Annotated in this window: 888 protein-coding genes, 5 tRNA genes, 14 pseudogenes and 1 riboswitch (2 of these 908 running past the window's edge); of the genes and pseudogenes, 426 read left to right on the plus strand and 481 right to left on the minus strand. The window is 63.9% G+C overall.

Annotated elements, in window-relative coordinates:
• A protein-coding gene (locus QAZ22_RS24510) for a cation:proton antiporter (RefSeq protein ID WP_278203306.1) crosses the window boundary here: on the minus strand, positions 1-719 show its beginning. The gene continues 1,561 nt to the left of window position 1, outside the view; 719 of the gene's 2,280 nt are visible here — the first part of the coding sequence; it begins with the start codon at positions 717-719; its stop codon lies off the left edge, out of view.
• Between the two features lie 192 nt (positions 720-911).
• Here QAZ22_RS24510 and QAZ22_RS24515 point away from each other — a divergent pair, with 192 nt between their 5' ends.
• On the plus strand, positions 912-1,100 hold the full coding sequence (locus QAZ22_RS24515; protein WP_278203307.1) for a hypothetical protein: 189 nt from the start codon (positions 912-914) through the stop codon (positions 1,098-1,100).
• Between the two features lie 124 nt (positions 1,101-1,224).
• Positions 1,225-1,956, plus strand: coding sequence for a DUF2270 domain-containing protein (locus QAZ22_RS24520; RefSeq protein ID WP_278203308.1), 732 nt, complete (start codon positions 1,225-1,227; stop codon positions 1,954-1,956).
• 69 nt (positions 1,957-2,025) lie between these two features.
• Here the strand turns inward: QAZ22_RS24520 and QAZ22_RS24525 are convergent, their stop codons facing one another.
• The 3 genes from QAZ22_RS24525 to QAZ22_RS24535 all read right to left on the minus strand — a co-directional run bounded on the left by QAZ22_RS24525 (position 2,026) and on the right by QAZ22_RS24535 (position 3,927).
• Positions 2,026-2,250 carry a hypothetical protein gene (locus QAZ22_RS24525; RefSeq protein ID WP_278203309.1) on the minus strand — a complete coding sequence of 75 codons (225 nt, stop codon included), beginning with the start codon at positions 2,248-2,250 and terminating at the stop codon, positions 2,026-2,028.
• Between the two features lie 128 nt (positions 2,251-2,378).
• Positions 2,379-2,981 carry a sulfotransferase family protein gene (locus QAZ22_RS24530; protein WP_278203310.1) on the minus strand — a complete coding sequence of 201 codons (603 nt, stop codon included), beginning with the start codon at positions 2,979-2,981 and terminating at the stop codon, positions 2,379-2,381.
• A gap of 46 nt (positions 2,982-3,027) precedes the next feature.
• Positions 3,028-3,927 (minus strand): VOC family protein, encoded by a 900-nt coding sequence (locus tag QAZ22_RS24535; RefSeq protein WP_278203311.1) that lies wholly within the window; start codon positions 3,925-3,927, stop codon positions 3,028-3,030.
• Between the two features lie 185 nt (positions 3,928-4,112).
• Between QAZ22_RS24535 and QAZ22_RS24540 the strand changes: the two genes are divergently transcribed.
• Positions 4,113-4,412, plus strand: coding sequence for a hypothetical protein (locus QAZ22_RS24540; protein WP_278075662.1), 300 nt, complete (start codon positions 4,113-4,115; stop codon positions 4,410-4,412).
• Between the two features lie 164 nt (positions 4,413-4,576).
• Here QAZ22_RS24540 and QAZ22_RS24545 read toward each other — a convergent pair whose 3' ends face one another.
• On the minus strand, positions 4,577-5,407 hold the full coding sequence (locus tag QAZ22_RS24545; RefSeq protein WP_278203312.1) for an aldo/keto reductase: 831 nt from the start codon (positions 5,405-5,407) through the stop codon (positions 4,577-4,579).
• 201 nt (positions 5,408-5,608) lie between these two features.
• Between QAZ22_RS24545 and QAZ22_RS24550 the strand changes: the two genes are divergently transcribed.
• From QAZ22_RS24550 to QAZ22_RS24560, 3 genes are read left to right on the plus strand one after another with little or no spacing between them, the layout of a single operon-like run.
• Positions 5,609-6,703: a chemotaxis protein CheB gene (locus QAZ22_RS24550; RefSeq protein WP_278203313.1), complete on the plus strand. Its 1,095-nt coding sequence runs from the start codon at positions 5,609-5,611 to the stop codon at positions 6,701-6,703.
• A gap of 40 nt (positions 6,704-6,743) precedes the next feature.
• A complete protein-coding gene (locus QAZ22_RS24555) occupies positions 6,744-10,232 on the plus strand; it encodes a CheR family methyltransferase (protein WP_278203314.1) in 3,489 nt (1,162 codons plus the stop codon).
• Positions 10,229-10,609 (plus strand): response regulator, encoded by a 381-nt coding sequence (locus QAZ22_RS24560; protein WP_278203315.1) that lies wholly within the window; start codon positions 10,229-10,231, stop codon positions 10,607-10,609. The genes QAZ22_RS24555 and QAZ22_RS24560 overlap by 4 nt, the downstream gene beginning before the upstream one ends.
• Before the next feature lie 39 nt (positions 10,610-10,648).
• On the opposite strand, the gene QAZ22_RS24565 is transcribed toward QAZ22_RS24560, so the two are convergent.
• Positions 10,649-11,260 carry a TetR/AcrR family transcriptional regulator gene (locus tag QAZ22_RS24565; RefSeq protein ID WP_278203316.1) on the minus strand — a complete coding sequence of 204 codons (612 nt, stop codon included), beginning with the start codon at positions 11,258-11,260 and terminating at the stop codon, positions 10,649-10,651.
• A gap of 556 nt (positions 11,261-11,816) precedes the next feature.
• Here QAZ22_RS24565 and QAZ22_RS24570 point away from each other — a divergent pair.
• The 3 genes from QAZ22_RS24570 to QAZ22_RS24580 are packed head-to-tail and all read left to right on the plus strand — an operon-like array spanning position 11,817 to position 15,636.
• Positions 11,817-12,365 (plus strand): (2Fe-2S)-binding protein, encoded by a 549-nt coding sequence (locus QAZ22_RS24570; RefSeq protein WP_278203317.1) that lies wholly within the window; start codon positions 11,817-11,819, stop codon positions 12,363-12,365.
• Positions 12,362-13,345, plus strand: coding sequence for a xanthine dehydrogenase family protein subunit M (locus QAZ22_RS24575; RefSeq protein ID WP_278203318.1), 984 nt, complete (start codon positions 12,362-12,364; stop codon positions 13,343-13,345). Before QAZ22_RS24570 ends, QAZ22_RS24575 begins: the two co-directional genes overlap by 4 nt.
• On the plus strand, positions 13,342-15,636 hold the full coding sequence (locus QAZ22_RS24580; RefSeq protein WP_278203319.1) for a xanthine dehydrogenase family protein molybdopterin-binding subunit: 2,295 nt from the start codon (positions 13,342-13,344) through the stop codon (positions 15,634-15,636). The genes QAZ22_RS24575 and QAZ22_RS24580 overlap by 4 nt, the downstream gene beginning before the upstream one ends.
• A 426-nt stretch (positions 15,637-16,062) precedes the next feature.
• Here the strand turns inward: QAZ22_RS24580 and QAZ22_RS24585 are convergent, their stop codons facing one another.
• Entirely contained in the window at positions 16,063-17,073 is a 1,011-nt protein-coding gene (locus QAZ22_RS24585; RefSeq protein ID WP_278203320.1) for an NAD(P)-dependent alcohol dehydrogenase, read from the minus strand.
• A 99-nt stretch (positions 17,074-17,172) separates the two neighbouring features.
• On the opposite strand from QAZ22_RS24585, the gene QAZ22_RS24590 reads away from it, so the two are divergent.
• Both QAZ22_RS24590 and QAZ22_RS24595 read left to right on the plus strand, forming a co-directional pair.
• Positions 17,173-18,126, plus strand: coding sequence for a LysR family transcriptional regulator (locus QAZ22_RS24590; RefSeq protein ID WP_278203321.1), 954 nt, complete (start codon positions 17,173-17,175; stop codon positions 18,124-18,126).
• Positions 18,127-18,195: 69 nt separating this feature from the next.
• On the plus strand, positions 18,196-18,681 hold the full coding sequence (locus QAZ22_RS24595) for a hypothetical protein (protein ID WP_278203322.1): 486 nt from the start codon (positions 18,196-18,198) through the stop codon (positions 18,679-18,681).
• On the opposite strand, the gene QAZ22_RS24600 is transcribed toward QAZ22_RS24595, so the two are convergent.
• From QAZ22_RS24600 to QAZ22_RS24610, 3 genes are all read right to left on the minus strand, one after another.
• On the minus strand, positions 18,678-19,466 hold the full coding sequence (locus QAZ22_RS24600) for a slipin family protein (protein ID WP_278203323.1): 789 nt from the start codon (positions 19,464-19,466) through the stop codon (positions 18,678-18,680). The two genes, QAZ22_RS24595 and QAZ22_RS24600, sit on opposite strands and share 4 nt — an antisense overlap.
• On the minus strand, positions 19,463-20,845 hold the full coding sequence (locus tag QAZ22_RS24605) for a nodulation protein NfeD (RefSeq protein WP_278203324.1): 1,383 nt from the start codon (positions 20,843-20,845) through the stop codon (positions 19,463-19,465). The genes QAZ22_RS24600 and QAZ22_RS24605 overlap by 4 nt, the downstream gene beginning before the upstream one ends.
• Before the next feature lie 128 nt (positions 20,846-20,973).
• On the minus strand, positions 20,974-22,080 hold the full coding sequence (locus tag QAZ22_RS24610; RefSeq protein WP_278207931.1) for an IS481 family transposase: 1,107 nt from the start codon (positions 22,078-22,080) through the stop codon (positions 20,974-20,976).
• A gap of 390 nt (positions 22,081-22,470) precedes the next feature.
• On the opposite strand from QAZ22_RS24610, the gene QAZ22_RS24615 reads away from it, so the two are divergent.
• Positions 22,471-22,707, plus strand: coding sequence for a DUF1127 domain-containing protein (locus QAZ22_RS24615; protein ID WP_278203325.1), 237 nt, complete (start codon positions 22,471-22,473; stop codon positions 22,705-22,707).
• Positions 22,708-22,746: 39 nt separating this feature from the next.
• On the opposite strand, the gene QAZ22_RS24620 is transcribed toward QAZ22_RS24615, so the two are convergent.
• Positions 22,747-22,998 carry a hypothetical protein gene (locus QAZ22_RS24620; protein WP_278203326.1) on the minus strand — a complete coding sequence of 84 codons (252 nt, stop codon included), beginning with the start codon at positions 22,996-22,998 and terminating at the stop codon, positions 22,747-22,749.
• On the opposite strand from QAZ22_RS24620, the gene QAZ22_RS24625 reads away from it, so the two are divergent.
• The 5 genes from QAZ22_RS24625 (at position 22,993) to QAZ22_RS24645 (ending at position 27,910) form a co-directional block, all read left to right on the plus strand.
• Positions 22,993-23,571: an OsmC family protein gene (locus QAZ22_RS24625; protein ID WP_278203327.1), complete on the plus strand. Its 579-nt coding sequence runs from the start codon at positions 22,993-22,995 to the stop codon at positions 23,569-23,571. The two genes, QAZ22_RS24620 and QAZ22_RS24625, sit on opposite strands and share 6 nt — an antisense overlap.
• 75 nt (positions 23,572-23,646) lie before the next feature.
• Complete coding sequence (locus tag QAZ22_RS24630; RefSeq protein WP_278203328.1) at positions 23,647-24,873, plus strand: NAD(P)/FAD-dependent oxidoreductase; 1,227 nt, start codon at positions 23,647-23,649, stop codon at positions 24,871-24,873.
• Between the two features lie 11 nt (positions 24,874-24,884).
• Positions 24,885-26,189, plus strand: a complete 1,305-nt coding sequence (locus QAZ22_RS24635; RefSeq protein WP_278203329.1) for an NAD(P)/FAD-dependent oxidoreductase — start codon at positions 24,885-24,887, stop codon at positions 26,187-26,189.
• Positions 26,186-26,641 carry a MaoC family dehydratase gene (locus QAZ22_RS24640; RefSeq protein WP_278203330.1) on the plus strand — a complete coding sequence of 152 codons (456 nt, stop codon included), beginning with the start codon at positions 26,186-26,188 and terminating at the stop codon, positions 26,639-26,641. The genes QAZ22_RS24635 and QAZ22_RS24640 overlap by 4 nt, the downstream gene beginning before the upstream one ends.
• A 9-nt stretch (positions 26,642-26,650) precedes the next feature.
• Complete coding sequence (locus QAZ22_RS24645) at positions 26,651-27,910, plus strand: MFS transporter (protein ID WP_278203331.1); 1,260 nt, start codon at positions 26,651-26,653, stop codon at positions 27,908-27,910.
• A 359-nt stretch (positions 27,911-28,269) separates the two neighbouring features.
• On the opposite strand, the gene QAZ22_RS24650 is transcribed toward QAZ22_RS24645, so the two are convergent.
• The 3 genes from QAZ22_RS24650 to QAZ22_RS24660 form a co-directional block, all read right to left on the minus strand.
• Positions 28,270-28,713, minus strand: a complete 444-nt coding sequence (locus QAZ22_RS24650) for a helix-turn-helix domain-containing protein (RefSeq protein WP_278203332.1) — start codon at positions 28,711-28,713, stop codon at positions 28,270-28,272.
• Between the two features lie 131 nt (positions 28,714-28,844).
• The gene (locus QAZ22_RS24655) at positions 28,845-30,413 is read right to left on the minus strand and encodes an alpha/beta fold hydrolase (protein ID WP_278203333.1); all 1,569 of its coding nucleotides are present in this window, start codon (positions 30,411-30,413) and stop codon (positions 28,845-28,847) included.
• Positions 30,414-30,663: 250 nt separating this feature from the next.
• The gene (locus QAZ22_RS24660) at positions 30,664-32,133 is read right to left on the minus strand and encodes an MFS transporter (RefSeq protein ID WP_278203334.1); all 1,470 of its coding nucleotides are present in this window, start codon (positions 32,131-32,133) and stop codon (positions 30,664-30,666) included.
• 134 nt (positions 32,134-32,267) lie between these two features.
• Between QAZ22_RS24660 and QAZ22_RS24665 the strand changes: the two genes are divergently transcribed.
• Positions 32,268-33,161: a LysR family transcriptional regulator gene (locus QAZ22_RS24665; RefSeq protein ID WP_278207932.1), complete on the plus strand. Its 894-nt coding sequence runs from the start codon at positions 32,268-32,270 to the stop codon at positions 33,159-33,161.
• Positions 33,162-33,406: 245 nt separating this feature from the next.
• Positions 33,407-34,510 (plus strand): GSU2403 family nucleotidyltransferase fold protein, encoded by a 1,104-nt coding sequence (locus QAZ22_RS24670; protein WP_278203335.1) that lies wholly within the window; start codon positions 33,407-33,409, stop codon positions 34,508-34,510.
• A gap of 3 nt (positions 34,511-34,513) precedes the next feature.
• On the opposite strand, the gene QAZ22_RS24675 is transcribed toward QAZ22_RS24670, so the two are convergent.
• Both QAZ22_RS24675 and QAZ22_RS24680 read right to left on the minus strand, forming a co-directional pair.
• Positions 34,514-36,874 (minus strand): endonuclease/exonuclease/phosphatase family protein, encoded by a 2,361-nt coding sequence (locus tag QAZ22_RS24675; protein ID WP_278203336.1) that lies wholly within the window; start codon positions 36,872-36,874, stop codon positions 34,514-34,516.
• Between the two features lie 977 nt (positions 36,875-37,851).
• A complete protein-coding gene (locus QAZ22_RS24680; protein WP_278203337.1) occupies positions 37,852-38,784 on the minus strand; it encodes a hypothetical protein in 933 nt (310 codons plus the stop codon).
• Between the two features lie 420 nt (positions 38,785-39,204).
• Here QAZ22_RS24680 and QAZ22_RS24685 point away from each other — a divergent pair, with 420 nt between their 5' ends.
• The 3 genes from QAZ22_RS24685 (at position 39,205) to QAZ22_RS24695 (ending at position 40,548) form a co-directional block, all read left to right on the plus strand.
• A complete protein-coding gene (locus QAZ22_RS24685) occupies positions 39,205-39,417 on the plus strand; it encodes a hypothetical protein (protein ID WP_278203338.1) in 213 nt (70 codons plus the stop codon).
• Positions 39,418-39,771: 354 nt separating this feature from the next.
• Positions 39,772-40,266 (plus strand): RidA family protein, encoded by a 495-nt coding sequence (locus tag QAZ22_RS24690; RefSeq protein ID WP_278203339.1) that lies wholly within the window; start codon positions 39,772-39,774, stop codon positions 40,264-40,266.
• A 60-nt stretch (positions 40,267-40,326) separates the two neighbouring features.
• Entirely contained in the window at positions 40,327-40,548 is a 222-nt protein-coding gene (locus tag QAZ22_RS24695) for an alkylphosphonate utilization protein (RefSeq protein WP_278203340.1), read from the plus strand.
• A 177-nt stretch (positions 40,549-40,725) separates the two neighbouring features.
• On the opposite strand, the gene QAZ22_RS24700 is transcribed toward QAZ22_RS24695, so the two are convergent.
• Positions 40,726-41,013 carry a GIY-YIG nuclease family protein gene (locus QAZ22_RS24700; RefSeq protein WP_278203341.1) on the minus strand — a complete coding sequence of 96 codons (288 nt, stop codon included), beginning with the start codon at positions 41,011-41,013 and terminating at the stop codon, positions 40,726-40,728.
• Between the two features lie 377 nt (positions 41,014-41,390).
• On the opposite strand from QAZ22_RS24700, the gene QAZ22_RS24705 reads away from it, so the two are divergent.
• The 6 genes from QAZ22_RS24705 (at position 41,391) to QAZ22_RS24730 (ending at position 47,120) form a co-directional block, all read left to right on the plus strand.
• The gene (locus QAZ22_RS24705) at positions 41,391-43,403 is read left to right on the plus strand and encodes an acyltransferase family protein (RefSeq protein WP_278203342.1); all 2,013 of its coding nucleotides are present in this window, start codon (positions 41,391-41,393) and stop codon (positions 43,401-43,403) included.
• A 252-nt stretch (positions 43,404-43,655) separates the two neighbouring features.
• Entirely contained in the window at positions 43,656-43,961 is a 306-nt protein-coding gene (locus QAZ22_RS24710) for a hypothetical protein (RefSeq protein ID WP_278203343.1), read from the plus strand.
• A 258-nt stretch (positions 43,962-44,219) separates the two neighbouring features.
• Entirely contained in the window at positions 44,220-44,558 is a 339-nt protein-coding gene (locus QAZ22_RS24715; RefSeq protein ID WP_278203344.1) for a hypothetical protein, read from the plus strand.
• A gap of 158 nt (positions 44,559-44,716) precedes the next feature.
• The gene (locus QAZ22_RS24720; RefSeq protein WP_278203345.1) at positions 44,717-45,040 is read left to right on the plus strand and encodes a hypothetical protein; all 324 of its coding nucleotides are present in this window, start codon (positions 44,717-44,719) and stop codon (positions 45,038-45,040) included.
• 238 nt (positions 45,041-45,278) lie between these two features.
• A complete protein-coding gene (locus QAZ22_RS24725) occupies positions 45,279-45,605 on the plus strand; it encodes a hypothetical protein (protein ID WP_278203346.1) in 327 nt (108 codons plus the stop codon).
• Between the two features lie 249 nt (positions 45,606-45,854).
• Positions 45,855-47,120, plus strand: coding sequence for a DUF763 domain-containing protein (locus QAZ22_RS24730; RefSeq protein ID WP_278203347.1), 1,266 nt, complete (start codon positions 45,855-45,857; stop codon positions 47,118-47,120).
• A 313-nt stretch (positions 47,121-47,433) separates the two neighbouring features.
• Here the strand turns inward: QAZ22_RS24730 and QAZ22_RS24735 are convergent, their stop codons facing one another.
• Together QAZ22_RS24735 and QAZ22_RS24740 are read right to left on the minus strand one after the other, a co-directional pair.
• On the minus strand, positions 47,434-48,030 hold the full coding sequence (locus tag QAZ22_RS24735; RefSeq protein ID WP_278207933.1) for a DUF6456 domain-containing protein: 597 nt from the start codon (positions 48,028-48,030) through the stop codon (positions 47,434-47,436).
• Between the two features lie 48 nt (positions 48,031-48,078).
• Positions 48,079-48,234: pseudogene (locus tag QAZ22_RS24740) on the minus strand (riboflavin biosynthesis protein RibD); the annotation flags it as partial.
• Positions 48,235-48,353: 119 nt separating this feature from the next.
• Here QAZ22_RS24740 and QAZ22_RS24745 point away from each other — a divergent pair.
• The gene (locus QAZ22_RS24745) at positions 48,354-49,550 is read left to right on the plus strand and encodes an IS256 family transposase (RefSeq protein WP_278203348.1); all 1,197 of its coding nucleotides are present in this window, start codon (positions 48,354-48,356) and stop codon (positions 49,548-49,550) included.
• A 53-nt stretch (positions 49,551-49,603) separates the two neighbouring features.
• Here QAZ22_RS24745 and QAZ22_RS24750 read toward each other — a convergent pair whose 3' ends face one another.
• The 5 genes from QAZ22_RS24750 to QAZ22_RS24770 all read right to left on the minus strand — a co-directional run bounded on the left by QAZ22_RS24750 (position 49,604) and on the right by QAZ22_RS24770 (position 52,246).
• Positions 49,604-49,957 carry a hypothetical protein gene (locus QAZ22_RS24750; protein WP_278203349.1) on the minus strand — a complete coding sequence of 118 codons (354 nt, stop codon included), beginning with the start codon at positions 49,955-49,957 and terminating at the stop codon, positions 49,604-49,606.
• Positions 49,878-50,570 (minus strand): hypothetical protein, encoded by a 693-nt coding sequence (locus tag QAZ22_RS24755; protein WP_278203350.1) that lies wholly within the window; start codon positions 50,568-50,570, stop codon positions 49,878-49,880. The genes QAZ22_RS24750 and QAZ22_RS24755 overlap by 80 nt, the downstream gene beginning before the upstream one ends.
• 199 nt (positions 50,571-50,769) lie before the next feature.
• Positions 50,770-51,495 (minus strand): GcrA cell cycle regulator, encoded by a 726-nt coding sequence (locus tag QAZ22_RS24760; protein WP_278203351.1) that lies wholly within the window; start codon positions 51,493-51,495, stop codon positions 50,770-50,772.
• A gap of 110 nt (positions 51,496-51,605) precedes the next feature.
• A complete protein-coding gene (locus QAZ22_RS24765; RefSeq protein WP_278203352.1) occupies positions 51,606-51,929 on the minus strand; it encodes a hypothetical protein in 324 nt (107 codons plus the stop codon).
• A complete protein-coding gene (locus QAZ22_RS24770; protein ID WP_278203353.1) occupies positions 51,926-52,246 on the minus strand; it encodes a hypothetical protein in 321 nt (106 codons plus the stop codon). Before QAZ22_RS24770 ends, QAZ22_RS24765 begins: the two co-directional genes overlap by 4 nt.
• An 80-nt stretch (positions 52,247-52,326) precedes the next feature.
• On the opposite strand from QAZ22_RS24770, the gene QAZ22_RS24775 reads away from it, so the two are divergent.
• The 5 genes from QAZ22_RS24775 (at position 52,327) to QAZ22_RS24795 (ending at position 55,985) form a co-directional block, all read left to right on the plus strand.
• Complete coding sequence (locus QAZ22_RS24775) at positions 52,327-52,971, plus strand: S24 family peptidase (protein WP_278203354.1); 645 nt, start codon at positions 52,327-52,329, stop codon at positions 52,969-52,971.
• Between the two features lie 153 nt (positions 52,972-53,124).
• The gene (locus QAZ22_RS24780) at positions 53,125-53,997 is read left to right on the plus strand and encodes a DUF2167 domain-containing protein (protein ID WP_278203355.1); all 873 of its coding nucleotides are present in this window, start codon (positions 53,125-53,127) and stop codon (positions 53,995-53,997) included.
• Complete coding sequence (locus tag QAZ22_RS24785; protein WP_278203356.1) at positions 53,994-54,854, plus strand: tetratricopeptide repeat protein; 861 nt, start codon at positions 53,994-53,996, stop codon at positions 54,852-54,854. Before QAZ22_RS24780 ends, QAZ22_RS24785 begins: the two co-directional genes overlap by 4 nt.
• Positions 54,855-55,020: 166 nt before the next feature.
• Complete coding sequence (locus QAZ22_RS24790; protein ID WP_278203357.1) at positions 55,021-55,368, plus strand: hypothetical protein; 348 nt, start codon at positions 55,021-55,023, stop codon at positions 55,366-55,368.
• Between the two features lie 407 nt (positions 55,369-55,775).
• The gene (locus QAZ22_RS24795) at positions 55,776-55,985 is read left to right on the plus strand and encodes a hypothetical protein (protein WP_278203358.1); all 210 of its coding nucleotides are present in this window, start codon (positions 55,776-55,778) and stop codon (positions 55,983-55,985) included.
• 226 nt (positions 55,986-56,211) lie between these two features.
• On the opposite strand, the gene QAZ22_RS24800 is transcribed toward QAZ22_RS24795, so the two are convergent.
• The 3 genes from QAZ22_RS24800 to QAZ22_RS24810 form a co-directional block, all read right to left on the minus strand.
• Positions 56,212-56,469 (minus strand): DUF2934 domain-containing protein, encoded by a 258-nt coding sequence (locus QAZ22_RS24800; protein WP_278203359.1) that lies wholly within the window; start codon positions 56,467-56,469, stop codon positions 56,212-56,214.
• 102 nt (positions 56,470-56,571) lie between these two features.
• A complete protein-coding gene (locus QAZ22_RS24805) occupies positions 56,572-56,781 on the minus strand; it encodes a hypothetical protein (RefSeq protein WP_278075617.1) in 210 nt (69 codons plus the stop codon).
• Between the two features lie 77 nt (positions 56,782-56,858).
• A complete protein-coding gene (locus QAZ22_RS24810) occupies positions 56,859-57,158 on the minus strand; it encodes a DUF1236 domain-containing protein (protein ID WP_278207934.1) in 300 nt (99 codons plus the stop codon).
• Between the two features lie 219 nt (positions 57,159-57,377).
• Here QAZ22_RS24810 and QAZ22_RS24815 point away from each other — a divergent pair, with 219 nt between their 5' ends.
• Positions 57,378-57,737, plus strand: a complete 360-nt coding sequence (locus QAZ22_RS24815) for a DUF982 domain-containing protein (protein ID WP_278203360.1) — start codon at positions 57,378-57,380, stop codon at positions 57,735-57,737.
• A 110-nt stretch (positions 57,738-57,847) separates the two neighbouring features.
• Here the strand turns inward: QAZ22_RS24815 and QAZ22_RS24820 are convergent, their stop codons facing one another.
• Positions 57,848-58,069, minus strand: coding sequence for a hypothetical protein (locus QAZ22_RS24820; RefSeq protein WP_278207935.1), 222 nt, complete (start codon positions 58,067-58,069; stop codon positions 57,848-57,850).
• Positions 58,070-58,312: 243 nt separating this feature from the next.
• On the minus strand, positions 58,313-58,612 hold the full coding sequence (locus QAZ22_RS24825; RefSeq protein WP_278203361.1) for a DUF1236 domain-containing protein: 300 nt from the start codon (positions 58,610-58,612) through the stop codon (positions 58,313-58,315).
• A 228-nt stretch (positions 58,613-58,840) separates the two neighbouring features.
• Between QAZ22_RS24825 and QAZ22_RS24830 the strand changes: the two genes are divergently transcribed.
• From QAZ22_RS24830 to QAZ22_RS24845, 4 genes are all read left to right on the plus strand, one after another.
• The gene (locus QAZ22_RS24830; protein WP_278203362.1) at positions 58,841-59,776 is read left to right on the plus strand and encodes a DUF1236 domain-containing protein; all 936 of its coding nucleotides are present in this window, start codon (positions 58,841-58,843) and stop codon (positions 59,774-59,776) included.
• 786 nt (positions 59,777-60,562) lie between these two features.
• Positions 60,563-60,859 carry a hypothetical protein gene (locus QAZ22_RS24835; RefSeq protein ID WP_278203363.1) on the plus strand — a complete coding sequence of 99 codons (297 nt, stop codon included), beginning with the start codon at positions 60,563-60,565 and terminating at the stop codon, positions 60,857-60,859.
• 244 nt (positions 60,860-61,103) lie between these two features.
• Positions 61,104-61,289 (plus strand): hypothetical protein, encoded by a 186-nt coding sequence (locus QAZ22_RS24840; protein WP_278203364.1) that lies wholly within the window; start codon positions 61,104-61,106, stop codon positions 61,287-61,289.
• A 468-nt stretch (positions 61,290-61,757) separates the two neighbouring features.
• A complete protein-coding gene (locus QAZ22_RS24845; protein ID WP_278203365.1) occupies positions 61,758-64,259 on the plus strand; it encodes an EAL domain-containing protein in 2,502 nt (833 codons plus the stop codon).
• Between the two features lie 286 nt (positions 64,260-64,545).
• On the opposite strand, the gene QAZ22_RS24850 is transcribed toward QAZ22_RS24845, so the two are convergent.
• From QAZ22_RS24850 to QAZ22_RS24885, 8 genes are all read right to left on the minus strand, one after another.
• Positions 64,546-64,953, minus strand: coding sequence for a hypothetical protein (locus QAZ22_RS24850; protein ID WP_278203366.1), 408 nt, complete (start codon positions 64,951-64,953; stop codon positions 64,546-64,548).
• Positions 64,954-65,200: 247 nt separating this feature from the next.
• Positions 65,201-65,494, minus strand: coding sequence for a hypothetical protein (locus QAZ22_RS24855; RefSeq protein WP_278203367.1), 294 nt, complete (start codon positions 65,492-65,494; stop codon positions 65,201-65,203).
• A 154-nt stretch (positions 65,495-65,648) separates the two neighbouring features.
• Positions 65,649-67,190, minus strand: a complete 1,542-nt coding sequence (locus QAZ22_RS24860; RefSeq protein WP_278203368.1) for a winged helix-turn-helix domain-containing protein — start codon at positions 67,188-67,190, stop codon at positions 65,649-65,651.
• 80 nt (positions 67,191-67,270) lie between these two features.
• Positions 67,271-68,023, minus strand: coding sequence for a class I SAM-dependent methyltransferase (locus QAZ22_RS24865; RefSeq protein ID WP_278203369.1), 753 nt, complete (start codon positions 68,021-68,023; stop codon positions 67,271-67,273).
• Between the two features lie 539 nt (positions 68,024-68,562).
• A complete protein-coding gene (locus QAZ22_RS24870) occupies positions 68,563-69,327 on the minus strand; it encodes a hypothetical protein (RefSeq protein WP_278203370.1) in 765 nt (254 codons plus the stop codon).
• Positions 69,328-69,793: 466 nt separating this feature from the next.
• Entirely contained in the window at positions 69,794-70,204 is a 411-nt protein-coding gene (locus tag QAZ22_RS24875) for a TadE/TadG family type IV pilus assembly protein (RefSeq protein ID WP_278203371.1), read from the minus strand.
• Complete coding sequence (locus QAZ22_RS24880) at positions 70,194-70,634, minus strand: TadE/TadG family type IV pilus assembly protein (protein WP_278203372.1); 441 nt, start codon at positions 70,632-70,634, stop codon at positions 70,194-70,196. Before QAZ22_RS24880 ends, QAZ22_RS24875 begins: the two co-directional genes overlap by 11 nt.
• A 4-nt stretch (positions 70,635-70,638) precedes the next feature.
• Positions 70,639-71,877: a pilus assembly protein TadG-related protein gene (locus tag QAZ22_RS24885; RefSeq protein ID WP_278203373.1), complete on the minus strand. Its 1,239-nt coding sequence runs from the start codon at positions 71,875-71,877 to the stop codon at positions 70,639-70,641.
• Between the two features lie 279 nt (positions 71,878-72,156).
• Here QAZ22_RS24885 and QAZ22_RS24890 point away from each other — a divergent pair, with 279 nt between their 5' ends.
• Positions 72,157-73,374 (plus strand): TadE/TadG family type IV pilus assembly protein, encoded by a 1,218-nt coding sequence (locus QAZ22_RS24890; protein ID WP_278203374.1) that lies wholly within the window; start codon positions 72,157-72,159, stop codon positions 73,372-73,374.
• Here QAZ22_RS24890 and QAZ22_RS24895 read toward each other — a convergent pair.
• The 3 genes from QAZ22_RS24895 to QAZ22_RS24905 form a co-directional block, all read right to left on the minus strand.
• A complete protein-coding gene (locus tag QAZ22_RS24895; RefSeq protein ID WP_278203375.1) occupies positions 73,358-74,197 on the minus strand; it encodes an FkbM family methyltransferase in 840 nt (279 codons plus the stop codon). The genes QAZ22_RS24890 and QAZ22_RS24895 overlap by 17 nt on opposite strands.
• A gap of 362 nt (positions 74,198-74,559) precedes the next feature.
• Positions 74,560-74,796 carry a hypothetical protein gene (locus QAZ22_RS24900; protein ID WP_278203376.1) on the minus strand — a complete coding sequence of 79 codons (237 nt, stop codon included), beginning with the start codon at positions 74,794-74,796 and terminating at the stop codon, positions 74,560-74,562.
• An 80-nt stretch (positions 74,797-74,876) separates the two neighbouring features.
• Positions 74,877-75,116, minus strand: coding sequence for a polymerase (locus QAZ22_RS24905; protein ID WP_278203377.1), 240 nt, complete (start codon positions 75,114-75,116; stop codon positions 74,877-74,879).
• A 414-nt stretch (positions 75,117-75,530) separates the two neighbouring features.
• On the opposite strand from QAZ22_RS24905, the gene QAZ22_RS24910 reads away from it, so the two are divergent.
• Both QAZ22_RS24910 and dinB read left to right on the plus strand, forming a co-directional pair.
• Positions 75,531-75,911, plus strand: coding sequence for a cupin domain-containing protein (locus tag QAZ22_RS24910; RefSeq protein WP_278203378.1), 381 nt, complete (start codon positions 75,531-75,533; stop codon positions 75,909-75,911).
• Between the two features lie 1,408 nt (positions 75,912-77,319).
• On the plus strand, positions 77,320-78,582 hold the full coding sequence (gene dinB / locus QAZ22_RS24915; protein ID WP_278203379.1) for a DNA polymerase IV: 1,263 nt from the start codon (positions 77,320-77,322) through the stop codon (positions 78,580-78,582).
• A gap of 221 nt (positions 78,583-78,803) precedes the next feature.
• Here the strand turns inward: dinB and QAZ22_RS24920 are convergent.
• Both QAZ22_RS24920 and QAZ22_RS24925 read right to left on the minus strand, forming a co-directional pair.
• Positions 78,804-79,090 (minus strand): annotated as a pseudogene (locus tag QAZ22_RS24920) (GIY-YIG nuclease family protein).
• A 282-nt stretch (positions 79,091-79,372) separates the two neighbouring features.
• A complete protein-coding gene (locus QAZ22_RS24925) occupies positions 79,373-80,236 on the minus strand; it encodes an aldose 1-epimerase (protein ID WP_278203380.1) in 864 nt (287 codons plus the stop codon).
• Positions 80,237-80,401: 165 nt separating this feature from the next.
• Here QAZ22_RS24925 and QAZ22_RS24930 point away from each other — a divergent pair, with 165 nt between their 5' ends.
• On the plus strand, positions 80,402-80,845 hold the full coding sequence (locus tag QAZ22_RS24930) for an SRPBCC family protein (protein WP_278203381.1): 444 nt from the start codon (positions 80,402-80,404) through the stop codon (positions 80,843-80,845).
• Positions 80,846-81,283: 438 nt separating this feature from the next.
• Here QAZ22_RS24930 and QAZ22_RS24935 read toward each other — a convergent pair whose 3' ends face one another.
• Positions 81,284-83,359, minus strand: coding sequence for a phospholipase D-like domain-containing protein (locus tag QAZ22_RS24935; RefSeq protein WP_278203382.1), 2,076 nt, complete (start codon positions 83,357-83,359; stop codon positions 81,284-81,286).
• Positions 83,360-83,713: 354 nt separating this feature from the next.
• Between QAZ22_RS24935 and QAZ22_RS24940 the strand changes: the two genes are divergently transcribed.
• The 11 genes from QAZ22_RS24940 (at position 83,714) to QAZ22_RS24990 (ending at position 96,166) form a co-directional block, all read left to right on the plus strand.
• Positions 83,714-84,955: a patatin-like phospholipase family protein gene (locus tag QAZ22_RS24940; RefSeq protein ID WP_278203383.1), complete on the plus strand. Its 1,242-nt coding sequence runs from the start codon at positions 83,714-83,716 to the stop codon at positions 84,953-84,955.
• A gap of 287 nt (positions 84,956-85,242) precedes the next feature.
• On the plus strand, positions 85,243-85,944 hold the full coding sequence (locus QAZ22_RS24945; RefSeq protein ID WP_278203384.1) for an SDR family oxidoreductase: 702 nt from the start codon (positions 85,243-85,245) through the stop codon (positions 85,942-85,944).
• 71 nt (positions 85,945-86,015) lie between these two features.
• Entirely contained in the window at positions 86,016-86,477 is a 462-nt protein-coding gene (locus tag QAZ22_RS24950) for a hypothetical protein (protein ID WP_278203385.1), read from the plus strand.
• A 269-nt stretch (positions 86,478-86,746) separates the two neighbouring features.
• Positions 86,747-88,243 (plus strand): family 16 glycosylhydrolase, encoded by a 1,497-nt coding sequence (locus tag QAZ22_RS24955; RefSeq protein WP_278203386.1) that lies wholly within the window; start codon positions 86,747-86,749, stop codon positions 88,241-88,243.
• Positions 88,244-88,278: 35 nt separating this feature from the next.
• Positions 88,279-90,036, plus strand: a complete 1,758-nt coding sequence (locus QAZ22_RS24960; protein WP_278203387.1) for a type I secretion system permease/ATPase — start codon at positions 88,279-88,281, stop codon at positions 90,034-90,036.
• A 3-nt stretch (positions 90,037-90,039) separates the two neighbouring features.
• Positions 90,040-91,359 carry an HlyD family type I secretion periplasmic adaptor subunit gene (locus QAZ22_RS24965; protein ID WP_278203388.1) on the plus strand — a complete coding sequence of 440 codons (1,320 nt, stop codon included), beginning with the start codon at positions 90,040-90,042 and terminating at the stop codon, positions 91,357-91,359.
• A 120-nt stretch (positions 91,360-91,479) separates the two neighbouring features.
• Positions 91,480-91,911, plus strand: a complete 432-nt coding sequence (locus tag QAZ22_RS24970; protein ID WP_278203389.1) for a hypothetical protein — start codon at positions 91,480-91,482, stop codon at positions 91,909-91,911.
• 227 nt (positions 91,912-92,138) lie between these two features.
• On the plus strand, positions 92,139-93,017 hold the full coding sequence (locus QAZ22_RS24975) for an ABC transporter permease (protein WP_278203390.1): 879 nt from the start codon (positions 92,139-92,141) through the stop codon (positions 93,015-93,017).
• 14 nt (positions 93,018-93,031) lie between these two features.
• Positions 93,032-93,874: an ABC transporter permease gene (locus QAZ22_RS24980; RefSeq protein WP_278203391.1), complete on the plus strand. Its 843-nt coding sequence runs from the start codon at positions 93,032-93,034 to the stop codon at positions 93,872-93,874.
• Complete coding sequence (locus QAZ22_RS24985) at positions 93,871-95,013, plus strand: extracellular solute-binding protein (protein ID WP_278076749.1); 1,143 nt, start codon at positions 93,871-93,873, stop codon at positions 95,011-95,013. The genes QAZ22_RS24980 and QAZ22_RS24985 overlap by 4 nt, the downstream gene beginning before the upstream one ends.
• Positions 95,006-96,166: an ABC transporter ATP-binding protein gene (locus QAZ22_RS24990; RefSeq protein ID WP_278203392.1), complete on the plus strand. Its 1,161-nt coding sequence runs from the start codon at positions 95,006-95,008 to the stop codon at positions 96,164-96,166. The genes QAZ22_RS24985 and QAZ22_RS24990 overlap by 8 nt, the downstream gene beginning before the upstream one ends.
• 85 nt (positions 96,167-96,251) lie before the next feature.
• On the opposite strand, the gene QAZ22_RS24995 is transcribed toward QAZ22_RS24990, so the two are convergent.
• The gene (locus QAZ22_RS24995) at positions 96,252-97,229 is read right to left on the minus strand and encodes a GlxA family transcriptional regulator (protein ID WP_278203393.1); all 978 of its coding nucleotides are present in this window, start codon (positions 97,227-97,229) and stop codon (positions 96,252-96,254) included.
• 121 nt (positions 97,230-97,350) lie between these two features.
• Between QAZ22_RS24995 and QAZ22_RS32225 the strand changes: the two genes are divergently transcribed.
• A complete protein-coding gene (locus QAZ22_RS32225; protein WP_347566922.1) occupies positions 97,351-97,557 on the plus strand; it encodes a DUF1629 domain-containing protein in 207 nt (68 codons plus the stop codon).
• Positions 97,558-97,588: 31 nt separating this feature from the next.
• Here QAZ22_RS32225 and QAZ22_RS25000 read toward each other — a convergent pair whose 3' ends face one another.
• The 4 genes from QAZ22_RS25000 to QAZ22_RS25015 form a co-directional block, all read right to left on the minus strand.
• Positions 97,589-98,548, minus strand: coding sequence for a DMT family transporter (locus QAZ22_RS25000; RefSeq protein ID WP_278203394.1), 960 nt, complete (start codon positions 98,546-98,548; stop codon positions 97,589-97,591).
• A gap of 134 nt (positions 98,549-98,682) precedes the next feature.
• Positions 98,683-99,747, minus strand: a complete 1,065-nt coding sequence (locus tag QAZ22_RS25005) for an FAD-binding oxidoreductase (RefSeq protein ID WP_278203395.1) — start codon at positions 99,745-99,747, stop codon at positions 98,683-98,685.
• Between the two features lie 108 nt (positions 99,748-99,855).
• Positions 99,856-101,175 carry an aspartate aminotransferase family protein gene (locus QAZ22_RS25010; RefSeq protein ID WP_278203396.1) on the minus strand — a complete coding sequence of 440 codons (1,320 nt, stop codon included), beginning with the start codon at positions 101,173-101,175 and terminating at the stop codon, positions 99,856-99,858.
• A 460-nt stretch (positions 101,176-101,635) separates the two neighbouring features.
• Positions 101,636-103,180: a winged helix-turn-helix domain-containing protein gene (locus tag QAZ22_RS25015; RefSeq protein WP_278203397.1), complete on the minus strand. Its 1,545-nt coding sequence runs from the start codon at positions 103,178-103,180 to the stop codon at positions 101,636-101,638.
• 122 nt (positions 103,181-103,302) lie between these two features.
• Here QAZ22_RS25015 and QAZ22_RS25020 point away from each other — a divergent pair, with 122 nt between their 5' ends.
• Both QAZ22_RS25020 and QAZ22_RS25025 read left to right on the plus strand, forming a co-directional pair.
• Entirely contained in the window at positions 103,303-104,022 is a 720-nt protein-coding gene (locus QAZ22_RS25020; RefSeq protein ID WP_278203398.1) for a class I SAM-dependent methyltransferase, read from the plus strand.
• Between the two features lie 224 nt (positions 104,023-104,246).
• A complete protein-coding gene (locus QAZ22_RS25025; protein WP_278203399.1) occupies positions 104,247-105,395 on the plus strand; it encodes an amidohydrolase in 1,149 nt (382 codons plus the stop codon).
• Between the two features lie 21 nt (positions 105,396-105,416).
• Here QAZ22_RS25025 and QAZ22_RS25030 read toward each other — a convergent pair whose 3' ends face one another.
• On the minus strand, positions 105,417-105,710 hold the full coding sequence (locus QAZ22_RS25030; protein WP_278203400.1) for a DUF982 domain-containing protein: 294 nt from the start codon (positions 105,708-105,710) through the stop codon (positions 105,417-105,419).
• A gap of 600 nt (positions 105,711-106,310) precedes the next feature.
• Between QAZ22_RS25030 and QAZ22_RS25035 the strand changes: the two genes are divergently transcribed.
• Together QAZ22_RS25035 and QAZ22_RS25040 are read left to right on the plus strand one after the other, a co-directional pair.
• Positions 106,311-106,712, plus strand: a complete 402-nt coding sequence (locus tag QAZ22_RS25035; RefSeq protein WP_278203401.1) for a VanZ family protein — start codon at positions 106,311-106,313, stop codon at positions 106,710-106,712.
• 97 nt (positions 106,713-106,809) lie between these two features.
• Positions 106,810-107,379, plus strand: a complete 570-nt coding sequence (locus QAZ22_RS25040) for a DNA-3-methyladenine glycosylase (RefSeq protein ID WP_278203402.1) — start codon at positions 106,810-106,812, stop codon at positions 107,377-107,379.
• A gap of 132 nt (positions 107,380-107,511) precedes the next feature.
• Here the strand turns inward: QAZ22_RS25040 and QAZ22_RS25045 are convergent, their stop codons facing one another.
• From QAZ22_RS25045 to QAZ22_RS25070, 5 genes are all read right to left on the minus strand, one after another.
• Positions 107,512-107,838, minus strand: coding sequence for a hypothetical protein (locus tag QAZ22_RS25045; RefSeq protein WP_278203403.1), 327 nt, complete (start codon positions 107,836-107,838; stop codon positions 107,512-107,514).
• Between the two features lie 58 nt (positions 107,839-107,896).
• Positions 107,897-109,480 carry an alpha/beta hydrolase gene (locus tag QAZ22_RS25050; RefSeq protein ID WP_278203404.1) on the minus strand — a complete coding sequence of 528 codons (1,584 nt, stop codon included), beginning with the start codon at positions 109,478-109,480 and terminating at the stop codon, positions 107,897-107,899.
• 439 nt (positions 109,481-109,919) lie between these two features.
• Positions 109,920-110,348 carry an ATP-binding protein gene (locus QAZ22_RS25060; protein WP_347566923.1) on the minus strand — a complete coding sequence of 143 codons (429 nt, stop codon included), beginning with the start codon at positions 110,346-110,348 and terminating at the stop codon, positions 109,920-109,922.
• 101 nt (positions 110,349-110,449) lie between these two features.
• Positions 110,450-111,928, minus strand: coding sequence for a winged helix-turn-helix domain-containing protein (locus tag QAZ22_RS25065; RefSeq protein ID WP_278203405.1), 1,479 nt, complete (start codon positions 111,926-111,928; stop codon positions 110,450-110,452).
• A complete protein-coding gene (locus QAZ22_RS25070; protein ID WP_278203406.1) occupies positions 111,903-112,187 on the minus strand; it encodes a hypothetical protein in 285 nt (94 codons plus the stop codon). Before QAZ22_RS25070 ends, QAZ22_RS25065 begins: the two co-directional genes overlap by 26 nt.
• A gap of 784 nt (positions 112,188-112,971) precedes the next feature.
• On the opposite strand from QAZ22_RS25070, the gene QAZ22_RS25075 reads away from it, so the two are divergent.
• From QAZ22_RS25075 to rpsU, 3 genes are all read left to right on the plus strand, one after another.
• Positions 112,972-113,289, plus strand: a complete 318-nt coding sequence (locus tag QAZ22_RS25075; protein ID WP_278203407.1) for a hypothetical protein — start codon at positions 112,972-112,974, stop codon at positions 113,287-113,289.
• 230 nt (positions 113,290-113,519) lie between these two features.
• Complete coding sequence (locus QAZ22_RS25080) at positions 113,520-113,789, plus strand: DUF1488 family protein (RefSeq protein ID WP_278203408.1); 270 nt, start codon at positions 113,520-113,522, stop codon at positions 113,787-113,789.
• A 159-nt stretch (positions 113,790-113,948) separates the two neighbouring features.
• Positions 113,949-114,209 carry a 30S ribosomal protein S21 gene (rpsU, locus tag QAZ22_RS25085; RefSeq protein ID WP_347566924.1) on the plus strand — a complete coding sequence of 87 codons (261 nt, stop codon included), beginning with the start codon at positions 113,949-113,951 and terminating at the stop codon, positions 114,207-114,209.
• 341 nt (positions 114,210-114,550) lie between these two features.
• Here the strand turns inward: rpsU and QAZ22_RS25090 are convergent, their stop codons facing one another.
• Both QAZ22_RS25090 and QAZ22_RS25095 read right to left on the minus strand, forming a co-directional pair.
• Positions 114,551-114,748, minus strand: coding sequence for a hypothetical protein (locus QAZ22_RS25090; RefSeq protein ID WP_278203410.1), 198 nt, complete (start codon positions 114,746-114,748; stop codon positions 114,551-114,553).
• 11 nt (positions 114,749-114,759) lie between these two features.
• The gene (locus tag QAZ22_RS25095; RefSeq protein ID WP_278203411.1) at positions 114,760-115,098 is read right to left on the minus strand and encodes a hypothetical protein; all 339 of its coding nucleotides are present in this window, start codon (positions 115,096-115,098) and stop codon (positions 114,760-114,762) included.
• 217 nt (positions 115,099-115,315) lie between these two features.
• Between QAZ22_RS25095 and QAZ22_RS25100 the strand changes: the two genes are divergently transcribed.
• Positions 115,316-115,675: a hypothetical protein gene (locus tag QAZ22_RS25100; RefSeq protein WP_278207936.1), complete on the plus strand. Its 360-nt coding sequence runs from the start codon at positions 115,316-115,318 to the stop codon at positions 115,673-115,675.
• Positions 115,676-115,715: 40 nt separating this feature from the next.
• Here QAZ22_RS25100 and QAZ22_RS25105 read toward each other — a convergent pair whose 3' ends face one another.
• Together QAZ22_RS25105 and QAZ22_RS25110 are read right to left on the minus strand one after the other, a co-directional pair.
• The gene (locus QAZ22_RS25105; RefSeq protein ID WP_278203412.1) at positions 115,716-116,264 is read right to left on the minus strand and encodes a cupin; all 549 of its coding nucleotides are present in this window, start codon (positions 116,262-116,264) and stop codon (positions 115,716-115,718) included.
• 605 nt (positions 116,265-116,869) lie between these two features.
• On the minus strand, positions 116,870-117,232 hold the full coding sequence (locus QAZ22_RS25110; RefSeq protein ID WP_278203413.1) for a hypothetical protein: 363 nt from the start codon (positions 117,230-117,232) through the stop codon (positions 116,870-116,872).
• Positions 117,233-117,440: 208 nt separating this feature from the next.
• Between QAZ22_RS25110 and QAZ22_RS25115 the strand changes: the two genes are divergently transcribed.
• From QAZ22_RS25115 to QAZ22_RS25125, 3 genes are read left to right on the plus strand one after another with little or no spacing between them, the layout of a single operon-like run.
• Positions 117,441-118,019, plus strand: coding sequence for a TetR/AcrR family transcriptional regulator (locus QAZ22_RS25115; RefSeq protein WP_278207937.1), 579 nt, complete (start codon positions 117,441-117,443; stop codon positions 118,017-118,019).
• A 39-nt stretch (positions 118,020-118,058) separates the two neighbouring features.
• Positions 118,059-119,402, plus strand: coding sequence for a beta-ketoacyl-ACP synthase II (gene fabF, locus QAZ22_RS25120; RefSeq protein WP_278203414.1), 1,344 nt, complete (start codon positions 118,059-118,061; stop codon positions 119,400-119,402).
• A gap of 5 nt (positions 119,403-119,407) precedes the next feature.
• Positions 119,408-120,223, plus strand: a complete 816-nt coding sequence (locus QAZ22_RS25125) for an oxidoreductase (protein WP_278203415.1) — start codon at positions 119,408-119,410, stop codon at positions 120,221-120,223.
• A 117-nt stretch (positions 120,224-120,340) separates the two neighbouring features.
• Here QAZ22_RS25125 and QAZ22_RS25130 read toward each other — a convergent pair whose 3' ends face one another.
• Positions 120,341-122,278, minus strand: coding sequence for a GGDEF domain-containing phosphodiesterase (locus QAZ22_RS25130; RefSeq protein ID WP_278203416.1), 1,938 nt, complete (start codon positions 122,276-122,278; stop codon positions 120,341-120,343).
• Positions 122,279-123,115: 837 nt separating this feature from the next.
• On the opposite strand from QAZ22_RS25130, the gene QAZ22_RS25135 reads away from it, so the two are divergent.
• Positions 123,116-123,778 (plus strand): glycosyltransferase, encoded by a 663-nt coding sequence (locus QAZ22_RS25135; protein ID WP_278203417.1) that lies wholly within the window; start codon positions 123,116-123,118, stop codon positions 123,776-123,778.
• Positions 123,779-123,857: 79 nt separating this feature from the next.
• Positions 123,858-124,601 (plus strand): glycosyltransferase family 25 protein, encoded by a 744-nt coding sequence (locus tag QAZ22_RS25140; protein WP_278203418.1) that lies wholly within the window; start codon positions 123,858-123,860, stop codon positions 124,599-124,601.
• 14 nt (positions 124,602-124,615) lie between these two features.
• Here the strand turns inward: QAZ22_RS25140 and QAZ22_RS25145 are convergent, their stop codons facing one another.
• The 4 genes from QAZ22_RS25145 to QAZ22_RS25160 all read right to left on the minus strand — a co-directional run bounded on the left by QAZ22_RS25145 (position 124,616) and on the right by QAZ22_RS25160 (position 127,909).
• Positions 124,616-125,986, minus strand: a complete 1,371-nt coding sequence (locus tag QAZ22_RS25145) for a Mur ligase family protein (protein WP_278203419.1) — start codon at positions 125,984-125,986, stop codon at positions 124,616-124,618.
• Positions 125,987-126,224: 238 nt separating this feature from the next.
• Positions 126,225-126,557: a hypothetical protein gene (locus QAZ22_RS25150; protein WP_278203420.1), complete on the minus strand. Its 333-nt coding sequence runs from the start codon at positions 126,555-126,557 to the stop codon at positions 126,225-126,227.
• A 106-nt stretch (positions 126,558-126,663) separates the two neighbouring features.
• Positions 126,664-127,395, minus strand: a complete 732-nt coding sequence (locus QAZ22_RS25155) for an SDR family oxidoreductase (RefSeq protein ID WP_278203421.1) — start codon at positions 127,393-127,395, stop codon at positions 126,664-126,666.
• 34 nt (positions 127,396-127,429) lie between these two features.
• Entirely contained in the window at positions 127,430-127,909 is a 480-nt protein-coding gene (locus QAZ22_RS25160; protein ID WP_278203422.1) for a VOC family protein, read from the minus strand.
• A gap of 136 nt (positions 127,910-128,045) precedes the next feature.
• On the opposite strand from QAZ22_RS25160, the gene QAZ22_RS25165 reads away from it, so the two are divergent.
• The 10 genes from QAZ22_RS25165 to QAZ22_RS25210 all read left to right on the plus strand — a co-directional run bounded on the left by QAZ22_RS25165 (position 128,046) and on the right by QAZ22_RS25210 (position 136,819).
• On the plus strand, positions 128,046-128,933 hold the full coding sequence (locus QAZ22_RS25165) for a transcriptional regulator GcvA (protein WP_278203423.1): 888 nt from the start codon (positions 128,046-128,048) through the stop codon (positions 128,931-128,933).
• A 54-nt stretch (positions 128,934-128,987) separates the two neighbouring features.
• Complete coding sequence (locus tag QAZ22_RS25170; protein ID WP_278203424.1) at positions 128,988-129,236, plus strand: hypothetical protein; 249 nt, start codon at positions 128,988-128,990, stop codon at positions 129,234-129,236.
• Between the two features lie 89 nt (positions 129,237-129,325).
• Positions 129,326-129,493, plus strand: coding sequence for a hypothetical protein (locus QAZ22_RS25175; RefSeq protein ID WP_278203425.1), 168 nt, complete (start codon positions 129,326-129,328; stop codon positions 129,491-129,493).
• Positions 129,494-129,649: 156 nt separating this feature from the next.
• A complete protein-coding gene (locus QAZ22_RS25180; RefSeq protein WP_278203426.1) occupies positions 129,650-129,952 on the plus strand; it encodes a DUF982 domain-containing protein in 303 nt (100 codons plus the stop codon).
• 28 nt (positions 129,953-129,980) lie between these two features.
• On the plus strand, positions 129,981-130,265 hold the full coding sequence (locus QAZ22_RS25185) for a DUF982 domain-containing protein (protein WP_278203427.1): 285 nt from the start codon (positions 129,981-129,983) through the stop codon (positions 130,263-130,265).
• Positions 130,266-130,605: 340 nt separating this feature from the next.
• Positions 130,606-131,604: a L,D-transpeptidase gene (locus tag QAZ22_RS25190; protein ID WP_278203428.1), complete on the plus strand. Its 999-nt coding sequence runs from the start codon at positions 130,606-130,608 to the stop codon at positions 131,602-131,604.
• A gap of 151 nt (positions 131,605-131,755) precedes the next feature.
• The gene (locus QAZ22_RS25195; protein ID WP_278203429.1) at positions 131,756-134,194 is read left to right on the plus strand and encodes an FAD-dependent oxidoreductase; all 2,439 of its coding nucleotides are present in this window, start codon (positions 131,756-131,758) and stop codon (positions 134,192-134,194) included.
• Positions 134,194-135,303: a mandelate racemase/muconate lactonizing enzyme family protein gene (locus QAZ22_RS25200; protein WP_278203430.1), complete on the plus strand. Its 1,110-nt coding sequence runs from the start codon at positions 134,194-134,196 to the stop codon at positions 135,301-135,303. Before QAZ22_RS25195 ends, QAZ22_RS25200 begins: the two co-directional genes overlap by 1 nt.
• A 107-nt stretch (positions 135,304-135,410) precedes the next feature.
• Positions 135,411-135,734 (plus strand): DUF2934 domain-containing protein, encoded by a 324-nt coding sequence (locus QAZ22_RS25205; protein WP_278203431.1) that lies wholly within the window; start codon positions 135,411-135,413, stop codon positions 135,732-135,734.
• A 146-nt stretch (positions 135,735-135,880) separates the two neighbouring features.
• A complete protein-coding gene (locus QAZ22_RS25210; protein WP_278203432.1) occupies positions 135,881-136,819 on the plus strand; it encodes a S1/P1 nuclease in 939 nt (312 codons plus the stop codon).
• A gap of 6 nt (positions 136,820-136,825) precedes the next feature.
• Here QAZ22_RS25210 and QAZ22_RS25215 read toward each other — a convergent pair whose 3' ends face one another.
• Positions 136,826-138,019: an MFS transporter gene (locus QAZ22_RS25215; protein ID WP_278203433.1), complete on the minus strand. Its 1,194-nt coding sequence runs from the start codon at positions 138,017-138,019 to the stop codon at positions 136,826-136,828.
• A gap of 46 nt (positions 138,020-138,065) precedes the next feature.
• Here QAZ22_RS25215 and QAZ22_RS25220 point away from each other — a divergent pair, with 46 nt between their 5' ends.
• Positions 138,066-138,584, plus strand: coding sequence for a GNAT family N-acetyltransferase (locus QAZ22_RS25220; protein ID WP_278203434.1), 519 nt, complete (start codon positions 138,066-138,068; stop codon positions 138,582-138,584).
• Between the two features lie 168 nt (positions 138,585-138,752).
• Here QAZ22_RS25220 and arsC read toward each other — a convergent pair whose 3' ends face one another.
• Genes arsC through QAZ22_RS25235 form a run of 3 tightly spaced genes read right to left on the minus strand, consistent with a single transcriptional unit; the run spans position 138,753 to position 140,241 of the window.
• Positions 138,753-139,199 (minus strand): arsenate reductase (glutaredoxin), encoded by a 447-nt coding sequence (gene arsC, locus QAZ22_RS25225; RefSeq protein ID WP_278203435.1) that lies wholly within the window; start codon positions 139,197-139,199, stop codon positions 138,753-138,755.
• Positions 139,196-139,894, minus strand: coding sequence for an MIP/aquaporin family protein (locus tag QAZ22_RS25230; RefSeq protein ID WP_278203436.1), 699 nt, complete (start codon positions 139,892-139,894; stop codon positions 139,196-139,198). The genes arsC and QAZ22_RS25230 overlap by 4 nt, the downstream gene beginning before the upstream one ends.
• Positions 139,891-140,241 (minus strand): metalloregulator ArsR/SmtB family transcription factor, encoded by a 351-nt coding sequence (locus QAZ22_RS25235; RefSeq protein WP_278203437.1) that lies wholly within the window; start codon positions 140,239-140,241, stop codon positions 139,891-139,893. The genes QAZ22_RS25230 and QAZ22_RS25235 overlap by 4 nt, the downstream gene beginning before the upstream one ends.
• 42 nt (positions 140,242-140,283) lie before the next feature.
• Between QAZ22_RS25235 and QAZ22_RS25240 the strand changes: the two genes are divergently transcribed.
• From QAZ22_RS25240 to QAZ22_RS25250, 3 genes are all read left to right on the plus strand, one after another.
• Entirely contained in the window at positions 140,284-140,811 is a 528-nt protein-coding gene (locus QAZ22_RS25240; RefSeq protein WP_278203438.1) for a DUF6428 family protein, read from the plus strand.
• Positions 140,812-141,023: 212 nt separating this feature from the next.
• Entirely contained in the window at positions 141,024-141,197 is a 174-nt protein-coding gene (locus tag QAZ22_RS25245; protein WP_278203439.1) for a hypothetical protein, read from the plus strand.
• A gap of 158 nt (positions 141,198-141,355) precedes the next feature.
• Positions 141,356-141,823 carry an isoprenylcysteine carboxylmethyltransferase family protein gene (locus QAZ22_RS25250; RefSeq protein WP_278203440.1) on the plus strand — a complete coding sequence of 156 codons (468 nt, stop codon included), beginning with the start codon at positions 141,356-141,358 and terminating at the stop codon, positions 141,821-141,823.
• Between the two features lie 79 nt (positions 141,824-141,902).
• Here the strand turns inward: QAZ22_RS25250 and QAZ22_RS25255 are convergent, their stop codons facing one another.
• From QAZ22_RS25255 to QAZ22_RS25270, 4 genes are all read right to left on the minus strand, one after another.
• A complete protein-coding gene (locus QAZ22_RS25255) occupies positions 141,903-142,175 on the minus strand; it encodes a PilZ domain-containing protein (RefSeq protein WP_278076812.1) in 273 nt (90 codons plus the stop codon).
• A gap of 186 nt (positions 142,176-142,361) precedes the next feature.
• On the minus strand, positions 142,362-143,687 hold the full coding sequence (locus tag QAZ22_RS25260) for a cation diffusion facilitator family transporter (protein WP_278203441.1): 1,326 nt from the start codon (positions 143,685-143,687) through the stop codon (positions 142,362-142,364).
• 7 nt (positions 143,688-143,694) lie between these two features.
• Positions 143,695-143,952, minus strand: a complete 258-nt coding sequence (locus tag QAZ22_RS25265) for a metal-sensing transcriptional repressor (protein WP_071036188.1) — start codon at positions 143,950-143,952, stop codon at positions 143,695-143,697.
• 82 nt (positions 143,953-144,034) lie between these two features.
• Positions 144,035-144,184, minus strand: a complete 150-nt coding sequence (locus QAZ22_RS25270; protein ID WP_278203442.1) for a hypothetical protein — start codon at positions 144,182-144,184, stop codon at positions 144,035-144,037.
• A gap of 210 nt (positions 144,185-144,394) precedes the next feature.
• On the opposite strand from QAZ22_RS25270, the gene QAZ22_RS25275 reads away from it, so the two are divergent.
• Positions 144,395-144,577, plus strand: coding sequence for a hypothetical protein (locus tag QAZ22_RS25275; protein ID WP_210324999.1), 183 nt, complete (start codon positions 144,395-144,397; stop codon positions 144,575-144,577).
• A gap of 3 nt (positions 144,578-144,580) precedes the next feature.
• On the opposite strand, the gene QAZ22_RS25280 is transcribed toward QAZ22_RS25275, so the two are convergent.
• Positions 144,581-144,790, minus strand: a complete 210-nt coding sequence (locus tag QAZ22_RS25280) for a hypothetical protein (protein ID WP_278076816.1) — start codon at positions 144,788-144,790, stop codon at positions 144,581-144,583.
• Positions 144,791-144,910: 120 nt separating this feature from the next.
• On the opposite strand from QAZ22_RS25280, the gene QAZ22_RS25285 reads away from it, so the two are divergent.
• The 4 genes and pseudogenes from QAZ22_RS25285 to QAZ22_RS25300 all read left to right on the plus strand — a co-directional run bounded on the left by QAZ22_RS25285 (position 144,911) and on the right by QAZ22_RS25300 (position 147,271).
• The gene (locus QAZ22_RS25285) at positions 144,911-145,222 is read left to right on the plus strand and encodes a PadR family transcriptional regulator (protein WP_278076817.1); all 312 of its coding nucleotides are present in this window, start codon (positions 144,911-144,913) and stop codon (positions 145,220-145,222) included.
• Between the two features lie 46 nt (positions 145,223-145,268).
• Positions 145,269-146,426 (plus strand): chromate efflux transporter, encoded by a 1,158-nt coding sequence (gene chrA, locus QAZ22_RS25290; RefSeq protein ID WP_278207938.1) that lies wholly within the window; start codon positions 145,269-145,271, stop codon positions 146,424-146,426.
• A gap of 13 nt (positions 146,427-146,439) precedes the next feature.
• Positions 146,440-146,822, plus strand: a pseudogene (locus QAZ22_RS25295) (VOC family protein).
• A gap of 290 nt (positions 146,823-147,112) precedes the next feature.
• The gene (locus QAZ22_RS25300) at positions 147,113-147,271 is read left to right on the plus strand and encodes a hypothetical protein (RefSeq protein WP_278203443.1); all 159 of its coding nucleotides are present in this window, start codon (positions 147,113-147,115) and stop codon (positions 147,269-147,271) included.
• 95 nt (positions 147,272-147,366) lie between these two features.
• Here the strand turns inward: QAZ22_RS25300 and QAZ22_RS25305 are convergent, their stop codons facing one another.
• Both QAZ22_RS25305 and QAZ22_RS25310 read right to left on the minus strand, forming a co-directional pair.
• Positions 147,367-148,107 (minus strand): class I SAM-dependent methyltransferase, encoded by a 741-nt coding sequence (locus QAZ22_RS25305; protein WP_278203444.1) that lies wholly within the window; start codon positions 148,105-148,107, stop codon positions 147,367-147,369.
• Between the two features lie 112 nt (positions 148,108-148,219).
• Positions 148,220-149,158 carry a 2-dehydropantoate 2-reductase gene (locus QAZ22_RS25310; RefSeq protein WP_278203445.1) on the minus strand — a complete coding sequence of 313 codons (939 nt, stop codon included), beginning with the start codon at positions 149,156-149,158 and terminating at the stop codon, positions 148,220-148,222.
• Positions 149,159-149,365: 207 nt separating this feature from the next.
• On the opposite strand from QAZ22_RS25310, the gene QAZ22_RS25315 reads away from it, so the two are divergent.
• Positions 149,366-150,763, plus strand: a complete 1,398-nt coding sequence (locus QAZ22_RS25315; RefSeq protein ID WP_278207939.1) for a sensor histidine kinase — start codon at positions 149,366-149,368, stop codon at positions 150,761-150,763.
• A complete protein-coding gene (locus QAZ22_RS25320; protein WP_278203446.1) occupies positions 150,760-151,401 on the plus strand; it encodes a response regulator transcription factor in 642 nt (213 codons plus the stop codon). The genes QAZ22_RS25315 and QAZ22_RS25320 overlap by 4 nt, the downstream gene beginning before the upstream one ends.
• Positions 151,402-151,641: 240 nt before the next feature.
• On the opposite strand, the gene QAZ22_RS25325 is transcribed toward QAZ22_RS25320, so the two are convergent.
• The 3 genes from QAZ22_RS25325 to QAZ22_RS25335 all read right to left on the minus strand — a co-directional run bounded on the left by QAZ22_RS25325 (position 151,642) and on the right by QAZ22_RS25335 (position 154,571).
• The gene (locus QAZ22_RS25325; protein ID WP_278203447.1) at positions 151,642-152,124 is read right to left on the minus strand and encodes a hypothetical protein; all 483 of its coding nucleotides are present in this window, start codon (positions 152,122-152,124) and stop codon (positions 151,642-151,644) included.
• Positions 152,125-152,718: 594 nt separating this feature from the next.
• Positions 152,719-153,324 carry a hypothetical protein gene (locus QAZ22_RS25330; protein WP_278203448.1) on the minus strand — a complete coding sequence of 202 codons (606 nt, stop codon included), beginning with the start codon at positions 153,322-153,324 and terminating at the stop codon, positions 152,719-152,721.
• 341 nt (positions 153,325-153,665) lie between these two features.
• Positions 153,666-154,571, minus strand: coding sequence for a DMT family transporter (locus QAZ22_RS25335; protein WP_278203449.1), 906 nt, complete (start codon positions 154,569-154,571; stop codon positions 153,666-153,668).
• A 601-nt stretch (positions 154,572-155,172) separates the two neighbouring features.
• Here QAZ22_RS25335 and QAZ22_RS25340 point away from each other — a divergent pair.
• From QAZ22_RS25340 to QAZ22_RS25355, 4 genes are all read left to right on the plus strand, one after another.
• Positions 155,173-156,318 (plus strand): acyltransferase, encoded by a 1,146-nt coding sequence (locus tag QAZ22_RS25340; RefSeq protein WP_278203450.1) that lies wholly within the window; start codon positions 155,173-155,175, stop codon positions 156,316-156,318.
• Entirely contained in the window at positions 156,318-157,430 is a 1,113-nt protein-coding gene (locus QAZ22_RS25345) for a glycosyltransferase family A protein (RefSeq protein WP_278203451.1), read from the plus strand. The genes QAZ22_RS25340 and QAZ22_RS25345 overlap by 1 nt, the downstream gene beginning before the upstream one ends.
• Positions 157,431-157,679: 249 nt before the next feature.
• Positions 157,680-158,705 (plus strand): glycosyltransferase, encoded by a 1,026-nt coding sequence (locus QAZ22_RS25350; RefSeq protein WP_278203452.1) that lies wholly within the window; start codon positions 157,680-157,682, stop codon positions 158,703-158,705.
• Positions 158,702-160,495: an ABC transporter ATP-binding protein gene (locus QAZ22_RS25355; RefSeq protein WP_278203453.1), complete on the plus strand. Its 1,794-nt coding sequence runs from the start codon at positions 158,702-158,704 to the stop codon at positions 160,493-160,495. Before QAZ22_RS25350 ends, QAZ22_RS25355 begins: the two co-directional genes overlap by 4 nt.
• Before the next feature lie 175 nt (positions 160,496-160,670).
• Here the strand turns inward: QAZ22_RS25355 and minE are convergent, their stop codons facing one another.
• The 3 genes from minE to minC all read right to left on the minus strand — a co-directional run bounded on the left by minE (position 160,671) and on the right by minC (position 162,727).
• Positions 160,671-160,943: a cell division topological specificity factor MinE gene (minE, locus tag QAZ22_RS25360; protein WP_040973218.1), complete on the minus strand. Its 273-nt coding sequence runs from the start codon at positions 160,941-160,943 to the stop codon at positions 160,671-160,673.
• Positions 160,940-161,755: a septum site-determining protein MinD gene (minD, locus tag QAZ22_RS25365; protein ID WP_278203454.1), complete on the minus strand. Its 816-nt coding sequence runs from the start codon at positions 161,753-161,755 to the stop codon at positions 160,940-160,942. The genes minE and minD overlap by 4 nt, the downstream gene beginning before the upstream one ends.
• Before the next feature lie 108 nt (positions 161,756-161,863).
• On the minus strand, positions 161,864-162,727 hold the full coding sequence (gene minC / locus QAZ22_RS25370; protein WP_278076838.1) for a septum site-determining protein MinC: 864 nt from the start codon (positions 162,725-162,727) through the stop codon (positions 161,864-161,866).
• A 258-nt stretch (positions 162,728-162,985) separates the two neighbouring features.
• On the opposite strand from minC, the gene QAZ22_RS25375 reads away from it, so the two are divergent.
• From QAZ22_RS25375 to QAZ22_RS25385, 3 genes are all read left to right on the plus strand, one after another.
• On the plus strand, positions 162,986-163,465 hold the full coding sequence (locus tag QAZ22_RS25375; RefSeq protein WP_278203455.1) for a hypothetical protein: 480 nt from the start codon (positions 162,986-162,988) through the stop codon (positions 163,463-163,465).
• A 342-nt stretch (positions 163,466-163,807) separates the two neighbouring features.
• Positions 163,808-164,017 carry a cold-shock protein gene (locus tag QAZ22_RS25380; protein ID WP_278076840.1) on the plus strand — a complete coding sequence of 70 codons (210 nt, stop codon included), beginning with the start codon at positions 163,808-163,810 and terminating at the stop codon, positions 164,015-164,017.
• Positions 164,018-164,180: 163 nt separating this feature from the next.
• Positions 164,181-164,369, plus strand: a complete 189-nt coding sequence (locus tag QAZ22_RS25385) for a hypothetical protein (protein WP_278203456.1) — start codon at positions 164,181-164,183, stop codon at positions 164,367-164,369.
• Between the two features lie 159 nt (positions 164,370-164,528).
• Here the strand turns inward: QAZ22_RS25385 and QAZ22_RS25390 are convergent, their stop codons facing one another.
• The 3 genes from QAZ22_RS25390 to QAZ22_RS25400 form a co-directional block, all read right to left on the minus strand.
• Complete coding sequence (locus tag QAZ22_RS25390) at positions 164,529-164,765, minus strand: hypothetical protein (RefSeq protein WP_278203457.1); 237 nt, start codon at positions 164,763-164,765, stop codon at positions 164,529-164,531.
• The gene (locus QAZ22_RS25395; RefSeq protein ID WP_278203458.1) at positions 164,752-166,641 is read right to left on the minus strand and encodes an acyltransferase family protein; all 1,890 of its coding nucleotides are present in this window, start codon (positions 166,639-166,641) and stop codon (positions 164,752-164,754) included. The genes QAZ22_RS25390 and QAZ22_RS25395 overlap by 14 nt, the downstream gene beginning before the upstream one ends.
• A 273-nt stretch (positions 166,642-166,914) precedes the next feature.
• Complete coding sequence (locus tag QAZ22_RS25400; RefSeq protein WP_278203459.1) at positions 166,915-167,391, minus strand: AraC family transcriptional regulator; 477 nt, start codon at positions 167,389-167,391, stop codon at positions 166,915-166,917.
• A gap of 179 nt (positions 167,392-167,570) precedes the next feature.
• On the opposite strand from QAZ22_RS25400, the gene QAZ22_RS25405 reads away from it, so the two are divergent.
• A complete protein-coding gene (locus tag QAZ22_RS25405) occupies positions 167,571-168,575 on the plus strand; it encodes a hypothetical protein (protein ID WP_278203460.1) in 1,005 nt (334 codons plus the stop codon).
• A gap of 436 nt (positions 168,576-169,011) precedes the next feature.
• On the opposite strand, the gene QAZ22_RS25410 is transcribed toward QAZ22_RS25405, so the two are convergent.
• Positions 169,012-169,836 (minus strand): BA14K family protein, encoded by an 825-nt coding sequence (locus QAZ22_RS25410; RefSeq protein WP_278203461.1) that lies wholly within the window; start codon positions 169,834-169,836, stop codon positions 169,012-169,014.
• A 279-nt stretch (positions 169,837-170,115) separates the two neighbouring features.
• Positions 170,116-171,222 (minus strand): KamA family radical SAM protein, encoded by a 1,107-nt coding sequence (locus QAZ22_RS25415; protein ID WP_278203462.1) that lies wholly within the window; start codon positions 171,220-171,222, stop codon positions 170,116-170,118.
• A gap of 169 nt (positions 171,223-171,391) precedes the next feature.
• Between QAZ22_RS25415 and QAZ22_RS25420 the strand changes: the two genes are divergently transcribed.
• On the plus strand, positions 171,392-172,327 hold the full coding sequence (locus tag QAZ22_RS25420) for a hypothetical protein (protein ID WP_278203463.1): 936 nt from the start codon (positions 171,392-171,394) through the stop codon (positions 172,325-172,327).
• Between the two features lie 9 nt (positions 172,328-172,336).
• Here QAZ22_RS25420 and QAZ22_RS25425 read toward each other — a convergent pair whose 3' ends face one another.
• Entirely contained in the window at positions 172,337-173,887 is a 1,551-nt protein-coding gene (locus tag QAZ22_RS25425) for a serine hydrolase (RefSeq protein ID WP_278203464.1), read from the minus strand.
• A gap of 128 nt (positions 173,888-174,015) precedes the next feature.
• Positions 174,016-174,405 carry a VOC family protein gene (locus QAZ22_RS25430; RefSeq protein ID WP_278203465.1) on the minus strand — a complete coding sequence of 130 codons (390 nt, stop codon included), beginning with the start codon at positions 174,403-174,405 and terminating at the stop codon, positions 174,016-174,018.
• Positions 174,406-174,544: 139 nt separating this feature from the next.
• On the opposite strand from QAZ22_RS25430, the gene QAZ22_RS25435 reads away from it, so the two are divergent.
• The 3 genes from QAZ22_RS25435 to QAZ22_RS25445 all read left to right on the plus strand — a co-directional run bounded on the left by QAZ22_RS25435 (position 174,545) and on the right by QAZ22_RS25445 (position 178,526).
• On the plus strand, positions 174,545-175,351 hold the full coding sequence (locus QAZ22_RS25435) for a helix-turn-helix transcriptional regulator (RefSeq protein WP_278203466.1): 807 nt from the start codon (positions 174,545-174,547) through the stop codon (positions 175,349-175,351).
• 369 nt (positions 175,352-175,720) lie between these two features.
• Positions 175,721-177,379: an acyl-CoA synthetase gene (locus QAZ22_RS25440; RefSeq protein ID WP_278203467.1), complete on the plus strand. Its 1,659-nt coding sequence runs from the start codon at positions 175,721-175,723 to the stop codon at positions 177,377-177,379.
• Positions 177,380-177,632: 253 nt separating this feature from the next.
• A complete protein-coding gene (locus tag QAZ22_RS25445) occupies positions 177,633-178,526 on the plus strand; it encodes a hypothetical protein (protein WP_278203468.1) in 894 nt (297 codons plus the stop codon).
• Between the two features lie 14 nt (positions 178,527-178,540).
• Here QAZ22_RS25445 and QAZ22_RS25450 read toward each other — a convergent pair whose 3' ends face one another.
• From QAZ22_RS25450 to QAZ22_RS25465, 4 genes are all read right to left on the minus strand, one after another.
• Positions 178,541-179,959: a hypothetical protein gene (locus QAZ22_RS25450; protein WP_278203469.1), complete on the minus strand. Its 1,419-nt coding sequence runs from the start codon at positions 179,957-179,959 to the stop codon at positions 178,541-178,543.
• A gap of 346 nt (positions 179,960-180,305) precedes the next feature.
• Positions 180,306-180,815, minus strand: coding sequence for an Hsp20/alpha crystallin family protein (locus tag QAZ22_RS25455; RefSeq protein ID WP_278203470.1), 510 nt, complete (start codon positions 180,813-180,815; stop codon positions 180,306-180,308).
• Between the two features lie 91 nt (positions 180,816-180,906).
• Positions 180,907-181,380, minus strand: a complete 474-nt coding sequence (locus QAZ22_RS25460) for an Hsp20 family protein (RefSeq protein WP_278203471.1) — start codon at positions 181,378-181,380, stop codon at positions 180,907-180,909.
• Positions 181,381-181,672: 292 nt separating this feature from the next.
• The gene (locus QAZ22_RS25465; protein WP_278203472.1) at positions 181,673-182,014 is read right to left on the minus strand and encodes a hypothetical protein; all 342 of its coding nucleotides are present in this window, start codon (positions 182,012-182,014) and stop codon (positions 181,673-181,675) included.
• Positions 182,015-182,333: 319 nt separating this feature from the next.
• On the opposite strand from QAZ22_RS25465, the gene groES reads away from it, so the two are divergent.
• The 7 genes from groES (at position 182,334) to QAZ22_RS25500 (ending at position 188,699) form a co-directional block, all read left to right on the plus strand.
• A complete protein-coding gene (gene groES / locus QAZ22_RS25470; protein ID WP_278076853.1) occupies positions 182,334-182,648 on the plus strand; it encodes a co-chaperone GroES in 315 nt (104 codons plus the stop codon).
• 53 nt (positions 182,649-182,701) lie between these two features.
• Entirely contained in the window at positions 182,702-184,330 is a 1,629-nt protein-coding gene (gene groL / locus QAZ22_RS25475; protein ID WP_278203473.1) for a chaperonin GroEL, read from the plus strand.
• 66 nt (positions 184,331-184,396) lie between these two features.
• On the plus strand, positions 184,397-184,615 hold the full coding sequence (locus QAZ22_RS25480; RefSeq protein ID WP_278203474.1) for a hypothetical protein: 219 nt from the start codon (positions 184,397-184,399) through the stop codon (positions 184,613-184,615).
• Between the two features lie 57 nt (positions 184,616-184,672).
• Positions 184,673-185,107, plus strand: coding sequence for a hypothetical protein (locus tag QAZ22_RS25485; RefSeq protein ID WP_278203475.1), 435 nt, complete (start codon positions 184,673-184,675; stop codon positions 185,105-185,107).
• A complete protein-coding gene (locus QAZ22_RS25490) occupies positions 185,088-185,393 on the plus strand; it encodes a DUF982 domain-containing protein (protein ID WP_278203476.1) in 306 nt (101 codons plus the stop codon). The genes QAZ22_RS25485 and QAZ22_RS25490 overlap by 20 nt, the downstream gene beginning before the upstream one ends.
• A 61-nt stretch (positions 185,394-185,454) precedes the next feature.
• On the plus strand, positions 185,455-187,347 hold the full coding sequence (gene htpG / locus QAZ22_RS25495; protein WP_278203477.1) for a molecular chaperone HtpG: 1,893 nt from the start codon (positions 185,455-185,457) through the stop codon (positions 187,345-187,347).
• Between the two features lie 248 nt (positions 187,348-187,595).
• On the plus strand, positions 187,596-188,699 hold the full coding sequence (locus tag QAZ22_RS25500) for an IS4 family transposase (protein WP_278203250.1): 1,104 nt from the start codon (positions 187,596-187,598) through the stop codon (positions 188,697-188,699).
• A gap of 251 nt (positions 188,700-188,950) precedes the next feature.
• Here the strand turns inward: QAZ22_RS25500 and QAZ22_RS25505 are convergent, their stop codons facing one another.
• The 5 genes from QAZ22_RS25505 to QAZ22_RS25525 all read right to left on the minus strand — a co-directional run bounded on the left by QAZ22_RS25505 (position 188,951) and on the right by QAZ22_RS25525 (position 194,634).
• Positions 188,951-190,573, minus strand: coding sequence for an ABC-F family ATP-binding cassette domain-containing protein (locus QAZ22_RS25505; RefSeq protein WP_278203478.1), 1,623 nt, complete (start codon positions 190,571-190,573; stop codon positions 188,951-188,953).
• 275 nt (positions 190,574-190,848) lie between these two features.
• Complete coding sequence (locus tag QAZ22_RS25510; protein ID WP_278203479.1) at positions 190,849-191,592, minus strand: 2OG-Fe(II) oxygenase; 744 nt, start codon at positions 191,590-191,592, stop codon at positions 190,849-190,851.
• Between the two features lie 196 nt (positions 191,593-191,788).
• A complete protein-coding gene (locus QAZ22_RS25515; RefSeq protein ID WP_278203480.1) occupies positions 191,789-192,367 on the minus strand; it encodes a hypothetical protein in 579 nt (192 codons plus the stop codon).
• A 5-nt stretch (positions 192,368-192,372) separates the two neighbouring features.
• Positions 192,373-192,795 (minus strand): OsmC family protein, encoded by a 423-nt coding sequence (locus QAZ22_RS25520; RefSeq protein WP_278203481.1) that lies wholly within the window; start codon positions 192,793-192,795, stop codon positions 192,373-192,375.
• A 306-nt stretch (positions 192,796-193,101) separates the two neighbouring features.
• Positions 193,102-194,634, minus strand: coding sequence for an acid phosphatase (locus tag QAZ22_RS25525; RefSeq protein ID WP_278203482.1), 1,533 nt, complete (start codon positions 194,632-194,634; stop codon positions 193,102-193,104).
• A gap of 240 nt (positions 194,635-194,874) precedes the next feature.
• On the opposite strand from QAZ22_RS25525, the gene QAZ22_RS25530 reads away from it, so the two are divergent.
• Both QAZ22_RS25530 and QAZ22_RS25535 read left to right on the plus strand, forming a co-directional pair.
• A complete protein-coding gene (locus QAZ22_RS25530) occupies positions 194,875-196,119 on the plus strand; it encodes a cytochrome-c peroxidase (RefSeq protein WP_278203483.1) in 1,245 nt (414 codons plus the stop codon).
• 158 nt (positions 196,120-196,277) lie between these two features.
• Entirely contained in the window at positions 196,278-196,472 is a 195-nt protein-coding gene (locus tag QAZ22_RS25535) for a hypothetical protein (RefSeq protein WP_278203484.1), read from the plus strand.
• Positions 196,473-196,578: 106 nt separating this feature from the next.
• Here the strand turns inward: QAZ22_RS25535 and QAZ22_RS25540 are convergent, their stop codons facing one another.
• Entirely contained in the window at positions 196,579-197,166 is a 588-nt protein-coding gene (locus QAZ22_RS25540) for a dihydrofolate reductase family protein (RefSeq protein WP_278203485.1), read from the minus strand.
• 102 nt (positions 197,167-197,268) lie between these two features.
• Here QAZ22_RS25540 and QAZ22_RS25545 point away from each other — a divergent pair, with 102 nt between their 5' ends.
• The 5 genes and pseudogenes from QAZ22_RS25545 (at position 197,269) to QAZ22_RS25565 (ending at position 203,819) form a co-directional block, all read left to right on the plus strand.
• Positions 197,269-197,685, plus strand: a complete 417-nt coding sequence (locus QAZ22_RS25545; RefSeq protein WP_278076871.1) for a helix-turn-helix domain-containing protein — start codon at positions 197,269-197,271, stop codon at positions 197,683-197,685.
• A gap of 130 nt (positions 197,686-197,815) precedes the next feature.
• Positions 197,816-199,936, plus strand: coding sequence for a TonB-dependent siderophore receptor (locus QAZ22_RS25550; protein WP_278203486.1), 2,121 nt, complete (start codon positions 197,816-197,818; stop codon positions 199,934-199,936).
• Positions 199,937-199,956: 20 nt separating this feature from the next.
• Complete coding sequence (locus QAZ22_RS25555) at positions 199,957-200,847, plus strand: iron-siderophore ABC transporter substrate-binding protein (RefSeq protein ID WP_278203487.1); 891 nt, start codon at positions 199,957-199,959, stop codon at positions 200,845-200,847.
• Positions 200,837-202,786 (plus strand): Fe(3+)-hydroxamate ABC transporter permease FhuB, encoded by a 1,950-nt coding sequence (gene fhuB / locus QAZ22_RS25560; RefSeq protein WP_278203488.1) that lies wholly within the window; start codon positions 200,837-200,839, stop codon positions 202,784-202,786. Before QAZ22_RS25555 ends, fhuB begins: the two co-directional genes overlap by 11 nt.
• A 311-nt stretch (positions 202,787-203,097) precedes the next feature.
• Positions 203,098-203,819, plus strand: a pseudogene (locus QAZ22_RS25565) (3-keto-5-aminohexanoate cleavage protein).
• A gap of 392 nt (positions 203,820-204,211) precedes the next feature.
• Here QAZ22_RS25565 and QAZ22_RS25570 read toward each other — a convergent pair.
• Together QAZ22_RS25570 and QAZ22_RS25575 are read right to left on the minus strand one after the other, a co-directional pair.
• The gene (locus QAZ22_RS25570) at positions 204,212-205,270 is read right to left on the minus strand and encodes a Gfo/Idh/MocA family oxidoreductase (protein WP_278203489.1); all 1,059 of its coding nucleotides are present in this window, start codon (positions 205,268-205,270) and stop codon (positions 204,212-204,214) included.
• An 88-nt stretch (positions 205,271-205,358) separates the two neighbouring features.
• A complete protein-coding gene (locus QAZ22_RS25575) occupies positions 205,359-206,144 on the minus strand; it encodes a ThuA domain-containing protein (protein ID WP_278203490.1) in 786 nt (261 codons plus the stop codon).
• 344 nt (positions 206,145-206,488) lie between these two features.
• Here QAZ22_RS25575 and QAZ22_RS25580 point away from each other — a divergent pair, with 344 nt between their 5' ends.
• Positions 206,489-207,244, plus strand: coding sequence for a DUF4239 domain-containing protein (locus QAZ22_RS25580; RefSeq protein ID WP_278203491.1), 756 nt, complete (start codon positions 206,489-206,491; stop codon positions 207,242-207,244).
• Between the two features lie 2 nt (positions 207,245-207,246).
• On the opposite strand, the gene QAZ22_RS25585 is transcribed toward QAZ22_RS25580, so the two are convergent.
• The 4 genes from QAZ22_RS25585 to QAZ22_RS25600 form a co-directional block, all read right to left on the minus strand.
• Positions 207,247-208,488, minus strand: coding sequence for a glycosyltransferase (locus QAZ22_RS25585; protein ID WP_278203492.1), 1,242 nt, complete (start codon positions 208,486-208,488; stop codon positions 207,247-207,249).
• A 608-nt stretch (positions 208,489-209,096) separates the two neighbouring features.
• Positions 209,097-210,731: a tlde1 domain-containing protein gene (locus QAZ22_RS25590; protein ID WP_278203493.1), complete on the minus strand. Its 1,635-nt coding sequence runs from the start codon at positions 210,729-210,731 to the stop codon at positions 209,097-209,099.
• Between the two features lie 535 nt (positions 210,732-211,266).
• A complete protein-coding gene (locus QAZ22_RS25595; RefSeq protein WP_278203494.1) occupies positions 211,267-211,485 on the minus strand; it encodes an RNA-binding protein in 219 nt (72 codons plus the stop codon).
• 262 nt (positions 211,486-211,747) lie between these two features.
• The gene (locus QAZ22_RS25600; protein ID WP_278203495.1) at positions 211,748-212,227 is read right to left on the minus strand and encodes a DUF2231 domain-containing protein; all 480 of its coding nucleotides are present in this window, start codon (positions 212,225-212,227) and stop codon (positions 211,748-211,750) included.
• A 234-nt stretch (positions 212,228-212,461) separates the two neighbouring features.
• Here QAZ22_RS25600 and QAZ22_RS25605 point away from each other — a divergent pair, with 234 nt between their 5' ends.
• On the plus strand, positions 212,462-213,274 hold the full coding sequence (locus tag QAZ22_RS25605) for a class I SAM-dependent methyltransferase (RefSeq protein ID WP_278207940.1): 813 nt from the start codon (positions 212,462-212,464) through the stop codon (positions 213,272-213,274).
• A gap of 6 nt (positions 213,275-213,280) precedes the next feature.
• On the opposite strand, the gene QAZ22_RS25610 is transcribed toward QAZ22_RS25605, so the two are convergent.
• The 5 genes from QAZ22_RS25610 to QAZ22_RS25630 form a co-directional block, all read right to left on the minus strand.
• The gene (locus tag QAZ22_RS25610) at positions 213,281-214,531 is read right to left on the minus strand and encodes an FAD-dependent oxidoreductase (protein ID WP_278203496.1); all 1,251 of its coding nucleotides are present in this window, start codon (positions 214,529-214,531) and stop codon (positions 213,281-213,283) included.
• Positions 214,528-215,265, minus strand: a complete 738-nt coding sequence (locus tag QAZ22_RS25615) for a methyltransferase domain-containing protein (protein WP_278203497.1) — start codon at positions 215,263-215,265, stop codon at positions 214,528-214,530. The genes QAZ22_RS25610 and QAZ22_RS25615 overlap by 4 nt, the downstream gene beginning before the upstream one ends.
• On the minus strand, positions 215,262-216,329 hold the full coding sequence (locus QAZ22_RS25620) for a type III polyketide synthase (RefSeq protein ID WP_278203498.1): 1,068 nt from the start codon (positions 216,327-216,329) through the stop codon (positions 215,262-215,264). The genes QAZ22_RS25615 and QAZ22_RS25620 overlap by 4 nt, the downstream gene beginning before the upstream one ends.
• Before the next feature lie 261 nt (positions 216,330-216,590).
• On the minus strand, positions 216,591-216,749 hold the full coding sequence (locus QAZ22_RS25625; protein ID WP_278203499.1) for a hypothetical protein: 159 nt from the start codon (positions 216,747-216,749) through the stop codon (positions 216,591-216,593).
• A 100-nt stretch (positions 216,750-216,849) separates the two neighbouring features.
• Complete coding sequence (locus tag QAZ22_RS25630) at positions 216,850-218,775, minus strand: DUF4396 domain-containing protein (RefSeq protein WP_278203500.1); 1,926 nt, start codon at positions 218,773-218,775, stop codon at positions 216,850-216,852.
• 202 nt (positions 218,776-218,977) lie between these two features.
• Here QAZ22_RS25630 and QAZ22_RS25635 point away from each other — a divergent pair, with 202 nt between their 5' ends.
• The 7 genes from QAZ22_RS25635 (at position 218,978) to QAZ22_RS25665 (ending at position 223,612) form a co-directional block, all read left to right on the plus strand.
• Positions 218,978-220,498, plus strand: a complete 1,521-nt coding sequence (locus QAZ22_RS25635; RefSeq protein WP_278203501.1) for a multicopper oxidase family protein — start codon at positions 218,978-218,980, stop codon at positions 220,496-220,498.
• The gene (locus QAZ22_RS25640) at positions 220,495-221,061 is read left to right on the plus strand and encodes a cytochrome c (RefSeq protein ID WP_278203502.1); all 567 of its coding nucleotides are present in this window, start codon (positions 220,495-220,497) and stop codon (positions 221,059-221,061) included. The genes QAZ22_RS25635 and QAZ22_RS25640 overlap by 4 nt, the downstream gene beginning before the upstream one ends.
• A 117-nt stretch (positions 221,062-221,178) precedes the next feature.
• Entirely contained in the window at positions 221,179-221,601 is a 423-nt protein-coding gene (locus tag QAZ22_RS25645; protein WP_278203503.1) for a hypothetical protein, read from the plus strand.
• A gap of 248 nt (positions 221,602-221,849) precedes the next feature.
• On the plus strand, positions 221,850-222,083 hold the full coding sequence (locus QAZ22_RS25650) for a hypothetical protein (RefSeq protein WP_278203504.1): 234 nt from the start codon (positions 221,850-221,852) through the stop codon (positions 222,081-222,083).
• A 102-nt stretch (positions 222,084-222,185) separates the two neighbouring features.
• Entirely contained in the window at positions 222,186-222,332 is a 147-nt protein-coding gene (locus tag QAZ22_RS25655; protein ID WP_278203505.1) for a hypothetical protein, read from the plus strand.
• Positions 222,333-222,422: 90 nt separating this feature from the next.
• Positions 222,423-222,974 carry a dihydrofolate reductase family protein gene (locus tag QAZ22_RS25660; protein WP_278203506.1) on the plus strand — a complete coding sequence of 184 codons (552 nt, stop codon included), beginning with the start codon at positions 222,423-222,425 and terminating at the stop codon, positions 222,972-222,974.
• A 395-nt stretch (positions 222,975-223,369) separates the two neighbouring features.
• Positions 223,370-223,612, plus strand: a complete 243-nt coding sequence (locus tag QAZ22_RS25665; protein ID WP_278203507.1) for a hypothetical protein — start codon at positions 223,370-223,372, stop codon at positions 223,610-223,612.
• Between the two features lie 230 nt (positions 223,613-223,842).
• Here the strand turns inward: QAZ22_RS25665 and QAZ22_RS25670 are convergent, their stop codons facing one another.
• Both QAZ22_RS25670 and QAZ22_RS25675 read right to left on the minus strand, forming a co-directional pair.
• A complete protein-coding gene (locus tag QAZ22_RS25670; RefSeq protein WP_278203508.1) occupies positions 223,843-224,775 on the minus strand; it encodes a dimethylarginine dimethylaminohydrolase family protein in 933 nt (310 codons plus the stop codon).
• Between the two features lie 25 nt (positions 224,776-224,800).
• A complete protein-coding gene (locus QAZ22_RS25675; protein WP_278203509.1) occupies positions 224,801-226,390 on the minus strand; it encodes an amidohydrolase in 1,590 nt (529 codons plus the stop codon).
• An 82-nt stretch (positions 226,391-226,472) separates the two neighbouring features.
• Here QAZ22_RS25675 and QAZ22_RS25680 point away from each other — a divergent pair, with 82 nt between their 5' ends.
• From QAZ22_RS25680 to QAZ22_RS25705, 6 genes are all read left to right on the plus strand, one after another.
• Positions 226,473-227,360, plus strand: a complete 888-nt coding sequence (locus tag QAZ22_RS25680) for a LysR substrate-binding domain-containing protein (RefSeq protein WP_278203510.1) — start codon at positions 226,473-226,475, stop codon at positions 227,358-227,360.
• 421 nt (positions 227,361-227,781) lie between these two features.
• Positions 227,782-228,876, plus strand: a complete 1,095-nt coding sequence (locus QAZ22_RS25685; protein WP_278203511.1) for an ABC transporter ATP-binding protein — start codon at positions 227,782-227,784, stop codon at positions 228,874-228,876.
• Positions 228,877-228,944: 68 nt separating this feature from the next.
• Positions 228,945-230,057, plus strand: coding sequence for an ABC transporter substrate-binding protein (locus tag QAZ22_RS25690; RefSeq protein ID WP_278203512.1), 1,113 nt, complete (start codon positions 228,945-228,947; stop codon positions 230,055-230,057).
• Positions 230,058-230,081: 24 nt separating this feature from the next.
• On the plus strand, positions 230,082-230,915 hold the full coding sequence (locus tag QAZ22_RS25695; protein ID WP_278203513.1) for an ABC transporter permease: 834 nt from the start codon (positions 230,082-230,084) through the stop codon (positions 230,913-230,915).
• Positions 230,916-230,919: 4 nt separating this feature from the next.
• Complete coding sequence (locus QAZ22_RS25700; RefSeq protein ID WP_278203514.1) at positions 230,920-231,726, plus strand: ABC transporter permease; 807 nt, start codon at positions 230,920-230,922, stop codon at positions 231,724-231,726.
• A 181-nt stretch (positions 231,727-231,907) separates the two neighbouring features.
• Positions 231,908-232,243 (plus strand): hypothetical protein, encoded by a 336-nt coding sequence (locus tag QAZ22_RS25705; RefSeq protein ID WP_278203515.1) that lies wholly within the window; start codon positions 231,908-231,910, stop codon positions 232,241-232,243.
• On the opposite strand, the gene QAZ22_RS25710 is transcribed toward QAZ22_RS25705, so the two are convergent.
• Both QAZ22_RS25710 and QAZ22_RS25715 read right to left on the minus strand, forming a co-directional pair.
• Positions 232,240-232,935, minus strand: coding sequence for a cytochrome b (locus QAZ22_RS25710; RefSeq protein ID WP_278203516.1), 696 nt, complete (start codon positions 232,933-232,935; stop codon positions 232,240-232,242). The genes QAZ22_RS25705 and QAZ22_RS25710 overlap by 4 nt on opposite strands.
• Positions 232,936-233,000: 65 nt before the next feature.
• Positions 233,001-233,360, minus strand: coding sequence for a metalloregulator ArsR/SmtB family transcription factor (locus QAZ22_RS25715; protein ID WP_278076578.1), 360 nt, complete (start codon positions 233,358-233,360; stop codon positions 233,001-233,003).
• Between the two features lie 448 nt (positions 233,361-233,808).
• Here QAZ22_RS25715 and QAZ22_RS25720 point away from each other — a divergent pair, with 448 nt between their 5' ends.
• Complete coding sequence (locus tag QAZ22_RS25720; RefSeq protein WP_347566925.1) at positions 233,809-234,006, plus strand: hypothetical protein; 198 nt, start codon at positions 233,809-233,811, stop codon at positions 234,004-234,006.
• A gap of 117 nt (positions 234,007-234,123) precedes the next feature.
• On the plus strand, positions 234,124-234,369 hold the full coding sequence (locus QAZ22_RS25725; protein WP_278203517.1) for a DUF982 domain-containing protein: 246 nt from the start codon (positions 234,124-234,126) through the stop codon (positions 234,367-234,369).
• 378 nt (positions 234,370-234,747) lie between these two features.
• Here the strand turns inward: QAZ22_RS25725 and QAZ22_RS25730 are convergent, their stop codons facing one another.
• Positions 234,748-234,933, minus strand: a complete 186-nt coding sequence (locus tag QAZ22_RS25730) for a hypothetical protein (protein ID WP_278203518.1) — start codon at positions 234,931-234,933, stop codon at positions 234,748-234,750.
• A 314-nt stretch (positions 234,934-235,247) separates the two neighbouring features.
• Here QAZ22_RS25730 and QAZ22_RS25735 point away from each other — a divergent pair, with 314 nt between their 5' ends.
• Positions 235,248-235,490 carry a DUF982 domain-containing protein gene (locus tag QAZ22_RS25735; RefSeq protein ID WP_126084872.1) on the plus strand — a complete coding sequence of 81 codons (243 nt, stop codon included), beginning with the start codon at positions 235,248-235,250 and terminating at the stop codon, positions 235,488-235,490.
• Positions 235,491-235,871: 381 nt separating this feature from the next.
• Positions 235,872-237,068, plus strand: coding sequence for an IS256 family transposase (locus QAZ22_RS25740; protein WP_278203348.1), 1,197 nt, complete (start codon positions 235,872-235,874; stop codon positions 237,066-237,068).
• Between the two features lie 273 nt (positions 237,069-237,341).
• Here the strand turns inward: QAZ22_RS25740 and QAZ22_RS25745 are convergent, their stop codons facing one another.
• The 3 genes from QAZ22_RS25745 to QAZ22_RS25755 all read right to left on the minus strand — a co-directional run bounded on the left by QAZ22_RS25745 (position 237,342) and on the right by QAZ22_RS25755 (position 239,218).
• Positions 237,342-238,307 (minus strand): glycosyltransferase, encoded by a 966-nt coding sequence (locus QAZ22_RS25745; RefSeq protein ID WP_278203519.1) that lies wholly within the window; start codon positions 238,305-238,307, stop codon positions 237,342-237,344.
• Complete coding sequence (locus tag QAZ22_RS25750) at positions 238,304-238,909, minus strand: CatB-related O-acetyltransferase (protein WP_278203520.1); 606 nt, start codon at positions 238,907-238,909, stop codon at positions 238,304-238,306. The genes QAZ22_RS25745 and QAZ22_RS25750 overlap by 4 nt, the downstream gene beginning before the upstream one ends.
• A gap of 81 nt (positions 238,910-238,990) precedes the next feature.
• Complete coding sequence (locus QAZ22_RS25755) at positions 238,991-239,218, minus strand: hypothetical protein (protein WP_278203521.1); 228 nt, start codon at positions 239,216-239,218, stop codon at positions 238,991-238,993.
• Between the two features lie 652 nt (positions 239,219-239,870).
• Here QAZ22_RS25755 and QAZ22_RS25760 point away from each other — a divergent pair.
• Positions 239,871-240,077 (plus strand): hypothetical protein, encoded by a 207-nt coding sequence (locus QAZ22_RS25760; protein WP_278203522.1) that lies wholly within the window; start codon positions 239,871-239,873, stop codon positions 240,075-240,077.
• 548 nt (positions 240,078-240,625) lie between these two features.
• The gene (locus QAZ22_RS25765; protein ID WP_278203523.1) at positions 240,626-240,805 is read left to right on the plus strand and encodes a Flp family type IVb pilin; all 180 of its coding nucleotides are present in this window, start codon (positions 240,626-240,628) and stop codon (positions 240,803-240,805) included.
• 251 nt (positions 240,806-241,056) lie between these two features.
• On the opposite strand, the gene QAZ22_RS25770 is transcribed toward QAZ22_RS25765, so the two are convergent.
• The 4 genes from QAZ22_RS25770 to QAZ22_RS25785 all read right to left on the minus strand — a co-directional run bounded on the left by QAZ22_RS25770 (position 241,057) and on the right by QAZ22_RS25785 (position 242,215).
• Entirely contained in the window at positions 241,057-241,365 is a 309-nt protein-coding gene (locus QAZ22_RS25770) for a HigA family addiction module antitoxin (protein WP_040972222.1), read from the minus strand.
• A gap of 26 nt (positions 241,366-241,391) precedes the next feature.
• Positions 241,392-241,670, minus strand: coding sequence for a type II toxin-antitoxin system RelE/ParE family toxin (locus tag QAZ22_RS25775; RefSeq protein ID WP_278203524.1), 279 nt, complete (start codon positions 241,668-241,670; stop codon positions 241,392-241,394).
• A gap of 106 nt (positions 241,671-241,776) precedes the next feature.
• Positions 241,777-241,853 (minus strand) — tRNA-Arg (locus QAZ22_RS25780).
• Between the two features lie 56 nt (positions 241,854-241,909).
• Positions 241,910-242,215 (minus strand): ETC complex I subunit, encoded by a 306-nt coding sequence (locus QAZ22_RS25785; RefSeq protein WP_126084876.1) that lies wholly within the window; start codon positions 242,213-242,215, stop codon positions 241,910-241,912.
• Positions 242,216-242,530: 315 nt separating this feature from the next.
• Here QAZ22_RS25785 and QAZ22_RS25790 point away from each other — a divergent pair, with 315 nt between their 5' ends.
• From QAZ22_RS25790 to QAZ22_RS25805, 4 genes are all read left to right on the plus strand, one after another.
• Positions 242,531-243,511 (plus strand): NAD(P)H-dependent oxidoreductase, encoded by a 981-nt coding sequence (locus tag QAZ22_RS25790; protein WP_278203525.1) that lies wholly within the window; start codon positions 242,531-242,533, stop codon positions 243,509-243,511.
• A gap of 236 nt (positions 243,512-243,747) precedes the next feature.
• Entirely contained in the window at positions 243,748-244,917 is a 1,170-nt protein-coding gene (locus QAZ22_RS25795; RefSeq protein WP_278203526.1) for an NAD(P)/FAD-dependent oxidoreductase, read from the plus strand.
• A 75-nt stretch (positions 244,918-244,992) separates the two neighbouring features.
• A tRNA-Pro gene (locus tag QAZ22_RS25800) sits at positions 244,993-245,069 on the plus strand.
• A gap of 68 nt (positions 245,070-245,137) precedes the next feature.
• On the plus strand, positions 245,138-245,275 hold the full coding sequence (locus tag QAZ22_RS25805) for a hypothetical protein (protein ID WP_278203527.1): 138 nt from the start codon (positions 245,138-245,140) through the stop codon (positions 245,273-245,275).
• Positions 245,276-245,285: 10 nt separating this feature from the next.
• Here the strand turns inward: QAZ22_RS25805 and QAZ22_RS25810 are convergent, their stop codons facing one another.
• From QAZ22_RS25810 to QAZ22_RS25840, 7 genes are all read right to left on the minus strand, one after another.
• The gene (locus QAZ22_RS25810) at positions 245,286-245,669 is read right to left on the minus strand and encodes a type II toxin-antitoxin system VapC family toxin (protein WP_278203528.1); all 384 of its coding nucleotides are present in this window, start codon (positions 245,667-245,669) and stop codon (positions 245,286-245,288) included.
• A complete protein-coding gene (locus QAZ22_RS25815; RefSeq protein ID WP_278203529.1) occupies positions 245,666-245,923 on the minus strand; it encodes a type II toxin-antitoxin system prevent-host-death family antitoxin in 258 nt (85 codons plus the stop codon). Before QAZ22_RS25815 ends, QAZ22_RS25810 begins: the two co-directional genes overlap by 4 nt.
• A 223-nt stretch (positions 245,924-246,146) precedes the next feature.
• Positions 246,147-246,569, minus strand: coding sequence for a type II toxin-antitoxin system VapC family toxin (locus QAZ22_RS25820; protein WP_278203530.1), 423 nt, complete (start codon positions 246,567-246,569; stop codon positions 246,147-246,149).
• A complete protein-coding gene (locus tag QAZ22_RS25825; RefSeq protein ID WP_278203531.1) occupies positions 246,566-246,820 on the minus strand; it encodes an Arc family DNA-binding protein in 255 nt (84 codons plus the stop codon). Before QAZ22_RS25825 ends, QAZ22_RS25820 begins: the two co-directional genes overlap by 4 nt.
• 75 nt (positions 246,821-246,895) lie before the next feature.
• Complete coding sequence (gene hdaA, locus QAZ22_RS25830) at positions 246,896-247,600, minus strand: DnaA regulatory inactivator HdaA (RefSeq protein WP_278203532.1); 705 nt, start codon at positions 247,598-247,600, stop codon at positions 246,896-246,898.
• A gap of 1 nt (position 247,601) precedes the next feature.
• A complete protein-coding gene (locus QAZ22_RS25835; RefSeq protein ID WP_278203533.1) occupies positions 247,602-248,780 on the minus strand; it encodes an AI-2E family transporter in 1,179 nt (392 codons plus the stop codon).
• Entirely contained in the window at positions 248,752-249,309 is a 558-nt protein-coding gene (locus QAZ22_RS25840; RefSeq protein ID WP_278203534.1) for a CDP-alcohol phosphatidyltransferase family protein, read from the minus strand. Before QAZ22_RS25840 ends, QAZ22_RS25835 begins: the two co-directional genes overlap by 29 nt.
• 295 nt (positions 249,310-249,604) lie before the next feature.
• On the opposite strand from QAZ22_RS25840, the gene purM reads away from it, so the two are divergent.
• Genes purM through QAZ22_RS25870 form a run of 6 tightly spaced genes read left to right on the plus strand, consistent with a single transcriptional unit; the run spans position 249,605 to position 252,878 of the window.
• The gene (gene purM / locus QAZ22_RS25845) at positions 249,605-250,684 is read left to right on the plus strand and encodes a phosphoribosylformylglycinamidine cyclo-ligase (protein ID WP_278203535.1); all 1,080 of its coding nucleotides are present in this window, start codon (positions 249,605-249,607) and stop codon (positions 250,682-250,684) included.
• On the plus strand, positions 250,681-251,388 hold the full coding sequence (purN, locus tag QAZ22_RS25850; RefSeq protein WP_278203536.1) for a phosphoribosylglycinamide formyltransferase: 708 nt from the start codon (positions 250,681-250,683) through the stop codon (positions 251,386-251,388). Before purM ends, purN begins: the two co-directional genes overlap by 4 nt.
• A gap of 54 nt (positions 251,389-251,442) precedes the next feature.
• Positions 251,443-251,718, plus strand: a complete 276-nt coding sequence (locus tag QAZ22_RS25855) for a type II toxin-antitoxin system ParD family antitoxin (RefSeq protein WP_278076556.1) — start codon at positions 251,443-251,445, stop codon at positions 251,716-251,718.
• A 3-nt stretch (positions 251,719-251,721) separates the two neighbouring features.
• Positions 251,722-252,015 carry a type II toxin-antitoxin system RelE/ParE family toxin gene (locus tag QAZ22_RS25860; RefSeq protein ID WP_278203537.1) on the plus strand — a complete coding sequence of 98 codons (294 nt, stop codon included), beginning with the start codon at positions 251,722-251,724 and terminating at the stop codon, positions 252,013-252,015.
• A gap of 11 nt (positions 252,016-252,026) precedes the next feature.
• Entirely contained in the window at positions 252,027-252,356 is a 330-nt protein-coding gene (locus QAZ22_RS25865; RefSeq protein WP_278203538.1) for a hypothetical protein, read from the plus strand.
• A gap of 9 nt (positions 252,357-252,365) precedes the next feature.
• Positions 252,366-252,878, plus strand: coding sequence for a histidine phosphatase family protein (locus QAZ22_RS25870; RefSeq protein WP_278203539.1), 513 nt, complete (start codon positions 252,366-252,368; stop codon positions 252,876-252,878).
• Between the two features lie 165 nt (positions 252,879-253,043).
• Here QAZ22_RS25870 and QAZ22_RS25875 read toward each other — a convergent pair whose 3' ends face one another.
• The 3 genes from QAZ22_RS25875 to QAZ22_RS25885 form a co-directional block, all read right to left on the minus strand.
• Positions 253,044-253,286 carry a DUF680 domain-containing protein gene (locus QAZ22_RS25875; protein ID WP_278203540.1) on the minus strand — a complete coding sequence of 81 codons (243 nt, stop codon included), beginning with the start codon at positions 253,284-253,286 and terminating at the stop codon, positions 253,044-253,046.
• Positions 253,287-253,556: 270 nt separating this feature from the next.
• Positions 253,557-253,763 (minus strand): DUF680 domain-containing protein, encoded by a 207-nt coding sequence (locus QAZ22_RS25880; RefSeq protein WP_278203541.1) that lies wholly within the window; start codon positions 253,761-253,763, stop codon positions 253,557-253,559.
• A gap of 54 nt (positions 253,764-253,817) precedes the next feature.
• Complete coding sequence (locus QAZ22_RS25885) at positions 253,818-254,090, minus strand: DUF680 domain-containing protein (RefSeq protein ID WP_278203542.1); 273 nt, start codon at positions 254,088-254,090, stop codon at positions 253,818-253,820.
• A gap of 471 nt (positions 254,091-254,561) precedes the next feature.
• On the opposite strand from QAZ22_RS25885, the gene QAZ22_RS25890 reads away from it, so the two are divergent.
• Both QAZ22_RS25890 and QAZ22_RS25895 read left to right on the plus strand, forming a co-directional pair.
• Positions 254,562-255,239: a response regulator gene (locus QAZ22_RS25890; RefSeq protein WP_278203543.1), complete on the plus strand. Its 678-nt coding sequence runs from the start codon at positions 254,562-254,564 to the stop codon at positions 255,237-255,239.
• Positions 255,240-255,251: 12 nt separating this feature from the next.
• Entirely contained in the window at positions 255,252-256,640 is a 1,389-nt protein-coding gene (locus tag QAZ22_RS25895) for a sensor histidine kinase (RefSeq protein ID WP_278203544.1), read from the plus strand.
• On the opposite strand, the gene QAZ22_RS25900 is transcribed toward QAZ22_RS25895, so the two are convergent.
• From QAZ22_RS25900 to QAZ22_RS25925, 6 genes are all read right to left on the minus strand, one after another.
• Positions 256,621-257,496: an ABC transporter permease gene (locus QAZ22_RS25900; protein ID WP_278203545.1), complete on the minus strand. Its 876-nt coding sequence runs from the start codon at positions 257,494-257,496 to the stop codon at positions 256,621-256,623. The genes QAZ22_RS25895 and QAZ22_RS25900 overlap by 20 nt on opposite strands.
• 99 nt (positions 257,497-257,595) lie before the next feature.
• Positions 257,596-258,450 (minus strand): ABC transporter ATP-binding protein, encoded by an 855-nt coding sequence (locus QAZ22_RS25905; RefSeq protein WP_278203546.1) that lies wholly within the window; start codon positions 258,448-258,450, stop codon positions 257,596-257,598.
• Between the two features lie 165 nt (positions 258,451-258,615).
• Positions 258,616-259,602, minus strand: a complete 987-nt coding sequence (locus QAZ22_RS25910; RefSeq protein ID WP_278207942.1) for an ABC transporter substrate-binding protein — start codon at positions 259,600-259,602, stop codon at positions 258,616-258,618.
• A gap of 204 nt (positions 259,603-259,806) precedes the next feature.
• Positions 259,807-260,580 (minus strand): 4-hydroxy-tetrahydrodipicolinate reductase, encoded by a 774-nt coding sequence (gene dapB, locus QAZ22_RS25915; RefSeq protein ID WP_278203547.1) that lies wholly within the window; start codon positions 260,578-260,580, stop codon positions 259,807-259,809.
• A gap of 63 nt (positions 260,581-260,643) precedes the next feature.
• A complete protein-coding gene (locus QAZ22_RS25920) occupies positions 260,644-262,752 on the minus strand; it encodes a molybdopterin oxidoreductase family protein (protein WP_278203548.1) in 2,109 nt (702 codons plus the stop codon).
• A gap of 208 nt (positions 262,753-262,960) precedes the next feature.
• Positions 262,961-264,838: an ABC-F family ATP-binding cassette domain-containing protein gene (locus tag QAZ22_RS25925; RefSeq protein WP_278203549.1), complete on the minus strand. Its 1,878-nt coding sequence runs from the start codon at positions 264,836-264,838 to the stop codon at positions 262,961-262,963.
• A gap of 138 nt (positions 264,839-264,976) precedes the next feature.
• On the opposite strand from QAZ22_RS25925, the gene QAZ22_RS25930 reads away from it, so the two are divergent.
• The 3 genes from QAZ22_RS25930 (at position 264,977) to QAZ22_RS25940 (ending at position 266,622) form a co-directional block, all read left to right on the plus strand.
• A complete protein-coding gene (locus QAZ22_RS25930) occupies positions 264,977-265,213 on the plus strand; it encodes a hypothetical protein (protein WP_278203550.1) in 237 nt (78 codons plus the stop codon).
• A gap of 221 nt (positions 265,214-265,434) precedes the next feature.
• Entirely contained in the window at positions 265,435-266,118 is a 684-nt protein-coding gene (locus tag QAZ22_RS25935; RefSeq protein ID WP_278203551.1) for a lysozyme inhibitor LprI family protein, read from the plus strand.
• A gap of 312 nt (positions 266,119-266,430) precedes the next feature.
• Complete coding sequence (locus tag QAZ22_RS25940) at positions 266,431-266,622, plus strand: hypothetical protein (protein ID WP_278203552.1); 192 nt, start codon at positions 266,431-266,433, stop codon at positions 266,620-266,622.
• 113 nt (positions 266,623-266,735) lie between these two features.
• On the opposite strand, the gene QAZ22_RS25945 is transcribed toward QAZ22_RS25940, so the two are convergent.
• The 4 genes from QAZ22_RS25945 to QAZ22_RS25960 all read right to left on the minus strand — a co-directional run bounded on the left by QAZ22_RS25945 (position 266,736) and on the right by QAZ22_RS25960 (position 269,657).
• Positions 266,736-267,176 carry a MucR family transcriptional regulator gene (locus QAZ22_RS25945; RefSeq protein WP_278203553.1) on the minus strand — a complete coding sequence of 147 codons (441 nt, stop codon included), beginning with the start codon at positions 267,174-267,176 and terminating at the stop codon, positions 266,736-266,738.
• Between the two features lie 347 nt (positions 267,177-267,523).
• A complete protein-coding gene (locus QAZ22_RS25950) occupies positions 267,524-267,727 on the minus strand; it encodes a hypothetical protein (RefSeq protein ID WP_347566956.1) in 204 nt (67 codons plus the stop codon).
• Positions 267,728-267,756: 29 nt separating this feature from the next.
• Positions 267,757-268,770, minus strand: a complete 1,014-nt coding sequence (locus QAZ22_RS25955) for a DMT family transporter (RefSeq protein WP_278207943.1) — start codon at positions 268,768-268,770, stop codon at positions 267,757-267,759.
• Between the two features lie 53 nt (positions 268,771-268,823).
• The gene (locus QAZ22_RS25960) at positions 268,824-269,657 is read right to left on the minus strand and encodes a hypothetical protein (RefSeq protein WP_278203555.1); all 834 of its coding nucleotides are present in this window, start codon (positions 269,655-269,657) and stop codon (positions 268,824-268,826) included.
• Between the two features lie 112 nt (positions 269,658-269,769).
• Here QAZ22_RS25960 and QAZ22_RS25965 point away from each other — a divergent pair, with 112 nt between their 5' ends.
• A complete protein-coding gene (locus tag QAZ22_RS25965; protein ID WP_278203556.1) occupies positions 269,770-270,738 on the plus strand; it encodes a LysR substrate-binding domain-containing protein in 969 nt (322 codons plus the stop codon).
• A 352-nt stretch (positions 270,739-271,090) separates the two neighbouring features.
• Here QAZ22_RS25965 and QAZ22_RS25970 read toward each other — a convergent pair whose 3' ends face one another.
• Positions 271,091-271,264 carry a hypothetical protein gene (locus QAZ22_RS25970; protein ID WP_278203557.1) on the minus strand — a complete coding sequence of 58 codons (174 nt, stop codon included), beginning with the start codon at positions 271,262-271,264 and terminating at the stop codon, positions 271,091-271,093.
• Positions 271,265-271,495: 231 nt separating this feature from the next.
• On the opposite strand from QAZ22_RS25970, the gene QAZ22_RS25975 reads away from it, so the two are divergent.
• The 6 genes from QAZ22_RS25975 to QAZ22_RS26000 all read left to right on the plus strand — a co-directional run bounded on the left by QAZ22_RS25975 (position 271,496) and on the right by QAZ22_RS26000 (position 275,831).
• Positions 271,496-271,651, plus strand: coding sequence for a hypothetical protein (locus QAZ22_RS25975; protein WP_278203558.1), 156 nt, complete (start codon positions 271,496-271,498; stop codon positions 271,649-271,651).
• Positions 271,652-271,770: 119 nt separating this feature from the next.
• The gene (locus tag QAZ22_RS25980; protein ID WP_278203559.1) at positions 271,771-273,852 is read left to right on the plus strand and encodes an ATP-dependent helicase; all 2,082 of its coding nucleotides are present in this window, start codon (positions 271,771-271,773) and stop codon (positions 273,850-273,852) included.
• A gap of 239 nt (positions 273,853-274,091) precedes the next feature.
• Positions 274,092-274,403, plus strand: a complete 312-nt coding sequence (locus tag QAZ22_RS25985; RefSeq protein ID WP_278203560.1) for a hypothetical protein — start codon at positions 274,092-274,094, stop codon at positions 274,401-274,403.
• A 64-nt stretch (positions 274,404-274,467) separates the two neighbouring features.
• The gene (locus QAZ22_RS25990) at positions 274,468-274,653 is read left to right on the plus strand and encodes a hypothetical protein (protein ID WP_278203561.1); all 186 of its coding nucleotides are present in this window, start codon (positions 274,468-274,470) and stop codon (positions 274,651-274,653) included.
• 135 nt (positions 274,654-274,788) lie between these two features.
• Positions 274,789-275,091: a DUF982 domain-containing protein gene (locus QAZ22_RS25995; RefSeq protein ID WP_278203562.1), complete on the plus strand. Its 303-nt coding sequence runs from the start codon at positions 274,789-274,791 to the stop codon at positions 275,089-275,091.
• Positions 275,092-275,420: 329 nt separating this feature from the next.
• Entirely contained in the window at positions 275,421-275,831 is a 411-nt protein-coding gene (locus QAZ22_RS26000; protein ID WP_278203563.1) for a hypothetical protein, read from the plus strand.
• A gap of 31 nt (positions 275,832-275,862) precedes the next feature.
• Here QAZ22_RS26000 and QAZ22_RS26005 read toward each other — a convergent pair whose 3' ends face one another.
• From QAZ22_RS26005 to QAZ22_RS26020, 4 genes are all read right to left on the minus strand, one after another.
• Entirely contained in the window at positions 275,863-276,648 is a 786-nt protein-coding gene (locus QAZ22_RS26005) for a GGDEF domain-containing protein (RefSeq protein WP_278203564.1), read from the minus strand.
• 263 nt (positions 276,649-276,911) lie between these two features.
• Positions 276,912-277,370, minus strand: a complete 459-nt coding sequence (locus QAZ22_RS26010; protein WP_278203565.1) for a hypothetical protein — start codon at positions 277,368-277,370, stop codon at positions 276,912-276,914.
• 387 nt (positions 277,371-277,757) lie between these two features.
• Positions 277,758-278,330, minus strand: a complete 573-nt coding sequence (locus tag QAZ22_RS26015) for a hypothetical protein (protein ID WP_278203566.1) — start codon at positions 278,328-278,330, stop codon at positions 277,758-277,760.
• A 338-nt stretch (positions 278,331-278,668) separates the two neighbouring features.
• Positions 278,669-279,178, minus strand: coding sequence for a DinB family protein (locus tag QAZ22_RS26020; RefSeq protein ID WP_278203567.1), 510 nt, complete (start codon positions 279,176-279,178; stop codon positions 278,669-278,671).
• Positions 279,179-279,232: 54 nt separating this feature from the next.
• Between QAZ22_RS26020 and QAZ22_RS26025 the strand changes: the two genes are divergently transcribed.
• On the plus strand, positions 279,233-279,925 hold the full coding sequence (locus tag QAZ22_RS26025) for a glutathione S-transferase family protein (protein WP_278203568.1): 693 nt from the start codon (positions 279,233-279,235) through the stop codon (positions 279,923-279,925).
• Between the two features lie 148 nt (positions 279,926-280,073).
• Here the strand turns inward: QAZ22_RS26025 and QAZ22_RS26030 are convergent, their stop codons facing one another.
• The gene (locus QAZ22_RS26030; RefSeq protein ID WP_278203569.1) at positions 280,074-280,286 is read right to left on the minus strand and encodes a hypothetical protein; all 213 of its coding nucleotides are present in this window, start codon (positions 280,284-280,286) and stop codon (positions 280,074-280,076) included.
• A 278-nt stretch (positions 280,287-280,564) separates the two neighbouring features.
• Here QAZ22_RS26030 and ndk point away from each other — a divergent pair, with 278 nt between their 5' ends.
• Positions 280,565-280,987 (plus strand): nucleoside-diphosphate kinase, encoded by a 423-nt coding sequence (ndk, locus tag QAZ22_RS26035; protein ID WP_278203570.1) that lies wholly within the window; start codon positions 280,565-280,567, stop codon positions 280,985-280,987.
• A 227-nt stretch (positions 280,988-281,214) separates the two neighbouring features.
• Positions 281,215-281,364 (plus strand): hypothetical protein, encoded by a 150-nt coding sequence (locus tag QAZ22_RS26040; protein ID WP_278203571.1) that lies wholly within the window; start codon positions 281,215-281,217, stop codon positions 281,362-281,364.
• An 18-nt stretch (positions 281,365-281,382) separates the two neighbouring features.
• Here QAZ22_RS26040 and QAZ22_RS26045 read toward each other — a convergent pair whose 3' ends face one another.
• The 10 genes from QAZ22_RS26045 to QAZ22_RS26090 form a co-directional block, all read right to left on the minus strand.
• Positions 281,383-281,721 carry a DUF190 domain-containing protein gene (locus QAZ22_RS26045; protein ID WP_278203572.1) on the minus strand — a complete coding sequence of 113 codons (339 nt, stop codon included), beginning with the start codon at positions 281,719-281,721 and terminating at the stop codon, positions 281,383-281,385.
• 14 nt (positions 281,722-281,735) lie between these two features.
• Complete coding sequence (gene crcB, locus QAZ22_RS26050; RefSeq protein ID WP_278203573.1) at positions 281,736-282,164, minus strand: fluoride efflux transporter CrcB; 429 nt, start codon at positions 282,162-282,164, stop codon at positions 281,736-281,738.
• 6 nt (positions 282,165-282,170) lie between these two features.
• Positions 282,171-282,563: a fluoride efflux transporter CrcB gene (crcB, locus tag QAZ22_RS26055; RefSeq protein WP_278203574.1), complete on the minus strand. Its 393-nt coding sequence runs from the start codon at positions 282,561-282,563 to the stop codon at positions 282,171-282,173.
• A gap of 190 nt (positions 282,564-282,753) precedes the next feature.
• The gene (locus QAZ22_RS26060) at positions 282,754-283,023 is read right to left on the minus strand and encodes a hypothetical protein (RefSeq protein ID WP_278203575.1); all 270 of its coding nucleotides are present in this window, start codon (positions 283,021-283,023) and stop codon (positions 282,754-282,756) included.
• Between the two features lie 285 nt (positions 283,024-283,308).
• Positions 283,309-283,725 (minus strand): YbaY family lipoprotein, encoded by a 417-nt coding sequence (locus QAZ22_RS26065; RefSeq protein ID WP_278203577.1) that lies wholly within the window; start codon positions 283,723-283,725, stop codon positions 283,309-283,311.
• A gap of 78 nt (positions 283,726-283,803) precedes the next feature.
• Complete coding sequence (locus QAZ22_RS26070) at positions 283,804-284,283, minus strand: molybdenum cofactor biosynthesis protein MoaE (RefSeq protein ID WP_278203579.1); 480 nt, start codon at positions 284,281-284,283, stop codon at positions 283,804-283,806.
• Position 284,284: 1 nt separating this feature from the next.
• Positions 284,285-284,542: a molybdopterin converting factor subunit 1 gene (gene moaD, locus QAZ22_RS26075; protein WP_127861528.1), complete on the minus strand. Its 258-nt coding sequence runs from the start codon at positions 284,540-284,542 to the stop codon at positions 284,285-284,287.
• 1 nt (position 284,543) lies between these two features.
• Complete coding sequence (gene pgsA / locus QAZ22_RS26080) at positions 284,544-285,140, minus strand: CDP-diacylglycerol--glycerol-3-phosphate 3-phosphatidyltransferase (RefSeq protein WP_128257719.1); 597 nt, start codon at positions 285,138-285,140, stop codon at positions 284,544-284,546.
• A 105-nt stretch (positions 285,141-285,245) separates the two neighbouring features.
• Positions 285,246-287,342, minus strand: a complete 2,097-nt coding sequence (uvrC, locus tag QAZ22_RS26085; protein ID WP_278203581.1) for an excinuclease ABC subunit UvrC — start codon at positions 287,340-287,342, stop codon at positions 285,246-285,248.
• A complete protein-coding gene (locus QAZ22_RS26090; RefSeq protein WP_278203582.1) occupies positions 287,339-288,103 on the minus strand; it encodes an SDR family oxidoreductase in 765 nt (254 codons plus the stop codon). Before QAZ22_RS26090 ends, uvrC begins: the two co-directional genes overlap by 4 nt.
• Before the next feature lie 412 nt (positions 288,104-288,515).
• On the opposite strand from QAZ22_RS26090, the gene QAZ22_RS26095 reads away from it, so the two are divergent.
• Positions 288,516-289,172, plus strand: a complete 657-nt coding sequence (locus QAZ22_RS26095; RefSeq protein WP_278203583.1) for an outer membrane protein — start codon at positions 288,516-288,518, stop codon at positions 289,170-289,172.
• Positions 289,173-289,241: 69 nt separating this feature from the next.
• Here QAZ22_RS26095 and QAZ22_RS26100 read toward each other — a convergent pair whose 3' ends face one another.
• From QAZ22_RS26100 to QAZ22_RS26120, 5 genes are all read right to left on the minus strand, one after another.
• On the minus strand, positions 289,242-289,658 hold the full coding sequence (locus QAZ22_RS26100; protein ID WP_278203584.1) for a GFA family protein: 417 nt from the start codon (positions 289,656-289,658) through the stop codon (positions 289,242-289,244).
• Positions 289,659-289,743: 85 nt separating this feature from the next.
• Entirely contained in the window at positions 289,744-290,121 is a 378-nt protein-coding gene (locus tag QAZ22_RS26105) for a TfoX/Sxy family protein (protein ID WP_278203585.1), read from the minus strand.
• A gap of 222 nt (positions 290,122-290,343) precedes the next feature.
• Positions 290,344-290,940 carry a glutathione S-transferase family protein gene (locus tag QAZ22_RS26110; RefSeq protein ID WP_278203587.1) on the minus strand — a complete coding sequence of 199 codons (597 nt, stop codon included), beginning with the start codon at positions 290,938-290,940 and terminating at the stop codon, positions 290,344-290,346.
• Positions 290,941-291,219: 279 nt separating this feature from the next.
• Positions 291,220-291,603, minus strand: coding sequence for a hypothetical protein (locus QAZ22_RS26115; protein WP_278203588.1), 384 nt, complete (start codon positions 291,601-291,603; stop codon positions 291,220-291,222).
• A gap of 404 nt (positions 291,604-292,007) precedes the next feature.
• Positions 292,008-292,556 (minus strand): DinB family protein, encoded by a 549-nt coding sequence (locus QAZ22_RS26120; protein WP_278203590.1) that lies wholly within the window; start codon positions 292,554-292,556, stop codon positions 292,008-292,010.
• A 104-nt stretch (positions 292,557-292,660) separates the two neighbouring features.
• On the opposite strand from QAZ22_RS26120, the gene QAZ22_RS26125 reads away from it, so the two are divergent.
• Positions 292,661-293,254 carry a TetR/AcrR family transcriptional regulator gene (locus QAZ22_RS26125; RefSeq protein ID WP_278207944.1) on the plus strand — a complete coding sequence of 198 codons (594 nt, stop codon included), beginning with the start codon at positions 292,661-292,663 and terminating at the stop codon, positions 293,252-293,254.
• Between the two features lie 157 nt (positions 293,255-293,411).
• On the opposite strand, the gene QAZ22_RS26130 is transcribed toward QAZ22_RS26125, so the two are convergent.
• From QAZ22_RS26130 to QAZ22_RS26145, 4 genes are all read right to left on the minus strand, one after another.
• A complete protein-coding gene (locus QAZ22_RS26130) occupies positions 293,412-294,956 on the minus strand; it encodes an FAD-dependent monooxygenase (RefSeq protein ID WP_278203591.1) in 1,545 nt (514 codons plus the stop codon).
• 278 nt (positions 294,957-295,234) lie between these two features.
• Positions 295,235-295,687, minus strand: a complete 453-nt coding sequence (locus QAZ22_RS26135) for a hypothetical protein (protein WP_278203592.1) — start codon at positions 295,685-295,687, stop codon at positions 295,235-295,237.
• A 108-nt stretch (positions 295,688-295,795) separates the two neighbouring features.
• The gene (locus QAZ22_RS26140) at positions 295,796-296,158 is read right to left on the minus strand and encodes a DoxX family protein (protein ID WP_278203593.1); all 363 of its coding nucleotides are present in this window, start codon (positions 296,156-296,158) and stop codon (positions 295,796-295,798) included.
• Positions 296,159-296,329: 171 nt separating this feature from the next.
• Complete coding sequence (locus QAZ22_RS26145) at positions 296,330-296,752, minus strand: VOC family protein (RefSeq protein WP_278203594.1); 423 nt, start codon at positions 296,750-296,752, stop codon at positions 296,330-296,332.
• A gap of 181 nt (positions 296,753-296,933) precedes the next feature.
• Here QAZ22_RS26145 and QAZ22_RS26150 point away from each other — a divergent pair, with 181 nt between their 5' ends.
• Positions 296,934-297,689, plus strand: a complete 756-nt coding sequence (locus tag QAZ22_RS26150; protein WP_278203596.1) for a helix-turn-helix domain-containing protein — start codon at positions 296,934-296,936, stop codon at positions 297,687-297,689.
• 24 nt (positions 297,690-297,713) lie between these two features.
• Here the strand turns inward: QAZ22_RS26150 and QAZ22_RS26155 are convergent, their stop codons facing one another.
• From QAZ22_RS26155 to QAZ22_RS26165, 3 genes are read right to left on the minus strand one after another with little or no spacing between them, the layout of a single operon-like run.
• Entirely contained in the window at positions 297,714-298,562 is an 849-nt protein-coding gene (locus QAZ22_RS26155; RefSeq protein WP_278203597.1) for a 23S rRNA (adenine(2030)-N(6))-methyltransferase RlmJ, read from the minus strand.
• A gap of 6 nt (positions 298,563-298,568) precedes the next feature.
• Positions 298,569-299,192 (minus strand): hypothetical protein, encoded by a 624-nt coding sequence (locus QAZ22_RS26160; RefSeq protein ID WP_278203598.1) that lies wholly within the window; start codon positions 299,190-299,192, stop codon positions 298,569-298,571.
• Between the two features lie 19 nt (positions 299,193-299,211).
• Positions 299,212-299,820, minus strand: a complete 609-nt coding sequence (locus QAZ22_RS26165; protein ID WP_278203599.1) for a TetR/AcrR family transcriptional regulator — start codon at positions 299,818-299,820, stop codon at positions 299,212-299,214.
• Between the two features lie 136 nt (positions 299,821-299,956).
• Between QAZ22_RS26165 and QAZ22_RS26170 the strand changes: the two genes are divergently transcribed.
• The 8 genes from QAZ22_RS26170 to QAZ22_RS26205 all read left to right on the plus strand — a co-directional run bounded on the left by QAZ22_RS26170 (position 299,957) and on the right by QAZ22_RS26205 (position 308,895).
• Positions 299,957-300,430, plus strand: a complete 474-nt coding sequence (locus QAZ22_RS26170) for a carboxymuconolactone decarboxylase family protein (protein WP_278076488.1) — start codon at positions 299,957-299,959, stop codon at positions 300,428-300,430.
• Positions 300,431-300,659: 229 nt separating this feature from the next.
• Positions 300,660-301,853, plus strand: a complete 1,194-nt coding sequence (locus tag QAZ22_RS26175; protein ID WP_278203600.1) for a hypothetical protein — start codon at positions 300,660-300,662, stop codon at positions 301,851-301,853.
• A gap of 418 nt (positions 301,854-302,271) precedes the next feature.
• Positions 302,272-302,628 carry a hypothetical protein gene (locus QAZ22_RS26180; RefSeq protein ID WP_278203601.1) on the plus strand — a complete coding sequence of 119 codons (357 nt, stop codon included), beginning with the start codon at positions 302,272-302,274 and terminating at the stop codon, positions 302,626-302,628.
• A 524-nt stretch (positions 302,629-303,152) separates the two neighbouring features.
• Complete coding sequence (locus QAZ22_RS26185; RefSeq protein WP_278203602.1) at positions 303,153-304,217, plus strand: UDP-glucuronic acid decarboxylase family protein; 1,065 nt, start codon at positions 303,153-303,155, stop codon at positions 304,215-304,217.
• A complete protein-coding gene (gene galE / locus QAZ22_RS26190) occupies positions 304,214-305,338 on the plus strand; it encodes a UDP-glucose 4-epimerase GalE (protein WP_278203603.1) in 1,125 nt (374 codons plus the stop codon). Before QAZ22_RS26185 ends, galE begins: the two co-directional genes overlap by 4 nt.
• A 524-nt stretch (positions 305,339-305,862) precedes the next feature.
• Positions 305,863-306,780 carry a lysylphosphatidylglycerol synthase domain-containing protein gene (locus QAZ22_RS26195; protein ID WP_278203604.1) on the plus strand — a complete coding sequence of 306 codons (918 nt, stop codon included), beginning with the start codon at positions 305,863-305,865 and terminating at the stop codon, positions 306,778-306,780.
• 5 nt (positions 306,781-306,785) lie between these two features.
• Positions 306,786-307,862 carry a glycosyltransferase family 2 protein gene (locus QAZ22_RS26200; RefSeq protein ID WP_278203605.1) on the plus strand — a complete coding sequence of 359 codons (1,077 nt, stop codon included), beginning with the start codon at positions 306,786-306,788 and terminating at the stop codon, positions 307,860-307,862.
• Positions 307,863-307,893: 31 nt separating this feature from the next.
• The gene (locus tag QAZ22_RS26205) at positions 307,894-308,895 is read left to right on the plus strand and encodes an NAD-dependent epimerase/dehydratase family protein (RefSeq protein ID WP_278203606.1); all 1,002 of its coding nucleotides are present in this window, start codon (positions 307,894-307,896) and stop codon (positions 308,893-308,895) included.
• Positions 308,896-308,977: 82 nt separating this feature from the next.
• Here the strand turns inward: QAZ22_RS26205 and QAZ22_RS26210 are convergent, their stop codons facing one another.
• Positions 308,978-309,352 carry a hypothetical protein gene (locus tag QAZ22_RS26210; RefSeq protein WP_278203608.1) on the minus strand — a complete coding sequence of 125 codons (375 nt, stop codon included), beginning with the start codon at positions 309,350-309,352 and terminating at the stop codon, positions 308,978-308,980.
• A 249-nt stretch (positions 309,353-309,601) separates the two neighbouring features.
• Positions 309,602-311,482, minus strand: a complete 1,881-nt coding sequence (locus QAZ22_RS26215) for a glycosyltransferase family 2 protein (RefSeq protein ID WP_278203609.1) — start codon at positions 311,480-311,482, stop codon at positions 309,602-309,604.
• Positions 311,483-312,148: 666 nt separating this feature from the next.
• Between QAZ22_RS26215 and QAZ22_RS26220 the strand changes: the two genes are divergently transcribed.
• Positions 312,149-312,967, plus strand: coding sequence for a glycoside hydrolase family 26 protein (locus QAZ22_RS26220; protein ID WP_278207945.1), 819 nt, complete (start codon positions 312,149-312,151; stop codon positions 312,965-312,967).
• Between the two features lie 168 nt (positions 312,968-313,135).
• Entirely contained in the window at positions 313,136-313,603 is a 468-nt protein-coding gene (locus tag QAZ22_RS26225) for a DUF995 domain-containing protein (RefSeq protein ID WP_278203610.1), read from the plus strand.
• Between the two features lie 21 nt (positions 313,604-313,624).
• Here the strand turns inward: QAZ22_RS26225 and QAZ22_RS26230 are convergent, their stop codons facing one another.
• Positions 313,625-314,518, minus strand: a complete 894-nt coding sequence (locus tag QAZ22_RS26230) for an AraC family transcriptional regulator (RefSeq protein WP_278203612.1) — start codon at positions 314,516-314,518, stop codon at positions 313,625-313,627.
• 36 nt (positions 314,519-314,554) lie between these two features.
• Here QAZ22_RS26230 and QAZ22_RS26235 point away from each other — a divergent pair, with 36 nt between their 5' ends.
• A complete protein-coding gene (locus tag QAZ22_RS26235) occupies positions 314,555-315,733 on the plus strand; it encodes an amidohydrolase (RefSeq protein ID WP_278203613.1) in 1,179 nt (392 codons plus the stop codon).
• 124 nt (positions 315,734-315,857) lie between these two features.
• The gene (locus QAZ22_RS26240) at positions 315,858-317,018 is read left to right on the plus strand and encodes a hypothetical protein (RefSeq protein WP_278203615.1); all 1,161 of its coding nucleotides are present in this window, start codon (positions 315,858-315,860) and stop codon (positions 317,016-317,018) included.
• 236 nt (positions 317,019-317,254) lie between these two features.
• Here QAZ22_RS26240 and QAZ22_RS32230 read toward each other — a convergent pair whose 3' ends face one another.
• The 8 genes from QAZ22_RS32230 to QAZ22_RS26280 form a co-directional block, all read right to left on the minus strand.
• Positions 317,255-317,443, minus strand: coding sequence for a putative addiction module antidote protein (locus tag QAZ22_RS32230; protein WP_347566926.1), 189 nt, complete (start codon positions 317,441-317,443; stop codon positions 317,255-317,257).
• Positions 317,444-317,576: 133 nt separating this feature from the next.
• Entirely contained in the window at positions 317,577-318,578 is a 1,002-nt protein-coding gene (locus tag QAZ22_RS26250) for a Rieske 2Fe-2S domain-containing protein (protein WP_278203616.1), read from the minus strand.
• Positions 318,575-319,720 carry a GNAT family N-acetyltransferase gene (locus QAZ22_RS26255; protein ID WP_278203617.1) on the minus strand — a complete coding sequence of 382 codons (1,146 nt, stop codon included), beginning with the start codon at positions 319,718-319,720 and terminating at the stop codon, positions 318,575-318,577. The genes QAZ22_RS26250 and QAZ22_RS26255 overlap by 4 nt, the downstream gene beginning before the upstream one ends.
• On the minus strand, positions 319,717-320,973 hold the full coding sequence (locus QAZ22_RS26260) for a F390 synthetase-related protein (protein WP_278203619.1): 1,257 nt from the start codon (positions 320,971-320,973) through the stop codon (positions 319,717-319,719). The genes QAZ22_RS26255 and QAZ22_RS26260 overlap by 4 nt, the downstream gene beginning before the upstream one ends.
• Positions 320,970-321,803, minus strand: a complete 834-nt coding sequence (locus QAZ22_RS26265) for an MBL fold metallo-hydrolase (RefSeq protein ID WP_278203620.1) — start codon at positions 321,801-321,803, stop codon at positions 320,970-320,972. Before QAZ22_RS26265 ends, QAZ22_RS26260 begins: the two co-directional genes overlap by 4 nt.
• Entirely contained in the window at positions 321,800-322,783 is a 984-nt protein-coding gene (locus tag QAZ22_RS26270; RefSeq protein WP_278203622.1) for an NAD-dependent epimerase/dehydratase family protein, read from the minus strand. Before QAZ22_RS26270 ends, QAZ22_RS26265 begins: the two co-directional genes overlap by 4 nt.
• Before the next feature lie 2 nt (positions 322,784-322,785).
• Positions 322,786-323,775, minus strand: coding sequence for a 3-oxoacyl-[acyl-carrier-protein] synthase III C-terminal domain-containing protein (locus QAZ22_RS26275; protein ID WP_278203623.1), 990 nt, complete (start codon positions 323,773-323,775; stop codon positions 322,786-322,788).
• Between the two features lie 143 nt (positions 323,776-323,918).
• Positions 323,919-324,716: an alpha/beta fold hydrolase gene (locus tag QAZ22_RS26280; protein WP_278203624.1), complete on the minus strand. Its 798-nt coding sequence runs from the start codon at positions 324,714-324,716 to the stop codon at positions 323,919-323,921.
• 121 nt (positions 324,717-324,837) lie between these two features.
• On the opposite strand from QAZ22_RS26280, the gene QAZ22_RS26285 reads away from it, so the two are divergent.
• On the plus strand, positions 324,838-325,758 hold the full coding sequence (locus tag QAZ22_RS26285) for a LysR family transcriptional regulator (RefSeq protein ID WP_278203625.1): 921 nt from the start codon (positions 324,838-324,840) through the stop codon (positions 325,756-325,758).
• Here QAZ22_RS26285 and QAZ22_RS26290 read toward each other — a convergent pair.
• Complete coding sequence (locus QAZ22_RS26290) at positions 325,755-326,204, minus strand: DNA polymerase III subunit chi (protein WP_278203626.1); 450 nt, start codon at positions 326,202-326,204, stop codon at positions 325,755-325,757. The two genes, QAZ22_RS26285 and QAZ22_RS26290, sit on opposite strands and share 4 nt — an antisense overlap.
• Positions 326,205-326,213: 9 nt before the next feature.
• Positions 326,214-327,725 carry a leucyl aminopeptidase gene (locus QAZ22_RS26295; RefSeq protein ID WP_278203627.1) on the minus strand — a complete coding sequence of 504 codons (1,512 nt, stop codon included), beginning with the start codon at positions 327,723-327,725 and terminating at the stop codon, positions 326,214-326,216.
• A gap of 350 nt (positions 327,726-328,075) precedes the next feature.
• On the opposite strand from QAZ22_RS26295, the gene lptF reads away from it, so the two are divergent.
• The 8 genes and pseudogenes from lptF to QAZ22_RS26335 form a co-directional block, all read left to right on the plus strand.
• Positions 328,076-329,275, plus strand: a complete 1,200-nt coding sequence (gene lptF / locus QAZ22_RS26300) for an LPS export ABC transporter permease LptF (RefSeq protein ID WP_278203628.1) — start codon at positions 328,076-328,078, stop codon at positions 329,273-329,275.
• Positions 329,276-329,277: 2 nt separating this feature from the next.
• On the plus strand, positions 329,278-330,360 hold the full coding sequence (gene lptG, locus QAZ22_RS26305) for an LPS export ABC transporter permease LptG (protein ID WP_278203629.1): 1,083 nt from the start codon (positions 329,278-329,280) through the stop codon (positions 330,358-330,360).
• Complete coding sequence (locus QAZ22_RS26310) at positions 330,360-332,777, plus strand: LPS-assembly protein LptD (protein ID WP_278203630.1); 2,418 nt, start codon at positions 330,360-330,362, stop codon at positions 332,775-332,777. Before lptG ends, QAZ22_RS26310 begins: the two co-directional genes overlap by 1 nt.
• Before the next feature lie 220 nt (positions 332,778-332,997).
• Positions 332,998-333,921 (plus strand): peptidylprolyl isomerase, encoded by a 924-nt coding sequence (locus tag QAZ22_RS26315; protein ID WP_278203631.1) that lies wholly within the window; start codon positions 332,998-333,000, stop codon positions 333,919-333,921.
• An 84-nt stretch (positions 333,922-334,005) separates the two neighbouring features.
• Positions 334,006-335,034 carry a 4-hydroxythreonine-4-phosphate dehydrogenase PdxA gene (gene pdxA, locus QAZ22_RS26320; RefSeq protein ID WP_278207946.1) on the plus strand — a complete coding sequence of 343 codons (1,029 nt, stop codon included), beginning with the start codon at positions 334,006-334,008 and terminating at the stop codon, positions 335,032-335,034.
• Positions 335,035-335,042: 8 nt separating this feature from the next.
• Entirely contained in the window at positions 335,043-335,891 is an 849-nt protein-coding gene (gene rsmA / locus QAZ22_RS26325) for a 16S rRNA (adenine(1518)-N(6)/adenine(1519)-N(6))-dimethyltransferase RsmA (RefSeq protein ID WP_278203632.1), read from the plus strand.
• 71 nt (positions 335,892-335,962) lie between these two features.
• Positions 335,963-336,256: a DUF1330 domain-containing protein gene (locus QAZ22_RS26330; RefSeq protein WP_278203634.1), complete on the plus strand. Its 294-nt coding sequence runs from the start codon at positions 335,963-335,965 to the stop codon at positions 336,254-336,256.
• Between the two features lie 223 nt (positions 336,257-336,479).
• Positions 336,480-336,617: pseudogene (locus QAZ22_RS26335) on the plus strand (type II toxin-antitoxin system RelB/DinJ family antitoxin); the annotation flags it as partial.
• 31 nt (positions 336,618-336,648) lie between these two features.
• On the opposite strand, the gene gmk reads toward QAZ22_RS26335, so the two are convergent.
• The 6 genes and pseudogenes from gmk to QAZ22_RS26365 form a co-directional block, all read right to left on the minus strand.
• Positions 336,649-337,323, minus strand: a complete 675-nt coding sequence (gmk, locus tag QAZ22_RS26340; RefSeq protein ID WP_278207947.1) for a guanylate kinase — start codon at positions 337,321-337,323, stop codon at positions 336,649-336,651.
• A 5-nt stretch (positions 337,324-337,328) separates the two neighbouring features.
• Complete coding sequence (locus tag QAZ22_RS26345; RefSeq protein ID WP_278203635.1) at positions 337,329-338,219, minus strand: YicC/YloC family endoribonuclease; 891 nt, start codon at positions 338,217-338,219, stop codon at positions 337,329-337,331.
• Between the two features lie 155 nt (positions 338,220-338,374).
• Positions 338,375-339,607, minus strand: a complete 1,233-nt coding sequence (gene mltG / locus QAZ22_RS26350; protein WP_278203637.1) for an endolytic transglycosylase MltG — start codon at positions 339,605-339,607, stop codon at positions 338,375-338,377.
• Between the two features lie 166 nt (positions 339,608-339,773).
• The gene (fabF, locus tag QAZ22_RS26355; protein WP_278203638.1) at positions 339,774-341,036 is read right to left on the minus strand and encodes a beta-ketoacyl-ACP synthase II; all 1,263 of its coding nucleotides are present in this window, start codon (positions 341,034-341,036) and stop codon (positions 339,774-339,776) included.
• A 34-nt stretch (positions 341,037-341,070) separates the two neighbouring features.
• Positions 341,071-341,307 carry an acyl carrier protein gene (locus QAZ22_RS26360; protein WP_006203723.1) on the minus strand — a complete coding sequence of 79 codons (237 nt, stop codon included), beginning with the start codon at positions 341,305-341,307 and terminating at the stop codon, positions 341,071-341,073.
• Between the two features lie 248 nt (positions 341,308-341,555).
• A pseudogene (locus QAZ22_RS26365) lies at positions 341,556-341,750 on the minus strand (SDR family oxidoreductase); the annotation flags it as partial.
• Between the two features lie 226 nt (positions 341,751-341,976).
• Here QAZ22_RS26365 and QAZ22_RS26370 point away from each other — a divergent pair.
• Genes QAZ22_RS26370 through QAZ22_RS26385 form a run of 4 tightly spaced genes read left to right on the plus strand, consistent with a single transcriptional unit; the run spans position 341,977 to position 346,553 of the window.
• A complete protein-coding gene (locus QAZ22_RS26370; protein WP_278203653.1) occupies positions 341,977-342,474 on the plus strand; it encodes a spore coat U domain-containing protein in 498 nt (165 codons plus the stop codon).
• A 21-nt stretch (positions 342,475-342,495) separates the two neighbouring features.
• Positions 342,496-343,212: a molecular chaperone gene (locus tag QAZ22_RS26375; protein WP_278203654.1), complete on the plus strand. Its 717-nt coding sequence runs from the start codon at positions 342,496-342,498 to the stop codon at positions 343,210-343,212.
• Positions 343,184-345,598, plus strand: a complete 2,415-nt coding sequence (locus tag QAZ22_RS26380) for a fimbria/pilus outer membrane usher protein (RefSeq protein WP_278203655.1) — start codon at positions 343,184-343,186, stop codon at positions 345,596-345,598. Before QAZ22_RS26375 ends, QAZ22_RS26380 begins: the two co-directional genes overlap by 29 nt.
• Before the next feature lie 10 nt (positions 345,599-345,608).
• Positions 345,609-346,553 (plus strand): spore coat protein U domain-containing protein, encoded by a 945-nt coding sequence (locus QAZ22_RS26385; RefSeq protein ID WP_278203656.1) that lies wholly within the window; start codon positions 345,609-345,611, stop codon positions 346,551-346,553.
• Between the two features lie 48 nt (positions 346,554-346,601).
• On the opposite strand, the gene fabG is transcribed toward QAZ22_RS26385, so the two are convergent.
• Both fabG and fabD read right to left on the minus strand, forming a co-directional pair.
• Positions 346,602-347,339 (minus strand): 3-oxoacyl-[acyl-carrier-protein] reductase, encoded by a 738-nt coding sequence (gene fabG, locus QAZ22_RS26390; RefSeq protein ID WP_278203657.1) that lies wholly within the window; start codon positions 347,337-347,339, stop codon positions 346,602-346,604.
• Between the two features lie 302 nt (positions 347,340-347,641).
• Entirely contained in the window at positions 347,642-348,583 is a 942-nt protein-coding gene (gene fabD, locus QAZ22_RS26395; RefSeq protein ID WP_278203658.1) for an ACP S-malonyltransferase, read from the minus strand.
• A gap of 297 nt (positions 348,584-348,880) precedes the next feature.
• Between fabD and QAZ22_RS26400 the strand changes: the two genes are divergently transcribed.
• From QAZ22_RS26400 to QAZ22_RS26465, 14 genes are all read left to right on the plus strand, one after another.
• Entirely contained in the window at positions 348,881-350,809 is a 1,929-nt protein-coding gene (locus QAZ22_RS26400) for an LTA synthase family protein (protein ID WP_278203659.1), read from the plus strand.
• Positions 350,810-351,134: 325 nt separating this feature from the next.
• Complete coding sequence (gene rpsF, locus QAZ22_RS26405) at positions 351,135-351,617, plus strand: 30S ribosomal protein S6 (RefSeq protein WP_278203661.1); 483 nt, start codon at positions 351,135-351,137, stop codon at positions 351,615-351,617.
• On the plus strand, positions 351,617-351,865 hold the full coding sequence (gene rpsR / locus QAZ22_RS26410; RefSeq protein ID WP_006203718.1) for a 30S ribosomal protein S18: 249 nt from the start codon (positions 351,617-351,619) through the stop codon (positions 351,863-351,865). The genes rpsF and rpsR overlap by 1 nt, the downstream gene beginning before the upstream one ends.
• Positions 351,866-352,079: 214 nt before the next feature.
• A complete protein-coding gene (gene rplI / locus QAZ22_RS26415) occupies positions 352,080-352,664 on the plus strand; it encodes a 50S ribosomal protein L9 (RefSeq protein ID WP_278076438.1) in 585 nt (194 codons plus the stop codon).
• 280 nt (positions 352,665-352,944) lie between these two features.
• Positions 352,945-354,231, plus strand: coding sequence for a cyclopropane-fatty-acyl-phospholipid synthase family protein (locus tag QAZ22_RS26420; protein ID WP_278203663.1), 1,287 nt, complete (start codon positions 352,945-352,947; stop codon positions 354,229-354,231).
• 67 nt (positions 354,232-354,298) lie between these two features.
• Complete coding sequence (locus tag QAZ22_RS26425) at positions 354,299-354,619, plus strand: YnfA family protein (protein WP_278203665.1); 321 nt, start codon at positions 354,299-354,301, stop codon at positions 354,617-354,619.
• Positions 354,620-354,688: 69 nt separating this feature from the next.
• A complete protein-coding gene (locus QAZ22_RS26430; protein WP_278203666.1) occupies positions 354,689-355,654 on the plus strand; it encodes a small ribosomal subunit Rsm22 family protein in 966 nt (321 codons plus the stop codon).
• Positions 355,655-356,248: 594 nt separating this feature from the next.
• Positions 356,249-357,739, plus strand: a complete 1,491-nt coding sequence (locus QAZ22_RS26435; protein ID WP_278203668.1) for a replicative DNA helicase — start codon at positions 356,249-356,251, stop codon at positions 357,737-357,739.
• 249 nt (positions 357,740-357,988) lie between these two features.
• Positions 357,989-359,407 (plus strand): DNA repair protein RadA, encoded by a 1,419-nt coding sequence (radA, locus tag QAZ22_RS26440; RefSeq protein WP_278203670.1) that lies wholly within the window; start codon positions 357,989-357,991, stop codon positions 359,405-359,407.
• A 27-nt stretch (positions 359,408-359,434) separates the two neighbouring features.
• Entirely contained in the window at positions 359,435-360,118 is a 684-nt protein-coding gene (locus QAZ22_RS26445) for a CvpA family protein (protein ID WP_278203671.1), read from the plus strand.
• 108 nt (positions 360,119-360,226) lie between these two features.
• Positions 360,227-361,708 carry an amidophosphoribosyltransferase gene (purF, locus tag QAZ22_RS26450; RefSeq protein WP_278203673.1) on the plus strand — a complete coding sequence of 494 codons (1,482 nt, stop codon included), beginning with the start codon at positions 360,227-360,229 and terminating at the stop codon, positions 361,706-361,708.
• Between the two features lie 220 nt (positions 361,709-361,928).
• The gene (locus tag QAZ22_RS26455) at positions 361,929-362,672 is read left to right on the plus strand and encodes an SDR family NAD(P)-dependent oxidoreductase (protein ID WP_278203674.1); all 744 of its coding nucleotides are present in this window, start codon (positions 361,929-361,931) and stop codon (positions 362,670-362,672) included.
• A gap of 166 nt (positions 362,673-362,838) precedes the next feature.
• Positions 362,839-363,063 carry a hypothetical protein gene (locus tag QAZ22_RS26460; protein ID WP_278203676.1) on the plus strand — a complete coding sequence of 75 codons (225 nt, stop codon included), beginning with the start codon at positions 362,839-362,841 and terminating at the stop codon, positions 363,061-363,063.
• 285 nt (positions 363,064-363,348) lie between these two features.
• Positions 363,349-364,452, plus strand: coding sequence for an IS4 family transposase (locus QAZ22_RS26465; protein WP_278203250.1), 1,104 nt, complete (start codon positions 363,349-363,351; stop codon positions 364,450-364,452).
• A 309-nt stretch (positions 364,453-364,761) separates the two neighbouring features.
• Here the strand turns inward: QAZ22_RS26465 and QAZ22_RS26470 are convergent, their stop codons facing one another.
• Positions 364,762-365,268: an OsmC family protein gene (locus QAZ22_RS26470; protein WP_278203678.1), complete on the minus strand. Its 507-nt coding sequence runs from the start codon at positions 365,266-365,268 to the stop codon at positions 364,762-364,764.
• A gap of 187 nt (positions 365,269-365,455) precedes the next feature.
• On the opposite strand from QAZ22_RS26470, the gene QAZ22_RS26475 reads away from it, so the two are divergent.
• From QAZ22_RS26475 to QAZ22_RS26490, 4 genes are all read left to right on the plus strand, one after another.
• Entirely contained in the window at positions 365,456-365,953 is a 498-nt protein-coding gene (locus QAZ22_RS26475) for a VOC family protein (RefSeq protein ID WP_278207948.1), read from the plus strand.
• A 228-nt stretch (positions 365,954-366,181) separates the two neighbouring features.
• The gene (locus QAZ22_RS26480) at positions 366,182-367,684 is read left to right on the plus strand and encodes a peptidase S10 (RefSeq protein ID WP_278203679.1); all 1,503 of its coding nucleotides are present in this window, start codon (positions 366,182-366,184) and stop codon (positions 367,682-367,684) included.
• A gap of 280 nt (positions 367,685-367,964) precedes the next feature.
• Positions 367,965-368,852, plus strand: a complete 888-nt coding sequence (locus QAZ22_RS26485; RefSeq protein WP_278203681.1) for a DMT family transporter — start codon at positions 367,965-367,967, stop codon at positions 368,850-368,852.
• A gap of 64 nt (positions 368,853-368,916) precedes the next feature.
• On the plus strand, positions 368,917-369,819 hold the full coding sequence (locus tag QAZ22_RS26490) for a DMT family transporter (RefSeq protein ID WP_278207949.1): 903 nt from the start codon (positions 368,917-368,919) through the stop codon (positions 369,817-369,819).
• Between the two features lie 151 nt (positions 369,820-369,970).
• Here the strand turns inward: QAZ22_RS26490 and QAZ22_RS26495 are convergent, their stop codons facing one another.
• On the minus strand, positions 369,971-370,825 hold the full coding sequence (locus QAZ22_RS26495) for a LysR substrate-binding domain-containing protein (protein WP_278203683.1): 855 nt from the start codon (positions 370,823-370,825) through the stop codon (positions 369,971-369,973).
• A gap of 111 nt (positions 370,826-370,936) precedes the next feature.
• On the opposite strand from QAZ22_RS26495, the gene QAZ22_RS26500 reads away from it, so the two are divergent.
• Entirely contained in the window at positions 370,937-371,344 is a 408-nt protein-coding gene (locus tag QAZ22_RS26500; RefSeq protein ID WP_278203685.1) for a 4-oxalocrotonate tautomerase family protein, read from the plus strand.
• A gap of 304 nt (positions 371,345-371,648) precedes the next feature.
• Positions 371,649-373,871 carry an AMP-binding protein gene (locus QAZ22_RS26505; protein ID WP_278203687.1) on the plus strand — a complete coding sequence of 741 codons (2,223 nt, stop codon included), beginning with the start codon at positions 371,649-371,651 and terminating at the stop codon, positions 373,869-373,871.
• 69 nt (positions 373,872-373,940) lie between these two features.
• Here the strand turns inward: QAZ22_RS26505 and QAZ22_RS26510 are convergent, their stop codons facing one another.
• Positions 373,941-374,684: a phosphatidylcholine/phosphatidylserine synthase gene (locus tag QAZ22_RS26510; RefSeq protein WP_278207950.1), complete on the minus strand. Its 744-nt coding sequence runs from the start codon at positions 374,682-374,684 to the stop codon at positions 373,941-373,943.
• Positions 374,685-374,759: 75 nt separating this feature from the next.
• Positions 374,760-375,458, minus strand: coding sequence for a phosphatidylserine decarboxylase (locus QAZ22_RS26515; RefSeq protein WP_278203688.1), 699 nt, complete (start codon positions 375,456-375,458; stop codon positions 374,760-374,762).
• Between the two features lie 188 nt (positions 375,459-375,646).
• Between QAZ22_RS26515 and QAZ22_RS26520 the strand changes: the two genes are divergently transcribed.
• A complete protein-coding gene (locus tag QAZ22_RS26520; protein WP_278203690.1) occupies positions 375,647-376,540 on the plus strand; it encodes an SMP-30/gluconolactonase/LRE family protein in 894 nt (297 codons plus the stop codon).
• On the opposite strand, the gene QAZ22_RS26525 is transcribed toward QAZ22_RS26520, so the two are convergent.
• The 4 genes from QAZ22_RS26525 to QAZ22_RS26540 form a co-directional block, all read right to left on the minus strand.
• Positions 376,519-376,860 (minus strand): antibiotic biosynthesis monooxygenase, encoded by a 342-nt coding sequence (locus QAZ22_RS26525; protein WP_278076417.1) that lies wholly within the window; start codon positions 376,858-376,860, stop codon positions 376,519-376,521. The two genes, QAZ22_RS26520 and QAZ22_RS26525, sit on opposite strands and share 22 nt — an antisense overlap.
• Positions 376,861-377,121: 261 nt before the next feature.
• Positions 377,122-379,005 carry an ABC transporter ATP-binding protein/permease gene (locus tag QAZ22_RS26530; RefSeq protein WP_278203692.1) on the minus strand — a complete coding sequence of 628 codons (1,884 nt, stop codon included), beginning with the start codon at positions 379,003-379,005 and terminating at the stop codon, positions 377,122-377,124.
• A 25-nt stretch (positions 379,006-379,030) separates the two neighbouring features.
• Entirely contained in the window at positions 379,031-379,351 is a 321-nt protein-coding gene (locus QAZ22_RS26535) for a metalloregulator ArsR/SmtB family transcription factor (protein WP_278203693.1), read from the minus strand.
• Positions 379,352-379,571: 220 nt separating this feature from the next.
• Entirely contained in the window at positions 379,572-381,023 is a 1,452-nt protein-coding gene (locus QAZ22_RS26540; RefSeq protein WP_278203694.1) for a LysM peptidoglycan-binding domain-containing protein, read from the minus strand.
• Between the two features lie 119 nt (positions 381,024-381,142).
• Between QAZ22_RS26540 and QAZ22_RS26545 the strand changes: the two genes are divergently transcribed.
• Positions 381,143-381,754 carry a TIGR00730 family Rossman fold protein gene (locus QAZ22_RS26545; RefSeq protein WP_278203695.1) on the plus strand — a complete coding sequence of 204 codons (612 nt, stop codon included), beginning with the start codon at positions 381,143-381,145 and terminating at the stop codon, positions 381,752-381,754.
• A gap of 103 nt (positions 381,755-381,857) precedes the next feature.
• Here the strand turns inward: QAZ22_RS26545 and QAZ22_RS26550 are convergent, their stop codons facing one another.
• Positions 381,858-382,742 (minus strand): LysR substrate-binding domain-containing protein, encoded by an 885-nt coding sequence (locus QAZ22_RS26550; protein WP_278203696.1) that lies wholly within the window; start codon positions 382,740-382,742, stop codon positions 381,858-381,860.
• A 118-nt stretch (positions 382,743-382,860) separates the two neighbouring features.
• On the opposite strand from QAZ22_RS26550, the gene QAZ22_RS26555 reads away from it, so the two are divergent.
• Positions 382,861-383,151 carry a muconolactone Delta-isomerase family protein gene (locus tag QAZ22_RS26555; protein WP_278203698.1) on the plus strand — a complete coding sequence of 97 codons (291 nt, stop codon included), beginning with the start codon at positions 382,861-382,863 and terminating at the stop codon, positions 383,149-383,151.
• A 41-nt stretch (positions 383,152-383,192) separates the two neighbouring features.
• On the opposite strand, the gene QAZ22_RS26560 is transcribed toward QAZ22_RS26555, so the two are convergent.
• Both QAZ22_RS26560 and QAZ22_RS26565 read right to left on the minus strand, forming a co-directional pair.
• Complete coding sequence (locus QAZ22_RS26560; protein ID WP_278203699.1) at positions 383,193-383,954, minus strand: hypothetical protein; 762 nt, start codon at positions 383,952-383,954, stop codon at positions 383,193-383,195.
• Positions 383,955-384,272: 318 nt separating this feature from the next.
• Entirely contained in the window at positions 384,273-384,455 is a 183-nt protein-coding gene (locus tag QAZ22_RS26565; protein WP_278203701.1) for a hypothetical protein, read from the minus strand.
• Positions 384,456-384,512: 57 nt separating this feature from the next.
• Here QAZ22_RS26565 and QAZ22_RS26570 point away from each other — a divergent pair.
• Positions 384,513-384,671, plus strand: a pseudogene (locus QAZ22_RS26570) (SDR family oxidoreductase); the annotation flags it as partial.
• Here the strand turns inward: QAZ22_RS26570 and QAZ22_RS26575 are convergent.
• Entirely contained in the window at positions 384,655-385,110 is a 456-nt protein-coding gene (locus QAZ22_RS26575; RefSeq protein WP_278203702.1) for a DoxX family protein, read from the minus strand. The pseudogene QAZ22_RS26570 and the gene QAZ22_RS26575 overlap by 17 nt on opposite strands.
• Positions 385,111-385,548: 438 nt before the next feature.
• Here QAZ22_RS26575 and QAZ22_RS26580 point away from each other — a divergent pair, with 438 nt between their 5' ends.
• Positions 385,549-386,745, plus strand: coding sequence for an IS256 family transposase (locus QAZ22_RS26580; protein ID WP_278203704.1), 1,197 nt, complete (start codon positions 385,549-385,551; stop codon positions 386,743-386,745).
• Between the two features lie 67 nt (positions 386,746-386,812).
• On the opposite strand, the gene QAZ22_RS26585 is transcribed toward QAZ22_RS26580, so the two are convergent.
• Both QAZ22_RS26585 and QAZ22_RS26590 read right to left on the minus strand, forming a co-directional pair.
• Positions 386,813-387,274: a tetratricopeptide repeat protein gene (locus QAZ22_RS26585; RefSeq protein WP_278203706.1), complete on the minus strand. Its 462-nt coding sequence runs from the start codon at positions 387,272-387,274 to the stop codon at positions 386,813-386,815.
• Between the two features lie 31 nt (positions 387,275-387,305).
• Positions 387,306-388,277: an MBL fold metallo-hydrolase gene (locus QAZ22_RS26590; RefSeq protein ID WP_278203707.1), complete on the minus strand. Its 972-nt coding sequence runs from the start codon at positions 388,275-388,277 to the stop codon at positions 387,306-387,308.
• Between the two features lie 293 nt (positions 388,278-388,570).
• Between QAZ22_RS26590 and QAZ22_RS26595 the strand changes: the two genes are divergently transcribed.
• Complete coding sequence (locus QAZ22_RS26595) at positions 388,571-389,566, plus strand: transporter (protein WP_278203709.1); 996 nt, start codon at positions 388,571-388,573, stop codon at positions 389,564-389,566.
• Between the two features lie 11 nt (positions 389,567-389,577).
• On the opposite strand, the gene rarD is transcribed toward QAZ22_RS26595, so the two are convergent.
• The 8 genes from rarD to cysS form a co-directional block, all read right to left on the minus strand.
• A complete protein-coding gene (rarD, locus tag QAZ22_RS26600) occupies positions 389,578-390,507 on the minus strand; it encodes an EamA family transporter RarD (RefSeq protein ID WP_278203711.1) in 930 nt (309 codons plus the stop codon).
• A gap of 462 nt (positions 390,508-390,969) precedes the next feature.
• The gene (gene cimA, locus QAZ22_RS26605) at positions 390,970-392,586 is read right to left on the minus strand and encodes a citramalate synthase (protein ID WP_278203712.1); all 1,617 of its coding nucleotides are present in this window, start codon (positions 392,584-392,586) and stop codon (positions 390,970-390,972) included.
• Between the two features lie 211 nt (positions 392,587-392,797).
• A complete protein-coding gene (gene pip, locus QAZ22_RS26610; RefSeq protein WP_278203713.1) occupies positions 392,798-393,763 on the minus strand; it encodes a prolyl aminopeptidase in 966 nt (321 codons plus the stop codon).
• Positions 393,760-394,236 carry a GFA family protein gene (locus QAZ22_RS26615; protein ID WP_278077929.1) on the minus strand — a complete coding sequence of 159 codons (477 nt, stop codon included), beginning with the start codon at positions 394,234-394,236 and terminating at the stop codon, positions 393,760-393,762. Before QAZ22_RS26615 ends, pip begins: the two co-directional genes overlap by 4 nt.
• Complete coding sequence (locus tag QAZ22_RS26620; RefSeq protein ID WP_278203714.1) at positions 394,233-394,724, minus strand: GFA family protein; 492 nt, start codon at positions 394,722-394,724, stop codon at positions 394,233-394,235. Before QAZ22_RS26620 ends, QAZ22_RS26615 begins: the two co-directional genes overlap by 4 nt.
• Before the next feature lie 33 nt (positions 394,725-394,757).
• Complete coding sequence (locus QAZ22_RS26625) at positions 394,758-395,144, minus strand: VOC family protein (protein WP_278203716.1); 387 nt, start codon at positions 395,142-395,144, stop codon at positions 394,758-394,760.
• A complete protein-coding gene (locus QAZ22_RS26630; RefSeq protein WP_278203718.1) occupies positions 395,141-395,545 on the minus strand; it encodes a DUF559 domain-containing protein in 405 nt (134 codons plus the stop codon). Before QAZ22_RS26630 ends, QAZ22_RS26625 begins: the two co-directional genes overlap by 4 nt.
• A gap of 207 nt (positions 395,546-395,752) precedes the next feature.
• A complete protein-coding gene (gene cysS / locus QAZ22_RS26635) occupies positions 395,753-397,204 on the minus strand; it encodes a cysteine--tRNA ligase (protein WP_278203720.1) in 1,452 nt (483 codons plus the stop codon).
• Positions 397,205-397,647: 443 nt separating this feature from the next.
• Here cysS and QAZ22_RS26640 point away from each other — a divergent pair, with 443 nt between their 5' ends.
• Complete coding sequence (locus QAZ22_RS26640) at positions 397,648-397,803, plus strand: hypothetical protein (protein WP_278077924.1); 156 nt, start codon at positions 397,648-397,650, stop codon at positions 397,801-397,803.
• A 124-nt stretch (positions 397,804-397,927) separates the two neighbouring features.
• On the opposite strand, the gene QAZ22_RS26645 is transcribed toward QAZ22_RS26640, so the two are convergent.
• The gene (locus tag QAZ22_RS26645; protein ID WP_278203722.1) at positions 397,928-398,689 is read right to left on the minus strand and encodes an SOS response-associated peptidase; all 762 of its coding nucleotides are present in this window, start codon (positions 398,687-398,689) and stop codon (positions 397,928-397,930) included.
• Between the two features lie 119 nt (positions 398,690-398,808).
• On the opposite strand from QAZ22_RS26645, the gene QAZ22_RS26650 reads away from it, so the two are divergent.
• The 3 genes from QAZ22_RS26650 (at position 398,809) to QAZ22_RS26660 (ending at position 400,298) form a co-directional block, all read left to right on the plus strand.
• A complete protein-coding gene (locus QAZ22_RS26650; RefSeq protein ID WP_278203724.1) occupies positions 398,809-399,234 on the plus strand; it encodes an NUDIX domain-containing protein in 426 nt (141 codons plus the stop codon).
• A 71-nt stretch (positions 399,235-399,305) separates the two neighbouring features.
• Positions 399,306-399,683, plus strand: a complete 378-nt coding sequence (locus QAZ22_RS26655) for a TIGR02301 family protein (RefSeq protein WP_278203725.1) — start codon at positions 399,306-399,308, stop codon at positions 399,681-399,683.
• A 357-nt stretch (positions 399,684-400,040) separates the two neighbouring features.
• Positions 400,041-400,298 carry a hypothetical protein gene (locus tag QAZ22_RS26660; protein WP_278077934.1) on the plus strand — a complete coding sequence of 86 codons (258 nt, stop codon included), beginning with the start codon at positions 400,041-400,043 and terminating at the stop codon, positions 400,296-400,298.
• A 120-nt stretch (positions 400,299-400,418) separates the two neighbouring features.
• Here the strand turns inward: QAZ22_RS26660 and QAZ22_RS26665 are convergent.
• A protein-coding gene (locus tag QAZ22_RS26665; protein WP_278203726.1) for an IS5 family transposase occupies positions 400,419-401,179 on the minus strand; the annotation gives its coding sequence in 2 pieces (ribosomal slippage) (positions 400,419-400,852 and positions 400,852-401,179; 762 coding nt in all).
• Between the two features lie 449 nt (positions 401,180-401,628).
• Here QAZ22_RS26665 and QAZ22_RS26670 point away from each other — a divergent pair.
• On the plus strand, positions 401,629-402,381 hold the full coding sequence (locus QAZ22_RS26670; RefSeq protein WP_278207951.1) for a hypothetical protein: 753 nt from the start codon (positions 401,629-401,631) through the stop codon (positions 402,379-402,381).
• A 225-nt stretch (positions 402,382-402,606) separates the two neighbouring features.
• Here the strand turns inward: QAZ22_RS26670 and QAZ22_RS26675 are convergent, their stop codons facing one another.
• Complete coding sequence (locus QAZ22_RS26675) at positions 402,607-402,831, minus strand: hypothetical protein (protein WP_278203727.1); 225 nt, start codon at positions 402,829-402,831, stop codon at positions 402,607-402,609.
• A gap of 47 nt (positions 402,832-402,878) precedes the next feature.
• Positions 402,879-404,210, minus strand: a complete 1,332-nt coding sequence (locus QAZ22_RS26680) for a dihydroorotase (RefSeq protein ID WP_278203729.1) — start codon at positions 404,208-404,210, stop codon at positions 402,879-402,881.
• A 77-nt stretch (positions 404,211-404,287) separates the two neighbouring features.
• Here QAZ22_RS26680 and QAZ22_RS26685 point away from each other — a divergent pair, with 77 nt between their 5' ends.
• From QAZ22_RS26685 to QAZ22_RS26695, 3 genes are all read left to right on the plus strand, one after another.
• A complete protein-coding gene (locus QAZ22_RS26685; RefSeq protein ID WP_278203731.1) occupies positions 404,288-405,151 on the plus strand; it encodes a folate-binding protein YgfZ in 864 nt (287 codons plus the stop codon).
• Positions 405,151-405,789, plus strand: a complete 639-nt coding sequence (locus tag QAZ22_RS26690) for an HD family hydrolase (protein WP_278203733.1) — start codon at positions 405,151-405,153, stop codon at positions 405,787-405,789. The genes QAZ22_RS26685 and QAZ22_RS26690 overlap by 1 nt, the downstream gene beginning before the upstream one ends.
• A gap of 65 nt (positions 405,790-405,854) precedes the next feature.
• Entirely contained in the window at positions 405,855-407,993 is a 2,139-nt protein-coding gene (locus QAZ22_RS26695; RefSeq protein WP_278203734.1) for an EAL domain-containing protein, read from the plus strand.
• A 20-nt stretch (positions 407,994-408,013) separates the two neighbouring features.
• Here QAZ22_RS26695 and QAZ22_RS26700 read toward each other — a convergent pair whose 3' ends face one another.
• Positions 408,014-408,904: a fatty acid desaturase family protein gene (locus QAZ22_RS26700; RefSeq protein WP_347566957.1), complete on the minus strand. Its 891-nt coding sequence runs from the start codon at positions 408,902-408,904 to the stop codon at positions 408,014-408,016.
• A gap of 112 nt (positions 408,905-409,016) precedes the next feature.
• Here QAZ22_RS26700 and QAZ22_RS26705 point away from each other — a divergent pair, with 112 nt between their 5' ends.
• On the plus strand, positions 409,017-409,931 hold the full coding sequence (locus tag QAZ22_RS26705; RefSeq protein WP_278203738.1) for a LysR substrate-binding domain-containing protein: 915 nt from the start codon (positions 409,017-409,019) through the stop codon (positions 409,929-409,931).
• A gap of 4 nt (positions 409,932-409,935) precedes the next feature.
• Here QAZ22_RS26705 and QAZ22_RS26710 read toward each other — a convergent pair whose 3' ends face one another.
• From QAZ22_RS26710 to QAZ22_RS26730, 5 genes are all read right to left on the minus strand, one after another.
• Complete coding sequence (locus tag QAZ22_RS26710) at positions 409,936-410,208, minus strand: DUF3303 family protein (RefSeq protein ID WP_278203740.1); 273 nt, start codon at positions 410,206-410,208, stop codon at positions 409,936-409,938.
• Positions 410,209-410,238: 30 nt separating this feature from the next.
• Positions 410,239-411,702 (minus strand): RimK family protein, encoded by a 1,464-nt coding sequence (locus tag QAZ22_RS26715; RefSeq protein ID WP_278203741.1) that lies wholly within the window; start codon positions 411,700-411,702, stop codon positions 410,239-410,241.
• A gap of 4 nt (positions 411,703-411,706) precedes the next feature.
• On the minus strand, positions 411,707-412,804 hold the full coding sequence (locus QAZ22_RS26720) for a GNAT family N-acetyltransferase/peptidase C39 family protein (RefSeq protein ID WP_278203742.1): 1,098 nt from the start codon (positions 412,802-412,804) through the stop codon (positions 411,707-411,709).
• Positions 412,805-413,012: 208 nt separating this feature from the next.
• Positions 413,013-413,807: an anti-sigma factor gene (locus QAZ22_RS26725; protein WP_278203744.1), complete on the minus strand. Its 795-nt coding sequence runs from the start codon at positions 413,805-413,807 to the stop codon at positions 413,013-413,015.
• A complete protein-coding gene (locus QAZ22_RS26730) occupies positions 413,804-414,322 on the minus strand; it encodes an RNA polymerase sigma factor (protein ID WP_126085039.1) in 519 nt (172 codons plus the stop codon). The genes QAZ22_RS26725 and QAZ22_RS26730 overlap by 4 nt, the downstream gene beginning before the upstream one ends.
• 246 nt (positions 414,323-414,568) lie before the next feature.
• On the opposite strand from QAZ22_RS26730, the gene QAZ22_RS26735 reads away from it, so the two are divergent.
• Together QAZ22_RS26735 and QAZ22_RS26740 are read left to right on the plus strand one after the other, a co-directional pair.
• Complete coding sequence (locus tag QAZ22_RS26735; protein WP_278203746.1) at positions 414,569-414,814, plus strand: type II toxin-antitoxin system VapB family antitoxin; 246 nt, start codon at positions 414,569-414,571, stop codon at positions 414,812-414,814.
• Positions 414,814-415,242: a type II toxin-antitoxin system VapC family toxin gene (locus QAZ22_RS26740; protein ID WP_278203748.1), complete on the plus strand. Its 429-nt coding sequence runs from the start codon at positions 414,814-414,816 to the stop codon at positions 415,240-415,242. Before QAZ22_RS26735 ends, QAZ22_RS26740 begins: the two co-directional genes overlap by 1 nt.
• 2 nt (positions 415,243-415,244) lie before the next feature.
• Here the strand turns inward: QAZ22_RS26740 and QAZ22_RS26745 are convergent, their stop codons facing one another.
• Positions 415,245-417,971, minus strand: coding sequence for a DUF2339 domain-containing protein (locus tag QAZ22_RS26745; RefSeq protein ID WP_278203750.1), 2,727 nt, complete (start codon positions 417,969-417,971; stop codon positions 415,245-415,247).
• Between the two features lie 248 nt (positions 417,972-418,219).
• Here QAZ22_RS26745 and QAZ22_RS26750 point away from each other — a divergent pair, with 248 nt between their 5' ends.
• The gene (locus tag QAZ22_RS26750) at positions 418,220-418,684 is read left to right on the plus strand and encodes an NUDIX domain-containing protein (RefSeq protein WP_278203751.1); all 465 of its coding nucleotides are present in this window, start codon (positions 418,220-418,222) and stop codon (positions 418,682-418,684) included.
• An 8-nt stretch (positions 418,685-418,692) separates the two neighbouring features.
• Here the strand turns inward: QAZ22_RS26750 and recO are convergent, their stop codons facing one another.
• Positions 418,693-419,445 (minus strand): DNA repair protein RecO, encoded by a 753-nt coding sequence (recO, locus tag QAZ22_RS26755; RefSeq protein ID WP_278203753.1) that lies wholly within the window; start codon positions 419,443-419,445, stop codon positions 418,693-418,695.
• Between the two features lie 100 nt (positions 419,446-419,545).
• Between recO and QAZ22_RS26760 the strand changes: the two genes are divergently transcribed.
• From QAZ22_RS26760 to QAZ22_RS26770, 3 genes are all read left to right on the plus strand, one after another.
• Complete coding sequence (locus QAZ22_RS26760; protein ID WP_278203755.1) at positions 419,546-422,128, plus strand: mechanosensitive ion channel domain-containing protein; 2,583 nt, start codon at positions 419,546-419,548, stop codon at positions 422,126-422,128.
• Between the two features lie 160 nt (positions 422,129-422,288).
• Positions 422,289-422,567 (plus strand): DUF1778 domain-containing protein, encoded by a 279-nt coding sequence (locus tag QAZ22_RS26765; RefSeq protein ID WP_278203757.1) that lies wholly within the window; start codon positions 422,289-422,291, stop codon positions 422,565-422,567.
• The gene (locus QAZ22_RS26770; RefSeq protein ID WP_278203759.1) at positions 422,564-423,091 is read left to right on the plus strand and encodes a GNAT family N-acetyltransferase; all 528 of its coding nucleotides are present in this window, start codon (positions 422,564-422,566) and stop codon (positions 423,089-423,091) included. Before QAZ22_RS26765 ends, QAZ22_RS26770 begins: the two co-directional genes overlap by 4 nt.
• 6 nt (positions 423,092-423,097) lie before the next feature.
• Here the strand turns inward: QAZ22_RS26770 and QAZ22_RS26775 are convergent, their stop codons facing one another.
• The 6 genes from QAZ22_RS26775 to QAZ22_RS26800 form a co-directional block, all read right to left on the minus strand.
• The gene (locus QAZ22_RS26775; RefSeq protein ID WP_278203761.1) at positions 423,098-423,991 is read right to left on the minus strand and encodes an aminoglycoside phosphotransferase family protein; all 894 of its coding nucleotides are present in this window, start codon (positions 423,989-423,991) and stop codon (positions 423,098-423,100) included.
• A gap of 102 nt (positions 423,992-424,093) precedes the next feature.
• Complete coding sequence (gene era, locus QAZ22_RS26780; RefSeq protein WP_278203763.1) at positions 424,094-425,026, minus strand: GTPase Era; 933 nt, start codon at positions 425,024-425,026, stop codon at positions 424,094-424,096.
• Entirely contained in the window at positions 425,011-425,727 is a 717-nt protein-coding gene (gene rnc / locus QAZ22_RS26785) for a ribonuclease III (RefSeq protein WP_278077900.1), read from the minus strand. The genes era and rnc overlap by 16 nt, the downstream gene beginning before the upstream one ends.
• Positions 425,728-425,731: 4 nt before the next feature.
• Entirely contained in the window at positions 425,732-426,481 is a 750-nt protein-coding gene (gene lepB, locus QAZ22_RS26790; protein ID WP_278077899.1) for a signal peptidase I, read from the minus strand.
• 80 nt (positions 426,482-426,561) lie between these two features.
• Positions 426,562-426,975: a holo-ACP synthase gene (gene acpS, locus QAZ22_RS26795; RefSeq protein ID WP_278077898.1), complete on the minus strand. Its 414-nt coding sequence runs from the start codon at positions 426,973-426,975 to the stop codon at positions 426,562-426,564.
• Positions 426,972-427,559 carry a DUF2062 domain-containing protein gene (locus tag QAZ22_RS26800; RefSeq protein ID WP_278203766.1) on the minus strand — a complete coding sequence of 196 codons (588 nt, stop codon included), beginning with the start codon at positions 427,557-427,559 and terminating at the stop codon, positions 426,972-426,974. Before QAZ22_RS26800 ends, acpS begins: the two co-directional genes overlap by 4 nt.
• A 210-nt stretch (positions 427,560-427,769) precedes the next feature.
• Between QAZ22_RS26800 and QAZ22_RS26805 the strand changes: the two genes are divergently transcribed.
• Positions 427,770-428,306, plus strand: a complete 537-nt coding sequence (locus tag QAZ22_RS26805) for a GNAT family N-acetyltransferase (RefSeq protein ID WP_278203767.1) — start codon at positions 427,770-427,772, stop codon at positions 428,304-428,306.
• Here QAZ22_RS26805 and QAZ22_RS26810 read toward each other — a convergent pair.
• The 4 genes from QAZ22_RS26810 to rpoZ all read right to left on the minus strand — a co-directional run bounded on the left by QAZ22_RS26810 (position 428,287) and on the right by rpoZ (position 432,115).
• Positions 428,287-428,667: a VOC family protein gene (locus QAZ22_RS26810; RefSeq protein WP_278203768.1), complete on the minus strand. Its 381-nt coding sequence runs from the start codon at positions 428,665-428,667 to the stop codon at positions 428,287-428,289. The genes QAZ22_RS26805 and QAZ22_RS26810 overlap by 20 nt on opposite strands.
• Before the next feature lie 12 nt (positions 428,668-428,679).
• A complete protein-coding gene (pyrE, locus tag QAZ22_RS26815) occupies positions 428,680-429,258 on the minus strand; it encodes an orotate phosphoribosyltransferase (RefSeq protein WP_278203769.1) in 579 nt (192 codons plus the stop codon).
• Positions 429,259-429,358: 100 nt separating this feature from the next.
• Entirely contained in the window at positions 429,359-431,587 is a 2,229-nt protein-coding gene (locus tag QAZ22_RS26820; protein WP_278203770.1) for a bifunctional (p)ppGpp synthetase/guanosine-3',5'-bis(diphosphate) 3'-pyrophosphohydrolase, read from the minus strand.
• 126 nt (positions 431,588-431,713) lie between these two features.
• Positions 431,714-432,115 (minus strand): DNA-directed RNA polymerase subunit omega, encoded by a 402-nt coding sequence (gene rpoZ, locus QAZ22_RS26825; protein ID WP_040972027.1) that lies wholly within the window; start codon positions 432,113-432,115, stop codon positions 431,714-431,716.
• A 295-nt stretch (positions 432,116-432,410) separates the two neighbouring features.
• Between rpoZ and QAZ22_RS26830 the strand changes: the two genes are divergently transcribed.
• Together QAZ22_RS26830 and QAZ22_RS26835 are read left to right on the plus strand one after the other, a co-directional pair.
• Positions 432,411-432,992 (plus strand): NYN domain-containing protein, encoded by a 582-nt coding sequence (locus QAZ22_RS26830; protein ID WP_066997475.1) that lies wholly within the window; start codon positions 432,411-432,413, stop codon positions 432,990-432,992.
• Entirely contained in the window at positions 432,989-433,660 is a 672-nt protein-coding gene (locus QAZ22_RS26835) for a uracil-DNA glycosylase (protein WP_278203774.1), read from the plus strand. Before QAZ22_RS26830 ends, QAZ22_RS26835 begins: the two co-directional genes overlap by 4 nt.
• On the opposite strand, the gene QAZ22_RS26840 is transcribed toward QAZ22_RS26835, so the two are convergent.
• From QAZ22_RS26840 to dapA, 3 genes are all read right to left on the minus strand, one after another.
• Positions 433,629-434,348 carry a GH25 family lysozyme gene (locus tag QAZ22_RS26840; RefSeq protein ID WP_278207952.1) on the minus strand — a complete coding sequence of 240 codons (720 nt, stop codon included), beginning with the start codon at positions 434,346-434,348 and terminating at the stop codon, positions 433,629-433,631. The two genes, QAZ22_RS26835 and QAZ22_RS26840, sit on opposite strands and share 32 nt — an antisense overlap.
• A gap of 84 nt (positions 434,349-434,432) precedes the next feature.
• Positions 434,433-434,912, minus strand: coding sequence for an SsrA-binding protein SmpB (smpB, locus tag QAZ22_RS26845; protein ID WP_041002108.1), 480 nt, complete (start codon positions 434,910-434,912; stop codon positions 434,433-434,435).
• Between the two features lie 25 nt (positions 434,913-434,937).
• On the minus strand, positions 434,938-435,819 hold the full coding sequence (gene dapA / locus QAZ22_RS26850; protein ID WP_278077890.1) for a 4-hydroxy-tetrahydrodipicolinate synthase: 882 nt from the start codon (positions 435,817-435,819) through the stop codon (positions 434,938-434,940).
• Between the two features lie 407 nt (positions 435,820-436,226).
• On the opposite strand from dapA, the gene QAZ22_RS26855 reads away from it, so the two are divergent.
• Both QAZ22_RS26855 and QAZ22_RS26860 read left to right on the plus strand, forming a co-directional pair.
• Positions 436,227-438,269 (plus strand): lytic transglycosylase domain-containing protein, encoded by a 2,043-nt coding sequence (locus QAZ22_RS26855; RefSeq protein ID WP_278203778.1) that lies wholly within the window; start codon positions 436,227-436,229, stop codon positions 438,267-438,269.
• Positions 438,270-438,527: 258 nt separating this feature from the next.
• Positions 438,528-439,421 (plus strand): alpha/beta hydrolase, encoded by an 894-nt coding sequence (locus QAZ22_RS26860; protein ID WP_278203780.1) that lies wholly within the window; start codon positions 438,528-438,530, stop codon positions 439,419-439,421.
• 225 nt (positions 439,422-439,646) lie between these two features.
• On the opposite strand, the gene QAZ22_RS26865 is transcribed toward QAZ22_RS26860, so the two are convergent.
• The 3 genes from QAZ22_RS26865 to QAZ22_RS26875 form a co-directional block, all read right to left on the minus strand.
• The gene (locus tag QAZ22_RS26865; RefSeq protein WP_278203782.1) at positions 439,647-440,720 is read right to left on the minus strand and encodes a site-specific integrase; all 1,074 of its coding nucleotides are present in this window, start codon (positions 440,718-440,720) and stop codon (positions 439,647-439,649) included.
• A 240-nt stretch (positions 440,721-440,960) separates the two neighbouring features.
• Entirely contained in the window at positions 440,961-442,115 is a 1,155-nt protein-coding gene (locus QAZ22_RS26870; protein WP_278203784.1) for a porin, read from the minus strand.
• Positions 442,116-442,648: 533 nt separating this feature from the next.
• Positions 442,649-442,739 (minus strand) — tRNA-Ser (locus QAZ22_RS26875).
• A gap of 442 nt (positions 442,740-443,181) precedes the next feature.
• On the opposite strand from QAZ22_RS26875, the gene QAZ22_RS26880 reads away from it, so the two are divergent.
• Positions 443,182-444,351, plus strand: coding sequence for a porin (locus QAZ22_RS26880; protein ID WP_278203786.1), 1,170 nt, complete (start codon positions 443,182-443,184; stop codon positions 444,349-444,351).
• A gap of 540 nt (positions 444,352-444,891) precedes the next feature.
• On the opposite strand, the gene QAZ22_RS26885 is transcribed toward QAZ22_RS26880, so the two are convergent.
• A complete protein-coding gene (locus tag QAZ22_RS26885; protein WP_278203787.1) occupies positions 444,892-446,568 on the minus strand; it encodes a tetratricopeptide repeat-containing sulfotransferase family protein in 1,677 nt (558 codons plus the stop codon).
• Between the two features lie 161 nt (positions 446,569-446,729).
• On the opposite strand from QAZ22_RS26885, the gene QAZ22_RS26890 reads away from it, so the two are divergent.
• The gene (locus tag QAZ22_RS26890) at positions 446,730-447,842 is read left to right on the plus strand and encodes a pyridoxal phosphate-dependent aminotransferase (protein WP_278203788.1); all 1,113 of its coding nucleotides are present in this window, start codon (positions 446,730-446,732) and stop codon (positions 447,840-447,842) included.
• 268 nt (positions 447,843-448,110) lie between these two features.
• Here the strand turns inward: QAZ22_RS26890 and QAZ22_RS26895 are convergent, their stop codons facing one another.
• Complete coding sequence (locus tag QAZ22_RS26895) at positions 448,111-449,478, minus strand: IS66 family transposase (RefSeq protein WP_278203789.1); 1,368 nt, start codon at positions 449,476-449,478, stop codon at positions 448,111-448,113.
• A 31-nt stretch (positions 449,479-449,509) separates the two neighbouring features.
• Positions 449,510-449,848, minus strand: a complete 339-nt coding sequence (locus QAZ22_RS26900; protein ID WP_278203791.1) for a hypothetical protein — start codon at positions 449,846-449,848, stop codon at positions 449,510-449,512.
• Between the two features lie 154 nt (positions 449,849-450,002).
• On the opposite strand from QAZ22_RS26900, the gene QAZ22_RS26905 reads away from it, so the two are divergent.
• The 3 genes from QAZ22_RS26905 to QAZ22_RS26915 all read left to right on the plus strand — a co-directional run bounded on the left by QAZ22_RS26905 (position 450,003) and on the right by QAZ22_RS26915 (position 452,348).
• The gene (locus tag QAZ22_RS26905) at positions 450,003-450,284 is read left to right on the plus strand and encodes an acylphosphatase (protein WP_278203792.1); all 282 of its coding nucleotides are present in this window, start codon (positions 450,003-450,005) and stop codon (positions 450,282-450,284) included.
• A 202-nt stretch (positions 450,285-450,486) separates the two neighbouring features.
• Positions 450,487-451,134 (plus strand): TetR/AcrR family transcriptional regulator, encoded by a 648-nt coding sequence (locus QAZ22_RS26910; protein WP_278203793.1) that lies wholly within the window; start codon positions 450,487-450,489, stop codon positions 451,132-451,134.
• A gap of 50 nt (positions 451,135-451,184) precedes the next feature.
• Positions 451,185-452,348: an isovaleryl-CoA dehydrogenase gene (locus tag QAZ22_RS26915; protein ID WP_278203794.1), complete on the plus strand. Its 1,164-nt coding sequence runs from the start codon at positions 451,185-451,187 to the stop codon at positions 452,346-452,348.
• On the opposite strand, the gene QAZ22_RS26920 is transcribed toward QAZ22_RS26915, so the two are convergent.
• Both QAZ22_RS26920 and QAZ22_RS26925 read right to left on the minus strand, forming a co-directional pair.
• The gene (locus tag QAZ22_RS26920; protein ID WP_278203795.1) at positions 452,345-452,713 is read right to left on the minus strand and encodes a type II toxin-antitoxin system HicB family antitoxin; all 369 of its coding nucleotides are present in this window, start codon (positions 452,711-452,713) and stop codon (positions 452,345-452,347) included. The genes QAZ22_RS26915 and QAZ22_RS26920 overlap by 4 nt on opposite strands.
• A complete protein-coding gene (locus tag QAZ22_RS26925) occupies positions 452,710-452,964 on the minus strand; it encodes a type II toxin-antitoxin system HicA family toxin (protein WP_278203796.1) in 255 nt (84 codons plus the stop codon). Before QAZ22_RS26925 ends, QAZ22_RS26920 begins: the two co-directional genes overlap by 4 nt.
• Positions 452,965-453,069: 105 nt before the next feature.
• Here QAZ22_RS26925 and QAZ22_RS26930 point away from each other — a divergent pair, with 105 nt between their 5' ends.
• The 3 genes from QAZ22_RS26930 (at position 453,070) to QAZ22_RS26940 (ending at position 457,478) form a co-directional block, all read left to right on the plus strand.
• Entirely contained in the window at positions 453,070-454,677 is a 1,608-nt protein-coding gene (locus tag QAZ22_RS26930) for a carboxyl transferase domain-containing protein (RefSeq protein ID WP_278203797.1), read from the plus strand.
• A gap of 2 nt (positions 454,678-454,679) precedes the next feature.
• A complete protein-coding gene (locus QAZ22_RS26935; protein ID WP_278203799.1) occupies positions 454,680-455,210 on the plus strand; it encodes an O-acetyl-ADP-ribose deacetylase in 531 nt (176 codons plus the stop codon).
• A 303-nt stretch (positions 455,211-455,513) separates the two neighbouring features.
• Positions 455,514-457,478, plus strand: coding sequence for an acetyl/propionyl/methylcrotonyl-CoA carboxylase subunit alpha (locus QAZ22_RS26940; RefSeq protein ID WP_278203801.1), 1,965 nt, complete (start codon positions 455,514-455,516; stop codon positions 457,476-457,478).
• 101 nt (positions 457,479-457,579) lie between these two features.
• On the opposite strand, the gene QAZ22_RS26945 is transcribed toward QAZ22_RS26940, so the two are convergent.
• Positions 457,580-458,701, minus strand: a complete 1,122-nt coding sequence (locus tag QAZ22_RS26945; RefSeq protein WP_278203803.1) for an ABC transporter substrate-binding protein — start codon at positions 458,699-458,701, stop codon at positions 457,580-457,582.
• Positions 458,702-459,071: 370 nt separating this feature from the next.
• Entirely contained in the window at positions 459,072-459,338 is a 267-nt protein-coding gene (locus QAZ22_RS26950; RefSeq protein WP_278203805.1) for a sel1 repeat family protein, read from the minus strand.
• Between the two features lie 437 nt (positions 459,339-459,775).
• Between QAZ22_RS26950 and QAZ22_RS26955 the strand changes: the two genes are divergently transcribed.
• The 5 genes from QAZ22_RS26955 (at position 459,776) to QAZ22_RS26975 (ending at position 463,639) form a co-directional block, all read left to right on the plus strand.
• On the plus strand, positions 459,776-460,117 hold the full coding sequence (locus QAZ22_RS26955) for a DUF2147 domain-containing protein (RefSeq protein WP_278203807.1): 342 nt from the start codon (positions 459,776-459,778) through the stop codon (positions 460,115-460,117).
• A gap of 253 nt (positions 460,118-460,370) precedes the next feature.
• Entirely contained in the window at positions 460,371-460,523 is a 153-nt protein-coding gene (locus QAZ22_RS26960) for a hypothetical protein (protein ID WP_278073062.1), read from the plus strand.
• A gap of 32 nt (positions 460,524-460,555) precedes the next feature.
• Complete coding sequence (locus QAZ22_RS26965) at positions 460,556-460,750, plus strand: hypothetical protein (RefSeq protein ID WP_278203809.1); 195 nt, start codon at positions 460,556-460,558, stop codon at positions 460,748-460,750.
• A gap of 127 nt (positions 460,751-460,877) precedes the next feature.
• Positions 460,878-462,338: an AMP nucleosidase gene (locus tag QAZ22_RS26970; RefSeq protein ID WP_278203810.1), complete on the plus strand. Its 1,461-nt coding sequence runs from the start codon at positions 460,878-460,880 to the stop codon at positions 462,336-462,338.
• 290 nt (positions 462,339-462,628) lie between these two features.
• Positions 462,629-463,639: an endonuclease/exonuclease/phosphatase family protein gene (locus QAZ22_RS26975; protein ID WP_278207953.1), complete on the plus strand. Its 1,011-nt coding sequence runs from the start codon at positions 462,629-462,631 to the stop codon at positions 463,637-463,639.
• Positions 463,640-463,806: 167 nt separating this feature from the next.
• Here QAZ22_RS26975 and QAZ22_RS26980 read toward each other — a convergent pair whose 3' ends face one another.
• A complete protein-coding gene (locus QAZ22_RS26980) occupies positions 463,807-464,397 on the minus strand; it encodes a DUF922 domain-containing protein (protein ID WP_278203812.1) in 591 nt (196 codons plus the stop codon).
• Between the two features lie 164 nt (positions 464,398-464,561).
• A complete protein-coding gene (locus QAZ22_RS26985; RefSeq protein ID WP_278203814.1) occupies positions 464,562-466,241 on the minus strand; it encodes an electron transfer flavoprotein-ubiquinone oxidoreductase in 1,680 nt (559 codons plus the stop codon).
• 251 nt (positions 466,242-466,492) lie between these two features.
• On the opposite strand from QAZ22_RS26985, the gene QAZ22_RS26990 reads away from it, so the two are divergent.
• The 3 genes from QAZ22_RS26990 to QAZ22_RS27000 all read left to right on the plus strand — a co-directional run bounded on the left by QAZ22_RS26990 (position 466,493) and on the right by QAZ22_RS27000 (position 469,143).
• Positions 466,493-467,131 carry a hypothetical protein gene (locus QAZ22_RS26990; RefSeq protein WP_278203816.1) on the plus strand — a complete coding sequence of 213 codons (639 nt, stop codon included), beginning with the start codon at positions 466,493-466,495 and terminating at the stop codon, positions 467,129-467,131.
• 38 nt (positions 467,132-467,169) lie between these two features.
• Positions 467,170-468,093, plus strand: a complete 924-nt coding sequence (locus QAZ22_RS26995; protein ID WP_278203818.1) for a uracil-DNA glycosylase family protein — start codon at positions 467,170-467,172, stop codon at positions 468,091-468,093.
• A 243-nt stretch (positions 468,094-468,336) separates the two neighbouring features.
• Positions 468,337-469,143: a helix-turn-helix transcriptional regulator gene (locus tag QAZ22_RS27000; protein WP_278203820.1), complete on the plus strand. Its 807-nt coding sequence runs from the start codon at positions 468,337-468,339 to the stop codon at positions 469,141-469,143.
• A gap of 76 nt (positions 469,144-469,219) precedes the next feature.
• Here the strand turns inward: QAZ22_RS27000 and QAZ22_RS27005 are convergent, their stop codons facing one another.
• Positions 469,220-470,167, minus strand: a complete 948-nt coding sequence (locus tag QAZ22_RS27005; protein ID WP_278203821.1) for a DMT family transporter — start codon at positions 470,165-470,167, stop codon at positions 469,220-469,222.
• Positions 470,168-470,318: 151 nt separating this feature from the next.
• On the opposite strand from QAZ22_RS27005, the gene pepN reads away from it, so the two are divergent.
• From pepN to QAZ22_RS27025, 4 genes are all read left to right on the plus strand, one after another.
• Positions 470,319-472,964 (plus strand): aminopeptidase N, encoded by a 2,646-nt coding sequence (gene pepN / locus QAZ22_RS27010; RefSeq protein WP_278203822.1) that lies wholly within the window; start codon positions 470,319-470,321, stop codon positions 472,962-472,964.
• 299 nt (positions 472,965-473,263) lie between these two features.
• The gene (locus QAZ22_RS27015) at positions 473,264-475,585 is read left to right on the plus strand and encodes a PAS domain-containing sensor histidine kinase (protein WP_278203823.1); all 2,322 of its coding nucleotides are present in this window, start codon (positions 473,264-473,266) and stop codon (positions 475,583-475,585) included.
• Between the two features lie 88 nt (positions 475,586-475,673).
• Positions 475,674-475,937, plus strand: coding sequence for a type II toxin-antitoxin system prevent-host-death family antitoxin (locus QAZ22_RS27020; RefSeq protein ID WP_278203825.1), 264 nt, complete (start codon positions 475,674-475,676; stop codon positions 475,935-475,937).
• Positions 475,934-476,371 (plus strand): hypothetical protein, encoded by a 438-nt coding sequence (locus QAZ22_RS27025; RefSeq protein ID WP_278203826.1) that lies wholly within the window; start codon positions 475,934-475,936, stop codon positions 476,369-476,371. Before QAZ22_RS27020 ends, QAZ22_RS27025 begins: the two co-directional genes overlap by 4 nt.
• Here QAZ22_RS27025 and QAZ22_RS27030 read toward each other — a convergent pair.
• The 4 genes from QAZ22_RS27030 to QAZ22_RS27045 form a co-directional block, all read right to left on the minus strand.
• Positions 476,356-479,352: a bifunctional [glutamine synthetase] adenylyltransferase/[glutamine synthetase]-adenylyl-L-tyrosine phosphorylase gene (locus tag QAZ22_RS27030; RefSeq protein ID WP_278203827.1), complete on the minus strand. Its 2,997-nt coding sequence runs from the start codon at positions 479,350-479,352 to the stop codon at positions 476,356-476,358. The two genes, QAZ22_RS27025 and QAZ22_RS27030, sit on opposite strands and share 16 nt — an antisense overlap.
• Before the next feature lie 11 nt (positions 479,353-479,363).
• Complete coding sequence (locus QAZ22_RS27035; RefSeq protein WP_278203828.1) at positions 479,364-480,833, minus strand: HAMP domain-containing sensor histidine kinase; 1,470 nt, start codon at positions 480,831-480,833, stop codon at positions 479,364-479,366.
• Positions 480,834-480,841: 8 nt separating this feature from the next.
• Entirely contained in the window at positions 480,842-481,516 is a 675-nt protein-coding gene (locus QAZ22_RS27040; RefSeq protein WP_278203829.1) for a response regulator transcription factor, read from the minus strand.
• 312 nt (positions 481,517-481,828) lie between these two features.
• Positions 481,829-483,373 carry a Do family serine endopeptidase gene (locus tag QAZ22_RS27045; protein WP_278203830.1) on the minus strand — a complete coding sequence of 515 codons (1,545 nt, stop codon included), beginning with the start codon at positions 483,371-483,373 and terminating at the stop codon, positions 481,829-481,831.
• A gap of 195 nt (positions 483,374-483,568) precedes the next feature.
• On the opposite strand from QAZ22_RS27045, the gene QAZ22_RS27050 reads away from it, so the two are divergent.
• Together QAZ22_RS27050 and QAZ22_RS27055 are read left to right on the plus strand one after the other, a co-directional pair.
• Positions 483,569-483,838, plus strand: coding sequence for a CopG family ribbon-helix-helix protein (locus QAZ22_RS27050; protein ID WP_278203831.1), 270 nt, complete (start codon positions 483,569-483,571; stop codon positions 483,836-483,838).
• Positions 483,835-484,143, plus strand: coding sequence for a type II toxin-antitoxin system RelE/ParE family toxin (locus QAZ22_RS27055; RefSeq protein WP_278203832.1), 309 nt, complete (start codon positions 483,835-483,837; stop codon positions 484,141-484,143). The genes QAZ22_RS27050 and QAZ22_RS27055 overlap by 4 nt, the downstream gene beginning before the upstream one ends.
• On the opposite strand, the gene QAZ22_RS27060 is transcribed toward QAZ22_RS27055, so the two are convergent.
• The 8 genes from QAZ22_RS27060 to QAZ22_RS27095 form a co-directional block, all read right to left on the minus strand.
• The gene (locus QAZ22_RS27060) at positions 484,140-484,601 is read right to left on the minus strand and encodes a cytochrome c-type biogenesis protein (protein WP_278203834.1); all 462 of its coding nucleotides are present in this window, start codon (positions 484,599-484,601) and stop codon (positions 484,140-484,142) included. The genes QAZ22_RS27055 and QAZ22_RS27060 overlap by 4 nt on opposite strands.
• Positions 484,598-486,589 (minus strand): heme lyase CcmF/NrfE family subunit, encoded by a 1,992-nt coding sequence (locus QAZ22_RS27065; protein WP_278203835.1) that lies wholly within the window; start codon positions 486,587-486,589, stop codon positions 484,598-484,600. The genes QAZ22_RS27060 and QAZ22_RS27065 overlap by 4 nt, the downstream gene beginning before the upstream one ends.
• Before the next feature lie 5 nt (positions 486,590-486,594).
• Positions 486,595-487,038, minus strand: a complete 444-nt coding sequence (ccmE, locus tag QAZ22_RS27070; RefSeq protein WP_278073079.1) for a cytochrome c maturation protein CcmE — start codon at positions 487,036-487,038, stop codon at positions 486,595-486,597.
• A gap of 3 nt (positions 487,039-487,041) precedes the next feature.
• Positions 487,042-488,172, minus strand: a complete 1,131-nt coding sequence (ccmI, locus tag QAZ22_RS27075; RefSeq protein ID WP_278203836.1) for a c-type cytochrome biogenesis protein CcmI — start codon at positions 488,170-488,172, stop codon at positions 487,042-487,044.
• A gap of 117 nt (positions 488,173-488,289) precedes the next feature.
• A complete protein-coding gene (locus QAZ22_RS27080; protein WP_278203837.1) occupies positions 488,290-488,727 on the minus strand; it encodes a hypothetical protein in 438 nt (145 codons plus the stop codon).
• A 146-nt stretch (positions 488,728-488,873) separates the two neighbouring features.
• Positions 488,874-490,262, minus strand: a complete 1,389-nt coding sequence (locus tag QAZ22_RS27085; protein ID WP_278203838.1) for an ATP-binding protein — start codon at positions 490,260-490,262, stop codon at positions 488,874-488,876.
• 22 nt (positions 490,263-490,284) lie between these two features.
• A complete protein-coding gene (locus QAZ22_RS27090; RefSeq protein WP_041002188.1) occupies positions 490,285-490,950 on the minus strand; it encodes a response regulator transcription factor in 666 nt (221 codons plus the stop codon).
• Between the two features lie 81 nt (positions 490,951-491,031).
• On the minus strand, positions 491,032-491,331 hold the full coding sequence (locus QAZ22_RS27095) for a hypothetical protein (protein WP_278203840.1): 300 nt from the start codon (positions 491,329-491,331) through the stop codon (positions 491,032-491,034).
• A gap of 239 nt (positions 491,332-491,570) precedes the next feature.
• On the opposite strand from QAZ22_RS27095, the gene QAZ22_RS27100 reads away from it, so the two are divergent.
• Positions 491,571-491,957, plus strand: a complete 387-nt coding sequence (locus QAZ22_RS27100; protein ID WP_278203841.1) for an ester cyclase — start codon at positions 491,571-491,573, stop codon at positions 491,955-491,957.
• Positions 491,958-491,971: 14 nt separating this feature from the next.
• Here QAZ22_RS27100 and QAZ22_RS27105 read toward each other — a convergent pair whose 3' ends face one another.
• Together QAZ22_RS27105 and QAZ22_RS27110 are read right to left on the minus strand one after the other, a co-directional pair.
• Positions 491,972-492,379: a DUF3168 domain-containing protein gene (locus QAZ22_RS27105; RefSeq protein WP_278203842.1), complete on the minus strand. Its 408-nt coding sequence runs from the start codon at positions 492,377-492,379 to the stop codon at positions 491,972-491,974.
• 69 nt (positions 492,380-492,448) lie between these two features.
• The gene (locus QAZ22_RS27110) at positions 492,449-493,390 is read right to left on the minus strand and encodes a LysR substrate-binding domain-containing protein (protein WP_278203843.1); all 942 of its coding nucleotides are present in this window, start codon (positions 493,388-493,390) and stop codon (positions 492,449-492,451) included.
• A 134-nt stretch (positions 493,391-493,524) separates the two neighbouring features.
• Here QAZ22_RS27110 and QAZ22_RS27115 point away from each other — a divergent pair, with 134 nt between their 5' ends.
• Positions 493,525-494,418: a class I SAM-dependent methyltransferase gene (locus QAZ22_RS27115; protein ID WP_278203844.1), complete on the plus strand. Its 894-nt coding sequence runs from the start codon at positions 493,525-493,527 to the stop codon at positions 494,416-494,418.
• Positions 494,419-494,438: 20 nt separating this feature from the next.
• Complete coding sequence (locus QAZ22_RS27120) at positions 494,439-495,071, plus strand: NAD(P)H-binding protein (protein WP_278203845.1); 633 nt, start codon at positions 494,439-494,441, stop codon at positions 495,069-495,071.
• A 3-nt stretch (positions 495,072-495,074) separates the two neighbouring features.
• Here QAZ22_RS27120 and QAZ22_RS27125 read toward each other — a convergent pair whose 3' ends face one another.
• Complete coding sequence (locus tag QAZ22_RS27125; RefSeq protein ID WP_278203846.1) at positions 495,075-496,628, minus strand: trimethylamine methyltransferase family protein; 1,554 nt, start codon at positions 496,626-496,628, stop codon at positions 495,075-495,077.
• An 11-nt stretch (positions 496,629-496,639) separates the two neighbouring features.
• On the minus strand, positions 496,640-499,051 hold the full coding sequence (locus tag QAZ22_RS27130) for an FAD-dependent oxidoreductase (RefSeq protein ID WP_278203847.1): 2,412 nt from the start codon (positions 499,049-499,051) through the stop codon (positions 496,640-496,642).
• A gap of 111 nt (positions 499,052-499,162) precedes the next feature.
• Here QAZ22_RS27130 and QAZ22_RS27135 point away from each other — a divergent pair, with 111 nt between their 5' ends.
• Both QAZ22_RS27135 and QAZ22_RS27140 read left to right on the plus strand, forming a co-directional pair.
• Positions 499,163-499,801, plus strand: coding sequence for a TetR/AcrR family transcriptional regulator (locus QAZ22_RS27135; protein WP_278203849.1), 639 nt, complete (start codon positions 499,163-499,165; stop codon positions 499,799-499,801).
• Between the two features lie 158 nt (positions 499,802-499,959).
• Complete coding sequence (locus QAZ22_RS27140; protein ID WP_278203850.1) at positions 499,960-502,116, plus strand: penicillin-binding protein 1A; 2,157 nt, start codon at positions 499,960-499,962, stop codon at positions 502,114-502,116.
• A 116-nt stretch (positions 502,117-502,232) separates the two neighbouring features.
• Here the strand turns inward: QAZ22_RS27140 and QAZ22_RS27145 are convergent, their stop codons facing one another.
• Positions 502,233-503,348, minus strand: coding sequence for a DUF930 domain-containing protein (locus QAZ22_RS27145; RefSeq protein ID WP_278207954.1), 1,116 nt, complete (start codon positions 503,346-503,348; stop codon positions 502,233-502,235).
• 195 nt (positions 503,349-503,543) lie between these two features.
• Between QAZ22_RS27145 and QAZ22_RS27150 the strand changes: the two genes are divergently transcribed.
• Entirely contained in the window at positions 503,544-504,128 is a 585-nt protein-coding gene (locus tag QAZ22_RS27150; protein WP_278203852.1) for a DUF1214 domain-containing protein, read from the plus strand.
• On the plus strand, positions 504,121-504,669 hold the full coding sequence (locus QAZ22_RS27155) for a DUF1254 domain-containing protein (protein ID WP_278203854.1): 549 nt from the start codon (positions 504,121-504,123) through the stop codon (positions 504,667-504,669). Before QAZ22_RS27150 ends, QAZ22_RS27155 begins: the two co-directional genes overlap by 8 nt.
• Before the next feature lie 13 nt (positions 504,670-504,682).
• On the opposite strand, the gene QAZ22_RS27160 is transcribed toward QAZ22_RS27155, so the two are convergent.
• Complete coding sequence (locus tag QAZ22_RS27160) at positions 504,683-504,871, minus strand: hypothetical protein (protein WP_278203856.1); 189 nt, start codon at positions 504,869-504,871, stop codon at positions 504,683-504,685.
• Between the two features lie 189 nt (positions 504,872-505,060).
• On the opposite strand from QAZ22_RS27160, the gene QAZ22_RS27165 reads away from it, so the two are divergent.
• Entirely contained in the window at positions 505,061-506,068 is a 1,008-nt protein-coding gene (locus QAZ22_RS27165; RefSeq protein WP_278203858.1) for a DUF2336 domain-containing protein, read from the plus strand.
• 13 nt (positions 506,069-506,081) lie between these two features.
• Here the strand turns inward: QAZ22_RS27165 and QAZ22_RS27170 are convergent, their stop codons facing one another.
• Entirely contained in the window at positions 506,082-506,429 is a 348-nt protein-coding gene (locus QAZ22_RS27170; RefSeq protein ID WP_278203859.1) for a DUF1491 family protein, read from the minus strand.
• A gap of 121 nt (positions 506,430-506,550) precedes the next feature.
• Between QAZ22_RS27170 and QAZ22_RS27175 the strand changes: the two genes are divergently transcribed.
• Positions 506,551-506,826, plus strand: coding sequence for a type II toxin-antitoxin system ParD family antitoxin (locus tag QAZ22_RS27175; protein WP_278203861.1), 276 nt, complete (start codon positions 506,551-506,553; stop codon positions 506,824-506,826).
• Positions 506,819-507,109: a type II toxin-antitoxin system RelE/ParE family toxin gene (locus QAZ22_RS27180; protein ID WP_278203862.1), complete on the plus strand. Its 291-nt coding sequence runs from the start codon at positions 506,819-506,821 to the stop codon at positions 507,107-507,109. The genes QAZ22_RS27175 and QAZ22_RS27180 overlap by 8 nt, the downstream gene beginning before the upstream one ends.
• A gap of 24 nt (positions 507,110-507,133) precedes the next feature.
• Here QAZ22_RS27180 and QAZ22_RS27185 read toward each other — a convergent pair whose 3' ends face one another.
• Together QAZ22_RS27185 and QAZ22_RS27190 are read right to left on the minus strand one after the other, a co-directional pair.
• Positions 507,134-507,922 carry a peptidoglycan-binding protein gene (locus tag QAZ22_RS27185; RefSeq protein WP_278203864.1) on the minus strand — a complete coding sequence of 263 codons (789 nt, stop codon included), beginning with the start codon at positions 507,920-507,922 and terminating at the stop codon, positions 507,134-507,136.
• The gene (locus QAZ22_RS27190) at positions 507,897-509,639 is read right to left on the minus strand and encodes a PAS domain-containing sensor histidine kinase (RefSeq protein ID WP_278207955.1); all 1,743 of its coding nucleotides are present in this window, start codon (positions 509,637-509,639) and stop codon (positions 507,897-507,899) included. The genes QAZ22_RS27185 and QAZ22_RS27190 overlap by 26 nt, the downstream gene beginning before the upstream one ends.
• Before the next feature lie 531 nt (positions 509,640-510,170).
• On the opposite strand from QAZ22_RS27190, the gene QAZ22_RS27195 reads away from it, so the two are divergent.
• The gene (locus QAZ22_RS27195) at positions 510,171-510,554 is read left to right on the plus strand and encodes a DUF5330 domain-containing protein (protein ID WP_278203866.1); all 384 of its coding nucleotides are present in this window, start codon (positions 510,171-510,173) and stop codon (positions 510,552-510,554) included.
• 176 nt (positions 510,555-510,730) lie between these two features.
• The gene (locus QAZ22_RS27200) at positions 510,731-511,159 is read left to right on the plus strand and encodes a SufE family protein (protein WP_278203868.1); all 429 of its coding nucleotides are present in this window, start codon (positions 510,731-510,733) and stop codon (positions 511,157-511,159) included.
• A gap of 184 nt (positions 511,160-511,343) precedes the next feature.
• Here the strand turns inward: QAZ22_RS27200 and QAZ22_RS27205 are convergent, their stop codons facing one another.
• Both QAZ22_RS27205 and QAZ22_RS27210 read right to left on the minus strand, forming a co-directional pair.
• Positions 511,344-511,769: a MucR family transcriptional regulator gene (locus tag QAZ22_RS27205; RefSeq protein ID WP_278073102.1), complete on the minus strand. Its 426-nt coding sequence runs from the start codon at positions 511,767-511,769 to the stop codon at positions 511,344-511,346.
• A gap of 414 nt (positions 511,770-512,183) precedes the next feature.
• Positions 512,184-512,552 (minus strand): SH3 domain-containing protein, encoded by a 369-nt coding sequence (locus QAZ22_RS27210; protein WP_278203870.1) that lies wholly within the window; start codon positions 512,550-512,552, stop codon positions 512,184-512,186.
• A gap of 105 nt (positions 512,553-512,657) precedes the next feature.
• Here QAZ22_RS27210 and QAZ22_RS27215 point away from each other — a divergent pair, with 105 nt between their 5' ends.
• From QAZ22_RS27215 to QAZ22_RS27225, 3 genes are all read left to right on the plus strand, one after another.
• Positions 512,658-514,769, plus strand: a complete 2,112-nt coding sequence (locus QAZ22_RS27215) for a S9 family peptidase (protein ID WP_278203871.1) — start codon at positions 512,658-512,660, stop codon at positions 514,767-514,769.
• Between the two features lie 99 nt (positions 514,770-514,868).
• Complete coding sequence (locus QAZ22_RS27220; RefSeq protein ID WP_278203872.1) at positions 514,869-515,258, plus strand: SET domain-containing protein-lysine N-methyltransferase; 390 nt, start codon at positions 514,869-514,871, stop codon at positions 515,256-515,258.
• A 205-nt stretch (positions 515,259-515,463) separates the two neighbouring features.
• Complete coding sequence (locus tag QAZ22_RS27225; RefSeq protein WP_278203873.1) at positions 515,464-516,291, plus strand: LON peptidase substrate-binding domain-containing protein; 828 nt, start codon at positions 515,464-515,466, stop codon at positions 516,289-516,291.
• Positions 516,292-516,322: 31 nt separating this feature from the next.
• Here QAZ22_RS27225 and QAZ22_RS27230 read toward each other — a convergent pair whose 3' ends face one another.
• The 5 genes from QAZ22_RS27230 to QAZ22_RS27250 all read right to left on the minus strand — a co-directional run bounded on the left by QAZ22_RS27230 (position 516,323) and on the right by QAZ22_RS27250 (position 519,555).
• Positions 516,323-517,267: a cytochrome c gene (locus QAZ22_RS27230; protein WP_278203874.1), complete on the minus strand. Its 945-nt coding sequence runs from the start codon at positions 517,265-517,267 to the stop codon at positions 516,323-516,325.
• Positions 517,268-517,276: 9 nt separating this feature from the next.
• Positions 517,277-517,714: a cytochrome c gene (locus tag QAZ22_RS27235; RefSeq protein WP_278203875.1), complete on the minus strand. Its 438-nt coding sequence runs from the start codon at positions 517,712-517,714 to the stop codon at positions 517,277-517,279.
• Complete coding sequence (locus tag QAZ22_RS27240; RefSeq protein ID WP_278203876.1) at positions 517,711-517,944, minus strand: hypothetical protein; 234 nt, start codon at positions 517,942-517,944, stop codon at positions 517,711-517,713. Before QAZ22_RS27240 ends, QAZ22_RS27235 begins: the two co-directional genes overlap by 4 nt.
• Positions 517,945-517,966: 22 nt before the next feature.
• The gene (locus QAZ22_RS27245; protein ID WP_278073107.1) at positions 517,967-518,569 is read right to left on the minus strand and encodes a superoxide dismutase; all 603 of its coding nucleotides are present in this window, start codon (positions 518,567-518,569) and stop codon (positions 517,967-517,969) included.
• Between the two features lie 107 nt (positions 518,570-518,676).
• Positions 518,677-519,555, minus strand: coding sequence for a branched-chain amino acid aminotransferase (locus QAZ22_RS27250; protein WP_278203877.1), 879 nt, complete (start codon positions 519,553-519,555; stop codon positions 518,677-518,679).
• A gap of 153 nt (positions 519,556-519,708) precedes the next feature.
• Between QAZ22_RS27250 and QAZ22_RS27255 the strand changes: the two genes are divergently transcribed.
• A complete protein-coding gene (locus QAZ22_RS27255) occupies positions 519,709-520,371 on the plus strand; it encodes a haloacid dehalogenase type II (RefSeq protein ID WP_278207956.1) in 663 nt (220 codons plus the stop codon).
• Between the two features lie 172 nt (positions 520,372-520,543).
• A complete protein-coding gene (locus tag QAZ22_RS27260; RefSeq protein ID WP_278203878.1) occupies positions 520,544-521,365 on the plus strand; it encodes a L,D-transpeptidase in 822 nt (273 codons plus the stop codon).
• Between the two features lie 44 nt (positions 521,366-521,409).
• Here the strand turns inward: QAZ22_RS27260 and QAZ22_RS27265 are convergent, their stop codons facing one another.
• Complete coding sequence (locus QAZ22_RS27265; protein ID WP_278203879.1) at positions 521,410-522,837, minus strand: PLP-dependent aminotransferase family protein; 1,428 nt, start codon at positions 522,835-522,837, stop codon at positions 521,410-521,412.
• 77 nt (positions 522,838-522,914) lie between these two features.
• Between QAZ22_RS27265 and QAZ22_RS27270 the strand changes: the two genes are divergently transcribed.
• The 6 genes from QAZ22_RS27270 (at position 522,915) to QAZ22_RS27295 (ending at position 529,011) form a co-directional block, all read left to right on the plus strand.
• Positions 522,915-523,538, plus strand: coding sequence for an FMN-binding negative transcriptional regulator (locus tag QAZ22_RS27270; RefSeq protein WP_278203880.1), 624 nt, complete (start codon positions 522,915-522,917; stop codon positions 523,536-523,538).
• A gap of 36 nt (positions 523,539-523,574) precedes the next feature.
• Positions 523,575-524,225: a LysE family translocator gene (locus QAZ22_RS27275; protein ID WP_278203881.1), complete on the plus strand. Its 651-nt coding sequence runs from the start codon at positions 523,575-523,577 to the stop codon at positions 524,223-524,225.
• A 339-nt stretch (positions 524,226-524,564) separates the two neighbouring features.
• On the plus strand, positions 524,565-525,515 hold the full coding sequence (locus QAZ22_RS27280) for a lysylphosphatidylglycerol synthase transmembrane domain-containing protein (protein ID WP_278203883.1): 951 nt from the start codon (positions 524,565-524,567) through the stop codon (positions 525,513-525,515).
• Positions 525,481-526,950 carry a UbiA family prenyltransferase gene (locus QAZ22_RS27285; RefSeq protein ID WP_278203884.1) on the plus strand — a complete coding sequence of 490 codons (1,470 nt, stop codon included), beginning with the start codon at positions 525,481-525,483 and terminating at the stop codon, positions 526,948-526,950. Before QAZ22_RS27280 ends, QAZ22_RS27285 begins: the two co-directional genes overlap by 35 nt.
• A complete protein-coding gene (locus QAZ22_RS27290; RefSeq protein ID WP_278203886.1) occupies positions 526,950-528,281 on the plus strand; it encodes an FAD-binding oxidoreductase in 1,332 nt (443 codons plus the stop codon). Before QAZ22_RS27285 ends, QAZ22_RS27290 begins: the two co-directional genes overlap by 1 nt.
• Complete coding sequence (locus QAZ22_RS27295) at positions 528,274-529,011, plus strand: SDR family oxidoreductase (RefSeq protein WP_278203887.1); 738 nt, start codon at positions 528,274-528,276, stop codon at positions 529,009-529,011. The genes QAZ22_RS27290 and QAZ22_RS27295 overlap by 8 nt, the downstream gene beginning before the upstream one ends.
• 20 nt (positions 529,012-529,031) lie before the next feature.
• Here the strand turns inward: QAZ22_RS27295 and QAZ22_RS27300 are convergent, their stop codons facing one another.
• The 5 genes from QAZ22_RS27300 to QAZ22_RS27320 all read right to left on the minus strand — a co-directional run bounded on the left by QAZ22_RS27300 (position 529,032) and on the right by QAZ22_RS27320 (position 533,964).
• Positions 529,032-530,363, minus strand: coding sequence for an arylsulfotransferase family protein (locus QAZ22_RS27300; protein WP_278203889.1), 1,332 nt, complete (start codon positions 530,361-530,363; stop codon positions 529,032-529,034).
• A 15-nt stretch (positions 530,364-530,378) separates the two neighbouring features.
• Complete coding sequence (locus tag QAZ22_RS27305) at positions 530,379-531,464, minus strand: sulfotransferase (RefSeq protein ID WP_278203891.1); 1,086 nt, start codon at positions 531,462-531,464, stop codon at positions 530,379-530,381.
• Positions 531,465-531,499: 35 nt separating this feature from the next.
• Entirely contained in the window at positions 531,500-532,204 is a 705-nt protein-coding gene (locus QAZ22_RS27310) for a hypothetical protein (protein ID WP_278203892.1), read from the minus strand.
• 24 nt (positions 532,205-532,228) lie between these two features.
• Positions 532,229-532,498, minus strand: a complete 270-nt coding sequence (locus tag QAZ22_RS27315; RefSeq protein WP_278203894.1) for a hypothetical protein — start codon at positions 532,496-532,498, stop codon at positions 532,229-532,231.
• 425 nt (positions 532,499-532,923) lie between these two features.
• On the minus strand, positions 532,924-533,964 hold the full coding sequence (locus QAZ22_RS27320; protein ID WP_278203895.1) for a DUF4185 domain-containing protein: 1,041 nt from the start codon (positions 533,962-533,964) through the stop codon (positions 532,924-532,926).
• A gap of 424 nt (positions 533,965-534,388) precedes the next feature.
• Between QAZ22_RS27320 and QAZ22_RS27325 the strand changes: the two genes are divergently transcribed.
• Complete coding sequence (locus QAZ22_RS27325) at positions 534,389-535,615, plus strand: hypothetical protein (RefSeq protein ID WP_278203897.1); 1,227 nt, start codon at positions 534,389-534,391, stop codon at positions 535,613-535,615.
• A 61-nt stretch (positions 535,616-535,676) separates the two neighbouring features.
• Here the strand turns inward: QAZ22_RS27325 and QAZ22_RS27330 are convergent, their stop codons facing one another.
• The 7 genes from QAZ22_RS27330 to QAZ22_RS27360 form a co-directional block, all read right to left on the minus strand.
• A complete protein-coding gene (locus QAZ22_RS27330; RefSeq protein WP_278203898.1) occupies positions 535,677-536,150 on the minus strand; it encodes a DUF4189 domain-containing protein in 474 nt (157 codons plus the stop codon).
• Positions 536,151-536,201: 51 nt separating this feature from the next.
• Entirely contained in the window at positions 536,202-536,912 is a 711-nt protein-coding gene (locus QAZ22_RS27335; RefSeq protein WP_278203900.1) for a hypothetical protein, read from the minus strand.
• 45 nt (positions 536,913-536,957) lie between these two features.
• Positions 536,958-537,533, minus strand: a complete 576-nt coding sequence (locus QAZ22_RS27340; RefSeq protein ID WP_278203901.1) for an invasion associated locus B family protein — start codon at positions 537,531-537,533, stop codon at positions 536,958-536,960.
• A gap of 64 nt (positions 537,534-537,597) precedes the next feature.
• The gene (locus QAZ22_RS27345; RefSeq protein ID WP_347566927.1) at positions 537,598-541,368 is read right to left on the minus strand and encodes a YadA-like family protein; all 3,771 of its coding nucleotides are present in this window, start codon (positions 541,366-541,368) and stop codon (positions 537,598-537,600) included.
• Positions 541,365-541,820, minus strand: coding sequence for a hypothetical protein (locus QAZ22_RS27350; RefSeq protein ID WP_278203905.1), 456 nt, complete (start codon positions 541,818-541,820; stop codon positions 541,365-541,367). The genes QAZ22_RS27345 and QAZ22_RS27350 overlap by 4 nt, the downstream gene beginning before the upstream one ends.
• A 196-nt stretch (positions 541,821-542,016) precedes the next feature.
• Complete coding sequence (locus QAZ22_RS27355) at positions 542,017-542,607, minus strand: AraC family transcriptional regulator (RefSeq protein WP_278203906.1); 591 nt, start codon at positions 542,605-542,607, stop codon at positions 542,017-542,019.
• Positions 542,608-542,899: 292 nt separating this feature from the next.
• Positions 542,900-544,423, minus strand: a complete 1,524-nt coding sequence (locus QAZ22_RS27360; RefSeq protein WP_278203907.1) for a helicase HerA-like C-terminal domain-containing protein — start codon at positions 544,421-544,423, stop codon at positions 542,900-542,902.
• 359 nt (positions 544,424-544,782) lie between these two features.
• Here QAZ22_RS27360 and QAZ22_RS27365 point away from each other — a divergent pair, with 359 nt between their 5' ends.
• From QAZ22_RS27365 to QAZ22_RS27375, 3 genes are read left to right on the plus strand one after another with little or no spacing between them, the layout of a single operon-like run.
• Positions 544,783-546,225, plus strand: coding sequence for a methylmalonyl-CoA mutase family protein (locus QAZ22_RS27365; RefSeq protein WP_278203908.1), 1,443 nt, complete (start codon positions 544,783-544,785; stop codon positions 546,223-546,225).
• Positions 546,222-548,345 (plus strand): methylmalonyl-CoA mutase, encoded by a 2,124-nt coding sequence (scpA, locus tag QAZ22_RS27370; RefSeq protein WP_278203909.1) that lies wholly within the window; start codon positions 546,222-546,224, stop codon positions 548,343-548,345. Before QAZ22_RS27365 ends, scpA begins: the two co-directional genes overlap by 4 nt.
• Positions 548,346-548,404: 59 nt before the next feature.
• A complete protein-coding gene (locus QAZ22_RS27375; protein ID WP_278203910.1) occupies positions 548,405-548,632 on the plus strand; it encodes an AbrB/MazE/SpoVT family DNA-binding domain-containing protein in 228 nt (75 codons plus the stop codon).
• Between the two features lie 393 nt (positions 548,633-549,025).
• Here the strand turns inward: QAZ22_RS27375 and greA are convergent, their stop codons facing one another.
• Complete coding sequence (greA, locus tag QAZ22_RS27380; RefSeq protein ID WP_278203911.1) at positions 549,026-549,508, minus strand: transcription elongation factor GreA; 483 nt, start codon at positions 549,506-549,508, stop codon at positions 549,026-549,028.
• A gap of 106 nt (positions 549,509-549,614) precedes the next feature.
• Between greA and QAZ22_RS27385 the strand changes: the two genes are divergently transcribed.
• Positions 549,615-550,991, plus strand: coding sequence for a TIGR03808 family TAT-translocated repetitive protein (locus QAZ22_RS27385; RefSeq protein ID WP_278203912.1), 1,377 nt, complete (start codon positions 549,615-549,617; stop codon positions 550,989-550,991).
• An 88-nt stretch (positions 550,992-551,079) separates the two neighbouring features.
• The gene (locus QAZ22_RS27390; RefSeq protein WP_278203913.1) at positions 551,080-551,361 is read left to right on the plus strand and encodes a DUF1778 domain-containing protein; all 282 of its coding nucleotides are present in this window, start codon (positions 551,080-551,082) and stop codon (positions 551,359-551,361) included.
• Between the two features lie 76 nt (positions 551,362-551,437).
• On the opposite strand, the gene QAZ22_RS27395 is transcribed toward QAZ22_RS27390, so the two are convergent.
• Both QAZ22_RS27395 and QAZ22_RS27400 read right to left on the minus strand, forming a co-directional pair.
• Positions 551,438-552,442, minus strand: a complete 1,005-nt coding sequence (locus tag QAZ22_RS27395) for an asparaginase (protein ID WP_278203914.1) — start codon at positions 552,440-552,442, stop codon at positions 551,438-551,440.
• A 51-nt stretch (positions 552,443-552,493) separates the two neighbouring features.
• Positions 552,494-553,660 (minus strand): acetyl-CoA acetyltransferase, encoded by a 1,167-nt coding sequence (locus QAZ22_RS27400; RefSeq protein ID WP_278203915.1) that lies wholly within the window; start codon positions 553,658-553,660, stop codon positions 552,494-552,496.
• Positions 553,661-553,849: 189 nt separating this feature from the next.
• Here QAZ22_RS27400 and betI point away from each other — a divergent pair, with 189 nt between their 5' ends.
• Genes betI through betB form a run of 5 tightly spaced genes read left to right on the plus strand, consistent with a single transcriptional unit; the run spans position 553,850 to position 560,146 of the window.
• On the plus strand, positions 553,850-554,440 hold the full coding sequence (gene betI / locus QAZ22_RS27405) for a transcriptional regulator BetI (RefSeq protein WP_278203916.1): 591 nt from the start codon (positions 553,850-553,852) through the stop codon (positions 554,438-554,440).
• Positions 554,437-555,966, plus strand: a complete 1,530-nt coding sequence (betC, locus tag QAZ22_RS27410; protein WP_278203917.1) for a choline-sulfatase — start codon at positions 554,437-554,439, stop codon at positions 555,964-555,966. The genes betI and betC overlap by 4 nt, the downstream gene beginning before the upstream one ends.
• Complete coding sequence (locus QAZ22_RS27415; RefSeq protein ID WP_278203918.1) at positions 555,966-556,973, plus strand: threonine/serine dehydratase; 1,008 nt, start codon at positions 555,966-555,968, stop codon at positions 556,971-556,973. The genes betC and QAZ22_RS27415 overlap by 1 nt, the downstream gene beginning before the upstream one ends.
• Before the next feature lie 3 nt (positions 556,974-556,976).
• Complete coding sequence (gene betA, locus QAZ22_RS27420; RefSeq protein ID WP_278203919.1) at positions 556,977-558,629, plus strand: choline dehydrogenase; 1,653 nt, start codon at positions 556,977-556,979, stop codon at positions 558,627-558,629.
• A gap of 53 nt (positions 558,630-558,682) precedes the next feature.
• A complete protein-coding gene (betB, locus tag QAZ22_RS27425; RefSeq protein WP_278203920.1) occupies positions 558,683-560,146 on the plus strand; it encodes a betaine-aldehyde dehydrogenase in 1,464 nt (487 codons plus the stop codon).
• Positions 560,147-560,336: 190 nt separating this feature from the next.
• Here betB and QAZ22_RS27430 read toward each other — a convergent pair whose 3' ends face one another.
• Positions 560,337-562,574, minus strand: a complete 2,238-nt coding sequence (locus QAZ22_RS27430; RefSeq protein WP_278203922.1) for an AGE family epimerase/isomerase — start codon at positions 562,572-562,574, stop codon at positions 560,337-560,339.
• A gap of 46 nt (positions 562,575-562,620) precedes the next feature.
• Positions 562,621-563,520 (minus strand): LysR family transcriptional regulator, encoded by a 900-nt coding sequence (locus tag QAZ22_RS27435; protein ID WP_278203924.1) that lies wholly within the window; start codon positions 563,518-563,520, stop codon positions 562,621-562,623.
• 98 nt (positions 563,521-563,618) lie between these two features.
• Here QAZ22_RS27435 and QAZ22_RS27440 point away from each other — a divergent pair, with 98 nt between their 5' ends.
• On the plus strand, positions 563,619-564,506 hold the full coding sequence (locus QAZ22_RS27440; RefSeq protein ID WP_278203925.1) for an NmrA/HSCARG family protein: 888 nt from the start codon (positions 563,619-563,621) through the stop codon (positions 564,504-564,506).
• 16 nt (positions 564,507-564,522) lie between these two features.
• Here the strand turns inward: QAZ22_RS27440 and QAZ22_RS27445 are convergent, their stop codons facing one another.
• The gene (locus QAZ22_RS27445; RefSeq protein ID WP_278203926.1) at positions 564,523-566,040 is read right to left on the minus strand and encodes a phosphomannomutase/phosphoglucomutase; all 1,518 of its coding nucleotides are present in this window, start codon (positions 566,038-566,040) and stop codon (positions 564,523-564,525) included.
• A 198-nt stretch (positions 566,041-566,238) separates the two neighbouring features.
• On the opposite strand from QAZ22_RS27445, the gene QAZ22_RS27450 reads away from it, so the two are divergent.
• Together QAZ22_RS27450 and QAZ22_RS27455 are read left to right on the plus strand one after the other, a co-directional pair.
• Positions 566,239-566,315: transfer RNA gene (locus QAZ22_RS27450), tRNA-Pro, on the plus strand.
• An 858-nt stretch (positions 566,316-567,173) separates the two neighbouring features.
• Positions 567,174-569,471 carry an FdhF/YdeP family oxidoreductase gene (locus QAZ22_RS27455; protein WP_278203927.1) on the plus strand — a complete coding sequence of 766 codons (2,298 nt, stop codon included), beginning with the start codon at positions 567,174-567,176 and terminating at the stop codon, positions 569,469-569,471.
• 3 nt (positions 569,472-569,474) lie between these two features.
• On the opposite strand, the gene QAZ22_RS27460 is transcribed toward QAZ22_RS27455, so the two are convergent.
• Positions 569,475-570,083: a cysteine hydrolase gene (locus tag QAZ22_RS27460; protein ID WP_278203929.1), complete on the minus strand. Its 609-nt coding sequence runs from the start codon at positions 570,081-570,083 to the stop codon at positions 569,475-569,477.
• A gap of 156 nt (positions 570,084-570,239) precedes the next feature.
• Here QAZ22_RS27460 and QAZ22_RS27465 point away from each other — a divergent pair.
• A pseudogene (locus QAZ22_RS27465) lies at positions 570,240-571,270 on the plus strand (ATP-dependent DNA ligase).
• A gap of 23 nt (positions 571,271-571,293) precedes the next feature.
• Here the strand turns inward: QAZ22_RS27465 and QAZ22_RS27470 are convergent.
• The 7 genes from QAZ22_RS27470 to QAZ22_RS27500 form a co-directional block, all read right to left on the minus strand.
• Positions 571,294-572,118: a Ku protein gene (locus QAZ22_RS27470; RefSeq protein ID WP_278203930.1), complete on the minus strand. Its 825-nt coding sequence runs from the start codon at positions 572,116-572,118 to the stop codon at positions 571,294-571,296.
• A gap of 5 nt (positions 572,119-572,123) precedes the next feature.
• Entirely contained in the window at positions 572,124-572,303 is a 180-nt protein-coding gene (locus tag QAZ22_RS27475; RefSeq protein WP_278203931.1) for a hypothetical protein, read from the minus strand.
• An 85-nt stretch (positions 572,304-572,388) separates the two neighbouring features.
• Positions 572,389-573,135: a metallophosphoesterase gene (locus tag QAZ22_RS27480; protein WP_278203933.1), complete on the minus strand. Its 747-nt coding sequence runs from the start codon at positions 573,133-573,135 to the stop codon at positions 572,389-572,391.
• Positions 573,128-573,934 carry a hypothetical protein gene (locus QAZ22_RS27485; protein WP_278203935.1) on the minus strand — a complete coding sequence of 269 codons (807 nt, stop codon included), beginning with the start codon at positions 573,932-573,934 and terminating at the stop codon, positions 573,128-573,130. Before QAZ22_RS27485 ends, QAZ22_RS27480 begins: the two co-directional genes overlap by 8 nt.
• Before the next feature lie 191 nt (positions 573,935-574,125).
• Positions 574,126-574,287 carry a hypothetical protein gene (locus QAZ22_RS27490; protein ID WP_278203936.1) on the minus strand — a complete coding sequence of 54 codons (162 nt, stop codon included), beginning with the start codon at positions 574,285-574,287 and terminating at the stop codon, positions 574,126-574,128.
• A gap of 139 nt (positions 574,288-574,426) precedes the next feature.
• The gene (locus QAZ22_RS27495; protein WP_278203937.1) at positions 574,427-575,116 is read right to left on the minus strand and encodes a hypothetical protein; all 690 of its coding nucleotides are present in this window, start codon (positions 575,114-575,116) and stop codon (positions 574,427-574,429) included.
• Positions 575,117-575,295: 179 nt separating this feature from the next.
• Entirely contained in the window at positions 575,296-577,020 is a 1,725-nt protein-coding gene (locus QAZ22_RS27500; protein ID WP_278203939.1) for an acetolactate synthase catalytic subunit, read from the minus strand.
• 201 nt (positions 577,021-577,221) lie between these two features.
• Between QAZ22_RS27500 and QAZ22_RS27505 the strand changes: the two genes are divergently transcribed.
• Together QAZ22_RS27505 and QAZ22_RS27510 are read left to right on the plus strand one after the other, a co-directional pair.
• Positions 577,222-578,253 (plus strand): DUF4142 domain-containing protein, encoded by a 1,032-nt coding sequence (locus QAZ22_RS27505; protein WP_347566928.1) that lies wholly within the window; start codon positions 577,222-577,224, stop codon positions 578,251-578,253.
• Between the two features lie 20 nt (positions 578,254-578,273).
• A complete protein-coding gene (locus QAZ22_RS27510; protein ID WP_278203940.1) occupies positions 578,274-578,834 on the plus strand; it encodes a hypothetical protein in 561 nt (186 codons plus the stop codon).
• Between the two features lie 263 nt (positions 578,835-579,097).
• Here the strand turns inward: QAZ22_RS27510 and QAZ22_RS27515 are convergent, their stop codons facing one another.
• Entirely contained in the window at positions 579,098-579,361 is a 264-nt protein-coding gene (locus tag QAZ22_RS27515) for a hypothetical protein (RefSeq protein ID WP_278203948.1), read from the minus strand.
• Positions 579,362-579,569: 208 nt separating this feature from the next.
• Positions 579,570-580,463 (minus strand): alpha/beta hydrolase, encoded by an 894-nt coding sequence (locus tag QAZ22_RS27520; protein ID WP_278203950.1) that lies wholly within the window; start codon positions 580,461-580,463, stop codon positions 579,570-579,572.
• 158 nt (positions 580,464-580,621) lie between these two features.
• Between QAZ22_RS27520 and QAZ22_RS27525 the strand changes: the two genes are divergently transcribed.
• Positions 580,622-582,382, plus strand: a complete 1,761-nt coding sequence (locus tag QAZ22_RS27525; RefSeq protein WP_278203952.1) for a thiamine pyrophosphate-dependent enzyme — start codon at positions 580,622-580,624, stop codon at positions 582,380-582,382.
• Positions 582,383-582,577: 195 nt separating this feature from the next.
• Positions 582,578-582,781 carry a hypothetical protein gene (locus tag QAZ22_RS27530; RefSeq protein ID WP_278207958.1) on the plus strand — a complete coding sequence of 68 codons (204 nt, stop codon included), beginning with the start codon at positions 582,578-582,580 and terminating at the stop codon, positions 582,779-582,781.
• Between the two features lie 15 nt (positions 582,782-582,796).
• Here QAZ22_RS27530 and QAZ22_RS27535 read toward each other — a convergent pair whose 3' ends face one another.
• Positions 582,797-583,114, minus strand: a complete 318-nt coding sequence (locus QAZ22_RS27535) for a hypothetical protein (RefSeq protein WP_278203953.1) — start codon at positions 583,112-583,114, stop codon at positions 582,797-582,799.
• A gap of 153 nt (positions 583,115-583,267) precedes the next feature.
• Between QAZ22_RS27535 and QAZ22_RS27540 the strand changes: the two genes are divergently transcribed.
• Positions 583,268-583,465 (plus strand): DUF2934 domain-containing protein, encoded by a 198-nt coding sequence (locus tag QAZ22_RS27540; RefSeq protein WP_278203954.1) that lies wholly within the window; start codon positions 583,268-583,270, stop codon positions 583,463-583,465.
• A gap of 191 nt (positions 583,466-583,656) precedes the next feature.
• Here QAZ22_RS27540 and QAZ22_RS27545 read toward each other — a convergent pair whose 3' ends face one another.
• The 4 genes from QAZ22_RS27545 to QAZ22_RS27560 form a co-directional block, all read right to left on the minus strand.
• On the minus strand, positions 583,657-584,259 hold the full coding sequence (locus QAZ22_RS27545) for a diguanylate cyclase (protein WP_278203955.1): 603 nt from the start codon (positions 584,257-584,259) through the stop codon (positions 583,657-583,659).
• 289 nt (positions 584,260-584,548) lie between these two features.
• Complete coding sequence (locus tag QAZ22_RS27550; protein ID WP_278203956.1) at positions 584,549-584,980, minus strand: hypothetical protein; 432 nt, start codon at positions 584,978-584,980, stop codon at positions 584,549-584,551.
• A gap of 229 nt (positions 584,981-585,209) precedes the next feature.
• Complete coding sequence (locus tag QAZ22_RS27555; protein ID WP_278203958.1) at positions 585,210-585,572, minus strand: response regulator; 363 nt, start codon at positions 585,570-585,572, stop codon at positions 585,210-585,212.
• A 395-nt stretch (positions 585,573-585,967) separates the two neighbouring features.
• The gene (locus QAZ22_RS27560; protein ID WP_278203960.1) at positions 585,968-586,414 is read right to left on the minus strand and encodes a hypothetical protein; all 447 of its coding nucleotides are present in this window, start codon (positions 586,412-586,414) and stop codon (positions 585,968-585,970) included.
• Between the two features lie 242 nt (positions 586,415-586,656).
• Between QAZ22_RS27560 and QAZ22_RS27565 the strand changes: the two genes are divergently transcribed.
• Positions 586,657-586,971, plus strand: a complete 315-nt coding sequence (locus QAZ22_RS27565) for a hypothetical protein (protein ID WP_278203961.1) — start codon at positions 586,657-586,659, stop codon at positions 586,969-586,971.
• 899 nt (positions 586,972-587,870) lie between these two features.
• On the opposite strand, the gene QAZ22_RS27570 is transcribed toward QAZ22_RS27565, so the two are convergent.
• On the minus strand, positions 587,871-588,143 hold the full coding sequence (locus tag QAZ22_RS27570; RefSeq protein WP_278203963.1) for a hypothetical protein: 273 nt from the start codon (positions 588,141-588,143) through the stop codon (positions 587,871-587,873).
• A 176-nt stretch (positions 588,144-588,319) separates the two neighbouring features.
• Between QAZ22_RS27570 and QAZ22_RS27575 the strand changes: the two genes are divergently transcribed.
• The 9 genes and pseudogenes from QAZ22_RS27575 to QAZ22_RS27615 all read left to right on the plus strand — a co-directional run bounded on the left by QAZ22_RS27575 (position 588,320) and on the right by QAZ22_RS27615 (position 597,768).
• Positions 588,320-589,426 carry an SDR family NAD(P)-dependent oxidoreductase gene (locus QAZ22_RS27575; RefSeq protein WP_278207959.1) on the plus strand — a complete coding sequence of 369 codons (1,107 nt, stop codon included), beginning with the start codon at positions 588,320-588,322 and terminating at the stop codon, positions 589,424-589,426.
• Positions 589,423-590,490, plus strand: a complete 1,068-nt coding sequence (locus tag QAZ22_RS27580) for an NAD-dependent epimerase/dehydratase family protein (protein ID WP_278203965.1) — start codon at positions 589,423-589,425, stop codon at positions 590,488-590,490. The genes QAZ22_RS27575 and QAZ22_RS27580 overlap by 4 nt, the downstream gene beginning before the upstream one ends.
• A complete protein-coding gene (locus QAZ22_RS27585) occupies positions 590,487-591,779 on the plus strand; it encodes a TIGR04295 family B12-binding domain-containing radical SAM protein (protein WP_278207960.1) in 1,293 nt (430 codons plus the stop codon). Before QAZ22_RS27580 ends, QAZ22_RS27585 begins: the two co-directional genes overlap by 4 nt.
• Before the next feature lie 23 nt (positions 591,780-591,802).
• Positions 591,803-592,864, plus strand: coding sequence for a glycosyltransferase family 4 protein (locus QAZ22_RS27590; RefSeq protein ID WP_278203966.1), 1,062 nt, complete (start codon positions 591,803-591,805; stop codon positions 592,862-592,864).
• 2 nt (positions 592,865-592,866) lie between these two features.
• On the plus strand, positions 592,867-593,997 hold the full coding sequence (locus QAZ22_RS27595) for a glycosyltransferase (protein WP_278207961.1): 1,131 nt from the start codon (positions 592,867-592,869) through the stop codon (positions 593,995-593,997).
• Positions 593,994-595,088: a glycosyltransferase gene (locus QAZ22_RS27600; protein WP_278207962.1), complete on the plus strand. Its 1,095-nt coding sequence runs from the start codon at positions 593,994-593,996 to the stop codon at positions 595,086-595,088. The genes QAZ22_RS27595 and QAZ22_RS27600 overlap by 4 nt, the downstream gene beginning before the upstream one ends.
• Complete coding sequence (locus QAZ22_RS27605; protein ID WP_278203967.1) at positions 595,085-596,194, plus strand: glycosyltransferase; 1,110 nt, start codon at positions 595,085-595,087, stop codon at positions 596,192-596,194. Before QAZ22_RS27600 ends, QAZ22_RS27605 begins: the two co-directional genes overlap by 4 nt.
• Before the next feature lie 23 nt (positions 596,195-596,217).
• Positions 596,218-597,171 (plus strand): annotated as a pseudogene (locus tag QAZ22_RS27610) (UDP-glucuronic acid decarboxylase family protein); the annotation flags it as partial.
• A gap of 438 nt (positions 597,172-597,609) precedes the next feature.
• On the plus strand, positions 597,610-597,768 hold the full coding sequence (locus QAZ22_RS27615) for a DUF3309 family protein (RefSeq protein ID WP_278203968.1): 159 nt from the start codon (positions 597,610-597,612) through the stop codon (positions 597,766-597,768).
• A gap of 89 nt (positions 597,769-597,857) precedes the next feature.
• Here the strand turns inward: QAZ22_RS27615 and QAZ22_RS27620 are convergent, their stop codons facing one another.
• From QAZ22_RS27620 to QAZ22_RS27645, 6 genes are all read right to left on the minus strand, one after another.
• Positions 597,858-598,742, minus strand: a complete 885-nt coding sequence (locus tag QAZ22_RS27620; protein ID WP_278203970.1) for a cytochrome c oxidase assembly protein — start codon at positions 598,740-598,742, stop codon at positions 597,858-597,860.
• 62 nt (positions 598,743-598,804) lie between these two features.
• A complete protein-coding gene (locus tag QAZ22_RS27625; protein ID WP_278203972.1) occupies positions 598,805-599,401 on the minus strand; it encodes a cytochrome c oxidase subunit 3 in 597 nt (198 codons plus the stop codon).
• Complete coding sequence (gene ctaD / locus QAZ22_RS27630) at positions 599,402-601,315, minus strand: cytochrome c oxidase subunit I (RefSeq protein ID WP_278203973.1); 1,914 nt, start codon at positions 601,313-601,315, stop codon at positions 599,402-599,404.
• Entirely contained in the window at positions 601,312-602,394 is a 1,083-nt protein-coding gene (gene coxB / locus QAZ22_RS27635) for a cytochrome c oxidase subunit II (RefSeq protein ID WP_278203975.1), read from the minus strand. The genes ctaD (QAZ22_RS27630) and coxB (QAZ22_RS27635) overlap by 4 nt, the downstream gene beginning before the upstream one ends.
• A gap of 169 nt (positions 602,395-602,563) precedes the next feature.
• A complete protein-coding gene (locus QAZ22_RS27640; protein WP_278203977.1) occupies positions 602,564-603,637 on the minus strand; it encodes a c-type cytochrome in 1,074 nt (357 codons plus the stop codon).
• Between the two features lie 89 nt (positions 603,638-603,726).
• Complete coding sequence (locus QAZ22_RS27645) at positions 603,727-604,179, minus strand: c-type cytochrome (RefSeq protein WP_278203978.1); 453 nt, start codon at positions 604,177-604,179, stop codon at positions 603,727-603,729.
• A 210-nt stretch (positions 604,180-604,389) separates the two neighbouring features.
• On the opposite strand from QAZ22_RS27645, the gene QAZ22_RS27650 reads away from it, so the two are divergent.
• From QAZ22_RS27650 to QAZ22_RS27705, 12 genes are all read left to right on the plus strand, one after another.
• Positions 604,390-605,493, plus strand: coding sequence for an inositol-3-phosphate synthase (locus QAZ22_RS27650; RefSeq protein ID WP_278203980.1), 1,104 nt, complete (start codon positions 604,390-604,392; stop codon positions 605,491-605,493).
• Positions 605,490-606,086 (plus strand): histidine phosphatase family protein, encoded by a 597-nt coding sequence (locus QAZ22_RS27655; RefSeq protein ID WP_278203982.1) that lies wholly within the window; start codon positions 605,490-605,492, stop codon positions 606,084-606,086. Before QAZ22_RS27650 ends, QAZ22_RS27655 begins: the two co-directional genes overlap by 4 nt.
• 13 nt (positions 606,087-606,099) lie before the next feature.
• Positions 606,100-607,200, plus strand: a complete 1,101-nt coding sequence (locus QAZ22_RS27660; protein ID WP_278203984.1) for a glycosyltransferase — start codon at positions 606,100-606,102, stop codon at positions 607,198-607,200.
• Positions 607,200-608,000: a nucleotidyltransferase family protein gene (locus QAZ22_RS27665; RefSeq protein WP_278203986.1), complete on the plus strand. Its 801-nt coding sequence runs from the start codon at positions 607,200-607,202 to the stop codon at positions 607,998-608,000. Before QAZ22_RS27660 ends, QAZ22_RS27665 begins: the two co-directional genes overlap by 1 nt.
• A 2-nt stretch (positions 608,001-608,002) precedes the next feature.
• Positions 608,003-608,764 carry a TIGR04290 family methyltransferase gene (locus QAZ22_RS27670; protein ID WP_278203988.1) on the plus strand — a complete coding sequence of 254 codons (762 nt, stop codon included), beginning with the start codon at positions 608,003-608,005 and terminating at the stop codon, positions 608,762-608,764.
• Complete coding sequence (locus QAZ22_RS27675) at positions 608,757-609,689, plus strand: beta-xylosidase (protein ID WP_278203990.1); 933 nt, start codon at positions 608,757-608,759, stop codon at positions 609,687-609,689. The genes QAZ22_RS27670 and QAZ22_RS27675 overlap by 8 nt, the downstream gene beginning before the upstream one ends.
• 7 nt (positions 609,690-609,696) lie before the next feature.
• A complete protein-coding gene (locus QAZ22_RS27680) occupies positions 609,697-610,542 on the plus strand; it encodes a PIG-L deacetylase family protein (protein ID WP_278203991.1) in 846 nt (281 codons plus the stop codon).
• Positions 610,539-611,603 carry a glycosyltransferase gene (locus tag QAZ22_RS27685; protein WP_278203993.1) on the plus strand — a complete coding sequence of 355 codons (1,065 nt, stop codon included), beginning with the start codon at positions 610,539-610,541 and terminating at the stop codon, positions 611,601-611,603. Before QAZ22_RS27680 ends, QAZ22_RS27685 begins: the two co-directional genes overlap by 4 nt.
• Entirely contained in the window at positions 611,600-612,586 is a 987-nt protein-coding gene (locus QAZ22_RS27690; RefSeq protein WP_278203995.1) for a GNAT family N-acetyltransferase, read from the plus strand. Before QAZ22_RS27685 ends, QAZ22_RS27690 begins: the two co-directional genes overlap by 4 nt.
• A complete protein-coding gene (locus tag QAZ22_RS27695) occupies positions 612,544-613,494 on the plus strand; it encodes a class I SAM-dependent methyltransferase (protein WP_278203997.1) in 951 nt (316 codons plus the stop codon). Before QAZ22_RS27690 ends, QAZ22_RS27695 begins: the two co-directional genes overlap by 43 nt.
• A 63-nt stretch (positions 613,495-613,557) precedes the next feature.
• Entirely contained in the window at positions 613,558-613,776 is a 219-nt protein-coding gene (locus QAZ22_RS27700) for a hypothetical protein (RefSeq protein ID WP_278203999.1), read from the plus strand.
• 181 nt (positions 613,777-613,957) lie between these two features.
• Positions 613,958-614,128 carry a hypothetical protein gene (locus QAZ22_RS27705; protein ID WP_278204001.1) on the plus strand — a complete coding sequence of 57 codons (171 nt, stop codon included), beginning with the start codon at positions 613,958-613,960 and terminating at the stop codon, positions 614,126-614,128.
• A 9-nt stretch (positions 614,129-614,137) separates the two neighbouring features.
• Here QAZ22_RS27705 and QAZ22_RS27710 read toward each other — a convergent pair whose 3' ends face one another.
• The 4 genes from QAZ22_RS27710 to QAZ22_RS27725 form a co-directional block, all read right to left on the minus strand.
• Complete coding sequence (locus QAZ22_RS27710) at positions 614,138-614,722, minus strand: sigma-70 family RNA polymerase sigma factor (protein WP_278204002.1); 585 nt, start codon at positions 614,720-614,722, stop codon at positions 614,138-614,140.
• Positions 614,723-614,831: 109 nt separating this feature from the next.
• The gene (locus tag QAZ22_RS27715) at positions 614,832-616,118 is read right to left on the minus strand and encodes an Nramp family divalent metal transporter (protein ID WP_278204003.1); all 1,287 of its coding nucleotides are present in this window, start codon (positions 616,116-616,118) and stop codon (positions 614,832-614,834) included.
• 345 nt (positions 616,119-616,463) lie between these two features.
• Positions 616,464-617,375 carry a hypothetical protein gene (locus QAZ22_RS27720; RefSeq protein WP_278204004.1) on the minus strand — a complete coding sequence of 304 codons (912 nt, stop codon included), beginning with the start codon at positions 617,373-617,375 and terminating at the stop codon, positions 616,464-616,466.
• 605 nt (positions 617,376-617,980) lie between these two features.
• Entirely contained in the window at positions 617,981-618,970 is a 990-nt protein-coding gene (locus QAZ22_RS27725; protein WP_278207963.1) for an SDR family oxidoreductase, read from the minus strand.
• 90 nt (positions 618,971-619,060) lie between these two features.
• On the opposite strand from QAZ22_RS27725, the gene QAZ22_RS27730 reads away from it, so the two are divergent.
• The 4 genes from QAZ22_RS27730 to QAZ22_RS27745 all read left to right on the plus strand — a co-directional run bounded on the left by QAZ22_RS27730 (position 619,061) and on the right by QAZ22_RS27745 (position 620,872).
• On the plus strand, positions 619,061-619,300 hold the full coding sequence (locus QAZ22_RS27730) for a hypothetical protein (protein ID WP_278204005.1): 240 nt from the start codon (positions 619,061-619,063) through the stop codon (positions 619,298-619,300).
• A complete protein-coding gene (locus tag QAZ22_RS27735) occupies positions 619,297-619,599 on the plus strand; it encodes a DUF982 domain-containing protein (protein WP_278204006.1) in 303 nt (100 codons plus the stop codon). Before QAZ22_RS27730 ends, QAZ22_RS27735 begins: the two co-directional genes overlap by 4 nt.
• Before the next feature lie 191 nt (positions 619,600-619,790).
• Positions 619,791-620,312: a ferritin-like domain-containing protein gene (locus QAZ22_RS27740; RefSeq protein WP_278204007.1), complete on the plus strand. Its 522-nt coding sequence runs from the start codon at positions 619,791-619,793 to the stop codon at positions 620,310-620,312.
• A 185-nt stretch (positions 620,313-620,497) separates the two neighbouring features.
• On the plus strand, positions 620,498-620,872 hold the full coding sequence (locus tag QAZ22_RS27745) for a low affinity iron permease family protein (RefSeq protein WP_278204008.1): 375 nt from the start codon (positions 620,498-620,500) through the stop codon (positions 620,870-620,872).
• 90 nt (positions 620,873-620,962) lie between these two features.
• Here QAZ22_RS27745 and QAZ22_RS27750 read toward each other — a convergent pair whose 3' ends face one another.
• From QAZ22_RS27750 to QAZ22_RS27820, 15 genes are all read right to left on the minus strand, one after another.
• Complete coding sequence (locus QAZ22_RS27750; RefSeq protein WP_278204009.1) at positions 620,963-621,202, minus strand: hypothetical protein; 240 nt, start codon at positions 621,200-621,202, stop codon at positions 620,963-620,965.
• A gap of 265 nt (positions 621,203-621,467) precedes the next feature.
• Positions 621,468-621,833 carry a PRC-barrel domain-containing protein gene (locus QAZ22_RS27755; RefSeq protein WP_278204011.1) on the minus strand — a complete coding sequence of 122 codons (366 nt, stop codon included), beginning with the start codon at positions 621,831-621,833 and terminating at the stop codon, positions 621,468-621,470.
• Between the two features lie 124 nt (positions 621,834-621,957).
• The gene (locus QAZ22_RS27760) at positions 621,958-622,932 is read right to left on the minus strand and encodes a cation diffusion facilitator family transporter (RefSeq protein WP_278204012.1); all 975 of its coding nucleotides are present in this window, start codon (positions 622,930-622,932) and stop codon (positions 621,958-621,960) included.
• 228 nt (positions 622,933-623,160) lie between these two features.
• Positions 623,161-624,027 (minus strand): DUF3618 domain-containing protein, encoded by an 867-nt coding sequence (locus QAZ22_RS27765; RefSeq protein WP_278204013.1) that lies wholly within the window; start codon positions 624,025-624,027, stop codon positions 623,161-623,163.
• On the minus strand, positions 624,024-624,416 hold the full coding sequence (locus QAZ22_RS27770) for a phage holin family protein (RefSeq protein ID WP_278204015.1): 393 nt from the start codon (positions 624,414-624,416) through the stop codon (positions 624,024-624,026). The genes QAZ22_RS27765 and QAZ22_RS27770 overlap by 4 nt, the downstream gene beginning before the upstream one ends.
• Positions 624,413-625,015 carry a hypothetical protein gene (locus QAZ22_RS27775; protein ID WP_278204017.1) on the minus strand — a complete coding sequence of 201 codons (603 nt, stop codon included), beginning with the start codon at positions 625,013-625,015 and terminating at the stop codon, positions 624,413-624,415. The genes QAZ22_RS27770 and QAZ22_RS27775 overlap by 4 nt, the downstream gene beginning before the upstream one ends.
• A 161-nt stretch (positions 625,016-625,176) precedes the next feature.
• Positions 625,177-625,506 carry a hypothetical protein gene (locus QAZ22_RS27780; protein WP_278204019.1) on the minus strand — a complete coding sequence of 110 codons (330 nt, stop codon included), beginning with the start codon at positions 625,504-625,506 and terminating at the stop codon, positions 625,177-625,179.
• 2 nt (positions 625,507-625,508) lie between these two features.
• Positions 625,509-625,868: a hypothetical protein gene (locus QAZ22_RS27785; protein WP_278204020.1), complete on the minus strand. Its 360-nt coding sequence runs from the start codon at positions 625,866-625,868 to the stop codon at positions 625,509-625,511.
• Positions 625,868-627,088, minus strand: coding sequence for a divalent metal cation transporter (locus QAZ22_RS27790; RefSeq protein ID WP_278204021.1), 1,221 nt, complete (start codon positions 627,086-627,088; stop codon positions 625,868-625,870). The genes QAZ22_RS27785 and QAZ22_RS27790 overlap by 1 nt, the downstream gene beginning before the upstream one ends.
• A complete protein-coding gene (locus QAZ22_RS27795) occupies positions 627,085-627,516 on the minus strand; it encodes a hypothetical protein (protein WP_278204022.1) in 432 nt (143 codons plus the stop codon). The genes QAZ22_RS27790 and QAZ22_RS27795 overlap by 4 nt, the downstream gene beginning before the upstream one ends.
• 116 nt (positions 627,517-627,632) lie before the next feature.
• Complete coding sequence (locus QAZ22_RS27800) at positions 627,633-628,607, minus strand: alpha/beta hydrolase (protein WP_278204023.1); 975 nt, start codon at positions 628,605-628,607, stop codon at positions 627,633-627,635.
• Between the two features lie 318 nt (positions 628,608-628,925).
• A complete protein-coding gene (locus QAZ22_RS27805; protein WP_278204024.1) occupies positions 628,926-629,180 on the minus strand; it encodes a hypothetical protein in 255 nt (84 codons plus the stop codon).
• Positions 629,181-629,291: 111 nt separating this feature from the next.
• Positions 629,292-629,531 (minus strand): hypothetical protein, encoded by a 240-nt coding sequence (locus QAZ22_RS27810; protein WP_278204026.1) that lies wholly within the window; start codon positions 629,529-629,531, stop codon positions 629,292-629,294.
• 799 nt (positions 629,532-630,330) lie between these two features.
• A complete protein-coding gene (locus tag QAZ22_RS27815; RefSeq protein ID WP_278204027.1) occupies positions 630,331-630,567 on the minus strand; it encodes a hypothetical protein in 237 nt (78 codons plus the stop codon).
• Complete coding sequence (locus QAZ22_RS27820) at positions 630,567-630,734, minus strand: hypothetical protein (protein ID WP_278204028.1); 168 nt, start codon at positions 630,732-630,734, stop codon at positions 630,567-630,569. The genes QAZ22_RS27815 and QAZ22_RS27820 overlap by 1 nt, the downstream gene beginning before the upstream one ends.
• 1,253 nt (positions 630,735-631,987) lie before the next feature.
• Between QAZ22_RS27820 and QAZ22_RS27825 the strand changes: the two genes are divergently transcribed.
• Positions 631,988-632,209 (plus strand): hypothetical protein, encoded by a 222-nt coding sequence (locus QAZ22_RS27825; protein WP_278204030.1) that lies wholly within the window; start codon positions 631,988-631,990, stop codon positions 632,207-632,209.
• Positions 632,210-632,683: 474 nt separating this feature from the next.
• Complete coding sequence (locus tag QAZ22_RS27830) at positions 632,684-633,019, plus strand: hypothetical protein (protein WP_278204031.1); 336 nt, start codon at positions 632,684-632,686, stop codon at positions 633,017-633,019.
• A gap of 27 nt (positions 633,020-633,046) precedes the next feature.
• On the opposite strand, the gene QAZ22_RS27835 is transcribed toward QAZ22_RS27830, so the two are convergent.
• From QAZ22_RS27835 to QAZ22_RS27850, 4 genes are all read right to left on the minus strand, one after another.
• A complete protein-coding gene (locus tag QAZ22_RS27835; RefSeq protein WP_278204033.1) occupies positions 633,047-634,663 on the minus strand; it encodes an ABC transporter ATP-binding protein in 1,617 nt (538 codons plus the stop codon).
• 12 nt (positions 634,664-634,675) lie between these two features.
• A complete protein-coding gene (locus QAZ22_RS27840; RefSeq protein WP_278204035.1) occupies positions 634,676-635,800 on the minus strand; it encodes an ABC transporter permease subunit in 1,125 nt (374 codons plus the stop codon).
• Complete coding sequence (locus QAZ22_RS27845) at positions 635,793-636,716, minus strand: ABC transporter permease subunit (protein WP_095813150.1); 924 nt, start codon at positions 636,714-636,716, stop codon at positions 635,793-635,795. The genes QAZ22_RS27840 and QAZ22_RS27845 overlap by 8 nt, the downstream gene beginning before the upstream one ends.
• A gap of 173 nt (positions 636,717-636,889) precedes the next feature.
• Positions 636,890-638,482 (minus strand): peptide ABC transporter substrate-binding protein, encoded by a 1,593-nt coding sequence (locus QAZ22_RS27850; protein WP_278204039.1) that lies wholly within the window; start codon positions 638,480-638,482, stop codon positions 636,890-636,892.
• A 372-nt stretch (positions 638,483-638,854) separates the two neighbouring features.
• Between QAZ22_RS27850 and QAZ22_RS27855 the strand changes: the two genes are divergently transcribed.
• The gene (locus tag QAZ22_RS27855) at positions 638,855-639,220 is read left to right on the plus strand and encodes a TadE/TadG family type IV pilus assembly protein (protein ID WP_278204041.1); all 366 of its coding nucleotides are present in this window, start codon (positions 638,855-638,857) and stop codon (positions 639,218-639,220) included.
• On the plus strand, positions 639,217-640,986 hold the full coding sequence (locus tag QAZ22_RS27860) for a pilus assembly protein TadG-related protein (protein WP_278204043.1): 1,770 nt from the start codon (positions 639,217-639,219) through the stop codon (positions 640,984-640,986). Before QAZ22_RS27855 ends, QAZ22_RS27860 begins: the two co-directional genes overlap by 4 nt.
• An 8-nt stretch (positions 640,987-640,994) precedes the next feature.
• Here QAZ22_RS27860 and QAZ22_RS27865 read toward each other — a convergent pair whose 3' ends face one another.
• The 10 genes from QAZ22_RS27865 to QAZ22_RS27910 all read right to left on the minus strand — a co-directional run bounded on the left by QAZ22_RS27865 (position 640,995) and on the right by QAZ22_RS27910 (position 657,569).
• Positions 640,995-642,638, minus strand: coding sequence for an alpha-glucosidase family protein (locus tag QAZ22_RS27865; RefSeq protein WP_278207964.1), 1,644 nt, complete (start codon positions 642,636-642,638; stop codon positions 640,995-640,997).
• A complete protein-coding gene (glgX, locus tag QAZ22_RS27870) occupies positions 642,638-644,638 on the minus strand; it encodes a glycogen debranching protein GlgX (RefSeq protein WP_278204044.1) in 2,001 nt (666 codons plus the stop codon). Before glgX ends, QAZ22_RS27865 begins: the two co-directional genes overlap by 1 nt.
• 367 nt (positions 644,639-645,005) lie before the next feature.
• Positions 645,006-646,634 (minus strand): alpha-D-glucose phosphate-specific phosphoglucomutase, encoded by a 1,629-nt coding sequence (locus QAZ22_RS27875; RefSeq protein WP_278204045.1) that lies wholly within the window; start codon positions 646,632-646,634, stop codon positions 645,006-645,008.
• Positions 646,635-646,637: 3 nt separating this feature from the next.
• On the minus strand, positions 646,638-648,083 hold the full coding sequence (gene glgA, locus QAZ22_RS27880; RefSeq protein WP_278204046.1) for a glycogen synthase GlgA: 1,446 nt from the start codon (positions 648,081-648,083) through the stop codon (positions 646,638-646,640).
• Between the two features lie 47 nt (positions 648,084-648,130).
• Complete coding sequence (gene glgC, locus QAZ22_RS27885) at positions 648,131-649,396, minus strand: glucose-1-phosphate adenylyltransferase (RefSeq protein ID WP_278204048.1); 1,266 nt, start codon at positions 649,394-649,396, stop codon at positions 648,131-648,133.
• A gap of 52 nt (positions 649,397-649,448) precedes the next feature.
• A complete protein-coding gene (glgB, locus tag QAZ22_RS27890; protein WP_278204050.1) occupies positions 649,449-651,671 on the minus strand; it encodes a 1,4-alpha-glucan branching protein GlgB in 2,223 nt (740 codons plus the stop codon).
• Between the two features lie 244 nt (positions 651,672-651,915).
• A complete protein-coding gene (locus QAZ22_RS27895) occupies positions 651,916-654,378 on the minus strand; it encodes a glycogen/starch/alpha-glucan phosphorylase (RefSeq protein WP_278204052.1) in 2,463 nt (820 codons plus the stop codon).
• Between the two features lie 143 nt (positions 654,379-654,521).
• Positions 654,522-655,304 (minus strand): ATP-binding cassette domain-containing protein, encoded by a 783-nt coding sequence (locus QAZ22_RS27900; protein WP_278204054.1) that lies wholly within the window; start codon positions 655,302-655,304, stop codon positions 654,522-654,524.
• A 2-nt stretch (positions 655,305-655,306) separates the two neighbouring features.
• Entirely contained in the window at positions 655,307-656,371 is a 1,065-nt protein-coding gene (locus tag QAZ22_RS27905; protein WP_278204056.1) for an ABC transporter permease, read from the minus strand.
• A gap of 163 nt (positions 656,372-656,534) precedes the next feature.
• Positions 656,535-657,569 carry a sugar ABC transporter substrate-binding protein gene (locus QAZ22_RS27910; protein ID WP_126085170.1) on the minus strand — a complete coding sequence of 345 codons (1,035 nt, stop codon included), beginning with the start codon at positions 657,567-657,569 and terminating at the stop codon, positions 656,535-656,537.
• A gap of 211 nt (positions 657,570-657,780) precedes the next feature.
• Between QAZ22_RS27910 and QAZ22_RS27915 the strand changes: the two genes are divergently transcribed.
• The 4 genes from QAZ22_RS27915 (at position 657,781) to QAZ22_RS27930 (ending at position 661,841) form a co-directional block, all read left to right on the plus strand.
• Positions 657,781-659,007 carry an ROK family transcriptional regulator gene (locus QAZ22_RS27915; protein WP_278204059.1) on the plus strand — a complete coding sequence of 409 codons (1,227 nt, stop codon included), beginning with the start codon at positions 657,781-657,783 and terminating at the stop codon, positions 659,005-659,007.
• A gap of 2 nt (positions 659,008-659,009) precedes the next feature.
• Entirely contained in the window at positions 659,010-659,456 is a 447-nt protein-coding gene (locus tag QAZ22_RS27920; RefSeq protein ID WP_278204061.1) for an RbsD/FucU domain-containing protein, read from the plus strand.
• On the plus strand, positions 659,453-660,376 hold the full coding sequence (locus QAZ22_RS27925; RefSeq protein WP_278204063.1) for a carbohydrate kinase: 924 nt from the start codon (positions 659,453-659,455) through the stop codon (positions 660,374-660,376). Before QAZ22_RS27920 ends, QAZ22_RS27925 begins: the two co-directional genes overlap by 4 nt.
• A 295-nt stretch (positions 660,377-660,671) precedes the next feature.
• Positions 660,672-661,841, plus strand: a complete 1,170-nt coding sequence (locus tag QAZ22_RS27930) for a DegT/DnrJ/EryC1/StrS aminotransferase family protein (RefSeq protein ID WP_278204065.1) — start codon at positions 660,672-660,674, stop codon at positions 661,839-661,841.
• Positions 661,842-662,000: 159 nt separating this feature from the next.
• Here QAZ22_RS27930 and QAZ22_RS27935 read toward each other — a convergent pair whose 3' ends face one another.
• The 4 genes from QAZ22_RS27935 to cysD form a co-directional block, all read right to left on the minus strand.
• The gene (locus tag QAZ22_RS27935) at positions 662,001-663,197 is read right to left on the minus strand and encodes an IS256 family transposase (protein ID WP_278203348.1); all 1,197 of its coding nucleotides are present in this window, start codon (positions 663,195-663,197) and stop codon (positions 662,001-662,003) included.
• Positions 663,198-663,436: 239 nt separating this feature from the next.
• Positions 663,437-664,222: a 3'(2'),5'-bisphosphate nucleotidase CysQ gene (cysQ, locus tag QAZ22_RS27940; RefSeq protein ID WP_278207965.1), complete on the minus strand. Its 786-nt coding sequence runs from the start codon at positions 664,220-664,222 to the stop codon at positions 663,437-663,439.
• 10 nt (positions 664,223-664,232) lie between these two features.
• A complete protein-coding gene (gene cysN / locus QAZ22_RS27945; RefSeq protein WP_278204067.1) occupies positions 664,233-666,170 on the minus strand; it encodes a sulfate adenylyltransferase subunit CysN in 1,938 nt (645 codons plus the stop codon).
• A gap of 2 nt (positions 666,171-666,172) precedes the next feature.
• Positions 666,173-667,078, minus strand: coding sequence for a sulfate adenylyltransferase subunit CysD (gene cysD, locus QAZ22_RS27950; protein WP_278073167.1), 906 nt, complete (start codon positions 667,076-667,078; stop codon positions 666,173-666,175).
• Between the two features lie 445 nt (positions 667,079-667,523).
• On the opposite strand from cysD, the gene QAZ22_RS27955 reads away from it, so the two are divergent.
• Positions 667,524-668,816 carry an O-antigen ligase gene (locus tag QAZ22_RS27955; protein WP_278204069.1) on the plus strand — a complete coding sequence of 431 codons (1,293 nt, stop codon included), beginning with the start codon at positions 667,524-667,526 and terminating at the stop codon, positions 668,814-668,816.
• The gene (locus QAZ22_RS27960; protein ID WP_278204070.1) at positions 668,813-669,745 is read left to right on the plus strand and encodes an NAD-dependent epimerase/dehydratase family protein; all 933 of its coding nucleotides are present in this window, start codon (positions 668,813-668,815) and stop codon (positions 669,743-669,745) included. Before QAZ22_RS27955 ends, QAZ22_RS27960 begins: the two co-directional genes overlap by 4 nt.
• Here QAZ22_RS27960 and QAZ22_RS27965 read toward each other — a convergent pair.
• The 3 genes from QAZ22_RS27965 to QAZ22_RS27975 form a co-directional block, all read right to left on the minus strand.
• A complete protein-coding gene (locus tag QAZ22_RS27965) occupies positions 669,724-670,227 on the minus strand; it encodes a sugar transferase (protein ID WP_278207966.1) in 504 nt (167 codons plus the stop codon). The genes QAZ22_RS27960 and QAZ22_RS27965 overlap by 22 nt on opposite strands.
• 45 nt (positions 670,228-670,272) lie before the next feature.
• Complete coding sequence (locus QAZ22_RS27970) at positions 670,273-671,133, minus strand: glycosyltransferase family 2 protein (RefSeq protein WP_278204071.1); 861 nt, start codon at positions 671,131-671,133, stop codon at positions 670,273-670,275.
• A 137-nt stretch (positions 671,134-671,270) separates the two neighbouring features.
• Entirely contained in the window at positions 671,271-673,295 is a 2,025-nt protein-coding gene (locus tag QAZ22_RS27975; protein WP_278204073.1) for a nucleoside-diphosphate sugar epimerase/dehydratase, read from the minus strand.
• Positions 673,296-673,708: 413 nt separating this feature from the next.
• Between QAZ22_RS27975 and QAZ22_RS27980 the strand changes: the two genes are divergently transcribed.
• A complete protein-coding gene (locus QAZ22_RS27980; RefSeq protein ID WP_278204074.1) occupies positions 673,709-674,785 on the plus strand; it encodes a hypothetical protein in 1,077 nt (358 codons plus the stop codon).
• 124 nt (positions 674,786-674,909) lie between these two features.
• On the opposite strand, the gene QAZ22_RS27985 is transcribed toward QAZ22_RS27980, so the two are convergent.
• The 11 genes from QAZ22_RS27985 to QAZ22_RS28035 form a co-directional block, all read right to left on the minus strand.
• A complete protein-coding gene (locus QAZ22_RS27985; protein WP_278204076.1) occupies positions 674,910-678,626 on the minus strand; it encodes a glycosyltransferase in 3,717 nt (1,238 codons plus the stop codon).
• A gap of 61 nt (positions 678,627-678,687) precedes the next feature.
• Entirely contained in the window at positions 678,688-679,428 is a 741-nt protein-coding gene (locus QAZ22_RS27990) for an ABC transporter ATP-binding protein (RefSeq protein WP_278204077.1), read from the minus strand.
• Positions 679,425-680,240 carry an ABC transporter permease gene (locus QAZ22_RS27995; protein WP_278204079.1) on the minus strand — a complete coding sequence of 272 codons (816 nt, stop codon included), beginning with the start codon at positions 680,238-680,240 and terminating at the stop codon, positions 679,425-679,427. Before QAZ22_RS27995 ends, QAZ22_RS27990 begins: the two co-directional genes overlap by 4 nt.
• A gap of 209 nt (positions 680,241-680,449) precedes the next feature.
• Positions 680,450-681,610, minus strand: coding sequence for a glycosyltransferase family 1 protein (locus QAZ22_RS28000; RefSeq protein ID WP_278204081.1), 1,161 nt, complete (start codon positions 681,608-681,610; stop codon positions 680,450-680,452).
• 63 nt (positions 681,611-681,673) lie between these two features.
• Positions 681,674-682,171: a GNAT family N-acetyltransferase gene (locus QAZ22_RS28005; protein ID WP_278204082.1), complete on the minus strand. Its 498-nt coding sequence runs from the start codon at positions 682,169-682,171 to the stop codon at positions 681,674-681,676.
• Positions 682,168-683,295, minus strand: a complete 1,128-nt coding sequence (locus tag QAZ22_RS28010; RefSeq protein WP_278204083.1) for a DegT/DnrJ/EryC1/StrS family aminotransferase — start codon at positions 683,293-683,295, stop codon at positions 682,168-682,170. The genes QAZ22_RS28005 and QAZ22_RS28010 overlap by 4 nt, the downstream gene beginning before the upstream one ends.
• Before the next feature lie 26 nt (positions 683,296-683,321).
• On the minus strand, positions 683,322-684,230 hold the full coding sequence (rfbD, locus tag QAZ22_RS28015; protein ID WP_278204084.1) for a dTDP-4-dehydrorhamnose reductase: 909 nt from the start codon (positions 684,228-684,230) through the stop codon (positions 683,322-683,324).
• Complete coding sequence (rfbB, locus tag QAZ22_RS28020; protein WP_278204086.1) at positions 684,227-685,369, minus strand: dTDP-glucose 4,6-dehydratase; 1,143 nt, start codon at positions 685,367-685,369, stop codon at positions 684,227-684,229. Before rfbB ends, rfbD begins: the two co-directional genes overlap by 4 nt.
• Before the next feature lie 14 nt (positions 685,370-685,383).
• On the minus strand, positions 685,384-685,938 hold the full coding sequence (rfbC, locus tag QAZ22_RS28025) for a dTDP-4-dehydrorhamnose 3,5-epimerase (RefSeq protein ID WP_278204088.1): 555 nt from the start codon (positions 685,936-685,938) through the stop codon (positions 685,384-685,386).
• Positions 685,931-686,821: a glucose-1-phosphate thymidylyltransferase RfbA gene (gene rfbA / locus QAZ22_RS28030; protein WP_278204090.1), complete on the minus strand. Its 891-nt coding sequence runs from the start codon at positions 686,819-686,821 to the stop codon at positions 685,931-685,933. The genes rfbC and rfbA overlap by 8 nt, the downstream gene beginning before the upstream one ends.
• Positions 686,822-687,038: 217 nt before the next feature.
• Complete coding sequence (locus QAZ22_RS28035; RefSeq protein WP_278204092.1) at positions 687,039-687,632, minus strand: biotin transporter BioY; 594 nt, start codon at positions 687,630-687,632, stop codon at positions 687,039-687,041.
• Positions 687,633-687,833: 201 nt separating this feature from the next.
• Between QAZ22_RS28035 and QAZ22_RS28040 the strand changes: the two genes are divergently transcribed.
• Positions 687,834-688,739 (plus strand): MBL fold metallo-hydrolase, encoded by a 906-nt coding sequence (locus tag QAZ22_RS28040; protein WP_278204093.1) that lies wholly within the window; start codon positions 687,834-687,836, stop codon positions 688,737-688,739.
• A gap of 59 nt (positions 688,740-688,798) precedes the next feature.
• Here QAZ22_RS28040 and QAZ22_RS28045 read toward each other — a convergent pair whose 3' ends face one another.
• Positions 688,799-689,584 carry a DUF1499 domain-containing protein gene (locus QAZ22_RS28045; RefSeq protein ID WP_278204094.1) on the minus strand — a complete coding sequence of 262 codons (786 nt, stop codon included), beginning with the start codon at positions 689,582-689,584 and terminating at the stop codon, positions 688,799-688,801.
• 80 nt (positions 689,585-689,664) lie between these two features.
• The gene (locus QAZ22_RS28050; RefSeq protein WP_278204095.1) at positions 689,665-691,293 is read right to left on the minus strand and encodes a fatty-acid--CoA ligase; all 1,629 of its coding nucleotides are present in this window, start codon (positions 691,291-691,293) and stop codon (positions 689,665-689,667) included.
• A 194-nt stretch (positions 691,294-691,487) separates the two neighbouring features.
• Here QAZ22_RS28050 and QAZ22_RS28055 point away from each other — a divergent pair, with 194 nt between their 5' ends.
• Complete coding sequence (locus QAZ22_RS28055) at positions 691,488-691,844, plus strand: hypothetical protein (RefSeq protein ID WP_278204097.1); 357 nt, start codon at positions 691,488-691,490, stop codon at positions 691,842-691,844.
• Between the two features lie 251 nt (positions 691,845-692,095).
• Positions 692,096-692,485 carry a DUF427 domain-containing protein gene (locus QAZ22_RS28060; RefSeq protein WP_278204098.1) on the plus strand — a complete coding sequence of 130 codons (390 nt, stop codon included), beginning with the start codon at positions 692,096-692,098 and terminating at the stop codon, positions 692,483-692,485.
• Between the two features lie 163 nt (positions 692,486-692,648).
• Here the strand turns inward: QAZ22_RS28060 and QAZ22_RS28065 are convergent, their stop codons facing one another.
• The 3 genes from QAZ22_RS28065 to ppdK all read right to left on the minus strand — a co-directional run bounded on the left by QAZ22_RS28065 (position 692,649) and on the right by ppdK (position 697,417).
• The gene (locus QAZ22_RS28065) at positions 692,649-693,383 is read right to left on the minus strand and encodes a polysaccharide deacetylase family protein (RefSeq protein WP_278204100.1); all 735 of its coding nucleotides are present in this window, start codon (positions 693,381-693,383) and stop codon (positions 692,649-692,651) included.
• 123 nt (positions 693,384-693,506) lie between these two features.
• Complete coding sequence (locus QAZ22_RS28070; RefSeq protein ID WP_278204102.1) at positions 693,507-694,610, minus strand: glycosyltransferase family 9 protein; 1,104 nt, start codon at positions 694,608-694,610, stop codon at positions 693,507-693,509.
• A 122-nt stretch (positions 694,611-694,732) separates the two neighbouring features.
• Positions 694,733-697,417 (minus strand): pyruvate, phosphate dikinase, encoded by a 2,685-nt coding sequence (ppdK, locus tag QAZ22_RS28075; RefSeq protein ID WP_278204103.1) that lies wholly within the window; start codon positions 697,415-697,417, stop codon positions 694,733-694,735.
• A gap of 216 nt (positions 697,418-697,633) precedes the next feature.
• On the opposite strand from ppdK, the gene QAZ22_RS28080 reads away from it, so the two are divergent.
• The 11 genes from QAZ22_RS28080 to arcC all read left to right on the plus strand — a co-directional run bounded on the left by QAZ22_RS28080 (position 697,634) and on the right by arcC (position 707,514).
• Complete coding sequence (locus tag QAZ22_RS28080) at positions 697,634-697,978, plus strand: VOC family protein (protein WP_278204105.1); 345 nt, start codon at positions 697,634-697,636, stop codon at positions 697,976-697,978.
• A 176-nt stretch (positions 697,979-698,154) separates the two neighbouring features.
• A tRNA-Gln gene (locus QAZ22_RS28085) sits at positions 698,155-698,229 on the plus strand.
• A 442-nt stretch (positions 698,230-698,671) separates the two neighbouring features.
• Positions 698,672-699,211: an Hsp20/alpha crystallin family protein gene (locus QAZ22_RS28090; protein ID WP_278204107.1), complete on the plus strand. Its 540-nt coding sequence runs from the start codon at positions 698,672-698,674 to the stop codon at positions 699,209-699,211.
• 504 nt (positions 699,212-699,715) lie between these two features.
• Positions 699,716-700,144 carry a DUF2267 domain-containing protein gene (locus QAZ22_RS28095; protein ID WP_278204109.1) on the plus strand — a complete coding sequence of 143 codons (429 nt, stop codon included), beginning with the start codon at positions 699,716-699,718 and terminating at the stop codon, positions 700,142-700,144.
• 3 nt (positions 700,145-700,147) lie between these two features.
• Complete coding sequence (locus QAZ22_RS28100; RefSeq protein WP_278204111.1) at positions 700,148-700,873, plus strand: phosphoribosyltransferase; 726 nt, start codon at positions 700,148-700,150, stop codon at positions 700,871-700,873.
• A gap of 9 nt (positions 700,874-700,882) precedes the next feature.
• Positions 700,883-701,335: a pyridoxamine 5'-phosphate oxidase family protein gene (locus tag QAZ22_RS28105; RefSeq protein WP_278204113.1), complete on the plus strand. Its 453-nt coding sequence runs from the start codon at positions 700,883-700,885 to the stop codon at positions 701,333-701,335.
• A gap of 195 nt (positions 701,336-701,530) precedes the next feature.
• Positions 701,531-702,775, plus strand: a complete 1,245-nt coding sequence (locus tag QAZ22_RS28110; RefSeq protein ID WP_278204115.1) for an MgtC/SapB family protein — start codon at positions 701,531-701,533, stop codon at positions 702,773-702,775.
• Positions 702,776-702,900: 125 nt separating this feature from the next.
• On the plus strand, positions 702,901-704,367 hold the full coding sequence (gene arcD, locus QAZ22_RS28115) for an arginine-ornithine antiporter (protein WP_278204117.1): 1,467 nt from the start codon (positions 702,901-702,903) through the stop codon (positions 704,365-704,367).
• Positions 704,368-704,378: 11 nt separating this feature from the next.
• Positions 704,379-705,593 (plus strand): arginine deiminase, encoded by a 1,215-nt coding sequence (locus QAZ22_RS28120; protein ID WP_278204119.1) that lies wholly within the window; start codon positions 704,379-704,381, stop codon positions 705,591-705,593.
• 12 nt (positions 705,594-705,605) lie between these two features.
• Entirely contained in the window at positions 705,606-706,607 is a 1,002-nt protein-coding gene (gene argF / locus QAZ22_RS28125) for an ornithine carbamoyltransferase (RefSeq protein ID WP_278204121.1), read from the plus strand.
• 1 nt (position 706,608) lies between these two features.
• A complete protein-coding gene (gene arcC / locus QAZ22_RS28130) occupies positions 706,609-707,514 on the plus strand; it encodes a carbamate kinase (RefSeq protein ID WP_278204123.1) in 906 nt (301 codons plus the stop codon).
• Positions 707,515-707,684: 170 nt separating this feature from the next.
• Here arcC and QAZ22_RS28135 read toward each other — a convergent pair whose 3' ends face one another.
• Positions 707,685-708,047 (minus strand): SHOCT domain-containing protein, encoded by a 363-nt coding sequence (locus QAZ22_RS28135; protein ID WP_278204124.1) that lies wholly within the window; start codon positions 708,045-708,047, stop codon positions 707,685-707,687.
• A 193-nt stretch (positions 708,048-708,240) separates the two neighbouring features.
• Here QAZ22_RS28135 and QAZ22_RS28140 point away from each other — a divergent pair, with 193 nt between their 5' ends.
• On the plus strand, positions 708,241-709,491 hold the full coding sequence (locus tag QAZ22_RS28140) for an MFS transporter (RefSeq protein WP_278204126.1): 1,251 nt from the start codon (positions 708,241-708,243) through the stop codon (positions 709,489-709,491).
• Positions 709,492-709,531: 40 nt separating this feature from the next.
• Here QAZ22_RS28140 and QAZ22_RS28145 read toward each other — a convergent pair whose 3' ends face one another.
• Together QAZ22_RS28145 and QAZ22_RS28150 are read right to left on the minus strand one after the other, a co-directional pair.
• Entirely contained in the window at positions 709,532-710,494 is a 963-nt protein-coding gene (locus tag QAZ22_RS28145; RefSeq protein WP_278204128.1) for an alpha/beta hydrolase, read from the minus strand.
• Positions 710,495-710,573: 79 nt separating this feature from the next.
• Positions 710,574-711,137 (minus strand): hydrolase, encoded by a 564-nt coding sequence (locus QAZ22_RS28150; protein ID WP_278204130.1) that lies wholly within the window; start codon positions 711,135-711,137, stop codon positions 710,574-710,576.
• Between the two features lie 103 nt (positions 711,138-711,240).
• On the opposite strand from QAZ22_RS28150, the gene groL (QAZ22_RS28155) reads away from it, so the two are divergent.
• Positions 711,241-712,863: a chaperonin GroEL gene (gene groL / locus QAZ22_RS28155; protein ID WP_278204132.1), complete on the plus strand. Its 1,623-nt coding sequence runs from the start codon at positions 711,241-711,243 to the stop codon at positions 712,861-712,863.
• A gap of 26 nt (positions 712,864-712,889) precedes the next feature.
• Here groL (QAZ22_RS28155) and QAZ22_RS28160 read toward each other — a convergent pair whose 3' ends face one another.
• The 6 genes from QAZ22_RS28160 to QAZ22_RS28185 all read right to left on the minus strand — a co-directional run bounded on the left by QAZ22_RS28160 (position 712,890) and on the right by QAZ22_RS28185 (position 717,853).
• On the minus strand, positions 712,890-713,726 hold the full coding sequence (locus tag QAZ22_RS28160) for a universal stress protein (protein ID WP_278204134.1): 837 nt from the start codon (positions 713,724-713,726) through the stop codon (positions 712,890-712,892).
• 54 nt (positions 713,727-713,780) lie between these two features.
• On the minus strand, positions 713,781-714,608 hold the full coding sequence (locus QAZ22_RS28165; protein WP_278204136.1) for a universal stress protein: 828 nt from the start codon (positions 714,606-714,608) through the stop codon (positions 713,781-713,783).
• 73 nt (positions 714,609-714,681) lie between these two features.
• A complete protein-coding gene (locus QAZ22_RS28170; RefSeq protein WP_278073216.1) occupies positions 714,682-715,107 on the minus strand; it encodes a DUF3775 domain-containing protein in 426 nt (141 codons plus the stop codon).
• An 87-nt stretch (positions 715,108-715,194) separates the two neighbouring features.
• Positions 715,195-715,521: a cytochrome c gene (locus QAZ22_RS28175; protein ID WP_278073533.1), complete on the minus strand. Its 327-nt coding sequence runs from the start codon at positions 715,519-715,521 to the stop codon at positions 715,195-715,197.
• Between the two features lie 63 nt (positions 715,522-715,584).
• Entirely contained in the window at positions 715,585-717,351 is a 1,767-nt protein-coding gene (locus tag QAZ22_RS28180; protein WP_278204139.1) for an alpha/beta fold hydrolase, read from the minus strand.
• 118 nt (positions 717,352-717,469) lie between these two features.
• Positions 717,470-717,853 (minus strand): phasin family protein, encoded by a 384-nt coding sequence (locus QAZ22_RS28185; protein ID WP_278204140.1) that lies wholly within the window; start codon positions 717,851-717,853, stop codon positions 717,470-717,472.
• Between the two features lie 408 nt (positions 717,854-718,261).
• Here QAZ22_RS28185 and QAZ22_RS28190 point away from each other — a divergent pair, with 408 nt between their 5' ends.
• Together QAZ22_RS28190 and QAZ22_RS28195 are read left to right on the plus strand one after the other, a co-directional pair.
• Positions 718,262-718,795, plus strand: coding sequence for a flavin reductase family protein (locus QAZ22_RS28190; RefSeq protein WP_278204142.1), 534 nt, complete (start codon positions 718,262-718,264; stop codon positions 718,793-718,795).
• 97 nt (positions 718,796-718,892) lie between these two features.
• The gene (locus tag QAZ22_RS28195; RefSeq protein ID WP_278204144.1) at positions 718,893-719,720 is read left to right on the plus strand and encodes a universal stress protein; all 828 of its coding nucleotides are present in this window, start codon (positions 718,893-718,895) and stop codon (positions 719,718-719,720) included.
• Positions 719,721-719,877: 157 nt separating this feature from the next.
• Here QAZ22_RS28195 and ftsH read toward each other — a convergent pair whose 3' ends face one another.
• Complete coding sequence (gene ftsH / locus QAZ22_RS28200; RefSeq protein ID WP_278204146.1) at positions 719,878-721,716, minus strand: ATP-dependent zinc metalloprotease FtsH; 1,839 nt, start codon at positions 721,714-721,716, stop codon at positions 719,878-719,880.
• Between the two features lie 193 nt (positions 721,717-721,909).
• Here ftsH and QAZ22_RS28205 point away from each other — a divergent pair, with 193 nt between their 5' ends.
• The 6 genes from QAZ22_RS28205 (at position 721,910) to QAZ22_RS28230 (ending at position 726,655) form a co-directional block, all read left to right on the plus strand.
• Positions 721,910-723,214, plus strand: coding sequence for a divalent metal cation transporter (locus QAZ22_RS28205; protein WP_278204148.1), 1,305 nt, complete (start codon positions 721,910-721,912; stop codon positions 723,212-723,214).
• 153 nt (positions 723,215-723,367) lie between these two features.
• A complete protein-coding gene (locus QAZ22_RS28210) occupies positions 723,368-723,577 on the plus strand; it encodes a ChaB family protein (protein ID WP_278073223.1) in 210 nt (69 codons plus the stop codon).
• A 94-nt stretch (positions 723,578-723,671) separates the two neighbouring features.
• Positions 723,672-723,887 carry a hypothetical protein gene (locus QAZ22_RS28215; protein ID WP_278073224.1) on the plus strand — a complete coding sequence of 72 codons (216 nt, stop codon included), beginning with the start codon at positions 723,672-723,674 and terminating at the stop codon, positions 723,885-723,887.
• 104 nt (positions 723,888-723,991) lie between these two features.
• Positions 723,992-724,612, plus strand: a complete 621-nt coding sequence (locus QAZ22_RS28220) for a hypothetical protein (RefSeq protein WP_278204151.1) — start codon at positions 723,992-723,994, stop codon at positions 724,610-724,612.
• 397 nt (positions 724,613-725,009) lie between these two features.
• Positions 725,010-725,636 (plus strand): cation-transporting P-type ATPase, encoded by a 627-nt coding sequence (locus tag QAZ22_RS28225; RefSeq protein ID WP_278207967.1) that lies wholly within the window; start codon positions 725,010-725,012, stop codon positions 725,634-725,636.
• The gene (locus tag QAZ22_RS28230) at positions 725,633-726,655 is read left to right on the plus strand and encodes an ABC transporter ATP-binding protein (RefSeq protein ID WP_278204153.1); all 1,023 of its coding nucleotides are present in this window, start codon (positions 725,633-725,635) and stop codon (positions 726,653-726,655) included. Before QAZ22_RS28225 ends, QAZ22_RS28230 begins: the two co-directional genes overlap by 4 nt.
• A gap of 178 nt (positions 726,656-726,833) precedes the next feature.
• Here QAZ22_RS28230 and QAZ22_RS28235 read toward each other — a convergent pair.
• Positions 726,834-727,009: pseudogene (locus QAZ22_RS28235) on the minus strand (integrase); the annotation flags it as partial.
• Between the two features lie 293 nt (positions 727,010-727,302).
• Between QAZ22_RS28235 and QAZ22_RS28240 the strand changes: the two are divergent.
• The gene (locus QAZ22_RS28240) at positions 727,303-729,246 is read left to right on the plus strand and encodes a DUF47 family protein (RefSeq protein ID WP_278204155.1); all 1,944 of its coding nucleotides are present in this window, start codon (positions 727,303-727,305) and stop codon (positions 729,244-729,246) included.
• Positions 729,243-730,907, plus strand: coding sequence for a PEP/pyruvate-binding domain-containing protein (locus QAZ22_RS28245; protein ID WP_278204157.1), 1,665 nt, complete (start codon positions 729,243-729,245; stop codon positions 730,905-730,907). Before QAZ22_RS28240 ends, QAZ22_RS28245 begins: the two co-directional genes overlap by 4 nt.
• Positions 730,908-731,415: 508 nt before the next feature.
• On the opposite strand, the gene QAZ22_RS28250 is transcribed toward QAZ22_RS28245, so the two are convergent.
• The 8 genes from QAZ22_RS28250 to QAZ22_RS28285 all read right to left on the minus strand — a co-directional run bounded on the left by QAZ22_RS28250 (position 731,416) and on the right by QAZ22_RS28285 (position 738,159).
• The gene (locus QAZ22_RS28250; RefSeq protein ID WP_278204159.1) at positions 731,416-732,645 is read right to left on the minus strand and encodes an HlyD family efflux transporter periplasmic adaptor subunit; all 1,230 of its coding nucleotides are present in this window, start codon (positions 732,643-732,645) and stop codon (positions 731,416-731,418) included.
• 5 nt (positions 732,646-732,650) lie between these two features.
• Positions 732,651-735,014 (minus strand): ABC transporter permease, encoded by a 2,364-nt coding sequence (locus QAZ22_RS28255; RefSeq protein WP_278207968.1) that lies wholly within the window; start codon positions 735,012-735,014, stop codon positions 732,651-732,653.
• A 4-nt stretch (positions 735,015-735,018) separates the two neighbouring features.
• Entirely contained in the window at positions 735,019-735,726 is a 708-nt protein-coding gene (locus QAZ22_RS28260) for an ABC transporter ATP-binding protein (protein ID WP_278204160.1), read from the minus strand.
• A 3-nt stretch (positions 735,727-735,729) separates the two neighbouring features.
• Positions 735,730-736,194: a hypothetical protein gene (locus QAZ22_RS28265; protein WP_278204161.1), complete on the minus strand. Its 465-nt coding sequence runs from the start codon at positions 736,192-736,194 to the stop codon at positions 735,730-735,732.
• Positions 736,195-736,198: 4 nt separating this feature from the next.
• Positions 736,199-736,879, minus strand: coding sequence for an isoprenylcysteine carboxylmethyltransferase family protein (locus QAZ22_RS28270; RefSeq protein WP_278204163.1), 681 nt, complete (start codon positions 736,877-736,879; stop codon positions 736,199-736,201).
• Positions 736,876-737,133, minus strand: a complete 258-nt coding sequence (locus tag QAZ22_RS28275; RefSeq protein ID WP_278204165.1) for a DUF2933 domain-containing protein — start codon at positions 737,131-737,133, stop codon at positions 736,876-736,878. The genes QAZ22_RS28270 and QAZ22_RS28275 overlap by 4 nt, the downstream gene beginning before the upstream one ends.
• A gap of 169 nt (positions 737,134-737,302) precedes the next feature.
• Positions 737,303-737,707, minus strand: coding sequence for a host attachment protein (locus QAZ22_RS28280; protein WP_278204167.1), 405 nt, complete (start codon positions 737,705-737,707; stop codon positions 737,303-737,305).
• A 155-nt stretch (positions 737,708-737,862) separates the two neighbouring features.
• Positions 737,863-738,159: a metalloregulator ArsR/SmtB family transcription factor gene (locus tag QAZ22_RS28285; protein WP_278073240.1), complete on the minus strand. Its 297-nt coding sequence runs from the start codon at positions 738,157-738,159 to the stop codon at positions 737,863-737,865.
• A 169-nt stretch (positions 738,160-738,328) separates the two neighbouring features.
• Between QAZ22_RS28285 and QAZ22_RS28290 the strand changes: the two genes are divergently transcribed.
• The 4 genes from QAZ22_RS28290 to QAZ22_RS28305 all read left to right on the plus strand — a co-directional run bounded on the left by QAZ22_RS28290 (position 738,329) and on the right by QAZ22_RS28305 (position 744,168).
• Positions 738,329-739,621, plus strand: a complete 1,293-nt coding sequence (locus QAZ22_RS28290) for an FAD/NAD(P)-binding oxidoreductase (protein WP_278204169.1) — start codon at positions 738,329-738,331, stop codon at positions 739,619-739,621.
• 28 nt (positions 739,622-739,649) lie between these two features.
• Positions 739,650-739,853 (plus strand): DUF2892 domain-containing protein, encoded by a 204-nt coding sequence (locus QAZ22_RS28295; RefSeq protein ID WP_127248327.1) that lies wholly within the window; start codon positions 739,650-739,652, stop codon positions 739,851-739,853.
• Between the two features lie 83 nt (positions 739,854-739,936).
• A complete protein-coding gene (locus tag QAZ22_RS28300; protein WP_278204172.1) occupies positions 739,937-740,947 on the plus strand; it encodes an efflux RND transporter periplasmic adaptor subunit in 1,011 nt (336 codons plus the stop codon).
• Entirely contained in the window at positions 740,944-744,168 is a 3,225-nt protein-coding gene (locus QAZ22_RS28305; protein ID WP_278204174.1) for an efflux RND transporter permease subunit, read from the plus strand. The genes QAZ22_RS28300 and QAZ22_RS28305 overlap by 4 nt, the downstream gene beginning before the upstream one ends.
• A 168-nt stretch (positions 744,169-744,336) precedes the next feature.
• Here the strand turns inward: QAZ22_RS28305 and QAZ22_RS28310 are convergent, their stop codons facing one another.
• Genes QAZ22_RS28310 through QAZ22_RS28345 form a run of 8 tightly spaced genes read right to left on the minus strand, consistent with a single transcriptional unit; the run spans position 744,337 to position 755,802 of the window.
• Entirely contained in the window at positions 744,337-745,101 is a 765-nt protein-coding gene (locus QAZ22_RS28310) for a DUF2478 domain-containing protein (protein ID WP_278204176.1), read from the minus strand.
• Complete coding sequence (locus QAZ22_RS28315; protein ID WP_278204178.1) at positions 745,098-745,379, minus strand: hypothetical protein; 282 nt, start codon at positions 745,377-745,379, stop codon at positions 745,098-745,100. The genes QAZ22_RS28310 and QAZ22_RS28315 overlap by 4 nt, the downstream gene beginning before the upstream one ends.
• A gap of 10 nt (positions 745,380-745,389) precedes the next feature.
• A complete protein-coding gene (locus QAZ22_RS28320; protein WP_278204179.1) occupies positions 745,390-746,289 on the minus strand; it encodes a peptidylprolyl isomerase in 900 nt (299 codons plus the stop codon).
• Positions 746,290-746,292: 3 nt separating this feature from the next.
• Entirely contained in the window at positions 746,293-747,072 is a 780-nt protein-coding gene (narI, locus tag QAZ22_RS28325; RefSeq protein ID WP_278204181.1) for a respiratory nitrate reductase subunit gamma, read from the minus strand.
• 12 nt (positions 747,073-747,084) lie between these two features.
• Complete coding sequence (gene narJ, locus QAZ22_RS28330) at positions 747,085-747,786, minus strand: nitrate reductase molybdenum cofactor assembly chaperone (protein WP_278204183.1); 702 nt, start codon at positions 747,784-747,786, stop codon at positions 747,085-747,087.
• Entirely contained in the window at positions 747,786-749,312 is a 1,527-nt protein-coding gene (narH, locus tag QAZ22_RS28335) for a nitrate reductase subunit beta (RefSeq protein ID WP_278204184.1), read from the minus strand. The genes narJ and narH overlap by 1 nt, the downstream gene beginning before the upstream one ends.
• Positions 749,309-753,049: a nitrate reductase subunit alpha gene (locus QAZ22_RS28340; protein ID WP_278204186.1), complete on the minus strand. Its 3,741-nt coding sequence runs from the start codon at positions 753,047-753,049 to the stop codon at positions 749,309-749,311. The genes narH and QAZ22_RS28340 overlap by 4 nt, the downstream gene beginning before the upstream one ends.
• A gap of 14 nt (positions 753,050-753,063) precedes the next feature.
• The gene (locus QAZ22_RS28345) at positions 753,064-755,802 is read right to left on the minus strand and encodes an MFS transporter (protein WP_278204188.1); all 2,739 of its coding nucleotides are present in this window, start codon (positions 755,800-755,802) and stop codon (positions 753,064-753,066) included.
• 166 nt (positions 755,803-755,968) lie between these two features.
• On the opposite strand from QAZ22_RS28345, the gene QAZ22_RS28350 reads away from it, so the two are divergent.
• The 5 genes from QAZ22_RS28350 to QAZ22_RS28370 all read left to right on the plus strand — a co-directional run bounded on the left by QAZ22_RS28350 (position 755,969) and on the right by QAZ22_RS28370 (position 760,274).
• Complete coding sequence (locus tag QAZ22_RS28350) at positions 755,969-756,682, plus strand: helix-turn-helix domain-containing protein (RefSeq protein WP_278207969.1); 714 nt, start codon at positions 755,969-755,971, stop codon at positions 756,680-756,682.
• A gap of 263 nt (positions 756,683-756,945) precedes the next feature.
• Positions 756,946-757,491 (plus strand): iron transporter, encoded by a 546-nt coding sequence (locus tag QAZ22_RS28355; protein ID WP_278204190.1) that lies wholly within the window; start codon positions 756,946-756,948, stop codon positions 757,489-757,491.
• Between the two features lie 169 nt (positions 757,492-757,660).
• On the plus strand, positions 757,661-758,017 hold the full coding sequence (locus tag QAZ22_RS28360; protein WP_278204192.1) for a cupredoxin domain-containing protein: 357 nt from the start codon (positions 757,661-757,663) through the stop codon (positions 758,015-758,017).
• Positions 758,014-758,862 carry an FTR1 family protein gene (locus tag QAZ22_RS28365; protein ID WP_278204194.1) on the plus strand — a complete coding sequence of 283 codons (849 nt, stop codon included), beginning with the start codon at positions 758,014-758,016 and terminating at the stop codon, positions 758,860-758,862. The genes QAZ22_RS28360 and QAZ22_RS28365 overlap by 4 nt, the downstream gene beginning before the upstream one ends.
• Positions 758,859-760,274 carry a 4Fe-4S binding protein gene (locus QAZ22_RS28370; protein ID WP_278207970.1) on the plus strand — a complete coding sequence of 472 codons (1,416 nt, stop codon included), beginning with the start codon at positions 758,859-758,861 and terminating at the stop codon, positions 760,272-760,274. The genes QAZ22_RS28365 and QAZ22_RS28370 overlap by 4 nt, the downstream gene beginning before the upstream one ends.
• Position 760,275: 1 nt before the next feature.
• Here the strand turns inward: QAZ22_RS28370 and QAZ22_RS28375 are convergent, their stop codons facing one another.
• Positions 760,276-761,439: an NnrS family protein gene (locus QAZ22_RS28375; RefSeq protein ID WP_278204196.1), complete on the minus strand. Its 1,164-nt coding sequence runs from the start codon at positions 761,437-761,439 to the stop codon at positions 760,276-760,278.
• A 288-nt stretch (positions 761,440-761,727) separates the two neighbouring features.
• Between QAZ22_RS28375 and QAZ22_RS28380 the strand changes: the two genes are divergently transcribed.
• The gene (locus QAZ22_RS28380) at positions 761,728-762,105 is read left to right on the plus strand and encodes a hypothetical protein (protein ID WP_278204197.1); all 378 of its coding nucleotides are present in this window, start codon (positions 761,728-761,730) and stop codon (positions 762,103-762,105) included.
• 21 nt (positions 762,106-762,126) lie between these two features.
• On the opposite strand, the gene QAZ22_RS28385 is transcribed toward QAZ22_RS28380, so the two are convergent.
• The 3 genes from QAZ22_RS28385 to QAZ22_RS28395 are packed head-to-tail and all read right to left on the minus strand — an operon-like array spanning position 762,127 to position 764,509.
• Positions 762,127-762,399 carry a DUF2249 domain-containing protein gene (locus QAZ22_RS28385; protein ID WP_278204199.1) on the minus strand — a complete coding sequence of 91 codons (273 nt, stop codon included), beginning with the start codon at positions 762,397-762,399 and terminating at the stop codon, positions 762,127-762,129.
• Positions 762,400-762,410: 11 nt separating this feature from the next.
• The gene (locus tag QAZ22_RS28390; protein WP_278204201.1) at positions 762,411-763,004 is read right to left on the minus strand and encodes a UbiX family flavin prenyltransferase; all 594 of its coding nucleotides are present in this window, start codon (positions 763,002-763,004) and stop codon (positions 762,411-762,413) included.
• A complete protein-coding gene (locus QAZ22_RS28395) occupies positions 763,001-764,509 on the minus strand; it encodes a UbiD family decarboxylase (protein WP_278204203.1) in 1,509 nt (502 codons plus the stop codon). Before QAZ22_RS28395 ends, QAZ22_RS28390 begins: the two co-directional genes overlap by 4 nt.
• Before the next feature lie 300 nt (positions 764,510-764,809).
• Here QAZ22_RS28395 and QAZ22_RS28400 point away from each other — a divergent pair, with 300 nt between their 5' ends.
• From QAZ22_RS28400 to mog, 5 genes are read left to right on the plus strand one after another with little or no spacing between them, the layout of a single operon-like run.
• Complete coding sequence (locus QAZ22_RS28400; protein WP_278204204.1) at positions 764,810-765,103, plus strand: hypothetical protein; 294 nt, start codon at positions 764,810-764,812, stop codon at positions 765,101-765,103.
• Positions 765,104-765,152: 49 nt separating this feature from the next.
• Positions 765,153-765,698, plus strand: a complete 546-nt coding sequence (locus QAZ22_RS28405) for an SCP2 sterol-binding domain-containing protein (protein ID WP_278207971.1) — start codon at positions 765,153-765,155, stop codon at positions 765,696-765,698.
• Positions 765,695-766,693 carry a peptidase U32 family protein gene (locus tag QAZ22_RS28410; RefSeq protein WP_278204206.1) on the plus strand — a complete coding sequence of 333 codons (999 nt, stop codon included), beginning with the start codon at positions 765,695-765,697 and terminating at the stop codon, positions 766,691-766,693. Before QAZ22_RS28405 ends, QAZ22_RS28410 begins: the two co-directional genes overlap by 4 nt.
• A gap of 3 nt (positions 766,694-766,696) precedes the next feature.
• Complete coding sequence (locus QAZ22_RS28415) at positions 766,697-767,596, plus strand: U32 family peptidase (protein WP_278204208.1); 900 nt, start codon at positions 766,697-766,699, stop codon at positions 767,594-767,596.
• A gap of 5 nt (positions 767,597-767,601) precedes the next feature.
• The gene (gene mog / locus QAZ22_RS28420; RefSeq protein ID WP_278207972.1) at positions 767,602-768,099 is read left to right on the plus strand and encodes a molybdopterin adenylyltransferase; all 498 of its coding nucleotides are present in this window, start codon (positions 767,602-767,604) and stop codon (positions 768,097-768,099) included.
• A 135-nt stretch (positions 768,100-768,234) separates the two neighbouring features.
• Here mog and QAZ22_RS28425 read toward each other — a convergent pair whose 3' ends face one another.
• The 5 genes from QAZ22_RS28425 to QAZ22_RS28445 form a co-directional block, all read right to left on the minus strand.
• Positions 768,235-770,481, minus strand: coding sequence for a molybdopterin cofactor-binding domain-containing protein (locus QAZ22_RS28425; protein ID WP_278204210.1), 2,247 nt, complete (start codon positions 770,479-770,481; stop codon positions 768,235-768,237).
• Entirely contained in the window at positions 770,478-771,347 is an 870-nt protein-coding gene (locus QAZ22_RS28430) for an FAD binding domain-containing protein (RefSeq protein WP_278204211.1), read from the minus strand. The genes QAZ22_RS28425 and QAZ22_RS28430 overlap by 4 nt, the downstream gene beginning before the upstream one ends.
• Positions 771,347-771,796: a (2Fe-2S)-binding protein gene (locus QAZ22_RS28435; protein WP_278204213.1), complete on the minus strand. Its 450-nt coding sequence runs from the start codon at positions 771,794-771,796 to the stop codon at positions 771,347-771,349. Before QAZ22_RS28435 ends, QAZ22_RS28430 begins: the two co-directional genes overlap by 1 nt.
• Before the next feature lie 206 nt (positions 771,797-772,002).
• On the minus strand, positions 772,003-772,278 hold the full coding sequence (locus QAZ22_RS28440; RefSeq protein ID WP_278073270.1) for a DUF2249 domain-containing protein: 276 nt from the start codon (positions 772,276-772,278) through the stop codon (positions 772,003-772,005).
• Between the two features lie 277 nt (positions 772,279-772,555).
• The gene (locus QAZ22_RS28445) at positions 772,556-773,065 is read right to left on the minus strand and encodes an anthrone oxygenase family protein (RefSeq protein WP_278204216.1); all 510 of its coding nucleotides are present in this window, start codon (positions 773,063-773,065) and stop codon (positions 772,556-772,558) included.
• A gap of 308 nt (positions 773,066-773,373) precedes the next feature.
• Here QAZ22_RS28445 and QAZ22_RS28450 point away from each other — a divergent pair, with 308 nt between their 5' ends.
• Positions 773,374-775,086: an HAD family hydrolase gene (locus QAZ22_RS28450; RefSeq protein WP_278204218.1), complete on the plus strand. Its 1,713-nt coding sequence runs from the start codon at positions 773,374-773,376 to the stop codon at positions 775,084-775,086.
• Between the two features lie 27 nt (positions 775,087-775,113).
• Here QAZ22_RS28450 and smc read toward each other — a convergent pair whose 3' ends face one another.
• The 3 genes from smc to QAZ22_RS28465 form a co-directional block, all read right to left on the minus strand.
• A complete protein-coding gene (smc, locus tag QAZ22_RS28455) occupies positions 775,114-778,572 on the minus strand; it encodes a chromosome segregation protein SMC (RefSeq protein ID WP_278204219.1) in 3,459 nt (1,152 codons plus the stop codon).
• A gap of 60 nt (positions 778,573-778,632) precedes the next feature.
• The gene (locus QAZ22_RS28460; RefSeq protein WP_278204220.1) at positions 778,633-779,376 is read right to left on the minus strand and encodes a DsbA family protein; all 744 of its coding nucleotides are present in this window, start codon (positions 779,374-779,376) and stop codon (positions 778,633-778,635) included.
• A 197-nt stretch (positions 779,377-779,573) separates the two neighbouring features.
• The gene (locus tag QAZ22_RS28465) at positions 779,574-780,074 is read right to left on the minus strand and encodes a DUF721 domain-containing protein (RefSeq protein ID WP_278204222.1); all 501 of its coding nucleotides are present in this window, start codon (positions 780,072-780,074) and stop codon (positions 779,574-779,576) included.
• A gap of 32 nt (positions 780,075-780,106) precedes the next feature.
• On the opposite strand from QAZ22_RS28465, the gene mutY reads away from it, so the two are divergent.
• Together mutY and QAZ22_RS28475 are read left to right on the plus strand one after the other, a co-directional pair.
• Positions 780,107-781,234 carry an A/G-specific adenine glycosylase gene (gene mutY, locus QAZ22_RS28470; RefSeq protein WP_278204224.1) on the plus strand — a complete coding sequence of 376 codons (1,128 nt, stop codon included), beginning with the start codon at positions 780,107-780,109 and terminating at the stop codon, positions 781,232-781,234.
• A 10-nt stretch (positions 781,235-781,244) separates the two neighbouring features.
• Positions 781,245-781,856, plus strand: a complete 612-nt coding sequence (locus QAZ22_RS28475) for an HAD family phosphatase (RefSeq protein WP_278204226.1) — start codon at positions 781,245-781,247, stop codon at positions 781,854-781,856.
• Between the two features lie 45 nt (positions 781,857-781,901).
• On the opposite strand, the gene QAZ22_RS28480 is transcribed toward QAZ22_RS28475, so the two are convergent.
• The gene (locus QAZ22_RS28480; RefSeq protein WP_278204228.1) at positions 781,902-783,035 is read right to left on the minus strand and encodes a site-specific DNA-methyltransferase; all 1,134 of its coding nucleotides are present in this window, start codon (positions 783,033-783,035) and stop codon (positions 781,902-781,904) included.
• Positions 783,036-783,208: 173 nt separating this feature from the next.
• Between QAZ22_RS28480 and QAZ22_RS28485 the strand changes: the two genes are divergently transcribed.
• Complete coding sequence (locus QAZ22_RS28485; RefSeq protein WP_278204230.1) at positions 783,209-783,898, plus strand: HAD family phosphatase; 690 nt, start codon at positions 783,209-783,211, stop codon at positions 783,896-783,898.
• A 32-nt stretch (positions 783,899-783,930) separates the two neighbouring features.
• Here the strand turns inward: QAZ22_RS28485 and QAZ22_RS28490 are convergent, their stop codons facing one another.
• Positions 783,931-784,674: a hypothetical protein gene (locus QAZ22_RS28490; RefSeq protein ID WP_278204232.1), complete on the minus strand. Its 744-nt coding sequence runs from the start codon at positions 784,672-784,674 to the stop codon at positions 783,931-783,933.
• A 128-nt stretch (positions 784,675-784,802) separates the two neighbouring features.
• Between QAZ22_RS28490 and thrC the strand changes: the two genes are divergently transcribed.
• The 4 genes from thrC (at position 784,803) to QAZ22_RS28510 (ending at position 791,114) form a co-directional block, all read left to right on the plus strand.
• The gene (thrC, locus tag QAZ22_RS28495; RefSeq protein ID WP_278204234.1) at positions 784,803-786,200 is read left to right on the plus strand and encodes a threonine synthase; all 1,398 of its coding nucleotides are present in this window, start codon (positions 784,803-784,805) and stop codon (positions 786,198-786,200) included.
• Positions 786,201-786,214: 14 nt separating this feature from the next.
• Positions 786,215-787,507 carry a pitrilysin family protein gene (locus tag QAZ22_RS28500; protein WP_278204235.1) on the plus strand — a complete coding sequence of 431 codons (1,293 nt, stop codon included), beginning with the start codon at positions 786,215-786,217 and terminating at the stop codon, positions 787,505-787,507.
• A 118-nt stretch (positions 787,508-787,625) separates the two neighbouring features.
• Positions 787,626-788,222, plus strand: coding sequence for a GNAT family protein (locus tag QAZ22_RS28505; RefSeq protein WP_278204237.1), 597 nt, complete (start codon positions 787,626-787,628; stop codon positions 788,220-788,222).
• A gap of 3 nt (positions 788,223-788,225) precedes the next feature.
• Positions 788,226-791,114, plus strand: a complete 2,889-nt coding sequence (locus QAZ22_RS28510; RefSeq protein ID WP_278073287.1) for an EAL domain-containing protein — start codon at positions 788,226-788,228, stop codon at positions 791,112-791,114.
• 238 nt (positions 791,115-791,352) lie between these two features.
• Here the strand turns inward: QAZ22_RS28510 and QAZ22_RS28515 are convergent, their stop codons facing one another.
• On the minus strand, positions 791,353-791,961 hold the full coding sequence (locus QAZ22_RS28515) for a YqgE/AlgH family protein (RefSeq protein ID WP_278207973.1): 609 nt from the start codon (positions 791,959-791,961) through the stop codon (positions 791,353-791,355).
• Between the two features lie 127 nt (positions 791,962-792,088).
• Between QAZ22_RS28515 and QAZ22_RS28520 the strand changes: the two genes are divergently transcribed.
• The 3 genes from QAZ22_RS28520 (at position 792,089) to QAZ22_RS28530 (ending at position 793,941) form a co-directional block, all read left to right on the plus strand.
• The gene (locus tag QAZ22_RS28520; protein WP_278204240.1) at positions 792,089-792,895 is read left to right on the plus strand and encodes a protein-disulfide reductase DsbD domain-containing protein; all 807 of its coding nucleotides are present in this window, start codon (positions 792,089-792,091) and stop codon (positions 792,893-792,895) included.
• Positions 792,896-792,982: 87 nt separating this feature from the next.
• Complete coding sequence (locus tag QAZ22_RS28525) at positions 792,983-793,465, plus strand: peroxiredoxin (protein ID WP_278204242.1); 483 nt, start codon at positions 792,983-792,985, stop codon at positions 793,463-793,465.
• The gene (locus QAZ22_RS28530; protein WP_278204244.1) at positions 793,465-793,941 is read left to right on the plus strand and encodes a DUF2938 domain-containing protein; all 477 of its coding nucleotides are present in this window, start codon (positions 793,465-793,467) and stop codon (positions 793,939-793,941) included. Before QAZ22_RS28525 ends, QAZ22_RS28530 begins: the two co-directional genes overlap by 1 nt.
• Positions 793,942-793,953: 12 nt before the next feature.
• Here the strand turns inward: QAZ22_RS28530 and QAZ22_RS28535 are convergent, their stop codons facing one another.
• The 12 genes from QAZ22_RS28535 to coxB (QAZ22_RS28590) form a co-directional block, all read right to left on the minus strand.
• Complete coding sequence (locus QAZ22_RS28535) at positions 793,954-794,547, minus strand: histidine phosphatase family protein (RefSeq protein ID WP_278204246.1); 594 nt, start codon at positions 794,545-794,547, stop codon at positions 793,954-793,956.
• A gap of 33 nt (positions 794,548-794,580) precedes the next feature.
• Positions 794,581-795,111, minus strand: a complete 531-nt coding sequence (rnhA, locus tag QAZ22_RS28540; RefSeq protein ID WP_278204248.1) for a ribonuclease HI — start codon at positions 795,109-795,111, stop codon at positions 794,581-794,583.
• Positions 795,108-796,070 (minus strand): homoserine kinase, encoded by a 963-nt coding sequence (locus QAZ22_RS28545; protein ID WP_278204250.1) that lies wholly within the window; start codon positions 796,068-796,070, stop codon positions 795,108-795,110. Before QAZ22_RS28545 ends, rnhA begins: the two co-directional genes overlap by 4 nt.
• A complete protein-coding gene (gene ispH, locus QAZ22_RS28550) occupies positions 796,071-797,075 on the minus strand; it encodes a 4-hydroxy-3-methylbut-2-enyl diphosphate reductase (RefSeq protein ID WP_278204252.1) in 1,005 nt (334 codons plus the stop codon). It lies immediately after the preceding gene.
• A gap of 75 nt (positions 797,076-797,150) precedes the next feature.
• Positions 797,151-797,906: an SURF1 family protein gene (locus tag QAZ22_RS28555; protein ID WP_278204254.1), complete on the minus strand. Its 756-nt coding sequence runs from the start codon at positions 797,904-797,906 to the stop codon at positions 797,151-797,153.
• Positions 797,903-798,289, minus strand: coding sequence for a DUF983 domain-containing protein (locus tag QAZ22_RS28560; protein ID WP_278204256.1), 387 nt, complete (start codon positions 798,287-798,289; stop codon positions 797,903-797,905). Before QAZ22_RS28560 ends, QAZ22_RS28555 begins: the two co-directional genes overlap by 4 nt.
• Positions 798,290-798,374: 85 nt before the next feature.
• Positions 798,375-799,256 carry a cytochrome c oxidase subunit 3 gene (locus QAZ22_RS28565; RefSeq protein ID WP_278204257.1) on the minus strand — a complete coding sequence of 294 codons (882 nt, stop codon included), beginning with the start codon at positions 799,254-799,256 and terminating at the stop codon, positions 798,375-798,377.
• A 1-nt stretch (position 799,257) separates the two neighbouring features.
• The gene (locus QAZ22_RS28570; RefSeq protein WP_278204259.1) at positions 799,258-799,890 is read right to left on the minus strand and encodes a cytochrome c oxidase assembly protein; all 633 of its coding nucleotides are present in this window, start codon (positions 799,888-799,890) and stop codon (positions 799,258-799,260) included.
• Between the two features lie 7 nt (positions 799,891-799,897).
• Complete coding sequence (locus tag QAZ22_RS28575) at positions 799,898-800,080, minus strand: hypothetical protein (protein WP_278204261.1); 183 nt, start codon at positions 800,078-800,080, stop codon at positions 799,898-799,900.
• On the minus strand, positions 800,077-801,021 hold the full coding sequence (locus QAZ22_RS28580; RefSeq protein ID WP_278204263.1) for a heme o synthase: 945 nt from the start codon (positions 801,019-801,021) through the stop codon (positions 800,077-800,079). Before QAZ22_RS28580 ends, QAZ22_RS28575 begins: the two co-directional genes overlap by 4 nt.
• 73 nt (positions 801,022-801,094) lie before the next feature.
• Positions 801,095-802,744: a cytochrome c oxidase subunit I gene (gene ctaD, locus QAZ22_RS28585; protein ID WP_278204265.1), complete on the minus strand. Its 1,650-nt coding sequence runs from the start codon at positions 802,742-802,744 to the stop codon at positions 801,095-801,097.
• Between the two features lie 38 nt (positions 802,745-802,782).
• Positions 802,783-803,667 carry a cytochrome c oxidase subunit II gene (coxB, locus tag QAZ22_RS28590; RefSeq protein WP_278204267.1) on the minus strand — a complete coding sequence of 295 codons (885 nt, stop codon included), beginning with the start codon at positions 803,665-803,667 and terminating at the stop codon, positions 802,783-802,785.
• A gap of 328 nt (positions 803,668-803,995) precedes the next feature.
• Here coxB (QAZ22_RS28590) and QAZ22_RS28595 point away from each other — a divergent pair, with 328 nt between their 5' ends.
• The 4 genes and pseudogenes from QAZ22_RS28595 (at position 803,996) to QAZ22_RS28610 (ending at position 807,172) form a co-directional block, all read left to right on the plus strand.
• Positions 803,996-804,538 (plus strand): invasion associated locus B family protein, encoded by a 543-nt coding sequence (locus QAZ22_RS28595; protein ID WP_278073304.1) that lies wholly within the window; start codon positions 803,996-803,998, stop codon positions 804,536-804,538.
• Between the two features lie 127 nt (positions 804,539-804,665).
• Positions 804,666-806,078: a metalloprotease TldD gene (gene tldD, locus QAZ22_RS28600; protein WP_278204270.1), complete on the plus strand. Its 1,413-nt coding sequence runs from the start codon at positions 804,666-804,668 to the stop codon at positions 806,076-806,078.
• 43 nt (positions 806,079-806,121) lie between these two features.
• Positions 806,122-806,368: pseudogene (locus tag QAZ22_RS28605) on the plus strand (AbrB/MazE/SpoVT family DNA-binding domain-containing protein).
• A 243-nt stretch (positions 806,369-806,611) separates the two neighbouring features.
• Positions 806,612-807,172: a transglutaminase-like cysteine peptidase gene (locus tag QAZ22_RS28610; protein ID WP_278207974.1), complete on the plus strand. Its 561-nt coding sequence runs from the start codon at positions 806,612-806,614 to the stop codon at positions 807,170-807,172.
• Positions 807,173-807,307: 135 nt separating this feature from the next.
• Here the strand turns inward: QAZ22_RS28610 and QAZ22_RS28615 are convergent, their stop codons facing one another.
• The 3 genes from QAZ22_RS28615 to QAZ22_RS28625 form a co-directional block, all read right to left on the minus strand.
• Positions 807,308-810,001: a caspase domain-containing protein gene (locus QAZ22_RS28615; protein WP_278204272.1), complete on the minus strand. Its 2,694-nt coding sequence runs from the start codon at positions 809,999-810,001 to the stop codon at positions 807,308-807,310.
• A gap of 170 nt (positions 810,002-810,171) precedes the next feature.
• Positions 810,172-811,413 (minus strand): class I SAM-dependent RNA methyltransferase, encoded by a 1,242-nt coding sequence (locus QAZ22_RS28620; RefSeq protein ID WP_278204274.1) that lies wholly within the window; start codon positions 811,411-811,413, stop codon positions 810,172-810,174.
• Positions 811,410-812,183 (minus strand): TlyA family RNA methyltransferase, encoded by a 774-nt coding sequence (locus tag QAZ22_RS28625; RefSeq protein ID WP_278204275.1) that lies wholly within the window; start codon positions 812,181-812,183, stop codon positions 811,410-811,412. Before QAZ22_RS28625 ends, QAZ22_RS28620 begins: the two co-directional genes overlap by 4 nt.
• Before the next feature lie 114 nt (positions 812,184-812,297).
• Between QAZ22_RS28625 and QAZ22_RS28630 the strand changes: the two genes are divergently transcribed.
• The gene (locus tag QAZ22_RS28630) at positions 812,298-812,693 is read left to right on the plus strand and encodes a GFA family protein (protein ID WP_278204276.1); all 396 of its coding nucleotides are present in this window, start codon (positions 812,298-812,300) and stop codon (positions 812,691-812,693) included.
• A gap of 58 nt (positions 812,694-812,751) precedes the next feature.
• On the opposite strand, the gene QAZ22_RS28635 is transcribed toward QAZ22_RS28630, so the two are convergent.
• The 6 genes from QAZ22_RS28635 to QAZ22_RS28660 all read right to left on the minus strand — a co-directional run bounded on the left by QAZ22_RS28635 (position 812,752) and on the right by QAZ22_RS28660 (position 817,743).
• On the minus strand, positions 812,752-813,027 hold the full coding sequence (locus QAZ22_RS28635) for a hypothetical protein (protein ID WP_278204277.1): 276 nt from the start codon (positions 813,025-813,027) through the stop codon (positions 812,752-812,754).
• A gap of 150 nt (positions 813,028-813,177) precedes the next feature.
• Positions 813,178-815,091 (minus strand): 1-deoxy-D-xylulose-5-phosphate synthase, encoded by a 1,914-nt coding sequence (dxs, locus tag QAZ22_RS28640; RefSeq protein WP_278204278.1) that lies wholly within the window; start codon positions 815,089-815,091, stop codon positions 813,178-813,180.
• A gap of 231 nt (positions 815,092-815,322) precedes the next feature.
• On the minus strand, positions 815,323-816,243 hold the full coding sequence (locus QAZ22_RS28645) for a pirin family protein (protein ID WP_278204280.1): 921 nt from the start codon (positions 816,241-816,243) through the stop codon (positions 815,323-815,325).
• Positions 816,244-816,252: 9 nt separating this feature from the next.
• Positions 816,253-816,519 (minus strand): DUF2277 domain-containing protein, encoded by a 267-nt coding sequence (locus QAZ22_RS28650; RefSeq protein WP_127426349.1) that lies wholly within the window; start codon positions 816,517-816,519, stop codon positions 816,253-816,255.
• Between the two features lie 42 nt (positions 816,520-816,561).
• Positions 816,562-816,813 carry an exodeoxyribonuclease VII small subunit gene (locus tag QAZ22_RS28655; RefSeq protein WP_278204284.1) on the minus strand — a complete coding sequence of 84 codons (252 nt, stop codon included), beginning with the start codon at positions 816,811-816,813 and terminating at the stop codon, positions 816,562-816,564.
• 3 nt (positions 816,814-816,816) lie between these two features.
• Entirely contained in the window at positions 816,817-817,743 is a 927-nt protein-coding gene (locus QAZ22_RS28660) for a histone deacetylase family protein (RefSeq protein WP_278073315.1), read from the minus strand.
• Between the two features lie 115 nt (positions 817,744-817,858).
• Positions 817,859-818,038: riboswitch (cobalamin riboswitch) on the plus strand.
• 113 nt (positions 818,039-818,151) lie between these two features.
• On the opposite strand from QAZ22_RS28660, the pseudogene bluB reads away from it, so the two are divergent.
• Positions 818,152-818,664, plus strand: a pseudogene (gene bluB / locus QAZ22_RS28665) (5,6-dimethylbenzimidazole synthase); the annotation flags it as partial.
• A 179-nt stretch (positions 818,665-818,843) separates the two neighbouring features.
• Here bluB and QAZ22_RS28670 read toward each other — a convergent pair.
• The 4 genes and pseudogenes from QAZ22_RS28670 to aroC all read right to left on the minus strand — a co-directional run bounded on the left by QAZ22_RS28670 (position 818,844) and on the right by aroC (position 822,852).
• The gene (locus tag QAZ22_RS28670) at positions 818,844-819,824 is read right to left on the minus strand and encodes a hypothetical protein (protein ID WP_278204286.1); all 981 of its coding nucleotides are present in this window, start codon (positions 819,822-819,824) and stop codon (positions 818,844-818,846) included.
• Positions 819,825-820,013: 189 nt separating this feature from the next.
• Positions 820,014-820,217, minus strand: a pseudogene (locus tag QAZ22_RS28675) (hypothetical protein); the annotation flags it as partial.
• A gap of 293 nt (positions 820,218-820,510) precedes the next feature.
• Positions 820,511-821,611, minus strand: coding sequence for a 3,4-dihydroxy-2-butanone-4-phosphate synthase (gene ribB, locus QAZ22_RS28680; RefSeq protein WP_278204287.1), 1,101 nt, complete (start codon positions 821,609-821,611; stop codon positions 820,511-820,513).
• Positions 821,612-821,742: 131 nt separating this feature from the next.
• Positions 821,743-822,852: a chorismate synthase gene (gene aroC, locus QAZ22_RS28685; protein WP_278204288.1), complete on the minus strand. Its 1,110-nt coding sequence runs from the start codon at positions 822,850-822,852 to the stop codon at positions 821,743-821,745.
• Positions 822,853-823,065: 213 nt separating this feature from the next.
• Here aroC and QAZ22_RS28690 point away from each other — a divergent pair, with 213 nt between their 5' ends.
• Entirely contained in the window at positions 823,066-823,326 is a 261-nt protein-coding gene (locus QAZ22_RS28690; protein ID WP_278204289.1) for a DUF1344 domain-containing protein, read from the plus strand.
• A gap of 252 nt (positions 823,327-823,578) precedes the next feature.
• Here QAZ22_RS28690 and QAZ22_RS28695 read toward each other — a convergent pair whose 3' ends face one another.
• From QAZ22_RS28695 to QAZ22_RS28710, 4 genes are all read right to left on the minus strand, one after another.
• On the minus strand, positions 823,579-824,166 hold the full coding sequence (locus tag QAZ22_RS28695; RefSeq protein ID WP_278204290.1) for a histidine phosphatase family protein: 588 nt from the start codon (positions 824,164-824,166) through the stop codon (positions 823,579-823,581).
• A gap of 52 nt (positions 824,167-824,218) precedes the next feature.
• Positions 824,219-825,037: an enoyl-ACP reductase FabI gene (fabI, locus tag QAZ22_RS28700; RefSeq protein WP_278073325.1), complete on the minus strand. Its 819-nt coding sequence runs from the start codon at positions 825,035-825,037 to the stop codon at positions 824,219-824,221.
• Between the two features lie 108 nt (positions 825,038-825,145).
• Complete coding sequence (locus tag QAZ22_RS28705) at positions 825,146-826,075, minus strand: J domain-containing protein (RefSeq protein ID WP_278204291.1); 930 nt, start codon at positions 826,073-826,075, stop codon at positions 825,146-825,148.
• Between the two features lie 119 nt (positions 826,076-826,194).
• Positions 826,195-826,659, minus strand: a complete 465-nt coding sequence (locus QAZ22_RS28710; RefSeq protein WP_278204292.1) for an RT0821/Lpp0805 family surface protein — start codon at positions 826,657-826,659, stop codon at positions 826,195-826,197.
• A gap of 40 nt (positions 826,660-826,699) precedes the next feature.
• Between QAZ22_RS28710 and pdxH the strand changes: the two genes are divergently transcribed.
• Both pdxH and QAZ22_RS28720 read left to right on the plus strand, forming a co-directional pair.
• On the plus strand, positions 826,700-827,317 hold the full coding sequence (gene pdxH, locus QAZ22_RS28715) for a pyridoxamine 5'-phosphate oxidase (RefSeq protein ID WP_278204293.1): 618 nt from the start codon (positions 826,700-826,702) through the stop codon (positions 827,315-827,317).
• 51 nt (positions 827,318-827,368) lie between these two features.
• Complete coding sequence (locus tag QAZ22_RS28720) at positions 827,369-828,001, plus strand: LysE family translocator (RefSeq protein ID WP_278204294.1); 633 nt, start codon at positions 827,369-827,371, stop codon at positions 827,999-828,001.
• 47 nt (positions 828,002-828,048) lie between these two features.
• Here QAZ22_RS28720 and QAZ22_RS28725 read toward each other — a convergent pair whose 3' ends face one another.
• Both QAZ22_RS28725 and QAZ22_RS28730 read right to left on the minus strand, forming a co-directional pair.
• The gene (locus QAZ22_RS28725) at positions 828,049-828,798 is read right to left on the minus strand and encodes a crotonase/enoyl-CoA hydratase family protein (RefSeq protein ID WP_278204295.1); all 750 of its coding nucleotides are present in this window, start codon (positions 828,796-828,798) and stop codon (positions 828,049-828,051) included.
• 26 nt (positions 828,799-828,824) lie between these two features.
• Positions 828,825-830,594, minus strand: coding sequence for an acyl-CoA dehydrogenase family protein (locus QAZ22_RS28730; protein ID WP_278204296.1), 1,770 nt, complete (start codon positions 830,592-830,594; stop codon positions 828,825-828,827).
• 435 nt (positions 830,595-831,029) lie between these two features.
• On the opposite strand from QAZ22_RS28730, the gene QAZ22_RS28735 reads away from it, so the two are divergent.
• Together QAZ22_RS28735 and QAZ22_RS28740 are read left to right on the plus strand one after the other, a co-directional pair.
• Entirely contained in the window at positions 831,030-831,266 is a 237-nt protein-coding gene (locus QAZ22_RS28735) for a hypothetical protein (protein ID WP_278204297.1), read from the plus strand.
• A gap of 128 nt (positions 831,267-831,394) precedes the next feature.
• On the plus strand, positions 831,395-832,501 hold the full coding sequence (locus QAZ22_RS28740; protein WP_278207975.1) for a glycoside hydrolase family 25 protein: 1,107 nt from the start codon (positions 831,395-831,397) through the stop codon (positions 832,499-832,501).
• Here the strand turns inward: QAZ22_RS28740 and QAZ22_RS28745 are convergent, their stop codons facing one another.
• Positions 832,502-833,344 carry an AraC family transcriptional regulator gene (locus QAZ22_RS28745; RefSeq protein WP_278204298.1) on the minus strand — a complete coding sequence of 281 codons (843 nt, stop codon included), beginning with the start codon at positions 833,342-833,344 and terminating at the stop codon, positions 832,502-832,504.
• Positions 833,345-833,594: 250 nt separating this feature from the next.
• Between QAZ22_RS28745 and QAZ22_RS28750 the strand changes: the two genes are divergently transcribed.
• The 6 genes from QAZ22_RS28750 to QAZ22_RS28775 all read left to right on the plus strand — a co-directional run bounded on the left by QAZ22_RS28750 (position 833,595) and on the right by QAZ22_RS28775 (position 842,593).
• On the plus strand, positions 833,595-835,061 hold the full coding sequence (locus tag QAZ22_RS28750; RefSeq protein ID WP_278204299.1) for an alpha-glucosidase/alpha-galactosidase: 1,467 nt from the start codon (positions 833,595-833,597) through the stop codon (positions 835,059-835,061).
• A gap of 104 nt (positions 835,062-835,165) precedes the next feature.
• A complete protein-coding gene (locus QAZ22_RS28755; protein ID WP_278204300.1) occupies positions 835,166-837,250 on the plus strand; it encodes an ABC transporter substrate-binding protein in 2,085 nt (694 codons plus the stop codon).
• A 114-nt stretch (positions 837,251-837,364) separates the two neighbouring features.
• Positions 837,365-838,372, plus strand: coding sequence for an ABC transporter permease (locus tag QAZ22_RS28760; RefSeq protein WP_278204301.1), 1,008 nt, complete (start codon positions 837,365-837,367; stop codon positions 838,370-838,372).
• Position 838,373: 1 nt separating this feature from the next.
• Positions 838,374-839,522, plus strand: a complete 1,149-nt coding sequence (locus tag QAZ22_RS28765; protein ID WP_278204302.1) for an ABC transporter permease — start codon at positions 838,374-838,376, stop codon at positions 839,520-839,522.
• Positions 839,523-839,531: 9 nt separating this feature from the next.
• Positions 839,532-841,202, plus strand: a complete 1,671-nt coding sequence (locus QAZ22_RS28770; protein WP_278204303.1) for an ABC transporter ATP-binding protein — start codon at positions 839,532-839,534, stop codon at positions 841,200-841,202.
• A gap of 20 nt (positions 841,203-841,222) precedes the next feature.
• Entirely contained in the window at positions 841,223-842,593 is a 1,371-nt protein-coding gene (locus QAZ22_RS28775) for an alpha-glucosidase/alpha-galactosidase (protein ID WP_278204304.1), read from the plus strand.
• Between the two features lie 47 nt (positions 842,594-842,640).
• Here the strand turns inward: QAZ22_RS28775 and purD are convergent, their stop codons facing one another.
• Positions 842,641-843,921 carry a phosphoribosylamine--glycine ligase gene (gene purD, locus QAZ22_RS28780; RefSeq protein WP_278204305.1) on the minus strand — a complete coding sequence of 427 codons (1,281 nt, stop codon included), beginning with the start codon at positions 843,919-843,921 and terminating at the stop codon, positions 842,641-842,643.
• A 178-nt stretch (positions 843,922-844,099) separates the two neighbouring features.
• Positions 844,100-844,894 carry a phytanoyl-CoA dioxygenase family protein gene (locus QAZ22_RS28785; protein WP_278204306.1) on the minus strand — a complete coding sequence of 265 codons (795 nt, stop codon included), beginning with the start codon at positions 844,892-844,894 and terminating at the stop codon, positions 844,100-844,102.
• Between the two features lie 90 nt (positions 844,895-844,984).
• On the opposite strand from QAZ22_RS28785, the gene QAZ22_RS28790 reads away from it, so the two are divergent.
• Positions 844,985-845,896: a LysR family transcriptional regulator gene (locus QAZ22_RS28790; RefSeq protein ID WP_278204307.1), complete on the plus strand. Its 912-nt coding sequence runs from the start codon at positions 844,985-844,987 to the stop codon at positions 845,894-845,896.
• A gap of 51 nt (positions 845,897-845,947) precedes the next feature.
• The gene (gene ubiA, locus QAZ22_RS28795) at positions 845,948-846,931 is read left to right on the plus strand and encodes a 4-hydroxybenzoate octaprenyltransferase (protein ID WP_278204308.1); all 984 of its coding nucleotides are present in this window, start codon (positions 845,948-845,950) and stop codon (positions 846,929-846,931) included.
• Positions 846,932-847,170: 239 nt separating this feature from the next.
• On the opposite strand, the gene QAZ22_RS28800 is transcribed toward ubiA, so the two are convergent.
• From QAZ22_RS28800 to QAZ22_RS28810, 3 genes are all read right to left on the minus strand, one after another.
• Complete coding sequence (locus QAZ22_RS28800) at positions 847,171-847,737, minus strand: DUF6101 family protein (protein WP_278204309.1); 567 nt, start codon at positions 847,735-847,737, stop codon at positions 847,171-847,173.
• A gap of 184 nt (positions 847,738-847,921) precedes the next feature.
• A complete protein-coding gene (locus QAZ22_RS28805) occupies positions 847,922-849,364 on the minus strand; it encodes an FAD-binding oxidoreductase (protein ID WP_278204310.1) in 1,443 nt (480 codons plus the stop codon).
• Between the two features lie 19 nt (positions 849,365-849,383).
• Positions 849,384-850,346 (minus strand): L-threonylcarbamoyladenylate synthase, encoded by a 963-nt coding sequence (locus QAZ22_RS28810; protein ID WP_278207976.1) that lies wholly within the window; start codon positions 850,344-850,346, stop codon positions 849,384-849,386.
• A gap of 238 nt (positions 850,347-850,584) precedes the next feature.
• Between QAZ22_RS28810 and QAZ22_RS28815 the strand changes: the two genes are divergently transcribed.
• Positions 850,585-851,094 (plus strand): hypothetical protein, encoded by a 510-nt coding sequence (locus tag QAZ22_RS28815; protein WP_278204311.1) that lies wholly within the window; start codon positions 850,585-850,587, stop codon positions 851,092-851,094.
• A 93-nt stretch (positions 851,095-851,187) separates the two neighbouring features.
• Here the strand turns inward: QAZ22_RS28815 and QAZ22_RS28820 are convergent, their stop codons facing one another.
• The 4 genes from QAZ22_RS28820 to QAZ22_RS28835 all read right to left on the minus strand — a co-directional run bounded on the left by QAZ22_RS28820 (position 851,188) and on the right by QAZ22_RS28835 (position 856,206).
• Complete coding sequence (locus QAZ22_RS28820) at positions 851,188-851,529, minus strand: ATPase (RefSeq protein WP_278204312.1); 342 nt, start codon at positions 851,527-851,529, stop codon at positions 851,188-851,190.
• A 268-nt stretch (positions 851,530-851,797) separates the two neighbouring features.
• Positions 851,798-854,245 (minus strand): glycine--tRNA ligase subunit beta, encoded by a 2,448-nt coding sequence (glyS, locus tag QAZ22_RS28825; RefSeq protein ID WP_278204313.1) that lies wholly within the window; start codon positions 854,243-854,245, stop codon positions 851,798-851,800.
• Positions 854,246-854,313: 68 nt separating this feature from the next.
• Complete coding sequence (locus QAZ22_RS28830) at positions 854,314-854,715, minus strand: DUF559 domain-containing protein (RefSeq protein WP_278204314.1); 402 nt, start codon at positions 854,713-854,715, stop codon at positions 854,314-854,316.
• A 429-nt stretch (positions 854,716-855,144) separates the two neighbouring features.
• Positions 855,145-856,206: a glycine--tRNA ligase subunit alpha gene (locus QAZ22_RS28835; RefSeq protein WP_278204315.1), complete on the minus strand. Its 1,062-nt coding sequence runs from the start codon at positions 856,204-856,206 to the stop codon at positions 855,145-855,147.
• Between the two features lie 170 nt (positions 856,207-856,376).
• Here QAZ22_RS28835 and QAZ22_RS28840 point away from each other — a divergent pair, with 170 nt between their 5' ends.
• On the plus strand, positions 856,377-856,838 hold the full coding sequence (locus tag QAZ22_RS28840) for a GNAT family N-acetyltransferase (protein ID WP_278204316.1): 462 nt from the start codon (positions 856,377-856,379) through the stop codon (positions 856,836-856,838).
• A gap of 487 nt (positions 856,839-857,325) precedes the next feature.
• On the opposite strand, the gene QAZ22_RS28845 is transcribed toward QAZ22_RS28840, so the two are convergent.
• From QAZ22_RS28845 to QAZ22_RS28865, 5 genes are all read right to left on the minus strand, one after another.
• Positions 857,326-859,101 (minus strand): tetratricopeptide repeat protein, encoded by a 1,776-nt coding sequence (locus QAZ22_RS28845; RefSeq protein WP_278204317.1) that lies wholly within the window; start codon positions 859,099-859,101, stop codon positions 857,326-857,328.
• A 197-nt stretch (positions 859,102-859,298) separates the two neighbouring features.
• Complete coding sequence (locus QAZ22_RS28850) at positions 859,299-859,715, minus strand: DUF1284 domain-containing protein (RefSeq protein WP_278204318.1); 417 nt, start codon at positions 859,713-859,715, stop codon at positions 859,299-859,301.
• Between the two features lie 6 nt (positions 859,716-859,721).
• Positions 859,722-860,321 (minus strand): biotin transporter BioY, encoded by a 600-nt coding sequence (locus QAZ22_RS28855; protein WP_278204319.1) that lies wholly within the window; start codon positions 860,319-860,321, stop codon positions 859,722-859,724.
• Positions 860,322-860,518: 197 nt separating this feature from the next.
• Positions 860,519-861,184 carry a GntR family transcriptional regulator gene (locus QAZ22_RS28860; RefSeq protein WP_278204320.1) on the minus strand — a complete coding sequence of 222 codons (666 nt, stop codon included), beginning with the start codon at positions 861,182-861,184 and terminating at the stop codon, positions 860,519-860,521.
• A 108-nt stretch (positions 861,185-861,292) separates the two neighbouring features.
• Positions 861,293-862,306 (minus strand): polyprenyl synthetase family protein, encoded by a 1,014-nt coding sequence (locus QAZ22_RS28865; RefSeq protein ID WP_278073354.1) that lies wholly within the window; start codon positions 862,304-862,306, stop codon positions 861,293-861,295.
• 161 nt (positions 862,307-862,467) lie between these two features.
• On the opposite strand from QAZ22_RS28865, the gene QAZ22_RS28870 reads away from it, so the two are divergent.
• From QAZ22_RS28870 to QAZ22_RS28900, 7 genes are all read left to right on the plus strand, one after another.
• On the plus strand, positions 862,468-862,692 hold the full coding sequence (locus tag QAZ22_RS28870; protein ID WP_278073355.1) for a DUF2007 domain-containing protein: 225 nt from the start codon (positions 862,468-862,470) through the stop codon (positions 862,690-862,692).
• The gene (locus QAZ22_RS28875) at positions 862,692-863,486 is read left to right on the plus strand and encodes a methyltransferase (protein WP_278204321.1); all 795 of its coding nucleotides are present in this window, start codon (positions 862,692-862,694) and stop codon (positions 863,484-863,486) included. The genes QAZ22_RS28870 and QAZ22_RS28875 overlap by 1 nt, the downstream gene beginning before the upstream one ends.
• A 211-nt stretch (positions 863,487-863,697) precedes the next feature.
• Entirely contained in the window at positions 863,698-864,555 is an 858-nt protein-coding gene (locus QAZ22_RS28880) for a S49 family peptidase (RefSeq protein ID WP_278204322.1), read from the plus strand.
• 83 nt (positions 864,556-864,638) lie between these two features.
• On the plus strand, positions 864,639-864,824 hold the full coding sequence (locus QAZ22_RS28885; protein ID WP_027164591.1) for a membrane protein: 186 nt from the start codon (positions 864,639-864,641) through the stop codon (positions 864,822-864,824).
• A 25-nt stretch (positions 864,825-864,849) separates the two neighbouring features.
• Complete coding sequence (locus QAZ22_RS28890; protein ID WP_278207977.1) at positions 864,850-865,731, plus strand: 4-(cytidine 5'-diphospho)-2-C-methyl-D-erythritol kinase; 882 nt, start codon at positions 864,850-864,852, stop codon at positions 865,729-865,731.
• Complete coding sequence (gene moaB, locus QAZ22_RS28895) at positions 865,731-866,282, plus strand: molybdenum cofactor biosynthesis protein B (protein WP_278204323.1); 552 nt, start codon at positions 865,731-865,733, stop codon at positions 866,280-866,282. Before QAZ22_RS28890 ends, moaB begins: the two co-directional genes overlap by 1 nt.
• Before the next feature lie 122 nt (positions 866,283-866,404).
• Positions 866,405-866,830, plus strand: a complete 426-nt coding sequence (locus tag QAZ22_RS28900) for a hypothetical protein (RefSeq protein ID WP_278204324.1) — start codon at positions 866,405-866,407, stop codon at positions 866,828-866,830.
• 92 nt (positions 866,831-866,922) lie between these two features.
• On the opposite strand, the gene QAZ22_RS28905 is transcribed toward QAZ22_RS28900, so the two are convergent.
• Together QAZ22_RS28905 and QAZ22_RS28910 are read right to left on the minus strand one after the other, a co-directional pair.
• Entirely contained in the window at positions 866,923-867,897 is a 975-nt protein-coding gene (locus QAZ22_RS28905; protein ID WP_278204325.1) for a hypothetical protein, read from the minus strand.
• Positions 867,898-868,073: 176 nt separating this feature from the next.
• Positions 868,074-868,577: a glycosyltransferase gene (locus QAZ22_RS28910; RefSeq protein WP_278204326.1), complete on the minus strand. Its 504-nt coding sequence runs from the start codon at positions 868,575-868,577 to the stop codon at positions 868,074-868,076.
• A gap of 149 nt (positions 868,578-868,726) precedes the next feature.
• Here QAZ22_RS28910 and QAZ22_RS28915 point away from each other — a divergent pair, with 149 nt between their 5' ends.
• Positions 868,727-869,881: a PA0069 family radical SAM protein gene (locus QAZ22_RS28915; protein ID WP_278204327.1), complete on the plus strand. Its 1,155-nt coding sequence runs from the start codon at positions 868,727-868,729 to the stop codon at positions 869,879-869,881.
• A gap of 213 nt (positions 869,882-870,094) precedes the next feature.
• Positions 870,095-870,793: a ribonuclease HII gene (locus QAZ22_RS28920; RefSeq protein ID WP_278204328.1), complete on the plus strand. Its 699-nt coding sequence runs from the start codon at positions 870,095-870,097 to the stop codon at positions 870,791-870,793.
• A 459-nt stretch (positions 870,794-871,252) separates the two neighbouring features.
• Here QAZ22_RS28920 and QAZ22_RS28925 read toward each other — a convergent pair whose 3' ends face one another.
• From QAZ22_RS28925 to QAZ22_RS28955, 7 genes are all read right to left on the minus strand, one after another.
• Positions 871,253-871,744, minus strand: coding sequence for a F0F1 ATP synthase subunit B (locus QAZ22_RS28925; protein ID WP_278204329.1), 492 nt, complete (start codon positions 871,742-871,744; stop codon positions 871,253-871,255).
• 10 nt (positions 871,745-871,754) lie between these two features.
• Positions 871,755-872,336 carry a F0F1 ATP synthase subunit B gene (locus QAZ22_RS28930; RefSeq protein WP_278073365.1) on the minus strand — a complete coding sequence of 194 codons (582 nt, stop codon included), beginning with the start codon at positions 872,334-872,336 and terminating at the stop codon, positions 871,755-871,757.
• Between the two features lie 62 nt (positions 872,337-872,398).
• Positions 872,399-872,623, minus strand: coding sequence for a F0F1 ATP synthase subunit C (locus QAZ22_RS28935; RefSeq protein ID WP_027164582.1), 225 nt, complete (start codon positions 872,621-872,623; stop codon positions 872,399-872,401).
• Positions 872,624-872,702: 79 nt separating this feature from the next.
• On the minus strand, positions 872,703-873,461 hold the full coding sequence (locus tag QAZ22_RS28940; protein ID WP_278073366.1) for a F0F1 ATP synthase subunit A: 759 nt from the start codon (positions 873,459-873,461) through the stop codon (positions 872,703-872,705).
• Positions 873,462-873,526: 65 nt separating this feature from the next.
• The gene (locus QAZ22_RS28945; RefSeq protein WP_278204330.1) at positions 873,527-873,919 is read right to left on the minus strand and encodes an AtpZ/AtpI family protein; all 393 of its coding nucleotides are present in this window, start codon (positions 873,917-873,919) and stop codon (positions 873,527-873,529) included.
• Positions 873,920-874,185: 266 nt separating this feature from the next.
• Positions 874,186-875,367, minus strand: coding sequence for a cell wall hydrolase (locus tag QAZ22_RS28950; RefSeq protein WP_278204331.1), 1,182 nt, complete (start codon positions 875,365-875,367; stop codon positions 874,186-874,188).
• Between the two features lie 153 nt (positions 875,368-875,520).
• The gene (locus QAZ22_RS28955) at positions 875,521-876,786 is read right to left on the minus strand and encodes an MFS transporter (protein ID WP_278204332.1); all 1,266 of its coding nucleotides are present in this window, start codon (positions 876,784-876,786) and stop codon (positions 875,521-875,523) included.
• Between the two features lie 117 nt (positions 876,787-876,903).
• Between QAZ22_RS28955 and QAZ22_RS28960 the strand changes: the two genes are divergently transcribed.
• Positions 876,904-877,824 (plus strand): LysR substrate-binding domain-containing protein, encoded by a 921-nt coding sequence (locus tag QAZ22_RS28960; protein ID WP_278204333.1) that lies wholly within the window; start codon positions 876,904-876,906, stop codon positions 877,822-877,824.
• Positions 877,825-878,047: 223 nt separating this feature from the next.
• Here the strand turns inward: QAZ22_RS28960 and der are convergent, their stop codons facing one another.
• Complete coding sequence (der, locus tag QAZ22_RS28965) at positions 878,048-879,478, minus strand: ribosome biogenesis GTPase Der (protein ID WP_278204334.1); 1,431 nt, start codon at positions 879,476-879,478, stop codon at positions 878,048-878,050.
• Between the two features lie 67 nt (positions 879,479-879,545).
• Entirely contained in the window at positions 879,546-880,211 is a 666-nt protein-coding gene (locus QAZ22_RS28970) for a tetratricopeptide repeat protein (protein WP_278204335.1), read from the minus strand.
• A 204-nt stretch (positions 880,212-880,415) separates the two neighbouring features.
• On the opposite strand from QAZ22_RS28970, the gene QAZ22_RS28975 reads away from it, so the two are divergent.
• The gene (locus tag QAZ22_RS28975; RefSeq protein ID WP_278204336.1) at positions 880,416-881,432 is read left to right on the plus strand and encodes a polysaccharide deacetylase; all 1,017 of its coding nucleotides are present in this window, start codon (positions 880,416-880,418) and stop codon (positions 881,430-881,432) included.
• Positions 881,433-881,481: 49 nt separating this feature from the next.
• Here the strand turns inward: QAZ22_RS28975 and sbmA are convergent, their stop codons facing one another.
• The 3 genes from sbmA to QAZ22_RS28990 all read right to left on the minus strand — a co-directional run bounded on the left by sbmA (position 881,482) and on the right by QAZ22_RS28990 (position 884,588).
• Complete coding sequence (gene sbmA, locus QAZ22_RS28980; protein WP_278204337.1) at positions 881,482-882,741, minus strand: peptide antibiotic transporter SbmA; 1,260 nt, start codon at positions 882,739-882,741, stop codon at positions 881,482-881,484.
• Between the two features lie 122 nt (positions 882,742-882,863).
• On the minus strand, positions 882,864-884,024 hold the full coding sequence (locus QAZ22_RS28985; RefSeq protein ID WP_278204338.1) for a YbfB/YjiJ family MFS transporter: 1,161 nt from the start codon (positions 884,022-884,024) through the stop codon (positions 882,864-882,866).
• A 357-nt stretch (positions 884,025-884,381) separates the two neighbouring features.
• The gene (locus QAZ22_RS28990) at positions 884,382-884,588 is read right to left on the minus strand and encodes a hypothetical protein (protein WP_278204339.1); all 207 of its coding nucleotides are present in this window, start codon (positions 884,586-884,588) and stop codon (positions 884,382-884,384) included.
• A gap of 97 nt (positions 884,589-884,685) precedes the next feature.
• Between QAZ22_RS28990 and QAZ22_RS28995 the strand changes: the two genes are divergently transcribed.
• The 3 genes from QAZ22_RS28995 to QAZ22_RS29005 all read left to right on the plus strand — a co-directional run bounded on the left by QAZ22_RS28995 (position 884,686) and on the right by QAZ22_RS29005 (position 887,398).
• Positions 884,686-885,600, plus strand: coding sequence for a LysR substrate-binding domain-containing protein (locus tag QAZ22_RS28995; protein WP_278204340.1), 915 nt, complete (start codon positions 884,686-884,688; stop codon positions 885,598-885,600).
• Positions 885,601-885,684: 84 nt separating this feature from the next.
• On the plus strand, positions 885,685-886,941 hold the full coding sequence (locus QAZ22_RS29000) for an aminopeptidase (RefSeq protein WP_278204341.1): 1,257 nt from the start codon (positions 885,685-885,687) through the stop codon (positions 886,939-886,941).
• Positions 886,942-887,044: 103 nt separating this feature from the next.
• Positions 887,045-887,398, plus strand: a complete 354-nt coding sequence (locus tag QAZ22_RS29005; RefSeq protein ID WP_278204342.1) for a DUF488 domain-containing protein — start codon at positions 887,045-887,047, stop codon at positions 887,396-887,398.
• A gap of 205 nt (positions 887,399-887,603) precedes the next feature.
• Here the strand turns inward: QAZ22_RS29005 and QAZ22_RS29010 are convergent, their stop codons facing one another.
• Both QAZ22_RS29010 and QAZ22_RS29015 read right to left on the minus strand, forming a co-directional pair.
• On the minus strand, positions 887,604-888,707 hold the full coding sequence (locus tag QAZ22_RS29010; RefSeq protein WP_278204343.1) for an IS4 family transposase: 1,104 nt from the start codon (positions 888,705-888,707) through the stop codon (positions 887,604-887,606).
• Between the two features lie 228 nt (positions 888,708-888,935).
• Complete coding sequence (locus QAZ22_RS29015; protein WP_278204344.1) at positions 888,936-889,283, minus strand: ArsC family reductase; 348 nt, start codon at positions 889,281-889,283, stop codon at positions 888,936-888,938.
• A gap of 83 nt (positions 889,284-889,366) precedes the next feature.
• Between QAZ22_RS29015 and QAZ22_RS29020 the strand changes: the two are divergent.
• Positions 889,367-889,507: pseudogene (locus QAZ22_RS29020) on the plus strand (SRPBCC domain-containing protein); the annotation flags it as partial.
• A 95-nt stretch (positions 889,508-889,602) separates the two neighbouring features.
• On the opposite strand, the gene QAZ22_RS29025 reads toward QAZ22_RS29020, so the two are convergent.
• Positions 889,603-889,965: a nuclear transport factor 2 family protein gene (locus QAZ22_RS29025; RefSeq protein WP_278204345.1), complete on the minus strand. Its 363-nt coding sequence runs from the start codon at positions 889,963-889,965 to the stop codon at positions 889,603-889,605.
• Positions 889,966-890,261: 296 nt separating this feature from the next.
• On the opposite strand from QAZ22_RS29025, the gene QAZ22_RS29030 reads away from it, so the two are divergent.
• Positions 890,262-890,975, plus strand: a complete 714-nt coding sequence (locus tag QAZ22_RS29030) for an SOS response-associated peptidase (RefSeq protein ID WP_278204346.1) — start codon at positions 890,262-890,264, stop codon at positions 890,973-890,975.
• A gap of 618 nt (positions 890,976-891,593) precedes the next feature.
• Here the strand turns inward: QAZ22_RS29030 and QAZ22_RS29035 are convergent.
• Together QAZ22_RS29035 and QAZ22_RS29040 are read right to left on the minus strand one after the other, a co-directional pair.
• Positions 891,594-891,908 (minus strand): hypothetical protein, encoded by a 315-nt coding sequence (locus tag QAZ22_RS29035; RefSeq protein ID WP_278204347.1) that lies wholly within the window; start codon positions 891,906-891,908, stop codon positions 891,594-891,596.
• 128 nt (positions 891,909-892,036) lie between these two features.
• On the minus strand, positions 892,037-892,934 hold the 3' portion of the coding sequence (locus QAZ22_RS29040; protein ID WP_278204348.1) for a 2-dehydropantoate 2-reductase. 80 nt of this gene lie beyond the right edge of the window; only the last 898 of its 978 coding nucleotides appear in the window; its start codon lies off the right edge, out of view — the gene reads right to left on this strand; it ends in the stop codon at positions 892,037-892,039.

The raw sequence follows: 892,934 nt of genomic DNA on the forward strand, positions 1-892,934 counted from the left end.
GCGACGCCGGCCAGCGTGAAGGCCAGGCTGCCGGCCTCGATGCGGCCATGGGTGGCGATGCCGATGGTGACGGCGATGATCACCCAGCCGATCGTGTCTTCGATGATGGCCGAGGAGACGATGATCTGGCCGAGATCGCGGCGCATGAAATTCATCTCGCGCACCACCATGGCGACGATCTTGACCGAGGAGATCGACAGCGCCGTGCCGAGGAACAGGCCGGCGACGACGCGCTCGCCGCCGGCGGCGAGCAGCGTGTCCGGCATGAATTGCGCAGCGACGAAACCCAATGCGAACGGCACCGCGACGCCGGCCGCCGAAATGGAGAAGCAGGCGCGGCCGACCCGGCGCACCAGCCTCAGATCGGTCTCCATGCCGGTGAGCAGCAGGAGCATCAGGACGCCGAGCTGGGCGATGGCATTGATCATCGACTTCTGCGCGGCGTCGCCGGCAAAGACCACGCGCTCGGCCGTGGGCCACAGCCAGCCGAGCAGCGAAGGCCCGAGCATGATGCCGCCGAGCAGCTGCCCCATCACCGCCGGCTGGCCGAGTCGCTCCAGCAATTCGCCGATGCCGCGGCCGATGACGAGCAGCAGGATGACTTCGAGAACGAAGATGCCTTCGCTGGACATGCCGCTCTTCTCGGCGGCCCAGGCGACGGCCGGCATCAAAAGGAGCGCCGCCGCGGCAAGCGCGATCGTCCGGCGCCGATTGAGCATGAAGGACAATTTCTGCACCCCTCGATTATGTCCCGCCATAACGGTTTCGCGCGTGCTTCGGTTGCACAGGCGCTATCTTCCCCATCGAGGAGGAGATCGCCACAATTCTATTCAAATGCGGCTGTGGATGTTTGCGTTTGGGTAAAGCGAGTCGCGCATGGTCGAGACACGGCGGGCAATAAGGAGAAGCTAATGAAAAGCGACTTTGCCGCCGCCCACCTGCACTTGGACCGGGCCTGCCACTATTTGCGCGGCGACGATGAAACCAGCCGGACAGCGCTTGTGGCGCTGGACCTCGTGATCGAGGCGGTCGCTACCGCCCAATATGCCCGGCCCGAAGCCGAAGTGGTGCCGTTTCCGGCGGCTTCGAAGCGGGCATAGCGTCCCAGCCTACCCTGACTTATCCGCCTGAAAGGCGGGAACATTTTTGCCGGCCGCACATTGTGGTATATGGGGTGTGGCCGGCTTGCTCGGCCGGCCACGGCGGGAGGCACGTGGCAAGGGGATGTCGCAGGTTCAGACCATAAAGCCAGCCGAGGCGGCCGCCGCGCCGCGTGGCTCCGACGCGTTCGCGCTGAAGCTGACATCTTCCGAATTCGCAACCACCATGTCGCATTTCCACCGCGCCGAGATCGCGCGCATGGCCGGCTGGCGCGACCGGCTCGACCGCACCAGCAACTGGGCGATCACCGTGGTGGCGGCGATGCTTTCGGTGTCGCTGTCGACGCCATCCGCGCATCACGGCGTGCTGCTGTTCGCCATGCTTCTGATCACGCTGCTCCTGTGGATCGAGGCGCGGCGGTACCGTTTCTTCGACGTCTACCGGTCGCGGGTGCGCCAGTTCGAGCGCTATTATTTCGCGCAGATCTTCTCGCCGCAGCCGGATTTCGCCTCCAACTGGCTGGCGATCCTCGGCGAGGGCCTGCGCTCGCCACGCTTCCTCATCTCGCAGCGCTCGGCGCTGATCCGCCGGCTACGCCGCAACTACATCTTCATGTACACGATCCTGATGCTCGCCTGGGTGCTGAAGATCACCACGCCGAGCCTGTCGCGCGAAGGATCGCCGATCGGCTTCGGCGCCTCGCTCATCGACACCTTCCGGGTGGCGACGCTCGGTCCCATTCCCGGCGTCGCGGTGGTGTGCGGCGTCACGGTGTTCTATCTCGCGATGCTTGCCGCCGCCTTCCTCATACGCGCCGACGACGGCGAGCTTTCGTTCGGCGACGTGCATGTGTAAGCGACGGTGCCGCTATCCGCTCACAATCCCGGCGGCCTGACGAAACCGTCGGTCAGCCGTGCCAGCGCCTTAGCGGTGGCGCACACCGGTCAGCGGGCCAATGGCTTCGCCGCGCGCGATCGCCAGGTCGGCGGCGGCCTCCTCGTCAAGGGTGACGATGGCGTTGAGGAGCGGATTGACCCACGCGATGCGGGCAAGCCGCGCCTCCATCGCCTCGACAGCGCTGATGCGTCGTTCGCGGATCGCCGCCGCCAGTTGCGAAGCGGTAAGGAAGGTGGTGTCGGGGGGTACCATGATTGTGTTCCTTCCTGCGGGGGGCAGTAAGGGAATAGGGCAGTAAGGCAGTAGGGAAGGATCAGACTGCGTTGCCGCGTTCCCATTGCCCTACTCCCCTACTGCCCTATTCCCTTACTCCCTTCCCTTCAATTCAACGAAAGCGCCGTGCGGAACTCCTTTGTCGTGTTGCGGTTGGGATAGGGCTCGGCCGGCACCGGGACGCCGAGATGGGCGCAGAGCGGCTCCCAGCCGTCGCCGAGCTTGTGGACCAGCAGGCGCTCGGCCGGCACGATCTTCAGCACCGCCTCGACATTGGCCTCGTAAACGGCAATCGCATGCGCGCGGTCCTGCGGGCGGCCGCCGAAGACCTGCTTCGTGATCAGGGCGACGCCCAGCGACTCCTGATCCTTGCTGTCGGCAATGGCGGGCAGGATCGTCTTGGCAAAACTCTCCCACCAGCTTTCGGGCGAGCGCCAGGTGAGGATGACGCGTGCCTCAGGATAGGCTTCGATCAGCTCGCGCCAGTAATGCGCCGACGGCCAGTCGACACAGGATTTGTAACCGGCAAAGAGCCGGTCCCAGTCCGGTGCGGCGCCCTTGGCGAGCGCCCGCCAGAGCCGCTTCTGCTCCGCATGCGCCAAGACCTCATACATGTGATGGCATGGACCGAAGCCGAGCATCGTCAGCGCCTCGCGCATCGAATCGGTGCCGGTCCGGCCAAAGCCGGTCCCTATCACCCTGATCGTCATTTCCCCTCCTCCCACTTCCTCCTTGGCGAGCCCGCAGCCCGTGCGATCAGCCTCCCTGCACCACCAGCCGCAAGCGATTGCCCTCCGGATCGGCGGTCTCGACCGCGCCGCCGGCCTTTTTCGACGGCACGTTGGCGGCGTCGAGCCTTTGCGCCACCGCGGCAAGCTCCTCCGCGGACGCAAGCTCGACCGTGAAATGGTCGAGGCCGGCGGCATGCGGCGGCGGCTCGCGCAACTCGTCACGCGCCCAGATGTTGAAGGCGACCATATGCGGCCGGCGAGCGGTGCCGCAGTCGAACATGCCGAAGGTTCGGGACTGGATGTGCGGCTCGAGGCCGAGCACGCCGACATAGAATTCCATCAGCACCTCCGGCGCGCGGGCACGCAGGTGGATGTGACCGATGAAGGCGTCCGGCGCCATCCTCTGCTCGACATGGCCTGAATTGCCGAGGTCGCGCAGCAGGCCCGGAACGTCCAGCGGCTCGAGCCCGGAATGCGCGCTGCCGTCGGTGGCAATCAGCGCCACGCGGCCGTCGGCCGACACTTGCCGGCGCAGGAAGCGCTCCGGCGTATCGAAGCAGATCTCGATGCCGTTGCCCGAGGGGTCGGAGACATAGAGCGATTCCGAAATCAGGTGATCCTGGGCGCTGTATCTCAAGCCCGACGCCTTGAGGCGGGCGGCCGCGTGAGCGAGATCGCGGCGCGTCGTCACATGGATGGCGACGTGGAAGAGATCGCGCGACTTCTGCGGCAGCGGCACGCTCGCACCGGCATGGAGAACGATCAGCGTCCCGCCGCCGGCACCGAGTTCGGCGATGGCGTCGTCCTCGCCGACCAGCACGAGCCCAAGCGTGTCGCGCCAGACGGTCAAGGCCACCGGGATGTCGGTCACCTTGAGATGGACCGGCCCGAGGCGGGTGGCTTGAGACAGCAATCCTTCGTCCATTGTCGTTTTCCGATTGCGGTCGACAAACATATTAGCTGTGAATGATATGGCTGTCTCGCGCCAAGTTCGGGTTGACCCCTCCTCGGCGGGCGGCAACTATTGAGAAAGCAATTTATTTTCTCGCAATTCCGGACGAAAACCGCTGCACACTTTTTCTGGAATTGCTTTGAGCAGGAGGAACCCGCATGGACGAGACCGACCACTGGCGCAACATGGCGAGCGCGCCGCGGGACGGCAGCCGCATCCTGGTGACGGTGCGCTCGTCCGAGCAGGGACCGGCCGAGGTCGACATGGCCTACTGGTCGCGCGCCGACCAGTTCGGCGAGGAAGGCTGGCGGGCCTCCGACTCCTCGCCCGGCCGCGTGGTCGAATATGCCGAGCCGGAGCTGAGATGCTGGATGCCGCTGCCGACGGCCGGACGCGGCACGATGCCGAGCCCGTGGGAGGGTGACGACGTGCCGCTGGTGGATGGGGAAGGGATTTAGCGCCTTTCCTTCTCCCCTTGTGGGAGAAGGTGGATCGGCGCGGAGCGCCGAGACGGATGAGGGGTGTTCCAGCGGAGCGAGGCGTTGGCGTTCCCTGGAACACCCCTCATCCGTCGCCTTCGGCGACACCTTCTCCCACAAGGGGAGAAGGCGGAGCCCAATCCTCAGAACAAGAACGCCGCCGTGGCAGGGTCCGGCCCCGTCCGGCCGTCCGCGGAGTCCATGCCGCGGACGGTCTGCATGTCGTTGTCATCCAGCTCGAAATCGAAGACGTCGAAATTGGCGGCGATGCGGTCCTGGTGGATCGACTTGGGGATGACGACCAGCCCTTGCTGCAGATGCCAGCGGATGATGACCTGCGCCACCGACTTGCCGTGCTTCTTCGCGATCCCTTCAAGCGTCGGGTCGGCGAGCAGCCGGCCGCTGCCCAGCGGGCTCCAGCTTTCGATGCGGATGTCGTGCTGTTTATGGAACTCGCGCTTGTCGCGCTGCTGGAAGCGCGAGTGCAACTCGATCTGGTTGACCGCCGGCGTCACGCCGGTCTCGCCGATGATGCGCTCCAGATGGTCCTGGTTGAAGTTCGACACGCCGACCGATCTGATGCGGCCGGCTTCTCTGAGCTCGACCAGCGTCTTCCAGGCCTCGACATATTGGTTCTGGCTAGGCACCGGCCAGTGGATCAGGAAGAGGTCGATCTGATCGATGCCGAGCTTTCGCATCGTCTCGTCGAAGGAGCGGAGCGCCGCATCGCGCCGATGGCCGCCGTTGCGAAGCTTGGAGGTGATGAACAGCTCGCTTCTGGGCACGCCGGCGGCGCGGATCGCCTCGCCCACCCCTTCCTCGTTGCGGTAGCCCTCGGCGGTATCGATGAGGCGGTAGCCGGCCTCGATCCCCCAGCGCACGACTTGTGAGGTGATATCCGGATCGACCTGCCACACGCCGAGCCCGATCTGGGGAATGGTGGCGCCGTCGTTCAATGTCAGCTGTTCAGGCATGTGGATGTCCTTCTGCACGGTGGGGTTGGCCCCGCTCTATCTAGGCTGCGCTTCCATGAATGCGAGTCGATGACGTCGAAGCTGCCAATCTCCCCATCTTCCAGCGCCACACCTGCTGCTCTCAAGCCCCGCGCCCGGCCATGGAACATAGTCCCGCCTTTGCCCATTGTGGTTTGGGGGGCAAGACCACGAGCCCATTCCATGGCCGACGATCGAAACCGAATCTCACCCGCCCGCGAGACAAGCTCGCCGCAGGGAGTGGCCCGCAATCGCTTCATCATCGTCATCGGGGCGTCAGCCGGCGGGGTGGAGCCGCTGAAGCAGGTCGTGAGCGACCTGCCCGCCGATCTGCCGGCAGCCGTGTTCGTCGTGCTGCATGTCGGTCAGGTCAGCTACCTGCCGGGAATCCTCGCCCGCGTGGCAACCCTCAAAACCTCGGTGGCCAGGAACGGCGCGGGGTTCAAGGCCGGCAACATCTATGTCGCGCCGCCCGGCTTCCATCTTCTCCTGCATGGCGATCACATGATGCTGCGACGCGGACCGCGGGAGAACCTCGCCCGGCCGGCGATCGACCCTTTGTTCCGCTCGGCGGCGCTGAGCTACGGCGCGAGCGTGATCGGCGTGCTGCTTTCGGGCTCGCTTTCCGACGGCACCGCCGGCCTGAGGGCGATCAAGGCTGTCGGCGGCCTGGCGGTCGTCCAGCACCCGAAGGACACGCTGGTGCCTTCCATGGTGGAAAGCGCGCTGCACTATGTCGAGATCGACCATTGCCTGCCGGCGGCGAAGCTCGGCGGCTTGCTGGCGCAACTGGCCGCCGAGCCGGCCGGCGAAACCTTGCCGGCGCCACCGGGTGTGAGACTGGAAGCGGCCATCGCCGCGCAGGAGCATTCGACCATGGAAAATGAAGCTCGATTAGGCGAACTCTCGGTCTTTACATGCCCGGAATGCCACGGGCCGTTGTGGGAGGTCGAAGACGGTGACATGCTGCGCTATCGGTGTCATACCGGCCACGCATTTACCGCCGACGCGATGATGGAGGCGCAAGCGATCGAGGCGGACGAGATATTGTGGAGCCTGCTGCGATCGCATCAGCAGCGAGCAGCGTTTGCCCGGCGCATGGCCGAGCGGGAGAGAACGATGGATCGCTCCAAACTCGCCGCCGAATTCGGCAGGCGAGCCATGGAATACGAAGCGGATGCGGCCCTCATCGGCAGCATCCTCGAAAGCAGACGGGTTCAGGTAACAGGCAATGGCTCGGTCGACGAGGAAAGCAACCACAAGGAAGGCAAAGGCTAGTTCACGCGAAGCCGAGAAACAGCCCGCGCCCTTCCCTGTCGTGGGCATCGGCGCGTCGGCTGGTGGCATCGGGGCGCTGCAGAGATTCTTTCCGGAAGTTCCAGCCGACAGCGGCTTTGCCTATGTGGTGATCCAGCATCTCGACGCCGAGCACGAAAGCGTGCTCGCAAGCATCATCCAGCGCTGCACCACGATCGAAACGAAGACCGCGGCCGAGGGGCTGGAGATCGAGCCCGACCACATCTACGTCACCCCTCCGGGCGTCTCGGTGACAGTCGAGGGGCGGCGTTTTCACGTGGCCAAGATGACCACCATGCGCGCCAGACGAACGCCGATCGACGATTTCTTCGCCTCGCTGGCGCACGACCAGGCGGAGAATACGGCCGGGATCATTCTTTCCGGCACCGGGAGCGACGGCACGATCGGGCTGAGGGCAATCAAGGAGCGCGGCGGGCTGACGCTGGCGCAGGAAGGCGCCGAATATGACGGCATGATGCGAAGCGCCGTCCAGAGCGGCATGATCGACATGGTGCTTCCCGCGGAAGAGATGGCCGCCAAGCTGGTCGGCTATTTCAGCCAAGCCAAACGTATGGAAAGCGAGCGCGACCGCCGCAAGCGCGAGGTGGCCGAACAGCTTTCGCGCATCGCGGCGCTGCTTCGCGTGCGCACCGGCCACGATTTCAGCGGCTACAAGGACAACACCATCCTGCGGCGCATCCAGCGCCGCATGCAGGTGCTGCAGATCGACGATCCGACCGCCTTCTACGAGCGGCTGCGCGACGAGCCGCAGCAGGTCGACCTTCTGTTCCAGGACCTTCTGATCGGCGTGACCAGCTTCTTCCGCGACCCGCACGCCTTCGAAGCGCTGGAACGCTTCGTCATCCCCAAGCTTTTCGAGGACCGCAAGTCGGACGAGACGATCAGGGTCTGGGTGCCGGGATGCGCCACCGGCGAGGAAGCCTATTCGATCGCCATGCTCTTGAAGGAGAGCGCGCCGCGGGGCGCTGCCTCGCCCAACCTGCAGATCTTCGCCACCGACATCGACGAGCGCGCCCTGGAAGTGGCCCGCGCCGGCCGCTATCCGGCGACGATCGCGACCGATGTGACGCCCAAGCGCCTCAAGGAATTCTTCTCGCGCGAGGACGGCACCTATCGCGTTTCCGCCGATTTGCGCGAGATCTGCCTGTTCTCGGCGCACAATCTGTTGCGCGATCCGCCCTTTTCCAAGCTCGACCTGATCGCCTGCCGCAACCTGCTGATCTACATGGGACCGGAACTGCAGGAGAAGATCGTCCCGATCTTCCACTACGCGCTGCGCAACAACGGCTATCTCTTTCTCGGCTCCTCGGAGAACGTCACCCGCCACGGACGCCTGTTCTCGACCACCGACAAGGCGAGCCGCATCTTCCAGAAGCGAAGCGGGGTCGCCATGCAGCGGCTGCCGGAATTCCCGCTGGCGGCGGCCAGGCAGGCGCCCCCGATCGCGCGCCGGGGGACGACGGCGACAACCCTGCGGGAAGTCGCGGAGCGGGTCCTCGTCGAGCGCTATTCGCCGGTCTACGTGGTCATCAACGCCGACGGCGAACTGCTGCACAGCTCGGCAGGCACGGGCAAATATCTGGAGCTCGCCGCCGGCGCCCCCGACCACAACGTGTTTTCGATGGCGCGCCGCGGGCTTCGCATGGATTTGCGGGCGGCGCTCCACAAGGCGGTCAGCACCGGGCAGGCGGCGGTCCAGAACAAGATCAGCATCGGCACCAATGGCGGGCGCCAGACGATCAGCCTGGCCGTGCAGCCGCTGCCACCCGACGGCTCGTCCGACCCACTCTACATGTTGGTCTTCAGGGATGTGGGCGGCATCAAGCCGGAGGCCGAGGACGAACCGGTCCACCCTACCGACGATGTCGAAAGCGCCAATGTCAGCCAGCTCGAAAAGGAGCTGAGGGAAACCAGGGAGCGGCTGCAGATCACCACGGAGGAGCTCGAATCCTCCAACGAGGAGCTGAAGTCCTCCAATGAGGAACTGTCCTCGATCAACGAGGAACTGCAATCCTCCAACGAGGAGCTGGAGACCTCCAAGGAGGAACTGCAGTCGATCAACGAGGAACTGCAGACCGTGAATGCCGAGCTCAACATCCGCGTCGACGAGCTCAGCCGCGCCAACAACGACATGGCGAACCTGCTCGAAAGCACGCAGATCGCGACCGTGTTCCTCGACCGCGAGCTCTGCATCAAGAACTTCACGCCGACGGCGCGCGACCTGTTCAGGCTGGTCGAGAGCGATGTAGGGCGGCCGCTCGCGCATGTGCGCCCGCGCTTCCCCGCCGACGGTCTGCAGACCGACATGGAGCAGGTGCTGCACAGGCTCGGTACGATCGAGCGGCAGATCGGAGGCGTCGACAACGGCAAGCGCTACATGATGCGGGTGCTGCCCTATCGGACGGTCGACAATGTCATCGCCGGCGTGGTCGTCACTTTTGTCGACGTCACCAAGATCGCGCAGGCGGAAGAAAGGATCGGCGCGCTTTCGCACGACCTGCGCAACCGCGTCGAGAGCCTGGAGACGCTGCTCGACCTGGTGCCGGTGGGCATCATCATCGCCGAACAAGCCAATGGCACGATTCGCGCCAACCGTCGCGCCATGGAGCTCTCCGGCATGCCCGCCACGGATGGCAAGCTACCGGCCCTGTCGCTGATGTCGAACGGCGCCGCTGTGGAAACGGAGGACCAGCCCCTGCAGAAGGCGATGCGAACGGGCAAGCCGATCCGCGCCTACGAGGCGAGAATCGCGCGGGCGGACGGCAGCAGCATCGACGTGGCGATATCGGCCAATCCGCTGTTCGACGAGTCCGGCAAAGTTCGCGGCGCAATCTCGACCCTGGTCGACATATCGGACCACAAGGAGGCGGAGCGCAGCAAGGAAAGGCTGGTGCATGAATTGCAGCACCGCGTGAAGAACATCCTCGCCACGATCACCGCGTTGGCCTCGCGCATGATCCGCTCATCAAGCTCGATAGGCGAATTCTCGACCTCGTTCCACGAGCGATTGCACGCGATGGCGCGCACGCATGAGGTGCTGTCATCCTACAATTGGGGCAACACCGACCTCGAGCAGTTGCTCAGGGCGACGTTTTCTCCTTTCGGCAGCCGGGAAGGCCAGGCCCTCGTTATCCGGGGCCGGCCGTTCCTTCTCGACGCAGCAACGGCGGCGACGCTCGGCATGGTGTTCTTCGAGCTTGCCAGCAACGCCGCCAAATACGGAGCGCTTTCCGTCGACACCGGCCGCGTCGAAGTCTCCTGGGACGTGGTGAAGCCCGGCACGTTGTCGATCAGTTGGAAGGAAACCGGTGGCCCGGCCGTGGAAGAGCCGTCGCGCATGAATTTCGGAACAACTTTCATCCAGCAGAGTTTAGAGTACGAGCTGGCAGGGAGGGTAGCGTTGAACTTCAGGCCCACCGGCCTGGAGTGCCTGCTTGAAATTCCTCTGCCCGAGACGGAAGCCTTCGAGCTGTTGCCCAGCCACGCATGAACAAGAGCGCCCCACTATCCGGCCTGAGGATCCTCGTCGTCGAGGATACTTTCCTGGTCGCGCTCGATCTTTCCGACGAATTGACCGATGCGGGCTGCGATGTCGTCGGACCCGCGCCCTCCGTCCAAGAGGCGCTCGAGCAGATCGACGGCGTCGAGCTGGACGGGGCGGTGCTCGACGTCAACCTGCATGGCGAACGCAGCTTCCCGATCGCCGAGCATCTCGCGGCCCGCGACGTGCCTTTTGTCTTCCTCACCGGCTATGACAGCGCCACGATCTTTCCCGATCGGTTCCAGGATTCGCCGAGACTGTCGAAGCCCGTCGAAAGCCGATTGCTGATCGAGGCGGTCGCGCGGTTTGGCAACAACAAGCATTGAGGGTTCTTCCCTTCTCCCCTTTGCGGGAGAAGGGAAGCCTCACCCCCTCGCCCCGAACCTCAACCCATCCATCAAGAGCTTCACCAGCCTTCCCGACCGCTCGCGCCAGTCGGGGGTGTTGGGGGCGGAGTAGATGCCGCCGAGCGCATGCATCACATCGGAAGCGTCGACATCGGCGCGGATTTTTCCCGACGCGGCGGCCGCCTCGACCAGGGCTCGCATGGCGCCTGAGACGCGGCCCGACGTATCCGAGAACAGCGTCGAGTTGGTGGTCAGCAGGACTCGCAGGCTTGTGGCGAGCCCTCGCTTGGTGGCGATGTAGTCGACGAAGCGCTGCATCCAAAGCTCCAGCGCGACATCGGCCGGATGATCGCGGGCGAGTTCGTCGGCCGCCTGGCAGAGCCCCTCCACCTCACGGCGGTAGACCACCTCGACCAGATGCTCGCGCGTCGGGAAATGCCGGTAGAGCGTGCCGATGCCGACCCCTGCCCGCTTCGCGATCTCCTCCAGCGAAGCATCGACGCCGTCCTTAGCGAAAGCCTGCGCCGCCACCTCGACCAGCTTGTCGCGGTTGCGCTGCGCATCGGCGCGCAGCGGCTTCGGCGCCGAGCTTTCAGGCTTCTCGTCAGTCTCCGGCGGCTGGTCGGCCACTTTTTTCTCCACTCTCGCAATATGGGGGTTGAACCAAAACGGCCCAGTCCCCACGTAAATAAACGGAGGCACCTCCGTTTTAGTGGAGCACCTTTATCATATAATCAGGGGAAGCGGTATGTCACCTGTTGAGACATTGAAGACCAGAACTTCCCCTGCCCGCCGGAGAATAGGGGCGTTCGCACGTGAGGTCGTCATCCTAGGGCGGAGCAAGGAGCGAAGCGACGCGGCGCAGACCCTAGGATCCATGCCGTTACCTGCGAGCGCAGCGGCAGTGCAGAATTCTGATGCGCCGCATTCCCTCGCGATCGTCACGGCATGGATCCTCGGGTCAAGCCCTGGGTCAAGCCCGAGGATGACGAATGGAGAGGTTGGCGGGACAGCACCCGCTCTGCCCTGCTCGTCCTCCGCGGCAGTTGCGGAGGGTGGACCGGGCATCTCCCCCGCAAGGGGGAAATTGGCAGCTTCGCCGCCGGCACAATCACCGCCCTTGCCCCATCCCGCCCAAGCCCCATTTCCATCCGCCTAGCGTCCAGCAATTGGAGCCCGACGCCTCATGACCAGCCAAACCATCATCGATCCTCCCGAAGACGGCCATTTCAGGAACGGCTCAACCGCACAGCCCAGTCCGACCACGCTTTCCATCCATCTCACCATCAATGGCGAGACCCGTACGCTCGACGTCGAGCCGCGCGTCACGCTGCTCGACGCGTTGCGCGACCGGCTCTCCCTCACCGGCACCAAGAAAGGCTGCGACCAGGGCCAGTGCGGCGCCTGCACCGTCCATGTCGACGGCCAAAGGGTGTTGGCCTGCCTGACCTTGGCAGCACAAGTCGAGGGACGCTCGATCACCACCATCGAAGGGCTGGCCGACGCGGACGGCACGCTCAACGCCGTGCAGGCCGCCTTCCTCGAGCAGGACGCCTTCCAGTGCGGCTATTGCACGCCGGGACAGATCATGTCGGCTGTGGCCTGCATCCGCGAGGGCCATGCCGGCTCCGACGAGGAAATCCGCGAATATATGGCCGGCAACCTATGCCGCTGCGGCGCCTATCCGCACATCGTCGCCGCCGTTCGCCAGGCAGCCAGGGAGCTCCGCTCATGAGAGATTTCTCCTACCTTCGCGCCGACAGCGTCGAGGCCGCGCGCAACGCCGCGGCGCTGCCCGGCGCCATGCTGCTTGCCGGCGGCACGACGCTGGTCGACCTCGCCAAATGCGGCGTCGCCGAACCCTCGACCGTCATCGACATCAGCCATATCGAGGGGCTGAACGCCATCGACGTCAGCGCCGAACGCGCGGTGATCGGCGCGCTGGCGAAGATGAGCCATGTCGCCGACAATCCGCAAGTGAAGAGCCACTTTCCGGCCGTGTCGGAAGCGCTCTGGCAGGCGGCCTCCGCACAGCTTCGCAACATGGCGACCATAGGCGGCAACCTGATGCAGCGCACGCGCTGCCCCTATTTCCGCGATCCGCAAAACTTCCCGGCCTGCAACAAGCGCGCGCCGGGCAGCGGCTGCTCGGCGATCGGCGGCGTGACGCGCGGCCATGCGGTGCTCGGCGTGAGCGAATCCTGCATCGCCACCTATCCGGGCGACCTCGCCATCGCGCTCGTCGCCTTCGACGCCGAGGTCGATCTCGGCGAGCGGAAGCTGAAGGTCGAGGACTTCTTCCTCGCCCCCGGCGCCACCGCCGAGCGAGAGCACGACATCCGTCCCGGCGAGGTGATCACGGCAATAGAGATCCCAGGCTCGGCCGCAGCCAGGCGCTCGACCTACATCAAGGTGCGCGATCGCCAGTCCTATGAATTCGCGGCGGCAAGCGCTGCCGTCGGGCTGGAACTCGAAGCCGACGGCCGCACCATCCGCGACATCCGCGTCGCGCTCGGCGGCGTCGCGACCAAGCCGTGGCGGGTGCGCGCCGTCGAAGAGGCGCTGAAGGGCAAGCCGCTCGACGACGCGACCGTGCGCAAGATGAGCGAGCTCGCCATGGAGGGCGCCGTCGACCATGGCGCCAACCACTACAAAATAGCGCTCGCGCCGCGCGTGATCGCGCGCGCCATCCTCAAATTGGGAGAGACGGCATGACCGTTCACGACATGAAACACGCGGCGTCGGACAGCGCGCGGCTCGAAGCGGTCGGCGGACGCCTGTCGCGCGTCGACGGCCCGGCCAAGATCACCGGCGCCGCCCACTACGCCGTCGAGCAGCAGCTCGAAGGGCTGACGCATGCGGTGCTGGTCGGCGCGACGATTGCCGCCGGCAAGGTGACCGCGATCGACACGCGCGCCGCGGAGACGGCGCCTGGCGTGCTCGCCGTGCTGACGCCCGACACCATCATGGAGCTGAAGGGCGCTTCCGACTGGTTCGGCAACCCGCCATCGCAACCGACCTATTGCCCCCTCGCCCGCGAGGTCACCTTTTCCGGCCAGCATATCGCGGCCGTGGTGGCCGAGACATTCGAGCAGGCGGTGGCGGCGGCCGCGCTGGTCAAGGTCTGGTATGACGAGATTCCGGCGGTCGTCGACTTGAGCGACGGCAAGGCCGGCGACGGCATCCCGATCGAGGCCATGACCAAGGAATGGGGCGACGCCGAAGCCGCCTTCGCCGAAGCGCCGGTGCGCGTCTGCGCCGCCTACAACACGCCGCGCGAGTTCCAGGCGGCGATGGAGCCGCACGGGCTGATCGCGCGCTGGGAAGGCGACGAGCTCACCATCTGGGAGCCGAGCCAGTGGCTGGACGGCATGGCGCGCACCTATGCCGAATGGTTCGGCGTGCCGTTCGAGAATGTGCGGCTGGTCTCGCCCTATATCGGCGGCGGCTTCGGCTCGAAGGCTCTGGCGCTTGCGCACAGCGCGGTGGCCGCCGCGGCGGCAAGGATGCTGGGAAGGCCGGTGAAGCTGGTGCTCAACCGCCCGCAGAATTTCACCTCCTATGGCGGCCGCGCCGCGACGCGGCAGACCGTGGCGATAGGCGCCGACAAGCAAGGCCGCATCCAGTCGATCGTGCATCGCGGCGTCAACGAGACGGCCGTCGACGGCATGTGGGTCGAGCCGCTCGGCTCGGTCACATCGATCATGTACGCCACGCCCAATTTCTCCTCTAAGCAGAATGTGGTGCGCGTGAACACGGTGGTGCCGGGGGCAAAACGCGCGCCAGGCGAGAACCCGAGCGCCTTCGGCATCGAATGCGCCATCGACGAGCTTGCATACGAGCTCGGCATCGATCCGCTGGAGATGCGGCTGATCAACTACGCCGAACAGGATCCGCACGCGAAGAAGGCGTGGTCGACGAGGCAATTGCGCGAAGCCTTCGCCGTCGGCGCGGAAGCCTTCGGCTGGGCGAAGCGTTCACCCGCGCCGCGCTCGATGCGCGACGGCCACCAGCTCATCGGCTGGGGCGTGGCGGCCGGCACCTACCCGGTGCGGCGCGCGCACGGCGAGGCGGTGGTGAAGATACTCGCCGACGGTTCGGTCGAGGTCGAAAGCTCCTCCATCGACATGGGCCAGGGCACCTACACGATCCTGGCGCAGACCGCCGCCGAGACACTCGGCGTGCCGGTGGAGCAGGTTTCGGTGAAGCTCGGCGACTCGCGCCTTGCGCGGGCCGGCGTCACCGGCGGGTCACGGCTTGCCGGCGTCATGACCGGCGCCGTCTACAAGGCGGCCGGCCAGGCGCTCGACGAGATGATCGGCCTGGCGCTCTCCGATCCGCGCTCGCCCTTCCATGGGCTGCAGGCGAACACGCTGGCGGTGCGGGACGGCCGCATCGCCTCGCCACGCGGCGATGGGCCGGAGCTGTCGATCGCCGAATTCCTGTCGGCCGTCGGCCGCGAGCGGATCGAGGCCAAGGGCGACACCGTTCCGGCCAGCTTCACGCCGGAACAGCGCTACAACAACTACACGACAATTGCCATGGCGCTGCCGCACACCGAAGGCGACTATTCGCGCCATTCCTGGTGCGCGCATTTCGTCGAGGTGCGCGTCGACGAGGATTTCGGCACGGTGCGCGTGTCGCGCGTGGTGTCGGCGCTGGATTCCGGCCGGCTCTACAACCCCAAGCTGGCGGAGAGCCAGTGGAAGGGCGGCATCATCATGGGCATCGGCCAGGCGCTGCTCGAAGAAGGCATCGTCGACCGCCGCCACGGCCGCATCGTCAACGGCAACCTCGCCGACTACATGCTGCCGACCAATGCCGACATCCCGGACATCCAGACGATCTCGGTCGGCATCCCCGACCCGCACTCCTCCGCCCTCGGCGGCAAGGGCGTGGGGGAACTCGGCATCGTCGGCGTGGCGCCGGCGATCGCCAACGCGGTGTTCCACGCGACGGGGAAGCGGGTGCGCGATCTGCCGATCACGCTGGAGAAGTTGATCTGAGGGTGGAAGTTGGGCGCCGGCGCTGACGCTGCCGATCTCCCCCCAAGCGGCCAGGGGATGCATACATTTCGAAGGGGCTGGGCTTTGGCGATAGCGTGCATGGCAGATTGGCGCATGCATTGTCTAATGTAGCGCTGGTCGACCCCCACTCCGTCTCGGCTTCGCCGAGCCACCTCTCCCCCGATCGACGGGGTAGAGGAAAAGCGCCAAGCTTTTTGCCGTCAACGCTCGTCCAGCGAGGCTCCCTTCCTTTCCCTCCGGAGGGGGAAAGGTGGCGCTGCGAAGCAGCGACGGATTGGGGGAACCACGTGGCAATCAAGCCTCAGGTCGATCAGTCAATCACAGAAGATGTGTGCATAGCGTAGCCCCGAGCGGGGGAGATCGGCCGCACCACGGCTTTCGCTAATTTCCAGCGTCGGCCATCCCTTACCAATCCAGCCCGAACACCAGTTTGCCGAAATGCAGGCCGCCGGCGGCCATGTGGGTGTAGGCTTCGGTCGCCTCTTCTTGCGAAAACACCTTGTCGACGACCGGCTCGATGCCGGCGGCGGCGACGGCCCTGGCGGCGTCGCGCAGGTCGGATACCGATCCGGTGTTGTTGCCCACCACTTTCAGCGCCTTGATGATGATCGGCAGCAGGTTGACAGTGGCCTCGGCGCCGGTGACGAAGCCGATGGTGAACAGCGTGCCACCGGGCGCGGTGGCATTGACGGCGCGCGCGAAGGTTGCGGTGCCGCCGGTCTCGACGACGAGGTCGGCGCCGAGGCCATCGGTCAACTCCAGCACCTTGCCGTCCCAGTCCGGTGTCGCGCGGTAGTTGATGAGATGATCGGCGCCGAGCGCCTTGGCCCGCTCCAGCTTCTCGTCCGAAGACGAGGTGATGATCACGGTGGCGCCGGCCGCCTTGGCAAGCTGAAGCGTGAAGATCGAGACGCCACCGGTGCCGAGCAGCACGACGACCGAGCCAGGCCCGACATCGGCGGCGCGGATCGCGTTCCAGGCGGTGGTGCCGGCGATGGGGAGCGTCGAGGCCGCCTCGAAGGAAAGATGCGCCGGCACCGGCACGATCGAATTGGCCGGCAGCGCCACATATTCGGCGAGCGATCCGGGCAGCGAGATGCCGCGCATCTGCGTCATCTCGTAAGGACGCGGCCGGCCGCCGATCCAGCGCGGCTTGGCGTGAGCGACGACGCGGTCGCCGATGGCGAACCTTGTCACGCCCTCGCCGAGCGCGACGATCTCGCCGGCGCCGTCGGCGACGGGTATGAGCGGGAAAACCGGTCCGGGATAGTTGCCGCTCGCCACAGCGACATCGACGAAATTCAGGCTCGCCGCGCGCTGGCGGATCAGCACCTCGCCGCGTTGCGGTTCGGGCGTGGCGACGCTGGCGGCACGGAAGGCGTCAAGTCTGGGCTGGTTGAGTTCGATGGCTTTCATGGGTTCACTCCGTGGGTGGTCGATTGACGGGTTGAGTGAACCTATCTGCTGCGCTATTCCTCGATAATTGCCGAGCTTTGCATTTGAGTATTGCAAATCATGCAGCAATCCCATGAGCCCTCCGCTCTTGCCGAGATGGCGGCTTTCGCCGCCGTCGCCGAGGCGCGCTCCTTCACCAGGGCAGCGGCGCGGGTCGGACGCGACGCCACCATCCTGTCGCGCCGCCTGCAGTCGCTGGAGGAGCGGCTTGGGGTCCGGCTGCTCCACCGCACGACGCGCAGCGTCTCGCTGACCGAGGCGGGCGCGGAATTCCTGGTGCGCGTGCGCGCCATCCTCGCCTCGGTCGACGAGGCGGAAGCCGCCGCCTCCGCCCATGCCGGCGGCCGGCCGCGCGGGTTGCTGCGGCTGGCGCTGCCCGGCACCTTCGGGCGCATGTGGGTCGGGCCGTTCCTGCCACAGTTCCTCGCCGAGTTCCCGGATGTGCGGATCGAAGCCGAATTCTCCAACCGTTTCGCTGATCTCGTCGCCGAGAATTTCGACGTCGCCGTCCGGCTGGGCAGCCTCGAGGATTCGCGCCTGGTGGCGCGCAAGGTGGCGACGCGGCGCCGGCTGCTCTGCGCCGCGCCCTCCTACCTTGCGCGAAGGGGCCGGCCGGAAACGCCGCAGGCGCTGCTCGAACATTCCTGCCTCGGCTTCACCGGCTTCCAGACATTTCCGGCCTGGGAGATGACCGACCGCGAGGGCCGACGCGTGCGCGTCGAGGTTTCGGGACCGCTCACCAGCGACGACGCCGAGGTGCTGGTCGAGGCCGCCGTGCAAGGCGTCGGCCTGATGATGAGCACCGACTGGCTGGTCGGGCGCGAGCTCGCCGACGGGCGGTTGGTGCCGATCCTGGAGGACTGGACGCTGGCCGACGAGGGCGCGGTCTATGTCGTCATGCCCTCGGCCAAGGGCCAAGCCGCCAAGACCCGCGCCTTCGCCGACTGGATCGGCAAGCGATTTTCGCCAGAACCGCCCTGGCGGCAGTGCAAAGGTGCCGATCTCCCCGCTTGAAGGGGAGATTAGCCACTCGCCCGCTTTCGCCAACTCCAATATGATCCGGCCACCACGGGGGAAAGCATCATGAAAAGCGTATTGGCAACCGTCATCCTGGCGCTACTCACCACCCTCCCCGCCCATGCCGCATCCTGCGCCTGGTCCGCCAAGATGGAGGAGGACGAAGGCGGCAGTGTGCTGATGGCCTCTGTCTGCGGCGGATCGAAGGGCGATGCGCATCTGATGCTGGCCTGCTTCGGCAAGCCGGTGCTGAGCTATGATCTCGGCGCCGCAGGCGGGCAGCTCGAGCCTGGCATCAGCGCGGAATTCACGTTCAAGGCCGGCGGCAAGAGCCTGACCAAGAAGCTCGATCTCGAGGCAATGTACAACTACTTCACGGCGGAACTCTCCGGTCCTTCCGATCCGCTGCTCGCCCTGCTGCGCGGCAAGGGGGAGGTGACGGTTGCCTCCGGCAAATACGGCGCGGCGAGCTTTCCGCTGAAAGGCTCCGGCGCCGCGATCGGCAAGGTGCTGGCCGAGTGCGGGAAAGGTTCAGGCGGCGAGGCGGATTAATCTCCCTCCTTGAGGGGGAGATTACCCGCTCCCTCCCCCGGCTTCAGGAACTGCCGCAGCAAATCCACCGGCAGCGGGAAGACCACCGTGGAGGAGCGTTCGCCGGCGATGTCGTGCAGGGCCTCGAAATAGCGCAGCTGCATGGCCTGCGGCTCCTCGGCCAGCATCTTGCCGGCCTCGACGAGCTTCGCCGCGGCCTGCTGCTCGCCGTCGGCGTTGATCACCTTGGCGCGCCGCAGCCGTTCCGCCTCGGCCTGCTTGGCGATGGCGCGGATCATGCTCTCGTTCAGGTCGACATGCTTGATCTCGACATTGGAGACCTTGATGCCCCAGGCGTCGGTGCGCTGGTCGAGGATCTCCTGGATGTCGCTGTTGAGCCTGTCGCGCTCGGCCAGCATCTCGTCGAGCTCGTGCTTGCCGAGCACCGAGCGCAGCGTGGTTTGTGCAAGCTGGTTGGTGGCGGTCATGAAATCCTCGACCTGGATGATCGCCCGCTCGGCGTCGACGATGCGGAAATAGAGCACCGCGTTGACCTTCACCGAGACGTTGTCGCGCGAGATGACGTCCTGCGGCGGCACGTCCTGCACGACCACGCGCAGGTCCACCCTGACCATCTGCTGGATGAAGGGAACGAGGATGATGAGGCCCGGTCCCTTGACGCCGGTGAAGCGGCCAAGCGTGAAGACCACGCCGCGCTCGTATTCCCTGAGGATGCGGATGGCCGCCGACAGGAACATGATCACCAGCAGCGCGAGGATCAGATAGGCGACATAACCGACTGTCATTGTTTTGCTCCGTCGTTTCCCGGCCCGTTGCTTCCTGCACCACGCCGCCGCACCGTCAGCACGAGATCGCTGACGCCAGTCACCTCCGCGCGATCTCCCGGCGCGATCGGCTCGTCGGCTTTCGCCCGCCAGCGTTCGCCGAGCGCCAGCACATGGCCCTCGCCGCCTTCCCAGTCGAGAATCTGCACGGGCAGGCCGCGCATCGCCTCGCCGCCGATGCGCGGCGGATTGCGCCGCGCCGCCCAGAGATAGCTCCCGGCCAGCAGCGCGAGCCCGAGCGTCAGCGCGGCGGCGGGACCGATGATCGCCCAGGATATGGCGAAGCCCGGCCCCTCGACCTTGAGCAGCATGGCCGCGCCGAGCAGGAAGGCGGCCGCGCCTCCGACCCCGAGCACCACCGTCGGATTGAAAGCCTCGACGATGAGGAAGCCGACGCCGAGCAGCATCAGGGCGAGCCCGGCATAGTTGATCGGCAAGAGATCGAGCGCGTAGAGGGCGAGCACGAGGCAGGTGGCGCCGATGACGCCGGGCGCCACCGCGCCGGGGCTCGTCACCTCGAAGACGAGGCCATAGAAGCCGAGCAGCATCAGGATGACGGCGACGTTCGGGTCGGTGATGACGGCGAGAAGCCGGATGAACCAGCCTGGATCCAGGACCTCGACGGCCAGCCCCTTCGTCGCCAGCACCTGCTTCTTGCCGGCCACCTCGACGGTGCGACCGTCGGCCAGCTGCAAGAGCTCGGCCGTGTCGCGGGCGACGAAGTCGATGACATGTTCCTGCAGCGCAGCGCTCGCCGAAAGGCTCGCCGCCTGGCGCACGGCCTTCTCGCCCCAGTCGCCATTGCGGTTGCGCAGCTCGGCGAGCGAGCGGGTCAGCGCCACCGCGTCATTGGTCACCTTGGCCATCATCGGGTCGCCGGATGGCTGCCCGGTGCCCTTGTCGTCCTTCTCGCCGCCCGGAAGCGAAGGCAGCCCGCCGATCTCGACCGGCGTCGCCGCGCCCAGATTGGTGCCGGGCGCCATCGCCGCGACATGGGTGGCGTAGAGGATGTAGGTTCCGGCGCTCGCCGCGTGGCCGCCGGCCGGCGCGACGTAACCGATGACGGGAACGGGAGAGGCCAGGATATCGGCGATCATCTCGCGCATCGAGGTGACCAGGCCGCCCGGAGTGTCGAGCTGAAGGATGAGAACCGCGGCGTTGCGCGCGGCAGCGGCCTTGAGCGCTTCCTTCAACTGGCGGGCGCTCGCCGGACCGATGGCGCCGTCGATCGAGATGCTGAGAGCAACCCTCGCCGCCGCCATTCCGGCCGAGGAGAAGGGGAAAAGGACCGCGGCAGCCACGAAGGCCGCTGCCAAAAGGGCCACCCGCGCGAGTCTCACGCTCAAAGCTCCTTGGATTCAATATGGGGTTGTAGCGGGCCAAGTCCAATGAGCCGCTGATCTCCCCCCTGTATGGACTGGGGACATCGCGAACAGGTGTGCGAAGACATCGCGAACAGTTTCCCATGCTAGCGCTGGAACTGGTTGAGGTCGATGGTTTGGATCTTCTGGTGTCGGAAGAAGACATCGAAGACGCCGTCGATTTCGGTCGGCCTGAAGGCGACGACCTTGCCGGCGACGGCGTTGCAGATCTTGAAGGCACGCCCGAACAGCGAGGTCGCTCCCTTCTGCTGGATTTTGCGCAGGAGGTCGCCGGCGGCGTAGTCGAAGGGCGCCACGGTCTCGCAGAAGTCGCGGCCGGAGGGCCGGTAGCGGTCGAGCGGCACAGCGCCGGCAAGGCCGTCGTGCGGGCGCTTGGTGTTGTAGAGATGGCGCCAGCTGTCGAAGGCGCTCTGGGCGTGCTGGAGGCTCTCGAAGGGCGGCCCCTGCAGCGCCTCGGCCTTGAGGGAGCGGTGGAAGCGCTCGTCCTTGCCCAGCGTCTGGGGATGGTAGGGCCGGGAATGACTGATGGCCACGCCCACCTCGATCAGCCAGACGCCGAGCACGGTGAGGTTGTTGCGGCCGCCGTCGCCCCAGGGCGGGCCGTTGTCGATGGCGATGCGCCACGGCAGGCCATAGCGCCGGAACGCCGTGATCAGCCGCGCCTTGACGGTCTCGGTCGTCTCGTCGGAGCAGGCCTCCAGGGCCAGCGAGAAGCGCGAATGGTCGTCGAGCACGGTGAGCGGATGCAGCCGTCCCTGGCGCAGTGGCACATGGCCCTTGAAGTCCATCTGCCACAGATCGTTGGGGGCTTCGTGCTCGAAGCGGATGAAGGGCTGAGCGCCGCCGCCCAACGCACCCAGCTCGACGCCGTTGCGCCGCAAGATGCCGCTCACCGTCGAAGGAGCAATGGCGCCGATGCCGTCGCGCTCGAGCACGCCAGCGATCTTGCGCCCACCCCAGGCCGGGCATTCCTTCCGCAGCGACACAACCGCTGCTTCCAGCGACGGCGGGCTGCGCCGCGGGCTCGACTTTGGCCGCCGCGAACGCTCCGCCAGCCCGGCTACGCCTTCCGCACCAAACCGCGCGATCAATTTGTGCCCGCAGGTTCGTCCGATCCCGAAGCGACGGCACAGCGCGCTCACATTCGCCCCTGGCGCCAGCGCCAGTCTTACAAACTCTTCCTTCTGGCTCATCACGCTCCTGGCCTCGAATGGCACCACGAACCTCCCCGCGCAAAACGCACGAAACTGTTCGCGATGTCTTCGCACACCTGTTCGCGATGTCCCCAGTCCATACACCCCCAAGGGGGGGAGATGTCGCCGAAGGCGACAGAGGGGGTCGCCGCGCGTGGAGCGCCAACCTCTTCTTGCGTTCGCAACGCGTCGGCGCTTGATGTGAGACGACCCCCTCTGGCCTGCCGGCCATCTCCCCCTCGAGGGGGGAGATTGCGCGCTCGCCCGCCTTCGCGCCCCAACGATTCCACGGCAATTTCGACGCAGGCTCCAACGCTGGCTCCCTCGCCCATCCTGCATTGTCCCCGTCGACCGCGCGAACGAACGCGCCCGCAACCCATGGAGACGACAATGACGGCTTTGGACCGAGCCACCATCGAAACCGGCCGGGCGGGCTTCGGCCTGTCCGGCTTTGCCCGACGCACACTCAGCCTGGCCTATCGCGCCATCAAGATGCGCAATGAACGTGCCGCGCTGCAGGCGATGCCGGATTTCCTGCTGAAGGACATCGGCATCAGCCGCTCGCAGATCGAGTATTATACCTGCGTGCGCCTTGCGCCCTCCGATACGGATAGGATGGACCGCTGAAGCATCGCCGCTTCGGCGGCCGGAATGCTTGAAGGCCCTTCAAAAACCCTCTTCAAAAACCCTGGCGTCGCCGGGGTTTTCGCGTTTGGCCATGCCCCTGGCGACCGGCGTCTCCGGCGTTGGGATCGTGCGGCGGGCGCGCGTCCCAAATGAAACGCCCAATGCAATTTCCACGGTGGGCGTATCAAAAATTCCACGCTCGCACCCACTCTCGCTCAAACGCTCGACCGCCAAAGGAATGCCGTCACGGCAACCAAGCCGCAAACAACCTTCGGAGTAGAAAAGATGCAACCCAACACCAAGCCTGCACGACTTCCGCTCAACGGCGTCGACACGCCCAACCTGATCGCGACGATCAATTTCGTGGCGGACCAGCCGGAGCTGGCGAAGTTCCAGTTCCGCGCCCACAACGAGTGGATCGAGGGCACGCACAGCAAGAGCGTCATGCACGGCTTCTACGGCGCCGGCCAGGAGCAGAAGCACGAGAAGCCCTATTATGCCGACAGCGACCATCCGGCGATCCTGTGCGGCGCCGACAATGCGCCGACCCCGGTCGAATGGGTGCTGCATGCGCTGGCGAGCTGCCTGATGTCGGGCGTCGCCAACATCGCGGCCGCGCGCGGCATCAAGCTCACCCGGGTCAAGTGCTCGGTCGACGGCGACATCGACCTGCGCGGCATCCTCGGCATCTCCGACGAGGTGCGCAACGGCTTCCAGAACATCCAGGTATCGTTCGAGGTCGAAGGCAACGCGCCGGCCGAGAAGCTGACCCAGCTCGTCGAACAGGCCCGCGCCCGCTCGGCGGTCTACGACGTGCTGACCAAGGGCGTGCCGGTCACGGTCGGGATCAAGACCATCCAGTGATCCCGACAATCCAATGACCCGCCGGGGAGACGGTTTGCACACGGCCGTCTCCCTCAAAGCCAACGGACAGGAACCATGAAACGGGCTGACGTCGTCATCGTCGGCGCGGGCCAGGCCGGCCTTGCGCTCAGCCATTGCCTCGGCCGGATCGGCATCGAGCATGCGGTTCTGGAGCGCGGCCGCATCGGCGAACGCTGGCGCTCGCAGAGCTGGCGCACGCTCAGGCTCTTGACACCCAACTGGCTGAACGCGTTGCCCGGCTTGCCCTATGAAGGCGCCGATCCCGACGGCTTCATGGACAAAAGCGCCTTCGTGGCTAGCCTGGAGGCCTATGCAGGACGCTGGCAGGCGCCGGTCGAATGCTGCGTCGAGGTTCTCTCGTCAAGGCGGATCGGCGGCGGCTTCGTGCTCGACACCAGCACCGGCGCCTGGTCGGCCAAGGCCGTCGTGGTGGCCACCGGCCATTGCGACCGACCGGCGATCCCCTTTGTGTCCGAGACCAGGGGCCGACCGCTGACCATCCACGCTTCGCAGTATCGCTCTACCGGCGAGTTGCCCCCTGGCGGGGTGCTGATCGTCGGCGCGTCATCCTCCGGCGTGCAGATCGCCGACGAGCTTGCCCGCGCCGGCCGGCGCGTGACGCTGTCCGTCGGCAAGCACACGCGCCTGCCGAGGCGCTGGCGCGGCAAGGACATCTTCTTCTGGCTCTGCCGGATGGGTTTCATGGCGCAACCGCTCGACGCACTCGCCAACCCCGAAAGCGCCAGGCGCCAACCGTCGCTGCAGCTCGCCGGGCGGCCGGACAAGGCCGATGTCGATCTCGCCACGCTACAGGCGCTGGGCGTCGAGCTGACCGGGCGGGTGCGCGGCCTTGCCGATCGCGAGATCGTCTTCGCCGACGATCTCGCCGCGCAGATCGCGGCGGCGGAGGCGAAACAGGCTCGTTTGCTGGCCGAGATCGACCGCTTCGCCGGCGATCCGCGAGCAAGCCGGCGCGAACCGGTGACGGTGCCTTCGACCAGCCCTGAGCGGCTTTCGCTGACGGACGGATCGATCCGGACGATCATCTGGGCGACCGGCTATTCCCGCTCCTTCGGCTGGCTGGAGCCGCTCGCGCTCGGCGCCGATGGCGAGATCGCGCATCAGGGCGGCGTCACAAGCGTTCCCGGCCTCTACGCGCTCGGTTTCCGCTTCCTGCGCAAGCGCGATTCCAACTTCATCGGCGGCGTCGGCGCGGACGCGCAGGCGATCGCCGCCGAGATCTCCCTCTATCTCGGCCGCGACGGCCGCCAAGCCGCCTGAGGACAATGTCGATGCCGACAACCCCGATCCGTTCGCTTCCGCCCGTGCCCAGGCGCGGCCATTACGACGCCATCATCGTCGGCGCGCGCTGCGCCGGCGCCTCGACGGCCCTGCTGCTTGCCCGCGCCGGCCTGAAAGTGCTGGCGATCGAACGCAGGTCGTACGGCTCCGACACGCTGTCGACGCATGCGCTGATGCGGCCCGCCGTGCTGCAGCTGTCGCGCTGGGGCCTGCTCCAGCCGCTGCGCAAGGCCGGCACGCCGCTGATCGAGGCGACGACGTTCCACTATGGCGATGACGAGATCACCATCCCGCTCAATGCCGGGCCCGACCTTCCCGGGCTGATCGCGCCACGGCGCACCGTGCTCGACCGCACCCTCGTCGGCGCCGCGCGCAAGGCCGGCGCCGAGTTCCTGCACGACATGGCGGTCGGCGACCTGTTTGCCGACACACGCGGGCGCGTGCGCGGCGTCGAGATCCGCGGCGCCGGCCGCGCCGCCCTGCGGGTGAGCGCCGACATCGTCATCGGCGCCGACGGCATCGGCTCGCTGGTGGCCAAATGCTGCGGCGCGCAGATGCTCAGAAGCGGCACGGTTTCGGCCGCCCATGTCTATGGCTACGCGCCCGTCGAGCCAGGCGCCGGCTACCATTGGTATTTTCGCGACGGGGTCGCCGGATCCCTTATTCCCACCAATAACGGGCTTGCCTGCATCGTCGCCTCGGTGCCGACACGTATCTTCGACCAGCGCTTCCGCGTCGGCCATGGCCGCGCCCGCATGGAGGTGCTGGAGGCGCTTTCGCCGGCGCTGGCCGAACAGGCGAGCCGGGCGCCGAAGGACGTCCGCCTGCAGGCCTTCCGCGGCGTGCCGGGCTACATCCGCCAGGCCCATGGCCCGGGCTGGGCGCTGGTCGGCGACGCCGGCTTCTTCCGCGACCCGATCACCTCGCACGGCATTGCCGACGCCCTGCGCGATGCCGAGACCCTTGCGCGGGCGATCCTCGACGGATCGGAAGCAGCCTTCGCGGCCTGGCAGCAGGAGCGCGACCGCTTCGCCCACCAGATCCTCGACACCACGGACGCCATTGCCGGTTTCGACTGGTCGCTGGCCGATCTCGGCGAGCGGCATCGCCGCTTCAGCGCCGTGCTCAAGGCCGAGGTCCAGGCGCTGGCCGGACAGGCGACGCCGGTTCACCGCCCCAGGCCGGTCGCTTGCCAGCCGACGAGCCATCCGGCGCCGGCGAACCAGGACGAGCCACACCCCGGCGCCACCAGCGCCTCGAGCCTCTATCGCAACCGAACCGGAGCAAGACCATGACTGTGCATCTGATGAGGGACGGCTGGATCGGCGTCATCAACGGGCGGCCGCAAGTGGGCGCCGTCGCCGAGCGCTCGCGGCGCACGCGGCCCGAGGATATCGACGCGTTCGCCGACATGACCGGCGACCGCAACCCGCTGCACTATGACAAGCGGCTCGCCGAGGCTTCGGTGTTCGGCAAGCTGATCGTTCAGGGCGGCGTCACCTCGGGCATCCTCAACGCGGTGGTGGCGGAGGACCTTCCCGGCCCGGGTTCGGTGTTCCTCGAGGTCTCGTGGAAATTCGTCAAGGCGGTCGGCGTCGGCGAATTGATCACCGGCCGCGTCGAGGTCAAGGACGTGCGCGCCGACAAGCCGATCACGAAGCTGGAGACATCGGTGCGCAACGAGGCGGGCGACGTCTGCCTCACCGGCACCGCGACGGTGTTCACCGTGCCGCTCGCCAATGGCTGAGCCTTTGCGATGACACTCTGGGCAACGACGCTCCGGCGCACCGAGATCGCATCGGCCGACATTCCCGAGGATATGCGCCGCTGGAGGGTGCTCGGACTGCTTTGCCTGGCCGTCGTGCTGTCGCTGACCACCTGGTTCTCGGCGACGGCGATCACGGCCGAGCTCAAGGCGGCATGGCGCCTGTCCGGACCGATCGACATCTGGCTGACCAACGGCGTGCAGATCGGCTTCGTCGCCGGCGCGCTGGCCGCCGGCCTGGTCAACTTGCCCGACATCGTCAGGCTCAACCGGCTGATGGCGATCTCGGCGCTCGTGGCGGCGATGGCCAATGCCGTGCTCCTCTTGCAGCCGGCGCCGGGCGGCGTCGTTGCCGCACGCATCGTGACCGGCATCGCGCTGGCCGGCGTCTATCCGCCGGCCTTGAAGCTCGTGTCCACGTGGTTCGTGCGCGGCCGAGGGCTGGCGCTCGGCGCGCTGATCGGCGCGCTGACGCTCGGCTCCTCGCTGCCGCATCTGTTCCGGGCGCTCGCCGGCTCGCTCGACTGGCAGCTCGTGGTGCTGGGCGCGACCGTGGCCGCCCTGATCGGTTCGATGCTGTTCTGGTTCGCCGGTGAAGGGCCCCATCCTTTCGGCAAGGCCGTCTTCGAGCCGCGCCGGATCGGCGCGATCTTCCGCGACCGGGCGCTGATGCTGGCCAATATCGGCTATCTCGGCCACATGTGGGAGCTCTACGCCATGTGGGCCTGGCTGATCGCCTATGTGCGCGCCGCGCTCGAGGCGCAGCAGCGCCCTTCCCCGGCGCTCGCCTCGCTGCTGACATTCCTCGCCATCGCCGCCGGCGCCGGCGGCTGCCTGGTTGGCGGCGCGCTTTCCGATCGCATCGGGCGCAGCCTCACTACCGCCGGCATGATGATGGTGTCCGGCCTCTGCGCGCTGACGATCGGCTTCGTCTTCGACGGACCGCTCTGGCTGTTGGGGCTGGTGATCTTCGTCTGGGGTATTTCTGTGATCGGCGATTCCGCGCAATTCTCGGCCGCGGTCACCGAGCTTGCCGACAGCCGTTTCGTCGGCACGGCGCTATCGGTGCAACTTGGGCTGGGTTTCGGACTGACGGTGTTGGCGATCTGGCTGCTGCCGCATGCGGCGGACCTGCTCGGCTGGCGCTGGGCATTCCTCATGCTGGCGCCTGGCCCACTCATCGGCGCGATCTCGATGCTTTCGCTCCGGCGCCTGGCCGATGCGGCGAAGATGGCGGGCGGCAAACGGTGAACATGAGAGTATCGAGCCTCAGCCCGGCTCACCGCTCATTGCGGGGAGCCGGGCTGGAGACTGTGCATGGCAGGCGTCGCTTTCGGCAGCTTGCCGAGAATGAGGCCGGCGCCGCAGTGGGTGGGGGGCGTTGGGGTAGCTGAGGCACCGGCCGAAGGCGGAATGGGCACCGCCACCGTCAAAGATAGGCTTCGCGCGTCGCGAGGAAAATTGCGTGATCGCGGAAGGACAAATGCTTGCCGCCAAGCTCTCCTGCCTGGACTAGATTACTCCAGCATAGGCGCGCAGATGGCCAACCGTTTTCGGCAGAGGCCGGATAAAGAACGCAGGCGTCCAAAACCGCGGTGTGGGAAGAGGTCTTAATAGCCCATCCCCAATTCCTGGGCCTGGGCGGCCAGCTCCTCCATAACCTTCTTGCGCTCTTCCTCCTCGCTGTTTCGATATGCCGCCAGATCGGAGAACTTCACGCGCCGATGCGTTCCAACCATGGTGAAAGGCAGCCTGCCCTCCTCCAGCAGTCGGATGAGATACGGGCGCGATACATTGAGGTAGTCCGCCGCCTCCTGAGTCGTAAGCTCGGCATGGATCGGGATCACCGTCACCGCGTTTCCCTGGCCCATTTCGGTCAGAAGACGGTAAAGCAGGTCGCCCACGCTCTTTGGCAGGCGCAAAGTTTCCTTACCCACTTGAACCTTCAATTCGGCACCGTCGCGCTTGGTGCGCGAAAGCATCCGGCTGGCCTGGGCAGCGAGTTCGGCATCGTCCACCGATGGCATGATCGGTCGTCCGAGCAGCTTGGTCATTGATCCATGTCCTTATCGGCGTCGGATAGTTTTGTGCCATTATCCGCAATATCCGAAATAAACGCAATAAGTGAACGCCCGCTGATTAGTATGGTTCCATGAGCGGCGGCTGGACAACTACCCCAGGGGCCTTACGATCCAGCTGTCTCGGCGACAAAAGCGCGGACGTGGCCGATGAACTGGTCGAAGGCCGGCTCGCCCTCGAGCAGGATGTGGTTCTGGCTTTCCAGCTCGAAGAAGCGCGCGCCGGGAATGCCCGCCGCCATGGTGCGCCCGGATTCGACCGGGGCGACATTGTCTTCCCGCGCGTGCAGCACCAGCGTCGGCACCCGCACTTTTTCCAGGAGGTCGCTGACATCGACCACCGAGAAGGCGCTCTGCAGGCGCCAGGCGTCGTCCGGCGACACGGTGCGGAGCATCAGATCGTCCATCCAGGCGAAATGCTCGTGCGTGGCGCCGGGGATGAACATGGAGCAGAAGGCCTGGCGGAACATCGGATTCGACTTGCCCCAGCTCTCGCGCATCAGCGTCGCCACGGCCTCGCGCGTGGCGATCTCGCCGGCGTCGCCGCGCGCCCGCCAGCCTTTGACATAGCCGCCGTAGAGGATCATGCCCGAGACCTTCTCGGGGTGGCGTATGGCATAGGCGATCGAAACCGCGCAGCTTTGCGAGAGGCCGAGAAGCGTGAAGCGACCCAACCCCGCCGCCTCGACCACGCATTCGAGATCCGACACCATGGTTTCGAACGAGACGTCGACCACGTGGCGCTGCGACAGGCCGTTGCAGCGCTCGTCGTAGCGCACCAGCTGGTTCTCGCGCGACAGTTCCTTCATCCAGTGCCGCCAGATCGGGCTGTCCCAGTCGAAGGTGAGATGCGACATCCAATGCGCGGCGCGAAGGATGGGCGGGCCGCTGCCGGTCTTGGCGAAAGCAAGCCTCGTGCCGTCGACAGCGCGGCAGAAATGGACGGCGCGGCCGGGATCCTGCGCGGCCGCCGCGCTTTTTCCGGGCGAAGCCGATTGCGGCGGTGCGGCATTCGCGCTGGGTTCGGCAGAGCGTGCCGTCGGCTGGGCGGCCGCCGCCCTCACCTTCTCCTCCAGCGCCTCGATCTCTTCGGCCAGGCCGACATCCTCCGGCAGCAGCCGCGCCAAGCGCCGGGCAAGCGGCAGCGCCCGCCTCGGCTCGCCGGCCAGACGCCCGACCAGTTCGCGCAAAATACCGAGCTCGGCGATCTCGACCTCGCTGGCGACGCCGGCGCGCCAGGCCTCGTATTCGAAGCAGCGATCGAGCGAGAGATCGGCGAGGAAATCGCCACGGATCGAGCCGGCGACAGCCTCGAGCTCCTCCGTCGACGCCAGGGAAAGATCGCCCTTCACCAGCGGCAGCAGCCGGGCATAATCCGTCGCGACCTTCAGCGCGACGCTGTTGCGGTCGGCGACCAAAGCGCATTCGTCCTCGCCCAGCACCTGGCGGATCTTGGACAGGCTCCAGCGCAAGGCGCCGCGCGGATCGTCGGGAATGTCCCAGAAGATTTCGCAAAGCCGCTCGCGCTGGTGCGCCTTGCCGGTGACGGCGAGATAGGCGAGCAAGGCCCTCGTCTTGCGCGAGGGCGGCAGGTCGAGCAGCGCGCCCTCGCGGGTCACCTGGAAATCGCCGAGCACGCACAGGTTCAGCGGCCCGCTATGCGGACCGACAGTCATGCGGCCGGGCACCCTTCCACTGCCATTTACCCCCTGGCTTCCCGCGGCGGGAGAAGACCACACCGCAATATCAAAATCGGCTAATTTACGGAAGCCGATACGGCAAGACGGGCGCGGGGAATGTGGGATGGGTTACATTGGCGGGGCACTAATCTCCCCCCTCGAGGGGGAGATGTCGCCGAAGGCGACAGAGGGGGTCGCTTCGCGTGGAGCGCCGGCGCCCTTCGCGACGCCGGCCGGCGTTGGTGCTCTACGTGAGACGACCCCCTCTGGCCTGCCGGCCATCTCCCCCTCGAGGGGGGAGATTACGCGCACCACCCACCGCAATTACCACCGCCACCACAACCAACACCGCCGCGACGGCGAACGTAACCCTCATCCCGCCAGCGACCGCTTCCGGCGCCGCAACGGCCATGTCCCTCGTCCCTACCGCGAAGGCGAACAGCGCGCCCATCACCGCCGTGCCGGTGACCAAGCCGAGATTGCGCGACAGGCTGAGCATGCCCGACACCACGCCGCGCTCGTTGCCGTCGACATCGGCCATGACGGCGGTGTTGTTCGCTGCCTGGAAGAGCTGATAGCCGGGCGTCAGCACGACGATCGCCGCTGCGTAGCCGGCGACGCCGAACAACCCGGGCAGCACGGCGAGCGCGACGCAGCCGGCGGCCATCAGCGCCAGCCCGGCGACGACCATGGCGGATGCGCCGAGGCGATCGACGGCGCGGCCGGCGACCACGCCGCACAGCGCCGAGACGACCGGGCCGATCGACAGCACAGCGCCGGTCACCGCTTCGCTCAGGCCCAATCCGCGCGACAGAAAGAAGGGCCCGACGACAAGCGTGGCCATCATGACGGTGGAGACCAGCACGTTCATGGCGAGGCTCGGCGCCAGCACCGGGTCGCGGAACAGCGCGAGCTTCACCAGAGGCGAAGCCACCTTGCCCTCGGCATAGAGGAACAGGCCGGCGCCGAGAACGGCAGCGGCGAGCAGCGCGACGTTCAGGCCGCCGAAATGGCCGCGCCCGGTGGTCATCGCCAAAGCGTAGGCGGCAAGCGTCAGCGCAAGCAGGATCGTGCCGACCGTATCGAAGCGTGCGCCTTCCCCCCTCGCGCCTCGATCTTCCGTCACCCCGCCCATGGGCAGGAAGCGTTGGGCGGCAAGCATGGCCGCGACGCCAAGCGCCGCGCTGACGAGGAAGATCGCGCGCCAGCCCACCGAGGCGATCAGCACGCCGCCGAGCGACGGCCCGAGCGCCGTGCCGATCGCCGACATGGTGCCGAGCAGGCCCATGGCGCTGCCGGTGCGCTCCTTCGGCACCGTCTCGCCGACAAAGGCAATGGTTAGCGCCATCATCACCGCTGCACCCAGGCCTTGCACGGCGCGGGCGGCGATCAGCAGCGGCAGGGTCGGCGCGAGCGCCGCGGCAAGCGAGGCGGCGCTGAACAGGCCGAGGCCGGCGATCAGCAGCAGCCGGCGGCCGACGAGATCGCCCAGCCGCCCGACGCTGACGATGAGCGCGGTGATGGCAAGCAGATAAGCGAGCACCACCCACTGCACTGCCGGGAAGGAGGCAGCGAAGGCCGTGCTCAGCGTCGGCAGCGCGACATTGGCGATCGAGGTGCTGAGCGAGGACAAGAGCATGGCCAGTGACAGGCTGGCCAGCGCGCCGGTCGTCGAACGGCTTCTAGGTACGGCGCGCGAATCGGCGATGTCGGTCATGGTTCTTCTCTGGCTCAGGTGGAACTTGCCGGGAAGATAGGCGCGCGGCCGATATGGCGGAATGCGCATCATTTGCACTCGAACAGTGCATGCGACGCCATGTCATCGCGCCGCAACCATGCTATGGTCGCGCCATGTCGCGACCCGATCTCAACCTCATCGTCACGCTGGATGTGCTGCTTGCCGAAGGCAGCGTCGCGAAAGCCGCGCGCCGGCTGAGGCTCAGCCCTTCGGCAATGAGCCGGGCGCTGGCCAGACTGCGCGAGGCGACGGGCGATCCGCTTCTGGTGCGCGCCGGGCGCGGCCTAGCGCCGACGCCGCGCGCCATCGAGCTCGGCGCGGATGTCGGCCGGCTGGTGAAGGAAGCGGAAGCGGTGCTGCGTCCAGCCGAGAAGCTCGACCTCAAGCGGCTTGCGCGCAGCTTCACGCTGCGCAACAGCGACGGTTTCGTGGAGAATTTCGGCCCGGCGCTGATTGCCCGGGTGGCGGAAGAAGCGCCGGGCGTGCAGCTGCGCTTCGTGCCGAAGCCGGACAAGGACAGCGCGCCGATGCGCGAGGGCAGCGTCGATCTGGAGACCGGCGTGGTCGGCGGCTCGACCGGCCCGGAAGTGCGGGCACAGGCGCTATTCCGCGACCGTTTCGTCGGCGTGGCGCGGATGGGCCATCCTTTGAGCGAAGGCAAGATCACCGCCGCCCGTTTCGCCGCCGGCCGCCACATATTGATCTCGAGGCGCGGCCTCGACCGCGGGCCGGTGGACGATGCGCTGGAGCTCGCCGGGCTGACGCGCACGATCGCGACCGTGGTCGGCGGCTTTGCGGAAGCGCTGGCGCTGGCGCGCGGCTCCGACCTCATCGCCACCGTGCCCGAGCGCTATACGGGCAAGCTGCGCGAAGGCCTGTTCACCTTCACGCTGCCGGTGAAGCTCGCCGAACTCACCATCTCGCTCCTGTGGCACCCGCGCCTCGACGCCGACCCCGCGCATCGCTGGCTGCGGGGACTGGTGCGTGAGGTGTGCGGCGGGCGATAGGAAGGCGAGGCGGTGGAACCGCCAATTCCCGTTTGTTGGGAGATGTCCGGTCCACGCTCCGCGGCAGCTGCGGAGGACGGGCAGGACCGCGCTGGTGCGCTTGCACACGGTTATTACCGCATTCGCAAAAACGGTAACAAGCGGGACGCGCACGCCGCGCCGACTGAGACGGGCGTTCCGGGTCGCGCATTATAGCAATCGTAACCAACCCATGTTATTACCGTTTCCGCGAAAGCGGTAATAACATGCAACAGATACCCCATCCCTACCAGACGCTCTATTCCGAGCTCGCGCAACGGTCTCTGGATGCATCCTTCTCCAGCGAGTTCAGCGTCGGCGGTCGCTTTGTCGCTGCCGAAGTCAAGGGGCGGCGTTACTGGTATCTCGACCTGCCGGATGCCAATGGCGGCAAGACACGCACCTATATCGGCCCCGTCGACGATCCCGAGATCACCAAACGGGTCGAAAACTTCAAGGATCTGAAGGCCGATATAAGGGAACGCCGCAAGCTGGTCTCGACGCTGGTTCGCGAAGCCCACCTGCCGCGGCCGGAGGGCAAGACCGGCGACATCATCCAGGCGCTGGCCGAAGCCGGCTTCTTCCGGCTTCGTGGCGTCCTGGTCGGCACCGTCGCCTATCAATGCTATCCGGCCGTTCTTGGCATCCGCCTGCCCAGCACGTCCATGGTGACGAGCGACGCCGATTTTGCGCAATTTCACTCAATCTCGGTAGCGGTCGACGACAAGATGCCGCCTGTGCTCGATACGTTGAAGAGCGTCGATCCGACGTTCCGCGAGGTTCCGCACCCCGCCGACGGTCGTCTCTCCACGCAATTTTCGTCCCGTTCCGGATACAGGGTCGAGTTCCTCACGCCCAATACCGGTTCGGCCGATTATGAGGGGCACCCTGCTCCTATGCCCGCGCTTGGCGGCGCTTCCGCGCAACCGCTGCGGTTTCTCGATTTCCTGATCTACAATCCGATCCGCGCCGTTCTGCTTCATGGGGCCGGCGTGCCGGTGACCGTGCCTTCGCCGGAACGGTTTGCCACCCACAAGCTCATCGTCGCCAGCCGCCGTCGAACGGACAATGACGGCACGGCCAAAAGCCGCAAGGACAAGGCGCAGGCCGCCGCCATCATGCAAGCCATGATCGAGCAGCGGCAGTCCGAAGACCTCGCCGATGCGTTCATGGAGGCCTATGAGCGCGGCCCCGCCTGGAAGGAAGCCATCCGCAGGAGCCTGTCGGAGGTCGATGAACGCGCCCGCGAAATCATCGAACCGGCGCTGGCGCGCGCCATCGTGAAGCTGGAACGAGATCCAGCGGAGTTCGGCCTCGAAGGTAAGGCCTGAACATCACGGCGCCGGCTTCACCGACTTGTTCTGGCGCATCCGAAGCTCGTAGTTCAGCCGGTAACGGCCGCCCTCGAAATTCCAGATCAGGGGGGTCCTGACGCCATCGATCGAAGTCACTCCCATGGGGAGATCGGGGAAGTCGCGGAGGCGGCTGGGGTCGTCGGGGCTGGAATCGTCCTCTTCTATGACCTTCATCCCCGCATGACTGACGAAGGTGAGGTTTCGCGGGCCGAAATACGCCTCCCAGTCCTTGTGGTCGGCGGAGTCGTCGCAGTCGAATTCGCGCTCGCCGGAGGCAGGGAAGCGCAGGGACCGGCTGTCGATCGAAAGCTCGGTGTAGATGTCGTCCGAGCCGAGTTCCGGGTTGGTCTCGTCCTCGCAGATCAGCGCCTTGAGCTCGAGGTTGCGCACGCTGGTTTCCATGAAGGCCCAGACCGGCACGTCGGCTCCGCCCGGCGTGCCCTGACGGATGACGATATAGCCGGTCGAGCCGTCGCCCATGGCGTCGCTCAGCTTGCGCTCGGTGCCTTTTTCCTCGAATGCGGGAGCAGCGCTGCCGTTGGTGTTGGTGAAGTCTTCCAGTTCGGCCTTGTAGTTGCCGGCATCGGGCAGGCCCTCGGCGAACAGCTTGACCGTCTGGTCGGCGCCGCTGTCGGCCTGGCCGACGACGTCGAAGGCGAACCAGGCCTCGTTTTGCGTGCCGAACAGGCCGCCGGCTTTGGAAAGCGTCGCGCCTTGCGGCGCCTCGCCCGGCTGCAACAAGCAGGCCTCTTCCTTCGTCGCGCAGGTGTGGCGACGCACGAGCAACGCATAGTCGCCGGTATAGGCGCGGTCCTTGCCGGTGGCGCGGATGTAGAACTCCCTGGGCAGCGCATAGGTGTGGACGTACATGGTGCGCTCGCGGTCGACGATCTTGCTGGTCTTGCCATAGTAGCTCGCGATCGGCGTCGTCATGTTGTCGGGCAGGAAGATGTCGATCTTGACGTCCTCGGTGCTGGGACCGATCGAATAGGTGCCGGCGTCGCTCCTCACGACGTGGAACCACTGCATCGAGCCCGGATAGCGGATCTGGGTCACGTCCTGGCCGTCCTGCCAATCGATGACCTCCTCCTCGCGCGGCTTGCCGCCGACGCCGACCTTGGTCATGTTGACCTTGTAGGCGATGCCCGGATGGCAGAAGAAATTGCCGAGGTTGAGATCCGCGGCGACCAGGTTGTGGTCGCTTTCGAGGTCGACGAAATCGACCGGAATGGTGACGTGCTGGACGCAGATCGGCCCCTCGATGCCGCCGCTTCGGTAAGGCTGGGGCGAAGCCAGGATATAGTCGTAGCGCTCGCCGTCGATGTAGTTGGAGATGCCGGGATCGGCCGGATTGGTCACGGCCCACGAGTCGTAATAGCCGTCGGTCCAGTAGGTGCCCGACGTGGCGAAGCGCCCGGTCCATTCGGTCGGGGTTCCGTGGAAGATCGGGATGTTGAGGTCGCCCATGACGAGCACGCGCTCGCGCCTGCGCTGCGCGTCCGACAGCGGCGACAACGTCGTCTCGATCAGCTTCTCGATCTGCGCGAACTGTGCCTCGCGGGCGTCGGCATGGCGCTCGGGCGGGTTCTTGTCGAAATAGTCGGCCTGCATGTGGGTGAAGACCACGGTGTATTTGCTCTGCGACGGCTTGTGCAGCAACCGCACGATCGCCGCGCCCTTGGCCGACAGGCAGTCGACGCCGCCGCAATGTTCGTACAGCGTGAAGCCGACCTCGCCGGTCGCATCGAGCGTCTCGCCGTCGCCGCTGCCCCATTTGAAGCTGTCGTCCGGCAGCGGCAGGAACTCGAAATCCTTCTTGGCGAACAACATCAGTCCGCTGTCCTCGCCGTCGATCTTCTCGATCGGCTGGCCATAGATGGCTACCGCCGCGGCGGGGTCGAGGCTGGTAATGGCGTCGCGGATCGCCTGCGGCCGCAGCTTGACCAGAGGCGCGTCGATCTTGCCGACATAGTTCGGATAGTCATGCGAGAGCTTGCCGATGAGGATCTGCTTGGCGTCCTCGTCCCAGGCCTCGTTGATGGCGATGATGTCGAAGCGGGAGGTGTCCGCCAGGATGGTGTCGGCGAGGTGCTCGGCCTGCTTCTCGGTCTCGCCGGGGATCTGCAGCAGGCAATCGGCGAATTGCGCATTGGCGCATTTGAAGATCGGCGACAGCAGATAGGCGTTGAAGGTCGCCACCCTGACTGTCTCGACCTCCTGCGCGCTGGCGCCGCCCATGAGACCGGCAATCAGCGTCGCGAGAAAAACGAGCAGCCCCAGCCCCAGCCTGTCCAGCCAGGACTTGCGCCTGGCAAGCATTTCGAGCAGCTGATCGCCCATCTCACCCTCCCCACTCGATGACGCATTTCTAGCATGCCTGCATGAGGGGATCATGAAGCGGTTCACACAGGATGGCGTCTCCCTCGTCGAGGGCGAGATTCGGCGCCGATGTTGCGCCGATGTTGCGTTGCAGAAATGCCCCCAAAAAAAGTCAGGGGTAAAAGGGGAACCCCGAACCGCCTCGACTGGTGAAAAACAAGCCTATTCAACTGCATAGGGGCAAACGGCAGCGTCGCCTTCCGCAAGGCCGAAAAGCCCGGAAATCCGCCATTTCCGGGACTTGCGGCAACCGCAATGGCGCGATCGCGGCAGCGCGGTTTCGGCTCTGCACAACGGGAAAAGCGCCCTTGCGAGGGTGCCCCGGCCGGCGTTGACAGCAAGGCCCGCCAATGGCACTTCGCAAGCACTGGTCACACGCCATGACCGTTGCTGTTGGGGACGGACGGGGTTTCAGCAGCTTGGCGGCGGCGCCGGACGGGCGGACACCTGCGCAGTGTACCGCCCGCTCCTGGCCAGCTGGACCAGCCCAGGCACATCAATGAAACTAAGCGCCCATCCTTGCCTTCGCCGCCGCAGGGCGAAGCGCCACCCTTCCCTGACGACGATCAGCGCCGCTTCACCCAGCGGCCTCAGAACGAGAAGCCGGATGACGGCGCGACGGCTGTCGCGGCCGAGAGCCTGTCGCGCTTTTGCAGCCTGGGCTTCTCGTAGGTCTTCTTCATCGTCCATTCCTGCGCGGGTCAACGACCGGCGCAGGTGAGCGCGATGCGGCCGGCCTGTCAAGTTCGCCTCGCCGCCTGTATCGTCGCCGTCCTGCTCTTCGCCGTCATGTTCCGGCGCGAAGCCGGGGCGCAGGTTTTGATTTTGCGCACGTCTTTGTCCCGAAACCGGTTTCCACTTTCGGGAGACATGCTTCAGCTTTTGATCTTACGCATGTCTTTGTCCCGAAACCGGTTTGCACTTTCGGGAGACATGCGTTAGCCCGCGTGCTGCAGCCAGTGGCGGTCGAACACGTCGACGATGGCCCGGAAATCGGCAGGCGGGATCTGGTTGGCGCCCCCGCCCGCGTCGGCGCCGAGGAACTGCTCGAGTTGCCGGTCGACCGTTTCCGGATGCTCCACGGCGATGCCGATGGCCGCCAGGTCGCCGGCGATCGAGCCGCCGGCCGGCAGATATCCGCCCCATGTTTCGGCTCCGGGCGCGGTATCGCGCAGACGCACGAGGATGATCCTCGTGATCGACGGCTGCGCCTCGGGCCCGATGATGGCGGCGCCGCACATATAGCCGCCGAGCACGCTGACAGGCTGCGTGTGCGGGAACAGGCAGAGGAAGAACTGGGTGTCGCCGCCGACGTCCTTCAGATGCAGATAGAGGCCGCGCTTTGCCGGGTTGACCGGGCCGCCGAGCTGCAACTGACCGGTCGGCAATATCTCGCGATAGATGGCCGTCAGCCCATGCGCTCCCGGCCCCGGCTCGATCGACAGGCGGCCCTTGATGAGCTGGCCGCGATAATAGGGCGACCAGGCGCTGGAATAACAGGCATAGGTTCCGGCAAGCCCGGAGCCGAGGCCGCGCTCGTCATGCATCGAGGCCTCGAACTGCATGCTGGCCCGACGCTCCAGCTCGGCGCCGTCGATGCCGTGGCGGGCCGCGATCGCGGCGGTGAAGGCCGGCAGCTCGCTCTCGGCGATCCAGGCGCCGGGCTGTTCCAGCCCGAGCAGCTTCGCCCAGTCGTCATAGACGCTCGTCTGGCGCGGCCGCGCGCGGCCCTGCAGCCATTTGTCGGCACGGCCGAGATCGAACGCCGTCTTCGGGTTGACGGCGCGGAATGCCGCCGCAAGGTCCTTGCGGGTCACCGTTCCCAGCAAGGCCGAAGTCAGCCTCAGTTTTTGCGCGATGTGCTGCGCCATGCCACAAGCCCCTCGATGCTTCGCCGCTTCAGATCCCTGTTTCGATGCATGTCGTTCTCGCAAAACCGCTGCGCACTTTTGGGCGACATACACCTGTTTCGATGCATGTCGTTCTCCCAAAACCGCTGCGCACTTTTGGGCGACATGCACCTGTTTTGATGCATGTCGTTCTCCCAAAACCGCTTCGCACTTTTGGGCGACATGCATCTGAGCATTTCGGCGTTTGGCGGGAATCGCCGAGCTGCCCTATCGATGTGGTTTAGCACGCCGGCAGACAGTCTCCATTCCCGGCCAGGCCGATTTTCCATGGCCTAATATTCCAGGAAATCCAGAGAATTCCACAGCGTTCCGCGCGCGCCACCTTTGCGGCCTGGCGGCCAACGCTAGGTTCGCCTCGGGGTGGGTGCAGGGGAAGCTGTCATGAAGATCGTTCTATCCGCGCTCGTTGTGGCGCTCGCGCTATCGCAAGCCGCTGAAGCCAAAACGAAAATCCTGGCGACCGAGACAAAGACCAGCACCGAGAAAGCCCGGCCGCTCGATGGGACAGCCACCGGCGGCATCGCGCCTTCGGCCGATACGATGGCGAAGGAACCGGGCCAGGCCTATCCGCCGCCGCTGGACCTGCATTTCTAGAAGCGAACCGGAAGGTGCTCAGCGGTTTTTCGTTCGGAATTGCGCAAAACAAAAAGGGAGCCGTTGCCGGATGACCGCGTGGCGGTCGCCGGTCGACCGGCGAGGAAAAACGATCGGCCGGGCAAAGAGCCGAATCGAACAGCCACCCGGCCAGCCTGAGCGTTGGGGGCTTGGCGCCGCCGCGGGGGCAGGCGCCCGCCCGCGCGGACCGCAGCTTTGCGATCCGCGCGGGCCATTCCAATCCGGTCAATTCCTGCGGTCTTGACGAAAGGACGGCGAACCGGAAAGCTCGGCATGGTCGCGGCCGGGCGCTGCAATGGCGCCGTGCGACGAGGCTCCGAGGGAGGCCATGCCATGCCGGGTGCCGACGAAAAGCTTGCCGCGCTCGGCATCGTGCTGCCGCCGCCGCTGAAACTGCCGCCGGTCATGGTGCTGCCCTTTCCCTGGGTGAACGTGCGCGGCGACCGCGCCTATATCTCCGGCCACGGACCGCAGGAGCCGGACGGTTCGCTCGCCGGCCCGTTCGGCATCGTCGGCGAGAGCGTGTCGCCGGAAGAAGCGCGGGCCTCCGCCCGCAAGGTCGGGCTGTCGATGCTCGCCAGCCTGAAGCGCGAGCTCGGCAGCCTCGACCGGATCACCGGCTGGTGCCGCGTGCACGGCATGGTCAATTCGGCGCCAGGCTTTACCCAGACGCCGGCGGTGATGAACGGCTTTTCCGATCTCATCCTCGAGGTCTTCGGGCCGGAGATCGGCCGCCACGCTCGCACCGCCATCGGTGTCGCGGCGCTACCCTTCGATCTCCCGGTCGAGATCGAGGCGGAGGTGACGATCAATGAGCGAATGGCTTGACCAGGTTGTCGTCGGCGCGATAGGCGGACGCACCGCCACCCAACCGATGAAAGACCCGCCATGACAGACGCCATCGTAAAGGACAGCAACGGCACGCCGCTGAAGGATGGCGACTCCGTCACCCTGACCAAGGACCTCAAGGTCAAGGGCACGTCCGAGACGATCAAGCGCGGGACACTGGTGAAGAACATCCGCCTCAACGGCAATCCCGGCGAGATCGAATGCAACACCAAGCAGGTGAAGGGCCTGGTGCTGAAGACGGAGTTTTTGAAGAAGGCGTGAGTGCGGGCGGGCGCCGCGCCCAGTCTCCCCTCAAGGCCTTGTAGGGAGGATGTCCGGCAGGACAAAGGGGCACTCCAACCCCTTCCTTCGTCCCAGGGCGAAGCAGGAGCGAAGCTCCGTCGCGGAGACCCTGGGATCCATGCCGTTACCTGCAAGCGCCGCAGCGGTGCAGAACGCTCACCAGCCGGTTCCGCGAAAGAGTTCAATCCATTCTGGGTTCGTCTTTTCGATCAAGTGAATCTTCCATTGGCGCGGACAGCGCTTCAGTGTCTTCTCGCGCTGGATGGCCTCGGCGATGTCGAAGTATTCCTCATACCAGACCAATCGCTGAACGCCGTAGCGGCTGGTGAAGCGCGAGCCCTGACCGGACTTGTGCTCAGGCATGCGACGGCCAAGGTCATTGGTGACGCCGATGTAGATCGTGCCGCCTTTCTGGCTTGCGGTCATGTAGACATAGCCGGTCATGGATCGATGTTAGCTGGCATTGCTGCAAGCGACCATTCTGCACCGTTGCATTCTATGGCCAACGTCACGGCATGGATCCTAGGGTCTGCGCGCGTCGCTTCGCTCCTTGCTCCGCCCTAGGATGACGAAGACGAGATAGGCGGCGCCCTTAAGCCCTCGGTCCTGCCCGTCCTCCGCTGCAGCTGCGGAGGGTGGACCGGACATCTCCCCACAAGGAGGAGATCGGCAGCTTTGGCGCTGCGCTGCCCCTCCTTTTCGTCTTCTTCTCCCTCCCCTTATGTTGCACTGCGTTAGATTTGTTGCATTGCGATATAGGCCCGTAGGCGCGAGGCTTGACCCCAGGCGGGATACGAACGACCGTTGCGAGGTTCGTCTTCGTGTCAGCACCATCGCCGGATTTCCGGCCAGACATCGAGGGGTTGCGAGCGCTTGCCGTGGCGGGCGTCGTCGCCTTCCATTTCGGCCTCGCCGCGCTGCCCGGCGGCTTTGCCGGCGTCGACATCTTCTTCGTCATCTCCGGCTATCTGATCACCCGCCATCTGACCACCGAGATTTCGCAGACCGGCCGGCTCGACTTCCTGCGCTTCTATGCCCGGCGCGCGCGCAGGCTGCTGCCGGTTGCGCTCTTCGTCATCGCCGCGACGCTTGCCGCGGGCGCGATCATCCTGTCGCCGGAGGAGCAGGCGCTTTATTCCAAAGGCGCGATGTGGGCCTCGGCCTATATCATCAACCTGTGGCTGATCCGCTGGTCGTTCGACTATTTCGCCAATGACGCCGCCAACAATCCTTTCATCCACTACTGGTCGCTGTCGGTGGAGGAGCAATTCTATCTCGCCTGGCCGGCGCTGTTGATGCTGGCGGCCTGGCTGAGACCGGGCAAGCGGACGATCATGCTTGCAATCGGCATTGCCGGCCTCGTCTCCTTCGCGGTCTGCGCGTGGCTGACGACCGTGTCGCAGCCCTGGGCCTTCTACTTCTCGCCGCTGCGCGCCTGGGAGTTCGCCGCCGGCGGGCTGGCCTCGATGGCGCCCGCATGGCTGCTCCAGAAGCGCCCGCGGCTCGCCCTGGCGTTCAGCCTGGCCGGGCTGGCGCTGATCGCTTTCGCATACCTCACCTTCAGCGAGGAGGCTCCCTTCCCCGGTCTCCTGGCACTGGTGCCGGTGGCCGGCACCGTCCTTCTTCTGCTGGCGGGAGCGGCAGGCGTCAGGGATGGCATTTTTTCACGCAATTCCGAACGGAAAACCGCGGGGCACTTTTCCTGGAGTTGCGTCAATGCCGCCCTGGCGCTGCCACCCTTGCAGTGGGTCGGAAAACTTTCCTATTCGCTCTATCTCTGGCACTGGCCGGTCATCGTCTATGCCGGCATGCTGGTGGAGGAGCTGACGCTCGCCCAACGCCTCGCCTGCCTCGGGCTGACGTTGGCGCTCTCGGCGCTGAGCTACCATTTCATCGAGAATCCGATCCGTCGCAACGGCTGGCTTATGGCCAATGCGGCGCGGGCGCTGGTGCCGGCCCTCCTCCTGACCGGCACCGGCGTCGCAGCCGCCTACGGCAATGCAGCACTTGCGGTGCGCCACCAGAACCCCGAGCAGCGCAGCATCGCGGCAAGTGCGGCCGAACCCGCCACCGCGCGCGCCAAGGCCTGCGTGGAGGGCTACGACACGGTGACGCCGAAACCCTGCGTGTTCGGCAATGGCCAGCGCATGATCGCGCTGTTCGGCGATTCCCATGCCGATCACTGGTCGACGCCGCTGATCGAGGCGGGAAAGAAGAACGGCTACCGCGTCGAAACCTGGCTGAAGAGCTCGTGCCGTCCCTCGCGCTACTCCTACTTCGTCACGAAGCTCAACCGCGACTACCGCGAATGCGACCAATGGCGCGAGCAGGCGATCAAGGAGATCATCGCCGCGAAGCCTTCGCTGGTGGTGATCTCGGAGCTGGCGCTGACCTCCTCACGCAAGATGGCGGCCGGCAAGGGCCAGCCGGACACGCCGGACGCCGTGTGGCGGGCCGGCCTGCGCTCGACGCTTACGAGCCTGAGCAAGGCCGGGCTGAAGATCGCCTTCATCCGCGACGTGCCGTTCAACGACGAGAACATCGACACCTGCGTGTCGCGCGCGCTGTGGCGCGACAAGGCGCCTTCGCTCTGCGACCAGACCCGCGCCGATGCCGCCAACGACAAGATGGCAGCGGTCGAGCGCGATATCGTGACCAGCGTGCCCAACGCCTCTTACGTCGACCTCACCGACCGTTTCTGCAACGCCACCACCTGCCACGTCTTCATCGACGGCCAGCTCGCCTTCCGCGACCAGCACCATCTGGCGACGCCATTCGCGGAATCGCTGGAGCCGGAGGTGGAGAAAAGGGTGATTTCGAAGGTGGGGAGGTAGGGCGAGCCTGTCTCCCCCCTTGAGGGGGAGATGTCGCCGAAGGCGACAGAGGGGGTCGCCGCGCGTGAAGCGCCTGCGTCTTTCTTGCAGAGACAGAGGGCGTTGGCGCTCTACGTGAGACGACCCCCTCTGGCCGTTTCACGGCCATCTCCCCCTCAAGGGGGGAGATCGGCGCCACATTTTCCCGGGAACACCGCCCGTCCCGAAACCGTTTATCCGTCGAAGGGGCAACCACCGAAAGAGGAGGCAGCGATGAAAAAGCTTCTGCTTGCTTCGATGATCGCCATCGCCTCGGCGTTTGCGATCGCGCCGGCCAGCGCCGCCAGTGTCGAGTTCGGCATCGGCGTCGGTCCCGGCTACGACTATGGAGACTATTACGACGGGTATTACCCGCACCGTTATTACCGGACCGTCTATGATGACGACTACTACGCTCCCAGCGATCGTTACGTGGCTCGCTATCATCACCGGTATTATCGCGACAATTGCCGGGTCGAGTACGTAAGGCACTGGCGCCATCACCACCGCGTGATCGAGCGAGTGCGCGTTTGCGACTAACCGGCAATAGCTGATCTCCCCCTTCGCGGGGCAGATGCCGCCGAAAGCGGCAAAGGGGTCGCCGCGCGTGAAGCGCCAACGGCTTTTCTGCGACACGACGGCGATTTATGCGAGACGATCGGCCGCTTTGCGGTCATCTCCCCCTCAGAATCAATCGCCGCCCGTCTCGGGCGGCGACCCGGGCGGCGAATATTAGCGATCGGGAACATAGGCTGCCTCCGGCGCGTTTATGAGCTACCCCCAAGGAGGGAGGTAGCCATGAAAAAGCTCCTGCTTGCCTCCATCATAGCCATTGCGTCGGCGGCCGCCGTGACCGCTCCCGCCAATGCCGGCCGCATCGAGTTCGGGATCGGCATCGGCGATGGCTATTACAATGACTATTATGACGACTACGGCCCCTACTACGGCGACTATTACGGCGATCGCTACATGCATAGACCGTATTATGGCGGATATTACAGCTACAGGCCGCATTACTATTATCGCCACTACTACGTTCGGCATCACTACTACTACAGGCACCACAGGCGCTGCCATGTCGAATATGTGCGGCGGCACCACAGGTTCTACGAGGCAATTCGCGTCTGCAGGTACTGAGCCGTGCGGCCGGCTTAAAGCGCGTCGCGCCCATACGGATTCAGGCGACGGCCGCCATGGATGCGTGGCGGCGGGCTGATTTGCCGTGCAAGCGTTGCCACGGGAAGCCTTTCGGCGCCGCACGCGTTGTCATGACGAACCTTCAGGAGGAGGTCGTCATGAGAAAGCTTCTACTTGTTTCGACGATCGTCATCGCCGCGGCTGCGGCCATGGCCCCGCCGGCGGAGGCGCGCGTGTTCCTCGGCAGCGGCGGCTATTTCGGTTTTGGCTCGTTCGGCGACTTCTACGACAGCTACGGCGAATATCCGTCCTACGGTCCCTATTGGGGCGGGCCCTATTACGACTACGGCCCTCGCGCCTACAACGACTATGACGGCAGCTACGTGGCGCGCTACGCCTACGGCCGACACTGCCGGCTGGAGCGGGTGAGCCACTGGCGCCACCACCACCGCGTGGTTGAACGCGTGCGCGTATGCGGGTAATACGGCCTCCGAAAACCGGGCTTGGACAAGTTCAGCATTTGAATCGCTGAAGCGGTCCAAGTATTTGTTTCCACGCGATTTCGGCCGCGAACCCGCCAGACGGATTTCCTGGAATTCGCCTTGGCCGGCGCTGGGCCGGGCCGGTCTTCCCATGCCGCCGATTTCCGGTTGAACCGCGCGCAGGAAGCCTTTCGCAATCCTGAGCGTTATCACGGTGAACCTTCAGGAGGAGGTTGCCATGAAAAAACTCTTACTTGCATCGGCGATCGCCATCGCCTCGGCAGCGGCAACCGTCGCGCCGGCGGATGCGCACGGATTCTTCGGTTTCGGTCTCGGTTTCGGACCGTTCGGCGGCTATCCGTTCTACGGCGGCCCATTCTGCGGCGGCCCGTTCTGCGACTATGGCGGCCGCTACTACGGCCCGCGCTACTACGACGACTATTATCCCGGCTACGTGGTCCGCTATCCGCACTACTATCGGTACCATAGGTACTACTATTACAGGCACCACCACCGGTATCATCACCACTACCGGCACCACCATCGGTACTATTACAGGTATTAGATAGAAGCCGCAGCGGGCCGCTGGCGATCTCCCACCTTGAGGGGGGAGATGTCGCCGAAGGCGACAGAGGGGGTCGCCGCGCGTGAAGCGTCAACGCGTTCCGCGACAAAAGACAACGCCGGCGCCTTATGGGAGACGACCCCCTCTGGCCGCTTCGCGGCCATCTCCCCTCAAGGAGGGATTTGCGCCCAGCTTGCAAATCCCCGCCAAAATGCCATCTAGAAAGCCGGCATCCACGGAGACGGATACGTGACGCAGCGAAGCGGCAGCGCCGACCTGCCGCTGCATGGCGGGCGGGTTCCGAAATGGCTAGGCGAGCGCATGACCAGGCTCGGCGCGGTGTTGTGCGAAGCCATCATCCATCACTACGGCCGCGACGAGCTTTTGCGGCGCCTCGCCCATCCCTTCTGGTTCCAGTCCTTCGGCGCCGTGATGGGCATGGACTGGCATTCCTCCGGCATCACCACTTCGGTCATCGGCGCGCTGAAACGCGGGCTGAACCCGATGTCCGGCGAGCTCGGCATCCATGTCTGCGGCGGGCGCGGCGCGCATTCGCGCAAGACGCCGGGCGAGCTCGTCGCCATCGGCGACCGCATCGGCCTCGACGGCGAGGCGCTCGCCACCGCCAGCCGCCTCGTCGCCAAGGTGGACAGCGCCGCCGTGCAGGACGGCTACGACCTTTATCTGCACGGCTTCATCGTCACCGATGACGGGCGCTGGGTGGTGGTGCAGCAAGGCATGAACGGCGACGCCCGCCAGGCGCGCCGCTACCACTGGCTGTCGGAGGGGCTGGAAAGCTTCGTCGACCAGCCGCACTCGGCGATCGAAGGCGAAGCTCAAGGCGAAATCGTCAACCTCACCGACCATCGCGCGGAAAAAGCGCGTGGAAGCCAAATCCAGCTTTTGAAGACGATGAGTCCGGAAAAGATCCTGACCGAGCTCGCGGTGCTGGAGCCGCCGGCCGAAGCGCCCGAGCCCGCCGCGCAGCCGCTGTTGCCCAATCTCGTCATGCCCGCGCATCACGACGTGCGCGAAAGCGATATCGTCATGCGCCGCCTGCACGGCAACATCGCCTCCGCGATCGAAAGCAGCCCCAAGGATTTCCCCGAACTGCTCCTGGTGCCTGGCGTCGGCCCGCGCACCGTGCGCGCTCTGGCCATGGTCTCGGAAGTGGTGCACGGCGCGCCCTACCGCTTCTCCGACCCGGCCCGCTTTTCGCTAGCCCACGGCGGCAAGGACCGCCACCCCTTCCCCGTGCCGCTGAAAGTCTATGACGAGACGATCGCGGTGCTGAAATCGGCGGTGGCGAAGGCGAAGCTCGGCCGGGAGGAGGAACTGCAGGCGCTCAAGCGACTGGACGGGGAGTCACGCCGGATGGAGCGGTACGTGACGGGGCCGAGTTTGAAGGAGATCATCGCGGGAGAGATGGACCAGTCGCATCTGCTGGGCGGGCGAAGTGTGTTTGGGTGGGAGCCACATGACGGTGAGCCGAAGGCGCCGAAGAAAGGCGCTTGAGGCGCCGCGCTGTAACGCGCTGACAACGACCATCGGCCGGCGCTGCCCCTCATTGCCCTGCCGGGCATTTCTCCCCGTATAGTGACGGGGAGAAAGATGCTGTCATCGCCGCTTTCGCCAATTTTCAACGCTGCTATGGGCGCCGGCGTCGCGGCGAGCCCCCTTCTCCCCGTCACTATACGGGGAGAAGGTGCCGGCAGGCGGATGAGGGGCAGCGCCGGCGTAGGCAGTCTGGGGCTTCGAAGCAGCCGCGCAGCTCAGACTTTGGTTCACCGCGACGCCAAGTGGCTGATTTCGTGGTGTCGATCGACCCTCACCCCGCCTTCCTCCCCATCATCCCATAATGCACCGCCAACAAATCCAGCCCCACCTTCAGCAGCTTGACCACCACGTCGCGCCCGTCGTCGCTGCGTTCGGCGATGGCTTTCACCGACTGGCCTTCGAGACAGATTTTTCGCACCACCTCGGCCACCTCCCAATGGGCAAGCGCGGCTGCGGCCTGCGCGTGGGCGCGGCCGGCTGACAGCGCGCGGTCGGGGATGCCGCCGCCGACGCGGCCGCCGTCGACGCGCTCGCTCCAGGATTGCGGCTGCAGGCCCTCGCGGGCGGAGCGCTCGAAGTCGTCGCGGAAGCGTTGGCCGGCCTCGCGCTGCTGGCGAGAGAGCGAGGTGATGCCCACCAGCGGATCGACATTGCGCAGGCGCACGATGCCGCCGGTGGAGGTGTAGCCGCCGTTCGACACCTCGTAGACGCGGCGCGCCTCGGCCGTGCCGGGGGTGAGGCGCTGGCGGCCGAAGCGGTCTTCCTTCAGCGCGAAGTCGTGGCCGATCTCGCGGCGTATGCGCACCTGCTCGGCCTCGCCCTTGGGGAGTTTCGGGGGTTGCGGTTTTTTCGAGGGTTTGCGGGGCATGGGGAGGTCCTTGGGTTGGGTGGCAATTGGCAAGGCTGGCGGGACAGCGCCCCCCTCTGCCCTGCCGGGCATCTCCCCCACTTGGGGGGAGATTGGCTGTGTTGTTCGCCCCACCTTCTCCTGCAACGTAGGCGATTGGCGAAAGCGGTGGCGAAAGCTGATCTCCCCCCTTGAGGGGGAGATGGCCGGCAGGCCAGAGGGGGGTGCCTGGCGCCGGCGTATCGTGGTAGTGTGCTGAGAGTTCTGCAAATTCGCTGAGAGAGGGCGGTCATGGCAGGCTGGTGATTGTTCACGTCACCTGATTCCCGCGAAGGAACGCCACCATGACCAAGATCGAAGATAAATCCGCCATAGCTGCCGTCAAAGACATTCTGCTTTCGAACCCGGATGGGCTGCACGAAGTGATCCGCGCAGTGATGCAGGAGGTCCTCGAGGCCGAGATGGACGAGGCGCTGGGCGCTTCGAAGAGCGAACGGACACCGGAGCGGCTCGGCTATCGCTCTGGGTATTACGGCCGCACGCTTGTCACCCGTGTCGGCAAGCTGGAGCTGCGGGTTCCGCAGGACCGGCAGGGGCGCTTCTCCACCGAGCTGTTCGAGCGCTACCAGCGCTCCGAGCGGGCCTTGGTGGCGACGCTTGCCGAGATGTACGTGCAAGGCGTGTCGACCCGCAAGGTCAAGGCGATCACCGAGGAGCTGTGCGGGCATGCCTTCTCGGCCTCGTCGATCTCGGCCATCAACAAACGGCTGGACGAAAGCCTGAAGGCCTTTGCCGAGCGCCCGCTTCAAGAGCCCTTTGCTTACCTCGTGCTCGATGCCCGCTACGAGAAGGTGCGCGAGGCCGGCATCGTCATGAGCCAGGCGGTGCTGATCGCGGTCGGCATCGACTGGGACGGGCGGCGCCAGATCCTGGCCGTGGAGATGGCCAATCGCGAGAGCCGCTCGGCCTGGAAGGACTTCCTCGTGGCGCTCAAGGCGCGCGGTCTTAGGGGCGTCGAACTGGTCGTGTCCGACGACCATGCCGGCCTGGTCGCGGCGATCGGCGAGGTGATTCCGGAAGCGGCCTGGCAACGCTGCTACGTGCACTTCCTCAGGAACGCGCTCGATCACCTGCCGCGCAAGCACGGCGACGACTGCCTGCAGGAGCTCAGATGGCTCTACGACCGGCGCGATCTCGCCGAGGCCAAGGCCGATCTCGCCGCGTGGCTGGCCAAATGGTCGGGCCGCTATCCGCGGCTGACGACGTGGGTGGAGGAGACCATCGAGCGCACGCTGACCTTCTTTCGCCTGCCGCGCCAGCACCACAAGCACCTGAAGTCGACCAACATGCTGGAACGCCTCAACGAAGAGATCAGGCGCCGCACCTATGTCGTGCGCATCTTTCCCAACGCCGAAAGCTGCCTGCGCCTGGTCAGGGCGCTGGCCGTCGAAACCAACGAAAACTGGATGGAGGCCAACCGCTACATCAACATGGACGACCTGCGCGAGCATAAGAAGCTCGCTCTGCGCCAAGCCGCATGACCAGCCTCATGGCCGCCCCTTTTTGCAGAACTTGACGCACACAACCCGTATCGTCATTGCCGGCGGCGCTCCCCCTCTCCGTCGCGGCTGCGCCGCGCCACCTCGCCCCCGCTCCCCGGGGGCGAGGAAAGGAGCGCCCTTTTCGCCATCAACTCCCGCATCAGGCGCCTTTCCCGCACCTCGATCGAAAGCAGGGCGCTCGACGGGCAGAACTGGGCGTTGTCGACCTTCGCCTCGCCGCGAATGAAACGCTGGATGGCGGCCTGCACGTCGCAGAGCTCGGCGTCCTGCACGGCGGCCAGATAGCCGCGCAGCTGCATCTCGGCGTCAGCCAGCGCGGATTGCGGGAAGCAACTGAACATCGCGGCCAGTGCTTTCGCCGCCTGCTGCAATTCGGCTGCGGTCATTGATCTCCTCGATGATTGCGTTGGCGGCATCGACATGGGTCGTGCGGCGATGCCAGTTCTGTCCGGCTGCACGGCCCGAAGATGATTTCCCGTTCTTTTCCCGCGGAGCGGCAATCCTGGGAGAAAACGCCAGGGCGTTTTCTCCCGATGGATCTATGGCTTGTGGATTCATGGATTCTGGACTCTGGGGTTTATCCTCCCGCTTTTCCCCGGTCTTAACCCGTCGCTTATCCGACGGCGAAAAAGCCCTTTCCTTCGAGAGGCTTGGGTTGCCGCCCTTCGCGCCATTGCGGCGCGCCGCGCGGGCCTTGCGGGCGTCGGCAATCATGCGCCTGGAATAGATGCGGCCGTGGCGATCGCGCGAGAAGACGCGGTTCTGCTCGAGCTCGGCAAGCAGGAGCCCAAGCTCGGTTTCCGCGCAGCCGGCAAGGCGGGCAAGCGCCGCCTCGTCCAGCCCCTTGCCGGCGATCGCGACATAGCCGACCGGCTCGTGCGCAGCGGCAACGCACAGCATGCGCATCCACAAGCCCTGGGCTGCCAGCGAGCAGAGGCGCAGGTTCGGATCGGACTCCCAGTCCGACCAGAAGAATCTCGACCAGACCGTGCCGCTCATGAGGAGGGCCCGCAAAGGCGGCTGAGCTCGAATCTCCCCCCTCGAGGGGGAGATGGCCGGCAGGCCAGAGGGGGTCGCCGCGCATGAAGCGCCAACGTCATCTCCGTCGCCGACGAGGCTGGCGCTCCATGCGCCAGGACCCCCTCTGTCGCCTTCGGCGACATCTCCCCCTCAAGGGGGGAGATTAACAGCGCCATCATCACGTCCCCCTCCCGCGATGGCCGTGAAACCTGGCATGGTGATGCGCGCAATAGCTCCGCGTGCCCGTGGTCGGCAGCCCGCAGCACAGCATCTCCGGCCCCGGGCGCGCGCCGGGCGGATCGTCCTCGGCATCCTCGCGCAGTGCCAGGTCGATCGGCGCGCGGCAGCGGTTGAACAGGCAATCGAGGAAGCGCATGGCCGCGACATGCGGCTGGCGGCCGGGATTTACCGGGGGCGGCGGCGCGGGGAGCTTGTAGAGCTGGGCTTCGGATTTTTCGCGCGCGCCGGGGGCGAGCCAGGCGGGCGGCAAGCTGCGCGCGGGTTTTCGCGACTTGGGCTTCTTGGGTTTGGGTGGGGTGCGGGCATTCGGCGGCGTGGAGAGCTCACTTCTTGAGAGGTCGGCGGGACAGCGCCCCTCTCTGTCCTGCCGGACATCTCCCCCACGAGGGGGGAGATTGGCGGTTGCGGCGCTGGCGACCACCCTTCCCCGACGATCCGGCCGTGCGTGCTTCCTCGGCCTGCCGCCGGCGCGACCGCCTTTGGGGTTGGCGAAGCCGATGGCTCTAAGCCCGGCATTGCGATGCACGATGCCGATGATGGCGTTGCGCGAGACCGCGCTGCCGCGCAGCGCGCTGAAGCGGCCGGCGATGCGCGAGGCCGAAAGCCCCTCCCTCAGCCAGGCGGCGATCTCGTCGATTTCCTTTTCGGTGTAGGCGGCAGGCATGTCTCATTCCATTGCTTGCGAAAGGCTTGGGCTTGCGAAGCGCTTGGCTTGCGGCCACGCGCCAGGGTTCGGCCGCGAGGCCGTTGGTCAGGTCAGGGAAAGGGTTGGAATCAGGCGGCGCCGGGCGCCGCACCAAGCAGTCGAAGAAGCGCGGCTTCGGCCGCCGCGCGCGTCAGGCCCGACACCGCCCGGCCCGTCATCCGGTCGAACAGGATGACGGTGCCGTCCTCGGTGCGGATGCAGCTTGTGCCGCCCGAATTTGGGGCCGGAGAATTGGGGGCCGGAGCCGGGGGAGGAACGGCTCCGGCCGTTCCGGTGAACCGGGGTGCGGGCGGTTCGACCGGATCCGGGGCAAAAGCCCCGGAATGCGCCCGGACCGGGGAGGAGGACAGTCCGGACGATTGGAATTCGTGGATAGAGGGACGCGCGTTCATGCCGCCTCCCCTTGCATTGCGGCGGCGCGGCCGGCCAGCCACTCGTAGCTTACGCCGGCAATGCCCAGCCTGCGGCTTGCGGCCACCACATGCGGCCAGTGCTGCGGCGCGATGCGGCCACGGCGACGCATCTGGCGGGCGGCCTCGTAGCCGCAGCCGACATCGGCGGCGAAGGCGCCGATGCTCTGCCAGGAATCAATTAGCCCCGAGATACTCGTGGGCAGCCCCGAGATGCTCGTGGGCAGCCCCGAGATGCTCGTGGGCGACCGCGAGATGATCACGGGTGATGCGGAAATGCTTGCGGGATGCTCATTCATGCGCTAAGCGTACGTTATGTACGAATGGCGCGCAAGCGAAATCGTACAATTCGGACGATAATTTTCAGGCATTTTGTACGATGATGGATTCCCGGCACCGATTGCAGCAGGCGCGCGCCCAGGCCGGCTATGCCACGCCCAGCGATGCGGCCCGGGCGTTGCGCGACATCAACAAGAACACCCTGATCAGCCACGAGAACGGCAACCGGCCGCTGTCGCGCAAGGCGGCTGAGAAATACGGCCGGCTGTTCAACGTCGACCCCGGCTGGCTCCTTTTCGATGCTAGCTTGGGGGGCGACGGCGCCGAGGCCGCGCCGGTGCACCTTGCCGCCTCGCCGGTCACCATCGACGTGCCGATCGTGTCCTGGATCAGCGCCGGCGAGCTCGGCAGCCAGGACAGCGTCGTCAACCTCTCGGACTATCCGACCATCCCGACCGCCGACCTCGAGGAAGGCGAGTGGATCGCGCTGCGCGTCGACGGTCCGTCGATGAACAAGATCTCGCCGCCGGATTCGATCATCTTCGTCAACCTGCGCGACAAGCGGCTGGTGACCAATGGCTGCTACGTGATCGCCGACGAGACGGGCCGCGCCACCTACAAGCGCTACCGCCCGAACGACACCCCGCCCTTCCAGCCGGCGTCCTATCTCGACATCCCGCCGCCGGAGCTGGAGGGGGCGATCACCATCATTGGGCGGGTGAGAAGGTCGATAATCGATATGTGAGGATAATATCGATCGAGGAGGAGAAAGCGCCTCGCAGTAGCGTTGCGGCTTCGCCGAAGAACAAAAAAAGAACTTCGGACTTGTACTTGTCCTCAAAATCCCCTTAGATCACGGATGCGTGGGATTGGGGTCCCGTTTGCCGGGAGGGGGGTCATGTACAAATCGATCAGGGGAAATCTGCGTTTCATCGTGCTGGCGCAGGCCTTTGTGCTGACGGAGCCGGCCGTCCTGCATGCCGAGGACGCGGACTATCATCCGCAGAACTTCACCCAGCCGCTGAGCGTCGCCAGGGGCACGATTAACCCGGCTGGCGGCGGCGCCGTCTACCTGAAGCCGGAGGACAGGTGCAATCTGGTGGTGAAGGAGTTCGGCTGGGACCGTGACCAGTGCGGCACGATCGACCAGCTGATCTTCGGCTTCACGCCGGAGATCGACAACCTCACCGTCGAGCAGCCCGTCTCGGACGGCTATGTCAGCCTGGCCGACTGGGACAGCGCCGGCCGCGGCGAAGAGATCAGCGCCATCGAGGAGAGCTTCAAGGAATCGGTGAAGGCGCAATCCGAGCGCGTCGGACAGGAGATCCGCTTCGACGGCTGGCTGGTCTATCCGCAAATCGACAAGGCCAGGAACATCCTCTATTACGCCAACATCCTGAACTGGGGCGGCGACAGGACGATCAACATCTCCGTCTCGATCTTCGACCGGCAGGGCTATGTCCCGATGAAGATCGTGCCGGTGAACGGCAACATCGCGGCCGAGTCCGTGCTGAAGATCGTCGAAGCATCGGCCACAGCCTACAAGCCGAAGGCCGGCTCTTCCTATTTCGAACATTCCAGCGGCGACAAGGTCGCCGGCTACGGCGCGCTGGGCGTGCTGGCGGCGATGCTCGGCGTCAAATTCGGCAAGGCCGCCGGCGTCGGCCTCATCGCGCTCGCCCTGGTGGTGCTGAAGAAAGGCGCCTTCCTGCTGTTGCTTCCGCTGGTCTGGCTGAGAAAGCTGTTCAGCAGGAACAAGGCGGACAGTTGAGCTTGGGAGGCCGGCAAATAGCAGACCGGGCGGATGAAAGCAGTCTGATACAGCTGATGCGAAAATGGCGCCTGCCGTTGTTGCTGCTGCTGGCCTGCCTTGTCGCGCTCGACGTCCGCGGCGCCATGGGGATCGCCGCCAATCTCACTTACGCGGCCTGCCTCGGCAATCCGGCTGACCCAGCCCAGCGGATCGAAGCCTGCACACAAATCATCGACAACAAGGCTGAGGGTCCAGACAAGCGCGCGACGGCCTACTTCAAGCGTGCCTACGCCTGGTCAATGGAAGGCGATCTCGACCGCGCCATCTCCGATAGCGACCAGGCGATAAGCCTCAATCCCGAATACGCATCCGCTTACTACAACCGAGGCTATGACTGGGCGCTAAAGGGCGATTACGACCGGGCTATTGCCGATTATGGTCAGGCGATCGCCTTCGATCCGACGCTCGTCGGAGTCTATGAAAATCGTGGCCAGAGCTGGGGCGGCAAAGGCGACTATGACCGCGCCATTGCCGACTTCAACGTGGCAATCGGGCTCGATCCGAAAGGCGCCTACGCCTATTACGGACGGGGCTTAGCCTGGTCCTACAAGGGCGACGACGACCTTGCGATCGCGGACTACGACCGGGCCGTGGACCTCGATCCGACGCTGGCCGATGCATATTACGCGCTGGGTCTCGCTTGGGCACACAAGGGCGACCACGACCAGGCCATTGTCGACTACGGCCGGGCAATCGCGCTCAATCAGAAATCCGCCGATTTCTACAACGCCCGAAGCAAATCATGGACGGCGAAGGGGAACCGCGAACGCGCCGAGGCCGACCAGAAGATGGCGGCCGGCATCCAAGGAAAGTAGCGCGCCGCCAGGGCCTTAGAAGCGCCGGCAGATCACGGTGCGGGAGTGCGAGAGCTCGTGTTGTAAGATCTCGCGGCTTTCTGAAACCATCGTTCAAATTGTACGAATCCTGCTTGACCGTATTTCGTACATAAAGTACGATAGTCTCTCCTCCGAGGGGACGTCCTTGAACACCGCGAACCATGCCGCTTTCGCCGATCTCTCCCGCCCATTGCTCTCGCCACTGCCGCTCGCCGTGCGTGAGCGGTTGGCCGGCGCCTGGCGCATGGCCAGCCAGGACATTGCCGACGACATCCGCTTCATCCGGCAATATCTGAAGGTGATCGCCGAGAAAGACGAGCGGCTTTCGACCGGCACGCTGGTGCACGGCCGCGCCTATGTCGAGGCCTGCGCGGCCTGGCTGCCGGAAACGGTGGCGCGATATTTGCGGAACCTCAGGCTGATCAGCGAGTGCGAATGCGCGATGACCGCGGCCGGCGTGCGGTTCGCGAAGTCGAGCGATGCGTGGGAATGATGCGCCCCTTCCTTTGCTCGGCAAAGAGAAGAACAAGACCGAACGCCGGCGGGACGGCGCCCCCCTGTCCTGCCGGACGTCTCCCCCACTTGGGGGAAGATTGGCAGTTTTGGCGACGGCGCCTTTCTTGCAACGTTGGCGATTAGCGAAAGCGACCGCGACAATCCGATCTCCCCACCTGTGGGGGAGATCTCCGGCAGGACAGAGGGGGCGGCGAAGGAACGCGGCGAAGACAATTGCCGCCCCCGGAACGCGAACAATCATGGCCTCTGCAACCTTCGGCTCCGCGCCGCAAGAAATGCATCGTTTCACACAATTGCCAATTGGTGGACGCCGGCGAGCAGGCGGTAGTTAATTCGTCTCAGCGAACGAGGGTAAAGCCGTAATACCAGGGAGGAACTGGTTTGATGGACCACCAAATCGACATCGGCATACAGCCCGACGATCAGCCTTACGAAATCGCCTCATTTGCGAGGAAGCACGGCCTGACGATTCCCGTCGCGGACGCGGTCCTTTTCGCCAAGGGGCCGTCGCCGTCGCGGGCCGCCTGCGATACGGCAGCGCTGGCCCTCCTCTGCGCGGTCGCCCAATACGCCAGGAAGCAAGGGGCGCGCTAAAGCGGTCGCGATCTTTCAGATTCGCTCCCATGCGCTTTAGGCTTTTGATCTTACGCATGTCTTTGTCCCGAAACCGGTTCCCGCTTTCGGGAGACATGATCTAACCGTTCGGAGCCCTCCCTTCTCCTCTTGCAGGAGAAGGAAAGGGCGCGGCGTTCTCGCGCCCTTTCGGCTGTTGTCGGGATGGCCGGCGGCGCGTGGGCCGCCCGCTTGGGGCCGCCTGAAATCAGGCCTTGGCTTTCGGTTTGGCCGCCTTCGCGGGTTTGGCTGCCTTGGCGGGCTTTTCAGCCTTCGCCGCCTTTGGCTTGGCGGCCTTGGCGGCGGCCGCCTTCTTCGGCGCGGCCTTGGCTTTCGGCTTTGCAGCGCCGTCGATCTCGGCGGTCGCCTGGTCCCAGTGCTCCATATGCGCGCCCTCCGGCCGCCCTGCCTGTTCCCAGATCTCATGCGCCCGCCGGCGAATGCGTTCCTGCCTGTCGTCCGTCACTGTCGCCTCCATTTGGTTGGGGCCGTTCCCCGACGGAAACATTAGCCGAATTTTTCGGTGGCGTCTTGCGCATCGACGCTAGGGGGTCGGCAGCGATTTTCTTCAGTGCACGTCGGAGACGACGGCGACGCCGAGATGTGCTGCCTTTTTTGTGATCAATCCGGCCAGATCGGCATCAGAGCGCTCGGTTCCCGTGCGCTCGCGCAAGATGGCGATCGCATCCTTCATCGACAGCAGGCCCGTGCAATGTTCGGCGAGAAGCTTGTCGACGTTCTTGGCGATGTCAGGTGATTCGACATGGGGATGGTGCATGGCTGCGACTCCTTTCTAGGAGCCGGCATCCCCCCGCCGGGCATGGCGGGAGGATCGGGGCTCGTAAGCACAAAGGTTTACTCGATAACCTGTACCACTCTGCGTGTGCCAGGGTCGACAAGAACCGTGTGGTCGTTGACGACAGTATACCGGTACTGAACGTCCGGCACCGTCTGCAATTCAACCGTATCCGGCACCGTCGAGCCTATGCCGAGCTCGAGGCCCAGAACGTTGACCGAGGCAACCGGGTGCCTGTGGACATATTCCTTGACGACGGTCTGCTGCTCAGGGGTGACGATCACCTCGTCCGCAGCCGCAACGCCGATACCGGCCATCAGAGCCAGGCCGGCGACAGCAGGAATGAGGGTGGTTTTCATCATAAGTCTCCTGTTGCGTTGGCGAGCTCCACACTGCCTCCGCCAGAGCGGAAACAGCGGCAGATCGAACATGGGAGCTCGTGGAGCAAACGCCCGCGGAAGACTCTTGTTCCGTCGGCGGCGGCCAATGGTTTTCTTCTCCCGCTTGCCGGCAGGGAACCGTCGCGGCGGCTTCGCATTGTTTGCGTTGAGCGATTCCAGATGCCGAGGGCCGCCGCCATGAGCAAGCCTACCGTCACAAGCGACATGCCGCTCCGCGCCCCGGTGGCGATCGCCGTGGGCGCGGGATTCAAGCGCGAGATCGCCTCGTTGGCGGCGATGCAGAATTTCCTCAAGGAATGGCCGCAGGCGATGCGAGGCGACTGCTATGTCGCGGCGGCGCAGGCCTGCGAGGCGGCTTGGACCGGAGAGAGGAAACTCAAAGAAGCACGACAGGCTTTCCTCTGCTTCGCGGAGAAGGCCGGCATTCTGTGGACCGGCGTCGATCCGGTGACGGCGCTGCGCGAAGCCAAGATCAGGCGCGGCAAGACCAGGCGCGCAATCGCACCGCGGCAGCGCGCAAACCAACCGAGGCAGTAGGAAGAAAAAGCCCCCGCGCGAAGGGCTATGGCGCGCGAGCGACGCCGCACACTGCCGCCCATTTCCGGACGGCAGCTGGTCGACATCGGATGGCGGGGGAAGGCTTATTGTCAGTTAGGCGACGATTCGCCAAACGCCTCGGTGACGAAGGATGCGGCGATCAGGTCGTCCGCATCGATGCGTAGGGAGCCCTCGCCGCCCCCCATGATGGCCGCGACCTTCTGGAAGGTCTTCATCTCGTGTTCGGTGATCCGGGCGTCCCGCATCCTGGCTTTCAGATCGGCGACACGCATCCCGAGCGAACGGGATGTTCCGATTTCTCGTTTCGACATATTGGTCAGTCCTCCTCCCCCCAGCCCGTGCCTGTCTGTGCCTGTCTGCCGCCGCCCGAACGAATCCGCATGCTGCCGATGGCTTATGTTGCTTATGAGGCAACCGCGAACCCAGAGGCGGCAACGCGCTCCCGAACGGAAGGTTCCGTAAGCGTATGGTAACAAAATAATACTGCGCTGCGGCCCGCCGGCCGCAAGCAGGCGACGGGCCATTCGGTTTTGCCGGCCGAAATCAGCGGCCGGCTACTGCAGCACCTCGACGATCTTGCGGGTGCCGGGGTCGACGATCACGGTCTGGTTATCGACGACGACATAGCGGTATTTGACGTTCGGCACTTCGTGCAGTTCGACCGTATCTGGCAGGGTGCTGCCGACACTGAGCTTCACGCCGGGAACCTCTATCGAGGCCAGCGGCTGCTTGTGCACATATTCCTTGATGACGGTTTCCTGCTCGGGCTCGATGACAACGTCCTGCGCGGCTACGGCGCCAGCGCCGGCCAGAAGCAGAAGGCCTGCGGCGGCTGTGGTGATGTGCATTCTCATAGTCATCTCCTTTTGCGGATAAAAGACGCCTCCTCCGCTGCGCCTGCGATTTTCCACAGCCGGTCGGCACTTGGTCTAACGCCATGCGCCCACGGCTTGTTCCGGCAAAATTGCCGACCGCGTTGTTCGCGAAGAACCTCCAAAGGGTCCGCCAAAACAATTTCGGAACAATGCTTTTCAGCCCGGGTTATCCGAATGAAGGGACCCGACTTTCCGAGGAGGAATCCGATGAAACACCTGTTGATCACGAGCATGCTCGCGCTCGGCGTTTCTTGCGGCGCCGCGATGGCGCAGACCGAATCCACGCAGCCCAGCGGCGGCGACAATTGCGCCGCAGGTCAGGCCGACTGCCAGAAGGGCGGCAAGGCCCAGGGTGGGATGAAGTCGCAAACCGAGGAGAACACCCAGGGCGGGGCCAGCACCGAGCAGAAAGCCCAGGGCGGCACCAAGATGCAGACCAATGAGCAGGCTCAAGGTCAGGCCGGCACCAGCACCGAGCAGCAGGCCCAAGGCAAGGCCAAGATGAAGACCGACGAGCAGGCCCAGGGTCAGGCTGGCACCAAGACCGAGGAGCAGGCTCAGGGCACGGCCAAGTGCAAGACCGGCGAGACCAACTGCCCGAAGACGAACGAACAGGCCCAGGGCAAGGCCAAGATGAAGACCACCGAGCAGAACGCGCAGGGCAAGACTGGTACCAGCACTGAGCAGAATGCCCAGGGCACCACCAAGATGCAGACCCAGCAGAACGCCCAGGGCAAGACCGGTACCAGCACTGAGCAGAACGCCCAGGGCACCACCAAGATGCAGACCCAGCAGAATGCCCAGGGCAAGACCGGTACAACCACCGAGCAGAACGCTCAGGGCACCAACGTCCAGACCGATCAGAACAAGACGGCCTCGATCACCAATGTGACGGTCGAGCAGAAGACGCAGATCACGCAGATCATCCACGAGACCCACGTCAAGCCGGTCGCGAGTGTCGACTTCGACATCTCGGTCGGCGTCGAGATCCCGCGGCACAAGATCCGCCTGCATCGCGTGCCGGCCCGCATCGTCAAGATCGTCCCGGCCTATGAATCCTACGAGTATTTCGTGCTGGCCGACGGACGCATCGTCATCGTCGATCCGGACACCTACGAGATCGTGGCGATCCTGGAGGCTTGATCCGGACGGCGTTCCCGTCAGGAGGAGGTCCGCCGCGCCGCAAGGCCCGGCGGGCCGTTTTTGGTTCCTGCGCCAGCACGCCGTCGAAGCTTAGCAGCCTACCGAACGTGGCGGCACGCCATCGATTCCGGCGAGAGATCGGACAACATCATATTCAGAAAGAGCCGGGAACCCGGACAGCCCGACCTGCTTATCGTGATGACACAGGATTTCGCAGGCCGGGCCGTGTCCAGCAGTGAATGCCAGGCATGAAGAATTTGCATCCATCAGGCCGGACGCGCAACTCACGGTATGCGAGGGGCTGAAATCTGGTTCGCCTTACAATCCCACCGCATATCCATCGACCGGCTTCCGAGGACAGCAAAGCGGCCGCGCCGCCTTCGCAGGAAAGCAGCGGGCCGGCCCTCCCGCCGATGAAGGGACGTTCTCGGCGGTCGTGCGGGATTGCGCGATGGTTGGGGACAGGCTCAGCCGAGCAGGATTCCGGCAGCCGCGAAGGCGATGCAGAAGCCGAAAACAGGCACGAGAAGCCACCGCGCCTCATAGACGCTGCGGTCCATCAGTTCCTCCTGATTAACGTAATGAAAGGGAACAGATCCGCCTCGGCTTGGTTCCTTAGTCAGAGGTCCCGGGCCGCAGGTCCTGATCGCATCGGCCCTAAGGCCTACGGCACCGAGGCTGCCTGAAGTCTTGCGATCCCGCCGGAAAAGGTGCAAGGGTCGAGACGGGTAGAGAAAAGGGCGAGATCGCCGGAGCCGGGAGCGGTTGCGGCGCTCGGTTGGGCAAATGTATTTTCCGCAGTTCCTTGTAGGAATGACGGCAACGCTCCTGGTGGTCCTGGGCTGGACCTACGCGTCCACGGGATCGGTCTGGGCGTCGCTGGGCTGGACATTCCTGGCGGGCGTGGTGCTGCAGGCAGGCTACTTCGTGGCCGTGCTGTGGCTCGTGAACGCCGAAAGCCGGGTGACGGACGAGAGCAAGGCGACCGACGCCGGCGCACCCGCCAAGCTGCCCGGCTCGTTCGAGCGCGACGGCATCATCCACGCGCTGATCTCGCGGCTGTTCCCGAGGCTGCTGCCCTGAGCAATTCCGTCAGGAATTGCGACAAGACAAAGACAGCAATTTCAGGAAAAGTGCGCAGCGGTTTTCCGCCGGGGACGCAATATCTGGCCAGCTCGGCGTTTGTGGAGGCGCGGGAGCTCCGGCATTCGCCGGCGCCGCGGCCTTGCCGGCGCAATTGCACCCAAAAGTAGTCAAGCCGCCGGCTTGCTGACCGGAGCCGTTGCTGCATATATCGGCGTATAACCATTGCCAACGGCAACACGCGATGGATGACCCGAAACCAACAAGCAAGAAACAGCGCCGACTGTCGGCTTTCGAACTCGATTCCGTGCGGGAAGCCTTCCGGCGGTCGGTCCGCGAGAACAACGTCACGGAAGCCGACTGGGCCGAACACGCCAAGACGTTCATCCAGAACATGATCGGCAAACATGGCGGCATCAAGCAGCGCTGACTGCCCGGGGCGGGAGCGGCCCGGCGCCCTCATCAGTTTCGGGGAGTGAGAGCTACCGGGCCTAACCGGCGGGGACCGCTTACGGGGACTTCGCTACTTGGGCACACCGGCTAGCGAAGAAATATACGCTCCCGCTAATGTAATCGGAACGCATCCATAAGGACGAAGGCGGGAGTAGCTCGCCATGCCGGAACAGCTCGGCAAGGCCGATCGCCACGACCGGCTCGGCCCCTGACAGTCTCTCGCCGCTGCGCAAAGGCAGTTCTTCAATCGAAGCGGGCAAATTACGGCAAGTCCCGTTTTAAGTCAGCTTTAATACGTTTGGGTGCGAGATTGGCGGAAGCGCTCCCAATCTCTCGCGCAATTGGCGCTCGCGGGCGGGACTGGCCTCATCGGACCGGCGTTTATATGAAACGGTTGAAGGACGTTAGTGTCGGAACCAAGCTCTCTCTGGGCTTTGGATTGGCATTGCTGTGCATCGTCGGATTAGGAGTATTTGGGGTCGAGCAACTGCGATCGCTCAACAAGGTCACGAGCGAGATCACCGGCGTTTGGTTGCCGCAGGTCCAGATCGTGGAGGAGATGAAGCGCAACCTCGCGGAACACCAGCTCTATGCAACGCTGCGCATGCGCAGCGCCGATATTCGGCAGACGCCGGGTATCGATGACGAGATGGCAAAGGCAAGCGAAGAAATACTTCGAGATCGGCGCGCCTACCGCAGGAGTGCCGGATCGCCGGCCGAGCAGGACCTGTTCGATCAGTTCGTCTATCTGTGGACGGCCTATGAGGACTCCCTGACAACGATTTTCCCGCTGCTCGAAACAGGGGAGCAAGCGAAGGCCGTCAAAGAATTCGAAACGGTATCGCTGCCGACCGTGGCGGACGCGGCTCAGCGGCTGGACGGACTGCTGGCCCTCACCAATCAGCGCAGCATGTCCGCCGCAGCCATGGCGGATCGTACCTATAACGTCGCGCAGCGGCTGGCCTGGGCCGCGATCGTCTTTGCCGCCGCGTGCCTCGGCATGCTTGTCGCCTGGATCCGACACAATGTCAGCAAGCCGATCCTCACCGTGAGCGAGGCGATGCATCGGTTGACGCTGGGTGACCGCCGCTCAACCCTCGTTGCGCTGAAAAGGGACCGGCGCGACGAGGTTGGGCTCTTGTTCTCGGCTTTTGCCGGCTACCGTGCCAGCCTGGAGCGGAGCGACGCCTTGGTCCGCGAGGCCGAGCTGGAACGGCAGCATCTGGCCGCCGCCGCCGCGAACATGCCGGTGGGTCTGTGCATGTTCGATGCCGAGCGACGGCTGGTTTTCTGCAACCGGGCCTACGGCGACCTCTACCACCTGCCGGAGACGCTGACCCGCCCCGGATCGCGGTGGGTCGATCTGATGCGGTTCCGGATCGCCGCTGGGCTTTATGTAGGCCAGGACCCGGACAGGTATCTGGAAGAGCTCTCGGCGACCATCGACCGCGCCGAACGTGTGGTGAGCCTGGTGGAGCTCAGGGACGGGCGCACCATCGACCTCATTCATCAGCCGTTGCCGGGCGGCGGGTGGCTCGCCACGCATCACGACGTGACCGACTTGCGGCGCAGCGAAGCCCGCATCTCCCATATGGCGCGCCATGACGGGCTTACTGATCTTCCAAACCGCATATTGTTCCGTGAACGTGCCGAGGAAGCCTTGGCCGAGATGGAACGCAGAGATGGCAAAGCCGCCTTCCTTTGCCTCGATCTCGATCATTTCAAGATGGTCAACGACACGCTCGGACATCCGATCGGCGACGCCTTGCTGAAGGAGGTTGCCTCCAGGCTGAGGCAGGTCGTGCGTGAAGACGATACGGTGGCCAGGCTCGGCGGCGACGAGTTCGTGATCATTCAAAGGGAGGCTGGTCAGCCGGTCGAGGCCACGGCGCTTGCGCAACGGGTCATCGATGCGCTGAGCGAGCCTTACGTCGTCGATGGTCATGGGGTTGTGATCAGCGCCAGCGTCGGCATCTCGATTGCACCGAACGATAGCAGGAACGCCGACCAGCTGCTCAAGAACGGCGACATGGCGCTCTATCGGGCAAAGGCGGAGGGACGCGGGACGTACAGGTTCTTCGAGCCGGAAATGGATGCCCGCATGCAGGCGCGGCGGTTTCTCGAACTCGACCTGCGCGAGGCGCTGGTCCGAGGGCAATTCGAGATCTACTACCAGCCGCTCCTCAATCTCGGCCGCGGCGAGGTCAGCTGCTTCGAGGCGCTGCTGCGCTGGCATCATCCGACGCGCGGCATTGTCTCCCCGGCCGAGTTCATTGCCCTGGCGGAGGAGATCGGCCTGATCGTCCCGATCGGCGAATGGGTGATCAAGCAGGCCTGTCTCGACGCGGCACGCTGGCCCGATGGCATCAAGGTTGCCGTCAATCTGTCGCCGACGCAGTTTCGCAGCTCGCGCTTGCTTTCGACGATCGTCGAGGCATTGGATGTCTCGGGGCTGCCCCCGAGCCGGCTCGAGCTCGAAATCACCGAGACGGTGCTGCTGGCCAACACCCAGGCGACCCTGGCGATGCTGCAGCATATCCACATGCTGGGCGTGCACATCGCGATGGACGACTTCGGAACCGGGTATTCGAGCTTGAGCTATCTGCGCTCGTTCCCGTTCGACAAGATCAAAATCGACCAGTCCTTCGTCAAGGATGCCAATGACGTCGACAGCTCGGTCGCCATCATCCGAGCCGTCACGAGCCTTGGCAGCAGCCTCGGAATGCAGACCACAGCCGAGGGGATCGAGACAGCCGAGCAGCTCGAGCGGGTACGAACGGAAGGCTGCACCGAGGCACAGGGCTTCCTGCTCAGTCGGCCGCTGCCCGCCCGGGATATCCCCGCAATGCTGGAGCGGGTGCGTGCCGTCGCGGCCGGCGACCTCATCAGGCCTGCGCCCGAAATGACAGCAGGGCGGCGTCGCAGGAATGCAGCCGCCAGCGCTTAAAGCGCGTCGCGTTGAAACGCCTTGGCAGCCCATACCCTCCGATCGTCATCCTCGGGCTTGACCATGCCGTGATGGTGGCCGAGGAATGCGGTCGATCAAATTCTGCACCGTTGCACGGCTCAAAGGTAACGACATGGATCCTAGGGTCTGCGCTCCGCTTCGCGTCGCTCCGCCCTAGGATGACGAAGTGATGGCGTTCCGCCTCGCTGTTGGACGGACATCGAAACGCCGTGCGAACTTTCCGACTTTCCGCGCGGCGTTCGACTGCGTTTCGCTGCTGCCTCGGTCAGCGCGCGGCGGCCGGCGTGGCCGAACGCACCGTTTCCGGCGACGAGAAGACCACGAAGGCGAAGACCAGCACCGCGGCGGCAACGATCAGCGAGCCGATCGCCACGATCGGCTCGATCTGCGGATGGCCGCCCGCCAGCATCCAGTAGAGCGCCGGCAGCATGATGACGAGGCCGACCGTGTAGAGGCCGTAATGGATCATTGCGACGCGGCGCTCCGCCTTCGCGGGATTGAGCGCGTAATAGCCGCCGAAGATCGCGCTGGTGACCCAGCCGAGAAGGTTGATGTGGGCATGCGCCGGGAAGGCGCCGTGATCGCCCGAGATCGCCATCTGCAGCCCGGCCGCGATGCCGAGGATGAGAAACACGACGGCCGTCTTGAAGAAAAGTTCCGAAACCCGCGGCATTTGTTGTCCTCCCAATGCCCTGTGACTCCCTCACCCGCCAAGTCTACACGCCGCAATACATATTAGCCACGACGCATTGAGGGCGAAGGCAGGTTTGGTGTGGATTGTGGGTCGTCGTGGACATTGCGGACGCAAGGATGCGCGAATGCGAACCATCTGCGTCGGCGGGACAGCGCCCCCTCCGTCTTGCCGGACAGAGCCGGCGCGAAGGAGTGCGGCGCTCGCGTTCTACCTAGCGGCGCCACGCTCAGCATTCGCGACGGTGACGACGATCGTCGACGAAGCGTGCAAGCGCCTCGGTGGGGTCGCGGTCGACGGGCAGCGCGAGTGCGTTTTCGATGTCGAAAGCGGTGACGCCGATGTCGCGGCGCTCGCATTCGCTCATGGCGGCAAGAGCTGCGAGGTCGTTCCGCGCCTTCCAGAAGCGCGGCAGCCAGAGCAGAGCCGACGTCACGGCGGCCAGCAGCCGGAAAGGCCGCAAGGGAGAAGCATGCGACGCGCGCTCGGCTGCGAGACCGATGAAAGGAACCGTCGTTGTCATGGTGTTGTCTCCATCCTCGAACTGTCACAGCGACAGCAAGGATGAGGGTAGTCGGCGCCCGGCCGGAGATCGTGAGGTTGCGGTGAAGCTTCGGAGAAATTGCGGCGAAATCGGCAGGCGGGGGACCGGCCCCGGATCAATCGGTTCGGCTGGATCACTCCGGCAGGCCGGCCTCGCGCAGGCCGGAGGCGATGCGTTCGCTCGTGCCCGCATCGAAGGGCGAGGCGTCGCCGACCCTGGCAATGGTGAGCCCCGGGTAGTTTTCCATGAGCCTGCGGCAAACGCGCCGTGCCTCGTCCTTGCGACCGGCATGAACCAGCGCCGTGACTAGCAGGCGCAGTCCCCACCAGGCGCCTGGCTGCCGGCTAAGGCCGCGCTGCATCAGCGCCACCGCCTCGTCATAGCGCGCGGCGACGAAATGCGCCGTGCCGATGCCGATCTCGGCCATGTAGCCCATCGGGTCGCGCGGGCTCAGCCGTTCGAAATGCTCGAACTTCTCTATCGCCGCCTCGGGCCGCTCGCGATAGACGTCCAGCCAGGCGCTGCGCAGCCAGGCCCAGGCGGAATTCGGATCGAGCGCGCGCGCCCGCGCCAGATGCATGTCGGCGACATCGTAGTCGCGGGCGAAGGAATGCGCCGCGCCGAGCACGGCAAGCACCATCGGGTCGTCGCCGGAGAGCGCCGCGCCCTTCTGCGCCAGGCGCAGCCCCTCCTCCCGTGAAGCGGCCGGCGTTTCGGTCCAACGGTAGCCAGCGCGCTGCAGATGGCACCAGGCGAGCAGCGAAAGCGCCAGCGGATAGTCCGGCTCGATCGCGATCGCATGGTCAAGCAGCGTCCCTGCCTCCTCGTTCTGTGCCCGCTCGAGCGACCAGGTGAGCGGAAAGGCGCGCAGCACGTAGTCGTAGGCGGCCAAGCTTTCCGGCCGCTTGCGCCGCGAGCGCTCGATCTCGGCCGACAGGATGGAAGGCTGGATAGCGCCGACGACGCTCTCCGCAAGCCGGTCCTGCAGGTCGAACACGTCGGCCATGGTTCCGTCATAGCGGTTGGCCCAGATCGTCTTGCCGGACGACTGATCGATGAGCTGCCCCGTGAGACGGACGTGGTCGCCGGCCTTGCGGACGCTGCCGGTCAGCAGGTAGCGCACGCCGAGTTCGGCTCCGGCCCGTTTCAAGCCATCGGCCTGCCCCTTGTAGGCGAAGCTCGAATTGCGGGCGATGACAAACAGCCAACGCATGCGCGACAGCGCGGTGATGATCTCGTCGACCATGCCGTCAGCGAAATAGTCCTGCGCCGGATCGCCGCTGAGATTCTCGAAGGGCAGCACGGCGATCGACGGCGCGTCGCGGGCGCCCTGCCCCGCTTCCGTGGCCGGCGCATCGCGATCCCCCATGCGACGGACCCGGTCCTCGTCGATCACATAGCCGCGCCGCAGGACGGTGCGGATCAGACCGTCCGCGTCCGGGCCGAGAGCCTTGCGGATATCCTTCATGCACTGAGTAAGGGAATCGTCGGAGACGGCGATGTTGGGCCAGACGGCATTGACCAGCTCATCCTTGCCGACGACGCGGCCGGCGTTCTCCAGCAGATAGATGAGCAGCGAGAGCGATTTGGCGCGCAGGTCGACGTCGTGCCCGCCCCTCTGCAGCCTGCCCTTGTGCAGATCGAGCCTGTGGCCGGAGAATTCGAACGTCGTCATGTCGCCCCCAGGGAGACGTCCAGCCAGTTCGGCCGCGCGACGGAGAGCTGTCGATCAACACCCTAGCACATTCGAAGCCATCAAGCCTGTCCCGCGACATCGGGCCTCCGTCCGCTGAAGATCGCGTGGCCGGCGTAGAGCCAGGCGCAATCGACTGCGGTGAACCCGGCTTCGGCCAGCCAGGCAAGCTGCTCGGCCAACGAGGACGGTTTGTCGATCGGCTCGCCGTCGGGATTGCGGAAATAGTTCCAGCCGAGGCGGTTGAACTCGGCGAAGGCCGCCAGGTCGCCGTCGATCGCGAGCGAGCGCGAGCGCACCGCCTCGTCCCACTGCCGTGCGGCGATGGCGAGGCCCGCGGCGCTCGGCGGACGCACGATGTCGGCCACCACGAAGGCGCCGCCCGGGCGCAATGCCGCCGCGACGTCCGCAAACAGCATCTGCTTCGGTCGGCCGTCGAGGTGGTGGATGGCGAGCGAAGAGACGATCGCTTGCGGCGGCTCGGAAAAGCTCCGCCAATCGCGATCCGCCAGATCGAAGGCGGCCGTGGTCAGGCGGCTTCCATGGTCGCTGCAGGTTTTTTGCGTCTGCTCGCGCATCCGCTCCGAACCGTCGAGCGCCAGCACCCGGCAATCGGGAAACCGCTCCAGCAAGGCGCGGCTGAGCAGCCCCTCGCCGCAGCAGAGCTCGACCATCAGGCCGCCGGGTGCGGCAGGGATCAGGTCGGCGATGATGTCGATCTGGCGCTCGCGCTCGGGAACGAAGTAGCGGCCATAGTCGAGAAAGCTGCGGGAATGGTTCTCGTCCCAATGCCGATCGCCTTGCATGTCCGCCATGATGCAATCCTTCCATTTTCGCCGACCCTGCCCGAGGCTGGGCCGACCGTCGTGATGCCCGGCTGAAATTCGGCTGAAATCGGGGGGAGGAGTGAACGGCGCCTTGTAGCGCTGGTCGACCCCCACTCCGTCTCGGCTTCGCCGAGCCACCTCTCCCCCGATCGACGGGGTAGAGGAAAGGGGCCAGGCTTTTTGCCGTCAGCGGTCGTCCAGCAAGGCTCCCTTCCTTTCCCTCCGGAGGGGGGAAAGGTGGCGCTGCGAAGCAGCGACGGATTGGGGGAACCACGTGGCAATCAAGCCTCGGCCTTATCAGTCACGCCAGTCACAGAAGATGTGTGCATAGCATAGCCCAAGTGGGGAGGGGACCAAGTGGGGGAGATGGCCGGCAGGCCAGAGGGGGGCGCGAGGGATCGCGACGCATGCGGCTTGCTCCCTAACACCCACAAGGATTTTTTCAGGAACCGCCCGAACAAAATGCCGCCGGGCGAGGCCCGGCGGCATGGCAGTCCACCCTCTGGCAGATTCGCCGCTGTCGTGCCTTACGGCGTCGCCGCGGCTGCCTGGTCGATCTTGTCGGCCAGCACGCCCTTGGCCCAGTCGGTGACTTCGGCGTCGACCGGCTTGTTGGCCATGTCCTGGAGAGCGGCGTCGAGCGAGGCGTCGTCGGGGGCGGGTGTATTGGTCGCCGCGGTCTGGGCATCGGTGAGCGCGGTGTTGGCATCATTCAGCGCGGTGGTCGCGTCATCGATCTGCGCCTGCAAGGCATCGATCTCTTCTTGCGTTGCAGGCGGATTCGCCTGCTGCAGCGCGGTCATCTGGTCATTGAGCGCGTCGAGCGCGGCCTGGGCGTCGGCCACGGCCTGCTCCGCCGCCGTCACGGCGGCCTGCGCCTTCTGGGCCGCAGCCGCCTGCGTCACATAGGCCTGGATGCCCGCGAACTTCTTGCTCTTGGAGTTCATGTAGGCGTTGATGTTGCGCTGCAAGGAGTTCAGCCGGCCGAGCTTGGCATGCAGGTTCTTTTCCTTCGGCGTCGCGGCGGTGGTCGTGTCGTCCGTGGTGTCGTCGGTCGTATCGTCCTGCGACTTCGCCAGCTGACCCGGCGCCGATGCCTTGCCACGCGAGGCGCCGCTGTTGCCCTTGCCGCCGCCGTTGCCGCCACCATTGCCATTGCCGCCGCCGTGGTCGCCGCTATTGCCGTGGCCGCCGCCATTGCCGCCGCCGTTGCCGCCGGCGCCGGCAAGCGCCGGAGCAGTCGCGAGTGCCAGGACGGCAAGTGAAGCCAGAAGTGTCTTTCGGATCGTCATCGTGTTTCTCCGCAAGGTGAATCGCCACCACTGCCCAACCGCTAGGCCGCCTCATATGAGAATTCCCTAATGGCTTGGAGTAACTTTTAAGCAAAAACCGTTTCGGCAAGGGAGCAAGCCGGCCATACCGTCCCGGCACTGGCCGCGCACCTATATTAACCTACTGAAATCATTCAATAAATAAATGGTCTCGGCATGGCTCCGCCCTCTGGAACAATGAAGGCCCATGCCCCGTCGGACCATGGGCCCAACGCCATCCGGCCTGCGTCTGTCGAAGGGCTCCAGGCCCTTGTTTATGCATATGATTTCCGCACCAACGCGGCACAATTTCGGACGCCACGCAAGGGCGCTGTAAAACGGTCCGCCAGCGCGCTTCAACGGCCGGACGCCGATCGCATCCAGGACGAACACCATCATATATTTATATATATACTCGCATATACTTATATATTCTGGCCAGCCCGCCTTAGCTGTTGACCAGCGGCACGGTGACGGTCGTCGAGTAATTGATCGGGTAATCGCTGAAATAGGGGAAGTTGATGACGAAGGCGTAGCTGGCGCTGACATGCGCCATCTTGAAGCCGCCGCTTGGCGGGTCGGTGGTGATCGTGACTGTCACGTTCTGCAGGCCGAGCCCCTGCAGCTTCTGCGTCGCGATCGTCTGGATCTGAGCCTGGGTCAGCGTCTTGTCGAGTTGCAGCGAGCGGGCGGAGGCTTCCAGCGCGTAGCGCACGCTGGACTCGTTGTTCATCGACCAGCCGAAGGCGAAGATGCCGAACAAGAGCATGATAAGGAAAGGCGCGATCAGCGCGAATTCGATCGCGGCTCCGCCGGAGGCATTGCCGGCAAACGCCTTCGCTCTCCGTCTAGCGGACACGGATCACCTGCTGGTGATCGAGTGCGGTATTCTTTGGGAAGGGGCCGAAAGTGAAAGGCGGGACCCAGGTGCCCGACGCCGCGATCTGGACGAAGACCGAGGGCACCTTCGGCCCTGCGCAGATGGTCGTCGACGTCACCACGGTCGTTCCGCACTTGTAGGTGCGGGTCACCGCGACCGCCGCGTCGTCCGGCTTCTTTTCCCAGCTCGCAAGAGCAGCCGCCTGGACGGCAGTATCGTCGCTCGCGCCGGCCAGGAGCAGGTTCGCCGCCGTCTTCACGCCCGCCCGCATTGCCATCGAGCTGGTGGTATAGGACCAGCCATCGGCGACGCCGAAGAGCGCGGCGCACAGCACCGGCAGCACCAGCGCGAATTCCACCGCGGCAGCGCCGGAGCGGTTCTTGCGGAAGCGGGTTGCCAGCGTCCCCATCCCGCTACTCGACGATCGCAATCGACGGGGCCGCCGGTATGTCCTTCATCCCGAGGCTCGAGCAGTCCTGGTTGATGGTCGAACTGCCCGACCACTGGATGGTGTCGGCGACGACCTGCGTGCAGCCGTTCTTGCCGGAGAAATTGCCGAGATAGTCGACCTCCTGCCTGGGGAAGTAGATCGCGCCGGTCAGCAAGGAGTCCGCGGTGCCGTTGAAGTTGCTTTTTGCGCTGGTGCCATTCCTGTCACCATAGAACAGCACCCCCGAATAGATGCCCGAGGTCTGCGCGCTGAGCGTCACGGTGGCGTTGCCGTTCATGCTGACGGTGTTGCTGCCGGTCATGTAGATGGTAACCCCGCTGCCGGAGACGACCGCGCCCGCGTTGATCTTCAGGCTGCCCTGGACGACATAGATGCCGGGCTGCAGGGTGACGTTGCCGCTGAGGCTCATGCCGTTGCAATAGGTGCCCTGCGTGAGTATTTGCGACGTTTTGTTCGCGTTGACTTTTGAGCACGAGTTCGAGGCGGCGGGCGCCGGCAGGCTGGAGAACGGATCGGACGTAGGCAAGGCCTGGGTGATCGGGCTCTTGCAGACCATGCTCACCGGATTGTTCAGCACGACGCCGCCCGCCGAGATCAGGCAGTCGGTCTGAAGAGACGCCGAGCCCTGGACCTTGATCGCATCGCTGGCGATCGAATTGGCCATAGTGACGCAGCCGTTCTGCTTGACGGTAGTGCTGCCGGAATAGAGCACCGCCTGCGGGGCCGACTGACTGAGCGCTACGTTGCAAGCCTTGGAGGCGTCGGTGATGAGCGCCACCGCCCTCGCCTGCTCGGGCACCTTGCTCTCGCTGAAAATGGAGGTGAACACCCGGTCCAGGTTCTGGTCGAGGATCACCTCGACCGCCTTGTTGGCCGTATGAGGCCCCGAGGTCGGCGGCGTGTGGACGGTGATGGTACCGGTGCCCAACCCATTGTCAGCGGCCGACTGTGTCGCGGCCGCCGTGATCGCTGCCGTATCGGATCCGCCGATCTTTTCCAGCGCGCCGGCATAGGCAGCGGCGTCGGCCGTCGCCTGCAGCTTCAGGCTCGAATAGTACCAATAGGAGGTCTCGACGCCGAGCCCCGCCCCGCCGACGACGACCGGCAGGGCAAGCGCGAAGATGGTCGCGACGTTGCCGCCCTCGCCGCTTCGCAGGCGACGAAAGGCGAAGTGTCTGAATATCCGACTGAATGAGGCCATGGCCCAGCACGCCCAAGCTATCCCAGCCGTCAGCTTCAGCACCTGTCGATAAACGAATGGCTAATTTTATTGCTCGACTTGCGCCGGTCAGACCCCTGGACGCATTTTTCTGCACCTTGCGTGCAAGCACTAGGACCTTAGGCCCAATCCTTATGGGACCTAAGGCTAAGCATCGGAAAACCCACCAATTTTAGGACTTTCTGCATTTTAACTTTTTCGGAAATCGCTCGTAGAGACGGCCGTCGTATCTCTGTCCCATCTCCGGTGAGGGCGGCTCCGATGATTGGACGGTTCTGGGCTTCGAAGCGTGGCAATTTCGCGCTGACGACCGCGATCGCCATGGTGCCGCTGATGCTTGCCGTGGCTGGCGCCGTCGACCTGGTGGGTACCAGCGACGATGCCGCGCAGCTGCAGAACTCGCTGGACGCGGCAGGCCTTGCGATCGGCACGAAATACCAGGCGGGCATGTCGGCGAACGATGTGCGGCAGCTCGGCCAGACGTTGTTCGCGGCCAATATGAGCGCCGCCGACGCCGGGGAATATTCGGGCAGCGTCGCCGCCTTCCAGGCGACGGCGAGCGGCGATCCGAGCGCCTACTATATTTCGCTGTCGTCCGCCATCAGCCGGCCGGCCTTCGTCAGCGGCACGCCGGCCTGGCAGGCGACGCGCTCCGCCTCCGTCAAGATCAAGCCCGGGGCGCAGGCCTGCGTGCTGGCGCTCGATCCGCATGTGAGTTCCGCCGTCAGCCTGCAGGGATCCACCAATGTCGCCATGAAGGGCTGCGTGATCGCCGCCAACTCGGACGCAGCCGACGCCGTCAGCCGGGGCGGCTCGGCGATCGTCAGCGCCGGATGCGTCTCGACGGTCGGCGCGACCTCGGGCTTGACGCCACCCAACGCCACGCTTTCCTGCGGCACGCCGCAGGAAAGCCAGTACGCGTCCTTCGATCCGCTGGCCAACGTCACCCCGCCCGCCTACGGGCTCTGCCAGCCGATGCCCAACGGCAAGACGGTCACGCTCTCGCAAGGCACCTATTGCGACAAGACATGGTCGGGCAAGATCACGCTCAATCCGGGCATCTACGTCCTGCGCAACGTCACCATAAAACCCGGCGGCAACGGCAGCCTGACGGGCCTGGGCGTGACGATCTTCCTGATGGAGAACTCGCAGCTCTATATCAACGCCAACGAGACGGTGAACCTCTCGCCGACCACCAGCGGCCCCTATGCCGGCATCACCATCTTCCAGGACCACGGCAACACGCAGGCGCTGACGCTCAACGGCGGATCCGGCTCGGTGGTGAGCGGCTTCATCTACGCCCCCGACGCGGCCATCACCTATGCCGGCAATTCGGACATGAGCTCGCAAGGCAGCTGCCTGCGGCTGGTCGGGAAAACCGTCGATATAACGGGGAACTCGGCAGTGAAGTCGGACTGCGCGGCCGAGCTCGGCAACCGCGAAATGTATGCCGGCAGGATGATCACACTGGTGAAGTAGCGCCGGCCAATCCCGCTCCTCGATTGGCTTCAGCGGCAAGCATTTCAGAGTCCAGGAATATCAGGTTTTCGCCGTTCACCAGGCTGTCGATTCTCCTTCCGCTCATCGTCAACCATGAATACACATGGGTGAGGCAACCTCTGCCGGGGAACATGAAGTCGTGCGGTTCGACGATGACGCAAGGCGCACCCTTCAGGATATTGCCGTCTCGCGTTGCCTCCAGTTCGGCGCCTTCGATGTCCATTTTCAACATCAACAATTTCGCCCTGGGAAATTCGGCAAGAAGCCTCTTGAGGGTGATCGACCGAACGCCTTGTCCATCCGATACGGCCCGCGCCCAGGAAGGAGCCTCGCTGTTGACGAGTGCAACCTCACCGTCATGGCTCCAAAGCGCGCCGTGAACCGGTGCGATCCGGTCCAGATCGGCACAGTTCAATTGCAACGCTTCAAAGGTCTGACGGTCCGGTTCGACAGCTATCACGATGGCATCGGGATAGCCGTCTCGAAGGAAAATCGATGAGTAGCCGACGTTGGCGCCCGCGTCGACGATCATGGGTACGAGCCCCTCCTTCCTCCATTGAGCAGCAAGGCGGGTAAGCGCGTCGCGGCCCAGTTTTCCAATTTCGTATTCGCAATGCCCAAACACCTGGGAGACAACAAACAAGTCGCTGTCGGTCGGCCGCAGAAGCAGTTCGTGGCCCCGACAGCGAACTCTTATTGCCCGCCCGATCCCCAGGGCGCGACGGAGCAGCAGCGAGAACGTCGTTGTCCAACCGACAGCCCGCACGAGGCCGTCCAAATGATAGAGCTTGGGGTAGTCCATGGCTCAACTATTCCCATGAGGGTTGGAGTGGTCTGTGCCGACGCTCCGACCGGGGGCATGCCGTGCCATAGCCAGGTCATATGACTCTTCGAGGTAACGTTCCCCCGCCGCCAAACGGACCATGCAAGGTCCTCCATTTTTTAGCGTCAACGTGCAGCGCGGAACTGGCCGATGAAGGGCAGGAGCGAGAGCGGAAAGCAAGACAACCGAAGGAGGTAGAAGTACTTCTCAGGGTCGTGCTCCCTTAGGCGCATAGGAGCCGGCAACGGTCCATCCGCGCATGCGACGCAAGGCGCATCGAACTTACGCAGCAGCGACCAAGCCGGTGCGGTGAAGCGAACCGCTGCCGGCGATCGGCGATTTCAAGGCTCCGGCACGATATCCGCGCCCGGCTGTTCGTCGAACAGCACCGTGCAGCCGCGCTCCAGCGCGACCTGGCTCAAGGCATTCGCGGCGGCTTCGTCGGACGAGACGAAGTCGCCGGTCAGCACGCGCAGTTCCTCGACGGCTTTCGACATCGAGATGAGGCGTCCGGCCGCGCGATCGCTCGCGCAGGCGTCGACGACGCAGAGGAGATCGATGAGTTCGAAGCTATCCATGGCGGCCTCCGCCCACAGCATCCCTTCGCGGGAATCAACGGCGGGGCGGGCGGCGAGGTTCCGCCTTGAGTGTCCCCCGCTCACGAATCCGACGGCGGCCTTTGTGGTGCAAGCTTGAGATCGAAGCGGGGCGGCAGGCATGGCTCGAAGCAGACGCCGCGCACCGATCCGGTGGTCGTCGGATCGACCGGAAGCAGTGCGACCATCTGCGCCTCACGGGCGGGCCATAGCGGCCTGCCGAAAAGCAGGAAGATGCCGGTGATCAGTGCCGCCAGCAACAGCGCGGCGAATAGGTTCGCGATCATCTCGCCGAGTTGCATGGGCACCTCCTGGAGGGAACTGCCCGCCACATCGCAGGAAATGGCGGGCACTCCACTCTCAGCCGCCGATGAAGGGACTTTGTTCGACGGCCTGTGAGGCAATGAATTGCCCGCGCACTTGTTTCCAGAAATCCGGCCGTTCGGTCCTCTGCGTTGCGAGGTGCGACTTCAGTCCGACCGGCACCATGGGACCGTAGCCCCGATGCGCAACCAGTTGCCAGGAGAACACGTTGATTGGGAGGCTACTCCAGCACCTGCCCGCGTCGGAAGGCGCGGGCTCTTTTTTTCCGGGCTGCAACCGGCCCGCCCGCAATTACATTAGCAATCGCTCATCGAAAGGCGTATGAATCCGGCAGCGGTCGCCGACGATCGCGTCCAGGCTGCGCTTGCAATCCTTGGAAATGGGAGGATGCCATGGCCGAAGCTGCAATGAACGTCACCAAACTCGAATCCAAGTCGCACAACAATCCCGACGAGGTCCGCTCGCCCGCCAAGACGCGCGTCGAAATCGTGCGGCTGCCGGGCTTCACGCTCGGGCGAATGAACATGCAGCCGGGCTGGAAATGGTCCGAATGCGTGAAGCCGGTGGTCAAGACCGAAAGCTGCCAGGTCTCGCATGTCGGCTATGTCGTGTCCGGGACGATCACCGTGCGCATGACCGACGGCACGCAAAAGACCTTCGAGGCCGGCACGTCCTACACCATTCCGCCCGGCCATGACGCCTGGGTGGAAGGCAATCAGCCGTTCCAGTGCATCGAGGTGCTCAGCGCAGAACAATACGCCAAGCCGGCATAAGCGCGGCACGTCGAATTCGGGCGGCAGTCGAGGCGAAAGCCGGCACAGCTTGCTTGGCGCTGGCAGGCGGCATGGCCGCGGTGGCGGCACTTTTTCTGGCGGACGGACCATGGCCGAGCTTGCCCGGCTTCGTCCTTTTGGATGCATATCGATATCTTAGCAGGAGCGTATATTTCTCATCAGCCGGCGCCGTGTTTTTCTTCCGAGCCCCCGCCGGTTAGGCCCGGCGCATGCTGGCCTACCCCGCCAGAGCGCCGGGCCGCTCCCGCGTCGTGGTCTCCGTCGCCTCTCATCCGGAGTTTACGGCATGGTTCGTGAATTGCAGGCGTTGACGCCGCGGCCGGCGGCATGGCATTGCCGCAGAGTATCATATCAATCGATGCAGATTTGCCACACCCGACGACCGTTTAGCGACTGCTAACGTTAATTGATGCGGCCTGTCGGGCTGCTGGGGTGATATATGGTTATCACCCACGTCGGCGGGGGCTTTGGGTGAGGCCCGACCTGCAGGTGCCTTTGCGCGATCCTTCCGCGGCATGGCCTGCAAGTCGGGTCTTTTTTGTTCGGCAAGGGCCGTGCCGACGTCATATTCAAGAAACTCGCCGGGCGAGACCCAAGCTCCTCAAGCCAGCGAGCTCATCCTGGAACGCGACAGAAAGGCGGTCGGCCAGAAACAGGGGAAAACGTGCGGCCAGGGTTTGGATGCAGGGTCGCTAATATTACGATGTACCTAGCCGACTCGCACCAGTCGGTTAGGCCCGGCGGTCGGTGACCCTACCCACCCCAACGGACTGTCGGGCCGCTAGAGCTTCACCGTTTCACGGAAACGGCGAAGCGCTCTATCTCTTTGTTTTGACGCAATTCCGGACGGAAAGCCGCTCACACCTTTCCTGGAATTGCTTTGACTCTTTGTTTTGACGCAATTCCGGGCGGAAAGCCGCTCACACCTTTCCCGGAATTGCTTTAAAGGGGCGCGCCTCAAGCGCCGCGCACCGCCGAGATTTGCCAGCAAAAGCCCACCAGCCGCTGCCAATTTTGCAGCATGGGGCCATGCTCGCGCGTAAAGAGTATATGCGCAGGCGGATCATCCAAAAACCGTAGCGGAAGTTCCTACCTCTTTCCGCCAAGCACCCTAATCCAAAAGGCCGTGAACAAACTCATATTAGAAGCGGCTTCTATTTCGAACATGGGGAGAACAGAAAGGAACCGTCGCAGGGGCGCCGCGGGGCGACTTCGGGCCAGAGATCGCCGCCAGCAAACGCTCCGGTTGTGCGATACTGTGCAAGGTTGCAGATTTCAGCGTGGCGGGTTGACACAAGGCGCCTTTTGTTCTCTTTATGTTCGCCAAATCTCCCTTACGATAGACGCTGCTAATGCTGCAACGCCGCACAAATGGGGACGGAGCGCGATGCCCGCCACGAACGTCGCTTCAGCCGCCACCATCCTGCATGCCGACCTCGACGCCTTCTACGCCTCGGTCGAGCAGCTGCTCGATCCGTCGCTGCGCGGCAAGCCGATCGCGGTCGGCGGCGGCGTGGTGCTGGCCGCCTCCTATGAGGCGAAGGTTTTTGGCGTGCGCGGCGGCATGCCCGGCCGCAAGGCGCGCGAGCTTTGCCCGCAGCTGATCTTCGTCGGCGGCCGCTTCAGCGAATACCAGCGCCTCGGCGACGCCGCGATCAAGGTGCTCGACGATTTCACGCCGCTGGTCGAGCGCATCTCGATCGACGAGGCCTTTGCCGATGTGGCCGGCTGCACGCACCTGTTCGGCTCCGCGGAGGAGATTGCCAGAAGAATCCGCAGCCGCGTGAAGGCCGAGCTCGGCCTGCCGATCTCGATCGGCGTGGCGCGGACGAATCATCTCGCCAAGATCGCGTCGCAGGTGGCGAAGCCCGATGGGCTGGTGGTGGTCGAGCCCGGCACCGAACTCGCCTTCCTGCACGATCTGCCGGTGTCGCTGATGTGGGGCGTCGGCCCGGCGACCAAGGCCAGGCTCGCCGAGATCGGCGTCGAGACCATCGGCCAACTGGCGCGCACCCATGGCGGCGCGCTGGAGCGGCTGATCGGCCATGCCGCCGGCCAGAAGCTTGCGGCGCTTGCCTGGAACCGCGACCCGCGCCGGCTGGAGACGCATCGCCGCGCCCATTCCGCCGGCGCGCAGTCGGCGCTTGGCCGCAAGCCCGCGCTGCCGCGCGTCTTCGTGCCGACGCTCTTGCATCTCGCCGACCGCGTCGCCAGCCGCCTGCGCGCCAAGGACCGGCCGGGCCGCACGGTGACGGTGCGCGTGCGCTTCGCCGACCTGCGCGCGGTCACCCGCTCGGTGACGCTGGAACAGCCGATCCAGGCCACGACGATGCTCGCCGAAATCGCCGAGGAACTGGTGCGCGGCGTGCTCGCCGCCAACCGACACGAGAAGGAGATCTCGCTGCTCGCGATCTCGGTCTCGCATCTGGAAGAAAGTGCCGCGCTGCAGCTCGAACTGCCGCTCGGCCTGGCGGACGAGAAGCTGAAGCCCGGAAGCCGGCGGGGACTCGCCCGCTTCGGCGCCGACCGCGCCGTCGACAAAATCCGCCAGCGCTTCGGCAAGGAGGCTGTCGGCTACGGCGCCGCGGCGCTGGAAGCAGCACGCTCGGTGCCGGATGAATTCAGGGAACTGGCGGAGAAGGAGCTGTGAGGAGCGCTGCTCCCGCGTCTGGCGTTGCAATGTTGGAGATTGGCGAAGGCTGACGTGACGTCCAATCTCCCCCCTTGTGGGGGAGATGTCCGGCAGGACAGAGGGCTTAGGAGCGCCGCCCATCGTCTTCGTCATCCTAGGGCGGAGCAAGGAGCGAAGCGACGCGCGCAGACCCTAGGATCCATGCCGTGACCTGCGGGCGCCACAACGGTGCAGAACCCTCACCATCCGGCTCCGCGAAAGAGTTCAAACCATTCCGGATTGTTCTTCTCGATCAGTTCCACCTTCCATTGGCGTGGCCAGCGCTTCAGCGACTTCTCGCGCTGGATGGCGTCAGCGATGTCGAGTGTTCCTCATACCAGACCAGACGTTGCACGCCGTAGCGGCTGGTGAAGCGCGAGCCCTGACCGGTCTTATGCTCGGGCATGCGACGTCCGAGATCATTGGTGACACCGATATAGATCGTGCCGCCCTTCTGGCTTGCGGTCATGTAGACGTAACCGGTCATGGATCGATGTTAGCTGGCACTGCTGCAAGCGACCATTCTGCACCGTTGCATTCTATGGCCAACGTCACGGCATGGATCCTAGGGTCTGCGCGCGTCGCTTCGCTCCTTGCTCCGCCCTAGGACGAAGGAAGGGTTGGCACGCCTCTGTCCTGCCGGACATCTCCCCACTTGGGGGAGATCAGCAGCTTAGGCGCTTTCGCCAATCTCCAATGCTTCCAGAATTACGCCTTCGCCGACGGCGCCCATCCCCTCAAGGGGCAGATTACGCTCCGCCGCCAGCGCTCAGTCAGTCTCCGCAATCTGCCAGTCCAATATCATGCCGGCGCTCATCGTCTCCCCATCGTCCAGCGCCGTCAGCCCTTCGCCGTGATGCGCGTCGACCAGGTGCGAGACCGGTTCGAAGCAGAAGAAGCCGGCATCAGCTGACGGCGAATAGAGGATGTAGACGGCAAGCTCCGGCGAGGCGCTCAGCGCAATCTTGATCCCATCCTCGAGCTGCGTGATCGAGGCGCGGCGGTCCCAGCCGTCGAAAGCGTTGTTCACCCACTCCAGCGGCAGCGGAATGGGGCGCTCGAAATCCCAGTCCGGACGCTCGCTCACCGGCACGACGCCGACAGGCAAATGGCGCTCGTCCTCAAGCCAGACGCGCCTGGCCCTTGCCTGCAGCAGCGTCGTGTCGCCACGTGGGAACCAGGGATGGAAGCCGAGACCGTAAGGCAAGCGCATGCCGGCGCGGTTCTCCACCGTGAGCTTGGCCTCGAGTGACCCATCGCGCAGCGCATAGGCGACCGATGCGGCATAACGATAAGGTCCGATCGCGCCGTCTTCGAGCACCAGCTCCGCCTCGGTGTCGGTGCGGCGCGCAAGCCGCCACGGTTTCTGGAAACCGTCGCCGTGGATCGGAAAGGCTTCGCCCGGCACGTTCGGCGGGACGGCATGGAAGCGGCCGTCGAAGGTGAAGCCGCCGCCGGAAATGCGGTTCGACCACGGCACCAGGAGCTGGCAGCCGGACGCGCCGGCGCCATCGCCTGGCTTGAGCAGCGCGACCGGCGCGCTGCCGATGACCAGCGCGTCGTAGCGGGCGATCGCCGCGCCGTTTTCCGGCGCCAAGACCAGCCGGGCGCGGCCGTCATCAAGCTCCACCATGCAGGTCCTCCTCGATGGCGATGTCGCCGCTCTTCTTTATGCGAACTGCCGGATGAAGAGATGCAAAGTCCTCGACCGCTTTCAAAAATCTTCTCCATCGATGTCGGGCTGGCCAAGCCTCGTTCGTCATAGGAGCATAGACCGGCAATCAACAGGAGAAACGATATGCCCAGCACTGTCCGCCTGCATCGCGTCCTCGCTACCAAGCCCGAGAAAGTCTATCGCGCCTTCGTCGAGGCGGACGCGCTGGCGAAATGGCTTCCGCCGAACGGCTTCACCTGCACCGTCCATCATTTCGAGGGGAAGGTCGGCGGCAATTTCAAAATGTCCTTCCGCAACTTCACCACGGGCGAGAGCCATTCCTTCGGCGGCGACTATGTCGAGCTCGTCCCGGGCGAGCTCGTGCGCTACACGGACAAGTTCGACGATCCCAACCTGCCCGGCGAGATGCAGGTGACCGTGAGCCTGAAGAAGGTCTCGGTCGGCACGGAGATGGAGATCACCCAGGCCGGCATTCCGGACGCCATTCCGGCCGAAGCCTGCTATCTCGGCTGGCAGGAATCGCTCAAGAACCTGGCAAGGCTCGTCGAGCCAGAGATCAATCAGTAGAGGCCGATCGCGAGCGGTCGGCGCCGATTTTGACATTGAAGCATAAAGCGGCGGAGCGCCTAATCTCCCCCTTGTTTGGCTACGCTGTGTACACATCTTCTGTGACTGGCGTGACTGATCGACCTGAGGCTTGATTGCCACGTGGTTCCCCCAATCCGTCGCTGCTTCGCAGCGCCACCTTTCCCCCCTCCGGAGGGAAAGGAAGGGAGCCTTGCTGGACGAGCGTTGACGGCAAGAAGCTTGGCGCCTTTCCTCTACCCCGTCGATCGGGGGAGAGGTGGCTCGGCGAAGCCGAGACGGAGTGGGGGTCGAGCAGCGCTACATTAGACAATGCATGCGCCAAGCCGCCATGCACGCTATCGCCAAAGACCAGCCGCTTGGAAATGTGTACATCTTGTTTGGGGGAGATTGCGCTCCGCCGCCGTCGCTCACTACCCCTTACGACAGAAAATAGTCGCGGCTGGTCGGGATCGGATTCGGTTTGAACCAGCGCGCCTGCCAATCGGCGGTGGTCCTCAGGAACCCGCCCGAATTGGCGACCGGCGGCTTTCCCGTCTCAAGCAACGACTTGCGCAGCCTGTCCGAGAGTTTCGCCCGCATCAGATAGTGATCGTAGACATCCAGGACATGGACCGCATAGGCGATCGCAAGCGGCTGGTTGCCACGAATGACAAGCAGGTTCTCGTCGTTCTGGTAGGAGGCCTTGTAGCCGAAGTTGTGGCTGCCGGTGATCACCGTGCAGCGCTCGGCGTCCAGCGGATCTATGACGATGATCTTGTCATGGATGATGGCATGGCCGGCCGATAGCAGCTCCGGCCGCAAGTCCCCGGTCTGCATTGTGACAGCGGCGGCGCGGATGACCGCGATGCGGCTGGCATCGCCTCCCGGCCACCAGACGGCCGGCTGCGGCAGTTTCTTCGTCGTTCCATCGGGCGCTGTGTAGGTTGTGGGCTCGCCGGCCCTGGCCCGCGGCGGCAGGGCCTTCGGGTCGCTCACCGCCCCCTGGACCAGGAGTTCCGGGCGCTCGGCGGCAAGCTTCGCCGCCTCACCGATGATGTTCTGGACGCCGTTGTAGCCGGGCAGGAAAGCCAGGAACAGGATCGCGTGGTTGGCGTGCTCCATCAGCGAATAGACCCGGCTGAGATCGACGGGCGTCGGTGAATCGGCGTTCTTCGTCTTCGCCTTGGTGTTCGGCGAGAACAGGACTTCTACGCTGGCGCCGCCGGCGAGAGTAGCTGGTTTGGCGGGCGTTGCGTTCGCCGCGCGGAGCGCGGCTCCCTGCACGCCGTTGTTCTTTTCGAAGCCCGTCAGCGGCTTTTTCTTGTAGGTGATGGTGAGCTCCTGGCCGGCCGGTTGCGGATCTTCGAGCAGGCGCTTCCAATAGGCCAGATATTGTGCGGCTACCTGCTTGTCGTCGATGATGATGGCGTTGTTGGACTGCGTGCACAGGCCGGTTTCGGTCCAGTTCGTGCTGCCGGTCAGGACGGATTTCGCAACGCCGTTCTCCACATAGACGGCGAATTTGTTGTGACCGATATGCGCCGTGTTGTTGAAGAGCCTGTCCTGCACATTGGCGGCCGAGGCCCCGTGCAGGCCGGCGCGCGCCGCATGGTTCTCGGTATCCCAGACGACAGGCTGCTTCTGCTCGGGCGGCGTCTTCGGCGGGTTCGGGTCAGTGGAGCCCGCCGTCGACAGGATAACATGTGCCTTGCCTGCCTTGGTCAGCTTCGTCAGGCGCTCGATGAGTTCCGGATCATGCAACTCATAAAGAGCCATGTAGAGTTCGGCGCCCCTTTTCTTTTCGGCGCGATCGATCATCGACAGGAGGAACCCCAGCACATCGGCGGTGAGAAAGGTTCTGATCTCGTCGTCCTTGATCGGGATGTGCTTCAGCAGCGTCTTCAACAGGCCGGGCGTGATCTTGGTGGTCGGGCCGGCGGCAACGTTCTTGGGCTTGTTTCCCTGGACCGCCTCCAGCTGCTGCAGGAGATTTTGGGTGGACAGTATGCCGTTCGTGTAGGTGGCACGCACGCCGGCGTAGTCATGCGTGACGTCGATTGACAGCGTGTCGATGGGATCACCGACCTTGGCCAATGGATGCTGCGGCCCCTGATAACGAGGTTTGCCCTTGTCGTCGAGAAAGGGCGCGGTCGGCGACGCCGGAAGCGCAGGGCGCCCCGGGCCCGCCAGGCCCACGGGCGTGATCTCGTAGTGGACCCTGAAGTCGATGGGGCGCACCTTGGCCGTGTCGCGCGAACGCCGCAGCGTCAGGTCGCGCCATTCATATTGCTGGATCGGCCAGACCGAGCTGTCCTGGTCCAGCCAATCCGGATTGGATTGGTCGGTAAAACCGATCCACGTGGGCAGTATTCGGCGCTGCCCGGCGTCCGGACCCGTCTCATGTACGCGCGTTATCATGAAACCAACGCAATCGGCGATCGGCCCGTCGGCCTGCCACGACAGATAGGCGACCTCGCCGTTGCACCAAGCACGCGCCTTGATCAGCTTCCCCATGCCTCACCCCTCCGACGGCAAGCAAACGATACTTCTCTACTTACCTTGCGCTCTCTTCGAACATACAACTATTTCGCCGGCAAACGGCCAAAGCGCCTAATTCAACCTCATTTCGGTATGTAATACTTTGGTTTATTATGCTCGCAGATTTTCAAGACAACAACATGTGATCTATTTCACAGTTCCCTAATGAAATTTCGGCACCTTCGGCCTCTGCCCGTTTGCGCTCGATGGCCGGCCGGGTATGCTCGTCGCCTACGACACGCCGGACGGGCGCCGGCGCTCGGGCACCAAGGTGACCGTCGACTGGTTCGCATAAGCTCGCCGGACGGCGGGGAGGCAGGGGGGACTACAATGGGCCCGGATACGGTCGAGGTCTTATCCGCGAACGGGGAGACGGCAACCCGCCAGGGCCTCGGCCTCTGCCTCTCGGGCGGCGGCTACCGCGCCATGCTCTTCCATGCCGGCGTGCTCGCGCGGCTCAGCGAGGCCGGGCTGCTCGGCAAGCTCGACATGGTGAGCTCGGTCTCCGGAGGATCGATCGCCGCCGGCCTGCTCGCCGTCATGTGGCCGAGGCTGGGCGTCGGCGACGACGGTGTCGCGGCCAATTTCGACGTCTATCTCAACAAGATCCTCGCCTTCTCGGAAGTCTTCCTCGATTTCCCCTCGACCCTCAAGGGCATCCTCAATCCGTTTTCCAGCGCGGCACACGAAGTTGCCGCCTGCTACGAGCGGCATCTGTTCGATGGCTCGAGGCCGATGCTGAAGAGCCTGGTCGACCGTCCATGGTTCGTATTCTGCTCCAGCAATCTCGGCACCGGCTCGCTGTTTCGCATGTCGAACCGATACATCGCCGACTACCGGATCGGCATGGCCGAGGATGCCGATCTTCCGGTCGCGACGGCGATCGCGGCGTCCTCGGCCTTTCCGCCGTTCCTGTCGCCGCTGAGACTGGGCCTCGTTCCATCCCAATGGAAAGACAAGAAGCTGGACCCCACGGTAGGACCGCGGATCGGCAAGGCGCGCCGCGCCGTGCTCACCGATGGCGGCGTCTACGACAATCACGGCATCGAGCCGGCGCTAAAACGCTGCCGCTGGCTTTTGGTCAGCGACGCCGGCGCGCCGTGGAGCGAATCCAGACGCGGCTACTGGAACTGGTTCTCGCAGTTGAAGCGCGTGCTCGACACCACCGACAACCAGGTCCGCTCGCTCAGGCGGCGCGATCTCAGCGCCCGTTTCCAGGCGGCGAAGGACGCCGACGAAAAGGCCTCGCCCAACGATCGCACAAGGCTCGAGAACGCGGCCACCCGCGGCGTCTACTGGTCTATCGCCAGCAAGCCGGACGCGACCGAACCGACCTTCGTGCGGAGTGCGGCTACTGCGCCCGCCGATATCGGCACCTCGCTGCATTTCCTCGGGGCCAAGGAAACGGTCGACCTCGTCAACTGGGGCTATTGCGCCAGCGACCAGGCCCTGCGCGCCTGGTACGAGCCGGCGGTGGTCGCCGGCAAGGGCGTGCCGCTGGAAGCAGGCGCGGTGAAGCCCGGCCGGTGCGCGGTGGTGTCGAAGACGCTGATGAGTGCCTTCAAGGTGTGAGGGGTGGAACTGCTAATCTCCCCCCTTGTGGGGGAGATGTCGCCGAAGGCGACAGAGGGGGTCGTCTCACGTAGAGCGCCAGCCTGTCCTGCAACTTCAAGAAGACGCTGGCGCTTCACGCGCGGCGACCCCCTCTGGCCGCTTTGCGGCCATCTCCCCCTCAAGGGGGGAGATAACGCGCTCCGCCCTTGGCGCAATCCAAACCGGTTCGTGCTTTCCCGGCTCCATGCTAACAGGGGCGCCTTCATCAACAGGCGGCCTCCCCGCCTCAACGAATGGATAGAGAGATGGCGGACAAAGTAGCTCTGGTGACGGCGGGCGGCAGCGGCATGGGGGCGGCGGCGGCGAAGCGGCTGGCGGCGGATGGCTTCAAGGTCGGCGTGCTGTCCTCCTCCGGCAAGGGCGAGGCGCTGGGCAACGAACTCGGTGGCTTCGGCGTCACCGGCTCCAACCAGTCGAAGGAGGATTTGAGGCGTCTTACCGACGGCGCGCTCGAACGCTGGGGCCGCATCGACGTCCTGGTCAACAGCGCCGGGCACGGGCCGCGCGCGCAGATCATCGAGATCAGCGACGAGGACTGGCACAAGGGCATCGACACCTATTTCCTCAACGTCGTGCGCCCGACCCGGCTGGTGACGCCGGTGATGCAAAAACAGAAGTCGGGCGCCATCATCAACATCTCGACCGCCTGGGCGTTCGAGCCGAGCGTCGCCTTCCCGACCTCGGCGGTGGCGCGCGCCGGGCTCGCCGCCTTCACCAAGATCTTCGCCGACACCTATGCGCCCGACAACATCCGCATAAACAACGTGCTGCCCGGCTGGATCGACAGCCTGCCCGCCGTGGAAGAGCGCCGCCAGAGCGTGCCGATGAAGCGCTACGGCACATCGGAGGAAGTGGCGGCGACGATTTCCTTCCTCGCTTCCGACGGCGCGGCCTACATCACCGGCGAGAACATCCGCGTCGACGGCGGATTGATGCGGGGGTATTGAGCGCTTGAATGGAGCCTTGCCTCCGTTCGCAATTGCCCGTTTGATTTCAAATGCGGCCCTGGAGAGGCCAAATGGATGAGAGGGTCGAACAGCTTCGAAGCGCTGAGCGAGCCAGGATTGCTGGAGAGGCGATTGTCGCCCACCTTCTGGATGCTGCGTTTGCAGTTGTTTCTTACAATGATTTCCATCGGCGGTTCGGCCCGCTTCCTCATCCGCCTCCGATAGATTTAGATATCCTGAGGCACCGTTACTCCTGGGGCGAAATCAGCGAAGCATGCCGCAAGGCAAGGGCTCTTTTGCAGGATGCCTACCAAGTCGGCGACGATCTACTATCAGGGCGATCTACGCGTGCTGAGGCCGCCCGCAAGCTGCGGCAGAGTCATCCCGGCTTCTCCGAGAAGTGTTACGAGGACACCATCGGCCAAGGATGCTTCATGGCCGCTGACACCGGCTGTTTGCGCCCTCTTCCCAAGAGGGTGACTCCCTCCGCTCATTCGAACCGTCGCTCGGATGAGACCGCCGAGCCGCGATAAATGCATTCATCCGCGCCGGCCTGCCCAATCTTTCGGCAGGGGTTTCTTGCAATATTGAGTAAAATTTACTAAGGCTCGCGCTTAGATTGCATTAGAACTCCCTTATTCTATCCTGCTTAAAGAATTGATCGCTGAAATGTATTTTTTGTCTGTACTATAGGACGAATCCTTGGAACGATAACCTGAATTACAAGTTGATCCACAGCGATCGGTCGAAAACGCGCATCGGCCGGTTCAAGTGAGATGACGCTCCACGGAGGGTTCGGACTATGACCACCATCGTCAACGCGGTAGGCGTTCCTCTTGCCTATAGCGGCACGTCCACCCATTGGTTCTCGGCATCAGGGTCCGGGCCGGATTTGTGGGGCACCTCCGGCAATGACACCTTCTATGGAGCCTCCGGCGTCAACGTCACCATGCATGGCAGCTATGGCGATGACATCTATTACCTCTATGCCGCGGGCAACAAGGTGGCCGAGGGCTATGGGGCAGGCATCGACACGATCAGCACATGGATGAGCTACAAGCTCCCCGCCAATGTCGAGAACCTCATCGTCACCAACGCCAAGAACTTCGCCTTCGGAAACGACCTGGACAACATCATCACCGCCAAGGCCGGCCATCAGACGCTGGACGGCGGCAAGGGCAATGACGTGCTGATCGACGGCGGCGGCGGTTACGACACCTTCATCATCGCAAAGGGCAATGGAAGCGACCTGATCGCCAATTTTGCCGCGACCGACACCGTCCGCCTCGATGGCTATGGGTTCACTTCCTTCGATGCCATTCACTCGAACATGGTCCAGGCGGGATCGAACGTGATCCTGAACCTCGGATCGGGCGAGATCCTCGAGTTCAAGGACACCACCGTCGACAAATTCCTGCCCAGCCAGTTCGAGCTGCCGATCGACAAGTCCGGAATGACGCTGTCCTTCAGCGACGAGTTCAACACGCTGAACCTGCACAACAGCCAAGGCGGCACCTGGGACACCAACTTCTGGTGGGGCGCGCCGAATGGCAGCACGCTCACCCGGAACAACGAGCTGCAGTGGTATATCGACGCCAATTACGCGCCGACGAGCTCGGTCCATCCGTTCAGCGTCAACAACGGCGTTCTCACCATCACCGCGGCGCAGGCGCCGGCGGATATCAAGCCGCTGATTAACAATTACGAATACACCTCCGGCATCCTGACCACGCACGACACCTTCTCGCAGACCTACGGCTATTTCGAAATGCGCGCCGATCTGCCGGAGAACGCCGGCGCCTGGCCGGCCTTCTGGCTGCTGCCCGAGGACGGCTCGTGGCCGCCGGAGCTGGACGTCGTGGAGATGTACGGCCAGAGCCCGAATTCACTGCTGATGACCGCGCATACGCTTCAGACCGGGACGCACACCACGGTCGGGTCCACGGTGAATGTCATGGATACCGCAGGTTTCCACACCTATGGCCTGCTGTGGACGCCGGACAAGCTGGTGTGGACCTATGACGGCGTGCAGGTCGCGGAGGCGGCGACGCCGTCCGACATGAACAAGCCGATGTACATGCTGGTCGATCTCGCGGTCGGCGGTCAGGCCGGCGCGCCGCCGGACCATCTGGCGACGCCGGCTCAGATGAAGATCGACTACATCCACGCCTACACGCTGGACAGCGCGCCGGCGACCGCGCTGAGCGTCGCCAGCAGCAGCACCACCACGCAGAGCGTAGCCACGCACAGTATCGCCGTCAGCACGCACGGCGGTTCCGAGTTCGGGGGCCACTCATAAGGTCCCGGGATCATGCAGCAGCGGGGAATGGGCGAATGACTGGACCGTCGAGCCTGCGGCCGGTCTTCCTGCGCGCCGTCACCGATGTCGGCGTCTTCTCGTTGCTGATCAACATCCTGCTGCTGGTGATCCCACTCTACCTGCTGCAGGTCTATGACCGCGTGCTGCCGTCCTCGAGCGTCGAGACGCTCCTTTACCTCTCGCTCATCGCGGTTCTGGCGCTCGCCTTCCTCGGCTTCCTCGACGCGGTGCGCGCCGTCTACACGCAGCGCGTCGCTGCGACCGTCGACCGTAAGCTGGGCGCCAAAACGTTCGCCCTTTCGCTTGCCGCCAAACAAGCCGGCGGCCTGTCGCCGCTGCACGACCTCGCCTCGGTCTGCGCCTTCATCCGCTCGCGCGGCGTGGCGGTGCTGTTCGACCTGCCCTTCGCGCCCGTCTTCCTCGCTCTGCTCTACCTCATCCATCCGGTCCTGTTCTGGGTGACGCTCGCCGGCACCGTGCTGCTCGTCGCGCTGGTCGTCGCAAACCAGCTTGCCATCGGCAGGAACGATGCCTTGTCCGCGGAACGTTCGGCATTGGCTGCCCAAGCGGAACAGGTCTTTGCCCGCAACGCCGAAACGCTGCGCGCCATGGGCATGGTCGGGAACGCCGCGCGGGTCTGGGGACGGCATGTCGGCGATGCGCTCGTCCTGCACGACCGCTCAGCGAGCGCCAATGCGATCTTCAGCGGCACTTCCAGGGCGCTGCGCATGATGCTGCAGCTCGCGATCCTCGGCGCCGGCGCGTGGCTGGTGCTCGAGGGGCAGATGACGGCCGGAATGATCTTCGCCTCCTCGCTGGTGTCGTCGCGCGCGATGCAGCCGCTCGACCAGCTGATCGGCGCCTGGCGGCAGATCGTCGAGGCCAGGCGAGCCTGGAAGCGGCTGGATACGGCGCTTGCGGCGCATCCGGCCGAAGTGCGGAAACTGACCCTGCCCGATCCGTCCGGCGCGATCGCCGTGCAGGACGTCTTCTTCATGGCGCCGAATGCTCGGCCCGGCACCGAGCCGATCCTCAAGCGGCTGAACTTCCAGATCGGCGCCGGCGAGGCGGTGGCGATCGTCGGCCCGAGCGGCGCCGGCAAATCCACTTTGGCGCGGCTGCTTGTCGGCGCTGCCCAGCCGACCGGCGGCGCGGTCAGGATCGACAGCGCCGATCTCCGAACCTGGGACGAAGACCAGCTCGGAAAATACATCGGCTATCTCGCGCAGGAGGTGGAGCTTTTCCCCGGATCGATCGGCGAAAACGTCGCCCGCTTCGACGCGCAGGCGGATGACGCCGCGATCATCGAGGCGGCACGGCGTGCCCAGGCGCATGAGGTGATCCTGGCGCTGCGCGACGGCTACCAGACCAAGGTCGGCCCGTCGGACAGAACGCTGTCGGGCGGCGAGCGCCAGCGGATCGGGCTGGCGCGCGCCTTCTACGGCAATCCGCGCATCCTGGTGCTCGACGAGCCCAGCACCCATCTCGACGGCAGCGGCGAAGCGGCGCTCGAAACGGTGCTTGCCGCCGCGCGGATCGCAGGCGTCACGACCATCGTCATCACGCATCGCCCTTCGATCGCCGCCGCCTGCAACCGCGTGATGCTTTTGCGCGGCGGCGTCATCGAAGCCTTCGGCCCGAGCGCCGAGGTGCTGCGGCAGTCAATTGCCGACAAAGGCGCCGGCAAGACCGCCGCCGCGCAGCAGGGCACGGTGGTGACGGGCTCGTTCGCCCCGACGATCCGCGCGCACGGCGTCCGGCTGGGATCGTAGACGATGACGATTGAGAGCCTCGCCTGGGACAGCCGGCCACGCACCGACTTCCGGCGCGTGGCCTTCGCCGGATATGCCGCAGTCGCACTCTTCGTCGGCTGCTTCGGCTATTGGGGAGCAAGCGCGCCGCTGTCCGGCGCGGTGATCACGCAGGGCACGATCTCGGCGACCGGCGGCAATATCCTCATCCAGCAGCCAGAGGGCGGCATCATCCAGCAACTGCTCGTCCATGAAGGGGACCGCGTGGAGCAAGGCCAGGACCTGATCCTCCTCGACCGGACGGCGGCGCAGGCGGACCTCAACCGGCTGACCAGGCAGTCGATCGCGCTCAAGGCGAGCGCGGCGCGGCTGGAGGCCGAACGCGACGGGCTGGACAGGCTGGCGCCGATCACCGACGCGGCACCGGCGCCGTTCCAGCAGGACTTCCAGAATCTCATCCGCGAGCAGCAGAAGGAGTTCGACGCCAGGCTTGCCCGCTTCCGCTCTGAACAGTCGATCATGGCGCAGCGGATCGCCATGCATCGCGAGTCGGTCGTCGGCCTGAATGCCCAGAAGCTCGCCATCGAGCAGCAGTCCGAAGTGGTGAAGAAGGAGCTCGGCATCAAGACCGGCCTCTTGGACAAGGGGCTCACCAACCGCACCGAGTACTCCCAGCTTTTGCGCTCGGAGGCCGATCTCGTCGGGCAGGCCGGCGCGCTGGAGGCAAACCTCGCCGCGGCCAACAGCCAGATCGTCGAAGCCCAGGTGCAGGTCGAGCGCCTGACCACGCAACGGGTAGAAGAGGCACTGGGCAAGCTCGATGAGGTCCGCACCAACCTCGCCGACATCGGGGAACAGATGCGGGCGGCCGAGGCGGTGCTTCGGCGCACGACGATCAAGGCGCCGGCGGCGGGCATCGTAGTGTCGTCGACCTATAATTCGAAAGGCAGCGTGATCGCCCCCGGCGAGAAGATCATGGAGATCCTGCCCACCGCATCTGGCCTCAACGTCGATGCCAAGCTGCGGCCGAAGGACGTCGACCAAGTGCGCGTCGGCCAGCTGGCGAAACTCAGACTTTCGGCGCTGAACATGCGCCTGACGCCCGAAGTGTCGGCAACGGTCACGCAGATCTCCGCCGACCGGCTGGTCGACCAGGTCACGCACGAACCCTATTTCCGCGCCAAGCTGAAGATCGCCGATACCCTGCCGCCCGGCGTGAAGGCCGAGCAGCTTTATCCCGGGACGCCGGTCGAAGCCTTCATCAGCACCGGCGACCGGACCTTCTTCCAGTATCTCGCCCGGCCGATGATGGATTCCTTCGCGCGGGCGTTCGCGGAGCGGTAGCAGACAAGCGTACCCCGCGGCTCGCGAGCCCTGGAACCAAAGACGTGCGAGACTGTTCAGCTATAGCTGACGCCGACGTGCCCGCCGGTTGGGCAAGCGGCGATCTCGAGGAGTCTCATCATGTCCAGATTTCGTTCAGTCGCGGTTGCGGTCATCGCGGCCGCAGGAATTAGCTTTGCCAGTGCCGCGCACGCCGACACCGGTTCGATCCGCTTCTCCGTCTACAAGGCTGCCTTCTTCATCGGCGGCGCCGGCGGCGAAGGCACGCTGACCTTCCATGGTCGCCGCTATCCCATCTCGATCGGCGGCATCTCGGGCGGCCTCGCCTTCGGCGCCTCCAAGACCTATTTCCAAGGCACCGTGCGCCATATTCGCCGCGCCCGGGACGTAACGGGGGTGTACGGCGCGGCAGGCGGCGGCGGCGCGCTCGGCAGGGGAGCCCAGGTCATCGTCATGACCAACGACAAGGGCGCCGAACTCCAACTCACGGGCCGGCAGGTGGGCCTGCAGGTCAACGCCGATCTCAGCGGCATGAGCATAGGGCTGAGGTAAGGGCGGTCACCCCGCTCGCCGTTCCTGGACGGGCCTGATTTGCCAGGGCGAGCCGCTGGCGGCACGACCGCCCTCAGCTCCCCTGCACTGCCTTTGGCGCAATCGCGAGCACCGGTCTGGCAGAATGGAATTTGGACCGCCGCCTGTGGACATGGCGGCGGCAATGAAACAATCTTCACTGCGGGAACAAGAAGCGCTTCGAAGAAAGCGCGGACCTTCGGGTGTGCATGAAAAATCGATGGACCTTGTATGATCCACGGCTGGCCTGGATGCTGATCGCGCCGGTGCTGTTGCTGCTGATCTTCTTCCTGGTGCTGCCGATCGCAGTGATGGCGGCCTACACCTTCTTCACCTTCGTCACCGCCGGCGTGGAGACCAGCCAGCTCACGAGCGCCAACTGGCACGAATTCCTCACCGACAGCTACTATCACGGCTTCCTCTTGAAGACGCTGAGGGTCGGCGCCATCACCGCCCTGCTCTGCGGCGTGCTCGGTTATTTTCCGGCCTATTTCATCTGGGCCACCAGCTTCAAGCACAAGTGGCTGCTTTTGCTTCTGCTGATCGTGCCGTTCTGGATCAGCTTCACCATCCGCACCTTTTCCTGGATCAACATCCTGGGCGAACAGGGCGTCATCAACGTCGCGCTCATGAAAATGGGCATCATCAGCGAGCCGCTGCCGATGCTCTACACCGAGGGGGCGGTGATCATGGGGCTGCTGCACTTCCTGCTGCCCTACATGATCCTCAACGTCTATGTCAGCCTGGAAAGCATCGACCGCACGCTGATTTCGGCGGCCCGCTCGATGGGCTGCACCAGCGCGCAGGCGTTCCGCGAGGTCACGCTGCCGCTCTCCCTGCCAGGCCTAGCGGCAGGCCTGCTGCTCTGCTTCGTGCTGGCCGCCGGCAGCTACGTGACGCCGCAGCTTCTGGGATCGGGGCGCGACGCGCTGTTCGGCAATCTGATCTACGACACCATCATGGGCGAGCTGAACTGGCCGATGGGCGCCACGCTTTCCATCGTGCTGTTCGTCGTGCTCGGCTTCTTCGCCGCCATCTACACCCGCTACATGGGCATGTCGCAGATCGTGAAAGGCCTTGGAGGATGACGGGGATTGGGCGGATGAAAGCGGCACGGCCGAACCAGGAAGGCAAATGGGCCTGGCGGCTGACCGGCTTCGTCACCTTGTGCGTCTACATCTTCATGTTCGCGCCGATCGCGGCAACCGTGATCCTATCGTTCAACGCCTCGATGTTCGGCGGCTTCCCGATGACCGGCTTTTCCCTGCAATGGTACGGCAAGCTGATGGCCAACGAGGCGGTGCTGGCCGCGTTCCGCACCTCGCTGTGGATCGCCTTGGTCACGGCGGTCGCCACCACGGCGATCGGCGTCGTCACCTCGTTCGCGCTGGTGCGCTTCGACTTCCCCGGCAAGCAGATGCTGAGCACGCTGGTGATCCTGCCGGCGCTGGTGCCGGAAACCATCCTGGGCGTCGGCCTGCTGGTGCTGATCAAGGCGGTCGACCAGCCGCGGACGTTGCTGCTCCTGGTGCTCGGCCACATCCTGCTTGCCGTGCCCTACGTGGTGCTGATCACCCAGGCGCGCATGGTCGGCATCCGGCGCGTCTTTGAGGAGGCGGCGCTTTCGCTCGGCGCCTCGCGCTTCTCGTCCTTCCGCGAGATCACGCTGCCGCTGCTCATCCCGGCGGTCGTGGCGGGCGCGCTGCTCGCCTTCACCATCTCGTTCGACAACACCTCGGCCAGCCTGTTCTGGCGGCCGGCGGGGATCGAGACGATGCCGACGCAGATACTGTCGATGCTGAAAATCTCGATCAGCCCCGAGATCAACGCGCTCGGCACGGTCATGATCCTGGTGACCGTCGGCATCCCGCTGATCGGCGGCGTGCTGATGCAAAGCCTGAGCAGATTGAAAAGACGCGGCGAACCAAAGGAGGAAGCACGATGAAACTATCCACCACCAAGCGGCTGGAACGGCTGCACGATAGATATGTCAACGGCGATCTCAGCCGCCGCACTTTCCTGAGCCTGACCGCCGCCGCCGCGGCTTCGGCGGGCCTCTCCATGCCGTGGATGAGCCGGGCGCTCGCCGCGGTCGAACAGGTCCGCTTCGACGGCTGGGGCGGGACGGTGCAGGACGCGATCGACAAATACGCCTTCCAGCCCTACACGGCCAAGACCAAGATCAAGGTGGTCCAGGGCACGTTCGGCGACGAGAACGAGATCATCACCAAGATCAAGACGGCGAAGCCCGGCGACTTCCAGATCGTGCATTCGTCCGGCGTCAACTACTACATCAAATACATCAACGCCGGCATGAACTCGGAGATCAACGAAGCCAACATTCCCAACATGGCGAATGTGCTGCAGCCGATGATCGAGCCGTTCCGCAAGCTGACGCCAAAACTCTCTGCCGTGCCTTACGACTACGGCACCACCGGCATCGCCTACAACACCAAGGTGATCTCGCCGGAGGAGGCGAAGGAGAAGGGTGCTGCCCTGCTGCTCGACAAGAAATATGCCGGCAAGGTCGGCGGCTATGCCGACATGACCACGCGCGTCTGGTACGCGGCCCTGGCCACCGGGCAGGACCCCAACAACATCAAGGACATGGACACGATCTGGGCCAAGGTGCGCGAGACGCGCGACCTCGCCAAGAAGTTCTGGAGCTCCGGCGCGGAGCTGATGGACCTGCTCTCCAAGGGCGAGATCGTGGTGACCGATGCCTGGTCGGGCCGCGTTGCCGCGCTGCAGGATCAGGGCCATCCGATCGGCTATCTCGATCCGGCCGGCTCCTACGCCTGGATGGAGGACATGCTGATCCTGAAAGGCTCGCCGATGGCCGAGTGCGAGGAACTGATCAACTTCATGCTCGATCCGGCGACCTCGATCGCGGTTGCCGAGGGCCAGAGCTATCCGCCCTCGCTCGACCCGACCAAGGTCAAGCTCACCGAGAAGATCGAGAAGCTGCCGGCCTTCGACAAGACCGGCTCGATGAAGGCGCTGACCTTCGCCGATCCGGTCTACTGGGCGACCAACGAGGACGCCTGGACCAAGCAGTGGGACAGGATCGCGAAAGGTGCCTGACAGAAGCGAAGCGTCAACCAGTCCCCGGCCGGCCTCGGCCGGGGCACCCTCCCCCAGCACGGCTTCCGGTACGGGCGCGGACAAGCCGGCGGTCGAGTTCCGCGACATCGACATCGCCTATGGCAAGTTCGTCGCGGTGCGCGATTTCTCGCTGTCGATCCGCAAAGGCAGCTTCGTCACGCTGCTCGGGCCGTCGGGCTGCGGCAAGACGACCATCCTGCGCTCCATCGCCGGGCTGGTCGACATTTCGGGCGGCCAGATCATGATCGGCGGGCGACGCGTTGACGACGTGCCGATCTACAAGCGCAATATCGGGCTGGTGTTCCAGAGCTACGCGCTGTTCCCGCACAAGACCGTGTTCGACAATGTCGCCTTCGGCCTGAAATACCGCAACGTGCCGAAGCCGGAAATCGCGCGCAAGGTGGGCCAGGCGCTCGACATGGTGCGGCTGCCGGGCAGCGAGAAGAAGCTGCCCTCGCAATTGTCGGGCGGCCAGCAGCAGCGCATCGCGCTGGCACGGGCCATCGTCTTCGAGCCGCAGGTGCTCTTGCTCGACGAGCCGCTGTCGGCGCTCGACGCCAACATGCGCGAGGAGATGCGCGTCGAGATCAAGAAGATCCAGAAGGCGACCGGCATCACCGCCATCTTCGTCACGCACGACCAGGAAGAAGCGCTCTCCATGTCGGACCGCATCGTGGTGATGAACGCCGGTTCGGTGGAACAGATCGGCACGCCGGAAGAAGTCTATGAGACGCCCGCCACCGCCTTCGTCGCCGATTTCCTCGGCAAGGCCAACATGCTTGCCGGCACCGTCAGCAAATCCGATCGCACGACGGCTGTCACGCTTGCCGCCGGCCAGACGGTCGACGTGACGTCGCCCAGGCTGCTGGTGCCCGGCAGCAAGGTCACCGTCGTGGTCCGGCCGCAGACGCTGTCGGTTGGCGCAGGCGCCAACCGGCTGTCCGGCCGCGTCGTGTCGACCTCCTATCTCGGCGGCAGCGCCATCTACGAGATCGACATTGGCGGCAAGACTACCGTGCGGGCCAATGCGGCGATCAATGGCCGCATTGTCCGCGAGGGCGAGACGATCGAGGTCGGCTTCGATCCGGGCGGCTGCGTTCTGCTCGACGAGAGCGGACAGCGGATCTCGTAGGGCGTGTTGATATTCAGGTGACGCCGGCCTGACCTGAATCTCGACACACCCTGGGACGCCGCGCGTCGCGTCGCTTGCAGAAGCATCATTTCGCCGCTTGAGCAGCCAAGCGGTTGGGATGCCTGACATGGGTCGGCGTGATGCCGGTGTGCTGGCGGAACACCCGGCTGAAATGCCCGGCATTTTCGAAGCCGCATCTGTAGGCGATGTCCCCGACTGCCAAGTCGCTGCCTTCCAGCAGCGACTTGGCGTAATGCACCCGCAGCGCCAGATAGGCGGCCATCGGGCTGGTGCCCAGTTCGGTCGCGAAAAGACGCTCGAGCTGGCGCCGCGAGCAATTCAGGCGGCTGGCGATCTCGGTGACCGACACCTTCTCCTGGAGGTTGCTTTCCATCAAGAGCAAGGCCCGCTTGACCGCGCGGCTCGCGGCCTCGGGAAACAGGTCGCCCACGGGCTGCACGTCCGTGATGTTGCGGATGCGATCCAGCACCAGGATCTTGGCGGCCTTCTCTGCCGCCTTCTGGCCGATGAACTGCGACACGAAATAGCCGGCGAGGTCCGCCGCGCCCGTGCCGCCGGCGCATGTCGCGCGACCGCGGTCGACGGAAAACAAACTGTCCGCATGCGCGTTCACGTCGGGGAACTGGGCGCGAAAATCCTTGATGTGGAACCAGCTGACGGCGGCGCTGTAGCCGTCCAGCAAGCCGTAGCGGGCCAGCACGAAGCTTCCCGTGCACAGCGCGGTTATGGGCACGCCCTTTTCGGCTGCCCGCAAAAGGAAGGCCTCCTTTTCGGCGCTCAGATTGCGGTTGGTGTCGAGCAGGCCGCCGACCACGACGACGTTGTCGAAATCCTCCGGATTGCCGACCGCCCTAGTCGGCAGCAATTCGACGCCGCAGCTCGCCCTGATCGGCAGGCCGCGCTCGCCGACGATCTGCCAGTCGAACTCCACCCTGCGGCTGCGATCGCCCTCATCGCCAGCCAGGCGCAGCGTGTCGATGAAAAGCGACAGCGGCGACAAGGTGAAGTCGCGCACCAGGAGAAACGCAAACTTCTTGGCCATTGGTTTCCGGGACCGTCACATGTTTTATCCGGCGCTTATTCCGCGAGGACACTATCCTCGAGCGCTGGTCGACGCATTTATCAAAAGCGGCACTGGATTTCTCCGAATATTTTGATCGTCGTTGCGGGTCCTCGCGATCCAGCGCTACGCGTTCGCCGCGGACAAGGTCCGTACCGCCGAGGTATTCAAGCTGCCGATGCGGGCGTCGCCGGTGTTCGTCAATGATGCGTTCGTCGATCGGGTTCGGGACGCTGGGCTGCGGGCGGTGTCGTTCAAGCCCAGATGGACATCGGACGGAAGCATCGGGGATGAACGACCCTCGGCATAAGCCCCCCGCGCCGCTGTCGGAGAACCGCGGCCTAAGCGACGCGAGCAGGGTTCGGCTTGGGCTTGACTGCCGTGGCGAGCACGATGCCCACGACAATGAAGGCGGCGCCGAGCAGGTCGTAGTCGTGCAGGCTCTCGCCGAGCAGCAGATAGGCGAGGATGGCGACGAACAGCGTCTGCAGGTAGAGCAGCATGCTCGCCCGGCTGGCGCCGAGCGTCTCGACGCTGCGGTTGTAGAGATAGTACATCAAGGCGCCGCCGGGGCCGGCCAGATAGGCGAGCGCGAGCCAGCCATGAAGGTTCAAGGCGGAGCGTTCGTCGTTGAACAGTTCCCACAGATGGAAAGGCAGGGCGACCAGCGCGCCGGCGCCGAGCAGGAGCACGACCAGCGGCAGCAATTCGATGCCGAATTTGGACCGGCGCACCAGCACGGTGTAGAGCGCCCAGCAGAAGGCGCTGCCGACGATCCACAATTCGCCGAGGTTGAACTCGAGCTGCACCAGCGCCGTCAGGTCGCCATGCGCGACGATCACCAGCATGCCGGCGAGCGCCGCCAGCGCGCCGAGCGCCTGCCACAACCCCAGCGGCTCGCCGAGCACGAAACGCGCGAGGACCATCGTCATGACCGGAGACAGCGCCATGATGATGCCGGCCGTGGTCGCGTCTGTGTCGGCGAGGCCGCGATAGATCATGCCCTGGCAGAACGTGAGCCCAATCGCGCCCACGGCGACGATCTCCAGCGGCCGGGATTTCAGAAGCGCCAGCATCGCGCCATGGTGCCGGTGCACGATCGGCAGCAAGATGGCGCAGGCGAGCGCAAGCCGCCAGAAGCAGAGCCCCCAGGGCGGCATTTCCGGCGCCACCCATTTGGCCGCGATATAGACGCCGGCCGACAGAAGCCAGCACAGCACGGCGGCCGGATAGCCGGAGAGCGAAGGTATCGACGCGATCGCGGGCTGTTCCGCCGGATGAGCTATCGGCACTGCCTGCATGTCATCCCCCCGTCGATGAATGTCTGCCCAAGGACGCGGCCGAAGTATAGCATCAGGCGTGGCGGCACGAAGGCTCGCATCTTAAGCGTCGGCGCAGCAGGCCCAGCGCGCGTCCGGCGCACCAGACGCGTCCGTCAATTGACAGCGATGTTGCGTCCTGCCGACGGCAGCAGGCTCTCCGTGCCGGGCGCGGAAACCGGAGCGCCGTGAAGAACCCAGTCGGCCGCGATCTGCCCGATCACCGGGGCAAGTTGGATACCATAGCCGCCGGCGCCCGCGGCGGTCACCAGGCTTGGCTCGGACGCATCGATCGGGCCGACGAAAGGGCGATGGTCGGCGGTCACCGGGTAAAGCCCCGCCCAGCCGCGGCCAAGCCGCGCGCCGGGCAAATCGGGCAGCCGCTCGAGCAGGAGTTCCGCCAGTCTGATCTTCGACTGTTCCTCGCACTGGTCGTTGTAATTGTCGGGGTCCTCCGGCGCGGCCGAGTCCACCTTGTGGATCTCGGCGATCAGCTCGGTGCGCTTCTCGTGGCGGAAATTGAGGCCGCTTCCCTCGCCGTTCACGAGATCCATGACCATCGGCATCGTGTAATCGAGCGGCTCGTCGAGATGGACGACGACCGCCTCGTGACGCTCGGGCCAAATGTGCAGGCGCTGGCCGAAGAGTTCGGCGACCTGGGGCGCCCAGGCGCCGCCTGCATTGACCACGACATCGCAATCGATCGGATCGCCACTGGTCTCCAGCGTGTAGCCGCCTGACCGCCGCTTTGCCCCGAGCAGCTTGCGATACTGGCGTATTTCGCCGCCCTGGGCGCGGACCATCCGCGCCAGGAAATCGCACATCTCGTGAGGATCGAGGAAGCCATTGTCGGGTCCGAACAGCCCACCTTCCAGCCCATCCGGGCTGATATGAGGAACCAGTTGCTTGAGTTCGTCCGCACGATAGAGGCGCGACCGCAGGCCGGCCTCTTCCTGGATTTCCGCCGACTTCGCAAACAGCTCCATCTGCTTTTGCGTCCTTGCAAGCCGCAGATAGCCGATATGGTTGAAGCCAAGCCCCTGGCTCTCCCATTGACGGAAGCGGCGCAGCGAATGAACGCGAAGCATGATCTCGAACGGATCGGTGAATTGCGATCCGACCACGCCGACCGCCCTGCCACTCGACCCGGAAGCGATCGACTGGCCTTCAAGCACCGTCACGCGCCCTGTTCGACCAGGTGGAGCGCCGAGCACAAACCCAACGTGCCCGCGCCGATCACCACGACATGAGGAGAAGCTGTCATCCCATGGTCCTCCTGGCGGTTCGTCTCAGGACTGCCGGGCGATGTCGCCAAGGATCTCGTCGATCGCCTGCAGAATGGCTCGAGTGTCCTCCTCGGTCATGGGCGTCGACAGGGCGAACAGGCCATAGCTGGCGGACAGGACGCCGCGGCCGAGCAGGCCCTTGTGAAAGGCATCGAGCTTCCGGCGCTCGGCCTGGCCGGGATAGACGGACCTGTAATCCGTGACGGGATGGGCCGTGAAATGGACCTTGAACAGCGAGCCCAGGCCGACGCATTGGCCGGCAAGACCATGCTTGTCGAATGAGGCGGCGACCCCGTCGCGCAGCAGCGTCCCGAGACGATCGAGATGGGCGAAGCTTTCCCTGGTCAGCGCCTGCATGGCGGCCAGCCCGGCGCGCATCGTCACCGGGTTGGCGGTGAATGTGCCGCCATGCGGAAGCGCGGGCTTGCCCCGGGTCGGATCGAACACCGCCATGATGTCGGCCCGGCCGCCGACGGCGCCCACCGGGAAGCCACCGCCGATGATCTTGCCGAGCGCGGTCAGGTCGGGCGTGATGTCCCACAAGCCTTGCGCGCCCGACCAGCCGAGGCGGAACGAGATCACCTCGTCGAAGATGACCAGGGCGCCCGCCGCGTGGGCGATCTCGACCATGGCGCGCAGATAGTCCTGCCGCGCCGGGATCAGCCCGGCGCGGTTCGGCATGGGATCGATCAGCACGCCGGCAATCGTATCGCCCTGAGCGGCGAAGACCGCGCGCAAGGCCTCCGTGTCGTTGAAGGGCACGGCGATCACGTCGTCCAGCACCCCGCGCGGCGTGCCCCTCGCATAGGGCGTCGAATTCGGCAGGTCGCCCCAGTTGGCGGGAGAACTGTCCAGGCTGACTTCAGCGAAGTCGTAGGAGCCGTGATAGGCGCCCTCGATCTTGACGATCCTGGGTCGCCCGGTGAAGGCGCGAGCGGCCTTGATGGCCATCATCACGCCCTCGGTTCCCGAGTTGGCGAAGCGGATCTGGTCGACCGAGGGCAGCCGTTCGACCAAGAGTTCGGCAAGCTCGATCTCGCTGACCGTCGGCGCGCCGAAGGCCGTGCCGAACGGCAGCTGATCAACCACCGCCGCCGCTACATCCGGCTGCGTGTAGCCATGGATCATGGCCGTGAAATTGTTGATGCAGTCGTAGTACACGTTGCCGTCCACGTCCCAGACCCTGCACCCCTCGCCTCTCGCGGCATAGATCGGAAAGGGATCGACGAAGACCGTCGTGCGCGTGTTGCCGCCCGGCATCACCTTTTTGGCGCGCTCGAACAGGCTCTTCGATAGGGGCATGTCGTTTGGATAGTGCGGCATGGCTCGATCGTATGGCTTCGTTGGCGCAGTGTGCAATCGGCCACGGAAGACATGCAACGTGACCACACTCACCTGTCTTCGCAAGATCGAGCGCCAAGGCGCGACATGACTTCCACGCCTATCATTTTAGTAAATTATGATATAAAGCTTCCCGACGTAGAGTGGAGAGTAAAGCGTATGGGTGAGAAGTCAGGGTTCACAGACAAGGAAGTCGAAGAGCATCTTAGAACACGCCGCCAGGTGGCCTTTCACCGTGATGGCGGTTCCGTTTCCAAGGTCGAATGCATTCATTGCGGCCAGCCCTTCGACCCTATACTCGCAACTGCAAGCCATCTTGGTCTTTGCAACTATTGTTTCGACAAAGACTAGTCTGTCGCCGGCCTGATCCGGTGCAATTTGGTCGCGAAACAACCCATGATCAGCGCTGCGCCGCCGGATTTTGCCCCGGCTGAAACGAGCACTACGACAGCCCGGCCGCGCGAAGGCCGCCGATGTAAAGCGCGCGCTTCTCCGGCTTCACGATCGGATGGTGTTCCTCCACCCACGCAACCGAAAGGTTCGGCTGCAGGCGCAGCGCTTCCTGAAGGGCGGCCGCGGCAGTGGCGGTGTCTCCAGCCAGGGCGGCGGTTGCAGCATAGGTGCGCCACGCCGTGCCGAAAGTCGGCCTGAGCTGAATTGCCCTGCGCTCCAGATCGGCGGCCACGTCGAACCGCCCGGCAGTGAAATGGCATATGCCCATGGTGGAAAAGATCGCCGCCTGGATAAAGTCGCGCGGGCTGAGGCGCGCGGCAATTCCCAGATGATGCAGGCCGTCCTCGGCCATGTCGCCATAGCCGTAAGTTGAGCCCAGAATGCAGTGCGCCAGCGACAGGCCGGGATTGCGCTCGATCGCTTCCAGCAACTCGTCGACGGCAGAGCGGAAATTGCGCGACACCATATGGACATAGCCGGCCGACAGGTGTGCCCAGGGATCGTCCTGGTCGCGCACGATAGCCGCCTGGGCCCTCGCCAGCGCCGAGGCCAGCAGTTCGCGGGGCGTGGGCGTCAGCCCGAGCGCCGCCCGCGCGCCAGTCGTCCAGGCAAGCAGGCTGTTGGCGCGAGCATAGTCGGGATCGATCTCGAGGGCCTTGACGAGCAGATCCTCGGCGAGGTCGAGGTCTTTTTGCGATCCCCACGTCCAGACATGCGGCATCGCCTTCATCACAAAGCCCCAGGCATCGAGCTTCTCGGCAGGACGGCTGTACAGGCGCAGCCGCTCGGCCTCGTAAAGCTGGGGCTCGATCGAGGCCATCACCTTGTGGGTGATCTGGTCCTGCAGCGCCAGGAATTCGCCGCTCTCGACATCGAAGCGTTCCGCCCACACCTGCGTACCCGCGCTGGCGTCGCTTAGCGTCGCCGTGATCCTCAGAGCCTGACCGGACTGGCGCACGCTGCCTTGGAGCACGTAGCGAACCTTCAACTCGCGGCGCAACCGATCGAGCTCGATACGCTGCGGATCGTAGGCGAAGGAAGAGCTGCGGTCGCGCACATGCAGGCCGCGCAACCGCGACAGGCCGGTGATGATGTCCTCGGATAGCCCGTCGGCGAAATAGGCCTTGTCGGGATCATCGCCGATCAAGCGAAAGCGGGTCACCGCAATGGACGGCCCCTCCTCGGGTTCGGCCGCGCCGTTCCGCGCATCGCTTGCGTCAAGCCGCACCTCGCCGGTCAGCCGGTAGCCCACGCGCGCCACGGACACGATGGAGTGCGAACTGTCTGGCCCCTCGTCCAGGACCTTGCGCAAGGCTGCGATCTGCACCGACAGGTTGCCTTCCTCGACCGCCAGCCCATTCCAGGCTGCATCGAGCAGTTCATCCTTGCCGACCACGGTTCCGGCCGATCGCAACAGGCGCTCGAGAAGCAGCATGGCCCGATACGGCACCGAGATCGGCACACCGCGCCGGTAAAGCGTTCCCGCTCCCACGTCGAGCAGGAAGGGACCGAAAGTGTAACGCTGCTCCTGCATCACCGAACGCTAATGCAATGAGGGACATTTTGGAAGGTTTCGGAAGCTTTAGGAGCGCTCTTCGCTACTTTTAGCGGCCAGGATTTCAAACTGATCGCACCTGAGCCGAGAGGAGCGATGCGATGAACGCCGCCACCAGAATCCAAGTTGCCGTAAGCCCTTCCGCTGGCCTGTTCCAGGACATGTGGGGAATCTACCGCAAGATCGTGGACAACAATTACCTCAATCACCGCGAGGCATACTCGGCGCTGCGCCAGCGGTTGCAGGACCAGCGGCCCGGCTTCACGTTCCTGGATATTGCTTGCGGTGACGCCTCATTCAGCGCAGCGGCCCTGGCAGGGCTGCCGCTCGGCCGCTACGTCGGCATCGACCTGTCCCAGCCAGCGCTCGACGCCGCCGCCGCCAACGTCGCCGGCCTGCCATGCACGACCGAACTGCGGCATGGTGACTTTAGCGAGTGGCTGACTGCCTTTGAGGAACCTGTCGATGTCGCCTGGATCGGCCTATCACTACACCATCTGCCGTTCGACAAGAAGCTTGATGTCATGCATCATCTGCGGCGCCTCGTGGTCCCATCGGGCACGCTTATGATCTACGAGAATACCCGTAGGAAATTGGAGAGTCGGGCTGGCTGGATGAAACGCTGGGGGCGGCAGCGGAACCATTTTTCGAAGCTCAGCGGCGGCGAATGGCTGCTGGTCTCCACCCATGTCCAATGCATGGATTATCCCGAAACGGCGTCTGGTTGGCGGGACCTTGGCCACCGGGCCGGGTTTGGCCAGATGCGAGAGCATTATAGATCACCCGCGAACCTATTCCGACTGTTCAGCTTCCAAACATAAACGATGACGCGAAGGGCGCGTTACGCGTCATGGCCATGCGTCAGGAGTCATGCCGGTACAAGTTCTTGCCGGCACGAGCCTGTCGCTCGGCCCGTGAACGCGCGCAGGCTGACGCGGCGTTCGGGAATTCGCCCATGGACTATTTGAATTGATCGGCGTGGCACGGCACGGGCAAAACCCTATTGTGTTGGTTTGAGCTGCAATTCAAACGGAGCGCCAAACCCATGACCCTGACCAATCGAGATCTCGTCGAGCTAACGGAATGGCGCCGCAAGCTGCACCAGCAGCCGGAGATCTCCAACGAGGAGGAGAAGACGGCGCGCGAAGTCGTCGATTTCCTCGCCGATACCGGGCCGGACAAGGTGCTGACCGGGCTGGGCGGCCACGGCGTGGCGGCGGTCTATGACAGCGGTGAAGCCGGGCCGACGGTGCTGTTCCGCTCGGAGCTCGACGCGTTGCCGATCCACGAGCTTTCGGGCGTGGCGCATTCATCGCAGGTGCCGGGCAAGTCGCATATGTGCGGCCATGACGGACACACCGCGATCCTTGCCGCGCTCGGCCGCCAGCTTGGGCGCCAGAGGCCGGCGCGCGGCCGGGTCGTTTTGATGTTCCAGCCGGCGGAGGAGACCGGCAATGGTGCTGCCGGCGTCGTCGCCGATCCGCGCTTTTCCGAGATCCAGCCTGATTTCGCCTTCTCGCTGCACAATCTGCCGGGCGTGCCGTTCGGCGAGGTGCGGCTCAAAGCCGGCGTGGTGAACTGCGCCTCGCGCGGCATGCGAATCGTGCTCGAGGGCAAGACCGCGCACTCCTCCATGCCCGAAACCGGAACCTCGCCGATGCTGGCGGTGAGTGAGCTGATGCCGCAGCTTCCGGCGCTCGGACGCGGCACTTTTGCCGACGACGATTTCGGCATGGTCACCGTCACCCATTGCTCGATGGGCGAAGCGGTGTTCGGCATCGCGCCCGGCCATGCCGAGGTGTGGGCGACGCTGCGCACCCGCCGCGACGAGCGCATGACGTATTTGTGCACCGCCGCGGAGGCGCTGACGGCCAAGATCGCCGCCCAGCACGGCCTTTCCGCCCGCCACGACTATCACGAGATTTTCGTCGCCAGCGTCAACGCGCCGGACGCGGTGGAACATCTGAACCGGGCGCTGGACGAGGAAGGCGTGACACGCGGCGAGGAAGCGCTGCCGATGCGCGCCTCGGAGGATTTCGGCATCTTCGGCCACAACGCCAAGTCGGCGATGTTCTTCCTCGGCGCCGGCGAGCGCCACGCTTCGCTCCACAATCCCGACTACGATTTTCCGGACGACCTGATCCCGATCGGCTCGCGGATATTCATGCGCACGGCGCGCAATCTGCTCGGCTGATCGTCTCGAGGGAAAGGCGTATCAGTTTACGGAAAATCTGAACCGGTCCGACTGTTCGTCGCCGGTTTCCAGCGCGTCCGGCGCAAGGATGCCTTGAGCCAGGGCGAAGGCTTCGAAGGCAAGGCGCGCCGATTCCACATCGGTTTTGCCAGCCAGGGCGGACCGGCAGGCAGCGGATGTGGCTGCATGGATCGAGGTGCGGCTGCCCGACCACTCGTCCAGGACCTGACAGGCTTCCATCACGGACGATATCTCGTATGGGAAGCCAAGCCCGACAAACACGTGAATTGGATGGGAAAAGGATCCGACCTTCATCGCTAACCCTGCCGTTGTGGACGCGAGACTTGTCTTGGCAAGCCAAAGCGTGTCGCGCGGAAACGGATTCACGCGCCGCGCTTAAGTTTTGTTCGATGCATGTCGTTCTCCCAAAACCGCTGCGCACTTTTGGGCGACATGCATTGTTCACCGGGAGGCCCGACTGCCTGGAGGCCAGAAATAAAGCCGAGCAGTCGGGCCGAGGACCATTGCTGGCCCTCAGAAAATGCCTCACGTCAAATCTACTCTTCAAGTCAGCCAATCGGCGGTCGGATATAACCGAACGAGGTGTGAGCCACGCTTGCGGCTCAACCCCGGGAGAAATTGCGCAATGAAAATGCCCGCCGGCCGGAGCCGGCGGGCATTGCCCCCTACCCCAAGAATAGGTCGCCTTGTACCAGGCTTCCGCCGGATGGTCCGCCCAATGGATGATCCAGCATTCCTATGCCGTGAAGACTACGCCTGTTGGGGGAAAAGCGCTGTAACCCCTCGGCAACAGCACGGGGGATTCGCAGGCTCCGCGTTGCGATTCAGCGCGTCACGCGCCGCCCCCTCGCGCACCTATATTGTTATGTCGGCTTACCGCCTGTATGAGCGGGGATGATTTCGATCTCCCGCCTTGCCGCGCTCGTCCTGCTCGCGGCGATCACGTTCGCCACGCTTTCGCCGATCCAGATGCGGCCGCACCTGGGCGACGCGAACGTTGAACGCGCCCTGGCCTATATCCTGTTCGGCCTTGCCCTGACCTTCGGCTTCCCCTCCCGCCTTGTGCAGACGATGCTGTTCGTCTGCGCTGTGGCAGGCGTGCTGGAGCTGCTTCAGGTGATCGATCCCGGCCGGCATGCCCGGCTGCAAGACGGCCTCCTGAAAGCAGCGGCCGGTCTCATTGGGATAGCGATGGGAAGGCTCATCCTTGCAGCCGCGAAGAGGGCCGCCGCACGCCGCAATCCAGGCAACCGCGATCGCCCTCTAAGCCCCACTCGATCGGGAAACCCCACTTGATCGAGATGATTGTCGGCCGTGTTCAGTGTTTCCGGCGAGCGGGCGATCGACCGGTGCCGCAGGATGATCATGGCCTGTCCGACCAGCGTTGATCGCCATGCCGCCTAGAGCCGGTTCCGATGCGCTACGCGACTTCTTTGCCCGCGATGCAACCTTGGTGGCGCGTGCATTGATCGGCGCGCGGCTCGGGCTCGCCGGCGTCGGCGGCATCATCGTCGAGACCGAGGCCTATCGGCCCGACGATCCGGCCTCGCACAGTTATCGCGGCCGCACGCCGCGCAACGCGCCGATGTATGGCGCTCCCGGCAGCGCCTATGTCTACCGCTCCTACGGCCTGCACTGGTGCCTGAACGCGGTGTGCCTGCCCGGCAGCGCGGTGCTGATCCGCGCGATCCAGCCGCAATCCGGCATCGCAGCCATGCGCGAAAGGCGAGGAACCGACGACGACCGTCTGCTTTGCTCCGGTCCGGGCAAGCTCTGCCAGGCGCTCGGCATCGACGGCTCGCATAACGGGCTGTTGCTCACCGCACCGCCTTTCGAACTTGCCCGCTCCGAGACCACAGCGGCGGCGATCGTCACGGGGCGCAGGATCGGAATTTCGAGAGGCGTGGAAGCGCTATGGCGTTTCGGGCTCGCGGTTTCCCCCTATCTCAGCCGGAAATTTTGAGGCATCGGGCAGAGGCGACGCAACCGAAAGCATGCCGCGCTGAAATGGATTCAAACTTCTGGCGACAGGCAATAGAGTGTGGGAAACCCGACACGACTTGGTTTGCGCGACCGCTGCGCTTACTCATGGTTTTTACCCATGGTTTTGCACGAACTTTCGGCAAGCGGGCGATAATTGTTCGATCCTCCCCGCAAGGTCGCACTTTCCCATCGGTATCGTGGGGCAAAGCCGTGCGTAGTCGCGACGACATGCCTTGCCTTCGAAAAGTTTGAAGGTTCTTACCTGCTTCGGGTTAGTTCCGCTGACTGAACTGGGCACCAGCCCCGTACCGATGTCCATCGCTCCATCGCGGCCGGCGCCTTTGCCGCCTCCTCCTTTCGCGCATGCAGCACCGCCAAAGGCGGCGGAAACAAAACTTGCACCCAACATGGAAAGCAAAGCACGGCGTGACATAAACATTGTCCGATCTCCCCTCCACTAGCACGCTATGAACTGCCGTTTGCAGCAGCTCCCGAAACTACTCGGGCGAAACGGAACCGACGTGCCCTAGCCGGAACGGCAGCCTCATCTGCTTGGACGACATCGCCGACAAAGCCCGTCGCGACGAGCCCCCCGACCACTGCTTGTCTGCCGAGCTCATGAACTGGGGAGGCGTCATCCGGTCGACGCATGCGGTCGTCAACTTGCGTGTGGGATTTGCCAGGAAATCGGCAACCACCTCAGACCCGCAAGGATCGGAATCGATTACATCGTGCCCAATTCCGCGAAAGACGACCACTTGCCCGAGAGCAAGCGCCTCGGCCGCGCGGTTTGCCCACTCGGTCGGAGTCGCCGGATCGTACTCACCCGACAACAAAAGAGTGGGTATGTCGGTACGGCGCGGCCGGATTTGAGGCGTCGATCCGTTGATATCTTTCCAAATGGGGCACCCCCACGAATATTCATCCGACTGAGCCCATTTCACCCAGTATTTGCTACTTTCTTTGCTCCAATCCGGGCGACCATTATCTGAACATGTCACAGAATAATCCATCCCCTGTGAAATCTCCAGATCCTCTGGTTCAAATGCCAACTCAGCCAGCGGTTCGTAATCCTGCTTATATGTCCTCTCGATCAACTCCGGCAACATTAAGATATCTTCACGGTCATATAGCATTCCAAAAATAAGCTCCAGGAAATCCACTCCGGAAAAGTACTTGTATCGATATTTCTTTTCTTTGCTTCGCAACAACAACGGCTGCCTGTCTAACTGAGTAGAAATCAACTGAACCGCTTTTGATATGTTTTCCATGCACATATCTTGCTTCCGACAATCTCTCTCAAGTACTTTTAGCGACTTTTCAAGACTTTCACCGTCTTCTGCTATATAATTAATGTCTAATGGAACAACAGAATCGAGTATGCTTGCCGAAATCCCTTCCGGGTGCCGATTCATCACTTCCAGTGCAAGTCTGGTTCCGTAGGAAACACCGTAGAGAACCCATTTCTCTATGCCGAGAGCGCTTCGAAGGTCATTGATGTCCTCGGCATTTTCCCCGGTATTGTAGGAATCGAGATCAACCCCCCTGGCGATCAGCGCGGTCTTACACGCGATAAGCTCTTTCTGCCGGAAGGTGTCAAAACCGGCATCGGCAGCGACATCCGAAAGAATGGAGTTCCAATGGTCAGGCTCGAAATATCGAGTGCAACCCAGATTTGGGGCAGACCTGCCAATTCCACGCTGATCGACGACGACGACCCGGCGTCCAATCATCCAGCTTTGGGTGCTGATGAATTCCCACCAGTCATCGATGTCTTCCCTATCTGCAATATCGGTGGGTTGGCCCGGACCGCCTGTAAGAAAGACAACAGGCTCATGCCGTTCGCGGTCCGGATCGAAAATCACAATCGATAGTACAATCTGATTGCCGCTCGGTTTCTTACGGTTTTCCGGGACACTCAGCGTCCCGCACGTCATCGCGCGGTCCTGCGGTATTTCGAACCAGCAGTCAGTCTTCTTGAACTCTCTGGCAAAAAGCGGCCGGCAGTAAAGAACAAGCGCAATGGATGCGATGGCAAGGAAGAGCAACTTATCAGACTTTAAGATGTATCGAATAAGCATTCTGCCATTCGTCAACATATGTCGCCCCAGAAGTGCGCAGCGGTTCTACGCACAGCGCCCAACGAAAGCACTGCGGGCGCATTGCTACACCCGACCAATGCTTTCAAGATCGAATTACCGATCAATGTCGTCAGGCACAGCCGCTAAAGTTGTGGTCGAATTCCCTAGATTCTTGAGGTTTGTTAACGCCCCTCATTCGGTTTACCCAAGCTATTAAATATTAGTGTATTCTAACGCTCAAAGCAAGCCGGATGAGGTTGTCGCGGCGATCTTTGCGGCCCGACGCTCTCGCGTCAAACATCGCGGCGCCCGCTCCGAGACCCATCCGGCCGCGATCGTCTCGGAGCGCAGGATCGGCCTTACCAAGGGCGTGGAGGCGGAGTGGCGCTTCGGCCTCGGGGGATCGCCTTATCTCAGCCGCAGGTTCTGAGCGCGGCGCTCAATCCATATGAACGAAGACATTGAATCCCTCCGCCGGACCAGGAGGAACGAAATAGCTTGAAAACAAATCGTATTCCGCTTCGCTCACCTGAAATTGGTGTGTGCGACCCGCATTCCGCTCCTGGAGCCGCTGCCGGCAGATAGCGTCGGGAATATCCAGATAGTGAAGCTCATGGAGCACGCCGGCGCTGTCAGCCAGCGAACGCATCCAACGCCGGTATGCGACAGTATTGGCAGGGAAGTCGAGAACGACCGAAAGCCCGTGCCGAAGGATGTCGACGACATGAGGACCCATCGCCGTGCGAAGACGCGCGGAACACTCAGCGTAGTCGTCGATCGTCTTCAGGGCCTCGGCAAACAGCGCCGAGGTCCAGTGATCTTCGCTGATGAGGAGGGTCGCCGGCCGGGCCGCCAGGCGGGGTGGCAAGGGTGGACTTTCCTGCGGCAATTTTCCCGCAGAGCAGATATAGCGTCGTCATCCGAACTTCCAAAATCTCGGTTTGATCAAGTGGGCCGAGAAACCGTCTCTCATTCAGCCATCGCGGCGACGATTTCGAAACCCTCGACGAGATGTTCGGTGTCTTCCGGCTTTTCGAATTCGTAACCCGAGCGCAGGTGGCTTACCGGCGAGAAGTCGGGGTCCGATTTGCGGATCTGCTTGGCGCATTCCTGCGCGCCGGCTACGTCGCCCCCGCGCGCCAGCGCGGCGGCGAGCAGCGACCAACGCCGAGGCCCGTAAGGCAGGCGCTGTAGCGCCGTCGCAGCGGCGCCATAGTCATGGGCGGCATAGAGCGCGATGCCTCGGTCGCAATGGTACCATTCGGCATGGAGAGGATTTACCGCGATTGCCCTGTCCATCAGTTCCAGTCCGTCGCGATGCCGTCCGCGCATGGACAGCACGTGGCCCATCTGGAACATCGTGTCGGCATCATAGGGATTGATGTCGAGTGCGCGCCGCATGTGATGCTCGGCCGCCTCGTGGTCGCGCGCGGCAAGCCGCGCGTGCGCCATGATGCGATGGCAGCGGGGCTCGTCCGGCGCCAGCGTCAGGGCAAGCGATGCACGCTCGATACAGCTTGCGACGACTTGGTCCGGCGCTGCTCCGAAACCAGCGATGGTGAGTTCCACCAGCGCGACATAGGCGTGGGCGAGCCCATAATCTGGATCGCGTGAAATGGCCGCCTTGAAGAGGTTCAAGGCTTCAATGTTGTCGTCAGGACGATAACCGCGGAAGCGCACGATCGCCCGCGTCACCAGCTCATAGGCCGCGAGGTCCTGCGTCGGCTTGCCGGCGGTTCGCCGCAACGCGGCCGCCTCAAGGTTTGAAACCAGCCGGTTCACGACACGATAGGCAATCTCATCCTGAACCACGAACAGGTCCGGGCCGGCCGCCGTGTAGCTCTCGCCCCAGAGCAGCGTTCCGGCTCGAGCGTCGACCAGCTTGGCGCTGATCTTCAACTGGTCGCCGCTGCGGATGACGGACCCTCGCACGAAATAATCCGGCCGCACCGCGACCGGCGGGCCGCTGCCCTGCGCCTGACGAAATGCGGCGAGCGCCGTTTCCCGGTTCAGGATCGTCAATGTGTGGAAGCGTGCGAGCCTGTCCGCCACGTCCTCCGCGAAGGTGCTGCTTACGGGATCCGACGTCCCGTCGAGCGCCCGGCCATCCTCGAACGGCACGACCGCGACGACCGGCTGTGATGCCGGCGAAGGCTTGCGACAGGGAGGCGAAAGCACATAGCCGCGCTTGGGGACGGCCTTCAGAATCGCTTGGTCGCCGTCGTCGAGCGCCTTCCGTATGTCGCGCACCGCCTGGGTGAGGGAATCCTCGGTGACGGCTATGTTCCCCCAGACCGCGGAAATCAGGTCCGACTTGGTGACGACCTTGCCGTCGTTTCGGGCCAGATATGAAAGCAGGCTGAACGCCTTCGAGCGTAGCGGCACCGTTGCCCCATCCCGCAGCAGCAGGCCGCGCTCCAGGTCAAGCTGGCAGTCGCCGAGTTGCAAGACTCCCTGCGATGCGGATTCCGCCATGGAACAGCGCCCTGCCCTTGCGCAACATCCAGTAGCCTATTCGCCTACCATTCCGCGCCGGGGTCAAGATGTCCGTTGGACTGGGGGCGCGGTCGGCCTTCAGGTCCATCGCCGCGATCTCGAGCATTTCGATGAGCGCGCCGGGCGGCGCATAGCCGGGATTGACCATTCCGCCGACGACAATCTCGAAGAGTTCCTGGCGTGCAAGGGCGCGGGCTTGATCGTCGAGCATGGCTGCCTCCGTCTATTGGAGCAGCATGCCCGACATCGCCCGCGCCGTACCGACGGAGTTCTGAAATTCTGCTGAAATGCGAACGGTCTGCATTGCAATTGGCGAGTATTGCGGCGGGCTCGGCAACGAGCGCGTTGATCGAGGCCGTGTCACCTGTTCGCCTTTCGGCCACCGCCGCCTGACGCAAAACCGAGATGGCCAACAGGCCGGAATCCGTCAGAGCTTGTTTTCCGAGAACGGCAAGTAGACCGTTACGAGAGATAGCGGGTTTAGACGTCGATGTTGCGTGGCTATCGACTGACCAGCGATAAGAAGTTCTGCGACGGGCGGAAAATAAAAGCGGACGGAAGTCTTGTTTAATCGGCAATTCGGGTCTAGATGTAAAATTCGTTGATTTGGCCGATTTGGCTTTAGCGGTGTCAGAGACCCGCCATTTTACTCCGAATTTTCGACGATAGCGCGTTGCCGGGCCGGCACAACCGCTCGCACGTCCCGACCTCGGAACAATCGCTGCTGACCACGGATGTACTGGCAGCAGATATGTCGCTCCGAAGGTCGGGGCGGAACACTTCGGCGCACTTTCCGGCTTTCGGGAGGATCATGCGCACGAATATCCGCACCGCACAGAGGCTGGCCCACGGCGCCAGAGACGCCGCTATTTCGGGGCGCTACCTCGGCAAGAACGCCTCGTCGATTGCGACCAGCCGAGCGAATTGGCTCAAGGCTGATTGACCGATCGATCCGCCTTCTCGAAGGCCCAGTGCAGCAGGAGGAGTAAACAATCATGATCTCGACACACCCTGAGAGGCTCAATAGCCGCTTGACCCGCCGCGAGGCTGCAACCCATCGCTACTCCCTGGGGCAAAGTGTCCGGCTGAAGAGCAGCTTCAACACGGTTCAGGATTCGCGCGAAATCTATCAGATCACCGCAAGGCTGCCGGCTCGGGGAGACTCCCTCCAGTATCGCATCCGAAGTGAGGCCGAGCGCCACGAGCGCATGGCGACAGAGGACAGCCTCGAACCCGTGCGCGCGTCGCGGGATGATGAAGGTGCAGCTCTTCTCAAAAGGACATTCGGCAATGGCCAAGGGACAAAGGCGTAGCAATCGCGAAATCCGAAAACCGAAACAGGCCAAGGCATTCCCGAAGGCCCGCCGGTTTGGCAACCCGGTCAAGATTGCGTCGCCGGCTACAGAGCAGTGATCGCCTAAAGCGCATCGCGCTGAAACGGACCCAGGCGACGCGCTTTAGGTCTTTGTTTTTATGCATGTCGTTTTCGCAAAACCGCTGCACACTTTCTGCGCGACATGCATTAAGCCGATGGAGAGTGACCATGCCGCTCGAATTTCCCAATCCAAGTCGAAGTTTCGACGAAGTGCGCAATGCGGTCCGTTTCATCGGCCACGACGGCATGTTTGCGGTGCCATTCTTCATCGAAGCCGGTGCGTTGGGCGCAACCGGCCGTAAGGGGCCGGAAACGGCGGAAGCCGCATGCCTGGCGGCCTTCGACGCGGCGCGGCATTCCATCCATATCAGCGCACGGAAGCTCTACTCGGGTGGGAAGCGGACCACCTATACCATAACCGCCGCCGATATGCGGTGACGATGAACTCACACATCCGCGACATGAGGATTGAACGTGCGGATGCCGTCTACTTAGTCGCATTTGTTGGGGACCGACCGGGCTTGGGTGGACCAGTCCCGGAAAACAGCCGCAGCCCTTGAGGCTGGCGGCAGCTGAGGAGATGAATTGCGAGTTGACGTGCGGAACAATGATGTCGATCAGGCCCTGCGGGCGCTGAAAAGGAAACTGCAGCGCGAGGGTCTTCTTCGCGAACTGAAGCGGCGCCGAGCCTACGAGAAACCCTCGGAACGGCGTATCCGGGAAAGGGACGATGCCATCCGGAGGGCGCGTAAGCTCGCCCGCAAGCAGGCGCAACGCGAAGGACTGCTTCCCGCTCCGAAGAAAAAGCTCCCGCCTGTCGCCCGTCATGGACGGAACGGTCCTGCCCGATCCGGCTGAATCGGTATCCCGTCAATCTGTCGGGCAGTTCGGTTTCGTCTATCCGAAAGCGAAAAAGCGGCGCACAGTGAAGTCTCGCTGGTGCGGCGAGGACAGTCCGGCTTTTGAGCCTCTTGCCAGCAGGCCGGGCTGTCCGGGTTCCTTCACTCGATCTCGACTGCGCGCTTTTGCAGGAACCACGCTTGCCTTCAAACTGAGATTTCCGAAAAGCTCGAAAAATCCCTTGAAAGCACCTTGCTAAAGCGCGTCGCGATCCTTCGGATTCGCTCCATGCGCTTTAGGCTTTTGATTTTGCGCATGTCTTTGTCCCGAAACCGGTTCCCACTTTCGGGAGACATGCTTTAAGCCTCCGAGGTCCGTCCTCCGCCGGTGGCGATCCTGCGGAAGTTTCTGCTCTCGACATCGATAATGGCCCCGCAGCCCTGGCATTCCACCTGCGTATGCGCGCGCAGCCAACCGACGCTCTTGCGCGTCTCATAGGCGCAGTCCGCACAGACGACGCCTATCTCGTCGTCTTCGAGCGATCTGTCGGTCTCCACGGATTTGCCGCTTAGATCAACCGGTGACGCGCCGCCGTCTCGCGGTCGCGCCGTCGCATTCCACATGTGTCGTTGTCGATCCAGCGCCGCGCCTCGGTTCGCGGTTCTGTTCCGATAGCGCCGCCATCACTTTTCCATTGAGCGAGGGCGTCCTGGTGCGAGTCCAAGCGTTTCACGTATGCGTTGAGGATCGTGCGCAAATGCGTTTTCGATTCGCCATCGAAGCGTTCGACAAGAAAGCGTGCGGCAGCCGTTCGACGGCGGCTGCCCTGGATCAACGCTGGGCGAAACTCGGCGAGAATTTTCTCGATCGCCGTCATTTGCTCGGTTGTCGGATAGGTGGAAGACACGGCGCCCTCCTTCCCGTTGGGGCTAGGGCACTCTGGTCGCCCTCGGTCGGCATCGCCCGTTGCAGAAGCTGCCGACAAACGACGATACGCCTGTTGCGGATGAATAGCGATGACCAATCGGGAAATAGTCAGCGGAGTCGGCATGCCGGTCCAGCCGTCTCCTTGCCCGAAGAAGCGTTCTGTGTTTTCTCCCGCGCACATTAGGAAAGGCTTGCGGATGCGAATTGCAATGGTCGCCGCGTTTTGCGCGGCGGTGGCTGGATGTGTGACGTCTCCGGTCGACTACGAAGCGAGGCTTTCGCAGCAGGACCCGAAATGGGCGTCGCCGGAATGCCAGCAGGCCCGCATGGCGGCCGCGGACTATGCCCGGCGCGAGAAGGACCACCCCGGCTGGGGGTTTGGCGTGCTGCTCGGGCCCTACAGCATGGGGATGGTGGCGGCGGTGAAAGAGCATGAGCAGCAGCAGCGAAGGCTTCTGGCCCGCCAGGTGCATCTGCAATGCTCCAGCCAGCCGCTGCCGAAGGAGCTGGATTTCGACCCGGCGATCTACGCACCAAAGAAGGCGCGGTACCCGTAGACGCAGCCCACTCCTTTCAAACCAAGCGGAGGCGAGGCCTTCAGCCTTGCTCCCATTCGGCCAGCAGAGGGCCTTCGCTGCCATAGACCGGGTCCTTCTCTGGACGGCCGACATTGGGAATCGTGCGCAGCGCCTCGGCGTGCTGTTCGGCGCATGTGCACAGATCGTAGGTGCCGAAGGGCGGATAGGCGCCGACGACGAGCAAATCGGCCGACGAGGACAGGCGGTGGTGGCCGGTGCCGGCCGGCAGGATCGCCACGTCGCCGGCCTTGACCGTCAGCACCTCACCCCTCTCGCCGCCGAAGCGTACCTTGGCGTTGCCGCGCGCGATGCCCAGCACTTCGTGGATGCGCGAATGGTAATGGACGTAGTCATAGATGCCGTTCCGCCAGCCGTCGCCCCAGCCATTCGTGCTGAAGAGATCCTCGAAGACGGCCGCCGGATTGAGATCGTCCGGCAGCGTCACGGCCCCAGGGTAGACGATCATCGGCCAGCGCGGGTGGTTTGGCACAAGGCCGTCGTCCTCGAAGCGGAGGGTGAGCGGTTCCCGCCGCTCGACAAGTTCCGCAAGTTTCGCTGCTCCTGGCATGGCGTGACCTTTCCGCCGCTTTCCCGCTCAAGGCACCAGTGCCTCCTGATGAACCCGCAAAGCGCGGCCGCTCGATTGCTGACCGTTCTCAACCGGCGGCGGCGCGCTTTGTTCCCGGCGCGCCTTGCGGCGGAGCGCGTAGTCTCCCCCCACGTGGGCTACGGCATGCACACATTTCCAAGCGGCTGGTCTTTGGCGATAGCGTGCATGGTAGCTTGGCGCATGCATTGTCTAATGTAGCGCTGGTCGACCCCCACTCCGTCTCGGCTTCGCCGAGCCACCGCTCCCCCGATCGACGGGGTAGAGGAAAAGCGCCAAGCTTTTTGCCGTCAACGCTCGTCCAGCGACGCTCCCTTTCTTTCCCTCCGGAGGGGGGAAGGAAGGGCTGCGAAGCAGCGACGGATTGGGGGAACCACGTGGCAATCAAGCCTCAGCCCGATCAGTCACGCCAGTCACAGAAGATGTCTGCATGCCGTAGCCCACGTGGGGAGAGATTGCCAGCAGCCTCGACCTCGAGCATGACCTTGATGGCGCGGCGCTCGTTCATGGCGCGGCGCTCGTCGAGGCGCTGCGGCTTCGGGGCTGATGCCGGACACGGATCAGGGTCAGTCCGGTAGCGCGTCGACGCGCTGACGCATGCCGGTCTCGGTCGAGACGGTCACCTTCTCGCCGGACCTCGAGAACGTGTAGAGCGAGCCCCGGTTGCCCGGCATGGAGAAGGCCACGGAGTCGCGGTCGGCGAGGCCCATGACGACTCGCTGCGGATCGCCTCCGCCCTTCGGCGCAAAGGTGGCGGTGACCTCCAGGAGGTCGCCTTTGACCGGGACGTAATAGACCACCATGTCGAGGCGTCCCTCGTGCAGGCTGCCTGCTTCGATGGGGCGTCCGACGTGGGTTTCCTCGGCAAAGACCGGCGTCGCCACCAACAGCGTGGCCAGGAGCGATGCGCCCAGGGTTCTGCGGATCATCTTCGTATCTCCTCTTGTTAGATTTCGATCGAACTCTATACCATATAGATGTCGGGTGCAATCTAAAAAAGGAGAGGCTTTCAGTCCGCGGCAAGCCGACGCACCGATCACGCGGCGAGCCGTCTGTTTCGCACCCCTCTTGATAGATTGCGTTCGGTCTCTAATTGAGATATAGATTTAGTACGCAATCTAAATATGGAGATTGATGATGCGCGTGAGCCGCATTCAGGCCGAGAAGAACCGACAAACCGTGATCGACGTGGCCAGCCGCCTTTTTCGGGAGCACGGCTTCGACGGTATCGGCCTCAAGGATCTGATGAAGGGCGCCGGGCTGACCCAAGGCGCCTTCTACAAGCAGTTCGCGTCGAAGGAGGATTTGGCTGCCCAGGCATCCAGGCGGGCGATGGAGAGCGCTGCCGACCGATGGGCGGCGGCGACCGCAGCGAATCCTGGCGATCCGCTTGGGGCGGTCATCGCATTCTACCTCAGCATGGACCATCGCGAGGAAAGGATGGACGGCTGCCCGGTCGCGGCGCTCGGCTCGGATGCCGCCAGGCAAGGGACCGACGTGAAGGCGTCGTTCGAAGCCGGCATCAAGGGGTATCTCGAAATCATCGGCCGTTTGATTGGCGAGACCGACGGCGAGAAGCCCAATGGCAAGGCCATGGCCGTCCTCTCGACGATGGTCGGTGCGGTGGTCCTCTCGCGCGTCGTCAACGACCCCGACCTCGCTCAGGCCCTTTTGGATGCAGCGACCGAACAGGTGCGCGACACCGTCGCCGCTTGAACGGCGCCGGGCCGGCGCTTCAGATTGATAGGAGCATAGATGCGACGGATAGTCGTAACAGGCATGGGCGCGGTCACGCCCCTGGCCGCGGATGTCGAGACTTCGTGGTCGCGCCTCCTGGCCGGTCGCTCCGGCATTCGCAGGCTTGCTGACGATGTGGTGGCAGATTTGCCCGCCAAGATCGGCGGCGTGGTTCCCTCCCTGGAGGAAGACCCCGAAGCCGGCCTCGATGCGACTTCCTTCCTGGCTCCGAAGGATCAGCGCAAGATCGATCGCTTCATTCTCTTCGCGCTGGCGGCGGCGGAAGAGGCGCTTGCCCAGGCAAGATGGAAGCCGGCCTCGGAAGATGAACGGATCCGTACCGCGACGATCATCGCTTCAGGCGTCGGCGGGTTCCCTGCGATAACCGAGGCGGTGCGGACGGTCGACCAGCGCGGCGTTCGGCGTCTTTCGCCGTTCACGGTGCCGTCTTTCCTGGTGAATCTCGCGGCGGGCCACGTCTCGATCCGCCACGGCTTCAAAGGCCACATCGGCGCACCGGTGACGGCGTGCGCCGCCGGCATCCAGGCGATCGGCGATGCGGCTCGCATCATCCGCGCCGATGAAGCCGATATCGCCGTGTGCGGCGGCACCGAAGCATGCATGAACGTCGTCAGTCTGGGCGGCTTTGCCGCGGCTCGCTCGCTTTCAACCTCTTACAATCACCGTCCCGACCAGGCCTCCCGTCCGTTCGACGTATCGCGGGACGGCTTCATCATGGGCGAAGGCGCCGGCATCCTGGTCATCGAGGAATTGAACCATGCGCTGGCGCGCGGCGCCAAACCGCTCGCCGAGGTGGTCGGCTACGGCACCACGGCGGATGCGCATCATGTCACGTCCGGTCCCGAGGACGGGGATGGCGCGCGCCGTGCCATGGAGATCGCGATTGCCCAGGCCGGCATCTCACCACGTGAGATCAGCCACCTCAACGCGCACGCGACCTCCACGCCGGTGGGCGACCTGGGCGAAATCGAAGCGATCAAAAGCGTCTTCGGCGCGGATTTCTCGATAGCCGTCAGCGGAACGAAGTCGGCGACCGGACACCTGCTCGGGGCCGCCGGCGGGCTTGGCGCGATTTTCACGATCCTGGCGCTCAGGGATCAGGTGGCGCCGCCGACCCTCAATCTGAGCGCCCCCGATCCGGCAGCCGACGGAATAGACTTCGTGGCCAACCGCGCCCGGCCGATGGAGATGGATTACGCGATCGCCAACGGTTTCGGCTTCGGGGGCGTGAACGCCAGCGCCCTGTTTCGCCGCTGGGATGGACACGGCGAGCAGCTCCCGACTGACGCTCGTCGCTCAGGCCTTCGTGTTTCCCACTCCAATCCAAACCAAAGAAAGTGACCTCCATGAACAAGACCAATCCTGGGGTCGCCATCGTCACTGGGGCATCCTCCGGCATCGGGCATGCAACGGCCAAGGCCCTGCAGAACGCGGGTTTTCGCGTGTTCGGAACCAGCCGTCGCGCGGCACCGGCAAGATCCGACGGCGTCACCATGCTGACCTGCGATGTGACCGACGACGCGTCCGTGGCGAAGCTGGTCGACGAGGTGCTGGCCGAGGCGGGGCGCATCGACTTGCTCGTCAACAATGCCGGCACGGGCCTGCTTGGCGGCGCCGAGGAATCCTCGACCGCGCAGGCTCGGGCTTTGTTCGACGTGAATGTCTTCGGCGTCATCCGGATGACCCACGCGGTGCTGCCGACCATGCGACGGCAAGGAAAGGGCAGAATCGTGAATTTGAGCTCGGTGCAGGGATTCATCCCGGCTCCGTATTTCGCCCTCTATTCGTCGACCAAGCACGCCGTAGAAGGCTATTCCGAATCGCTTGACCACGAACTGCGGCCGTTCGGAATTCGCGTCGCTTTGGTCGAGCCGGCCTATACCCGCACCTCCTTCGAAGACAATCTCGCCAGGCCGGACCAGTTGCTCGATATCTATGACGCCGCGCGCGCCGGCATGACCACAGCCGTGCAGAAGGCGATCGAAAAAGGCGATGTGCCCGAAGTGGTCGCCAACACCGTTTTGGCGGCCGCGACCGATCCCGTTCCGAAGCGGCGCTATGCGGCGGGAAAAATGGCGCGCCAGGTCAGTCTCCTGCGCCGCTTCGTGCCCGCGTCAGCATTCGACAAGAGCCTGCGAAAGCAGCTCGGGCTGCCGGCCTGATATCCGAGCCGGCGGCAGCTCTTCCGGGCGATGAGGGTCGTCATCGACGCGCCTCGGCGTCGTGGTTGAGCAGTTGAGTCGGATCGATGGCCGTTGAGCCATCGCGACGCTCGCCGCTCAGGCAGCGCTGCCGGTTCGGCGTGACGGTATGGGATCGAGCGAGGCTTTGGCCGAGTCGTCGAAATGCCTCGGTTCGAAGGCAAGCGCGTCATACATGGGCAGTGCTGCCGAGAAGAGGAAGCCCTGCACGATCGTGCAATCGAGCGAGCGCAGGATCAGGCGATCGGCGTCGGTTTCCACGCCCTCCGCCATCACCTCTATGCCCAGCGTTCGCCCGAGATCGATGACGGCCTTGACGAGAGCCTGGTCTTCCACGGACCTGGCCAGATCGCGAACGAAGTCCTTGTCGATCTTGATCTTGCGGATGCGGCTGTCCTTCAGTGAAACCAGGGTCGAGAAGCCGGTGCCGAAATCGTCGAGCACGATCGATATGCCCGCGTCGGCCAGGCGCTCCAGCTTTTCGTCGACCCTGTCGCGATCCACGGGTGCCTCTTCCGTGATCTCCAGCTCGAGCATCGCCGCCGGGACATTCATTGCCTGGAGGCCGCCCAGTATCATATCGTCGACATTGCCTGCCTCGAGTTCGCGCGGCGAAAGATTCATCGCGACGCGCACATCCCGGCGCCCGTTCCTCGCCAGCTCCTCGATCATGGAGCAGCAATTGAGAAACACCGTCTCCGTCAACAGGGAAAGCAGGCCGGTTTCGCGCGCCGCGGTGACGATCTCGGGCGGGGCAATGGCCCCGTGAAGCGGGTGCCGCCACCGCAGCAGCGCTTCGAAGCCGACCACTGCGTGGGTATCCAGCCGCACGATGGGCTGGAACCATGAGCAAAGCGTGCCCGCTTCGATGGCTCCGCGCAGGTCGCGCTCGATGCACTGCTTGCGTTCGAGCCCGTGGTCGAGCTCGGCATCGAAGAGGCAGTATTCGTTCCTGCCGGCGCGCTTGGCCGCATAAAGCGCGAAATCCGCGCGCAGCAGCATCTCCGTCAATTGCGGTTTCTCCGACACGTAGATGCCAATCGACGCGCCGACGCGCACCGAATTCAACACCGGATCCGGATCCGCGATGGCGGCGATGATCGCTGATGCAAGTCCGTCGACCGAATGCCGGGACATCGAGGCGGGAAAGAGCAGCACGAACTCGTCGCCGCCGATGCGCGCAATCGTTGCCTCCGGCGGGGCATGGTTCTCGATCCTGCGAGCGACCCTGACCAAAAGGTCGTCCCCGATATTGTGACCATAGGTGTCGTTGACCGATTTGAAGCCGTCGAGGTCGATCAGCATGGCCACGAACGGACCGTCGGAACGCCCCAGTTGGGAGATAGCCTGTTCCAGCCCATACCTGTTGAGCAAATTCGTCAGCGGATCCCGCCTGGAGTTTTGTTCCATCCGGGCGGCGAATGCCCTCGCCTCGTATTTGAGACGGCTCGTCTCCCGGAAGCGGGCCTGCCCGAGTAGCGAGCTTCTGATCATTCCCGCGAGAAAAAGCAGGATGGTGAAACCGAGGACGTAGTTCTCGATATTGCCTTTCGCCAGCACGCACGCAGCGCTGACCAGCAGCGGCAGCGTCATGAAGTTGATCGAAGCCGGCGCGTATGATGCTCCATAGGTGACCGAACCGGCCGACAGACCCGCAAGAACGATCAGATAGAGCGGCGCCTGGGACGTGGTGTACCCGTCCGACAGCACGGCCAGAAAAGACCACGCGATGCCGGATGCCAGAGCCAACAGCCCGTAAAGCGAAAGCCGGGCGGCGACCGGCTTCAACCCGCCATCGGGCCAACTATCGGGAACATCCGCCCGGGCGAGGGCAAGCCCTATGCGGGCGCCATTTATGACGCTGACGGCCGCGAACCACAGCAGTGCCGTAAGGCCGACGCCCGAGAGCATCAGCACGGCCAGGATCAGGGCCGACAGCACCGTGCCGATGGGCATCGAAATGAAGAGCCCCATCCTGAGATCGGCGAGTTGGTCCCTCAGGATTCCCGCTTCCACGGTTTCGCTTTGCCCCTCGGGGGCGGAACCTGGGCCAGGCTGCTCGGAATCGCTCATATGCCAGGTGGCTAAACCAGTGGCATGAAAATCGCGTTAAGGATTTCAGCGGCTTACGCTCACATCTAGCCTGACGGGCCCGGTGCGAACGGCAAAATTGGTCGCAAGCGGACCTCGAACGCGATCTCCTGCCGTGCTCGGTCAGATCAGTCCACGGTCGTTCCAGATCCAGGCGCACCCCATCGCTGCCGTGAGCCAAAACAGGCAGGCCTTGGCGACAGTTCCGGTTCTTCGGTTGACTGCAGCTGCTGTCGGCAATATTGATCTACCGGGGACTTAATGCGGGTGGTGTCAAAGCAAATGCTTGTGGGGGCGGATCGTGCCGTTTTTTGGCGCGATGCAATACAATTTTTCGATTTGGCGAAGGTTGTGGCGTTTTTCGTGCGCCTTCCCTCGCATCGACTGTCGGACTATCGCTCATTCATTTGGCAGCGCATAAAGGGTTGCAGTCGCGCGCGCTGGAAAGCCGATGCACCCGTGGCTTGGGGCTTTGACGAAACATTTGTCGAGTGGGGCACGCAGGATGCGAACTTCCGTCTTCCGCCTGCATGACAAGGATATCATCCGGCGACCCGGCGCCAGAGCGGCGGAGGTGCTGCCCGTTCGGCACGAACCTGCCGATCGCAGCCGCACCGCCGCGAATGAAAGGATCGTGCTTGGCAAAATAGCGGCCGCTCACACCCGCAAAAGCGCAGGTCAGACGGCGAGCATTGTCCCATGAATATACCCAGGAATCTCGGTCACATCTGGATTGGGCCCAAGGTTGCTCCGACAGCGTGGATGCGGACGTGGATCGACAGGCATCCCAGCTGGGACTACACGCTTTACGACAATGATTTCCTGGGCGGCGGAGAGTTCAGGACCGGGCCCCAGATCAACGAGTACATGAAGCGGGGATGGTATGCCGGCGCCGCCGATTTGCTGCGCTACGAAATACTGTACAGGCATGGCGGCTACATCGCCGGCGCAGACAGTATTTGCGTCAACCCCATCGATGATCTGTTCGACGACGGAGGCGAGCTCTACACCGTCTATGAGAACGAGTTTCTCAGGGGGCAACTGGTTGCCCCCATCGTGGCGTCAGCGCCAAACCATCCTTTCCTGAAGGAAATCATCGACCGCCTGTCGAGAATACCGCCGCAGCAGCTTGATCATCCTTGGCGTCAAACAGGCAATCTCTTTGTTGCCGAGCTCATAGAAGAACTCCGCCCCGAGATTGTCATCTGGCCGTCTCACACCCTTATCCCGGAGCACTTCCTCGGCCGGAAATATATCGGGCCGGGAAAAATCTATGCCCATCAGAAATTCGGAGAGACGACAGGCGCGTACAAATTCGGATCGCTGCTTGACAAAATTCGCGAAATTCCCCGCTCGCTCTATGCGTCTTCCGCGAGGAAAAGGCTGAGGGCACTGAAGGCGTCGGCGGCCAAAGACCATGGATAGCTCTTCCTCTCGAGCAATCGAATTTCCGAAGTTGGGCGTATTCGTCCTGACTGTGGAGCCGGCGGGCGGAGCCCGCAGGATGCACGCCGCCAACGAACTAGGCCGCGTCGGCCTTTCCTTCGATTTCGTCCAGGGCGTCGATCAAAACAGCGCCGAGATCGATCGCGCCTACTCACGCCTTCTGAATTGGACCCTTCACAAGCGCTCGCTTACGAGGGGCGAGATTTCCGTATATCTCGGGCACCGGAAGATCTGGCAAGAAGTGATGCGCAAAGGGATGGATTTTGCGTTGGTTTTTGAGGACGATTTCAAAATCCGCAATGACGAGCAATTCATCCAGGCGATAAACGACGCCATTTCTAACCGAGGCATTTGGAGTATCGTAAAGTTCTTCGATTTCAACCATAAGAAAGTTGTAGAGACGATTAAGATTGGGGCCACGCATCTGGTCGGATACAAGTACCCGGCCTCGGGCGCGGTAGCCTATCTGATCAACAGGCAGGCGGCTCAATCGCTTCTGCGTCGCCGTCATTTGTTCAGGCCTATCGATGAGGACTTTTCCCATCCGTGGGAGTTTGCCATCCGCGTGTGGTCGACTTCTCCCAATCTGGTCGACGAAGTAAGCCTCCAGCTCGGTGGATCCATTCTGGAAAGTGAACGGAGCGATCTGAGAAGCAAGAGGATTGTGGTTCGGTCCGTATGGGGGAATTTCCTGCAGGCGAGGAAATTCCTGCGGTCGCTTTGGTATCGCCGAGCGCGTGCGGCCAACGCGCCGGAGACTGTAAAAACGCAGGCGGCCGCGGACGACCCGGCCAACCTGTAAAGACGCCTGATTGATTATGGCGGGTTCATACCCCGGAACAGCCTGAAAGGCGCGGCGACCAGACGCCTGATCTTTTCCCTGCGCCGACGGCGTTTCTCACGACGCCGAATTCGGCCATGTTCGTGGAAAGGGTGTGTGTAGAGCCCGCAACTTACACAGCCGATGGTGAAACCACATCGCTTTTCCCAGCATTTGACATCGCTGGTCCAGGCAAGCGCAACTCTCTCCAGATGCAGGCTGCCCGAACTTTTCAACAGGATGAGGTCGCCTTCGACAGCCGTTTTCTTGAAGTAGGAGTAGACCTCGTGGACGTCGCGGAATCGGTGGAACCGTCCCGACGCGATGTCCTCTTCCGTAGCGCGAACCTTGTGTGCATTGTCTCCCACCGCGATAACCTCGTCGGCAACCGCCCGCGCCCGCTGATAGGCCTTCGTGTATTTGGAATAAGGATTTCCCGCATAGTCGGAGATCTGCCCGATGACGACTTTGCGGCGTCTGTCGGTGGCGTCGCTCATAACATCGAAGGCGAGGTCTATCGTCCCAAAGGGCGCCTTGGCTGCATCGACGATGAAGGTGGGGCCGTGAGGCACCTCCATGATCTGGCAGCGATTGGGAACGCCACCAAAGCCGGCTATCCGTTCCTTGATCTGTTCGGGCGAAACACCGAGTTCGACGGCCGCCGCAAAAGCAGCCGTGACCGCGAGCCAAAAGTGCTTCCCTGGAAGGGGAGAAACGACGGTCTCCTCATTGCCCTTCCAGGCGATGCGAACGCGCAACGGACCTGGGAAGGAGAACTCGGCTGACAGGACGCGGAAGTCGGCCCCCTCGTCCCGGCCATAGGTAACGATGCGCTCGCGCGTACGGCGACGCATGGCGAGCACGTGTTCGTCATCGGCGTTGAGAAGCGCAAAGCCTCCGGGTCGGACCGCATTCACCAGCCAGCCCTTTTCGTCGGCCACCGCTTCGAGGCTGCGAAACACACTATAGTGTTCCAGGTCGACGATGGTGACGATCGCGACATCGGGCTCTATCAAACGAGCGGATCGAGCCACCGATCCCTTTTTCGAAGCGCCGATTTCCAGAACGACGAACTCGCTGTTTCGAGATGCGGATGCCACCGCCGGCGCGATGTCAACGGCGGTGTTGTAGATCGCTTGGGTGGTGGTTGGCGCATATGCCTCGAGCACGTGTCCCAGCAGGCTGGCGGTGGTTGTCTTGCCCGAACTTCCCGTGATGCCGATGAACGTCGCCGGGTGGCCACGTCGATTGGAGCGCGCTCTCGATGCCTCAAGTTTTCGCCGAATGGCGTTTGGCAACTCGCGCCGGATTGGCCGCGACACGGAGCGCAGCCAACCTTCTCTTGCAAATGGATTCAAGGATATCATGACCGCCCGCCCCCGGGGCATAATGGCGAAACAGGGCCATATCTGCAATGAGTGCCGCGCCGGACGCCTGCCAGGTCCGCATGGCTTGATCGCCAGCCGGGAAGACTGGTCAAATGGACTTTCCGCGCAAGCTGCCGCCTTGCTCGGCGACCCGTGGCAGCAAGCCATGCGTGCGGGTTCGCCGCAGTCGCGCACGCCTTGCCGATCCCGGATCTCGCTGCGAGGCAGCGGTATCCTCTCAACGCGGGAGCAGTCGAGAAATCTCGACCCGGGGCGCGAAAAAGCAGCGCAAATAGGGCTGGTTGGTTATGACGTAGTTATTCTCGCAGATATGATATTGGCCGTCCGGCGATTCCTGCACCCGGTCTCGCGGGATGTTGAAACCGTCGGGCAGATAGACGTAGCCCCCGTCGACCCTGGACTGAACCGAAGACTGCGGTATGGCGCGGCAGTCATGACCGCCGCAGCACTTGAACTTTGTTACCGGGTCAACCTTGTTTTCGTACCAGTCATGGGCATTGGCGCCTGTGGCGGCGGCAATGCACATGGCCGTGAAGACGAACTTTCGCATGGCATTCCTCTTATGCGGAGGCGCTGCTCATCGAACGTCATGTATATTGGCGTTCCGCTGAAAATGCCATTGGTCCGAATGCCCGGCAAGGTCCAAGCAGGCCCGCTCAGACCAGCCGCTGCCCGCCGTCGATGTGGATGGTCTCGCCGGTCATGAACGCGTTCTGCATCAGATAGAGATAGGCCGGCGCCACGTCGGCAGGCGTCGCGATCCTGCCCACGGGAATGCGCGCGCCCATCTGGTCGAAATAGCCGGCCTTGGCCGCGCCGACGATCTCGTCCCACATCTCGGTATCCACCCAGCCGGGCGAGACGATGTTGACGCGTGTCGGTGCAAGTTCCAGCGCCAGCGCGCGGGCGAAATAGCTGAAGGAGCCGGCGATCGCCGAGACGACCGAACCGCCGGGGACGGGCGGCCGGTCCTTGTTGATGCCGGAGGTGAAGGTCATGGAGCCGCCCTTCCTCAGCGTGCGCACCGCGTGTTTGGCCAACATGACCGCGCCGATCAGCTTGCCGTCGACGAACTGGCGCACGAACGCCATGTCGGCTTCGCCGATCGGATAATTGGGCGGCGGCGTGCCGGCGGTCGCCACCAGATGATCGAAGGCGCCGACTTCGTCGAACAGCCGGGCGACATCCGCCTCGTTGGCCATGTCGGCCGCAACGCCCGTCACGCGCCCTGCCCCGGCGAGCCTCTTTTCCGCGGCCTTCAGCTTCTCCGCCGAGCGGCCGACGATCACCACCTCCGCGCCGTTTTCCAGCGCGGCCGCCGCAACGCCGAAGCCGATGCCGGAGCTGCCTCCGACGACAATGATCTTCTTTCCCGTGAGCTTGGTCATGGGTTCCTCCATCTTCCAGCGGTGATTTGTCGAGTTAGGCGCGGCCGGCGTGGGCCGCTTCGATATCGGCGAGGATGATCTTGCTCATCTTGTACATCGCCTGACGTGCCCGGTCGGCTTTGTCGCGATCCGGGTCGTTCATCAGGCGCAGCGCCGGCTCCGGGATGACCTGCCAGTAGACGCCGAACTTGTCCCGCAGCCAGCCGCAGGGCTTTTCCGACCCGCCGCCCGCCGTCAGCGCGTTCCAGTAATAGTCGGTCTCGGCCTGGTCCCTGGTCTCGACGTAGAGCGAGATCCTTTCGTTGAAGGGCGGCACCCCGCCGGCATTGAGCGCCGTGAAGCGCTGGCCTTCGAGCTCGAAGTCGAAGATCGCGTGCGGCGTGTCGGTGCCGGCGACATTGTCGGTGAGGGTGATCGTCTCCAGCGCCCGACCGTTCTTGAACACCGAGAGATAGAAGTCGCGCGCCTGTTCGGCGTCGAGATTGAACCAGAGGAAAGGATGAACGGTAGCCATTTTGTCCTCGCAGCGTTTTGCTCTGAAGTGAGCGCTAATCACAGATGCTGTGAGGATTTTTGACTGGAAAACTCTCGACAGACAAACCAAAGTTTGGCAAGTATTTGTTACTTATGCTCACAAATAGATTTGCGCCATGGCCCGCAGACTGCCGCCGCTCAACGCATTGCCCGCCTTCGAGGCCGCCGCTCGCCACCTGAATTTCTCCAAGGCGGCGGACGAGCTCAACCTCACGCATGGCGCCATCAGCCGGGCGGTGAAGCATCTGGAGGACCAGCTCGGCGTGCAGCTCTTCGAGCGCGCGACGCGCTCGGTGCGGCTGACCGCCGTCGGCGAGCCCTATGCGCGTGCGGTGCGCGAGGCGCTCGACCAGCTATCGGTCGCCACCGAGACGGCGACCTCGCGCCTTTCGAACTCGACCCTGAACGTCAGCACGTCCGACGGCTTTGCGGGGAAATGGCTGGTGCCCAGGCTTTACCGTTTCCACCGCGCGCACGGAGATATCGACGTGCGGGTTTCGACCACGGGCAGGCTCACCAATTTCCGCGGCGACGGCATCGATGTCGCCATCCGCTACGGCAGCGGCGAGTATCCGGGACTGACCTCCGAATTCCTCACCGGCGAGGAGGTGTTTCCGGTCTGCAGCCCGAGGCTCTTGGAGGGGTCGCACCCGCTCAGGTCTCCGCAAGACCTCAAGCACCACACGCTGATCCGCGACGGATACAGGATCGACTGGGCGGCGTGGCTGGCCAGCGCCGGCGTCGAGGGCGTCGACCCGAACAGCGGGCTCACCTTCGATTCAGCCACCTTCGCGGTGGAATCCGCCGTGCAGGGCGAAGGCGTGGTGCTCGGCCGCACCATGCTCGTCTCGGCCGACCTTGCCACCGGCAGGCTGATCCGACCTTTCGACCATGCGCTGAAGGCCGTCTCCAGCTTCTATCTCGTCTACCCGCCGGAAGCGATCCGCCAGCGCAAGGTCAAGGCCTTTCGGGATTGGCTGTTTTCCGAGATCGGGCCGCTTTGAAGCAGGAAGTTCGTCGACACCTTCCTCGGCTTGCGCAGGTATGCCGATTGGGCGATGCTGCGCATTATGGTCGGCATGGTCGGCGAGTACCTGAACCACAAATTGGAATGCCCGTTCTGCGGGGTCATCCGTTTGCAGATTCCAGCCGATGCCCAGCCCACAACTCCGGTCCGTTGCGCCGAGTGCGGCAAATATCTAGGCACATGGGACGAGCTTCAGACCGATTTCGAGAGCCAGGGCGGCACGGATGGAGTGTTCCGTTTGGATAAGGGACGTATCCGGAAGCTCAAATCCAGTCGATGAGGCCTCCGTTGGGCGAGGTTGTTGTCCGGGCCGGCGGATTGTCGGAACAAATCCCTTAGTTGAACGTTGCGCGCCAACAGGGGACTCCCATGGCGCTCAAATCTGAAAACCAGTTACAGGAAACCATTGTTCAACGGCTTGTCCGGGAGGTCGGCGTTACCGAGGCGCAGGCTTTGGAGCTCATTTCTTTCCTGGGGTTGAACTGGGGTTCGCTCGTTCGCGAAGCGAAGGCGCTCTCGAGCAAGTCGCCGTCCTAGGTGGAGCTTCTCGGTCCAACTTCGCTATTGATCTCGACCTACCGCGCCCCGATCTTGACGGCCCAAAACCACAAACCCATATCGCAGACGGGCGCGGACCGCTGTGGGTCCCGGCCTATCCCAAACTCAAATTGTTCGTTCGACTTGGAGGATCCTATGAACGATCGGATGTTTGACAGCCCGGTTTTCGTGAAGAACGGGAACAACCTCATCCAGGAAATCGCATGCCTCGAGGACGCCCTGGAATTTCTCTACGAATGGCCCAAGAACAGACGCGGCACCATCTATGAGACCACCCTGCGTGCCTGCCAGCGAGCATTCGACAGCAGCTTTCCGCTGACGGCCGCCAGAGATGCGTTTTGCGGTTTCGCAAAGTCGGTCAAAATCCACGAGGACGTGAGCGTCACCTTGCCTTGGATGGCCGGCAGGGGCAATCGCGGCGGCGGAGTGGTCGCGTAGAATCGTCGCGGAACGAGGCGGTTTCGCAATGCTCGCCGAACCATTCGAAAAGCCCATCCGCATCTGGGTCGGACTGGGATTCCCGCGTCAATTGAACACCGTCGCGGACGCCTATCAATTTGTCATCGACTGGTGTGGCAACAGCCCCGAGCAGAAGGCGGCGATCCGCGCTTGCAGGGCCGCGCTGGCCGGAGACATCGATGCAGAAACGGCCAGAGGTGTCTTCGCTGCCTTTGCCCGCAGGAAGGACATCCTTATCGAGGATGGAGCAATTCCTCCCGCGACAGGAAAAGTCCAGTCGAAGCATCCTTGATGTGACTGAGGCGGCGACCGGCGCCGCCTCGTCCAACTGGCGGGTTGGCCGACTGGCTCTGCAGGTCCTGGGTCACGAACGGGCAACCGACGGCATGGGCGGGGGGCGTTGGGGAGCCGTCGGTCACCAGGGACAGGGGGCCATGGAATCAGAAAATGCATAGGCCCTTATATAAGCATGACATCAATTTGCGTTCTTGGGAACTGCTTCCAGCTTAAAATTCAACCGCATATGGCCAAGAGTGCACGTTCGCGATGATCTTCGCGCGAGCCGGCAGGAACCAGATCGGCCGTCCCGCGTCATAGAGACAGGTACTTGGCGCGGTCCCGGAGTGACGTCGATGGTCAGGCTCCTTCCAGTCGTCGCGGTAGCGCTTGCCCTTGCATGCGGCGGGACCCAGGCGGCCAGGCTGGACCTCGAGGCGGTCAATCAAGCGCAATTCAGCGACAGCGAGCCGAAAGACGTCGACCCTATGCTGGTCAAAGCGCAGATCCTTCTCGATCGCGCCCACTTCTCGCCCGGTTTGATCGACGGCCGGCTTTCCGACAATTTTGCCAAGGCCGTCGCGGCCTTCCAGGCGGCGAACGGATTGCCCTCCGACGGCAAGCTGACGCGGGAGACATGGGACAGACTGACGGCGACTTTCGCCGGCCCGGTGCTGACAAGTTACGAGGTCACTGCCAAGGATGTGCGCGGCCCCTTCACCAGGCGTATCCCGGCGCGCATGGAGCACATGGCGCACCTCAGACGCCTCGGCTATCGCAACGCGCGGGAGAGGCTGGCGGAGCGTTTCCACGTCAGCGAGCAATTGCTGCGGATACTCAATCCCAAAACTGGCTTCAGGAAGGCCGACACGACCCTGGTGGTGCCCGATGTCGGCCGCGCCCCTCCCCCGGCGGCGGTCGCGAGCGTCGAGGTCGACAAGGCGTCCCGCCAGGTGCGCGCGCTCGATCCGTCCGGCAAACCGATTGCGGTCTATCCCGCCTCGATCGGCAGCGAGGAGAAGCCGGCGCCGAGCGGCGCGGCGGAGGTCAGGCGCGTGGTGCACGATCCGACCTATCGCTACGATCCGAAATTCGCCTTCAAGGGGGTCAGGAGCAAGCGGCCCTTCACCATCGCCAAGGGGCCGAACAATCCGGTCGGATCTGTCTGGATCGACCTGTCGATCGAAAGCTATGGCATCCACGGCTCGCCCGATCCCGGCAAGATCGGCGCGACCTACTCGCATGGCTGCATCCGCTTGACCAATTGGGATGCCGAAGACCTTGCCGCCATGGTCAAGCCCGGCACGAAAGTCGACTTCAAGGACGAGACGGCGCAGGACGGGCAAGCGCAGTGAGAATGCGGGCCAATTTGCCAGCCTGCCCGGCGGACCAGTGCATAAGCCAAATTTATCACAACCCCTAGTTTTTCAGAACGTTACACGGCCTTTTGCCGCCTGTAGCTTCGACGGCGCTCTTTTCGAAAAACGGTCCGGAATTGGTGGTTCGATGCAAGCACATGCGAGAGTGGTGATCGTCGGCGGAGGATGCGTCGGGGCAGGCATCCTCTATGGCCTGGCAAAGCGCGGCTGGACCGACGTGGCGCTGCTCGAGCGCACCCAGTTGACGGCCGGCTCGACCTGGCATGCCGCGGGCCTGATCCCATCCTATGCCCGCAACATCAATGTCGGGCGGATGATCAAGAAAACCATCGAGATCTACGAAGGGCTGGAGGCCGAGACCGGACAGCCGGTCGGCTGGCACAAATGCGGCCAGTTGCGCATCGCCAATTCCAGGGACCGGCTCGACGAATTCAAGAGCTATATGAGCGTCGCCGATGTCCAGGGCATGCGTGCGCACTTGCTGACGCCGGCCGAGGCCAGGGAGCTCTGCCCGCTGCTTCACAACGACCACATGCTCGGCGCGCTTTATCATCCCGATGACGGCCATATTGCGCCGGCCGACGTGACGCACGCCATGGCCAAAGGCGCGCGGGATCTGGGTGCCAAGGTCTACTTGAATACCGAGGTGACCGGCTTCAGGCGGGTGCCCAGCGGCGAGTGGCTGGTTGAGACGAACAAGGGCGACATCACCTGCGAGCACGTCATCTCAGCCACCGGCAATTACGCGCGCCAGACCGGCGCGCTGCTCGGCCTCGAAATCCCGGCGATCCCGATCCTGCATCAGTACTGGATCACCGAAGCCGTGCCGGAGATCGTGGAGCGGAAAAGGCAGGGACGGCCGGAGATGCCGATCCTGCGCGACGAAGGTTTCGAGGGCTATCTGCGCGAAGAAGGCGACGGGCTGATGTTCGGCCCTTACGAGCGCACCGCGAACCTCAAGCTGTTTGCCGAGAACGGCGTCCCCGCCTGGTTCGGCGCCGATCTCGTCGAAGAAGATTTCGAGGCGGTGTCGTGGAACTGGGAGCAAGCGCTGCAGCTGGTGCCGGCGCTGGGACGCGTGGGCATCAAAGCCAATGTGCGCGGCCCCTTCCAGATGACGGCGGACGAGCTGCCGCTGATGGGACCGGCCTGGGGCCCGCCCAATGTATGGCTGGCCGAGGGCGTGCCGGGCGGCATCCTGTGGGGCGGCGCGATCGGCTACTATCTGTCGGAGCGGATCGTCGAGGGCGGCAACAGCCTCGACACGTCCGATCTCGACCCGCGCCGCTTCGGCGACTACGCCAACAAGGCCTGGACGCGCGAGAAAGTCCGCGAGGCCTGGGGAACGCATGCCGAGCAGAAATATCCGGGGCAGGACATGCCCGCCTCCCGCCCGCAGAAGACCGCGCCGTCCTATGACAGGCTGACCGAGCTCGGCGCCGTCTGGGGCGTGCTCAACGGCTGGGAAATGCCCAACTGGTTCGCGCGCGACGGCGTCGAGGCCAAGGACCAGTATAGCTGGCGCTGGACGCCAAAGGGGAACCTCGTCGCCGAGGAAGTGCTGGCGGTGCGCAACGCCGTCGGCCTGGTCGAGATGACGCCGATGACCAAGTTCGAGGTGTCTGGGCCGAACGCCGCCGCCTGGCTGGACAGGATCCTGGCCAACCGGCTGCCCGCGGTCGGCAAGGTGACCTTGGCGCACCACCTCACCGCCGGCGGCGGCGTGCAGGCGGAATACATGGTTGCGCGCCTCGGCGAAGAGAGCTTCTACCTGATCTCGACGCCGCGCGCGGAACGCTGGAATTTCGACGATCTCTCAAGGCTGTTGCCCGCCGACGGCAGAGTATCCTTGAGGAACGTCACCAACGATCGCGGCTGCTTCACCGTGGTTGGACCGAACGCGCGGGAGGTGCTGCAACCTCTCACCGAGATCGATCTTTCGAACGCTCAATTCCCATGGTTCGGCGTCAGGACCGGCAGCGTCGCCCTGGCCAGCGACGTGCGGCTGCTGCGCGTCAACTACGAAGGCGAGCTAGGATGGGAACTCTACCATCCGCTGCCCTACCAGCGGCAATTGCTGGATGCGATCCTGAACGAAGGCGAGAAGCACGGCATGCGCCTCGTCGGGCTGCATGCGCTGGAGTCGCTGAGGCTGGAGAAATCCTACCGTGCGATGTACCGCGACATGAACCCGGAGCTCAATGCGCTGGAGAGCGGGCTCGAGCGTTTCATCCGCCTGGACAAGGGCGATTTCGTCGGGCGCGACGCGGTGTTGGAATACAAGGCGAGGAACGACCAGCGCCAGTCGGTGACGCTCAAGATCGAAACCGACGGCGCCAGCGCGCTCGCCTCCGAAGGACTCTATGTCAACGGCGAGCTGGTCGGGCGCATCACGTCGGGCGGATACGGCTATACGCTCGGACATGACGTGGCGCTGGCCCTCTTGCCGGAGCGTTTTTCCAAACCCGGCACGAAGCTCGACGTCGCGATCCTGGGGGAATGGAAGATCGCCGAGGTGATCGCGGATTCGCCTTACGATCCGACGTCGGCCAGGGCGCGGATGTGATGCGCATCGACCGGATCAACGTCTACTCGGCGCAGCTGCCGGTGAAGGGTGGCGCCTACCGGATGGCCAGCGCCGACGTCGAGGCGCTGGACTCGACGCTGGTCGAGATCGTGACGGATGACGGGCTGGTGGGTTGGGGCGAGACCTGCCCGATCGGCCCGGTCTACCAGCCGCATCATGCGCTGGGCGCCCGCGCCGCGATCGCCGAAATCGCTCCGGGGCTGGTCGGCGCGGAGATCGCCTCGATCAGGCTGCTGGCCAAACAGATGGACGAGCGGCTCAACGGACACGGCTACGCCAAGGCCGCCTTCGACATGGCTTTTCTCGACCTGCTTGGCCAGAAGCTCGGCGTGCCGGTCTCGACGCTGCTCGGCGGCGCGCTGACCGACCGCGTGCCGACCTATTATTCGCTGATCGTCGGCCCGCCGGACGAAACGGCCAGGATCGCGGCCGACAAGGTGAAAGCCGGCTATCCGCGCCTGCAGGTCAAGATCGGCGGGCGCGACCTGGAAGAGGACGTCGCCGTCGTGCACAAGGTGTGGGAAGCGGTCGGCCACAAGGCGCGGCTGGCGGTCGACGGCAACAGGGGCCTGACGGTCGCGGCCGCCATCCATCTCGACCGGCTCTGCCAGGCGATCCCCTTCGTGTTCGAGCAGCCCTGCAACACCATGGACGAGGTCGCGACGCTCAAGGGTCGCGTCACGCATCCGGTCTATCTCGACGAAAGCACCGAGGACCAGAACGCGGTGCTGCGAGCAATCTCGTTCGGCATCGCGGACGGCTTCGGCTTCAAGGTGACGCGCCTCGGCGGGCTGACCAAGATGACGACGGTGCGCGACCTTTGCGCCATCCGCTCGCTGCCGCACAGCTGCGACGATGCCTGGGGCGGCGACATCATCGCGGCCGCCTGCGTGCATCTGGCCGCGACCGTCGAGCCGCGGCGCATGGAAGGCGCCTGGATCGCCCAGGAATATATCGACGGACACTTCGACACGAAGAATCCGGTCGTCATCCGCAACGGGCACATCGCCGTACCACAACGGCCGGGACTGGGCGTGAAACCGGAACCCGGCATGTTCGGCAATCCGGTGGCGATTTACGGACCCTGACGCTACGCCGGCCAGCCCGGTCCAAGCCGTGCCGCCGATCACTTCTCGAACAGCGCGGATCGTTCCGCCTCGCCCTGCGTTGAAGACGACGCACGGAGGAAAAGGCGATGAACGACGATCGGACCGAGAAGATCAGGCAGCGTGCCTATGAGATCTGGCAGCGCGAAGGCGGCATCCATGGCGACCACGAGCGCCACTGGCACCAGGCCGAGATGGAGATCGACCGCGAGGCCGCCCTGCCGCTCACGGCGGACGATGCGCTGCCTGAAACGCGCGAGGTCGACAGCTCGGATGTGCTGACGGTGGAGTCGCTTGCGATGCGTACCGGAATCAGCAGCGGAGAGGCGCAGGAATTGCTCGACAGGCTGGGCAACGACCGCGCCGCGATCGAACAGGCGGCGCGAGCGATCCAGGCTCGGAAAGGGCTATAAAGCCCGTCGCGATCTTTCGGATCCGCTGCATACGCTTGATCTCGCGCAAGTCTTCGCACGAGAGCGTCGTTTGGAAAACCGCTTGTTTGTGACACGCTCCTCGATTGTACTTTCCAGAACGGAACCTTGTTTGAGGAGGCAAGGCGATGAACTGGAAAGCGGCGGCAGTTTCCTGTCTGGCTAGCTTGACGATGTACGGCCACGCGCTGGCCTGGGGCCAGGAAGGCCATGCGGTGATCGCCGAGATCGCGCAGCACAGGCTGAGCCAAGGCGCCTATGACGTGATCGAGCAGCTCTTGCGTTCGCATCTCAAGCTCGAGCCGCCGGCGACGGTCTCGCTGGCCTCGGTCGCGAGCTGGCCCGACGACTATCGCGCCGAGAACCACAAGGAGACGTCGAACTGGCATTTCGTCGACATCCCGCTGGCGTCGAAGCCGGGCGACGCGAGCGCCAGCACCACCGCCTATGACCCGGCGCGCGACTGCAAGGACGACGCGACCTTCGGCTTCTGCCTGATGAAGGCGCTGCCGGCGCAGGAAAAAATCCTCGCCGATCCGAAGAAGAGCGACGAGGAGCGCTGGAAGGCGCTCGCCTTCGTCATCCATCTGGTCGGCGACCTGTCGCAGCCGCTGCATTGCGTCGAGCGCCTGGACGGCAACCAGGGCGATCAGGGCGGCAACACGCTGACCGTGACCTTCAACGTCTCGCGGCCGAAGCCGGACGGCTCCACCTATCGCGACCTAACCACCTTCCACGCGGTGTGGGATTCGAGCCTGATCCTGTTCAAATACTATGATTGGGGCAAGGTCGCGCTCGACCTCGAGACCGATGTCATCCCAAATCTCGCGCCATTGCCGGCAGCCGACCAGACGCCGGAGAAATGGCTGGCCGCGTGCCATGGAATTGCCGAGGACGCCTATCGCGCGCTGCCCAAGGGCACATCGATCAAGTCGGACAACCCGCATGCGGCAATCCTCGACCAGGCCTATTTCGACAAATTCTCGCCGGTCGCCATTCGGCAGCTCGCGCTCGGCGGTCTGCATCTGGCTGCCGTGCTCAACGAGACGCTGGCGGTGGACAAGTAGGCGCGGTCACCGACGCACGGCCGCAACCAGGCAGATACAGAGCCCCACGTTGAGCGTTGCGGCCAACGCGAGCGTCATCAGAACGAGATTCCCGCCGCCCGCGCCCAAGAGGAGCGCCCCGACCGAGGGCGCCGCCGCCTGGACGATAAGACTGGGCGTTGCGAGCCTGCCCATGAGCGCTGCGTATTGTTGCGGGTCGAACAGCACCAGCGGCAGGGCACCGCGAGCGATCGTATGGATGCCATTGCCGGCGCCATAGAGGATCAACGCCAGCGCAATGAAGGTTTGGCTGGTAAAGAGCAACCAGACCCCGGCGGCCAGCAGCGACACCGATGTCAGCATGGTCCAGATCGGATGGTGCCGATTGCGGCCGATCAGCATTTCGGCCACGCGCGCGCCGACCTGCGAAGGGCCGACCAGGGCGCCCAGCCCGACCGCGACAGCCAGGCTGACGCCGCGAAGCTGCAGAAGGGTGAGAAGGTGGACGGAGAGCATCGACGCGATCAACGCCGATACCGTCTGGATCGAGGCAAGGAGGATGAAGCGTGTTCTCGCCCGGCCCGCTGCATGCGCCTGTCCGCGTTCGCTCCTTGCCGACGCGGGCGCCGCGCCCGGAGGCGGCGGTATCACCCGGAGGTGAAGCGGCAGACAGATCAACAGGTGGATCGCCGCGTAGCAAAGGCAGGCGATGCGCCAACCTTCATGCTCGACGAGGAAGGCGCTCAGCGGCCAGCAAACCGTGCTGGCGAAGCCGCCGAAAAGCGTCAGGTTGGTGATCGCGCCACGCGCCCCTTGTCCATAGAGGCGGCCGAGCGTGGCGAAGCCGGCATCGTAAAGGCCGCTCGACATGCCTAATCCCATCAGCAGCCAGGCAAGCAGGTAGAGCGGATAGGCGTTGGCCGCCGCCATCAGCAGGTGAGCGGCGGCCAAAAGCATCGAACTCGCGGCGAGCACCGGCCGGCCGCCATGGCGCTGGATCAGCCGCCCGGTGACGGGTGACACCAGCCCGGCAAGCAAGAGCCCGCAAGAGAGTCCGGCAACGACCGAGGCCAGCGACCAGCCGGTATCGGCGGCGATCGGCGCGGCGAGCACGGCCGGCAGATAGTAGGACGATCCCCAGGCGAGGATCTGCGTGATGCCGAGCGCCGAGACGAGGACGTGGCGGCTGCGGGCGACCGGCGCTGCGACTTCCGCCTTCACGAAACGCTCAAAGCCCATTATCTGTCATGCCTAAAAGGGGCAGCGTATGCGCATCGCGGTGATCGACGAGACCGAGGCAACGGCTCAACTCGGCGCTCTTGCCGAGATCTTGATGCAGACCATCGAGGACGGCGCGCTGGTCGGCTTCGTACTGCCGTTCGGCGCCGAGCAGGCGCAGGCTTATTGGCGGGGCCTCTTCGGCTCCCTGGCGGACGGAGACCGCCTGCTCATCTGCGCCTATGTCGATGACAAGCTGGTCGGCACCGTCCAGCTCTATTTGTCGCCGGAACCGAACGCCCTGCACCGGGCGGAAGTCTACAAGCTTCTCGTGCACCGGGGCTTCCAGCGGCAAGGGATCGGTTCGGCGCTCATGGCATTCATCGAAGACGAGGCAAGGAAGAGAAAGCGCTCCCTGCTCCTTCTCGACACCGCCGAGGGCGGAGCAAGCGAGCGGCTCTATCGGCGCATGAACTGGCGGGAAGTCGGTGTCGTGCCGCATCACTTCGTCGATCCGTTCGGCAAACCACGAGCCTCGATCTACTTCATGAAGCATCTGGCGCTCTAGGGGTCTGTTGAGATTCAGGTGAGGCCGGCCTACAAATGGCGGCTTCCTGCGCTTCCGGTGCTCACGTACTTTGGGTACGCTCCGCTCCGGCCTTCGCCGGCCGAAGCCCTCAACAGTGTCTCCGCTCTTTGAAGGCTACGGCCGGCGTAGGCCGGTTCTCGGAAACCATCATTTTCGGCGCGGCCTGACCTGAATCTCAACAGACCCTGATCTAGGCATATAGGCGACCTTCTCGCCATCTTCCTTGACGAATTCGCGCACGGGATTGTCGAGCAGCGGAAGCACCGCCTCCGACGGCCGGCAGAGCCTCGTGCCCTTCGGCGTTTCGACTATGGGCCGGTTGATCAGAATCGGATGGGAGAGCATGAAATCGATCAATTGGTCGTCGCTCCATTTCGGGTCGGCGAGGCCAAGTTCCGCATAAGGCGTTCCCTTCTCCCTCAGCAGTTCGCGCGGGGTGATGCCCATCGCCGTGATCAGCTCGAGCAGCCGTTCGCGGCTCGGCGGCGTCTTCAGATATTCGATCACCACCGGCTCCTCGCCGCTGGCGCGGATCATGGCGAGCGTGTTGCGCGAGGTGCCGCAGGCGGGATTGTGATAGATCGTGACCGTCATGGTTTGGCTTTCAGTGGTTCGGATTGCTGAACGATTTCAGGCCTCAGCAGCCAGCCCATCAGCGCCGATGCGATCAAGGCGCCGAGCAGCTCGGCAACGATGAAGCCCGGCAGATCGGCCGGCCTGATGCCGGAAAAGGTGTCGGTGAGCGAGCGCGCCAGCGCGACCGCCGGATTGGCGAAAGAAGTGGAGGCGGTGAACCAATAGGCAGCGGTGATGTAGAGGCCAACCAGCCAAGGCACGGCGCGTTGTTCGAACCGGAGGCCTGAGAGAATGACCGCGACCAGCCCGAAGGTCGCGACCGCTTCGGAGAACCACTGCGCGGGTCCGGCACGGAGCTTCGTCGCGACTTCCAGAACCGGCAGGGAAAACATGAGATGCGCCGCGACGGTGCCGGCGATGCCGCCGACGACCTGCGCGGCCAGATAGGCGGCGAAATCGCGGGGCGGCAGCGTCCGGTTGAGGCAGAACACCAGCGAGACCGCCGGATTGAAATGCGCGCCGGAGATCGGCCCGAGAATGGTGATCAAGACCACCAGCATGGCGCCGGTGGCGAGCGTGTTGCCGAGCAGCGCCAGCGCCACATCACGCGTCAGCGTCTCGGCCATGATGCCGGAGCCGACCACGGTCGCGACAAGGAGACCGGTGCCCAGCGCTTCGGCGACAACCCGGCGCGGAAGATCGAAGGATATCATTGCCGGGTCCCCTCGCCCGGCAGGCAGCAGGGTGCAGCAAGCGCCGGCGCGCAGATTTCCGGCCGGCCGGAGCAGCAATCCTCCATCAGGAAGCGGATCAGGCCGGACAGCGCATCGTATTCGGCGCTGTAGACGATCGAGCGCGCGTCACGCCGCGCGCTCACCAGGCCGGCGCGCTCCAGCTCCTTGAGATGGAAGCTGACATTGGACGGCGAAACCGCGACCTGTTCGGCGAGCGAGCCGGCGGCGATGCCTTCCGGCCCCGCGACGACCAGCAATCGCAGCAGCTGCAGCCGGGTCTCCTGCGACAGCGCGCCAAAGGCGGTCAGGGCTTGACGTTCATCCATATTTCAATAATCCTTGAAATGTTGAAATGAGGAATAGCCGACATGCTCTCTCCTGACAACCGTAAAATAGCACCTGCCCTTGCCATGGACCCATCGGATCTCACCATCGGCGATCTGCTCGACGCGCTGGCCGACCACACGGAAAAACCGCTGGTGTTCCGCTATGACGGCCGGCCGGTAAAGTCGGGCTATCACGTGACCGAGGTTAAGGCGGGACAGTTCTCGGCGCTCGATTGCGGCGCCAATCCGGAAGCCTGGTCGGAGATTTTCGTGCAGCTGTGGGACGTCGACGAAGGCGGGCCGGTCCATATGGCGGCCGGCAAGTTCGTTGCCATCATCCGCAAGGTGGCCGACCATGTGGCCCTCGACCCGTCGGCCAAGTTGACCTTCGAAGTCAGCGACGGCATCCGGCCGATGGAACTTCACCGGGCGGCCCAACCGGCATTGGTTGGCGATATCGTCGAGGTCGAGCTGTCACCACGGCCGGCAAGCTGCAAGCCGCGCGACCGCTGGCTGGAAGAACAGAAAGCTGCCGGCGCGTCGTGCTGCGGCGCGAGCGGCTGTTGCTAGCGGGGCATGCCGCGTGCAGCCGGCATGTGCCTGCAAAGCGCCCGCGCCATCCAAAAACCCAGTTGGCGACGCCGATTGTCGGCGAACAGCCGACATCGGCTGACACGGATACAACCTAAGCCCGCTTGAACGGGTGAGCGGTTTGCGCGATTGTCGTCCGTCCCAGTCAACATAGGTGAACGATGAATCGCAGGGACAAGGCGCCCCCTTTCGTGCCAACCGAAATCCATGTCGGCACATTCAAGGACGAGAAGGGGCACATAGGCATCCTCTCGATCCGGACAACGGAAGGCCTGTTGGACATTGCTTTGGATCTGCAAGCCGCCGAGGCCATCGAAAAAGCCATCGGCTCGATACGATCCAAGCTGGAGACGGCTGACAGCTAGAAAAAAGCCCGGTCGAAACCGGGCAGGAGGTCTTCTGGGAGCCGATCGGATCAACGTATTCGGTGTCGCTAATATGCGGCATGAACATGACGAACGGATGAAGCTTCGTGAACCTCCGACGAAGCTCCAAATTTAGGTTCGGACCGGCGGAAATGGCCATGAACGGCGAGAAGGACAGTCCCGGCGTCGCGGTGTTCCCACCGCTGCTGTTCCTCGTGGCGCTGATCCTGATGCTGGCGCTGCGCTATGTCTGGCCGCTCGCTATCGGCGGCAGGCCGCTGACCATGGTGCTGGGCATCGTGCTGGCGGCCCTTGCGATCGCCGTCATCGCCTGGGGGCGCATGACGATGCAGCGCGGCGGCACCAATATCGATCCGACGAAACCGACGCTGGCGATCGTCACCGGCGGCCCGTTCGGCTTCAGCCGCAACCCGCTCTATGTCGGCCTGATGGGCCTGCTCCTGGGGATCGGCCTCATCTTCGACACCTGGTGGGGCGTGCTCGCTCTCGTTCCGGTGTTCCTCATCCTGCATTCCGGCGTGGTGCTGCGCGAGGAGGCCTATCTGGAGCGCAAGTTCGGCGAGCCCTACCGCACCTACAGGGCGAGCGTGCGCCGCTATTTTTGATCAGGTCCCGGGCGGAGGCGCGGGATACCTCCGGGAACATAAACCAAATCGTCCTCGGCCGAAAAATAGGAGTTGGGCGTCAGCCCTTCATCGAATTGCTGTAGACCTGCACGCCGACGCGCTCGTTGCGCCGCCAGCGCACCACGGCGCGATAGACGGCATCGTCGTCGGGAACAATGAGCGTGAAGCGGTCCGGCAGCTCCACCTGCGCGCCGACGCGCAGCTCGGCGCCATGCTCATGCTGGTTGCGGATGGAGCACCTGATGCTGGCGTCGCCGGTGACGATGGTCGCCTCCTTCAGCACGAACTCTCGCGCATAAAGGCGACGCTCGACATGGGGAAAAGTGGCCATGGTATACTCGTCCCGAAGTTCCTCGGCGGGGTTCAGCCTCCCCTGCCGCAACGTAGAACCATAGCAGCGAGGCGTTTCCGTTCCGTTAGCGTTTTCTAATCGCGACCGGCCGGCTGGTCCCGTTTCCGCACACGTTGCTGCCCGAAGTCAACGGCGACAACAGGCCGCCGAGCAGACGCCCTTTCTTCAATGCACGTGCTCGTGGTGATGACCTTCGGGCTCCACCATGGCGAAGGGCAGATCCTCGCTGTCGGCGCCGGCCGAAAGCTGCAGCCTGGCGCTGAATTCGTGCGGTTCGGCCGGGGCGGCCAGGCTCTGCAGGTAGTGGTGGTCGCCGCCGACCGGCGACAGCGGCAGGCGCTCGACCGTACCGCCCGGCCGCTCGATGGCGACGTTCGCCTGCAGGCCCTCGGCGTGGCGCGACAGGCGCAGGCGCATGCGCTCGCCCTGCGGCGTGTCGACGATCTCCAGCAGCCCGCTGGCGAGCTTGCCCGATACCAGGAACGGGTCGGGCGCGTGATGGTGGGCACCTTCGGCGCTCGACTCGGCGAAACGGACCGTGGCGACGTCGAGCGCCGGAATGTGTGCGAAAAGCTCTGCTTTCAGCAATGCGGCGATGTTGTTCGCGGCGGCGAGCAGCAGCCCGTCATTGACCGCGATCGCCACGTCGACATGCAGCTTGTGGCCGAGCCAACGGGCCTTCGCCTCGGTCACCTTCTCGATGCCCGCGACATGTTCGGCAGCGTGATGGATCTCGTCGACCAATCCGGGCTCCACCCCGTCGAGCATGCGGGTCAGCACAGAGCGCGCCGACTGCCAGACGATGCCGAAGATGGCGGCTGTGATGATGAGGCCGATGATCGGGTCCGCCAGCGGAAAGCCGAGCCAGACGCCGATCGCGCCTGCGACGACGGCGAGGCTGGTCAATCCGTCGGTGCGAGCGTGATAGCCGTCGGCGATCAGCGCGGCGCTGTTGATCTCGCGGCCGACGCGGATGCGGAACACGGCCACCGCCTCGTTGCCGAGGAAGCCTATGACGCCGGCAGCCGCGAGCCAGCCGAGGAACCGCACCGGCTGGGGATCGAGCAGGCGGTCCATCGCCTCGTATCCGGCGACAATCGCGCTCGCCAGGATGATGAGCACGATGACGATGCCGGCCAAATCCTCCACCCGGCCGAGGCCGTAGGTGAAGGTGCGGGTCGGCTTGCGGCGCGCCAGCACGAAGGCGATCCAAAGCGGGATGGCGGTGGTCGCGTCGGCGACGTTGTGGATGGTGTCGGCAAGCAGCGCCACGCTGCCCGAAAACACGACGACGACAACCTGCAAGGCGGCCGTGATCGCCAGGATGACGAACGACCATTTGATCGCCCATATGCCGCGGTCGGTGGTGGCGATCGTGGCGTCGATCACGCCGTGGGTGTGGCCGTGCGGGCCATGATGATCATGGCCGTGCCCGCCATGGTCGTGCCCATGCAGACCGAAGCCGAACCAGTCCAGAAGCTTTTCCCGCATGGCGGCCTCACAGATATTTGGTGAGCTGCTTCAGCTCCTTGAGCGTGTCCCTGGTGGGCTCGCCGCCCTCGACCAGGCAATGCTCCATGTGGTCGTGGATCAGCTCGCGCTTGGCGTTGCCGACCGCGCTTTCGACGGCATGAAGCTGTTGCGCGAGGTCGAGGCAGGAGCGTCCCTGCTCGAACATGGCGAGCACGGCGGCGAGATGGCCATGCGCGCGCTTGAGCCGGGCGATGATGTCGGGATGGGAGCTGTGTATCGTCATAACAATATCCTATCCTCCAGGGTAGGATATGGCAACGAGCGACACGCTGCCTTGCGAACTTACCTGCCGATCAGGACGGCCGCTAATGCCGCTTGAAGTACTGTACCTCGCGTTCGTGCTTCTCGGCGGCCTCGCGCGACTTGAAGGTGCCGAGGTTGCGGCGCTTGCCGGCCCTCGGATCCACCTTACGCGAATAGAGACGGTATTCGCCGGACTTCAGCTTGCGGATCATGGCGAGCTCCTCTGCGGTTTCATAGCCCTAATCCCCTGGCGCTGTCGGGGGTTCCAGCCGGGCCGAACGTGATCCATTTCACGGAAGGGATGGCCCGAATGTCGGAATCGACGTGGCAGCGACATAATTCGGTCGGATTATTTGTACTCAAATGACTTCCGCTACGTTATGGTCGCGTTGCGAGCATGCCGGACTGAGGAGGAGGGTGAGATGGTGACGGCGAAGCTTCACGGCGTCGAACTCGTCAAGGGCCAGAAGTGGACGGTGCGCGTCACCGCCTACGGCACCACGCTGACCTTCCCCTTCGAGGCCGAGCAATATGCGCGTTCCTATGCCGACGGCCAGGCCTTCCGCCTCGGCGTCGAAGTGGTCGAGCTCAAGGACTGCGCCTGAGTTTCATCGCCAAGCCGTCTCGTTCTTCTTCTCGTAGTCGCTGAACGCCTTTTTCAGCCCGCCCAGCACCTCGGCGGCGGTTTCGAACATAGCCCTCAACTGCGGCTCATCCACCTTGGCGATATCCTGGCGCAGGTGGTCCATCGTCTCCTGCAGCCGGATTTGCATGTTGTGCGTGTGGTGACGAGGGTCTTTGTCGCGTTCACTTGCCATGAGGGCGCTCCTTCCATTTGCTGATCCACCCGCCGGCCGTTCGGCGGTTGCAAACTCAACTCGCAAGGATATTATCGGTTCCCGATATCGAAACTCGATAGTGTGGAGTTGGCGGTGGCGATGCAGCACCAGGAGCTGCTGGCAGGATTCATAAGGCTTCACATCCTGCACCACGCGGCCGAAGGCGATCTCTACGGGCAATGGATGATCGAGGAACTGGCGCGCCACGGTTACCGCGTCAGTCCCGGCACACTCTATCCGATGCTGCATGCCATGGAGCGCAAGGGCTATCTCGAGTCCCGAATCGAGCGGACAGGCCGGTCGCAACGACGCCTCTACACAGCCACCCGCCACGGCCTCGAGGGCCTGGCGGCCGCGCAGGACAAGATCAGGGAGCTGTTTCGTGAAGTCGTCTCAGGACGCAGCGTCTGAACCGAGACATCGGGTCACCGCATTCCCGACCGGCGCGGCCTGGGAGGTGCTCGCGGCTTTCACCAAACTGGGCGTGAGCTCGTTCGGCGGGCCGATCGCCCATCTCGGCTATTTCCGCGACGAATTGGTGCTCCGGCGCAAATGGATCGACGAGGAAGGCTACGCCGACATCGTGGCGCTCTGCCAGTTCCTGCCTGGCCCCGCAAGCAGCCAGGTGGCGTTTGCGCTCGGAATGCTGCGCGCCGGTCCGTTGGGCGCGGCGGCCGCCTGGATCGGCTTCACGCTGCCTTCCGCCATCCTGCTCGTTCTCTTCGCCTATGGATCATCCGCTTTCGCGGGAACGGCCGAGGGCGGCCTGTTGCACGGCCTGAAGGTGGTGGCCGTTGCGGTCGTCGCGCAAGCGGTGTGGGGCATGGCGCGGAGCCTCACGCCGGATCGTGAACGGGCGGCAATCGCGCTTGCGGCAGTGCTGATCGTAACTTTCGCGGCCAGCTCCGTCGGCCAGATCGCCGCGATCGCTCTTGGAAGCCTTGCCGGATTATGGCTGTGCCGAAGCGGAAGCACACCGGCGATCGGTGAGTTGCATTTCCTTGTTTCCAAAGCGTTCGGCATGCTGGCGCTCGGTGCCTTCGCCCTGCTCTTCGCGCTGTCGATGCTGCTTGCGGGACAGGCCCAGGCCATCGCGCTCTTCGCAGCCTTCTATCGCGCGGGTTCGCTGGTCTTCGGCGGCGGGCATGTGGTTCTGCCCTTGCTGCAGGCGCAGGTCGTTGCACCCGGCTGGGTGGACAACAACGCCTTTCTCGCCGGCTATGGCGCCGCCCAGGCGGTGCCGGGTCCGCTCTTCACCTTCGCGGCCTATCTCGGAGCGGTCATGGGGTCGGCGCCGAACGGCATCGCCGGGGCGACGATCGCGCTTGTCGCGCTCTTCCTGCCCGGGCTGCTGCTGGTCGTCGGAGCGCTGCCGTTCTGGGACGACTTTCGCTCAAGGCCGACGGCCCAGGCGGCGATGCGCGGCGCGAACGCGGCCGTCGTCGGAATTCTGGGCGCCGCCCTCTACAACCCGGTCTGGACCAGCGCCATCCGCGTGCAAGGCGACTTCGCGCTGGCGCTGGCGGGCTTTCTCCTGCTCACCGTCTGGAGGGCACCCCCGTGGATCGTGGTCGTTTCGCTGGCGGCGGCGAGCATGATCCTTGCTTTGACCTGAAAGGAGCAAGACCATGGCAACAGTGAATGTCCGCTACATCGTCGACGATGTGGACGCGGCCATCGCGTTCTACACGAAAGCGCTCGGCTTCTCCGTCGTGATGCATCCGGCGCCGAGTTTCGCCATGCTGGACAAAGGCGACCTTCGACTGCTGATCAACGCAACGACCGGGCCGGGCGGCGCATCCCAGCCGATGCCCGACGGCCGCAAGCCGGCACCCGGCGGCTGGAACCGGATCCAGATCGAGGTTGCGGATATCGAGGACGAGGTCGCCCGTTTGAAGGCCTTCGGCGCCCGGTTTCGCAATGACACGTTGCCGGAATCGGCGGCAAGCAGATCCTGCTCGACGACCCAGCCGGCAATCCGATCGAGCTGTTCGAGCCGCCACGCAAGTAGCTTCGCCGTTCCGTAGCCGGCTATTTCGGACGAGCAACCGCGGATGGATCGTCGAAAGGGATATCGCTCGATCCTATCCGCCCATGCGCCGATGACGGTGCACCCTCACGCCACTCGCATTCGCCCCATATCCTGCGTACCAGCGCTCGCAGGCGATGCCGTCGTGGTCGGCGTCGTGCGTCGCTCAATTAAAATTAGCAATCCGTTGTATTCAATGAAAATCAGTATCATGCTCGACTTGTTCATGAAACCACATGCGCAGCACGCGGGTTCAAACGGAGTAAAGCGCCATGGAATTTGCTGTCTGCTACGACCACAGCGGGACAGAGCTGGCGTGGTCGATCTTCCTCCATATCACGGCGTTCCTCGTGATCCTGGCGCCCTTGGCCGCGGCGCGGCTGATCGAGATATCGCGCGCGGATTCCGTCGAGCAGCTTCAGATCGCGTAATGGCGTGAGGGTCGTTGCCGGTTAGGACGAGCCAGCTTCGGCATCTTCGCGGAAAAGCGCGTCGACCTCGAGTCGGACACTTTGGGCGACATGCATCAGTTCCAGTAGCGGAACACCCTGCCCATTCTGTTGGGCATCATGAAAATCTCCTCCGCGTGCGAAAAGCCGGCGTCCCTGCCCATCGCAAGCCATGTCGCGACGGTTTCCGGGAAATCGGCCAGAAGCATGTGCCTTTCCATCGACGCGAATTCCTCGTCGGAAACGGCCGACCATTCGTCGCGCAGCAGGGAGAAGCGCGCAAGCCAGGCGGCGCGGTCCTCTCCCTCGAAGAGAGCCGGCTCCCAGATGGCGAACAGACCCAGCCCTCCCAGGGCTCTGTGGGCGTCCCGCATCAGTCTCGCCTTGCCTTCGGTCGGCAGATGATGCAGCGACATGCCGATCCAGATCACATCGACCGGCTCCGACCATTTCGCCATCGCCTGCGCGAAATCACCGCAACGCAGCTCGACGGGACAGGGAAGGCTGTCGAGCGCCTGCGCCGCAAGCCGCAGCGACGCCTCCGACAAGTCGATGCCGACATAGTTGCCGATCGCCATGGCCCTCAGCATCGCCGCGGAGGCGCTGGCATCCCCACAGGCAATGTCGAGGAACCGGAACGACGCCGGCGCCTGCTCGACGAGCAGGCCGCGAAGAAGGCCATAGACCTCGCGATGGTACATGAGGTTCGCACCCACGACCCTGCGGTAGGTGTCGAGCTCCCTGTTGAACATGTCCTGCGAGCCGGCGACCTTCGTGTCCATGGTCACCGGCATGCTTTCGGTCGATGCGCTTGCCATGATGTCCTTCCTGGGAACCTCGATGAGCCTGGTAGAGCGGTCCGTTGGCTCACCGAATCGTCGAGCCGCTCTAACTCTTTGTTTTCACGCAATTCCGGACGGAAACCCGTTTTCATGCTTTTTCTGGAATTGCTCTAGCACCCCCACCCGATGCGTAGAGATGCAGGGCGCGGAACACCGCGGTGTGGCCGGGCGTCGCCACGCCCAGTTTCATACCCAATTCGTGCATGCGCCCGGACAGCCAGGCGACCTCGATGGGCTTGCCTCTTTCGAGGTCGTTGGCCATCGACGATTTCACATGTGGAGGGAGCACGGCCCACCTCGCGACGACACGGTCCTCGAACCCTTCGGCCAACGGATGGCCGGCAGCGGCGGCGATCGCCATCCCCTCGTCACGCAATTGCTCGATGAAGATGCGGGCTTCGGCATCGGCCAGGATCGGACCGATCCCCGAACGCATGAGCGAGGTACCGCCGGAGAAAGCCGCGAGTGTCACGAACTTTTCCCACAACACGCCGTCGATGTCGGCGACCGGCTTCAGCTCGAGCCCGACGGCTCGATCGCAAAGCGCCTGCAGCTCGTGGATGACGGGGTCGCCATGCCCGCCGACGAGGATATCCCGGTGCCCGCCAGCATGGACGATTTCTCCAGGCTTGCCGATGAAGCCGGAAAGGTAGGTGGCGCCGCCGATCACCTTGTCGCCGCGAACATGGCGGTGCAGAATCTCGATGCCGTCGATGCCGTTTTGTAACGTCACGACGCGGGTATTGCCGGCAATCAGCGGTCCCAGAGCCGCTGCGGCCGTCTCGCTGTCGTAGAGCTTGACCGCGAAGATCACGAGATCGACGGGGCCGATGTCGGCCGGAGCGGCGCTCGCGGACACGGTGGGCAGGAAGACGTCGCCGGTGTCGCTCCGAATTCGCAGGCCGTTCCGGCGCATTGCTTCAAGATGCGCACCCCGAGCAATGAAGCTGACGTCGCCCCCTGCCTCGGCGAGCCTTGCGCCGACATAGCCGCCGATGCCGCCCGCTCCCATCATTGCGATCCGCATGCCGTCCCTTTCGACGCCAGCTGCCGCTATCGCCGCGACGCCGGAACGCATCCGCGGGTCACTACAATATTAGCTGTTTCTTTATTAACTTGCCAGTCGGCGCTGCGGTCGCCCGGTTAACCTTCGCCATGGGCACGGACCAAGGTCGGTGTCACAATCGTCGCGCCTGGCCTATAATCCTTGCCGGCGGCGGGGTGATTCATGCGTATGCTCAGGGAGATCTTGAAACGACTTGTGCAAATCTGGAGCGGGCGTTCGCTGGCCTGGCAATTCGTGATTGCCGGAGGCATCGTGCTTCTGGCGGTGATGCTGGTTGTTGGCCTGTGGGTGACATCGCAGATCCGCCAAGGCGTCATGCATAATTCCGCCACCACCACCGCGCTCTATGTCGACAGCGTGATCGCGCCGCTGTTGCCTGACCTGCGCAAGAGCCAGGAGTTGGACTCCACCGTCAAGCGGGCGCTGGACGAGACGCTCGGACAGGGAGCCTTGGGAAAGCGGCTGGTGTCGTTCAAGCTGTGGCGACGCGACGGCACGATCCTCTATTCGAAGGATTCCGACCTCATCGGCAAACGGTTCAAGCCGAACCCCAACCTGATCGCCGCCTTCGCCGGCAACGTCATGGTCAAATACAACCAGTTGGAGGACGAGGAAAACGATAAGGAACGGGCGCTCGGCCTGCCGCTGCTCGAGATCTACAATCCGGTGCGCGAGCCTTGGTCCGGCGATGTCGTCGCCGTCACGGAGTTCTACGAACTGTCCGGCGATTTCGAGGAATCGCTGCGCGCCGCCCTGTTGTGGAGCTGGCTGGTGGTGGCCGCCGCCACCGCGGCCTCGCTGGCGCTTTTGTCGGGCATCGTGTTTCGCGGCAGCCGAACCATCCAGACACAGCGCGCGGCGCTGGAGGCCAAGGTCGCCGAACTGCAGACAGCGCTGGCGCAGAATTCGTCGCTGCGCCAGCGCGTGCAGCGTGCCTCGCGCCGCGCCACCGCCATCAACGAGCGGTATCTGAGACGCATCGGCGCCGACCTGCATGACGGGCCCGCGCAGCTGGTGGCGCTCGCCGCGCTTAGGATGGACAGCCCGGTGCTGGTCGATCCGTCGACGCCGAAACCGCAGCGCGAGGCCGAGATCGCCGGCATCCATAAGACGCTCGGCGAGGCGATGCGTGAGATACGCGGCATCTGCAACGGCCTGGTGCTGCCGCAGATCGAAACGCAGGCGGTGGCCGACATATTGCGGCTGGCGGTGGCCGAGCATGAGCGCCGCACCGACACCAAGGTGCTGCTCACCCTGCCGGAACGCTTGCCGGAACTCGGCACCTCGGAGAAGATCAGTATCTATCGTTTCGTGCAGGAAGGGCTGAACAACGCCTACAGGCACGGCAAGGGCAAGGGCCAGCAGGTGAGAGCCACGATGAAGGGCGGTAAGCTGCTGGTCGAGGTGCAGGACACCGGACCGGGCTTCGATCCCGCAAGGAGCGAAGGCCTCGGACTCGCCGGCCTCAGGGAGCGCATCGAAAGCATCGGCGGACAATTCGAGACGCTTTCGGGTCCTGGAGGAACGAGACTGGTAATCACATTGTCTGTCGAGGAGCAGCCGTGAACACACCCATCCGCATCGCCATTGTCGACGACCATCCGCTGTTCCGCGAGGGCGTGGCGCGCAGCCTCGGCGAGATCGGCGGCTTCGAGCTTGTAGGCGAAGGCGCCAGCGCCGAAGATGCCGAAAGGCTGGTCCGCGCCAGCGCGCCCGACATCCTGATGCTCGACATCAGCATGCCGGGCGGCGGCCTCAATGCGCTGGCCAGCATCCTTTCCGCCGTCCCCGAGCAGAAGATCGTCATGCTGACGGTTTCGGAAACCAACGCCGACGTGGCGCAGGCGCTGAAGGCGGGCGCGCGGGGCTACGTGCTGAAGGGCGTCGGCTCCAAGTCGCTGGCCGAGATCCTGCGCGACGTCGCCAACGGCCAGAGCTATGTATCGCCGACACTGTCGGCCCGGCTGCTGTCCGACCTGTTGCAGCCCACCGGTCGCAAGCCCGATCCGCTCAGCCAGCTTACCGGCCGCGAGGCCGAAATCCTGAGGCTGGTGGCCGAGGGCCTGAGCAACAAGGAAGTCGCCGCCCGGCTGTCGCTGCAGGAAAAGACGGTCAAGCACCACATGACCAGGGTGCTCGCCAAGCTCAACGTGCGCAATCGGACGGAAGCGGCGCTGCTGATGCATGAGGCGAAGGAAAGGTAACGGAATTGAGGAATTGAGGAATTGAGGAATTGAAGAACTGGAGAACAGAGGAATCGAGAAGCCTGGCCCGCCGATGCTCCAATTCCCCAATTCTTCAGTTCTCCAGTTCTTCAATTCTCCCGCTCCTCAGTTCTCCAGTTCCTCAGTTCCTCAGTTCCCCTAAACGCAAATCACCCCCGCCTCCGGAAGACGGGGGTGACATGCAAGGGTACGGGAAAAGGGGGTAGCTTCTCTCAACCCTCACAAGCTTAGCAGGCGGGCCAGATCCTCCTGTGTCGCCCGCCGTTCGACGATGGTGCGGCCTTGCGCATCGGTCATCTCGAAGCGGCCGTTCTCGATCTCCTCCTTCATGCCGTTGCGGTGGATCACCGTGATCTTGTTGCCGTCGATCTCGACGGTATCGCCGGTATTGGCATCGACATGACTTGCCTTGCCCGGGTTGGTGTTGCCTTTGCCGCTGTTGTTGCCGGGGCCGGCATTGGCATTGTTGCCACCAGCGTTGCCGTTACTCGAATTGCCCCCGCTGCTGTTGCCGCCGTTGCCGCCGCCATTGCCGCCGCCGCCGCCATTGCCTCCACCATTGCCGTTGCCGGCATAAGCGGTGGCCATGAGGAATTTGGCCGCGCTATCGGGCATGAAATGAAAAGTCGCGACAGCGAGCGCCAGCGCGGCCGTGGCGCGCAGCGTGATGCGGGCAAGCCTTCTGAAGGCGGGATCGCGCATGCTGTCCTTTTCATGCCGGTCCCGCCTCGGCCATGCCGAAGTTCCGCTCTCGGCCAAGCCAAGGCGGAACCGGTGTCTTCACCAGGAAAGGATTCACAGTTTGGTAAGGCTACGGAAGCGGCCCACGACCCATGCCATGTCCAGTCGGACTTTTTTGCGGCCGTTTGGGGACCATTGTCGCAACCACTGGGAGAACAGCTCGAAGCCGCGACTGCCGCAGCGTTAACCAAATCGCTTGGAAATTCGCCGGCAATTCACTATGACTGGGGCTTGCGAGAACCACGCGGACGCTCAAACGAACCGCGGCATCCTATGGCGCAAAGCGTCACCTGGGCGCAAAAAGGCGCTGTAACACTTTGATTGCGTATGGATTCTCCCCCGACCTGCGGGGCCATGCGCCAAGGGTCCATCTATCCGGCAACCGTGCCCAAGGGCCCAAAAAAGTACCCCCGCCAAAGGGCGGGGGCAAGGTGAGCAGCGGGAGTTCTGTCATAAGACGATCAGGACCGAAGAGACGAAGCAAAAGGTGGCAACCTGATTTTGCAGCGCTGGCCTTTGGCCCCTTAACGATCTAATCCAGATAGAACCTCGCTCTCACAAACTCTTCAGGCGACTGAGATCGGCCATTGTGGCCTTGCGCTCGACGATGGTGCGACCAAACTTGTCCTCCATCCTGAAACGGCCGTTCTCGATCCTCTCCTTCATTCCGTTCCGGTGCGTGACCTGGATGCTGTTGCCGCTGACCTCGACCTTGTCGCCGGTCGCCGCGTTCACATGATCATCGACATCGGCGGTGCTGGCGGCATTGTTGGAGGCGCTGTTCGTCGCGCCCTTGCTGTTGCCGCTGTTTCCACCGCTGTTGCTGTTACCCCCGGCGTTCCCGCTATTGCCGTTACCGTTCGAACCGCTGTTTCCGTTGCCGCTGTTGCCGCCGCTATTTCCACCGCCGTTGCTGCTGCCGCTGTTGCCGCCGGAGTTGCCGTTAGAGCCGCCGTTCCCGCTATTTCCGTTCCCGCTGCCGTTTCCGCCGCTATTTCCGCCGTTGCCGCTATTTCCACCGCCATTGCCATTGCCGCCTTTGCCGGCATAGGCCTTGGTCACGACAGAACCGTCTAAGGAGAGTTGAAGAGGCGCGACAAACAACGCCAGCGCAGTGAGCGCTCGCAAGCCAAGCCTGCAGCCCATGCGCGCTGCGCGCATCCCATTCTCCCCATACCGGCCATCCAGCCCTTCGGCCGAACTACCCCACCGGCAATGTCGCAGCATCAGCATCCCCAATCAGCGCGTCATGGGGAAGTGGCCCACGACCCTTGTCTTGTTTTCTCAGACCTTTTCCGCAAAGGCATAAGACCTAAGTCTTATCTCAACCACCGGATGTAGTCCGGCGCAGCTGCGCGCACGGCTTTTTCCTCGCCCTGCCAGCGGCTTAAAGCACGCCGCGATCGTTCTCCCAAAACCGCTGCGCACTTTCGGGCGACATGCGTCCTTGGTTTACGCATGTCGTTCTCCCAAAACCGCTGCGCACTTTTGGGCGACATGCGTCAGCCGGGCGACGGAACCGGCGCCCTCGCCGTCACGGCCGCGCCGAAAGCGGCGGCGATCACTGCGCCGATACCAGCGCATTGCAAGGCGCTCAAGCTCTCATGCAGGAAAAGAAAGCCGGTCAGCGCGCCGCCCGCAGGCTCCAGACAGACGATCATGCCATAGACTTTCGCCGGCATTCTGGCCAGCACCATCATCTCCAGCCAGAAGGGCAGCGCGCTGGAAAACAGCCCGACGACGACCGCGCCCGTCATGACATGCGGGTCGGTGAGATAGGGTTGCGCGGCGGTGAAGCCGAAGGGCAGCGCAACAAGCGCCGCGATCGCCATGCCATAGGCCGAGGTACGGGCGCCAAGGCCGGCGCCGGCCTTCTGCGCGAAGATGATGTAGAGCCCCCAGCAGCAGCCTGCGGCAAGCGCGAGCAACACGCCCGCCGGATCGAGCCCGCGGCTGACATCGGCCACATGGTCGACGTCAGCAAACGGCGAAAGCAGCACGATGCCAGCGACCGCCAGCACCACCCAGACGAGATCGAGCAGGCGCCTGGAGCCCAGCGTCGCGACGAAAAGCGGGCCGGTAAATTCAAGCGCGACGCAGACGCCCAGCGGAATGCGCTCGAGCGCGGCATAGAAGAGCAGATTCATGACCGAAACGGTGACGCCGTAGGCGGCAAGCCATGGCAAACCTTGGCGCGTCGGCAGCACCTTCCACGGCCGCAGCACCGCCGCCAGCATCAGCGCGCCGATGGCAAGCCTCAGCATCGTCGTGCCCTCCGCCCCGAGGACCGGGAACAGGCCCTTGGCGAAGGCGGCGCCCACCTGCACCGATAGAATGGCGCCAAGCAGGCCGAGGACGGGCAAGGCGCCCAGCTGCGCCTCCGGTTTTGCGATCGACGTCGGCGTCACTTCCTCTCCCCGCCAGCATGGTCGGATGCGGAGATAGGGCCTGGCGGCCGCGCTGTCGTGAGGCAGCGGGCGGCGGATGCTAGGACAGGGCGAGGCGACGACCACCGCCCTCTCCCCGAAGCCTGCTGCGCTGCACAAAGCATTGAAATCCAAAGGCTCTTTGGTAGGCAGCGACATAAGAATCAATGGTTACGCCGGAGACCTCCGTCCAGTATCAGGCGTTTCCCGCCGTGGTTGCCGGCAAACCTTCTCACCATCGTTGGCGATAAATACTTCCGTGAGGATCAGACCAACTGCCCATCAATATATGGGACCATTGGACATTTCAGATCGTAATTTGAGGGGCAACTATTCCCCCGGTTGTCGGCATCACATCTTTATTTCAGCGCTGTAAGCATTTTGTGTTGCGCTGCAACATCGACCGCGACAATCGTGGGCCGGGGGCATGCCCAGTGGAGGATGCCATTATTTTGACCCGCATGGGCATTCGGCTGGCCGGCAAGGATTGCACCCTCGGCTCGGACGGAGATTCGTCGGCAGGCAGCGGTAGGGTTTGCGCAGCCTATGCCGCCTGGCACCACGGACCTTGTGGAAGCCGCTGATGGCGAACGCGCGTGATGTCCAACTCGATTCGCTGCGGGCCGTTGCCGTGACGCTGGTGCTCTACGCGCATTTCCTTGCGCCGAACGGCACTTCCTTCCTCGGCCATCTCGGCGTGCGGCTGTTCTTCGTGCTCTCCGGCTTCCTGATCACCCGGCTTTTGCTGGACGCGCGCGATACCGACGCATTCGCCGCGGGACCGGCGCTGCGTTCCTTCTATGCCAGGCGCGCGATCCGGATCTTCCCGCCCTATTTCGCGGTGCTGGGGCTCGTCTGGCTCACCGACCTGGAGCAGTCCAGATCCTCGCTCGCCTGGCATGCGCTCTATCTCTCGAATTTCTGGTATGCGCTGCGCAACGATTGGAACCCCTGGCTGCTCTGCCATTTCTGGAGCCTCAGCATCGAGGAGCAGTTCTATCTCGCCTGGCCGCTGATCGTGCTTCTGGCGCCGCGCAAGCGCATCGAGGCGATCACCATCGGCGTCATCTGCTTCTCGCTCGCCTACCGCTTCTACTGGCCGATCGCGGCCAATCCGGCGCTGGCGCGGGACCTTTTGCCGCCGGCCTCGATGGACGCGCTCGCCTGCGGCGCCCTGCTTGCCGCGCGCCGCGCCAGGGGCGCGGACATCCCGCAATGGATGCGGCTCTCCTGGCCGGCCCAGGCGGCGGTTTTCCTGCTCGTCGTCTGGTCCGATCCGGGGCCGGCGAGCTCGACATGGGAGTGGCCGCGCTGGGTGCTGGTGCAGGTGCTGCCGCTGGTGCCGCTGGCGGCGATCGTCGCCGCCTGCTCGAACGGCCTCGGCGGCAGGCTCGGCCGGCTGGCCGAGCTGCCGCCGCTGCTCGCGCTCGGTCGCATAAGCTACGGCGTCTATCTGTACCACCCGATCCTTCTGGCCTATGCCGTCAAGGCGCAGCCATGGATCCCGCTCAACGTCTCGGAACAGGGACCGGGCCGTTTCCTGGTCGCCGGCGCCGCTACGCTGATCGCCGCCTCGCTCTCCTGGACCTTCTTCGAGAAGCCGCTCAACAGCCTCAAGCGTTATTTCCCGTATGTACGGCGCGCGCGCTCGCCGGGCGAGATCAGCTGGATCAGCCCGACGGCCGGCGGTTCAGCGCTCGACCTTCGGCACACGGAAGCGAGACGATAATGGCGAGCGCCGCTCCCCTCATCTCCGTGCTTTTGCCGGTCTACAATGCCGAGCCCTATGTCGGCGCTGCAATTGGTTCGATCCTGCGGCAGGACTACGGCCGGCTCGAAGTCATCGCCATCGACGACGGCTCGACCGACCGGTCGCTGGAGATCCTCGAGCGCTCCCGCAAAGCCGACAGCCGCGTGTCCATCATCTCGCGTGAGAACCGCGGCCTGGTCGCCAGTCTCAATGAGGGGCTGGCGGTCGCGCAGGGCGAGCTCGTCGCGCGCATGGACGCCGACGACTTCGCCTATCCGTGGCGGCTGTCGCGCCAGGCGGCGCTGTTTGCCGCGCGGCCGGAACTCGGCTTCTGCGGCGCGCTCGTCGATCCGCTGCTGCACGGCCGCATCGCTAAGGGGCGGCTCGATCCGGTGTTCCGGCTCGGCCTCCCGGTGCTGTCGAAGTTCTTCACGATCTTCATCCACCCGACCGTAGTCTACAACCGCCGGGTCATCGGCGAGGCCGATCTGCACTATGACGGCGTCTACCGGCATGCAGAGGATTTCGACCTCTTTCGGCGGCTCACCGACCTCTATCCGGCTGCCTTGATGGAGGAGAGCCTGCTGGTCTACCGCGGGCATCCCGGCAGCGTGACCAGCCGGCACACCAGCGAGATGCGGCGTACGCATCTCAGGATCGTCGGCGAGAATCTCGAGCGCGAGGGCCTGGCGGAAGACAGTGAGGATTTGCGCGCCATCGGCGATCAGGTTTCCTTCGACACCGTGGCCCGGGCGGCAGCCTTCATCCGCGCGCTGGAAGGGCGGATTGCCGCGCTGCCCGCGGCAGTGCGGCCGGGCTACGAGGCCGGGGCGCTCAACCTCTTCTATTTCCTCTATCAGCTCGTCAACGACGAGGAGCAACCGGCGTTCACGCATGAGCTTTTGACGCTGAGCGCGAAATGGAAGGCGATCCGCCGCCGCGAGCAATATGCGCTGCGCCCCGGCGCCTGGGCGCCATGGCTGAGCCAGGCCTCGATGTGGGCGGGCAAACGCGCCGACTGGGTCGCCTACCGCTTCAAATCCGCGCCGGCGGCGTCCGTGCTTGCGCCTTATCGGATGGGGGCGGCATGAGGCGAGGCGTCGCAACCGCCAATCTCCCCCCTTGTGGGGGAGATGTCCGGCAGGACAGAGGGGGGCGCTGTCCCGCCCTACTTTTCAGCCATTGGCGGCCCGACTTCGCCAGTCTGAAACCAGCCAACCATCAAAGCAGGCGTTCCTTCGCGCCCCCCTCTGGCCTGCCGGCCATCTCCCCCACAAGGGGGAGATTAGCAGCTTCGGCGCCCCGCTCGCCCCGCGACGTCACAGCGCGGAGCTCTCCCCATGAACGCCGAGCGCCGTCCATTGCCGTGGCACCCGGTCCTGCCTGCCCCTCCCTGGCCCAGGCAGCGGCCGCAGGTCTCCTTCATCGTCTGCACGCGCGACCGCGCGACGGTGCTGAAAGCCTGCATCGACTCGATCCGCGCCGCCTGCCGCGCGCACCCAGCCTTCGCCGCCGAGCTGGTGGTGGTCGACAACGGCTCGCGCGACGGCACGGCCGATTATCTTTCGCGGATCGCCGCGACCTCCGACATCGCGCTGACCGCGATCCGCGAGCCGCGTCCCGGACTGGCGGCGGCGCGCAATGCGGGGCTCGCCCGGGCGCGCGGACGGGTGCTGGTCTTCATCGACGACGATTGCAGGCTCGACCGCAACTACCTCGTCGACCTCGAGCGGCATTATGCAAGCGGCGAGAAATGGCTGATCCGCGGCGGCCGCGTCGAGATCGGCGACGCGCGCGACCTGCCCTTCACCATCAAGCGCTGCGAGGAGCGCCAGCGGCTGACGCCGGCCGTCCATCCGGGCGGCTTCGTGCTAGGCTGCAACATGACCATGCATCGCGACGTCGCCGCCCGCATCGGCCCCTTCGACGAACGTCTCGGCGCCGGCGGGGCGCTGCGCTCGGCCGAGGACACGGATTATCTGGTGCGCGCCGTGCTTGCCGGCATGGCGGTGGAATATGTGCCCGACATGACGATCTTCCATCACCATGGCCGGCGCAACCGCAAGGCGGTCGACCGGCTGCACCGCGACTATCATTTCGGCAATGGCGCGCTCTGTCTCAAGCATCTGCGCCGTGCGCCCTGGCTGCTGCGCCACTTCTACTGGGCGATGCGGTCGGCCCTGCGCGAGCTGATCGGCGGCCCGCGCTTCGACCAGGAGCTCAGGCTGTCGCACTGGCCGATCGTGCTGATGAACCTCGCTGGCGCGGCGAAATTCATGGCCCTCGTGCTGGCCAGGCGGCCGGATCGGCAGCCGCAGCCGGCCCAGGAACCCACCGAGGCCAAGGCAGAGGCCGGCGCACGATGAGCGGGCGCAAGATGAGTGGGCGCAAGATGCTGGGGCTGTCGATGCTGCGACGGGCGCTCGACCGCCGCCAGCTCGGCCTGTTGCCTGTCGTCGTCGCGCTCGGGCTTGCCGGTGCCGCGCTCGAAGGCTTCGGCATCGGGCTGATCATACCGCTGCTCGGCATCATCATGGGGCATGGCGAGGCGACCGGCATGGCGGGCCTGTCCGCCCTTCTGCAGAAGGTCGGCGCCGGGCTTGGCGAGCGCGAGCGGCTGATCGCGATTTCGGCCGCGATCCTCGGTTCGATCCTGCTGAAAAACCTGCTCGCTTTCGCCAATTCGGTGCTCACCGCGCATATCTACGGCAAGGCCGGCCAGGCGATCCGCGGCGCGCTTGCCGAGCGGCTGCTCGAGGTCGGCTATCCGTTCTTCCTGAAGGAGAGCCCAGGGCGGCTGCTCAACATCATCTCCAGCGAATCCTGGCGCGCCTCGGACGCCATCCAGGGGATGCTCGGCGCCATCGTCAGCGCCTCGGCGGCACTCATCCTGCTCGCCTTCCTGCTGCTGCTCTCCTGGCAGATGACGCTCCTGGTGATGCTCGGGCTGGCGCTCGTCCAGGCGGCGCATATGGCGCTGTCGGCGCAACTGAGGGCACCGAGCCGCAGCGTTTCGGCGCGCAACAGCGCCTTGGCCTCGCAGATGCTGCATCTGGTCCATGCCGGGCGGCTGATCCGCATCTTCGGCCAGGAGGAGCGCGAGAAGGCGGCGTTCGACAGGGCGTCCGACAGCGTGCGGCGCGCCGCCTTCCTGCTCGCCAACCGCCAGGGCGCGCTGGCACCGCTGACGGAAGTGCTGCACGCCATGCTGTTCCTGGCGGTGGTGATCGGCGCCTGGCTCGCCGGCTTGAGCTTCCCGCTGGTCGCGGCCTTCCTCATCCTGCTCTACCGCTTGCAGCCGCATGTGAGAGCCCTGCAGATGATCTGGAGCCAGTTGCAGGGGCTCTCGGGCTCGCTGGAAGAGGTGACCTGGCTGCTCGACCCCGAAGGCAAGCCCGCCCCGCCGCAAGGCAGCCGTCCGTTCACGGGCCTCGGTGAGAAGATCGCCTTCGAGGGCGTGAGCTTCAGCTACGCCAATGAGGAGCAGCGCGCGGCGGTGCTGCATGCGGCGAGCTTCGATATCGTCCGCGGCCGCTCGACGGCGCTGATCGGCCGCTCCGGCGCAGGCAAGACGACGATCGTCAACCTGCTCTGTCGCTTCGTCGAGCCGGACGGCGGCAAGATCCTCGTCGACGGCGCGCCGCTCGACGAGATCGACCCGGCAGAATGGCGGGCCCACATCGCTCTCGCCAGCCAGGAACTGGAGCTGGTGGACGGCACCATCCTCGACAACATCACCTACGGCAAGGACAGGGCCAGCGCGGAAGAGGCTGGCCGCGCGGCCATGCTTGCCGAGGCGCACGACTTCATACAAAGGCTGCCGCAGGGCTACCTGACCGTCGTCGGCTATCGCGGCGTCAATCTGTCGGCCGGGCAAAGGCAGCGCATCGCGCTCGCCCGCGCGCTACTGCGCGACCCGGATATCCTCATCCTCGACGAGGCCACCAACGCGGTGGACGGGCTGTCGGAAGCGGCGATCGTGGAAACGCTGAAATCGCGCGCCGGCCGCCGCACCACCATCGTCATCAGCCACCACCACTCGACGATCTCGTTCTGCGACGACCTGGTGATTTTGGAGCATGGCAGGGTGAAGAAGCAGGCGCCGTTCGCCGAGATGGCGGCGCGCAGCATGGACGAGCTTTATCAGCCGGAGTGAGGCTGGAATCTCCCCCTAGGGGGAGATGTCGCCGAAGGCGACAGAGGGGGTCGCCGCGCATGGAGCGCCAGCGCCTTGCGTGCCGTGAGATGAGGCCGGCGATTTACGTGAGACGACCCCTTCTGGCCTGCCGGCCATCTCCCCCTCAAGGGGGGAGATTACGCGCTCGTAAGTTTTACCCAGCCATCGCCAGCGGCACGGCGCTCTTGTTGGGGATCTGGATGTCGATCTCCAGCGTCGACATGGTCGCGCCGCGGTCCATCGAGACCTGGAGGTAGTCCTGGTCGATCTGCACGTGCTTGGCGATGACCGCCATGATCTCCTCGCGCAGGATGGAGACCAGGTCGGGCTGGCCGCGGCTCTGGCGCTCATAGGCGAGCAGCAGCTGCAGCCGCTCGCGCGCCACCGGCGCGCTGGTGCGCCGCTTGAAGAGGTCGAGGATGCTCATGCCGCCCTCCTTCCGAGAAGCCGGTCGAGGAAGCCCTTGCGTTCGAAGGGGACGACCACCGGCAGGTCCTCGCCCTCCAGGCGTCTTGCCGCTTCGAGATAGGCCTTGGCGGCGGAATTGATCGGCTCGCTGAGCGTCACCGGCGAGCCGAGGTTCGAGGCCCGCAGCACATCCTGGCTTTCCGGGATGATGCCGAGCAGCGGCGTCGACAGGATCTCCAGCACGTCGTCGATCGACAGCATCTCACCGCGCGACGCGCGCGCCGCGTCGTAGCGGGTGACCAGCACGTGCTTCTGGATCAGCTCGCCCTGCTCGGCCTTCATGGTGCGGGCGTCGAGCAGGCCGATGATGCGGTCGGAGTCGCGCACCGAGCTCACTTCCGGGTTGGTGACGATGACCGCCTCGTCGGCGAAGCGCATGGCGAGCTGGGCGCCGCGCTCGATGCCGGCCGGGCTGTCGCAGAAGACATAATCGAACACCGAACGCAGCCGGGTGATGACTTCGGCCACGCCCTCTTCGGTCAGCGCGTCCTTGTCGCGCGTCTGCGAGGCCGGCAGCAGATAGAGCGTCTCCAGCCGCTTGTCGCGGATCAGCGCCTGCGAGAGCTTCGCGGTGCCCTGGATGACGTTGACGAGGTCGAACACCACGCGCCGCTCGGCACCCATGATGAGGTCGAGGTTGCGCAAGCCGACGTCGAAATCGACCAGCGCCACCTTCTTGCCGGTCTTGGCCACGGCAGCGCCGAGCGCGGCCGTCGAGGTCGTCTTGCCGACGCCCCCCTTGCCCGAAGTGACCACGACTACCTTGCCCATATATCCAGCCTCCATTGGCGATTTTTACTCATGACCGTGCCGGGCACGGCGGATTCGTTAACAACTTTGGCACGCGAAACCGGTCCGAAGCTTGCCGCCCTAAAAAACTCAGCCGAGCGGCACCACGCACAGCGCATCGTTGTCGAGGAAGGCCTGCACGGCCTTGCCGCGCGAGACGCCTTCCATTTCCTCGGCCGTGGTGTACCAGCCGTCGACGGCGAGCAGCTCGGCCTCGTTCTTGCGGCAGAAGATGCGCGCCGAAACATTGCCCTCCGAGCCGGCGATAGCGCGGCCGCGCAGCGTGCCGTAGACATGGATCGAGCCGCCGGCGACGATCTCGGAGCCGGACGCGACCGAGCCCAGCACGATGACGTCGCCATGCGGGTGGAAGACCGACTGTCCGGAGCGGATCGGCGCCTTGATCATCAGCGTGCCGGCGGCGGGCTCGTGCCGCGCTTCCACGGTGCCCTGCCCCGACCTCGCCGGTTCGGCCTTGGTTGCTTCGGCGACTTCAGCGTTCTCCGCATCGAGCTTTGCCAGCTCATCCTGCGGTGCCCTCACCTGCCCCGGCTGCACGTCTTCCACAGCGGCCGTCTCGACCGTGATTTCTTCCGCCTTCGCCTTGCGCGCGGCCCTGCCCAGCAGCCCTTCGGCGGTCGCCTCCTTGGCGCCGGCAAGCAGCGGCGGCAAATCGGGCCCGAGATCGGCGCCCTCGAGCTCGATGGCGTAGACGCGGATGCCGCGCCGGGCGAGCGTGCCGACCAGCGCCGCGATCTCCTCCGGCCCCGGCTTCAAAGTGTTCAAATCGAGCACCACCGGGCGGCCGGCAAAATAGCCCGGCGAGTTGCCGATCCAGTGATCGAGACCCTCCAGCCAGTCGTCGATGGGAGCTTCCGGGGTGAGAGTGAAAGCGACGAACGAGCGGGCGCGGAAGCGGATGGATTTGTTGTGCAAAGGGGCGGCGAAGGTCACGGCCAGACGAATCCTTACTCAATGGTTAAAGGGTGCCGGCCGAATGGTTAACAAAAGGTTAATTTTGCGGGCGCGCGTCGTCAAGGAACTGGCACGGCTAAGTTTTGTGGCGGGGCAGCCACAATGCCTGCTCCGCGCGCTGCCGAAGACCGCGCCCGGACGAGTCGGCATGTGAAGTTCCTAATATACGAAGAGAGGTTGCACCGGCATCATTCGGCACGGTTAATTTTTCATTCCTCCAGGGCAAGGAGACGGGGCATGTGCATCAATCAGGCAGGCAGCAAGCATACGGCCAGCAAGCGGGCAGGCAGGGCAAGCGCGGCAATCGGCGCCTTGTTGCTGGCAGCCCTTGCGGGATGCTCGTCATTCCGGACAGGCGGCATGTACGCATACCAGATGAGCGGCACGGACGCATACCGGTCAAACGGCATAGACCAATGGCTGACGACGGAAAATGCCAACGAGGCCGTCAATGCGATGGCGGCGAAGGGAATGATACCGGAGACCATCGACTGCCGGTTCGCCGACACCACGCCGGGCCAGCTTTCCTACGTCTCGAAATTCACCTGGAAGCGCGCGCCGGCAAACACTCGCTACCATTGGGAAGTCGGCGATCCGGCCTACCTCGCGAGCAAGGAAGTCAAAGCCAACAGGGTTGGTCTTCGCCGCGCCTATGCGAAACTCGTCCAGGACCCCGTTACGGGGCAAAAGGTCGGGTGCTCGATCTGGACGAGTTAGGCGGCAGATTGGCTTGAGCCTCGCCGCCCAGCGTGAGCGCGGCGGTGGCTAACCGCTGCGACCTTGGCGCCATGAACGAGGCTGCGGAGATCACATCGCCGCCGATAGAGCGTGCGCTGCCATGTCCTGAAGCCGTCCGTCACAAAAGCCATTGATAATATTATTTGTCGCGCCTTGTCGTGATCTCGATCAAGCGCTATGTTTTTTCAAATCGATCTTGTGGAACGAATGTTGTTTCCGCGCCTTGGCGCCCTGACGATCTTCCCTCTCAATTTCGAAGACTGCGACGTTTGGCATGAAGCCAAGCGGCGATGATTTGCGTCGATTTGAAAGGAAAATCGTATGACTACCGGGACCGTGAAGTTTTTCAACACCACCAAAGGCTTCGGCTTCATCGAACAAGGCAATGGGCAGCCGGACGTGTTCGTCCATATCTCCGCCGTCGAGCGCGCCGGAATGCGCTCCCTGGCGGAGGGCCAGAAGGTGAGCTTCGACATCGTGAAGGACCAGCGGAACGGCAAGAGTTCCGCGGAGAATCTCCAGGCGGCCTGAGTGCATCCATGGCCTTTGACCACGGATGTACTGGCATCTGGCCTTGGAGCACTTTTGATTTCACGCATGTCTTTTCCCGAAACCGGTTCCACTTTCGGGAGACATGCTTTGGGAGAGGGTCGGGCTTGCCCGGCCTTCTTTGTTTCAAGCAGCGAGGTAGACCATGGCTGAAACTGGTTTGTTCAAGCCGAAGGGCGACGCCAAGAGCGAAGCCACCGCGAGGACGGCGCGCGCGATAATCGATGGGGAAACGGCAGCCCGGCAGGCAAAGACAGAACGGCTTCGCGCGGCCAGGCTCGCCCGCGGGCCTGTCGAAGCACCGCCAAAGAAAAAACCAGCAAGGCGGAAATAGCGGCGGCCGCTTCGGAGTTTCCTGGAATTGCACTCTTTGTTCGCGCAAATCCGGACGGAAAACCGCTACGCACTTTTCCTGGATTGCACTCTTTTGTTCACGCAATTCCGGACGGAAAACCGCTTCGCACTTTTCCTGGAATTGCTTATAGCCTGGCTCTTAGTCTGGGATCGGCAGCGGATCGTCAGCCGCCGCATTCGCCGAGCCGGCAAGGGCAGCGGCGAGGATCTTGCGAACCTCGTCAGGCATCAAAAGGCCATCCGTTCCGGTCTTACGAAGGATCTCGTCGATCAGCCTGCCAGCATCGATGCGGTTGTCGCGGAAGAACCGCCGGGAAAGGTTCGGCAGCCTTGCGCCATCGTCGCGCGGAACCTGCCTCGGCTTACGGGCGACCATAGGATGCCCCCTCGCCCGGAAATCCGAACTGCCGCATGATCCTGGCGATCTGGTCGTCATTGCCGCGCGAGGCGACGTTGGTCAGGTGCAGCGCGGTCTCCTGCGTTCCGTTCCAGGCAATGGGGGACCAGTCGCGCGGGACCTTGACGTAGGAACTGCCCGCGCGCCGGCCCATCCAAAACAGCCAGACGTCGTCGGCATTGGGACAGAGTTTCAGGAACAGGGCCTCGTCCGTCACTTCCGGGGAAAGCGAGCCGGGTGGATAGAGCACCCCGCCAACGCCGGTCGGGAACAGCAGCCGCGGGTCGGCTTCTTTGTCGAAATGCCATTTCTCGTAGGGAGCCAGATCACCATACTGGTCGAATTTGACGGCATGCGCGCGGTGGCACACGATCGTCTTGTCGCGGGCAAGGGCAACGAGGGCCTCGAGCCAGCGTCCCGAATAATAGACGTCATCATCCGCGGTGACGATGGTTGCCGTGGGGAACTCGGCGAGCGCCGGGATTATCTTCTTGTATGAGCGGATGTTCCTGCAGGTGCGGATCTCGAGACCGGCCGCCTGAAGGTCGAGCACGGCATCAGGCAGCGCATTGAAGTCCTCATGCGCGACCCACAGAATGGTCCGGTCGGCCTGGATGGATTGCGCAAGAAGGCATTTCAGCGTCAGGGCCAGGCTCGGATAGCGCTTGGGGTACGAGGTCAGCGACACGACCAGTTCCTGCGGCAAGCCGTGGGGGCGCCCCTGCCGCCTCGCCATCCAGCGGACGGAGATGGCCAGCCACGCCACGATCGGGGCGCCGCTATCCAACAGGCTCGCCTGGAAGCGAATCAGGCGCCAGGACAGGCTGTGCGCCAGCCGGTCCAGCAGCCTGGCCGGCAGGCCTCCGCCGGTTCCAAGAAACCACGGCGAGAGCTCTGGAAGGCGCTTCAGCGCCAGATAAGCGAGATAAGGAATGGTGACGCTTGCAAGAAGCAGTGCCGGCTCGTTCGAAATCCCGATATCGCGCAGCGAATATTGGATGAACTGATGCAGGAACATGATGACGAGCGAGGCTTCGCCCAGCCTGGCGAGCGGTCCGGTCATCCACGAGACCGGCTCGAAAGACCGCATGATTATCAGGACGGCCAGAGACATGGCCAAGGCGATCAGAAGCCCGAGCAGCGGCAAGCCGAAGTTTGAATATTTCATACTGAACGAGAAGTCCGCGCCGTGGCTTGCGGCAATTCCCGCCGCGAGACCGACCACCGCGATATAGGCGCAGGATGCGAGAATCCCAGGCCGCCTGCGGCCGATCAGATGCCCGAACCAGTAGCACCCTATCGCCAGCGGAACCGCAGCGATTGCCAGCGGGGAATAGTTTCCCGGCCACATGGCCTGGATGGTGTAGGCCAGCGCGACCGACAGGCCGACGAAGCCCAACATCCTGGGATCGGATGGACCCTTGGTGCGGTTGGCGGCCTCGTTGTAGATCAGCTGCGTGAAAAAGAGGCAGGTGACAAACCAGAAGACGCCGAATTCGCGCACCAGGTACATGCCGCCGCGGAGGTCATTGGCCAGCACCGCCCGAACCTGCCACAGCGCCGGGATCTTACCGGCTGCGGCATCCCGCGCGGTCACGGCCGCGGTCAACAGTGCCAGGAAGGCGACGTAGGGGACCGCAAGCGAGAGCAGTTTCTTGCGCAGCAGAGGTGCTGTTTCCGCCGGCTTATGGAGATAGCCGGACAAGATGAAGAACAGCGGCATATGGAACAGAAATGCCGCCCTGGCGAATTCGGCGTTGAAGACGCCCGGGCCCTCGCCGGCGACATGCGCCGCAACGACCAGTAGAATCCCAAAACCCCTCGCCGCATCCAACCACGCTTCGCGTCGCTGCATCCCCGAGCCCCACCTAATTTAGGCAAGGCTAACTCGCGTCTTTCGCAGGTGCAACGTAAATTTGTGCACTGCGCAATTTTTTGGTGTGGACGGCGGTCAATCTCGCATGAGCGGCACGAGGCGATGGAGGACGTGCTTTATGAGGGACTCATCAACCAGCCCGGCGGCGCTTTCACGGCCGAACATTGGGTTGGGCTCGACAAGCGCGGACGGTTGTGGGCTGAGGCGCAGGCGCCTTGTCTCCCACTTGCGAGGAGGCGCGCGTCGAAGCTCCTACGCCGTCAGCGGCATCGACGCCGCCGGCAGGACCTGCCGCATGGAGCTCGGCGCGAAGCCGAACATGCGGCGCGCGGTGCGGCTCAGATGCGCGGCGTCGGCGAAGTTGGCGGCATGCGCGGCGTCGGTCCATGAGGCTCCGGCGTAGCCGAGCTCGAGCGCCCGGTTGAGCCTGGTCCAGAGAAGATAAGCGCGGAAGGAAATGCCGGTTTCGGCGACGAACAGGTGCCTGAAGCGTCCGGCCGAGAGGCCGACGTGGCCCGCCACGGTTTCGAGGTCGAGCGGCTCGGCCAGCCGCGTGGCGATGAAGGCCGTGGCGCTGAGAACGCGCGGATCGACCCCGCCTGGCGGAACAGTTCCGGAAAGGGCGTAGAGCACTTCGAGCGCTGCGGCTTCGAGTTCTTCGTCCGCTTCGCCGTCGTCGAATTTCGAGCGCAGCGCCCGCGCGTGCGGTTCGATCTCGGCGGGCGGCACGCCGACGATGCGCTTGCTGCCGAGCGGTCGATCAGGCCGCGGCCGAGCGCCGATTCCGGCGCGCAGAACAGATGCGCGATCATCCTACCCTGCGCCTGGAAGGTGTGCGGCAGGTCCGGCGGGATGACGGCGGCTGCATAGGTCTGCCACGGCACGCTGTCGCTCGTCCGGAACTCGACATGGTCCGACAGAGCGATGCCGACCTGCACGGCGTGGTGGGCGTGCAGCTCGCTCGGTCCGAGGGCCTGCCCGATCCACAGGCTGCCGCCCGCCCAGAAGATGATCCTGCCTACGCCCACAATCCCCATCGCGACGGTATCGCACAAATCGCCAAAGCCGGCAGCCCCTACGTTCAATACGGCGAGGACGCGGGCGGATATTCGGCGCGCCACCGAAGAAACATGGAGCCAAAAATGTCGACCACGCATTTCAGCGGCGGCCTCACCGCCATCACTGCCGACCGGCGCGATGCCGCCGGCGGGCAACCTTCCAGCCAGTGGGGATGTCTGCGCCTCTCCTCCCGACTGTTGCTTGCCGGACAGATCCTCCACATCGTCGTCACGCAGTTCCACGCCGGCGGCGACGCCAACGACCATCACGCCATCTTCGCTACCTATGCCGAGAACGCGATCTGGAGCGCCGTGCATGTCGGCCAGTTCGCCGGCATGGCGATGCTGCTCGCCGGCCTGGTCGCGCTGTCCTTCGCACTGGATGGCGAGGACGAAGCGGCGCGCTGGCTGGGTCGCGTGGGCGGCGCTGCGGCGGTGGCGGCGCTGGCACTCTACGGCGCTTTGCAGGCCGTCGACGGCGTGGCGCTGAAACAGGCCGTGAACGCATGGGCGAGCGCGCCGGAGGCCGAGAAGGCGGCGCGTTTCGCCAGCGCCGAGGCGATCCGCTGGCTCGAATGGGGAATGCGCAGCCACCAGGATTTTGCGATGGGGCTCGCCTTGCTGCTCTTCGCGGCCGCGATCGCCCGCACCGCCTGGACTGCGCGGCCGGTCGGCTGGCTGATCGGCCTTTGCGGCCTCGCCTATCTGGCGCAGGGCTGGGTGGCCGGCACGCAAGGCTTCACGACCGCGCAGTCGGCCGCGATCGTACTTTCCTGGGTTCTCGGCCTGGCGTGGATGATCTGGCTGGCCGTCGGGCGGGGAAGGCGTGGTTCTGCGCGTTCCGCGGCCGCGTGACGAAGGCTGTCCGGAAATGATGGCGGGCCGAGACGGAGAGAGGAACTGCCGTACGAAGCCCCTCGCCGCCCCGCCGCACTCGGTCCCTCGCTCCGCCAAGCGAGGGACCAAAGCCAACTCAGGCCGCCAACTGCACCTCGCGGGCGGCGCGCTCCTCCGCGTTTTTTTGCCTGCGCGAGGATCATGTCCAGGCGTTTCGCGGGGATGCCGGTTGTGGAGGCTTTGTGTTTCAGGCTTGTCTCCGCGAGGTATCGGGTTCCGCTCGGTCCTTGCGTCACGCAAAGCCAACCGGAAACGAGTGGCGCGAGGCCACCCCCTCTGGTCTGCCGACCATCTCCCCCTCAAGGGGGGAGATCGCCGCGTCCGCGATGGCGCCTCCTTCACCGTGGCGATTGGCGCCTTTCAGTGTTGCTCTGCAAGAACGAGGAAAGCGCCCCTACTCGCATTGCCGGCGCGGGCCGCCGTCATAGGGCTGGTAGGTATTGTCCTGCGGATCGTAGGTGCGGTAGCGGCTGAAGCAGTAGTCGACATGGTCGCCCGACATTTGCGGGCCCAAAAGCCGATCTCTGGGGGCCGGTTCCCCAGGCGCGATCTCTTCCGGCGGGCCGCCGTAGGTGGCGGCGTAGCCGTCCCGCGTGGGGGCGTAGCCTTCCATCTCGGCCTGGTCGTCGGCCGTCGCGCCTTGATCGACTTGCCCATTCTGGCCTGCATCGGTCGAAGCGGTGCTGTCGCCACCGGGATCGAAATAAGGCGAGACGCAGGGGCGCAGTTCGCCGCTGTAGGAGCGGTAGCTGTTTTCTTCCGGACGGTAGCTTCGGTAGCGGTTGGCGCACCATTCGAGATGGGCGGCGGGCAATTGCGCCTGCTGGGCCGGAGGCTGCTCGGAAGGCTGGACGGCGGCATCGGGCTGGCCCGTCTGCGAAGCGCTCGGCGGGGTGACATCGGGCAAGGGTTGCAATTGCTGCGGCGCGGCGGTTTGCGGCGTTGGGAGAGCGGCGGTCTGCGTGCCGCTATTCGCCTTGGCGCCCTCACCGGCCTTGGCAGGCGCGCCGGCCGACTGCTGGGCCGGGATGCGTTCAAGATCCTGCTTCGCCGGATCGACCGGCTGGGCATCCTTGGTCCAAAGCTCGGAAACGCCGATCGCCGGCGTCGCCTGGCGCACCGGCTTGGCGGCCAGCAGCCAGGTGGCGAAGGCAAGCCCGCTGGCGAACACGGCCAAGGTCAGCACGAAGCCGCCGACAATTCCCAACAAAGCCTTCACGCTGCACTCCTTAAGCCCCCGCGCATAGAATGCGGGGCGCGGGACGGAAGTTCCTTGCAGAGAGCGAGGAACTGGTCCCTGAAAAGTCGGCGGGACAGCGCCCCCTCTGTCCTGTCGGACATCTCCTCCACAAGGGGGGAGATTGGCGGTTTCAGCGCTCCGCTCAATTCTGCCAAGTGGACAATTAGCGAAAGTCGCGGTGAGGTCTGATCTCCCCCCAAGTGGGGGAGATGTCCGGCAGGACAGAGGGGGGCGCGAAGGAACGCCGTGCTGATGTCGTCAAGCCACCACTTCCTTGTAGTCCCTCACCTTCCCGTCCTGCCCGCGAATCCGCCATGTCCCGCCATCGCAACCTTCGATATGGCCTGTGCCGAGCGACACCTTGCCGCCGCCATCGGGCAAATCGATGACATAGGTCGGATTGCAGACGCCGGAGAGCCGGGCGCGCAGTTCGGCGACCAGCGCCTGGCCCTCGGCAATCGTGGTGCGGCGGTGCGCCATGCCGGGCGCCAGATCGCCATGATGCAGGTAATAGGGTTTTACCCCAAGGCGATACATCAGCTCGCGGCAGAGCTCTTCCAGAACCTCGACGCGATCGTTGACGCCCTTCAAGAGAACGCTCTGGTTGAGCAGCACGAAACCGGCCTGCCGCATCGTGCGGCAGGCCGTTTCGGTGTCCGGCGTGATCTCCCGCGGATGATTGAAGTGGGTCACCACCGTCACCATCAGCCTGCCCTGCAGGGCCGCCACCATGCCGGGCGTGATGCGCGAAGGCAGCGCCACCGGCACGCGGGTGTGGACGCGCAAGAGCCGCACATGCGGGATAGCCTCAATGCGGGAGCGGATTTCGGCGAGCACCTTGTCTGGCAGCGACAGCGGATCGCCGCCGGTCAGGATCACCTCGCGGATCTCCTCATGCCCGGCGATATAGGCGAGCGCCGGCTCCAGCGCTTCCCGTGTGTAGCCGCGGCCGATCGATGTCAGCGACTCCTTCCGAAAGCAGAAGCGGCAGTAGACCGCGCATTGATAGGTGGGGAACAACAGCACGCGGTCGGCATGGCGATGCGTCAGACGCGGCACCGGGCTGAAGGCGTGGTCGCCGATCGGGTCGTCGAGCTCGCCCTCGGTGGCGACGAGTTCTCGCGGCGACGGGATCACCTGGGCTCGGATCGGGTCGTCGGGATCGTTCCAGTCGATCAGGTCGAGATAGGATTTCGGCACGCGCACCTTGTGAGCGGCCGCGGCTTCCTGCGCCGCCGCGCGCTCGGCCGGCGAGAGCGGCAGCGCCGCAAGGTCGCGCACATGGCGCACACCGGCGCGGACGTCGTCCTGCCAGGCAGCGTCGGCGTCGCGTGCGGCGGCTGGTTGTTTGAGGTCTGCGGTCATTGAGGGTCTCGGGATGATTTTGAGCGGGATATCGTCCGGATGGGCAGCAGGGTCAACCGCCAGCGTTGCCGCAGCGCCGCAGACGCTGCGTCCCGCCTCGGCCCTTCGGATAGTTGTTTCGGCGGAATGGTATATTAGTCTGCGTTATCCGGGGCTTCGGGGGACGCGAATGGATTTCAACGCAGGCCATGGCTACCTCCTCATCGGCGGGCTCATCCTGGTCGGCGCCGGGCTGCTGATCCTTTCGCTGATCGTCAATCTCTATGTGGCGCGCAGCGTGCGCGACGACATACGCCACCGCGAAAAGCTGCTGGAATATTACCGCAACATCTTTTCGCAGTTGGGCGTGATCCTGATCGGCATCGGCGTTTCGCTGTTCATCTTCTTCTTTCAGCAGAACTATCAGGACCAGCGCAAGCGCGAGACGGAGCTGCAGCAGGTCTTGGCCAGGCTCGCCGCGCGCGTTGCCCGCGGCGCCGCCGTCATCGAAACGCTCGGCGAGTTCGACGAGGTGCTGGACCAGGGCGGCGCCTATGTCGGTCCCGAACTCGGCGGAAACAACGCCGCGATCAGCGCCAAAGGAGCCGAACTCGGCAAGCAGGTCGAAAAGATCCTGCTGGTCGAACGTGACATCGATGTCCGAGATTTCGATATCCTGAACCTGTCGCGCGACCTCGAAAACACCTTCGTGGTCAACGAGCTCGATCCGACGCTGTGGTTCAACATCGTGCGCGACGAGAACGAGATCAAATACGCCACGACGCAGCTCGGCCTCGACTACAAGGACCTGCATGACGCGATCGGCGACGAGCCGGTCGAGGCGGCGGTCGCCAAGCCCGACAAGGAACAGAAGATCAAGCACGAGGTGCTGGACATATTCTATGACGCCGACCTGCTGCGCCAGCGCAGCAGGCGGTTTCTCGCCCGCGCCTGCTGGCTCTTCAGCAAGGGCAAGAGTTTCGTCGCGCTTCGACCGGCCGATGCGATCGAGGCCGACGCCAAGTCGCAGCAGGAATGGATCGACCGCGCGAAACCGGTGCTGACGCAGACAAAGTCGGGCAGCGGCGATTGTTTCAAGCTGCTCCGCTACGGCCAGGCGCGCTGACCTGCTGCGCTATTCGCCCACGCGCGGCAGCGTGCCGAGGCGATTGTCGTCGAGGAAGTCGATGGTAATCGCGGACGCCTTGCCGTCGGCGCCGACGACGAAGCTGACGCCCGCCGGTCTGTCCGGCGTTTCGGCGTCGGGATAGGTCAGGAACAGGTCGCCTTCATAGTGCCTCAGCACATAGGACCGCGCCCCGGCCGGCCCGAGTTTGAGCACAAGGCCGTCTCCCGTACCAGATACGACCGCGTCGCCGATGAAGTCGTTGGCATAGCGGCCGGCATAGGCGCTGGCCGGTGCCGCCGGCCGCGCCGGTGACGGCGGCGCGGCATATCTGGCCTTGGCCGCCTCGACCACCGGACCGAACATGCCGGCGTAGATCGCGTCCCACGCCTCGATCCAGTCCTGCTCGACTTTGCCGTCGAAGACCAGATCGGCAAAGCTGTCGGACAGCCCCTCCGGCACGCCGGTCGGGAAGGCGTTGGCAAGAATGACGATGCCGAGCTTGTCCTTCGGGAAGATCGTCACCAGGGTGCGCGCGCCGACGCTGAAGGCACCCGCGTGTCCCCAGCTCAGGCCGTGCCGGCCGAACTCGACGTTCCAGCCGAGGCCGTAGAAGGATTCGCCGCCGGAGACCGGGTTCTTGCCGCGCGTCATCAGCGGCACATGCGTCTGGTCCAGCGCATCGGCCGCAATCAGCGTCTTGCCGCCATAGACGCCGTCGCCCAGCAGCAGGCGCACCCATTGCGCGAGATCGCGCGCGGTGGAGCTGACGCCGCCGGCAGGCGCCTGCGCGTCCGGATCGCGCTTGATCTTCGCCGCCCAGGCGCCATCCACCTTGACGTGAAGCGCGGCACGATTGGCGCGCTTGATGAAATCGGCGTTCCGGGAACTGGTCGAGGCCATGCCGAGCGGACGATAGAGCTTTTCATCGGCGACCTCCTCCCAGGATTTGCCCGTCGGCCTGGCGGCGGCTACTGCGCCCTCGGTCAGCCCGAAATTGCTGTAGGAGTAGCCGGCGCGAAAGCTCGACGATGGCGGCACGAAGCGCAGGCGGTCAAGGATGGTGGCGCGGTCGTAGCCGATGTCCTCGAGGTCGTCCCCGGCGGTGCCCGGAAGCCCGCTGCGATGGGCGAACAGGTCGCGGATGGTGAGCTCGCTGGTCGGATAGGGATCGGCGAGCCGGAAGCCCGGATCGAGGTCGGCGATCCTGGAATTCCAGGACACCACCCGGTCGCTGACCAGCGCCGCCACGACCGTGGCGGAGACCGGCTTGGAAAGCGAGGCGATCTGGAACACGGTGTCGGCGTCGACGGTCTCGGATTTGCCTGCCTCGCGATGGCCGAAGCCTTTCAGGAAGACAATCTCGTCGTCGTGAACGACCGCGATGGCGAGACCGGGCACCGCGCCATCGGCGACTGCGCCTTGCGCCAGTGCCTCGAGCTTCGACAGGGCGACCGTGATCCGTTCGGGCGTGATGGCCGACGCCGCGTGGGGCCAAAGCGCCATGATGGCGATGACGGCCCAAACCCTCAAATGACAGAGATTCCAATCAGGCCGCAAGCTCGCGCCTCCCCTCCCTGCATTCACCTTACGATTGTACAGGTCGGCGCTGTAGCGGCCAAGCCCTTCGCCGGAGGGCTCACCTCTCCACGTTCCTGGAGGCGCAAGGCCTGCGCCTGCCCTGATCCCTAAATCTCCGCGTAGATCTCCAGCACGTTCCCGTCGGGATCGCGGAAGAACAGCGTGCGGTGGCCCCAGGGCTGGTCGGTCGGCTCCATCTCGATGGCGACGCCCTTCTCCCGCAGGGCCCTGGCGCATTGGTCGACATCGGCCGGCGCGACGCGGAAGGCGAGCTGCAGCGACAGCGCGCCCGCCGGCGCCGGCGCATCGTCGAACATCACGCCGCGCTTCGTCAGCGCCAGCAGGCAGGAGCCGACCTGGTAGGCGGTCCAGCCCTCGCCCAGGGTCGAATGGACGGGAAAGCCCATAATGTCCTCGTAGAAGCCGCGCATCGCTTTCATGTCGCGGGCGAAGATGACGGTGTAGTCGATGTTCCTGATGTTTTTCAGCGCATTCATTTTTGGATCCTTGGCCAGTCGGCCGCGTCGGGTGCGACCGGCGCGTTGTCAGACGCGCTGCTCCATTTATACTGGTAGCCAGGTGGTACAAGATGAGCGGCGCTGCTGGTAGCGCCGCTACCCCTTTCGAGGTACGGACATGCTGGAACGAACGGCCGAGGCCGACAGGCGCAAGGAGCTCGGCCGCTTTCTGCGCGCCATGCGCGAGCGGGTGGAACCTTCGCGGCACGGCATCAGCACCGGCACGCGCAGGCGGGCTTCCGGCCTGCTGCGCGAGGAGGTGGCGCTGCTCGCCGGCATCAGCGCCACCTGGTACACGTGGCTGGAACAGGGACGTAACGCCAATCCCTCCGCGCAGGTGCTCAATGCGCTCGCCGATGTTCTGAAGCTCCTGCCGATCGAGCGCGAGCACCTATTCAAGCTCGCGAAGCCGGAATGGCTGCCCGAGGCTTCGCCGGCGGGCAACCCCTCGACCGAGCCGTGGGCAGCCGGCCTGCTGGCGACGCTCTCGCCCAACCCGGCCTATGCGCTGAACCGCGCCTGGGATTTCATCGCCTGGAACGACGAGGCGGCAAGCCTGTTCGGCGGGTTCGACCCGGACGATCCGGCGAAGCGCAACCTGCTCAAGCGGCTTTTCCTCGATCCCGCCTGGCGCGTGCTGTTTGCCGACTGGGAGGTGGTGGCGCGCTCGGCGATCGCGCAGTTCCGCGCGGCGACGGTCGGCTACGCGGCGGCTCCCGACATCCGCGCCGTGCTCGATCCGCTCAAGGCGCTCAGCCCGGAATTCGCGCAGCAGTGGGCCGAGATGCGGGTGGAAGAGGCGCCGATCTGGTCGAAGGGGCTGGTCGGGCCGTCGGGCGAGGTCGCGACCTATGATTACTTCATGCTGACGCCCGCGGGTGTCGGCAAGGAGATGACGATCAGCCTCTACCGAAAGCGTGTGTAGACAGCTCAGACGCGGATTCCGGAATGGACGCTAACTTGCTGGTTGGGAAGGCTTTGACCGACGAAAGCTTGCGTTCCTTCGCGTCCCCCTCTGTCCTGCCGGACATCTCCCCCACTTGGGGGGAGATCGGATGTCTCGCCCGGTTTCGCCAATCTCCAACGTTGCAGGAGGATCGCCGTCAGCGGAACTGCCAATCTCCCTCCCCGTGGGGGAGATGTCCGGCAGGACAGAGGGGGGCGCCGTAGAGCGCAACGTCGCTCGCCCGCCAAAATCCCCACCTTCGCCGCAATCGACCCGCGCCGTGTTTTCGGGCAATCTCTCATCAACCCGCGCCATGGGGAGATGGCGTGCCGCCTAGGGAGGATTGCCATGACCGAAATGTCAGCAGCGCTGCCGCGCTATGAGGACGCCGTGCGGCGCTTCCGCATCGAAGACGAGATCGCAAGGCTCGACGGCGATCCGGCGAGCGGCGTCAACGCCTATGTCGAATGCTGCGGCCGCTACACAGGCGAAAACCGGCTGGCGCTGCGCGCGATCTCGGCCGGCGGCGAGCTGCGCGAATTCAGCTTCGACGATCTCGGCGACATGTCGGGCCGCGTCGGCACCGTGCTGAAGGGCCTCGGCGTGCGCCCCGGCGATGTCGTTGCCGGCATGCTGCCGCGCATCCCCGAACTGGTGGCGCTGATCCTCGGCGTGTGGCGCGTCGGCGCGGTCTACCAGCCGCTGTTCACCGCTTTCGGGCCGAAGGCCATCGAGCATCGGCTGAGCTACAGCAATGCGAAGCTGGTGGTGACCAACCCCGCAAACCGCGGCAAGCTCGACGAGGTGGAAAACCATCCGCGCATCGCCACCGTCCTCGCTCCCGGCGACGCCCTGCCCGAGGGCGATATCGATTTCCGCGCAGCAACCGCCGCCGCCTCCCCCGAGTGCGAGCCGGTGATGCGCAATGGCTTGGACCTGTTCATGATGATGTCGACCTCCGGCACGACCGGGCACCCGAAAGGCGTGCCGGTGCCGCTCCGCGCGCTGCTTGCGTTTGGCGCCTATATGCGTGACGCGATCGGGCTGCGCGCCGACGACATCTTCTGGAACATCGCCGATCCCGGCTGGGCCTATGGACTCTACTACGCCATCACCGGGCCGCTCCAGCTCGGCATCGCCACCACCTTCTACGAAGGCGCCTTCAACGCCAGAAGCACCTACGAGATCATCGAACGACTGGGGGTGACCAGTCTCGCCGGCTCGCCCACTGCCTATCGTCTGCTGATGGCGGAAGGGCCAGAGGCGGCCAGCCGCGTCAAGGGCAAGCTGCGCGTGGTGAGCAGCGCCGGCGAGCCGCTCAACCCGGAAGTGATCCGCTGGTTCGACGCCCATCTCGCCGCGCCCATCCACGACCATTACGGCCAGACCGAGAACGGCATGATGGTGAACAACCATCATGGGCTCAGCCATCCTGTCCGCGCGGGCTCGGCCGGCTTCGCCATGCCGGGCTACCGCATGGTGGTGCTGGACGAAGCCGGCAACGAGCTCGGTCCCAACCAGCCGGGCGTGCTGGCGGTCGATATCGCCAGGTCGCCGCTGCGGTGGTTCGACGGCTACCATCAGGCGGAGACGCCGGCCATCGCCGGCGGCTACTATCGCACGGGCGACACGGTGGAATACGAGCCGGACGGCTCGGTTTCCTTCATCGGCCGCGCCGACGACGTCATCACCTCGGCCGGCTACCGCATCGGACCTTTCGATGTGGAGAGCGCGCTGATCGAGCATCCGGCGGTGAACGAGGCGGCGGTGGTCGGCGTGCCCGACCCGCAGCGCACCGAGATCGTCAAGGCCTTCGTGGTGCTGGCGCCGGCCTACAAGGGCAGCGAGGCACTCGCCGAGGAGCTTGCCCAACATGTCAAGAAGCGGCTCTCGGCGCATTCCTATCCGCGCGAGGTCGAGTTCGTCGCCGAACTGCCGAAGACGCCGAGCGGCAAGATCCAGCGGTTCCTGCTGAGGAAGGCGGAGGTGGAGAAGCGGAAGGGGTGACGGGCATCGATCTCTCCCCTTGAGGGGGAGATGTCGCCGAAGGCGACAGAGGGGGTCGTCTCACATAAATCGCCAACCTCTCACCAAGGAAGGCGCCGGCGCTCCACGCGCGGCGACCCCCTCTGGCCGCTTTGCGGCCATCTCCCCCTCAAGGGGGGAGCTTCGCCGTCGGCTCCCGCCGTCTTTTTTTGGCCCGATCTTGTCTTCAAATGTGCGTCTGTCATTGGGTAGAACGCAGCGCGGGGGTTGCATCATGCGGTTGATATGGACGCTTCTGTTCGCGCTCGCTGGCGGCACGGCTTTCGCGGCCTCGCCTGAGGACGACTATATCGCCGCGCGCGACAAGGCGATTTCCGACATCGCGACACTGGAGAGCTCGAACGCTCAAGTGGAAGCGCTCGATGCCGCGAATGCCAAGGCGCAGGCCGATCTCGAAAAGCGTCTTTCGGCCATTCTCGGCCCGCTCTCGGTCAAGGATTTTCCGGCAACCGGCACCATCAATCTGGAAAGCCTGAGCGCCTCCGATATCGGCTTCGGCATGCTCGACGGGCTGCGGTACGCCCAGAGCGACGAAGGCCCGAGCATCGTGGCGACGACGCGGGGTCTCGCCGACCGCTGGCTGCAGTCCAAGGCCGACGGGGACGATGAAAGCCTCAGGCTGCCCACCAGCCTCGACGACGCGTTGAAACTCGACGGCTTCTACACCCAGGCCATCGGCGCCGATGCCGCCTTCGTGAAGACGCTCGACTTTCCGCTGAAAAAACCGGAAGGCGCCGATATCGCCGTCGCCCGGCTCGGCAGCTGGACGCAGGATGTCGGGCCCATCTACGACCAGCAGGTCGTCGTCGCGGTCGTCAAGGGCGACCGCGTGCTGATCGCCGAGGCGCCCGCATCACCGCCCGTGCCGAAGATCGCGGCCTGCGAAGCCATTTGGACCACGGCGGACGCGACCGCCCAGAAATTCCAGGAGACCTATCAGGGCTCGGACCTCAAGGACCAGCAGGCCTATGATTCCGCCAATGCCGCCTGGGAAAAAGGCGACGGCGACTATCGCGCCTGCATGGCCGCGCGCCTGCCGGGCGATCCGGCCTTCCCCGCGCTGCTTGCCGAGGCGCAGCAGCTTGCCGACCATATGGCCGGCAAGTAAGGGCTTACCGGCCTTCAGCTCGCGTTGGCACGCATGCTACGCCGGTTGTTGCGCCGCGCGGTCGGGCGCGCGGCTTCCGCGATGATGCCGTTGGTTATGGGCACGACGTCCTTGCGCGACCTGGCATCCGTCACCCTGTGCAGCCGCTCGTAGGGCAGCAACTCCTGGATGCGGGCATTGAGCGTCACGATCTCGGCGCGCAGATCCTCGCATTCCTGCTTCTGGATATCGAGCTGGATCTGCTCGGACGCCTGCTGCAGGGAAAGCTGCGAGAGGTTGGTGCTGACCACCGACAGGTTCTTCTTGTCCATTTCGCTCTCGTTCCTGAGAACCGCCAGCCGTTCCTCCGCGATCTGCCGTTCGGTCACGGCATCGTTCAACTGCGCCCTGAGCCTCGTCATCTCGGCCGCGGCTTCGGTCTTGTCGTTCGAGGCCTGCTCCAGCCGCGATTGCAGCTCCTGGATCTCGGAACGCAATCCGCGTATCTCCGCCTGGCTCCGCGCCAGCTCGGCCGCGCCATCGCTTTCGGCGATGCGGGCTGCCTCGATCGTTTCGGCAAGCTTGGCCTGGGTCGCCTCCAGCGACTTCTGCAGCCGCGCCTCCTCCTTGTCGTGGCTGCCGATCTGGGCCATCAGCTCGGCAATGCGCGCGGTTTCGTTGGCGTGGGTCGCCGAGAACTCGTCGAATTTGTGCCGGGCCTCCGCCTCGCGCTTTTGCGCCTGCTCCAGGTCGACCGAAAGCCCGACCTGCTTTTCGCGCAGCAGCTTGTTCTCGGCGGCGCGCTTGTCGGCTTCGACGGTCTTGGCCGTCAGCGTCTTGACGATCTCGCCGAACTCCGCCTCGCGCCTGGCGCTCTCGTTGCCCATCTCGACCAGTTCGAGCCGCACCGCCGCAAGCGCCTCGCGCAGCGCCTCCCGGTCCTGGACGAGGCTTGCCTCGCGCTGCTGCCAGGCCTCGGCCGCGCCATCGCGTTCGCGCTGCTTCCTGGCGGCGTCGAGCAGTTGTTCCGACATGGTCTTGTGCTCGGCGCTCAGAGCGGCGTTCGCCAGCTCCAGCTCGTTGGCGCGCAGCGCGTCGCGATGCAGGACATTCAGGATGTCGCGCGTCATCTGATGCGCGGTGGCGATTTCCGCCAGCCTCGCCTCGATCTCCTCCAGATGGCCCTGTCCGTCGCGGAAAAGCCCGGAGACCGCTTCCAGCGCGGCCAGCCGCGTCTGGGTATGCGGCGTCAGCCGCGAGGCCACCGCCTCGGGCTGGCTCTCGGTCGGAGGATCCTCGTCGCCCGGCGCCAGATCGGCGACCATGTCGTCCTCAATCGACGTCTGTTCGTCAGCCGCAAGGCATTCCTCGAAAGCTTCCGCCAGATCCGACTGAAGCTCCTGAAATTCCTTGTCTACGTTTTCGGCCCGCTTGATCAGGGATTTGAAATTCATAACGGCACACCTCTTACGCTCACACCCGCCGTATTAATTAACGAATTGCTAATCTAGCCCTTTGCATTCCGTACGGGAACCCTCTCCAAAAGACGGAAGAAATTAAGGTTATCGCGGGTTTCCAGAGGCTTGCACGATGTTCCGCCAGCGACATCTGCGCCAAGCGCGGTAAGTGGTTCCAGTGGAGCAGCGTTCGGCGGAACGACATCGACGCGCGTTGCATGGCAGTGCCAGACCGGCTCGCGTAAGAGGCAATCATCCCACGCTGTCGTCAGCACCCGCGCCAGCGTCGGCCGTTCCGTATGGCGGGGGTTGTTGCCATCAGTCCAACCCCCGCGCCGTAATATCAGCTCTTGATTTCGATACGCTTGGCCTGCGACTGCGCCTTCGCGGTCTTGGGCAGCGTAACCGTCAGCACACCGTTCTTGAAGCGAGCATCGATCTTGTCTTCTTCGATCTCATAGCCCAGCGGGATGCGACGCTCGAAGCGACCATAGACGCGCTCCGAGAACTGCCGTTCCTTGTCCAACGTCTCAGAGCGCTTTTCGCCCTTCAGCGTCAGCACGCCGTCATCGAGCAGGACCTCGATGTCCTGCTCCTCCAGGCCTGGCACTTCGGCCGCCACCCTGATCTCCTTCTCGTTGTCGGAGATCTCGACGCTCGGCCAGCCGCCACCGAGGGCCGAGACGCCGCCCAGCGACGGGATGCCGGGGCCGAAGCCGCGGAAGACGTCGTCGAACAGCCGATTCACCTCGCGATGCAGCGACAGGAACGGATCGCGTTCGCCATCACGAAAGACACTCGGTAGCTGGTTGCCATTGCTTCGGCCCCAGGGAATCAGATCACGGACACTCATTGCTTTCCTCCTTTCCGTTCGTCCGGAAGACAATGCCTCAAGCGCCGGGACACATCACCCGGCGCTCCGCACGTAGCGCCGAGAAGAGGCCTCAGGCGGCCTGTTTCTCTTCGACCTTTTTCGTCGCGGCTTTCGGCACTGCCTTGTCCGCCGCGATGTCGATCCGGCGAGGCTTCATTTCTTCCGGAATCTCGCGCTTGAGATCGATCGTGAGCAGGCCGTTGACGAGGCTGGCACCGACGACCTTGACATGGTCGGCAAGCTCGAAGCGGCGCTGAAACGCGCGGCCGGCAATGCCGCGATGCAGGTACTCACCTTTGTCTTCGCCTGCCTTCTGACCAGAAACCATGAGCATATTCTGCTCCTGGGTAATGGCCAGTTCATCCTGGCTGAAGCCCGCCACCGCCATGGTGATGCGATAGTCGTCTTCGCTTGTCTTAGCGATGTCGTAGGGTGGCCAGTTATCGGCGGTTTCGATACGGCTTGCCGTCTCGAGCGCACTCAGCATTCGATCAAAGCCGATGCTCGACCGGAACAGGGGAGAGAAGTCGAAACTGTTTCTCATAGCTACATCCTCCATTGAGCAACATAGATACGAGGAGCGCCAAGGACGCGGCGCTCCTTGACCTTGCCGGCCTATTGCAAGCGCCGGCGAAAATCGATTTGGGAATTGATTTCCCTTGCGTCAAGGGGCCTGAGCCGTTCAGCTTTGCACCAAGAACCTGCGCCCGGGACCCGCCTTCAATGCATGGCAATAGCCCATCTAAGGGTCTTACAGGGCGATGGTGGGCGGCGCGCACGAAGAAGTGCAGCGCCCTCGCAGCGCCCTCAAAGCCGCATAGTCATCGTAGAAGATGTCATGCATCCAGGCGGTCAATAATTTGCCGACGGTTACCCGTGCGCGTCGACTGCGCGGCCGCGGCGTCCAGTTGGCATAGCGCATTCATGATCTGATCGAAGGAGACCGGCAGATCGCTTCCCGGAGCCAGCCGCAACGCCGGGACGGATTCAACGGCACAGGCATCCGAAGCCCAGGACGACAGGATTGCCCGCTTTTCCTGAAGGTCAAGGGTGTCGTCCTTCACGACCTCGTCGGGGTGCTTGAAATGCCTTGCCGGCGACAGCAGCCGGTCCAACGCAAGGTCACATGTTTCGGGAACAAGAGAAGGGATTATCGGCGAGACATCCTGTCGGTTCATCTGGTCCTCCGTCTTCCAAAACTCCTTTCGACAGCTTCAGCTTCAATGCGCAGAGGGCGCTCGAATGATTTTGTTCCGCCTTCCGGAAAATTCAAGCGGAGAAGCACCGTACCCGTTCTGATTAGGCTCATGTTTTCATGGCATTAGCACTCGCATGGCGTGAGTGCTAAAAATTTTTTCGCGGCCTCTTGAAAAACCAGAAAGGGCAAAACCACATCCACATGCGCGCGATGCCGAAAGGATCGCGAGCCCTGCTCCGGTCCTTCCGGTCCGGAGTGGAGGAACCTCTCAAAATCTGTTTGTCCCGAAGGAGAACGATATGAAGTTCCATCCATTGCATGACCGTGTTCTGGTCCGCCGCGTCGAGGCAGAGGAGAAGACGGCCGGCGGCATCATCATCCCCGACACAGCCAAGGAAAAACCGCAGCAAGGCGAGATCATCGCCGTCGGTCCCGGCGCCCGCGACGAAAGCGGCAAGCTCGTCGCCCTCGACGTCAAGGTCGGCGACCGCATCCTGTTCGGTAAGTGGACCGGCACCGAGATCAAACTCGACGGCGAAGACCTGCTCATCATGAAGGAAAGCGACGTGATGGGTGTGATCGAACAGACATCCGCGCTCGGAAAAGCGGCCTGAGCCGGCCCAACTCTATCCGGTCAACGAAAGCTGCCTGCTGAAGGAGTGTTCCAATGGCTGCCAAGGAAGTGAAGTTCCATTCCGACGCCCGTGAGCGCATGCTGCGCGGCGTCAACATCCTCGCCGACGCGGTAAAGGTGACCCTCGGCCCCAAAGGTCGCAACGTCGTCATCGACAAGTCGTTCGGCGCCCCACGCATCACCAAGGACGGCGTCACCGTCGCGAAGGAAATCGAGCTCGAGGACAAGTTCGAGAACATGGGCGCGCAGATGGTGCGCGAGGTTGCATCGAAGACCAGCGACATTGCCGGCGACGGCACGACCACCGCAACCGTTCTCGCCCAGGCGATCGTCAAGGAAGGCGCCAAGGCCGTTGCCTCGGGCGTGAATCCCATGGATCTGAAACGCGGCATCGACAAAGCAGTCGAGGCTGTTGTCCAGGAGTTGAAGACCAACGCCCGCAAGGTGACCAGAAATGACGAGATCGCCCAGGTCGGCACGATTTCGGCCAATGGCGATGCCGAGATCGGCCGCTTCCTAGCCGAAGCGATGCAGAAGGTCGGCAACGAAGGCGTCATCACCGTCGAGGAAGCCAAAACCGCCGACACCGAGTTGGAAGTCGTCGAAGGCATGCAGTTCGATCGCGGCTATCTCAGCCCGTATTTCATCACCAATCAGGACAAGATGCGCGTCGAGCTGGAAGAGCCTTATGTGCTGATCCACGAGAAGAAGCTCTCAAATCTGCAGGCCCTGCTCCCGGTGCTGGAGGCGGTGGTGCAGTCCGGCAAGCCCCTGCTGATCATCGCAGAGGATGTCGAGGGCGAGGCGCTGGCGACGCTGGTGGTCAACAAGCTGCGCGGCGGCCTCAAGGTCGCGGCCGTCAAGGCTCCGGGCTTCGGTGATCGCCGCAAGGCCATGCTGGAAGACATCGCCATCCTCACGGGCGGCACCGCCATCAGCGAGGATCTTGGCATCAAACTGGAGAACGTCACGCTGGAAATGCTCGGTCGAGCCAAGAAGGTAGTGGTCGAAAAGGAGAACACCACGATCGTCGACGGCGCCGGCAAGAAGGAGGAGATCCAGGGTCGCGTTACGCAGATCAAGGCGCAAATCGAGGAGACCACCTCGGACTACGATCGCGAGAAGCTGCAGGAGCGTCTGGCCAAGCTTGCCGGTGGCGTCGCGGTGATCCGCGTCGGCGGCTCGACGGAGGTCGAGGTCAAGGAGCGCAAGGATCGCGTCGACGATGCCATGCATGCGACCCGCGCCGCGGTCGAGGAAGGCATCCTTCCGGGCGGCGGCGTGGCGCTGCTCAGGGCCGCCAAGGCGCTCGACGCGGTGGCCGTCGACAACCCTGACCAGAGATACGGCGTCGACATCGTGCGGCGCGCCATTGAGGCTCCCGCTCGCCAGATCGCCGAAAACAGCGGGGCGGAAGGCTCGATCATTGTCGGCAAGCTGCGCGAGAAGACCGACTTCGCCTATGGCTGGAACGCCCAGACCGGCCAATATGGCGATCTCTACAGCCAGGGCGTCATCGACCCTGCCAAGGTCGTGCGCACCGCGCTGCAGGACGCCGCCTCGGTCGCCGGCCTGCTCGTCACCACCGAAGCGATGGTGGCCGAGAAGCCGAAGAAGGAAGCCGCGCCCGCTATGCCCGCTGGGGCCGGCATGGACTTCTAAGACGCTGACCAAAGGCCCGCACCCAGCTTCGGGAGCGGGCCTCGTGCGACAGATTGGGAGGCCATCATGGATGCGATGAGCGGTACCGGCCCGGTCCCGGCACCGACACATAAGCCGGGCGAGTTCCTCGCCTATGAGGCGGAGTGCCGAAACGCCCTGCAGCCGCAGCTTGCTGCATTGCTCGACGCGGCCGAAGCCGCCGGCTGGAGACGCCGTACCGCCGCCTCGACGCTGATGTTCCTGGCGGCGCAGCAGGTGTCGGCGACGGCAGGCGCTAAGGGCTGAATAAGGAACTGGGCCTCGTCCCGCCAGGCGGGGTCCTTCGTCAATTGCACCGCATCGATGACCGCATTCGATACGGGCATGCTGAAGGAGGTTACTGTGATTGCGGGACGTTTGCGTGAATGCATGAAGGTGCTGAGGTGGGACGCCGTCGACCTGGCTCAGGAGCTCAACCATCCGCAAAGCGAAGTGGCACGGTGGGTCGACGGCCGTGCGCGGATACCGCTCGCCGTTGGCGCCTGGATCGAGGCGCTGGTCAAGGCCCACAAGGCGCTCCCGCCGCCGGGATTGCTCCAATCCAAAGCCGTGGCGCACACCGGGCCGGCCGCGGCGGTTCAAAGCCTCGAGGCCAATATCCTCAACCATCCGGAATCGCACGGCATCGTGCTGCTGCAGTCGCCCTATCCGCGTCGCCATGCATCCGGGGGACTTCGCCCCGGCCCGATGGCGGTGCAGTCGAAAGGAGGTTCGGACCATGGCCCACGACCACTTTGAAGAACCTGTCACCATTCTCGTCGGCATGGGCTTGCCAGTAAGGCTCGAAACCGTGATGGAGGCGCATGCCCTGCTTCAGGACTGGCCTTCGGCGAACAGGAACAGCGCGCATGAGATCGCGCTCAACGCCTGCAAAGCCGGCATTGCCGGGGAGATCGACGCGGAAACGGTCAGGGCAACCCTTGTTGCCTTCGCGCGCCGCCACGATATTCTGGTGCCGGACATAGTTTCGCAGGCGCCAGCGGCGCTGGCGGGCGGTACCCTTAGTACAAACAGCAACGGCTGAAAGATTGATGACCCTCCGCGTGCAGGCGCGGCGGATAGAAAGACTAGCGCAGGAATTCTGAATGACGACGGATACGAAGACGACGGAAACCAGGACATTCGAGGCGGACGTCTCGCGGCTGCTGCACATGATGGTGCATTCGGTCTATTCGGACCGGGACGTCTTCCTGCGCGAGCTGATCTCCAACGGCGCCGACGCCTGCGAGAAGCTGCGCTTCGAGGCGATCACCCGCCCCGAACTGCTGGGCGAGGACGCAAAGCCGCGCATCACCATTTCGGCCGATCCCGACAACAAACAGCTTGCCGTCGAGGACAACGGCATCGGCATGGGCCGCGACGAGATGGCCGAGGCGCTGGGCACCATCGCCCGCTCCGGCACGCGCGCCTTCATCGAGCGCGTCGAGGCCGGAAAGGCGAGCGAAGACTCGGCACTGATCGGCCAGTTCGGCGTCGGCTTCTACTCGGTCTTCATGGTGGCCGATCATGTCGACGTGATCAGCCGCCTGGCCGGCAGCGAGGAAGCCTGGCGCTGGTCGTCCGACGGCAAGGGCACCTACGAGATAGCTTCCGTGCCGCTTGCCGCGGCGCCGAAACGCGGCACGCGCGTCGTGCTGCATCTGATGGAGGATGCGGCCTCCTACACCACGCCCTACCGGCTGGAGGGGCTGGCCAAGTCGCACTCCGGCCACGTGCCGGTGCCGATCGCGCTTGTCGAGAAGCCGGGCGCCGAGCCGCGCGACATCGCCGACGGCACGGCGCTGTGGGTACGGCAAAAGAGCGAGATCAAGGCGGAAGAATATACCGACTTCTACCGCAGCGTCGCCGGCCAGTATGACGAGCCGGCCGCTACGATCCATTTCCGCGCCGAGGGCCGGCAGGAATACAGCGTGCTCGCCTTCGTGCCGGGTTCACGCCCGTTCGATCTTTTCGACCAGGACCGCAAGGGCCGCATGAAGCTCTATGTGCGGCGCGTCTTCATCACCGACGATGCCGACGTGCTGCCGCGTTACCTGCGCTTCGTGCGCGGCCTGGTCGATTCCGCCGACCTGCCGCTCAACGTCTCGCGCGAGATGATCCAGGAAAGCCCGCTGCTTGCCGCAATCCGCAAGGGCGTGACCAACCGCGTGCTTGGCGACCTCGCCAAAACAGCCGAGAACGATGCCGAGGCTTATAGCAAGATCTGGGAGAATTTCGGCGTCGTGCTCAAGGAAGGGCTCTACGAGGATTACGAGCGGCGCGAGCAACTGCTGAAGCTTGCCCGCTTCCGCTCCACCACCTCCGGCGAAACCCTGCGCAGCCTGGCCGACTATGTCGCGGCGATGAAGGAAGGGCAGAAGGCGATCTTCTTCATGGCCGGCGACGACCGCGCCCGGTTAGAGGCCTCGCCGCAGCTCGAAGGGTTCCGGGCGCGCGGCATCGAAGTACTGCTTTTGACTGATCCGGTCGACAGTTTCTGGACGACGATGGCGCCGGAATTCGACGGCAAGCCGTTGAAGTCGGTGACGCAGGGTGCCGCCGATCTGTCGGAGATCCCCCTGCTCGACACCGGTTCGAAGCCGGATGCCGAAATCTCGTCCGAGATCACGACCTTCCTGGCCTTCGTGAAGACGGCGCTGGGAGACGAGGTCTCGGATGTGAAGGCCTCCGATCGGCTCACCGAAAGCGCTGTCTGCCTGGTCGCGCCGGAGCACGGCCCCGACCGCCAGTTCGAGCGGCTGCTCAACGCCGCCGGCCGCCTCGACAAGGCGGCCAAGCCGGTCCTCGAGATCAACCCGCGGCACGAGCGGGTCGCGGCACTCGCCAAGCTCGGGGCCGAGGAGCGGAGCTTCAAGGAAGACGCTGCGCATCTCCTCTATGACGAGGCGCGCGTGCTCGACGGCGACAAGCCGGCGGACGCCAAGGCGTTCTCGGCGCGGCTTGCGAGGCTGATCGAGCGCGGGTTGGCGAAGGGGTGATTTGGCGGCCACGGCTCTCCCGCCAGGAAGAGTGCGCTGCCCCTCACCTTCGTCCGAGGGCGAAGCAAGGAGCGTAGCGACGCAGCGCAGACCCTAGGATCCACGCCATAGCCTGTGAGCGTTGCCGCGGTCCAGAATTCTGCCCTGCCGCATTCCTCGGCAACCGTCACGGCATGGATCCTCGGGCTCGACCCCATAGGCGCTAACTTAGGCTTGACGGTGATCGTGGTGAGTGATTCACCGTGGTTATGAGCGATTCGCTGCAAGCGTTGGATTGGGACGAGCTGGTCGGACGATTGGGCTCGGCGGAAGAGTTGGAGACCAGCGCGCGGGAGGCTGGGGCGCTGCTGCGCAAACGGCAGGTGGCTAGCGCTGCTGACCTGCTGCGGCTGTGTTTTGCCTATGTGCTGGGTCGCTTCTCGCTTCGGATGCTGGCTGGTTGGGCCGAGCAGCGGGGAGTGGCGTCGATGTCGGACGTGGCGATGCTGAAGCGTCTGAAGGCCAGTGCTGATTGGGTGGGCGGCCTGGTTTCGGAATTGCTTGCCGAGCGCTGCCCCGAAGCCTTCGCCGGCTTGTACGGAGGCCTGCGGATGATGGCGGTGGACGCCACGGTAGTTGCGCCGCCTGGTCCCAAGCGGGTTTATTGGATGGTGCACACGGTGTTCGATCTTGCAACGCTGAAGCTCTGTTCGGTGGAGGTCACGGATCGCCATGAAGCCGAGCGGCTGTCGCGCGGCGCCAGGGCCGGAGAGCTTCGGATCGCCGACCGTGCCCACGCCAAGGCCGACGATCTGGCTCGGGTAATCGAGGCAGGGGCTGATTTTCTGGTTCGTGCCCCTTCAAACTATCCACGCCTGCTGGATGGCCAAGGCCGGCTATTGGATCGCTTGGCGCTGTGCCGTGAAGCGGGCAAGAAGGGCGTGCTCGATCTTTCGGTGGGTGTCCAGGACGGCAAGTCCAGGGTCGCGATACCCGCTCGGGTGGTGATCCTGCCCATGCCGCCCGAGGCGGCTGAGAAGGCCAGACGAGCGGCGCGCCGTTTGGCGGCCAAGGCGAGATACAAACCCAGCCAGGCCGGCATCGAGATGGCCGGCTATCTGGTGCTGTTGACATCGCTGCCGCCGGATGACTGGCCGCCTGAGCGGCTCGCCTCGACCTATCGTCTGCGATGGCAGATCGAGCTGGCGTTCAAACGCATGAAGTCGCTGGTGGGTCTGGAAGATCTCCGCGCAAAGGATCCCGACCTGGCTCGCCTGTGGATCAACACCGCTCTGCTGGCCGCCCTGCTGGCCGAAGATGACCTGCCGGCCCTCGATCCCGAGGCGCCGGACTCTCTCCCCCTGGCCGCCTGAACCGATCCGCCCTGCCGATCTGGCGTCTCGTGGCCTTGGCAATCTCCAACATCTCGATGGCTGTATTACTGGGGCCTACCAGGTTGATCTCCCTCGACCTGCTGCTCCACCGCTTGCGCGAACCACCCCGACGACGACGCGCCATCGCACATCGATTGCTAAGTTAGCGCCTATGGGGTCAAGCCCGAGGATGACGACCGGATAGGCGACGACTGCCATCGGCAGAGGCCGCGTCGCTCCTAGGCCTTCCCCTACCCGCGCAGTCCCGGCGCTTCCTGGCCGGTGCGGGCGACATACTCCGTGTAGCCGCCGCCATAGGTGTGGATGCCGTCGGGCGTGAGCTCCAGCACGCGGTTCGACAGCGCGGCCAGGAAATGGCGGTCGTGCGAGACGAAGAGCATGGTGCCCTCATATTGCGCGAGCGCCTCGATCAGCATCTGCTTGGTCGCCATGTCGAGGTGGTTGGTCGGCTCGTCGAGCACCAGGAGGTTCGGCGGATCGAACAGCATCAGCGCCATCACCAGCCGCGCCTTCTCGCCGCCTGACAGCACGCGGCACTTCTTCTCGATCTCGTCGCCGGAGAAGCCGAAGCAGCCGGCAAGGGCCCGCAGCGGCGCCTGGCCGGCCTGCGGGAAATTATCCTCCAGCGTCTGGAAGACGGTGCGCTCGCCGTCGAGCAGTTCCATGGCGTGCTGGGCGAAATAGCCCATCTTGACGCTCGGCCCGCGCGCGACGGTCCCCTCGTCCGGCTCGGAAGCGCCCGCGACCAGCTTCAGCAGCGTCGACTTGCCGGCGCCGTTGACGCCCATCACGCACCAGCGCTCGCGGCGGCGGATCTGGAAGTCGAGGCCTGAATAGATCGAGCGGCTGCCATAGGATTTGTGGATGCCCTTCAGCGTCGCCACGTCCTCGCCGCAGCGCGGCGCCGGCTGGAACTCGAAGGCCACCGTCTGGCGGCGCTTCGGCGGCTCGACGCGGTCGATCTTGTCGAGCTTCTTGACCCGGCTCTGCACTTGCGCTGCATGGGAAGCGCGCGCCTTGAAACGCTCGATGAAGGCGATCTCCTTGGCGAGCATCGCCTGCTGGCGTTCGAACTGCGCCTGCAGCTGCTTGTCGGCCAGCGCCCGCTGCTCCTGATAGAATTCGTAATTGCCGGAATAGGAGGTCAGCGCACCGGCGTCGATCTCGATGATTTTGGAGACGATGCGGTTCATGAACTCGCGGTCGTGCGAGGTCATCAGCAGCGCGCCGTCATAGTCCTTCAGGAATTTCTCCAACCAGATCAGGCTTTCGAGGTCGAGATGGTTGCTCGGCTCGTCGAGCAGCATGACGTCGGGCCGCATCAGCAGGATGCGGGCGAGCGCGACGCGCATCTTCCAGCCGCCGGAAAGTTTCGCGACGTCGCCGTCCATCATTTCCTGGGAGAAGCCGAGGCCGTCGAGCACCTCGCGAGCGCGGCCGTCCAGCGCATAGCCGTCGAGCTCCTCGAAGCGGTGCTGCAACTCGCCGTAGCGCTCGATGATCTGGTCCATCTCGTCGGCGCGGTCGGGGTCGCCCATGGCGTGCTCGAGCTCGCGCATCTCGGCGGCCACCGCACTGACCGGACCGGCGCCTTCCATCGCCTCGGCGACGGCGCTCATCCCGCCCATGTCGCCGACGTCTTGGCTGAAATAGCCGATGGTGACGCCGCGATCGACCGAGACCTGGCCTTCGTCCGGCTGCTCCTCGCCGATGATCATGCGGAACAGCGTCGTCTTGCCGGCGCCGTTCGGGCCGACGAGGCCGATCTTCTCGCCCTTCTGCAAGGCGGCCGAGGCTTCGATGAAGACGATCTGTCGGCCGTTCTGCTTGCCGATGTTTTCGAGACGGATCATGGGGCGGTCCGGGTAAATGCGCTGATGTGGCGGGATTTGGCCGGGGCATACGCGAATGAGGGTGCGGAGGGAAGAGCGCAAACGCCGCAGTTGAGCTGATCTCCCCCCTTGAGGGGGAGATGGCCGGCAGGCCAGAGGGGGTCGTCTCACATAGAGCGCCGACGCCTTCGGTCTCCGCAAGAAAGACGCTGGCGCTTCACGCGCGGCGACCCCCTCTGTCGCCTTTGGCGACATCTCCCCCACAAGGGGGGAGATTGGCGCTTCGGCGCCGCACCCTACTTCGCATCGTGGAAGATAATGCCAACCGTATGCCGCTGCCCCGACCGCAAGCGGCTGACGCCGTGGCGCAGATTTACCCGATAATGTCCCTTGGTGCCCTGAACCGGACGGTTATGAACCGCGAAAATCACCGCATCGCCGCGCTTGAGCGGCACGACTTCGGCACGGCTTTGCATGCGCGGACGCTGTTCGGTGAGCACGAATTCGCCGCCGGTAAAATCCTCGCCTGGTTCGGACAGGAGGATCGCCACCTGCAGCGGAAAGGCGAGCGCGCCGTAAAGGTCCTGATGCAGGCAATTGAAGTCGCCGGGGCCGTATTGCAGCAAAAGCGGCGTCGGCTTGGTCTGGCCTTCGTCGTGGCAGCGTTTCAGGAAGGCGGCGTGGTCGGCGGGGTAGCGCAGCGCTGCGCCCATCTTCTCGTTCCAGTCGTTGGCGACGGTGGCTAGCCGCGGATAGAGCGCGGTGCGCAGGCCCTCGATCAGATCGGGGAGCGGATAGCGGAAATAGCGGTACTCGCCCTTGCCGAAGCCGTGCCTGGCCATCACCACATGGCTGCGGAAATGTTCTTCGTGCGGGTAAAGGGAGGCGATTTCGGCGCATTCTTCGGGCGAGAGCAGGCCAGGCATGACCGCGCAGCCTTGGGCATTGAGCTCGGAAACCAGAGCGCGCCAGTCCTGTGCTGCGACGCGGGATTCGGCGGAGCGGCTGGCACGCTTGGTGTTCAGGGAGTGGATGGTCATGGGTTGGCTCCATCGCTTGGTTGTCCCGAAGATGGGGCGAAGGAAATGCCGCGGCCACCCGATACTTGCTGAGCCGGGCGCCCTCTCCTTCTCCCCTTGTGGGAGAAGGTGGCCTCGCGAAGCGAGGTCGGATGAGGGGTGCTGGAAGGAGTGAGGCGGCGGCGATTTCACGCTTATCGCCAAGCTGGAACACCCCTCATCCGTCTCGGCGCGATCGCGCCGAGCCACCTTCTCCCACAAGGGGAGAAGGAGAGGGTTTGCGATACCTCTCCAACTCCTGATCCAGATCCACCTTCACTGCATTGGTGAACATGCAGGTCGCCACCATGATGCCGGCGAAGGCGACGAGGTTGACCAAGAGCGTCTCGTCGTAGCGTGCCTTGAGCGCGGCCCAGATTTCATCGGGAACGGCATTCGCGTCGGCGGCGATTGCCCGACCGAAGGCGATCAGCAGCGCCTCGTCGGCGGTCGGCTCGATCGCCTCGGGATCGACGCCGCTATCGATCAGCGCGCGGCGGAAGAAAGTGACCGGGACCTCGGCGCGCATCGTCTCGGCGATCGCCTTCGAAAACAGCCATATCGCGCGGTCGTCGAGCGCGGGCCTGAGCAGATCGCGCAGCGTGAACCATTCGGCGTAGATGCGGTGGGCGGCCGGCGAATGAAGCAGGATGCGCTTCATGTTGGTCATGCGGCCGCGCAGCGCAAGCTCGCGGTCGTGCTCGGCACGGATTTCGGCGGAAGCGGTCGCGTAGTCGATCGGGGAAAGATGCGCCATCGCCGTCACCCGAGCGTCGTGTGAAGTTGAGGCGCCCCGCGCAGCGTGTTGGAGACGGTGCAGATCGTCTCGGCATCCTGGACGATGCGCCGCTTGGTGGCCGCGTCGAGATCGCCCGCGATCTCCAGCCTGACGTTGAACGTCTCGACCCGCGAGGGTTCGTCCTTCGCCTTCTCGCCGCCGACCTCCGCCCTCACCTCGCCAAGCCGGTCGGCGACGCCGAGGCGCGTTGCGGCGATGCGGGCGCTCAGCACCATGCAGGCGGCCAGGGAGGCATAGAGCAAGTCCAGCGGGTTGAAGCCGGGCGCGCTCACCGCGGTCACCACATCGACCGCGCCGCCGGTCGGCGTCGTGACGGTTGGAAGGCCGCCGGGCGGAAGGATGGCGAGCGCGCCGACTTTTCTGGTCCTCACCTTGAGCTCGCTCATGGAATGTCCTTCGTCCAATCTGTCGAGCATCAATAGCGGACGGGAATTCATCTCTGCAATCGCCGAAGCTTGGCGCTGCCCCTCATTGTCCTGCCGGACATTTCTCCCCGTATAGTGACGGGAAGAAAGGGCTTGGCGCCGGCGGCGGCTCTTGCCTTCTCCGCGTTCACGGGGAGAAGGTGCCCGAAGGGCGGATGAGGGGCAGCGCGGCGCTGCGGAGTCGACGCCGACGCCCTACGAAAACCTCCTCTCCGTCCGCTGCGCGGCCATCTCTCCCCGCCTTTGGCGGGGTCGAGGAAAGACGCCTCACTTCGTCAGATCAAGCGCCGCCGTCAAATCCCCCATCGGCGGCTCGCCGTTGGCGGCCAGCGCCTTGTCGCGGGCGACGAGGCCGGGCAGTACCGGCAGGTCGTAGCGGGCGGTGATGAAGCGCAGGATCGAGGTCGTGTCGTACTGCGTGTGGTCGACCGTGCCCATCTTGGCATAGGGCGAGATGATGAAGGCCGGAACACGGTTGCCCGGGCCCCAGCGGTCGGCCTTGGGCGGCGCGACATGGTCCCAGAAGCCGCCATTCTCGTCATAGGTGACGACGACCAGCATATGCTGCCATTGCGGGCTCTTCTCCAGATGCGCGACGATATCGGCGAGGTGCTTGTCGCCGGACGACACGTCGGCGTAGCCGCCATGCTCGTTCAAATTGCCCTGCGGCTTGTAGAAGGTGACGGCCGGCAGCTTGCCGTCGTCGATCGCCTTGATGAACTCGGTGCCGTCGAGGCCGCCGTCCTTGAGATGTTCGGTCCGCGCGGCGGTGCCCGGCGCGTAAGCCACGAAATAGTTGAAGGGCTGGTGGTGGAACTGGAAGTTCGGCACCGGCGTCGCGTTCTTGCCGTCGAGCGCCGCCTGCCAGGCACCGGAATACCAGGCCCAGGAAATCCCCTTGAGCGAGAGCAGATCGCCGATGGTGATCTCATGCTGCGGCGGCAGCGTGGTCGGCGCCGCCGGATCGGCGAGCGCCTTGTCGCCGCCCTCGGCCGGTTTGTTGGCGCTCGGCTGGTATGGCGGCTGCAAGGTGTTGACGGCGTAGAAGTCCGGCGTGATCGCGCCGTCATTGGCGAATTTCGGCACGCCGCCAAGTGCGGAGGCGGGCGAGTTGTCGGCCACCTTCAGCGTCACGCCATCGGGCTCGACGACGGCGATCTGGCCCTTCGCCGGGCTGGTGTCGGCATGCGGGTAGGACGGCGCGCAGCCGCAGGCCAACATGAAGTGATTGAGGAAGGAGCCGCCGAAGGCGCCCTGGAAGAAATTGTCGGCGAGCACGTATTTCTTGGCGACCGCCCACATCGGCAGTACCGAGCCATCATAATGGCCCATCACCAGCGCGCCGGAATCGGCCCAGGCGACGAACTTGTCGTTCTTGCCTCCGTCGATCTGCATCTGCTCCTGATAGAAGCGGTGCCAAAGATCATGCGTGATGACGTTGGTACCCTCGTTGAAACCCTTGGGATCGTCGATGGCGAAGACGGCATTGGCGAGATGCGCGGTCTGGGCTTCCGTCACCGCCGGGGTCACGCCCTTGCCTGTCAGTCCGCCCCAGGCCGGCGGCAGCTCGGAAAGCGGCTTGCCGTCACGGTCGAGCTGGCGCGCCTGGTCGGCCGAGACGTTGGCGAGGCCATTGGCGCCGGGGAAGCCGCCATAAAGATTATCGAAGCTGCGGTTCTCGGCGTAGATAACGACGACGGTGTCGATCTTGTCATAGCCGGAAGGAGCCGCCTGGGCAGCAGCGGCGAACGACGCCAGCGCCGTCGAGGCGAGGCAAAGGGAGAGGAAGGACCGGATCATTTAGGGATGCCTCGTGGCTGGGGAATGGCTGGAGGAACCAGGCGACGCTAGGGCGGGTGCTTGTCAGCTTTGTGACAGGGGGTGGTGGAGCGCGGGGGTATTAAGCGAACCTGCTACGCTGGCGGGACAGCGCCCCCCTCTGTCCTGCCGGACAGAGGGGGGCGCGAAGGAACTCGACGCGCGCAAATGACCACGTCCCAAATGTCATCAATCCGTAGCAATCCATGCCTACGCAAAGCCATGACACGCTGGACCTCCGTCGCCTTCGCAACGCTCGCCGGCGCCATCCTCTGGCCGGCCGACAGCCTCCCGTCCGGCAGCGTCCACCCCGGCCCGATGACGCGCGCGCAGGCCTATGCGCGCGCCGAGGCGCTGACGGCGCTCGGGCGGCAGATGTTCTTCGACCCGTCGCTATCGGCCTCGGGAAAGCAGGCCTGCTCGTCTTGCCATGATCCCAACCGCGCCTTCGGCCCGGCTTCGGCCTCGCCGGTCGAGATGGGCGGACCGAAACTCGACCAGCCCGGCCTGCGCGCCGTGCCGTCGCTGCGCTACCTGCAGGCGGCGCCGGCCTTCACCGAGCATTTCTACGATTCCGAAGACGAGGGCGACGAGAGCGTCGACAACGGTCCGACCGGCGGCCTGACCTGGGATGGCCGCGCCGACCACGGCAAGGACCAGGCGAGGATCCCGCTGCTTTCGCCTTTCGAGATGGGCAACAAGGACGAGGCACAGGTGGCCGCCAGCTTGCGCAAGGCGCCCTATGCCGAGGCCTTCAAGGCGGCGTTCGGCGCCGACGTGTTCGACAGCCCGCGGGACGCCTTCGACGCCGCGGTGGAGGCGCTCGGCACTTTCGAGCAGAGCAGCGCCGACTTCTATCCCTATTCCAGCCGCTATGACGCCTTCCTCGCCGGCAAGGCGCAGTTGACGGCGCAGGAGCTGCGCGGCCGCGTGCTGTTCGAGGACGAGACCAAAGGCAATTGCGCGAGCTGCCATCTCAGCGAGCCCGCCAATGACGGCGAGCCGCCGCAATTCACCGATTACGGCCTGATCGCCATCGCCGTGCCGCGCAACCCGGCGATCCCGGCAAACGCCGACCCCAACTATTTCGACCTCGGTCTCTGCGGCCCGTTGCGCACCGATTTCAAGGGCCACGGCGAGTATTGCGGCCTGTTCAAGACGCCGACGCTGCGCAACGTGGCGCTGCGCAAGAGCTTCTTCCACAACGGCTATTTCCACACGCTGCGCGAGGCGGTGGCCTTCTACGCCAGCCGCGACAGCGACCCCGGCCGCTGGTATCCGAGGAACGCCGACGGCACGGTCGACAAATTCGACGACCTGCCAAAAGCCTACTGGGGAAACCTCAACACGGACCCGCCCTTCAACGGCAGAAAACCCGGCGACAAGCCGGCGCTGACCGACACCGAGATCGACGACATCGTCGCTTTCCTCGGCACGCTGACGGATGCGGATCAGGCGGGACAGTAAGGCGGCGAAGGCTCCGCCGCCTTGGTACAGTGCCCAGAATTTGCCGTTCAGCCTCGAATCGAGGATATCGGACTAAGGTGGGCCTCTATGTGGGCCAGATCACAGGATCAACATGAAACGCCTGTCATATTAGGCGCTCTTCATGGATGGAGTCTCGCATGAGATTCGTCGCGATACAGGAACCGACCGGCAGTTGGGCCGTGTTTGATACGGCCAATGAGGAGCCCGCCGAATTTGCCGGCCGCGTGCTCATCGGCCTGACGCCGCATGAGGCCTGGCGGCTCACGGCAGCAGCGAATGATGAAGCGGGGGGCAGGGATATCGACGCACAAGGCCCATTTCGGGACCAGTGAGGCGGAACGCCAGATATTCCCGCGTTCCATGGAAAAGCGAAAGCGAACAAGCGGTTGAAGCGGCACGCTGCGAGATCGATTCAGGCAGCGCGCCTTGAAATGCCCCTCAGCCGGCCGGCGCGTAGCGGCTTACCACCATGCCGCAGGCATAGGCTTTGGACCCGAGCAGTTTCAGCCTGGCGAAGCCGCCCTGGTCGAAGATGCGGCGGCCGGCGCCCAGCACCGCCGGATTGATGAAGAGCTGAAACTCGTCGACCAGCCCGGCGGCGATCAGCGCCGAGGCGAAACTGGCGCCGCCGAACACGGCGATGTCGCCGCCCTCGCCCGCTTTCAGCGCATTGACCTCGCGCGGCAGGTCGCCGCCGGCGACACGTGTGCGCTCCCAGCGCGAGGCCTTCAGCCTGTCGCTCAGCACCACTTTTTGCGCTTCGACGATGCGCTGGGCGAAGGCGTGGAAGCGGTCTTGCGGATACTTCCTCGCCGCATTGCTCCAGTGGCCGACATAGCCATCCTCGGCCATCTTGCGGCTGAGCAGAATGGTGTCGACGGTGTCGAAGACGGCGTTGAAGTCCGCCTTCAGCTCGTCGTCCCAGTCGCTCTCCTCGCCCCAATCCCAGAGCTGCCAGCGATGGTCTTCAACCGCGCCGACGAAGCCGTCGACCGACATCTGCATCTGCAGGATAAGCTTCTTCATCTCCGGGCCTCCTCATGTCCCAATTGATTTACTTTTGGAACTGTTTGACGCATGGGACGAATGATGTCAATAGTAAAGTGATTTAAAAATGGAACCGAATTTATGTCAACCAAGGAAAGGTCCGGCTGTCCGATCAGCCTGTCGCTCGAGCTTATCGGCGACCGCTGGACGCTGCTCATCATCCGCGACCTTGTCTTCGCCGGAAAACGGCATTTTCGCGAATTCCTGCAGTCGGACGAAGGTATCTCGTCGCGAACGCTGGCCGAGCGGCTGCAGACGCTGCAGGACGAAGGCATCCTCACCCGCAGCGACGACCCCAGCCACGGGCTGAAGGCGATCTACCGGCTGACGGAAGCGGGCATCGACCTGCTCCCGGTGCTGGCGACGCTCGGTGCCTGGGGCAGCAAATACCGCAAGGCGGACGGTGATCTCGCCCGGATCGCCAGGGAGCTCGCGGCCGGGGGCGAGCCGGCACTGGCGCGGATGAAAGAGAAACTGCGGGCGGAGCATCTGGGGTAGCGCGCCGCAACTGCCGATCTCCCTCCTCGTAGGGAGATCGTAGCCTCTTTTGCCTGACAATTAAAAGTTGACTCTTTCACTCATCTTGAATAGCGCTGCGCGCAGCTATCGGAGATGGGGATCAGGGGTGATGACGAACCGGCGCGTTCTGGCGGGGCTTTTGCTGGCAACGACTTTCCTGCGTGCGCCACATGTGCTGGCGCAGGAGAAACAGGACGTGCTGGCGCCGATCCAGATCGAGGGCGAAGCCGGCACCGGCAGCGCCGGGTTCGACGGCTACAAGGCCAAGGAGGACGCCAGCGCCAGCAAATCCGACCAGCCGCTGGAAAAGACGCCGCAAGCGGTGAGCGTGGTCGGCAGCCGACAGATCGAGGACCAGGCCGCGCGCAGCGTCGTCGAAGCGACGCGCTATTCGCCGGGTATCCGCTCAGAAACCTTCGGCAACGACACCCGCAACGACTGGTTCCTGATCCGAGGCTTCTCCTCGCAGGTCAGCAGCTACTTCCTCGACGGGCTGCAGTTGCAGTCGAGCGACAGTTTCGCCACCTGGAAGGTGAATCCTTACCTCCTCGACCGCATCGACGTCCTGCGCGGGCCGTCGTCGGCACTCTACGGCGCCTCGAATCCGGGCGGTCTCATCAACCTCGTCTCCAAGCGGCCGACGTTCCAGAACCGCGGCGAGACCGCGATCGGCGTCAACGAGTTCGGCAATGTCTGGACCGGCCTCGACGTCGAGGGCGTCAACAAGGACGGCACGCTCGCCTACCGCTTCATCGCCACAGGCAATTATGGCGGCACCCAGGTCGACTTTACCGACAACGACCAATTCGCCATCATGCCGGAAGTGACCTGGAAGCCGGACGAGGACACCAGCCTTACCGTCTATGCCAACGTCTCGAAGCTGAAGACGCGCGGCCAGAATTTCTTGCCCTATGTCGGCACCGTGGTCGACGCGCCATTTGGAAAAATCCCGCGCGACCTGTTCACCAGCGAGCCCAGCGTCGACAAGTTCGAGCGCTCGCAGCAGATGATCGGCTACGAGTTCGAGCACCGCTTCGACAATGACGTGACGGTCAGGCAGAACCTGCGCTACGGCCATCTCGAGGTCGATTTCCGCAACGTCTATGGCGAAGGCTGGGTGAGTCCGCCGACCACCACCACGGCGTTGCTCGATCGCGCCAACTTCCTGTCGAAGCCGGACCTCGGCCTGTTCACCGTCGACAACCAGGTCGAATGGAAGACGTCCACAGGCTCGATCGACCACACGCTGCTTCTCGGCCTCGACTACAAGCGCTTCGACCTGCATGACGAGTCAGGCTTCGAGGACGCGCCGCCGCTCGACGTCTTGAACCCGGTCTATAACGGCGCGCCGCCCGTCGCCTCGCGCTACGACCAGTCGAACACCTTGCAGAACCAGACCGGCCTTTATGCCCAGGACCTGATGACGATCGACCGCCTGAACCTGGTTTTCAGCGGCCGCTACGATGACGCCCAGACCACGGTCACCGACCGCCCGACCGGCGTGCGCGCCAGCTATTCCGGCGACGCTTTCAGCGGCCGCGCCGGCGCCATCTACAATTTCGACAACGGCATCTCGCCCTATGCCTCGATCTCGCGCTCGTTCCTGCTGCTGACCGGCAAGGATTCCTCCACCGGGGAGGCCTTCAAGCCCGAAACGGCGGTGCAATACGAGGTCGGCGTCAAATACCAGCCGACCTGGCTGAGCGATGTGCTGCTCACCGCTTCGCTGTTCGACCTGACGCGCCAGAATGTCGTGACCAGCGACGGCGTGCTGTTCAACCGGCAGATCGGTAAGGTGAATTCGCGCGGCGTCGAGCTCGAAGCCGTCGGCCAGCTCACGCCCGACCTGACGCTGACCGCCGCCTACACCTGGTACGACCTCAAGATCAAGGAAGGCAGTCCGGCCGAGATCGGCAAGGTGACGACCGGCACGCCGGAACAGTTCGGCTCGCTCTGGCTCGACTATGCCATTCCCTCCGACCGCCTGCCGGGCATCACCATCGGCGGCGGGGTACGCTATGTCGGGTCCTCCTTTGCCGACAGCGCCAACACGCAGAAGGTGCCCGACTATGCCGTGGTCGACGCCGCGATCCGCTACGAGAAGGACAACTTCAAGGCTGCGCTCAACGTCTCCAATCTGTTCGACAAGGTCTATGTCGCTTCCTGCAACATCACCTGCTTCTACGGAGAGAGCCGCGAGATCAGCCTGACCATGGGCTATAAATGGTGACGATTGGTAGGCACTCACTCGTGATCGCAAGGCTCTTGGCGTCGTTGCTCGCGCTGCTGCCGGTGCTGCCGGCGGTGGCCGATGAAGCCGTGCCCGCGCATGCCGAGCGGGTTGCGACCATCGACTGGGGGACGGCCGAGACACTGCTGGCGCTGGGCGTCACGCCGGTCGGGCTTGCCGAAACCGCTGGCTATCGCGACTGGGTCGGCTCGCCTGCCCTGCCCCCCGATGTCGCCGAACTCGGTCTGAGAGCCACGCCAAGCCTCGAATATCTGGCGGCGCTGAAGCCCGACGTCATCCTGTCCACACCGCAATTCACGGCGATCGAGCCGGTGCTCGGCAAGATCGCGCCGGTCATCAGCCTCGCAACCTATACCGACGACCTCGAGCCCTACCGCCATGCGCAGGAGAACACGAGGCGGCTCGGTGCGCTTCTCGGCCGCGAGCAGGCGGCGACCGATCTCGTTGCCGCCACCGATGCGCGCATCGCCAAGCTGAAGGACGCCGTCGGCGCGGCAGCGACCAGGCCGGTGCTTGTGCTCTACTTCCAGGACGACCGCCACGCCTGGGTGTTCTGCCGCGGCAGCCTGTTCGACGATGTGCTGAAGCGCGCCGGGCTGAAGAATGCCTGGACCGGCCCGGGCAATTTCTGGGGTTTTGCCAATGCCGGCGTCGACCGGCTGTTTGCAATCCGCGACGCGGTCGTGCTGGTGATCGAGCCGGTGCCGCCCGCCGTGCGCGCCAAGCTCGAGGCGCGCGACGGGCTGCTCGGCCAGTTGCCGGTGTTCGCCCCCGGCAGCCATGCGATCGTGCCCAGCGTCTGGGGTTTTGGCGGCCTGCCTTCGGCCGGCCGTTTCGCCGACCAGCTTTTGCAACACGCAGAGCTTTTCGAGCGCGGCAATGCTTCGTGACCGCCGCCGGCTGGCGATCCTTTTCGCGGGCGGCGCCTATCTGCTGCTCGCCGCCAGGTTGATCGCCACCAACATCGCCGATATCCAGGGCAGCGAAGCGGTGCGCGCGCTGCTCATCGACTATGCCTATTGGCCGCGGCTCACCGTTTCCCTGCTGGCGGGCGCGGCCCTCGGCCTGGCCGGCGTCCTGATGCAGCAGGCGCTGCAGAACCCGCTCGCCGCGCCCGAGACGCTCGGCGTCAATGCCGGCGCGCATCTGGCGCTGACCGTCGGCGTGCTTGCCGCGCCCGCCTTGCATGCCGCTCAACCCGAGCCGCTCGCGATTGCCGGCGCCCTCACGGCCTGGGGGCTGATCGCGGCGATCGGCTGGCGGCGCCGCGCCGATCCGACGACGCTGATCCTCTCAGGCTTCGTCGTCAGCTTCGCGCTCGGCTCGGTCTCCAGCCTCTTGATGCTGCTCAACCAGCAATATCTCGCCTCGATGTTCATCTGGGGCGCCGGCTCGCTGGTCGAGGACGGCTGGACCGGCGTCGAGCAACTGGCGCTGCGCGTCGCTGTCGGCGCGATCGTCACCGCCGCCCTGGCGCGACCCCTGCTGATCCTCGGTTTCGGCGAGCAGCAGGCAAAAAGCCTCGGCCTGTCGAAGCTCTCGAAGCCGCTGCTGCTTGCCACCGCCGTGCTGCTGTCGGCAAGCGTGGCGGCCGCCGTCGGCATCATCGGCTTCGTCGGGCTGGCGGCGCCGCATCTGGCGCGTGTGCTCGGCGCGGAAAAACTCGGCGAGCGACTCGTCGCCGCGCCGCTGGCCGGTGCCGGCCTGGTGCTCCTCGTCGACCAGCTCATCCAGCGCCTGCCGCCCGACCAGGCGGCGAACCTGCCCACCGGCGCCGTCACCGCGCTGATCGGCGCGCCAATGCTGATCTTCTTGCTGAGACGGGTGCCGCGCCTGATGCTGGAGACAGGCGGCAGGATCGTCACTCGTCTCGGCGGCGGCAGCGCAGGGCGGCCGATGGTCGTGCTTGCCGGCTTGGCCATCCTGCTCGCCCTTGCGCTTGCTCTTGCCTTCCTTCTTGGCCGCGCACCCGATGGCTTCGGTCTCCATCCGGAGGCGTTTGCCTGGCGCCTGCCACGCGTCGTCGCCGCCTGCGGGTCGGGGCTTGGGCTCGGCGTCGCCGGCTGCCTCGTCCAGCGCCTGTTCGCCAACCCGATGGCGAGCCCGGAAATCCTCGGCATCGGCGGCGGCGTCGCCATGGGGTTGATCGCGGTGCTGCTCATCTTTGCCGATGCCGGCGCCGGGCTGCAGCTCTTCGGCGCGACGGTCGGCGCGCTTGTCGTCACCGGCACCATACTGCTGCTCGGCCTCGACCGCGGCTTCACGCCGGAACGGCTGCTGTTGACCGGCATCGCCATCACCGCCCTGCTCGACGCTTCGAGCCTGCTGTTTCTCGCACTTGGCGATCCGCGCTCCGGCCAGGTGCTCGCCTGGCTGAGCGGCTCGACTTATTGGGTGGAACCCGACTTCGCGATCGTCGTGCTCCTGGTCGGCCTCGCCGGGCTGGCGCTCTCGGCGCTTGCCTGCCGCTGGCTGGAGATCCTGCCGCTCGGCGCCGGCGTCGCGACCGGCCTCGGCGTTCCGCTTAGCGCCGCGCGACTGGCGGTGCTGGTGCTGGCGGCGATCGCGACGGCGGCCGCGGCGCTGGTCGTCGGCCCGATGAGCTTCGTCGGGCTGCTCGCGCCGCATCTGGCCGGGCTGATGGGCCTGCGCCGCGCCGGGCCGCAATTGTTCGGCTCGGCGATAGCAGGGGCGGCGCTGGTGGTGTTCGCCGACTGGACCGGCCGCGTTGTGTTTGCTCCGACGGAGTTGCCGGCAGGGGTGCTGTCGGTGCTGATCGGAAGTTTGGCGGCGATGGGGGTTTTGCTCGGCAGGAAGGCGGCGAGCTGAGATTGCGAGACAATCTGCCTCGTCCGCGCTCTACGGCGCCCCCCTCTGTCCTGCCGGACATCTCCCCCACTTGGGGGGAGATTGGCAGTTCCCGCGACGGCGCCGCTTCTTCAACGCCGGGAGATTGGCGAAGACCTGCGTCATCCGATCTCCCCCCTTGTGGTCCCACAAGGGGGGAGATGTCCGGCAGGACAGAGGGGGCGCGAAGGATCGCGGCGCTGAAATAACCGACTCTGTCAGCAAGCTCATTATCCGCCGTTTCCGCTTCGCCCTGCCTGCGCTAGATTCGCATTTGCAACAGGATCGCCGCCATGATCGTCCAGGCCTGCATCAACGGCGCCCGCGCCGCCGATTTCCATCCTGCCCTGCCGCTCGACCCGGACGCCATGGCGCGTGACGGCGCCGCCTCGGTCGCTGCAGGCGCAGCCGAACTCCATGTCCACGCGCGCGGCGCCGACCGCCAGGAAAGCCTCGCCCCGGAAGCGATGGACCGGACGGTGGCGGCGCTGCGCCGTGCCTGTCCGGGCACGCTGATCGGCGTCTCCACCGGCGCCTGGATCGAAAAGGACGACAGGCGCACGCTCGCGGCTATCGCCGCCTGGCACGAGTTGCCCGACTATGCCTCAGTCAATCTCAGCGAGGCGGCGGCGCCCGAGGTGATGGAGGCCCTGCGCGAGCGCGGCGTCGGTATCGAGGCCGGGCTGGCCTCGATCGGCGACGCGCTCAGGCTCGCCAGCCTCGATCACGGCCGCCGGGTGCTGCGGGTGCTGATCGAGATTTCCGAGCAGACGCTGGACGAGGCCTTTGCCGTCGCCAACGGCATCGAAAAGGTGCTGCAGCGCGAGGGCATCCACCGCTCGATCCTGCTGCATGGCGAGAACGCCACCGTGTGGCCTTTTGTTCAGCGGGCGGCGCTGCGGAAATTTTCGACCCGCGTTGGGTTGGAGGATGGCAAGGAGCTGCCGGACGGCAGCGTGCCGACAGCAATGTGGCGCTGGTGGCGGCGGCGGTGGGGATTTATCGCTCGCGGTGAAGGTAGCTGGTTAGGCCAGCGGGACAGCGCCCCCCTCTGGCCTGCCGGCCATCTCCCCCACTTGGGCTACGCTATGCACATCTTCTGTGACTGGCGTGACTGATCGGGCCGAGGCTTGATTGCCACGTGGTTCCCCCAATCCGTCGCTGCTTCGCAGCGCCACCTTTCCCCCCTCCGGAGGGAAAGGAAGGGGAGCGTTGCTGGACGAGCGTTGACGGCAAAAAGCCTGGCGCCTTTCCTCTACCCCGTCGATCGGGGGAGAGGTGGCTCGGCGAAGCCGAGACGGAGTGGGGGTCGACCAGCGCTATATCAGACAATGCATGCGCCAAGCCGCCATGCACGCTATCGCCAAAGACCAGCCGCTTGGAAATGTGTGCATCCCCTGCGAAATCTCACTGCGTGTCCGCGTTGGCCCTCAGCTCGGCGCGCTTCTCGTCGGACACCACGGCGAGATCCAGCACCTTCTGCAAGCCCGCGGCGTGGCGGAAGTTCGGCTCGGTCTGCACGCCGCTGCCAACGGCATCGACGAAGCGCTGGTAGTTGGTCGGCACGGTGCCGGCATCGAGTTCTTCCCATTTGGCGTTCTCGACATTCTCGCCGACGCAGGCCTTGAGCAGCGAGCCGTTGAGATTGTGCACCACCTCGATGCCGCCCTTGTCGCCATAGGCGCGCAGCCTGAGCTCGTTCAGATGACCGGTCGCCCAGCGGCTGGCGTGCACGACGCCGAAGGCGCCGTTGGCGAAGTCGAGCGTCATGGCGAAGCTGTCATTTGCGTCGAGCTGATATTCGCCGATGCGGTTGTCCGGCGCCTTGTCGAAGGCGCGCAGCCGGCAGAAGACATGGTCGATGTCGAGCGCCGCGCCATAGCTGGCGAAATCGAGGATATGGATGCCGACGTCGCCGAGCACGCCGTTGGAGCCATGGCCGCGCGACAGCCGCCACAGCCATTTCGGATCGGTGCGCCAGTCGCCCCAGAATTTCGACACCAGCCAGCTCTGCAAATAGGACGCCTCGACATGGCGCACCGTGCCGATCTCACCCGCCTGCACCATCTTCCGCGCCTTCTGCAGCGGCGCCACGTTGCGATAGGTGAGGTTGACCATGTTGACGATGCCTGCGGCCTCCGCGGCATCGGCCATCTCGCTCGCCTTGCCGAAATTCTCGGCCAGCGGCTTTTCGCACAGCACCGGCTTGCCGGCGGCGATCAGCGCCATGGTGGTTGGGTGGTGGATGCGGTCGGGCGTGACATTGGCGACGGCGTCGAAATCGCCCCAGTCGAGCGCCGCCTCCAGCGAGGTCAGGCGCTTCGGGATGTTGTAATTGTCGGCGAATTCGCCGACGCGGGCCGGATCGACATCGACGGCGCCGACGATGTCGACGCCCTCGATGGCGCTGAAGCGGCGGGCATGTTCCTGCGCCATCCAGCCGGTACCAAGTATCAAAAGCCGCATTTTCTTGCACTCCGAGCAAATTGGTTCGATTCAAATGATGCGGCGCAATGTGGCCTAAGCCTCGTCGTCGCGCAATTCCCGAGTGCTTCTAGCGGAAACCGGCCTCGCCGGATGCGTGCAGCTTGCCGCCACGCTCGACGATCGGCTCCAGCGCCTTCTCGACCGGCACGTTCGGCGCGTCGAGGATGGCCGGCTTCGAGCTTTGCGGGTTATGCGCCCACTTCACCGCGTTGCGCAGCACCTTGTGCACGGTGGCGTCGTGATAGGTCGGATAGGTCTCGTGACCAGGCCGGAAGTAGAAGACATTGCCGGCGCCGCGCCGGTAGGTCAGGCCCGAGCGGAACACCTCGCCGCCCTGGAACCATGAGATGAAGACCGTCTCCAGCGGCTCGGGAACGGCGAACTGCTCGCCATACATCTCCTCGTTCTCGAGCTCGAAATACTCGCCGATGCCTTCGGCGATCGGATGGCTGGGGCTCGTCACCCAAAGCCGCTCGCGCTCGCCGGCCTCGCGCCATTTCAGCGTGCAGGGCGTACCCATCAGCCGCTTGAAGATTTTCGAGAAATGGCCGGAATGAAGCACGATCAGCCCCATGCCTTCAAAGACGCGGCGGGCGACGCGCTCGACCACCTCATCGGCCACCGCGCCGTGGTCCTTATGGCCCCACCAGACGAGCACGTCGGTCTCGGCAAGGCGGGATTCCGGCAGGCCGTGCTCCGGTTGCTCCAGCGTCGCGGTCGATGCGGAGATCGCCTTGTCGGCGTTAAGCGCGTTGGCGATGGTGGTGTGCATGCCTTGCGGATAGATGGAGGCTACCACCTCGTTGGTTCGCTCATGGATGTTCTCGCCCCAGACGACAGCGCGTATTGTCATGGTTTCCTCGTGCATGATTTTTGAGGGTGGAGCCGCCCCGGCGGTCATTCATAAAGGCTTAGGGCTGTATTGGAAGGGTGTTTCGAGCGCCGCGCTTGCGCCCCGGCCTCGCAAGTTCATCATTCTAGGGCGGAGCAAGGAGCGAAGCGACGCGCGCAGACCCTAGAATCCATGCCGTGACCGCTGCCGAAGAGCAGAGCGGTGCAGAACAAAGGATCGTTCTGCACCGGAGCGACGTTCATATGTAATGGCATGGATTCTAGGGTCTGCGCTCCGCTTCGCCCTAGAATGACGAATTCACACCGCCAATTGGCAAGCGGCCTTTGCCGTGCGCAATATTGGCAATGGGCGAAGTGCTTGTAGGGACAGCGATCTTTGCTTGTCTGGCCGGGGCCTCGCTGGTCAGCCTGATGGTGCACGAGCGCTTCCCCGCCCACCACCGCCAGGACGACACCAGCGCCGTGGTGCGACTTGCCGCGAACCTCTTCGTGGTGATGTCGTCGCTGGTGCTCGGCCTGATGATCAATTCGGCCAAGAACACGTTCGAGGCCATCGACGGCAATGTCCACGCCTTCGCCACCGATCTCATCCTGCTTGACCGAACGCTCCGACAGTACGGACCGGAGACGGACAGCGCCCGGCAATCGCTCACCGCCTATGTCCAGCGCGTCGTCGATACTTCCGCCGCCGACAACGACACGACCGTCGTCCCGAACAAGCTGTCGGAGCTGCTGCTCAATCAGGTCGGCGATATCCTGGCGGGCTTGACCCCCGCGGACGCCAAGCAGACCGCCGCGCAGCAGGCCGCGACACAGCAGCTGCGGAAGGTGATCGAGCAACGCTGGATGCTGGCCGAGCAGTCCGAGGGCGCCATCCCCGCGCCGCTGATCGCCTTGCTCGTCGCCTGGCTGACACTGATCTTCGCCAGCTTCGGCTTCCGGGCACCGCGCAACGCCACCGTCGTCTGCACTTGCCTCATTTCCGGGGCGTTGGTGGCCGCGGCGATCTATCTGATCATGGACATGGACACGCCCTTCTCCGGCCCGATCCAGGTCTCGCCGGCGCCGCTGCAAAGGGCGCTGGCGGAACTGACGCAGTGAAATCACCCGCCACTCAATGCTTCAATCAGCAACTTTGCCGCCACCGCCGCGCCGTCAGGGCGGATCAAGTGAGCGGCCGCGCCTGCCCGGACACGGGTCTCGGGCGCCAGCGCCGTCTCCAGCGCCTCGGACAATGACTCCGCTGTTGGCGTCGGGCCGTCATGCGCTGCGCCTATGCCGAGCTCAACCACCCGCCGCCCCCAATAGGGCTGGTCGCCGATCTGGGGCACCACCACCTGCGGCGCCCCTGCCCGCGCCGCGGCGACGGTCGTGCCGGCGCCGCCGTGATGGATGACCGCCGCCAGCCGGCCAAACAGCGCCTGCTGGTTGACATCGCCGACGGCGAAGCAATCGTCGCGCTCGTCGATCGGGCCGAGCTCTGCCCAGCCATGCGCGATGACCGTGCGCCGGCCCTTGGCGCGGATCGCCTCGATGGCCGCGCGTCCGGCTTCGCTCGCGACCGCAATGGAGCCGAAGCCGACATAGACCGGCGGCGCGCCGGCTTCGAGGAACGCCTCCAGCCCGTCGGGAAGCGGCCGTTCGTCGGCCAAGATCCAGGCGCCGGTCTGCAGGACGCCGATCAGGTCCGAGGGCAGCCAGGGCCCGAGCGTCGGGTCGCAGGCAAGCAGGACGGGATCGCCGTAGACATAGTCGCGGACGTTGTCCAACGGAGGCAGCCCGAGCGACGCGCGGTGGCTGTTGATCGCGCCGCCGAACAGCGCGTTCTTGGTCCGGATATCATGGTTCCAGAGCGCCATGTTGTCGGTCACGCCAGCAGGAAGCGGATGTCCGGGATATTCAAAGGGCCGGTTGTGCGCCGACGGGAGCCAGATCGGACAAAAGGTGCCAAGGATGTAGCGGATGCCCCGCTGCTCGGCGACCAGCCGCGCCGCGGCGCAGGAAGGAAAAAGGCCGCACGCCACCACTGCATCGCAGCCTTCGGCGGCCGCCATGAGCGTATCGTATTGCCTGGCGACGATCTCGGCCGCCTGGCCGGAGATAAGCTCGGCCCGGCCCTCGGGCGACGCCGATCTCCTGCGCCGCATCATCTCCTTTGTCCATTCACGCACCGGCGCGAAGGCCGGCGCCAGCGGCACGCCGGCGCGGGCGCACAGCGCGGCAAATTCCTTATCACCGGGGACGCTCACCCGCACCTCGGCGCCGAGCGCCTGCAGTCGCGAGCCAAGCGCCACCACCGGCTCGACGTCGCCGCGCGAGCCGTAAGTCGACAACAAAATCCGCATTCGGGAATTCCCTTTCCTAAAATTCAGGCCAAGGGCAGCGTACATACGGTATGCCCGGGGTCTTGCCGCAAGCCCGGGGTGCGCCATATCTATTTCCTGGGAGCGGCGGATATTCCTTTGCGCTCGCAATCCCCGCAAGTCGATGATCTCACTGTCGCGCGTGTTCGGTGCGCCGACCGTGGCATGGACCATTTGGCCAAGCAGAAGCAGGCGATGGCGACCAGTTCGCTAGCGCAGGATCTTGAATATTGCAGGCTTGTCGGAGGGTCAGCGCAAGCGCTGGGGATTAGCTGAAGCCTCTCAACCTCGTCATCCCAGGGCGAAGCAGGAGCGAAGCTCCGTCGCGGAGACCCTGGGATCCACGCCATTACCTTAATCGAAGGGTGCGAGCGGAACAGAATTCTGCACCGTTGCAGCGCTCGTATTTCACGGAATGGATCCTCGGGTCTGCGCCGCGTCGCTACGCTCCTTGCTCCGCCCGAGGATGACGATCGCGATGGGCGTTTCGTGATCCCGGAGCGGATCAAGGACTGACGCGACCCGGCACAGACCCTAGGATTGATGACGTTCGGGAGGCTTCAGCTGATCCAAACGTCGTGAAATCCTGATCAGCCCTGGCGCCCTTCCTGGGCGACCTGGGTGGGCGACCTGGTGAGCCGCGGGACGACGACGAGGCGCTTGATCTTGCCTTTCTTGTAGGCGGACAGGAAGCGCTGATAGTCCTTGAAGACGACGCAGCCATTGGATTCGGCGCGGCCGCCTCGCAGCATGTAGGTGTGGGCGAGCAGGCCGTTGCGGTTATATTTGTTGTTGCCGCTGGTCGGCGTCAGCCGGATCGCCTCGACGCCGTGGAAGCGCGATTCACGCATCGACAGATTGTAGGTGTCGGGCGGCGTCGGGCCGACATTCTTGCGGTTGACGAAGCGCGGCTGGTCGACCATCGAGCCATACCCGGAATGCGCCTCGAGCTTCGAGCCGTCGGGCATGTAGACCGTCGCCGCCGAGATGTCGTAGACGGCGACGCCATTGCCCGTCGAAGGCGAATTGAACAGGCTCCCGAAAGCCCTGCCGAGGCCGCCGCGCTCGGGCGTGTCCGGCTTGGCATAGGCGAGCATCTCGGAGGGCTGCGCCTTGCCGCGCTTGGCCGGCCCGGCATTGATCGGTTTCGAGCCCTGCACGCCCGGAAGCGCCTGTTCGGAACTCCTCAGCGAACGCGGTGACTGCGGGCCTTCCGCGGTATCGACAGCGGCAGGCTCCGAGCTGGCAGGCTCCGGCTTGGTAGCTTGGGGCTTTGCCGCCTGGGTTGCCTGCGGCTTGGCCGGCTCCGGCTTCCGCGCGGCATTCTGTTCGGGCGCCTCCGTTGCGCGCTCGAGCGTGGCGCGCGGCCTCAGGCCGGGCACGGCGATGCTGTCTGGCAATTCATCCTGCGGCGGCAGCGAGGCGACCTGCACTTCGCCCTGTTTTCCGGCGTCGCCCTGGTTTCCGGCGTCGTAGGGGGCGTCGGCCGTAAGGTCCGGCGCACCACCGTTGGCGAGCGCGACGGCGGTCGGCACGTCAGCCGTCTCCTCAGGCATGACATTGGCCAGCGCCAGCGCCAATTCGGACGCACGCTGGACGTCGACCTGATTTGAGCCGAAGCGTGCCTCGGCCGGGCCGCTCTCGGCCAGGTCGGGCTGGGTTGGATCGGTCCGGGCCGGGCCGGTCTCAGCCGCGCCGCCGAAGCGGTTCGCCGCCGGCAGGCTCGCAAGCAGGAAAGGCGCGCGCTCGGCGCGCTGGAAGGCATCGGCAAGTTTCTGCGGCGAAAGCCCGGCGCGCTTGACGACGCTGTCGAAACGGTCGGCGACGTCCGCGGCGGAGGCTACCTTCACGGCCTCCTCACGCGCAACTCTGAGCTTTTCAAACGCGACGCTGTCCGGCGCCGCCGGCTTCAAGCGCGCCGCCTTGCCGTCGTTAACCAGGGTGGTGGGAGTCGGGGTGGCGTGCGCGAAGCTGGTGGCGAGGCCGAGGCAGCCGGCATCGCAGCCGCCGGTGAGCGAACCCGTCTTGTAGGGGCCCGTCGCGGCCAGGCGCGGCGCCCAGGCATTGGCGAGCTTGCGGCGCTGGTCGGCGAGCGCGATGTTGCGCGGCGCAAGCAGGCTCTGCGGCAATCCGTTGGAAGCAGCGGTGAGAGAGGTGCTCACCGAGTAGAGGCCGGCCATGGTCGCCACCGACCACAGGGCAAGGGCGGCGCCGACAGCAGGCACCAGAACCCAACGATGACCACCAGATTTTTTCGAAGTTACCCCCTCTTCAGGAGTGTCACCCCGGTTCTTCAAACGCAAAAACGCCATACGACCACTCTCAATCGGCATGCCGGTTTGCGGACCTGGCACCCGTCACGATCACAGTTCGCCTGGTGCCCCCTGCACCTTCACGCGTCTGTTGCCGATTGATTCAAAAGATGGACAAAGATGGTTAACCAATCCCTCCACCAATCGCCACTGTGGCGACGGTCCATACGAAAAAAGAGCCCTCCATGGTCTCCGCCACGGTAAAAATGCTCTCCCTCGCCTGCTTTTGCTGCCCGTTTTTGCGGGCCGAGTCAAGCAAACACAAGGATTTTGCCCTTTCGGGCAATCGCCGGCTACAGATGGATTGAGGTTAAAAAGCGGCAGGAACAGCCCGGCGCGGCGAGATGCGACATCCCTTCGCGAGCGGGACGCAACGCGAGCCCGCGCTGCCGGATGGCATGTTTCGGCGCGTGCCGAAAATCAATGACAGACTACTGGCCAGGTCGCTTCACGCTCTGGCCGAGTGGCGCTTCGAAAGCGACTGCCATAACTCCGCTTCGGCGGTGAAGCCGTTCTGGAAAGCTTCTATGACTTCGCAGGCAAGCTGTTGTCTTTGGTCCCCGTCTTTAAGGGCCAGACGGCGCTCGTCGCACAACTGGTCGAATACCCTTTGAAGAAGTTCCAGCTCGATCGGCGTGAATACGCCGCTGTGTTTGGTGAAAGCCATCACGCTTCCTCCCCCGCAGATGGGCGAAAGCATGATCTACTCTTCCGTGTGCCTTGGCTCGGTGCGGACGACAAGGCATTTTACACTCTTCGCGGTGGCGTAGCGATTCCTTTGTGATCGAAGATCGAATTTCAAGCCGCCCCGCAACTTGTCAGCCGGAAGAGCCTGAGCCCGTTCAGCCTTTGAATCGCTTATCCAGCCTAACTGTTTGTTTTTACGCAGTTCCCTGGAGCAGCTTCAAACGTCGTCAGGCGTCCGGCATTCAGTGCATTTCAGCCGGTCCGTCGGCGACGCCGACGTGATGCCGGTAGACCATTCCCCAGCCCTTCCAGCCGGTGAACAGAAGGATGAGGACGACGATTAGCGACAGGACCAGTCCGACCGGCACCACCGCCGCTTCTCCGTGGACATATCGAAAGTACCAGTTGTAGAGCTCGATCAGGACGACAATCACGTTGCCGCCGGCGTGAAGCCATACATCCCGAAGATTACGGATCTGAGCGTCGCCCAGTATGTCGGTCAGGCCGGCAAGAGCGGCCAGCGCGGCCATGATCAGACCGGCCCCGAGGAGCCAGAGCGACGGCGCGACCCAGGCCGGATTGCCGGTTCGCCAGAAGACGAGGTCGCAAACGAAGGTCGCGACGAAGAAGGCGATCGGGAACGGTATCAGCATTGCATGGACGGGATGGCCGGCAATGCTTGCCGTGCTGTGCGGATTGTGGGGAATCGTATGGTCAGCCATCGTAATGCCTCCCGCAGGCGTGGCGAGCGCCGCCCTCGGGCCACATCACAACTCATCGCAGGCTTGGCGGCGAAAGCCGGATACATAGCGAACTCCGGGTGCACCGGAATGTTCCATCAACCCGCGGCAGCCGACATAGCCGCATATGCCGTTGGCCGCCTCTCGGTCGAAACCGAGCCAGAACAAACTTTGTATGCTACCCTTGCGGACCAGACGGAACTGTGGGTGACGGCAATGCTGGAAACGGACAAGGTCTTCGCCGGCTCGATCCCGGAAAACTACGACCGCCACATGGTGCCGTTGATTTTCGAGCCGTACGCCGCCGATCTTGCGCGACGGGCAGCGTCGCTATCGCCCGGTGCCGTCCTCGAAACCGCCGCGGGCACCGGGGTCGTCACCCGCGCGTTGGCGCCAAGACTGTCTCCCGGCGCCACCTATATCGTGACCGACCTCAACCAGCCGATGCTCGACCATGCCGCTTCGCGGCAAGGTCCCGACCGCCGCATCACATGGCGCCAAGCGGATGCGCTGGCGCTGCCGTTCGAGGATGCGGCCTTCGATGTCGTCTGCTGCCAGTTCGGCGCGATGTTCTTTCCCGACCGCTCGACTGCCTATCGCGAGGCAAAGCGCGTTCTCAAGCCCGGAGGGCGCTTTCTGTTCAGCGTATGGGACCGCATCGAGGAGAATATTTTCGCCGATGACGTGACGAATGCGCTCGCAAGGATCTTTCCGAACGACCCGCCGCGCTTTCTGGCACGCACGCCGCATGGCTACCACGACAAGGACTTGATCCGCAGCGAGCTGGAAGCAGCGGGTTTCTCCCAGGTGGAGATCGAGACGCGAGCAGCGCAAAGCCGCGCGTCCTCGCCGCGCGTTCCTGCCGTCGCCTATTGCCAGGGAAGCCTGCTTCGCAACGAAATCCAGGCCAGGGATCCGGCAGGACTGGAGGCAGCGACGGATTACGCCACATCCGCGATTGCGGACCGGCACGGCAGCGGCGAAGTCGCCGCCAAGATTCAGGCACATGTGATCTTGACTGTGGCCTGAGGCAGGTTATCGAGCCAGGCCTGAAACGGCCAAACCGGGGACCGTTTTCGTCTTGCCGCTTAGCCGCGCTCCCAGGGTCAGTGTCCGCGGAAAGTTACGGACGACCGCCTCCATCAGCGCGGCGCCGCCGGGGCCGAGCGCCATGCGGGCAATCGCTTCAGCGGCAAGGACACGCGTCGAGAACAGTCCTCGCCAGTCCGCTTCGTAGCGCCTCCCGGCTGCCTCTCGCCCCGCCTTCCCTCCGGCCGCCCTGCCGAGCTCCTCCGCCAGAAGCCAGCCGGACTGAAGCGCCATCGATATGCCCTCGGCGATGATCGGATGCGACTCGCCGGCGACGTTGCCGACGCGGAAGATGCCCTTTTCGTAGCCGGCGCGGATGCCTGGCCGGATCGGGCCGGCGGCAAGCCACGGACCGTCGAGGCGGGCTTGCTCCAGGGCATCCCGCGCTCCCCGGCATGTCGCCATGATGTGATGCCCGACGGCTTCGGCCGCCGAGACATGGCCGCCACGTTCGGCGGCAAGGCTGCCGCGCAGCCGGGCCAGCCTATCGCGCCTTATGCAGCAGGAGACCGACATGCGGCCATGGTCGGCAAGGACCATGCCGCCATAGCCGCCAGGGAACGTCAGCAGCGGCATCAGATCGGAGGGCAGCGACGAATTGGTGAAATGCGCCTTGAAGCCGAGCAGGTCCGAGTGGCGATTGACCTTTCCGAGCTGGCTTGGCAGCGGCCCCGGCTCCCACGAGCCGTGCGCGGCAACGACCACCGGCGCCCGCAGGATCGTCGCCTCGTCGCCGGCCTTGCCGCCTGTCGGCTGGATCCGTACGGCCTGTCCGTCGCCATCGCCTTCGATGGCGACGGCGCGGCAAGGCTGGAAGACTTCAGCGCCGGCCGAGCATGCCGCGTCGAGCAGCAAGGTGTCCAAAATGTCGCGGCCGAGCGCGCGGCCGAAGCCGTCTCTCGCCGGCCCGGATCGCGCGCCCGGCATCGGGGCCTCGATTGTGGTGTCGCCGGAAAACAGGCCGACCCGGCGGATTTCGGGACCGGCCTCGGCGCGCCAGGCATCGCCGATCTCCAGCCGGTCGAGAAGCGCGAGATTGCTTGCCGAGATGTATTCGCCGCACACCTTGCGGCGCGGAAACGGGCTCTTCTCCACGATCGCGACGGCCCATCCGCGCCGGGCGAGCGCCAACGCCGCCGAAGCGCCGGCCGGACCGCCGCCGATGACGATCGCATCATGGGTGGATGGCCGCTTCATGCCGCATTCCTGGCCGGCATCCGCGCTTCGCCGGCAAAGACGTGCGAGAAAAGCCCGGCGCGCCGCTCCTCGAGCGGGATGCCGCCGGCGGCGCTCCAGAGGTCGGAAAGCTCGCTGGCGCGGAAACCGGCGCGCACGCTCTGGGCGGCGTCGTGCCTGGTGACATCGTTGGCGCCGATTGCCGGCAGAAGGCGGGTCGCGGTCAACGCCAAGCCCGCGCGGAGCGGTTCGGTCGCCAGGATGAGCGGAGCCTTGCGTTGCAGCCGCGAAAACAGGCGCAGCAGTCCGTCGTCGTCGAAATGATGCAGGAAGAGATTGACCGTGATCGCGTCGAAGGGCCAGCCACCGGCGTTCCCCATCGGGTCCTTCTCCGCCCAATCGAAGACGTCGGCGGTGATGGTTTCGAGCCGCCATCCCAGCGCGGCAAAATCCGCCGTGAGCTCCGGCGTGACAAGGCCGACGCGATCGAGCATCGTCAGTTCCACGTCGCGCCAGTCCCTTGCCATGCGCCGCGCCACCTTCAGCATGAAGGTGCCGTCGCCGGCACCGATCTCCAGGATGCGGCCGGGCGGCCTCGGCAGAAATTTCCGCATGAGCGAAGCCATGATCGGCGCCTGGAACATCAGTGCGTTGATGCGGGCGATATCGCGGCGCGAGCGGCGCGCCCGCGCGTCGTCGGGCGGAAGCCCGTCCAGGATTTCCGGAACGAGGCTGCGCGTGGCGAGCGCACTCATGAGACGGTCCTGAACAGCATGGTCTCCGCCGTCAGCCCTGGTCCGAAGGACATGCCGCAGCCGAGCAGGCCGGCCGGCTTCTTCAACATCTCTTCCATCACGAACATGACGGTCGGCGACGACATATTGCCGTATCGGCGCAGCACCTCGCGCGAGGGCTTCAGCGCGGCAGGCTCGAGGTCGAGCGCCCTTTCGACGGCGTCGAGAACGGTGCGGCCTCCGGGATGCACGGCCCAGAGGTCGATCGCCTCCGGCGGCCGGCCGCCCAGGATGGCGTCCTGGTTACCGCGCAGCGCTTGCTGGACCGCCGCCGGCACCTTGCCGGAAAGGACCATGTCGAAGCCGTGGTCGCGGATATCCCAGGTCATCAGGTCGCGCTGCTCGTCGGCGACGGCGCAGCGGAAGGAGTCGAGCTCGATGCCGGGCGGCTCGGCGGTTATGAGCGTCGCAGCACAGCCATCACCCCACAGGCAGAAGGACAAAAGCTTCTCCAGTTCGGTGGTTTCCCTCAGATGCAGCGTGCAGAGCTCGATATTGACGAGAAGCACCCTGGCTTGCGGGTCGGAGCGGACGATGTGGCGGGCAAGCTTGAGACCGTTGACGGCCGCGTAGCAGCCCATAAATCCGATGATCGTGCGCTCGACATCGTCCGGCAGGCCGCAGCGCTGAACCAGGTCGAGGTCGATACCGGGCGCGGAGAAACCGGTGCAGGTGGTGACGATGAGGTGGGTGATGCGCGACGCCTCGTTGCCGAGATGGAGCCCGTCGACGCCGTTTTGCGCCAGAACGGGCGCGGCTTCGCCGAACATCGCCATTCTGGCGGCCGTTCCGGGAAAGGCGCCGCGCCTGAAGGTTCCGCCGAGATCGGCCGACGGCCCCTCCGGGTCGAGAGCGGGCGCAAAGCAGGAAAAGCGGTGCTCGATGCCGGCCAGGCCGGCCATGCGTTCGAATATCCTCCTGCGATCGTCGGCCAGCATCGAGGCGGCGTAGCGCAGGTAGAACCGATGGACTTCATGTTCCGGAACCGCTGTCGCGATCCGGTTGATATAGGCGTTGGCGGACATGTACTGTCTCCCTGGGCTTCGGGCGCGATGCGCGCTGTTGCCGGAGGGGTTTCTTTGCTCATGAGCGCCCTTGTAGGCGCCAGGCTCTGAGCGTTGCCTGTTCGATAAACGTTTCGGAAAACCTGTTTCTTCCCAGGCGCGCGATTCCTAACTTAGAAGGTTTGGAAGGGATGATCGGCAAAATCAAAGTGTTAAAGCCTTTTCCGTGCCTGGCAGGCAAGGACTTGGGCCGATCTCTTGGGCCGATCTCTTGGGAGCCGATCACTTGCTGCCCTGCACCGCTCCGGGCACGATCAAGGCTCCCTGGTCGCGCTCGGAATATCTGAAGCCGATAAAGAACAAGGCAATGATGACGAGGCAGACCGCCAACACGATGGCGAGGATCCTTCCCGGGTTATCGGCAGGCGGTTTGTCTTCCATGGCAGTTCGCCTCGCATAATAAACCCTGCGAGAGCGGCAAGGGTTCCGAGATCCAGGCGCGTTCGTCGGATTGGGGGGAGTGCCGAGCGCCCTGCCGCGATCACGTGACGTCGATGACCACCATCAGGCCGCCGCCGCCCTTTTCCTCGGCGTTATTGTTCGTGGTGTGATGCGGGATGTGACAGTGGATCAGCCACTTGCCGGGTCGCTGCGCCTTCCAGACGACGTCATAGCGCTGCCCTGGCCCGACATTGATGGTGTCGGCAAGGAAGCGGGCTGAGGGAGAAACCGTCTCGCCGTCGCGGGCGACGACCTCGAACGGGCCACCATGGATGTGCATCGGGTGGATGAAGCCGTTGTTCGTGCCGATGAAGCGGACCTTGAGCGTCTCGCCGACCTTCATGCGGATCGTATCGGTCGAAGGATAGGCCTTGCCGTTGATGGTGAAGAAGTTCGGCATGCCGCCGTCCATCGGCATCGAAGGATAGGTCAAGCCTTCCCGCACCAGCCATTCCTGCAGCTCGATGACATAGTCATGGTCGGCGGCGACCTCGTCGGCGGGGTTGGCGGGATCGATGATCAGCGCACCATAGAGGCCGAGCGCCTGGGTTCGGTCGGGCTTGGCGTGCGGGTGATAGAAATAGGTGCCGTGCTGGGTGGCGGTGAATTCGTAGGAATAGGTCTTTCCGGGCTCGATCGGCGGCTGCGTGATCTCGGCCGGCCCGTCCATCTGGTTGGGCAGGATCAGGCCATGCCAGTGCACTGTCGTCTCCTCCGGCAGTCCGTTGGTGACGTTGATGCGCACCCGGTCGCCCTGGCGGATATGGATGCGCGGGCCTGGAATCTGGCCATTATAGGCATAGGCGTCGACCGTCACGTCCGGCAGGATCTGCCAGCGGACCACCGACGGCCTAAGCTCGAACACCTTGACGCCGTTCTCCATGCGGAAAGGCAAATCCTTGTCGCCCTTGGCCGCGAGGCCGTAGGAAGCAGTCACCAGGCGCGGATCGGCCGCCGCCATGTCGCGCATGGTGTCGGCCGGCGTGTCGCGGTCCATGATCATGCCCTGCGGCATGATCACCCCGCCGACATCGCGGGCCGAGAGCCTGAGGTTCAGCCAGTTCGCCGGTGCCGCCATGCCGAGCGCCAGCGCCAGCGCCGACACCGCGCCGAGCGCCGCGATCTGCGGCGTGGTCGCGTCCGAGCGCATGTGATGGCCAGCGTTGCCTTTGCTCTTGTGGGAGGCGGTGTCGTGCCCTTGCTCGTGGCGGCCGTGACCGCTCGCGTCGCCCTGCTGCATCTGCATCCGCGCGTGTTCCCCCACGGCTGACAGTTGTCTATGGCCTGCTCGGGCTTTCTGCGCGCGCTCGGTCATTAGGCCATGCTTCAACTCGCGCGCGACCAGCCAGACATTGGCGGGATAGGCAAACGCGAAGCCGGCGATCACGCCGAGCGACATCACGCCCCAGAACAGAAGCTCGGTCGGCTCCATGGCGCGCATGTCGCGGCCCATCATCAGGAAGCTCATGACCGGCGCCATGCCGGCCATCATGAAGTTCATCGAGATGAATTCGGGAACGAAGCTCTTGCGGACGTTTTCCCAATAGGTGCCGCCCATCATCGATTTCATGAACAGCGACTGGAAGATGAAGAGGCCGAAGGCAAAGCCGGCAAGATATTCGACAATGAGGTCGAGCCACATCGGCAGGCCGAGCGTGGCGGTGACGACTGCGGCAAGGATGATGCCGGTGGCATCGCCGGCCACGCAATGGATGGTCGAGCCGACGCCCTGCTTCCAGAGCGGGCTGGTGAAGGCCTCGTGCTCGCCGGGGCGAGGTTCCTTGTCGGCGAGCACGTAAAGCAGCAGGCCGAGCGGGCCCATGTAGAGCGTCACCAGGATGAAGCCCCATTTCATCACCATCGGCTCGGGATTGTTGCGGTACTGGTCGAAGCCGACATAGAGCGTCGAGGCCAGCGCCAGCACGAACCATGCAACGAGGAAATAGTCGATCGGTTGGATAAGCATGACCCGGCTTCTCGGGTTGGTTTGATGAAACGGCTGGTTGTACCTGCGGGTGAACGCAGCCGAGGCCATTACGATCCACCCGCCGGAATTTCCGGCCTCAGCCGCTGGACCCCGCTTGACCTTCCAGCAACTGGAACCCTTAGTCTGTGCAAGCGGTCGCCCAGGCGGCGCGCCCTTCCCAATCACGATCGAGGAGAAAAGGATGCATCGACGCGGCTTTCTGGTGGCGGGGCTGGCAACGGCTCTCGCGGGCTCGCGCGCACTGGCGCAGATGAAGATGGACGGCATGTCGGGCATGGATTCCATGCCGGGCATGGGCGGCCATGCTGGCCACGACATGGGCGCCATGGGTCAGAGCCCGACAGCGCTGCCCGAAGGCGAGGCGCTGCGCGAATTGCCGCCGCTGGCCAACGAAGCCGGCCGGTCCGGCCTGTTCAGGGCGCGGCTGACGGCGGAGCCGGCCACGGCTCGCTTTGTTGCGGACAGGGACACGCCGATCCTTGCCTATAACGGCATGAGCCCGGGGCCGCTGATCGAGGTCTATGAAGGCGACAGAGTCGAGATCACCTTCGCCAACCGGATCGGGGACGAGCCGAGCACGATCCACTGGCACGGCATGCCGGTGCCCGCCGATCAGGACGGCAATCCGATGGACCCGGTGGCGGCGGGCGCGGACCGCGCCTACGCCTTCGAGCTGCCGGAAGGCAGCGCCGGCTCCTATTGGTACCACCCGCATCCGCACGGCCGGACGGCCGAGCAGGTCTATCGCGGCCTGGCCGGCGCCTTCGTCGTCAAGGCCAAGGCCGATCCTGTTCCGGCCGCCTATGGCGACACCGTGCTCATGTTCACCGACCTTCGCCTTGCCGCCGACGGCTCGATGCCCGACAACACCATGAACGACCTGATGAATGGCCGCGTCGGCGACCATGTGCTGGTCAACGGCCAGAAGAACCCCAAGCTGACTGTGGCGATGGGCGCGAAGCGGCGCCTGCGGCTCTACAACGCCACCAATGCGCGCTTCCTCAGGCTCGCCTTCGCCAACGCCGCGATGACGGTGATCGGCAGCGACGGCGGCCTGCTGGAGAAGCCGGTGTCGGCCGACGAGATCCTGCTCAGCCCGGCCGAGCGCGTCGAACTGGTCGTCGCCTTCGACAAGCCGGGAACCGCTTCGCTCACCACGCTTGCCTATGACCGTGGCTGGATGGGCCCAGGCCGGCCCGAGGACGCCGGGCTGACGCTGCTGACGGTCGATGTCTCGGACGCACCGGCCGATGCGATGCCGCCGCTGCCCGAGCGGCTGAGGCCGATCGCGCCGCTTGGCCAGCCGACGGTCAACCGCCGGCTTGTCTTCACCGAAACCATGGCGATGAACGCCACCGGCATGGAGATGGGTTTTCTGATCAACGGCAAGGCCTTCGACATGAAGCGCGTCGACATCGTCGCCAAAGCCGGCGAGACAGAACTGTGGGAAATCGTCAACCAGGCCGACATGGACCACCCGTTCCATCTTCACGGCACGCAGTTCCAGGTGGTCGAGCGCGAGCGCGACGGCAAGGTCTCCAAACCGCCTTATCTGGCGTGGAAGGACACGGTCAACGTGGCGCGCGGCGAGACGGTGCGGCTCGTGACGCGCCAGGAACGGCCGGGGCCGCGCATGTATCACTGCCACATCCTCGAGCATGAGCAGCTCGGCATGATGGGCATCGTCGACGTCCAGGCATGAGGTTCCGCGCCGTTCTCGGGGCGGCCATGCTTGCGCTCGCCGGCCCGCCGACCTTTGCTCCGTCGCTGGCGGCAGGTCCGGACAATCCGATCGTGGCGGCACGCCAGGCCTCGATGAAGGAGATGGCGGCCGCCGCGAAGGCGATCGCCGAGATGTTCGACGGCAAGCGCGCCTATGAGCCGGCGGCCTTCAAGGCGGCGGCGAAAACGCTCGGCGCGCGCACCGGCCCTGCCCTCATCGCCGAGTTTCCCGCCGGCTCGCTCGGCGCGCCGTCAGCCGCCAGGCCGGAGATCGACCAGGCCCGACCGGAGTTCGAGGCGCTCGCCCGCCATGTCGGCCGGCTCGCCGACGCGCTCGCCGCCAAGGCAGATCAGGCGCCGGCCGCGATCACCAGCGACATGCGCATGGGCGCCATGCTGCCGATGGACGGCGGCAGCCTGCTCGGCAAGCGCCCGGGCGCCGCCGAGACCGATCCGGCAAAGCTGCCGGCCGAGCATCTCCTGCATCTCATCCTGCAGGATTGCTCGAGCTGTCATTCGAAATTCCGGCAAAAGACGGAGTGAGGCGCGCACCGGGCGGTCCGGCCATCGGCAAACGCCTGTTCTGCACAATAAAATCAGTTTGTGCTAATATACGGAATGCCATGCTCATCCGTGCATGACAGGTTTAGGGAGGATGCGATGAAAACGATGAATCGCAGGTCTGCAATCGCTCTCGGCGTGACCGCAGCGACGGTGGCGCCCCTGTTCGCAACGGCGACATTTGCGAAAACCAAGAAGTACGGTGCGAACGAAGGCAAGGAGATCGCGCCCGGCGTCAGAGTGGTGGAAGTCGGCACCGGCAATTCCGACATTCCCGCCTATAAGAGCATTGCAATCGTCGACGTGGTGTTTCAGCCCGGAGCACACGCGCCTCAAAGCGTGATGGACAACGACATGGTGTGCACGATTACCTCCGGCGCATTCACCATCAAGAAGGTGGACAAGGAGTTCAAGCTGAAGGTTGGCGACATGTACACCTGCTCCAAGGGCAAGACCGACGAGGCGACGAACACAAGCGAGGAGGTCGGCGTCCATCGCATCGCCATGCTGATCGCGGCGTAAAAGTGATTCCTGCGCAGAAGTGATTCCTGCGCAGGAGACTGAGGCGGTTCGGCGTTAGGTAGGGTTCGCTGAACCGCCCCAATCGATTGTTTTTATGCGCTTCCGCTCCCCCAGTCGGACCATATGACGCCGCATTGCCATCGCCGTTCACGAACCGCAGCGCTGTCGCTCGGCAAGCCGCATCACAAAAGTGACGTTCTGACGGAGCTATATGCCAGGGCTCATACAGCCAACACAGGGTTCTGGTCATGGATGCCAGCGAACTGCAGACCATAGGCGACACGCTGATGCGCCTCGTCACACCCGAAATGACACCGAAGGAGCTGGTCAAGGCCGTCCGCAAGGTGCATCCCGGCGCCAAGAAGAAGGACATCGCCCGCGCCGCCTTCCACGCCATCATCGCCAATGCCGACCAGGATCTCGGCAAATCGAGGAACCTGCAGGCCTTCGCGCTCGCCGAGCGCAGCCAGCAGGCGGAATAGCGACCACCGAGGATAGCTGCAAATTGCACCGATCGAATTGTGAGAAAATTAATAAGCTGTTTCTAATATTACAGGTCGGCAACAAACCCGGCGACGGACCCCATGACAAAGAACCTCGGCAATGCCAAGCCCAACGCTCCAGCGAGAGAGATGAAACCCTCGCCACTCGGCAGGATCGCACCGGCGCTGTTCCCGCTGGTGGTCGTGGCGCTGGGCTATGTCGTCGGCAAGCAGTTCTTCGGCTTCTGATCCGAGGCTCGCCTCATTCCCGGCAAACCGATTGCAAAATGCAATCGGATGTGCATCCTTGACCTCGAACAGGTCACGAAGGAGGCGCGGATGGCCAGGATCATCTATTCCATGCTGATGTCGCTGGACGGCTATATTGCCGGGCCGGACGGGAGCATCGACCTGCCGGTGCCCGAGGAAGAACTGCACCGGCATTTCAACGAGGACATGCGGCGGACCGCGATCATGCTCTGCGGGCGCCGCCTGTACGAGATAATGCGCTTCTGGGACGATCCTGAGCGGGAGAAAGGCGGCGAGGTCGAGCGCGATTTTGCCCTGGCCTGGCGCAGAACGCCGAAGGTCGTGTTTTCGACGACGCTCCGCGAGGTTGGCGCCAATGCGCGCCTGGCGGATGGCGATGCAGTGGCGGAGGCAAGGTCACTCAAGGCTAAGACGGATGGCCAGATCGGCGTCGGCGGCGCCGAATTGGCCGGGCATCTGGCCCGTGCTGGCCTGATCGACGAGTATCGGCTCTACATGCATCCGGTCGTGCTCGGCGGCGGCAAGCCCTATTTTCGGCATGGCCAGTCGTTCACGCTGGCGCCGCTCGGCACGCAGCGCCTCTCCCAGGGCGTGACGCTGCTGCGCTACGCCCCAGCCTGAGCGCGGCAGGTTCAATGCCGGTCAGCGAAACAGGATCGGGAGGCCGCCGCTTCGGCCGTTTGCCCTCCCCTTGCTGCTTTGGTCCTAGGGCCTAGGTCGTTCTTGCCCTTGCATGAGCGCGAGCGCATCTTCGAGATAGCCGGCAGGCTCGCAAACTCCGGTCAGGCCCGGCCGCCGAACCCAATACACCCCCCCAGGCTGCCGGGCCGCCGGCGTGGCGCTTGGGTCTCGGAACCTGTGTTTTTGCGTGACGACCAGCGGTTTCTCGATATTCTTGTTTCCGTTGTCAAATCGGCGCGTTACCGGCGACTTTTCTCCTACTAAAGACCAAGGAACGGAAACCTTGCGGCAACCCTTCGGGCGTTGAATCGTATTGCTGTTCGAGGATTGAATTCTTGGGCAACGAGCTGGAGCTGCACATGGTGGCAGGCGAACCAGACAGTGTCCGCGTGAAATTCATCAACGCCCAATGGCTGGTGCGCGTCGTCGACGGCGGCAGGCTGACCCATCAGTTGTTCGACATCCACGCGGAAGCCGAAGCCTTCGCCGAGGAGGAACGCCACCGGCTGGGCCTGCCCGGTGAGCCGCCGGCCGAGGAGCCGGTCGAGACAAGGCGGCGCAGCGGGCGCGGACGCTGACATTTCCTATAAGGTTAGCGCTCTACGGCGCCCCCCTCTGTCCTGCCGGACATCTCCCCCTCAAGGGGGGAGATTGGCAGCTTCAACGCCCCGCTCAATCCTGCAACGTCGGTGATTGGCGAAAGCCGACGCGACATCCGATCTCCCCCCTTGTGGGGGAGATGGCCGGCAGGCCAGAGGGGGGCGCGAAGGAACGCGGCCTCGGCGATTGGCGATCCTTGAAACCGCCCTTACGCCTTCACGCGCTTCAGCGCCTGCGCCATGCAGTGGATGCCGCCGCCGGTCTTGGAGATCTCGCTCATGTCGACGGCCGCGACCTCGAAGCCCTGCGCCTTCAGCTTTTCGATAAGCGTCTTGCTCGACGTCGGCGCGATCACCCTGTCCTTGCCGAGCGACATGAAGTTGCAGCCGAGCGCCATCGTGTCCTGGAAGGGCACGTCGATGATCTCGTGGCCCTTGCCCTTCAGCCAGTCGACGATGCCGGGCTCGGTGCAGGCGAGGCAGACCGCGGTGAGCTTTTCGGCGATCGGCACCACCATCAGGTCGATATGGACATAGTACTCGTCGATGAAGGCCAGACGCGTCTCCCAGCCTTCCTTGTCGAACCAGGCCTGGACCTGGCGCGCGCCCTCTTCCTGGGTGCGGGCGCCGCCGCAGCCGATCAGCACCACGCCTTCCTCGATGACGTTGAAGTCGCCGCCCTCGAAGGTGCCGGCCGTCACCATGTCGTAGATCGGGATGCCGAGCTTCTCATAGGTGCGGATGGCGGCGTAATTCTCGCCGCGCCGCCACCAATTGGCCATGGCGGTGATGAAGGCGCCGTAGGGCGTCATGACGCTGGAGTCGCGCGAATAGACCTGCATCGGCAGTTCCGGCGTCGGCTCGTGCCAGTGGATGTTGACGCCGAAATGTTCGTAGGCCGCGACGAGGTCCTTGTGCTGCGCCTGCGCGATCTGGACGTTGCAGGGCGCCTCGCGCAGGTGCTTCCTCGATAGCGAGCTGGTCGACAGATGCCGCAGGAAATTGGGCGAGCCGAGCAGCACGTCGGTCAAGACATCGGTCTCGTTGGCGAAGCCCCAGGCGGTCAGCGGCTTGGTGCCACCGGCGGGGTTGCGGCGCTGCAGCGAGAAGGGTTCGGCGACGATGCGGTCATGGACGGTCATGGGGTTCTCCTCGATTTGATATTGGTCATGCGGTGGAAGCGGACGGGATCCACCAGTCGTGTCCGCGCGGCGTGGTGACATATTCCGGCCAGCGGAAGTTTGTCGGCGGTTGGTAATCGCAGAGCGGCGCGATCCAGTTCGAGCCGCCGACGCCGCCGGTGCGGGCGACGAACTCGTCCATCGCGGCGTCGCGCGCGGCCTTGTCCTCCAGCAGACGCAGCGCGGTCAGCGCGACCGTCTTGGAGGCGCAGGTCACCATCGGGTCGATGGTGGCCGGAATGCCGCCCAGCGCATTCATCACCCAGGAAGGATAGGCGTGGCCGTTGGCCGAACGCAGCGCCGGCCGGGCGACGTAAAAGCGCGCCGTCGGCGCATGCCAGCTCATGTCGGTATAGTCGTCGGAGGTCGAGTTCACCTGCGAAGGCGGCAGGTCGCGGCGCAGGATCGCCTCGGCTTCCTGCGGCGCAATCAGCCGCTCCAATTCGTCGATGAACGGATTTTCGGTCGCCTCGCCGCCGGCATTGACCTGGACCTCTCGGGCGATCGCTTTCGCTTCTTCGCTCCACCGCGGCGGGCCGACAGCGGTGAGCGCTGCGTAAGTGATTTCGGCCATGGCGTGGTTGGCGAGGCCCGGCCGCGACTTCGACACCCAATGACGCTCGTAGCGGCAGCCGCTCATCCTGGCCGCCGCTTCCGCGTTGCGGTCGAGCACGGCTGTCACCTGCTCGGCCATACGAAGCGTCGGCACGCGGATCATGTACTGGATCTCGGCAAGGCCCGCCGGCAGGTTGTCGGCGGTCGCCTGGCCAGCGGTGAGGATCGCCTCGCTGATCGACCAGCCGCCCTGGTGCGTCAGCATGGAGTCGCGCAGCGCCTTGGAAGCCATGTACATCATCATCAGCGCATCGTTGGCGCCGGGCGCGCGCACTGCCGAATGCGCCTGCGGGATCGGCGCGCCATCGCCTGCGCGCGCCCAATTTTCCGGTTCGTCGCAAATGAAGCGGTAGATCATCGCGTAAGCCGCGCCGCAATGCGTGTCCCAGCGCGCGGTGTTGCAGAGCGGCAGCATGTAGAAGGGATGGAAGGAAATCATGCCGGCAAGGCCGTCATAATAGCCTTTCGCGGCATGGATCGGCTTCGAGCCCCTCACCTTCTCGGCCGGCTCGCCGGTGAAGCGCAGAGTGCCCTTTATGCCATGCTGCTGCATCGCCGCCTTGGCGGCGAGCAGGCCGCCGAGGCTACCGATGCCGAGGCCCGAATGCGGATCGGTGTGGCCACCGGCCTCGAAGCCCAGGCCGGGCCTCGGCTGCTTCACGGTCGCGGCGTCCTGGCAATTGCCGGGCACGGCGTCGTATTCGGCATACATGCCGACTGTAGGGCCATCCCCGTTCGTCCAATGGGCGCAGAAGGCGGTCGGCATGCCGCCCGAGCCTTCCTCGACCGAGAAGCCCTCGCGCTTCAGCCGGTCGACATACCAGGCGGCCGACTGGTACTCGCGCCAAGCGGTTTCGCCGAAGTCGAAAATGGTGCGCGTCCAGGCCGACAGCAGCGGCTGGATGCCGTCGATGCAGGCGAGCGCGGTTTCCTGCGCTGAGGTCGTCACCGGTTCCTCCATGCCGTAAAGAAAGCAGTGAAGCGGCTCATCAAAAAGTGATATGTTTTCCCGGCTCGTGCAAATTCGGTTCACCTGAGGCATCTTGCGAATACCTTCCACGCAGGCGCTGCGCGCCCTCGACAGCTTCGCCCGTCACGGCAGCGTCTGGCGCGCCGCCGACGAACTCCACCTCACCCGCAGCGCCGTCTCGCATCAGCTGCGGCTGCTCGAGCGCGACCTCGGCTTCGATCTCTTGCAGCGCATCGGCAAGGGTGTGGCGCTGACGCCGCGCGGCCAACGCTACGCGGCGGATGTGCGCAAGGCGCTGACCGTGCTCGGCGACGCGGTGACACAGGGCGGCGGCACCGGCGTCGGCGGCTCCTTCGCCATCTCCTGTCCGCCGGGCTTCGCCTCGATGTTCCTGTGCACCCACATCGGCGAATTCCAGCAGATGTATCCGGACGTCGCGCTCTCGGTGCTGACGCCGCGGCGGCTCGACGACGTCAGCAATCCGGAGGCCGACGCCTTCATCGCCTTCGGCGTCGGCAACTGGCCGAACCGGGCGGTGGAACTGCTGTGCGAAGTCTCCTTCACGCCGCTCTGCAGCCCGACGCTGCTCAACAAGATCGGCGGATTTTCCAAACCCGCCGACGTGCTGCGCGCCAATCTGCTCCATCTCAGCGACACCGAGGACTGGGCGCGCTGGCTGGCGCTGTCCAAGGTGGAAAATCCCGATACCGAGGGCGGCATCTTCTTTTCCGACATGAACCTCGTCTTCTCGGCGGCGATCGCCGGCCAGGGGATCGCCCTGGGCGACGAACTGACCGGCCGCAGGGCGCTGAGCGAGGGCCGGCTGGTCAAGCCGTTCGAAGCGACTGTCCCTTCGCCGCGCGCCTATTTCCTGGTCTTCGAGCATGCCAAGGCGGGCCACCCCGTGCTCAATGCCTTCAGCGAATGGCTAAGGGCGAAGCTGTCCGAGAACAGGCTTTAGAGGGATCGAGCGAGCCGCCGACAACGCCACCGCAGGATGTGAGACGGCGCTCAAGCCTTTCGGATCGTCATCCTCGGGTTTGACCCTGGGCTTGACCCGAGCATCCATGCCGTGACGATCGCGAAAGGCACGCCCGATCAGAATTCTGCACCGTTGCAGCTCCCATAGGTCACGGCATGGATTCCAGGGTCTGCGCGCGTCGCTTCGCTCCTTGCTCCGCCCTGGAATGACGACGGCATGAACGCTTTCGCCAATCGCGAACGTCGGCGAGCGCGCCGAAAGCCCGCGTCTGTACACGCTATTGCCACCTGCCAATGTGGGCCATCCGTGAATCAAATTTGCCGATCAGGCGAAAACTATTCGGTTGCGGTGAGCCGCCGGCGTGCCTACGATTTCAGACGAGACTGAGGATAGAGGCAGGATGCAGCAACCCGGCCGGGCCGCAGAGATCAAGGCGAACGGGATCGGCAAGAGCTTCGGCTCGTTCCGGGCGCTGGACAATCTGACGCTCGATATCGGCCGCGGCGAGTTCCTGACGCTGCTTGGGCCGTCCGGTTCCGGCAAGACCACTTTCCTGATGATTTTGGCCGGCTTCGTTCAGCCGAGCGAAGGCCGCCTCTTCAGCGACGGCACCGACATCACGGACCGGCCGGCCGAGCAGCGCGCCGCGGGAATGGTGTTCCAGGGCTACGCGCTGTTCCCGCATATGAGCGTGGAGCAGAACATCGCTTTCCCGCTCAAGGTGCGCAAGAAATCGGCTTCCGAGATCAAAAGCCGCGTCGGCGAGATGATCGAGCGCGTCGGGCTGAAGGGCCACGAGAAGAAATTGCCGGCGCAGCTTTCCGGCGGCCAGCAGCAGCGCGTGGCGCTCGCCCGCGCGCTGGTGTTCGAGCCGGGCGTGCTGCTTCTCGACGAGCCGTTCTCGGCGCTGGACAAGAGCCTGCGCGGCCAGATGCAGGCCGAGATGAAGCGGCTGCACCAGGAGACCGGCACCACCTTCGTCTTCGTCACCCACGACCAGAGCGAGGCGCTGGCGCTGTCCTCGCGCGTCGCCATCTTCAACCACGGCAAGCTCCTGCAGGTGGGCCGGCCGGACGAGGTCTACGACCGGCCGGCCAACCGCTTCGTCGCCGAGTTCCTGGGCGAGATCAACATGCTGCCGGTGAAGGGCGTCAAGCCCGCCGACAATGGCGCCACCGGTGTCTGCGAGGACCGCGCGGTCAACATGCGCTGCAAGGCGGAAGCGATCAAGGGCGATGCCATCCTGGCCATCCGTCCGGAGCACATGTCGATCGCGCCCGAAGCTTCTGCCGGCGAGAACGGCATCGCCGCGACCGCCGTCGCCTCGACCTATCTGGGTGCCGCGACCAAGCTCGACCTCACCACCCGCCAGGGCGCGAAGGTCACCGTGTCGGTGCCGAACGAGGTTGCGGCCTCCGCTCTCAGCAAAGGCAATTCCGTCTGGCTGACCTGGCCGGCGGAAAAGGGTTTCCTCCTGCCGGACGGAGGACAATGAGCGCCGACGCGGCCTGAAATCGCCGCACCGGCTTCCGGACCAGATCAACGAAAACAAGGGGAACTGAAATGAACGATACCAAGAAGCAAACCATCGAATCCCTCGCCGAGAGGGCAAAACGCGGCGAAATCTCGCGCCGGCAGTTCGCGCAGCTCGCGGGCCTGGTGCTTGCCGGCACGCCGATGCTGCTGCGCTCGACCAGCTCTTTCGCCGAGACCAAAGGACTGGTGCTGGTGAACTGGGGCGGCGACGCCATCACGGCTTACGATGCCGCCTACGGCCAGGCCTTCACCAAAGACACCGGCATCCCGGTCAAAATGGACGGCTCAGGCCCGACCGAAGGCGCGATCGCCGCGCAGTTCAAGAGCGGCGCGCCGACCTGGGACCTCGTCGACGTCGATCCGTTCTCGGCGATCACGCTCGGCGGCCAGGGCATGCTCGAGCCGATCGACTACAAGATCGTCGACAAGAGCAAGATGCGGCCGGGCTTCGGCTGGGAATATGCCGCCTCGACCTACTTCTTCTCCTATGTGATCGCCTACGACTCGCAGAAATTCGGTTCCAACGCGCCGACCGGCATGGCCGATTTCTTCGACGTCAAGAAATTCCCAGGCAAGCGCTCGCTCTACAAATGGGGCGTGTCGAGCTGGGAAGCGGCGCTCCTTGCCGACGGCGTGGCGCCCGCCTCGCTCTATCCGCTCGACCTCAAGCGCGCGCATGACAAGATCGCCGCCTTCAAGGAAAACGTCGTCTCCTATTGGGGAGGCGGCGCCGAGAGCCAGAGCGTGCTGCTCAACGGCGAGGCCTCGATGGCGATCGTGTGGTCGACGCGCGCTTCGCTGATCGAGCAGGACTCGGGCGGCCAGATCAAGTTCATCTGGGACCAGGGCCTGATCTCGCCCGGCGCGCTGGCGGTGCTGAAGAACAATCCAGGCGGCAAGGAAGCGGCGATGAAGTTCATCGCCAGCACGCAGGATCCGCAGAAGGAGCTGGTGATGTTCGACAAGCTCGGCCAGGGTCCGGCGAACCCGGCGGCCGACGCGCTGATCCCGGCCGACAAGAAACGCATCAATCCCGTCGATCCGGACAACATGAAGAAGCAGATCGCGCTCGACATGGAGTGGTACGCCAAGAACTACGGCGCAGCGCTCGACGAATACACCAAGATCATCTCCGCCTGATCGGGGCGGAGATGCCGAGCTGACATGAGAGGCACCCTCTCCGACAGGATGGGCGCGGCGCTGCTGATGGCGCCGCTGCTCCTGTTCCTCGTCCTTGCCTATGCCTGGCCTTTCCTCGGCGTGGTGAAGTGGAGTTTTACACTCCCCTCGCCTGGCCTCGGCCAGTACCACGCCCTGCTCACCGATGACCTGGTGCAGTCGGTGTTCATCCGCACGCTGCGCATCGCGGCGATCGTAACGGTCGTGTCGGTGACCGCGGCCTATGCGATCACCGTTGTCTGGGTGCGCGGCAGCCCGGTGCAGCGCGTGCTTGCCGAGTTCTGCATCCTGGTGCCGTTCTGGATTTCGGTGCTGACGCGCGCTTTCGGCTGGGTGGCGCTGCTCTCCAACCGCGGCCTGATCAACACCTGGCTGCAATCGATCGGCTTCATCTCCGAGCCGCTGACCCTGGTGCGCAACGAGTTCGGCGTCATCGTCGGCATGTCGCATTTCCTCATACCTTTCGCGGTGTTTCCGCTGGCGTCCGCCATGCGCAGCCTCGACGAGCGCGTGCTGCTTGCGGCGCGAGGCCTGGGCTCCAGCCGCATGCGCACCTTCTGGACGGTATTCGTGCCGATGACGCGCTCGGGCATCATCGGCTCGGCGCTAATCACCTTCGTCTTTTCGTTGGGCTTCTTCGTGACGCCGGCGATCCTCGGCGGCGGCCGCAGCGTGATGATCGCGGAGCTGATCTACCTGCGCATCTTCCAGAGCCCGGACTGGGGGTTGGGCGCGGCGATCAGCGTCGTGCTGGTGGTGTTCGTCGGCGCGCTGATGGCGCTGCTCTTCCGCTACGTCAAACCGAGGCAATTGGTGTAGCGCTATGCCGACCTATCGCCCCGGCCCCGTCTCGCTCATCCTCGCAGTGCTCGTGGCGCTGTTTCTGCTTATGCCGTTGCTCGCCGTCATCCCCGTGTCGCTCACGCCGAGCCGCATGCTGACCATGCCGACGGGCGAATTGTCGCTGCGCCACTACCGCTCACTGATCGAGGATCCGCGCTGGCTCGATTCGATCCTGCTCTCGCTCCGGATCGGTATCGTCAGCAGCGCGCTCTCCACCGTGCTGGCGCTCACCTTCAGCCTGGGCGTGTGGATGTTCCAGCCGCGCTTCACCGCCGCCCTCGTCGGCTTCGTGCTGCTGCCGATGGTGGTGCCCCCGGTGGTCTCGGCGGTGACGCTCTATTTCCTGCTCACCTCGGTCTCCGGCATCTCGTCCTTCTTCGGCTACGACACCTGGCTGGGTGTCGCGATGGCGCATTCGGTGATGACGGTGCCTTTCGCCACCGTTCTGATCCTGGTGTCGCTCAGCCAGCTCGACCGCCGCATCGACCTTGCCGCGCGCGGCCTGGGCGCCAGCGTGTGGGAGCGCGCGACGCGTGTCATCATGCCCAACATCAAGTTCGGCATCGTCACCGCGGCACTGCTCTCCTTCGTGCTTTCCTGGGAAGAGATCGGCGTCACGCTGTTCATCACTTCGGTGAACGCCATCACCCTGCCGCGCCTAATGTGGATGGGCCTGCGCGACAACATCGATCCGGCGATCGCGGCGCTGTCGGTGATCCTGATCATCATCACCGTGCTGGTACTCGCCATGCGCAGTGTCATCACACGGCGGCGCCCGGCGGCGTGAACCGTGCTTGCCCGTGCCTCAAACGAAAGAGGCCCGCCGGGAGCGACGGGCCTCGTGAGGCGCCGAAGTGGAAGTTCGACCCGTCACGTGATCCGGGGGTATGGATCGCCAAAAGCTTAGCCAACGGAGGTCGAGCGGGCGATTTACAAATCCGTAAACTTCGGCTCCGCGAGCGAAGGTGGTGGCGACAAAAATTCTGTATTATCAATATTTTGAGCGTATGCGCCGCCGCGAGCGCGAGATCGCTTCAATCAAACGTGATGGAAAATGCCGGCGCAACGACTGCCGTTCGCGACGATACGGCGAACGGCATCGACCGGCCAGAGCATTTCACCGTTTCGCGGAAACGGCGAACCGCTCTATCTCTTGTTTTGACGCAATTCCGGACGGAAGACCGCTACGCACTTTTCCTGGAATTGCTCTGAAGCGCGTCGCGATCTTTCAGATCCGTGCGCTTCAGGTTTTTGATTTTGCGCATGTCTTTGTCCCGAAACCACTTTCGGGAGACATGTTTTAGCGATTCCCGGGAAGCATTCTGGTCAGGATCTCGTCACGGCGAACGAAGTGATGATAGAGCGCGGCAAGGGCGTGTATGCCGGCAACGATCAGTATGCCGTTCGCGCATAGCGAATGCAGCTCGCGGATGGTTCGCGCGGTCGCTCGGTCCGGAGCAAACGGCGCCGGCACGGTGAACAGGCCGAAGAAGCTCAACGCGTCGCCCCTGAACCAGGTCAACAGGATGCCGAGGACGGGAATCGCGACCAGCAGCGCGTAGAGGACGAAATGACCGACCTTCGCGGCGGCCTGCTCCGCGGCAGTCATCTCCGCCGGGAGGCTCGGCGCCCCTTTCATGCCGCGCAGGACCACCCGCCAAAAGACAAGCGCGGCGAGCAGGAGGCCGAAGGAAATGTGCAATCGCCAAATGGCGTCGACCGCCGGATCGCCACGGGGATAGAACTCTTCGCCGAAGGTTAGACCATAAAGCAGAATAACGAGGGCAAAGAGCACCCAATGCAAGAATTTCTGGCTGGACGTATAGGTGCTGATGACGGACATCACGCGGCTCCGCTGGACACACCCGTGTTTCGGGCGTGTTCCTGGCAGACTTGTGACAGCCAAATTAAGAATTGGTAAGGCTTCGACCAACTGACAGGTTGGCGCGAGCAGACGTCCCGCGTCGTAGGCAGTGCGGTTTTCACCTGCCTGCATTCCACGCCGGTCGAGCGGCGCCGCGCAAGGCGAAGGCCCCCCGGCCTCGCCTGCGTCGCAGCCGATCAGGCGGCCTGCGGCCGCCGCATCCTCTCGACGAGAGCCTGCCGGGCCGGGCCGGCAAGCGGCCTGTCCATAGTCAGCAGGCCGTCGAGCAGAGCGAGGAGCTCTCGCGCCGCGGACGACTTGCAGGAGTAGTAGACCATCTGGCGGTCGCGGCGGGTGTCGACCAGGCCAAACCTGCGCAGTTTGGCCAGATGCTGGGACAGTGCTGACTGGCTGAGTTCGACCTTGTCGGCGAGCGCGCCGACCGACAATTCGCCTTCGGCCAGGTAGTTCATGATGAGCAGACGCTTCTCGTTGCCCATCACCGCAAGAAAGGCTGCCGCGCTTTCTGCGTTGGCGGTAAGTTTCTTCGTCACCATCGATTTCCCCATGTTCATGCTCTTCCGAGGCCATGGGGGCGATGGCTTCAGAGTTCCAGAGCATTCGTGGACCTGCTCCGACATGGAATCGGAACCTGCCCTGCTTCTTTGGTCGACCAAATCCCGTCGTAACCCGGTTGCCACCACGTCGGGATATTGGCCTCGGACAGCATGCGCCACGTTGTTGCGTGACGCAAGTTGGCGCAGACTCGGAATAATTCCGCGCCGCTAATGAATATCAGTGCTTCGTTGTTTCAGCAAGGATATAGCGAGGCTGGCCCAGCATCCGGCGTGCTCGCCGGCCAGATCATGAGAGGAAAGGCCTGCAGGCCGCGGCCCCAGAAAGACGTATACCGTCACCATTTTTTTCGGAGACTCACCTCGTTTCCGAACCTGTGATAATATTAGCCGGGGAAGAAAAAGGGGGACATGGGCGGAGGAGGAAGCCATGTCCAATATGTCACGAAACACGTTCACACCGTTAGAGACGGCCCTGTTTGGGCGCGTCTTCGAAAGCGGCCGAGTCGACGGCGAGACCGAAGAGCAAAAGGAAGCGCGCGCCTCGCGCATCATTGCGAACTACATGGCCGGCATCACCGACGAGGCGGAACTCGTCGAACTGTCCCGCAAGCCGCTCGGAAGGTAGAACGGACGACGTCCGCCGCCGGCGCGCACTGCTCACATCCTGTTGAAATACCGGGATGAAACTCTCCGGGCAGTTGCGCGTTTCTGATCCGCTCACAACGCATCAGGGGGTTTCGCGATGATCCAGGGATGGTTTTCCAGGCCGGTTGAAGTCGCAGTCGGCGTGGCGGGCTCGATCCGGCACATTTCCAACGCGCAGCAGGCCGTCGAATTGCTGACGGGCCAGTGGCGCGACGCCGGCAGCGCGCAGCACAGCGCGGCGCTGCGCGCCTGCCGCCGGGCAATGACCGGCGACGTTCCGGCCGACAATGCCAGGGACGCCTTTGTCAGCGCCGCGCGCGAAGCGCATGTGCTGGTCGAATAGGCCGCTATGCACTTTGGGCGACATGTTGTTTTGATGCATGTCGTTCTCCCAAAACCGCTATGCACTTTTGGGCGACATGCACATGTTGTTTTGATGCATGTCGTTCTCCCAAAACCGCTATGCACTTTTGGGCGACATGCACATGTTGTTTTGATGCATGTCGTTCTCCCAAAACCGCTATGCACTTTTGGGCGACATGCACATGTTGTTTTGATGCATGTCGTTCTCCCAAAACCGCTATGCACTTTTGGGCGACATGCATTAGCGATAGAAGAGCCACAACAGCACCAGCACGGCGAATGCTGCCGGAGAGAGCAGGATTCCGGCCCGCAAAACACACATGACCAGGTAGAGCGGCGTGGACATGCCTGGCCGCTTTTATCGGTTGCGCAAACTGCCGTGCCGGTTGCGCGAATTGACGGGAAGCCGACGCGCCGGCCGAAACCGATGCGTGCGATCCGCCTCGGCATGCGAGCGGCTGCGCACAGCCTCCTCATAGAGCCCGAAAGCGGTCGCCATCAACGTGGCGACGGTCATGGCGGATGCAAGCACGGCGATCAGCATGATAGGTCTTCCCGCGTTTCAGCAGCCTGTCGGGTCTGATTATCGCCGCGGACTGCCGCGCAGCCAGTGACTTTGGTCACGTGTTTTTTTGGGGTCACGTGTTTTTGGGCAGCGCGTCAAGTTGTCGGGGCGGCTTGAATCCGGCCCGTATGCCGACCCGCGCGGCGCATCGCCGGTCTCAAAAATTCTTCGGAACATTATCGGCGGTGGTTGGTTAACGCGCGGGTCCGCCAATCATCCCGGACCCGCATTCCAACAGGCGCCCCGCCGGCGCCGTTGCTTGTCAAAAGACCACCATACGAACGGAGGATGTGATGAACGACGTCTGGTTTTCCGAGCCGGTCGTGATTGATTTCGAGCCAAGCGGACAACACAAGGTTTCAAGCTGCTTCGAGGCCGTCGAATGCCTCGACCAGCGCTGGCCAAGACGGGCGCGCGACGGCGCCTGGCGGTCGGCAAGCCGCGTCTGCCGCGACGCGCTCGACGGTTTGAGAAGTCCCGTCGAAGCCCGCAAAACCCTGCGCAAGGCGGCGAAGGCCGCCGGACTGCTGGCCTGAGGCGCGTCGCGCTGCCTCGGGCGTTGTCCGTAGCCGCCCGCGACCTGGGAAAAACTTCGGAACATTGCAGCCGCCGGCCTGTTCTTCCATCGTAGTCTCCTGACTACGGGTTCCAGACCCAAGCCGAGCCCGCCCTGGCTTCCCCTCGCCGGGGCGGGCTTGATTTTTACGCCCTGGAGATTGGCCGAAACGCTATCCCGTCGTCATCCTCGGGTGGAGCGGGAAGCGAAGCGTACCAAGTAGGCCCAAGGATCCAGGCCGTGCACCTTTCCTGGAATTGCTTGGTAGTGTGCTGAGAGTTCTGCAAATTCGCTGAGAGAGGGCGGTCATGGCAGGCTGGTGATTGTTCACGTCACCTGATTCCCGCGAAGGAACGCCACCATGACCAAGATCGAAGATAAATCCGCCATAGCTGCCGTCAAAGACATTCTGCTTTCGAACCCGGATGGGCTGCACGAAGTGATCCGCGCAGTGATGCAGGAGGTCCTCGAGGCCGAGATGGACGAGGCGCTGGGCGCTTCGAAGAGCGAACGGACACCGGAGCGGCTCGGCTATCGCTCTGGGTATTACGGCCGCACGCTTGTCACCCGTGTCGGCAAGCTGGAGCTGCGGGTTCCGCAGGACCGGCAGGGGCGCTTCTCCACCGAGCTGTTCGAGCGCTACCAGCGCTCCGAGCGGGCCTTGGTGGCGACGCTTGCCGAGATGTACGTGCAAGGCGTGTCGACCCGCAAGGTCAAGGCGATCACCGAGGAGCTGTGCGGGCATGCCTTCTCGGCCTCGTCGATCTCGGCCATCAACAAACGGCTGGACGAAAGCCTGAAGGCCTTTGCCGAGCGCCCGCTTCAAGAGCCCTTTGCTTACCTCGTGCTCGATGCCCGCTACGAGAAGGTGCGCGAGGCCGGCATCGTCATGAGCCAGGCGGTGCTGATCGCGGTCGGCATCGACTGGGACGGGCGGCGCCAGATCCTGGCCGTGGAGATGGCCAATCGCGAGAGCCGCTCGGCCTGGAAGGACTTCCTCGTGGCGCTCAAGGCGCGCGGTCTTAGGGGCGTCGAACTGGTCGTGTCCGACGACCATGCCGGCCTGGTCGCGGCGATCGGCGAGGTGATTCCGGAAGCGGCCTGGCAACGCTGCTACGTGCACTTCCTCAGGAACGCGCTCGATCACCTGCCGCGCAAGCACGGCGACGACTGCCTGCAGGAGCTCAGATGGCTCTACGACCGGCGCGATCTCGCCGAGGCCAAGGCCGATCTCGCCGCGTGGCTGGCCAAATGGTCGGGCCGCTATCCGCGGCTGACGACGTGGGTGGAGGAGACCATCGAGCGCACGCTGACCTTCTTTCGCCTGCCGCGCCAGCACCACAAGCACCTGAAGTCGACCAACATGCTGGAACGCCTCAACGAAGAGATCAGGCGCCGCACCTATGTCGTGCGCATCTTTCCCAACGCCGAAAGCTGCCTGCGCCTGGTCAGGGCGCTGGCCGTCGAAACCAACGAAAACTGGATGGAGGCCAACCGCTACATCAACATGGACGACCTGCGCGAGCATAAGAAGCTCGCTCTGCGCCAAGCCGCATGACCAGCCTCATGGCCGCCCCTTTTTGCAGAACTTGACGCACACAACCAATTGCTTTGGCGAAGCGGCGACCGACGTATACTCGAGAGCGTTCGGAGCGCATCCCATGGGGTACATGAAAACGTCGGCCGCCGGGCTTCAGGGGTGCCTATTGTCCAGGCCCCTTTATCTCGGCGAGTCGGCTGCCCGACAGCAACGCGAAGACCGGTTCGTGGTGAACGGGAGGTTACTATCCACAGGATGCGCCCGACCGGCGCGGATGGTTTCGGCGTTCGATCAGCCGAACCCGCCGAGCACTTCCGGAAACCGAACCGCCATGGCTCCGTCGTCCGCTTGCCTGGCGTAGATTTCATGCATCTTCCTGCCGTCGTATCTGGCGCGGCGGCGCTGGACGTCCTTGCCGAAGAGGCCTGCAACGGCGTCAAAACGCCGGAGAAAGCGCTTGATCACGCCGCGTTCGAACGGCACGCGCTGCTCGAAGGGCTTGCCCCACGGCGTGCCCTTTGCCAGATCGCGCCAGATCCCGAGCGCGTCGAGTTCCACCCCAACCTGGTTGCCCCATGGCTTGCCGCCCGCGAAATGCCGGGCATAGGCTTGGGAAAACCGAAATTCGTTCGAGCCGTTCGACATCAGATTCCAGTTCGGGTGCATCGTCTGCCACTTGCCCTCGAAGACGATGTTGAGCGCATTCTGGTCGTTCATCTGCCCTTCGACGGCGAGCCTGCGGGCCTCGCTCAACAGGTCCTGCTCGCGCACCGGCGGCATGTTGAAGACGATGATGCCGGCATTGAAATAAGGCGCGCCTGGCTGCATCGACATCTCTTTCCGGTAGCGCGGGCGGAAATACATGTAGTCGTCGTGGGCCGCCAGCAGGTGCGCATGGATTGGCTGGTCCACCAGATCGGCAATGTCGCGGTTGAACAGGACGTCGCAGTCGATATGGGCGATGCGGTCGTATGACGCGAATTCGGGGAAACGGTCGGCGAACAGCCGGATGAAGGTGGCGACGCTTCCCGGCCGAAAACGGTAGCCGGAGTCAGCCATGAAGTTCGCCACGTCCACGATCCGGATACGGTCTTTCAGCAAGCGATCGGCAATGTCGATGTCATCCTTGCTTGCCCCGACATGCATAATGAAGCCGGGCGTCATTTTGCGTGAGACGTCCAGAATTCTGCGAGCCGCCAGGCAGGCGTAGGGAAAGTATTTGGCGTCCGCTGCCAGGAAGAAACAAGAATTTGTCATTTGAAACGGCTATTGTAACCTTCTTCGTTCGCAATTCCTGAGACGCAATGCCTCTCGATGAAAGTCTCGATGGGGCCAGTTAGGGCGTCCGCCTCCCTTTTGACCTTATCGTCGTCCCACTCCCACCACCGGATCGCCAGCAGCTTCGAGATGACGTCTTGAGAAAAGCGGTATCTGATCAGCCGGGCCGGAGACCCGCCCACGATCGCATAGGACGGCACGTCCTTGGTGACCACGGCCCCGGCGCCGACGACAGCACCGTCGCCGATCGCCACCCCCGGCAATATTATGGCGCCGTGGCCTATCCAGACGTCATTGCCGATCGTGATGCCGCCCGGCCTGCCGCCATTTCCCATCGGCTCGGGCCGCTTCAGTATCCGGCTGTGGATCGGGAATGAAGTGGCGCTGCCGGTCGGATGTTGGCCGGAGCACATGAAGAGCACTTCGCCAGCGACCGAGCAGAAGGATCCGACCTTCAACGGTGCTTCCTTCGACGGGAACAGAACCTTTCGCCATGTCACGCCGTAAGTGTGGCGGCCGACGGCCACATGCTCCGGCAGTTTGGAGCGAGCATTCCTCAGCCATTGGGAAAATACGGACATTCGCACAGCCCCCACCCGTAGCCCTTCCGCAACTTAGCGGCAGATGGGCCAATCATGACTCTCGAGATTCGCAGCCTGAGATCAGCCCCAGTCGATGTTGTTGATGCCCTCTCTGCCGATGCGGTCGCGAAGCGCTGCGATCCTGTTGGACAAGTCCCGCGACAGCCTTTCGTGCGTCTCCACCAGAACATGACCGATGGACCGATAGACGCCGTCATCGAGCATGGACTCGATGCATTCGGCTTCGGCACCCTCGATGTCCATCTTGACGACGGTAGCGGGCTCCTCCAGCTCTTTCAGGAATTGCAAGGGCCGTGGGGTCCGGCTCAAAGGCGATTACCCTCATGCCGTAGCCGAGAGCATACCGGGTCACATCGCCTGCATTGGCCCCGAGGTCGATGAAAAGGCCACGGCGCGGAAGGGATTTCATCAGCCGATGAAAATCGAACTCGGCCTGCCTCTTCGGGCGCGGCGAGCGATGCCATCTGCGGTACAGATGCCAGCGTAATATAAATTCGAGATAACTTTCCTGTAACACCCCGAAGCCCCCGCTTCCTTGGCGCGGATATACTGACCACCGGGCGCGTCTTCAAGCATGGAATTCCTCGCCGAGCGCCACGCGGTGACATTCCGGTCGAGCAGCGAGGTTGGCCGAGGGCGTCAATTGAAGGGCCGCGTCAGCGATCTTGTGCTTTGGGCCAGGCGCAAAGCACCGCACGCCGATCGCACAGGCTCCTTCGCTCGTATGTGAGCAAGGTCGGACTGTTCAATTCAGACTTGGGTCGCACATGTCGCAGGACTGCAGGTCCATTTCCAAGCGCCGTGCAAGCCAAGTATTATTCAGTGGGCGAAAGTATCGGGATGCATTGACCACAAGTTCGACGGGGCAGCGGTTGGCGGATGTCCGTATCGACGGTCCAATCCGGCAGACCCGTGTCGCTGAAGCCGGGGGCTCTTGGGAATGACCTACGTCGTCAGTGTATTCGAAACGTGGTATTGGCAATCCGTCCTTGCCACGAAGGACTGGGCCGAAGCATTGGCGCTGGCCAGAGAGATCGGCGACAAAGGGCGCGTCGAGCAGAAGCCGGAACCGGATACGCCTTGGACTGGCGTGACCTCCAGGACCTCTTGCATGTCGCCAGCCAATGATCGATGGACCAAGGCCTGAGCTTCTCGACCATGGCAAGCATGTCAGGCGCTTAAAGCGCTTCGCGACGAAACAGATTCAGGCGACGCGCTTTTAAGTCTTTGTTTTGATGCATGTCGTTCTCCCAAAACCGCTGCGCACTTTGGGCGACATGCATTAGGCTCGCCTGCGGCGCAACACCCAGCCCATACAACGTCGCGTTCGGGCTCCGGACCTTGGCCTGAAGCGCGTCGCGATCCTGCGGATTCGCTCCATGCGCTTAGGCTTTGATTTTGCGCATGTGTTGTCCCGAACCGGTTTCCATTATCGGGAGACATGCGTTTGGAGCGCCCCTTTGGCCCACCCGTTCAACTGCAAGCGCAACGCGATCCTTGAGGAAGAAATGCCGTAGGCGTCTCCGCGGTCGCCATCTGCCACAAACATATATCGACACATACTTTATTATAAAAAAATAATATTAAAGGAATCTTTAACTCATCTCTTTAAGACCAAGTCAAGTAGATGTTCTTATTAAATAGCCGCTGTCACGTAGCTTACTTAAGCTACACATTAAAGAAGGGGCATCTAATATGCGTAATCTGATGAAGAAGTTCGTCGCCGATGAGTCTGGCGCCACTGCGATTGAATATGGCCTGATCGCTGCTCTTATTGCGCTTGCGATCATGGTCGGAGCGACCTCCCTCGGCACCGCTCTGAATGCCAAGTTCGTGCTCATCGCGAACAAGGTCGCCGGCGCCAAAGCGAAATAGGCGATCCAACGCTTTTCTTGCTCCGCGTTTACAGCACGGACAAGTGCTGGCCGTCCGGCTACGGGCGGCCTTTTTTTATGGAGAGAGCCGGACTCGAACCAGCCGCAGACGGCGTGAGTCGAGGCCTCCATGGCGGAGTCCAAACTTTCATGTCGTCCAGTGAGAGATGGCGATCCCGGCAGGATTCGAACCTGCGACCATCGGCTTAGAAGGCCGGTGCTCTATCCAGTCGCGGGGCGTCGGCGATATTCTCACGCAGCGTGCAGGGTCGGAATGGCGCTTACGTCCACTTCCCGCTCAGCATGCCAGGCATCATAAGCGGCCTGCATGCGAAGCCAGATGGCGGCGCCGTCGCCGAACATCTTTCCGAGCCGCGCCGCGACGGCCGGCGAAACCGGCTTCCGCTCACGGGTGATGTCGTAGAGCTGCTGCCGCGAGATCCCGAGCAGCCTGGCAATTTCCACCTTGGTCTTTCCGGTTGCCGGGATGATGTCCTCGAGCAGCGCTCCCGGGTGGGACGGGCAGCGCTCGATCGGACGCTTCGGCTTGTGCTCGCTCATAAACCGACTTCTCCAATCTGTCCGCCTCAATGATATTGCTCGAAGTCGACGCGGGCGGCGTCCTTGCCATCGAATTCGAATGTAATGCACCACGGGCCGTTCACATGGACCGTGTAGCGGGTCGCGTCGAAGCCTTTCAAAGCGTGAAAATCAAAACCCGGCAGGTTCATGTCTTCAGGCCGTTCGGAGACTTCGAGACGGTCAAGCCTGACAAGGATACACTTTTGTATCTTGGCGTCGATCTTTCCGGTTTTCCCGGTTGAGAACAGCTCCGCCAGCGCCTTGCTCTTGAATGACTTGATCATGCCGACATGTAAGCAGATAGCATACATATGTCAAGGTTTCTGTACGCGGATAGCTTACACAGCTAGCCCTAGGTCCACGACGCTACTCGAGATTTGCATACAAAAATGGCGATCCCGGCAGGATTCGAACCTGCGACCATCGGCTTAGAAGGCCGGTGCTCTATCCAGCTGAGCTACGGGACCGCTGGCCGGCCGGGGCCGGCTGATGCCACTACGCCAAGCGCCGCTCGACTCTCAGGTCAGTGCGTCCAGGGCGTCCTGCGGTCATAACGGAAATTGTCCGAATAGGAAATCTGCCGCCGCTTCGTTTCCTTCGGCTCCTCGACGCGGAAGGCGATGCCCTGCTTCTCGGCGTAGGCCACCGCCTCTTCCTTGGTGTCGAAGGTGAGCCGCACCTGGCTCAGCATGTCGCCTGAGGTGGTGTAGCCCATCAGCGGGTCGATCTTCTTGCGCTGGGCTGGATCGAACTCCAGCACCCAATGGCCGGTCTTGGCCTTGCCGGACTGCATCGCGGTTTTGGCTGGGCTGAAAATGCGCGCGGACATGACCACCTCTTTGCCGCCCGACGACCGGGCACCCCTGTTCACGGCGCAGTCCGAAAGGCCGGATCGGAGCCTCCGGGCCGCGCGCCAACCCGTCAATACTGTGCAACGGCGCCGCCCGCAAGCGGCCATGGCTTGCCGAGCGGTCACTGCCGGCAAGCGATCATGGCCGATAAGGGGGAACCACGCGCAGGCCCGGACATTAACGGAAAGTCAGGTGACCAGACCGGCCGCTCCGGCCATCGATCTCGCCCCGCGGTGCGGGCCGAGCGCCGCGAAGCGTCGCCATCCTCGTCAACAAGCCCGGGACAGTGCGCCATGACCATGACAACCGAACATCCCGTCCTGCAGCTGGCCGTGCTTGTCGGCAGCCTGCGCGCCCAATCCTTCAGCCGCAAGATCGCCAAGGCGCTGGCGGCGCGCGCGCCGGATTCGCTGCGTTGCCGCTTCATCGAGATCGGCGAACTGCCCCTCTACAACGAAGATCTGGACGGCGACACGCCGCCCGCCGCATGGTCGGCGTTCCGCGCCGCCATCAGGGAGTGCGACGCGGTGCTGTTCGTGACGCCCGAATACAACCGTTCGATCCCCGGCGGCCTGAAGAACGCGCTCGATGTCGGCTCGCGTCCCCATGGCAAGAACGTCTTCAAGGGCCTGCCCGCCGGCGTCGTCAGCGTCAGCCCGAGCAAGATCGGCGCCCTCGGTTCCAACCAGGCGCTCAGACAGACCTTCGTCTTCCTCGACATGCCGGTGATGCAGCAGCCGGAAGCCTATATCGGCAATGTCGCGGAGCTCCTCGACGACAGCGGCTCGGTGAAGAACGGCGACACCGCCGCCTTCCTGGAAAACTTCATGGGCGCGCTGGAGACATGGATCCGAACCGTGCGGCCGGGCGGCTCGTCCTTCGACACCTTCATGAAGCAGCGCGAGAAGATCGCCGAGGATTATGTCAACGGCAACGCCACGTCGCTGAAGGCGATCGTCACCCATAGCGAGCCGGCCACCTTCTTTTCGCCGCGCGGCGACCATCTCGAAGGCGCCGACGCCGTCGCCGGGCGCTACGAGCGCGACGCCGCCAGCTTCCATGAAGGCGGCAGCACCGACCTTGAGGTTCTGCAGGCCTCCGCGAGCGGCGAGCTGGCGTTCTGGACCGGACTGCAGCACGCGAAGGCGCGCATGGGCAAGAACGGCCAGCCCGCCGAGATGACGTTACGGGTGACGGAAGTCTTCCGGCTGGAGGACGGCGCCTTCAAGCTGGTGCATCGCCACGCCGATCCGGCGAACGGCCGAAACGGCTAAAGCGCGTCGCGACCTTTCAGATACGCTCCCTGCGCTTTAGGTTATTGATTTTGCGCATGTCTTTATCCCGAAGCCGGTTCCCACTTTCGGGAGACATGCTTTAACCTCCCTATCCGCGACACAATGCCGGGGCTCTTTGCAACCACGGTCTATTTCCATTGCCTTGTCGGCGGCATATGTCGGATACATGGCCGTGGCACCTGAAGGCCATGGCGACGACAAAGACAAGAATGGGCATGGAAGCGGAAATCTCGTCGGATTGGACGGACGAGCCGGCGATCCTCGAAGGCGCGATCGTGGTCGGCGCCGGCGCGGCGGGATTGGCGGTGGCGCATGCGTTGATCGAGGCCGGGATCGCCACCGAGGTGCTCGAGCGCGAGGGACGGCTGGCCGAGCCCTGGCACCATCGCCATGAGAATCTGCATCTCAACACGCATCGCGACCTCTCGACCCTGCCCGGCGTTTCCTTTCCGAAAGGCACGCCTGCCTTTCCGCACCGCAGCGCGGTGATCCGCCTCTTCAACGACTTCGCCCAGACGCACCGGCTGCCGATCGCCTTCGGCGTCATCGTCGATGAAATCGAATTCCGCGGCGACCACTGGCTGGTGAAGACCAGCACGGGACCGCGTGCGGCCCGCCACGTGGTGATCGCCACCGGGCGAGACAGGCAGCCCTTCATCCCGGCCTGGAAAGGCATGAAGGATTTTTCGGGCAAGATCATCCATTCGGCGCGTTTCGGCCGGGCGACAGACTATGCCGGGAAAAAAGTGCTGGTGGTCGGCGCCGGCAATTCCGGCTTCGACGCGCTCAACCATCTTTCCGGCGTCGAGACCGGGCAGATGTGGCTCTCGGCGCGCAACGGCCCGTCGCTCTTGCCCAAACGCATCGGTAAGATCGCCGTGCACCGCTTCTCGCCCGTCATGGCGCGCCTGCCCGCCAGGTTGGCGGATGCGGTGATGGCGGCGACGCAGCGGCTGGTCTTCGGCGACCTCAGGAAATTCGGCCTGCCCCCTGCCCCGTCGGGCGGCGCGAGCCGCCTCGGCTCGGACTATACGGCCATCGCCGCCGATGACGGAGCGGTCGATGCGATCAAGTCCGGCCGCATCATCGTCGTGCCGCAAGTCAAGGAATTCAGGCGTGACGGCGTCGTTCTCGAGAACGGCCAGACGATCGCGCCCGATATCGTCATTGCCGCCACCGGCTATCGCACCGGGCTGGAGACGATGGTCGGCAGACTCGGCGTGCTCGACGCCAAGGGTGTGCCGCTGTTCAACGGCGCGGCGAATGACCCGAAGCTGCCGGGCCTCTGGTTCACCGGCATGCGGCCGAGCATTCGCGGCTGCTTCGCCAATGCCCGCATCCAGGGCACGGCGATCGCGGCCAGAGTGGCCAAGCTCAAGCGTTGAAGCGCTATCTCCTCACAGGAAGCTTCCGTTTTTGGGTTGCCTTCCGGGCCACGGAACCCTATACGCCGCGAGCGTCGGAGTGTAGCGCAGCCTGGTAGCGCACCTGATTTGGGATCAGGGGGTCGCGTGTTCGAATCACGCCACTCCGACCAGTTTCCTGGCCCGGCTGCCCGGCGGCCTGTGCCGCGTCGGCGGCCACAACAGCGCAGTCCGGTTCAGATTGGCTTCAGCCGTGACGGCGGTGGTGGTTGCTATCCTCGACAGGGACAACTGGACAGCCAACACCGATATCATCGTGGTGGTCGATGTCGCCAGGCGCCGCCTGACATGGGTGCCGCGCGACCTGTGGCGCCGATGAGGTCGGCTTTTCAGAGCGCGCTTTCGATGTCGGTCTTCGAAAAATCGTTGCCGACATAGAGTAGCCGGCAGCCGCGGTCTTTCGCCACCTCATAGGCGAAGCAGTCACCAAAGTTGAGCGCCGCTGCGTGAATGCCCTTGCCCCATTGCGCATAGGCCTCGGCAATGCGGCGCGCGGCACCTTCCGTCACCGGCGCGATCTCGAAGCCGAGCCCGTCAATCAAGGCCGACGCTTCCTCGGCTACCCCTCGCCTCGCTGCAACGATCAGCAGTTCGGCCACGGTTCCCGCCGATATAACAAGCTCGTCTTCCACCTCGAGAGCCGCCGCGCAGGCACCAGCCTCCGGCTCGCCGAGGACAATGGCCATCAACGCGGACGTATCGACCGCGATCATTCCGGCAGGCCATCGTCGCCATAGAGGAAATCCTGGCTACGCGCGGCGGAAGGGCCGGCACTGGCCTTGGCCGCGCCTGCCGTGCGGGCGGCCTCCAGCAACGCCCGCCGCCCCTTGCGGTCCGGTGCGGGTCGTACCGGAACCAGGCGCACGGCCGCGTGGCCATGACGGGTCAGGATGATTTCGTCTCCCGCTTCGGCACGGCGCACCAGGTCGGTCAGTTGGCCCTTGGCGTCTGTCACGGATATTCGCATGATCGTCCTACTGGACCATTATCTGGTCCATTTGAAATAGACCATTTTCTGGTCCACTTCAATTGAAGAGCGAGAACGACCGTAAACCCGCCGGGCGAGTCCCCAACAACCTCGAGCCCGGCGAGCCTACAACCCGATCTGGAACGCGACCGGGGCCGGGGTCAACCGGCATCGTTGGCGTTGCAAGATGGATGCCAGCGAGATCGTCTCGGAATGAGACAGCTTACGCCGCATTGTCCCACGGATTGATGACCGGCACGCCGGCGGCGTGAAATGGCGCGGTGTCGCGCGAAGCGACTTGAAAGCCCTTCGCAGCGGCAATCGCCGCGATGTACCCATCGGGAACGGGAAACCCCTTGCCTGCAGCCCTGGCCTTCACGGCAAGACCTGCATAGCGCCGCGCTGCCTCGACATCGAGCACCAGAATGCGCTGGTCGAAAACTGCGAATATGCCCGAAAAGACTTCAGCCAAGGCGCTCTTACGGCGGCCCGCTGGCATCGCCTCTATCCCGAACAGGATTTCGGCCAGTGTCACGCTGGAGAGGTAGAGGGTTTCGGCGGCCTGATTGTCCAGCCAAGCAAGAACTGCGGGATGAGGTTCCGCTCTCATCATCTCCGAAACGACATTGGTGTCCAGAAGGATCATTCAAAGCTCAGAGGTTCGGCGGGGCGTTTGCCAAGGGCCTGCTCCAGGGCATCGACATCCTCGTTCTTCACGCCGGCCCGGCGAGCAATGTCGGACAACAGAGAGCCTAGCTTGACACGCCCCTCCGGCCGAACGGCATCTTCAAGAATGGCGCGGATTTCCGCCTCCGTGCTGCGGCCATTGATGGCCGCGCGTACACGCAGAGCACGGTGCGTCTCTTCCGGAAGATTTCTGATCGTTACAGCAGTCATTGATATCAATCCGATGTCAGCGACATCATAGATATCACAATACGGCCTTGATGTCACTCTCAGGGTGATCCAACCCTAAATATCGAACTCGCCCTGCCCTTCGTCCATGGCGCTGACGGTCTCGGCGGCGAGCGCGCGGGTGATCGGCGTCTTGCGCTCGAGCGCGGCGCGGTCGAGGCGTTCGACGACGCGCATCGCGGTCGCCAGGGAGCGCTCGATGCGCCGCACCAGATATTGCACGACATGCGGCTCGACCTCGATCTGGCGGTCGGCGAAGAGCTTCGTGATGACGCCGGCAAGCAAAAGGTCGTCCGGCTCGTGGATCTCGATCGTCGCCGCCGCCTTCAGCCGCGAGATGAGGTCGGGCAGCGTGACGCGCCAGGCGGAGGGAAAGCGCCGTGCCGTCAGAAGCAGCGTGGAGCCGGCGCCGCGCACCGTGTTGATCAGGTGGAACAGGCCTTGCTCGTCGATCGGGCCTTTGTCGATATCGTCGATGAGCGCCGGGCTGCCGCCGAGTCCGCCTATGTGCTCGCCGATCCGGCCGGCATCGACGGCAACCGCGTTCGCATGGGACAGCCATATCTGGGCGAGATGCGTCTTGCCGGACCCCGGAGGGCCGGCAAGCACCACCACCGGCGAGGGCCAGTCCGGCCAGCGGTCGACAAGCGCCGCCGCCTCCGCGTTGGTGCCGGAGACGACGAGCTCGTCGCGCGAATAGCCGGTGCCATGGCCGAGATCGAGCGGCAGCTGGCGCGGCGGATCGGTTCGTTGACCGGCCATTTCAGTCGCGCGCCGAACGATGCCCGCCGCCGCGATCCGCCGGCAGCGGCGGCGCCGGCTCGGCGGCGTGACCCTTGTAGAGCGGCGATTCGAGATAGCGCGAAATCGCGAAGCGCACCAGAACCGCGATCGCCGCCGAAGCCGGCACCGCGATCAGCAGCCCGACGAAGCCGAACAGCGCGCCAAAAGCGAACAGCGCGAACATCAGCCAGACCGGATGCAGGCCGACGCTTTTGCCCACCAGCCGTGGCTGCAGGATGTTGCCCTCGATGAACTGGCCGACGAAGAACACGCAGGCCACGGCAACCACCATGGTCCAGTCCGGCCAGAACTGGACGAAGGCGACGCCGACGGCGAGCACAAGGCCGGTCAGCGAGCCGACATAGGGGATGAAGGAGATCAGCCCGGCGAAGAGGCCGATGAGGATGGCGAAGTTCAAGCCCGTCAGCGTCAGGCCGGTGGCGTACATGGCGCCGAGCACCAGGCAGAGCGTGCCCTGCCCGCGCACGAAGCCGGCGGTGGCGGTGTTGATGTCACGGGCGAGCGCCCTGACCGTCTCGACATAGTCGCGCGGCACCCAGCTGTCGACCACCGCCACCATGCGGTCCCAGTCGAGCAGCATGTAGAAGGCGACGACCGGTGTGACGACGAAGAGGCTGACCACCGACACCAGCGCCACGCCCGAGCTCCAGATCGAGGTGAAGACTGTGGTCAAAAGGCTGAAGCCGGAGGTGAGCAGCGAGTTCAATCCGTCACGCAGGCCGGCAGCGTTGACGCCGAAGCGCTGCTCCAGCCATTTCGGATCGAAGCTGGTGATCAGCGATTGCAGCCGGGTGAGATATTCCGGCAGCTTGCGGGCGAAATCGGCCATCTGGGTGGCCAGCACCGGAACCAGGATGACGAAGGCCAGCACGACGACGACGATGAACGCAATCAGGATCACCACCGTCGCCATCAGCCGGGAAAGTCCCAGCCGCTCCAGCCGGTCGGCGACGGGATCGAGGAAATAGGCGAGCACCATGCCGGCGACGAAGGGCAACAGGATGCCCGAGAAGATGTAGAGGAACAGCGCCAGAAGCACGGCGACGATCAGCCAGAACGCGATCTGCCGGCGCAACGCGGTCGATGCCGCGGCCGTCCAGGCTTCGCTGTCAGGTGCCCGTGTCGGAGCCTTCGCCATAGCCGCTCATATGCCTTAGCCAGGCCACGAGATAGGCCGCGGCCGAAGCCACGGTCAAGACCCCGGACAGCAATATGAGCGCCGGCCGAAGCGGATCGAGATGGACGGAAAAGGCAAGCTCGCCCAGCACCAGCGCCGCCAATGCGATCTGCACTGCGGTGTTCACCTTGGACACGAAGAGCGGCTTCATCTCGACCGGATGGCTCATCAAGCTGGACAGAAGCACTGCGCAGATGATCAGCCCGTCGCGCGACACCATGGTCACCACCAGCCACAGCGGCAGCTCCCCGGCAAAGCCCATGACGACGAAAACCGAGACCAGCAAAAGCTTGTCGGCCATCGGATCGAGATAGGCCCCGAGCTGCGAGGACAACCGATAGCGGCGGGCGATGAAGCCGTCGACGCCGTCGGAGATACCGGCGACAAGGAAGCCGGCGAAGGCCCAGTCCCAACGCGCGTTCAGCATCGCCAGCACCACGGCGGGCACCAGCAGCAGACGCATGATCGTGATCAAGTTGGGGGTGGTCACGTGATGTCCCGTCGTGGCCTTGTTGGGAAATAGATGAGGGAGATGGAGGATAGGCGCAAGGGAGGAGCTGCCGATCTCCCCCTTTGAGGGAGAGATGGCCGGCAGGCCAGAGGGGTCGTCTCACATAAATCGCCGACGCCGTCCGCCGTAAGTCGCTGGCGCTCCACGCGAGGCGACCCCCTCTGTCGCCTTCGGCGACATCTCCCCCTCAAGGGGGGAGATCGGCTCTCATCATCCTTGCTCCCCGAAACCATTCATGCGAAGAGCCCGCAATGGAAACAGGGATGAGCCGACGATGAGCAAGGGCGACAAGGCCAAGCGCAAGAACGGGCTCACCTATGCCGAGGCGGGCGTCGATATCGATGCCGGCAACCTGATGGTCGAGAAGATCAAGCCGCTGGTGCGCGCGACGCGCCGGCCGGGCGCCGACGGCGAGATCGGCGGCTTTGGCGGCCTGTTCGATTTGAAGGCCGCCGGTTTCACCGATCCGGTGCTGGTCGCGGCCAATGACGGCGTCGGCACCAAGCTCAAGATCGCCATCGATTCCGGCAAGCACGACACGATCGGCATCGACCTGGTCGCCATGTGCGTCAACGACATCGTCGTGCAGGGCGCGGAGCCTTTGTTCTTCCTCGACTATTTCGCCACCGGCAAGCTCGACCCCGACCAGGGTGCTTCGATCGTCGGCGGCATCGCGCAAGGGTGCCGGCAGGCCGGCTGCGCGCTGATCGGCGGCGAGACCGCCGAGATGCCCGGCATGTATCACGACAAGGACTACGACCTGGCCGGCTTCGCCGTGGGCGCGGCCGAGCGCGGCCAGTTGCTGCCGACCGACGACATCGTCGAGGGCGACGTGCTGCTCGGCCTCGCTTCCTCGGGCCTCCACTCCAACGGCTTTTCGCTGGTGCGCCGGATCGTTGCCGCGAGCGGCCTTGGCTGGGACGACCCGGCGCCGTTCAATGAGGAGCTCAGCCTTGCCGAGGCGCTGCTCGAGCCGACGCGCATCTATGTGAAGTCGATCCTGAAGGCGATCCGCAACACGCATGGCATCAAGGCGCTCGCTCACATCACCGGCGGCGGTTTTCCGGAAAACATCCCGCGCGTGCTGCCCAAGGATTTCTCCGCCGAGCTCGACCTCGAGGCGATTGACGTGCCGCCGGTGTTCTCGTGGCTGGCCAAGACCGGCGGGGTCGCGCCGGAAGAGATGATGCGCACCTTCAACTGCGGCATCGGCATGATCCTCGCCGTCGCGTCCGGCCAGGCGGCGCAGGTGGCGGCGGTGCTGCAGGAGGCCGGCGAGACGGTGACGCCGATCGGCCGCATCGTGCCGCGCCGCGACGCCGGCGTCATCTATCGGGGCTCGATCGGCCTATGAGCAGGAAGCGCACGGTCGTCCTGATCTCGGGGCGCGGCTCCAACATGACGGCGCTGATAGCGGCCGCCGCCGATCCTGCCTACCCGGCCGAGATCGTCGGCGTCATCTCGGACCGGGCGAATGCAGCCGGCCTCGGCATCGCACAGTCGCGCGGTATCGCCACCAAGGTCATCCAGCGCGCCGACCATCCGAGCAAGGACGCGCATGACGCCGCGCTCGACGCCGCGCTCGACGGCTTCGGTGCCGAGATCGTGGCCTTGGCCGGCTATATGCGTATCCTGGGCCGCGGCCTGGTCGAGAAATGGCAGGGGCGCATGATCAACATCCACCCGGCCTTGCTGCCAGCGTTCAAGGGGCTGGACACGCATGCGCGCGCCATCCGCGCCGGCGTGCGCATCCATGGCTGCTCGGTGCATTTCGTCACGCTCGAGATGGATGACGGCCCGATCATCGCCCAGGCCGCCGTGCCGGTGATGGTCGGCGACAACGAGGATACTTTGGCCGCGCGGGTGCTGAAGGTGGAGCACCGGCTCTACCCGCTGGCGCTGGGTCTGGTCGCCGAGGGCAAGGCGCAGATGGAAAAGGGCCACACCGTGCTTGCCCATTTCGCCGACGACGCCGACAACGCCACCTCGGTGGTGATGGCGCCGGACCCGCTGCGCGAAGAGCGCGACCTCGAACAGCTGGCGCGTATCACGCCGTAGAGTCCTTGAGAATGGTGGCAACAATTGCTACCATGTTTCCAAGGAGACCGTTCTATGGCTGCAGTCGAAAAAGTAAGCGTGGCGCTTTCGCCGGAGCTTCTGGAGATGGTCAGGGACGCCGTCGAAAGCGGTCGCTATGGCTCGGCGAGCGAGGTCATTCGCGAAGCGCTGCGCGAGTGGCGCTTGCGTCAACCGCTCCGCGAAGCCGAAGTGGAGCGGTTGCGTAGGGCCTGGACAGAGGGACTGGAGAGCGGCCCATTTGTTCCTTTTGATATCGAGGACATCAAGCGAAAGGTCCGGGGCCGTCTCATCGATACTGCCAAGAAGTAGTCCATGGCAGACCTGCCGATCATCCGTAGCCCTGCTGTTGAGAATGACCTGACCGACATCTGGCTTTCTATTGCCAAGGACAGCCCGCGTGCGGCCGATCATTTCTTGGATGCGATTGCAGAACGCATCCTGCAGCTTGCCGTCTTCCCTGAATCCGGACCGAGAAGACCCGATATCGGGGCCGATGCACGCGCGCTGACCATCAGTAACTACCTCATTCTCTACCGGCTCGCCGAGGAACGGATCGAGATCGTGCGTATCGTGCATGGCGCGCGCGATGTTTCAACTCTGCTCTAAGGACGCACCGCATGGATATTTTCGACAGCGCGATCCGGACGAAAGGTGATCTCGCAGGTGTCTTCGAATATGAGGACACCGCGACACAGGAGGCCACGGCGTATTTCTACCTGCATCAGACGGAAGGCGACCAGGCTGGTTCGGTTCTCGGTGCAATCCATGTCAGATCGGGCCAATGGGCGATCACCGAAGCAGATGTTGCCGTGAGGTGGGATAGTGGTGAACACCGCGTGGGCCTGTTTGTCTTCGGTGCGCTGGTGGCGGCCTTTGATGCCACCACGGGCGCAAAATATGGTGGCGGATATGGCAAGGATTTCAACGCCGAGATTCCCTGGTCCTGAGCAATGCTGATGAGACAACTGCTTATCCTTCGCCACGGCAAGTCGAGTTGGGACGATCCCAAGCTCGAGGATTTCGACCGGCCGCTCTCTCAGCGGGGACTGAAGACGGCGCCGCTGATGGGGCGGGAGCTTTCGCGGCGCGGTTGGCTGCCGGATCTGGCGTTGGTGTCGCCGGCGCTGCGCACCCGCGACAGCTGGCGACTGGTCTCCCAGGAACTGCCGAAGCATGTGCGGGCGGAATTCGTGGAGGAGCTCTACGAGGCGGCGCCCGGCGCCATCCTGGCGCATGTGCGGCAGGCAAAGACCACCAGCGTGATCGTGATCGGCCACAATCCCGGCCTGCAGAATTTTGCGCTGCGGCTCGCCGGCGCCGGATCGGATGAAAGCGTATTCAAGAAAATCGAAGCGAAATTCCCGACGATGGCGCTTGCGCGGTTCACCGTGAAGGATGATTGGGCAAATCTTGATTTCGGTGGCGCCCGGCTGACTCATTTCGTGCGGCCAAAGGATTTGGCTGTGTAATCTCCCCTCTCGAGCGGGAGATGTCGCCGAAGGCGACAGAGGGAGTCGTCGCGCCTGGAGCGCCAGCGCTTTCTGCGACGAGAAACAACGCCGACGTTCTACGTGAGACGACCCCCTCTGGCCGCTTTGCGGCCATCTCCTCTCAAGGGGGGGAGATTTGGCGCTTCAATTTCCCCAGATGCCCTGGCCGGGATCCGGCCAGGCCTGCGACGGCGCTGCTCCGGTCGTCACCGAGGTATCGACATTGGCCGGCTTGGCGGCCTCATGCTTGCGCACCGAGGCGGTGGGGCGGCGGTCGACGCCGGCGGTCGGCTGGTTGGCGTGGTCAGCGCCATAGTGGTCGCTGCTGGCGAAGGCGGAACCCATGGCGAGAAGCATGGCGGCGGCGGTGAGAGCAATCCTGGTCATTTTGAAAAGGTCCTTGTGCTGTTGGTTCGTCGGCGGCGCCTTGGGAGGATGACCCCGCTGCCGACAAAGACCCGGGGCGGCCCCGATTTATTCCCGGGCGAGTTTTTTTCCTTGCCCGTCGCCAGTGACCTGGTCCTGAAAGCTCTTCTCGAGCAACCGGTTGGAGAATGGTGCTGCCCGACTGATTCCGGGCGACCCATGGCCGGCTCGATAAAAGCAAAGCGGCGGTACAAGCCCGCCGCTTTGAGGTCTATCGAAGACCGGAACCGGTTAGTGGTTGCCGAACAGGTCGCGGTCGGCGCCCTGGGTCAGCGGCTTCTGGACGTTCGCATCCGACTTCTTGACCGAAGCGGTGTACGAGGTATCGACCGAAGCGGCCGGCTGGTTGGCGCCGGCCGAACCGTAATTGTCGGAGCCGGCGAAAGCGGCGCCGGTGGCAACGAGAAGGGCAGCGGCGGTAAGAGCGATCTTGGTCATTTCAGGTACTCCAGATTTGAGAGTTGATGCTTTCGAGTTCGGGACGGGACCGCCTTAGCGGCCCCAGATGCCCTGGCCGGATTCCGGCTGAACCGAGTCCGGCGTCAGCTTGAACGCACGGTGTTCGACCGGCCTGCGGATCGAAGCCGTCACGCTGCGGTCGATGTTGTCGCCGACGCCGCGGTCAATATTGTCGCCGGACTGGATCACGGCGGACTGATTGGCGGTCGGCTGATTGACGTTGTCCGACCCGTAATGGTCGCTGCCGGCGAAGGCGCTGCCCGTGGCAACGAGAAGAGCCGCGGCGGTAAGAGCAATCTTGTTCATTTTAGGTACTCCAGATTTTCAAAATCCTGTCCGTCAAGTGGCGTGCCGTGATGGAAATTCGCGTCGCTCGGACCACCCCGAAATGGGTCGGACCCACTGCCGTTTCCAATCACGAAAATGTGTGAACCGAACCGTTCGGTTCGATATTGAAATCACGCCAATGGTGCAGTTGCCATATTCTTATCGTTTGATATCAAAATGTTACGACGAACGACGCGCGATGGCGCACCCAGATTCGGCGTGCAAGCGTTCACCTTGACTACACGAACCGTCAACATAAATTGAACCGAACGGTTCGGTTTTATGATCTGTCCGACCGATCGAGTGGCTCAATGGCCGCCGTGGTCGCCCTCGGGCCGGCGTTTGCCTTGCGGGCGGATCGATACTATCGGTTGACCTCAAGGACCAATTCGGACGCTGCCTGCCACATGTGGCGAAGGCCGACGCATTGGGAGGGAACAGCGACGGACGATGCGGCTCTTGCTTGTCGAAGACAATCGCGAACTGGCCGATTGGCTGAGCAAGACGCTGCGCCAGGCGAGCTACGTCGTCGACGTCGTCCACGACGGCGAGGATGTCGAGCATGCGCTTGCCGCCGGCGACCATGCGCTCATCATCCTCGACCTCGCCTTGCCGCGCATGGGCGGGATGGAGGTGCTGAAGCGGCTGAGGGCGCGCGGCAATCCCGTGCCGGTGATCGTGCTCACCGCCAACGCCAGCCTCGACGGCCGGGTCAAGGGCCTCAACGAGGGCGCCGACGACTATCTGGCAAAACCCTTCCAGATCGAGGAGCTCGAGGCGCGAATCCGCGTGCAGCTGCGCCGCGCCAACGATCGCACCGCGCCCCTCATCTCCTGCGGCGATCTCGTCTTCGACACCAATACCAGGCTGTTCTCACTCGGCGGCGAGACGCTCTCGCTGACGCCGCGCGAACATGCGGTGCTGGAGCAGCTGGTGGTCAAGGCCGGGCGAACGGTGAGCAAGGCCGCACTGTCGGCGGCGATCTACGATTTCGAAACCGACGCCGACCCCAGCGCCATCGAGATCTATGTGCATCGCCTGCGCAAGAAGCTGGAAGGCTCGCACGTCCAGATCGCCACCTTGCGCGGCCTCGGCTATCTGCTGCGCCATGAAGACCAAGCGCAATGAAGATTGGGCGCCATGCGAATTAGCAGCCTTCGCCTGCAATTGCTGGCATGGGTGGTGCTGCCGCTGGCCGCGCTGGTGACCGTCAACCTGTGGACCAGCCAGCGCAACGCGCTCACGACCGCAGACCTGGTCGCCGACCGGATGCTGGTCGGCTCGGCGCGTGCCATCGCCGAGCAGGCGGCGATGGCAGACGGCGTGCTCGACGCCACCATTCCGCCGGCGGCGATCGAGATGTTCGACACCGGCGACCGCGACAGCGTCTACTACCGCGTCGAAACCGCCAATGGCCGGCTGCTCACCGGCTATCCCGATTTGCCCGAGGCGCCGCGGGGCGGCAGCATCGAGGCTTCTTATCGCGACCATCCGTTGCGTCTGGCAACGCTCAGCCATGCGGTGATCGGCGCCGGGGCGGATTCGCCGATCAGGGTCACGGTGGGCGTTACGCTGGCCGGCCATGACGCGATGGTGAAGCGGCTATGGTTCAGCGCCTTCGCCCAGCAGCTGGCGCTGGTGGCGATTGCCGGCGTGTTCGTGCTGCTCGGCCTGCGTCGCGGGCTGGCGCCGCTGATCCGGCTGCGCGATGCGGTGCGCTCGCCCGGCCGCAGCGACCTCGACCCGGTCGAGGTGCCGGGCGCGCAAAGCGAGATTCGGCCGCTGATCGATGCGCTCAACGCCTATATGGAGCGCGTGCGGGCGCAGATGGCCGCGCAGCGCCGCTTCATCGCCAATGCCGCGCACCAGTTGCGCACGCCGCTGGCGCTCATGTCGACACAAGCAAGCTACGCGCTGCGCGAGACTGCTGCCGACCAGCGCCAGGAAGCGCTGGTCGCCTTGCAGGCAAGCTCCGGCCGGCTGGCGCGTCTGGCCGAACAGCTTTTGACCTTGTCTCGCGCAGAGCCCGGCAGCCGGCGGCCGCGCGCCGACCGCATCGATCTCACGGAGGCTGCCCGCCAGGTGCTGGAAAGCCAGGCGCCAAAGGCAGTCGAACGCAACATCGACCTCGGCCTGGAGGAAACTGGGCCTGTTGCCGTCATAGGCGACGGTACCATGCTGCGCGAGATGATCGTCAATCTCGTCGACAATGCGTTGCGCTACTCCAAACCGGGCGGCAGCGTCACCGTGAAGCTCGCCGCTTCGAATGGCACGGCGGAGCTCACCGTGACCGATGCGGGGCCTGGCATTCCGGTGGAGGAGCGGGAACATGTCTTCGAGCGCTTCTACCGCATTGCCGGTGCCGCCGAGGAAGGCAGCGGGCTCGGCCTCGCGATCGTGCGCGAGGTGGTCGAGAATGCCGGCGGCAGCGTCACGCTTGGCGACGCCGCCGGCGGCGGGCTCAAGGTCGAGGTGCGGCTGCCGCTTGCCGCACCCGATGAAAACCCGGTCAGGTCCCCTGCTCGTTGAACGGCGCCGGCCGCCACTTCACCACATAGTTCTCGAAGCGGGTGATGAGGAACTCGACCACCAGCGCCATCACCGCCAGGATGATCATGGCTGCGAAGACACCATTGGCGTTGAAGGCGCCCTGGGCGGTCGAGATCAGCAGACCCATGCCCTGCTTGGCACCGAGGAACTCGCCGACGACGGCGCCGACCAGCGCGAAGCCGAAGCTGACGTGAAGGCTGGCGAGGATCCAGCTCATCGCCGACGGGATGATGACGGTGCGGGTGATCTGGTAGGGCGAAGCGCCGAGAATCTGGGCGTTGGCGATCATCGCCCTGTCGGCCTCGCGCACGCCCTGGAAGGCATTGGCGAAGACGACGAAGAACACCATGACGACGGCCAGCGCCACCTTGGAGGCCATGCCGAGGCCGAGCGCGATGATGAAGACCGAGCCCAGCACCACGCGCGGCACCGAATTGGCGATCTTGATGTAGATTGAAAAGACATCCGCCAAGAGCTTGTTGCGGCCGAGGATGATGCCGGCGGCGATGCCGCCGACGGCGCCGATGGCGAAGCCGAGGAAGGTTTCCTCCAGCGTCACATAGATCTGCAGCCAGAGCGGCCCCTGCGAGGTGCCCTCGGTGACCCAAGACCAGATCTGCTCCCAGATGCCGGAGGGGCTGGAGAAGAAAAACGGATCGATGACGCCATTGTCGGCGCCGAGTTCCCAGAGCGCGAGGAAGACGATCAGAATGGCGAGCCGCAGGCCGACGACCAGGGCATGACGGCGGCGCAGGCGCGCCCTCGCCCGGGCTTCGGCAGCGACGATCGAGGTCGCGCGCGCGGCAGCCTGATCGGTGGGAGAGATGGCGGTCATGGCAAGTCTCCTTTCAGCGCAATTCCAGGAAAAGTGCCAAGCGGTTTTCCGTTTGGAATTGCGAAAACAAAAACCATTGGAGCGAGTCAGCGACCCGCTCTAATGGCCGGTCTGCAGGCCGCGGCTCTGGCCGAGCTGCACTTCCTCGCGCAGGTCGTTCCAGATCACCTTGGCGATCTCGATGAATTTCTGGTCGTAGCGGATGTCGGCCATGACGCGCGGGCGCGGCAGGTCGATGCGATAGACGCTTTTCACCGTGCCCGGCCCGGCGGTGAGCACATAGACCTTGTCGGCCAGCGCGACCGCCTCCTCGAGATCGTGGGTGACGAAGACGACGGAGGATTTCAGCTCCGACCATAGGCCGAGCAGCTCGTCCTGCATGGCGGTGCGGGTCTGCATGTCGAGCGCGCTGAACGGCTCGTCCATCAGCAGGATCTTCGGCTGGTTGATGAAGGTCTGGGCAAGGGCCACGCGCTTGCGCATGCCGCCCGAGAGCTGATGCGGATAGTGTTTCTCGAAGCGGGCAAGGCCGACGCGACCGATCCAGTCGCGCGCCCGCTCATGGGCTTGCGCCTTCGGCGTGCCGCGATAGAGCGGACCGGCGGCGACATTGTCGATGACGCTGCGCCACGGAAACAACGCATCCGCCTGGAAGACGAAGCCGATGTCGCGGCTGATCTCGGTGACCGGATTGCCCATGACGCGGACATTGCCGGTCGTCGGCCGCAGCAGGCCGGTGACGAGGTTCAGCGTCGTCGACTTGCCGCAGCCGGTCGGCCCGACGACGCAGGCGAACTCGCCGCGCGCCACCGTCATGGTGAAATCGCGGATCGCCGTCATCATGTGGCCGTCGGGCGTGACGAAGCGCAGCGTCACGTCGTCGATGGCGATCGCGGCATCGGCGGGCGGCGCGGCCTGAGACAGCCTTTCGGCCGCCATGGTTTGCAACTGCATGGCACACTCCTGTGGCAATGGTGCGAGGATGCCCGCGGCTCAAGCCTGTCGGCCTGCCGCGCCTCGGCATCCGGAAAGGCGCCGCTGCCGAACTGATTCAGGCAAGCGGCGCAAGTTGTTGTTCTTCAACGACCGAGCCTGACGAGCCCGGCCCGTCTACCGGCGCTACTTGGCAGCGTCGACGAACTCGGTGGTGTAGGTCTTCGACAGGTCGATCTGCTTGCCCTGCAGGCTCTTGGAGAAGGTCGACAGAACCTTCAGCACCGTCTCCGGGCCGTCGGCGGGCATGCGGCCGTCGGGCGTGAACATCGCCTTGCCGCCGGCCAACCCTTGCACATAGAGGTCCTTGCTACCGGCGTAATAGTCCTTGGGCATCTTATCGGCGATCTCCTCGGCCGAATGGCTGGCGATGAATTTCATCGTCTTGACGAAGGCATTGGCTAGTTTCTGCGCCTCGTCCTTGTGGCTCTCGATCCAGGCGGACTGGACATAGAAGGACGCCGCCGGATAGTCGCCGCCGAGCGCTTCCTTGGTCTTCTCGGGCGTGCGCATGTCGACCAATACCTTGGCCTCACCGGTCTGCAGCAACTTGGCGATGGTCGGCTCGGTGGTCATGCCGGCCTGGATCTGATCCTGCTTGACGGCAGCGATGAAGGTGTTGCCGGCGCCGACCGGCAGCAGCGTGTAGTCGCCGGGCTTCAGGCCGTTGCGCACGGCAAGATACTGCGTCAAGAAATCAGTCGAGGAACCGAGACCCGTGACGCCGAGCGTCGCGCCCTTGAAGTCGGCCGGCGACTTGATCTCCGGGTGCTTGGCCGAGACCAGCTCCACCTCGCCCGGCGCCTGGCTGAACTGAACGATCGACTGGATGTATTTGCCCTTAGATTGCAGGTCGACGGTGTGGTCGTAGAAGCCGACGACGCCCTGCACGGCGCCCGCCAGCAATTCGTTCTCGGCCTCGACGCCCGCGCGTGAGTTGACCAGCTCGACATCAAGGCCTTCGTCCTTGAAGTAGCCGAGCTGTTGGGTGAGCACGGCCGGCAGATAGATCTGCTTTTCCATGCCGCCGACGATGATGGTGATCTTGTCGGCCGCCGATGCCGCCGTCGCGCCCGTGGCGACAATGGCAAGCGAAAGCGCCGCCGAACGCAAGATGCACTTCGAGATGAAACCGGTCACGTAACTTCCTCCACCTTGGCGGCGCGCCATCCGGGCCGGGCCGCATTTCCTCCTTGCCGGCCGCTCCCAGGCCGGTCCCGTGGCGAACGCCACAAAACTGTCATGGCATGCCCAAGCTTTCAGCTGGCTTTCAGCCATTTTAGAGATGGTTGAAGTGGAATCCGGCGAAATTGCCGATCACGCGGCAAGACCGAGCACGTCGCGCATGTCGTATTCGCCTGGCCGCCGTCCGGCGACCCAGAGCGCCGCCGCAATGGCGCCGCGCGCGAACATGGAGCGATCGCCGGCGGCATGCGAAAGCGTGAGCCTCTCGCCCTCGGCGAGGAAGCTGACGGAATGCTCGCCGACGATGCTGCCGCCGCGCAGCACGGCAAAGCCGATCTCGCCGGCAGCGCGCGGGCCGGTGACGCCGCCGCGGGCGCGCTTCGCCGCATCGTCCAGCCCGACGCCACGTCCCCGCGCCGTCGCCTCCCCCAGCATCAGCGCCGTTCCGGATGGCGCGTCGACCTTGAAGCGATGATGCGCTTCGAAAATCTCGATGTCGCAGTCGTCTCCGCCGAGCGCCCGCGCCGCCTGCTCGACCAGGCCGGTCAGCAGGTTGAGCCCCAGCGAATAGCTGCCGGAGCGCACGATGGCGATTTTCCTGGCAGCGTCGGCGATCGTCTTCAGTTCGGCGGCGTCAAAGCCGGTCGAGCCGATGACCAGTGCCGGGCCGCCGCGCTCCGCGCAGGCCCTTGCCAGTTCGGCGGACGCTGCCGGCGTGGTGAAGTCGATGACGACATCGGCCAGCGCCAGCGCCTCGTCCCGCTCGACCAGCCCCTCACCCGCGCTGCCCGGCCGGTGGAAGCGGGCGGCGAGATCGAGTCGAGGGTCGGCCTCGATTGTCTCAGTCATCTGCCGGCCCATGCGGCCGAGCGCGCCGGCGACGGCTATCTTGAGCGGCAGCGGCATGGCTGGCTCCGGCTGAAAAGCGAGTCCGAACAACGACATCGTGCCGGTCTCTGGCAAGACGATTCAATCGAGGGCGCGCAGCCAGACCTTGTTGTCGTGGAAGGCGGCGCCGCCATAGGGCGCCGGCGCGTCTGCGCCGGTCAGCACGTTGATGCCCTCGCCGCGCTCGTGCGCGCCGTTCGGCCAGATGCCTTCGGCCACCACCACGCCGCGCTTCACGCCGTCGAAGAGTTTTGCATGCAGCACGAGGTCGCCGCGCCGGTTGCCGACCTCGACGCGGCTGCCATCCTCGATGCCGAGCGCCGCGGCGTCGTCGGGGTGGAGCAACAATTCCGGCCGACCTTCCTTGGCCTTCGACACCGGCGTCTCGGCAAAGGTCGAGTTGAGGAAATTGCGCGCCGGCGAGGTCGTCAGCCGGAACGGATGCTCCTCGTCCGCCACCTCGATCAGGTCGACATGGTCGGGAAATTCCGGCAGCCGTTCCACAGGCCCGAACAGGCCCATGCTTTTCGGCGGCCGGTTGGGCGCCGACTGCCCGGTCCAGTTGGCCCGGAAGTGGAATTTCTTGTCGGCATGGCCGAAGCCGCTGATGAAATGCGCGTCGTCGAAATCGGGCTGCAGGTCGACCCACTTCTGCTGCTCGAGGCTGTCGAAGCTGCCCAGCCCGCGCTTGCCGAGGATGATGTCGATATGCTCCCGCTCGGTCAGGCCGAAGCCCGGGTGGTCGCCGACGCCGAGGCGCTTGCCGAGCTCCTCATTGACATAGTGGTTGGTGCGCGGCCCTTCCGGCGGCTCGATCAGCTTGGGGCCGAGCGTGATGTGCTGGTTGCCGCCGCCCTTGTAGATGTCGTCATGCTCCAAAAACATCGTTGCCGGCAGCACGACGTCGGCGAGCTTGGCCGTATCGGTCATGAATTGCTCGTGCACGCAGGTGAACAGGTCCTCGCGCATAAAACCCTGCTTCACCAGCCGCTGCTCCGGCGCGACGTTGGCGGGGTTGGTGTTCTGGATCAGCATCGCCGTCACCGGCGGGCCGCCGTAAAGCGCGTCCTCGGCTCCGGTCAGTACCGGACCGATGCGCGAATGGTCGAGATAGCGGATGTTGGGGTCGCGCATCGCGGTGCCTTCCAGCACGTCCTGGTTCAGCTTGAAGATGCCGGAATTGGAATGGAAGGCGCCGCCGCCCTCATGCTGCCAGGCGCCGGTGACGGCGGCGATGCAGGAAGCGGCGTGCATGTTGACCGAGCCGTTGCGCTGGCGGGCAAAACCATAGCCGAGGCGGAAGTAGGTCTTCTTCGTCGTGCCGACCAGATGCGCGAAGGCTTCGATCTCGGCGACGGCGAGCCCGGTGATGGCAGCCGCCCACTCCGGCGTGCGCGACCTCAGATGCTCTTCCAGCCCGCGCGGATCGTCGGTGTATTTTTCGAGATAGGCGCGGTCGGCAAGCCCATCGCGAAACAGCACATGCATGACCGCGCAGGCGAGCGCGCCGTCGGTGCCGGGCTTGAGCACCAGGCCGAGATCGGCCTGCTTCATGGTGGCGTTGTCGTAGATGTCGATGACGACGATCTTGGCGCCGCGTTCTTTCCGCGCCCTGGTCGCATGGGTCATGACGTTGACCTGGGTGACCACGGCATTGGTGCCCCAGATCACCACGCAGTCGGACTTCGCCATCTCGCGCGGATCGGGGCCGCGCAAGGCGCCCGCCCCCATCATCCAGCCGGTCCAGGCGAGATTGGTGCAGATCGAGCTGAAGAAGCCGGAGTATTTCTTCGCATGCCGCAGCCGCTCGATGCCGTCGCGCTGCACCAGCCCCATGGTGCCGGCATAGTAATAGGGCCAGACGGCTTCGGAGCCGAATTTCTCCTCGGCTCGAATGAACTTCTCCGCCACGAGGTCGAGCGCCGCTTCCCAACTCGCTTCCTTCCAGACGCCCTCGCCCTTGGCGCCGGCGCGCACCAGCGGCTTCAGCAGGCGGTCGGGATGATGGACGCGGTCGGCATAGCGCGCGACCTTGGCGCAGACGACGCCGGCGGTGTAACTGTTCGCCTTGGCGCCATGGACGCGGCCGATGCGGTTGTTGTCGAGCAGCTCGACTTCGAGCGCGCAGGTGGAGGGGCAGTCATGCGGACAGGCCGAATGGCCGATCCTGAGCTTGGCGTGCTGGTTCATGCGAGGGTGTTTAGCGGGTTTTCGGAGAGAGGTGTAGGGCCAGATGGAGCTCCCCCTTCTCCCCTTGTGGGAGAAGGTGGATCGGCGCGAAGCGCCGAGACGGATGAGGGGTGCTCCAGCGGAGTGAGACGCTGGCGTTCCCTGGAACACCCCTCATCCGGCCGCTTCGCGGCCACCTTCTCCCGCCAGGGGAGAAGGGGGAGTCGCGCTACTCCGCAATCCCCTCCTCGTACTCCGCAGACATCGTCAGCCACTTGTCCTCGTTTTGCGCCAGCGTCTGTGCCAGCTGCGAGCGCTCCTTGGCGAGACGAGTCGCGGTCGAGGGGTCCTTTTCGTAGATGGCCGGGTTGGCGAGTTCGTCCTCGATCAGGTCGATGCGCTTGCGGATGCGATCCATCAGCGCTTCGGTGGCGCGGATTTCCTTGGCTAAAGGCTCGAGCGCCGAGCGCCGGGCAGCCGCTTCGCGGCGGCGGTCGGCCTTGGACGCCTTGTCCGCTTCCTTCTGCTCGCGGCGGTTGGACGAGACGCCGGTGACCAGCGTTTTGTAATCCTCCAGGTCGCCGTCATAGGGATTGACCGCGCCGTCCTTGACCAGCCACAGCCGATCGGCCGTCGCCTCCAGCAAATGCCGGTCGTGCGAGATCAGGATCACAGCGCCCGGAAAATCGTTGAGCGCATGGATCAGCGATTCGCGGCTGTCGATGTCGAGGTGGTTGGTCGGCTCGTCGAGGATGAAGAGGTTCGGGCCCTCGAAAGCCGACAGTCCCATCAGAAGGCGCGCCTTCTCGCCGCCGGAAAGATCCTTGGCGGCGGTGTTCATCTTTTCGGTCGACAGGCCGAACTGCGCGACGCGGGCGCGCACCTTGGCTTCCGGTGCATCCGGCATCAGCCGGCGCACATGCTCGTAGGCGCTTTCCTCGGGGCGCAGGTCATCGAGCTGGTGCTGGGCGAAAATCGCCACCTTCAGGCCCGGCGCGATCGTCATCGTGCCGGTCTCGGCCTTGAGGCGGCCGGCGAGCAGCTTGGCGAAGGTCGACTTGCCGTTGCCGTTGGCGCCGAGCAGCGCGATGCGGTCGTCGGCATCGATGCGCAGCGTCATCTTCTTCAGCACCGGATTGTTCTCGGTGTAGCCGACATTGACGCCGTTGAGCGCCACGATCGGCGAGGCGACCGTCTTCACCGGCTCGGGGAAGGAGAACGGCCGCACCGTGTCGTTCACCACCGCGGCGATCGGCTTCATCTTCTCCAGCGCCTTCAGCCGCGACTGCGCCTGCCTCGCCTTGGAGGCCTTGGCGCGAAAACGCTCGACGAAGGACTCCATATGCTTGCGCTGCGCTTCCTGCTTGGCGCGGCTCTTTTCCTGCAGCTCGCGCTGCTCGGTAAGCTGGCGTTCGAACTGGTCGTAGCCGCCGCGCCAGAAGGTGAGCTTCTTCTGGTCGAGATGGACGATGGAATTGACGGCGCGGTTGAGCAGGTCGCGGTCGTGCGAAATCAAAAGCACGGTGTGCGGATATTTGGAGACGTAGTTCTCCAGCCACAGGGTGCCTTCGAGGTCGAGATAGTTGGTCGGCTCGTCGAGGAGCAGAAGGTCGGGCTCGGAGAAGAGCACGGCGGCGAGCGCCACGCGCATGCGCCAGCCGCCCGAGAAGGACGAGGCCGGCCGCTTTTGCGCGGCGTCGTCGAAGCCGAGACCGGCAAGGATGGTGGCGGCGCGGGACTCGGCCGAATGGGCGTCGATATCGGCAAGCCGCGTGTGGATCTCGGCGATGCGGTGCGGATCGGTGGCGGTCTTTTCCTCCTCCAGCAGCGCCGCACGCTCGACATCGGCCTTGAGCACGATCTCGATCAGCGGCTCCTCGGTGCCGGGCGCTTCCTGCGCCACCTGGCCGATGCGGGTGTTCTTGGGCAGGCTGATCGAACCAGTCTCTGACGGGAAATCGCCGGTGATCGCCTTGAACAGCGTCGTCTTGCCGGTGCCGTTGCGCCCGACGAGACCGGCCTTGGTGCCGGCCGGCAGGGTCAGCGAGGCATGGTCGAGAAGCAGGCGCCCCGCCATGCGCAGCGAGAGGTCGTTGATGATAAGCATGGGCAGCGCTTTTGCACGGGACGTCGGCGCTTCGCAAGAGCCAGCCCGGAAGAGGCTCCTCGCGCGCGACTGCGGACCGTTCGACAAAAAACCTGGCCGCGACTGGAACCAGTTGCGGCCCAACGCGTTTGCAGGCCCGTGGTCCGCTATCTTGCGCTCGCCTTCATCTTCTTCCAGGTCGCCACGACAGCCGCGCTGGCGACGCAGGTGGTTCTGTTTGCGAACGATACCCCCTTGACAAGTGCGGCGCTGACACCGCCAGTCCTGCCTCCCGCGAGGGAGACGGCAGGCAGGCCGGAGGGACGCCAGATAGAGCACCTGCTGATCCAAATCGATCCGGCAAAACAATCTCAGGCGTCGCCTGTGAACGACTGAGAGGCCGATCCGGACAGCCTGTCCGCTGGCCTGCCAGTCCTCCGCAGAGGCTGCGGAGTTGGACGCTGCCTTGGCGCGAGATTGCGCGCTCCTGCGCTTCGCCGACCACGACCCGCTTACACTTTGCTTGCCACGTCACCGGTTTGACGTTGATGGCCGCTATCGTCTCAACCTATGCTGGCGCGAGCGGCTGGGGCCTATCCACGCAAAGGACATATCCGATGACGTGCAAGACCATCCTTCTTTCGGCCGCGCTGGCAATTGCGGCTGCCGCCATGCTGGCGATCCCTGCCCGGGCCGCGGATTGCGCGGCGGCGAAGACGCAGGCCGACCTCGCCACCTGCACAGCCAAGGATGCGGCCTCGTCCGACGTCGCGCTCAACGCCGTCTACAAGGCGCTGGCGGGACGCCTCTCTCCCGCCGACCTTGAGCGCCTTCGCGACGCGCAGCGCGCCTGGATCCCGTTCCGCGACAAGGAATGCGCCTTCCGCACCCAACCCTATGCCGACGGCTCGGTGTATTCGAGCCTGGTCGAAACCTGCAAGGCGGAATTGACCAAGGCGCGGCTGACGCAGTTGCAGCACCAGTTGAAATGCCCGGAAGGCGACCTTTCCTGCGTGCCGCAAACCGCCGGCGCCAAGCCTGCGACCGCTGCCCCGAGCGCTGCGCCTGCAACGGCTGGCGCCGCGCAGGCAAGCCAGAACGACACGAGGCCGTGCGTGCAATCGGCCGGCAAGGCGAAATCGGACCAATATGTCTCGCAATGCGTTCAGGTGTCGCCGTCGACACATCCGCCTTGCAACGGCCAGAACGCGTGCAGCATGATGATCGACGAGATCACGCGGGGCTGCGCCATGATCGGCAACGACAATCCGCCGGCCTTCTGTTCCGCCTACAAGAACTGAGCGGCAAGGGCGGGCAGGCCCTATTGGCCAGGCCCGCCTGCCACCCAAATACCGGCACTGACCAACCCCTGCGGAAGATCAGATCAGTCGGCCAAGACAACCCGAAGTCGCGCCTTGGCTTATATTAGCGCGATGGATGCCGAAACGACCAAAAAAAGTGCCAAATCTTTTGATCCAGCCGCTATGCTTGGCGAAAAATCGATTTCAGTTTTGCCGCAATCCTGCGAACTTATGAAAGCGTCGTGATTCGCGCGTAGGCGCCAATAAAAACCAACAATAACAACAATAACTTGACTGTGTCAGGAGCTCACGATGGGCGAGGCGGCTAACGATCTGCGCATGCTGAGATATGTCGCGGAGATCACGCGCAGGCTGGCGAAGATGCTTTCGCGCACGCGCTACCAGATGCTTGTCTATTTTCTGGAGATGACGGCTGTCGAGGCGGACAGCCTTGCGGCCGAGCAGGACCGCCGCGCGGCGGCTCGCAAGCCGCCCGGCAACTGAAGGCGGCCTGGCGGGAGGCTGGTTGGCCATCCTGCGAGGCAATGCATTGAACGTCGCCAAGCAATCGGCCGACGGCACGGCGTCGGCCGTTGCAGGCAGCATGGCCGTCGGCCTCAGCCCTTGGCTTTGCGCTTGCCCTTGCCGGAATCCGCGGCCGGCTTGCGGCCCAGGCCGGAAGACTTGGCCAGCGCCGAGCGTGTCGCCGAATAGCTCGGCGCCACCATCGGATAGTCCGCCGGCAGGCCCCATTTGGCGCGGTATTCGTCCGGCGTCAGCCCGTGGTCGGTCGACAGGTGCCGCTTCAGCGACTTGAACTTCTTTCCGTCCTCGAGGCAGACGATGTGATCGGGGAATACCGAACGCTTCGGATTGACGGCCGGCGTCAGCGGTGCGCTCTCCTTGACGGCGGCGCCGCCGGCGAGCTTGCGCACCGACGCGCTGACGCTGGCGATCAGATCAGGCAGGCCGGAAGCCGGAAGCGGATTGTTGCCTACATAGGCCGAAACAATGTCGGCGGTCAGCTCGATTGCGGTCTTGTCATCGATATTGGACAATTTTTTCACCTTCTGCTGGCTCTCAAATGACCAGCTGTTTTTAAGACTTTAGTCCAGGTATCATATTGGACCTGTCCCCCAATGGACCGTCCAGAGTCAGTAAAGGCACGAGACTCAATACCGAAGGTACGTTTTCACTATGGGTCGCGACCGCGCAAGTTAGGAATTCTAACACCTATAACAAACACTTTACAGCGCTGGAGGCCTGCACGGGTGCGTATGACGCAAAGCACTTCAATTTCTGCGAGTAATTCCTGCAAAAATCGAAATTCAGGACGAAAGCCGATACTGTCGGACAGCGTGGCGTCCGGGTTGCCGATCATGCCCGATTCGCCACGGCGAGTCGCTTATTTCGCCGCGGCTCGACGTTCCGCCCGCCTGTCGTCAGCCAGGATCTCCAGCACACGCTTCCAGCGCGCGCAGCGGCCGAAATCCTTCTGCTCGATGGCCTTTTCGGCCTTCATGGCGGCATAGAGCGGCGCCTCGGCACCGAACTCCTTGACCAGCCAGTGCGCCTCTTGCCGGGCGCGGCGTTCGTCGTCGTCAAGTATGATCCTTGGCATGCTTCCTGGCATGGTCTTCAGACCTCCGAGCGTTCGATGCCGACGGCAATGCAACTGCCGATGACGAGGACGGCACCGGCAATGGCCGTCATCGACAGGCTTTCGCCCGACAGCGCCAATAAGAGCGTTGAAGCGATCGGCGTGAGATAAGCGACGACCGCGAGCCGTCCGCCCTGGTCGAGGCTCAGCGCACGCGACCAGAAATAATAGCCGAGTCCCATCGGCCCGGCGCCGAGATAGAGACCGAGCAGCAGGTGCGTGCCGCTCAGGCCGGCGGCGCCGTCATGCAGGCTCCAGGCGAAGGTCAGCGCCACGCCGATCAGCGCCGAGGGCAGCAGAAGCCGGTCCGGCGGCACGGCGAGGCGGCCGACGGCGAGCGAATAGAGGGCCATGCAAAGCGCCGAGCCGAAGGCCGCGCAATAACCGACGAGGCTGCCTTCGAACCAGGCCTGCGCCCGCCCACCCGAGATCACCAGCGCCACGCCGGCGAAGCCGAGCGCGGCGGTGAGCCCAAGCAGCAGCGGGCGCCGCGAGCGGCCAAGCGCGATGACCGCGGCGGCGATCATCAGCGGCCAGGTGTAGGCGACCAAATTCGCCTCGATGACCGGCATCGAGGCAAAGGCGATATATTGCAGCACCATGGTGCCGACCAGCCCGATGAAGCCGACGGCGTGGGCGAGCGCAGCATTCCCCTTCTCCCCTTGTGGGAGAAGGTGGATCGGCGCGCAGCGCCGAGACGGATGAGGGGTGCTAGAAGAAACTCCAGCGTCGGCGATCCGTCCAGCACCCCTCATCCGACCTCGCTTCGCGAGGCCACCTTCCCCCACAAGGGGGGAAGGGAAGAGCCTGATCAGCGCAAAGACCAGCGCGGCGCCGCAGAACTGCAGGAACTGCACATGCGATACCGGGTGGTGGGCGAGCAACGTCTTGCCGACCAGGGCATTGGTCGCCCAGAGCGCCACGGCGCCGAAGGCAAAGGCCAGCGCCGCCGCCGAGGCGGCGCCGGACCGGGATTGCTGGCTTTCGGCCATGACCGGGACGAGGCTCGGCGACGCCGAGGACAGCCGAGCCGGGTCATCACTCGCTACCACGACTCCCTGGCTCCGCCCGAGACCGGCTCCACGGCCGGCTTCGGCATGGGATGCTCTTCCGCGTGGCGGCGATAGGCCGGCAGCTGGTTGGTCCACACATCGTCGGCCAGCTCGTTCACCCAGGCCCGGTCGTGATCGTTGTCGGCGGCAAGGTAGAACATGCGGTTGTCGTCGACATAGGGCTTCGTCGCCGAGCGCTGGTTGAGCACCAGCGTGACACGCGAGCCGAGCTGGATCGGCGCGGTTCGATGGAGCACGCCGAGGAACTGGCCAAGCGTGGCGTAGTTCATCTTGTGGTCGATGCGCATGACCTTGTTGCGCGGCAGGTCGCGGCCGGATTCGAGAATGGCGCGGCCGGTCTCGGAATCGTCGCAATAGATCTCAAGATGGCCGCCGATCAGAGGGTCGCTGATCGAGAGCGGAACGAGCTCCGTCACCGGAACGCCATCGCAATGCCATTCGACGGCGCCGTCCTTGGGGTTCATGAAGGTGACGGTCGAGCCGACGATCGACAGCGGATAGGGTTCGAGCTTGGTGCCCATCATGTCGGACAGCCGTTCCAGGCGCAGCTTGTCGTTGAGCAGCTCCTTGATCTCCGGAATGTAGCGGTCGGCGCCGGTGATGAAGGTGAGGTCGAGATGCTTGTGCACGGCATGGCTGGCCTTGAGCTTGAGCGCCGCCTCCTCGATCGCGGCGAGCAGTTGGGGGTCGTAGCCGTGAAGATACTGGGCGACGCCGAAGCTCGACACTTTCCACGCCGTATCATGACCGATGATGGCTTCACGGCTCATCGCATAGCGCAGTTCGGGGATTGTATGGGCGTTCATTCTACTTCTCCAAGGTGGGGGCAACACTTGGTAAACAGTCGATTAAGCCGCCCTCCCCTGTAAATTTAGGAATGCTGGTGCTACTTTAAGCCCAGCTAAAGGTCGAACCCCCGTGCGTCTGCTCAGTCAGGTCAACTTAAACTCGCTGAAAATCGTGGAGAGCGCCGCCCGGCACCGCAACTTCACGCGCGCCGGCGAAGAGCAGTTCATCACCGCTTCCGCCGTCAGCCAGCGGGTCAAAAGCCTGGAGGACCAGCTGCGCTTCAAGATCTTCCAGCGCGGCGGCAATGCGGTGTCGCTGACCCCGGAAGGCGAGACCTATGTGGCGCGGGTGCGCGAGGCGCTGGAGCGGATCGTGGCGGCCAGCATGGAGGCGACCGGACAATCGCAGGCGCATGTGCTGAAGATCTGCGTGCTGCCGACCTTCGCCGCGCGCTGGCTGTTTCCGCGGCTTGCCAGCTTCCAGCAGCAGTATCCGGATATCGAGATGCGGGTCTCGACCTCCTACGCCACGCATGAATTCGCGACCTCCGAATACGACTTCGAGATTCGCTATGGCGACGGCAACTTCCCCGGCCTCAAATCCGAGCTGCTGTTCAAGGAGGACCTGACGCCGGTGTGCAGCCGCAAGCTGTTCCACCAGGTGCTGGGCGACAAGCCGCTGTCCAGGGTGACGCCCGAGGACCTCAGGCACTTCACCCTGCTCCACTCCGACACCTGCACCCAGAACTGGCAGTCATGGTTGGGTTTTGCCGGCGCAAGCTTCGTGCTCGGCGAGACCAGGAGCATCTATTTCGATTCCTGCATGATGTCCTACGAGGCGGCCAATGCGGGCATGGGCTTTGCCGTTGCCAACCGCGCCTATATGGCAAGCGACATCCGCGCCGAACGGCTGGTGGCGCCCTTCGCGGTCCACCATCCCAACAGCGCCGGCTGGTATTTCGTCAGCCCCGTCAAGGCGCTCGGCGCGCGCAAGGTGGAGCTGTTCAAGCAGTGGATCATGGCCGAGGCGGCGCTGACGCAGCGCCAGCTGGACCTCGAGATCGCCGGCATGCCGCTGGCCAGGGCGGCGATGGCGTGAGGCGAGTTGCCCTGTCTTCAAGCCCTCCAGCCGATCAGACGCAGATGAAACTATGATGGGCCACATTAAATAAAAGGCATAGCCTCGTCATTGTTGTTGGTGACCTCAGCTGTTGTAGATTCCACACAATCACAAGAATTCCAGGCGGATTTCCCCAAGCCTTGAAAGCCGTGCTCCTGACCCAGCGGCAAGACTCAGCTATGGTTTGTCTTGCGGCGGGCCTGATTTCCCGCTTGGCCGGCGCTTTCCAGCTTCCTCCCAAGCAGCGCCGGCCTTCTTCTGTGGCGGCAGGATCATTTCCCGATCACCGCCCGCCCGTTCCGGCAGAGTATTCCTGCCCGCCTCGGCGCCATCACTGCTTCGGCGGCGTGCCGGGCTGGTCGCCGCCGGTGGTCGACTTCGGTACCGGGTTCTTGTCGATCTGCGGGTTCTGGTCCGCGGGCGCTTTGGTGGGCGGCACGCTATTGTCGCAGGCGGCGAGCGCGAGCCCTGCCGCAAGAGCCAGCAGCACAGGAAGCTTCATCATGACGACCTCCTCTCGTTCGCCCCTTTTCTTTGAGGCAAACGGGGCGGTGGCGGTTTGGTTGCGTGCGCCGGCGGGAACCATCCCGCCAGTCTCCGGTTGAGTTTCGGGGACTAAAGCGCGTCGCGATCTTTCAGATTCGCTCCCTGCGCTTTAGGTTTTTGATTCTACGCATGTCTTTGTCCCGAGACCGGTTCCCACTTTCGGGAGACATGCTTTAGCGAGGAGATGGTCATGATCCGTCTGCTGCTCGTCGGCCTGTTCGCCTACACCACTTACCGCGTCACGATGCGGATCATAGAGGAGATGTCCGACGATGCCGCGCCGCCGGACGAACGGCGTAGGCTGCGGCGCCAGTCGGCGGCGATGGGGGTGGAGCCGAAAAGGTAGTTACAGCCCATCCCCCCACAAGGGGGCAGATTGGCCGTCACTCCGGCCTTCGCCAATTGCGAACGCACTCGACACCTCAACCCCGTTGCGAACAAAGCGGAAACGATGCTTGATGGGCGATGAACATCGCCGCCCGTGATTCGTCCTTCGAAGCGCCCGCCTATCTTGCCCGGCTGAATGACGAGCAGCGGCTGGCGGTGGTGCATGGCGACGGCAAGGTGGCGGCACCCCTGCTGGTGATCGCCGGCGCCGGATCCGGCAAGACCAACACGCTGGCGCATCGGGTGGCGCACCTCATCGTCAAGGGCGCCGATCCTCGGCGCATCCTGCTGATGACGTTTTCTCGCCGCGCGGCGGGAGAGATGGCCAAGCGCGTCGAGCGCATCGCCGGCGAGGTGCTGGGGCGCGACGCCGCCATCATCGCCGATGCGCTCGCCTGGGCCGGCACCTTTCATGGCATCGGCGCAAGGCTGCTCCGCGACTATGCCGAGCAGATCGGCCTCGATCCCGCCTTCACCATCCACGACCGCGAAGATTCCGCCGACCTGATGAACCTCGCCCGGCATGAGCTCGGCTTTTCCAAGACCGAAAGCCGCTTTCCCACAAAAAGCACCTGCCTGCAGATCTATTCTCGGGCTGTGAACGCGCAGGCGCCGCTCGGCGAAGTGCTGGGTTCGGCCTTTCCCTGGTGCGCGGGGTGGGCAGAACAACTGAAGGAGTTGTTCGCCCGTTATGTTGAGGCCAAGCAGGCGCAGAACGTGCTCGACTACGACGACCTTTTGCTCTACTGGGCGCAGATGGCGGCCGAGCCGGAGATCGCCGCGCATCTTTCCTCTCGCTTCGACCATGTGCTGGTCGACGAATATCAGGACACCAACCGGCTGCAGTCCTCGATCCTCCTGGCGCTCAAGCCGGACGGCGCGGGGCTGACCGTAGTGGGCGACGACGCGCAGTCGATCTATTCCTTCCGCGCGGCGGAAGTGCGCAACATCCTCGACTTTCCAAAGCAGTTCGCGCAGGGCGCCGAGATCGTCATGCTGGAGCGCAACTACCGCTCGACCGAGACGATCCTTGCCGCCGCCAACAAGGTGATCGGCGAGGCGAGCGAGCGCTTCACCAAGAACCTCTGGACCGAGCGCCGGTCCTCCCACAAGCCACAACTGGTGAGCGTGCGCGACGAGGCCGAGCAGGCCAACTATGTCTGCCAGGCGATCCTTGCCGAGCGCGAGGCCGGCACGGCGCTTAAGGCGCAGGCGGTGCTCTTCCGCGCCTCGCATCACAGCGGGCCGCTGGAAGTGGAGCTCACGCGCCGCAACATCCCCTTCGTGAAGTTCGGCGGGCTGAAATTCCTCGACGCCGCTCATGTCAAGGACATGCTGGCGATGCTGCGCTTCGCGGAGAACCCGCGCGACCGCGTCGCCGGCTTCCGCGTGCTGCAGCTCATGCCGGGCATCGGGCCTTCGGCCGCCTCGCAGATCGTCGAGGCGATGGCGACCTCGCTGGACGAGACGCTGGGCCTTGCCCGCTTCCGGCCGCCGCAGCGCGCAGCTCAAGACTGGCCGGTGTTCCTCGACATCTACAGCGGGCTGCGCACCGGGCCGAAATGGCCGGCTGATCTCGAGCGGGTCAGGCTCTGGTACGAGCCGCATCTGGAGCGCATCCACGAGGATGCCATCACGCGCCGGGCCGACCTCTTGCAGCTCGAGCAGATCGCATCGGGCTATCCCTCGCGCGAGCGCTTCCTGACCGAGCTGACGCTCGACCCGCCCGACGCCACCAGCGACCAGGCCGGCCCGCCGCATCGCGACGAGGACTACCTCATCCTGTCCACCATCCATTCAGCCAAGGGGCAGGAATGGAAGAACGTCTTCGTGCTCAACACCGTCGACGGCTGCATCCCGGCCGATCTCGGCGTCGGCACCAAGGAAGACATCGAGGAGGAACGCCGGCTGCTCTATGTGGCCATGACGCGGGCCAAGGACAGCCTGCACCTGATGGTGCCGCAGCGCTTCTATCCGCACAACCAGCCGGCGCGCGGCGACCGCCATATCTATGCCTCGCGCACCCGCTTCATCCCCACCTCGATGCTTTCCGCCTTCGAGCAGACGTCGTGGGCAAGCGCCGCCATCAAGGACGACCCGCGGCAGCGTCCAGGCGTCAAGGTCGACCTCGGCGCGCGCATGCGCGGCATGTGGAAATAAAGCATGTCTCCCGAAAGTGGGAACCGGTTTCGGGACTAAGACATGCGTAAAATCAAAACCTAAAGCGTAAGGAGCGAATCTGAAAGATCGCGACGCGCTTTAGGCCGTCCGCCCAGAAATATCGCGGACGCCGCTCCGCACCAGAACGCCAAGACGGGCGATCGGCTTGCGCTTTCGTCGTGGAACTTTTCACCCGGAAAAGGGTTTCTGTTAGGAAAATCTAATGCAAGGAGGCAGCAATGAAGAACCTCATTCTAGCCGCCATGCTTGGCGTGGCCGCCATGGCGCCGACAACGGCTCCGACCCAGGCGACGAGCCTGACCATCACCACCGATGACGGCATGGGCAGGTACAATGACGACTATTACTGGCGCCGCCACCATATGCGCAGCGACGACTGGCGCTACAGAGGCCGGTACGAGATGCGCGACGGATATCGCTACGGCCACCGTCACGACTGCATGGTCAGGGAGCACAGGCGCTGGCATCACGGCCATTGGGTCGTGAAGCGTGTCTCGAGCTGCGGCCTCCACCGAGGCTGGTACCGGTAAGGCCGGGCCCATCGCTGACGTGTGACGCGGGCCTCGAAGCGGCACCGCCGAGGATAGGTGAGAAATGCGCTTAATTCCATCGGCGACGAACTGGCGGCAACGGCTGGGTGAGCTGGCCGGCCAGCTTTTCGTCAACATTGTCGCGATATTGTTCGCCGGAGTTGCGATCCTTCTGCTGGTGCTGTCGGCGCACTACCACGTGCCGCAACCCCCAGCAGAAGTGGCAATCACCGCCGGCTCCGGCCCGTGATGGCCGCTCTTTTTGGCAGGCGCGAAAAGAGATCCCTGGCCCGAGGAACCTCCTGCCGCAAGGCGCGTTGAGTGGCGTCCCACCCCAAGACCGAGGCTGGCAGCCCCGCCACCTCCGCCCATTCGAGAGGTCTAAATGCACGACAGGATGTTCTTCACCCCGGTCGCGGTCAGTGTCGGCGCCGGCCACAAGCGCATGATCGCCTCGCTGTCAGGCATGCACGAGTTCCTGACCGAATTCCCGCCGTCGCGCCGGCGGCTGAGCTACGGTGCCGCGGTGAAGGCTTGCGCGGCCGCGCGGGCCGGCGAAATCTCCGCCGAGTCGGCGCGCGACGCGCTGATCACCTTCGCGGCAACCGCCGGGATCCTGTGGCCGTCGGACCAGCCGACCGTCTCGGTGAAGCCGGTCGCGCGCGGCCAGAGTGGCTTCGCCGCCTGAGATCAGTGCCCGGTGCAGCCTATGGACGCCTAAAGCGCGTCGCGATCCTTCGGATTCGCTCCATGCGCTTTGGTTTTGATTTACGCATGTCTTTGACCCGAAACCGGTTTCCACTTTCGGGAGACATGCTTTAGACGAAACCCGCCTGATGGTTCTCGGGCGGGTTTTGTCGTTCAATCCGGCCTTCCGACATGCATGCTCGCCGCCGGATTTCGCGAAACTTTTCCGGTGTTGCGTGAAACATCGCATAGAACAGGCGGCTGCGTGAAACACCGCACAGAACGTTCGCCTCCCCCACGCAGGTTTGCGGACATGCAGCAGGGGGGCGGATGTTGCTCGATCGCGACCAGTTCAAGCCGGCAGCGGAAATGAGGTTCGGCCGGGACAAGTCGTCGATCCGGGTTGCGATAACCGACCCAGCGGCATGCGAGCTCGGCGAGGCCGTCTATGCCTGGATAACCGCCGACGGCAAGCCGGTCAGGATCGGCGCTTCGCGCGCGCCGGTCGGCAAACGGCTGCTCTCCTATCCCGGCTACCGGAGCCTGGCCGGGCATGGCGGCGCGACCGAAATGGGAAGCGCTGAAGTGGCTTGGCCTGCTCACGGCGCATGGCATGCTGACGGCAGTCGTCCACCAGCCGGAGCCGGCATTGACGGGGGCGGGCCTTGTCCGACCTATCTCGACGTCGAGCGCCAGCTGACCCGTCAGCACAGGCCGCTGCTCAACCGCAGCCACCAGTGACAGCTCCGCGGTCTCTGCAGCGCAGAGCTGATCAATGAAACGTGCCGGCGACGTCGTCCGGAAGCACGCTGCGCGGGCTTTCGAAGCTCACCTGGTCGCGTCCGTTCGACTTCGCCCTGTAGAGATGCCTGTCGGCGACCTGGAACATGGCGTGATAGGTGGTAGGCCCGCTGAAGGCGATGCCGCCGATGCTGACCGAGAGCGGGCATGGCTGGCCGCCGGGCGCGAACTCGGCCTCGCGGATGCGCAGCCTGATCGATTCCGCGACCAGGAAAGAGCGCGTCGCGTCGGCGCCCGGAAGGAAGACCGCGAATTCCTCGCCGCCGATGCGCCCGACGATGTCGGCGCCGTGGAGCTGGCCCTGGATCGTCCTGGCGATCAGCTTCAGCGCCTGGTCGCCGCAATCGTGGCCGAGACGGTCGTTGATCGACTTGAAATGGTCGGCATCGACGATCAGCAGCGCGCCGGCATCGGCGACGTCATGGCTGCGCGCCTGCTCGAGATAAGCCTCGACCAGCATCGAGAAGGCGCCGCGGTTGAAGACCGCCGTCAGGCTGTCGGTCGCGGCGACGATGCTGAGCTCCTTCTGGGCGATCGCCAGCTGGCGCATCTTCCACATCAGGAAGAAAAGGAAGGAACCGCCAAGGACAAGCGGCAGGAACAGGTCGGTGAGCTTGGCCCAGAGCAGCGCGTCGGGCGACAGTGAGGGAAAGTTGAAGGAATCGACAAAGAAGGCGACAGCAATGAAGAAGGCGGTCCCGGCGACGGTGACGGCCACGACCCTGCCCCAACTGGTGGGGGACAAATCGATGCGCATGGCATTTGCTCCCACTGCAACTGCCTTATTGTGCAGCGCGAGCGCAAACGAAGTCCTAATACATTAGCTTCAATGCGGGCTTGGTTAACCGGCAGCCAAGCTCGGTTAGATGCGGCGCGGTTCCAGAAAGCCCGCCATCGTGGCGGCGGGCTTTCCTGCTGCAAACCGCGCGGTCGGAGATCATGTCGGAGCGCTCTCCGCTTTGATGGGATTTGTTTCAAGCAGTTGCGGACGGAAAGCCGCCGGGCGCTTTCCCGATTGCTTTAGGGCGCGGTCGTGCCGCCCGAACCGCCCAAGGTACCACTACCGCTGAGGCCACCGGTTCCACCGAACATGCCGGAACCAGTGGTGGTACCCGTGGAGCCGCCGATCGAGGTGCCCGTGCCGGTGTTGAGGCTGCCGGAGCCACCCACGGTGCCGCCGACGCCACCCGTGGCGCCGAACGAAGTGCCGGCGGTCGTGCCCGTGGTGCCGCCGATCGAGATGCCCGTGCCGACGTTGAGGCCGCCGATGCTACCCACGCCGACGCCGCCGATATTGCTGCCAAAGCCCGTGCCGAGACCGCTCGAGCTCCCCGTGCCGATGGTTAAGCCGCCCGAGCTACCGGTGCCGCTGTTATCGATGCCAAAGCCGATGTCGAGACCATCAGCATGTGCCGGCACGACGAGAATGGCGATGCCGCCGACCAACATGCCGGCGATTTTCTCTACGATACCATTCATGGCATTCTCCTTCGTTGCCACAATTTTTTCCGCACCGCATCGTCGGAGCACCGTGTCCGTGCGCATGCCTGTGCGAAAGGGAACGAAGGTATTACGAACGGAACCCGTCAGGGTTCCATCCTTTCAGGGAAAAATTCGTTGTTTCAAAATGATATACGAGTTTTCCTTAATGTTTGAACCTCATCAACGATCAGGACCTGCCGCGGCAGGGCGCGACAAGCAGCGTCGCATGGCTCGCGCGCGGCAAGGCCCGCGCCTTACCGGCAAAACGCGGGCCACGGGATGGGAGCGCCTGTCCGACGCATGATCCTTGCCCGAACCGCGACCTGGAACCGAGCCACCTGTGATGCATTGCCCAAAGCAACGGCTTTGGACGAGCGCCATGCATCAACGGCGCGAGATCATCAGGCAGAGCGCCCTCAGGTCGCTGTCGTAAGTTCCTGCGCTGGACAACACCTCGGCGCAGCGCTTCTTCATCCTGGTCAGTTGCGTGCTGGACAGCTGGGCAACGGCCGTCCTCGCTCGCGGCGTCACCGATGCCCCAGGCGTACTCGGCGCGCTCAGCGCAGCGGCGGTCCCGACGCTAACGCCAACTCCGGTGTCGCCGACCCCAAGACCAAGGGTTGTGCCGGCGCCGTCGCCAACATTTGCGTCCACAGCGGCGTCGACGCCGTTGGAGCCGCCGATGGATGCCGTGGCGTCGGCGTCGATGCCGTTCGAGCCGCCCACCGATGCGATAGCGCCGGCATTCACGCCGCTCGCCCCGCCGACCGAGGCGCCGAGGCCGGCATCGATGCCTCCCCTGCCGCCGACGGACGCGCCCGCACCAGCGTTAATGCCGCCGCCGACAGACGCGCCGACACCGACGTTTATCCCATCCGCATGGGCCGGAGCGGACAAAACAGCAACAATTGTGCCGCAGGCCAGAGTTCGAGCGACTTTCTGAGCGATGCTAGGCATGACACTCTCCTCTAAAATCAGCACCACTTGCACCGCTCATGCAAGTATTGATTGCCTACAAGAGCGGAGCGCACGAATAGTTACGCGCAGGTTTTCGCTCAGTTTCGCTAACGCATTTCGATAATCGGCTGTGGTTTTCCATTTATTGACTCAATGTATCGAAGTATATTATACCTTATTTAGTATTTTTACTTTATTTTAACTTTAATCAACATAATCCCGACCCCAAATTCGGCTGCCCAGGATATGGCCGGGCCGGTCCGCAGTGACTGTTCGGGAATGCGATGCGCCGCCGTGGCAACGCTGCTCGAAGGCGGAGCTCCTCCCGGGCGAACGCCTCAAGCGTAGGCGCGGCCTTCCTCGGAGCGTTGGAACAGCATCAGGTCGAGCGGCACGGAGGGCCTGCCGAGCACGGTGAGGCACATATGCACCTGGCCGCGATGATGGGTCTGGTGGTTGAAAAGATGGCTGAGCGCCGGCGCCAGCCGCTGCGAGACGGTGCGCATGTCGGTCGTCATATAGGAAAAACGTCCGGTGAACGCTTTGTCGCTCATGCCGCTCACCCAGTCGACGATCCTCCTGTCCTCGGCCTCGCGTGCCAGACGCAAGCCCGGGAAGGCGCTGTAGAGGATCGTCGCGAGGTTTGAGGGCGCGTCCCCCTCGCCCGTAAAGCGCTTCATCCAGATGCGATCGGTGACGAGCAGATGATTGAGCGTGCCCAGCATCGAGCCGAAGAAAGCGCCGACGTCGCGGCCGAGTTCTTCCTCGTGGAGATCGGCAGCGGCATCGTAGATGCGCGCGTTGGCCCATTGATTGTAGGCCGCAAACATCATGAAATGCTGTTTCATTCTTCCATCCGGCTCGCCACGAATCCCGGCTCTTCGTAACCCGCAGGAACCGCAATGACCATTCTGTTCTATGACCTCGTCGGCCACGACACGCAACGTCCGTTCAGCCCGCATTGCTGGAAGACGAAAATGGCGCTGGCTCACAAGGGGCTCGACGCCACCAAGGTGCCGACGCGCTTCCTGGAAGTGCCCAAAGTGGAGGGCGGCGTGTCGAAGACGGTGCCGGTGATCCGCGACGGCGACCGCGTGGTGGCCGATTCCTTCGCCATCGCGCTCTATCTCGACGAGGCCTATCCGGAGCGACCGACGCTGTTTTCCGGCGAAGGCGGCAAGGCGATGGCGCGCTTCATCGAGCGCTGGTCGCAGCTCACCATCCATCCTTACGTCGCCACGGTAGCGCTCACCGACCTCAACGCCATGCAGGACGAAACGAATGCCCGCTACTTCCGCGAGAGCCGCGAGCAGAGCTACGGCAAGCGGCTGGAAGATGTGGTGGCCGGCCGTGATGCTGGGCTCGCCGGCTTCCGCGCCTCGCTGAATCCGCTGCGCTCGATGTTCAGCTACCAGCCCTTCATCGGTGGCGAGGCACCGCTGTTTGCCGACTACATCGTGTTCGGGGCGCTGCAATGGGCGCGCATCGCCTCGCCCTACCGGCTGCTCGAGGCCGACGACAGCGTCGCGCAGTGGTTCGAACGCTGCCTCGACCTGCATGGCGGGATCGGTCGGCGGGTTGCGGCGGCGGCGTGACTCTCGTGATCTGCCCCCTCGAGGGGAGATGTCGCCGAAGACGACAGAGGGGGTCGCAGCGCGTGGAGCGCCGACCTGATTTGGCGTTTGCGGAAGGCGCTGGCGCTCTATGTGAGACAACCCCTCTGGCCTGCCGGCCATCTCCCCCTCAAGGGGGGAGATTTGCTGGTGCTTTGTCGACCAGCCTGACGCAGATCGGATCGCCTTTTTCCATGCGCGCGCATTGCCATTCCGGGCCGAAGCCGAAATTCTGCTGTCCGGTTTGCGGAAAGAACAGCAGGACGAAGACGATCGCGGCAAGAACCACGGCCATCAGCAGGATGCCGGCGACATCGCCGCGTCTGAGGTATGGCCAGTTCATCGCCTCCGGCTCCGCTGCCGCGACGCCCGGACCTGCATGCGAAGCGCGCCCGCAGCCGTCTAAAGCGCAGCGCGATCCTTCAGATCGCTCCATGCGCTTTAGATTTTGATCTTACGCATGTCTTCGTCCCGAAATCGGTTCCCACTTTCGGGAGACACGCTTGAATTATCCCGCAAACAGCCTGCCTTGACCAGAAGCCGCCTCCCCTTGGCAAGGTGCGAAGCGGCCTGTATAGAGCCCGCCACTCCAATTTCCATTCCCAGAACAAGGACGAGCCAATGGCGATCGAACGCACCTTCTCCATGATCAAGCCGGATGCGACCAAGCGCAATCTGACGGGCGCCATCACCAAGATGCTGGAAGACGCGGGTCTGCGCGTCATCGCTTCGCGCCGCGTGTGGATGAGCCGCCGCGAGGCCGAAGGCTTCTACGCCGTCCACAAGGATCGCCCGTTCTTCGGCGAGCTGGTCGAGTTCATGTCGTCGGGCCCGACCGTCGTGCAGGTGCTGGAAGGCGAAAACGCCATTGCCAAGAACCGCGAAGTTATGGGCGCCACCAACCCGGCCAACGCCGCCGAGGGCACTATCCGCAAGGTGCATGCGCTGTCGATCGGCGAGAATTCGGTGCACGGCTCGGACGCGCCGGAAACCGCCGCGCAGGAGATCCGCTACTGGTTCTCCGACACCGAAATCGTCGGCTGAACGGCAAGCTTCGGCTTTGCAATGAAGGGCGGCCTCGGGCCGCCTTTTTCGTGCGGCAGGGTGGGCGACCGAACCGCGCGCCCTAGATCAAGCTGATCGGCGACAGATGACACGGGCGTCGCCGGCTGTGAGCGACCATCGCGCTTCCGCCCACGAGTAGGGAGGGAAGCATGATTAAACCCCATGTTTCCAAAAGCGGCGTTGCATATCCGGACGATCTCGTCCTGTTGAAGCGTATCTATGACCAGGTCTGCGAAGAGCGGGGCATTACCCGCGGCAGCCCCGAAGCCTCCGAGTTGGCGATCGAAGCCATGAAGCTCTTTTCCGCGGGCATTTTCGACGAAGACGCGATCGGTCGCCGCCTTCGCCATGGCTGATCGAGCGGTCGGTCGGGTTCAATCCCCGTCGCCGTAGCGGATAACCTCGACCTTCTCCCTGGTGATCAGGCAGCTGTTGGTCAGCGCCTTGATCTGAGGGATCAGCGCATCGATCTTCTCCGGCGCATCGACGATCTCGACGACGATGGGCAGGTCCTGCGACAGGCGCAGGATCTTGGCGGTGTGGAGCACGCTCGAGCGGCCGAAGCCGAGCGGCCCCCTGAGCACGGTCGCGCCGGCCATGCCTGTCTCGCGTGCCTTGATGACGATCGCCTCGTGCAGCGGCTTGCCGTCGGCCGCTTTGTCGTCCTCGCCGAAGAAGATCCTGAGCAGCACGCATTGGCTGGGAAGTTCCATGTTCTCCTCCCTGATCACCTGGTGATCGGCAAGCGGTTGAACCTGGCCGCCATGAGATAGCCGAGCCAGGCCGAAGCGAGCGACAGCACCACGACACTGACAAGATAGGTCGTGGCGAGGCTAAGGTCGCCCTCGAAAAGCAGGATGAAGGTGTCGAGGCTCATCGCCGAAAAGGTGGTGAGGCCGCCGCAGAAGCCGCCGGTGACGAACTGGCGGCTGGCCGGGCCGACCATCAGGCGCCCGTCCGGCCGGGTCAGCGTGGCGAAGAACATGATGACCCACGAGCCGACGACATTGACGAAAGCCGTTGCAAGAAGCGCGCTCAAGCCCAGCAGCGAGACGATGACGTAGCCGGACAGGAAGCGCACCAGGGAGCCCATGGCTGCGCCGCAGCCGACCGCCAGATAAAGCCGCAGGGCCGTCCGTCCGTCGTTTCCGGACATGGCGCTTTACCCTGCCATCCGCGCGACGGCCCAAAAGCCGAGCGCTACGGCAAGCACGCAGAGCGCCGCCGAGGCGACGGTGTTGAAGACGGCGAGCCGCCGCTCGCCGTCGAGCGCCAGGTTCAGCGTCTGCAGGCAGAAGGACGAAACCGTGGTGTAGCCGCCGAACAGGCCGACCACGATCAGGTCGCGCACCAGCTCGGCGGAAAAGACGCCGCCGACTGCGCGGGCCGCGCCGGCGAAGGCGCCGATGGCGAGCGCGCCGGAGACGTTGACCGCCAGCGTGCCCCAGGGAAAGGTCTCGCCGACGCTGCGGCCGACGAGGCCCGACAGGAAGAAGCGGCAAATACCGCCGAAGAACCCGCCGATCAGGACCAGGGCGCAGGCCGCAAGGGTCATCGCTTCATGCCTTTCCAAATGCGATTCCACTCAGTGAACCACGTTAACAAAGAAGGCACGATGCGAGCGGGAAAAACAAATCCTACCGTGCAAAGCAGGGCTGCCGACGAAGCTGCCAATCTTCCCCCTCATGGGGGAGATGGCCGGCAAGACAGAGCGGGGCGCTGCTCCGCCGGCATCAGAAGGTGCGTTACTTCGCCTGGCGCTCTTTCACATTCGCATGATCGTTCGCCGCGTCGGTGTCGGTGGCCGGCGTCTTGGTCTCCTCGCCGGTGAACGGACTGCCCTGTCCTGGCGCGAGGTCGCCGCTGTGGCCGGCCTTATTGGTCTGGAAGGGCTGGCTGTCGGGACTGAGACCGTGCTGCTCGGCATTGAATAGATGGTCGTCCGCCCTGGCGAAACCGGCAAGCGCTATCAACGATACGCCTGCTGCTGCAAGGATGAGCGCGTGCTTTTTCATATCTGGTCTCCTTTGAGTGGCCAGATCGAACCGCGCCTTCGGTCTGGCAGTGTCAGTGAAGGGACATGTCCCTTTTGCCTGCCCGCCATCTCGGAAGTGAACGCTTTGGGTACCTGAATTATTCCCAAAAAGCGCGTCGCGCTGAAGCGAATTCAAGCGACGCGCTTCAAGTCTTGGTTTTGATGCATGTCATTCTCCCACCACCGCTTCGCACTTTTGGGCGACATGCATCAACAATCGCCGCCGTAGGAATTCCGGCATCCCGCTGCGTCCGTCCCGCGGGCGTCAGGACGCCGCCATCTTCAGCACGATCGTCTGCGGCTTGCCGTCCAGCGGATCGACCTGGTGCCGAGTGTCGGTGACGAACAGCAGCCGGTCGTCGACGGTGATGCGGGCCTGCAGCGCATAGGTCCTGCCGGGCAGAACCGTCTTCGGATCGAAGGCGATCTCGAATCTGATCGGCACCTGGCCGGCCGGCACGATCTTGCGCTGGCCGATGATCGTCGCCGGCGCGTCGGCCAGCGAGACGTCGGCGAGCTCAACCGAAAGCACAGCATCGGGCGGCAGCGCGATGCGCTCGCGATAGGTAACTTCGCCTGTCAGCGTCTTTTCGGCGGCGCCCGAGAGTTCCGGCACGGCAAGCACGCCGACCACCAGCGGCACCAGGCCGAAGATGAAGAACTCCGCGATCCTGTCCAGCATGAGATTGCTCCGCCAAGCAAATCAAACCGATTTGCAGGGTCGGCAAGGATTGCGGTCGTTCAATGGCCGGGGCCGGATTTATTTGTCTGATTTCTTCCAGCGGCCGGCGGCCTCGTCGTCGGCTTCCTTGGCCTCGACCCAGCCGCCTTCGGAGCCGTCGGCGCGGTGCTCCTTCTTCCAGAAAGGTGCGCGCGACTTCAAATAATCCATCAAGAAATTCGCCGCCTCGAAGGCCGCTTGCCGGTGCGCGGAGGCCGCAACCACCAGCACGATGTTCTCGCCGGGCGCGATCTTTCCGTGGCGGTGGATGACGGTGAGCCCCTGCAGCGGCCAGCGCAGAACCGCCTCGGCGGCGATGCGGCCGATCTCGGCCTCGGCCATGCCTGGATAGTGCTCGAGCTCGAGCGCCGCGAGCGCGCCCTCTTCGTCGCGGCAGAGACCCGAGAACGTGACCACGGCGCCGATGTCGGCGCGGCCCTTCGTCAGGGCGGCGATCTCGGCGGCGACGTCGAAATCCTCGCGCTGGACGCGAATGGCCGGCACGATCGTGCTCGCCACCTCAGCCTCCGGTCATCGGCGGGAAAAGCGCGATCTCGCGCGCGCCCGCGATCTTCTCGCGGTGGCCGACATGTTCCTGGTTGATGGCGACGCGGATGACGTCCGGATATTGCAGGGCGTTTTCATATTCCTCGCCGCGCGACTTCAGCCAGCGCAACAGGTCGGCGACCGTCTCGATGCCGGCCGGCAGCTCGACATCTTCTTCCGGCTTGCCGATCCGCTCGCGTACCCAGGCGAAATAGATGAGTTTCGTCGACATTTCACTCGTCCATGATGTGCTTCAGGCCGGCGCGGAAATAGTCGTAGCCAGTATAGAGCGTGACGAGCGCTGCGATCCACAGCAGCACCAGGCCGATCTGGGTGGTCAGCGGAAAGATCTTGTCGCCGGCCGGGCCGACGAGAAGGAAGGCGATGGCGACCATCTGGATGGTTGTCTTCCATTTGGCGAGCTGCGTCACCGGCACCGAGACCTTCAAGGCGGCCAGGTATTCACGCAGGCCCGAGACCAGTATCTCGCGGCACAGGATGATGATCGCCGCCCAGAGCGACCAGCCGGCGATGCCGCCATGCCGGTCGGTGTCGGCGGCCAAAAGCAGCAGGCAGGTGGCGACCAGAAGCTTGTCGGCGATCGGGTCGAGCATCTTGCCTATGTTGGAGGTCTGCTGCCAGGCGCGCGCGAAGTAGCCGTCGAAATAGTCGGTGATGGAGGCGAGCAGGAAGATGACCAGCGCCGACCAGCGGGCGAAGTCGGAGGATTTCAGATGGCCCTCGAGGAAAAAGCACAGCACCACCAGCGGCACCGCGATGATGCGGGCGTAGGTGAGGATGTTCGGCAGGTTGAACGCGCGCTGGGCCATATCTGATCGGGAACTCTTCTCCGCCTGCCTACTCAAATCAGAAGCCGATGTGGGGGGTCAACAGGCGAGATTCGATTGGTCAGCCCAAAATAGGCGCAAGAATGGTCAGCTGTCATGAAAATGGTTGTAGACCAGCTTCGCCACATGCTCGGAAATGCCGTCGACCTTGACCAGGTCCTCGACCGCGGCGCGGCTGACCGCCTTGGCGGTGCCGAAATGATGGAGCAGCGCCCGCTTGCGGCCGGGACCGATGCCGGCGATCTCGTCGAGCGGGCTCTTGACCATCTCCTTCTTGCGGCGGGCGCGGTGCGAGCCGATGGCGAAGCGGTGCACCTCGTCGCGCAGGCGCTGGACGAAATAGAGCACCGGGTCGCGCACCGGCAGCATGAAGGAGTCCCTGCCCTTGACGAAGAAGCGCTCGCGGCCGGCGTCGCGGTCGGGCCCCTTGGCGATGCCGATGGCGACGACGCGGTCCTCGATGCCGAGATCGGACAAGATCTTGCGCACCGCCGTCATCTGGCCCTGGCCGCCGTCGATCAGGATGACGTCCGGCCAGGCCGGGAAGCCGCCGTCGGCTTCGACAAGGTCCTCGGCCGTATCGTCCTCGGCCTCGGCGCCCGCCGCGCCTGAAGATTTGGTGTCGCCGTGTTCCCTGAGCAGCCGCGAGAAACGCCGCTCCATCACCTCGCGCATCATGCCGAAATCGTCGCCCGGCGTGATCTCGGTCGAGCGGATGTTGAATTTCCGGTACTGGTTCTTCACAAAACCTTCCGGCCCCGCGACGACCATGGCGCCGACCGCGTTGGTGCCCATGATGTGCGAGTTGTCGTAGACCTCGATGCGCGCGGGCGGCTTTTGCAGGCCGAAGGTCTCGGCGAAACCCGTGAGCAGCCGCGCCTGGGTCGAGGTTTCCGCCAGCCGCCGCCCGAGCGCCTCGCGGGCGTTCTGCAGCGCGTGGTCGGTCAGATCCTTCTTCTCGCCGCGCTGCGGCACCGAGATCGCTATCCTGCGTCCGGCGCGGGTGGAGAGCGCTTCGGCGAGCAGCTGCTGCTCCTGCACCGCCCGGGAGAGAAGCAGCGTGCGCGCCGGCAGCTTGTCGTCATAGAACTGCGCCAGGAACGAGCCCAGCACCTCGGCGGGCTCCAGCGCCGGATCGGCCTTGGGGAAGTAAGCGCGGTTGCCCCAGTTCTGGCCGGTGCGGAAGAAGAACACCTGGATGCAGGTCTGGCCGCCTTCCTGGTGGATGGCGAAGACGTCCGCTTCCTCGACCGTCTGCGGGTTGATGCCCTGATGCGCCTGCACATGCGAGAGCGCCGCTAGGCGGTCGCGATAGATGGCGGCGCGCTCGAAATCGAGTTCTGCCGAGGCCTGCTGCATGGCGGCCGAAATCTCGGTCTTCACCTTCTGGCTGCGGCCGGAGAGAAAATCCTTCGCCTCGGCGACCAGTTCGGCATAACCCTGATGCGAGATTTCGCCGGTGCAGGGGCCGGCACAGCGCTTGATCTGGTAGAGCAGACAGGGCCGCGTGCGGTTCTCGTAAAAGGAGTCCGTGCAGCTCCGCAGCAGGAAGGCGCGCTGCAGCGAATTGATGGTGCGCCCGACCGCGCCGGCCGACGCGAAGGGGCCGAAATAGTCGCCCTTGCGCGAGCGCGCGCCGCGATGCTTGTAAATGCCGGGCGAGACATGATCGCCGGTGAGCAGGATGTAGGGAAACGACTTGTCGTCCCGCATCAAGACGTTGAAGCGGGGCCTGAGCCGCTTGATGAGGTTCGCCTCGAGCAGCAGCGCCTCGATCTCGGTGCGGGTGACGACGAACTCCATCGTCGCCGTCTCGCGCACCATGCGGCCGATGCGCGCCGTGTGGAAGCGCCCCTGCGCGTAGTTGGTGACGCGCTTCTTCAGGCTGCGCGCCTTGCCGACATAGAGCACGTCGCCGGCGGCGTTCATCATGCGGTAGACGCCGGGCTGATTGGGCAGCCGCTTGACGAAGGTCTGGATCACCTCGGCGCCGACCATGCCGTCGGCGTCGCCGGCATGCGGCGTCCAGTCTATCGCGGTGAAGGCGACGTCGGGAGCGGCCAGAACCGCTTCGGGCTCGACGATCTCCTCCGCCGCCTCGTCCTCGATGTCGATTTCGGGGTCGACATCGGGCGGCAGATCGGCGGCGCCGTTTCGTCTATGCTTGTGGTCTGCGGGACTCATTCCACCATGCCTGTCACATCGGGCGTCTGCCATGCAAGATGCTGGCCGCCGTCGAGCGCGATCATCTGGCCGGTCACCGAGCGCGCCTCCCAGAGATAGCGGATGGTGGCGCCGAATTCCGGCAATTGCGGGCCCCGCTTCAGGATCAGGCCTTCGACCTGCCTGCCGAAATCCTCGTCGTCCTGGCGCTTGTTCTTCAGCGTCGGGCCGGGGCCGATGGCGTTGACGCGAATGCGCGGCCCGAGCGCCTGCGCCAGCATCTGCGTTTGTGTCCACAGCGCCGATTTCGACAGCGCATAGGAGAAATAGCGCGGCGTCGGCCGCCAGACACGCTGATCGACGACATTGACGATCAGCCCCTCTGCGCCTTCCGGCAAGGCGCGAGCAAAATTCTGCGCCAGCAGCGCCGGCGCCTTCACATGGATGGCGAAGTGGCGGTCCCAAGCCTGCCAGTCGAAATCCTCGATCCGGTCGTCGACGAACAAGGAGGCGTTGTTGACGAGCAGCGTTACCGGGCCAAGGGCGGCTTCGGAGCGGCCGACGACATCGCCGACCGCGTCCATGTCGGTGAGATCGGCGACAACCACGGCGGCGCGGCCGCCCTTGTCCCTGATGCGGCTTGCCAGGGCCTCGGCCTCGGCTCCGGAACGGTTGGCGTGGATGGCGACGGCAAAGCCATGCGCGGCCAGATCCTCGACAATCGCCTTGCCGATCCTTCTCGCTCCCCCCGTCACCAGCGCCACGCCAGCGGCTTCATTCATGTTGTCAATCCTCAATCGGCTTCACGATTCCGGGAAGCCGGCACAATATGACGGGCCAAGAGTTAAATGCCATTTCCACCTGGGGCAGGAATGTGGCGAAGCGGCCCGTACGCACGCTTGCCGGCCCGGATTCGGGGCTTCTCATAGCGCAATATATGTCGCCGGACCCCTTGAACCAAGCGGTGTGCAGCGCAACATGATTAGCCTGCTGACATTCGCTGTTGCGAAGTTGCAACGTCACCTTTCAGCCTCATTCGCGCCAGGGAATGACCCAAGTTCAGGTTCGCTTCAGCCGTATTTCAGCACGACATTTGGAACCGTTGAGCGCCAGGCCCGTTTATCCCCCCGGACGGGCCGGGGCATTCATGAACATAAAAGCCTAGTGTCTTGTGGCTTAAGGAGTAAAACAACAATGCAAGCCAATCTCAAGTTTGCGCGGCCGCTGGCGGTTGCGCTCGGGCTCTTCGCCCTCGGCGGTACCGCTTATGCCGCGGACGTGGTCCAGGAAGAGCCGCCGGCCCCCGCCCCGGTCGCCGAACTTCCCGTCGCCTCCTGGGCCGGCCCCTACGCCGGTATCAGCCTCGGCTACGGCTTCAGCGGTCATGCCGATGCCCGGGATCAGGGCGTCAACGTGAAGACCAAGGGCTTCATCGGCGGCGTCTTCGGCGGCTATCAGTGGCAGCAGGAGAACTTCGTCTACGGCGCTGAAGCCGATCTCGGCTACAACGGCGTCAAGGGCGACAGCGCCGGCATCCATGCCAAGGGCGGCCTCGAAGGCTCGCTGCGCGCCCGCCTCGGCTACGCGGTGACCCCGGAAATCCTGCTCTATGGCACCGGCGGTCTCGCCGCCAAGAACCAGAAGATCACGGATGACCTCCTCGGCACCAACGACAGCAAGGCGATGGTCGGCTGGACGGCCGGCGTCGGCTCCGACATCAAGATCACCGACAACGTGTTCGGCCGCGTCGAGTATCGCTACACCGATTACGGCGACAAGGACTTTGGTCCAACCGGCAACGTCAAGTCGAAGGACAACCGCGTCACCTTCGGCGTCGGTATGAAGTTCTAAGTCGTCCAAGCCACGACACGGAAAAGCCGGGCCTCGCGCCCGGCTTTTTTTGTGTTCGACGCCGGAGGATCAGGCGCCTGACTGATCCGCCGGCTGTTGCTGAAAGCCATCATGGACCGGAATCGACGGCAGCCGGTCGAGCCATTTCGCGCGCGAGGGCATGAAGACCTGCGCGTCCGGCAGGTAGTCCTGCGGATTCGCCATGGTGGCGGCGTGAACGTGGATCTCGTGAGGCCATCTGTCGGAACGGAAACAGAGCCTCGTGCCGCAGGATGGGCAGAATCCGCGAAACGTATTCGGGCTGCTTTCATAGTGCCTGATGTCGCCCGTCCATCTCAGTTGCTCCGGCCTCATGCCCAGGAAGGCGGTGAAGGGAGCGGATGTCGCCCGCTGACAGTCGGCGCAGTGACAGACCAGGTTTCGCGTGGTGTCCCCGGAATAGGTCCAGGTGACCGCCCCGCACATGCAACGTCCATCGAGCGCCATTGCTTCCTCCCCTGGCCCCTGCGTTTCTCAAGGCAGCTCGACAAATACTGGCACATCACAGTCCAGAAGGTGGCGGGCCAGCGGCTTATGCGCGCTTCTTTGCGACCTTGGCGGATTTGATCTTCGGCGGCAAAGTCTCAACGAAGGCCAGCGCGAGATCGAGCCAGCGGCCGAGCTCGGCTTCGCTCGCCGTGCCCTCCGGCGCGACATGGACATAGCCTTCCATCGAGCGCCCGCCCATTTCCATCGGGCTCGCATGGGGGCGGGCGGCGGCCTCGCCATGCGCCTCCTTGCCGACACGCACCAGCAGGCCGCGCTTGGACGTGCCGATCAGCATGTTGCCGTTGATCATGAAACAGGTGCCGCCGAACATTTTCTGTTCGGTGAAGGCGCGCCGGCCGAGGGCTGCTCGCAGGCGCTCGACCATGGGGTCGGGTGCCATACTGGTGACTGACTTTGCCATGCTCAGCCCTCCGCGATTTGCCCTCCCTTCTCCCCTTGTGGGAGAAGGTGGCCGAGCGAAGCTCGGTCGGATGAGGGGTGTTGGACGGATCGCTCCCTTGACGAGGTAGCAATCAAAATCTCTCCACTTTTAACACGCCTCGTTTCTTCCAGCACCCCTCATCCGTCTCGGCGCTATCGCGCCGATCCACCTTCTCCCACAAGGGGAGAAGGAGAGGCGCTTTCACCCCGGCACGCAGCCCTTGAGCTCCGGAAACTTCTCATCGAAGCGCGCGGCCCAGCGGACCAGCCGGCCGCGACCCTTTTCCCACTGGCCGCCGAAACGCAACGCGAGATAGCCAAGGGTGGCGCGCAGCGCCATCTGGCCGGCGGTTATCTTCTTCGGCAGTTTCGGCGGGTTGGCGTTGAGGAGGTCGAGCGCGGTGGTGATCTTCGCCCATTGGCGGTCGAGCCAGGGCTGATAGACCATGGTGTCAGGGCGCGTGCGCCGCTCATAGACCATCGACAGCGCGCAGTCGCAGATGCCGTCGGCCAGCGCCTCCAGTACCTCGGCCTCGAGCCGCTTGTCGGGATTGCGCGGGAACAGCGCGTTCTTCGACAGCCGGTTGAGATGCTGGGTGATGGCGCGGCTGTCATGCACCGTGCGGCCGTCCTCCAGCACCAGCACCGGGATCTTGCCCAACGGATTGGCCGATATCAGCTGCGCCGGCTTGTCCTCCGTCTTGACCGGCACGAGGTCGACGGCGATGCCTGCATATTGAGCGGCCATACGGACCTTCGAGCTGTAGGGTGACGCGGAGGCGTAGAGCAGCTTCGGCATTATCGGGGTTCCCAATTGTTTGCGCGCACTGTTGACCGAATGGGCTCCCGAGGGCAACGGCCAGCAGTAGTAAACAAGGCGGCCAATGTGCAGGGGAAACAAAGGCGACTGGCGAGGCCAGAAAGGAAAAAGCTCCCGGAAATTTGCCAAATGGCAAAGTTCCGGGAGCTTTAGCAGGAGCGTCCGCTCCAACCTCGCCCGCTGTCACGCTAAACTGGCGAGAGGGGTACCTCGACGGCACCCGTCCTCACCTGTCGGTCCGCGAGCGAAGCTACGCGATTACTTCTTGGCAGGCGCCTTCTTTGCCGGCGCCTTCTTCACCGCTGCCGTCGACTTGGCGGCGGCGGCCTTCATCGGCGCCTTGGCGGCGGGTTTCGCCGCTGCCTTCGCGGCAGGCTTGGCGGCCGGCTTCTTGGCCGGAGCCTTGGCTGCTGCCTTGGCGGCGGGCTTAGCCGCGGCCTTCGCGGCCGGCTTCGCCGCGGCCTTCGCGGCCGGCTTTGCCGCGGCCTTCGCGGCGGGCTTTGCCGCTGCCTTGGCCGGAGCCTTGGCGGCTGCCTTCGGTGCTGCTGCCTTCTTCACTGCTGCAGGTTTCGCGGCAGCCTTCGGTGCCGCTTTCTTTGCCGGCGCTTTCGCCGCCGGCGCCTTGGTTGTCGTCTTTGCCATGCGATGCCCCTTGCGTTTTGCCAAAGGTCGTGAGTGACCCGGCGTGCTCATGCATATCTGACTCGCGACTGTCTAGCCAGCGAAGCAACACAATGATTTTCAGATATTGAATTTTGGTTACACAAGCTGTGCTGCCAAGCGCATCGACGCAAAAATCGTCAGCGAATCTTTGTTTGTCGAAGTGAAGTTCCACTGCCGAGAATTCGCCATGCTCTCTATCGCCGGTTCATCCAGACATATTCTCGTTGTGCAGAATGTCAAATGTGAGCGATCTGCTCATAATGGAAAGAGCGTGCCTAACCCCGCGCTTTATCTTGTCCAGAAGACATATCTACAGACTGGGGCACAGCAAAACGGAGCGAGAACGGCGGCATAGCTTGTCCACGGGAAAGTGAGTTTTCTGCTCACATCTTGGAGCCTGCCTCAGGCGTCGGCGGCCCGGACTGCGCCCGCAGGCGACGCGACGGTTCCGCCCGGTGCAGATGGACGGCATAAGTGTCCCAGGGCGGGGTGACCGCGATGTCGGCAAGCATGCGGCCGACCTCGCCGCGATGATAGCCGCCGTGCAGGACGACGTGGGTCAACATCTCCTGGCGGGTCATACGGCCCCTGTCACCGTCGGTGAAAGTGAAGGCGACCGGCTCCGCAAGCCATTGCTCCGAAACGGTTTCGGCATAGTCGAGATACCAGCGGTCGCTTTCCGCCATGGCGGCGCGCAGCTCGGCCGGCTCCGGCGTCTCCTCGGTGTTGTCGCTCGCATAGCGATGCGCGATACCCGTCAGGTGCGCGGCAAAAATCCGCGACACGACATGGATGTGGTTCATCAGCCTCAGCGCGGCGTGACATTCCTTAGCGTTGCGAGACGGATCCATCCCGACAAGCTTCCCCAGCAGTTCGTCATTCGCCCAGGCCTGATAGACAAGCAGGCTCTTCAGCAAGGTCCTGGCACTCATCTGTTCGGGCTCCATTTGCGTCGGAGTTAAATGTGAGTATCTTGTTTATATTCTCGGGAGACCCGGCTAGGATGTCTACTCGCGTTGCAAAGCCAGCCGCACGCATGCGCAAGGAGCCACGCCAGGCGCGCTCGGTCGCCACCGTCGAGGCGATTATCGAAGCAGGTGCTCGCGTTCTGAGCGAGACCGGCTGGGCGGGCTTCAGCACCAACAAGGTGGCCGAGGCCGCCGGTGTGAGCATCGGCTCGCTCTATCAATATTTCCCCGACAAGCTCGCCCTGGTCGACGCCATCCGTCGCCGCCACTTCGATCATGTGCTGTCGGTCATCCGCGAAGCCGCGGCCGAGGAGAAGCCGCTCAGGCAGTTCGCGCGCGAGCTGGTGCGCGGCATGATCGCCGCGCACAGCATCCACCCGACGCTGCATCAGGTGCTGCTCGACGAAGCGCCGGGCGACCGCGGCTCGCGCGCCGCGCATGCCTCTTTCCAGGCCCGCTATCTCGAGCACTATGCGGCGGCCGTGGCGCAATACCGCCGGCGCCGCAAGGATACGGAGACCATGGCGCGGGTGCTCTCCTCGGCGATCGAGGGCGTGATCCACAATGCGGCGCGCCGCAACATGCTCGACGCGCCGGAACTGCAGAAGCAGCTCGGCGAGATGATCTGCGCCTATCTTTCGGGTCAGGGCGCGCGGGCCTGACGATAGCGATGCACAATGATTGATGCGGTCAAGTCGACCAATCACGGAGAGCCGGTGCTGCTTGTCATGCCCCTGCCGTGAGCGCGCCGAGACTGTATCAGCGGACGGCGACGACCGCGACGCCGTTCTCTCCTGCCAGCCCTCGAAGATCGTGAGACTACACCTCGTCAGGGTTGCCGAACCAAAGCGACGCTGCCTTAAAAGCTTCCTCATCGTCAGCGGCGACCTCGCTGGCCCAAGCAGCGAAACCATCAGGGCGCACCAGTACTGCGGTCAAGCCCAGCCGATCCCTGGTCTCGCCCGCGACATAGGCGATCCGTCCGCGCCATCGGCTTGCAAGCGCCCGAAGCGGCGCGCGAGAGTCGAAGTCCAGTAACAGACCTTTGCCGGTACTGAGGAGGTCGCCGACCTTCGTCCCATCAGCCAGTTCGAAATCAGGAACGCTTCGGCCGACGAGCGGGTGGCCGCCGCCAAGATCATAGCGCAGCGAGACGCCCCACACGCGCTCGGCGAAATAGGTCGCGCCGTCGCGGGTGTCGATGAGATCGCGGATGATAGCTTCGAGCGCACGCGTGCTGCGGGTCGGCCGCATCAGCGCGACTTGGGCGCGGGACCAGTCGAGAACCTGCGCGCCCACCGGATGCCGCTCGCTCGCATAGGTGTCGAGCAGGTCGGCCGAAGCGTCGCCGCGGATGGTGGCGGCAAGCTTCCATCCAAGATTCATCGCGTCGCCGAGCCCGAGGTTGAGCCCCTGGCCGCCCAATGGCGAATGGATGTGCGCTGCATCGCCCGCGAGCAGGACCCGTCCATTGCGATACGTCGTCGCCTGATAGGCACGATCCGTCCAGGTGGTGCCAAGCCGAAGTTCGATCACGGTGACGTCAGTGCCGGAAACGCGGCGCAGCACCGCCTGCACGTGCTCCAGCGTGAGCGGCAGGGCTCGGTGGGACGCGCCGCCATCGAACTCGACCATCGCGATCGTCCCCGGCCGCGTATAGGTATACATGCCCGTCGGGGTGTAATGGCGGCCGTGGCGGAGCTTGTCCGGATCGGCCATCTCGACTTCGACGGAATAGCCGGTGAACTCCGGATCGGTACCGGTGAACTCGAAGCCGCCGGCCTTGCGCACCGTGCTGCGGCCGCCGTCGCAACCGACAAGCCAGCGGCCGCGGAAGGTCTCGGCACCGGCGCGAATGGCCACCTCGTTATCGGTTTGATCGAACGCCTCGACACCGAGGCCGCGCCTGATCTCGACACCCATCGCGTTTGCGCGAGCGGCCAACACGGCTTCAAGAGACTCCATCTCGACCGCCATGTTGGTGCCGGCCGGACTTGGCAGCCGATACTGCCACTTCAAGGTGTCGATGCTGTCGTGGTAGAACTGGATGCCAGCGAAATGGCCGGCTGGCCGACGCGTCTGTTGCATCCAGTGCGCGGCGGCGGCAGCACCGCCGGCGCCATCTTTCGCAAGCCGCGGCGCGGCAACGTCGTTCAGCAGCCCACGGCGGTAGAAGGCTTCGATGGTAGGCGCCGAAAGGCCGCGCATCCCGAATGGAAGCCGCTTCAGCGGCGAGCGTGGATCCTGTGCCTGCTCCAGCACCAGCACCGAGAGATCGGCTAGGCGCAGCTCACAGGCGAGAAACAGGCCGACAGGGCCGGCGCCGGCAATGACAACATCATAGAGGGAGGGGTGGTTGTGCATGAACTGCTCCTTTGTCGATGTTCGACCGGAGCGTTCCTCACTTTTGAGAACCACACGGACGAACATTTGGACGCCAGGGCGTCCGATGTTCGTCGTGGGGATCTCCTGCACGAGGCCAAAGACCAGAGCTTTCGTTACCGAAAGGACTTGGGCTTACCAAACCAAGTCTGCCTTTTCCGACACCGGCCCTATAGCGTTGCCCCGCTTGCTTCGCAACGCACACGGGTGCAACTGCGGCAATAAGGCTGTTTGTCCCAGTCTGGAAGCTTGGCCGACCTTTATCTGAGCACGCGGCAGCGGCCGTTATAGACCATCCAGCGGTCGAAGCCCGAGACGCAGAACTCGACATTGTCGCCGATCGAGGCAAAGCCCTGCCCCTCCTCGATCAGGTACCAGATGGTGCGGTCGCGGCCGTCCGACAGGCTGACGGTGGCGCCGCAATAGTGGCGGCCGATCGGCCATTCGTCGCTGGCCGGCAAATAGCGGTGCTGGTGGATGCGATGGAAGTCGGCGATCGCGACATTGGGCAGATGCGGTACGTGCTTGACCTGATAGGCGAAGCGATCGGTGATCTTGTTCAGCACCCAGGCCTCACCGCAGACGCTGCCGTCATCCTCGGTGTAGACGGAAAGATCCGCGGCATGCGCGGCCTGGATGAAGCCAAGCGACGTGCTTAGCGGCGTCAAAAGCGAAATCAGCGCGGCAAGGGCGGAATGAGCGAAGCGAGTCATGACAGCCTCTCAAGGTCGATTGCGCGCACTGTGCGGATTCGCTCGGCGGCGGTCAAGCGGTTGCGAAGACAATGGTTTCCGGAAAGCAACGGTCGCAGGGCGCGCTCGCTAACCCGCGCCGGCCAGCAGCAGCCCGCCGATGACTGCGACGTTGATCAGAAAGGCGTTGCGCAGCGCCTGCCGCTCCGGCTCCTCGGAGACCCAGAAGCGCAGCAGCATGAAGTTCGCTGCCAGCGTGAACAGGATGAGCGCGGCGGCGGCGAAAGGCACGGCAAGGCCGAACGCCAGCATCAGGCCGGCGATAATCTCGAGCGCGGAGCCGGCGGCGAGCATGAGAGCGGGAGCCGGGAATTTCCGGCTCGCCAGATAAGTGCACATCGCCTCGAATTTCACAAAATGCTCGATGCCGGCGACGACGAACACGCCACCGATAAGAAGCACGCCTATCGCCTGGATGGTTGCAATGGGCATATCGGCCTCCTGTGGGCTTTCCCGCGGCTTAGAGTCCGTTTCGAAATTCGCTCCGGTGAGCCATATGGCGGTGGTTCGAGAACCGGCCTACGGCCGGAGCGCAGCGGACATTCAGGTCCGTGAGCACCGGAAGCGCAGATGGCCACGGGAGTAGAATTTCCAAACGGTCTCTCAGCCCTTCGGTATGAAAGCGGGGTTGTAAACGACCTCCCAGAGATGATCGTCGGGGTCCTGGAAATAGCCGGCGTAGCCGCCCCAGAAGGTCTTCTGCGCCGGCTTGACCACGCGCGCGCCGGCCTTGATGGCCTCAGCCATCACAGCGTCGACCTCGGCTTCGCTCGCCACATTGTGGCCGACGGTAAGCTCGGTCGGGCTGCGGCCGCTCTGCGGCACCGTGGCGTCGTGGGCGATGCTCGAGCGCTTGAAGATGGCGAACTTCAAGCCGCCGGCGAGCTCGAAGAAGGCGACGGCGCCATGCTCGAACTCGCGGCCGATGATGCCTTCGGTCGGCAGGCCCAAGCCGTCGCGGTAGAATTTGAGCGATGCTTCCAGATCATCGACGCCAAGCGTGATGACGGTGATGCGAGCTTTCATTTCTCTCACTCCTTTCTATATTCGAGACCACATCCGGGTACGAATGCGGCCTCATGGGAGCGCCTGAAGCGCCGTGACCTTGCATTCGTTTTGCCACGGATGCGGCGGCCGGCATTGAAGATTTCGGCCAAAATGGCCGACGTCGATCAGCCGGGGAATGCCGGAGCAGATCGGAGAAGACATGGAAGCGGTACTGGCCCAGTCCACCGGCTTCTTTCAGCAAAGGCCCGCTGCCGCGGGCCTGGCCAGCGCCTTTTGCGCGGTCTGGGTCCATCGCATGGCGGAGCAGGACGTTCCGCCGATCGTCATCACGCCGGACGCGACCATCGACCTGCAATGGATCGACGGCCGCTTTCGTATCGCCGGGCCGGACAAGGAGCCGCAGATCGAGAGACCGCCGGCCGGCTCGGTGATCGTCGGCTTCCGCTTCCGGCCAGGAGCCGCCGCCGGCTGGCTCGGCGTGCCGGCCGGCGAGATCGTCGGCGGCCGGCTCGACCTCGGTGAGCTCTGGGGCACGCGCTCCAGGCAACTGTCCGACCGCATCAAGGCCGCGCCCGACCTCGCCGGCATGGTGCGGCAGCTGGAGAATATCGTCGGCGCGCATATCGAGGGGCGCGATGCGCTCGATCCGTTGATGGGCAGAGCCTTCGAGGTCATCGATGAAGGCCTGCCGCCCGAGACGCCGCTGGTTCCCTTCCTGCAGCGCCACTTGCATATGAGCGAGCGGACGCTGCGCCGACGCTTCGAGGATGCTTTCGGCTACGGGCCGAAAACGCTCGATCGCATCCTGCGCTTCCATCGCTTCCGGCGCTTGCGCGAGAAGGCCGGCGGCGCCTCGACAGCGGTGTTGGCGATCGAGGCCGGCTATGCCGACCAGGCGCACCTGATCCGCGAGAGCCGGCGGCTGACCGGCATCACGCCGGGGGCGCTGGCATAGCTCAATCTTCGTCCGGTCGCGATCTTACTCACCGGCCAGCCATTCGATCGTCCAGCGCGCGGGCTGTTCGACGGCAAGCGCTCCATGCAAGGCCGGCAGCAGCACCCGCAATTCCCCCTCCAGCGTGAAGGGTGGGTTGACAACCACCATGCCACTGCCGTCGAGGCTGGGTTCGTTCGAGGCCGGCCGGATCTCGAAGCCGATATCGAGCAGTTTCGGAATGCCGGTTTCCCGCAGCGCCGCGCGGAAGGCGGCGACCGCCTTGCGGTCCTTGATCGGATACCAGAGCGCGTAGATGCCGCCCGGCCAGCGGCGATGCGCCCGGCGCAGGTTCTCGACGAGACGGGGGAACTCGCCTTCCTCCTCGAAAGGCGGGTCGACGAGGACAAGGCCGCGCTTCTCCTTCGGCGGCAGATGCGCGCCGAGCGCCAGCCAACCGTCGAGCTCGATCACCCTTGTCTGGAAATCGCCGGCAAAGACGGCTTTGAGCCGCGCGGCGTCGTCGGGGTGCAATTCGATCGCCGTCAGCCGATCCTGGCTGCGCAGGAGGCGCCTGACGACCAGCGGCGAGCCGGGATAGCGGCGGAGGCCACCGTCGGGATTTTCCGCGCGCACCGCATCCAGATAAGGCTGGAGGAGCGCCGCCGCCCGAGGCTCGAGGGCGTGCCCGAACAACCGGCCGATACCGCCCTGCCATTCGCCGGTCTTGCCGGCCTCCACCGAGGCGAGGTCGTAGCGGCCGATGCCGGCATGCGTGTCGATGACGCGGAAAGCCTTGTCCTTCTGCTTGAGGTACTCGACCAGCCGGCTGAGCACGGCATGCTTGACGACGTCGGCGAAATTGCCGGCGTGATAGGCGTGGCGGTAGTTCATGTGCGCTTACCTTTCAGAACCGCCGCGGCCCCAGCGCGGCGGTGGCGGCTGCGAGTTCGGGTTCTGCGGCGGCTTGTTGCCACGGCCAAAGACCAGCGACAGCACCAGCCCTGCCAGCCCGATACCCATAAGCGCATAGCCTGCCGGCCGCGCCCTTTCGTCGATCGAGCCGGTGCCGGCGCGCAGGATCACATCGACGGCGCGCATGTCGATGCCGTCGGCGTCGCCCGGACCGACGGTGAAGAGGTAAGGTCCGGGTGTGACGCTCTCGATCACGCCGGCCTCGTCGCGAAAGATCTTGTCGGGCAGTTGCGGGCTCACCTGGCGCGGATTGTCGGTGTGGTTGAAGGAGAGCGTCGAGGCGAGCGCCGTGCGGCCGCCGCTTGCCGCGGTCAGCGTCAGTACGGTGCGCTGCTGCGAGGCGACGCGTTCGGCCCGCGCGGTGAGGTCGACCAGCACCCTGACGGGCGCATCGCTTGCCGCGAGTTGAACGGTGACCGGACGGAAGCGGCCGCCCTCATAGACGCGGTATGTGCCGATCGCATGGCCGGAGAAATTGCTCATCGCCCAGGGATAGAAGACGCCGAGGGCTGCACCGGCGATGAGGGCAAGAACCGAGAGGAAGCGCATTCAGAGGCAGGCCTTCGAGCTATTTCGCTTTCGCAGCGTCGCGGATGCGCTCCATCTCGTCCAGCAGCATTTCGAGGCCGAGATCGAAGGTCTTGTCGAATTCAGCAGTGCCGAAATAACGCCCTGCAGCGGCGATGTTGGGAAAGTCGCGCGCAAGCTGCTCGCTGGTCACCGTTGTGACCGCCGACGGACCTTTGGCGTAACCCGCGGTCTCGTCGAGCACCGCGCCCCCAAGATAGTAGCCGATGGCGCGGAACAGCCTTGCTGCCATCTCCTCACCGAAGCCGCCGTCATTGAACAAGCCGACGATGCCGTTGATATAGGCGAGGCAGGTGGGTGAATTCATCCGGTAGCTGAGGAAGTAGATCGCGAAGGCAGGATGCTCGCGACCGATGCGCCGATAGTCCAGAACCGCCAAGCGCATCCGTTCACGCCATGGCAAGCCCGGGTCCGGCATCTTCAGCGGCGCGATCAGCCGGTCGACCAGCGCCTCGTAGAGATGCGCCTGCGAGGGAAAGTGATGGTAGATGCTCATCGCCTCGCAGCCGAGCGCCGCGGCCAGCTTGCGCATCGAAAAGCCGGAGAGCCCTTCCCTTTCGATCACCTCGAAGGCGGCGTCCTCGATCATCTCGCGGGACAGCCTGCCGCGGGTTCGCTTTTTTTTGATCGGTGAGTCCATGGCGCCGCTTGACAACTTACACTGTAAGGTTCAAGTTTCGAAACACCTTACACCGTAAGGCTAACAAAAACCAGAGGAGAATATCATGTCCGTCATTCGCATCGTCTCGACCGTGCATTCCTGCCTTCGCTCCGCTTCGCTGCTCGCTGCCGCGGGCGTGCTTGCCACCATGCTGACCTCGGCGCCGGCCAGCGCCGACGACTACGACGCCGCCATCAAGGACATCCAGTCGACGATGGGCGGCGTGCCCGGTTTCGTGAAACAGTTCCCGAAAGCCGGTCTGCCCGGCGCCTGGGCCGAGGTCAAGGCCATCGAGCTCAGCGACAAGACGGCATTGTCGCCGAAGGTGAAGTCGCTGATCTCGCTGGCGGTCGCGGCGCAAATCCCCTGCAGCTACTGCATCTGGTCGGACACCGAGAACGCCAAGCGCGCAGGCGCCACCGACGAGGAGATCCAGGAGGCCGTCACCATGGCCGCCCTGACGCGCCACTGGAGCACCATCTTCAATGGCATGCAGGTCGATCTCGCCCAGTTCAAGAAGGACATGGGCGGGGAGTGAAATCTACGTCAAAGGTTTGCATAATTGACCAGGCTCGCCGTCCGCGGGCCTGGAATTCAAGTGAGTACCCAAAGAGAATTCAGCTCGCGGCGTGAAGCCATATTCCACAGTCACGCTCTGCTGCTCGAGTTCTTACTGCCGAGACAGTAGGACTAGCACATGCAATTTTGCCAATGTACAAAGGCGAAACTGCACGTAGGCAAACTGCTTTTCACAAAGGAGAGCGATTGTGGACGTTCACGTTCGCTTTCCCCTCAACAAACCAATCACATTGCCTGACAGCTGGCCGCTTGAAGGCCACGACGTCATTTTGGAATTTGAGTGCGAGGACGGAGAGGCCGATGCCATCCTGGTGACGTTCAAGGACCAGCCCGTGAACCTCTCACCAGCGATTACGCAGACCCCGCTGGCAAGAGAAAAGGCTAACATAGAGATACGCGGTGACTACGAGACCAAAGCTGCCGAAATTGTAAGGCGGCTCAGCGATTATATTGGACTCTATCAAAGCCTTGATGTGCGCCTTGATGATGTCGAAATATCTTACATCGGCAAGACGGCACAAGAGCGCGAGCAAATCCACGTCACAAAATTCAATATCTCTAAAACGCAGCCAAGGCGCCGCTTCGCGTTCAGCATGTTGGCCCAATCGTTCTTTGCCGGCGAAGGCGGGGACGACCCGTCTTTCGTTTCACATATGGCACAGCTAGCGCGTGAAGCCCTGATCACCCACAAGTACATTGATGCATTTCGATATGCATTCTTGCTCTGCGAAGCGCTCTATGGAAACGGGAAGTTCAAAACCGTTCAGTTGGTCCAAGCCTTACGCGAGAACGTCCAGTTTCATTCCATCGTCGAAAATACAATCTCCGATTTCAAAACTAACCCTATTCACAAGGGATCGGACGTCCAGTTACTGATCATAAAATATCCAACTGCTGCAGAGATGATCGAACATTTGGTGGCACAAAGAGGATTTTATTTTCACGGAAACCTTTCCAGGAAGGACGCTTGGCACCCCGACCATCAACAAGGTGCCAAAGGGATAGCGGAGGTCGCCGTCTATGGTCTGGTAGGCGGTATCGCCCACTCGTTTTCGGACCAAATGTTCACACCTGAAATCGCCTCTCGTTATTTCAAAAATGCTCAGAAGCAGGGAGCGATCATGGCCATCAAAGTGGAAATCAGATTCCGTGATCAGGCTGGCTTCGACCGTCAGCACATCCTCAAGCTTAATACACCCGGTACTCGCGCCACAAACTCAATGGCCTTGGACGTTCATGCCGAATTTCTAAATTGGGCAAAGGTCGAACTCAACGATTCAATCTTGATTTCGGCGATCGCAACCGACGAAAAAACAGGCAAAGAACTTTTTCGATCTCAATATCTGGACCCCTCAACCGAGCCATTGGGATCGACCTCATAGCGGCGCCATCGTGGTGTGTCAGGTCGATAGACGCGCGGCCAGCGCCGACGACTACGAAGCTGCCGTCAAGGACATCCAGTCGCCGATGGGCGGCGTGCTCGGTTTCGTGAAACAGGCCCCGAGAAAGAGATGGGCGGGGAGTGAAACTCGCCGCAGCAATATAGCCATCATAGAACATGGCGCGAGGGACCACAGGCCATGTTTCTTGCTCCACGCACGATGATTGCCTGCCACGGGCCTGACAACTGGTGGGTGTGAGCGGCCCGCGAACGCCGCTCAGGCGCCCTTGCGCCTTGCATCGAAAATACGCTCAAACAGCCATCGCTAAAATTAACCATATTTGCATAATGTCACCGAGGGTGGGTTGCCGGCCAATGATTCGGCCGTGGGGCATGTCGCGCGCTCAAGAGGACTTTTGATGATCATCATTCGCGAACAACAAAGCGGACCCTCACGAACCAAACATCTCCCCTTCGGTGGTAAATTTTTAAATAGATTTCTCGTTCTTGGAACAACCCTAGCAATCTTCGGCTGCCAATACTTTGGACCAGATCAATCTACTGATTTCAACGCATCCGAGAGCGGTAAGGCCGCCTTGATCGATTTGAAACCAGGTCCGACTGCACATACAAGAACAGCACAGGCCCCTGCCGCTGCCGTGAGCGACAACCCCCATTTCGGAAATGCCGCATATATTTGCAGTCCGAGTGGCTTCGGACAGCAATCGCATTGCTTCCCGAGAGTCACCGGACCGCTTTCAGTACAAAGTAGCTGATGTCCGATCTGGCTCTGAAATAATGGTGGATGCTCAGAGCGCCGCAGCGAAGTATCTTCTTTGTGCTCTGCTTTACAACGTCATGAGGCCAACCGACTCTCTTCATGATGCGCCGCAGCATATGCGCTGTTTCACTGCGTTTTCACGGACGACACGCCGGCAATAGTTTCAACCACCGACACGCCCAATCGCGCCGATTATGATTAACCGCCGGCAAACCGGCGGGGTTAACGAAACGCTAATTCAGTTGACTGTGCAGCGCGCAGGTATATCTTTATATGCGTTGGGTGTGCAATTTGGGCGAGCAGTCCGCGATGGTGGCAGCCATTATTCGTGGATCGCGACTCAGGGGCGAAGGGACGCTGGAGCGGCGAAGATAAGCCGTACGGCAACGGCCCCGCGAACTCAGAAAAAACACATCGGTCGTAGCGGTTCCGCGCGTGCGGACCGCCGTGATTTGACCTGGTCGGGCGACGGTGTTGCCCCGGCCCGGAAGGCTAGTGTGTTGCGAGTATGAGGACGCCATGGGCAGGGTCGTCAAGGTTCTGAAGCTCGACAGCAGGTCGGGACGCAGGCATGCAGATCGCGCTCGCGCGCTGGTTGCCGGCGGAGCGGGTTTCTTGGGCTCACATCTGTGCCAAAGGCTGCTGGCCGATGGCTATGAGGTTATCGCGCTGGACAATTTCCACACCGGCAAAAGATGCAATCTTGCCGGCATGGCCCGCGATGCCTCCTTCACCTGCATCAAGCACGACATCGTCGACGAACTGCCGGCGGATTTCGCCGTAGACGAGATCTACAACCTCGCCTGCCCCGCCTCCCCGCCGCACTACCAGGCCGATCCGATCCATACGTTCAAGACCAGCGTGCTGGGCTCGATCAATCTTTTGGAGCTCGCCCGGCGACGCAACGCCAAGATCTTCCAGGCCTCGACCTCCGAGGTCTACGGCGATCCGCTGGTGCATCCGCAGCCGGAAGGCTATTTCGGCAACGTCAACACGCATGGACCCCGCTCGTGCTACGATGAGGGCAAGCGCTCGGCCGAAACGCTGTTCTTCGATTATTCGCGGACATACGGCATCGATGTCCGCATCGCGCGCATCTTCAACACCTACGGCCCGCGCATGCGGCCCGACGATGGCCGCGTGGTGTCGAATTTCATCGTCCAGGCGCTGGGCGGCAAAGACATCACCGTCTATGGCAGCGGCACCCAGACGCGCTCCTTCTGCTTCGTCGACGACCTGATCGAGGGGTTCGTGCGCCTGATGAACGTGCCTTTGGCGCTGCAGCATCCGGTCAATCTCGGCAATCCCGTCGAGTTCACCATCATGGAATTGGCCGAGCTGGTGGTCGACTATACGAACTCCCGCTCACGCATCGTGCACCGGCCTCTGCCGGTCGACGACCCCAGGCAGCGCAAGCCCGATATCGCCTTTGCCAGGCAGTATCTCGGCTGGGAGCCAAAGGTCACGCTCAACGAAGGACTTGCCCGTACGGCAGCCTATTTTGAAGCATTGCTGGGCAACGGTCGCCCGCTCGCTGCAAAGCGGAGCAGCCGCCTGTCCCTCAGGGAGGCTACGGCGCCATGACCTCGCGCCCCGTTCTGGTCACGGGTGGCGCCGGCTTCATCGGCAGCCACACTTGCAAGCTGCTCTCGGCGGCCGACTACCTGCCCGTGGTCTACGACAACTTAAGCCGCGGCAACGAGAAGGCGGTCGCCTGGGGTCCACTGGTGGTCGGCGACATCCGCGATCGCAATGCATTGCAGCGGGCAATCGTTACGCACCGGCCGGAGGCGATCATTCATTTCGCCGCTCTTGCCTATGTCGGCGAGTCGGTCCGCGAGCCGGCGGACTATTATTCGACCAATGTCGGCGGCACGATCGCGGTGCTGGACGCGGCACGGGCAAACGGCATCGACAAGGTGATATTTTCCTCGAGCTGCGCGACCTATGGCGTGCCGCAGGCGCTGCCGGTCAACGAGACCTCGCCGCAGAAGCCGATCAGTCCCTATGGCCGCAGCAAGCTGATGGGCGAAGAGATCATCAGGGACTACGCCTCGGCCTATCACCTGAAATACGCGATCCTTCGCTACTTCAACGCTTGCGGCGCCGACCCCGAAGGCGAACTTGGCGAATGGCACACGCCCGAAACTCATCTCATTCCCAGGGCGCTGATGGCAGCGTCCGGCACGATCGGTGCGATCGAGGTCTTCGGCACCGACTACGCGACGGCGGACGGCACCTGCGTGCGTGACTACATCCATGTCAACGACCTCGCCCGCGCGCATCTCAAGGCGCTGACGCATCTGGAAGCCGGCGGCAGGAGCCTGTCGGTCAATCTTGGCACCGGCCGGGGCATTTCGGTCAGGGAGATCCTCGAAGCCGTCGGGCGGATCACATGCCGCCCGGTGCCGGTGGTCTACAAGGCGCGGCGCCCGGGCGATCCAGCCGAGCTTTACGCCGATCCGAGCCTGGCGCGGGAGAAGCTCGGCTTCGTGGCGAAATCGTCCGACATCGACACCATCATACGGACCGCCGCGCCCTTCTTCGGGCTGGGGCCGATCCTGAAGCCGAAGGCATTCAACGCGTCCGCAGCCGTTCGCGCGCAAGGCGCGCGCCGCGTGCCGGCGACGCCACGAAAAAATGCCAGCCCACAAGGGCTGGCAGTCGTCCCCGTGAGTAGTGTGTCGGGGCGCGGGGCTCGCTGAGCCGGGTCGAAGACTTGTCTCAGCGAGCCTCCTGCTTGATCCTCGAGCAGTTCCGGGAAACTCCATTTACGGGCGATGAAGTCTTCTTCGTCGCCGCCAGATTTGCCCGTCGATAGAGCCGTCAGGTCGGATTTCAGCCTAAAGCGCGTCGCGATCTTTCAGATTCGCTCCGTGCACTTTAGGTTTTTGATTTTACGCATGTCTTTGTCCCGAAACCGGTTTCCACTTTCGGGAGACATGCTTTAACTCGACCTGCCGAACCGGACCGACGGTCCCGCCCGGCAGGCCAAACCAAGTATGTGGATTTGAGCAAGCCGCTGGTCTATAGGATCAGCCGCTTATGATGGAGCAGAGACGTTGAACGGGCCGAAGATCGGCGAAGGCTCGGAATTTTGGCGACCCCGCCACGCCGTCGGAAACTGGCAAGACATGCGGCGATGTAAGCTAACACTCGGCCGCGCTGCGGATTTGGAAATCAAAGCAATTGCCCGGAACGCGGCGGTCGACGCCACTTGGAGAACTGGTTGAAGCGAGCATTCTCGATAATCGTCACCCTGGCGCTGCTGGCATGGCTTGCCGGCGACTCGCGCTGGAAGATGGTGGGCGATGCATTCGCCAGCATCACGCCCGGCGCCTTCGTGGCAGTGACGGCGGCGCTGTTCGTCACCTATGTGCTGCGCGCGCTGCGCGTCTGCGACGAGTTCCGCGACGAAGTGAACGGCCGCTTCGGTGCCTGCCTGCGCGTCATCCTGATCCACAACGCCATGATCAACGTGGTGCCGTTCCGCGGCGGCGAGACCGCCTTCCCGATCCTGTTGCGGCAGGTGTTCGGTATTTCGATCGTGCGCGCCGGCGCCTCGCTTTTGTGGTTCAGGCTGCAGGATGCCTTCGTCGTCGGCGTGCTTGCCTGCCTTGTGTGGCCGAGCCTGCATCCGGCGCTCAGGGCCGCGGGCATCGCTGCGCTGATCGCCGTCGCCTGGTACCTGCCGCGCTGGGCGCGCGCGCCGCATGACTGGGCAAGGCGCGGCAGCATCGTCTCGAGGCTCGGCAAGCTGCGCGACATCTTCACAGAGGCCACCGGGCGCTCGCGCTACGGCTGGTGGTGGACGGTCGCCAACTGGACGCTGAAGCTTGCCGTGCAGGGATGGCTGCTCGCCATGCTGCTCGGCACCTCCTTCCAGACCGCCTTTCCCGGCGCCGTCGGAGCCGAGGCCGCCGCCATCCTGCCGGTGCAGGGCGTCGCCGGTTTCGGCACCTACGAGGCGGGCGCCTCGGCGGCGCTGCTCTATTCCGGCATCGCCATGAAGGACGGCCTCAAGGCCGCGCTTGCGCTGCATCTCTTCATCCTCTGCTCGGCGGTCGCCACCGGCGCCATCGCCTGGCTGTTTCCCTCGAAATCGACGCTGCCGGAGAGCCCGGCCACGGGGCCCGCAAGGAAATGACCGCCATGAACGTGCTTCCCATTCCTGTCACGGGACTGCCCGAGGGCGCCGTCATGCCCGAGCACAAGCTGTCCATCGTCATTCCGATGTACAACGAGGCCGACAATGTCGAGCCGCTGCTGGTGCGCATTCACCAGGCGATGGAGAATTACAGCCAGCCCTGGGAAGTCGTGCTGGTGGACGACGGCAGCACCGACGCCACGCCGAACGAAATCCGCAGGCTCGCGGCCGAATACGGTCCGCACGTGCACGCCGTGGAGCTGGTGCGCAACTTCAAGCAGACCGCGGCCATGCAGGCAGGCCTCGATGCCGCCCGCGGCGACGTCATCGCGACGCTGGACGGCGACCTGCAGAACGACCCGTTCGACATACCGCGCATGGTCTATCGCCTGCTGATCGAGGACCTCGACCTCGTCGCCGGCTGGCGCAAGAACCGCCAGGAAGGTTTCTGGATGCGCCGGCTGCCGTCGCGCATCGCCAACTCGCTGATCGCGCGCGTCACCGGCGTGCGGCTGAAGGACTACGGCTGCAGCCTGAAGGTCTTCCGCGGCAGCGTCATCCGCAGCGTGCGGCTCTATGGCGAAATGCACCGCTTCATTCCCGCCTGGCTCGCGACAGTGACGACGCCGCGCCGCATCGCCCAGGAAGTGGTGACGCATCATGCCCGTATCCACGGCCAGTCCAAATACGGCATCTCGCGCACCTTCCGCGTGGTGCTCGACCTCGTCTTCATGTTCTTCTTCATGCGCTACCGCACCAGGCCCGGCCACTTCTTCGGCGGCATCGGCATCGTGCTCGGCGTGCTGGGCTCCATGGTGCTGGCTTATCTGTTTGGCCTGAAGGTGTTTTTCGGACAGGACATCGGAACGCGCCCGATGCTGTTCACCGGCTTCTTCCTGGTGATCGCCGGCCTGCAGATGGTGACGTCGGGCGTGCTCGCCGAAATGCTGTCGCGCGTCTATCTCGAAGCCAACGGCGCGCTCGCCTATGTGGCGCGCCCGCAGCCCGCGCATGGCGAAGGCGACGGCTGGCGCCGGCCGAGCCCGCCGGCAGGCGCCAAGAAAAGCCCGCGCCGGAAATGATCCCGCCCCTGCCCTCATCGGAGGTCCGCGCATGACCATCCTGGTGACCGGAGCCGCCGGCTTCATCGGCAGCCATGTCTGCCAGCGCCTGCTCGCGCGCGGCGACGCCGTTGTCGGCGTCGACAACATGAACGCCTATTACGATCTGGCGCTGAAGGCGGCGCGGCTCGGCCTGCTTTCGGATCAAAAGGGGTTCTCGTTCCACCAGCTCGACATCGCCGAGCCGGGCGCGCTGGCGGCGGCGCTGAAAGGCGAAAGGGTGAGCGGCATCGTTCATCTCGGCGCCCAGGCCGGGGTGCGCTACTCGCTCGAAAATCCACGTGCCTATATCCACGCCAACATCGTCGGCCACCTCGAGGTGCTGGAGTTCTGCCGGGCGCTGCCCGGGATCAAGCATCTGGTCTATGCCTCGTCGAGCTCGGTCTATGGCGGCAACACAAAGGTGCCGTTCGCGGAGGGCGACCGCGTCGACAATCCGGTGTCGATCTATGCGGCGACCAAGAAGGCGGACGAGCTGATCAGCTCGACCTACTCGCATCTCTACGGCTTGCCGCAGACCGGGCTGCGCTTCTTCACCGTCTACGGCCCCTGGGGACGCCCGGACATGGCGGCCTGGATCTTCACGGAGGCGATGCTCGCCGGCAAGCCGATCCGCGTCTTCAACCATGGCGAGATGTGGCGCGACTTCACCTATGTCGACGACATCGTCGACGGCGTGCTTGCGGTGCTCGACCGGCCGCCGCCGGCAAGCGGACCCAGGCATCTCATCTACAACATCGGCAACAGCCAGCCGGTGCATCTCGGCCGCTTCATCGAGACGCTGGAAAGCCTGCTCGGCGTCAAGGCGATCCGCGAAAACCTGCCCATGCAGCCCGGCGAGGTCGAGAAGACCTATGCCGACACCGGCGCGCTGGAGCACGATTTCGGCTTCAAGCCGAAAGTGTCGATCGAGGAAGGACTGGCGAAATTCGTCGACTGGTATCGGCAGGAATGGCGGCCAGAGGGCAAGAGGCAGCGCGCGCGGCCGCGCTGATCCTCTCGCCCCCGGCTCACCACGCCCCCCGGCAGCGACGCTTATTTCGGTTCAGCGCGACAGACCGCGCGCCGGTATCGATTCAGCGCGCGCGGCAGGCCGCGCGTTGGCCAAAGCCGCTCGGGCCGCAAATCCAGGGCGAGCGGCCAAGCAGCGGGCCGGCACCGCCCGGGTTGTAGGAAGCCTTTGTCGGCGCCGGCGCGCCGACACGCTGCGGCCGCACGAAGGCCGCGTAGGGCTCTTGCCTTATCCGCGTCACGCTGGTCATCTGCGTCAAAGGCTTGCGATAGAGCCGCTTCGCGGGCGCGTTCACCACGGGCTTGTTGCCGTCGATCGAGGCGGTCTTGGTCGCGTCCATGGCCTGGCAGCCAGACATCATGGAGACGAGCGCAAGCGCGGCAAAGGCGTGGGTGTATTTCTTGCCGGCCGTCGCGGCGCTTTCCACGAATTTCCTCATTGCCGCCCCCAGCCGTGAAATATAGTTCGCCAGAGAGCGGCGCTATATTTCCCTCTGCTTTTGTCCGTGTCGCGCGAACAGATTTCTCGCCGCTCGCACCATGGGATAATATTAGAGGGTACTTATTAAAATTTACGCAAACGACATGATGAGCGCCATCTTTCGGCGCTCGATGGACTTCCATTAAAATTTGAACTTTCTGGCAGATGGCGGCGAAGGGCAAGCGGAACGTCGTTCAGGCGCTTAGCCTTAGCGCCGCGCGTCCCAGCCAGGATCGAAATAGAAATTGCGCGAGCCGATGTCGCCCATGCCGGCGCCGGAAACCACATAGGCGATCCTGACAATGCGGAAGCCGCCGGCGCCCTGCTGCAGCCCATAGATGCCTTCCAGTCCGCGATCGTAGAAACTTGCCGCCGGGACGCCAAGCGCGAGCAGCGCCAGGGAGGCGTGCAACGCCAATTTCGCGGCATTGGCGCGCAGCGGGATCCGGTTTTCGAAAATGTGCCTGGCGATGATGACCACGACGAGCACGCCATAGACGAAAGCATTGAAGGCCGCGAACCAGTAGAAGCCGGTGGCGTCGAAGGGATGCTTGACGAGCAGCACCGGCAGCGCGGCGCCGATCGCCAGAACAATGTAGGGCGCGAATGCCCGCGTGGGCAAAAGATGCTTCGGGCCGCTGCCCTTCGGGGTGACGCGGAAATCGACGAAGGATTTCGTCACATGGTCACGCACCGCCGACAGCGTGCCCCACAGCACCCAGGGCCAGCGCGCGAAGAACAGGAACAATGTGCCTTCCCAGCTCAGCGTCTTCGCAGTCAGGGGGCGCGACAGACCGAAGATTTTCAGCATCATCACCAGCCCGACCAGCGCCAGCGAGTTGGGCAGGTAATGGATGACGAAGTCGGCATACATGACGTTGGCGAAGTTGCGGCCGGTGAGCAGCGCATAGATTGGCATGACATACATCATCAGCGCAAAGAGCGCGAACAGCGGATACCAGAGCTGGCAGAACAGGAACTGGAATTTCAGCCGCGGCGACAGCTTGTGGAAGTATCGCGGCGTGTATCCGAGCAGGATCGTCACCAGGCTGCGCGACCACTGGAATTCCTGCGTGACGAGATCCGCGAAGGTCTGCGGACCATCGCCATGGGCGATCGCGTCGATGGCGTGCACGCCGCGCCAGCCGGCAGCGTTGATCAGCATCGATGTGGAATGATCCTCGGCGAGTTCCGGGCCGAGACCGCCGGCCTGGCGCAAGGCCTTCGTCCTGACCGCATAGTGCGAGCCGATGCAGAGTGGCGCGCCGCCGCCGGTATGGCCGCACTGCAAGGGGCCGTGGAACATGCCTTCCGGGAACAGCCGGCCGCGCGCCGCCCAGCTTTCGGCGGCGTTGTTGTCGCATATGCTGGGCGCCGAGACATAGCCGACCGCAGGGTCGGCGAAAGGATAGAGGATTTCGCTGAGATAGGTCGGCGACGGCACATGGTCGGCATCCATCTGCGCGACGAAGTCGTAGTTGTCGTAGCCATGGTGATCGTAGAAAAAGGCGAGGTTGCCTTCCTTGCAGCGCGTCCGGCGCGGCCAGGTCTTGCGGTGGTAGTCCTCGCGGCCGCGCCGTGTCGAGACCAGCACGCCATGCGCACCGCACCAGGCAATCGTCTCGTCGGCCGGATCCTCGTCGGCCAGCCAGGTGTCGTGCGGGCAATCCTGCGCCAGCATCGCCTCCAGCGTGCGCCGGACCACGGCGAACGGCTCGGACGGCGCCTTGGTGACCACCATGGCGATACGCGAGCGCTTCGGAATGCGATGCAGTCTGGAGGATTTGCGCGAGGCATGGACGTTGAGCAGGAAATACATCGGCATCAGCGTCAGCCAGGCCAGCACGATGGTGGCGAGACCATATGGCCCGATATGCTCGATATGTTCGGGCCGCAGCCACCAGGACCAGAAGAAGCCCAGCGTGACAAACCAGAAAGCGAGGCCAAGCCGCAGGATCAATTGCTGCCGGGAAGACAGAACCGGCACGAGGTAGGGCCCCTTGCGGCCGGCGCCAGGACGAGCCCCGGCGGACCGGCTCACAGGCCCCTGTTTGCCGCCGACAAGGCCGGCATCCAACAAAACGCTCATACCCACCGCCGCCGCCTCCTTGTCGCCCTTGCGACCGGGAAGCGTTCACATCCCACGGTAGAATCAGCGCCTCCTGATGGAGAGTCAACAGAATTAAGCTTTGGTTAACCATGCTCCTTGAGAACTGGTTAACCTAACGCCCGATCTGACGGCTCTTTGCGAGACGCGGCGCGGGTCCGAGGGACTTTCGACAAACGCGAAGCCTGGCTGCCGGCGCCTCTTTGCAACTGCCGCGTTAACCATATCGGCTACTATAAGGTTAAGTAACGGTTAATTGCGCTTGACTCTTGGCAGGCATAGGATCTTATATCAGAAAGGGTTAATATCGTAACGTTGACGCGAATTTATGAGTATCGCGGCGACGCCCTCCCGGGCTTCTAGTACAGGCGCCCCGAGGGCAAAATTGATGGACGGCCTCGCGCCAAAGCGCCCCTGGCCCAGTCGCTCAGACAACCCATGGTTCACGTCGGCTGACGATCGTTCGGGTTTGTGTGCCGGTTTCCCATCGGCACGCTGTGGCGAGCTTCAAAGTCCCGGCTGGGATATCGAAGCTATGGGAGGTCGGGCATGAAATACTCCACAACCACCGCGCTTGTGTCGGCATTCATCGCCGGCGGCTGCCTAGTGCTGCCAGCGGCGGCGGGATCGCCTTCGGGAACGGACCCGATGCAGACGAGCTCCGCCGCGTCGGCATTCGGTTCCTATGATCCCTATGGCGACTTCAGCAATGACAAATCGGCCACCATCGAGGAACTCTTCCTGCCTTGGGAAGACGTCGATCTTTCGACACTGCCGCTGGCCGACGCCTACGCCCTGCAGCGCGGACGCTCGCTGCTGATCACCATCGAGCCGTGGACCTGGTCGAAGGACTGGCGCATCACGCCGCCCGAGCTGCGCAACGGCATCTTGAGTGGCAAGTACGATGCCAACATGCAGGCGATCTGCAACCTGGTCGGACAGATGAAAAGCCCGGTGACGATCCGCTGGGCGCAGGAGATGGAAGACAGCAATGGCCGCTTCACCTGGGCCAACTGGGCGCCTAAGGATTGGATCGCCGCCTACAAGCGCGAGGTCGACGTCTGCCGCAAGGCGGCGCCCGCGGCGAAATACATGTGGTCGCCCAAGGGATTGGAAGGCCTCGAGAAATACTATCCGGGCGACGACTATGTCGACGTGATCGGCCTGTCGGTGTTCGGTCTGCAGAAGAAGGACAATGACGAAGCCGGCCGCGACCGGACCTTCGCCGAGATGCTGAAGCCCGGCTACGACCGTGTCGCGAAATTCAACAAGCCGGTGGTCGTGGCCGAGCTCGGCTATGTCGGAAAGCAGGACTATGTGACGAAGTGGGCGCAGGATTCCCGCAAATCCTATGCGGAATTCCCGTCTCTGACCTCGGTCGTCTACTTCAACCAGAAGGAAGTGTGGCCGTGGCTGGGCGGCTATGGGCTGCCCGACTGGCGGGTGACCCAGCACGTCCTGCCGTAGAACCGCAGAGATCATTACCCGCCCCGGCACGCCGGGACGGGCTCCAGCTTCAGTTTCGGGAGTGACAAGCTTCAAAGCCAACGCTTTGGAGACGAGTGCAGGCGTTGCGTAAATCAGTCGGGGAGAAGGTCGTGAAACGGGTGTTCTGGAAATTCGTCGGTGCAATGCTTGGCTGCTTCGTTCTTGTCGTCGTCCTGCAGGCCGCCGCGCAGGCCAAGAGCGCGAACAGGATCGCGGATCAGGGCGTCGAAGGCCGCCATCGTCTCCGACGAGGCCATCTACCAGCTCTACAAGAACCATTCCTGGCTCTGGGGCAATCATGGCGCCGCCTATTTTGCGGTGGGAAAGCGGCAGTTCACCGCCTGGTCCACCGAGGATGGCAAGCCGAGCTATGGCGAAGGCATCTGGTTCATGCCCGGCGGCGGCAAACTGTGTTTCCGGGCAAGCTGGCACGGTTCATGGGGCGCAAAGACTTCGCTGAGCTGCTTCGAGCATCGCCAGGCCGGCAAGGTGATCTACCAACGCAAGTCGCCAGACGGCGCGTGGTATGCATTCAAGGACCGTCACGGCAAATCGGACCTGCGCAATGGCGACCACGCCAGCACGAAGGCAAAACGCTTCAAGGCGAAGCTGTAACCGGCATCCGCACGGGCGGTCTCAAGCGGCGGCGCGCCAGGCGCCGGGCGAAAGGCCTTTGATCGTCTTGAACACCCTGGTGAGATGGCTCTGATCGGCGAAGCCGGTCGCGGCGGCGATCTCGGCGAGCGGCATGTCGGTCCTGATCAGCGCCGACGCCGCACGGATGCGGCGGTCGCGCAGATATTGTCCGGGCGTCATGCCGGCGGCGCGGTGGAAATCGCGGATGACCTGGAAACGGGTGATGCCGGCCGCAGCAGCCAACCGGGCGAGATCGAAACCGGCCGAAAGATCGGCCGCGATCAGCTCGCCATAGAGGCGGAAGCGCCGTGTGGTTTCGCCGCCGTCTGAAGCGCGGTCGCAACGCTTGCCGTCACCGAAGCGGCCGACGAGCTCGCCGAGCACCATCAGCATCGCCGTTTCCTGATCGAGCGCCTGTCCCGCCAGTCGATGCGCCTGGACGAAGGCTCGTGCGAGTTCCGGTGCATGCACGATCCCTTCGCCGAACATCGGCAATCCCGGCAGCTCCAGATCGTCGGCGATTTCGGCCATCAGCGTGGCGTCTGGATAGCAGGTGCGGTATGCCCAGCCGGCGGGCGCGCCTTTCTCGCCGTCATGCGGCTCGTCCGGATTGACGATGATGATCGAGCCCGCCGGTGCCAGATGCCGGCGGCGGCCGATCCTGAGCTTTTCCACGCCGGCCACCACGACCCCGAACACCCAGGTCGGGTGCGTGTGCAGCGCATAGGCATGGTCGCGGTAGCGGGCGGCAAGCATTTCGAGGCCGCCGAGGCCCTCATGCCGCGTCAGCTTTGCTGCCTCGCATTCCCTTTGCTCGCTGGCGTCGCTCATGCCGGAAGCCTTGTCGAAACCGCCCTGCCCGTCAATCCCGTTCAAGACGCGAGCGGGGAACATCGGCAACATCGCCGCAAACGAAGCGGAGATAAGACGATGCGGGAAAACGACAGGATAGCGGCGATCGTGCCCGAGGTGATCGGCTGGCGGCAGGCGATCCACGCCAATCCCGAGCTCGGCTTCGCCGAATATGAGACGGCGGCTTTCGTCGCGGCGAAGCTGAAGGAATTCGGTCTCACCGTCCACACCGATGTCAGCGCGACGGCCGTGGTCGGGACGCTGACGAAAGGCGCGGGCGGCAGAGCGATCGCGCTGCGCGCCGAGCTCGACGCGCTGCCGATCAAGGAAGCCGCCAACGTCACTTATGCCTCGCGCAACGACGGCGTCATGCATGCCTGCGGCCATGACGGCCATACCGCCATGCTGCTCGGCGTCGCCAAGCTGCTCGCTGAAAGCGATAGCTTCGACGGCACGGTGGTGTTCGTCTTCCAGCCGGCCGAGGAGGTGCTGGGCGGCGGCAGGAGGATGATCGAGGACGGGCTGCTCAGACGCTTTCCGGTCGAGCAGGTGTTCGCCGTGCATAACTGGCCGGCTTTCCCGGAAGGCCATATCGGCGTGCGCGCCGGACCGCAGATGGCGGCGGTCGACGATTTCGAGATCATCTTTCGCGGCAGCGGCTGCCATGCCGCGATGCCGCATCTGGGCGACGATCCGCTGCTCGCCGCGGCGAGCTTCGTCACCGCGATCCAGCGGCTGGTTTCGCGCAGCGTCGATCCGCTGTCGCCGGCGGTGCTGTCGGTGACGCAGATCCATGGCGGCCGCTTCAACAATTTCGTGCCGGGCGAGGTCAGGGTCGAAGGCACCTGCCGCTTCTATGACCGCGCGATTTCCGACCATTGCGCGGCCGAGATCGAGCGCGTGGCGCAGACTTGCGCCACCATGCACGGCGCCAGCGCCGAACTTACCTACAGGCGCGGCTATCCGCCGGTGGTCAACCCGGCCGCGGGCGCGGCGCTCGCCGCCTTGGCCGGTGCGGATGCCGTCGGTGCCGAGCGTGTCGCAACCGAGTTCCTGCCGAGCATGGGCTGCGAGGATTTTGCCTTTCTGCTGCAGGGCGTCGGCGACGGCGCCTATGTCTGGATCGGCGCCGGCGATGTCGGCCCAGGCGCCGGCCTGCATGGCGACCGCTTCGTCTTCAACGACGCCATCGTGCCGATCGGTATCCGCTTCTTCCTCAACATCGTCCAGCGCGCGCTGCCTGTCGGGGGGAAGTAGCGCGATCCCAGGAAAAGTGCATGGCGGTTTTCCGTCCGGAATTGCGCAAAAACAAATACTTAAGATTGCCAAGCACGGAAACTTCGCGCAACGGTTCAAGCGACCGAAACAATCGCGAGACCTGATGCCGGGGGCCGACAAGACCGTGCTGATCACCGGGGCGCGCGCGCCGGTGGCGCTGCATCTGGCGCGCCTGCTCGACAGCGCCGGCCGCCGCGTCATCCTGGCCGACAGCCCTGCCCGGCCGATCGCCGCGGCAAGCAGGGCCTGTGCGCGTTACTATCGGCTGCCGCCGCCGCGTTTCGAGCCCGAGGCCTACGCCGAGGCGGTCGGGGCGTTGGCGCGGGCCGAGGGCATAGATCTCGTCATCCCGACCTGCGAGGAGGTGTTCTATCTCGCGCTGGCCTGGCGCGGCCGGGCGATGCCGGCCCAGTTATTCGCGGCGGATATCGAACAGCTGGCGAAGGTGCACAGCAAGCACGCCTTTATCCGGTTGGCCGAAGGCCTCGGCCTGGCGGTGCCGGAGACAACGCTCCTCAGGTCACGCGACGATCTGGAAGCGGTACGCGGCCGCTCGCGCGAGCTGGTGTTCAAGCCGGTCTGGTCGCGCTTCGCCAGCCATGTGCTGCTGCGGCCGACGCCGGATTTTCTCGACACCATCACCCCTTCGCCTGCCGTGCCGTGGGTGGCGCAGCGTTTCATCGATGGCGACGAGATCAGCGCCTATGCGGCGGCGCGCGAGGGCAGGCTCAAGGCGCTGGCGCTCTACCGCTCGCTCTATCGCGCCGGCAAGGGCGCCGGCATCTTCTTCGAACGGGTCGAGGATGAGGCGGCGCGGGAACTGGTCGAGCGCATCGTCGCCGGCACCACATGGACGGGGCAGATTTCCTTCGACCTGATACGCGAGGCGAACGGCCGCGTTCTGCCGCTGGAGTGCAACCCGCGCGCCGTCAGCGGCCTGCATTTTTTTCGCGATCCGGCGCGCTTTGCCGACGCGATGCTGGAAGACGGGCCGGAAGTGATCCCCGACGTCATCGCGCCGCAAACGGTGCGGCTTGCGATGTGGGTCTATGGGCTCCGGGCCGCTTTGCGTTCAGGCGCTCTCGCCCGCTTTCGGAAGGCGATGCGCGACGGCCAGGAACTGCTCGACTGGCCGGGCGACCCCGCGCCTGTGAAGGCACAGTGGCTGGCGCTGGCCGAGATCGCCGGCGTGGCCTGGCGCCAATGGATCAGCCTGCAAGCGGCTTCGACGCGGGACATCGAGTGGAATGGGCCGGGCGAGTAACGCTGGCGGGACAGCGCCCCCCTCTGTCCTGCCGGACATCTCCCCCACTTGGGGGGGAGATCAGCAGCTTCCGTGCCTCGCCCATTCTGCCACGTCGGTAATTGGCGAAATCGGCGATGGCAGCCAATCTCCCCACCTGTGGGGGAGATGTCCGGCAGGACAGAGGGGGGCGCGAAGGAACGCGACGCGGCCGCCGTCATCAACTCTGAGGACTGATCCGACTCTACCTGCAGCCACTACTGACCCGTCGTCTTCGCATAAAGCTGTAGGCCCAAAGCGTTAAGTACAGCCAGCAGTGTGCTGAGAGGTGGATCGCTTTCACTCAACGCCTTGTAAAGCGCCTCCGGCGTCATTCCGGCCTCTTTTGCAACGGCATTCAAGCCGATGGAGCGCGCCACACTGCTGAGAGTGTGAGTGATAATCATGGGCTCCACCATCCTCAAATGCGGCTTCGAGGACATAGGCTAAGCGCTCTTCAGGGGTCTTGAGATAATCAAGGATATCGAAACGCGTGGTCTCAAGAGGCATCGTTCTATCTCCTCGAACTTTAGCCTACACCTAAAGCTCGATCTGATGGACCCTCGGCTCACTCGCCGCAGGCGGCATTTTCCCCTCCATGATCGCCGCAATGTCGCGGCGCAGGAAATCGAGCGGGCCGATCACCGGTAGCGCCGGCGGCGCGAAGCGGGCATTGTCGCTGGCCGATTTCAGCACGCGACGGTCCTGATGCAGCGCGATGGTGAAGAGCGGCTTGAAGGCGAGCGCCTTCAGCTCGCCGAGCAGACCCTGGCGCCGGCCGATCAGCCAGCCGACGCCCTCGACGGTACGCTCATCGGCCTGACGCAGATGGAAAGTGGTTGCGAGCACCAGCCCGTTCCCGCCCCAATATTCGAGCTCGGCGATGCCGGGATGGCGGAAGCGGCCGACGGTTTTCACCCGCTCGCCTTCCAGCAGCCGGCTGATCAACCCTTGCTGGCGATCCTCGCCGGTGTAGGTCGCCTCCACCCAGCCCTCGCCGCCGGTCACCTCGACCCCCACCAGATGGCGCTTCGAGGTCAGGCCGCGCAGCAGGCCCTTATGGGTGAAGTGGGTGTGGGTGGCATCGAGGATGTTCTCGGCGACATCGATGACGGTCGACTGCGTCGATGAGCGCACTCGCCGCACGATGATGTCCTTGCCCTGCATGCAGTGGAGGTAGGGTTCGCCTTGCGGAGTGCCGGACGAGACGAAGACGACGCCGTCGCGCTCCATCGCGGCGTAGCGGCGGACCCGATAGTGCGGCATGGCGCCGACATGGCCGGGAATGGCCTTGCAGCGGCCTTCGCCGTCATAGCGCCAGCCGTGGTAGGGGCATTCGATCTCGCCGCCGACCACCTTGCCGGTCGAGAGCTCGACCAGCCGATGCGGGCAGCGGTCGAACAGGGCGGCAATGCCCCGCGCCGAGCGGAATAGCACCACAGGCCGGCCATCGAGCAGGATGCGCTTCGGCCGCCTGCCGATGTCGGCCGAGAGCGCCACCGCCTGCCAGAAATCCTTGCTGTGATCACGGCGCTCGCTCACAGTTCGAACCTCCTCAGCAGGGGAATGCCAATTCCCGCCAGCACCGTTTCCATGATGCGGATCGCGACACGCTTGCGAAGCGGAAGGTGCGCGGCGTAGACCGCGTTGTACTCGATCGCGGCAATGGCGCCGCGCAGGCGTTTGAAGCTTGCGGCGCCGGCGCTCATGTTGAAGAACAGGCCGCGCGCGCTGGCATGGTCCTGCCCCATCGCCATCACCATGCGATAAAGCCCCTCGCCGAGCGGCAGGCCGGTGTCGTAGCCGACGATGGGCTGGGTGAGCGTGCCGCCATTTTCGAACAGCCCGGTGACCGCGACCAGCTCGCCGCCCGGCCGGCGCAGGCCGGCAAGGCTGATGATGCCGCGCCGATGCATCTCGGCGATGTAGCGGGCCGTGTAGTGCGGATTGAGCGGCGTGTATTTCTCCAGATAGAGCATGTTGTAGAGCTGCTCGGCGCGCGCATAGTCGGCCTCGGTGAAATCGGCATCGCCGATCCGCTCGAAGGGCGTGGTGCCGAGCTGCTTGCGGTCGCGTTTCAGGTTCTTCGTCATGGCGGGCGCGGCGCCGCGGTCGGCGAAGATATAGATCTGCCGCGCCGCCAGCATGCGAAAGCCCTCTGCCTTCAGCGCTGCGATGCTCGCCGGATCGGCGATCTCGTTCAGCGAGCGGATGACGATGGCGCGATCGGGAAAGCGCGCGACCAGCGCCGATCTGAGTGCGGCAACAGTTTGCCGGTCGAGCAGCGGCACCGGATTGGTCGAATAGAGCCAGTTGTTGGCCTGCACCTGATAGTCGAGGCCGCTTGCCCTGACCAGTGGCGCGCAGGCGCCGATCAGGGCCTTGAGCGCGCGGCGCAGCAGCGGGTGGGTGGCGAAGTTGCGTGTCTCGTCTATCGCGTAGTCGATATAGGCGCTGGACGGACAGCAGATATAGCAGTTCGGCGCTTCACTGGCATCGTTGAGCGTCAGCGGGAACGTCCGGCCCGCGACCTCGAAGGTCTCGACCCTGGTCGTCAGGTTGGCGACGAGGTCGCTGACCGGTATCTCGTTGAACAGGTGCACGAAAGCTTCGACCTTGGCCGGATCGTTTTCGACCCGGTCAGCCTGCTGGATCAGCCTTTCCGCGACGGCCGTCCGGCTCATGACGCGCGCTCCAGGCGGCATTCGACGCGACGCAGCTTTCGGCTTGTTTCCAGCGACAACGAAGTGCGGACGAGATCGACCGTCGCATCGGCCTTTCGCGCTTCCAGCAGCACGCGCACCGCCTGATGAGCGGCGGCTGCCGCCTCGTCGGCGAGTGCCGGCGGAAGCCTGAGCTCGATCCAGTCCGGCGCAATCTGGACGAGCCGAAAATCGTCGATGCGGCGATCGGCTTTGAGCACGGCGTTGCGCAGCACGTCCGGTGTGATCAGGATCGGACCGCCTTTCGAGGACAGGCGGAAGACATCGTCCATGCGGCCGACGATCTCGTCCACGCAACGCAGCGGCGAGCCGCAGCGGCAAGGCTGACCGGAAAGCCGCAGCAGGTCGTTCATGCGGTAGCGCGCCATGATTTGGGTCCGGCGGCGGAAAGCCGTGACCAGCGGCGTCACCAGCCCCTCGCCTGCCGGCTCGAATTCGAAGAAGACGGAGTCCTCGGCAAGATGCAGGCCGCCCTGCCGGCAGGTCACGGCGAACAGACCTTCGGTCGCCATGTAGATCTGGTCGAGCGGCAACCGGAAGAAAGCTTCTATGACAGGACGGTCGACCGGATCGAGCGTCTCGGCGGCGGAGAAGATACGCTTCGGCTGGAGCCGGAAGCCTTCGATCGCGAGGTGCCGCAAGATCTTCGGCGGCGCGATGATCACGGTCGGATCGAAGGTTTCCAGCGCCGCACGCCAGTGCTCCGGCCCGAGCGTCAAGTCGAAGAAGGCGAGCTTGATCAGCCGCGACTTGCGGGCGCTGTCATAGAGCCCGGTGTTCTGCGGCAGGATGACGGCGACGCGCATGCCGCGCCAGATAAGATCGGGGGCCGCCTTGGCGAGGATCGTGCCCAGCCAGCGGTATTTTTCCGCCTCGGAGATCACGAACAGGCCGCGATTGCCAGACGTGCCTGTGCTGGCGCCGACCGTAAGCGAACCGGCGCGGCCGTCGCGCGCCAGCGCCGCCCAGGCCTCGGCGGCGGCAAGGCGATGGATATTGAAATCCTCGAACCGCGCCATCAGCAGCGCCTTGTCGGTGACCGGCAGATCGACGAGACGGGCCGGCGCCTTGCCGTAAAACGGCGCGCGCGGCAGGTCGCGATCGAGGAAGCGGCGCAAGGCGGCCGCCTGCCAGCGTTCGAAGTCGGCGCGGCTCTTGCGCGAGACCCGGCGCGTCAGGGCAAAGGAGCCAACCGCTTCCGCGAGAGCGTTCATGCCGCCTCCGGATCGCTCGATGAGAGATCGTAGGATGTCGGCGCGGGGTCATGGCAGAGCATCACCTCGCCGCCAGCGGCGAGGAAGCGGCGGAGAACGGCGCTGGTCGGCTCTATCGCCGCGGCATCCTCGGCGATCAGCGTGGCCGGGAAGCCTGGTGTGCGGTTTTCGGTCAAGGCGGCGAGCAGCCACTGCACGTCGACGGCATAGAGCAGCGGCCGATCGGGGCTGGCGAACAGCAGGCCGAACTGGCCGTCGGCATGTCCAGGAAGATCGACCGCGATCACGCTGCCGTCGCCGAAAAGGTCCGTGCCGCCGGGAATGCCGTCGCGCGCGTCGACGCCCGGCTTGGAGGACAGGCCGTCCAATCGCGCTTCGAAATCCGCCGGAAAGAGCTCGGTGAAGACGCCGTGGCGCAAGTTCTGTCGCGGCGAGCGCGCCTTGATCCGCGCCCAGGCCGCGTCGCTGGCGATGAAGCGCGCCTTGGGAAACTGCGACAGGCCGGAAATGTGGTCGGCATGGAAATGGGTGACGATGACGGTGCGGATGTCATCGGGCGACAGGCCGAAGCGCTGCAGCACCGGCAAGACCTGTTCGGTGGCGTTGAGCTGAGGTTTCAACAGCGCGCCGTAGAGACGCAGCATCCGGCCGCGCCGCTCGCCGGTGAGCGCCTCCGGCGTGTAGCCCGTATCGACCAGCACCGGCCCTGCAGCGGGATGAAAGATCAGCCCGTAGCGGACGCGCAGCCGCGCGCTCCGCCACGACCCACCGCGCAGGATCAGCCGCTCGGAGGCGCTGACCCAGGCGCTGTTGGCAAAGACGATCTTCATAGCGTGGCACTGCCGGCGAAGGTGCGATCGAGCCCTTGCTCGAAGGAAACCTTTGGCGCCCAGCCAAGCAGGCGTCTGGCCTTGGAAAGGTCGAGGCTCTGGGCATAGGCGAAGAGGCAGAGCCCGTAGCAGGTGACCGGCGGTTCGGGCCGGCCGGGCAGCCTGAGCGCCACCGCCTCCATCAAGCCGGCCGCCAGCATGGCAGGCATGAGCGGCATCGGCCGCCAGCGCGCCCCGATCCCGGCGCGGACGCAAGCCTCGTCGGCGATGCGGCGCACCGGCAGCACCTCGCCGCCGGAGATGTTGAAAATCCGGCCTTCGGCTTGCTTGGGTGCCGCGAGCGCCGCCATGACCGCATCGACGACATCGTCGACATGGGTGAGGTCGATCGCGGCCCGGCCGCCGCGAAACAGCGGCAGCGGCCGGCTCTTCGCCGCCTTGATCAGGCGCGGCAGCAGCGCGCGGTCGCCGGCGCCATAGATGCCGCGCGGCCGCAGCACCAGAGGATGGACGGCTGGCGCGGCGAGCACGATCCGCTCCGCCTCGCGCTTGGTGCGTGCATAGTGGTTGACGGGCTCCGGCAAAGCCGCGTCCTCAGCAAGATCGAGCTGGTCGCGAAAGGCAAAGCAGACGGACGGGCTGGAGATGTGGACGAAGCGGCTGACGCCTTGGCGCGTCGCGAAGTCGAGCAGGCTTCGCGTCGCCGTGACGTTCGCCGCCGCGAAATCCTGCAACCGGCCGAAAGGCGCCGAGAGCGCGGCGCAATGGATGATCCGTTCGACCTTGCCAAGCCGGGGGTCCAGTGCGCGATCGAGCGGCTGCGCAAGATCATGACGGATGATGCGATGGCCGGCGGCCTCGAGCGCGGCGCAGCGTGCCGCATCGCGGCCGAGCCCGAGCGCCAGCGTGCCGGATGCAGCCAGCCGCCGGAGCACGTGAGAGCCCAAGAAACCGCTGGCGCCGGTGACGAGCACGACCATGGTCAGGCTTCCAGCGCCATGCCGCCGAACGACACGCCGGCCGACGTGCCGAGGAAGAGCAGCTTCGTGCCCGGCGTCACGCGCCCGTCGCGGCGAGCGACATCGAGCGCGAAGGGGATGGAGGCGGCGATCTGGTTGCCGAAGCTGGCGGCAATATCGACCAATCTTTCCGGCGCGAAGCCCGTCTGGCGCGCCATATGCGCGAGCGCGAACGGGCTCGCCTGATGCGGCACGACGAGATCGACGTCGTCATGCCGCCAACCGGCACGCTCCAGCAGCGCCGAGACGAAGCCGTTGAAATGGCGGGACGTCAGGCGGAACAGCTCCTTGCCATCCATATGGAACAGGCTGTGGCGGGCGAACTCCTCCGGCTGCTTGTGGAAATCGAAGCGCGTGCCGCCGGAACCGATGCCGCAGGCCTCCCAGGCGGACGGATAGGTGCGCATCAGGCTGGCCGCCAGCCTGCCCTCGCCGGGCTCGGCCCTGCGCAGCACGGCTGCCGCCGCGCCGTCGCCGAAGAGTGCTGCAACCTCCGGCGCGTCCCGCCAAGGCAAAGCACGCGAGGCGACCTCCGACGAGAACACCAGCGCCGTCTCGCATTGCCCGGCCTCGATCATGCGGCCGGCCGTCTCGAAAGCGGTGAGGAAGCCAAGGCAGGTGCTGTTGACATCGAAGGCGGCGGCCGTGCCGTCGGCAAGGCCGAGGCGCTGCATGACCAGAGGCGCCGTCGCCGGCAGCGGCTGGTAGGGCACGCCGCTGCCGCCAATGATCAGAGCGACATCGCTTGGACCGAGCCCGGCGTCGTCGAGCGCAAGACGCGCGGCGACGCAGGCGAGATCGATCTGCGATTCGGCCGCGCAGACATAGCGCTGGACGACACCGGTGGCGCTTTCGAGCGCGCCCCGGCCGAGGCCCAGCCTCTCCTCCAGCGTACGAGTAGTGACGCACTCTGCCGGCACCGCCCTGCCGGTTCCGACGACCCTGATCCGCATCCTCCCCCCATGCGCGCACTCGCGTTTATCTAAACCAAAATGCGGTCGATAGCGATGTTCATGAGGCTCGGCTGATCACTTCAAGCAACACGAAACTTGAGGCTTTGTTGCCAATTGCCGATGTGGGCGGTCCAAGCTACGGGTCAACCTTGTCCAAGAAACCGCCTCACCGCTCCCATGAATTCCGCCGGGCGCTCGACATTGAGCAGATGAACGCCCGGGAGCAGCACGAGCTCGGCGCCGGGGATCGCCGCCGCGATCGCCTCGCTGTGGCTGGCGAGCGTCACCTTGTCGTCAACACCGCCGATCACCAGCGTGGGCGCGGTTATCAGTGAAATCGGGCGGCGCAGATCGGCGTCGCGCACGGCGGCGAAGCATCCGGCAAGTCCTTGCGGCGACATTGCCAGGATCGCGGCGTGGAATTCCTCAACGGTGTCGTTCTCGCCGGCAAGCATCGAGGCAGGGAACCAGTTGCGCATGAACATGTCCGCCGTGGCCGACAGGTCGCTTGCCGCAAGCACGTTGCGGATCTGCTCGTCGAAATAGGACGCGGGTCCCAGATGCGGCGAGGTGTTGGAGAGAATCAAGCGCTCGATGCGTTCCGGCGCATGGATGCCCAGCCACTGGCCGACGAAGCCGCCGAGCGACAGGCCGAGGAAATGCACGCGGGCAAGCCCGAGGAAATCGAGCAGTTCGAGCACGTCGCGACCCAGCCGGTCGAGCGAATAGGCGCCGGCCGGCGCGTCGGAACCGCCATGGCCGCGAAAATCGTAGCGCAGCACCCGGAAGGATTTGGCGAGCTCTGCAACCTGGCCATCCCACATGTGGAAGGTCGTGGCGATGGAATTCGACAGCACAAGCACCGGCCGGTCTTCCGGGCCGTCGAACCTGTAGGCGATGCGCGCGCCGTCGCCCGCCGTGAAATGAAGCGTTTCGGTCATTTTGGATCCTCATCTTGATCAGGCGGGAGATCGTCCCGCGTCGTTTCGATGAGGACGTTAGGTCTGGTTACTATCGAAGAAAATTACTATGATTCGACAGTCTCTGTAGGATGTTACGACAATGCACGATTTGAAGCTGCACGATCTGAGGTGCTTCGACGCCGTGGCGAGCGAGGGCAGTTTTCAGGCCGCCGCGCTTGTCCTGAGCCGGACGCATCCTTCCGTCTTCGCCGCGGTCGCACGACTGGAAGAGCAGCTCGGCCTCACCCTGCTCGACCGCAGCGGCTATCGGGTGAGCCTGACGGATGAAGGCTGGCAGTTCCAAGCGCGCGCCCGGCTGGCGCTACGCGAGCTCGAACATCTCCAGAGCTATGCGAGGCAGCTGGCGAGCGGCGAGGAAACCGTCCTGCGTGTGGTGATGGGCGACGTCTGCCCGAGGCCTAGAATACTCGGCCTGCTCAGCCGCTTCTTCGCCGAACGGACCCGCACGCGCCTGCATCTGGAATATGAGGCGATCAGCGGGCCGATCGAACGGCTGATGGACGCCGAGGCCGATCTCGTCTTCCATCGCGCCAACCCATCCGATCCGCAGCTCGAGCGGATCGATCTTTGCCAGGTGAACTTCGTGCCGGTGGTGGCACCGGGCTTTCTGCCCTTCGACAAAGAACATGACATCACCCCGGAAGCGATGCGGCCCTTCACCCAATGCGTGATACGCGATACCGCGCGGCGCCCCTCGCCAGAGAATTTCTTCGTCATCGACGGCGCGCATTCCTGCTCGGTGCCGGACCACATGATGAAGAAGGAACTGATCCTCCACGGCCTTGCCTGGGGCCATCTGCCGGAATGGCTGATCGAGGACGAACTTCGCGACGGACGGCTGATCTCCATCGCCGGCAGGCATATCCCCGGCCGCACCGAAACCGTTGCGGCAGTGCGGCGGCGCGACCGGCCGCACGGGCCGGTGGCCGAGGCGCTTTGGCTTTATCTGCAGGAGCAGGGACGCGACCAAACCCCAGAGGGTCGGGGCAGCGTTCCTTAAGCCTTGCGCTCCCAGCGCCGGTCAGGCGTCTGCTGCCAATAGGTGACGGCGTGGCCGGCTTCCTTCATCGTCTTCCAGTGGCCGCGCGCGCCTTCGAGCTGTGCCGCGTCGTGGCCGTCGAACAGGAAGACCGCCCGCTCGTAGCCGGAGAGGTCGGGCGGGGTCGCGCCATCGACGAGGAAACGGATCTGCGCGGCGTTCGGATTGTCCTTCCCCGTTGTCAGCAGGATCGGGTGCTCGGCCGGGTATGCCTCGCGGTCGGTGGCATGCGCCAGGAAGGAATCGTCGCGAAAAGTCCACAGATGCTGGTCGAGCGCGTCGCGCCGCTCCTCGGTTCCGGTCTGCACGACGGCGCGCCAGCCGCGCTCGACGCTGCGCTCGAGCAGGCCAGGCAGCGCCTCCTCGAGCGTCGATTCCGTCAGATGATAGAAGAGGATGTCGGCCACCTCGAAAGCCTATCCTTCATAGTGGTCGCGCACCAGCCTGTCGAGCAGCCGCACACCGAAGCCCGAGCCCCAGGACTGGTTGATCTCGTTCGCCGGTGCGCCCATCGCCGTGCCGGCGATGTCGAGATGGGCCCAGGGCGTGTCCTTGACGAAACGCTGCAGGAACTGCGCGGCGATGATGGCGCCGCCGTAGCGGCCGCCGATGTTCTTCATGTCGGCGTTCTTGGAATCGATCAGCTTGTCGTATTCGGCGCCGAGCGGCATGCGCCACAGCCGCTCCTGCGTCGCCTGGCCAGCGTCGGTCAGGCGGCCCGCCAGTTCATCATTGTTGGAGAACAGGCCGGCATAGTGCTGGCCGAGCGCGACCATGATGGCGCCGGTCAGCGTCGCCAAATTGACCATGAATTTCGGCTTGAAGCGGTCGTTGGCGTACCAGAGCGCATCGGCGAGCACCAGACGGCCTTCGGCGTCGGTGTTGAGCACCTCGATCGTCTGGCCCGACATCGAGGTGACGATGTCGCCCGGACGCTGGGCGTGGCCGTCGACCGCGTTCTCGACAAGGCCGATGACGCCGACGACATTGGCCTTGGCCTTGCGCGCGGCCAGCGCATGGATCAGGCCGGTGACGGCGGCGGCTCCGCCCATGTCGCCCTTCATGTCTTCCATGCCGGAGGCCGGTTTCATCGAATTGCCGCCGGTGTCGAAGGTGACGCCCTTGCCTATGAAGGCGACCGGCGCGTCCTTGGCCTTGCCGCCCTTCCATTGCATGATGGCCATGCGGGCGCCGCGCGGCGAGCCTTGCGCGACGCCAAGCAGCGAGCCCATGCCGAGCTTCTTCATTTCCTTCTCGGTCAGGATGTCGACCTCGACGCCGAGGGCTTCCAGTTGCTTTGCGCGCGCTGCGAACTCGACCGGCCCCAGCGCATTGGCCGGCTCGTTGACGAGGTCGCGGGCCAAAAGCACACCGCCGATCACCGCTTCCTCCTCGGCGAAGGCTTTTTTCGCGGCGGACGGGTCGGCGCAGTGGATGGTTATCTTGGCGGGCTTCGCCGCCTCGGCCTTTTTGGCTTCAGGCTGGCCGTTTTCCCTTTCTTTCCTGGTCTTGTATTTGTCGAATCCGTAGCTGCGCAGGAGGATGCCGGCGGCGAGGTTCGCCGCCTGCCGGCCCTCCGGCTCTAGCTCCGGCAGGTCGAGGATCACGGCAACTTCCGCAGCCTTGCGCAGCGCGGCGGCAACGGCGCCGCCGAGCTTCAGCCAGGCATAGTCATCGAGGTTCGCAACCTTGCCGGCGCCGATCGCCACCAGCCGGTCGACCGACGCCCCTTCCGGCGCCAGCACCTCGGCCGAGCTCGCGAACTTGCCGGAGAAATCGGCGACCGGAAACGCGCGCGCCAATGCGCCGGCCGGGTCGCAGGCCTTCGCGGCATCGCCAAGGCCGCCGCCGTCGGCCGCGAGCACGAAGACGCTGCCTTTTTTGGGCGCGGCGAATTTGGCGAAGGCAATCGAAGGTCTCGAAGTCATCAGATCCTGCTTTCGGGGTGAGGCGCCGCGAACCGGCTTTCAAGCGTGCGCGACATTTGGTCGTTTTCGGGCATTTGGCAAGACTTTGGCCGAAATCGCTGTCTATATCGGCGCCGAAATCAACGAAGGATTCGTCGCGGCACGACCTAAGCTTCCTGCCGCAACCTATTGTTAACCATCAATGTTTTGCATTTCTTATCGATTGACGCGGAGACTCCGCCGCGCCGGGGCGCGTGGCATGGGGGCGACGAACCAGATGAGCCGCTTGTGGACCCGGTTGTACAGGCGCCGGCGGATGACTACCTTGTCGGCGGGCATGATGCCGTTCGGCACAATCGAGAAAAGCCTTCATGAAGGTCGTTGAACGCTACATCATGCGTCGCACCGCCGCGATGTTCCTGGCGGCGCTGGTCTGGACGCTGGCGATCGTGTGGACGACGCAGGTGCTCGCCAAGATCGACCTCGTCACCGACAGCGGCCAGTCGGCGCTGACCTTCTTCGAAGTCGCGGCCCTGATCATCCCCTCGATCGTCCCGATCGTGGTGCCGTTCGCGCTGGTGGTCGCGGTGGCACAGACGCTGAGCGCCATGAACACGGATTCGGAACTGGCGGTGATCAACGCCGCGGGCGCCTCGCGCTGGACGATCGCGCGACCGATCCTTTTGCTCGCGCTGGCGGCCAGCGTCTTTTCCTTCGCCGTCGACAATGGCGTCGATCCCTATGCCAGGCAGAAGAACCGGCAGCTGGTGGCGGCCTCGCGCGCCGACCTTCTGTCGCTGATCATCCAGGAAGGCACGTTCCGCAAGATCGACGAAGGCCTGTTCCTGCAGATCGGCGAACGGCTGCCCGACAACAAGCTCGGCGGCATCTTCGTCGCCGACTCGCGCGAGGAAGGCGCCAACCTCACCTATTACGCCAAGACCGGCAGCATCGTCGAAAAGGGCGACGAGAAGGTGCTGATGATGAATGACGGCGTCATCAACCGCAAATCGGTGACCGGCGACCTCTCCGTCATCCGCTTCACCTCCTACGCCTTCGACCTGTCGGCCTTCATGTCGGCCGCGAACGAGATCACGCTGCTGCCCAAGGACCGGACGACGCCATACCTGCTCAACCCGGATCCCAACGACAGGATGTATCAGCGCCAGCCCGGCAGCTACACGGCCGAGGTCAACCAGCGTTTCTCCGAATGGTCCTATTCGCTGGTGTTCGCGCTGATCGCGCTGGCCGTCGCGGGCGACGCGCGCTCGCATCGCGAGGCGCGCATCCATCCGCTGATCACGGCGATCGCCATCGCCCTTTTCGTGCGCTGGCTCGGTTTCTTCGCCGCGGGCAAGGCCGACAAGGTCTGGTACTACGCCTATCTGGTCTATGGCGTGCCGATCGCGGCGTCGGCGATCTCCGTCTGGTTCATCGTCTCCTCGCGCAGCATGGAACTGCCCACCGCCTGGGCCGACTGGATGACAAATCTCGCCGGACGGGTCAGCGAGGGCTGGACCGCGCTCAAGCTGTGGCTCGCCCGCCGCGGCACCTCCGGCCAGGGGGCCTGACGATGGGCTGGACACTGGGCCGCTATTTCTTCTTTCGCTATGTGACGATCACCATCTGGTTCTTTCTCGGCCTGCTGGCGCTGGTGTTCCTGATCGACTTCACCGAGCTCTCGGGCCGCACGACCGGGCTGCCGGGCTTCACCTACGGCACCGCCTTCGCCATTTCGGCGCTGAGGATGCCGATGATCATGCTGCAGACGGTGCCGTTCGTCGGGTTGTTCTCGGCGATGGCGACGCTGGTGTCGCTCAACCGCCGCTACGAGCTGGTCATCGCACGCTCGGCCGGCGTTTCGGCTTGGCAGTTCCTGTTCCCGTGCTGCGTCGGCGCGCTGATGTTCGGCGTGATTTCCGTCGGCGTGCTCAATCCGATCGCCGCGCATGGGTTCTCCTGGTCCGAGCAGATGGAAAACCAGCTCAGGGCCGGCAAGTCGAACGCCGTCCCGGAGGATACGACGCCGTGGCTGAGGCAAAAGACCAGCTCCGGCGACACCATCATCGGCGCCCGCGCCATCCTCAACCAGGGGCTGGAGATGGCTGACGCGGTGTTCTTCATCCTCGACCAGACGGGCAACATCGTCGAGCGCAAGGATGCCGCGCACGCCTTCCTGCGCGACGGCTATTGGGAACTGCAGGACGTCAAGGTGTTCAAGGACGGCAACATCCGTCCCGAGGCTTCCGACCGCGTGCCCACCAACCTCAAGCCGGAATTCGTGCAGGAGCGCCTGGCGCGCCCGGAAACCATCCCGTTCTACGAGCTGCCGGCCAAGATCGAGGTTGCCCGCTCCTTCGGCCTCAAGGCAAATGCCTTCGCCATGCAGTTTGATTCGCTGGTGGCGCTGCCGTTCCTCCTCGTCGCCATGACGCTGATTGCGGCAACAGTTTCAATGCGATTTGCGCGAATGGGGCAGTCGGCGACGATGATTCTGGGTGGCGTCCTGGCCGGCTTTCTGCTTTATGTCGTTTCGGTACTGGTCAAGGCATTCGGGGTCGCCGGATTCGTGCCTACAATGGTGGCTGCATGGGTTCCGGTTGTCGTGGCTATGTTCTTCGGGGTGACTTTTCTGCTATACAAGGAAGACGGCTAGTGAGGGAGGCTGGTTTGCGCAGCCATAGTAGGCAGGCCGGTTTGGCACGCCTTTATGGGGCGACAGTCTTGGCATGTCTGTTCGCTTGCGTGGTACCGTCGGTACCGGCGCTGGCGCAGACCATCACGGCAAAGCCTGTTCCCTCCGGCACGCAGATGCTGCTGGCCGCCGATACGCTCGTCTATGACAACGACAAGCACACGGTGACCGCCGTCGGCGGCGTGCAGATCGACTATGGCGGCAACAAGCTCGTCGCCCAGCGCGTGGTGTACAACCGCGATACCAAGCGCCTCGTCGCCAGCGGCGCCGTCGAGCTGATCAACAGCGACGGCACCAAGATCAATTCCGACCATATCGACATCACCGACGATTTCGCCGACGGCTTCGTCAACGCGCTGCGCGTCGAGACGGTCGAGAAGGCTTATTTCGCCGCCGAGAGCGGCGAGCGCATGGGCGGCGTGCTGACGACGTTCCACAACGGCATCTACACCGCCTGCGAACCCTGCGAGGACAGGCCCGATTCGGCGCCGACATGGCGCGTCAAGGCGAGAAAGATCATCTGGAACGGCGAGAAGAAGACGGTTCGCTTCGAGAACGCGAATTTCGAGTTCTTCGGCTATCCGCTCGCCTATCTGCCGGCCTTCGAGATCGCCGACCCGACGGTCAAGCGCAAGAGCGGCTTCCTGATCCCGGGCATCGTCTACAACAACCATCTCGGCGTCGGCGTCAAAGTCCCCTATTATTTCGCGCTCTCGCCGACCTACGACCTGACCACCACCGGGACCGGCTACACCAAGCAGGGCTTCCTCGGCGAGGCCGAATGGCGCCAGCGCTTCAACGATGGCCAATACAGCCTGAAGATCGCCGGCATCCAGCAGCAGGATCCCGACGCGTTCATCGCCACGGGCAATCGTCATACCGTCGATTCGGGAGATCTCAACGATCCCAACAAGTTCCGCGGCATGATGGGCACCAAGGGCCAGTTCGCCATCAACGAGCGCTGGAACTTCGGCTGGGACGTGCTCCTCCAGACCGACAAGAATTTTTCACGCACTTACAACATCGACGGCTACAACGATCTCGTCCACCAGTCGTCGATCTATCTGACGGGCCTGAGCGACCGCAATTATTTCGACGTCAGGGCCATGCGCTTCGAGGTGCAGGAAGACACGCTGTCCAGCGATCCGACGGCGCGCGCGGCCAAGCAGCCCTGGGTGCTGCCGTCGTTCGACTACGCCTATATCCCCGACATGGCGGTGGCCGGCGGCCAGTTGTCGGTCAACGTCAATGCGCGGGTCATCAGCCGCGACCGGCTGGATGCGGTGCTAGCCGATAACGCCGTTCCGACCTCCATCAACAACGTGCGCGGCCTCGAGGGCCAGTCCAGCCGGCTGACGGCGGAAGCCGAATGGAAGCGCACCTTCACCACCGATGGCGGCCTGCAGTTGACGCCGCTGCTCGCGCTGCGCGGCGACACCGGCTATGTGTCGGCCACGTCCGCGTCGCTGGCCGCGGTCAACCAGATGGCAGCGAATCTCGGCGAGGACGTCGACATGCGCTCCTCGCTCGCACGTTACATGGCTACGCTCGGCCTGGAGATGCGTTGGCCGTTGCTGTTCTCGATGCCGAACTCCAGCCACATACTGGAGCCGACGGCGCAGGTCTTCGTGCGCCCGAACGAGCAATATGTCGGTGGCCTCGCCGTTCCAAACGAGGACGCGCAGAGCTTCGTCTTCGACGCCACGACGCTGTTTGAGCGCGACAAGTTCTCAGGTTACGACCGCATTGAGGGCGGCACGCGCGCCAATGTCGGCTTCCGCTATTCGGGCGCCTATGAAAATGGCTGGGGCACCAACGCCATCTTTGGCCAGTCCTACCAATTGGGCGGCGAGAACTCCTTCGACGCGCCGGACCTCGTCAATGCCGGCGCTTACTCGGGACTGCAGACCGCGAAATCCGACTATGTAGGCCTCATCGGCTTCAACAGCCCGAGCGGCTTCTCCGGCTCGCTCAGCGGCCGTTTCGACGAGCAGACCTTCGAGGTCAGGCGCGCGGAGATCAAGGCCGCCTATTCGGGCCTGCCGGTTTCGCTCAGCGCCAAATATGCCTTCATCCAGGCGCAGCCGCTCTACGGCTTCACCACGGACCGGCACGAGGTCACGCTCGGCGCCTCGACTCACCTTGCCGAGAACTGGCGCGTCTTCGGGACTGGCACTTACGATCTAGAGACAAGCGTCCTGGTCAAGGACGGCGTCGGCTTCGCTTACAATGATTCCTGCTTCACCTATGTGATGACGTTCTCTGAGAGCCGCGATACGGTCACCAAGGAAGTGTCGCAGAATATCGGCTTCAACCTGTCGTTCCGCACGCTCGGCGATTTCGGCACGTCGACCAGCGCCGTCGACACGATCCAGTAAGCGAAGGCAGGCGAGCATCGCGGCAGAGCGTCGATTTGGCGCGCGTAACGGCTGCAGAGCTTGATTTGGAGCGCATAGCTTCGAAAATGGGACCGATTCTCGGGGACATGCGCCGGCGACATCGTTTCGCCGCATAGGACGGGCAAGGGGTCGACCACGTAGCGCATGCGTTCGGAGGACGTGCGGCGCCATCGTGGCGGGCAAGAATTGGGAAGGTGAGATGAGGAAATACCTGTTTTCGGCAGGATTCGCGCTGCTGGTTGCGGCGACCTCGGTTTCGATCACGGCGATGACGCCGCCGGCGTTCGCCAGCCAGATCAAATACATCGTCAACAACATACCGATCACCACCGGCGACATCGCGCACCGCGCCGCATTCTTCAAACTGCAACGCAAGAAAGGCGATGCGGCGAAGGAAATGATCGACCAGACGCTGCGCCTTGCCGAGGCCAAGCGGCTCGGCATCCGCATAACCGACCAGCAGGTCGATGCCGCCTATGAGCGCTTTGCCTCCAACAACAAGATGCCGCTGGCGAAGCTCGACGCGATCATGTCGCAATCGGGCGTCACCAAGGAGCATTTCAAGGAATTCATCCGTGCGCAGATGGCCTGGAACCAGGCGCTCGGCGCGCGCTACCGTTCCGGCGAGGGCGGCTCGGTGACCGAGCAGGACGCGGTCCGCCGCATGCTCGACAAGGGCGGCTCCAAGCCGACCGCCATGGAATACATGCTGCAGCAGGTGATCTTCGTGGTGCCGGCGTCCGAGCGCTCGGCCACGCTCGCCAAGCGCAAACGCGAGGCCGATGCCATGCGCGCCCGCTTCAACGGCTGCAACACCACGCGCGAATTCGCCAAGGGGCTGATCGACGTCACGGTGCGCGATCTCGGCCGCGTGCTGGCGCCGCAATTGCCGTCCGACTGGGCCGACCAGATCAAGGCGACCAAGGTTGGCGGCGCGACCCCGACGCGCGAGACCGAGCGTGGCGTCGAATTCATCGGCATCTGCTCTTCGCGCGAGGTTTCCGACGACAAGGCGGCGCAGATGGTGTTCCAGGCCGAAGGCAGCAACGACAAGGACGCCGACGAGCTCAGCAAGAAATATGTCGACGAACTGCGCAAGAAGGCCACCATCGTCGAGCGCTAGGCCGTTTCGGCGCATGACAAAACAAGGCTCGATCCGCCTGCTCTGCCGCGAGGCAGGCACGGCGCCCCGCAGGACACCATGAGCATGCGCAGAACCGATGCGCCGTTGGCGCTCAGCGTCGGCGATCCCTCCGGTGTCGGACCCGAGATCGCCATCGCCGCCTGGCAGGCGGGCGACAGCGCCGGCGTGCCGCCCTTCTACCTGCTCGCCGATCCGGCCCTGATCGAGGCCCGCGCGCGCGAAGTCGGCGCAACGATAGCGATCATGGAAACCTCGCCTGGGCAAGCGGCGCATCATTTTCCGCGCGCGCTGCCCGTCGTTCCGCTCTACGCCCGCCATCTGGACAGTCCTGGAAAGCCGAATCCGGCCAATGCCGCGGGCACCATCGAAGCGATCGACCGCGCCGTCGCCGACTGCCTCGCCGGCCACGCTGCCGCGGTGGTCACTTGCCCCATCGCCAAGAAGCCGCTCTACGACGCCGGCTTCCGCTTTCCCGGCCACACCGAGTACCTGGCGCATCTGGCCTCGCGCCACACCGGCGCCGAGGTGACGCCGGTGATGCTGCTTGCCGGACCCGAACTGCGCACCGTCCCGGTCACCATCCACATCGCGCTTGCCGAGGTGCCGAAAGTCCTGACGACGGAACTGATCGTGGCCACGGGCCGCATCACCGCCGCCGATCTCAAAAGCCGCTTCGGCATCGCGCGGCCGCGGCTCGCCGTCGCGGGGCTCAATCCGCATGCCGGCGAAGGCGGTGCGATGGGCTCGGAGGACCTTTCCATCGTGCTGCCGGCCGTCGAGGCCTTTCAAGCCGAAGGCATCGATGCCGTCGGACCGCTGCCGGCCGACACCATGTTCCACCCGCGGGCGCGCGCCAGCTATGACGCGGCGCTTTGCATGTATCACGACCAGGCGCTGATCCCGGCCAAGGCGCTGGCCTTCGACGAGGCCGTCAACGTCACGCTCGGCCTGCCCTTCATCCGCACCTCGCCTGACCACGGCACGGCATTCGACATCGCCGGCAAGGGCATTGCGCGCGCCGACAGCCTGATTGCCGCGCTGAGGCTCGCGCGCCGGCTTGCCGACAGCGGCCGGCACGCCGCGGCCGCATGAGGCTCGGGTTGAGCGGGGGGCGCACGACCATCGACGGATTGCCGCCGCTGCGCGAGGTGATCGAGCGCCATGGCCTGCAGGCGAAGAAGTCGCTCGGGCAGAACTTCCTGCTCGACCTCAATTTGACCAGCAAGATCGCGCGCGCGGCCGGCGAGCTTGGCGAAGCGACGGTGATCGAGGTCGGCCCCGGCCCCGGCGGACTGACCCGGGCGCTGCTTTTCAACGGCGCCAAACGCGTGATCGCCATCGAGCGCGACGAGCGCTGCCTGGAGGCGCTTGAGGAAGTGTCCAGCCATTATCCCGGCCGGCTCGAAGTCATTCCCGGCGATGCGCTGAAGACCGATTTCGCTGCCCTGGCCGGCAAGGCAAACGGTAGCCCGGTGAAGATCGCCGCCAACCTGCCCTACAATATCGGCACAGAACTGCTGATCCGCTGGCTGACGACGGCCGAATGGCCGCCCTTCTATCAATCGATGACGCTGATGTTCCAGCGCGAGGTGGCCGAGCGCATCACCGCCGGTCCGGGCAGCGACGCCTATGGCCGGCTCGGCGTGCTGGCCGGCTGGCGCACCGAGGCAAAAATCGCCTTCGACGTGCCGCCGCAGGCTTTCACCCCGCCGCCCAAAGTCACTTCCTCGGTGGTGCATCTGGTGCCGCGCGCATCTCCCCTGCCCGCCGACGGCAAGAGGCTGGGCCGCGTCACCGAAGCCGCCTTCGGCCAGCGCCGCAAGATGCTGCGGCAAAGCGTGAAGAGCCTGGGCGGCGAAGCGCTGCTCGCCCGCGCCGGCATCGACCCGACGCGCCGCGCCGAGACGCTCAGCGTGGAAGAGTTCGTGAGGCTGACGAACGCCCTATAGGCAGTCGACGCGTCGGCTGGAATCCCGGTACCATTGCCATAGATAGGCAGGCGAGCAGCCCGGAGTGCAAAATGCCTGCCTATGTCATTTCCGATGTCACAATCCGCGACGCGGAGGCATTCGAATCCTATCGAACCCGCGCTGCGGCCTCCATCGCAGAGCACGGCGGACGCTATCTCGTACGCGGTGGCCAAGTGGAAACGCTGGAGGGCAACTGGAAGCCCGGGCCGCTGATCGTCGTCGAATTCCCCGATATCGAAACCGCACGGCGCTGGTATCGCTCTGCCGAATACGCAGCGGCACTTGAGGTTCGCGACGCTGCCCTCAGCAGGAACCTCATTCTGGTCGAGGGGATTGGCTCGTGACGCACCCACGATTGCCCGGAAATCATCGGGCATGATAATGTGATCGCATGAAAAAGAACCCTGTCCGCTCGGCCCAAAATGGTCGGTTTATCCTGACCAGCGATAGGGGCGAAAAATCAGTGCCGTTGATGGTCTGAGGTTGTCACATCGAATGGCCGCCATTCTGAGAGAAAGTCGTGCACGCGGTCTGAGCTGCGATGAACGCAGGGCGTTGATCATGGAACAAGCGTATGATGTGTGGTTCAGCGGAAAGGTGCGCGAGGCGCTGGACGACTCCCGGCCTGATATTCCTGATGATCAGGTAGAGCTGCATTTTGCCGAGCTGCGCGCGGCAGCGCGTCGTAAGGACGGTGAAACCTAATCCTGAAGATCGCCTGGCTACTTAGCCTGTCTCACTCCGTCTTCTCGTCCAGCAGCCCGGAAACGAAGTCGAACAGGCCCGGCCGCCTGTCGCGGCGAAGCCGCTCCGCCGTCACGATGGCGCGGACCTCGGCGAAGGCGCGGTCGAGATCGTCGTTGACGATGACGAAGTCGTATTCCTTCCAGTGTTCGATCTCGACGCGGGCGTTCTTCAGCCTGGTCTCGATGACCTGCTCCTGGTCCTCGGCGCGGCGCTTCAGGCGCGCCTTCAATTCCTTCATCGAAGGCGGCAGGATGAAGATCGAGACGATGTCGGCGCGCATCTTCTCCTTGAGCTGCTGGGCGCCCTGCCAGTCGATGTCGAACAGCATGTCGCGGCCTTCGGCCAGCGCCATCTCCGCCGGCTCGCGCGGTGTCGCGTAGAAATTGCCGTGCACCTCGGCCCATTCCAGCAGCGCATCGGAATCGCGCAGCCGCTCGAACTCGCGCATCGTGCGGAAATGGTAGTGAACGCCCTCGATCTCCGAGCCGCGGCGCGGCCTGGTGGTGACGGAGACTGACAGTTCCAGGCTCGAATCGCTTTCCAGAAGATTGCGCGCGATCGTCGACTTGCCGGCGCCCGACGGCGACGACAGCACCAGCATCAGCCCGCGGCGGCGGATGCGGGCTCCCATGTCCCTGGCAGCCGTCGGCTCCTTGGCAACCATCTCCGTCACTCCAGATTCTGGACCTGTTCGCGAAACTGGTCGACCACCGCCTTGAGCTCCAGCCCGATCGCGGTCACCGCGGCGGCGTTCGACTTGGAGCACAAGGTATTCGATTCGCGATTGAATTCCTGCGCCAGAAAATCGAGCTTGCGGCCGACGGCGCCGCCGCTGCCGAGCAGCACACGCGCGGAAGCGACATGCGTCTTCAGCCGGTCGATCTCCTCGCGGATGTCGGCCTTGGTGGCGAGAAAGGCCGCCTCCTGATGCAGCCGGACCGCGTCGAGATTGGCCGACGCATCCATTAGCAGACGCACCTGCTCGGCAATGCGCTCGCGGATCGCCGCCGGCTCGCGCGACGGGTCGGCCTCGGCCTTCAGCGTCAGCGCCTCGATGGTGTCGATGTGGCCCGACAACAGCGTGCGCAGCGCGGCACCCTCGCTCTGCCTTGCGTGCTCCAGTCCGGCGAGCGCCGTCTCCAGCGCGGACAGGATCGCGGCGTCGAGGGCGGCACGCTCCTCCTCGGTCTCGACGGCTTCCGGGATGTCGAGCACGCCGCGCAGCGCAAGCAGCCCGTCGGCGGTGGCGGGCTGGGTGCCGAACTGCTCCTGCAGGCGCTTGGCCAGCCCTGCCAGATCCTTCAGGAAAGCCTCGTTGACCACCGGCTGCGCCAGCTGCGCGACGGCACGGCCGACGGTCAGCGTCGCCTGGAAATTGCCGCGCGCGAAGCGCTTCTGCACGGTCTGCCGCACAGTGGGTTCCAGCCGGTCGAAGCCCTGCGGCAGTCTCAGCCTGACCTCGACGCTCTTGCCGTTGACCGATTTGACCTCCCAGGCGATCGACGTGCCGTCGCATTCAGCAACGGTTCGCGCGAAACCGGTCATGCTCTGCACGTTCATAACGCGTATTACCCCCTGTCGCATATCCGGGAGCGATTGCCCGAACATGCGCACCCTTGCAAGACGCTGACCTTCGGCCGGCGCCGGATGTTCTTCCTCAAAACATGAATACGGCCCGGCGTCAAAGGAGACGGGACGGATGCGCGGCAGGCAGCCTACTGGGCATTCTCGCCGGAATCGGTGCCGGCATTGCCGCCGTCGGCATTGTCGTCGGGAGCGGCCGGCGCCGTCGTCTGGCCGGAGACCTTGGCGGCAGCGTCCTCCTGCTTCTTCTGCAGCGCCCGGTAGCGGGCGACGTTCTGGTTGTGCTCTTCCAGCGTCGCGGCAAAGACATGGCCGCCATTGCCGTCGGCGACGAAATAGAGGTCGTCCGTCTTCGACGGATTGGCCACCGCCTCGAGCGCCGCGCGGCCCGGATTGGCGATCGGCGTCGGCGGCAGGCCCTTGATCAGATAGGTGTTGTAGGGTGTCTGCTTGTCGATGTCGGACTGGTAGATCGGCCGGTCGGCCGGTTTGCCCTTGCCCCCGAACAGCCCGTAGATGATGGTCGGGTCGGACTGCAGCCGCATGCCCTTGGCCAGCCGGTTGAGGAAGACGGCGGCAACGCGCGAACGCTCGTCGCTCCTGCCCGTCTCCTTCTCGACGATCGAGGCCAGGATGACAAAGTCTCCCATGTCGGCGACCGGCAGGTCGGGCGCGCGGTGCTCCCAGACGTCCTCGACCAGCTTCTTCTGATCGGCGACCAGCTTGTCGATCATCTGCTGCCGGGTGGCGCCGCGGGTGAAACGCAGCGTGTCGGTGGCGATGCTGCCCTCTGGCGGCAGGGTCGTCGGCATGTCGCCGGTCAGCGCCTCCTGATCGGCCACGCGCTGCAGCGCCTGCTGGACCGTCAGCCCCTCGGGAATGGTCAGCGAATACATCACCGATTTGCCGCTCTTGAACAGTTCCATGATCTCGCGCATCGAGGCGCGCGGCTTGATGGCGTATTCGCCGGCCTTCAGCGCGGCATCATTGCCGGTGGCGCGCACGCCCAGCCTGAAGATGCGCGCATCGCTGACCAGGCCGCGACGCTCCAGCTGGTCGGCGATCTCCTGCACGCCGGTGTTCGGCTTGACCATGAAGGTATCGCCATTGGCCGACGGACCTGGCTCGACGAAAGCCTGCATGCCGAAATAGAGCGCCGCGCCGGCGGCGAGAACGACCAGGATGACCACCGAGAGGAAGAAATTCAGGAACACGACGACCTGGCTGCGCGACGCGCGCGAGCGTTTCGACGGCGGCGGCGTGCCGGCCTCGGGGCGCAGCGCCTCGGCGGCTGTCTTGGGCACGATCGGGCCTTGCGTCTGACGCTGTCCGAATTCCCCGCCGCCGCCCGGATTTGTATTCATGGCGCCCTACCGTCTGATCTTGCAACGAATCCCCTAGCCGAAGCGTAGGGACAAATTTGGCAAAAATGACGGCAGGTGGCGGACCTGCCGGCTAGCTATCTGCTTCCGAGCATTCCAGGACGGATAACCGCTTCGCACTGTTCCTGGAATTGCCCTGGCTGAATGCTCAGCCATTGTAACGCTGGAAGACGAGCGAGGCGTTGGTGCCGCCGAAGCCGAAGGAGTTCGACAACGCCACATCGATCTGGCGCTGGCGCGGCTTGTTCGGCACGAGATCGATCGCCGTCTCGCGTTCCGGATTGTCGAGATTGATGGTGGCGGGGGCAATGTTGTCGCGGATGGCGAGGATCGAGAAGATCGCTTCCGCGGCGCCCGCGGCGCCCAAAAGATGGCCGATCGACGACTTGGTCGACGACATCGAAATCTTGGAAGCCGCATTGCCGACCAGCCGCTCGACGGCGCCAAGCTCGATCGTGTCGGCCATGGTCGAGGTGCCGTGCGCGTTGATGTAGTCGACGTCGGCGGCCGAGAGCTTCGCCCGGTTCAGCGCCGCCGTCATGCAGCGAAACGCGCCGTCGCCGTCCTCGGCCGGAGCGGTGATGTGATAGGCGTCGCCGGTCAGTCCGTAGCCGGTGACCTCGGCATAGATCTTGGCGCCGCGCGCCTTGGCGTGCTCCAGCTCTTCCAGGACGACGACGCCGGCGCCCTCGCCCATGACAAAGCCGTCGCGGTCGCGGTCATAGGGACGCGAAGCGGTCTCAGGCGTGTCGTTGCGTTCGGTGGAGAGCGCGCGGCACGCGGCGAAGCCTGCCATGGAGAGCCTGGTAACCGGCGCCTCGGCGCCACCGGCCACCATGACGTCGGCATCGCCCCAAATGATCAGCCGGGCGGCATCGCCGATAGCATGCGCGCCGGTCGAGCAGGCGGTGACGACCGCATGGTTCGGGCCTTTCAGTCCGTGCCGGATGGAGACCTGGCCTGAGACCAGGTTGATGATCTGTCCAGGAATGAAGAAGGGGCTGATGCGGCGCGGGCCGCGCTCCTTCAGGATCATCGCGTTCTCGGCGATGCCGTCGATGCCGCCGATGCCGGAACCGATCAGCACGCCGGTGGCGCACTGATCCTCATGCGTCTCGGGCTTCCAGCCTGAATCGGCCAGCGCCTCGTCGGCGGCCGCGATGCCGTAGAGGATGAAATCGCCAACCTTGCGCAGTTCCTTCGGCTCGAGCACGGCCTCGGGATTGAAGGTGCCGTTGGAGCCGTCACCGCGCGGAACGATGTGGGCGATCTTGCAGGCAAGATCGTCCACCTCGAATTCGGTGACGCGGCGGGCGGCGCTGCGGCCGGAAAGCAATTCCTTCCAGCTATGCTCGAAGCCCATGCCGAACGGTGAAAGCAGGCCAAGGCCCGTGACGACGACTCGCCTCATCGCAGGTCCTCCCCGGTAATTCCCGCGGAAAGCCTCAGGCCGAGGCCTTGTCGATATACTTCACGGCGTCGCCGACGGTGAGGATGGTCTCGGCCGCGTCGTCCGGAATCTCGACGCCGAACTCTTCTTCGAACGCCATGACGAGTTCGACCGTATCGAGGCTGTCCGCGCCCAGATCGTCGATGAAGCTCGCCTGCTCCGTCACTTTGTCGGCATCGACGCCGAGATGCTCGATGACGATCTTCTTGACGCGCTCTGCGGTGTCACTCATTTGGGGCCTCGTCTTATGTTGTCTTGTCTTCGTTAGCGGGCGGAATGCCGCTAATCAAGCTGAAAGATGGTCCTGCGGGAAACGCAAGCCGCAGGACCGGTTTTTGCCCGAACCGCCGGGTTGCCGGCCGCATTACACGAAAAAAGGCGGGCGTCCAAGCCGAAATGGCTGTTTTCACAGCCCGCCGGACCTTGATCGGTCGGGGCGTATCGAGATTCAGCTCGGCCTGACCTGAATCCCAACACGCCCTAGATCATCGCCATGCCGCCATTCACATGGATGGTCTGGCCGGTAACGTAAGCCGCCTCATTGGAAGCGAGGTAGGCGACGGCCGAGGCGACCTCGGCGCTGGTGCCCATGCGCCTCGTCGGGATCGCCGCCATGATCGTCTCTTTCTGCTTGTCGTTGAGCTTGCCGGTCATGGCCGATTCGATGAAGCCCGGAAAGCTTTTGGAGCTAGCCAGCATCGAATTAATATTTTCTAATGTACTTATGTTATATATACATAACGAACAAATAAAGAACAGACGACAAATCAATCCCGGAAGCATCGGTCGTCACACGGCTTGATTGAATCGAGGGATCTATTGTGGCATAGGGAAACACACTGGGCGGGTACTGGCTGTCATGCTTTCTCACAAAGAGGAAGCCCCACGACGGGAGTACCGGATGCGCATCCTATCCCTGGCTGCTTCGGCCACTATCCTAGCCCAGTCAATGTTCACTGGCCCAGCCATCGCGGCGGTTGCAACAGGCAACCTGACGGTCCGCATTACCATCACGGCCGAATGCAAGGTCCAGACCGCTAACGACTTGGATTTCGGCTCGAAAGGGGTCATCGACGCCAACGTGGATCAAACCAGCACCATCGGCGTGCAATGCACCTCCGGCCAGACATACAATGTCGGTCTGAGCGCCGGAGCCGGCGCCGGCGCGACCGTTGCGGTTCGCAAAATGACCGGGCCGGGTGCCGCGACGGTCAACTACACGCTTTACCGTGACACTGGTCGCACACAGCCCTGGGGCATGACGATCGGTACGGACACGTTGGCCGGAACAGGTAACGGCAACGTCCAGAACCTGACGGTCTATGGGCGGGTGCCGCCGCAGGCGACACCAGCCGCAGGCGTCTATACGGACACGGTTGCGATCACAGTAACCTACTGACCATTCCGACGGAGGGACGACATGCGACCCGTGTCACGCATCGGCGCCGCCGCATTCTTCTTGCTGTGTGCGAGCGTTTCACAAGCGGCCTCTCTTAGAGTAGCTCCGACCAGTCTGGAACTGATCGCCCCCGACAGCGCCGCCGTGCTCAATTTGCATAACGACGCCAAGCAGCCGATCAACGTGCAGCTTCGCGTTTTCAAATGGAGCCAGGTGCGCGGTGTAGAACGGCTGGAGCCAACTTCGGATGTGGTCGCCAGCCCGCCATCGACGCAACTCGGGCCAAATGCCGACTATGTGGTTCGTGTCGTGCGTCCAGGCAAAGTCCCCATACGCTCCGAGGAGAGTTACCGGGTGCTGGTGGACGAATTGCCCGATCCGTCCCGCAGAAAGGCTGGCACGGTCACTCTCGTGCTTCGCTATTCCGTGCCAGTTTTCTTTCGCAACCCGGGCGCAAAGTCCCCTGAGATGTCGTTCAGCCTATCGCGGGCGGGCCGCAGCCTCGTGCTGACGGCGCGCAACAATGGTGAAAGCCGCCTCAGACTTTCCAATCTCAATCTGATGCAGGGCGGCAGGAAGCTCGGCAGTCGCAGTGGTTTGGTCGGCTACGTTTTGGGTGGCGCCACCATGCAATGGCCGATCGGCAGCAGCAGATCGCTGTCCGGGAGCTCTGTCACGCTGAAGGCGCAGAGCGACTTTGGACCCTTCAATGCCCAAGTTGCAATCAAAGGGCAGTAGGATCGCGGCAGTCGTTGCAGGTATTTTTGTTCCTATCCTGCCGGCGAACGCGCAGGATTCGCAGCCGCAAATTGCCGATCCCGCCCCCGTCCAAACGGAACGCCGCGACCTCTATCTCGAGGTGTTCATCAACGATGTCTCGACGGAACTGATCGGCACCTTCACGCAGTTCCCGGACGATGGCCTGGCGGCAACCCCGGACGAGCTGACACAGGTCGGTCTGAAGCCGGTGGAGAGCGCTGCGGGCGCCGACGGCCTGATCAGACTCGATCGGCTTCCCGGCGTGTCTTTTCGCATCGATGAAGCCACCCAGCGCCTCTACGTCACAACCACGAACGAGGGGCGTGCCGCACGCATCGTCGACATCGGCGCAGACAAGAAGGGAGACCGGGTTCAACCGCAGTCGGGCTATGGCGCAGTGCTCAATTATTCGCTGTTTGCGAGCTCCAACCAATTGTTCCAGAGAGATGTCGACTTGTTCCAGGTCGTTTCCGGCGGCTTCGACGCGCGGCTGTTCGGCCCGTTCGGCACGCTCAGCCAAAATTTCATTGCCGGCTACTCGGATGGTGAATTCGGCGGCGTTACACGGCTCAACACGACATGGAGTTATTCCGATCCGGAACGGTTGATAACCTATCGGGTGGGCGACTTCATTTCCGGTGGGCTTTCCTGGACGCGACCCGTCTACCTTGGCGGCATCCAGGCTGAGCGCAACTTCGCCTTGAGACCCGATCTTGTCACGTTGCCGCTGCCCTCCTTTGGAGGGACCGCGGCCGTACCCTCGACGCTCGAAGTCTATACCCAGAACGTCCGCACCTACACCGGCAACATCCCGGCCGGCCCTTACCAGGTCACCAACCTGCCGGTGTTTGCAGGTGCCGGCGAAGCGCAGGTCGTGTTGAGGGACAGTCTCGGTCGCGAGACGACGACCAGGCTCCCCTTCTATACGTCCAGCGACATGCTGGGCCAGGGCTTGCTCGATTTCTCGGCGGAGATTGGATTTCCTCGGCGCAATTTCGGCATCGAATCCGACGATTATGACGGCCAAGCGTTTGGTGTTGCCACCGCGCGCTACGGTCTCATGAATTGGCTGACCCTCGAAGGTCATGCCGAGGGTGGCAAGGATCTGATCAATGCAGGAGTTGGTGCCGCCTTCCCCCTCGGCCCTTACGGCGCGGCATCTATTGCGGTTGCGGGCAGCAGTCATGACGGGCGCACGGGCTCCCTTGTGAACGCATCGCTGGAGATGGGCTACGACGGCTGGTCGATCCACGGCCAAATCCAACGGGCATTCGGCGACTATGAGGACATCGCCTCGGTGACAGCCGAGCCCTCTTTTTCCAATGCAGGCGACATTCCGATCTTCAGCGCCGGCGTGCCACGGGCGATCGACCAAATGACCCTGAGCATTCCGACGCCAGTCGACTTCTCCAGCCTCAACTTCTCCTATACTCACCTCGAAAGCGCCGAAGGCCAAAAGAGCCAGATCGTCGGCCTTTCCTACAGCCAGCAGATATTCAAACGAAGCAGCCTCTATGCCACGGCCTTTACCGACCTCGAGGATCGCAGCAGTTTCGGTGTGTTCGCAGGAGTATCCGTCCCGTTCGGCGACGATATCACGGCGTCCACGGGGGTCGAGCAAGGACCCGACAGCCTGAATGTGGTAGCCGACATCGCCAAGTCAGAGCGGCTGGAAGACGGCAGCATTGGCTGGCGGGTACGAACCTCGGAAGGCGACACGCCTAACCGTTCGGCCGCGGCGAGCTTCCGCTCGCCCTTCGCCCGCTTCGAGGCCGGCGTTCAACAATACGGCAAGGATGTCAGGGCGACCGCGCAAATGGACGGCGCGATTGCCATGGCAGGTAGTGGGGTGTTCGCAACGAACCGCATCGATGACGCTTTCGCCGTCGTCGAGGTCGGCGCCCCGGATGTCGACGTCCAATTCCAGAACAGGCCGGTTGGAAAGACCGATCGACAAGGGCGTATTCTGGTCCCCGGCCTCAACTCCTATGAGCCGAACACAGTCTCGATCGATCCCAAGAACCTGCCAGCCGACGCGGATGTTCCGGCCACCAAGGAAGTCGTGATGCCCGCCGATCGCAGCGGCGTGGTCGTGAAGTTCGGCGTGGCGCAAGTTCCTTCAGCGGCGCTGGTCACCCTGGTCGGCAGCAGCGGCGCGCCGCTGGAGGCCGGTCTGAAGGGTCGTGTCGAAGGTAGCTCGGAAGAATTCGTCATTGGCTATGATGGTCAGGCCTACATCCGCGGCCTCAGTGCCCAGAACGCCGTCGTGATCGACCTCCTGGACGGCACCTCATGCCGGGCCAACTTCCCCTATAAGCCCGAGCCTGGCCAGCAAGTGGCGATCAAGGACGTAGCCTGTCGCTGAAAACGGAAAAATGCTTCGCACCATCATCCTCTTGGCCATTGCCCTAATTCCTTCGCTTGCCCGAGCGCAAAGTTGCAGCTTCAGCGTTTCCAACATGAACTTCAGTTCGGTAGACACGCTGTCGGGCAGCCAGACCAACTCGACCGCCACGATCAGCATGGATTGCCTTGGCTTGGTGGGACAGCGAATCCTGATTTGCCCCAATCTCGGGGCCGGCACGGGAGGCGCATCGTCGGCCACCGCCCGTCAGATGCTGAACGGAGCCAACAGTCTGAACTATCAGCTCTATTCGGATTCGGCGCGCAGCGTGGTTTGGGGCACTTACACTTGGGCATATGCTTCCCGCGCACCGGCGTTGGCATTGACGCCGAACATATTGGGCGCAGCGTCCGGCACGGCGACCATCTACGGCACGGTATTCGGCCGTCAGGGAACGACGCCGCCCGGAAGCTATCTCTCGGCCTTTTCCGGCGCATATACCGAATTTCGCTATCGCTACAGCATCGGCAACAATTGCGATTCGGGTTTCGGTATCCTGGCCCCAAGCCCATCCTTCACGGTGAGTGCCACGGTCGCTCCCAATTGCCTCGTGTCGACCCAGAACATCGATTTCGGATCGACGGGGGTTCTCGACGCCAATGTCGACGCGACCGGCCAGATTTCGGTCACCTGCACGCCGGCGGCGGCCTATAGCGTATCTCTTAACGGCGGCACGACCAGTTCGCCTCCGACGGCGCGCAAAATGTCGAAGGGCGCGGAAACGGTAACCTACGGCCTCTACAGGGATGCCGGCCGGACACTGCCATGGGGCGACTCGTCGACGCCTGGCAGCACGGTGCCAGGAACCGGAAGCGGTGTAGCGCAGAACTTGACCGTCTATGGCCGCGTGCCGCCACAGGCAACGCCGTCGGCCGGCGTCTATACCGACACGGTCGTCGTCACCGTCACGTACTGAGGTCCGGGACGAGAGATCAGTATGCCTGGCGAATGTCGCTGACCGTCCTCAGATCATCGCCATGCCGCCATTCACATGGATGGTCTGGCCGGTAACGTAAGCCGCCTCATTGGAAGCGAGGTAGGCGACGGCCGAGGCGACCTCGGCGCTGGTGCCCATGCGCCTTATCGGAATCGCCGCCATGATCGTCTCTTTCTGCTTGTCGTTGAGCTTGCCGGTCATGGCCGATTCGATGAAGCCCGGGGCGACGCAGTTGACGGTGATGTTGCGGGTGGCGATCTCCTGCGCCAGCGACTTGGAAAAGCCGATCATACCGGCCTTGGAGGCACAGTAATTGGTCTGGCCCGGGTTGCCGGTGACGCCGACCACGGAGGTGATGTTGACGATGCGGCCATGGCGGCGGCGCATCATCGGGTGGGTGAGCTCGCGGGTGAGCCGGAACACGGCGGTGAGGTTCACCTCGAGCACGGAATCCCAGTCGGCGTCCGACATGCGCACAAACAGGCCGTCCTTGGTGATGCCTGCATTGTTGACCAGAATGTCGACGCCTTCGAGGTCGGCCTCCGCCTTCTGTCCGAGCGCCTTGACCGCGTCGCGGTTCGTCAGGTCCGCCGGAAAGAGTTTTACGCGCTCGCCGAGTTCGCTCGCCAAGGCCTCCAGCTTCTCCACACGGGTGCCGTGCAGGCCGACGATGGCGCCCTGGCTGTGCAGCACCCTGGCAATCGCCTCGCCGATGCCTCCCGATGCGCCCGTGACGAGCGCCTTGCGGCCGGTCAGTTCGAACATTTTTCCAACCTCATTTTCCAGACGGCTGCAAGCAGTCGCGTTCCGTATACGTCATATCGTCCAAGTCACGCTAGACAAGCGTCGGACATTAGCGAAGGCCTCCTTCCCGTCGTCATCCACGGGCGGAGCGGGAGCGAAGCGGACGCGTAGACCCGAGGGATCCATGCCGTGACATTGGCCGAAGGATGCAACGGAGCAGAATTCTGCACCGCGGCGGCACTTCCAAGTCACGGCATGGATTCTAGGGTCTGCGCTGCGTCGCTTCGCTCCTTGCTCCGCCCTAGAATGACGAAAGCAGGGGCTCATCCCAACGCCGCCAGCGCCGTCTCGACCTCCGCCGGCGTGCCGATGGCGCCGGTGGCGATGTCGCGGTTGATGCGTCGCGCCAGGCCCGACAGCACCTTGCCGGCGCCGACTTCGTAGAGCGTCGCAACACCGTTCTGGCCGAACCATTCCACCGTCTCGCGCCAGCGCACGCGAGCGACCACCTGCTCGACCAGGCGGCGGGCGATCTCGTCCGGGTCGTTGGTGGCCGTGACGGTGACGTTGGAGACAATCGGAACCACGGGCGCGCTCTTCGCCACGCCGGCGAGCGCCTCGCGCATGATATCCGCGGCCGGCGTCATCAGCGCCGAATGGAAGGGAGCGGAGACCTGCAGCATCAGCGCCCGCTTGGCGCCTTTCTCGGTGCAGAGCTTCGCCGCCAGCTCGACGGCCGCCTTGGCGCCGGAAATCACCAGCTGGCCGCCGCCATTGTCGTTGGCGACCTGGCAGACGGAGCCCTGCGCCGCTTCGGCGCAGGCGGCTTCGACATCGGCCTGTTCCAGCCCGATGATGGCGGCCATGGCGCCCTCGCCCGCCGGCACCGCCGCCTGCATGGCGTTGCCGCGGATGCGCAGCAGCCGCGCGGCATCGGCGACCGAGACGAAACCTGCCGCGGCAAGTGCGGAATATTCGCCGAGCGAATGGCCGGCGACGTAGGCCACCTTGTCCTTCAGCGAAAAGCCGCGCGACTCCAGCGCCCTCACCGCCGCAAGCGACACCGCCATCAGCGCCGGCTGGGCGTTGGCCGTCAGCGTCAGCGTCTCTTCAGGCCCTTCCCAGATCAGCTTCGACAGGTTTTCGCCAAGCGCCTCGTCGACTTCCTCGAACACCCGGCGCGCCTCGGGGAAGGCATCGGCGAGGTCCTTGCCCATGCCGACGGCCTGGCTGCCCTGTCCCGGAAAGGTGAATGCGACGGCCATTTTCAAGTCTCCAGCGACTGGTTTTTCCCTGCCTCTGACGCAAGGCGGACGGCCAAGTCAAGCCCGGGGCTGCCCGCCCGGAGCCCATTTCAGCCCAAAAACCCGGCCCGAGTCCCTGTTCCGAAAGGCTTTTTGGCGATCACACCTGATGAAAACCGCTCACGAATCGTTTGCTGGCTCTTCTTATTTCCGCCACAGGCGCTAGCTTTGCGTGACATTTCGATGACAGAAGCGTGACGCGTGTGGAAGACGCGAAGCGCGAACGCAAGAAGCGCGGCAAGGGCCGGGGGAAGCGACGTGGCAAGGATCAGAAAAGGCGCGGCCAAGCCCGTGCCGCAATTCTTGGAAGACGATCCGTCCACCGGCTACCTGCCGGGGCGGAGATGGCCGATCGTCCGCTACGGTCTCGCGACGCTGCTTGCCTCCGCGCTCCTGGTGTTCGCCATCGAATGGATCGTGCGCGGCGACTTCTTCGGCACGGTAGGCTTCTTCCTGCAGCCCTTCAAGCCGGGATGGACCACCATCGTCGTCTTCGCGCTGGTGCTGGTAGGGCTCGATGCCGTACTCGGCCGCAGCCATCAGAGCCTGATGATCGTCGCGCCGCTGACGCTGGCGCTGGCCTTCGTCGGCCATCAGAAATCGCATTATCTCGGCGACCCGCTCTATCCGACCGATTTCCTCTATGCCCGCCAGATCATGGCGCTGATGCCGCTCCTGGTGCGCGAGCGCCCCTGGACGGCCGCGCTGCTCGGCGTGGCGATCATCGGCAGCCTGGCGCTGCTCGTCTATGGCTGGCGGCACTGGCGCCGGCGCGTGCCGATCCTTAGCCGAAAGGGACGGCTGGCGCGGCTGACGCTGGCCGTGCCGCTGCTCGCCTTCTTCGTCTCGATCATGGATTACGCCACCTTCTCGTGGACGCGCGACAGGCTGCAGATCATCCCGATCATGTGGGACCAGAAGGAGAATTATGCCTCGAACGGTTTTGCGCTCGCCTTCGCGATGAACGTTCCGATGGCGCATGTCTCGGCGCCGCCCGGCTATTCCGAGAAGACGATGGACGCGATCGCGCGCCCCGGCGTCGCCGCCACGGTGCCGGACGAGAAGCCCGACATCATCGTGGTGATGAGCGAATCCTTCTGGGATGCGACCGAGCTTCCCGGCGTCCGCATCAAGCCCGATCCGATCCCGACCGTGCGCGCGCTGCGCTCCGGCTCGATGTTCTCGCCGGAATTCGGCGGCATGACCGCCAATATCGAGTTCGAAGCGCTGACCGGCTTCTCCAACGCCTTCCTGCCGGCGGGCTCGATCCCCTACCAGCAATATGTGCGCACGCCGACGCCGTCGCTGGCGACCTTCCTGCGAAGCGAGGGCTACCGGGCGCGCGCCATCCATCCAGGCACCAACTGGTTCTGGAACCGGGGCGCCGTCTATGCCGATTTCGGCTTCAGCGACTTCCGCTCGGAGGAGACGCTGCCGCCGATGGAAAAACGCGGACCGCTGGCTTCCGACGCGGCGATGACCGACGAGATCATCCGCGAGGCCGACACCAGCGAGGACCCGGTGTTCCTGTTCGCGGTCAGCCTGCAGAACCACGGGCCCTATGAGCCGTACCGCTATTACAATCCGACCCATGCGGTCGACGCGCCGATCAGCAGCTGGGCGCGGGAATCGCTGCTTTCCTACGCAGAAGGCTCGGCCGATGCCGATCGCGGCCTGCAGCGCCTGATCGACTGGGCGAAGAAGCGCGAGCGGCCGACCATCATCGCCTTCTTCGGCGACCATCTGCCGCCGCTCGGCCCCGTCTATGTCGAGACAGGCTTCCTCAAGGACAATGTCGCGCCGCGCAAGGAGCCGACGCCCGAGGCCGCGCTCGACCATCACGACACGCCGCTGATCATTTGGTCGAACCGCTCCGGTCCGATCGAAAACCTGGGCGCGGTGAGCCCGGCCTTCCTGCCTTACCATATCCTCACCACGGCCGGGATCACCCATCCCTACTACACCGGCTTCCTCGGCGCGCTGCGCGAGCGCTACCGGGTCGTCGACCGCAACCTTCTGCTGTCGCCCTCCGGCGAAGCGACGCCCGACTGGGCGAGGCAGAAGAAGGTCGATCCGGCGATCAACGATTTCCGGCTGATCCAGTACGACATGATGTTCGGCAAGCGCCATACCGCGCCCGACTTCTTCCCGGAGACCGTGGTCCCGCTCATCGCGCATATGAGCTGAGCCGGTCACCAATCCGCGAACGCCGGAGATTTCCGACCCTGCGGCATTCGTGGAATCGCCGATCCTGTCTGCCGCGCTTGCCTTCCTGGCGAATTGCTGTATAGACGCCGGCAATCTGCCGGTCCTTGCTGGGGGCTGAACGGAGGGCCGTGGCTTTTCAAAGGCCACGTCATGAAGCCATAAGCGCTTTTGGCCTCCCGTGTCTCCGCTCTCGACCGTCTCGCGATGCTCCTTTCTTCCCCGCTCTTCGAAGACGGGTCAGACAAGTTGCAGAGGCTTAGCCGCGAGGGCCGGTGAGAGAAACGAAGAAAGGCAGTAAAACATAATGGCTCTTTACGAACATGTGTTTCTTGCCCGGCAGGACCTGTCGCAGCAGCAGGTCGATGCGCTTGTCGAACAGTACAAGGGCGTCATCACCGCCAATGGCGGATCGGTCGGCCGGATCGAGAACTGGGGGCTGAAGTCCCTCACCTACCGGGTCAAGAAGAACCGGAAGGCTTACTACACGCTGATGGACATCACCTGCCCGCCGGCCGCGCTCAACGAAATGGAGCGGCAGATGGGCCTGTCGGAAGACGTGCTGCGCTTCCTCACCATCAAGGTCGAGGCGCATGAGGAAGGTCCCTCGGCGATGATGCAGAAGCGCGAAGAGCGCTCCGAGCGCGGCGGCTTCGGCGACCGCGACCGTGGCGACCGTCCGTCGCGCGGCTTCGGCGACCGTGATCGCGGCGATCGCGGCCCGCGCAGCTTCGATGGCGAGCGCGGTCCGCGCCGTCCGCGCGAAGCCGTTGAAGGAGGTGCAGAATAATGGTCGACATCAACCAGATCCCGACCCGGCGCCCGTTCCATCGCCGCCGCAAGACCTGCCCGTTCTCCGGCGCCAACGCCCCGAAGATCGACTACAAGGACGTGCGCCTGCTGCAGCGCTACATTTCCGAGCGCGGCAAGATCGTGCCGTCGCGCATCACCGCCGTCAGCCAGAAGAAGCAGCGCGAGCTCGCCAAGGCGATCAAGCGCGCCCGCTTCCTCGGCCTGCTGCCCTACGTGGTTCGCTAAGCTGGAAGTATTGATGCGGGCGGCTTGCCGCCCGCATCGACCCCACGGCGACGGGCGCCGCAGAGGGTAGGTTCAAAATCCCGAGTTGAGGCCATAACCTCTAACTGCCTGACAGGCAGGACAGCGACACCGGCGACGACGCCCTTTGCTTCCTGACCTGTTCCACAAGAATCCGACGTCATCCCGGATGACGCCAAACCGAAGGAACGAAACCATGGAAGTCATTCTCCTCGAGCGCATTTCCCGCCTCGGCCAGATGGGCGACACCGTCAAGGTCAGAGACGGATTCGCCCGCAACTTCCTGCTGCCGCAGGGCAAGGCGCTGCGCGCCAACGAAGCCAACAAGAAGAAGTTCGAGGGCCAGCGCGCCCAGCTCGAAGCCCGCAACCTCGAGCGCAAGTCGGAGGCCAGCCAGGTCGCCGAGAAGCTCGACGGCAAGAGCTTCATCGTCGTGCGCTCGGCCGGCGAGACCGGCCAGCTCTACGGCTCGGTGTCGACCCGCGACATCGCCGAACTCTTGACCGCCGAGGGCTTCTCCGTCAGCCGCAACCAGATCGAGCTCAACCAGCCGATCAAGACCATCGGCCTCTCCAATGTGGCGATCGCGCTGCACCCGGAAGTCGAGGTCACCGTGACGCTCAACGTCGCCCGCTCGGCCGAAGAGGCGGAGCGCCAGGCCAAGGGCGAGACGCTGACGACGGCCGAAGCCATCTATGGCGAGGACATCAACGACAACGCCCGGCCGGAGAACTTCTTCGACCCGAACGCCGAGTTCGAAGGCGGTGAAGACAACGCCTGATCGATAGGACCCGACCTACGAGCCGACAGGGCCGGAGCGTCGCTCCGGCTCGCAGGCCTCCAGAATTCTGGACTAATGCCCGGGCATGCGACCCGGGCATTTTTATGCCAAATGGAACTTTTCGAACCCCCATATCTTGAGGCAGACTACAGCGTCGCGCGTCCTTTGGACGCAGCAATGACGCCGTAGTACCTGTGACCTTCGCTCAGGCCCTTCCCGAAACCGACGCCGTTTTCGGGCCATGCGCGGAAGTCGGCCTGACCCTGAGGGACATTTGGTCATGAATATTCTACTGAAGCGCATTCTCGACCGCCTGGTGCGCACGGGCAATCTCAAGGTCACCGGGCCGAAGGGCTCGACAGTCACTTTCGGCGATGGCAGCGGCGAACCCGTGCACATGCACATCAAGACCACGCATGCCGAGCGCGCCATCAGCTTCGATCCGATGCTGGCCGTACCCGAGGCCTATATGGACGGCGAGCTCGACATCCTCGAGGGTGGGGTGCTGGGCATGATGCGCATCGCTTTCCAGAACATGGGCAGCGGCGGCATCGACGCCACGTGGTCGAAGGCGATCGAGGGTCTGCGCCACGCGTTCCGTCGCCTGCAGCAGATCAACACCGCCTCGCGCTCGCGCCGCAACGTGCAGCGCCACTACGACCTTTCCGGCGAGCTCTACAAGCTCTTCCTCGACGAGGACATGCAATATTCCTGCGCCTATTTCGAACAGCCCGACGTGACGCTGGACGAAGCGCAGGTCGCCAAGAAGCGCCACATCGCCGCCAAGCTGAGGCTTAAGCCCGGCCAGACGGTGCTCGACATCGGCTCGGGCTGGGGCGGTCTCGGACTTTATCTCGCCAAGACTTTCGACGTCGACGTGCAGGGTGTGACGCTGTCCACCGAGCAGCATGGCGTCGCCACCGACCGCGCGCATGCGCTGGGGCTGCAGGACCGGGTGCATTTCGACCTCAAGGACTATCGCGCGCTCAACGAACGTTTCGACCGCATCGTCTCGGTCGGCATGTTCGAACATGTCGGCGTCAACCATTACCGCACCTTCTTCGACAAGTCGGCGACGCTCTTGAAGCCCGACGGCGTGATGCTGCTCCACACCATCGGCCGTTCCGGCGTGCCGTGGGCGACCAGCGCCTTCATCCGCAAATACATCTTCCCGGGCGGCTACATCCCGGCACTTTCCGAGGTGATGCCGGCAATCGAGAAGTCGGGTTTGGTGGTCACCGACGTCGAGATGCTCAGGCTGCACTATGCCGAGACGCTGAAGCACTGGGGCATGCGCTTTGCCGCCAACCGCGACAAGGCCAAGGCGATCTACGACGAGCGCTTCTGCCGCATGTGGGAGTTCTACCTCGCCGCCTCGGAAGCCGCCTTCCGCTGGCAGGATCTGGTCATCTTCCAGATCCAACTCGCCAAGAAGAACGACACGCTGCCGATGACGCGCGACTACATGGCCAAATGCGAGAAGGCGCTGGAGCTGCGCGACATGGGCCACCAGGAGCCGGCGCCTGCCGCCGCCAGGAAGCCGACCCGCCGCAAGAAGGTCGAGTAGCCGCGCATTGCCGCTTGCCATCGCGGCATGACGCCACGAAAAAGGTCTCGTTCGCGAGGCCTTTTTCATGACCTATCTGATCTACATCGCAGCGGCGCTTGCCGAGATCGGCGGCTGCTTTTCGTTCTGGGCCTGGTGGCGGCTGGAAAAATCGCCGCTCTGGCTGGCGCCGGGTTTGGTATCGCTCGCGCTGTTCGGCTTCCTTTTGGCGCTGGTCGACACGAACGCCGCCGGGCGCGCCTATGCAGCCTATGGCGGCATCTACATCGCCGCCTCGCTTGCCTGGCTCTGGCTGGTCGAAGGCGTGAGGCCCGACCGCTGGGACCTTGGCGGCGCAGCACTTTGCATCGTCGGCGCCTCGGTCATCCTGCTCGCGCCCAGAGCATGATGCCGAAAAGTGTGAAGCGGTTTTCGGACGACATCATGCTCTATCTCTTTGATTCTAAGGGAGCCTGAGATGGAACTGCCCGCTCCACTCCGGCAAGGCGTCGACAGCCTGCTCGAGAAGGTGCCGCTGCCGGCGCTGAAACAGGCCGCAAGAACGCTTTCGGAACGCTATCGCGCCGAGCTGCGCGACGGCCGCCTGCACATGGGCGAAGACATGGCGGTGAAGGCCTATCTGGCGACCAGGCTGCCCGCCACCTACGCCGCCGTCCGCGCCAGCCTCGCCGCGCTGACCGATGCCCGCCCCGATTTCCAGCCGAAAAGCCTGCTTGATGTCGGCGCCGGGCCTGGCACGATGCTTTGGGCCACCGCCGACGCCTGGCCTGAGCTCGAACGGGCCGTTCTGGTCGAGGCGAGCGCCGCGGTGCGCAAGATCGGGCAATCGCTCGCGGCTGGCACGATTGCTGTCCGCGCGAACTGGGTCGCTGGCGACGCCACCATCGATCTCGACGGTTTCGAGCCCGCCGACCTCGTCAGCGCGGCCTATCTCCTGGACGAGATCGCGCCGGCCTCGCTGCCGAAGCTCGTCGACCGGCTCTGGCGATTGACCTCCGACACGCTGCTGATCGTCGAGCCAGGCACGCCGGCCGGCTGGCAGCGCATCCTCGCCGTGCGGACGCAGCTCATCGCAGCCGGCGCGCATGTCTCGGCGCCTTGCCCGCACGAGGCGCCCTGCCCGCTCGTACCGCCCGACTGGTGCCATTTTGCGCGCCGCGTCGCCCGCTCGCGCCTGCATCGGCTGACCAAGGAGGCCGACGTGCCGTGGGAGGACGAGAAGTTCATCTACCTCGCCGCCTCGCGGCAGCCGGCGCCGACGCGCGCGGCGCGGGTGATCGCGCCGCCGAAGATCGGGTCCGGCAAGGTCGTGCTCAAACTCTGCCAGGCCGACGGCAGCGCCGGCGAGCAGCTGTTCAGCAAACGCGACGGCGATGTGTTCAAAGCGGCGCGGCGGGCGGACTGGGGCGATAGGCTGGGCTGAGGGCACGTAAGGCCGGCGACATCGTGAGAGGTAACGGCGTCGATGCCTTGATAGAATCGCTACTTTGGCCATTAGCGCGAAGCGCCCGAACTTCGTCATCCACGGGCGGAGCGGGAGCGAAGCGGACGCGCAGACCTGAGGATCCATTCCGTGACGTAGCGCAAAGAATGAAGGCGGCGCAGAACAGGGCCGTTCTGGACCGCTGCAACGCTCATAGTTAACGGAATGGATCCTCGGGTCTGCGCGCGTCGCTTCGCTCCTTGCTCCGCCCGTGGATGACGAAGCTCCGACGTTTCGGCTCATCCCCAACGCCCGTGCCGCTCTGCCCAAGCGGGCATGAACGGGTCGGCCCTGAGCGTCCCCATCGGCAATCAGCCGTCGAAATTGTTCTTGCTTCGTTCCATGCCTGCCCGTAAGAATCGTCCCTTGCCGAGTCAAATGGAATCGGGCCACCGGAATACTGTCCTGTGGATGGTTTGCCGATCCTGTGAACATTGGGCATCAAGCTGGTTGAGCCGAAGAGTGTTGCAGAAAGGTCAGCACCGAATCTTCCCGTTCTGATATCGAGGAAGCGGGATCGGAATCGGGGACATCATGGCAGAAGCAGCGCGCAAAATAGGCGTCGCGGAGCAGCCGCTCTATCGCGAGGCACCGAACAACATCGAGGCCGAGCAGGCGCTGCTCGGCGCCATCCTCGTCAACAACGACGCTTTTTACCGGGTTTCGGATTTCCTCAAGCCGGCGCATTTCTATGAGCCGCTGCACCGCCGCATCTTCGAGGTCGCGGCCGAGCTGATCCGCATGGGCAAGATCGCGACGCCGATCACGCTGAAGACCTTCCTGCCGGCGGAAGAGAAGGTCGGCGACATGACGGTGGCGCAATATGTCGTGCGGCTGGCCGTCGAGGCCGTCACCGTCGTCAACGCCACCGATTACGGCCGCGCCATCTACGATCTCGCCACGCGCCGCGCGCTGATCACCGTCGGCGAGGACATGGTCAACATCGCCTATGACGCGCCGGTCGACATGTCGCCCTCCGACCAGATCGAGGACGCCGAGCGGCGCCTGTTCGAGCTGGCAGAGACCGGCCGCTACGACGGCGGCTTCGAAAGCTTCAACGATGCGGTCAAGACCGCCGTCGACATGGCCAACGCCGCCTATATGCGCGACGGCCACTTGTCGGGCATCGCCACGGGGCTGCGCGACCTCGACCGCCGCATGGGCGGCCTGCAGCCTTCCGACCTGATCGTGCTCGCGGGGCGCCCCGGCATGGGCAAGACCTCCTTGGCCACGAACATCGCCTTCAACATCGCCGAGGCTTATCAACCAGCCCAGCAGGCCGACGGCACGTTCAAGGCGGCCAACGGTGGTGTCGTCGGCTTCTTCTCGCTGGAAATGTCGTCGGAACAGCTCGCCACCCGCATCATCTCCGAGCAGACCGAAATCTCGTCATCGAAGATCCGCCGCGGCGAGATCACCGAGATGGACTTCGAGAAGCTGGTCGCCTGCTCGCAGACGATGCAGAAGATCCCGCTGTTCATCGACCAGACCGGCGGCATCTCGATCGCCCAGCTCTCCGCCCGCGCGCGGCGGCTGAAGCGCCAGCGCGGCCTCGACCTCATCGTCATCGACTATATCCAGCTGATGCAGGGCTCGAGCGCCCGCGCCTCGCAGAACCGCGTGCAGGAAATCACCGAGATCACCACGGGCTTGAAGGCTTTGGCCAAGGAGCTCGGCGTGCCGATCATCGCGCTGTCGCAGCTGTCGCGTCAGGTCGAAAGCCGCGACGACAAGCGGCCGCAGCTCTCGGACCTGCGCGAATCGGGCTCGATCGAGCAGGACGCCGACGTGGTGCTGTTCGTCTATCGCGAGGAATACTACCTCAAGAACCGCGAGCCGAAGCTCGGCACCGACGAATACATCAAGTGGGAAAACGAGATGAACGAGGCGCGCGGCAAGGCCGAGGTCATCGTGGCCAAGCAGCGCCACGGACCGACCGGCTCGGTCAGCCTCGCATTCCACGGCGAGTTCACTCGGTTTTCCGATCTGGCCGAGGAGCATCATCTGCCGGAAAGGTTTGAGTAGGCGTGTTCGTGACCGCACCGCAAATGGCGGATGATCGCGCTCTACGGCGCCCCCCTCTGTCCTGCCGGACATCTCCCCCACTTGGGGGGAGATTGGCTCTCGCTCGCGCCGGCATTCTTTTCTGCAGCGCTGAAAATTGGCAAAAGCCGTCGCGCAATCCGATCTCCCCCCTTGAGGGGGAGATGTCCGGCAGGACAGAGGGGGGCGCGAAGGATCGCGGCGCTCGCCAACTGGCGGGAAGGTAACAGCGTGGCCAAACCCCGCGTCCAGTTCATCTGCCAGAATTGCGGTTCGGTGCATCAGCGCTGGGCCGGCAAATGCGATGCCTGCGGCGAGTGGAACACGCTCGTCGAGGAAGGCACGGCCGGCGGCATCGGCTCGGGGCCGGCCAATACCCGCAACGCCCGCAAGGGCCGCGCCGTGGTGCTGACCAGCCTCGCCGGCGACATCGAGGACGCGCCGCGCATCGTCTCGGGCATCGGCGAGCTCGACCGCGCCACCGGCGGCGGCTTCGTGCGCGGCTCGGCGCTTCTGGTCGGCGGCGATCCCGGCATCGGCAAGTCGACGCTGCTGACGCAGGCGGCCGCGGCGCTCGCCTCCAAAGGCCACCGCATCGTCTATGTCTCGGGCGAGGAAGCGGTCGCGCAGATCAGGCTGAGAGCCCAGCGCCTCGGCGTCGCCTCGACGCCGGTCGAGCTCGCCGCCGAAACCAATGTCGAGGACATCCTCGCGACGATAGCCGACGGCAAGCGGCCGGACCTCGTCATCCTCGATTCCATCCAGACGCTGTGGACAGACCTTGCCGATTCGGCGCCGGGCACCGTCACCCAGGTGCGGGCGGCCGCTCAAGCCATGATCCGCTATGCGAAATCCACAGGGGCCGCGATCGTGCTCGTCGGCCATGTCACCAAGGAAGGCCAGATCGCCGGCCCTCGCGTCGTCGAGCACATGGTCGACGGCGTGCTCTATTTCGAGGGCGAAGGCAATCATCACTTCCGCATCCTGCGCACGGTGAAGAACCGCTTCGGGCCGACCGACGAGATCGGCGTCTTCGAGATGTCGGACAAGGGCCTGCGCGAAGTCTCCAATCCATCCGAGCTGTTCCTCGGCGAGCGTCACGCGAAATCGCCGGGTGCGGCGGTTTTCGCGGGAATGGAGGGCACGCGGCCCGTGCTGGTCGAGATCCAGGCGCTGGTGGCGCCCTCCTCACTCGGCACGCCGCGCCGCGCCGTCGTCGGCTGGGACGGCGCGCGGCTCTCGATGGTGCTGGCGGTGCTGGAAGCGCATTGCGGCGTCCGTTTCGGCCAGCATGATGTCTATCTCAACGTCGCCGGCGGCTATCGTATCTCGGAGCCGGCGGCCGATCTCGCGGTCGCCGCAGCACTTGTTTCCTCGCTCACCGGTCTTGCCCTTCCCGCCGATTGCGTCTATTTCGGCGAAATCAGCCTGTCGGGCGCGGTAAGGCCGGTTGCGCATGCGCAGCAGCGCCTTAAAGAGGCCGAAAAGCTGGGTTTCGGAAGCGCGGTGCTGCCTCTCGGCAGCGAGGAAGTCGTTGGCGGTAATGGGGCCGGGGGAATCGCGGCCGGCGCTTTCCAGCCCACCGAGCTTTCCGACCTCGTGGCGCGCATAGCCGGCTCACGACGCAGCCGCGCCGACGAAGGGGAGTGATGCGGCTCATGATGTGGGGCGAAAGACATGCCGATTACGCTGCTTGACGGAATTCTCGTCGGCTTCACGCTGGTCTCGGCAATGCTTGCCATGGTGCGCGGCTTTTCCCGCGAGGTGCTGTCGGTGGTGTCCTGGGCAGCGGCGGCGGCGGCCGCCTTCTTCTTCTACAAGCCGGTCCTGCCCTACGTTCAGCCCTATGTCGACAACGACAAGATTGCGATGGCCGCATCCGCCGGCATCGTCTTCGTCATCGCGCTGATCGTCGTTTCGGTGATCACGATGAAAATCGCCGACTGGATCATCGATTCGCGCATCGGCGCGCTCGACCGCACGCTCGGCTTTCTCTACGGCGCCGCGCGTGGCATCCTGGTCGTCGCGGTGGCGCTTTTGTTCTTCAACTGGCTGGCCGGCGCCAAGGCGCCCGCCTGGGTCGCCAACGCCAAGTCGCGGCCACTGCTCGAGACGATCGGCGCCAAGCTCGAAAGCGTGCTGCCCGAGAACACCGAGGAACTCGTCAACAAATACACGCATAAGGGCACGCCTCAGGCGGGGGCGCCGGCGACCAACGACCAGCCGGCAGCAGAACCGCCGGCCGCCGGCGACGACAACGCGCCGGCACCCGACGACAGCGAAGGCGAGGCGCCGGCCGACAACGAGCCGGCTCCGGCGCCTGCCCCGGCTCCCGCTCCGGCCCCGGCGCCGGCAAACTGAAATTCGGGCCAGCGCTGGCCCGAGGCATTTTATGAATGCGGCATCGCGTGCGTTGCGTTCGACGGGCGATCGCCTTATATGGCGGTTTTAGCGGAGCTTGAGCCCCCAATGGCAGACTCAACGGCAGATGCAGGCAAAGTCCTTTCCGCCGAGGCCGACGATCATTTCCACGACGAGTGCGGCGTGTTCGGCATTTTCGGCCGGCAGGATGCCGCGGCCATCGTCACACTCGGGCTTCATGCCCTGCAGCATCGCGGCCAGGAAGCGGCCGGCATCGTCTCCTATGACGGCACCCAGTTCCACGTCGAGCGCCATGTCGGCCTGATCGGCGACACCTTCACCAAGCAGCGCGTCATCGACAGCCTGCAGGGCAACCGCGCCATCGGCCACACGCGCTACGCCACCACCGGCGGCGCCGGCATACGCAACATCCAGCCCTTCTTCGCCGAACTCGCCGAAGGCGGCCTTGCCGTTGCCCATAACGGCAACCTCACCAATGCGCTGACCGTGCAGCGCGCGCTGCAAAAGCAGGGCTCGATCTTCTCCTCGACCTCCGACACTGAAACGCTTTTGCACCTGGTCGCGACCAGCAAGGAGCGCGATTTGAATTCGCGCTTCATCGATGCGGTGCGCCAGGTCGAGGGCGCCTTCTCGCTGGTGGCGATGACGGCCAAGAAGATGATCGGCTGCCGCGACCCGCTGGGCATCCGGCCGCTGGTGCTCGGCGACCTCGACGGCGCCTGGATCCTCGCTTCCGAGACCTGCGCGCTCGATATCATCGGCGCCCGCTTCGTGCGCGACATCAAGCCCGGCGAAATGGTGGTCGTCACCTCCAAGGGCATCGAGAGCCTGTTCCCGTTCGAGCCGCAGAAGACCCGCTTCTGCATTTTCGAATATGTCTATTTCGCGCGGCCGGATTCCACCGTCGAAGGCCGCAATGTCTACGAGGTGCGCAAGCGCATCGGCGCGGAACTCGCGCAGGAAAACCCCGTCGAGGCAGACATCGTGGTTCCGGTGCCGGATTCCGGCACGCCGGCCGCGATCGGCTTCAGCCAGGCCGCGGGCATTCCCTTCGAGCTCGGCATCATCCGCAACCACTATGTCGGCCGCACCTTCATCCAGCCGGGCGATTCCATCCGCCATATGGGCGTCAAGCTCAAGCACAACGCCAACCGCCGCATGATCGAGGGCAAGCGCGTGGTGCTGGTCGATGATTCCATCGTGCGCGGCACCACCAGCCAGAAGATCGTGCAGATGGTGCGCGACGCCGGCGCCAGGGAAGTGCATATGCGCATCGCCTCGCCGCCGACCAGCGCTTCCTGCTTCTATGGCGTCGACACGCCGGAGAAATCGAAGCTCTTGGCGTCGCGCATGTCGGTCGAGGAGATGGCCGAGTTCATCCGCGTCGATTCCCTCGGCTTCCTGTCGATCGACGGGCTCTACCGCGCCGTCGGCGAAGCGCACCGCGACAGCGACCAGCCGCAATTCTGCGACGCCTGCTTCACCGGCCAATATCCGACCCGCCTGCTCGACTTCGAAGGCCACGACAATGTGCGCACGCTGTCGCTGCTGGCGTCGAGCGGGGCTTAAGGTTGCCGGACTGACATTTGTCCTCGCCAAGTTACCCCCCTCTGTCCTGCCGGACATCTCCCCCTCAAGGGGGGAGATCGGCTGTCGCCGCCCCTTTCACCTATCGCGACGGGTGTAGGACGAGCGCCGGGCCCGATGCTGGTCAATCTCCCGCCTTGAGGGGGAGATACCCGGCAGGGCCGAGGGGGGTGTTTCGCGCCTGCCTTACGGAAACTTTTGCATGACCCTCGACCTTTCCGGCCGCGTGGCGGTCGTCACCGGCGCCTCGCGCGGCATCGGCTATTTCATTGCCAGGGAACTGGCAGCCGCCGGCGCGCATGTGATCGCGGTTGCCCGCACAGTGGGCGGCCTGGAAGAGCTCGACGATGCGATCAAGGCCGATGGCCGCGGACAGGCGACGCTGGTGCCGCTCGACCTTACCGACATGGCCGGCATCGACCGGCTGGGCGGCGCGATCCATGAGCGCTGGGGCAAGCTCGACATTTTGGTGGCCAACGCCGCCATCCTCGGCGTCATCTCGCCGATCGGCCATGTCGAGGCAAAGACCTTCGAGAAGGTGATGACCATCAACGTCACCGCGACCTGGCGCCTGATCCGTTCGGTCGACCCGCTGCTCAGGCTTTCCGACGCCGGCCGCGCCATCATCATGTCCGCCTCCTCCGCCCATTCGGCGCGCGCCTTCTGGGCCCCCTACGCGGCTTCAAAGGCCGCGGTCGAGACGATGATGCGCTCCTGGGCGCACGAGACCGAAAGCCTGCCGCTCCGTATCAATGCCGCCGATCCGGGCGCCACCCGTACGGCGATGCGCGCGCAGGCCATGCCCGGCGAAGATCCCGAAACGCTGCCGCATCCCTCCGAGATCGCCAAGCGCATCGTGCCGCTGGCAAGCCCGACGCTGAAGGAAACCGGGCTGATCTTCCAGGCCAGGCACAATCGGTTCGTCGCCTACCGGCAGCCGGAATAGACCTCGAGCCCAAGAACGCGTCGCGGTCGACGAGCCGCTTGGGCGAAGCCCTCTTCACGGGTCTGTGAACGCGGCGGCGGAAGCGTGTTCCGCCGCCCTGCTTTCGCCATCCGAGGGGAGTTGCTAGGATCGAGGCGACTCCCACATCCAGCAAAGAGGAATTTCCATGGCTGCCACTCCCAGCGTAGCGTTGGTCTGGTATCTGGTGATCGCCGGCCCGCAAGGCGGCATGGTGGTGCTGCCCAGCACCTTCGACACCCGCGAACAGTGCACCAACGCGATTGCCGAATATCAGAAGCAGCCGACACCGCAGGGCTGGGCCGTGCAATGCGTGCCGAGCGCTTCGCCCTTCTCCGACGAGGGGGATGCCGAAGAGCCCTCCGCGCAGTAGCGCGAGCATTAATCTCACCCCTCGAGGGGGAGATGGCCACGAAGCGGCCAGAGGGGGGCGCGAAGGAACGCCGACCTTTCCTTTCGTCATCCTAGGGCGGAGCAAGGAGCGAAGCGATGCGCGCAGACCCTAGGATCCATGCCGTGACGCTAAGGCGTTGCAAGGCTTACAGAATTCTGCACTGCTGCACTCTACGTTGACCGTCACGGCATGGATCCTCGGGTCAAGCCCCATAGGCGCTAACTTAGGCTTGACGGTGATCGTGGTGAGTGATTCACCGTGGCTATGAGCGATTCGCTGCAAGCGTTGGATTGGGACGAGCTGGTCGGACGATTGGGCTCGGCGGAAGAGTTGGAGACCAGCGCGCGGGAGGCTGGGGCGCTGCTGCGCAAACGGCAGGTGGCTAGCGCTGCTGACCTGCTGCGGCTGTGTTTTGCCTATGTGCTGGGTCGCTTCTCGCTTCGGATGCTGGCTGGTTGGGCCGAGCAGCGGGGAGTGGCGTCGATGTCCGACGTGGCGATGCTGAAGCGTCTGAAGGCCAGTGCTGATTGGGTGGGCGGCCTGGTTTCGGAATTGCTTGCCGAGCGCTGCCCCGAAGCCTTCGCCGGCTTGTACGGAGGCCTGCGGATGATGGCGGTGGACGCCACGGTAGTTGCGCCGCCTGGTCCCAAGCGGGTCTATTGGATGGTGCACACGGTGTTTGATCTTGCAACGCTGAAGCTCTGTTCGGTGGAGGTCACGGATCGCCATGAAGCCGAGCGGCTGTCGCGCGGCGCCAGGGCCGGAGAGCTTCGGATCGCCGACCGTGCCCACGCCAAGGCCGACGATCTGGCTCGGGTAATCGAGGCAGGGGCTGATTTTCTGGTTCGTGCCCCTTCAAACTATCCACGCCTGCTGGATGGCCAAGGCCGGCTATTGGATCGCTTGGCGCTGTGCCGTGAAGCGGGCAAGAAGGGCGTGCTCGATCTTTCGGTGGGCGTCCAGGACGGCAAGTCCAGGGTCGCGATACCCGCTCGGGTGGTGATCCTGCCCATGCCGCCCGAGGCGGCTGAGAAGGCCAGACGAGCGGCGCGCCGTTTGGCGGCCAAGGCGAGATACAAACCCAGCCAGGCCGGCATCGAGATGGCCGGCTATCTGGTGCTGTTGACATCGCTGCCGCCGGATGACTGGCCGCCTGAGCGGCTCGCCTCGACCTATCGTCTGCGATGGCAGATCGAGCTGGCGTTCAAACGCATGAAGTCGCTGGTGGGTCTGGAAGATCTCCGCGCAAAGGATCCCGACCTGGCTCGCCTGTGGATCAACACCGCTCTGCTGGCCGCCCTGCTGGCCGAAGATGACCTGCCGGCCCTCGATCCCGAGGCGCCGGACTCTCTCCCCCTGGCCGCCTGAACCGATCCGCCCTGCCGATCTGGCGTCTCGTGGCCTTGGCAATCTCCAACATCTCGATGGCTGTATTACTGGGGCCTACCAGGTTGATCTCCCTCGACATGCTGCTCCACCGCTTGCGCGAACCACCCCGACGACGACGCGCCATCGCACATCGATTGCTAAGTTAGCGCCTATGGGGTCAAGCCCGAGGATGACGAAGCGATGGGGCGCCTCAGAACCAAATGCCGAAACGCCAGCGGGACAGCGCCCCCTCTGCCTGCCGGGCATCTCCCCCACTTGGGAGGAGATCAGCAGCGTCAATGTCGTGCGTCAACGCCGTGCGCTCACCGACAGCACAGGCTTGCTGTTGATCGTCTGGAACACCACGCAGTAGCGCTCGGTGAGCTTCAAGAGCGACTCGATGCGCTCCTGCGGCTCGTCGGTATCGAGGTGGAATTTCAGCCGGATCTCGCGAAAGCCGACCGGCGCGTCGCGGGCGACGCCCAGCGTGCCGCGAAAATCGAGGTCGCCCTCGGCCTCGACAGTGGCGTTGCCGAGCTTGAACTCCAGCGCCGTCGCCACCGCCTTCAGCGTCACGCCGGCGCAGGCGACCAGCGCTTCGAGCAGCATGTCGCCGGAGCAGAGCTCCAGGCCCGACCCACCGGTGGCCGGATGAAGACCGGCAACCGCAAGCGCCCTGCCCGTCTCCACCTTGCAGGCGATCGACTGGTCGTCGAGGCTGCCTCGCGCCCTGAGCGTGATCAGCGCCCTGGCGGCATCTTCGCGATAGGCCTCCTTCAGCGGCGCCTGCATGGCCTTGAGTGCGGTCGCGTCCATCTTCCTGTCCTTTCAATGGTCTTTTGTTGGTTGATAGCATTGTCCGAGGGTGCATGGGCAAATCTTGGTATGCTGTCGGCAAAGGAACGAGGCGCTGGCGATCCGAGTCACCATTCGGCACGCCGCCGTCGGATCGGACGAAACTCGAACGTCCTTCGGCCGTTGTCAGACAGGAAGGAGATCCATGATGGCCAAGGTGACCTCGCATCTGTGGTTCGAAAAGGACGCGCGGCAAGCGGTGGAGTTCTATGTCTCCACCATTCCCAATTCGGCGATCGGCCGCATGACGGACGTGGCGGCCGACAATCCGAGCGGCCCCGCCGGCAGCGTCAAGATCATCGAATTCGTGCTCGACGACCAGAATTTCATCGCGCTCGAAGCCGGTCCGCTCGATCCGTTCAACCATTCCTTCTCGATCCTCGTCGAACTGGAGAGCCAGGCCGAGATCGACCGGATCTGGGACGCCTTTCTCGATGACGGCGGCAAGCCCGAGCAATGCGGCTGGCTGAAAGACCGCTGGGGCCTGTCGTGGCAGATCGTGCCGAAAATCCTCGGCGACATGGCCGCGCATCCCGACCGCGAGCGCGCCAAACGCGCCACCGAGGCGATGCTCGGGATGGTGAAGATCGATGTCGCGGCGCTGGAGAGGGCGTTTGGGGAGCCGGACTTCGCCGGCCAAAGTTAACGTCGTCAAATAGCCAAAAGGCTGGCGGGATAGCGCCTCCCGTCCTCCGCAGCAGCTGCGGAGAGTGCACCGGACATCTCCCCACTTGGGGGGAGATCAGCTGTCATGCCCGCTTTCGCCAATCTCCGGCGCCTCGGGAGTGAACGTGGCGCGAAAGCTGCCGGCAATCCCCTTTGACTTCGCCCGCTCCGGCCATACCTTTGCGGAGGTCGTTCGCGCGGAGGTCTCATGCGGTCCAAGTTGAAGCTCGTCTCCCTCGTCCTCCTCGCGCTCACAGCCTTCGCGCAGCCGGTCGCCGCCCAAACACCTGAACGGCCGGCGCCGGCCGGCGGCGTGCTGTCGCTTCTGCCGCCGCCGCAGGTGACCGAACATTCGCTCACCCTTGGCGGGCGCAAGCTCGATTACCAGGCCAAGGCCGGCACGCTGTCGCTGCTGTCCGGCAAGGGCGAGGTCACCGCCGAGATTTTCTATGTCGCCTACACGCAGCAATCGCCCGCCCCGGCGAAGGAGCGGCCGATCACATTCGTCTTCAACGGCGGGCCTGGCGCGGCTTCGGCCTATCTGCATCTCGGCGCGCTCGGCCCGCGCGTCCTCGCGACCGCCCCCGACGGCGAATTCCTGCCGCCGCCGCAAAAGCTGATCGACAATCCGGACAGCTGGCTCGACATGAGCGATCTCGTCTTCGTCGATCCGGTCGGCACCGGCTACAGCCGCGAGGCGCCGGGCCAGGACACCAAAGCGTTCTGGGGCGTCGACCAGGACGCCAGCTCAGTCGGCGCCTTCATTCGGCTCTATCTCGGGCAAAACGGCCGCACCGCTTCGCCGCTCTTCCTCGCCGGCGAGAGCTATGGCGGCTTTCGCGCAGCGCTGCTTGCCAGGACGCTGCAGGAGGATGTCGGCTTGAGCCCGAGCGGCATCGTGCTGATCTCGCCGGCCCTGGAGTTCATGCTGGTGCGGCCGGACCAGTTCGACCAGCTGCATTGGGCGCTGGAACTGCCTTCGCTTGCGGCGACCCGGCTGCGCGCCGACGGCGTCAGCGGCGAGGCGTTGCGCGACAGGCTGGCGGAGGTCGAGCACTACGCGCTTGGCGACTATCTGACGGCGCTCACCAGTGGGCTGGAGCAAGGCGGAAAGCTCGCCAGCGGGCGCGTGGCGGAGATCACCGGCCTGCCGCTCGACCTTGTGCAGCGCAATTTCGCCCGCGTCCCGACCGGCCTCTTCGCCCGCGAGTTCCAACGCGCCAAGGGCAAGGTGCTCAGCCCTTACGATGCCATGGTCGCGACCAGCGACATCGCGCCGGAAAGCGCCCACATCGCCGGCCCCGATCCGGTGCTCGACCGCAGCGTGCCGGTGCTGACCTCGGCCTTCGTCGCCTATGCGCGCGACGAACTGAACTACCGCACCGACGTCAGCTACCGGCTGCTCAACGGCGAAGTCAGCCGCAACTGGGACTACGGCAATTCGGGGCAAGGCTATGCCGGGGTGATGAACGACCTGCAGCGGGCGCGCTCGCTCAACCCTTCGCTCGGGGTCGTCATCGTCAACGGCTATACCGACCTCGTCACGCCCTATCTCGCCACGCGCTACCTGGTGAACCAGATCCCTTCGCTCACCGACGCAAAGCCGATCCGCCTCGACGTCGTCGAGGGCGGCCACATGATGTATTTCAGGCCGGATGGAAGGCGCGCGCTGAAGGAGGCCGCCTCGGAGCTCTACCAGGCGACGCAGTGAGAGACTGTTTGGAAATTCTACTCCGGCGGCCATCTGATGTCGTTTGCGCTTCCGTTGCTCACGGACCAAATGTCCGCTGCGCTACGGTTCTCGAAAACACCACCATATGACTCGCGCGAGCGAATTTCGAAACAGTCTCTGAGCGCCTGACCAGTCTACCCTGCGGACCCTGCCCCAACGCTAGCGCTCTGCTGGAGCAGCGCGGCATTTGCTTTCGCCCGTATAGCTGGCGCAGCGGTCCGTTGGGGCGGAGCCGCCTTCGTGCAAGCAACCGATACACATGGTCGATGTCGTCGTCCTCGAAAGCCGCGAAAGGGTGCTGGCCGGCATCCTGATCACTGCCGGCGCCTATTTCCTGTTTTCGGCGCAGGACGCCTCGATCAAGCTGCTCGTCGCCGGCATGACGGTGTGGCAGATCATGTTCTTCCGCTCGATCACCATCCTTGCCGCCTGCGGCGCGATCGGCGGGCGGAAGCTGTTCGCCGACACCGCAAGCTCGCCCATCGTGCGGCCGATGCTGGTGCGCAGCGCTTTCACGCTCGCCGCCTGGCTTTGCTACTACGACGCCGCGCGCTCGCTGCAGCTCGCCGAGCTCACCACCATCTATTACGCCGCGCCGATCATCGTCACCGTTTTGTCGGTGGTGATCCTGGGCGAGACCGTGCCGCTGCTGCGCTGGGTCGCGGTGTTCATCGGCTTCGCCGGCGTCTTCGTCGCCTGCGACCCGACGCGTCTCGGCCTGTCGATGCCGGTGATGCTGGTGCTGGCGGCGGCCGTCTTGTGGGGCATTGCCGTGGTGCTCCTGCGCAAGACGGCGATGCAGGAGCGCACCATGATCCAGCTGGTGCTCAACAATTTCTACTTCCTGCTGTTTTCGGCGGTGCCGGCGCTGATCTGGTGGCGCATGCCCGACGGGCTGCAGCTCGTGCTTCTCGCCAGCGTCGGCGCGCTCGGCGGCGTCGCGCAATACTTGCTCTTCGAGGGCATGAAGCGGGCACCGGTGTCGATCGTGGCGCCTTTCGAGTACACCTCGCTGGTCTGGGCCTTCGCGCTGGGTTTCGCCATCTGGGGCGACGTGCCGCGCGCGCAAGTGTTCATGGGCGCGGCCTTGATCATCGGCGCCGGGCTGGTGATCGTCGTCAACGAGCATTTCCGCAAACGCATTTAGGGCTCATGACAGAAAGCTGTCAGCAGCAACGAAATAGTCTGGTGCCATGACGGATACGCTCGACATGCCGGAAAAGCTCGCCGAGGGCGGCATCGCAGATACTGCCGCCGAGCGTACGCTCGGCATCGCGCTGGTCTCGGCGTCGGCCGTCGCCTTCGCGCTCACCGGCGTGCTGACCAAGTCGATCCACGCCGATCCGCTGACCATCACCTGCTGGCGCGGTTTCTTCGGCTCGATCCTGATCACCCTTTATGTGCTGTGGCGGCGGCGCCGCTCGGGCGGGCGCGAGAGTCTGCGGCTCGGCTGGCGCGGCTGGCTGCTGGCGGTCGAAGGCGCCGCGGCAAGCATCGCCTTCATCTCGGCCTTCAAGTTCACCTATGTCGCCAACGTGGCGGTCATCTATGCGACCTCGCCCTTCATCGCGGCACTGCTTTCTTTCCTGCTGGTGCGGGAAAAATTCCGGCTGCAGACGATGCTGGCGGCGGCCGTGTCGCTCTGCGGCGTCGCCATCATGGTGGGCGGCGGCCTCGGCAGCGGCCATCTGTTCGGCGACGGGCTGGCGCTTTTGATGACCACCGGCAGCGCGCTTTACATGATCATGGTGCGCGCCTTCCGCGATACGCCCGTCGTCTGGGCCGGCGCGGTGTCCGCCTTCCTGCTCTTCGTGCTCGGCTGGTTCGTCACCGATCCGCTTGCCGTGTCGACCCGCGACGTGGTGCTGCTCGCCACCTTCGGCTGCTCCTTCGCGTTGGCCTCGATCCTGTGGACGGAAGGCTCGCGGCTCATCCCCGCCGCCGAAGCCGGCCTGCTCGGCTCGGCGGAGGTACCCTTCGCCATCCTCTTCGCCTTGCTGTTCCTCGGCGAAATCCCGCCGATCGCCAGCATCATCGGCGGCGCCATCGTGCTTTGCGCTATCTTCGCGCATGCCGGGCGCGACTGGATGAAGGCGAAATCGGCGCGTTCCTAAAAATTATTTTCGCGGTCACGGAACCATCATCAGACTCAGGCATTGTTAGATCGACGGGTCACCCCCCAAGTCCCCCCAAACCCCTCGACCCGTCCGACTAGAAGCCGACCCGCAAAAAGGTCGGCTTTTTCTTTGGAAAGCGCAAGCGCCTTCAGGCCGGCAATGCCAGGCCGCCGGCGAGAAGCTCGGCCAGATCGCGCGCCGGCCGGTCGGCCTCCCGGCCGAGCCGGATGGCGAAGCTGGCGACCGGCACCGGCGGCAGGCCGAGCTCGCGCGGCGCCTCGACGATGCCAGAATGGGCAAAGCGCTGTGTGCGCAGGGTCAGCGCGACGCCGGCATTGACCGCGGTGCGCAGGCCGGCAAGGCTGGCGCTGCCGGCGGCGATGCGATAGCGCCGGTGGGCGGCGTCGAGCGTATTGAGCGCGGCCTCCCTGAAGCCGCAATACGGGTCGAGCAGCGCCAGCGGCACCGCCTCCTGCCGCGTCGCCAAGCCTTTTTCCGAGCAGAGCCACAGCATCGGCTCGCTGATCAACGCAACTTCATCCGGCGATGGGGCATGGCGCATGGTGATCCCGAGGTCGAGCTGGCCTGCCTGCAACGCCGACCCGAGCTCCAGGGAGCGGCCGACGCGCAGCTCGATCCTGACCCGCGGGTGGCTGGCGGCAAAGGCCCTGAGCAGCTCCGGCAAGCCGTGATCGGCAAAGTCCTGCGTCGTGCCGATGGCGATGCGGCCGCCGGCTCGCGCCCCTTTCAGCGCCAGCCAGGCCTCGGTGTGGACGGCAAGGATACGCCGCGCATGGCCGACAAGGTCTTCGCCGGCCGGCGTCAGGCCGCGCCCCCTGCCCTGCACGACGAGCAGCGGCTCGCCGACGATTTCTTCCAGTCGCTGCATCTGCGCCGTCACCGCGGACGGCGAACGGCCGACAGCGGACGCCGCCCTGGCCAGCGAGCCGCCATCGACGAAGGCGAGGAAGGTTTTGAGCAGATCGGGATCGAGCGTTTCCATACTTCGATATTACCGAAGTATATATCCAAAACAATTCGATTTTGTTGATACGTAGATAGTGGCATGGTCCTTCCATCGAATGCGCGACGCCAAAATCCGAAGGAGAGAAAAATGCCGATCATCAATGTCAGCGTCACCGGCAAGCCGGACGCAAAGCTTTCCGCCGCAATCGCGAAGGACATCACCGGGATTACGGCCACGCATCTGCGCAAGGACCCGACCATCACTGCGGTCGCGGTGAACTACATCGATCCGCAGCACTGGTTCGCCGGCGGCAGGTCGCTGGCCGAGCATGGGGCCAACAGCTTCTGGCTCGACATAAAAGTGGTAGACGGCACCAACACCAAGCTGGAGCTCGAAGCCTATCTCAAGGCGGTCTTCGACGCCTTCGGCCGCCTGCTCGGCGGCGTGCATGAGGAAAGCTACGCGCTGGTGCACGAGGTGCCGGCGGCGGGCTACGGCTTCGGCGGCAAGAGCCAAGAGTTCCGGTTCATCAGCGCGAGGCTGAAGGCGGCGTAGCGCCGGCGCTCCCCTTCTCCCCCTGTGGGAGAAGGTGGCCGAGCGAAGCTCGGTCGGATGAGGGGTGTTGGACGGAGTGAGACGTCGCAAGTTTAAATACCTAAAAGCATTGAACTTTCCGACGCCTCATTCCTTCCAAGACCCCTCATCCGTCTCGGCGCTGCGCGCCGATCCACCTTCTCCCACAAGGGGAGAAGGGGACGCCGCGCCACCTCCACATTGACCTTCCCCCCACTTCCGCTACCCTCTGTCGTCGAAGCGGTCGCCAAGAGCCGCGCCCTGGAGGACGTTGGGAGAGAGCGGCATGATCCTGACATTGGCGCTGCTTGCCGGCCTTGTCTTCGCCTGGCTTTTGATCGGCGTGATCGAGACGTTCCGGCTCGACCTGCGCTTCACCCAGGCGCTGCTCTACGTGCCGTTCAAGCTTGCTTATCGCATTGCCGACGATCGCATCCGCATCGCCCGCAATGCGCGGACGCCGGTCATCTATGTCGTCTCGCACCAGTCACGGATCGAGCCGGCGCTGATGCTGTCGCTGCTTCCGGACGACGCGCTGCACATTCTGGACGATGCCTCGGCGCGCTCGCCATGGCTGGAGCCGTGGCGCGAGCTTGGCCGCACCATCGCCTTCAACGCCGAGCATGTCTTCGTCAGCCGCCGGCTGGTGCGCGTGCTCAAAGGCAAGGGCCGGCTTGCCGTCTATCTGCCAGACACGGTCGAGCCCGACACCAAGTCGTTCCGGCTGTTCCGCGCCATCACCCGCATCGCCATGCAGGCGGACGCCCGCATCGTGCCGATCTTCGTCGCCGGTTCGCGCGATCTGCCTGTGTCGCTGACGCCGAAGGACAAGGCGCCGCGCCACTGGTTCCCGCGCCTGTCGCTCAGCGTGCTGGAACCGATGACCATCGCCGAGCTGGTGGCCCGCAATCCCGACATGGCCTCCAACACCAACGCGCTGTTCGACCGTTTCGCCGAAGCGCGGCTCTACGGCACCAATCTCGACCGCGGCTTGTTCCTCGGCATGCGCGATGCGGCGGATCGCGTCGGCGCTTCGCATCCGATCATCGAGGACGTCATCTCGGGCGCGCTCAGCTATCGCAAGATGTTCATCGGCGCGCGTGTGCTCGGCCGCCGCTTCGAGGCGGTGACGGCGCCCGGCGAGGCGGTCGGCCTGCTCTTGCCCAACGCCAATGGCGTTGTGCTGTCCTTCGTCGGTTTGGTATCGGCAGCCAGAGTCGCCGCGATGATCAACTACACCGCCGGCCCGGCGAGCGTGACGGCGGCGATCCGCACCGCGGTGATCCGTACCGTGGTCTCGTCACGCGCGTTCATCGAAAAGGCCGGCATCGACGACATCATCGCCGCCGCAGAGGCGGGCGGCGCGAAGATGCTCTGGCTCGAGGACGTGCGCGAAAGCGTGACGACATTGGACAAGGTCGCGGCGGCGCTGTTCTGGCGCGTCCCGCTGCAGCGGCAGCAGGCGTCGAAACCGGCCGTGATCCTGTTCACCTCGGGCTCGGAAGGCACGCCGAAGGCGGTGGTGCTGTCGCACCGCAATCTTTACGCCAACGCCATGCAGGCCGAGGCGCGCGTCACGATCTCGCCGTCCGACATCCTGCTCAACGTGCTGCCGGTGTTCCACTCCTTCGGGCTGACCGGCGGCACGATCCTGCCGCTGGTGACCGGGGTGAAGCTGTTCCTCTATCCCTCGCCGCTGCACTACAAGATCATTCCGGAGATCGCGCGCAAGGTGAAGCCGACCGTCATGTTCGGCACCGACACTTTCCTTGCCAACTATGCCCGCACCGCCAAGGACGGCGACTTCTCCAGCCTGCGCTTCGTGGTGGCCGGCGCCGAGGCGGTGAAGCCGGAGACGAGGCGCGTCTACCGCGACCGCTTCCAGGCTTCGATCATCGAAGGCTTCGGGCTGACCGAGGCGGCGCCTGTTGTGGCGGTGAACACCGCTATACACAATCGCGACGGCACGGTCGGGCGGCTGCTGCCGGCGATCCGCATGAAGCTCGAGCCGGTCGAGGGCATCAGCGACGCCGGCCGGCTGTGGCTCGACGGGCCGAACATGATGATGGGTTACATGACCGCCGACCGCCCCGGCGAATTACAACCACTCGAAGGCTGGCACGACACCGGCGACATCGTCTCGGTCGACCGCGACGGCTTCATCACCATTCGCGGGCGGGCAAAGCGCTTCGCCAAGATCGCCGGCGAGATGGTGTCGCTGGGCGCCGTCGAGATGCTGGTGCAGTCGCTGTGGCCTGAGGAGCGCCACGCGGCGGTGGCGGTGCCCGACAAGCGGCGCGGCGAACGCATCGTGCTGGTCACCACGGCCGATGACGCCAGCGCGGAGGAGCTGCGTCAGTTCGGCAAGAAGGCGGGCGCGGCGGAGCTGATGGTGCCGAACGACATCATCAAGGTGGAAGAAATCCCGGTGCTGGGTTCCGGCAAGACGGATTATGTTTCGGCGCGCAAGCTGGCGATCGACCGGCTGGGGTTGGGTGTGGCGGCGTAGGTTGGTTCGTCATCCTAAGGCGAAGCAAGGAGCGCAGCGACGCGCGCACACCCTAGGATGGCGAGGATGCTACCCGATGTCGGAAGGCGGAACCTTCTCGCCTTCGCGCATGGCCCGCTTCGAATAGGCGCGGACCGAGAACGGCAGGAACAGGAGATAGCCCGCGACCGACGCTGTCAGCGTGTACCAGGGATAGGCCATCAGCAGCAGGATGTAGAGCACGACGCCGAGGATCACCGGCAGCACCCTGTCGCCCGGCACCTTGACGCTCTTGCCCGAATAGACCGGCAGCCTGCTGACCAAGAGGAACGCGACGAGCACGGTGAAGCCGGTGGCGACAAAGGCCGCGGGCCGGCTAGGCTCCAGGCCGAGCCGCAGGAAATAGAGATAGAGCGGCAGCATGACGAGAACCGCCCCGGCCGGCGCCGGGACGCCGACGAAATATTCGGTCTGCCACGCCGGCTGGTCGGTGTCGTCGGCAAGCACGTTGAAGCGGGCGAGCCGCATGCCGCAGGCGATGGTGAAGAGGAGCGCCGCGATCCAGCCCGGCGAGCCGGCGCGATCGAGCAGGAAGGCATAGAGCACCAAGGCCGGCGCCACGCCGAAATTGACGATATCGGCCAGCGAATCCATCTGCGCGCCGAATTTCGAGGTCGCCTTCAACATGCGGGCGAGGCGCCCGTCGATGCCGTCGAGAAAGGCGGCGAGGAGCACCATGACCACGGCCGGCTCGAAACGGTCCTCGAAGGCGAAGCGGATGCCGGACAGGCCGGCGCAGATGGCAAGCACGGTCACCAGATTGGGCAGCACCATACGCATCGGAATCTCGCGGATGCGCGGGCCGCCGCTGGCGTGGGCTTCGAATTTCTTGAAGGGCGCGCCCACCGTTCAGGAAACCCTGACCAACGGCGTCACGGCGATGCCGCCGAATTCGGCAAGCACCGTCTCGCCACCCACCGCCGTCTGGCCGACGGCGACGCGCGGCACGGCGCTCACCGGCAGGAAGACGTCGACGCGCGAGCCGAAGCGGATCAGCCCGAAACGCTCGCCAGTGCCGATAGAGCCGCCCTGCTCGGCCCAGCAGACGATGCGGCGCGCCACCAGTCCGGCGATCTGCACCGCGGCGATCGTGCCGTTGGGGCTGTCGATGACCAGACCGTTGCGTTCGTTCTCGGAGCTTGCCTTGTCGAGCTCGGCATTGAGGAATTTGCCGGGACGATGCTCGATGCGCGTGATCCTGCCGCGCACCGGCGCGCGGTTGATGTGGCAGGAAAAGACATTCATGAACACCGAGATGCGGGTCATCTCGCTGGAACCCAGGCCAAGCTCGCTCGGCGGCACGGCCGGGCCGACCGCCGAGATCACGCCGTCGGCCGGGCTCACCACCAGCCGGTCGTCGACCGGCGTGACGCGCTCGGGATCACGGTAGAAATAGATGCACCAACCGGTGAGGATCAGCCCGACCCAGAACAGGATCGAGGAGAAATAGCCGAGGAACAGCGTGGCCGCGCCGAAGGCGGCGATGAAGGGATAGCCCTCGCGATGGATCGGAACGAACGTATTCTTGATCGTGTCGAGAAGCGTCATAGGGCTGGGGCGGTCCCTGTTTCAGGTCCGGCCTCAATAGCCGAAAGCCCCCCTCCCCGCAACGCAACAATGGGGGGAGGATGGGCGGGCGGGTGGCGCGGCTCATGGCCATGACTTTCATCGCCGGCTGTCGGAACGCGGTCCTCTCATCCGTCCTTGGCTAGACAACGTGCCCAAGGAGCCAGCCAATGCCGTCGCCGAAATCCGCCGCCGGGAAAGCAAAGGTCATCACGGAGGGCCTTGCCTTCGGCGAGTCCCCGCGCTGGCATGACGGGCGGCTCTGGCTCTGCAACTGGGGCACCGGCGAGATTGTCTCCGTCGACGAAGACGGCAAGAGCGAGGTCATGCTCACGGTGCCGGCCGTTCTGCCCTATTCGATCGACTGGCTGCCCGACGGGCGGCTGCTCGCGGTCTCCGGACGAGAGGGCGTTCTGCTTAGGCAGGAAGCAGACGGAACACTCGTCACTCATGCCGATCTCAGGCAACTGTCGAAAAATCCGTGGAACGAGATCGTCGTCGATGGGCGCGGCAATGTCTATGTCAACGGCGGCGGACCAGTTCCCGCACCGGGCGCGCATTTCGGACCGGGCACCATCGTGCTGGTCAGGCCAGACGGCGCGGTGCGGCAGGTCGCAGCGAACATCGCCTTCGCCAACGGCATGGCGGTGACGCCCGACAACAAAACGCTGATCGTCGCCGAATCCCACGCCAGGCGGCTGACTGCTTTCGATATCGGCGAGGACGGGAGCCTCTCCAACCGGCGCGTCTGGGCCGATCTCGGCAACGACTATCCGGACGGCATTTGCCTCGATGCCGAGGGCTGCGTCTGGTATGCGGACGTGCCAAACCGGCACTGCATCAGGGTGCGCGAGGGCGGTGCGAAAATCGATAGGATCGAGGTCGATCGGGGCTGCTTTGCCTGCATGCTGGGCGGTGCCGACGGCAGGACGCTGTTCATCGCCGCCGCCGAATGGCGCGGCTTCGAGAACATGGTCAGCGACGCCCGCACCGGCCAGGTGCTTGGCGTCGCCGCGTCTGCGCCCGGCGCGGGCTGGCCGTCCTACACCTCCGGCACGCGCTGATAGTTGGCGATGTCGGCCTTGACACCGAGGCGGGCGATCGTTTCCTGCGGGCTGAAGGCGATGCGCTCGTGGGCCGCCTTGACGATCGGCACCACCTTGTCGACCGCGGCCTGGCTTTCCCATTCGACCATGGTGACGATGTTGAATTCGCCCGGGCCTGAAAACTGCTCGAGCAGGAAATCCTGCACGAAGCCTTCCTGCTGGCGCAGTAGCTCGTGCGTCATGAAGACCTTGCTCAGGATTTCGTCGCGCGCCGACGCCGGGACGACGAACTTGTCGACCCGAAAGACGCTGCCATCGCGTTGATTCTTATTGCTCATTTCGATCTGTCTCCGTTCTTGGAAGGCTTGCTTCGCAGGGGCTCGGAGACGGTTTGCAAGCTCAAGCTAGGTTGAGGTCAAGGGGAATTTCTTGCGCCGACTTTCCCTTCTCCCCTTGTGGGAGAAGGTGGCCGAGCGAAGCTCGGTCGGATGAGGGGTGCTCCAGCGGAGTGAGACGCCGGTGTCCCCTGGAACACCCCTCAACCGTCTCGGCGCTGCGCGCCGATCCACCTTCTCCCACAAGGGGAGAAGGAAGAGGCGCTAGCTCACCTCCGACGTCCTCCGCCGCACCACGACCCCCAGCTCGTCGCCTTCGCGGGCGATGCGCAGGCGCTCCTCGGCTTCGGTGGCCTCGCGCTGGCGGTCCCACATCGAGGCGTAGAGGCCGTGCCTGGCGAGCAGCGCCGCATGGGTGCCGCGCTCGGCGATCTGGCCATCCTTGAGCACGATGATCTCGTCGGCCGAGATCACCGTCGACAGGCGGTGGGCGATGACGATGGTGGTGCGGCCCTTGCTGACGAGGTCGAGCGCCGCCTGGATCTCCTGCTCGGTCTGGGTGTCGAGCGCCGAGGTCGCCTCGTCGAGCATCAGGATCGGCGGGGCTTTCAGGATGGTGCGGGCGATCGCGACGCGCTGCTTCTCGCCGCCCGACAGCTTCAGGCCGCGCTCGCCGACCATCGAGCGATAACCTTCGGGCAGCTTGGCGATGAACGGCCCGATCTGGGCGAGCTCGGCGGCCTTGCGCACCTCCTCCTCGCTGGCGCCGACCCGGCCGTAGCGGATATTGTAGGCGATGGTGTCGTTGAAGAGCACCGTGTCCTGCGGCACCATGCCGAGCACGGCGCGCAGGCTTTCCTGCGTGACATCGCGGATGTCCTGGCCGTCGATCAGCACCTGGCCGCCCTGGACGTCGTAGAAACGGAAGAGCAGTCTGGAGATGGTCGACTTGCCGGCGCCCGAAGGACCGACGATCGCCACCGTCTTGCCCGCCGGCACCTCGAAGGAGACGCCTTTCAGGATCTTGCGGTTCGGATCATAGGAGAAGTGCACATCGCGGAATTCGACCTTGCCGGGGCCGACCTTAAGCGGCCTGGCGTCCGGCTTGTCGACGATCTCCTGCGGCACGTCGAGCAGGTCGAACATGTGTTCGATATCGGTCAAGCCTTGCCGGATCTCGCGGTAGATGAAACCGATGAAGTTGAGCGGGACCGAAAGCTGCATCAGCATGGTGTTGATGAAGACGAAATCGCCGACCGACTGCGTGCCCGCCTGCACCTCCAGCGCCGACATGCACATGACGATGACGGTGCCGAGACCGAAGATGAAGCCCTGGCCGAAGTTCAGCCAGCCGAGCGACGTCCAGGTCTTCGTGGCCGCAATCTCGTAGCGCGCCATCGAGCGGTCGAAGCGCTCGGCCTCCATGCGCTCGTTGGTGAAATATTTGACCGTCTCGAAATTCAGAAGCGAGTCGATCGCCTTGGTGTTGGCGTCGGTGTCGCTGTCGTTCATGTCGCGGCGGATCGAGATGCGCCAATCGCTGGCCTTGACCGTGAACCAGACATAGATCCACACGGTGACCGCCACCACGGCCACATATTTCCAGCCATAGGTGTAGGCGAAGATGCCTGCGGTGAGCGCGAATTCGAGGATGGTCGGCGCCGTGTTCAGCATGACGAAGCGCACGATCGTCTCGATGCCCTTGGTGCCGCGCTCGATGATGCGCGACAGGCCGCCGGTGCGGCGCTCGAGATGGAAGCGCAGCGACAGCTGATGCATATGCACGAAGGTGCGGAAGGCGAGCTGGCGCACCGCATATTGGCCGACGCGGGCAAACAGCGCGTCGCGCAGCTGGTTGAAGCCGAGCTGCACCAGCCTGAGCACATTGTAGGCGACGACCAGCATCACCGGCGCCAGCATGAAGGCAGGCAGCGGCGGCGGCGTCTTCGAGCCGTGGGCGAGCGCATCGGTCGCCCATTTGAAGAAATAGGGACCGGCGACCAGCGTGAGCTTGGCGACGACCAGCAGCAGCGTCGCCCAGGTGACGCGGGCTCTCAAGTCGGCGCGGTCGGCCGGCCACATATAGGGCCACAGATTGCGCAGTGTGGTGAGGGTGCCGGATTCGGCGGAGACGGTCTTGTCGGCCACTAGTCTTGCCTTTTGGGTGAGAGGGTCAGCGGCTGAAGCAGCAGGAGTTGACGAGTTGATCGAGCAAGCCGGAAACGCCGGCGAGCGCGGCGTGGTCGACCGCATAGCGCGAGCGCTGGCGGTCGGGCTCGAAGCGGACCAGCCCCGCCTCGACCAGGATCTTCAGATGTTGCGAAACGGTCGACTGTGCGAGGTCGAGATGGTCGACCACCTCGCGGCAGGAGCAGCAGCGGCTGGCCGATAGATGCCTCAGGATCTCGATGCGCGCGGGATGCGAGAGTGCGGCAAACCGCGCGGCGATGGCGCGGCTGTCGAGCGCGCGGTTTTCAGACAGGGATTCGATCATCGTTCATCGGCGATAGACGATGAGCGATGGGAGGGCAAGCTAGGCGGACGGGTAGCACCGGTAATCTCCCCCCTTGAGGGGAGATGTCGCCGAAGGCGACAGAGGGGTCGTCTCACATAGATCGCCGAGATCGCCTGTCGCAGAGGATGCCGGCGCTCCACGCGCGAGGACCCCCTCTGGCCTGCCGGCCATCTCCCCCTCGAGAGGGGAGATTGGCGCCCTACTCCGTCTTCGGCATGGTCATCTGGTCGCCCATGGCCTTCATATCGGCAGGCTCGCCTTCCTTCGACTTGCCGGGGACCTTGAAGACCTGGCCGGGCCAGATGCGATCGGGATCGCGGATCTGGTCCTGATTGGCGAGGTAGATGGTCGAGAAGCGCGTGCCGTGGCCATAGACCCGCCGCGAGATGCGCCAGAGCGTATCGTTGCGGCGGATGATGACGGAGCCGTCGGCATGCTCGAGTTTGGGCGCGACCGTCTCGGCCGCACCGGCCGAAGGTGTCGCTTCCGCGACCTTGGCCGGCGCCTCGGCGGCAGGCTTGGCCCCGGCGGGCTTGGCCTCATTGGGCGCGACGGCGGCGATCGACTCGCCTGGCTCGCGCTCGAACGGCACGGCGGCGCGGGCGACGACCTTCACGCCGTCATCGGCAAGGCCGTCGACATGGATGGTGTAGTTGCCGACGGGTATGTCGCGCTTCGCCTCGATCAGGAAATGGCCATCGGGCGAGGTCTTGGCCTCGCCGAGCAGCATGTCGTCGGCATAGGCTCGGACCTTGCGGCCGGGATCGGCCGTGCCGGCAACGTAGATCTTGCTGCCGTCGATCTCGACTGCCTCGACGGCAATCTTGGGTTCGCCCGCGGCGGCCGCGGGCGCCGGCGTTGCCGGGGCGGAAGCCTGGCCGGTGGCGGCCGGGGCCTGAGTGGCTGGCGCCGCGGTGGACGCCGCCGGCGCTGTTGCGCCACCAGCCGGCGCCTGAGCGGCAGGCTGGCCGGCGGCCGGCGCGGCCGGTTTGGCCTCCGGCTGCGGAACGGTGATCAGTTCGGACGGCTTGCCCGGCTCCTCGACCATCGCCAGCACCTGGCCGGTCGGGCTCTGCGGCACCGAGACGACGGCGGTCTGCGCCGAGGCGACGGTGACGCCGCCGGCGGTGGCGCGCAGCGTGATCGTGTAGTCGCCCGGCTTCAGCGGATCGTCGAGCACGATGGCGAAGGCGCCGTCGGGGCCGGCATCGGTCGAGCCGAGCACCGTCCCGCCGTTCAGTATCTCGACCTTGGCGTTGGGCGCGGCATTGCCGGCCACCACGATCGAGCCATCGCCTTCGACACGCACGACGTCGAAGGTCGGCAATATCGGACCGGCGGCGGGCGCCTGGGCGGCCGGCGCGGATGCCGCCGGGGCCGTCGCGTCGTTGGCCGGGGCTATTGCATTGTTGGCGGGCGCCATCTTGTTGGCCGGGGCCATCGTGTTGGCCGGCGCCTGCGGCAGGCGCGCCTCGGTGGACGTGCTGTTGGATTCCGCCGGCTTCGTGTCCGCTTGCGGAAGTGCCGCGACCTGTGCCGGCTTGTCTTTGTTGATGTAGGGGTCGAGCGCGCCCGACCCGTAGGCGACCGCCGCGACGACGGCAACGCCGCCCGCCGCGAACAAAAACGCCTTGGAAGGATTGATAGCCATAATCTTTTACTGCCCCCTTAGCCACCTAACGCCGGTCTAGCGTGTTTTCGGCAAGCTCACAAGAAAAAGCCCGTCCCTGGGCTTGACCGCGCCAACCGTCCCCATCACCAATCATTGCCATGAACACGATTCGATCCGTCTGCGTCTATTGCGGTTCGTCTCCGGGCCGCGACGAGGCCTATGTCAAGGCCGGCCATCTGCTCGGCCGCTCGCTGGCGAAATCCGGTCTGCGCCTGATCTATGGCGGCGGCACCAAGGGGATCATGGGCGCAGTCGCCGAAGGCGCGCTCAAGGCCGGCGGCAAGGTGACCGGCATCATCCCGCGCTTCCTGATCAACCGCGAGGCGACCGAGACCGCCCTCGACAAGCTCGACGAGCTTCTGATCACCGACAACATGCACGAGCGCAAGCACAGGATGTTCGAGAAATCCGATGCCTTCGTGGCGCTGCCGGGCGGCATCGGCACGGTCGAGGAGATCGTCGAGATCATGACCTGGGCACAGCTCGGGCATCACCGCAAGCCAATCGTGTTCGCCAACATCAAGGGTTTCTGGGACCCAATGCTCTCGCTCATCGAGCACATGTCGGGCGAAGGCTTCATCCACACCGCACATAGGGTCAAGCCGCTGGTGGTCAACGACCCCGAGGCCATCGTCGCCGCCATCATGGTGGCGGGTTCGTCGGTGGATGCGCCGACGGAAGGTGTGCAGGCGGTGATAGACAAGATGTAGGGGAGTAAGGCAATAGGGGAGTAAGGGAGTATGTGGGTGACCGCCGGCTGATGAGGCACCACCCTACTCCCCTACTCCCCTACTCCCCTACTCCCCTACTCCCCTACTCCCCTACTGCCTTCCTCAAATCCCCAATCACCGCCCTCCGATCATTGCGGCGCCAGGCGAGATGGATTTCAACGCTGCGCTTGAACCAGGGCATATCGCGAAAGACGATGCCGGCCGGCACCGCGTCGCGCAGGCTTTCCTGCACGGTGGCCAGGCCGAGGCCGGCACTGACAAGGCCGAGCGAAGTCAACGGATCGGCCGTCTCATAGGCGATGTCGGGCACGAAGCCGGCCTCGACGCAGGCCGCGAGAAACTGCGCGCGGTTGGTGTCGTCGGGCTGGCGCACGACGGTGATCCAGACACGGCCGTCGAGATGGCTGGGCTGGATGTCGGCTGCACCAGCAAGCGGATCGCCCTCGGGGATCGCCAGCACAAGTGGCTCGCGGCGCACCAGCACGCTCTCCAGATCCGGATCGCCCTTCGGCGCTGGCGCATAGACGAAGCCGAGGTCGAGCGCCCGGCTTCGCAGATCTTCGAATTGCTGGGCCGTGCGGCGGCTGCGCAATTGCAGATGGAAATCCGGCCGCTCGCGCCGGAATTCCCTGAGCATGACGGCGATCAGCCCGGCATGCACCGCGCCCTCGACATAACCGATGGCAAGGCTGCCCGCGGCGCCGCTGGCAAGGTTGCGGCCGAGCTCCTCCAGCCTCGCGGCATTGGCGAGCAGCGCGCGGGCCTCCGCCAGGAAAGCCCTGCCCTCGGCGTTGAGATGGACGCGCTGCTTCGCCCGCTCGAAGAGCGTGACGCCGATCCGTTCTTCGAGCTGCATGATCTGCCGGCTCAAGGGCGATTGCGAGATGTGCAGCTGCTCGGCCGCGCGGCCGACATTGCCCGCCTCGGCGACGGCGACGAAATATCTTACCTGGCGCAGGTCGAGCATTTTTTTGCCCCTTTGGCTTCAAGTCCTAACAGGTCTGAACTTTAGCCTAATCAGTCTTGGACAGTCTGACCAGCCGGCGCGATATCTCCCGCATCAATCGGCCACAAAGGAGACCGCCATGCAGTTCTTTGCCCTTCTCGCCCGCAACACCCAGAAGTTCAGCGACGCCGATTTCGCGCCGCTGCTTCCCAATGAGTCCGAGCAACGCAAGATCCTCTATGCGCAGGGCGCGGTGCGCCAGATCTGGAACCGCGGCGACATCCCCGGCAGCGGCATGATGTTCGAGGCGGCCGACGACAAGGAAGTGCGCGGCCATCTCGCCACCCTGCCGCTGGTCGAAGCCGGCATGATGGAGATCGCGGCAATCGTGCCGCTCAATCCGTATCCGGGCTTCGGGCCGAAGCGCTGAGACCGGCATGGAGATCGGTGCTGCCGCTTGCCCGGCAGCACCTACGAGCCACCGAAGAGGCGCCGAAAAAAGCCGCCTCGCCGCGCGCCGCCATAACGTTCAGGCAGAGGACGCGTGAGCAGGAACTGTTCGTGGCCCTCGACGGTCTCGGTGCCGCAATAGCTGCATTGCAGCGACCGCGCCAACGGAACGATCTCCCTCAACACCGCTCCGAAGCCCTCACCATCGATCGGCACGTTCTTCGCCATGCGCAGCTCACGCGAAAACGTCTCCAGCCCAAGGAACCGATAGCCGCGCTTTTCGAGCTCGGCGCGCAGCTTTGCGAGGGACGGTTCCGCACCCCAGAACTCGAAGCGCGTCGGCCGGATGCGGGCGTCGGCGGCGACTTCCAGGCCGAGGTCACCGATCGCCTCGGCAGGAAGAATGAGCGGCGCAACCGCTGCCAGTGAATGCTGTTCGATGGCGAGCGGGAAGGCCGAGGCCTCGGCCGCCGCGCGGGCTATCCGCTCGAAACCAGCGACATCCTCCGTTGTGAAATAGAAATCCCGGCGCCCCTCGCCATGCCGCTCTGCCAGGTAGCAGGCAGGGCAGCCGGCCGTTGCCAGATCCCCGCAAAGCCTTTCGAGGAAGGCGTAGTTCCGAACCGACCCTTTGGGGGTCAGCAGGGCGTCGCGCGGCGTCAATTCGTTTGCGCGCGGAGTGATCTTCAGGAGCAGGACCGGCAGCGAGGCGGCCGCCCGCAGGAGCGCCATGTTCAGCCGCGCATGAACGAACAGCTCACCGCCGTCGGGGCGATAGCGCACCAGGCCGCGATGCGGCTCCGCCTCGCGAATGACCTCCTCGGTTTCGTCGTTTGAGATTTGTTCGCCGGTGACATGGAACTGAAGCAACGTCATCGCCCAATCCTCGTCCGCATCAGTAGGTCAGGCCATCTTGCCAGTTCAAGGAGCCGCCGCCCAGATCTCACGGCCAGGCGTTCCGCATTGCGTTGACCGAGAGCCAGGCAATCGACGGCAACGCCAGCCGCAGCCCTGCTAAACGCGCCTCGCCATGCTCGTTCTGCTGGAATCGCCGCCAGGTCTGGAAGGCTGCCCCGAGGACAAGCAGCGCATTGCGGAGACCTAGCGGCGGCCAGGCAGCAACCGCAGGACGAAGCCCACGACGAGGCCGAGGACGAAACCGAGCGGGCCGGTGATGAAGATGCCGAGCAGCGGTCCCTGGTTTGCTTCCGGCGTTAAGATGACCGGTCCGACGAAACCGCCGAGGAAGCCGACGATGCCGAGTATAGCGCCCCACTTGAGCATTGATCCCCCATTGGCTGCCGAGCCACTGCAGCAGATTCCCGAATGCGAACCAAGCCCGAGACATTCTCGAACTGGCTCACCGGCCGCACGCCGATGCGGCGCTGGGGCGACGTGGAAGAACTCGCAGGTGCAGCGGTCTTCCTGGCGTCCGACGCGGCGAGCTTCGTGACGGGACAGACGCTCTTGGTAGATGGCCGGATCACCAGCGTGTTGTGAAGGCCCCTCGAACCGGCAGGCTTTTCCCGTATCTGGCCAGCACCCCATCCACCGACAGCCTGCCGGAACCGGCGAGCGCCAGGATGAACATGCCGCCTGCGATCGCCAAATCCTTTTCGAAATGCAGGAGCTCGTTCTGGCTGGCGAAGTTGGTGTGGAAGAGGCTTGCCGTCATCAGGCAGAACAGGCCGAGCGCTACCGCGCCGAGCCGCGCCAGGATGCCAAGCGCGACCGACAGGCCGGCGCCGAGCTGCAGAGCGATGGTGGCAAGAAGCAGCGGTGTGCCGACGCCGAGGGCTGCCATCGCCTTCTGAGCGCCCTCGAAATGGGTCGCGAGCTCAAGCCCTTCATGCACGAAGATCAGGGACAGGAGCAGGCGGCCGGCAAGCAGGACCGCGTCCTTTGCACGAAGCTTTTCGGCAAGTTCGGTCGGTGTCATGGTCGGCTCCAATAGGATTGTTCGTCAGGAGAAATTTCGAGACGTTGCCCGAGACCGTACCTTTACGGGAACAAGGCGACCGCATTGACGATTCCCCCAAGCGCAGCGCCGCCCCTCACCTGCCTGCCGGCATCCTCTCCCCGTATAGTGACGGGGAGAGGGGCGCTCTCATCGACGGTTTCGCCAATCGCCAACGTGGCAAGAAGGCGCCAAGGGCGCGCGACTGGCTCCCTTCTCCCCGTCACTATACGGGGAGAAGGTGCCGGCAGGCGGATGAGGGGCGGCGCAGGCGTTCGCCGATAGCTGCCTCACCACTTGTCCCACTTGGAGGAGCGAGGATGGTAGTGTGCTGAGAGTTCTGCAAATTCGCTGAGAGAGGGCGGTCATGGCAGGCTGGTGATTGTTCACGTCACCTGATTCCCGCGAAGGAACGCCACCATGACCAAGATCGAAGATAAATCCGCCATAGCTGCCGTCAAAGACATTCTGCTTTCGAACCCGGATGGGCTGCACGAAGTGATCCGCGCAGTGATGCAGGAGGTCCTCGAGGCCGAGATGGACGAGGCGCTGGGCGCTTCGAAGAGCGAACGGACACCGGAGCGGCTCGGCTATCGCTCTGGGTATTACGGCCGCACGCTTGTCACCCGTGTCGGCAAGCTGGAGCTGCGGGTTCCGCAGGACCGGCAGGGGCGCTTCTCCACCGAGCTGTTCGAGCGCTACCAGCGCTCCGAGCGGGCCTTGGTGGCGACGCTTGCCGAGATGTACGTGCAAGGCGTGTCGACCCGCAAGGTCAAGGCGATCACCGAGGAGCTGTGCGGGCATGCCTTCTCGGCCTCGTCGATCTCGGCCATCAACAAACGGCTGGACGAAAGCCTGAAGGCCTTTGCCGAGCGCCCGCTTCAAGAGCCCTTTGCTTACCTCGTGCTCGATGCCCGCTACGAGAAGGTGCGCGAGGCCGGCATCGTCATGAGCCAGGCGGTGCTGATCGCGGTCGGCATCGACTGGGACGGGCGGCGCCAGATCCTGGCCGTGGAGATGGCCAATCGCGAGAGCCGCTCGGCCTGGAAGGACTTCCTCGTGGCGCTCAAGGCGCGCGGTCTTAGGGGCGTCGAACTGGTCGTGTCCGACGACCATGCCGGCCTGGTCGCGGCGATCGGCGAGGTGATTCCGGAAGCGGCCTGGCAACGCTGCTACGTGCACTTCCTCAGGAACGCGCTCGATCACCTGCCGCGCAAGCACGGCGACGACTGCCTGCAGGAGCTCAGATGGCTCTACGACCGGCGCGATCTCGCCGAGGCCAAGGCCGATCTCGCCGCGTGGCTGGCCAAATGGTCGGGCCGCTATCCGCGGCTGACGACGTGGGTGGAGGAGAGCATCGAGCGCACGCTGACCTTCTTCCGCCTGCCGCGCCAGCACCACAAGCACCTGAAGTCGACCAACATGCTGGAACGCCTCAACGAAGAGATCAGGCGCCGCACCTATGTCGTGCGCATCTTTCCCAACGCCGAAAGCTGCCTGCGCCTGGTCAGGGCGCTGGCCGTCGAAACCAACGAAAACTGGATGGAGGCCAACCGCTACATCAACATGGACGACCTGCGCGAGCACAAGAAGCTCGCTCTGCGCCAAGCCGCATGACCAGCCTCATGGCCGCCCCTTTTTGCAGAACTTGACGCACACAACCGCGAGGATCAGGGCATACAGCCTACTTCGTCACCTTGGTGTCGATGGCCTGCTCAAGATCGGAAAGCTCCTCGCAGCCGGCCGGGCAGAGCTTTTGCAGCGAGGCGAGCTGCTCCTTGGCCTTGGCCATGTCGCCGGTCTCGACATAGAGCTCGCCAAGATATTCGTGCGCCGCCTTATGGTCCGGCTTAAGCTCCAGCGCCTTGGCGTAGTAGGTCAGCGAGGTCTGGTAGTCGCCGGTCTTGCGCAGCGTGAAGCCGAGCAGGTTGTAGACGTCGGCCTGCTGGGTGTCCTGGGCAAGGTCGCGCAGCTCGGCCAGCGCGCCCTTATAGTCCTTGGCGTCGATCTTGGCCTTCACTGCCGTCAGGTCCGGCGCGTCGGCACCTTCGACGTCGTCCACGGCATAGGCCGGCACGGCGATGGCGATCGGGGCCGCGGTCAGCACCGCAAGGGCGCCGAGCACCGCGAAAAGTGCATGTTTCATGGAAGTTGGCTCTTTCTGTTCAGGATCCGATTCAGATCTGGGTTGGGGTGAAGGCGTAGGCATTGCCGTCCTTGACGAAGCTGCCGGTGCCGGGGAACGGGAAGTGCGAGCCGCAGATGCGGACATTGTCGGCGATCACCTGGTCGATGACCTTGTGGCGCGTGGCGATCGCCATCGGCCCGTCCTGGTCGTAGGCGCCCTGCCATTCGGGATGCGGCGCCAGCAGCGCCGGCACGTACATGGTGTCGGCCGAGACCAGGAACTGCTCGGAGCCGGCATCGACATGGTAGACGGCGTGGCCGGGCGTGTGGCCCGGCGCCGCCATGATGCGGATGCCGGGCACCACTTCCATGCCGTCCTCGACCAGCTTCCAGTTCTTCCACTTCGGGAAGTTTTCGGCGATGCGCTTGCCCGCCGGCTTGCGGCCTTCGGGCAGCTTGGCCAGCCGGCTGGGATCGGTCCACCAATCGTATTCGGCGGCGTTGACGATCAGCTCGGCATTCGGGAACACCGGCGCGTTGGTGCCCTTCTCCATCAGGCCCCAGACATGGTCCGGGTGGAAATGCGAGATCATGATGGTGTCGATCGCCTTGTAGTCGATGCCGGCGGCCTTCATGTTGGCCGGCAAATGCGTGGCGTTGGCCTGCCACTGGCCGACGCCGGAGCCGGCATCCATCATGATGGTGCGGCCGTTCATCTTGAGCACGACGACGGTGAGCGGGATCGGCATGAAATCGGTGGTGAGCCCGGCCTTGGCGAGAGCGGCCTTGGTGTCGTCGACCGAAACGTCCTTGATGAAGGCCGGGTCGTGGGGCTTGCGCCAGATGCCGTCATAGACGGCGGTGACCTCGAGCGAGCCCACCTTGTATTTGTAGAAGCCGACCAGCGGCTCGACCGGGGTTTCGGCGTGAGCGGCCGGCGCGAATTCCAGTCTGCCGGCAATGCCGAAGGCGGCCGCGGCGGCGGCGGATCCGAGCACCATACGGCGTGTCATGTTGAACATCAGAAGTCTCCTCTAGTGACTGCGTGTAGCGGTGGTTCCCCGGGCGTGGGCATTCCTCCGAGCTGACGGCGCGAGGCCCGAGAAAGGTTCGCCTCGCTACACGGCAAGACCCGGAAGGCCCGGGCTTTATTCCCGGGGCGCGGGAGAATTTTTTGAAAAGCACGCAATCGGAAACGAGACCGCCGGAGCGCCGGCCGTCATCGAACTGTCACACGCGAGCGGGGTTGCGCATGCTAGAAACGCTGCCTGGCCGCCCCCGCGACCCGACCGCATCAAGAACCAGCGAAGCCGCCATGAACATCGCTGTCCCCAACGAAGGCACCGACCTCTCGCCCTATCTGCCCGACGAGCACGGGCTGTTCTTCATCTATCATTTCACCGCCGAGGGCTTGCGCACCAAGGACCCCGCCGAGGCGCTCTGGACGTGGCGCAGCTACCAGATCACCGACATGCGCGCCCGCCACGAGATCGCCGCCGAGCAGGCCCTGCCGGCTGCTGTGCGCGAGGCCTTCCTGTCGCCCAGCCACGGCTGTCACATCGATTTCGAGGACGACTTCCTCTACGGCGATCTGCCCGACCTCAGGCACGACTTCGCCGAGGCGCGCGGGCTCACGCATTTCCGCTTCGCCTTCAACGAGACGATGCTGATCGGCGCCCGCAAGCAGCCGCTGGAGTCGGTCGACAAGATCCGCAAGCTGGTCGAGAGCGGCACGCGCAGATTCCGCTCGCCGGCCGAGCTGATCGAGGCAGTGATGGGCCAGTCGCTCGACGGCATGTCGGGCGAGCTCGACAAGATGGGCGACACGCTGGACGGCATCGAGGACCGCATCGTCTGCGACGCCTGGCACAGCGAACGGCAAGCCCTGGTCGACGCGCGCCGACACCTGGTGATCATCCATCGGCAGATGGCGACGCTCACCAACCTCTTCCGCCATCTCGACCATTCGCACCGCGACGACCTGCCGGACCCGATCAACGACATGGCAACACGCCTGTCGCACCGCGCGCACACGCTGCATCACGACGGCGAGCAATTGCAGGCGCGAACCAGGCTCCTGCAGGACGAGCTGATGGCGAAGCTGACCGAGCAGTCGAACCAGCTGCTCTACATCCTTTCCGTGATGACGGCGGTGCTCTTGCCGATGACCATCATCTCCGGCCTGTTCGGCATGAATGTCGGCGGACTGCCGCTGGTCGACACGCCGATGGGTTTTTGGGTGGTGACGGCGATGTCGGTCGTGATCGCCGGCATCGTCTATATGATCGTGCGGCGACTGGGGCGGGTTTGAGGGCGAATGCCCTACCTCGTCGCGGGAGCCGGCTGTCGGATCTCGCGGCCCCTGAACATCGACCAGCTATACATGGCCAGCGCCGTCCAGATCAGGGCGAAGGCTACGGCCTGGATGGTGCCGAACGGTTCGTCGAAGATCAGCACGGCGATCAGGAACACCATGGTCGGCGCGATGTATTGCATGATGCCGATGGTGGAGAGGCGCAGCAGCCTGGCGCCAAAGGCAAAGAGCAGAAGCGGCACCGCCGTGATCGGGCCGCAGCCGATCAGCAGCGCGGTGTCTTTTGCGCTGCTGGAGACGAAATGGTCCTGCCCGGTGGCGATCAGATAGGCGATGTAGCAGAGCGCCGGCACCGAGAGCAGCAGCACTTCGAGCAGAAAGCCTTGGCTCGGGCCGATCGGCAGCGTCTTCCTGAAGAAGCCGTAAGCGGCGAAGGAGAAGGCGAGCGCCAGCGACACCCAGGGCAGCTTGCCGGCCTCCACGGTGAGCACCGCCACCGCGATCGCGGCCAGCGCCACCGCCGCGATCTGCAGGCGGTCGAGCCGCTCGCCGAGCAGCACGGCGCCGACGACGACGCTGACCAGCGGGTTGATGTAATAGCCGAGCGCGGTCTCGACGGTGCGGTCGACCGCGATCGCCCAGACATAGATGCCCCAGTTGATCGAGATCAGCACCGCCGTCAGCGCCGCCATGGCAATGCTCTTCGGCGTGCGGATCGCAGCCTTGAAATCGGCCGTGCGGCCGGCCCAGACCAGCACGCAGGCGGCGATCGGCACCGACCAGACGACGCGGTTGGCGATCACCTCGGCGAGCGGCAGATGCGCCACCGCCTTCATGTAGAAGGGTAAGAGCCCCCACAGGAAATAGGCGCCGAGCGCCAGAAGGAAGCCGCGGCGGGCCTTGGCATCTTGATCGAGCTGAACTGTTTCGGTGACCATGGCCCAACGCTATGGCCCAGCGGATCGCCCAAGACCATCACAAAATTATGATGGATCAATGGACTTCCGCTGATGGGTCAAGGGTTCGCGCGCTCCTCGCCCCACATAGTGGGCTACGGCATGCACACATTTGCAAGCGGCTGGCCTTTGGCGATAGCGTGCATGGCAGCTTGGCGCATGCATTGTCTAATGTAGCGCTGGTCGACCCCCACTCCGTCTCGGCTTCGCCGAGCCACCTCTCCCCCGATCGACGGGGTAGAGGAAAAGCGCCAAGCCTTTTGCCGTCAACGCTCGTCCAGCAAGGCTCCCTTCCTTTCCCTCCGGAGGGGGGAAGGTGGCGCTGCGAAGCAGCGACCGGTTGCGGGAACCACGTGGCAATCAAGCCTCAGCCTGATCAGTCGCGCCAGTCACAGAAGATGTGTGCATAGCGTAGCCACCTTCGCGGAGGCGAAGAAAGGAGTTCTACTCCGCCGCCACCAGTCCCGCCATCTCGCGGTTCTTCATCAGCTTGTAGACGATCGAATCCATCAGCGCCTGGAAGGAGGCGTCGATGATGTTTTCCGAGACGCCGACCGTCCACCAGCGGGCTCCGGTGGAATCGTGCGATTCGACCAGAACGCGGGTGATGGCCTCGGTGCCGCCGTTGAGGATACGCACCTTGAAGTCGGCGAGCTCGAGATCGACGATCTCGCTCTGGTATTTACCGAGATCCTTGCGCAGCGCGATGTCGAGCGCGTTGACCGGGCCGTGGCCCTCGGCGACCGACATCTTCTCCTCGCCGTCGACCATCACCTTCACGATCGCCTCGGACACTGTCTTCAGATTGCCGTTGGCGTCGAAGCGGCGCTCGACCATGCAGCGGAAGGAGGTGACGTTGAAGAACTCCGGCAACCCGTGCAGCATCTTGCGGGCGAGCAATTCGAAGGAGGCGTCGGCGCCCTCATAGGCGTAGCCTTCGGCCTCGCGTTCCTTGACCACCGCGATCAGCGCGTCGAGCCGGTGATCATCCTTCGGCACATCGATGCCGCGCCGCTTCAGCTCGGCCAGGAAATTGGCCTTGCCGCCCTGGTCGGAAACCATGACGCGGCGGCGGTTGCCGACGGCTTCCGGCGGTACATGCTCATAGGTCGCCGGCTCCTTGGCCAAGGCAGAAGCGTGGATGCCGGCCTTGGTGGCGAAGGCGGAGGAGCCGACATAGGGCGCCTGCGCTTCCGGCGCGCGGTTCAGCAATTCGTCGAAGGCCCTGGAGAGCCGCGAGATGCCAGTCAGCGCCGCGGCTGAGATGCCGGTCTCGAAGCGGTCGGCGAAGGCCGGCTTCAGCGAAAGCGTCGGCACGATGGAGATGAGATTCGCGTTGCCGCAGCGCTCGCCGATGCCGTTCAGCGTGCCCTGGATCTGGCGCACGCCGGCCTCGACGGCGGCAAGCGAATTCGCCACAGCCTGGCCGGTGTCGTCATGGGCATGGATGCCGAGGTGGTCGCCCGGGATGCCGCCGGCGATCACTTTCTCGACGATTGCCCGCACCTCCGAAGGCTGCGTGCCGCCATTGGTGTCGCACAGCACCACCCAGCGCGCGCCGGCATCGTAGGCGGTCCTGGCGCAGGCCAGCGCGTAATCGGGATTGGCCTTGAAGCCGTCGAAGAAATGCTCGCAGTCGACCATCGCTTCCTTGGCCGAAGCGACCGCCGTCTCGACCGAGACTTTTATCGACTCCAGGTTCTCCTCGTTGGTGCAGCCGAGCGCGACGCGCACATGGTAGTCCCAGCTCTTGGCGACGAAGCAGATGGCGTCGGATTTCGATTGCACGAGCGCCGCAAGCCCCGGGTCGTTGGAGGCCGAGACCCCTGCCCGCTTGGTCATGCCGAAGGCGACGAACTTTGCTTTGGCCGTGCGCTTCTCCTGGAAGAAGGCGGTGTCGGTCGGGTTGGCGCCCGGATAGCCGCCCTCGACATAGTCGATGCCGAACTCGTCCAGCAGTTTAGCAATCGCGATCTTGTCCTCGACGGAAAAGTCGATGCCCGGCGTCTGCTGGCCGTCGCGGAGCGTGGTGTCGAAGAGATAGAGGCGTTGCTTTGTCATGGACGTAACTCAAACGGAAGCGATCCTTCGCGCCCCCCTCTGTCCTGCCGGACATCTCCCCCACTTGGGGGGAGATTGGCAGCTTTGGCCTTGCCGCTTGTCCTGCGGCGCCGGCGATTGGCGAAAGCCGAAGCGCGGTCTGATCTCCCCCCTTGTGGGGGAGATGTCCGGCAGGACAGAGGGGGGCGCCGTGGAGCATGAACCTGCATGGTTATTTCCCCGCAAACCCATCCGTCGCCCGGATCAGCCGGTCCAAGATCCCCGGCTCCGAATAGGCATGGCCGGCGCCCTCGATCAGATGGAAATCCGCCTTCGGCCAGGCCTTGTGCAGCGCCCAGGCGTATTTCGCCGGGCACGGCATGTCGTAGCGGCCGTGGACGATGGTGCCGGGGATATCCTTGAGCTTCCAGGCGTCGCGGAGCAGCTGCCCTTCCTCCAGCCAGCCGGCATGGACGAAATAATGGTTCTCGATGCGGGCGAAGGCGATGGCGTAGTCGTCCTGGCCGAACGGCGTGCTGGTCTCAGGCTCCGGCAGCAGCGTGATCGTCTCGCCTTCCCAGATGCTCCAGGCAAGGGCCGCCTCGACCTGGGCCTTGCGATCAGAGCCGACCAGCCGCTTGCGGTAGGCCGCCATCATGTCGCCGCGCTCGGCCTCGGGGATCGGCGCGAGAAAGCGTTCCCATTTGTCGGGAAACATCTCGGAGACGCCGAACTGATAATACCATTCGAGCTCGGCGCGGGTCAGCGTATAGATGCCGCGCACGACCAGCTCGCTGACGCGCTCGGGATGCGTCTCTGAGTAGGCGAGCGCCAGCGTCGAGCCCCAGGAGCCGCCGAACACCAGCCATTTGTCGAAGCCCGCCATCTCGCGCAGGCGCTCGATGTCGGCGACGAGATGCCAGGTGGTGTTGGCTTCGAGCGAAGCGTTGGGCGTCGATTTCCCGCAGCCGCGCTGGTCGAACAGGATGACGTCGTAGAGTTTCGGGTCGAACAGCCGCCGGTGTTTCGGCGAGATGGTGCCGCCCGGACCGCCATGCAGGAACACGGCAGGCTTGGCGCCCCTTGTGCCGCAGCGCTCCCAATAGATGGTGTGGCCGTCGCCGACATCGAGCATGCCCGACTCGAACGGCTCGATTTCGGGGTAGAGCGTGCGCAAGGAACTGCTGTGGATCGTCATAGTTTCAAGCCCTGCTGCGGCCAGTTGGCCGTCTCGTGGTCGGGATGCTGGAAGGAGATGATCTGCTCCTGCCGTCGATAGAAATCTGGATCGTCGAGGATCGGCGCCTCGAAGATCTTTTCCACCCAAGGCAAGCGAACCGCGTAGTTGACCTGGATCTGCGGCGCCAGATCCGAGCGGTCGTCGAAGGCGCCGATGGCGATCTCCAGTCCACCCGGCTGGCGGTAAGTCAGCGGCGTGCCGCAGCGGGCGCAAAAGCCGCGGTCGATGTTGACCGAGGACTGGAAGTAGCTCGGCTCCTCATGGGTCCATTCGACGCCGTCCCTCGGCACCGTCACCAGCGCGCCGAAGAAATTGCCGAACTGCTTTTGGCACATGCGGCAGTGGCAGATGGACGGGCGCCCGAGCTTGCCCTTGATGCGGAAGCGCACCGCGCCGCACTGGCAACCGCCTGTTCGAACTTCATCGGTCATGATTTTTCCTCCGGCGGCCATTGGTCGGTGTCGTGGTCTGGATGCTGATAAGAGACGAGCTCGGCCAGATAAGGCGCTGACGAGACATCGCCCATCGTCTCCTCGGACGGCAGTTTCGAGATGCCGTCGACATAGGGAAGCTTCGCCTCGACACCCCACTGGATGGTGGGCGCGATGCCCGCGGGATCGTCGAAGGCGGCGATCGCAAGTGCTGTGCCATCCGGCGCCTCGAAGGTCAGCGGCGTGCCGCATTCGGCGCAGAAGCCGCGCCACACGGCGCTGGACGAGCGGAAGCGCTTCGGCTCGCCACGCGTCCAGGCGAGCCTGGCGCCGCGCACCGAGACCAGCGGCAGGTAGAAATTGCCGCTCGCCTTCTGGCACATGCGGCAGTGGCAGACGGATGCGTCGCCGAGCGCGCCCTCAACGCGGAAGCGCACGGCGCCGCACTGGCAGCCGCCCGTATAGACCGGCCGGTTGTCGAGGCTCATCGCTCGCTCCGATTCACGGGCCGATTCATGGGCTCACTCCGGGTCATGGCAGACCGCCTCGACATTGTTGCCGTCGGGATCGAAGACGAAGGCGCCGTAGTAGTTCGGGTGATAGTGAGGACGCAGTCCCGGCCCGCCATTGTCCCTGCCGCCGGCGGCAAGCGCCGCGGCATGGAAAGCGTCGACCTCGGCGCGGCTGCGCGCGGTGAAAGCGACATGTTGGTGGTCCTTCGGCTTCTCCTTGCCACCACTCAGCCAGAACACCGGCCGGTCGCGGCCATAACCGCCGACCTTGGCGCCGCCGGTATATTCCTGCGGCACCATGTAGAGCAGCGAAGCGCCCAGCGGCGCCATCGCCTTGTCGTAGAAGGCCTTGGACTTTTCGAAATCGGAAATGCTGATGCCGAGATGGTCGATCATGGAACGAGCTCCTCCGTTGGTGGCGCGGGCACTTCGGCCACGGCCAGGCCGGCCGCGATGACGATGTGCTGGCAGACATTGTCGATATCGCGGATCACGTCGTGGTTCCAGAAGCGCAGGATGGTCCAGCCGAGCGCTTCGAGCTTCGCAGTTCGCGCGGTATCAAACGCCGAGACCTCAGGTGAAGCATGCTGGGAGTCATCCACCTCAACGATCAGCTTCTTGGCGGGAAAAGCAAAGTCGACGATGCAGCCAGCTATTGGCATTTGACGTCGAAATGCCAACCCCATGAGGCGGTGTGCGCGTAGCTCGTTCCAAAGCTTCAGTTCGGCGTCTGTCATTTGCTTGCGCATCTTGCGCGCATTGCCGCGATTGACGGGAGATACAGGAAAATGGGTCATCGCGAGGCGCCCCCCTCTGTCCTGCCGGACATCTCCCCTCTAGGGGGGAGATCGGCGGCTTCGCCGACGGCGCCCAATGTTCAACGTCGGCGATTGGCGAAAGCCGAAGTGACGTCCAATCTCCCCCCTTGAGGGGGAGATGTCCGGCAGGACAGAGGGGGGTGCCTCGCGCCGTCCTCTCCAGTTTTACGTGGGGAACATCCACCCTCACCGCTTGATCTCCCACGTCGTCACGCGCTGGCCGGTAACCGGATCCTTGCCGTCTTTCAGTTGCACGCCCTGCGCCAGAAGTTCGTCGCGGATGCGGTCGGCTTCGGCCCAGTTCTTGGCGGCGATGAACTCCAGGCGTGCGGCGATCGCCTTGGCGATCGCCGCCTCGTCCACCTTGGCGGCGCCGACATCGAAACCCAGGAAGGCAAGCGCGGCCTTCAGTGAAGCGGCGGCTCCGTTCTCGCCGCTGCCGCTGAAATCGACCGCCTCGCCGGCAAGCTGCGTCAGCCGCTGGAATGCAGCGTAGGTGGCGAGATCGTCCGACAGCGCTTCCACGACGTCGGCCGGCAGATCCTTTGCCGCCGCCGGCGCCAGGTCCGCGGCGCGCTTCCATTTGCGCAGCGTGTTTTCCGCTTCCTCCAGCTTGCGCACGGAAAAGTCGATCGGCTCGCGGTAATGCGTCATCAGCATCGCCAGCCGCAGCACCTCGCCAGGCCATTTCCTACCGCCGAAGGTCTCTGTCTCCAGCAGTTCGTGGATGGAGTAGAAATTGCCGAGGCTCTTCGACATCTTCTGGCCCTCGACCTGCAGGAAGCCATTGTGCATCCACACATTGGCCATGACCTTGGTGCCATGCGCGCAGCGCGATTGGGCGATCTCGTTCTCGTGGTGCGGGAAGATCAGGTCGAGACCGCCGCCATGGATATCGAAGACCTCGCCGAGATAGGCGGCCGACATGGCCGAGCATTCGATGTGCCAGCCGGGCCGGCCCCTGCCCCAAGGGCTCTCCCAGCCGGGCTCTTCCGGGCTCGACAGCTTCCACAGCACGAAATCGCCAGGATTCTTCTTGTGCTCGTCGACGGCGATGCGCGCGCCCGCCTGCTGCTCGTCGAGATTGCGCTTCGACAGTTCGCCGTAGTCGGGCATCGAGGCGGTGTCGAACAGCACCTCGCCGCCGGCGACATAGGCATGGCCGCGCTCGATCAGCTGCGCGATCAGCGACAGCATGTCAGCCTTGCCGTCGGCGCGGGGCGCGACGAACTCGGTGGCCCGCGGCTCGTAGGTCGGCTCAAGGCAGCCGAGCGCAGCCACGTCCTTATGGTATTGATCGGCGGTCTTTTCGGTGACCTTGCGGATGGCATCGTTGAGCGACAGCTTTCCGGCCGCGATCTCGGTGCCGAAATCGCGCAGCGCCCTGGCGTTGATCTTGTCGTCGACATCCGTGATGTTGCGCACATACGTGACGTGGCTTTCGCCGTAGAGTAGGCGCAGCAAACGGAACAGCACGTCGAAGACGATCGCCGGCCGCGCGTTGCCGATATGGGCAAAGTCGTAGACGGTCGGGCCGCAGACATACATGCGCACATTTTTCGGATCGATCGGAACGAATTGTCCCTTCGTCCGCGTTAGCGTGTTGTAGAGGCTGAGGCCCTTCGATGCGTCAGACATGCGGTCCCGGTCCTTAGGTTTCTTTGTTTGAGCATGACCTTATCGAAAACCGGCTTCCGCTTTTCGGGGTCATGCTCGGGCTGAAACCTGTCTTGCGCCAAGGCGCAAATCGGGCTCCAGCCTGCTGGCCGGGGCGTTTGTCCAATCTAGGGGAAGATAAGGCGAAAACGTCCAGACCAGCGCGAGGCTAGCCAATAATGCAAATGCCACAAATGGCGAAAGACGTTTTCATGGGCGGCTTTATCGCGCCCGCCGGTGTTGCCGTCAAGTCGCTGCAGCCAGGAAAGACGCCGTCGGATCACAGGTAAAAACGGGCCGAAACATTTTATTAAACATGTCGGCACAGTGATGAAACATTCTCAGGCTAGACCGCCAAGACGTCACGATTTGGTCCGAATCGACCATCAAACGCAGACACGAAAACGTTACCAGGGAAGAGAAAAATGCCTCGAAGCAAGCAGGAACAGGACCGACCGGCGCAACAGCCGCTCACCAAGCATTACCGCGCGATCGGCCCGGCAGCCATCGTCGCAGCCCTTCTTCACACCGCCAAGAAGAAGAAGCCGGCGCAGAAGATCGTGTCGCCGCGCGCCGCCTGAAAACGGCACGACCGGCGCGGTCTTCGACCATAAGGCGCCGGTGACGAGGGCGACGCCAATGCGCGCCTCTCTTGGTTCAGCATGATCTTGCCCGAAAACCGGTTCCCACTTTTCGGGATCATGCTTAGAACAGGGTCATCTGGTTTTCGTCCGCGCCGGGCTTCTGGCGCCTGACCTTCTCGGGCTGGCGCCCGACGACGCCCCGCTCCTGAATCTCCGGCCCGGTGTTGGCGACCTTGTTGACGAGGTCGGAAACCGGAATTGCCTCGAAGAAATCGGGTTCGGCGGGCTTCAAGAGGTCGAGCACGTCGCGCGGCTCCTGCGTGCGGCAATCCAGCCAGCGAGCGAAGTCGCGCTCCTCGATCACCACCGGCATGCGGTCGTGGATATGGGCGATCCCGGCATTGGTGCGCGTCGTCAGGATCGCGCCCGTATCCATCTCGGAGCCGCCCGGCTCGGCATAGGTCTCGACCAGGCCGGCGAAGGCGACCATTCCGCCGCGCTTTGGCCGGATCCAGTAGGGCTGGCCCTTGGCGGCGCCCGACTGCTGCCATTCATAGAAGCCGGAGGCCGGCACGAGGGCGCGGCGATGGCGCATGGCGGTCTTGAACGAGACCTTCTCCAGCACGCCTTCCGAGCGGGCGTTGAAGAGCAGGGGAAATTCCTTCGTGTCCTTGACCCAGGCCGGGATCAGGCCCCAGCGCACCAGCATCGCCTGGCGGTCCGGCAGGTTGGAGCCCGGCGCACGCGGCGGACCGGCCAGCGCCATCAGCACGGGCTGCGTCGGCGCGATGTTGTAGCGGGCCGGAAACTCCTCCAGTTCCGCCAGGCCGAGAAAGGCGGCGGTCTGGTCCGGCGTGGCGGTCAAGGCAAAGCGTCCGCACATGAACTCGGCTCGTCGATCGGGATTTTCCCAAGGTGGCGATGGAACCTTGCTCATGCAACCGCTAAAAGCCGAGATCGGCCCGTCGATCCACAACAGGCTGTAGGAACGTTCGGCATTCCATGGAATCACGCCAGATAATCCCCGCCGTCTCCGTCGCCGTCGTGCGCGGCGAGACGGTGCTGCTGGTCAAGCGGGCGCGGCCGCCCTCGCAGGGGCTCTATGCCTATCCGGGCGGCAAGGTGGAAGCTGGCGAGACGCTGGTGCAAGCAGCGGGGCGCGAGCTCGCGGAGGAAACTGGGCTCGAGGCGAAGGATTACCGCCGGCTGCGCGACATCCATATCGACGGCCGTGCCGAGAATCATGCCGTCGACTATCGGCTGACCGTGTTCGGCGCGGCCTATGTCGACGGCGAGCCCGAGGCCAGCGACGATGCCGAGACGGCCGCCTTCTACACGCTGGCGGAAATGGCGGAGATGCCGCTGGCGGACGAGGTGTTTGAAGTAGCCGAGGGGCTGCTCGGACCTGAGCAAGGCGCCGAACGGTAACCACCCAGAATGGCCTTGCGGGCGACAAAATGTTTCGCCACAAAGACTTGCTCTTCCATCGCAAGGCCCTGATGACCCGCGCTTCCCCCTTCCTCGCCGCATGCCTTGCCATCAGCATGGCCGTCACGCCGCGGCCGGCGCTCAGCGCCGAGGCGCCGTTCGAACATGGGCTGATGCGGCTCGCCGAGGTGCTGGGATCGCTGCATTTCCTGCGCAATCTGTGCGGCGAGAAGGGCGACCGGTGGCGGGTCGAGATGGAAAAGCTGCTCGAATCGGAAAACCCCGATCCCGACCGGCGCGCCCGCTTCATCGCTTCCTTCAACCGCGGTTACCGCTCCTTCAGGAGCACCTACACGCAGTGCACGCCCTCGGCGACCGAGGCCATTGCCCGCTATATGAAAGAAGGCGAGACGCTGTCGCGCGATATCGCTTCCCGCTACGGAAACTGAGGATCAGCCTAAAGGCTGCGATTATCCGGCTCGCACATATTTTGGGGGAATCGACTCCAATGTGACATGCCTTATTGTGTCCGACTGCGCCTTGGTGCAATCATCTGTTGCGCTTGTGCAACAATGTTAATGAAACGTTAGTGCGCAAATGCGGAATTAACTCAAACTGAAGGTTTTGATGCCGCAAGCCGGCCTAATCGGCTAAGCTCGGCACAGATTGAACGCAGCCTTGCTCGAAATGTAGATTGCGACCGTAAAAATGTCGTATTTACAATGACTTATCCAAGGCTGCCGACGAACTGACAGGTCAAGCCCGATCCACCGCCGGATCGCCGCTTGAAGAAGGTGGACATCGCAATGGAACATGGCGTCAGCGACATCGACGCGTTGGTCAGGGAAGAAAAGCGACTGACCGCCGTGGAAAGCCACAGCGAAGCCTGGGCTGAAGGCTTGTCGGCCGGCATCGAGCCTGAAATCATCGCCGAAGCCGCACTCGAAACCGCTTTCGGCGAAATGCTGCGCGCCAATGGCGAGGTCTCCGCGCTGGCCCTGCTCGACCGCATGCGCGAAAAGGTGATCTCGGGCGCCTTCGAGCCGGAGCGGCTCAAGCACTAGAGCGTTTCACCGTTTCACGGAAACGGCGAACCGCTCTATCTCTTTGTCTTGACACAATTCCGGACGGAAAACCGTTACACACTTTTCCTGGAATTGCTCTAGGCTGTAGTGACAATTTAATCATTTGAGCCAGAGCATGATGGCCGCGAGCTTGACGAAGCCGAGGAAGTTGGCAGCGATTTTGTCATAGCGCGTTGCGATGCGCCGCCACTGCTTGAGCTTGGCGAAGAATGCCTCGATGCCCCAGCGGTTTTTGTAGGCGATCTTGTCGTAGCTGTGTTGGTATTTGCGATGGCGCCGCGGCGGGATGACTGGTTCACCGCCTTGGTCGAGGATCACATCATGCAGTCGATCGGCATCATAGGCGCGGTCGGCGATCACCTGGTGCGCTGCAATCCCTTCGACGAGACCGCAGGCCGGTGCCATGTCATTTTGCTGACCAGGGCCGATCTCGAAGCGGACCGGCAGGCCAAGTGCATCTACGACGGCATGGAGCTTGGTACCGAACCCGCCTCGTGAGCGACCGAGAGCCTGGGCTTCAGATCCCCCCTTTTACGCCGGGCTCCCGCAGCTTGGGCCTGAGCGCGGATAACGGTCGCATCGATCATCAGCCATTCCAGATCTGGATCACTGCTGATCGCTTCAAACAGCCGGTCGAACACGCCAGCCTCGATCCAGCGGTAGTAACGGCGTTTTGCCCTTTGATGCGGGCCAAATCGCTCCGGCAGATCGCGCCAGCGGGCGCCAGAGCGAGCGATCCATAAAAGCGCATCGAAGAAGCGCCGGCCATCGCTGCGTGGACCACGCTTACCCTTGCGGCCGCCCGGCACAAACGGCTTGATCTGCTCCCACTGATCGTCGCGTAGAACCTCGCCTTCCAAAGCTGACCCTCCAAAAGTCAGCCTTGAATCTGATTTGCCTCGCGATGGGAATCCCAAGCCGTTAAATTGTCACTACAGCCTAGCCCCGCTTTTCGATAGCAGCTTTTGACGGCGACGCGCCACTTGGGCATCATGCGCCAGTGCTTAACAGCGCAAGGCGCTGTCCGGCATTAAAGCGCGTCGCGCTGGGACGGACCCAGGCTACGCGCTTTAGATCTATATTTTTATGCATGTCGTTTTCGCAAAACCGCTGCACACTTTTGCGCGACATGCATGAGGGCAATTCAGCGGGTTGGTAGAATCGCCGAATTGCTCTAGCCATTGGTTCACGCAATTCCGACGGAAAGCGTCGCGCACTTCCTGGAATTGCTCTTGCGAGCCTGGGAACCATGGAGAGGCAAGGGGTGAGATTTTCGTTGGCAGGCCGGTCGCGCGCCTGGACGGTGGGCATGTGGGTCGCTGCGTCCGGCCTGGCGCTGCCGCTGGGCTTATGCCTCGCCAGCACGCCTTCCTATGCGCTGAGCGAGATCCAGCGCCAGGATCTGCCCTCGCCGGTCATGCCACCCGCCAATGACGACACGGTCGCGCCGGGGACAACCGTGCCGATGCCGGACCCACTCGGCAGCAAACCGTCCGACAACAATCAGCCGGCCGACGACACGAACAAGAGCGAACCTGAGACGCCATCCGGCAGCGGCGGCGTCACCAGCCCACGCACCGATCCGGACGCGCCGCCGCCAGCGGTCGTCTACGACCTCGACAAGCTTCCCGAACCGGTCAAGCGTATGCACGGTCTGCTCATAGAGGCCTGCAAGACCGGTGACATCGAGAAACTTCGGCCGCTGATCGGCTCGGGCGATTCCATGACGCAGCTGTCGCTTGGCGACATCGAGGGCGACCCGATCACCTTCCTCAAGGGCCTGTCCGGCGACAGCGACGGTCAGGAGATCCTCGCCATTTTGGAAGAGGTACTCAGCGCCGGCTATGTCCATGTCGACACCGGCACCCCGCAGGAGCTCTATGTCTGGCCGTATTTCTTCGCGCTGCCGCTCGACAAGCTCGACCCCAGGCAGCGCGTCGAGCTGTTCAAGCTCGTCACCGCAAGCGATTATGACGACATGAAGCAGTTCGGAGCCTATATCTTCTACCGCGTCGGCATCACGCCGACCGGCCAGTGGCTGTTCTTCGTCGCCGGGGATTGAGCGAGCCGTTGTCTCGTTGAAGTGCGCAAGGTCGGCGGGACAGCGCCCCCCTCTGTCCTGCCGGACATCTCCCCCACTTGGGGGGAGATCAGATGTCACACCGGCTTTCGCCAGTCTTCAGCCTTCGTTGCAGAAATGCGCGAGGCGCTGACGCTGCCAATCTCCCCCCTTGTGGGGGAGATGTCCGGCAGGACAGAGGGGGCGCGAAGAAACGCCACGAATGATCTATGCTTTCATCAGAACTATGCCGTGGCCGAATTCGTCAGCCAGTTTCCTTATAAGCAGCTTCTCACGCGCCGTAAGGCGCTTTTGGTCGACAAAACGCCAATTGCGCTCGTACAGCGCAAATGCTTCTTCCGCCGGGATCGGGCGCGCGCTATCGCGACTCCAGACGAGTGCCTGGAGCTGCGGGAACTCTGCGGGAACGATCGGCGCAATATTTGCGGTCATGACGCGCTCAACATAGTGCAGAGCGCTTAAGAAATCCAACGCAGGCCCTAGGTCGCCAATGCCTCGGAAAATTCCACCGCCTTGCCTTGGCCGGGCATGACGATCTCGCCTTCCCACATCACCCGGTTGCCACGCACGATGGTGCCGATCGGCCAGCCGGTGACCTCCCTGCCGTCATAGGGCGTCCAGCCGGCCCTGGAGCCTGCCTGGGCGTTGGTGATGGTCTCGCGCCGCTTGAGATCGACGACGGTGAAATCGGCATCGTAGCCGGCGGCGATGCGGCCCTTTCTCGCCATGCCGAAGATGCGCTGCGGGCCGTGGCTGGAGAGGTCGACTAAGCGCTGCAGAGTGAGCCGGCCGGCGTTCACATGGTCGAGCATGATCGGCACCAGCGTCTGCACACCGGTCATGCCCGACGGCGAGGCCGGATAGGGCTTTGCCTTCTCGGCCAGTGTATGTGGCGCATGGTCGGAGCCGAGCACATCGACAATGCCTTGCGAAATGCCGTGCCAGACGCCGTCGCGGTGACGCGCGGCCCGCACCGGCGGGTTCATCTGGATCAGCGTGCCGAGCCGCGCATAATCGTCCGCCGAGAGCGTCAGATGATGCGGCGTCGCCTCGCAAGTGGCGACATCCTTATGCTGCTCGAGGAAGAGGATCTCCTCGGCCGTCGAAATGTGGAGCACGTGGATGCGTGCGCGTGCCTGTCTCGCAATGCGCACCAGGCGCTCAGTACAACGCAACGCCGCGATCTCGTCGCGCCACACGGGATGGGACGAGGGATCGCCCTCGACACGGAGCCCAAGCCGCTCGCGCAGGCGGAACTCGTCCTCCGAGTGGAAAGCAGCTCGCCGCCGCGTGTTGCGCAGGATGGAAGCCACGCCTTCGTCGTCCTCGACCAGCAGGTCGCCGGTGGACGAGCCCATGAACACCTTGATGCCTGCCGCGCCCGGCAGCCGCTCCAGTTCGCCGACATCGCCGGCATTGTCGCGCGTGCCGCCGACCCAGAAAGCGAAGTCGCAATGCATGCGGCCGGTGGCGCGCCGCACCTTGTCGGCGAGGGCCGCTTCGCTGGTGGTGAGCGGATTGGTGTTGGGCATCTCGAAAACGGCGGTCACCCCTCCGAGCACCGCCGCGCGCGAGCCCGTCTCCAGGTCCTCCTTGTGCTCCAGCCCCGGCTCGCGGAAATGCACCTGGCTATCGACGACGCCGGGCAGGATGTGCAGGCCGCGGCAGTCGATCGACTCGCCGGCGGAGGCCTGGCCTAAATCGCCGATAGCGGCAATGCGCCCTGCCCTCACGCCGACGTCGCGCAGACCTTCGCCGTCATGGTTGACCACCGTGCCGCCTGTCAGGATGAGGTCGAAGGTGGTTGCCATGGGCAGGTCCAATCTCTTGCCGGAGGAGTGCGGCCGGCTTACGTAATGGCCAACAATTTTGCAAGATCAGGCCGCTCATGCCCTTTGCCCTGCTGAAAGACCGCTCGCTCATTTCCGTGTCAGGCCCGGATGCCGAGCATTTTTTGCAGAACATCCTGACCACCGATCTCGACGCGCTCGGGGCCGGCGAAGCGAAGCCAGGCGCGCTGCTGACCCCGCAGGGCAAGATCCTGTTCGATTTCCTGATATCGCGTGCTGGCGACAACGGCTTCCGGCTGGACTGCCGGTCGGACATCGCCGACGATTTCATGCGCCGGCTGACGCTTTACCGGCTAAGGGCCAAGGCCGAGATTGCCAAGCAGGATCAGGTGGTTGTCACGGTTGCGTGGGGCGATGATTCAACCGTCTCATTTTCTGATTCAACGGCGCTTGCCGACACTCGCTTTCGCGACGTGGCGGTCAAGCGCGCCTATGGCGACGCGGCGCAGAACGGCGGCGATGCCGGCGCCTGGCAGGCGCTGCGCATAGGCAACGGCATCGCCGAAAGCGGGTCCGATTACCAGCTCGGCGATGCCTTCCCACATGACGTGCTGCTCGACGAGACCGGCGGCATCGGCTTCAAGAAGGGCTGCTATGTCGGACAGGAAGTGGTCTCGCGCATGCAGCATCGCGGCACCGCGCGACGCCGCGTGCTGATCGCCGCTGCCGCCGGCACGCTGCCCCCGACCGGCACCGAGGTGACCGTCAATGGCCGGCCCGTCGGCACCCTGGGTTCGGTAAGCGGCGGACGCGGCCTCGCCATCGCCCGCATCGACCGCGTCAAGGCGGCGCTTGATGCCTGCGACGCGATCATGGCCGGCGAGACAGCAATCATGCTCGCCATCCCGGCCTGGGCGAAGTTCTCCTTCCCGCAGGACGCAGCCAGCGCGGAGGAGGCCTGATGGCAGCCGACAGGGCAGGCGCGCCGCCACGCGCCTGGCAACGCATGCTCTCCGGCCGGCGGCTCGACCTGCTCGACCCTTCACCGCTCGACATCGAGATTGGCGATATCGCGCATGGGCTCGCCCGCGTCGCCCGCTGGAACGGCCAGACCAGCGGCGAGCACGCCTTCTCGGTCGCCCAGCATTCGCTCGTGGTCGAAGCGCTCTTCGGTGAGCTTTCCGCTGCTGCCTCGGCCGAGGCGCGGCTGGCGGCGCTGCTGCACGACGCGCCGGAATATGTCATCGGCGACATGATCTCGCCGTTCAAGTCGGTGATGGGCGGCTCCTACAAGGACTGCGAACTGAGGCTGCAGCGCGCCATCCATCTGCGCTTTTCGCTGCCGGCGGAGCTCAGCCCGGACCTGCTCAAGGACATCAAGCGCGCCGACCAGATCGCCGCCTATTACGAGGCGACGCTACTTGCAGGCTTCTCGACGGCGGAGGCGACCGAATATTTCGGCCGGCCGCGCGGCTTTTCCGCCGACCGCTTCGACTTCACGCCACGCTCGGTGACCTGGGCGCAAACGGCATTTCTGGAGCGTTTCGCGGCGCTAGAAGCTCATCGCCAGGCTTTTCTTGCTGTGAATTCCGTCAAGTAAAAGAACGCTAAATTAACCGGCGACCACGACAGTAATGTGTTCAGTCACGGTCAGCAGGCGCGCTCATGCCCGTCGCCCATGTCAAGGCTGGTTCGGCCGCAGGCAAGCGGAAAGCAATCCGTATTGGCCCGGCTCGACGGATAGCGGAAGAACTTCGCGCCCAGAACGAGCGTTTTTCGGCCGCCGTCGAGAACATGTCGCACGGCTTGTGCATGTTCGATGCCGAAGAGCGGATGATCATCTGCAACCGCAACTACATCGACCTCTTCCGTCTCGATGCCAAGGTGATGAAGCCCGGCATCCGCTTCTTCGACATCCTGCAGCATAGCGTCGATATCGGCATCGCCTCGCAAAGCGCCGAGGAACTCTACGCCGTCCGCAAGCCCTATATCGACGGCGCGAAGCCCTCGACCTATGAGGAGACTCTGGCGGATGGGCGCATCATCGTCATCTCGCACCGGCCGCTGGCTTCCGGCGGCTGGGTGTCGATCTACGAGGACGTCACCGAGCAACGGCGCGCCGAAGAGGAGCTGAAGGAGCAGCACCGCCGCTTCGACGCCGCGCTCGGCAACATGTCGCAAGGCCTGCTGATGTATGACGCCGACGGCAAGATGATCGTGCGCAATCAGCGTTTTCTGGAGCTCTATAAGGTCACCGCGGCCGATTTCCCGTTTGGAACGACGCATCGCGACGCGCTCGAACGATTGCTGGAGCTCGGCATCTACACCAAGATCGACGTCGACAGCGAAGTCGCCAAGACCGAAGCCTGCCTGCGGGCGGGGAAGATGCAGTCGACTTATCGCTATCTTGCCGACGGCAGGACGTTTCTGGTTGTCCGCCAGCCGACGAACGGCGGCTGGGTGGTTACCTTCGACGATGTCACCGAACAGCACCGCACCGAAGAGCGCATGACGCATCTTGCGCACCACGACACGCTGACCAACCTGCCCAACCGCTCGATGTTCCGCGAGCGGCTCGACCAGGCGCTGAGCGAGCCCAAAGTCGCGCCGCTGGCGATCCTCTCGCTCGATCTCGACCGCTTCAAGGCGGTCAACGACACCTTCGGCCATCCGGCAGGCGACTGGCTGCTGAAATGCGTGGCCGAGCGCCTGCGGCGCTGCCTGCGCAGCGAGAAGGACGTGGCGGCGCGTTTCGGCGGCGACGAATTCGCCGTCATCCAATCCGACGTCAGAGGCGCGGCCGATGCCGAAAAGCTTGCCAAACGCATCGTAGAGGTGATCGGCAAGCCCTATCGCGACAAGGGCCGCGAGATGCATGTCGGCGTCAGCCTCGGCATCGCGCTCTATCCCGGCGATGGGGAGGATGCCGACACGCTGCTCACCAACGCCGACTTGGCGCTCTACCGCGGCAAGAGCGAGGGCCGCAACATCTATCGTTTCTTCGAGCCCGGCATGGACGCCATGGTGCGTGAACGACGTGCACTTGAAGCCGATCTCGAAGCCGCACTCCCGAGGCGCGAATTCGAGCTCGACTACCAGCCGATCCTGGACATCGCGTCCGGCGACATCGTCGGCGCCGAAGCGCTGATGCGCTGGCGCTCGCCGTCGCGCGGGCTGGTGCCGCCGCAAGAGTTCATCGCGGCTGCCGAGGAGACCGGGTTGATCGTGCAGCTCGGCGATTGGGCGCTGCGCAAGGCCTGCAGCGCGGCGGCGGGCTGGCCGCGGGACGTGCGCATGGCAGTCAATGTCTCGGCGGCTCAGATCAAGAGCGGCGGTTTCGCCCGCAGCGTGATCTCGGCGCTCGCTTTCTCCGGCATGCCGGCCAACCGGCTGGAACTCGAAATCACCGAAACGGTGATGATGGACGAGAGCGATACCGTGCTGAGGACGCTCGGGCAGCTGCGGGAACTCGGCGTCCGCATCGCGCTCGACGATTTCGGCACCGGCTATTCCTCGCTCGGTTATCTGCGGCGCTTCCCGGTCGACAAGATCAAGATCGACCGCTCCTTCATCCACGACCTCGACAAGCGCGACACGGCGGCGATCGTGCGGACGGTGATCGGGCTTGGGATAGAACTCGGCATCACCGTCACCGCCGAAGGCGTCGAGACCGAGGCGCAGCTCGACATGCTGCGCAAAGCCGGCTGCGGCGAGGCGCAAGGTTTTCTGATCGGCATGCCGGCCAAGGCCCCCGAGATGAGCCGGCTGCTGCGCTCACGGGAAAAACTGCGCCAATCCGGCTGACAGCCAGATGTTTCGGCCCGTCAGCGCAGCGTCTCGATGTACTTCTCGTGGAAGCTCACATAGCCGGGCTCGACGATCTTGAGATGCCGCTCGATCAGCCGGTGGAACGCCGGCAACTGGTGGAACGGCACGCCGGGATAGGCGTGATGCTCGGCATGGTAGGGCATGTTCCAGGCGAGCTTGCGGACGAACCAGTTGGTTAGTGTCGTCCTGGTGTTTTCCAGCATGTTGGCGACGAAGGGGCAGCGGCCATGCTCGGCCAGCAGATAGAGCCTGAGGAAGGGCTGCCCAAGCAGTGCCGGCACGATCCAGACATAAAGCAGCACGCTTGCCTTGAACCAGACGGCAAGCACCAGAACCACGACGTACAAGGCGATCATCGCCCGCGCCTCGGCCTGCACTTTCGGCAAGCCCTTTGGCGGCACATAGCTGTCGCGGCAGCGGCCGCTGGCATTGGCGTAGAGCGTCTTGAAATGCCCCCACCACACCGGCAGGCCCGAGACATGGACGATGTATTGCCGCAAGGTTTCCGGCTTCGGGAAAGCCAATTCCGGATCGTTCTCGGGATCCTGGGTGAAGCGGTGATGCGCGAAATGGAAGTAGCGGAACCAGTCGGCGGGCAGCGCGATCGCCAGGCTGCAGAGCCGTGCGACGGCATCGTTCAGCCATTGCGTCTCGAACGCCGTCCTGTGCACGGTCTCGTGCAGCAGCGTGAACAGGAACACGATCAGGATGCCCTGCGGCAGCATCAGAACCGGCCAGAACGGCACCTTGGTCGCGATCAGCGCGCCGAGGACGACGATGGCGCCGAGATGGATGGCGAACTGGACGAGGCCCGGCCAGTCCGACTTGCCGGTCAGCCGCCCGCGCTCCTCATTGGTCAGCGAGGCGATGAGGTCGCGGTGGTCGATGGTTTCGGTGCGGTCGATGGCGTTCATGAGGCTACCGTACTGCAGAAAGAAACCTTTCGAAAAACGAGGAATTCTGCAAAATAGATAAGTTAAACTTATCTATTTGGTCGTCATGGTCGCACTTCCTTCCCTGCGCGGACTTCAGGCCTTCGAGGCGGCGGCACGCACGGGCAGCTTCGCCGCGGCGGCGGAAGAGCTGTCGGTTTCGGCGGCAGCCGTCAGCCAGCTCATTCGCACCGTCGAGGAGCAGATGGGCCGCAAGCTGTTCCACCGCGCCAACCGCCGCGTCGTGCTCACCGAGGCCGGCGTCGAGATGCTGCCCAGGCTCACCATGGCCTTCCAGGAAATCGGCAGCGTCGCGCGCGATGTCGGCGGCGATGCGTTCCGGCCGAGGCTCGTCATCTCGGTGCCGCCTTCGATGGCGATGGGCTGGCTTTCCGAGCGTCTCGCCGGCTTCGTCGCCAGCCACGGCGCCGCGGACATTTCACTGAGAGGCGACGACGATCCGGTGCCGTTCGATCACGAGCTGATCGACATCCGGCTTTCCTACGGTCCGCACTATCGCGAGCACGCGACCGAGGAGATCGTCCAGGACGCCGTCTATCCCGTCTGTGCGCCAGGCCTTGCCGGCGCAATCAAGCCGGAAAGCCTCGCCGGCCTGCCCTTGATCCATACCGACTGGGGACCGACCGGCGCCGCCTTTCCGTCCTGGCGCAACTGGTTCGAGGCGGCGGGCGTGGGAGCAGGCCGGGCGGCGCAGCGCGGCCTTTCCGCCAATTCGTCGCGGGCAGCACTCGACCTGGCTATTTCAGGGCTGGGTGTCGCGCTGGCACAAGGGATCTACTGTGCCCAGGCGCTGGAAGACGGCCGGCTGGTCCGACCCGTGGCGCGAGCACTGGACCTGCGCCAGCCCTACTGCCTGACGATCCCCGAACGCAGCGCAAGGCGCGACGTGGTGGCGGCATTCCGCGAATGGCTGATCGAGGAATGCCGGCGCGCGGTCACGTCGCCGGCGCTGGTCGCCTAGCTGGTCAAAGATGACCGGCCAGTGCCGCGACCATGTCCTTGCTGGTCGCGACCGGAACGATCTCGAACTCCACAAGGTCGGCCCATTCGACGACCCAGCGCTGCAGCAGCGTGACGTCATCGGCTTCCACCAGCAGAAAGCAGCGGCTCATATCGCCGGCGATCCAGCTGTGGTGCACGGTAAGCTCGTCGGGCTTCAGCCGGCCTTTGTCGCGGAAGCGGCGGTAGATGTCCTTGCGGTCGCAACCGCTAAAATCCTCGATCACGAAGAACAGCATTCTTTTCCCTCAGGTTGAACGATCCGGCCGCTACTTGTCCGGCCTCTCCAGGCGCTCGAGGAACCACTGCGTCAGCCGTATCCAGAGCTCGTCCTTCTCGCCGGAATCCTCCCAGCCGTGGTCGAGATTGGGATTGTCGTTGACCTCGATGACGAAGACGCCGTCCTTGGTTTCCTTGAGGTCGACGCCGTAGAGCCCGTCGCCGATGCATTTTGCCGCCTTGACCGCCGTCTCGACGACATGCGGCGGCGTCTGCTTCAGCGTGAAGGTTTTTATCCCGCCCTGGTCAGGCTTGCCGTTGGCCTTGTGGTTGACGATCTGCCAGTGCTTCTTCGCCATCAGATAATGCACGGCAAACAGCGGCTGGCCGCCGAGCACGCCGACGCGCCAGTCATATTCGGTCGGGATGAATTTCTGCGCGATGAGAAGGTCGGAATCCTCCAGCCATTCTGTCGCAAGCTTGGTGAGCTCGGCCAAATTCTCGCATTTCTTGACGCCGCGCGAGAAGGACGAATCCGGGATCTTCAGCACCAGCGGGAAGCCCAAGGTCTGGGCAGCAAGCTCCAGATCGGAGGTGCCGGCAATCATCACCGTCGGCGGCACCGGCACCTTGTTGTAGGTCATTAATTCGTTGAGATAGACCTTGTTGGTGCAGCGGATCATCGACAGCGGATCGTCGATCACCGGCATGCCTTCCTGCTGGGCGCGGCGCGCGAAGCGGTAGGTGTGGTTGGAGATGGACGTCGTCTCGCGGATGAACAGCGCGTCATAGTTGGCGAGCTTGGCCAGGTCCTTCCTGGTGATAGGCTCGACCTCGACGCCCATCTTCTCGGCGATCCGCGCCCAGTAGCGCAACGACGAAATCTCCGACGGCGGCAGTTCCTCATGCGGATCGACCAGCGTCGCGAAGGTGTAGCGCGCCGGCGTGCGGCCCTTGGTATCGCGCCACTCGCGGTTGGTGTAGGTCTCCAGGCACTGCAGGAAGAAGGCCTCCTCCTCGTCGGTCATGCGGGCGAGCGGCAGGAAGCCGATCTTGCGGATCGAAGCCCATTCGGCGCTGTCCTTGATGTGGACCTCCAGCGCCGGCGCGCGGAACCAATCGAACAACAGCTTGGTGAACCGGTCCCACACCTTCGACGGTCCGATGCCGAAGAAGACGGCGACCTTCGAGGGAAAGGTTCCGCCGAGATCCTTGCGGCATTTGTTCAGCGCAAGCTCGAGCTCGGGCAGCGCGTGCTCGTAGAGCTTGCGCTCCGACAAATCGATCATGGTCTCGACGGTCGGGATCACCTTGTGGCCGCGCGAGCCTGCAAGCAGCGAGGCATAGTAGCCGCGGCTCTGATAGCCGTAGTTGTTCGACAGGTTGATCACCTTCGGCCGCTGGCCGCGAAACAGCGCCGGATGGGCGAGATAGTCGCGGTTGGTGATGATCTTGTGCGGAGTCGCCACCTGGTCGAGATCGTTCTGCCTGCCTGTAAGGATGACCCAGGTCATTGTTTCAGCGTTTTCCCAGAGTGATGGCGGCGCGCAAGCCGTCGCGGCCGAACTGAGCCATGTTCATGAAGATGCCATAGGGCACGGGGATGTTGGCGGCGTCGAGGATCGTTTCCTGCCTTTCGTCCTCGACCCAAGGATCATGGATCAGGATGTGGTCGCCGTCGTCGCCGATGGCGAGCACCCAATGCGGCACCTTCTTGCCGAACATCAGGAAGCCGCTGATCAGCACCAGCATCAGCTTGCCGTCGGCAAGGGCCGAGCGGATGTCGTCGATGCCGAACGAACGGTAATTCACGGGGATGCCGTAGAGTTCCGCGCGACGGCGAAAGTCGACCTGGGCGAGTTCCATCACCCGGCGCTTGTCCTCGCTGCGCACCGACTGCAGGAAAAGCGCGCCGTGGAAGGACACGAATATCTCGGCGGCAAGCCCGCTTTCATAGCCTGCAACCGCCAGGCCGAAAGGCTCGCAGCCGCCCGGCCCCGACATCATGAAAACCGTGGTCGCCTCGCGCCACAGGCGGATTTCCATGACGGGGTCGGGCACGAAGTCGCGGTCAAAATTCGCCATCGCCATCATCAGGCAGCACGGGCCGCAGGTGAATTCGCAGGTCTGCTGATAGAACGGCACCCCGGTAGCGGTCGGGACATCGCCACGCAGCGTCTTTTCGTAACGCAGCGCGGTGGCGCCATCCTCGTAGTAGTCGGGCTCGCGGCCTATCCTGCGGTAGCCTGCCTGCTCGTAAATGTGGATAGCACGCTGATTGTCCTCGCGCACCTCGAGCCGCAGCATCATACGATCGTGCTCGTAAGCCGCCTCTTCGGCCGCGGCCAGCAGCTGACGGCCGATGCCGAGGCTGCCGAAGAACGGACCGACGGCGATGGAATAGAGCCGGGCCACGCCGCTACCCTTGCGAAACAGCACCACCGCGTAGCCGGCGACATGGCCATCGTTTTGCGCCACTAGCATCTCGGCGGTGTCGCGCTCAATCAATTGGCGAAAGGAGCGACGCGACAAGCGATCGCTTGAGAAAACAGCCTTCTCGATGGCGGCGAGGTCATCGACGTCTGACGCGCGGGCCTTGCGGATCTCGGCAGGCATGCGGGCTTGGGAGAACCTCGATTGGGTTTAAGGAAATGGCCCCGGTCAACAAGCAACATCCCGGCCGAAGCGCCGGTACTCATCAAGCGCTATCGCTCCTTGATTTGGGCCGAATTGTGACAGGTTGCGCGGCGGCAAGGAAGCGCAAACTGTTTGAACAAGATCACTGTTTGGACGGGCTGCCGGCTGCGAAAAACGCAGCCGGTTTTCAGCTCGAAATACCGGCGAGAAGCTGGCCATAGGCGCTCTTGGCGACGTCCGACAGGCGCTCGCGCGGCAGCGAGCCAACGACGGCGCAACCATAGCCTTTGTCGAGCCAGTAGACCGCCTCAGGCCCGTCCGCCTCGGCCGCATAGGTGCCCTTGGCGGTCGCGGACGATTCGGCGGTGACGAAGAGCGAGATGCGCTCGCCCTTGGCGTCCTCGTAAAGCAGCATCGCGGCCTTGCCGTGCTCGCCGGAAGGCAGCAGCCGGCCGCCGACGAGCTCGAAACCTTCGGCCACCAGATCGGGCGCGACCACCTTCAGCCCGACCCGGTTGGACAGCCAGGTTTGCAGATGGTCCTTGTCGCTTGCCGGCACCTCGACCGCATGACGGTTCTCGGCGGCGTAGATGACATGGGCGGCTATCGCCTGCTCGGCGAGCTGGTCGTCGCTCTCGCCGCTTCGGCCGATGCCGCCGATGCCGGCGACATAGCCGCCGAGCCCGCCGACCATAAGCACGGCGGCTGCCGCCGCGGAAAGCCACCAGCGCGAACGCCAGACAGGCGCCCTCGCCGGCGCTTCGCCGAGCACCGCTGCCTTGAGCCTTGCCGGCACCGGCTCGTCCATCACGCCGGCCAGGGCGGCGCGGAGCGCTGCGCGGTCGGCGATGTAGCGGGCGCTCTTCGCCTTCATCTCGGGATTGGCTTCGAGCCAGGCGTCGTAAGCCATGCGCTCCTCGCCCGGCAGCTCGCCGTCGAGGGCCATGTGGATATCGCGTTCGGAGAAATCGCGCCGGGTCATCGCTCGACAATCCTTATCGAGCGGCGGCGTGAGGAGTCGTCGAGCAGACCGCGCAGTTCCTCGCGGCCGCGCGCGATGCGCGACATCAGCGTGCCGGCCGGCACGCCCAGAATGTTGGCGGCCTCGGCGTAGGAAAAGCCTTCGATGGCGACCATGACCAGTGCCGCGCGGCGATCGGGGCTGATCGCCTGCAACGCATCCATGATCTCGCGCGAGGCGACCGTCTCGACCTGATCGGCGGGCGCAGATTGGGCTTCGCCGGCTTCCAGCGGCAGCATCGCCGCCTCACCTCGCCGGTTAACCTTGCGCATCTGGTCGATGAACAAGTGATGCATGATCGTAAACAGCCACCTCCTGGGGCTTTCTCCAGTCTGCCAGTTGTCGAGCCGCACAAGCGCGCGCTCCAGGCAGTCCTGCACGAGGTCGTCGGCGGAATCGCGGTCGCGCAGCAGCGAGCGTGCGTAGCGACGCAAACGCGGTATCTCGCTCAGGATCGCTGCCTTCTTGTCGTCCATGACCGCTTGTTTCGAGGTCGTTTTCCATTCGATTGAACGCGCCTTTCCGGCGCGGCGCAAGCAGCCAGCGCGAAGCGGACCACCCGCTCCGGTACCCAAGCACCTTGATAACGCCGGCGAATGCGGATTTATTCCCGCCTTGGGCTGGAGCCCAAGCCAAGGTTGAAAACCGGCTTTGGCCGCCGTATATTCATCCTTGAATATCTTGAATATTCGTATCGGAATATACGCCGGTGGGAGTTTGCTATGTCTTTGTACATCCGCGATGACGAGGTCGACGCGTTGGCTCGTCAGTTGCAGTCCGCGATCAAAGCGCCCACGAAGACGGAAGCAGTACGAATCGCGCTCAAGCGTGAGCTCGAACGGGCGCACGCGGTCCTCCCACTAAGCGAGCGCATCAAAAAGTATCAGGACGCAGTGAGGGCGCTCGGTCCAGACAACCCGGACTTCGACATGAAGAAATTCATGGACGAAGGATGGGGTGACATCTGATGTTTCTCGATGCTTCCGCCATCATCGCGATCATTTCGGAAGAAGCAGATGCCCACCGTCTTCTCAAGAGAGTGGAAGCTGCCGAGAAACTCTATTTCTCGCCGAGTTCCTCATTCGAGGCGATCGTTGGGATAGCTCGCAGGAAATCCGTAGCAGAAAACGGCGACCAGATACCGACACCGCCGGCCCTGATCGAAGAATGTCAAACGATCGTCTTAGGCTTCCTGGCCGAACTCAAGGCCGTCGAGATTCCGCTGGACACGAAGATTCGAGAACTCGCTGTCAAGGCCGCTCGCGAGTACGGTCGATATGTCGGCCATCCCGCCAAACTGAATTTCGGCGACTGCTTCAGTTACGCATGCGCCAAAGCCTACCGCGTATCTCTGCTGTACAAGGGCAATGACTTCGCGCAGACCGATCTGGCCTGACCTTATCTGGTTTCGGACCTCGCCGCCCTTGTCAAAAGCCGCTGATAAAACAGCCCGATGCCGATCAGCACGGCGCCCAAGCCGATGAAGGACAGCGCGCGCAGCACGCCTTCCAGCTCCGACATGTCGAAGAGGAAGACTTTCAGCACCGCGACCGCGATGAGCACGGCCGAGGCGATGCGCAGCACCTGCGACCTCAGCCAGACGCCGGCGGTGAGCAGCACCACGCCGATGACCAGCCAGAGCGCCGAATAGGTGTAGGTCTCGAGCTGTCCGAGGCCGCTCCACAGGCCGATGAACTCGCCCTTGAACAGGCGCCGCACCGACAGCGTCGCATAGGCGAAGGCAAGCAGCGAGGCGAGCAGCGCCAGCATCGCCGCATACCATCTCGGGCGCTTGTCGCGGACATAAAGGGCGAGTGCTCCTGCGGCGATCGCCGGCAGCAGGTAGGCGAGGAACAACAGGTTGAAGAACAAAACGGTGCCGGTCGATTCATCCGTCGCCAGCGGGTTCAGCACCGCGAAATGCTGGATGATGATCAAGCCCGCCGAGACCACACCGGCGGCCATCGAGCCATAGCGCAGCACCGAGCTCGGCGAGCGCAGGTCGATGGCGACGAGGATCGCGCCGGCGCCGAGCGCGATCAGCGTGTAGATCGCCTGCTCGGCAAGGGTCACAGGGCCGGTATCGATGACGCCGCCATGCATGGCATGGCGAACCAGCATGGCAATGGCAAGCAGCGCGAACAGCGCCGAGGCCGCCTCCATGGCGAGGCGCGGCCGGCCGTTGGTGGTGCGCACCAGCTGCCAGGCGGCGAAGCCGAAGGCGAGCGCCGGCACGCCATAGCCCGGCAGCAACCAGTTGAAGACAGGCGTCCTCGACAGCGCCGCCGCGCCGACGATGGTCGGGTCGAAGGCGACGCGGCCGAGCACGGCGACCGCCGCGCCGACGGCGATCCAGCCCAGCACCGGATAGGAGCGCCAGCGCGTCGCCAGCGCCGGAATGATTGCGGCGGCGCCAAGCAGCACCGTCGTCCAGCCGGAGCCGAACGCCATGTGCAGCATCAAAAGGCCGGCAACGCCGGCGCCGGCGAGCGCGAAGGAGACGGCCGGGCCGCCGCCGAGCGGCGGCTCCTCGGCGCGCGCGATCCACTCGCCGCCGGCGGCAAAGACCAACACCATAAGCAGCGCCGGCAGCGCGTAGCCGAGGTCGCGGTCGATATCGCCGAAGGTCAGCCATAGCGCGGCGAGCACGACCAGCGGCGCAATCACGCCCCATGCCGCCCAAGACGCGGCGCGGATGGGTGCCGCGGCGGCAAAACGGCGCGCGGCCCAGAAGCCCGCCCCGATGAAGACCAGGGCGAGCGCGATGCCGAGGCGGAAGGTCAGCGCGTCGGATGTCGCCAGCGGTTCGGCGCCCAGGCCGACATCCAGCGCATCGGCGCCGATGGCGGCGGGCGGGATGATGCCGAGATAGATCAGCACCGTCGCCAGGCCGGCGGCGAAGACCAGTGGCAAGGCGCGCGGCCGGTAGAGCGCCACCGCCACAAGCGCTGCGAGCAGGACCGCGCCATGCAGGGCGTCACCCGCCTTGGCGAAGACCGGATCGACCGACAGCCCGAGCGCGGTCAGCGCCACGAAAAAGCCGGGCGCGACCGACGGCCAGTCGAAGCCGGGCTCCGCTTCATCACGCCGACCGAGCCAGACGAAGACGAGCACGGCGAGCGTCGCCAGGCTGATGAACAGCACCGCGGCAAGGTTCACCTCCGGCGCGTCGGTCATGTAGAGAATGGTCCAGACGCCGGTGCCCATGAACGCCGCCGCGACAAGCGCCTTCCAGTCGCGAATGCGGGCTATGGCCGCCGTGGCGGCGAGCACGACAGCCAGGTAGCCGAACAGCGCCCATGGATTGGGCGCCTGCGAGGCGACCAGTGCCGGCGTGACCATGGCGCCGACGAGGCCGATGCCAGCCAGCGCCAGGCCGTGGACCAGCGAAACGGCGATGGTGGCGACGCCGATCGCGCCGAGCAAAGTGAAGGCCAGCGCCGGGCCGATGAAGCCATAGATGCCATGCGCGGCATAGACAGTGCCGAACAGGATGAAGGCACCGGCCGCCGTCAGGATCGCCGGTATGTAAGCGCCGGCGGCGCCCTGCACCGGCACCCTGAAGCCGGTGCGGCGGATGAACTCGGCGCCGGAGATCAGCACCAGGCCGAGGATGCCGGCCATGGTGAGGCGCACGCCGGGGCCGAAAATGCCGGCCTCGATGGTGTAGCGGATCAGGAAGAGGCCACCCAGCGCCAGCGCGATGCCGCCGACCCAGACCGCCCAGCGTGTGCCGAGCGCCGTCTCGACATCGCGCGCGGCCATTGCAGGCGCAGGCAATTCGGCCGGCGTGGCAGGTTGTGCCGGTCCGGTGGGTTCGGGCGCACTCGCCTCGCCGGCTTGGGCCGGCGCTTCGGCCTTGGGTTCGTCGGGCGTTGCGGCGGCGGCTTGCGGGGCGGGTTCACTTGCCGGCCGCGCGGTCGTCGCTGCTGCCGCGGCGGGAGCTTCGTCCGACGTGCCTTCCGTCGCCTCGCCAATCTTGGGCGCGGGCTGCGGGATACCCGAAAGCACCAAGCTGCGCAGCGCGCCAAGCTCGCGCTCGATCAGCCCGATGCGGGTCTGCTGGCGTGAAATGATGACGAATAGAGCGATGACGGCGGCAATGGCGATCAGGCTGAAAAACATGGCGGTTTCCCCTCAAAACCGGACCAGTCGTGGCCGACAAATACGGCAATGAGACGGCTGCCGAGATCTGCGCCTTGCCGGCCTCACAAGATCGAGCATGTTTCGGCTTCGATTGCCAGCAACTTGACGCTTTGTCCAAAGGCGATAGGTCTAAACGGCTGAGACTCGGGCCAGAAATTACCTGCCGCTGACCGCAAAATACTCATGCTATTCTCTGACGTTCGCTGAAATTGCCTAGAGGGTGACCGATGCCGCAGCGAAGCGCGGGCCTGCTGATCTACCGGCGAACCGCCGGAGTACTGGAGTTCCTGCTGGTTCATCCCGGCGGACCGTTCTGGGCAAGGAAGGACGAAGGCGCGTGGTCGATCCCGAAAGGGCTCATCGACGACAAGGAGGACGAGCTGGACGCGGCCCGGCGCGAGGCCGAGGAGGAGCTCGGCGTCGCCATCGACGGCGACTTCCGGCCCGTCGGCAGCTACAAGCAGCCGGGCGGCAAGATCGTGATCGCCTGGAGCGTGGAAGCGGACATCGACGTGGATGCCGTCAGGAGCAACACGTTCACCATGGAATGGCCTCCGAGGTCGGGCGCCATGAAGGAATTCCCCGAGGTGGACAAAGCCGGCTGGTTTTCGCTTCCCGAAGCCGGGATCAAAATCCTGAAAGGCCAGCGCCCCATGCTGGACGATTTTCTGAGGCGGCGGGGCACCGACTAGACGCCGGTCTATTCGCCGGCGATCGGCTTCATCGCCGCCTGATGCCGGCGCAGCGCGGCGAGGAAGCCGGCGCGGGCGTCGGGCGGCTCGATGCCGCGCGGCTCATAGACATGGCGGGTGAAGAAGAAGCCGGTCAGCCGGAAGGCGTCCTCCAGCGCCGCCTGATCGGCGCGCAGGCCTGAGCCGCGCTGCAGGAAGGCAGGCAGCGCCAGCATCTTGTCGCGCCAAGGCTCGCCGGCGGCGCGCGAGACCGCGCGCCCGGATTTCGGCGAGACATAGGCGAGGTCCTGCCTCGAACCGGTCGCGGCGCATTGGCTGAGGTCGAGGCCAAAGCCGAGCTCGTCCAGAATGAGCAGCTCGAAACGCGCCACCAGCTCGCCCGCGGCATCGGCGTCGTCGAGATGGGAGATCATCACGGCAAGAGCCTCGTAGAGGCCGCCATGGGCGTCGCGCTCGGGCAGAAGCCTGAGATGCGCGGCCATGGTCTGCAGGCCGTAGACGGCGACCGCGCTGTCCATCAGCCGGGCGGCGTTCATCTCGATCGCCTCGGCCTGGAAGATGCCCAGATGCTCGTCGAGCCGCGCCCGCCACAGAAGATCGACGCGGTTGCCGGGCTGCAGCACCGGCTGCTGCTTGCGCGAACGGCCGCCGCGCACGAGCCCCAGATGGCGGCCATGCGCGCGCGTCATCACCTCGAGGATGGCGCTGGTTTCGCCATGCTTGCGGGTGCCGAGAATGATTCCCTCATCGCGCCATTCCATGGCCCGAGCTTTTCACCCGTTGGACGGTGAAATCAAGATTTGCCTGTGTCGTAGCTGACACGGAGAAACCAACCAGCGAGCGAACCGGGCGCTTCAACATGTGACGGTTCGCGCGTCGATGACCCTGTCTTTGGCCAGCCAGGCAACGATCGGCGGCAAAGTTCGTTATGGCATCCAGGGTGCGTCGCCAAGGAGGGACGAAAAGCTTGCCGCACTCGACGAAGGTACCAACTTCCACCCCAGCAGGTTCGCCCTAGATGAACTGCACCAATGCGAAGATGCGGCTGCCTGCGATCTTGCAAGAATGTCCGAGCCGGCGCCGGCAGCGCGCACCCCGATCGATAGTTTTCCGCCTGGGCCAGCAATGCGAGCTCTAATTTCTTTGTTGTTGTTTCTACTGCTCTGCGGGGCACCAAGCTTCGCCCAGCCGGCCGCACAAGGGGGCGCCAAGCCCGGCGAGCCGAGCGCGGATGTCCAAGCGCTCATTACCATACTGGAGAACGACCAGGCGCGGCACCGCCTGATCGACAAGCTGCGCGCCGCGGCCGCGGAGGGCAACCAGCCGGCGACCGAGACAGCGCCTGAAGCGACGATCGCCCAGGAGGTCGCCGCGTATACGAGGGACGCGGCAGAGAGCGCCTCCGGCCTGATCAAGACGACCGCCGCCCTCGTCGAGAGAATTGCCGGCATCTTTTCCGGAGGCGTTTCGATCGACGTGCGGAGCCTTTGGAACGCCGTCCGCAACAGCGCCCTTGTCGTGGTCCTCACCTTCGCCGTCTACATCGCATTGCGGTTCGCCTTTGGACGGTTCCAGCGCACATTCGCCAATGCGGCGACACGCGGAGGCAGGTTCGAGCGGTTCGGCTTCATCGGGTTGTCCGCGCTGGCCGACGCGCTCACCGTGCTCGCGGCCTGGGCAATCGGTTCGGTGTCTTCGCTCTCTGCATTCGTTATCGACCAGGCGGGCCAGGCGGAGATGAACCGTGCGCTGTTCCTGAACGCCTTCCTTGTCATCGAGTTCATCAAGGTCCTTGCGCGCACGCTGCTTGCCCCGAGATGGCCCGCGCTGCGGATCTGGGCATTGGGCGATACAACGGCGGCATACTGGTATTTCTGGCTGAGCCGCTTCGTCAGCGTGGTCGGCTACACGATGTTCTTCCTCGCGCCGATCGTTGCGGTCAACGTCTCGGAAGACGCCGCGCAAGTGGTCCGCGTGGTCGTGATGTTTGCCGCGCTGGTGCTTGCCCTGATCGTCATCCTGCAGAATCGCGATCAGGTACGGCGATGGCTGCTGCGCCGCAGCGAGACCCGCCGAACCGACATTCTGGGCAGGTTCCTGGCCGGTCTCGCCAGACTTTGGCACGTCGTGGTGATCGGATACCTGATTCTCGTCTTCGTTCTTTGGCTCGCGGCTCCCGCGATGGCCCTGCCGTTCGTCCTCGCGGCTACCATCCAATCGATCGTCGCGGTGGCCATAGGCGTGCTGCTGACAGGCATCATCGCGCGGGTCGCCGGAGCGGGGATAAACCTGCCCGCCGAAGTCAGCGAGCGCCTTCCGCTGCTCGAGCGGCGCCTCAATGCCTTCGTTCCCAATGTGCTCAGGGCGGTTCGCATCCTGGTCGCCGCGGTTGTGTTGCTGGTCATCGCCCAATTCTGGCGAGCGGCAGACGTCGTCGGATGGCTGTCGAGCGAGGTCGGCCAGCGCTTCGCCGTTTCAATCGTTTCCGCAATCCTGATAATGCTGGTCGGCGGCCTGATCTATCTCGCCGTCCAATCGTGGGTGGAATATCGCCTCAATCCGAATTACGGCCATGTCCCCTCCCCGCGGGAACGGACGCTTCTCTCCCTGTTCCGCAACGCCTTCGTGGTCGCGCTGGGCGTCCTCATCGTCATGCTGGTGCTGTCCGAGTTTGGCGTAAATATCGGCCCACTGCTTGCCGGCGCCGGCGTCGTCGGCCTGGCGGTCGGCTTCGGCGCGCAAAAGCTCGTACAGGACATCATCACTGGCGCCTTCATACAGTTCGAGAACGCGATGAATGAAGGCGATGTGGTAACCGCAGGCGGGGTTACCGGTACCGTCGAGCGACTGACAATCCGTTCCGTGTCGTTGCGTACTCTCGACGGCGCGTATCATCTCATCCCGTTCTCTTCCGTCGACGCCGTGACGAACTTCATGAAGAACTTCAGCTATCACGTCGCATCGATCGGCGTGGACTACGGGGCGAGCATTCCCGAGGTGAAGCAGGCGATGCACGAGGCCTTCGACAAACTGAAGGAGGCCGGGTTCGCGGGCGACATCATCGGCGACCTCGAGATGCATGGCGTGACCGAATTCGCGGACTCCGCCATTCTGGTTCGGGCCCGCATCAAGACCAAGCCCGGAAAGCATTTTGCCCTGGGTCGCGCCTATAACGAGATCATCAAGGAGGTCTTCGAGGAGCGCGGCATCGAGATACCTTTCCCTCATGTGACGTTCTACATGGGCGGCGAAGACAAAGCGGGCAAGTCACCGCCGCCGCGCATCAAGCGGCCCGGGCCAAAGCCGACGGAAAGGGCCAAGCGCAGCGCGGCGACAAACGCTGCATTGGCCAAGTCGCCCAAACGCGGGCGCAAGACCAAGGTCACCCAGGACGGTCCGTCCGATGAAGGGCACGATACGCCGGACCAGACCGAGATTTCCTAGGCGGTCCTGGCCCGAAAGGTTGAGATTTCCCCAGCAACGGAAGCGGGCCACTCGCCAACTAACCGCCCCTTCGGCGTGATCGAGCGCTTTTCATGCCACTCTTGCTCGCAACTTGTACGTATAGCGTATGTACGCTATGTTTACCCATGAGGGAGACATCATGTCCAAGCCAGCCAGCGACAGAACCGAACGCTTCAATATCCGCATACGGCCCGCGCAGAAGGCGATGATCGCCCGCGCGGCGGCGCTGTCGCACAAGGACATGACCGACTTCATCCTCGACAAGGTGCTGCCTGAGGCGGAAGCCGTCATCAAGGCGATCGAAAAGACCGAAGTCTCGGAACGCGACTTCAAACGCATCCTCGAACTGCTCGAGCATCCACCGAAGCCAAATGCGAAATTGCGGGCCGCCATTGCAGCTCTTCCCGATACGATATGACACTGCCGCGATGGCGCGAGGAGCCGATCTCGAAATCGCATGATCGCGCGTCCTTCGATTGCGGCGACGAACAGATGAACGATTTTCTGCGGCGCTTCGCCAGGCAGAGCCATGAACAGAATGCCTCGAAGACATTTTGCGGCGTCGACAACGCGAACCCAGACCGCGTTCTTGGCTTCTATACGATCGCACCCTCCGCCGTTGCTCATGAGCAAGTACCCGCTGCCCTGACGAAAGGGCTGGCCCGACATGAAGTATCCGGATTCAAGCTTGCCCGCCTGGCGACCGATCTCTCGGTGGCCGGGCAAGGGCTTGGCGGTCAGCTTCTCGCTGCGGCGGCCTTGCGGTGCCTGCGTGTCGCCGGCGAAGGTGGAGGTCTCCTGTTCATCATCGATGCCAAGAGCGAGCGCGCCGCGAACTGGTACCGTGGATATGGTGCCGAGCCGCTGTCGGGAAAACCGCTGACTCTCGTGATGCCGCTGGCGACGTTCGCTGCCGATCTCAGGGCTAAAGGCCTGTTATAATCCGCGTCACGCCCAGCGTTCGTGATCGGCGAGCACCTCGTCTATTACCCGGCGCTGCCTTTCGGCCTCGGCTTGGTTGGCGTCGTGTCCGGCAGCGGTGATCAGGGCCTTCCACAACGTCCAACCTCGGCCGCGCGCCCATGTCGCCCGATCGACGGCGATGCGGGTGCGGAAGGCCTCCCGGCTTTCACCCTCGAAGAACGTCCAGGCGATGGCCAGGTCACAAGACGGGTCGCCGACGCCGGATGTACCGAAGTCGATGACGGCGCTCAGGCGGCCGTCTTCGACCAAGAGATTGCCCGAGGCGACGTCGCCGTGGAACCAGACGGGCGAACCGTGCCAGGTGGCGGCAAGGGCGGCTTCCCAGACGGTGGTGGCGACCTGGGTATCGATCTCGCCTTCGAGCGCGGCGATGGCCTGCCTCGTCTCCCCGTCATAGACCGTCAGCGGTCCGCCGCGATAAAAATTGTGCCGGCCCGGCGCCGGGCCGCCCGCCGGATCGATCCGTTTCAGGGCGACGAGGAAATCGGCGAGCGTCACCGCGAACGCGCGAAGATCGCCGATGCGCGCGGTCCTTGCCGTCTCGCCCTCGATCCAGCGATAGACGGACCAGTGCCAGGGATAGCCCGCCGCCGGCTCGCCCATGGCCAGCGGCGCGGGGATCGGCAGCGGCAGATGCGGCGCGAGCCTTGGCAGCCAGCTATGCTCCTTCTCGACCTGCAGCGAATAGGGAGCCGCGCTTGGCAGCCTGACCGTCATCTCGTCGCCGAGATGGAAGGTGCGGTTGTCCCAGCCGCCGAACGCGACGGGCCTCACGGGCAGATGGCGCCATTCAGGGAACTGCGTCCCGACCAGGCGGCGCACGAGATCGGTGTCGATATCTACATCAGGGTTGTGCATGCCGTTGTCCCGGATCGACGGACGGCATTCCTAGCCGACATGCATGTTTGTGCTATGCATGTCGTTGTCCCAAAACCGCTTGGCACTTTTGGGCGACATGCATCAGTGGGGAAACTCCAGTCCCATCTCGCGATAGCGCTCGGGGTCGTCGCCCCAGTTCTCGCGCACCTTCACGAACAGGAAGAGGTGCACCTTCTGCTCGAGAATCTCGGCGATCTCGGCGCGCGCGGCCTGGCCGATGGCGCGGATCGTCTCGCCCTTGTGGCCGAGCACGATCTTCTTCTGACTGTCGCGCTCGACATAGATGACCTGCTCGATGCGCACCGAGCCGTCCTTCTTCTCTTCCCATTTCTCGGTCTCGATATGCGAGGAATAGGGAAGCTCCTGATGCAGCCTCAGATAGAGTTTTTCGCGGGTGATCTCGGCCGCCAGCTGGCGCATCGGCAAATCGGAGATCTGGTCTTCCGGATAATACCAGGGCCCGGCGGGCAGCGTCTCGGCGAGATAGTCGAGCAGATCCTTGCAGCCGGAGCCGGTAAGCGCCGAGACCATGAAGGTGCGCTTGAACGGCACTCTCTCGTTCGCTGCCGCGGCGAGGGCCAGAAGCGTCTCCGGCTTGACCCGGTCGACCTTGTTGAGGACAAGCAGCATCGGCTGCTGGACGTCCTTCAGCCGGTCGAGGATGGCGTCGGCATCGCCCTTGATGCCGCGCTCGGCATCGATCAGGAGGACCACGACATCGGCATCCTTGGCGCCGCCCCAGGCGGTGGTGACCATGGCCGTGTCCAACCGCCGCTTCGGCTTGAAGATGCCCGGCGTATCGACGAAGACGATCTGCGCATTGTCATGCGTGGCGATGCCGCGCACGATCGCGCGGGTGGTCTGCACCTTGTGGGTGACGATCGAAACCTGGGCGCCGACCAGCTGATTGACCAGCGTCGACTTGCCGGCATTGGGCGCGCCAATCAGCGCGACGAAGCCGGAGCGGGTCGCGGCGGCCTCAGGGCTCTCGACTTCCGTCATGCCGCGCTCCATACGCCTTCGCGCAGCAGCAGCACCGCCGCAGCGGCCTGTTCGGCCTCGCGCTTGGAACGGCCGCTGCCGATCGCCGGAGCAAAGGAGCCGACCTTGACGCTGACGGTGAACAGCGGATCGTGGTCGGGGCCCTCGCGACTATCCACCCGGTAGGCCGGAACGGCGCCAGACGCCGCCTGGTGCGCCCATTCCTGCAATTCGGTCTTGGCGTCGCGGCGGGCGGCACCTGTCGCCTGCGAGCGCGGCTGCCAGTAGCGGTGGATGAAGGCGCGCGCCGCCTCCATCCCGCCGTCGAGATAGAGCACGGCAATCAGCGACTCCAGCGCGTCGGCGCGCAGGTTGGTTCGCTTGCGGCCTTCGAGGTTGCGCACGTCGGAGCCGGCGCGGATCAGCTCCGGCAGGCCGATCTCCTCGGCGATCTCGGAGAGCGCCTCGGCGTTGACCAGCGCGTTGAGGCGCAAAGAGAGCTCGCCCTCGGCGGCTTCGGGAAAGGCCGCCAGCAGCATGTCGGCCACGACGAGGCCGAGAACGCGGTCGCCCAGGAATTCAAAGCGCTCGTAGTCGACGCCGGCATGGGTCGAGCGCGCGCTGGCATGGGTCAGCGCGCGCTGCAGGCGCTGGCGGTCGGCGAAGGCGTGGCCGGTGCGCTCGAAAAGCGCTTCGGCGAGGGCATCGGTGGTCAAACGCTTGGTGGCCGCCATGACCTTAGTGGACGAGATGGAACAGGCGTCCGGCGCGCATCAGCGACGGCCACTTCCAGATTTCCAACGGACTTGCGCCATCGGCGATCGAGAAGAAGATGACGTTGGCGCGGCCGACAAGATTCTCGGCCGGCACGAAGCCGACGGTAAAGCGACTATCGGAGGAATTGTCGCGGTTGTCGCCCATCATGAAATAGTGACCCGGCGGCACGTCGAACTCGCGCGTGTTGTCGCCGATCGAATTGGGCGTCAGGTCGAGCGTGTCATAGGTGACGCCATTGGGCAGCGTCTCGCGATAGACGTCGACGGGACGGTCGACCTCGGTGATGTCGGGATTGTCGATCTGGCCGACCTTTTCACGCGGCACGGCGGTGCCGTTGATGAAGAGCTGGCCGTCCTTGACCTGGATCTTGTCGCCAGGCAGGCCGACGACGCGCTTGATGTAGTCGACGGACGGATCCGGCGGGAACTTGAACACCACCACGTCGCCGCGCTTGGGCTCGGAGCCCCAGATACGGCCGGAGAACAGGTTCGGGCCGAAAGGCAGCGAATAGCGCGAATAGCCATAGGCCCATTTGGTGACGAAGAGATAGTCGCCTTCGAGCAGCGTCGGCCGCATCGAGCCGGACGGGATGGAGAAGGGCTGGAACAGCAGCGTGCGGATCACGAGCGCGAGCAGCAGAGCCTGGATGATGACGGAAAAGGTTTCGCCAAGCCCGCCGGATTTCTTCTGCGATTTTTCAGCCACGCTCATGTCGTCCTCGATTGTGCGTTGGTTGGTATAGAGTCTCGGCGCGCGCTGGGCAACGTCATGCCGCCCGTGGTCAGATGGAATCAATGTGGCGCTTGTTCGACGGGCACCGCCTCGATGATCACAAAGGCTTGAGCAAGCGGGAAATCGTCGGTGATGGTGAGGTGTATCAGCGCGCGATGGCCCTTGGGCAGGATTTTTTCCAGCCTGGCGGCAGCACCGCCGGTGAGCGCCATGGTCGGCGCGCCGCTGGGCAGGTTGACTACACCCATGTCGCGCCAGAACACGCCCTCGGCCATGCCGGTACCCAATGCCTTGGCGCAAGCCTCCTTGGCGGCAAAGCGCTTGGCGTAGGAGGCGGCGCGAGCCGCGCGCTTTTCCGACTTGGCCTGCTCGACCTCGGTGTAGATGCGCTGGACGAAGCGCCGGCCATGCCGCTCCAGCGACTTCTCGATGCGTCTGATGTCGATCAGGTCGCTGCCGATGCCGATGATCATTCCGCGGGCACTTCCCGTCCGCCAGCGCGCTTGGCCTTCTCGGCTCGCTCGGCCATGCGTTTCTTCCGCTGCTCACGAAACACGGTCATGCCCCAGCGCGTGACGCCGTAGAAGACAAGCCCAAAGATCAGCCCGAGCGGCACGGCGCCGATCAGCATCGGCTCAAGCACCGGATGCCACAGCTTGCCGAAGGAAAGCGTGTGCATCATTTCGCCGAGATGCTCGGGCGGCCCGTGTTTGGGCAGGCGCTCATGCAGGATGAGCTTGCCGGTCTCCCACGACGCGCCCCAGAGCAGAGGGAAGGTCAGCGGATTGCCGAAGAACACGGCGCCCAGCGCGGCCGCCACCAGATTGCCGGCAATGATCCAGCAGATGACGGCGGCAATGACGAAATGGAAGCCAAGCGGGAAGAAGGAGGCGAAAACGCCCGCCGCGACGCCGGCCGCCACGGAATGGGGCGTCGCCTTCAGCCGCAGGATGCGCTTGGAGAAATACTGCACAGAGCGCGAGAACGAACGGCGCGGCCAAAGGTAAGTACGCACCCGCTCCAGGAGGCCATCAGGCTCTCGGCGTCGAAAAAGCACTCTGTTTCAGTTCCCGGTCCACACACGCTCCCCTGCCACCCCGGGTCGCGACGACATATCTTGCGCTTCGAGGGCGCAGGAAGGCAACAAAACTTTGATATAGCGACGGGCAGGCCACGGAACAACGAAGGCGCCCGCGATGGTCTGCCGCAGGCTGTAACAAGAGCGCCATTCTGGCGAAACTGAGGAAGAACCGGGGAAACGAAGCCGATGATCACCATTCGACCGGCGCGGGCCGGCGACGCCGAAGCATTGCCGGACATCGAGCAGTCCGCCGGGCTGGCGTTCCGCGCCGTCCCGGACCTCGCCTGGCTTGCCGACGGCGACAATGTGAGCGCCGGGCGGCATCGCGCGCTCATCGCCGAAGGCGCATGCTGGGTTGCCGCCGATGACCAGGACCGGCCGGTCGGCTTCCTGAGCGCCGGGGTCGAAGGCGATGCGCTGCACATATGGGAGCTCGACGTGCGCCTGGACCGGCAAGGCTCCGGCATCGGCAGCGCTTTGCTTGAACGGGCGATCGAGAACGCCAGGCGGCGCGGCCTGGCGGCGGTGACGCTGACCACGTTTCGCGACGTCGCCTGGAATGCGCCCTTCTACCAAAAGTTCGGCTTTCGCATCCTGGACAGCGCGGCGATCGACGAAAGGCTCGCCGACCTCATCAGCGGCGAGGCAGAACACGGCATGCCGGCCGAGCGGCGCTGCGCCATGCGGCTCGATCTGAACCGCACTAAACCGAATATTCGCTGACCTCGACCAGATTGTCGTCGGGATCGCGGAAATAGACCGACGTCATCCTGCCACGGGCGCCGATGCGCTCGACCGGGCCGACTTCGATCGCCACGCCGTTGGCCTGGAGGCTGGCACGGATCTCGGCGAGAGGCACCGCCGCCACGAGGCAGAAATCGCCGGAGCCCGGCGTCGGCGTCTTCGCCTTCGGCTCGAAGGTGCGGCCGACCTCGTGCAGATTGATCTTCTGCGAGCCGAACAGAAGCGCGGTCGGCCGGTTCGGCTCATCCAGACGCTGCAAGCCAAGCACACGTTGATAGAATTCGCAGGTCGCTTCGACCGAGCGAACCGTCAGCACGAAATGATCGATGCCAGCGATCATCGTGACGCGACTTCAGATATTCCGGCTGCCGGGCTTGACGGCCGGGATGGCGGCAAGCTCCGGCGGCAGGCGGTCTGGCGGATAGGCCGGCACCTCATATTCGGCGAGCGCGATCAGCGGCACGCCGACATCGGTCTTGCCGGCCGAGCGGTCGATGATGCAGGCGGCCGCCACGACGTCGGCGCCGATCTCGCGCAGGCATTCGATGGTCTCGCGGATCGACAGGCCGGTGGTGACGATATCCTCGACGATGACGACGCGTGAGCCCGCAGCGATCTCGAAGCGGCGGAGCCTGAACTCGCCCCCTTCCCGCTCGACCCAGATCGCCGGCGCGCCGAGATGGCGCGAGGTCTCGTAGGCCGGGATCAGGCCGCCGATCGCCGGGCCAACGACATAGTCGATCCTGCCGGGCACGCTTTCTTTGATCTTCCCGGCCAGCGCCTTGCACAGGCGCTCGGTCTTGTCGGCATGCATGAAGACGCGCGCCTTCTGCAGGAAGATCGGACTGCGCAGGCCCGACGTCAGGATGAAATGACCTTCGAGGACCGCGCCCGCCTCGCGGAATATGCCCAGCACTTCGTCGGTATTCATGTTCGCTCCATGCTCTTGGCGAATAGCGAATGGTTAGTAGTGAGAGCAAATTCTATTCACTATTCACTATTCACTACTAACCATTCACCCATTCACCCATTCACCCATTCACGCGCCGCGCGTCGCTGACGCTCGAATTGTCCTTGAGCTGCGACAGCAGCCGGTTGAGATGCTTCAGATCCCAGACCTCGAGGTCGATCAGCATCTCGGTGAAATCGGGCGCGGTGCGCACCATCGACAGCGTGTGGATGTTGGCGTCGTTCTGGGCGACGACCTGGGCGATGTCGGCGAGCGAGCCAGGCGCGTTGATGGCAGTGACCGAGATGCGCGCCGGGAAGCGCTCCTTGGTGCGTTCGTCGATGTCCCAGCGCACGTCGATCCAGCGCTCGGGCTGGTCGTCGAACGCCTGCAGCGCTGGCGACTGGATCGGATAGATGGTGATGCCGGTTCCCGGCTGGATGATGCCGACGATGCGGTCGCCGGGCACCGCCCCTTCCGGCGCGAAACGCACCGGCAGATCGCCGCGCACGCCGCGGATAGGCACCGCTCCGTCGCGCTGCTGGTCCTTGCCCTTGCGCGCGGCGCGGCCGGGCATCTGGAACAGCATGCCGGCGGCGTTGCGGATCTTCGACCAACCCTCCTCGCGCTGCTTGGGCGCCGCGACCGTGACGCGCTCGTCCTTGTAGTCGGGGAAGACCGCCTTCATGACGTCGGTCGACGCAAGCTCGCCGCGTCCGACGGAGGCCAGCACGTCCTCGATGTCCTTGCGCGCCAAGCGATGCAGAACCGGCTTCAGGCTTTCCTTGGTGAAGTTCTTGCCGGCACGCTCGAAGGCGCGTTCGAGGATGCGGGCGCCGAGCCCGGAATATTGCTTGCGGATGGCGTTCTTGGTGGCGCGGCGGATGGCGGCGCGCGCCTTGCCGGTGACGACGACCGATTCCCAAGCCGCCGGCGGCACCTGCGCCTTGGAGCGGATGATCTCGACCTCGTCGCCGTTCTTCAATTCCGTCATCAGCGGCATGATGCGGCCGTTGACCTTGGCGCCAACGCAGGTGTCGCCAACATCGGTATGGACGGCATAGGCGAAGTCGATGGGAGTGGCGCCGCGCGGCAGCGCGATCAGCATGCCCTTGGGCGTGAAGCAGAACACCTGGTCCTGGAAGAGCTCCAGCTTGGTGTTTTCGAGGAAGTCCTCGGGGTTGTCGCCTTCGGCCAGCTGCTCGATGGTGCGGCGCAGCCAGGCATAGGCGTTGGTCTCCTTGGAGATCGCGTGCGCGGCGCCATTCGCCTTGCCGCCCGTGTCCTTGTAGATCGAATGCGCGGCGACGCCGTACTCGGCGATCTTGTTCATCTCGCGGGTGCGGATCTGCAGTTCGACACGTTGGCGCGACGGACCGACGATGGTGGTGTGGATCGAGCGGTAGTCGTTCTGCTTCGGCGTCGAGATGTAGTCCTTGAAGCGGCCGGGCACCATCGACCAGGTGGTGTGGATGGCGCCGAGCGCGCGGTAGCAGTCCTCGACCGTGTCGACGACGACACGGAAGCCGAAGATGTCGGAGAGCTGCTCGAAAGAGAGCGCCTTGGCCTCCATCTTGCGGAACACCGACCATGGCTTCTTCTGCCGGCTTTTGACGCTGGCTTTGATGGCGTGCTTTCCGAACAGGCCCGACAGCGCCTTCTCGATCTCGTCCAGCACGCCCTTGTTGCGCTCAAAGATCTCGGCGAGCCTGGCGGTGACGGCGCGGTGGGCCTCCGGATTGATGTAGCGGAAGGCGATCTCTTCCAGTTCCTCGCGCATGCCCTGCATGCCCATGCGCCCGGCGAGCGGCGCATAGATGTCCATCGTCTCCTCGGCAATGCGCAAGCGCTTGGACTCGGGCATATGATCGAGGGTGCGCATGTTGTGCAGGCGGTCGGCGAGCTTGACCAGGAGGACGCGAATATCCTCGGAGATCGCCAGCAGCAGCTTGCGCAGGTTCTCGGCCTGCTCGGCCTTCTTGGAGACGAGGTCGAGCTTCTTCAGCTTGGTAAGCCCCTCGACGAGCTTGCCCATTTCGGGGCCGAAGAGCTCGTCGATCTCGGCCCTCGTCGCGGTCGTGTCCTCGATCGTGTCGTGCAAAAGGGCAACCGCGATGGTCGCCTCGTCCATGTGCATCTCGGTGAGGATGGCGGCAACTTCCAGCGGATGCGAGAAATAGGGATCGCCCGAGGCGCGCTTCTGGTGGCCATGCTTCTGCATGGCATAGACATAGGCCTTGTTGAGCAGCGCCTCGTTGACGTCAGGCTTGTAGCGCTGGACGCGCTCGACAAGCTCATACTGACGCATCATGGGCGGGATCTCGCGGTGCTGAAATGATTGATGCGCCGCACAGGCGTGCGACGCATCCCATAGATAGCCACGAAACTTACGAGACGGAAGTGCCGGATGCTTGATCCAGGCAAGTTCCAGTGACGCTTAGTAGTCGTCGCTCTTTTCCGGCGGCACCAGACCCTCGATGCCGGCGAGCAGGTCTTCCTCGCTCATGCGATCGAAGGCGATGTTCTCTTCGGCATCGTCGGTGTCGGCGGCAGCGGTGGCGGCGCCGGTCTGGTCGGCGATCGCCTCGCCGTCGGCCTCCGGCTCGTCGACCTCGACATGCTTCTGCAGCGAGTGGATCAGGTCTTCCTTGAGGTCGTCGGGCGACAGCGTCTCCTCGGCGATCTCGCGCAGCGCAATGACCGGATTCTTGTCATTGTCGCGAGGAACGGTGATCTGCGCGCCCTGGCTGATCTGGCGGGCACGGTGGCCGGCGAGCAGCACGAGCTCGAAACGGTTGTCGACCTTGTCGATACAATCTTCAACGGTTACGCGGGCCATGGACTGCCCCTTTCATGCGTGGATTTGATGGAAAACTGGCGGGCTCCATAACCCGGACGCAGCCTAAATACAAGCTTTATGGCGGCAGCGGCCGGAGGATGCCCCTTGCCCGGCTCGATAACCGGACACCGGCCACTGACATAGTGCCGATCACAATTGCTTGCAATGCGCGCCCCCGCCCTTGGATATCCATAAATCTGGCGTTATCTCGGAAGAGACGGCAAAAGGGACCATTATCGGGCCTGCTCGTCGCGTCCATTTAGACGACAAAAATTTTCGAAAGGGATATTTTTCAATGTTCGATCCCCGTGAAAAGATCGCTCTTTTCATCGACGGCGCCAATCTCTACGCCACATCGCGGGCGCTGGGCTTCGACATCGACTACCGCAAGCTTCTGTCGAGCTTCCAGAAGCGCGGCTACCTGCTCAGGGCCTATTACTACACCGCGCTGGTCGAGGATCAGGAATATTCCTCGATCCGGCCTCTGATCGACTGGCTGGACTACAATGGCTTCAAGGTGGTGACCAAGCCCGCCAAGGAGTTCACCGACTCGACCGGCCGGCGCAAGATCAAGGGCAACATGGATATCGAGCTCACGGTCGACGCGCTGGAACTTGCCGATGTCGTCGACCATTATGTCATCTTCTCCGGCGACGGCGACTTCCGCACCCTGGTGGAGGCGCTGCAGCGGCGCGGCCGCAAGGTGTCGATCATCTCGACCATGGCCTCGCAGCCGCCGATGATCTCCGACGACCTGCGCCGCCAGGCCGACCACTTCATCGATCTGATGACGCTGAAGAACGAAGTCGGGCGCGACCCATCGGAGCGGCCGGTACGCCGGCCTGAGCCGGCCGAGGCCGACGAGGACGATTATTGAGAGCGGCGGCTTTGAGCGCCGCGCCTTCCCCCGAACCCAGCCGCGATTGCCCGCTCTGCCCGCGGCTGCACGACTTCATCGCCGCCTGGCGAGAGCGCGAGCCGGGCTGGTTCAATGCGCCGGTGCCGACCTTCCTGCCGCCGGAAGGCGAGGATTCCGTCAAGCTTCTCATCGTCGGGCTTGCGCCCGGCCTGCGCGGCGCCAACCGCACCGGGCGCCCGTTTACCGGCGACTACGCCGGCGACTTGCTCTACGGCACGCTGATCGCGCAAGGCCTTGCGCGCGGGGAATTCAAGGCGAGGCCGGATGACGGGCTGGAGCTGATCGGCACGGCGATCACCAATGCGGTGCGCTGCGTGCCGCCGGAGAACAAGCCTGCCGGCGCCGAGATCGCCACCTGCCGGACCTTTCTCAAGCCGACCATCGCGCGCTTCCCCAATTTGCGCGCCATCCTGACGCTGGGCTCGATCGCGCATCAGTCGACGGTGCGGGCGCTGGGCGGGCGCGTCGCCGCCCTTCCGTTCCGCCATGGCGGGCGCCAGGAAGCCGGCGGCATCACGCTGTTTTCCAGCTATCACTGCTCGCGCTACAACACCAATACGGGCGTGCTGACGGAAGACATGTTCGTCAACGTCTTCAAGGAGATCGCGGCGTTCCTGCAAGGCTAGGCGTTCCTGAAACGCTGGATTCAGGCGCCGGGGAAAAAAGCCCCGAGAGCCTCGCCGGCCCGCCGTTCAGCACATTCAGGTCGACATCGCCGTCGATGCCGTCGACGCGGCCGGTATCGAGATATTGCCAATAAACCCAATCTTCCTCTTTCGGCGGCATAGCAATCGAGCGCAGCCAGCGCTGGCGAACCGCGATATGAGCGGCATAGGTCGGCGCTGCCTCATCGGTGATGTAGATGATGGCCGGCTTGCCATAGGCCGCCTCGACCGGCCCCAGGAACGCAAGCAGTTCCGCGCTCAGTTCGGCGGGCGAAGGTCGATTCGGACAGTTGCCGTGGAACTCGATATCGACGACCGGCGGCAAAAGCGGCTCGCCGCGCGGCACGACCGAAAGGAAGTTCTTCGCCTGATCGGCGCCCGGGCGGCAGAAGGTGAAGAAATGATAGGCGCCAACCACGAGGCCCGCCGCGCGGGCCTGGCGCAAATTCTCGGCGAAGGCATCGTCGACATGGTCGCCGCCTTCAGTCGCCTTGATGATGGCGAAGGCGACATCGTCGGCCGCGACTCGCTGCCAATCGATATTGCCCTGGTGGTGGGAAACGTCGATGCCCCGGATGGGGAATTCGGCGCGATCCGGCGGGAAGGCGCGAGGCCGGAAGAAGCTGTCTTTCCCGACAGCAAGTGCCAGAAAGACGAAAGCCAGGGCCAGGACAATCAAGCGGTTCCTCAAGCCTTGGCTCCCTGCTCGCCTGCCTGGATATTGCCGATTTGTTTATCCGCGCTCCTTGAGGAGCCGCCCCTTCTCGCGCGACCAGTCGCGCTGCTTTTCGGTTTCGCGCTTGTCGTGCAGCTTCTTGCCGCGAGCGATCGCCAGCAGGAGCTTGGCGCGGCCGCGATCGTTGAAATAGATTTTCAGCGGCACCAGCGTCATGCCTTCGCGCTCGACGCTCTGCGACAGCTTGGCCATCTCGCGCTTGCTGACGAGCAGCTTGCGGCGCCGGCGCGGCTCGTGATTGAAGCGGTTGGCCTGGAGATATTCTGGCAGATAGGAATTGATCAGCCAAATCTCGCCGCCCTCGGCGGAGGCGTAGCTTTCCTGGATGTTGGCCTGGCCCTGGCGCAGCGACTTCACCTCGGTGCCGGTCAGCACCAGGCCGGTCTCGATCGTGTCGAGCACCTCGTAGGAAAAGCGCGCCTTGCGGTTTTCGGCGACCGTCCTGTTGTTGGGGTCGGCTTTCTTGACTTGATTCATAATGCGGAGAGGTGGCGCCTCATCCCTAATTAATCAAGCCGGCGTGCTTCATCGCCTGATCGAGCTTCTCGGCGGTCGAAGCCTCGACCGTCACCAAAGGCGAGCGGACCACGTTCTCGACCTTGCCCAGCTTCGACAGCGCGTATTTGGCGCCGGACACGCCGGGCTCCATGAAGATCGCCTTGTGCAGTGGCAGGAGACGGTCCTGCAGTTCGAGCGCCTTGGCGCTGTCGCCGGAGAGCGTCGCTTCCTGGAACTCGGCGCAAAGGCGCGGCGCGACATTCGAGGTCACCGAAATGCAGCCGACGCCGCCATGGGCGTTGAAGCCCAGCGCCGAGGCATCCTCACCGGAGAGCTGGATAAAATCCTTGCCGCAGGTCATGCGCTGCTCGGAGACCCGCTCGACCTTGCCGGTCGCATCCTTGACGCCGGCGATGTTCTTGAAGTCGTGGCGGAGCCTGCCCATCGTCTCCGGCGTCATGTCGATCACCGATCGCGGCGGGATGTTGTAGATGATGATCGGCAGCTTTGTCGCCCGAGCGACAGCGGCAAAGTGTTCGTAGAGGCCGCGCTGGGTCGGCTTGTTGTAATAGGGCGTAACGACCAGGGCCGCATCGGCGCCGGCCTTTTCGGCATATTGCACCAGGCCGACGGCTTCCTCGGTGTTGTTGGAGCCGGCACCGGCCACGACCGGCACCCTGCCCTTGGCCACCTCGATGCAGACCTTCACGACATGGCGGTGCTCGTCATGCGACAGCGTCGGCGACTCGCCGGTGGTGCCGACCGGAACGAGGCCCTTGGTGCCCTCGGCGATCTGCCATTCGACAAAAGCGCGAAAGGCTTTCTCGTCGAAACGCCCGCTCTTTTCGAACGGTGTGACGAGCGCGGTCAGCGAGCCTCTCAGCATATTGTCCAAACTCCCTGGGACTTTTGGATTTGTCGATCCGTCAATTTGCGCGCCTTCTAACCGAAAGCGAAGCCGCGCACCATAGTCTCGACATGGTTCAGCGGCAAGCATCGCCATAGTGCCAGCATCGTGGTTTTCGATGTTCGCTTGACGTTGATATCGGGCTCGGAGCGAACATCGAAAACCACGATGCTGGTTGGTTGGCAGATGGCTAGTGTCCTTGCGATTCTGAAATTCGCGCCGCGCACGATATCGAGGTGATGCGAATTTCAGAATCGGGACACTAGCAAGCGCAATTCGGGCGGCCTCGATAACCTTTTGTTTACGAGCCTTTCACGACCTAAGTTTAGGCTGCGGACCGGGCCTTCAGCCTCCCTGCCTGCTGACAATGTGCTAGGATATAAAGAATGCCGACGAGGCGGCCCCATCTCTTCGCGCTTCTCAGCGCGGTTGTCGCGCTGATGCCGGGGATGGCGATCGGCGGCAGCGTCGACGTGCGTGTGACGGCGACGATCCCCGCATCCGACGCGCCGCAGGCCCCTGGCGAGGCGCAGCCCTCCCCGCCTCCAACCAGCATCGCCCAGTTGAAGAGCGGCCTCGACGCTCTGGCCGCCAACGACATCGCCGGCGCGCGCAATGCGCGCGACACGCTGCCCGCCACTTCGCTCGACCGGCACATACTGGCCTGGGCGATCGCGCTCTATGGCGGCGACAAGGTGCCGAGCGGCGAGATCGCCGACGCGGCCAAGATGCTGCCGGGATGGCCCGGCACGATCGCGTTGCGCAAGAACAGCGAGCGCGCGCTCTATCGCGAGAATCCGCTTCCGCAAGTGGTGGTGCAGGCTTTCGGCCGCAGCCAGCCGTTGACGCCGGAAGGCGTAATGATCCTCGCCCGCTCGCAGGTGACGCTGGGCAATGCCGCGGCGGCGCGCGCCGTGCTGGTGCCCTTCTGGCGCACAGAGAAGCTGGAGGCGAAGGACGAAGCCGCTTTTATCAAGGAGTTCGGCGCGCTGATCTCGGTGGCCGACCATCGCTACCGCATGGAGCGCATGTTCTATGCCGAGCGGCCGTCATCGGCGCTGCGTGTCGCCGGTCTCGCCGGCGCCCAGCAATTGGCGGACGCCTGGGCGGCGGCCGACAAGGGCGACAAGAATGCGGCGAAGCTGCTCAAGGCCGTGCCCGCGGCGCAGCGCTCGGCCGGCTATTTCTTCGCCGAGGCAGAATATCTGCGCAAGCAGCAGAAATTTGCCGACGCCGCGGCGGTTCTGATGAAGGCGCCGACCGACCGCGATGCGCTGATCGACCCCGATGCCTGGTGGGTGGAGCGCCGCGTTCTGTCGCGCGAGCTGGTCGACCAGGGCGACATCAAGACCGCCTACAAGATCGCTTCCATGCATGCGGCCGAAAGCCCGGCCAGCGCCGCCGAAGCCGAGTTCCATGCCGGCTGGTACGCGCTGCGCGGCCTCAACGACCCGGTAACGGCCGCCGCGCATTTTTCGCGCATCTCGGAGCTCGCCCAAGGGCCGGTGTCGCTGTCGCGCGCTTACTACTGGCTCGGCCGCGCCGCCGAAGTCGGCGGTCCGGGCAACGCCAAGGACTATTTCACGCGAGCCGCCGGCTACGGCACGACCTTCTACGGCCAGCTCGCGGGCGAGCGCGTGGGCCTCAGGACCCTCAACATCGTCTATCCGAAACCGAGCGCGGCCGACCGCCAGAGCTTCGAGGGCCGCGAAGCCGTGAGCGCGATCAAGCGCCTGCAGGAAGCGGGCTACGACCGCTATGCCGAAACGCTCTACCGCGACCTCGCGGGACAGTTGACCAGTCCGGGCGAGCTGGCGCTGCTTGCGGTGCTCGCCGAAAAGCAGGGCAACCATTTCATGGCGCTGAAGGTCGGCAAGATCGCCGCCCAGCGCGGCATCGATGTCGGCGCGCTGTCGCATCCGTTGGGCGTCATCCCCGATTCGGCCAACATCTCTGGTTCCGGCAAGGCGCTGGCCTATGCCATCGCTCGCCAGGAGAGCGAGTTCAACGTCGGCGCAATTTCCAGCGCCGGTGCGCGCGGCCTCTTGCAATTGATGCCGGGCACCGCCAGGCAGCTGGCGAAGAAGGCCGGCATGACCTTTTCGCAAATGCGGCTGACGACCGATGCGGGCTATAACGCCACGCTCGGGTCCGCCTTCCTCGGCGAGCAGCTCGACCGCTTCAACGGCTCCTATGTGCTGACCTTCGCCGGCTACAATGCCGGCCCCAACCGTGCCGCCCAATGGGTGGCGAAATACGGCGACCCGCGCGGCAAGGACGTGGACGCCGTCGTCGACTGGATCGAGCGGATTCCCTATACCGAAACAAGAAGTTACGTGCAGCGCGTGATGGAGAATTACGAGGTCTACAAGATGCGTATTTCAGGCAAGTATGACATCGTGGGGGATCTTGTGAACGGGCGCAGCTGAGGGCCTTTTCCTTCTCCCCTTGTGGGAGAAGGTGGCCGAGCGAAGCTCGGTCGGATGAGGGGTGTTCCAGCTTGGCGGCCACGTGCATCGATGTCCTGACAAGCGACAAGATCACCAGCGCGTCATTTCTTCCAGCACCCCATCCGTCGCCTTCGGCGACACCTTCCCCCACAAGGGGGGAAGGAGAGGTGCCAACGATTTGACGGTCCGCGCCCTCCCCTGTAGCAGTCCGTGCGATCCAGCGAGGAGCGACACTCCATGGCGAGCGAAGGTTTCTCCGACTTCTTCTATACCGCACCCGATGGCCTGAAGCTCCATGCCCGGATCTACGGCGAAGCCAACATTGGCTGGCCGGTCGTGTGTCTGCCCGGCCTCACGCGCAATGCGCGCGACTTCCACGAGCTCGCGCTCTACCTTTCGAGCAAGGCGAAGAGGTCGCGCAAGGTCGTCGCCTTCGACTATCGCGGGCGCGGCCAATCCGACCACGATCCAGATATCAGCCATTACAACGTCGGCGTCGAGGCCGGCGATGTTCTGGCCGGGCTGTCGGAACTGGGCATCGAAGAGGCAGCATTCGTCGGCACGTCGCGCGGCGGGTTGATCATCCATGTGCTCGGCGCGCTGAAGCCGGCCGCGCTGAAGGCCATCGTCCTCAACGACATCGGCCCGGTGATCGAGGCGGAAGGCCTTGCCCATATCCGCTCCTATGTCGATCGCAACCCGAAACCGAAGACATTCGCCGAGGCGGTGGACGCGCAGCGGCGCGTGCATGGCGCCGGCTTCCCGGCACTCTCCGACGCCGACTGGGCGCGGATGGTGACCGCGATCTGCCGCGACACCGACGCCGGGTGGGTGCCGGATTTCGATCCGGCCCTGGTCGAAACGCTGGCCGGCGTCGACGTCACCAAGCCGCTCCCGGATCTGTGGCCGCAGTTCGACGCGCTCACCGCCGTGCCGCTGCTCGCCATTCGCGGCGGCAATTCGACGCTTCTGTCCGCCGCGACGTTCGAAGAGATGCAAAAGCGCCATCCCGGCATGCAGACGATCACCGTCGAAGGCCAGGGACACGCGCCCTTCCTGGAAACCGGAACCTTGCCGGAAGAGATTGCGAATTTCCTCGATCGCACCGAGCGTGAGGCTGTCCCCAAGTAAAACCGAAGATCAGAACCGGGTTTTGAGGCGCCACGGCAGTATAGGAATCGGCGAGCAAGCGCACACCTCCCCTTCTCCCCTTGTGGGAGAAGGTGGATCGGCGCGCAGCGCCGAGACGGTTGAGGGGTGTTCCAGCGGAGTGAGACGCTGGCTTTCCCTGGAGCACCCCTCATCCGTCGCCTTCGGCGACACCTTCTCCCACACGGGGAGAAGGGGCAACCGGCGCTACTTGCCCTTCGAGCTCTTGCGACGCGCCTTCGCCGGCTCCGATCCGCCCTCCTTGCGAGCGGCTTTGGCGGGTGACGGCGTCGTCAACGGGGAGGCAAAGACGGAGTTCTCCGCCGGACGCGGCGCCTCATCGGCGCGCGGCTTCTCGAGCACGACGACGCAGCCGTCGAGGTCGTTGGTGGCGAGGTGCGCGTAACGCATGGTCATCGACAGCGTCTGGTGGCCGAGCCACATCTGGACACGCCTGATGTCGATGCCGCCCTGAACCAGGCGTGAGGCGCAGGTGTGGCGCAGGATATGCGGCACTACCTGCTCGTCGGCGCCAAGACCAACTTCGGCTTTCGCCTCGTTCCAGATGGCACGGTACTGCGCCTGGGTCAGCTTGGTGAACGGGCCCTTCGGCCGGCGACCTTCGGTGGTCGGCGGCAGCTTGATCACCTCCTTGACCCGTTCGGTCATCGGGATGGTGCGGCTGCGGCCGGACTTGGTGATCCAGAACGAGACGCGGTGCTCCTGGATGTCGTTCCAGATCAGGCCGAGCGCCTCGCCGAGGCGGCAGCCGGTATCGACGAGGAAGACGGAGAGCCTGTAGGCATCCTCGCTGCGACTCTTGATGGCGGCGAACAGCCTCGCCTCTTCGTCCCTTTCAAGGAAACGAATCCGTCCCGCCCGCTCCTTCTGGCGGCGGAACTCGGGCAGGCTGTGGATATCTCCCATCTTGTGAGCCTTGCGCAGCAGCTTGCTGAGTGCAGCCATCTTGCGATTGATGGTTGCGTTGCTGTTCCCGCGCTGGCGCAAGGTACCGATAAGATTGTCCAGAGTGTTCTGGTCAAAGGTGCTGAAACGTTCTCCCAGAAGGATCTCGTCTATTTCACCGATGAAAGAGCTCACATTGTATTTATGTCGCCCATCATCCCAGAGTATATCCCGGTATGCTGCAAAGAGTTCCCCGATCCTGTACGATTTTACTTCCCGGATCTTGTTGTAGGTGTACCTAAACTTCGAATTCTGAGAAGAAAATACGGCAAAATGACCAGAGGAATCCCCCTCTTGAATCGCTTCGTTCGACATTTTTAGCCACACCCCCTGTGGTTAAGCCATCAGCCCTAACCGTTCGGAGATGTCCTTTCAAGAGTTTTCGAATCTTGCGGCCGACTACATCCGCCGGTGGCGGATCCCACAAAGTCGCTCCACAGACCCGATCAGCTTACCGTTTCACCCCCATCCTTTCGTTTGCCTCGACCAATCGCGAAAACAAAAACGGCCCGGGCGCATTGACGCCCGGGCCGGATTTCAGTTGCGGTCCAGCCCTTAGAAGGAGCGCTGGAAGCGGAGGAGACCGCCGACGCTGTTCTTCTTGTTGGCAGCAGTCCAGTTGCCGTACTCGGTAGCCTCACCGAAGTGACCGAAATGGTCCCAATCAACTTCGGCCGTGACCGTGAAGCCAGGGACGATGTCATAGGCAACGTTCGCCGCAAGACCGTAGTTCTTGTCGTCGTCACCCGACACCTGGAGGTTGAACGAGGTCTTCTCGTTGAACTTGTAAGTGCCGCCGGCCCACCAGGCCCAGTTGCCGCCCCACTGCTTGAAGAAGCCGCGACCGCCACCAGGAATTGCCCAAGTGGGATCGGTGAGGTTGTCGTCGGTACCGTAGCCGAACATGCCGAACAACGAGATCTGGTCGTTGACAGTGACGTCCAAACGGACCTTGGTGGCGACTTCCTCGTAGTTGCTGTCGTAAGCAACGACGCCGGTGATGGCGCCCCAACCCTGGGTCCACTTCACGCCGCCGACGACATGCGGAACGTAGCTGTCGATGGTGCCCTTCTGGCCCGCGCCTTCTTCCAGCGAAACCACCGCCGAGAAGCCGTTGCCGGCGTCGAAGTAGTACTGCACGACGTTGGTATCGAAATCGCCGTACGGGACGATCGTATCCTGGATGACGTTGCCGGCATAGCCGATGAACGTGTTGAAGGCCGATTCGTCCTTACCGACGCGGAGGCCACCGAGCTGGATCCAGGCGAAGTTCAGCGAAACGCCCTTAAAGCCAGCACCGGCGTGGGTATAGTTAGTGGTGGCGTAGGCGTTGCGGTTGCCGAAGTTGAAGCGGGTCTCGGTGTAGGTCTTCAACGTGCCGAGCTCGGTCTCCTGGCCGGTCCAGGTCTTCAGCGTGAAGCGGGCCTTCTTGTACCAGGTGGCCTGATCGTCGCCGTCCTGGTGGTCGAACGACCTTGCGCCGTCGAACGAGCCGACGTCGCCGACGCCGATGTCGTAACGGACATAGCCGCCGATGCGCAGGCAGGTCTCGGTGCCGGGGATGTAGAAGTAGCCAGAGCCGTACACGTCGCAGATCTTGACGTATTCAGCCGGTTCCGGCTCGGCGACGGTCACCGCGTCGGCGGCGCGGGCGCCGGAAACTGCGATCAGGGCCGCAGCTGAGCCGAGAAGAAGGCTCTTGATGTTCATTTTCTGACCTCCAGTCAGAATCGAACGGAAGAGCTGAACCTGAGGCGGGCAGTCTTACGGCAATTGATTGATGCTGCTATATTTTTTCGGAAAATGATGCAGATCTGCGGAGTCACGACAGAGCATTGCGAATGTCACAGCGCTGGTTTGTGGGCACGAGACAGCGTCGCGGACGCATGTGCTGCAAGTGGCAATCGCAAACCTTGGAGATTGGCCGAAGCATTTCTCCGGTCGTCATCCTCGGGCGAAGCAAGGAGCGAAGCGACGCGGCGCAGACCCGAGGATCCATGCCGTTACGTCCACGTATCGCGACGGTGCAGGTTCTGCTTCAGCGCAAGGCGATCGGCCAATTCGTCGCGCCGCTTCGTTTCTCGGCCGATATCACGGCATGGATCCCAGGGTCTTCGCGACGGAGCTTCGCTCCTGCTCCGCCCTGGGATGACGACGTCCGGAGGCTTCGGAGCCAAGCTTTGCAAGGGATTCGCAGGAAGCATCCAAGGCCAATCCTGCGAAGCGCGCAGCGCGAAGCAGGATGGCGGAGAGGATGGGATTCGAACCCACGAGAAGCTTTTGACCTCTACTCCCTTAGCAGGGGAGCGCCTTCGACCACTCGGCCACCTCTCCGTCGCGCCGCTGGATAAAGAAAAGCGTCGGCACAATCAACAAGCCGGCGCCATAATCGCCGAAAATTTGGCTTCGGCCTGAGGTCGGATAGCGCCATGCGGCGATTCTTTGGCGATTCCCTGACGGCAGACTCGGCTCTCATGCCGCAATTTCGGTCGCCCACCGCCGGATTCGACCGGCTGCAAGGCCTTAATGGTTAATGAGAACTTTCGGAGTGAGGCCAAATCGTGTCATTTGTGCAACAACGTCCGGGGATAGCGTCCGGATAGGGCTTTCGCCGATACGATCGTGGTTGAACGCCGCCGCCGCCTGGGTAAAGGTCACGTTCGAAGGAGCGGCGCGGTGCGCATCTTTTTCGGTAAGTGGGGATGGGGCAGGGAACGCTGTCCTTCAGCAAAAAATACCCAGACCCGTTTTTTAACTTTTGACTGGAGGTCAGAAAATGAACATCAAGAGCCTTCTTCTCGGCTCAGCTGCGGCCCTGATCGCAGTTTCCGGCGCCCGCGCCGCCGACGCGGTGACCGTCGCCGAGCCGGAACCGGCTGAATACGTCAAGATCTGCGACGTGTACGGCTCGGGCTACTTCTACATCCCCGGCACCGAGACCTGCCTGCGCGTCGGCGGCTATGTCCGTTACGACATCGGCGTCGGCGACGTCGGCTCGTTCGACGGCGCGAGGTCGTTCGACCACCAGGACGGCGACGATCAGGCCACCTGGTACAAGAACACGCGCTTCACGCTGAAGACCTGGACCGGCCAGGAGACCGAGCTCGGCACGTTGAAGACCTACACCGAGACCCGCTTCAACTTCGGCAACCGCAATGGCTTCGGCGCCTTCAGCACCGGTGGCGATCCGATCGGCAATCCCGCCGGCAACAAGAACGTTTCGCTGAACTTCGCCTGGATCCAGCTCGGTGGGCTGCGCGTCGGTAAGGACGAATCGGCCTTCGATACGTTCATCGGCTACGCCGGCAACGTCATCCAGGATACGCTCGTTCCCTACGGCGACTTCGACACCAATGTCGTCCAGTACTACTTCGACGCCGGCAACGGCTTCTCGGCAGTCGTCTCGCTCGAAGAAGGTTCGGGCGTCGTCGGCACGATCGACAGCTACGTTCCGCATGTCGTCGGCGGCGTGAAGTACACCCAGGGTTGGGGCGCCATCACCGGCGTCGTTGCTTACGACAGCAACTACGAGCAGGTGACTGGCAAGGTCCGGTTGGACGTCACCGTCAATGACGCGATCTCGCTGTTCGGCATGTTCGGCTACGGCAACGACGGCGACCTGAACGACGACGCCGCCAACGCTATCGACGCTCATGGTCGCGGCTTCTACAAGCAGTGGGGCGGCAACTGGGCCTGGTGGGCCGGCGGTACCTATAAGTTCAACGAGAAGACCTCGTTCAACCTCCAGGTGTCGGGTGACGACGACAAGAACTATGGCCTTGCGGCGAACGTTGCCTATGACATCGTCCCCGGCTTCACGGTCACGGCCGAAGTTGACTGGGACCACTACGGCAACTTCGACACGCCGACCCTCTACGGCAACTGGACCAACGCCAACAAGAAGAACAGCGTCGGCGGTCTCCTCCGCTTCCAGCGCTCGTTCTAATCGGCAGCGTCTGACTGAAATCGAACCCGGCGGGCAACCGCCGGGTTTATATTTTCTGCTGTGGCTCCGAGGCGCCATTTGCATGGCGCTGCATTCGGCGTTCGCACGGATCCCGCACGCTGGCCGAATCAATTCCGACAGGTCGCAGACATGTCGTCAGCCAAGATTTTCACGGTTCGCTTCGATGAACGATGGCAAGCGTTCGGGAATTAGCCGGAGCGTTCCCCCAACGTCGTCATCCTTGGGCGTAGCGACGCGAAGCGGAGCGAAGACCCAAGGATCCATGCCGTGACCACAGCCACGGTATGCAACGGAGCAGAATTCTGCACGCAGCGGCGCGTCGAAGTCACGGCATGGATCCAGGGGTCTGCGCGCGTCGCTTCGCTCCTTGCTCCGCCCCAGGATGACGAACTGATAGGCGCTTCGGCCAATCTTCGCGTGCGGTTTTGCCAGCGGAAGTAAGCGGAGTCTCCGCGAAACGAGCGAGCGTGGGAATTGACTAACTAATTCCTGGGAAGCCGGCTATCTAGAAGCTACAGGTCAAACCTCAGCAAGATCGCCTAAGGCATCGATCAACGGTTGGATCTCGCTTTCGTAATTCTTCCATCGCTTGACCGACGACTTGTAGATCGGCTGGCGAACCTGCCAATTGCTATAGGTGTTTACTGAGCCTGCCCTGTCAAAGAAACGCAAGCAGGCTTCGTCCCAGGGCAGCCCGAGATAATCTATCAAGCGGCGCGACTGCTGCTCCTGGTTCTCGATTAGTGTCTCGTACTGGTTTTCGAAGATGCGCCCTGGAAGAACCTTGCTCCAATGCCGCATCAGGCGGTCATATTCCCTGTAGTAGAGCCCCAGTGTCTCGAGATCCGCGCTATAGCTGTGCGCCTCATTGAACTGCAGGACGAAACAGGAGATGCAATTGTCGATGGCGTCGCGGCGACAATGAATGATGCGCGCGTTGGGAAAGAGAATGCCGATCAGTCCGATCAACTCGAAATTGTGGGGCATCTTGTCGACGATTCGGAGCGCGTCGGGCGCTCGCTCACGCAGATAGGCGAGGTGCTCGGCTGCCAGCGTCTTGGTCAGTTCGGGAGTAATCGCCGCGACCGATTTGCCGAGGTTTGCATCGGGGTTGTCTTTGAGGCCGATCCCATTGGCAATCCGTCTAAGCTTGCTGAGCTCGCCGGCGCCGTGAACATCAGGATGGCTGGCGCAAATCTGCTCCGTCAGCGTCGTGCCCGAGCGAGGCATGCCGACAACGAATACAGGCGCCTCCGAGGAATTGCCGTGAGCGGCCATTGAAGCCACCAGCTCGGACGTGAAGGTTTCGATCGTGTTATCGACCCAGCGACGGTAGCTTCCTATGTCGAATGTTTGGCCTCTGGCCCGATTGCCTTGCTTGAAGTGGTCTATCGCCTCCTTGTAGCGACGGAGGTCGTTGAGAATCTTTCCGGCGGCGTGATGGAGCGCTGCCGCTTCCTCCGGCATATGGCCCAGGTCCTGAAGCTCCCTTAGGATCGCAGCGAGCTCTGGCGGCTCTTCCGTGTATTTGCGTGTGCCTACAAGTGCGTTATAGGCCGCGGGCACCGCAATGCGCCGTTCTATCGCTTCTTTCAGATGAAGCGCGGCTTCGTCCATGCGTCCGAGGCTTGTCAGCGCGCGGGGCAGCCCGATCCGGGCCAGAGGGTGATCTCGATCGATCTTCAGCGCCTTCTCAAACAGCGGCAGCGCCATTTCTCCCTTGTCGAACGAATTGTAGGCATCGCCCAAGGCGCAAAGCGCTTCCACCAGATCCGGCTTCAAGGCCAAGGCCTGCTGAATGTGCCTGATTGCCGGCGTATATTCGCTGAGCTTCAGATAGGCCTCACCGAGGCTAAGGTGGTAATAAGGATTTCGCGGCTCCTCTGCGACCGCACGGGCAAAGTACCGCAAGGCCTTCTCGCTATCGTATCCGATGCCGAGGGTTCCCAGGATGTAGAAAGCCAAAGGGTGGTTTGGTGTACGCGCCAGAACCTTCAGGCAGAGTTCCTCGGCCTCCGGCAACTGCTCGGCTTTCTGCAGCTCGAGCGCCTGCCTCAACAGCATGTCATCGGCCTGACTGCGGGAAGGGCCAGCCTTTGGCTGCGCTTTGGGCGGTGCTGCTTTCGGCGCTACCGCCCTCGCCGAGGGCTGCGTCTTGAGGTGCTTTGCCCATGCGGGCGGCAATCGGTTGCTCATCCCGCCTCGCTAGCAAAAGCGGCAGACAGAATCCAGCGATACGTCGTCCGCGTCGAACTCGGAAGCCGACAGCAAGCGCCGCCGCTGCACCCTGTCAACCAACTTGCACCCACCCCTCGCCCACGCTAGCAAGAAACCCCTCTTTCACGCGAGCCTTTGCCATGCGCCAGCGCCCTTCCCTTACGCCGATCATCGGCGCGCTTCCCTCCACGGTGCCGTTCGTCGGGCCGGAGGCGCAGGAGCGCGAGCGGGGGCGGCCTTTCCGCGCCCGCATCGGCGCCAACGAAAGCAGTTTTGGGCCCTCGCCGCGCGTCATTGCCCGCATGGAGAGCGTCGCGCGCGACCAGTGGATGTATTGCGACCCGGACAATTTCGACCTCAAGATCGCGGCGGCCGCGCATCACGATGTCGGCGTCGAGAACGTCGTCGTGGGCGAAGGCATAGACGGGCTGCTCGGACTGGTGGCGCGCATGTATGTCGCGCCCGGCGATGCGGTGGTGACCTCGCTCGGAGCCTACCCCACCTTCAACTTCCACATTGCCGGCGTCGGCGGCCGCCTGGTGACCGTGCCTTACGCCAACGACAAGGAGGACCTCGACGGACTGCTTGCCGCCGTGGCGAGGGAAAAAGCTCCGCTCGTCTATCTCTCCAATCCGGACAATCCGATGGGGAGCTGGTGGGAGGCGCCGGAGGTCATCCGCTTCATCGAGGCGCTGCCCGAAACCACCATGCTGGTGCTGGACGAGGCCTATGGCGAGCTGGGACCGGCCTCGGCGCTGCCGCCGATCGACGTTGCGCGGCCGAACGTGGTGCGCATGCGCACCTTCTCCAAGGCTTACGGACTGGCCGGCATTCGCTGCGGCTATGCGGTGGCGGAGGCTGAAGTGATCCGCGACTTCGAGAAGATCCGCAACCATTACGGCGTCAGCCGCATGGCGCAGATCGCCGGCCTCGAGGCGCTCGCCGACCAGGATTATCTGAACTCGGTGGTGGCGCGCGTGGCGGCCGGGCGCCGGCGCATTGCGGCGATCGCCGAGGAAAACGGGCTGACGCCGCTGCCCTCCGCCACCAATTTCGTCACCATAGACTGCGGCAGCGACGGCGCTTTCGCGCTGAAGGTGATGCAGGCGCTTTTGTCGCGCGACGTCTTCATCCGCAAGCCGATGGCGCCACGGCTCGACCGCTGCATCAGGGTCAGCGTCGGCCTCGACCACGAACTCGACATCTTCGCCGAGGAATTGCCGGGCGCGCTTGCCCCGGCGCGAGGAAACTGAAGAGGTCACCCATTAGGGCCGCAGCACCGGCATGAGCCGCGCGGGCATCGGCAGTTCTTGCGCTTTTTATGATTTTTCCAGCAGGCGCGTCACGCGCTTCAGCGCATCCGAAAGCGCCAGGGCTTCCTCATCGCCGAGCTTGTCGGTCAGGCGGGCAAGGTCGCGGATCGTTCCAGCCTCGAGGTCGGCCAGCGCGGCCTTGCCGCGCGGGGTGAGCGAAACGAAGGATGGCCCGCCTTCAGGGTCAGCATGTAGTAATTGCTCACCCCTACGCCTGGGCGAATGCCAAGGGACGCGCGTTGAGGGTTGTGGTTAGGGCGTCGAGTGGGTCGATGGCCCGTCGTCGGGCGGTTTCGAGGACGGATCGAATGTCGGCGTAGAGCTTGGCGCCCCACTCTGTTCGGAACCCGTTGGTGATCTTGCGGAACGTCACGCAAGGGCGCAGGGCGCGCTCGGAGGCGTTGTTGGTCGCCTCCAGCGCCCGATTGGTGATGAAGACGAACAGGTTTCGGCGGATTTCACCGATTGTCTTGTGCAGCTTGATGCCTTCTTCGTGGGTGGGACGCAGCCTGAGCAGCTCGCTCAGCTTCTTGACGAACTTCCTGTTATAGAAAGCCAGCTGTCGATCGCTGAGCTGATCGCGCTCGCGACCGATGCGGCAAGCGCGCTTGAGCAGCGCGATCAGGCCGGGCGCAAAACAATCGTCGCCGGCATCCATGGCATACTGAGCGTCACGGATGAGATGCGCCAGACAAAACTGGTGCTGACGTTTGGCGAAGCCCTTTTGGGCACCATAGCGGTCGGAAAGCCAGAAATCGGGGCGACGATCAGCCAGGAAGTCTTCCAGCACACGCTTGGCCCGCGTCGGATCGGCCAGGAAGACGGCGCTGTCCTTGTGATGAACCACCCAGAGCCAGAAGTTGCGCTTGCCGACCCGCAGGCCGGTTTCGTCCGAGGCCAGCGCCGGCGCGGCCATGAGGTCGTTGCGAATGCGCTCGGTCTGCGCGGCGAAGGGGACTGCGGCCCGCTTGAGCATGTTGACCAGCGCCCCCTCGCTGATCTCCACCCCGAATAGATCGCACAGCGTCCGCGACAGGCGTTCGAAGGCGATGCCGTGCGTGTAGCGCAGGTAAATCACCAGGGCGCGCAGCTTTGCCCCGAACGGCGAGCCAGGCGGCATGTCCGCCGGTGCGGCAGCCTTGAAGCGCCGGCTGCAGTTCGGGCAGGCGCCGCCGTAAAGGTTGATCCGCGTCACCACCGGTTCGATCGGCGGAAGCTCGACATGATCATAGGCTTCGCACAGCCATTGCCGCGCGCCCGAGACATCCGCCCGGCAATGTGGGCAGCACGAAGCGCGCATCTCCAATGTTTGCGTCGGGTTCGAAGCCATCGCACGATGCGCCCCGGTCCGCCCTTTCCGGCGCCGCCGCCGCTTGCTTGCCGGCGGCGTTGCCGCCGAAGCCTTGCGACCTTGCGAGGGCGGAACACTCGAATTATCCGGTGTCTTTGGCGGAAGCCCGAGCCGCGCCTCCAGTTCCGCAACCCGCCGCGTCAACTGCTCGATCATCGCGGCCTGCGCCAAAATGATCTCTATCAGCTGTTCCCGGTCCAGCGAATCAAGAACCGCGCGATCCATCCGCAGCTTGAATCACGCAATGCCATTCCCGTCAAACCCACGCCGGCTTTCGAGAGGGTGAGCAATTACCAGCATGTATCCCGGCCAACCCCATGGCGATGAATTTCCTAAGGATTCTCAAAACGTAGACGGGCGCGAGCCGCAGCTCGCCGGCCAGTTCCGACGCTATCGGCGCAACATCGAGATGAAACATCCGCGCCAGGAGGCCGGCCTCGCCGGCCGTTCGGGGCCTGCGGTCAAGCTCGAACAACACGCGAGCCTCGGCCAGCGTGTAGGGGCTCTGGATCAATGTCTCATCGAGCAGTCCAACGAGGCCGGTGTAGAACCGGTTGAAGCGACGAATCTCGTCGACCAGAGCTTCGTGAGGCATGCAGACCTCCCCTCAGAGACATTTGAGCCATCCGACAATTCTCCTTCAACTTGACCAAGTCAACTATTTAATTGACTAAGTCACTCGCCTTTCATGGCCGTTGCATTTGATCCGCGCTGCTCCAGATTGATGAGGAAGATACTGGAGCTTGGCAATGCAGGGCGAACAACGGGCTGTCAGGGCGTGCATTTTCGGCACGGTGCAAGGCGTCAGCTATCGCGTCTGGACGCGGAGCGAAGCCGTGCGCCTCGGATTGACGGGATGGGTGCGCAATGAGGCCGACGGCTCCGTCACGGCGCTCATCGCCGGCGCAGACGCCGCAGTCACCGCCATGATCGAGCGGCTTTGGCAAGGGCCGCGGGGCGCGCTGGTCTCGAAGGTCGAGATCGAGGAAGCCTCGGATGATGCGCCAGCCGACTTCAGGATTGTCGCATAGATCGGTATCTCCCCCCTTGAGGGGGAGATGGCCGGCAGGCCAGAAGGAGTCGCTGCGCGTGGAGCGCGACCCCTCATTTTTCGTCGCATAAGCGCGCCGGCGACCCCCTCTGTCGCCTTTCGGCGACATCTCCCCCTCAAGGGGAGAGATTTGGCCCTTGAATTAATTGAACGTTCGTTTTATTAATGCTTTAGAGGCGAATATGGCACGCACCACGGGTTCCGACGGAGAAAAAACCGAGGCGGCCGTCCGCGAAGCGGCGGTCAGCCTGATCGCGCGTCTCGGCTACGAGGCGATGTCGATGCGGCAGTTGGCGGCCGAAGTCGGCGTGCAGGCCGCCGCGCTATACCGCTATTTCCCGACCAAGGAAGACCTGTTGTTCACGCTGATGCGCGAGCACATGGAAGGCCTGCTGGACGCCTGGAACTCGGCGCGTCCGGCCACACTCGATCCCGCGGCGCGGCTTGCCGCCTATGTCGAGAACCATATCGCCTTTCATATCGAGCGGCGCCACGCCACCCATGTCTCCAACATGGAATTGCGCAGCCTCTCGCATGAACGGCTGACGCAGATCCTCAGGCTGCGTACCGCCTACGAAAAGGAATTGCGCGCGGTCCTGCGCGACGGCGCAGAAGCAGGCGTCTTCGAGATCGACGATGTCGGGCTCACCGCCATGGCGCTGATCCAGATGATGACCGGCGTCATCGTCTGGTTCCGGCCGGGCGAACGGCTGTCGATCGCCGAGGTCACGGCATCATATCTTTCGATGACAATGCGCCTGGTCGGCGCGACAATCAGCCATGGCACCGCGCGCCGTTCCGGGCGCGCCAAGGTCGCCGTGGCACTCTGATACACGCATGATCCCCGCGAGGACCGGGACGTGCACGGGAGGAACGCCATATGTACACGAATACGCTGAACCTCGGGCTCGATGCCGATATCGAGGCGCTGCGCGATACGGTAAGGCGCTTCGCGCAGGACAGGATCGCGCCGATCGCGGCCGAGATCGACCGCTCCAACGAATTCCCGGCACATCTGTGGACCGAGCTCGGCGCGCTCGGCCTGCTCGGCATCACCGCCGATCCGGATTTCGGCGGTAGCGGCATGGGCTATCTCGCGCATGTCGTGGCTATGGAAGAGATTTCGCGCGCATCCGCCTCGGTCGGCCTTTCCTACGGCGCGCATTCCAATCTCTGCGTCAACCAGATCAACCGCTGGGCGACACCGGCGCAGAAAGAAAAGTACCTGCCCCCGCTCTGCAGCGGCGAAAGCGTCGGCGCGCTGGCGATGTCCGAATCTGGCGCCGGCTCCGACGTGGTGTCGCTGCGCCTGCGCGCCGAAAAGCGCAACGACCGCTACGTGCTCAACGGCTCGAAAATGTGGATCACCAACGGCCCTGACGCCGAGACGCTGGTGGTCTACGCCAAGACGGACCCGGAGCGCCATTCGCGCGGCATCACCGCCTTCATCATCGAGAAGGCCTTCGCCGGGTTTTCGGTGGCACAGAAGCTCGACAAGCTCGGCATGCGCGGCTCCAACACCGGCGAGCTCGTCTTCGAGAATGTCGAGGTGCCGTTCGAGAATGTGCTGCATGAGGAAGGGCGCGGCGTCGAGGTGCTGATGTCGGGCCTCGACTATGAGCGCGCCGTGCTTTCCGGCGGGCCGATCGGGCTGATGGCGGCCTGCCTCGACGTGGCGGTGCCTTATGTGCACGAGCGCAAGCAATTCGGCCAGCCGATCGGCAGCTTTCAGCTGGTGCAGGGCAAGCTCGCCGACATGTACACGACGATGAACGCGGCGCGGGCCTATGTCTATGCGGTGGCCGCCGCTTGTGACCGCGGCGAGACCACACGCAAGGACGCCGCCGGCTGCGTGCTGTTTGCCGCCGAGAAGGCGACGCAGATGGCGCTCGACGCCATCCAGCTCCTCGGCGGCAACGGCTACATCAACGATTATCCGACCGGACGGCTGCTGCGCGACGCCAAGCTCTACGAGATCGGCGCCGGCACCAGCGAGATCCGCCGCTGGCTGATCGGCCGCGAGATCATGGCGGAGGGGGTTTAGTGCGCGCGGCTCGTCACTTTCGTCGAGCCTTCGTCGATCCGCTTTCGGGCCGCTTCAGCCAGCGTGTCCGACACCCATTGATTGATGGATTTCCCGTCGCTGGAAGCCGCACGGCTGACAAGACGGTGGACTTCGGGCGTGGTACGCAGGGCGAGTTTGCCAGAAAAAGGCTTTTCCGGCTCCTTGTTCTGTTCAGCACAAAATTCGAGGTAGTCGTCGACGCATTCATGAAAAGCCTTCAGCAATTCTTCCGCCGAATCGGCTTCGTATGTGAAGATGTCGCGAATACCGATGATACGACCGTGAAACACAACGTCGTTTTCATCGAACTCGATCGTTCCCAGATATCCCTTGTAGGGCTTCATAGCTCAACACCTGAATCTATTAGGAAAGTCCTGATCTCGCGGACCACGTATGCTTTCGTATCTGGCGATGGATGCGGTCGATGCACTCGGAGCGTTATCCCGTTCAACGTGAAGCGCACCCGCGATCCACGGCCTTCCGACACTCGCGCGCCGAGCGCGACCAGCAAAGCTTCGGCATCTCGCCATTTGATCGAAGTACTGACCGGATTGGCAAAGATTTTGTCCAGTGTCTGCCGGTGCGCCGCTTTCATGGCTTTTCGCCCTCCCCAAATCGACTACCCTGATGGTCGGCTCCTCTGGGGTTAGGGCGCGAGCCCGAAATGATACTGAAATATGATATCATCTGAGGTTCGTCAATGCCCGTCCTGACCTCGCAAATCTCCCCCTCCACCGACAACTTCCGCGCCAATGCCGAACGCATGCGGGCGTTGGTCGACGATATTGCCGAGAAGGCGGCGGGCATCGAGCGCGGCGGCTCGGACGAGGCGCGCGAGCGCCACCAGGGCCGCGGCAAGCTGTTGCCGCGCGAGCGGCTGGCGCAACTGCTCGACACCGGCTCGCCCTTCCTCGAGGTCGGCCAGTTCGCGGCATGGTCGATGTATGGCGAGGACATTCCGGCAGCGGGCATCATCACCGGCATCGGCCGCATCGAGGGCAAGGAGGTGATGGTCGTCGTCAACGACGCAACGGTGAAGGGCGGCACCTATTATCCGCTAACGGTGAAGAAGCATTTGCGCGCGCAGGAGATCGCGCTGCAGAACAACCTGCCCTGCGTCTACCTGGTCGACAGCGGCGGCGCCAATCTGCCCAATCAGGACGAGGTCTTCCCGGACCGTGAGCATTTCGGCCGCATCTTCTACAACCAGGCCAACATGTCGGCGGTCGGCATCCCGCAGATCGCCTGCGTCATGGGCTCCTGCACGGCGGGCGGCGCCTATGTGCCGGCGATGTCGGACGAGACGATCATGGTGCGCAACCAGGCGACCATCTTTCTCGGCGGCCCGCCGCTGGTGAAGGCCGCCACCGGCGAGGATGTCAGCGCCGAGGAACTCGGCGGCGCCGATGTCCACACCCGCCTTTCCGGCGTCGCCGACCACTACGCCATGGACGACGAACACGCCTTGGCCGTTTGCCGGCGCATCGTCAGGAACCTCAATCGGAACAAGGCCGCAAGCCTGAACTTGCGGAAACCCGTACCGCCGCTTCACGATCCGCATGAACTCTACGGCATCGTGCCGACGGATTTGCGCCAGCCCTATGACGTGCGCGAGGTGATCGCGCGTCTCGTCGACGGCTCCGAGTTCGACGAGTTCAAGCAGAATTACGGAACCACTTTGGTCACCGGCTTTGCCCATCTGCACGGCATGCCGGTCGGCATCCTCGGCAACAATGGCGTGCTGTTCTCGGAAAGCGCGCTGAAGGGCGCGCATTTCATCGAGCTTTGCTGCCAGCGCGGCATTCCGCTGATCTTCCTGCAAAACATCACCGGCTTCATGGTGGGCAGGAAATACGAGGCCGGCGGCATCGCCAAGGACGGCGCCAAGCTGGTCACGGCGGTCGCCACGGCCCGCGTGCCCAAGCTTACCGTGATCATCGGCGGCTCCTTCGGCGCCGGCAATTACGGCATGTGCGGGCGCGCCTATTCGCCCCGCTTCCTGTGGATGTGGCCGAACGCGCGCATTTCGGTGATGGGCGGCGAGCAGGCGGCGACCGTGCTCGCCATGGTCAAGCGCGAGGGCATCGAGCGCAAGGGCGGGCAATGGAGCGCCGAGGAGGAAGCGAAGTTCAGGAAGCCGATCCTGATGAAGTACGAGCATGAGGGCCACCCGCTCTATTCCTCCGCAAGGCTCTGGGACGATGGCATCATCGATCCGGCAAAGACGCGCGAGGTGCTGGCGCTCAGCCTTTCGGCGGCGCTCAACGCCGGGGTCGAGGAGACGAAGTTCGGCGTGTTCAGGATGTGACGATGAACGGCGTCAGTGACAGGATCCGGGTCCACACCGGCGACATCACCAGGCTCGCGGTCGATGCCATCGTCAATGCCGCCAATTCCTCGCTGCTCGGTGGCGGCGGCGTCGACGGCGCCATCCACCGCGCCGCAGGGCCTGAGCTTCTCGCCGAATGCCGCATGCTGAACGGTTGCAGCACTGGCAACGCCAAGCTGACCAAGGGCTATCGCTTGCCGGCGCGCTATGTCATCCACGCGGTTGGGCCAGTCTGGCAGGGCGGCGACAGGGGCGAGGCCGATCTGCTCGCCTCCTGCTATCGACGCTCGCTCGAAATCGCCCGCGACCATGACTGCCGGACGGTCGCTTTTCCGGCGATCTCGACCGGCATCTATCGCTATCCGAAGGACGAGGCGGCTGGGATCGCCGTGGCCACGACAGCCGACTTCCTGCGACAAAACACCGTGCCGGAGGTCGTTACTTTCTGCTGCTTCGACGAAGCGATGGCGGAGCTATACCGGCGGGCCGTTACTGGTATTGGGGAGAACTGAGTCCATGGGCCAAATGATTGCTCAAGCGACGACGTTGGTAGGGTACTCCCTTGGCAAGGAGGTGTTCTGGCATGTCAGGAGAAGCTGGCGGGACAGCGCCCCCCTCTGTCCTGCCGGACATCTCCCCCACGAGGGGGGAGATTGGCAGCTTCGGCGACAGCGCCCGTACTGTAACGTTGGCGATCGGCGAAAACGTCGGCGGCGTCCGATCTCCCCCCATGTGGGGGAGATGTCCGGCAGGACAGAGGGGGGCGCGAAGGAACGCCTTCTTAACGCGAAGCACACTCTGCCTGCGGAGGCTCCATGTTCGGCAAGATCCTGATCGCCAATCGCGGCGAGATCGCGTGCCGCGTCATCCGCACCGCGCGCAAGCTCGGCGTGCGCACTGTCGCGGTCTACTCGGATGCCGATGCCCGCGCCTTGCATGTCGAGATGGCCGACGAAGCGGTGCATATTGGCCCCTCACCCGCCGGCGAAAGCTATCTGCGCGGAGACAAGATCATTGCCGCGGCGCTTGCCACCGGCGCCGAGGCGATCCATCCCGGCTACGGCTTCCTGTCGGAGAACCCCGACTTCGTCGACCAGGTGACGAAGGCCGGACTGGTCTTCATCGGGCCATCGGCCGCCTCGATCCGCGCCATGGGGCTGAAGGACGCCGCCAAGCGGCTGATGGAAAAGGCCGGCGTTCCGGTGGTGCCTGGCTATCACGGCGAAGCGCAGGAGATCGTGCTGCTCGCCTCCAAGGCGCGCGAGATCGGCTATCCCGTGCTGATCAAGGCGCGCGCCGGCGGCGGCGGCAAGGGCATGCGGCGCGTCGACCATCCGGACGATTTCTCGGAGGCGCTGTCCGGAGCGCGGCGCGAGGCCAAGGCCGCCTTCGGCGACGACCGCGTGCTGGTGGAAAAATACGTCGACAAGCCGCGCCATATCGAGGTGCAGGTGTTTGGCGACAATTTCGGCAATGCCGTGCATTTGTTCGAGCGCGACTGCTCGGCGCAGCGCCGCCATCAGAAAGTGATCGAGGAGGCGCCCGCCCCCGGCATGACGCCTGAATTGCGCGAGGCGATGACGGAAGCGGCCGTCACTGCCGCCAAGGCAATCAACTACTCGGGCGCCGGCACGGTCGAATTCATCGTCGACGCCTCCGCGGGGCTCAAGCCCGACCGCTTCTGGTTCATGGAAATGAACACGCGGCTCCAAGTCGAGCATCCCGTCACCGAAATGGTCACCGGCGTCGATCTGGTCGAATGGCAATTGCGCGCCGCTTCGGGTGAAAAACTGCCGAAGACGCAGGACGAGATCGTGCTTGCCGGACATGCCTTCGAGGCGCGCCTCTACGCCGAGGACGCGTCGAAAGGCTTCCTGCCCGCGACAGGAACGCTGCACCATTTGAAATTCCCGGACACCTCGCACGCGGGCACCGCCATGCGTATCGAAACCGGCGTGCGGGCCGGCGACGCGATCTCGCCCTTCTACGACCCGATGATCGCCAAGCTGGTGGTGCGAGCCAAGGACAGGACCACGGCGCTTGGCGCGCTGCTCGACGCCCTTGCCCGGACGGAAATCGCCGGCTCGACCGTCAACACCGCCTTCCTCGCGGCACTCGCCGCCGACGCCGATTTCGCGGCCGGTGATGTCGACACCGGCCTGATCGGCCGTCATCAGGATGCTCTCGTCGCCGTTGCCGCGCCAAGCGATGAGGCAATCGCCGCGGCAGCGCTGGCGGCGACCGATGCGGGCGCGCCCAGCCCGGCCGCCGATCCATGGTCCGCGCTCGCGGGTTATGCGCATTTCCATACGCTGGCGCGCCGCATCCGGCTGCGCTTCGGCGAGGAGAACATACTGGCGCGCGTCTCAGCACGACCGGACGGCCGCTTCCAGGTGGCGCTGGAGGCGCCGCATGACGCGATCAACTCGCACGACCTCAGGAACTTGCTGCGCACCGCCCGCTGGCCGGGCCACGTCACCGTGTTCGAAGGCGCGGCCGGCTACACCTTCGCGGTTCCCGACCCGCTCGCCAAGGCGGACGAGGCCGCGGCCGCTTCGGGTAGCCTGCGCGCCCCGATGCCGGGGCTGGTCAAGCTGGTGCGCGCGGCCACGGGCGATGCCGTGATCAAGGGCCAGCCGCTGTTGATCCTCGAGGCGATGAAGATGGAGCACACCATCGCCGCCCCGCATGACGGGGTGGTCGCCGAGATCGCGGCCGAGGGCGCGCAGGTGAGCGACGGCACGGTGCTGGTGCGGTTTGTCGAGGACGGCCAAGGCTGAGGCGGGGACGGCGGGACAGCGCCAGCGTCGGTCAGCAATTCCAATCCGCCAAAAGAAATGGCCGGGATGTACCGGCCATTTCCGTCCGTATGCAGAAGCGATTACGGCTTGATCGGCGCGTATTTGCCGTCGTGCCACTGGTTGATGTCGTAGCTGGCGTTCTTCAGATCGCCCTTCTCGTCGAAGATGACGTCGCCGACGACGGTGCTGATCGGTTTGCCGTCCTTCAGCGCCTCGGCGACCTTGCCCGGATCGTCGGTGCCGGCGCGCTTGATGCCTTCGGCAACGGCCTGGATCACGGCATAGGAGAACAGCGTGAAGCCTTCCGGGGTGAAGCCGCCGGCCTTGATCTTGGCGACCGCGTCCTTCGCTTCCGGCTTGGCCTGCGGATCCGACGGGAAGACGAACATGGTGCCTTCACCGGCCGGGCCGGCGACCTGCCAGAATTCCGGCGAGGCGATCGAGTCCGGCATGATGAGCTGGAACTTGACGTTCTGCTCGGCCGACTGGCGCAGGATGAGGCCGGCTTCCGGGTGATAGCCGCCGAAATAGACGACGTCGGCCTTGAGCTCCTTCAGCTTGGTGACCAGAGCCGAATAGTCCTTCTCGCCGGCATTGATGCCTTCGTAGTCGACCTCCTTGAGTCCGCCGGCGTTCATCGTCGCCTTCACGGCGTCGGCAACGCCCTGACCGTAGGCGCTCTTGTCGTGCAGGATGACGATGTTCTTGCCGGCATATTTCTTGGCGATCCAGGGACCGATGAAGGCGCCCTGGGCGTCGTCACGCGTGTAGAGGCGCATGATCGTCGGCCAGCCGGACTTCGCCGCGGCGTCGGTCAGCACCGGGTTGGACGAGGCGGGGGTCATCATCAGCGTGCCGGCCTCGGCATAGACCGCGGAGGCCGGGATGCTCGAGCCCGAGCAGGCATGGCCGTCGACGAACTTGACGCCGTTGGCGACGATGCGGTTGGCGACCGACACAGCCTGCTTCGGATCGCACTGGTCGTCCTCGATGTCGAGCTTGATCTGCGAGCCGTTGACACCGCCGGCCGCGTTGATGGCGGCGGCTGCCGCCTGCGCGCCCTGCTTGAACTGGTCGCCGATCGTGGCGAGCTGGCCGGTCATCGGACCGACCACGGAAATGGTGATGTCGTCGGCGAAGGCAACCGATGCGCTCATCATCAGGCCCAATGCGGCCGCGCTCAAAATACCCAATCTTTTCATGACAATAGAACTCCTCCACTTGCGCGCGGCCGTTCCGGCCACGCTTCTTCCAGAGAGCCGGGACAATTTCACCCTTCGCCGGAACTGTCGAGAGGACAGTGCAACCGGATTTGGTTCATTTTTGAGAGGATTGCTTGGGCCAAGCCGCGATGAAAGCAGGAGGATCGTGAAATGCAAAAAGCCACGCCGGCCTTGTCCCGGCCGGTCGCGGCTTTTTGCAGTCGAGCTTGCTCGGCGCCCCCGCGCCTGAACCCGCTCGCTTCCCTGTTTTGTCGCACGGCTTGGTTCATTGACCTGCCGCGTTCTCTCTCGTTATTTTGCTGGCCGTCTTTTCGCGGCCTTGTCCCCTGAAGACTCTAGGCCCGCAAGATCAGTGCATCGTCATCCATTCGCGTGCTTCGCGCAGCGCCCTCGCGATATCGGCCTTCGACATCGTGGCCGACAGTTCCGAGCGCAGCTCCGCGGCCCGTGCCGAGCCCTTGATCGCGGCGATGTTGAACCATTTGTGGGCGGCGACGACGTCGGTCTCGCAGTCGCGGCCGGTCGCATACATCATGCCCAGTTCGAAAAGAATGTCGGCCTGGGCAGTTGCCCCCATGGCGCCGAAGCCGTCTTCAAGCATTTCAAAACGTGCCATTTCAATCCCCTGTCTGCTCCCGAGAGCTGCCTCCTTCTGTCCCCTGAAGTCCCTCGGGACGGGCCGCTCTTTCGATGCTTTCGAGGATGAGGGCTCGCCTTGAATCCGTCGTTAAATGGCTTGCTTAATTTGAAGAAAACAAAGCTAAAACAAGAGGTAAACGCGAAAAACTGTTAAGCATAGGAATGGCGCAATTCCGCCTCTTTGCGCTAAATTCGATGAAAATTTCAGGCGCCAGAATCAAGACTTCGCTAACCACGGAAACCGAAGCCTTTTTCGCCACCCGTTCATTTTCAGGGTCCCGGGCGGCCAAAATCCTTGCAACCTTCCGTGGCGGCACCGCTTTCGTTTTGGCGGCGGCTGGATTAGCTTACGTTTGCGTAAGGGACAGAGAGGCGGAGCGAGTCCCGCCGGAACCTGTAGGGAGGAGGACAGATATGTTTCGAAAAGTAAGCCTGGCCCTGGCGGCCACCCTGATCATGGCCGGCGCCGCGTGGGCCGACCCGATCGAAGGCAACTGGAAGACGCAGGCCGGCTCGACCGCGGCGATCGCCGGCAGCGACTCTTTCTCGATCACGCTGAAGTCCGGCAAATATGCCGGCAAGACGATCGGCTCCTTCAAGGCGGCCGGCGACAACAAATACACCGGCACCATAACCGACCCGGAAACCGACAAGACCTATTCCGGCAAGGCGACGCTTTCCGGCGCCTCGCTCAAGATGAGCGGCTGCGTGCTGGGCGGGCTGATCTGCAAGAGCCAGACCTGGCACAAGCTCTGATCGCCGTACAGCTGACGATGCAAAACGGGGCCTGCCGGGCCCCGTTTTCTTTTGGGAGCCGTTCGGAGCGCGTCGGCAGGCTGCTTGTTCTTAGGCACGTCGCTTTTCCCGAGACCGGTGCGCACTTTTGAGCGACGTGCGTCAGACGACAGACCAAGGCCTCATCAATCAATTTGAACGGTAGATGAATACCGGTCTCAGAACCGGTTCAGAGGCATGCGGGCATTCTCCTCACCATTGAAGGAGAGACCAAATGCTTGTCCGCCGCTTCACCATCGTCTGCCTGCTGATGAGCCTGTTCGGCATGTCCTTCGCCATCCTCGTGGCCGAAGCCGGCCGTCCGGGCCGCTCATCGGGAATGGCCGACACCTGCCGACTGGACTGCGTGAACCATTTCGACCGCTGAAACGACCAATACTCGAAACCGGAACGACCACCATGAACCGCATCGCCACCTCCACCCTCAAGGCTCTTCGGCTCCTGCCGCGGGCGATGCTCATCCTGGTGCTGCTTGCCGCTCCCGTGCTGGCGGTGCCGATGATGCGCGCCGACGCCGGTTCGGTCATCGAGGCGCCGACGCCGAAGAAGGCAGGCATCGGCTTCGTGCTGCTGGTCAGCCTGCAGCGCGGCTGACACGGTCGAAGAAAAATACGCAGCAGGGCAGGCTTCGCGCCTGCCTCCCCCTCCCAAGCGCTCTTCCAAATCCCTATATTGGGCCATGGAAAAGCGAATCTACCCCCAAGCCATCGAATCGGTCGTGATGCCGGAGCCTTTCGGCAGGCAAAGTTTCGACGACGCCAAGAAGGCGGTCGCGGCGCTGGAGGCGCTCTACGACCGCAACACCAAATTCCTGCGCGATTCCTTCGCCAATCTCGCCGCCGGCGGTGACGAGAGCAAGCGCTACAGGGCCTTCTATCCGCAGATCGGCGTCACCACGACCTCGTTCTCCCAGATCGACTCGCGCCAGGCCTACGGCCATATGCCGACGCCCGGGCATTTTGCCACCACCATCACCCAGCCGAAGCTGTTCGAGAACTATCTCATCGAGCAGCTTCGGCTCATCATGCGCAATCACGGCGTCCAGGTGACGGTATCGGAATCGACCACGCCGATCCCGCTGCATTTCGCCTTCCTGGAAGGCACCTATGTCGATGGCACGGCTGCCGAGCGCATCAAGCGGCCGATCCGCGACCTGTTCGACGTGCCGGACCTCGACGGCACCGACGACCAGATCGCCAACGGCACCTTCGAGGTGGCGTTCGGCGAGCCGAGGCCGCTGGCGCCGTTCACCGCGCAGCGCATCGACTATTCGCTGCACCGCATGACGCATTACACGGCGACCAGCCCGCAGCATTTCCAGAATTTCGTGCTGTTCACCAACTACCAGTTCTACATCGACGAGTTCGTCGCGCGCGCCCGCGACCTGATGGAGAAGGGCGGTGGCGGCTACAGCGAATTCGTCGAGCCGGGCAATGTGGTGACGAAAGCCGGGGCGAGCGCGCCAAGCGAAGGCACGCCGCCGCAGCGCCTGCCGCAAATGCCGGCCTATCACCTGAAGAAGCCGAGCCATGGCGGCATCACCATGGTCAATATCGGCGTCGGCCCCTCCAACGCCAAGACCATCACCGACCATATCGCGGTGCTTCGGCCGCATGCCTGGGTGATGCTCGGCCATTGCGCCGGCCTGCGCAACACGCAGGCGCTGGGCGACTATGTGCTGGCGCATGCCTATGTGCGCGAGGACCATGTGCTGGACGACGACCTGCCGGTCTGGGTGCCGATCCCGCCGCTGGCCGAAATCCAGGTGGCGCTGCAGGAAGCGGTGGCCGAAGTCACGGGGCTTTCCGGCTACGATCTGAAGCGCATCATGCGCACCGGCACCGTCGCCACTATCGACAACCGCAACTGGGAGCTGCGCGACCAGCGCGGACCGGTGCAGCGCCTGTCGCAATCCCGCGCCATCGCGCTTGACATGGAATCGGCGACGATTGCGGCCAACGGCTTCCGCTTCCGCGTGCCTTACGGGACGCTGTTGTGCGTCTCCGACAAGCCGCTGCATGGCGAGTTGAAGCTGCCAGGCATGGCGACGGAATTCTACAAGCGGCAGGTGGCGCAGCATCTCACCATCGGCATCAAGGCGATGGAGAAGCTGGCCGAAATGCCGATGGAACGGCTGCATTCGCGCAAGCTGAGAAGTTTTTCCGAAACGGCCTTCCAGTAGCGATCGGCTTCGGCTGGCATCAACCAGGGCCTCTTTGTTTTTTGCGCAATTCCAGGAAAACCGTTGCACACTTTTCCTGGAATTGCGCTTATCTCTTTGCTTTGCGCAATTCCGGACGGAAAACCGCTGCACACTTTTCCTGGAATTGCACTGCGAGGCAATTCGTCGTCTTGCTCGGGCCGCAATTTGGCCGATAAGCAGGGCAGAGCGAGATTGTCTCGCTCCAACGGATTGCCAGCGGCATTCGGCAGACCACGACTGAGATGGCAACAGGCGGCGCGCGCTCGAACATGACGGCTGGGGTGGCATTCCTGGCGATGATGGCACTCTCGGCCGCGCTGCTGGCCGGGTTCCTCGGCGCGCTGCATCCGGCCTTCGATTCGTTCTCGCATTTCCGCATTCATCTGAGCGTCTTGACTGCGCTGCTGGCATTGCCGCTGCTTGCCGGCTCGTACCGGCTGCAAGCGGCGGCCGTGCTGCTCTTCGCCATAGCCAGCCTCGCCACGACGATGAGCGCGCTGCCCAGGCTGTGGCCGCGGCAGGCGGTCGCCAAGCCCGTCGACCGGATCGTCTACAGCCTGCTGCAGATGAACCTGCTCTACGACAATCCGACACCGAAGAAGGTGCTGTCGCTGATCGGTCGGACCAATCCTGATGTGATCACCCTCGACGAGGTGTCGGAGATGTGGGCGACCGAGCTCGGCTATATCGCGAGCGCTTATCCGTACCGCATCCTTTGCGCCTATCCGAACGGGGTATTCGGCGTCGCACTGCTGTCGCGGCGGCCCTTTGCCGCCGGCACTGCGCCGCACTGCGAACCGCGTGGCGCGATGGCGACCGCAACGATCGATTTCGGCGGCACCGGCGTCGACGTCGCCGCGATCCATCTGAGCTGGCCCTGGCCGCGCGAGCAGTATTGGCAGATCGGCGAGCTGGCGGAGCCGCTTGCCGCGCTCGGCGAAACCGCCATCATGGCCGGCGACTGCAACGCCGTGCCGTGGAGCGCGGCGGTGCGGCGCGTCGCCTCGCTCGGCGGATTGACTGTGATGCCTTCGGCCGGGCCAACCTGGATCCACGCGAAGCTGCCGGACTTCGTGCGACGCTTCGCCGGCCTGCCGATCGACCAGGTATTCAGCAAGGGCGGAGTGACGATCCATTCGGCGACGCGGCTGGAGGACGACGGCTCGGACCACTTGCCGGTGCTGGTCGAGTTCTCGCTGCGGCCCGACGACAGAGCGCCAGGGGACGAGCATGAATCGGCGCTGGCAGCAAACGCACAACTTGGCAAGACGGGCAGTTAGAGCAATTCCAGGAAAAGTGTGAGCGGTTTTCCGCCCGGAATTGCGTAAGAACAAAGAAGTTAGAGCGGTTCAGCGTTTCCGTGAAACGGTGAACCGCTCTGGTCTAGCGTCGCATTCCTTCGCGCCCCCCTCTGTCCCGCCAGCGCCAACTGTTTCGCAACGCGCCGCTAAGGCTTGATCAAAGCCGCGACCAGATGCTCGACATGACCGCCGTCGCGGTGCTCGCGGGCATCGAAGGCATTCTGCTTGGCCTCGTATTCGGCATAGGTGGCCTGGATGCGCTGGCGCGCCTCGCGGCGCGTCTTGTAGCAATAGGGATCGTCCGCGACCTTGAGGCCGGTGATCGACCGCTCGGTGACGCGCATCATTTCCCTGGCGATGCGGCCATGGGTTTCCTCGTGGGCTCGCACACCGGCGAAAAACCGGGCCCATCGCTTCTTCAGCGCCGGCGTCGCCGAGGCGACGCGCGGAAAGGTGTAGAAGAGATTGAGCGTGCCGTTTGCCTGCTTGAGCCCGCACGAGCCCTTGTCCGGGATGACGCCCAGCTCCCAGTCGGCCGTGTAGGCGGTCTGGGCGATGGCATGCGTCATGAAGCCGTGCTTGGGGCCTTTGCTGTCCATGGCCTCGATGAGCGCCGCGCCGGAATTGCCGGCAATGTCGTAGGTGCGTGTCTGGACCAGCACCCTGGTGCCGGCCGAAGCCTGCGGCGCCGACAGCGCGCCGAGGGCGACAAGGCATGTCAGAACCGTCAGCCGCATGGTCGTTCTCCCTATCTTCAGGAAAAGGAAACACAAGCAGGCGGTGGTTTCAACAGCCTTGAGGTTGCGATGCCGCAACATATTCGCAGGCAGGCGCCGCCGGCGCCGGCGCCACCGAAGAGGTATGGGTCAGGGGCAGCGAAAAGCCGTTGGCAATTGCCCTTCTACATGCCCTGATAGACAGGCCCCTCTCCGCCTTGTGGCGGCACCCAGTTGATGTTCTGGTTCGGGTCCTTGATATCGCATGTCTTGCAGTGGACGCAGTTCTGCGCGTTGATGACGAAGCGCACGTCCTTGGCGGACGGATCGGCGGCGGCGTTGCCGTCCTTGTCCACCCATTCATAGACGGCGGCCGGGCAATAGCGGGTCGACGGACCGGCGAAGACGTCGTGCTCGGAGCGCTGCTGCAGCGCCGCGTCGGCGACGATGAGATGCACCGGCTCGTTTTCCTCGTGATTGGTGTTGGACAAAAACACCGAGGAGAGCCGGTCGAAGGTCAAGACGCCATCCGGCTTGGGATAAGCGATCTTCTGATGCTTGGAGGCGGGTTCGAGCGTGGCGTAGTCGGCCTTGCCGTGCCTAAGCGTGCCGAAAGGCGAGAAGCCGAACAGCGTGTTCAGCCACATGTCGAGACCGCCGATGCCGACACCGACGATGGTGCCGAAGCGTGACCACAACGGCTTGACGTTGCGAACCTTCTTCAGGTCCTTGCCGATGTCGCTGCCACGCCAAGCCGCTTCGTAGGAGGTCAACTCGTCATTGGCACGGCCGGCGCCGATCGCCTCGGCAACATGCTCGGCCGCCAGCATGCCGGACAGCACCGCATTGTGCGAACCCTTGATACGCGGCACGTTGACGAAGCCGGCCGCGCAGCCCATCAGCACGCCGCCCGGGAACGACAGCTTCGGCACCGACTGCCAGCCGCCTTCGGTGATGGCGCGGGCGCCATAGCCGATCCGCTTGGCGCCCTCGAAGGTGCCTTTGATCGCCGGATGCGTCTTGAAGCGCTGGAATTCCTCGAAGGGCGAGAGATAAGGATTCTTGTAGTTCAGATGGACGACGAAGCCGACCGCCACCTGGTTGTCTTCGAGATGGTAGAGGAAAGAGCCGCCGCCGGTCTTCATGTCGAGCGGCCAGCCGAACGAATGCTGCACCAGCCCCGGCTTGTGGTTCTCCGGCTTGACCTGCCAGAGCTCCTTGAGGCCAATGCCATATTTGCCGGGTTCGCGGCCTTCGGAAAGTTTGTATTTGGCGATCAGTTGCTTGGCTAAAGAGCCGCGCGCGCCCTCGCCGATCAGCACATATTTGCCCATCAGCGCCATGCCGGGCGCGTAGGCCGGGCCGTGCGTGCCGTCCTTCTCGACGCCCATGTCGCCGGTGATGACGCCGGTGACGGCGCCGGCCTCGTCGTAGACGAGGCTGGCCGCGGCGAAGCCCGGATAGATCTCGACGCCGAGCGCCTCGGCCTTGGCCGCCAGCCAGCGGCAGACATTACCGAGCGAGACGATGTAGTTGCCGTGATTGTTCATCAGCGGCGGCATCAGGAAATTGGGCAGGCGGAACGAGCCGGCGGGACCGAGCACCAGGAAATGATCGTCGGTCACCGGCGTCTTGAACGGGTGCCCCTCCTCCTCGCGCCACCCAGGCAAAAGGCGGTCGATGCCGATCGGATCGACGACGGCGCCGGACAAAATGTGGGCGCCGACCTCGCCGCCCTTTTCCAGCACGACGACGGAAAGGTCGGGATTGAGCTGCTTCAGACGAATAGCCGCGGCAAGGCCGGCCGGACCGGCGCCGACGATCACCACGTCGAATTCCATGCTTTCGCGTTCGATATCGCTCATCGACCCCTCACTGGCTTGCCATATTCTTGCATTTTGCTGGCTCACGCGCTGCATAGCGCATCAATTCGCGACGCGAAACCGGCGCTGACGTGACAACGCCGATTTCGGCAAAAAGTCGCGGTTTTCCATACGAAACAGCCCTGGGACGGGCCACCGCAAAGCATAGGCCAGGGCCGTTCAGTTGGAAGGCCAGGCCTGTCCGGCACGTTTTTAATTGTTTGGCGGCTTGCTTATCGGCAATACTTGACCCCATGCGCACTCCCGAGCCATCCGGCTTTTCATTGAAGCGCTTACTCTTCACGCCCGGCGTGCTCTGCCGCGCGGTTCTTCCGCTCCTCTTTCTGATCGTTCCGGCGCAAGCCGATCCGCAGAAAGTCTGGGCGACCGGCGCCTACTCCTTTTCCGACGAGCTCGGCGGCTTCCGCATCACCAGGGTCTCCGGCATCGGCACCAAGGAGGACCCGCTGATCGTCACCGAGGAGCTGAATTCGGCGACACCGGTGACGCTGACCATCCGCGCGACCAGGCCGATCGAGGCCTTCGGCAAGGCCGGCGACGTCGCCAACGGCATCATGTACATGCGCATCGACGTGCTGAACAACAGCGCGCTTCCTTGGGTCGAGTTCCAGTTCGAGCTGCAGGAAATCCTCGACCAGCCAAGCGTGTTTGGCGACGGCCTGTCCTTCGACCAGCGCAACAAGAAGCCCGACAATATCGTCTCGAGCAATTTCGCCGATTTCGACCGCCAGTTCGAACCCTATGACCGGCTCTTGTTCAAGAACGGCAAGGTCGACCCGCTGAAGACGGCGACCTTCGAATTCCTGATCACCGACTACACGCCGCGCTGGACGTTTTTCCTGGTGCAGGATCCGCGCATACCCACGGGGTAAAGGTTGCAAATCTTCGCCTCGCGGACGATGGTGGCGCCATGACTGCCGCCTCCCCCAACAATCCGATCGATATTGCCGAGCTGCTGGCCTTCTATGCCGGCGCCGGCGTCGACGAGGCGCTCGAGGACGCGCCCGTCAACCGGTTCGCTGAGGCCCGGCCCAAGCAGGCCGAGTGCGCGCCGGCGCCGGTCGCGCCCGTCCGTGAAAACAGGCCTCAAGAAAGAGGGGCGGCTGAGCCAAGTCTCGACGCAGGCAGGGCGTCGGCGCGACCTGCGCCTTCGCTCGGGCTGGATGCGAGCGGGATACCGGACGCGCCGGCTCGCCCGATGCCCGCCACCGCCGCGGTGCCCGACGAGGCGCAGGCTTTGCTCGCGCGGCAACTCGCGGCGAGCGCCTCGACACTGGACGAGCTGCGCCAGCACATGGCGGCCTTCGACGGCTGCAACCTCAAATTCACCGCCAAGAACCTGGTCTTCGCCGACGGCAATCCGAATGCCGACCTGATGCTGGTCGGCGAAGCGCCGGGTCGTGACGAGGACCTCGAAGGCCTGCCCTTCGTCGGTCGCTCGGGCCGGCTGCTCGACCGCATGCTGGCGGCGATCGGGCTCGATCGGACCTCCGCCTACATCGCCAACGTCATTCCGTGGCGGCCGCCGGGCAACCGCACGCCGACGCCGCACGAAACGGAGATTTGCCGCCCGTTCATCGAAAGGCAGATCGAGCTGGTCAATCCGAAGGTGCTGGTCAATCTCGGCGGGCCTTCCGCCAAGACGCTGCTCAACACGACGGAGGGTATCCTGCGCCTGCGCGGCAACTGGCGCGTCCACACGACTGCGTCGGGCGTCGCCATTCCGGCCATGCCGACGCTGCATCCAGCCTATCTGCTCAGGACGCCGGCGCACAAGAAGCTGGCCTGGCGGGATTTCCTCGAGGTGAAGGCGAAGCTGAAGGCGTTGGGGTAAAGCTCCCCTTCTCCCCTTGTGGGAGAAGGTGGATTGTCGCGAAGCGACAAGACGGATGAGGGGTGTTCCAGCTTGGCGATGGCTTTCGTCACCAAGGTATTGGTGCCAAATATCCGCCGCCTCACTCCGTCCAGCACCCCTCATCCGTCGCCTTCGGCGACACCTTCTCCCACAAGGGGAGAAGGGGGAGCCATAACCTCCCAGGTAATTGAAACGCATCTCTCTCCGTCCTAGTCATCCCCCATGACCCCACCCGACATCTCAGCCGGCAGCCTCATTCGCGAATGGCGCACGCGCCGGCGCATGAGTCAGCTCGACCTCGCCATGGAAGCCGATATCTCGCAGCGGCATCTTTCCTTCGTCGAGAGCGGCCGCGCCCAGCCTTCGCGCGAGATGGTGCTGCATCTGGCCGAGCAGCTTGCGATCCCGCTGCGCCAACGCAACCAGCTTTTGCTTGCGGCCGGCTTCGCGCCGAGCTTCAGCGAAAGGCCACTTACCGATGCGACGCTGGCACCGGCGATGGCCGCGGTCGAGACGGTGCTTCGAGGCCACGAACCTTTCCCGGCGCTTGCCGTCGACCGGCACTGGAACCTCGTTTCCGCCAACGCGGCGATCGGCCCGTTCCTGGCCGATGTTTCCGAGCCGTCGCTGCTCAAACCGCCGGTCAATGTGCTGAGGCTCAGCCTGCATCCGGGCGGCGTCGCGCCGCGCATCGTCAATCTTGCCGAATGGCGGGCGCATCTGCTCGAACGCCTCAAGCATCAGAACGACGCCACCGGCGATCCGGCGCTGATCGAGCTGGAGCGCGAGCTGCGCGTCTATCCGTCCGGGCTGAAGAGCAGCAGGCCGTCGCCGGTCGAGCCGAGCGGCATCGTCCATCCGCTCAGGCTCGCGCATGGCGATCAGGTGCTGTCCTTCATCAGCACGATCACGGTGTTCGGCACGCCGCTCGACGTCACGCTGTCGGAACTGGCGATCGAATCCTTCTTCCCGGCCGACGAGCAGACACGGATGACGCTGGTGCGGCTGGCGAAAGAGCGGGCGACGTAGGCGTCTCAGCTGGACGCTGCTTTCAGACGTTCGGCAGGACGGAACTCGGCCTTTGCGGCGTTCTTTTTTAAACAGATCACCCCTGCGGCGGCGTGGCCCGCCTCGTGCGCGTGCGCTCGAGCCCGAGTTGCCGTTCGCGCCAGATGATGAAGATGCCGGCGGCCACCACGATCACGCCGCCAATCAGCGTATTGAGCGACGTCACGTCGCCGAAGACGAAATAGCCGACCACGACGCCGAGGATCATCGAGGTGTATTCGAAGGGCGCCACGACCGAGGCCTCGGCGTGGCGGTAGGCGGCCGTCATCAGGATCTGGCCGAGCCCGCCGCAGAAGCCGCCTATGACAAGGAGCGCGGCTTGCATCGGCGTCAGCGCCTGCCAGCCGAAAGGCAGAGTGAACAGCGCCAGCACGCTCGCGGTCGAGGAGAACCACAGCACGATGGTCGCCGTCTTTTCGGTCTGCACGAGGTTGCGCACCAGAAGCATCGCCACAGCCGAGATCGCCGCGGCGATCAGCGCCGCCATGACGCCCAGCACTTCCTGATCGTCAAGCGCCTCATCGGAATTCAAAAGCGTCAGTTCGGGCCAGGATATGATGAGCACGCCGACGAGACCGACGGCGACAGCGCTCCAGCGATAGACACGGATGGTCTCGCCGAGGAAGACCGAGGAGAACACCACCACCAGCAGCGGCTGGGCATAGTTCAGCGTGATCGCCTCCGGCAGCGGCAGCCTGGTCAGCGCGAAGAAGCCGAGGCTCATGGCGCCGACGCCGACGACGCCGCGCGCGATGTGGTTGAACGGCCGCTTCGTGGCGAAGGCCGTGGCCAGCTGTCCCTTGAACGCCAGGAAGCCGACGATCGGGAAAATGGCGAAGAAGGAGCGGAAGAAGACGATCTGCCCGGCGGGCACCTCGCCGGCCGCCTTGATGCAGGTCTGCATGCCGACGAAGACCGCCACGGAGACGATCTTCAGCGCAATGCCGCGCAGCGTGTCGTGGCCGACGGCGTGATCGACGGTCATCTTGCCTCGTGACGATGGTCGGAAACGAAGCCCAGAAATAGACCCCTGCGCAGTTTTGTCGAGTGACCGTTTCGTGTAAAGAGCGCGGACTTCAAAATTCTTAGGCCAGCAACAGACGCTGTCCGCTTGAAATCGACAGGAAAACCACGGAATGCGCACCGATACCGGCCATGTCTTCAAACTCGAAGACTACCGCCCCAGCGATTATCTCATTCCGCGGACCAGTCTCGATTTTAGCCTGTCACCGGATGCGACCCGCGTCACCGCCGTGCTGACCATCGAGCGGCGCGAAGGCGTGGCCGCTTCCGCACCGCTGGTGCTCGACGGCGACGGGCTGACGCTGATCAGCGTTGCCGTCGACGGGCATGCGCTGGCGCCGGCACAGTACCAGGCGACGCCTGACCTGTTGACCATTCCGACGCCGCCGGCGGCACGGCGCTTCGAGCTTCGCCTCGAGACCGAGATCGCGCCGTCCAAAAACGAGGCCCTGATGGGCCTCTATCGCTCCAACAACGTCTACTGCACGCAATGTGAGGCGGAGGGCTTCCGCCGCATCACCTATTTCCTCGACCGGCCCGACATCCTCTCCGTCTACACCGTGCGCATCGAGGCGCCCCACAACGAGGCGCCGCTTTTACTTTCCAACGGCAACCCCGTCGAAAGCGGCACGCTCGCAGACGGCAAGCACTTCGCCGTCTGGCACGACCCCTTCCCGAAACCCTCCTATCTCTTCGCGCTGGTGGCGGGCGCGCTCGGCAAGGTGGCGGGCAGCTTCACCACCATGTCCGGCCGCGAGGTCGCGCTCGGCATCTATGTCGAGCCCGGCAAGGAGCGGCTCGCCGGCTACGCGATGGACGCGCTGAAGCGCTCGATGAAATGGGACGAGGAAGCATTCGGCCGCGAATACGACCTCGACGTCTTCAGCATCGTCGCCGTGTCGGACTTCAACATGGGCGCGATGGAGAACAAGGGGCTCAACATCTTCAACGACAAATATGTGCTGGCCGACGAGGAAACCGCGACCGACGCCGACTTCGCCAATATCGAGGCGATCATCGCGCATGAATATTTTCACAATTGGACCGGCAATAGAATCACTTGCCGCGACTGGTTCCAGCTCTGCCTGAAGGAAGGGCTGACCGTCTACCGCGACCACGAATTCTCCGCCGACCAGCGTTCGCGCGCGGTGAAGCGCATCGCCGAGGTGCGCACGCTGCGCGCGCATCAGTTCCCCGAGGACCAGGGGCCGCTGGCGCATCCGGTGCGGCCGCGCCGCTACCGCGAGATCAACAACTTCTATACAGCGACCGTCTACGAGAAGGGCTCGGAAGTGGTGCGCATGATCCGCACCATTCTCGGTGCCGAACTCTTCCGCGCCGGCATGGACCTCTATTTCGAGCGGCATGACGGAGAGGCTGCAACCATCGAGGATTTCCTCAAAGTCTTCGAGGACGTTTCGGGCCGCGACCTCGCGCAGTTCGCGCTCTGGTACCACCAGGCCGGCACGCCGAACCTGACGGTGAGTTCCTCCTACAATGCGGCGGCCAAGGCGTTCACGCTGGAGATCGAACAATCGGTGCCGCCGACGCCGTCTGAAAGCCGGAAGCGGCTGATGCATATTCCGCTGGCCTTCGGCCTGGTCGGCGCGAGCGGCAAACCTGTCACTTGGGCGGCCGTCGACGGCGCCAGCGTGGAAAATGGCGTCATCCATGTTCGCAAGCGGCGGCACACGGTGCGCTTCTCGGGCGTTTCGGAGCGGCCTTCGGTCTCGCTCAACCGCGGCTTCTCGGCGCCGATCACGCTCTCGGTGCAGCAGAAGGCCGACGACCAGTTCTTCCTCGCCAGCCATGACAGCGACTCTTTCTCGCGTTGGCAGGCCTTCAACACACTGCTCACCGACGCGCTGATCGCGGCCTTTCGCCAGGTGCTTGGCGGCAAGGAGCCGGTCTTCGCGGAAAGGCTCGCCGAGCTTGCCGGCAGAATCGCCGGCGACGAGGCGCTGGAGCCGGCCTACCGGGCGCTGGCGCTGTCGCTGCCCGGCGAGGCCGACATCGCCCGCGACATCGGCAAGGGCATCGACCCCGACGCCATCTTCGCGGCCCGCGAGGCGCTGGCGCGGTCGATCGCCGCCGCAAACCGCGACACCTTCTCGGCGCTCTACGACAGCCTCGCCGACGAAGGTCCGTTCACGCCGGACGCGGCGAGCGCCGGGCGGCGGGCGCTGCGCAACATCCTGCTCGACTACCTGTCGTTGCTGCCCGAGGGCACGGCACTTGCCGCCGCGCATTTCGGCGCGGCAACCAACATGACCGACCGCGCCGCGGCGCTCACCGTGCTGGCGCACCGCCACGCCGGCTCTCCTGAAGCGGACGAGGCGCTGGCAAGCTTCGAAGCAAGATATCGCGGCGACGCGCTGGTGCTCGACAAATGGTTCCAGATCCAGGCCGGTGTGCCCGGAGCGCAGACCGTCGACAAGGTGCGTGCCCTGATGCAGCACCCTGCCTTCTCGATCGCCAACCCGAACCGGGTGCGCTCGCTGATCGGCACTTTTTCCAGCGCCAACCAGACCGGCTTCCACCGCGCCGACGGTCAAGGCTACCGCTTCTTTGCCGAGACCGTGCTGGAGGTGGAGAAACGCAACCCGCAAGTGGCGGCAAGGCTGGCGACGGCGCTGCGGTCCTGGCGCTCGCTGGAGCCGATCCGGCAGGACAAGGCAAGGCAGGCGCTGCTGCAGATGGCGAACGCCGAGGACCTGTCGGCCGATCTGCGCGACATCGTGGAGCGCACGCTGGCGTGACGTCCTCTCCTTCTCCCCTTGTGGGAGAAGGTGGATCGGCGCGCAGCGCCGAGACGGTTGATGGGTGTTGGAAGGAATGAGACGTCGGTGTTTACTGGAACACCCCTCATCCGGCCGAGCTTTGCTCGGCCACCTTCTCCCACAAGGGGAGAAGGCAAAAGCGACGAATTTCAATCAACTTTTAATCTTTTTTGGCCCTGCCTCTGGACAAGGCGAATCACCTTTGATTCTTTACTGACGATTCGGGCGTGCGGCGTAGCCGGGTCGTCAAGTATGCGGCAAATCGGGGAGTGCCATTTATGGCCAAGACGGACGCGTGGGGCGCGCCCGGAGGAAAGGCTTTTGCGCGTCGCGAAGCAAGGGGCGACGGGCTTGCCGGCAATGCACGTCTGATCGCCGAACCCGCCTACCAGCGGCTGCTGGCGGCGGAGCCGCTGCTGCGCCGCTCGATCCCGGCGCTGATCATCATCTTCCTGATCGTCATCGCAGCCCTTCGCTTCCTGTCGCTGGTGAACGAGCGCGACGAGGTCGAGCGCGACGCCAAGGCGGTGCTGGCTTTGGCCGCCGGCCAGATGGCGCAGGCGATCACGGCGGATCCGAATGCCGCCGGCGCCAATGCCATGGATCTTCTGGAAAACACCAGCCGCCAAGGCGCCATGAGCCGCAGCCATGTGCTGGCGATCACCGACGGCGCCTTCAAGATCATCGCCGTATCGCCGTTGTCGACCGGCTGGCAGGGACGCTCGCTGGACAGCCTCGTGCTCGGCGGCCAGCCGCTGTTCATGTTCGGCGACCGCGCCGGCGTGATGGATGTCGGCATCGGCGGCAAGGACTGGTTCGCCGCCGTCAGCCTCACGGGCGACCGCAAGAATGCCGCGGCGGTGCTCGTGCCCAAGGAGGCGGTATTCGAAGGCTGGCGCAAGACGGTGTCGCTCAACGTCACGCTGTTCGTGCTGACGGCCGGCGTGCTGATCGTCATCCTCTATGCCTATTTCGGCCAGGCGGCGCGCGCCCAGGCAGCCGACCGCATCTATCTCGAGGCGCATCAGCGCATCGACATGGCGCTGGTGCGCGGCCGCTGCGGCCTGTGGGACTGGGACATGGTGCGCGGCAAGATGTACTGGTCGCGCTCGATGTACGACATGCTGGGCTACGAGCCCTGCGATACGATGCTGTCGTTCGGCGAGGTCGACGAAATCATCCATCCCGACGACGGCGATCTCTTCGAGCTCGCCAACCGCATCGTCGAGCGCGAGATCGACCATATCGACCAGGTGTTCCGCATGCGCCATGCCGATGGGCAATGGGTGTGGATGCGCGCCCGTGCCCAGGTGATCGATCCGGAAGCGCCCGAGATCCAGCTGATCGGCATCGCCGTCGACGTCACCGAGCAACGGCATCTGGCGCTGCGCTCGGAAGCGGCGGACATGCGGCTCAGGACAGCGATCGAAAACATCAACGAGTCCTTCGTGCTGTGGGACGCCGCCGAGCGGCTGATCATGTGCAACTCCAAATTCCAGAAGGACAACGGGCTCTCGGACCGCGACGTGGTGCCGGGCGCGACCCGCGACATGCTGGAGGAGCGGATGCTCGCCTTCGCCTCGGAGCGCAGGCTGGCCAACGCCAATGGGCCACATGGCGGCATCACGATTGAAAGGCAGCTGGCGGATGGCCGCTGGCTTCAAGTCAACGAGCTCAGGACCAGGGACGGCGGCATCGTTTCGGTCGGCTCCGACATCACCCAGATCAAGCTGCATCAGGAAAAGCTGGTTGACAGCGAACGGCGCCTGATGGCGACCATCCACGACCTCAGCCTCGCCCGCCGCGCCGAGGAGGAACGCGCCAAGGAATTGGTCGAGCTCAACCGCAAATACATGAAGGAGACGGAGCGCGCCGAGGCGGCCAACCGGGCGAAATCCGAATTCCTCGCCAACATGTCGCATGAGTTGCGCACGCCGCTCAACGCCATCATCGGCTTTTCCGAACTGATGGAACAGCGACTGTTCGGGCCGCTCGGCTCCGAACGCTACGAGGAATATGCCAGCGACATCAACGGCAGCGGCAAATATCTGCTCGGGGTCATCAACGACATACTCGACATGTCGAAGATCGAGGCCGGCCAGTTCTCGCTCGACCGCGAGGAGATCGACCTCTGCCCGCTGATCAAGGAGACGGTGCGCGTCATCTCGCTGCAGGCGGCGGAAAAGTCGATCACGGTGGAAACGCGCATCGCCGACTCCATGCGGCTCTACGCCGACCGCCGCGCGATCAAGCAGATCGCCATCAACCTGCTCTCCAATGCGGTGAAATTCACCGGACAGGGCGGCAAGATCACGGTCAGGGCGCGCAGCGCGTCCGGCGCGCTGGTGCTCACCATCGAGGACAATGGCTGCGGCATCCCGAAACAGGCGCTGAGCAAGCTCGGCCGGCCGTTCGAGCAGGTGCAGAACCAGTTCTCCAAGAACCACACCGGCTCGGGCCTCGGGCTGGCCATCTCGCGCTCGCTGGCCGAATTGCAGGGCGGCGCGCTGAAAATCCGCTCCACCGAAGGCGTCGGCACCATCGTGTCAGTGCGCATCCCGCTGAAGAAGGCACCGGCTTCGGTGAAGGCCGCGGCCTGAGGGCCGCTGCGGTAACTGCACGATCAAAGCGCGATGTCATTCTTGAAAAAGTCATCTATTTTATCTATTTTGGATAAAGAGGTGGCTTATGATGCGTGTGACATCGACGGAATTCCAACAGAATGTTGGTCGTTTTCAGGATGCCGCTCAGCGAGCGCCGGTCGCCATAACGAAGAACGGCCGAACTCATACCGTGCTCCTGTCGGCGGCAATGTTCGAAGTGCTGGTCAAGGGACGGGTCGCTCGTCCGGTTGAGGAACTGGACGACGAGACGCTGAGAGCCATCGCAGAAAGCGCAGTCCCATCCCAGTTTGATGAGCTGGATGAAATGCTCAAAGACTGGACGCCGTGAGCCTGCCCAAGCCTGTTCCCGGCCTGGTGATTTCCTACTCCTACCTCTGGTCGCGCGAGCACAAGGACGGCGCTGAAGAGGGGCGAAAGAACCGACCATGCGCCATTGTCGCTGCGCGTCGGATCGTGGAGGGGCGCGAGGTCGTGACGGTGGTTCCGATCACGCATTCCGTCCCGGCTGATCCTGGCGATGCAATAGAGATGCCGGCGCCTCTCAAGGCTTACCTTGGGTTCGACGACATGCCATCATGGGTCGTGGTGAGCCAAACCAACGATTTCCTCTGGCCGGGTCCCGACCTCAGACCCATTCCGGGAAGCAGTCCCTCCCGCTTTCACTACGGTATGCTGCCGCCCCGCTTCTATGCCTATCTCCGCGATCGGCTCCTGCAGGCGCATGCGCGCCGCAGGCTCCGCCGAGTTCAACGCACCGAATAGTCGCGCGGCCTCACGGCTCCTAGCCCACCGCCGCTCCCCGCACGAAGCAGAAGGTCGAAATCCTCGCGGACCTTGCGCGACGTCTCCTTCAGATGTGCTTCCAGCACGCCGAAATCCGGCAGGTCGGTGGCCGCCAGCAGCAGATCCGAAAGTCCCGGCGGGACATCGTCGCGCTGGAATTCGCCGGTAAGGCAGAGCCTGATCATCTGGGTCAGCGCCTGATAGAGCCGCCAGGCCTCGCAGAGCTCCTGCCGGACATCGGGCGCCGCGAAACCGGGGGCCAGCCGCGCCAGCACTTCCGCCGTCGCCGTCGCCCGCAGGCTGGGTTCGATCGCGCCGGTGATGACGGCGACCTGGGCGATGAATTCGAGATCGATGAGGCCGCCCGGGATCAGCTTGATGTCCCAGAGATCGCGCGGCGGCTTCTCCTTCTCGATCAGCGCCCGCATCTCCGATGCTTCCGCCTTCACCTTGGCGCCGTCGCGCGGCTGGGCGAGCACCGCCGCGACATCCTCCTCGACCTCGGCGCAGAGTTCGGTATCGCCGCCGATCGCGCGAGCCCTTGCCAGCGCCATGTGTTCCCAGGTCCAGGCGTCCTGGCGCTGATATTTCTTGAAGGCGTCGACATGCGTGGCGACCGGCCCCTTGTTGCCGGAGGGACGCAGGCGAAGGTCGAGCTCGTAAAGCACGCCTTCGGCCGTTGGCGCCGAGACCGCGGCGATCAGACGCTGGGTCATGCGGGTGTAGTAATGCGAGGGCGCCAGCGGCTTCTCGCCGTCGGATTCCTCCGCATCGGCATCATGATCGTAGAGCAGGATGAGATCGACATCCGAGCCGGCGGTGAGCTCGCGGCTGCCGAGTTTGCCCATGCCGAGCAGCGCCACCCTGGCCCCGGCGATCCTGCCGTGGCGCAGCGCGAATTCGGCGATCACGGCATGAAGCGCAGCCTCGATGGTGAGATCGGCGAGATCGGAGAAGGCACGGCCGGCCCGAGCGGGATCGATGGAGCCCGCAAGCAGGCGCACGCCGATCAGGAATTTTTGCTCGGAGGCGAAGATGCGCAGGCGGTCGAGCACATCCTCATAGGCGCGGTCGCCCTCGATGAAAGCCGCAAGACGCGCCGAGAGATAGGCACGGTCCGGCAGTTCAGTGAGCAGCGCCGGATCGAGCAGGCCGTCGAAGACATGCGGCCGGCGCGTGATGATGGCGGCGAGCCGCGGCGCGCCGCCCATGATCGTCGCCATCAGCTTGAGCAGCGCCGGATTGGACTGCAGCAACGAGAAGAGCTGGATACCGGCCGGCAGCCCGGCGAGAAACTCGTCGAAGCGGATCAATGCCTCGTCGGCGCGGCGCGTCTGGCCGAAGGCCTTGAGCAGCGCCGGCGTCAGTTCGGTCAGCCGCTCGCGCGCTTCCGCCGATTGGGTGACGCGGTAGCGGCCGAAATGCCAGCCGCGGATGACGCGACAGATGTCGCTCGGGCGCTGGAAGCCGAGGCCATGCAAGGTCCGCAGCGTGTCGGGGTCGTCGACATCGCCGGTGAATACAAGGTTGCCGACGCCCGCCGACAGTTCGGGCGCTGTCTCGAACAGCGCCGCATAGTGGCGCTCGACCTGCTGCAGCGAGGCGCGAAAGGCTTTGGCAAACTCCGCCTCGCCGGCAAAGCCCAGCATCAGCGCTATGCGCTCCAATTCCTCATCATCGTCAGGCAGGACATGCGTCTGCTCGTCGGCCACCATCTGGATGGCGTGCTCGACACGGCGCAGGAACCAGTATTGCCGCGTAAGGGCATCGCGCGCATCGGCGGTGATCCAGCCGCGCGCGGCGAGCGCACCCAGCATCGGTACCGTCTCGCGGCCGCGCAATTCCGGAAAGCGGCCACCGGCAATCAGCTGCTGCGTCTGGACGAAAAACTCGATTTCGCGGATGCCGCCGCGGCCGAGCTTGACGTTGTGGCCCTTCACCGCGATCTCGCCATGTCCCTTGTGGGCATGGATCTGGCGTTTGATCGAATGGACGTCGGCGATCGCAGCGTAGTCCATGTATTTTCGCCAGACATAGGGCTGCAATTCCTTGAGGAAGGCCGAGCCCGCGGCAAGGTCGCCCGCCACCGGCCGCGCCTTGATCATGGCGGCGCGCTCCCAGTTCTGGCCGCGCGCCTCGTAATAGCGCAGCGCCGCCTCGACCGGGATCGCCAGCGGCGTCGAGCCGGGATCCGGCCGGAGCCTCAGATCGGTGCGGAAGACGTAACCGTGCTCGGTGCGGTCCTGCAGGATGCGCACGAGCCGGCGGGTGAGGCGCGAGAAGAGCTCCGTCGCGTCGAGCGGATCGATGACGGCCGACGCTTCCGGATCGAAGAAGACGACAAGATCGATGTCGGAAGAGAAGTTCAGCTCATGCGCGCCGAGCTTGCCCATGCCGAGCAGGACCCAGCCCGAGCCGCGCGCGGGGTGTTTCGGATCAGGCAGCTTGAGCTTGCCCTGCCCATGCACGTCGAGCAGTAGGAAATCGACGGCGGCGCGTGTTGCGGCGTCGGCAAGGTCGCTGAGGCGGCGCACGGTCAGCGCCGTCTCGGCTTCGCCGGAAAGATCTGCCAGCGCGATCAGGAAATGCGCCTCGGCCTTGAACTGCCTGAGCGCCATCATCAGGCTCGATTCCGAAACATTCTCGGCCCGCGCCGCGCGATCGATCGCCTCGCCGATGTCGCTGAGCCGCGCTTCGATCGTCTGATCGAACAGCGTGTCGAGAACGGCCGGCCGGCGGCGCGCCGTGTCGCGCAGGAACGGCGACAAGTCGAAGATCGCGGCGAGCAAATCCTGCTGCGGCCCCTTGTCCGCCAGGAACGCGGCGAGACGCGCAAGGCCGTCTTCCTCGGCGGCATCGGCGATCTCGGATAGTTCCCGCCGGGCGTGGTCGCCATCCAGCGGGCGAAGCGCCAGCGCCGGTCGGAGTTGCCATTCGGTTTCGATCTTCTTCTTTGCCATCCTCGCCGCCGTCAACGCGTCTCCCGTGCCGGGAAACTCATGACCACGGACAATCCGGGATTGGCGGGCAAAAGATCAAGCCTGCCGTTGTGGAAAGTCATGATCGCCTTGGCGAGGCTGAGGCCCAGGCCCGAGCCCGGCTGCGAGCGGCTTTTCTCCAATCGCACGAAACGCTCGGTGACCCTCGCGCGGTCGGCATCGTCGGGAATGCCGTGACCGTTGTCGGAAACGGCGAGCTTGATCTCGCCGCCGGCGCGTTCCAGCGTGACGCGCACTTTCGGGCTCTCGGCGGCGCCGGTCGAGTATTTGATCGCGTTGTCGACGATGTTGGACAGCGCCTGGCCGATCAGCTCGCGGTTGCCGTTGATCGTGAAGGCCTCCGGCACCGTGGTTTCCAGCGCAACGCCCGCCTCCTCCGCCACCGGCTCGTAGAGCTCGACGACGTCGCTCACCGTGGCGGCGAGGTCGACCGGGCTGGTCGTCTCCGAGGAATAGCCGGCCTCCAGCCGCGAGATCATCAGGATGGCGTTGAACGTCTTGATGAGCTGGTCGGACTCCGCGATCGTGCCCTCCAGCGCCTGGCGGTAGTCGGTCGTCTTGTGCTTGCCGGCAAGTGTGGCCTCGGCGCGGTTGCGCAGCCTGGTCAACGGCGTCTTCAGGTCATGGGCGATGTTGTCGGAGACCTGCTTCAGCCCCTCGTTCAGCATCGCTATGCGGGCAAGCATCGTGTTGAGGTTTTCCGACAGGCGGTCGAATTCGTCGCCCGCGCCGGTCACCGGCAGCCGTCCGCTGAGGTCGCCGCCCATGATGCGGCGGCTTGCATCGGAGACGCTGTCGATGCGCTTCAGCGCCGCGCGCCCGACGAAGAACCAGATCAAGAGCCCGCCGAGCCCCATCATGCCCAGCGCCAGCATCAGCGAACGTCTGATGACGGCGCGGAAGCGCTCCGGCTCGCCGAGATCGCGGCCGACCAGCATGATCATCTGGTTGGGCAACCTCAGCACCAGCGCGATGGCGTTGTGGCCCTTCTCCCCCTCGGATTGCGCGCCGCCCGTACCGGTCGAAGGCGCGGTCTGGTCTCCGCTGCGCAACCGGTCGAGCTCGCCCTCGCCGAAGCGCTGGTAGGAAAAGGGCTCCGTGGTCCAGCCCTCGGTCTCGATGACCCCAGGCTCCAGACTCTGCACGTTGCCGGTCAGGATCTGGCCGTTGGCGTCGGCGATCAGATAGAGGTTGGCGCCGGGCTGGCGGGAGCGGGCCTCGACCACGCGCACCAGCACCGGCAGCCCGCCGCGCTGATAGGCATTGGCAAGGCCGAGCACCTCGTCGTTGATGGTCTCCTGGGTCTGCGCGGTCAGCATGCGCGCCGACAGCGACGTCATGTAAAGGACCAGCAACACGGCGCAGAGCGCGAAAAGCAGAAGATAAAGCGCCGAGAGCCGGGCCGCCGTCGTCCTCATGATGGCCGGCAGGGAAAGAGCCATGATCGGCTTTACCCGCCTTTCAGCATGTAGCCGGCGCCGCGGATCGTGTGCAGGATCGGCTTGTCGAAGCCTTTTTCGATCTTGCCGCGCAGGCGCGAGACGTGAACGTCGATGACGTTGGTCTGCGGATCGAAATGATAGTCCCAGACATTCTCGAGCAGCATGGTGCGCGTCACCACCTGGCCGGCATGGCGCATCAGATATTCGAGCAGGCGGAACTCGCGCGGCTGCAGCGTGATCTCGCGCCCGGCGCGCTTGACCGAATGCGACAGGCGGTCGAGCTCGAGATCACCCACGCGGTAGACGGTCTCCGACTCGCGCGCACTGGCGCGGCGGTTCAGCACCTCGACGCGGGCGAGCAGTTCGGAAAAGGCATAGGGCTTGGTCAGGTAGTCGTCACCGCCGGCGCGCAGGCCGGTGACACGGTCGTCGACCTCGCCTAGCGCCGACAGGATCAGCACCGGCGTGGTGTTGCCGCGCGAGCGGAGCGCGGCGATCACCGACAGGCCGTCGCGGCGCGGCATCAAGCGGTCGACCACCATCACGTCGTAGTCGCCGGCATCGGCCAGCGCGAAGCCGGTCTCGCCGTCGCCGGCGACATGGGCGGTGTGGCCCGCCTCGGCAAAGGCCTTCTTGAGGTAGTCCGCCGCCTCGCGATCGTCTTCCATGACGAGAATCTTCATGGAGCCGTTATACGCGATTTCAGAGGAAGATTGAGGGGCAGCCATGACTTAGCGCCTTTGCGTTCGCCAGCCGCATGTCGTGAATCCCAGACCGACACCCACTTTGTAGGCGCCATGCTTGGTAAAGCGGCAGCGGGTGATGGGAAACCCGCTGCCGCCAGGAGCGAAACACGGTGACTGACTGACGTGCTCGGCCCCATGTTTTCCCGGCGGCGGCTCGGGGGTGTTGAAACCGCCGCAAGGAAAAGTCGTTCGACTTCAAACGACGCATGATCCTTCCGAAAACCCATGCGGTTTTCGGGTCATGCGCCATCAGCCCTTGCCGACCGGCAGCGCGACGAAGCGGTTCGCATCGTCGCGGGTGATCTGCATCAGCACGGCCTTGCGGCCCGACTTGGCGGCGTCCGTCATCGCCTTGGAAACGTCGTCGGTGGTGTTCACCTCATTCGAATTGATCGAGGTGATGACGTCGCCTGGCTGGATGCCGCGGTCGGCCGCATCGCTGTCCGGGTCGACATCGGTGACCACCAGACCCTTGCCGTTCTCCGACTTGGTGACAGTGAGGCCGAGATCGGCCAGCGTGTCGGCCTTGGCGGGGGCAGCCTGCTTGTTGCTGTCTTCGTTCGATGCCTGCTTGTCGCTCGAAGGCAGCGTGCCGAGATCGACCTTGACTGTCTCGTTCCTGCCGTTGCGCCAGACGGTGACGTCGACCGACTTGCCCGGCGCATAGGCGCCGATCACGCGGGCGAGTTCCTTCGGCGAAGCAACATCCTTGCCATCCACCTGGGTGATGACGTCGCCGGCCGTGATGCCGGCCTTCTTGCCGGGACCGGCATCCTGGGCGCTAGACACCAGCGCGCCCTTTTCCGACTTCAGGCCGAGCGACTCGGCGATGTCGGAGGTGACGGGCTGGATCTCGACGCCGAGCCAGCCGCGCTGGACGGAACCGTTCTTCATCAGGTCTTCGACGACCTGCTTGGCGGTCGAGGCCGGAATGTCGAAGGCGATGCCGACGCTACCGCCAGACGGCGAGAAGATGGCGGTGTTGATGCCGATCACCTGGCCGTTGAGATTGAAGGTCGGACCACCCGAATTGCCGCGGTTGACCGAGGCGTCGATCTGGATGAAGTCGTCATAGGGGCCGGCGCCGATGTCGCGGCCGCGGGCCGAGACGATGCCTGCAGTGACGGTACCGCCGAGGCCGAACGGGTTGCCGACGGCCACCACCCAGTCGCCGATGCGGATCTTGGAGTCGTCGGCGAAGTCGACATAGGTGAACTTGCCGCCGCCATCGACCTTCAGCACGGCGAGGTCGGTGCGCGGATCGGTGCCGATCAGCTTGGCGTCGAGTTCCTTGCCGTCATTGGTGACGACGGTGAAGTCCGAGCCTTCCGAAACGACGTGGTTGTTGGTGACGAGATAGCCGTCCTCGGAAATGAAGAAGCCCGAGCCTTGGGCGACCGGGCGCGGCTCGCCATTGCCGTGGTTGCGGTGGTTGAAGCGGCGCATGCCGAACTGGCCGCCCTGATCGCCGAAGCCGCGGAATTCCTTGAAGAAGCGGCGCAGCTGCGGATTGTCCGGCAGGTTGTCGAAGCCGTCCTGATCGTCTGAGCCGTCATCGGCCGTCGGCTGGACCTTGGCCTTGACCTTGACGCTGACGACCGCCGGCGAAACGTGCTCGACCACGTCGGCGAAGCTCGGGACCTGCGGGGCCTCGACGCGCACCGCGTCAGCCAGCACGGGGGCGGTGCCGGTTGCGAGCATGGCCGCGCCGGCCGTGCCGACGACGGCCAGGGAAGCGACGGCCGCCATCAGGCGCTTGCGGGTGCGGGAATATGAATTGGGGGCAATATTCATGGATTTCGTTTCCTCTTTCGAAGGGATGCGCTCAGGCGAAGCATCCTCGGGCAAGAGGATTAGAGCGGCGCACATTACGGCGCCATTTCCGGTGCATGAAAATTTTGTAATGTGCCGGCAGCGAGGCGCACAATTCCCTTGGTTACGCCCGTCTGCTGCATTACCTTGTACACAGTTCAGCACAAGGCTTTCATTATGCCAACAAGCACCACCATGACAATTCGGGTTTCGAGCGAAACCAAACTGAAGCTTGAGCGGATCGCCAATGACACGCGCCGCAGCAAATCCTTCCTCGCGGCCGAGGCGGTTTCGGCCTACGTCGATCGCGAGCTTGAGATCATCGAAGGCATCAAGCGTGGCATGGCCGACGCAGAGGCTGGCCGTGTCGTGCCCCACGATGAAGCCATGGCGGAGATCGACGCCATAATCGAAGCGGCGGAAGCTAAGCGTGCTGGTAACGCGTGAAGCGGCACGTCAGTTGGTCGCGAGAGGCGCTTGAAGACCTCAGCCAGCAGATCGGCTTCGTCGCGCGGGATAATCCGGCAGCCGCCAGACGCCTCGCTGATCGCATTCGCGAGGCTGGCCAAAATCTTGGCGATATGGCGACCGGCCGGCCTGGCCGCGTGACAGGTACTTATGAGAAGCCCATCGGGCGCCTCCCCTACGTCATTGCCTATAGCCTGAGGCCTATCGCTGGCCGTGAGAGCGTCGTCATCCTTCGCGTCATTCACACGTCGCGGGACTGGCCGTCCGAGGAATGGCCTATTTAATCGCTAAGCATCTTGTCCAGCGCCGCCTTCTCGTCCGCCGAGAGAGCTGCCGATACCGAGTGGCGCGAACGCGCGCTGAACAGGATGAAGATGCCGCCGGCCAGAAGCAGAAGCGCCGGGGTGCCCCATAAAAGCGCGTTGCGCAGGCTGAAGCGCGGCTTCAACAGCACGAACTCGCCATAGCGCGAGACGATATAGTCCATCACCTGCTGGTCGGTGTCGCCGGCGACGAGGCGCTGGCGCACGAGGATGCGCAGGTCACGCGCCAGGTCGGCGTCGGATTCGTCGATCGACTGGTTCTGACAGACCATGCAGCGCAGGCCTTCGGAGAGCGCGCGGGCGCGGGCCTCCAGCGCCGGATCGGGCAGCACCTCGTCGGGCTTCACCGCCTGCGCCGTGCCGGCGAAGAGCAGAGCCAGCAGCAGGATCAGCGAGGCGGCCGAAAACTTCGCCTTCATGTCGGGCTCGCCGATACCGTGGCGGCAGCCGGCTTGCGGCGCCTGGCGGGCGCGCCGACGCGCAGGCGGCGGTCGAGCAGCGACATGGCGGCGCCAGCCATCATCACCAGCCCGCCGCCCCAGATCAGCGTCACCAACGGCTTCCACCACAGGCGCACGACGACGGAGCCGTCATTGCCCTCATCTCCGAGCGACAGATAAAGCTGGCTCAAGCCCAGCGTCCTGATGCCGGACTCGGTCGTCACCGTCTGCCGCACCGGATAGAAGCGCTTGGCCGAGGTGATCTGGCCATCGGCGTTGCCGTCGGCGCCAATCAGCAGGAAACAGCCGCGATCCTCGGTGAAGTTCGGGCCTTTCTGCGGGAACAGCCCTTCGAAGCGCAGCGTGTGGCCGGAAAGCTCCACCGTCTCGCCGGCGCGCATGGTGAGGATCCTCTCGGTGCCGAAGCAAAGCGTGGAGACGATGCCGAGCAGGGTGAGCCCGAGGCCGAGATGGGCCAGCGCGGTGCCGAAGACCGAGCGCGGCAGGCCGGCGAAGCGCCTCAGCATGACGGCCGGCGCCACCGAGCCGACACCCGACTTGACGGCAAGGTCGGTGAGCGCGCCGGCGACAAGCCAGACGGCGAGCCCGACGCCAAGCGCGGCGAAGACCGAGGCGCCGTCGATGAACAGGCCGGTGATCAGCATCGCCGCGAGCGCCACGGCAAAGGCCGCCATCAGGCGCTGCGAAGCGGCAAGCACGTCGCCGCGCTTCCAGGCAAGCAGCGGCCCGAAGGGCACGATGGCGAGCAGCGGCAGCATCAGCGGGCCGAAGGTCAGGTCGAAGAAGGGCGCGCCGACCGAGATCTTGCCGCCGGTGATGGCTTCGAGCGCCAGCGGATAGAGCGTGCCGACGAGCACCGTCGCGGTCGCAGTGGTGAGGAACAGATTGTTGAGGACCAGCGCGCCTTCGCGCGAGATCGGGTGGAACAGGCCGCCGGCCGTCAGCGTGGAAGCGCGCAGCGCGAACAGCGTCAGCGAGCCGCCGATGAACAGCGTCAGGATGCAGAGGATGAAGACGCCGCGCGCCGGATCGGAGGCAAAGGCATGCACCGAGGTGAGCACGCCGGAGCGGACCAGGAAGGTGCCGAGCAGCGACAGCGAGAAGGTGAGAATGGCAAGCAGCAGCGTCCAGATCTTCAGCGCCGAACGCTTTTCCATGACGATCGCGGAGTGGAGCAGCGCGGTGCCGGCAAGCCAGGGCATGAAGGACGCGTTCTCGACCGGGTCCCAGAACCAGAAGCCACCCCAGCCAAGCTCGTAATAGGCCCAATAGGAGCCCATGGCGATGCCGCCGGTCAGGAACATCCAGGCGACCAGCGTCCATGGCCGCACCCAGCGCGCCCAGGAGGCGTCGATGCGGCCTTCGATGAGAGCGGCGACCGAGAAGGAGAAGCAGATCGAGAAGCCGACATAGCCGAGATAGAGCAGCGGCGGATGGACGGCGAGGCCGAGATCCTGCAGGACGGGGTTGAGGTCGCGGCCCTCGATCGGCGCCGGGTTCAGGCGGATGAAGGGGTTCGAGGTCGCCAGGATGAACAGCAAGAAGGCGGCGCCGATCATGCCCTGCACGGCAAGCACATTGGCCTTGAGCGTCGCCGGCAGGTTGTTGCCGAAGACGGCGACGAGCGCGCCGAAAAAGGTCAGGATCAGCACCCAGAGCAGCATCGAGCCTTCGTGGTTCCCCCAGGTGCCGGTGATCTTGTAGATCATCGGCTGCAACGAGTGCGAATTCTCCCAGACGCTCGCCACCGAGAAGTCGGAGCCGGCATAGGCGGTGGCCAGCGCCGCGAAAGAGAGCGCGGTCAGCGCAAAGCCGGTCACCGCGACCGGACCGCCGACCGCCATCAGCCGCTGATTGCCGGTGCGGGCGCCGACCAGCGGCACCAGCATCTGAACCAGCGACAGCGCGAAGGCGAGGACGAGGGCGAAATGTCCGGTCTCAACCAAGTTCGTTACTCGCTCTTGCTTTCCTGCCACACGCCCTTGGCCTTCAGGCCGTCGGCGACTTCCTTCGGCATATAGCGCTCGTCATGCTTGGCCAACACGCTGTCGGCGACGAAGACGCCGTCCGGGCCGAAGGCGCCCTCGGTGATGACGCCCTGCCCCTCACGGAACAGATCGGGCAGGATGCCGGTGTAGGTGACCTTGACCGACTTCTGGGTGTCGGTAACCGAGAAGGCCACGGTTGCACCGTTGCCGCGCACGACGGTGCCGTTTTCGACAAGGCCGCCAAGGCGGATGCGCTGTCCGGGCTGGACGCTTGCCGTGGCTAGCTCGGCCGGCATGTAGAAATAGGAAGCCTTCTGGCCGAGCGCGTAGAAGGTGAGCCCGGTGGCGGCGCCGAGGAAGGCCAGCCCCGCCACGATCACCGACAATCGCTTCTGCTTGCGCGTCATCTCTTACTCCGTCGCCGTCACGCCGAGGGAGGCGGCAAAGGCGGTGAATTTCTTGGCTTGCTCGCTATCGGCGCCAAAGGCGGCGACAGCGCGGCCGAGCGCGTCGCGCGCCTGGTCGGCCTTGCCGAGCACGACATAGGAACGGATGAGCCGCATCCATCCTTCCTCATCGCGCGGATTTTGCTTCAACCTGTCGTCGAGCCCGGCGACCATGGTTTCGATCATCGCCTGCCGGTCCTGCGGCGACATCTGCTGCGCCGCCTCGACCTGATCGGCATCCGGGCCGGCGGCCGGTTTGCCGGCCGTGGCCTCGGCCGTATCGGCGAGCGCCTGCTGGACGGCGCTGCGCCAAGGCGAATCCGGCGCGAGCTGACCGAGCATCTTTTGCCAGGCAGCGTCGGCCTCTGCCTTCTTGCCTTCCTGGGCAAGCCCCATCGCCAGATAGAAATTCGCCTTGGCGTTGGCGGGATCGAGCTTCAGGGCAGCCTCGAAGGCATTTTGAGCATCGGCGGAGACGATGCCGCCGGCGGCGTTGGCGATCGCCTCGCCGAGGCCAGCCTGGCGAACCGCGCTGTCGCCATCGAGGCGGATGGCGTTGCGATAGGCCGTCACCGCGTCGGTGTAGCGCTGCAGGCGCAGATAGACCGGCGCCAGCACGTCCCAGCCCTTGCCGTCGGAGGGATTGGCGGCAAGATGCGCCTCGGCGCGGGCGATCAGCTCGTCGACCGATGAATCGGCAGGATTTTTGGCGAGCCGTTCGGCCAGCGGCTGCGACGGCAGGTCGGGTGAGCCGAGCTCGCCGTAAAGTCCCCAGCTCACCAGCGGCACCGCCAGCACGGCGACTGTGGCAACCAGCCTCGCGGCTCGCGAAGGGCGCGGCGCGTCCGTGCCCGCCTGACTGGCGGAGCCGAGACGCAGGATGCGGCGGCCGATCTCGGCGCGCGCTTCCTCGGCCTCGCCCGGCTGGATCAGGCCGCGCGCCATGTCGCGGTCAAGCTCGGAAAGCTGGTCGCGATAGACTTCGAGATCGTGATCGCCGGCGGTCGACGCGCCTTTCGTGCCGCCGGCCAGCGGCAAAAGCACGGCGAGGCTGGCGCCCAGCGTAAGGATTGCGGCTATGACCCAGAACAGCATGGCTATTCCAATAAAGGCAGAGCCCTGCCCTGCCAACACAAGCATACTGCGACGCTTTGACGGCAGACGCGCCGGCCGACCTTGATAAATATCAAATCGCGCCGGCTGTTGCCTGACTTAGGTCAGCGGCGTCCAACTGCCGTCGGCATTGCGGCAGGCCGTGCCGCGCGCGGTGACGCCCGATGCGCCAGCATACACGGTGTGCGTGTACTGGCGGCAGTCCTGGGAGCCGACCCGGTAAGGCTGGGCCGCCACGACCTCGCCATAATGGGACGAGCTATCGCCCTTCCACGTCACCTTCTGACCGCTGGCGTTGTATTCCAACGCCTTGTACTCCGCCTCGAGGCCCTTGCGTTTCTCGGCGTCGCTCAGACCCGAGCCGATCGAACCGCCGATGAGCCCGCCATTCATGGCCGCGACGATGCTGGTTGCCACCTTGCCGCCGGCCGGCGGAGTGGCGACCGGCGTGACCGGCGAGGTCGGGCCGGTCCTGCCCAGCGTGGTGCAGCCCGAAACGGCCATCAGGGCGGAAACGAGCGCAACGCGAATCTTCATGCCAGCAACCGGTTCTCTAGAGCGGGATGGACTTCTTGAACGAGATGCACCGGGAGCCGCGCCATCGGGGAGGATGGCAAGCCCATAGTGTTGATATTTGTCGGAAATTTGGCCGCAGCCAGCCGCACGCAAATCGATAAAAAACATTATTGAAGGCTCCGCAATCTCACCACCGCCCTCAAGCCGCCCATGCCGGACCGTTCCAGCGCCAGGGCGCCTCCATACTCGTTGACGAGGTCGGCGACAATGGCCAATCCCAGCCCCGTTCCCGGCTTCGTCTCGTCTAACCTCTTGCCACGTTTCAACACTTCCCGCGCGCTGTCCTCGGGAATGCCGGGGCCGTCATCCTCTATAACGATTTCAAACAGGTTGGCGCTTCCCGGAACTGCGGCGACCGAGACGGCGACGGCGCTTTTCGCCCATTTCATGGCATTGTCGAGCAGATTGCCCAGCAATTCCTCCAGATCCTCGCGCTCGCCGGCAAAGACGATCTCGGCCGGCGGCGGCGACAGCGATAGCTTCGTCTGCGGGTTGAGCTTCCGAAGCACGCGCACCATCCGTTCGACCAGCGGCGCCACCGGCGTGCGGAAGACCACGCTGTCGCGTTGGGCGGCGACGCGGGCGCGCTGCAGATAATGATCCACCTGCTTCTGCATCGAGGCGGCCTGCTCGGCGATGAGCTGGCCCCTGGCGCCGCCAAGCGCGCGGCCCTCGTTGATCAGCACGGCGAGCGGCGTCTTCAGCGAATGGGCGAGGTTGCCGACCTGGGTTCGGGAGCGCTCGACGATGCGCCTGTTGTTCTCGATCAGCGCATTGGTCTCGTTGGCCAGGGGCTCGATCTCGGCGGGGAAACGGCCGTCGAGCCGCTGCGCCGTGCCCTCGCGCACCATGGCCAGCGCATTGCGCACGCGGCGCAAGGGCTGCAGGCCAAGCAGGATGGCGATGGCGTTGATGGCGATCATGCCGACGCCGAAGAGCGAGAGATAGGTGAGCAGGCGACGCTGGAAGCTGGCGATCTCCTGTTCCAGCTCGCTGTGGTTGCCCATGACGCGAAACCGCGCGGCGCGGTTCTTGGCATCGAGCACGAACTCGCTCTCGAAGACCTCCAGTTCCTCGCCCTTGATGCCTTCGGTCGAATAGCTGCGCTGGAAATTCACGTTGAAGGGAACTTCGGCGACGCTCGGCGACAGGACCGAGGTCGTCATCGAGGAGGAATGGATCTCGCCGTGAACACCTTCGGAGGCTGGCTCAACGGACCAGTACCAGCCGGAATTCGGCTCGGAGAAGCGCAGGTCGCCAAGGTCGGGCGAGCCGGTGAGCGCGCCGCTGTCGGAAATGCCGACCGAGCCGATCAGGTTGAACAGATGCGCCGAAAGCAGGCTGTCGAAGCCGCGTTCGCTGGCCTGGCGGTAGAGCGTGGTGATGAGGGTGAAGATGACGACCAGCGTCAGGATCGCCCAGACCGTCGAAAAGGCGATGACGCGGAAGGTCAGCGAGCGCGGCCAGAGCCGCAGCCTTGAAAGCCACGTTCTCATCGTCGGCTTCAGCGGTTCCGCGTCACGCCTCCGGCTCTCGCATGCGATAGCCCATGCCACGCACGGTTTCGATCATGTCGATGCCCATCTTCTTGCGAAGCCGCCCGACAAATACCTCGATGGTGTTGGAATCGCGGTCGAAATCCTGGTCGTAGAGGTGCTCGACCAGCTCGGTGCGCGACACCACCTCGCCCATATGGTGCATCAGATAGGCAAGCAAACGGAACTCGTGCGAGGTGAGTTTCAGCGGCACGCCGTTGACATCGGCCTTGGAGGCCTTGGTGTCGAGCCTGAGCGGCCCGCAAGTAAGCTCGGACGAGGCATGGCCGGCGGCGCGGCGGATCAGCGCCCTCACCCTGGCCAGCACCTCCTCGATGTGGAACGGCTTGGTAACATAGTCGTCGGCGCCGGCGTCGATGCCGGCCACCTTGTCGCTCCAGCGGTCGCGCGCAGTCAGGATCAGCACCGGCATCTTGCGCCCGCCGCGGCGCCAGCGCTCGACGACGCTGATGCCGTCCATTTGCGGCAGGCCGATGTCGAGGACGACGGCGTCGTAAGGCTCGGTGTCGCCGAGGAAATGCCCCTCCTCGCCGTCATAGGCGCGGTCGACGACATAGCCGGCATCGACCAGCGCGTCCGCCAGCTGGCGATTCAGATCCTTGTCATCCTCGACGACGAGCACGCGCATGGGTTGAAGCCTGTTGATGGGGAAAAATATAGGCCGATTCCGCCGGCCAGGGAAACTTAAGCCTGTTAAAGGGATGGGGCCTCAGTTGAGCGGCACCACGATCTCGGAACGGCGCGGGCGCTGGCCCTCCTTGCCGGGAACCAGCACGACGATGACGCAGACCTGCTGGCCGCCGCGCGTCGACGGCGAGGCCTTGGCGAGCGTGCCGCCATTCTGCGCGGCGACCTGCTGGCCGATCGCGTAGCAGTCACCTGCAGCAAGCACGACCGGCTGCTCGACCGACGGTTCGACGACCGGCATGGCCGTCGCCTGCGACACAAAAAGGCCGGCTGCGGCAAGCGTCAGCGCCGCGGTGCGGATATGGGAGCGGAACGTTTTCATGATCACGGTTCTAACGCATGTGTGCTGAACGTGAAATGAACGGTGAACGGCCGAAAATCCATGCCCGCCACGCCCCCTGAACGCGAGACATCCAACTGCCCGAGCCCCCATCAAGCCGGACTTCGAAATTCATAGCCGGAAAATCACCGGCGCGGCTACGGTTTTCGCGTGCGCGATTGTGCTCTAGTTAGCGCCGAAAAGCTGGATGACCCGAAGCTGGACGACCATGGGAGAATGCCGTGACGAGCGAGGACCTTGCAGATCGTTACAAGGGCTATATCGCCTGCCTCAACAAACAGGACTGGAACAATCTCGGCCGCTTCGTCGGCGAAGAGATGCAATATAACGGCGAGACGATCGGGCTTTCGGGCTATCGCCGCATGCTGGAAGGCGATTTCGAGTCCATTCCCGATCTGCGTTTCAACATCGAGCTTCTGGTATCGGAGCCGCCGCGCGTGGCGGCCCGCCTGCATTTCGACTGCAGGCCCAAGGGCGTCCTGTTCGGCCTGCCGGTGAACGGCAAGCGCGTCTCCTTCGCCGAGAACGTCTTTTATGAGTTCCACGACGGGCGGATTCGCGAGGTCTGGTCGGTCATCGACAAGGCCGCCATCCAGGCCCAGCTTTAGGGTAGATCGGTGCTTCAGGCATCCTCCTGCGTCAGCGCGCGAAAGCGCAGCAGCCCGTGGTGGACCGCCAAGTCCTCGTCATAGCGCGCCTCGGCGAATTCCAGCGACAGACGGGTCTGGCCGCGCGGGCCGATGGAGAGCGCCGCACCGTCGAGGCGTGCCCTGATGCTGTCCATGATGAGACGAACCTCGGCCTCCCCTTGAGCCTTCGACCAGACATGCAGCGTGATGAGCTGATCATTGTCGTTGTCGGCGCCGGTTTCGAGGTCGAAGGCGCTGGTGCGACCGTAGGTCACGTTGGGAAAAGCGGCCTTGTCGTTGGCGCGCTCGAGCAGGCCGGCGCCGCCGAGCAGCGCCGACAGCGACGCGTCGGTCTTCAGCCGCAGGAACAAGGCCTGCATCAAATCGCCAGGCGCCGTCATCTATCGTCTCCGTTCGCCTGATAAGTCCTGAACGCCGGCAGTTTCGCGCGCACCGTAACCGCGTTGCCCTCACTTCGCCAGATCGACGGCGCCTGATCCGCGACCGCTTTCGGAAAGTCGGCGCGGCTCACCGCCGATCATCGCCGCATGGTCCTTGATCACGGCAGTCACGAAACGGATCACGGCGCGCACCGGCGCTTCATCACCGATGTCGCGGCGATAGACAAGCGAAACCGCGTGGCTGCCGAGAATATCGGGGGTGAGCCGCACCATTCGCGGCTCCGGTTCCGCCAGCATGCAGGGCATCGCGGCCAGCCCGGCGCCACCCAGCGCCGCCGCCAGCATCTCGGTCATTTCCGCCACGCGAAACACGATCGTCGCGCCCTTGCCATAGGCTTCGACCCAGCGGGCACCGGGCACGCCGATGAGACTCTCGTGAAAGCCGATGATTTCGTGCCCGGTGAGCCGACGCGGATCGATCGGCATCGGATGGCGATCGAGATAGGTACGGGATGCGTAGAGCGACCAGCCCGAGTCGCAAAGCCTGCGCGCGACCAGCGTTTCATCGGCCACAGGCCCAATCCTGACCGCGAGGTCGGCCTCGCCATGCTGGAGATCGACGGGGCGGCTGCCGCTGGTCAATTCGAGGCCGATATCGGGACAGGCCTTGCGGAACGCCGCCATGCGTTCGGCAAAGAAGGGGCTGAACCCGGTAGGCAACGCGAGCCTGACGCGGCGCGTGCCCGACCGGACCAGCGCGGTCATCGCCTCGACGGCGCGTTCCAGATCCTCGCCGAGCGGCAGCAATCTCAGGCCGAGCGGCGTCACCTCGAGGCCCTGCGGCCCGCGCAGGACCAGCGAGGCCCCGAGCGCGGCTTCGAGGGCCGCCAGGCGCCGGCTGATCGTGGTGTGCCGCACGCCCAAGGCGCGCGCCGCGCCCGACAGCGTTCCCGCCCGCGCGGCGGCGAGGAAATAGCGCAGATCGTTCCAGTCCGGTTCGCCGATTGTCATTGCCGGCGCATTCTAGACCAACTCGTCGCCGGATGCCTGTGCGGATTTGCACAGGCATGCGCGAAAATCGGCAATGGTCGGACCGGGCCGCCCGCGCGAGACTCTGGCAGAATCCGCAGTCAGAGGAGCAAGCCATGAGCATGGAGAACCTGCGAGCAGTGGTGGCGCGGCACGCGGCATCGGCAAACGCGCTGGCAGCGCTCGGCCTTGCGCTGGAGACACGGCTCCATGGCACGGCGCTGGAGGACGAAGCCGCCCACCGCATCGAGGCCGTGCTCGGCTGCCTCGGCATATCCGACATTGTTGCCGACGCCAGCGCCGCCGAGCTTTTGCCGATGCTGGCCAGCATCAAGGTCGAACTCTTGTCGGGGAGCAAGCTGCTGTCGGCGCCCTCCGCCAGCGCCGAAACCATGGAAGCAAATCTGCGGCAGGCCCTGGGCGACGTTTCCACCGGCTTCCCGGCGCTGCTGAAGCGATCGATCGCGCCGCAGCTTGCCGGCCTGCAGGAGCGGCTCGAGGCGCCGGGCGCCGCCTTTCTCGATATCGGCGTCGGCGTCGGGGCGCTGTCGATATGGATGTTGTGGGAGTGGCCGGAACTGTGGGCGGTCGGCATCGATCCGGCGCCCGACGCCATCGCCCAGGCGCACGCCAATGTCAGGGCGGCCGGGTTCGCGGACCGCATCGCACTGCGCATCGGTTTCGGCCAAGAGATCGCTCTCGAAGAAATGTTCGATCTCGCCTTCGTGCCAAGCGCCTTCATTCCGGAAGCGCATGTCAGGGCGATCGTCCCGCGCTGTCTGGCGGCCTTGAAACCCGGCGGCTGGCTGCTGCTGGCGATGGTCAATCCAGGGCCGGATGCGCTGGGAGAGGCGCTGGCCAGCTTCCGCACCGCAATGTGGGGCGGCACCATTTTCGAGAAAGGCGCGGCACAGGCGCTGGTCGAGCGATGCGGTTATGCCGACACGAGGCTGCTGCCCGGCCCCGCTGGAGCACCGGTCGCTTTTGTCGCCGGGCGCAAGCCTAGCTGACGATGATCGGGAGGCTGGCGATGAGATTGCTGATCTTTGGCGCCTCGGGCGCGACGGGCCGCGTCCTCGTCTCGGCGGCGCTGGCGGAAGGTCATCTGGTGAGCGCCTTCGTCCGCGCGCCCGGCAAGCTCGCCGTCAGCCACGAGCATCTGAGCGTTATCGTCGGAGACGTCGCCGACCGCAAAGCGGTGGAGGGCGCGATTGCCGGTCACGATGCGGTGCTGAGCTGCCTCGGCGTCGGCGTACCGCTGAAGCACGATGGCGCGGTGATTGCCGGCATCGGCTTCATCGTCGAGGCGATGCAGCGGAGCAGGCCGGGCCGGCTCGTCTACCTGTCCTTCCTTGGCGTCCGCGACAGCCGCCGGCAACTGGGCCCGCTGCTCGGCGGCATCGTCGCGCCGCTGGTGCTGCGCCACGAAGTGGAGGATCACGAAGCGAAGGAAAAGCTCATCGCGCAGTCCGGCCTCGACTGGACGATCGTGCGGCCGCCAAGGCTCGGCAACGGCCCGGCAACCGGCGCGTTCCGCCACGGCAACGGCATCCGGGCCAATTCGCTGCTGCCGACACTGGCGCGCGCCGACGTGGCGGCTTTCATGCTTGCCCAGGTCGGCGACACCACATATTCGCGTAAGGCGGTTGCCCTGCTGCCTTGATGTTCACGACACCGGCGCGGCGCCGCCCTCTTCGGTGCGCCGCGCGATGAACTCGTCGAGCACACCGGCGGTGGCGGCGGCGGATTGCGGCGGCTGAAAGTCGGAAAGAATCCGCTTCCAGATGCCGGTGGCGCGCTCGGTCGCGGTCTTGCCGCCTGACTGCGTCCAGTTGCCGAAATTCGACCAGTCGGCGACCAGCGGCTCGTAGAAGGCGGTGCGGTAGCGCGTCATGGTGTGGGCGGCCGAGAAGAAATGACCGCCGGGCTGCACCTCGGCGATGGCGTCGAAGCCGATGGCGTCGGCGTCGCCCGGCGTTTTCGCGCAAAGCTCGGCGATCGTCTGCAAGGCCTCGATGTCGGTGATCAGCTTTTCAAAGGAGACGCTCAGGCCGCCCTCCAGCCAGCCGGCGGCATGGATGCAGACGGTGGCGCCGGCAAGCACCGAGCCCCACAGCGCGAACTGTGTTTCATGCGCCGCCTGCGCGTCGGAGATGTTGGCGGCGCTGCCGCCGCCCGAGCGCCAGGGCAGGCCGGTGAAGCGCGCCAACTGGCCGGCGCCCAAGGTCGCCTTGATGTGCTCCGGCGTACCGAAGGCCGGCGCGCCCGACTTCATGTCGACGTTGGAGGAAAAGGAGCCATAGACCACCGGCGCGCCGGGACGCACGATCTGCGCCAGCGTCAATCCGGCCAGCGCCTCCGCGTGCTGCAGCGTCAGCGCGCCGGCGACCGTGATCGGCGCCATGGCGCCGGCCAGGCAGAAGGGCGTGATGATCGAAACCTGGCCGGCCTTGGCGAAGTCGATGATGCCCTGCGCCATTGGGATGTCGAGCTGGCGCGGCGAGTTGGTGTTGATGACCGTGTAGCAATAGGCGCCGCTGCGGAACTCGTCCTCCGAGAGACCGCGCGCCAGACGGACCATCTCGAAGCTGTCCTCGACCTGCGGCGTGCCGCGCGCGAAGACGAAGGGGAGCTTGTCTGACAAAGTGAGCTGCGCCCGGCCGGTTGCATAGTGGCGAAAGCGGGTGTCGACGTCCTGCGGCTCGATGCAGGGACCGAGCATATGCAGCACGTCGAAATGCTGCAGCAGCTTCATGAATTCCTCGAAGGCGGCCAGCGTGCCCGGCCGGCGGCCGCGTTCGAGATCGGTGACGTTGGGCGCACCGGACCCGGCGAGGAACGCCATCGTGCCGAGCTCCAGCGCAAGATCGCGGGAGCGGTCGCCGCCATAGGCAGGGATCGAGCGCGGCGCGGAAGCCAGGGCCGCATCGACCATGTCGCGGCCAATCCTCACCATCTGGCTGTCCTCGTCGACCAGGGCGCCGGCCTTGGCAAGAATGGCGCGCGCCTCCGGCAGCAGCACCTTGATGCCGAGTTCCTCCAGCACGCGCAGCGCCGTGTCGTGGATCGCGGCGACCTGGTCGTCGGAAAAGACGGGCTGCGGCAGGAACGGGTTCTTCAGCGAACGGTAGTTCGGGCGACGGCCGGATTCGCTGCCTGCCTCGCCATTGCGTCCGCGCCGGCGTTCTCGCCTCAGGTCGCGTGCGGCCTCGTCAATCATGCCCAATCCTCCTATTGCCGCATTGCCTCGCCCTTGGGGTCATAGGGCGAGGCCGCGATGACGCGCGCCAGCCGTTCGACGCCGACAATGTGTACGGAAAGCTCGGTCCCCTCCCCGGCGAATTCGTCATCCACCAACGCCAGGGCGACGCTCTTGCCGACGGTGTAGCCATAGCCGCCGGAAGTGACGAAGCCGACGCGCCGACCCTTGCGCCAGACCGGCTCGAAGCCGCTGGCGTCGGCATCGACGGCGTCGACCTCAACTGTCACGATCCGTTGCGAAACTCCGGCCTTGCGCTCTTTCAACGCCGCTTCACGGCCGATGAAGTCGCCCTTGTCGAAGGCGATGAATCGGTCGAGGCCTGTCTGTCCAGGCGTGTAGCCTTGCGTGAACTCGCGCGACCAGATGCCGAAGCTCTTTTCCAGGCGAAGTGCGTTGAGCGCGTAATAGCCGATCTCGGCGAGACCGAGATCCTCGCCGGCGGCAAGCAGCGTCTCGCGAAGGGTCGCATGCAGGGTGGCCGGGCAGTTGATCTCGAAGCCGAGCTCGCCGGCGATCGACAGCCGCGCGATCCGGGCGCGCACCATGTCGATGTCGAACGCGCCGCAGGCCATGAACGGCAAGGTCTTGGCGGATACGTCCTGATGCGTGGTGCGTTCGACGATCATGCGCGCATTCGGTCCGGTGACGAGGAAGCCGGACATAGCGTCCGAGATATCCGTCACCGCGACATCCTCGGCCCGATGCGCCTCGAACCAGCGCATGTGGAACGCGCGCAGGTAATATGAGCCCATGATCCAGTATTCGCCGCCGCCCCAGTTGAGAACGGTGAGATCGCCCTTCAGCCTGCCGTCAGACCCAAGCATCGGCGCAAGCTTCGCGCGGCCGGGCTTCGGCAGCCTGCAGGCGAGCAGCCGGTCGAGCCAGGCCTCGGCGCCCGGTCCCGACACGGCGTAACGCGAGAAGGCCGTGGTATCGACGAGGCCGGCGGCGCGGCGCACCTGCAGGACCTCGTCGCCGACGATGTCGAAGGCGTTCGAGCGCTTCAGCGTCGTCTCCTCGCGAAAACCCATCGGCGCGAAATACGCCGGGATTTCCAGGCCCCAGGATGCCGTCCACTCGCAGCCGGCGGCGCTCATGCCGTCATAGGCGCCGGGACGCTTCAGCGGCCGGCCCGCCGGTAGCCGCTCGTTGGGAAAGGTCATGACGAAGCGGCGGGCGTAGAACTGGCGCGTGGTCTGCCTGAGATACTCGCGGTTGGCGGCGAACGCGCCGTAGCGGGCGATGTCCATGCCGAAAATGTCGGCCTGCGGCTCGCCATGGATCATCCATTCGGCCAGCGACTTGCCGACGCCGCCGCCCTGGCTGAAGCCGGCCATGACGCCGCAGGCGACCCAGTAGTTGCGTAAGCCCCTGACCGGACCGACCAGCGGGTTGCCGTCCGGCGTGAAGGTGAAGGCGCCGTTCACCCATTTGCGGATGCCGGCCTTGGCCAGGCAGGGGAAGCGCTGATAGGCCTTGGAAAGCTCCGGGCTGATGCGGTCGATGTCCTCGGGGATCAGCTCGATGCCGTAGTCCCAGGGCGCGCCGTCCATGTTCCAGTGTTTCGGGTTCTGCTCGTAGACGCCGAGCAGCACGCCCTTCCGCTCCTGCCGCAGATAGGAGAAGCCGTCGAGGTCGACGGCGAGGCCTAGCTCCTTGTCGAGGGCAGCGACTTCCGGGATGTCCTCGGTGACGAAATAATGATGCTCCATCGGCGTCACCGGCAGGTCGACGCCAGCCATCCGCCCGACCTGCTTGGCCCAGAGCCCACCGGCATTGACGACATGCTCGGCGACGATCGTGCCCTTTTCGGTGACGACATCCCAGCCGCCGCCGGCACGCTGCTTCAGCTCGACGACGCGGTTGCGCAGAATCACGTCGGCGCCACGCTTCTTCGCGGCGCCGGCATAGGCGTGCGTCGTGCCGTAGGGGTCGAGATGGCCTTCGTTGGAATCGTAGAGGCCGCCCAGCACGTCGCTGACATCGACGATCGGGCAGATCTCCTTGATCTCATCGGGCGTCACCAAGCGGGCCGTCTCGATACCGACCGACTGGAACACCGCCCAGGCCGATTTCAGCCATTCCCAGCGCTGCGGGTCGCTCGCCATGTTGACGCCGCCGGTCATGTGCAGGCCGGCATTCTGGCCGGACTCGGCCTCGATCTCGCGATAGAGCTTGATCGTGTAATCCTGCAGCGCAGCGACATTGGGATCTGCGTTGAGCGCATGGAAGCCGGCGGCCGCATGCCAGGTCGAACCGGCCGTCAGCTCGGCGCGCTCGATGAGCGCCACGTCGTTCCAGCCGAACCTCGTCAGGTGGTAGAGCACCGAGGCGCCGACCACGCCTCCTCCGATGACGACCGCGCGATAATGCGACTTCACGAGCTCTCTCCCTCTCGTTGAAGGCTCTAAGATATACAGACTGGACATACATGTCTAGACACTTCTGTCCAGAGCTTGCGCGCGGCTTCGCGCCATGCCTATTGTGCGGCCATGATCATCGCCGCTCCCCAGGCCGAACCGACGCCCGGAAACATCAAGGTCACGCGCTGGGACTGGATCAATCTGGCGTTGCAGACGCTGATCTCGGATGGCATCGAGAGCGTGCGCGTGCTCACGATCGGCCAGAAGCTCGGCGTGTCGCGCTCGAGCTTCTACTGGTATTTCGAAAGCAGGCAGGACCTGCTCGACCAGCTGCTCAAGCACTGGCACGACACCAACACCACGGCGATCGTTGAGCGCGCCCGGCGCCCTGCCGAAACCATCATCATGGGCGTGATGAACGTGTTCGAATGCTGGGCCGACGAGCGCTTGTTCGACCCGAGGCTCGACTTCGCCGTGCGCGAATGGGCAAGACGCTCGGACGATGTGCGGCGCATGATCGACCAGGCGGACGACGAGCGCCTCAGCGCCATCCGCGACATGTACCGCCGGCACGGCTACGACGACGAGGACGCCTTCATCCGCGCCCGCGTCCTCTACTACATGCAGATCGGCTACTACGTGCTCGACCTCAAGGAGCCGGTCGAGGCCCGCGTCAGCCATCTCGCCGCCTATCTGCGCTCCTTCACCGGCCAGGAGCCGACCGAGGCCGATGTGGCGCATTTCATGCGCTTCATCGCAGCGCGGTGATATCGCCGCGAAGTATCAACCTTGGCGTTCAACAAAGCCTGGGTGTGGCTTCGCTGCCCTTGTGAGCGGTGATAAAATGGTCGATTAGTCGTGCAGGGGTGGCGCCCGAAACCGTTCACGCGGTTTCGGTCGAAAGCGCGTTGGGGCGGAAGTCTGGAATGGCAAGTCCTTCGAAACCACGCAAGAGAAGAGGCCGGATCGCCTCAGCGGCTCTTGCGGTCGACGCATGGCTCGATTCGTCGCTTTATGAAATCGGCTTCAAGGCGCGCGAATTCTGGGAAGCAGCCACCATCTTTTCCCGCCGCTTTCGCCTGCATGGCTGGCGGCGCGCCATCATCGAGGTGCTGAGCGAGGGCTTCACCATGGGCGCCGGCGGCTTCGTGGTGCTGTTGGCACTGGCCATGCCCGCCTTCGAGATCACCGCCGGCGACTGGCGCAACCAGGGCGATTTCGCCGTCACCTTCCTCGACCGCTACGGCAATGAGATCGGCCAGCGCGGCATCATCCAGCGCGATTCAGTCCCGGTCGACGAGATGCCGGACATCGTCATCAAGGCGGTGCTGGCGACAGAGGACCGGCGGTTCTTCGACCATTACGGCATCGACGTCCTCGGCCTGTCGCGCGCCATCTTCGAGAATGTGCGCGCCAATTCGGTGGTCCAGGGCGGCTCCAGCATCACGCAGCAGCTCGCCAAGAACCTGTTCCTTTCCAACGAGCGCACCTTGGAGCGCAAGATCAAGGAAGCGTTTCTCTCGCTGTGGCTGGAGGCGAACCTCTCCAAGAAGGAGATCCTGCAGCTCTATCTCGACCGCGCCTATATGGGCGGCGGCACGTTCGGCATCGAGGCGGCGGCGGATTTCTATTTCGGCAAAAGCGTCAAGGACCTGAACCTCGCGGAGGCGGCGATGCTGGCCGGCCTGTTCAAGGCGCCGACCAAATACGCCCCGCACATCAACCTGCCGGCGGCACGCGCGCGCGCCAATGTGGTGCTTTCCAATCTGGTCGACGCCGGCTTCATGACCGAGGGCCAGGTGCTGCAGGCGCGGCTCCACCCGGCCGACGTCGTCGACCGCGGCGAGAAGCAGAGCCCCGACTATTTCCTCGACTGGGCCTTCGACGAGGTGAAGAAAATCGCCAAGCCCGGCCAGCATTCGCTGGTCGCGCATACGACCTTCGACGCCAACATCCAGAAGGCGGCGGAAGAATCGGTCGAGTTCCACCTCCGCCAGTTCGGCAAGGAATACAACGTCACCGAGGGTGCGGTGGTGGTGATCGAGACCAATGGCGCGGTGCGCGCCATCGTCGGCGGCCGCGACTATGGCGCCAGCCAGTTCAACCGTGCGACCAAGGCGCTGCGCCAGACCGGCTCGTCCTTCAAGCCCTATGTTTACGCCACCGCGATGGAGCATGGCTTCACGCCGGATTCCGTGGTTTCCGGCGGTCCGATCTCCTGGGGCAACTGGTCGCCGCATAACTATAGCGGCGGATCGGCCGGCAATGTCACGCTGCTGACCGCGATCGCCAAGTCGATCAACACGGTGCCGGTGCGGCTCGCCAAGGATCATCTCGGCATCGCCCCGATCAAGGCGATGGCCGAATCGATGGGTGTCGAATCGCCGCTGGAATCGCACAAGACCATGGTGCTCGGCACGTCCCTCATGACGGTGATGGACCAGGCGACGGGCTACAGCGTCTTTGCCCAGAACGGCTTTGTCGGCTCCAGGCACGGCATCACCCAGCTCGTCACCCGCACCGGCGACGTGGTCTATGACTGGACCAAGGACGCGCCGCCCCCGCACCGGGTGCTGTCGGAACAGGCGCTGAAATACATGAACACCATGTTGGCTGCGGTACCGGTGATCGGCACGGCACGACGCGCCCAGCTTCCCAACATCGTCGTCGCCGGCAAGACCGGCACCACACAATCCTACCGCGACGCCTGGTTCGTCGGCTTCACCGGCAACTACACGGCCGCCGTCTGGCTCGGCAATGACGACTTCACGCCGACCAACAAGATGACCGGCGGTTCCCTGCCGGCGATGGTATGGCAGCGGCTGATGGTCTATACGCACCAGAATATCGACCTGAAGCCGATCCCGGGCCTCGATCATCCTTTCGTCGACCCGGAGGTCGCGGCCAAGGCCGAGGAAGCGGCGAAGAAGGAGGCCGCGGATGCCGAGGCGCAGGCCGAGGCCGAGCGCCCGCCGGTGCTATCCAGCCGCACCACGCAGACGCTGAGGGACATGACCAAGGTGTTCCAGTCGGCACCCGTGCTCGACGCACCCACCCTGCCGGAGACCCTGTCGGCGCTTTAGGTTCTGATCTTACTCAGGCCTTTGTCCCGAAACCGGCTCCCACTTTCGGGAGACATGCCTTTTAACCTGCGCATGTCTTTGTCCCGAAACCGGTTCCCACTTTCGAGAGACATGCTTTAGCGGAGACTTGGCAATCTGAGACGGGCCCAATCGCCGGCTGGGATCTCAGCGCCGACGCGGAAGTTGAACGACAGGACCCTCGTCGCATCGGTGTCGACCTCGCACCGGAAGCTTAGGCGGTACCATGTGGTTGTGGTGCTGAAGGCGGTTTCCGCAGGGCTAAGAACATTGCCCACCTTCAGCGGAATAGACGGCAGCCATTTGGGAGAATAAGAGGCGTCCTGCAATTCCTGGTTCAAGACGCTGCCGCAAAGGTTGGCGACCCGCTGATCGCGAGGCACGCCGGTCATGGAACTTGTGGCCAGCGCGTCGCCGGTGGCGCCCTGCGAGTAGAGCTTTCGGACACCAGGAAGACCCGAATAGGTAGGCGATGCAGCAACGGCGGCTTTCGTGGAACCTGGCGTCCCTGCGCTCCTGCTTCGGGACTTCGAGCCCTTGGCAGGCCTGAACTTCAGCGCATTTGCGGGTTTGGGCTTTGGCTTTTCGGCGGTTTGCGCTCCTGCCTCTTGCCCGTCTGCCTGTTGTTTATCCGCGTTCTGGGCTGCCTGCTTTTCCTCGCTCTGCGTGGACTCCGTCTCGGCGGTCGCCGGCTTGTCGTCGGCCTTGCTTGGATTTGCCTGCTGATCGGCGCCTGCCGGCGAGGCAGATTGGTTCTCAACGGGCTTCGGCAAGGCTGGCGGCTTCGAATCGCTATCCTTGGCCGGCGAAGGCGTGCTGTCTCGATCGCCGCCTCCATCCAGGGATTTCCTCGGGCCAGCATCCTTGTCGCCGTACTGGAAAACGGGCTTCAGCACCGCGATTGCCGGCGACTTCGGCGGCTGCTTTTCCGGCAAAGGCGGCTTTTCAACTTTCTGCTCGGGCGGTTTTTCAGCCTTCGGTTCCGGCGGCTTTTCGGCCTTGGGCTCCTTTGGCTGCGGCGCGGGCGGAGGCTTCGGTTTCGGCTGCTCGGGCGGAGGCACAAGCGCGACATTGACCGGCTGCTCCCGATCCGGCTGTTGAGCAGGCCTCGGCAGGCTGTAGACCAGAAATACCGCTATGAGCGCATGCAGGATCAGCGATGCGGGCAAGGCGCACGCCAAATTCCAACGCCGTTCTTCCGTCTCGCCCTTCATCCCGATCGATGTGGAACGAAAAGGCGGCGGCTTCAAGCACAGACACCGATTGAACGGCCACCCGCAGCGACGCAGGAGGAAGCCGCCGCTTGCGTGCCGGTTTCACCCGAATATCGCCACGCCTTGGAGCAAGCCGGCTTGCCACGGGGGCCTGCGCCGCGATATCCCGAACAACCTCCTCAGTTCCGGCCCTGCATGCTCAGAAACGCATTCCTCACGCTGCTTTCGCTTGCCATAGCCATCGGCCTTGGCGGCGGCAGCGTCTGGTACGCACTAAACGCGCAGGACGGCGTCGGCGCGATCCGCATCGGCCGATGGACCGCCTTTCCCGACATCGGCACCCAGGCCGCCGATCCCTATTCGAAGGCGCGCATAGCGCGTGAGGGTGTGCTGGCGCTCGGTCGGGCCGAGGGACTCTCCTTCGTCGCCGAGCGCGACGAGACCGGTGAGCCGTTGAAACGCGAATGCGCCTATACGATTGAAGGCGGCTACCCGACGGCCCGGTTCTGGACGCTCTATGCCGCCGACCAGTCGCTCGGCGTCATAGACACCGGCAAAGCGAGGCGGGCCGCGCTGCAATCCTATGAGGTGCTGCGCCAACCGGACAATTCGGTCGTCATCGCCGTCGGCAACCGCCCTGCCCCCGGCAACTGGCTGCTCACCAACGGCTTCGGCAAGATGTATTTCGTGCTGACCTTCTACGATACGCCGATCGCGAGCAGCACCGGGCTTTCCGACGTGACGCTGCCGCGCATCCTGAAGGCGGGCTGCAATGCGTAGCCTGCTGCACGCGCTCATCCTGGGCCTGCTGGGCGCCGGCATCGTGCATATCGTGGTGCTGTTCCTGGTGCCGGAATTTTCGGAGCGCGATGCATGGTCGCGGCTGGCGATGGCCTCCGACCTCTACAAGATGACGCGCCTGGACGCCGAGGCCGGCGGCGCGCCGGTGGTGAAGTCGGTCGACCCCATGTTCTACGCGGCAGCCTGCCGCTTCGACCTAGCCGACGGGCTGGTGCGGATCCGGGCGCCGGGCGACGTTCCGTTCTGGTCGGCTTCGGTCTATGACCGCAGCGGCCACAACATCTATTCCTTCAACGACCACAACGCGAACGGCGAGAAGCTCGATGCCGTGGTGCTGACGCCGGCGCAGATGATCGACGTGCGGCGCGATCTTCCGGAGGAATTGCAGGGCGCGATCTTCGTCGAGGCGCCCATCGAGGAAGGCATCTTCGTCGTCCGCGCCTTCGTGCCGGACGACAGCTGGAAGCCGATCGTTTCACGCTTCCTCGAGCAGAGCGCCTGCGAGCTGCAGGACTATTGAGAGGAAAAACGGATCAGTGGCGCGGAACGGTGGGTCGCGGCGAGCCTGGCTTGTCGGGACCGTCCGGGCGCGCCGCGCCGACCTGCGGCTGTGGCTCGTAGCGGACGCCGGGGAAGATGATGACCGCCGCCGCCGTATCGGTGGCGTGAGCTACTCGATTGACCGGTGCCGTTCTCGGCACAAAAGACAGGACCATGCCCATGGTTCGCGCATTCCTCTCGGTTTGACCGGAGCACAACGCAACGCCTCCAAAGTTGATTAAGGCGGGCAGAGGGTTAACGGAGCGCTAACGGATCGCGGCTAATTTGATCTTTAGTTCCCTGGAGACGCGAAACCGGCTTGACCGGATTGCGCGGGGCCAGGTCTGTGTCGAGTGTCGGGCGTATCTTCCGTGTCATCTTCGGATTTCAGGCAAATCGCTATCCGGACCGAAGCGGGAAAGGCCGAAAGGCTGTTCCGCGCCGCCGTGTCGGCCTTCTGCTCGCTGACGCGGCCCTCGCGCCGCGAGATCGCCCAACTCGAGGATCTGACGCTGCCGCTGTTCGACGAGGTGTCGGTCGAGTCGCGCCGCTATGTCGCCGCCGCTCTTTCCGAATGCGAGTATGCGCCGGCCGCGCTTGTGCGGCGGCTGGCGGAGGAGCCGGTCGAGATCGCGGCACCGCTGCTCACCCGCTCGAACGCGCTGAGCGACATCGACCTCATCGCGCTGATCGGGCGCCATGGCCTGCCGCACGCACGCGCGATCGCCCGCCGCAAGGAGCTCAATGCGACCATCGCCCACCTCATCCGCGCGCTGGAGAAGCCGACGCTGGTCAAGACCCGGCCACCGGAGACGGTGACGAAGCTCGCGCCGGTGAAACCGGCGCCCGCCGAGACCGGCGAGGACAAGCGACCGCTCCCCGGCGAAGCCGAGGACAATGCGCGGCGGCGCCTGCGCTCGATGATGCGCCCCGCCGGCGAAGGTGTCGCCGTCAACCTGTTCCTCGGTGAGGCAACCTACGCGAAGCTGCGCGAGACGGCGCTGACCGGCAACGCCGCCTTCTTCCAGACAGCGCTTGCCGATGCACTCGACATCGATTTTACCACGGCTCGCTCGGTGACCGGGCAGTCGAGCTACTCGGCGCTGCTATCGGCGCTCAAGGCGCTCGACCTCAGCGAGGACAGAGCCTTCCTGATCGCGGTCGCGGTCTATCCCGGTGAGTTCCCGCATCCGCAGGCGATCCGTCTGTTCCTCGACCGCTACCGGCTGCTGCATCGCGAAGCGGCGCTCGACAAGGTACGTGCCTGGAAAACCGAAACGCTGTCGCGAGCGATCCGCGGCAACGCCGTCGAGACGGCAGGCGCCGAGCACCAGGCGTCGAACAGCGACGGCACGGCCGCCAGCCTCAAGGCGTCGTAAGCCTTGAAACTGCCTATTCCGCCTTGACGGAAACAAGTTCCTCGACCGGAACGGAGCCGGCCTCGATCTCGACCACCCAGATGTCCGGATCGAATCGCTTTTCCTTCTCGAGCCGCGCATCGAATGCCGCAGCATCGTCGCCGGAATCGAGCAAGGTGAAGAAGCGCTCGTCGGGCTTGGCCGAATCGTAACTCGTCTGCGGCGCCGGCCCGTAGAGAGCCGCCTCGCCCATCCGGCCGCGCGACAGCACGAAGACGGCGCCTGCCTCGGTCGCGCCACGCTTGACCACGGCGGCAAAGCCGCCGGCGGTGAAGACACGGCGCAGCAAAGCCGATACCCACAGATCGGTGGTTACGCGCATAAGAAGGTTCCGGATGACATGCCGATTGTTTAACGAGATTCTGGCTTGTCCGCGAGCGCCACAATGCGTCAAGAACCTAACAAATGTTGTTAAGTTTTGTGGGAAGCGCTAAAATGGAACGATGAAAAGCCAAACCATGCGTACTCTCACCATATCACTCACACCGAAGCAGGCCGCTCGTCTGCAGGATGCGGTGGATAGCGGCGGCTATGCTTCCAACAGCGAAATCGTTCGGGAGGCCCTCAGGCTGTGGGAACACCGCGAGGAGCTTCGCGCCCTGGAACTAGCGCAGCTAAAGCAAGCTTATGAGGAAGGCATGGCGAGCGGCGAAGGCCAGGAGGTCGATCGCGCCGCCTTTCTGCGTGCTCTGAAGGCCGAGCGCGCCGGACGTGGCTAACTATCGACTTACGCCTCGGGCGCAACGGGATCTCGGCGATATTTGGCAGCATATCGCGGCCGACAATGAAAGGGCTGCGGACAGGCTTGTAGGACGCATTTTCGACAAGCTGGAACTTGCCTGCGTACATTCCAACATGGGCGTCGCTCGGCCTGAATTGAGCGCCACGGCCCGTATTCTCGTGGAAGGTCGATATATCGTTATCTACGAGCCTATGAGCTACGGCATTTTAGTCGTGGCGATAGTTCATGGGATGCGAAACCCAGAGCATTGGCTCGAGTGAAGCTGCGCCGGAAGCCGCCACTTCTCAGTTGGTCAGGCCGATCTCGCGCATCTTGGCGTAGACCGCTTCGTCCGGCTCGCCTGTCTCCGGCAGGCCGAACAGCGCCTGGAACTCCTTGATCGCCGCCTTGGTGCGGGCGCCGACGACGCCATCGAGCTGCATATCGTCATTGCCGAAGGCCTTCAGGCCGGCCTGGATCTTGACGATGCGGGCATCGGGCGTCTGCGTTCCACCATTGGCCGGGGCGGAGACCGGAATTGCCATCGCCGCCGGTTTGGCGGCCTGCGCCGCTGCGCTGTCTGCCGGCCGCGGCGCCGGGTGCGGAATGGCCGCGGTCGTCTGCCTGGCGCCGAGCTGATCGAGCAGCGCGCCGTCGACCTCGCCGGATGCCGGCAAGCCGACCTTCAGCTGGTAGGCCTGGATGCCTTTCCGCGTCGCAGGACCCGTGAGGCCGTCAACGGTGCCGTCATAGAAATTGAGATCCTTCAATATGCCCTGCACCTGCTGGACCACCGGGTCGGGCTTGGGAGCCGGCTGCGCCTGCCTCACGATGTTGATGGTGGTCTCCGGCTCGTCGGAGACGGCGTGCGGAAAATTCTCGATGCTCCTGGTGGCGAAGAAGGCGCCGGTATGCGGAAAAGGCTGATACCAGAGCGCGTTGGCCGAAACGTAGAAGAGCGTCACCAGGAAGGCGGTCGAGCCACCGACCAGAACCGGATTGCGCGAGATCATCTGGCCAACTGCCACAGCGCCCTCGGCAAGGACGCCGCGCTCGGGTTCGACCACCTTAGGCCGTCTTGCGGAGCGAGCCATTGCTGTCCCCATTTGCATCCCCCTTCGGCTTTGCAACCGGCACCGGAAGCACGCCGACCGGTGCGCCCGAACGCCGCTTCGGTCCGTTCACCGGCAGGCTGATCGTCACCGTCGTGCCCTCGCCCGGAGCGCTCTCGATCGACATCGTGCCCTCGTGCAGCGCCACAAGGCCCTTGACCAGCGACAGGCCGAGCCCGGTTCCCTCGAAACGGCGCGTATAGTCGTTCTGGATCTGCATGAACGGCTTGCCGAGATTGGCCATATCCTCCTCGGCGATGCCGATGCCGGTATCGCTCACCCAGAAATGCAGCCGCGAGCCGACGCGCTTGGCGCCGATCACCACACTGCCGCCGTCGGGCGTGAACTTCACCGCGTTCGAAACGAGATTGATCAGGATCTGCTGCACGGCGCGGCGGTCGGCGTTGATCTCGCCGGCGTCCGGCGCGATCTGCGCGCCGAGCGCGATGCTCTTGGCTTCCGCCAGCGGCCGCATCATCGAGCGGCACATGTCGACCGCCTCGACGAAGCGGAACGGCTCAAGCTCGGTGGCATAGGCGCCGGCCTCGATGCGCGAAACATCGAGGATCGAGGTGACGACGGACAGAAGATGCTGGCCGGACTCCCTGACTAGACCGACATACTCCTTCTGGCGCGGATCGCGGAAGGCGCCGAACATCTCGTGCAGCAGCATATCGGAGAAGCCGATGATGGCGTTGAGCGGTGTCCGCAACTCGTGGCTGACTACCGCCAGGAAACGGCCCTTGGCCACTTCGGCAGCGGCCGTGGCATCCCTCGCCGAGGCAAGCTCTTCGCGTAGCGCCGCGACGTCGTCGTTCTCACGAAGCACGAGGGTGAAGACGTCCTGCTCGAGCTCGCCGCGCATCAATTCCAGGCGGAACGGGCGGAAATTGTCGGCCGAGCCGCCGCCGTCGCGCGGCAGCCGGATGCGCAGGTCGAGCCGGCGCTTCGGGGCGCCCTCACGCATGTCCGCGAGTGCGGTGAGATAGGCGACGCGGTCGGAAAGATGGACGCGCTCGAACAGGCCCGTGCCGAGCAGGAGCTCCGGCGCCAGCTTCAGAATGGAACGCGCCTTGACCGAGGCGTCGAGCACTTCGCCCTGGCGGCCGACGCGCAGCACAACGGCGTCGATGATCTCCTCGAGACGGTCGGCCGCGGGCTCTGCCTGGCTCGCGCTGACCGGGTTGGCGAAGACGGCCGCGCGCGGCAACAACGTCAGCGCCCAGGCAAGCGGCAGCAGCCAGTGCCAGGCGGCGATGCCGGTCGCGCCGAGGGGCAGGAACTGGCTCGCGAAAGGCTGCAGCAGAAAGGCGGCGATCGCCGCCAGCGCGCCCGAAAGTGCTGCGCGGCGCGATCCGGTGATCCACCAGGCCTCGACCGGCAAAGCGACGGCAAGCAGCGCAACCGGCGAGGCCAGACCGCCCGCCGCGGCTATTGCGCCCGCGAGGGCGAGGCCGCCCGTCGCGATCGCCGCGCGGCCGGCGAGCGCCATGTGGCCGGTGGCGGCAACCAGAAGCGCTGCGAACCAGCACAGGCCGAAGGCGGCGAAGATCGCGGCCACGGTCACGGCCGCGCCGAGGCTGGAGGTGACCAGCGTCACCGCAGCGCCCGCGGCGAGGAAGGGAGCGGCGAGCATGACGCCGATGAAGCGGCGCTGACGCAGGCGCTCGGCCTCGCCCGTGACTGTCGGGTGAACCATGCGTTCGCAGCCGGCGGCAACCGCGCCCGGCAGATGAACGTATCTGGCCGTAATCGAACTCAACGCACTCGTACCCGGTCGTGAAACTGCCCTGCTTTGCAGGCGACTCTTAATTGGCTTGAAACTCGCACCCAGCGTTTAAGGAATGGATAAGGCAGACAAGGCGAGCGCCCCGCCCACGGCAAATATTGGGATGCCAGCACCGCAAAGCCCGTCGATCTGCCGCCATGGTAAATGGAGCGTTAGCCGCGACCAGCGCGCCACGACTGCCGAAAAGCTCGCGCCGGCGGCAGTCAAATCAAAAATTTTTCTTTGAAAACAGATATATAAATGGTTATCGCAAACTTAATGCAATCGATGAGATTTGAGTGAAACCAAACTCGAAAACCATTCCTTTCGAATTTATCTAAAATTTGAAGAAAATTCGCGGCTTCGGCGCAAGCCGCCTTTTGCGCGGCTGTGCCACTATCTCGCCCATAAAAGAGGTCATGCCGATGGATGCGTGATCCGGTCACGGACGAGAGGATTGAGATGGGCTTTCTGATCAGGATGGCTTTCTGGTTTTCGCTGGTGCTTCTGGCGCTGCCGCTCAGCGTCGGCCCCGACGCGGATGGCCGCGAGGCGGTCGGACCGATCCAGGCGCTGTTTGCGGCGCGCGAGGCGGTCGGCGACATTGCCGGCATCTGCGAGCGCAAGCCGGACGTCTGCGAGACCGGCAAATCGGCCATGCACACCATTACCGTCCGCGCCCAGGAAACCGCCAAGATCGCCGCGGCCATGCTTGACGACCAGCAGTCGGAAAAGGCGGCGGCGTCCGAGACGAAGGTGGCGCAAACGTCCTCCGAGATCACCGGCAGCGTCGCCGAGGGCATCGTGCTACCCGCCAAGGTCAACATCCCGGTGATGAAGAACTGAGATTCCCTTTCAGCCCTTCGCTCGGCTTCTTTAGTTTCGGCGCAATTCCGGACGGAAAACCGTTCACCCCTTTTCCTGGAATTGCTCTAACGCCGCGGGCCCCGTCCGACCTCTCGACGCCCGCGGCGTCTTTCTTTTTCCGTGACGTGGCGGCGCCGGGTCACTATATCCGGGTGATGACGACCTCGATCGAAACAATCCGCGACGACTTCTCCCTGCTCGACGAGTGGGAGGACCGCTACCGTTATGTGATCGAGCTCGGCGAGGGGCTGCCGCCGTTTCCCGAGGCCGAACGCACCGCGGCCAACAAGGTGCCGGGCTGCGTCAGCCAGGTTTGGCTGACGACCGAGCAGGGTCCGGGCATCGATCCGGTGATCAGCTTTCAAGGGGATTCGGACGCCCACATCGTGCGCGGCCTCGTCGCCATCATGCTGGCGCTGTTTTCGGGCCGGCCGGCCAGCGAAATCCAGAGCACCGACGCGGAAGTGACGCTGAAGGAGCTCGGCCTCGACGAGCATCTGTCGCCGCAGCGCGCCAACGGCCTTCGCTCGATGGTCAAGCGCATCAAGCGCGACGCCGAAGCCGCCTTGAAGCAGATCGCCTGAGCACGGCTCCCCTGCCCTTCCACAAAACAAAACGGCGCCCCGAAGGACGCCGTCGAACTGCCGAATAAGAGCTGCGCTAAAGCGCGTCGCGATCTTTCAGATTCGCTCGTGCGCTTTAGGTTTTTGATTTTTACGCATGTCTTTGTCCCGAAACCGGTTCCCACTTTCGGGAGACATGCTTTGGTCAGCGGCCCTTGCGCTTGCGGCCAAGGCCCATCTTCTTGGCGAGCTGCGAACGGGCAGCGGCGTAGTTGGGCGCGACCATCGGATAGTTGGCGTCCAGACCCCACTTCTCGCGGTATTCTTCCGGGGTGAGATTGTAGTGGGTCATCAGGTGGCGCTTCAGCGACTTGAACTTCTTGCCGTCTTCGAGACAGACGATGTAGTCGTCATGCACGGAGCGCTTCGGGTTGACGGCCGGCTTCTGCTTCTCGGCCGACGGCTGCTCCGCCGTGCCGCCGACGCGGCCGAGCGCGGCATGGACGTCGGCGATCAGGTTCGGCAGCTCGCCGACCGGCACCGGGTTGTTGCTGACATAGGCCGCGACGACATCGGCGGTCAGCTCGATCAGCGCGTCACTATTGCTTGAAGGTGTTTCGACGATATCCATTGTGCTCAGGCCCCAACGAGAGTTTGTTTCTAGACTGTGCCCTTTTTTGAGATCGGGCATCGCGCGAATTTCATGCAGGCAAGCCCCTGCGATTCGCGTCGCGTCATCTTAATGACGCTGTGCTGCAAGTAAGTCAATTCGCCTATTGAATTATATTGAGCGATATTCATCAAATATTGCCGATTCAGCTTCAAAAATTCGTGCGCGGTGTAACTTAGCGAGATTTTTCTGGCCAGACCAGCGCGACCTCACGTAGCGTTAGGCCTGCTTTTACACCTCAGGCGAGCCTATAAATGGTTCTTGATGCTTGACTAATGCTTGACCGCCTATGGCGGCCAGCACGAAGAATCCTGCGGATCGCAGGTCGCGGATATTCTTCGCGCGTGAAAGCAACCAGCTGGCCGCGACGAGCTCTCAATAGGGCGCGATGTACTTGCCATAGACCCAGCCGGTGACGAAATGACCGTTCTGCGCCGGGTCGTGCCAGACCTCGCACCAGCGATAGCGGATCGCCTGCCGCTGCTTCCATTGCGGCTGACCGGCAATGTCGAGCAAGTCTACCCCGCCCGTGCAGCGGCCGGTCATCTGCAAGACGGTGCCGTTCGGATAGGCCGCCTGCTTTTGCGACGTGTTTGACGGATATTTGCGCGCGTTGAGCGTGTCGCCGAACGGCACGCCCGCCACTTGCCAGGCGGCGAACACGGTTGCATGAGACTGGCCGGAAAAGGCCCAGACTGCCGACACGACAGCAAGGGCCGCCGCGGCGCGAACATAGGATTTCATCTTTTCCCCCTTCGACTTATCTTGTGCAGACCACCCTGAGCCCTGCCCCTTGAACCACTGCTGAGCGGCGTGTTCATTCGCCATTCAAGCAAATTGCGAGACGTGATGACCAGACCTTCCAGCTTCTTGGCCGCCTTCCCGACCGCCAACCCGCCGCAGCCCGAGAAACACCCTGTCTTCGATGTGCATCACGGCATCACCCGCACCGACGACTATGCCTGGATGCGGGCCGACAACTGGCAGGCGATGTTCAGGGACCCATCGCTCCTCGACGACGCGATCCGCTCCCATCTCGAGGCCGAGAATGCCTACCAGGCGACGCTGATGGCCGACACGGCCGAGCTGCGGAGCAAGCTGTTCGCCGAGATGAAGGGGCGCATCAAGGAAGACGATTCCACCGTGCCGATGAAGGACGGCCCCTATGCCTATGGCTCGTCCTTCCGGCTGGGTGGCGAGCAGCCGCGCTACTTCCGCACGCCGCGCGAAGGCGGCGCCGACGAGATCCTGCTCGACGGCGACGCGGAAGCCGAAGGCAAGCCCTATTTCCGTCTCGGCGGCGTCGACCATTCGGCCGACCATCGCAAGCTGCTCTGGGCCTTCGACGACAAGGGCTCGGAATTCTTCACGCTGCGCGTGCGCGACATCGCCAGCGGCAAGGAACTGGCCGACCATATCCCCGATACGGGTGGCGGCGGCGTGTGGAACGCCGGCGACGACGGCTTCTTCTACACGCGCCTCGACGACAACCACCGCCCGTCAAAAGTGTTCTTCCATGCACTTGGCGACAAGCCGGAAAACGACCGGCTGATCTACGAGGAAACCGATCCGGGCTTCTTCATGGATGTCAGCGGCACGCGTTCCAATGAATGGATCATGATCGGCATCAACGACCATGAGACTTCAGAATACCTGCTGCTCGGCGCCAGCGAGCCGTTCGCCGAGCCGACGCTGGTGGCGGCGCGCCAGACCGGACTGCAATATGATCTGGAGGAAGGCGGCGACGTCTTCTTCATCCTCACCAATGCGGACGGCGCCAAGGACTTCAAGATCATGACCGCGCCGGTGGAAAATCCGGTGCGTGCCAACTGGCAGGAGCTGGTGGCGCACGAGCCGGGCCGGCTGATCCTGTCGGTGCTCGGCTTCAAGCGCCACATGGTCAGGCTGGAGCGCAAGGACGGCCTGCCGCGCATCGTCGTGCGCGACCGGCTAAGCGGTGAGGAGCATTTCATTTCCTTCGACGAGGAGGCCTTCTCGCTCGGGCTCTCCGGCTCCTACGAATACGACACCGAGGTGATGCGCTTCACCTATTCTTCGATGACGACGCCGGCACAGGTGTTCGACTACAACATGCGCACCCGCGAGCGCGTGCTCTTGAAGACGCAGGAAGTGCCTTCAGGCCATGATCCGGAGCGCTATGTCACGCGCCGGCTGATGGCCCCCGCCGCCGACGGCGAATTGGTGCCGATCTCGCTCCTGCACCACCGCGACACGCCGCTCGACGGGTCGGCGCCCTGCCTGCTTTACGGCTACGGCTCCTACGGCATCACGGTGCCGGCGGCGTTCAACACCAACTGGTTCTCGCTCGTCGATCGCGGCTTCGTCTTCGCCATCGCGCATGTGCGCGGCGGCAAGGACAAGGGCTATGGCTGGTACGACGATGGCAAGCGGGCGCACAAGATGAACACTTTTACCGATTTCATCGCCTGCGCACGCCATCTGGTGGCCGAACGCTACACAAGGCACGATCGTATCGTCGCCCAGGGCGGCTCGGCCGGCGGCATGCTGATGGGGGCGGTCGCCAACATGGCGCCGGAAAGCTTTGGCGGCATCGTCGCCGAGGTGCCGTTCGTCGACGTGCTCACCACCATGCTCGACGCCAGCCTGCCGCTGACACCGCCGGAATGGCCGGAATGGGGCAACCCGATCGCGTCGGCCGACGACTACCGCACGATCGCGGCCTATTCGCCCTACGACAATGTCGCGGCGCTCGACTATCCGCCCATCCTGGCGCTGGCGGGGCTCACCGACCCGCGCGTCACCTATTGGGAGCCGGCCAAATGGGTGGCGCGGCTGCGCGAGCGCAAGGCGGGCGACAACCCCGTGCTGTTCAAGATCAATATGGAGTCCGGCCATGCCGGCGCCTCCGGCCGGTTCTCGCGGCTGGAGGAGATCGCGTATATCTACGCCTATGCCTTGAAAGTGACAGGCAGGGTCTGATTTTTGCTCGCAATTGCGACGGCCACGCGCTACGCAATTCGCCGTCCTTCAGGCGCGGCCTTCCAGGTCGCGGGGGTTGTCCATTCGCCAGGGTTCGCCATGCTGCTCGTCGACGTCTATCTCGACAAATCGCCTATCCAGGGCATCGGTGTCTTCGCCAAGCATCACATTCCGCGCGGCACGCTGATCTGGAAGCTCGATCCAAGGTTCGACCGATGTATTCCCGTCGACACCTATGAGAGCGAAAGCGGCCCGGTGAAGTCCTATCTCGACCGCTATTCCTATCCCGACCGGCGCGATCCCAACTACATCGTATTCGAGGCGGACGACGCGCGCTACATGAACCACGCTGACGAGCCGAACTGCGACGTCTCCTCACCCGAGGAAACCTATGCGCTGCGCGACATCGCGGCCGGCGAGGAACTGACCTGCGACTACAACCACTTTTTCGAAAACGGTTTCGACTTCCTCGGCGACCGCCACGCGTAGTCCTCGCGCGAGTCCACTGTCAGGATTGACAAGCACGGCAGCTTCGGCGCAATTTTTGGGACGGTGGATACGACCTGCTGCTTGCGCCCCTTCCAGGGGTACGGTGAACGTATCGAGCCATTTCAGGCTCCCTTTGCCCGAACGAACGGGTCAGCAACGCAAGCTCCTGACACGCCTTCCGTTCGTTTATGCAAAGGACCATCTCATGCGCGATTTCCGCGATGCAAAAGCCATGGCGCAAACGCTAACCGCAGCGCTGGCCGCTAAATCCGTTTCCCTTTCTCACAGCGAAAGCCTGGAGTTGATCTCCAAAATCCTCGGCTTTCGCGACTGGAACGTGTTGGCCGCGCGGATCCAGGCCAGCCAGCGGACTGGCGCACCCGGCCTGTCGGATGGGGTCACCACGCCCCCCAGCTTCGCCCAGGCAGACATCCCCATCTTTCCGATGCGGGATCTCGTGCTGTTTCCGCAAACGATCACGCCGGTCTTTGTCGCTCGTGACAGAACCCGCCGCGCCGTGGAACGTGCCATGGCTGGTGACCGTCGCGTTCTCGTGGTCGCCCAGAGGCGCGGCGCCGACAACGATCCCAGCACGCTCGAATCCCTCTATTCGGCGGGCGTCACGGCAAACGTGATAAACAGCCAGACGCAGGTGGATGGTGTTCTCAAGGTCTCCGTCTCTGCCCTGCAGCGCGCTGCCATCACCCGCCTGATCGTCGGCGAATTCCTGGCGGCGGAGGTAGAGCCGATCGAAGAGCAGCGCGGCCTCTCGGAAGAGGCCGCCGCGCTTTCACGTGCTGTTCTCGATGCGTATCGGATCTACGCCAACGTCGACCTTTCCTCTCTTCCGCTGCAGCAGAGGGTACGCTTCGGCCTTCCTTCCGCGGAAAATCCCGGCCTATTGGCCGACACGGTCGCGCAGTCGCTGTCCATCGGCATCGAACAGAAGCAGCAACTCCTGGAAACGGGCGACGTCGTCGTCCGGCTCGCAAAGATCCTCGACCTGATGAGCGCCGGCCGGCCTGAGAAATAAACCAGCGCCGCCGGCATCGCCGAGCCCGTTCTCAATTCGCCGGCTTGCGTGCCGGATAGCCGTTGGGGTGCGGCGGGATCGCTTTCAAGTAGGCGGCGATCGCGGCGCGGTCGTCGGCCGTCAGCTGCGCCATGTTCCTTTGCACCTCGACCATGGCGCCGCCGACGGAATCGAAATCTGGCGTGAAGCCGGTTTCGAGATAGTTGGCGATGTCGGCCTCCGACCAGTCCTTGGTGCCGCCCTGCGGGGTGATGTTGGGCACGACGCCCGAGCCCTCGGCGGCCACGGCGCCTGCCAGCCACTCGGCCTTCTTCACGCCGCCGGCGAAGTCGCGCGGGGTATGGCATTCGCCGCAATGGCCCGGCCCCTCGACCAGGTAGCGGCCGGCCAACACCTTGTCGGGCGTGCCCTCGGGCAAGGCGATCACCGGCTCGGGGCTGAGATAGAGCCGCTTCCAGAGACCGATGCCGCGACGGATATTGAAGGGGAATGCAAGCTTATGGCCAGGCGCCTTGCCGGCGACTGCCGGCAGCGTCTTCATGAAGGCATAGAGGTCGGCTATGTCGGCGGCCTTCATGCGCGCGTAAGAGGCATAGGGAAAGGCCGGATAGAAGTTTTCGCCGGAGGGCGAAACGCCCTTCAGCATGGCGTTGGCGAAGTCTTCCTCGCTCCAGGCGCCGATGCCGTCCCTGGCATCCTGCGAGATGTTGGGCGGCACGAAGGTGCCGAACGGCGTCTTCAGTTCCAGCCCACCGGCAAGCTCCAGGCGGGCATCGCCCTTGGACCCCGGTTTGGCATGGCAGGAGGTGCAGCCGCCGGCATAGAAGATGCGCTTGCCCCTGGCGGCGTCGCCGGGACTGAGCTGCGCAAGGGTCCCGGCATCAAGCCTGACGGGTGCCGACAGCGCCCAGCCGGCGACCGCGCCGGCGCCGCCCAGCACGATGACGGCGCCGACGAGCTTCTTCAGCCAGGCCATATCAGGCGATCAGCCCTTCTTGATCCTGTAGGTCTGATGGCAGGTGCCACAGTCGCCGCCGATCGTGTTGAGCTGCGTCTTCAAGGCATCGACATCGGCCGGCGGCGAGGCGACCGCGGCCTTGACGTTGGTCAGCAACTTGTCCTCGGCCGCATTGAAGCCGGCCTTGTCTTCCCAGATCTTCGGCGCAGCCGTGGTATCGCCCTTGTCGCTGCCGGCGGGGAAGAGCTTCTCGGCATCGAACTTCTCGGCATTGGCCTGCAGCGCCTTCAGCGTCGTCAGCACGGCGGCCGCGTCGAAATCCTCCTCGCCCTTGACCACCTTCACCAACTGGCCGGCGAGCTTGCCGCGCTCCTTCATCAGGGCCTGACGATCCTTGATCGGATCGGCAAAGGCGGCCGAACCGGCAAAGGCAAGCATGGAGATGGCGAGGACAAGCTTTCTCATTCAATTGGCTCCGTGGTGAAGAACATTCGCGACCAAGGCATTTCACCGTGAACGGTGAAATGCTCTATTTCCTTGTTGGCGCAATTCCGGACGGAAAACCGGTCCACACTTTTCCTGGAATTGCTCTGCACGTTAACGGCGCTCGCGGCGGGAATATTCCCCCGCACCGTCACGATTTTCCCGATCGTGATCAATCTCCTGTGTTGGCAGATAAAGAAAAGCCCCGGCATGCCGGGGCTTTTCGTCAGATAATCAGGCTTTCGCCTTTTCGTAGAGCTCCAGGACGTAGTCCCAGTTGATCAAGCTATCGACGAAGGCTTCGAGATATTTCGGCCGCGCGTTGCGGTAGTCGATGTAATAGGAGTGCTCCCACACGTCGACGCCGAGGATCGGCGAAGCGCCATGGACCAGAGGGTTCTCGCCGTTCGGCGTCTTCGAGATTGCGAGCTTGCCATCCTTGACCGAGAGCCAGGCCCAGCCGGAGCCGAACTGGGTGGTGCCGGCGGCAATGAAATCCGCCTTGAACTTGTCGTAGCCACCGAGATCGCTTTCGACGGCCTTCTGCAATGCGCCCGGCAGCTTGTTGCCGCCGCCGCCCTTCTTCATCCATTTCCAGAAGTGGATGTGGTTGTAGTGCTGGGCGGCATTGTTGAACAGCCCGGCATTCTTGCCGAACGACTGCTTCACGACCTCTTCGACCGACAGGTCGCCCATTCCAGCCTCGGCGGCCAGCTTGTTGCCGTTGTCGACATAGGCCTTGTGGTGCTTGTCGTGGTGATACTCCAGCGTCTCCTTCGACATGTAAGGCTGCAGGGCCTCATAGTCGTAGGGCAAAGCGGGCAACTCAAAAGCCATGGATGGTACTCCCTCAGGAAAAAGTCCGGTGCAACTACCGGACTAAGATAGGTCTGGAATGGATTGGGGCAACTCCGGAACGAAGCGCCGGCCGCCTTTTTATCCGCTCAGGCAGCGGAAGTCGAATGCGCCCAATCCCAATAGAGCTCGCGCGCCTTCTTGGCCACCGGCCCGGGTTGAAGATCGCGGTCCTCGATGCGGGTGATCGGCACCACTTTCGAGTGGTTGCCGGTCGAGAAGATCTCGTCCGCTTCGAGGAAATCGCGGATCGAGAGCGCCTTTTCGGTGGTCCTGAAGCCGTAGTCGCCGAGCAGGTTGATGGTGCGCGAGCGGGTGATGCCGGAGAGGAACGTACCGTTCGCCGCCGGCGTCATCACATGGCCGTCCTTGACCAGGAAAATATTGGAAGTGCCGGTCTCGGCGACATTGCCCAGCATGTCCAGCACCAGGGCGTTGTCGAAGCCGCGCATCTTGGCTTCGAGGATGGCACGGCCGTTGTTGGGGTAGAGGCAACCGGCCTTGGCATTGGTCGGCATCGTTTCGATGGTCGGCCGCCGGAACGGCGAGACGCCGATCGAGAAGCCGGAAGGCGGAATCATCGGCGATTCATAGAGGCAGAGGCAGAAACGGGTCGAAGATGGATCGGCCGGCACGCCCATGTAGCCGCCATGCTCGGCCCAGTACATCGGCCTGATGTAGACGGCGGTCTTGCCGTCGAACTTCTTCAGGCCGTCCCAGGTCAGCGCGACGATCTCGTCGGCGGTCACGGAGGGCTTCAGACCGAGCGCGATCGCCGAGGCGTTGACGCGCGCGGCGTGGCGATCGAGATCGGGCGCCACGCCCTCGAACCAGCGGGCTCCGTCGAAGACGCTGGTGCCCAGCCACATGGCATGACTGCGCGGTCCGAGAATGGCGACGTTGCCCTCATACCAGTCGCCGTCCACATAGGTCCATGTCGCGGACTGCGCCGCCGCCGCCAGTGTCATCGTTTGCCGTCCATATGGATGAAATCAGACCGCCATAGGACGATGCTTCGACGGCCTGCGTCAACCGACATCGGGAAAAATCGTTGAGGCCAGAGGCACTTGACCGCAATCAGTGCTTGCACGGCAGGCTCGCGCGCCGCAAAACTTCTCCCCATGCACCATGCGGCCTATGTCTTCGACGCCTATGGCACGTTGTTCGACGTGCACGCGGCCGTGCGCCGCCATGCCGGCGAGATCGGACCGGACGGCCAGTTGCTCTCCGAGATCTGGCGCGCCAAGCAGCTCGAATATTCCTGGGTCAGGACGCTGATGGGCGCCTATGCCGACTTCTGGCAGCTCACCGAGCAGGCGCTGGACTTCGCGCTGCGCAAGGTGCCCTCGGTCGATCCGGCGCTGAGGGCCAGGCTGCTGGAAGCCTATTGGCGGCTCGACTGCTATCCGGAAGTGCCGGCGGTGCTGAAAGCGTTGAAGGCATCGGGAGCAAAGCTGGCGATCCTTTCCAACGGCTCGCCGGAAATGCTGCAGGCGGCGGCGAAATCCGCGGCACTCGACCAGATCCTCGACGACGTCTTCTCGGTCGACGAGATCAAGCGCTTCAAGACCGACCCCTCGGTCTACGATATGGTGGTCACCGGCTGGCGGCTCTACCCGGGCGCGGTGTCGTTCCAGTCTTCCAACCGCTGGGACGTCGCGGGCGCCGCCAAGTTCGGCTTCCGAACCGTCTGGATCAATCGCACCAACCAGCCGGACGAATACCAGGACTTTCCGCCGGGGCTTATCCTGCCCTCGCTCGAAGGCCTTTTGGCAGGCGCTTGACCTTGCTGTTGCTGCAGCGCAACAGATGTGTCGCGGTCACAGCTTCGCCTTCGTTTGTCCACCCTGAGGCCAGAATTGGAACCGCCTATCACCGCCGACTGTTATTGGAGCTGCCGGCGGCAAGCCTGCGGGTTCATGCTTTCTTGCAAGTCAGGTCCTAGAAAAGGCAACCATGTCAGACGATTCTTTCCGCATCAGTCGCCGCGGCTTTCTCAATCTCACAGCCCTCGGCGCCGCTTCGGCCGCGGTCTCTGCCTGCACCACCACCGGTCCAGGCCCCGAACCTGTCCAGCCGCCACCGCCGGCCTATGTCGAGCCGCCGCTCGGCGACTACGAGACGATGTATGGGCCGATGTCCGACAACGGCTTCGACCTGCCGGCCATCCCGGTGAACAAGATCGATCACAGATTCCTGCGCCAGATCGTCCCCGATCCGACCGGACAGCGGCCAGGCACGATCGTCGTCGATACCACCAACCACTTCCTGTACCTGGTGCGCGAGGGCGGCCAGGCGATCCGCTACGGCGTCGGTCTCGGCCGCGCCGGCTTCGAGTGGTCGGGCGATGCCGTGGTGCAGTGGAAGCAGAAGTGGCCGAAATGGACGCCGCCGGACGAGATGGTCGCCCGTCAGCCGGAGCTGACGCAATTCAGCGCCAAGAACGGCGGCATGCCTGGGGGCTTGAAGAACCCGCTCGGGGCGCGTGCGCTCTACCTCTTCCAGGGCAATCAGGACACGCTCTATCGCCTGCACGGCTCGCCCGAATGGTGGTCGATCGGCAAGTCGGTCTCGTCGGGCTGCGTGCGCCTGATCAACCAGGACATCATCGACCTTTACGACCGCGTGCCGACCAAGACCCCGGTCGTCGTGACGGCCGATATCGGCGAGCCGATGGCCGACATGCCCGAGCGCCGGGCCATCCCGATCGACAACGGCGTGCCGACCGGCTCTATCCTGCTCGGTCCGGTCAGGCAGATCACGAACGAGATCTTCTAGGGGCGAGATCTTCTAGAGGCGAGATCTTCCAGATCTTGAATTCTTCAGCGGTGCTTGGCCAAGACAGTCGCCAGCACCGCAACGCCGCGCCGCAGCGCCTCCGCGTCGAGCCCGGCGTAACCCAGGATGAAGCCCGCGGTTGCGGGCAGAGGCTCGCTCGGGTCATAGAGCGGCGACACGGGATAGAGGCCGATCCCGGCGGCGCGCGCCGCCGCGATGATCTCCGGCTCGCGCTCGGCGGCGATGCCGTTCATCCATGCAACGACATGCAGTCCGGTTTCTGCCCCTGCGATAGAAATCCTTGACCCCAGAAGATCGGCCAGCGCCTGCAGCAGGACCTCCCTGCGCTCGGCGTTCCTTCTGCGGATGCTGCGAACGTGACGCTCGTAGACGCCGCTCGCCAAAAGGTCGGCCAACGCGTCCTGCTCCAACATCGGCGCGTGCCGGTCGGTAAGGCGCTTTGCTTCGCTGAACGCCCTGCACAGGCCTGCGGGGACGACGAGGTAGCCGAGCCGCAAGGTGGGCGAGAGGGTCTTGGACAGCGTGCCGACATAGATGACCAAGTCTGGGTCGAGCGTCTGCAGAGGCGGGATGGGGGCGATGTCGTGGCGGTATTCGCCATCGTAGTCGTCTTCGACGATATAGGCGCCTGATGCCGCAGCCCAGCCCAGGAGCGCGCGCCGCCGCGTCGCCGAAAGCACGCCGCCGAGCGGAAACTGGTGCGACGGCGTCACGTAGGCCAGACGGGCCGGCGGCAGCGCATCCGTCCTCAGGCCGTCCGCGTCGACGGCAACGGGCACTGCGATGCCGCCCGCCGCCACGAAGGCGTGGCGTGCCAGCAGATAGCCCGGATTCTCGATCACGAACGGATCGCCGGGGTCGAGCAGAAGCCGCGCGCAGACGTCGAGCCCTTGCTGCGAGCCGTTGACGATGACGATCTGGTCGGGGCTGCAACCGATGCCGCGGGCGCGCCACAGATAGGCCTGAAGCGCGCTGCGCAGGACGGCAGACCCCTGCGGGTCGCCATAGCGCAGCCGCTCGGCGCGCCGCAGAATCGCTTTGTTCGACGCCCGCCGCCAGGCCAGCACCGGGAAGTCCGCGCCGGACAGGTCGCCATAGCGGAAATCCGCGACCTTGGCCGGCTGCTGTTGCGCCGGCGGAGGCATAGCCAGCAGGCGGCAGGCGAATGCCGAGAGGCTGCGCGGCGAAGCAGCCGCGACGGGGGCCTCGCCCGACGCTTTCTCCAGTCCTGGGGCAACGATGGCACGCGCGCCCTGCCGGATGATCAGGTAGCCTTCCGCGTCGAGCTGGTTGTAGGCCGCCGTCACCGTGGTTCGCGACGCGCCCCATTCGGCTGCGAAGGCCCGCGTCGACGGCAGGCGGTCGCCGGGCCGGTAGGCGCCACTGTGGATCTGCGCCTTGATCGCCGCGATGATCCGGCGCGCGATACCATCCTGTTCGAACTGGACCACCAAAAACCTTCAAAACTGGATATTCAAAGCAAGCCAGATTTCCGGCATCTTGCCATGCAAAGCAAGGAGTTTTCGCCATGTACATACCGCCCGCCTTCCGCGAGGACGACAGGGAGAGCCTCATGGCCACGATCCGCGCGACGCGGCTGGCGACGCTGGTCACCGCCACGGCGGAAGGGCCGCTGGCGACGCCATTGCCGCTTTTCCTCGACGAGCGCGAGGGCGAGCATGGCGTGATCTATGGCCATGTCGCGAGGGCAAACCCGCACTGGCGTGTTCCGCCGCTGGGCAATGGCCTGGCGATCTTCATGGGACCGGACGCCTATGTGACGCCAGCCTGGTACCAGACCAAGCAGGAAACCGGAAAGGTGGTGCCGACCTGGAACTACATCGCCGTCCATGCCCATGGGCCGGTCGAATTCTTCGAGGATGCCGACAGGCTGCTAGAGGTGGTCACGCGCCTGACCAATCTCCACGAAAGTGGGCGCGCCTCGCCCTGGGCCGTATCGGACGCGCCGCGAGATTTCATCCAGGCACAACTCAAAGGCATTGTCGGCCTGCGCATGCCGATCGCGAAGCTCCAAGGCAAGCGCAAGATGAGCCAGAACCGTAATGCGGCCGATCGCGCCGGTGTCATGTCCGGTCTCGCGGCGAGCGACCGGCCTTCCGACCGCGAGGTCGCCCCTCTCATTCCATCATGACGCCCGCCCGCTCCGCTCCGTAGCCCCGAGTCCATCATGCCGGATCTGACCCAGTTCGCCTTGTATTTCGCCGCGGCCTTCCTGCTCGCCATCACGCCGGGACCAGGCATCTTCTACGTCGCCGCGCGCACGCTCGCGGGAGGACGCGCGGAAGGCATCGCCTCCAGTTTCGGGACGGGCCTGGGCGGAATGGTCCATGTGCTTGCCGGCAGCCTGGGTGTTTCGGCCATCGTGCTTGCGAGCGCGGAGCTGTTCACCGCGCTAAAGCTGATCGGCGCCGTCTACCTCGTCTGGCTCGGCTTCCGCACCTTCCAGTCCGCCCGCCGCGAGACAAAGACGATGCCGGAAGGCGACGCGGCGGCGCCCGCGGTCGGCGCGGGCCGAGCCTTTCGCGAAGGGGTGCTGGTCGAGGCATTGAACCCGAAGACGGCCGCCTTCTTCCTGGCCTTCATTCCGCAGTTCGTGAACCTCGGCGCCGGCCATGTCGCCCTGCAGTTCATGGTTCTCGGCTCCATATCGGTGACGCTCAACACGCTTGCCGATGTCGTGGTCGCATCTGCGGCCAGCCGCATCAGGGAAGGCGCGGCCGGGCGTTCGGGCGTGATACGCCGCCTGCGAGAGGCGTCCGGCGGCGCGATGATCGCGCTCGGCATCGGCCTTGCCATAGCCAAGCGCCCTGCCCTCTGATTGCCCGGCCGAGACAAGGGCCGCAAGCCGGTCTGGAACTTTGCAGAATCTGCAGCGTTCTCACCCAAGCCTGAGTCCAAGCACAGGCCGTAGCAGACCGCGCAGATCAAAAAGACGGTCATCGCCCCCTGGCCCGGAGAGAACCTCCGACCAAACACCGGGTGCAAAGTCCGGCCGGTTTCCGGAAGCTCGCTTCACGGCCCAGCCATAAAGATCCGCACACGAAACCGCCGAGTTCCGGAGCGCGTGCATATGCTGAGTAGCGAACAGGGCAAAAACATACTTCGCGCGAGAAGTTTTTTTGTCCCAACGATCATGATTTTTCTCGCCGCGTATCTGATGCTTTCTTCAAGCGTCGGCTTCGGCGAGGTCATGGCCAGCATGGCCGCGATCGACTTGCGCGTGCTGGCCGTCGTCTTCGTATTGTCGCTGGTGAACTATGCGCTCAGGTTCTGTCGCTGGTCGCTGATGCTTTCCCCGTCTTCGAACGCGCTGCCGGCATCGCGGCATTTCCTGATCTATCTGTCGGGATTTGCGTTGACGACGACGCCGGGGAAAGTCGGCGAGGCCCTGCGCATCTTCTATCTCAGGCCGTTCGGCGTCAGCGCCAGACGTTGCCTGGCTGCCCTCTACAACGAGCGTCTGCTCGACCTCGTCGCGATCGGCATCCTCGCCATGTTCATAGTTGCCTCTTCCGGTGCCGTCACCCGCTCGTTCGGCCTTCTCGGCGCGGCGCTGGTGGCAGCGCTGATCATCGCCCAGCATCCCGCCACGATCGCGCGCCTCGAACGGCTTTCCGGATTCTTGCCCGGACGGCTCATCCCGTCCCTGACCAATGCCGCGACGACATTCCTTCGCGACGTCCGATCCATGATGACGGTTCGGCTGGCCATCGTCGGAACGCTTCTGGGCCTCCTGGCCTGGGGCGCCGAAGGCTTCGGCACATACATCGTGGCCAGAGAACTCGGCCTCAACATCGGGCCGCTGGCCGCAGTCGGCATCTATGCGGTCGCCATGCTTGCCGGTGCGTTGTCCTTCCTGCCCGGCGGGCTGGGCAGCACCGAAATCGTCATGATTTCTTTTCTTGCTTACGCCGGAGCAACGGCCCCCGAGGCCGTTGCAACGACCACCATCGTTCGACTCGCCACGCTCTGGTTCGCAGTGGCGCTCGGATTGGGCGCCTGGTCAGCTATCGAAGCCTTTCCGGGGCCGATGGCGGCAGGTTCGGGGCACACGTCAGAGAGAAAGAGCCCTCATGCAGCGTCTCCAAGCGGTCCCGAAGACCGATGAACCACAGCGCCTCACAAAGTCGTCGATTCCCCTCGTCGTCGACCTCGACGGAACACTGATCCACAGCAACCTGCTGGTGGAGTCCGTCATCGCGCTGGTCAAGCGATCGTTCCTGTCGATCCTGCTTTTGCCCCTGTGGCTCATGAGCGGCAAGGCAGCCTTCAAGGCGCAAGTCACAAAAAGGGTGGCGCTCGACCTTTCCGCCCTGCCCTTCAACCGGCCGCTCATCGATCACCTGAGACAAGAGAAGGCGCGCGGCCGCAGGCTGGTTCTCGCCACCGGCGCGCATGAATCCCTTGCTCATGAGATCGCGCATCAGCTTGGCCTGTTCGAGGAGGTCTTTGCCAGCGACGGAAAGCGCAACCTGACGAGCCACGACAAGCTCGCCGCCCTGCGCGACCGCTTTGGCGCCGATGGGTTCGACTATGCCGGTAACGCGGCGGCGGACTTTCCGATCTGGCGCGCCGCGCGATTTGCAACGGTGGTCAACGCGTCGCCGCGCACGGTCAACTGGGCGTTTGCCCACGCGCATGTGGACGAGGTGTTCCCGCGCAGGAAGCCGACGCTTGCCATCTATGTCCAAGCGCTGCGCCTGCATCAGTGGCTGAAGAACCTGCTTCTCTTCACGCCGTTGATCGCCGCCTTGAGATTCACCGACACCGAGGCGCTCGTGGCGCTTCTGACCGGATTTCTCGCTTTCAGCCTCTGCGCATCGAGCGTCTATCTGCTCAACGACATCGTCGACATCGAGGACGACCGCCGCCATCCCGAGAAGCGCGCCAGGCCCTTTGCCTCCGGCCGCCTTCCGATCGCGCATGGGTTCGTGCTTATCCCGGCATTGCTGGCGGGATCCGCGGTGCTGAGCTCATTCCTGCCCTGGAAGTTCGGTGCCGTGCTGGCGGTCTACTACGTGGTCACGCTCGCCTATACTTTTTTCCTGAAGCGCCTGGAGGCGGTCGACGTCGTTACGCTCGCCCTGCTCTACACGACGCGGATTTTCGCCGGCGGCGCGGCGGCGAGCATTCCGCTTTCCCAGTGGCTGCTCACCTTCTCCATCTTCATTTTCCTCAGCCTAGCATTCGCCAAACGCTGCGCGGAACTGATGCTGATGCAGGAGCACGGCAAAAAGGCGAGCCTGGGCCGGGGCTACCTGCTTGCCGACCTGCAGATGCTCAACAGCATGGGGGTGGGCGCGGGTTATGTCGCGGCTCTCGTGCTTGCCCTCTATCTCAGCACGCCGCAGGTCCTCATCGCCTATGCGCGCCCCGGCCTTCTTTGGGTTTTCGTGCCACTTCTGATTTTTTGGGTGACGCGGATCTGGCTCAAGACCTGCCGCGGCGAGATGCGCAGCGACCCGCTGGTCTTCGCCGCGCGCGACCGTGTCAGCCTGGCGTTCGCCGTCCTGGGCGGCGGCGTCATCTGGCTGGCCATGTGATGGGACGGAACAGTCGATATCGGTCGTGGGCGCGGCCGCCGGCGCCGGGCCCGCAAGGCGCGGTCCGGCTGCATTGGCGGGACGAGCAACTGCCGGAAGGCGGCGGTCCGTTCCTGGCCTACGGCAACGGGCGCAGCTACGGCGACAGCTGCCTGAACAGCGGCGGCACGCTCGTCGATCTTCGCGGCCTCGACCGCTTCATCTCCTTCGACGCCGAGACCGGTGTCCTTCGCTGCGAGGCCGGCGTTCTCCTGTCCGACATCCTTGGCCGTTTCGTCCCGGAAGGCTGGTTTCTTCCGGTGACGCCGGGCACCCAGCAGGTGACGGTCGGCGGAGCCATCGCCAACGACGTTCACGGCAAGAACCATCACTGGGCCGGAAGCTTCGGCCATCATGTGCGGCGCTTTGAGCTCCTGCGCTCCGACGGCAGCCGGCTCCTGTGCTCGCCGCGCGAGAATGCCGACTGGTTCGGAGCGACCATCGGCGGGCTCGGGCTCACCGGCGTCATCCTTTGGGCCGAGATTGCGTTAAAGCGGATCGAGGGGCCGGCGATGGAGGTGGAGAGCCTGCGCTTCTCGCGCGTCGAGGAGTTCCTGGAGCTCAGCCGCGCCTCGCACAACGCCTATGAATACACGGTCGCCTGGATCGACTCCCTCACACCAGGGCCGGGCGGGGCGCGGGGCCTGTTCTTCCGCGGCAACCACGCAGCCGGGCATCATGCCGCCGCGCCTTCCCGCCGCAAGCCGGGATTGCCGGTCACGCCCCCGGTCTCGCTGCTGCCGAGGACCGCGGTCGGCCTGTTCAACACGGCCGTCTACCGGTGGCCGCGTCGCCGGCACGCCGTCGCCCATTACGAGCCGTTCTTCTACCCGCTCGATGCCGTGCCGAACTGGAACCGGCTGTTCGGCCGCAAGGGTTTCTACCAGTATCAGTGCGTCATCCCGCAAGACCAGGCCGGGGCCGCGATCGGCGAGATCATCGCCAGGGTGGCGCGGGCTCAGGAAGGATCGTTCCTTTCCGTGCTGAAGGTGTTCGGCAACCGCAAGCCGCCGGGCTGGCTGTCCTTTTCTAGACCGGGAACGACGCTTGCCTTCGATTTTCCGGACCGCGGCCGCTCGACGCTTGCCCTGCTCGATACGCTGGACGAGATCACCGACGAGGCGGGCGGCGCCGTCTACCCGGCCAAGGATGCCCGCATGAAGGCAAGGATCTTCGAGCGCGGTTATCCGGCGCTGCATCGTTTCGAGCGCTATCGCGATCCCGCTTTCATGTCCGACTTCTGGCGACGCGTGACTTCCGGCGACACGCGACAGGGGGCAGCCAATGCATAGGGTTCTGATCATCGGAGCGACCTCGGCAATCGCCGAAGCGACCGCCCGCCTCTTTGCGGATGATGGCGACAGGCTGTTCCTCGTCGCAAGGCGCAAGGCCAGGCTGGAGGCGGCGGCCGACGACCTGGCCGTGCGCGGCGCCGAGATCGCGGGATGCGAGGTTCTGGACGTCAACGAGCTGGACCGGCACCGCGCCATGCTGGAGCAGGCGGAGCACGCTCTCGGCGGTATCGACGTGGCGCTGGTGGCCCACGGTACCCTGCCCGACCAGCAGCTTTGCCAGGCGTCGGCAAGGCTGACGGTGCAGGAGATCCAGACCAACGCCGTCAGCACCGTGGCATTGCTCACCCGCCTGTCGGAGCTGATGGAGCGCAAGGGAGCTGGCCGGATCGCCGTCGTCACCTCGGTGGCCGCCGACCGCGGGCGGCAGAGCAATTACGTTTACGGGGCGGCCAAGGCGGCGGTCGATACTTTCCTGGAGGGCTTGCGGCAGCGGCTCTACAAGACGGGTGTCGGCGTGACCACGATCAGGCCCGGCTTTGTCGACACCCCGATGACGGCGGGGTTCGAGAAAGGCCTGCTCTGGGCCCAGCCCGAGACCGTCGCCAAGCGCATCCATCATTCCATCCTCAATGGCAAGGACGTCGTCTATGTGCCGTCATTCTGGCGCTGGATCATGCTGGCGATCCGCCTGATGCCTCGCCGGGTTTTCAAGGCGATGAAGCTGTGACGGCGTAAAGCGTGTTGGATTTACCTTGATGCCTGGCGCGGTTCTCCCTCGAGCGTTTTCCGAAACGCGGGATCGAACATCGCGGGATCGATCCGCTCGCCGCCGTTGACGATCGGAATGAGCTCGTCCTTGGGGCCGCGACGGAGCGGATTGACGAACTCCCAGACGATATCTCCTGCAGGCGTCACTTCGAAGATGCGGCCGCCGTCGGACTCGGTGATCAGCGTGTTGCCGTTGCCGAGACGCTGGGCATCGGAGCGCAGCGCGCTGGAGAACGGATGCTGGGCGCTGCCGGCATAGCTCCATTTTACGCTCGATGAGCGCGGGTCGTACTCGATCACCCTGGAGTTGTTGCCGTGTCTGATGCCGCCGAGATTGTCGAAAAGCAGGATGTCGCCGTTCGGCAGAACTCTGGGGTCGTGCTGTCCCAGCCACGGGCCGCGCGTCGCCCATGTGATCTCGCCTGTCTTCATGGAAAGGACCGCGATGAGCGACATGTCACGGAAGGAAACCAGCACGTCGCCCTCCTCGGCGAAGGGAAAGGCCTTCGCCTTGTCGGCGTCGATATATTCGACCGTGTTGGGATGGAGCGGGTCGGCAAGCGAGAAATAGGGCAGGACCGCCAGAAGCGAGAAATAGGGCGAGCGCAGGAAGGCGTCCGTCAGCGACACTTTCCTGATCTCCTTTCCGTTCGGCGAGAGCACCACCACGAAATCCCTGAGGTGGGGGCGGTCGAGCTGCGGGGCGGCGTCGACCGGGTTGAAGTCGAACTCGTTGGTGAGCGTGTAGATGCGATTGTCCGGCGCGATCGCGAGGTCGTGATGGGCGGGAGCAAGATAGCTCCAGATCACATTGGAGTCCTTGTCGAGCTTGACCATGCCATATCCCCACGGGGTGTCGGCGGACGAAATGTAGATGACCAGAAGATCGCCGTTCGGAAAGACGACCGCCCTGTCCATGTAGACGAGCGAGTCGGGCTGCGGCTTCCTGTTGAACGCGCCGTTCTTGGCGACATCGCTGAACGGGCGGCGCCATTCATGCACCACGTGTCCGTCCATCGCGATGAGACGCGCCACATTGTCGTCTCCCGAGGTGTAGAGCGTATACCCCGGCTCGGCACGCTTCGGGTCATAGATGGTGACGCCGCGGGCAGGCGTTCGGGCCGGCTGGTAGAGATTGGCCAGGACGGGATTTTCGATGATCTGCCGCTGCAGGACCAGGGCTTCTCCGGCCCGATAGGCGTCGCGAAGAAATTCCGACGGAAATACCCTGCCGAAAACCGCCATTGCCCCCGCGACGAAGGCGAGGAAGGCGATCATCAAGACGAAGAGCGCAGATCCGATTTTCTCCATCAGCTTGCCTTTGGTTCACCCATATCCGAACCGGCCGGCCACCGCCGCCGTGCGGCTGCGGATCTCGCTGCGCTCGGCATGCGTGAACGATGGCTCGTAATAGGCCGGGAAGCTGATGGTAGCTTGCGCCGCCTGCCTGAGCCCGCGGTCGTCAAGCTCGCAGTGGTCGAGCATTGTCGAGACCGCTCCGCCGGGATCGCTGCAAAGATCCTCGTAACGGACGACGAGCATGCTACCGGCGATCGCCGGATCATCCAGCATCGCCGCCACATATCCGTAGACCGAGGCCCAATAGGTCGCCCATCCGGCAACGTCCTCGCCGCTTTTCCAGAGCCTGACGATCTCGCCGGCGATCGTGCCATCGACATTGATCGGCACGCGGTTCAAGCCGAACTCGAAATGTCCGCTGCGCCGCATGTGGCTGAGGACACGGCCGTCCCTGCTCTCCGCCTCGGAAAAGAGCCTGTGCTGCTTCATCAGCGATGCGATGTGCCATGTCGGATCGCGGACGGGTACGATGAAGCGCGCGTCTGGAAACAGTTTCCTCAGATAGCGCAAGCGCGTGACATTGTAGTTGCCCTTGGCGAGATAACGACTGGCATTGCGCAGCAGGAGCAGCTTGCGGATATGATCCCGGTAGAAGGCTTCGAAGCAGGGATGGCGCGCGGCTTCGTCCAGGACCGCATTCGTCGACGGATCGTGCAGGTCCGGGAAGAATGCCATCCAGACGATCTCCTCGAAGGCCTCCGGGCTCTCCGGCGTCACCTTGATGCGGTCGCGATGCGCACGCTCGGCCGCAACCTGCTCGGTGCGCCCGGCGCGGTCGACGAACCAGTTCCATGCCATGGGGGCAGGCACCAGGGGAAAGTCGCGATAGCGATGACTGGCCGTGTCGGGATGGCTTGCAAGCAATTCGAGCAGGATGGTGCTGCCCGAGCGGGCAAGGCCGGCAATGTAGATGGGCCGGCTCACGCTGGTATGATCGAGCTGCTCGGCAAGCAGCCGCGTTTCCCAGTTTCCCACCCTGATCCAAAAACGCGGAAAGCGTTCCAGCAGCCGCCCGATCGCGTCCGTCCACGTATCGACCTCCAGGCCAGCCACCCCGCCACGACTTTTCGTTGAGCGTCTGGTCCCGATCATGCGATGCCGCGCACGCTCTTGAGCATCAGGGCAACGAGGATCGTCGCGACGAAGAAGATGCCTTCCCAGCCGCGCAGCCAGGCGGGACCGACGCCAAGAACCTGCTGCCGCGGCAGCCCAAGGTCGATCCTGTCGAACGGCAAGTCGTCCGGCAGATAGCCGGCGGGGTTGCCGACCAGCACGTTCCACCAGCGCCATTTCTGGATGACCGACACCGCCTGCGTCACCGGCACGTCGGCGACTGCCGCGCCTGCCCGGTCGATGATCCGCGCGTGCGGCACGCCATCGCCTGCGTTCACCCAGCGTCCCTCGAAGTCGTTGGACACGGTGATGCCAACCGGGGCGTCGGGCGGCGGGTAGACGTCGCCGTAGCGGCTGTCGAGCCAGACGGCAACCAGGAGCAAGGGCAGCGACGCGGCGATGGTTGCCGGAAACACCAGCGCCACGCGCCGCAGCGCCAACGTCAGCATCCGGCGAAGAAGGGGCCAGGCTTCCTGGAACTCGCCCTCGAAATCGGCAACGCTCTGCTGCGCCCGCGCATATGCCAGCTTGATCTCCGCAATGCGCTTTTGCGGCGAAAGGAGCCGGTAGAGCTCCATGCCGAGAAAGGCCCCGAGCGCCGCCCAAAGCACCAGCTTGGCCGATGACGGCAGGAAGGGCGTCAGCCAGTTGTCCAGCGCCGAGAGGACTGGCGATGGCATGTCCAGGAGACCCATCGGACTGCCTCAGCGGCCGATTTCGTCGCGTGAGCCGTCACTTTCGGTCCGGCCGGCACGCCTTTCAGTGGGCTTCATCCCGCGCGACGCACGCCGACGCCTCAACGCCTTGCGGAACGGCCAAGCTATGATGAATGAAAGAGCCGTGGCCAGAGCGGCGACGAGCGCCCAGAGAGCGCCCAGCAGGCCCAGACCCGCTCCCGGTCCGACATAGGCGAAAGCGGCTGTCGGAACGGTCAGCGCCAACATGAAGCAGATCGAGGCGATGAGCCTCCGCATATCGTGGCCTCCTCATCTCAGGATGGCTTCGACCAAGGAGAACGCGCAGCGACGGTTCATCCGTCCACGCAGATGTCTCCTGGATCGTTCACAGCGATCCTCGCTGCCCCCACAGCCCAAGAGCTTGACGATCCGGCACGGACAACAAGCGACGACAAGTGAATGCCGCGCAGCACGGTCCGGTTCCGGTTTTACATCTAGTGCCCGGTCGCCGGCCTGCCACCCAAGCCTGGGCAGGCCTGGTAGTTCGGTCGGAAAAGCAATCGATTTCAATAAGTTGATACGATCTGCCGCCGGGATCGACAGCACAGGCAGCCGGTCCTAACGCATTCGTGAACCGGACAGATCCGCTCCCAGCTATGCCTAAGAACGGGCGCCCACCCAGGCGGACCTGCCGGCTGATCCACCTGGGAGGAGCCAGCCGATCATTTCGAGCTGACCGGTGTCACCGCAGCGCCAAGCGGCGCGACCGGATCGTCGGCGGAGACGACCGCCGGGGCGGCCGGCTCGAGCCTCGTATGCATCAGGAAGACGTTATAAGGGCCCCACTGGGACATCGTGTAGTAGAGATCGCCATCGATCTCGGTCCCCGGCACGATGTAGGGCGCGTAGAGACCCGGATATTGATCCGCGGTCACCACCGCCTGGGCGTCGCTCCAGGGGCCAGTCAGCGCGGGGGCGGTGCGCAGCACCACCGCTCGCCGGTTTTCATCGAGATACATCATCAGCCAACGGTGATGGGGCTCGCTCCACGCCACGGAGAGCTCACCCACCGGCGCTGGCACGACCAGGGCCGCGGATTTGGCATCGGTATCCCACTTCGTGCCATCCCAGTACTCATAGGCATCGGGCGTCAGGATGCGCTCACGCGCGACCCGGCGCAGCCGCACCCCGCCGAAGCGCCCTTCAGGTATGCCGAAGCTGTAGAGAAAGCCGTCCGCCATGACGAAGGCAACCTGCTCGAAACCGCAGGCCTCGCGCCATGTCGCCCCGGCCGGCTTCGCCCATGTCTGTCCGTCGTCATCGGAATAGGCGAGGCCCGAATGGCCGACCGTCCAATTGCCGCCCGTCAAGCCCCAATGCCTGACCGACATGTAGTGGAGATAGATGCGCCCGCCCACGGAGATGCCCTGGGTCGGGATGACGGTCTTCTCATCACCGTCGATCTTGCGCGAGCGGATCAGTTCTTTGGCCGCGCCGTCCGGGCCGGTAACCATGGATTCGAACGGAAAGCCGTGGCGCGGATCCGGGTCGGCAATGCGGGCCATGACGTTGCTGCGCCAATTGCTGCCGCCAAAGCCGCCTGCCCCGAAAGTATCGCCAAAGACCATGTAGAGCCGGTCGCGATGCCAGAACATGTGACCAAGGTCGGTCCCGTAGACGCCCCAGCGCGCAGCCGTGTCGTTCCGGGAATTCTTGCCGGTGACCTGATTCAGCATCTCGGTGCCAAGCACGCGCAAAGGCATGACGTCCCCTTTGGCCGAACCGACTGCAGCGGGAGCTTTCGAAGCCTCTTCCGGCGACGTAGCCGGCGGCTGAATCGGCGCGGCAGACGCCGCTAGCGTGGAGCCACGCGGGTCAGTTGGAGGAAGATTTAATAAAATGCCCAGACACGACAGATTCAAGAAAACGAGCCAAAAAACCCGCCCCACGCAACGCCCCTTTGTTAGTCACAACCCAAGTCGGACTGTTACGTATTGTGATCAGATGGCGGAATTGCGACAGCGCCGCATGAATGCGCCGCAAAGCTGAATTCCGAGCGATCCTGTAATTAACCTATTGATTATCTTATGATATTTTTTCCACAGGCAGACATGGGCCGCCTCTCCCTCACAGAATGCGACTCTTGGTCCAGATGAGTGATTGAACCCACCCTCCCGATAGGGGTTGGTGAAAATCGGGCTGATTTCTGTGGCGGGCCGAACAATCGACAAAACCCCGGAGGTGCCCGTGGTCCTGGCAGTCTCAACAAATGCGTCGATGGGCACCAGTACCCGCGTCATGCGGCTGGCGTGGTTCGTGGCGTTGCTGTGCTACGCGGTCCTGCTCACCACGTTCCACTATGCCTCGACGACCGTCTGGTGGATCGCCAGCCCGGCTCTAATGGCCGACTTCATCGCGGCGGCGCCATTTCAAGGCCGGGTGCTGCTGCCGCTCATCGTCCACGCTATCATGCGCGTCACGCCCTGGTTCGACGTCGACCTCCTGTTCGCCGCGGCCGAAGTCGCCGCCTGGATGCTGCTGGTCGTCGTGGCGCGTAAAGCGCTTCGGGTGTTCCGCATCGAGACATCGGATCTCGTCAGCGGGATTCTGGCGCTGACGATCACGGTTCCGGTCGCGCTGCATCTGATCGTGCCCGACCTGGAGGTCCACTCGGTATTGGGGCTCGACAGCGGCGTTCTCGAATTGGGAAAATGGCAGACGGTGCCGTTCTTCCGCTATGTCTACGACCTGCCGGCGGCTGTCTTCACGCTGGCGCTCGTGCTCTGTCTCGCACGCTTCGTCCAGACACCCGGAACGGGCTGGTTGACGACCTATCTCGGTCTGTTCGCGCTTGCCACCGTGAACCGCGAGACCACAATGTTCTTGCTGCCGGCCTTCCTTGCCGTGTGTTGGGGAGTGCTCGACCGCCGCACGATTGCGACGGCGATGGCGGCGCAGGTGATCATTTTCGTCGTGATCCAGGCTGCCATCAGATGGTTCTTTCCGGGGCTGCCCAATCCCTATGCCAACATCCCGGGGACCAGCTACGAGATCCATCTGACGGACAATCTCTGGCTGTTCACCAATCCCCTCTATCTGTTGACCTATCTCGCCCGCTTCGGCGCCGGCCTTTACCTGCCCGTCCTGCTGCTGCACCGCTACCTCGACCCGGTGCTGAAACGGACACTGCTGTGGTTCGGCATACCGTTTCTCGTATCCACCGTGCTTTTCGGGCGTCTGGTGGAGCATCGGGTGGTCATCGAAATCGTGCCTTTGCTGTGGCTGGCTGCCGTCCAGGCAATCAGCGCCTGGAGCACGGATCAGGCGCGGCAGTCCCAGACCCATGGGCGGGAACCGTTGCCTTTAGAGGCTCGGCGCGGCCCTGAAAGCGCAAAGCTCCTCGTCGGCGATTGAGACGACGGGCGGCGGCTCGGGTAGCCGGGCCCGACCGTTTCACACTTTTCCTGCTCCCGCGTCAGGTGCAGACCCACTCGCGGATCTTGCACTCCTTCTTCTCGCCTCCGCACTGCGCCGTGGCCCTGTCCTCGGCCTCGCGGCGGGTCGTGGCCGACGCGGCGCCCCAGAATGGGGTTGCCGCGCCGCGGCTCTTGCCGACGGAGAGGGCCGCACAGTGTTCGTAGGGAAAGCCGGTGCCGTCGTCATCGTCCCAGTGGCGATGGTTGCGGAACACCTCGACGACCCTGCAGCCGGCACCATCGGCGTTCTCGCAATGCTTGATCGCGATGTCCTCCGCCTCGTCGCGCTTATCGGCGCCCCAGAAGAAGCCGTGCCGGCCGTCGCCCGGCGAATAGGCGATCGCCCCCCAGATGCCCTTTTCCTCGCTTGTCTGCGCCGGTTCCGGCGCCACCAGGTCCGCGGCGTGGCTCGCAATCGTAAACCCGGCGAGCGCGGCAAGCAGCGGCAATGAGAGGCGGCGATTGATCAGCATTCTCGTGCTCCATGTTGCAGCTATTCAGCAATCCACCGCGGTTCCCGACCCCTATCCGCCCATCCGCGCGACGGAGACGACGATGCAGGTATTTCCGGTCGGGACCAGCAGGGCCTGGCCACCATCGTTGGCCAGGTTGAAAAGCACCGTGTTCGAAAGATTGTCCGTCGCAACGCTGCCCTTCGGCAGGGTTTGTGCGACTTCCTGGCAGGATTTCTGGAACGGGGCGATCCGCACGAAGCCGCCTTCGCAGGTCTGGCCGACAGGCGAGGCAAAGACGACGCCGGCGGCTTGCGTCTTGTAGTCAGGCAAGTCGTAGCTCATGCCGGCGACCGCCTGCAGAGCATGGGTGTCCGGCGAGGATTTGTCCCATTGCGTTTGGACCGCATAGGTCGATCCCGCGGTGAGAGCCTGGCCGAGCGTGGCGAAAAGGTTGGCGCAGGTGCGGACGCCTGCCTGGGTCACATGCGCCTGAAACGGATTCTTGTTCGCAGAGGCATCCGCCGGCGCGGGCTTGGTTTCCGCGGGTTTGGCTTCTGCTGGCTTACCTTGGGCGGCGGGCGCCTGCGCTTGCGCCGAGGCCGTGCCCGCGACGAGCGTGCCTAGCGCGGGGAAGAAACGGAACGACAGGATGACCGCCACCGCGACGAGGACAGCGAACGCGCCGAGCAGCGCGGTGTTTCGCAGCAGCCGCCAGACCGACGAACGCCTCGGCGGCAGGCTGGCCGACGGGTCTTGCGGAGCTGCCGGCTGAGGTCGCATCAGAATTCTTTCCTCGATGGATTGGCGTGTCATTTGCAAGTCTTTCTATTTGATGGCCGACAGCGCGGTCTTGAGCCCCTTGAAAGGGGCGTCGAGGCTGACCGCCGCGCCCGACGGCAGGGAGTAAGTAACCTGGACGGTGGTCTCCTTGCCGATCTGCTCGCGAAGCACGGGACCCACCGGGAGATAGCCGACGCAGACCGACGCGTCGCAGGCCTGCATTTCAACATCGACCGGCTGTTTGCGGCCGGCAATTCCAAGCGAGAGCTTGCTTCCCGCGCCGGCCTGGCTGGGGGTCCGCAATATCAGGAAAGGCTTGCCCTTCTCGTCGGCCGCAAGCGACCAGCTGAAGACCAGCGCCTGGCTCTGGTCGATGAAGGACTGGCTGATGTTGCACACTTTCTTCCTGGCCTGCAGGTTCTCGTCGCAGATCAGCGTCCAGTTCTCGAACGGACGCGTGGTCCGCTGATATTGGCCAAGCTTCACGTTCGCGGGCACCGCGACTTCCGAAGGCTTTATCCGATAGGCAGACGGGACTGCCTCCTGCCCGGCCGCGCGCGGGCCGGACAGGAGCAGGCAGGTCAAGGACATCGCTATGGCAGAGACCGCGTACCTGGTCATGAACGGACTGCTTGTTTGCGCATGATCTTTCCGCAAACCGCTACACACTTTGCGGGATCATGCTCTAGTTGATGGTAAAGCTGACGCCCGCGCCGACACCCCAGTGGCCGCCCGCCGTTGTGCCGGACACGTTGGCCCGGGCGCGCCCGTCCTCGCTGGTGTAGCCGGCGCCGAACGCGACGGCTCCCTCGCCGCGCCAGTAACCGCCGCCTGCCGCCACGCTGAGCTTGCCTGGACGGTCGTCATAGCGCAGCGAAGCGGCCGCCAGGCCGATCGCGGCCGCCTGGCGCGCCTCGCCTCGAGCCTCGCCCATGTCCATGTTGAGCTGGCTGAGCTTGGAGTCGGTATAGGCATTTGCCTGCTGGAGCGTCGTGGCCGCCACCTGGTTGGTGTAGGTCTTGGAGTCCGTCAGGTTGAGCGCCAGCTGGTCGGTGAGCTGCTTGACGTTGACCGCGTCGGTGTCGGCGGTACCGGCGCCGACATTGTGGATGACGACGGGCGCATTCACGTCGCCGCCGACGAGCGTCAGCGAGTTCGACTTGGTGCCGTCCGGGTTCTTGTCATATTGGACGGAGAACTCGGTCAGATTGCCGACGCTTCCCTGCACAGCTTCGACAGCCTGGTTGGTCGCATAGAGCTGGCTGCCGTTGATGGCGTCGGTGGAGGAGGCACTGATGCGGCCAGCGGCCACATTGGTGACGGTGCGCTCGTTGCCGACGCTGCCGACGCTCACCGTGCTGGTCGGCGTGGTGCCGGCGAAGGTGTAGGCGACGCCGTTGATCGTGGTTCCGGTGGTGGCGACCGCGGCCGCCGTCGTCGAGCCCGCGCCGAGCGCGACGCTGCCCGGCTCGTTGGCCGTGGCGCCGGCGCCGAGGGCTACGGCCTGGGCGCCGTTGGTGGTCGCGTTGGTGCCGAGCGCGACACTGTCGGCCTGGTTGACGGTGGAGTTCTGGCCGATCGCGATACCGCCAGGCGCGGTCTGCTGGACGATGGCGCCGTTGCCCATGCCGATGCCGTTGTCGCCGTTGACGGTGGTGCGCGGGCCGATCGCCACCGAATCGGTGCCGACCGCCAGCGAGTCCGAGGCGGTCGAGTTGGCGTGGAAGTACATGGTCCCCGTCACCGCGAAGGAGCTCAGCGCGCCCTTCAACTGGCGAAGCGTGACCGCGTCCTGGTCCAGCGTGCCGTCGGCCACGTTGGTGATCTGGCGATAGGATGTCGAGTTACCCACCGAGACGGCGCCAAGCAGGGTCAGGTCCGTGGTGTTGTAGGGAATGAGGCCGGTGCCGGAGAGGATCGATCCCGATGCGGGCGCGATCGCACGATCCGAGACCGAACCGGCGCCGAGCGCCACTCCGCCGAGAATCGTGGCCTGGGTGCCTCGGCCGAGCGCCAGCGAATCGCCGGCGGAAGCCGTCGCTTGGTAGCCGAGCGCGGAAGAGCCCACCCCTTGCGCGAAGGCGTCGGTGACCGGCAGCGTGGTGTCGTTCGTACGCACGTAGCGGATGCCGTCGCCATTGGCGTCGGTGTAGGCCGTCGAGGTGTCGCCGGCAAAGTTGTTGATCGTATTCCCGAGAGTGGTGATGTCGGCGGTGTTGGTCGCGATATCAGTCGTGTTCTGCGTCACCTGCTGGTTGGTGGCGAAGAGCTGCGAGCCGTTGACGGCATCGGTCGAGGAGCCGTTCAGCTGTCCGGCCGCGACGTTCTGGATCTGGCGCTCCGCGCCGACCGCGCCGACCGAGAAGGCGCCGGCCGGCGTAGTTCCGGCGAAGGTGTAGTTCACGCCGCCGATCGTCGTGCCGCCGACCGCGGTCGTGGTGCCGGACACGGCGTTCAGGCCAATTGCCACGTCGCCGGCATTGTTGGCGACCGCATTCGGGCCGATCGCCACCGAATCCGCTCCCAGCGCCTGGGAATCGGCGAGCGTCGAATTGGCATGGAAATACTTGATGCCGCCGCCGGTGTTGATGTTGGTGACGGTGCTCGCGAGGCTGTCGACGGCCTGATTGGTCGCGAAGAGCTGCGAGCCGTTGACCGCGTCGGTCGAGGAACCGCTGATCCGCCCCGCCGCAAGATTGGTGAGCGTGCGTTCGGCGCCGGGCGCGCCGATGCTCACCGTCGAGGTCGGAGTGGTGCCCTGGAAGGCGTAGGTGGTGCCGTTGATCACCGCACTGGGCGTGCCGACCGCTACGGCGGTCACTGAACCGGAGCCCAGCGCGACATCGCCGGAGCTCGCCGTGGCGAGCGCACCGTCGCCCAGGGCGACATTGCCGGCGAGACCGGCGGCCCCAGCAGTGGATCCGTTACCCAGCGCCACCGAGCCTTGCCCGATCGCCTTGTTGTTGTTGCCGATCGCGACCGCGCCGGCGGCCTGGTTGGCGGCGGTGGCGCTCGCCGTGCCGTCGCTGTTGGCAATATTGTTGGCGCCGCCGGTGAAGGCGCCGGTGCCGCTGGCATAGCTCGGATCGCCGATGGCGACCGCACCGTCGCCGAAGGCTTCGTTGCCGGCACCGATGGCGACCGCCTTGCCGCCGTCGGCCACCGCGCCCGTGCCAATGGCGACGGAATCGGCAGTGATCGCGCTGGCGGCGGTGCCCATGGCGACCGCGTTTACGTCCTGTGCCACCGCGCCCGCTCCAAGTGCTGTCGAGCTTGCCCCTGTCGAGACGGCCGTCGTGCCGATGGCGATGGAATCGTCACCGCCGGCAGTGGACGAACGGCCGCCTGCGAACGCACGGGCGCCGGTGGCTTTGGAGGTGGAACCAAGCGAAGTGGAGTACGTTCCGCTGGCCGTGGCACCCAACCCCAGCGCACTTGCGTTCGCGGCGGTCGCCGCGGCGTTGTTGCCAAGCGCTGTGGTCGAGACGTCCGTGGCCTGGGCCCCCGAACCTGCCGCAACCGAGCCCACTCCACTCGACACGGCCGCATTGCCCAAGGCAACCGCGAAGTTGGCCGACGCATTGGCATTGGGGCCGAACGCCGCTGAGCTTGCCCCAGCCGCGGTGGAACTTGTTCCAATTGCAGTGGCAAACTGGGCCGATGCCACGCTCTGGCGTCCTATCGCGGTGGCGTCGGCCACCGATGCGGTCACATCTGTGCCGATGGCGATGGCGCTCTGCGCGAGAGCGCCCGATGTTAGGACGGTGCGCGACCCAAGATAGAGGGAGTTCAACGCGGTCGCCTTCGCCTGGAAGCCGAGCGCGACGGCATTCTGGCTGCTGGCGATAGTGCTTGTGCCCTGAGCGACGGAATCCAACCCGCTTGAGGATGACCCAGATCCCATCGCTATTGCGCGCAGTCCGCTCGCAGCGGAATTGAAGCCGATGGCGGACGACCCATCACCAGTCGCGTTAGTAAGAGCACCAAGAGCAGACGCATTCACCCCGGTCGCTGATGCTCCCGGTCCGATCGCGGAGGCATTCACGCCCTGGGCCTGCGCATCGGTCCCCAACGCAACCGAATTGTTCCCGTTGGAAATTGATCGGCAGCCTATAGCCGTGCCTCCTGTCGGCGCTCCGACGGTGGCCGTATATCCTGTGCAACCGATCGCGATGCCGTTGGCACCACTCGCGGTTCCAGCGCCCGCTGTATAGTTACCGCCTGGAACAACTTGGCCAAATGCCTGAGGCGCAACAATCAGCCCCAAGGCGCCGAAAATAGCCCCAATCGCGCCGATACTCCGATCTTTACGACGCATCCCAAGAACGCGCGACGACATCCGAAGCGCAGCCATAAGACGGCGTCGGAGCGAGCGACTATCGGCCGCGCCGGAGACCCAGTTTCCAGCGAAGCGGTCCGATCCGCGCCGGATGATTCGTTCTTGCCTGAAGTTCATTGCGAGAATGCCTCCTTTGGTGGGTCGCGTTCGATCACGGCAGGTTCCGCCGACCCTGCCGCCGATGCGTGTCTGCTCGAAAATGGGATGACGACATCGGCGCCGCGCGCGAGCAGCGCGTGGCCCTGCTTTTCACCGATCGCCTCGACGCGATCGAGCGTGTTTTCAAGCCAGGCGTCGCCCGCCTCGGGCACCGCCCAGAGCGCCGCCGCGACCCGCTCGTCCGGAATCAGCCGGCCGAGATAGGATCGCACCGCCGCCAGATGGACGGCAGGCGCATCGCCCGCGTGGACGACCGCAGTGAGGCCGTAGAGATAGTGGGCCAGCAGCATGTCCTGCTTGGCCAGGGGCACGCCATTGCCATAGCGTTTCTCGAGCGTCCTCGAGGCCGACTCCAGCCAGTAGCCGATTTCCTCGGAAAGGCTGCGACCGATGGCCGTATCGTCGCTCATGTCCCCTCAGCCAGCTCAGAATCCGGAAATAGCCGGACTTGCTGGAGAAAGACATGTTTTCGGAAACTCGTATTTCAACAAATTGCTGTTTAGTTGAAAATATACAGCAGATATTCGGGAGGTTAATGCAAGATTACTTTAGTTATACCTTTTATAAGCCGAAGCATAAATAAACTTGCAATAAATTAGCATTGCCTTACTCGCTGGCCTGCGATCGACCCTGCCGTGCTCGTACCTGCCGCGGGGTCGTGTTGCGATATTTCTTCATCGTGGTGGTGAAGTGGCTCTGGCTCGAGAAGCCGCTCAAATCGGCAATGTCCGTGATCGACATGCGCCTGTCGACAAGCAGCTTTTCGGCAAAGTCCAGGCGAAGGCCAAGGACATACTGGTGCGGCGGCACCCCGAAGGTCTTGGAAAAGGCGCGGACGAAATGGTAGGGGGAGAGGCCGCAGACCGCCGCCATCTCCGCCAGCGATAGCTTGCGCGAAAAATTCTGGTTCAGAAATTCCTGTACCTGACGGGCGCGATTGACCGACAGCCCGCCTTTCGCGTTCAGCAACGGACGTCTCTCAGCGGTGATTTCCAAAAACCGCGCCGGCAGATCATCGGCGCGCCGCGGTTCGGCCTCCCGATGTTCAGCCTCCGGTAGTACTGGCTCAACCTGAAAGGGTGCTTTCGGTTCCCTAGGCAAGACAATTTCGTGATCGTGCATGGATGGCGGCACCATCGAACTCGCCCCGACGGCAGATATGCCAAGAGCCATGATTTGGAGCCTTCGGTATTTCATGAAATTGCGGTTCCGCCGGAAAAAACTTCCCTCGCGAAAACTTTAAATACTGGCGATGTGATCTGGTTGTCGCGGGGTAAGATTTGATCGTCGTTAGGTAACGAGGACAGCTTCCGACACGGTGCGGTCCCGTGACAGATTCACGGCGAGCGGGTCCCCGCCCGACATCGGAGGCTTTGCGGATGTGATTCGCACCGCACTGCATTCGGCTCAGGCAGCGGAAGTAAAAAGGTCCTGCGGTTGGCGACGGTCTGATCCGGCGAGTTATGGTAACGGTCGGTCACCGCCCTCGCTACCGCCCCCTGGCCAGGCTGCCCAGGATGCCGCGCACGATGGCGCGGCCGACGGAGGAGCCTACCGAACGCACCACCGACTTGATGGCGGCTTCGGCCACCGTCTGGCGGTTGGAGGACCGCCGGCCGCTTGTTCCCAAAACGTCGTCGAAGCCTGGAATGGTCCAGCGCGAGCCGCCGCTGTTCTGCTGCTGCGCCTGCGCCTCGGCGTCCTGCGCCTCCCTGGTCTTCTTCTGCAGTATCTCGAAGGCCGATTCGCGATCGACCACCTGGTCGTACTGGCCGGCGACCGGGCTCTCGGCGATGATCTTGCGGCGCTCGTCGGGCGCGATCGGTCCGAGCCGCGAGGACGGCGGCCGGATCAGCGTGCGCTGGACCATGGCAGGGACGCCCTTGTCTTCCAGCATCGAGACCAGCGCCTCGCCGGTGGCGAGCTGGGTGATGGCGGTGGCGCAGTCGAAATCGGGGTTGGGCCGGAAGGTATCGGCCGCCGTCCGCACCGCCTGCTGCTCGCGCGGCGTATAGGCGCGCAGCGCGTGCTGGACGCGGTTGCCGAGCTGGGCCAGAACCTTTTCCGGGATATCCAGCGGGTTCTGGGTGACGAAATAGACGCCGACGCCCTTGGAGCGGATCAGCCGCACCACCTGCTCGACGCGGTCGACCAGCACCTTCGGCGCATCCTCGAACAACAGATGCGCCTCGTCGAAGAAGAAGACCAGCTTCGGCCGATCGAGGTCACCGACTTCCGGCAATTCCTCGAACAGCTCCGACATCAGCCAGAGCAGGAAGGTGGCGTAGAGCCTGGGGTTCATCATCAGCCTGTCGGCGGCCAGAACGCTGACCGCGCCGCGGCCGTCGCGGGTGGTGCGCATGAGATCGGCGATGCGCAGCGCCGGCTCGCCGAAGAAGTTCGCGGCGCCTTGGCTTTCCAGGACCAGGAGCGTGCGCTGGATGGCGCCGACGGACGGTTTCGTGACATTGCCGTAGCGGGCGCTGAGCTCGTCGGCGCGCTCGGCGATGTTGGCAAGCAGGGACTGCAGGTCCTTGAGGTCGAGCAGCAGCAGGCCCTCCTCGTCGGCGATGCGGAAGGCGATGTTCATGACGCCTTCCTGCGCTTCCGTGAGGTTCATCAGCCGCGACATGAGCAGCGGCCCCATTTCCGAGATGGTGGCGCGGATCGGATGGCCCTGCTCGCCGAACAGGTCCCAGAAGATGACAGGGAATTCCTGGAACTGGTACGGATCGAGCTTCACCTCTCCGGCACGCTTGACCAGGAAATCCTTGGCCTCGCCCATCATGGCGATGCCGGACAGATCGCCCTTGATGTCGGCGCAAAAGACCGGCACGCCGGCGTTGGAAAAACCCTCGGCCAGGACCTGCAGGCTGACCGTCTTGCCGGTGCCGGTGGCACCGGTGATCAGCCCGTGGCGGTTGCCGTAGCGCAGCAGCAGCTCCTCGGCACGCTGATAGGAATCGTCGGGCTTGCGGCTGGCGCCGATGAAGATGCTGGTGTCGTCAGCCATATGTCGGTCTCCGCAATCTGTTCCGTCAAAAAAACGCCCGGCCTCATCGGAGGTATAGTAACGCTGTGGCCGTGCGACAATGCCAATCATTGAAACGGTGCCGTCGGCGGAATTCGATCTTTTGAAGCTTGCGGATTTTGAGCATGTTTGGCAATCGGTTAGCGGCTGCCGGGGCAACCGCGACGGATGTCGCATTGTGATATCCGGCCGAGGACCTTAAAGCGCGTCGCGATCTTTCAGATTCGCTCGTGCGCTTTAGGTTTTTGATTTTACGCATGTCTTTTATCCCGAAACCGGTTCCCACTTTCGGGAGACATGCTTTAGACTGGTGGCTGATGCGGCAAGAGACGAGGAGTGCGATGGGCGCCGGCGCCTTGACCAGGGATGTCGACCTTCCGAACCCGGACGCCAAGCGCTGGCTGGCGCTGGCGGAAAAGGCGCTTGCCGGCAGTTCCTTCGAGGAGAAGCTCGTTTCGCATACCGATGACGGCATCCGCATCGAGCCGCTCAGCGAACGCTCGGCCAGCGCCGAGCCGATGGTGCGCATCAACCCGACGTTGCCCTGGATCGTCAGCCAGCGCGTCGACGATCCGGACATCGTCCGCGCCAGCGCCCAGGCGCTGGAGGACATCGCGCAGGGCGCCACCGGCCTTTCGCTGGTTTTCGAGGGCGCGCCGAATGCCTTCGGCTATGGCCTGCCCAGAACCGCGGAAGCGCTGGAAAAGGTGCTCGACGGCGTGCCGCTCAACCGCATGCAGGTGCGCATCGATGCGCATCCGTGGAGCCGCGCCGTGGCCGATTGGCTGCTCGCCTTCCTGACCCGGCGCCGATCCGATCCGACAAAGCTCAACCTTTCCTTCGGCATCGACCCGGCGGCGATCTTCGCCGGCACCGGGCGGCTGCGCACCTCGATCGAGGCGCTGCAGGAATCGATGCCGCAGTCGCTGGCGCATTTCTTCTCGATGGGTGTGCCGGGCGCGCTGCTCGAAGCCGACGGCCGGGTCTTCCACAATGCCGGCGCCACCGAGGCGCAGGAACTCGGCACGATGATGGCTTCCGCCGTGTCCTATCTCAGGATGTTCGAGAAGGCGCGCCAGCCGCTGGTTTATGCCGCGCCCTATATCGGCTTTGCCCTCAGTGTCGACCAGGACCAATTCCTGTCGATGGCCAAGGTGCGGGCGTTGCGCAAGCTCTGGGCGCGCATCCAGGAGGCCTGCTCGATCCCGGCCTCGACGGCAAACGTCCACGCCGAGACCTCCTACCGCATGATGACGGTTGCCGACCCGGAAACCAACATCCTGCGCACCGCGATCGCCGCCTTCGCCGCGGCGACCGGCGGCGCCGATTCCATCTCCATCCTGCCGCACACCATCGCGCATGGGCTGCCGGCCGGATTCGCGCGACGGGTTGCCCGCAATGCACAGCTGATCATGGCGCATGAAAGCCATCTCCATCATGTCGCCGATCCGGCCAGCGGCTCCGGCGCGGTCGAGGCGCTGACCGACGAGCTTTGCGCGGCGGCCTGGCAGGAATTCCAGCGCATCGAGGCCGAGGGCGGCGTGCTCAACAGTCTGCAGCAGGGCTATATCCAGAACCGCGTGCAGACGGCCGCCGCCAAGCGCAATGCCGCCTATCGGGCCGGTGAACGCGGCATCATCGGCACCACCTTGTTCCGCGTCGGCAGCGAGCGTCCGGTCGAGACGTTACCGGCCGAACGCCGCCCGGCGCTGACGGAGGGTGTCGCCGTGTGCGAGCCGCTGTTTCCGGTGCGTATCGATCAATCGATCGGAGCCGGATCATGATCCCGGATTTCAGCCAGGTCGCCTGGTCGGCGCCGCGCCGCGCGCCGGTGGAGCTCAAAGGCCAGCGGATGACCCCGGAAGGCATCGCGGTCAAGCATCTCTATACGCAGGGCGACCTCCAGGGCCTCGCCAACCTCGACACCTATCCCGGCCTGTCGCCCTTCGTGCGCGGCCCCTACCCGACCATGTATGTCCAGCAGCCCTGGACGATCCGGCAATATGCCGGCTTCTCGACGGCCGAAGAATCCAACGCCTTCTACCGGCGCAATCTTGCCGCCGGCCAGAAGGGGCTTTCGGTCGCCTTCGACCTCGCTACCCACCGCGGCTATGACAGCGACCATCCGCGCGTCGCCGGCGATGTCGGCATGGCGGGCGTGGCGATCGATTCCATCCTCGACATGCGCCAGCTCTTCGACGGCATCCCGCTCAACGAGATGACGGTGTCGATGACGATGAACGGCGCCGTGCTGCCGATCATGGCGCTCTACATCGTTGCGGCAGAGGAACAGGGCGTCGCGCAAAAGGATCTCGCCGGAACCATTCAGAACGACATTCTGAAGGAGTTCATGGTCCGCAACACCTACATCTATCCGCCGAAGCCCTCGATGCGGATCGTGTCGGACATCTTCGCCTATACGTCGCGGCATATGCCGAAGTTCAATTCGATCTCGATCTCCGGCTACCACATGCAGGAAGCGGGAGCGACGGCCGATCTAGAGCTCGCCTACACGATTGCGGACGGCATCGAATATGCCCGCGCCGGCGTCGCCGCCGGGCTCGACATCGACCACTTCGCGCCGCGCCTCTCCTTCTTCTGGGCGATCGGCATGAACTTCTTCATGGAGGTCGCCAAGCTGCGCGCCGCGCGGCTGCTCTGGTCGAGCCTGATGAAGAAGAACTTTTCGCCGAAGGACGAGCGTTCGCTGTCGCTGCGCACCCATTGCCAGACCTCAGGCTGGTCGCTGACGGCACAGGACCCGTACAACAACATCACGCGCACGATGATCGAGGCGATGGCGGCGACGCAGGGGCATACGCAGTCGCTGCACACCAATTCCTTCGACGAGGCGATGGCGCTGCCGACCGACCATTCGGCGCGGATCGCCCGCAACACGCAGCTCATCCTGCAAAAGGAATCCGGCACCACGCGCATGATCGATCCATGGGGCGGCTCGGCCTATGTCGAGCGGCTGACGCATGATCTGGCGGCCCGCGCACTCGCCCATATCGAGGAGGTCGAAAACCTCGGCGGCATGGCGGCGGCGATCGAGAAAGGCACTCCGAAGCTGCGCATCGAGGAAGCGGCGGCGCGCACGCAGGCGCGCATCGATTCCGGCGAGCAGCTGCTGGTCGGCGTCAATGCGCATCGCCCGGAAGCCGATATCGAGGTCGACGTGCTGAAGATCGACAATGCCGAGGTGAAGGCCCGGCAATTGGCGAAGCTGCAGCGGCTGAAAGGCACGCGCGACGTCGCGGCACTGGAAAACGCGCTGGCTGCCCTCACCCGCGCCGCCGAGAGTGGCGAGAACCTGCTCGAATTCGCGATCCGCGCGGCGCGCGCCAACGCCACCGTCGGCGAGATCTCGCTTGCGCTGGAGAAGGTATTCGGCCGCCATGCGGCTACCGTCCAGACCATCTCGGGCGTCTATCGCGAGGCGCTCGGCGACAATCCGGCGGTCGACCGGCTCAAGGAGAAGATCGAGGCGTTCGAGAAGAAGACCGGCGCCAAGCCGCGCATCCTGGTCGCCAAGATGGGCCAGGATGGCCACGATCGCGGCCAGAAGGTGATAGCCTCCGCCTTTGCCGATCTCGGCTTCGACGTCACCGTCGGGCCGATGTTCCAGACGCCGGACGAGATCGCAAAGCTGGCGGTGCAACACGACGTCGACATCATCGGCGCCTCCTCGCTTGCGGCCGGACATCTGACACTGATCCCCGAGCTCAAGGACGCGCTGAGGAAGCTCGGCCATGGCGACATGCTGATCGTCGCCGGCGGTGTCATCCCGCCGCAGGACTATGACGCGGTGCTGAAGGCGGGTGCCGCGGAGATCTTCCCGCCTGGCACCGTGATCCCGCAGGCTGCAGATCGGCTGATGGATCGGCTGCTGGCCAATCGGTGAAGGCTTGCTCAATTGACTGAAAGGTTGTTCTATAACTTTTACACAACCAGGGCGCGATAATGTTTAAGACGATCATCCATGCGCTTGAAGACGGATCAGGAGTCTTACTGCTACCACGCGAAATGCTCGACAGCTTGAACCTTCAAGTTGGCGATCAGCTCCAGATCATCGAAACTGAGGACGGCTTCGTTCTAAGGCCAGTGAGTGGCAGCTTCGAACAGGAGATGAGCGCTGCTCGCGATGTCATGGACAAGTATGATGTCGCGCTAGGGAAGTTGGCAAAGTAGACATCGCCGTCTCGTTTTCGGCCGATGTATTTTGCAAAGTTGCAGGTCTGGCGGCGGCAAGATTTCACGTCCGTTTCCGTAAAGCCAGCGCAAGCGCTTGGGGTTAGTTAAGCCTCGCAACTTCGTCATCCCAGGGCGGAGCAGCCGCGAAGCGGCGTCGCGGAGACCCTGGGATCCTGCCGTGACCTTTGCTCGAGGGGTGCAGCCGAGCAGAACTCTGCACCGCCGCAACACTTCGAAGTCACGGCATGGATCCTTGGGTCTACGCGGTACGCTTCGCTCCCCGCTCCGCCCAAGGATGACGACGGGATGGGCGTTTTCGGCCGATCTCCGAAGCATGCGACCCGCCAACGCAAGCAAAGCCGACGGGGTCAAAATTTCTGTGCTAGCGAGCTAGTTCTCGGCCTTGTCCGAGAGCTTGACGATCTCCCATTCCTTGCCGTTGACGGCGACGACCTCGCCGACCTTCTTGCCGAAGAGAGCCATGGCCATCGGCGAGACATGGGAGATAGTGCCTTTCGACGGGTTGGCCTCGTCCTCGCCGACGATGCGCCAATGCACCTTTTTGCCGTCATCGTTTTCCAGCGTGACGCCCATGCCGAAGCGGACAACGTCGCTGCCCGGCTCCGGCACGGAAAGCTCGGCGCTTTCGCGCCGGGCGGTCCAGTAGCGCAGGTCGCGCGACACGACAGCGAGGCGCTCGCGGTCGCCACGCCTTTCGGCCTTGGCCATCAGGTCGCGCAACTCGGCCAGGTTCTCCTCGATTATCGCCAGACCGCGCTCCGTCACCAGATTGCGATGAGGGCTGATCGGACGTTCGCCGACGCCGGCGATGGCATTTTCGCTGTCTTCTTCGCGTGTGAAAGCTCTGCTCATTCAATGAACTTAGGCTTGGTGAGGCTGCTGCACAAGCGATTTGCCTGCGGACCTGCCTTGGCACGATTCCTGCGATGAACCGGGCGAAACGCCAGGACCTGTGCCGATGTTGAACAGACGAACGCTGCTTGCCCAGACCGCCGGCCTCGCCGTTGCCGGGCTCTTTTCCGGCAAGGCATCGGCGAAGATGCTGCCCGGCATCGAGACGACCGCGATGCGCGGCTCGATCAACGCCATCGAGATCGGCGTGCAGCCGGGCGCGCTGGACGACCAGAGCAAAACCTTTACCAAGATGCTCGCCGACGCGAGCGAACGCGACGCGCCGGTGTTCCTGCCGCCCGGCACCTATCTCGTCTCCAACCTGAAGCTGCCGGCGCGCGTGCGGCTGTCGGGCGTGCCCGGCGCAACCCGCATCGTCTACGGCGGCAACGGCCATCTGATGATGGCCGAGCAGGCCGAGCATATCGAACTCAGCGGACTGGTGCTCGATGGCAGCAATCGCTGGCTCGCCGACTATACGCAGGGACTGCTCGATCTGCGCCGCATCGCCCATCTCGCCATCGACAATTGCCAGGTCACCGGCAGCGGCAAGAACGGACTGGCGCTGGAGCATGTCGTCGGCCGCGTCGGCCGCTCCGATATTTCCGGCGCGGCCGACGCCGGCATCTATTCGGTCGAGGCCGGCGGGCTGGAGATTTCGGGCAACACGGTCTCAGACTGCGCCAATGGCGGCATACTCGTGCATCGCTGGCAACAGGCGGAAGACGGCACAATCGTCAGCGGCAACCGGGTGCAGCGCATCGGCGCGCGGAGCGGCGGCACCGGCCAGAACGGCAACGGCATCAACGCCTTCCGCGCCGGCAATGTCATCATCTCGGGCAACATCGTCTCGGATTGCGCCTTCTCGGCGATCCGCGCCAACAGCTCAAGCAATCTGCAGATCACCGGCAACACCTGCTCACGCTCGGGCGAGACCGGGATCTATTCGGAATTCTCCTTCGAGGGCGCGGTCCTCAGCAACAATCTGGTCGACGGCGCCGCAAACGGCATATCGATCGTCAACTTCAACGAAGGCGGTCGCATGGCCGTGTGCTCGAACAACATCGTGCGCAACCTGACGACAGTCGGCCCCTACACCGCCGACCCACCGGGCTTCGGCGTCGGTATCAGCGCCGAGGCCGATACCACGGTCTCCGGCAACGTGGTCGAGAACGCGCCGCTCTACGGGATGCAGCTCGGCTGGGGGCCCTATCTGCGCAATGTGGTGGCGACGGGAAACGTCATCCGCAAGGTGGGTACGGGCATCGCCGTCAGCGTCGTCGAGGGCTCCGGCAGCGCCGTCATCTCGGACAACGTCATCGATGGCGCGCAGAACGGCGCGATTGTTGGCCAGCGCTGGGCCGATCCGGTGACCGGCGATCTCGCCAAGTCAAGCGAGAGCGGCTACGCGCATCTCACTGTCGAGCGGAATAAGGTGAGCTAAAGCGCCTTCACAGGCCACTTGACGAAGCGCTATGCCGCGTTCAGATGCACATTGTGTCGGATATGTTGGTGAGGGAGGAGCCATTGCCATGGCCACCAAGGATCAGGACGCCCACGCCAAGCCCGTCAATCTGCGTATCCGCGACGATATCCTCGTCCTGATCGATCGCGCCGCAAAGATCCGCGGGAAGACCCGTTCCGACTTCATGATCGACGCCGCTTACCGTGCGGCGGAAGATGCGCTGCTCGACCATACGTTCGTCAAGGTCGATGCCGATAACTATCAGCACTATCTCGATACCCTCGATCGGCCAGCGAGCGGCGAGGGATTTGCCCGGCTGATGAATGCGCCCAAACCCTGGCAGGATTGATGCTTTCGGCGCTAGCCCTTCTTACCGAAGTCCTCGATCTTTTTAAAAGCGCGGCATCCGGCTTCGAGAGGCCGCATTAAATCAGCGCCGCAGTCGGCCGCAGCAAGCCGACCTTGGCGCCGATCCGGCTTTCGACCGGTGGACGGGCGAGTTCGTTGAGCCTTGCCGCGAGCGCTTCGTCGCTGCGCAGCAGTTTTGCCAGCACCGCCGCGATCATCACTTCAGAGGCGCGGCCGGCGCCGTCGTCGCATTTCAACGCAATGCCGAGCCCAAGTTCGGGAACGGCAGCGCAGTAGACGGCTTCGGCGCCGGTCTTGACGAAAATGCGGCCGGGGGCGGCCTGCATCAGCGCGACGTCCGCCTTGCCGGTGCCGGCGACCAGGAAAGGCTCGGCCATGCAGGCCGACAGCAGTCGCTTCGCCGCCTTGGCGCGTTCGGGCGCGAAGCCCCGGCCCGTCGCCATGCGGGCAAAGCCGAGCGCGAAGCTCCTCAACGGCACGGCATAGGTGGGAATAGAGCAGCCGTCGGTGGCGCAATGGTCGACATCATGCGTGGCGCCGGTGACGGATTGCATCGCGTCGCGCACCATCTCCTGGAGCGCGTGGCCGGCTTTGACGTAACCGCCATGGGCGATGCCGGCGTGGACGCAGGTGCAGAGGAAGCCGGAATGCTTGCCGGAGCAGTTGTTGTGCAAAGGGTTCGGCACGCCGCCAGCGCGGGCGAGCGCGATCGTGGCGCCGTGGCTCGACGGCCAGTGCGCGCCGCATTCGAGCGCGGTCCTGTCGAGGCCGGCCTTCGCAAGCATCGCTTGCGCCAGTTCGACATGCGCCGGTTCGCCCGAATGCGAGGCGCAAGCGAGTGCCAGCTCGCGGTCGCCGAAGCCATAGGCGTCGGCAGCACCCGATTCGACCAGCGGCAGCGCCTGGATCGCCTTCACCGCCGAGCGCGGGAACACCGGTCGGGTCGTGTCGCCGATCTCCCAGACGGGCTTGCCGTCGGCATCGAAAACGGAGACGGCGCCACGATGGGCGCTTTCGACCACCGCGCCGCGCAGAACCTCGACCAGAACCGGATTTGCCATGTTGCCTCCCGCACGCGCGCCCAGTGGGCGCCGCTTCAATGCGGGCCGCTTCTACCTGATCCGGTCGAGGATGGAAACGTAATTGGCGACCGCCGCGCCGCCCATGTTGAAGATGCCGCCAAGCTTGGCACCCGGCACCTGGATGCCGCCGGCCTCGCCGGTGAGCTGCATGGCTGTCAGTACATGCATCGAAACGCCGGTGGCGCCGATCGGATGGCCCTTGGCCTTCAGCCCGCCGGACGGATTGACCGGCAGGCGACCGTCCTTGGCCGTCACCCCTTCCATCGCGAGCTTCGCGCCCTCGCCGGGCTTGGCCAGGCCCATCGCTTCGTATTCGATGAGCTCGGCGATGGTGAAGCAGTCATGCGTCTCGACGAAGGAGAGGTCGTCGAGGGTGACGCCGGCCTTCTTCAGCGCCTGCTCCCACGCCCGCTCGCAGCCTTCGAAGGCAAGGATGTCGCGCTTCGACATCGGCAGGAAATCCTGGACATGCTCGTTGGCGCGGAAGGTCACGGCGCGGCGCATCCTCAGCGCCGTCGCTGTGTCGGTGAGCACCAGCGCCGCCGCGCCGTCCGAGACCAGCGAACAGTCGGTACGCTTCAAAGGGCCAGCGACGAACGGGTTCTTCTCGCTTTCCTGGCGGCAGAATTCGAAGCCGAAATCCTTGCGCATCTGCGCATAGGGATTGCCGACGCCGTTCTTGTGGTTCTTGGCGGCGATCATGGCGAGCGCGTCCGACTGGTCGCCGTAGCGTTGGAAATAGGCCTGGGCGATCTTACCGAAGACGCCGGCGAAGCCGGCGGGCGTGTCGCCATCCTCGGGGAGATAAGAGGCCTTGAGCAGGTTCTTGCCAATCTCCGGGCCTGGCGTGGTCGTCATCTGCTCGGCGCCAACCACCAACACGATGCGGGCGGCATTGGCGTCGATGGCGCGGATGCCCTGCCTGACGGCAGCGGAACCGGTGGCGCAAGCGTTCTCGACGCGCGTCGCCGGCTTGAAGCGCAGCCGATCGTCAGCCTGCAGAACGAGGCTCGCGGTGAAATCCTGCGGCGAGAAGCCGGCGTTGAAATGGCCAAGCACGATCTCGTCGACATCGTCCGGGCCGATGCCGGCATGGTCGAGCGCGTCCACGGCGACCTTGGTGATGAGGCCCTCCAGCGTTTCGCCTTCGAGCTTGCCGAAGCGCGAATGCGCCCAGCCGACGATGCATGCGGTCATGGCAGCCTCCATTTGCCGCGCAGCCTAGCACGTCCTGTCGCGGCATGAGAATTCAATATTGTTCAACAGTGAACCGTTTTCCAGCCGAAGGTATGGGCCAGAGCCACACGATCGGTTGATCGCGGCACCGATTTTTTATTGATTGATCCGTCAATAAAAAATAACCTCTGCGGGAACCGGATCTCCCGCATGCCGAAAATCGGAATGGAACCGCTGCGCCGCAGGGCGCTCATCGACGCGACGATCTCGGCGATCGGCGAACGCGGTTCGCTGGACGTGACCATGTCGGAGATCGCCGGGCGCGCCGGCGTATCCTCGGCGCTCGCGCATCATTATTTCGGCGCCAAGGACGAATTGCTGTTCGCGACGATGCGGCACATCCTTGCCGAGCTCAACGCCGACACAAGACAGGCGCTTCGCCTTGCGACCACGCCGCGTCAGCGCGTCTCGGCCGTCGTCGCGGTCAGTTTCTCCGATGAGCAGTTCCAACCCGAGATCATCGCTGCCTGGCTCGCCTTCTATGTCGAGGCGCAGAAATCGACCGAACTACGCCGCCTGCTGCGTGTCTACGCCCGGCGTCTCAATTCCAATCTGATGAGCGGGCTGACGGGCATCCTGCCAAAAGCCGAGGCCGACCGCGTGGCGGAAGCGACCGCGGCGCTGATCGACGGGCTCTACATCCGGCGCGCGCTGAAGGATGGCGTGCCCAATGCGGCCACCGCGATCGCGCTCGTCGAAGACTATCTCGAAACCAAGCTCAACGGACGGAGCCTGCCTTGACGAGCCGACGGCCCAATTTCCTGATCGTCATGGTCGATCAGCTCAACGGTACGCTCTTCCCCGACGGGCCGGCGGATTTCCTGCATGTGCCGCATCTCAAAGCGCTGGCGGCGCGCTCGGCGCGTTTCGCCAACAACTACACCGCCTCACCGCTCTGCGCGCCGGGCCGCGCCTCGTTCATGAGCGGGCAATTGCCGTCGCGCACCGGGGTCTATGACAACGCCGCCGAGTTCTGCTCCTCGATCCCGACTTTCGCGCATCACCTGCGCGCCGCCGGTTACTACACCTGCCTGTCCGGCAAGATGCATTTCGTCGGACCGGACCAGTTGCACGGCTTCGAGGAGCGGCTGACCACCGACATCTATCCCGCCGATTTCGGCTGGACGCCGGACTATCGCAAGCCCGGCGAGCGCATCGACTGGTGGTACCACAATCTGGGTTCTGTCACCGGCGCCGGTGTCGCCGAGACCACCAACCAGATGGAGTATGACGACGAGGTCACCTTCCTGGCCGAGCAAAAACTCTACCAGCTTTCGCGCGAGCAGGACGATCCGGGCCGCCGGCCCTGGTGCCTCACGGTTTCACTGTCGCACCCGCACGATCCCTATGTCGCGCGCAAGCAGTACTGGGATCTCTACGAGAACTGCCAGGCGCTCGATCCAGAGACGCCGTTCATACCGCATGAGGAGCAGGACACGCATTCGCAGCGCCTGTATCGAGCCAGCGACTATCAGTCCTTCGAGATCACGCCCGAGCAGGTGCGGCGCTCGCGGCGCGGCTACTTCGCCAACATTTCCTATGTCGACGACAAGCTCGGCGAGCTTCTGGACGTTCTCAAACGCACCCGCATGCTCGACGACACCACCATCCTGTTCTGCTCGGATCACGGTGACATGCTGGGCGAGCGCGGCCTGTGGTTCAAGATGAGCTTCTTCGAGGGCTCCGCGCGCGTGCCGCTGATGATAGCCGGCAAGGGCGTGCCGGCCGGCCTCGTCGAGGCGCCGGTCTCCAATCTCGACGTGACGCCGACGCTCTGCGACCTCGCCGGCATCGATATCGCACAAATAGCGCCGTGGACGGACGGCCAGTCGCTGCTGCCGCTGCTCGACGGCAAGGCGCGCACCGCGCCGGTGCTGATGGAATATGCCGCCGAAGGCTCCTACGCGCCGCTGGTCGCGATCCGCGAGGGCAAATACAAGTTCGTTCATTGCGAGCTCGACAGCTCGCAACTGTTCGATCTCGAGGCCGATCCGCTCGAGCGCGACAACCTCGCCGACGATCCCACGAACGCTGCCCTGGTGGCGGCGTTCATGGAAAAGGTCCGGGCGCGCTGGGACATGGCCGGCTTCGACGCCGCAGTCCGTGAAAGTCAGGCGCGCCGCTGGGTCGTATACCCGGCGCTGCGCAACGGCGCCTACTACCCCTGGGACTTCCAGCCGCTGCAGAAGGCGTCGGAGCGCTACATGCGCAATCACATGAATCTCGACAATCTCGAAGAGAGCAAACGGTATCCGCGGGGCGAATAATGGCTGACGTTCTGGTTCCTACGCTCGACCACCTGAAGCAGGCCTATGCGGTGACGTCCGCGGCCACGCAGGTGACGCCGCTGCTGGAGTCGGCGGCACTCGCCAAGGAGACGGGTGCGGCGCGCGTCTTCGTCAAGCCGGAATCGCTGCAATGGGCGGGCTCCTTCAAGGTGCGCGGCGCCTATTGGCGGCTGAAGCGGCTGTCTCCCGACGAAGCGAAGAAGGGCGTCGTCGCCTATTCCTCCGGCAATTTCGCGCAAGGGCTGGCGGCTGCCGGCCAGGCGCTCGGCATTCCCGTCACCATCGTGATGCCGATCGACGCGCCTGCCGCGAAGCGCGACGCGACTGCCAACTATGGCGCGCGCGTGGTGCTGACCGACCACGGCGATCGCGCCCGGGAGGAAGTGGCCGCCGCCAAGGCGCGCGAGATCGCCGAGACCGAGGGGCTCACGCTGCTGCATCCCTTCGACGACCCGGAGATCGTCGCCGGGCAGGCCGGCGCCGGGCTGGAAGCGCTCGATCAACTGGCGGCGAAGAAGGCGCATGCCGACCTGGTGTTCTGCTCCGTCGGCGGCGGCGGGCTGATCGGCGGCGTGTCGCTCGCCTTCCACTATCTGTCGCCGAATACCGAGATCATCGCCGTCGAGCCCGAAGGCTTCAACGGCATGGGCTCGTCGCTGGCGCATGGCGCGATCGAGACCATGCCCATCGGGCCGAAATCGATCTGCGACGGATTGATGGCGCGCAAGCCCGGCGAGGCGCCCTTCGCGGCGGTGAGTGCTGCCGGCGTTCGCGGCGTCACCGTCGACGATGCCAGGGTGCGGCGGGCGATGAGGGTCGCCTTCGAGCGGATGAAGCTGGTGCTCGAGCCTTCGGGCGCGGCGTCGCTTGCCGCGCTGCTGGGCGGCAAGGTGAATGTGGCGGGCAAAACCGTCCTCGTGGTTGCAACCGGCGGCAATGTCTCGCTCGCCGATTTCATCTCGCATATGAACGATGGGCGCATATGAACAATGCTTGAAGCGGATTTCGTCATCATCGGCTCCGGCTCCGCCGGCTCGGCCTTGGCCTACCGGCTGTCGGAAGACGGCAGGCACTCGGTGATCGTCATCGAGTTCGGCGGCACCGATATCGGGCCGCTGATCCAAATGCCGTCGGCGCTGTCGATCCCGCTCAACATGAGCCTCTATGACTGGGGCTTCGCCAGCGAGCCGGAGCCGCATCTCGGCGGCCGCGTGCTCGCCACCCCGCGCGGCAAGGTGATCGGCGGCTCGTCCTCGATCAACGGCATGGTCTATGTGCGCGGTCATGCGCGCGACTTCGACTATTGGGCCGAACAGGGCGCGACCGGCTGGGGCTTCGCCGACGTGCTCCCCTATTTCAAGCGGATGGAGGATGCCGACGGCGGCGAGGACGGCTGGCGGGGCAAAGGCGGCCCGCTGCACGTGCAGCGCGGCACGCGCAAGAACCCGCTCTACGGTGCCTTCATGGAGGCCGGTCGCCAGGCCGGATTCGAGCTCACCGACGACTATAACGGATCGAAGCAGGAAGGCTTCGGACCGATGGAGCAGACCATTCTGGGCGGCCGCCGCTGGTCTGCGGCCAATGCCTATCTGAAGCCGGCTCTCAGGCGAAAGAATGTGAGTCTGGTCAAGGGCTTCGCCCGCCGCGTGCTGATAGAGAATCAACGCGCCATCGGCGTCGAGATCGAAGCTAACAAACAGATTCAGGTCGTTAAGGCGCGACGTGAGGTGATCGTCGCGGCCTCGTCGATCAATTCGCCGAAGATACTGATGCTGTCCGGCGTCGGCCCTGGCGCGCATCTGCAGGAAAACGGCATAAAGGTGATCGCCGACCGGGCGGGCGTCGGGGCCAATCTGCAGGACCATCTGGAGCTCTATATCCAGCAGGAAGCGACCAAGCCGATCACGCTGAACTCGGTGCTCAATCCCTTCTCCAAGGCGATGATCGGCGCGCAATGGCTGTTCTTCAAGACCGGCCTCGGCGCCACCAACCATTTCGAAGCCGCGGCCTTCGTGCGCTCGCAGGCCGGCGTCGATTATCCAGATATCCAGTATCACTTCATCCCGGCGGCGGTGCGCTATGACGGCAAGGCGGCGGCGAAGTCGCATGGCTTCCAGGCGCATGTCGGGCCGATGCGCTCCAAGTCGCGCGGCTCGGTAACTTTGCGCTCCCCCGACCCCAAGGCGAAGCCGGTGATCCGCTTCAACTACATGTCGCATCCGGACGACTGGAGCGAGTTCCGCCACTGTATCCGTCTGACGCGCGAGATTTTCGGCCAGAAGGCTTTCGACGGCTTCCGTGGCAAGGAGATTTCGCCGGGCAGCCATGTGCAGACCGACGACGAGCTCGACGCCTTCATCCGCGAGCATGCCGAGAGCGCCTACCATCCCTGCGGCACCTGCAGGATGGGCCGCGCCGACGATCTCACGAGCGTCGTCGATCCGGAATGCCGGGTCATCGGCGTCGAGGGCCTGCGCGTCGCCGACTCCTCGATCTTTCCGCGGGTGACCAACGGCAATCTCAACGCGCCTTCGATCATGACCGGCGAGAAGGCGTCCGACCACATCCTTGGCCGCACGCCGCTGGCGCCTTCCAACCAGGAACCCTGGATCAATCCGCGCTGGCAGGTGGCCGACAGATAGCGCATGATCCGGCGGGCGCCCTCCCCGCCCAGCGACAACGAACGGAGAAGACCATGCGCGCCCAGCCCACGGCATCGCATTACGTCAACGGCCGCTATATCGAGGACGAAGGCGGCGCGCCGTTGCCGGTGATCTATCCGGGAACCGGCGAGACCATCGCCACACTGCATTCGGCGACGCCGAACGTGCTGGAGCTGGCGATCGAGGCGGCGCGCGCGGCGCAACCGGCCTGGGCGCGGCTGAAGCCTGTCGAGCGCGGCCGCATCCTGCGCCGTGCTGCCGACATTCTGCGGGCGCGCAATGCCGATCTCGCCCGCATCGAGACGCTGGACACCGGCAAGGCGATCCAGGAGACGCTGGTGGCGGACGCGCCTTCGGCCGCCGATTGCCTGGAATATTTCGCCGGCGCGGTCGCCGCCTTCAACGGCGAGATGATCGATCTCGGCGGACCTTTTGCCTACACAAGGCGCGAGCCGCTCGGCGTCTGCGTCGGCATCGGCGCCTGGAACTATCCGATCCAGATCGCCGGCTGGAAATCTGCGCCGGCCTTAGCCATGGGCAACGCCATGGTGTTCAAGCCGTCGGAGAACACGCCGCTCTCTGCGCTGGCACTTGCCGAAATCTACAGCGAGGCTGGCCTGGCCGACGGACTGTTCAACGTCGTGCAGGGCTATGGCGATGTCGGCGCCGGCCTCGTCGGCCACGATGTCGTGGCAAAGGTTTCGGTGACCGGCTCGGTACCGACCGGCCGCAAGGTGCTGTCGCTCGCCGGCTCCAAGATGAAGCACGCGACGATGGAGCTCGGCGGCAAGTCGCCGCTGATCGTCTTCGACGATGCCGATCTCGAAAATGCCATCGGCGGCGCCATGCTCGGGAATTTCTATTCGACCGGACAGATCTGCTCCAACGGCACGCGCGTCTTCGTGCAGAAGGGCCTGCATGACCGCTTCGTCGAGCGGCTGGTCGAGCGCACCAAAAAGATCCGCATCGGCGATCCGCTCGATCCGGAAACGCAGATGGGGCCGCTGGTCAACAAGGCGCAGCAGGACAAGGTCGTTTCCTACATCGCCGCCGGCAAGCAGGAAGGGGCGACGCTTGCCAGCGGCGGCAATGTGCCCTCGCTGCAAGGCTTCGAGGGCGGCTTCTTCATTGAGCCGACGGTGTTCACCGGCGTGACCGACGGCATGCGGATCGCGCGCGAGGAGATCTTCGGGCCGGTGATGAGCGTGCTCAAATTCGACAGCGAGGACGAGGTGATCGAACGCGCCAACGACACCGAGTTCGGCCTGGCGGCGGGCGTGTTCACCCGCGACCTGCCACGCGCGCATCGTGTGATCGCCGAGCTGCAGGCCGGCACCTGCTGGATCAACGCCTACAATCTGACGCCGGTGGAAATGCCCTTTGGCGGCGTCAAGCAGTCCGGCATCGGGCGGGAAAACTCGCTGGCGGCGCTGGCGCACTATTCGCAGTTGAAGGCGGTCTATGTCGAGACCGGGGATGTGGCGAGCCCGTATTGAGTTCCTGACTGCCCCAACTCAGCGTCGGCAGGACAGAGGGGGGGCGCGAAGGATCGCCGACCGCCGGTCTGATCCGTTCATCCGATATGCGTGGTAATAACGGCTTAAGCTGAAAGGCTGGCGGGACAGCACCCCCTCTGCCCTGCCGGGCATCTCCCCCGCAAGGGGGGAGATTGGCAGCTCCAACGCCTCACCCCTTCTCCGCCGTCCCGTCCAGATATTGCGTCAGCGCATAGACCAGATGGTAGAAGATGCTGGCCGGCACATCGGTCGCCATCGAGCGGCCGCGCTCGTCGATGCGGTCGATCCAGAGGCCGAGCGGCGCCGGGTCGATGTGCCAGCGGAACAGCCGGCCGACGCGCGCCTCGATCTCGGGCTTGAGGTCGGGCCCGCCCGCGCCGTTGAGCGCGATCGCCGCCTTCACCGCTTCGGCCTGCGGCCAACTGCGCGAGACCGTGTCGAGCGGCAGGCCCTGGCGCGAGACGGCGCCATAGGAAAGACCGGTGGCGCGGTTGAGGCCGTTAGCGACGGCCGACGCATAGAGCTTGCGGGCAAAGCCATTGAGGTCGGTCTGGCCACTGCGCGCGGCGAAATCGATCAGCAGCGAGGCCCATTCGAAATGATGGCCGGGCTCGGTCCAGCTGCCCTTCTCGCCCGCCACCGATCTCCAAGCGTCGTCGAAATACTCGCCCAGCGTCCAGCTCTCGGCGTCGAAGAAATGGCTGCGGAAGAGATCGATGATGCGCGAGGCGCGGCGCAGATAGGCGCGCTCCCCGGTCGCCTGGTGCCAGGCCAGGAAAGCCTCGAGCAGATGCATGTGCGGGTTGGAGCGCCGCTCGCCTTCACCACCGGACGTGTCGAGGAAGCCGGTCATGCGGCTGTCCTCGAGATGGGCGTCGAGGAAGGCGAAGGTCTCCTCGCCGAGCCGTAAGGCGTCGGGATGGCCCGAAATATGGGCGTGCGCCAGCGCGAGAAGCACGCAGGAATGGTCGTAGGCGTCCTCGACCGGATCGGCGACCGAGCCGTCGACATTGAGCGTGCGCACCCAGCCGCCTCTATCCGTGCGGCCCTTGCCGGCGATAAAATCGATACCGTGGGCGATCAGCCGATCGGCCGGGCCTTCCCAGCCGCGCTGCTTGGCCACCGCGAAGGCATAGATTTGGCGCGCTTGCGTGCGCATGCGCTTCGGCTTCATCAACGGCGTGGCGTCGAAGCCCAGTGCCTCGTAGAAGCCGCCATGGCGTTCATCGACGCCCACGGTCGACCATAGCGGCAATGTCTCCTCGAACAGCCAGTGGCGCACGCGCCGCCGCCAGGCGCCGCTCTCGATGACGCGGCCATGCGCCGGCGTGAACCTGGTCTCCAGCCGGCCGGATTTCTCCAGCTGCTCGACGATCTTCTTGACGTGCTGGCTGTGGCTGACCGGCGCGACGAAGGTGGCGTCGGCGGTCGAGACGATGGCGACGTCCTTCATGCCGATGGCCGACAGCAGGCGGCCGTCGCCGCGGATGTAGGAGTTCTCGCAGTCGATGGCGACGACATCGCCGAGGATTACATTACCATCCTTGTCGGACGGCCCGACATCGAGCAGCGACTGCCAGGAGCCGAGGTCGTTCCAGCGAAAGCTCGCCGGCACCATGGCGATGCCTTTGGCCCGCTCCATGACGGCATAGTCGATCGAGGTCGAGGGAATGGCCGAGTAAAGCTCCATCGGCATGTAGAGGCCGGAAAGATCGCTGGTCGCAGACTTGTAGGCGGCTTCCGTCGCTTGCCAGATCTTTGGTTCGAAGGCAGTGAAAGCATCGCGCATGGCGCCGGCGCGAAACAGGAAGATGCCGGTGTTCCAATAGAAATTGCCGGCGTCGAGATAGGCCTGCGCCGTGTCGAGGTCCGGCTTCTCGACAAAGCGCGAGACGTCGAAGACGCCGTCCCGGTCAGCCGCGACTTCGATGTAGCCATAGCCGGTCTCCGGCTGGGTCGGCTTGATGCCGAATACCACCAGCCGGCCGGCGAGAGCCGCCCCGGCACCTGCCTCGATGCTTTGCCAGAACTGTCGCGCGGTGGAAATCTCGTGGTCGGAGGGCACTACCAGCACCAGCTCGTCGCCAAATTCGGACAGCGTGCGCAGGCTGGCCAGCGCGACGGCGGCGGCGGTGTTGCGGCCTGTCGGCTCGAACAACGGACCACCGCCGGCAAGGTCGAGCCCGGCAAGGTCGGCACGGACGCGCTCGGCATGACGTTCCGACGCGATGAGAAAGATCGGCGTCTGCCCGTCTGGCCTCGCCGCCAGCCGGCGCAAGGTCTTGGCCAGCATAGAGCCATCGCCGGAAAGGTCATGGAACTGCTTGGGATTGTCCTCGCGCGACAGCGGCCAGAGCCGCGAGCCGACGCCGCCGCTCATGACGAAACTGACGATGCGCTGGGTCATCCGGATCTCACGCTGAAAACTTGGCAGATCGGTAGCACAGATGGCCTTAAGCGGTGTTTACCCGCTTGGAAATCCGCTCCGTCGCCAGATCGATAAAGGCTTTGACTAAGGGCGAAAGATGGCGGCTGCTCGGATAAAGAACATAAAGCCCGCCTGCGGGCGTGGTGTAGTCCTCAAGAACGCGGCGGAGCCGCCCCTCGCCTATTAGCGCCTCGGCCACACCATGTGGCAACTGGGCGATGCCATAACCCGCAATGGCTGCGGCGACGACCGCCTGCATCTCGTTCGCGGCGAAGCGGCCGGCCACCGTAACCGTCTGTTGACCGCTCGGTCCGTCCAGTGTCCAATGAGCGCCGACAGCCGAAGCGCCGGCAATCACGCAATCATGCTGAGCCAGGTCCGACGGGGTGCCCGGCGTTCCCTGGCGCGCAAGATAGTCCGGACTGGCGCAGAGCAGCCTGTGCGTGGCGCCGAGCTTGCGGGCGATCAAGGTCGAGTCCTCGAGCACCCCGGTGCGGAAGGCGAGATCGATGCCGTCCTCGACCAGATTGAGCTTGTCGTCAGTCAGCCGCAGCTCGACCCTCGTCTTCGGATACGTCGCCAGGAAATCGACCACCGCGGATATGAGAAAGTGCCCCGCGAAGCCGACCGGTGCGGAGATGCGGATCGTGCCCGACGGCTCAGTTCTCGCTTCGGCAAGGCGCAGATTTGCTTGCTCGATCGTGCGCAACGCCTGGCTGCTCTGTTCATAGTAAAGGCGGCCGGCATCCGTCATGCTGAGGCTGCGCGTCGTGCGCTGCAGCAGGCGGACGCCGACCTCGCGCTCGAGCGCGGCGACCCGGCGGCTGACCGTCGTCTTGGGCATGGCAAGCAATCGCGCGGCCGCGGTGAAGCTGCCCGCTTCCACGACGCGAGCGAACACGACGACGTCGTTAAAGTCAAACATTGTATTCTTCAATGGGACAAAGTTTTTCAATTATAGGCAATTATGCATCAATTTGACAGTCCCTAACTTTGCTCCACGCAAACCGAAGGAGCAGATGGATGACCAGCAAGCGAACCGTTCTCGTCACCGGCGCGACGGGCCAACAGGGCGGCGCCGTGGCGCGCGCCCTTCTTTCGAGCGGCCACGGCGTGAAAGCGCTGACGCGCAGGCCGGATAGCGATGCCGCCCAGCGGCTGGCATCGGCAGGAGCCAGCGTCGTTGCCGGCGATCTCGCCGACGCGGCTTCGGTTGTCGACGCAGCAAAGGGCGTCGACACCATGTTCCTGATGGGCAACAGCTACGAGGCCGGGCTGGAGGAAGAAACCCGCCAAGGCATCATCGCCGCCGATGCGGCAAAGGCTGCCGGCATCGGGCATCTGATCTATTCCTCCGTCGCCGACGCGAACAAGAAGACCGGCATTCCGCATTTCGAAAGCAAGTATCTGGTCGAGCAGCATATCGAGCGGCTCGGCATCCCCTACACGATCAGCGCGCCGGTTGCCTTCATGGAAAACACTGTCGCACCTTGGTCTGCCGGTGCGCTGAGCCAAGGCATCCAGGCCTTCGCGCTACCCGCCAAACGGCCTCTGCAACTGGTCGCGCTGGCGGATATCGGCGCCTTCGTGGCAGCGCTCGCCGAGCGGCGTGAAAGCGTTTTCGGCAAGCGCTTCGATTTCGCAGGCGATGAATTGCCTGGCGAAGAGCAGGCCAGGATTCTGTCGCAGGCCATCGGCCGGCCGATCACCTATCAGGAAATCCCGATAGCCGTGGCCCGCCAGCAGAGCGAGGATGCGGCTGCGATGTTCGAATGGTTCGACCGCATCGGCTACGACGTCGACATCGCCGCCTTGCGCAAGCATTTCCCGGAGGTGCGCTGGCACAGTTTTGCCGACTGGGCGAAAGCGTTCGACTGGAGCGTGCTCGAACGGGCTCCGTCAGCCGGCTGACCGTTCGATCGCTGCATTAGAAAGTCTGGTTGTAGGCGCCGACCTCGGGGCTGCGGCGCAGCACGGCGTCGACCGCTTCGAACATCTGCCGGCGGCGTTCGGACGATACCGGGCTCTCCACGACCACGACAAGCTCCGGCTTGTTCGAGGAGGCACGCACCAGGCCCCAGGTGCCGTCCTCGGCGACGACGCGCACGCCGTTCACGGTGACGAGTGCGGCGATTTTCTGGCCGGCGAAATCGGCGCCCTCGCGCTGCATTGCCTCGAAATCGGCCACGACGCGCTCGACCACGCCGTATTTCACCTCGTCGGCGCAGTGCGGCGACATGGTCGGCGTGCCGTAAGTCAGCGGCAGCGCGCGATAGAGATCGGCCATCGAGTTCCGTGGGTTGCGGTCGAGCATCTGGCAGACGGCGATCGCGGTGACGAGTCCGTCGTCATAGCCGCGGCCGATCGGCGGATTGAAGAAGAAATGCCCGGATTTCTCGAAGCCCGCCACGGCGCCGAGTTCGGCAACGCGACGCTTGATGTAGGAATGACCGGTCTTCCAATAGTCGGTGACGGCACCGTTTGCCTTGAGCTTATCATCGGTGGCGAACAACCCGGTCGACTTGACGTCGACAACGAAGGTCGAGCCAGGGTGGAGCGATGAAATATCTCGCGCGAGCATGACGCCGACCTTATCGGCAAAAATTTCGTTGCCCTCATTGTCGACGACGCCGCAGCGGTCGCCGTCGCCATCGAAGCCCAGTCCAACATCCGCTCCACTTTCCAGCACCTTTTCGCTGATGGCATGCAGCATCTGCATGTCCTCGGGATTTGGATTGTAACGCGGGAAGGTATGGTCGAGTTCGACATCGAGCGGGATGACCTCACAGCCGATACGCGCAAGCGCTTCCGGCGCGAAAGCGCCCGCCGTGCCGTTGCCGCAGGCGCAGACCACCTTGAGCTTGCGGGCGATGCCCTTGTCCCTAGTGAGATCGTCGAGATAGGTCTCGCGGAAGCCGGAGACGAATTCATAGGCGCCGCAGGCAAGGTCGAAGTCCGCTTCGAGCACGATCTTCTTCAGCGCGCTCATTTCCTCCGGGCCGAAGGTGAGCGGCCGCGCCGCGCCCATCTTGACGCCGGTCCAGCCATTCTCGTTGTGCGAGGCGGTGACCATGGCGACGGAGGGTGTATCGAGCGCGAACTGGCCGAAATAGGCCATGGGCGACAGCGCCAGGCCTATATCCTTCACCCGCGCGCCGGCCGCCATCAGGCCGGAGACGAGCGCCAGCTTGATCGACAGCGAATAAGAGCGGAAATCGTGGCCGGTCACGATATCCGGCCCGACACCGAGGCGACGGATCAGCGTGCCCAGCCCCATGCCGAGCGCCTGGACGCCGATCAAATTAAGCTCCGGCGTTTTCGCCGCGCCGGGATGGCCGAACCACCATCGCGCGTCATATTCGCGAAAGCCCGACGCCTTGATCAGCGCCGAGGTCTCGAACTCGAAGCTGTTGGGTCGGGCTTCGCCAACGATCGTCAGGGTCAAGAGTTGAAACTCCAACGGGTCGAAATGCTGTCTATTGACCTGCGGCCTATCACAAAAGCCTTTAAGCCGGTCTTTATCCGGCGGTTAAATCCATGCCTTCCAGACAACCTTGGTGAAAGCCGACGAAATGCGACACTAGCGCAGCCATTGGCGCTTGCAGGATCGGAAAGTGGCGGCTATAAGCCCGCCGTCTGGTCACGGAGTGTAGCGCAGTCTGGTAGCGCACATCGTTCGGGACGATGGGGTCGCAGGTTCAAATCCTGCCACTCCGACCAGAAAAACAATGTCTTAGGCGATTCTGAGATCGCCCACCCCACAGACATCCCCACAGAAACAGGCAAGAGTTTAGGTTGGCGCGGTATTTGGTAGCCTGGATACGGCACTGCCCGGATGGTCTCCGCTACGTCGGCACGAACTTGCCATTGAAGTTGCTCTGCCGCCAAAAGCGTGCATGGCAAACAGAGCACCCGTAGGAACGTCAGCACTTGCGCCGGACTTGAGGGCCGGGCGCGGCGATGTTCACTCGACGGGACTGCCGGACTACTCGGTGTCGCTAGTGACTATAGGCTTCCTCAAAGCATCGCGCCTAGCAATAATGCTCGCCGGTCTCAGCTAGCGCTTCAAATTAGGCCTGATTGTTTCGACCTCCTCTCGCGTGCTGGTATCGGGTAGTTCGCTTGGACCGTCCGGATTCGGTGCCGGATTTTCACGCGTGTCTCGCGGCGGCTTGTCCATTGGTTTAGAGTTAAAGGGTTTCGGGTTTCGGCTTTCGATTTTTTTCCCGTTTTGCTGATTTCGTCATCGTATGCTTCCTGCCCTTGCTCAGTTGCGGAGAAGATTACGGTTCCGTGTGGAGTCAGCAGCTGGTCGTTGTTCTCCACTTCTGCGGTGACCGCAGGACTCCACGGCCCTGCGACAGCTCCATCCGCTCGATCTCATCTCGGTCTGAGCGCATGATTTGCTGGCAGGGACGCACCAGGTCCTGGTCCAACAGACGGCTTTTTCGGCACATCGGCATTGCACCGGAGTGATAAGGCGGCCATCGATGAGGCATGAGGACGTTGTGAGGGCAAAGCGGAACAACTGCGTCTCGTTGCGGTTTTCCTTCTGCTTTCCTCTTTTGGACGACCGAGATGGAACCTGCTGTCACCGATCACGTCGAGATCAAGAAATACAATCATCCGACCGGCGGATGGGGCTCGCTCAAATCTCTGATCCGCAACGCGCGGGACCAGGGGCTGCTGCTGTCCGACATATGGAGCACGTTGCTGAAGCAGAACAAGGCGGACGGCTACATGTGCGTCTCCTGCTCATGGGCGAAGCCGGCCGAGCCGCGGCCTTTCGAGTTCTGCGAGAACGGCGCCAAGGCAACGATGTGGGAGCAGACCAGCAGACGCTGCGAGCAGTCCTTCTTTGCCGCACATACCCTGACCGAACTCCTGGACTGGCCGGATCACGATCTGGAGAAACAGGGACGCCTGACGGAGCCAATGCGCTACAACCGCGCCTCCGACAAATACGAACCCGTAGCCTGGCCGGACGCGTTCGGCGAAATAGGCGCTCAACTCAGACGCCTCGACCCGAAGTCCGTGGTCTTTTACACCTCCGGACGCGCCTCGCTCGAAGCTTCGTTCATGTATCAGCTCTTCGCCCGCGTCTACGGCTCTTCGAACCTGCCCGATTCCTCGAACATGTGTCACGAGTCGACGTCGGTCGGCCTACCGGAATCGATCGGCTCTCCCGTGGGCACGGTGCAATTGGAGGACTTCGCCAAATCCGACATGATGTTCTTCTTCGGCCACAATACCGGCGTCACCGCGCCGCGTTTGTTGCACCCAATCGAGGACGCTCGCCAGCGCGGTGTTCCGGTGATCACCTTCAACCCTCTGCGTGAGCGCGGTCTGGTGAGATTCAAGAACCCGCAGAACCCGGTCGAGATGCTGTCGCCGGGCCCGGGCACGAAAATGTCGAGCGACTTTTTCCAGATCCGGGCAGGCGGGGATATTGCGGCCATGACTGGTATCGCTAAGGCGGTGCTGGCGCTCGATGACGCAGCCCGAGAGCGCGGAAAACGCGTCCTCGACACCGCTTTCATCGAGGAGCACACATCCGGCTTTGTCGAGTTCGAAGCCTATCTGCGGGCCACCGATTGGGAAGACATCGTTCGGCGTTCTGGCATCTCGCGAGCAGATCTCGAACATGTCGCTGAAGTATACAGCTTGGCCAATGCGGTCATCGGCAATTACGGCATGGGGCTTACCCAGCACCGCCACGGCACAGAGAATGTGCAGATGCTATGCAACCTCCTGCTCATGCGCGGCAATGTCGGCAAGCCCGGAGCCGGCATATCGCCGTTGCGCGGACACTCCAACGTGCAGGGACAGCGCACGGTCGGTATTTCCGAAAAGCCGGAGCTCGTTCCGCTCGACAAATTCCGGGAGTTCTACGGCTTCGAGCCGCCGCGGGAAAAAGGGCTCGATACGGTCGAGACCTGCGAGGGCGTGATCGACGGGCGGGTTCACGGGTTCGTCGGGCTCGGGGGCAATTTCGTGCGAGCCGTACCGGAAACCGGACTGGTTGAGAAGGCGTGGCGGGATCTCGACCTGCATGTCGAGATCGCGACCAAGCTCAATCGCAGCCATCTGATTACTGGGAAAACCACATATCTGCTGCCATGCCTGTCGCGGCTGGAGAAAGATGATCAGGCCAGCGGGCCGCAATGGCTTTCGATGGAGGACTCGACCGCCTGCATCCACGGCTCTTTCGGATCGCGGCCAAAGCCGAGCGAGCACCTCATGTCCGAGCCGAGCATTGTCGCGGAACTCGCCAAGGCGACCGTCGCCGGTAAGAGCTCGATCCCGTGGGACGACTGGGTCGCGAACTATGCCCGCATCCGCGACGAGATCGAACGCTGCTTCCCGGCGCATTTCAAGGACTTCAACAAACGCTTCCTCACGCCGGGCGGATTCCGTCGCGACATCAAGGCGTCGGAGCGCGTTTGGGAGACGCCGAACAAGATGGCGAATTTCAAGCTGCCCACCACGCTGGAAAACGATCCGGACATCGATGTTTCCGGCGAGGATGTGCTGACCCTGATCACAGTACGGTCGAACGACCAGTTCAACACGACCGTCTATGGCTATCGCGACCGATTGCGCGGCATCATCGGAACGCGAATGGTCCTGTTGATGAACGAGGAAGACATCCGGCGGATGGGACTCAGCGCGGGGCAGGAAGTCGCTCTCGAGGCGCATACCGATGATGGCGTCGAGCGGCGGGTAAGAGGCCTGCGAGTGACCCCCTATTCGATACCAAGTGGCAACTGCGCCGGCTATTATCCCGAACTCAATCCTTTGATACCGCTGTGGCATCGGGCCCATAAAGCGCACGTGCCGGCTGCGAAATCGGTGCCGGTGAGAATCGTCGCATAACGTTCAGGTCCAGGCCGCGAGAACCGTCTCCATCTCGACGGTCTCGACCTGTTGCGCGAAGCGCTGGTGGTAGACGGTCATCAGTGCGTCGTGCGTGGCGTCGGAGGAGCTGCAAAGTGCATCGGTAACCAGCACGACGCGATAGCCGATGTCGATCGCGCCAAGCACCGTTGCAAGGACGCAAACATCGGTTTCACCGCCGGTGACCACCAGTGTGTCGGTTTGGCGTGCCGCAAGCACACCTTGCAGCCTGCCTTCCGGCCAAGGCGAATAGATGTGTTTGTCGATCACCTGCGCCGGTGGACAAAACGATGGCAGCGGTGGCAGCAGGTCGATCATCTGCGGGCCGACATTCTCGATCGTCATCGACGCCCAGCGCTCATAATAGCGCCTCCAGGTGCCAGCACCCTTGCCTGGCCGTTCTGCTGGGACGAAGCGCGTGAAGATGGTCTGGTCGGCTTTCCTTTCGGCGAGATCCACGATCCTGGGAAGGACGCGTGTGATCCATGGCGTCGCCCATTCCGACGGCTCGGCAAACAATCTTTGCATGTCGACGCACAGATGCGCGCAGCGATCGCCAAGAGGACCATAGCTCAAGCCGGAAACCGACATCAGAACTCCCGACGAGAGTTCGTGTACGATGTGATGACGCAAGGCTGGCGCACTGAGGTCGGCTCGACACTCCTGAATCGTGCCGATGTAACGTTCCGCTATGCACCTCGTTCCGTCGGTCGGAAACCACGGCCTCCGGTCGCACGTTGAAGCAAGATGGAGACTGTTCGAATTTCTGCTCCAACGGCGGCGTCGCGCAACGGCTATCTACTGCCGTTGGAGACGCCGCCGATGGAGGCGCGAACCGCGGACGCGCTGCCGGAAGGCCCTTGGCAGTACGAGCCGAAATAGAACGGGTTTCGCTGCTTGGCTTTCAAAGGCCGCGAAACCGTCGAACTTCGAGCCAAGTCCGGCAAGCCGCTCGGCCGCTATTTTCCCGAATTGACAACGATGCTGCGAGATCTCGCAGCAAAGCATTTCGTCGTCGACGGCGAGATCGTGATCGAGATCGATGGCCAAGCCTCGTTCGACGCGCTGCAGATGCGGCTTCATCCGGCTGAGAGCCGTATCCGTATGCTGAGCGTAGACACGCCTGCTCGGTTGATCCTCTTCGATGCCCTGGCCGCGCCGGGAGGCAGGATATTGCTCGAAATCCCCTTGTCCGAACGCCGTCTAGCGATCGACGACTTCGTGGCCAAAGCGAAGAATGCCGCGCTGCGGCTTTCGCGGTCTACGACTAACCTCGCAACCGCCAAGCAATGGTTGACGGGCGCCGTTCTTGGCTCGACCGACGGAGTCGTCGCCAAGGCGTTGGCCGATCCTTATCGGCCGGGTGAACGCGCCATGATCAAGGTCAAGCAGCTGCGCACGGCTGACTGCGTGGTTGGCGGCTTCCGCTACCTGAACAGCAAGCGCCAGGTCGGCTCGTTGCTGCTTGGCCTCTACAACGAGCGCGGCCAGCTCGACCATGTCGGCTTCACTTCGACCATTGCCAATGACGAACGGGCAGCGCTGACTGATACGCTTGAGGCGCTGCGCGGCGGCCCGGCTTCACCGGCAAGGCACCAGGTAGCCCGAGCCGCTGGAGCACGGAGCGCCGCGGAAAATGGGAACCGGTGCGGCCGGAACTGGTGGTGGAGGTCCGCTTCGACCAAGTCACCGGCGAGCGCTTCCCGCATGGAACGAGGCTGGTGCGCTGGCGCCCCGACAAGTCGCCGCGTCAATGCACGTTCGAGCAGATCGCGTAAATCGCACGGCGGCTTTCCCGACCTCAAGCCGACTTGCGCTTTTTCTGCTTGCCCGATTTTGCCGTGATGCCCTCCTTGGCAAGACTTTTGCGCAGGACGTCGGCCAGATCGATGACATTCTCACGCGGCGTCGGCGCGGCCTTGGGCAGCTTCTTGCCTTTGCGCTTGGCATCGATCATGGCGATCAAGGCATCTTCATATGTGTCCTCGAACTTCGAAGGATCGAACTTGGTCGCTTTCTTGTCGATCAACAGGCTGGCGATCTCGAGCAGATCCGGGTCGTAGCCCTGCTTCTTCAGCCCTTCGAATACGGTTGCTTCCGAAACCATTTCATTGTGATTCCGCAGCTCGGTGAGAAGCATGCCCTTGCCGAATGGCTGGATGATAACCTCGCGGCCACGCTGGAAGAGGACGACACAGGATCGCGCCGCCACCCGTTTGTTCTTCATGGCTTCTCGAAGGACGTTGAACGCCTCGGCTGAGGCTTTGTCCGCAGGGATGAGGTAATAAGGCTTTTCGAGATAGCGCGTGTCGATCTCGGAGACCGGCACGAACTCGTCGATCTCTAACGTATGTTGGGAGGTCAGTTTCAGCGCCTTGATCTCGTCGGGCTCGATCTGAATAAATTCGTTCTTGCCGGTCTCGAGACCTTTGACCTGGCCCTCGGCTTCCACCGTTTCGCCGGTCTCCTCATCGACATAGGCACTTTTCACCGGCAGGCCGTCCTTCCGGTTCAATATCCTGAAATGGATTTTCGACGTCTCGCTGGTGGCGGCAACGATCTTGACGCCACAGGAGACCGAACCGACCTTCATGAAGCCTTTCCAGACGGCGCGCGGCGCTGCCATCGACCTCACTCCGCCGTCCGGCCACGCTTAGCACGCACCGGCGGGGCGTCATTTTCGTCCGGATTGGGTCGCGGCGCCTCGCCGGGCAGTTCATCCGGATCCGGCTCCTTTACCGGCTCCGGCTTCCAACTTGGGGCGGGCATCGGCGTATCGCGATCCGGATCGGGTTGTCTGGGATGGGGCATCGAAGCTAATTCCGTTGATATCCGGCACAACTCATGTCCACAAGCATGGTTCCGAAACCCCACACCCAGTCCGCGACGCTGTGGCTTAGATTTCGAGCAGCGCGTAGGGACGGCCTGTCGGCTTCGCAACATGCATGGCGACGTTGTAGACCCTTGCCCCGCCGGGGGTCTGCCCTTCGTACGAACCGCGATGGGCATGCCCGTGCACCACGGCGCTCACCTTGAAGCGATCGATCGTTTCGGCCAGGCGCGAGGAGCCGAGGAACGGAAAAATTTCCGGCGGCTCTCCCGCCACGGTCTCCAGCACCGGGGCGTAGTGGAGGACGACGAGCGTGCGCTTGGCGCGGACCTGCCGCATGGCATTCTCGAGCCGCATTGCCTCGTTGACGCTCTCTGCCACCATGGCCTTGATGGCCGGCTCGCCGAAGGAGCCGAGCATCCTTGGACCGAACCCCCCGACAAAACCCTTCACGCCGACGAAGCCGACATCGTTCAGTTCTACTGCCTTGCCATCGAGAAGATGGATCCCCGCCTGTCGGAGCGTTCCAGCGATCTGCTCGACACAGCCGGATTCGTAGTCATGGTTGCCGAGAACCGCGACAACGGGAATCGAGCACGCGCGCAGATCCTCGGCGAGAAGTTCCGCCTCACGCGGTTTTCCGAGATTGGTGAGGTCGCCTGGAAGAACCAGGACGTCGGCTTCGCGCGATATCTCGCCGAAGAGGTCGCGGTAGGAGGTCTGGGCATCCTCCTGGACATGCAGGTCGCCCATGGCGGCGACCTTGATGAGCCCGTTGTCGTTCGGTTTCGCCGGTTGAGTTCGCTCAGGCATCGCGCATTTCTCCAACACCGCCGACGCCGGCAAACCCCCATTCCTTGACGTCGATCTCATAGTCGACCTGCGACAGCAGCCGGCCGCGGCAGATCTTCATTCTGGGTGACGGCAACTGCCTTTGTCGCGCAAGGCGGGCGAGCAGTTCGTCAAGCAGCCAGTCGGGAACGCGATCCCGCTCGCTGGGATAAATCCATCGGAAGCTGAGCAATTGCATGAGCAGCACTTCCCAATGGATATCGAGATAGGAAAGCAGCCTTTGCCAGTCGATCTGATCATGCGCCTTGAGGATGGTGTGGGCGATGTCGGCTCCGTCGTGGCGGCCTCTGTCCTGGATGAAGCATTTCGACCAGATGAGCTCCGTCGGGCCGATGATCCTCACCCGGCTACCCAGAAGCTCGACCTGACGGGCATGCTCCAGCCACTGGTCCCCGACTTGCATCGTGCTGCTTGCCGACGCGAAGATCACGTCGAAAAAGTGCTTTCCCTCGAAGACCTTGCCAAGCCACCGATCATCCCGGATCTCGACCGCATGGCCGAGATCCTTGAAATGAGCGAGTATGCGTGCGCAGTCCCCCGCCTTGCAAAAGATGTCCAAGTCCTTGGTTTGGCGAGCGACGCCGGTATAGGCACTCACGGCGTAGGTTCCCGCGACGAGGAAGGGAATGTCGGTGGCAGCGAGCTCACGGATTGCATGCGTGTAGAAAGCTTCCGCCTCGGCGCTTTTCAACGTCGGCTCGGCTTTCGCATCAATCACGGGAAGCGATGCCGGCAGACCCTGCATCTCGTCATTGGTCATGAACCGCTGCTCCGATTTCGGACCTTGTCCGCCTGGTTCGATAACAGTCGGCAGCCCTGTCGTGTTCCTCCGTCGGAGATGTGCGAGATGACTCGGCAAGCCCCACCAATGCCGAAAATCAGAAAGGGCGCTGTGCTCGCCCCCTCCGAATTGCGTAAAACAGTGGCTTGGCAGACAGCTATTCTGACGCACTAGTCCTTTTGCTCGCGATACAGGCGCTCGGTCGCCCGGTCGCTCTCGCGCCGTTCGACCGGACGCTTATTGCGGCGGGCGGCAAGCGCGTAGACAATCACAAGCAAAAGTATGACCGGTCCGCCAATCACCGCGAACGTCCATAAATCGGTTCCGAACATGGCCGCCCCTTCCTGATTTGACGATACTCTTGGAGCTTCGTTGCCGGTCTTTGGCTAACCGGTGAGGCCGACAAACGTTCCAATCTCCAGGTTGCCTACATGCGCTCAGGCGAGCTGCGACCTTGACCGACCGATAGCTCTACTGTCGATGCCACTCACAGGCTGCAAGTTCCCTGGCCAGCTGTTTTCGCTCTCGGGATGACACTATTTGGTGCGTCTCCACGGTCGCGGATCGCAAGCAGGCTCTGCCGCGGTTGTGGACGATCTCAAACCGGCGTGACGCTCCAATCAAAGTGTCCTCCGAACCGTACATTCCAATGATCGTAATTTCGAACTGATGGATTTTCTGGCTCAAGCTTGCTCCGCCGAAGTTCTCGTCACCGGTCTCTTCATGGAGCGCGTAGTCAAGAATGCCTTCGAAGCTTCCCATGTCGATGAGTTCTCCGGTGCCAAGCGGGCCCTGGCGCGTCGTGTATTTCCAGCCAGACGGTCGCTTGGAATTCCTGAGATCTTCGGCGTCTGAGATGAATATCCGATGTCGGCCGAGCGGTGCTCCCAGATCGACCATCACGCTTTGAATAAAGACCGCGCCTTCGCTCATGTTGGTGACGAAGCATCGCGCCGATAGCTCCCGCCCTTCACCCCAGTTGATCAACAGTTTGGGCGTTCTTCGTCGCTGGTGACTTCGCCAGAAGATGTGCAGATAGATGGACCAGATCACAAGCATGCCTATGCTGGCAAACGCGGAGATAAGGGGCGCCTTGCTTGCCAGCCATCCAAACGTCTCGTACATCTGAAGTCGAATAGTGCGTTGCCATTTTTGTTCCATGCCGGCGCGGCCGACGCTGGCAAACTCTGCGGCTGGGTGTCACCGGAATGAGCGCAAGCTCCGGACACGGCAGAGCTGTAGCTGGCTGCACCAGCGGCGCGTTTCGGTACCAGCGGCTTTCCTGGACGCCACCGAGCTCGGATGCGCCAATCAAAGACAGATCTTGTAGGCGCATGCCTCTATGGCACGGGCTCCTGGACGACGCGTCCGTTCTCCAGACGGTCCAAGATCCCATCGTAGAGCGCGATCGGCGGATGTCCGCCGGGATCCGTCAACACATCGAGCAGTGCCACGGTCTCCGACTTCGCCGCGCAATCGAAGGCGGTTTCAAGGTCGCGCGCTCGTTCAACGCGCACACCATAAGCGCCGCAGGCGCGCGCGATGGCGGCGTGGTCTACGCTACTGAGATGCCCGGCTGCGGTGTAGCGGCCGAACTTGGCCGTTTCGGCATCCTTCTGATAACCGAGAACGCCGTTGTTGAGCACCACGACGGTCACCTTGATTCCGATTCGCACGGCCGTTTCGATCTCCGCCCAAGCATGGGCGAAGCCGCCATCGCCAACGACGCAAAAGACGTCCGCATCGGGACGCGCCAATTTGGCGCCTAGCGCGAGCGGCAGACCCCACCCGAGGCCGGCAAGTCCGCGTGGCGAGATTACCCGCGTCGTCGGACGGCGTGTGCGAAGCTGACCGGCAACCCAGTTCGACGAGTAGCTGGCATCCGCCGCCACCACAGTCTGGGGCCCTAGTCGCTTCTGTATCGCCGCGAGGACGCGTTCCGCACGGATCGGCTCAGCGTCGGCCAGGAAGGGCGCACGTTCACGCTCGAATGCTTCCCAAGAACCTGCCACACGACGCTCGATGGAGTCACGATCTCGGGTGTGGCCGCCGAGCGCATCTGTGAGCGCATCAAGAGTTGCGCGAGCGTCTCCGACGAGCCGCACCGCTTCGTAGTTGCGGCCGATCTCCTGCGGATCGATGTCGATATGGAGCACCCGTGCGCTTCCAGAGATAAGCGACCAGCGGTCGGTGCCGTCCTCATTGGTGCGATTGCCGACCAGCAGCACAAGGTCCGATTGCTGTACGAGTGGCTTGGTTTGGCTCCCAAGCCCACCCGGGCCAGTGAGGTTGCCTATCACGCCCATGGCGAGCGGATGCGTCTCGGGAATCGCGCCCTTTCCCATGTTCGTCGTGGCGACCGGCGCGGCGGCTTTCTCGGCGAAGCGGAGCAGCGCCTCGCCCGCGCCTGAACCGTGCACCCCACCACCGGCGATCACCACGGGAAATCGGGCATTGTCGATGAGTGCCGCCGCTTCGGCGATCATGCGGTCGTCAGGGCGCGGCCGATCGAGCGGCGAATTCCCGAGCCGCAATTCGCGCCGCCCCGGCTTGCCACCACGGGCCTCGTGCAGATCGGTGGGCAACATCAGCACCGCGGGTCCGGGTTTGCCGCTGGCGGCCGCAATGAAAGCTCGATCGAGATGATCCTCGACCCCGTCCACACTCTCCAAGAGGTGAAACCACTTGGTAACCGGGCCGAACAGCGCTCTATGATCATATTCCTGAAAAGCGTTCTTGCCGATGTGCGCACGGTCCACTTCCTGCATAATGGCGACAATGGGCGTGCCCGCCTTCATGGCTTCGCCGAAGGGGGCGACGGCGAGCGTCGCGGCCGGTCCGTTTTGGCAGATCATCACCGGCACTCGGCAGGAGACGCGAGCGTAACCGTCCGCGATCGCCCCGCCCGTATTCTCCTGGCGATACGTGATGTTGCGGATACCACGGTCTTCACAGGCGAGCGCCAGCGCGGTCGGAACGCTTTGTCCCAGAATGAACTCGACGTCGTGCCGGATCAGCCCGTCGGCGATTATGTCGACTATCTTGCGTTGCGTATCCAGTGTCATGACACATGCTCCACGATTGCGCACGCATCGATCCCAAGAACCTCCATAGGATCGAGTGCATTCCGAAGTTATGGGCCGAGCCGTTCGCAGGCCGAAGCCGAAAGCGAAAGGAAGTAGGTCGTTATCAAGGCGCGACGCCTCGGCAGTTGATCCTGCTCTCGGCGGAAGAGGCATTCCCGGCTATCGTACGGAGCGCTGAGAATGGGGCTTTCGCCATCAAGAGCTAACTTCGATCGCCAACGCATGTTCCCCCGGACAAGGGACTATCCAACTGTAACGTTGTCACGTTATCGCGAAGAGCTGACCGATATTCAGGATCTGTCTTTTATAACGGTCGAGCGTGGCCGGTGCTCTCAAGCTTCTCCCTACGGTCCGGACGCTTGCGCCGCTCGACCATCGCTTACTCCTCCCGGCAGTCGACGCGCGAACTGCGCGCGGCTGCCATTGGAACAAAGCCGTGAGACGGTTGTTCGGCTCCAGTCCATCGAGAGAGGAGCTTCAATCATGAACGCGCGGACACTTCTTGGGCTGGTGGCCTTTGCCATAGTCTCGCTGGCTTTTCCGGCAGCCGCTGCCGACAACGCGCAGACCTTTGTCAACAAGGCCGCCGTCGGCGGATTGTTCGAGGTGGATTCGAGCAAGCTCGCCCAGGACAGGGCCAAGGACCGGCAGGTCAAGAATTTTGCTGAGAAAATGGTTGCCGATCATGGCGCAGCGAATGAGAAGCTGAAAAAGCTCGCCACGGAGCAGAAGCTGCAGGTGCCGGCTGAGCTCGACGCCGCGCGTAAAGGCGACGTGGAAAAACTGCAGAACACCACGACAGGTTTTGACCAACCTTACGTCGAGATGCAGCGCAGTGCGCACGCCGATGCGGTCAATCTCTTCCAGTCCTATGCCAAGGATGGCGACAACCCCCGTCTTAAGGCGTTCGCGGCGGAAACTCTGCCGACCCTAAAGATGCACCAGGATATGATCGAGAAGATCGCGGCAGCGAATGCAGCCATGCCGGCGGTCAAGTCGGCATCGACACCCAAGCCGCCTGCGCCGGTTCCGGGCGCCAACAGCTTCACCGAATCCCAGGCAAAAAACCGCATCCAAGACGCCGGCTACACCGACATCTCGTCACTCGCCAAGGACGGCCAGGGCATCTGGCGCGGTCAGGCGAAGAAGGACGGCAAGAGCATCTCCGTCGCGCTCGACTATCAGGGCAACGTCTTTGCCGGCCAGCAGTAATCATTACAGGAGTCACCAAGATGCAAACGATCACCGCGCTGTTCGACGATTATGACGATGCCGCCGATGCCGTGGGGGAACTGGAATCCATGGGCGTGCCGACATCCAATCTCAGCATCATCGCAAACAATGCCGATGGCCGGCATTCCACTGCGGCGGAAGATGCGGCCAGCGGAGCCGGCATCGGGGCGGTCGTGGGGGGCGCCGGTGGCTTGGCGACCGGTCTCGGCGCCATGGCGATACCTGGCGTCGGCCCAGTTGCCGCGGCCGGTTGGCTGGCGGCGACCGCCGCGGGCGCGGCCGCCGGAGCCGTCGTGGGTGGAGCGGCCGGCGGCATCATCGGCAGCCTTATGGATGGTGCCGATGTGTCGGAACGCGATGCCCATGTTTATGCCGAAGGCGTTCGCCGCGGCGGCACGCTAGTCACGGCTCGCGTCGAGGACGACCTCGCTCCGCAGGCACAAGCGATCCTCAACGACTCCAGATCCGTGGATGTCACCGCGCGACGGAACGAATACCAAGCAGACGGCTGGACACGATTTGACCCGGCGGCCGGCGATTACCGCCAGCAGAGCAAATAGGGTCGGCGAAACGAGTGCTGTGGCCCCTCATACTGACTGTCGTGGTCCTGCTGGCGTGCTACGGGGCGTTTATCTACGTCGAACGAGGCTGGCCTACGGCACCGCTGAAGCGCACGCCCGAGCAGAACCAGGGTGGTAACGCGCCGCAAGATACTTCTCCGGCGGCCGGCATAAACAAGAACCCGCAAGACAGCAACAAAACGCCAGGCAATCAATGAGCTTCAGGGGAGCGAGTGCGTTCGCCTCAGCGCCTGGCCGTTCGGTCATCCGCGCTCGACGAATTTGTTGAAACGGCTAGGGACACCCTCCGGGGTTATATCCTGATGCAGGAAGGCAAGCTCGTTATCGTCCAGAATGGTGAAGAACTCTTCCCATCCGACGGGTTCCAGATCGTCTTCGCGCTCACCGAAGTCCACACGCAGCATCGCGCCCTGTCCTGCAGTCCGCGCGACCGCAGGTCTGCCTCCGCGGGCTTCAATCCACGCCCGGATCACCTCGTGATTTGTGGTTTTCAATGGCTCGCTCATAGCGAATCCTTTCCGATCTTGAACCCATTCCCGCCGCTCTCCTCGTCAGCGAGTAAGACTCAATCCGTGTCGGGTTGGCTCGTTCCCGGCGGGTCGTTTAAGCCCTGTTGCGGCAGGCAACAATGGGTCACGGCGGGCTCGAGATGAGCCCGGATATCACGGCTATTCGGAGGTTCGGACCTTTGGCGGGCACCTATTCTCTCGAGCATTATTGGCTCGAAGCAATCAAAAACTCCTCTAGCATTTCGCCTACCTGCCTTGGTGCCTCACGCGCTGGGAAATGACCGACGCCAGGGAGAAGCCGACGGTCATAGCCGGCGATAAAATGGCGCTCTTTACCTTCCGAACTTTTGGCGAGTACAACATGATCGTCCTCGCCATGGAGTGTCAGCGTCGGCACCGAGATGGTCTTAGCGGCGATCTGTCTGCGGGCCAGTTCTGCGTAGCGCGGATCAGGCTCCGCCTCACCCCACCGGACGCGGTAGGAATGCAGCGTCACGTCGGCCCAGTCAGGATTTTCGAAGGATATCGCCACCTTGTCGAAAAGCACGTCGTCAAACCATCCGGGAGGGCTCCAGCTCTCCCACTGGAAGCGTGCGAACGCGCGACCGTCCTGGCGGACAATTTCCTCGCCGCGGTTCGTCGCCATGAACCACTGGTACCAAAATGCCCTTGCCTGTTCCAAGGGCGGCGTCGCGGCTGCGCCGGGCTGCCATCCCAACGACATCGCCGCGCAACATGTGATCCTCTCGGGAAAAACCGAGGCCAGCAAATAAGCAATCCGGGCACCCCAATCGTGACCGACGACAGCGAAGCGTCTGATGCCCAGCGCGTCAGCCAGATCGAGCGCGTCCTGCGCCATCGCAGCGATCTCGCCGGAGCGCATCGTCTCCTTGGAATGGAAAGCGGTTTGCCCGAATCCACGCAGCCAGGGTGCGAAGGTGCGGAACCCGGCGACCTGAAGAACCGGTGCTACATCCGCAAAGGTGGTTGCGTCATCCGGCCAACCATGAAGAAGCAGGACGGGCGGACCGTCCTCTGGGCCACCGGCTAGATAGGCAACCCGCAGAAGCGGTGTGTCGCAGAAGGAAAGCCTATTCATGAAATGCTCGCGAAGCCTCGGACTGCCATACGATACGGCTTTGCCACGCAGCACAACCCAATGCGGACGGATTGTTCCAAACGCCGATCGCAGGGTTGCGTGACTAAGGGAACCAACTGCCGACCTGCTGGTTCGGGGGCATTCAGCGGAGCCTTGCCATGCCAAATGCAGCGGAAATTCTCGTCGATACTCTAATTGATTGGAACGTCGGGGTCATATTCGGCCTGCCTGGCGACGGCATCAACGGCATCATGGAGGCGCTGCGGAAAAAGCAGGACCGAATTTCCTTTATCCAGGTGCGTCATGAGGAATCCGCTGCGTTCATGGCCTGCGCCTATGCCAAATGGACCGGAAAGCTTGGCGTATGCCTTGCGACGTCCGGACCCGGCGGTGCCCACCTTCTGACCGGGCTCTATGACGCCAAGTTGGATCAGGCTCCAGTGCTCGCAATTACCGGGATGCAGTTCCATGATCTCATCGAGACATTCACGCAGCAGGATGTCGACCTCACCCGTGTCTTCAATGATGTCGCCGTCTACAACGTCCAGGTTTCGGATGCGGCGCATATGGAGAACGTGGCAAGCCTTGCCTGCCGCACCGCGCTTGCCCGAAGGGGTGTCGCCCATCTTTCGATCGCCAGCGATATCCAGCAGCAGCCTTCCGAAGCGGCCAAGCGTTCAAAGCGCAACCGCCCGGCGCATACGCCGCAAGACATGTTCGTTCCTCATTGCGTCGCCGACGAAGAGGAATTGAACAAGGCAGCAGCCATCCTGAACGGCGCTAAGCGCGTGGCCATCCTCGCGGGACGCGGCGCGATGGGAGCCGCGTCCGAGCTCGAGGAAACCGCAGGACTGCTGCAGGCGCCGATCATCAAGGCGCTGCTCGGCAAAGCCGTGCTCCCGGACGACCACCCCTACACCACTGGCGGCATCGGCATCCTGGGGACCTTGCCGTCGCAGGAAGCAATGGAAACCTGCGATGCCGTTCTCATCGTCGGCTCGACGTTTCCTTACATCGAATATTATCCGAAGCCGGGGCAGGCGCGCGGCGTTCAGATAGACTGCGACGCGCAGCGTATCGGTTTGCGGTTCCCTGTCGAGGCCGGCCTGGTTGGAGATGCAGCGGAAACGCTTCGTGCACTTAACCGCAGGCTCACGCCGAAGGCCGACGGCGCTTTCCTCGCCGCGGCGCGAACCGCGATGCAGGAATGGCGGGCGATGATGCGTCAGTCCGAGGACGGCGAAGGCCATCCGCTTAAACCGCAACTGATCGCCCGCGCATTCGGCGAACGGCTGGCCGACAACACGATATTGGCTGCCGACTCCGGTCAGAATACCGAACTTGCCGCGCGCCATGTCGACCTCCACGACGGCCAGGCCTTCGGCGTCTCCGGCGCGCTGGCGTCCATGGCCTGCGGCCTGAGCTACGCGATAGCCGCCGGCATTGCATTTCCCGGCAGGCCGATCGCTGCAATAGTGGGGGACGGCGGCTTTGCCATGCAGCTCGGTGAGTTCTCGACAGCCGTGCGCTATGGCATTCCGCTAAAGCTGCTGGTCATCAAGAACAACATGCTGAACCAGATCGCCTGGGAGCAGATGATGTTTCTCGGTAATCCGCAATTCGGCTGCGAATTGCAGCCGATCGACTTTGCCAAAGCCGCCGAGGCGATGGGTGGCAAAGGTTTCAGCATCGAGCGGGCCGACGAGGTCGAGCGCATTCTCGAGCAAGCCTTCGCCGCCGATGGGCCGGTCGTCATCCAGGCGCTCGTCGATGCATATGAGCCGATGATGCCGCCGAAGATGCCGCCCGATTACGCCAAGAATTTCCGCAAGGCGCTGCCAAAGACCCCGGGGCGCGAGCGAATTGAGGAGAACGTCGCGCGGGAGCCTGCCAAGACGATGATGGAGGCCGAGAAATGAGGTTGCCGCAGCCGCTTGCGATTCCAAATTTTTGCTGAGGATGAACATGCTCGACTCGGGCCGGAGCATACTGCGAAGGGCGTCCCAGAGGCCTACCCTTCGGCGTCCAGCTCAATGGATGCGTCCGACTTCGGGCCGCTGCGGAACCTTCGGCGCATCTCCCGGTTCGTCAAGCATGTGCAGCGAGGAACGGCCATGATCAAAAACCAACACCCGAAATCGAAAAAACCTAGCGACGCCGATATCGGCAGCGACCCCGGCATCGGAACGTCCAAGGGCACCTTCAAGGAAGGCGACGAACTGGAGCGAGGCGAGAACACGGTCGAAGGCGACGTCGAGAACGACACCACCGATACCGGCGGAATCAACCCGCGGCAAAAGGTGCGGACGAATAAGTAATGCGGCAGGCGAGCACTACGATTTTTTCACATAAGCGCCCTGCTGGCGGCCGCCCTTGGGCGCTTTTGCATCCTTCGAACGCTCGGCGACCGCTGGGCCGGCTCCGGAACTTTTTTCGGTGGCCGGACTGGGTGTAGCCCGCCCCGGCGGATTTTGGCTTTCGGACTGCAAGGTCTCGTCTTCCACCTCGCCCTGCTTGCGGGTGAGGCCAAATCGATCCTGCGGCTTTTCGTTGTTGGCCGCGTCCTGCGAAAACTGGTCTGAAGGGTCTGGATCGGAGTTAGGCGGGTACTTCCTGGCACCGGTCTCGCGGCGATTATCTTCCTTGCTCATGGCTTCCTCCGGGTGATCTGAAGGATAACAAGATCATCGCAAGAGCGTTCCTCGGCGGGGCGATCTGTACCCAGTCGTATCCGATGGAACAAACACGTAGCTTCTCAATTAGGCGCCAGTAAGCGGCGGGTCAGGCGCGTGGAGCAAGCAGCTATGGACAGGGAAGAACGCATCAGACGTCGCGCCCACGAAATCTGGGAGCGGGAGGGACGACCGGAAGGGCGGCAACAGGAGCATTGGGATCAGGCGGTTCAGGAGATCGAATCTGAAGGCTCGGAAGCCGAGCGAGGTCCCGTTGTACCCGATCCGACTGTCGGCGCAGCCTCGGACCCAAACAAGCCGGGTGGCTAGCGGCCCTCAAACGGAAGGACCTCCGATGTCGCGGATCGTTGCATGGGCTACAGCCGTAGCAGTCGTGCTTGTACTGATAGCCGTCTGGGCTTGGGTGGCTCGTGACTCCAGACACGCGCCCGGCCAGCAGCCTTCGCCCCACTCGATCAACCAGAGCGGTTGATGCCGGCCTCAATGCGACCGCGACTTCCTCAGCGTGTTGCCGTCTCACCTGCTTTGTTTCGCCTAGCTTTAGGAGGAACCAGCCGGCCGGAGTTGGCCCGCAGGCCTCTGAAAAACTCCTCCACATAAGGAAGCAGTTCGAACAGCAGAATCACGGTCATCACCGTTGCAATATATGCCACGGGCAGTTGCTGCTCCTTCCAGGCGAGGCCGAAGCGAGCCCTCTCTGGCCCAAATCCGAACAGCGCCAGGAATTGGCCCCAGTGCAACGAAACCACGCTGACCAGCCCCATCAGCGGGATCATCTCGAGGAAACTGTGAACGTGCTGTTCGACCGGGCTTACCGTGCACGCGGTGGTCGCGTAACGAACGTCCCATATGGCGGTCGCTTCATGGACGAGAAAAACGATCATCATCACGGCGATGATCAAGGCATTAACCTCCAAGAACATCGCGGCGAGCAAAGGAATGCCGACTTCGACGAACATCAGCAGATGGATCAGGGATTCCTTGGCTCCAGTCGTCGATTCGATATGCGTCGCCCGATGGCAGAGCCAATCGGCAAATCCAGCAATCAGCCAGACAGGCAGTACGAAATACATCAGAATCACCACCACAGGATCGCTCAGCATTGAGCTGCGCTCCGTCTCTGACCCATTCGCTTTTTTTCATGAGCTCTCATGCTGGCGTCATTGCGTGCCTGTCTTGTAGATAAATGGTCTAAGGCTGCGAGCTCGCACACTGGACTGCTTCGGAGACTAGTCGACCCCACGATGACAAGGTCGATCAGCAATCGGAACCGTCCTCATCGGGCTTGCGGCACAATTGAAAACACCGCTGCCGGGATCAGTTTGCGGCATTAAGGTCGAAGCACCGCTGGCGACGGCGGTGGGCGATCGCCTATCGATATCTTTTGGACAGTCAACGCACGAAGCGGCTTCGCAGCCAAGCCAAAATCCGGTTGCCGACGGCGATCCGGCGGACGCGCCCGGCAGCCCAACTGGCTTGCATGGTGGCGCCGGCATGGCAGCTGCAAACGATTTCATGCAATTCCCAATCCGAAAGTTGGAAAAAGCTCTTCGCTTCGCCGTAAGTGTCCGATTGTAGGCCGGAGGCGCGCAGCAGCGGGTCCTCGAATGCGACAGTAAGCGGGGATCCGGCCGCCCGCGCTTCGGCCCGGACTCCTGGATAAAGGTGCTCCGTACCGACGAGCGCTGCGAGACAGCGTAAGGGATTCTGGTCAAGCAGTTCCGCCCAGCGCTCCAGCCGCTGTGCTCTTGTTGTGAGCGGTGCTGGCGCGAAAGGACTGATACCCGCGACGGAGTGTAGCTCGTTGAGCGTCTGGTGCTTCATGATCGGCTCCTGTTCATCTCTGCGGTTCTAGTCCGCACCGCTCAAAGGGACTGCGGCGCGGCCGGATCGACGTTGCCACCGATCTCCCACAGCTACCGTGCAGCAAATGCCTGCATCGACACGAACTAGCAGTCTTCTTCAATGTTCCCGAGATGTCGCAATTTATGTCGCGCCTTGGGCTACGGCGGCACTTGCGTCATCGATGGCGCGTACGGAGATTCGAATGGATTTAAGTTCGGGGTTGACCTTCAATCATCTGAATTGCGAGCGTGACCAGATCCTGGATCGACGTCGGCTTCGGCAGATATGGCGCGTCGTGAAAGGCGGGCGCCTGGAATTCAGGGTCATAGCCCGAATGCACGATGAAGGGCACATTCAGCGCTTTGAGACGGTTGGCGGCAATGCCTCGCTGGCCGTCCAGCAGCTGTATATCGATAATGGCCAAATCCGGCCGATGGTCGGCCAGCCAGGTTTCGGCTGCTCGCTCCGAGGCCACGCAGGCGACGTCGAAGCCGCCGTCCATTAGTCCATTCGCCACGTCCGAAGCGATCAGATATTCGTCTTCCACGATCAGTGCCAAGGGCGCGCTCATGTCGCCCTCCTTAGCGTTCACTGCTTCCTGCGGCCCTAACAAAACAAAGACCGGCCGGTTCCATGAAGGTGGACGTGCGGCCGACTCGCGGTCGCGGAGCGGGCAATCTCTAACCCTTCCGACGCCGAGCTTCGAGGGTTTGCCGGGCGCAGAAACGGAGTACACCCTGTTGCGACGCTTCATCGGCCTTGCCTACCGGATTAGGGCCGGCCTGAATCGGGGCGCCATCCCGGGCCTGGCGGAGCACAACCACTCCAGACGCGGCCGAAGCAAGCCGTGTCCTGAGCAGGCGGGCAAGCTTGGGGTGCAGCCCGTCGCCTCTGGGAGCGGCCATCGCGTTCAGCGAGAGGAAGGGAAGCATCCTTTGTCCTTTCTTCAGCTATGCAGCCCGGTCCTCATTCCGCCGCCGCCTTTTCACGCCTTGCCTCATCGAAGTCGACCGATGACACTATCTTGCCGCTTCCGTCCGGAATCCCGACGGCCCAGCCCTCCTGCCCGCCTACGGCAGTGTCATCGAGCAGATCGATTGCCGACCGCAGCGCCTCGTCATGCGCAGCCTCAAGGCTCGCCAGTTCCACGCCCTGGAGCCGCCGCACGCTGCCGTTGTCGCGATATTCGACCGTGAATGCACCCTCGGTCCTGGCCGGTAAGGCAGGCTCGCCGAGGTCGCGGCGGCTGCTGTTCCTCACCGATCGGTCATCGGTATTATCGAAGACCGTACACTGGACCATCATCTCTCTGGCTCGGGCGATAAGCGCGGCTCCATCAAGCGCTGGGCGCCGGTTGGATACGACTATCGTAACTGCAATCTTTTCGCCGCCCTCGCCGAGAAATTCGACCATCATACCTTCCGGTTCAGCATGTATTTCGGTTCCAAGAACCTGCATCGCCGCTCGTCATCTTTATATCATCAAGGTTAAAGCGGGCTCATCCAAATGGTTCCGGCCGCGCTTAAGATGGTCGCCCGCAAACTGGCAGATAAGCTAGAAATCGAGTTCCTACGCGACAGCACTTTCGTTGGCTCTCAGACCGCCATTGGAACAGCGAAGCCGCACAGTTGTTTGGTTAGGAAGGAGAGCTTCCGATGACGAGCAAGCGAACACCTGCGGAGGATCGAGGCCAAATCCAGGCAGGCATGACTGGAGACAAGACGCCTGGGTTCGATCCGGCAGCCGCGCCTCAGGAAACGGATGCCGAGGCCGGCGACGCCGCCAATACGGCTGGTCCCGCTACGCAGCATGAACCGAGATTCACAAACCAGGCGAGCTTCGCCAACGCGATGCGGCGCCCGGAGAATGCGTCAGGCCTTCAGCCTGGAACGAAGGGACCTGTGCTGGTGATTGCGGCGCTCGTGATCTTGGCGGCCGCCGCGTTCCTGCTCGCTGCACTGCTCGGGTAGTTTATGCGGGTGGCTCGCCAAAAGGACGTGGCGCTCAAACAGCGAAGTATCATCTTGCGACTTTGGTGGCTGAGGAAAGGTGATTTTAATGTCAATAGTGAAAAAGCTCCTTCGTCATCTATGGCGACGGAAAGTCCAACGGTCGGCTGACCCTTCTCCGGTCGACGCGATCGTGCGGCTGTTGCGCGAAACAAAGGACAAGGAGTTGCACGGCGACGAAGGATAGAAACTTCGATCCTTGTTGCGTGCTGGCGTTCGGAACAACGGCCCGCCGAGCAAGTTGGACAACAATGATTCACTTCTGGAACGACCGTGACCGCGCGGAAGATCGACAAGAAAGGCGGTGAGCGCACATCGGCTGCAGCGCGCGAGTTGTTGGAGGCAGACGACGAATAACGCATCAGGCAATGGCGGCTCGGCTGCAGCGTCTGGCAACGCCGGCGACAATCGGTAAAATTGTCGGGAACCGTGGCTGTGGCGACACGTTGGTATGCAGCAGTCCATTCTCTCCTGGTAGGATGTAGCCGCTCCTTCAGATCTCAGGACAGCCCGTCGCCAATCTCTCCCGAGTGGCGGCGGGCTTTCATTAGCTAGACCTAAAGTCCTTAATGCAGGAGTCCAAAGAAGGGGCATATTCATCGGTTGTCCCCTTATCAAAGAGGGCAAGGTGCCCGGCCTGCCAAGCCCACTCCACCGCAGGAAGATTTGAGCAGCAACCTCTCTCATTTCTCGCCCGCTGGATCTCCCGGTCCAATCTCGGCCTCGTCAAAGATGTGCTCGTGGATGATGCCTAGGATTTGCAACCTCACCGACTCGCGCGCATCCGACTGGATGAACGGCATGAGGAGATCAACCGTCTCTGTGACTCGCCGTGGCAGATCAGCGCAGCCGATGCGAGGTCAAGAGCTCCGGCTGCGCTCGACGAATTTGTTGAAACGGCTCTTTCCTCCGCCGCCAGCTTCGTCCTGATGGAGAAAGGCGAGGTCGTTCTCGTCGAATATCCGGAAGAACTCATCCCACTCGATCGATTCAAGCGCTTCCTCCGGTTCGCCGAAGTCGATGCGCAGGATGCCGCCCTCGCCTTTCGTGCGAACCACAGCAGGTTGGCCGGCCCTTTCCTCAACCCATTTGCGTATTTCGTCGTGATTGGTCGTCGTCTTCGCTTGGGACATGGCTTTGCCTTTCTCGCTGCGGGATCGATGCGGTCCTAACAGCTCGCCGAAGGCAATGTTCCAAGGTGTGCGCCAGCGCGGTGGTCTCCGGTTGCGTGGGGAACTTTGTTGAAGCAGGGAACAAACCTTTTGTACCGCAGTTCGGTAGCCCAACGCCAAGTCCGCAAGGAGTTCTCGTGAAACGTGTATTGGTTACGGGGGGTTGCGGTTTTATCGGCCGGCATGTCGCCCAGGAACTTATCGAACATGGCTATGACGTGCGCATCCTGGACGCGCTCCTGGAGCAGGTGCACGGCAGCGAAGCCATCAGCATCCCACCCGGCGCCGAGCTGATAAGGGGTGACGTGCGCGATCGAGACGCGATTGCCGAAGCGGTTTCCGATGCTGATGCCGTCATCCACCTCGCCGCCGAGGTCGGTGTCGGCCAATCCATGTACGAGATCGCCCGTTATGTCGGCACCAATGACCTCGGCACCGCCACGCTACTAGAGGCATTGATCAAAAACCCGGTCGAACGGATCGTCGTCGCGTCGTCGATGAGTATCTACGGTGAGGGGCTGTACGAGACCCCGGACGGCCAGCGCATCGAGGATGCCCGTCGCAGGCCGCTCGACGTCCGGGCCGGCCAATGGGATCTGCTGTCGCCGACGGGCGAAACGCTGTCGCCGATCGCCACCGACGAGGAGAAGCAGCCCGATCTCGCCTCGATCTACGCGCTGACCAAATATGCACAGGAGCGCGCCGTGCTGATCTTCGGCCAGGCCTACAATGTGGATGCCGTGGCCTTGCGCCTGTTCAACGTCTTCGGCGCCGGACAGGCGCTCGCCAATCCCTACACCGGCGTGCTCGCTAACTTCGCCTCGCGCCTTGCCAATGGCAAACGACCGATGGTGTTCGAGGACGGCAAGCAAAGACGCGACTTCGTCCATGTGCGCGATGTCGCTCGGGCTTTCCGGCTGGCGCTGGAGCAGCGACAGGCGGCCAGCCACGCCATCAATATCGGCAGCGGTCGATCCTACACAATCAGCGATGTCGCCCGCCTGCTTGCCGAGGCGATGGGCATTCCGAATCGGCCGCCCGAAATCCTTGAGAAGGCCCGCTCCGGCGACATCCGAAACTGCTTCGCCGACATCGGCAAAGCGCGCGAGCTGCTCGGCTTCGAACCCAGCCACAGGCTAGAGAACTCGCTCGGTGAATTCGCGGCTTGGGTTCGCAACAGTGTCGCCATCGATCGGGGCGGCGACATGAAGCGCGAGCTTGAAGAACGGGGGTTGGTATCATGAGCCGACCGCATCACGACAACGCCCCCGTGGCCGTTATCGGCGGCAGCGGGTTCATAGGCTCAAATCTGGCCGACAGCCTGTTGTCGGATGGCGAATCGGTGCTGGTCATCGACAATTTCAGCCGTCCCGGCATCAAGCAGAACCTTGAATGGTTGGCGCAGAAACACCGCAGCCTTGTTAGCGTGCAGACCGTCGATATACGCGACCGCAGCAAGTTGGCTTCGGCGCTGGCGCCGGCCAGGGCGATCTTCCATTTGGCCGCTCAGACCGCCGTAACCACGAGCCTGCTCGATCCCACGGAAGACCTCGACATCAATCTGAACGGCACGTTCAACGTGCTCGAAGCTGCTCGCCAGGGGAGCACACCGGTGGTCTTCGCCAGCACCAACAAGGTCTATGGCAGCTTGCCCCAGATCGCTGTGCGGGAAGCGGATAATCACTACGAGCCTGCCGACGCTGCCATCCGCGCCAATGGCGTGGACGAGACGATCGGGCTCGATTTCTGCACGCCATACGGCTGCTCAAAGGGCGCGGCGGATCAGTATGTCCTCGACTATGCGAAGTCCTACAGCCTGCCGACAGCGGTGCTGCGCATGAGCTGCATCTATGGACCTCGCCAATTCGGCACCGAGGACCAAGGCTGGGTCGCGCATTTCCTGCTGAGCGCGCTCAACGGCCGGCGCATCACAATCTATGGCAACGGCAAACAGGTGCGCGACATCCTGCATGTGTCCGATGCGGTTGCCGCCTATCGCGGCGTGCTGGCCAAGATCGACGATCTCAAGGGCCAGGCGTTCAACCTCGGCGGCGGGCCACATAACGCCGTCAGCCTGCGCGCGCTGCTGTCGGAGATCGCGGCCATGACCGGGCGCGACATCGTGCTCCGCCACGATGTCGAACGCACCGGCGACCAGCCCTTTTTCGTTGCCAACACCCGTAAGCTGGAGACCGCCCTCGGCTGGCGGGCGCGTGTTCCATGGCGCGAAGGTATCTGCGAATTGGCCAACTGGCTGCTGCGGCACCGTCTCCCGCCGCGCCCCGAAGCCGCGAGGAACGTCGCATGAAAGTCGCACTGGTAAACCCGCACTGGACGTATGAGCACAGCATCTATTTCGGCTGTCGCCAGCCGCATCTGCCGTTGGAGCTCGGTTACTGCAAAGCCCTGCTCGAAGCACGGCACCACGAGGTGCTGATGCTGGATGGGCAGTTGCAGGATCTCGACAACGCGGCGCTTGCGGAGCGGGTGGCGGCCTTTGGGCCTGACATGACTGTGGTGACGACTGCGCCGACCTACCTCTTTTGGCGCTGCGCGCCGCCGGAACTGCGAGTTCCGGCCGAGTTCCTGAGGAATCTCGACGGGCGCGGCGGCCGCACCGTCGCCGTTGGCCCGCACGGTTCGGCAACGCCCGCCCCTACATTGCGCAAGCTTGACGTCGACATCGTCGTGCGTGGCGAATGTGAGGAGGTAGTGGTGGAGCTTGCCGGACAGAGGGATTGGAGCGGCGTTTCCCACACCAGCCGGATCGAGGGCGGCGTGCCGGCCAGCAACGGAGGGGTGAGTGTCAGCCGCTTTGTCGACCACCCAGCGCTGCATTGGCCGCTCGACTGGATCGCTGCCCACGCTCATCACCATCATCGGTTCGACGCCAACCAGAAAGGTGCCGGCGCGGAAGTCGAGGCGTCCCGCGGCTGCCCTTACAATTGCAGCTTCTGCGCCAAGATCGATTTTCGCGACGCCTATCGCCGCAGGAACCATGATGCCGTCGTCGCCGAGATCGACGGCCTGATCGCGCAGGGCGTCGGCTACATTTATTTCATCGACGAGATCTTCCTGCCGCAGAAGGCGCTGCTCCAGGCGTTGATCGACCGTGACGTTCAATTCGGTGTTCAGACACGCATCGATCTCTGGAAACCGGAGCTGCTGGAATTGCTGGGCAAGGCCGGCTGCGTCTCGATCGAAGCCGGCCTCGAAAGCCTGACTGTCGAAGGCCGCGAGATGCTGGCCAAACGCTGCCGGCTGGGCACCGAGGAACTGGCCGCGCTGCTGGTCGATGCTCGTCGTCATGTTCCTTTCGTCCAGGCCAATCTGATCGGCGTGGTCGAGGACGACCCGGGATTGGTGGACTACTGGCGCAAACATCTCATCGACAACGGCGTCTGGGCCAATGAACCGGTGCCGCTCTATCCCTATCCGAGTTCACCGAGCTACCGCGAACTATGGGGAGAGCCCGACGATTTCGCGTGGGAGCGTGCGCATGAGCATTATCTCGCGTCGTTCCGGACATTCAGCGACATCCAGGACCAGCGCCCGCGCGCGCTCGCCGAGTTGGAGTCGTCATGCTGCAACCATTGACCCATCATCCAAGGCGTATCCTGATGACCACCGACGCGATCGGTGGGGTCTGGTGCTATTCACTCGATCTGGCGCGCGAATTGGCTGCAGGTGGCGACAGCATCATGCTGGCCGGCCTGGGGCCTCGGCCTTCCGCGGAGCAGGTTCGGGAAGCACAATCCTTCGCCACGCTTGCGTGGCTTGAAACCCCGCTGGACTGGATGACGCGCGTCGAGAGCGCTCTCGACCGTTTTCCCGACGAACTCCAAGCTCTTGCAACAGCCTTTGCCCCCGACCTCGTTCATTTCAACGCACCGGCGCAGGCGGCCAGAATCCATCTGCCCTGCCCTTTCGTGGTGGTCTCCCATTCCTGTGTCGTGACGTGGCTGCACGCGGTGCGCAGCCAAGTCGTGGGCGCCGATTGGGCCTGGCAGAAGGATCGCAACAGAGCCGGATTCGACGGTGCCCGGGCGGTTGTCGCACCAAGCCAAAGCCATGCCGCCATGCTTGAGGCCTGCTATGGACCAATCGCTCGCCTGAGCGTTGTCCACAACGGCGCCCTGCCGGGCCCAGTGGGATCGAACCGCGAATCGTTCGTCCTCGCTGCCGCTCGCTGGTGGGACGAGGGCAAGAACGCAAAGGTGCTCGATGCCGCCGCAGCAATCACCGAATGGCCGGTCTATACGGCCGGCCCTCTCATGGGAACGAATGGACAGCGGGCTTGCCTCGATCATTGCGTCTCGCTTGGCCCGCTCGGCCATGCCGAGGCGCGTCGGCTGATGGCTCGAGCAGGCATTTTCGTTTCGCCATCCATCTACGAGCCTTTTGGGCTTGCCGCCTTGGAGGCCGCGTTGTCGGGCACGCCATTGGTGCTCGCCGACATTGCGACCTACCGCGAGATCTGGGAAGGCGCGGCCATGTTCTTCGACAAGCACGATCCCTACGCACTTGCCCAATGTATCTCCCGCCTGGCCCGCGACGCGGACCTGCGACGCCAATTCGGCCGGCGTGCCACTCGGCGCGCGCGCCAATTTTCGCTGCCGGCTCAGGCAGCGGCGATGCGCGAAATCTACGATCAGGCGGCGATGGCCGTCGCGGGACACTGACCATGCGGTTCGTATTCTACACCCATTCCGTCGTTTCCGACTGGAACCATGGCAATGCGCATTTCCAGCGCGGCATCATGCGCGAGCTCATCGCACGCGGGCATCACGCATTCGCGCTCGAGCCGGCGGACGGGTGGAGCCGTTCGAACCTGATGACCGAACAAGGCTCCTTCGCCATCGAACGTTTCCGAAAGGATTTCCCCGAGCTCGTCCCGGTAACCTACGATGCCTCTTTCAATCACGAGGCATGGTTTGCCGACGCGGATGTGGTGATCGTTCACGAGTGGACAGATGCAGACATCGTCGCCCGTATCGGGCGAGCCAAGCTCAACGGTGGCAACTTCACACTGCTGTTCCACGACACGCATCACCGCGCCGTGTCGGCCGCGCAGTGGATCTCGGCACTCAGTCTTGAATACTATGACGGCGTCTTGGTGTTCGGCGAGGCATTGCGGGAGAGCTATCTTCGCGCCGGCTGGGGCGGACGGGTTTTCACCTGGCACGAAGCAGCCGACGAACGGTTGTTCAAACCTTCTCCCGATGTCGATCGCGAGTCGGATCTAGTCTGGGTCGGCAACTGGGGCGATGACGAACGCAGCGCGGAAATCCAGGAGTTCCTTGTCGAGCCGGCGCGTGCGCTTAGCCTGTCGGGAACAGTTCACGGCGTGCGATACCCTGCCCAAGCACGGGCAGCACTGGCCGACGCTGGTCTCAACTTCCAGGGTTGGCTCGCCAATGCCGACGTCCCGAAGGTATTCGCGCAGCATCGTGTCACGGTGCACATTCCGCGCCGCCCCTATCGGGAACAACTGGCCGGAATTCCGACGATCCGCATGTTCGAGGCGCTGGCTTGCGGCATTCCTTTGATCTCGGCGCCCTGGCCGGACGTCGAAGGGCTGTTCCGTCCAGGCCAGGATTTCCTCTGTGCCCGCGACGGCGCCGAGATGCGGCAACGCCTGCGCGAAGTGCTGAATGATGCCGGACTGGCGAAGGCATTGGCGGCCGCCGGGCTGGAAACCATTTTCGTGCGGCACACGTGCCGGCACCGCGTCAACGAACTGTTCGACATACTCGCCGCGTGCGGCAATCGCTCCGCGATCGACAGCACGACAGCAAAGGAGGCTGCCGCATGAAAATCGCCTTTTACGGATCCAGCCTGTTATCATCCTACTGGAACGGCGCCGCCACCTATTATCGGGGCCTGCTGAAGGCGCTTTCCCGGCACGGCTACGACATCGTCTTTTATGAGCCGGATGCCTTCGACCGTCAGAAGCACCGCGATATCGAGATCCCCGACTGGTGCGACGTCGTTGTCTACGAAGCCACTCCGCATGCGCTGATGCAGGTTGCCTCCCGCGCCGCGCAGGCCGATATCGTCGTCAAGGCGAGCGGCGTCGGCTTCGAAGACGAGGCCCTGTTGCGCGCCGTGCTAGACCACTCCCGCAGAGACGCACTGACGGTGTTCTGGGACGTCGACGCCCCTGCAACTCTTGGCGAACTTCGGAACGATCCCGATCACTCTCTCCACGAGGCGATGAAAAGAATTGGCCTCGTGCTGACCTATGGTGGCGGCGATCCCGTAGTGCGCGATTATCGTGCGCTTGGCGCGGCAGCATGCGTGCCGATCTACAACGCGCTTGATCCCGAAACACATCACCCTGTCGCCGGGAATCCGCGTTTTGCCTGCGATCTCGCCTTTCTCGGTAATCGCCTGCCGGACCGCGAGGCGCGGGTCGAGTCCTTCTTTCTCGAACCCGCTTGCGCCTTGGCCGATCACCGTTTCCTGCTCGGCGGGTCGGGTTGGGATGACAAGCCGCTGCCTGCGAACGTTTCCTGGCTCGGCCATGTCGGCACGCGAGATCACAACGCGTTCAACGTCACGCCAAAGGCAGTGCTGAACATCAGCCGCGACAGCATGGCCAGCAACGGCTTTTCGCCGGCAACGCGGGTCTTCGAGGCGGCCGGCGCGGGCGCGTGCCTCATCACCGACGCCTGGGCCGGCATAGAGATGTTCCTGACCCCTGGCGAGGAAATCCTGGTCGCGCGGGACGGCGCCGATGTCGCCGCGATCATGCGCACCCTGACACCACAGCAAGCGAAGGCGATTGGCGCGGCGGCACTCGCTCGGGTTCTCGCAGAACACACCTACACGTTGAGAGCTGAGCTGGTTGACGCCATCTTCAGGGCGCATTTCGAGCGTCGAGCCGTGGAGGCTGCGGAATGACGAACCCGCTCGACATCGTTTTCATAGGCCTTTCGCTATCCTCCTCCTGGGGCAACGGTCATGCAACAACGTTTCGGGGACTGCTGCGCGCGCTCAACAAGCTCGGCCATCGCATCATATTCCTCGAACGCGATGTACCCTGGTATGCGCATCATCGCGATCTGCGCGACCCCGATTTCTGTGACTTGCGCTATTACGACACGGTCGATGAGCTCCGGCGCAACCATCAGCGAGAGCTTCAACTTGCCGATGTTGTGGCCATTGGCTCGTTCGTACCCGAAGGCAGGGCGATCATCGACGATCTGGCGTCGTTGTGCACCGGGCAATTATGCTTCTACGACATCGACACGCCGGTGACGCTGGCAAAAGTCGCCGAAGACAACTGCGACTATCTCGCGCGACGGCAGATCCCCTATTTCGACGTCTATTTCTCGTTCACGGGGGGACCGACGCTCGATCGCCTGAGGCTCGAATTCGGTGCGCGCCGGGCGGAGCCGCTCTACTGCTCGGTCGACCCCGAGCGGCATCATCGGACCGTAAGCAAGATCGTATGGGATCTGGGCTATCTCGGCACTTACAGTGCGGACCGGCAGCCGATGTTGGAAACGCTGCTGTTTGAGCCGGCGCGAAGGCTGCCGGAGCGACGGTTCGTGGTCGCCGGTTCGCAATACCCGCCCGAGATCGCTTGGCCTTCCAATGTCGAGCGGATTGAGCACCTGCCGCCTACCGACCACGCAGCCTTCTATAGCAGGCAGCGTTACACGCTGAACTTGACACGCACTTCAATGATCGCAGCAGGCTGGTCGCCCAGCGTGCGGCTTTTCGAAGCCGCGGCGTGCAGGACGCCGATCATAAGCGACCGCTGGCCCGGCCTTGAGCGCTTCTTTCCACCCTCAGCGATCCAGACGGCTGCGAGTGCGGACGATGTGAAGGAAATCCTTCTGGGGCAGTCGGAGCGCGCCAGGCTCAACATGGCCAGGCAAGCTTGTTCGCTGGTCCTGGCCGGACACACCGGAGATGCTCGGGCACGCGAGTTCACGTCCGTGCTCGTGGAGCCAAGACAGACACGTCCGGTGCTCGATCTGGACGTCGAAAGTGCAGCATGACAGGCATACAGGAGAACATAGCGATGCGGCGCTCAAGAAAGGCTCAACAGACACGGACGGTGCTCGTCGCCGGCGGTGCCGGTTTCCTCGGTTCGCACCTATGCGAGGCCCTGTTTGGCGACGGCCATCGCGTGATCTGTGTCGACAACTTCCTCACCGGGCGTATGAAAAACATCACAACCCTTATCGGCCAATCGCGGTTCCGGCTGATCGAGCAGGATATCTGCACTCCACTCCAGCTCGGTGAGCCGGTCGACCATATTTTCAACCTGGCATGCGCCGCGTCGCCGCCCCGCTACCAAGCCGATCCGGTTCACACCACGCGCACCTGCGTGATCGGTACGCTCAACCTGCTCGAGCTTGCCGTGCGCGACGGCGCAAGGTTCCTGCAGGCCTCGACGAGCGAAATCTACGGCGATCCCGAACGGCATCCGCAGCGTGAGGATTATCTCGGCCACGTGAACTGCATCGGTCCGCGCGCCTGTTATGACGAAGGCAAGCGCACCGCGGAGACGCTTTGCTTCGACTATTTGCGGGCCGAGATGGCCGACGTCCGTGTCGCTCGCATCTTCAACACATACGGCCCGAGAATGGACCCTGCCGACGGCCGCATCGTCTCGAACCTGGTCATGCAGGCACTGCAAAGGCGGCCGCTGACCATATTTGGCGATGGCCGACAGACGCGATCTTTCTGTTACGTCACCGACCTTGTCGAAGGGCTGCTGCGGCTCATGGCCATTGAGCCTAATCCGCGCCAACCGCTCAATCTCGGAAACCCGGGGGAATTTACCGTCCTGGAATTGGCCGGTGTGGTCAGGGAATTGACCGGCACCCAATCGCCTATGAAATTCCTACCTTTACCGGAAGACGATCCTCGCCGGCGGCGGCCAGACATAGACCGTGCGAAGGCGCTTCTCGGGTGGTCGCCCAAGGTGCCGCTCAGGCAGGGCCTGCTGCGGACAGTCGTTTACTTTGCCGATCTCGACGACACGGCGACGGTACCGCCGCTCGCATCGAACGCCACGCCGGACGCAGGCGGATCGGGATCTTTCAGCTCCAAGGACGCTGATCCGGCGAGCGTTCTTTTCGCCCGGACGGAACATCCGACCAAGGTTCTGGTTGGACCTGACAACCAGTTAGGAGAACATAGCCGTGCAGTCGAAGCGACCAGCCAAGGACATCGAGCAGATGGCGGACGCGGAAACCGCCGCCTTCCTGCGACGAGCCTCCATCACGTATCTCGAATGCTGCGTCAGCCTGATGATGACGCATCTCCAACGCGAAGAAGTAGCCAGCATCCTCGAACAGGAGGCTGACATGCTGCGCAGTCTGGACTGAAGCCGTGAGGCCCTAGGCACCGTTCCATTTTCGCGACTACGGCCCGGCGTTGCGCAAACCAAGAAAGGAGAACCGATATGGGTCTCAGTACAATCCTCTTCATTATTCTTATCTTGGTGCTGATCGGCGCGATCCCGGCTTGGCCGTATTCGTCAGGTTGGGGCTACGGGCCTTCAGGCCTCGTCGGCGTCATACTCATCGTCCTGGTGGTCCTGGCCCTCATGGGCCGGATTTGAGGCCGTAGCCCCGGGGCACACCCGGTCGGAATCCTGACGAAAACGAAGTGCCGTCCTCTCTTCGCCACTTCCAGTAGATTGCCGTTGCATTAATTTTGAACAGAACTCGGAGTGTCGGCGGCCTTCTTCTCAGTATACGGACCGGTTTCGATCCAAAACGCCGCCAGAATCAGCGCAGCAGCCAAATAGAACGCGGCGGCACCCACCCACATGATCAGGCCCCCAAGCTGCTGGTCTTCCAGCGCCGTCAGACTCCATTGCGCGGCTGCCGAGTGCCTTGGAACGAACATTTCATTTTTTGAAAGAGCCAGGATCGCGCCGAGCAGCCCGGAATGCGTGGAGGTGAAGAACAGATAAAACACCGATGCACCGTAGCCTCTCCGGCGCGCTCGGCCATTGAGCAAGGCCCACCAGAAGAGCAGCGCGCTTGCCAGGAAGCTGAAATGCTGCAGCCAGTGCACCGGCTCGCTCGCAATTGCGGCATCGAAGAGAACCGGTATGTGCCATGACCAGATCGCGAGGCCGTGCAGGATCGTCGCGGACGCTGGCTCGGTCAGACCTCGCCACGCCATTCGCACAACCGGCCATCGCGCCCCGCGCGCAAGGCGCCGCCGCATGGCGTGCGGGAAGGCCCACAACATGGCGCCGAGTGGTCGCGACAACACAAGCGGAGGAGCCGCGGCGACCATCAGGACCTCGTGCTCGATCATGTGTGCCGTAAAGAGCCGCTCGCCCAATTCGTGCAGCGGCGACACGAGGGCCGCGGCAAGCGCTGCCCAACCCGTCGCGAAGCAGGCCAGTTGCCACCATGCGACTCCGCGCTCTACTCCCGCCCGCCGCCAAAGCCGCGCCATGCCACCGAGGTAAAGCAGCAACGCTAGGCCAAGCGGGATGGCGGTGATGCCGGAGAGGGACCAACCGCCAGGTACTTGATCCGCGCCATGTGCGAGCGCTACGGCTGGCGCCAGCGGCATGCATACTGCCGAAGCAAGCGCTCTGAGCAACTGTGCTCTTCTAACGCGGAGGACGAGCCGCATCAGAGCCTCGGCAGCCAATAAAGCACCGCGTAGAGCGGCAGCCACGACAGGACGACAAAATACCAGTAGAAAGCATTGTCTTCGGCATCGCTGAAGCGTTTGCCCGTTCCGTGTCGCGTGAACATAAGCACGGTCAGCACGAGCGTGTCGGCGACGTCCGTCAGCACGTGCACGCCATGCAGACCGAGCAGAAGCCAGACAAACGAACCGTAAGCGTTGTCGCTCCAGCGTACCGGCAAGACCGAAAATTCCATGATTCGCAGCCAGACAAGCGCCAGACCGACCGCGCTCATGACCAGCAAAAACAACCGCACCGAGCGCAAGCTCTCCTGCATCGCTGCTCGCTTGATCAGAAAATTCGGCAGTGCGCTGAGAACAAGGACGAGCGTGAAGAGCCCGGACCAGAACAGGTTCAAAGGAACCGCATCCTTCGCCCAATGCGTGTTGGTGACGGCCAGGTAAAGATAGCCGCCGATGCCGAGGGCGAAGCCGGTTCCCTCCAGCAGACAGAACGAGAAGGTTCCCCACCAGGGCGTGACACGCGACCCGAAGGCATAGGTCGGTAAACCGGAGACATCGATGACGCTGCGGGCCATCTAGACGTTCTCCTCGGTGGTTTTCGGCCAGAACCAGGCGACCAGCACGAGGGCGACGACGGGCGACCCCCAGGTAATCGCCCACGGTGTGTAGATCGAACCGATAAAGGCGACGGCGGTGGCGAACGCCGCCAGAAAAGGCCAGATCGATGGCGCCGGCGATTCCTCGCGAATGTCGGGATTGGCTTCGGTGACGCTAGTCACGACCAGCTCGCGCTCATCGACCTTGAGGCCGCTGACCACCGACGTGTCACTGTCCCGGTCCCATAGCGGACAGCCGCTTGCGACAGCGGGGATGCGGTCGAAATTTTGCGGCTGGGGCGGCGAGGTGGTCGCCCATTCCAGTGTGTCGGCGCCCCAGGGATTGTCGCCGGCAAGGGCACCCGAGCGGGCGCTGACGACCATGTTCCAGAGCATCAGCAGGAAGCTTGCGAAGAACAGCAGTGCACCGGCGCTGGCGAGAAGGTTGAGCCCGCCCCAACCCATCTCCGCCGGATAGGTATAGACCCTGCGTGGCATGCCGCGCAGGCCGAGCAGATGCATCGGGAAGAAGGCGACGTTGAAGCCGATGAAGGCAAGGGCGAACTGCCATTTGCCGAGTCGCTCGTCCATCAGCCGGCCTATCACCTTCGGGAACCAATAATAGACGGCCGCGACAAGCGGAAAGACAGTGCCGCCAATCAGCACATAGTGGAAATGGGCGACGACGAAATAGGTGTCGTGCACCTGGGTATCGATTGGCACCGAGGCCAGCATCACACCCGAGAGCCCGCCGGCGACAAAGATGAAGAAGAAACCGAGCACGAAGATCAGCGGTGTCTTGAGCACCGGCTTGCCGTCCCACAGCGTCGCGATCCAGCAGAATATCTGGACGCCGTTCGGAATGGCGATCGCCATGCTGGAGGCGGTGAAGAATGCGGCGCCTACCTCGGGCAGGCCCGTTACGAACATGTGGTGAACCCACAAGCCAAAGGATAGGAAGCCGATTGCAATCAGCGACAGCACCATCGGCAGATAGCCGAAGACCGGCCGCCTGGAGAATGTTGCGACGATCGCCGAAACGAAAGCGGTTCCAGGCAGGAAGATGATGTAGACTTCGGGGTGGCCGAAGAACCAGAAAAGATGCTGCCACAGCAGCGGATCGCCGCCTGCATCAGCATTGAAAAACTGCGTGCTGACCAGCCGGTCCATAATCAGCATCGATGAAGCGAGCATGACCGCCGGCATGGCGAAAATGATGATGAAAGAATGGACAAGCATGGTCCACACGAAGAGTGGGATGCGGTCGAGTGTCATGCCCGGCGCACGCTGCTTCAGGACCGTGACGACGATCTCCACCGATACCGCAAGCGCGGCGACTTCGGTAAAGGTGATCATCTGCGCCCAGTAGTCTGGCCCCTTGCCTGGAGTGAAATCCAGGTTTGCGAGGGGCACATAAGAGAACCAGCCGACATCCGGGCGGATGCTCAAAGCGAAAGCGCCCCATAACATCAGCCCGCCAAACAGGTAGACATAGTAGGAGAAGGCGTTGAGACGGGGAAAGGCGATGTTGCGGGTGCCGACCATGAGCGGCACCAGATAGACGGCAAACGCCTCGCCGACCGGCACCCCGAACAGAAACATCATCGTTGTGCCGTGCATGGTGAAAAGCTGGTTGTAGAGCTCGGCGCCGACGAGATGACTGTCTGGCCGCGCAAGCTGCAGCCGCATAACGATCGCCAGGATGCCGCCGGCCAACAGGAAGGCGAAGGCCGTCACGGCATAGCGGATGCCGATTGTCTTATGATCAACCGTCGAGAGAATGCCAACCAGACCACGCGGCGTGCCCCAGGTCTTGTTCAATCTTGCGCGCAGTTCCTCGTCGCCCAGATCGATATCACGGACTTCGTGACGTTCTTCGACTGCCGGACTCATTGCGAATTCTCCGACGCGGTCGCGGATCGAGCCGACCCGGCCGAGGCAACGACGCGTTGCTTCGCAAGATGAGCGATCGACTTGGCTGGCGCCGCTTGACCAGTGCGCCAGCGTTCGAACTCGTGCGGCTCCATTGCCACCACGAAGATCGCCATATGCGCATGCTGCTGACCGCAGAATTCGGCACATTGGCCGCGATATATGCCTGGCTTATCCGCTTCGATCCTGAGTTCGTTGCTTTTGCCAGGAATGAGATCGAGCTTGCCGGCGAGGCTTGGTATCCAGAAAGAGTGGATGACATCCGCGGTGGCGAGTTTGATGTCGACGGGGGTGCTAACCGGAATACAAATCTCGTTTGCCGTCTCGAAGCCATCCTTTCCTTCGTAGCGGACCTGCCACCACCATTGATGCCCTATGACGGAGATTGTCAGCGCCGCCCCTGCCCCGCTCCTGAAAACCGCCTTTTGTCCGCCGAAACTGAGCACGGTCAGCCCTGCGAGAATGATGGTGCTCAACGCCAGCATCGCAGCGAAGGCGACCTGCATTTGTGGTTTGACTGCTGGACGGGTCTCAGCGGGCCAGCCGCGACCGCCGCGCCTGTGTACCAGCGCGAGGAGCAGCCCCGCCATGGTGAAGAGCCAGACAGCACCGAGTACTGCCGTGAACGTCCGGAACAGAGCGGCCAGAGCGTCGGCCTGTCCGCCATGCGGATCGAGGACCGACTGCATGCCGGTGCAGCCCGAGACGGCAACGGAGCAGGCCGTACCGACGAGACCTCGCAACGCCGTCGCTCCCCTTTGGGAGACTTTCGGAAACGGAGGAAACACGGCATCCGGAACTCTCCGGTTCCGTTCCGTGTTGTTGGGTTGATCCGAGGCCGAGGAAGCGGAGCCGTGAGTCTCAGAGACGACATGAGGGTTTTCCGTGAGCCCGGATTTTACGCTGCGACATTCCTCGCCTTCTGCCTGGTCGGTGGCGTTCTTCTGTTTTGCGGCATCTATGCGCCATAGGTTCAGCAGATGCCGGGGGCGATCGCCCGCCCCGAAATTCTGCATCTCATGAGCCTGCCAGGAATCCATTCAGCGTGCTTCACCCAGAGGAGGATGCTTCAGCCGGCTCTCCACTTTACACGGCCGTCGGTGCGCTTTGGGAACTGGCAGCAAGGAATAAAGTTCCTTGGGGATGACCTCGGCCTGCCCCGCAGCATCGGCCCTCTCCGCTCTCGGTTCCACGAACGGCCCGTCGTGGTCATCGAGGACCTTCGGAACGCTTGGAGAAAAAGGCCGATACCGCCCGTATATCGTCGTCCGTGAGGCGTTGGGCCGCGGTCGCCATTATACGCCAGAATGGCGTGCCGCCTCGGCTCTCGGACCGGAACAGCTTCAGTTGCCGTTCGAGATATGGGGCATGCTGACCATCAAGGCGCGGATAGACCGGATTTTTGTCAGAGCCGATGTGACAGCCGGAACAGGCAGGTACGTTCCGCTCCGGAATTCCGGCTTTCGCGATTTGCCTCCCCTTGTCGATTAGTTCCGCCGGCGTCTGATCGCGGTCCCCTGAGATCGGTGGCTGCGCCGCAAAATGCCGGGCAAGCGCAGCCATCTCGGCAGAAGCGACGCCCGTCACCGGCAAAGCCATGAAGCCACTCGCGCGATCGCCTCTGGCAAAGGCCTCTAGGCTGCCGAGCAGGTAAGCTTCTTTCTGCCCGGCCAGCGCGGGCACGAGATCGCCCCTGCCCCCGGCGTCGTTTCCGTGGCAGCGCGTGCAGTCGGCGAGGGCATCTGGAGTGGCAAGCGGCCGATCCTCGCCGATTGCGTCTCCAGCATCAAAGGCAAGCGCTCGAAATTCATTCGCATCAAGCTTCGGAAGTTCCCGCAGTAAGGCAACCATCGCCCAAACCTCATCGTCCCGGTCGCGGGCCGGCCAGGCGGGCATGCCGGTGAAACGTATTCCATGCTTGACGATCCGAAAAAGTTGGGCGTCGGTCCAGTCTCCGACTGTCAGCGCAAGATCCGGTGGCTGCGGAAGCATGCGCATCACCGCCGGCGAGCGGGGCTCGCCCGGTTCGCCGTGGCAGATCGCGCAACCCCGCGCAAAATGGCCAGCTGCCGCCGGCAGCCCCCGCCGGTCGAGAGTTTTCGGGGCATCCACCGCCAATGCATAGGTGCGCACGGCCGAGCGCATGGCGAGTTGAAGGAACCAGGCTGTCACTTTCCAATGGCCGCTGCTGGCACCGACGTTGAAAAAGCCGATCCACGCTCCTAGCAATATGACGACAGGCAGACCGATGGCGCCGAACACGACATGCTTCAGGCGGATCATTGTCGGCTGATCCTTCACCCGGTTAACGGCATCTTGACCGGAGGCAGCATTGGACGGCTTGGACCAGGAACGGGGTCGAGACCCGGACATCACTGCAAGGCCTTCAGATATCGCGCGATCGTCTGGATTTCGGTTTGCGGTAGCATATCGAATGCCGGCATTTTCACGCCTGGCTTCAACAGATCGGGTCGAGCGATGAATCTCGCGATGGCTTCATCGGTATTGGGCAGAACGCCGGCACCGATCGCCCTTCGCGATCCGAGGTGGGACAGGTCCGGGCCAATCGTCCCGTCAGCCTCGGTGCCTCTTATGGTGTGGCATGCGCCGCAACCGTTGCGCAGGAACAGAAATAACCCACCGGCGGGCGAGTCTTGAGATGCAGTGGGACCCTGAAGCTGGGGGGCAGTCAGAGCTATCGGCGCGATCGGAGGCGTGACGATCTGCGCCCGTTGATGGCCGAGTTCCTCGGCTGCGACCCAGCTGCCGCCCTTGGCAAGAAGCCAAAACGCGCAACCGGCCAGAAGGCCGATATTTGCGGACATGACAATCGCCCTCGCGCTTTAACTTCGCAGGATGGGCGAGGTTCCATTCCGGCATTCCAGATGCCGCTCCCCTTCTCAGGTTCGACATTAGCGCGCCATCGGAAGTGTTGACCGGCGACCAGCACAATTTTTCAGACGGCAAGGAACATTCCTGGCCGATCCTAGTTCGGCGGCGAGGAACTTACCTCCAACAGCAGAGGCGGCGGTTTCGTGACATCCAAAAAAGTTCGCATCGGCATCGTCGGCGTTGGCAATTGCGCATCCTCCCTTGTGCAAGGCCTCACCTACTATCGCCAGGCAAAAAGCAACGAGCCGATACCCGGGCTGATGCATGCCGATCTCGGCGGCTATCATGTCGAGGACATCGAGGTCGTCTGCGCCTTTGACATCGCAAAGAGCAAGGTAGGGCGCGATGTATCCGAAGCGATCTATAGCGCCCCGAACAACACCTTCCGGTTTGCCGATGTGGCTCCGATTGGCGTACGTGTGGAACGAGGCCCGACGCTCGACGGCATCGGCAAATATCTGCGCGATGAAATCGAGGAAGCTGATGAACCCGTCGCCGATGTGACCGCGAGCCTCCGAGAAAGCGGAACCGAGGTACTGGTTTCGTACCTGCCGGTCGGCTCTGAGGCGGCGACCTGTTTCTATGCCGAATGCGCGCTGGCAGCCGGTTGCGCTTTCATCAACTGTATACCGGTCTTCATTGCCTCGCGGCCCGAATGGCGGCGGCGTTTCGAGGAGCGTGGGCTCCCCCTCGTCGGCGACGACATCAAGAGCCAGGTAGGCGCCACCATTATTCACCGGCTGCTCGCCAATCTGTTCCGGGAGCGCGGGGTGCGTATCGACCGCACCTATCAGCTCAATTTCGGCGGCAACACAGATTTCCTCAACATGCTGGAGCGGGAGCGGCTGGAATCCAAGAAGATTTCCAAGACGCAATCGGTCACCAGCCAGATCGATGTTCCGCTCGAACCGGACAACATCCATGTCGGGCCTAGCGACCATGTACCTTGGCTCGCCGATCGCAAATGGGCCTACATTCGCGTCGAAGGTACGACTTTTGGCGGTGTGCCGCTGAATGCCGAGCTCAAGCTGGAAGTGTGGGACTCGCCCAACTCAGCAGGCGTGGTGATCGATGCCGTGCGCTGCGCGAAACTTGCCCTCGATCGCGGCATTGCGGGGGCGCTCACGGGGCCTTGCAGTTATTTCATGAAGTCGCCGCCGGAGCAGTTCACCGACGCCGAGGCCCGCCTGCGCACGCTCGCCTTCATCGCCGGCAGGGACGAGCCGATGCTCGATGCCGCCGAATGACCACGATCTTCTTTCTTATCCGGCATGCCGAGCACGATGATGTCGGCCGCTCCCTGCCCGGCCGCCTGCTCGATGTCAATCTCGGCCGCGCCGGTGAATCACAGGCGCTGCAACTCGCGGGCCGCATGGCGAAAGAGCCGCTCGCCGGGATCTTGAGCAGCCCACGCAAGCGCACCTTGGAAACCGCGAAACCTATCGCGGTCGCGTGTAGCATTGAGCAGATCTCGATCCGTCAGGAATTGGATGAGATCGACTACGGGGCGTGGTCCGGCAAAACGTTCGAAGAATTGAATGGCGATGCCGCCTGGCGAATGTGGAACGATCAACGGCAAAATGCGCGCACACCGAACGGCGAGACCATGCAGGATACGCAGCAGCGGGTCATCGGGCTGATGGATGCGCTTCGCCAACGAAACCCAAACCGATGCGTTGCACTGATCAGCCATGCGGACGTCATCAAGGCCGCGGTGTGCAAAGTCCTTGGTCTTCAGCTCGGCGACTGTTTCCGTTTCGACATTGAGCCTGCCTCGATCACCACCATTGTCCATGGCGACTGGGGTTCAAAGCTCATTCGCCTGAACGAAATCGCGTGACGGGAGCTGTCCGGTGCGGATGGTGATCTTCGGCCTCACTGTCACCTCCTCCTGGGGAAACGGGCATGCCACGCTCTGGCGCGGGCTGATACGCGCATTGGCGCCACTCGGCTGGAGCATCGGCTTCTTCGAACACGACACGCCCTACTACGCCGGGGCAAGGGATCTCCATCAACTCGATGGCGGTGACGTCCTGCTCTATCCGTGCTGGAGTGACATTGCGCAGACCGCGGCCATCGCAGTCCGCGAAGCTGACGTTGTGATCGTTACCTCCTACTGCCCGGATGCCGTTGAAGCCTCACGCCTTGCGCAAGAGGGCTGCCGCGGGCTGAAAGTGTTCTACGATCTCGACACCGCTGTGACGCTGGCACGCATCGAACAAGGCGACCAGCCATCCTATTTCGGCTCCGAGGGCCTTCGCGATTTCGACCTAGTACTGAGCTACACCGGTGGCCCGGCGCTCGATGCGCTTAAGATCATGCTGGGCGCGCGTCTCGTCGTGCCGCTCTACGGCCATGTCGACCCCGACCACCACCGGCCGGCACGGCCCAAGCCCGAGTTCGCCGGCGATCTGTCCTATCTCGGAACCTATGCCGAAGATCGTCAGGCGGGCGTCGAGACATTGCTGGTCGCGCCAGCTGCGCGGATGCCGGGTTGCCGCTTCGTAATCGGCGGCGCGCAATACCCGCAGGATTTCCCGTGGAGCGATAACATCTTCTTTGTCAGGCATCTGCCGCCTGCCGACCATCCGGCCTTCTTCTGCTCGTCACGGCTGACCCTGAACGTCACCCGCGAAGCGATGGCGCGCAAAGGCTGGTGTCCCTCGGGCCGACTGTTCGAAGCGGCAGCCTGCGGCGCAGCGATCGTTTCCGATGATTGGCCGGGCATCGACAGCTTCTTCAAGCCCGGCAGCGAAATTGTGCTTGCACATTCTACGGACGACGTGGTCGCGGCGCTCGGTTTGTCGGACGGAGAGCTCGAGGCGCTGCGCCGCCAAGCCCGCGAGCGCGTCCTTGATGAACACACGTCGACGCGCCGCGCCGCGGAGCTAGACCGGATCCTGAACGAGGCCGTTCGGGCGCAAGCGAGCGAATCTATGAAGGAAGCTGTCTGATGTTGGGTATCGTGCCTGCCGCCGGGCGGGGCAGCCGCATTCAGCCGCTTGGCTTTTCCAAGGAACTGCTGCCGGTGGGCAGCCGAATGGACGGGCAAACCGAACGTCCCTGCGCGGTCAGCGAATATCTGGTGCGCAGGATGGTGCGCAACGGCGTCGACAGGATCTGTTTCATCATCGGCTCGGGAAAGTCGGATATCCTCGAATATTATGCCGCCGGCTATGACAGCGCCGCCGCCATCTTCGTGGCGCAACCTTCTCCGGTCGGCCTTTGCGATGCGATCTTCCGTGCAGCGCCGATCGTCGCACCGGACGAGACGGTGCTGATCGGTCTCCCAGACACGATCTGGTTCCCCGAGGACGGCTTCTGCCATCTCCCGGATAACCAGCTGTCCTTCCTCCTGTTTCCTGTAGAGCAGCCGCAGCTTTTCGACGCCGTGGTCATCGATCAGCATGGCCGTGTCGAGCAGATCCAGGTCAAACAGCGGGACGCAGCCACGAACTGGATCTGGGGAGCATTCAAGATGCCGGCTCGCATCTTTCACCGGCTTGCCACGCTCTGGCGCGAACGGGACGGCTGTGACGAATATTTTGGAACACTGGTCAATGCCTATCTTGCCGCCGGAGGTGAAGCCTGGGGCGCCAAGGCGGGGTCGGCCTACGTCGATGTCGGGACATTCAATGGCTACCGAACGGCGCTCCGGCTGCTCGAAAATAACGACGCCTCGGACGAAGGCGCGCCGATATTCATGCCGTCGAGCCGCTCGCAAGTACCATCCTTGCCAGGCGAAGGAGGCTGATCATGCCGCATTCCGACGCGGAGATACGTCGTCGCATCGATGCGCTAGGCCCCTGGTTCCACAACATGGAGCTGGCGGGCGTGCAAACAGCGCCCGACCATTTCCTGGGCAACTATCCGTTGATCAAATGGCAGAAGTTCGCGGACGCGATCCCGGCGGATCTCTCGGGCAAGTCCGTGCTCGATATCGGCTGCAATGCCGGCTTCTATTCGATCGAAATGAAGAGACGAGGCGCCGATCGCGTGCTCGGGATCGATTTCGACCCGGCTTATCTGACGCAGGCGCGCTTCGCCGCCGAAATCGCGGATTGCGACATCGAATTCCGTGAGCTGTCGGTCTACGATGTCGCCGCTCTCGGCGAGAGTTTCGATATCGTACTATTCATGGGCGTCTTCTATCACCTGCGCCACCCGTTGCTGGCGCTGGACCTGATCCGCCAGCACGTCGCGCCGGACCTGATGATTTTCCAATCGATGCAACGCGGGAGCGGCGAGGTCCCCGCGCTCGAACAAAACTACCATTTCTGGACGCACGAGCTGTTCGATCGGCCAGAATTCCCGAAGCTGCACTTCGTCGAGCACCGCTATGCGGATGATCCGACCAATTGGTGGATCCCGAACCGCGGCTGCATCGAGGCAATGCTGCGCAGCGCCGGCTTCGAGATCCTGCTTCACCCGGAGGACGAGGTCTATTTTTGCCGTGCCTCAGGCGAGCCGGCGGGCGGAGGTGCAGTCTATCCCGCGAAAGGACGAAACGATGATTGAAGCCGCCATGATCTGGAACGAGCCCAACAACAAGTCGCATTGGGATCCCGAGCTCGATCCGGACTGGAGCCGCTTCGCCAGCATGGCGATCCAGGCAGCCGATGCGATCGGCCTCGAGAACCCGGCAATCACCCGAGTCCTTGGCGGCATTTCGCCTATAGATGCCGGCTTCATGTCGTTGATGAAGGGGTTCGGCGTACTCGATCACGTCGACGCCGTCGCCGTGCACGGCTTCCCGCTCGACTGGAATCTTTGGCAGATGCATGAATGGCCGCAAAAGCTCGGCGAGATCGCCGAAGTCACCGATCTGCCGATCTGGATCAGCGAAGCCGGCGTGTCGAGTTTCGGCGCCGAGGAGATTCAGGTCTGGGGTCTGCGCCGGACGGCGGAGTTGCTGCGCGGCAACGCGCCCCGCGTGCAATGGTATAGCCTTTATGACTTGCCTCACGCTTGGGGAGCGACGACGCGGCATCGTGAGGTGGAAGGCTCCTCCTACTACCGTCATTTCTACATGGGTCTGCTGCGCGAGGATGGCACGCCCAAGCCGGCTCTCGATGAATTCCTGCGCCACACTCCAGAGATGGGGTTGGTCCAGTGGTTCCATTTCGAAGACCACCGGCTGGACGACGCGGTCGCCTGGATGAAGCGCCTGGGCGTCACCAATCTGCGCACCGGCCTTTCCTGGGCCGACAGCTTCAGGCCGAATGCTCTCGACTGGTTCGACCGCCAGATGGAAGCGCTCGCCGACTTCGACGTCACTGTCACCTTTTGCTTCACGCCCGAACATCGGGGGCTGCAACCTCATCACACCAGCCCGCCACAGATGCCCGAAGAATTCGCCGAGTTCTGTGCCACGATGATCCGCCGTTATGCGCCTGCCGTGCGCGATGCCACCATGCCGGTGCGGCGGGCCTCGGCCGCGTGAGATTATCATGCCGTCCGCCGGTTACCCATTAAATGCGCTGGCCGAGTTCGCTACCTTGCTAACCTGCAAGGACATCGCTCCGGGTTCCGGCATAATGATTGTGGTGGCGCATCCAGATGACGAAGCAATCGGAATCGGCGGCCATCTTGCCAGGCTGTCTGGATGTCGGATCGTGCACGTAACGGACGGTGCGCCGCGCAATCTTGTTGACGCAAGAGCCTGTGGCTTCGAGACGCGGAAAGACTACGCTTATGCCCGTCGCGCGGAATTGGAGGCCGCGTTGTCTATCGCGGGCTTGTCGTCAGCGAACCTGGTCTCCCTCGACTATCCCGATACCGAAGCGGCCATGCATCTCGCCCACCTGGCACAGGAGCTGGCCTGCCTCTTTGCCGCTGGCGAAATCAGCTTTGTCTGCACGCACCCCTTCGAAGGAGGACATCCCGATCACGACGCCACGGCCTTTGCAGTGCACGCGGCCTGCCACTTGCTGCGCCGCGACCGGTACCCGGCGCCTGCCATCATTGAAATGGCGTTCTATGCCGCTGGGGAAGACGGCCCGATTTTCCAGAATTTCGTCACCAGTATCGGGGCAGATGGCCTCGAGGTTTGCCTGACCGAACCGGCCTTTCGGCAAAAGCAAGCCATGCTGGCCTGCCACAAGACGCAGCAGTCGACGCTGGCGCCATTCTTCAGTTCGACCGAGCGCTTTCGGCTGGCACCCGCCTACGACTTCCGCGCGCTGCCTAATAACGGGAGGCTCTACTATCAATCGCTGCCGTTGGGATTCGACCCAGCAACGTGGCTGAGCGCAGCGGCCGCCGCGCATCAGGGGCTTCGGCTTGATCAGCCATGACGCTCACCGTGCTCAATGTCGCTTATCCGCTTGCGCCCGTCGGCCTCGATGCGGTCGGCGGCGCCGAGCAGGTGCTGTCTTGTCTGGATCGCGCGCTGGTGCAGCAAGGCCATCGTTCCATCGTCGTCGCCTGCACAGGTTCCAGCGCAGCCGGCACCCTAGTGGAGACGCCTGCCGAAACAGGTGCGCTCGACGAGACGGCGAAGGGCCGCGCCCAGCGCGCGCATCGCGCTGCTATCGCTGCCGCCCGGGCGCGCTGGCCGATTGACGTGGTGCACCTGCACGGCATCGATTTCGACGCCTACCTGCCTGACGACGGTCCGACACTCGTGACACTACACCTGCCGCTCGCCTGGTACCGGCAAGAAGTCCTGATGCCGACCCGTGAAGACCTGTGGCTGCATGCGGTATCAGACGCGCAGCAAAGAACCGCGCCGGCTGGTTCCAGGCTGATTGCTCCCATTCCAAATGGCGTCGACATTGATGCGCTGTACAAGCCGCGATTGCGTCGCGATTTCGCGCTCGTGCTGAGCCGAGTTTGCCCGGAAAAGGGCATCCATCTGGCGATTGAAGCTGCCAAGCGCGCCAGAGCGCCGCTTGCCATCGGCGGCCAAATATATCCCTACGCCACGCATATCCAGTATTTCACCGACGAAGTGAGGCCGCGCCTCGACAGGCGGCGGCGCTTCCTGGGACCGCTCGGGTTTTCTGCCAAGCGGCGGCTTCTCAATTCAGCCCGGTGCCTGCTCATTCCGAGCCTTGCAGCGGAAACGAGCTCGCTCGTCGCCATGGAGGCGCTCGCCTGCGGCACCCCAGTCGTCGCCTTTCCGAACGGGGCTTTACCCAATGTCGTCGAGCACGGCACGACCGGATTTCTCGTCAACGACATCGATGAGATGGCGGCAGCCATCAACAACTCGGCCGACCTGGACAACGAGAGGTGTCGGGCAGACGCGCAGCGCCGGTTCTCGCTCGATAGCATGGTTGCGGCCTATATGGATGCCTATCGGGCGCTGGCAAAGCTCGGCGCTTCCCGCGCCGGATTGAGGGCAGCCCAGTGAGCGGCCTGCGCGCCGATGTGATCCAAGACCAAGCCGCGTTCGATGATCTCGAGCCGCATTGGTGGCCACTTTGGTCCCGAAGCACGTCCGCGACGCCTTTCCAGTCACCCGCTTGGCTATTGCCGTGGTGGCGGACATTCTCGCCGGGTGTTCTCTCCGCGATCGCCGTCTGGAGCAGAGACGATCTCGTCGGTCTGGCGCCCCTCTATCGCGAACCGCGTGCCTCCGGCTGGCTGCTGCTGCCGGTCGGAATCTCGCTGAGTGACTATCTCGATATTTTATGCGCGCCCGGTCGAGAAGCAGAGGTAAGCTATGTTATCGCCGAGGCGGCACTCTCGCTGGAATGGTCGAAATGGGTCCTTCCGGACCTACCGGCTGAGGCTGCTTCCCTCTGCTTTGATCTGACGAACGTCGCTGAGAGCCGATTCCCGAACTATGCCGCTTGTCCGGTGCTCTCGCTTGCCCGCGATGAGACACTTGCACGCTCGATACCTTCGCGGCGACGGCGTCAACTGCGCCGCGCCGAAAGAGCCGCGCAACGGCGAGGACGAGTAGCCATTGAGCGATACGAGGCCGATCCACGGACATTCATCGATCAGTTGGCCCGGCTGCACAACGCCCGTTGGGCCGGACAAGGTGTACTCACGCACATCGCACAGGATTTCCATAGGATGGCACTGCCTCGCCTCGCCGCGAATGGAATGGCGAGATGCTGGCTGATCGAGATCGGCGACACTGTCGTTGGTGCGTACTACGGGTTCCATCACCGCTGTCGCGCCTATGCGTATCTCGGTGGTTTCGACCCTGCCTATGCCGCGGAGAGCCCTGGCGCGATCCTAATCGGCACGGCCATTACCGAAGCCGTTCGAGAGGGGGCACGGGAGTTCGATTTTCTGCGCGGCCGGGAGAGCTACAAATATGGCTGGGGAGCAGTGGACCAATGGACGACACAAAGGGTCTGGAGCCGGAGCGCGCCACCATGACAGTCGCAGAACAAGAGAGAACCGTGCGGCGCGTTCTCGAGAATTGCATGGCGAGCGACATCTCCGCCGAAGTCGCAATTGCCAGATTAGCTCTCTACCTACGGACGGGTATCGACGCGGCAGAGCTGGCCGATATCGCACTGGACATGCGTTCATCGGCCCCCTGCCGGAGAGGCTGGCTCGAGGAGGTAGCTGTGCTTCTGTCTCGCAAGGGCGATGTCTTTGACAGTCTGCGATTAACGGCAGCTTCCGTGAGTCATGACCGCAGTGACGACGAAACGCGTGAGATGACTGTCAGCCGGCTGGCCAGTGGCTTTGATCAGGCGGCCGTCATTTCGCCAGCTGCAAGCGTCCAGCTCTCGTCCCTCGGCGATGAGGAAAGGCTTTCAGCTGCGACGGCCGAGATCGCCTCTTGGCTTGAGCAACAAGGCTTTTTGGGCACAGGCAAGGCGATACTCGACATCGGTTGTGGCATAGGCCGGTTCGAATGCGCGCTCCACGCGAGGGCAAAACATATTGTCGGCATCGACATCTCCTCCAAGATGCTCGCGATTGCGCGCCGGCGGTGCGCAGGCCTCGTCAACGTGAAGTTCCGCCGGACCTCAGGCCTCGACCTTGGCGAATTTGCCGCCGGCCGCTTTGATGGTGTGCTTGCGGTAGACAGTTTCCCCTATCTGATGCTCGCCGGTGTCGCCGAGCGGCACTTCAACGAAATGGCACGCGTGTTGCGGCCAGGAGGGACGGCAATAATTCTCAACTACTCGTATCGGATGTCACCGGCCCTCGATTCTTCCGATATCCGGCGTCTTGCCCACACATGCGTCATGGACGTCATCGTCGATGGCGAGAAGCCTTTCCGTCGCTGGGACGGCACGGCGTTTCTTGTTCGCCGTTCCGGCGGAACATAACCGGGATACCGAAGTTGGGATGCCAAACAACGCTCGACAGGCTGACACGCCCAGGAGAAGAAGATGGCATCCGGTGGCAAGAAACATATTGGTCGCGGCAGTCAGGGCAAGGGTTCCGGGACGGGAGCAAAGACCGAGCTTCCGAAAGACAGGGTTGGCGAAAACGACGTGCTGTCGAACCGGGATAAGAAGCAACACACGAAAGAGCGCGGCCTCGACAGCAATCGCATCAAGTCCGATCAATATCAGGACAACGCGGCAAACCGGCTCCCAAAAGATTGAGCTCGCAGTGGCTCTCATCTCTTAGGATCCGGCAGGCGCGCAAAGGGATCAGGTAAAGGTTTCCGCTTCGCCCACAGCCTGTGCGGAGCCGAAGCTGACCGGCGGCTGGGAGCGCCTTGCAAACTCCGGCCGTCTATGGTCTCAAGTGAATTAAGGGATACCTGTTTGCTAAGAGAATGCCATGTCTCGTCCGAGCCAGCGCGATTTCGGTCCCCAGGAAAACCTGGACCAAGAGATTGCGTCGCTGCTGAAAGCCATCGAGCAGGAGAAAGTTCCTGATCGCCTCACCAAGCTCGCCATCGAGTTGCAGAATGCGCTGATTCAGAAGCGCCGCTGCAAACTAGAGAGCTGACAACTGCGCTTATCGAAGCTTGTCGGCCCCTCGATCCCAACGGTCTTCCAACAGATGGTCATGCCTTTCGACCAGCGCTTGCGATGAGCTTTCATGCAGAAGTTCCAGAACGCGTGCACGTGCACGGTTGAGGCGGCTCTTCACGGTTCCGATCGCACAATCGCATATCTCAGCCGTTTCTTCATAGCTGACGCCCAGCACACCGATCAGCATCAATACCTCACGCTGATGTGCGGGAAGCTTCTGGATCGCTCGATAAACTTCCTTGCTTCGAATGGACCAGTCCTGGGAGGCTTCCGAAATCGGCCGGCTGGAGGCACAATCAAGTAGCCCTGGTGCTTCCCTCGCCGCAGCCCTGACCCGCGTGTAGTGGGTGTTGCGCATGATGGTAAAAAGCCAGGACTTCAAACGCGTTCCCGGCTCGAACTTGTCCAGATTGGCAAGCCCTTTAGTCAAGGTTTCCTGCACCAGATCGTCCGCATCGTCGGGCACACGGCAAAAGGTACGAGCAAAGGCACGCAAGGCGGGGATGAGGTCAACGACGGAGATTTCACCCGGTGCACAATCTGGCGCGGCATGACCATTGGGTAACACGGTTCGACCCCAGCAGATAGAGTTGAGGAACATTGATTAGGGAAAATGCGTGACATTGATGATCGTTCCTGTTGGAAACGAACTTGCCCGAAGGCCCTTGCCAGCGCGCCTAGAGGAACCAACTCGCCACCAATCCAATCGAGGCCGCAAAGATTGCCACCGTCGTGATGCCTCCCAAGATATTCGTGCTCCGGCTGTTGACTTGGTCGCCCATAATCCTGCGATTGTTCGTCATCAAAAGAATCAACAGCAGGAGCGGAGGAGTGGAAAAGCCTTGCACGGTGCCAGCCCAGATCAGCGCCTGCATCGGATTGAACCCAAAGAAATTGAGGCCGACCGCGATCAGCGTGAATGCCCCGGTTGCTAGATAGAAGCCCGCCGCATCCTGCGGCTTCGCATTCATGCCGTGCTTCCAGCCCATTGTCTGCGCGAGATCGAAGGCCGCACCGGTTGTCATGACGGGGACGGCCAGAAAACCAACGCCGATCAAACCGGCGGCGAAGATTATGCCTGCCGCATCGCCGGCAAGCGGCCGGAGTGCTTCAGCTGCCTGGGCCGCCGTTTCAATCCGGGTCTGCCCGGCCTTGTGGAGCGTCGATCCGGTTGAAAGAATAATGAAATACATGATCAGGTTGGAAAACGTCATACCGATCAGAATGTCGTGGCGCGATCGGCGCAATTCTTCCGTTGTCGCGCCTTTCCGTTTCTCAAGCGTGGTTCTACCCAGCGCTTTCTCCTCTTCCACCTCCTGGTTGGATTGCCAGGTATAGAGGTAGGCTGAAAGGGTGGTGCCTATGATCGCAACGAGGATCGACAAATACTCGCGGCTGAAGTGTAGCTTTGGCAGGAACGTACCACTCAGCACCTGCATCAGTTCGGGCCGGGCGAGGACAGCCGAGACAACATAAGCGAGCAGCGCCAATGCCAGCACCCGGAATAGATTCCTGAGAAGATCGTAAGAACCGAAGACCTGAAGAGCGAACATGAACGCCGCAATCAAAGCGACAACGATCGGGATCGGTACCGGCACAAACAGGTTGATCGCCGCCGCCATGGCGCCGAGATCCGCCGCAGCTTCAATGGTGTTGCCGATCAGGACACCAATCAGAACAGACCACAGCAGCCATCGCGGATAGAAGTCCGCCATGACCTGGAACAACCCCCGCCCTGATACTTGGCCGAGCTTCGATGATAGGTACACGACCGTGTACATCATCGGCAGTGTCACGGGCGCGGTCCAAAGCAGGTCCGGCCCGAACCTTGCTCCCGCGCTGGCATAGGTTCCGATTGCCGAGCAGTCGTCGTCAGCAGCACCGGCGATCAGCGCCAGGCCAACAGTTCTTCCGATGCCTTTGCTCGTCCGCCTGTCTGCCTCTGTATCGGCTTGCTCGGTCATCACCTGCGCTCGACGCCATCGAAAAGGATCGGCTGAACGTGCGGGTGCCGCCTTTGCTTGCCGGACCGAACTGCCGCATCAAGCGTTTTGTTCCGCCTCGACCGTATCCGGACGACGAAAACGGAAGCGCTATGCGGCGAGCGCGGGAAGCGCGTCGTGACGAAACAGATTTTCCGGCGACGCCTTGGCGCTGGCCCGACCGGACATATTCACCTGTCGTCGCGCCATAATCTCGACGGCAAGCGGAATACTGCTGGCGATCCTCAGTTGGGAATTGCTTTGGAGGAAGATCGGAGCGGCCCGGCATTTCGAGCCACTGCAGACAGCCAAGCTCTGGCGTGGTTGTCAGCCGCGAACGAACCGCGCTTCGTCTTCATCGCGCTGCTTGCCGCCGAGCACGGCCGCGATACTTGCGATAAAAGCACCCACGATCATCGACAGGGCTCCGACCAGCGCAAAAGTGGCGCTTGCCTTCCTGGCCGTGTCGGCGACCGCCTTCGCCTTGTTCTTGGCATCTTCCATGCCCGCGAGGACACTGTCGACGCGCTTCTCTGCATCGGCCTGCGAAAGCCCGGCGCGAGAGGCGACAAGTTTCGCAAGATAGGTCTTGTCCTCGACCGAGACTTCGCCCCTGGCGGCGCTCGCTACCAGAATGCGCGATGCCTGTGCGGTCACACCGGCATCGTTCTGCCCAGCCGGAGCAACCGTGCTGGTATCGGCCGGACGGAACAGCGTATCGACGAAGTAGCCCAGAGTGTTGCCGTCGGTCGTGCCGCTTGCGGCATTTGTGGCTGCAGACGTAGCGCCTGCCGCCGCGCCTGAAGCGACGTTGGACGCTGCCTGAACCCCTGCACCCACTGTTGCCGACAGAGCGGAGCCAAGGACGCCGGCAACCAGCAGCGTTGCTAGCGCCCAGGCAAGGAAGCCATGAGCCGTGTCGCGAAAATAGACTTCGTCGTCATGAATGCCGACCCATTTTGTGCGCAGGCGGCCGGCGAGATAGCCGCCGAGGCCGGACGAGAGCCACTGCACGACGACCAGCCAAACCGCAGCCGAAACAGCGAAAGTGGTGGCCGAGGCGCTTGCACCCGTCCAAGGTGAAACCATGGTCAGCCCCAGGCCGGAGCCGATGAGCATCAGGATCACCGTCAGCGTGGAAGCAGCGAAAGCCCCCGCCACGATTGGGCCCCAGCTTACGGCGGACAACGAAGATTCCCTTGCCCCGGAAACTTCAACATCAGTAACAGGCGAGACCATGGTGAAGCTCCTACCGTGCGAACAACAGCAGGAGGATGATAATCGGAATCGGAACTCCGAGCAGCCAAAGCAATATACCGCGTCCCATAGCGATCTCCTATATTTCGATATGAAATATCAATTCCTGAAACAAGCTTTCGTTCCAACGGTCAAACGACAGAATTTTGAATAGAATGCACTGGATTTATTCATCGAATGCGGCGCACAACTGGGTGCTTTGCTTGCCCATCCATGGTTGGGGAGCCCGGTCAGTCTTATCACTGATCTGCGGCGCCCTAACGTCGGTGCCGCTGCAAGGACCAAACGTCAAAACGGCGTATTAGTTTCACCTTAATGAACTGACGGACTCCAGCGTGGTGACCAGAGCGGCAACTCAGCCCCCCTCTGCCGCCACAGTTGCAAGGCCCACAAGCCTGCCGCTCGCTGTCCGAAATCGCGGACAGCGTGGCGAACCGAGATCTAATACCGATTGAGTCGGATTGTTCCGAATTCTACGTCGGCGCCTGCCCCCGGACGCCGGCCCCCCGGCCACAGGCATGTCTCTATTGCGCGATTGGAGATCACTGCAGGTTGTCCGCAGCCTTGCCGCTCCTTCCGGGTCGTGTTCAGTAACCCCCGATGATCGGCAGGATCTCGCCGGTGATGTAGCTGGAGCATTGCGGCGAGGCTAGAAACACATAGGCCGGCGCGATCTCCTCCGGCTGCGCGGGCCGTTTCATCGGCGTCTGGGCGCCGAATCGCGAAACGTCCTCGGACTCCTTCTCCGACGGGTTGAGCGGAGTCCATACCGGGCCTGGCGCCACCGCGTTGACGCGGATGCCCCTGCCGATGAGGCTGCCGGAGAGCGCCCGGGTGAAGGCGTGGATGCCGCCCTTGGTCATCGAATAGTCGACCAGCTCCTTCGAGCCCTCGATGCCGGTGACGGAGCCGGTGTTGACGATCGCCGAGCCCGGCTTCATGTGCGGCACCGCTTCCTGCGCCATGTGGAAGTAGCCGTAGAGATTGGTTTTCAGCGTGGTGTCGAAATGCTGCTCGGTGAGGTCGGCGAAATCGGTCGAGTGCACCTGGAAGGCGGCGTTGTTGACCAGCACGTCGATCCTGCCGAAGGTCTTAACCGTCTGCTCAACCACCTTGCGACAAAAGTTTCTTCTGGCGACGTCGCCGCGAAGAATGATGCAGCGCCTGCCTTCGGCCTCGACCGCGGCTTTCGTCGTCTTGGCGTCGCGATCCTCGCTGAGGTAGACGATGGCGACATCGGCGCCTTCGCGCGCGAAGAGCACGGCCACCGCGCGGCCGATGCCGGAATCGCCGCCGGTGATCAGCGCCACCTTGCCCTCCAGCTTGCCCGAGCCCAGCCAGAACGGCGCGTCATAGAGCGGTGCCGGGTCGATCGCCCATTCCTCTCCGGGCTTCGGATGATGCTGCTTCGGGAATGGCGGTACTGGATATTGCCTAGCGCCGGCCTGCATGGCGCCTTGCGATTTGGATTTGCCGTTTGACTTGGCGCGATCGGCCGCATCGACCTTGCGCTGCACGCTCCGCTGCCGGCTCGCCGCCTGCTCGGTGGCGGATTTGGCCGGCGAGGCGGATCTCATCAGCGCAGCCGATTTTCTTGCTCTTGCAGATTTCGTCAGCATTGCACTCTCCTTCGATACTCTCGGGACAACGCAGGCGAACGGAAAAAGTTGGCAACGCCGCGCAAGCTGGCGATCCTCGGCTTCCCAAGACGCTCGGCTCGCGCCTCGAACTCGCTTTTGGCTGATTGGACGCAACCGGGCGGCGGCGATTTCGTTATGGCGATCTCATCCATGTGGTGGCACACCATGAAATTCTTCCACACGAACAAAGCGGAGGCCGCCCTGATAGCGGCGCCCTTTACCGGGTTGGCCTGGCCTGCCAGCGAATGGGTTGGTGACGAGGCATGAGCAGTTTCCTGCCGCTCACCATCCGCTTTGTCCATGGTGGCACGATGGTGGTTTCCTCGATTGCCGACGCCAAGAAAGCGCTTGGCGGGACATGGAAGGACAAGGACTCACCAGCCTATCTCAAAGCGGCTCGCTTAGTGGACGACGCAGCCAATGGGATCTGTCGACCTGCAATCGCTTTTGCCGCCTTCAAGAAGGCGGCCACCGATCAGGGCCTGCTGCAGCCTGCCGAACCAAGTGCCGCGCTCGACATGCTGGACCAGCTCTCGTCGCGCAATAGCAAGGGCCCGCCGAGATGACTCCGGCCCGGGCCAGCCCATGCCGAGTTGTCGAACACGACGGTCACAAAATATTTCGTCGGGAACATCGCTTGATCCTGTCAGTTTTGCTGGCTCAGGGAATGGCGAACGCCTTTCTTGAATTCGCTTAGGACAATGGGGCGGGAGCCGCTCCTTTTAGGGAACAGCACCCCCAACCGAAGGAGACGTCGATGGTGAAGAAAAGTTCGTCCGGCGCGGCGAACGGCCTGGAAAGCCTGTTCGTGGATGGCCTGAAAGATATCTACTACGCGGAAAAGAAAATTCTGAAGACGCTGCCGAAGATGGCCAAGGCGGCACAGTCGGAAGAGGTAAGCGCAGCCTTTGAAAAACATCGCAACGAGACGGAAGGCCAGGTCGACCGGCTCGAACAGGTTTTCGAGATGTTGGGCAAGCCGGCGCGGGGCAAGACCTGCCCAGCGATCGACGGCATCATCGAAGAAGGTTCGGAAATCCTCGAGGAGTACAAGGACGCGCCGGCGCTCGACGCAGGCCTTGTGGCGGCCGCCCAGTCGGTCGAGCATTATGAAATAGCGCGCTACGGCACGCTAATCGCCTGGGCGGAGCAACTGGGCCTGAAAGACGCCCTGCCCTTGCTGCGCCAGACCCTCAAGGAAGAATCCGCTACCGACGAGACGCTTACCAAGCTCGGCGAAAGCGGTGCGAACGAGCGGGCCCTGCAGGCGGCCGCGTGAGGTGCCTAGTATACGCTGGCTTTGCATGCCAAAGGCCAAGCTTGCAATGTGGCCCCGGTCTTTCCGCCGGGGCCGTGTTGCGTGACGTCGATGAACGGCACCTGGCGACGCGGACGCCGTCACCGCGTTCATCATTGGCAGCGTGGAGACGCTCCCGCCAGATAGGCGTCTGGACGGAGTTCGGCATGGAACAAGCGTTCAATCGGCTTGCGGAAATTGTCGCTCACGCCGCGGGACGTGCATGGGTCTTCGCACTGTGCTTGGCTTTACTAGTCCTTTGGGGCCTCACCGGTTGGGTTTTCCAGTACTCCGGGACTTGGCAGCTGATCATCAACACCGGCACCACGATCGTGACTTTCCTTATGGTGTTTCTTATCCAAAACACCCAGAACCGCGATGGCGCAGCCATCCAGGGCAAACTCGATGAGCTCATTCGATCGGGCCGTGGCAAAAACGACCTCATCGGCATCGACCACCTTACGGAATCTGAGGTTCAAGAATTCAGGGACAAATTTGCAGAGGCCAAAGCCGCCAGGGAAAGCGTGGCCGCGCGCTCCTAGAACGATATAGCGTTCGACCGTCGAATTCGATCAGAAAGCTGCTTCGCAATTTCCTGGAATGGCCCCTATGGCTCCTTCGGACGGCGGGTCCTACTTGGAGCCTCGATTCTTGTTATGGGCGCTTTCCTGATTCTTGCCGCGAAGGATATTGCGGTCATCTCGATCGACGCGTGTCGCGCCCCTGAGGCTCGATCCCTTCCGCCTTGCCTCGCGCTCCCCAGCCGACCGCTTCAGCTCCGCCTTGGCGTCGAACTTCTTGGGCGCGTTCTTCGTATTCTCACGCTCTTCGATGATGCGCATCTGCTGATCGTGGGTTGTGCGTCCAGTCATTGCCTGCTCCTTTTTGTCGGTAACGGCAATTCGACTCGATCGTTCCGCCATGTGCGCGGGTTTCGGCCGTTCCGGAAGTCTTCACAGGTGCTTAGGCGCCCGCCGGAGTTGGGTGGGGCGAGTTATGCCGCCCAGGCAAAGTCCCGCTCCCTTCGAACGCATTGCCATCTTGCTGTTCGAATGCCGAGTTCTCGGAAGCGGTTATGCGCTTTTCACGGGTCAACCCTTGCCTCGCTTCGGGCTTGTCGAGTTACGACGATGCAACTCATTGCCAGTACGGCTCGACATGCCAGTAGCCGAAGGAGGCTTCTCGAGCCGGCCTTCCGTCGTCGATTGTCAGTTCGTCAATCGAATACGCCGGCGCTGCCTTAAGCTGCTCGACGCTAAACGACACGACATAGGCTCCGCGATTGGGATCGAAATCCAGCAGAGACCAGGGGATCGCATGATACTTCTCGCCGATGCCTAGAAAACCGCCAAACGAAATGACGGCAAACATGATGCCGTTGGCGGTTTTTTCAAGCATCACGTCTTCGATCGTTCCTATGTTTTCTCCAGCCGAATTGTAAACGTTGGTGCCGATCACTCGCGAGGCTCGGATGGCGTTGGTATGTCCACTGGGTGTTGGCATGGCCTGCACTCCTGATTGATTGCGGGTTATGGCACCAAACGGTCGGGCGAAAGGCGATGTTCCAAAAAATAATGTTCCATGGGGTCGGCATGACGAAGCGCATAAACCGGACTCGCGACACGGATCACGAAGCAGGAGGAGCCGGGCGGCCGCTCCATCGCCGGCTCGTCTGTGGCTTCACGAACAGGGTTGTGACTTCCTGACGCTCGGCGGCCAGCCTCGTCTCCAACCGTTCGACGCAATCTTCTATATCGTCGGCATTCGCCGCATCGTGAAATTGCGCGCTGAGCGCGGCCACTACCTGATCCGGCGCCATATGAACCGTAATCACGCCGTTGACTTGCTGAATGACTGGATCCTCCCTTGCCATCCTTAGAATGGCGGCCTCGACAGCTGGCGCTGCGCGCTCTCCGATCAGCAGTCCTTTGCACTCCCGTGCCAAAAACCCAGCGGTCAGCGCGAGCAAAATGCCTATGCATATCGAGCCAGCCCCATCCAGCGTGGGCATCTCAAAGTGTCGCGAGAGCGCAATGCTGACAAAAGCGATGCCAATACCCGCCAATGCCGCACTGTCTTCGAGCAGAACGGTGAAAGTGGACGGATCCTTGCTTCGGCGGAGAGCCTCTAGATAATTGCTTTTGCCTTTGGATGATCTGAAGTTCTTGAAGGCGAGCTGCCAAGAATAGCCTTCGAATATCGCGGAAAGAGCCAGGACAACGAAATTCGCGCCGGCGTTCTCAATGGGTACCGGGGCGAGAATGTGAACCACGCCCTCGTAGAAGGAAACGCCGGCACCGAGCGCAAAGACAAGCAACGCGACGACGAAGCTCCAGAAATAAAGCTCGCGCCCGTGCCCAAGGGGGTGATTCTCATCCGGTGGCTTCGCCGAACGATTGAGGCCGTGCAGAAGCAGCAATTCGTTGCTGGTATCGATTAGCGAGTGCACTCCTTCGCTGACCATTGCAGAACTATTGGTGAATGTAGCAGCAATGAACTTCGATATCGCAATCAGCAGATTGCCGATGAGAGCGGCGTAGATAGTCTTCCTAGACGGATGAGCGATCGCAGGCCGATCCGTGTCATCGTGGGTTTCGGTCACGTTCGGAATTTCCTCAACCGCTGGAGAAATATCGCGATGTTGTAAACGGCATCGCCGTATCGCGAACAAACTTCTACGAACTGATGTTGTTCCGCTTTCGCGGTCCTCAAGCGCTTCGGACCGGTTTGCGACCCATTGGCAACGAGGCCCTATATCGGTGTTGAGAAAGCTATGGCCGAGCCTGCCTAGCCGCGGGCTCGAACTGTCTAGCTTCAGGCGCGTCCTGGACTAGGGCTTGTCCTCCAGGGGCCTTTCGGAACTGGAAAAGTTCCGGCGCACCGCCTCGTCTGTTCTGTCGGCGGTGGACTTGACGACGTCGCTAACTTTGTCGGCCAGCGTGCCTTCGCTCGATGCCTGCCGGCCTGCTTCGTCGCTGGCCGTCTCGTAGGCTTCGGCTGCAACCTGCTTCACTTGGTCGATGCCTTTTTCGAGCACGTCCTCTGCTTTGTCGCGAAGCTGTTCGCTATAGTCGCCGAGCCGCTCGTCCTCGACCTGCGTGCGAGGCATCATGACGCCGATCGCTGCCCCGACAGCGAGGCCGACAGCTGCCACTGCAAGAGGCTGATCCTCCATCAGATGCTGTGCGGAGCGGCTGGCCCTCGATGCCACGTCGGCTGTAGCTGCTGCGGAGTTCGTCAGCGTCTGCGCGGCGCCGCTTGCCATATCGGACATTGTGTCAGCCGCGCTGCCGGCCATTCCTGAAACAGTTACAGCCGCCCCTCCGGCTGCGTCGAAAACCGAGGCCGCGGTGTCCGAGGTCATGGTGTCCATTTCAGCGGCCGATGTACCGTCATGTTGGCTGGGACCGCGACGTGTTGGATAGGCGCGCGCGGCGGCGGTGCCGGAAGTGCCGCTGCCGAGCATCAGCCACGCCAGCCCAGCCCCGATCACCGTCAGCGGCAACGGGTTTTCCCGTACCTGGGTCTTCAGGTTGCGGAGCATCTCTGAGCCTCCGCTGTTGGCAAAAAATCCAGCGAATTCGTCGAAGAGCTGCCCGGGCGTTATCTTGTCCCGAATGGAGTCGGCGGTCGCCACCACCCTGGCACGCGTGGCCTCGGCTTCGCGTTCGAGCTCGGCTGCGGATTTGTCGGTCATCTCGCTTGTTCCTTGATCACGTTCGCATCGCGTTTCAGCTGTTCCTGCGTGCGGTCCGGCGCCAGTTCAGAAGGCGCCATGCTTGCCATCCCGGTCCGCAACAGGAAAACGCCCAGCACAGCCACGATCACCCCGACGAGCAAAGCGGACCATCCGGTACCCAGCCCCAGACGTGCCAGAGCGATGACGAGCGCCTGCAGCAGAACCAGCAGCGCGGCGAGCAAGCATATCGCGCCGCCCAGAACCTCGACGGCGCCGGCTTCGGCCTTGCTCACGTTTTCCGAGATCTCCGCCCGCAGGAGCCTGGCTTCCGTCTGCACGAGCGTGCTCACCTGATGGGCCAGATCACTGACCAGCGTGCCGAGGCTTGGATTGTCCTGATTGCTCATCTTTCCAGCTCCGCTGCCTGACCGGGAACACCGCCGTCGGAGCCCCAATTGGGACGCGTGTTGCCCCGGGGTTCGCCTGCTTTCACACCGGTTCGCCCGGTATTCCCCGACTCGGCCGACCTGTGCCCCTTGGGTGAGGTGGCCTTCATGAACCGTCCGAGCGCAAGTCCTGCCAGCACCGAACCGGCAATCAGCATACCGGGATTCTTGCGGCCGAAGGATTGAACGTCCTCGAGAACCTGCCTGAACGGTTTCTCTCTCAACGATGACGATAGCTCTTCCAGCCCGCCAGCGGCATCCAGCATGAATTTCGAAGCCGATTTTTGATCTTTGTCGGCCAGATGATCGCTTGCCACACGCATGGCGCCGCCGAGTGCCGCCAGGCTCGATCCCACATCGCGTTGCGTCTCTTCAGCTTTTTCCGACAGCGCTTGCTGGGCGTCGGCGGCGTACTGCCCGCTCCTGTGAACCACCTCGTCGCGCGCATCGTGGAGCGCCTCGCCAGCGCTTTGGGTTTCCTTCTGGAGTCGATCGGAAATTTCGTTCTTCGCGTTGGCGAACTCGGCCGGCTCGCGGCCCTGATCATTCTCGCGCTGCATAACGCCTCCTAGTGAAAGCCGAGGAAAGAGAGCACCGCGAGCACAACTACGATGAGACCGATGAGATAGATGACATTGTTCATGACGCAGGTTCCTCCTTGCCTGTCCAACTTCGCGCCAGCCGCTATGTTCCCTCCCGTGATGGGTTTTTTTGTAAGTAGCTACTTACCTCGATCGGCACGTTCGAAGCCGGAAAGCTCGTCATTCGAACAGAGCAGCCGCGGCCGCGTCGGATCGGAAATGTCGAGCTTGTCCCAAGATATGCGGTAGAGGCCTTCGCGGCGGCGCAGCCCGAAGACATCGAGCAACGCGGTGCCGACGGTCGATGCGGATAGGCGTTCGAACGCCGCGAAAATGCCTACATGAAATTCGGTAACGACGAGCTCGTCACCGTCCTGCTCGGCGATGATCTCCTCGAGATAGCCGATGGTCTTGCCGCTTTCCGAGCACACGCGCCGGCCGGCCAGATGTTCGAGGTTCACATTCGCCATCCTCAGGCTCCCGGGATGCGGCCGACGGCGTGATCGCGCAGCCAGTGCTGCCAGGCAAGGATCTTCGTCCTACGCACGTCGATATCGAATTCGATGTCGACGCCGATATCGCGCACCTTGTTCCAGGCGATCCGGTGCGGCCGTGCCTGCCGCTTCCCGCTGAGCTTTGCCGCGAGGCGCGCCGTCCATCGACCAAGTCGGGTGCCAAGCCTTCGGGCCAGGGCAATCGAGCCGAGCTCGACCGCAATGACCCTCGGCGGCTTGCCCTGCCTCAGCTCGGCAACCAGTCCATCCACCTTGCCGACCTTGACCTGCTCGCGGTCGACCACCTGCTTATCCAGGATGTCGCGCAGCAACTGCATCAGCTGCCTCCTAATATCTGAAGGGGAATGGTAACAACGGCCAACACGAAGCCGAGAGCGATGACGAAGACGACGGCGGCATTTGAGATAAGGCCGTTGCGGTGCTGGTCGACGTAGCGTTCATCATTGAGCAGGAAGAGAAAAGGAACCACCGTCAGCGGAAGACTGGCCGCGGTCAACGCCATCGAGAAGATGGTGAGCCTCAGCGGATCGACACCAAGGGCTATCGGAACGGCGGCAAGGAAGAGCGTAACAGTGTAGACGAGGCTGAAACCGGGATCGTCCCGCGGCCTCAGGTTCTCGCCCCACGTCCAGCCGAAACCCTGCGCGACGAGATAGGCCTGTTGCAGGGCCACTTCGAGAGCGGCTCCAAAACAGGCGATGCCCAGCGAAGCGACGAAAAGCACAAAACCCCAGAAACCGAATGTCTGAATAAGCATCAGCGGGAGCTGGTTGTAATCGTCCACCTGATTCACGCCATGGGCGCCGAGCACAAGCGCGGCCACGATCAGCACGGCCACGGAAATTGTTCCTCCGAAGCTCATGCCGAGACCGGCAATCGCGCGATTGGTACCGAGATAGCTCTTGTCCCATTGATCCTCGATCGCGCCCGAGGAATAGAACATGAAAAGGTAGGGTGAAATGGAAGCGCCGAGGATGCTGACGGCCATGAACCAGTAGTTTGCCGTATCGTGCTGCGGCAAACTGGGCACGGCACCAATAGCCACTTGCTTCCATTCGGGCTGGAGCATCACCGCCGCGGCGATGAAGCAGAGCGTGACCAGGCCAAGCATCGATACCCCTTTCTCGATGAGACCGAACGTGCCTTTCCACAGCAGCAGCCAGGCGAGGAACGCCGCCGGCAGCGCCCACCATTGAAAGCTGATACCCGTGGCAAGCTCGGCGGCGACGGCAACCCCGCCTATTTCGGCTGAGAGCACCATGAAATTGACCAGCAAGACTGCAAGCAACGGCCAAAGGAAAGCGCTGAAACCGAAGCGTTCGCGAATTCCGTCAGCGATGGTGTGATGGCTGACGGCGGCGAAGCGGCCGGCCATCTCGACCAGGAAGATGATGCAGATTGTGCCAAGTACGACCGACCATATCAACTGGAAGCCGAACAACGCGCCGGCCTGGGCCGACGTCGCCATCGAGCCAACCTCCAGGAAGCCGCCGACGCTGGTCACCACACCAAGTGAAATTTCCAGCAGCTTCTTCATTGCTGCGACGCGAGATATTGGCGATAGGCTGTGACGAGATCCGCCTGCGCGGCGCGAAGGTCTTGCCGCGCCTGGCTGGCTTGGGCCTGCTGTTCAGCCTTAACCGCGCGCTCGACCCCGGTCGCTGCGATCGACAGCCGGCCGACCGCCGCCTTCACTGCATCCCGCCTCCCGGTGTCGGACGAGGAGGCCGATTGAACTTGCCGGCCGGCGTCGCCGAGTGTGCCGGCAAAGGATTGCAAGGCCGCCGACGCGTAGTGCGACGGTGCGGCGCCGGAGAGCCAGGAGTCGGTCACCAATACCGCCGCCTCCGCCGTCGAGGCGGCAAGCTTCGATTGCTGTTCGATGGTATCCGACGAGGAGCAGGAAGCAAGTGCCAGTGCAAGCACCTGCAAGGAAGTCAGATTCCGCCAGGCAATGCTGCCCAATGCTTTCCCCTCGCTGCTGCCGTTCGAACATGAAGATAAGGCAGCGCCAATCGGAAAGTTCCGCAGCGAAGTCCAGTTGCGCGACCCAGCCCGTCGCCGGTTCGATATAGGGCCGCCTAGCGGTCGCTCAGTTCGGCATCACCGGTGGACGACAGCGCAGCGATCTTGTCGATCATGGCAAGCACCACCTGCGGTGCCGTCTGGTGCACCATATGACCGGCATCGGGAACGATATCGACCAGCGAGTTCGGAAGCTCGGCGTGCAGGCGTAACGCCTCGGCCGGCGCGTCGAAAAGCTTGTCCCCAGCGCCAGCGATGATGCCGACGGGGGTGGGAATGTCGTCGTAGCGGGGTCTCGCGACCAGCGCCGCGACCCACATCAGATACGATTCCGCCGCGATGGATCGCAGCTGCGACGGACGGCTCGCCAACTCTTTCATCGCGGCCGCGAATGTCGCCGAGATCGCGGCCGGGCCAAATATCTTCCGCATCGACCAAGCCCAGCCAAGCCTGACCAGCGGCGGTAGCAGGGTGTGGCGGAACGCCGTTCCGATCAAAGGCATGGCCGGCAGCGCCGAAAGGGCGAGTTCGTATCTCGGCGGCGGATAATAGTAGCCCGAGACAAGCACGACACCGGCAACCGTTCCCGGATGCCGGCGCGCCATCTCGAGCGCCACCGTGGCGCCCCATGAGTGGCCAAGAACCAGATAGCGCCCGATCCCGAGTTTCGCCGCGGCGGCATCGATCAGATCGGCCTGCGCGGTGGCCGACCAAACCCTGCCGATCGGGCGCGAGCTCCCGCCGAAGCCTGGTCTGTCGAATGCCACAACACGATAGCTTGCGGCCGCCTTGCCGAAGATGCCGCTCGTCGTGAAGTCTTCGGCCGAAGCGCCATTGCCGTGCAGCAGCAGAAGCGGCGCGCCCAGGCCGTCCTCGATGACGTGCAGCCGCGCTCCCCCCACTTCCACGAAGCGGCCGAAACGGCGCCCGCGCAAAGCCCGCCGTGACCGCAACCCATTGTGGAGGGCAAGCGCCGCCGCTGCTGCGGCTAGGAGCAGGATTGCACGGTTCAGCGTCGTGATGTCAGGCATGATCCCGTGCTGCTAATTCCGTGCTGCTAACGACCGGTTGATATAAGTCTGAATGACTACTGCAGCACCGACAGCTGTCCAGAAGCACAGCTCCGAAAGTGAAGATCGCGTCCTCGCGGAGCTTGGCCCGTCGCAGCGGCCTGCGGTCCGTGCGACGGGCCAAGTGGCCGGCCTTTGCCCGCCAGCTCAAGGCGACCTCCCATACTCCGCTTCGAGGGCTAGCGGAGAACTTGTACAATGACCGGGATGTTTGATTGACGGCCATAAATTTTGTTAGTCACAACTGAAATGGCCGAGTTCGGCCTTGTAGATTGGTTCCTAGCTGCCGGGAGAGGAGCCGACCGGAAGCGGCTGACAGATGGTGAGAGTGGCGGAATAGACGGGGCTGCCGACTTCATCATGAACGATGACCGTCAGGGTCTCATCCAAATCGCTTGAAGACACTTCGTCGAGCGCGATGTCGTGTAGGGCCTTAAGCGCTTCCCACCGCATGTCACAGAGGGTGTCCAGATCGACGGAAGCGTCGCCCAGAGTTCGCCCATTACGAAGGACGTGAAAAAGATATGTCGGCATGTGCCATTGTGAGACGCCCGGGTCGCGCTCGTATTTTTAAATTTGAGTGTTCGCAGCCGGCTCAGGGTGAACGCGCCCAGGGCCGCTTGGTCCTCCCGCTCAACATCGCCACTATCGGCGTTGCGATGCTCGCCACCGCGGTGTGGCTATGTCGGCAAGGATGGTGATTTCGGCTTCGGTCAGCATGATCTGATAGCGCTGGGTGGAGTTTTTCGAGTAGATGTCGTCAGCAACAACTGAGATGGTGACGTCGCCGTTCTCACCGATCTGCAGGTCGTCAATCTGCAGTGGCTCTGAGTAAATGTGCTTCGGTGACCCCGCCTTCCGCCCCGGCTGAACGATCAAACGCAAAGTGTACTCCAATCCCGTGTCTGGTGTCGGCAACATCGCCAACGCAAGACCCGTGCCACACCCCTGCCGGTCACGGCCCGGCGGGCAACTGAGCCACCCGTCGCGACCGAACCGGGGGCACGGTCGAAAGGTTCCACTAGCCCACGCTTGTGAACCGATGCGCCCGCGTCGGGCATCCATAACGGCAAACTTGGCCCAAACCTCAGGCCGGCCTGCAGTCTGATGGCGCGCTAGCGTCATTGCTGGGAGTACGCATTAACAAATGTTTCCGACCGTCGTCGGGCGTTCGTGAGCATTGGTCCGTGTGGTGAAACATTTTTCGGCGACGCGGATTGGTAGTGGCTGCCGGCGCAAACCCCTTTCGTCGGTGGTTTTGGAAAGTGCGATGCCCGCCATTTTACGCCGATGGCGGGCATCAATCAGACTTCACAACAGGGCCTTCCCTCTTGACCTGTGCAGGAACATTGTGTCCCCCGCATTATTTAAGCAGAGCCGGCGAGAGTCGCTTCATCGTCGGCAGGAGAGAGGTGGATGCCCGCCGCTACCCCATCTGGCGGGCATCTGTTTGCACGCCCGGATGTGCCGGTTTCGCAAAAGCTTAGCAAGCCACCCGCCGCGCTTTCGCAGAATTCAAAAAGCCCGCCGGCCGAAGCCAGCGGGAATCTGGGGACAGCCAGGTGTGGGGGTGGGGACTTTCACCTGGCACAGGGGCAACGGTGCGGCGCGGCTTTTGTTTCAGGAATTGCTAAACGGCGGGACGATGTCGAATCGCTTTGACCCCCTTCAAAACACGCCCTGCTCAGTTGGATTTGCCTCCGCGATCCATGATCTCGCGACCCATGATCGCGGCCAGGATTGCTTCGTAGGCGCTTCCGACCTCCTCTTCGATTTCATCCTCGGAAACGCCCGCCGCCTTGGCGTCGGAAAACAACTTGTCGGTCAGTTCGGCGACCGAAATGATGTCTGCGCCAACGCTGCCGCGCATCACGTTATGGGTGATCCATTGGCTGAAGAATTCAGCACCGCGCTCGCTCATCAGTGTCGCCCTTTGAGGAAGTGAGCCTCTCGCAGCAGCGAGCTCCAGTCTGTCCCGATGAGGTGTATCAATTCGCGCGCTTCGTCGACGGTGACGCCGCTTTCGCGTGCCAGGCGCCTGGCCAGCAATTCTGTCTCGGCTGAGACCTTTTCCTGATCGTCTGTCATGGGGAACTCTCCATGGACGACAACCGCCGAAATAGACCTTTGTTTCAGCTACTCCTCGCGAAAATCCTTCAGCGAGGCATGGCGAAGCTTCTCCTCGCCCTTGAAGAACTTCATCCGGCCAAGCCCCGGCGTCAACATTCGGCCTTTTCCTTCCCCAGGCCCTTGGGCGCCGGTGCGCCGACCTTGACTTGCAGCGGTCTCGATCACCCCTCTCGAAAAGGTGTCGAAGGTTCTCGAACATCACGTGTCCGAGTTGTTCACAATCCCGCCGAAAAACACTGCGCCGATTGCTACGCTAAAGTCCGGCGCCGGAAGGACTGAGGGACGGAAGCCACCACTGGCAGCTCGATGGTTCTGCCTCCAAATCGGCCTCAACCCTTTGTTATGATGGATATTCCTGTCGCGACGCCATCAGATGCAGCCGAAGCTATCGTCTCCAAGGCGCGCTCGCGAAACCTTACAAATAATATCGTGAGAATGCCCGGGGGACAGAAGGCGAACGCTCCCGCCATTCCCCACAGAAACCCCACAGTTAAGTCGGAAACAAAGGCGAACAGAAGCACCCAAGCGTGACAAGAAATGGCGGAAATCCGGGCTTTTGCTGGCAAACCCCGTCGTTCGGGACGATGGGGTCGCAGGTCCAAATCCTGCCACTCCGACCAGAAAAAACAATGGGTTAGGCTCTCAGCCCTTCCATCTCCTTCCCGATATCCGCCTGAAACCATGCGCGCAGGCCGGCCATCCCGATCGTGATCGCCGCATTCCTGCTTTCAGGTTCTGCCATTGCTCTCGACTGTGACGCCGTCATCCTTGACGGCCCGCATATCCGCACGCCAAGCAGCGGGGGACGCCGATCGACCCTACGGCGGGACTCGATCGAAGACCGGATCGGCGATCGACGCCGGCAGCAGGCAGCCGCGATCCATTTTCCAGCTTTGAGGCGTGCAAGACATGCCTTCCACATGACGTTGGTCACCACTGACCGTGACCTTCGTCAGATGTTTCCGCCCCTCGAGCCACGATAGAAAGCCATATGCGCTCCTGTCGCGACCACCATCGACAGAGGTCCGCACGTCGCTCTCAGGTCGGGCTGCCGCTCTTGCCGCGGCGACGAGTCGAGCGCGCCTGGCTGCGATCTTCAATCGCCCAAAGATCAGCGGACGATCCGCATTTGTTGCAGACGAGAGCGCAGCCCTGGAATTCGTTCTCGAAAATTCTCTGGACCGGCGGGCTACATTCGAAGGGAAAGTGCCATGCAGGATTTGCCTAGAAACATCGATGCCGACGTCGTTATCGAAATCGGCCGCATACTCGATGATGCGCCCGCAGAGGCCGGGATTTCGGTGTCCGAGACGATCGCCGAATGCCGCCGGCATATTTCGACCAAGATGACGGACGAAGAGCTCGAGACGCTGATCGTCCGGATGAGCGGTCCGCGGGGCCGCGCCGTGATCTTTGATGGTGAGGCAGACTAGGTAGACTGGGTGGCCACGGCGGCCAGTCCCGCCCGGAAGATCCGCCTGAGAGCTTCTATTTTGGTCGAAGCGCCAGCGGCGTTGCCGACGTCTTCGGATCGAATGGATACGGCAAGATCCAGGACGGCGGCCCAGTCACGTCATATCAAAACCGCTCCGGTCCCGCGCTTGGCGTCTCGGTCTCTTAGGGAAGATAGGATGGTTGTGTTCCCGTCTCCCACCTAACCTTTCAGCAGCGAATAGCGAGCCTGAACAGTTGCCGCCGGCCATTGTGCTCGACAGCGCGCTCTTACTTTGACCTAAAGCGCGTCGCGATCTTTCAGATTCATTTCAGATTCGCTCCGTGCGCTTTAGGTTTTTGATTTTACGCATGTCTTTGTCCCGAAACCGGTTCCCACTTTCGGGAGACATGCTTTAATGGCACCCTGTCCCAGTTCGACGGAATCCAAACCATCGGAGCGGCCCGGTAAGAAAATGAAGTTCATGCCGACAGCTATTTTGCCGGTAATCGCGACGCTGCTTTTCGCCGCGGGCTGCTCATCGACGGCCGCGTCGATCGATCCGGCGAAATACGACAGGATGAGTTGTGCCGAGCTCAACAGCGCGCTCGGCGATACCGCCACCGAGATCTCACGGACTGCCATCGGCCGCGGCAAGGTCGCCAATACCAGCGTGCCGAGTTGGCTGCTCGGCGGCGAGCGGGTCAAGGCGGTTGTGGCCAATCGCGATACCGCCCGAATCGAAAAGCTGCAGCAACAGCAGCAGGCCATCGTCGCGGCAAGGAAGCAAAGATGCCCGTCCTCGCAATAAACCGCCTGCCGGCAAGCGGCGGTGAGTTCAGGCGCTGATCCTAAACCGCGCTGTGTCGATCGCCGCATTCATCAGCGTCCGGGTGTAGGCCTCGCGCGGATCGCCGAAGATTTCTTCCGTCGGCCCTTCCTCGACGATCTTTCCCTGCTTCATGACAATGATGTAGTCGGCCATGGCACGCACCACAGCGAGGTCGTGGCTGATGAAGAGATAGGACAGCTCGTGGTCGGCTTGCAGCTTGCGCAGCAGCTCGACGATCTGCTTCTGCACCGAGCGGTCGAGCGCCGAGGTCGGCTCGTCCAGCACCACCACCTTCGGCTTCAGGATCATGGCGCGGGCAATCGCGATGCGCTGGCGCTGGCCGCCGGAGAACTCGTGCGGGTAGCGGTTGCGCGCATTGGGATCGAGGCCGACCTCGCGCAGCGCCTCGACGGCGCGATGGTCGCGCTGCTTGCCGGTCAGCGACGGCTCGTGCACCAAAAGTCCCTCGGTGATGACCTGGCCGACCGTCATGCGTGGCGACAGCGAACCGAACGGATCCTGGAAGACGAGCTGCAATTCGCGCCTGAGCGGCCGCATCGCCTGGCGATCCGCCTCGGAGATGTCGCGGTCGCCGAAGCGGATGACGCCGTCGCTGGGCAAAAGCCTCAGCAGCGCGCGGCCGAGTGTCGACTTGCCGGAGCCGGACTCGCCGACGATGCCGATGGTCTGGTTTCGCTTCAGCCGAACCGAGATCTTATCCACCGCGCGCAGCATCAGAGGCTCGCCGCCGAGGAAGCCGCCGCCGATCTTGAAGACGACTTCGACATTGCGGCCTTCGAGCAGCACCGGCGAACTGGCTGGCGGCGCCGCCTTGGTGCCGGTCGGCTCGGCCGCGAGCAGCATCTTGGTATAGGCGTGCTGCGGGTTGGCGAAGAGCGCTTGCGCATCGCCCTCCTCCACCACCTCGCCCTGGCGCATGACATAGACGCGGTCGGCGAAGCGCCGCACGATGCCGAGGTCGTGGGTGATGAAGACGATCGCCATGCCGAGCTTGCGCTGCAGCTCTGCAAGCAGCATCAGAATCTGCGCCTGGATGGTGACGTCGAGCGCCGTCGTCGGCTCGTCGGCGATCAGAATGTCGGGATCGTTGGCCAAGGCCATGGCGATCATGACGCGCTGGCGCTGGCCGCCCGACATTTCGTGCGGATAGGATTTCATCCGCCGTTCGGGATCGGGAATGTGCACCAGCCTCAGGAGCTTCAGCGCTTCCTCGCGCGCCGCCTGCGCGTTGAGGCCGCGGTGCCGGCGGATCGGCTCGATGAGCTGGTTGCCGATCGTGTAGAGCGGATCGAGCGAGGTCATCGGCTCCTGAAAGATCATGCTGATCTTGCGCCCACGCACCTTGTTGAGCTCGCTCTTGGTCATCTCCAGAAGATTGCGGCCGCGATAGTCGACCTGGCCGGTCGCCTCGCCATTGGAGGAAAGCAGGCTCATCGCCGCCATCATCGTCTGGCTCTTGCCGGAGCCGGATTCGCCGACCACGGCGACGGTCTCGCCGGCATTGACGCTGATGTTGATGCCCTTGACCGCCTCGACTGTGCCGTCGAGGGTCTGGAAGCGGACGCGCAGGTCCTTGACGCTGAGGATCGTTTCGGAAGCCATGTCAGCGATCCCCTATCGATCTTTCGGGTCGAGCGCGTCGCGCAGGCCGTCGCCGACGAAATTCAACGCAAACAACGTCGAGACGAGAAAGAAGGCCGGGAACAGAAGCAGCCAGTTGGCATAGCCGATGTTCTTGGCGCCGACGGAAATCAGCACGCCCCAGCTGGTCATCGGCTCCTGCACGCCGAGGCCAAGGAAGGAAAGAAAACTCTCCAGGATGATTACCTGCGGCACGAGCAACGTCATGTAGATGACCACCGGACCGAGCAGATTCGGGATGACATGGCGCACGAGGATGCCGCGATGGCCGACACCCATCGCTTCGGCCGCCTGGACATATTCCTGCCTGCGGATCGACAGCGCCTGGCCGCGCACGATGCGCGCCATGTCGAGCCACAGCACCGCTCCGACCGCCAGGAACATCAGCACGAAGTTGCGGCCGAAGAACACCACCAGCATGATGACGAAGAAGATGAACGGCAACGAGTAAAGCACGTCGACGACGCGCATCATCACCTCGTCGACCCTGCCGCCGGCAAAGCCGGCCGTCGCGCCGTAAATGACGCCGATGACGCCGGCGACGACGCCGGCAAGCAGGCCGATGGCCAGCGAAATGCGCCCCGCCATCAACGTGCGCGAGAGCAGGTCGCGCCCGGTGTTGTCGGTGCCGAAGAAGAAATATTGCTGCTTGAGGGCCGAGCTCATCGTGACTTCAAGGCCGTCGGGCGACTTGCTTTCGATCCTGGTGTCGTCGAAGGCATCGGAGCGGTCGAGATAGCGGATGTTGCGGTCGTCGATCGGCTTGGTCGAGGTGACGGTGACGATGACGCGGCTGTCGTCCTGATGCCATTCCTTGATGTCGACGCGCATGCGCTTGATCGCATCGCTCAGAGCGCCCTGGATCATGTCCGGCTTGGGATAGGCCGAAAGGCTCGGCGGCGTGCGGACATAGTCGCCATAGATGGTCGTGTATTCATGCGGCACGACCATTGGGCCGAACACGCTGATGATGGCGATGAACGCCAGGTAGTAGAGGCTGAACATGGCGGCGCGGTTGCGCTTCAGCCGCGCCCAGGCATTGCCCCAGAGCGAGCGGCCGACGATCGGCTCCGGAACGGCGACTGCAAGCTCAGTCATAGCGCACCCTCGGATCAACGACCGCGTAGAGGAGATCGACGATCAGGTTGAAGACGATGGTAAAGAGCGCGATCACCACCACGGTTCCCATGACCAGCGTGTAGTCGCGGTTGAGCGCGGCATCGACGAAGTAGCGCCCGACTCCCGGGATGGAGAAGATGGTCTCGACGATGATCGAGCCGGTGAGCAACGCCGCCGCCGCCGGGCCGGTGAAGGAGACGATCGGCAGGACGGCGCCGCGCAATGCGTGCTTGACCACCACCGACCAGTCGGAGAGGCCGAGCGCGCGGGCTGTGCGGATATGGTGCGAGCGCAGGCTCTCGATCATCGAGCCGCGCATCAGGCGGGCGACGATGGCGATCTGCGGCAAGGCGAGCGTCAGCACCGGCCCGACCTTGTTGATCAGGGCGCCGTCACCCCAGCCGCCGATCGGCAACAGCTTCCAGGAAAGCCCGAAGACAAGCTGGATCACCGGCGCGGTGACGAAGGTGGGGATGGTGCTGCCGGCGGTAGCTAAGGCAATCACCGAATAGTCGGCTATCTTATTCTGGTTGAGCGCCGCGATCGTGCCGAGGATCGAGCCCAACAGCAGCGCCAGCACCAGCGCCGAGGTACCGATCTGCACCGAGATCGGCAGGCCCTTGGCGAAGAGCTCGGTGACGGTGAAATCCGGCAGGTTGTAGCTCGGGCCGAAACTGCCGCGCAGAAGATTGCCGAGATAGTGGACATATTGCAGCCAGAGCGGATCGTCGAGGCCGAACTGGGCTTCGAGATTGGCCCTGATCTCGGGGCTCAGGCCCCGCTCCTGGTTGAACGGGCCCCCTGGCGCGACGCGGATCAGGAAGAACGCCACCGTCACGATGACGAATAGCGTCGGGATGGCGGTCAAAAGCCGCCGGAAGACATAACGCAGCATCGGCGCCCCGCTTCAGCCAGGGCGACAGCTCTCCAGACGAGACCGTGGCGCGCTGGCATCTCTGATCTTCGCACCGGGCAGCCTGAAAATCCAATCCGACTTTCGGCCCGGCACGACGACAGACCGCGACCGCCGCTCCCAAAAGAGAGCGGCGGCACGGCCAAGGTTTCTTGTCAGTCCTTGGAGATGAAGCGGGACGGATGAATGTCCATCACATTGTCGTCGAAGCCATGCACCTTCGAGGAAACGATGTCGTGGTAGCTGTAGTAGAGAAGCGGGATCTGTCCGACGTCGTCGACGAGGATGCGCTCGGCTGCGGCAAGGTCCTTCATGCGCTCCTCGGGCTTGCCGCCGGCGGCGGCCGCCTTGTCCATTGCAGCCTCATAGGCCGGGCTGTTGTAGTTCGAGTAGTTGTTGCCGCTGGCCTTGCGCGAGATGCCGAGGAAAGTCTCGGGATCCTTGTAGTCGGCGATCCAGGCGGCGCGGGCGACGTCGTAGTTACCCTTCTGCTCGAGGAAGCCATAGTGGGTCTTGGTGTCGGTGTTGAGCAGCGTCACCTCGACGCCGAGCGGCTTCAGCTGTTCCTGGATGGCGACCGCCGTATTCTTATGGTTCTCCGAGGTGTTGTAGCGGATCTCCATCTTCAACGGATGCTCGGGCGTATAGCCGAGCTTCTCCAGGATCTTCTTGGCCGCATCCTCGCGGTCGATCTGCGGCATGTCGGCGTATTTGGCCAGTGCCGGCGTATACCCCTCGATGCCCGGAGGCACCATCGAATAGCCGGGCAGCATCGAGTTCTGCCAGACCTTCTCGGCGAGGAAGTCGCGATCGATCGCCATCGAGATGGCGTTGCGCAGCTCGACATTGTCCCACGGCGCCTTGTCGGTCTTGATCGCATAATAATAGGTGCCGAGATATGGCCCCACACGGACCTGGTCACCGAATTTGGTTTTGAGATCGGCGAGCTGTTCGGTCGGCAGGTCGCCATAGCTGTCGAGTTCGCCGGCCTCGAAACGCTTCATCGCCGACGAGCGATCCTCGGTCGGGATGTAGTTGACTACGTCGAGCTTGACGCTCGCGGCGTCCCAGAACTTCGGGTTCTTGACCAATTTCATATGGTCGTTGGGAACCCACTCCGCCAGCGTATAGGCGCCGTTGGAGACCAGCTTGCCCGGCTTGATCCAGTCGGCGCCGAGCTTGTCTATGGAGGCCTTGTTGACCGGATAGGTCGCCTGGTGGGTCAGCATCTCCAGGAAGTAGGGCGTCGGAGCCTTCAGCGTGACTTCAAGCGTGTTGGCGTCGATCGCCTTCACGCCCATATCCTCGGCCTTGCCTTTCTTGGTGTTGAAGTCCTCGGCGCCCTTCACCGGATAGAGCATCGAGGCGTATTCCGCAGCGGTGGCGGGATCTTCCAGCCGATGGAAGGAATAGACGAAGTCGTCCGCCGTCACCGGGCTGCCATCCGACCAGAGGCCGTCCTTGCGCAGCTTGAAGGTGTAGACGGTGCCGTCGTCGGACACCGTCCAGCTTTCGGCGGCGCCCGGAATGAGGTTCGTCTTCTGGTCATGCATGACGAGGCCCTGGAACAGGTCTCGTATGATATCGGCTTCGTAGACTGTCGACGTCTTGTGCGGATCGACCGTTTCCGCTTCGGCGGCAGCCCCGCGGTTGTAGACGGTTTCGGCGAAGGCTGGCGTGTAGAAGGTCCCGGTCGCCAAGGCCATGGTGGTGGCGAACACGGTCGCCTTCAGCAGATTTTTCAGCATGAAGTCTCTCCCTTTGGACGCGGCCCCTCAACCACGCCATGAGTGTTGACGCCCCGGAACCGTTCGACGGGTTCCTTTTGAGCGTGCCGCCGGTCCCTTCCGGCGGCTGGTGGCGGCGAGACTAGACAGAGCGAAATCTTATTTCAACTGCCCACTGCTTGACGTTGAGTGAGCTGCGCCTCGCTAAAACAGCGAAATCTAAAGCTTAAGCATTCCGTTCAACTTGGTGCACCTTTCGGTTGTTCCAGCCGTTTTCTGTTTTTGCAGGCAGGCTTTGGCATTCTCCGGACCATGCTGAAGAACCGAAAATTCCTTGCTCCTTGGTCTTGTTTCCGGGCTGACGCCGCTGGCACGTCGGCGGTCGAATTCGCCATGCTGGCGCCGATCTTCATCCTGCTTTTGCTCGGAATGGTTGCATACGGAATCTATTTCGGCGCCAGCCATTCGGTCCAGCAAATCGCCGCCGACGCGGCACGAACGGCGATTGCCGGCCTCAACCAGACGGAGCGACAGGCGCTGGTCACAGATTTCATCGCCCACGACGTCGCAGGTTATCCCTTTGTCGACCCGAACAAGCTGACGGTCGACGCCAGGGACAGCGTCGTCGACGGCAGCCAGTTCGTCGTCTCGGTCAGCTATGACGCGCGCAACCTGCCGATCTGGAACCTGTTCCATGACCTGCCGCTGCCGGGCACCACGATCCAGCGTCAATCGACGATCCGGGTCGGAGGCATATGATGCGCAATTCGGGCGGGGGCCTGATGGACGCGGCGCGACGGCTGATCGCCGACCGGCGCGCCAACTTCGCGGTCATGACGGCGCTCTGCACGCCGGTCGCGCTGGCGCTGACCGCATTCGCGGTCGACGAAGGCTCACTCTACAATGAACGCCGCGCCGCGCAGTCGATCGTCGACCTCGCTGCGATCACCGCCGCCGCCCACATCAACAATGCCCAGCAAGCGGTGCTGACGACGCTGAAGGACAACGGGATCACGTCCGTCGCCGTGCAGCAACAGGGCGCCAACGTCGCGCCGACCGGCAGCAAGGCGGTCGTGCAGGTCGTGCCCGGGCGCTATTCCGGGGTCAGCTCCATAGCGGCCGGCAGCCGCTTCGAGGCCGGCAAGCTGCCCTACAATGCCGTACAGGTGTCGCTGAAGAAGCAGGGCACGCTCTATTTCGCCGCCTCGATGATGGCGCCGCCGGTGATCGGCACGACGGCCACCGCCAGCGCCCAGCCCGAAGCGGCGTTCTCGGTCGGGTCGCGCCTCGCCAGCGTCAACGGCGGCATTCTCAACGCGCTGCTCGGCGCCCTTCTCGGCGGCAACATCTCGCTCAGCGTGATGGACTACAATTCGCTGATCTCGGCCGATGTCGACGTTCTTTCCTTCACCGACGCCTTGGCGACGCAATTGCATCTGACCGGCGTGACCTACTCGGACGTGCTCGCCTCGAAGGCGACGATCGGTCAGATCGCCACGGCCATGGCCAACGTGCCCGGGCTCGACCGGACGGCCAAGCTCGCGCTGCAGACCATGGCCTCGAGCGCCACCAATACGGTCAAGATCCCGCTCAGCCAGCTCATCGACCTCGGCTCGGTGGGCAGCCTCGGCCTCGGACAGAAGCCGGCCGGACTTTCGGTCGACGCCAGCGCCATGAGCATGCTGACCGCAGCCGCCGCTTTAGCCAACGGCACGAACCAGGTCGCCGTCAATCTCGGCGCCACCATACCAGGGCTGACATCGACGACGCTCCAGATCGCCATCGGCGAGCCGATGCAGAACTCGCCCTGGCTGGCGGTGGGAGAGTTGGGCACGGTGGTACGCACGGCGCAGACGCGCATCAAGCTCAACGCCAGCGTCACCGTCGGCACGCCCAATCTTGGCGGCGGCATCAAGCTGCTCGCCGTCAACCTGCCGCTCAATGTCGAGGTCGCCTATGCCGAAGCCAAGCTGACCGACATCAGCTGCCCGACCGGCCCATCCAGCATCAAGGTTTCCATCGCCGCGCAGCCCGGCGTCGTCTCGGCGCATCTCGCCGACAGCAGCGCCAGCGGCTTTGCCGATTTCACCAAGCCGCAATCCTTCAGCGACGCCGATATCGCCGATGTCAAGGCCAAGCTGCTGCTGATCAACCTCAACCTTTTGCAGATCAAGGGATCGTCGGCCTTATCGGTCACCAACATGATGCCGACGACCCTCACCTTCAGCGCCACCGATATCGCCAACAAGGCAATCAAAACGGTGTCGACGAAGAATCTCACGCAGTCGCTCACCACCTCGCTGGTGAACAACCTGTCGCTGTCGGTCAATGCGCTCGGCCTCGGCATTGACGTGACTTCGCTGCTCGGCACGGTGAAACCGGCGGTCACAACGCTGCTCAACGGCGTGACCGCGCCGGTCGACGACCTCGTCTACAACGTGCTTGCGGCGCTTGGCGTGCATGTCGGCGAGGCCGATGTGCGCGTCACCGGCGCGGTCTGCGGACGCTCGGTGCTGGTGCAGTAGGCGGGCCGTCAGCCAATTCTCCCGGCGAAGCAACCCACAGGCGGCAGCGCCAGCGCAATCTCTTCGAGAACACCGCCAAGGACGCCGGCGACGTCAACGGCAAGAGCCGTTATCTCGACATCCCTGATCTCGGCCGGCAGCGTCCAGCTCGCCGGTTCACCGGCGAAGTTGAAGACGCATAACAACCTCTCGTCTTGATGCTCGCGGACAAAGGCCAGCACATCGCCCTCGGCTTCGAGAAAACGGATCGAGCCGGCGATCAGCGCCGGATGACGCTTGCGCAGGGCCAGGATCGAGCGATAGGCGGCAAGCACCGAACCATCTTCACCGTTTTGCACATCGACTGCCCGGGCGCGATGCGCCTGCGGCACCGGCAACCAGGGCTTTGCCGTGGAGAAGCCGCCATTCTCGGCGCCGGCTTCCCAGACCATCGGCGTGCGGCAACCGTCCCTGCCCTTCACGCCCGGCCAGAAGCGGATGCCCAGCGGATCGCGCAGATCCTCATAGGCAAGCTCGGCTTCCTCAAGCCCAAGCTCCTCGCCCTGATAGAGGCAGATCGAGCCGCGCAGGCAAGAAAGCAGCGCGATCGAGAATTTCGCCACGATGTCCGGGTTCTCGCCGGGCCGCGTCCAGCGGCTGACGTGGCGCATGACGTCGTGGTTGGAGAAGGCCCAGCAGACCCAGCCGTCTGCAACGGCATTCTCGAACGCCTCGACGCAGCCGCGCACATGGGCGGCGGAGAATTGCTGACCCAGCAGGTCGAAGGTGTAGCACATCTGCAGCTTGTCGCCGCCGGAGGTGTAGGCTGCGAGCGTCTGCAGCGAACGGTCCTCGTCGCCCACCTCGCCGACCGCGGCGCGGTCCGGATACTCGTCGAGCAGCGCGCGGAACCGCTTCAGGAAGTCGAGATTCTCTGGCCGCGTCTTGTCGAAGAGATGCTCCTGAAAGGCGTAGGTGGTGGTGGCGCCATTGGTGCCGGCGACGCTTGACGCCAATGGCGGGTTGTCGCGGAGCCAACGGTCGTGGACATAGTAGTTGACCGTATCCAACCGGAAGCCGTCGACGCCGCGCTCCAGCCAGAAGCGCACGGTGTCGAGGACCGCGTCCTGCACCTCCGGGGTATGGAAATTGAGGTCCGGCTGCGCGGCCAGGAAATTGTGCATGTAGTACTGCCGGCGGGTGGCGTCCCACTCCCAGGCGGGGCCGCCGAACAGCGATTGCCAGTTGTTGGGCGCGCTGCCATCCGGCTTGGCATCGGCCCAGACATACCAGTCGGCCCTGGCGTTGTCGCGGCTGGCGCGGCTTTCGACGAACCATTCATGCCTGTCGGACGAATGCGAGATCACCTGGTCGATGATGAGCTTCAGGCCGAGCCTATGCGCCTCGGCAACCAGCGCGTCGAACTCCTCCAGCGTGCCGAACATCGGATCGACGTCGCGATAGTCCGACACGTCGTAGCCCATGTCGGCCATCGGCGACTTGAAGAAGGGCGAGAGCCAGACGGCGTCGACGCCGAGCGAGGCGACATGGGCGAGCCGTGACGTGATGCCCTTGAGATCGCCGCTGCCGTCGCCGCTCGTGTCCTGGAAGGAGCGCGGATAGATCTGGTAGATCACGCAGCCGCGCCACCATTCCGAATTGCCATCAGCCATCATGAAGCCTTTCCGGCGCGGGTCTTGCCAGCCCTGCGCTCGATCATGAAATTGACGCTGCGGCCCGGCAGCGGCCGCGCCAGGCCGATCGCCTGCGCCTCGATCGCCGGATGCCACTCGTAGCCGTCTCGAGCCGGCAAGGTGAAGACGCATTGGCGACGGTCGCCATTGACCATGACGGCAAGGCGACCGCCTTCGCTATTCCCCAGCATCATGACGAGGCGATGTCGACCGGGATCGTTCCATTCGGCCTCGCCGAGCGGCACGCCGGTTTCGGTCAGCCAGACGACGTCGGGGATTTCCGATCCATCGGCGGCTTCTCCCGTCAGGAAATTCGTGTCGGACAATGGCGGAAAAACGCGACGCAGTGCTGAGAGTGACGAGGCGTATCGCTCCAGCGCCCGATCGCGGCCGGCCCAGTCGAGCCAGGTGATGGCGTTGTCCTGCGCGTAGGCATTGTTGTTGCCTCTCTGTGTGCGGCCGAACTCGTCGCCGGCGCTCAGCATGATCGTGCCGCGCGAGGCAAAGAGCGTCGCAAGCAGCGCGCATCGATCGCCGAAGCGGGCCTCGGCGATTTCCGCGTCATCCGTCTCGCCCTCGACGCCGTTGTTCCACGACAGATTGTCGTTGTGGCCGTCGCGATTCTGCTCGCCATTGGCCGTGTTGTGCTTCTTTTCATAGGCGACGAGGTCGGCCAGCGTCACGCCGTCATGCGCGGCTATGAAGTTGACGGTGCGGCTCACCGGCTGCCCTGCCCTGCCGAACACGTCGGAGGAGCCGGCAAGCCGCGTGGCCAAAGCGCCGACCATGCCGGCATCGCCGCGCCAGAAGCGCCTGACATCGTCGCGATAGCGGTCGTTCCATTCCAGATAAGGCGGCTGGAAGTTGCCGAGCTGATAGCCGTTCGGCCCGATGTCCCACGGCTCGGCGATCAGGAAGCGATCGGCAAGCACCGGATCGCCCGCGATGGCCTGGAGCAGCGGCGCTTCCGGATCGAACGCACCGTCGACGCGGCCGAGCACCGGCGCCAGGTCTAAGCGGAAGCCATCGACGCCTGCGAAGCGGGCGAAATGGCGGAGCGTGTCGAGCACCATATCCCGCACGACCGGATGATCGCATGCGACCGTGTTGCCCGTACCGGTGTCGTTGGCCAGCCGGCCGTCCGGCAGGTGACTGTAATAGGCCCGCGCGTCGAGGCCGCGCAGCGACAGCGTCGGACCAAACCTGTCGCTCTCCCCGGTGTGGTTGAAGACGAGGTCCAGGATGGTGCCGATGCCTGCCTCGCGCAACGCCGCGACGGTGTCGCGCAATTCCTTGAGACCGCCGGGCGCCAGGCGCGGATCGAGCGCCATGAAGGTGACGGGGTTGTAGCCCCAGGCGTTGCTCAGTCCCAGCGGCGGCAAATGGCGCTCGTCGATCGACGCCGTGATCGGCATCAGTTCGACGGCGGAGACGCCGAGGCGCTTCAGATGCTCGAGGACGGCGGGGTGGGCGAGCGCCGCAACGGTGCCGCGCCGCGCTTCCGGGACATCCGGATGCAGTTTGGTGAAGGAGCGGACGTTGAGCTCGTAGATCAGGCCGCCGGGCTGGAACAGCGGCGGCTTCAAGGGCACAGGCTCCGGCAAAGCACGCGCCACGGCCTTCGGCATCAGCGGAGCGGTGTCGGCGCCTTCGTTGCGTTTGGCGGCAAGCCGCCAATGGTATTGATAGGGCCGATCGATCTCGACGGCGTAGGGGTCGATGAGAAGCTTGTCCGGATCGAACCAGAGGCCGCGCTCGGGCGCATAGCCGCCATCGGCGCGAAGGCCGTAGCGCGTGCCCTCAGCGAGGCCGGAGACGAGGAGCGCATGCACGCCCTCGCCTTCCGGCTTCAGTTCCAGCCGGTCGAGTTCGCGCGTGCCGCTGTCATCGAAGAGCGAGACCCAAAGGCGTCTCGCAGCTGACGACCAGACGGCGAAGCGGATGCCTTGGGGGGTAACGGTGGCGCCAAAATCGCTCACGCCCGCCAGCCTCGTAGCGTGTTGCAAACGTTGGAGATGGGCCGAAGCCTCCGCGACGTCGTCATCCCAGGGCGAAGCAGGAGCGAAGCTCCGTCGCGAAGACCCTGGGATCCATGCCGTGACCTCGACCGAAGGGCACAGCGGAGCAGGAATCTGGACCGCAGCGCCGCCTCGACGTCACGGCATGGATCCTCGGGACTGCGCTGCGTCGCTACGCTCCTTGCTGCGCCCGTGGATGACGAAGCGGTGGGCGTTTCGGCCAATCGCCAATATGTGCACTCCGGCCCACACCCCTTATCCGTCTCGGCGCTGCGCGCCGATCCACCTTCTCCCACAAGGGGAGAAGGGGAAGCCTTCGCCTCCACCCTCAAGTAATCACGCTCGGCTTGTCGCGGCCGGTGTGGCTCTTGATGCCGGCGATGTCCTCGGCGGCTGCGATCAGGTCGGCGAGCGCCTCCTGCGTGTCGAGGTCGTGCCTCGCCTTGTCCGGCTCGTAGCGTTCGATATAGACGCGCAGCGTCGCACCGGAGGTGCCGGTGCCGGAGAGGCGGAAGACGACGCGCGAGCCGCCTTCGAACAGGATCCGGATGCCCTGATTCTTGCTCACCGAGCCGTCGACCGGATCGTGGTAGGCGAAGTCGTCGGCGCTGGCGATTGTCATGCCGCGCAGGGTGGTGCCGGGCAGCGAGCCGAGCTTGGCGCGCAATTCGTCGACCAGCCTGTTCGCCCGTTCGGTCTCGACCTCCTCGTAGTCATGACGCGAATAATAGTTGCGGCCGTAAGTCTCCCAATGCTTGGTGACGATGTCCTTGCAGCTCTCGCCGCGCACGGCGAGGATGTTGAGCCACAAAAGCACGGCCCACAGCCCGTCCTTCTCGCGCACATGGTCGGAGCCGGTGCCGGCGCTCTCCTCGCCGCAGATCGTCGCCATGCCGGCGTCGAGCAGATTGCCGAAGAACTTCCAGCCGGTCGGGGTTTCGTAAATGCCGATGCCGAGCTTTTCGGCGACGCGGTCGGCAGCGCCGCTTGTCGGCATCGAGCGGGCGATGCCCTTCAGGCCTTCCTTGTAGCCGGGCGCCAGATGCGCGTTGGCGGCAAGCATCGCCACCGAATCCGACGGGGTGACGAAGATGCCCTTGCCGATGATCAGGTTGCGGTCGCCGTCGCCATCCGAGGCGGCGCCGAAATCCGGCGCGTCCGGTCCCATCATCTCGTCATAGAGATGCTTGGCGTGCACCAGGTTCGGATCGGGGTGGTGACCGCCGAAATCGGGCAGCGGCTTGAAGTTGCGACAGGTGCCGTTGGGGGCGCCGAGCCGGCGCTCGAGAATCTCCTTGGCGTAGGGACCGGTCACCGCATGCATGGCGTCGAAGCGCATGCGGAAACCGTATTTGAAGTTGGCACGGATGGCGTCGAAGTCGAACAGGCTCTCCATCAGCTCGGCATAGTCCTTGACCGGGTCGAAGACCTCGACCGTCATGCCGCCGGCGTCGACCGTACCGATCGTGTCAATGTCAACGGTGCCGATGTCGGCGATCTTGAAGCTCGAGATCGTCTTGGTCTTTTCGAAGATCGCGTCGGTGATCTTCTCCGGCGCCGGGCCGCCATTGCCGGCATTGTACTTGATGCCGAAATCCTCGTGCGGGCCGCCCGGATTGTGGCTGGCCGACAGGATAACGCCGCCAAAGGTCTTGTATTTGCGGATGATGTTGGAAGCTGCAGGCGTCGACAGAATCCCACCCTGCCCGACCATCACCTTGCCGAAGCCGTTGGCCGCGGCCATGGCGATCGCCTTCTGGATGACCTCGCGGTTGTAGAAGCGGCCGTCGCCGCCGATCACCAGCGTCTTGCCCTCGAAACCTTCCAGCGCGTCGAAGATCGACTGGATGAAGTTCTCCGCATAGTGCTCCTGCTGGAAGACGGGCACCTTCTTGCGCAGGCCGGAGGTGCCGGGCTTCTGGTCGGTATAGGGTTTGGTGGGAACGGTTTTGATCATGCCTCAGGCAGCCCTTTTCGTAAGCAGCAAGCGATAGAGTTCGACATATTTCTCAGCGCTCTTGTCCCAGGAGACATCGGCCTTCATGCCCTGGCGCTGGATCGAGGCCCAGGCGGCAGGCCTGGCATGCGCCTCGACCAGCCGGCGGATGGCGTGCAGCAGCGCGCCGCCATTGTTGGGCGCGAACTGGAAGCCGGTGGCGACACCCGCCGACAGCGCCGCCTCGTTGGCGTCGATGATGGTGTCGGCGAGGCCGCCGGTGCGCGCGACGACCGGCACGCAACCATAGCGCAGGCCGTAGAGCTGTGTCAGCCCGCAGGGCTCGAAGCGGGACGGGATGACGATGGCATCGCAGCCGCCCTGCATGATGTGCGAGAGCGCTTCGTCATAGCCGATGACGACGCCGACGCGGCCGCGATGCCGCGCGGCGGCGGCAAGCAGCGAGCCTTCGAGGCCGGCATCGCCCGAGCCCAGCACCGCCAGTCGTGCCCCACGCTGAACGACGCCATCGACGACCGCGGCCAAGATGTCCATGCCCTTCTGCCAGGTCAGCCGGCTGACGACGCAGACGATGGGGCTATCGTCATTCTCGAGGTTGAAGCGCTCCTCGACGGCCTTGCGGTTGAGGCCGCGGGCTTCGAGCGTCTCGGCCGAGTAATTGGCGACCAGATGCTTGTCGGTCGCGGGGTTCCAGATGTCGACATCGATGCCGTTGACGATGCCGTAGAGGTCGACGGCACGCATGTTGATCAGGCCGTCTAGACCCATGCCGAATTCCGGCGAGCGAATCTCTTGCGCATAGGTCGGGCTCACGGTGGTGATCGCCCAGGCGGCCTGCAGGCCCGCCTTGAGAAAGCCGACGCCGCCATAATATTCGACGCCGTCGAGTTGCATGGCCACGCCCGGCAGGCCGAGCTCGCCGAAGATGCCGGCGCCGAACTGGCCCTGGAAGGCAAGGTTGTGCACGGTGATCAGAGACGGCACTCCGACCGCCTTGCCGTAGCGCATGTAAGCCAGCGTCATCGCCGACTGCCAGTCATGGGCATGCACGATGTCGGGCTGGTAGCCCGAGATCGCGCCGCCGGCTATGTCGCCGCCGACCTGGCTCAGCGCCGCGAAGCGCCGCCAGTTGTCGGGCCAGTCGGCACCGGAAGCGTTGCCATAAGGCCCACCCACGCGGTCGAAGAGATGCGGCGCGTCGAGCACGAAAAGGTCGAGCTCGCCGATCTTGACGGCATGGACCGAAGCCTTGCCGCCCTGCAGCAGCGGGTACTGGTAGACGGCCTTCTTTCTCTTGAAGGCCTCCATCACCACCGGATAGCCGGGAACCAGCGTGCGCATCGCCACGCCCTTGGCGGCGAGCGCGATCGGCAGCGCGCCAGCCACGTCGGCAAGCCCGCCGGTCTTGATCAGCGGGAAGATTTCGGGCGTGACCGACAGAACCTGCATGCGATTCACATTCCGAGTTTAAAGTGACAGCTTGTTGATCGACCTTGTCAGGTCGACAACTTGTTGATCATGTCCTGCGTGATCAGGCAGATGCCCTTTTCCGAGACGCGGAAGCGCTTGGCGTCGAGCTCCGGATCCTCGCCGACCACCAGTCCTTCCGGGATGCGGACGCCGTGGTCGATGACGACGCGCTTGAGGCGCGCGTTGCGCCCGACAAAGCAGTCGGGAAGCATCACCACCTCCTCGAGCTTGGAATAGGAATTGATGCGGGCGCCGGTGAAGATCAGGCTGCGGCGCAGCGAGGCGCCGGAGACGATGCAGTCGCCCGAGACCAGCGAGGAGATCGCCTCGCCGCGGCGGCCGTCCTCGTCGTGCACGAACTTGGCCGGCGGCTTCAATTCGGCATAGGTCCAGATCGGCCAGTCGCGGTCGTAGAGATCGAGCTCGGGCGTGACGTCGGTCAGGTCGATATTGGCTTCCCAATAGGCGTCGACGGTGCCGACATCGCGCCAATAGGGCTCGGCCTCATGCGAGGAGCGCACGCAGGACTTGGCGAAACGGTGGGCGATCGCCTTACCGTGCTGGACGATGTAGGGGATGATGTCCTTGCCAAAGTCGCGGCTGGACCCGGGCTCGGCCGCGTCGCGACGCAGCTGCTCCATCAGGAACTTGGTCTTGAAGACATAGATGCCCATCGAGGCCAGCGCGTGGTCCGGCTTGTCCGGGATGCCTGGCGGATCGGCGGGCTTCTCGATGAAGGAGATGATAGTGTCCTTCTTGTCGACATGCATGACGCCGAAGCCGGTCGCCTCCATGCGCGGCACTTCCAGGCAACCGACGGTGACGTCGGCGCCGGCGTCGACATGCTGGCGCAGCATGAGCTCGTAATCCATCTTGTAGATGTGGTCGCCGGCGAGGATGACCATGTATTCTGGGCCGTAGGCCTCGATGATGTCGATGTTCTGGTAGACGGCGTCCGCCGTGCCTTCATACCACTGCGTTTCCGACACGCGCTGGCTGGCAGGCAGGATATCGAAGCTTTCGTTTCGCTCCGGCCTAAGGAAATTCCAGCCGCGCTGCAGGTGACGGATCAAAGAGTGCGCCTTGTACTGGGTGGCGACGCCGAGGCGGCGGATGCCGGAGTTGAGCGCATTGGACAGCGCAAAATCGATGATGCGCGTCTTGCCGCCGAAATAGACGGCGGGCTTGGCGCGGCGGTCGGTCAGCTCCTTGAGGCGGCTGCCGCGGCCGCCGGCCAGAACATAGGCCATGGCATCGCGCGCCAGCGGCTGGGTTCTCTTGATCTCTGCCATTGTTTGCCTCCCTCCTAAGCTGTCCGGGACTTTGCTTCAGCCAGATGAGATATCATCTGCTTTCGTCCGCGACGAATTCCAGCATGATCGTCGACAGCGGCGGCAGCAGCATCGTCGCCGACGTGCTGCCCCCTTCCTCACTCGCCGCGACCATGCCGCCATTACCCATGCCGGAGCCGCCATAATCGGCGGCGTCGGTGTTGATGATCTCGCGCCATTGTCCCGCCTTCGGCAGCGGCACACGATAGTTCTCGCGCGGCACCGGCGTGAAATTGGAGATGACGGCGATCGGATTGCCGTCCGGCGCGCTGCGCAGCCAGGCAAAGACGGAGTTGTCGCGATCGTCGACGATCAGCCAGGAGAAGCCTTCGGGCTCGCAGTCGCGCGCATGCAGGGCCGGGCGCGAGCGGTAGAGGTAGTTCAGATCGCGCACCACCTGCCAGACACCGCGATGCGGGGCATATTCGAGCAGGTTCCAGTCGAGCGCGCGTTCCTCGCTCCACTCGCGGCGCTGGGCGAATTCCTGGCCCATGAACAAGAGCTTCTTGCCGGGATAGCCCCACATGAAGGCGTAGTAGGCGCGCAGCGTGGCGAATTTCTGCCAGTCGTCGCCGGCCATCTTGTGGAGCAGCGTACCCTTTCCGTGCACCACCTCGTCATGGGAGAGCGGCAGCACGAAATTTTCCGAGAAAGCGTAGACGAGGCCGAAGGTGATGTCGTTGTGGTGGTGCTTGCGAAAGATGGGCTCCTTGGAGAGGTACTCCAGCGTGTCGTGCATGAAGCCCATGTTCCACTTGAAGCCGAAGCCGAGCCCGCCTTCATGCACCGGGCGAGAGACCTTCGGCCATGAGGTCGATTCCTCGGCGATCGTCATCACGCCGGGATGGTGGCCGTAGAGCTCCTTGTTCATCTTCTGCAAGAAGCTGACGGCCTGCAGGTTCTCGCGTCCGCCCTTCTCGTTGGGGATCCACTCGCCAGCCTTGCGCGAATAGTCGAGGTAGAGCATCGAGGCGACCGCATCGACGCGCAGGCCGTCGACATGGTATTTTTCAGCCCAGAACAGCGCGTTGTTGACGAGGAACGACACCACCTCGCGGCGGCCGAAATTGTAGATCGCGGTGTTCCAGTCGGGATGAAAACCCTGGCGCGGATCGGCATGCTCGTAGAGCGCGGTACCGTCGAACTGCACCAGCCCATGTTCGTCGACGGGAAAATGCGCCGGCACCCAGTCGAGGATGACGCCGACGCCGGCGCGATGCGCGCCGTCGACGAAGCGGGCGAAGCCGTCAGGATCGCCGAAACGGGCGGTCGGCGCATAGAGACCGGTCGTCTGGTAGCCCCAGGACGGGTCGTAGGGGTGCTCGGAGATCGGCAGGAACTCGATATGGGTGAAGCCGGTGTCGACCACGTAAGGGATCAGCCGCGCGGCAAGCTCGTCCCAGGTGAGGAACGTGCCGTCGTCGCGGCGCTGCCACGAGCCGGCATGGACCTCGTAGATCGAGATCGCCTCGCGCCGCGGGTCGGCCTTCTGCCAGAAGCCGCGATGCGCCTCGTCGCCCCATTGATGCGCCATCGGCGGCGCCGTCACCGAAGCGGTAGCCGGGCGCAGCTCGGATTCGAAGGCGAAGGGATCGGCTTTGAGCGGCAGCCGCACGCCGTCGGGGCCGATGATCTCGAACTTGTAGGGCCGGCCGGCGCCGAGGTCGGGAATGAACAGCTCCCAGATGCCGGTGTCCTTGCGGTCGCGCATGGTGTGCCGGCGGCCGTCCCAGTCGTTGAAGGCGCCAACCACCGACACGCGCCGGGCATTGGGCGCCCATACCGCGAAATGCACGCCGGTCGCGCCTTCATGGTCGATGATATGGGCGCCGAGCTTGTCGAAGAGCCTGAGGTGCGAGCCCTCGGCCATGTAGTAGTCGTCCATCGGCCCCAGCACCGGCCCGAATGAATAAGGATCGGTCAGCCACCAGTCGCCACCGGCATTCCTCGCGTGATAGCGCAGCGGCTGGCGCTTGCGAATCGAAAGCCTGCCCTCGAAGAACCCGGCATCGTTGCTGCGGACGAGTTCCCCGACCTCCTTGCCGGTCAGCGTGTAGGCAGTGACGAACTCGGCATTGGGGACGAAGCAGCGGGCGACGAAGCCGTTGCCGGCCTCATGCACGCCCAGAACGGAAAAGGGATCGCCATGCGTTCCGGCGACAATCGCCGCGACATCGCCGGCTGGCGCCAGTCCGTCCGGCCCGCTTGTCGCAGCGGTCGCGCGCGGCTTCCTCATCAGGCGGTCGCCCTCCCCGGGCACCTTTTTGTTTGGGTGCATGCCGTAGTCCCAAAACCGCTTCGCACTTTTGGGCGGCATGCACCGTTCTAGTCTTGGTGCATGCCGTAATCCCAAAACCGCTTCGCACTTTTGAGCGGCATGCACCGTTCTAGTCTTGGTGCATGCCGTAATCCCAAAACCGCTTCGCACTTTTGAGCGGCATGCACCGGGGCCACATCGTTCGTGACCTCATGCAATCACATCAGACGGGCACGTTCCAGATTTCTTTCGCGTATTGGCGGATGGTGCGATCGGACGAGAACCAGCCGACGCGGGCGACGTTGCGGATGGCGCGTGCGTACCAGTCGGGACTGTTGCGCCAGACGTCGTCGACTTCGCGCTGGCAGGCGGCGTAGGAGTCGAAATCGGCCGCCACCATGAACCAGTCGCTCTGATAGAGGCCATTCATGAGGTCGCGGTAGCGGTTGGGATCGTCGGGCGAGAAGACGCCGGACGAGATCGCCGACACCGCCTGCGACAGCTCCGGCGAGGACTCGATCACGCCGCGCGGGTTGTAGCCGTTGTTGCGCCGCTCGGCGACCTCGGCGGTGGTGAGGCCGAAGATGAAGATGTTGCCATCGCCGACACGCTCCTTGATCTCGACATTGGCGCCGTCGAGCGTGCCGATGGTCAAGGCGCCGTTGAGCGCGAACTTCATGTTGCCGGTGCCCGACGCCTCCATGCCGGCGGTCGAAATCTGCTCGGAGAGGTCGGCGGCCGGCATCATCACCTCGGCCAGGCTGACATTGTAGTTCGGCACGAACACCATTTTCAGCAGGCCGCGCACCGACGGATCGCCATTGATGACCCTGGCGACGTCATTGGCCAGTTTGATGATCAGCTTGGCATTGTGGTAGCTGGGCGCCGCCTTGCCGCCGAAGAATTTCACCCGCGGCATCCAGTCCCGCTCGGGGTGCGAGCGGATCTGGTCGTAAAGCGCGATCGCCTCCAGGATATTGAGGAGCTGGCGCTTGTATTCGTGGATGCGCTTGACCTGGATGTCGAACAGCGCCGACGGATCGAGCCTGATGCCCGGCCGATCGGCGACGAGGCTTGCAAGCCTCGCCTTGTTCTGCCGCTTCACGGCGGCGAACTTTTCGCGGAAGGCGGGATCGTCGGCAAGAGGATCGAGATCCTTGATCGCCTCGATGTCGTCCATGAAACGGTCGCCGATCGCCTCGCGCGCCAGCGCGGTGAGGCCCGGATTGCACTGGATCAGCCAGCGCCGCGGCGTGATGCCGTTGGTCTTGTTGTTGATGCGGTCCGGATAGAGCCTGTGGAGATCGGCGAACACCGTCTCCTTCATCAGCTCGGTGTGCAGCGCCGAGACGCCGTTGATCGAATGCGAGCCGACGAAGGCGAGATTGCCCATGCGCACGCGGCGATCGCCATTTTCCTGGATCAGCGAAATGCGGGCGATCTGCTCGCCCGAGAATTTTCCGGTGGCGCGCGCTTCCAACAGCACCTGGGCGTTGATGGCGTAGACGATCTGCATGTGGCGCGGCAGCAGGCGCTCGAACAGCGGCACCGGCCAGCTTTCCAGCGCCTCGGGAAGAAGCGTGTGATTGGTGTAGGCGAAGGTGCGCCTGGTGGTGTCCCAGGCGAGGTCGAAATCCATGCCGTGGACGTCCATCAACAGCCGCATCAGCTCAGCTACGGCGACGGCGGGATGGGTGTCGTTCAGATGGATCGCAGCCTTGTCGGGCAGCGACTTCAGGTCACCATATTGGCTCAGATGGCGCTGGACGATGTCCTGCAGCGAGGCGGTGGAGAAAAAATACTCCTGCCTTAGCCTGAGTTCCTGCCCGGCCATGTGGGAATCGGCGGGATAGAGCACGCGCGACAGCGCGTCGGCCTTGTTGCTCTCGGCGAGCGCGCCGATGTGGTCGCCGGCATTGAACTTGTCGAGCAGGATCGGGTCGATCGGCATGCCGGACCAGAGCCGCAGCGTGTTGACGCGCTTGGCGCGCCAGCCGGCGACCGGCGTGTCGTAGGCGACGGCCAGCACATGCTCGGTCGGCTTCCAGACATGGCGTTCCAGCCGGCCGTCCTTGGAGGTGATCGATTCCACCGAGCCGCCGAAGCCGACCTCGAAGGAACGTTCGCGCCGCTCGAACTCCCATGGATTGCCGTGGTCGAGCCAGGTCTCCGGCAGCTCCACCTGCCAGCCGTCATGGATCTCCTGGCGGAACATGCCGTTGGCGTAGCGGATGCCGTAACCATGAGCGGGAATATCGACAGTCGCCATGCTCTCCATGAAGCAGGCGGCGAGCCGGCCGAGGCCGCCATTGCCGAGGGCTGCGTCCGGCTCGAGGCCGGCGATGAGATCGAGGTCCACGCCGAGCGAGGCCAGCGCTTCGCGCATGTTCTCCATCAGGCCGAGATTGGAGAAGGCGTCACGCATCAGGCGCCCGATCAGGAATTCGAGCGACAGGTAATAGACGCGCTTTTCCTGCTGGTCATAGGCTTCCTTGGTCGCCTGGATCCAGTGGTCGACGATGCGGTCGCGCACGACCTTGATCGATGCGGTCAGCCAGTCATACGGCGTGGCGACGGTGATGTCCTTGCCGAGCCTGTACTTGAGCGACATCAAGACTTCTTCGGCGAGCGTCTTGGGGTCTGGGTTGTCAAGAGCGGGAGCTTCGATGGTCATGGCGGATGTCATATCGCCTCTCGTTCGGTTGGCCTGATCATACCGGCTTTCACCGTTTCTCCTACCCCAGTTTGCCGCGCTGCAGCATATGTTAAATCGATTTAGGCTGCGATGTCCATCCGATACTCCTGTGGCTATTCATCGTGGTGGGGGGATCAGGCCGCCAGCGCGTCCTCCGGCGGCTTCTTGGCGCCGGTCATGAGCGCGACGGCATCCGACATCGAGATCTGCTTCGGGTCGACGACGCACAGACGCCGTCCAAGCCGATGGATGTGGATGCGGTCGGCCACCTCGAAAACGTGCGGCATGTTGTGCGAGATGAGCACGATCGGCAGGCCGCGCTTCTTGACGTCGAGGATCAGCTCCAGGACGCGCCGGCTTTCCTTGACGCCGAGCGCCGCCGTCGGCTCGTCCATGATCACCACTTTCGATCCGAAGGCGGCGGCGCGCGCCACGGCGACGCCCTGACGCTGACCGCCCGAGAGCGTCTCCACCGCCTGGCTGATGTTCTGGATGGTCATCAGGCCGAGTTCGGTGAGCTTGTCGCGGGCGCGCTTCTCCATCGCCGGACGATCCAGCATGCGGAACCAGCTGCCGAGCGGGCCGGGCTTTCGGATCTCGCGGCCGAGGAACATGTTGTCGGCGATCGACAGCGCCGGCGACAATGCGAGGTTCTGGTAGACGGTCTCGATGCCCGCTTCGCGGGCCTCGATGGGGGATTTGAACTGGACCTGCTTGCCGTCCAGCTCGATCACCCCTTCGTCGGGATGCACGGCGCCGGAGATCGCCTTGATGAGCGTCGACTTGCCGGCGCCGTTGTCGCCGATCACCGCCAGGATTTCGCCTGGATAGAGATCGAAGTCGCAATTGTTGAGCGCGGTCACGCGGCCATAGCGCTTGGTAAGACCGCGCGCGGTGAGGACAGGCTGCTGGGTCATGGTTACACCGAAACCTTTCTGATCCACTGGTCGATCGCCACGGCGCCGATGATGAGCACGCCGGTGAGCAGCACTTTCCATTGCGGATCGGCGCCCAGCATGTTGAGGCCCATCGAGACGACGCCAACGATCATGGCGCCGAACAGCGTGCCGAGGATCGAGCCGCGGCCACCGAAGAGCGAGATGCCGCCGATCACCGTCGCGGTGATCGCCTGCAGATTGTAGTCGGTGACGGCGGCGGACGGTGAAATCGAGCCGTTGCGGCCGATCGAGACCCAGGCCGCGAAGGCGGCGATCAGGCCGGCAAGCGTGTAGACAGCCACCAGCACCGTCTTGGTCTGGATGCCTGAGAGCTTGGCCGCTTCCGGGTCATCGCCGACTGCATAGACATGGCGGCCCCAGGCGGTGTGGTTGAGCACATACCACAAGAGAAGCACCAACAGGACCATGGCGATGACGCCAGCCGTGAGCACGGCGGAGCCGACCCTGAAGCTCAGCGCGAAGAGATGCAGCAGCGGCGCCTGAGCGTCGACGTCGGCGTCGCGAATCGTCTCATTGGCCGAGTAGATGAAATTCGTCGCCATGACGATGTTCCAGGTGCCCAGCGTGACGATGAACGGCGGCAGCTTCATGTAGGCGACCAGCAGACCATTGAGCAGGCCGCAGGCGCCGCCTGCGGCAAGCCCTATCGCCACTGCGAGAATGGTCGGCACGCCGTAGGTGATTGCGCAGTTGCCCATGATCACGGCCGAAATCACCATGATCACGCCGATCGATAGATCGATGCCGGCGGTCAGGATGACCAGTGTCTGGGCAGCGCCGAGAATACCGACGATGGCGATCTGCTGCAGGATCAGCGTCAGCGTGTAGGACGAAAAGAAACGCCCGCCGAGGGCAATGCCGAAGATGATGATCGACAGCACCAGCACGATCAACGGCACCGCAGCAGGCGTGGAATGCAGAAAATGCTGGGCGCGCTTGACGAACGACTTGCCGTGCTCCTCGAAGGCGGCGACGCTGGTGTCGCTGCCGGTGAGCACCTTCTCGAATTCCTGCATCTGAGACATGTATCCTCCCGTCTGCGCGGAGCTTGCTCATTGCCCCACGCGCCGTTCACGCATTCCGGTCTGTTGCCGGGATTTATCAGCGCTTACGAAAGCGCATCGTCCACCCGATGCGGCCGGGGATCAAGCCCCCAGCCGCAAGGTTTATGCGCCCGTCAGGCCGGCATCAGCCCCAGCACTTGGCGAGGCCTTCCTTGGTGTCGATGGACTTCACGCCGTTCGCGGGCTTGTCGGTGACGAGGTTGACGCCGGTGTCGAAGAAGTTCTTGCCTTCGGTCGGCTTCGGCTTGGTGCCGTCCTTGGCGTATTTGGCGATCGCCTCGATGCCGAGCGCCGCCATCTGCAGCGGGTATTGCTGCGAGGTGGCGCCGATCACGCCTTCGGTCACCGACTTCACACCGGGGCAGCCGCCGTCGACCGAGACGATCAGCACCTGCTTTTCGAGACCGACGGCCTTGAGAGCCTGGTAGGCGCCGACGGCGGCGGGCTCGTTGATGGTGTGGATGACGTTGATGGTGTTGTCCTTCTGCAGAAGGTTCTCCATCGCCTTGCGGCCGCCTTCCTCGTTGCCGTTGGTGACGTCATGACCAACGATACGCGGATCGTCCTCGTCGCCGATCTTGTTCGGGTCCTTCACGTCGATGCCGTAGCCCATCATGAAGCCCTGGTCGCGCAGCACGTCAACGGTCGGCTGCGAGGGGGTGAGATCGAGGAAGCCGATCTTGGCGTCCTTGGCCTTGTCGCCGAGCGTGGCGGCGGCCCAGGCGCCGATCAGCTTGCCGGCCTCCAGATTGTCGGTGGCGAAGGTCGCATCGGCGGCGTCGATCGGATCGAGCGGCGTGTCGAGCGCGATCACCAGCAGGCCGGCGTCACGCGCCTTCTTCACCGACGGCACGATGCCTTTGGTGTCGGAGGCGGTGATCAGGATGCCCTTGGCGCCGTCGGCGATGCAGCTCTCGATCGCCGCGACCTGGCTCTCGCTGTCGCCGTCGATCTTGCCGGCATAGGTCTTGAGGTCGACGCCGAGTTCCTTGGCCTTGGCGGTCGCGCCCTCCTTCATCTTGACGAAGAAGGGATTGGTGTCGGTCTTGGTGATCAGGCAGGCGCCGACTCCGGCGGCCGACGCGGACGAAGCGAATGCGAGCAGGCCCAGCCCGGCCGCCGCGAACACTGTGGACTTCAGCAGCGATTTCTTGGTCACGATTTCCTCCCAATGGAACCATTCCGGACGCCGGCCAACCCGGCGCCTCAAGCGCATCCAACCATTTCTCCCAGCGTGGACGCCACCTCAAAAGACACCAGTCCGAGACATCTGTCAATAATTAAATCACTCTTATTTATTATTGACAGACTTGCGCCGTTCACTCATTCTGAACGAAAAGCAGCGTGGGGAAACCAACGGGAGGAACAGGGTGGAAACCGGCATTGCGAGGCACGGTTCGCCCGAAGCTCGGGAGAGCCGCTTGCATCGCGGCACGAACCAGAGCGGCATGCGCGACCACAACGAGCGGCTCGTGCTGTCCTTGGTGCGCCAGCATGGCAGCCTGGCCAAATCCGACATCGCCCGCATGACCGGGCTGTCGGCGCAGACGGTATCGGTCATCATGCGCGAGCTCGAAGAGGACAAGCTGCTCGTCCGCCAGGCGCCGCAGCGCGGCAAGATCGGCCAGCCCTCGATCCCGATGGCGCTCAACCCGGAAGGCGCCTTCTTCATCGGTCTCAAGATCGGCCGCCGCAGCGCGGAGCTGGTGCTGATCGACTTCCTCGGCAACGTGCGCGCGATGCTGCGGAACTCCTATCGCTATCCGGCGCCGCGCGAGACGGTGGAGTTCGTCAGCGCAGGCATCAAGAAGATGCGCGGCGAACTGACGCCGGCGCAGGACAAGCGCATCGCCGGCCTCGGCATCGCCATGCCGTTCGAACTATGGAGCTGGGCCGACACGGCGGGCGCGCCGCGCGAGATCATGGACGAGTGGCGCCACCGCGACATCCGGGCCGACATCCAGGCGCAGTGCGACTTTCCGGTCTATCTGCAGAACGACGCCACTTCCGCCTGCGGGGCGGAGCTCGTCTTCGGCCAGTCGGGGGGCGCGCGCGACTTCGTCTATTTCTATATCGGCGCCTTTGCCGGCGGCGGCATCGTGCTCAACGGCCGCCTGTTCGGCGGGCCGACCGGCAATGCCGGCGCGCTGGGCTCCATGCCGGTGCCGGGGCCTGACGGCAAGCCGACGCAGCTCATCGACATCGCCTCGATCGCCACGCTGGAAAAGGCGCTCAGCGCCAAGGGCATCGACGGCTCCTATCTTTGGACCTCGCCGCAGGAATGGGGCGACATCGGCGCCGAGCTCGACGAATGGATAGCCAAGGCCGCGCAGGCGCTGGCCTATGCCATCGTCGCAGCCTCCTCTGTCATCGATTTCGAGGCGGCGGTGATCGACGGCTGGATGCCGCTCGAGGTGCGGCGGCGGCTTGTCGATGCGGTCACGGACGCGATCGCCGGCATCGACGCCGAGGGCCTGAAGCTGCCTATCGTGCGCGAGGGAACCGTGGGCATCCATGCGCGGGCGCTGGGCGGCGCAAGCCTGCCGTTGTCCGAGCGGTTCCTGATCGGACCGACCACGATTTCCAGGAGCGCCTAACCATGCTGATCGGCATCCCGCCGCTGCTCGGCCCGCAGCTTCTGGCGACGTTGAGAGCCATGGGCCATGGCGACGAGATCGCCATCGTCGACGGCAATTATCCCGCCGAGGAGCAGGCGCGAAGGCTGATCCGCGCCGACGGCCATCCCATCATTCCGGTGCTCGATGCCGTTTTGAGCGTGCTGCCGGTGGACGAGGCAGTGCCGGAGGCACTGTTCCGCGCCTCGGTCAAGGGCGATCCGGCGCTCGCCGATCCCGTGCATCACGAGATGGAAGCGGTCTGCGCCAAGCGCGCGCCGGGCCACAAGGTGATTGCGCTGGCCGGCGCCGACTTCTATGCACGTGTCAAGGCCGCGCATGCGATTATCGCGACCAGCGAAGCCAGGCTTTACGCCAATATCATCATCCGCAAGGGCGTGATCAATCCGCCGGAGACCAAGACGCAATGATCCTTTGCTGTGGCGAAGCCCTGATCGACATGCTGCCGCGCACCACAACGGAAGGCGAAGCTGCGTTTGCGCCTTACGTCGGCGGCGCGGTGTTCAACACCGCGATCGCGCTCGGCCGGCTGGGCGCCCCGGCAGGCTTCTTCTCCGGCCTCTCCTCCGACCTGTTCGGCGGTCAGCTCCGCGAGTCGCTCGGGGCGAGCAAGGTGAGCTCCACCTACGCGCACACCTCGCCAAGGCCGACGACGCTCGCCTTCGTGCGGCTAAACAACGGCCAGGCGACCTACACTTTCTACGACGAGAACACCGCCGGGCGCATGCTCACCATCGAGGATTTGCCGAAGCTCGGCGCAGAGATCGAGGCGATGCTGTTCGGCGCCATCAGCCTGATCTCGGAACCTGCGGGATCCGCCTATGAAGAGTTCATGCGGCGCGAGCACGAAAGCCGGGTGATGATGCTCGACCCCAACATCAGGCCGAACTTCATTCCCGACAAGGCCAAGCATCTCAGACGGATTCGCGAGATGATGGCGATGGCCGACATCGTCAAACTGTCGGACGAGGACCTCAACTGGTTCGACGAGGCGGGCTCGCATGAGGACGTGGTACGCAACTGGCTGGACCGCGGGCCGAAGCTGATCGTCGTCACCCATGGCAGCGAAGGCGCCGTCGGTTACAGCAAGGAGCACAAGGTGACGGTGGTGCCGCAAAAGGTGAAGGTAGTCGACACGGTGGGCGCCGGCGACACCTTCAATGCCGGCATCCTCGCCTCGCTGCACGAGCAGGGCCTGCTCACCAAGGCGGCGATCGGCGGCCTCTCGGAGGAGGCCATCCGCAAGGCGCTGGAGCTTGGCGCCAGGGCGGCCGCGGTGACGGTATCGCGGGCCGGCGCCAACCCGCCCTGGCGGCACGAAATCGCCTGATTGACCGTCCGGCAGGCGCTGCCGACCGATCACTTTATGTTTCCAAGGGCCAAAACAGCGCGATAAAGGGTGCCGGCAATACGCCTGGAAGCCCGGATTCCGGGCTTCCTCGGGCAATACGCCGGCAAAAGACGGTAACAGGCTGCGACACTTGCGCAATTTGCCCTGCCCACGGTCGACTTTCTCAGCCGTGCCAAGTCTGGTACCAGCGGGCGGTTTACCGATTGGAGCGACGTGCGTCCATCCGGACGCACAAAGTACGCTCCAACACTTTCTGAAGCCATTTGAGGCCAACATGCAGTTCATCGATCTTGGCGCGCAGCGCGAACGAATCCGCGACCGGCTGAAGGCCGCGATCGACAAGGTGGTCGAAGACGGTCGTTACATCCTTGGCCCCCAGGTCACCGAGTTCGAGAACAAGCTCGCGGCTTATGTCGGCGTCAAGCATGTGGTGGCCTGCGCCAACGGCACCGATGCGCTGCTCCTGCCGCTGTTTGCCGCCGGTATCGGCCCTGGTGACGCGGTGTTCGTGCCGAGCTTCACCTTCGCCGCGACGGCCGAAGTGGTGGCGCTCGCCAAGGCGGAGCCTGTCTTCGTCGACGTCGATCCCGACACCTACAACATCGACATCGCCAGTCTCGAGGCGGCGATCGACATGATCAAGAAGGAAGGAAGGCTGAAGCCGAAGGCGATCATCCCGGTCGACCTGTTCGGGCTCTCCGCCGACTATGGGGCGATCATGGCGATCGCCAAGCGCGAGAACCTGCTGGTGATCGAGGACGCTGCCCAGTCGATGGGCGGTTCGGCCGACGTCCAGGCGATCGGCGGCTCCGCCGACGCCAAGATGTGCGGCGCCTTCGGCCATGTCGGCTCGACCAGCTTCTATCCGGCAAAGCCGCTCGGCTGCTACGGCGACGGCGGCGCGATGTTCACCAATGACGCCGCGCTGGCCGACAAGCTCAGATCCTTCGCCTTTCACGGCAAGGGCGAAACGCAATACGACAACGTCCGCGTCGGCATCAATTCGCGCCTCGACACGCTGCAGGCGGCGATCCTGATCGAAAAGCTCGCCATCCTCGAAGAGGAGATGGTGGCCCGCCAGGTGGTGGCGCAGCGCTATGCGGAAGGCCTCGGCGACATCGTCAAGGCTTCGCGCAACCTGGGCCACGGCCGCTCGGCCTGGGCGCAGTATGCCATCGAGACGACGAAGCGCGACGGGCTGAAAGCCCATCTTGGCGAGAAGGGCATCCCGTCGGTCATCTATTATGTGAAGCCGCTGCACGAGCAGGTCGCCTACAAAGATTATCCGCGCACGCCGACCGGCCTCGCCGTCTCGGAGGACCTGCCGAAGCGGATCCTCTGCCTGCCGATGCACGCTTATCTCAGTGAAGCCGACCAAGACCGCATCATCGAGACGATCCGCAACTACATCGGCTCGAACTCGGCGCATGTAGCGGCCGCGTAGGCGCGGATGGTACGCCTTGAAGCTTAGCTGAAAGGTCGACGCCAAGCCCCCCTCTGTCCTGCCGGACATCTCCCCCTCAAGGGGGGAGATTGGCAGTTTCGGCGATCCGCTCGGGTTGTGTGCGTCAAGTTCTGCAAAAAGGGGCGGCCATGAGGCTGGTCATGCGGCTTGGCGCAGAGCGAGCTTCTTATGCTCGCGCAGGTCGTCCATGTTGATGTAGCGGTTGGCCTCCATCCAGTTTTCGTTGGTTTCGACGGCCAGCGCCCTGACCAGGCGCAGGCAGCTTTCGGCGTTGGGAAAGATGCGCACGACATAGGTGCGGCGCCTGATCTCTTCGTTGAGGCGTTCCAGCATGTTGGTCGACTTCAGGTGCTTGTGGTGCTGGCGCGGCAGGCGAAAGAAGGTCAGCGTGCGCTCGATGGTCTCCTCCACCCACGTCGTCAGCCGCGGATAGCGGCCCGACCATTTGGCCAGCCACGCGGCGAGATCGGCCTTGGCCTCGGCGAGATCGCGCCGGTCGTAGAGCCATCTGAGCTCCTGCAGGCAGTCGTCGCCGTGCTTGCGCGGCAGGTGATCGAGCGCGTTCCTGAGGAAGTGCACGTAGCAGCGTTGCCAGGCCGCTTCCGGAATCACCTCGCCGATCGCCGCGACCAGGCCGGCATGGTCGTCGGACACGACCAGTTCGACGCCCCTAAGACCGCGCGCCTTGAGCGCCACGAGGAAGTCCTTCCAGGCCGAGCGGCTCTCGCGATTGGCCATCTCCACGGCCAGGATCTGGCGCCGCCCGTCCCAGTCGATGCCGACCGCGATCAGCACCGCCTGGCTCATGACGATGCCGGCCTCGCGCACCTTCTCGTAGCGGGCATCGAGCACGAGGTAAGCAAAGGGCTCTTGAAGCGGGCGCTCGGCAAAGGCCTTCAGGCTTTCGTCCAGCCGTTTGTTGATGGCCGAGATCGACGAGGCCGAGAAGGCATGCCCGCACAGCTCCTCGGTGATCGCCTTGACCTTGCGGGTCGACACGCCTTGCACGTACATCTCGGCAAGCGTCGCCACCAAGGCCCGCTCGGAGCGCTGGTAGCGCTCGAACAGCTCGGTGGAGAAGCGCCCCTGCCGGTCCTGCGGAACCCGCAGCTCCAGCTTGCCGACACGGGTGACAAGCGTGCGGCCGTAATACCCAGAGCGATAGCCGAGCCGCTCCGGTGTCCGTTCGCTCTTCGAAGCGCCCAGCGCCTCGTCCATCTCGGCCTCGAGGACCTCCTGCATCACTGCGCGGATCACTTCGTGCAGCCCATCCGGGTTCGAAAGCAGAATGTCTTTGACGGCAGCTATGGCGGATTTATCTTCGATCTTGGTCATGGTGGCGTTCCTTCGCGGGAATCAGGTGACGTGAACAATCACCAGCCTGCCATGACCGCCCTCTCTCAGCGAATTTGCAGAACTCTCAGCACACTACCTCCGCTCGTTCTTCACCGTTGGAGGTTGGCGAAAGCCTGCGTGACATCCGATCTCCTCCCTTGAGGGGGAGATGGCCGGCAGGCCAAAGGGGGGTCCTGTCCCGCCAGCATATGGAAGTTTTCTAAGCAGCGACCGGCTGACTACGCACCCGCGCCCTTGCCCCTTGCAATGAAATGCGGGTTGGCGAAATCGGCATCGCTCACCTGATTGCGCTTGCCGTAGACGAGCGGCTGACCGTCCAGCGTGCGGGTCATGCCGCCGGCGGCGCGAAGCACGGCGTCGCCAGCCGCCGTGTCCCATTCCATGGTGCGGCCGAAGCGCGGATAGACGTCTGCCTCGGCGGCGGCGAGCAGGCAGAATTTCAGCGACGAGCCGATCGAGACGATCTCGGCGGCGCCGAGATCGCGGATGAAGGCATCCGTTTCCGGCGTGTTGTGCGAGCGGCTGGCGACGACGGCGAGCGGGGAGCCCCCTGCCCGAACCGTGATCTGCCGGCGGCCGGTGATGCGATAGTCGCTGTCGATTTCGAGCGCTTCCGCCCTGCCCGGCCGTCCACTGAAGAAACGCCCGGTGCAAGGCGCGAAGACGACGCCAACCTCCGGCACGCCGTGGCGCACCAGCGCGATGTTGACGGTGAAATCGGTGCGGCGGTTGACGAATTCCTTGGTGCCGTCGAGAGGATCGATCAGGAAGAAGGCGCCGTCGAGCTCGGGCGTGGCGACGCCCGCCGCGACCTCTTCCTCGGCTACGCAAGGGATATCCGGATAAGCGGCGCGCAAGCCAGCCAGGATGATCTTCTCGCTTTCGCGATCGGCTTCGGTCACCGGCGAAGAGTCGGACTTGCTGTCGACGGCGCAGCCCTCGTGGAAGACCCGCATGACCTCGCGCCCGGCTTCGAGCGCCAAGCGCTCGAAGACGCCGAGCATCGCCTCGTCGTCAGATACCGCCGCCATTGTCATACTGCTCTTCGGCAATGTCTCGCTCGGTCAGCCAGTGTTCCAGGGCTTCCGCCATCTCCTGAGGACTCTTGCCGAGCGTCTTCAGGTGGATTTCGGGATTTTCCGGCGCCTCGTAGGGTGAATCGACGCCGGTGAAGTTCTTTATCTCGCCGCTCAACGCGCGTGCGTAAAGGCCCTTCGGGTCGCGGCGGGCGCATTCCTCGAACGGCGTGTCGACAAAGACCTCGACGAATTCACCCTCAGCCATCAGCTCGCGAGCCATGCGCCGCTCGGCGCTGAAGGGCGAGATGAAGGAGACGATGACGATCAGGCCGGCATCGGCCATCAGCTTCGCCACCTCGGCGACGCGGCGGATGTTTTCCACGCGGTCGGCATCTGTGAAGCCGAGATCGCGGTTGAGGCCGTGGCGGACATTGTCGCCGTCGAGGATATAGGTGTGGCGACCCGATGCGAACAGCTTCTTCTCGAACAGGTTGGCAATGGTCGACTTGCCCGAGCCGGAAAGGCCGGTGAACCAGAACACCGCCGGGCGCTGGTTCTTCAGGTCGGAGCGGCCGCGCTTGCCGACGTCGAGCGACTGCCAGTGGATGTTTTCGGCGCGGCGCAGCGAGTGCAGGATCATGCCGGCGCCAACGGTGGCGTTTGTAATGCGGTCGATGAGGATGAAGGCGCCGGTCGCGCGGTTCTCGGCGAAGGGATCGAAGGCGATCGGCGCTCGCGTCGAGAGGTTGCAGACGCCGACCTCGTTGAGGTCGAGCGACTTCGCCGCCTCATGCGCAAAATCGTTGACATTGATCCGATATTTGAGGTCGGTGACGGTCGCGCTCACCTGATCGGTTTCCGTGCGCAAAATGTAGGACCGGCCGGGCAGCAGCGCCTGCTCATCGAACCAGACGATGTTGGCGGTGAACTGATCGGCGACTTGCGGACGTGCGGCCGGCGACACCAGCATGTTGCCGCGCGACACTTCGACCTCGTCCTCGAGCACGAGCGTGACGGCCTGGCCGGCGACGGCCTGCTCGAGGTCGCCGCCATGCGCGACGATGCGCTTGACGTGCGAGGCCCTGCCGGACTTGGCGACCACGACCTCGTCGCCCTGCGAAACCGTGCCCGAGGCGATGGTGCCGGCAAAGCCGCGGAAATCGAGGTTCGGGCGGTTCACATACTGGACGGGAAAGCGGAACGGCAGCTCGACGGCGGCCTCGTCGACCGACACGTTCTCCAGATGCTCGATCAGCGACGGCCCGGAATACCAGGGCGTGCGCTCGGAACGGCTGGTGACATTGTCGCCAAAACGCGCCGACATCGGGATCGGCACGACGCTGGTGAAGCCGAGTCCCCGCGCAAACTCGCCGTAGTCGGCGACGATCCGGTCGAAGACAGTCTCGTCGAAGCCGACGAGGTCGATCTTGTTGACGGCAAGCACGATGTGGCGGATGCCGAGCAGCGAGGCGATGATGGAATGACGCCGCGTCTGGCGCAGCACACCCTGGCGCGCATCGATGAGCACGATGGCGAGGTCGGCGGTCGACGCGCCGGTCGCCATGTTGCGCGTATACTGCTCGTGGCCGGGCGTGTCGGCGACGATGAACTTGCGCTTCGGGGTGGCGAAGAAGCGGTAGGCGACGTCGATGGTGATGCCCTGCTCGCGCTCGGCTTCAAGCCCGTCGACCAAAAGCGCGAAGTCTACGTCGTCGCCGGTGGTGCCGTGCTTGCGCGAATCGCGCTCGAGCGCCGCGAGCTGGTCCTCGAAGATCTGCTTGGTGTCGGAAAGCAGCCGGCCGATCAGCGTCGACTTGCCGTCGTCGACCGAGCCGCAGGTGAGGAAACGCAATAGCGACTTCTTTTCCTGCGCGGCCATGTAGTCGCGGATGGAGTCGGTCTGGGCGAGGCTCTTGGCCATGATGTGGCGCATGCTCAGAAGTACCCCTCGCGCTTCTTTTTTTCCATGGAGCCTGCCTCGTCGCGGTCGATGAGGCGGCCCTGGCGCTCGGAGGTGCGGGCGGTCAGCATCTCGCCGACGATGGCCTCGAGCGTGTCGGCATCCGATTCGATGGCGCCAGTCAGCGGGTAGCAGCCCAGCGTGCGGAAGCGTACGAGACGGTTCTCCACCGTCTCGCCGGGACGCAGTTGCATGCGGTCGTCGTCCTTGAGGATGAGCATGCCGTCGCGCTCGACCACCGGCCGCGCTTTAGCGAAATAGAGCGGCACGATCGGGATATTCTCCTGCAAAATGTACTGCCAGATGTCGAGTTCGGTCCAGTTCGACAGCGGGAAGACGCGGATCGACTCGCCCGGCGCAATGCGGGTGTTGAAGATCTTCCACATTTCCGGCCGCTGGTTCTTCGGATCCCAGGCGTGCTGGGCGTTGCGGAAGGAGAAGATGCGCTCCTTGGCGCGCGACTTCTCCTCGTCGCGACGGGCACCGCCAAAGGCAGCGTCGAAGCCGTATTTGTCGAGCGCCTGGCGCAGCGCCACCGTCTTCATCACATGGGTGTGCGTATTGGAGCCGTGGTCGAAAGGATTGATATTGTCGCGCACGCCGTCCTCGTTGACATGGACGAGCAGGTCGAAGCCAAGCTTCTGCGCCATCTGGTCACGAAAGGCGATCATCTCGCGGAACTTCCAGGTCGTGTCGACATGGAGAAACGGAAATGGTGGCTTGGCCGGATAGAAGGCCTTCATCGCCAGATGCATCAGCACCGAGGAATCCTTGCCGACCGAATAGAGCATCACCGGCTTGGAGAAAGAGGCCGCGACCTCACGGAAGATGTGGATGGATTCGGCCTCGAGCCGCTGCAGATGGGTGAGCGCGATGTTCATGGGCTGTTGTGCGTTCTTTCGTGCCGGCCAGAACCTTGCAGCAGGCGATTGGCGCGGTTCCCTCGAACAGCCCGTCAAGTCCTGGACACTTCTCGCCGGCGTTCTAGCAGATCGCCATCGTCGATAACAATGCAAGACACGCGCAGCGCGGCGCGGTTCGCGAATGAATTTTCCAAGAGAACCCAATAAAGCAGAAAATCCTCCCGCGCATATAGGCCAATTGAAAGGCGATGAAAAAGCTATTGCCTCGACCAGACAGACTGACCTTCAAGGGCTTCATCCGCGCCTATGATTTTTGGCTGAACATGCTTCGGCCGCCCTATCGGAGATGAAAGCCAACCGCTATACCGGCGCGGGAGACGGGGCGAGGCGCGACAGAACGGGTCGAGGGCAACTGCCACCGCCCTGAATCCGCGCACAACCTGGAAGATTGCGAAGCAAGGCATTGAACCAGTTTACATCGCTCAGGCGCCACCTCACGCCGACACAGATCAACATCTACTTCTCGATCGTCTGCTTCTTCTCGCCGCCCGTGCTGGGATCGGTGGTGAGCTTCGTCTTCAATGGCGGCGCGCTATGGTCGGTGTTTCTGCTCGCCACCGGACGGCGGCGGTTCAACATCGACCGGCCTATGCTTGCCATGACGATTGCGATCTGTGCCTATTGCGCGGCCGTGGTGCTGGCTTCGATCGTCAACGGCGCGCTCGGGGCGGATCTGAAATACTTCCTGCCGCTGATCACCTTTCTGTTCTTCCCAATCTCCTATTCGACCTGGAGCATCACGGAGAAGATCACCCTCGCGCGCATAGCCGTGCTGGCAAGTGCCGCGGCATGTTGCGGCGCGCTGGCCATCGCCATCGTCCAGTACCACTGGATCGGCACCAGGGCCGAAGGCGGCGCCGGGAATGCGATCGTGTTCGCGACGGTGACCTGCCTTGCCGCCATGATGTGCCTTGCCGGCGCGCTCTCGGGGATCGTGAAGGGCTGGAAGCCGCTGGCAGGCTCGGCGCTCGCCGGAGTGGTGGCGATACTTCTTTCGGGGTCGCGCATCATCTGGCTTGCCCTGCCGATCGCCGCCATCGCCGTCGTCCTGATCAACCGGCGCAGGTTCGCCGACGCCAATCTGATGCGTCTGGCGCTGATCGCGGGCGCGGCCTGCCTGCTGGTTGCGGCCATCGGCTTCCCCGTCATCATGGACCGCACCGACTTCCTATTCAGCGACTGGGACGCGCTCGCCACCAAGGGCGATCACTCGACGGCGATCGGCCTGCGCGTTGCAATGTGGGAGATCGGCGTCGGCGCATTTCGCGAGATGCCGATTTTCGGCCACGGCATCTCGGGCAGCCGGGTGCTGATGAAACAGGGTTTCCACGATCAATTCGGCATGACCGCAGGTTACAACCACTATCACGACGGCTTTCTGACCGCGGCGGTGCAGGCCGGTTTGTTGGGGGCGCTGTCCCTCGCGGCCATATTCGTGGTCGCAGCCCGGAATGCGGCAAAAACGCTGCGCCTCAGTGCCGACCCGGCGGAACGGTTCGGCGCAACGATGATCGTCGTCACGGTCATCACCTATCTCATCGGTGGACTGACCGGCATCCTGGTCGGCCAGGACCTTCTCGATTCGACGCTGATGGTGTTCCTGGTTTCCGGAACCTACCTTGCTTGCGGACGAACGGTGTCGCCGATCGGCGAGAGCGCCGCCGCTATTCCATCGGCCGCCGGCCAGCGATCATGAAGGTGCTGGTCACCGGCGCGACCGGGTTGATCGGACGCCAAGTGATCGACCGGCTGCGCCAGGCCAGATTCGACATACGTATCGTTTCCCGCCAGCCAGCAAGATTGCCGGCTGCCGGCGATGCGCTTCCGCTGCCCGGAACGGACGCACCGGACACGGCCTTCCTGGCGCTGATGCGCGATGTGAGCCACGTCGTCCACTGCGCGGCGCTGAACAGCGACCGGGACGCCGGCGAAGCCGACTACCGTGCCGCCAATGCGACGCTGACCGGTCGGCTGGCCAACGCAGCGGCCGCATCAACCGGCGTGCGCTTCATCTATCTTTCCTCGATCAGGGCCGTAGCCGGTCCCGGCTTCAGCGGCACGATCGATGAGGCGACGCCTCCTGCCCCGCAATGCGCCTATGGCCGCTCCAAGCGCGAAGGCGAGATCAGGATGCTCGGGGCCTACGCCGGACGCCCCGATGCCACGGCGCTTCGCCTGCCGCCCGTCTACGGCGAGGGCATGAGGGGCAACATGTCGGCGCTGATGCGGCTTGCGGACACGGGCCTGCCGCTGCCGGCCGGCGCGCTTGCGGGTGTGCGTTCGCTGATCGCGTCCGAAACGGCCGCGGGCGCGGTGCTGCATCTTCTGAACCATCGGGGACCGCTGCGCCCTGCCTATGTCGCGGGCAACGCTGCCCCTCTTGCGATGGCTGAGATCATCACCGCGTTCCGGCAGGGTTTCGGCCGCCCGCGGCGCCTTGTTCCCGTGCCGGCGCTGCCGCTGCGGATGGCGGCGACGCTGCTTGGCAGGCAGGCGTGGTGGCAGGCCTTGACTGCGACCCAGATCTGCGATCCGTCGCTGTTGATGTCGGAAGGTTGGGCGCCGGAGACCGACACGCTGGCCCGGCTTCGCGACCTAGCGCGTCAGACCTCTCGAGCACGGTAGAACGTGCCCGCCAGTATGCGCAGATCGAGGCCGATCGAAGCGGCCTTCAGATAGGCCGCGTCGGTTTCGGCGCAGAGTTTTGGGTCGGACATGTCGATGCCCTTGATCTGCGCCAGCCCGGTGATGCCCGGAAGTGCCGCCAGCACGCCCAGCCGCCGCCGGTGCCCGATCAGCTCCGCCTGCGTCGGCAGGCATGGCCGGGGGCCGACAAGGCTCATCTCGCCCTTGAGCACGTTCCAGAGCTGCGGCAGTTCGTCGATCTTGGTCCGGCGCAGCAGCTTGCCGACCGCGGTGACCGAACTGGCCGGCGCCTCATGCGTGGGCAAGGACGGGGTATCGCGATGCATGGTGCGCAGCTTGTGGCAGGCAAAGACGGCGCCCGCCCACCCCACGCGCGGCTGCGAGAAGATGGCCGGCCCCGGCGAAGTCGCCTTGATCGCCAGCATGGCGATGAGCACGATTGGCGACGTCACCGCCAGCATCACGGCAGCGATCGTCACGTCGAAGGCCCGCTTCGCCGTCACGGCTCAGATCCGGCGCCAAAGGAAGGCGAGGTATAGCCCGAGCGTTCCCATGAGGGTCTGCCGGTAGACACCGCTTTTGCCGAGCAGGCTGAAGCGCCTGAAAGTGCTGCCCTTGCGCGCCCTGATGAACAGGCGAAGGCAAAGCGCCGCATCGCGCGCGATGAGGTCGCGGTTGACGGCAAGGCCCCTGAGATTGCTGTCGGTCCAGGTGGCGAACTGGCCCTTGAACAGACGTCCGAGCCTTGAAAGCCTCGCCTTCCACGAGACATTGGCGCCGACCAGGTTTGTTGCGTGCTGGCGGTATCTGACCAGAGGCCGCGGCTCATAACGAACCTTGCCGCCGGCGGCGGTGACGATGAGATAGGCCCACCAGTCGTGGCTGACGAATTCGGTTCTTGCCGACGCCTTGGCCAGAAGGTCGCGTGCCGCGCGGTTGAACAGCATGGTGTTGCCGCCGGCGATGCTTTGCACCAACGCATTGGGGAAAGACGGCGGGCGGCGGAACAGCGGCGAATAGCCGACCGCGACGCCGGCCTCCGAAATGGTCGCCGTCCGCGAGCAGAACAGGAGCGGCGTCCTCATGTCCTGCGCCTCCATCCAGCGGATGGCGCACTCCAGCCGGTCCGGCTCCCAGACGTCGTCCTGATCGCAAAAGGCGTAATAGTCGGCATCGATGCGCGGATCGATGATCATCGAGCGGAAATTGGCGGCGAAGCCCTTTCGCGGGCCCTCCACCACGGTGAGAGAACCCTTGTTCCAGCGGGATCGCCACGCCTCGAGGATCGCGGTCGTGCCGTCCGTCGAGCCGTCGTCGGAAATCCAGAGATCGACGCGAGGCCAGGATTGCGCGAGCAGGGAATCCAACTGCTCTCCGATATATGCCGCGCCATCCTTCGTGCCCATGAGAACGGCCACGCGCTGATTTTTTCCGGTCACGGCCTCAAAACCTGCAGGGCATTCGAATGGGCTTCAATAGCCAATCATGAGCGGACAGCACAGGTCTAACCGACCTGTCCGGCCGTTTTCGGCACAGCGTGATCGCGCGGCGCGCCGCCGATGTCTTCCTCGGCCCGGTAGAGCCCTGCCAGGATCGCAAGCGCGGCGGCCTTGTCCCGATCGTGCATCGCGGCCACCAGCGCCGGCAGCGCGGCCTCGATCCTTGCCCATTCCACGACGTCGGTTCTGAGGCCGAAGATCTTGGCGGTGTCGAGCTTGACGACCTCCTCGTTCTCGCCATGCAGCGTCTCGTGCAGCTTCTCGCCGGGCCTGATGCCGGTGAAGCGGATCGGAATGTCGGTGTAGGGGCTCTTGCCGGCCATGCGGATCATGGTCTCGGCGACTTCGAGGATCGGCACAGGCTTGCCCATGTCGAGCATGTAGATGGCGTAGTCGTCCCTGCCCTGGCGCTGCTCGGCATCGGCGGCCGACATGATGACGAGGTCGACCGCCTCGGCAACCGTCATGAAATAGCGTGTCATGCGCCGGTCGGTGATGGTGACCGGCCCGCCGGCCTCGATCTGCGCCTGGAAGATGGTCGCCACCGAGCCGTTGGAGCCGAAGACATTGCCGAAGCGCACGGCGATGAATTTGGTGCCGGGACGATGCACGCCGGCCTGATGGCCGTTCAGCCCGCCGGCATGGAACGGCGCGGCGTGGGTTTCATGCAGCGAGGAAACGATCTGCTCGGCCGCCCGCTTGGTGACGCCGAGCACCGAGGTCGGGTCGACGGCCTTGTCGCTGGAAATCAGCAGGAACTGCGGCACTCCGCATTCGGCGGCGACCTCGGCGCAGGCGAGCGTGCCGAAGACATTGGTCTCGATCGCCGCTTCCCAGTTCTCCTCCAAGAGCGGCACGTGCTTCAGCGCCGCGGCGTGAAAGAGGATCGCGGGTTTGAACTCGCTGACGAGGCGCATCATGTGCGGCTTGTCGGTGACGTCGACGATGCGGCTGGTCAGCCGGTCGCGGTCTTCTTCGTCGATCAGCTGATCGAGCTGGAAAATGCCGAACTCGGAATTGTCGGCCACCAGCACCGCCTCGGCGCCGAGTTCCAGCGCGCGCTTGACCAGGATGCGGCCGATGGAGCCGGCGCCGCCGGTGACCAGCACGCGCTTGCCGCCGACGAAGGCGCCGATGCGCGCCGTGTCGGTGGCGACCGCCGAGCGGCGCATGATGGTTTCCATCTCGACGGCATCGAGAACCAGCTTGCCGCCCTGCCCCAGTTCCGAAAGGCCGGAAAACTGGACGACGGCGATGCCGCTGTGGCGGGCGACGCGAACCAGCTCGGCATAGTCCTCGATCTCGCGCTCGACCCCGTTGCCGAAGATCAAAAGGTCGAGGTTTTCCGTGCCCTTGACATATTCCTCCAGCACCTCGACCAGGCGCGGCCGCAGCGCCACGACCGGAACGCCCTGGATCTGGGTGCCGAGCGGCGCGTCGCTCTCGGTCGCCATGATGCCGGCGATGGCGTATTCGGCAGGCACGGAAGTGCGCGTGAAGCGCACGATCACGTCGGCCTCGCTCAACCGGCCGATGAACAGCGCCTGCTTGATCGAAGGGTCGCTGGCGGCGCGGCGCAGGATACGCCAAGACGCGCCGTCGCGCAGGAAGCGATAGTAGAGCCTGGGTGCCGAAATGATGGTGAAGGATACCAGGAAGAAGACGATGAACTGGCGCTCGTTGAGGCCGGAGACCGGCTGATAGAAGGAACGGAAAGCGACCGCGGCCAGATAGAGGACCACCGTCAGGCTGCCGCAACCCTTCAGGATGTTGAAGAAGTCGGGCGTGGAGGCAAAGCGCCAGACGGTGCTGTAGAGGCCGCTAGCGCGGAACAACAGATGGGCGGCGAGCACGATGACCGCCCAGCAGACCAGCCCGCCAGGGGAGAACGCATCGAAGGAAAGCCGCGACTGCGACAGCGTGAGGCTGAGCGCCACCGAGACCAGGACCATGACAACGTCCTGGACCATGATGATGGCGCGCCGCATCTTCGGTCGGATTCCCGATACGGCTTCTACATAGGCGGTCATTGGGTAGTACTGAACTCCAGGCGCGGCAATACTATCAGAACTATCAGAGTGGCGCAGGACCGACCATCGTCCGCAGCCACTTTGGATTGCAAATCCCCGACCCCGTCACCCGACTATCGCATTAGCGCGGAGTTAGGGGGACCGCCAGATGTTTTTTCCTACGGCGAGTTTCCCCTACATCGCTGCTTCTAGCGCCAAGAGGCGGCAGAACCAGCAGTCCGGCCTGGTGGGCGGCATTGCGGACGCATAAAGCTTGGCCTGGCGCCGCCAAGCGCGCGATTGAGCAGGAACGCGTGCCTATGACGATATCTGTGCGCGAGTACGCGGCGGCAACCAGGTAAAAGGCGCATTTGGCGGCCTTGTTGATTTTGGACCGACGTCGCTATAACCAGCCGTATCGGATGGTGCAACGCATGAACAATGGATACTGGGAGGGGCTAGAGCCAACGTCGATGCTGGTTGGTGTAATTTCCAACACGAGCGCGACGACAGCCCTTTGCTTTGACGGATTGTCTGGGATTGACCCAAAGATCTCTTTTCGGTTCATCGACCCATATAAACGCGACGCATCCGAAATGGACGACTGCGACGTTCTTATCTTCGTGAGGCATCTGTTTATGCCTGCGTACAAGGAAGCATTCGTACAGGCTAAGCGCCGCGGGAAGCTGATGTATCTGCTGGTCGACGACAACTTCGTTACGCTCGCCGGGGAGAGGCAGGCTAACCCTATCGATGAAGAGATATTCAAACCCTACGGGCAGCCCATTTTCAAAGAAACATTGGAAGAAATGGACGGCGTTTTATGCGCATCGGCGGCGTTGACGGAGTTCTTTCAGTCATATCACCACACCATCCTACCCTTTGGCGCCGTATCCGACAGAACGATCAAACCGATACGCTCCACCCCCACTGACGATGTCCGTATTGGCTTCTTTGGAGGCGGGTTCCGCATAGAGGCGCTCAAGGAGCAAGTATTGCCGGCGCTCAAGAACGTTGCTGAAAGACAACCAGTAACTCTGTTCGCCGGGCCGAATGTTGAAAAGTTTCGTGAGCAGATCGAGGGCGCAGGGATCCGTTTTGTGACCGTCCCTCTCCGCTCTAATTTCCGGGAGTTCGTAGCCGAATGGCAGTCGCTTGGGCTTCAGGTTGCAGTGCATCCAAAAGGGGAGACCAAGAACGTGAAATACAAAACCGCCAATGCGGTTCTGGTCTCACATTACCTTGGCGCCGTCCCTCTCCTTTCGGACGAGCCGGCCTATGCAAGCATAGGCAAGGCCCAAGGGGTACTGAAGATCGGGCGTAACACCAAGAACTTCTCGACGGCTTTGGCGTCGATCGAAACGGCCTCCCAACGCGATATTCTTCTGGCTAGGATGGCACGCTTCTGCGAAACGAACTTTGATCCTATGGCCAACATAGAGACGATTCGAAAGCTGAGATGCAACGGTTGGGCGGAAGACATCGCAGTTTTCACACGGTCCTTGGGCTAAAGTAGTCCAGAATCGCTTCTGGTGTTCCGGCGCCCGTATGCAAGGTGCGCCTCAGCTTTAGAATCCTCGCGATCTCCGCCTGCATGATCAGGAGCACATGAAATTCAACATTCGGCGACCATAGCTACTCGAACTTAGCGAAGGGAAATCGCTTTAGGGCGCCGTAAAGCACCGCCGGCCGTACTACTTCATAGATGGTGACCGGTACGTCTGCTTCACGCACGAAGACTCTGAGTCGCCATCCTGCCTGAAGATCGCGGAGAGGTGTGTCCAGCGAGAATTTTCCGGGCAGGCTCGCTTCAACATCGGCGAGGGAGCGCGTCGTGGAGCCCAGAATCTCGTCTTTGCTTGACACGATCTCGATGCCTATAAGGCCCGCCGACGCCCGCACAAGCGGCACGATGCCAAGATGGACGGCCGCTAGAGAGGGAAGGGCGAAATGGACTTTATATTCCCTATAGGATACACTCGAAAGATCCTCGCTTAGGCGCAGTTCATCACGTCGCGTCCGGCCGAAGTGTTGGCGGCTGAACAGATCAAGTGGAGCAAAGACAGAGGAAATCATATTCCAAATCTCGCTCGATCGCCAATTGACGGCTCTCGCAAGCCTGAGCGGTCGTGAGAAATGTTGGGCTTCTACTTCCGAATGGAGCCTGGCAATTGTGGAAGCCACAGTGGGCTCGAATCTCTCGGAGAGCATACCTAGCCGAGCCATCGAGATATCAGTGATCGCGTCGATCGACCTCTCAGGCGCCGACCTAATGAAAGCACTCAGATAGAGGTCCATTAATTCCGCGCGCACATAGCTTGAGCGCCCCAGAACCCCTATCGTCCGATGGGCGCTACTCAAAATCTCGGCTCGCCGCTCAGTTGAATACTCCAGAAACTCCTTGATGGCATTCGCCAGTTCTTCCGGGGATGTATCCTTGGCGATCAAACCGTTGTAGCGATGTTTGATCAATTCGGATACGCCCCCAACGCTAGGCGATACAACAGCGACACCGGACGCCATGGCCTGTAGCATCGTCTGCGGCATGGATTCGTCCAGCGCGGAAATAAGTAACACGTCGCAGGCCGCGTAGAAGGGTTCCGGATCGGAAACGAACCCATGAAAAATGACGTGGTTTTCCAGACCTTGCTCCGCTACACAATCTCGGCATGCCTTCGCATAGTCAGAGTGGAGGTCATCGTAACCTATCACGTGGACCATAACCTCATGTCCAGCCTTGCGCAGAAGTCCAGCCGCCTTAATGGCAGCGAGTTGATTCTTGCGAGGCTGCAGCGTTCCCGAGACGACTATTTGCAGCGGATCTTGTATGGCAAAGCTCCGAGCCTCCCGTAGCGGAAAAAGCGAGAAATAGGCCCCGTCGACGGGGCAAACGATCCGGCGCGTGGGAACCCCAGATGCAGCCTCCCATCTCTCACCATGCGCTGACGAGGAGCAGTGAGCCACATGAGCGAAAGCCCGGGTATCGGCGCCGTCATAGTATTGATGAACGCTCGCCACGACAGGAACGCCAAGTTCCTGACCAAGCGCAGTCATGGTTGGCTGCCAAGTGGCAAAATGCAGCAGACCTATATTGAGATCGCATATCTTTTTTCGAATGCGTCGGGCAGCTTCGACATCTGCCTCATCTCGTGAACGTACTTTGGAGGGATCAATCCTGCCGCACCCAAAGGGCCAGCTCTCCTCGAAGAGTGGAGCATCGTTGGTTGCCTTACTCCAGCGGCGGACAAATTCGGGCCCAAACTGGAGATTGCGCTGGACGAGTCCGACGACCTTGAAACCAAATGAGCTTACGAGTGCCGCATGCCATAACAAATGAAGGGTTGCCCCCCCCAGAGCCGCCTCATGGAAGGAATAGAGAACTGCCTTCTCATTCAAACGAGCATGGAGTTCCGTTGCTGCGAGAGCGCTATAAAAATCGTAGTATTGGATCTCTGTGGTATAAATGCTCTCGATATATGCGCGTGCTCGCTCCAAGATTTCGTCGCGCTGCTCCGCCTTGAGCTTGAGCAGACCTTCAATTGCATCTGCCCAGTCCTCAGGTCGATTGCGTACCTTTACACAAATCGCATCAGGTAAACGACTATAGGGCGCCACATCACTCACTACGCTAATTGCACCGGCGGCGACCGATTCCAACAATTTGACGGGACTCTTACTCCGTTCTGCACGCGTCTCACCCTCAAGAGGGGTGAGCGAAAGATCGAAATATGTGCTGCTTAGCTCCGCAACATAGCTGTCGTAGGAGTGGGTGAACGGCTTGAAATGGACAGCGCACTCCAGAGCTGGAAAATCACTCGGATCGATTCCCCAGAAATGAAACTCGACCTCATTCCGATAGCGGGACGCGACACGCTGAAATCCTGGCCAAAGCTTGGCAACGACTGGCACGCGGAATTTGTTGCTAAAAATCCCGATGCGAATCTTACCGGACCGACTGTAATCGCGACGTTTTATGTAGCGTTGCTGGATATTGGTTTTAAGATGAATGGTATGAGGGTTATAGGCTTTGAAATCGTCAATGATTTCATCGCTGTATCCGATCACACTGTCTGCGGCGGATATCTGCGCCAGTATGCTGCGGAATCCGGAAGTGCCAGGTGCGATATAGGAATGCTCTGGCCCCACTTCATGGAAACGCAGCATATTGTCATCCATAAGATAAGCGCACGGAAGATGCTGACCCCTCTTATGACCCACAAGGGTTTTTGCCGCACCTACAGTACGATACAGTATTGCGATGTCGGTATCCGACGTATCAAAGGATAGAACATCTCCTTCCCTCACGAAGGTAGTTGCGAATCCCCGCTGACCAGCAACGCTCTCGAAATTGCGGATAGTGACGTCGACCGAGGTGCTGTACTCCGGCTTTGTCACTAAGACGCTTTTGTGCGCCAAGGCTCCAGAACCCGCTACAGCTAGCTCCGAAGGGCTACAATAGTCGTTGAACTTAGAAAGAAAAGGCAGGACTTCTTTCCTGTAATAACGTCGAACCTCTTGGTTTGAAAAGCGGCTACCCCAATGATCGGTCGAGATCAGGTCATAGTTTGCGATGCTAGCCGGTTTTAGAAGATTATCCCGGGATAGCAGCAGGTATTTCCTATGACGGGTAAAATCAGCCGCTACATCGCGACCGAGTGAATTCTCCATATTGGCTCGCACGATCGAACAGGTCGTGTCTAACCAGCGGAAAGGAGCCGTTTTTCCAAAACGCAGCCAGAGGTCGTAGTCCGAATACCGCCTATTCACCAGATGAGGGTCGTACATGCCGTGCCTCTCAAAAAGGGAAGCATGATGAATCACGGTGTTGTTAGCGATGTAATTCGCGTTCATCAGGAGGGAGTAGTTAAATTCTTGCCCAAGTATTCCCTGAAAAACTTCAACTTCGCCTGTCGCCTTGTAAAACTCACAGCTGCCGTAGACCACACTGGGAACGGACTGACGTTCGAGCCATTCCATGCGATTCTTCAAGCTTTCTTCCGCCCAACGATCATCGTCAAACTGATAGGCGATGTACTTACCGCGACTGTGAAGTGCAGCCTGATTGACGCGCAGAGCCGGAAGACCGCTGTTATATTTATATGAGTGGATAATGACCCGAGAATCGGCAAGCTGGTACTCATTTAGTACGTCAGCGGTTCCATCCCGCGAACCATCATCCACAACGATGAGTTCGAAATCGGTAAAGCTTTGCGAAAGAACACTCTCGATCGAAAGCTGCAAGAGACCGTTAGCACGTGCAAAAGTAGGAAGGATCACCGTCACTTTGGGTGCCGGCTGCCCCTTGTCTACGCGTCTTATGGAAAGATCGTGGCCGCAATCGCCAAATTTCATGTTACCCTCGAATCCCGCATGCAGCGGGCATCACGTATCGTTCCGCCGCAACGGAACCTAACTATTTCTGTGAGGATTCATACCTGGCTATCACATCCTCGGTCCCGCCGTCCATGATGATCCGCCCTTTTTCGAGCCAGATTGTTCGAGCACAGAAGCTCTTCAATAGCTCAAAATTGTGAGACGAAAAGACAAGTATCTTGCCCTGCTCCATGAATTCAAACATCCGGCGTTTCGCTTTTTTCGCGAAGCGAAGATCTCCGGCTCCCATGACCTCATCTATGAGGAGGATTTCCGGATTTATACTGGTTGAGACGGCAAACGCGAGGCGGATGAACATACCTGCCGAATATGTGCGGACAGGATATGCTAGGAACTCGCCGAGCTCAGTGAACTCCTCGATCTCCGGGAGTTTCGCTTCAATCTCATCGGGCGTCATGCCAAGCAGTAACCCGCGGATGCGGATATTGTCTCGACCGGTTTGATGCATTTCGAAACCGGTTGCGAACTCGAACATCGGGCAGATATGCCCCTCCGTTTCCGCGACACCGCTGGTCGGTGTGTAGATACCCGCCATGACCTTCAACAGAGTGCTCTTGCCTGCCCCATTGAGACCGACAAGCCCTACCCGCTCGCCCTGTTCAATAGCAACAGTCACGTCCTTCAGAGCTTCGACATTATAGGCGCCGGGGGCCGGCTCTCCGCTCCTCTTTCTGGCCAGCCAGCCCATCAGGCCCTCGGTGTTCATGTCGCCGGTGAAACGCACGCCGACGCCCTGTAGTCGTATGAAGTTCTGGCTCAAAGGAGAAACACCACTTTCTTGTCTAACCGCGAGGCCGCGTACCAGGCAATGCAATGCACGGCCAGAATATAGCCAACCACAAGGCCATAGGTCGACAACGGCGCCCAGTTTGCAGTCAGGATTGGATCACGAACGACATCAATCAAATGGTAGATCGGATTGACGAGATAAACGAATTCCAAGCCGTGGTTCTTCAGAACGCTAGCAGGAACGACTATCGGGGTCAGATAAAATACAACCTGCAAAACACCAGCCAAGGCATGCGGCAGATCACGAAAGGCAGTTCCCAGATAGGCAAAAATAGCTGTATGCCCCAGCAACGCCATATATAGTAGGATAAGGCCAGGTATAGCCATAATCCATCCAGTAGGTTCGAATGTTCCTAAAAAAATCTGCACGAAAGCGACAGCTATTAGGCCCATAGCGAAGTTCATACTGTTGCTGACGAGTGCCCGCAGGATATAGATTTGCTTAGGGTACGAAAACTGCTTGATATAACCTTCGGAACCTGGAAAGATCATACAAGCGTCAACCACAGACGCGGAAACCAGCCCCCAGGTAACGAAACCCAGCATCAGATAGGGAAGAAAGGCCTTCAGGTCCTGCCCGAACATGACGCCGTAAACGAAGCCTATAGCACCGACGTACACGCCGAGATTGAGAAGGATCCACAGCGGACCGATGAACGAGCGACGGTAACGACGCCTAATATCCTGCGTGCCGATGAAAAACCAGACGCGATACAGCAGAACTGAGCGAATGACATCTCGGAGCAACCTGCTCCTGTCCACACTTGAATAGCTATGTTTCATTGAACCGCACCGGTTTTGCCGAAGGTCGTTTCGTTTCGAGTCATGACGCCATTTCGGGCAATTCCAAGGTATGTGAGTAGCGCGACTCCGCGTTAGCCGACACGATGTTGCCGAGGCGGACGACAAGCCTCCAGCACGCCGACCGCTCCCTACAGATGACGCAGCCGAATCGGTTACTACAAGCCGACCAAGCACGGGAGAATAAAGCGTCAAGCACTGGCTAATAACCTTCTAGCCACCCTCTTGGCTACCAAATAAAACCCCCCCTGTCTATAAGTAACTAAAATATGTATTTTGTATCTTTCTATTTTTCCACAGAACTTCCTACACCAAAACCGCCAATTTACAAGAGGTTTTATGTTGCGAGAGCGCTCACGATCAACTTTTGTAAATAGATTTCCCCATTCTTGTGAAACAACCGATAAATCATAGCGTTCTTTAACATGAAAGAATGCCAGCTCTGCCAGTCTTTTTTGCTTCTCTGGCGACTCTATCAAAATAGACAGCGCATCAAGCCAACATTCTATCGTATTTTCCACCATAATCCCAGTTTCACCGTTCTTTACTACGCCCCTGTAAGGGGGAATATTTGAGTAAACGCCAGCTATACGGCAAGCACTATATTCACGATACTTGTTGTCGGTCTTGCTGCGGTTTGCCTCATTGTCAACCAGAGGCGCCAAGCCAATCGCCCAATTTCTCGAAGCTTGGAATCTGATGTAGGTGGTGTAGTCACCGGTATGCGGGAAAAAACGCACTCTCGCACCAGTCGCGATCGCCTTTGGAAGAACCCCGGCAAATTCGAATACCGTTTTCGGGTATCTCTCTAGAACCGGTTCAATAAGCGGCGCGATCAAATCCAGATCGTCGACACGTGAGGGACTCCCCGCAAATCCGATCCGGATTTCCTCGACAGAAGACTGCGCCACGCCATCAATAATTGAAAAATCGAAGAACGCCGGCAGGACTACCACGCGAGTATTAAATCTAGAGAGGAATGTCGCCAGTTCGGAGGAATTGACTATTACAGTTTCTGCATGGGAGACTGCAAACTTCAGTGACTTTCTGACAATTGGATGCTGATAATACACCGCGAGCGGATTATCGCCGATGATCCGCCAAAAGTTATCATCAATATAGTATATGTATGACCTGTTTGCGTCTACGAGCAATTGCGCCCACGATAGAACCAGCGGGTCACCGCACCGTACAAACATGGGAATAGTGTCTGGAGTAATGTCGTCAATCTGAAGTTCGTTGAGGAATTTTACTTGGTGATCAACGCCATGCACTCGGCATGCCGTCATGATTTGCTCAAGCAAATACGTGGTAGCAATCTTTGCCTCTATAACCATCAGAATGCTAGCCATGTCGGGCTCGCATAGCTGCTCGGTTCGGCGACCAGCGCGTCGACGTGAACTTGCGCCTTAGAGTCATAAGGCTCTATCTCGGCCAAGGCCCATACGGATCAAGCCGCCAGAGCGAGCTTCTTCAACGAACCCTTGACGTGTGTAAAGGCGAATAGCCTTCGTATTTTTCTCCATAACTTCGAGGAAGAGATAGGGGAGTTTCAAGAATTGCGTACCGAAGCGAACGATCTCGGCACAAGAGCGGCCAATGTAGCCCTTGCCTGCCATTTCCGGCGCAACAAGAAATCGGCCAACTTCGGCGCTTCCGTTGTCGATGTCATAGATACCGCATTGACCAACCGGTTGGCCATTCGCTTCCACCAAAAAGAAAAAATCGTCCTCCTTTTGACGATATCTTTCATACCAGGCGAGGTGTGCATCGAAAGCAATCTTGTCGGAGCTCTTGAACCAGACGCGAGCGTCGTCGCGGTTACGCCAAGCGAGGATCGTCTCGAGATCCCGCTCCTCCACTAGCCGCAAGACGACGGTTCCATCTCCGAAGGGAGCGACGTGCTGCTTCATTGTGCGTATTTGAGGACCAATTCGGAAACCAGGTCCACATCCGCTTTGCTCATGCGAAGGTGAAGAGGTAGCGAGATGATTTCCTGGCTTGCCGCCGCCGCATTCGGACATGTGCCGGCTGCGTAGGCGTACATCCGATAGTCGGTATTGTCACGATAATGGACGCCAGGATAGACGCCATGCTCGTTCAGGGCAAGCATCAGCACGTCGCGGTTCTTTACGCGTATCTGGAGAAGATGCTGGGCAGATTCACAACCCTTGGCAGTCGGAACGACGCTCACCCTGTTGTGCCCGTCAAAACGCTGACGGTACCAAACAGCCAGCTGGCGTCGGAACGAATTGTCGATGTCTAGGTACTTCAGTTGCACGATTGCCATGGCAGCCATGATGGAGTTGCCGTGGAATTTGTACCCAACCTCCTCGACATCATACATCCATTTGTAGGCCCCCTGGGCGGCCGTGCGCGCATAGGTATCCTTGTTGATGCCTAGCCACGTGAGCTTGCGGACCCGCTCGTCGTCTTCGGCTTCCTTGAAGCAGATCATCCCGGAATCGGCCGTGGGAAGATTCTTGACGGCTTGATAGCTGAACACCGACACGTCCGCGTCACCACCTACGTGCTTCCCGTCGACACGAGTGCCCGCCATGTGAGCCGCATCGAGCACGAGCTTTATGTCATGCGCGCGACAGATCTCCAGTATCTTGTGGTATCTGCCGATATTGCCCCCCATGCCGACAAAAATTAGAGCCCTCGTCTTGTCGGTGATGCGTTTGCTGACGCTTTCAGGGTCGAGGCAAAGGTATTCGTCAACGTCCGCGAAGACCGGCTTCAGGCCTGCATAGAGGATGGCGTGATTGGTCGAGACGAATGTCAAAGGCGTCGTGATGACCTCATCATCGTCGTTCCATCCATATTTCGATTTGAAAAGTTGGATAGCCAGGTGAAGCCCGACCGTATTTGAGTTTAGGAAATGAGCGTGGGGAAACCCTGTGTAATTCTTCCACGCCGTTTCAAACTCAGCAGTCTTGAATCCGAGTCCCGTCCATCCTTTCTCAAGACATTCACGGATTTCCGAGAGGCATTCCTCGATACGGAAACTTGGTACGAATAGTTGAACAGTCATAAATTCCTCCAGCGATGCCTACTGGCTTATTTTGCGCTTGCTTGACCGGTCACACCGAGCACAAGCCGAGATACGATCTCTTTAGTTGATCGACGCCAGTCCGGTGCAGTCCATCCAAAAGTAGAATCGAACTTCGCCGTCGAAAGCTTCGAGTTAGCGGGACGCTGCACTTTAGTTGGATAATCCGCCATAGCGATATCGCGTACCAACGCGTAAGGGCCACCAAGCTCTCGACTTGTAGCCAAGACATAGCGGGCAAAGCCGCTGCGGTTGGTCACGCCACTGCCCACCAAATGGTAGACGCCATAAGCGACAAAATTTCTGTCGCCGTTCAATCTTGCCGCCACGTGCAAGACCGCGGCAGCAATATCGAGCGCCGATGTCGGATTCCCCCATTCGTCCGCCACAACCGAAATCTCGTCGCGGTCGGCGGCCAGCTTGAGTATCGTCTTGACGAAGTTTCTACCGAACGGACTATAGGCCCAGGCAGTGCGCAGGATGAGGTGGCGCGGGTTGGCGGCGGCCACGGCCTGCTCGCCGGCGAGCTTGGAGGCGCCGTAAACACCGAGCGGCGCGGTCTGGTCGGTCTCGACATAGGCGCCGTCCTTGGTGCCGTCGAAGACATAGTCGGTCGACAGATGGATCACGGGAACGCCGAGCCTTGCCGCCGCCTCGGCCACCTTGCCGGCGCCGGTTGCGTTCACCGCGAAGGCCAGGTCCTTCTCGTCCTCGGCCTGGTCGACGGCGGTGTAGGCGGCCGCCGAAACGACGATGTCCGGCCTTGCCGCTTCCAGCGCTGCAAACACCGTGTCGGGCCGCGCCAGGTCGAGCGCCGGCCGGCCGACGGCGACGACTTCCACGTCGTCGCGGCCCCGTGCTGTCTCGATAAGGCTGGCGGCGACCTGGCCCTCGCGTCCGGTGACGGCAAGCCTCACGTGGCCACCTCCCCGCCCTCGATCGGGCTGCTTCCGACCGGGCCGTTTTCGATCCTGCCGCTTTCGAACTTTCTGCTTTCGATCGGGCCTTGGCCCAGCCGCTCGCCGTTGTAGCGCTGCTCGCGAATCGGCCCCCACCACCATTTGTTGTCGAGATACCAGTCGACCGTCCTTGCCAGGCCGCTGTCGAAATTCTCCTTGGGCGCCCAGCCGAGGTCGCGCGCGATCTTGGTGGCGTCGATCGCGTAGCGACGGTCATGGCCGGGGCGATCGGTGACGAAGGTGATCAGGTCGCGGTAGCTCGCGCCACCGGCGCGCGGCCGCCTCACGTCGAGAAGATCGCAGATCGTCTCGACGACGCCGAGATTGGTGCGCTCGGAATTGCCGCCGACATTGTAGCTCTCGCCCGGCCGCCCCTTCGTCGCCACCAACTCCAGCGCGCGCGCGTGGTCCTCGACGAACAGCCAGTCGCGCACATTGGCGCCGGCGCCATAGACCGGCAGCGGCTTCTCGTCGAGCGCGTTGAGGATGACCAGCGGGATGAGCTTTTCGGGGAAATGATAGGGGCCGTAATTGTTCGAGCAATTGGAAAGCACGACCGGCAGGCCGTAGGTCTCGTGCCAGGCCCGCACCAGATGGTCCGACGCTGCCTTCGAAGCCGAATAGGGCGAGGACGGCGCATAGGGCGTCTCCTCGACGAACATGCCGCCGTCGAAGGGCAGATCGCCGAAGACCTCGTCGGTCGAGACATGGTGGAAGCGGAAGCCGTTCTTGCGCTCGTCGGGCAGGCCGCGCCAGTAGTCGAGCGCGGCGTTCAGGATGCGGTAGGTGCCGACGATGTTGGTCTCGATGAAGGCGCCGGGGCCATCGATCGAACGATCGACATGGCTCTCGGCGGCGAGGTTCATGACGATGTCGATGTCGTCGCGGCGCAATATCTCCAGCACAGCGCGCTCATCGCAGATGTCGGCCTGCTCGAAACGGTAATTGTGCGCGTTCTCGATCGGCCTCAGCGATGCGAGGTTGCCCGCATAAGTGAGCTTGTCGAGATTGGTGACACGGTAGGTCGGGTTGGCGCACAGATGCCGGCAGACGGCGGAGCCGATGAAGCCGGCGCCGCCGGTGACCAGGAAATTCATGCCGCCGTCCCTCCTCACGCGAACAGCTCGGCCATGGCAAGCGATGGCGCCTTGCGATCCTTGTCCGAAAGCTGGAATCCGCCGGCAATTTCCGGCCATTCTATGCCGATTGCCGGATCGTCGAAACGGATCGACCGGTCATGCTCGGGCGAATAGGTGTCGGTCACCTTGTACAGCACCTCGGTATCCGGCACGAGCGTGACGAAGCCGTGCGCGAAGCCTTTCGGCACCAGGATCTGGTTGCCCTTTTCCGCCGATATCTCCAGCGCGACCCATTTGCCGAAGGTCGGCGAGGAACGGCGGATGTCGACCGCGACATCGAGCACGCTGCCCCTGATGACGCGCAGCAGCTTGGCTTGCGCGCGCGGCGGCAGCTGGTAGTGCAGCCCGCGCAGCACGCCTGCCGCCGCGGAATAGGAATGGTTGTCCTGCACGAAGACGAGATCGATGCCGGCCGCGGCGAAACGGGCGGCGTTCCACGTCTCGCTGAAAAAACCGCGCGCGTCGCCATGCCGCTTCGGCACGATCTCCAGCACGCCTTCGAGGCCGAGTGGCCTGACCTCAAGCACCACGTTCCTCCATAAGATCGGCAACGCGCTTGCGCAGATAGGCGGCATACTCATTCTTGCCCAGGCGCGCCGCGCGCTCCAGAACCTTTTCGGCGCCGAGCCAGCCTTGCTCGAAGGCGATTTCCTCCGGGCAGGCGACCTTGATGCCCTGGCGGTGCTCGATCGTGCGCACGAAGGATGACGCTTCATGCAGGCTGTCATGCGTGCCGGTGTCGAGCCAGGCATAACCGCGGCCAAGCTGATGCACCTGCAGTTCCCCGCGGTCAAGATAGACGTTGTTGACCGCCGTGATCTCGAGCTCGCCGCGCGCCGAAGGGCGGATCGTCGAGGCGATGTCGACGACGTCGTTGTCGTAGAAATAGAGACCCGTGACGGCCCAATTGGACTTCGGCTTCTGAGGCTTTTCCTCGATCGTCAAAGCCCTGCCGGTGACCTTATCAAAGGAGACGACACCGTACCGCTCGGGATCATCGACATGGTAGGCGAACACCGAGGCGCCGCTTTCACGCGCCGCCGCCGCGCGGCAGAGATGCGACAGGCCCTCGCCGAAATAGATGTTGTCGCCGAGAATCATCGACACGTTGTCCTTGCCGATGAAGTCGCGGCCGATGACGAAAGCCTCGGCGAGGCCGTTGGGTTGCGGCTGCTCGGCATAGGAGAGCTCGACGCCGAATTCGGAGCCGTCGCCCAGCAGAGCCTGAAAAGCCGGCAAATCGCGCGGCGTTGAAATAACCAGGATCTCGCGGATCCCCGCAAGCATCAGCACGCTCAGCGGGTAGTAGATCATCGGCTTGTCGTAGATCGGCAGGATTTGCTTAGATATTGCTAATGTAAGCGGATAAAGTCGTGTCCCGCTGCCGCCCGCAAGGATAATTCCTTTCAACAAGCTCTCCTTGAACTGCCGAGGCCCCCGCCCAGACGCCAAGTTTGCCCGTGCTTAGGTTTCGGGCACCGGCTTGTCAATTGTCGCTTTAAGTTCTTTGCGATGCTATTTGCCTTCCTGTCATCTCGATGCCGCAGTCTCGCGGTCATTCCCGCCTGCATCATAAAAAAGGCCGACAGGCTAAGCGCCTGCCGGCCTATACTAATTTTTGCCCGGATCACGTCCGCTTCGGCAGCAGCGCCCAGACGGCCGGCACGAGGCTGGCGGCCAGCGCCACCTTGATCAAGTCGCCGGCAATGAACGGGACGACGCCGAACTGCCACGACTTTTCCGGCCCGATGAGGACGGCGAGCCAGGCGAAGCCCATCGCCATCATGACGATCTCGGCCACGAGCATGGCGCCGAAGAGCCTGAAAGGATGCCGGTCCCAGCCGCGGTCGGCGGCCCAGCCGGCGATCGCCGCCATCACCACGAAGCCGGCGAGGTAGCCGCCGGTGGAGCCCAGCATATAGGCGATGCCGAGGCCCTTTTCCGGCGTGCCCTGGAAGACCGGCAGGCCGATCGCCCCCTCGGCGAGATAGAGGATGAGCGTCGCGACTGCGAGGCGCATGCCGAAGGCCGAGGCGATCAAGAGGACGGCAAGCGTCTGCAGTGAGATGTCGACGGGGCCAAGCACCACTTTCGTCTTCGCCGACAGGGTAAGCAGGAGGGTTCCGGCAAGCGCCAGAAAGAACTGCGTCGCCAGCCGTGCCGCGCCCTGGTCGGGCAGAGCGAGAGAAACGAGCGGACGCATCGTGGTTGCAGTTGCCATGGTCTTCCCCGTTGTGGCTGATTTGCTGGCTTTAAAGCGCATCGCGCAGAAACGGATCAGGCGACGCGCTTCAAAATTCTGTCTTGATGCCTGTCGTTCTCCCAAAATCGCTGCGCGGTTTTGGGCGACATGCACGATTTTCCTATATTGGCTTCCGGGGGAAGCGGCAATCGTTTTGCCGCCTGAGCAGCAGGACCGGGCATGACGCTAGAATTCGACACACGTTTCGATCCCGCCTACGGCCAGGCGGTCACCGTCGCGCCGGACGTCCGGCGCATCACAGCCCGCAACCCGAGCCCGTTCACCTTTCATGGCACCAACAGCTATCTCGTCGGCCGCGACACGCTTGCCGTGATCGATCCGGGACCGGATGACGATGAGCATCTGGCGACGCTGCTCGCGGCGATCGGCGGCAGGCCGGTGAGCCACATCTTCGTCAGCCACACCCACCGCGACCATTCGCCGCTCGCGGCGCGGTTGAAAGAGCGCACGGGCGCCATCGTGCTTGCCGAAGGCCCGCATCGGCCGGCGCGACCGTTGCGCACCGGCGAGGTCAACCCGCTCGACGCCAGCGCGGATGTGACTTTCGTGCCCGATGTCGCGCTGGCCGACGGCAGCCTTACGCGTGGCGACGGCTGGACGATGCGGACGGTGCTGATGCCCGGTCACACCGCCAACCACGCGGCCTTCGCGCTCGAAGGCACCGGCATCTTGTTTTCGGCCGACCACGTCATGGCCTGGGCGACGTCCATCGTGGCGCCGCCGGACGGCGCGATGGCCGATTATATGCAATCGCTCGACAGGCTGATCGAGCGCGGCGACCGCCTGCTGCTGCCCGGCCATGGCGGACCGGTGACAGCGCCGCGCAGCTTCATGCGCGGGCTGAAGACGCACCGCAAGATGCGCGAGCGGGCGATCCTGGAACGCATCCGTGGCGGCGACCGGACGATCAAGGACATGGTCGCGGCGATCTATCGCGACACCGATCCACGGCTCCACGGCGCCGCCGGGCTGTCGGTGCTTGCCCATCTCGAGGACCTTGTGGCCCGCGGCCTCGTCGCCACCGACGGCGACCCGGCGATCGACGGTATGTTCAGGCCGGCGTGAGCTGGTTTAGTTTACGCATTCCGGACGGTAAACGGCTACACACTTTTCCTGGAATTGCTCTATTCGGCCGGCGCCGAGCCGACCTGGCCGGCTACCTCCTGATCGAGCTCGCCGAGGAAATCGGTGATGCGGGCGGCGTTGTCGCCCAAGTCGTAGCGGCCGTAGCGGGAGGCCGAGCGCATGTCGACGATGACCGAATCGCCTTCGTCGGTGACGCGGATGGCGACGTCGGCCGGCAGCCCGAGCACGAAGCCCCTGGCGACCGCATTGATCGTCGCCTCGCTCTGCCCGTTGATGTCCGGATAGGGCGCGGTCAGTTGCCAGTCACGCCGGTCGAGCACGGTTTCGACCGCGTCGACTACGGTTTCGAAGGGCAGATTGTAGCTGCGCCCGGTGACCAATGGATAGGCCTGCGCCTGCAGGCTCTGCTCGCCCGGGGTGGGCGGCGACAGCGCATTCATGTCGCTTGTCCGGTCGCCGGTGTCGAGCAGCGGCGGGTCGTCGAGGTCTGTCGAGATGTCGCGCAAGGGCGGATAGATCGTCGCCCAGTAGACGGCGATGCCGAACGGAGCAAGCACCAGCAGCGCCAGCAGCGCGCCGAGGCTGAGATCGCGGCCGCCGCGGTCGCCGAAATTCCACAGCCTCGACAAGGCAAGCCCGGCAAGCAGCAGCGCGAGCGCCGCAAGCAACGCGGCGATCGCCAGCACCCACAGGAAGGGCGGCGTCTCGACAAGGTCCAGGCGGTAGCCGGCAAGGGCCGTCAGCAAAAGGACGAGCGAGAACGCTCCGATCCGCCGCGTCCAGCCGGCCGCCCTCGACGTCTGCCGTTCAGGAATTGTAACCATCGCCTGCCGCATTTACCCCAGCCCGGGCTGAGACTTAGATGTTTTTGGCGCGGGCTTGAAGCCGAAAGATCGAACAATCCTCAATCCGTCGGCAGCCGGTACTCCTTGAATTGCTGGCGCAAGGTGGTCTTCTGGATCTTCCCGGTGGCGGTGTGGGGGATCTCGCCGACGAAGGCGACATCGTCGGGCATCCACCATTTGGCGACCTTGCCGCTCATGAAGGTCAGGATGTCGCTCTTGCTCGGCTCCTTGCCCGGCTTGCGCACGACGACCAGCAGAGGCCGCTCGCCCCATTTGGAGTGCGGCACGCCTATGGCCGCAGCCTCCGCGACATCGGGATGGCCGACGGCAAGGTTCTCGAGGTCGATGGTGGAGATCCACTCGCCGCCCGACTTGATGACATCCTTGGCGCGGTCGGTGATCTGCATATAGCCGCTGGCGTCGATATGTGCGACGTCGCCGGTGTCGAACCAGCCGTCGGTATCGAACTGCTCGGAGCCGACACCGCCGTAATAGGCGCGCGCGATGGCCGGGCCGCGCACCTTGAGGCGTCCGAAAGTCTTGCCGTCCCAGGGCAGCGCGTTGTTCTCGTCGTCCGTCACCTTCATTTCGACACCGTAGGGCGGATGGCCCTGCTTGCCCTGGATATCGAGCCGGGCATCGCCCGTCAGCCCCTCATATTCCGGCTTCATGGTACACAGCGTGCCGAGCGGCGACATCTCGGTCATGCCCCAGGCATGCACGACGTGAACCTCATATTTGTCCTGGAATTTGGCCGTGATGGCGCGCGGACAGGACGAACCACCGATGACGACCTTGTTCAGATAAGGCAATTTTTTGCCGGTCTCCTCCAGATATTGCAGCAGCATCATCCACACCGTCGGCACCGCGGCGCTGAACGTGACCTTTTCGGTGTCGAGCAATTCATAGATCGAGGCGCCGTCCATCTTGCAGCCTGGCATGACCAGCTTGGCGCCGATCATCGGCGCGGTCTGGCCGAGACCCCAGGCATTGGCGTGAAACATCGGCACCACGGGCAGCACGACGTCGCGCGCGGATATGCCCATGGCATCGGGCATGGCGGCGATCATGGCGTGCAGGACGTTCGAGCGGTGGCTATAGAGAACGCCTTTCGGGTCGCCCGTCGTGCCTGAGGTGTAGCACATGCCGGCGGCGGTGTTCTCGTCGAAGGTCTTCCAGGCGAAGGCGCCGTCGGCCTCTGCAAGCCATTCCTCATAGGCAACCGCATTCGGCAACGACGTTTGCGGCATATGCGCCCGATCCGTCAGTACAATCACCTGCTTCAGCGAATTGACTTGGCCGGCGATCTTTTCCAGCAGCGGCACGAAGGTCAGGTCGACGAAGATCGCCCGATCCTCGGCATTGTTCATGATCCAGGCGATCTGCTCGGGAAAGAGGCGCGGATTGAGCGTGTGATAGATCGCGCCAATGCCCATGATCCCGTACCAAGCCTCGATGTGGCGGGCGGTGTTCCAGGCAAGCGTGGCGATGCGGTCGCCGAGCCCGAAGCCGTCACGCTCCAGCCGCTGCGCCACTTTAAGCGCCCGATGACGGATGTCGGCAAAGGTCGTGCGCACGATCGGGCCTTCGATCGAACGCGTCACGATCTCCCGGCCGCCGTGCTGGCGTTCGGCGTGATCGATCAACTTGTGGCAGAGCAGTGGCCATTCCTGCATCAGTCCGAGCATCTCGGCTCCTCCCCTTTTTGCGCTTTCGCGTCATTGTTTCACGCATTGTGGAATGATCCGGCGGATTGTCCAGCGGCCATAAGTCCAAGGCGGTGGATGGATCGAACAAGCCGTGAACCCCGCCACAATACGGCCATCGTCGGCGTTAAGTTTTACTAACGGGCTGGGTGAGATTGGCGAATGGAGAGGTTCGCATGGACGCGCAGCTCGACGAAAAAGCCCTCGAAAGCACCCTTGCCGAAAGTCTGGACGATCTGACGCCGGACTCCAAAACCGTTTCCGACGACGAGTTTGCCGAAGTCGTCGGCGGCGCGCTGGAGGCTGTCGGCGGAACGCTGCTGTTCAAGATGTGCGTCGAAAACGACGGCGAAGGCCAGCATGTTGCTGCCGCATGCGTCGGCGACGGCGGCAACCGCCAGTTCCTGCTGCTCACACTGCCGACCGCGGGCGGAGCGCTGAAGGTCGAGACCGCGGCGAGAAGCACCAATCCGGTCGCCGGCATCGCCGCAGCCTATGCGGGCCTCATGGACGCGTTCAAGGCAGCCGCCTGACCGTCGGCATCGGCTGGAACAATATTTCGTTTGGGCGCGATTTCGCGCCATGGCGCACTCTTGCGCGAGGCGCTTGTCGGACACACCTTTGAGGGACAACAGCGGCTCAACTTTCGCAGATCCGCCCTGAGCTTCTGTTCACGCGATTCCATCCGGAAAAGCCACTTTCCTGGAATTGCTCCCTTTGTCTTGTCGCAATTCCACGCGGAAACCCCACGCATTTTTCCTGGAATTGCTTAAGGAGAACCGTCATGGACAAGCGCGCCAACCCCGCCCCCGGCTTTCAACGCAATCCAGGCAAGGTGATAACGATCGAACCTTACCGCGGCACCGTCACGGTCAGCGCCGGCAACGCCGTCATTGCCAGGTCGACCCGGGCCAGGCTCTTGTCGGAACCGCCCTACCCTGCGGTTTTCTACATTCCCTTCGACGACATCGATTTCGGCAAGCTCGCCAGGACCGAGCATTCGACGCATTGCCCCTACAAGGGCGATGCGAGCTACTGGAGCGTCCTGCCGGCCGGCGAAAGCGGCAAGGACGCGATGTGGGCCTATGAGCAGCCTTTCGACGAAATGACCGAGATCCGCGATCACGGCGCGTTCTACACGAGCAAGGTTGCGGTCGAGGCTAAGCCGGACTGAGAGCTTCGAACCGGCGCGCCAAGGTGCGTTGAGATTCAGGTCAGGCCGAGTCGAGAATGGCGGTTTCCGAGAACCGGAGCAGAGCGTACTTAAGTACGTGAGCACCGGAAGCGCAGGAAACCGCCCTTCGCAGACCGGCATCACCTGAATATCAGCGCACCGGTCAGTCCGTGGTGCCGTCGTTGCCCACACCCTCGGCATCGTCCAGCCGAACGAAGGTCATGCCTTTCTGCTTCAGGGTCAGCAAGCCCTGGACGACGCCCTCGCCCGCCGCATGGGTCGGCTGGTTGATGTGAGCGATGATAACGTCGCCGTCCTTGGCAGCGGCGATACGCTGGGCGGTTTCCTTGGCGCCGAGCAGCGAGCCGCCGTCACCGTTGACGGAGAAGCCGGCGATCTTGAAGCCCAGCTTGCGGATCATCGCGATCGCCGACGGGCTGTATTCGGCGGTGGCGCCGCGGAACCATTTCGGCGCCGGGCCGCCGGCGCTTGCGAGCGCGGCGGCGCCGGACTCGACTTCGGCCTGAACGGCATCAGGGCTGCCGGCGCTGCTGATGCCGTAGATCTTGCGCGGCGTATCGACCGCCGGGATGTGACGGCCGCCGTGATTTTCCAGTTCGAACAGGTCCGGATGCGCCCGCATGATCTCGACAGCGGCGGCGTTGTGCTTCAGCCAGATGCCGGTAACGAAAATGGTCGCGGGGATCCTGTTCTCGACCAGCGCCGAAAGAATGCGCGTATCGGTCTTCCCGCCACAGGCATCCAGCGTGAGGGCCACACGCCCGCCGCCGCCCCTCAGATGCAACGTCGGCTCGACCAGCGTCGCGGCATTGCCGGCCGAGGCCAGCGCGACCGACAGAGCGAGCGCGCAAAGCGATTTCCGAAGCAAATCCGTCATTCTTTCCAAGCCCAGCATGCCCAGCCGTTCAACCGCAAGATGGCGTCAACAAGACCCGCATCTAGGGCGAAAATCGGGACGGTTCGTATCCGAAAAGCAACCGCGCGACAATTTGCGTGATCGTCAGACCGCCTGCTCCAGCGAAACCTCGGTTCGCGCCAGAAGTTCGCGCACTGCCTCGACGACGGAAGCCACTTCCAGGCGCCAGACACAGCATGCCTTGCTCGGATCGGTCCGGCGGCACAGGTCGCCGCCGACGCAATCGCAGGGCATCGGCGGCCGCAACGAGATGCTGGGAACGCCGACAGGTCCCCACTGCGCCGGGTTGGTCAGGCCGAACAGGCCGACGACGGGAGTGCCGGCGGCAGCCGCCATATGCATCGGACCGCTCTCATTGCCGAGGAATAGCCTGGCCTCCTTGAGCAGCGCCAAAAGCGTTTCGAGCGAGAGCGCGCCGACCAGATTGACGACCGGTGCCTTCGCAGTCGCCATGATCTTGTCAGTTGCCTCGTTTTCGTCGGGACCGCCCACTAGAACGACGTCCAGGCCGGTTTCGGTCGATATCCGTTCGATCGCGGCGGCAAAGCGCTCGGGCTGCCAGCGGCGCCCGGGGAAGCTCGCTCCGGCATGCACCGCCACGAAGGCATTGGGCCGCAGACGATATTTGCCCAGCGAAGCGAGGGCCAGCGTCGTTTCGAAAGGCAGCGGGCGGATCGCCGGCACCCTGACGCGCAGGTCCACACCAAGCGCCTCGAGCGGCGATAGATAACGGTAGAGATAATGCCGTTCGCCGAAGGCGTAGGGCTTCATCCTGACATTGGCGGGCTGGCGCTCATACCAGCGCATCGGCCGCTCGGTTGGGTAGTGCCCTATCCGGACCGGAGCGTTGACCACACCGGAAAGGATTCGCGAGGTTTTCGAGTCTGTTATGTCGATGGCCATGTCGAAGCGCTGTTGCCGCAACTCGCGCATCATCCGCAACAGCTCGCGCCCGCGCTGCAGCGGCGTGCCGCGCATATGGGCGCGGCGGAAGGTGATGACTTCGGACGCGATGCCATGCGCGGTGAGGAAGTCGCCGAAACGAGCGTCGCAAAGAAAGACGATCCTGGCGCCCGGATATTCCAGTTGCAGATTCTTCGCCAACGCCGAGGCAAGCACGATGTCGCCGACAAACTTGGTCTGCAGGACCAGGATCGACCGGAGGGAGGTGGGCGAAATCTGCAACATCTGTTTCTCGCACCGAGGAATTCGGAACCAGAAACTGATCGTAGACGATGTCGAGATTCGGAACCATCACACGCACGTTCGCGTGAGTTTCCATACAAAATCGTAAGGTGCCGGCGCGCCTGTCAGGCGCGCTTTGCCTTGCCCTTCGCGGCTTCCACGGCGGCCTGCGCGGCGGCCAGCCGCGCGATCGGCACGCGGTAGGGCGAGCACGACACATAGTCGAGGCCGACCTCTTCGCAAAAGCGGATCGAGGCTGGATCGCCGCCATGCTCGCCGCAGATGCCGAGCTTGATCTTTGGCCGCGCCGCCTTGCCCTTTTCCGCCGCGATCCGCACCAGCTCGCCGACACCGTCGACGTCGAGCGATACGAACGGGTCCTGCTCGATGATGCCCTTCTGCCGGTAGGTCTCGAGGAAGGAGGCCGCGTCGTCGCGCGAGATGCCGAAAGTCGTCTGCGTCAGGTCGTTGGTGCCGAAGGAGAAGAATTCGGCCGCTTCGGCTATCACATGGGCGCGGATCGCCGCGCGCGGCAATTCGATCATGGTGCCGGTGAGATAATCGATCTTCGTGCCTGTCTCCTGCATGACGCTCTTGGCCACCGCATCGATGCGTGCCTTGACGTATTCCAGCTCCTTCACCAGGCCGACCAGCGGCACCATGATTTCGGGCACCACCAGAGCGCCGGCCTTGCGGCCTGCCTCGACCGCCGCCTCGAAGATGGCGCGCGCCTGCATCTCGGCGATCTCCGGATAGGAGACGGCGAGCCGGCAGCCGCGATGCCCGAGCATCGGATTGAACTCATGCAGCGCCTCGGTGCGCTGCCTGAGCTTGTCTGCCGATACGTTCATCGCTGCCGCGACCTCGGCGAGCTCGGTTTCGGTCTTGGGCAGGAATTCGTGCAGCGGCGGGTCGAGCAGGCGGATCGTCACCGGCAGGCCGGCCATGATCTCGAAAAGCTCGAGGAAGTCCGAACGCTGCATCGGCAGGAGCTTGTCGAGCGCCGAGCGCCTGTCCTTCTCGGTGTCGGCGAGGATCATCTCGCGCATGGCGACGATGCGGTCGCCGTCGAAGAACATGTGCTCCGTGCGGCAAAGGCCGATGCCTTCGGCGCCGAAGGAGCGCGCCATGCGCGCATCGAGCGGCGTTTCGGCATTGGTGCGCACCTTCATGCGGCGCGCGGCATCCGCCCACTCCATGATGGCGGCGAAATCGCCGGAAAGCTCGGGCTGCAGCATGGCGACCGCGCCCTTCAGCACCTGGCCGTTACCGCCGTCGATGGTGATGATATCGCCCTTGCGGAAGGTTTGGCCCATCGAGATCAGCGTGCCGGCCTTGTAGTCGACGCGCAGCGAGCCGGCGCCCGACACGCAGGGCTTGCCCATGCCGCGCGCCACCACCGCGGCATGGCTGGTCATGCCGCCGCGCGTGGTGAGGATGCCTTCGGCGGCATGCATGCCGTGGATGTCCTCGGGGCTGGTTTCGATGCGCACGAGGATCGCCTTGCGACCTTGTGCCTTGGCGTCCTCGGCATCGCCGGACGAAAAGACGATCTCGCCGGTGGCGGCGCCCGGCGAGGCCGGCAGGCCCATGCCTATCACATCACGCGCGGCCTTCGGATCGATGGTCGGGTGCAGAAGCTGGTCGAGCGAGGCGGGATCGATGCGGGCGACCGCCTCCTCTTTCGTGATCAGCCCGTCCCTCGCCATCTCGACGGCAATCTTGAGCGCCGCCTTGGCGGTGCGCTTGCCGGAGCGGGTCTGCAGCATCCACAATTTGCCGCGCTCGATGGTGAATTCGAGGTCCTGCATATCGCGGTAGTGCTTCTCCAGCCGGTCGGAGATGTCGACGAAGGCCTGGAAGGCGTCCGGCATCAGCTTCTGCAGCGACGGCTTGTCGGAGCCCGCGGCGATGCGCGCAGCCTCGGTGATGTTCTGCGGCGTGCGGATGCCGGCCACCACGTCCTCGCCCTGAGCATTGACCAGGAATTCGCCGTAGAGCTGCTTTTCGCCGGTCGAGGGATTGCGGGTGAAGGCGACGCCGGTGGCGGATGTGTCGCCCATATTGCCGAACACCATGGCCTGGACATTGACCGCCGTCCCCCAGCTTTCCGGGATGTCGTGCAGGCGCCGGTAGGTGATGGCGCGGTTGTTCATCCAGCTCGAAAACACCGCGCCGATGGCGCCCCAGAGCTGCTCGCGGGGATCCTGCGGGAACGGCTTGCCGAGCTCCTCCTCGACCTTGGCCTTGTAGAGCGCGATCACGCCTTGCCATTCGATGGCCGAAAGCTCGGTGTCGAGCTCGTGGCCGAGGCTCGCCTTCTGGTCCTCGAGGATTTCCTCGAAAACCTCGTGGTCGAGGCCCATGACGACGTCGGAATACATCTGGATGAAGCGGCGGTAGCTGTCATAGGCGAAGCGGGCATCACCGGAATCGGCGGCCAGCGCCTCGACGGTCTCGTCGTTGAGTCCGAGATTGAGCACGGTATCCATCATTCCGGGCATCGAGGCGCGGGCGCCGGAGCGGACCGAGACCAGGAGCAGCTTCGACGGGTCGCCGAAACGGCGGCCGGTGAGCCTGCCGATATGGTCGAGCGCCGCAAGGACATCCGCCTCGAGCGCCGCCGGATAGGTGCGGCCGTTGGCGTAGTAGGCGTTGCAGACATCGGTGGTGATGGTGAAGCCCGGCGGCACCGGCAGGCCGAGGCTGCACATCTCGGCCAGATTGGCGCCTTTGCCGCCGAGAAGATTGCGGTCGCCGGCACGGCCTTCCGCGGCGCCATCGCCGAAGGTGTAAACCCACTTGGTCATGCATGCCCTCCAGTCCTTGGAAGATGGACAACACCCGGACCAAGGCCCGGTTCCCCGCCCTTCCGATCCGAGCGATAGGATGCTGCAGTGCGAAAGGCAAGCGTCGGCAAAGCGAGCGCCGCCACTACAATCGATTAAGCAAAAGCTGCGTCAAAAAGACTTGCCGGTATCGGCCACGCGATATAGAACATAACAAGAACGAAGTGGAGTAGCGTGATGAAACTCAACGGAAAACTCGACTATCTGGAACTGCCGGCCACCGGCGGCACGCTGGACAGCGTCAAATCCTTCTACAGCGCGGCGTTTTCCTGGTCGTTCACCGACTACGGGCCAACCTACTCCGCTTTTGCCGAAGGGCTCGACGGCGGTTTCCAGGCCGATGCCGGCGAGGCGCCCGCCAGACCGCTGCCCGTGCTCTATTCCGAAAACCTGGAGGACACACTTGAAGCGATCGAGAATGCCGGCGGCAGCATCGTCAAGCCGATCTTTTCCTTCCCCGGCGGCAGGCGGTTCCATTTCACCGACCCAGCCGGCAACGAACTGGCCGTGTGGGGCGAATAGCCAGCAGCTCCCGTCGTCGGATTTGATCTTTCCCCTTGGATTTCGCCGGAAAACGCGGCGGCAATCCGCCGACGCAGGCATGCGGCAAGATTACCTTGGATGTCGGCGGTCCAAGCATTGAGCTTTCCACCGGCTCGTCCTATAAGGCCGCGCGCAGCGGGCACCGCCCCGGCTGCTGGGGCGTCGCCAAGTGGTAAGGCATCGGTTTTTGGTACCGACATTCCCAGGTTCGAATCCTGGCGCCCCAGCCATCCCTCACCGCGGCTTCGGCGGCGAGCAACTCGTCGCGCCGTGTAGCCACCGTCCGCCAAGCGATAGCTACCGGTTGTAAAGCTCGCTTCGCCGCAAAGCAGAAAGCAAGCCGGAGCCGACACAGTCGCCGGAGCGCAGCGTGCCGAGCCTTGACTCTGCTCAAATCCACAACCGGTTCTTCTTTGAGCTCGTTTGACACGGATCAACGATGGCTGCTCGGACCAGTGCTTTGATGCCAAGCCTCGATAGGTCGAGCATGAACTGGCGATGCGGGCGCGACGATCCGCGCCAAACGCGGAAATCGCGAAGCAATGAACCGGTTCGGCGGGGACGCCTGTCGGGCGGGTCCGCTGGCCTCCAGCTCTGGCGCCTTTGGGGAAACCTGAGGTGGAGAGCGGAGGCGGCGGCACTTGTCGATCAACTTGTCCGATGGAGAGAACCATGGCTGAAGCCGCCACCAAACTGCCTGTGAAATCCGAGAAGAACGCGCCCGCCGCCAGGTCGGATCACTGGACGGGGTCGTTCGAAAGCCTGCGTCGCGAAATCGACCGGCTCTTCGATGATTTCCATCCTTTCGATTTTCGCCTGCCTTCCACCCATTCGTTTTTCGGCCGCGAACTGCCCGCGCTGCGAAGCGTTGGGTGGACCGTCGCGCCGGCGATGGACCTGGTCGAAAAGGCCCACGATTATGAAATCACGGCCGAACTGCCGGGCATCGACGAAAAGAACGTCGAGATCAAGCTCGCCAACAACGTGCTGACGATCAAGGGCGAGAAGAAGGAAGAGAAGGAGGAAAAGGAGAACGACTACTACCTCTCGGAGCGCCGCTACGGCTCCTTCCAGCGGTCGTTCCAGTTGCCTGAGGGGGTCGACGCCGACAAGATCGACGCCAGCTTCGCCAAGGGTGTTCTGACCGTGAAGCTGCCCAAGACGGCCGAAGCCCAGAAGGCCGAGAAGAAGATCACCGTCAAGGCCGCATAGCGGCACAAATGACCGCTTCCTCAGTGCGCCGGGGCGGTGCACTGAGGAAGAAACCTTCCGAAGGGGCCTTGGCTCGCTTACACCGCTGGATCGTCTGCCTTGGAAGAAGCAGCCGGCTTCTGGGCTGTCTCCGCCTGGCGTTCCGCGATCTCGAGCTTCTGCTTCTCTTCTCGCCCGCAAGCAAATCCTCAATCATGCGCCGCTTTTCCGGGTCGGTTTCCCCGGCGAGCAAGTCTTCAAAATGGGCGATGTTGGCCCGCGCAATGAACCGGTCCACGACAGTCCCTCGATTGTCGACAAGACGCATTGCTTGGAGACTATCCCTAATGACCTAGGTATCCCACCCATGCTTGTTCACATCTGCGGTAACCGGCACCAAGCTGAGTTCGGGTGCCGGCGGCCCCGAAGCATCTCCTTCGCAACGCCAGTCGGCGTCAAATTGACCTAACGCAATGCGCGCGGGTCTGAATGGCGGAGAAAGGAACAGGTTGGAGGATCACGACGATGACACACTCCGTCTCGCACACGTCCATCACACATGCTGCCGAGCAGGCACAGCAATGGGTGAACGAACTCGCCAAGGATTTGGGCTGGAACGAGCAGAGCGCGTTCCGCCTGTTGAAGTCGGTGCTGCACGCTTTGCGCGATTGGCTCTCGCCGGAGGAAATGGCCGACCTGTCGGCCCAGTTGCCAACGCTGATCAGAGGTATCTACTTCGAAGGGTGGAACCCGGCCGAGCCGACATGGGAAAGGAAGAAGCGCGACTTCGTGATCTGCGTTCGCAACAATTTCGGCTACGAGCCGATGATCGACGTCGACAACGCAATCAGAGCGGTGTTCAGGCTCCTCGATCGTCACATCTCGCACGGCGAGATCGTCCAAGTCCGCAATTCGATGAAGAAATCGCTCCGTGAATTGTGGCCGGAGGGATGATCGATGTTTCGCGATCGCCATGAGGCTGGACAGAGACTCGCGCTCGAGCTCGCCAAACTGACCCTGCAGGATCCGGTCGTCCTGGCATTGCCGCGGGGCGGCGTTCCAGTCGCCGCCGAGGTGGCCAAGGCTCTCGGGGCGCCGCTGGATTTGATCCTCGTTCGCAAGGTCGGGGCCCCAGGCAATCCGGAACTGGCCGTTGCCGCTATCGTCGACGGAGATCCTCCGGACGTCGTTCTCAACCGGGAAATCGTGGAAACCTATGGCCTGCGCGACGACGCGCTGCGTGTCCTGATCGCAGGGGAGCGTCCGGAGCTGGAGCGCCGTCGCACGACATATCGCGGCGAGCTCGCGCCCTTGTCGGTTGCCGGCAAAACGGTGATTATCGTCGACGACGGGGCTGCCACCGGGACGACGATGAAGGTCGCCATCCGTGCGATGAAGCGACGCTCGCCGCGCAAGGTCGTTGTCGCGCTTCCGGTCGCGCCGGCGGAAACTGTGACCGATCTTGCCCAAGAAGCCGATTTGGTCATCTGTCTCAGCCAGCCGGCCCGCTTCCCTGCACTCAGCTATTACTACGTCAACTTCCCGCAGCTCTCCGATGGCGAGGTTCTCGACATCATGGATGAGGTTGCCCGGGCACGGGTCGGCAGCCGCGGCAACGCCAGAAGACGGTCGGCCGCGCATGCTGCAAACAAATCACGGCAGAAAGCTCGCGCCAAAGAATAGGAGTTCCAGATGCAAATCCGCACGCTTTCCGCCCTGGAATGCACAAAAATCCTAACGGCCGGTCGCGTCGGCCGCCTAGCCTGCGCCAAGGATGGGCAACCCTATATCGTTCCGTTCTACTTCGCCCATGCGGACAATCACCTTTATGCGTTTTCCATGCCGGGCAAGAAGATCGACTGGATGCGCACCAATCCTCTCGTGTCCGTCCAGGTCGACGAACGCGGCACGGGACGAGGTTGGAAAAGCGTGATCGTCAACGGTCGCTATGAGGAGCTCCCCGATCGGATTGGACACAAGGTCCAGCGTGATCATGCCTGGTCCGTCCTGAGCAACAAGCATGCCGACTGGTGGGAGCCAGGCGCGCTCAAGCCGGCGACGTCCTCGGAGGCGGAGCATCTTCCCCACGTGTTCTTCAGGATCTTCATCGCGGAAGTTTCGGGCCGCGAGGCGATGGAAATCTGATCCCTATGGCGAGCCCCGGCGGAAGCCGCGCCGGGCCGACCGTTGGTCGAAGCGGTTGACGACATACGCCGTCCATCCAAAGCGCATCGCGACGAAACGCATTCCGGCGACGCGCTTTAAGTCTTTGTTTTGATGCATGTCGTCTTCCCAAAACCGCTGCGCACTTTTGGGCGACATGCATTAAGGTGGCTCGTCATGGACACGCTCATAGCCCAGCTTGGGGTCGCCCTGGCGATAGGACTGCTCGTCGGGTTGGAACGCGGCTGGAGAGAGCGCGATGCGCCCGATCGCAGCCGCACGGCCGGCATTCGTACATTCGGCATTACGGGATTGCTCGGTGGTATTGTCGCGGCTCTAGCCAAGGCGCTCGCGGCGAATTCCGTGTTGGTCGCGGGCTTTATCGCGTTCGCAGCCATTTTTGCATGGTACAAGGCACGCGAAGCCGCGCACGATGAGGATTACAGCGTCACGACCGTCATCGCGGGCCTTGCCGTCTTCGCCCTTGGAGCACTCTGCGTGGCCGGCGATTTCCGGGTTGCAGCCGCGGGCGGCGCAGCCCTCGCGGCACTTCTCGCAAGCCGCGAGGTCTTGCACGGCCTCTTGCAGCGCCTGACCTGGATAGAGCTTCGCTCGGCGTTGATACTTGCGGCGATGAGCGTGATCGTGCTGCCCCTGCTGCCTGACCGCACATTGGACCCCTGGGGCGGCTTCAACCCGCGCGAGATCTGGCTCCTGACGGTGCTGATGGCCTCGATCTCCTTTGCCGGTTACGTTGCGGTACGCGTCCTCGGAAACGCTCGCGGCCTGATTGTCAGCGCGCTTGCCGGCGCGGTCGTCTCATCCACCGCTGTCACCTTGTCGCTGGCCCGCACGGCCAACGCAGCGAACAATTCCTTGCCTTTTGTGGGCGCGGCATCGCTGGCGGCAACGGTCTCGATCTTGCGTGTCTGCCTTGTTGTTCTGGCCCTCACGCCGGGCGTGGCCGCGTTCATCGCCGCGCCCGCGCTCGCTGCCGCGCTGGCATTCGCCGCCTGCGGAGCAATCGCATTGGGCATCCATGGCCAGAAACCGGAGAACCCTGCCCCGACGCGCAATCCATTCGAATTGACGCCTCTCCTGATCTTTGCGTTGCTGTTCGCATTCGCTTCGACGGCGAGCGCCGCGCTGGCCTCCCGGTTTCAGGAACAGGGCCTGCTGGCGAGTTCCGCGATCGCGGGCGCGTTCGATGTCGATGCTTCAGTGCTCAGCGCCCTACGCCTGGTCAAGAATTCAATCCCGATCGAAACGGTCGGACATGCGGTGCTGACGGCGCTGATGGCCAACGCGGTCGGACGCCTTTCGCTGGCGGCATTCGCAGGTCCGGTGAGATTCTGGCTGCCCCTGGCCGGCATGACTTTGATCGCCGCGGCGGCGGGCTACGGCGCCATGCAACTCCTGTAGCGATCCGCACCGGCTTTGTCTCCACGCGGCGGCTCCCGCAGGGAAACCGGATTTGACCCGCGTCAAGGCTGCCGCTCTCTCTTTCCTGTTGGATCCTCCCACTGTTCGCAATTCGGGAGCGCATCATGTCCACGACGGAAATCAATGTCCCAATCCGGGAAGCCGGGGCCACGGCATCGACGAAGCTACGACTGGGATCTCTGACAGCCCTCGTCATCGGCTCGATGGTGGGTTCGGGCGTGTTCAGCCTGCCGCAGAACATAGCGGCCGGCGCTGGCCCTCTGGCCATCCTGATCGGCTGGGCGATCACCGCCGTCGGCATGCTCGCGCTGGTGTTCGTCTACCAGTCGCTGGCGGTACGTCGACCCGAACTCGACGCAGGTCCGTACGCCTATGCCAAGGCAGGCTTCGGTCCCTTCGTCGGGTTCAACAGCGCCTGGGGCTACTGGATCAGCGCGTGGGTCGGCAATGTCTCCTACGCCGTGATCGTCTTCAGCGCCTTGTCCTATTTCTTCCCTGCCTTCGGTGACGGGAATACATGGCAGGCGGTGCTCGGCGCGTCGATCCTGTTGTGGATCATCCACTTCCTCATTCTTGCAGGCATTCGCCAGGCTGCGATCGTCAACACCATCGTGACCGCGGCCAAGATTGCGCCAGTCGTCCTTTTCGTCGGGATCGTCGCCGTCGGCTTCAAGCTCAATGTCTGGACACTCGACTTCACCGGGCTCGGCAACGCCTCGCTCGGCACCATCGCCGCCCAGGTCAAGAGCACCATGCTGGTAACGCTATGGGTCTTCATCGGCATCGAAGGCGCCAGTGTCTTCTCCGCTCGGGCGGAACGCCGCAAGGACATCGCGACCGCGACCGTGCTCGGCTTCTTCACCTGCCTCGCTCTCTATGCGCTGGTCTCGCTCCTTTCGCTCGGCATCCTCAGCCAACCTGAACTTGCCGCCCTGAAGAACCCGTCGATGGCGGGCGTACTGGAGGCGGTCGTCGGGCCCTGGGGCGCCGTGCTCATCAATCTCGCGCTCGTGGTCTCGGTCGTCGGCGCCTTCTTGAGTTGGACGCTGCTCGCCGCGGAAGTTCCCCATGTCGCAGGCAAGGACGGGACGATGCCGAAGTTCTTCGGCCGGGAAAGCGAACGCGGCGTTCCCTCGACGTCGCTGCTGATCACCAACCTGCTCGTCCAAGCCTTCCTGGTGATCACGCTCTTTGCGCAGAGCACCTACCAGGCGCTCTTCTACATCGCCTCGACCGCCATCCTCGTGCCCTACATCTTCTCCGGAGCTTTCGCCGCCAAGCTGGCTTGGACCGGGGAAAGCTATGAGAGCGGCGAGCGGCGCACCGGAGCTCTCTTTGCCGGCGTGCTGGCGACGATCTACGGGCTGTGGCTGGTCTACGCAGCCGGGCCCGCGTATCTCTTCATGTGCGCGATCCTCTATGCACCGGGCATCATCTTCTATGTCTGGGCCCGTCGCGAAGGCAATCAGCGCATCTTCCATCCGGTGGAGGCCGTCATGGCAGTCGCGCTCGTCGCCGTAGCTCTCCTTGCCGTCTACGAGATGTGGACCGGCGCCGTCAGCGCGCTTTGAGAGGTGATCCCATGGCAAATCTGGGGGTCCACTCGGAAGTCGGTCGCCTGCGCGAGGTGATGGTGCACAGGCCGGATCTCAGCCTGCGCAGGCTGACGCCGGAGAACTGCAAGGCGCTGCTGTTCGACGACGTGCTGTGGGTCAAGCGAGCGCGCCAGGAACACGACATTTTGGTCGATGCCTTGCGCGAACGCGGCGTGGTGGTTCATTCGTTCGGCGAGCTCCTTGCGGAGACCATGGCCATCGGCAAGGCGCGCGACTGGCTTCTCGATCGCCGCGTGCATGCCGGCTTCGTCGGCCTGGACATGGTCGACGAGATGCGGGGATGGCTGAACGAGATGCCGGCCGATCTGCTGGCGAGCTGTCTCGTCGGCGGCATTGCCCGCGCCGAGCTGCCGTTCGAACCCAAGGGACTGACCGGAAGAACGCTCGCGCTGCAAGACTTCGTGCTGCCGCCGCTGCCGAACCAGCTCTTCACCCGCGACAGTTCCTGCTGGATTTATCGCTCGGTCTCAGTCAACGCCATGTATTGGCCCGCCAGGCGGCCCGAAGCGGCCAATGTCGAGGCTGTCTATCGCTTCCATCCGCGGTTTCGCGACAGCGGCATCCCGTTCGTATCGCCCGCAGGGGGACCGGGCGTCAGCCTGGAGGGCGGGGACGTCATGCCGGTCGGCGGCGGCATCGTGCTCGTAGGCATGGGCGAACGCACCACGCCGCAGGCGGTGGGCGACCTTGCCCGCAGCCTGTTTGCCGCCGGAGAGGCCACGCGCGTCATCGCGGCGCTGATGCCGCGCGACCGCTCCTTCATGCATCTCGACACCGTCTTCACCTTCTGCGACCGGGACCTCGCCACCATGTATCCGCCCGTGGTCGAACGGCTGCGCAGCTTCTCGATCCGGCCTGGAGACGGCGATGCGGCGGTCGAGGTCAGGGAAGAAAATGCCCCCTTCACCACAGTCGTCGCGGAGGCGCTTGGGCTGAAATCGCTGCGGATCATCGCCACCGGCGGCGACCGCTACGAGGCCGAGCGCGAGCAATGGGACGACGGCAACAACGTCGTCGCGGTCGAGCCGGGCGTCGTCATCGGCTACGACCGCAACGTCTACACCAACACGCTTCTGCGCCGCGCGGGAATCGAGGTGATCACCGTCGAGGGCGCCGAGCTCAGCCGCGGCCGCGGCGGTGGCCACTGCATGACCTGCCCCATCGCACGCGACCCGCTCTGAAAGGACCCCAGAATGTCGATCAACCTGCATGGCCGCTCGGTGCTTTCGCTGGACGACCTTTCGGCCGAGGAGATCCGCTTTCTCCTGAAGCTGGCCGCCGACCTCAAGGCCGCCAAGCAGGCTGGGCACGAGACGCCGCGTCTCGTCCGCAAAAACATCGCGCTGATCTTCGAAAAGGACTCCACCCGCACGCGGACGGGGTTCGAGGTCGCCGCCTACGATCAGGGTGCCCACGTCACCTATTTCGGCCCCACCGGCAGTCATATCGGGCACAAGGAGTCCATGAAGGATACCGCGCGCGTGCTCGGCCGGATGTATGACGCAATCGAGTATCGCGGCTTTGCGCAGCATCAGGCCGAGTTGCTTGCCGCGCATGCCGGCGTGCCTGTGTACAACGGCCTGACGGACGAGGCGCATCCGACGCAGATCCTCGCCGATTTCATGACCATGCGCGAGTTCACGCACAAGCATCTTTCGGACATGACCGTCGCTTTCGTCGGCGAAGGTCGGGACAATGTCGCCCAGTCCCTGGCGGTAGGCGCCGCCAAGGTCGGCATCGACATACGCATTGCTTCACCGAGGGAGCTTTGGCCGGACGAGGAATTCTGCGCCCATGTGAGAAACCTGGCGGAACGCAGCGGCGGCCGCTTCAGACTGGACGAGGACGTCAAGAGCTGCGTCGAAGGTGCCGACTTCATATACACGGATGTCTGGCTCTCGATGGGCGAGGACAAGTCCGGCTGGCCTGAGCGCATTCGTCAGCTGACTCCCTATAGGGTGACGAGCGAAGTGATGTCGGCCAGCGGCAATCCGCACGTGAAATTCATGCATTGCCTGCCGGCATTCCACGACACCGAGACCGAAGTCGGCGCCCATGTCGCGCGCGAATATGGGATCGACTGCATGGAGGTTTCCGACGAGGTGTTCGAGTCCGGCGCGTCGGTCGTCTTCGACCAGGCGGAAAACCGCATGCACACGATCAAGGCGCTGCTCGTCGCCACGATCGGCAACTGACATGCTGATCGTCGCCGCGCTCGGTGGGAACGCGCTGTTGCGGCGCGGTGAGCCGATGACCGCCGAGAACCAACGCAGCAACGTCAAGCGCGCCGCGTCCGTTCTGGCGGCGCTCATCGGCGAAGGCCATTCGCTCGTCATCACGCACGGCAACGGCCCGCAGGTCGGCCTGCTCGCGCTCCAATCGGCCGCCGCTTCGAAAGAAGGGGCCTTCCCGCTCGATGTTCTCGGCGCCGAGAGCGCCGGCATGATCGGCTACATGATCGAGCAGGAGCTCGCCAACCTCGCCAGCCAGAGGCTGTTCGCGACGCTGCTGACGCAGGTGAAAGTCGACCCGCAGGATCCGGCCTTTGCGCATCCGACGAAACCGATTGGCCCCGTCTATGACGAGGCGACCGCGCGACGGCTCGCAAGCGAGTGTGGCTGGGCAGTTGCGCCCGACGGCGACAAATGGCGCCGCGTCGTGCCCTCGCCGCGACCTGTCGAGATCCTGGAAGTGTCCGTGATCTCCTATCTGGTCGAGCACGACGTCGTCGTCATCTGCACGGGCGGCGGCGGTGTCCCCGTCATCGCTCGCGATGACGGCAGCATGGTCGGCGTCGAAGCCGTCATCGACAAGGATCTGGCGAGCTCGCTCCTGGCGCGTCAGTTGAACGCCGACATGCTGCTCATGCTGACCGATGTCGATGCGGTCTATGTCGGCTACGGCACGCCGGACGCTCGCGCGCTTCGCAAAGTCGGGGCAACGGAATTGTCCGGGCGCGATTTCCCGGCCGGCTCGATGGGACCCAAGATCAGCGCCGCGATCGAATTCGCCCAAGCCACCGGCAAGCCGTCGGCGATCGGGAGGCTCGAGGACGCAGTGGAGATCGTCAAAGGCCGGCGAGGCACCCGGTTCGAAGCCTAAAGCGATTCCAGGAAAGGTGTGAACGGCTTTCCTCCCGAAATTGTGTAAAAACAAAGAGATAGAGCGGTTCATCGTTTCCGTGAAACGGTGAAACGCTCTAGCCTCGTTTCGGGCACTTATCCGACGCGCGCCTTCAAGAGGCGATCGATTGCCTTGGGCGCTGGCGCCGGCTATTCGCCGAGCACACGACGCCTTTCTTCGAACTCTTCCTTGTCGATCTCGCCGCGCGCAAATCGCTCCCGAAGAATGTCGAGCGGTGTGCGGCCGGCGACCGAGTGGTGCGGTGACACTGGCCCCGACCACGGTCCACCCAGTCCGCGGACGAGAAGGATCGCGGCAACCATCAATACCGCGAGAAAGAGGATCATGAACAGCGGGCCGAAAATCATGGCATACCAACCTCCGCCCCACATCATGTGAGGTCCCCAATCGTACCTTCCGATGTCGGACGGCGCCTGCGCCCATGCCGCACCGGAGACAAGGGTCATAGCAGCGCTCGCTGCCGCGACGGACTTCATCAAAGCCTTCTGCATTGGCTTGCTCCATCTTGAATGGACAACATTCTAGGCCGTCGATCGGGTTCCACTTTGCGCGAGATCAACCGCGTTCGCGGCGTGCTCGCATAGCGGAGCAACGGCCTTCCCATTGCGCGGTCGATCTCGATGGACAGCGCCACCGCCGGTTCGCTACGCTGAGCATGACGCGGTACCGACAGGGCGAAGGGGCATGGAACAGTTCAAGGAAACCACCTCCGTCCGCCTGAGGACCATTCCCGCGGGGATTTGGGCGCTGGGCTTCGTCTCGCTGCTGATGGACGTCTCGTCGGAGATGATTCACGCCTTGCTGCCGATCTATCTGGTCACCGTCATGGGAGCATCGATGGTGACGGTCGGCACCATCGAGGGCATTGCCGAAGCGACGGCCGCCATCACCAAGGTCTTTTCGGGCGCGCTGTCGGATTGGCTAGGAAAACGCAAGCTGCTGGCGGTCATCGGTTACGGCCTCGCCGCCCTCACCAAACCGGTATTCCCGCTGGCTTCGTCGGTCGGCTGGCTTGTGGCGGCCCGCTTTGTCGACCGTGTCGGCAAGGGCATTCGCGGCGCTCCGCGCGATGCCCTGGTCGCCGACATCGCCCCCGCCCATGCGCGCGGCGCCAGTTTCGGACTTCGCCAGGCGCTCGACACGGTCGGCGCGTTTGTCGGGCCGCTGCTCGCGATCGGCCTCACGTGGCTGACCGCCAATCAGTTTCGGACCGTGTTCTGGGCCGCGGTCGTTCCCGGCCTCCTGGCGGTCGTGCTGCTGGTCGCAGCCGTCCATGAGCCCGCCCGGCCCGCCGGCATGCGTGAAGTGCGTGCTCCCTTGAGCTTGGCCGAGCTGAGGCGGCTGGGGTCGCCCTTCTGGCTGGTCGTCTGCGTCGCCACCGTGTTCACATTGGCGAGGTTCAGCGAAGCATTCCTCATACTGCGCGCGCAGGCCATGGGTTTGCCGATCGTGCTCGCCCCGCTGGTGCTCGTGGTCATGAACGTGGTCTACTCGCTTGCAGCCTACCCGGCCGGCGTGCTCTCGGATCGGGTCAATCGCCTGACGATGCTCATTCTCGGCTTCCTGATCCTGATCGCCGCGGACATCGTGCTGGCGTTTCCCGGAAACCTGGCCGGCGTTGCGCTCGGCGTGGCTCTCTGGGGCCTGCATCTGGGGTTCACGCAAGGGCTTCTGGCAACGCTCGTCGCCGATACCGCCCCGGCGGAACTGAGAGGCACCGCCTTCGGAATGTTCAATCTGTCGGGCGGGCTCGCGCTGCTGGCCGCCAGCCTGCTGGCCGGCATGCTCTGGGATCTTTTCGGACCGCGCATGACCTTCCTGGCGGGCGCCGGCTTCACGGCGCTGGCGCTCCTTGGCCTTGGCCTGGTCCGTTGGCGAATGCCGACCCTTGGACGTAACGGGAAGGCCGAGGAACGCGCGGCGTCCGGCTCCTGACGCCAAAACTGAGCAGCGTGTCGCCGTCCGAACTATCGGATCACGGGATCATGCCCGCTCCCTCTAAGAACGCGCGGACTGCTTTGCGAACCTCCTGCTCCCGTCCGACCAAAAGATGTCCGCCAGTGTCGTAGACGACCAGTTTGGCACCGGGGATCCTGGCGGCTGCGAATTCGGCTGACGGCAGCGTGTTGAACAGGTCGTCACGCGCGGAGACGACTATTGTCGGTGCGGTGATTTCTGCCAACGGCAGCTCATGCAGCTCAGGGGCGCTGTCGATATTGATTCCGGGGAAGCGCAGCGACAGGGGTTCGACGCTCCTGACGAAGCTCATGACGCGGGCTCTCTCGACCTCGGGCGCGGCCGCTACCAGCGCCGGTCGAACGCCTAGAAAGCGAATGAGTATCGACGGGGCGATGGTCTCGGCGGCCCACCAGGCGAAATCGCCGCCGGCACTGACGGCCCAGAATGCGAACCTGTTGCCGAAGCTCACATTGACCGCGACGGAACTGGTGGGTGAGTAAAGGGCCGGGACGATCAGAATGAGAGCGGCGACCTTGTCAGGGTGCCGCAGTGCCAGCTCGACCGCTGAGCGGGCGCCGGCCGAAACACCGACGACCACCACTTTGGGAACGTTCAGCTTGGAAAGCAACGCCGCGTGCGCGTCGCCCTGCGCGGCTAGAGAGGGGTCTCGCGGCACGGGTGTGCGCAGATAGCCGAAGCGCGACGGCGCGATGACCCGAAAGCCCTCACCCACGAGATCGGCAGCGAGAGCAAGGCCTTGGTCAAAGCCGCCGCCGGCGCCGTGGATCGACAGCAGCGGAATGCCCGCACCGCTGTCGGCGTATTCGATCGGGCCGATATCGAGGGTGGCGACCAGACTGCCTCGGCCGACGGCGTCGCGCAACCGACCAAGCTCGTTCCCGTAAAGCAAGAAGGTCACACCGGCCGCGGCCGCCAGGGCGATGAGCGTGACCAGCAGGAAACCGCCAATTCGACCCATCGCGAAAGCTCCTGCAGGGAACGAGCGAAAACTGACCCGCGTCTCCCGGACGCGACGGCAACGCGATGACGCGCAGGTGCTAAGCTGCGGCCGTGACGCCAACGACATAGTTCTTTCCATAGGCCTTGGCGCATTTCGGGCACGTCGTATAGAAGAAATAAACGTCGCCCGGCTCCGATTCTCGATTGCGCGCGATCTGCCGCATCTCCTCGTGCCACTGCCTTGCCTGACTGTAGGGACCCTCGAACACTTTCGTCAGAAAGTCGCCGCTCAGCGTCGTCATTTCTTCCCCGGGAACCGACTTCGCAACCGAAAACAGATGCTCGCTGCTCCAGGGCGAAATATCCCGGCTGAGCACGATGAATTGATCCGTGTCCGAGGCTCCCGCGTCGTCGATATGCTTGCTGACGCGCGAGAACACGTTGCCCATGTTCAGCGGGATATGCATGACGCTGCGGGTGGTCGCTCTCAGAAATCGCTTGTCCTTGAAATGCAGTTCTTGCCCGTCCCAGCCTTCAGGATTGAACCTGGGGCAGCAGCCGGTGGTGTTTACGCTGGAATCGTATCGAGGCGTTTCATTCGTCTGCATGTTCGTTTCCCGGATCGGATCGGCACCATCCAACGGATGACGCGCCACCGTCATTGATCCTCGTCAACCAGGAACGGAAACGCATTTGATGCGCATCAAGGCCGATCGAAGGAATGGCTGTTAGCAGGAAAGAGCTGGCAGACTTCGGGAGATGGTCATGGCTCACAAACAGGTGTTGTTCCGCTCAGCGGCACGCGAAAAGATTCTTCGCGGCGCCACCCAACTTGCCGACGCCGTGCGGGTGACGCTCGGTCCGCGCTCGAAGTCGGTGCTGATCGAGAAGAAATGGGGCGCGCCTATCGTCTGCAACGACGGAGTGACGATCGCCAAGGAGTTCGACCTGAAGGACGCGGAGGAAAATCTCGGCGCGCGGATGCTGAGGCAGGCGGCCGAGAAGACCGGCGACATGGTCGGCGACGGAACCAGCACGTCGACTATCCTCGCCCATGCGATGTTCGCCGATGGCGTTCGCAACGTCGTCGCGGGCGCGAGCGCGATCGACATCAAGCGCGGTCTCGACCGTGCGACAAAGCGCGCGATCGAGACGCTCAAGCAGATATCGCGGCCGGTCTCGACCAGGCGCGAGAAGGAACAGGTGGCGACGATCTCCGCGCACAATGATCCGCTCATCGGCGAGCTGATCGGCGAGGCCATGGAGAAAGTCGGTGGTGAAGGCGTCATCACTGTAGAGGAATCGAAGACCACCGAGACGGTGCTCGACGTGGTCGAAGGCATGCAATTCGACCGCGGCTTCCTGTCCCCCTACTTCGTCACCGACACCGACAAGATGGAAGCAGTGCTGGAAGACGCACTCGTGCTCATCGTTGAAAAGAAAATCTCCTCGCTCAACGACCTCATCAAGCTGCTCGAGGCCGTGGCGAAATCAGGTTCGCCTTTGCTTGTGATCGCGGAGGACGTCGAGGGCGAGGCACTGGCCACGCTGATCGTCAATCAGATTCGCGGTACGTTCAAGAATTGCGCCGTGAAGGCGCCGGGCTTCGGCGACCGCCGCAAGGCCATGCTGCAGGACATCGCCATCCTGACCGGCGGGCAGGTCATTTCAGAGGACATCGGCCTCAAGCTCGAGAACGTCACGATGGCTCAGCTGGGGCGCGCGAAGCGTGTGGTCGTCGACAAGGACAACACCACGATCATCGGCGGCAGCGGCGACCAGAAGACCATCAAAGGGCGCGTCGAGCAAATTCGGCGAGAGATCGGCGATACGACCAGCGACTATGATCGCGAGAAGCTTCAGGAGCGGCTCGCCAAGCTTGCCGGCGGCGTGGCCGTGATCAAGGTTGGCGCGCCGACCGAGGCCGAGATGAAATCGAAGAAAGAGGCTCTCGACGATGCAATCAGCGCCACCAAGGCGGCTGTCGCCGAGGGTATAGTGCCTGGCGGCGGACTGGCTTTGCTGCGCTGCATCGGCGCGGTCACGGAGGAAGAGGCGCGTTGCGAAGGCGACGAGCGAACCGGTGTCCAGATCCTCAAGCGCGCGCTCGAAATGCCTGTGCGCCAGATCGCCGAGAATTCGGCAGTCGACGGCGGCGTCGTCGTCGCCAGGATGACCGAAGGCAAGGGAAATTTCGGCTTCGACGCCGGCCGCAAGGAATATGTCGACCTGGTCGAGGCCGGCATCATCGACCCGACGAAGGTCGTGCGGATCGCGCTGGAGAATGCGGTCTCAGTCGCCAGCGTGCTGCTCCTGACGGAAGCGACCATGACCGAGATTGCGGAGCCGGCGAAGGAGCGCGCGCTCGAACCGGAAATGTCGATGTAAGGCCCCGACACTCCGGGACTACACACTTAGTGCGACATCAACACCGGCAAGCGCAAATCCGACAGAATGTCTTCCGTCGCTCCGCCGAGCACAAAGTCTCTCAGGCGAGAATGGCCCCATCCGCCCATGACGAGCAGACTGCCGCCGATCTTCAGGGCATGTTCCTGGAGGGCAATCCCAATTTCAGCCTTGCCGGTTTGGATAGACGCCGCCTTCGCCCGCAAGCCGCGCGCCCCAAGCCCCTGTGCAAGCCGTTCACCGATATCCTGCCTTGGCAGCGTCTTCTCATCCGTCACGGTAACGATCGATATCGCCGACGCCCGCTCAAGGAACGGCCTGGCGTCGGCGACCGCACGAGCGGCTACGCGGCTGCCATCCCAGGCTATCACGACATGGCCAAGCACCCCGATGTCCTTCGCATCCGGAAGGATCAAAGCCGGCCGGCCCGAGCTGAACACGATCGCCTCGGCCGTCATCCGGGCCGCGTCATTGTCCGGCGACCAGCCTACCATGCAAAGATCGAAGTAGCGTGCTTCAGCGGCGGCGGCCTCTCCCATCAGGGCCGGCTGTGCTTTAAACTGCTGCCTGGTCAAGGTCACGTTGCATCGCGAAGCCTCGGCCGCCGCCGCTTCCAGCAATGCCTTGCCACGATTCCTGCTGGCAGCCTCGACCTCTCGGATCTTGGCCGGAAGGTCGAGCAGAAAGCCGGACAACGCGTTCGAAACATCTGGAATGTCGACGTTGATGACTGCCGCATCCAGCGTGGCGTCGAGCTGCCTGGCGACCGCCACCGCGTTGGACACTACCTTGGGTCCGGGCGGGTCCGGATAAGTCGGTAAGAACAAAGACGCCAAGAGCTGCATTGGCCTCATCTCCTTCGATGAATATACCGGCAGGCACATCGGTGCCATTGCTGTTCAGTTCGACAGCAGCCTGTGGAATGAGCCCGATCTGAGCAGGGATCGCGTTGCGCCTCCGAAGGCCCATTCCCGGAACCGGCTATGGCCATAGCCACCGGCCACGATGAGATCGGCTCCGATTTGATCGGCCGCAATGACAATGGCGTCACCGGCCGATGATCCGTCGCTTTCCAGAAACTCGGAGCGGGCCTGCACACCGTGTTTCATCAGGAAGCGCACCACATCGGCCGTGCCATGTCGCGCGACGAGCGCCCCCTCCTCCGCAGCGCTGAAAACCGTCACCTCCTTGGCATTGCGCAGGAAAGGCATCGCATCGACCAATGCCCGCCGCGATTCGCGGCAATCCTTCCAGGCGACCATCACCTTGTCACCCTTAAGGAGGCTGAGATCGTCGGCGGCAAACAGAACCGGCCTGCCCGTGGAGAGAATCAATGCGCCCGGATCGATCGTCCTTTGGAAGTCGCCGGCGGCGGCGGCAGGCGGCGCGCCGGTGATCACCAGATCGGCCGCTCGCGCATGCAGGGCGACCGCGCGCGTGGGATCGTCGAGTTCGGCACGCCATGATGCGCGCTCGTTGTTTCCGACGACGGCGAGGAACTCCTCCTTGAGCTTCCTGATGCGCTCCTCGAGTTCAAGGGTCCGACGACGCAAAACCTCCGCCACGTCCGGCGAGGACTCGCTCGGCGACACCAGCGTGGAGGGCTCGCCCGCCGTCATGGCGATAAGATCGGCCTCGAATTTCCTCGCTATCTCCTGCGCGAAAACGAGACGTGGCGTCGCCGGTGCATCGATGTCGAGTTGAACCAGTATTGTCGTGTAGATCATGCCCGGACTCCATGACAGGCCGGTAGATCAGCACGGTCGAAATCCTCTTGCTTTGATGCGCATCAAGTTCGGCTCAGCCGGAGCAAGACAGGCCGAGGGCATCGAGCCCGGCCTCGAGGTGATCGCCCAGGAGCGGATTGCCGCACAGATAGCGGGCCGTGCGTTTGTTGTGAGCGTAGGCGGCCTGCTGGCGGACCTCTTCCCAATCAGCCGTCTGGCCGTCATCCCTGCCGAGCCACGTCAACGCCACGAGGTCGACCTGCTCGTCGATGGAGAGCTCCGAAATCAGCGAGCCAAGCTCTTCACGCACAGGATCATCGTCATGGTCCTGAAGCACCGCAACCTCGTTGTCGTCCGTGGGATTGGATCCCGTATCAGGCTCGGTAACGGCAACCTTGACGTCGAACTCATGTGCCTTGGCGATTATGAAGCAGACTTTCCGGACGGGAATTGCCAACTCGGGCGTCTCGGCGTCCGCACTTCCGATTCCGCGTTTCATCCGACATCTCCTCTTCGTCTTAAGCGCTTTCTCTTCCGCCGATCGCGCGTCGCCCAAGCCCTGGAATGCCGGTCTGAATGGCCCCGATCATCGATCGAGGCTCCCGATATAGGCGATGATCGCCTCGATCTGATCAGGGCTGGCCACGAACTCGGGCATGTCCGGGTGGCCAGTGGAAATTCCCTCCGCCAGGGCCTCCTGGAGGTCTTCGATCGGATAGCGCAGGTGCAATGAACGAAAAGGCGGAGCATCAGGGTGGGTGCTCGCGCCGGTCGAGCCAATTGCATGGCAGCGCGCGCAGTTCGTTTCGACCAGCCTCTTGCCATAGGCAATCTGCGAATTATCGCCCGCCCAGGCAGGCAATGCGAAGGCGACTGCCAACGGCAGGATCTCGAACGCTGTTCGACGTTTCATGGCATACCAATACGCGACGAATGGACGCCGCGCCTTGACCTGGCTCAAACTGTCGAAAAAGCTCTATCGCTCAAGGACATACGTACCAGGTGCCGCACAAATCGCCTTCAAGCCGGCTGCGGCGTCGGACCGGTCGGCCGCGACCTCGCGGCTGGAGTAGCGCGTCAACCATTCAACCCAGGCCGGCCACCAGGAGCCGTATGTCACGGTCGCGTTCTTCGCCCATTCATCCGCGTCCGGACGAATATCCGCGTGGCGGCAACTGAGCCGCCGGTAGGAACGACCGGGGTGGCCAGGCTCGGAAACGATGCCCGCATTGTGCCCACCGCTGGTCAGGACGAAGTCGATGTCGGTGTCGAGGAGATAAGTCAGCTTGAATACCGAGCGCCACGGCGCGACGTGATCCGTCTCGGTGCCGACCGCGAACACCGGCGACCCAATGTCTTCCAGATGAACCGGCCTGCCGCCGACGCGAAAGCGCCCCTCGACAAGATCGTTGCCCAGGTAAAGCTGCCGCAAATATTGCGACTGCATGCGGAACGGCATCCGGGTCGAGTCGGCATTCCAGGCCATCAGGTCGGTCATCGGAGCGCGCTCGCCGAGCAGATATTCGCGCACGATGCGTGACCAGATAAGGTCCTGCGAGCGAAGCATCTGGAAAGCGCCAGCCATGCGGCGCTGATCGAGGGTGCCCTCGACCCACATCATGTCCTCGAGCAGGGCGATCTGGCTTTCGTCTATAAAGAGGCCGAGTTCGCCTGGTTCTTCGAAATCGACCTGCGCCGCGAAAAGCGACAGGCTGGCGAACCGATGATCGCCGTCGCGCGCCATTGCCGACGCGGCAATCGACAGCAGCGTCCCGCCAAGGCAGTAGCCCGCGCCGTGGATCCGGCTGCTCCCGGTCGCCTCCTCGACTGCATCCATGGCCGCCATCACGCCGAGACGCCCGTAGTCGTCCAATGAGAGTCCGCTCTGATCGGTACCCGGATTGCGCCAGGATATGCAGAAGACGGTGAAGCCGCTCTGGACGAGATAGCGAACGAGCGAATTGCGCGGCGAAAGATCGAGAATGTAGTATTTCATGATCCAGGCCGGGACGATGAGGATCGGCTCCTCCTTCACCGCGCCTGTCATGGGGGCAAAGCGAATGAGCTCGATCAGTTCGTTGCGGAAGACGACCTCGCCGGGCGTGACGGCGACTTCCATGCCGGGCCGAAAGCTCTCCGCACCGGTCGGCGGCCTGCCGTCGATCAGGCGAAGCAGGTCGTCGACCAGGTTATTGGCGCCGCTGACGAAATTGGTGCCGTTTTCCCGAACGGTCCTGTCGATGACCTCGGGATTGAGCACGGGGCAATTGGACGGTGAGACCGTGTCCAGGATTTGCCGGCTGTAGAACTCGACCAACCGCTCATGCTTCCTGGTAACGCCGGGGAGGCCGGTGGTCGCATTGTGCCACCATTGCTGGGAAAGCAGGAAGGCTTGCTGCATGGCGTTGAAGGGGAAGGCCTGCCACGACTGGTGCTGGAACCTTCTGTCTTGCGGCAAGGGCATGATCGTTGGCGCAGCGGCTCCCATTCCGAGCCCGCAGCGGAAAAGAAAATCACTCAACCTCGCGACCTTTTCGACCGCTTTGGCGCAGACCTCCCCTTGCTTGCCCGGTGATGCGGACATGTGCAGCAGCCAGTCCTGCCAAGCTTGCAGGAGGCTGATCGGCGAAATGCCTGCGGTGAAGGCCGCCAGCAACGCATGCGAGAGCCGATCGACATCGCGATAGATGCTCCCGGCTTCATCGTCCGGCAGTGGCAGCGCGGGGTCACCGACCGCGGTCACAGCCTCATCATGCCCGGATTTCCGCAGCGTCCGCCGCTTCTCCGCCTTGGCGCGAGCGTTCAAGACGAAGGACCGATCAGCGGTCGGGCTCCGCTTGCTCTTTCCTGGTCGCAACATTTCAGGTCGCAAGGGTTGCCGCGGCCATGTCGTCGACGGTCGTTTCTGCCTCCTTCCGAACCCGCCCGGCCGTTTCCGAGGCAAATTTGGCGCCGATGGAAGCGAACTTGCCGACCTCGTTCGCATAGTCGGAAGTGGCATTCTGGACAAAGTTCGCGAACACGTCGAAGGCATCGACGAATTCGTCGCCGCCGGTCAGTTTATCGAGGAGTTTCAGGTCATCCTCGAACCGCCGCTTGAGGAAGGATGCGCCTTCGATCTGGCAGCGCAGGAGGGCACGGACAGAATGCGCCTGCAGAGTGACGGTGGCTCGCATGAATTTCTGTCCGGTTTTGGCGAAGGGGAGCAACTCCGGTGCGCGAAATTCTTCTGCATTCCAGATCATGACGTTTTTTCCTTTCGCTCTTGGATTCAATGTCTTGTTTTCGGCTGGCGAGACCGCGAGCGGCGTTCGAAGCGATAGCCGACCGACGGGCGCCCGCCTCTCTTGGACGAAGGCGGCTCGAAATAGATCGCGGCTCCAGCGAGAAAGGCGAGGCAGAGCACGGCGCCCCAAAGGAGAATGTCTTCCGCTGACACTATGAGCCCCTCGTTGGTCCTGCTCGAAAATCGCAGGACCGGTTCAAACCGGCATTGATCGTGATCAATCGGAAATCGCTTGCCATGCCGCTTCGAGCACCGCCTCATCCCCGACCCGCTTCGCAGCTTTTGACCGTGATCAAGGCGAAGACGGGCATTGGCGGCGACAAGTCGACCAGAACAAGTGTTGCGGATGCGCAGCGAGGAACGGGAGATGAAGGAACTGCCGCTTGCCGACGTATATCGGCTCATCGAACCCGGTCCGGTCGTTCTGCTGACGACCAGGTCCAGGCAAGGCCGCGCGAATGTGATGACCATGTCCTGGCACATGATGATGGAGTTTACGCCACCGACGCTCGCCTGCGTCGTGTCGAGCGACGACTTCTCGTTCGCCGCATTGCGGGAAACGAAGGAATGCGTGATCGCGATCCCCGCTGTCGAGCTCGCGGAGAAGGTCGTCAAGGTCGGCAACTGCTCCGGTCGCGACACGGACAAATTCGCGACGACCTGGCTGACGCCGCTACGAGCCGAGCAGGTGTCGGCGCCGCTGGTGGCCGAATGCTTCGCCAATCTCGAATGCCGCGTCGTCGATACGCGCCTGGTCAACAGATACAATCTGTTCGTCCTGGAGGTTGTCAAAGCCTGGATCGATCCGGGGCGGCCGAGGCCGAGAACAATCCATCACATCGGCAACGGCGCCTTCATTGTGGATGGCGAAGTGATCCATTTCGAATCCCGTATGCCTTGACGGCTTGGGAGGCACTTTTTGATCGGCATCAAGGTAAGGTCCTGCCCATAAGCTAGCTTCCGGCGCGTCGAAGACATTCAGATCGAAAGCGCGTCCGATGAGCTACAAATCCATTCTCCTGAACTTGGGCATAGATGGGTCGATTGAACCGCTGACGCGGATCGCTATCGACCTTGCTAAACGTTTTGACGCACGCCTGATCGGCTTCTGCGGCGCCGATGCTCCACTGCCGGTGACGATGGCCCCCGAGGGCGCGGCCGTTGCGGCGGAGATTTGGGAGCAGTCGAGGGATGAAATCCGGCAACGGCTGAAGGATCGGCGCGGCGAGTTCGACAGTCTGGTCGCCGGAGCGGTCAAGACCGATTGGCGCGGCGCGATCGAGAGCCCGGATCATGCCCTCGCCAGGAATTCACGCCTCGCCGACCTGATCGTCACCAGCGCCCCGCAGGGCGCATCCACGGGCGATTCCTACCGCACGGCCGATCCTGGCAGCCTGGTGTTGCGCGCCGGCAGACCGGTGCTGGTTGCGGCCGATGGAGCCACGGCTCTGCCGACAGGCAAGGTCGTAATCGCCTGGAAGGACACGCGCGAAGCGAGGCGCGCAGTGGCAGACGCGGTGCCGCTGATGACCATGGCCAACGAGGTCACCATCGTGGCGGTCGATCACAATCCGGACGATTGGATCAGGGACGGCGTCAAGGACACGGCGAGCTTCCTGGCGGGCCACGGCATCAGGGCGCGGACCGAAATCATCAAGACGGACGATGACGAGGCCAACCGCCTCATCGATTTCCTCGCCTCGGTCAGCGCCGAACTGGTCGTGTCGGGCGCCTACGGACATAGTCGTGTGAGGGAATGGGTGTTCGGCGGCGTTACCCGTTCGCTGCTCGACGAGGTCTGGCTCAACCGGCTGATGTCGAGCTGATGCCGGTTTGGTCTTGGCTGAGTGCGCGTGCCGCATGAAATCGCTCCATCGTCATTGGTCGCATCGCGGCAGCAACCGCAAAAACCAAAGGTAACAGTGGCGGGTGCGGATCAGATTGCGCCGCGGCAGACTTCGTCGCCGCGGCGTTTATCGCTCGTTACGCCGGTGCCACCGCCACCTTCTTGGCAGGAGGAGCAATCATGATCGCGCGACGCAGAGGCGGGAAATCGTTAGGCGTTATCGTCTCGCGCTCGAGAAGGAGACTGGCCCCGGCCTTCAGGTCGGCCATCCGGGATCGGAGCAGGTCCTGCGCCGCCGCGAAGGCTTCGTCGAGCATCTGGCGGATTGCGAGATCGACTTCGCGAGCGGTGGCCTCGGAATAATCGCGCCTGCGCAGTGACCCGTCTCCCAGCCACTGTTGCTTCTCTTCCTCGAGAACGGCCTGTCCCAAGGACGGGCTCATGCCGAACCGCGTGACGCTTTGGCGCGCCACATCCGTTGCCTTGGCCAGATCATCGGCGGCCCCGGTCGAGACCTCGCCATAGACGATATCTTCCGCTGCCCGGCCTGCCAGAAGGGCGATCATCCGCTCCCTCAGTTCGCCCTGGGTGATCAGGAACCGATCGTCGGTCGGGCGCTGCATGGTGTAGCCGAGCGCGCCGATCGAGCGCGGGATGATCGACACCTTGTGCACGGGATCCGTCTTGAGAAGCGCGGCTGCCGCAAGCGCATGTCCCATTTCGTGATACGCGACTCTCTCGCGCTCCGCCGGATTGAGCAGCCTGCTCTTGCGCTCGGAACCGGCGACGATACGTTCCACCGCGTTGGTGAAATCATCCATCGTCACCTTGTCGGCATTGCGCCGGGTGGCGAAGATCGCGGCTTCATTGACGAGATTGGCGAGGTCGGCGCCCGTGAACCCCGGCGTGATGCCTGCCACCTCGCCGATGTCCACGCCCGGCGCCACCGCAACGCTGCGGACATGGACCTTGAGGATGGCCTGGCGTCCCTTCCGGTCGGGCCGGTCTATCACCACCTGGCGATCGAAGCGGCCGGCGCGGGTTAGCGCCGGATCGAGAATTTCCGGCCGATTGGTTGCGGCAAGAAGCACAATGCCGATGCGGGGATCGAACCCATCCAACTCCGACAGGAGCTGGTTCAGCGTCTGCTCCTTCTCGTCAGCCCCGCCATAGCCCGCGAAAGGGCTGCGCGCCCGCCCGAGCGCGTCCAGCTCGTCGATGAAGATGATGCATGGCGCGGCCTGCCTTGCCTGCTCGAACAGATCTCGAACACGTGCGGCGCCGACGCCGACGAACATCTCGACGAACTCGGAACCGGAGATCGAGAAGAAGGGCACGCCCGCCTCGCCCGCCACCGCGCGCGCCATCAATGTCTTGCCGGTGCCAGGCGGCCCTACCAGGAGAGTGCCCTTGGGGATACGCGCGCCAAGCCGGCCATATTTGTCCTTGTCCTCCAGGAAGGAGACGATTTCCTTGAGCTCGAGCTTGGCCTCGTCGACGCCGGCGATATCGTCGAAGGTCACGCCGGTCTGCCTCTCGACATAGACCTTGGCCTTGGACTTGCCGATGTTGATCAGTCCGCCCATGCCTTGCCGTTCGGCGAAGCCGCGAAAAAGAAACATCCAGAAGCCGAAGAAGAGCAGCGCCGGCAGGATCCACGACAATATGGTCGTCAGCCAATTGCTGTCGGTGCCGCCCGACACCTTCACGCCGGCCCTCTCGAAGACTTCGGCCGAAGCCGGATCGACGCGTGCGGCGACAAAAAGGCTTTTGCCGCCCTGCGGCTCCTTGAACTGGCCTTGGATGGTCGTTTCGGTCAGCGTCACCGAGGCGACCTTGCCCTCGCCGACCATCCTCATGACGTCGCTGTAAGGGAGCTGCGCGACGTCCCGCCAACCGAGCCAGACCTGAAACAGGCCGACCAGGACCAGCGCGAAGATGAAGTAGCCGATGTTGAAACTATGCTTCTTGTCCATGCCTGTCTCCGGCGGGGTCGTGCTGCTTCGGCGGCGGATCGGCAGGCGTCGACGGTTCGGTTGCTTCTCGGCCGCTTCAGAAGCCTAGCCGTGCCGCGCCTTCCAGACTTTGAGCGAAGTCAAGGAGATCCGCGCTTGACGATGTAGCGCTGTGGCAGCTCGCCGCCTCGGCAGCCCAAGCGAAGCCACAGCCATGAACGTCGACCAGAATATCAAAGAAGCCCCCGTCTCCGCCAAATTGAGGGGTCTGATCGGCCGGCTGAGAGAACATCCTCTCGCTCGTGTCGGTCCGGGTTTGATCACCGGCGTGGCCGACGACGATCCGAGCGGAATTGCGACCTACTCGCAGGCGGGCGCGCAATTCGGTCTCAACATGCTTTGGACTATGCCGCTTTGCTTTCCGCTGATGGCTGCGGTCCAGTCGATGTGCGGCCGCATCGGCCGGGTTACAGGCAAGGGGCTTGCCGCCAATATAAAGGCGTCGTTCCCGCCGGTCGTGCTTAGATTCGTCGTTGTGCTGCTTCTGGCGGCGAACACGCTGAACATTGCCGCCGACATTGCGGCCATGGGAGAGGTCGCGGAGCTTGTCACCGGTGTAAACAGGCATCTGGCCACGCTGTTCTTCACGCTCGCCACGCTGGTCCTGCAAGTGTTCGTTCCGTATCATCGCTATGTCAGCTTCCTCAAATGGCTGACGTTATCGCTTCTCGCCTACGCCGCCGTGCTCTTCACGGTGCACGTGCCATGGAGCGAGGTGGCCCTTCGCACCGTGTGGCCCAAGCTGACGCTTAATGCCGACACAGCCACCGTGGCGGTTGCCATCTTCGGCACGACGATCAGTCCCTACCTCTTCTTTTGGCAGGCTTCCGAGGAGGTCGAGGAGATGAAAGGCGCACGATCGCTCCTCGAGGAGGCGACGCCATCCGAGCGCGAATTCCGCCGGTTGCGCTGGGATACCTGGAGCGGCATGTTCTACTCGGATCTGACATCCTATTTCATCATCCTGGCGACCGCGGCAACGCTCAACGCCGCGGGCGTGACAAACATCGAAACCGCCGCGCAGGCGGCAAGCGCCCTGCGGCCGCTGGCAGGCGATTTGGCCTTTGTGCTTTTTGCAGCCGGGATACTGGGCGTTGGATTGATCGGCGTGCCCGTCCTGGCGGGCTCGGCGGCATACGCGCTGGCGGAAGCCATGGGATGGCAAGAAGGCCTTGAGCTCAAGGCCAGCGATGCCCGCGGCTTCTATGGCGTCATCGCAGTAAGCGTCCTTGCAGGGCTGGCCATCCAATATCTTCCCATCAGCCCGATGAAGGCCCTGTTCTGGAGCGCCGTCATCAACGGCGTTGTAGCGGTGCCGCTCATGGTGGTGGTCATATTGCTCGCTTCAAGCCGATCCGTCATGGGGCCTTTCACTTCCAGCCGGCCGATCATCATTCTCGGCTGGATTGCAACAGCGCTCATGGCGGGAGCGTCGATCATGATGCTTTTTCCCAGCTAGGATCAGGTTCCCGAAGCGCCAGGCCTGGCCATGGCTTTGCGCGAGATCAAGGCATGTGCCTGCCTTCGTCAGCCCTACAAGAAAAGGCGGCCGTGCGGGCGACCGCTTCCAAGGTGACCGGGGTTCGCCCTCGTCAAAATGTGGAACGCATCCATGCCATATGCGTCGATCGAGGATCTTCCGCCGTCAATCAGCGAGCATCTTCCCGGGCACGCCCAGGAGATCTATCGCGCCGCCTTCAACAGTGCTTGGGACGAATATGAAGACCGTGGGGAGAGGCGCGAGGAGATCGCTCACCGGGTCGCATGGGCCGCGGTGAAGCGCCGTTACCGCAAGCAGGGCAGCGTGTGGGTGCCATTGTGAGAGACTGCGCCCGACGTTTTTGATCGAAATCAAACCTCTTGCCGGAATTCTCGATCATACGTTTTCGAATCAGGCGCTTAGGTAATTCCGATCAATGATCAACACCATTGCGAGGCTCGTCGATGCGTGCAACGCCGAAAGGAAGAAGGGATCGGACTTTCCAACGATCTGGAGGGAGGTCCTGAAGACGCATCCGTGCGTGCGCGGACTGCCGATTCAAGACAGCGGCGAGGACGGCCCTGTCCTGAAGATTCCTCTGATCACCGGCCAGTTTCTCGTGTTCCTGGGCTCGCATTTCTCTCTTTTATAGCTCAGCGCCGAGGCGACCCTTCGGTTGTCGGCCTTGATGCCGGTCAAGGTCATTGCGTTCGCAAGCTGTCTTGATGTCGTGAGCAACCAATGGGAGACGCTGCGATGGTCGGCATTACCTTGAGCCCCGAACAGATCCGAACCGCTCCGCCGGAAGTCCGGCAATGGCTGGAACATGAAATAGCGCATTCGCTGGGGCTTGGTCCCGCGGCGGAACCAGGTCCGCCGGAGGCGCCGCATCTTGCCGCCTGCAGCCCGCAGGAAGCCATGGCAATCTACGCTTCGATCCGCAGCATGCTGCCTGTCGTTGGCGTCTTCTTCGAGCTGGGCCGCGAGGGAACGAGCATCACCGAGCGAGGCCTGGAGGCTTTCCGGCTTTCCGATATGCTGCGTAACACGCGTCTCCCAAACGCTCGGCAATTGGCCGCTTGCCTGGACGTGATCGACCGAGCCTTCCGCCTGGCGCGCAATGACGATCATGCCGTGCTTTCGATCCTCGACCCCAGAGGCTACTGCATCGTTGCCGAGGCGACCCAGCAGAGCGTCCTCGCTGTGTGGACCCAGGAAATGGCCGCACAGCAATTCCCGGATCATGCCGTGCCCGCAGGCGGCGAGGTTTCGCCGGCGGAGCCCTTCTCGACTTCCGGCGCGCTGCCGCCCCAGTCCATTCACCTTGGCCAGCCCTTCACGGAACCGTCTGGGCTGCCGGACGGCCAACGAAACTAGGCGCGTGACCGTTTCGCAGGGGCGACACAGCTGGGAGCATGAAGTTCAACCCAGCTGCGCGACGCTCTGAATAGTTGAATTGGGCCGGTCGGCGGTCAGCCGACCGTCGACCGGCTCGATGATGCGAACGCATTGTGCGGCAAAGTCGCGGCTGTGGGAACAGGACCGTGTTCCTCGTTCAAGTTTCAAGCGCAGCATCAATTCGAACACCCCCTGGGCCGAGGCCGCGTCGAAGTTTCCTGTGGAACTTTACTTTACCGATCTGCTCCCTTGGTAAGCCTGTGCTCACAGCGGCTCCGGCAGCTCGATGGTCCGGGTTCACGCAACGCCCTGAGCGCCCCAGCCACCTATCGTGCGGCCCGCCTGCTCCCGCTCCGATCGTGAATTCTCCCCCTTGATGTCGATCAAGGGGGTTCTCGGCCTTATTCGCTATCAAACCGCGATGATCGAGGACTCAGCCTTCCCAACGCGGCGCGGCTTGTGTGAGCGCCGCAGGTCGCTACCGGCTATCGAGGTGCTGCAGGAATGCCGCTCTCGGCCTACCGAGCTGACTTCGACCGAGGCGCGCAACGGACTTTCGCGCCACGGGCCAAACACGTTCGCCGATCATCGGCGAGAACAAGCGCTGGCGGTCCTGTTGCGGCAGTATCGCAATCCGCTGGTTCTGATCCTGATTGTCGTGGCGATCGTTTCCGGTGCTGTTGGTGAAGGCCGCGAGACCGTCGTCATCAAAGCAATCATCCTAACGGGCTGCGGTCTCGGCTTCAGTCAGGTATACAGCGCGTCTCGCACGCTCGACGCGTTGAAGCGCATCACGATCGCCTATGCCTTGGTCTCGCAATGGTCGAAGAGGCTCTTCTTCGAGCACGATGGGCACCACCCGGGACCATGCCGGAGCGCGAGGCATCGCCGAGCGACAGTTCCCAGCCTGATTGAGGATGCCCGTTCAGCTGGTCACCGACAGGGTGCGTTGCCCTTATCGGCTGAACCGGAAATGGAGGCGACGGAGGCGCACCCAAGGTGAGCGGAATTTTCGCGACAATTGCGCGGCGTGTCACTCCGTTCGAGCCGACGGCCAATGTGATGCGCCCTGGCGAGAAGTTTCCAAGTTTTGTCCGGCGCGCCAGCGGCATGCATCAGGTCTATGTCAGCGCGATCGCAATTTCGGTTGCCTTGGCCAACTTTATCCCCATCGACCTGCAGAGACGCGTCGTCGATGTGGCGGTTGCCGACAAGAACGTACGGGCGCTCCTGATGCTCGCCGGTCTGTATCTTGCGGCTATACTCCTGCATGCGGGGCTGAAATACGCGCTAATCGTCTATCAGGGCTGGGTCGGAGAGAGCGTGGTGAAGACGGCCCGCGACCAACTCGCACTGGTCGCCACGCAAAGGTCCGCGCGCGAGCACGCAAGGAGTGGTCAGACCGCCAGCATCATCGGCAACGAGATAGACTATGTTGGCGGATTTGTCGGCACCAGCGTCTCTGAATGCGTAGTCAACGTCACGGTGATGATCTCCGTCGTATCTTACATGATCTACATGCAGCCGGTAATCGCTCTGGTCAGCGGCGTGTCACTCATGCCGCAGATCCTGCTTGCGCTTTACATGCAGAAGGACTTGAACACACTCGTGGAACGGCAGGTCGCACTGGTCCGCAAGCTAGGCAACCAAGCAGTCAATTCCTTCGGCAGCCACTCGACGAAGCGCCGAACAGCCTTTCGCACCATACGCATGATCTTCAGCAACCGCATTGAATTCTATTTGTTGAAACTCGGGCTGAAGACACTGCTGAATATAGCCAACGCGGTGGGGTCGCTAATGGTCCTGATCGTTGGCGGCTATCTTGTGATCCGCGGGCAGACAACGATCGGCGCGGTCGTCGCCTTCATTTCGGGCTTCCAACGCTTGTCGGAACCCACGGGAGAACTTCTCGACTTCTATCGCACGTATTCGGAAGCGAAGGTGCAATTCCGGATGATCGTCCAGTGGATCGACGACGATCATCCCGCGCAAACCGGACATTCCGCGCACAGCGAGAATTGATGGATGACCGTACCAGCCAGCTTGTTGCCGGAACTGGTGCTCCGCTTGGGACAGCCACAAGGACAGCTTCAGGCGGAGCTGTCCCCTTGAGCACCGCTTCGCATTGCACCGCCGGCTGAAGCCGCCCTAGTTGAGGGGCACGGCGGGCCTTCGCCTTGCGGCTCGAGCCGCTTGAGCAAAGCGAGCGGCCTTTCGGCACGAAGGTTGCTATTGATGCCGGCCCCGACGTCGTCCCCAGGATTGGCAATCTTCTCTCCTTGCTGGGATCGATAACACATAGGCCTGCTTCAGAATGTCTCGCACATGGATAGCCGTCGCTGCAGCTCCGCGGTCAATGATCTTGCCACAGTGTGCCTCAGATCGTCCGGTGTGATTTTCCGCCAGGAGGCGATTGCGGCATAAAGCGAGACTTGGACGGCAGGAGGGAAAAATGATAAATCCATCCGCAATTCATGGCTCTAAGTCATAAATATATTAGTCGATTAATTATTTTAGATAATCGCTCAAATCACCCGAGCGAAACTTATCCACGTGCCTCGATAGCTGCTTTTGATCCACATCAAGGCCGAAGGCGACCCACGAATGTTTATTTCCATTACAACACATCAACATTTGAAGCCCGCACAAATCATCCCGGAGTTTCGAACATGGAGAAGACCGGTGTCGTCGCCGCGCTCGGGCAGACCGAGCTTTTGCGCCCGGCTTGGATCAAGGCGGCGCTGGCGGCCAATGACCGGCTCAAATTCTATCTCACCGTGCTGCAGGCAGCCCGTGCCCAGGCCGACCATCCGGGAACGGCGCAACTCGACCTTCACCGGGAATATTCCTCGGCGCATATCGATGCGCCATGGATCATCGAATTCCCTGCTTCCGCTTATCTCGAGGCTTCGACGCTCCATCTCGCCAATCTGCCCAAGCTGGCGCAGAAGCTGCGCGATGATCTGCGCATCATGGCGCGCCCGATCCAGGGCAGCGCCGAAGATCCGGATCTCACCCTTTCCGCGCGCGTCGACCAGTGGTGCCGGTGGGTCGACCGTCTTGGAACCGAGCTCGACGCGGCGCAATTGAAAGCGCTGACCAGCGGCAGACGCGGCGACGAAGACAGCTTCCACCTGCTGGTCATGGATTTGCACAAGGCGCTCAACCATTTGGCGGCGCAGCTCTCCGGCGAGACGATCGATGGTGCCCATGTCTGGCAATTGTCGCGACAGGATGGGCCGAGGATTTCCGCTTTCATGCGGGGGCTCAATCGCACACGGGCGCTGAAGCTCGATCACCCAGGCCTCGATACCGCTGCAACGCGCGACGGCGAACGCCTGCTTATCCAGAACGACATCGGCACCAACGATGCGCATGTGCTCGTCGCGCAGGTGGAAGGCCTGGTGCTGACGCTGACCTATTCGGATCTGCATCGGCAGCGCTTCGCATTCTTTCAGGACATGCTTTCGCAGATCGGCGCGAAATGGTCGGCGGTCGGTTCGCGCATGACCGACGGCCTCAATTCAGGAGATGCCTACTACATCGGCACCGCGACGTTTGAATGTTCGGACGAAGCCGCCTTGCTCAAGGCGCTGGAAGGACTGGGGGCGCGCATCGTCTTCCTGATCGATTGGAATCGCGCTCGCAAGCGGCTGCGCCAGATCGTCGGCAAGGCTGGTTCCGTCGCCGTCCTGAACGAATGCGCGCGGCGGGAAATCGGTCACAGGGGCTGGCTGGAGGCGGGAGGCGAAGCATTGATATTCGCCGCGATGGAGGCTGTCGGCAGCGACTACTTCCGCATCGGCGACACACTCGATGCGGTGATGGGCGCCGCCCCGGCGCAGGAATTCCTGATCGAGGCGATGGCAATGGCGTCGCAGGCGATGCAGCAGCGTCAGCCGGTATCGCGCATCGCGGACTCGATCCGCCTTCTGCTCGTTCGCCATGTCGGACGCCATCATGATGAATTCGCTCTGCTGAGCGAGCACGCTTCGTTCTGCCATGCGCTGGCCGAAGGAATCCGCGACGCCATCGCCCACGGCCACGAGCGTTCCGCCAAGGATGCCGAAAAGCTGGCCAAGCGGGCGAAGGCATGGGAGCGCAAGGCGGACTTGCTGGTCATGCGCTCGCGCGAACGAGCCGAACGCAATCCGCGCTGGTTGCCTTTTACACGGCTGATCGAACGCGCCGACGACATTGCCGACGCGATGGAGGAAGCTGCCTTTCTGTTCTCGCTCATAGCCGAGAACCACGACAAGGCCTGGCCCGCCGACGTGCGCGAAGGCATGCGGCAGCTTGCCGAAAAAACCCTCCAGGCCACGCAGGATCATGTCAAGCTGCTGTTGATTGCCAGCGCGCTTGGCGAAGGCAGCGACGCCAGCGACCATGAGGAATTCATCGCCATCTCCTGGCGCGTGGTCAACGCCGAGCAGCAGTGCGATCAATTGCTGCGCGACGTGCGGCGACTTTTGGTGCGCAACATCGACGACGCCGCGACACTCGGCTTGGGCACCGATTTCGCCGCGGCCTTGGAATCGGCGACAGACGCGCTGCTTGCAACCGCCTATGGCATACGCGACCTGGCCTTCAGCCGCCTGGGAGTCGATGCATGAGCGTATCTGTCAAGTCGGCCGGGCAGCCTGAAACCAAGCACGATCTCAAACGCATATACTTCATCGGCGGCAAGAAGCCGCTGCAGGACGCGGCCACCACGGCTGCCCTCGGATTCAAGGCCTATAACCTCGCCAAACTGGCCGCGCTCGGCCTCGAGGTGCCGCCCGCCTTCGTGATCGGGACCGGCTATTGCGCCGATCCGCAAGCGGTCGTTCCGCAACTTTGGCGGCCTGCCCTGGCCGAGCTCGAAGCGTTCACCGGACTGAAGCTGGGGGACGTCCGCAGGCCGCTGATGCTTTCGGTGCGTTCAGGTGCGCCGGTCTCGATGCCGGGCATGATGGAGACGCTGCTGAACATCGGACTTACGGACGCGACCATCCCAGGCCTGATACGCCTGACCGGTCATCCCCGGCTTGCCTGGGACGCCTACCGCCGGCTCATCGCCGGCTATGGCGAGGTGGTCGCCGGTATCGATCTTCATCATTTCGAGGCCGATCTTGCCGCAGTCCGGCAGGACGAGGATGAACGATCTCTCGACTTCACCAGCCTCCGGCAGATCGCCCAACTGCATCTCGAGACTTTTCACCGGCAAACCGGGGCGCCGTTCCCGCAGAATCCGGAAACCCAGTTGAGCGAAGCGATCAATGCCGTTTTCCGGTCGTGGGGAAGCGAAAAGGCGATGGCCTATCGCAACCTCCATGGCCTGTCGCATGAGATGGGCACGGCCGTGACCGTCCAGCGAATGGTGTTCGGCAACGCCGGCGGCCTCTCCGGGGCCGGCGTCGGCTTTACGCGCAATCCCATCACCGGCGACGACAAACCTTGGGTGGACTTCCTTTTCAACGCGCAGGGCGAGGATGTCGTGAGCGGGCGCCGCACCGCTCGCGGCCATGACGAGCTCGCCGCGGTGGCGCCGCGGGTCTGGGAGGAGCTGGTCGACGCGGCGGCCTTGCTCGAACACCGCTTCGGGGATATGCAGGACTTCGAGTTCACCGTCCAGGGAGGGGTGCTGTTCCTGCTGCAGACCCGCAACGGAAAACGCACTCCCATGGCGACCGCCCGCATTGCGCTGGACCTTATGGCCGAGGGCGTGATCGACGCGGAGACAGCGCGCGAGCGGACGCGCGGCCTTGACCAGCATGCGCTGACCGTCCGCAGCATCGGGAGCGACGACGGCGTCGCTTTGTCTCCCATCGCCTCGGCGGCATCCGCATCGAGCGGTGTCGTCTGCGGCGAGATCGCGCTCGCGGAGGCAAGGGTGCGCGAGCGCAAAGCCGCTGGTATCAGTGTCATCCTCGTCCGCAGCGATGCCGAAACCCGCGACATTGCCGCGCTCGACGTCGCCGACGGATTGTTGACGCAGCATGGCGCCAGGACATCCCATGCCGCGGTCGTCGCACGGCAGCTCGGCAAGGTCTGTCTGGTCGGTTGCGAGACAATGACGATCGACGCCGCGCGAAACGAGGTCAATATCGGCGGCGCCATCTTTCCGGAAGGCGCGGTGATCACGTTGGATGGCAATAACGGCAGCATCTATTCGGGTGCGGCGCGTATCGTCGAGAACGTGCAGACCGAGCTCTTGGCCCGACTGGACATGTTGCATGGCCGCTCGGCAGAACCGGCGGAGAGATCGGCGACACCATTCGCCGAAGTGGGCTGACTGCCGCAATCACGAACACCGGCCGCTATCGTGACCTGATCCGCTCGCGTAAGCGTGCGTCGCCATTCATGATGGCGACGCACAAACTTCGTTCACGCCGTCGCGACGGCGTATTTGATCGATTCCACCGAATGTTTGACGAAATCCTTGCCGATCTCGCCCACCAGCTTCGCATTCAACGACGGCTGGTAGTGTCTGCGCATCAACTCGAAAAACCCTTGGGCCGAAGCCGTGCCGAGGTTCCAGTCGGCTCGCCCGCCCGCATTAGAAGCGGGTTCACGCCCGATATTTGCGCGCCTGAAATAGTATTGAAAACCGCCAGAACGAATAACTTTAAGCTGCGGAAGCCGGCGCTTTCAGTTGAGAGCTTTCCGTTGAGAAAGGCAGCTACAGGCCATTTGCGGAAACCTTTCCGGCCATTCGAACTTACGTTGTGGAACGACCGGACGCGCTCAAAAGTACAGCGTATCCTGCGGGATTATTGATCCAGGCTCGAAAAACCATTGATCTATTCCGTGTTCCGTTCGCGCACGGCCACCCCGTCGTCCACCCGGTCGCTCGGGTGCAGCACGACCCGATCGCCTTCCGAGAGGCCCGACTCGACCTCGGCCACCTTGTTGTCCCGGTGGCCGATCTTGACCACGGTCGTACGCGCTCGTCCGTCCTTGGCGAGATAGACTGCCCAGTCATCACCCTTTCGAAACAGTGCCGCCACCGGGACTGTGAGGACATTGTCGTCTCGCCAACTCGTCACGTGGACAATGACACGATAGTCGTGCCCGAGCTGCGACCATTTTTCGGGAGGGTCGACCAAGTCGATCTCGGTGTGGACACGCTGCTCCTCGATCCCGAGCGCAGAGACTTTGACGAAGCCGGCTGGATCGATACGCGTCACCTTGCCCCGAAGTGTAGGCCCACCCCAGTCGTCGATCCGCACTGCAGCACCGGCCCTGATCTGGACTGCATCTGTCGAAAGCAGGTCCGCCACCACCTGCAGGTCGAGCGGGTCGCCGATCTCGACAAGCGGCGCGCCGGGCTGGACCATGCCTTCGCTCTCCTGGACGATCTTCAGGATGCGGCCGCTCACCGGCGCGCGAAGTTGGATGCAGCAGGCCGGATCCGATTGTGCGGCGTCGTCGGCAGGCTGGCCGAGCCGCGCCTGGATCACCGCCTGCTCGTTGCCCCGGACTTCGACCTGCGCCTTTGCGCTCGCCAGGGCCGCTTCGTTGGTATCGACTTCGAACCTCGCCTTGTCGAGAGCCCCCTGCGATATCGCCCCGGTCTTGGCAAGCTTCTCCGCCCGCTCGAGTTCCGTGCGAGAATACCCGAGCGCCGCTTCGAGCCGCTTTACTTCCGCTTGCGCGAACGTCACGGCCGCTTCGGCCGCGCCAAACGCCGCCAGCAACTCCTCATGTGTGCGGACATCATGAAAGCTGGGGGTGGCCGGCTGCATCACCGCCACCACGGTTTCGTCCTTGATGACCGCGTCGCCGACATGATGCGGCGGCGAAATCCTGAGAACCTTGCCGGCGATCGGCACCGACATCGTATAGACGTGCCGAACCTGGGTCTTGGCTTGATCGTCGACCGTGACCTCCATCGGGCCCTTGGCCACCGTCGCCAGATCGACTGGGATGGGCTGTGGCCATGCGAACCAGACCGCAGCCGCGGCGATCAAGCCAAGGGCCGCAATACCGGCGATTCTCTTCATCCAGTTGATCATCGAGTTGGCACGCATGGTTTTCAATCCCGCGTCTTGAGAACGGCTACGAGGTCGAGTTGATTGACGCGTCTGCGGACGATCAGCGCCGAGAGCACAGCCGCAGCAATGACAATCACGCTGGCGAAAACATAGGTTGCAGGCTCGACGACCAGGCGCACCCGCATCAGTTCCCCGGCCAAGTTCGTCTTCATGATCCAGGCAAGACCGTAACCGATAGCCCAGCCCGGCAGCTGCGCGACCAGGGTCAACAGCGCGAGTTCAAGCAGCAGCATGCGCAGCACCTCGCCGTCTGTGAAGCCCAGGACCCGCAGGCTCGCCAGCTCTCTGGCTCGCTCCGACAGGGATACACGAGCGTTGTTGTAAACCACGCCAAACGCGATGACGGCCGCGAGGCCCGTGTAGATGCTGGACATCGTCGTGACCAGAATTGCCACGGCATCGCGGAAAGTGGCGAGGGACGCCGTCTGCAGAGCCAGGCTGCTCACGACCGGCATGGCCTTGACCGCCGTGTAGAACTCATCCTGTCTGTTCTTGTCCAGGCTGACGCTGACGCCGTTCGCCATCGGCGCTTCGCGAAGCAACTTGGCGAGCGCTTCCTGATCCATCATGCCGCGCATGCCGAGATAGTCCTCGACCAGCGCCGCCACAGGAAGCGAGACCGTCCGGCGCTCACTGTCGAGCAGATCGACCTCGACGGTGTCGCCAACCCGCACCTTCAGAATGCTGGCAAGCATGTCCGAGATCGCGAAGCCCGATTCCGGCAGAACTACAGGCTTCAGGTCAGCATCGATGATGCGGTTGAGCTCCGCTCCGCGTGGCCTGGCGCGGATCATGACCCGGCGCTCGACATGGCCGTTGCGGACACGGACCTGGACTTCTCGATAAGGCTCCGCGTTCAGGACGCCGGGAAGTCTCACGATCTGGAAGGCCACTTCCTGAGGACGCTTCTCGATGAAGCTCACGGTCGCGTCCTGACGATCCGCAAGGAAGTACGTGACATCGATAAGCTGTTCCATCGTGCCTCCCGTGAAGAGCGACACGATCAGGATCGCCGTCGCCAGCGACATGCCGAGCGCGGTGAAAGAGGATCGAACTGGATGGCGCGCGATATTGCGCAGCATCATTCTCGTCGGCTGCGAGACAAGGCCTGCCAGACTGATGCTCAACGGCAGCGTTCGATGGAAAACCGGCGGAGCCGGCGGCTGCATGGCGACGGCAGGAGCCAGATTTACGACTTCGCGCAAGGCGCGCAGTGCGCCGATCGTCGCGGCAAAAAAACTCAAGCCAGCCGCTGCGACGTAGAGATCGAGGCTCTTGGTGAACAGAAGAAAAGGGAAGCGGAAAAAGTCTGCGAATATTCCGGTCACATAGCTGCCGAGCCACGTGCCGATCACGCTGCCGATGACGATGCCGACCACCGTGATGATGCCCACGAATTTCAGGTAGTGCAGGACGACGCTGGCGTTGCGGTAGCCGAGCGCCTTCAAGAGGCCGATCTGTTCGCGCTCGAGTGAAACAAGGCGGCTGAGCGTAAGGTTCACCAGGAACGCCGAGACCAGCAGGAAGATCGGCGGCAGCGTGCGGCTCATGTTGTTGAGCATGTCGAGCTCGTGATCGAGCCAGGCATGCGATGTCTGGTCCTTGCGTCCGTAGGCAGCGCGCCCGCCATAGCGGTCCAGCAGGTCGTCAAGACGCGTCGTCGCCTCCCGCTCCGACGTTCCCGGCAGCAGCTTCAGCGACACGGACGAAAAGGCGTCCTCCAGATCGTAGGCGCTGGCGAGGGTCCGTTCGGACATCCAGATGACACCGAAGCGGCGGCCGTCCGGCATGATGTCGCCAGGGCCGACCGCATAGACGTACTCGGGAGAAAGGGCGATGCCGACGATCCTCAGGTCGCGCTTGCGGCCGTTGAGGATTGCAGCGAAGCCTGAGCCCAGGGCGAACCGATGCGCTTCGGCGAAGTTTTCATTGACGACGACTTCGTCTTCCCGGCCGGGATCGGGAGTTCGGCCGGCACGCATATAGAGGCGATTGAGCTTCGGCTCGCCGACCTCGGGCAGCGAGACGACCACGCCGGTGGCCGGTGCGGTCTGGCCCGGTATGTCGAGGAGCGCGAATTGCGCGATCCGCGCATCGACGGCCGCGACGCCTGGAATTTCCGCGATCCGGCGGATGAGCGCTTTCGGTGCCCGCCGCGCCGTGGCGAAGACATCGGCGAAACCGTAGCGCTCGTAATAGGCAGCCCTCGTCTCGTCGAGAGAACGGTAGGAACCGACGGCGAGCAGAAGCGTCGCCACCCCGCCACCGACCACGAGCGCGATGGCGAGAGCCTGCGCCCAAAGGCGGACGAGGTCGCGGAAGAGCTTTCTGTCCAGGGCGCGCATGTCTTCACCACTGCAACTCGGCGACGGCGCGCCGGGCTTCGTTGGTGACGGCCTTCGATATCTGCCCGTCGCTGAAGAACAGGACCCGGTGCGCGACCTCCTGAATGACGGCGTTGTGGGTGATGATGACGGTGGTCGTGCCGAGTTCGGCATTGACCTTCATCAGCGCGTCGATCACCCGAACGCCCGTCCTGGAGTCGAGCGCGCCTGTCGGCTCGTCGCAGAGCAGCACCTCCGGACGCTTGGCGATCGCGCGGGCGATGGCGACGCGCTGCTGTTCGCCGCCCGACAGCTGCGCCGGAAAATGATGCATGCGCAGCTCCAGCCCGACGAGAGCGAGGGCGTCCTCGGGACGCATCGGATCGTCGGATATCTCTGTGACCAGCGCGACGTTCTCGTAGGCCGTCAGGCTGGGGATCAGATTGTAGAACTGGAACACGAAGCCGACGTGGCGGCGGCGATAGGATGTCAGTTCCCGGTCATCGAGGTCGGTCAGCCGCAGGTCCTTGAACGACAGCTCGCCGCTGGTCGCGTGATCGAGCCCGCCCATGATGTTGAGCAGTGTCGATTTCCCGCTGCCCGAGGGGCCGAGCAAGACGATCACTTCCCCTGCCGAAATCTGCAGGTTCACGCCGCGCAAGGCGTGCACTTGCGTCTCGCCCGACACATAGGTCTTGGCGAGATCCTTCGCGGTGAAGACAAGGTCGGACATGCGTCACTCCGCCCTGCTTGCCCGCATGGCGGCTTGCTTGAGCTCGACCAGAAACATGCCCACGCTCGCGGCCCATGGGATCGCGATAGCCAGCAAGGCCCACCGGAAATCGGATCCTATGACGAAGTTGACGACAACCATCCATCCGATTGAGGCGACGCCGGCGGCGAGCACGCCCGGAAGAGCCCACCGCTCGTGCCACCGGAACGACGTCGCGGCGATCGTGACGGTCAGAATGCCCGAGGCGATGGCATACCCGCCAAGCACCTGAAACACGCGCTCGACCCATGATGCCATGCGTGGCTGCTCGGCCTGAAGCTGTTCAAGGGACAGGCCGACGAAACGCGCGTCCTCCGGCAGGAGCGGCGGCCGAAGGAAGATGAAGAAGGCGCCAATGCAGATTAGCGCCGCACCGAAGACGGCGAGAAGGATTGCCGAGAACGGCCAGGATCGGCGGTGCTCAGCCATGGCGCTAGGTCTCATCCGGCTCAGCGGAGCCGCCGACCGAACCGCCAGACAGTCGGTCCCACCTCGGAATGAATGCCGGAACCTGTGCCATGTATTTGCGGTAGGCGTCGCCGAATTCGGCAATCGCTTCGCGCTCCTCGGCCCGCGCCAGCCTCACATACATAACGACCAGCACAGGGAACATCGCCAGCGTCAGCAGCGTCGGCCACTGAACGAGGAAGCCGAGCATCACAAGGATGAAGCCAACATATTGCGGGTGGCGGACGTAGCTGTACGGTCCGCTGGTCGCGAGCGAGCGGTGCTGCTGCGCGTCGTAGAGAACCCGCCATGCGACCGCGATCACCCAAAACCCGCCGCCGATCAGGATGAAGCTCAGCAGATGGAACGGCCCGAAATGCGGATTGACCCGCCAGCCGAACATCATTTCGAGCAGATGCCCGGCGTCGTGCGAGAACCAGTCGATCCCCGGATAGCGGGACTGCAGCCAGCCCGACAGCAAGTAGATGGTCAGCGGAAAGCCGTACATCTCCGCGAACAGCGCGACCAGGAATGCACTGAACGCGCCGAACGAGCGCCAGTCACGGGTCGTCGTCGGCTTGAAGAAGCTGTAGGCGAACAGAATGAAGACGGCGGAATTGACGATGACCAGGCTCCAAAGGCCGTAGGCTTGTGTTTCGGCGCTCATGGCAGATTCCTTTCGTCTGGCTGATTGCGGTGACCGCCGTGTCCGCCATGGCCATGTCCTCCATGCATGAAGAAGTGCATGAAGACGCAGCCGAACGGCAGCAGATAGAACAGCGCGCCAAGCACATGGGCGCGGTGCTCGGTGAAGAGCAGGAACGCGCCGATCGCGAGGAAGCCGAGCAGGACGAGCCCTGCTCGGGACGTCAGAAAAGAACCTTGCGGGTGTTCGTGGTCCGAATGGTCATGTGTCGACATTGCGGGTCTCCTATTCGACGACGAGGCGGCCGCGGAACATGAAGAGATCGGCGACACCATTCGCCGAAGTGGGCTGACTGCCGCAATCACGAATACCGGCCGCTATCGTGACCTGATCCGCTCGCGTAAGCGTGCGTCGCCATTCATGATGGCGACGCACAAACTTCGTTCACGCCGTCGCGACGGCGTATTTGATCGATTCCACCGAATGTTTGACGAAATCCTTGCCGATCTCGCCCACCAGCTTCGCATTCAACGACGGCTGGTAGTGTCTGCGCATTTCGCCAAGCGTACGCGGATCGGCGATCACCAGTATGTGCTCGTACGCTTCCTCGAGCGCCTGGTGGTTGAGATAGGCCGCAACCGACCCGGCAAAATCATCCTCACGCAGCCGGGAGTCGTCCGGGTTGGCGGTAGAGCTGCGGTGCCTGCCGCCGGATCCGGCGCGGGCTACTTCAAGGACGGGATCCTCGATCTCGATCAAATCGAGATGCGGCTCGTGGCCCTTGTTGTGGAACAGCCGCAACTTCTCGCCATCCGTAACCGCGACAAGGGTGTCATTATTCAGGATCATGTGTCTTCTCCACAATCGGATCGCGTGGGCGTTCGTCCGCCTGATGCATCAATGCGAAAAGGAGATTGCAGATCCGGTTGCGCTGCCTTGACGTGGATCAAGCGAAGAACGGGCGGTGAGCAAGAAGCTCTCCCCAGCCTCAAAGCTGCGGTCACCTACTTCGGGCAGAAAGCCGAATGCAGCGCTTCGATGACCGTCAGCACTTCCGGCCTGGTGATGCGGTAATAGACGGTGGTCCCGTCGCGGCGGGCCTCGACCAGCCCGTCGGCCCTCAGCCGCATAAGCTGTTGCGACATCGGCACCTGGTCGATGTCGAGCAGTTCGCGCAGCTCGGCCACCGAGCGCTCCTCGTCGCCGAGGGCGCACAGAACGAGCAAACGCTGTGGATGGGACAGGCTGCGGAGGAGTTCCGCCGCCTTGCCCGAGGCCGGGATCAATTCTCGTACATTCATTTTCTTGAATTTATAATCTTTGAATGTTACATGCAAGCTTGCCGTTCGGGCTCACCGACGCCGTCACCTTACAATCGTGCCGCCCCGTTTGGAAATTGAGCCCGATCAACGCAGAACGCTGCCTTCCCGCGCAGAATGCTGCGGAAGGTCGAACCAACGGGAGGATATCATGTCCCACATCGTCGTCCTCGGAGCAGGTCTCGGCGGCACGATCATGGCGTATGAAATGCGCGACAAGCTGCGCGGCGAGGATCGGCTGACCGTCGTCACCCTCGGCACGTCCTATTCCTTTGTGCCTTCCAATCCCTGGGTGGCCGTCGGCTGGCGGGAGCGCAAGGACGTCACCGTCGATCTGGCGGACACCTTCAAAAGGCGCGGCATCGCGCTACGTCCCGAGGGCGCGAAGAAGGTGCATGCGAAGGAAAACCGCGTCGAGCTCAACGACGGCTCCTTCGTCGATTACGACTATCTGATCATCGCGACCGGCCCGGATCTTGCCTTCGACGAGGTGCCAGGTCTCGGACCTGCCGGACACACCCAATCCATTTGCCAGATCGATCATGCCGTCGCCGCGCGGGCGAGGTTCGACGAATTGGTCCGCAAGCCAGGTCCTATAGTCGTGGGCGCGGTCCAGGGCGCATCCTGCTACGGCCCGGCCTATGAATTCGCCTTCATCCTGGACACCGCGCTGCGCAAGGCCAGGGTGCGCGACCGCGTGCCGATGACCTTCGTGACGCCGGAACCCTATATCGGCCATCTCGGCCTCGACGGAGTCGGCGACACCAAGGGCCTGCTCGAGAGCGCCATGCGCGATCGCCACATCAAGTGGGTCACCAACGCCAAGGTGGCTTCGGTCGACGCCGGCGTGATGCATGTCGAGGAAGTCAACGACGATGGGACGACCAAGGCCAAGCATGACCTTCCCTTCGCCTTCTCGATGATGCTGCCGGCTTTCCGCGGCGTGCCGGCGGTGATGGGTGTCGAGGGCATGGTCAATCCACGCGGCTTCGTCACCATCGACAAGCATCAGCGCAACCAGACCTATCCGAACGTCTTCGCCATCGGCGTCTGCGTCGCCATTCCGCCGGTCGGCAAGACACCGCTTCCCGTGGGCGTGCCGAAGACGGGTTTCATGATCGAATCCATGGTCACGGCCACCGCCGAGAACATCGGCGCGCTTCTGCGCGGCGAGGAGCCGAGGGCCGTCGCGACATGGAATGCGGTCTGCCTCGCCGATTTCGGCGATGAAGGCATAGCCTTCGTCGCGCAGCCGCAGATCCCTCCCCGCAACGTCAACTGGTCCTCGCAGGGCAAGTGGGTTCACGCGGCGAAGGTCGGGTTCGAGAAATACTTCCTCCACAAGGTGCGGCAGGGAAAGAGCGAGACCTTCTATGAGGGGCTGGCGCTCGACGTTCTCGGCATCAAGAAACTCAAGGCCATCCACATCGAGCCGGCCGAATAGGCACGGCGGTTTCCAGGAGAAAAAGGTCATGACGATAGACAGGGCAGTTCTCATGTTCGCGGGCTTCATGGTGCTGATATCGCTCGCGCTCGGCATCTACTATTCGCCCTACTGGTTCCTGCTGACCGCATTCGCCGGGCTCAACATGGTGCAGGCCTCGGTCACGGGCTTCTGCCCGGCGGCGATGGTCTTCAAGAAGCTCGGCTGCAAGCCGGGCGTGGCGTTCAAATAGCGGCACGTCATTGCGAGCAATTGGCCGCTGTCGGGAGGCGGCCCAGTCGCTCCCGACCCATTTCAATCGACGAGACAAGCATAATGACAACCATACGATCGGCCCTCGCGAGCATTGTTCTGATCGGCGCCGCCGGCCTTGTCGCGGTCGATGCACGCGCCGCCGATTTCACAGTCAAGGCCGCGGCCGTCACCGAGATGAAGGCTGTGTATGGACAGGTGGAGAGCCGCACCATCCTGCCGGCCAGGGCGAGGATTTCGGGAACCGTCGCGTCCGTCCGCGTCTCGGAGGGCGCTGAGGTAAGCAAGGGCGACGTGATTGCCACGGTCGTCGACGACAAGCTCGCACTGCAGCTCAGAGCCGCCGACGCCAAGATCGCGGCGCTGAATTCGCAACTCGACAGCGCCCGCACCGATCTGCAGCGCGCGCAGGACCTGCTCGCCAAGGGTGCCGCCGCTCAAAGCCGGGTCGACGCCGCCAAGACGCAGTTCGATGTCGTCACGAACCAGCTGGCGGCTGCGATTGCCGAGAAGGCGGTCATCGAGCAAAGCACCAGGGAAGGCGATGTCCTGGCTCCGGCCGACGGCCGGGTGCTGACGGTACCGGTGGCCGCCGGCTCGGTGGTCATGGCGGGCGAACCCGTCGCACGGGTGGCGTCGGGCCAATACTATCTGCGACTGTCCTTGCCGGAACGGCACGCCGTCGAAATAACGGAAGGCGCCCGCGTCGACATCGGCGAACGCGGCACGGGTACCAATGCCGGCTTCGTCAAGGCCAGCGAGGGACGGATCGCCAAGGTCTACCCCGAGATCGAGAATGGCCGCGTGATTGCCGACGTCGAAGTCGTCGATATCGGGACCTATTTCGTCAATGAGCGCACGCTCGTTTCCATACCGGTTGCCAAACGGACCATGCTGGGTGTCCCGCCGGAGGCACTCAGGACCATCCACGGCATAGACTACGTCACGGTCGAGACGGCGGACGGCCCGCTCGAGGTCGCGGTCGTGCTGGGCGGGGAATTCCAGGACGCCGGCCAGCCTCGCGTCGAGATCCTGAGTGGTCTTGCCGATGGCGACAAGGTCGTCCTGCCATGAAACTCGGCATCGCCGGCTGGCTTACCCGTTCCTTCATCGCATCGCCGCTGACGCCTCTGTTCCTGCTGGCCGCGCTGGCGCTCGGGCTTGTGGCCCTGGTCACTCTGCCGCGTGAGGAGGAACCGCAGATCTCCGTACCCATGGTCGACATCCACGTGTCCGCCAACGGCCTGAAGGCCGAGGATGCCGTCAAGCTCGTGACCGAGCCGCTGGAGACGATCATCAAGGGCATAGACGGCGTGGAGCACGTCTACTCGCAGACCACGGATGACGGCGCGCTGGTGACCGCGCGCTTCAAGGTCGGCACCAGCTCGGATGCCGCGATCCTGCGTGTCCACGACAAGGTCCGCGCCAACATGGATCGCATCCCCGTCGGGATCCCGGAGCCGCTGATCGTCGGGCGCGGCATTGATGACGTCGCCATCGTGGTGGTGACGCTGACGCCGGCGCGACAGGCAGCGACGCGCTACTCCTCTGCGGATCTGACGCGCCTTGCGCATGAACTGCAGGTCGAGGTCGCAAAGCTTCCCGATATCGGCCTCACCTACATAGTCGGGGAGCAGCCGGAAGAGATCCAGGTCGAACCGGATCCGGAAAAGCTCTCGCTCTACGGCATCACGCTGCAGCAGTTGACGGGCAAGATCGCGGGCGCCAACCGTTCCTTCCAGATCGGCACGGTGCGCGACCAGAGCAACCAGCGGGTGCTGGTGGCCGGCCAGACGCTGCAGGCTTTGTCCGATATCGGCAACCTTTTGCTGACCGCTCGCGACGGCCGGCCGGTCTATATCCGCGACGTCGCCAGCATCGTGCTCGCGACGTCGCCGGCGGAGAACCGCGTCACCGACATCGTCAAATCCGACAAAGGTCTCGAACGCACGCCGGCCGTGTCGGTGGCGATCGCGAAGCGACCGGGTACCAATGCGGTCGTCATCGCCAATACGATCGTCAAGCGCCTAGATCAGGTGCGCGGCCAGATTTTCCCCAAGGACGTCGAGATGGCCGTGACGCGCAACTATGGCGAAACGGCCAATGAGAAGGCCAACGAATTGCTCTTCCATCTCGGCTTGGCGACCGTCTCCATCGTTCTCCTGGTCGCCGTCGCAATCGGTTGGCGGGAAGCTCTGGTGGTGGCCGTGGTGATACCCACGACGATCCTGCTGACCATGTTCGCATCGCGCGTCATGGGCTACACGCTGAACCGCGTCAGCCTGTTCGCGCTGATCTTCTCCATCGGCATCCTCGTCGACGACGCGATCGTGATCATCGAGAACATCGCGCGCCACTGGGCGATGGACGATGGACGTTCGCGCACCCAGGCGGCGATCGACGCGGTCGCCGAGGTCGGCAATCCCACCATCGTGGCGACGCTGACCGTGGTGGCGGCGCTGCTTCCCATGCTGTTCGTTTCCGGCCTCATGGGTCCCTATATGAGCCCGATCCCGGCCAACGCCTCGGCCGCAATGCTGTTCTCCTTCTTCGTCGCGGTGATGCTGACGCCATGGCTGATGATGAAGCTCGGCGGCAAGGATCAGGCCGGCGCGCATGGCCGTGCCGGCAGCGCGCATGGCGGCGTGCTGGGGCGCATCTATGTCGCGGTGGCGCGGCCGATCTTGAAGTCGCGGTTCCGGGCGTGGGCCTTCCTTTTGCTCGTGGGCGTCGCCACGATCGGGTCCATGGCGCTGATCTACACCAAGCATGTGACGGTCAAGCTTCTGCCCTTCGACAACAAGACCGAGCTCCAGATCGTGGCGGACCTGCCCAAGGGCTCATCGGTCGAGGATACCGACCGGCTGCTGCAAGCCGCCGTGAACCGGCTGGCCTCGGTGCCGGAAGTGGTTTCGTTCCAGACCTACGCAGGCGCCGCCGCGCCTTTCAACTTCAACGGCCTGGTGCGCCACTACTACCTGCGATCGAGCCCTGAACAGGGCGACATTGCCGTCAACCTGCTTCCCAAGGGCGAGCGCAGCCGCGCCAGCCATGCCGTTGCGCTCGACTTGCGCGATCACTTGAAGGGAATGGTGATGCCGGCGGGCACGGTGCTGAAGGTGGTCGAGCCGCCGCCGGGGCCCCCGGTTCTCGGCACGCTGCTGGCCGAAATCTACGGCCCGGACGCCGAGACCCGCCGTGCGGTCGCGGCCAAGGTGCGCGAGACCTTCGCCAGCGTCCCGTTCATCGTCGACGTCGACGACAGCTTCCACAACCAGCCGGAACGGCTGCGGCTTTCGATCGACCAGGACAACCTGGAATACTACAAGGTCGAGCAAGCGGACGTGTACGACACGCTGAGCTATCTCTACGGCGGCACCACGGTCGGCTACTCGCACCGGGGCGGCGGACGCCTGCCGATCCCGATCCGCATGGCCTTGTCCAAGACAAACGGCGTGGCCGACCAGCGCGCCCTGGCAACGCCGGTGGCAGCAAACGCGCTGCCCGGCGCGCGCGACGTTGTCGAGCTTGGCGACGTCGTGCGGGTGAGCCGGGAGCCGGCCTCCTACCCGATCTTCCGCCACAACGGGCGCCCGGCCGAGATGGTGATGGGCGAACTGGCCGGCGCGTTCGAGGCGCCGGTCTATGGCATGCTCGCCGTGGATGACGCGATCGCCAAGGCGGACTGGGGCAACGTGCCCAAACCGGCGATCGCGCTGCACGGCCAGCCGGACGACGAATCCAAGCCCACTTTATTGTGGGACGGCGAGTGGGAGGTGACCTGGGTGACGTTCCGCGACATGGGTGCCGCCTTCATGGTGGCTATCCTCGGCATCTACATCCTGGTCGTCGCGCAGTTCGGATCGTTCAAGCTGCCGCTGGTCATCCTGACCCCGATCCCGCTGACGCTGATCGGCATCATGCTCGGCCACTGGGCCTTCGCCGCGCCCTTCACGGCAACCTCGATGATCGGGTTCATTGCGCTTGCCGGCATCATCGTGCGCAACTCGATCCTGCTGGTGGATTTCATCCGGCACGCCAGAGGGCCCGACGACCCGCTCGTCGGCGTGCTGCTCAAGGCCGGAGCGATCCGCTTCAAGCCGATCCTGCTCACCGCGCTCGCCGCGATGATCGGCGCCGCGGTGATCCTGACCGATCCGATCTTCCAGGGTCTCGCCATATCCCTGCTGTTCGGCCTCGCCTCCTCGACGCTGCTGACCGTGCTCGTCATCCCGGCGATCTACGTAGCGCTGCGCGGTGACCCGCCTGCCGGTGAAGCACCGCAGGCTGGGTAACCCCGAGCAAGCCAGTGAAGTGTTTAGCCCTGGCGGAAATCGCCGGAGACGCCGAACACTATCAGGATCGCGGCCAAAGAAATCAAAACCGACGGGCCGCCGGTCAAATTGACGACGGCCGCACAAGCGCCCGCAGCTCCGCCGGCAACGATGGAGCGCAGAATGATCTCAAGCCACCTCGGCACCGGCCATTCTCCCATCCTGGGATTGGTTGGGATCACGCATCGAGCTACCGCGGAGCAGACGCTCCACGGCCGCGAACCGATCGGACGAAAGATGAGACAGTTCGATTTCCCGGGCGAGGTCGGCTGCAAATTCGCGGAACGGCGCAAGATTGACGACAGGAACGCCGATCAGCACGGGTACGGAAAGCTCGAGCGCCTTGGCGATCAGAGCCCTGAAGCCACCCCCTTCGGCCTCGGTCTTTCCGAATTTGCAGAGAACCAGCAGATCGGTCTGACCGCACAATCCCGCTGCCGCGGCTTCACAAGCGCCGAGCAGCCGATCGATATTCAAAACACAGCCTCGGGCATGGGGACCTCGATCGTCGGATATGCCGTGGAGCTGGCCTGTCGCGAGATCCCGCAGATGCATGTCGCATTTCACGCGATCCGGTTTCGGTTCGCTTAGCTGGACAAGGCCAGCCAAGCGCATGCCCCGCTCGGCCATGATGGCAGTAACTTCCCGCAGGAATGCCTCGAACTCCGAACCGTTCGAATAGACGATCGCGGTGATGGGACAGTCGGGACGAATGCCCTGCATGGGGTTCTCCTTCAGTTTGAATTTGTCTGCCGTGCAGCAGACGACCGGATCGGTCTTATGCGCTGAGACCAGCGAGGCGGCGCCCAAGGCCACGCTTCGCGCCGTCTCGAAGGGCACCGCACCTGCGCTCGCGCAGAAGCAACTGTCGGGCAGTATTGCCGGCGCGGTCATGCCTCGGCGCCCGGCAGCGTCTTTTCGAGAATCGCGCGCATGGCCGCAAGACCCGGATCCTGCGCACGGTTCATGATCCCGATGAGTTGCGTCCAAAGATCGTCGGATGCGGTGTCCACGAAATTGCGAACGGCCGAGCCGACGATATCGGCCGGCGAACGACCGGACTGATCGGCAGCGGCGGTCAGCCGCGCGGCCAAGGCCGGCTCTTCGAAAGCGGCAACGATTGCCATGGCCGCTTTCGGGTCCTCCAGCGAGGCAATGACATCTCCGAGCATCGCATCCGCCTCACTGCACCAGCGGCGAGGAAGCGCCGTCTATGACAATGCCGCCGATGTCCGCCCGGCCGACAAGGAGGGAGACGTATTGCGCCGTCGCCTGCCTGCTGACGTGCTCGGCCAGGTAGGACGCGATGCGTTCCCGCACGGCCTCGAACGGAAGCTGGCGGCCATCGATGCGCCGCGTCAGGCGGATGAGGTGGACGCCGTAACGCGTTTCCACCGGCGAAGAAATCTCACCCGGTGCGAGATCGCCGAGAGCGGCCTCGAATTCCGGCGTCGTGTCGCCCGGCCCGATCTGGCCGAGGCTGCCGCCAAGGGCTCCCGACGGACAATCCGAACAGTCGCGCGCCAGCACCGCGAAACGCTCGGGCGCCGCCGCAAGGCTGGACCTGAGCGACAGCGCCTTTTCACGCGCGGCGGCAAAGGCCTCGCGATCATCGCGGCGGGCAGTTACGAGAATGTGGTCGGCCTCATAGAGCGGCGGCGTCACGAAGCGGCGAAGATTGTTCTCGTAGAAGCGCCGCAGCATCTCCTCGTCCGCCTCGGGAACGCGGACCTCGCGCTCGATCAGGCCGCGCACCAGCGCGTCTTCGATGGTCTCCCTGCGCCCATCCTGGTCGGTCCTCTGCTCGGCGGCGATACCGAGACGCCGCGCCTCCTGCAGGAGCAACTCGCGGATGACGAGCGCACGGGTCGCGGCACGCCAGCCCTCGCCGGGATTGCGGGCGGGAAAGTTCTGCACCTCGGCGGCGATCGCCTTGCGCGATATCGCCACTCCGTTGACGGTCACCAGCGGCATCGCCACGCGCTCGCGGGACGGCGCCGTGTCGGGAGCCGCAGGCCGGTGTTCGTGCGGATGTTCGGACGATTTGCGGCCGGCCGAGTGATCGATGACGAGCGCGGCCATGGTCTACTCCGCAGGCTGGTGGGAGGGAGCGGCAGCGGGCCGCCGCACCGGCGCGGACGACCGCACCGCAGGCGCCGGTGCGGGCTGCCGGCGGGTCGCGAAGCGTGTGCGCACGACCTGGTAACCTGGGCGGCCGAGATACCAGACCGGCGCGCTCCAGACATGAACCAGCCTGGTGAACGGGAAGACCAGGAAGATCGTCATGCCGAGCAGGAGATGCGCCTTGAAGATCGGGTTGACGTCGGCGACATAGGCCGCGGCCGCCGGCTGCAAGGTGAGAATGCCCTGCGCCCAGTTCATGAATTTCACCATCTCGTGGCCGTCCATGTGACCGAGCGAGACGAAGATGGTTGAAAGGCCAAGCGTGAGCTGCAGCCAGAGCAACAACAAAATCGCGATGTCGCCGGGCGCCGAGGTGTTGCGGATGCGCGGATCGAACAGCCGGCGATGGGCAAGAAGCGATATGCCGATGAAGCAGGCAACACCGGCGATTCCGCCGGCGGTGATGGCAAGACCCTGCTTGAAGCTGTGGGAAACGCCGAGCGCATCGAAGACCCAGATAGGCGTCAGCAGGCCGACGAAATGACCGCCGAAGATCACCAGTATACCCACATGGAAGAGATTGGAGCCCCAGCGGAGCTGGCGCCGCCGCAGCAGCTGGGAGGAGCCCGTCTTCCAGGTGTACTGCTCGCGATCGAAGCGGATCAGGCTGCCGAGCAGGAAGATCGTCAGGCAGAAATAGGGATACCAGCCAAAGAGCGCGTCGTTGATTGTGTCGGACATAGCTTCCCTCCGTCAGGCCGCATTGTTGCGCGCATCGCGATTGGCGGCGCGCATCTGGATTCTCAGCCGGTCGACGGAACAGCCGGCGGTCGCATTTCCGGGACCGAATGCCACGGCGGTCTCTTCCCAGGCGGCATCGATGGCCGCCAGGTCGTCGGGCTCGCCGATTTCGGCGGCGGCGGCGACCACGGCAGGCACGCTGGCAATCGAGCGTAGTGCCGTGAACACGGCGGCATAGCCTGCGTTGCGCTTAGCGAGCCGCTCTTCCAGCAGCGAGAAGATGTGGGCGGTTTCATCGAGCAGGCCGCGCGCCTCCTCAAAGGGACGGGCTGAGAGGAACTCGAGGAAAAGCGGGATGAAGTCGGGCAATTCGTTTGCCGCGACGAGAAGCCCGCCACGCCGGTAATGTTCGACCAGATCGACCATCGCCTGGCCGCGATCGCGGCTCTCGCCATGGATGTGCTCGAAGAGGTGCAGCGAGTGACGGCGCGTCTTGTCGAACAACTCGACGTAACGCTCCTGGAGATCGTAAAGGTCGAGCGTGGCCAGATCGGCAAGCAGGAGCTGCAGGTGCTTGCCTGCTTCGTCCGATACCAATCCCTCGGCCGCGATCGCCGCGGCGATTTCCGGGATCGCCGCGCAAAGCTCCTCGGTTGGATAGGAAAGGAGCGCCGAGAGCGCCTTGAAGGTCCTGTTCGAGAGCGGCGCCACCATCACGCGATCTCCATCGGGTTTGTCGGCCGCTTGGTCTGCCTAGTGCCGAAGAGGTTGGTCTCCGTGGAACCGCCCGAGCAGCCATTGCCGAAGGAGAAGCCGCAAGAGCCGCGCATGTCCTGGGCGTCCTCGCTCCATTCGCGGTGCGACGTCGGGATGACGAAACGATCCTCGTAATTGGCGATCGCCATCACCTTGTACATTTCGTCGATGGCCGAGCCGGTCAGGCCGACCCGCGCAGCGATCGACTCGTCGAGGCGGCCGTCGATCGTCTTTGCCCGCATATAGCTTCGCATCGCCAGCATGCGTTCGAGCGCAAGGGCAACGGGTTCCTCATTGCCCGCCGTCAGCAGATTGGCGAGATACTGGAGCGGGATGCGCAGGCTGCGCACGTCGGGCATGTCGCCGTCCAGCCCCATCTTGCCGGCCGCCGCGGCCGACTGGATGGGCGAGAGCGGCGGCACGTACCAGACCATCGGCAGGGTGCGGTACTCAGGGTGCAGCGGAAAGGCGATCTTCCACTCCATCGCCATCTTCCAGACCGGCGACAATTTGGCCGCCTCCAGCCAGTTGTCGGGAATCCCGTCGGCACGGGCCTGGGCGATGACGGCCGGATCGTTCGGATCGAGGAAAACGTCGAGCTGCGCCTGATAGAGGTCTTTCTCCCGCGGCGTGCTGGCGGCCGCCTCGATGCGGTCGGCGTCGTAGAGGATCACGCCGAGATAGCGGATGCGCCCGACGCAGGTCTCCGAACAAACGGTCGGCTGCCCCGCCTCGATGCGCGGGAAGCAGAAGATGCACTTCTCCGATTTGCCCGACGACCAGTTGTAGTAGATCTTCTTGTAGGGGCAGCCGGAGACACACATGCGCCAGCCGCGGCACTTGTCCTGATCGATCAGGACGATGCCGTCCTCCTCGCGTTTATAGATGGCTCCCGACGGGCACACCGCCGCGCAAGCCGGGTTGAGGCAGTGCTCGCAAAGCCTCGGCAGGTACATCATGAAGGTGTTTTCGAACTGGCCGTAGATGTCCTTCTGGACGCCCTCGAAGTTCACGTCCTTCGACCGCTTCTCGAACTCGCCGCCGAGGATCTCCTCCCAGTTCGGACCCCATTCGATCTTTTCCATGCGCTCGCCAGTGATGGCCGAGCGCGGGCGGGCCGTGGGGAAAGCCTTCGATTCCTTCGCCGTGTGCAGGTGTTCGTAGTCGAAAGTGAACGGCTCGTAATAGTCGTCGATCTCCGGCAAATCAGGGTTCGCGAAGATGTTGGCAAGGATGCGCCACTTGGCGCCCATCTTCGGCTCGATCCTGCCATTCTTCTTGCGGCGCCAGCCGCCGTTCCATTTCTGCTGGTTCTCCCACTCCCTGGGATAGCCGACGCCCGGCTTGGTCTCGACATTGTTGAACCATGCGTATTCGACGCCTTCCCGGTTGGTCCAGACGTTCTTGCAGGTAACCGAGCAGGTGTGACACCCGATGCATTTGTCGAGGTTCAGCACCATCGCGATCTGAGCGCGGATCTTCATTCTGCTGCCTCCCTGGGAGCATTGGCTTGCAAGGGTTCCTCGAGCCAGTCGACGGCCGCCATCTTGCGGACCACGATGAACTCGTCGCGGTTGGAGCCCACGGTTCCGTAGTAGTTGAAGCCGTAGGACTGGTGGACATAGCCGCCGATCATGTGCGTCGGCTTGAGCACCGTGCGCGTCACCGAATTGTGGATGCCGCCGCGGTTGCCGGTCAGTTCGGAGCCCGGCGTGTTCACGATCTTCTCCTGCGCGTGATACATCAGCATCATGCCCTGCTTGACGCGCTGGGAGACGACGGCGCGGGCCGTTAGCGCTCCGTTGGCGTTGAAGACCTCGACCCAGTCGTTGTCGACTATGTCCGCGGCCTTGGCGTCGGTCTCCGAAATCCACACGACCGGACCGCCGCGATTGAGCGTCAGCATCAGGAGATTGTCGCTGTAGGTGGAGTGGATGCCCCATTTCTGGTGGGGCGTGATGAAGTTGAGGACGATTTCCTTGTTGCCGTTGGGCCTCAGCCCCTTGACGGCGGGAATCGTCTTGAGGTCGACCGGCGGCTTCCAGGTGATTAAGCCTTCGCCGAAGGCCCGCATCCACAGATGATCCTGATAGAGCTGCTGGCGCCCGGTCAGGGTGCGCCACGGGATCAGTTCGTGGACGTTCGTATAGCCGGCATTGTAGCAGACCTTCTCGCTCTCGATGCCGGACCAGGTCGGCGAGGAGATGATCTTGCGCGGCTGGGCCTGAACGTCGCGGAAACGGATCTTCTCGTCTTCCTTCGGGATGGCGAGATGGGCGTGGTCGCGGCCGGTCGCCTTGGAGAGCGCCTCCCAGGCCTTGACCGCGACCTCGCCATTGGTTTCGGGCGCGAGCATCAGGATGACTTCGGTGGCGTCGATGTCCGTCTCGATCCTCGGCAGCCCCTTGGCGGAGCCGGCGGCCTGGACGCCGTTGAGCGCGCCGAGCGCCTCGACCTCATGCGCCGTGTCCCAGCCGATGCCCTTGCCGCCATTGCCGATCTCGGTCATCAGCGGGCCGAGCGCGGTAAAGCGGGCGTAGAGGTTCGGATAGTCGCGCGTGACGACGCTGACGGCCGGCATCGTCTTGCCGGGGAGCGGTTCGATCTCGCCGCGCTTCCAGTCGGCGACATCGAAGGGCTGGGCGATCTCGCCGGGTGTGTCGTGCTGGATGGGAGTGAGGACGACGTCCTTCTCCACGCCCAGCACCTCCGGCGCGACCTTGGAAAAGGCCCTGGCAAGGCCCTTGTAGATATCCCAGTCCGAGCGCGCTTCCCAGGCAGGGTCCACCGCCGCCGACAGCGGATGGATGAAGGGATGCATGTCGGAGGTGTTGAGATCGTTCTTCTCGTACCAGGTCGCGGTCGGCAGCACGATGTCGGAGTAGACGCAGGTCGTCGACATGCGGAAGTCGAGCGTGACCAGAAGATCGAGCTTTCCCTGCGGCGCCTCGTCGTGCCAGACGACCTCCTTGTTGCGCACCTTGCCTTCGGCGCCGAGATCCTTACCCATGACGCCGTGCCTGGTGCCGAGCAGGTGCTTCAGGAAGTATTCGTGGCCCTTGCCGGAGGAGCCGAGGATGTTGGAGCGCCACACGAACATGTTGCGTGGCCAATTGGCCGGATCGTCCGGGTCCTCGCAGGCGAGGTCGAGCTCGCCCGACTTCAGCGCTTTCGCCACATAGTCCTTGACCTCGAGGCCAGCCGCCGAGGCGCACTTGGCGATGTCGAGGGGATTCTGCTTCATCTGCGGCGCGGAAGGCAGCCAGCCCATGCGCTCAGCGCGAACATTGTAGTCGATGAAGCTCTGGTTCCAGTCCCCTTCGGGCGCTGTCGGCGACAGGATCTCCGCCGCCGTCAGGGTCTCGTATCGCCATTGGTCCGTGTGCGCGTAGAAGAAGGACGTCGAGTTCTGGTGGCGCGGGGGCCGCGCCCAGTCGAGCGCGAAGGCGAGCGGCGTCCAGCCGGTCTGCGGCCGCAGCTTTTCCTGGCCGACATAATGCGACCAGCCACCGCCGGATTGGCCGATGGCGCCGCAGAACACCAGGAGGTTGATGATCCCCCGGTAATTCATGTCCATGTGATACCAGTGGTTGAGGCCAGCACCCAGGATCACCATCGAGCGCCCGTTGGTCTTTTCGGCATTGGTGGCGAACTCGCGCGCCACGGTGACGATGGCGTCGCGCTTCACCCCGGTGATGCGCTCGGCCCAGGCGGGCGTGAACGGCACGTCGTCGTCATAGGAAGAGGCGACATTGGCGCCGCCGAAGCCGCGGTCGAGGCCGTAGTTGGCCATGAGCAGGTCGTAGACCGTCGCGACCTTCACCGGCCCGTCGATGGTCTTTACCGTGCGGACCGGGATGTTGCGGGTCAGGATCTCGCCGTGCTCGGTGGCCACGAAATGCTCGCTCGCGCGGCCGCCGAAATACGGAAAATCGACGGCCGCGATGTCGGCGCCGTCGCCGGCAAGGGTGAGCTTCAGCCGAACATCCCGCCCCTTGCCGTCCTTTTCCTCGAGATTCCACTTTCCGTGCTCGCCCCAGCGGTAGCCGGCCGATCCGAGAGGCGCCACCAACGCGTCCTTCGCCTCGTCGATGGCGACCGTCTTCCATTGCGGATTGTTCTTTTCGCCGAGGGCTCCCCTGATCTCGGAGGCGCGCAGCAGGCGCTCGGGGACGAACCTGCCGTCGCGCTCCGCAAGCCGCACCAGGAAGGGCATGTCGGTGTAGCGTCGGGCATAGTCGTCGAAATAGGCGACGCTGCGGTCGAGGTGGTATTCGCGCAGGATGACGTGGCCCATGGCGAGCGCCAGCGCGGCGTCGGTTCCCTGCTTCGGATTGAGCCAGATGTCGGCGAACTTCGTCGCCTCGGCATAATCCGGCGAGACGACGGCGCTCTTGGTGCCCTTGTAGCGCACCTCGGTATAGAAATGCGCGTCAGGCGTGCGCGTCTGCGGCACGTTGGATCCCCAGACGATGATGAAGCCGGCATTGTACCAGTCGGCGCTTTCAGGAACGTCGGTCTGCTCGCCCCAGGTCTGCGGGCTTGCCGGCGGCAGGTCGCAGTACCAGTCGTAGAACGACATGCACACGCCGCCGAGCAGCGACAGATAGCGCGAGCCGGCCGCATAGGACACCATCGACATGGCCGGGATCGGCGAGAAGCCGATAATGCGGTCCGGGCCGTGCTTGCGGGCGGTGTAGGCATTGGCGGCTGCAACGAGCTCGTTCACCTCGTCCCAGGTGGCGCGCACGAAGCCGCCATGGCCGCGGATCGAGATGTAGGATTGGCGCTTGTTCGCATCCTCCACGATCGAGGCCCAGGCCGCGACGGGCGTCATCTTGGCGCGGGCGGCCCGCCACAACTTCAACAGCCGGCCGCGGATCATCGGGTATTTCACCCGGGCGCCGGAATATAGATACCAGCTGTAGGAGGCGCCGCGCGCGCAGCCGCGAGGCTCGTGATTGGGCAGATCGGGCCGCGTGCGCGGATAGTCGGTCTGCTGCGTCTCCCAAGTGACGATGCCGCCCTTGACGTAGATCTTCCACGAGCAGGAGCCGGTGCAATTCACACCATGGGTGGAGCGCACGATCTTGTCGTGCTGCCAGCGCTTGCGGTAGCCGTCTTCCCAGGAGCGATCCTCATTGGTCACGATCCCGTGGCCGTCGGAGAAACTGTCGACGGTCTTGCGAAAGAAGGTTAGCCGGTCGAGAAAATGCGACATTGCTTTGTCCCTGGTTATTCGGCTGCGGCCGGATGGACGGGCGCGCCGCGCTTGGCGCGCTCGATGTCATGGAGAAGGCCGCCCTTGCGGGTATAGACAGCCCAGGTGATGGCCAGACAGCTCACGTAGAACAGAAGGAAGGCCCATAGCGCGGCGTTCGGCGAGCCCGTGAGCGCGATCGAGGTGCCGTAGCTCTTCGGGATGAAGAACGCGCCGAAGGCCGCGATCGCCGAGGTGAAGCCGGTAATGGCTGCGGACTCCTTCTCCGCCTGCTGGCGACGCACTTCGGCGTTGGCCTTGGGCAACAGGCGGCCCATCTCCTTGGCCATGATCACCGGGATCATCTGGAAGGTGGAGGCGTTGCCGACGCCGGTGGCGAAGAACAGGAGCAGGAAGGCCGCGAAGAAGCCGAAGAACGCGCCCGGCTGATCCTTGATGCCGATGAACCACAAGACTCCGGCGACGCCTGCGATCATCAGCACGAAGGCCGAGAAGGTGACGCGCGCGCCGCCGTATTTATCCGCAAGCCAGCCGGAACCTGAACGCGAGAGGGCGCCGACGAGCGGGCCGAGGAAGGCGAACTGGAGCGCGTTGACGTCCGGAAACAGCATCTTGGTGAGCAGCGGGAAGCCGGCCGAATACCCGATGAAGGATCCGAAGGTGCCCGTGTACAGCCAGCACATGATCCAGTTGTGACGGCGCTGGAAGATCACGGCCTGCTCGCTGAAGGATGCCTTGGCCGAAGCGATGTCGTTCATGCCGAACCAGCTCGCGAAGGCCGAGACTATGATGAACGGGACGAAGACGAAGCCGGCATTCTGCAGCCAGAGCGGCGCATCGCCGGTCGGCCCCTTGACCATGGCCGGATCGCCGCCGAGCCAGCCGAATATCCCGGTGGTGATCGCCAGCGGCACGACGAACTGGACGACGCTGACACCGAGATTGCCGAGGCCGGCGTTGAGCGCGAGAGCATTTCCCTTCTCCGTCTTCGGGAAGAAGAAGGAGATGTTGGCCATGGAGGAGGCGAAGTTGCCGCCGCCGAAGCCGCAGAGCAGCGCCAGGATCAACAGCACGACATAAGGCGTGTCGGGGTTCTGCACCGCATAGCCGATGCCGACAGCCGGTATGATGAGCGACCAGGTCGTCAGCGTCGTCCAGAGCCTGCCGCCGAAGATCGGCACCATGAAGGAATAGAAGATGCGCAGCGTCGCCCCGGAGATTCCGGGCAGAGCGGCGAGCCAGAAGAGCTGATCAGTGGTGAAGGTGAAACCGACGAGCGGAAGCTTGGCGACGACGACCGACCACACCTGCCAGATGGCGAAGGAAAGCAGCAGCGCCGGGATCGAAAGCCACAGGTTGCGCTTCGCGATGCGGCGGCCGGTTTCAGCCCAGAAGGTCTTATCCTCCGGACGCCAGTCGGTAAGGGCGCCCGTCCGGGTCTTTGCCACAGGCTCCGGCATTTGCTGCATTTCGGGGAAAGGCGGCAGCTTGGCGAGAGCCTCGCCGACAGTTCCGCGTTCCATCTGGCGGATGGCCATATGCATCCAGAGCAGCGCGCCGGAGACCAGCAGGAAGAGCGCCATGAAGCAGCTCGTCCAGAGGCCGGTCAGGTCGAGCAGCAAGCCGAACAGGATCGGCAGCACGAAGCCGCCCAGGCCGCCGATCATGCCGACAAGCCCGCCGACCGAACCGACATGGTCGGGATAGTAGACCGGGATGTGCTTGTAGACGGCGGCCTTGCCGAGCGCCATGAAGAAGCCGAGCACGAAGATCGTGACGATGAAGCCGAAAAGGCCCATCTCGATGTGGAAGGAGGTCGTCGTGCCGTTGACGCCGTGGACGATGTAGTCGGTCGGCGGATAGGACAGGACGAAGGTCGCCACGACCGAGACGAAGAAGGTCCAGTAGAGCACGCGGCGCGCGCCGAAGCTGTCCGAAAGGTGTCCGCCATAGGCGCGAAACAGGCTCGCCGGCACCGAGAAGAAGGCCGCGATCATGCCGGCCGTCTTGATGTCGAGGCCGTAGACATTGATGAGATATTGCGGCAGCCAGAGCGCGAGCGCGACAAAGGCGCCGAACACGAAGAAATAGTAGAGCGCGAAACGCCAGATCTGCACGTTCTTCAGAGGCTCGAGCTCGAGCCAGGCGCTTTTCGGCTTGATGCCTGAGCGCCGGCGTTCGACGATGACCGGATCATCGTCCGTCGTGAGCCAGAAGATGACGGCCATGACGACGAGGGCGGCTGCCCAGACCTGCGCCACGGCCTGCCATCCGAAGGCGACGAGCACGAAGGGGGCGAGAAATTTGGTGACCGCGGCACCGACATTGCCCGCGCCAAAGATGCCGAGCGCCGTACCTTGTCTTTGCGGCGGAAACCAGCGCGACACATAGGCGACACCGACCGAAAAGGAACCGCCGGCGATGCCGACGCCGAGGGCCGCGACCAGCATCTGCGGATAGGTGTGAGCATAGGACAGAAGGAAAGTCGCGACCGCGGCCGCCAGCATGTTCACCGTGAAGACGATCCGGCCGCCGTAGCGGTCGGTCCAGATGCCAAGCGCGACCCTGATCAAGGAGCCCGTCAGGATCGGCGTGCCGACGAGCAGGCCGAACTGCGTCTCGCTCAGGCCGAGTTCCTGGCGAATGCGAATGCCAATGATGGAGAAGATGGTCCAGACCGCGAAGCACACCGTAAATGCGGCCGTGCTCGCGCCCAGGATTTGACCGGACTTCTCATTCACGGTCGTTTTCATTGTCGGCAGCCCTTTTGCCATGTTGGCCTCAAGATCGGAGGCCAACATGGCTAAGCCGGCACCGCGCAGCATTGATCCAAATCAAGGCGCGGCGTGACATTTGTCACAGATGATGCGGGCGGTGATGGAAACGCCGCTAATCGGAGAAGAGTCCTTGTTGGATGAAATGACGCATGAGGGCGTGGCGCCGGAAGAACTGCCGCTGTTTCGGGGGCTGCCGGCATCCCGCCGGAGCGAACTGCTGCGGCATGTCATGGTGCACAGCGTTTCCCCAGGGACCGTCCTGTTCGAACAAGGCGACGTGCCGAACTTCCAACTGATCGTGCTGGCTGGATCCGCGCAATTGTTCGGACGATCGGCCGAGGGCCGTGAAGTCTTGATCGAGGCTGTCCGGGCCCAGGATCTCGTCATCCCCGCCGCCGTCCTCACCGGTGCGCCTTATCTCATGCAGGCCCGGGTGCCCGAACCTTCGCGATTTTTGTTGATTCACGCGGCAGCGTTTCGAGCGGCCGTCGACGAGGACCCTTTGCTGGCGCACGCCGTGATCGGAAGCCTCGCGCACCAATTTCGACGCATGGTCCGTCAGATCAAGAACCTCAAGTTGAGAACCGCGACCCAGCGTGTCGGATGCTATCTCCTGGCCCTGTCGAAGCGGCAAGGCACGCCGGACCGAGCCGTTCTGCCGTTCGAGAAGACGCTCATAGCCTCCGAGCTCGGCATCACGCGCGAGTCATTTTCCCGCGCATTGTCGAGCCTGGGAACGTCGGGCATCCGCGTCGACGGCCAGACGATCGAAATTCTCGATGCATCCCGCCTTGCCGCCGCATGCAGGCCCGACCCGCTCATTGACGGAGCGGACGCCGAGGACTTTCTGGTCTAGAGATCAGACGATTTCGGCCGCCTGCATCCGATCCAAATCATTGCCTTCCTTTCCTCGGTCACTGGTTTCGAGAATGCGACGCCCAGAAAACGTCGCGCTCTTTGCGCTGGCGCAAAGAGCCGATCGATCCGGCGAATAAGTAGACAAACAGGATCATGTTATCGATCTGTCGATCCGGAGCAGGTCGAGACCCGTTTTTCAATGCCAATCCGGAGATACCCTCTGAGGCACAGGTCCGTGCCATCGGCAGCAAGGAGGCCGGCATGTCACGTCAGTTGATTTTGTTCTCATCCGTCGTGGCCCTGCTGGCCGGCGCCTCGGGCGTTTGCGCGATGGAATATCCCATCGGCAAGCCTCAGCTCACGAACGGCATGGAAATCGGCGCCGTGTACCTGCAGCCGATCGAGATGGAGCCGGCCGACATGATGAAGCCGGCGGCCGATTCCGACATTCACCTCGAGGCCGATATCCACGCAGCGCACGGCAATGCCAACGGCTTCGCCGAGGGCGATTGGATCCCCAACCTCAAAATCGAATATGTGCTGACCAAGCTCGGTGACAATCGGCAAACCGGCGGCGTTTTGATGCCCATGGTCGCCAGCGACGGCCCCCACTATGGCGACAACGTGAAGCTGATGGGACCAGGCATATACAGCCTGAACTACACGATTTCCTTTGGCGCATCCGGCGGCCACGCGCAGTTCGGGAGGCATGTCGACAAGGAGACGGGCGTGGCGGCGTGGCCCGCGCCCTTCCGCGTCGAATATGAATTCACCTTTGCCGGCGTAGGCAAGAAAGGCGGCTACTAGAGCAATTCCAGGAAAAGTGCGCAGCGGTTTTCCGCCCGGAATTGCGTAAAAACAAAAAGTTAGAGCGGTTTGGCGATTCTATCAAACGCTGAACCGCTCTAGCGAGGCGGAACCCGCTTCACACAGATCCCTCGTCTCATGTCGGCCCGAAACGCGCAAAGGAAATTCGATGGATAGCGCTTCTACCGGTCTGGCGGCGATTGTTGTCGGAGCCTGCCTGCTGGCGACGGTCGCGATCGCCGACGAAAGCCCCACCTTCGTGGTCGACCTCAAGGACGGGGTAATCACGCCGCGGTCCCTCGAAGTGCCAGCCAACTCCCAGTTCAGATTGGAGCTTCGCAATAGCGGATCCAGCCCCGTGGAATTCGAAAGCATCGAGTTGCGCAAGGAGAAGGTGCTGGGGCCTGGGGCGGCTTCGTTCGTCGTGATCCGACGCCTCGATCCCGGCGAATATCGCTTCTTCGACGATTTTCATCCCGGCATGCCGGCTGCCACGCTTGTCGCCAGGGAACCGGCGGTTCAATGACTGCTCTGTTCGGACAGATCGCTTTCGTGGTCTGGCGGGAAAGCACCGAAGCAATCCTGGTTGTCGGTATCCTGCAAGGATGGCTGGCGCATCACGCGGGCGCCAAAGCCGCGACAGCGCGGTCTTTCCTGTGGACCGGCGTCGCCGCGGGACTGGGCGGAGCCCTTCTCCTGGCCGGGATCATCCTGTTCCTGGAGAGTCTGCTCGACGGAGAGCGGGCGGACTATTTTCAGATCGGCATGGCCGCGCTCGCCGCCTTGCTCATACTGCAGATGGTGGTCTGGATGCACCGGCAAGGCAGAGGGCTCAAACGAGATCTCGAGCACGGCGCCGAGCGGGCCCTGATAGCCGGCAATTGGGTGGGACTGTTCCTGTTGGCGGCGGTCGCGGTGATGCGAGAAGGAAGCGAAACCGTCATATTCCTCTACGGCCTCCTGGCATCCGCCAGGCAAACGACGCTTCCCGGAACGCTGGCCGCCGTCGCCGCCGGGTTTGCCTTCGCCGCTATATCCTACTGGCTGATCCACATTGCCGCCAAACGCTTTCCCTGGGCCGTTTTCTTCCGGGTGAGCGAATTTCTTCTGTTGTTCCTGGCGGGATCGCTTTTGATGACCGCGCTCGACCGCGCCATCGGGTTGGAACTGGTCCCGCCGCTGTCCAGGGCAGTTTGGGACACGTCCTGGCTGCTGGACGATACAGGCAGGCTGGGCGGCCTGGTTGCGAACATGACGGGCTATCGCGCCCGTCCCGAACTCGCAACCATTCTGGCCTATGCGATCTACTGGATAGCCGTGTTTGCGCTGCTGCGTTCACCGCGCCCGCATCGCACGCAACCATGTCCATGACGACAACGATCGTTCCGCGGCACGCCCCTTCCGTTCGACCCGATCAATCCGACGACGTCTGGCGGAAGGCCGGCGATTGGCTCCAACGCCATCAGGCAACGATCCGGATGGTGCAATGGACGATGGTGCTCGTGTACGCCGTTCTCCTGATCGTGCCTGTCTTCCTGCCGCTTCCGGACAACGCGGCCTATCTGTGGTCCAACTTCACGCGCTTCGCGCAATTCGTGTTCTGGGGCATCTGGTGGCCGCTCGTGCTCCTGGGCACCGCACTGGTCGGTCGGATATGGTGCGGCATCTTCTGCCCTGAAGGAGCGATAAGCGAATTTGCCAGCGGACACGGGCGCGGCAGGGCTATACCGCGCTGGATGACATGGCCCGGCTGGCCGACCGCCGCCTTCGCCTGCACGACGCTGTACGGCCAGATGACGAGCGTCTACCAGTACCCCGCTCCGACGCTCCTGATCCTCGGCGGCTCGACCCTGGCGGCCGCGCTGATCGGCTTTCTCTACGGGCGCAACAAGCGCGTGTGGTGCCGCTATCTCTGTCCGGTCAGCGGCGCCTTCGGCCTGCTGGCAAAGCTCGCCCCGCTGCATTTCCGTGTCGAGCCGCCGCTCTGGCAGCTTTCGCAGCTTTCGGGAACCAAGCCAAAGGCGATCAACTGCGCGCCGCTCGTGCCGATCCGGACCATGCGTGGCGCCAGCGACTGCCACATGTGCGGGCGCTGCAGCGGCTTTCGCGGGGCAATTCGTCTGGCTCGCCGCTCGCCAAATCGCGAAATCGTCCATGTTGCCGGTGCCGTCGCCAAGCCTTGGGAAACGATCCTGATCGCGGCGGGCCTGATGGGTCTCGCCGCCGGCGCGTTTCAATGGTCGGTCAGCCCGTGGTTCGTGCAGGCGAAGACATGGGCGGCTGAACGGCTGATCGAATATGGGGTGACGTGGCCGCTCGAAACCACGGCACCGTGGTGGATCCTGACGAATTACCCTGGCGACGTGATGACGCTTCTCGACGGAGCGTTGCTCGTCGCCTATGTGCTCGCGGCTGCCATCGCCAGCGGCGCGTCGACGGTTTCCTCGCTGGCTTTGGCCGCGCGCTGCCTTGGCCCCTGGCGAACGCAGAGGCTTCACCATCTTGCCCAGTCGCTCATTCCTTTGGCGGGCGCCGGAGTCTTGCTCGGCCTTTCCGGCCTCACCGTCAGCCAGTTGCGGTCGGATGGAATCGTGCTGCCGTTCGTCGATCCGCTGCGCGCTGCTGTCCTGACGATGGCGACCTTCTGGTCCGGGATTCTGTGCTGGCAGGTGACGGGAATCTACAGCCGGCAACCGGTCCGACGAATGCTCGCCCTATTCCTGGTCGGGCTGGCGATGATGCCAGCCGTGGCGGGGTGGGTCCTGCTTTTCTGGATCTGGTAGCCTATTTCACGCCAACTCCGAGCAAAGCCCCGCGATAGGCCGTCAGAAACAGGCCAAACGAGATGATCCATAAAGTTCCTGAAAAGCTTGCCAGCGGGCCGACATAGCCGGGCAGCACTTCGATCAGGAGGCGGGACAGGCAGCAGGCGGTCATCGCCGCGAGCGCCCCGGTCGCAGGAGCCGAGGGCACAAAGGCGAGACGGCTATGCTTGCGGATCATGCTCGCCATGATGGCCAGGATCATGGTCCCGATAGCGCCGATTGTCCATGCATGAACAGCGGTCGCCTGGCCCAGCATCGCTGGCGCAAAGATATGGATCGCCAGGAATGCAAAACCCGCAACGATCCATCCGTAGCCGATGTGAAGGCCAAGCACCGTCGGCGACGACAGGCTGCGCCAGCCTTGCCATTGGGCGGCCCGGATCGCTTGGCTAAAGGCGGCAAGAGCGCAGGCAAGGCCGGTGAGTTGCGCCTCCGGCGCAACGACCCAAGGACAAAGCGCGCACATCGTCAGCAGCGCTGCCGCGTGCTCGCTGGAAGCGGAGCGGCGCAGGACAATTCGGCCGCCGGCGCTCTCGATATAGGCCACGGTCAAGGCCGGTACGACACGCCCTCCGATGATGATGACGAGGCCGATGATCGAGGCGAGCGCCAGTCTCAATGCAAATTCGACCTCGCAGGATACCGCGACAAGTACATTGCTGCCGAAAAAGGCAGCCAGGAGAAGCAGTATCTTGAGATTGCGGCGATCCCTACCGGCGATCACCACTCTGGCCGCGATCAACAAAAGCGCGAGAATCCAGATCGCCGAACACGCAAGCCCGAAGGACGGTGGCAGCAACAGGAAGGCTAACCGGCCGCAGGCCCACCAGACAATGAGCAGGTATGTCGTGCGCGGCAGCACTGCCTGACGTCCAGTCCAGCGCGGCAGCGCGGTCAGCAGGAAGCCGGTCAGTACTGCCGGGACCATCCCGAACAGGAGCAAGTCGCGATGCCAATCGCCGGCAGAGATCGCGGTTGCGCCGAAGGCTTGTGTTCCCAGCGCCGACGGCAACCAGCCACCGGCGCCCAACATGGCGTCGACCGCGGCCGCGAGAAAAAACGGCCGAAACGGCAAATGCGCCGGCTTCGTTTTGAAGGCGTTGAAGTTGCCGTCGGCGCTCATGCGACCCGTCCTCCGGAATGGCGGTACATCTCCTGCGGCGTCGCCCGCCATTGGACGGACCGGCAAGAAGGACAAGTATGGCGCAATAGGTGCGAGGATCGGTTTGGTGTTTGCTCCAGCGCAAACATCCCTCAGAAGCATCGACTATCTTGAGGATTGTTCTTGAAGCAGCTCAGCGATCTGGTTCCCGGCATAGGACGGTCTCGTTCTTCTCGGCCAGGCTGCTCAGGGCGCAGGTCAACTGCACAGCGACTCCAGGCAGCCTGTCTGCGACGGGAGAAGAAGAAGATGAAGCACGGCCTTCCCGAAAACAGCGCCGCGGAAATGGCGATCACCGTTGCCCGGCTGGCAGGGCTGATCGACGAGGCGGGGTTGGATTGCCGGTGCCGCTCCAAGCTTGACGAGACGTTGTCCCGTTTCGCCCGTTTGGAGATAGGGCCGGCGGCCCGCGGGCATCTCACCAACGCGCGCCATCAACGCGCGCATATCGAGGCCATTCTATTGTTTTTGCAGGATCTCGACGAGATAGGAGAGGCCGAACGGGATAGCAGTGTCTACCACGACTTCGCCCTTCTCTTTGACGACATCGCGACGATCGCAAGGGATGGCGCGCTTTCGATGCGACAGCTTGGTCAATTTGCCGCTCTCACCGCAATTGTACGCTAGTTGAGACCTTGAGCCGGCCGGTCATTGAGCTGGTTTTCTTTTCCCGATTTCGATCAGCCATTCCGGTGGCCCAATCTCGAGACAAACCCAGACGAAGTCGCCGGCGAAGGACGACTCGAGCTGACGCTTCAATCGGCGGGGATCGAAGTCCAGGATCACCGAGAACGCCTGCCCCGGCTCGAGGCTGTCGAACATCGACATGACGGCCGACTGTTTCCTCACCGGATGAAGCCGCCTCACGTCAAATGGCTCGGCCTTCTGCTCCTGAACGTTCGTCCGGGCCTTTCCTCCCATTGAACGCTCCATCAGAATGATCGACGGGTTGCGGCGTTGTCTTCGCCCCATCTCGTCAACTTGTCGCCAGGGTCCACGCCCGCCCAGTTGACGAGTCGAGCGGCCATCTCGACGACCATCGCTTCGATCGAAGCCGGCTTGACATAGAATGGCGGCACCGGCGGCGCGATGATCGCTCCCATCCGCGTCAACCTCAGCATCGCATCGAGATGTCCTTCATGCAGAGGTGCTTCACGCGGCACAACCACCAGCCGGCGCCGTTCCTTCAGGACGACGTCGGCCGCCCGGGTAAGAAGATTGTCGCCCAGGCCATGAGCCATCGCCGCCAAGGTCCGCATCGAGCATGGCACGACGATCATGCCGTCCGTCCTGAAGGAGCCGCTGGCAATGGGCGCGGCCAAATCCTGGTGGGAGTGAGTATGGTTGGCGAGCGATGTAAGTTGAGACAGTCCGTCGGCGCCGATCTCGTAGGCAATGGTCATTCGCGCGCTCTTTGAGGTGACGAGATGGGTTTCCACCCCACCTCTGACCAGTTGGCGTATGGTCTCGAGGGCCAGCACGGAACCAGATGCGCCGGTAACCCCTACTACTATGCGTTTGGTCATTTCTGCGCCGAACCGGTTGGTTGCGGAAAAAGCTCGGCCCAACGCCCCGAAACTCTTTCGACGATCTGCGATGACATCTTCAACTCCTTCCCCCATTCGCGAGACGTCTCGGACCCGATCTTGCGCGTCGCGTCGAATCCGATTTTCCCTCCAAGCCCTTCCAAGGGCGACGCGAAGTCGAGGGAGTCGATAGGGGTCCGATCCAGCTTCATCAGATCGCGCGAGACATCCATGCGCGTGGCCACAGCCCACATCACGTCCGACCACGACCGGATGTCGATGTCTTCGTCCACCACGACGACCATCTTGGTCATCGAGAACTGCGGCAGCAGCGACCAGAATCCCATCATCACGCGCCGCGCCTGTCCGGCATATTTCTTGACGATCGATATGACCGCAATTCTGTAGGAGCAGGCTTCCGGCGGCAGCCAGACGTCGAGAATTTCCGGTATCTGCTGTCGCAGCAGCGGCTTGTAGACGTCGAGCAGCGCCTCGGCGAGGACGGACGGCTCGTCGGGCGCGCGCCCGGTGAACGTCGTGAGATAGTTCGCGCCGTCCTTCACGCGAATGCGCTTCAGCTTGAAGACGGGAAAATGCTCCACGCCGTTATAGTATCCGGTGTGGTCGCCGAAGGGACCTTCCTGCGCCGTTTCGTTGGGTGAAACGGTGCCCTCGAGCACGATCTCGGAACTGGCGGGAACATGGAGCTCTATGCTCTTGCATGGAGACAATCCGACCCGTCGATCGTTGATCATCCCAGACAGCGACAGTTCCGATACGCCCTCGGGCGCCGGCATCACCGCCGCTATCAAGGTCGCGGGGTCCGCGCCGATGACGACGGCGATGGGCATCTCGAGCCCCCTCGCCTGCCACATGCGATGGTGGGCCGCACCGCCTCGCATGGGCAGCCATCTTATGATCGCCCGGTCCCGGGCGATTACCTGCATCCGGTATATGCCCAGATTGTACTTGCCGGGATCGTCGTCGCCCGGCGGCCGGGTGACGACCACCGGCCATGTGATGAGAGGACCGGCGTCCTCCGGCCAGCAGGTCTGGACGGGAAGGATCGCGAAATCCGGCTCCGCATCCCTCCATATCCTTGACGACGAAACGATCTTCGGGCGTGCCGCCAACGCGCCGCGCGCAGCGGAGAACATGTGGCGGGCCTGACGCAAGTTCTGCGGAACTTGAGGGGACCTCATCCATGCCAGCAGGGCGCCGAGAGTCTCAAGTCCGCGAATGTCCGTGCCCAGCCCCCACGCGACGCGCTCCCGCGTCCCAAAGATGTTTGCCACGACCGGAAAGCGCGAACGGCCTCCCTGGTCATCCACCGGCATGGCCATGCGCAGCACCGGCCCCTGCGCTGCGATCACCCTCTTGTGTATCTCCGTCAATTCGAACCGGGTCGACACCGGGGCGCGGATTTCTCGCAGTTGGCCCCTCGCGTCCAGGTACGAAAGAAAGGAGCCGAGATCGGAGAATTGGGGCAGAAGACGATAATGCATGGCGAAATCCGGCACGACCGGTCCGTCGGCTGCGCCGTTCTCTCACGGCGGCCGCTCGAAAACATTGCGCTAGGTCAAAGAGCGGGCCGTTTGCACGCTGTACGTTAAAGCCAACGGTCCGCCCACCTGAGGGGCCGGCCGATATTGAAGCAGTGTCGGGGAGAAGTTCAGATGGCCAGCAACCTAATCAACGACACTTTTGAAGCATGCCGGTCCGCGATCGCCGTTTTCAAGGATCGTAGACGGAGCAAGGCCGCGAGAAGGGAGTTCTGGGCGCTTGGACCGGAGGAATGCAGGGGCATGCTGAACGACATCGGCATGTCGCCCAACGAATTCGATGACGCCATGCATCTGCCCTATGCAGCACAGGATTTCCTCACGTTGGCGATGCTTTCGGTCGGGATCGATCCCGACGACTTTCATACGCTGGAGTTCGCGCATGACCACGTCATGTCCCGGACCTGCATCACCTGTCCGCATCGCCACATATGTCACGATCATATGCAGGCCTTCGATTTCGAAAGCCACTATCGCGATTTCTGCCCCAACAGGGATAATTTTTCGAAGCTGCTCGGCAAGAGATGCGATGCCTAGCCGGCCGTAAAATCTTCATGATCGAACGCAGACCGGACAGCGCTTGAAAATGCGGCCTCAAAACGCCGAGCCAATGTTGCCAGGATTTGTTCGCCACCTGTTTCCGACGGTCGCAGGGCTGCCGGCCGGCCCGTTGCTGACATTGTCCTTGCGCTCGCTTGCCAGGCGGCGTCCCGGCCTTTTCGAGCGCCTGGGCGAATACCGGTCGGCCTGCTTCGGCATCGATCCCGTGGACCTCGCATTCGCATTTCGCGTGGTCCCGGACGGACTAAGATCGAGCGTCCGCGTCGTGAGCAAGGATGGGGCCGCCGGGTCGGACGTGCTGATCAGGGGACCGCTTTTGACCCTGTTGAGCCTGCTTGACGGCACGCTTGACGGCGATGCGATGTTCTTCACACGCATCATCTCGATAAGTGGGCGCACGGAAGCAGTGCTCGCCTTGAGGAATACGATAGAGGATGCCGAGCTTCGTCCGTCGGACCTGCTCGGACTGCACGGCATCCTGGCTCGTTGTGTCGATACGGGTGTCCTCGGCGCCCTGGGTGCCGCACGGCGATTGGCCGACAACAGCCCAAGCGAGGCGCGGAAAGCATGACGACGACACGCATCGAACTTGTCTGTCCGGCGGGAACTCCGGCGACGCTGAGGGCAGCCGTCCAGGCGGGAGCGGACGCGGTCTATTGCGGATTTCGCGATGAAACCAACGCCCGTAATTTCCCCGGGCTCAACTTCTCCCGGGACGAACTCGCCGAGGGCGTGCGCTTCGCCCACGACCACGGCAGCAAGGTTCTGGTCGCGATCAATACATTCGCACGCGTCGACGATGTCGATATCTGGAAAAAGGCAGCGGACATGGCGGCGGAAAGCGGCGCGGATGCCATCATAGCCGCGGACTTCGCCGTGCTCGACCATGTGGCAAGGAACCACAAGCAAATCCGCCTTCATCTGTCGGTGCAGGCCGCCGCGGCGACGCCGGAAGCGATCGGATTCTACGCGGCTTCCTTCGGCATCCGGCGCGTGGTGCTTCCAAGGGTTCTGTCGCTCCAGGAGATCGCCGCTCTGAACCGTGCGATCGACGTGGAAACCGAAGCCTTCGTTTTCGGCGGCCTTTGCGTGATGATCGAGGGACGCTGCTATCTCTCTTCATACGCGACGGGGAAATCGCCCAATCTCAACGGCGTCTGCTCGCCACCCGAAATGGTGAGCTACGACGAAGAGCCGAGCGGCACGGCGGCACGGCTGTCGGGCTTCACGATCGACCGGTATGGGCGCGGCCAGCCGGTGGGATATCCCACCCTGTGCAAGGGCAGATTCAAAGCCGGCGGCAAGACCTCTCACCTGTTTGAGGATCCCGTCAGCCTGAATGCCGGCGGGATGATTTCGGGCCTGAAGGCCGCCGGGGTGACTGCGTTGAAAATCGAGGGACGCCAGCGCGGCAAGGGCTATGTAAGCGAGGTCGTGCGCGCCTTCAGGAAAGCCGTCGACGCGGTCGAAAAGGGCGGCGAGGCCGTCGACATCGACCGGCTTCTCGCCGGCCAGTCGGAAGGGTCTCGGCAGACGTCCGGCGCTTACGAGAAGAAATGGAGATAGCCGGTGTCCGAAATCGCACTGACGCTTGGACCTGTCTTCTTCCACTGGTCTCCCGACCGCCTCCTCGATTTTTACCGCAGGATAGCGGACGACGCCCCGCTCGACCGGGTTCACGTCGGTGAAGTCGTCTGCGGAAAACGCATGCCGTTTTCGGACCCCGTCTGGCCAGCGGTCATCGAAAGGCTGGAACGCGGCGGCAAACAGGTGGTGCTGTCCACGCTGGCGGCGCCGGTGACCGTTCGGGAACGCAGAAGCGTCGGGGATCTTTGCGGGGACGAGAGGATGGTGGAGATCAACGATGTCTCCGGCTTGCCGTCACGTTCCGGCAAATCCTTCGTCACGGGTCCGTTTGTGAATGTTTACAACGAGGCTTCGGCAAAGTTCCTGATCCAACTCGGCGCGCAAACGATCTGCCCGCCCGTGGAATTGTCGTTTGCCGCGATCGGCGCCATGTCCGTGAAGTGTCCGGAGGCTGAGTTCGAGATTTTCGCTTTCGGCCGGCTGCCGCTCGCCCTCTCCGGACGGTGTTATCACGCGCGTATCCATGGCCTTCACAAGGATTCGTGCCAGTTCACATGCGAAAAGGATCCCGACGGTCTCTCGGTCGATACGCTCGACGACCAGCAGTTTCTTGCGGTCAACGGCGTGCAGACCCTTTCCAACCAGGTTCAGGCCTTCTGCCCCGCGCCTGACGCACTCGCCGCAAAGGGCGTCAGACGCCTCCGTTTGTCCCCCCAGACATGCGACATGGTCGAGGTGGCGAGGATCTACAGACGACTTGCCGACGGCAAAGAGGAACCCGAAGATGCCCGCTTCGCCCTTTCGTGCCTCGACCTGCCCGGCACGCTGGTCGACGGCTACGTCCACGCCAAGCCCGGATGGCAGGTAACCGCCCCGGTCTGACGGAAATGACCCAGATTGCAATCGTGACCATCTCCGATCGCGCGAGCCGCGGCGAGTACGAGGATCTTGGCGGACCTGCGATCGAGCGCTGGCTCGGTAGTGTCCTGGCGGAGCCGTGTGGTTTTGTCCGTCGCATCGTTCCCGACGGCCTGGAGAGCGTCCGTGACGTGCTAATCGAGCTTTGCGACCAGGCGGGCGCCGACCTGGTCCTTACGACGGGCGGAACCGGCCCCTCCCCGAGGGACCTCACTCCGGAAGCCATGCGGCAGGTCATCACCAAGGAGTTGCCCGGTTTCGGCGAACTCATGCGGCAAGCGAGCTTGCAGCAGGTGCGAACGGCCATCCTCTCCCGTCAGACTGCCGGAGTGCGCGGCCGATCGCTGATCATAAACCTGCCCGGAAAACCGTCTTCCATCGACGTGTGCCTCAGCGCTGTCTTCCCCGCCGTGCCTTACTGCCTCGAGCTCATCGGCGCGGGCTCGATCGTGGTCAATTCCTCTTAAAGCGCGTCGCGCTGAAACGGATTCAGGCGACGCGCTTTAAGCCTTGTTTGATGCATGTCGTTGTCCCAGAACCGCTGCACACTTCTGGGCGACATGCATGATCCGCCGAGCAAGCCGGCGCAGTCGCTTGCTTTCTCAGTCTATCGCCGCAAGGACGCGCTCGGGCGAAAGCGGCAGTTCCGTGAGCTCGGTGCCCAAAGCGCTGTTGACGGCGTTGACCACCGCCGCCGCCACCGGAATCGTCGCAATCTCCCCAACGGCCTTGGCGCCGAATGGGCCGGTGGGCTCACCCTCTTCGACGAGCAGCACGCGTATCGGCGGCATCTCGGGCGCATTGGCCAGCGTGTAGCGGCTGAAACTGTCGCCGCGCATCCGGCCCGTGGCGCGATCGATTGCGACGTCCTCATAGAGCGCGTAGCCGATGCCGATCTGGATCCCCCCGTGGATCTGGCCCTCCACCAGCATCGGGTTGATCGCCCGCCCGACGTCATGAACGGCGAGATAGTCGGTCACCTTCACGCGACCGGTGAGCCTGTCGACCTCGACCTCCGCGAAATGCGCCGCATACGAGCCTGGATTGGCCTGGGCGCGATAGGTTTCGGTCGCCGCCGGCAGTCCGATCCCGCGGCTGACCAAGCGGGCAGCGAGGTCCGCGAGCGCGATGCCGGCGTCATCCCGGCAAAGTACCGTGCAGGCTTCCAGGCGCAAATCATCGGCCGGCATGTTCAATTCCAAACCGGCGGCTGCGCGGATCGACTTTGCAAGGCCGACGCCGGCGCGACGGATGGCTTCCCCGCAGATATAGGTCATGCGGCTGGCCCGCGTGCCGAGGTCGTAGGGACAGGTGTCGGTGTCGGCGGGAACGATGACGATGTCGCGCGCCCTTAACCCCAGCGTCTCGGCCGCGATCTGCGCCAGCGTGGTGTCGGCCCCGCAACCGAGATCATGGAGCGCGCAGACGAGTTCGGCCCGCCCGTCCGGCAACAGCCTCAACGAGGCCGTGGTTTCTTCATGGAACCCGGGATAACAGCCATTGATGTGAGTAGCCGAGGCGACCCCGACTCCCCGGCGCCACCGCCCCCGCTCAACGCCCTTCTGGCGGCGCCCGGCCCAGCCGAACGCCTCGGCGCCACGCGCCAAACACTCTCTTGCGCGGGCGTTGCCAAGGTCGAGTCCCTGCCAAGGTTCAATCGCGCCCGGGCCGACGAGGTTTCTCTGGCGCAAGGCCACCGGATCCATTCCCATTCGGCGGGCTGCCATATCCAGCGAGATTTCCGCTATAGTGTGAATTTGCGGCGAGCCATAGCCGCGGAAGGCGCCTGCCGGCACGGTGTTGGTATAGACGGCGCGGCCGCTATAACGCTCCGCCGGAACGTCATAGAGCCGCACCAGCCGCTGAAGCATCGAACTGGGCAGATAGTTGCCGCCGGTGCAGTAGCCGCCGATGTCGACGAGCGTCTCGGTTTCGCGCGCCAGCATGCGGCCGTCGGACCTGAATGCGATCCGCATCCGCCCCGTGACGCTGGAACGCGTACGGGTTGCGGTGAATGTCTCATTCCGGTCGTAGCGAATGATGACCGGCCGGCCGAGCTTCAGGGCGAAGAAAGCGCACAGAGGGTCGAGGATCGGCTCCGCCTTTCCTCCGAACGAGCCGCCTATCGGGGTTTTTTGCACCCTTATCTTCTCGGAAGGCAGGCCGAGCGCCTGGCCGACGACCGCCTGAACGGCAAAGACGCTCTGGCACGGCGACAGGATCAGGATGCGACCGTCCGGCTCGGGCCTGGCGATACAGGCATGGGTCTCCACCGCACAATGATGACTGCGCGGGGTCGTGACGCGGGTTTCGACGATCAGATCCGCGGCGGCGAAGCCAGCCTCCGGATCGCCGTGCACGAAAGTCTCGCCGGCTACGGGATTCAAGAACGTCGGGGTATCGTCCTCGCGCAACGGCAGTCCGGCGTGACCGAGCGCGACTTCGGGATCGAAGATGGCAGGAAGGTCCACATAGTCGACCTCGATCAGCCGCGCGGCATGGCGCGCGGTTTCTTCCGTATCCGCAACGACCGCCGCCACTCGATCGCCCAAGTGGCGAACGATTTGCGGAAACATCTGCTCGTCCGCCAGCGCCTTCTGCCCGGAAAACCATATCGAGCTGTTATAGAAATGAGCCGGCGTGTTGCCATGCCAAAACACCTCATGCACCCCTTCGACCGCCAGCGCGGCCGTGGTGTCGACGCGAGAGACTCGAGCATGGGCACGCGTGCTCAGCACGAGCGCGCCGTGCAGCAGGTTTTCGATATCGAGGTCGGCGGTGAAGCGCAAAGCGCCCGTGACTTTCGCGACGCCGTCAACCAGCGGCACGCGGCGGGATAGCTGGTTCATTCGGCTGCGTCCTCGAAAAGCTGCCCGCGCGGGCTCAGCCCCAGCGCTTGCGCGACCAGGTCGAGCCCCAGCCCAGCGATCGCGCGACGCTTGTAGGCTTGCGAATTGCGACCCGGGATCGCCGCATCGACCTCGGCGGCCAAAGCCGAAAGAAACTCGCGCAGCGCGGCATGTTCCAGTTTGCTGCCGGCGAGTGCCGCTTCGGCGAGAGGCAGGCGCAGCGGTCGAGGACCCAGCGCTCCGGCGGCGATTCGCACATCGCCAAAACGACCATCCTGAAACTCGGCCAGCAGCGCGATGTTGAGACGCGAGATGCTCAAGGCCTGCCGGGGTCCGAGTTTGACAAAAGCACTGCATGGCAGGAGGCCGTCGCCCGGCAGTATCACTTCCGCGATCAGGTATCCGCGGTCAGGTGCATAGTCGCTAATTGCGAGCTCGCGCGACGCGCCATCACGGCCGATGCATCCCAGGCGGGCGTTTGCTGCGACCAGCACGGGCACAAGATCGGCGGCCGGGGCGGCATTTGCGATGTTGCCGCCGATGGTGGCCCGGTTGCGGATCTGAACGGACCCGCATTGCGCGGCGGCCTCGGCAAGGGCAGGCAGCCGCATTGCGAGCCCACGATGGGCGGCAATCGCGGCGACAGTCGTGGCGCCTCCGATGCGGATGCCGCCGTCATCGGCGGAGATGAAGGCCATGCCTGCCATGCGTGAGAGATCAATGAGCAGGCCGCCGGTTGGCATCGTACGGCCCGCGATCAACATGTCCGTCCCTCCGCCGATGAAATTTACCGGTCCCGCCGCCGCGGATAACAACGCCCGCAACTCCATCGTGTCGATCGGCGTGGCCACTGACAGCTCGCCCATCAACGAGCCACTTCACGAGCGGCAGCATGGGCGGCAACAGCTTGAACGATGGTCTCGAAGCCCGTGCAGCGGCAGACATTGCCCGCCAGCGCGTGGCGGATTTCGACTTCGAGCGGGTTGGGGCTGGCGCGCAAGAGACCCTCGGCAGCCATCAAGATCCCCGGCGTGCAATAACCGCATTGCACCGCACCCAATTGCAGAAACGCATCTTGCAGGCCGCTGCTTTCGCCTAGCCCCTCGACTGTGGTGACTTCGTGCCCCGCGGCCTGGAACGTCAGCATCAGGCAGGAATTGACCGGCTTCCCATCCAGCAGCACGGTGCAGGCTCCGCACTCCCCTTCGCAACAGCCTTCCTTGACACCTGTCAGGCCAAGGACATCGCGAAGAAACCGGCTCAGCCGCGAGACGGCCGAAACCTCTGCCTCGACCGCCTGACCGTTGACTTCCAAAGATATTATCATGGCGAGGAATGCTCTCGCATCCGATGTCTAGATGGCTTGCTCTAGAGCGGTTCATCGTTTCGAGGAAACGCTGAACTGCTCTAACTATTTGTTTTTACGCAATTCCGGACGGAAAACCGTTCACACTTTTCCTGGAATTACTCTAAGTGGCGGCTCATACCAGCAGGTCGTGCCGTCGAGCATTGAATCGATCATCAGCCGCCGCAGCAACAATCGCAGCCGGACTGCAATCTCTTGATCTCGACGCGCCAAATGTCCGGCCCTTGCTGCAGGTATTCCCAATCGAACAGGCCAGGATATCTGGCTTCCATCTGATAGCGTAAAGGTCGCGGATCGTGATCGTTCACAATGACGAAGGATTGGCCCTCGGCTAGTGCCTGGGCAATCCCGAAGATCCGAGGGTGGCGCTCCACAGGCGGGATGGCGCGCACGTCCAGTTGGGGCTGGGATACGACTTCGGTTTCAGACATGTTCAACAAATTCCCGACTGCTGCACAAAGTGACTCCGGGCCGGCGAGCCCGGCACAAAGATCTATCGCGGTCCGGGCCGGCTTATTTGTCGAAGCGCAAACAACTCGCGGAATGTGCGGCGACCGGCAGGGGTCGCCGCCACGATATCCGGCCGTGTGGGCAAGGACCGAAGCTTATGATTGCCGGCGCTGCAAACGAAGGCCAATCTCAACGAGACGATCGGCCACCCCTCTCCCTTGAAGCCTCCTTTGGGTAGATCGGAAAGCCTGCCGGACATCAGGCACTGCGGATGGCGATTGCCATGGTCAGCAGGATCAGGCTCAGCATCGCCAACACCGCGCGGAGAACATGCGAGAGTTCCCAGCGGTTACGAAGCGCCGTCCACTCTTCCGCTGACGGGAGCGGGGTTCCGTCATTGCCCTCGGTTGCGAAGAAGCGCTTAGCCGGAGAGCTCAATTCCACCTCTTGCAGCCAGTGTTTGTTGACCGGCTGGGTCATGACCCAGAAAACAAGCTGCATGATGAGGAGCGCAGCCAACGCGCCGGCGATCAGCCGGAAATGGACAGGGCCGCCCGAGGTCAGCATCAACGCAAACGTCGCAATGATCCCGCCGATTTCGGCGATGCCGCCTCCGACCGTAAAGCCCGGATAGTAGATGCGTTGGACGACAAAATACTCCTCTCTGCCAAGCCGCAATTTGCCCGGCAACTCCAGCGCATGGGCGAGCGCCATGGCCATCGCGCTTGCCACCAGGATGACGGTCAGGACTTCCAGGAAAACATACATCGGATGGGCCTCTCACTCGGCTGAGCGCTTCCGCGGAAGCAGCTTCGACGATTTCGAGCGACGCTCCAGATCGAACGCGGCCGACCTGACCGGGTTCCGTCGAGCAGGAAAGGCCTGCTAGCGAGCAATGGTGGAAGGGCCTTGCCACGGGTTTCCCGCATCGGTCACGCATGGCGCGCTGGATGCGTCGTGAGCTCGGCCAAACGCCCCGATCGTTGCGAGGCAAGACGCCGGGCTAAACCTTTTCCGCCGACAGACGTTGTTCGTTCGAGAGGACCGAGCGAACCGCCAGCGGAGAGGATCACCCGATGTATTTCATGGCATTGGCCACCGATTACGATGGCACGCTGGCGCATAACGGCCTGGTTGCCGCAAGCACGCTCTCGGCGCTGGAAAAGCTGAAGCGGTCCGGCCGCAAGCTCATCCTGGTCACCGGCCGCGAACTGTCCGATCTGAAGGAATCGTTTCGCGAGATCGGCCTGTTCGACAAGGTCGTCGCCGAAAACGGCGCGCTGATCTACACGCCGGCGAGCGAAGAAGAGCGCACCATTTCTCCCTCCCCTTCCACCGACCTGGTCAACAGGCTGAAGAAACGCGGCGTCAAGCCGCTCTCGGTCGGCCGCTCGATCGTCGCCACCTGGGAACCGCACCAGGCCACTGTGCTCGACGTCATCAAGAAGCTCGGACTGGAGCTGGAAATCATCTTCAACAAGGGCGCGGTGATGATCCTGCCCTCGGGCATCAACAAGGCGACCGGGCTCGCGGCGGCGCTAGCCGATCTCAGGCTGTCGCCGAACAATGTGGTGGCTGTCGGCGATGCCGAAAACGACCACGCCTTCCTCAGGGCGGCGGGCTTGAGCGTGGCAGTCGCCAATGCCTTGCCGTCGGTGAAGGAGACAGCCGACCTCGTCACGAAAGGCGCGCGCGGCAAGGGCGTCGAGGACCTGATCCGCAAGCTGATCAAGCTCGACCATCTGATCGTGCGCAAACGCTCGCGCGGCATCCTTTTGGGAACCGCCCACGGCAAGAAGGTTTATCTGTCGCCCGTCGCGACGGTTCTGATCGCCGGAAGCTCCGGCATCGGAAAATCCACATTGGCCACGGCGCTGACCGAGCGGCTTGTCGAAAAAGGTCTGCAATTCTGCATCTTCGATCCGGAAGGCGACTATGACGGACTGCAGGGCGCGGTGCCTCTCGGCGACGCTTCAAGCCCGCCGAGCAAGGACCAATTGCTGGAGCTGATCGACAAGCCGGGCACCAATATCGTGGTCAACGGGCTGGCGCTGCAGGTCGACGAGCGGCCCGATTTCTTTGCCGAATTGCTGCCCGGCCTCGGCAACGTCCGCTATCGCACGGCAAGGCCGAACTGGCTGATCATCGACGAGGCGCATCACCTCTTGCCCAAGAAGCGTGAGGATACGCGCGCAGTGCTTTCGCTGGAGCTGCCCGGCACGGTGCTGATCACCGTGCATCCGGAGGCGATCTCGACGGGTGTCCTGCGGCTGGTGACGGTAGTCATCGCGCTCGGTCCGAAGGCGAAGGGCGTCATCAAGACCTTCTGCAAGGAGGCCGGGCTGGAGGTGCCCAGGAGCATCCCCACGCCCAAGGGCGATCGGGTGCTGCTGTGGCGGCCGCGGGACGACAAGAAGCCTTTCACCGTCAAGCCGATCGAACCCGACCAATCGCTGAAGCGGCACAGCCGCAAATATGCCGAAGGCGAGCTCGACGAGGCGGGCAGCTTCTATTTCACCGGGCCGAAAAAGGCGATGAATCTCAGAGCCCACAATCTGATCATCTTCGCCCAAATGGCGGAAGGCATCGACGACGAGACCTGGGAATACCACCTGCGCGCCGGCGATTATTCCAAATGGTTCCGCCAACAAATCAGGGACAAGGACCTGGCGCGCGAGACGGCCGAGGCCGAGAAGGACAAGCGTCTGTCACCCGAGGAGAGCCGCAAGCTGGTGCTTGAGGCGGTGCGCCGTCGCTACACCGCGCCGGCGACCGCGCCGGAAAAGTAGTTTGGTCGATACGGGCGGCCAGCTGCCTCAGCTCGCCTCGCGCATCGCTTCGGCCGCCTGCAGGTCGACCGAAACCAGCTGGCTGACACCCTGCTCGGCCATGGTGACGCCGAACAGCCGGTCCATGCGCGCCATGGTGATCGGGTTGTGGGTGATGATGACGAAGCGCGTCTCGGTGGTCTTCGCCATCTCTTCCATCAGATTGCAGAAGCGCTCGACATTGTGGTCGTCGAGCGGCGCGTCGACCTCGTCGAGCACGCAGATCGGCGCAGGATTGGTGAGGAACACTGCAAAGATCAGCGACATCGCCGTCAGCGCCTGCTCGCCGCCGGAAAGCAGCGTCATGGTCTGCGGCTTCTTGCCGGGCGGGCGGGCGAGGATTTCGAGCCCCGCCTCCAGCGGATCTTCCGATTCGATCAGCTGCAGTTCGGCGGTGCCGCCGCCGAACAGATGCGAGAACAGCCGCTGGAAATGGCCGTTGACGACCTCGAAGGCCGAAAGCAGCCGCTCGCGGCCCTCGCGGTTGAGGTTCTGGATCGCCTGGCGCAGCTTGCGGATGGCCTCGATGATGTCCTCGCGCTCGGAAACGATGGTTTCCAGACGCTCGGACAGCTCCCTCTGCTCTTCCTCGGCGCGCAGATTGACGGCGCCGAGCCGCTCGCGCTCGATCTTCAGCCGGTCGAGCTGGCGCTCGACCTCGGCCATGTCGGGCATCGGATCGTCGGTCTCGAGCCCGGTATGCTTGATGACGAGATGCGGCGGCGTGTTCAGCGCTTCCTGGATGCGCGCCTCGACCTCGGCGCGCCGCTCGTCGGCCGCGGTCAGCCGCTCCTCGGCGCGGACGCGGGTCTCGCGCGCCTCGGCAAGCGGCTGGATGGCGGCGGTCGCCGCCTTGTCGAGCTCGGCCTGCTTGGTCTCCGCCTCCTGCAGGCGGTCGCCGGCCGCCTGGCGCAGCGCCTCGGCTTCGGAGAGCTGCGTCAAGAGCGCGCGGCGCTTGGCGTCGATCTCGTCCGGAGCGTCGGCCAGCCTCTCGCGCTCGGCCTCGGCTTCCGCCTTGCGCTCGCCGAGAGCGGCGATCTGCGTCGAGGCGTTTTCGGCCCGCTCCAGCCAGTTCTTGCGCTCGAGACCGATGGCGTCGAGCCGGCGCATGCGCGCTTCGGCCTCGCGCCGCAATCCTTCATGCACGGCGCGCGCGTCGGCGAGCGTGGCACGGTCGCGCGCGACATTGGCGGAAGCCTGTTCGAGCTGCAGCTGCAGGTTGCCGAGGTCGGGCGCGTCCTTCAGCATCTCCTCGGCTTCGAGGAAAGCGGCTTGCGTTTCCTCATGGCTGTCGACGATGCGCGCGCGCGCCTCGTCGAGTGCGGCGCGGCGGCTTGCCAGCTCGCCGCCGGCCTTCTCGGCTTCGGCCAGCGCGTTGCGGGCGGCATCCAATCCGTGCTGTGCGTCACGGCCGGCCTGGCGCGCGTTGCGCTCGGCCTCGCTTGTCTGGCGCATCGCCTGCTCGGCGCGCGCCAGCGCCTCTTCGGCCTCGCGCACGACGCGGGTCGCCTGCACTGCCTCGGCATCGAGCTCGGCCAGGCGGTTTTTCTGCGCCAGTCGCTGCGCGGCGGCGGTCGGGGCGTCGGCGCTGGCCGTCAATCCGTCCCAACGCCAGAGCGCGCCGTCACGGCTGACCAGCCGCTGGCCGGGCGCGAGCAGCGCCTGGAGACGGCGGCCGTCGGCGGCATCGACGATGCCGATCTGCGCCAGGCGGCGGGCAAGCTGCGCCGGCGCGCGCACCACACTCGCCAGGCTCTTCACGCCCTCCGGCAATGCCGCATCGGCGGGCTGGATCGCGCTCTCGCCCCAGTGCACCGGGGCGCTGCGGTCGAGCGGCACGTCGAGGTCCTCGCCGAGCGCGGCGCCCAATGCCGTCTCGTAGCCGCGCTCGACGCTGATCTGCTCCAGCACCGAAGGGAAAAGGTCGCCGCTCGCGGCGTTGAGGATCTTGGCCAGCGTGCGCGCTTCCGTCTCGATGCGCTGCAATTCCGCCTTGGCATCCTGCAACGGCGGCCGTGCGGCGCTTTCGGCGGCGCGGGCCTCGGCGACCGCCTGCTCGGCGCCGATGGCGCCTTGCTCGCTCTCTTCGAGACGGGCGAGCGCATCCTCGACCAGCAGCCGCTTCTCGGCCGGATCGGGCAGGCCGGAAATGCGCGCGACGATATCGGAAAGCTCGCGGTCGACCTCGGCAAGCTGGCGGGCGAAGCGGTCGCGGCGCTCGGCGGTCTCGCGCAGCGTGCGCTCGATCTGATGGCGCGAGGCGGCGGCCTCGGCGCGCTCGGCGGTCAGCGCGGCAAGTTTCGCTTCGCTTTGCGACAGCGTCGCGCCGGCCTGCTCGAAGACGGCGCGCGTCGTGGCCTCGCGCTCGGCGGCACCCGCATTTTCCGAATTGAGCTCGGCTTCCTCGGTGCGCAGACGCTCCAGGATGTCGGCGTTGTCGCGCACCATCCGCTCCTCGCGGGCGATGTCGGCGTCGAGCTGCTGCAGCCGGCGTTCGAGCTCCGCCTGGCGCGAGCGGATGCGGCCGGCTTCCTCCTCGATCTGCGTCTTGGCGATCGAGAGGCGCTGGAAGGCGGCCGCCGCGGCGGCTTCGGCGTCGCGCAGGTCGGGCAGCCGGTGTGCGGCGATGCCCTGCTCCCTGGCAGCCGCCATCTGGGCGGCGGCGCGATCGCCGACCAGCGTGGTGGCTACGGCAAGGGCCGAACGCGCCTCGCCTTCCTGGGTCTTGGCCAGCGTCCAGCGCAGATGCAAGAGCGTCGCCTCGGCCTTGCGGATATCGGCCGACAGGTTCTTGAAGCGGGAAGCCTGCCGCGCCTGGCGCTTCAGGCTTTCGATCTGGCTTTCCAGCTCGCCGACGACGTCGTCCAGCCGTTCGAGGTTCTGCTCGGCTGCCTTCAGCCTGAGCTCGGCCTCGTGCCGGCGCGTGTGCAGGCCGGAAATGCCGGCAGCCTCTTCGAGAAGGGCGCGGCGGGCCTGGGGCTTGGCCTGGATCAGCTCGCCGATGCGGCCCTGCCCGACCATGGAGGGCGAGCGCGCGCCGGTCGACTGGTCGGCGAAGAGCAGCTGCACATCCTTGGCGCGGGCTTCCTTGCCGTTGATGCGGTAGAGCGAGCCCGCCTCGCGCTCGATGCGGCGCGACACCTGCAGTTCGTCGGCATCGTTGAAGGCGGCGGGCGCGGTGCGGTCGCTGTTGTCGAGGAAAAGCGTGACTTCGGCGGTGTTGCGCGCCGGCCGTGCGCCGGAGCCGGAAAAGATCACGTCGTCCATGCCGGACGCGCGCATGTTCTTGTAGGAGCTTTCGCCCATCACCCAGCGCAGCGCCTCGACAAGGTTCGACTTGCCGCAGCCGTTCGGCCCGACGATGCCGGTCAGCCCGCGTTCGATGACGAACTCGCCAGGCTCGACGAAGGACTTGAAACCGAGGAGGCGAAGGCGCGAAAATTTCATTCGCGCCGCCCCGCAGAGCCTAGAACGCCGAGGTGCGATTGCTTCGGCGCGGCCTGGACGTCAGAGCAGAGGGTCGATGATGGCCGACATTTCCTCAATCGACATCGCCCCTTTGTAGGTCTTTCCGTTGATGAAGAAGGTCGGCGTCGAGTCGACCTTGAACTCGTCCGCTCCGCGTTTCTGGACAGCTCTCACATCGTCCAGAAGTTTCTGGTCCGTCAAGCAGGCCTCAAAGGACTCCTGTGTAAAACCGGCGAGCTTGGAGATCTGCAGCAGCGCTTCCTTGGTATTGCTGACGCCGACCCAGCTCGGCTGCTGCTTGAACAGCACGTCGACCATGGCGAAGTAGTTGTCCTTGGCGCAGCGCGCCAGCATGAAGCCGGCTTCGGCGCTCGGGTCGAAGGGGAATTCGCGCAGGATGTAGCGCACCTTGCCCGTGTCGATATATTTCGACTTCAACTGAGGGAAGGTGGCATCGTTGAAATGCGCGCAATGCGGGCAGGTCATCGACGCATATTCGACGATAGTGACCTTGGCGTCGTCCTTGCCGAGCTGCTTGTCCGGCAAAGCGCCGGGCTTGAGCAGTTCCGCCATGTCGACCATGCCCTGCGCTTCCGGCACCTGCGCGGCCGCCGGCGTTGCCGGCTTGGCAGGCGTCGACGGGTCGGCGGGTTTCACATTGGCCGCCTTCGCCTCCTCGCCCGAGTCGCTGCATGCGGCAAGCAGCGCCACAGCCGGAATGGCAGCCAGCGTGGTCAGAAGGTTCCTGCGGGACAAGCTTTTGCCAAAAGGGGCACGGTTCATGCGAATCACCTGATATCGGTTGGATTTTGCAATGCAAGGGCTAGAAAAGGCGAGAGTTGGCGCGAATTAAGGCATCGCCGTCCCCAATCCAATCGCCAATTTTTCGGGCGCGATCACGAATACGCGACATTGACGACAATTTTGCAGCACGCCGCATGTCTCTTCCCGAGACCGTTGCGCATGTTCGGGAGACATGCTCAAGGCCTTTTTTGTCCTATGATGGTTGCTCCAAGCCGCTCGAGCGAAGCGCGCAGGCCATTGTCCTCGATCTTGCCGACCGTGCGCGCCAGCTTCGATTTCTCGGCCTCGCTGAGCGGCCTCGGCGCCGGTTTCGGACGGGCTTTTGCCGAAAGGACCGGCTTCTGCAGGATCTTGATGCGGCCGATGGCGTTGAAGCCCAGAAAAGCGTTGACACGGTTGATGACCTCGCCGGCCTCATGCTGCAGATGCAGCGCCGCCATGCCTTCGCAGGCGACGATCAGCACCGCCGGCTCGAACGGATCGTCTTCGTGCAAGCGGCGCGGCCACTGGATTTTTTCCGGGCGCGAGTGGCTGGCCAGGCGCGGCCCGGCGATCTCCTCCCAGGATTGCACCAGTCCGATCGATATGCCGGCGCGCTTCCTCAGCACCGGATCGAGGATCTCGGTTGCGAGATCGCTCACCGGAACGGGATTGCCGAAGGGCTTTTTCCCTGCCATGTGCGTTCTCCGATCCCCAGCTCACCCGATCAATGGCACCGCAAGACCAGACCCGCAAGGCCGTGAAGGTCGCATCCGGAGATAGCAGCATCGCCGCCCGCCTGCTTGCCTGGTATGACGCGCATCACCGCGACCTGCCCTGGCGCGTGACGCCGGACGCGTTCGCGCGCGGGGCAAGGCCCGACCCGTATCGCATCTGGCTCTCCGAGGTCATGCTGCAGCAGACCACGGTCGAGGCGGTGAAGGCCTATTTCCGGACTTTCACGGAGAAATGGCCGACCGTCGAGGCGCTGGCCGCCGCGCCCGCCGAAGACGTCATGAAGGCCTGGGCCGGGCTCGGCTACTATTCCAGGGCGCGCAATCTCAAAGCCTGCGCCGATCTCGTGACGCGGCAGGGCGGCCGCTTTCCCGACACCGAGGCCGGCCTGAAGGCATTGCCGGGTATCGGCGCCTACACGGCGGCGGCCATCGCGGCTATCGCCTTCGACCGTCCGGCGGCCGTCGTCGACGGCAATGTCGAGCGCGTCATTTCGCGGCTCTATTCGATCGAGACGCCGCTCAGCGAGGCCAAGCCCGAGATCCGCACGCTGGTCGAGAAACTGGTGCCGCAGGCGAGGCCCGGCGACTTTGCGCAGGCCATGATGGACCTTGGCGCGACGATCTGCACGCCGCGGCGGCCGCGCTGCATGCTGTGCCCGGTACGCGAGGATTGCAGCGCCATTCTCGCGGGCGATCCTGAACGCTTCCCCGTCCGGCTGCCAAAGGACGACAAGCCGCTCCGGCGAGGCGCCGCCTTCGTCGCCGAGCGCGACGACGGCGCCATCCTGCTGCGCAAGCGGCCGGACAAGGGCCTGCTCGGCGGCATGACCGAGGTGCCGACGACGGCCTGGACGGCGCGGGTCGATGGGGCGACCACGGAAGATGCCGCACCTTTCCCGGCCGACTGGCGGCGCGCCGGGCGGATCGGCCATGTCTTCACGCATTTCGCGCTCGAACTCGAAGTCTTTCATGCCCACATCGAAGGTGACGCACCTAACGGGCATTTCTGGTCGCTGGCCCATGAAATTTCCGGGGAGGCGCTGCCAACCGTCATGAAAAAGGTAATCGAGGCGGCGATACCGGGCGCGACCAAAAAGCAACGCCCGCAGCGCCCGCATTGAAAGGACCGCAATGACCGAAATCCGCCACATCGTGTTCGACATCGGCAGAGTGCTGATCCACTACGATCCGAACCTTGCGTTCAGCCGCCTCATCCCCGATGCGGACGAACGGAAATGGTTCTTCGACCATGTCTGCACCAGCGAGTGGAACATCGAGCAGGACCGCGGGCGGACATGGGAAGAGGCCGAGGCGCTCTTGATGGCCGAGCATCCCGATCACGCCGAGAACATCCGCAATTTCCGCCGCCACTGGCACGACATGGTGCCGCATGCCTATGACGACAGTGTCGCCATCATGGTCGGCCTGATCGAAAGCGGCCGCGACGTGACGATGCTGACCAATTTCGCCGCCGACACTTTCACCGAAGCCCGCCAGCGTTTCGGTTTCCTCGACCGCCCGCGTGGCGTCACCGTCTCGGGCGAGATCGGCCTGATCAAGCCGGACCAGGCCATCTACGACCATCACGTCGCATCGTTTGGCCTGGAGCCGGCCGCCACGCTGTTCATCGACGACAGCCAGAAGAATGTCGACGGCGCCAAGGCCGCCGGCTGGCAGGCAGTGCTGTTCACCGACGCCAACGCGCTTAAAGCGGACCTCGAGCGGCTCGGGATTGCGGCTTGAACCGAATCGCTTGCGGCGGTCCGTTAAGGTTTCGATACAGGTAGATCAGCCCCCTGCCCGCTCCATGCCGAGGCGTGCGATGCGGCGCAGCTCATCGATCGGGGTGAGGCCGCCGCTGCGCTCATAGTGCCAGAAGGTCCAGCCGTTGCAGGCATCGAGCCCCTGCACCTCGGCGCCGATCTTGTGGATGGAGCCGGCGCTGTCGCCGATCGCCAGCGTGCCGTCGGCGCGCACCTTGGCAGCCCACCGCTTCTTGGCGTCGTAGAGCGTGGCGCCCGGCGCCACCAGGCCGGTGTCGAGCAGGCTGATGAAGGCGACGCGCGGCTCGGCGCGCTTGCCGGAAAGCACGGTGAGGTCGGCGCCATCCAGCGGGTTAACGGCCGCGATGCGCTCGTTGGCGGCGTCGATATAGGCCTGCTCGCGCTCGATGCCGACGAAGTGGCGGCCGAGGCGTTTGGCGACGGCGCCGGTGGTGCCCGAGCCGAAGAAGGGATCGAGCACGACGTCGCCCGGCTTGGTCGAGGCCATCATGATGCGGGCAAGCAGCGCTTCGGGCTTCTGCGTCGGATGCAATTTGTTGCCGTTGTCGTCCTTCAGGCGCTCGGCGCCGGTGCAGATCGGGAACAGCCAGTCGGAGCGCATCTGCAAATCGTCGTTCGAGGCCTTCAGCGCTTCGTAGTTGAAGGTGTAGCCCTTGGCCTTCTGGTCGCGCGAGGCCCAGATCATCGTCTCGTGCGCGTTCTGGAAGCGGCGGCCGCGGAAGTTCGGCATCGGGTTGGTCTTGCGCCAGACGACGTCGTTCAGGATCCAGAAACCGAGATCCTGCATGCGGGCGCCGACGCGGAAGATATTGTGGTAGGAGCCGATGACCCAGATGGTGCCGTTGGGCTTCAGCACCCGGCGCGCCGCCAGCAGCCAGGCGCGGGTGAAGGCGTCGTAGGCCTCAAAGCTCTCGAACTGGTCCCAGTCGTCGTCGACGGCGTCGACCTTGGACTGGTCGGGCCGGTGCAGGTCGCCGTCGAGCTGCAGATTGTAGGGCGGGTCGGCGAAGATGACGTCGATCGACTTTTCCGGCAGCCGGTCGAGGGCGGCGACGCAGTCGCCCTTCAGGATCGTGTCCAGCCATTCGGACTTAAGGGGAGTGTGGGAAAGCTCGTCGAGAAGACGCACGGCAGACATCAAAACACCCAAGGCACGCGTTACGGTTTACTGCCTGTTATGGTTACCGATCAGCGTAAACATTCGGTGAAGGCCGGGCGAGCCCGCCCCGGCGGTTTGCGAAGACCGGCCCATTGGTGTATGCCGCGCCGCCTGAGGCCAGCCAGGCCATTCCTTTCACGCTTCGGATTGCCATGCCACAGCCAGACCTTGTCATCTTCGATTGCGACGGCGTGCTCGTCGATTCCGAAATCGTCGCCGCGCGCGTCGAGGCCGAGCTTCTGACGTCGGCCGGGTTCGAGATCTCGGCGGAGGAGATTTTCGAGACCTATGCCGGGCTGACCTTCAAGGACATCATGCTGCGGCTCGAAGAGAAGTCCCACATCCCGTTCCAGGCCTCGCTGATCGACCGCGCCGAGGAGCTCGTCGACCGCAAGCTGCGCAGCGACGTGCGCGTCATCGACGGCGCCCGCGAGGCGGTGGCTGCCGTCACCGCGCCGCGCGCCGTCTGCTCCAATTCGCGCAAGGAACGGATCGAGTTCATGCTCGACAAGGTGCGCCTGCTGCCTTTCTTCGCCGGCCGCATCTTTTCGGGCCTCGACATCCCGAGCAAGAAGACCAAGCCGGCGCCGGACGTGTTCCTGTTCGCAGCCGAACAGCTCGGCGCGAACCCGAAGAACACCTTCGTCATCGAGGATTCCGTGCACGGCATCACCGGCGCCCGGGCGGCAGGCATGCGCGTCATCGGCTTTACCGGCGCCGGACACAGCTATCCCGGCCACGCCGACGCGCTGACCGAGGCCGGCGCCGAAACGGTCATCCGCCGCTTCGCGGAACTCGGCAGCACGATCGCGGCGCTGTCGGAGTGGTCGGAAGACGCCTAGGGTTCGCTGGAAACTCTAGCCAACACCCCTGGCTAGTTCGTCGCAGCCGCGGCGACGCGCTTCTTCCGCTTGCCTTTCGACTTGTCCGCCGCGGCAGGCGCGTTTTCGTCGTAGCCGGCATAGGCCTGATAGTCGGTCGCACTGGGCTCCGGCACCACGACATTGGCGTCGGTGAAGACGAACTGCGTGGCGGCCGAAGGATCGGTGACCTGCACCTGATACTGATGAAGCTGCGAATAGAGCACGTCTGGCCCGTGCTGGACCGCGACGCGGATCGGCATGGTGACGGTACCGGGCGCAAACAGCGGCCCCGGCACGACCTTGCCGGCGACGGCGATCTTCATCGTCAGCTGGCCGTTTTCGTGCGTGCAGTCGCGCGTCACGTCGGTGATCGAGGCCTGGTAGATGATCTTGGCGGGATCGCGATTGGGGTCGACCGGCTGACCGTCGGGGCCGGTCTGCGCCGCCGCGGCGGCCGCAGCCTCGGCATCGGCCGCGGCGTCAGCCTTCTTTTTCTTCGGCTTGGCGGCCGTACCCTTGGCGTAGGTGTTGAAGAAGGCGGTGCCGTCGCGCAGCGTCACCTTCGGGCAGTAGGCGCGCAGCTGGCTGGCAAGCACTTTCGGGTCCTGCGGCGGTGGCGGCGCCGTCGGGTCCTTCTTGCCGAGACCGAAGTTCAGAATGCCATTGTCGCTCGATTGGCAGCCTGCGGCGGCAAGCATAAAGCCGGTTAGCGCCAGACCCGCGACAAGACGACGGTTGACCGAATAAAACGCCATGAACTGCACTTCCCTCTCACAAAGCCGGTGACGTATATCAACGCCGCGGCGAAAATGCGACTGAGCCGGCTCGGAAAATTAACCAATTTGCCGTGGATGATGCGGCCGGCAACGATGGGCCTTTGACGATGCAATATGTGAGTACCCGCGGGGATGCGCCCGTGCTTGGATTTTCCGACGCGGTGCTGGCCGGGCTGGCACGCGACGGCGGGCTTTACGTACCGCGCGAATGGCCGCAGTTCTCGGCCGCCGACATCCGCGCCATGCGCGGTCTTGCCTATCCCGATCTTGCCATCCGCGTCTTGACGCCCTTCCTCGGCGGCGAGATCTCCGCGCCCGTCTTCGAGCGGCTGGTGCGCGAAGCCTATGCGACTTTCCGCCACGAGGCGGTCTGCCCGTTGGTGCAGACCGGCACCAACAGCTTCGTCCTCGAACTCTTCCACGGCCCGACGCTCGCCTTCAAGGACGTGGCGATGCAGCTGCTCGCGCGGCTGATGGACCATGTGCTTGCCGAGCGGGGCAAGCGCGCCACCATCGTCGGCGCGACCTCGGGCGATACCGGCGGGGCTGCGATAGACGCTTTTGCCGGCCGCGACCGCACCGACATCTTCGTCCTTTTCCCGCACGGCAAGGTCTCGCCGGTGCAGCAGCGGCAGATGACGACCTCCAGGGCCGCCAATGTCCATGCGCTGTCGATCGAAGGCAATTTCGACGATTGCCAGGGCCTGGTGAAGGACATGTTCAACGACCACGGCTTCCGCGACCGTGTGTCGCTGTCGGGCGTCAATTCGATCAACTGGGCCCGCATCATGGCCCAGATCGTCTATTATTTCTCGTCGGCGCTGTCGCTCGGCGCGCCCGACCGGCCGGTGTCCTTCACCGTGCCGACCGGCAATTTCGGCGATATTTTCGCTGGTTACGCCGCCAAGCGCATGGGGCTGCCGGTCGAACGGCTGATCATTGCCACCAACGACAACGACATTCTGGCGCGCACGCTTTCGAGCGGCGAATACCGCACCATGGGCGTGTTCGCCACCACTTCGCCGTCGATGGACATCCAGGTGTCGTCGAACTTCGAGCGCCTGCTGTTCGAGGCATCAGACCGCGATGCCGCGACGGTCAGGCGCTACATGAACGGGCTGAAGCAATCCGGCGCCTTCACCATCGAAGCGGACGAACTGGCGCGCATCCGCGCCGAATTCGACGCTGGCCGCGCCAGCGTCAAGGAGGTCGCCGCGACCATCCGCAAGACGCTTGAGCGGAGCAGCTATCTCATCGATCCGCACACGGCCGCCGCCGCGCATGTGGCGGCCGCCCACGCCTCGGGCGCAGTGCCGATGGTGGTGCTCGGCACCGCGCATCCGGCGAAGTTCCCGGCGGCGGTCCAGGCCGCCAGCGGCGTTACCCCGGCGCTCCCCTCGTGGCTGGGTGACTTGATGACAGCCGACGAAAAGTACACCATACTTCCATCCGAGCTGAAAATGGTGGAAGATTACGTGAGCCGCCACACGCGGGCGGCCCGTTAGGGAGTAGTTGCCATATGGGTGTTGAGGTAAGCCGTCTGTCGAACGGCCTGACGGTCGCCACCGAAACCCTTCCAAGCCTCGAATCCGTTGCCCTTGGCGCCTGGGTGAAGTCGGGCGCCCGCAATGAACGCGACGAAGAGCATGGCATGGCCCATCTGCTCGAGCACATGGCGTTCAAGGGAACCAAGCGGCGCAGCGCCTTCCAGATCGCCTCGGAAATCGAGAATGTCGGCGGCGAGATCAATGCCGCCACCAGCGTCGAGACGACGTCCTACTATGCCAGGGTGCTCTCCGACGACGTGCCGCTGGCGGTCGACATCCTGGCCGACATCCTGCAGGAGTCTGAATTCGACCCCGAGGAGCTGGAGCGCGAGCAGCATGTGATCCTGCAGGAGATCGGCGCCGCGCACGACACGCCCGACGACATCGTCTTCGACCGTTTCACCGAAACCGCCTTCCGCCACCAGACCATCGGCCGCTCGATCCTCGGCACGCCGGAGACGGTCAAATCCTTCACCTCCAGGCAGTTGCACGACTTCATCGAACGGCAGTATGGAGCCGAGCGCATGGTGATCGTGGCCGCCGGCGACATCAAGCACGACAATTTCGTGCGCGAGGTGGAAAAACAGCTCGGCGGCTTCCGCGCCAAGGCTACCAGCAACATCCCGCAATATGCGCAATATGTCGGCGGCGACTTCCGCGAGGACCGCGACCTGATGGACGCGCAGATCGTGCTCGGCTTCGAGGGCCGCGCCTACCACGTGCGCGACTTCTACGCCTCGCAGGTGCTGTCGATGATCCTGGGCGGCGGCATGTCGTCGAGGCTGTTCCAGGAAGTGCGCGAGAAGCGCGGCCTGTGCTATTCGGTCTATGCCTTCCATTGGGGCTTCTCAGACACCGGTATTTTCGGCGTGCATGCCGCGACCGGGCAGAGCGACATCGCCAAGCTGGTGCCGGTCATCATCGACGAGTTGCAGAAAGCCGGCGAGAGCATCCAGCAGGATGAGCTCGACCGCGCACGCGCGCAATATCGCGCCGGCCTCATCATGTCGGCGGAAAGCCCGGCAAGCCGCGCCTCGCAGATCGCCAGGCAGTTGCTTCTGTTCGGCCGGCCGATCGCCAAGGAGGAGCTGATGGAACGGCTGGCGGCGCTGACCGTCGAGCGGCTGACCGACCTCTCCTCGCGGCTGTTCTCGACCAAGCCGACGCTGACGGCGGTCGGCCCCGTGGGCACGCTGGCGCCCTACGAGGCGATCCTCGAATCGCTTGCTGGCCCGCAGACGACGGCCCGCAGGCTCGCCGTCTAACCCTAAGCAGGTTTCGCAAAAGTGTTCCACGGTTTTGCGCTCAAAACCTGCGAGAAACCAGGGAATCTAAGCAGATATTCGTGGGGCATCCCACGAATATCTGCTTAGTTCCAGAGCCGTGTTCGCGCTCCCTTTCTTTCGCCGCGACCTGCCGGCACTGAAGGGCGAAAAGGTCACGCTGCGCGTGCCGCTGACCAACGACTACCGCGAGTGGTCGGCGCTGCGCGGCGAAAGCCGCGCCTTCCTGGAGCCATGGGAGCCGCGCTGGCAGCCGGACGAGCTCGACCGCACCGCCTGGCGGATGCGCATCAGCCGCTACCGCGAGGACTATGCGCAAGGCACGGCCATCGCTTTCTTCATCTTCGAGAAGTCGAGCGGCAAGCTCGCCGGCGGCATCACGCTCGGCAATATCCGCCACGGCGTCGCCCAAAGCGGCCATATCGGCTACTGGATCGGCGAGCGCTTCGGCGGCCGTGGCCTGATGACCGACGCGGTCAAGCTGGTGTCGCGTTTTGCCTTCGATACGCTGAGGTTGCACCGGATCGAGGCTGCCTGTATTCCCGACAACGCCCGGTCGATCCGCGTGCTTGAAAAAGCCGGATTCCGGCGCGAAGGACTTCTGCGATCCTATCTCAGGATCAACGGCATCTGGCAGGACCACTACCTCTACGCCCGGATAGCGGACGATCCGCCGGGCGATGGAACGAAGGGCTGATATGTGACGAATTTTCCGCGAATCGCGTCGCTGTTCGCCCTCATCCTGGCGATCTTCGTCGCGCTCTCGGCAGCCGCGCCCGCGCTCGCCGTCGAGCCGATCAAGATTGCCCGCGACGACAAGGCGCTCGACCTTTCGGGCGCCGTCGAGATCTACCGGAACCAGGGCGAGAATTTCCAGGTCTCGACCGCGCCCGGCCCCGACGGCATCGTGCGGCGCATCGAGGTCGAGGCCAAGGACGCGCGCTCGACCGGCGACTGGGCGGTGTTCGCGCTCGCCAATACCACCGACCAGCAGCTCGACCGGCTGATCGTCGCGCCGCATTTCCGGCTGGTCAATTCCGGCATCTTCTGGCCGGACCTCGGCTCGACCCGCATCGCCGCGATCACGCCCAGCGAAGGCTTCGCGCTCGACCGCCAGACCAGCCCGGACGCAGACGTTTTCCGGGTGACGCTGAACCCCGGAACGGTGGTCACATTCGTGGCCGAGCTCGCCTCGCCGAAGCTGCCCCAGGTCTATTTGTGGGAACCTGAATCCTACAAGGACTCGGTCAATTCCTACACGCTGTTCCGCGGCATCGTCATCGGCATCGCCGGGCTTCTGGCGCTGTTCCTGACCATCCTGTTCGTGGTCAAGGGGACCTCAATGTTCCCGGCCACAGCCGCTCTCGCCTGGGCGGTGCTCGCCTATATCTGCGTCGATTTCGGCTTCCTCAACAAGGTCATCGAGATCTCGCCCGGCAACGAGCAGATGTGGCGGGCGGGCACGGAAGTGGCGCTGGCGGCGACCTTCGTGGTGTTCCTGTTCGCCTATCTCAACCTCAACCGATGGCACGGCCATTTCAGCTATGGCGCGCTGGTCTGGATCCTCGGGCTGCTCTTGATTGCCGGTGTAGCCATCGTCGATCCGGCGGTCGCCGCCGGCATTGCGCGCATCTCGTTCGCCGCCACCGCGCTCACCGGTCTCGGCCTCATTATCTTCCTCGGCATTCGTGGTTATGACCGCGCGATCATGCTTGTGCCGAGCTGGGTGATGGTGCTGTTGTGGCTATGCGGATCGTGGATGGCGATCACCGGCATGCTCGACAACGACATCGCCCAGCCGGCATTGGGCGGCGGCCTGATCCTGATCATCCTCCTGATCGGCTTCACCGTCATGCAGCACGCCTTTGCCGGCGGCGCGCTGCACCAGGGCCTGTTCTCCGACCTTGAGCGCCAGGCGCTTGCCGTCGCCGGATCGGGCGACATCGTGTGGGACTGGGACGTGCTGCGCGACCGTGTCGTGACCAAGCCCGACATCAGCATGCAGCTCGGCCTTGCTCCCAACAGCCTGTCGGGTGCCGCCCGCAACTGGCTGCCGGTGCTGCATGCCGACGACCGCGACACTTTTCGCACGACGCTCGACGTGGTGCTGGAGCACCGCCGCGGCCGGGTGGCGCAGAATTTCCGACTGCGCGGTGCCGACGGCCACTATCACTGGTTCTCGCTGCGCGCCCGTCCGGTGATCGGATCTGACGGCGAGGTGATCCGTTGCGTCGGCACCATGGTCGACGTGACCGAGCAGAAGAAGTCCGAGGAAAGGCTGCTGCACGACGCCGTGCACGACAACCTCACCGGCCTGCCCAACCGCGAGCTGTTCATGAACCGGCTGGAGGCGATCATCTCGATCGCCCGCACCGAGGACAAGGTGCGCCCGACCGTCTTCGTCATCGACATCGACCGCTTCAAGCAGGTCAATGACGGTCTCGGCATCTCGGCCGGCGACACCATCCTGCTGACCATCGCGCGCCGGCTGCACAGACTGCTGAAGCCAAAGGATTCGCTGTCGCGCTTTGCCGGCGACCAGTTCGCGCTGATGCTGCTCTCCGAGCAGGATCCAGCCCGCATCGCCGCCATGGCCGATGCCATCAAACACGCGATCAACAATCCGATCACCTTCGCCAAGCGCGAGATCGTGCTGACCGCCTCGATCGGCCTGATCACCTGGACGACGGCGCAGACCTCGTCCGAGGACATGGTCAAGGACGCCGAGCTTGCCATGCATCAGGCCAAGCGTTTCGGCGGCGACAGGATCGAGCCGTTCCGGCCGGCCTTCCGCACCGTCGGCACCGACCGGCTGCAGTTCGAGTCCGACCTCCGGAGGGCCATCGAGCGGCGCGAGTTCACGCTTGCCTACCAGCCGATCGTGCGGCTGGAGGACGGCAGCGTCGCCGGCTTCGAGGCGCTGCTGCGCTGGGACCATCCGCGGCGCGGCATGATCCCGCCAGGGGATTTCATCCCGGTGGCCGAGAATTGCGGGCTGATCGTTCAGCTCGGCCTGTTCGCCATGCAGCAGGCGGCCGAGGATCTGGCGACGTGGCAGAAGCAGATCGGCGACGCGCCGCTGTCGGTCTCGGTCAACCTATCGAGCCGCCAGCTCATCCGCCGCGATCTGGTCAGCGACGTCCGCTCCGTCATCGCTCGAGCCAACCTGAAGCCGCGCTGCTTCCGGCTGGAGCTCACCGAGTCGCTGGTGATGGACAATCCCGAGCAGACCGCGCATGTGCTGACCAAGCTGAAGCAGCTCGGCATCGGGCTGTCGCTCGACGATTTCGGCACCGGCTATTCCTCGCTCTCCTATCTGACGCGCTTCCCCTTCGACACGATCAAGATCGACAAGAGCTTCGTCGACGACGCCACGCCGAAGCGGGCGGTGCTGCTCAAATCCATGGTCAACATGGCGCATGAGCTCGGTCTGTCGGTCGTCGCCGAAGGCATCTCCGACGAAAGCGACGCGCTGGAATTGCGCCAGATGGGCTGCGAATATGTCCAGAGCTTCATGTTCGGCGCGCCGATGCCCGGCGACCAGGTGCTGAAGACGTTGAGGGAGCAGTATCCGCTAACGCAGGCTTAGTCAGGTACGCCTGATGCGGCCTGTTCCGGTGGAGTAGCGAGGCCCTCTGCGATTGGCCGTGACATCCATCGCATCGTCATCCTCGGGCTTGACCCGAGGATCCATTCCGTGACGTTAAGGCGTTGAAAGCGTTTCAGAATTCTGCACCGTTGCATTCCATGGTCGATGTAACGGCATGGATCCTAGGGTCTGCGCGCGTCGCTTCGCTCCTTGCTCCGCCCTAGGATGACGACAGCGCCTATGCATGCCCCGCGGCGGCGCTGAGATGGGCGAGATCGATGCCGATCGAGGCGAGGATGCGGTCGTATTTGCGCTCGATGTCGGCGTCGAACAACAGCTCGGTCGTCGCCGGGCAAGTCAGCCAGCCGTTCTCGGCGATCTCGCTTTCGAGCTGGCCGGCGCCCCAGCCGGAATAGCCGAGCGCCATCAACGCGTGACGCGGCCCCCGGCCCGTCGAGATGGCCCGCAGAATGTCGACCGTGGCGGTCAGGCAGATGTCGTCGGAGACGTTGAGCGAGGATTCCACGCGATAGTCGCCGGAATGCAGCACGAAGCCGCGGCTGCGATCGACCGGCCCGCCATTGCGCACGACGAAATCGCGGGCGTGCGCCGGCAGGCGGATCGCCTCCTGCTCGTTCATGATGCCAAGCTGCACCAGGAGATCCGGAAACAGCATCTGCTGTGTCTGGTTGATGATCAGGCCCATCGCGCCCTCGTCGCTGTGGGCGCAGATATAGATGACCGAGCGCGTGAAACGATCGTCCTTCATGCCCGGCATGGCAATCAGGAACTGATCATCGAGAAAGCCGCGCCCGGCGGCCTTCTTTTTGTAGCGCAACAAGTCCATGAGATTGAGCGTAACGCGTTTCCGCCGCGCCGAAAAGATGGTGAGGCTGCCGGATGTCACGCAAATATGATACCGGCGGGAACATGAAATCATTGCGCGGCCAAGAACGGGCGATCAAATCACCGCCATGCGATACCTGAACATTGTGGCGCTCGGCGCCGTCATCGGCCTTGGAGCAGGCCTGCCGGCCGAGGCTTCGTCCTCGGCCTGGTACAACAGCGAAGGCGGCAAGGTGCGGCTGGTGACCAGCGGCAAGCCAGACGAGGCCGGCAAAATCCATGGCGTGCTCGACATTGCGCTGAAGCCCGGCTGGAAAACCTACTGGCGCGACCCGGGCGATTCCGGTGTGCCGCCGCAACTCGACGTCTCGGCCAGCACCAACATCGCCAATGCGCGGCTGTCGTTTCCGCCGCCGCGGCGCCACGACGACGGCTACGGCAAATGGGCGGGCTATGACCGCCCGGTGTCGCTGCCGGTGACCTTCACGCTGTCGTCGCCCGACCAGCCGGCGACCATCGATGCCAACGTCTTCCTCGGCATCTGCGAGACGATCTGCATTCCGGTGCAGACGCGGCTCAGCGTCGATCCCGCCTCCGATCCGGACAACGCAGCGGACGCGGCCCTGGTCAAGACGGCGCTTGCAACACTCCCCTCACCAGCGCGGCCCGATTTCGGCGTCCACGTGCTGGCCGGCGACCACGAGACCCTCGTCGTCGAAGCGCGGTCGCCGGGCGATCGGGGTTCCGTCGATTTCTTCATCGCCGGCGATCGCGACTACATGTTCGGCGCACCGTTGCGCGGCGAGCGGAACGGCAAGCTGGTGTTCACGGTGCCGATCCTCGACCGACCGTCGGCGACGCCCACGGACGGTGGGCTTTACTATACGCTGACCGGCGCCGATGGTTCGGTCGACGGATTGTTGCCTTTCCCTTGATCCAGATTTGGTGGGCGGTTGCGGGAAGCCGCTCAGTCCGGTATCGCAGACGCCGATCCTTCCCAATCTCCCCAAAGCGAGGACCCCATGACCATTTCGGTTGGCGAAAAACTGCCCGAGGCGACCTTCAAGGTGATGACCGACGACGGCGCCAAGCCCATGACCGGCGCCGAGATCTTCGCCGACAAGAAGGTGGTGCTGTTCGGCGTTCCCGGCGCCTTCACGCCGACCTGCAGCAACAACCATCTGCCGGGCTATCTCGAGAACCATGACGCCATCCTGGCGCGCGGCGTCGACACCATCGCGGTGGTCTCGGTCAACGACGTCCATGTCATGGGCGCCTGGGCGCGCTTCACCGGCGGCGAAGGCAAGATCCTGTATCTGGCCGACGGCAGCGGCGACTTCGCCAAGTCGGTCGGACTCGACAACGATCTCTCCGCGAACGGCATGGGGCTGCGCTCGAAGCGCTTTTCGATGATCGTCGATGACGGCAAGGTCGTGGCGCTCAATATCGAAACCAAGCCGGGTGTCGACGAGAGCGGCGCGGCCAAGATCCTCGAGCAGCTCTGATGCTCGACATCGTCTGGCGCGCCGTTGCGATCGGCATCGGCGCCACGGTCTTCATGGATGTCTGGGCGATCGTGCTCAACAAGGCGTTCGGCCTGCCGCGGCCGAATTGGGGCCTGGTCGGCCGCTGGGTGCGGCACCTGCCCGAGAAGGTGTTCCACGACGACATCGGGAAAGCCATACCGTATGCGTATGAGAAGGCGCTGGGCTGGGCGTTCCACTATCTCGTCGGTATCCTTTACGGCATCATCCTGGTCGTGCTTGCGGGAGCGGGCTGGCTTGCCGCGCCGACCTTCCTGCCGGCCTTCATCCTCGGTATCGTGACCGTCGGCGCCGGCTGGTTCCTGCTGGCGCCCGGCATGGGTGCCGGCTGGGCGGCGTCCAAACTGCCCAACCCGATGCTGGTCCGCGCGCTCAACCTCGTGTCGCACACGGTGTTCGCTCTCGGCCTGTTCTCCACGGCACTGCTGATCCGCTGATTCAGCGGATAATTAGATGCCGTTGTGCGGTGCCATCCTGTCGATCGGCAGCCATCCGTGGATGACGCGTCGCGCAACCAAATCATAGGCGAAAAAATTGCCGCCGCCTGCCGGCTGATCCGCTTCGCGGCTGATCTCGCGTCCGCTGAGATGAAGCAGCAAGAGCGTTCCCACCCCTCCGTGGCCGACGAAAGCGATGTCATCGCCTCGGCTGGTTCCGAGCACGAGTTCGACTTCGCCCACGATACGACTTTGGGCATCGACAGCTCGCTCCCATCCGCGAACGCTGACGTGCGGATTGGCGAAGAACCGGTCCGCGACCGCTTCGAATTCGGGCGGCGGCAGGAAACCGGTTGCCGACCGGTCATTCTCATGCATGCGTTGCCTGACCTCGACCGCAAGACGGAGATGCTTTGCCAGGATTTCGGCTGTCTCGATCGCCTTGCGTTCACCCGACGACACGATGCGGCGGATCGACCCGACCCAGGGCTGATCGAGCATCGCAAAGGCTCTCGCTCTGCCGGTGTCGGAAAGCCCCCACTCCGGCACAGGAATGCTGGCGTCGATCTGAACCTGGGGATGCGCGATGTAGTAGGCGATCGGCACGACAAAGACTCCCCGTTCAGAGAGCTGCGGAGATCAATAGCTCTGGGTCGAGCGCCGCGCCTTTGCGACCGACGGCTGCTTTGCACGCGCAACCGGCTGCGAAGCAGCAACAGGCTTGACCGGCCCTTTCTTGAACGGCGCCATGCCTTGCCTCGCCAGCTCGTCGGCGCGCTCGTTCTCCGGGTGGCCGGCATGGCCCTTCACCCAATGCCAAGTGACCTTGTGACGCCTGTTGGCCTCATCGAGCGCCTGCCAGAGCTCACCGTTCTTGACGGGCTTCTTGTCGCCGGTCTTCCAGCCGTTCTTCTTCCAGCCATGGATCCATTTGGAAATGCCGTCCATGACGTATTTGCTGTCGGTGTAGAGGTCGACCGTGCAGGGTTCCTTCAGCGCATTGAGCGCGGTAATGGCGGCAAGCAGCTCCATGCGGTTGTTGGTGGTCTCGGCCTCGCCGCCCGACAGCTCCTTTGTCGCACCATTGTAGCGCAGCACGGCGCCCCAGCCGCCGGGCCCGGGATTGCCGGAGCAGGCGCCGTCGGTGAAGATCTCGACTTGCTTGCTCATATCAGTCCGTATTCTGAGGGGGATTTGATCGCTCGGTGGAAACGCATGCGGCGGATATATTCGGTCGGATCGCGCTTCATCACCAGCCCTCCGTCAGGAATGGTGAGCCAGTCATAGAGCCTGGTCAGCATGAAGCGCAGCGCCGAGCCGCGCGCCAGGATGGGCAGCGCCGCCTTCTCGTCTGCCTGCAGCGGCCGCACCGACTGGTAGCCGGCAAGCAGCGCTGCGCCCTTGGTGAGGTTGAAGGAAAAGTCCTTCTCGAAGCACCAGGCGTTGAGGCAGGTGGCGACATCATAGGCAAAGAGGTCGTCACAGGCGAAATAGAAGTCGATCAGGCCGGAGAGCTTCTCGCCGAGGAAGAAGACATTGTCCGGGAAGAGATCGGCATGGATGATGCCTTGCGGCAGGCCGGCAGGCCAGTTGCGCTCGAAGTCGAGGAAGTCTGCATCGACCTCGGCCGCCAGCCCCGGTTCGACCTCGTCGGCGCGGTCGCGCGAGGCGGCCCAGAGCTTGCGCCAGCCGTCTATGGCAAGCGCGTTCGGCCGCTTCATCGGAAAATCCTGGCCGGCGAGATGGAGCGCGGCCAGCGCCTTGCCGACCTCGCCGCAATGCGCGGCTGTCGGGCGCCTGAGCGACAGGCCCTCGAGGAAGGTGATGATGACGGCAGGGCGGCCGGCAAGCGTGCCGATGACTGTGCCGTCATGGGCGGTGACGGGAAGCGGGCAGGAAATGCCCTTTCGCGCCAGATGGCCCATCAGGCCGAGGAAAAAGGGCAGATCGGCCTTGTCGACGCGCTTCTCGTAGAGCGTCAGGATATAGGAACCCGTAGAAGCGTGGACCAGGAAGTTCGAGTTCTCGGTGCCCTCGGCGATGCCCTTGTAGGACAGAAGCTCGCCCACCGGATAGGCTTTCAGGAAGGTGGTGAGCTCGCCTTCGGTGACGTCGGTGTAGACGGCCATTCACGCGGCTCCGTTGACGAAGGCCATGTCGGCCGCCGTCAGTTCGACATCGCGCAACACCCGCATCACCGGAAAATCCTCCGTTTCCGTGGCCGTGATGGCCAGATCGATGGTGACGTCGAAGCGCTGCCGGAACGCGTCGATGATCTCGTCGACGATGATTTCCGGCGCCGAAGCGCCGGCCGACAGGCCTAGCGTCGAAATCTCGCCGATCTCATCCCACGGAATTTCGGCAGCCCGCTGTACGAGAAGTGACATCGCGGCACCCGCGCGTTCCGCAACTTCGACAAGGCGCCGCGAGTTGGACGAATTCGGCGCGCCGACGACGAGGAAGAGATCGGCGCCTGCCGCCGTTTCCTTCACCGCCTCCTGGCGATTGGTGGTGGCATAGCAGATCGATTCGGCAGCCGGCGCGTGAAGCTCGGGGAAGCGCTCCTGAAGCGCGCGGATGATGCCGGCGGTGTCCTCCACCGACAGCGTCGTCTGGGTGACGAAGCCAAGCGCTGCCGGATCGGCCGGCACGAAGCGCGCCGCATCTGCCTCGGTCTCGATCAGGGTCACGGCTCCCTCTGGCAGCTGGCCCATCGTGCCGATCACTTCCGGGTGGCCGGCATGACCGATCAAAAGCACGTGCCGACCGAGCCGCTGGTGGCGCATCGCCTGCTTGTGCACCTTGGACACCAGCGGACAGGTGGCGTCGAGATAGAAGAGATTGCGCGCCTCGGCGTCGGCCGGCACCGATTTCGGCACGCCATGCGCTGAAAAGACGACCGGCGACTTCCGATGCTCGGGCGGGATCTCGGAGAGCTCCTCGATGAACACCGCGCCCAGGCTCTGCAGCCCCTCGACGACATAACGGTTGTGCACGATCTCGTGGCGGACATAAACCGGCGCGCCATATTTCTTCAGCGCCAGCACGACGATCTGGATGGCACGGTCAACACCGGCGCAAAAGCCGCGCGGCTGGCAAAGCCTGATCGTCAGCGGTGGCTTTTTCTCAATCATCGAAACGGGCCGGTTCAGTCGGAAGCTTGGGGCGAAATGAAGCGTGCACAGTCGCCCTGTCAAGAGCAGCCGCGCTCACCCCTCCTTCGCCGGGCGGCGGAGCCTGAGGATCAGCACGGCGGCAAGGGCGGCCGCCAGGCCGTACCAGGTGACGGCATATTGCAGATGGTTGTTCGGCAGATCGATGATGGTGACGCCGCCGACCGGCAGGCCGCCGGGATTCGGCGTCTTGTCGGCATCGATGAAGAACGGCACCAGCACGGCGCCTGCCGGAACGCCGGCGGTCGAGGCCATGACATCGCGATCCCTCCAGTAGAAGATGTTCTTGGCGATATCGTTGTCGGGCAGCATCATCGAAGGCTTCCCCGGCAGCGGATTGCGGGCAAGCCCGGTCACCGTCACCTTGCCGGCGACCTCGCCCTGCTGGCGCCTGGCCGGGTCCTTGAGGTCGTAAGGCACGAAGCCGCGATTGACGAGCACGAAGCGGCCATCCTCGAGCCGCAGGGGCGTGTAGACGTTGAAGCCGGTATCGCCTTCCCAGGTGGAGAAGAAATGCCGCTCGCCGTGGTGCAGGAAGGTGCCGGTCACCGTCACTGGTGTGTAGTCGACATCATGAGAGGCGCTGAATTCCTTTTCGACGTCAGCCAGCGGCAGCGGCGCCGCATGGGTGCGCCTGTCGATGGTCTCGAGCAGTCCTTCCTTCCAGTGCAGGCGCTGGACCTGCCAGGTGCCGAGACCGAGGAGAACGGCGAACAGGACAAGGCCGAGCCCAAGCAGCAATGCGTTGCGCGGCCGCGAACGGCCGGCAGGCGAACCGGTCGCGTCGCTCATTGGCCGCTGTCCAGCCTGCCTTCCGCGGCCTTCTTCGAATATTGCAGGGTGATCAGGACACCCTTGATGAGGCGCAGCGCCGTCAGGCACAGCACCAGCGCCAGCGGTATCCACAATATGAAATGCAGCCAGAGCGGCGGGCTCAGCGTCACTTCCATCCACAGCGCCAAGCCGACGACGATGAAGCCGATGATCAGGATGACGAAGACAGCCGGCCCGTCGCCGGCATCGGCGAAGGAATAGTCGAGGCCGCAATTGTGGCAACGCTTGCCGACGGTGAGGAAGCTGGAGAACAGCTTGCCTTCGCCGCAGCGCGGGCACCGGCCGTGCATGCCTGCCGAAACCGGGTCGATGGGAGGCCAGATAGCCTTGTCTTCGCTCATGTCCGCACCCTAGACTCTTTCGCTCAAAAAGATAAGGCGGCCACGTCGCCGCAGCCGCCCTTTTGGTTTCCGAAAACCGTTGGTTTCAGTGGGGTTCGATCATCGCGCCGCTCGAGGCCCAGACATAGATGCAGCTGAACAGGAACAGCCACACCACGTCGACGAAGTGCCAGTACCAGGCGGCCGCCTCGAAGCCGAAATGCTGCTTCGGGGTGAAGTCGCCGCGTATCGCGCGCACCAGGCAGACGAGCAGGAAGATGGTGCCGATGATGACGTGGAAACCGTGGAAACCGGTCGCCATGAAGAAGGTGGCGCCGTAGATCGAATCCTTGAACGCGAAGGGCGCGTGCATGTACTCGTAAGCCTGCACCATCGTGAACAGCATGCCGAGGCCGACGGTCAGCACCAGGCCGTTGATCAGGCCCTTGCGGTCGCCATGCAGCAGCGCGTGGTGCGCCCAGGTCACGGTCGTGCCCGACGTGAGCAGGATGATGGTGTTGTAGAGCGGCAGGTGGAAGGGATCGAGAACCTCCAGGCCCTTCGGCGGCCATACGCCGCCAGTGAAGGTGGCGCGGGCATATTGCGCGGCCTCGCCCGGGAACAGGCTGGCGTCGAAGAAGGCCCAGAACCAGGCGACGAAGAACATCACCTCGGAGGCGATGAACATGATCATGCCATAGCGCAGGTGCAGCGACACGACGCGCGTGTGGTAGCCCTCATGCGCCTCCTTGATGGTGTCCGACCACCAGGCGAACATCGTGTAGAGCACGATGATGAGGCCGATGAAGAACAGCCATGGATTGGCGATGTTGTGGCCGAAGACCGGGAAGGTGTCGGCCCTGAGATACCGCATCAGGCAGACGCCGCCGACGGCGGTCACCAGCGCGCCGATAGAGCCCAGGAAAGGCCAGGGGCTCGGATTGACGAGATGGTAGTCGTGGTTCGGTTTTGCGTGCGCGTCTGCCATATCAACCCCCGAGGCTTGCTTCGGAATCTGGAACTTTGTTGCTGCTGCCAGCGGCCGGCGCGGACGACGCTACCGGCTGTTTCTTCTCGACCGGGAACATCGTGTAGGACAAGGTGATGGTCTTCAGGTCCTTCAGTTCCGGCACGTTGACGATGTCTGGATCGACATAGAACACGACCGGCATGTCCAGCGTCTCGCCGGGCTTCAGCGTCGTGTCGGTGAAGCAGAAGCACTCCACCTTGTTGAAATAGGCGCCGGCCATTTCCGGCTGCACGTTGAAGGAGGCGCGGCCGGTGATCGGGCGGTCGAATTTGTTGGTCGCGCTGTAATGCGCCTGCGTGGTCTCGCCGATCTTGATCGTCACCGAGCGGGCGACGGGCTCGAACTGCCACGGAATGCCGTTGGTGTTGGCATCGAAGCGGATGGTGATGTCGCGGTCGAGCACGCGACCGGCATACTGCTTCTCGGCGCGCTGCGTCGTGCCGCCATAGCCGGTGGCCTGGCAGAACATCTTGTAAAGCGGCACCGCCGCGTAAGCCATGCCGACCATGCCGGTGAAGAAGGCCAGGCAGACCGCCACGACGACGCGGTTGCTGTTCTTCCCGACGGGCCTGGTGGTGATCTCGCCGCTCATCGCCGCCTCACATCAAGTTCGTAGGCGTGAGGCCGGAAGCATTGTGGCCGAACTTCACGATGGTCGCGACGTAGAAGATGACGACGAGCGCGGCCAGCGCCACGCCGATGGCGATGGAGCGGTTGCGCCGCGCCTTCTGCTGGCGCTCTGTCAAAGTCACCAGTTCGAGGTTCTTGTCGGCCACGATCATGCTCCCCCCGTCATGAGCGCGCGCCCGACCACGCTGTCGACGAGATAGGCGGCGAAGACAGCGAAAAGATAGAGCAGCGAATAGCCGAACAGCGCCTTGGCCGGCTTCATCGCGCGGTCGGTGTCGCTCATGCCCAGCACCTTCCAGGCATACCAGACGAAGCCCGCGCCCAGCGCGGCAGAGACGGCGCCATAGGCAGCGGTGGTGTAGCCGAGGAACCAGGGCAGCACACCGACCGGCGCGAGGATCAGCGCATAGGCAAATATCTGGCGACGCGTGGACGCAGGTCCGGCCACGTTCGGCATCATCGGGATGCCGGCGCGGGCGTAATCATCGGACTTGAATAGCGCCAGCGCCCAGAAATGCGGCGGCGTCCACAGGAAGATGATGAGGAACAGGATCAGACTTTCGAGGCTGACCGACCCGGTGACGGCGGCCCAGCCGATCACCGGCGGGATGGCGCCGGCGGCGCCACCGATGACGATATTCTGCGGCGTCCAGCGCTTCAGCCACATCGTGTAGACGACGGCGTAGAAGAAGATGGTGAAGGCAAGAAGCGCCGCAGACAGCCAGTTGACCAGCACGCCAAGCGTCATCACCGACAGAACGGAGAGCACCAGGCCGAAGCTCAGCGCCTCGCCGGGCGTGACGCGGCCCGCCGGCACCGGGCGGCCGGCGGTCCTGGTCATCACCGCGTCGATGTCGGCGTCGTACCACATGTTGAGCGCGCCCGAGGCGCCGGCACCGATGGCGATTGCCAGGATGGCGATCACCGCCAGCAGCGGATTGACGGCCACCGGCGCCGCGACCATGCCGACAAAAGCCGTGAAGACGACCAGCGACATGACGCGCGGCTTCAGGAGGGCGAAGAAATCGCCCGCGGTTGCTTCCGACATGCGAAAGCCCGCTTCCTCCATCAATTTGTGGTCGGCAAGGGCCATGCGTACTTAAAGTCCATCATTCCGTTGGCCAAGACCGCCGGCTCACCGGCGGCCTCGTCTTTCGGGCAGTTGCTTACTTGATTTTCGGCAGCTGTTCCCACTGGTGGAACGGCGGCGGCGAAGGCAGCTGCCATTCGAGCGTGGTGGCACCCTCGCCCCACGGATTGGCGCCCGCGACGCGCTTCTTCTGGAAGGCCTCGAACACTCCGTAGAGGAAGATCGCAACACCGACGGCCGCGATGTAGGAGCCGTAGGACGAGACCATGTTCCAGCCGGCGAACGCATCCGGATAGTCGACGGTACGGCGCGGCATGCCGGCGAGGCCGAGGAAGTGCTGCGGGAAGAAGATCAGGTTGACGCCGACGAAGGTGACCCAGAAGTGGGTGTTGGCGATCACCGGCGAGTACATGTAGCCGGTCATCTTCGGGAACCAGTAGTACCAGCCTGCGAAGATGGCGAACACCGCGCCCAGAGACAGCACGTAATGGAAGTGGGCGATGACGAAATAGGTGTCGTGCAGCGAGCGGTCGAGGCCGGCATTGGCGAGCTGAACGCCGGTGACGCCACCGATCGTGAACAGGAAGATGAAGCCCAGCGCCCACAGCATCGGCGGCTTGAAGCTGATCGAGCCGCCCCACATCGTGGCGATCCAGGAGAAGATCTTAACGCCGGTCGGCACCGCGATGACCATGGTGGCGAACACGAAATAGCGCTGCGTGTCGAGCGACAGGCCGGTCGTGTACATGTGGTGCGCCCAGACGATGAAGCCGACGGCGCCGATCGCGACCATGGCGTAGGCCATGCCGAGATAGCCGAAGACGGGCTTCCTCGAGAAGGTCGAGACGATGTGGCTGATGATGCCGAAGCCCGGCAGGATCAGGATGTACACTTCGGGGTGGCCGAAGAACCAGAACAGGTGCTGGAAGAGCAGCGGATCACCGCCATTGTCCGGCACGAAGAAGGACGTGCCGAAGTTGCGGTCGGTGAGCAGCATGGTGATGCCGCCGGCCAGAACCGGCAGCGACAAGAGCAGCAGGAAGGCCGTGATCAGCACCGCCCACGCGAACAGCGGCATCTTGTGCATCGTCATGCCCGGCGCGCGCATGTTGAAGATGGTGGTGATGAAATTGATCGCGCCGAGGATCGACGAGGCGCCGGCGATGTGGAGCGCGAGAATCGCAAGGTCCATCGCAGGGCCCGGTGATCCGGCCGTCGAGAGCGGCGGATAGATCGTCCAGCCGCCGCCGGGGCCGAAGGCGCCGGGCGAGCTCGGCACGAACATCGAGCTGAGCAGCAGGATGAAGGCCGGCGGCAGCAGCCAGAAGGAGATGTTGTTCATGCGCGGGAAGGCCATATCGGGCGCGCCGATCATGATCGGCACCATCCAATTGGCGAAACCGCCGATCAGAGCCGGCATGACCATGAAGAAGATCATGATCAGGCCGTGCGCGGCGCCGAAGGCATTGTACATGCTCTTGCCGCCGTCGATGGCGGCATCGCCCTGCATGCCGTAGACCATCTGCGCCAGACCGCTGAAGATCTGGATGCCCGGCTCCTGCAGCTCCATGCGGATGGCGACCGAAAGCGCACCGCCGATAATGCCGGCGATGATCGCGAAGATCAGGTAGAGCGTGCCGATGTCCTTGTGGTTGGTCGAGTACACCCACCGGACCCAGCCATGCGGCCTGTGGTCGTGGTGGTCGTGAGCTGCAGCCTCTGCCATATTCCGCTCCGTTCCCTAAATCTTGCTAACCCGCGGCGTCAGTTGCCAGCGGCCGCTACCTTGTTGGTACCATCGATCTCGGCCATCAGCGCCTTGTTGGCGGCCGGCACGTCGGTCTTGGCCGTCTCCAGCCAGGTCTTGAACTGCGCGTCGGACACGACGCGAACCGCGATCGGCATGAAGGCGTGATCCTTGCCGCAAAGCTGCGAGCACTGACCGTAATAGAGGCCTTCCTTCTCCGCCTTGAACCAGGTCTCGTTGGTGCGGCCGGGCACGGCGTCCATCTTGATGCCGAAGGACGGCACGGCGAAGGAGTGGATGACGTCGGTGGCCGTGATCAGCACGCGGGTCATGGTGTTGACCGGCACCACCAGCTCGTTGTCGACGGCGAGCAGGCGCGGATAGAGACTGCGGTCTTCCTTGCCGGCCTTGGCGCGATCAGCATCCTGAAGCACAGCCGAGTTGAAGGAGAAACTCTTGTCGACCTGGTACTCGTAGTCCCAGTTCCACTGGTTGCCGGTCGCCTTGACGGTGAGCTTGGCCTCTTCCGGCGGCGTGTACTGCGCCGTGAGCAGTTGGAAGGAGGGAATTGCGATGAGCAGCAGCACGACGACCGGCCCGACCGTCCAGATCACCTCGATCAGCGTGTTGTGGCTGGTCCTCGATGGCACCGGGTTGGCGCTCGCGCGGAACCGCAGGATGCAGTAGGCGAGCAGGACCAGCACCAGAAGGGTGATCACCACGATGAAGGCGAAGGTATAGTTCCCGAACCATTCGATCTGCCGCATCATGTCGGTCGCGGGCGCCTGGAAACTGGTCTCCCATGGCTTGGGCTGATCCGCATAGGCGGATGCGCTGGAGAGGAGCGCGCCTGCGGCCGCAGCACCTGCCAGAAGTCTGGCGCTTGCCATGAATTTTCTCATCGCCCTCTCGTCTCCCACTTCCTGCGATCGGATCGCACCAATAACGAACGACGCCGGGATTGGGAATCCCGGTCTGTCCCTAAGGTGGTTCAAACCATACTCTATTTCCCTCCGCAAGGAAGGAGCGGACGAAACCGTGCGGCATTTTTGCGCGCAACCCAAAGGGCATCCCCGGCCATCGCCGCGCCGCACGCCGGACGGTCGCAATTCGGGCGAATTTGCTCTGGAAAAGCGCGTAATTGCCGGTATCCGGGCGGGCCGGCGACGGTCTCGTCCTTTACTTGGCCTTGGCGCAGCTTAAAGTGCCGTGATTCGCAATGGAGCCGTCATGACTTCCTGGCTTTCGAGACCCCTGGCGAAGGTCGTCTTCCTTGCCGTTCTGCTTGGCGCCAGCCTGACCAGCGCGGCGAGCGCGGCCCCACCTCAGACCGCCGCACCGCCCAGCGGCACGGTCAAGTCGACGCATGGCGCGTGGTCGATCATCTGCGACACGCCCGCCGGCGCGACCTCCGAGCAATGCGTGATGATGCAGAACGTCGTCGCCGAGGACCGCCCGGAGATGGGGCTTTCCGTCGTGGTGCTGCGCACCGCCGACAACAAGGCCGAAATCCTGCGGGTACTGGCGCCGCTCGGCGTGCTCTTACCCAACGGGCTTGGCCTCAACGTCGACGGCAAGGACATCGGCCGCGCCTATTTCGTGCGCTGCTTCCAGGACGGCTGCTATGCGGAAGTGATCCTCGAGAAGCCGCTGCTCGACACGCTGAAGAACGGCACCTCGGCCACCTTCATCGTCTTCCAGACGCCGGAGGAAGGCATCGGCATTCCCGTCGACCTCAAGGGATTCGCGGAAGGTTTCGCCGCGCTCCCCTGACCCGATGGGGCAGCAGGGCCGTCCTTTGTCCGCGGCGATGACAATCCCGTTTGAACGCCGCCGATTGTCTTGACCTGTCTTCGCCCCTACATCGGGGAAAGACAAAACCGCCAGCGGACGCCCTACCATGAACAGCCTGATCGGCCAATTCGACATTTCCGACGATCGTGTCAAAGAGATCGTCGCCGACACCATCAAGGGCGCCGACGACGGCGAGCTGTTCCTCGAATACAGCGAAAACGAAGCGCTGATGTTCGACAATGGCCGGCTGAAGACGGCCAATTTCAACACCGATCAGGGTTTCGGCCTGCGCGCCGTCGCCGGCGAGGCCAGCGGCTATGCGCATTCGAACGACCTTTCGGAAGCCTCGCTGCGGCGCGCCGCCGACGCCGTCTCGGCGGTCAAGGGCGGCTATTCGGGCCAGCTCGCCGCAGCGCCCGCCCGCACCAATCGTCACCTCTATGGCGACGAGAACCCGATCCCCTCGCCCAGCTTCGAGGCGAAGGCGAAGCTGTTGCAGGAGATCGACGCCTGGCTGCGCGCCGCCGACCCGCGCGTGCGCCAGGTGACGGCCTCGCTCGCCGCCTCCTGGCAGCATGTCGAGATCGTGCGCGCCGACGGCCAGGTGGTGCGCGACATCCGCCCACTGGTCAGGGTCAACATCTCCGTGGTGGTCGGCGATGGCGACCGTCAGGAGAGCGGCTCCTACGGCATGGGCGGCCGCAAGAGCTTTGGCGAATTCCTCACCGAGGAGAGCTGGAAGCATGCCGCGCGCGAGGCGCTGCGACAGGCGCTGGTCAATCTCGAGGCCGTCCCGGCGCCGGCGGGCACCTTCGACATCGTGCTGTCCAGCGGATGGCCGGGCGTGATGCTGCACGAAGCGGTCGGCCATGGCCTCGAAGGCGACTTCAACCGCAAGAAGACATCGGCTTTCGCCGGCCTGATGGGCCAGCAGGTTGCGGCAAAGGGCGTGACCGTGGTCGATGACGGCACGGTTGCCGAGCGACGCGGCTCACTCACCGTCGACGACGAAGGCACGCCTTCGGCGCGCAACGTCTTGATCGAGGACGGCAAGCTGGTCGGCTATATGCAGGACCGCCAGAATGCGCGTCTGATGGGGATGAAGGCGACCGGCAACGGCCGGCGCGAAGGCTACGCGCACCAACCGATGCCGCGCATGACCAACACCTACATGACCTCGGGCGACATGAGCCCGGAGGAGATCATCGCCTCGGTCAAGAAGGGCATCTATGCCGTCTCCTTCGGCGGCGGCCAGGTCGACATCACCTCGGGAAAATTCGTGTTCGGCTGCACCGAGGCCTACATGATCGAGGACGGCAAGGTGACGCAGCCGATCAAGGGCGCGATGCTGATCGGCAACGGGCCTGATGCCATGCACCGCGTGACCATGGTCGGCAACGACATGAAGCTCGACAACGGCATCGGCATGTGCGGCAAGGCCGGACAAGGCGTGCCCGTCGGCGTCGGCCAGCCGCATCTGAGGATGAACCAGATGACGGTCGGCGGCACCAGGGTCTGAGGCACCGGAACTTTCCGGTAATATCAAGTCCCAATGACCAGTTCTGAAAAAACTCACGACGACCGTCTCGAAAAAGGGACAGGTGAAAACGGCGGGACTGGGATGCCGGCACCCGCTTGCAGGTCGAAGATGTACCAGAAGGCGTCCTGCTGAAGCGGGTGCTGGCTTTTGCCCCGACGCAGCCGAAGGAGGTGTTTGGCATCCTGGCGCATAGCGGCATGCCAAGAACGCTGCAGGACATGGACGCCGGGGTCCTTGCCGAAGCGCAGCGCCGCCATGCTCGCGATTGATGCCAATCTGCAAGAAGCGTAGCGACCCCGCCGGACGCGAACACGATCGTGTTAGCAAATTATTAATTGTTCAATTGCCTTGGCCGGCGTTTCCGCATTAACTCGTCGCCAGTCTTCTCGTTGCGGTGGTGTCTGGCATTGTTGCGTTCCCCTGGCGTCCTGACCTCTTCGTTCCTCGTTGGCCTTGTTTCGTTGATCGGCGCGACATCGCTGTGCGTCGATACGGCGACGGCGCAGTCGACATTGTTCAAGCGGCCATCGACGCAACCTTCTGCCGATGTTTTACACTCCGCCTCGGTTGGAGGACGCACCAGCGTTCCCTACGGCTGGCTGGATTTCTGCCACCGCCGGCCGAAGGAGTGCAAAGTGCCTGCCCTGCCGGCCACGAACGTCAAGCTGACCACGCAGAACCTGCGCACCCTCAAGCGGATAAACCAGAAGGCGAACCGCGCCATCAAGCCCGTCAGCAACTACGATCACTGGGGCACGGTGATGGACCACTGGGACTATCCGGTGGACGGCAAGGGCGACTGCAAGATCTACGCGCTCTACAAGCGCAAGCTTCTCATGGAAGCGGGATTCCCCCGCCAGGCGCTGCTGATGACGGTGGTGCGCGACCTGAACAATGAAGGTCACACCATTCTGACCGTGAAGACCGACAAGGGCGATTTCGTCCTCGACAATCTGGTCGACGAAGTCCGGCCCTGGAACGCGACCGGCTATTATTTCCTGAAACGCCAGTCGCAGCAGAACCCGAATATCTGGGTGTCGATCAACCAGCGCGGCGGCACGCCGAGAACCTGACGAATGCCGCCGAACTGGTAGACTGAGCGGCCCGCATCGTCGGAGCGGACCAGCCTTTACGGGCCTGTGCATAGGTACCACCGCCTTGCAAGCTCACGGGCCGGAAAGTCCGGCCCATGAGTAGCTTTCGACCGCCTACTGCTGGCAAGCCGGTTCGCCCTCCTGTCCGCAAGACGGCCTCTTCTTGAACTGCTGCTGCGGCTGCTCCTGCGGGACACGCCGCTCTTGCATCTGTGGTCTCGGCTGCGCACGGAATTCCGGCTTCGGCTCCGATCTCTGCGGCCGGAGCACCTGCTCGGCCGGCCTTTCCTGCCTGAACTGGCGCTGCGCATTCTCGTTCGGCCTGTTGACCCTGAAATTGCGCTGAACGTCGACTTCCGGGCCGCCGGCCCCTTCCTCGTTCTGCAGCCTGCGGAACTTCCTGCCCCCGCCGCCGGCTGCGCCCTGAGTCTGATCGGAGAACACGGACGGATTGTTCCTCCTGAGCCGCTTCTGCATGCTCGGCTCGTTGTCGGTCGGCTCACCGTTGACGGTCGGCAGTCTGCGGAACTTCCTGCCCCTGTCGTTCCCGCTGGGCGCGCCCTGATTTTCGTCGGAGAACACGGACGGATTGTTCCTCAGCCGCTCCCGCACGCTCGGCCGATTTTCGGCCGGCGCACCGTTGACGGTCGGCAGCTTGCGGAACTTCCTGCCCTTCTCGTTTCCGCTGACCGGGCCCTGATTATCCGGTTCGACCACGGACTGGCCGGCGGACAAATCCCTGCGCCTCAGCTTTTTCGGTTTGCCGGTGCTTTGATCGGAGAAAGCGTTGGGATTGTTCTTCCTGAACCTCTCCTGAGCGCTCAGCTCGTTGTCGGCCGGCGCACCGTTGACGGTCGGCAGCTTGCGGAACTTCCTGCCCTTCCGCTGATCCGTGCCCTGCTCTCCGGTCACGGCGGCGCCGGCATTTCCCGTCGCTTCCTGGTTGCCGCCCGCGATGCCTTGCTTTCCGAGCTGCTTCCTGGACCTGTTGCCCGGCAAATTCTGTTCGTTGAGCGCCGGCTTGCCGTTGACGAGCGGCAGCTTTTTGCCGTCGGCTCCGGGCAAGGCGTGGTCGCGCGACAGCTTGCCGGTCGCGGACTGGGTCTCCGGCTGCGCGGTCGCGGCGCCTGGCTGCTGACCCTGGATAACACGCTGGCCGGGCTTCGGTGGCAAGCCCACCTGTTGCCTGGACTGGGCCTGACCGGATATGGCCGCCCGCTTCTTCAGCAGCGGCGGCAGCGCAACCTTGGCCGCCAGCGCATCCGCGCGGGCGCCAACGGCGCCTCCGACCGTCTTTTGGCTCGTGGTGACGCCACCCTGGGTATTGCCGCTCGGCTGCGCGGCCTGATTGATGGTCTCGTTTCTGATCGTCGTGTTGATGTTGTTGATGACGGTCGTGTTGTGGATGTTGTTGAAGATGATGTCGTTCGGCGGCGGCACGATGTGGCGCGGCGGGTTGACGAACACGGGTATCGGCACGAACACCGGCGTCGGCAGGATGTAGACGTCAACCGGCGGTGGCGGCGGCTCAAGCACGACGAAATCCGGCGGCGGCGGCGGCAGGAAGACCACCGTGATCGGCGGCGGCGGCTCGAAATCGAAATCGGGATCGTCGAAATAGAGCACCGGCCGGTCGATATAGATGATTTCCTCTTCCGGCGGCGGCGGCACGTCATAGACGATGACGGTGAAGCTCGCCGGCGGCTCCAGATCGGCATCGAAATGCTCCAGGCGGCGGCGCGCGTCCCAGGCATGCGGGCCGTGCGGATAGCGCTCCAGATAGGACCAGTAGGCTTCAGGCGTGTCTGTCATCCAGGTCTCACGCCAGGTGATCGCCTCGCGCCGGGCCGCGAGGATGGCGCGCACACGCTTGGCCATCGGATCGTGCGGATAGACGTCGAGGAAATCCTCGTAGCCGCGCATTGTGTCGCGCTCGAGGGCGGCAACATAGGCGTCATGCGCGCTGAAGTCGCGAATCGGCCTGGTGCGCATCGCGCGGGTCTCCGCGGCCGAAACTTTGGGCGGGGGAGCTTCCGCGCTGCGTTCGAAGAAAACGAAAGGCGCGGTTATCTTCGAAGCGCTCCATGGCAGTTCCCCGCCCTGCGTGACTTCGCTGACACGCAGCCGCGTGCGGTCGAACACGTCCTGCAGCGACAGGCCGCCTTCGCGCATCATCTCGGCCAGCGCCTGGGCGTAGGCTCCGTAGGCGCCTTTGCCCTCCGGCGCGACCGTTCCGGGAGCGGCGTTGAAGGCAATCAGCATGTTCGGATCGGGATCGACCAATGCAAGGCCACCGGCCAGCGGCTCTTTCGACTGCGGAAACGGATTTGGCCGCGCCGCGTCGAGCACAACGATATTGACCTTGGTCGGCAGCCCGGACAGCGACCTGGTGACGTCTGAGATCCGCATCGCCTGAAGCGGGACATCGGCCGGATTGGCGATCTGGGCATCGACCGGAAGGAAGTAGTTCTCGCCCTCGAACTGCACGCCATGCCCGGCGAGATAGATGAAAACGACGGCGTCAGGACCGGCGGCCGATACCTTGCCCATGAAATCGCGGAACGCGCCGCGCAGCGAGTCCTGGTCTACGTCGCGCGCGCCGACCACATCGAACCCGGCGGCCTGCAATGTCTGTGCGATCAGGCCGGCGTCATTGGCGGCCGTTGCGAGTTCGCCGGTCTTGTAGGAGCCATTGCCGATGACGAAGGCCAGACGCTTTTCGCCTTGCGCCAATGCCCCGGTTGCGGCGCTGACCGCGAAAAAGATGAGAATGACGACGAGGCCGAGGAATTTCTGAAGCGCCTGCATGGCAATCCGCTTTCCTTATCCGGCATCCCTCCGGAACATTAACGCCGGAGAGGCAGGAATGTTTCCCTAACAGCGCAAAATTAAGAGCCCGCATAAAGGCGGCTTTAGGGCGCAATTTCGTCGGAAGAACAGAGGCTTCACAAAATTTCTTGCGAACCAGCGGTTGCGGATTACCGCCGCCGCTTCGGCTTCTCCAGCAGCGCGACCGCCTCGACATGCGGCGACCACAGGAACTGGTCGATCGGCGTCACGCTGTTCAGCTGATAGCCGCCGTCGAGGAGGATGCGCAGGTCCCGTGCCAGCGTCACCGGATTGCAGGACACGGCCGCGACAAGCGGCACGTCCGAGCGGGCGATCTGCTTCGACTGGTCCTCGGCGCCGGCGCGCGGCGGATCGAAGACGAGGCCGTCAAAGCCGTTCAGTTCCTTAAAAGTCAGAGGCCGGCGGAAGAGGTCGCGACGCTCGCTTATCACCCGCTTCAGGCCGCCGGCGAAACGAAAGGCGCGGTCGAGCGCCGCAAGGGCCGGCGCATCTCCCTCGACGGCATGAACCTCCGACCTCGCCGCAAGCCTGAGCGCGAAGCTGCCGCAGCCTGCAAAAAGGTCGGCGACTTTCTTGGCGCGCGACAGATGCCGCCCGACGAGACCAGCCATCGTCTGCTCGGCGGCCTCCGTCGCCTGCAGGAAGGCACCGGGCGGCACTGCGACGGCGACCGACCCGAACTGCACCACCGGCTTTTTCGGCTCGACGATCACCTCGCCGTCGATGGAAAGCCTCGCCAGGCCCTCGGCCATCACGAAATTCGAGGCGATGCGGCGCTGGTTTTCGCCGAGCTTGCCCGCATCCTGGACGGCAACATCGAGGCCGGACGCCGTGACCGTGACCGTCATGTGGAAGGGTTTCGGCGTGGCGCAAACCAGATTGGCCAGCCTCCGCAAGCGGTCGAGCGACCCTACGATCGCCGGCAGCGAGATCGGGCATTCCTCGATCGGGATGATCTCGGAGGAGAGTGCGCGCACGAAGCCGAGCAGCATGCCGGGCTCGGTGCGCCTTGCGCTGAAGACGACGCGGCGGCGCGTCTGCGGCGCGCAAGGCACCAGCGCATCGATCTCGCCGGCGATGCCCTTGGCCTTCAGCGCCTGCACGACCCGCTCGCGCTTCCACTGTCGATAGGCCTCGGCCTCGAAATGCTGCAGCGCGCAGCCGCCGCATTCGGCGAAATGGCGGCAGGGCGGATCGACCCGGAGCGGCGAGGCTTGCAGCACCGACATCAGCGTCGCGCGGTCCTTATGGCGCGCGGCGGTGACCGTCTCGCCCGGCAGCGTGAACGGGATGAAAACCTCGCCGCCATCAGCGCTGGCGATGCCGTCGCCTTGTGAACCGAGCCTTGAGATGGTGAAGCGCGCGCTCATCGCGATGCACCGTCCTTGACGGCGGCGAGCAGGAACTCGCGATTGCCGTCGCCGCCTTCGATCGGCGACGGGTGCAGCCCAAGCACGCGCCAGCCCAGCATGGCGGCAAGCCAGTCGCGCAATTCTGTGGCGATGCGCTCGGCACCGCCCGGATCCTTGAGCAGTCCGCCCTTGCCGATCGCTTCGCGGCCGGCTTCGAATTGCGGCTTGACGAGAAGCAGCGCTCCGGCGCCCTCGCCGGCCAGCGCAAGCGCCGGCGGCAGCGCCATTTTCAGCGAAATGAAGCTGACGTCGCAAACGAGGAAATCCGGAACGCGGCCGCCGAGATCGGCGGCGGTCAGGTCTCGTGCATTGAGACCCTCGATTACCGTCACGCGCGGGTCGCCGGCAATATCCGCATGGATCTGGCCGTGGCCAACATCGATCGCCGTGACATGGGCGGCGCCACGTTCGAGCAGCACCTGGGTGAAACCGCCGGTCGAGGCGCCGATGTCGAGGGCCTCGCTTCGCGAAGGATCGAGGCCGAAATGATCAAGCCCAGCAATCAGCTTCAACGCCGCGCGTGACACATAGGCCTGCGCTGGATCGTCGACCGCCAAGACACAATCTGGTGCGACAGGCTGGCCGGGTTTGCGGGCAACGCTGCCCTCAACGGTCACCGTGCCGCGCTCGATCGCATCGCGAGCGCGCGAACGGCTGGCGAACAGGCCGCGCGCGACGAGCAAGTCGTCGAGCCTTGGGCGCGTTCTGGCTGGCACAGGAGAACTCATCGGCCTTCATTGGCGAAAGCCGAACGCGAAGGCAATGGCAGCGTGTTGAATATAACGTGGAGCGCGGCAGAATGCAGATACCGAAAGTTCGCTCACCCAGCCGAGGAGGAGGCCATGCTGAAGGGAACCTGCCATTGCGGCGCCGCCCACTGGACCCTGGAAGGCGATCCGGGATCGATCACGGCCTGCAACTGCACACTCTGCCGCCGCTACGGCACGCTCTGGGCCTACGACTATCTCGACGAGCGTATCCGCATCGCAGGACCAATGAGTTCATACACACGGGCCGAAGTGGCCGAGCCGGCGCTCGAGATCCTGTTCTGCCCGACATGCGCCTGCGTGCTCGCCTGGCGCGGTCTGCGTTCAAGCGGCCGCATTCGGATCGCCGTCAATGTCCGGCTGGCGCCGCCGGAGGCCGTCGCCGACCTGCCGATCGACCATTTCGACGGTCTCGACACATTCGACGACCTGCCGCGCGACGGCCGCTGCGTGCGCGATCTCTGGTTCTGATTTCTGTTTGATGCATGTCGTTGTCCCAAAACCGCGGGACGCTTTTGAGCGACATGCATCAGAAGACTGTTCGCGAAGCCGGGCGCTCGACGGCCGGCATCAGCCCGTCGTCGTTGGAAGCCTGGCTGCGCGGCTCAGCCGCAACCGGTTCGCCCCCCGGCAGCACCACCATTTGAGGAACCTGCTTATAGGAGAAGCCGCCGCGGATGTTGCCCATCTTGCTGGCGACGATGTCCATCACCGCCTTTTCGAGATTGCGGTCGTAACGCGTTTCGGCTGCCACCGGTGCGGCCATGGCCATCACAAGGGTCATGCCGCTCAGGAACGATTTCATTGTTCTTATCCCCTGCCTAGGACCAAGGTCTTAGCAGGGCGCCGTTGAAAATCGGCCAAAAGAGAAGGTAACCGAACCGCCAAACGAAAGCGTTAACAAATACTTACAGCCGGAAGCCGGCAAAGGGATTCAGCACGTTGAGATTTCGATTCAGGCGCGCTGCGCCTGCACGCCGTGGCCGAGCGCGGCAAAGACCGTGCGCACGATGCCAGCCGTATCGAGGCCCGCGTCGGCATACATCTTCTCGGGCTTGGCATGATCGATGAATTCGTCCGGCAGCACCAGCGGGCGCACCTTGAGTCCGTTTTCCAGCAGTCCTTCATGGGCGAGGAAATGCAACACCTGGCTGGCAAAACCGCCGACCGCGCCCTCTTCCACAGTCACCAGAACCTCATGCGAGCGGGCAAGGCGGCGGATGAGGTCCTCGTCCAGCGGCTTGGCGAAGCGGGCGTCGGCAACGGTGGTGGAAAGACCTGCCGCGCCAAGCTCCTCCGCGGCCAGCAGGCAATCCTGCAGCCGAGTGCCGAAGGACAGAAGCGCCACCTTGGTGCCTTCCTTCAGGATACGGCCCTTGCCGATCTCGAGCACCGAGCCGCGCTCCGGCATGTCGACGCCGACACCGTTGCCGCGCGGATAGCGGAAGGCGATCGGGCCGCCATCATAATCGGCCGCGGTGCGCACCATATGGCGAAGCTCCGCCTCGTCGGCTGCGGCCATCACGACGAAGCCGGGCAGCGTGGCCAGGAAGGTCGTGTCGAAGGCGCCGCAATGGGTGGCGCCGTCGGCACCGACGAAGCCGGCCCGGTCGATCGGGAAGCGCACCGGCAGCTTCTGGATCGCCACGTCATGCACGACCTGGTCGTAGGCGCGCTGCAGGAAGGTCGAATAGATGGCGGCGAACGGCTTGTAGCCTTCGGTGGCGAGGCCGGCAGCGAAGGTCACCGCGTGCTGCTCGGCAATGCCGACATCGAAGGTCCTGGTCGGGAACGCCTCGCCGAACAGGTCGAGGCCGGTGCCGCTCGGCATCGCGGCGGTGATCGCCACGATGCGGTCGTCCTCGCGCGCTTCCTGGATCAGGCTCTCGGCGAAGACCTTGGTGTAACTCGGCGCATTGGCCGGCGCCTTGGCCTGCGCGCCGGTGATGACGTCGAACTTGTTGACGCCGTGATATTTGTCGGCCGCCGCTTCCGCCGGCGCGTAGCCCTTGCCCTTCTGGGTCACGACATGGATCAGCACCGGGCCGTCGGCATTGTCGCGGACGTTCCTCAGCACCGGGATCAGGTGCTCGAGATTGTGTCCGTCGATCGGGCCGATGTGATAGAAGCCCATCTCCTCGAACAGCGTGCCGCCGGTGACGTAGCCTCGCGCATGCTCGACCGCGCGCGTGATGGCGCGGTCGGCGCGCTTGCCGAGATAGGACGACAGCTTCTTGCCGAAATCGCGCAAGCCCAGGTAGGCCTTGCCGGATGCGAGCCTGGCCAGATAGGCGCTCATGGCACCGGTCGGCGGGGCGATCGACATGTCGTTGTCGTTGAGGATGACGATCAGGCGGGCGTCGAGCGCGCCGGCATTGTTCATTGCCTCATAGGCCATGCCGGCGGACATGGCGCCGTCGCCGATGACAGCGATGACGTTGTTGCGACCGCCAGCGAGCTCGCGTCCCATGGCCATGCCGAGGCCGGCGGAAATCGAGGTCGAGGAGTGAGCTGCGCCGAATGGGTCGTATTCGCTCTCTGCCCGCCGGGTGAACCCGGAGAGACCACCCTCCTGGCGGAGCGTGCGGATGCGGTCGCGGCGGCCGGTCAGGATCTTGTGCGGATAGGCCTGGTGGCCGACATCCCAGATTAGCCGGTCTTCCGGCGTGTTGAAGACATAGTGCAGCGCAACCGTCAGCTCGACGACGCCGAGGCCCGCGCCGAGATGGCCGCCGGTGTGCGACACGGCATCGATCAGCTCAGCGCGCAGTTCCGTCGCCAGCTGCGGCAGCTCGCTTTCCTCAAGCGCCCGCAAATCCGCGGGGATGCGGACCTTGTCGAGGAGCGGCGTATCGGGCTTCGGGTTCACTCTGGTGCGGCCTGCTGAAATCTTAACGTTGCATCAGAGCGGTTAACCGTTTCACCGCACCGCTCTGTCTTTTCTGTTTCACGCAATTCCGGACGGAAAACCGCTTCACACTTTTCCCGGAATTGCTCCAATCTTCACAATATGCGCCTTGATCATGCGCGAAATATGCCGCCGGCGAGCGAATGTAAATGCGTGTCAGTGACGCGGTCGGCGCAGGATGTCCATCCTGCTCTAACCTTCCGGCAGCGGAATGAATTCTTCCTCATCACCAGGAACGATATCGAAGCGGCCTGTCTTCCATTCTTCCTTGGCCTGCTCGATGCGTTCCTTCGAGGACGAAACGAAGTTCCACCATATATAACGCTTGGAGCCCAGCGACGCTCCGCCGAACAGCATGAAATGCGCGCCGCGCTCCGACGTAACGACGATCTCCTCGCCCGGTTTGAACACCAGAAGCCGCTCGGCCGGGAAGCGGTCGCCGGCAATCGAAACCTCGCCCTCCAGCGTGTAGATGGCGCGCTCCTCGGCATCGGCCGGGATCTTCACGCTGGCGCCCGCCGCGAGCCGCAGATCGGCGTAGAGCGTTTCCGAGGCGGTCGTGACCGGCGAGCGCAGGCCGGAAAATTCACCGATGACGACGCGGCCGCTGACGCCCTCGGCGTCGATCTCGGGCAGGCGGATCACCGACGTGTTGGCGAACACCGGGGCGATTTCTTCCTGGTCGTCCGGCAGCGCAAGCCAGGTCTGCAGGCCGGAGATCGACATCGGCGCGCCGCGCAGCTCCTCCGGCGTGCGTTCCGAATGGACGATGCCGCGGCCGGCGGTCATCAGGTTCACGTCGCCTGGCGCGATCACCATCTCGGTGCCGAGCGAATCGCGATGCCTGATCTTGCCGTCGAACAGATAAGTGACGGTGGAGAGCCCGATATGCGGATGCGGACGCACGTCGATCGCGTGGCCGGCGCGCAGGATGGCCGGACCCATGCGGTCGAAGAAGATGAACGGACCGACCAGCCTGCGTTTCGCGGTCGGCAAGGCGCGGCGAACCTCGAAGCCGCCAATGTCCTTGGCGTTGGGGATGACCATCAATTCGATCTGGTCGCAGGAGAAGGCATCGCCGGCCTCAGGATCGTTACCCGGGAAGAAGCTCATGTCACGACCTCAGGCGAAGCGGAGCGCGGACCTGGCTTTCGCCTTGGCGGCCTCTTCCTCGCGATTGCGCGGATGCTGGGTGGTTTCGAGGCTGTCGAGCAGCTCGCGCGCGGCGGCCGCGATCGCCTCGACGGCGTGGTGGAAGGCATGCTCGTTGCGCTTGGACGGCTTGGTCGAGCCACTCAGCTTGCGCACGAACTGCAAGGCCGCGTCATGGACCTCGTCGTCGGTCGCCGGCGGATCGAAATTGAACAGGGTCTTGATGTTTCGGCACATGCTTGGACTCCTTGCCTGTTTCTCTCCCCCGCCGCTTCCGTTCTATTCGGCGTCGAGCGGCTCCGTTCCCACCGGCTTGCCGTCGCGCGACAGCCTGATCTTCTCGACCTTATCCTCGGCGGCCTTGAGCAGCCGGTCGCAGTGGGCCTTCAGCGCCTCGCCGCGTTCGTATATCCTGATCGACTGGTCGAGCGGGACATCGCCGCGCTCCAGATCATCGACGATCTTCTCCAGCGCGTCGAGCGCCTGTTCGAAGCTCATCGCCTTGACGTCTTCATTAGCTTCATCAGCCATAATTCATCCCTTCATCAGCCGCCCGACATGGGCGGCGACCGAAAATGCCAGTCCTTGCAGATCGTAGCCGCCCTCCAGCAGGCTGACGAGCCGGTTGCCGCTGTGGCGCCCGGCGCGATCCATCAGTTGGCCGGTTGCCCAGTCGAAATCATCCTCGGTCAGGTTGATCTCGGCCAGCGGATCGCGATGGTGCGCATCGAACCCGGCGGAAATGATGATCAGGTCCGGCTTGAACGCATCGATCGACGGCAGCACGCGCGACAGGAAGGCGTCGCGGAACGTGTCGCTGCCGGTGCTCGGCGCAAGCGGCGCGTTGACGATGTTGCCGGCGCCGGTTTCGCTTTTGGCACCGCTGCCAGGATAAAGCGGCATCTGGTGCGTCGAGCAATAGAGCACCGACGGATCGTCCCAGAAAATGTCCTGTGTGCCGTTGCCGTGATGGACGTCCCAATCGACGATGGCGACGCGCTCGGCCTGATGCTTCTTCTGCGCATGACGAGCGGCGATCGCCGCGGTGTTGAACAGGCAAAAACCCATCGCGGTGGTCTTTTCGGCGTGATGGCCGGGCGGGCGCGCGGCAACGAAGACATTGGCGGCGCGGCCCTCGAAGACATCGTCTATCGCCGCATTGGCGGCGCCGATCGCCGTCACCGCGGCCTGCCAGCTTTTCGGACTGGCGCTGGTGTCGGCGTCGATCGAGACGATACCGCTCGCAGGAATGGCCGCGCGGATGCGGGCAACAAAATCCTCCGGATGCGCGTAGAGGATCGTCGCCTCGTCGCCTTCCGGCGCCTTGACACGGTCGAGGGCCGAAAAAGCCTCGTCGTCCAGCACGCGTTCGATGGCGCGCAAACGGTCCGGCCGCTCGGGATGGCCGGGCGGCGTGAGGTGTTCCAGAAATACCGGATGGGTGTAGAGACGGGTAGCCATGGCCCCTAATCTAGGCACCTGTCGCCCGGATAGCTATGTTCCAGCACCGAATGATTGGGGAAAATCGCGCCGTGCCGTGTCGCTGGCGGCATTGGCGCGGCTTCCGCTTCACGATAAGGTCCCATCGCTGCCTGGTGCCCGCGGACGCGGGAGAATCGGGAACACGGTTGAATTCCGTGGCGTGCCCAACGCTGTGAGGGGGACCGCGCCGGCAAAAGCCACTGTCCTGGACGGGAAGGCGCCGGATGCGGGTCGATCCCGAGCCAGAAGACCGGCCCGGCAGACATGGTCGTCCGCATGGTCAGGCGGAAGACTGCTTTCGCAAGGGGACAAGCGATGCAGGCACGAACGGCCGCCACGAGCGGCGACGACTTTGACCAATTGGCGCGCGACGCCGTCTACCGGGCGATGTTCACAAGACGGGACGTGCGCAGCCATTTTGTTTCGGACGATCTCGACGATCGCGTGCTTGCGCGGCTGCTGACAGCCGCCCATCACGCGCCATCGGTCGGCTACATGCAGCCGTGGAACTTCATCGTCATCCGCGATGCGGCAAGGCGACGACAGGTGCGCGACCTGTTTCTGGCCGCGCGCGAGCAGGAACTGCCGGCGATCGAGGCGGAGCGGCAGGCGCTCTACCGCAAACTGAAGCTCGAGGGCATCTGCGAAAGCGCGCTAAACCTGTGCATCACCTGCGACCGACAGCGCTCGAAGAATTCGCCGCTCGGGCGCTGGCACAATCCGGAGATGGACCTCTACAGCACCGTCTGCGCGGTACAGAATTTCTGGCTGGCGGCGCGCGCCGAAGGCGTCGGCGTCGGTTGGGTGAGCATCATCGAAACCGAGGCGCTGAAGCGGCTCTTGTCGATCCCCGAGCATGTCACGCCGATCGCCTATCTCTGCGTCGGCCGCGTCTCGGCATTCGCGCCGAAGCCGGACCTCGAAGCGCATGGCTGGGGCAAGCGCCTGCCGCTGCCCGAGCTGGTGATGAGCGAAACCTTTTGCGGTGCCGGCGAGGCACAGCTCAAGTCGGCGATCGCCCGCCTTGGTTCGGGGGACGAGCGAAGCCGTGATCAGTCTGCCGTCGTGGAGGCTGCCATTCAAGCAGCCCGGGGCGAATCCCAGCGCGAGCCGCCGAAGGAGCCGAGCGCCTTGTCGCGAAGCTCCCTGAATTTCGACGAGGCCTCGGCCAGCCGCCCATCCCAGTCAGGATTCGGAACCTGGCCCTCGATGGTGTCGAAATAGACCTGCATCAGCGAAGCGATGGCGAAGGGTTCGATGAAGGCAGCCTTGAAAGCCCAGGCGAAGACGATGGCGAGCACGAAGGCCCAGCCGGCAAGCTGCCCCGGTATCACCCAGAGGATGGCGGCTGCCGGGGCCAGCATCAGCAGGAAGATGACGAAGGACACACCCCACATGATCACCGCCAGCCAGACGGCGTTCTTGACCATATGCTTGCCGTTCTGCGCGTAGAGCACGACGCCTTGCCTGGCGGTCTCGAACGGCGAGTTCGAATTGATGCGGATGTTATAGCCGAGGATGATCTCGTCGACATAGGTCAGCGACAGGCGGATGACCGTGTTGATGAAGCTGACGATGCCGCTCAAGCCGGGAATGGGCAGGAACGCCGCGATGCCGCCGATCAGGCCGGTGATGGCGCGGATGGCCCCCTTCACCAGCTGGTCGACGACGAAAAGAATGTTGGCCTCGGCGAAACGCTGGGTCACCACTTCCTTCGCATAGGCGATCTGGCCCTGGCCGTCGGGAACGTCGTGGCCATCGATCAGATGGACCATGACGGCGATGTGGCCGGCCTTGAGAACGTAGAGGATATATTCGCGGATCCAGTAGACGGCGATCGAGACGACGCCGAAGCCGACCACGCCGCCCCATAAGGCAAACGACATCGGTCCGTCCGGATCGGTGGAGATATGGCCTACGCCGTAGCCGACGCTGGCGCCGGTGCCGGTCGCCACGATGTAGGCCACCGTGATGCCGAAATAGACGATCATGCGAAAGACGATGAACGGCCATGTCCGCATCATGATGGACACCGACCGGCCGATGCTGAAGTCCCACATGGCCCCGACTCTCCCGCCCCGCGCATGACCCCGAAAATCGGAACCGATTTTCGGAAAGGATCATGCGCAAACATCAAAAGTGTTACAGCATCCTTTGCGCGTTCAAGGAACGCGCTGCGCTGTAAGAGAATGGCCGGAGAGGATGCGCTCAGGTCTGCGATTGTCAATTGCGGCGGCACCGTGACCGCCTCAAAACGGTGCACAACCCGGCGATATCGTTACCCGATCGTGCGGTCGGGGCTTTTTGCGCAAGCCTTCGAGCAGTTGCTTGAATGCCGCTATCGCCTTCTTCGACGTCGCTTCGGGGTCCCTGGAATTGGCGATGCGCTGCGAGGCCTGGCTGCTGGCGCCGTTGATCAGCCGCGCCGCGGTCTCGGGATCGAGATCGGGAAGACCGCCGGTCGTTCGTTTTCGCCAAAACCCATCGCCATCGCTCGAAACTAGCCGAAGCCTTTCAAACTTCGTCATTCCAGGGCGAAGCAGGAGCGAAGCTCCGTCGCGGAGACCCTGGAATCCATGCCGTTACCTTAGCCGTAGAGTGCAGCGAAGCAGAATTCTGCACCGTTGCAACGCGTCAAGGTCACGGAATGGATCCTCGGGTCTTCGCGCGTCGCTTTGCTCCTTGCTCCGCCCGTGGATGACGACGTCGCGGACGCTTCCGAACTTCCGGCGCATCCCTCGACAGCCTACAGAATCTCCGTCTTGGCGATATGGATGCCAAACCCTTCGAGGCCGACATAGTGGCGCTCGCGCGAGGCGATCAGGTTGATCGAGGAGATGCCGAGATCCCTGAGAATCTGGGCGCCAAGGCCGATCTCGCGCCACTCGCTCTCGCGCCGGCGCGCCTCCTCATGGTCCTCGCGCTCGCCGCTCATCGGGCGCCTGCGCTCCTGGTGGGCGACGCCGACCGAGCCTTCGCGCAGATAGACGATAACGCCGCGCTTGCGCTCGCCCATTGCCTTCATGATGTGATCCAGGCGGTGGCTGGTGCCGAAGACGTCGGTCACGACGTCCTCCGAATGCAGGCGCACCGGCACTTCCTCGCCGTCGCGGATGTCGCCGAAGACGACCGCGACGTGATGCATGGAATCCCAAGGCAGCGTGTAGGTGAAGACCTGCGCCTTGCCGCCGGGCGTGTCGATGTCGGAGCAGGCGACGCGCTCGACCAGCGTTTCCTTGCGCTGGCGGTAGGCGATGAGGTCGGCGACCGAAACCTGCTTAAGGCCATGCTGTTCCGCGAAAGCCTGAACCTCGGGGCCGCGCTTGACCGTGCCGTCGTCGTTGACCAGTTCGGAAATGACGCCGACCGGAGGCAGGCCAGCGAGCTTGCAGAGGTCGACCGCGGCCTCGGTATGGCCGGAACGCATCAGGACACCGCCTTCGCGCGCGATCAGCGGGAAGATGTGGCCGGGGCGTACGAAATCGGTCGGCCCGACATTGCCGTTGGCGAGGTTGCGAACAGTGAGCGTGCGGTCATCGGCGGAAATGCCGGTCGTGGTGCCGTGCTTGAAATCGACGCTGACGGTGAAAGCGGTGGTGTGGGCGGAATCGTTGTCGGCCACCATCGGCGCCAGGTTCAACCGCCGTGCCTCCTCGCGCGGCATCGGCGTGCAGACGATGCCGGACGTGTTGCGGACGATGAAGGCCATCTTTTCCGGCGTGCAGTGCACCGCGGCGACGATCAGGTCGCCCTCGTTCTCGCGCCCGTCATCGTCCATGACGACGACGATCTCGCCGCGCTCGAAGGCACGGATCGCTTCGACGATCTTCTTCTGGTCGTAAGGCATACGTGCTCGCTTCGCTCGCAGGGGAGTAGGGGAATAGGGCAGTAAGGGAGTAGGGAAAAGCAAAAAGTTTGACGTCAGGGCACGACGTAGCCTACGGCCCTACTGCCTTACTCGCCTACTGCCTTACTCCCCTACTCCCCTACTCCCTTCCCCGTCTGTCCTCTGTGCCGCAGATAATGATCCGCGATCGCGCAGGCAACCATGGCCTCGCCGATCGGAACGGCGCGGATGCCGACGCACGGATCGTGGCGGCCCTTGGTCATCACCTCGACGTCCTTGCCGTCCTTGTCGATGGACTTGCGCGGGGTCAGGATCGATGAGGTCGGCTTGACGGCGAAGCGGGCGACGATCGCCTGGCCGGTCGAGATGCCGCCAAGGATGCCGCCGGCATTGTTGGACAAAAACACCGGCTTGCCATCATTGCCGATGCGCATCTCGTCGGCGTTCTGCTCGCCGGTGATGCGGGCGGCCTCGAAGCCGTTGCCGATCTCGACGCCCTTGACCGCGTTGATCGACATCAGGCCCGATGCGATGTCCTGATCGAGCTTGGCGTAGATCGGCGCGCCGAGGCCCGCCGGCACGCCCTCGGCGACGATCTCGATCACCGCGCCGACCGAGGATCCCGCCTTGCGGATGCCGTCGAGATAGGCGGCAAAGATCGAGACCGAGGCCGGATCGGGGGTGAAGAACGGGTTCTCGGCATCACTGACGAAATTCCAGTTCCAGTTGGCGCGGTCGATCGACTTTTCGCCCATCGAGACCAGCGCGCCGCGCACCACCATGCCCGGCACAACCTTGCGCGCCAGCGCGCCGGCCGCCACCCGCGCCGCTGTCTCGCGCGCCGAGGAACGGCCGCCGCCGCGATGGTCGCGCAGGCCGTATTTGACCTCATAGGTGTAGTCGGCATGGCCCGGCCGATACTGGCGGGCGATCTCGCCATAATCCTTGGAGCGCTGGTCGACATTCTCGATCAGCATCGACACCGGCGTGCCGGTGGTGATCATGGTCTGGCCGTCCTCGTCGAGGATGAAGCCTGAGAGGATCTTCACCTCGTCCGGCTCGCGGCGCTGGGTGACGAAACGCGACTGGCCGGGGCGGCGACGGTCGAGCTCGGCCTGGATATCCTCGCGCTTGAAGCGGATGCCGGGCGGGCAGCCGTCCACAACGCAGCCGAGCGCGGCGCCATGGCTTTCACCCCAGGTGGTGACGCGGAACAGATGGCCGAATGTGTTGTGCGACATGGAAAACGCCCTGCCCGGCGGCGGAGCCCGGTTCGCCGGTTCAAGGCTGCCTTCTATTGGCGTTTTCCACAGCGGTCAAACGGTGATCGGATGCATCAATCTGTGATCTGGCCGATTTAGTTTTGACACATTCGGTTGGTTTCTGCTCTCTTCCATCCGCCGTTGAGGATCCGCCGTTGCTCATGCCGGCGCAATGACCAAAAGAGGACGACGATGCGTACCCTGATTGGCGCCGTTGGCACCATGCTCATGATTTCCACCGCCGCATTCGCCGGCCAGACCGAGGGCCTGATCAAGAAAGTCGACAAGGACACGCTGACCCTGACGCTCGACGACGGAAAGTCCTACAAGCTCAACGCCGAGACCGACCTCGACGCATTGAAGCCCGGCATGGACATCGTCATTGCCTACGACGTGACCAACGGCGAGAATGTCGTGACGGATATGCAGCTGCCTGACAGCGATCAGAATTAGCTTTCTGGAGCGTCCGTGTTTCGTCATTCTAGGGCGAAGCGAGGAGCGTAGCGACGCGCGCAGACCCTAGAATCCATGCCGTAACGTCTGAGCGCCGCTACGGTGTAGAACGACCTCAGTTCTGCACGGTTTTTAATGGTCGGCTAAGGTCACGGCATGGATCCTTGGGTCTTCGCTCCGCTTCGCGTCGCTACGCCCAAGGATGACGACTTCACGGGCTTCGTCCGCCCTCTTGCGGGCTTCGAGGCTGCCTCACAACCACTCCAGGCTCCGGCCCTGCAGCCGGAGCAGACGATCCTGCGGGATCTCCAGGCTGGCCGCTTCCTTCTTGGACATGCCTTCGACGAAGCGGAACAGGCAGCGCATCACCCCGCCATGGGTGACGCAGACAGTCCGCTGCTCAAGCGCGTCGAACCACGGCTTGACCCGTTCAAGCAGCATCTCATAGCTTTCCGCGCCTTGGCCCGGCGGCTGGTAATCCCATTTGGCGGCGCGGCGGCCTTGCGTCGATCCGGGATGCCGGGCCTCGAGCTCGGCGAAAGTAAAACCCTGCCAGTCGCCGAAACTCAATTCCACCAGACGCGGGTCCGTCCGGTAAGCGAGCGGGTCGAGCCCCATCGCCGCGCGCATCAGTTCCATCGTTTCGCATGTGCGCCGCAGCGGACTGGCGACAAAGTCGAAACCCTCACCCTTGCCGATCATCGCGGCCAGGCGCCGGCCGTTGCCAGTCGCCTGCTGGCGGCCAAGCTCATTGATGTCGGTGTCGGCCTGGCCCTGCAGGCGACGCTGGGTGTTCCACTCAGTCTGGCCATGGCGCGCGATGTAGACGAGCGGATACATCAGGTCTTCCGGAGGTCGGGGCAGGGCCTGGGCGGAGGGTATGCGAGAGGATTCAGTCCTTGACGGTCGAGATATCCGGCGCGTCGACCGCCTTCATGCCGACGACGTGGTAGCCCGAATCGACGTGATGGACCTCTCCGGTCACGCCGCGCGACAGGTCCGACAGGAAATAGACGCCGGAATCGCCGACCTCTTCCTGCGTCACCGTCTGCTTCAGCGGCGCATTGTACTCGTTCCACTTGAGAATGTAGCGGAAATCGCCGATGCCGGAGGCGGCGAGCGTCTTGATCGGGCCGGCCGAGATCGCGTTGACGCGGATCTTCTTGGCGCCGAGGTCGACGGCGAGATAGCGGACGCTTGCTTCGAGCGCCGCCTTGGCGACGCCCATGACGTTGTAATGCGGCATCACCTTCTCGGCGCCGTAATAGGTCAGGGTCAGCAGCGAGCCGCCTTCCGCCATCAGCGGCTCGGCGCGCTTGGCGATGGTGGTGAAGGAGAATACCGAAATGTCCATGGTGCGCAGGAAATTGTCGCGCGTCGTCTCGACATAGCGGCCGGTGAGCTCGTCCTTGTCCGAGAAGGCGATCGCATGGACGAGGAAGTCGAGCTTGCCCCAGTGCTTGGCGATGTCGGCAAAGACGGCATCGAGGCTTTCCGGGTCGGTCACGTCGCAATGACCGGCGACATGCGCGTTGAGTTCCGCCGCCAGCGGCTCGACGCGCTTCTTGAACGCCTCGCCCTGATAGGTCAGCGCGATCTCGGCACCGTGATCGACGCAAGCCTTGGCGATGCCGAAAGCGATCGACCGATTGTTCGCGACGCCGAGAATAAGGCCTCGCTTACCGGCCATCAGGCCCTGTCCACCCGCCATGTGCACGTTCTCCGCAAGAGATGTCAGCTTTTGTGGAGCCCTATCGCACAGGCACACAGCCCCTTCAAGCGCCGAAAACGGACTGGCTCGAGGAGAAAACCGCCTCGATCAGCCTTTTCGGTTGCGCATCAGGGCTTCGAGATCGGCATCTCCGCCCTCCGGCAGCATCAGCCGCACATGCGCATAAAGGTCGCCGTGGCCACCGGCTTTTTCCGGCAAACCCCTGCCCTTCAGGCGCAATACCTTGTCCGAGCTCGACCATGCCGGAACGTTGACCGCGAGTTTGCCGGTCGGCGTCTCGACCGCCACCTTGGCGCCGAGCACCGCGTCGGCCAGATCGACTGGCAGGTCGACATGCAGGTCGCGGCCCTCGATGCGATAGCGCGGATGGCGGCGGATGTGGATCTTGACCAGCGCGTCGCCCGGCTGCCCGGGCCCTTGCTCGCCCTGGCCTTTGAGGCGGATGGTCTGGCCTTCCTCGACGTAAGTCGGAAGCTTGACCGCCATCTTGCGCCCGTCGGGGAACATCGCCGTCACCTTCTCGGCGGTGGCGGCCTCCTCGACGGTGATGTCCAGCGTGACGTTCAGGTCAGCCGCCTGAACCGGCTGGCGACGGTCGCCACGGCCAGCACCGCGCGCGCCCGAAAAGGCATCGCCGAAGATCTGGCTGAAAATGTCGCTGTTGCCGTCGAACGGATCGCCGCCCGGACGGCCGGTGCGGAATTCGAAATGCGCGCCGCCGGGACCCTGCTGGCGACGGAACCCGGCGAACGGATCGCCACCGCCGGCCGCGCCCTCGAAGCCCTGGAACCTCGGCTTGCCGTCGGCGTCGATCTCACCGCGATCGTAAGCGGCGCGCGTCTTCTCGTCGCCGACGATCTCGTAGGCCTGGTTGGCGGCGGCAAAACGCTCCTTCGCCTTCGGATCATTCGGATTCTGGTCCGGATGATGCTGCTTGGCGAGCTTGCGGTACGCCGATTTTATTTCCTTGGCCGATGCGTTCCTGGCAACGCCCAGCACCTCATAGGGGTCGCGCATGCTTCCTGCCTGTAAGAGAAGATGAATCCACGGTGCCTCCTATATGCGCTCGGATAGGAAGAAATTCCAGTAGCGCAAGAGGGATCGGCTGGCGAAAATCAGAGCACCCCCAAACCGGATCAGAGCGCCTTGAACTCCTGCATGCGCCAGCCGCCGGCGCCGGCCATGCAGAGCTCGCCTTTGTACAGGGCGACGCCGTCGAAACTCTCCCGCGTGACGGTGAAGCGGCGGCAGTTGAGGCCGCCATCCTTGAGCTCCACCAGTTCGGTGATCGCGCCGCGCGAACCGGTGCCGGCATTGGCCCATGGCACGGCCTGGCCGCCGAGCTCCTGGATGTCGGCGGAGGAGACCGCATTGCCGATCGTGGTCTGGTCCGAATCATTGTCGCTGGTTGCCGGCTGGGCAGGCGCGGAAGGGGCGCTGGAGGTGATGATCGAGCGGTCGACCTCGGCCTTCTCGAGGCTGAAGCCGCCGGCGCCACAGGCCGTAAGTGGAAGCGCCAATATCAGCAGCGCAGCCTTGGCACTGGCCGAAGCAATAACGCTCCATTGCCCGCTGTCAAAAGCTTGCGCGATACGCGACAATCGGCGAACTCCTCCCGCAACGTTAAAAATTTGGAAAACTATGAACGAAACCGAGTTAACAAGCAGTGACTTCACCGATGCGGCGGAGCCGTTCCGGCTTTTTGCCACATGGCTGGAAGACGCCACCAAAAGCGAGATCAACGACCCCAACGGCGTTGCGCTGGCGACCGTCGATGCCAACGGCATGCCGGATGTGCGGATGGTGCTGCTCAAGGGGTTCGACGAAAAGGGATTTGTCTTCTACACGAATTTCGAGAGCGCCAAGGGCCGCGAGATTCTCGGCAACATGAAGGCGGCGATGTGCTTCCACTGGAAATCGCTGCGCCGTCAGGTGCGCGTGCGTGGGCCGGTGGAGATCGTCAGCGACGCCGAGGCCGACGCCTATTATGCGACGCGGCCGCGCGGCAGCCGCATCGGCGCCTGGGCCTCCAAGCAGTCGCGGCCGCTGGAAAGCCGATTCGCGCTGGAAAAGGCCGTGGCCGAATACACGGCGCGCTACGCGATCGGCGACATCCCCAGGCCGAAACACTGGTCCGGCTTCCGCATCCTGCCGCAGACGATCGAGTTCTGGCACGACCGTCCGTTCCGGCTGCATGACCGTGTCGTCTTTTCGCGCAATGCCCAGGGCGGCTGGGACAAGACCAGGCTTTATCCCTGAGGTTGTGAGGATGGCGCTCGCAGCTGCCTTGGCCGCAAAAAGGAGAGACGCATGAGCCTGTTCTTGGCCTTTCTCGGTGTCTCGTTCATCGTGCTTGCCACGCCTGGACCCGACACCGCCATCACCATTCGCAACACGCTGCTTGGCGGGCGCATGGCGGGCGTGTTCACCGCGCTCGGCATCTCCAGCGGCCAGACGATCTGGGCGTTGGCCACCAGCGCAGGCATCGTCGCGCTGCTCGTGGCATCGGAGCCGCTGTTTCTTGCCGTCAAATATGCGGGCGCCGCCTATCTCGTCTATCTCGGCTTCAAGGCGCTGCAGGAAGCGCTGCGGCCGTCCCATGGGCAGGGAATGGCGACCGTCGCCAGGCCGGCGCGGCGGCTGACGGCGGCAAGCGCCTATCGCCAGGGGCTGATCAGCGATCTCGGCAATCCGAAAATGGCGGTGTTCTTCGCGAGCCTGCTGCCGCAGTTCGTGCCGCCCGGCGGAGAAAGTTTTTCGGCGTTGCTCGGCCTCGGCACGGTCTTCGCCGTCATGACCTTCACCTGGCTCGCGCTCTACGCGACCGTGGTCGCCAAAGCAGGGGATTTCCTGCGCCGCCCGTCGATCCGCCGCGCCATCGAGGGCGTGACCGGGATGGTGCTGATTGGCCTCGGCATCCGTATCGCGACCGAACATCGGTAAGCAGATTTCTACCCTGCCGGCGTTCGACCCACCCGGCCCAGCGCGACCTATTTCTTGCGGGTCATGAAAGCCGTCAGCGCGGCGCGCGCCTCGTCCGACGTCAACCGCTCGCGGAAATGCTCGCTTTCGATCTCGATGCGGGCGACGAGTTCCTCGCGGGAGCCGCGCATCAGGTCGCGGGCGATCTTCAGCGCCTGCGGCGGCTTGGCGGCAATCTCGGCTGCCGCGGCCAGCACCGCGCCCTCGAGCGCGTCTTCCGCGACCACGTCGTAGATCAAGCCGGCGGCCTTGGCGCGCTCGGCCGAAAAGCCTTCGCCGAGACCGAGCAGCGCGAAGGCGCCCTGCCGGCCGAGGATCCGCGGCGCGAGCAGGCTGGAACCCGCCTCCGGCACCAGGCCGAGATCGACGAAGGGCGTGCGGAAGAGCGTGCGCGGCGTGGCGAAGGTCAGGTCGCAATGCAGGTTGAGCGTGGTGCCGATGCCTACGGCGATGCCGTCGACGCCCGACACCATCGGCTTCTCCGTCTTGGCCAGCGCCATCAGGAAATCCCATACCTCGTTGCCGCCCTCCCCGCCCGTGGCGATCACCAGGAAGTCGGCAAGATCGTTGCCGGAGGAAAAGGCGCCGGGCACGCCGAGGAAGACGTGCACGCGAACCGCCGGATCGGCGTCGCCCTCGAGCAGGGCAGCCGACATCTTCGCGTACATGGCGCGCGTCAGCGCGTTCTTCTTGTCCGGCCGGTTCATGCGGATGATCTGCACGGCGCCCCGGCGCTCGATGAGGATATGGTCGGTCACGGTCGGTCCTTTGAATGTCGGAATGCTCAAGCGGAGATCAGCGCCTGGGCGGCTGCAGCAAGGCTCTCGGCGCCGTCGACGACGCGCTCCTTCAGTGCGCGCGTTTCGCCGAGCAGGTTTTCGGCGAAGAAACGGCAGAGCGCGATGCGGCCGCGGTCGGCCAGCCCACCTTGTGCCAGATAGGCGCCGCCGGCGGCGAGCGAGATCAGCCGCAGATAGGGCGTGGCGCCGGCCATGGCGGCATCGGCCCTGCCGTCGTCCATCAGTTTTTGCAGAAAGCGCGTCGCCTCGTCGAGATCGGCAAGCGCGCGGTCGAGATTGTCTGCGGTGTGGCCGAAGCCCGCAATGTTGGACGTGCGCACGCCATCGGCCACCGCTTTCAACTCGCCGATGTAGCGATGCACATGCTCGCCACCGCCGAGCGGCAGTTTTCGCGAGACGAGGTCGATCGCCTGGATGCCGTTGGTGCCTTCGTAGATCGGCGCGATGCGGGCGTCGCGATAAAGCGCTGCCGCGCCGGTCTCCTCGATGAAGCCCATGCCGCCATGCACCTGCAGCCCAAGCGAAGCGACCTCGACGCCGACATCGGTCGAAAAGGCTTTGGCTAGCGGCGTCAAAAGGTTGGCGCGGTCGCGCCAATTGGCGGCGGCCTCGCCTTCGCTGACGCGCGCGCGGTCGATGGCGTGCGCGCAGGAATAGCTGATGGCGCGCGCGATCTGGGTCAGCGCCCGCATGGTCAAGAGATTGCGCTGCACGTCCGGGTGATGGACGATCGGGGCCATGCCGGATCCGGAATAGTCCGACGCCCTGCCCTGGCGGCGCTCATTGGCATAGGCGATTGCCTTCTGCGTCGCGGTCTCGGCAACGGCCACGCCCTGCATGCCGACGGCAAGGCGGGCATTGTTCATCATCGTGAACATGCAGGCGAGACCCTTGTTCTCCTCGCCGATCAGCCAGCCGATGGCGCCTGGCGTCGTGCCCTGAAAACCGTCGCCGTAAATCATGGTGCAGGTCGGCGAGGCATGGATGCCGAGCTTGTGCTCGAGGCCGGAACAGAAGACGTCGTTGCGGGCGCCGAGCGAGCCGTCGTCATCGACCAGGAATTTCGGCACCAGGAACAGAGAGATGCCGCGCGTGCCGGCGGGTGCGTCGGGCAGCCTGGCCAGCACCAGATGCACGATGTTGTCGGTGAAATCGTGCTCGCCATAGGTGATGAAAATCTTCTGGCCGAAGATGCGGTAGGTACCGTCGCCGGCGGGCTCGGCACGCGTGCGCAGCGCCGCGAGGTCGGAACCCGCCTGCGGCTCTGTCAGGTTCATCGTGCCCATCCACTCGCCGGAGACGAGCTTGGCAAGATATTTTGCCTTCAGCGTTTCGGATGCATGCTTGTCCAGCGCCTCGGCCGCGCCCATGGTGAGCGTCGGGCCGATGCCGAAGGCCATGGCGGCCGAATTCCACATTTCGAGCGCGGCTACGGCGAGCATGGTGGGCAGGCCCTGGCCGCCGAATTCCTCCGGCCCCGACAGCGCGTTCCAGCCGCCGTCGATCCAACGCCGGTAAAGCTCCTTCCAGCCGGGCGGCGTGGTGACCGCGGCGTCCTTGAGCACCGCGCCATGCTCGTCGCCGATCTTGTAGAGCGGCGCGACTTCCTCGCTGGCGAAACGGCCGGCCTCGGCCAGGATCGCGTCGACCAGGTCTTCGCCGAGATCGCCGAAGGTGCCGGCATCCAGCGCAGGCTTCAGCCCGGCCACATGCTTCAGCGTGAAGGCGATATCCTCGACCGGTGCGCGATACATGTCTGCTGCTCCTCCTCCATTCCGGCCGGTCGATCGTACGACTCCAGCCGCAGCTAAACCATCCGCCTTTGGGTTGGCAGCCCGTCTCCTTTTTACGTAAACGTCAAACTTTGTCACGCGGATTTTGCAAGCGTAGACTTCGTCATCCACGGGCGGAGCGGGAGCGCAGCGGACGCGTAGACCCGAGGATCCATTCCGTGACCTCGCGCGAGGGGCTCGGCGGAGCGGAATTCTGGACCATGGAAGCGCCTCAACATCACGGAATGGATTCTATGGTCTTCGCGCGTCGCTTCGCTCCTTGCTCCGCCATAGAATGACGAAATCGCGAAGGCCATGGCCAACTTTCTAGGCTGCAATACCGCTCAAAATTTCTACGACGAATTGCACTCGGCTGGTATGATCCGCCGATTGCAGACCAAAGCGAACCGGAACTCCATGCTTGCCAGACCTGACGCCTATCGCTGCACCGAATGCGGCCTCCCGTACCGGGCCACGGGCTTCTGGTATCATGAGGGCAAGATGGAGCATGGACCGGCCTACTGGACGGACCGCGGCGTATTGTGCTCGCCGCAATGCTCGCTGGCGCATCACAAGAAGCGCGCCGCCGAAGGCACGCTGCCGCGGGAGCCGGCGCCCGATCCGTTCGAGATCCAGTCGCTGTTCCGGCGCTGAGCGCCCCGTCGGCTTTGAAAGCACTTCCTTAACCATAGCGGTTCAGGATCATCCTCTGGTCAGTGGGGACACCCTGATTGAAAAAGCCGGCGCGCCCTCTTCGCCGCCTGGCGCTTCTCGCGGCTGCGATGGTGCTGGGCACGGCGGCAAAGGCCTCGGATTTCTCCGAGCCCTGGAAGAATGCCGACCGCGCGCTGGTCATCGACGCCTACGAATACAATTCCATCGACTGGGCCGAGCTTGCCACCGACAAGCGCATCGTCGGCTTCATCAACAAGGCCTCCGACGGGCTGCCGCCGCCCTATTTCTGCTTCGGCGGCGAGACCGACGTCAAACTCTGCAAGGCGTTGTGGAAGCGCTACGCCGTGACGCGCGAGCTCTTCCAGACGCGCAAGGTGGTGGCCAAGGCACTCGGCCTGAAATGGGGAGCCTATCATCTCGCCCGTCCCGGCAATCCGGTCGAGCAGGCCAACAATTTCGTCGATTTCGCCGAGCCGGCGCCGGACGACCTCATTGCCCTCGACATCGAAGGCATCGATCCGACGCAATGGATGTCGCTCGGGGACGCGGAAGAATTCGTGCGCCAGGTGCATCGCCGCCTCGGCCGCTTCCCGGTGCTCTACTCGAACGGCAGGACCGCCCAGTATATCGCCGACAACCGTTATACCTACCGGCTGCTGTCCAGGTTGCCGCTCTGGTACGCGCGCTACAAGCCGGACATCGACGTGCATTTCCCGATGGGCAACTGGCAAGGCTACGCGCTCTGGCAGTTCTCGGCGAAGGCCAATTGCGGCCGCTTCAGCTGCCCCTATCGCGTGCCGGGCACGCCCAACGACATCGATGTCAACGTCGCGCCGATGAAAGCCGATGAATTGCGCCAGCAGTGGGCCTTCGGCGGGCTGATCGACGTGCCGCCCGATTACCTTGCCTCGATCCCGGTGCCGATACCGCGCGAAGCGGGCCTCGCAGGCAAGGTTACCATCACCTACGCCGATGTGGCGACGCCGCCGAGCTTCGAGGAACTGGTGGCGGTGCTTGGCGCGCGCTGGGAGAAATTCCGCGGGTTCCGCATGCCGGTGGTGAAGACCGTGCCGCAGCGCCCGAGCTTCGGCATCGTCCAATATGTCGCCTGGATGCGGGCCGCTCGGCGCACGCCTGAACAGCTCGACGCCGCCTTCGCCGCAGCCGACCCGGTCAACACCGCATCGACGGCGCTCGACCACCGCAGGCAGTAGTCAGCGATGATTGCCCAGGCTGGCATACATGCCGGTGGTGCGGAACTGCGTCGGCGTGATGCCGTAGCAGCGGCGAAAGACTTTGGAGAAGTAATTCGCATCCTCGAAGCCGCACAGCACGGCGACCTCCTTGACCGGCAGGAAATCCGCTTTGGTCAGCAGTTTGGCGGCGCGCTGCAGCCTTTGCTGCAGGACGAATTCGGCGGGCGGCAATCCTTCGCTCTCGGCGAAGCAACGCGAGAAATGGGCGCGGCTGAGGCCGCTGATCCCGACCAGCTCCGCCACCGGCAGCGGCTTGTCGAGATTGGCGTTGATGTGATCGATCACCGGCTGCATCGCGCTCTGCTTCTCGGCGAAGGAGTGCGAGCCGAAGACATCGTCATAGAGCGCCATCGCCGCCTCATAGGCGATCGCCGACGCCGCGCCCGGCGAGGCGGCGCCCTTGATGAGGCGCAGGCTGCAATCGGCGAGGTGATCGACAGTCGCCGGCTGCAGCCGGAGGACGGGGCCTGAGACGCTGAGGATCGATTTGTGGATGCGCAGCGCCTCCTCGCCGTTCATCGAGATCCAGAAATATTCCCAGCGGTCGCCTCTGGCCAGCCAGTAGCGATGGTTGTGCGGCACCAGCACCAGCAGCGTGTCGTTCGCCTGCAGTCGGTAGTTGCGGCTCTCGTAGCGCAGCTGCCCGGTGCCGCTGATCGTATGCTGGAGCACCGTGAACGGGGTCTGGCCGCGCTTGCGCCCGTCCCAATCGTAGGTCTCGTCCTCGCGCACCTCGTAGCCGGTGCTGGTCGGCATGGCATGCAGGCGCTGGCGTCCGCGCGGCAGCGAGATCGTCCGCATCAACTTCCCATTCGCGATCAGGTCCTGCAGCACAAAATTACCCTCGAAAGCATAATCCTTCTCTGGCCGCGCCTTCGAATAAGCGCATAATCCGGCTCCTCAAGAACGGGAAAGACCCGCAGTCGAGGAGCGGGCGGGAGGAGAAAGAGCCGGATTTCCGGCTCGAAATGGCGAGCACGCATGCTGGCGTGCGGCCATGTCCTCCCTTGCTGCTCCTTGCCTAGCATTCGATTGGATCGAGGTGAAGGTGATGAGCTTCAAAATCGCTATTATCGGCGCCGGCAGCGTCGGATTCACCAAGAAGCTGTTCACCGACATTCTGTGCGTGCCCGAATTCAAGGACATCGAGTTCGCGCTGACCGACATCAGCGAGCATAATCTCGGGATGATCAAGGCGATCCTCGACCGGATCGTCGAGGCGAACAAACTGCCGACCAAGGTGACGGCGACGACCGACCGCCGCAAAGCGCTGGAGGGCGCGCGCTACGTCATCAGCTGCGTGCGCGTCGGCGGCCTCGAGGCCTATGCCGACGACATCCGCATTCCGCTGAAATATGGTATCGACCAATGCGTCGGCGACACGATCTGCGCCGGCGGCATCCTCTATGGCCAGCGCAACATCCCGGTGATCCTCGATTTCTGCAAGGACATCCGCGAGGTCGCCGACACCGGTGCCAAGTTCCTCAACTACGCCAATCCGATGGCGATGAACACCTGGGCCGCGATCGAATACGGCAAGGTCGACACGGTTGGTCTCTGCCATGGCGTGCAGCACGGCGCCGCGCAGATCGCCGAGGTCCTCGGCGCGAGATCGCCGGGGGAACTCGACTATGTCTGCTCCGGCATCAACCACCAGACCTGGTTCATCGAACTGCGGCTGAACGGCCGGCCGATCGGCAAGGACGAGCTGATCGCCGCCTTCGAGGCGCATCCGGTCTATTCGAAACAGGAAAAGCTGCGCATCGACGTGTTGAAGCGCTTCGGCGTTTATTCGACCGAAAGCAACGGCCATCTGTCGGAATATCTGCCCTGGTACCGCAAGCGCCCCGACGAGATCACGCGCTGGATCGACATGTCGGACTGGATCCACGGCGAGACCGGTGGCTACCTTCGCTACTCGACCGAGACCCGCAACTGGTTCGAGACGGAATATCCGCAGTTCCTCGAAGCGGCGTCGAAGCCGATAGACCCGGCCAAACGTTCCAACGAGCACGCCAGCCACATTCTGGAGGCGCTGGAGACCAACCGCGTCTATCGCGGCCACTTCAACGTCAAGAACAACGGCGTGATCGCCAACCTGCCGCAGGACGCCATCATCGAATCGCCCGGCTTCGTCGACCGCTTCGGCATCAACATGGCCGCCGGCATCACGCTGCCCGAAGCCTGCGCCGCCACCTGCATGGCTTCGATCAACGTCCAGCGCATGTCGGTGCATGCGGCGATCGCCGGCGACATCGACCTACTGAAGCTCGCGGTGCTGCACGACCCGCTGGTCGGCGCGGTGTCGACGCCGGAGGAGGTCTGGCAGATGGTCGACGAGATGGTCGTCGCCGAAGCCGCCTGGCTGCCGCAATACGCGCATGCCGTTCCGGCGGCGAAGGAGCGGCTTGCGAAATCGAAGGTCAAGACCCGCGAATGGGCGGGTGCGGCGCGGCGAAGCGTGCGCTCGATCGAGGAACTGCGCGCCGAAAAGGCGGCGCTGAAACAGGCCGGCTGAAACTCGGCGCGAGGCCGGACGCGCAGGAGGCACGTCCGACCGCTTCAGCCGTCCCGAAACAAGAGGCGGGCAGCAACAGACGTCCAAACAACTGGGAGGAGACAATGAGGACCTTACGCAGAATTGGCATTGCCGCCGGACTGACGCTCGGCGTTTCGGTTCCGGCGCTCAACGCGTTCGCATCCGAGCCGACGATCCCGCCGGAGCCGGCGACGTTCCCGGCCGAGGGCAAGATCCACTATGTGGCGCGCGACTCCATCCTGGAGTTCAAGGCGCTGCCCGAATATCACGAGCCCGACTGGGTGACGGAGAAATACGTCAAGACCGGCAAGCTGCCGCCGGTCAAGGACAGGCTGCCCAAGGAGCCGCTGGTGTTCAAGACCGCCAACATGCCGGACGGCATCGGCGTCTATGGCGACACGATGCGGCATGTCATCGGCGGCAGGCCGGAAGGCTGGAACTACGGCGCCGGCCAGACGCAAGGCTGGGGCGGCATCGACATCGGCCTCTCCGAATGCCTGACGCGCACGGCGCCGCTGTTCCAGGTCGAAGCGAAGGACACCGAGCCGCTGCCGAACCTCGCCAGGAGCTGGGAGTGGTCGAAGGACGGCCACAACCTCACCATGCATCTGATCGAGGGCGCCAAATGGTCGGACGGGGTGCCCTTCAACGCCGACGACGTCATGTTCTACTGGGACGACGAGGTCGTCGACCCGAACGTTTCGCCGTTGAACGGCGCGACGCCGGAAACCTTCGGCGTTGGCACGACGCTCAAGAAGATCGACGACTACACCGTCGAATGGACCTTCAAGGAAGCGTTCCCGAAGCAGTATCTCTATGCGATGGCCTACGGCACCTTCTGCCCAGGTCCCGCGCACATATTGAAGCCGCAGCACCCGAAATATTCGAAGAACACCTACGACCAGTTCAAGAACGCCTTCCCGCCGGAGTTCATGAACATGCCGGTGATGGGCGCCTGGGTGCCGGTCGAATACCGGCCGGACGACATCATCGTCATGCGGCGCAATCCCTACTATTGGAAAGTCGACGAGAAGGGCAACCAGCTGCCCTATCTCAACGAGCTGCAATACAAGCTCTCGACCTGGGCCGACCGTGACGTACAGGCGGTGGCAGGCTCCGGCGACTTCTCCAACCTCGAGCAGCCGGAAAACTTCGTCGCCTCGCTGAAGCGCGCCGCCGAGAAGAACGCGCCGGCGCGGCTCGCCTTCGGTCCGCGCCTCATCGGCTACAATCTGCGCTTCAACTTCTCCGCCAATGGCTGGGGCAATCCGGACGAGCGCGGCCAGGCGCTGCGCGAGCTCAACCGCAACGAGGATTTCCGCAAGGCCGTCACCATGGCGCTCAACCGCAAGGCGCTGGGCGACTCGCTGGTCAAGGGGCCGTTCACCGCCATCTATCCGGGCGGCTTCTCGTCCGGCACCAGCTTCTATGACCGCAAGTCGACCGTCTACTATCCGTTCGACCTCGAAGGCGCCAAGGCCGAGCTCGCCAAGGCCGGCCTGAAGGATACCGACGGCGACGGCTTCGTGAACTTCCCGGCCGGCACTGCCGGCGGCAAGAATGTCGAGATCGTGATGCTGGTCAACAACGACTACACCACCGACAAGAGCCTTGCCGAAGGCGTCGTCGCGCAGATGGAGAAGCTGGGCCTGAGGATCGTGCTCAACGGGGTCAACGGCACCCAGCGCGACGCCGCCGAATATTCCGGCCGCTTCGACTGGCTGATCCGGCGCAACGACACCGAGCTCACTTCCGTGGTGCAGAACACCGAGCAGCTCGCCCCTGTCGGTCCGAAGACCAGCTGGAACCACCGCGCGCCGGAAAGCGGCGAGGTCGACCTGATGCCCTTCGAGAAGGACCTTGTCGACATCGTCAACAAATTCGTCTCGACGCAGGACAACGACCAACGCGCCAGCCTGATGAAAGACTTCCAGAAGATCTCGACCGAGCATGTCTACAATGTCGGCCTGACCGAATATCCGGGCGCGTTGATCATCAACAAGCGCTTCTCGAACATTCCGCAGGGAACGCCGATCTTCATGTTCAACTGGGCCGAAGATTCGATCGTCCGCGAACGCGTCTTCGTCGCGGCCGACAAGCAGGCCAAGTATGAGCTCTTTCCCCAGGAACTTCCGGGCAAGCCTGGAGAGAAGGGACCGATGGATTAAGCTTTACCTCCCAGACGAAGACAGTCCGGCCGCGTTGCGGCGCGGCCGGACAAACGGAACCTCCGAACGCACCCCGAGGGAGCGACCGGCCCAGAAGAAGGAAGCGGACCGTCCATGCTGCGATTCCTGCTCATGCGCATAGCGTCGGCGATTCCTGTCCTCGCCATCTTGAGCCTCGTCACCTTCGCCATCATCCAGGCACCGCCCGGCGACTATGCCGACTACATCAAATCGCAGCTCATCAACCAGGGCGGGGCCTCCTACGCCGAGGCGGACGCGCAGGCCCAGGCCTACCGGAAAGAACACGGCCTCGATAAGCCGCTGCCCATCCAGTATCTCAACTGGATCGGCGGCATCGTCACCCGCGGCGATTTCGGCTACAGCCTCTATTACAACAAGCCGGTCGCCGATGTGGTGGGCGAGCGCCTGCCGCGCACGCTGCTCCTGGCGCTGGTCTGCCATCTGCTCGCGTCGGTGCTGGGCATCAGCTTCGGCATATGGGCGGCGACCCGGCAGTATTCCTGGATCGATTCGACACTCTCGGCCATCTCCTTCCTCGGCATGACGGTGCCGCGCTTCCTGATGGCGCTGATCATCGTCTATCTCTTGGTCTTCCAGTTCAACGTGTCGGAGATCGGCTCGTTCTTCTCGCCGCAATATGGCGGCGCACCATGGTCGTGGGCGAAGTTCGTCGACCTCGTCAAGCATGTCTGGCCGGTTGTGGCGATCGCTACCTTCGGCGGGCTCGCCTACAACATGCGCGTCATGCGCGGCAATCTGCTCGACACGCTCAACGCGCAATATGTCGAGACGGCGAAAGCCAAGGGATTGACCGGCGGCGCCGTCGTCATGCGCCACGCGGTGCCCAATGCGCTGCATCCCTTGGTCATGTATCAGGGGGTGGTGCTGCCCTACATGCTGACCGGAGAGATCGAGACGGCGATCATCTTCGCGCTGCCCACCGTCGGGCCGGCGATCGTCGGCTCTATGGCGGTGGGCGACGTCTATGTGACGGCGACCTTCATGATGGTGCTGTCGGCGACGCTGATCGTCGGCAACATCATCGCCGACATGCTGCTCGCGCTGCTCGACCCGCGAGTGCGCCAGTTCGGGGAGCACTGAGATGCTGGCGCGCGACCCTTCACCCCCGCCACCGCCGGCCGAAGGCGCCGTCAGCCAGCCCGCGCATGGCCCCGCGCGTGGCAATGAGAGCTACATCGCGCTGGTCTGGCGCCGGCTGAGGCGCTCCTGGACCGGCATGGCCGGACTTTGCCTGGTCGTGCTCCTGCTGCTGATGGCGGTCTTCGCCGAATTCCTGGCGCCTTTGGACCCGAAGGCCACCGATATCGCCTTCGCGCCGCCGCAGGTGGCTAGCTTCCACGACAAGGACGGCAATTTCGTCGCGCGGCCGAGAATCTATGCGCTGGCCGAGTCGGCCGATCTCGACCCCGTCACCTTCCAGCCGATCGTCGGGCCGGACTACGACCATCCGCGACTGCTCGGCTTCTTCGTCGAAGGCGCACCCTACAAGCTCCTCGGCCTGATCCCGGCGAACCGGCACTTCTTCGGCTCGATGGACGGCCAGCCGGTGCATTTCCTCGGCACCGACAAGTTCGGCCGCGATGTGCTGTCGCGCGCCATCCACGGTTCGCGCGTCTCGCTGATGATCGCGCTCACCGTCGTCTTCATCGTTACCGTGATCGGCACCACCGTCGGCATGGTCTCCGGCTATTTCGGCGGCAAGTTCGACGTCTGGATGCAGCGCTTCGTCGAACTGGTGCTCGCCTTTCCGCAGCTGCCGCTCTATCTCGCGCTGACCACGCTGATCCCGGTCACCGCGCCGACCAATGTCTTCCTCGCCTTCGTCATCGTCGTGATGTCGGCGCTGGGCTGGGCGCAGATGTCGCGCGAGGTGCGCGGCAAGACGCTGGCGCTGGCGCGCATCGACTATGTGCGCGCCGCCATGGCGGTCGGCGCCACCGACCGGCGCATCATCATGCAGCACATCTTTCCCAATGTGATGAGCCATGTGATCGTCGCCGTGACGCTGGCGATCCCGACGGTGGTGCTTCTGGAATCCTTCCTCGGCTTCCTCGGCTTCGCGGTGAAGCCGCCGCTGATCTCGTGGGGACTGATGCTGCAGGACACCGCGGCCTATTCGGTCATCGGCACCTACCCCTGGATCCTGTCGCCGGTCGGCTTCGTGCTGATCACCGTCTTTGCCTTCAACGCGCTGGGCGACGGCCTGCGCGATGCCGTCGATCCCTATTGAGGTGCAGAGATGACGACGATCGCGTTTGCCGAATCCTTCGCACCCGCCGTCCGGCTTGACCATGGTGGGCGCCATGACCAGCCCGTCATCGACGCCCGCAACATCGAGGTTGCCTTCAAGGTCGAACACGGCATCGTCGACGCGGTCAAGGACGTCTCGTTCCAGCTCTATCGCGGCGAGACGATCGCGATCGTCGGTGAATCCGGCTCCGGCAAGTCGGTGACGGCGCGCACCGTCATGGGCTTGCTGTCGCGGCGGGCGACTGTGTCATCGCGGTCGAGCATCGAATATCTCGGGCAAAACATCCTGAAATTCCCGGAGCGCGCCCGGCGCAAGCTGCGCGGCAACCGCATCTCGATGATCTTCCAGGAGCCTATGAGCTCGCTCAATCCGATCTATACGGTCGGCAGCCAGATCGTCGAAGCGATCAGGGTGCATCGCAAGGTGAACCGCAGGGAGGCCTGGGCGCGGGCGCTCGAGCTTCTCAAGCATGTGCAGATCCCCGAGCCCGAGGCGCGGCTCAAACAATATCCGCATCAGCTTTCCGGCGGCCAGCGGCAACGCGTGATGATCGCCATGGCTTTGGCCAACGATCCCGACGTGCTGATCGCCGACGAGCCTACCACCGCGCTCGATGTCACGGTGCAGGCGCAGATCCTGAACCTGATCCGCAACCTGCAGAAAGAGCTGCGGATGGCGGTGATCCTGATCACCCATGACCTCACCGTGGTGCGCAAGTTCTCCGACTACGTCTATGTCATGCAGCATGGCGAGATGCGCGAGCACAACGTCACCGAACGGCTTTTCGCCGACCCGCAGCATCCTTACACGAAGCGGCTGCTTGCCTCCGAGCCGCACGGACGGCCGAAGCCGCTGCCCGATAAATCCGGCACCATTCTCGACGCCGACGGCGTGCGCGTCTGCTTCACGCTGCGCCACGGCACGTTTCTCAAGCCCGACTGGCGCGAGCTGGTCGCGGTCGACGACCTCGGCCTCAAGCTCTGCCGCCATGAAACCCTTGGGCTGGTCGGCGAATCCGGATCCGGCAAGACCACTTTCGGCCAGGCGCTGCTTCGGCTGCTGGACGCCAAGCGCGGCGAGATTCGCTTCGACGGCCAGCCGATCCAGAACCTGTCGCGCGCCGAGATGCGGCCGCTGCGTTCGCGCATGCAGATCGTCTTCCAGGATCCGTTCTCCTCGCTCAATCCGCGCATGACGATCGGCCAGATCATCGAGGAAGGGCTGGTCGTCAACAGGATCGGTGGGACGCGGCGCGAGCGGGTCGAACGGGTGCGCGAGGCGCTGGTCAGCGCCGGCATGCCCGGCGATATCCTGTCGCGCTTTCCGCACGAATTCTCCGGCGGCCAGCGGCAGCGCATCGCCATCGCGCGCGCCATTGCGTTGGAGCCCGAATTCATCCTGCTCGACGAGCCGACATCGGCGCTCGACCTCTCGGTGCAAGCGCAGATCATCGACCTTTTGCGCAAGCTGCAGGACGAGCGCGGCCTGAGCTACCTCTTCATCTCGCACGACCTCAAGGTGGTGCGGGCGCTGTGCCATCGTGTCATCGTCATGCAGCACGGCAAGATCGTCGAACATGGGCCCATCGACGAGGTCCTCACCAATCCCAAGACCGCCTACACCGAACGGCTCGTCAGGGCCGCTTTCGACGTGGCGTGAGCATATGCCGGAGGTTCATAGTGGCTAGAAATCCCAAGATCACCTTCATCGGCGCCGGCTCGACGGTGTTCATGAAGAACATCGTCGGCGACGTACTGCAGCGGCCGGCGCTTTCGGGCGCGACGATCGCGCTGATGGACATCAATCCGCAGCGGCTGGAAGAAAGCGCCGTCGTCGTCAACAAGCTGATCGCGACGCTCGGCGTGAAGGCGAAGGCCGAAACCTATTCCGACCAACGCAAGGCGCTTGCCGGCGCCGACTTCGTCGTCGTCGCCTTCCAGATCGGCGGCTATGAGCCCTGCACAGTCACCGACTTCGAAGTGCCGAAGAAATACGGCCTGCGCCAGACGATCGCCGACACGCTAGGCGTCGGCGGCGTCATGCGCGGCTTGAGGACCGTGCCGCATCTGTGGAAGATCTGCGAGGACATGCTGGCGGTCTGCCCGGAGGCGATCATGCTGCAATATGTCAACCCGATGGCGATCAACACCTGGGCGATCGCGGAGAAGTACCCTCAGATCAAGCAGGTTGGGCTCTGCCATTCGGTGCAGGGCACGGCGATGGAACTCGCGCACGATCTCGACCTCCCCTACGAGGAGATCCGCTACCGCGCAGCCGGCATCAACCATATGGCCTTCTATCTCAAGTTCGAGCACCGCCAGCCGGACGGCTCCTATCGCGATCTCTATCCCGACCTGGTGCGGGCCTATCGCGAAGGCCGCGCGCCGAAGCCGGGTTGGAACCCGCGCTGCCCGAACAAGGTGCGCTACGAGATGCTGACCCGGCTCGGCTATTTCGTCACCGAAAGCTCGGAGCATTTCGCCGAGTACACGCCCTATTTCATCAAGGACGGCCGCCCCGACCTGATCGAGAAATACGGCATTCCGCTGGATGAATATCCCAAGCGCTGCATCGAGCAGATCGAGCGCTGGAAAGGCCAGGCGGAGGCCTACCGCTCAGCGGACCGGATCGAGGTCGAGCAATCGAAGGAATACGCCTCCTCGATCATGAACTCGGTCTGGACCGGCGAGCCATCGGTGATCTACGGCAATGTCCGCAACAATGGCTGCATCACCTCGCTGCCTTTCGACTGCGCTGCCGAGGTGCCGTGCCTTGTCGATGCTTCCGGCATCCAGCCGACCTATATCGGCGAGCTGCCGCCGCAGCTGACGGCGCTGATCCGCACCAACATCAATGTGCAGGAGCTGACCGTGCGGGCGCTGATGAGCGAGAACCGCGACCACATCTACCATGCAGCGATGATGGATCCGCACACCGCGGCCGAGCTCGACCTCGACCAGATCTGGTCACTGGTCGACGATCTGATCGCCGCCCACGGCAACTGGCTGCCGGCCTGGGCACGCAAGGGCGGCAGGAGCAAAGCTGCCTGATCACTTTTGTTTTGAGCAATTCCGGACGGAAAACGTTACGGAATTGCTCAGGCGCCAGCCTTCTCGCGTTCGACCGCGCGCCAGCCGATGTCGTGGCGGTAAAAGCCCTGCGGCCAGTCAATTTGGTCGATCGCCATGTAGGCCTTAGCCTGCGCTTCGCCGACGGTCTTGCCGAGCGCCGTGACGTTGAGCACGCGGCCGCCGTTGGCGACCAGCGCGCCGCCATTGATGGCGGTGCCGGCGTGGAAGATCTCGGCGCCGTCGCTCGCGGCCTCGTCGAGACCGCGGATGACCGAGCCCTTTTCCGGCGTGCCGGGATAGCCCCTCGCCGCCATCACCACGGTCAGCGCCGCCTCGTCGCTCCAGCGCGCCGACATATGCGCGAGCTGGCCGTCGACGGCGGCGTTGAGCAGGACGAGCAGGTCGTCCTTCAGGCGCATCATCAGCACCTGGCATTCGGGATCGCCGAAGCGGGTGTTGTATTCGATCAGCTTTGGCCCGCTGTCCGTGATCATCAGGCCGGCGAATAGGATGCCGGCGAAGGGCGAGCCGAGATTGGCCATGCCGCGCATGGTCGGCTCGATGATCTCGCGCGTGGTGCGCTCGGTCATTTCGGGCGTCATCACCGGGGCCGGCGAATAGGCGCCCATGCCGCCGGTGTTCGGGCCGGTATCGCCGTCGCCGACGCGCTTGTGGTCCTGCGCGGTGCCGAAGGGCAGCGCGGTGGCGCCGTCGCAGAGGCAGAAGAAGCTCGCTTCCTCGCCGGTCAGATATTCCTCGACGACGACCTCGGTACCTGCGGCGCCAAAAGCACCCTCGAAACAGGCCTCGAGCGCGGCCAAGGCCTCCTCCTGCGTCATGGCGATGGTGACGCCCTTGCCGGCGGCAAGCCCGTCGGCCTTGATGACGATCGGCGCGCCGGTCTTCTCGACATAGGCCTTGGCCGAGGCGAGGTCGCCGAAGCGGCCATAGGCTGCCGTCGGGATGTTGAACTTGGCGCAAAGATCCTTGGTGAAACCCTTCGAGCCTTCGAGCCGCGCCGCGGCCTTGGACGGACCGAAGACGCGGATGCCCCAGGCGCGCAGGTCGTCGGCGATGCCGGCGACCAGTGGCGCTTCCGGGCCGACCACGACGAGGTCGATCTTTTTCTCCTGGCAGAAGGCGGCGACCGCGGAATGGTCGGCGATGTCCAGCTTGACCAGGTCCGCAAGGCGGCCGATGCCGGGATTGCCGGGCGAGGCATAGAGCCTTGTGAGCAGCGGCGACGCGGCGATCTTCCAGGCAAGCGCGTGCTCGCGGCCGCCCGAACCGAGAAGAAGAACGTTCATGGCCACCTCTTGCTGCCGATCGTCTCTGCCCTGAACCCGCTATTGGTCCAAGGGCGACGGGTCAAGGCGTCTTGGCGTTTTGGCGGCAATTGCGCACGGGAACATGGCCCTCATCGAGACGTGACGAGGCCGGCCCGTGCCCGACAGCGATCCGGCCGATCAGCCCTTGGAGAACGACTCAGCTCTGGAAGATGATCGGGAACCAGTTCTCGCGCAATTTCTGGCCGGGCTTCATGTCGTGGCCCGGATAGGGCGGCGAAGTGCGGCCCGGCCGCTCGACATAGTGCGCATCGTCGCCGACCCAGCGCAACGACAGCGCCCTGCGTCGGGCCGAGGTCATGTTGCCGCGCGCGCCATGGGCGGTGCGGAAATCGAACAGGATGGCGTCGCCGGGCTCCATCTCCCATTCGAGCACCTTCATCGACGGGTCGTTGTCGGGATCGGGTACCGGCAGGTAATCGCCCTCGCCGGCATAGAAATTTGCGTCGTTCAGCCAGCGCACCGGCAGGACCATCTTTTCCCATTTGTGCGAGCCGGCGATCAGCCTGAGCGTCGCCTCCTTCACCGGATCGATCGGGATCCAGAAGCTCACCGTCTGGCTGCCGTCGACAAAATAGTAGGGAATGTCCTGGTGCCAGGGCGTCGGCTTCTGAGTGCCGGGCTCCTTGACCAGGACGTGATCGTGGAAGAACTGCGCGCTGCGTGACTGCATGACCGCCGCCGCAAGCTCTGCCGCCGGCGATTCGCGCACGATCCTGACGAATTCCGGGATGCGCTCCCAGTTGCAGTAATCGTCGAAGAAGCTGCCCTTGCCCCCGGCGATGTCGGACGCTGTAGCGCTGCGGTTTTGCATGTTGCGCTCGATGCCGTCGGCAATGACATCGACCCAATCCTTGAAGGCGCCGCGGATGCAGACCGCGCCATCGCGCTGATAGTCGGCAATCGTCGCGGCATCGATCTTTGCGGTGGCCATGGGCAATCTCCTTATCGGGCAGACCGACTATCGCAAGAGCGCCACATCGCGTAAAATAATAACTTGTCATCTCGCTTATAGTTTTTGTCTATGAAACCAACGCTTGTGCAATTGCGCTACGTCATTGCCGTGGCCCGCTATGGCAGCGTGACCGCCGCGGCCGCGGCGCTCAATGTTTCTCAGCCTTCGATTTCGGTCGCGATCGACAATGTCGAGGAAGCGCTCGGCCAAAAACTCTTCGTGCGTCAGCGCGGGAGCGGCGTGGCGCTAACCTCCTTTGGCCGCCAGGCCGTCGCCAAGGCAAGGCAGGTGCTGGCCGAGGCGGACGAGTTGGCCGCGCTCGGATCGCGCGAGGCCGATGTCGGCGGCGAGCTGGCGCTCGGCTGTTTCGAGGATCTGGCGCCCTATTTCGCGCCGGCGCTGATGCGCTCCTTTGCGGAGCGCTGCCCGGCAGTCACGGTCGTGATCCGCGACGAAACCTTCGAGACGCTGGGGCGGCGTCTGGCCGACAGCGCGATCGATCTCGGCCTGACCTACGATCTCGGCCTGCCGGCGCATTTCAAGCGCGTGCTTCTGCATGAGCTTCGGCCACACGCGCTGCTGCCGGCCGGCCATGTGCTGGCCGACAAGCGTGCCGTCAGCCTGGCGGAGTTGGCCGTGCATCCGCTGATCACCACCGAGCAGCCGCACAGCTGGCAGCACATGCTCGACCTCTTCCTCAGCCGCGGCCTGTCGCCCGCCGCCCAGTCGTCGACAAGCTCGTTCGAGCTGCAGCGCAGCATGGTGGCCAACGGCTTCGGCGTGGCGGTGAGCTACACCAGGCCGCGTGGCGACAGGAGCTATGACGGCCTGCCGCTGGTCTGCAAGCCGATTTCCGACCCGCTTCCCATGCAGCGCATCATCCTCGCCCACGACACGCGCCTGCGCCTACCGAAGGCGGCGCTCGCCTTCATCGAGACGGCGAAAGCGTGGTTCGCCGGTCACGATGTTTTCACCGGCTGAGCGACAACGCGGCCGCTTGACGGCGCCAGCCGCTGCTGCCACTCCAGCGCAATGGAAACCATTCAGTCGAAAGCCGCCCAGGGCCGCGTCGCGGACGCGCCGAGCGGCCATTGGGTGTACCGGGTGCTGCCGCGCTGGCTGTGGCCCTATGCGCAACTCGCGCGCTGGGACCGGCCGATCGGCTGGCAATTGCTGCTCTGGCCCTGCTGGTGGTCGGCGGCCCTTGCGGCCAGCGCCTATCCGCGCCCGACGGACCCGCTGCTGACGCTGTTGCCGGCGCCCTGGTACCTGTTGCTGTTCTTTGTCGGCGCCGTCGCCATGCGCGGCGCCGGCTGCACCTATAACGACATCGTCGACGAGGACATCGACAACCAGGTCGAGCGCACGCGCTCGCGGCCGCTGCCGGCCGGCAAGGTGACAAAGCGCCAGGCATGGGCGTTCCTGATCATCCAGGCACTGGTAGGGCTCGCGGTGCTGCTTCAATTCAACAGCTTCGCCATTCCGCTCGGCATCGCCTCGCTGGCCATCGTCGCCGTCTATCCGTTCATGAAGCGCATCACCAACTGGCCGCAATTCGTGCTGGGGCTGGCCTTCTCCTGGGGCGCCTTGATGGGGTGGGCGGTCGAATTCGGCGATCTCGATGGGCCGGCCATCATGCTCTATATCGGCTCGATCCTGTGGGTGATCGGCTACGACACGATCTACGCGCATCAGGACAAGGAAGACGACGCAATCGTCGGCGTGCGCTCGACGGCGCGGCTGTTCGGCGACAACACCAAGATGTGGCTGGTGGGGCTCTACGGCGGCACCCTCGTCTGCTTCGCCATCGCCTTTGCTTCGGCACAGGTGCCAATGCCGGCTCTGGCCGGGCTGATCGCGGCCGGCGCGCATATGGCGCGCCAGATCGTCCGGCTCGACATCAACGATCCGGACCAGTGCCTGAAGCTGTTCAAGTCGAACAACCAGGTCGGCTGGCTGATCTTCCTGGGGCTGATCGGCGGCGCGCTGTGGGTGGCGCTGAAGCCGCTGGTGTAGTCTTCCTTCTCCCCGTTCTACGGGGAGAAGGTGGCGGCAGCCGGATGAGGGGCAGCGCCAACCTTGAAGGTTAGATGAAATACGCAGCGGCGCTGTCGCGAGTGATCGGGTTTTTGAGGTAGCCAACACCCAGGTCTGCGCCGCCCCTCATCGCCCTGCCGGGCACTTCTCCCCGTATAGTGACGGGGAGAAGAAGGCTGTCGCCGGCGGTTTCGCCAATCGCCAGCGCGACAAGCGACCTACTCCCGCGCGATGATCTCCTCGCCGCCGATGACGAGCCTCAGCCCGAGATTGCCGGTCCTGCGGCGGGCGAGGAAGCGCGGACGGCGCATGTTGGATACGCGGCCCTTGCGGCGTTCCTGCGGCGGCAGCGCCTTGATGGCGGCGCCGAGCGATTCTTCCAGCGTGCGGGCGATGCCGTCGGCCTCGATCAGCAGCATCGGCAGGCGATAGGCATCGGCCCAGGCGCGCCAGTCGGCGGCGACGTCGTCGAGATCGTCGGCGACCAGAAGCGGCACCGACAGCATCGGATCATTGTGCAGAAGTTCCAGCGTCACGGTGACGTTGCCGTCCGGATCTTCCATGGCGCGGGCGGCGACGCCGCGGAACGCATTGGCTGGCAGCGCGATGATCGCCGGCAGGCCGCTCATCTCCAGCATGCGCCGGATGACGGCGCCACGCTGATCGATCGTGAAGGTAACATCGCCATAGTCGTCGCGCGTGGCATAGCTCACCATCTGCGGCAGGCGAAACGGGTCGAGACGCATGTTGCGCCCCGCCCAGACTGGCTTCAGTCCAGTGTTCATCGAGTGCCTTCCTGTTTCTCCTGAGGGCCGTTTTCCGGTTCTCTCCGGGCCGGTTGTTCCGGCCTCGTTATGGGAGAAACATTAGCGCTCGCTTCTTACCGCCTCGCTTAAGAAAGTCAGTTAAATTTTGCTGATCGGGGCCGATGGTTATCGGAATGCAACCAGCCACAAGATGTTGGAAGAATTAGATAACCTTACCGGGATTCATGATGCCGGCCGGATCGAAGGCGGCTTTCACCCGGCGCATCAGATCGATCGCCATCGGCGGCGCCGTGGCGGCCAGTTCGTCGCGCTTCAGCTGGCCGATGCCATGCTCGGCCGAGATGGAGCCGTGGAAGGAGCGGACGACGTCGTGCACGGCCTTGTTCATCGGGCGGTAGAGACCGAGGAACGCTTCGTCATCGCCGCCTTCGGGGCGGGAAATGTTATAGTGCAGATTGCCGTCGCCCATGTGACCGAAGCAGACGACGCGCGCGCCGGGGCTGACGGAGGCGACGGCGCCCGCGGCCGTCTCGATGAAGTCCGGGATCGAGGCGATCGGCACCGAGATGTCATGCTTGATCGAAGCGCCTTCCGGCTTCTGGCACTCTGGCAGCACCTCGCGGAAGTTCCAGAAGGCATCGCCCTGGGCCAGGCTGGCCGCGACCACCGCGTCGCCGACGATACCTTTCTCGAGGCCGGCCGCCAGCACTTCCTCTATCAGCGCTCTGCCATCCTCTTCCGAGCGCCCGGACGAAATCTGCATCAGCACATACCACGGCCAGTCGTCGGCCAGCGGCCGCGTCACGCCCTGCGCATGCAGAAGTGTAAAATCGTAAGGCCGTTTGCCGATCAGCTCGAAAGCGGTGAGCGACTGACCTGCCTGATCCATCGCCAGGGTGAACAGCGACAGCGCGTCTCTCGCCGAAGACAGGCCGACGAAGGCAACCTCCCTGCCCTTCGGCTTGGGAAACAGCTTGAGCACGGCGGCGGTGATGACGCCAAGCGTGCCCTCGGCGCCGACGAAAAGGTTCTTCAGATCGTAGCCGGTGTTGTCCTTCTTCAGCTTGCGCAGATCGTCGAACACTTCGCCGGTCGGCAGCACCACTTCGACGCCGAGGCAGAGTTCGCGCGCATTGCCATAGGCAAGCACGCCGGTGCCGCCGGCGTTCGAAGAAAGATTGCCGCCGATCTGGCAGGAGCCTTGGGCGGCGAGCGACAGCGGAAACAGCCGGTCGGCGGCGTCGGCAGCTTCCTGCAGCGTCTGCAGGATGACGCCAGCCTCGGCGGTGACCGTGTTCGACAATATGTCGATCTCGCGGATACGGTTCAGCCGCGACAGCGACAGCACGATGTCGCGGCCGGATTTGTCCGGCACCTGGGCGCCGACCAGGCCGGTGTTGCCGCTCTGCGGCACGACCGGCGTTCCGGTCTCGGTTGCCAGACGCATGATGCGGCTCACTTCCTCGACGCTGCCCGGCCTGAGCACCAGCGATGTTCGGCCATGCCACAGGCCGCGCCGCTCGGTGATGTAGGGGGCGATGTCGGCCTGGTCGCGCAGCGCATATTTGTCGCCGACGATGGCCGCGAAACGGTCGATGAGGGCGGGATCGAGGTCGAAGGGCTGATCGTCGGTCTGATCGTTCATGGAGCCCAAACTATGGCGCTCAGTCGATCTTGTCACGTGGGGCGGCGGCGCGCGCGAGCCGGTCGTTGATCGCCTCGCCCAAGCCGTCGAGCGGGATCGGCTCGACTGCGATGGTAGCGGCGCCGCTGCGGTCGAGCGCCTGCATATAGGCGAACAGATTGGCGGCCGCCTCGCGCAGATCTCCCGCCTCGGAAAGATTGCGCACTGCCACCGCGCCGCGCCAGCCCTCGGCACGATCGCGGCCGAAGGCCAGCAGCGCCTCGTCCCCGGCCACCCTATCGGCATTGAGACGCACCGAGGCGCCCGGAGCGTAATGCGAGGCGAGCATGCCGGGCGCCTGGATGCCGGCAGCGCCGCGGACAATCTTTGCGCCGGCAATGGCTTCGATCTCACGGGCGGCAATGCCGCCCGGCCTCAGCAGCCTCAGCTTGCCGTCCTCGATCTTGACGATGGTCGATTCCAGGCCGACGGGCGTCGCGCCGCCGTCGACCACCAGCTTGATCTTCCCGCCGAGATCGGCCTCCACAGCTTGCGCCGTCGTGGCGCTGATCTTGCCGGAGGAGTTGGCGCTGGGAGCGGCGAGCGGGCGGCCAAGCCGCGCGATCAATTCGCCGCCAAAACCCCTCGGCATGCGCAGCGCGATGGTGTCCAGCCCCGCGGTGACCAGCGGATGCATGTTGTTTTCCGCGCGTTGCGGCAGCACCAGCGTCAGCGGACCGGGCCAGAAGGCCCCGGCCAGTTTCGTCGACAGCGGATCGAATTCGGCGATGCGGTTTGCCATGGCCAGGTCGGCGACATGAGCAATCAGCGGATTGAAGCGCGGCCGGCCCTTGGCCTCGAAGATACGCGCCACGGCGACGCCATTGGTGGCGTCGCCGGCAAGCCCGTAAACGGTCTCGGTCGGGATTGCGACGACATCGCCTGCTTCGAGCAGCGCCAGCGCCCGCTCCATCGCCTCGCCGACGGCAAGTATCTCAGCCAAATTCATCACCGATCCTGAACACGCCGGTCCCGTAATACGGCCGGCAATACGGGGCAAGGCAGGCATTGGCGATTTATCAATCCCTAAAATGTTAAGTTTCCGCGCAAGCCGGCATCAATTCGCCGGCACTAGGGTGCTGGTTTCCGGTTGTTGGGCTCGGGGAGTTGTTGTGATGCGCATGCTTTGCTTTGGCGCAATTCCGGACCGAAGGCTACGGCGAAGTCGCCGAGCCCAACCGTTGAGCGCCTTTCCTGGAATTGTTCTGGGAGCGGTCTCAATCGGCCTTTCGGCAACGACCGGTCTGGCGCAGGCTTCGTCCATCGTCGTGCTCGGCGTTTCGACCTCGACGCCTTCGGTGATCAGGCTGGCCGCGATCGAACCAGGCAAGACCTCGACACCATCGATCGTGGCGCTCGGCGAACCGGTGCCAGCCGTCACCGGCGAAAAGGTGGCCGCGATCCCGGAGAAATCGGAGCAGAGGCACGCGCAGACGCCGACGATCATCCGCGGCGGCATCGTCGGCGGCGCCTTCGCGACACCCGCGGCGACCGCGGCTGCCAAATCCACGGAACCGGCAAACGGCACCGCGCCCGCCACGCCTGCCAATGGCGCCGCCGCGGCAGCTCCCGACGGCGACACCAAAGCCGCCGACAACAAGCCGGCCGCAAACGGATCGGGCGGCCAGGCGCAGCCGCAAGCGCAAACGCAAAACAGTTCGACATTGCGGCCGGTCGGCAAGGCCATGTAGGGCTACCCTCGCGGCCGCCGATCTCCAAGCTCAGCTGAAAAAGGGCGACGCTTGCAAGCGTCGCCCTTTGTTTTTCAAGCGACGAGAAACGGCTCAGGCCGCTTCTTCCTTGTCGTCATCTTCGGACTCGTCGTCGTCCTCGTCATCCTCGTCGTCCGAGGCCTTGGCGTCTTCGTCGGCGTCCTCATCTTCGTCGTCCGACTCTTCGTCGCTCGAAGCAGTGGCTTCCTCATCAGCGTCTTCGTCGTCCTCGTCCTCGCTGTCTTCGTCGTCGGCTTCTTCCTCGTCGCCTTCTTCTTCGTCGTCTTCAGACGGATCGGCGGCTTCGATGGCCGCGGCGGCGGCATGGTCGAGAAGGTTTTCAGAAGCGGGCTCGATACCCTCGGCGGCGGCCGGGGTTTCTTCGGTCAATTCGATATCCTGAACGGAATTCATGGCATGCCTCCGTGGTTTGAGAACGTCTTGAGGCGCGTCGCTCTGAAACGAATTCAGGCGACGCGCCTCAAGTCTTCGTTTGATGCATGTCGTTGTCCCAGAACCGCTGAACACCTCTGGGCGACATGCATTGGTTCTCCCATGCGGAGGTCATCGCCATATGACTGTAAGCCGGCTCCGGCGCATTAAATTTCGGGCTGTGAAATTGTCGAAGCGCACTGCGCCTTGTGGGGCGCAGGCAGCTTCGGATCGGCGATTTTTCAGGCCGTCAGCCGACGATTTTTGAAAAATCGGCGACCTGGTCGGTAGCGGCGCGGATGCGGGCAAGCAGCGCCAGGCGGTTGGCACGCACGGCCTGGTCCTCATCATTCACGAGAACGCCTTCAAAGAATGAATCAACCGGTTCACGCAAAACGCTAAGCGCCAGCATGGCGGCGGAAAAATCTTCGTTTTGAATCGCTTGGCCGGCTTCCTTCTCGGCCTGATTCACCGCGGCATAGAGCTTCTTTTCCGCGTCTTCGCGGAACAGAGCCGGCTCAAAGGTCTCGGCGATGAGCGTTTTCTTCTTCTCCTCGGCGGCCAGGATGTTGGCGGCGCGCTTGGTGCCGGCAAGCAGGTTCTTGCCGTCTTCGCTGTCGAGGAAGGAGCCCAGAGCGTCGACGCGGCGAACGATCTGCAGGAGGTCGTCGTTCGGCGATTGGCCGATCTCCCCCCTTGTGGGGGAGATGCCCGGCAGGGCAGAGGGGGGCGCGACAGAATGAGGGGCCGGCGGGACAGCGCCCCCCTCTGCCGGCTTCGCCGACATCTCCCCCACAAGGGGGGAGATTGGGCGCGAGCCCGCCGACAGCACCGCATCGATCAGGTCATACCGTGCGCCGCTTTCACGCAGATAGACCTTCAGGCGATCGTGGAAGAAGGCGAGGAGGTCCGACATCTGGCCGGCACCGCCCGTGAAGTTCGCAAAGGCCTTGGAGAAGATCGAAGTCAGCCCCATGCGAATGCGGTTCTCGATCAAAATCCTGACCACGCCAAGTGCCGCGCGCCGCAGCGCGAAGGGATCCTTGCTGCCGGTCGGCTTTTCATCGATCGCCCAGAAGCCGGTCAGCGTGTCGAGCTTGTCCGCAAGCGCGACAGCAACCGAGACCGGATCGGTCGGCACGCGGTCCGACGGACCTTGCGGCTTGTAGTGCTCCTCGGCGGCCGCTGCCACGGACGGATGCTCGCCCTGCAGCAGCGCGTATTTGCGGCCCATGGCGCCCTGCAGCTCCGGGAACTCGCCCACCACTTCGGTCTGCAGGTCGGCCTTGGCGAGCACCGCGGCGCGGGCGACGAGCGCGGTAATCTCCCCCCTCGAGGGGGCGCCGAAGGCGACAGAGGGGGTCGTCTCGCGTGAAGCGCCGACGCTGCCTCTCGCCACGAAGGGCGTCGGCGTCTCACGCTCAGCGACCCCCTCTGGCCTGCCGGCCATCTCCCCCTCAAGGGGGGAGATCGACTGCGCCACGACCGGCGCCAATTCTTTCGCCAACTTCCTAATCCGCTCAACCCGGGCACCCAGCGTGCCGAGCTTGGCATGGAACGTCACGTTGAGGTGGTCGAGCCTCGCCATGCGCTGGTCCAGCGGCTTCTTCAGGTCCAGGTCGAACTTTGCCGCGGACTCTCGCAGCTGGTCGAGGTCCGGCAGGTCGCCCTGATCGGTCTTCCAGAAATAGAGCGCGTCGGAGAGCCGCGCCCGCACCACCTTGCCGTTGCCGTAGGCGATCTCCTTGCCGCCATCGGTCGCCTCGATGTTTGCGACCAGGATGAAGCGGTTGGAGAGGTCCTCGGCGGCGCCGTGCGGCCGGATGACAAAGCATTTCTGGTTGGCGCGGATGGTGAGGCGGATGACCTCTGCCGGAATGGTGAGAAAATCCTGCTCGAATTCCCCCATCAGTACGACCGGCCATTCGACCAGGCCGGAGACTTCCTCCAGCAGGCCTTCGTCCTCAACGAGGTCGAGCCCGTTGGCGAAGGCGACGTTGCGGGCATCGGCGCGGATGATCTCCTTGCGCCGCTCGGCATCGAGAACGACCTTGGCCGCCTCGAGCTTGGCCGAATAATCGTCGAAGCGGCGAACGGTGATCTGGCCCGGCGCGTGGAAGCGGTGGCCATAGGTAATGTTGCCGGAACGGATGCCGTCGATCTCGAAATCGACCACCACCGGCTCTTCTGTCTCCGGCCCGAAGGTGCAGACGATCGACTGCAGCGGCCTCACCCAGCGCAGCGAACCTGGCCTGGCCGAGGCCGGCCCCCAGCGCATCGATTTCGGCCAGGGGAAATTTCTGATGATGCCCGGCACCAGCTCGGCGATGATTTCTTCGGCCGCCCGGCCCGGCTTCGAGATGTGGGCGACGTAAAAGTCGCCCTTCTTGGGATCCGAATGGACATGCGCCTCGGCGATCGAGGCGAGACCTGCCTTGCGCAGGAAACCCTGCACCGCCTGCTCGGGCGCCGTGGTCGACGGACCCTTGATCTCCTCGCGAATGTCCTTCGAGCGCGGCGTTAGCCCACGGATGTCGAGCGCCAGGCGCCGCGGCGTCCAGTATTCGCGTGCCGCCTCATAGGTCAAACCCGCCTCGACCAGACCGTCGGTCAGCATCTTGCGAAGATCGCCGGCAGCCTTGCGCTGCATGCGCGCGGGAATCTCTTCCGAGCGGAGTTCTAGGAGTAGGTCAGGCATAGTTAAGCTCCCACCCTCCCCTCGATGGGGAGGGTCGGCGCGTAGCGCCGGGGTGGGGTGGCGGCCTCTCAGCTGCCATTACCTTCGGCACCGTCGCGCAGATGCAGGTGTAATTTCCGTTCTTCCACCGCCGCATAGATTGTATCGAGGACGGAATCCAGTTCGTTTTTTATCTCGTGGTTCCAGAAACGGACAACGCGGTAGCCCTGGCTTTCAAACCACCGCGTCCGAACTTCATCATGGCGCTGCTGATCATCGGCACCATGGTGGAAGCCATCCACCTCAATAATCAGCTTCAGCCGATGTGAGATAAAGTCGGGATAGTAGCCACCAACCGATGCTTGCCGACGAAAGTGCGTGCCTTCGACTGGGATGCGCCAGAGGTGCTGCCACAACCTGCGTTCCTCGTCGGTCATCGCCGCGCGCAGCCTTCGCGCGGACTGCAACTTGAAGCGATCAAGTTTCGGCATAGGGAAGCGCCCGTCACCCCCACCCGCCGCTTCGCGGCGACCTCCCCCATCAAGGGGGAGGTAGAGGGCGCATAGCAACTCGCCTCGCCGCTGTCACCCTGCCTGCCGATCGCGAGATCGAGCTATTTCAGGAAATATTCAGGTCTTTGTCGGGACGAAGCGGACCCGCCCGTCCTTAGGACAGAAATCCCATGAACCAAACACGGCACTGAAGCGACCAACGCTCAGGCGGAGAACTATTGGCTGAAAGACGATGAAAACGGCATCGAGAACCCTGCAGATCCTGGCACTGAGCGCCTGCTTCGCCGCCCAGATGCATGGCACGTTCTCGATGCCTGGCGTGAGGCAAGCGCTGCGCACAATCGAAAGCGCAAGCAGCCAGAGCGCGTTGCCGCTGACCGCCGCTGAGATCGCGAAAGCTTTCTTGAGCTAAGCCGCCAGACCGCCCGCCCGCGTCTTCAGGAACGCCTCGCCGCAGGCCTTGGCCAGATTGCGCACGCGCAGGATATAGCTCTGCCGCTCGGTGACGGAGATCACGCCGCGCGCGTCGAGCAGGTTGAAGACATGGCTTGCCTTGATGCACTGGTCGTAGGCCGGGAAGACCATGCGGTGGAACCCCTCCCCCTTGAGGGTAGGGTGGCCCGAAGGGCCGGGAGGGGTCGCCTGCGACGCGCTCGACGCCTTATTGGCGGTGCCTCCTGCGAGGACCCCCTCTGTCGGCTTCGCCGACATCTCCCCCTCGAGGGGGGAGATCGGCGCGCCGGCGGCAAGCAGCGCCCTGCACTCGGCCTCGGCGTCCTCGAAATGCCGAAGCAGCATCGCGGTGTTGGCGAATTCGAAATTGTGGCGCGAATATTCCTGCTCGGCCTGCAGGAAGACCTCGCCATAGGTGACCTTCTCGGCGCCCTCGCGGCCGTTGAAGTTCAAGTCATAGACATTGTCGACGCCCTGCACATACATGGCGAGGCGCTCGAGCCCATAGGTGAGCTCGCCGGCCACCGGCGCGCATTCGATGCCGCAGACCTGCTGGAAATAGGTGAACTGCGACACTTCCATGCCGTCGCACCAGCACTCCCAGCCGAGGCCCCAGGCGCCCAGCGTCGGGCTTTCCCAATCGTCCTCGACGAAGCGGATGTCGTGCAGCAGCGGATCGACGCCGATAGCCTCGAGCGAACCGAGATAGAGTTCCTGCAGGTTGGGCGGGTTCGGCTTCAGGATCACCTGATACTGATAGTAATGCTGCAGCCGGTTCGGGTTCTCGCCGTAGCGGCCGTCCTTCGGGCGGCGCGACGGCTGCACGTAAGCCGCGTTCCAACGCAGCGGACCGAGCGCGCGCAAGGTGGTTGCCGGATGGAAGGTCCCGGCGCCGACTTCCATGTCATAGGGCTGCAGGATGACGCAGCCGTAAGCCGCCCAGTAATTGTGCAAGGTCAGGATCAGCCCCTGGAAAGAGCGGCTGGGATGCATGTGGGCAGGAATTTCGATGGTCACGGCAGCCTCGGAAAGCGCTGGGATTGAAGCATTCCCTAGTTGGCGGGCCGGCGAGCGTCAAGGCAGGGCGCCGCATCACGGAGAGGTTGAACGCTTTGCCAGCGGCTGGCCCATTGCTGGGCGTCGCAGTTGGCCGTTTGCTCTCGCCGCTTCAATCTGAGGGATATGTCATGCCAAGCCAATGGATCGTCCGCCCCGTCACTCGGCAGGATTACGAACAATGGCTGCCGCTCTGGGATGGCTACAACGCATTCTACGGCCGATCGGGCGAAACGGCGCTTGCCGGCGAGATCACCCAGATGACCTGGTCGCGCTTCTTCGATGCCTACGAGCCGATGCATGCGCTGGTGGCCGAGCGCGACGGCAAGCTTCTCGGCCTGGTCCACTATCTCTACCACCGCTCGACCACCGCGATCGCGCCGAACTGCTACCTGCAGGATCTCTTCACGTCGCAGGCATCGCGCGGCCAAGGCGTCGGCAGGGCGCTGATCGAGGGCGTTTACCAGCGCGCCGAAGCCGCTGGCTCGGGCCGCGTCTACTGGCTGACGCACGAGACCAACCACACCGCCATGCAGCTCTACGACAAGATCGGCGAGCGCTCGGGGTTCGTCGTTTACCGGAAAATGTTTTAGGTCCTCGACACAGGGATTTTTGAAAGTCGCCATTGTCGACGAGTAAGATTTTCGCCGGTCATTTCCGTGAAATCGGCACGAACGCTGAGATTGGCTGAAGCCGCCCGAATCTCGTCATTCCAGGGCGGAGCAGCCGCGAAGCGGCGTCGCGGAGACCCTGGAATCCATTCCGTGACCCTGATCAAAGAGTGCAGCGGAGCAGAATTCTGCGCCGCAGCAGCGCTCATGCGTTACGGAATGGATCCTCGGGTCTGCGCGCGTCGCTTCGCTCCTTGCTCCGCCCGTGGATGACGATCGCGATGGGCGTTTCGGCCAATCTCCAACGCATGCCGCCTGCCAACGCAAACAGCCTACAGGTCAAGATTTTCTCCGCCAGGGAACTGGCGTTTGCCGATATTCAGTGAGGCCGGCCCGGGCTCGGCAGACGCCGAGCCGAAACGAAAACGGGGCTAGATGAGCCCCGTCGTCTTGAACGTTGGCGGAAGGGTCACCCCTTCGGCGGGGGCGGCGTGACCGGCTTGACCTTGGGGGTTTCCTGCGCCGTGTTGGATTCGATCGGCGGCAGCCCCTTGAGCAGCTTCTGCTGCAGGGCGGCAAGCACATCCGGGTCCGGCTTAAGATCGCGTGCCTGTGTCCACTGGAACGTCGCTTCCAGCTTGCGGCCGACACGCCAATAGGCATCGCCCAGATGGTCGTTGAGGACCGGATCCTCCGGCTTCAGCGACACGGCGCGCTCCATTTCGCGGACGGCGTCATCGAAACGGCCGAGGCGGTAATAGGCCCATCCCAGCGAATCGACGATGTAGCCGTCGCTTGGCCTGAGATCCACGGCCTTCTGGATCATCGCCAGGCCTTCCTTGAGGTTGGTGTTCATATCGACCCAGGAATAGCCGAGATAGTTCAGAACCTGAGGCTGGTCGGGCTGCAACTCCAGCGCCTTGCGGAAATTGGGCTCTGCCTTCGGCCATTCCTTCAGCCGCTCATAGGCGATGCCGCGCTGGTAGAAGATGTTCCAGTTGGCGGCGGTCGGCGTCTTCAGCGCCTCGACCGCCTTGTCGTAGAGATTGGCGGCCGAGCGGTAGTCCTCCTTGGAGGAATAGACGCCGCCGAGCGCGAGATAGCCTCGCATGTCGGCCGGATGCGCATCGACATAACCCTTGAGGTGCGCAATCGCCTCGTCGTTGCGGTCGATGTCGGCGAGGTTCAGGCCAAGCTGCAGCTCCGAAAGCTCCTTCAGCGGCGAGGAGGCCGGAATGCGGCGGTAGAGCGCGATCGCACCCTCGCCGTCCTTCAGCTGCTCGGCGACGGCAGCGAGCTGAACGAGGGCGGCATCGCTGTCCGGCTTCAACGCCAGCGCGTATTGCAGATAGAGCCGCACGAAAGGCTCGCCGCCGCCGCGATTGAGCGCGGTGGCGAGGTCGAGCAGGATTTCGGAGGCGCCGTCGGCCGGGGTAGCGACCAAGGGCTCGATCTTGTCGCCCTTGTTGATCCTGTCGCGCAGCGTGGTGATTTCGAGCTTGCCCGGCGCGAAGGCCTCGGCCTGGTTGAGCACCGCAAGCGCCTTCGTCTTGTCGCCCTTGCGGGAGAGGAACGAGGCATAGGCCTGGGCGTTGCGCATCCACGTCTCGGGCGCGGAGCCACCAGCGGCGGTGTCGGCCAGGGTGGCGGCGTAGATTTCATCGGCCTTATCGGAAAGGCCGGCCGCGTCGGCGATCAGTGCGCGATGATAGGACTTGAACAGGCCGAACCAGTCCGGTCCCTTGAGCTTGTCGATGGATTCCATCGCTTCAGACGCACTGCCCGCGCCTTCCTTGGCCCAGCCGTCCATGACGCCGGAGAGCAGCCGGTCGAGATCGGATTCGAGCGACAGCTTCAGCCAGTACTGGGCCTTGGCGTAGTCCTTCTTGTGGAAGGAATCGACGGCAAGTGCCAGCCGCGAGAAGCGCTCGACATCGGGCACTTCCTTGAGCTTGTCGGCATAGACCAGCGATTCCTCGAAACGCCCTTGCGCGACCAGCGCCAGCATCAGGCTCTGCTGCAGCTCCGTGTCGTTGGGGGCAAAGGCCAGCGCCTGCTTGTAATAGGCGATGGCGTTGTTGAGATCGTTGTCGCTTTCGGCGATGTGGGCGGCAAGATAGGCGCCCGAGAAGGACGTGATCTGGATCGGTTGGGCGTTTTCCTTGGCATGGGCAGGCAGCACCGAAAGCGCCACACCCGTCAAAAATGCCAGCCTTGTCAGCCAGCGCGCACGTCTTTGCTGCATCTTATCCCTTTCAGCCAGACGGGTTCCCGCCCTTGGCGGACCGCCCACAGACTCGATCTTTTCCAGACAAAGCATGGCCTTTTTGGGGTCGGGCTTCAATCCGGCGCGAATCACAATGCGATCATCCAACTTAAAAAACGATGCCCGGCGACCGAAAAGTCCGGAGCGGGCGCCTGCAGCCCGGCGGTATCGGCCGTCTACAGGCGGGCATCGTGAAATCCGCCGGCGGCGACCGCACCGCAGAGGCCAGACCATTCGCAGCCGGAGCATGCCTGGCGCGTCTGGCCGGAGGAAAACGCCGTCCGCATCCGCGCCAGGCTGGCGGGGTCCAGAGCGAGCCGGTCGCCGGCCTGGACCGGCCGGCCGAGGAGAGCGCCGACATCGCGCGCGGCGAGCCCATCCCGTTCGGCGGCGCTTTCGCGCAGGCAGTGCGGCTCGGGCTCGTCCAGCATCGGGGCACAGATGTCGTCCGGCCCGGAGACGATCAAGACCGCCTCGCCCTCGCCCAGCCGCCCCACCACCTTGTCATAGTTGGCGGTGAAGGCGGGCGAATAACCCTTGCCGACATAGGTCAGCAGGCAGAGCAGATGATGGGCGCGCAGCCTGACGGTCATCGCGTCTTAGGCGCGCGGATCGCGCTGTTCGGCCCGATAGGTCGAGAAGAGCTTCAGCGTCGCGGCGCCCAGCGCCGACTTCAGCAGGCCGCCGACGATGAACGGCAGGAAGCCGAAGGTGATCGCCTTCTCGGCGCCGATCATGACAGCAAGCCAGGCCGTGCCGAGAACCAGACACAGAAGATTGCCGATGAGCATGGCGGCGAAGGCAAGCATCACCCGATTGCCGTTCCAGCCGCGCTCGGCCAGCCAGCCGACGACCGCGCCGACGATCGGGAACGAGAAGAGATAGCCGCCGGTCGGACCGACGAAATGCTGCACGCCGGCGGCGCCGCCCGCCAGAACCGGAAAGCCCGCGGCGCCCTCGACGAGCCACGCCGCGATGGTGAGCGCGCCGAACCGCCAGCCGTAGAGCGCGCCGACGAGCGTCACGGCGAAGGTCTGCATGGTGACCGGAACCGGCACCATCGGCACCTCGATATAGGACGACAGCGCCAGGAACAGCGAGCCGAGAACGACGGCGCCGGCCTTCCAGGCGACGGAGCGACTATCCAGTCTGAGCGGGCTGAAGGAGGGCTTGCGGGTCGAAACGGCGATGTTTGTCACGGTGATGTCCCTGAAATTATAGATAATTTATGCGTTCGATCTATTATCGAATCCATATTTTTGCAGAGATGGCAAGCGCTCCCTTTCGGAGACATAGATCGACGCGCGATGAGGCTGAGCCATTCAAGGGCCGTTAGGGTGCCCAAAACCGACATTTGGCTGCGATGGAGCGCAGAAGCGTAGCTGTGTCTGCGTCCCTAGCCGACTATGGCGAAGGCGTCGCGGGTCTTGCCGGAAGCGGTCTTGACCGGTTTCTGGCCAATCCATTGCACGTGCCGGCCAAGCGTGACGGCGGCCGATTCCGTGTTGCCCTGCCTAAGCGCGCTCAAAATCGCGCGATGATCCTGATCGGTGCGGGTCTCCCATTCGGAGCGCCAGGCGGCGAAAAGGAAGCGGGCGCTCGCGGCATGCAGGTCGTCTATGGTGGAAAGCAGCCGCGGCATGTTGCAGGGCGCCAGGATCAGCCGGTGGAAGGTGCGATTGGCCTCTTCCCAGGAGCGGACATCGCGGGATTTGTCGCCCGCCTTGGTCGCGTCCTCGGCCTGGTCGAGGATCGCCGGCGTCAGATGCGGCGCGGCGTGGCGCAGCGCCAGTACTTCCAGCGCCGCGCGCATCTCGGCCACTTCCCGGACCTCACCGAGGTCGAACGCGGCGACGCGCACGCCACGGCGCGGCTCGCTGATCGCCAGACCCTGCGCCTCCAGGCGGCGGAAGGCCTCGCGCACCGGCACGTGGCTGGTGCCGAATTCCTCGGCGACATGGTCCTGGCGCAGCCGCGATCCGGGCTCGATCGCGCCCGAAATGATGCGGTCCGCCAGTTCCTTGCTGATGCGGACGGCGATCGTGTCGTCAGTGCTGGCCATATTTTATAGATAATTTGCGCGACGGCCGTTTGTCGAGACGACCGGAGCGGGATTCACAGATCACCTCACCCGGCGGATGCCGGGCAAGCTCCGGGAAGACCGACGCTCTCAGTTGACGCGGCTGATGCAGAAATCGATGACGTCGATCAGCGCCGACTTCTGCGGCGTCGCTTCCAGCGGCGCCAGCGCGTCGCGGGCAATCTCGCCGAAGTGACGCGCGCGGCCGATCGTATCGGCGATGGCGCCGTGGCGGGTCATCAGGCCGATCGCCTTTTCGAGCCCAGCATCGTCGGTGACATTGTCCTCGATGGCACGCTTCCAGAAGGTGCGCTCGGCCTTGGTGCCGCGCCGATAGGCGAGGATCACCGGCAGCGTTACCTTGCCCTCGCGGAAATCGTCGCCGACATTCTTGCCGAGCTCCTTGCTGGAGCCGCCATAGTCCAGCGCGTCGTCTATGAGCTGGAAGGCAAGGCCGAGATTCATACCGTAGGAGCGCAGCGCGGCGCGGTCGTTGCGGGAGGCCTGGGCAATCACCGGACCGACTTCGGCGGCGGCCGAGAACAGGGCGGCGGTCTTGGCCTTGATGACGGCGAAATGCTCGTCCTCGGTGGTCTCCAGGTTCTTGGCGGCGGCAAGCTGCATTACCTCGCCCTCGGCGATGATGGAGGCGGCGCTCGACAGAATGTCGAGGGCTTCCAGCGAGCCGACCTCGACCATCATGCGAAAAGCCTGGCCGAGCAGGAAATCGCCGACCAGCACGCTTGCCTGATTGCCCCAGATCATGCGCGCGGTTTTCTTGCCGCGGCGAAGCGCACTCTCGTCGACCACGTCATCGTGGAGCAGCGTCGCGGTGTGCATGAATTCGACCGCGGTGGCGAGCTTGACGTGGCCTTCGCCCGCATAGCCGAACATCTGGGCGGCGGCGAGCGTCAGCATCGGCCTGAGCCGCTTGCCACCGGACGAGATCAGATGGTTGGCGATCTCCGGGATCATCTCGACGTCGGAGCCGGCCTTGGACAGGATCAGCTCGTTGACGCGTCCCATGTCGGCTGCCGTCAGATCGATGAGATCCTTGATGGAAGCGGGTTCCCGCTTGCCTTCGATATTCAGAACGACGCCCACCACGATCTCTCCCGTATATTGACGCGCACGACAACACCCTGGTCCCGGTGCGACTCTAGGTCGGTACAACCGGGCACGGCAAGAGGCGAATTGGCGCGGCCGGCCTGACGCGGGCCTGCCTGGACGTTTACATGAACGCCGCAACCTGCGATTTTCATTTCATGATAGAACTCGTCCGCACCAACGACGCCGTCGTCATCTCCTTCGTCGAATCGCTGATGCGCGACGCCGGCATCGCCTGCTTCGTCGCCGACCAGAACATGAGCGTGCTCGACGGATCGATCGGCATCCTGCCCAGGCGCGTCATGGTCGATGCCGACAAGGCCGATGCGGCGCGCCGCATCCTGAAGGACGCCGGCATCGAAAACGAGATCCGCCGGAAATAATGACAGCATCAACCGCCCTCAGCGCCGACACGCCGGCCCACACGGTCGACGCCTTCCATCGCGGGCGCTTCTGGCTGGTGCAGCCGAGACAAGGCCACCGCGCCGGCATGGACGCCATGATGCTGGCCGCTGCTGTTCCATCTGCCTTTTCCGGCGGGCTCGCCGATTTCGGCGCCGGCGCGGGTGCCGCCGCGCTGGCCGTGCTGTCGCGCTGTCCGCAATCGCGCGCGGTTCTGGTCGAGCGCTCCGCAGAGATGGCGGCGTTTGCCGCCGCCACGCTTGCGCATCCGGGCAATGCGCATCTCGTCGGCCGCGCCTCGGCGCTGACGGCCGACGTCACGCTTGCCGGCCGCGCTCGGGCCGAAGCCGGGCTTGCCGACAATTCCTTCGACTTCGTCATCATGAACCCGCCCTTCAACGCGGCGCAAGATCGCGCCACGCCGGATGCGCTGCGGAAGCAAGCGCATGTCACGGAGGACGGGCTGTTCGAGAGCTGGATCAGAAGCGCCGCCGCCGTCGTCAGGCCGCGCGGCGGGCTGGCGGTGATCGCCCGGCCGGAGCAGCTCGTCGCCATCCTCGATGCGATCGAAGGCCGCTTCGGCGACGCCGAGATGATTTGCGTCCACCCTCGCCCGGACGCGACGGCGATCCGCATCGTCGTCAGGGCGGCGCTCGGCGCGCGCGGCAAGCTGTCGATCCGGCCGCCCCTGATCTTGCACGGACCATCCGGCAGCGAGCCGACGGAGCGAACCGAGATGATCAACAATGGGCTGGCGTCGCTTTTCGGCGATTGATCCTTGAAGCGCGTTGCGTTGAAACGGATTCAGGCGACGCGCTTCAAGGATTTATTTTATGCATGTCTTTTTCGCAAAACCGCTGCACACTTTTGCTCGACATGCACTGGCCGGCAATGCGGCATTGCCGTTGGCCGGCGAATTCCTACATGCCGGGAGCAAGGATGAGGTCTCACCCCTGCTCTTGCACCTCTTCTGGAGACGAGCTTTCGTGAAACGCTTCTTCAACCGCCTGCTGCCGAAATCCTGGCGCTCGACAGTCGTCACCATCCCGGTCATCCGGCTGCACGGCACCATCCTGCCCGGCGGCGGCCAGTTCCGGCCGAGCCTGTCGCTCGCCTCGACGGCCGGCATGATCGAGAAGGCGTTCAGTTTCGACGCGCCGGCGATCGCGATCTCGATCAACTCGCCGGGCGGCTCGCCGGTGCAGTCGCGGCTGATCTTCAAGCGCATCCGCGACCTGGCAGCGGAAAAGAACAAGAAGGTGCTGGTCTTCGTCGAGGACGTGGCGGCTTCCGGCGGTTACATGATCGCGATCGCCGGCGACGAGATCTTCGCCGACCCCTCTTCGATCGTCGGTTCGATCGGCGTCGTTTCCGCCTCGTTCGGGTTCCCGGAACTGCTGAAGAAGATCGGCATCGAGCGGCGCGTCCACACCGCCGGCCAGAACAAGGCCGTGCTCGACCCGTTCAAGCCGGAGAAGAAGGAAGACGTCGAGCGGCTGAAGGCGCTGCAGCTCGAAGTGCACGAGACCTTCATCGATCTGGTCAAGGAGCGGCGCGGCACCAAGCTCAAGGACGATCCTGATCTGTTCACCGGCCTGTTCTGGACCGCCAAGAAGGGCCTCGAGCTCGGTCTGGTCGATGCGCTGGGCGACATGCGCAGCGTGCTCAAGACCCGTTTCGGCGAAAAGACGCAGCTCAAGCTGATCACCACGCCGCGCGGGTTTTTCGGCCGTTTCGGCCTGTTCGGCTCGCGTTTTTCGGCGCCGGATATCGCCGCGGCCGCCGCGAACGGTGTCATCGATGCGGCGGAAGAGCGCGCGCTGTGGGCGCGCTTCGGGCTTTGAAAAAGCCATGAAAGTGGCTAGCATGATCGCTTGACCGACCTGTACGGTCGGCCTTGCCGCGCGAACGCGGGAGGAGTTTTGAGATGCCGCAGATCATTTTCTTCGCTGTCGTCGGCGCCGCCGCCTATTTCGGCTATCGCGCTTTCGTGCGTGAGGCCGAGCGTGTGACGGCAAAAATCCGGCGCACCGAGAAACAGGCGGCCAACGGCACGATGGGCACGCTGGTCAAGGATCCGAAGACCGGCGAGTACCGTCTGGCCAAGGACTGAAGCCATCTCGCCAGCAGCCGACATTCTGGAGCCCGAGGCCAAGTCCCGGACATGGCTTGCGCCTGCCAAGATCAATCTGGCGCTGCATGTCATCGGACGGCGCGCCGATGGCTACCACCTGCTCGACAGTCTAGCCGTGTTCACCCGCTTCGGCGACCGGCTGCAGATCGAGCCGGCGGAGCATGACGCGTTCTCGGTATCCGGTCCCTTCGCCGCGGGCATGCCGCTCGGCGGCGACAATCTGGTCGTGCGAGCGCGCGAGGCCTTACGCCAAGAGGCCGGTCCGGAGCGGACGTCGCCCGTCGCCATCCGACTGGAAAAGAACCTGCCGATCGCCTCCGGCGTCGGCGGCGGCTCGAGCGACGCCGCGGCCGCGCTCAACGGTCTTGCGCGTCTCTGGAAGCTCGATATCGACGAAGCCGGACTGGCGCGGATCGGGCTGGCGCTCGGCGCCGATCTGCCGATGTGTCTCAAGGCGAAGCCGCTGATTGCGCGCGGCATCGGCGATGAATTGTGGCCGCTGGCGGAATTTCCGGCATTGGCGCTGGTCCTGGTCAATCCCGGCGCCGCCGTCTCGACGCCCGACGTGTTCAAAGCGCTTGCCAGGCGCGACAGCGAGGCGCTACCGCCCCTGCCGAGCCGTCTGGATTTCCACACCATACGCAACTGGCTCGAAACGACCCGCAACGATCTCGAACCCGCCGCCCAAACCATCCAGCCGGCCGTCGGCGAAGCGCTCAAGGCACTCAAAAAAGCAGGTGCCGCCTTCGCCCGTATGTCCGGCTCCGGCGCCACCTGCTTCGGCCTGTTCGAAACCGGCAATGTCGCCAAGCGCGCGGCGATCGACATCCGCGGCCGCCATCCCGGCTGGTTCGTCGCTGCGACGCGCAGCATGGAGGCCGATTAATGGCCAACGAAGCCCGTCCCTTCATTCCGGTGCGCATCGCGGTGCTGACCGTTTCCGACACGCGCAGCCTCGCCGACGACAAATCTGGCCAGACGCTTGCCGACCGGATCGCGGAGGCCGGCCATATCCTGGCCGCCCGCGACATCGTCACCGACGATCGCGAAAAGATCCGCGAGAAGGTGCTCGGCTGGTCGAGGGACGAAGCGGTGGATGTCGTCATCACCACGGGCGGCACCGGCTTCACCGGGCGCGACGTGACGCCGGAAGCGCTGGAGCCGATCTTCGAAAAACGCATGTACGGCTTTTCGGAAGTCTTCCACCGCATTTCCTACGACAAGATCGGCACCTCGACGATCCAGAGCCGGGCGACCGGCGGCGTCGTCAACGCCACCTTCGTCTTCGTCCTGCCGGGCTCGCCCGGCGCCTGCAAGGACGCCTGGGACGGCATCATCAAGGCACAGCTCGACTACCGGCACATGCCCTGCAACTTCGTCGAGATCATGCCGCGTCTCGACGAGCATCTCAGGCGGGGCGGCAAGCCCAGCTCGTAACCACAGGCAAAGCGCTCGATCGGCATCCGGTTTGCAGGCGGAATGGCGCTCTCGCCTTCGAGGCGCCATTCCGAACCCGATGCCGGCGAAGTACCTTGTGCGAGGAAACAAGGGACCGTGCCATGACCGTTCACAGCGGCGGATGTCATTGCGGCAACATCCGCCTGAGCTTCTCCAGCGCTCTCGATCCCGGCGGGATGGAAATCCGCGCCTGCCAGTGCTCGTTCTGCATCCGGCATGGATCGCGGGCGGCTGCCGATCCGAACGGAAAGCTGGTCGTCTCGGTCGAAGACAGCGCGCGGCTGCAGATCTATCGCTTCGGCCTGCGCACCGCCGACTATCTGCTGTGCCACGAATGCGGCGTCTATGTCGCGGCGATCGCCGGCGATGGCGCTGACGCCAGGGCCATCGTCATCATCAATGCGCTGGATGATCGAGAGCAGTTCTCCCGCGAGCCGATCCCGGTCCGCTACGACGCCGAAAGCCGCGAGCAGCGACTGGCCAGGCGTCGCACCGCCTGGATGCCGGTTGAAGTGCGTGGGATCTGACCCCGTTTGTTTTTACGTAAAAACAAAGAGTTAGAGCGGTTCGGCGTTTCCGTGAAACGGTGAACCGCTCTAGGCACTTTTCCTGGAATTGCTCAGCGAATTACCGGCTCGCCGTGGAAGCGGCGGCGCGAAGGCCGCGAGACGCCGAAGCCGATTTCCATCATCAGGCGCGGCGTGTTCGCCGGCACCGTGCCCATGTGGAAGCCGAACGGATCCTCGACGAAGCCGAGGCCCGCCTCGCCCGTCAGCGTGACCGGGCTTTGCAGGCCGTAGACATCCAGCACCTCTTCCGCCGGATGGCCGACCAGGAGCGTCAGTTGGTGCTTGAGCGCGCGGCGCTTATGGCTGCCGCGGACATAGACATGCGGCCCGGTACCGGCGTCGACCGGCGCCAGATAGAAGAAGAACTTCAGCATGCGCCAGTCGTCGAGGTCGAAATGGTATTTGCCGAGCGAGGCGAGGTTCTTGTCGGCGTCGGAAGCCTTGCCGGTCGGAAAGCTCCACCAGACGCGCGTGGTGATCAGTTTCGCCTGGCCGCCGAGATAATGCCGGGCAACGTCGAGCAGCAGCGGATCCCGTTGAATGGCAAGCGCGGCCGGGCAGTCGAGGATGCGCTCGAAAAAATGGCCGCTGAGCAGCGAGCGACCGAAACGCTTCTCGGCCTCGGCATGGTCGCCCGGCATGAATTCGAGACGGCGGTCGAAATTGCCGAAACAGGGCGTGCGTTGCGCGAAAGCGGCGATCTCCTCATGGATCGCCGGCGGCAGCATGAAGCCCGAAAACAGCCCATCGGAGCGCAGCGCCTCGACGACCGCGTCGCGTTCGATGCCGGTGAACATCGTTGCACCCGCATCGTCGAGCGGACGGGCCGCTCTGGCGCCAAGCCAATGCATGCGGCGCCCCGGCATGGTGCGCGCCAGCACGAACATCGGCAGCCAGGCCGGGTTTTCGCGAAGATCCTTCAAATAGGTCGGGATGCGCACGGCGATGCGCCTGAGCAGGCTGCCGTCGCGGGCGATGGCCTCCAGGCTGGCCGCACCGGAATTGTCTGGGGGAGCAAGATTCATCGGGGTCCTCATATGCATTGGCGTTCGACGAAGCGACGCCCGCCTATCACTTCGGCATTACCCAATCCCGATTGTCCCGCATGCCGGGATGCTAACCTCGCCCTTAGTTTTGTGCAATGCACAATAAAGCAATGACTGAAATTTGCTGCCCGACTTTCCTCGTGCGGGCGCCTACATCACTTCGGCGGCGCGACCCAGATTTCGGCGTTGAGCCTTCTGGTAGCCAGGCCACGCGCCAGGGCTTCGGCGCTGCGCGCGCTTTTCGCCAGAGCCGCGGCCTGGCGCTTGCTGATGACGAGACCTTCGGCCAGCGCACGACTGCCCGAAAACACACGAGCCAGGAACGGTGTGCGATTGCCGCGGGCGCGTGAGAAGCGCGCGGGCATGGTCTGCCTTGCCGTGTGGGCCGCGACCTCCTCGATCCAGCCTTCTGCCAGTCGCGCGCCGGGCTCGAGCAGCAGCAGCCAGTCTCCCTTGGCCTGGCCGATACCGGCGGCAATGCCGCCAGCCACATAATGGCAGCCGGCATGCTCCGCTACGCGATGCGTCTGGTCGGTCGAGCCGGTGTCGCAGACGACCACATCGCGCACGACACCCTCGACCGCGCCGCCGATCAGCGAGGCGAGCGTGCGGGCAAGACCCTCTTCGTCGTTCTTGGTCTCGATGAGAACGCTGAGCATTCTTAGCCGAATAGCCGAAAGCCGGGCGCTGCGCCAGTTGCGCGTCCCAGCGGAAAAAGTTCTTGCTTTGTTCTCATCGGCAAAATAGGAATAGTTTCATGAACAGAACGATTCGACATCCTGCCGACAGTCCTTGGGAGAGGGCGAAAATGGAACAGATCGTCCGCGCCGACATTGCCGCCTTCGGAGCAGGCAGGGCCGAGATGGCCAATGCCATGATCGAGCAGAGCGGCATGCGCATCCGCCCCGACCGCAACCGCGGGCGCTCCGCCGGCATCAATCCGTCCGGCCGGTTTGAGCCCGTCAGCCGGCATGTGTTCGACGACGGCTGGAACTCGCTGGAGGAGTTGCCGCCGTTCAAGACCGAGGTGCAGGTAGAAAAGCCGCGCACCATCATCACCCGCAACGAATCGCCGGATATTTCCTTCGACCGTTCGATCAATCCCTACCGCGGCTGCGAGCATGGCTGCGTCTACTGCTTCGCCAGGCCGACACATGCCTTCATGGGCCTGTCGCCGGGACTCGATTTCGAATCGAAGCTGTTCGCCAAACCGGATGCAGCACGCATGCTGGACAGGGAATTGTCGAAACCCGGCTACCAGCCGCGCACCATCGCCATCGGCACCAACACCGATCCCTACCAGCCGATCGAGAAGCAGTATCGCATCATGCGCGAGATCCTCGAAGTGCTGGAGGCGCGCGGCCATCCGGTCGGCATCGTCACCAAGTCGGCGCTGGTGACGCGCGACATCGATATCCTGTCGCGCATGGCCGAACGCAGCCTCGCCAAGGTGGCGCTGTCGGTGACGACGCTCGACCGCATGCTGGCGCGAACCATGGAGCCGCGCGCATCGACGCCGACGAAGCGGCTGGAGGCGATAAGGCAGCTTTCGGATGCCGGCGTCCCCGCCTCAGTGATGGTGGCGCCGATCATTCCAGGCCTCAACGATCCGGAACTGGAGCGCATCCTCGATTCGGCTCGCGCCGCCGGCGCCAGGGAAGCAGGCTATGTCGTGTTGCGGCTGCCGCTGGAAGTGGCGCCGATCTTCAAGGACTGGCTGCTGCGGCACTATCCCGACCGCTACCGGCACGTGATGTCGCTGATCCGTTCGATGCGCGACGGCAAGGACTACGATTCGGAATGGGGCAAGCGCATGAAGGGCGCCGGTCCCTATGCCTGGCAGATCGGCCGGCGCTTCGAGATCGCCGCCAAGCGGCTCGGTCTCAATGCCGAGCGGCGGCAGCTTCGGACCGATCAATTCGTCGCAGGCTCCGGCGCCGGCGAGCAGCTGATGCTGCTGTGATGACGGCGCCGGCCATGAAAGGCCTGCGATCCGCTAAGTATTTGTTTTTACGCAATTCCAGGATGAAGAACCACTGCGCACTTTCCCGGAATTGCTCAAGAATCCCGTCCGGCCCAGTCCCCCGGCCGTGAGACGGTGCCCTCCCGGTCCGAAGCCCCATCCGACCCGGAGGGACTTGCGGAGAATCGGAGCGGATGCGAACCTCGCCGCACCATGGCTCGCGCGCGTTCCGATTCTCCGCTTCTGTTTGAAATGGTCGAGAAGCCCGACTTCTCCATCGAGACGAAGGCGATGGCCGAGGGACTTTGGCCAGTCGCGGGCATGGACGAGGCCGGCCGCGGGCCACTAGCCGGTCCGGTTGTGGCAGCAGCCGTCGTGCTCGACCCCGCCAACATTCCCGAAGGCCTCGATGATTCCAAGCGCCTCACCCACCTGCAGCGCGAGGCGCTGTTCCTGAAAATCCTGGGCTCAGCGCTCAGCGTCTCGATGGCCTCGATCAGCGCCGAAGGCATCGACAACAGCAATATTTTGAAAGCCAGCCTGGAAGCGATGCGCCGTGCCGCCGCCGGCCTGTCGCTGCGGCCCAGGCTGGCTTTGGCCGACGGCCGCGACGTGCCGCCAGGACTCGCCTGCGAGGGCCGCGCTTTGATCAAGGGCGACCAGCGCTCACAATCGATCGCCGCCGCCTCGATCGTCGCCAAGGTGATGCGCGACCGCATGATGTGCGGCTGCGGCGGCCATCACGAGCATTACGGCTTCGAGGTGCATATGGGCTATGCGACGGTCCGGCATCGGACCGCGATCGAAGCGCATGGCCCGGTGGCAAGACTGCACCGCGCATCCTTCGCGCCGTTCCGGCTGGGTGGCGTCGAGGTGGTCGAAGAGGAAGAGAGCTTCGCCGGATTGGAGTGATAGCTATCTCCCCCAATGTAGTTACGGCATGCACACATCTTCAGTGACTGGCGTGACTGATCAAGCCAGGGCTTGATTGCCAGGTGGTTCCCCCAATCCGTCGCTGCTTCGCAGCGCCACCTTTCCCCCCTCCGGAGGGAAAGGAAGGGAGCGTCGCTGGACGAGCGTTGACGGCAAAAAGCCTGGCGCCTTTCCTCTACCCCGTCGATCGGGGGAGAGGTGGCTCGGCGAAGCCGAGACGGAGTGGGGGTCGACCAGCGCTACATTAGACAATGCATGCGCCAAGCTGCCATGCGCGTCGGCGCGGCGGACCAGAATGCAACGCCGGCGATCCTTCGCGCCCCCCCTCTGCCCTGCCGGGCATCTCCCCCACAATGGGGGAGATTGGCAGCTTCCGCGCCGCAACAAAAAAGCCGCCGGGTTGCCCAGCGGCTTTTTTGTTGGCGACGGTAGAGCCGCTCAGTTCAGCTTGGCCTTCACGTCCTGCAGCGCGGATTTGAACAGATCGGCGCCGGCCTTGGCGTCGACCTTGGCGGCAAGCAGCGCGCGGGCGGCTTCGACAGCGATGTCGACGGCGGTGGCGCGCACCTCGCCGATCGCTTCGCGCTCGGCCTGGCTGATCTTCTGCTCGGCAAGAGCCGTGCGGCGGGCGACATAGTCCTCGGTCTTCTTATGCGCCTCGGAGGCAAGGAGTTCGGCCTCGCGCTTGGCGGCGGCGACGATGTCGGCGGCCTCCTTCTCGGCTTCCTTGCGCTTCTGCTGATACTGGCCGAGCAGCTGCTGGGCCTCTTCGCGCAGCCGGCGAGCTTCCTCGAGCTCGCTGCTGATCTTGGCCGCGCGGGCGTCGAGCGACTTGGCGAGCATGCCCGGCACCTTCAGATAGATGACGGCGCCGAGGAAGATGATCAGGGCAATGGTTGCCCAGAGCGTCGCGAGTGATGTGGCGTCCATGATGCCCTCCTCACCGGCTCGCGGATTTGACCGCGGCCGAGATCTCGGCCTTGTCGGTCTTGCCGCCGACGAGCGCCTCGACGATGGCCGACGTGGTGTCCTCGGCGATCGTGCCGACTTCCTTCATCGCCTTGGCCTTGATCGAGGCGATGCTCGCCTCGGCCTCGCCGAGCTTCTTTTCGAGTTCCGCCTCGAGCTTCTTGCGCGTGCTTTCGGCTTCGCTCTTGGCGGCGTCGCTCGCCTGCTGGCCGATCGTGTTGGCGCGAGCCTTGGCTTCCGCCAGTTCCTGCTCGTAGGCCGCAACGGCAGCATCTGCCTCGCCCTTCAGCCTCGCGGCGTGGTCGAGATCCTGGGTGATGCGATCGTTGCGGACATCGATGATACCGCCGACGCGCGGCATCACAACCCGCTTCAGGAACAGATAGAAGAGCCCGAAGGTGATGACCAGCCACAGGATCTGCGACGGGAAGGTCTCGGCATTGAACGGCGGGAACGTGCCATGCTCCTCGGCAGGCACGGCAGTGCCCGCATGCGTGTCGCCTTCGGCCGCAGCCGGCGCGGACTCTTGCGCAAAGGCAGATGTCACGAACATCTCATTCCCCTGTCCATACGGCGGGGCCGCACCATGCGGCCCCTTTCGTCAGCGCGTGCTTCTTACTTGAAGACCAAGAGCAGCGCGATGAGGAGCGAGAAGATGCCCAGAGCTTCGGTCACGGCGAAGCCGAAGATCAGGCGGCCGAACTGGCCGTCAGCAGCCGACGGGTTGCGGAGCGCACCCGAGAGATAGCTGCCGAAGATGTTGCCGAGGCCGATGCCCGCGCCGCCCATGCCGATGCAGGCGATACCAGCGCCGATAGCAGCTGCTGCAGTTGCGTCCATTTCAAAACTCCTGTGGTTTTCGTAATCGTTGCAGTTGGTACGTTGGGTAAGCTGGCGCCGAAGCGCCGGAGAAAATCGATCAGTGGCTCGGGTGCAGAGCGTCGTTCAGATACATGCAGGTCAGCACCGCGAAGACGTAGGCCTGCAGGAAGGCGACCAGCAGTTCCAGCGCGGTCAGCGCGACCGCCATGGCGAGCGGCAGAACCGAGCCGGCGACGCCGACGGCGCCCAGCGCGCTGAGGCTGACGACGAAGCCCGAAAACACCTTCAGCGTGATGTGGCCGGCCAGCATGTTGGCGAAAAGACGAACCGAGAGGCTGACGGGACGCGAGACGAAGGAAATGATTTCAATCGCCACCACCAGCGGCAAAAGATAGCCGGGCACGCCATGCGGCACGAACAGCTTGAGGAAGCCCAGCCCATGCTTGGCGAAGCCGTAGACGATGACGGTGCCGATCACCAGCGCGGCCAGCGTGAAGGTGACGATAATGTGGCTGGTGACGGTGAAGAAATAGGGGAACAGGCCGATGAGGTTGGCGACCAGCACGAACATGAACAGCGAGAACACCAGCGGGAAGAACTGCATCCCCTGCTTGCCCGCGGCGTCGCGCAACATGTTGCCGACGAATTCGTAGGCCATTTCCGACACCGACTGCAGGCGGCCCGGGATGAGGGCGCGGCTGGCGGTGCTCATGTAGAGGAAGGCGGACGCGACGATGACCGTCACGACCATGAACAGAGCGGAATTGGTGAAGGAGACGTCGTAGCCGCCGATATGAATCGGAATGATCGGATGGATCTGGAACTGGTGGATCGGATCGACCTTGTCAGCAGCCACTTTTATCCCCGTCAAAGCCGCAACCGGCTTCTTGAGTTCGCTTTAGCGCCTTGCGGCGCCTCATTTCATTCCTTCGGCTCGCGCGGCTTGCCGCCCTGACCGAATTCCGACGCAAGCCCTGCCGAACGCAGGACATTGAGTATACCGGCGCCGAAGCCCAGCAACAGGCCGACGATCAGACCCCATGGCGCGATACCCGCCACGCGGTCGACAATCCAGCCCAAGCCGACACCAACCACCACCCCGGCGATGAACTCGCTGGACAGTTTCAATGCCTGACCGTAACCGGTCGCAGCCTTCGCTTCGTCTTTCCCCTCGAGCCGGTCCGTGCGTCTTGATGCAAGCGATGCTTCAAGCTCGCGCCGGCGGCGCTCAAGTTCGTCGTCGCGGATGGTGGCTTCTGGCTGCCTGCCGCGGCCGGTTTCTCCGGTTCCGTCTGGCCTGTTTTTGTCGGCCATCGCAACCCCCCTGCCCGGGCAGACTATCACCGTCCGTCCGCTTCTAAAGTCGCCGGCAACATAGTTAGAGGGTCCGCGCCCGTCAAGCCACGGGTCGAACTTCAAAGCGATGTATTTTCCTGTTTTAAATCAAGGGCTTATTCGGGTGCGACATCGTGCCCGTCACGCCCGCGCGGGGACTCGGCGCGAATCCGCGCGGCAAGCCGCACCGATCGGTGCGAGCGGCAGGCCCACGCAGAACGCTACCGGAGGCTCGCTCGAACGGCTCAGCTCCAGCCGCCGCCATAAGTGCGATAGAAGATGTGCAGGCCGATCCTGGTCATGCGATGCATGGCACGCGACCAGCCCGGATGGACATAGTTGGCGTAGTAATGCGTGGAGGAACCGACCTCGGGGATGAAGATCTTGCCTGCGGTCACCGCCATGGCGACATCCTGCGCGGTCTTGTAGGCGACCGGGTCGTTGATGCGCTTCTTCCTGCCGTCGCAGGCGAAGGAGAACTGACAGCGGTTGAACCAGTTGTCGTTCTGGTAGACGACGCCGCAGATCGTCTTCGGATAGGCCGGGTTGCGGACACGGTTGAGGATCACCTGCGCCACCGCGGCCTGGCCGCGCACCGGCTCGCTGCGCGCCTCGAAATAGATGCCCTTGGCGAGACATTCCTGTTCCGGCATGGAGAAGACGGCCGCCGGCAAAGGGTTCTGCATCCAGGCATGGTCGCCCTTGCCCATCGGCGGGATGAAGCGGCCGTCGTTCGGATCGTCCTGCAGCAGCGCTTCGAAGGGCGACGCCTTGGCGTAGTCCGGTGCCGACTGCGCATAGGCGGTGGCGAGGATATCCGGCTTGTCGTTGTTGACGAGAGCGACGAGAGCCGCCGGCAAATCCGGATCGGGCTTCTTGTCCTCGCGGATGTGGAAGGCCTGGGCGATCTGGACTTCCTTGCCCTTGATGCCGGGTTTGGCGAAGGTGAACTTCAGGTTGCTGTCCATGCTCGGACGGAGCAGCGAGGAGCTGCGCTCGAAGATCGAGCCGGCGCTGAAATTCTTCGGCGGCGCCACCGGTGACACCTGAACGAGGCGGCCCTTCTTGTCGGCGCGCACGACGCGATCCTCATCGGGGGTGGTGCCGGCGACATTGCCCTTGCCGCGGAACGCAACCGCGCCGACGCCCGGCAATGCCACGCCCGAACCGGAGATCGAGCCCGTGGCGGCCGAATCGACAAACGGCATCTCGGCGGCGTGCACCGAGCCGGCGACGGATTTCTCGACATAGGCGTTCCAGCGGGCGTGAGGCGACTCCAGCCCGGAGACGAGGCTCGCCATGTCCTGATAGGCGACGACCGATGGAAAGCCGACCCAGAAGCCGAGCCCCAGAACCAAAGGAGTAAGGAAGGAAGGTTTATTCGCAACGGCGGCGGCGACGAGCCGCATAAAAACGCGTCGATGCACGGAACTCTCCAGAAACGCTACTGACCCCGGAGAGCCAAAATGAAGCATTAACCTTGATGGGGGGTTAACGACATCGATCGTGTTTTTTTCATGTTGAAGGCAAGCCGGCTTCCCACTGCCGCGGAAAGCCGGCGAAAAATCAGGCTTGGTGAATCAGGCTGGGCGCAGGAAGATCGGCCACGCGATCGCCGCGCAGATCGCGGCCGCCAGCCAGACGCCCGGCCATGCGGAGAAAAGCAAGAGCCAGGGAATGGCGATCGGCACCAGGCAGAAGCCGACGAAGACAAGTGTGTTGGCGAGGCTGAGCGCGGTGCCGACATGACCGGGGCCGGCGAGTGTCGCAAGCTCGGTATAGGCAACGCCATGCCAGGCCGAGACGGAAATGCCGGCCACGACCACCATGACGGGCAGGAGCACCATCAGCGCGGGCTGCCCGGCCGCCGCGATCACCAGCAGCCAAAGAGCGAGGAAGGCCAGCGCGCTGAGCACGCTGCAGAACCTCAGGAACGGCCGGCGGTTGCCGTGGCGGTCAGTGAAGCGGCCGCTCCAGACGCGCATCACCATGGCGCCCGTCTGCACGGCGGCAAGACTGGCGCTGGTCACCCACGTGCCCATGCCGGCGAAGTCGTGTAGGAAGACGGAGGCGAAAGTAAGCACCGCCACCTGCGGGAAGCAGAGCAGGCCGATGGCCGTCGAGATACGCCAGACCTCGATGTTGCGCAGCGGCGCCGGACCGCTCGTCGCGGCGGCCGGGTGAGCGTCGCCTTGCGCCGGCGGCTCGTGCAGCCAGCGCCAGGCAAAGAAAGCCGAAAGGGCGGATAGGGCCGCAAGCAGGCCGAAGACCGCGGCATAGCCCAAGGTCACGGCAAGCGACGGCAGGACAAGCGCGCCGAGCCCGCCGCCGAGCGGCACCGCCGTCTGCCTGATGCTCATGGCAAAGCCACGCTCGCCTTGGCCGAACCAGCCCATGATGGCGCGGCCGCTGGAGCCGTTGACGCTGCCGCCGAGCAGGCCGGCAACGAGCAGGCTTGCCGAAAGCAGCGTGACGCCGGGAACGGCTGCTTTCGTCGGCACGACGAGCATGGCCATGATGAACAGCCATGCCGCCGTCGCGCCAAGCCCGGTCAGGAGCACGCGGCGGTCGCCCCAGCGGTCGGTGAGCACGCCCCAGGGCAACTCGCTGAGCGCCACGCCGAGGCCGAGCAGACCGAGCGCCAGGCCTAGCGAGGCATTGTCGAGATGGTAGCCCTGACGCATGACGACCGCGGTCGCTGGAACGCCGGAGAAAGTGGCGGAGAAGCCGGCATTGGCGGCGACTCCGATGCCCAGCACCTTCCAGCGATGGTTGGGTCCAAAGGCGCGGCCGGCGGCGGCTTTCGCAGGCGGCTGGCAATCGTTGCGGGTGACGATGGCTGACATGACTCACTTCCCGTGACGGCCGGGCGACCGACCTTGACGGGATGGATGTAGCGCCATAGTTTCGTTCATAAAATCAGGAAGTTTTTGATCTATAATCCTGAAAATGAGGACGATCTTATGCGACGCGTCACCTTCGACCTCGATGTGCTGCGGACCTTCGTCACCGGCATGGAACTGGGCAGCTTCGCCAAGGCGGCCGAACGGCTCGGCCGCTCAACTTCTGCCGTCAGCGCGCAACTGAAGAAGCTTGAGGAGCAGGCGGCGACGCCGATCTTCCGCAAGGCGGGCCGCGGCCTGGCGCTCACCGAAGCCGGCGAGACGATGCTCGGCTATGCGCGGCGCCTGATCGAGCTCAACGACGAGGCGGCCTCCGCCATCCGCGACGTCGAGTTGGAAGGCTGGGTGCGGCTTGGCCTGCAGGAGGATTTCGGCGAAGCCGTGCTGCCCGAAGTGCTAGGCCGCTTCGCCCGCGCCCATCCCAAAGTTCGGATCGAGGCGCGCATCGGACGCAGCCATGAGCTCGCCGAACGTGTCCTGTCCGGCAACCTCGACATCGCGCTCGCCTGGCACGACGGCACGACGCTGCCCTACAGCCGGCATGTCGCCGACGTGCAGGCGCGCTGGATCGGTCCGGCGAAACCGGTGGATGCAGGCTCCCGCGATGGCGAGGCGCTGCCGCTGGTGGTGTTCGAAGCGCCCTGCCTGCTGCGCACCGTGGCGACCGAGACGCTGGACCGTGCCGGCATTGCCTGGCGCATGGCCTTCTCCAGCCCTAGCCTCGGCGGCATCTGGGCGGCGGTCGCGGCCGGCCTTGGGCTGACGATCCGCACCGATATCGGCTTGCCCGTCAATGTCAGGGCGCTCGCGCCGGGAGTGCTTGGGCTGCCGCCGCTGCCGAAGATGGCGCTGCATATGCATCAGAAGGACGCCGAGCTCGATCCGGTCGCGGCACGGCTGGCGGACATTCTTTTGCAGTCGGCGATGGAGGCGTTGCCTGAAGGGGCAGAGACGAAGGAGAAGTTGCGAGAGGTCGCTTAAGCCCTACAGTTTCGTCATCCACGGGCGGAGCGACGCGAAGCGGAGCGTAGACCCGAGGATCCATTCCGTTACATCGAGCGAAGAGTGCAGCGGTGCGGAATTCTGGATCGTGGGCAACGCCTCGAGGTCACGGAATGGATCCTCGGGTCTGCGCGCGTCGCTTCGCTCCTTGCTTCGCCCGTGGATGACGAGGGATCACCGTTGGCGCTCGCCCCGTCCAGCCTCACCGCTTCTTCGCGCGACCTGCAAATGGATTGTCCGAGGTGCGCAGAGCCATGCGGATCGGCACGCCCGGCATGTCGAAGGCCTCACGCAGGCTGTTCGACAGATAACGCACATAGGACTGCGGCATCACGTCCGGCCGTGAGCAGGAGACGACGAAACCCGGCGGGCGGGTCTTGGCCTGGGTGACATATTTGATCTTCAGCCGGCGGCCGGCGACGGCGGGCGGCGGATGATGCGCGAGGATGCCTTCCAGCCAGCGGTTGAGCTTGCCGGTGGAGACGCGGCTGTTCCAGACCTTGTGCGTCTTGATGACGGCGTCCATCAGCCGGTCGAGGCCGCGCCCGGTCTCGGCCGAGACGGTGACCGCCTGGATGCCGCGCACCTGCGGCAGAAGCCGCTCGGTCTTCTCGCGCAGCTCGGCCAAAAGCTCCTGCGGATTGTCGATCAGGTCCCATTTGTTGAAGGCGATCACCGGCGCTCTGCCCTCGCGGATGATCAGGTCAGCGATCTGAAGGTCCTGCTTCTCGAAGGGGATGGTGGCGTCGAGCACGATGATGACGATCTCGGCGAAGCGGATGGCACGCAGCCCGTCCTGCACCGAAAGCTTCTCGAGCTTCTCCTGGACCTTCGACTTGCGCCGCATGCCGGCCGTGTCGAAGAGTTTTATCCGGCGGCCGCGCCAATCCCAGTCGACCGAGATGGAATCGCGGGTGATGCCGGCCTCGGGACCGGTCAAAAGCCGCTCCTCGCCAATCAGCGCGTTGATCAGCGTCGACTTGCCGGCATTGGGGCGGCCGACGACGGCAATGCGCAGCGGCTTGCTGTCGTCATAGGCGGGCTCCGCGTCGGGGTCGGCGATGTCCTCGCCGATCAGCACCTCGCTGACGGCGATCTCGTCGCCTGTCTCTTCATCATCCTCGCCGAAGGCGCGCTCCTCGCCGAGCGCCGCGATCACCGCGTCGCGCAGGTCGGGCATGCCCTGGCCGTGCTCGGCCGAGACAGGGATCGGCTCGCCGAGACCAAGTTCCCAGGCCTCCAGCATGCCGCCTTGCGCACCGCGCGCCTCGGCCTTGTTGGCGACCAGCACGACCGGCTTGCCGGATTTGCGTACCACGTCGGCGAAGGTCCGGTCGTCGGGCATCAGGCCGGACTTGGCGTCGACGGTGAAGAAGATCAGGTCGGCCTCACGGATCGCGATCTCGGTCTGCTGGCGCATGCGGCCGGGCAGCGTGGACGCCGCTGCATCCTCGAAGCCGGCGGTGTCGATGACGTCGAAGTGAAGATCGTAGAGCTTGGCGGCGTGGACGCGACGGTCGCGCGTCACGCCCGGTGTGTCGTCGACAAGCGCCAGCTTTCTTCCCACCAGCCGATTGAAAAGAGTCGATTTGCCGACGTTAGGCCGGCCGATGATGGCGACTTTGAAGCCCATCCGACTCTACCATTTGTTGCGCATGTCGTTGATCCCAAAACCGCTGCGCACTTTTGGGCGACATGCGCTACGACGCATTGCCTGACCCGCGGATCAGCTCGGACATCAGCTGCGCCCGCTGGCGCGAATTGCGCGGGGCGCCGTCATCCGAAGCGATCTGGTCGAACAGTTTCAGCGCGTCCGCCGACTTGCCTTCCTTCCAGGCGGCAAGGCCGAGCGCCTCGCGCGCGGCGTGGCGCAGCGGATTGGTGTCGGCGGTCAGCGCCTCGACCCGGCTGGAGACATCGGCGAAGGAGCCGTGATCGACGAGCAGCAGCGCCGCCCTCAGGCGGGCCATGTCGCGGATGCCGGCAGGAATGGCGCTGTCGGCGGCGACCGCGTCGAAATCCTTGACCGCTCCCTCGACATCGCCCTTGTCGGCCTTGACGGTCGCTCCCCGCATGCGTGCGAGCAGCGGGTAGGCGCCGTAGCCATCCTTTTCCAGCTGATCGAGAGCGGCGATCGCTTCGTCGTTCTTGCCGTCATTGGCAAGCTTGAGCGCAGCTGAAAAGGCATCGCCCGAGCGGTTGGCGCGGGTCTCGTCCCAATAGCGGTAGCCAACGACGGCGGCCGTCGCCACCACGATCAGGATCGCGACACCAAGCACGATCGGACCAAAACGATCCCACAGCGCCTGCGCCTGCTCGCGACGAATCTCTTCGTTGACTTCGCGGATAAAACTGTCGTCCGACATCAATCAAAAACCATTGCGGCCCCGGAACGGGGCGCTTCTTTGAGCCCCGCGTTTTAGCGAAATTTTGTCGGCATGGAAGGGGGAGCACCGGAAAATCGGCGGGACAAGCCAGAGCGGCTTCCGAGTGGGCTGCAACGCACCGATGCCACAATTGGGCAATAGCCGGCTGCCAACAGTCTGAAAGATCGCTGCCGAAGGTTGCCAGTGCCACATCCGTTCCGCGCCCTTGCGCTCAGTCTCGTCTCGCTTGCCACCTCTGCTGCCGCGGCTATCGCCGATCCGCCCGGATCGCGGGAGCCGATACCGGCGAAGCCAAAGCAGATCGTCCTCATCTCCTTCGACAGCGCGCGCGAAATCTCGCAGTGGCAACGCAGCCGCGCGCTGGCGGAACACACCGGAGCGCACTTCACCTATTTTGTGTCCTGCGTCTTCCTGCTGTCGCCGGAAACGCGCGTCGAATACGTCGCGCCCGGCAAGGGCGCCGGCAAATCGAATATCGGCTTTGCCGCCTCGAAGCAGGACGTCGCCGAGAGACTGGAACAAATTCGGCTCGCAGCCAGCGAAGGCCATGACATCGGCAGCCATGCCTGCGGCCATTTCGACGGCAAGGACTGGAGCAAGGCCGACTGGCTGGCGGAGTTTGGCGCCTTCAGGCGCATCCTCGAAAATGCCTATGCGATCAACGGCATTTCACCCGAGCCGCCCGGCTGGCACGACTTCGCCCGCCATGCGGTGATTGGTTTTCGCGCGCCGTATCTGTCGACCGACAAGGCGCTTTACGAAGCGCTGCCGGAAGCCGGCTTCCAGTATGACGCGAGCGGTGTCTCGAACGGCCCCGCCGTGCCGCCGACGAAGAGCGGCATCACGCGCTTCGCATTGCCGCTGATCCCGGAAGGGCCGAAGTCGAAGTCGGTTGTCGCCATGGACTACAATCTCTATGTCCGCCACTCGGGCGGCTTCGAGCAGCCGGCCAGGGCCGACGAGTTCGCCGACCGCGCCTATCACGCATTCCGCGCCGCCTTCGATGCGCAATACAACGGCGAGCGCGTCCCGCTGGAGCTCGGCTTCCATTTCACGCAGATGAACGGCGGCACCTACTGGAACGCGCTCGAGCGCTTCGCGGACGAGGTCTGCGTGAAGGCCGACGTCGAGTGCATCAGCTTCCGCGACTATGTGGCGCGCCAGCGCGCCGATCAAAAGCAGGCGACTGTGGGCGGCTGAGCCGCCAACAGTCCGATCCCGTGAAAACTCTTCCTGGATATGCTCTCGTTCAGGCCGGGTCTTTCACACCCTGCCGGGCAAGATAACGCTGGTCGAGGTCAGGCAGCGGCGCTCCTTCCAGCGTCGCCTCGAAGGCGCGCAGACGTTTGTGCACCGACTGCAGCTCGACGATGGTCGACCAGGAGTTCAACAGGAACTGCAGCGAGTTCGTCACCTTGCCGAACGCGTTCGATATCTGATTCAGAGCGCCGAATGTGATCTTGTGCGCCACGATCGACGGCCCGAGGATCAAGAATGAGAAGATGTTGTCCGCCTGCAGGTAGGTGTAGCGGACGACGTTGAAATAGATGTAGTGGAAATAGAGCCGGAAGTAGTTGTGGCGCACATTGGCGAACAGCTCGGCGGTCGTCGCCGGCTGGGCGCGGTCAGCATGATCCTCGCCGTAGACGAGTTCCTTGCGATAGGCGGCCTCCACGCGCTGATTGCGGAACTGCAGGCCCGGCAGCTTGAGGCCGGCGATCATGACCGAGGCCGTTCCGAACAGGCACCAGCCCAGCGCGGCGATCACCAGCGGCTGGGGAACAGCGCCGATGATCGGCAGCTCGGTGATATGGGCCTGCAGCTGAATCATCACCGGCAGGAACGCTATCAGCGTCATGATCGACTGGATGAAACTGGAGCCCAGATCCTCCATGATCTGCGAGAAGCGCATCGTGTCTTCCTGGATGCGCTGAGAGGCGCCCTCGATGTGGCGCAGCCTTGTCCAGTTCGACATGAAATAGTCGTTCATCGCCGTGCGCCAGCGGAATATCCAGTGACTGACAATGAAATTGTTGACCACCTGAACGTTCATGCCAACCAACGCCAACCAAGCGAACGTGGCCAGCTTGGTGTAGAATTCGGTGTCGGTGGACTCCATCGTGTTCGCCATCAGTCCCTGAATGTAGTCAAAGAATGGTCCATACCAGTCGTTGATGGCGACGCTGATCTGCACGTTGAAGTAGATCAGGAACAGGATGAAGGCCGCGACCAGAATGGACCAATTCTGCCAGGGGTGCGGCGAATACCATCTCCAGAACGCGTAGAAGACCAGCACGCAAAAAGCGAAGTAGATGTAGAACCACAGAAACGGCGTGGACCAGAGCACGGCGATGCCGACGACGGGCGGCGCGCCAGCCGCTGCCGGCGGCAAGCCGAAGAAGGCCCCCAGATGCTCGCCGCCGAAGAACCAGAACAGGATCGCGGCAAGGCTCCAGACGGCGGCCGAGGTGAAGAAGAGCTTCGGCTGCGGGAAGAAGGATACGAACACTGTGGCGGGTTTCCTCGGTCTGACCGCAAATCAGCGGCGTTGCTGTTCGGCGGGCATAAGGTCACACATTAGTGGGAAAGAAAATGCCCTGCCCGATGCCCAGCACCGAGCAAGACCACAAATCATGGCGATTTTGGTGCAGCCGACCAAGCAATGACGCCGGACACCAGCAGAGCGGCAGCCGCCATGACCGAGGCAAGCACATAATTGCCCGAGGCCTGCGCAAGCAGGCCGGCGGCGATCGGACCGATGATCTGGCCGAGGCCGAAGGCCGCGGTCATCACCGCGAAGATGCGGCGCGGCGCCTGCGGCGCAAGCTGCCTTGCGGTCTGCAAGCCGAGCGCGGTGATGGCGATGAAGGTGCCGCCGAGCAGCACGCCGGCGAGCAGCGGCCCAGTGAAACCCTTGACGACGACGCTGGCGGTGACGCCGATTACTTCGACCAGGCAGCTCACGGCATAAGCCGCATAGATCCCGGTCCTGGCGGCGAGCTTCTGCCAGAACCAGGTCGATGGGAAACCGGCAAGGCCGGCGACCATCCAGACGGTGGCCTCGAAGACGCGCCCGCCGCCGCCCTGGCGAACGATGGCGACCAGGAAAGTGGCCGTCACCACATAGCCGAAGCCGAATAGCCCGTAGGCAAGGATCATCTTCGTCAGAGACCTGTCCTTCGGCAACGCCGGTTCAGGCCCGTCGACGCCGTTGGCCGGCGTGGCGGAGCCCGCGAGCAGCGCGACGAGGAGCAAGCCGACAGCGGAAACCGCTCCCGACCATAGCCACCCGGCGGCCCAGCCGGCATGGGAAGCGACGAGAATGGCCAACAGCGCCGAGGACGCCGCGATACCCAATCCGACGCCGCCGAAATGCAGCGCCTGCAGGTCGCCACGGCCGGACGCGGCAAGGTGGCTGAAGACGATCGACGACATGAATACCATGACGAAGGCGCTGGCGAGCCCGGCAAGGAAGCGGATGACGATGAATGCCGCCATCGTCTCGTTCAGACCCATCAGAGCTGCAAGCATGGCGCTTGCGGCGAGGCTGACGAACATCAGCAGGCGCTCGCGACCGTGCGCCCAGCCGCCGGCGGCGGCAAGCGCGCCGATGAGATAGCCGAGATAGTTGGCGGACGCGATCCAGCCGGCATCGGCCGGCGTCAAATGCAGCTCCTCCATCATGCCCGGCAGGATCGGCGTGTAGACGAAGCGGCCGATGCCCATGGCGACGGCAAGCGCAACCATGCCGGCGACGGCAAGACGCAAAGGGGATGGCGATGCGACGTTCATTGCAGCGCAACATAGGTGTGTGCGCTGGCGAAACAACGCGCTTGTGTTGGGCCAGAACGGCGGCAAGGCGCCTTCCGCTCCGGTATGGCTCTTGGAGGCTGAAACCTCCGACGTCTGCGCCGCCCCTCATCGCCCTGCCGGGCACTTCTCCCCGTATAGTGACGGGGAGAAGGACGCTCTCATCGCTGGTTTCGCCAATCACCAAGGTTGCAAGAAGGCGCCGAGGCTGCGAGCATCCCCTTCTCCCCGTCACTATACGGGGAGAAGGTGCCGGCAGGCGGATGAGGGGCGGCGCCGACTTTGATGAAGTTTGGCGCCTTGTAGGAGCAGAGAGCAGTTATCGGTCCTGTCGGCGATTCAGCGGCAGCTCGCTCCAGCCGTCTCGTATGCCGTGCGACCGGCCGTCAGCCGGAACGGCATGTCGCCGAGCTCGCGCTCGGACATGGCGTCGAGCACCGGATGCGACAGCGGGTCGACGACCCAGTGCGCGATCTCGCCGTCATCATGCCGGCCCTTTGTCGACGCGGCATTGGAAAGACCCTTCAGCAAAGATAAAATCTTCATCGGATTGCCTCCAAGGTCAGGGCTGCATTGGGTAAAATCCGCCTTTCCCATCCAGGTTTCAATTGAGATTTCGCTCCTGCCGGTTTAGAAAAACTGAATGGCTATGCTGAACAGCGTCCATCTCAACGGCCTGCGCGCCGTCGAAACCGTAGCGCGGCTTGGCTCGCTCGCCGCCGCGGCCGCAGAGCTCAATGTCTCGGCCAGCGCCGTCAGCCAGCAGATCAAGCGCACGGAAAAACAGTTGGGGCAGGCGCTGTTCGAGCGAACGCCCGGCGGACTGGTGCCGACGGAATTCGGCACCGTCTTCACGGCGCGGCTGAGCGCCGGCTTCCGTGAGCTGGCGCAAGCGGTGGCGCTGGCCGGCGAAGCGACGGAATGCACGCTGGTGGTCTCGGTGGCGCCGGCCTTCGCCTCGAAATGGCTTCTGCCCAGGCTGTCGCGGCATTTCACCCGGCATCCGAACGTGCTCTTGCGCATCGACGCTTCCGCCCGCCTCGCCGATCTCGACCATTCCGACATCGACATCGCCATCCGGCTCGGCGACGGCAAGTGGCCTGGCGGCCGGGCGGAACTGCTGCTCGCGCAAGAGGTGTTTCCGGTCTGCGCGCCATCGATCGCGGCGAAGCTGAAGTCGATCGAGGACCTGGCGCAGACCTGCGCCATCACCGACGAGCGGGCGATGATCAGCTGGGACAGCTGGTTCGATGCGGCTGGCGTCGAGCCGGTCACCTTCCTCAAGGGCGCGCGGTTCACCGATCCTATGCTTTGCCTGGAATCTGCGATCGCCGGCCACGGCGTGATGCTCGCCTGGCAGTTGCTGACCGCCGATGCGCTGGCCGACGGCCGGCTGGTCGCGCCCTTCGGCGTGCGGGCCGAGAGCGGGCTCGGCTACTGGCTGGTGACGTCGCAGACGAAAAGCGAAAGCCGCAAGGTGCGGGACTTCAAGGCCTGGATCCGCGAGGAGATCGAGGCGACCATGGCGCAGTTCCGGGCGTTGGACAGCGCCGCCTAAATCAGGCCCAGTCGATCTCGGTGGAAAGGCCAGCCGCAGCGGTCTATGTAAGGACCAGACCCCAACATAATGGCAGGCAGGATCATGACCACACATTCGCGCGGCGTCTCGGCAACAATCGACCTCGTGAAGCTCGACAGGCTGGCCGAAGTGGCGGTCAAGGTCGGGCTGCAGCTGCAGCCGGGACAGGACCTCGTGCTGACCTCGTCGATCGCGGCGCTGCCGCTGACCCGGCGCATCGTCGAGCATGCCTACAAGGCCGGCGCCGGGCTGGTGACGCCGATCTTCAACGACGACGAGATCACGCTGGCGCGCTTCCGCTACGGCGCCGACGCCGGCTTCGACCGCGCCGCCGGCTGGCTGTACGAAGGCATGGCGAAGGCCTTTGCCAACAATGCGGCGCGGCTTGCGGTGCGCGGCGAGGACCCGTCGCTGCTTTCGGCGCAGGACCCGGCCAAGGTGGCGCGCGCCAACAAGGCGAACTCGATGGCCTACCAGCCTGCGCTGGAGAAGATCACCGGCTTCGACATCAACTGGAACATCGTCGCCTATCCGGATCTCGCCTGGGCAAAGCAGGTGTTCCCCGGCGAGCCCGACGACGTCGCGGTGGCTAAGTTGGCGGATGCCATATTCTCGGCCTCGCGCGTCGACGTCGAGGATCCGATCGGCAACTGGAAGGCGCACAACGCGGCCCTGGCCGAGCGCACGAAATGGCTGAACGAACATAATTTCCATTCCCTCCATTTCACCGGGCCGGGCACCGACCTGACGGTCGGACTGGCGGAGGGCCATGAATGGATGGGCGGCGCCTCGACCGCGAAGAACGGCATCACCTGCAACCCGAACATCCCGACCGAGGAAGTCTTCACCACGCCGCATGCCTGGCGCGTCGAAGGTCACGTCTCCTCGACCAAGCCGCTCTCCTACCAGGGCACGCTGATCGACGAGATCTCGGTGCGCTTCGAGGGCGGACGGATCGTCGAGGCCAAGGCCTCGAAGGGCGAGGACGTCTTGAAGAAGGTGCTCGACACCGACGAGGGCGCGCGCCGGCTCGGCGAAGTGGCGCTGGTGCCGCATTCCTCGCCGATCTCGAAGAGCGGCTTGTTGTTCTTCAACACCCTGTTCGACGAGAACGCCGCCTGCCACATCGCGCTCGGACAGTGCTATTCGAAGTGCTTCGTCAACGGCGCTTCGCTCAGCCAGGACGAGATTGCGCAACGCGGCGGCAACAAGAGCTTCATCCACATCGACTGGATGATCGGCTCGGACAAGATCGACATCGACGGTGTCGGCAAGGATGGCGGCCGCGTGCCGGTGATGCGCAAGGGCGAGTGGGCCTGACAGGACTCGTTGTTTCGCGCAATTCCGGACGGACGGCTACGGCGAGGTCGCCGAGCCCAACCGTTGCACACTTTTCCTGGAATTGCTTGGCAAAGGAGGCGTAATGGCCTTCGACATTGCGGTGAAGCGCGTCTACGAGACGCCCGAGAAGACCGACGGCCAGCGGGTGCTGGTCGATCGCATCTGGCCGCGCGGTGTCGCCAAGAAGGATGCCGCGCTGACCTTATGGCTCAAGGACATCGCGCCGAGCGACGAGCTGCGCAAATGGTTCGGGCACGAGCCCGGGCGCTGGGCGGAGTTCCAGAAGCGGTACCGGGCGGAGCTCGACCGCAACGAGGAGGCTGTGGCGCAGTTGCGCGACCTGCTTGGCAACGGCAAGGTGACGCTGCTCTACGGCGCGCATGACGAGGCGCACAACAATGCGGTGGCGCTGGCGGGGTATTTGCGAGGCGCGTGACCTCTCGTTCGTCATCCTCGGGCTTGACCCCATAGGCGCTAACTTAGCAATCGATGTGCGATGGCGCGTCGTCGTCGGGGTGGTTCGCGCAAGCGGTGGAGCAGCAGGTCGAGGGAGATCAACCTGGTAGGCCCCAGTAATACAGCCATCGAGATGTTGGAGATTGCCAAGGCCACGAGACGCCAGATCGGCAGGGCGGATCGGTTCAGGCGGCCAGGGGGAGAGAGTCCGGCGCCTCGGGATCGAGGGCCGGCAGGTCATCTTCGGCCAGCAGGGCGGCCAGCAGAGCGGTGTTGATCCACAGGCGAGCCAGGTCGGGATCCTTTGCGCGGAGATCTTCCAGACCCACCAGCGACTTCATGCGTTTGAACGCCAGCTCGATCTGCCATCGCAGACGATAGGTCGAGGCGAGCCGCTCAGGCGGCCAGTCATCCGGCGGCAGCGATGTCAACAGCACCAGATAGCCGGCCATCTCGATGCCGGCCTGGCTGGGTTTGTATCTCGCCTTGGCCGCCAAACGGCGCGCCGCTCGTCTGGCCTTCTCAGCCGCCTCGGGCGGCATGGGCAGGATCACCACCCGAGCGGGTATCGCGACCCTGGACTTGCCGTCCTGGACGCCCACCGAAAGATCGAGCACGCCCTTCTTGCTCGCTTCACGGCACAGCGCCAAGCGATCCAATAGCCGGCCTTGGCCATCCAGCAGGCGTGGATAGTTTGAAGGGGCACGAACCAGAAAATCAGCCCCTGCCTCGATTACCCGAGCCAGATCGTCGGCCTTGGCGTGGGCACGGTCGGCGATCCGAAGCTCTCCGGCCCTGGCGCCGCGCGACAGCCGCTCGGCTTCATGGCGATCCGTGACCTCCACCGAACAGAGCTTCAGCGTTGCAAGATCGAACACCGTGTGCACCATCCAATAGACCCGCTTGGGACCAGGCGGCGCAACTACCGTGGCGTCCACCGCCATCATCCGCAGGCCTCCGTACAAGCCGGCGAAGGCTTCGGGGCAGCGCTCGGCAAGCAATTCCGAAACCAGGCCGCCCACCCAATCAGCACTGGCCTTCAGACGCTTCAGCATCGCCACGTCCGACATCGACGCCACTCCCCGCTGCTCGGCCCAACCAGCCAGCATCCGAAGCGAGAAGCGACCCAGCACATAGGCAAAACACAGCCGCAGCAGGTCAGCAGCGCTAGCCACCTGCCGTTTGCGCAGCAGCGCCCCAGCCTCCCGCGCGCTGGTCTCCAACTCTTCCGCCGAGCCCAATCGTCCGACCAGCTCGTCCCAATCCAACGCTTGCAGCGAATCGCTCATAACCACGGTGAATCACTCACCACGATCACCGTCAAGCCTAAGTTAGCGCCTATGGGGCTTGACCCGAGGATCCATGCCGTGACCTCAGCCGAAGGATGCAGCGACAGCAGAACCTGCACCGTCGCAAGGCTCGAACGTCACGGCATGGATCCTATGGTCTTCGCCGCGTCGCTTCGCTCCTTGCTCCGCCATAGGATGACGACGGGATATGTGTCGTGCCTGCCGAACCTACCCCACCGCCTCCTCGTAAACCTCCGGCTTGAACCCAACCAGAATGCGCTCGCCGACCTCGAGCACCGGCCGCTTGATCATGGTCGGCTTGGCGAGCATCAGCTTCTTGGCCTTCTTCTCGTCGAGCGCTTCCTTGTCCTTCTCCGGCAACTCGCGAAAGGTCGTACTTCCCTTGTTGAGCAGCTTCTCCCAGCCGACCTTGCCGACCCAGCCATTCAGCGTCTGCGCCTCGATGCCTTCGGCCCGGTAGTCGTGAAAGCGATAAGGGACGTCATGGCTCTCCAGCCAGACGCGCGCCTTCTTGATCGTGTCGCAGGTGGTGATGCCGTACATGGTGATCGCCAAGACAGACCTCGGGCGGATGGATTGCGAATCTGGCCGAACCCTAGGCCAGCCCTGCCCGCTTTGCCAGCGCTTTGCCTCGACCGCCCGAAGGCAGAGGCACGCGTTACACCGCCACCGCCATCCACCGCGACGAGGCGACGCGCGACAACCATGAGAAGATGGGTTTCTTCGACGGCTGGGGCACGGTGGCCGACCAGCTTGCGGAGTATGCGAAGACGATTTGAGACACAGGCATAGCGGCCAGCGCATTGCCCAGCCGCCATGCCTGGTCTTTCAATTCAAGTCGCGAAAGCAGCGAGCCGGCTGAGGCCGATCGGTCTCAATAGTAAAAGCGCTCTTCGCTGATTTTGCCGTTCTTGACCGTATAGAGGCCAACCTCATCCATTTTGACGCGTTCGCCGGTGGATTTGGGCGTCACGTCAAAGCTGAAGCGCAAGGCGAACTGGTCGCCGTTGACATAAGGGCCTTCGACCGAGCCGCCATGGACCTCGTGGTTCGCTTCCCACCACTCGCCCTTCTGCTTGACGGCTTCCTTGCCGTTGCAAACGGCCATCGGGCCTTCCATCGCTTCGTAGCTGACGATGTCGTCGGCATTGTACCTCGCGGCAGCGGTGTGGCTGTCGCCCTTCTTGAGGAGTTCCGTAAAATCCTTGGCAATATCCGTGGTGGTCGCAGTGGTCATGACTTCCTCCCTGTTTGGACCAGACTTCAAATAGGGACCGGTTGTCCGTCTGCCACTGGGGCGTGGCTCCGCAGGTGACAATTCGTGTCAGGATGGCGATACCATCAAAGACCAACGATCCAGTTCCCGCCAGCGCCTTGCAGCCATCGGGCCATGGTGCTCGGTCGGCTGGCCGGCCACGTGGAAGCCCCAACAGAAGACCCTAGGTTCGAGATGCAGGCATGTTCGACCGACCAGTACAGGTCGGTTGGCCATTTGTTTCTGGATTGCGAGCGATCGCTAGGGCATCCTAGGGCATGTGCAACCTCTACAACATCACCACCACCCAAGACGCCATCCGCGAGTGGACCCGGGCCATGCGGGACGTCATAGGCAACCTGGAGCCTTCCCTGGATGTCTACCCCAACATGCCCGGCGCGGTGGTCCGCAACGCCCCCGATGGCCAGCGTGAGCTTGCCAAGCTGCTCTGGGGAATGCCTACGCCGGCCGAGCGGGTGAAGGGCAAGGTGGACTACGGCACCACCAACATCCGCAATCCGCAATATGGCCACTGGCAGCAATATGTTGGCGTGGAGAACCGTTGCGTGGTGTCCGTGACGAGCTTCGCCGAGCCGAGCCCCAAGCCGAACGACAAGGACCCGGAGACCGGCATTCAGCGGAACTACTGGTTTGCTCGAAGCGAGGACCGGCCGTTGTTCTTCTTCGCGGGCCTCTGGACGCGCTGGCAAGGTATCCGCAGGGTCAAGGACGGGCCGGGCGACTTCGAGCTTTACGGCTTCCTCACGACCAAGCCGAACGCGCTGATCGCGCCGATCCACGAGAAGGCTATGCCGGTGATCCTGACCACTCGGGAGGAGGTGGAGACCTGGCTCACGGCCCCGTGGTCCGAGGCGCGGCACATGCAGCGGACAGCGCCGGGCGATGCCTTGGTGGTTGTCGAGAAGCCGGCCACGCAGATCAAGTTTCCGCAGGGGCCAGCAAAAGGGAACGGCCAGCTTTCATTGCTATAGGTCGCACCTCGGGATTGGGCTACAGTACGGCGGCCTTAAGTGTTCTTCTCGGCTTTGATTTTTCGTGATCCGCACCGGGGATGTTCAATGAGTAGTAGCCGGCAGTCACCAAAGAGGGGCAGCCTGTTCGCAATACTGGGTTCTATGGCGGGCGCTGTTGCTGCACTGGCTTTATTCGTCACAAACGTAGGTACGCTGCGCGACGCGTGGTGCGGCAACGTAGGGACCTTCTGTGTAGAGCCCGTAGACTGGGTGCAGAGTGAGGAGGTTTACTTATATTCCGGTGAGGCCCCCAGTCACGTCAACAGTGACAAGTGTGGCACGCACACGGCGTTGGTTTGCGTCAGGCCCACAGCCTCTGACAGGAAACTTGTCGTGGAGACAGCCAAGTTCCAAACGAAGGAACGTTCCGCAGGAGTCTATTTGGACGGTAACAGTGGCAGCCCGCCTAACGCTGATCCCGTGAACACCAACAACATCGGCTGGTTTCTAGAGGCAACCAGACAATCGCCTGATGAGATTTGCGCTACGGTCTTTGCCAGAACGAGCGCATGCGAAACTAAGGTTGAAATTCGTGGACAGTTGATAGCTCGCCAGCAATAATAGGTGCTGGCTAAATCAAGTTTCATCGCTCCACATCACCCGCCGCACCGTGCGGACCCCCACAAGCCGCCTCACGCGTATCTTCACGCCCTGCACCGCGCTGGGCAGCAGAATGTCCACATCGAACTCCCGCCGCTTGCAGCGCTCGCACCGCATGTGCCGCTCTACATCCCAGAACGGAATGTCTCCTACGAGCTTGAGAAGATCACCCGGCAGATAGTGGCGCGTGATGTTGCAGTTGATGCAACGGACGCGGATTAGCTGCCCGATCTCATGGGCACGGCTTAGCGTCTGGACGACGCGTCGGGTTCGGCTGCTGGGCTCCGGCATGACTCATGAAATAGGAAAGTTTTCCTTTGCGGAGTCAACTCAGGCCAGGCCCTTTTGTTCTATTTTTGTTCATTGTGGCAATCAGAGCTATCGGAGTGAAGCGGCGGATTTTCAGGACCGGCGTTCCCCTAATAACACCCGCGCTCGATCGCCAGGCGACGCACCAGTGCCAGCACGCTGTCGATGGTCGGCGTCGGCCGAGAGGTCAGGCGGCCGAGTTCCTGCACGGCGCCCACCAAGGCATCGATCTCCATCGGACGGCCGCGTTCGAGATCCTGCAGCATCGAGGTCTTGTGCTCGCCGACGTCGCCGGCGCCCTTGATGCGACGGTCGACGGGGATGAGAAAGCGCACGCCGAGGCTCTCGCCGATCGCCTGCGCTTCCAGCATCATGGCGCGGGCAAGCGCGCGCGTGCCTTCGTCGGCGACGATTGTCGCGAGCGTGCTGCCGGTCAGCGCCGAGATCGGGTTGAAGGAAAGATTGCCCCAGAGCTTCACCCAGATCTCAGAGCGGATGTCCTCGCGGACCGGCGCCTGCAGTCCAGCCTTGACCATCTCGCGCGCCAGAGCAGTCACACGTTCGCTCTTCTCGCCCGAAGGCTCGCCGAGCGAAAAGCGCGTGCCCTCGACATGGCGGATCAGGCCCGGCGCATCGACCTCGACAGCCGGATAGACGACGGAGCCGATGACGCGCTCGGGCCCGATGCGTTGCCAGATCGCTCCGCCGGGATCGACCGCATGGAGCCGCGTGCCTTCGAGCGCGCCGCCGGCCTTGTAGAAATACCACCAGGGCACGCCGTTCTGCATGGTGACGACCGCGGTCCCATCGCCCAAGAGCGGCACGATCTCGTCCAGCGCCGGCGCCAGCGAATGCGCCTTCAGCGCCAGCACGACATAGTCCTGAACGCCGAGCTCCTCGGTTCGCGCAGCCGCCCTTATGCGCGTGACCGTTTCCTTGCCATCCTCGATCAGACGGAGGCCGCCGGCCTTGATCGCTTCGAGATGCGCGCCGCGCGCCACGATCGAC

Source organism: Mesorhizobium sp. WSM4906, assembly GCF_029674625.1.
Classification (GTDB): Bacteria; Pseudomonadota; Alphaproteobacteria; order Rhizobiales; family Rhizobiaceae; genus Mesorhizobium.

Excerpts from the sequence above, each read along its gene's own strand:
- moaB (WP_278204323.1), top strand. The coding sequence starts at position 865,731 with ATGGCCAACGAAGCCCGTCCCTTCATTCCGGTGCGCATCGCGGTGCTG.
- ftsH (WP_278204146.1), bottom strand. The coding sequence starts at position 721,716 with ATGGACAAGAAGCATAGTTTCAACATCGGCTACTTCATCTTCGCGCTG.
- QAZ22_RS25175 (WP_278203425.1), top strand. The coding sequence starts at position 129,326 with ATGGCGCTCAAATCTGAAAACCAGTTACAGGAAACCATTGTTCAACGG.
- QAZ22_RS27720 (WP_278204004.1), bottom strand. The coding sequence starts at position 617,375 with ATGGTCTCGCCTGTTACTGATGTTGAAGTTTCCGGGGCAAGGGAATCT.
- QAZ22_RS25730 (WP_278203518.1), bottom strand. The coding sequence starts at position 234,933 with ATGCTGATCGCCGTGCTTGCATCCGCCATGACCGTCGCCACGTTGATG.
- pepN (WP_278203822.1), top strand. The coding sequence starts at position 470,319 with ATGCGCACCGATACCGGCCATGTCTTCAAACTCGAAGACTACCGCCCC.
- QAZ22_RS26515 (WP_278203688.1), bottom strand. The coding sequence starts at position 375,458 with ATGACGCTTCTCGACACGATCAAGAATACGTTCGTTCCGATCCATCGC.
- QAZ22_RS27225 (WP_278203873.1), top strand. The coding sequence starts at position 515,464 with ATGCGCGATTTCCGCGATGCAAAAGCCATGGCGCAAACGCTAACCGCA.
- QAZ22_RS25480 (WP_278203474.1), top strand. The coding sequence starts at position 184,397 with ATGGATGCGATGAGCGGTACCGGCCCGGTCCCGGCACCGACACATAAG.
- QAZ22_RS28310 (WP_278204176.1), bottom strand. The coding sequence starts at position 745,101 with ATGACCGCGCCGGCAATACTGCCCGACAGTTGCTTCTGCGCGAGCGCA.
- QAZ22_RS28885 (WP_027164591.1), top strand. The coding sequence starts at position 864,639 with ATGCCGCAGATCATTTTCTTCGCTGTCGTCGGCGCCGCCGCCTATTTC.
- aroC (WP_278204288.1), bottom strand. The coding sequence starts at position 822,852 with ATGTCGCACAACACATTCGGCCATCTGTTCCGCGTCACCACCTGGGGT.
- QAZ22_RS28740 (WP_278207975.1), top strand. The coding sequence starts at position 831,395 with ATGGTGCTGGGCACGGCGGCAAAGGCCTCGGATTTCTCCGAGCCCTGG.
- QAZ22_RS25445 (WP_278203468.1), top strand. The coding sequence starts at position 177,633 with ATGCGGTTGATATGGACGCTTCTGTTCGCGCTCGCTGGCGGCACGGCT.
- QAZ22_RS28270 (WP_278204163.1), bottom strand. The coding sequence starts at position 736,879 with ATGAGCGCCGAAACACAAGCCTACGGCCTTTGGAGCCTGGTCATCGTC.
- QAZ22_RS28070 (WP_278204102.1), bottom strand. The coding sequence starts at position 694,610 with ATGTTGCAGATTTCGCCCACCTCCCTCCGGTCGATCCTGGTCCTGCAG.
- QAZ22_RS25165 (WP_278203423.1), top strand. The coding sequence starts at position 128,046 with ATGGCCCGCAGACTGCCGCCGCTCAACGCATTGCCCGCCTTCGAGGCC.
- QAZ22_RS26160 (WP_278203598.1), bottom strand. The coding sequence starts at position 299,192 with ATGCGCTTCCTCTCGGTTCTTGCCCTCATCGCCGGTGCAGCCCTCGGC.
- QAZ22_RS28845 (WP_278204317.1), bottom strand. The coding sequence starts at position 859,101 with ATGCAGCAAAGACGTGCGCGCTGGCTGACAAGGCTGGCATTTTTGACG.
- QAZ22_RS26090 (WP_278203582.1), bottom strand. The coding sequence starts at position 288,103 with ATGAATGAAGCCGCTGGCGTGGCGCTGGTGACGGGGGGAGCGAGAAGG.
- QAZ22_RS27270 (WP_278203880.1), top strand. The coding sequence starts at position 522,915 with ATGTACATACCGCCCGCCTTCCGCGAGGACGACAGGGAGAGCCTCATG.
- QAZ22_RS27345 (WP_347566927.1), bottom strand. The coding sequence starts at position 541,368 with ATGAACTTCAGGCAAGAACGAATCATCCGGCGCGGATCGGACCGCTTC.
- QAZ22_RS26580 (WP_278203704.1), top strand. The coding sequence starts at position 385,549 with ATGACCAAGATCGAAGATAAATCCGCCATAGCTGCCGTCAAAGACATT.
- QAZ22_RS26745 (WP_278203750.1), bottom strand. The coding sequence starts at position 417,971 with ATGTTTTTCAGCCTGATCGCCATTGCCGCCGTCATCGCTCTATTCGTC.
- QAZ22_RS24965 (WP_278203388.1), top strand. The coding sequence starts at position 90,040 with ATGACGATTGAGAGCCTCGCCTGGGACAGCCGGCCACGCACCGACTTC.
- QAZ22_RS25280 (WP_278076816.1), bottom strand. The coding sequence starts at position 144,790 with ATGGCAAGTGAACGCGACAAAGACCCTCGTCACCACACGCACAACATG.
- QAZ22_RS27775 (WP_278204017.1), bottom strand. The coding sequence starts at position 625,015 with ATGCAGCGCGAGAATGATCAGGGCCGCGAGCCGGCCGAGTTCGCCAAC.
- QAZ22_RS25515 (WP_278203480.1), bottom strand. The coding sequence starts at position 192,367 with ATGGCGCATCTTTCCCCGATCGACTACGCGACCGCTTCCGCCGAAATC.
- QAZ22_RS28050 (WP_278204095.1), bottom strand. The coding sequence starts at position 691,293 with ATGCTCGGACTGATGCAGGAATGGCCACTGCTCTGCCACAAGTTGATC.
- QAZ22_RS27235 (WP_278203875.1), bottom strand. The coding sequence starts at position 517,714 with ATGAGAAAGCTTGTCCTCGCCATCTCCATGCTTGCCTTTGCCGGTTCG.
- fhuB (WP_278203488.1), top strand. The coding sequence starts at position 200,837 with ATGCTTCGTGACCGCCGCCGGCTGGCGATCCTTTTCGCGGGCGGCGCC.
- QAZ22_RS25350 (WP_278203452.1), top strand. The coding sequence starts at position 157,680 with ATGAACGCCGAGCGCCGTCCATTGCCGTGGCACCCGGTCCTGCCTGCC.
- QAZ22_RS28105 (WP_278204113.1), top strand. The coding sequence starts at position 700,883 with ATGCAAATCCGCACGCTTTCCGCCCTGGAATGCACAAAAATCCTAACG.
- QAZ22_RS24970 (WP_278203389.1), top strand. The coding sequence starts at position 91,480 with ATGTCCAGATTTCGTTCAGTCGCGGTTGCGGTCATCGCGGCCGCAGGA.
- QAZ22_RS24615 (WP_278203325.1), top strand. The coding sequence starts at position 22,471 with ATGACGGCTTTGGACCGAGCCACCATCGAAACCGGCCGGGCGGGCTTC.
- QAZ22_RS27695 (WP_278203997.1), top strand. The coding sequence starts at position 612,544 with ATGGACGACACAAAGGGTCTGGAGCCGGAGCGCGCCACCATGACAGTC.
- QAZ22_RS26555 (WP_278203698.1), top strand. The coding sequence starts at position 382,861 with ATGCAGTTCTTTGCCCTTCTCGCCCGCAACACCCAGAAGTTCAGCGAC.
- QAZ22_RS28465 (WP_278204222.1), bottom strand. The coding sequence starts at position 780,074 with ATGGCAGGGAAAAAGCCCTTCGGCAATCCCGTTCCGGTGAGCGATCTC.
- QAZ22_RS25255 (WP_278076812.1), bottom strand. The coding sequence starts at position 142,175 with ATGGCCACTTTTCCCCATGTCGAGCGTCGCCTTTATGCGCGAGAGTTC.
- QAZ22_RS26255 (WP_278203617.1), bottom strand. The coding sequence starts at position 319,720 with ATGAGCCGGACGGCCGTCGCGGAAAGGCTGATCCAGCAGGCTGACCGG.
- QAZ22_RS26735 (WP_278203746.1), top strand. The coding sequence starts at position 414,569 with ATGTCTTTGTACATCCGCGATGACGAGGTCGACGCGTTGGCTCGTCAG.
- QAZ22_RS26720 (WP_278203742.1), bottom strand. The coding sequence starts at position 412,804 with ATGCCTGCCGAGATCCGCAAGGCCCGCGCGTCAGACGTCGATGACCTC.
- QAZ22_RS27200 (WP_278203868.1), top strand. The coding sequence starts at position 510,731 with ATGACGACCTCGATCGAAACAATCCGCGACGACTTCTCCCTGCTCGAC.
- QAZ22_RS24835 (WP_278203363.1), top strand. The coding sequence starts at position 60,563 with ATGTATTTTCCGCAGTTCCTTGTAGGAATGACGGCAACGCTCCTGGTG.
- QAZ22_RS27430 (WP_278203922.1), bottom strand. The coding sequence starts at position 562,574 with ATGACCCAGCGCATCGTCAGTTTCGTCATGAGCGGCGGCGTCGGCTCG.
- QAZ22_RS26375 (WP_278203654.1), top strand. The coding sequence starts at position 342,496 with ATGCGACCCGTGTCACGCATCGGCGCCGCCGCATTCTTCTTGCTGTGT.
- arcD (WP_278204117.1), top strand. The coding sequence starts at position 702,901 with ATGTCCACGACGGAAATCAATGTCCCAATCCGGGAAGCCGGGGCCACG.
- QAZ22_RS25160 (WP_278203422.1), bottom strand. The coding sequence starts at position 127,909 with ATGGCTACCGTTCATCCTTTCCTCTGGTTCAATCTCGACGCCGAACAG.
- QAZ22_RS26935 (WP_278203799.1), top strand. The coding sequence starts at position 454,680 with ATGAACGGCGTCAGTGACAGGATCCGGGTCCACACCGGCGACATCACC.
- QAZ22_RS26275 (WP_278203623.1), bottom strand. The coding sequence starts at position 323,775 with ATGCGGATCAGGGTCGTCGGAACCGGCAGGGCGGTGCCGGCAGAGTGC.
- QAZ22_RS24815 (WP_278203360.1), top strand. The coding sequence starts at position 57,378 with ATGAGCAAGCCTACCGTCACAAGCGACATGCCGCTCCGCGCCCCGGTG.
- QAZ22_RS27560 (WP_278203960.1), bottom strand. The coding sequence starts at position 586,414 with ATGGTCGAATTTCTCGGCGAGGGCGGCGAAAAGATTGCAGTTACGATA.
- QAZ22_RS24805 (WP_278075617.1), bottom strand. The coding sequence starts at position 56,781 with ATGCACCATCCCCATGTCGAATCACCTGACATCGCCAAGAACGTCGAC.
- QAZ22_RS27315 (WP_278203894.1), bottom strand. The coding sequence starts at position 532,498 with ATGCGGAGGCTCATCGCCTCGATCTGCTTCATGTTGGCGCTGACCGTT.
- cysS (WP_278203720.1), bottom strand. The coding sequence starts at position 397,204 with ATGTCTGACGCATCGAAGGGCCTCAGCCTCTACAACACGCTAACGCGG.
- QAZ22_RS26900 (WP_278203791.1), bottom strand. The coding sequence starts at position 449,848 with ATGCCTCACGAAGCTCTGGTCGACGAGATTCGTCGCTTCAACCGGTTC.
- QAZ22_RS26680 (WP_278203729.1), bottom strand. The coding sequence starts at position 404,210 with ATGGCAACCACCTTCGACCTCATCCTGACAGGCGGCACGGTGGTCAAC.
- QAZ22_RS25635 (WP_278203501.1), top strand. The coding sequence starts at position 218,978 with ATGCATCGACGCGGCTTTCTGGTGGCGGGGCTGGCAACGGCTCTCGCG.
- QAZ22_RS28410 (WP_278204206.1), top strand. The coding sequence starts at position 765,695 with ATGACGACGACACGCATCGAACTTGTCTGTCCGGCGGGAACTCCGGCG.
- rfbB (WP_278204086.1), bottom strand. The coding sequence starts at position 685,369 with ATGAATTTCCTGGTCACCGGCGGCGCCGGCTTCATCGGCTCCGCCGTC.
- QAZ22_RS25435 (WP_278203466.1), top strand. The coding sequence starts at position 174,545 with ATGCTGGAACGAACGGCCGAGGCCGACAGGCGCAAGGAGCTCGGCCGC.
- QAZ22_RS25880 (WP_278203541.1), bottom strand. The coding sequence starts at position 253,763 with ATGACCAAGATCGCTCTTACCGCCGCTGCCCTTCTCGTTGCCACCGGC.
- QAZ22_RS24515 (WP_278203307.1), top strand. The coding sequence starts at position 912 with ATGAAAAGCGACTTTGCCGCCGCCCACCTGCACTTGGACCGGGCCTGC.
- QAZ22_RS27700 (WP_278203999.1), top strand. The coding sequence starts at position 613,558 with ATGGCATCCGGTGGCAAGAAACATATTGGTCGCGGCAGTCAGGGCAAG.
- moaD (WP_127861528.1), bottom strand. The coding sequence starts at position 284,542 with ATGTCGACGAAACTCATCTATTTCGCCTGGGTACGCGAGCGGATCGGC.
- QAZ22_RS24820 (WP_278207935.1), bottom strand. The coding sequence starts at position 58,069 with ATGTCGAAACGAGAAATCGGAACATCCCGTTCGCTCGGGATGCGTGTC.
- QAZ22_RS27415 (WP_278203918.1), top strand. The coding sequence starts at position 555,966 with ATGGCTGACGTTCTGGTTCCTACGCTCGACCACCTGAAGCAGGCCTAT.
- QAZ22_RS24995 (WP_278203393.1), bottom strand. The coding sequence starts at position 97,229 with ATGGCCAAGAAGTTTGCGTTTCTCCTGGTGCGCGACTTCACCTTGTCG.
- QAZ22_RS25380 (WP_278076840.1), top strand. The coding sequence starts at position 163,808 with ATGACTACCGGGACCGTGAAGTTTTTCAACACCACCAAAGGCTTCGGC.
- QAZ22_RS27060 (WP_278203834.1), bottom strand. The coding sequence starts at position 484,601 with ATGAAGGCGAAGTTTTCGGCCGCCTCGCTGATCCTGCTGCTGGCTCTG.
- QAZ22_RS28755 (WP_278204300.1), top strand. The coding sequence starts at position 835,166 with ATGAGGACCTTACGCAGAATTGGCATTGCCGCCGGACTGACGCTCGGC.
- QAZ22_RS27765 (WP_278204013.1), bottom strand. The coding sequence starts at position 624,027 with ATGACCGACAAATCCGCAGCCGAGCTCGAACGCGAAGCCGAGGCCACG.
- pgsA (WP_128257719.1), bottom strand. The coding sequence starts at position 285,140 with ATGGCCCAGCGCGCGTTCAACCTGCCGAACATCCTCACCTACGCCCGC.
- QAZ22_RS27905 (WP_278204056.1), bottom strand. The coding sequence starts at position 656,371 with ATGTCTCAGATGCAGGAATTCGAGAAGGTGCTCACCGGCAGCGACACC.
- QAZ22_RS28060 (WP_278204098.1), top strand. The coding sequence starts at position 692,096 with ATGGACAAGCGCGCCAACCCCGCCCCCGGCTTTCAACGCAATCCAGGC.
- QAZ22_RS27330 (WP_278203898.1), bottom strand. The coding sequence starts at position 536,150 with ATGCTGATCAATCGCCGCCTCTCATTGCCGCTGCTTGCCGCGCTCGCC.
- QAZ22_RS25710 (WP_278203516.1), bottom strand. The coding sequence starts at position 232,935 with ATGCAGGCAGGTGAAAACCGCACTGCCTACGACGCGGGACGTCTGCTC.
- QAZ22_RS26985 (WP_278203814.1), bottom strand. The coding sequence starts at position 466,241 with ATGAGCGATATCGAACGCGAAAGCATGGAATTCGACGTGGTGATCGTC.
- QAZ22_RS28460 (WP_278204220.1), bottom strand. The coding sequence starts at position 779,376 with ATGAACCGTGCCCCTTTTGGCAAAAGCTTGTCCCGCAGGAACCTTCTG.
- QAZ22_RS28165 (WP_278204136.1), bottom strand. The coding sequence starts at position 714,608 with ATGATCTACACGACAATACTGGTTCAACTCGACATCGATGCACCGGCG.
- QAZ22_RS27050 (WP_278203831.1), top strand. The coding sequence starts at position 483,569 with ATGCCAACAAGCACCACCATGACAATTCGGGTTTCGAGCGAAACCAAA.
- QAZ22_RS25125 (WP_278203415.1), top strand. The coding sequence starts at position 119,408 with ATGAACAAGACCAATCCTGGGGTCGCCATCGTCACTGGGGCATCCTCC.
- QAZ22_RS24810 (WP_278207934.1), bottom strand. The coding sequence starts at position 57,158 with ATGAAAACCACCCTCATTCCTGCTGTCGCCGGCCTGGCTCTGATGGCC.
- QAZ22_RS27975 (WP_278204073.1), bottom strand. The coding sequence starts at position 673,295 with ATGACCGCCTATGTAGAAGCCGTATCGGGAATCCGACCGAAGATGCGG.
- fabI (WP_278073325.1), bottom strand. The coding sequence starts at position 825,037 with ATGGCGGGTGGACAGGGCCTGATGGCCGGTAAGCGAGGCCTTATTCTC.
- QAZ22_RS26420 (WP_278203663.1), top strand. The coding sequence starts at position 352,945 with ATGAATATTCTACTGAAGCGCATTCTCGACCGCCTGGTGCGCACGGGC.
- QAZ22_RS24960 (WP_278203387.1), top strand. The coding sequence starts at position 88,279 with ATGACTGGACCGTCGAGCCTGCGGCCGGTCTTCCTGCGCGCCGTCACC.
- QAZ22_RS28450 (WP_278204218.1), top strand. The coding sequence starts at position 773,374 with ATGTATTTCATGGCATTGGCCACCGATTACGATGGCACGCTGGCGCAT.
- QAZ22_RS24645 (WP_278203331.1), top strand. The coding sequence starts at position 26,651 with ATGACACTCTGGGCAACGACGCTCCGGCGCACCGAGATCGCATCGGCC.
- QAZ22_RS27170 (WP_278203859.1), bottom strand. The coding sequence starts at position 506,429 with ATGCGCGTAACCACCGATCTGTGGGTATCGGCTTTGCTGCGCCGTGTC.
- QAZ22_RS25675 (WP_278203509.1), bottom strand. The coding sequence starts at position 226,390 with ATGGAGGAACCGGTGACGACCTCAGCGCAGGAAACCGCGCTCGCCTGC.
- cimA (WP_278203712.1), bottom strand. The coding sequence starts at position 392,586 with ATGACAAAGCAACGCCTCTATCTCTTCGACACCACGCTCCGCGACGGC.
- QAZ22_RS26595 (WP_278203709.1), top strand. The coding sequence starts at position 388,571 with ATGAACATCGCTGTCCCCAACGAAGGCACCGACCTCTCGCCCTATCTG.
- QAZ22_RS26115 (WP_278203588.1), bottom strand. The coding sequence starts at position 291,603 with ATGGCAAAGACGACAACCAAGGCGCCGGCGGCGAAAGCGCCGGCAAAG.
- QAZ22_RS25145 (WP_278203419.1), bottom strand. The coding sequence starts at position 125,986 with ATGATATCCTTGAATCCATTTGCAAGAGAAGGTTGGCTGCGCTCCGTG.
- QAZ22_RS28395 (WP_278204203.1), bottom strand. The coding sequence starts at position 764,509 with ATGCATTATCGTCTTCTGCCCCAATTCTCCGATCTCGGCTCCTTTCTT.
- QAZ22_RS25000 (WP_278203394.1), bottom strand. The coding sequence starts at position 98,548 with ATGCAGGCAGTGCCGATAGCTCATCCGGCGGAACAGCCCGCGATCGCG.
- QAZ22_RS27545 (WP_278203955.1), bottom strand. The coding sequence starts at position 584,259 with ATGCTGAGCGATCCTGTGGTGGTGATTCTGATGTATTTCGTACTGCCT.
- QAZ22_RS27395 (WP_278203914.1), bottom strand. The coding sequence starts at position 552,442 with ATGGCAAATCCGGTTCTGGTCGAGGTTCTGCGCGGCGCGGTGGTCGAA.
- QAZ22_RS26315 (WP_278203631.1), top strand. The coding sequence starts at position 332,998 with ATGAGGAAATACCTGTTTTCGGCAGGATTCGCGCTGCTGGTTGCGGCG.
- purN (WP_278203536.1), top strand. The coding sequence starts at position 250,681 with ATGAGCAGGAAGCGCACGGTCGTCCTGATCTCGGGGCGCGGCTCCAAC.
- QAZ22_RS28660 (WP_278073315.1), bottom strand. The coding sequence starts at position 817,743 with ATGGCTACCCGTCTCTACACCCATCCGGTATTTCTGGAACACCTCACG.
- QAZ22_RS27930 (WP_278204065.1), top strand. The coding sequence starts at position 660,672 with ATGCAGTTCATCGATCTTGGCGCGCAGCGCGAACGAATCCGCGACCGG.
- QAZ22_RS27020 (WP_278203825.1), top strand. The coding sequence starts at position 475,674 with ATGATGCGTGTGACATCGACGGAATTCCAACAGAATGTTGGTCGTTTT.
- QAZ22_RS26220 (WP_278207945.1), top strand. The coding sequence starts at position 312,149 with ATGCAGACGAGCTCCGCCGCGTCGGCATTCGGTTCCTATGATCCCTAT.
- QAZ22_RS26640 (WP_278077924.1), top strand. The coding sequence starts at position 397,648 with ATGCCTCGAAGCAAGCAGGAACAGGACCGACCGGCGCAACAGCCGCTC.
- QAZ22_RS24780 (WP_278203355.1), top strand. The coding sequence starts at position 53,125 with ATGTACAAATCGATCAGGGGAAATCTGCGTTTCATCGTGCTGGCGCAG.
- QAZ22_RS25490 (WP_278203476.1), top strand. The coding sequence starts at position 185,088 with ATGGCCCACGACCACTTTGAAGAACCTGTCACCATTCTCGTCGGCATG.
- QAZ22_RS25790 (WP_278203525.1), top strand. The coding sequence starts at position 242,531 with ATGACCATGACAACCGAACATCCCGTCCTGCAGCTGGCCGTGCTTGTC.
- QAZ22_RS24910 (WP_278203378.1), top strand. The coding sequence starts at position 75,531 with ATGGCCGAAGCTGCAATGAACGTCACCAAACTCGAATCCAAGTCGCAC.
- QAZ22_RS24545 (WP_278203312.1), bottom strand. The coding sequence starts at position 5,407 with ATGCCTGAACAGCTGACATTGAACGACGGCGCCACCATTCCCCAGATC.
- QAZ22_RS27195 (WP_278203866.1), top strand. The coding sequence starts at position 510,171 with ATGGGCTTTCTGATCAGGATGGCTTTCTGGTTTTCGCTGGTGCTTCTG.
- QAZ22_RS26620 (WP_278203714.1), bottom strand. The coding sequence starts at position 394,724 with ATGAGCCTCGACAACCGGCCGGTCTATACGGGCGGCTGCCAGTGCGGC.
- QAZ22_RS26695 (WP_278203734.1), top strand. The coding sequence starts at position 405,855 with ATGCCCGTCGCCCATGTCAAGGCTGGTTCGGCCGCAGGCAAGCGGAAA.
- QAZ22_RS26370 (WP_278203653.1), top strand. The coding sequence starts at position 341,977 with ATGCGCATCCTATCCCTGGCTGCTTCGGCCACTATCCTAGCCCAGTCA.
- QAZ22_RS25340 (WP_278203450.1), top strand. The coding sequence starts at position 155,173 with ATGGCGAACGCGCGTGATGTCCAACTCGATTCGCTGCGGGCCGTTGCC.
- QAZ22_RS27855 (WP_278204041.1), top strand. The coding sequence starts at position 638,855 with ATGCTGGCGCCGATCTTCATCCTGCTTTTGCTCGGAATGGTTGCATAC.
- QAZ22_RS28345 (WP_278204188.1), bottom strand. The coding sequence starts at position 755,802 with ATGAAAACGACCGTGAATGAGAAGTCCGGTCAAATCCTGGGCGCGAGC.
- QAZ22_RS27840 (WP_278204035.1), bottom strand. The coding sequence starts at position 635,800 with ATGACTGAGCTTGCAGTCGCCGTTCCGGAGCCGATCGTCGGCCGCTCG.
- QAZ22_RS27780 (WP_278204019.1), bottom strand. The coding sequence starts at position 625,506 with ATGGCGAATGTGAACCTCGAACATCTGGCCGGCCGGCGCGTGTGCTCG.
- QAZ22_RS26675 (WP_278203727.1), bottom strand. The coding sequence starts at position 402,831 with ATGACCGCAAATATTGCGCCGATCGTTCCCGCAGAGTTCCCGCAGCTC.
- QAZ22_RS25985 (WP_278203560.1), top strand. The coding sequence starts at position 274,092 with ATGAAGAACCTCATTCTAGCCGCCATGCTTGGCGTGGCCGCCATGGCG.
- QAZ22_RS26865 (WP_278203782.1), bottom strand. The coding sequence starts at position 440,720 with ATGTCGAACGAAGCGATTCAAGAGGGGGATTCCTCTGGTCATTTTGCC.
- QAZ22_RS28095 (WP_278204109.1), top strand. The coding sequence starts at position 699,716 with ATGACACACTCCGTCTCGCACACGTCCATCACACATGCTGCCGAGCAG.
- QAZ22_RS26660 (WP_278077934.1), top strand. The coding sequence starts at position 400,041 with ATGGAACATGGCGTCAGCGACATCGACGCGTTGGTCAGGGAAGAAAAG.
- QAZ22_RS27185 (WP_278203864.1), bottom strand. The coding sequence starts at position 507,922 with ATGGCTCGCTCCGCAAGACGGCCTAAGGTGGTCGAACCCGAGCGCGGC.
- QAZ22_RS24715 (WP_278203344.1), top strand. The coding sequence starts at position 44,220 with ATGAAAAAGCTCCTGCTTGCCTCCATCATAGCCATTGCGTCGGCGGCC.
- QAZ22_RS28850 (WP_278204318.1), bottom strand. The coding sequence starts at position 859,715 with ATGACCGTCAGGCTGCGCGCCCATCATCTGCTCTGCCTGCTGACCTAT.
- QAZ22_RS28475 (WP_278204226.1), top strand. The coding sequence starts at position 781,245 with ATGACCGAAATCCGCCACATCGTGTTCGACATCGGCAGAGTGCTGATC.
- QAZ22_RS25270 (WP_278203442.1), bottom strand. The coding sequence starts at position 144,184 with ATGATCCGCAAGCTGAAGTCCGGCGAATACCGTCTCTATTCGCGTAAG.
- QAZ22_RS27375 (WP_278203910.1), top strand. The coding sequence starts at position 548,405 with ATGTTTAAGACGATCATCCATGCGCTTGAAGACGGATCAGGAGTCTTA.
- QAZ22_RS28145 (WP_278204128.1), bottom strand. The coding sequence starts at position 710,494 with ATGGGTCGAATTGGCGGTTTCCTGCTGGTCACGCTCATCGCCCTGGCG.
- QAZ22_RS27190 (WP_278207955.1), bottom strand. The coding sequence starts at position 509,639 with ATGGTTCACCCGACAGTCACGGGCGAGGCCGAGCGCCTGCGTCAGCGC.
- QAZ22_RS27935 (WP_278203348.1), bottom strand. The coding sequence starts at position 663,197 with ATGACCAAGATCGAAGATAAATCCGCCATAGCTGCCGTCAAAGACATT.
- QAZ22_RS24650 (WP_278203332.1), bottom strand. The coding sequence starts at position 28,713 with ATGACCAAGCTGCTCGGACGACCGATCATGCCATCGGTGGACGATGCC.
- QAZ22_RS25075 (WP_278203407.1), top strand. The coding sequence starts at position 112,972 with ATGATCTCGACACACCCTGAGAGGCTCAATAGCCGCTTGACCCGCCGC.
- QAZ22_RS24630 (WP_278203328.1), top strand. The coding sequence starts at position 23,647 with ATGAAACGGGCTGACGTCGTCATCGTCGGCGCGGGCCAGGCCGGCCTT.
- QAZ22_RS28295 (WP_127248327.1), top strand. The coding sequence starts at position 739,650 with ATGACGATAGACAGGGCAGTTCTCATGTTCGCGGGCTTCATGGTGCTG.
- QAZ22_RS26770 (WP_278203759.1), top strand. The coding sequence starts at position 422,564 with ATGACACTGCCGCGATGGCGCGAGGAGCCGATCTCGAAATCGCATGAT.
- QAZ22_RS26015 (WP_278203566.1), bottom strand. The coding sequence starts at position 278,330 with ATGCCTAGCATCGCTCAGAAAGTCGCTCGAACTCTGGCCTGCGGCACA.
- QAZ22_RS28695 (WP_278204290.1), bottom strand. The coding sequence starts at position 824,166 with ATGTATCCGCTCGTCTACATCGCGCGCCATGGCCAGACTGAGTGGAAC.
- QAZ22_RS28340 (WP_278204186.1), bottom strand. The coding sequence starts at position 753,049 with ATGTCGCATTTTCTCGACCGGCTAACCTTCTTTCGCAAGACCGTCGAC.
- QAZ22_RS26905 (WP_278203792.1), top strand. The coding sequence starts at position 450,003 with ATGCAGGGCGAACAACGGGCTGTCAGGGCGTGCATTTTCGGCACGGTG.
- QAZ22_RS27125 (WP_278203846.1), bottom strand. The coding sequence starts at position 496,628 with ATGATTGACGAGGCCGCACGCGACCTGAGGCGAGAACGCCGGCGCGGA.
- coxB (WP_278203975.1), bottom strand. The coding sequence starts at position 602,394 with ATGGATTCCTGGCAGGCTCATGAGATGCAGAATTTCGGGGCGGGCGAT.
- QAZ22_RS25135 (WP_278203417.1), top strand. The coding sequence starts at position 123,116 with ATGCGGACGTGGATCGACAGGCATCCCAGCTGGGACTACACGCTTTAC.
- QAZ22_RS25550 (WP_278203486.1), top strand. The coding sequence starts at position 197,816 with ATGACGAACCGGCGCGTTCTGGCGGGGCTTTTGCTGGCAACGACTTTC.
- QAZ22_RS26890 (WP_278203788.1), top strand. The coding sequence starts at position 446,730 with ATGCGCCAGCGCCCTTCCCTTACGCCGATCATCGGCGCGCTTCCCTCC.
- QAZ22_RS28955 (WP_278204332.1), bottom strand. The coding sequence starts at position 876,786 with ATGTCAGCCATCGTCACCCGCAACGATTGCCAGCCGCCTGCGAAAGCC.
- QAZ22_RS27360 (WP_278203907.1), bottom strand. The coding sequence starts at position 544,423 with ATGGCTGACGACACCAGCATCTTCATCGGCGCCAGCCGCAAGCCCGAC.
- QAZ22_RS27140 (WP_278203850.1), top strand. The coding sequence starts at position 499,960 with ATGGCAAGTCCTTCGAAACCACGCAAGAGAAGAGGCCGGATCGCCTCA.
- QAZ22_RS25630 (WP_278203500.1), bottom strand. The coding sequence starts at position 218,775 with ATGCTTATCCAACCGATCGACTATTTCCTCGTTGCATGGTTCGTGCTG.
- QAZ22_RS25765 (WP_278203523.1), top strand. The coding sequence starts at position 240,626 with ATGCGTAATCTGATGAAGAAGTTCGTCGCCGATGAGTCTGGCGCCACT.
- QAZ22_RS27815 (WP_278204027.1), bottom strand. The coding sequence starts at position 630,567 with ATGAGCGAGCGCGGTGCTGAATTCTTCAGCCAATGGATCACCCATAAC.
- fabD (WP_278203658.1), bottom strand. The coding sequence starts at position 348,583 with ATGGCCGTCGCATTCACCTTTCCGGGACAGGGCAGCCAGGCCGTCGGC.
- QAZ22_RS27085 (WP_278203838.1), bottom strand. The coding sequence starts at position 490,262 with ATGAGAACGTGGCTTTCAAGGCTGCGGCTCTGGCCGCGCTCGCTGACC.
- QAZ22_RS25260 (WP_278203441.1), bottom strand. The coding sequence starts at position 143,687 with ATGCGGGAAAAGCTTCTGGACTGGTTCGGCTTCGGTCTGCATGGGCAC.
- QAZ22_RS26670 (WP_278207951.1), top strand. The coding sequence starts at position 401,629 with ATGTGGGTCGCTGCGTCCGGCCTGGCGCTGCCGCTGGGCTTATGCCTC.
- QAZ22_RS27135 (WP_278203849.1), top strand. The coding sequence starts at position 499,163 with ATGATCATCGCCGCTCCCCAGGCCGAACCGACGCCCGGAAACATCAAG.
- QAZ22_RS28185 (WP_278204140.1), bottom strand. The coding sequence starts at position 717,853 with ATGATCTGGAATGCAGAAGAATTTCGCGCACCGGAGTTGCTCCCCTTC.
- QAZ22_RS27390 (WP_278203913.1), top strand. The coding sequence starts at position 551,080 with ATGGCCACCAAGGATCAGGACGCCCACGCCAAGCCCGTCAATCTGCGT.
- QAZ22_RS25975 (WP_278203558.1), top strand. The coding sequence starts at position 271,496 with ATGATCCGTCTGCTGCTCGTCGGCCTGTTCGCCTACACCACTTACCGC.
- QAZ22_RS26990 (WP_278203816.1), top strand. The coding sequence starts at position 466,493 with ATGCGCACTCCCGAGCCATCCGGCTTTTCATTGAAGCGCTTACTCTTC.
- QAZ22_RS27740 (WP_278204007.1), top strand. The coding sequence starts at position 619,791 with ATGGTGAAGAAAAGTTCGTCCGGCGCGGCGAACGGCCTGGAAAGCCTG.
- QAZ22_RS26910 (WP_278203793.1), top strand. The coding sequence starts at position 450,487 with ATGGCACGCACCACGGGTTCCGACGGAGAAAAAACCGAGGCGGCCGTC.
- glgC (WP_278204048.1), bottom strand. The coding sequence starts at position 649,396 with ATGGCAGAGATCAAGAGAACCCAGCCGCTGGCGCGCGATGCCATGGCC.
- QAZ22_RS26870 (WP_278203784.1), bottom strand. The coding sequence starts at position 442,115 with ATGAACATCAAGAGCCTTCTTCTCGGCTCAGCTGCGGCCCTGATCGCA.
- QAZ22_RS27350 (WP_278203905.1), bottom strand. The coding sequence starts at position 541,820 with ATGAGCGACGATACGGCCATCGGTCGCAGCCTTTCCGAGGAAATCGGC.
- QAZ22_RS25900 (WP_278203545.1), bottom strand. The coding sequence starts at position 257,496 with ATGACCGCCATCTCTCCCACCGATCAGGCTGCCGCGCGCGCGACCTCG.
- QAZ22_RS24890 (WP_278203374.1), top strand. The coding sequence starts at position 72,157 with ATGATTGGACGGTTCTGGGCTTCGAAGCGTGGCAATTTCGCGCTGACG.
- QAZ22_RS27585 (WP_278207960.1), top strand. The coding sequence starts at position 590,487 with ATGAAAGTCGCACTGGTAAACCCGCACTGGACGTATGAGCACAGCATC.
- QAZ22_RS27595 (WP_278207961.1), top strand. The coding sequence starts at position 592,867 with ATGCGGTTCGTATTCTACACCCATTCCGTCGTTTCCGACTGGAACCAT.
- QAZ22_RS27440 (WP_278203925.1), top strand. The coding sequence starts at position 563,619 with ATGACCAGCAAGCGAACCGTTCTCGTCACCGGCGCGACGGGCCAACAG.
- QAZ22_RS27550 (WP_278203956.1), bottom strand. The coding sequence starts at position 584,980 with ATGAAGCACCAGACGCTCAACGAGCTACACTCCGTCGCGGGTATCAGT.
- QAZ22_RS25855 (WP_278076556.1), top strand. The coding sequence starts at position 251,443 with ATGGCTGCAGTCGAAAAAGTAAGCGTGGCGCTTTCGCCGGAGCTTCTG.
- QAZ22_RS25285 (WP_278076817.1), top strand. The coding sequence starts at position 144,911 with ATGCAGCACCAGGAGCTGCTGGCAGGATTCATAAGGCTTCACATCCTG.
- QAZ22_RS28160 (WP_278204134.1), bottom strand. The coding sequence starts at position 713,726 with ATGCAGCTCTTGGCGTCTTTGTTCTTACCGACTTATCCGGACCCGCCC.
- QAZ22_RS28320 (WP_278204179.1), bottom strand. The coding sequence starts at position 746,289 with ATGGCCGCGCTCGTCATCGATCACTCGGCCGGCCGCAAATCGTCCGAA.
- QAZ22_RS26110 (WP_278203587.1), bottom strand. The coding sequence starts at position 290,940 with ATGCCGAAGCTGCTCTACGCCTCCGCGTCACCCTACAGCTCGAAGGTC.
- QAZ22_RS26445 (WP_278203671.1), top strand. The coding sequence starts at position 359,435 with ATGCCGATTACGCTGCTTGACGGAATTCTCGTCGGCTTCACGCTGGTC.
- QAZ22_RS26715 (WP_278203741.1), bottom strand. The coding sequence starts at position 411,702 with ATGACCTGGGTCATCCTTACAGGCAGGCAGAACGATCTCGACCAGGTG.
- QAZ22_RS29010 (WP_278204343.1), bottom strand. The coding sequence starts at position 888,707 with ATGAGCGATTCGCTGCAAGCGTTGGATTGGGACGAGCTGGTCGGACGA.
- QAZ22_RS25585 (WP_278203492.1), bottom strand. The coding sequence starts at position 208,488 with ATGCGGATTTTGTTGTCGACTTACGGCTCGCGCGGCGACGTCGAGCCG.
- QAZ22_RS24610 (WP_278207931.1), bottom strand. The coding sequence starts at position 22,080 with ATGAGCCAGAAGGAAGAGTTTGTAAGACTGGCGCTGGCGCCAGGGGCG.
- QAZ22_RS25605 (WP_278207940.1), top strand. The coding sequence starts at position 212,462 with ATGCTGGAAACGGACAAGGTCTTCGCCGGCTCGATCCCGGAAAACTAC.
- QAZ22_RS25690 (WP_278203512.1), top strand. The coding sequence starts at position 228,945 with ATGAACGATACCAAGAAGCAAACCATCGAATCCCTCGCCGAGAGGGCA.
- QAZ22_RS24905 (WP_278203377.1), bottom strand. The coding sequence starts at position 75,116 with ATGCAACTCGGCGAGATGATCGCGAACCTATTCGCCGCGCTGTTGCTG.
- QAZ22_RS26330 (WP_278203634.1), top strand. The coding sequence starts at position 335,963 with ATGCCTGCCTATGTCATTTCCGATGTCACAATCCGCGACGCGGAGGCA.
- QAZ22_RS25820 (WP_278203530.1), bottom strand. The coding sequence starts at position 246,569 with ATGATCCTTCTGGACACCAATGTCGTTTCGGAGATGATGAGAGCGGAA.
- QAZ22_RS25610 (WP_278203496.1), bottom strand. The coding sequence starts at position 214,531 with ATGAAGCGGCCATCCACCCATGATGCGATCGTCATCGGCGGCGGTCCG.
- QAZ22_RS25640 (WP_278203502.1), top strand. The coding sequence starts at position 220,495 with ATGAGGTTCCGCGCCGTTCTCGGGGCGGCCATGCTTGCGCTCGCCGGC.
- QAZ22_RS28245 (WP_278204157.1), top strand. The coding sequence starts at position 729,243 with ATGAGCGTATCTGTCAAGTCGGCCGGGCAGCCTGAAACCAAGCACGAT.
- QAZ22_RS26380 (WP_278203655.1), top strand. The coding sequence starts at position 343,184 with ATGCCCAAGTTGCAATCAAAGGGCAGTAGGATCGCGGCAGTCGTTGCA.
- minD (WP_278203454.1), bottom strand. The coding sequence starts at position 161,755 with ATGGGCAAGGTAGTCGTGGTCACTTCGGGCAAGGGGGGCGTCGGCAAG.
- narI (WP_278204181.1), bottom strand. The coding sequence starts at position 747,072 with ATGTCCGACACAATCAACGACGCGCTCTTTGGCTGGTATCCCTATTTC.
- QAZ22_RS28830 (WP_278204314.1), bottom strand. The coding sequence starts at position 854,715 with ATGCCGAAACTTGATCGCTTCAAGTTGCAGTCCGCGCGAAGGCTGCGC.
- QAZ22_RS28485 (WP_278204230.1), top strand. The coding sequence starts at position 783,209 with ATGCCACAGCCAGACCTTGTCATCTTCGATTGCGACGGCGTGCTCGTC.
- QAZ22_RS25835 (WP_278203533.1), bottom strand. The coding sequence starts at position 248,780 with ATGGCGAAGGCTCCGACACGGGCACCTGACAGCGAAGCCTGGACGGCC.
- QAZ22_RS28920 (WP_278204328.1), top strand. The coding sequence starts at position 870,095 with ATGGCTCGCGCGCGTTCCGATTCTCCGCTTCTGTTTGAAATGGTCGAG.
- QAZ22_RS27245 (WP_278073107.1), bottom strand. The coding sequence starts at position 518,569 with ATGGCTTTTGAGTTGCCCGCTTTGCCCTACGACTATGAGGCCCTGCAG.
- QAZ22_RS27470 (WP_278203930.1), bottom strand. The coding sequence starts at position 572,118 with ATGGCAGCGCCGCGCGCCGTCTGGAAAGGCTTCATGAAGGTCGGTTCG.
- fabG (WP_278203657.1), bottom strand. The coding sequence starts at position 347,339 with ATGTTCGAACTGACCGGCCGCAAGGCGCTCGTCACGGGCGCATCGGGA.
- QAZ22_RS25195 (WP_278203429.1), top strand. The coding sequence starts at position 131,756 with ATGCAAGCACATGCGAGAGTGGTGATCGTCGGCGGAGGATGCGTCGGG.
- QAZ22_RS25775 (WP_278203524.1), bottom strand. The coding sequence starts at position 241,670 with ATGATCAAGTCATTCAAGAGCAAGGCGCTGGCGGAGCTGTTCTCAACC.
- QAZ22_RS24735 (WP_278207933.1), bottom strand. The coding sequence starts at position 48,030 with ATGCCCCGCAAACCCTCGAAAAAACCGCAACCCCCGAAACTCCCCAAG.
- QAZ22_RS26230 (WP_278203612.1), bottom strand. The coding sequence starts at position 314,518 with ATGTTCCCCGCTCGCGTCTTGAACGGGATTGACGGGCAGGGCGGTTTC.
- QAZ22_RS25385 (WP_278203456.1), top strand. The coding sequence starts at position 164,181 with ATGGCTGAAACTGGTTTGTTCAAGCCGAAGGGCGACGCCAAGAGCGAA.
- QAZ22_RS28530 (WP_278204244.1), top strand. The coding sequence starts at position 793,465 with ATGCTCGACATCGTCTGGCGCGCCGTTGCGATCGGCATCGGCGCCACG.
- QAZ22_RS24535 (WP_278203311.1), bottom strand. The coding sequence starts at position 3,927 with ATGGACGAAGGATTGCTGTCTCAAGCCACCCGCCTCGGGCCGGTCCAT.
- QAZ22_RS27965 (WP_278207966.1), bottom strand. The coding sequence starts at position 670,227 with ATGCTGGCGGTGACGTCGCCAATCGTGCTCATCGCCATGCTGGCGATC.
- QAZ22_RS26480 (WP_278203679.1), top strand. The coding sequence starts at position 366,182 with ATGCGGTCCAAGTTGAAGCTCGTCTCCCTCGTCCTCCTCGCGCTCACA.
- galE (WP_278203603.1), top strand. The coding sequence starts at position 304,214 with ATGACCTCGCGCCCCGTTCTGGTCACGGGTGGCGCCGGCTTCATCGGC.
- lptG (WP_278203629.1), top strand. The coding sequence starts at position 329,278 with ATGGGCTGGACACTGGGCCGCTATTTCTTCTTTCGCTATGTGACGATC.
- pip (WP_278203713.1), bottom strand. The coding sequence starts at position 393,763 with ATGACGATCCACAGCAGTTCCTTGCGCACGCTCTACCCCGAAATCGAG.
- QAZ22_RS28970 (WP_278204335.1), bottom strand. The coding sequence starts at position 880,211 with ATGTCGGACGACAGTTTTATCCGCGAAGTCAACGAAGAGATTCGTCGC.
- QAZ22_RS27625 (WP_278203972.1), bottom strand. The coding sequence starts at position 599,401 with ATGGCCCGCAGCGTCATCGATGTCTCCGGTTTACCGACCTATGCCTTC.
- QAZ22_RS25240 (WP_278203438.1), top strand. The coding sequence starts at position 140,284 with ATGCTCTCTCCTGACAACCGTAAAATAGCACCTGCCCTTGCCATGGAC.
- QAZ22_RS25575 (WP_278203490.1), bottom strand. The coding sequence starts at position 206,144 with ATGACAATACGCGCTGTCGTCTGGGGCGAGAACATCCATGAGCGAACC.
- QAZ22_RS26260 (WP_278203619.1), bottom strand. The coding sequence starts at position 320,973 with ATGAACGCTCTCGCGGAAGCGGTTGGCTCCTTTGCCCTGACGCGCCGG.
- smpB (WP_041002108.1), bottom strand. The coding sequence starts at position 434,912 with ATGAATCAAGTCAAGAAAGCCGACCCCAACAACAGGACGGTCGCCGAA.
- QAZ22_RS24900 (WP_278203376.1), bottom strand. The coding sequence starts at position 74,796 with ATGGATAGCTTCGAACTCATCGATCTCCTCTGCGTCGTCGACGCCTGC.
- QAZ22_RS26705 (WP_278203738.1), top strand. The coding sequence starts at position 409,017 with ATGGTCGCACTTCCTTCCCTGCGCGGACTTCAGGCCTTCGAGGCGGCG.
- QAZ22_RS26525 (WP_278076417.1), bottom strand. The coding sequence starts at position 376,860 with ATGAGCAATAAGAATCAACGCGATGGCAGCGTCTTTCGGGTCGACAAG.
- narH (WP_278204184.1), bottom strand. The coding sequence starts at position 749,312 with ATGAAGATCCGCGCTCAGATCGCGATGGTGCTGAACCTCGACAAATGC.
- QAZ22_RS26930 (WP_278203797.1), top strand. The coding sequence starts at position 453,070 with ATGCCCGTCCTGACCTCGCAAATCTCCCCCTCCACCGACAACTTCCGC.
- QAZ22_RS24695 (WP_278203340.1), top strand. The coding sequence starts at position 40,327 with ATGACAGACGCCATCGTAAAGGACAGCAACGGCACGCCGCTGAAGGAT.
- QAZ22_RS25275 (WP_210324999.1), top strand. The coding sequence starts at position 144,395 with ATGGTGACGGCGAAGCTTCACGGCGTCGAACTCGTCAAGGGCCAGAAG.
- QAZ22_RS28760 (WP_278204301.1), top strand. The coding sequence starts at position 837,365 with ATGCTGCGATTCCTGCTCATGCGCATAGCGTCGGCGATTCCTGTCCTC.
- QAZ22_RS27110 (WP_278203843.1), bottom strand. The coding sequence starts at position 493,390 with ATGACAATCGGCGAACCGGACTGGAACGATCTGCGCTATTTCCTCGCC.
- QAZ22_RS25955 (WP_278207943.1), bottom strand. The coding sequence starts at position 268,770 with ATGGCCGAAAGCCAGCAATCCCGGTCCGGCGCCGCCTCGGCGGCGGCG.
- QAZ22_RS27805 (WP_278204024.1), bottom strand. The coding sequence starts at position 629,180 with ATGCCGACATATCTTTTTCACGTCCTTCGTAATGGGCGAACTCTGGGC.
- QAZ22_RS25740 (WP_278203348.1), top strand. The coding sequence starts at position 235,872 with ATGACCAAGATCGAAGATAAATCCGCCATAGCTGCCGTCAAAGACATT.
- QAZ22_RS25645 (WP_278203503.1), top strand. The coding sequence starts at position 221,179 with ATGAAAACGATGAATCGCAGGTCTGCAATCGCTCTCGGCGTGACCGCA.
- QAZ22_RS24675 (WP_278203336.1), bottom strand. The coding sequence starts at position 36,874 with ATGGGCGATCAGCTGCTCGAAATGCTTGCCAGGCGCAAGTCCTGGCTG.
- QAZ22_RS26765 (WP_278203757.1), top strand. The coding sequence starts at position 422,289 with ATGTCCAAGCCAGCCAGCGACAGAACCGAACGCTTCAATATCCGCATA.
- QAZ22_RS28925 (WP_278204329.1), bottom strand. The coding sequence starts at position 871,744 with ATGGACGCCACATCACTCGCGACGCTCTGGGCAACCATTGCCCTGATC.
- ubiA (WP_278204308.1), top strand. The coding sequence starts at position 845,948 with ATGGAAACCATTCAGTCGAAAGCCGCCCAGGGCCGCGTCGCGGACGCG.
- QAZ22_RS26975 (WP_278207953.1), top strand. The coding sequence starts at position 462,629 with ATGACGGCTGGGGTGGCATTCCTGGCGATGATGGCACTCTCGGCCGCG.
- QAZ22_RS26470 (WP_278203678.1), bottom strand. The coding sequence starts at position 365,268 with ATGGACGCGACCGCACTCAAGGCCATGCAGGCGCCGCTGAAGGAGGCC.
- QAZ22_RS26345 (WP_278203635.1), bottom strand. The coding sequence starts at position 338,219 with ATGAACGTGCAGAGCATGACCGGTTTCGCGCGAACCGTTGCTGAATGC.
- QAZ22_RS25750 (WP_278203520.1), bottom strand. The coding sequence starts at position 238,909 with ATGTCCGTATTTTCCCAATGGCTGAGGAATGCTCGCTCCAAACTGCCG.
- QAZ22_RS24625 (WP_278203327.1), top strand. The coding sequence starts at position 22,993 with ATGCAACCCAACACCAAGCCTGCACGACTTCCGCTCAACGGCGTCGAC.
- QAZ22_RS24855 (WP_278203367.1), bottom strand. The coding sequence starts at position 65,494 with ATGACAACGACGGTTCCTTTCATCGGTCTCGCAGCCGAGCGCGCGTCG.
- QAZ22_RS27600 (WP_278207962.1), top strand. The coding sequence starts at position 593,994 with ATGAAAATCGCCTTTTACGGATCCAGCCTGTTATCATCCTACTGGAAC.
- QAZ22_RS26285 (WP_278203625.1), top strand. The coding sequence starts at position 324,838 with ATGCACGATTTGAAGCTGCACGATCTGAGGTGCTTCGACGCCGTGGCG.
- QAZ22_RS26490 (WP_278207949.1), top strand. The coding sequence starts at position 368,917 with ATGCCGGAAAAGCTCGCCGAGGGCGGCATCGCAGATACTGCCGCCGAG.
- QAZ22_RS28190 (WP_278204142.1), top strand. The coding sequence starts at position 718,262 with ATGAAGGAACTGCCGCTTGCCGACGTATATCGGCTCATCGAACCCGGT.
- QAZ22_RS27500 (WP_278203939.1), bottom strand. The coding sequence starts at position 577,020 with ATGACACTGGATACGCAACGCAAGATAGTCGACATAATCGCCGACGGG.
- QAZ22_RS25745 (WP_278203519.1), bottom strand. The coding sequence starts at position 238,307 with ATGACAAATTCTTGTTTCTTCCTGGCAGCGGACGCCAAATACTTTCCC.
- dinB (WP_278203379.1), top strand. The coding sequence starts at position 77,320 with ATGCCCGCCACGAACGTCGCTTCAGCCGCCACCATCCTGCATGCCGAC.
- QAZ22_RS27385 (WP_278203912.1), top strand. The coding sequence starts at position 549,615 with ATGTTGAACAGACGAACGCTGCTTGCCCAGACCGCCGGCCTCGCCGTT.
- QAZ22_RS25395 (WP_278203458.1), bottom strand. The coding sequence starts at position 166,641 with ATGCAGCGACGCGAAGCGTGGTTGGATGCGGCGAGGGGTTTTGGGATT.
- QAZ22_RS27035 (WP_278203828.1), bottom strand. The coding sequence starts at position 480,833 with ATGGCTCTTTCCCTGCCGGCCATCATGAGGACGACGGCGGCCCGGCTC.
- QAZ22_RS24640 (WP_278203330.1), top strand. The coding sequence starts at position 26,186 with ATGACTGTGCATCTGATGAGGGACGGCTGGATCGGCGTCATCAACGGG.
- argF (WP_278204121.1), top strand. The coding sequence starts at position 705,606 with ATGTCGATCAACCTGCATGGCCGCTCGGTGCTTTCGCTGGACGACCTT.
- QAZ22_RS27320 (WP_278203895.1), bottom strand. The coding sequence starts at position 533,964 with ATGCCTTTGCGCGTGCTTGGCACCGAGATGCTGAATCAGGTCACCGGC.
- QAZ22_RS24590 (WP_278203321.1), top strand. The coding sequence starts at position 17,173 with ATGCAGCAATCCCATGAGCCCTCCGCTCTTGCCGAGATGGCGGCTTTC.
- QAZ22_RS27540 (WP_278203954.1), top strand. The coding sequence starts at position 583,268 with ATGGACAGGGAAGAACGCATCAGACGTCGCGCCCACGAAATCTGGGAG.
- QAZ22_RS26135 (WP_278203592.1), bottom strand. The coding sequence starts at position 295,687 with ATGACTCGCTTCGCTCATTCCGCCCTTGCCGCGCTGATTTCGCTTTTG.
- QAZ22_RS27255 (WP_278207956.1), top strand. The coding sequence starts at position 519,709 with ATGCACCATGCGGCCTATGTCTTCGACGCCTATGGCACGTTGTTCGAC.
- QAZ22_RS27455 (WP_278203927.1), top strand. The coding sequence starts at position 567,174 with ATGGAACCTGCTGTCACCGATCACGTCGAGATCAAGAAATACAATCAT.
- QAZ22_RS27800 (WP_278204023.1), bottom strand. The coding sequence starts at position 628,607 with ATGCCTGACATCACGACGCTGAACCGTGCAATCCTGCTCCTAGCCGCA.
- pdxA (WP_278207946.1), top strand. The coding sequence starts at position 334,006 with ATGCGCAGAACCGATGCGCCGTTGGCGCTCAGCGTCGGCGATCCCTCC.
- mutY (WP_278204224.1), top strand. The coding sequence starts at position 780,107 with ATGGCACCGCAAGACCAGACCCGCAAGGCCGTGAAGGTCGCATCCGGA.
- QAZ22_RS24885 (WP_278203373.1), bottom strand. The coding sequence starts at position 71,877 with ATGGCCTCATTCAGTCGGATATTCAGACACTTCGCCTTTCGTCGCCTG.
- QAZ22_RS32230 (WP_347566926.1), bottom strand. The coding sequence starts at position 317,443 with ATGATTATCACTCACACTCTCAGCAGTGTGGCGCGCTCCATCGGCTTG.
- QAZ22_RS25980 (WP_278203559.1), top strand. The coding sequence starts at position 271,771 with ATGAACATCGCCGCCCGTGATTCGTCCTTCGAAGCGCCCGCCTATCTT.
- ppdK (WP_278204103.1), bottom strand. The coding sequence starts at position 697,417 with ATGACCAAGTGGGTTTACACCTTCGGCGATGGCGCCGCGGAAGGCCGT.
- QAZ22_RS27295 (WP_278203887.1), top strand. The coding sequence starts at position 528,274 with ATGCATAGGGTTCTGATCATCGGAGCGACCTCGGCAATCGCCGAAGCG.
- pdxH (WP_278204293.1), top strand. The coding sequence starts at position 826,700 with ATGAACGAAACCGAGTTAACAAGCAGTGACTTCACCGATGCGGCGGAG.
- QAZ22_RS27285 (WP_278203884.1), top strand. The coding sequence starts at position 525,481 with ATGCAGCGTCTCCAAGCGGTCCCGAAGACCGATGAACCACAGCGCCTC.
- QAZ22_RS26265 (WP_278203620.1), bottom strand. The coding sequence starts at position 321,803 with ATGAAGATCGTCTTTGCCAACAGCGCCTGGGTCAGCGCCTCCGAGCGG.
- QAZ22_RS27510 (WP_278203940.1), top strand. The coding sequence starts at position 578,274 with ATGCAAACGATCACCGCGCTGTTCGACGATTATGACGATGCCGCCGAT.
- QAZ22_RS26805 (WP_278203767.1), top strand. The coding sequence starts at position 427,770 with ATGATCACCATTCGACCGGCGCGGGCCGGCGACGCCGAAGCATTGCCG.
- QAZ22_RS25540 (WP_278203485.1), bottom strand. The coding sequence starts at position 197,166 with ATGAAGAAGCTTATCCTGCAGATGCAGATGTCGGTCGACGGCTTCGTC.
- QAZ22_RS25530 (WP_278203483.1), top strand. The coding sequence starts at position 194,875 with ATGACACGCTGGACCTCCGTCGCCTTCGCAACGCTCGCCGGCGCCATC.
- QAZ22_RS28875 (WP_278204321.1), top strand. The coding sequence starts at position 862,692 with ATGACAGCATCAACCGCCCTCAGCGCCGACACGCCGGCCCACACGGTC.
- QAZ22_RS25345 (WP_278203451.1), top strand. The coding sequence starts at position 156,318 with ATGGCGAGCGCCGCTCCCCTCATCTCCGTGCTTTTGCCGGTCTACAAT.
- QAZ22_RS25670 (WP_278203508.1), bottom strand. The coding sequence starts at position 224,775 with ATGACCGTCCATGACCGCATCGTCGCCGAACCCTTCTCGCTGCAGCGC.
- QAZ22_RS28040 (WP_278204093.1), top strand. The coding sequence starts at position 687,834 with ATGACGCTAGAATTCGACACACGTTTCGATCCCGCCTACGGCCAGGCG.
- QAZ22_RS27655 (WP_278203982.1), top strand. The coding sequence starts at position 605,490 with ATGACCACGATCTTCTTTCTTATCCGGCATGCCGAGCACGATGATGTC.
- arcC (WP_278204123.1), top strand. The coding sequence starts at position 706,609 with ATGCTGATCGTCGCCGCGCTCGGTGGGAACGCGCTGTTGCGGCGCGGT.
- QAZ22_RS24795 (WP_278203358.1), top strand. The coding sequence starts at position 55,776 with ATGGACCACCAAATCGACATCGGCATACAGCCCGACGATCAGCCTTAC.
- QAZ22_RS26500 (WP_278203685.1), top strand. The coding sequence starts at position 370,937 with ATGCCGATCATCAATGTCAGCGTCACCGGCAAGCCGGACGCAAAGCTT.
- QAZ22_RS28285 (WP_278073240.1), bottom strand. The coding sequence starts at position 738,159 with ATGAATGTACGAGAATTGATCCCGGCCTCGGGCAAGGCGGCGGAACTC.
- ctaD (WP_278204265.1), bottom strand. The coding sequence starts at position 802,744 with ATGGCAGAGGCTGCAGCTCACGACCACCACGACCACAGGCCGCATGGC.
- QAZ22_RS27875 (WP_278204045.1), bottom strand. The coding sequence starts at position 646,634 with ATGATCAAAACCGTTCCCACCAAACCCTATACCGACCAGAAGCCCGGC.
- ccmI (WP_278203836.1), bottom strand. The coding sequence starts at position 488,172 with ATGCTGTTCTGGGTCATAGCCGCAATCCTTACGCTGGGCGCCAGCCTC.
- QAZ22_RS28380 (WP_278204197.1), top strand. The coding sequence starts at position 761,728 with ATGAAGCACGGCCTTCCCGAAAACAGCGCCGCGGAAATGGCGATCACC.
- QAZ22_RS25785 (WP_126084876.1), bottom strand. The coding sequence starts at position 242,215 with ATGTCCGCGCGCATTTTCAGCCCAGCCAAAACCGCGATGCAGTCCGGC.
- QAZ22_RS28655 (WP_278204284.1), bottom strand. The coding sequence starts at position 816,813 with ATGGCTGATGAAGCTAATGAAGACGTCAAGGCGATGAGCTTCGAACAG.
- QAZ22_RS28790 (WP_278204307.1), top strand. The coding sequence starts at position 844,985 with ATGAAACCAACGCTTGTGCAATTGCGCTACGTCATTGCCGTGGCCCGC.
- purD (WP_278204305.1), bottom strand. The coding sequence starts at position 843,921 with ATGAACGTTCTTCTTCTCGGTTCGGGCGGCCGCGAGCACGCGCTTGCC.
- QAZ22_RS27120 (WP_278203845.1), top strand. The coding sequence starts at position 494,439 with ATGAGATTGCTGATCTTTGGCGCCTCGGGCGCGACGGGCCGCGTCCTC.
- QAZ22_RS27985 (WP_278204076.1), bottom strand. The coding sequence starts at position 678,626 with ATGAAATTTGGCGATTGCGGCCACGATCTTTCCATAAGACGCGTAGAC.
- QAZ22_RS26280 (WP_278203624.1), bottom strand. The coding sequence starts at position 324,716 with ATGACCGAAACGCTTCATTTCACGGCGGGCGACGGCGCGCGCATCGCC.
- QAZ22_RS26100 (WP_278203584.1), bottom strand. The coding sequence starts at position 289,658 with ATGGCGCTCGATGGACGTTGCATGTGCGGGGCGGTCACCTGGACCTAT.
- QAZ22_RS27605 (WP_278203967.1), top strand. The coding sequence starts at position 595,085 with ATGACGAACCCGCTCGACATCGTTTTCATAGGCCTTTCGCTATCCTCC.
- QAZ22_RS27095 (WP_278203840.1), bottom strand. The coding sequence starts at position 491,331 with ATGAAAACGTTCCGCTCCCATATCCGCACCGCGGCGCTGACGCTTGCC.
- QAZ22_RS26020 (WP_278203567.1), bottom strand. The coding sequence starts at position 279,178 with ATGAAACAGCATTTCATGATGTTTGCGGCCTACAATCAATGGGCCAAC.
- QAZ22_RS25460 (WP_278203471.1), bottom strand. The coding sequence starts at position 181,380 with ATGAGAAACAGTTTCGACTTCTCTCCCCTGTTCCGGTCGAGCATCGGC.
- QAZ22_RS25020 (WP_278203398.1), top strand. The coding sequence starts at position 103,303 with ATGAACGCCGCCACCAGAATCCAAGTTGCCGTAAGCCCTTCCGCTGGC.
- QAZ22_RS26030 (WP_278203569.1), bottom strand. The coding sequence starts at position 280,286 with ATGAACTGGCCATACCTCAGACGCGGCGATGTCGCCGGCATCCTGCTG.
- groES (WP_278076853.1), top strand. The coding sequence starts at position 182,334 with ATGAAGTTCCATCCATTGCATGACCGTGTTCTGGTCCGCCGCGTCGAG.
- QAZ22_RS26685 (WP_278203731.1), top strand. The coding sequence starts at position 404,288 with ATGCCCTTTGCCCTGCTGAAAGACCGCTCGCTCATTTCCGTGTCAGGC.
- QAZ22_RS27860 (WP_278204043.1), top strand. The coding sequence starts at position 639,217 with ATGATGCGCAATTCGGGCGGGGGCCTGATGGACGCGGCGCGACGGCTG.
- QAZ22_RS25700 (WP_278203514.1), top strand. The coding sequence starts at position 230,920 with ATGCCGACCTATCGCCCCGGCCCCGTCTCGCTCATCCTCGCAGTGCTC.
- QAZ22_RS24980 (WP_278203391.1), top strand. The coding sequence starts at position 93,032 with ATGAAAGCGGCACGGCCGAACCAGGAAGGCAAATGGGCCTGGCGGCTG.
- QAZ22_RS26240 (WP_278203615.1), top strand. The coding sequence starts at position 315,858 with ATGCCGGGGGCCGACAAGACCGTGCTGATCACCGGGGCGCGCGCGCCG.
- QAZ22_RS27580 (WP_278203965.1), top strand. The coding sequence starts at position 589,423 with ATGAGCCGACCGCATCACGACAACGCCCCCGTGGCCGTTATCGGCGGC.
- QAZ22_RS26435 (WP_278203668.1), top strand. The coding sequence starts at position 356,249 with ATGGCAGAAGCAGCGCGCAAAATAGGCGTCGCGGAGCAGCCGCTCTAT.
- QAZ22_RS29025 (WP_278204345.1), bottom strand. The coding sequence starts at position 889,965 with ATGACCACTGCGACCACCACGGATATTGCCAAGGATTTTACGGAACTC.
- QAZ22_RS26045 (WP_278203572.1), bottom strand. The coding sequence starts at position 281,721 with ATGGAACTTCCCAGCCAATGCGTGCTGCTCAGGATCTTCTTCGGCGAG.
- QAZ22_RS28565 (WP_278204257.1), bottom strand. The coding sequence starts at position 799,256 with ATGGCAGACGCGCACGCAAAACCGAACCACGACTACCATCTCGTCAAT.
- QAZ22_RS24975 (WP_278203390.1), top strand. The coding sequence starts at position 92,139 with ATGAAAAATCGATGGACCTTGTATGATCCACGGCTGGCCTGGATGCTG.
- QAZ22_RS25455 (WP_278203470.1), bottom strand. The coding sequence starts at position 180,815 with ATGAGTGTCCGTGATCTGATTCCCTGGGGCCGAAGCAATGGCAACCAG.
- QAZ22_RS24945 (WP_278203384.1), top strand. The coding sequence starts at position 85,243 with ATGGCGGACAAAGTAGCTCTGGTGACGGCGGGCGGCAGCGGCATGGGG.
- QAZ22_RS27640 (WP_278203977.1), bottom strand. The coding sequence starts at position 603,637 with ATGATCCGCCTGAAGCATGTCGTGTTCGGCGCCATCGGTCTGCCTGTC.
- QAZ22_RS27620 (WP_278203970.1), bottom strand. The coding sequence starts at position 598,742 with ATGCCGCTGGCGCCAGCCGTAGCGCTCGCACATGGCGCGGATCAAGTA.
- htpG (WP_278203477.1), top strand. The coding sequence starts at position 185,455 with ATGACGACGGATACGAAGACGACGGAAACCAGGACATTCGAGGCGGAC.
- QAZ22_RS28445 (WP_278204216.1), bottom strand. The coding sequence starts at position 773,065 with ATGTATGTTTTCCTGGAAGTCCTGACCGTCATCCTGGTGGCAAGCGCG.
- rplI (WP_278076438.1), top strand. The coding sequence starts at position 352,080 with ATGGAAGTCATTCTCCTCGAGCGCATTTCCCGCCTCGGCCAGATGGGC.
- ribB (WP_278204287.1), bottom strand. The coding sequence starts at position 821,611 with ATGCCTTACGACCAGAAGAAGATCGTCGAAGCGATCCGTGCCTTCGAG.
- QAZ22_RS26105 (WP_278203585.1), bottom strand. The coding sequence starts at position 290,121 with ATGGCAAAGTCAGTCACCAGTATGGCACCCGACCCCATGGTCGAGCGC.
- QAZ22_RS28300 (WP_278204172.1), top strand. The coding sequence starts at position 739,937 with ATGACAACCATACGATCGGCCCTCGCGAGCATTGTTCTGATCGGCGCC.
- cysD (WP_278073167.1), bottom strand. The coding sequence starts at position 667,078 with ATGAACATCGCGCTCACCCATCTGCAGCGGCTCGAGGCCGAATCCATC.
- QAZ22_RS25865 (WP_278203538.1), top strand. The coding sequence starts at position 252,027 with ATGGATATTTTCGACAGCGCGATCCGGACGAAAGGTGATCTCGCAGGT.
- QAZ22_RS27770 (WP_278204015.1), bottom strand. The coding sequence starts at position 624,416 with ATGAGCAATCAGGACAATCCAAGCCTCGGCACGCTGGTCAGTGATCTG.
- QAZ22_RS26730 (WP_126085039.1), bottom strand. The coding sequence starts at position 414,322 with ATGGACGACAAGAAGGCAGCGATCCTGAGCGAGATACCGCGTTTGCGT.
- QAZ22_RS26895 (WP_278203789.1), bottom strand. The coding sequence starts at position 449,478 with ATGGATCGCGCGGTTCTTGATTCGCTGGACCGGGAACAGCTGATAGAG.
- QAZ22_RS26185 (WP_278203602.1), top strand. The coding sequence starts at position 303,153 with ATGGGCAGGGTCGTCAAGGTTCTGAAGCTCGACAGCAGGTCGGGACGC.
- QAZ22_RS27290 (WP_278203886.1), top strand. The coding sequence starts at position 526,950 with ATGGGACGGAACAGTCGATATCGGTCGTGGGCGCGGCCGCCGGCGCCG.
- QAZ22_RS25895 (WP_278203544.1), top strand. The coding sequence starts at position 255,252 with ATGCGAATTAGCAGCCTTCGCCTGCAATTGCTGGCATGGGTGGTGCTG.
- QAZ22_RS24870 (WP_278203370.1), bottom strand. The coding sequence starts at position 69,327 with ATGACGATCCGAAAGACACTTCTGGCTTCACTTGCCGTCCTGGCACTC.
- QAZ22_RS27790 (WP_278204021.1), bottom strand. The coding sequence starts at position 627,088 with ATGAAGAAGCTGCTGGAAATTTCACTTGGTGTGGTGACCAGCGTCGGC.
- QAZ22_RS24520 (WP_278203308.1), top strand. The coding sequence starts at position 1,225 with ATGTCGCAGGTTCAGACCATAAAGCCAGCCGAGGCGGCCGCCGCGCCG.
- QAZ22_RS26940 (WP_278203801.1), top strand. The coding sequence starts at position 455,514 with ATGTTCGGCAAGATCCTGATCGCCAATCGCGGCGAGATCGCGTGCCGC.
- QAZ22_RS28255 (WP_278207968.1), bottom strand. The coding sequence starts at position 735,014 with ATGCGCGCCCTGGACAGAAAGCTCTTCCGCGACCTCGTCCGCCTTTGG.
- betB (WP_278203920.1), top strand. The coding sequence starts at position 558,683 with ATGCGCGCCCAGCCCACGGCATCGCATTACGTCAACGGCCGCTATATC.
- QAZ22_RS27260 (WP_278203878.1), top strand. The coding sequence starts at position 520,544 with ATGTCAGACGATTCTTTCCGCATCAGTCGCCGCGGCTTTCTCAATCTC.
- QAZ22_RS28000 (WP_278204081.1), bottom strand. The coding sequence starts at position 681,610 with ATGGCTAGCATTCTGATGGTTATAGAGGCAAAGATTGCTACCACGTAT.
- QAZ22_RS24525 (WP_278203309.1), bottom strand. The coding sequence starts at position 2,250 with ATGGTACCCCCCGACACCACCTTCCTTACCGCTTCGCAACTGGCGGCG.
- QAZ22_RS28210 (WP_278073223.1), top strand. The coding sequence starts at position 723,368 with ATGCCATATGCGTCGATCGAGGATCTTCCGCCGTCAATCAGCGAGCAT.
- QAZ22_RS24670 (WP_278203335.1), top strand. The coding sequence starts at position 33,407 with ATGCAACAGATACCCCATCCCTACCAGACGCTCTATTCCGAGCTCGCG.
- QAZ22_RS28225 (WP_278207967.1), top strand. The coding sequence starts at position 725,010 with ATGTCGATCAAGGGGGTTCTCGGCCTTATTCGCTATCAAACCGCGATG.
- QAZ22_RS25170 (WP_278203424.1), top strand. The coding sequence starts at position 128,988 with ATGCTGCGCATTATGGTCGGCATGGTCGGCGAGTACCTGAACCACAAA.
- QAZ22_RS29005 (WP_278204342.1), top strand. The coding sequence starts at position 887,045 with ATGGCCTTCGACATTGCGGTGAAGCGCGTCTACGAGACGCCCGAGAAG.
- QAZ22_RS28010 (WP_278204083.1), bottom strand. The coding sequence starts at position 683,295 with ATGACTGTTCAACTATTCGTACCAAGTTTCCGTATCGAGGAATGCCTC.
- QAZ22_RS27835 (WP_278204033.1), bottom strand. The coding sequence starts at position 634,663 with ATGGCTTCCGAAACGATCCTCAGCGTCAAGGACCTGCGCGTCCGCTTC.
- QAZ22_RS26180 (WP_278203601.1), top strand. The coding sequence starts at position 302,272 with ATGATCATCATTCGCGAACAACAAAGCGGACCCTCACGAACCAAACAT.
- QAZ22_RS28620 (WP_278204274.1), bottom strand. The coding sequence starts at position 811,413 with ATGAGCGCGCGCTTCACCATCTCAAGGCTCGGTTCACAAGGCGACGGC.
- QAZ22_RS26485 (WP_278203681.1), top strand. The coding sequence starts at position 367,965 with ATGGTCGATGTCGTCGTCCTCGAAAGCCGCGAAAGGGTGCTGGCCGGC.
- QAZ22_RS25355 (WP_278203453.1), top strand. The coding sequence starts at position 158,702 with ATGAGCGGGCGCAAGATGAGTGGGCGCAAGATGCTGGGGCTGTCGATG.
- QAZ22_RS28360 (WP_278204192.1), top strand. The coding sequence starts at position 757,661 with ATGGATAGCGCTTCTACCGGTCTGGCGGCGATTGTTGTCGGAGCCTGC.
- QAZ22_RS28745 (WP_278204298.1), bottom strand. The coding sequence starts at position 833,344 with ATGCGGACGATCTCGCTGCCGCGCGGACGCCAGCGCCTGCATGCCATG.
- QAZ22_RS24755 (WP_278203350.1), bottom strand. The coding sequence starts at position 50,570 with ATGAGCGGCACGGTCTGGTCGAGATTCTTCTGGTCGGACTGGGAGTCC.
- QAZ22_RS26210 (WP_278203608.1), bottom strand. The coding sequence starts at position 309,352 with ATGAGGAAATTCGTGGAAAGCGCCGCGACGGCCGGCAAGAAATACACC.
- QAZ22_RS27535 (WP_278203953.1), bottom strand. The coding sequence starts at position 583,114 with ATGAGCAAGGAAGATAATCGCCGCGAGACCGGTGCCAGGAAGTACCCG.
- QAZ22_RS27715 (WP_278204003.1), bottom strand. The coding sequence starts at position 616,118 with ATGACCGAGCAAGCCGATACAGAGGCAGACAGGCGGACGAGCAAAGGC.
- QAZ22_RS25115 (WP_278207937.1), top strand. The coding sequence starts at position 117,441 with ATGCGCGTGAGCCGCATTCAGGCCGAGAAGAACCGACAAACCGTGATC.
- QAZ22_RS25875 (WP_278203540.1), bottom strand. The coding sequence starts at position 253,286 with ATGACCAGGATTGCTCTCACCGCCGCCGCCATGCTTCTCGCCATGGGT.
- scpA (WP_278203909.1), top strand. The coding sequence starts at position 546,222 with ATGATCCCGGATTTCAGCCAGGTCGCCTGGTCGGCGCCGCGCCGCGCG.
- QAZ22_RS26000 (WP_278203563.1), top strand. The coding sequence starts at position 275,421 with ATGTTGCTCGATCGCGACCAGTTCAAGCCGGCAGCGGAAATGAGGTTC.
- QAZ22_RS25990 (WP_278203561.1), top strand. The coding sequence starts at position 274,468 with ATGCGCTTAATTCCATCGGCGACGAACTGGCGGCAACGGCTGGGTGAG.
- QAZ22_RS28870 (WP_278073355.1), top strand. The coding sequence starts at position 862,468 with ATGATAGAACTCGTCCGCACCAACGACGCCGTCGTCATCTCCTTCGTC.
- QAZ22_RS24880 (WP_278203372.1), bottom strand. The coding sequence starts at position 70,634 with ATGGGGACGCTGGCAACCCGCTTCCGCAAGAACCGCTCCGGCGCTGCC.
- QAZ22_RS24685 (WP_278203338.1), top strand. The coding sequence starts at position 39,205 with ATGAAGATCGTTCTATCCGCGCTCGTTGTGGCGCTCGCGCTATCGCAA.
- QAZ22_RS28985 (WP_278204338.1), bottom strand. The coding sequence starts at position 884,024 with ATGAACGTCGCATCGCCATCCCCTTTGCGTCTTGCCGTCGCCGGCATG.
- QAZ22_RS28290 (WP_278204169.1), top strand. The coding sequence starts at position 738,329 with ATGTCCCACATCGTCGTCCTCGGAGCAGGTCTCGGCGGCACGATCATG.
- groL (WP_278204132.1), top strand. The coding sequence starts at position 711,241 with ATGGCTCACAAACAGGTGTTGTTCCGCTCAGCGGCACGCGAAAAGATT.
- QAZ22_RS24725 (WP_278203346.1), top strand. The coding sequence starts at position 45,279 with ATGAAAAAACTCTTACTTGCATCGGCGATCGCCATCGCCTCGGCAGCG.
- glgB (WP_278204050.1), bottom strand. The coding sequence starts at position 651,671 with ATGAGGAAGCCGCGCGCGACCGCTGCGACAAGCGGGCCGGACGGACTG.
- QAZ22_RS25615 (WP_278203497.1), bottom strand. The coding sequence starts at position 215,265 with ATGAGTGCGCTCGCCACGCGCAGCCTCGTTCCGGAAATCCTGGACGGG.
- QAZ22_RS28935 (WP_027164582.1), bottom strand. The coding sequence starts at position 872,623 with ATGGACGCAACTGCAGCAGCTGCTATCGGCGCTGGTATCGCCTGCATC.
- QAZ22_RS27680 (WP_278203991.1), top strand. The coding sequence starts at position 609,697 with ATGCCGTCCGCCGGTTACCCATTAAATGCGCTGGCCGAGTTCGCTACC.
- QAZ22_RS24600 (WP_278203323.1), bottom strand. The coding sequence starts at position 19,466 with ATGACAGTCGGTTATGTCGCCTATCTGATCCTCGCGCTGCTGGTGATC.
- QAZ22_RS28630 (WP_278204276.1), top strand. The coding sequence starts at position 812,298 with ATGCTGAAGGGAACCTGCCATTGCGGCGCCGCCCACTGGACCCTGGAA.
- QAZ22_RS27670 (WP_278203988.1), top strand. The coding sequence starts at position 608,003 with ATGCCGCATTCCGACGCGGAGATACGTCGTCGCATCGATGCGCTAGGC.
- QAZ22_RS28170 (WP_278073216.1), bottom strand. The coding sequence starts at position 715,107 with ATGAAACGCGGAATCGGAAGTGCGGACGCCGAGACGCCCGAGTTGGCA.
- QAZ22_RS26740 (WP_278203748.1), top strand. The coding sequence starts at position 414,814 with ATGTTTCTCGATGCTTCCGCCATCATCGCGATCATTTCGGAAGAAGCA.
- QAZ22_RS25310 (WP_278203445.1), bottom strand. The coding sequence starts at position 149,158 with ATGCGGATCGCAATGATGGGAGCGGGCGGCATCGGCGGCTATGTCGGC.
- QAZ22_RS27685 (WP_278203993.1), top strand. The coding sequence starts at position 610,539 with ATGACGCTCACCGTGCTCAATGTCGCTTATCCGCTTGCGCCCGTCGGC.
- QAZ22_RS26430 (WP_278203666.1), top strand. The coding sequence starts at position 354,689 with ATGGAACTGCCCGCTCCACTCCGGCAAGGCGTCGACAGCCTGCTCGAG.
- QAZ22_RS24660 (WP_278203334.1), bottom strand. The coding sequence starts at position 32,133 with ATGACCGACATCGCCGATTCGCGCGCCGTACCTAGAAGCCGTTCGACG.
- QAZ22_RS28515 (WP_278207973.1), bottom strand. The coding sequence starts at position 791,961 with ATGGACTTGTTGCGCTACAAAAAGAAGGCCGCCGGGCGCGGCTTTCTC.
- QAZ22_RS25535 (WP_278203484.1), top strand. The coding sequence starts at position 196,278 with ATGAGATTCGTCGCGATACAGGAACCGACCGGCAGTTGGGCCGTGTTT.
- QAZ22_RS25650 (WP_278203504.1), top strand. The coding sequence starts at position 221,850 with ATGGATGCCAGCGAACTGCAGACCATAGGCGACACGCTGATGCGCCTC.
- QAZ22_RS25595 (WP_278203494.1), bottom strand. The coding sequence starts at position 211,485 with ATGGCTTTCACCAAACACAGCGGCGTATTCACGCCGATCGAGCTGGAA.
- QAZ22_RS26010 (WP_278203565.1), bottom strand. The coding sequence starts at position 277,370 with ATGAATGGTATCGTAGAGAAAATCGCCGGCATGTTGGTCGGCGGCATC.
- QAZ22_RS28135 (WP_278204124.1), bottom strand. The coding sequence starts at position 708,047 with ATGCAGAAGGCTTTGATGAAGTCCGTCGCGGCAGCGAGCGCTGCTATG.
- QAZ22_RS25035 (WP_278203401.1), top strand. The coding sequence starts at position 106,311 with ATGATTTCGATCTCCCGCCTTGCCGCGCTCGTCCTGCTCGCGGCGATC.
- QAZ22_RS25725 (WP_278203517.1), top strand. The coding sequence starts at position 234,124 with ATGATCCAGGGATGGTTTTCCAGGCCGGTTGAAGTCGCAGTCGGCGTG.
- QAZ22_RS26205 (WP_278203606.1), top strand. The coding sequence starts at position 307,894 with ATGACCATCCTGGTGACCGGAGCCGCCGGCTTCATCGGCAGCCATGTC.
- QAZ22_RS25420 (WP_278203463.1), top strand. The coding sequence starts at position 171,392 with ATGGATTTCAACGCAGGCCATGGCTACCTCCTCATCGGCGGGCTCATC.
- ndk (WP_278203570.1), top strand. The coding sequence starts at position 280,565 with ATGGCGATCGAACGCACCTTCTCCATGATCAAGCCGGATGCGACCAAG.
- QAZ22_RS28560 (WP_278204256.1), bottom strand. The coding sequence starts at position 798,289 with ATGAGCGAAGACAAGGCTATCTGGCCTCCCATCGACCCGGTTTCGGCA.
- QAZ22_RS27485 (WP_278203935.1), bottom strand. The coding sequence starts at position 573,934 with ATGACCAATGACGAGATGCAGGGTCTGCCGGCATCGCTTCCCGTGATT.
- QAZ22_RS27210 (WP_278203870.1), bottom strand. The coding sequence starts at position 512,552 with ATGAAATCCTATGTTCGCGCCGCGGCGGCCCTTGCTGTCGTGTCGGCA.
- QAZ22_RS29035 (WP_278204347.1), bottom strand. The coding sequence starts at position 891,908 with ATGCCGGAGCCCAGCAGCCGAACCCGACGCGTCGTCCAGACGCTAAGC.
- QAZ22_RS27480 (WP_278203933.1), bottom strand. The coding sequence starts at position 573,135 with ATGCCTGAGCGAACTCAACCGGCGAAACCGAACGACAACGGGCTCATC.
- QAZ22_RS28645 (WP_278204280.1), bottom strand. The coding sequence starts at position 816,243 with ATGAGCTTCTTCCCGGGTAACGATCCTGAGGCCGGCGATGCCTTCTCC.
- QAZ22_RS26460 (WP_278203676.1), top strand. The coding sequence starts at position 362,839 with ATGGCTGCCACTCCCAGCGTAGCGTTGGTCTGGTATCTGGTGATCGCC.
- QAZ22_RS27005 (WP_278203821.1), bottom strand. The coding sequence starts at position 470,167 with ATGACCGTCGATCACGCCGTCGGCCACGACACGCTGCGCGGCATTGCG.
- QAZ22_RS27920 (WP_278204061.1), top strand. The coding sequence starts at position 659,010 with ATGCTGATCGGCATCCCGCCGCTGCTCGGCCCGCAGCTTCTGGCGACG.
- mog (WP_278207972.1), top strand. The coding sequence starts at position 767,602 with ATGACCCAGATTGCAATCGTGACCATCTCCGATCGCGCGAGCCGCGGC.
- QAZ22_RS28500 (WP_278204235.1), top strand. The coding sequence starts at position 786,215 with ATGGGTGTTGAGGTAAGCCGTCTGTCGAACGGCCTGACGGTCGCCACC.
- QAZ22_RS25045 (WP_278203403.1), bottom strand. The coding sequence starts at position 107,838 with ATGTTTATGTCACGCCGTGCTTTGCTTTCCATGTTGGGTGCAAGTTTT.
- QAZ22_RS26625 (WP_278203716.1), bottom strand. The coding sequence starts at position 395,144 with ATGATCGACCATCTCGGCATCAGCATTTCCGATTTCGAAAAGTCCAAG.
- acpS (WP_278077898.1), bottom strand. The coding sequence starts at position 426,975 with ATGATCATCGGCATCGGCAGCGACCTGATCGACATCAGACGCATCGAG.
- QAZ22_RS25570 (WP_278203489.1), bottom strand. The coding sequence starts at position 205,270 with ATGCGGCTTTTGATACTTGGTACCGGCTGGATGGCGCAGGAACATGCC.
- QAZ22_RS26650 (WP_278203724.1), top strand. The coding sequence starts at position 398,809 with ATGGAATCACGCCAGATAATCCCCGCCGTCTCCGTCGCCGTCGTGCGC.
- QAZ22_RS28960 (WP_278204333.1), top strand. The coding sequence starts at position 876,904 with ATGCGACGCGTCACCTTCGACCTCGATGTGCTGCGGACCTTCGTCACC.
- QAZ22_RS25815 (WP_278203529.1), bottom strand. The coding sequence starts at position 245,923 with ATGCGAATATCCGTGACAGACGCCAAGGGCCAACTGACCGACCTGGTG.
- QAZ22_RS28315 (WP_278204178.1), bottom strand. The coding sequence starts at position 745,379 with ATGCTCGGAGATGTCATTGCCTCGCTGGAGGACCCGAAAGCGGCCATG.
- QAZ22_RS24930 (WP_278203381.1), top strand. The coding sequence starts at position 80,402 with ATGCCCAGCACTGTCCGCCTGCATCGCGTCCTCGCTACCAAGCCCGAG.
- QAZ22_RS25325 (WP_278203447.1), bottom strand. The coding sequence starts at position 152,124 with ATGCGCGATCCCGCCTTCAGAAGGCTTGCCCGCATCACGCTGCGCGCC.
- rnc (WP_278077900.1), bottom strand. The coding sequence starts at position 425,727 with ATGGCGGCCACCAAGCGTTTGACCACCGATGCCCTCGCCGAAGCGCTT.
- QAZ22_RS25205 (WP_278203431.1), top strand. The coding sequence starts at position 135,411 with ATGAACGACGATCGGACCGAGAAGATCAGGCAGCGTGCCTATGAGATC.
- glyS (WP_278204313.1), bottom strand. The coding sequence starts at position 854,245 with ATGCCTGACCTACTCCTAGAACTCCGCTCGGAAGAGATTCCCGCGCGC.
- QAZ22_RS24940 (WP_278203383.1), top strand. The coding sequence starts at position 83,714 with ATGGGCCCGGATACGGTCGAGGTCTTATCCGCGAACGGGGAGACGGCA.
- dapB (WP_278203547.1), bottom strand. The coding sequence starts at position 260,580 with ATGCCGCTGCCGCTCAAGATAGCCGTCGCCGGCGCGCTCGGCCGCATG.
- QAZ22_RS27045 (WP_278203830.1), bottom strand. The coding sequence starts at position 483,373 with ATGAATATTGCCCCCAATTCATATTCCCGCACCCGCAAGCGCCTGATG.
- QAZ22_RS26645 (WP_278203722.1), bottom strand. The coding sequence starts at position 398,689 with ATGTGCGGACGCTTTGCCTTGACCGCCACGCCGGACCAGACCGCCGCC.
- QAZ22_RS27865 (WP_278207964.1), bottom strand. The coding sequence starts at position 642,638 with ATGGCTGATGGCAATTCGGAATGGTGGCGCGGCTGCGTGATCTACCAG.
- QAZ22_RS28570 (WP_278204259.1), bottom strand. The coding sequence starts at position 799,890 with ATGAGCGGCGAGATCACCACCAGGCCCGTCGGGAAGAACAGCAACCGC.
- QAZ22_RS27230 (WP_278203874.1), bottom strand. The coding sequence starts at position 517,267 with ATGGCCTGGCTGAAGAAGCTCGTCGGCGCCGTCATCGTGCTGGGCGGC.
- QAZ22_RS25265 (WP_071036188.1), bottom strand. The coding sequence starts at position 143,952 with ATGACGATACACAGCTCCCATCCCGACATCATCGCCCGGCTCAAGCGC.
- lepB (WP_278077899.1), bottom strand. The coding sequence starts at position 426,481 with ATGAGCGTGGCTGAAAAATCGCAGAAGAAATCCGGCGGGCTTGGCGAA.
- QAZ22_RS28175 (WP_278073533.1), bottom strand. The coding sequence starts at position 715,521 with ATGAAACGTCGAACAGCGTTCGAGATCCTGCCGTTGGCAGTCGCCTTC.
- QAZ22_RS26140 (WP_278203593.1), bottom strand. The coding sequence starts at position 296,158 with ATGCCCATTGCAACCATCCAGGCGATAGGCGTGCTTCTTATCGGTGGC.
- QAZ22_RS24765 (WP_278203352.1), bottom strand. The coding sequence starts at position 51,929 with ATGAACGCGCGTCCCTCTATCCACGAATTCCAATCGTCCGGACTGTCC.
- QAZ22_RS25025 (WP_278203399.1), top strand. The coding sequence starts at position 104,247 with ATGACCCTGACCAATCGAGATCTCGTCGAGCTAACGGAATGGCGCCGC.
- QAZ22_RS27000 (WP_278203820.1), top strand. The coding sequence starts at position 468,337 with ATGACCCCACCCGACATCTCAGCCGGCAGCCTCATTCGCGAATGGCGC.
- QAZ22_RS27785 (WP_278204020.1), bottom strand. The coding sequence starts at position 625,868 with ATGCAGTTGCTGCGCGACATCCTGGATAAGCAGGTGGTCGACCGCGAG.
- QAZ22_RS26575 (WP_278203702.1), bottom strand. The coding sequence starts at position 385,110 with ATGACACCGACCGAACTTGCCGAAAAGCTTCGTGCAAAGGACGCGGTC.
- QAZ22_RS25140 (WP_278203418.1), top strand. The coding sequence starts at position 123,858 with ATGCACGCCGCCAACGAACTAGGCCGCGTCGGCCTTTCCTTCGATTTC.
- QAZ22_RS27335 (WP_278203900.1), bottom strand. The coding sequence starts at position 536,912 with ATGCGACCTCAGCCGGCAGCTCCGCAAGACCCGTCGGCCAGCCTGCCG.
- QAZ22_RS24530 (WP_278203310.1), bottom strand. The coding sequence starts at position 2,981 with ATGACGATCAGGGTGATAGGGACCGGCTTTGGCCGGACCGGCACCGAT.
- QAZ22_RS28045 (WP_278204094.1), bottom strand. The coding sequence starts at position 689,584 with ATGGTTACAATTCCTGAACGGCAGACGTCGAGGGCGGCCGGCTGGACG.
- QAZ22_RS26150 (WP_278203596.1), top strand. The coding sequence starts at position 296,934 with ATGGAAGCGGTACTGGCCCAGTCCACCGGCTTCTTTCAGCAAAGGCCC.
- QAZ22_RS24895 (WP_278203375.1), bottom strand. The coding sequence starts at position 74,197 with ATGGACTACCCCAAGCTCTATCATTTGGACGGCCTCGTGCGGGCTGTC.
- QAZ22_RS26965 (WP_278203809.1), top strand. The coding sequence starts at position 460,556 with ATGAACCGCATCGCCACCTCCACCCTCAAGGCTCTTCGGCTCCTGCCG.
- QAZ22_RS26385 (WP_278203656.1), top strand. The coding sequence starts at position 345,609 with ATGCTTCGCACCATCATCCTCTTGGCCATTGCCCTAATTCCTTCGCTT.
- QAZ22_RS24830 (WP_278203362.1), top strand. The coding sequence starts at position 58,841 with ATGAAACACCTGTTGATCACGAGCATGCTCGCGCTCGGCGTTTCTTGC.
- QAZ22_RS27830 (WP_278204031.1), top strand. The coding sequence starts at position 632,684 with ATGAAGTTCATGCCGACAGCTATTTTGCCGGTAATCGCGACGCTGCTT.
- gmk (WP_278207947.1), bottom strand. The coding sequence starts at position 337,323 with ATGGTTGCCAAGGAGCCGACGGCTGCCAGGGACATGGGAGCCCGCATC.
- QAZ22_RS28905 (WP_278204325.1), bottom strand. The coding sequence starts at position 867,897 with ATGAATCTTGCTCCCCCAGACAATTCCGGTGCGGCCAGCCTGGAGGCC.
- QAZ22_RS25080 (WP_278203408.1), top strand. The coding sequence starts at position 113,520 with ATGCCGCTCGAATTTCCCAATCCAAGTCGAAGTTTCGACGAAGTGCGC.
- QAZ22_RS28900 (WP_278204324.1), top strand. The coding sequence starts at position 866,405 with ATGACCGTTCACAGCGGCGGATGTCATTGCGGCAACATCCGCCTGAGC.
- QAZ22_RS27725 (WP_278207963.1), bottom strand. The coding sequence starts at position 618,970 with ATGAGATCCGCCTCGCCGGCCAAATCCGCCACCGAGCAGGCGGCGAGC.
- QAZ22_RS26955 (WP_278203807.1), top strand. The coding sequence starts at position 459,776 with ATGTTTCGAAAAGTAAGCCTGGCCCTGGCGGCCACCCTGATCATGGCC.
- QAZ22_RS26465 (WP_278203250.1), top strand. The coding sequence starts at position 363,349 with ATGAGCGATTCGCTGCAAGCGTTGGATTGGGACGAGCTGGTCGGACGA.
- QAZ22_RS24955 (WP_278203386.1), top strand. The coding sequence starts at position 86,747 with ATGACCACCATCGTCAACGCGGTAGGCGTTCCTCTTGCCTATAGCGGC.
- QAZ22_RS27150 (WP_278203852.1), top strand. The coding sequence starts at position 503,544 with ATGCTCAGAAACGCATTCCTCACGCTGCTTTCGCTTGCCATAGCCATC.
- QAZ22_RS25580 (WP_278203491.1), top strand. The coding sequence starts at position 206,489 with ATGGGCGAAGTGCTTGTAGGGACAGCGATCTTTGCTTGTCTGGCCGGG.
- ctaD (WP_278203973.1), bottom strand. The coding sequence starts at position 601,315 with ATGAGTCCGGCAGTCGAAGAACGTCACGAAGTCCGTGATATCGATCTG.
- QAZ22_RS26630 (WP_278203718.1), bottom strand. The coding sequence starts at position 395,545 with ATGACCCATTTTCCTGTATCTCCCGTCAATCGCGGCAATGCGCGCAAG.
- QAZ22_RS25770 (WP_040972222.1), bottom strand. The coding sequence starts at position 241,365 with ATGAGCGAGCACAAGCCGAAGCGTCCGATCGAGCGCTGCCCGTCCCAC.
- ccmE (WP_278073079.1), bottom strand. The coding sequence starts at position 487,038 with ATGACGCGCAAGCAGAAGCGATTGTCGGTGATCGTGGCGGGGCTGGCC.
- QAZ22_RS26520 (WP_278203690.1), top strand. The coding sequence starts at position 375,647 with ATGCCGTCGCCGAAATCCGCCGCCGGGAAAGCAAAGGTCATCACGGAG.
- QAZ22_RS24935 (WP_278203382.1), bottom strand. The coding sequence starts at position 83,359 with ATGGGGAAGCTGATCAAGGCGCGTGCTTGGTGCAACGGCGAGGTCGCC.
- QAZ22_RS25330 (WP_278203448.1), bottom strand. The coding sequence starts at position 153,324 with ATGCGCGCAGCGCGCATGGGCTGCAGGCTTGGCTTGCGAGCGCTCACT.
- betA (WP_278203919.1), top strand. The coding sequence starts at position 556,977 with ATGCTTGAAGCGGATTTCGTCATCATCGGCTCCGGCTCCGCCGGCTCG.
- QAZ22_RS27435 (WP_278203924.1), bottom strand. The coding sequence starts at position 563,520 with ATGTTTGACTTTAACGACGTCGTCGTGTTCGCTCGCGTCGTGGAAGCG.
- QAZ22_RS25040 (WP_278203402.1), top strand. The coding sequence starts at position 106,810 with ATGCCGCCTAGAGCCGGTTCCGATGCGCTACGCGACTTCTTTGCCCGC.
- recO (WP_278203753.1), bottom strand. The coding sequence starts at position 419,445 with ATGGAATGGCGCGATGAGGGAATCATTCTCGGCACCCGCAAGCATGGC.
- QAZ22_RS25940 (WP_278203552.1), top strand. The coding sequence starts at position 266,431 with ATGGGCGAGGCGGCTAACGATCTGCGCATGCTGAGATATGTCGCGGAG.
- QAZ22_RS28595 (WP_278073304.1), top strand. The coding sequence starts at position 803,996 with ATGACTTCCTGGCTTTCGAGACCCCTGGCGAAGGTCGTCTTCCTTGCC.
- QAZ22_RS26655 (WP_278203725.1), top strand. The coding sequence starts at position 399,306 with ATGACCCGCGCTTCCCCCTTCCTCGCCGCATGCCTTGCCATCAGCATG.
- cysQ (WP_278207965.1), bottom strand. The coding sequence starts at position 664,222 with ATGCTCGGCGTCTTCGAGCGCTTGGCGCTCGAAGCCGGGCGCGAGGTC.
- QAZ22_RS26510 (WP_278207950.1), bottom strand. The coding sequence starts at position 374,684 with ATGGTGCTGCCCAATCTGGTGACCGTGCTTGCCATCTGCGCCGGCCTG.
- QAZ22_RS27215 (WP_278203871.1), top strand. The coding sequence starts at position 512,658 with ATGACCAGACCTTCCAGCTTCTTGGCCGCCTTCCCGACCGCCAACCCG.
- QAZ22_RS25200 (WP_278203430.1), top strand. The coding sequence starts at position 134,194 with ATGCGCATCGACCGGATCAACGTCTACTCGGCGCAGCTGCCGGTGAAG.
- QAZ22_RS24925 (WP_278203380.1), bottom strand. The coding sequence starts at position 80,236 with ATGGTGGAGCTTGATGACGGCCGCGCCCGGCTGGTCTTGGCGCCGGAA.
- QAZ22_RS28750 (WP_278204299.1), top strand. The coding sequence starts at position 833,595 with ATGAGCTTCAAAATCGCTATTATCGGCGCCGGCAGCGTCGGATTCACC.
- QAZ22_RS28220 (WP_278204151.1), top strand. The coding sequence starts at position 723,992 with ATGGTCGGCATTACCTTGAGCCCCGAACAGATCCGAACCGCTCCGCCG.
- crcB (WP_278203573.1), bottom strand. The coding sequence starts at position 282,164 with ATGTCCGGAAACGACGGACGGACGGCCCTGCGGCTTTATCTGGCGGTC.
- coxB (WP_278204267.1), bottom strand. The coding sequence starts at position 803,667 with ATGAGAAAATTCATGGCAAGCGCCAGACTTCTGGCAGGTGCTGCGGCC.
- QAZ22_RS24860 (WP_278203368.1), bottom strand. The coding sequence starts at position 67,190 with ATGACGACGTTCGAATTCTCCGGCCACAGGCTCGATCTGCACAAGGGC.
- tldD (WP_278204270.1), top strand. The coding sequence starts at position 804,666 with ATGAACAGCCTGATCGGCCAATTCGACATTTCCGACGATCGTGTCAAA.
- arsC (WP_278203435.1), bottom strand. The coding sequence starts at position 139,199 with ATGACGGTCACGATCTATCACAATCCCGCCTGCGGCACCTCGCGCAAC.
- QAZ22_RS27675 (WP_278203990.1), top strand. The coding sequence starts at position 608,757 with ATGATTGAAGCCGCCATGATCTGGAACGAGCCCAACAACAAGTCGCAT.
- QAZ22_RS26860 (WP_278203780.1), top strand. The coding sequence starts at position 438,528 with ATGGCGAGCGAAGGTTTCTCCGACTTCTTCTATACCGCACCCGATGGC.
- QAZ22_RS24635 (WP_278203329.1), top strand. The coding sequence starts at position 24,885 with ATGCCGACAACCCCGATCCGTTCGCTTCCGCCCGTGCCCAGGCGCGGC.
- QAZ22_RS25520 (WP_278203481.1), bottom strand. The coding sequence starts at position 192,795 with ATGAGCGAGCTCAAGGTGAGGACCAGAAAAGTCGGCGCGCTCGCCATC.
- QAZ22_RS24700 (WP_278203341.1), bottom strand. The coding sequence starts at position 41,013 with ATGACCGGCTATGTCTACATGACCGCAAGCCAGAAAGGCGGCACGATC.
- QAZ22_RS27900 (WP_278204054.1), bottom strand. The coding sequence starts at position 655,304 with ATGACCCAGCAGCCTGTCCTCACCGCGCGCGGTCTTACCAAGCGCTAT.
- QAZ22_RS24595 (WP_278203322.1), top strand. The coding sequence starts at position 18,196 with ATGAAAAGCGTATTGGCAACCGTCATCCTGGCGCTACTCACCACCCTC.
- QAZ22_RS28635 (WP_278204277.1), bottom strand. The coding sequence starts at position 813,027 with ATGAAATCGTTCCTGAGCGGCATGACCCTTGTGATGGCCATGGCCGCA.
- QAZ22_RS24665 (WP_278207932.1), top strand. The coding sequence starts at position 32,268 with ATGTCGCGACCCGATCTCAACCTCATCGTCACGCTGGATGTGCTGCTT.
- QAZ22_RS26855 (WP_278203778.1), top strand. The coding sequence starts at position 436,227 with ATGCCGACGAGGCGGCCCCATCTCTTCGCGCTTCTCAGCGCGGTTGTC.
- QAZ22_RS28195 (WP_278204144.1), top strand. The coding sequence starts at position 718,893 with ATGAGCTACAAATCCATTCTCCTGAACTTGGGCATAGATGGGTCGATT.
- QAZ22_RS25720 (WP_347566925.1), top strand. The coding sequence starts at position 233,809 with ATGTCCAATATGTCACGAAACACGTTCACACCGTTAGAGACGGCCCTG.
- QAZ22_RS25935 (WP_278203551.1), top strand. The coding sequence starts at position 265,435 with ATGACGTGCAAGACCATCCTTCTTTCGGCCGCGCTGGCAATTGCGGCT.
- QAZ22_RS27340 (WP_278203901.1), bottom strand. The coding sequence starts at position 537,533 with ATGACCAGGTACGCGGTCTCTGCCATAGCGATGTCCTTGACCTGCCTG.
- QAZ22_RS25510 (WP_278203479.1), bottom strand. The coding sequence starts at position 191,592 with ATGACCATCCACTCCCTGAACACCAAGCGTGCCAGCCGCTCCGCCGAA.
- QAZ22_RS28390 (WP_278204201.1), bottom strand. The coding sequence starts at position 763,004 with ATGACCAAACGCATAGTAGTAGGGGTTACCGGCGCATCTGGTTCCGTG.
- QAZ22_RS27925 (WP_278204063.1), top strand. The coding sequence starts at position 659,453 with ATGATCCTTTGCTGTGGCGAAGCCCTGATCGACATGCTGCCGCGCACC.
- QAZ22_RS25485 (WP_278203475.1), top strand. The coding sequence starts at position 184,673 with ATGACCGCATTCGATACGGGCATGCTGAAGGAGGTTACTGTGATTGCG.
- QAZ22_RS26950 (WP_278203805.1), bottom strand. The coding sequence starts at position 459,338 with ATGGCACGTTTTGAAATGCTTGAAGACGGCTTCGGCGCCATGGGGGCA.
- ispH (WP_278204252.1), bottom strand. The coding sequence starts at position 797,075 with ATGATTGAGAAAAAGCCACCGCTGACGATCAGGCTTTGCCAGCCGCGC.
- QAZ22_RS28650 (WP_127426349.1), bottom strand. The coding sequence starts at position 816,519 with ATGTGCCGAAACATCAAGACCCTGTTCAATTTCGATCCGCCGGCGACC.
- QAZ22_RS28110 (WP_278204115.1), top strand. The coding sequence starts at position 701,531 with ATGGACACGCTCATAGCCCAGCTTGGGGTCGCCCTGGCGATAGGACTG.
- QAZ22_RS27115 (WP_278203844.1), top strand. The coding sequence starts at position 493,525 with ATGAGCATGGAGAACCTGCGAGCAGTGGTGGCGCGGCACGCGGCATCG.
- QAZ22_RS25600 (WP_278203495.1), bottom strand. The coding sequence starts at position 212,227 with ATGGCTGACCATACGATTCCCCACAATCCGCACAGCACGGCAAGCATT.
- QAZ22_RS26095 (WP_278203583.1), top strand. The coding sequence starts at position 288,516 with ATGCAAGCCAATCTCAAGTTTGCGCGGCCGCTGGCGGTTGCGCTCGGG.
- QAZ22_RS25190 (WP_278203428.1), top strand. The coding sequence starts at position 130,606 with ATGGTCAGGCTCCTTCCAGTCGTCGCGGTAGCGCTTGCCCTTGCATGC.
- QAZ22_RS28035 (WP_278204092.1), bottom strand. The coding sequence starts at position 687,632 with ATGGCAACTGCAACCACGATGCGTCCGCTCGTTTCTCTCGCTCTGCCC.
- QAZ22_RS25105 (WP_278203412.1), bottom strand. The coding sequence starts at position 116,264 with ATGCCAGGAGCAGCGAAACTTGCGGAACTTGTCGAGCGGCGGGAACCG.
- QAZ22_RS25905 (WP_278203546.1), bottom strand. The coding sequence starts at position 258,450 with ATGCAGTTGCAAACCATGGCGGCCGAAAGGCTGTCTCAGGCCGCGCCG.
- QAZ22_RS25315 (WP_278207939.1), top strand. The coding sequence starts at position 149,366 with ATGCTCAGGGAGATCTTGAAACGACTTGTGCAAATCTGGAGCGGGCGT.
- QAZ22_RS25305 (WP_278203444.1), bottom strand. The coding sequence starts at position 148,107 with ATGGCAAGCGCATCGACCGAAAGCATGCCGGTGACCATGGACACGAAG.
- QAZ22_RS28545 (WP_278204250.1), bottom strand. The coding sequence starts at position 796,070 with ATGGCCGTCTACACCGACGTCACCGAAGGCGAGCTCACCACCTTCCTG.
- QAZ22_RS27040 (WP_278203829.1), bottom strand. The coding sequence starts at position 481,516 with ATGAAGATTCTCGTCATGGAAGACGATCGCGAGGCGGCGGACTACCTC.
- QAZ22_RS24550 (WP_278203313.1), top strand. The coding sequence starts at position 5,609 with ATGGCCGACGATCGAAACCGAATCTCACCCGCCCGCGAGACAAGCTCG.
- QAZ22_RS27220 (WP_278203872.1), top strand. The coding sequence starts at position 514,869 with ATGCTGCTCGTCGACGTCTATCTCGACAAATCGCCTATCCAGGGCATC.
- QAZ22_RS27570 (WP_278203963.1), bottom strand. The coding sequence starts at position 588,143 with ATGTCCCAAGCGAAGACGACGACCAATCACGACGAAATACGCAAATGG.
- QAZ22_RS28055 (WP_278204097.1), top strand. The coding sequence starts at position 691,488 with ATGGACGCGCAGCTCGACGAAAAAGCCCTCGAAAGCACCCTTGCCGAA.
- QAZ22_RS27300 (WP_278203889.1), bottom strand. The coding sequence starts at position 530,363 with ATGGAGAAAATCGGATCTGCGCTCTTCGTCTTGATGATCGCCTTCCTC.
- QAZ22_RS28440 (WP_278073270.1), bottom strand. The coding sequence starts at position 772,278 with ATGTCTGAAACCGAAGTCGTATCCCAGCCCCAACTGGACGTGCGCGCC.
- QAZ22_RS25620 (WP_278203498.1), bottom strand. The coding sequence starts at position 216,329 with ATGTCCGCCAACGCCTATATCAACCGGATCGCGACAGCGGTTCCGGAA.
- QAZ22_RS24560 (WP_278203315.1), top strand. The coding sequence starts at position 10,229 with ATGAACAAGAGCGCCCCACTATCCGGCCTGAGGATCCTCGTCGTCGAG.
- groL (WP_278203473.1), top strand. The coding sequence starts at position 182,702 with ATGGCTGCCAAGGAAGTGAAGTTCCATTCCGACGCCCGTGAGCGCATG.
- QAZ22_RS24655 (WP_278203333.1), bottom strand. The coding sequence starts at position 30,413 with ATGACTGTCGGTCCGCATAGCGGGCCGCTGAACCTGTGCGTGCTCGGC.
- QAZ22_RS26885 (WP_278203787.1), bottom strand. The coding sequence starts at position 446,568 with ATGAGCAACCGATTGCCGCCCGCATGGGCAAAGCACCTCAAGACGCAG.
- QAZ22_RS28670 (WP_278204286.1), bottom strand. The coding sequence starts at position 819,824 with ATGTGGGACTTCAGCATCGGCCGGTCGGTGTCCATCATGATGCGGACA.
- QAZ22_RS26475 (WP_278207948.1), top strand. The coding sequence starts at position 365,456 with ATGGCCAAGGTGACCTCGCATCTGTGGTTCGAAAAGGACGCGCGGCAA.
- QAZ22_RS25920 (WP_278203548.1), bottom strand. The coding sequence starts at position 262,752 with ATGAACCAGCACGCCAAGCTCAGGATCGGCCATTCGGCCTGTCCGCAT.
- QAZ22_RS26200 (WP_278203605.1), top strand. The coding sequence starts at position 306,786 with ATGAACGTGCTTCCCATTCCTGTCACGGGACTGCCCGAGGGCGCCGTC.
- cysN (WP_278204067.1), bottom strand. The coding sequence starts at position 666,170 with ATGCGCCACATCATGGCCAAGAGCCTCGCCCAGACCGACTCCATCCGC.
- QAZ22_RS27850 (WP_278204039.1), bottom strand. The coding sequence starts at position 638,482 with ATGCTGAAAAATCTGCTGAAGGCGACCGTGTTCGCCACCACCATGGCC.
- QAZ22_RS25100 (WP_278207936.1), top strand. The coding sequence starts at position 115,316 with ATGCGAATTGCAATGGTCGCCGCGTTTTGCGCGGCGGTGGCTGGATGT.
- QAZ22_RS28150 (WP_278204130.1), bottom strand. The coding sequence starts at position 711,137 with ATGACGGTGGCGCGTCATCCGTTGGATGGTGCCGATCCGATCCGGGAA.
- QAZ22_RS28250 (WP_278204159.1), bottom strand. The coding sequence starts at position 732,645 with ATGCGTGCCAACTCGATGATCAACTGGATGAAGAGAATCGCCGGTATT.
- QAZ22_RS26960 (WP_278073062.1), top strand. The coding sequence starts at position 460,371 with ATGCTTGTCCGCCGCTTCACCATCGTCTGCCTGCTGATGAGCCTGTTC.
- QAZ22_RS26925 (WP_278203796.1), bottom strand. The coding sequence starts at position 452,964 with ATGAAAGCGGCGCACCGGCAGACACTGGACAAAATCTTTGCCAATCCG.
- QAZ22_RS27515 (WP_278203948.1), bottom strand. The coding sequence starts at position 579,361 with ATGAGCGAGCCATTGAAAACCACAAATCACGAGGTGATCCGGGCGTGG.
- QAZ22_RS28575 (WP_278204261.1), bottom strand. The coding sequence starts at position 800,080 with ATGATCGTGGCCGACAAGAACCTCGAACTGGTGACTTTGACAGAGCGC.
- QAZ22_RS28430 (WP_278204211.1), bottom strand. The coding sequence starts at position 771,347 with ATGGGCGAGCTGTCAGTGGCCACGCCGATCGACACGATGGAGTTGCGG.
- QAZ22_RS26880 (WP_278203786.1), top strand. The coding sequence starts at position 443,182 with ATGAACATCAAGAGCCTTCTTCTCGGCTCAGCTGCGGCCCTGATCGCA.
- QAZ22_RS28625 (WP_278204275.1), bottom strand. The coding sequence starts at position 812,183 with ATGAGTTCTCCTGTGCCAGCCAGAACGCGCCCAAGGCTCGACGACTTG.
- QAZ22_RS28555 (WP_278204254.1), bottom strand. The coding sequence starts at position 797,906 with ATGAGCGACGCGACCGGTTCGCCTGCCGGCCGTTCGCGGCCGCGCAAC.
- fabF (WP_278203414.1), top strand. The coding sequence starts at position 118,059 with ATGCGACGGATAGTCGTAACAGGCATGGGCGCGGTCACGCCCCTGGCC.
- QAZ22_RS27565 (WP_278203961.1), top strand. The coding sequence starts at position 586,657 with ATGACGAGCAAGCGAACACCTGCGGAGGATCGAGGCCAAATCCAGGCA.
- smc (WP_278204219.1), bottom strand. The coding sequence starts at position 778,572 with ATGAAATTTTCGCGCCTTCGCCTCCTCGGTTTCAAGTCCTTCGTCGAG.
- QAZ22_RS28520 (WP_278204240.1), top strand. The coding sequence starts at position 792,089 with ATGCGATACCTGAACATTGTGGCGCTCGGCGCCGTCATCGGCCTTGGA.
- QAZ22_RS26145 (WP_278203594.1), bottom strand. The coding sequence starts at position 296,752 with ATGAAAGCTCGCATCACCGTCATCACGCTTGGCGTCGATGATCTGGAA.
- QAZ22_RS26690 (WP_278203733.1), top strand. The coding sequence starts at position 405,151 with ATGGCAGCCGACAGGGCAGGCGCGCCGCCACGCGCCTGGCAACGCATG.
- QAZ22_RS24690 (WP_278203339.1), top strand. The coding sequence starts at position 39,772 with ATGCCGGGTGCCGACGAAAAGCTTGCCGCGCTCGGCATCGTGCTGCCG.
- QAZ22_RS28580 (WP_278204263.1), bottom strand. The coding sequence starts at position 801,021 with ATGGCCCTTGCCGACCACAAATTGATGGAGGAAGCGGGCTTTCGCATG.
- QAZ22_RS27015 (WP_278203823.1), top strand. The coding sequence starts at position 473,264 with ATGGCCAAGACGGACGCGTGGGGCGCGCCCGGAGGAAAGGCTTTTGCG.
- der (WP_278204334.1), bottom strand. The coding sequence starts at position 879,478 with ATGGGCTTCAAAGTCGCCATCATCGGCCGGCCTAACGTCGGCAAATCG.
- QAZ22_RS26750 (WP_278203751.1), top strand. The coding sequence starts at position 418,220 with ATGCCGCAGCGAAGCGCGGGCCTGCTGATCTACCGGCGAACCGCCGGA.
- QAZ22_RS26120 (WP_278203590.1), bottom strand. The coding sequence starts at position 292,556 with ATGAGTGCCAGGACCTTGCTGAAGAGCCTGCTTGTCTATCAGGCCTGG.
- QAZ22_RS24985 (WP_278076749.1), top strand. The coding sequence starts at position 93,871 with ATGAAACTATCCACCACCAAGCGGCTGGAACGGCTGCACGATAGATAT.
- QAZ22_RS27555 (WP_278203958.1), bottom strand. The coding sequence starts at position 585,572 with ATGAGCGCGCCCTTGGCACTGATCGTGGAAGACGAATATCTGATCGCT.
- QAZ22_RS26535 (WP_278203693.1), bottom strand. The coding sequence starts at position 379,351 with ATGATCGAATCCCTGTCTGAAAACCGCGCGCTCGACAGCCGCGCCATC.
- QAZ22_RS26025 (WP_278203568.1), top strand. The coding sequence starts at position 279,233 with ATGACCATTCTGTTCTATGACCTCGTCGGCCACGACACGCAACGTCCG.
- QAZ22_RS27590 (WP_278203966.1), top strand. The coding sequence starts at position 591,803 with ATGACCACCGACGCGATCGGTGGGGTCTGGTGCTATTCACTCGATCTG.
- QAZ22_RS25660 (WP_278203506.1), top strand. The coding sequence starts at position 222,423 with ATGGCCAGGATCATCTATTCCATGCTGATGTCGCTGGACGGCTATATT.
- QAZ22_RS26980 (WP_278203812.1), bottom strand. The coding sequence starts at position 464,397 with ATGCGGCTGACGGTTCTGACATGCCTTGTCGCCCTCGGCGCGCTGTCG.
- QAZ22_RS27175 (WP_278203861.1), top strand. The coding sequence starts at position 506,551 with ATGAAAAGCCAAACCATGCGTACTCTCACCATATCACTCACACCGAAG.
- QAZ22_RS26360 (WP_006203723.1), bottom strand. The coding sequence starts at position 341,307 with ATGAGTGACACCGCAGAGCGCGTCAAGAAGATCGTCATCGAGCATCTC.
- QAZ22_RS28615 (WP_278204272.1), bottom strand. The coding sequence starts at position 810,001 with ATGCAGGCGCTTCAGAAATTCCTCGGCCTCGTCGTCATTCTCATCTTT.
- QAZ22_RS28405 (WP_278207971.1), top strand. The coding sequence starts at position 765,153 with ATGCGGCCTCAAAACGCCGAGCCAATGTTGCCAGGATTTGTTCGCCAC.
- QAZ22_RS25870 (WP_278203539.1), top strand. The coding sequence starts at position 252,366 with ATGAGACAACTGCTTATCCTTCGCCACGGCAAGTCGAGTTGGGACGAT.
- QAZ22_RS24570 (WP_278203317.1), top strand. The coding sequence starts at position 11,817 with ATGACCAGCCAAACCATCATCGATCCTCCCGAAGACGGCCATTTCAGG.
- QAZ22_RS25500 (WP_278203250.1), top strand. The coding sequence starts at position 187,596 with ATGAGCGATTCGCTGCAAGCGTTGGATTGGGACGAGCTGGTCGGACGA.
- QAZ22_RS25810 (WP_278203528.1), bottom strand. The coding sequence starts at position 245,669 with ATGATCGCGGTCGATACGTCCGCGTTGATGGCCATTGTCCTCGGCGAG.
- QAZ22_RS25885 (WP_278203542.1), bottom strand. The coding sequence starts at position 254,090 with ATGAACAAGATTGCTCTTACCGCCGCGGCTCTTCTCGTTGCCACGGGC.
- QAZ22_RS26810 (WP_278203768.1), bottom strand. The coding sequence starts at position 428,667 with ATGATCGCTGGCATCGATCATTTCGTGCTGACGGTTCGCTCGGTCGAA.
- QAZ22_RS27280 (WP_278203883.1), top strand. The coding sequence starts at position 524,565 with ATGCTTTCTTCAAGCGTCGGCTTCGGCGAGGTCATGGCCAGCATGGCC.
- QAZ22_RS28400 (WP_278204204.1), top strand. The coding sequence starts at position 764,810 with ATGCTGAACGACATCGGCATGTCGCCCAACGAATTCGATGACGCCATG.
- QAZ22_RS24775 (WP_278203354.1), top strand. The coding sequence starts at position 52,327 with ATGATGGATTCCCGGCACCGATTGCAGCAGGCGCGCGCCCAGGCCGGC.
- purF (WP_278203673.1), top strand. The coding sequence starts at position 360,227 with ATGGCAGACTCAACGGCAGATGCAGGCAAAGTCCTTTCCGCCGAGGCC.
- QAZ22_RS28930 (WP_278073365.1), bottom strand. The coding sequence starts at position 872,336 with ATGTTCGTGACATCTGCCTTTGCGCAAGAGTCCGCGCCGGCTGCGGCC.
- QAZ22_RS27355 (WP_278203906.1), bottom strand. The coding sequence starts at position 542,607 with ATGAAATACCGAAGGCTCCAAATCATGGCTCTTGGCATATCTGCCGTC.
- QAZ22_RS26215 (WP_278203609.1), bottom strand. The coding sequence starts at position 311,482 with ATGAGCGTTTTGTTGGATGCCGGCCTTGTCGGCGGCAAACAGGGGCCT.
- QAZ22_RS28820 (WP_278204312.1), bottom strand. The coding sequence starts at position 851,529 with ATGAATTCCGTTCAGGATATCGAATTGACCGAAGAAACCCCGGCCGCC.
- QAZ22_RS28915 (WP_278204327.1), top strand. The coding sequence starts at position 868,727 with ATGGAACAGATCGTCCGCGCCGACATTGCCGCCTTCGGAGCAGGCAGG.
- mltG (WP_278203637.1), bottom strand. The coding sequence starts at position 339,607 with ATGAATACAAATCCGGGCGGCGGCGGGGAATTCGGACAGCGTCAGACG.
- QAZ22_RS26830 (WP_066997475.1), top strand. The coding sequence starts at position 432,411 with ATGTTCGATCCCCGTGAAAAGATCGCTCTTTTCATCGACGGCGCCAAT.
- QAZ22_RS25655 (WP_278203505.1), top strand. The coding sequence starts at position 222,186 with ATGACAAAGAACCTCGGCAATGCCAAGCCCAACGCTCCAGCGAGAGAG.
- QAZ22_RS26615 (WP_278077929.1), bottom strand. The coding sequence starts at position 394,236 with ATGACCGATGAAGTTCGAACAGGCGGTTGCCAGTGCGGCGCGGTGCGC.
- QAZ22_RS28785 (WP_278204306.1), bottom strand. The coding sequence starts at position 844,894 with ATGGCCACCGCAAAGATCGATGCCGCGACGATTGCCGACTATCAGCGC.
- QAZ22_RS25235 (WP_278203437.1), bottom strand. The coding sequence starts at position 140,241 with ATGGATGAACGTCAAGCCCTGACCGCCTTTGGCGCGCTGTCGCAGGAG.
- QAZ22_RS27615 (WP_278203968.1), top strand. The coding sequence starts at position 597,610 with ATGGGTCTCAGTACAATCCTCTTCATTATTCTTATCTTGGTGCTGATC.
- QAZ22_RS24865 (WP_278203369.1), bottom strand. The coding sequence starts at position 68,023 with ATGGCGGACATGCAAGGCGATCGGCATTGGGACGAGAACCATTCCCGC.
- QAZ22_RS26455 (WP_278203674.1), top strand. The coding sequence starts at position 361,929 with ATGACCCTCGACCTTTCCGGCCGCGTGGCGGTCGTCACCGGCGCCTCG.
- QAZ22_RS27205 (WP_278073102.1), bottom strand. The coding sequence starts at position 511,769 with ATGGATATCGTCGAAACACCTTCAAGCAATAGTGACGCGCTGATCGAG.
- QAZ22_RS26170 (WP_278076488.1), top strand. The coding sequence starts at position 299,957 with ATGTCCGTCATTCGCATCGTCTCGACCGTGCATTCCTGCCTTCGCTCC.
- QAZ22_RS26125 (WP_278207944.1), top strand. The coding sequence starts at position 292,661 with ATGCGCAAGGAGCCACGCCAGGCGCGCTCGGTCGCCACCGTCGAGGCG.
- QAZ22_RS27250 (WP_278203877.1), bottom strand. The coding sequence starts at position 519,555 with ATGACACTGGCGGCGGCGGCGCAGTCCGCGACATGGACCTATGTGGAC.
- QAZ22_RS28385 (WP_278204199.1), bottom strand. The coding sequence starts at position 762,399 with ATGGGAGGAAAGGCCCGGACGAACGTTCAGGAGCAGAAGGCCGAGCCA.
- QAZ22_RS25210 (WP_278203432.1), top strand. The coding sequence starts at position 135,881 with ATGAACTGGAAAGCGGCGGCAGTTTCCTGTCTGGCTAGCTTGACGATG.
- QAZ22_RS29030 (WP_278204346.1), top strand. The coding sequence starts at position 890,262 with ATGTGCAACCTCTACAACATCACCACCACCCAAGACGCCATCCGCGAG.
- QAZ22_RS24710 (WP_278203343.1), top strand. The coding sequence starts at position 43,656 with ATGAAAAAGCTTCTGCTTGCTTCGATGATCGCCATCGCCTCGGCGTTT.
- QAZ22_RS28945 (WP_278204330.1), bottom strand. The coding sequence starts at position 873,919 with ATGGCCGACAAAAACAGGCCAGACGGAACCGGAGAAACCGGCCGCGGC.
- QAZ22_RS25150 (WP_278203420.1), bottom strand. The coding sequence starts at position 126,557 with ATGCGAAAGTTCGTCTTCACGGCCATGTGCATTGCCGCCGCCACAGGC.
- QAZ22_RS26710 (WP_278203740.1), bottom strand. The coding sequence starts at position 410,208 with ATGCTGTTCTTCGTGATCGAGGATTTTAGCGGTTGCGACCGCAAGGAC.
- QAZ22_RS24825 (WP_278203361.1), bottom strand. The coding sequence starts at position 58,612 with ATGAGAATGCACATCACCACAGCCGCCGCAGGCCTTCTGCTTCTGGCC.
- betI (WP_278203916.1), top strand. The coding sequence starts at position 553,850 with ATGCCGAAAATCGGAATGGAACCGCTGCGCCGCAGGGCGCTCATCGAC.
- QAZ22_RS28805 (WP_278204310.1), bottom strand. The coding sequence starts at position 849,364 with ATGAACGATCAGACCGACGATCAGCCCTTCGACCTCGATCCCGCCCTC.
- QAZ22_RS27705 (WP_278204001.1), top strand. The coding sequence starts at position 613,958 with ATGTCTCGTCCGAGCCAGCGCGATTTCGGTCCCCAGGAAAACCTGGAC.
- QAZ22_RS24750 (WP_278203349.1), bottom strand. The coding sequence starts at position 49,957 with ATGACCGCAGCCGAATTGCAGCAGGCGGCGAAAGCACTGGCCGCGATG.
- QAZ22_RS26915 (WP_278203794.1), top strand. The coding sequence starts at position 451,185 with ATGTACACGAATACGCTGAACCTCGGGCTCGATGCCGATATCGAGGCG.
- QAZ22_RS24770 (WP_278203353.1), bottom strand. The coding sequence starts at position 52,246 with ATGAATGAGCATCCCGCAAGCATTTCCGCATCACCCGTGATCATCTCG.
- QAZ22_RS26995 (WP_278203818.1), top strand. The coding sequence starts at position 467,170 with ATGACTGCCGCCTCCCCCAACAATCCGATCGATATTGCCGAGCTGCTG.
- QAZ22_RS26060 (WP_278203575.1), bottom strand. The coding sequence starts at position 283,023 with ATGAAAAAGCACGCGCTCATCCTTGCAGCAGCAGGCGTATCGTTGATA.
- QAZ22_RS26235 (WP_278203613.1), top strand. The coding sequence starts at position 314,555 with ATGCGGGAAAACGACAGGATAGCGGCGATCGTGCCCGAGGTGATCGGC.
- QAZ22_RS25070 (WP_278203406.1), bottom strand. The coding sequence starts at position 112,187 with ATGCTCGACGATCAAGCCCGCGCCCTTGCACGCCAGGAACTCTTCGAG.
- hdaA (WP_278203532.1), bottom strand. The coding sequence starts at position 247,600 with ATGGCCGGTCAACGAACCGATCCGCCGCGCCAGCTGCCGCTCGATCTC.
- QAZ22_RS25415 (WP_278203462.1), bottom strand. The coding sequence starts at position 171,222 with ATGACCGCAGACCTCAAACAACCAGCCGCCGCACGCGACGCCGACGCT.
- QAZ22_RS27400 (WP_278203915.1), bottom strand. The coding sequence starts at position 553,660 with ATGACCGCATGCATCGTCGGCTGGGCGCATTCGCGCTTCGGCAAGCTC.
- QAZ22_RS27520 (WP_278203950.1), bottom strand. The coding sequence starts at position 580,463 with ATGAATAGGCTTTCCTTCTGCGACACACCGCTTCTGCGGGTTGCCTAT.
- QAZ22_RS28370 (WP_278207970.1), top strand. The coding sequence starts at position 758,859 with ATGACGACAACGATCGTTCCGCGGCACGCCCCTTCCGTTCGACCCGAT.
- QAZ22_RS25545 (WP_278076871.1), top strand. The coding sequence starts at position 197,269 with ATGTCAACCAAGGAAAGGTCCGGCTGTCCGATCAGCCTGTCGCTCGAG.
- QAZ22_RS25890 (WP_278203543.1), top strand. The coding sequence starts at position 254,562 with ATGCGGCTCTTGCTTGTCGAAGACAATCGCGAACTGGCCGATTGGCTG.
- QAZ22_RS28005 (WP_278204082.1), bottom strand. The coding sequence starts at position 682,171 with ATGAAGCAGCACGTCGCTCCCTTCGGAGATGGAACCGTCGTCTTGCGG.
- QAZ22_RS28480 (WP_278204228.1), bottom strand. The coding sequence starts at position 783,035 with ATGTCTGCCGTGCGTCTTCTCGACGAGCTTTCCCACACTCCCCTTAAG.
- QAZ22_RS24540 (WP_278075662.1), top strand. The coding sequence starts at position 4,113 with ATGGACGAGACCGACCACTGGCGCAACATGGCGAGCGCGCCGCGGGAC.
- QAZ22_RS28265 (WP_278204161.1), bottom strand. The coding sequence starts at position 736,194 with ATGGCTGAGCACCGCCGATCCTGGCCGTTCTCGGCAATCCTTCTCGCC.
- QAZ22_RS25925 (WP_278203549.1), bottom strand. The coding sequence starts at position 264,838 with ATGCTTATCATCAACGACCTCTCGCTGCGCATGGCGGGGCGCCTGCTT.
- QAZ22_RS27495 (WP_278203937.1), bottom strand. The coding sequence starts at position 575,116 with ATGGAACAAAAATGGCAACGCACTATTCGACTTCAGATGTACGAGACG.
- QAZ22_RS26505 (WP_278203687.1), top strand. The coding sequence starts at position 371,649 with ATGATCCTGACATTGGCGCTGCTTGCCGGCCTTGTCTTCGCCTGGCTT.
- QAZ22_RS27735 (WP_278204006.1), top strand. The coding sequence starts at position 619,297 with ATGAGCAGTTTCCTGCCGCTCACCATCCGCTTTGTCCATGGTGGCACG.
- QAZ22_RS28490 (WP_278204232.1), bottom strand. The coding sequence starts at position 784,674 with ATGGCGTTTTATTCGGTCAACCGTCGTCTTGTCGCGGGTCTGGCGCTA.
- era (WP_278203763.1), bottom strand. The coding sequence starts at position 425,026 with ATGGAGCGCGGCATGACGGAAGTCGAGAGCCCTGAGGCCGCCGCGACC.
- QAZ22_RS27750 (WP_278204009.1), bottom strand. The coding sequence starts at position 621,202 with ATGACTGGACGCACAACCCACGATCAGCAGATGCGCATCATCGAAGAG.
- QAZ22_RS28720 (WP_278204294.1), top strand. The coding sequence starts at position 827,369 with ATGAGCCTGTTCTTGGCCTTTCTCGGTGTCTCGTTCATCGTGCTTGCC.
- QAZ22_RS27365 (WP_278203908.1), top strand. The coding sequence starts at position 544,783 with ATGGGCGCCGGCGCCTTGACCAGGGATGTCGACCTTCCGAACCCGGAC.
- QAZ22_RS27995 (WP_278204079.1), bottom strand. The coding sequence starts at position 680,240 with ATGAAACATAGCTATTCAAGTGTGGACAGGAGCAGGTTGCTCCGAGAT.
- QAZ22_RS27080 (WP_278203837.1), bottom strand. The coding sequence starts at position 488,727 with ATGAAGATTCGCGTTGCGCTCGTTTCCGCCCTGATGGCCGTTTCGGGC.
- QAZ22_RS28065 (WP_278204100.1), bottom strand. The coding sequence starts at position 693,383 with ATGACGGATTTGCTTCGGAAATCGCTTTGCGCGCTCGCTCTGTCGGTC.
- QAZ22_RS25960 (WP_278203555.1), bottom strand. The coding sequence starts at position 269,657 with ATGAACGCCCATACAATCCCCGAACTGCGCTATGCGATGAGCCGTGAA.
- QAZ22_RS24680 (WP_278203337.1), bottom strand. The coding sequence starts at position 38,784 with ATGGCGCAGCACATCGCGCAAAAACTGAGGCTGACTTCGGCCTTGCTG.
- QAZ22_RS28800 (WP_278204309.1), bottom strand. The coding sequence starts at position 847,737 with ATGAACACTGGACTGAAGCCAGTCTGGGCGGGGCGCAACATGCGTCTC.
- QAZ22_RS25695 (WP_278203513.1), top strand. The coding sequence starts at position 230,082 with ATGAGAGGCACCCTCTCCGACAGGATGGGCGCGGCGCTGCTGATGGCG.
- QAZ22_RS25450 (WP_278203469.1), bottom strand. The coding sequence starts at position 179,959 with ATGAATTTCAAATCCCTGATCAAGCGGGCCGAAAACGTAGACAAGGAA.
- QAZ22_RS27755 (WP_278204011.1), bottom strand. The coding sequence starts at position 621,833 with ATGCCAACACCCAGTGGACATACCAACGCCATCCGAGCCTCGCGAGTG.
- uvrC (WP_278203581.1), bottom strand. The coding sequence starts at position 287,342 with ATGAGTCCCGCAGACCACAAGCATAGACGAAACGGCGCCGCCGATCTG.
- QAZ22_RS26130 (WP_278203591.1), bottom strand. The coding sequence starts at position 294,956 with ATGCACAACCACCCCTCCCTCTATGATGTTGTCATTGCCGGCGCCGGC.
- QAZ22_RS25795 (WP_278203526.1), top strand. The coding sequence starts at position 243,748 with ATGGAAGCGGAAATCTCGTCGGATTGGACGGACGAGCCGGCGATCCTC.
- glgA (WP_278204046.1), bottom strand. The coding sequence starts at position 648,083 with ATGCAGGTTCTGTCGGTCACGCCCGAAATCTTCCCGCTGATCAAGACC.
- QAZ22_RS27460 (WP_278203929.1), bottom strand. The coding sequence starts at position 570,083 with ATGTCGGTTTCCGGCTTGAGCTATGGTCCTCTTGGCGATCGCTGCGCG.
- QAZ22_RS24840 (WP_278203364.1), top strand. The coding sequence starts at position 61,104 with ATGGATGACCCGAAACCAACAAGCAAGAAACAGCGCCGACTGTCGGCT.
- QAZ22_RS28275 (WP_278204165.1), bottom strand. The coding sequence starts at position 737,133 with ATGTCGACACATGACCATTCGGACCACGAACACCCGCAAGGTTCTTTT.
- QAZ22_RS25010 (WP_278203396.1), bottom strand. The coding sequence starts at position 101,175 with ATGCCGCACTATCCAAACGACATGCCCCTATCGAAGAGCCTGTTCGAG.
- QAZ22_RS28350 (WP_278207969.1), top strand. The coding sequence starts at position 755,969 with ATGACGCATGAGGGCGTGGCGCCGGAAGAACTGCCGCTGTTTCGGGGG.
- QAZ22_RS27960 (WP_278204070.1), top strand. The coding sequence starts at position 668,813 with ATGAAGGTGCTGGTCACCGGCGCGACCGGGTTGATCGGACGCCAAGTG.
- QAZ22_RS28365 (WP_278204194.1), top strand. The coding sequence starts at position 758,014 with ATGACTGCTCTGTTCGGACAGATCGCTTTCGTGGTCTGGCGGGAAAGC.
- QAZ22_RS28205 (WP_278204148.1), top strand. The coding sequence starts at position 721,910 with ATGAACGTCGACCAGAATATCAAAGAAGCCCCCGTCTCCGCCAAATTG.
- QAZ22_RS25155 (WP_278203421.1), bottom strand. The coding sequence starts at position 127,395 with ATGACCAAGCTCACGGGAAAGAAGATCATTGTCGTCGGAGGCAGCTCC.
- QAZ22_RS27530 (WP_278207958.1), top strand. The coding sequence starts at position 582,578 with ATGATCAAAAACCAACACCCGAAATCGAAAAAACCTAGCGACGCCGAT.
- QAZ22_RS27240 (WP_278203876.1), bottom strand. The coding sequence starts at position 517,944 with ATGCCGGGGCTTTTCTTTATCTGCCAACACAGGAGATTGATCACGATC.
- QAZ22_RS26725 (WP_278203744.1), bottom strand. The coding sequence starts at position 413,807 with ATGACCCGGCGCGATTTCTCCGAACGCGATATCCACATGGCCCTCGAC.
- QAZ22_RS27030 (WP_278203827.1), bottom strand. The coding sequence starts at position 479,352 with ATGGCAAAGAAGAAGATCGAAACCGAATGGCAACTCCGACCGGCGCTG.
- QAZ22_RS25230 (WP_278203436.1), bottom strand. The coding sequence starts at position 139,894 with ATGATATCCTTCGATCTTCCGCGCCGGGTTGTCGCCGAAGCGCTGGGC.
- QAZ22_RS25685 (WP_278203511.1), top strand. The coding sequence starts at position 227,782 with ATGCAGCAACCCGGCCGGGCCGCAGAGATCAAGGCGAACGGGATCGGC.
- QAZ22_RS26545 (WP_278203695.1), top strand. The coding sequence starts at position 381,143 with ATGAACACGATTCGATCCGTCTGCGTCTATTGCGGTTCGTCTCCGGGC.
- QAZ22_RS24760 (WP_278203351.1), bottom strand. The coding sequence starts at position 51,495 with ATGCCTGCCGCCTACACCGAAAAGGAAATCGACGAGATCGCCGCCTGG.
- QAZ22_RS27475 (WP_278203931.1), bottom strand. The coding sequence starts at position 572,303 with ATGCCCCATCCCAGACAACCCGATCCGGATCGCGATACGCCGATGCCC.
- QAZ22_RS25220 (WP_278203434.1), top strand. The coding sequence starts at position 138,066 with ATGCGCATCGCGGTGATCGACGAGACCGAGGCAACGGCTCAACTCGGC.
- QAZ22_RS27845 (WP_095813150.1), bottom strand. The coding sequence starts at position 636,716 with ATGCTGCGTTATGTCTTCCGGCGGCTTTTGACCGCCATCCCGACGCTA.
- QAZ22_RS28990 (WP_278204339.1), bottom strand. The coding sequence starts at position 884,588 with ATGAAGATTTTATCTTTGCTGAAGGGTCTTTCCAATGCCGCGTCGACA.
- QAZ22_RS26425 (WP_278203665.1), top strand. The coding sequence starts at position 354,299 with ATGACCTATCTGATCTACATCGCAGCGGCGCTTGCCGAGATCGGCGGC.
- QAZ22_RS24745 (WP_278203348.1), top strand. The coding sequence starts at position 48,354 with ATGACCAAGATCGAAGATAAATCCGCCATAGCTGCCGTCAAAGACATT.
- QAZ22_RS28525 (WP_278204242.1), top strand. The coding sequence starts at position 792,983 with ATGACCATTTCGGTTGGCGAAAAACTGCCCGAGGCGACCTTCAAGGTG.
- thrC (WP_278204234.1), top strand. The coding sequence starts at position 784,803 with ATGCAATATGTGAGTACCCGCGGGGATGCGCCCGTGCTTGGATTTTCC.
- QAZ22_RS25735 (WP_126084872.1), top strand. The coding sequence starts at position 235,248 with ATGAACGACGTCTGGTTTTCCGAGCCGGTCGTGATTGATTTCGAGCCA.
- QAZ22_RS26550 (WP_278203696.1), bottom strand. The coding sequence starts at position 382,742 with ATGCTCGACCTGCGCCAGGTAAGATATTTCGTCGCCGTCGCCGAGGCG.
- QAZ22_RS25015 (WP_278203397.1), bottom strand. The coding sequence starts at position 103,180 with ATGCAGGAGCAGCGTTACACTTTCGGTCCCTTCCTGCTCGACGTGGGA.
- QAZ22_RS26945 (WP_278203803.1), bottom strand. The coding sequence starts at position 458,701 with ATGAAAAGATTGGGTATTTTGAGCGCGGCCGCATTGGGCCTGATGATG.
- QAZ22_RS28240 (WP_278204155.1), top strand. The coding sequence starts at position 727,303 with ATGGAGAAGACCGGTGTCGTCGCCGCGCTCGGGCAGACCGAGCTTTTG.
- QAZ22_RS25375 (WP_278203455.1), top strand. The coding sequence starts at position 162,986 with ATGTGCATCAATCAGGCAGGCAGCAAGCATACGGCCAGCAAGCGGGCA.
- QAZ22_RS28770 (WP_278204303.1), top strand. The coding sequence starts at position 839,532 with ATGACGACGATCGCGTTTGCCGAATCCTTCGCACCCGCCGTCCGGCTT.
- QAZ22_RS28735 (WP_278204297.1), top strand. The coding sequence starts at position 831,030 with ATGCTTGCCAGACCTGACGCCTATCGCTGCACCGAATGCGGCCTCCCG.
- QAZ22_RS27895 (WP_278204052.1), bottom strand. The coding sequence starts at position 654,378 with ATGACATCCGCCATGACCATCGAAGCTCCCGCTCTTGACAACCCAGAC.
- QAZ22_RS27490 (WP_278203936.1), bottom strand. The coding sequence starts at position 574,287 with ATGTTCGGAACCGATTTATGGACGTTCGCGGTGATTGGCGGACCGGTC.
- QAZ22_RS26920 (WP_278203795.1), bottom strand. The coding sequence starts at position 452,713 with ATGAAGCCCTACAAGGGATATCTGGGAACGATCGAGTTCGATGAAAAC.
- QAZ22_RS27645 (WP_278203978.1), bottom strand. The coding sequence starts at position 604,179 with ATGTCCGCAAATATCGGCCTTCTGGCCGGTTGCGCGTTTTGGCTTCTT.
- QAZ22_RS25300 (WP_278203443.1), top strand. The coding sequence starts at position 147,113 with ATGGAATTTGCTGTCTGCTACGACCACAGCGGGACAGAGCTGGCGTGG.
- QAZ22_RS26270 (WP_278203622.1), bottom strand. The coding sequence starts at position 322,783 with ATGGTCGTGCTCGTCACCGGCGCCAGCGGTTTCTTGGGCTCTCACGTG.
- rpsF (WP_278203661.1), top strand. The coding sequence starts at position 351,135 with ATGGCTCTTTACGAACATGTGTTTCTTGCCCGGCAGGACCTGTCGCAG.
- QAZ22_RS26295 (WP_278203627.1), bottom strand. The coding sequence starts at position 327,725 with ATGACTTCGAGACCTTCGATTGCCTTCGCCAAATTCGCCGCGCCCAAA.
- QAZ22_RS25860 (WP_278203537.1), top strand. The coding sequence starts at position 251,722 with ATGGCAGACCTGCCGATCATCCGTAGCCCTGCTGTTGAGAATGACCTG.
- QAZ22_RS24720 (WP_278203345.1), top strand. The coding sequence starts at position 44,717 with ATGAGAAAGCTTCTACTTGTTTCGACGATCGTCATCGCCGCGGCTGCG.
- QAZ22_RS27145 (WP_278207954.1), bottom strand. The coding sequence starts at position 503,348 with ATGAAGGGCGAGACGGAAGAACGGCGTTGGAATTTGGCGTGCGCCTTG.
- QAZ22_RS25030 (WP_278203400.1), bottom strand. The coding sequence starts at position 105,710 with ATGAAGGTCGGATCCTTTTCCCATCCAATTCACGTGTTTGTCGGGCTT.
- QAZ22_RS26005 (WP_278203564.1), bottom strand. The coding sequence starts at position 276,648 with ATGCGCATCGATTTGTCCCCCACCAGTTGGGGCAGGGTCGTGGCCGTC.
- QAZ22_RS28730 (WP_278204296.1), bottom strand. The coding sequence starts at position 830,594 with ATGTATCGCGCACCGGTCGAGGATATCGCCTTCACGCTGAAGCATGTG.
- QAZ22_RS25465 (WP_278203472.1), bottom strand. The coding sequence starts at position 182,014 with ATGAACCGACAGGATGTCTCGCCGATAATCCCTTCTCTTGTTCCCGAA.
- QAZ22_RS26065 (WP_278203577.1), bottom strand. The coding sequence starts at position 283,725 with ATGCTGGACAGGATCGCGGAGTTCTTCATCTTCGGCCTGGTGCCGCTG.
- QAZ22_RS27310 (WP_278203892.1), bottom strand. The coding sequence starts at position 532,204 with ATGCCATCGCCAGTCCTCTCGGCGCTGGACAACTGGCTGACGCCCTTC.
- QAZ22_RS26590 (WP_278203707.1), bottom strand. The coding sequence starts at position 388,277 with ATGTTCAACATGACACGCCGTATGGTGCTCGGATCCGCCGCCGCCGCG.
- QAZ22_RS24585 (WP_278203320.1), bottom strand. The coding sequence starts at position 17,073 with ATGAAAGCCATCGAACTCAACCAGCCCAGACTTGACGCCTTCCGTGCC.
- QAZ22_RS25625 (WP_278203499.1), bottom strand. The coding sequence starts at position 216,749 with ATGGAAGACAAACCGCCTGCCGATAACCCGGGAAGGATCCTCGCCATC.
- QAZ22_RS24950 (WP_278203385.1), top strand. The coding sequence starts at position 86,016 with ATGGATGAGAGGGTCGAACAGCTTCGAAGCGCTGAGCGAGCCAGGATT.
- QAZ22_RS25995 (WP_278203562.1), top strand. The coding sequence starts at position 274,789 with ATGCACGACAGGATGTTCTTCACCCCGGTCGCGGTCAGTGTCGGCGCC.
- QAZ22_RS26565 (WP_278203701.1), bottom strand. The coding sequence starts at position 384,455 with ATGCTCAAGTGGGGCGCTATACTCGGCATCGTCGGCTTCCTCGGCGGT.
- QAZ22_RS25440 (WP_278203467.1), top strand. The coding sequence starts at position 175,721 with ATGACCGAAATGTCAGCAGCGCTGCCGCGCTATGAGGACGCCGTGCGG.
- QAZ22_RS28690 (WP_278204289.1), top strand. The coding sequence starts at position 823,066 with ATGCGTACCCTGATTGGCGCCGTTGGCACCATGCTCATGATTTCCACC.
- QAZ22_RS28860 (WP_278204320.1), bottom strand. The coding sequence starts at position 861,184 with ATGGCCAGCACTGACGACACGATCGCCGTCCGCATCAGCAAGGAACTG.
- QAZ22_RS27980 (WP_278204074.1), top strand. The coding sequence starts at position 673,709 with ATGAACAATGGATACTGGGAGGGGCTAGAGCCAACGTCGATGCTGGTT.
- pyrE (WP_278203769.1), bottom strand. The coding sequence starts at position 429,258 with ATGAATACCGACGAAGTGCTGGGCATATTCCGCGAGGCGGGCGCGGTC.
- QAZ22_RS26495 (WP_278203683.1), bottom strand. The coding sequence starts at position 370,825 with ATGGAAACGCTCGATCCCGATCTGCTCAAAACCTTCCTCGCCTTCGTC.
- QAZ22_RS24575 (WP_278203318.1), top strand. The coding sequence starts at position 12,362 with ATGAGAGATTTCTCCTACCTTCGCGCCGACAGCGTCGAGGCCGCGCGC.
- QAZ22_RS25970 (WP_278203557.1), bottom strand. The coding sequence starts at position 271,264 with ATGATGAAGCTTCCTGTGCTGCTGGCTCTTGCGGCAGGGCTCGCGCTC.
- QAZ22_RS25250 (WP_278203440.1), top strand. The coding sequence starts at position 141,356 with ATGAACGGCGAGAAGGACAGTCCCGGCGTCGCGGTGTTCCCACCGCTG.
- QAZ22_RS26540 (WP_278203694.1), bottom strand. The coding sequence starts at position 381,023 with ATGGCTATCAATCCTTCCAAGGCGTTTTTGTTCGCGGCGGGCGGCGTT.
- QAZ22_RS28840 (WP_278204316.1), top strand. The coding sequence starts at position 856,377 with ATGCCAAGCCAATGGATCGTCCGCCCCGTCACTCGGCAGGATTACGAA.
- narJ (WP_278204183.1), bottom strand. The coding sequence starts at position 747,786 with ATGGTGGCGCCGCTCTCGAACAGGACCTTCAAGGCGCTCTCGGCGCTC.
- QAZ22_RS27745 (WP_278204008.1), top strand. The coding sequence starts at position 620,498 with ATGGAACAAGCGTTCAATCGGCTTGCGGAAATTGTCGCTCACGCCGCG.
- QAZ22_RS25180 (WP_278203426.1), top strand. The coding sequence starts at position 129,650 with ATGAACGATCGGATGTTTGACAGCCCGGTTTTCGTGAAGAACGGGAAC.
- QAZ22_RS25760 (WP_278203522.1), top strand. The coding sequence starts at position 239,871 with ATGACCTACGTCGTCAGTGTATTCGAAACGTGGTATTGGCAATCCGTC.
- QAZ22_RS27525 (WP_278203952.1), top strand. The coding sequence starts at position 580,622 with ATGCCAAATGCAGCGGAAATTCTCGTCGATACTCTAATTGATTGGAAC.
- QAZ22_RS28765 (WP_278204302.1), top strand. The coding sequence starts at position 838,374 with ATGCTGGCGCGCGACCCTTCACCCCCGCCACCGCCGGCCGAAGGCGCC.
- QAZ22_RS28910 (WP_278204326.1), bottom strand. The coding sequence starts at position 868,577 with ATGCTCAGCGTTCTCATCGAGACCAAGAACGACGAAGAGGGTCTTGCC.
- QAZ22_RS27105 (WP_278203842.1), bottom strand. The coding sequence starts at position 492,379 with ATGACGGCGCCTGGCGATTTGATGCAGGCCTTGTTCCTGCGGCTGAAG.
- rarD (WP_278203711.1), bottom strand. The coding sequence starts at position 390,507 with ATGGTCACCGAAACAGTTCAGCTCGATCAAGATGCCAAGGCCCGCCGC.
- QAZ22_RS27505 (WP_347566928.1), top strand. The coding sequence starts at position 577,222 with ATGGGGCTTTCGCCATCAAGAGCTAACTTCGATCGCCAACGCATGTTC.
- QAZ22_RS25110 (WP_278203413.1), bottom strand. The coding sequence starts at position 117,232 with ATGATCCGCAGAACCCTGGGCGCATCGCTCCTGGCCACGCTGTTGGTG.
- minE (WP_040973218.1), bottom strand. The coding sequence starts at position 160,943 with ATGAGCATCCTCGACCTCTTCAAGCGGCGCACCAGCGCGCCGGTGGCG.
- QAZ22_RS25715 (WP_278076578.1), bottom strand. The coding sequence starts at position 233,360 with ATGGTGACGAAGAAACTTACCGCCAACGCAGAAAGCGCGGCAGCCTTT.
- QAZ22_RS27160 (WP_278203856.1), bottom strand. The coding sequence starts at position 504,871 with ATGGGCATGGTCCTGTCTTTTGTGCCGAGAACGGCACCGGTCAATCGA.
- QAZ22_RS25505 (WP_278203478.1), bottom strand. The coding sequence starts at position 190,573 with ATGATCCGTCTCGAAAACATCGGCAAGCAGAACGGCCGACAGATCGTC.
- QAZ22_RS28215 (WP_278073224.1), top strand. The coding sequence starts at position 723,672 with ATGATCAACACCATTGCGAGGCTCGTCGATGCGTGCAACGCCGAAAGG.
- QAZ22_RS28305 (WP_278204174.1), top strand. The coding sequence starts at position 740,944 with ATGAAACTCGGCATCGCCGGCTGGCTTACCCGTTCCTTCATCGCATCG.
- QAZ22_RS26155 (WP_278203597.1), bottom strand. The coding sequence starts at position 298,562 with ATGAACTACCGCCACGCCTATCACGCCGGCAATTTCGCCGACGTCGTC.
- QAZ22_RS25405 (WP_278203460.1), top strand. The coding sequence starts at position 167,571 with ATGGTCCGACAGAGCGATGCCGACCTGCACGGCGTGGTGGGCGTGCAG.
- QAZ22_RS28995 (WP_278204340.1), top strand. The coding sequence starts at position 884,686 with ATGGCTATGCTGAACAGCGTCCATCTCAACGGCCTGCGCGCCGTCGAA.
- QAZ22_RS25825 (WP_278203531.1), bottom strand. The coding sequence starts at position 246,820 with ATGACTGCTGTAACGATCAGAAATCTTCCGGAAGAGACGCACCGTGCT.
- QAZ22_RS25050 (WP_278203404.1), bottom strand. The coding sequence starts at position 109,480 with ATGCTTATTCGATACATCTTAAAGTCTGATAAGTTGCTCTTCCTTGCC.
- QAZ22_RS25185 (WP_278203427.1), top strand. The coding sequence starts at position 129,981 with ATGCTCGCCGAACCATTCGAAAAGCCCATCCGCATCTGGGTCGGACTG.
- lptF (WP_278203628.1), top strand. The coding sequence starts at position 328,076 with ATGAAGGTCGTTGAACGCTACATCATGCGTCGCACCGCCGCGATGTTC.
- QAZ22_RS25390 (WP_278203457.1), bottom strand. The coding sequence starts at position 164,765 with ATGGTCGCCCGTAAGCCGAGGCAGGTTCCGCGCGACGATGGCGCAAGG.
- QAZ22_RS24850 (WP_278203366.1), bottom strand. The coding sequence starts at position 64,953 with ATGCCGCGGGTTTCGGAACTTTTCTTCAAGACGGCCGTCGTGTTTCTC.
- QAZ22_RS28425 (WP_278204210.1), bottom strand. The coding sequence starts at position 770,481 with ATGAACCAGCTATCCCGCCGCGTGCCGCTGGTTGACGGCGTCGCGAAA.
- QAZ22_RS28280 (WP_278204167.1), bottom strand. The coding sequence starts at position 737,707 with ATGATCCTGAATAATGACACCCTTGTCGCGGTTACGGATGGCGAGAAG.
- QAZ22_RS28120 (WP_278204119.1), top strand. The coding sequence starts at position 704,379 with ATGGCAAATCTGGGGGTCCACTCGGAAGTCGGTCGCCTGCGCGAGGTG.
- QAZ22_RS27275 (WP_278203881.1), top strand. The coding sequence starts at position 523,575 with ATGCCGGATCTGACCCAGTTCGCCTTGTATTTCGCCGCGGCCTTCCTG.
- QAZ22_RS28355 (WP_278204190.1), top strand. The coding sequence starts at position 756,946 with ATGTCACGTCAGTTGATTTTGTTCTCATCCGTCGTGGCCCTGCTGGCC.
- QAZ22_RS27090 (WP_041002188.1), bottom strand. The coding sequence starts at position 490,950 with ATGCGCGTGCTCGTCGTCGAGGATGACAAGGATCTGAATCGCCAGCTG.
- QAZ22_RS28090 (WP_278204107.1), top strand. The coding sequence starts at position 698,672 with ATGGCTGAAGCCGCCACCAAACTGCCTGTGAAATCCGAGAAGAACGCG.
- QAZ22_RS28080 (WP_278204105.1), top strand. The coding sequence starts at position 697,634 with ATGAAACTCAACGGAAAACTCGACTATCTGGAACTGCCGGCCACCGGC.
- rpoZ (WP_040972027.1), bottom strand. The coding sequence starts at position 432,115 with ATGGCCCGCGTAACCGTTGAAGATTGTATCGACAAGGTCGACAACCGT.
- greA (WP_278203911.1), bottom strand. The coding sequence starts at position 549,508 with ATGAGCAGAGCTTTCACACGCGAAGAAGACAGCGAAAATGCCATCGCC.
- crcB (WP_278203574.1), bottom strand. The coding sequence starts at position 282,563 with ATGACCCTTGCGGCCTGCGCCCTGGTCCTGATCGGCGGGTTCTTCGGC.
- QAZ22_RS28140 (WP_278204126.1), top strand. The coding sequence starts at position 708,241 with ATGGAACAGTTCAAGGAAACCACCTCCGTCCGCCTGAGGACCATTCCC.
- QAZ22_RS27155 (WP_278203854.1), top strand. The coding sequence starts at position 504,121 with ATGCGTAGCCTGCTGCACGCGCTCATCCTGGGCCTGCTGGGCGCCGGC.
- QAZ22_RS27665 (WP_278203986.1), top strand. The coding sequence starts at position 607,200 with ATGTTGGGTATCGTGCCTGCCGCCGGGCGGGGCAGCCGCATTCAGCCG.
- dapA (WP_278077890.1), bottom strand. The coding sequence starts at position 435,819 with ATGCTGAGAGGCTCGCTGACCGCGCTCGTCACACCGTTCGAAAAGAGC.
- rpsR (WP_006203718.1), top strand. The coding sequence starts at position 351,617 with ATGGTCGACATCAACCAGATCCCGACCCGGCGCCCGTTCCATCGCCGC.
- fabF (WP_278203638.1), bottom strand. The coding sequence starts at position 341,036 with ATGAGGCGAGTCGTCGTCACGGGCCTTGGCCTGCTTTCACCGTTCGGC.
- QAZ22_RS27825 (WP_278204030.1), top strand. The coding sequence starts at position 631,988 with ATGCAGGATTTGCCTAGAAACATCGATGCCGACGTCGTTATCGAAATC.
- QAZ22_RS26970 (WP_278203810.1), top strand. The coding sequence starts at position 460,878 with ATGCCGGAGCCTTTCGGCAGGCAAAGTTTCGACGACGCCAAGAAGGCG.
- QAZ22_RS28100 (WP_278204111.1), top strand. The coding sequence starts at position 700,148 with ATGTTTCGCGATCGCCATGAGGCTGGACAGAGACTCGCGCTCGAGCTC.
- QAZ22_RS26165 (WP_278203599.1), bottom strand. The coding sequence starts at position 299,820 with ATGATCGAGGACGCCGCCTTCGAGGTGATCGAAAGGGAAGGGCTCTCC.
- QAZ22_RS25430 (WP_278203465.1), bottom strand. The coding sequence starts at position 174,405 with ATGAATGCGCTGAAAAACATCAGGAACATCGACTACACCGTCATCTTC.
- QAZ22_RS29000 (WP_278204341.1), top strand. The coding sequence starts at position 885,685 with ATGACCACACATTCGCGCGGCGTCTCGGCAACAATCGACCTCGTGAAG.
- QAZ22_RS26585 (WP_278203706.1), bottom strand. The coding sequence starts at position 387,274 with ATGAAACATGCACTTTTCGCGGTGCTCGGCGCCCTTGCGGTGCTGACC.
- QAZ22_RS25525 (WP_278203482.1), bottom strand. The coding sequence starts at position 194,634 with ATGATCCGGTCCTTCCTCTCCCTTTGCCTCGCCTCGACGGCGCTGGCG.
- rnhA (WP_278204248.1), bottom strand. The coding sequence starts at position 795,111 with ATGAGCAAGCAAGTCGAGATCTTCACCGACGGCGCCTGCTCCGGCAAT.
- QAZ22_RS27820 (WP_278204028.1), bottom strand. The coding sequence starts at position 630,734 with ATGACAGACGATCAGGAAAAGGTCTCAGCCGAGACAGAATTGCTGGCC.
- QAZ22_RS26775 (WP_278203761.1), bottom strand. The coding sequence starts at position 423,991 with ATGCACAACCCTGATGTAGATATCGACACCGATCTCGTGCGCCGCCTG.
- QAZ22_RS26820 (WP_278203770.1), bottom strand. The coding sequence starts at position 431,587 with ATGATGCGTCAGTATGAGCTTGTCGAGCGCGTCCAGCGCTACAAGCCT.
- purM (WP_278203535.1), top strand. The coding sequence starts at position 249,605 with ATGAGCAAGGGCGACAAGGCCAAGCGCAAGAACGGGCTCACCTATGCC.
- QAZ22_RS28375 (WP_278204196.1), bottom strand. The coding sequence starts at position 761,439 with ATGAGCGCCGACGGCAACTTCAACGCCTTCAAAACGAAGCCGGCGCAT.
- QAZ22_RS28705 (WP_278204291.1), bottom strand. The coding sequence starts at position 826,075 with ATGCGCGACCCCTATGAGGTGCTGGGCGTTGCCAGGAACGCATCGGCC.
- QAZ22_RS28260 (WP_278204160.1), bottom strand. The coding sequence starts at position 735,726 with ATGTCCGACCTTGTCTTCACCGCGAAGGATCTCGCCAAGACCTATGTG.
- QAZ22_RS24580 (WP_278203319.1), top strand. The coding sequence starts at position 13,342 with ATGACCGTTCACGACATGAAACACGCGGCGTCGGACAGCGCGCGGCTC.